Source organism: Mycobacterium sp. TY815, assembly GCF_030755135.1.
In the GTDB taxonomy this organism is placed as follows: domain Bacteria; phylum Actinomycetota; class Actinomycetes; order Mycobacteriales; family Mycobacteriaceae; genus Mycobacterium.
Genome location: NZ_JAUFRX010000001.1, coordinates 3,560,214 through 4,482,959 on the forward strand (window position 1 = coordinate 3,560,214; position 922,746 = coordinate 4,482,959).

821 protein-coding genes, 2 tRNA genes, 18 pseudogenes and 3 riboswitches (1 of these 844 cut by a window edge) are annotated in these 922,746 nt (G+C 67.3%); of the genes and pseudogenes, 371 read left to right on the forward strand and 470 right to left on the reverse strand.

The window, feature by feature from the left end:
* Nucleotides 1–21: 21 nt before the first annotated feature.
* On the reverse strand, nt 22–1,338 hold the full coding sequence (locus QXK92_RS15435) for an ROK family transcriptional regulator (RefSeq protein WP_306242575.1): 1,317 nt from the start codon (nt 1,336–1,338) through the stop codon (nt 22–24).
* A gap of 181 nt (nt 1,339–1,519) precedes the next feature.
* Here QXK92_RS15435 and QXK92_RS15440 point away from each other — a divergent pair, with 181 nt between their 5' ends.
* On the forward strand, nt 1,520–2,278 hold the full coding sequence (locus QXK92_RS15440) for an SDR family oxidoreductase (protein ID WP_306242577.1): 759 nt from the start codon (nt 1,520–1,522) through the stop codon (nt 2,276–2,278).
* On the opposite strand, the gene QXK92_RS15445 is transcribed toward QXK92_RS15440, so the two are convergent.
* Nucleotides 2,256–3,653: an Ig-like domain-containing protein gene (locus QXK92_RS15445; RefSeq protein WP_306242579.1), complete on the reverse strand. Its 1,398-nt coding sequence runs from the start codon at nt 3,651–3,653 to the stop codon at nt 2,256–2,258. The genes QXK92_RS15440 and QXK92_RS15445 overlap by 23 nt on opposite strands.
* Nucleotides 3,654–3,696: 43 nt before the next feature.
* On the reverse strand, nt 3,697–4,791 hold the full coding sequence (locus QXK92_RS15450; protein ID WP_306242581.1) for a UDP-N-acetylmuramate dehydrogenase: 1,095 nt from the start codon (nt 4,789–4,791) through the stop codon (nt 3,697–3,699).
* Between the two features lie 41 nt (nt 4,792–4,832).
* On the opposite strand from QXK92_RS15450, the gene QXK92_RS15455 reads away from it, so the two are divergent.
* The 3 genes from QXK92_RS15455 to QXK92_RS15465 are packed head-to-tail and all read left to right on the forward strand — an operon-like array spanning nt 4,833 to nt 7,302.
* Nucleotides 4,833–5,384 (forward strand): DUF2505 domain-containing protein, encoded by a 552-nt coding sequence (locus QXK92_RS15455; RefSeq protein WP_306242583.1) that lies wholly within the window; start codon nt 4,833–4,835, stop codon nt 5,382–5,384.
* Between the two features lie 29 nt (nt 5,385–5,413).
* A complete protein-coding gene (locus tag QXK92_RS15460) occupies nt 5,414–6,244 on the forward strand; it encodes a carbon-nitrogen hydrolase family protein (RefSeq protein WP_306242586.1) in 831 nt (276 codons plus the stop codon).
* Nucleotides 6,241–7,302 carry an LmeA family phospholipid-binding protein gene (locus tag QXK92_RS15465; protein ID WP_306242588.1) on the forward strand — a complete coding sequence of 354 codons (1,062 nt, stop codon included), beginning with the start codon at nt 6,241–6,243 and terminating at the stop codon, nt 7,300–7,302. The genes QXK92_RS15460 and QXK92_RS15465 overlap by 4 nt, the downstream gene beginning before the upstream one ends.
* A gap of 1 nt (nt 7,303) precedes the next feature.
* Here QXK92_RS15465 and deoC read toward each other — a convergent pair whose 3' ends face one another.
* From deoC to QXK92_RS15495, 6 genes are all read right to left on the reverse strand, one after another.
* Nucleotides 7,304–7,975: a deoxyribose-phosphate aldolase gene (gene deoC / locus QXK92_RS15470; protein ID WP_306242590.1), complete on the reverse strand. Its 672-nt coding sequence runs from the start codon at nt 7,973–7,975 to the stop codon at nt 7,304–7,306.
* Nucleotides 7,975–8,418: a DUF2599 domain-containing protein gene (locus tag QXK92_RS15475; protein ID WP_306242591.1), complete on the reverse strand. Its 444-nt coding sequence runs from the start codon at nt 8,416–8,418 to the stop codon at nt 7,975–7,977. The genes deoC and QXK92_RS15475 overlap by 1 nt, the downstream gene beginning before the upstream one ends.
* 3 nt (nt 8,419–8,421) lie before the next feature.
* Nucleotides 8,422–8,712, reverse strand: coding sequence for a DUF2516 family protein (locus tag QXK92_RS15480; RefSeq protein ID WP_306242593.1), 291 nt, complete (start codon nt 8,710–8,712; stop codon nt 8,422–8,424).
* A 147-nt stretch (nt 8,713–8,859) separates the two neighbouring features.
* Nucleotides 8,860–9,498 (reverse strand): heparin-binding hemagglutinin HbhA, encoded by a 639-nt coding sequence (gene hbhA / locus QXK92_RS15485; protein WP_306242594.1) that lies wholly within the window; start codon nt 9,496–9,498, stop codon nt 8,860–8,862.
* A 185-nt stretch (nt 9,499–9,683) separates the two neighbouring features.
* Nucleotides 9,684–10,100, reverse strand: coding sequence for a helix-turn-helix domain-containing protein (locus QXK92_RS15490; protein WP_306242596.1), 417 nt, complete (start codon nt 10,098–10,100; stop codon nt 9,684–9,686).
* 87 nt (nt 10,101–10,187) lie between these two features.
* Complete coding sequence (locus QXK92_RS15495) at nt 10,188–11,555, reverse strand: DUF445 domain-containing protein (RefSeq protein ID WP_371934558.1); 1,368 nt, start codon at nt 11,553–11,555, stop codon at nt 10,188–10,190.
* Nucleotides 11,556–11,694: 139 nt separating this feature from the next.
* Between QXK92_RS15495 and QXK92_RS15500 the strand changes: the two genes are divergently transcribed.
* Both QXK92_RS15500 and pcaA read left to right on the forward strand, forming a co-directional pair.
* Entirely contained in the window at nt 11,695–12,408 is a 714-nt protein-coding gene (locus tag QXK92_RS15500; protein WP_306244455.1) for a TetR/AcrR family transcriptional regulator, read from the forward strand.
* A gap of 164 nt (nt 12,409–12,572) precedes the next feature.
* Nucleotides 12,573–13,436 carry a cyclopropane mycolic acid synthase PcaA gene (gene pcaA / locus QXK92_RS15505; protein WP_306242598.1) on the forward strand — a complete coding sequence of 288 codons (864 nt, stop codon included), beginning with the start codon at nt 12,573–12,575 and terminating at the stop codon, nt 13,434–13,436.
* Nucleotides 13,437–13,487: 51 nt separating this feature from the next.
* On the opposite strand, the gene QXK92_RS15510 is transcribed toward pcaA, so the two are convergent.
* The 4 genes from QXK92_RS15510 to QXK92_RS15525 form a co-directional block, all read right to left on the reverse strand.
* On the reverse strand, nt 13,488–14,348 hold the full coding sequence (locus tag QXK92_RS15510) for a cyclopropane mycolic acid synthase family methyltransferase (RefSeq protein WP_306242600.1): 861 nt from the start codon (nt 14,346–14,348) through the stop codon (nt 13,488–13,490).
* Between the two features lie 97 nt (nt 14,349–14,445).
* Complete coding sequence (locus tag QXK92_RS15515; protein ID WP_306242602.1) at nt 14,446–15,309, reverse strand: 3-hydroxybutyryl-CoA dehydrogenase; 864 nt, start codon at nt 15,307–15,309, stop codon at nt 14,446–14,448.
* Nucleotides 15,310–15,468: 159 nt separating this feature from the next.
* Nucleotides 15,469–16,755 (reverse strand): isocitrate lyase, encoded by a 1,287-nt coding sequence (gene aceA, locus QXK92_RS15520; protein WP_306242604.1) that lies wholly within the window; start codon nt 16,753–16,755, stop codon nt 15,469–15,471.
* Between the two features lie 306 nt (nt 16,756–17,061).
* Entirely contained in the window at nt 17,062–17,856 is a 795-nt protein-coding gene (locus QXK92_RS15525; RefSeq protein ID WP_306242605.1) for an acyl-[acyl-carrier-protein] thioesterase, read from the reverse strand.
* A 177-nt stretch (nt 17,857–18,033) separates the two neighbouring features.
* Here QXK92_RS15525 and ramB point away from each other — a divergent pair, with 177 nt between their 5' ends.
* Together ramB and QXK92_RS15535 are read left to right on the forward strand one after the other, a co-directional pair.
* Entirely contained in the window at nt 18,034–19,461 is a 1,428-nt protein-coding gene (ramB, locus tag QXK92_RS15530; RefSeq protein ID WP_306242606.1) for an acetate metabolism transcriptional regulator RamB, read from the forward strand.
* A complete protein-coding gene (locus tag QXK92_RS15535) occupies nt 19,458–20,024 on the forward strand; it encodes a carboxymuconolactone decarboxylase family protein (protein WP_306242608.1) in 567 nt (188 codons plus the stop codon). The genes ramB and QXK92_RS15535 overlap by 4 nt, the downstream gene beginning before the upstream one ends.
* Nucleotides 20,025–20,026: 2 nt before the next feature.
* On the opposite strand, the gene QXK92_RS15540 is transcribed toward QXK92_RS15535, so the two are convergent.
* The 7 genes from QXK92_RS15540 to QXK92_RS15570 form a co-directional block, all read right to left on the reverse strand.
* Nucleotides 20,027–20,320: a hypothetical protein gene (locus QXK92_RS15540; RefSeq protein WP_306244457.1), complete on the reverse strand. Its 294-nt coding sequence runs from the start codon at nt 20,318–20,320 to the stop codon at nt 20,027–20,029.
* 58 nt (nt 20,321–20,378) lie between these two features.
* Nucleotides 20,379–20,825 carry a hypothetical protein gene (locus QXK92_RS15545; protein WP_306242610.1) on the reverse strand — a complete coding sequence of 149 codons (447 nt, stop codon included), beginning with the start codon at nt 20,823–20,825 and terminating at the stop codon, nt 20,379–20,381.
* A gap of 271 nt (nt 20,826–21,096) precedes the next feature.
* Nucleotides 21,097–22,491 carry a dihydrolipoyl dehydrogenase gene (gene lpdA / locus QXK92_RS15550; RefSeq protein ID WP_306242612.1) on the reverse strand — a complete coding sequence of 465 codons (1,395 nt, stop codon included), beginning with the start codon at nt 22,489–22,491 and terminating at the stop codon, nt 21,097–21,099.
* Between the two features lie 22 nt (nt 22,492–22,513).
* Nucleotides 22,514–23,164, reverse strand: coding sequence for a hypothetical protein (locus QXK92_RS15555; RefSeq protein WP_306242614.1), 651 nt, complete (start codon nt 23,162–23,164; stop codon nt 22,514–22,516).
* Nucleotides 23,157–23,435 carry a putative holin gene (locus tag QXK92_RS15560; RefSeq protein WP_306242616.1) on the reverse strand — a complete coding sequence of 93 codons (279 nt, stop codon included), beginning with the start codon at nt 23,433–23,435 and terminating at the stop codon, nt 23,157–23,159. The genes QXK92_RS15555 and QXK92_RS15560 overlap by 8 nt, the downstream gene beginning before the upstream one ends.
* A 19-nt stretch (nt 23,436–23,454) precedes the next feature.
* On the reverse strand, nt 23,455–23,928 hold the full coding sequence (locus QXK92_RS15565; protein WP_306242618.1) for a DUF779 domain-containing protein: 474 nt from the start codon (nt 23,926–23,928) through the stop codon (nt 23,455–23,457).
* Nucleotides 23,928–25,451: an aldehyde dehydrogenase family protein gene (locus QXK92_RS15570; RefSeq protein ID WP_306242620.1), complete on the reverse strand. Its 1,524-nt coding sequence runs from the start codon at nt 25,449–25,451 to the stop codon at nt 23,928–23,930. The genes QXK92_RS15565 and QXK92_RS15570 overlap by 1 nt, the downstream gene beginning before the upstream one ends.
* 55 nt (nt 25,452–25,506) lie before the next feature.
* Between QXK92_RS15570 and QXK92_RS15575 the strand changes: the two genes are divergently transcribed.
* The 6 genes from QXK92_RS15575 (at nt 25,507) to QXK92_RS15600 (ending at nt 30,626) form a co-directional block, all read left to right on the forward strand.
* Nucleotides 25,507–27,537, forward strand: a complete 2,031-nt coding sequence (locus QXK92_RS15575; RefSeq protein ID WP_306242621.1) for a prolyl oligopeptidase family protein — start codon at nt 25,507–25,509, stop codon at nt 27,535–27,537.
* Nucleotides 27,538–27,589: 52 nt separating this feature from the next.
* The gene (locus QXK92_RS15580; protein WP_306242623.1) at nt 27,590–28,210 is read left to right on the forward strand and encodes a DedA family protein; all 621 of its coding nucleotides are present in this window, start codon (nt 27,590–27,592) and stop codon (nt 28,208–28,210) included.
* 44 nt (nt 28,211–28,254) lie between these two features.
* Entirely contained in the window at nt 28,255–29,175 is a 921-nt protein-coding gene (locus tag QXK92_RS15585; protein WP_306244460.1) for a crotonase/enoyl-CoA hydratase family protein, read from the forward strand.
* A gap of 75 nt (nt 29,176–29,250) precedes the next feature.
* Complete coding sequence (locus tag QXK92_RS15590; RefSeq protein ID WP_306242625.1) at nt 29,251–29,709, forward strand: DUF5078 domain-containing protein; 459 nt, start codon at nt 29,251–29,253, stop codon at nt 29,707–29,709.
* Between the two features lie 35 nt (nt 29,710–29,744).
* Entirely contained in the window at nt 29,745–29,957 is a 213-nt protein-coding gene (locus QXK92_RS15595) for a hypothetical protein (RefSeq protein WP_371934215.1), read from the forward strand.
* Between the two features lie 345 nt (nt 29,958–30,302).
* Nucleotides 30,303–30,626, forward strand: coding sequence for a hypothetical protein (locus QXK92_RS15600; protein WP_306242629.1), 324 nt, complete (start codon nt 30,303–30,305; stop codon nt 30,624–30,626).
* A gap of 36 nt (nt 30,627–30,662) precedes the next feature.
* Here QXK92_RS15600 and QXK92_RS15605 read toward each other — a convergent pair whose 3' ends face one another.
* The 3 genes from QXK92_RS15605 to QXK92_RS15615 form a co-directional block, all read right to left on the reverse strand.
* Nucleotides 30,663–33,596, reverse strand: a complete 2,934-nt coding sequence (locus tag QXK92_RS15605) for an RND family transporter (RefSeq protein ID WP_306242631.1) — start codon at nt 33,594–33,596, stop codon at nt 30,663–30,665.
* Nucleotides 33,593–34,150 carry an MmpS family transport accessory protein gene (locus QXK92_RS15610; protein WP_306242633.1) on the reverse strand — a complete coding sequence of 186 codons (558 nt, stop codon included), beginning with the start codon at nt 34,148–34,150 and terminating at the stop codon, nt 33,593–33,595. Before QXK92_RS15610 ends, QXK92_RS15605 begins: the two co-directional genes overlap by 4 nt.
* 177 nt (nt 34,151–34,327) lie before the next feature.
* On the reverse strand, nt 34,328–35,014 hold the full coding sequence (locus QXK92_RS15615) for a TetR family transcriptional regulator (RefSeq protein ID WP_306242635.1): 687 nt from the start codon (nt 35,012–35,014) through the stop codon (nt 34,328–34,330).
* 284 nt (nt 35,015–35,298) lie between these two features.
* On the opposite strand from QXK92_RS15615, the gene QXK92_RS15620 reads away from it, so the two are divergent.
* From QXK92_RS15620 to QXK92_RS15655, 8 genes are all read left to right on the forward strand, one after another.
* The gene (locus QXK92_RS15620; protein WP_371934559.1) at nt 35,299–35,688 is read left to right on the forward strand and encodes an MmpS family protein; all 390 of its coding nucleotides are present in this window, start codon (nt 35,299–35,301) and stop codon (nt 35,686–35,688) included.
* Between the two features lie 83 nt (nt 35,689–35,771).
* Nucleotides 35,772–38,600, forward strand: coding sequence for an RND family transporter (locus tag QXK92_RS15625; RefSeq protein ID WP_306244461.1), 2,829 nt, complete (start codon nt 35,772–35,774; stop codon nt 38,598–38,600).
* 49 nt (nt 38,601–38,649) lie between these two features.
* Nucleotides 38,650–39,945, forward strand: coding sequence for an NAD(P)/FAD-dependent oxidoreductase (locus QXK92_RS15630; protein WP_306242640.1), 1,296 nt, complete (start codon nt 38,650–38,652; stop codon nt 39,943–39,945).
* The gene (locus QXK92_RS15635) at nt 39,939–40,646 is read left to right on the forward strand and encodes a DUF1365 domain-containing protein (RefSeq protein WP_306242642.1); all 708 of its coding nucleotides are present in this window, start codon (nt 39,939–39,941) and stop codon (nt 40,644–40,646) included. Before QXK92_RS15630 ends, QXK92_RS15635 begins: the two co-directional genes overlap by 7 nt.
* Nucleotides 40,643–41,020 carry a class I SAM-dependent methyltransferase gene (locus QXK92_RS15640; protein WP_371934177.1) on the forward strand — a complete coding sequence of 126 codons (378 nt, stop codon included), beginning with the start codon at nt 40,643–40,645 and terminating at the stop codon, nt 41,018–41,020. Before QXK92_RS15635 ends, QXK92_RS15640 begins: the two co-directional genes overlap by 4 nt.
* Before the next feature lie 20 nt (nt 41,021–41,040).
* Nucleotides 41,041–41,811 (forward strand): DUF1295 domain-containing protein, encoded by a 771-nt coding sequence (locus QXK92_RS15645; protein WP_306244465.1) that lies wholly within the window; start codon nt 41,041–41,043, stop codon nt 41,809–41,811.
* 45 nt (nt 41,812–41,856) lie between these two features.
* The gene (locus QXK92_RS15650) at nt 41,857–42,420 is read left to right on the forward strand and encodes a sigma-70 family RNA polymerase sigma factor (RefSeq protein ID WP_306242643.1); all 564 of its coding nucleotides are present in this window, start codon (nt 41,857–41,859) and stop codon (nt 42,418–42,420) included.
* A gap of 64 nt (nt 42,421–42,484) precedes the next feature.
* On the forward strand, nt 42,485–43,186 hold the full coding sequence (locus QXK92_RS15655) for an anti-sigma factor (RefSeq protein WP_306242645.1): 702 nt from the start codon (nt 42,485–42,487) through the stop codon (nt 43,184–43,186).
* On the opposite strand, the gene QXK92_RS15660 is transcribed toward QXK92_RS15655, so the two are convergent.
* From QXK92_RS15660 to QXK92_RS15670, 3 genes are read right to left on the reverse strand one after another with little or no spacing between them, the layout of a single operon-like run.
* Nucleotides 43,168–44,031, reverse strand: coding sequence for a hypothetical protein (locus QXK92_RS15660; RefSeq protein ID WP_306242648.1), 864 nt, complete (start codon nt 44,029–44,031; stop codon nt 43,168–43,170). The genes QXK92_RS15655 and QXK92_RS15660 overlap by 19 nt on opposite strands.
* Nucleotides 44,032–44,042: 11 nt before the next feature.
* Complete coding sequence (locus QXK92_RS15665) at nt 44,043–44,558, reverse strand: mycothiol transferase (protein WP_306242650.1); 516 nt, start codon at nt 44,556–44,558, stop codon at nt 44,043–44,045.
* Between the two features lie 9 nt (nt 44,559–44,567).
* A complete protein-coding gene (locus QXK92_RS15670) occupies nt 44,568–44,942 on the reverse strand; it encodes a VOC family protein (protein WP_306242652.1) in 375 nt (124 codons plus the stop codon).
* Between the two features lie 47 nt (nt 44,943–44,989).
* Here QXK92_RS15670 and QXK92_RS15675 point away from each other — a divergent pair, with 47 nt between their 5' ends.
* The 3 genes from QXK92_RS15675 to QXK92_RS15685 all read left to right on the forward strand — a co-directional run bounded on the left by QXK92_RS15675 (nt 44,990) and on the right by QXK92_RS15685 (nt 48,731).
* Nucleotides 44,990–46,723: an amidohydrolase family protein gene (locus QXK92_RS15675; RefSeq protein ID WP_306242654.1), complete on the forward strand. Its 1,734-nt coding sequence runs from the start codon at nt 44,990–44,992 to the stop codon at nt 46,721–46,723.
* Nucleotides 46,724–46,799: 76 nt separating this feature from the next.
* The gene (locus tag QXK92_RS15680) at nt 46,800–48,296 is read left to right on the forward strand and encodes a PPE family protein (RefSeq protein ID WP_306242656.1); all 1,497 of its coding nucleotides are present in this window, start codon (nt 46,800–46,802) and stop codon (nt 48,294–48,296) included.
* 21 nt (nt 48,297–48,317) lie between these two features.
* A complete protein-coding gene (locus QXK92_RS15685) occupies nt 48,318–48,731 on the forward strand; it encodes a pyridoxamine 5'-phosphate oxidase family protein (protein WP_306242660.1) in 414 nt (137 codons plus the stop codon).
* Between the two features lies 1 nt (nt 48,732).
* Here QXK92_RS15685 and QXK92_RS15690 read toward each other — a convergent pair whose 3' ends face one another.
* Together QXK92_RS15690 and groL are read right to left on the reverse strand one after the other, a co-directional pair.
* Nucleotides 48,733–49,962, reverse strand: coding sequence for a TerC family protein (locus QXK92_RS15690; RefSeq protein ID WP_306242666.1), 1,230 nt, complete (start codon nt 49,960–49,962; stop codon nt 48,733–48,735).
* 64 nt (nt 49,963–50,026) lie between these two features.
* Nucleotides 50,027–51,652 (reverse strand): chaperonin GroEL, encoded by a 1,626-nt coding sequence (gene groL, locus QXK92_RS15695; protein WP_306242669.1) that lies wholly within the window; start codon nt 51,650–51,652, stop codon nt 50,027–50,029.
* Nucleotides 51,653–51,990: 338 nt separating this feature from the next.
* Between groL and QXK92_RS15700 the strand changes: the two genes are divergently transcribed.
* On the forward strand, nt 51,991–52,485 hold the full coding sequence (locus QXK92_RS15700; RefSeq protein WP_306242671.1) for a cupin domain-containing protein: 495 nt from the start codon (nt 51,991–51,993) through the stop codon (nt 52,483–52,485).
* Between the two features lie 17 nt (nt 52,486–52,502).
* Here the strand turns inward: QXK92_RS15700 and QXK92_RS15705 are convergent, their stop codons facing one another.
* Nucleotides 52,503–53,966 (reverse strand): NAD(P)/FAD-dependent oxidoreductase, encoded by a 1,464-nt coding sequence (locus QXK92_RS15705; RefSeq protein ID WP_306242673.1) that lies wholly within the window; start codon nt 53,964–53,966, stop codon nt 52,503–52,505.
* Between the two features lie 54 nt (nt 53,967–54,020).
* On the opposite strand from QXK92_RS15705, the gene QXK92_RS15710 reads away from it, so the two are divergent.
* Both QXK92_RS15710 and glp read left to right on the forward strand, forming a co-directional pair.
* Nucleotides 54,021–54,965: an SDR family NAD(P)-dependent oxidoreductase gene (locus QXK92_RS15710; protein WP_306242675.1), complete on the forward strand. Its 945-nt coding sequence runs from the start codon at nt 54,021–54,023 to the stop codon at nt 54,963–54,965.
* A 1-nt stretch (nt 54,966) separates the two neighbouring features.
* Nucleotides 54,967–56,181 (forward strand): gephyrin-like molybdotransferase Glp, encoded by a 1,215-nt coding sequence (gene glp / locus QXK92_RS15715; RefSeq protein ID WP_306242677.1) that lies wholly within the window; start codon nt 54,967–54,969, stop codon nt 56,179–56,181.
* On the opposite strand, the gene QXK92_RS15720 is transcribed toward glp, so the two are convergent.
* Entirely contained in the window at nt 56,178–57,323 is a 1,146-nt protein-coding gene (locus QXK92_RS15720) for an MFS transporter (protein ID WP_306242679.1), read from the reverse strand. The genes glp and QXK92_RS15720 overlap by 4 nt on opposite strands.
* Nucleotides 57,324–57,450: 127 nt before the next feature.
* Here QXK92_RS15720 and QXK92_RS15725 point away from each other — a divergent pair, with 127 nt between their 5' ends.
* The 5 genes and pseudogenes from QXK92_RS15725 to QXK92_RS15745 form a co-directional block, all read left to right on the forward strand.
* The gene (locus QXK92_RS15725; protein WP_306242680.1) at nt 57,451–58,149 is read left to right on the forward strand and encodes a phosphatidylserine decarboxylase; all 699 of its coding nucleotides are present in this window, start codon (nt 57,451–57,453) and stop codon (nt 58,147–58,149) included.
* Nucleotides 58,146–59,000 (forward strand): CDP-diacylglycerol--serine O-phosphatidyltransferase, encoded by an 855-nt coding sequence (pssA, locus tag QXK92_RS15730; protein ID WP_306242681.1) that lies wholly within the window; start codon nt 58,146–58,148, stop codon nt 58,998–59,000. The genes QXK92_RS15725 and pssA overlap by 4 nt, the downstream gene beginning before the upstream one ends.
* Nucleotide 59,001: 1 nt before the next feature.
* Nucleotides 59,002–61,164, forward strand: coding sequence for an AAA family ATPase (locus QXK92_RS15735; protein ID WP_306242683.1), 2,163 nt, complete (start codon nt 59,002–59,004; stop codon nt 61,162–61,164).
* 83 nt (nt 61,165–61,247) lie between these two features.
* Nucleotides 61,248–63,524, forward strand: a pseudogene (locus QXK92_RS15740) (PE family protein); the annotation flags it as partial.
* A gap of 1,044 nt (nt 63,525–64,568) precedes the next feature.
* Nucleotides 64,569–65,411: pseudogene (locus QXK92_RS15745) on the forward strand (alkaline phosphatase family protein); the annotation flags it as partial.
* 25 nt (nt 65,412–65,436) lie between these two features.
* Here QXK92_RS15745 and QXK92_RS15750 read toward each other — a convergent pair.
* Both QXK92_RS15750 and QXK92_RS15755 read right to left on the reverse strand, forming a co-directional pair.
* Nucleotides 65,437–66,084: an LON peptidase substrate-binding domain-containing protein gene (locus tag QXK92_RS15750; protein ID WP_371934178.1), complete on the reverse strand. Its 648-nt coding sequence runs from the start codon at nt 66,082–66,084 to the stop codon at nt 65,437–65,439.
* Complete coding sequence (locus QXK92_RS15755; RefSeq protein ID WP_306242685.1) at nt 66,062–66,679, reverse strand: TetR/AcrR family transcriptional regulator; 618 nt, start codon at nt 66,677–66,679, stop codon at nt 66,062–66,064. The genes QXK92_RS15750 and QXK92_RS15755 overlap by 23 nt, the downstream gene beginning before the upstream one ends.
* Nucleotides 66,680–66,700: 21 nt before the next feature.
* Here QXK92_RS15755 and QXK92_RS15760 point away from each other — a divergent pair, with 21 nt between their 5' ends.
* On the forward strand, nt 66,701–67,087 hold the full coding sequence (locus QXK92_RS15760) for a hypothetical protein (protein ID WP_306242688.1): 387 nt from the start codon (nt 66,701–66,703) through the stop codon (nt 67,085–67,087).
* Between the two features lie 21 nt (nt 67,088–67,108).
* Here the strand turns inward: QXK92_RS15760 and QXK92_RS15765 are convergent, their stop codons facing one another.
* Genes QXK92_RS15765 through QXK92_RS15780 form a run of 4 tightly spaced genes read right to left on the reverse strand, consistent with a single transcriptional unit; the run spans nt 67,109 to nt 69,812 of the window.
* Nucleotides 67,109–68,239: a glutamate--cysteine ligase gene (locus tag QXK92_RS15765; protein ID WP_306244467.1), complete on the reverse strand. Its 1,131-nt coding sequence runs from the start codon at nt 68,237–68,239 to the stop codon at nt 67,109–67,111.
* Nucleotides 68,240–68,264: 25 nt separating this feature from the next.
* Entirely contained in the window at nt 68,265–68,966 is a 702-nt protein-coding gene (locus QXK92_RS15770) for a superoxide dismutase family protein (protein WP_306242690.1), read from the reverse strand.
* Nucleotides 68,967–69,004: 38 nt separating this feature from the next.
* Complete coding sequence (locus tag QXK92_RS15775; protein ID WP_306242692.1) at nt 69,005–69,478, reverse strand: LytR C-terminal domain-containing protein; 474 nt, start codon at nt 69,476–69,478, stop codon at nt 69,005–69,007.
* Nucleotides 69,479–69,503: 25 nt separating this feature from the next.
* Entirely contained in the window at nt 69,504–69,812 is a 309-nt protein-coding gene (locus QXK92_RS15780) for a DUF3263 domain-containing protein (protein WP_306242694.1), read from the reverse strand.
* Between the two features lie 276 nt (nt 69,813–70,088).
* Between QXK92_RS15780 and QXK92_RS15785 the strand changes: the two genes are divergently transcribed.
* From QXK92_RS15785 to QXK92_RS15800, 4 genes and pseudogenes are all read left to right on the forward strand, one after another.
* On the forward strand, nt 70,089–70,685 hold the full coding sequence (locus QXK92_RS15785) for a peptide deformylase (protein WP_306242696.1): 597 nt from the start codon (nt 70,089–70,091) through the stop codon (nt 70,683–70,685).
* Nucleotides 70,685–71,188 (forward strand): annotated as a pseudogene (locus QXK92_RS15790) (GNAT family N-acetyltransferase); the annotation flags it as partial. The gene QXK92_RS15785 and the pseudogene QXK92_RS15790, both read left to right, overlap by 1 nt.
* 133 nt (nt 71,189–71,321) lie before the next feature.
* The gene (locus QXK92_RS15795) at nt 71,322–72,128 is read left to right on the forward strand and encodes an exodeoxyribonuclease III (protein ID WP_306244469.1); all 807 of its coding nucleotides are present in this window, start codon (nt 71,322–71,324) and stop codon (nt 72,126–72,128) included.
* A gap of 66 nt (nt 72,129–72,194) precedes the next feature.
* Nucleotides 72,195–72,635, forward strand: a complete 441-nt coding sequence (locus tag QXK92_RS15800) for a hypothetical protein (protein WP_306242698.1) — start codon at nt 72,195–72,197, stop codon at nt 72,633–72,635.
* A 40-nt stretch (nt 72,636–72,675) separates the two neighbouring features.
* On the opposite strand, the gene QXK92_RS15805 is transcribed toward QXK92_RS15800, so the two are convergent.
* Entirely contained in the window at nt 72,676–72,948 is a 273-nt protein-coding gene (locus tag QXK92_RS15805; RefSeq protein WP_306242700.1) for an Rv1535 domain-containing protein, read from the reverse strand.
* Here QXK92_RS15805 and QXK92_RS15810 point away from each other — a divergent pair.
* The gene (locus QXK92_RS15810) at nt 72,919–73,200 is read left to right on the forward strand and encodes a hypothetical protein (RefSeq protein WP_306242702.1); all 282 of its coding nucleotides are present in this window, start codon (nt 72,919–72,921) and stop codon (nt 73,198–73,200) included. The genes QXK92_RS15805 and QXK92_RS15810 overlap by 30 nt on opposite strands.
* On the opposite strand, the gene QXK92_RS15815 is transcribed toward QXK92_RS15810, so the two are convergent.
* From QXK92_RS15815 to QXK92_RS15825, 3 genes are all read right to left on the reverse strand, one after another.
* Nucleotides 73,201–75,327, reverse strand: a complete 2,127-nt coding sequence (locus tag QXK92_RS15815; RefSeq protein WP_306242703.1) for a SpoIIE family protein phosphatase — start codon at nt 75,325–75,327, stop codon at nt 73,201–73,203.
* A complete protein-coding gene (locus QXK92_RS15820) occupies nt 75,324–75,674 on the reverse strand; it encodes an STAS domain-containing protein (RefSeq protein ID WP_306242705.1) in 351 nt (116 codons plus the stop codon). The genes QXK92_RS15815 and QXK92_RS15820 overlap by 4 nt, the downstream gene beginning before the upstream one ends.
* A gap of 102 nt (nt 75,675–75,776) precedes the next feature.
* Nucleotides 75,777–76,424, reverse strand: a complete 648-nt coding sequence (locus tag QXK92_RS15825) for a PAS and ANTAR domain-containing protein (protein WP_306244470.1) — start codon at nt 76,422–76,424, stop codon at nt 75,777–75,779.
* Between the two features lie 279 nt (nt 76,425–76,703).
* Nucleotides 76,704–76,813, forward strand: a riboswitch (TPP riboswitch).
* Here QXK92_RS15825 and thiC point away from each other — a divergent pair.
* From thiC to QXK92_RS15840, 3 genes are all read left to right on the forward strand, one after another.
* On the forward strand, nt 76,804–78,456 hold the full coding sequence (thiC, locus tag QXK92_RS15830; RefSeq protein WP_306242707.1) for a phosphomethylpyrimidine synthase ThiC: 1,653 nt from the start codon (nt 76,804–76,806) through the stop codon (nt 78,454–78,456). Its footprint overlaps the riboswitch before it by 10 nt.
* Nucleotides 78,453–79,283: a bifunctional hydroxymethylpyrimidine kinase/phosphomethylpyrimidine kinase gene (gene thiD, locus QXK92_RS15835; RefSeq protein WP_306242709.1), complete on the forward strand. Its 831-nt coding sequence runs from the start codon at nt 78,453–78,455 to the stop codon at nt 79,281–79,283. The genes thiC and thiD overlap by 4 nt, the downstream gene beginning before the upstream one ends.
* Nucleotides 79,280–79,915, forward strand: coding sequence for an alpha/beta family hydrolase (locus QXK92_RS15840; protein ID WP_306242711.1), 636 nt, complete (start codon nt 79,280–79,282; stop codon nt 79,913–79,915). The genes thiD and QXK92_RS15840 overlap by 4 nt, the downstream gene beginning before the upstream one ends.
* Here QXK92_RS15840 and QXK92_RS15845 read toward each other — a convergent pair.
* Nucleotides 79,812–81,092 (reverse strand): TetR/AcrR family transcriptional regulator, encoded by a 1,281-nt coding sequence (locus QXK92_RS15845; protein ID WP_306242713.1) that lies wholly within the window; start codon nt 81,090–81,092, stop codon nt 79,812–79,814. The two genes, QXK92_RS15840 and QXK92_RS15845, sit on opposite strands and share 104 nt — an antisense overlap.
* Nucleotides 81,093–81,280: 188 nt before the next feature.
* Between QXK92_RS15845 and QXK92_RS15850 the strand changes: the two genes are divergently transcribed.
* A complete protein-coding gene (locus QXK92_RS15850; RefSeq protein WP_306242715.1) occupies nt 81,281–81,628 on the forward strand; it encodes a hypothetical protein in 348 nt (115 codons plus the stop codon).
* Between the two features lie 6 nt (nt 81,629–81,634).
* Here the strand turns inward: QXK92_RS15850 and QXK92_RS15855 are convergent, their stop codons facing one another.
* The 6 genes from QXK92_RS15855 to QXK92_RS15880 form a co-directional block, all read right to left on the reverse strand.
* A complete protein-coding gene (locus tag QXK92_RS15855) occupies nt 81,635–83,101 on the reverse strand; it encodes a peptidase (RefSeq protein WP_306242717.1) in 1,467 nt (488 codons plus the stop codon).
* An 86-nt stretch (nt 83,102–83,187) separates the two neighbouring features.
* A complete protein-coding gene (locus QXK92_RS15860; RefSeq protein ID WP_306242719.1) occupies nt 83,188–83,670 on the reverse strand; it encodes a DUF4190 domain-containing protein in 483 nt (160 codons plus the stop codon).
* A gap of 69 nt (nt 83,671–83,739) precedes the next feature.
* Nucleotides 83,740–85,212: a M28 family peptidase gene (locus QXK92_RS15865; RefSeq protein WP_306242721.1), complete on the reverse strand. Its 1,473-nt coding sequence runs from the start codon at nt 85,210–85,212 to the stop codon at nt 83,740–83,742.
* A complete protein-coding gene (locus QXK92_RS15870; RefSeq protein ID WP_306242723.1) occupies nt 85,209–86,711 on the reverse strand; it encodes a M28 family metallopeptidase in 1,503 nt (500 codons plus the stop codon). The genes QXK92_RS15865 and QXK92_RS15870 overlap by 4 nt, the downstream gene beginning before the upstream one ends.
* A 36-nt stretch (nt 86,712–86,747) precedes the next feature.
* Entirely contained in the window at nt 86,748–87,185 is a 438-nt protein-coding gene (locus tag QXK92_RS15875; protein ID WP_306242726.1) for a DUF2752 domain-containing protein, read from the reverse strand.
* Nucleotides 87,186–87,189: 4 nt separating this feature from the next.
* Nucleotides 87,190–87,531, reverse strand: a complete 342-nt coding sequence (locus QXK92_RS15880; protein ID WP_055580426.1) for a CD225/dispanin family protein — start codon at nt 87,529–87,531, stop codon at nt 87,190–87,192.
* A gap of 411 nt (nt 87,532–87,942) precedes the next feature.
* On the opposite strand from QXK92_RS15880, the gene QXK92_RS15885 reads away from it, so the two are divergent.
* Both QXK92_RS15885 and QXK92_RS15890 read left to right on the forward strand, forming a co-directional pair.
* The gene (locus QXK92_RS15885) at nt 87,943–88,446 is read left to right on the forward strand and encodes a serine/threonine protein kinase (RefSeq protein ID WP_306242729.1); all 504 of its coding nucleotides are present in this window, start codon (nt 87,943–87,945) and stop codon (nt 88,444–88,446) included.
* A 70-nt stretch (nt 88,447–88,516) separates the two neighbouring features.
* Nucleotides 88,517–89,035, forward strand: a complete 519-nt coding sequence (locus QXK92_RS15890; protein WP_306242730.1) for a serine/threonine protein kinase — start codon at nt 88,517–88,519, stop codon at nt 89,033–89,035.
* 6 nt (nt 89,036–89,041) lie between these two features.
* Here the strand turns inward: QXK92_RS15890 and QXK92_RS15895 are convergent, their stop codons facing one another.
* The 4 genes from QXK92_RS15895 to thiO form a co-directional block, all read right to left on the reverse strand.
* On the reverse strand, nt 89,042–89,800 hold the full coding sequence (locus tag QXK92_RS15895; protein WP_306242731.1) for an SGNH/GDSL hydrolase family protein: 759 nt from the start codon (nt 89,798–89,800) through the stop codon (nt 89,042–89,044).
* Nucleotides 89,797–90,555 (reverse strand): thiazole synthase, encoded by a 759-nt coding sequence (locus QXK92_RS15900; protein ID WP_306242732.1) that lies wholly within the window; start codon nt 90,553–90,555, stop codon nt 89,797–89,799. The genes QXK92_RS15895 and QXK92_RS15900 overlap by 4 nt, the downstream gene beginning before the upstream one ends.
* Nucleotides 90,548–90,745 (reverse strand): sulfur carrier protein ThiS, encoded by a 198-nt coding sequence (thiS, locus tag QXK92_RS15905; RefSeq protein WP_306242734.1) that lies wholly within the window; start codon nt 90,743–90,745, stop codon nt 90,548–90,550. Before thiS ends, QXK92_RS15900 begins: the two co-directional genes overlap by 8 nt.
* Nucleotides 90,742–91,746: a glycine oxidase ThiO gene (thiO, locus tag QXK92_RS15910; protein WP_306242736.1), complete on the reverse strand. Its 1,005-nt coding sequence runs from the start codon at nt 91,744–91,746 to the stop codon at nt 90,742–90,744. The genes thiS and thiO overlap by 4 nt, the downstream gene beginning before the upstream one ends.
* Nucleotides 91,737–91,854: riboswitch (TPP riboswitch) on the reverse strand. Its footprint overlaps the gene before it by 10 nt.
* A 30-nt stretch (nt 91,855–91,884) precedes the next feature.
* On the opposite strand from thiO, the gene thiE reads away from it, so the two are divergent.
* A complete protein-coding gene (thiE, locus tag QXK92_RS15915) occupies nt 91,885–92,559 on the forward strand; it encodes a thiamine phosphate synthase (protein ID WP_306242738.1) in 675 nt (224 codons plus the stop codon).
* Nucleotides 92,560–92,603: 44 nt separating this feature from the next.
* Here the strand turns inward: thiE and QXK92_RS15920 are convergent, their stop codons facing one another.
* A complete protein-coding gene (locus QXK92_RS15920) occupies nt 92,604–93,098 on the reverse strand; it encodes an NUDIX hydrolase (protein ID WP_306242740.1) in 495 nt (164 codons plus the stop codon).
* A gap of 125 nt (nt 93,099–93,223) precedes the next feature.
* Here QXK92_RS15920 and glnX point away from each other — a divergent pair, with 125 nt between their 5' ends.
* The 5 genes from glnX (at nt 93,224) to QXK92_RS15945 (ending at nt 98,604) form a co-directional block, all read left to right on the forward strand.
* Nucleotides 93,224–94,543 (forward strand): protein kinase G-activating protein GlnX, encoded by a 1,320-nt coding sequence (glnX, locus tag QXK92_RS15925; RefSeq protein ID WP_306242742.1) that lies wholly within the window; start codon nt 93,224–93,226, stop codon nt 94,541–94,543.
* A complete protein-coding gene (locus QXK92_RS15930; RefSeq protein ID WP_306242744.1) occupies nt 94,540–95,505 on the forward strand; it encodes a glutamate ABC transporter substrate-binding protein in 966 nt (321 codons plus the stop codon). The genes glnX and QXK92_RS15930 overlap by 4 nt, the downstream gene beginning before the upstream one ends.
* Nucleotides 95,505–97,805 carry a serine/threonine-protein kinase PknG gene (locus tag QXK92_RS15935; RefSeq protein ID WP_306242746.1) on the forward strand — a complete coding sequence of 767 codons (2,301 nt, stop codon included), beginning with the start codon at nt 95,505–95,507 and terminating at the stop codon, nt 97,803–97,805. Before QXK92_RS15930 ends, QXK92_RS15935 begins: the two co-directional genes overlap by 1 nt.
* Before the next feature lie 149 nt (nt 97,806–97,954).
* On the forward strand, nt 97,955–98,374 hold the full coding sequence (locus QXK92_RS15940; protein WP_306244473.1) for an Hsp20/alpha crystallin family protein: 420 nt from the start codon (nt 97,955–97,957) through the stop codon (nt 98,372–98,374).
* Nucleotides 98,375–98,385: 11 nt separating this feature from the next.
* Nucleotides 98,386–98,604, forward strand: a complete 219-nt coding sequence (locus tag QXK92_RS15945) for a hypothetical protein (RefSeq protein WP_306242748.1) — start codon at nt 98,386–98,388, stop codon at nt 98,602–98,604.
* Between the two features lie 253 nt (nt 98,605–98,857).
* On the opposite strand, the gene QXK92_RS15950 is transcribed toward QXK92_RS15945, so the two are convergent.
* Nucleotides 98,858–99,721, reverse strand: coding sequence for a hypothetical protein (locus tag QXK92_RS15950; protein ID WP_306242750.1), 864 nt, complete (start codon nt 99,719–99,721; stop codon nt 98,858–98,860).
* A 95-nt stretch (nt 99,722–99,816) separates the two neighbouring features.
* Here QXK92_RS15950 and QXK92_RS15955 point away from each other — a divergent pair, with 95 nt between their 5' ends.
* Both QXK92_RS15955 and QXK92_RS15960 read left to right on the forward strand, forming a co-directional pair.
* On the forward strand, nt 99,817–101,121 hold the full coding sequence (locus QXK92_RS15955) for a DUF1800 family protein (RefSeq protein WP_306242752.1): 1,305 nt from the start codon (nt 99,817–99,819) through the stop codon (nt 101,119–101,121).
* Entirely contained in the window at nt 101,118–102,296 is a 1,179-nt protein-coding gene (locus tag QXK92_RS15960; RefSeq protein WP_306242754.1) for a DUF1501 domain-containing protein, read from the forward strand. Before QXK92_RS15955 ends, QXK92_RS15960 begins: the two co-directional genes overlap by 4 nt.
* Here QXK92_RS15960 and QXK92_RS15965 read toward each other — a convergent pair.
* The 3 genes from QXK92_RS15965 to fgd are packed head-to-tail and all read right to left on the reverse strand — an operon-like array spanning nt 102,291 to nt 106,522.
* Nucleotides 102,291–103,436, reverse strand: coding sequence for an acetate kinase (locus tag QXK92_RS15965; RefSeq protein ID WP_306242756.1), 1,146 nt, complete (start codon nt 103,434–103,436; stop codon nt 102,291–102,293). The genes QXK92_RS15960 and QXK92_RS15965 overlap by 6 nt on opposite strands.
* The gene (gene pta, locus QXK92_RS15970) at nt 103,429–105,501 is read right to left on the reverse strand and encodes a phosphate acetyltransferase (protein WP_306242758.1); all 2,073 of its coding nucleotides are present in this window, start codon (nt 105,499–105,501) and stop codon (nt 103,429–103,431) included. Before pta ends, QXK92_RS15965 begins: the two co-directional genes overlap by 8 nt.
* A 10-nt stretch (nt 105,502–105,511) precedes the next feature.
* Entirely contained in the window at nt 105,512–106,522 is a 1,011-nt protein-coding gene (gene fgd, locus QXK92_RS15975; RefSeq protein WP_306242760.1) for a glucose-6-phosphate dehydrogenase (coenzyme-F420), read from the reverse strand.
* Nucleotides 106,523–106,561: 39 nt separating this feature from the next.
* Between fgd and QXK92_RS15980 the strand changes: the two genes are divergently transcribed.
* Nucleotides 106,562–107,314, forward strand: coding sequence for an MBL fold metallo-hydrolase (locus tag QXK92_RS15980; RefSeq protein ID WP_306242762.1), 753 nt, complete (start codon nt 106,562–106,564; stop codon nt 107,312–107,314).
* Nucleotides 107,315–107,446: 132 nt separating this feature from the next.
* A complete protein-coding gene (locus QXK92_RS15985; protein ID WP_306242763.1) occupies nt 107,447–107,755 on the forward strand; it encodes a hypothetical protein in 309 nt (102 codons plus the stop codon).
* A gap of 215 nt (nt 107,756–107,970) precedes the next feature.
* On the opposite strand, the gene QXK92_RS15990 is transcribed toward QXK92_RS15985, so the two are convergent.
* The 6 genes from QXK92_RS15990 to QXK92_RS16015 are packed head-to-tail and all read right to left on the reverse strand — an operon-like array spanning nt 107,971 to nt 113,234.
* A complete protein-coding gene (locus QXK92_RS15990) occupies nt 107,971–109,290 on the reverse strand; it encodes an NtaA/DmoA family FMN-dependent monooxygenase (RefSeq protein WP_306242764.1) in 1,320 nt (439 codons plus the stop codon).
* A 4-nt stretch (nt 109,291–109,294) separates the two neighbouring features.
* On the reverse strand, nt 109,295–110,401 hold the full coding sequence (locus QXK92_RS15995) for an LLM class flavin-dependent oxidoreductase (protein ID WP_306242765.1): 1,107 nt from the start codon (nt 110,399–110,401) through the stop codon (nt 109,295–109,297).
* Nucleotides 110,398–111,471 carry an LLM class flavin-dependent oxidoreductase gene (locus QXK92_RS16000; RefSeq protein WP_306242766.1) on the reverse strand — a complete coding sequence of 358 codons (1,074 nt, stop codon included), beginning with the start codon at nt 111,469–111,471 and terminating at the stop codon, nt 110,398–110,400. Before QXK92_RS16000 ends, QXK92_RS15995 begins: the two co-directional genes overlap by 4 nt.
* The gene (locus QXK92_RS16005; RefSeq protein WP_306242767.1) at nt 111,468–111,947 is read right to left on the reverse strand and encodes a GNAT family N-acetyltransferase; all 480 of its coding nucleotides are present in this window, start codon (nt 111,945–111,947) and stop codon (nt 111,468–111,470) included. The genes QXK92_RS16000 and QXK92_RS16005 overlap by 4 nt, the downstream gene beginning before the upstream one ends.
* Complete coding sequence (locus QXK92_RS16010) at nt 111,944–112,852, reverse strand: class I SAM-dependent methyltransferase (RefSeq protein ID WP_306242768.1); 909 nt, start codon at nt 112,850–112,852, stop codon at nt 111,944–111,946. Before QXK92_RS16010 ends, QXK92_RS16005 begins: the two co-directional genes overlap by 4 nt.
* A gap of 10 nt (nt 112,853–112,862) precedes the next feature.
* A complete protein-coding gene (locus QXK92_RS16015) occupies nt 112,863–113,234 on the reverse strand; it encodes a DUF3054 domain-containing protein (RefSeq protein ID WP_306242769.1) in 372 nt (123 codons plus the stop codon).
* 35 nt (nt 113,235–113,269) lie between these two features.
* Here QXK92_RS16015 and QXK92_RS16020 point away from each other — a divergent pair, with 35 nt between their 5' ends.
* Genes QXK92_RS16020 through QXK92_RS16030 form a run of 3 tightly spaced genes read left to right on the forward strand, consistent with a single transcriptional unit; the run spans nt 113,270 to nt 116,304 of the window.
* Nucleotides 113,270–114,469, forward strand: a complete 1,200-nt coding sequence (locus QXK92_RS16020; protein WP_306242770.1) for an acyl-CoA dehydrogenase — start codon at nt 113,270–113,272, stop codon at nt 114,467–114,469.
* Entirely contained in the window at nt 114,469–115,695 is a 1,227-nt protein-coding gene (locus QXK92_RS16025) for a serine hydrolase domain-containing protein (protein WP_306242771.1), read from the forward strand. The genes QXK92_RS16020 and QXK92_RS16025 overlap by 1 nt, the downstream gene beginning before the upstream one ends.
* A 3-nt stretch (nt 115,696–115,698) precedes the next feature.
* A complete protein-coding gene (locus QXK92_RS16030) occupies nt 115,699–116,304 on the forward strand; it encodes a hypothetical protein (protein WP_306242772.1) in 606 nt (201 codons plus the stop codon).
* Here the strand turns inward: QXK92_RS16030 and QXK92_RS16035 are convergent.
* From QXK92_RS16035 to QXK92_RS16060, 6 genes and pseudogenes are all read right to left on the reverse strand, one after another.
* Nucleotides 116,301–116,699: pseudogene (locus tag QXK92_RS16035) on the reverse strand (HNH endonuclease signature motif containing protein); the annotation flags it as partial. The gene QXK92_RS16030 and the pseudogene QXK92_RS16035 sit on opposite strands and share 4 nt — an antisense overlap.
* 7 nt (nt 116,700–116,706) lie before the next feature.
* Nucleotides 116,707–117,789 carry an IS110 family transposase gene (locus QXK92_RS16040; RefSeq protein ID WP_306242773.1) on the reverse strand — a complete coding sequence of 361 codons (1,083 nt, stop codon included), beginning with the start codon at nt 117,787–117,789 and terminating at the stop codon, nt 116,707–116,709.
* A gap of 234 nt (nt 117,790–118,023) precedes the next feature.
* Nucleotides 118,024–119,061 (reverse strand): annotated as a pseudogene (locus tag QXK92_RS16045) (13E12 repeat family protein); the annotation flags it as partial.
* A gap of 219 nt (nt 119,062–119,280) precedes the next feature.
* Nucleotides 119,281–120,168, reverse strand: a complete 888-nt coding sequence (locus QXK92_RS16050; RefSeq protein WP_306242774.1) for a sucrase ferredoxin — start codon at nt 120,166–120,168, stop codon at nt 119,281–119,283.
* Nucleotides 120,165–121,382 carry a cupin domain-containing protein gene (locus tag QXK92_RS16055; protein WP_306242775.1) on the reverse strand — a complete coding sequence of 406 codons (1,218 nt, stop codon included), beginning with the start codon at nt 121,380–121,382 and terminating at the stop codon, nt 120,165–120,167. The genes QXK92_RS16050 and QXK92_RS16055 overlap by 4 nt, the downstream gene beginning before the upstream one ends.
* Before the next feature lie 10 nt (nt 121,383–121,392).
* Nucleotides 121,393–121,584: a hypothetical protein gene (locus tag QXK92_RS16060; RefSeq protein ID WP_306242776.1), complete on the reverse strand. Its 192-nt coding sequence runs from the start codon at nt 121,582–121,584 to the stop codon at nt 121,393–121,395.
* Between the two features lie 260 nt (nt 121,585–121,844).
* Between QXK92_RS16060 and QXK92_RS16065 the strand changes: the two genes are divergently transcribed.
* Together QXK92_RS16065 and QXK92_RS16070 are read left to right on the forward strand one after the other, a co-directional pair.
* Nucleotides 121,845–123,053, forward strand: coding sequence for an IS110 family transposase (locus QXK92_RS16065; RefSeq protein WP_371934179.1), 1,209 nt, complete (start codon nt 121,845–121,847; stop codon nt 123,051–123,053).
* Nucleotides 123,054–123,215: 162 nt separating this feature from the next.
* The gene (locus QXK92_RS16070; protein WP_306242777.1) at nt 123,216–124,631 is read left to right on the forward strand and encodes an NAD(P)/FAD-dependent oxidoreductase; all 1,416 of its coding nucleotides are present in this window, start codon (nt 123,216–123,218) and stop codon (nt 124,629–124,631) included.
* Here QXK92_RS16070 and QXK92_RS16075 read toward each other — a convergent pair.
* The 3 genes from QXK92_RS16075 to purT are packed head-to-tail and all read right to left on the reverse strand — an operon-like array spanning nt 124,628 to nt 127,523.
* On the reverse strand, nt 124,628–125,821 hold the full coding sequence (locus QXK92_RS16075) for an O-succinylhomoserine sulfhydrylase (RefSeq protein ID WP_306242778.1): 1,194 nt from the start codon (nt 125,819–125,821) through the stop codon (nt 124,628–124,630). The genes QXK92_RS16070 and QXK92_RS16075 overlap by 4 nt on opposite strands.
* A gap of 32 nt (nt 125,822–125,853) precedes the next feature.
* Nucleotides 125,854–126,273 (reverse strand): rhodanese-like domain-containing protein, encoded by a 420-nt coding sequence (locus tag QXK92_RS16080; protein WP_306242779.1) that lies wholly within the window; start codon nt 126,271–126,273, stop codon nt 125,854–125,856.
* Nucleotides 126,270–127,523, reverse strand: a complete 1,254-nt coding sequence (gene purT / locus QXK92_RS16085; protein ID WP_306242781.1) for a formate-dependent phosphoribosylglycinamide formyltransferase — start codon at nt 127,521–127,523, stop codon at nt 126,270–126,272. Before purT ends, QXK92_RS16080 begins: the two co-directional genes overlap by 4 nt.
* A 193-nt stretch (nt 127,524–127,716) precedes the next feature.
* On the opposite strand from purT, the gene QXK92_RS16090 reads away from it, so the two are divergent.
* Nucleotides 127,717–129,045 carry a PPE family protein gene (locus QXK92_RS16090; RefSeq protein WP_306244474.1) on the forward strand — a complete coding sequence of 443 codons (1,329 nt, stop codon included), beginning with the start codon at nt 127,717–127,719 and terminating at the stop codon, nt 129,043–129,045.
* On the opposite strand, the gene QXK92_RS16095 is transcribed toward QXK92_RS16090, so the two are convergent.
* Nucleotides 129,042–129,713, reverse strand: coding sequence for a PaaI family thioesterase (locus tag QXK92_RS16095; RefSeq protein ID WP_306242783.1), 672 nt, complete (start codon nt 129,711–129,713; stop codon nt 129,042–129,044). The genes QXK92_RS16090 and QXK92_RS16095 overlap by 4 nt on opposite strands.
* Nucleotides 129,710–131,008, reverse strand: a complete 1,299-nt coding sequence (locus QXK92_RS16100) for an adenylosuccinate synthase (RefSeq protein ID WP_306242785.1) — start codon at nt 131,006–131,008, stop codon at nt 129,710–129,712. The genes QXK92_RS16095 and QXK92_RS16100 overlap by 4 nt, the downstream gene beginning before the upstream one ends.
* An 88-nt stretch (nt 131,009–131,096) precedes the next feature.
* Between QXK92_RS16100 and QXK92_RS16105 the strand changes: the two genes are divergently transcribed.
* The 3 genes from QXK92_RS16105 to QXK92_RS16115 all read left to right on the forward strand — a co-directional run bounded on the left by QXK92_RS16105 (nt 131,097) and on the right by QXK92_RS16115 (nt 133,460).
* Complete coding sequence (locus QXK92_RS16105; RefSeq protein WP_306242787.1) at nt 131,097–131,729, forward strand: peptidase M50; 633 nt, start codon at nt 131,097–131,099, stop codon at nt 131,727–131,729.
* Nucleotides 131,730–131,748: 19 nt separating this feature from the next.
* Nucleotides 131,749–132,501 (forward strand): site-2 protease family protein, encoded by a 753-nt coding sequence (locus tag QXK92_RS16110; protein ID WP_306242789.1) that lies wholly within the window; start codon nt 131,749–131,751, stop codon nt 132,499–132,501.
* A gap of 65 nt (nt 132,502–132,566) precedes the next feature.
* The gene (locus QXK92_RS16115) at nt 132,567–133,460 is read left to right on the forward strand and encodes a cation diffusion facilitator family transporter (protein ID WP_306242791.1); all 894 of its coding nucleotides are present in this window, start codon (nt 132,567–132,569) and stop codon (nt 133,458–133,460) included.
* Here QXK92_RS16115 and QXK92_RS16120 read toward each other — a convergent pair.
* Nucleotides 133,457–133,870: a DUF3151 domain-containing protein gene (locus QXK92_RS16120; protein ID WP_306242793.1), complete on the reverse strand. Its 414-nt coding sequence runs from the start codon at nt 133,868–133,870 to the stop codon at nt 133,457–133,459. The two genes, QXK92_RS16115 and QXK92_RS16120, sit on opposite strands and share 4 nt — an antisense overlap.
* Nucleotides 133,871–133,910: 40 nt before the next feature.
* Here QXK92_RS16120 and QXK92_RS16125 point away from each other — a divergent pair, with 40 nt between their 5' ends.
* A complete protein-coding gene (locus QXK92_RS16125; RefSeq protein ID WP_306242795.1) occupies nt 133,911–134,738 on the forward strand; it encodes a hypothetical protein in 828 nt (275 codons plus the stop codon).
* Nucleotides 134,739–134,842: 104 nt separating this feature from the next.
* On the opposite strand, the gene fbaA is transcribed toward QXK92_RS16125, so the two are convergent.
* On the reverse strand, nt 134,843–135,877 hold the full coding sequence (gene fbaA, locus QXK92_RS16130) for a class II fructose-bisphosphate aldolase (RefSeq protein ID WP_306242797.1): 1,035 nt from the start codon (nt 135,875–135,877) through the stop codon (nt 134,843–134,845).
* A 62-nt stretch (nt 135,878–135,939) separates the two neighbouring features.
* On the opposite strand from fbaA, the gene QXK92_RS16135 reads away from it, so the two are divergent.
* The gene (locus QXK92_RS16135) at nt 135,940–136,617 is read left to right on the forward strand and encodes a DedA family protein (RefSeq protein ID WP_306242799.1); all 678 of its coding nucleotides are present in this window, start codon (nt 135,940–135,942) and stop codon (nt 136,615–136,617) included.
* Here QXK92_RS16135 and QXK92_RS16140 read toward each other — a convergent pair.
* The gene (locus QXK92_RS16140; RefSeq protein ID WP_306242801.1) at nt 136,606–137,721 is read right to left on the reverse strand and encodes a glycoside hydrolase family 76 protein; all 1,116 of its coding nucleotides are present in this window, start codon (nt 137,719–137,721) and stop codon (nt 136,606–136,608) included. The genes QXK92_RS16135 and QXK92_RS16140 overlap by 12 nt on opposite strands.
* 44 nt (nt 137,722–137,765) lie before the next feature.
* On the opposite strand from QXK92_RS16140, the gene eat reads away from it, so the two are divergent.
* Complete coding sequence (gene eat / locus QXK92_RS16145; protein ID WP_306242803.1) at nt 137,766–139,139, forward strand: ethanolamine permease; 1,374 nt, start codon at nt 137,766–137,768, stop codon at nt 139,137–139,139.
* Here the strand turns inward: eat and QXK92_RS16150 are convergent.
* The 9 genes and pseudogenes from QXK92_RS16150 to QXK92_RS16190 form a co-directional block, all read right to left on the reverse strand.
* Complete coding sequence (locus QXK92_RS16150) at nt 139,105–140,319, reverse strand: VWA domain-containing protein (protein WP_306242806.1); 1,215 nt, start codon at nt 140,317–140,319, stop codon at nt 139,105–139,107. The two genes, eat and QXK92_RS16150, sit on opposite strands and share 35 nt — an antisense overlap.
* Nucleotides 140,316–140,978, reverse strand: a complete 663-nt coding sequence (locus QXK92_RS16155) for an SRPBCC family protein (RefSeq protein WP_306242808.1) — start codon at nt 140,976–140,978, stop codon at nt 140,316–140,318. The genes QXK92_RS16150 and QXK92_RS16155 overlap by 4 nt, the downstream gene beginning before the upstream one ends.
* A 13-nt stretch (nt 140,979–140,991) precedes the next feature.
* Complete coding sequence (locus QXK92_RS16160) at nt 140,992–141,861, reverse strand: MoxR family ATPase (RefSeq protein WP_306242810.1); 870 nt, start codon at nt 141,859–141,861, stop codon at nt 140,992–140,994.
* Nucleotides 141,858–142,442 carry an NTP transferase domain-containing protein gene (locus tag QXK92_RS16165; RefSeq protein WP_306244475.1) on the reverse strand — a complete coding sequence of 195 codons (585 nt, stop codon included), beginning with the start codon at nt 142,440–142,442 and terminating at the stop codon, nt 141,858–141,860. The genes QXK92_RS16160 and QXK92_RS16165 overlap by 4 nt, the downstream gene beginning before the upstream one ends.
* A gap of 170 nt (nt 142,443–142,612) precedes the next feature.
* Nucleotides 142,613–143,308 (reverse strand): annotated as a pseudogene (locus QXK92_RS16170) (XdhC family protein); the annotation flags it as partial.
* Nucleotides 143,309–143,316: 8 nt separating this feature from the next.
* Nucleotides 143,317–145,725 (reverse strand): aerobic carbon-monoxide dehydrogenase large subunit, encoded by a 2,409-nt coding sequence (locus tag QXK92_RS16175; RefSeq protein ID WP_306242812.1) that lies wholly within the window; start codon nt 145,723–145,725, stop codon nt 143,317–143,319.
* Nucleotides 145,722–146,204, reverse strand: coding sequence for a (2Fe-2S)-binding protein (locus tag QXK92_RS16180; RefSeq protein ID WP_306242813.1), 483 nt, complete (start codon nt 146,202–146,204; stop codon nt 145,722–145,724). The genes QXK92_RS16175 and QXK92_RS16180 overlap by 4 nt, the downstream gene beginning before the upstream one ends.
* 5 nt (nt 146,205–146,209) lie before the next feature.
* Entirely contained in the window at nt 146,210–147,100 is an 891-nt protein-coding gene (locus QXK92_RS16185; RefSeq protein WP_306242815.1) for a xanthine dehydrogenase family protein subunit M, read from the reverse strand.
* A 32-nt stretch (nt 147,101–147,132) separates the two neighbouring features.
* Nucleotides 147,133–148,299: an XdhC/CoxI family protein gene (locus QXK92_RS16190; protein WP_306242817.1), complete on the reverse strand. Its 1,167-nt coding sequence runs from the start codon at nt 148,297–148,299 to the stop codon at nt 147,133–147,135.
* A 23-nt stretch (nt 148,300–148,322) separates the two neighbouring features.
* On the opposite strand from QXK92_RS16190, the gene QXK92_RS16195 reads away from it, so the two are divergent.
* Together QXK92_RS16195 and QXK92_RS16200 are read left to right on the forward strand one after the other, a co-directional pair.
* A complete protein-coding gene (locus QXK92_RS16195) occupies nt 148,323–149,282 on the forward strand; it encodes a LysR family transcriptional regulator (RefSeq protein WP_306242819.1) in 960 nt (319 codons plus the stop codon).
* A gap of 144 nt (nt 149,283–149,426) precedes the next feature.
* Nucleotides 149,427–149,642, forward strand: coding sequence for a dodecin family protein (locus QXK92_RS16200; RefSeq protein WP_306242821.1), 216 nt, complete (start codon nt 149,427–149,429; stop codon nt 149,640–149,642).
* Nucleotides 149,643–149,692: 50 nt separating this feature from the next.
* Here QXK92_RS16200 and QXK92_RS16205 read toward each other — a convergent pair whose 3' ends face one another.
* The 5 genes from QXK92_RS16205 to ttfA are packed head-to-tail and all read right to left on the reverse strand — an operon-like array spanning nt 149,693 to nt 153,417.
* The gene (locus QXK92_RS16205) at nt 149,693–150,337 is read right to left on the reverse strand and encodes a TrmH family RNA methyltransferase (protein WP_306242823.1); all 645 of its coding nucleotides are present in this window, start codon (nt 150,335–150,337) and stop codon (nt 149,693–149,695) included.
* Entirely contained in the window at nt 150,334–151,236 is a 903-nt protein-coding gene (locus QXK92_RS16210) for a hypothetical protein (protein ID WP_306242824.1), read from the reverse strand. The genes QXK92_RS16205 and QXK92_RS16210 overlap by 4 nt, the downstream gene beginning before the upstream one ends.
* Nucleotides 151,237–151,241: 5 nt before the next feature.
* Nucleotides 151,242–151,790, reverse strand: a complete 549-nt coding sequence (gene pyrE, locus QXK92_RS16215) for an orotate phosphoribosyltransferase (RefSeq protein ID WP_055580398.1) — start codon at nt 151,788–151,790, stop codon at nt 151,242–151,244.
* Nucleotides 151,777–152,550, reverse strand: a complete 774-nt coding sequence (locus QXK92_RS16220) for an SDR family oxidoreductase (protein WP_306242826.1) — start codon at nt 152,548–152,550, stop codon at nt 151,777–151,779. The genes pyrE and QXK92_RS16220 overlap by 14 nt, the downstream gene beginning before the upstream one ends.
* Before the next feature lie 6 nt (nt 152,551–152,556).
* Nucleotides 152,557–153,417, reverse strand: coding sequence for a trehalose monomycolate transport factor TtfA (gene ttfA, locus QXK92_RS16225; protein ID WP_306242827.1), 861 nt, complete (start codon nt 153,415–153,417; stop codon nt 152,557–152,559).
* Between the two features lie 169 nt (nt 153,418–153,586).
* Between ttfA and QXK92_RS16230 the strand changes: the two genes are divergently transcribed.
* From QXK92_RS16230 to QXK92_RS16240, 3 genes are read left to right on the forward strand one after another with little or no spacing between them, the layout of a single operon-like run.
* Nucleotides 153,587–156,487 (forward strand): PE family protein, encoded by a 2,901-nt coding sequence (locus QXK92_RS16230; RefSeq protein WP_371934519.1) that lies wholly within the window; start codon nt 153,587–153,589, stop codon nt 156,485–156,487.
* Between the two features lie 15 nt (nt 156,488–156,502).
* Entirely contained in the window at nt 156,503–156,937 is a 435-nt protein-coding gene (locus QXK92_RS16235) for a DsrE family protein (RefSeq protein WP_306242830.1), read from the forward strand.
* 17 nt (nt 156,938–156,954) lie between these two features.
* Nucleotides 156,955–157,785: an enoyl-CoA hydratase/isomerase family protein gene (locus QXK92_RS16240; protein ID WP_306242831.1), complete on the forward strand. Its 831-nt coding sequence runs from the start codon at nt 156,955–156,957 to the stop codon at nt 157,783–157,785.
* Between the two features lie 5 nt (nt 157,786–157,790).
* Here the strand turns inward: QXK92_RS16240 and clpB are convergent, their stop codons facing one another.
* Complete coding sequence (clpB, locus tag QXK92_RS16245; protein WP_306242832.1) at nt 157,791–160,337, reverse strand: ATP-dependent chaperone ClpB; 2,547 nt, start codon at nt 160,335–160,337, stop codon at nt 157,791–157,793.
* Between the two features lie 136 nt (nt 160,338–160,473).
* On the opposite strand from clpB, the gene QXK92_RS16250 reads away from it, so the two are divergent.
* The 3 genes from QXK92_RS16250 (at nt 160,474) to QXK92_RS16260 (ending at nt 173,167) form a co-directional block, all read left to right on the forward strand.
* The gene (locus QXK92_RS16250; protein ID WP_306242835.1) at nt 160,474–161,634 is read left to right on the forward strand and encodes an FAD-binding oxidoreductase; all 1,161 of its coding nucleotides are present in this window, start codon (nt 160,474–160,476) and stop codon (nt 161,632–161,634) included.
* Nucleotides 161,635–161,651: 17 nt separating this feature from the next.
* Nucleotides 161,652–162,542, forward strand: coding sequence for an aldose 1-epimerase (locus QXK92_RS16255; protein ID WP_306242837.1), 891 nt, complete (start codon nt 161,652–161,654; stop codon nt 162,540–162,542).
* Between the two features lie 119 nt (nt 162,543–162,661).
* On the forward strand, nt 162,662–173,167 hold the full coding sequence (locus QXK92_RS16260; RefSeq protein ID WP_306242839.1) for a PPE family protein: 10,506 nt from the start codon (nt 162,662–162,664) through the stop codon (nt 173,165–173,167).
* Between the two features lies 1 nt (nt 173,168).
* Here QXK92_RS16260 and QXK92_RS16265 read toward each other — a convergent pair whose 3' ends face one another.
* Genes QXK92_RS16265 through dnaK form a run of 4 tightly spaced genes read right to left on the reverse strand, consistent with a single transcriptional unit; the run spans nt 173,169 to nt 177,279 of the window.
* Entirely contained in the window at nt 173,169–173,558 is a 390-nt protein-coding gene (locus QXK92_RS16265; protein ID WP_306242841.1) for a heat shock protein transcriptional repressor HspR, read from the reverse strand.
* Nucleotides 173,558–174,727 (reverse strand): molecular chaperone DnaJ, encoded by a 1,170-nt coding sequence (gene dnaJ, locus QXK92_RS16270; protein WP_287039084.1) that lies wholly within the window; start codon nt 174,725–174,727, stop codon nt 173,558–173,560. Before dnaJ ends, QXK92_RS16265 begins: the two co-directional genes overlap by 1 nt.
* Before the next feature lie 51 nt (nt 174,728–174,778).
* Nucleotides 174,779–175,414 (reverse strand): nucleotide exchange factor GrpE, encoded by a 636-nt coding sequence (gene grpE / locus QXK92_RS16275; RefSeq protein ID WP_306242844.1) that lies wholly within the window; start codon nt 175,412–175,414, stop codon nt 174,779–174,781.
* Nucleotides 175,411–177,279, reverse strand: coding sequence for a molecular chaperone DnaK (dnaK, locus tag QXK92_RS16280; protein WP_306242846.1), 1,869 nt, complete (start codon nt 177,277–177,279; stop codon nt 175,411–175,413). Before dnaK ends, grpE begins: the two co-directional genes overlap by 4 nt.
* Nucleotides 177,280–177,541: 262 nt before the next feature.
* Between dnaK and QXK92_RS16285 the strand changes: the two genes are divergently transcribed.
* Nucleotides 177,542–178,261 carry a YoaK family protein gene (locus QXK92_RS16285; protein ID WP_306242848.1) on the forward strand — a complete coding sequence of 240 codons (720 nt, stop codon included), beginning with the start codon at nt 177,542–177,544 and terminating at the stop codon, nt 178,259–178,261.
* Here QXK92_RS16285 and ngg read toward each other — a convergent pair.
* On the reverse strand, nt 178,258–180,036 hold the full coding sequence (gene ngg / locus QXK92_RS16290; RefSeq protein WP_306242850.1) for an N-acetylglutaminylglutamine synthetase: 1,779 nt from the start codon (nt 180,034–180,036) through the stop codon (nt 178,258–178,260). The genes QXK92_RS16285 and ngg overlap by 4 nt on opposite strands.
* Nucleotides 180,037–180,215: 179 nt before the next feature.
* Here ngg and QXK92_RS16295 point away from each other — a divergent pair, with 179 nt between their 5' ends.
* Nucleotides 180,216–180,866, forward strand: a complete 651-nt coding sequence (locus QXK92_RS16295) for a TetR/AcrR family transcriptional regulator (protein ID WP_306242852.1) — start codon at nt 180,216–180,218, stop codon at nt 180,864–180,866.
* Complete coding sequence (locus tag QXK92_RS16300; protein WP_306244476.1) at nt 180,866–181,525, forward strand: enoyl-CoA hydratase-related protein; 660 nt, start codon at nt 180,866–180,868, stop codon at nt 181,523–181,525. Before QXK92_RS16295 ends, QXK92_RS16300 begins: the two co-directional genes overlap by 1 nt.
* On the opposite strand, the gene QXK92_RS16305 is transcribed toward QXK92_RS16300, so the two are convergent.
* Both QXK92_RS16305 and QXK92_RS16310 read right to left on the reverse strand, forming a co-directional pair.
* Nucleotides 181,503–182,528, reverse strand: a complete 1,026-nt coding sequence (locus tag QXK92_RS16305; RefSeq protein WP_306242854.1) for a DUF4185 domain-containing protein — start codon at nt 182,526–182,528, stop codon at nt 181,503–181,505. The two genes, QXK92_RS16300 and QXK92_RS16305, sit on opposite strands and share 23 nt — an antisense overlap.
* Nucleotides 182,529–182,531: 3 nt before the next feature.
* A complete protein-coding gene (locus tag QXK92_RS16310; RefSeq protein WP_306242856.1) occupies nt 182,532–183,419 on the reverse strand; it encodes a LysR family transcriptional regulator in 888 nt (295 codons plus the stop codon).
* A 202-nt stretch (nt 183,420–183,621) separates the two neighbouring features.
* Here QXK92_RS16310 and QXK92_RS16315 point away from each other — a divergent pair, with 202 nt between their 5' ends.
* The 3 genes from QXK92_RS16315 (at nt 183,622) to QXK92_RS16325 (ending at nt 186,715) form a co-directional block, all read left to right on the forward strand.
* Complete coding sequence (locus QXK92_RS16315) at nt 183,622–184,569, forward strand: amidohydrolase family protein (protein WP_306242858.1); 948 nt, start codon at nt 183,622–183,624, stop codon at nt 184,567–184,569.
* 36 nt (nt 184,570–184,605) lie between these two features.
* Nucleotides 184,606–186,045, forward strand: a complete 1,440-nt coding sequence (locus QXK92_RS16320; protein WP_306242861.1) for an amino acid permease — start codon at nt 184,606–184,608, stop codon at nt 186,043–186,045.
* Nucleotides 186,046–186,148: 103 nt separating this feature from the next.
* The gene (locus QXK92_RS16325) at nt 186,149–186,715 is read left to right on the forward strand and encodes a hypothetical protein (RefSeq protein ID WP_306242863.1); all 567 of its coding nucleotides are present in this window, start codon (nt 186,149–186,151) and stop codon (nt 186,713–186,715) included.
* 10 nt (nt 186,716–186,725) lie between these two features.
* On the opposite strand, the gene QXK92_RS16330 is transcribed toward QXK92_RS16325, so the two are convergent.
* A complete protein-coding gene (locus QXK92_RS16330) occupies nt 186,726–187,475 on the reverse strand; it encodes an alpha/beta hydrolase (protein WP_306242865.1) in 750 nt (249 codons plus the stop codon).
* 136 nt (nt 187,476–187,611) lie between these two features.
* Here QXK92_RS16330 and QXK92_RS16335 point away from each other — a divergent pair, with 136 nt between their 5' ends.
* The 3 genes from QXK92_RS16335 (at nt 187,612) to QXK92_RS16345 (ending at nt 190,826) form a co-directional block, all read left to right on the forward strand.
* The gene (locus QXK92_RS16335; protein WP_306242867.1) at nt 187,612–188,316 is read left to right on the forward strand and encodes a hypothetical protein; all 705 of its coding nucleotides are present in this window, start codon (nt 187,612–187,614) and stop codon (nt 188,314–188,316) included.
* An 86-nt stretch (nt 188,317–188,402) separates the two neighbouring features.
* Nucleotides 188,403–188,951, forward strand: a complete 549-nt coding sequence (locus QXK92_RS16340; protein ID WP_306242869.1) for an oligopeptide transporter substrate-binding protein — start codon at nt 188,403–188,405, stop codon at nt 188,949–188,951.
* 84 nt (nt 188,952–189,035) lie between these two features.
* On the forward strand, nt 189,036–190,826 hold the full coding sequence (locus tag QXK92_RS16345; protein ID WP_306242871.1) for an Hsp70 family protein: 1,791 nt from the start codon (nt 189,036–189,038) through the stop codon (nt 190,824–190,826).
* On the opposite strand, the gene iniC is transcribed toward QXK92_RS16345, so the two are convergent.
* The 4 genes from iniC to QXK92_RS16365 form a co-directional block, all read right to left on the reverse strand.
* Nucleotides 190,823–192,313, reverse strand: a complete 1,491-nt coding sequence (gene iniC / locus QXK92_RS16350; RefSeq protein WP_306242872.1) for an isoniazid-induced dynamin-like GTPase IniC — start codon at nt 192,311–192,313, stop codon at nt 190,823–190,825. The two genes, QXK92_RS16345 and iniC, sit on opposite strands and share 4 nt — an antisense overlap.
* Complete coding sequence (locus QXK92_RS16355) at nt 192,310–194,151, reverse strand: dynamin-like GTPase family protein (RefSeq protein WP_306242874.1); 1,842 nt, start codon at nt 194,149–194,151, stop codon at nt 192,310–192,312. The genes iniC and QXK92_RS16355 overlap by 4 nt, the downstream gene beginning before the upstream one ends.
* 104 nt (nt 194,152–194,255) lie before the next feature.
* The gene (locus QXK92_RS16360) at nt 194,256–197,885 is read right to left on the reverse strand and encodes an IniB N-terminal domain-containing protein (RefSeq protein ID WP_306242876.1); all 3,630 of its coding nucleotides are present in this window, start codon (nt 197,883–197,885) and stop codon (nt 194,256–194,258) included.
* Nucleotides 197,886–198,162: 277 nt separating this feature from the next.
* Nucleotides 198,163–198,720, reverse strand: coding sequence for an Rv0340 family IniB-related protein (locus QXK92_RS16365; RefSeq protein WP_306242879.1), 558 nt, complete (start codon nt 198,718–198,720; stop codon nt 198,163–198,165).
* Nucleotides 198,721–198,931: 211 nt separating this feature from the next.
* Here QXK92_RS16365 and iniR point away from each other — a divergent pair, with 211 nt between their 5' ends.
* The 4 genes from iniR to QXK92_RS16385 all read left to right on the forward strand — a co-directional run bounded on the left by iniR (nt 198,932) and on the right by QXK92_RS16385 (nt 207,210).
* On the forward strand, nt 198,932–201,313 hold the full coding sequence (gene iniR / locus QXK92_RS16370) for an isoniazid response ATPase/transcriptional regulator IniR (protein WP_306242881.1): 2,382 nt from the start codon (nt 198,932–198,934) through the stop codon (nt 201,311–201,313).
* A 168-nt stretch (nt 201,314–201,481) separates the two neighbouring features.
* Entirely contained in the window at nt 201,482–204,496 is a 3,015-nt protein-coding gene (locus QXK92_RS16375; protein WP_306242883.1) for a (Fe-S)-binding protein, read from the forward strand.
* A gap of 30 nt (nt 204,497–204,526) precedes the next feature.
* A complete protein-coding gene (locus QXK92_RS16380) occupies nt 204,527–205,816 on the forward strand; it encodes a pyridoxal phosphate-dependent aminotransferase (RefSeq protein WP_306242884.1) in 1,290 nt (429 codons plus the stop codon).
* A gap of 122 nt (nt 205,817–205,938) precedes the next feature.
* Nucleotides 205,939–207,210 (forward strand): PE family protein, encoded by a 1,272-nt coding sequence (locus tag QXK92_RS16385; RefSeq protein WP_306242886.1) that lies wholly within the window; start codon nt 205,939–205,941, stop codon nt 207,208–207,210.
* Here QXK92_RS16385 and rfbA read toward each other — a convergent pair.
* Genes rfbA through QXK92_RS16400 form a run of 3 tightly spaced genes read right to left on the reverse strand, consistent with a single transcriptional unit; the run spans nt 207,207 to nt 209,230 of the window.
* On the reverse strand, nt 207,207–208,073 hold the full coding sequence (gene rfbA, locus QXK92_RS16390) for a glucose-1-phosphate thymidylyltransferase RfbA (RefSeq protein ID WP_306242888.1): 867 nt from the start codon (nt 208,071–208,073) through the stop codon (nt 207,207–207,209). The two genes, QXK92_RS16385 and rfbA, sit on opposite strands and share 4 nt — an antisense overlap.
* Nucleotides 208,074–208,088: 15 nt before the next feature.
* On the reverse strand, nt 208,089–208,463 hold the full coding sequence (locus tag QXK92_RS16395) for a nuclear transport factor 2 family protein (protein WP_306242890.1): 375 nt from the start codon (nt 208,461–208,463) through the stop codon (nt 208,089–208,091).
* 11 nt (nt 208,464–208,474) lie between these two features.
* Nucleotides 208,475–209,230 (reverse strand): maleylpyruvate isomerase family mycothiol-dependent enzyme, encoded by a 756-nt coding sequence (locus tag QXK92_RS16400; protein WP_306242892.1) that lies wholly within the window; start codon nt 209,228–209,230, stop codon nt 208,475–208,477.
* Nucleotides 209,231–209,382: 152 nt separating this feature from the next.
* Between QXK92_RS16400 and QXK92_RS16405 the strand changes: the two genes are divergently transcribed.
* Nucleotides 209,383–211,353, forward strand: coding sequence for a PE domain-containing protein (locus QXK92_RS16405; protein WP_306242895.1), 1,971 nt, complete (start codon nt 209,383–209,385; stop codon nt 211,351–211,353).
* A gap of 49 nt (nt 211,354–211,402) precedes the next feature.
* Here the strand turns inward: QXK92_RS16405 and QXK92_RS16410 are convergent, their stop codons facing one another.
* Both QXK92_RS16410 and QXK92_RS16415 read right to left on the reverse strand, forming a co-directional pair.
* On the reverse strand, nt 211,403–211,828 hold the full coding sequence (locus QXK92_RS16410; RefSeq protein ID WP_306242897.1) for a tautomerase family protein: 426 nt from the start codon (nt 211,826–211,828) through the stop codon (nt 211,403–211,405).
* An 8-nt stretch (nt 211,829–211,836) separates the two neighbouring features.
* Complete coding sequence (locus QXK92_RS16415; protein ID WP_306242899.1) at nt 211,837–212,538, reverse strand: SDR family oxidoreductase; 702 nt, start codon at nt 212,536–212,538, stop codon at nt 211,837–211,839.
* Nucleotides 212,539–212,636: 98 nt separating this feature from the next.
* Here QXK92_RS16415 and QXK92_RS16420 point away from each other — a divergent pair, with 98 nt between their 5' ends.
* Nucleotides 212,637–213,122, forward strand: coding sequence for a helix-turn-helix domain-containing protein (locus QXK92_RS16420; protein ID WP_306242901.1), 486 nt, complete (start codon nt 212,637–212,639; stop codon nt 213,120–213,122).
* Nucleotides 213,123–213,232: 110 nt separating this feature from the next.
* A complete protein-coding gene (locus QXK92_RS16425) occupies nt 213,233–215,206 on the forward strand; it encodes a PE domain-containing protein (protein ID WP_306244477.1) in 1,974 nt (657 codons plus the stop codon).
* A gap of 81 nt (nt 215,207–215,287) precedes the next feature.
* Here the strand turns inward: QXK92_RS16425 and QXK92_RS16430 are convergent, their stop codons facing one another.
* Nucleotides 215,288–215,914, reverse strand: a complete 627-nt coding sequence (locus QXK92_RS16430; protein WP_306244479.1) for a ribonuclease T(2) — start codon at nt 215,912–215,914, stop codon at nt 215,288–215,290.
* Here QXK92_RS16430 and QXK92_RS16435 point away from each other — a divergent pair.
* The 5 genes and pseudogenes from QXK92_RS16435 to QXK92_RS16455 all read left to right on the forward strand — a co-directional run bounded on the left by QXK92_RS16435 (nt 215,832) and on the right by QXK92_RS16455 (nt 222,328).
* A complete protein-coding gene (locus QXK92_RS16435; RefSeq protein WP_306244556.1) occupies nt 215,832–216,116 on the forward strand; it encodes a hypothetical protein in 285 nt (94 codons plus the stop codon). The genes QXK92_RS16430 and QXK92_RS16435 overlap by 83 nt on opposite strands.
* A 111-nt stretch (nt 216,117–216,227) precedes the next feature.
* Nucleotides 216,228–218,339: a hypothetical protein gene (locus QXK92_RS16440; protein WP_306242903.1), complete on the forward strand. Its 2,112-nt coding sequence runs from the start codon at nt 216,228–216,230 to the stop codon at nt 218,337–218,339.
* Nucleotides 218,340–218,544: 205 nt separating this feature from the next.
* Nucleotides 218,545–219,663: a hypothetical protein gene (locus QXK92_RS16445; protein WP_306242905.1), complete on the forward strand. Its 1,119-nt coding sequence runs from the start codon at nt 218,545–218,547 to the stop codon at nt 219,661–219,663.
* Nucleotides 219,664–219,886: 223 nt separating this feature from the next.
* Nucleotides 219,887–220,514 (forward strand): annotated as a pseudogene (locus tag QXK92_RS16450) (TetR/AcrR family transcriptional regulator).
* A 38-nt stretch (nt 220,515–220,552) separates the two neighbouring features.
* Nucleotides 220,553–222,328, forward strand: coding sequence for an amidohydrolase family protein (locus QXK92_RS16455; RefSeq protein ID WP_306242907.1), 1,776 nt, complete (start codon nt 220,553–220,555; stop codon nt 222,326–222,328).
* Here the strand turns inward: QXK92_RS16455 and QXK92_RS16460 are convergent.
* The 6 genes from QXK92_RS16460 to QXK92_RS16485 all read right to left on the reverse strand — a co-directional run bounded on the left by QXK92_RS16460 (nt 222,318) and on the right by QXK92_RS16485 (nt 229,031).
* On the reverse strand, nt 222,318–223,649 hold the full coding sequence (locus tag QXK92_RS16460; RefSeq protein ID WP_306242909.1) for a UDP-glucose/GDP-mannose dehydrogenase family protein: 1,332 nt from the start codon (nt 223,647–223,649) through the stop codon (nt 222,318–222,320). The two genes, QXK92_RS16455 and QXK92_RS16460, sit on opposite strands and share 11 nt — an antisense overlap.
* A gap of 76 nt (nt 223,650–223,725) precedes the next feature.
* Entirely contained in the window at nt 223,726–225,141 is a 1,416-nt protein-coding gene (locus tag QXK92_RS16465; protein WP_306244481.1) for a hypothetical protein, read from the reverse strand.
* 142 nt (nt 225,142–225,283) lie between these two features.
* Entirely contained in the window at nt 225,284–227,044 is a 1,761-nt protein-coding gene (locus QXK92_RS16470) for a hypothetical protein (protein ID WP_306242911.1), read from the reverse strand.
* Between the two features lie 111 nt (nt 227,045–227,155).
* Nucleotides 227,156–227,728, reverse strand: a complete 573-nt coding sequence (gene dcd / locus QXK92_RS16475; protein WP_306242912.1) for a dCTP deaminase — start codon at nt 227,726–227,728, stop codon at nt 227,156–227,158.
* A gap of 23 nt (nt 227,729–227,751) precedes the next feature.
* On the reverse strand, nt 227,752–228,423 hold the full coding sequence (locus QXK92_RS16480) for a hypothetical protein (RefSeq protein WP_306242914.1): 672 nt from the start codon (nt 228,421–228,423) through the stop codon (nt 227,752–227,754).
* A gap of 128 nt (nt 228,424–228,551) precedes the next feature.
* Entirely contained in the window at nt 228,552–229,031 is a 480-nt protein-coding gene (locus QXK92_RS16485) for an SRPBCC family protein (protein ID WP_306242915.1), read from the reverse strand.
* Nucleotides 229,032–229,061: 30 nt separating this feature from the next.
* On the opposite strand from QXK92_RS16485, the gene QXK92_RS16490 reads away from it, so the two are divergent.
* The 4 genes from QXK92_RS16490 (at nt 229,062) to QXK92_RS16505 (ending at nt 231,604) form a co-directional block, all read left to right on the forward strand.
* Nucleotides 229,062–229,135 (forward strand) — tRNA-Gly (locus tag QXK92_RS16490).
* Between the two features lie 180 nt (nt 229,136–229,315).
* A complete protein-coding gene (locus QXK92_RS16495; protein WP_306242917.1) occupies nt 229,316–229,738 on the forward strand; it encodes a hypothetical protein in 423 nt (140 codons plus the stop codon).
* Nucleotides 229,739–230,686, forward strand: coding sequence for an HAD family hydrolase (locus QXK92_RS16500; protein WP_306242918.1), 948 nt, complete (start codon nt 229,739–229,741; stop codon nt 230,684–230,686).
* Nucleotides 230,687–230,722: 36 nt separating this feature from the next.
* Nucleotides 230,723–231,604 carry a hypothetical protein gene (locus QXK92_RS16505; RefSeq protein ID WP_306242920.1) on the forward strand — a complete coding sequence of 294 codons (882 nt, stop codon included), beginning with the start codon at nt 230,723–230,725 and terminating at the stop codon, nt 231,602–231,604.
* Nucleotides 231,605–231,626: 22 nt separating this feature from the next.
* Here QXK92_RS16505 and QXK92_RS16510 read toward each other — a convergent pair whose 3' ends face one another.
* The 4 genes from QXK92_RS16510 to QXK92_RS16525 form a co-directional block, all read right to left on the reverse strand.
* Nucleotides 231,627–232,043 carry a tyrosine-type recombinase/integrase gene (locus QXK92_RS16510; RefSeq protein ID WP_306242921.1) on the reverse strand — a complete coding sequence of 139 codons (417 nt, stop codon included), beginning with the start codon at nt 232,041–232,043 and terminating at the stop codon, nt 231,627–231,629.
* Nucleotides 232,044–232,120: 77 nt separating this feature from the next.
* Nucleotides 232,121–232,414, reverse strand: coding sequence for a hypothetical protein (locus QXK92_RS16515; protein ID WP_306242923.1), 294 nt, complete (start codon nt 232,412–232,414; stop codon nt 232,121–232,123).
* 217 nt (nt 232,415–232,631) lie between these two features.
* Nucleotides 232,632–232,772 (reverse strand): hypothetical protein, encoded by a 141-nt coding sequence (locus QXK92_RS16520; RefSeq protein WP_306242925.1) that lies wholly within the window; start codon nt 232,770–232,772, stop codon nt 232,632–232,634.
* Nucleotides 232,773–232,801: 29 nt separating this feature from the next.
* A complete protein-coding gene (locus QXK92_RS16525; RefSeq protein WP_306242927.1) occupies nt 232,802–233,287 on the reverse strand; it encodes a DUF456 domain-containing protein in 486 nt (161 codons plus the stop codon).
* A 72-nt stretch (nt 233,288–233,359) separates the two neighbouring features.
* Here QXK92_RS16525 and QXK92_RS16530 point away from each other — a divergent pair, with 72 nt between their 5' ends.
* Nucleotides 233,360–234,130 carry an endonuclease/exonuclease/phosphatase family protein gene (locus QXK92_RS16530; RefSeq protein ID WP_306242928.1) on the forward strand — a complete coding sequence of 257 codons (771 nt, stop codon included), beginning with the start codon at nt 233,360–233,362 and terminating at the stop codon, nt 234,128–234,130.
* A 257-nt stretch (nt 234,131–234,387) separates the two neighbouring features.
* Here QXK92_RS16530 and QXK92_RS16535 read toward each other — a convergent pair whose 3' ends face one another.
* From QXK92_RS16535 to adhE, 3 genes are all read right to left on the reverse strand, one after another.
* Complete coding sequence (locus QXK92_RS16535) at nt 234,388–236,538, reverse strand: serine/threonine-protein kinase (RefSeq protein ID WP_306242930.1); 2,151 nt, start codon at nt 236,536–236,538, stop codon at nt 234,388–234,390.
* A 309-nt stretch (nt 236,539–236,847) separates the two neighbouring features.
* On the reverse strand, nt 236,848–238,071 hold the full coding sequence (locus QXK92_RS16540) for a hypothetical protein (RefSeq protein WP_306242932.1): 1,224 nt from the start codon (nt 238,069–238,071) through the stop codon (nt 236,848–236,850).
* Nucleotides 238,072–238,178: 107 nt separating this feature from the next.
* Nucleotides 238,179–240,815, reverse strand: a complete 2,637-nt coding sequence (gene adhE, locus QXK92_RS16545) for a bifunctional acetaldehyde-CoA/alcohol dehydrogenase (RefSeq protein ID WP_306242934.1) — start codon at nt 240,813–240,815, stop codon at nt 238,179–238,181.
* A 124-nt stretch (nt 240,816–240,939) separates the two neighbouring features.
* Here adhE and mtnA point away from each other — a divergent pair, with 124 nt between their 5' ends.
* Genes mtnA through mug form a run of 3 tightly spaced genes read left to right on the forward strand, consistent with a single transcriptional unit; the run spans nt 240,940 to nt 245,039 of the window.
* Entirely contained in the window at nt 240,940–241,905 is a 966-nt protein-coding gene (gene mtnA, locus QXK92_RS16550; RefSeq protein WP_306242936.1) for an S-methyl-5-thioribose-1-phosphate isomerase, read from the forward strand.
* Nucleotides 241,906–241,938: 33 nt separating this feature from the next.
* Nucleotides 241,939–244,536, forward strand: coding sequence for an FAD-dependent oxidoreductase (locus QXK92_RS16555; RefSeq protein WP_306242938.1), 2,598 nt, complete (start codon nt 241,939–241,941; stop codon nt 244,534–244,536).
* Nucleotides 244,533–245,039 (forward strand): G/U mismatch-specific DNA glycosylase, encoded by a 507-nt coding sequence (gene mug, locus QXK92_RS16560; RefSeq protein ID WP_306242940.1) that lies wholly within the window; start codon nt 244,533–244,535, stop codon nt 245,037–245,039. Before QXK92_RS16555 ends, mug begins: the two co-directional genes overlap by 4 nt.
* Here the strand turns inward: mug and QXK92_RS16565 are convergent, their stop codons facing one another.
* From QXK92_RS16565 to QXK92_RS16575, 3 genes are all read right to left on the reverse strand, one after another.
* Complete coding sequence (locus tag QXK92_RS16565) at nt 245,040–246,140, reverse strand: ferritin-like domain-containing protein (protein WP_306242942.1); 1,101 nt, start codon at nt 246,138–246,140, stop codon at nt 245,040–245,042.
* Between the two features lie 183 nt (nt 246,141–246,323).
* Complete coding sequence (locus tag QXK92_RS16570; protein ID WP_306242944.1) at nt 246,324–248,495, reverse strand: hypothetical protein; 2,172 nt, start codon at nt 248,493–248,495, stop codon at nt 246,324–246,326.
* A gap of 157 nt (nt 248,496–248,652) precedes the next feature.
* A complete protein-coding gene (locus tag QXK92_RS16575; protein WP_306242946.1) occupies nt 248,653–249,291 on the reverse strand; it encodes a cutinase family protein in 639 nt (212 codons plus the stop codon).
* Nucleotides 249,292–249,362: 71 nt separating this feature from the next.
* Here QXK92_RS16575 and QXK92_RS16580 point away from each other — a divergent pair, with 71 nt between their 5' ends.
* From QXK92_RS16580 to QXK92_RS16590, 3 genes are all read left to right on the forward strand, one after another.
* The gene (locus QXK92_RS16580) at nt 249,363–250,124 is read left to right on the forward strand and encodes a S9 family peptidase (RefSeq protein WP_306242948.1); all 762 of its coding nucleotides are present in this window, start codon (nt 249,363–249,365) and stop codon (nt 250,122–250,124) included.
* A 66-nt stretch (nt 250,125–250,190) separates the two neighbouring features.
* Complete coding sequence (locus QXK92_RS16585) at nt 250,191–250,799, forward strand: TetR/AcrR family transcriptional regulator (RefSeq protein WP_306242950.1); 609 nt, start codon at nt 250,191–250,193, stop codon at nt 250,797–250,799.
* 38 nt (nt 250,800–250,837) lie between these two features.
* Nucleotides 250,838–252,718, forward strand: a complete 1,881-nt coding sequence (locus QXK92_RS16590; protein WP_306242952.1) for a S9 family peptidase — start codon at nt 250,838–250,840, stop codon at nt 252,716–252,718.
* Here QXK92_RS16590 and QXK92_RS16595 read toward each other — a convergent pair.
* The 3 genes from QXK92_RS16595 to QXK92_RS16605 form a co-directional block, all read right to left on the reverse strand.
* Complete coding sequence (locus QXK92_RS16595; RefSeq protein WP_306242954.1) at nt 252,715–255,324, reverse strand: LuxR family transcriptional regulator; 2,610 nt, start codon at nt 255,322–255,324, stop codon at nt 252,715–252,717. The genes QXK92_RS16590 and QXK92_RS16595 overlap by 4 nt on opposite strands.
* A gap of 112 nt (nt 255,325–255,436) precedes the next feature.
* Complete coding sequence (locus QXK92_RS16600; RefSeq protein WP_306242956.1) at nt 255,437–256,816, reverse strand: cytochrome P450; 1,380 nt, start codon at nt 256,814–256,816, stop codon at nt 255,437–255,439.
* Nucleotides 256,817–256,826: 10 nt separating this feature from the next.
* A complete protein-coding gene (locus QXK92_RS16605; protein ID WP_306242958.1) occupies nt 256,827–257,015 on the reverse strand; it encodes a hypothetical protein in 189 nt (62 codons plus the stop codon).
* Nucleotides 257,016–257,132: 117 nt separating this feature from the next.
* Between QXK92_RS16605 and QXK92_RS16610 the strand changes: the two genes are divergently transcribed.
* The 4 genes and pseudogenes from QXK92_RS16610 to QXK92_RS16620 all read left to right on the forward strand — a co-directional run bounded on the left by QXK92_RS16610 (nt 257,133) and on the right by QXK92_RS16620 (nt 262,714).
* The gene (locus tag QXK92_RS16610) at nt 257,133–258,158 is read left to right on the forward strand and encodes an AbrB family transcriptional regulator (RefSeq protein WP_306242960.1); all 1,026 of its coding nucleotides are present in this window, start codon (nt 257,133–257,135) and stop codon (nt 258,156–258,158) included.
* Between the two features lie 26 nt (nt 258,159–258,184).
* Nucleotides 258,185–258,277 (forward strand): annotated as a pseudogene (locus tag QXK92_RS34115) (hypothetical protein); the annotation flags it as partial.
* Nucleotides 258,278–258,515: 238 nt separating this feature from the next.
* Nucleotides 258,516–261,755 (forward strand): MMPL family transporter, encoded by a 3,240-nt coding sequence (locus QXK92_RS16615; protein ID WP_306242962.1) that lies wholly within the window; start codon nt 258,516–258,518, stop codon nt 261,753–261,755.
* A gap of 74 nt (nt 261,756–261,829) precedes the next feature.
* On the forward strand, nt 261,830–262,714 hold the full coding sequence (locus tag QXK92_RS16620) for a cyclopropane mycolic acid synthase family methyltransferase (protein ID WP_306242963.1): 885 nt from the start codon (nt 261,830–261,832) through the stop codon (nt 262,712–262,714).
* A gap of 6 nt (nt 262,715–262,720) precedes the next feature.
* Here the strand turns inward: QXK92_RS16620 and QXK92_RS16625 are convergent, their stop codons facing one another.
* Together QXK92_RS16625 and QXK92_RS16630 are read right to left on the reverse strand one after the other, a co-directional pair.
* Nucleotides 262,721–263,800 carry a hypothetical protein gene (locus QXK92_RS16625; protein ID WP_306242965.1) on the reverse strand — a complete coding sequence of 360 codons (1,080 nt, stop codon included), beginning with the start codon at nt 263,798–263,800 and terminating at the stop codon, nt 262,721–262,723.
* A gap of 9 nt (nt 263,801–263,809) precedes the next feature.
* Nucleotides 263,810–264,490 (reverse strand): class I SAM-dependent methyltransferase, encoded by a 681-nt coding sequence (locus QXK92_RS16630; RefSeq protein ID WP_306242967.1) that lies wholly within the window; start codon nt 264,488–264,490, stop codon nt 263,810–263,812.
* Nucleotides 264,491–264,517: 27 nt separating this feature from the next.
* Between QXK92_RS16630 and QXK92_RS16635 the strand changes: the two genes are divergently transcribed.
* The 3 genes from QXK92_RS16635 to xylB are packed head-to-tail and all read left to right on the forward strand — an operon-like array spanning nt 264,518 to nt 268,121.
* The gene (locus QXK92_RS16635) at nt 264,518–265,351 is read left to right on the forward strand and encodes an AraC family transcriptional regulator (RefSeq protein ID WP_306242969.1); all 834 of its coding nucleotides are present in this window, start codon (nt 264,518–264,520) and stop codon (nt 265,349–265,351) included.
* Nucleotides 265,348–266,742 carry a mannitol dehydrogenase family protein gene (locus QXK92_RS16640; protein ID WP_306242971.1) on the forward strand — a complete coding sequence of 465 codons (1,395 nt, stop codon included), beginning with the start codon at nt 265,348–265,350 and terminating at the stop codon, nt 266,740–266,742. Before QXK92_RS16635 ends, QXK92_RS16640 begins: the two co-directional genes overlap by 4 nt.
* Entirely contained in the window at nt 266,739–268,121 is a 1,383-nt protein-coding gene (gene xylB / locus QXK92_RS16645) for a xylulokinase (protein ID WP_306242973.1), read from the forward strand. The genes QXK92_RS16640 and xylB overlap by 4 nt, the downstream gene beginning before the upstream one ends.
* Here xylB and QXK92_RS16650 read toward each other — a convergent pair.
* Both QXK92_RS16650 and QXK92_RS16655 read right to left on the reverse strand, forming a co-directional pair.
* Nucleotides 268,111–269,610 carry a bifunctional phosphatase PAP2/diacylglycerol kinase family protein gene (locus QXK92_RS16650; RefSeq protein WP_306242975.1) on the reverse strand — a complete coding sequence of 500 codons (1,500 nt, stop codon included), beginning with the start codon at nt 269,608–269,610 and terminating at the stop codon, nt 268,111–268,113. The two genes, xylB and QXK92_RS16650, sit on opposite strands and share 11 nt — an antisense overlap.
* Nucleotides 269,611–269,644: 34 nt before the next feature.
* Entirely contained in the window at nt 269,645–269,959 is a 315-nt protein-coding gene (locus tag QXK92_RS16655; RefSeq protein WP_306242977.1) for a hypothetical protein, read from the reverse strand.
* Nucleotides 269,960–270,054: 95 nt separating this feature from the next.
* On the opposite strand from QXK92_RS16655, the gene QXK92_RS16660 reads away from it, so the two are divergent.
* Complete coding sequence (locus QXK92_RS16660) at nt 270,055–270,285, forward strand: hypothetical protein (RefSeq protein ID WP_306242980.1); 231 nt, start codon at nt 270,055–270,057, stop codon at nt 270,283–270,285.
* A 24-nt stretch (nt 270,286–270,309) separates the two neighbouring features.
* On the opposite strand, the gene QXK92_RS16665 is transcribed toward QXK92_RS16660, so the two are convergent.
* Both QXK92_RS16665 and QXK92_RS16670 read right to left on the reverse strand, forming a co-directional pair.
* Nucleotides 270,310–271,194: a family 16 glycosylhydrolase gene (locus QXK92_RS16665; RefSeq protein WP_306242982.1), complete on the reverse strand. Its 885-nt coding sequence runs from the start codon at nt 271,192–271,194 to the stop codon at nt 270,310–270,312.
* A gap of 132 nt (nt 271,195–271,326) precedes the next feature.
* Entirely contained in the window at nt 271,327–272,340 is a 1,014-nt protein-coding gene (locus QXK92_RS16670; protein ID WP_306242984.1) for an NADP-dependent oxidoreductase, read from the reverse strand.
* Between the two features lie 48 nt (nt 272,341–272,388).
* On the opposite strand from QXK92_RS16670, the gene QXK92_RS16675 reads away from it, so the two are divergent.
* Nucleotides 272,389–273,114 (forward strand): DUF3060 domain-containing protein, encoded by a 726-nt coding sequence (locus QXK92_RS16675; RefSeq protein ID WP_306242986.1) that lies wholly within the window; start codon nt 272,389–272,391, stop codon nt 273,112–273,114.
* A gap of 135 nt (nt 273,115–273,249) precedes the next feature.
* Here QXK92_RS16675 and QXK92_RS16680 read toward each other — a convergent pair whose 3' ends face one another.
* The 4 genes from QXK92_RS16680 to QXK92_RS16695 form a co-directional block, all read right to left on the reverse strand.
* The gene (locus tag QXK92_RS16680) at nt 273,250–274,491 is read right to left on the reverse strand and encodes an HNH endonuclease signature motif containing protein (protein ID WP_306242988.1); all 1,242 of its coding nucleotides are present in this window, start codon (nt 274,489–274,491) and stop codon (nt 273,250–273,252) included.
* Between the two features lie 177 nt (nt 274,492–274,668).
* Complete coding sequence (locus tag QXK92_RS16685) at nt 274,669–275,091, reverse strand: hypothetical protein (RefSeq protein ID WP_306242990.1); 423 nt, start codon at nt 275,089–275,091, stop codon at nt 274,669–274,671.
* A gap of 32 nt (nt 275,092–275,123) precedes the next feature.
* The gene (locus tag QXK92_RS16690; RefSeq protein WP_306242992.1) at nt 275,124–276,560 is read right to left on the reverse strand and encodes a hypothetical protein; all 1,437 of its coding nucleotides are present in this window, start codon (nt 276,558–276,560) and stop codon (nt 275,124–275,126) included.
* A gap of 198 nt (nt 276,561–276,758) precedes the next feature.
* Entirely contained in the window at nt 276,759–278,669 is a 1,911-nt protein-coding gene (locus tag QXK92_RS16695; RefSeq protein ID WP_306242994.1) for an Hsp70 family protein, read from the reverse strand.
* A 194-nt stretch (nt 278,670–278,863) separates the two neighbouring features.
* On the opposite strand from QXK92_RS16695, the gene QXK92_RS16700 reads away from it, so the two are divergent.
* A complete protein-coding gene (locus tag QXK92_RS16700; protein ID WP_306242995.1) occupies nt 278,864–279,370 on the forward strand; it encodes a nuclear transport factor 2 family protein in 507 nt (168 codons plus the stop codon).
* Nucleotides 279,371–279,377: 7 nt separating this feature from the next.
* Here QXK92_RS16700 and QXK92_RS16705 read toward each other — a convergent pair whose 3' ends face one another.
* Both QXK92_RS16705 and QXK92_RS16710 read right to left on the reverse strand, forming a co-directional pair.
* Nucleotides 279,378–280,034, reverse strand: coding sequence for a L,D-transpeptidase (locus QXK92_RS16705; protein ID WP_306242997.1), 657 nt, complete (start codon nt 280,032–280,034; stop codon nt 279,378–279,380).
* A gap of 43 nt (nt 280,035–280,077) precedes the next feature.
* Nucleotides 280,078–280,743: a phosphatase PAP2 family protein gene (locus QXK92_RS16710; protein WP_306242999.1), complete on the reverse strand. Its 666-nt coding sequence runs from the start codon at nt 280,741–280,743 to the stop codon at nt 280,078–280,080.
* Between the two features lie 57 nt (nt 280,744–280,800).
* On the opposite strand from QXK92_RS16710, the gene QXK92_RS16715 reads away from it, so the two are divergent.
* From QXK92_RS16715 to QXK92_RS16725, 3 genes are read left to right on the forward strand one after another with little or no spacing between them, the layout of a single operon-like run.
* Complete coding sequence (locus tag QXK92_RS16715; RefSeq protein ID WP_306243001.1) at nt 280,801–281,283, forward strand: hypothetical protein; 483 nt, start codon at nt 280,801–280,803, stop codon at nt 281,281–281,283.
* A 24-nt stretch (nt 281,284–281,307) separates the two neighbouring features.
* Nucleotides 281,308–281,976, forward strand: a complete 669-nt coding sequence (bluB, locus tag QXK92_RS16720; RefSeq protein ID WP_306243003.1) for a 5,6-dimethylbenzimidazole synthase — start codon at nt 281,308–281,310, stop codon at nt 281,974–281,976.
* Nucleotides 281,977–283,377 (forward strand): sulfatase, encoded by a 1,401-nt coding sequence (locus QXK92_RS16725; RefSeq protein ID WP_306243004.1) that lies wholly within the window; start codon nt 281,977–281,979, stop codon nt 283,375–283,377. It abuts the gene before it with no gap.
* On the opposite strand, the gene QXK92_RS16730 is transcribed toward QXK92_RS16725, so the two are convergent.
* The gene (locus QXK92_RS16730; protein WP_306243006.1) at nt 283,366–284,148 is read right to left on the reverse strand and encodes a trans-aconitate 2-methyltransferase; all 783 of its coding nucleotides are present in this window, start codon (nt 284,146–284,148) and stop codon (nt 283,366–283,368) included. The genes QXK92_RS16725 and QXK92_RS16730 overlap by 12 nt on opposite strands.
* A 154-nt stretch (nt 284,149–284,302) precedes the next feature.
* Here QXK92_RS16730 and QXK92_RS16735 point away from each other — a divergent pair, with 154 nt between their 5' ends.
* Nucleotides 284,303–285,517 carry a S9 family peptidase gene (locus QXK92_RS16735; RefSeq protein ID WP_306243008.1) on the forward strand — a complete coding sequence of 405 codons (1,215 nt, stop codon included), beginning with the start codon at nt 284,303–284,305 and terminating at the stop codon, nt 285,515–285,517.
* A 26-nt stretch (nt 285,518–285,543) separates the two neighbouring features.
* Here QXK92_RS16735 and eccE read toward each other — a convergent pair whose 3' ends face one another.
* From eccE to QXK92_RS16805, 14 genes and pseudogenes are all read right to left on the reverse strand, one after another.
* The gene (gene eccE / locus QXK92_RS16740) at nt 285,544–286,515 is read right to left on the reverse strand and encodes a type VII secretion protein EccE (RefSeq protein WP_306243010.1); all 972 of its coding nucleotides are present in this window, start codon (nt 286,513–286,515) and stop codon (nt 285,544–285,546) included.
* Nucleotides 286,512–287,879: a type VII secretion-associated serine protease mycosin gene (gene mycP, locus QXK92_RS16745; RefSeq protein ID WP_306244482.1), complete on the reverse strand. Its 1,368-nt coding sequence runs from the start codon at nt 287,877–287,879 to the stop codon at nt 286,512–286,514. Before mycP ends, eccE begins: the two co-directional genes overlap by 4 nt.
* A gap of 44 nt (nt 287,880–287,923) precedes the next feature.
* Nucleotides 287,924–289,318, reverse strand: coding sequence for a type VII secretion integral membrane protein EccD (gene eccD / locus QXK92_RS16750; protein WP_306244484.1), 1,395 nt, complete (start codon nt 289,316–289,318; stop codon nt 287,924–287,926).
* Between the two features lie 90 nt (nt 289,319–289,408).
* Nucleotides 289,409–290,272, reverse strand: a complete 864-nt coding sequence (locus QXK92_RS16755; protein WP_306243012.1) for an ESX secretion-associated protein EspG — start codon at nt 290,270–290,272, stop codon at nt 289,409–289,411.
* Nucleotides 290,273–290,282: 10 nt separating this feature from the next.
* On the reverse strand, nt 290,283–290,573 hold the full coding sequence (locus QXK92_RS16760) for a WXG100 family type VII secretion target (RefSeq protein ID WP_055580201.1): 291 nt from the start codon (nt 290,571–290,573) through the stop codon (nt 290,283–290,285).
* 26 nt (nt 290,574–290,599) lie between these two features.
* A complete protein-coding gene (gene esxG, locus QXK92_RS16765; protein ID WP_055580202.1) occupies nt 290,600–290,893 on the reverse strand; it encodes a type VII secretion system protein EsxG in 294 nt (97 codons plus the stop codon).
* A 104-nt stretch (nt 290,894–290,997) separates the two neighbouring features.
* Complete coding sequence (locus tag QXK92_RS16770) at nt 290,998–291,306, reverse strand: PE family protein (RefSeq protein WP_306243014.1); 309 nt, start codon at nt 291,304–291,306, stop codon at nt 290,998–291,000.
* The gene (gene eccCa / locus QXK92_RS16775) at nt 291,303–295,289 is read right to left on the reverse strand and encodes a type VII secretion protein EccCa (RefSeq protein ID WP_306243015.1); all 3,987 of its coding nucleotides are present in this window, start codon (nt 295,287–295,289) and stop codon (nt 291,303–291,305) included. Before eccCa ends, QXK92_RS16770 begins: the two co-directional genes overlap by 4 nt.
* A complete protein-coding gene (gene eccB / locus QXK92_RS16780) occupies nt 295,286–296,884 on the reverse strand; it encodes a type VII secretion protein EccB (protein WP_306243017.1) in 1,599 nt (532 codons plus the stop codon). The genes eccCa and eccB overlap by 4 nt, the downstream gene beginning before the upstream one ends.
* Nucleotides 296,881–298,734 carry a type VII secretion AAA-ATPase EccA gene (eccA, locus tag QXK92_RS16785; protein ID WP_306244485.1) on the reverse strand — a complete coding sequence of 618 codons (1,854 nt, stop codon included), beginning with the start codon at nt 298,732–298,734 and terminating at the stop codon, nt 296,881–296,883. The genes eccB and eccA overlap by 4 nt, the downstream gene beginning before the upstream one ends.
* A gap of 195 nt (nt 298,735–298,929) precedes the next feature.
* A pseudogene (locus QXK92_RS16790) lies at nt 298,930–299,977 on the reverse strand (PPE family protein).
* Nucleotides 299,978–300,015: 38 nt separating this feature from the next.
* The gene (locus QXK92_RS16795) at nt 300,016–300,912 is read right to left on the reverse strand and encodes a class I SAM-dependent methyltransferase (RefSeq protein ID WP_306243019.1); all 897 of its coding nucleotides are present in this window, start codon (nt 300,910–300,912) and stop codon (nt 300,016–300,018) included.
* Between the two features lie 21 nt (nt 300,913–300,933).
* Nucleotides 300,934–302,559, reverse strand: a complete 1,626-nt coding sequence (locus QXK92_RS16800) for a PPE family protein (RefSeq protein ID WP_306243021.1) — start codon at nt 302,557–302,559, stop codon at nt 300,934–300,936.
* Between the two features lie 73 nt (nt 302,560–302,632).
* Nucleotides 302,633–303,538, reverse strand: a complete 906-nt coding sequence (locus QXK92_RS16805; RefSeq protein WP_306243023.1) for an oxygenase MpaB family protein — start codon at nt 303,536–303,538, stop codon at nt 302,633–302,635.
* An 88-nt stretch (nt 303,539–303,626) separates the two neighbouring features.
* Here QXK92_RS16805 and QXK92_RS16810 point away from each other — a divergent pair, with 88 nt between their 5' ends.
* Complete coding sequence (locus tag QXK92_RS16810; RefSeq protein ID WP_306243025.1) at nt 303,627–304,322, forward strand: TetR/AcrR family transcriptional regulator; 696 nt, start codon at nt 303,627–303,629, stop codon at nt 304,320–304,322.
* Here the strand turns inward: QXK92_RS16810 and QXK92_RS16815 are convergent.
* Both QXK92_RS16815 and QXK92_RS16820 read right to left on the reverse strand, forming a co-directional pair.
* The gene (locus tag QXK92_RS16815; RefSeq protein WP_306243026.1) at nt 304,249–304,794 is read right to left on the reverse strand and encodes a hypothetical protein; all 546 of its coding nucleotides are present in this window, start codon (nt 304,792–304,794) and stop codon (nt 304,249–304,251) included. The two genes, QXK92_RS16810 and QXK92_RS16815, sit on opposite strands and share 74 nt — an antisense overlap.
* 17 nt (nt 304,795–304,811) lie before the next feature.
* Nucleotides 304,812–305,393 carry a VOC family protein gene (locus tag QXK92_RS16820; RefSeq protein WP_306243029.1) on the reverse strand — a complete coding sequence of 194 codons (582 nt, stop codon included), beginning with the start codon at nt 305,391–305,393 and terminating at the stop codon, nt 304,812–304,814.
* A gap of 68 nt (nt 305,394–305,461) precedes the next feature.
* Here QXK92_RS16820 and QXK92_RS16825 point away from each other — a divergent pair, with 68 nt between their 5' ends.
* The 3 genes from QXK92_RS16825 (at nt 305,462) to QXK92_RS16835 (ending at nt 309,473) form a co-directional block, all read left to right on the forward strand.
* Nucleotides 305,462–306,088 (forward strand): TetR/AcrR family transcriptional regulator, encoded by a 627-nt coding sequence (locus QXK92_RS16825; protein WP_306243030.1) that lies wholly within the window; start codon nt 305,462–305,464, stop codon nt 306,086–306,088.
* Nucleotides 306,025–307,200: an alpha/beta hydrolase gene (locus QXK92_RS16830; protein ID WP_306244487.1), complete on the forward strand. Its 1,176-nt coding sequence runs from the start codon at nt 306,025–306,027 to the stop codon at nt 307,198–307,200. The genes QXK92_RS16825 and QXK92_RS16830 overlap by 64 nt, the downstream gene beginning before the upstream one ends.
* 83 nt (nt 307,201–307,283) lie before the next feature.
* Nucleotides 307,284–309,473, forward strand: a complete 2,190-nt coding sequence (locus QXK92_RS16835; protein ID WP_306243032.1) for an acyl-CoA dehydrogenase — start codon at nt 307,284–307,286, stop codon at nt 309,471–309,473.
* A gap of 74 nt (nt 309,474–309,547) precedes the next feature.
* On the opposite strand, the gene fadD2 is transcribed toward QXK92_RS16835, so the two are convergent.
* Nucleotides 309,548–311,299 (reverse strand): long-chain-fatty-acid--CoA ligase FadD2, encoded by a 1,752-nt coding sequence (gene fadD2, locus QXK92_RS16840; RefSeq protein ID WP_306243034.1) that lies wholly within the window; start codon nt 311,297–311,299, stop codon nt 309,548–309,550.
* Between the two features lie 69 nt (nt 311,300–311,368).
* Between fadD2 and ligD the strand changes: the two genes are divergently transcribed.
* From ligD to QXK92_RS16870, 6 genes are all read left to right on the forward strand, one after another.
* Entirely contained in the window at nt 311,369–312,604 is a 1,236-nt protein-coding gene (gene ligD / locus QXK92_RS16845) for a non-homologous end-joining DNA ligase (protein WP_306243036.1), read from the forward strand.
* 32 nt (nt 312,605–312,636) lie between these two features.
* Nucleotides 312,637–313,620, forward strand: coding sequence for an ABC transporter substrate-binding protein (locus QXK92_RS16850; RefSeq protein WP_306243038.1), 984 nt, complete (start codon nt 312,637–312,639; stop codon nt 313,618–313,620).
* An 85-nt stretch (nt 313,621–313,705) separates the two neighbouring features.
* Entirely contained in the window at nt 313,706–314,374 is a 669-nt protein-coding gene (locus QXK92_RS16855; protein ID WP_306243040.1) for an allophanate hydrolase subunit 1, read from the forward strand.
* Nucleotides 314,375–314,384: 10 nt separating this feature from the next.
* Nucleotides 314,385–315,263 carry a 5-oxoprolinase/urea amidolyase family protein gene (locus tag QXK92_RS16860; protein ID WP_306243041.1) on the forward strand — a complete coding sequence of 293 codons (879 nt, stop codon included), beginning with the start codon at nt 314,385–314,387 and terminating at the stop codon, nt 315,261–315,263.
* 24 nt (nt 315,264–315,287) lie between these two features.
* Complete coding sequence (locus QXK92_RS16865) at nt 315,288–315,821, forward strand: GNAT family N-acetyltransferase (protein WP_306243043.1); 534 nt, start codon at nt 315,288–315,290, stop codon at nt 315,819–315,821.
* Nucleotides 315,822–315,944: 123 nt separating this feature from the next.
* Nucleotides 315,945–317,342, forward strand: coding sequence for a NarK/NasA family nitrate transporter (locus tag QXK92_RS16870; protein WP_306243045.1), 1,398 nt, complete (start codon nt 315,945–315,947; stop codon nt 317,340–317,342).
* A 1-nt stretch (nt 317,343) separates the two neighbouring features.
* Here QXK92_RS16870 and QXK92_RS16875 read toward each other — a convergent pair whose 3' ends face one another.
* Complete coding sequence (locus QXK92_RS16875) at nt 317,344–319,155, reverse strand: PE family protein (RefSeq protein ID WP_306243047.1); 1,812 nt, start codon at nt 319,153–319,155, stop codon at nt 317,344–317,346.
* A gap of 413 nt (nt 319,156–319,568) precedes the next feature.
* Between QXK92_RS16875 and QXK92_RS16880 the strand changes: the two genes are divergently transcribed.
* From QXK92_RS16880 to QXK92_RS16895, 4 genes are read left to right on the forward strand one after another with little or no spacing between them, the layout of a single operon-like run.
* Nucleotides 319,569–320,966, forward strand: coding sequence for a NarK/NasA family nitrate transporter (locus tag QXK92_RS16880; protein WP_306244489.1), 1,398 nt, complete (start codon nt 319,569–319,571; stop codon nt 320,964–320,966).
* Between the two features lie 34 nt (nt 320,967–321,000).
* Entirely contained in the window at nt 321,001–322,146 is a 1,146-nt protein-coding gene (locus QXK92_RS16885; RefSeq protein ID WP_306243049.1) for a uroporphyrinogen-III synthase, read from the forward strand.
* The gene (locus QXK92_RS16890) at nt 322,143–322,847 is read left to right on the forward strand and encodes a sirohydrochlorin chelatase (RefSeq protein WP_306243051.1); all 705 of its coding nucleotides are present in this window, start codon (nt 322,143–322,145) and stop codon (nt 322,845–322,847) included. Before QXK92_RS16885 ends, QXK92_RS16890 begins: the two co-directional genes overlap by 4 nt.
* Before the next feature lie 46 nt (nt 322,848–322,893).
* Nucleotides 322,894–323,343 carry a hypothetical protein gene (locus QXK92_RS16895; protein WP_306243052.1) on the forward strand — a complete coding sequence of 150 codons (450 nt, stop codon included), beginning with the start codon at nt 322,894–322,896 and terminating at the stop codon, nt 323,341–323,343.
* Here the strand turns inward: QXK92_RS16895 and nirD are convergent.
* Entirely contained in the window at nt 323,340–323,708 is a 369-nt protein-coding gene (gene nirD, locus QXK92_RS16900; RefSeq protein WP_306243054.1) for a nitrite reductase small subunit NirD, read from the reverse strand. The two genes, QXK92_RS16895 and nirD, sit on opposite strands and share 4 nt — an antisense overlap.
* 24 nt (nt 323,709–323,732) lie before the next feature.
* On the reverse strand, nt 323,733–326,294 hold the full coding sequence (gene nirB / locus QXK92_RS16905; RefSeq protein WP_306243056.1) for a nitrite reductase large subunit NirB: 2,562 nt from the start codon (nt 326,292–326,294) through the stop codon (nt 323,733–323,735).
* Between the two features lie 215 nt (nt 326,295–326,509).
* Between nirB and QXK92_RS16910 the strand changes: the two genes are divergently transcribed.
* Complete coding sequence (locus tag QXK92_RS16910) at nt 326,510–326,959, forward strand: Hsp20/alpha crystallin family protein (RefSeq protein ID WP_306243058.1); 450 nt, start codon at nt 326,510–326,512, stop codon at nt 326,957–326,959.
* 63 nt (nt 326,960–327,022) lie between these two features.
* Here the strand turns inward: QXK92_RS16910 and QXK92_RS16915 are convergent, their stop codons facing one another.
* Entirely contained in the window at nt 327,023–327,778 is a 756-nt protein-coding gene (locus tag QXK92_RS16915) for an isocitrate lyase/phosphoenolpyruvate mutase family protein (protein ID WP_306243060.1), read from the reverse strand.
* A gap of 118 nt (nt 327,779–327,896) precedes the next feature.
* Here QXK92_RS16915 and QXK92_RS16920 point away from each other — a divergent pair, with 118 nt between their 5' ends.
* The 5 genes from QXK92_RS16920 to QXK92_RS16940 all read left to right on the forward strand — a co-directional run bounded on the left by QXK92_RS16920 (nt 327,897) and on the right by QXK92_RS16940 (nt 332,111).
* Nucleotides 327,897–328,193, forward strand: a complete 297-nt coding sequence (locus QXK92_RS16920; RefSeq protein ID WP_306243062.1) for a hypothetical protein — start codon at nt 327,897–327,899, stop codon at nt 328,191–328,193.
* 104 nt (nt 328,194–328,297) lie between these two features.
* Complete coding sequence (locus tag QXK92_RS16925) at nt 328,298–329,128, forward strand: hypothetical protein (protein ID WP_306243064.1); 831 nt, start codon at nt 328,298–328,300, stop codon at nt 329,126–329,128.
* 63 nt (nt 329,129–329,191) lie between these two features.
* Entirely contained in the window at nt 329,192–331,117 is a 1,926-nt protein-coding gene (locus tag QXK92_RS16930; RefSeq protein ID WP_306243066.1) for a fumarate reductase/succinate dehydrogenase flavoprotein subunit, read from the forward strand.
* Nucleotides 331,117–331,863 carry a succinate dehydrogenase/fumarate reductase iron-sulfur subunit gene (locus tag QXK92_RS16935; RefSeq protein WP_306243068.1) on the forward strand — a complete coding sequence of 249 codons (747 nt, stop codon included), beginning with the start codon at nt 331,117–331,119 and terminating at the stop codon, nt 331,861–331,863. The genes QXK92_RS16930 and QXK92_RS16935 overlap by 1 nt, the downstream gene beginning before the upstream one ends.
* Before the next feature lie 92 nt (nt 331,864–331,955).
* Nucleotides 331,956–332,111 (forward strand): hypothetical protein, encoded by a 156-nt coding sequence (locus QXK92_RS16940; RefSeq protein WP_306243069.1) that lies wholly within the window; start codon nt 331,956–331,958, stop codon nt 332,109–332,111.
* A 21-nt stretch (nt 332,112–332,132) separates the two neighbouring features.
* Here QXK92_RS16940 and QXK92_RS16945 read toward each other — a convergent pair whose 3' ends face one another.
* Complete coding sequence (locus QXK92_RS16945) at nt 332,133–332,621, reverse strand: flavin reductase family protein (RefSeq protein ID WP_306243071.1); 489 nt, start codon at nt 332,619–332,621, stop codon at nt 332,133–332,135.
* A 6-nt stretch (nt 332,622–332,627) separates the two neighbouring features.
* Complete coding sequence (locus QXK92_RS16950; protein ID WP_306243074.1) at nt 332,628–333,665, reverse strand: isopenicillin N synthase family oxygenase; 1,038 nt, start codon at nt 333,663–333,665, stop codon at nt 332,628–332,630.
* 203 nt (nt 333,666–333,868) lie between these two features.
* On the opposite strand from QXK92_RS16950, the gene QXK92_RS16955 reads away from it, so the two are divergent.
* Nucleotides 333,869–335,704, forward strand: coding sequence for an acyl-CoA dehydrogenase (locus QXK92_RS16955; protein WP_306243076.1), 1,836 nt, complete (start codon nt 333,869–333,871; stop codon nt 335,702–335,704).
* Between the two features lie 399 nt (nt 335,705–336,103).
* Here the strand turns inward: QXK92_RS16955 and QXK92_RS16960 are convergent, their stop codons facing one another.
* Nucleotides 336,104–337,411 (reverse strand): acetyl-CoA C-acetyltransferase, encoded by a 1,308-nt coding sequence (locus tag QXK92_RS16960; RefSeq protein WP_306243078.1) that lies wholly within the window; start codon nt 337,409–337,411, stop codon nt 336,104–336,106.
* 125 nt (nt 337,412–337,536) lie between these two features.
* Between QXK92_RS16960 and QXK92_RS16965 the strand changes: the two genes are divergently transcribed.
* Together QXK92_RS16965 and QXK92_RS16970 are read left to right on the forward strand one after the other, a co-directional pair.
* Nucleotides 337,537–338,901: a 3-oxoacyl-ACP reductase gene (locus QXK92_RS16965; RefSeq protein ID WP_306243080.1), complete on the forward strand. Its 1,365-nt coding sequence runs from the start codon at nt 337,537–337,539 to the stop codon at nt 338,899–338,901.
* A 2-nt stretch (nt 338,902–338,903) separates the two neighbouring features.
* Nucleotides 338,904–339,758 carry a MaoC/PaaZ C-terminal domain-containing protein gene (locus tag QXK92_RS16970; RefSeq protein ID WP_306243081.1) on the forward strand — a complete coding sequence of 285 codons (855 nt, stop codon included), beginning with the start codon at nt 338,904–338,906 and terminating at the stop codon, nt 339,756–339,758.
* On the opposite strand, the gene QXK92_RS16975 is transcribed toward QXK92_RS16970, so the two are convergent.
* Nucleotides 339,755–341,020, reverse strand: a complete 1,266-nt coding sequence (locus QXK92_RS16975; protein WP_306243083.1) for a chloride channel protein — start codon at nt 341,018–341,020, stop codon at nt 339,755–339,757. The genes QXK92_RS16970 and QXK92_RS16975 overlap by 4 nt on opposite strands.
* Nucleotides 341,021–341,083: 63 nt before the next feature.
* Here QXK92_RS16975 and QXK92_RS16980 point away from each other — a divergent pair, with 63 nt between their 5' ends.
* Complete coding sequence (locus QXK92_RS16980) at nt 341,084–341,854, forward strand: M15 family metallopeptidase (protein ID WP_306243085.1); 771 nt, start codon at nt 341,084–341,086, stop codon at nt 341,852–341,854.
* Here the strand turns inward: QXK92_RS16980 and QXK92_RS16985 are convergent.
* Both QXK92_RS16985 and QXK92_RS16990 read right to left on the reverse strand, forming a co-directional pair.
* Nucleotides 341,851–342,474: a TetR/AcrR family transcriptional regulator gene (locus tag QXK92_RS16985; RefSeq protein WP_306243087.1), complete on the reverse strand. Its 624-nt coding sequence runs from the start codon at nt 342,472–342,474 to the stop codon at nt 341,851–341,853. The genes QXK92_RS16980 and QXK92_RS16985 overlap by 4 nt on opposite strands.
* Before the next feature lie 42 nt (nt 342,475–342,516).
* The gene (locus QXK92_RS16990) at nt 342,517–343,698 is read right to left on the reverse strand and encodes a glycoside hydrolase family 3 N-terminal domain-containing protein (RefSeq protein ID WP_306243088.1); all 1,182 of its coding nucleotides are present in this window, start codon (nt 343,696–343,698) and stop codon (nt 342,517–342,519) included.
* 174 nt (nt 343,699–343,872) lie between these two features.
* Here QXK92_RS16990 and QXK92_RS16995 point away from each other — a divergent pair, with 174 nt between their 5' ends.
* Together QXK92_RS16995 and QXK92_RS17000 are read left to right on the forward strand one after the other, a co-directional pair.
* Nucleotides 343,873–344,046, forward strand: a complete 174-nt coding sequence (locus QXK92_RS16995) for a DUF2613 domain-containing protein (protein ID WP_306243089.1) — start codon at nt 343,873–343,875, stop codon at nt 344,044–344,046.
* Nucleotides 344,047–344,071: 25 nt separating this feature from the next.
* Nucleotides 344,072–348,256: an alpha-(1->3)-arabinofuranosyltransferase gene (locus QXK92_RS17000; protein ID WP_306244490.1), complete on the forward strand. Its 4,185-nt coding sequence runs from the start codon at nt 344,072–344,074 to the stop codon at nt 348,254–348,256.
* Here QXK92_RS17000 and QXK92_RS17005 read toward each other — a convergent pair.
* Nucleotides 348,224–348,715 carry a carbonic anhydrase gene (locus tag QXK92_RS17005; RefSeq protein WP_306243090.1) on the reverse strand — a complete coding sequence of 164 codons (492 nt, stop codon included), beginning with the start codon at nt 348,713–348,715 and terminating at the stop codon, nt 348,224–348,226. The genes QXK92_RS17000 and QXK92_RS17005 overlap by 33 nt on opposite strands.
* Nucleotides 348,716–348,892: 177 nt before the next feature.
* Here QXK92_RS17005 and QXK92_RS17010 point away from each other — a divergent pair, with 177 nt between their 5' ends.
* Nucleotides 348,893–350,332, forward strand: coding sequence for a lipase maturation factor family protein (locus QXK92_RS17010; RefSeq protein ID WP_306243092.1), 1,440 nt, complete (start codon nt 348,893–348,895; stop codon nt 350,330–350,332).
* Here the strand turns inward: QXK92_RS17010 and QXK92_RS17015 are convergent.
* Entirely contained in the window at nt 350,315–351,538 is a 1,224-nt protein-coding gene (locus tag QXK92_RS17015) for a PE-PPE domain-containing protein (RefSeq protein ID WP_306243094.1), read from the reverse strand. The genes QXK92_RS17010 and QXK92_RS17015 overlap by 18 nt on opposite strands.
* 413 nt (nt 351,539–351,951) lie before the next feature.
* Here QXK92_RS17015 and QXK92_RS17020 point away from each other — a divergent pair, with 413 nt between their 5' ends.
* Nucleotides 351,952–352,398 (forward strand): hypothetical protein, encoded by a 447-nt coding sequence (locus QXK92_RS17020; protein ID WP_306243097.1) that lies wholly within the window; start codon nt 351,952–351,954, stop codon nt 352,396–352,398.
* Here QXK92_RS17020 and QXK92_RS17025 read toward each other — a convergent pair whose 3' ends face one another.
* On the reverse strand, nt 352,399–354,045 hold the full coding sequence (locus tag QXK92_RS17025; RefSeq protein WP_306243100.1) for an acetolactate synthase large subunit: 1,647 nt from the start codon (nt 354,043–354,045) through the stop codon (nt 352,399–352,401). It lies immediately after the preceding gene.
* Between the two features lie 77 nt (nt 354,046–354,122).
* Here QXK92_RS17025 and QXK92_RS17030 point away from each other — a divergent pair, with 77 nt between their 5' ends.
* Nucleotides 354,123–355,499: an NADP-dependent succinic semialdehyde dehydrogenase gene (locus tag QXK92_RS17030; protein ID WP_306243102.1), complete on the forward strand. Its 1,377-nt coding sequence runs from the start codon at nt 354,123–354,125 to the stop codon at nt 355,497–355,499.
* Between the two features lie 6 nt (nt 355,500–355,505).
* On the opposite strand, the gene QXK92_RS17035 is transcribed toward QXK92_RS17030, so the two are convergent.
* From QXK92_RS17035 to QXK92_RS17050, 4 genes are all read right to left on the reverse strand, one after another.
* Nucleotides 355,506–355,628, reverse strand: a complete 123-nt coding sequence (locus QXK92_RS17035; RefSeq protein WP_306244557.1) for a hypothetical protein — start codon at nt 355,626–355,628, stop codon at nt 355,506–355,508.
* Nucleotides 355,625–356,320: a TetR/AcrR family transcriptional regulator gene (locus QXK92_RS17040; RefSeq protein ID WP_306243104.1), complete on the reverse strand. Its 696-nt coding sequence runs from the start codon at nt 356,318–356,320 to the stop codon at nt 355,625–355,627. Before QXK92_RS17040 ends, QXK92_RS17035 begins: the two co-directional genes overlap by 4 nt.
* A 76-nt stretch (nt 356,321–356,396) precedes the next feature.
* Nucleotides 356,397–358,103: an acyl-CoA dehydrogenase gene (locus tag QXK92_RS17045; RefSeq protein ID WP_306243106.1), complete on the reverse strand. Its 1,707-nt coding sequence runs from the start codon at nt 358,101–358,103 to the stop codon at nt 356,397–356,399.
* 126 nt (nt 358,104–358,229) lie between these two features.
* Nucleotides 358,230–361,331, reverse strand: a complete 3,102-nt coding sequence (locus QXK92_RS17050; protein ID WP_306243108.1) for a PE family protein — start codon at nt 361,329–361,331, stop codon at nt 358,230–358,232.
* A 258-nt stretch (nt 361,332–361,589) separates the two neighbouring features.
* On the opposite strand from QXK92_RS17050, the gene QXK92_RS17055 reads away from it, so the two are divergent.
* From QXK92_RS17055 to QXK92_RS17070, 4 genes are read left to right on the forward strand one after another with little or no spacing between them, the layout of a single operon-like run.
* Complete coding sequence (locus QXK92_RS17055; RefSeq protein WP_306243110.1) at nt 361,590–362,570, forward strand: phosphotriesterase-related protein; 981 nt, start codon at nt 361,590–361,592, stop codon at nt 362,568–362,570.
* A complete protein-coding gene (locus QXK92_RS17060; protein ID WP_306243111.1) occupies nt 362,567–364,024 on the forward strand; it encodes an AMP-binding protein in 1,458 nt (485 codons plus the stop codon). Before QXK92_RS17055 ends, QXK92_RS17060 begins: the two co-directional genes overlap by 4 nt.
* A complete protein-coding gene (locus tag QXK92_RS17065) occupies nt 364,024–364,767 on the forward strand; it encodes a PP2C family serine/threonine-protein phosphatase (protein WP_306243112.1) in 744 nt (247 codons plus the stop codon). The genes QXK92_RS17060 and QXK92_RS17065 overlap by 1 nt, the downstream gene beginning before the upstream one ends.
* Before the next feature lie 5 nt (nt 364,768–364,772).
* Complete coding sequence (locus QXK92_RS17070) at nt 364,773–366,527, forward strand: DUF3488 domain-containing protein (RefSeq protein WP_306243114.1); 1,755 nt, start codon at nt 364,773–364,775, stop codon at nt 366,525–366,527.
* Between the two features lie 4 nt (nt 366,528–366,531).
* On the opposite strand, the gene QXK92_RS17075 is transcribed toward QXK92_RS17070, so the two are convergent.
* Nucleotides 366,532–367,776, reverse strand: coding sequence for an acyltransferase family protein (locus tag QXK92_RS17075; RefSeq protein ID WP_371934520.1), 1,245 nt, complete (start codon nt 367,774–367,776; stop codon nt 366,532–366,534).
* Between the two features lie 150 nt (nt 367,777–367,926).
* Here QXK92_RS17075 and QXK92_RS17080 point away from each other — a divergent pair, with 150 nt between their 5' ends.
* From QXK92_RS17080 to QXK92_RS17095, 4 genes are all read left to right on the forward strand, one after another.
* The gene (locus QXK92_RS17080; RefSeq protein WP_306243116.1) at nt 367,927–369,192 is read left to right on the forward strand and encodes a DUF3068 domain-containing protein; all 1,266 of its coding nucleotides are present in this window, start codon (nt 367,927–367,929) and stop codon (nt 369,190–369,192) included.
* A gap of 63 nt (nt 369,193–369,255) precedes the next feature.
* The gene (locus tag QXK92_RS17085; protein WP_371934560.1) at nt 369,256–370,947 is read left to right on the forward strand and encodes a hypothetical protein; all 1,692 of its coding nucleotides are present in this window, start codon (nt 369,256–369,258) and stop codon (nt 370,945–370,947) included.
* Nucleotides 370,948–371,087: 140 nt separating this feature from the next.
* On the forward strand, nt 371,088–371,873 hold the full coding sequence (locus QXK92_RS17090; RefSeq protein WP_306243118.1) for a YoaK family protein: 786 nt from the start codon (nt 371,088–371,090) through the stop codon (nt 371,871–371,873).
* Nucleotides 371,874–372,241: 368 nt separating this feature from the next.
* Nucleotides 372,242–377,467: a PE family protein gene (locus tag QXK92_RS17095; RefSeq protein WP_306243120.1), complete on the forward strand. Its 5,226-nt coding sequence runs from the start codon at nt 372,242–372,244 to the stop codon at nt 377,465–377,467.
* Between the two features lie 31 nt (nt 377,468–377,498).
* Here QXK92_RS17095 and QXK92_RS17100 read toward each other — a convergent pair whose 3' ends face one another.
* Nucleotides 377,499–378,653 (reverse strand): glycosyltransferase family 4 protein, encoded by a 1,155-nt coding sequence (locus QXK92_RS17100; RefSeq protein WP_306243122.1) that lies wholly within the window; start codon nt 378,651–378,653, stop codon nt 377,499–377,501.
* Between the two features lie 154 nt (nt 378,654–378,807).
* Here QXK92_RS17100 and QXK92_RS17105 point away from each other — a divergent pair, with 154 nt between their 5' ends.
* Both QXK92_RS17105 and QXK92_RS17110 read left to right on the forward strand, forming a co-directional pair.
* On the forward strand, nt 378,808–379,164 hold the full coding sequence (locus QXK92_RS17105) for a WhiB family transcriptional regulator (protein ID WP_306244493.1): 357 nt from the start codon (nt 378,808–378,810) through the stop codon (nt 379,162–379,164).
* Between the two features lie 5 nt (nt 379,165–379,169).
* The gene (locus QXK92_RS17110; RefSeq protein WP_306244494.1) at nt 379,170–379,658 is read left to right on the forward strand and encodes a lipoprotein LpqH; all 489 of its coding nucleotides are present in this window, start codon (nt 379,170–379,172) and stop codon (nt 379,656–379,658) included.
* Nucleotides 379,659–379,772: 114 nt separating this feature from the next.
* On the opposite strand, the gene QXK92_RS17115 is transcribed toward QXK92_RS17110, so the two are convergent.
* Nucleotides 379,773–380,153, reverse strand: a complete 381-nt coding sequence (locus QXK92_RS17115) for a hypothetical protein (protein ID WP_306243123.1) — start codon at nt 380,151–380,153, stop codon at nt 379,773–379,775.
* 20 nt (nt 380,154–380,173) lie between these two features.
* Entirely contained in the window at nt 380,174–381,310 is a 1,137-nt protein-coding gene (locus QXK92_RS17120) for a GTP-binding protein (protein ID WP_306244496.1), read from the reverse strand.
* 67 nt (nt 381,311–381,377) lie between these two features.
* Here QXK92_RS17120 and QXK92_RS17125 point away from each other — a divergent pair, with 67 nt between their 5' ends.
* Both QXK92_RS17125 and QXK92_RS17130 read left to right on the forward strand, forming a co-directional pair.
* Nucleotides 381,378–382,157 carry a class I SAM-dependent methyltransferase gene (locus tag QXK92_RS17125; protein ID WP_306243125.1) on the forward strand — a complete coding sequence of 260 codons (780 nt, stop codon included), beginning with the start codon at nt 381,378–381,380 and terminating at the stop codon, nt 382,155–382,157.
* A gap of 98 nt (nt 382,158–382,255) precedes the next feature.
* Nucleotides 382,256–383,752, forward strand: a complete 1,497-nt coding sequence (locus QXK92_RS17130; protein ID WP_306243127.1) for an aldehyde dehydrogenase — start codon at nt 382,256–382,258, stop codon at nt 383,750–383,752.
* A gap of 234 nt (nt 383,753–383,986) precedes the next feature.
* On the opposite strand, the gene QXK92_RS17135 is transcribed toward QXK92_RS17130, so the two are convergent.
* A complete protein-coding gene (locus QXK92_RS17135; protein ID WP_306243129.1) occupies nt 383,987–384,769 on the reverse strand; it encodes a crotonase/enoyl-CoA hydratase family protein in 783 nt (260 codons plus the stop codon).
* A 145-nt stretch (nt 384,770–384,914) separates the two neighbouring features.
* Here QXK92_RS17135 and QXK92_RS17140 point away from each other — a divergent pair, with 145 nt between their 5' ends.
* From QXK92_RS17140 to QXK92_RS17150, 3 genes are all read left to right on the forward strand, one after another.
* Nucleotides 384,915–385,088, forward strand: coding sequence for a hypothetical protein (locus QXK92_RS17140; RefSeq protein WP_306244558.1), 174 nt, complete (start codon nt 384,915–384,917; stop codon nt 385,086–385,088).
* A complete protein-coding gene (locus QXK92_RS17145) occupies nt 385,085–385,705 on the forward strand; it encodes a TetR/AcrR family transcriptional regulator (RefSeq protein WP_306243132.1) in 621 nt (206 codons plus the stop codon). The genes QXK92_RS17140 and QXK92_RS17145 overlap by 4 nt, the downstream gene beginning before the upstream one ends.
* 168 nt (nt 385,706–385,873) lie before the next feature.
* Nucleotides 385,874–387,826, forward strand: coding sequence for a PE family protein (locus tag QXK92_RS17150; protein ID WP_306243134.1), 1,953 nt, complete (start codon nt 385,874–385,876; stop codon nt 387,824–387,826).
* On the opposite strand, the gene QXK92_RS17155 is transcribed toward QXK92_RS17150, so the two are convergent.
* From QXK92_RS17155 to QXK92_RS17190, 8 genes are all read right to left on the reverse strand, one after another.
* Nucleotides 387,827–388,123, reverse strand: coding sequence for a hypothetical protein (locus tag QXK92_RS17155; RefSeq protein WP_306243136.1), 297 nt, complete (start codon nt 388,121–388,123; stop codon nt 387,827–387,829).
* On the reverse strand, nt 388,120–389,607 hold the full coding sequence (locus QXK92_RS17160; protein WP_306243137.1) for a class I adenylate-forming enzyme family protein: 1,488 nt from the start codon (nt 389,605–389,607) through the stop codon (nt 388,120–388,122). Before QXK92_RS17160 ends, QXK92_RS17155 begins: the two co-directional genes overlap by 4 nt.
* Nucleotides 389,608–389,701: 94 nt before the next feature.
* Nucleotides 389,702–390,481, reverse strand: a complete 780-nt coding sequence (locus QXK92_RS17165; RefSeq protein WP_306243139.1) for a crotonase/enoyl-CoA hydratase family protein — start codon at nt 390,479–390,481, stop codon at nt 389,702–389,704.
* A 57-nt stretch (nt 390,482–390,538) separates the two neighbouring features.
* The gene (locus QXK92_RS17170; RefSeq protein WP_306243140.1) at nt 390,539–391,948 is read right to left on the reverse strand and encodes a wax ester/triacylglycerol synthase family O-acyltransferase; all 1,410 of its coding nucleotides are present in this window, start codon (nt 391,946–391,948) and stop codon (nt 390,539–390,541) included.
* 43 nt (nt 391,949–391,991) lie between these two features.
* Entirely contained in the window at nt 391,992–393,191 is a 1,200-nt protein-coding gene (locus tag QXK92_RS17175; RefSeq protein WP_306243142.1) for an alpha/beta hydrolase, read from the reverse strand.
* A gap of 40 nt (nt 393,192–393,231) precedes the next feature.
* Entirely contained in the window at nt 393,232–393,747 is a 516-nt protein-coding gene (locus QXK92_RS17180; RefSeq protein WP_306243144.1) for a hypothetical protein, read from the reverse strand.
* A complete protein-coding gene (locus tag QXK92_RS17185; protein WP_306243146.1) occupies nt 393,744–394,973 on the reverse strand; it encodes a molybdopterin-dependent oxidoreductase in 1,230 nt (409 codons plus the stop codon). Before QXK92_RS17185 ends, QXK92_RS17180 begins: the two co-directional genes overlap by 4 nt.
* Nucleotides 394,970–395,632 carry an SAM-dependent methyltransferase gene (locus QXK92_RS17190; RefSeq protein WP_306243149.1) on the reverse strand — a complete coding sequence of 221 codons (663 nt, stop codon included), beginning with the start codon at nt 395,630–395,632 and terminating at the stop codon, nt 394,970–394,972. Before QXK92_RS17190 ends, QXK92_RS17185 begins: the two co-directional genes overlap by 4 nt.
* Before the next feature lie 212 nt (nt 395,633–395,844).
* Between QXK92_RS17190 and QXK92_RS17195 the strand changes: the two genes are divergently transcribed.
* A complete protein-coding gene (locus tag QXK92_RS17195) occupies nt 395,845–396,747 on the forward strand; it encodes an alpha/beta hydrolase (RefSeq protein WP_306243151.1) in 903 nt (300 codons plus the stop codon).
* On the opposite strand, the gene QXK92_RS17200 is transcribed toward QXK92_RS17195, so the two are convergent.
* Together QXK92_RS17200 and QXK92_RS17205 are read right to left on the reverse strand one after the other, a co-directional pair.
* Nucleotides 396,732–398,033 carry an amidohydrolase family protein gene (locus tag QXK92_RS17200; protein WP_306243153.1) on the reverse strand — a complete coding sequence of 434 codons (1,302 nt, stop codon included), beginning with the start codon at nt 398,031–398,033 and terminating at the stop codon, nt 396,732–396,734. The genes QXK92_RS17195 and QXK92_RS17200 overlap by 16 nt on opposite strands.
* The gene (locus tag QXK92_RS17205) at nt 398,027–399,199 is read right to left on the reverse strand and encodes a CoA transferase (RefSeq protein WP_306243154.1); all 1,173 of its coding nucleotides are present in this window, start codon (nt 399,197–399,199) and stop codon (nt 398,027–398,029) included. Before QXK92_RS17205 ends, QXK92_RS17200 begins: the two co-directional genes overlap by 7 nt.
* Before the next feature lie 241 nt (nt 399,200–399,440).
* Here QXK92_RS17205 and QXK92_RS17210 point away from each other — a divergent pair, with 241 nt between their 5' ends.
* Nucleotides 399,441–402,176: a PE family protein gene (locus QXK92_RS17210; protein WP_306243156.1), complete on the forward strand. Its 2,736-nt coding sequence runs from the start codon at nt 399,441–399,443 to the stop codon at nt 402,174–402,176.
* A gap of 303 nt (nt 402,177–402,479) precedes the next feature.
* Nucleotides 402,480–422,399 (forward strand): PE family protein, encoded by a 19,920-nt coding sequence (locus QXK92_RS17215; RefSeq protein WP_306243159.1) that lies wholly within the window; start codon nt 402,480–402,482, stop codon nt 422,397–422,399.
* Nucleotides 422,400–422,413: 14 nt separating this feature from the next.
* Here the strand turns inward: QXK92_RS17215 and QXK92_RS17220 are convergent, their stop codons facing one another.
* Nucleotides 422,414–423,403: a MaoC family dehydratase gene (locus QXK92_RS17220; RefSeq protein WP_306243161.1), complete on the reverse strand. Its 990-nt coding sequence runs from the start codon at nt 423,401–423,403 to the stop codon at nt 422,414–422,416.
* Nucleotides 423,404–423,564: 161 nt separating this feature from the next.
* Between QXK92_RS17220 and QXK92_RS17225 the strand changes: the two genes are divergently transcribed.
* Together QXK92_RS17225 and QXK92_RS17230 are read left to right on the forward strand one after the other, a co-directional pair.
* A complete protein-coding gene (locus tag QXK92_RS17225) occupies nt 423,565–424,695 on the forward strand; it encodes an acyl-CoA dehydrogenase family protein (protein ID WP_371934561.1) in 1,131 nt (376 codons plus the stop codon).
* Nucleotides 424,696–424,806: 111 nt separating this feature from the next.
* Nucleotides 424,807–425,193 (forward strand): CD225/dispanin family protein, encoded by a 387-nt coding sequence (locus tag QXK92_RS17230; RefSeq protein ID WP_306243165.1) that lies wholly within the window; start codon nt 424,807–424,809, stop codon nt 425,191–425,193.
* Here QXK92_RS17230 and QXK92_RS17235 read toward each other — a convergent pair.
* The 8 genes from QXK92_RS17235 to QXK92_RS17270 all read right to left on the reverse strand — a co-directional run bounded on the left by QXK92_RS17235 (nt 425,178) and on the right by QXK92_RS17270 (nt 435,913).
* Nucleotides 425,178–426,125, reverse strand: a complete 948-nt coding sequence (locus QXK92_RS17235; RefSeq protein WP_306244498.1) for an enoyl-CoA hydratase/isomerase family protein — start codon at nt 426,123–426,125, stop codon at nt 425,178–425,180. The two genes, QXK92_RS17230 and QXK92_RS17235, sit on opposite strands and share 16 nt — an antisense overlap.
* 2 nt (nt 426,126–426,127) lie before the next feature.
* On the reverse strand, nt 426,128–427,651 hold the full coding sequence (fadD4, locus tag QXK92_RS17240) for a fatty-acid--CoA ligase FadD4 (protein WP_306243167.1): 1,524 nt from the start codon (nt 427,649–427,651) through the stop codon (nt 426,128–426,130).
* Nucleotides 427,652–427,667: 16 nt separating this feature from the next.
* The gene (locus QXK92_RS17245; protein WP_306243169.1) at nt 427,668–428,888 is read right to left on the reverse strand and encodes a sodium:proton exchanger; all 1,221 of its coding nucleotides are present in this window, start codon (nt 428,886–428,888) and stop codon (nt 427,668–427,670) included.
* A 343-nt stretch (nt 428,889–429,231) separates the two neighbouring features.
* Nucleotides 429,232–430,131 carry a PPE family protein gene (locus QXK92_RS17250; RefSeq protein ID WP_306243171.1) on the reverse strand — a complete coding sequence of 300 codons (900 nt, stop codon included), beginning with the start codon at nt 430,129–430,131 and terminating at the stop codon, nt 429,232–429,234.
* A gap of 172 nt (nt 430,132–430,303) precedes the next feature.
* Nucleotides 430,304–431,434: a PPE family protein gene (locus tag QXK92_RS17255; protein ID WP_306243173.1), complete on the reverse strand. Its 1,131-nt coding sequence runs from the start codon at nt 431,432–431,434 to the stop codon at nt 430,304–430,306.
* Nucleotides 431,435–431,530: 96 nt separating this feature from the next.
* The gene (locus QXK92_RS17260; protein WP_306243175.1) at nt 431,531–433,360 is read right to left on the reverse strand and encodes a phosphoenolpyruvate carboxykinase (GTP); all 1,830 of its coding nucleotides are present in this window, start codon (nt 433,358–433,360) and stop codon (nt 431,531–431,533) included.
* A 145-nt stretch (nt 433,361–433,505) separates the two neighbouring features.
* Nucleotides 433,506–435,014, reverse strand: a complete 1,509-nt coding sequence (locus QXK92_RS17265; RefSeq protein ID WP_306243176.1) for a hypothetical protein — start codon at nt 435,012–435,014, stop codon at nt 433,506–433,508.
* Nucleotides 435,011–435,913 carry a hypothetical protein gene (locus tag QXK92_RS17270; protein WP_306244500.1) on the reverse strand — a complete coding sequence of 301 codons (903 nt, stop codon included), beginning with the start codon at nt 435,911–435,913 and terminating at the stop codon, nt 435,011–435,013. Before QXK92_RS17270 ends, QXK92_RS17265 begins: the two co-directional genes overlap by 4 nt.
* A 145-nt stretch (nt 435,914–436,058) precedes the next feature.
* Between QXK92_RS17270 and trmB the strand changes: the two genes are divergently transcribed.
* Genes trmB through QXK92_RS17290 form a run of 4 tightly spaced genes read left to right on the forward strand, consistent with a single transcriptional unit; the run spans nt 436,059 to nt 440,953 of the window.
* Complete coding sequence (gene trmB / locus QXK92_RS17275) at nt 436,059–436,820, forward strand: tRNA (guanosine(46)-N7)-methyltransferase TrmB (protein ID WP_306243178.1); 762 nt, start codon at nt 436,059–436,061, stop codon at nt 436,818–436,820.
* A 4-nt stretch (nt 436,821–436,824) separates the two neighbouring features.
* Nucleotides 436,825–437,586 carry an NYN domain-containing protein gene (locus tag QXK92_RS17280; protein WP_306243179.1) on the forward strand — a complete coding sequence of 254 codons (762 nt, stop codon included), beginning with the start codon at nt 436,825–436,827 and terminating at the stop codon, nt 437,584–437,586.
* Nucleotides 437,587–437,644: 58 nt separating this feature from the next.
* Nucleotides 437,645–440,464: an MMPL family transporter gene (locus QXK92_RS17285; protein WP_306243181.1), complete on the forward strand. Its 2,820-nt coding sequence runs from the start codon at nt 437,645–437,647 to the stop codon at nt 440,462–440,464.
* 15 nt (nt 440,465–440,479) lie between these two features.
* Nucleotides 440,480–440,953: an RICIN domain-containing protein gene (locus tag QXK92_RS17290; protein WP_371934521.1), complete on the forward strand. Its 474-nt coding sequence runs from the start codon at nt 440,480–440,482 to the stop codon at nt 440,951–440,953.
* On the opposite strand, the gene QXK92_RS17295 is transcribed toward QXK92_RS17290, so the two are convergent.
* Nucleotides 440,950–442,095, reverse strand: a complete 1,146-nt coding sequence (locus QXK92_RS17295) for an AI-2E family transporter (RefSeq protein WP_306243183.1) — start codon at nt 442,093–442,095, stop codon at nt 440,950–440,952. The two genes, QXK92_RS17290 and QXK92_RS17295, sit on opposite strands and share 4 nt — an antisense overlap.
* Nucleotides 442,096–442,221: 126 nt before the next feature.
* On the opposite strand from QXK92_RS17295, the gene QXK92_RS17300 reads away from it, so the two are divergent.
* A complete protein-coding gene (locus tag QXK92_RS17300) occupies nt 442,222–443,397 on the forward strand; it encodes a YbhN family protein (protein WP_306243185.1) in 1,176 nt (391 codons plus the stop codon).
* Here the strand turns inward: QXK92_RS17300 and QXK92_RS17305 are convergent.
* The gene (locus tag QXK92_RS17305; protein ID WP_306243187.1) at nt 443,394–443,966 is read right to left on the reverse strand and encodes a hemophore; all 573 of its coding nucleotides are present in this window, start codon (nt 443,964–443,966) and stop codon (nt 443,394–443,396) included. The two genes, QXK92_RS17300 and QXK92_RS17305, sit on opposite strands and share 4 nt — an antisense overlap.
* Before the next feature lie 248 nt (nt 443,967–444,214).
* Here QXK92_RS17305 and QXK92_RS17310 point away from each other — a divergent pair, with 248 nt between their 5' ends.
* Nucleotides 444,215–447,148, forward strand: coding sequence for an efflux RND transporter permease subunit (locus QXK92_RS17310; RefSeq protein ID WP_306243189.1), 2,934 nt, complete (start codon nt 444,215–444,217; stop codon nt 447,146–447,148).
* The gene (locus QXK92_RS17315) at nt 447,145–447,642 is read left to right on the forward strand and encodes an XRE family transcriptional regulator (RefSeq protein WP_306243192.1); all 498 of its coding nucleotides are present in this window, start codon (nt 447,145–447,147) and stop codon (nt 447,640–447,642) included. The genes QXK92_RS17310 and QXK92_RS17315 overlap by 4 nt, the downstream gene beginning before the upstream one ends.
* Here the strand turns inward: QXK92_RS17315 and QXK92_RS17320 are convergent, their stop codons facing one another.
* Both QXK92_RS17320 and QXK92_RS17325 read right to left on the reverse strand, forming a co-directional pair.
* Complete coding sequence (locus tag QXK92_RS17320) at nt 447,643–448,332, reverse strand: hypothetical protein (RefSeq protein WP_306243194.1); 690 nt, start codon at nt 448,330–448,332, stop codon at nt 447,643–447,645.
* Complete coding sequence (locus QXK92_RS17325; protein WP_306243195.1) at nt 448,329–448,967, reverse strand: hypothetical protein; 639 nt, start codon at nt 448,965–448,967, stop codon at nt 448,329–448,331. The genes QXK92_RS17320 and QXK92_RS17325 overlap by 4 nt, the downstream gene beginning before the upstream one ends.
* Before the next feature lie 42 nt (nt 448,968–449,009).
* Here QXK92_RS17325 and QXK92_RS17330 point away from each other — a divergent pair, with 42 nt between their 5' ends.
* A complete protein-coding gene (locus QXK92_RS17330) occupies nt 449,010–451,001 on the forward strand; it encodes a M13 family metallopeptidase (RefSeq protein WP_306243197.1) in 1,992 nt (663 codons plus the stop codon).
* Between the two features lie 88 nt (nt 451,002–451,089).
* On the opposite strand, the gene QXK92_RS17335 is transcribed toward QXK92_RS17330, so the two are convergent.
* The 5 genes from QXK92_RS17335 to QXK92_RS17355 all read right to left on the reverse strand — a co-directional run bounded on the left by QXK92_RS17335 (nt 451,090) and on the right by QXK92_RS17355 (nt 456,806).
* A complete protein-coding gene (locus QXK92_RS17335) occupies nt 451,090–453,345 on the reverse strand; it encodes a molybdopterin-dependent oxidoreductase (RefSeq protein ID WP_306243199.1) in 2,256 nt (751 codons plus the stop codon).
* Nucleotides 453,338–453,919, reverse strand: a complete 582-nt coding sequence (locus QXK92_RS17340; RefSeq protein ID WP_306243201.1) for a TetR/AcrR family transcriptional regulator — start codon at nt 453,917–453,919, stop codon at nt 453,338–453,340. The genes QXK92_RS17335 and QXK92_RS17340 overlap by 8 nt, the downstream gene beginning before the upstream one ends.
* Before the next feature lie 96 nt (nt 453,920–454,015).
* Complete coding sequence (locus tag QXK92_RS17345) at nt 454,016–455,011, reverse strand: L,D-transpeptidase (RefSeq protein WP_306243203.1); 996 nt, start codon at nt 455,009–455,011, stop codon at nt 454,016–454,018.
* Between the two features lie 132 nt (nt 455,012–455,143).
* Nucleotides 455,144–456,400, reverse strand: coding sequence for an MFS transporter (locus QXK92_RS17350; protein ID WP_306243205.1), 1,257 nt, complete (start codon nt 456,398–456,400; stop codon nt 455,144–455,146).
* Between the two features lie 115 nt (nt 456,401–456,515).
* A complete protein-coding gene (locus QXK92_RS17355) occupies nt 456,516–456,806 on the reverse strand; it encodes a metal-sensitive transcriptional regulator (RefSeq protein ID WP_306243206.1) in 291 nt (96 codons plus the stop codon).
* A gap of 95 nt (nt 456,807–456,901) precedes the next feature.
* On the opposite strand from QXK92_RS17355, the gene ilvD reads away from it, so the two are divergent.
* Nucleotides 456,902–458,596 carry a dihydroxy-acid dehydratase gene (gene ilvD, locus QXK92_RS17360; RefSeq protein ID WP_306243208.1) on the forward strand — a complete coding sequence of 565 codons (1,695 nt, stop codon included), beginning with the start codon at nt 456,902–456,904 and terminating at the stop codon, nt 458,594–458,596.
* A 137-nt stretch (nt 458,597–458,733) separates the two neighbouring features.
* Here the strand turns inward: ilvD and QXK92_RS17365 are convergent, their stop codons facing one another.
* Nucleotides 458,734–459,390 carry an O-methyltransferase gene (locus QXK92_RS17365; RefSeq protein WP_306243210.1) on the reverse strand — a complete coding sequence of 219 codons (657 nt, stop codon included), beginning with the start codon at nt 459,388–459,390 and terminating at the stop codon, nt 458,734–458,736.
* A 127-nt stretch (nt 459,391–459,517) separates the two neighbouring features.
* Between QXK92_RS17365 and QXK92_RS17370 the strand changes: the two genes are divergently transcribed.
* Nucleotides 459,518–459,664, forward strand: a complete 147-nt coding sequence (locus QXK92_RS17370) for a metallothionein (protein WP_082658441.1) — start codon at nt 459,518–459,520, stop codon at nt 459,662–459,664.
* A gap of 34 nt (nt 459,665–459,698) precedes the next feature.
* Here the strand turns inward: QXK92_RS17370 and QXK92_RS17375 are convergent, their stop codons facing one another.
* From QXK92_RS17375 to QXK92_RS17390, 4 genes are read right to left on the reverse strand one after another with little or no spacing between them, the layout of a single operon-like run.
* Nucleotides 459,699–461,801, reverse strand: a complete 2,103-nt coding sequence (locus QXK92_RS17375) for a beta-glucosidase (RefSeq protein ID WP_306243212.1) — start codon at nt 461,799–461,801, stop codon at nt 459,699–459,701.
* On the reverse strand, nt 461,798–462,292 hold the full coding sequence (locus tag QXK92_RS17380; protein WP_306243214.1) for a TIGR04338 family metallohydrolase: 495 nt from the start codon (nt 462,290–462,292) through the stop codon (nt 461,798–461,800). Before QXK92_RS17380 ends, QXK92_RS17375 begins: the two co-directional genes overlap by 4 nt.
* Nucleotides 462,289–463,038: a DUF2786 domain-containing protein gene (locus QXK92_RS17385; RefSeq protein WP_306243216.1), complete on the reverse strand. Its 750-nt coding sequence runs from the start codon at nt 463,036–463,038 to the stop codon at nt 462,289–462,291. The genes QXK92_RS17380 and QXK92_RS17385 overlap by 4 nt, the downstream gene beginning before the upstream one ends.
* Nucleotides 463,039–463,081: 43 nt before the next feature.
* Nucleotides 463,082–463,921: an alpha/beta hydrolase gene (locus tag QXK92_RS17390; protein ID WP_306243218.1), complete on the reverse strand. Its 840-nt coding sequence runs from the start codon at nt 463,919–463,921 to the stop codon at nt 463,082–463,084.
* Here QXK92_RS17390 and QXK92_RS17395 point away from each other — a divergent pair.
* From QXK92_RS17395 to QXK92_RS17415, 5 genes and pseudogenes are all read left to right on the forward strand, one after another.
* A pseudogene (locus QXK92_RS17395) lies at nt 463,869–464,977 on the forward strand (sigma-70 family RNA polymerase sigma factor). The gene QXK92_RS17390 and the pseudogene QXK92_RS17395 sit on opposite strands and share 53 nt — an antisense overlap.
* Nucleotides 464,974–466,374: an alpha/beta hydrolase domain-containing protein gene (locus QXK92_RS17400; protein WP_306243220.1), complete on the forward strand. Its 1,401-nt coding sequence runs from the start codon at nt 464,974–464,976 to the stop codon at nt 466,372–466,374. Before QXK92_RS17395 ends, QXK92_RS17400 begins: the two are co-directional and overlap by 4 nt.
* Nucleotides 466,375–466,395: 21 nt before the next feature.
* Entirely contained in the window at nt 466,396–467,121 is a 726-nt protein-coding gene (locus tag QXK92_RS17405; protein WP_306243222.1) for a pirin-like bicupin family protein, read from the forward strand.
* A gap of 38 nt (nt 467,122–467,159) precedes the next feature.
* Nucleotides 467,160–468,629 (forward strand): YhgE/Pip domain-containing protein, encoded by a 1,470-nt coding sequence (locus tag QXK92_RS17410; protein WP_306243224.1) that lies wholly within the window; start codon nt 467,160–467,162, stop codon nt 468,627–468,629.
* Between the two features lie 136 nt (nt 468,630–468,765).
* Nucleotides 468,766–469,815 (forward strand): phosphodiester glycosidase family protein, encoded by a 1,050-nt coding sequence (locus QXK92_RS17415; RefSeq protein ID WP_306244503.1) that lies wholly within the window; start codon nt 468,766–468,768, stop codon nt 469,813–469,815.
* On the opposite strand, the gene QXK92_RS17420 is transcribed toward QXK92_RS17415, so the two are convergent.
* The 14 genes from QXK92_RS17420 to fadD5 all read right to left on the reverse strand — a co-directional run bounded on the left by QXK92_RS17420 (nt 469,808) and on the right by fadD5 (nt 485,286).
* A complete protein-coding gene (locus QXK92_RS17420) occupies nt 469,808–470,485 on the reverse strand; it encodes a YoaK family protein (RefSeq protein ID WP_306243225.1) in 678 nt (225 codons plus the stop codon). The genes QXK92_RS17415 and QXK92_RS17420 overlap by 8 nt on opposite strands.
* Nucleotides 470,486–470,489: 4 nt before the next feature.
* The gene (locus QXK92_RS17425; RefSeq protein ID WP_306243227.1) at nt 470,490–471,284 is read right to left on the reverse strand and encodes a mammalian cell entry protein; all 795 of its coding nucleotides are present in this window, start codon (nt 471,282–471,284) and stop codon (nt 470,490–470,492) included.
* Nucleotides 471,251–471,802, reverse strand: coding sequence for a mammalian cell entry protein (locus QXK92_RS17430; RefSeq protein ID WP_306243229.1), 552 nt, complete (start codon nt 471,800–471,802; stop codon nt 471,251–471,253). Before QXK92_RS17430 ends, QXK92_RS17425 begins: the two co-directional genes overlap by 34 nt.
* Complete coding sequence (locus QXK92_RS17435; protein WP_306243231.1) at nt 471,799–472,770, reverse strand: RDD family protein; 972 nt, start codon at nt 472,768–472,770, stop codon at nt 471,799–471,801. Before QXK92_RS17435 ends, QXK92_RS17430 begins: the two co-directional genes overlap by 4 nt.
* Nucleotides 472,767–473,528 (reverse strand): Mce protein, encoded by a 762-nt coding sequence (locus QXK92_RS17440; protein ID WP_306243233.1) that lies wholly within the window; start codon nt 473,526–473,528, stop codon nt 472,767–472,769. The genes QXK92_RS17435 and QXK92_RS17440 overlap by 4 nt, the downstream gene beginning before the upstream one ends.
* Entirely contained in the window at nt 473,498–475,054 is a 1,557-nt protein-coding gene (locus QXK92_RS17445; protein WP_306243235.1) for a virulence factor Mce family protein, read from the reverse strand. Before QXK92_RS17445 ends, QXK92_RS17440 begins: the two co-directional genes overlap by 31 nt.
* Entirely contained in the window at nt 475,048–476,205 is a 1,158-nt protein-coding gene (locus tag QXK92_RS17450) for a virulence factor Mce family protein (protein WP_371934562.1), read from the reverse strand. The genes QXK92_RS17445 and QXK92_RS17450 overlap by 7 nt, the downstream gene beginning before the upstream one ends.
* A gap of 5 nt (nt 476,206–476,210) precedes the next feature.
* Nucleotides 476,211–477,818: a virulence factor Mce family protein gene (locus tag QXK92_RS17455; protein WP_306243237.1), complete on the reverse strand. Its 1,608-nt coding sequence runs from the start codon at nt 477,816–477,818 to the stop codon at nt 476,211–476,213.
* Nucleotides 477,815–479,377: a virulence factor Mce family protein gene (locus QXK92_RS17460; RefSeq protein ID WP_306243239.1), complete on the reverse strand. Its 1,563-nt coding sequence runs from the start codon at nt 479,375–479,377 to the stop codon at nt 477,815–477,817. Before QXK92_RS17460 ends, QXK92_RS17455 begins: the two co-directional genes overlap by 4 nt.
* Nucleotides 479,374–480,414: a virulence factor Mce family protein gene (locus QXK92_RS17465; protein WP_306243241.1), complete on the reverse strand. Its 1,041-nt coding sequence runs from the start codon at nt 480,412–480,414 to the stop codon at nt 479,374–479,376. Before QXK92_RS17465 ends, QXK92_RS17460 begins: the two co-directional genes overlap by 4 nt.
* On the reverse strand, nt 480,411–481,739 hold the full coding sequence (locus QXK92_RS17470; RefSeq protein WP_306243243.1) for an MCE family protein: 1,329 nt from the start codon (nt 481,737–481,739) through the stop codon (nt 480,411–480,413). Before QXK92_RS17470 ends, QXK92_RS17465 begins: the two co-directional genes overlap by 4 nt.
* A 4-nt stretch (nt 481,740–481,743) precedes the next feature.
* Nucleotides 481,744–482,613, reverse strand: coding sequence for an ABC transporter permease (locus QXK92_RS17475; RefSeq protein ID WP_306243245.1), 870 nt, complete (start codon nt 482,611–482,613; stop codon nt 481,744–481,746).
* Nucleotides 482,614–482,615: 2 nt separating this feature from the next.
* Nucleotides 482,616–483,419 carry an ABC transporter permease gene (locus QXK92_RS17480; RefSeq protein ID WP_306243247.1) on the reverse strand — a complete coding sequence of 268 codons (804 nt, stop codon included), beginning with the start codon at nt 483,417–483,419 and terminating at the stop codon, nt 482,616–482,618.
* 214 nt (nt 483,420–483,633) lie between these two features.
* On the reverse strand, nt 483,634–485,286 hold the full coding sequence (gene fadD5 / locus QXK92_RS17485) for a fatty-acid--CoA ligase FadD5 (RefSeq protein ID WP_306243249.1): 1,653 nt from the start codon (nt 485,284–485,286) through the stop codon (nt 483,634–483,636).
* Between the two features lie 158 nt (nt 485,287–485,444).
* Here fadD5 and QXK92_RS17490 point away from each other — a divergent pair, with 158 nt between their 5' ends.
* Nucleotides 485,445–486,140: a GntR family transcriptional regulator gene (locus QXK92_RS17490; protein WP_371934522.1), complete on the forward strand. Its 696-nt coding sequence runs from the start codon at nt 485,445–485,447 to the stop codon at nt 486,138–486,140.
* A gap of 5 nt (nt 486,141–486,145) precedes the next feature.
* Here QXK92_RS17490 and QXK92_RS17495 read toward each other — a convergent pair whose 3' ends face one another.
* On the reverse strand, nt 486,146–486,583 hold the full coding sequence (locus tag QXK92_RS17495; protein ID WP_306243253.1) for an SRPBCC family protein: 438 nt from the start codon (nt 486,581–486,583) through the stop codon (nt 486,146–486,148).
* Nucleotides 486,584–486,612: 29 nt separating this feature from the next.
* Nucleotides 486,613–487,080, reverse strand: a complete 468-nt coding sequence (locus QXK92_RS17500) for a thioesterase family protein (RefSeq protein ID WP_306243256.1) — start codon at nt 487,078–487,080, stop codon at nt 486,613–486,615.
* Nucleotides 487,081–487,094: 14 nt separating this feature from the next.
* Between QXK92_RS17500 and QXK92_RS17505 the strand changes: the two genes are divergently transcribed.
* Nucleotides 487,095–488,195, forward strand: a complete 1,101-nt coding sequence (locus QXK92_RS17505; RefSeq protein ID WP_306243257.1) for an alcohol dehydrogenase catalytic domain-containing protein — start codon at nt 487,095–487,097, stop codon at nt 488,193–488,195.
* Here QXK92_RS17505 and QXK92_RS17510 read toward each other — a convergent pair.
* From QXK92_RS17510 to QXK92_RS17555, 10 genes are all read right to left on the reverse strand, one after another.
* Nucleotides 488,185–489,105 (reverse strand): alpha/beta hydrolase, encoded by a 921-nt coding sequence (locus QXK92_RS17510; protein WP_306243259.1) that lies wholly within the window; start codon nt 489,103–489,105, stop codon nt 488,185–488,187. The genes QXK92_RS17505 and QXK92_RS17510 overlap by 11 nt on opposite strands.
* The gene (locus tag QXK92_RS17515) at nt 489,087–489,809 is read right to left on the reverse strand and encodes an SDR family NAD(P)-dependent oxidoreductase (RefSeq protein ID WP_306243260.1); all 723 of its coding nucleotides are present in this window, start codon (nt 489,807–489,809) and stop codon (nt 489,087–489,089) included. Before QXK92_RS17515 ends, QXK92_RS17510 begins: the two co-directional genes overlap by 19 nt.
* Nucleotides 489,806–490,546, reverse strand: a complete 741-nt coding sequence (locus QXK92_RS17520) for an HpcH/HpaI aldolase/citrate lyase family protein (RefSeq protein ID WP_306243261.1) — start codon at nt 490,544–490,546, stop codon at nt 489,806–489,808. Before QXK92_RS17520 ends, QXK92_RS17515 begins: the two co-directional genes overlap by 4 nt.
* On the reverse strand, nt 490,543–491,511 hold the full coding sequence (locus QXK92_RS17525) for a zinc-binding dehydrogenase (RefSeq protein ID WP_306243263.1): 969 nt from the start codon (nt 491,509–491,511) through the stop codon (nt 490,543–490,545). Before QXK92_RS17525 ends, QXK92_RS17520 begins: the two co-directional genes overlap by 4 nt.
* A gap of 1 nt (nt 491,512) precedes the next feature.
* On the reverse strand, nt 491,513–492,685 hold the full coding sequence (locus QXK92_RS17530; protein WP_306244505.1) for a cytochrome P450: 1,173 nt from the start codon (nt 492,683–492,685) through the stop codon (nt 491,513–491,515).
* 38 nt (nt 492,686–492,723) lie between these two features.
* Entirely contained in the window at nt 492,724–493,428 is a 705-nt protein-coding gene (locus QXK92_RS17535) for an NIPSNAP family protein (protein ID WP_306243265.1), read from the reverse strand.
* A 9-nt stretch (nt 493,429–493,437) separates the two neighbouring features.
* The gene (locus tag QXK92_RS17540; protein ID WP_306243266.1) at nt 493,438–493,974 is read right to left on the reverse strand and encodes a hypothetical protein; all 537 of its coding nucleotides are present in this window, start codon (nt 493,972–493,974) and stop codon (nt 493,438–493,440) included.
* 112 nt (nt 493,975–494,086) lie between these two features.
* Nucleotides 494,087–495,256 carry a CaiB/BaiF CoA-transferase family protein gene (locus QXK92_RS17545; RefSeq protein WP_306243268.1) on the reverse strand — a complete coding sequence of 390 codons (1,170 nt, stop codon included), beginning with the start codon at nt 495,254–495,256 and terminating at the stop codon, nt 494,087–494,089.
* A 14-nt stretch (nt 495,257–495,270) separates the two neighbouring features.
* On the reverse strand, nt 495,271–497,004 hold the full coding sequence (locus QXK92_RS17550; RefSeq protein WP_306243270.1) for a PPE family protein: 1,734 nt from the start codon (nt 497,002–497,004) through the stop codon (nt 495,271–495,273).
* A 90-nt stretch (nt 497,005–497,094) separates the two neighbouring features.
* Nucleotides 497,095–498,375: an HNH endonuclease signature motif containing protein gene (locus QXK92_RS17555; RefSeq protein ID WP_306243272.1), complete on the reverse strand. Its 1,281-nt coding sequence runs from the start codon at nt 498,373–498,375 to the stop codon at nt 497,095–497,097.
* A 97-nt stretch (nt 498,376–498,472) separates the two neighbouring features.
* On the opposite strand from QXK92_RS17555, the gene QXK92_RS17560 reads away from it, so the two are divergent.
* The 3 genes from QXK92_RS17560 (at nt 498,473) to QXK92_RS17570 (ending at nt 500,460) form a co-directional block, all read left to right on the forward strand.
* The gene (locus QXK92_RS17560; protein WP_306243274.1) at nt 498,473–498,817 is read left to right on the forward strand and encodes a transposase; all 345 of its coding nucleotides are present in this window, start codon (nt 498,473–498,475) and stop codon (nt 498,815–498,817) included.
* 203 nt (nt 498,818–499,020) lie between these two features.
* Nucleotides 499,021–499,755: an integrase core domain-containing protein gene (locus QXK92_RS17565; RefSeq protein ID WP_306243276.1), complete on the forward strand. Its 735-nt coding sequence runs from the start codon at nt 499,021–499,023 to the stop codon at nt 499,753–499,755.
* 42 nt (nt 499,756–499,797) lie between these two features.
* Nucleotides 499,798–500,460, forward strand: coding sequence for a DUF427 domain-containing protein (locus tag QXK92_RS17570; protein WP_306243278.1), 663 nt, complete (start codon nt 499,798–499,800; stop codon nt 500,458–500,460).
* Here the strand turns inward: QXK92_RS17570 and QXK92_RS17575 are convergent.
* From QXK92_RS17575 to QXK92_RS17585, 3 genes are read right to left on the reverse strand one after another with little or no spacing between them, the layout of a single operon-like run.
* Nucleotides 500,436–501,596 (reverse strand): acyl-CoA dehydrogenase family protein, encoded by a 1,161-nt coding sequence (locus QXK92_RS17575; protein WP_306243279.1) that lies wholly within the window; start codon nt 501,594–501,596, stop codon nt 500,436–500,438. The genes QXK92_RS17570 and QXK92_RS17575 overlap by 25 nt on opposite strands.
* Nucleotides 501,597–502,517 (reverse strand): LLM class F420-dependent oxidoreductase, encoded by a 921-nt coding sequence (locus QXK92_RS17580; RefSeq protein WP_306243280.1) that lies wholly within the window; start codon nt 502,515–502,517, stop codon nt 501,597–501,599.
* 5 nt (nt 502,518–502,522) lie between these two features.
* Nucleotides 502,523–503,413, reverse strand: a complete 891-nt coding sequence (locus tag QXK92_RS17585) for an acyl-CoA thioesterase II (RefSeq protein WP_306243282.1) — start codon at nt 503,411–503,413, stop codon at nt 502,523–502,525.
* A 131-nt stretch (nt 503,414–503,544) separates the two neighbouring features.
* Here QXK92_RS17585 and QXK92_RS17590 point away from each other — a divergent pair, with 131 nt between their 5' ends.
* Genes QXK92_RS17590 through QXK92_RS17600 form a run of 3 tightly spaced genes read left to right on the forward strand, consistent with a single transcriptional unit; the run spans nt 503,545 to nt 505,781 of the window.
* Entirely contained in the window at nt 503,545–504,363 is an 819-nt protein-coding gene (locus tag QXK92_RS17590) for an SMP-30/gluconolactonase/LRE family protein (RefSeq protein ID WP_306244506.1), read from the forward strand.
* 15 nt (nt 504,364–504,378) lie between these two features.
* Nucleotides 504,379–505,233: a thioesterase family protein gene (locus QXK92_RS17595; protein WP_306243284.1), complete on the forward strand. Its 855-nt coding sequence runs from the start codon at nt 504,379–504,381 to the stop codon at nt 505,231–505,233.
* A complete protein-coding gene (locus QXK92_RS17600; protein ID WP_306243286.1) occupies nt 505,230–505,781 on the forward strand; it encodes a TetR/AcrR family transcriptional regulator in 552 nt (183 codons plus the stop codon). The genes QXK92_RS17595 and QXK92_RS17600 overlap by 4 nt, the downstream gene beginning before the upstream one ends.
* Here the strand turns inward: QXK92_RS17600 and QXK92_RS17605 are convergent.
* Genes QXK92_RS17605 through QXK92_RS17615 form a run of 3 tightly spaced genes read right to left on the reverse strand, consistent with a single transcriptional unit; the run spans nt 505,771 to nt 508,990 of the window.
* A complete protein-coding gene (locus QXK92_RS17605) occupies nt 505,771–507,126 on the reverse strand; it encodes an FAD-binding oxidoreductase (RefSeq protein WP_306243288.1) in 1,356 nt (451 codons plus the stop codon). The genes QXK92_RS17600 and QXK92_RS17605 overlap by 11 nt on opposite strands.
* Before the next feature lie 2 nt (nt 507,127–507,128).
* Entirely contained in the window at nt 507,129–507,878 is a 750-nt protein-coding gene (locus tag QXK92_RS17610) for a glucose 1-dehydrogenase (protein ID WP_306243290.1), read from the reverse strand.
* 26 nt (nt 507,879–507,904) lie between these two features.
* A complete protein-coding gene (locus QXK92_RS17615; protein WP_306243292.1) occupies nt 507,905–508,990 on the reverse strand; it encodes a diacylglycerol kinase in 1,086 nt (361 codons plus the stop codon).
* Nucleotides 508,991–509,077: 87 nt separating this feature from the next.
* On the opposite strand from QXK92_RS17615, the gene QXK92_RS17620 reads away from it, so the two are divergent.
* From QXK92_RS17620 to QXK92_RS17630, 3 genes are all read left to right on the forward strand, one after another.
* Nucleotides 509,078–509,974: an alpha/beta hydrolase gene (locus QXK92_RS17620; protein ID WP_306243294.1), complete on the forward strand. Its 897-nt coding sequence runs from the start codon at nt 509,078–509,080 to the stop codon at nt 509,972–509,974.
* A gap of 120 nt (nt 509,975–510,094) precedes the next feature.
* Nucleotides 510,095–511,528: a PE-PPE domain-containing protein gene (locus QXK92_RS17625; RefSeq protein WP_306243296.1), complete on the forward strand. Its 1,434-nt coding sequence runs from the start codon at nt 510,095–510,097 to the stop codon at nt 511,526–511,528.
* A 54-nt stretch (nt 511,529–511,582) separates the two neighbouring features.
* Complete coding sequence (locus QXK92_RS17630; protein ID WP_306243298.1) at nt 511,583–513,037, forward strand: PE-PPE domain-containing protein; 1,455 nt, start codon at nt 511,583–511,585, stop codon at nt 513,035–513,037.
* Between the two features lie 4 nt (nt 513,038–513,041).
* Here the strand turns inward: QXK92_RS17630 and QXK92_RS17635 are convergent, their stop codons facing one another.
* Entirely contained in the window at nt 513,042–513,665 is a 624-nt protein-coding gene (locus QXK92_RS17635) for a TetR/AcrR family transcriptional regulator (protein ID WP_306243299.1), read from the reverse strand.
* Between the two features lie 174 nt (nt 513,666–513,839).
* On the opposite strand from QXK92_RS17635, the gene QXK92_RS17640 reads away from it, so the two are divergent.
* Nucleotides 513,840–513,968 (forward strand): hypothetical protein, encoded by a 129-nt coding sequence (locus QXK92_RS17640; protein WP_197419735.1) that lies wholly within the window; start codon nt 513,840–513,842, stop codon nt 513,966–513,968.
* Between the two features lie 7 nt (nt 513,969–513,975).
* Here QXK92_RS17640 and QXK92_RS17645 read toward each other — a convergent pair whose 3' ends face one another.
* Nucleotides 513,976–514,437, reverse strand: a complete 462-nt coding sequence (locus QXK92_RS17645) for a nuclear transport factor 2 family protein (RefSeq protein ID WP_306243301.1) — start codon at nt 514,435–514,437, stop codon at nt 513,976–513,978.
* A gap of 36 nt (nt 514,438–514,473) precedes the next feature.
* On the opposite strand from QXK92_RS17645, the gene QXK92_RS17650 reads away from it, so the two are divergent.
* From QXK92_RS17650 to QXK92_RS17685, 8 genes are all read left to right on the forward strand, one after another.
* A complete protein-coding gene (locus tag QXK92_RS17650; RefSeq protein ID WP_306244507.1) occupies nt 514,474–515,694 on the forward strand; it encodes an acyl-CoA dehydrogenase family protein in 1,221 nt (406 codons plus the stop codon).
* The gene (locus QXK92_RS17655) at nt 515,687–516,517 is read left to right on the forward strand and encodes a tyrosine-protein phosphatase (RefSeq protein WP_306243303.1); all 831 of its coding nucleotides are present in this window, start codon (nt 515,687–515,689) and stop codon (nt 516,515–516,517) included. Before QXK92_RS17650 ends, QXK92_RS17655 begins: the two co-directional genes overlap by 8 nt.
* 65 nt (nt 516,518–516,582) lie before the next feature.
* Entirely contained in the window at nt 516,583–518,235 is a 1,653-nt protein-coding gene (locus QXK92_RS17660) for a PE-PPE domain-containing protein (RefSeq protein WP_306243305.1), read from the forward strand.
* Nucleotides 518,236–518,397: 162 nt separating this feature from the next.
* Nucleotides 518,398–520,068, forward strand: a complete 1,671-nt coding sequence (locus QXK92_RS17665) for a PE-PPE domain-containing protein (protein ID WP_306243307.1) — start codon at nt 518,398–518,400, stop codon at nt 520,066–520,068.
* A 110-nt stretch (nt 520,069–520,178) separates the two neighbouring features.
* Nucleotides 520,179–521,768 carry a PE-PPE domain-containing protein gene (locus QXK92_RS17670; RefSeq protein ID WP_306243309.1) on the forward strand — a complete coding sequence of 530 codons (1,590 nt, stop codon included), beginning with the start codon at nt 520,179–520,181 and terminating at the stop codon, nt 521,766–521,768.
* 97 nt (nt 521,769–521,865) lie between these two features.
* Nucleotides 521,866–523,512, forward strand: coding sequence for a PE-PPE domain-containing protein (locus QXK92_RS17675; protein ID WP_306243311.1), 1,647 nt, complete (start codon nt 521,866–521,868; stop codon nt 523,510–523,512).
* A gap of 106 nt (nt 523,513–523,618) precedes the next feature.
* Entirely contained in the window at nt 523,619–525,463 is a 1,845-nt protein-coding gene (locus QXK92_RS17680) for a PE-PPE domain-containing protein (RefSeq protein WP_306243313.1), read from the forward strand.
* Between the two features lie 192 nt (nt 525,464–525,655).
* Nucleotides 525,656–527,440, forward strand: a complete 1,785-nt coding sequence (locus QXK92_RS17685; protein ID WP_306243315.1) for a PE-PPE domain-containing protein — start codon at nt 525,656–525,658, stop codon at nt 527,438–527,440.
* A 36-nt stretch (nt 527,441–527,476) separates the two neighbouring features.
* On the opposite strand, the gene QXK92_RS17690 is transcribed toward QXK92_RS17685, so the two are convergent.
* The 10 genes from QXK92_RS17690 to QXK92_RS17735 form a co-directional block, all read right to left on the reverse strand.
* Entirely contained in the window at nt 527,477–527,770 is a 294-nt protein-coding gene (locus QXK92_RS17690; RefSeq protein ID WP_306243317.1) for a DUF427 domain-containing protein, read from the reverse strand.
* A 16-nt stretch (nt 527,771–527,786) separates the two neighbouring features.
* Nucleotides 527,787–528,167 carry a PPOX class F420-dependent oxidoreductase gene (locus tag QXK92_RS17695; RefSeq protein ID WP_306243319.1) on the reverse strand — a complete coding sequence of 127 codons (381 nt, stop codon included), beginning with the start codon at nt 528,165–528,167 and terminating at the stop codon, nt 527,787–527,789.
* Between the two features lie 78 nt (nt 528,168–528,245).
* Nucleotides 528,246–528,662: a cupin domain-containing protein gene (locus QXK92_RS17700; RefSeq protein WP_306243321.1), complete on the reverse strand. Its 417-nt coding sequence runs from the start codon at nt 528,660–528,662 to the stop codon at nt 528,246–528,248.
* A gap of 53 nt (nt 528,663–528,715) precedes the next feature.
* Nucleotides 528,716–529,684, reverse strand: a complete 969-nt coding sequence (locus QXK92_RS17705) for an NADPH:quinone oxidoreductase family protein (RefSeq protein ID WP_306243323.1) — start codon at nt 529,682–529,684, stop codon at nt 528,716–528,718.
* A 5-nt stretch (nt 529,685–529,689) separates the two neighbouring features.
* A complete protein-coding gene (locus tag QXK92_RS17710) occupies nt 529,690–530,550 on the reverse strand; it encodes an SDR family NAD(P)-dependent oxidoreductase (RefSeq protein WP_306243325.1) in 861 nt (286 codons plus the stop codon).
* A gap of 77 nt (nt 530,551–530,627) precedes the next feature.
* Entirely contained in the window at nt 530,628–532,070 is a 1,443-nt protein-coding gene (locus QXK92_RS17715; protein WP_306243327.1) for an aldehyde dehydrogenase family protein, read from the reverse strand.
* A 278-nt stretch (nt 532,071–532,348) separates the two neighbouring features.
* Nucleotides 532,349–533,281: a class I SAM-dependent methyltransferase gene (locus tag QXK92_RS17720; RefSeq protein ID WP_306244509.1), complete on the reverse strand. Its 933-nt coding sequence runs from the start codon at nt 533,279–533,281 to the stop codon at nt 532,349–532,351.
* A gap of 5 nt (nt 533,282–533,286) precedes the next feature.
* Nucleotides 533,287–534,216: a class I SAM-dependent methyltransferase gene (locus QXK92_RS17725; RefSeq protein ID WP_306243329.1), complete on the reverse strand. Its 930-nt coding sequence runs from the start codon at nt 534,214–534,216 to the stop codon at nt 533,287–533,289.
* Nucleotides 534,217–534,279: 63 nt separating this feature from the next.
* A complete protein-coding gene (locus QXK92_RS17730; protein ID WP_306243331.1) occupies nt 534,280–534,915 on the reverse strand; it encodes a TetR/AcrR family transcriptional regulator in 636 nt (211 codons plus the stop codon).
* A gap of 2 nt (nt 534,916–534,917) precedes the next feature.
* Nucleotides 534,918–535,889 (reverse strand): pirin family protein, encoded by a 972-nt coding sequence (locus tag QXK92_RS17735; RefSeq protein WP_306243333.1) that lies wholly within the window; start codon nt 535,887–535,889, stop codon nt 534,918–534,920.
* Nucleotides 535,890–535,975: 86 nt separating this feature from the next.
* On the opposite strand from QXK92_RS17735, the gene QXK92_RS17740 reads away from it, so the two are divergent.
* Complete coding sequence (locus tag QXK92_RS17740; RefSeq protein ID WP_306243334.1) at nt 535,976–537,403, forward strand: chloride channel protein; 1,428 nt, start codon at nt 535,976–535,978, stop codon at nt 537,401–537,403.
* A 59-nt stretch (nt 537,404–537,462) separates the two neighbouring features.
* Here the strand turns inward: QXK92_RS17740 and dps are convergent, their stop codons facing one another.
* Nucleotides 537,463–538,002, reverse strand: a complete 540-nt coding sequence (dps, locus tag QXK92_RS17745; protein WP_306243336.1) for a DNA starvation/stationary phase protection protein Dps — start codon at nt 538,000–538,002, stop codon at nt 537,463–537,465.
* 78 nt (nt 538,003–538,080) lie between these two features.
* Nucleotides 538,081–538,992: a DNA-3-methyladenine glycosylase gene (locus QXK92_RS17750; protein WP_306243337.1), complete on the reverse strand. Its 912-nt coding sequence runs from the start codon at nt 538,990–538,992 to the stop codon at nt 538,081–538,083.
* A gap of 97 nt (nt 538,993–539,089) precedes the next feature.
* Between QXK92_RS17750 and QXK92_RS17755 the strand changes: the two genes are divergently transcribed.
* Nucleotides 539,090–539,473: a nuclear transport factor 2 family protein gene (locus tag QXK92_RS17755; protein ID WP_306243339.1), complete on the forward strand. Its 384-nt coding sequence runs from the start codon at nt 539,090–539,092 to the stop codon at nt 539,471–539,473.
* Nucleotides 539,474–539,477: 4 nt separating this feature from the next.
* On the opposite strand, the gene QXK92_RS17760 is transcribed toward QXK92_RS17755, so the two are convergent.
* From QXK92_RS17760 to QXK92_RS17775, 4 genes are read right to left on the reverse strand one after another with little or no spacing between them, the layout of a single operon-like run.
* Nucleotides 539,478–539,852, reverse strand: a complete 375-nt coding sequence (locus QXK92_RS17760) for a DUF427 domain-containing protein (protein ID WP_306243341.1) — start codon at nt 539,850–539,852, stop codon at nt 539,478–539,480.
* Nucleotides 539,853–539,888: 36 nt separating this feature from the next.
* Nucleotides 539,889–540,704: a class I SAM-dependent methyltransferase gene (locus QXK92_RS17765; RefSeq protein ID WP_306243343.1), complete on the reverse strand. Its 816-nt coding sequence runs from the start codon at nt 540,702–540,704 to the stop codon at nt 539,889–539,891.
* Nucleotides 540,705–540,714: 10 nt separating this feature from the next.
* Nucleotides 540,715–541,731, reverse strand: coding sequence for an NAD-dependent epimerase/dehydratase family protein (locus QXK92_RS17770; RefSeq protein ID WP_306243345.1), 1,017 nt, complete (start codon nt 541,729–541,731; stop codon nt 540,715–540,717).
* A complete protein-coding gene (locus QXK92_RS17775) occupies nt 541,728–542,234 on the reverse strand; it encodes a nuclear transport factor 2 family protein (RefSeq protein ID WP_306243347.1) in 507 nt (168 codons plus the stop codon). Before QXK92_RS17775 ends, QXK92_RS17770 begins: the two co-directional genes overlap by 4 nt.
* 72 nt (nt 542,235–542,306) lie before the next feature.
* Here QXK92_RS17775 and msrA point away from each other — a divergent pair, with 72 nt between their 5' ends.
* Entirely contained in the window at nt 542,307–542,822 is a 516-nt protein-coding gene (gene msrA, locus QXK92_RS17780; RefSeq protein WP_306243349.1) for a peptide-methionine (S)-S-oxide reductase MsrA, read from the forward strand.
* Here the strand turns inward: msrA and QXK92_RS17785 are convergent.
* Nucleotides 542,812–544,152: a cytochrome P450 gene (locus tag QXK92_RS17785; protein ID WP_306243351.1), complete on the reverse strand. Its 1,341-nt coding sequence runs from the start codon at nt 544,150–544,152 to the stop codon at nt 542,812–542,814. The two genes, msrA and QXK92_RS17785, sit on opposite strands and share 11 nt — an antisense overlap.
* A gap of 116 nt (nt 544,153–544,268) precedes the next feature.
* Here QXK92_RS17785 and QXK92_RS17790 point away from each other — a divergent pair, with 116 nt between their 5' ends.
* The 3 genes from QXK92_RS17790 to QXK92_RS17800 all read left to right on the forward strand — a co-directional run bounded on the left by QXK92_RS17790 (nt 544,269) and on the right by QXK92_RS17800 (nt 546,247).
* On the forward strand, nt 544,269–544,868 hold the full coding sequence (locus QXK92_RS17790; protein ID WP_306243353.1) for a TetR/AcrR family transcriptional regulator: 600 nt from the start codon (nt 544,269–544,271) through the stop codon (nt 544,866–544,868).
* Nucleotides 544,869–544,994: 126 nt separating this feature from the next.
* Entirely contained in the window at nt 544,995–545,207 is a 213-nt protein-coding gene (locus tag QXK92_RS17795) for a molybdopterin-binding protein (RefSeq protein ID WP_306243355.1), read from the forward strand.
* Nucleotides 545,204–546,247, forward strand: coding sequence for a zinc-binding dehydrogenase (locus tag QXK92_RS17800; protein ID WP_306243356.1), 1,044 nt, complete (start codon nt 545,204–545,206; stop codon nt 546,245–546,247). The genes QXK92_RS17795 and QXK92_RS17800 overlap by 4 nt, the downstream gene beginning before the upstream one ends.
* Here QXK92_RS17800 and QXK92_RS17805 read toward each other — a convergent pair.
* Together QXK92_RS17805 and QXK92_RS17810 are read right to left on the reverse strand one after the other, a co-directional pair.
* Complete coding sequence (locus QXK92_RS17805; RefSeq protein WP_306243358.1) at nt 546,237–547,124, reverse strand: alpha/beta fold hydrolase; 888 nt, start codon at nt 547,122–547,124, stop codon at nt 546,237–546,239. The two genes, QXK92_RS17800 and QXK92_RS17805, sit on opposite strands and share 11 nt — an antisense overlap.
* An 11-nt stretch (nt 547,125–547,135) precedes the next feature.
* Nucleotides 547,136–548,299: a sulfotransferase gene (locus QXK92_RS17810; protein ID WP_371934563.1), complete on the reverse strand. Its 1,164-nt coding sequence runs from the start codon at nt 548,297–548,299 to the stop codon at nt 547,136–547,138.
* Between the two features lie 100 nt (nt 548,300–548,399).
* On the opposite strand from QXK92_RS17810, the gene QXK92_RS17815 reads away from it, so the two are divergent.
* A complete protein-coding gene (locus QXK92_RS17815; protein ID WP_306243361.1) occupies nt 548,400–548,972 on the forward strand; it encodes a TetR/AcrR family transcriptional regulator in 573 nt (190 codons plus the stop codon).
* The gene (locus QXK92_RS17820; protein ID WP_306243362.1) at nt 548,969–550,072 is read left to right on the forward strand and encodes a DUF1214 domain-containing protein; all 1,104 of its coding nucleotides are present in this window, start codon (nt 548,969–548,971) and stop codon (nt 550,070–550,072) included. The genes QXK92_RS17815 and QXK92_RS17820 overlap by 4 nt, the downstream gene beginning before the upstream one ends.
* A gap of 67 nt (nt 550,073–550,139) precedes the next feature.
* On the opposite strand, the gene QXK92_RS17825 is transcribed toward QXK92_RS17820, so the two are convergent.
* The 4 genes from QXK92_RS17825 to QXK92_RS17840 all read right to left on the reverse strand — a co-directional run bounded on the left by QXK92_RS17825 (nt 550,140) and on the right by QXK92_RS17840 (nt 554,058).
* Nucleotides 550,140–551,192, reverse strand: a complete 1,053-nt coding sequence (locus tag QXK92_RS17825) for an LLM class flavin-dependent oxidoreductase (RefSeq protein ID WP_306243364.1) — start codon at nt 551,190–551,192, stop codon at nt 550,140–550,142.
* Complete coding sequence (locus QXK92_RS17830) at nt 551,192–551,707, reverse strand: SRPBCC family protein (RefSeq protein ID WP_306243366.1); 516 nt, start codon at nt 551,705–551,707, stop codon at nt 551,192–551,194. The genes QXK92_RS17825 and QXK92_RS17830 overlap by 1 nt, the downstream gene beginning before the upstream one ends.
* 120 nt (nt 551,708–551,827) lie before the next feature.
* The gene (locus QXK92_RS17835) at nt 551,828–552,934 is read right to left on the reverse strand and encodes an acyl-CoA desaturase (protein WP_306243368.1); all 1,107 of its coding nucleotides are present in this window, start codon (nt 552,932–552,934) and stop codon (nt 551,828–551,830) included.
* A 50-nt stretch (nt 552,935–552,984) separates the two neighbouring features.
* Nucleotides 552,985–554,058 (reverse strand): ferredoxin reductase, encoded by a 1,074-nt coding sequence (locus QXK92_RS17840; protein WP_306243370.1) that lies wholly within the window; start codon nt 554,056–554,058, stop codon nt 552,985–552,987.
* Between the two features lie 70 nt (nt 554,059–554,128).
* Between QXK92_RS17840 and QXK92_RS17845 the strand changes: the two genes are divergently transcribed.
* Nucleotides 554,129–554,815: a TetR family transcriptional regulator gene (locus QXK92_RS17845; protein ID WP_306243372.1), complete on the forward strand. Its 687-nt coding sequence runs from the start codon at nt 554,129–554,131 to the stop codon at nt 554,813–554,815.
* Here QXK92_RS17845 and QXK92_RS17850 read toward each other — a convergent pair whose 3' ends face one another.
* From QXK92_RS17850 to QXK92_RS17860, 3 genes are read right to left on the reverse strand one after another with little or no spacing between them, the layout of a single operon-like run.
* Complete coding sequence (locus tag QXK92_RS17850) at nt 554,816–555,127, reverse strand: hypothetical protein (protein WP_306243373.1); 312 nt, start codon at nt 555,125–555,127, stop codon at nt 554,816–554,818.
* Nucleotides 555,128–555,156: 29 nt separating this feature from the next.
* Nucleotides 555,157–555,933 (reverse strand): SDR family NAD(P)-dependent oxidoreductase, encoded by a 777-nt coding sequence (locus tag QXK92_RS17855; protein WP_306243375.1) that lies wholly within the window; start codon nt 555,931–555,933, stop codon nt 555,157–555,159.
* A complete protein-coding gene (locus QXK92_RS17860) occupies nt 555,915–556,520 on the reverse strand; it encodes a GNAT family N-acetyltransferase (RefSeq protein ID WP_306244510.1) in 606 nt (201 codons plus the stop codon). Before QXK92_RS17860 ends, QXK92_RS17855 begins: the two co-directional genes overlap by 19 nt.
* A gap of 85 nt (nt 556,521–556,605) precedes the next feature.
* Between QXK92_RS17860 and QXK92_RS17865 the strand changes: the two genes are divergently transcribed.
* On the forward strand, nt 556,606–557,679 hold the full coding sequence (locus QXK92_RS17865; RefSeq protein WP_306243377.1) for a F420-dependent hydroxymycolic acid dehydrogenase: 1,074 nt from the start codon (nt 556,606–556,608) through the stop codon (nt 557,677–557,679).
* Nucleotides 557,680–557,741: 62 nt separating this feature from the next.
* Complete coding sequence (locus QXK92_RS17870; RefSeq protein ID WP_306243379.1) at nt 557,742–559,037, forward strand: acyl-CoA dehydrogenase family protein; 1,296 nt, start codon at nt 557,742–557,744, stop codon at nt 559,035–559,037.
* 81 nt (nt 559,038–559,118) lie between these two features.
* Here QXK92_RS17870 and QXK92_RS17875 read toward each other — a convergent pair whose 3' ends face one another.
* On the reverse strand, nt 559,119–559,574 hold the full coding sequence (locus QXK92_RS17875) for a MaoC family dehydratase (protein ID WP_306243381.1): 456 nt from the start codon (nt 559,572–559,574) through the stop codon (nt 559,119–559,121).
* 45 nt (nt 559,575–559,619) lie between these two features.
* On the opposite strand from QXK92_RS17875, the gene QXK92_RS17880 reads away from it, so the two are divergent.
* The 5 genes from QXK92_RS17880 (at nt 559,620) to ag85C (ending at nt 563,489) form a co-directional block, all read left to right on the forward strand.
* A complete protein-coding gene (locus QXK92_RS17880) occupies nt 559,620–560,132 on the forward strand; it encodes a metallophosphoesterase family protein (RefSeq protein WP_306243383.1) in 513 nt (170 codons plus the stop codon).
* A gap of 32 nt (nt 560,133–560,164) precedes the next feature.
* Nucleotides 560,165–560,617 carry a MarR family winged helix-turn-helix transcriptional regulator gene (locus tag QXK92_RS17885; protein ID WP_306243385.1) on the forward strand — a complete coding sequence of 151 codons (453 nt, stop codon included), beginning with the start codon at nt 560,165–560,167 and terminating at the stop codon, nt 560,615–560,617.
* Nucleotides 560,614–561,414, forward strand: coding sequence for an ATP-binding cassette domain-containing protein (locus QXK92_RS17890; protein ID WP_371934185.1), 801 nt, complete (start codon nt 560,614–560,616; stop codon nt 561,412–561,414). Before QXK92_RS17885 ends, QXK92_RS17890 begins: the two co-directional genes overlap by 4 nt.
* The gene (locus tag QXK92_RS17895; protein ID WP_306243389.1) at nt 561,404–562,228 is read left to right on the forward strand and encodes an ABC transporter permease; all 825 of its coding nucleotides are present in this window, start codon (nt 561,404–561,406) and stop codon (nt 562,226–562,228) included. The genes QXK92_RS17890 and QXK92_RS17895 overlap by 11 nt, the downstream gene beginning before the upstream one ends.
* 220 nt (nt 562,229–562,448) lie before the next feature.
* Nucleotides 562,449–563,489 carry a diacylglycerol acyltransferase/mycolyltransferase Ag85C gene (ag85C, locus tag QXK92_RS17900; RefSeq protein ID WP_306243391.1) on the forward strand — a complete coding sequence of 347 codons (1,041 nt, stop codon included), beginning with the start codon at nt 562,449–562,451 and terminating at the stop codon, nt 563,487–563,489.
* Nucleotides 563,490–563,576: 87 nt separating this feature from the next.
* On the opposite strand, the gene QXK92_RS17905 is transcribed toward ag85C, so the two are convergent.
* The 4 genes from QXK92_RS17905 to QXK92_RS17920 form a co-directional block, all read right to left on the reverse strand.
* Complete coding sequence (locus QXK92_RS17905) at nt 563,577–564,257, reverse strand: YoaK family protein (RefSeq protein ID WP_306243393.1); 681 nt, start codon at nt 564,255–564,257, stop codon at nt 563,577–563,579.
* 59 nt (nt 564,258–564,316) lie between these two features.
* Nucleotides 564,317–565,678, reverse strand: coding sequence for a maltokinase (locus QXK92_RS17910; RefSeq protein WP_306243395.1), 1,362 nt, complete (start codon nt 565,676–565,678; stop codon nt 564,317–564,319).
* Complete coding sequence (gene treS / locus QXK92_RS17915) at nt 565,675–567,468, reverse strand: maltose alpha-D-glucosyltransferase (protein ID WP_306243397.1); 1,794 nt, start codon at nt 567,466–567,468, stop codon at nt 565,675–565,677. Before treS ends, QXK92_RS17910 begins: the two co-directional genes overlap by 4 nt.
* 110 nt (nt 567,469–567,578) lie before the next feature.
* Nucleotides 567,579–568,643 (reverse strand): S1C family serine protease, encoded by a 1,065-nt coding sequence (locus tag QXK92_RS17920; RefSeq protein ID WP_306243400.1) that lies wholly within the window; start codon nt 568,641–568,643, stop codon nt 567,579–567,581.
* Between the two features lie 262 nt (nt 568,644–568,905).
* On the opposite strand from QXK92_RS17920, the gene QXK92_RS17925 reads away from it, so the two are divergent.
* Entirely contained in the window at nt 568,906–569,304 is a 399-nt protein-coding gene (locus QXK92_RS17925) for a TIGR03668 family PPOX class F420-dependent oxidoreductase (RefSeq protein WP_306243401.1), read from the forward strand.
* A gap of 135 nt (nt 569,305–569,439) precedes the next feature.
* The gene (locus tag QXK92_RS17930) at nt 569,440–571,611 is read left to right on the forward strand and encodes an elongation factor G-like protein EF-G2 (RefSeq protein ID WP_306243403.1); all 2,172 of its coding nucleotides are present in this window, start codon (nt 569,440–569,442) and stop codon (nt 571,609–571,611) included.
* 5 nt (nt 571,612–571,616) lie between these two features.
* Here QXK92_RS17930 and QXK92_RS17935 read toward each other — a convergent pair whose 3' ends face one another.
* The gene (locus QXK92_RS17935; RefSeq protein ID WP_306243405.1) at nt 571,617–573,134 is read right to left on the reverse strand and encodes a FadD7 family fatty acid--CoA ligase; all 1,518 of its coding nucleotides are present in this window, start codon (nt 573,132–573,134) and stop codon (nt 571,617–571,619) included.
* Nucleotides 573,135–573,315: 181 nt separating this feature from the next.
* On the opposite strand from QXK92_RS17935, the gene oxc reads away from it, so the two are divergent.
* A complete protein-coding gene (oxc, locus tag QXK92_RS17940) occupies nt 573,316–575,007 on the forward strand; it encodes an oxalyl-CoA decarboxylase (RefSeq protein WP_306243407.1) in 1,692 nt (563 codons plus the stop codon).
* On the opposite strand, the gene QXK92_RS17945 is transcribed toward oxc, so the two are convergent.
* Entirely contained in the window at nt 574,997–575,926 is a 930-nt protein-coding gene (locus QXK92_RS17945; protein WP_306243409.1) for a LysR family transcriptional regulator, read from the reverse strand. The two genes, oxc and QXK92_RS17945, sit on opposite strands and share 11 nt — an antisense overlap.
* A 183-nt stretch (nt 575,927–576,109) precedes the next feature.
* Here QXK92_RS17945 and QXK92_RS17950 point away from each other — a divergent pair, with 183 nt between their 5' ends.
* Nucleotides 576,110–576,865 (forward strand): L,D-transpeptidase family protein, encoded by a 756-nt coding sequence (locus QXK92_RS17950; RefSeq protein ID WP_306243410.1) that lies wholly within the window; start codon nt 576,110–576,112, stop codon nt 576,863–576,865.
* A gap of 3 nt (nt 576,866–576,868) precedes the next feature.
* Here QXK92_RS17950 and QXK92_RS17955 read toward each other — a convergent pair whose 3' ends face one another.
* Nucleotides 576,869–578,509 carry an NRAMP family divalent metal transporter gene (locus QXK92_RS17955; RefSeq protein WP_306243412.1) on the reverse strand — a complete coding sequence of 547 codons (1,641 nt, stop codon included), beginning with the start codon at nt 578,507–578,509 and terminating at the stop codon, nt 576,869–576,871.
* 3 nt (nt 578,510–578,512) lie between these two features.
* A complete protein-coding gene (locus QXK92_RS17960) occupies nt 578,513–578,638 on the reverse strand; it encodes a hypothetical protein (RefSeq protein ID WP_306243414.1) in 126 nt (41 codons plus the stop codon).
* A 210-nt stretch (nt 578,639–578,848) separates the two neighbouring features.
* Nucleotides 578,849–579,022: riboswitch (M-box (ykoK) riboswitch) on the reverse strand.
* A gap of 73 nt (nt 579,023–579,095) precedes the next feature.
* Here QXK92_RS17960 and QXK92_RS17965 point away from each other — a divergent pair.
* Nucleotides 579,096–579,752, forward strand: coding sequence for an O-methyltransferase (locus tag QXK92_RS17965; RefSeq protein WP_306243416.1), 657 nt, complete (start codon nt 579,096–579,098; stop codon nt 579,750–579,752).
* On the opposite strand, the gene QXK92_RS17970 is transcribed toward QXK92_RS17965, so the two are convergent.
* The 8 genes from QXK92_RS17970 to QXK92_RS18005 all read right to left on the reverse strand — a co-directional run bounded on the left by QXK92_RS17970 (nt 579,749) and on the right by QXK92_RS18005 (nt 590,250).
* Nucleotides 579,749–581,746: an acyltransferase family protein gene (locus QXK92_RS17970; protein ID WP_306243417.1), complete on the reverse strand. Its 1,998-nt coding sequence runs from the start codon at nt 581,744–581,746 to the stop codon at nt 579,749–579,751. The two genes, QXK92_RS17965 and QXK92_RS17970, sit on opposite strands and share 4 nt — an antisense overlap.
* 233 nt (nt 581,747–581,979) lie before the next feature.
* On the reverse strand, nt 581,980–582,786 hold the full coding sequence (locus QXK92_RS17975) for an enoyl-CoA hydratase (RefSeq protein WP_306243419.1): 807 nt from the start codon (nt 582,784–582,786) through the stop codon (nt 581,980–581,982).
* Nucleotides 582,787–582,879: 93 nt separating this feature from the next.
* A complete protein-coding gene (locus tag QXK92_RS17980) occupies nt 582,880–584,079 on the reverse strand; it encodes a CaiB/BaiF CoA-transferase family protein (RefSeq protein WP_306243422.1) in 1,200 nt (399 codons plus the stop codon).
* Nucleotides 584,072–585,007 (reverse strand): SDR family NAD(P)-dependent oxidoreductase, encoded by a 936-nt coding sequence (locus tag QXK92_RS17985; protein WP_306243424.1) that lies wholly within the window; start codon nt 585,005–585,007, stop codon nt 584,072–584,074. Before QXK92_RS17985 ends, QXK92_RS17980 begins: the two co-directional genes overlap by 8 nt.
* Nucleotides 585,004–586,842: an NAD(P)/FAD-dependent oxidoreductase gene (locus QXK92_RS17990; RefSeq protein ID WP_306243426.1), complete on the reverse strand. Its 1,839-nt coding sequence runs from the start codon at nt 586,840–586,842 to the stop codon at nt 585,004–585,006. Before QXK92_RS17990 ends, QXK92_RS17985 begins: the two co-directional genes overlap by 4 nt.
* Complete coding sequence (locus QXK92_RS17995; RefSeq protein WP_306243428.1) at nt 586,839–588,017, reverse strand: LLM class flavin-dependent oxidoreductase; 1,179 nt, start codon at nt 588,015–588,017, stop codon at nt 586,839–586,841. The genes QXK92_RS17990 and QXK92_RS17995 overlap by 4 nt, the downstream gene beginning before the upstream one ends.
* Nucleotides 588,014–589,375, reverse strand: coding sequence for an aromatic ring-hydroxylating dioxygenase subunit alpha (locus QXK92_RS18000; RefSeq protein WP_306243429.1), 1,362 nt, complete (start codon nt 589,373–589,375; stop codon nt 588,014–588,016). Before QXK92_RS18000 ends, QXK92_RS17995 begins: the two co-directional genes overlap by 4 nt.
* A gap of 11 nt (nt 589,376–589,386) precedes the next feature.
* Entirely contained in the window at nt 589,387–590,250 is an 864-nt protein-coding gene (locus QXK92_RS18005; RefSeq protein ID WP_306243431.1) for an SDR family NAD(P)-dependent oxidoreductase, read from the reverse strand.
* 116 nt (nt 590,251–590,366) lie between these two features.
* On the opposite strand from QXK92_RS18005, the gene QXK92_RS18010 reads away from it, so the two are divergent.
* Genes QXK92_RS18010 through QXK92_RS18025 form a run of 4 tightly spaced genes read left to right on the forward strand, consistent with a single transcriptional unit; the run spans nt 590,367 to nt 595,066 of the window.
* On the forward strand, nt 590,367–591,974 hold the full coding sequence (locus QXK92_RS18010; RefSeq protein WP_306243434.1) for an SMP-30/gluconolactonase/LRE family protein: 1,608 nt from the start codon (nt 590,367–590,369) through the stop codon (nt 591,972–591,974).
* 9 nt (nt 591,975–591,983) lie between these two features.
* On the forward strand, nt 591,984–592,718 hold the full coding sequence (locus QXK92_RS18015; protein WP_306243436.1) for a GntR family transcriptional regulator: 735 nt from the start codon (nt 591,984–591,986) through the stop codon (nt 592,716–592,718).
* Complete coding sequence (locus tag QXK92_RS18020; RefSeq protein WP_306243438.1) at nt 592,711–594,294, forward strand: AMP-binding protein; 1,584 nt, start codon at nt 592,711–592,713, stop codon at nt 594,292–594,294. Before QXK92_RS18015 ends, QXK92_RS18020 begins: the two co-directional genes overlap by 8 nt.
* A 1-nt stretch (nt 594,295) precedes the next feature.
* Nucleotides 594,296–595,066, forward strand: a complete 771-nt coding sequence (locus tag QXK92_RS18025) for an SDR family NAD(P)-dependent oxidoreductase (RefSeq protein WP_306243441.1) — start codon at nt 594,296–594,298, stop codon at nt 595,064–595,066.
* A gap of 6 nt (nt 595,067–595,072) precedes the next feature.
* Here the strand turns inward: QXK92_RS18025 and QXK92_RS18030 are convergent, their stop codons facing one another.
* From QXK92_RS18030 to QXK92_RS18040, 3 genes are all read right to left on the reverse strand, one after another.
* Nucleotides 595,073–595,534, reverse strand: a complete 462-nt coding sequence (locus tag QXK92_RS18030) for an SRPBCC family protein (protein ID WP_306243442.1) — start codon at nt 595,532–595,534, stop codon at nt 595,073–595,075.
* Nucleotides 595,535–595,547: 13 nt separating this feature from the next.
* The gene (locus tag QXK92_RS18035) at nt 595,548–596,408 is read right to left on the reverse strand and encodes a rhomboid family intramembrane serine protease (RefSeq protein WP_306243444.1); all 861 of its coding nucleotides are present in this window, start codon (nt 596,406–596,408) and stop codon (nt 595,548–595,550) included.
* 103 nt (nt 596,409–596,511) lie between these two features.
* On the reverse strand, nt 596,512–597,078 hold the full coding sequence (locus QXK92_RS18040) for a hypothetical protein (protein WP_306243446.1): 567 nt from the start codon (nt 597,076–597,078) through the stop codon (nt 596,512–596,514).
* A 232-nt stretch (nt 597,079–597,310) separates the two neighbouring features.
* Here QXK92_RS18040 and QXK92_RS18045 point away from each other — a divergent pair, with 232 nt between their 5' ends.
* The 6 genes from QXK92_RS18045 to QXK92_RS18070 all read left to right on the forward strand — a co-directional run bounded on the left by QXK92_RS18045 (nt 597,311) and on the right by QXK92_RS18070 (nt 606,927).
* Nucleotides 597,311–598,996 (forward strand): multicopper oxidase family protein, encoded by a 1,686-nt coding sequence (locus tag QXK92_RS18045; RefSeq protein WP_306243448.1) that lies wholly within the window; start codon nt 597,311–597,313, stop codon nt 598,994–598,996.
* A gap of 2 nt (nt 598,997–598,998) precedes the next feature.
* Nucleotides 598,999–599,709, forward strand: coding sequence for a hypothetical protein (locus QXK92_RS18050; protein ID WP_306243449.1), 711 nt, complete (start codon nt 598,999–599,001; stop codon nt 599,707–599,709).
* Between the two features lie 41 nt (nt 599,710–599,750).
* The gene (locus QXK92_RS18055) at nt 599,751–599,975 is read left to right on the forward strand and encodes a hypothetical protein (protein ID WP_055576021.1); all 225 of its coding nucleotides are present in this window, start codon (nt 599,751–599,753) and stop codon (nt 599,973–599,975) included.
* A gap of 85 nt (nt 599,976–600,060) precedes the next feature.
* Nucleotides 600,061–600,435, forward strand: a complete 375-nt coding sequence (locus QXK92_RS18060; protein WP_306243451.1) for a hypothetical protein — start codon at nt 600,061–600,063, stop codon at nt 600,433–600,435.
* 85 nt (nt 600,436–600,520) lie between these two features.
* Entirely contained in the window at nt 600,521–605,344 is a 4,824-nt protein-coding gene (locus QXK92_RS18065; RefSeq protein WP_306243453.1) for a cation-translocating P-type ATPase, read from the forward strand.
* A gap of 215 nt (nt 605,345–605,559) precedes the next feature.
* Nucleotides 605,560–606,927 (forward strand): HNH endonuclease signature motif containing protein, encoded by a 1,368-nt coding sequence (locus QXK92_RS18070; RefSeq protein ID WP_306243455.1) that lies wholly within the window; start codon nt 605,560–605,562, stop codon nt 606,925–606,927.
* A gap of 10 nt (nt 606,928–606,937) precedes the next feature.
* Here QXK92_RS18070 and QXK92_RS18075 read toward each other — a convergent pair whose 3' ends face one another.
* From QXK92_RS18075 to mrf, 4 genes are all read right to left on the reverse strand, one after another.
* Nucleotides 606,938–608,500: an AMP-binding protein gene (locus tag QXK92_RS18075; protein ID WP_306243457.1), complete on the reverse strand. Its 1,563-nt coding sequence runs from the start codon at nt 608,498–608,500 to the stop codon at nt 606,938–606,940.
* Nucleotides 608,497–609,384 (reverse strand): SDR family NAD(P)-dependent oxidoreductase, encoded by an 888-nt coding sequence (locus QXK92_RS18080; RefSeq protein ID WP_306243459.1) that lies wholly within the window; start codon nt 609,382–609,384, stop codon nt 608,497–608,499. The genes QXK92_RS18075 and QXK92_RS18080 overlap by 4 nt, the downstream gene beginning before the upstream one ends.
* A gap of 121 nt (nt 609,385–609,505) precedes the next feature.
* Nucleotides 609,506–609,766 carry a type B 50S ribosomal protein L31 gene (locus QXK92_RS18085; RefSeq protein WP_306243461.1) on the reverse strand — a complete coding sequence of 87 codons (261 nt, stop codon included), beginning with the start codon at nt 609,764–609,766 and terminating at the stop codon, nt 609,506–609,508.
* Nucleotides 609,763–610,959 (reverse strand): ribosome hibernation factor-recruiting GTPase MRF, encoded by a 1,197-nt coding sequence (gene mrf, locus QXK92_RS18090; RefSeq protein ID WP_306243463.1) that lies wholly within the window; start codon nt 610,957–610,959, stop codon nt 609,763–609,765. Before mrf ends, QXK92_RS18085 begins: the two co-directional genes overlap by 4 nt.
* 79 nt (nt 610,960–611,038) lie before the next feature.
* On the opposite strand from mrf, the gene rpmB reads away from it, so the two are divergent.
* From rpmB to rpsR (QXK92_RS18110), 4 genes are read left to right on the forward strand one after another with little or no spacing between them, the layout of a single operon-like run.
* Nucleotides 611,039–611,275: a 50S ribosomal protein L28 gene (rpmB, locus tag QXK92_RS18095; RefSeq protein WP_306243465.1), complete on the forward strand. Its 237-nt coding sequence runs from the start codon at nt 611,039–611,041 to the stop codon at nt 611,273–611,275.
* Nucleotides 611,275–611,439, forward strand: a complete 165-nt coding sequence (rpmG, locus tag QXK92_RS18100; protein WP_306243467.1) for a 50S ribosomal protein L33 — start codon at nt 611,275–611,277, stop codon at nt 611,437–611,439. Before rpmB ends, rpmG begins: the two co-directional genes overlap by 1 nt.
* Nucleotides 611,440–611,745, forward strand: a complete 306-nt coding sequence (gene rpsN, locus QXK92_RS18105) for a 30S ribosomal protein S14 (RefSeq protein ID WP_306243469.1) — start codon at nt 611,440–611,442, stop codon at nt 611,743–611,745.
* Complete coding sequence (gene rpsR / locus QXK92_RS18110) at nt 611,745–611,993, forward strand: 30S ribosomal protein S18 (protein ID WP_306243470.1); 249 nt, start codon at nt 611,745–611,747, stop codon at nt 611,991–611,993. Before rpsN ends, rpsR (QXK92_RS18110) begins: the two co-directional genes overlap by 1 nt.
* Here rpsR (QXK92_RS18110) and QXK92_RS18115 read toward each other — a convergent pair.
* A complete protein-coding gene (locus QXK92_RS18115; protein WP_306243472.1) occupies nt 611,990–612,898 on the reverse strand; it encodes an oxygenase MpaB family protein in 909 nt (302 codons plus the stop codon). The genes rpsR (QXK92_RS18110) and QXK92_RS18115 overlap by 4 nt on opposite strands.
* Nucleotides 612,899–613,023: 125 nt before the next feature.
* Between QXK92_RS18115 and QXK92_RS18120 the strand changes: the two genes are divergently transcribed.
* The 4 genes from QXK92_RS18120 to QXK92_RS18135 all read left to right on the forward strand — a co-directional run bounded on the left by QXK92_RS18120 (nt 613,024) and on the right by QXK92_RS18135 (nt 617,632).
* On the forward strand, nt 613,024–613,608 hold the full coding sequence (locus QXK92_RS18120) for a TetR/AcrR family transcriptional regulator (RefSeq protein WP_306243473.1): 585 nt from the start codon (nt 613,024–613,026) through the stop codon (nt 613,606–613,608).
* Between the two features lie 61 nt (nt 613,609–613,669).
* Nucleotides 613,670–615,037 carry an adenylate/guanylate cyclase domain-containing protein gene (locus QXK92_RS18125; RefSeq protein ID WP_306243475.1) on the forward strand — a complete coding sequence of 456 codons (1,368 nt, stop codon included), beginning with the start codon at nt 613,670–613,672 and terminating at the stop codon, nt 615,035–615,037.
* Nucleotides 615,038–615,082: 45 nt separating this feature from the next.
* Nucleotides 615,083–617,359 carry a cation-translocating P-type ATPase gene (locus QXK92_RS18130; RefSeq protein WP_306243477.1) on the forward strand — a complete coding sequence of 759 codons (2,277 nt, stop codon included), beginning with the start codon at nt 615,083–615,085 and terminating at the stop codon, nt 617,357–617,359.
* A gap of 54 nt (nt 617,360–617,413) precedes the next feature.
* Complete coding sequence (locus tag QXK92_RS18135; RefSeq protein WP_065048427.1) at nt 617,414–617,632, forward strand: heavy-metal-associated domain-containing protein; 219 nt, start codon at nt 617,414–617,416, stop codon at nt 617,630–617,632.
* Here the strand turns inward: QXK92_RS18135 and QXK92_RS18140 are convergent.
* Nucleotides 617,629–619,521, reverse strand: a complete 1,893-nt coding sequence (locus QXK92_RS18140; protein ID WP_306244512.1) for a cytochrome c oxidase assembly protein — start codon at nt 619,519–619,521, stop codon at nt 617,629–617,631. The two genes, QXK92_RS18135 and QXK92_RS18140, sit on opposite strands and share 4 nt — an antisense overlap.
* Before the next feature lie 170 nt (nt 619,522–619,691).
* Between QXK92_RS18140 and QXK92_RS18145 the strand changes: the two genes are divergently transcribed.
* Nucleotides 619,692–620,288 carry a DUF5134 domain-containing protein gene (locus tag QXK92_RS18145; protein WP_306243482.1) on the forward strand — a complete coding sequence of 199 codons (597 nt, stop codon included), beginning with the start codon at nt 619,692–619,694 and terminating at the stop codon, nt 620,286–620,288.
* Between the two features lie 3 nt (nt 620,289–620,291).
* On the opposite strand, the gene QXK92_RS18150 is transcribed toward QXK92_RS18145, so the two are convergent.
* The 6 genes from QXK92_RS18150 to QXK92_RS18175 form a co-directional block, all read right to left on the reverse strand.
* Nucleotides 620,292–624,443 carry an AMP-binding protein gene (locus QXK92_RS18150; RefSeq protein WP_306243484.1) on the reverse strand — a complete coding sequence of 1,384 codons (4,152 nt, stop codon included), beginning with the start codon at nt 624,441–624,443 and terminating at the stop codon, nt 620,292–620,294.
* Complete coding sequence (locus QXK92_RS18155; RefSeq protein ID WP_306244514.1) at nt 624,430–624,663, reverse strand: acyl carrier protein; 234 nt, start codon at nt 624,661–624,663, stop codon at nt 624,430–624,432. Before QXK92_RS18155 ends, QXK92_RS18150 begins: the two co-directional genes overlap by 14 nt.
* A gap of 4 nt (nt 624,664–624,667) precedes the next feature.
* On the reverse strand, nt 624,668–626,239 hold the full coding sequence (gene fadD10 / locus QXK92_RS18160) for a fatty acid--CoA ligase FadD10 (RefSeq protein WP_306243486.1): 1,572 nt from the start codon (nt 626,237–626,239) through the stop codon (nt 624,668–624,670).
* Between the two features lie 28 nt (nt 626,240–626,267).
* Nucleotides 626,268–626,831: an FcoT family thioesterase gene (locus QXK92_RS18165; RefSeq protein ID WP_306243488.1), complete on the reverse strand. Its 564-nt coding sequence runs from the start codon at nt 626,829–626,831 to the stop codon at nt 626,268–626,270.
* Nucleotides 626,828–627,697, reverse strand: a complete 870-nt coding sequence (locus QXK92_RS18170) for a TauD/TfdA family dioxygenase (RefSeq protein WP_306243490.1) — start codon at nt 627,695–627,697, stop codon at nt 626,828–626,830. The genes QXK92_RS18165 and QXK92_RS18170 overlap by 4 nt, the downstream gene beginning before the upstream one ends.
* A 190-nt stretch (nt 627,698–627,887) precedes the next feature.
* Complete coding sequence (locus QXK92_RS18175; protein ID WP_306244516.1) at nt 627,888–629,303, reverse strand: PPE family protein; 1,416 nt, start codon at nt 629,301–629,303, stop codon at nt 627,888–627,890.
* A 164-nt stretch (nt 629,304–629,467) separates the two neighbouring features.
* Between QXK92_RS18175 and QXK92_RS18180 the strand changes: the two genes are divergently transcribed.
* Nucleotides 629,468–630,277, forward strand: a complete 810-nt coding sequence (locus tag QXK92_RS18180; protein ID WP_306243491.1) for a class I SAM-dependent methyltransferase — start codon at nt 629,468–629,470, stop codon at nt 630,275–630,277.
* A gap of 57 nt (nt 630,278–630,334) precedes the next feature.
* Nucleotides 630,335–631,027 carry a zf-HC2 domain-containing protein gene (locus QXK92_RS18185; protein ID WP_306243494.1) on the forward strand — a complete coding sequence of 231 codons (693 nt, stop codon included), beginning with the start codon at nt 630,335–630,337 and terminating at the stop codon, nt 631,025–631,027.
* Here the strand turns inward: QXK92_RS18185 and QXK92_RS18190 are convergent.
* A pseudogene (locus QXK92_RS18190) lies at nt 630,977–633,260 on the reverse strand (heavy metal translocating P-type ATPase); the annotation flags it as partial. The gene QXK92_RS18185 and the pseudogene QXK92_RS18190 overlap by 51 nt on opposite strands.
* Before the next feature lie 108 nt (nt 633,261–633,368).
* Between QXK92_RS18190 and sigC the strand changes: the two are divergent.
* Entirely contained in the window at nt 633,369–633,923 is a 555-nt protein-coding gene (gene sigC / locus QXK92_RS18195) for an RNA polymerase sigma factor SigC (protein WP_306243497.1), read from the forward strand.
* Between the two features lie 10 nt (nt 633,924–633,933).
* Here sigC and QXK92_RS18200 read toward each other — a convergent pair whose 3' ends face one another.
* From QXK92_RS18200 to QXK92_RS18240, 9 genes are all read right to left on the reverse strand, one after another.
* A complete protein-coding gene (locus tag QXK92_RS18200; RefSeq protein ID WP_306243499.1) occupies nt 633,934–634,740 on the reverse strand; it encodes an SDR family oxidoreductase in 807 nt (268 codons plus the stop codon).
* A gap of 95 nt (nt 634,741–634,835) precedes the next feature.
* Nucleotides 634,836–634,997 (reverse strand): hypothetical protein, encoded by a 162-nt coding sequence (locus QXK92_RS18205; RefSeq protein WP_306243501.1) that lies wholly within the window; start codon nt 634,995–634,997, stop codon nt 634,836–634,838.
* A gap of 156 nt (nt 634,998–635,153) precedes the next feature.
* Nucleotides 635,154–635,630: a helix-turn-helix domain-containing protein gene (locus QXK92_RS18210; protein ID WP_306243503.1), complete on the reverse strand. Its 477-nt coding sequence runs from the start codon at nt 635,628–635,630 to the stop codon at nt 635,154–635,156.
* A gap of 4 nt (nt 635,631–635,634) precedes the next feature.
* Nucleotides 635,635–636,156, reverse strand: a complete 522-nt coding sequence (locus QXK92_RS18215; protein WP_306243505.1) for a PaaI family thioesterase — start codon at nt 636,154–636,156, stop codon at nt 635,635–635,637.
* 66 nt (nt 636,157–636,222) lie between these two features.
* Nucleotides 636,223–636,663, reverse strand: coding sequence for a PaaI family thioesterase (locus QXK92_RS18220; RefSeq protein WP_306243506.1), 441 nt, complete (start codon nt 636,661–636,663; stop codon nt 636,223–636,225).
* On the reverse strand, nt 636,664–637,437 hold the full coding sequence (locus QXK92_RS18225) for a DUF2127 domain-containing protein (protein WP_306243507.1): 774 nt from the start codon (nt 637,435–637,437) through the stop codon (nt 636,664–636,666). It abuts the gene before it with no gap.
* 80 nt (nt 637,438–637,517) lie between these two features.
* Nucleotides 637,518–638,924 (reverse strand): MmgE/PrpD family protein, encoded by a 1,407-nt coding sequence (locus QXK92_RS18230; protein ID WP_306243509.1) that lies wholly within the window; start codon nt 638,922–638,924, stop codon nt 637,518–637,520.
* Nucleotides 638,925–639,018: 94 nt separating this feature from the next.
* Nucleotides 639,019–639,966 carry a LysR family transcriptional regulator gene (locus QXK92_RS18235; protein WP_306243510.1) on the reverse strand — a complete coding sequence of 316 codons (948 nt, stop codon included), beginning with the start codon at nt 639,964–639,966 and terminating at the stop codon, nt 639,019–639,021.
* Between the two features lie 9 nt (nt 639,967–639,975).
* Nucleotides 639,976–640,338, reverse strand: a complete 363-nt coding sequence (locus QXK92_RS18240; RefSeq protein WP_306243512.1) for a carboxymuconolactone decarboxylase family protein — start codon at nt 640,336–640,338, stop codon at nt 639,976–639,978.
* Nucleotides 640,339–640,408: 70 nt separating this feature from the next.
* Between QXK92_RS18240 and QXK92_RS18245 the strand changes: the two genes are divergently transcribed.
* From QXK92_RS18245 to QXK92_RS18255, 3 genes and pseudogenes are all read left to right on the forward strand, one after another.
* Nucleotides 640,409–640,678, forward strand: coding sequence for a metal-sensitive transcriptional regulator (locus QXK92_RS18245; protein ID WP_306243514.1), 270 nt, complete (start codon nt 640,409–640,411; stop codon nt 640,676–640,678).
* A 33-nt stretch (nt 640,679–640,711) separates the two neighbouring features.
* Nucleotides 640,712–641,122: a DUF302 domain-containing protein gene (locus QXK92_RS18250; RefSeq protein WP_306243516.1), complete on the forward strand. Its 411-nt coding sequence runs from the start codon at nt 640,712–640,714 to the stop codon at nt 641,120–641,122.
* Nucleotides 641,123–641,159: 37 nt separating this feature from the next.
* A pseudogene (locus tag QXK92_RS18255) lies at nt 641,160–641,288 on the forward strand (nuclear transport factor 2 family protein); the annotation flags it as partial.
* On the opposite strand, the gene QXK92_RS18260 reads toward QXK92_RS18255, so the two are convergent.
* Nucleotides 641,285–641,875, reverse strand: a complete 591-nt coding sequence (locus QXK92_RS18260; RefSeq protein ID WP_306243518.1) for a class I SAM-dependent methyltransferase — start codon at nt 641,873–641,875, stop codon at nt 641,285–641,287. The pseudogene QXK92_RS18255 and the gene QXK92_RS18260 overlap by 4 nt on opposite strands.
* 67 nt (nt 641,876–641,942) lie before the next feature.
* Between QXK92_RS18260 and QXK92_RS18265 the strand changes: the two genes are divergently transcribed.
* On the forward strand, nt 641,943–645,095 hold the full coding sequence (locus QXK92_RS18265) for an adenylate/guanylate cyclase domain-containing protein (RefSeq protein WP_306243520.1): 3,153 nt from the start codon (nt 641,943–641,945) through the stop codon (nt 645,093–645,095).
* Between the two features lie 2 nt (nt 645,096–645,097).
* Nucleotides 645,098–645,913: an SDR family oxidoreductase gene (locus tag QXK92_RS18270; RefSeq protein ID WP_306244518.1), complete on the forward strand. Its 816-nt coding sequence runs from the start codon at nt 645,098–645,100 to the stop codon at nt 645,911–645,913.
* 2 nt (nt 645,914–645,915) lie between these two features.
* Here QXK92_RS18270 and QXK92_RS18275 read toward each other — a convergent pair whose 3' ends face one another.
* The 5 genes from QXK92_RS18275 to QXK92_RS18295 form a co-directional block, all read right to left on the reverse strand.
* Complete coding sequence (locus QXK92_RS18275) at nt 645,916–646,917, reverse strand: aromatic acid exporter family protein (RefSeq protein WP_306243522.1); 1,002 nt, start codon at nt 646,915–646,917, stop codon at nt 645,916–645,918.
* Nucleotides 646,918–646,937: 20 nt separating this feature from the next.
* On the reverse strand, nt 646,938–648,758 hold the full coding sequence (locus tag QXK92_RS18280; RefSeq protein WP_306243524.1) for a PE domain-containing protein: 1,821 nt from the start codon (nt 648,756–648,758) through the stop codon (nt 646,938–646,940).
* Nucleotides 648,759–648,892: 134 nt separating this feature from the next.
* Nucleotides 648,893–650,398, reverse strand: coding sequence for an NAD(P)/FAD-dependent oxidoreductase (locus QXK92_RS18285; protein WP_306243526.1), 1,506 nt, complete (start codon nt 650,396–650,398; stop codon nt 648,893–648,895).
* Entirely contained in the window at nt 650,395–652,194 is a 1,800-nt protein-coding gene (locus QXK92_RS18290; protein WP_306243528.1) for an NAD(P)/FAD-dependent oxidoreductase, read from the reverse strand. Before QXK92_RS18290 ends, QXK92_RS18285 begins: the two co-directional genes overlap by 4 nt.
* 65 nt (nt 652,195–652,259) lie before the next feature.
* Entirely contained in the window at nt 652,260–652,871 is a 612-nt protein-coding gene (locus tag QXK92_RS18295; RefSeq protein WP_306243529.1) for a TetR/AcrR family transcriptional regulator, read from the reverse strand.
* A 129-nt stretch (nt 652,872–653,000) separates the two neighbouring features.
* Here QXK92_RS18295 and QXK92_RS18300 point away from each other — a divergent pair, with 129 nt between their 5' ends.
* From QXK92_RS18300 to QXK92_RS18310, 3 genes are all read left to right on the forward strand, one after another.
* A complete protein-coding gene (locus QXK92_RS18300) occupies nt 653,001–653,657 on the forward strand; it encodes a TetR/AcrR family transcriptional regulator (RefSeq protein ID WP_306243532.1) in 657 nt (218 codons plus the stop codon).
* Nucleotides 653,657–654,637 carry an LLM class flavin-dependent oxidoreductase gene (locus QXK92_RS18305; protein WP_306243534.1) on the forward strand — a complete coding sequence of 327 codons (981 nt, stop codon included), beginning with the start codon at nt 653,657–653,659 and terminating at the stop codon, nt 654,635–654,637. The genes QXK92_RS18300 and QXK92_RS18305 overlap by 1 nt, the downstream gene beginning before the upstream one ends.
* Nucleotides 654,638–654,751: 114 nt before the next feature.
* The gene (locus tag QXK92_RS18310; RefSeq protein WP_306243536.1) at nt 654,752–655,468 is read left to right on the forward strand and encodes a cutinase family protein; all 717 of its coding nucleotides are present in this window, start codon (nt 654,752–654,754) and stop codon (nt 655,466–655,468) included.
* Nucleotides 655,469–655,472: 4 nt separating this feature from the next.
* On the opposite strand, the gene QXK92_RS18315 is transcribed toward QXK92_RS18310, so the two are convergent.
* A complete protein-coding gene (locus QXK92_RS18315) occupies nt 655,473–656,066 on the reverse strand; it encodes a TetR/AcrR family transcriptional regulator (RefSeq protein WP_306244520.1) in 594 nt (197 codons plus the stop codon).
* A gap of 118 nt (nt 656,067–656,184) precedes the next feature.
* On the opposite strand from QXK92_RS18315, the gene QXK92_RS18320 reads away from it, so the two are divergent.
* Entirely contained in the window at nt 656,185–656,742 is a 558-nt protein-coding gene (locus QXK92_RS18320) for a pyridoxamine 5'-phosphate oxidase family protein (RefSeq protein WP_306243537.1), read from the forward strand.
* Between the two features lies 1 nt (nt 656,743).
* Here QXK92_RS18320 and QXK92_RS18325 read toward each other — a convergent pair whose 3' ends face one another.
* Nucleotides 656,744–657,217, reverse strand: coding sequence for an SRPBCC family protein (locus QXK92_RS18325; RefSeq protein ID WP_306243540.1), 474 nt, complete (start codon nt 657,215–657,217; stop codon nt 656,744–656,746).
* A gap of 53 nt (nt 657,218–657,270) precedes the next feature.
* Here QXK92_RS18325 and QXK92_RS18330 point away from each other — a divergent pair, with 53 nt between their 5' ends.
* Together QXK92_RS18330 and QXK92_RS18335 are read left to right on the forward strand one after the other, a co-directional pair.
* On the forward strand, nt 657,271–658,092 hold the full coding sequence (locus tag QXK92_RS18330) for a mycofactocin-coupled SDR family oxidoreductase (protein ID WP_306243543.1): 822 nt from the start codon (nt 657,271–657,273) through the stop codon (nt 658,090–658,092).
* A gap of 173 nt (nt 658,093–658,265) precedes the next feature.
* Complete coding sequence (locus tag QXK92_RS18335; RefSeq protein ID WP_306244522.1) at nt 658,266–659,081, forward strand: polysaccharide deacetylase family protein; 816 nt, start codon at nt 658,266–658,268, stop codon at nt 659,079–659,081.
* Here QXK92_RS18335 and QXK92_RS18340 read toward each other — a convergent pair.
* Nucleotides 659,068–660,270 carry an SRPBCC family protein gene (locus tag QXK92_RS18340; protein ID WP_306243545.1) on the reverse strand — a complete coding sequence of 401 codons (1,203 nt, stop codon included), beginning with the start codon at nt 660,268–660,270 and terminating at the stop codon, nt 659,068–659,070. The two genes, QXK92_RS18335 and QXK92_RS18340, sit on opposite strands and share 14 nt — an antisense overlap.
* 61 nt (nt 660,271–660,331) lie before the next feature.
* Between QXK92_RS18340 and QXK92_RS18345 the strand changes: the two genes are divergently transcribed.
* A complete protein-coding gene (locus QXK92_RS18345; protein ID WP_306243547.1) occupies nt 660,332–661,135 on the forward strand; it encodes a PaaX family transcriptional regulator C-terminal domain-containing protein in 804 nt (267 codons plus the stop codon).
* Nucleotides 661,132–661,683: a DUF3558 domain-containing protein gene (locus QXK92_RS18350; protein WP_306243549.1), complete on the forward strand. Its 552-nt coding sequence runs from the start codon at nt 661,132–661,134 to the stop codon at nt 661,681–661,683. The genes QXK92_RS18345 and QXK92_RS18350 overlap by 4 nt, the downstream gene beginning before the upstream one ends.
* Before the next feature lie 8 nt (nt 661,684–661,691).
* Here the strand turns inward: QXK92_RS18350 and QXK92_RS18355 are convergent, their stop codons facing one another.
* Together QXK92_RS18355 and QXK92_RS18360 are read right to left on the reverse strand one after the other, a co-directional pair.
* Nucleotides 661,692–662,243 (reverse strand): UGSC family (seleno)protein, encoded by a 552-nt coding sequence (locus QXK92_RS18355; RefSeq protein WP_306243551.1) that lies wholly within the window; start codon nt 662,241–662,243, stop codon nt 661,692–661,694.
* Nucleotides 662,244–662,265: 22 nt separating this feature from the next.
* The gene (locus tag QXK92_RS18360) at nt 662,266–663,375 is read right to left on the reverse strand and encodes a hypothetical protein (RefSeq protein WP_306243553.1); all 1,110 of its coding nucleotides are present in this window, start codon (nt 663,373–663,375) and stop codon (nt 662,266–662,268) included.
* A 93-nt stretch (nt 663,376–663,468) separates the two neighbouring features.
* Between QXK92_RS18360 and QXK92_RS18365 the strand changes: the two genes are divergently transcribed.
* Nucleotides 663,469–664,425 (forward strand): LysR family transcriptional regulator, encoded by a 957-nt coding sequence (locus tag QXK92_RS18365; RefSeq protein ID WP_306243555.1) that lies wholly within the window; start codon nt 663,469–663,471, stop codon nt 664,423–664,425.
* Here QXK92_RS18365 and QXK92_RS18370 read toward each other — a convergent pair.
* Nucleotides 664,400–665,005, reverse strand: a complete 606-nt coding sequence (locus QXK92_RS18370; protein WP_306243556.1) for a TetR/AcrR family transcriptional regulator — start codon at nt 665,003–665,005, stop codon at nt 664,400–664,402. The two genes, QXK92_RS18365 and QXK92_RS18370, sit on opposite strands and share 26 nt — an antisense overlap.
* A gap of 65 nt (nt 665,006–665,070) precedes the next feature.
* Between QXK92_RS18370 and QXK92_RS18375 the strand changes: the two genes are divergently transcribed.
* Both QXK92_RS18375 and QXK92_RS18380 read left to right on the forward strand, forming a co-directional pair.
* On the forward strand, nt 665,071–665,901 hold the full coding sequence (locus QXK92_RS18375) for an alpha/beta fold hydrolase (RefSeq protein ID WP_306243558.1): 831 nt from the start codon (nt 665,071–665,073) through the stop codon (nt 665,899–665,901).
* Nucleotides 665,902–666,030: 129 nt separating this feature from the next.
* Nucleotides 666,031–666,795, forward strand: a complete 765-nt coding sequence (locus QXK92_RS18380; RefSeq protein WP_306243559.1) for an SDR family NAD(P)-dependent oxidoreductase — start codon at nt 666,031–666,033, stop codon at nt 666,793–666,795.
* 55 nt (nt 666,796–666,850) lie between these two features.
* On the opposite strand, the gene QXK92_RS18385 is transcribed toward QXK92_RS18380, so the two are convergent.
* The 6 genes from QXK92_RS18385 to QXK92_RS18410 are packed head-to-tail and all read right to left on the reverse strand — an operon-like array spanning nt 666,851 to nt 673,111.
* Complete coding sequence (locus QXK92_RS18385; RefSeq protein WP_306243561.1) at nt 666,851–667,507, reverse strand: PadR family transcriptional regulator; 657 nt, start codon at nt 667,505–667,507, stop codon at nt 666,851–666,853.
* On the reverse strand, nt 667,504–667,917 hold the full coding sequence (locus QXK92_RS18390) for a Zn-ribbon domain-containing OB-fold protein (RefSeq protein WP_306243563.1): 414 nt from the start codon (nt 667,915–667,917) through the stop codon (nt 667,504–667,506). Before QXK92_RS18390 ends, QXK92_RS18385 begins: the two co-directional genes overlap by 4 nt.
* Entirely contained in the window at nt 667,914–669,071 is a 1,158-nt protein-coding gene (locus QXK92_RS18395) for a thiolase family protein (protein WP_306243565.1), read from the reverse strand. The genes QXK92_RS18390 and QXK92_RS18395 overlap by 4 nt, the downstream gene beginning before the upstream one ends.
* 26 nt (nt 669,072–669,097) lie before the next feature.
* Nucleotides 669,098–669,424, reverse strand: a complete 327-nt coding sequence (locus tag QXK92_RS18400; protein ID WP_306243567.1) for a hypothetical protein — start codon at nt 669,422–669,424, stop codon at nt 669,098–669,100.
* A 1-nt stretch (nt 669,425) separates the two neighbouring features.
* The gene (locus QXK92_RS18405) at nt 669,426–671,759 is read right to left on the reverse strand and encodes a CoA transferase (RefSeq protein ID WP_306243569.1); all 2,334 of its coding nucleotides are present in this window, start codon (nt 671,757–671,759) and stop codon (nt 669,426–669,428) included.
* A gap of 2 nt (nt 671,760–671,761) precedes the next feature.
* Nucleotides 671,762–673,111: an amidohydrolase family protein gene (locus QXK92_RS18410; RefSeq protein ID WP_306243571.1), complete on the reverse strand. Its 1,350-nt coding sequence runs from the start codon at nt 673,109–673,111 to the stop codon at nt 671,762–671,764.
* 304 nt (nt 673,112–673,415) lie between these two features.
* Between QXK92_RS18410 and QXK92_RS18415 the strand changes: the two genes are divergently transcribed.
* The 3 genes from QXK92_RS18415 to QXK92_RS18425 all read left to right on the forward strand — a co-directional run bounded on the left by QXK92_RS18415 (nt 673,416) and on the right by QXK92_RS18425 (nt 675,443).
* Entirely contained in the window at nt 673,416–673,847 is a 432-nt protein-coding gene (locus QXK92_RS18415; protein ID WP_306243572.1) for a hypothetical protein, read from the forward strand.
* Nucleotides 673,848–673,850: 3 nt separating this feature from the next.
* Nucleotides 673,851–674,642: a hypothetical protein gene (locus tag QXK92_RS18420; protein WP_306243574.1), complete on the forward strand. Its 792-nt coding sequence runs from the start codon at nt 673,851–673,853 to the stop codon at nt 674,640–674,642.
* Nucleotides 674,643–674,828: 186 nt separating this feature from the next.
* Nucleotides 674,829–675,443 (forward strand): hypothetical protein, encoded by a 615-nt coding sequence (locus QXK92_RS18425; protein ID WP_306243576.1) that lies wholly within the window; start codon nt 674,829–674,831, stop codon nt 675,441–675,443.
* A gap of 1 nt (nt 675,444) precedes the next feature.
* Here the strand turns inward: QXK92_RS18425 and QXK92_RS18430 are convergent, their stop codons facing one another.
* Both QXK92_RS18430 and QXK92_RS18435 read right to left on the reverse strand, forming a co-directional pair.
* Nucleotides 675,445–675,591: a hypothetical protein gene (locus QXK92_RS18430; protein WP_306243578.1), complete on the reverse strand. Its 147-nt coding sequence runs from the start codon at nt 675,589–675,591 to the stop codon at nt 675,445–675,447.
* Nucleotides 675,575–676,354, reverse strand: coding sequence for a hypothetical protein (locus QXK92_RS18435; protein ID WP_306243580.1), 780 nt, complete (start codon nt 676,352–676,354; stop codon nt 675,575–675,577). Before QXK92_RS18435 ends, QXK92_RS18430 begins: the two co-directional genes overlap by 17 nt.
* Nucleotides 676,355–676,371: 17 nt before the next feature.
* Between QXK92_RS18435 and QXK92_RS18440 the strand changes: the two genes are divergently transcribed.
* Nucleotides 676,372–677,373, forward strand: a complete 1,002-nt coding sequence (locus QXK92_RS18440) for a LacI family DNA-binding transcriptional regulator (protein ID WP_306243582.1) — start codon at nt 676,372–676,374, stop codon at nt 677,371–677,373.
* Nucleotides 677,374–677,465: 92 nt separating this feature from the next.
* On the forward strand, nt 677,466–678,920 hold the full coding sequence (locus QXK92_RS18445; RefSeq protein ID WP_306243584.1) for an aldehyde dehydrogenase: 1,455 nt from the start codon (nt 677,466–677,468) through the stop codon (nt 678,918–678,920).
* Between the two features lie 99 nt (nt 678,921–679,019).
* Here QXK92_RS18445 and QXK92_RS18450 read toward each other — a convergent pair whose 3' ends face one another.
* The 3 genes from QXK92_RS18450 to QXK92_RS18460 are packed head-to-tail and all read right to left on the reverse strand — an operon-like array spanning nt 679,020 to nt 682,867.
* Nucleotides 679,020–679,427: a Zn-ribbon domain-containing OB-fold protein gene (locus QXK92_RS18450; protein ID WP_306243586.1), complete on the reverse strand. Its 408-nt coding sequence runs from the start codon at nt 679,425–679,427 to the stop codon at nt 679,020–679,022.
* Between the two features lie 2 nt (nt 679,428–679,429).
* The gene (locus QXK92_RS18455; RefSeq protein WP_306243588.1) at nt 679,430–680,638 is read right to left on the reverse strand and encodes a thiolase family protein; all 1,209 of its coding nucleotides are present in this window, start codon (nt 680,636–680,638) and stop codon (nt 679,430–679,432) included.
* 9 nt (nt 680,639–680,647) lie between these two features.
* The gene (locus QXK92_RS18460) at nt 680,648–682,867 is read right to left on the reverse strand and encodes an acyl-CoA dehydrogenase (protein ID WP_306243590.1); all 2,220 of its coding nucleotides are present in this window, start codon (nt 682,865–682,867) and stop codon (nt 680,648–680,650) included.
* A 149-nt stretch (nt 682,868–683,016) separates the two neighbouring features.
* On the opposite strand from QXK92_RS18460, the gene QXK92_RS18465 reads away from it, so the two are divergent.
* Nucleotides 683,017–683,589, forward strand: coding sequence for a TetR/AcrR family transcriptional regulator (locus QXK92_RS18465; RefSeq protein ID WP_306243592.1), 573 nt, complete (start codon nt 683,017–683,019; stop codon nt 683,587–683,589).
* Here the strand turns inward: QXK92_RS18465 and QXK92_RS18470 are convergent.
* Nucleotides 683,576–684,178, reverse strand: coding sequence for a TetR family transcriptional regulator (locus QXK92_RS18470; RefSeq protein ID WP_306243594.1), 603 nt, complete (start codon nt 684,176–684,178; stop codon nt 683,576–683,578). The genes QXK92_RS18465 and QXK92_RS18470 overlap by 14 nt on opposite strands.
* 17 nt (nt 684,179–684,195) lie before the next feature.
* Here QXK92_RS18470 and QXK92_RS18475 point away from each other — a divergent pair, with 17 nt between their 5' ends.
* The 5 genes and pseudogenes from QXK92_RS18475 to QXK92_RS18495 form a co-directional block, all read left to right on the forward strand.
* On the forward strand, nt 684,196–685,269 hold the full coding sequence (locus tag QXK92_RS18475; protein ID WP_306243596.1) for a DUF1214 domain-containing protein: 1,074 nt from the start codon (nt 684,196–684,198) through the stop codon (nt 685,267–685,269).
* Entirely contained in the window at nt 685,266–686,438 is a 1,173-nt protein-coding gene (locus QXK92_RS18480) for a sulfotransferase (RefSeq protein WP_306243598.1), read from the forward strand. Before QXK92_RS18475 ends, QXK92_RS18480 begins: the two co-directional genes overlap by 4 nt.
* A gap of 80 nt (nt 686,439–686,518) precedes the next feature.
* Nucleotides 686,519–686,899 carry a hypothetical protein gene (locus tag QXK92_RS18485; protein WP_306243600.1) on the forward strand — a complete coding sequence of 127 codons (381 nt, stop codon included), beginning with the start codon at nt 686,519–686,521 and terminating at the stop codon, nt 686,897–686,899.
* Nucleotides 686,900–686,915: 16 nt separating this feature from the next.
* Nucleotides 686,916–687,983 (forward strand): annotated as a pseudogene (locus tag QXK92_RS18490) (PE family protein); the annotation flags it as partial.
* A gap of 78 nt (nt 687,984–688,061) precedes the next feature.
* Nucleotides 688,062–689,393 (forward strand): annotated as a pseudogene (locus QXK92_RS18495) (acyltransferase); the annotation flags it as partial.
* Here the strand turns inward: QXK92_RS18495 and QXK92_RS18500 are convergent.
* Nucleotides 689,359–689,808 carry a MarR family winged helix-turn-helix transcriptional regulator gene (locus QXK92_RS18500; protein WP_306244523.1) on the reverse strand — a complete coding sequence of 150 codons (450 nt, stop codon included), beginning with the start codon at nt 689,806–689,808 and terminating at the stop codon, nt 689,359–689,361. The pseudogene QXK92_RS18495 and the gene QXK92_RS18500 sit on opposite strands and share 35 nt — an antisense overlap.
* Nucleotides 689,809–689,884: 76 nt before the next feature.
* Here QXK92_RS18500 and QXK92_RS18505 point away from each other — a divergent pair, with 76 nt between their 5' ends.
* Nucleotides 689,885–690,823 carry a PHB depolymerase family esterase gene (locus QXK92_RS18505; RefSeq protein WP_306243602.1) on the forward strand — a complete coding sequence of 313 codons (939 nt, stop codon included), beginning with the start codon at nt 689,885–689,887 and terminating at the stop codon, nt 690,821–690,823.
* Here QXK92_RS18505 and QXK92_RS18510 read toward each other — a convergent pair whose 3' ends face one another.
* The 4 genes from QXK92_RS18510 to QXK92_RS18525 all read right to left on the reverse strand — a co-directional run bounded on the left by QXK92_RS18510 (nt 690,824) and on the right by QXK92_RS18525 (nt 694,587).
* Nucleotides 690,824–691,378, reverse strand: coding sequence for a cytochrome b (locus tag QXK92_RS18510; protein ID WP_306243603.1), 555 nt, complete (start codon nt 691,376–691,378; stop codon nt 690,824–690,826).
* The gene (locus QXK92_RS18515) at nt 691,378–692,457 is read right to left on the reverse strand and encodes a catalase family peroxidase (protein ID WP_306243605.1); all 1,080 of its coding nucleotides are present in this window, start codon (nt 692,455–692,457) and stop codon (nt 691,378–691,380) included. The genes QXK92_RS18510 and QXK92_RS18515 overlap by 1 nt, the downstream gene beginning before the upstream one ends.
* An 84-nt stretch (nt 692,458–692,541) precedes the next feature.
* On the reverse strand, nt 692,542–693,534 hold the full coding sequence (locus QXK92_RS18520; protein ID WP_306243606.1) for an ATP-binding cassette domain-containing protein: 993 nt from the start codon (nt 693,532–693,534) through the stop codon (nt 692,542–692,544).
* Nucleotides 693,535–693,537: 3 nt separating this feature from the next.
* Nucleotides 693,538–694,587, reverse strand: a complete 1,050-nt coding sequence (locus QXK92_RS18525) for an FtsX-like permease family protein (RefSeq protein WP_306243608.1) — start codon at nt 694,585–694,587, stop codon at nt 693,538–693,540.
* A 239-nt stretch (nt 694,588–694,826) separates the two neighbouring features.
* On the opposite strand from QXK92_RS18525, the gene QXK92_RS18530 reads away from it, so the two are divergent.
* The 8 genes from QXK92_RS18530 (at nt 694,827) to QXK92_RS18565 (ending at nt 703,499) form a co-directional block, all read left to right on the forward strand.
* Entirely contained in the window at nt 694,827–695,204 is a 378-nt protein-coding gene (locus QXK92_RS18530) for an STAS domain-containing protein (RefSeq protein WP_306243610.1), read from the forward strand.
* 47 nt (nt 695,205–695,251) lie between these two features.
* On the forward strand, nt 695,252–695,683 hold the full coding sequence (locus QXK92_RS18535; RefSeq protein WP_306243612.1) for an ATP-binding protein: 432 nt from the start codon (nt 695,252–695,254) through the stop codon (nt 695,681–695,683).
* A 134-nt stretch (nt 695,684–695,817) separates the two neighbouring features.
* On the forward strand, nt 695,818–697,578 hold the full coding sequence (locus tag QXK92_RS18540) for an amidohydrolase family protein (RefSeq protein ID WP_306243614.1): 1,761 nt from the start codon (nt 695,818–695,820) through the stop codon (nt 697,576–697,578).
* A gap of 9 nt (nt 697,579–697,587) precedes the next feature.
* Nucleotides 697,588–698,943: an aromatic ring-hydroxylating dioxygenase subunit alpha gene (locus QXK92_RS18545; protein WP_306243616.1), complete on the forward strand. Its 1,356-nt coding sequence runs from the start codon at nt 697,588–697,590 to the stop codon at nt 698,941–698,943.
* On the forward strand, nt 698,940–699,710 hold the full coding sequence (locus tag QXK92_RS18550) for a PP2C family serine/threonine-protein phosphatase (protein WP_306243617.1): 771 nt from the start codon (nt 698,940–698,942) through the stop codon (nt 699,708–699,710). The genes QXK92_RS18545 and QXK92_RS18550 overlap by 4 nt, the downstream gene beginning before the upstream one ends.
* Nucleotides 699,703–701,304: an FAD-binding protein gene (locus tag QXK92_RS18555; RefSeq protein ID WP_306243618.1), complete on the forward strand. Its 1,602-nt coding sequence runs from the start codon at nt 699,703–699,705 to the stop codon at nt 701,302–701,304. Before QXK92_RS18550 ends, QXK92_RS18555 begins: the two co-directional genes overlap by 8 nt.
* A 594-nt stretch (nt 701,305–701,898) precedes the next feature.
* Entirely contained in the window at nt 701,899–702,720 is an 822-nt protein-coding gene (locus QXK92_RS18560) for a hypothetical protein (protein ID WP_306243620.1), read from the forward strand.
* Between the two features lie 41 nt (nt 702,721–702,761).
* A complete protein-coding gene (locus QXK92_RS18565; RefSeq protein ID WP_306243622.1) occupies nt 702,762–703,499 on the forward strand; it encodes a hypothetical protein in 738 nt (245 codons plus the stop codon).
* A gap of 35 nt (nt 703,500–703,534) precedes the next feature.
* Here QXK92_RS18565 and QXK92_RS18570 read toward each other — a convergent pair whose 3' ends face one another.
* Together QXK92_RS18570 and QXK92_RS18575 are read right to left on the reverse strand one after the other, a co-directional pair.
* Nucleotides 703,535–704,467 carry an alpha/beta fold hydrolase gene (locus QXK92_RS18570; RefSeq protein WP_306243623.1) on the reverse strand — a complete coding sequence of 311 codons (933 nt, stop codon included), beginning with the start codon at nt 704,465–704,467 and terminating at the stop codon, nt 703,535–703,537.
* 28 nt (nt 704,468–704,495) lie between these two features.
* Nucleotides 704,496–705,395 carry an SDR family NAD(P)-dependent oxidoreductase gene (locus tag QXK92_RS18575; protein ID WP_306243625.1) on the reverse strand — a complete coding sequence of 300 codons (900 nt, stop codon included), beginning with the start codon at nt 705,393–705,395 and terminating at the stop codon, nt 704,496–704,498.
* Nucleotides 705,396–705,608: 213 nt separating this feature from the next.
* Here QXK92_RS18575 and QXK92_RS18580 point away from each other — a divergent pair, with 213 nt between their 5' ends.
* The 3 genes from QXK92_RS18580 to QXK92_RS18590 all read left to right on the forward strand — a co-directional run bounded on the left by QXK92_RS18580 (nt 705,609) and on the right by QXK92_RS18590 (nt 709,520).
* Nucleotides 705,609–706,172: a TetR/AcrR family transcriptional regulator gene (locus QXK92_RS18580; RefSeq protein WP_306243626.1), complete on the forward strand. Its 564-nt coding sequence runs from the start codon at nt 705,609–705,611 to the stop codon at nt 706,170–706,172.
* 5 nt (nt 706,173–706,177) lie between these two features.
* Nucleotides 706,178–707,197, forward strand: a complete 1,020-nt coding sequence (locus tag QXK92_RS18585; RefSeq protein WP_306243628.1) for a nitronate monooxygenase family protein — start codon at nt 706,178–706,180, stop codon at nt 707,195–707,197.
* Nucleotides 707,198–707,282: 85 nt separating this feature from the next.
* Nucleotides 707,283–709,520, forward strand: a complete 2,238-nt coding sequence (locus QXK92_RS18590) for an NADP-dependent isocitrate dehydrogenase (protein WP_306243631.1) — start codon at nt 707,283–707,285, stop codon at nt 709,518–709,520.
* 18 nt (nt 709,521–709,538) lie between these two features.
* Here the strand turns inward: QXK92_RS18590 and QXK92_RS18595 are convergent, their stop codons facing one another.
* Genes QXK92_RS18595 through QXK92_RS18605 form a run of 3 tightly spaced genes read right to left on the reverse strand, consistent with a single transcriptional unit; the run spans nt 709,539 to nt 712,955 of the window.
* Nucleotides 709,539–710,525 carry a VOC family protein gene (locus QXK92_RS18595; RefSeq protein WP_306243633.1) on the reverse strand — a complete coding sequence of 329 codons (987 nt, stop codon included), beginning with the start codon at nt 710,523–710,525 and terminating at the stop codon, nt 709,539–709,541.
* Nucleotides 710,518–711,393, reverse strand: coding sequence for an alpha/beta fold hydrolase (locus tag QXK92_RS18600; protein WP_306243635.1), 876 nt, complete (start codon nt 711,391–711,393; stop codon nt 710,518–710,520). The genes QXK92_RS18595 and QXK92_RS18600 overlap by 8 nt, the downstream gene beginning before the upstream one ends.
* On the reverse strand, nt 711,390–712,955 hold the full coding sequence (locus tag QXK92_RS18605; RefSeq protein WP_306243637.1) for a bifunctional 3-(3-hydroxy-phenyl)propionate/3-hydroxycinnamic acid hydroxylase: 1,566 nt from the start codon (nt 712,953–712,955) through the stop codon (nt 711,390–711,392). Before QXK92_RS18605 ends, QXK92_RS18600 begins: the two co-directional genes overlap by 4 nt.
* A 102-nt stretch (nt 712,956–713,057) precedes the next feature.
* On the opposite strand from QXK92_RS18605, the gene QXK92_RS18610 reads away from it, so the two are divergent.
* The 3 genes from QXK92_RS18610 to dmpG are packed head-to-tail and all read left to right on the forward strand — an operon-like array spanning nt 713,058 to nt 715,785.
* Nucleotides 713,058–713,825: a 2-keto-4-pentenoate hydratase gene (locus tag QXK92_RS18610; RefSeq protein ID WP_306243639.1), complete on the forward strand. Its 768-nt coding sequence runs from the start codon at nt 713,058–713,060 to the stop codon at nt 713,823–713,825.
* A 32-nt stretch (nt 713,826–713,857) separates the two neighbouring features.
* Complete coding sequence (locus QXK92_RS18615) at nt 713,858–714,781, forward strand: acetaldehyde dehydrogenase (acetylating) (protein WP_306244524.1); 924 nt, start codon at nt 713,858–713,860, stop codon at nt 714,779–714,781.
* Nucleotides 714,778–715,785: a 4-hydroxy-2-oxovalerate aldolase gene (dmpG, locus tag QXK92_RS18620; RefSeq protein ID WP_306243641.1), complete on the forward strand. Its 1,008-nt coding sequence runs from the start codon at nt 714,778–714,780 to the stop codon at nt 715,783–715,785. Before QXK92_RS18615 ends, dmpG begins: the two co-directional genes overlap by 4 nt.
* On the opposite strand, the gene QXK92_RS18625 is transcribed toward dmpG, so the two are convergent.
* Complete coding sequence (locus QXK92_RS18625) at nt 715,772–716,878, reverse strand: NDMA-dependent alcohol dehydrogenase (protein WP_306243642.1); 1,107 nt, start codon at nt 716,876–716,878, stop codon at nt 715,772–715,774. The genes dmpG and QXK92_RS18625 overlap by 14 nt on opposite strands.
* A gap of 79 nt (nt 716,879–716,957) precedes the next feature.
* Here QXK92_RS18625 and QXK92_RS18630 point away from each other — a divergent pair, with 79 nt between their 5' ends.
* Both QXK92_RS18630 and QXK92_RS18635 read left to right on the forward strand, forming a co-directional pair.
* On the forward strand, nt 716,958–718,178 hold the full coding sequence (locus tag QXK92_RS18630) for an acyl-CoA dehydrogenase family protein (RefSeq protein ID WP_306243644.1): 1,221 nt from the start codon (nt 716,958–716,960) through the stop codon (nt 718,176–718,178).
* A complete protein-coding gene (locus tag QXK92_RS18635; protein ID WP_306243646.1) occupies nt 718,175–719,200 on the forward strand; it encodes a phosphotransferase family protein in 1,026 nt (341 codons plus the stop codon). The genes QXK92_RS18630 and QXK92_RS18635 overlap by 4 nt, the downstream gene beginning before the upstream one ends.
* Here QXK92_RS18635 and QXK92_RS18640 read toward each other — a convergent pair.
* The 4 genes from QXK92_RS18640 to QXK92_RS18655 all read right to left on the reverse strand — a co-directional run bounded on the left by QXK92_RS18640 (nt 719,197) and on the right by QXK92_RS18655 (nt 723,684).
* On the reverse strand, nt 719,197–720,456 hold the full coding sequence (locus QXK92_RS18640) for an adenylate/guanylate cyclase domain-containing protein (RefSeq protein WP_306243647.1): 1,260 nt from the start codon (nt 720,454–720,456) through the stop codon (nt 719,197–719,199). The genes QXK92_RS18635 and QXK92_RS18640 overlap by 4 nt on opposite strands.
* 17 nt (nt 720,457–720,473) lie before the next feature.
* Nucleotides 720,474–722,249: a selenocysteine-specific translation elongation factor gene (selB, locus tag QXK92_RS18645; RefSeq protein ID WP_306243649.1), complete on the reverse strand. Its 1,776-nt coding sequence runs from the start codon at nt 722,247–722,249 to the stop codon at nt 720,474–720,476.
* A gap of 11 nt (nt 722,250–722,260) precedes the next feature.
* Entirely contained in the window at nt 722,261–723,568 is a 1,308-nt protein-coding gene (selA, locus tag QXK92_RS18650) for an L-seryl-tRNA(Sec) selenium transferase (protein WP_306243650.1), read from the reverse strand.
* 22 nt (nt 723,569–723,590) lie between these two features.
* A tRNA-Sec gene (locus tag QXK92_RS18655) sits at nt 723,591–723,684 on the reverse strand.
* Nucleotides 723,685–723,801: 117 nt separating this feature from the next.
* Here QXK92_RS18655 and selD point away from each other — a divergent pair.
* Nucleotides 723,802–724,773: a selenide, water dikinase SelD gene (selD, locus tag QXK92_RS18660; protein WP_306243652.1), complete on the forward strand. Its 972-nt coding sequence runs from the start codon at nt 723,802–723,804 to the stop codon at nt 724,771–724,773.
* Between the two features lie 27 nt (nt 724,774–724,800).
* On the opposite strand, the gene nrfD is transcribed toward selD, so the two are convergent.
* The 4 genes from nrfD to QXK92_RS18680 form a co-directional block, all read right to left on the reverse strand.
* Nucleotides 724,801–725,865, reverse strand: a complete 1,065-nt coding sequence (gene nrfD / locus QXK92_RS18665) for an NrfD/PsrC family molybdoenzyme membrane anchor subunit (RefSeq protein ID WP_306243654.1) — start codon at nt 725,863–725,865, stop codon at nt 724,801–724,803.
* Nucleotides 725,862–726,833, reverse strand: a complete 972-nt coding sequence (locus tag QXK92_RS18670; protein WP_306243656.1) for a 4Fe-4S dicluster domain-containing protein — start codon at nt 726,831–726,833, stop codon at nt 725,862–725,864. Before QXK92_RS18670 ends, nrfD begins: the two co-directional genes overlap by 4 nt.
* The gene (gene fdh, locus QXK92_RS18675) at nt 726,833–730,105 is read right to left on the reverse strand and encodes a formate dehydrogenase (protein WP_306243658.1); all 3,273 of its coding nucleotides are present in this window, start codon (nt 730,103–730,105) and stop codon (nt 726,833–726,835) included. The genes QXK92_RS18670 and fdh overlap by 1 nt, the downstream gene beginning before the upstream one ends.
* Nucleotides 730,106–730,183: 78 nt before the next feature.
* Nucleotides 730,184–731,335, reverse strand: a complete 1,152-nt coding sequence (locus QXK92_RS18680) for a cytochrome P450 (protein ID WP_306244525.1) — start codon at nt 731,333–731,335, stop codon at nt 730,184–730,186.
* A gap of 260 nt (nt 731,336–731,595) precedes the next feature.
* Here QXK92_RS18680 and QXK92_RS18685 point away from each other — a divergent pair, with 260 nt between their 5' ends.
* Nucleotides 731,596–732,186 (forward strand): TetR/AcrR family transcriptional regulator, encoded by a 591-nt coding sequence (locus tag QXK92_RS18685; RefSeq protein WP_306244526.1) that lies wholly within the window; start codon nt 731,596–731,598, stop codon nt 732,184–732,186.
* A 3-nt stretch (nt 732,187–732,189) separates the two neighbouring features.
* Here the strand turns inward: QXK92_RS18685 and QXK92_RS18690 are convergent, their stop codons facing one another.
* Nucleotides 732,190–734,163, reverse strand: a complete 1,974-nt coding sequence (locus tag QXK92_RS18690; protein ID WP_306243660.1) for an NAD(P)/FAD-dependent oxidoreductase — start codon at nt 734,161–734,163, stop codon at nt 732,190–732,192.
* Between the two features lie 102 nt (nt 734,164–734,265).
* Between QXK92_RS18690 and QXK92_RS18695 the strand changes: the two genes are divergently transcribed.
* Together QXK92_RS18695 and QXK92_RS18700 are read left to right on the forward strand one after the other, a co-directional pair.
* Complete coding sequence (locus QXK92_RS18695) at nt 734,266–735,192, forward strand: metal-dependent hydrolase (RefSeq protein WP_306243662.1); 927 nt, start codon at nt 734,266–734,268, stop codon at nt 735,190–735,192.
* Between the two features lie 65 nt (nt 735,193–735,257).
* Nucleotides 735,258–735,926 carry a TetR/AcrR family transcriptional regulator gene (locus QXK92_RS18700; RefSeq protein WP_306243664.1) on the forward strand — a complete coding sequence of 223 codons (669 nt, stop codon included), beginning with the start codon at nt 735,258–735,260 and terminating at the stop codon, nt 735,924–735,926.
* Between the two features lie 7 nt (nt 735,927–735,933).
* Here the strand turns inward: QXK92_RS18700 and QXK92_RS18705 are convergent, their stop codons facing one another.
* The gene (locus QXK92_RS18705) at nt 735,934–736,974 is read right to left on the reverse strand and encodes an LLM class F420-dependent oxidoreductase (RefSeq protein WP_306243666.1); all 1,041 of its coding nucleotides are present in this window, start codon (nt 736,972–736,974) and stop codon (nt 735,934–735,936) included.
* Nucleotides 736,975–736,976: 2 nt separating this feature from the next.
* A complete protein-coding gene (locus QXK92_RS18710) occupies nt 736,977–737,387 on the reverse strand; it encodes a nuclear transport factor 2 family protein (RefSeq protein ID WP_306243668.1) in 411 nt (136 codons plus the stop codon).
* 122 nt (nt 737,388–737,509) lie between these two features.
* Between QXK92_RS18710 and QXK92_RS18715 the strand changes: the two genes are divergently transcribed.
* From QXK92_RS18715 to QXK92_RS18725, 3 genes are read left to right on the forward strand one after another with little or no spacing between them, the layout of a single operon-like run.
* A complete protein-coding gene (locus QXK92_RS18715; RefSeq protein WP_306243669.1) occupies nt 737,510–738,073 on the forward strand; it encodes a PadR family transcriptional regulator in 564 nt (187 codons plus the stop codon).
* A gap of 25 nt (nt 738,074–738,098) precedes the next feature.
* The gene (locus QXK92_RS18720) at nt 738,099–739,043 is read left to right on the forward strand and encodes a patatin-like phospholipase family protein (RefSeq protein WP_306243671.1); all 945 of its coding nucleotides are present in this window, start codon (nt 738,099–738,101) and stop codon (nt 739,041–739,043) included.
* The gene (locus tag QXK92_RS18725) at nt 739,040–740,521 is read left to right on the forward strand and encodes an NAD(P)/FAD-dependent oxidoreductase (protein ID WP_306243674.1); all 1,482 of its coding nucleotides are present in this window, start codon (nt 739,040–739,042) and stop codon (nt 740,519–740,521) included. The genes QXK92_RS18720 and QXK92_RS18725 overlap by 4 nt, the downstream gene beginning before the upstream one ends.
* Here QXK92_RS18725 and QXK92_RS18730 read toward each other — a convergent pair.
* From QXK92_RS18730 to QXK92_RS18750, 5 genes are all read right to left on the reverse strand, one after another.
* Nucleotides 740,487–741,572 carry a hypothetical protein gene (locus tag QXK92_RS18730; RefSeq protein WP_306243676.1) on the reverse strand — a complete coding sequence of 362 codons (1,086 nt, stop codon included), beginning with the start codon at nt 741,570–741,572 and terminating at the stop codon, nt 740,487–740,489. The genes QXK92_RS18725 and QXK92_RS18730 overlap by 35 nt on opposite strands.
* A complete protein-coding gene (locus QXK92_RS18735) occupies nt 741,565–742,386 on the reverse strand; it encodes an ABC transporter permease (protein ID WP_306243678.1) in 822 nt (273 codons plus the stop codon). The genes QXK92_RS18730 and QXK92_RS18735 overlap by 8 nt, the downstream gene beginning before the upstream one ends.
* Nucleotides 742,370–743,098 carry an ABC transporter ATP-binding protein gene (locus QXK92_RS18740; protein WP_371934564.1) on the reverse strand — a complete coding sequence of 243 codons (729 nt, stop codon included), beginning with the start codon at nt 743,096–743,098 and terminating at the stop codon, nt 742,370–742,372. The genes QXK92_RS18735 and QXK92_RS18740 overlap by 17 nt, the downstream gene beginning before the upstream one ends.
* 56 nt (nt 743,099–743,154) lie before the next feature.
* On the reverse strand, nt 743,155–744,171 hold the full coding sequence (locus QXK92_RS18745; RefSeq protein WP_306243682.1) for an ABC transporter substrate-binding protein: 1,017 nt from the start codon (nt 744,169–744,171) through the stop codon (nt 743,155–743,157).
* A 138-nt stretch (nt 744,172–744,309) separates the two neighbouring features.
* The gene (locus tag QXK92_RS18750; protein WP_306243684.1) at nt 744,310–746,616 is read right to left on the reverse strand and encodes a hypothetical protein; all 2,307 of its coding nucleotides are present in this window, start codon (nt 746,614–746,616) and stop codon (nt 744,310–744,312) included.
* Between the two features lie 78 nt (nt 746,617–746,694).
* Here QXK92_RS18750 and QXK92_RS18755 point away from each other — a divergent pair, with 78 nt between their 5' ends.
* Entirely contained in the window at nt 746,695–747,603 is a 909-nt protein-coding gene (locus QXK92_RS18755) for a LysR family transcriptional regulator (protein WP_306243686.1), read from the forward strand.
* Here the strand turns inward: QXK92_RS18755 and QXK92_RS18760 are convergent.
* The gene (locus QXK92_RS18760; protein WP_306243688.1) at nt 747,579–748,136 is read right to left on the reverse strand and encodes a TetR family transcriptional regulator; all 558 of its coding nucleotides are present in this window, start codon (nt 748,134–748,136) and stop codon (nt 747,579–747,581) included. The genes QXK92_RS18755 and QXK92_RS18760 overlap by 25 nt on opposite strands.
* 96 nt (nt 748,137–748,232) lie before the next feature.
* Between QXK92_RS18760 and QXK92_RS18765 the strand changes: the two genes are divergently transcribed.
* From QXK92_RS18765 to QXK92_RS18790, 6 genes are read left to right on the forward strand one after another with little or no spacing between them, the layout of a single operon-like run.
* Nucleotides 748,233–748,634 carry a hypothetical protein gene (locus QXK92_RS18765; RefSeq protein ID WP_306243690.1) on the forward strand — a complete coding sequence of 134 codons (402 nt, stop codon included), beginning with the start codon at nt 748,233–748,235 and terminating at the stop codon, nt 748,632–748,634.
* Nucleotides 748,631–750,115: an FAD-dependent oxidoreductase gene (locus QXK92_RS18770; RefSeq protein WP_306243691.1), complete on the forward strand. Its 1,485-nt coding sequence runs from the start codon at nt 748,631–748,633 to the stop codon at nt 750,113–750,115. The genes QXK92_RS18765 and QXK92_RS18770 overlap by 4 nt, the downstream gene beginning before the upstream one ends.
* 29 nt (nt 750,116–750,144) lie before the next feature.
* On the forward strand, nt 750,145–751,359 hold the full coding sequence (locus QXK92_RS18775) for a GNAT family N-acetyltransferase (RefSeq protein WP_306243693.1): 1,215 nt from the start codon (nt 750,145–750,147) through the stop codon (nt 751,357–751,359).
* Nucleotides 751,360–751,361: 2 nt separating this feature from the next.
* Nucleotides 751,362–752,306 (forward strand): FAD-binding oxidoreductase, encoded by a 945-nt coding sequence (locus QXK92_RS18780; protein WP_306243695.1) that lies wholly within the window; start codon nt 751,362–751,364, stop codon nt 752,304–752,306.
* Nucleotides 752,307–752,354: 48 nt separating this feature from the next.
* Nucleotides 752,355–752,987 carry a TetR/AcrR family transcriptional regulator gene (locus QXK92_RS18785; protein ID WP_306243697.1) on the forward strand — a complete coding sequence of 211 codons (633 nt, stop codon included), beginning with the start codon at nt 752,355–752,357 and terminating at the stop codon, nt 752,985–752,987.
* A complete protein-coding gene (locus QXK92_RS18790; protein WP_306243699.1) occupies nt 752,984–754,195 on the forward strand; it encodes an acyl-CoA dehydrogenase family protein in 1,212 nt (403 codons plus the stop codon). The genes QXK92_RS18785 and QXK92_RS18790 overlap by 4 nt, the downstream gene beginning before the upstream one ends.
* A gap of 6 nt (nt 754,196–754,201) precedes the next feature.
* Here QXK92_RS18790 and QXK92_RS18795 read toward each other — a convergent pair whose 3' ends face one another.
* The 3 genes from QXK92_RS18795 to QXK92_RS18805 form a co-directional block, all read right to left on the reverse strand.
* On the reverse strand, nt 754,202–754,870 hold the full coding sequence (locus QXK92_RS18795; RefSeq protein ID WP_306243701.1) for a GAP family protein: 669 nt from the start codon (nt 754,868–754,870) through the stop codon (nt 754,202–754,204).
* Nucleotides 754,871–755,071: 201 nt separating this feature from the next.
* Nucleotides 755,072–755,674, reverse strand: a complete 603-nt coding sequence (locus tag QXK92_RS18800) for a DsbA family protein (RefSeq protein ID WP_306243703.1) — start codon at nt 755,672–755,674, stop codon at nt 755,072–755,074.
* Nucleotides 755,675–755,765: 91 nt separating this feature from the next.
* Complete coding sequence (locus tag QXK92_RS18805; protein WP_306243705.1) at nt 755,766–756,500, reverse strand: hypothetical protein; 735 nt, start codon at nt 756,498–756,500, stop codon at nt 755,766–755,768.
* A 132-nt stretch (nt 756,501–756,632) separates the two neighbouring features.
* On the opposite strand from QXK92_RS18805, the gene QXK92_RS18810 reads away from it, so the two are divergent.
* Together QXK92_RS18810 and QXK92_RS18815 are read left to right on the forward strand one after the other, a co-directional pair.
* Complete coding sequence (locus QXK92_RS18810; protein ID WP_306243707.1) at nt 756,633–757,064, forward strand: hypothetical protein; 432 nt, start codon at nt 756,633–756,635, stop codon at nt 757,062–757,064.
* A complete protein-coding gene (locus QXK92_RS18815; RefSeq protein ID WP_306243709.1) occupies nt 757,061–757,651 on the forward strand; it encodes a DUF998 domain-containing protein in 591 nt (196 codons plus the stop codon). Before QXK92_RS18810 ends, QXK92_RS18815 begins: the two co-directional genes overlap by 4 nt.
* Here the strand turns inward: QXK92_RS18815 and QXK92_RS18820 are convergent.
* Nucleotides 757,638–758,447: an enoyl-CoA hydratase-related protein gene (locus tag QXK92_RS18820; RefSeq protein WP_306243711.1), complete on the reverse strand. Its 810-nt coding sequence runs from the start codon at nt 758,445–758,447 to the stop codon at nt 757,638–757,640. The two genes, QXK92_RS18815 and QXK92_RS18820, sit on opposite strands and share 14 nt — an antisense overlap.
* A gap of 175 nt (nt 758,448–758,622) precedes the next feature.
* On the opposite strand from QXK92_RS18820, the gene QXK92_RS18825 reads away from it, so the two are divergent.
* A complete protein-coding gene (locus tag QXK92_RS18825) occupies nt 758,623–759,822 on the forward strand; it encodes an MFS transporter (RefSeq protein ID WP_306244528.1) in 1,200 nt (399 codons plus the stop codon).
* Here the strand turns inward: QXK92_RS18825 and QXK92_RS18830 are convergent.
* Nucleotides 759,801–760,589, reverse strand: coding sequence for an acyl-CoA thioesterase domain-containing protein (locus tag QXK92_RS18830; protein ID WP_306244530.1), 789 nt, complete (start codon nt 760,587–760,589; stop codon nt 759,801–759,803). The two genes, QXK92_RS18825 and QXK92_RS18830, sit on opposite strands and share 22 nt — an antisense overlap.
* Before the next feature lie 93 nt (nt 760,590–760,682).
* A complete protein-coding gene (locus QXK92_RS18835) occupies nt 760,683–761,189 on the reverse strand; it encodes a hypothetical protein (protein ID WP_306243713.1) in 507 nt (168 codons plus the stop codon).
* A 68-nt stretch (nt 761,190–761,257) separates the two neighbouring features.
* Here QXK92_RS18835 and QXK92_RS18840 point away from each other — a divergent pair, with 68 nt between their 5' ends.
* Nucleotides 761,258–761,557 carry a hypothetical protein gene (locus tag QXK92_RS18840; protein WP_306243715.1) on the forward strand — a complete coding sequence of 100 codons (300 nt, stop codon included), beginning with the start codon at nt 761,258–761,260 and terminating at the stop codon, nt 761,555–761,557.
* Nucleotides 761,558–761,572: 15 nt separating this feature from the next.
* Here the strand turns inward: QXK92_RS18840 and QXK92_RS18845 are convergent, their stop codons facing one another.
* Nucleotides 761,573–762,292: a CoA pyrophosphatase gene (locus QXK92_RS18845; protein ID WP_306243717.1), complete on the reverse strand. Its 720-nt coding sequence runs from the start codon at nt 762,290–762,292 to the stop codon at nt 761,573–761,575.
* Between the two features lie 128 nt (nt 762,293–762,420).
* Here QXK92_RS18845 and QXK92_RS18850 point away from each other — a divergent pair, with 128 nt between their 5' ends.
* The 4 genes from QXK92_RS18850 to QXK92_RS18865 all read left to right on the forward strand — a co-directional run bounded on the left by QXK92_RS18850 (nt 762,421) and on the right by QXK92_RS18865 (nt 766,791).
* Nucleotides 762,421–763,611: a cytochrome P450 gene (locus QXK92_RS18850; RefSeq protein ID WP_306243718.1), complete on the forward strand. Its 1,191-nt coding sequence runs from the start codon at nt 762,421–762,423 to the stop codon at nt 763,609–763,611.
* Nucleotides 763,612–763,779: 168 nt separating this feature from the next.
* A complete protein-coding gene (locus tag QXK92_RS18855) occupies nt 763,780–764,196 on the forward strand; it encodes a DUF5313 domain-containing protein (RefSeq protein ID WP_306243720.1) in 417 nt (138 codons plus the stop codon).
* Between the two features lie 41 nt (nt 764,197–764,237).
* Nucleotides 764,238–764,726, forward strand: coding sequence for a MarR family winged helix-turn-helix transcriptional regulator (locus QXK92_RS18860; RefSeq protein ID WP_306243722.1), 489 nt, complete (start codon nt 764,238–764,240; stop codon nt 764,724–764,726).
* Between the two features lie 64 nt (nt 764,727–764,790).
* The gene (locus tag QXK92_RS18865; protein WP_306243724.1) at nt 764,791–766,791 is read left to right on the forward strand and encodes a 4-alpha-glucanotransferase; all 2,001 of its coding nucleotides are present in this window, start codon (nt 764,791–764,793) and stop codon (nt 766,789–766,791) included.
* Between the two features lie 21 nt (nt 766,792–766,812).
* Here the strand turns inward: QXK92_RS18865 and QXK92_RS18870 are convergent, their stop codons facing one another.
* The 9 genes from QXK92_RS18870 to QXK92_RS18910 form a co-directional block, all read right to left on the reverse strand.
* Complete coding sequence (locus tag QXK92_RS18870) at nt 766,813–767,568, reverse strand: class I SAM-dependent methyltransferase (RefSeq protein WP_306243726.1); 756 nt, start codon at nt 767,566–767,568, stop codon at nt 766,813–766,815.
* Nucleotides 767,565–768,518 carry a methylenetetrahydrofolate reductase gene (locus QXK92_RS18875; RefSeq protein WP_306243728.1) on the reverse strand — a complete coding sequence of 318 codons (954 nt, stop codon included), beginning with the start codon at nt 768,516–768,518 and terminating at the stop codon, nt 767,565–767,567. Before QXK92_RS18875 ends, QXK92_RS18870 begins: the two co-directional genes overlap by 4 nt.
* Nucleotides 768,519–768,556: 38 nt before the next feature.
* Nucleotides 768,557–769,012: a hypothetical protein gene (locus tag QXK92_RS18880; protein ID WP_306243729.1), complete on the reverse strand. Its 456-nt coding sequence runs from the start codon at nt 769,010–769,012 to the stop codon at nt 768,557–768,559.
* 136 nt (nt 769,013–769,148) lie between these two features.
* Nucleotides 769,149–770,555 (reverse strand): wax ester/triacylglycerol synthase family O-acyltransferase, encoded by a 1,407-nt coding sequence (locus QXK92_RS18885; RefSeq protein ID WP_306243731.1) that lies wholly within the window; start codon nt 770,553–770,555, stop codon nt 769,149–769,151.
* A 13-nt stretch (nt 770,556–770,568) separates the two neighbouring features.
* Nucleotides 770,569–771,432: an alpha/beta fold hydrolase gene (locus QXK92_RS18890; protein ID WP_306243732.1), complete on the reverse strand. Its 864-nt coding sequence runs from the start codon at nt 771,430–771,432 to the stop codon at nt 770,569–770,571.
* Between the two features lie 240 nt (nt 771,433–771,672).
* On the reverse strand, nt 771,673–772,095 hold the full coding sequence (locus QXK92_RS18895) for a nitroreductase family deazaflavin-dependent oxidoreductase (protein ID WP_306244531.1): 423 nt from the start codon (nt 772,093–772,095) through the stop codon (nt 771,673–771,675).
* A gap of 29 nt (nt 772,096–772,124) precedes the next feature.
* Nucleotides 772,125–773,546, reverse strand: coding sequence for an FAD-dependent monooxygenase (locus tag QXK92_RS18900; protein ID WP_371934565.1), 1,422 nt, complete (start codon nt 773,544–773,546; stop codon nt 772,125–772,127).
* Between the two features lie 156 nt (nt 773,547–773,702).
* Nucleotides 773,703–774,626 carry a DNA polymerase gene (locus QXK92_RS18905; RefSeq protein WP_306243735.1) on the reverse strand — a complete coding sequence of 308 codons (924 nt, stop codon included), beginning with the start codon at nt 774,624–774,626 and terminating at the stop codon, nt 773,703–773,705.
* Nucleotides 774,566–775,033 (reverse strand): hypothetical protein, encoded by a 468-nt coding sequence (locus tag QXK92_RS18910; RefSeq protein ID WP_306243737.1) that lies wholly within the window; start codon nt 775,031–775,033, stop codon nt 774,566–774,568. Before QXK92_RS18910 ends, QXK92_RS18905 begins: the two co-directional genes overlap by 61 nt.
* A gap of 83 nt (nt 775,034–775,116) precedes the next feature.
* Here QXK92_RS18910 and QXK92_RS18915 point away from each other — a divergent pair, with 83 nt between their 5' ends.
* Entirely contained in the window at nt 775,117–775,860 is a 744-nt protein-coding gene (locus QXK92_RS18915; RefSeq protein WP_306243740.1) for an SHOCT domain-containing protein, read from the forward strand.
* A gap of 2 nt (nt 775,861–775,862) precedes the next feature.
* Here QXK92_RS18915 and QXK92_RS18920 read toward each other — a convergent pair whose 3' ends face one another.
* The 3 genes from QXK92_RS18920 to QXK92_RS18930 form a co-directional block, all read right to left on the reverse strand.
* Nucleotides 775,863–777,056: an NAD(P)/FAD-dependent oxidoreductase gene (locus QXK92_RS18920; RefSeq protein WP_306243741.1), complete on the reverse strand. Its 1,194-nt coding sequence runs from the start codon at nt 777,054–777,056 to the stop codon at nt 775,863–775,865.
* The gene (locus tag QXK92_RS18925) at nt 777,056–777,193 is read right to left on the reverse strand and encodes a hypothetical protein (protein ID WP_306243742.1); all 138 of its coding nucleotides are present in this window, start codon (nt 777,191–777,193) and stop codon (nt 777,056–777,058) included. The genes QXK92_RS18920 and QXK92_RS18925 overlap by 1 nt, the downstream gene beginning before the upstream one ends.
* A 150-nt stretch (nt 777,194–777,343) precedes the next feature.
* Complete coding sequence (locus QXK92_RS18930) at nt 777,344–779,140, reverse strand: acyl-CoA dehydrogenase (protein WP_306243744.1); 1,797 nt, start codon at nt 779,138–779,140, stop codon at nt 777,344–777,346.
* A gap of 100 nt (nt 779,141–779,240) precedes the next feature.
* On the opposite strand from QXK92_RS18930, the gene QXK92_RS18935 reads away from it, so the two are divergent.
* Nucleotides 779,241–779,504, forward strand: a complete 264-nt coding sequence (locus QXK92_RS18935; RefSeq protein ID WP_306243745.1) for a hypothetical protein — start codon at nt 779,241–779,243, stop codon at nt 779,502–779,504.
* Between the two features lie 49 nt (nt 779,505–779,553).
* Here the strand turns inward: QXK92_RS18935 and QXK92_RS18940 are convergent.
* A pseudogene (locus QXK92_RS18940) lies at nt 779,554–780,006 on the reverse strand (IS30 family transposase); the annotation flags it as partial.
* A 200-nt stretch (nt 780,007–780,206) separates the two neighbouring features.
* Between QXK92_RS18940 and QXK92_RS18945 the strand changes: the two are divergent.
* Nucleotides 780,207–781,412 carry an IS110 family transposase gene (locus QXK92_RS18945; protein WP_306243746.1) on the forward strand — a complete coding sequence of 402 codons (1,206 nt, stop codon included), beginning with the start codon at nt 780,207–780,209 and terminating at the stop codon, nt 781,410–781,412.
* Here QXK92_RS18945 and QXK92_RS18950 read toward each other — a convergent pair.
* The 3 genes and pseudogenes from QXK92_RS18950 to QXK92_RS18960 all read right to left on the reverse strand — a co-directional run bounded on the left by QXK92_RS18950 (nt 781,400) and on the right by QXK92_RS18960 (nt 782,655).
* Nucleotides 781,400–781,798, reverse strand: a complete 399-nt coding sequence (locus QXK92_RS18950) for a hypothetical protein (RefSeq protein WP_306244532.1) — start codon at nt 781,796–781,798, stop codon at nt 781,400–781,402. The genes QXK92_RS18945 and QXK92_RS18950 overlap by 13 nt on opposite strands.
* A gap of 90 nt (nt 781,799–781,888) precedes the next feature.
* Nucleotides 781,889–782,170, reverse strand: a pseudogene (locus QXK92_RS18955) (IS30 family transposase); the annotation flags it as partial.
* A 104-nt stretch (nt 782,171–782,274) separates the two neighbouring features.
* A complete protein-coding gene (locus QXK92_RS18960) occupies nt 782,275–782,655 on the reverse strand; it encodes a hypothetical protein (protein ID WP_306243747.1) in 381 nt (126 codons plus the stop codon).
* A gap of 75 nt (nt 782,656–782,730) precedes the next feature.
* On the opposite strand from QXK92_RS18960, the gene QXK92_RS18965 reads away from it, so the two are divergent.
* A complete protein-coding gene (locus QXK92_RS18965; protein ID WP_306243749.1) occupies nt 782,731–783,267 on the forward strand; it encodes a TetR/AcrR family transcriptional regulator in 537 nt (178 codons plus the stop codon).
* Nucleotide 783,268: 1 nt separating this feature from the next.
* Here the strand turns inward: QXK92_RS18965 and QXK92_RS18970 are convergent, their stop codons facing one another.
* Nucleotides 783,269–784,519, reverse strand: a complete 1,251-nt coding sequence (locus tag QXK92_RS18970; RefSeq protein WP_306243751.1) for a cytochrome P450 — start codon at nt 784,517–784,519, stop codon at nt 783,269–783,271.
* A 145-nt stretch (nt 784,520–784,664) separates the two neighbouring features.
* Between QXK92_RS18970 and QXK92_RS18975 the strand changes: the two genes are divergently transcribed.
* On the forward strand, nt 784,665–785,267 hold the full coding sequence (locus QXK92_RS18975) for a TetR/AcrR family transcriptional regulator (RefSeq protein WP_306243753.1): 603 nt from the start codon (nt 784,665–784,667) through the stop codon (nt 785,265–785,267).
* An 18-nt stretch (nt 785,268–785,285) separates the two neighbouring features.
* The gene (locus QXK92_RS18980) at nt 785,286–786,200 is read left to right on the forward strand and encodes a ribonuclease Z (RefSeq protein WP_306243756.1); all 915 of its coding nucleotides are present in this window, start codon (nt 785,286–785,288) and stop codon (nt 786,198–786,200) included.
* Here QXK92_RS18980 and QXK92_RS18985 read toward each other — a convergent pair whose 3' ends face one another.
* The gene (locus QXK92_RS18985) at nt 786,201–787,304 is read right to left on the reverse strand and encodes a GGDEF domain-containing protein (RefSeq protein WP_306243758.1); all 1,104 of its coding nucleotides are present in this window, start codon (nt 787,302–787,304) and stop codon (nt 786,201–786,203) included.
* Nucleotides 787,305–787,389: 85 nt separating this feature from the next.
* Nucleotides 787,390–788,865 carry an amidase gene (locus QXK92_RS18990; RefSeq protein WP_306243760.1) on the reverse strand — a complete coding sequence of 492 codons (1,476 nt, stop codon included), beginning with the start codon at nt 788,863–788,865 and terminating at the stop codon, nt 787,390–787,392.
* Between the two features lie 77 nt (nt 788,866–788,942).
* Here QXK92_RS18990 and QXK92_RS18995 point away from each other — a divergent pair, with 77 nt between their 5' ends.
* A complete protein-coding gene (locus QXK92_RS18995; RefSeq protein ID WP_306243762.1) occupies nt 788,943–789,110 on the forward strand; it encodes a hypothetical protein in 168 nt (55 codons plus the stop codon).
* Nucleotides 789,111–789,114: 4 nt separating this feature from the next.
* Here QXK92_RS18995 and QXK92_RS19000 read toward each other — a convergent pair whose 3' ends face one another.
* Nucleotides 789,115–790,503, reverse strand: a complete 1,389-nt coding sequence (locus tag QXK92_RS19000; protein WP_306244534.1) for an ATP-binding protein — start codon at nt 790,501–790,503, stop codon at nt 789,115–789,117.
* A 127-nt stretch (nt 790,504–790,630) separates the two neighbouring features.
* On the opposite strand from QXK92_RS19000, the gene QXK92_RS19005 reads away from it, so the two are divergent.
* Together QXK92_RS19005 and QXK92_RS19010 are read left to right on the forward strand one after the other, a co-directional pair.
* Complete coding sequence (locus QXK92_RS19005; protein WP_306243764.1) at nt 790,631–791,029, forward strand: Zn-ribbon domain-containing OB-fold protein; 399 nt, start codon at nt 790,631–790,633, stop codon at nt 791,027–791,029.
* 20 nt (nt 791,030–791,049) lie between these two features.
* Complete coding sequence (locus QXK92_RS19010) at nt 791,050–792,261, forward strand: thiolase family protein (protein WP_306243766.1); 1,212 nt, start codon at nt 791,050–791,052, stop codon at nt 792,259–792,261.
* Nucleotides 792,262–792,267: 6 nt separating this feature from the next.
* On the opposite strand, the gene QXK92_RS19015 is transcribed toward QXK92_RS19010, so the two are convergent.
* The 3 genes from QXK92_RS19015 to QXK92_RS19025 form a co-directional block, all read right to left on the reverse strand.
* The gene (locus QXK92_RS19015; RefSeq protein ID WP_306243768.1) at nt 792,268–793,731 is read right to left on the reverse strand and encodes a PE family protein; all 1,464 of its coding nucleotides are present in this window, start codon (nt 793,729–793,731) and stop codon (nt 792,268–792,270) included.
* Nucleotides 793,732–793,904: 173 nt separating this feature from the next.
* On the reverse strand, nt 793,905–794,792 hold the full coding sequence (locus QXK92_RS19020; protein ID WP_306243770.1) for a fructose bisphosphate aldolase: 888 nt from the start codon (nt 794,790–794,792) through the stop codon (nt 793,905–793,907).
* Between the two features lie 113 nt (nt 794,793–794,905).
* Nucleotides 794,906–795,664 (reverse strand): evbL, encoded by a 759-nt coding sequence (locus QXK92_RS19025; RefSeq protein WP_306243772.1) that lies wholly within the window; start codon nt 795,662–795,664, stop codon nt 794,906–794,908.
* Between the two features lie 49 nt (nt 795,665–795,713).
* On the opposite strand from QXK92_RS19025, the gene QXK92_RS19030 reads away from it, so the two are divergent.
* Nucleotides 795,714–796,115 carry a YchJ family protein gene (locus QXK92_RS19030; RefSeq protein ID WP_306243774.1) on the forward strand — a complete coding sequence of 134 codons (402 nt, stop codon included), beginning with the start codon at nt 795,714–795,716 and terminating at the stop codon, nt 796,113–796,115.
* A 6-nt stretch (nt 796,116–796,121) separates the two neighbouring features.
* Here QXK92_RS19030 and QXK92_RS19035 read toward each other — a convergent pair whose 3' ends face one another.
* A complete protein-coding gene (locus QXK92_RS19035) occupies nt 796,122–797,015 on the reverse strand; it encodes an alpha/beta hydrolase (RefSeq protein ID WP_306243776.1) in 894 nt (297 codons plus the stop codon).
* A gap of 111 nt (nt 797,016–797,126) precedes the next feature.
* Between QXK92_RS19035 and QXK92_RS19040 the strand changes: the two genes are divergently transcribed.
* Nucleotides 797,127–799,793, forward strand: coding sequence for a LuxR C-terminal-related transcriptional regulator (locus QXK92_RS19040; protein WP_306243778.1), 2,667 nt, complete (start codon nt 797,127–797,129; stop codon nt 799,791–799,793).
* 22 nt (nt 799,794–799,815) lie between these two features.
* Here QXK92_RS19040 and QXK92_RS19045 read toward each other — a convergent pair whose 3' ends face one another.
* From QXK92_RS19045 to QXK92_RS19055, 3 genes are all read right to left on the reverse strand, one after another.
* On the reverse strand, nt 799,816–800,565 hold the full coding sequence (locus QXK92_RS19045; protein WP_306243780.1) for an enoyl-CoA hydratase: 750 nt from the start codon (nt 800,563–800,565) through the stop codon (nt 799,816–799,818).
* A gap of 109 nt (nt 800,566–800,674) precedes the next feature.
* Nucleotides 800,675–802,120: an FAD-binding oxidoreductase gene (locus QXK92_RS19050; RefSeq protein WP_306243782.1), complete on the reverse strand. Its 1,446-nt coding sequence runs from the start codon at nt 802,118–802,120 to the stop codon at nt 800,675–800,677.
* Nucleotides 802,121–802,217: 97 nt separating this feature from the next.
* On the reverse strand, nt 802,218–802,793 hold the full coding sequence (locus QXK92_RS19055) for a TetR/AcrR family transcriptional regulator (RefSeq protein ID WP_306243784.1): 576 nt from the start codon (nt 802,791–802,793) through the stop codon (nt 802,218–802,220).
* 88 nt (nt 802,794–802,881) lie between these two features.
* On the opposite strand from QXK92_RS19055, the gene QXK92_RS19060 reads away from it, so the two are divergent.
* The 3 genes from QXK92_RS19060 (at nt 802,882) to QXK92_RS19070 (ending at nt 804,745) form a co-directional block, all read left to right on the forward strand.
* Nucleotides 802,882–803,529 (forward strand): hypothetical protein, encoded by a 648-nt coding sequence (locus QXK92_RS19060; protein ID WP_306243787.1) that lies wholly within the window; start codon nt 802,882–802,884, stop codon nt 803,527–803,529.
* A gap of 43 nt (nt 803,530–803,572) precedes the next feature.
* On the forward strand, nt 803,573–803,929 hold the full coding sequence (locus QXK92_RS19065) for a hypothetical protein (RefSeq protein ID WP_306243790.1): 357 nt from the start codon (nt 803,573–803,575) through the stop codon (nt 803,927–803,929).
* 153 nt (nt 803,930–804,082) lie between these two features.
* A complete protein-coding gene (locus QXK92_RS19070) occupies nt 804,083–804,745 on the forward strand; it encodes a hypothetical protein (RefSeq protein ID WP_306243792.1) in 663 nt (220 codons plus the stop codon).
* A 4-nt stretch (nt 804,746–804,749) separates the two neighbouring features.
* Here the strand turns inward: QXK92_RS19070 and QXK92_RS19075 are convergent, their stop codons facing one another.
* Both QXK92_RS19075 and QXK92_RS19080 read right to left on the reverse strand, forming a co-directional pair.
* Complete coding sequence (locus tag QXK92_RS19075; protein ID WP_306243794.1) at nt 804,750–805,490, reverse strand: SDR family NAD(P)-dependent oxidoreductase; 741 nt, start codon at nt 805,488–805,490, stop codon at nt 804,750–804,752.
* Between the two features lie 277 nt (nt 805,491–805,767).
* Nucleotides 805,768–806,241 (reverse strand): DIP1984 family protein, encoded by a 474-nt coding sequence (locus QXK92_RS19080; RefSeq protein WP_306243795.1) that lies wholly within the window; start codon nt 806,239–806,241, stop codon nt 805,768–805,770.
* Between the two features lie 149 nt (nt 806,242–806,390).
* Here QXK92_RS19080 and QXK92_RS19085 point away from each other — a divergent pair, with 149 nt between their 5' ends.
* From QXK92_RS19085 to usfY, 3 genes are all read left to right on the forward strand, one after another.
* Nucleotides 806,391–807,293 (forward strand): LysR family transcriptional regulator, encoded by a 903-nt coding sequence (locus QXK92_RS19085; protein ID WP_306243797.1) that lies wholly within the window; start codon nt 806,391–806,393, stop codon nt 807,291–807,293.
* Nucleotides 807,294–807,372: 79 nt separating this feature from the next.
* Nucleotides 807,373–808,119: a 3-oxoacyl-ACP reductase family protein gene (locus tag QXK92_RS19090; protein WP_306243799.1), complete on the forward strand. Its 747-nt coding sequence runs from the start codon at nt 807,373–807,375 to the stop codon at nt 808,117–808,119.
* A 105-nt stretch (nt 808,120–808,224) separates the two neighbouring features.
* Nucleotides 808,225–808,542, forward strand: coding sequence for a protein UsfY (gene usfY, locus QXK92_RS19095; RefSeq protein WP_306243802.1), 318 nt, complete (start codon nt 808,225–808,227; stop codon nt 808,540–808,542).
* 42 nt (nt 808,543–808,584) lie between these two features.
* Here usfY and QXK92_RS19100 read toward each other — a convergent pair whose 3' ends face one another.
* Nucleotides 808,585–809,016, reverse strand: coding sequence for a PaaI family thioesterase (locus QXK92_RS19100; RefSeq protein ID WP_371934566.1), 432 nt, complete (start codon nt 809,014–809,016; stop codon nt 808,585–808,587).
* 173 nt (nt 809,017–809,189) lie between these two features.
* Here QXK92_RS19100 and QXK92_RS19105 point away from each other — a divergent pair, with 173 nt between their 5' ends.
* Complete coding sequence (locus QXK92_RS19105) at nt 809,190–810,203, forward strand: 2Fe-2S iron-sulfur cluster binding domain-containing protein (RefSeq protein WP_306243806.1); 1,014 nt, start codon at nt 809,190–809,192, stop codon at nt 810,201–810,203.
* A 33-nt stretch (nt 810,204–810,236) separates the two neighbouring features.
* Here the strand turns inward: QXK92_RS19105 and QXK92_RS19110 are convergent, their stop codons facing one another.
* From QXK92_RS19110 to QXK92_RS19185, 16 genes are all read right to left on the reverse strand, one after another.
* Nucleotides 810,237–811,685, reverse strand: coding sequence for an aldehyde dehydrogenase (locus tag QXK92_RS19110; protein WP_306243808.1), 1,449 nt, complete (start codon nt 811,683–811,685; stop codon nt 810,237–810,239).
* The gene (locus QXK92_RS19115; RefSeq protein WP_306243810.1) at nt 811,682–811,885 is read right to left on the reverse strand and encodes a 2-hydroxymuconate tautomerase; all 204 of its coding nucleotides are present in this window, start codon (nt 811,883–811,885) and stop codon (nt 811,682–811,684) included. Before QXK92_RS19115 ends, QXK92_RS19110 begins: the two co-directional genes overlap by 4 nt.
* Nucleotides 811,885–812,670: a 2-keto-4-pentenoate hydratase gene (locus QXK92_RS19120; protein WP_306243812.1), complete on the reverse strand. Its 786-nt coding sequence runs from the start codon at nt 812,668–812,670 to the stop codon at nt 811,885–811,887. Before QXK92_RS19120 ends, QXK92_RS19115 begins: the two co-directional genes overlap by 1 nt.
* The gene (locus tag QXK92_RS19125; RefSeq protein WP_371934523.1) at nt 812,667–813,497 is read right to left on the reverse strand and encodes a 2-keto-4-pentenoate hydratase; all 831 of its coding nucleotides are present in this window, start codon (nt 813,495–813,497) and stop codon (nt 812,667–812,669) included. Before QXK92_RS19125 ends, QXK92_RS19120 begins: the two co-directional genes overlap by 4 nt.
* Before the next feature lie 69 nt (nt 813,498–813,566).
* Entirely contained in the window at nt 813,567–814,463 is an 897-nt protein-coding gene (locus QXK92_RS19130) for a PEP/pyruvate-binding domain-containing protein (RefSeq protein WP_306243814.1), read from the reverse strand.
* Nucleotides 814,460–816,181 carry a PEP-utilizing enzyme gene (locus tag QXK92_RS19135; protein ID WP_306243816.1) on the reverse strand — a complete coding sequence of 574 codons (1,722 nt, stop codon included), beginning with the start codon at nt 816,179–816,181 and terminating at the stop codon, nt 814,460–814,462. The genes QXK92_RS19130 and QXK92_RS19135 overlap by 4 nt, the downstream gene beginning before the upstream one ends.
* Nucleotides 816,182–816,190: 9 nt before the next feature.
* Complete coding sequence (locus QXK92_RS19140) at nt 816,191–816,994, reverse strand: IclR family transcriptional regulator (RefSeq protein ID WP_306243818.1); 804 nt, start codon at nt 816,992–816,994, stop codon at nt 816,191–816,193.
* Between the two features lie 84 nt (nt 816,995–817,078).
* Nucleotides 817,079–818,134, reverse strand: coding sequence for an NADH:ubiquinone reductase (Na(+)-transporting) subunit F (locus QXK92_RS19145; RefSeq protein ID WP_306243819.1), 1,056 nt, complete (start codon nt 818,132–818,134; stop codon nt 817,079–817,081).
* Nucleotides 818,135–818,194: 60 nt separating this feature from the next.
* Nucleotides 818,195–818,620, reverse strand: coding sequence for a heme-binding protein (locus QXK92_RS19150; RefSeq protein WP_306243821.1), 426 nt, complete (start codon nt 818,618–818,620; stop codon nt 818,195–818,197).
* Nucleotides 818,620–819,534: a catechol 2,3-dioxygenase gene (locus QXK92_RS19155; RefSeq protein ID WP_306243823.1), complete on the reverse strand. Its 915-nt coding sequence runs from the start codon at nt 819,532–819,534 to the stop codon at nt 818,620–818,622. Before QXK92_RS19155 ends, QXK92_RS19150 begins: the two co-directional genes overlap by 1 nt.
* Nucleotides 819,531–819,890: a 2Fe-2S iron-sulfur cluster-binding protein gene (locus QXK92_RS19160; RefSeq protein WP_306244536.1), complete on the reverse strand. Its 360-nt coding sequence runs from the start codon at nt 819,888–819,890 to the stop codon at nt 819,531–819,533. The genes QXK92_RS19155 and QXK92_RS19160 overlap by 4 nt, the downstream gene beginning before the upstream one ends.
* A 7-nt stretch (nt 819,891–819,897) precedes the next feature.
* Nucleotides 819,898–820,221, reverse strand: coding sequence for a phenol hydroxylase subunit P4 (locus QXK92_RS19165; protein WP_306243825.1), 324 nt, complete (start codon nt 820,219–820,221; stop codon nt 819,898–819,900).
* Nucleotide 820,222: 1 nt separating this feature from the next.
* Nucleotides 820,223–821,743 carry a YHS domain-containing protein gene (locus QXK92_RS19170; RefSeq protein ID WP_306243827.1) on the reverse strand — a complete coding sequence of 507 codons (1,521 nt, stop codon included), beginning with the start codon at nt 821,741–821,743 and terminating at the stop codon, nt 820,223–820,225.
* A 41-nt stretch (nt 821,744–821,784) separates the two neighbouring features.
* Nucleotides 821,785–822,075, reverse strand: a complete 291-nt coding sequence (locus tag QXK92_RS19175) for an MmoB/DmpM family protein (protein ID WP_306243829.1) — start codon at nt 822,073–822,075, stop codon at nt 821,785–821,787.
* Between the two features lies 1 nt (nt 822,076).
* A complete protein-coding gene (locus QXK92_RS19180; protein ID WP_306243830.1) occupies nt 822,077–823,096 on the reverse strand; it encodes a phenol 2-monooxygenase in 1,020 nt (339 codons plus the stop codon).
* 58 nt (nt 823,097–823,154) lie between these two features.
* A complete protein-coding gene (locus tag QXK92_RS19185) occupies nt 823,155–823,601 on the reverse strand; it encodes a hypothetical protein (protein WP_306243832.1) in 447 nt (148 codons plus the stop codon).
* A gap of 244 nt (nt 823,602–823,845) precedes the next feature.
* Here QXK92_RS19185 and QXK92_RS19190 point away from each other — a divergent pair, with 244 nt between their 5' ends.
* The 6 genes from QXK92_RS19190 to QXK92_RS19215 all read left to right on the forward strand — a co-directional run bounded on the left by QXK92_RS19190 (nt 823,846) and on the right by QXK92_RS19215 (nt 828,621).
* On the forward strand, nt 823,846–825,357 hold the full coding sequence (locus QXK92_RS19190; RefSeq protein WP_306243834.1) for an aromatic/alkene/methane monooxygenase hydroxylase/oxygenase subunit alpha: 1,512 nt from the start codon (nt 823,846–823,848) through the stop codon (nt 825,355–825,357).
* Nucleotides 825,358–825,387: 30 nt separating this feature from the next.
* The gene (locus tag QXK92_RS19195) at nt 825,388–825,636 is read left to right on the forward strand and encodes a toluene-4-monooxygenase system B family protein (protein WP_306243835.1); all 249 of its coding nucleotides are present in this window, start codon (nt 825,388–825,390) and stop codon (nt 825,634–825,636) included.
* Nucleotides 825,633–825,995 (forward strand): Rieske 2Fe-2S domain-containing protein, encoded by a 363-nt coding sequence (locus QXK92_RS19200; RefSeq protein ID WP_306243836.1) that lies wholly within the window; start codon nt 825,633–825,635, stop codon nt 825,993–825,995. The genes QXK92_RS19195 and QXK92_RS19200 overlap by 4 nt, the downstream gene beginning before the upstream one ends.
* Before the next feature lie 8 nt (nt 825,996–826,003).
* Complete coding sequence (locus tag QXK92_RS19205) at nt 826,004–826,321, forward strand: MmoB/DmpM family protein (protein ID WP_306243838.1); 318 nt, start codon at nt 826,004–826,006, stop codon at nt 826,319–826,321.
* On the forward strand, nt 826,318–827,370 hold the full coding sequence (locus QXK92_RS19210; RefSeq protein WP_306243840.1) for an aromatic/alkene monooxygenase hydroxylase subunit beta: 1,053 nt from the start codon (nt 826,318–826,320) through the stop codon (nt 827,368–827,370). The genes QXK92_RS19205 and QXK92_RS19210 overlap by 4 nt, the downstream gene beginning before the upstream one ends.
* Before the next feature lie 78 nt (nt 827,371–827,448).
* Nucleotides 827,449–828,621 carry an epoxide hydrolase family protein gene (locus tag QXK92_RS19215; RefSeq protein ID WP_306243842.1) on the forward strand — a complete coding sequence of 391 codons (1,173 nt, stop codon included), beginning with the start codon at nt 827,449–827,451 and terminating at the stop codon, nt 828,619–828,621.
* A 20-nt stretch (nt 828,622–828,641) separates the two neighbouring features.
* On the opposite strand, the gene QXK92_RS19220 is transcribed toward QXK92_RS19215, so the two are convergent.
* The 4 genes from QXK92_RS19220 to QXK92_RS19235 are packed head-to-tail and all read right to left on the reverse strand — an operon-like array spanning nt 828,642 to nt 832,673.
* Complete coding sequence (locus tag QXK92_RS19220; RefSeq protein ID WP_306243844.1) at nt 828,642–829,664, reverse strand: 2Fe-2S iron-sulfur cluster-binding protein; 1,023 nt, start codon at nt 829,662–829,664, stop codon at nt 828,642–828,644.
* A 47-nt stretch (nt 829,665–829,711) separates the two neighbouring features.
* Entirely contained in the window at nt 829,712–830,026 is a 315-nt protein-coding gene (locus QXK92_RS19225) for an MmoB/DmpM family protein (RefSeq protein ID WP_306243846.1), read from the reverse strand.
* Complete coding sequence (locus tag QXK92_RS19230) at nt 830,023–831,135, reverse strand: monooxygenase (protein WP_306243848.1); 1,113 nt, start codon at nt 831,133–831,135, stop codon at nt 830,023–830,025. Before QXK92_RS19230 ends, QXK92_RS19225 begins: the two co-directional genes overlap by 4 nt.
* Nucleotides 831,135–832,673, reverse strand: a complete 1,539-nt coding sequence (locus QXK92_RS19235) for an aromatic/alkene/methane monooxygenase hydroxylase/oxygenase subunit alpha (protein WP_306243851.1) — start codon at nt 832,671–832,673, stop codon at nt 831,135–831,137. Before QXK92_RS19235 ends, QXK92_RS19230 begins: the two co-directional genes overlap by 1 nt.
* A gap of 234 nt (nt 832,674–832,907) precedes the next feature.
* Here QXK92_RS19235 and QXK92_RS19240 point away from each other — a divergent pair, with 234 nt between their 5' ends.
* Nucleotides 832,908–833,489 (forward strand): response regulator transcription factor, encoded by a 582-nt coding sequence (locus QXK92_RS19240; RefSeq protein ID WP_306244538.1) that lies wholly within the window; start codon nt 832,908–832,910, stop codon nt 833,487–833,489.
* Here QXK92_RS19240 and QXK92_RS19245 read toward each other — a convergent pair.
* Nucleotides 833,461–834,606: a GAF domain-containing protein gene (locus QXK92_RS19245; RefSeq protein WP_306243852.1), complete on the reverse strand. Its 1,146-nt coding sequence runs from the start codon at nt 834,604–834,606 to the stop codon at nt 833,461–833,463. The two genes, QXK92_RS19240 and QXK92_RS19245, sit on opposite strands and share 29 nt — an antisense overlap.
* 74 nt (nt 834,607–834,680) lie before the next feature.
* Nucleotides 834,681–836,180 (reverse strand): aldehyde dehydrogenase family protein, encoded by a 1,500-nt coding sequence (locus tag QXK92_RS19250; protein WP_306243854.1) that lies wholly within the window; start codon nt 836,178–836,180, stop codon nt 834,681–834,683.
* 206 nt (nt 836,181–836,386) lie between these two features.
* Here QXK92_RS19250 and QXK92_RS19255 point away from each other — a divergent pair, with 206 nt between their 5' ends.
* Complete coding sequence (locus tag QXK92_RS19255) at nt 836,387–838,018, forward strand: sigma-54-dependent Fis family transcriptional regulator (RefSeq protein WP_306243856.1); 1,632 nt, start codon at nt 836,387–836,389, stop codon at nt 838,016–838,018.
* 123 nt (nt 838,019–838,141) lie between these two features.
* Here QXK92_RS19255 and QXK92_RS19260 read toward each other — a convergent pair whose 3' ends face one another.
* From QXK92_RS19260 to QXK92_RS19335, 16 genes are all read right to left on the reverse strand, one after another.
* Entirely contained in the window at nt 838,142–838,876 is a 735-nt protein-coding gene (locus QXK92_RS19260; RefSeq protein WP_306243858.1) for a helix-turn-helix domain-containing protein, read from the reverse strand.
* A 318-nt stretch (nt 838,877–839,194) separates the two neighbouring features.
* Complete coding sequence (locus QXK92_RS19265) at nt 839,195–840,307, reverse strand: NDMA-dependent alcohol dehydrogenase (RefSeq protein ID WP_306243860.1); 1,113 nt, start codon at nt 840,305–840,307, stop codon at nt 839,195–839,197.
* A gap of 105 nt (nt 840,308–840,412) precedes the next feature.
* Nucleotides 840,413–841,171 carry an evbL gene (locus QXK92_RS19270; RefSeq protein WP_306243862.1) on the reverse strand — a complete coding sequence of 253 codons (759 nt, stop codon included), beginning with the start codon at nt 841,169–841,171 and terminating at the stop codon, nt 840,413–840,415.
* Nucleotides 841,172–841,190: 19 nt separating this feature from the next.
* A complete protein-coding gene (locus QXK92_RS19275) occupies nt 841,191–842,783 on the reverse strand; it encodes a hypothetical protein (RefSeq protein WP_306243864.1) in 1,593 nt (530 codons plus the stop codon).
* Nucleotides 842,784–842,792: 9 nt separating this feature from the next.
* Entirely contained in the window at nt 842,793–843,386 is a 594-nt protein-coding gene (locus QXK92_RS19280) for a mammalian cell entry protein (protein WP_306243866.1), read from the reverse strand.
* A complete protein-coding gene (locus tag QXK92_RS19285) occupies nt 843,353–843,907 on the reverse strand; it encodes a mammalian cell entry protein (protein ID WP_306243868.1) in 555 nt (184 codons plus the stop codon). Before QXK92_RS19285 ends, QXK92_RS19280 begins: the two co-directional genes overlap by 34 nt.
* On the reverse strand, nt 843,904–844,833 hold the full coding sequence (locus QXK92_RS19290; protein ID WP_306243869.1) for an RDD family protein: 930 nt from the start codon (nt 844,831–844,833) through the stop codon (nt 843,904–843,906). Before QXK92_RS19290 ends, QXK92_RS19285 begins: the two co-directional genes overlap by 4 nt.
* Entirely contained in the window at nt 844,830–845,357 is a 528-nt protein-coding gene (locus tag QXK92_RS19295) for an Mce protein (RefSeq protein ID WP_306243871.1), read from the reverse strand. The genes QXK92_RS19290 and QXK92_RS19295 overlap by 4 nt, the downstream gene beginning before the upstream one ends.
* Nucleotides 845,327–846,877 carry an MCE family protein gene (locus QXK92_RS19300; protein WP_306243874.1) on the reverse strand — a complete coding sequence of 517 codons (1,551 nt, stop codon included), beginning with the start codon at nt 846,875–846,877 and terminating at the stop codon, nt 845,327–845,329. The genes QXK92_RS19295 and QXK92_RS19300 overlap by 31 nt, the downstream gene beginning before the upstream one ends.
* Before the next feature lie 3 nt (nt 846,878–846,880).
* On the reverse strand, nt 846,881–848,032 hold the full coding sequence (locus QXK92_RS19305) for an MCE family protein (RefSeq protein ID WP_306243875.1): 1,152 nt from the start codon (nt 848,030–848,032) through the stop codon (nt 846,881–846,883).
* Complete coding sequence (locus QXK92_RS19310) at nt 848,029–849,588, reverse strand: virulence factor Mce family protein (RefSeq protein ID WP_306243877.1); 1,560 nt, start codon at nt 849,586–849,588, stop codon at nt 848,029–848,031. Before QXK92_RS19310 ends, QXK92_RS19305 begins: the two co-directional genes overlap by 4 nt.
* The gene (locus QXK92_RS19315) at nt 849,585–851,048 is read right to left on the reverse strand and encodes an MCE family protein (protein WP_306243879.1); all 1,464 of its coding nucleotides are present in this window, start codon (nt 851,046–851,048) and stop codon (nt 849,585–849,587) included. The genes QXK92_RS19310 and QXK92_RS19315 overlap by 4 nt, the downstream gene beginning before the upstream one ends.
* Nucleotides 851,045–852,085: an MCE family protein gene (locus QXK92_RS19320; protein WP_306243881.1), complete on the reverse strand. Its 1,041-nt coding sequence runs from the start codon at nt 852,083–852,085 to the stop codon at nt 851,045–851,047. Before QXK92_RS19320 ends, QXK92_RS19315 begins: the two co-directional genes overlap by 4 nt.
* Complete coding sequence (locus QXK92_RS19325) at nt 852,082–853,299, reverse strand: MCE family protein (protein WP_306243884.1); 1,218 nt, start codon at nt 853,297–853,299, stop codon at nt 852,082–852,084. The genes QXK92_RS19320 and QXK92_RS19325 overlap by 4 nt, the downstream gene beginning before the upstream one ends.
* 5 nt (nt 853,300–853,304) lie before the next feature.
* On the reverse strand, nt 853,305–854,171 hold the full coding sequence (locus tag QXK92_RS19330) for an ABC transporter permease (RefSeq protein WP_306243886.1): 867 nt from the start codon (nt 854,169–854,171) through the stop codon (nt 853,305–853,307).
* A 1-nt stretch (nt 854,172) separates the two neighbouring features.
* Nucleotides 854,173–854,970, reverse strand: coding sequence for an ABC transporter permease (locus tag QXK92_RS19335; RefSeq protein ID WP_306243888.1), 798 nt, complete (start codon nt 854,968–854,970; stop codon nt 854,173–854,175).
* Between the two features lie 454 nt (nt 854,971–855,424).
* On the opposite strand from QXK92_RS19335, the gene QXK92_RS19340 reads away from it, so the two are divergent.
* From QXK92_RS19340 to QXK92_RS34125, 5 genes and pseudogenes are all read left to right on the forward strand, one after another.
* Nucleotides 855,425–856,036: a TetR/AcrR family transcriptional regulator gene (locus QXK92_RS19340; RefSeq protein WP_306243890.1), complete on the forward strand. Its 612-nt coding sequence runs from the start codon at nt 855,425–855,427 to the stop codon at nt 856,034–856,036.
* Nucleotides 856,037–856,112: 76 nt separating this feature from the next.
* Nucleotides 856,113–857,669, forward strand: a complete 1,557-nt coding sequence (locus QXK92_RS19345) for an MFS transporter (RefSeq protein ID WP_306243892.1) — start codon at nt 856,113–856,115, stop codon at nt 857,667–857,669.
* Nucleotides 857,666–858,442 (forward strand): SDR family oxidoreductase, encoded by a 777-nt coding sequence (locus QXK92_RS19350; protein ID WP_306243894.1) that lies wholly within the window; start codon nt 857,666–857,668, stop codon nt 858,440–858,442. Before QXK92_RS19345 ends, QXK92_RS19350 begins: the two co-directional genes overlap by 4 nt.
* Before the next feature lie 94 nt (nt 858,443–858,536).
* Nucleotides 858,537–859,040, forward strand: a pseudogene (locus tag QXK92_RS34120) (PE family protein); the annotation flags it as partial.
* Nucleotides 859,041–859,713: 673 nt separating this feature from the next.
* Nucleotides 859,714–859,887: a hypothetical protein gene (locus QXK92_RS34125; protein WP_371934567.1), complete on the forward strand. Its 174-nt coding sequence runs from the start codon at nt 859,714–859,716 to the stop codon at nt 859,885–859,887.
* Nucleotides 859,888–859,920: 33 nt separating this feature from the next.
* Here QXK92_RS34125 and QXK92_RS19360 read toward each other — a convergent pair whose 3' ends face one another.
* From QXK92_RS19360 to QXK92_RS19370, 3 genes are all read right to left on the reverse strand, one after another.
* Nucleotides 859,921–863,730: a PE family protein gene (locus QXK92_RS19360; RefSeq protein ID WP_306243898.1), complete on the reverse strand. Its 3,810-nt coding sequence runs from the start codon at nt 863,728–863,730 to the stop codon at nt 859,921–859,923.
* Between the two features lie 636 nt (nt 863,731–864,366).
* Nucleotides 864,367–865,368 (reverse strand): glycoside hydrolase family 6 protein, encoded by a 1,002-nt coding sequence (locus QXK92_RS19365; protein WP_306243900.1) that lies wholly within the window; start codon nt 865,366–865,368, stop codon nt 864,367–864,369.
* A 59-nt stretch (nt 865,369–865,427) separates the two neighbouring features.
* Complete coding sequence (locus QXK92_RS19370) at nt 865,428–866,243, reverse strand: SDR family NAD(P)-dependent oxidoreductase (RefSeq protein ID WP_306243902.1); 816 nt, start codon at nt 866,241–866,243, stop codon at nt 865,428–865,430.
* Nucleotides 866,244–866,385: 142 nt separating this feature from the next.
* On the opposite strand from QXK92_RS19370, the gene QXK92_RS19375 reads away from it, so the two are divergent.
* Nucleotides 866,386–867,012 (forward strand): dihydrofolate reductase family protein, encoded by a 627-nt coding sequence (locus QXK92_RS19375; protein ID WP_306243904.1) that lies wholly within the window; start codon nt 866,386–866,388, stop codon nt 867,010–867,012.
* Here QXK92_RS19375 and QXK92_RS19380 read toward each other — a convergent pair.
* On the reverse strand, nt 866,994–867,623 hold the full coding sequence (locus QXK92_RS19380; protein ID WP_306243905.1) for a TetR/AcrR family transcriptional regulator: 630 nt from the start codon (nt 867,621–867,623) through the stop codon (nt 866,994–866,996). The two genes, QXK92_RS19375 and QXK92_RS19380, sit on opposite strands and share 19 nt — an antisense overlap.
* Before the next feature lie 78 nt (nt 867,624–867,701).
* Between QXK92_RS19380 and QXK92_RS19385 the strand changes: the two genes are divergently transcribed.
* Both QXK92_RS19385 and QXK92_RS19390 read left to right on the forward strand, forming a co-directional pair.
* Nucleotides 867,702–868,370, forward strand: coding sequence for a DUF998 domain-containing protein (locus QXK92_RS19385; RefSeq protein WP_306243907.1), 669 nt, complete (start codon nt 867,702–867,704; stop codon nt 868,368–868,370).
* Nucleotides 868,371–868,456: 86 nt separating this feature from the next.
* Entirely contained in the window at nt 868,457–869,485 is a 1,029-nt protein-coding gene (locus QXK92_RS19390) for a fused (3R)-hydroxyacyl-ACP dehydratase subunits HadA/HadB (protein ID WP_306243909.1), read from the forward strand.
* Between the two features lie 10 nt (nt 869,486–869,495).
* On the opposite strand, the gene QXK92_RS19395 is transcribed toward QXK92_RS19390, so the two are convergent.
* Nucleotides 869,496–869,687: a DUF4262 domain-containing protein gene (locus QXK92_RS19395; RefSeq protein WP_306243911.1), complete on the reverse strand. Its 192-nt coding sequence runs from the start codon at nt 869,685–869,687 to the stop codon at nt 869,496–869,498.
* A 134-nt stretch (nt 869,688–869,821) separates the two neighbouring features.
* Between QXK92_RS19395 and QXK92_RS19400 the strand changes: the two genes are divergently transcribed.
* Complete coding sequence (locus QXK92_RS19400) at nt 869,822–870,913, forward strand: aldehyde reductase (protein WP_306243913.1); 1,092 nt, start codon at nt 869,822–869,824, stop codon at nt 870,911–870,913.
* Here the strand turns inward: QXK92_RS19400 and QXK92_RS19405 are convergent.
* Nucleotides 870,910–874,194 carry a LuxR C-terminal-related transcriptional regulator gene (locus QXK92_RS19405; RefSeq protein ID WP_371934524.1) on the reverse strand — a complete coding sequence of 1,095 codons (3,285 nt, stop codon included), beginning with the start codon at nt 874,192–874,194 and terminating at the stop codon, nt 870,910–870,912. The genes QXK92_RS19400 and QXK92_RS19405 overlap by 4 nt on opposite strands.
* Nucleotides 874,195–874,348: 154 nt before the next feature.
* Between QXK92_RS19405 and QXK92_RS19410 the strand changes: the two genes are divergently transcribed.
* Nucleotides 874,349–875,569 carry a cytochrome P450 gene (locus QXK92_RS19410; RefSeq protein WP_306243915.1) on the forward strand — a complete coding sequence of 407 codons (1,221 nt, stop codon included), beginning with the start codon at nt 874,349–874,351 and terminating at the stop codon, nt 875,567–875,569.
* Here QXK92_RS19410 and QXK92_RS19415 read toward each other — a convergent pair.
* Entirely contained in the window at nt 875,550–876,326 is a 777-nt protein-coding gene (locus QXK92_RS19415) for an SDR family NAD(P)-dependent oxidoreductase (RefSeq protein WP_306243917.1), read from the reverse strand. The genes QXK92_RS19410 and QXK92_RS19415 overlap by 20 nt on opposite strands.
* A 105-nt stretch (nt 876,327–876,431) precedes the next feature.
* On the opposite strand from QXK92_RS19415, the gene QXK92_RS19420 reads away from it, so the two are divergent.
* A complete protein-coding gene (locus tag QXK92_RS19420; RefSeq protein WP_306243919.1) occupies nt 876,432–877,466 on the forward strand; it encodes a zinc-binding dehydrogenase in 1,035 nt (344 codons plus the stop codon).
* A gap of 22 nt (nt 877,467–877,488) precedes the next feature.
* On the opposite strand, the gene QXK92_RS19425 is transcribed toward QXK92_RS19420, so the two are convergent.
* Both QXK92_RS19425 and QXK92_RS19430 read right to left on the reverse strand, forming a co-directional pair.
* Nucleotides 877,489–878,703: a cytochrome P450 gene (locus QXK92_RS19425; RefSeq protein ID WP_306243921.1), complete on the reverse strand. Its 1,215-nt coding sequence runs from the start codon at nt 878,701–878,703 to the stop codon at nt 877,489–877,491.
* Nucleotides 878,704–878,806: 103 nt separating this feature from the next.
* A complete protein-coding gene (locus QXK92_RS19430) occupies nt 878,807–879,535 on the reverse strand; it encodes a hypothetical protein (RefSeq protein ID WP_306243923.1) in 729 nt (242 codons plus the stop codon).
* Nucleotides 879,536–879,643: 108 nt separating this feature from the next.
* Between QXK92_RS19430 and QXK92_RS19435 the strand changes: the two genes are divergently transcribed.
* Nucleotides 879,644–880,138 (forward strand): TspO/MBR family protein, encoded by a 495-nt coding sequence (locus QXK92_RS19435; protein WP_306243925.1) that lies wholly within the window; start codon nt 879,644–879,646, stop codon nt 880,136–880,138.
* On the opposite strand, the gene QXK92_RS19440 is transcribed toward QXK92_RS19435, so the two are convergent.
* The gene (locus tag QXK92_RS19440; RefSeq protein WP_306243927.1) at nt 880,128–880,643 is read right to left on the reverse strand and encodes a hypothetical protein; all 516 of its coding nucleotides are present in this window, start codon (nt 880,641–880,643) and stop codon (nt 880,128–880,130) included. The genes QXK92_RS19435 and QXK92_RS19440 overlap by 11 nt on opposite strands.
* A 284-nt stretch (nt 880,644–880,927) precedes the next feature.
* Here QXK92_RS19440 and QXK92_RS19445 point away from each other — a divergent pair, with 284 nt between their 5' ends.
* Nucleotides 880,928–882,682: a PPE family protein gene (locus QXK92_RS19445; protein WP_306243929.1), complete on the forward strand. Its 1,755-nt coding sequence runs from the start codon at nt 880,928–880,930 to the stop codon at nt 882,680–882,682.
* Nucleotides 882,683–882,730: 48 nt separating this feature from the next.
* Here the strand turns inward: QXK92_RS19445 and QXK92_RS19450 are convergent, their stop codons facing one another.
* Both QXK92_RS19450 and QXK92_RS19455 read right to left on the reverse strand, forming a co-directional pair.
* Complete coding sequence (locus QXK92_RS19450; RefSeq protein WP_306243931.1) at nt 882,731–884,149, reverse strand: FAD-binding oxidoreductase; 1,419 nt, start codon at nt 884,147–884,149, stop codon at nt 882,731–882,733.
* The gene (locus QXK92_RS19455; RefSeq protein ID WP_306243933.1) at nt 884,146–884,829 is read right to left on the reverse strand and encodes a transporter; all 684 of its coding nucleotides are present in this window, start codon (nt 884,827–884,829) and stop codon (nt 884,146–884,148) included. Before QXK92_RS19455 ends, QXK92_RS19450 begins: the two co-directional genes overlap by 4 nt.
* A 245-nt stretch (nt 884,830–885,074) precedes the next feature.
* On the opposite strand from QXK92_RS19455, the gene QXK92_RS19460 reads away from it, so the two are divergent.
* The 5 genes from QXK92_RS19460 (at nt 885,075) to QXK92_RS19480 (ending at nt 890,642) form a co-directional block, all read left to right on the forward strand.
* Entirely contained in the window at nt 885,075–886,619 is a 1,545-nt protein-coding gene (locus tag QXK92_RS19460) for an NAD(P)/FAD-dependent oxidoreductase (protein ID WP_306243935.1), read from the forward strand.
* Entirely contained in the window at nt 886,612–887,535 is a 924-nt protein-coding gene (locus QXK92_RS19465; protein WP_306243937.1) for an alpha/beta fold hydrolase, read from the forward strand. The genes QXK92_RS19460 and QXK92_RS19465 overlap by 8 nt, the downstream gene beginning before the upstream one ends.
* A complete protein-coding gene (locus QXK92_RS19470; RefSeq protein WP_306243939.1) occupies nt 887,519–888,907 on the forward strand; it encodes a flavin monoamine oxidase family protein in 1,389 nt (462 codons plus the stop codon). Before QXK92_RS19465 ends, QXK92_RS19470 begins: the two co-directional genes overlap by 17 nt.
* Before the next feature lie 38 nt (nt 888,908–888,945).
* Nucleotides 888,946–890,181 (forward strand): CdaR family transcriptional regulator, encoded by a 1,236-nt coding sequence (locus tag QXK92_RS19475; protein ID WP_306243941.1) that lies wholly within the window; start codon nt 888,946–888,948, stop codon nt 890,179–890,181.
* A gap of 92 nt (nt 890,182–890,273) precedes the next feature.
* Nucleotides 890,274–890,642 carry a hypothetical protein gene (locus QXK92_RS19480; protein ID WP_306243942.1) on the forward strand — a complete coding sequence of 123 codons (369 nt, stop codon included), beginning with the start codon at nt 890,274–890,276 and terminating at the stop codon, nt 890,640–890,642.
* A gap of 602 nt (nt 890,643–891,244) precedes the next feature.
* Here the strand turns inward: QXK92_RS19480 and QXK92_RS19485 are convergent.
* The 5 genes from QXK92_RS19485 to QXK92_RS19505 all read right to left on the reverse strand — a co-directional run bounded on the left by QXK92_RS19485 (nt 891,245) and on the right by QXK92_RS19505 (nt 898,846).
* Nucleotides 891,245–892,543 carry a glycosyltransferase gene (locus QXK92_RS19485; protein WP_306243944.1) on the reverse strand — a complete coding sequence of 433 codons (1,299 nt, stop codon included), beginning with the start codon at nt 892,541–892,543 and terminating at the stop codon, nt 891,245–891,247.
* On the reverse strand, nt 892,540–894,780 hold the full coding sequence (locus QXK92_RS19490) for a glycoside hydrolase domain-containing protein (protein WP_306244542.1): 2,241 nt from the start codon (nt 894,778–894,780) through the stop codon (nt 892,540–892,542). Before QXK92_RS19490 ends, QXK92_RS19485 begins: the two co-directional genes overlap by 4 nt.
* A 751-nt stretch (nt 894,781–895,531) precedes the next feature.
* On the reverse strand, nt 895,532–895,915 hold the full coding sequence (locus QXK92_RS19495; RefSeq protein WP_306243945.1) for a hypothetical protein: 384 nt from the start codon (nt 895,913–895,915) through the stop codon (nt 895,532–895,534).
* Between the two features lie 30 nt (nt 895,916–895,945).
* Nucleotides 895,946–897,280, reverse strand: coding sequence for a DUF6745 domain-containing protein (locus tag QXK92_RS19500; protein ID WP_306243946.1), 1,335 nt, complete (start codon nt 897,278–897,280; stop codon nt 895,946–895,948).
* A 336-nt stretch (nt 897,281–897,616) separates the two neighbouring features.
* Nucleotides 897,617–898,846 carry a helix-turn-helix domain-containing protein gene (locus QXK92_RS19505; RefSeq protein ID WP_306243947.1) on the reverse strand — a complete coding sequence of 410 codons (1,230 nt, stop codon included), beginning with the start codon at nt 898,844–898,846 and terminating at the stop codon, nt 897,617–897,619.
* A gap of 108 nt (nt 898,847–898,954) precedes the next feature.
* Here QXK92_RS19505 and QXK92_RS19510 point away from each other — a divergent pair, with 108 nt between their 5' ends.
* Nucleotides 898,955–899,155, forward strand: coding sequence for a hypothetical protein (locus QXK92_RS19510; RefSeq protein ID WP_306243949.1), 201 nt, complete (start codon nt 898,955–898,957; stop codon nt 899,153–899,155).
* 190 nt (nt 899,156–899,345) lie between these two features.
* Here QXK92_RS19510 and QXK92_RS19515 read toward each other — a convergent pair whose 3' ends face one another.
* The 10 genes from QXK92_RS19515 to QXK92_RS19560 all read right to left on the reverse strand — a co-directional run bounded on the left by QXK92_RS19515 (nt 899,346) and on the right by QXK92_RS19560 (nt 908,879).
* Complete coding sequence (locus QXK92_RS19515) at nt 899,346–899,807, reverse strand: TniQ family protein (RefSeq protein WP_306243951.1); 462 nt, start codon at nt 899,805–899,807, stop codon at nt 899,346–899,348.
* Nucleotides 899,808–899,955: 148 nt separating this feature from the next.
* Nucleotides 899,956–901,335 (reverse strand): replicative DNA helicase, encoded by a 1,380-nt coding sequence (gene dnaB / locus QXK92_RS19520; protein WP_306243953.1) that lies wholly within the window; start codon nt 901,333–901,335, stop codon nt 899,956–899,958.
* A 591-nt stretch (nt 901,336–901,926) separates the two neighbouring features.
* Nucleotides 901,927–902,385: a 50S ribosomal protein L9 gene (rplI, locus tag QXK92_RS19525; RefSeq protein WP_306243955.1), complete on the reverse strand. Its 459-nt coding sequence runs from the start codon at nt 902,383–902,385 to the stop codon at nt 901,927–901,929.
* A 32-nt stretch (nt 902,386–902,417) separates the two neighbouring features.
* Nucleotides 902,418–902,672 (reverse strand): 30S ribosomal protein S18, encoded by a 255-nt coding sequence (gene rpsR / locus QXK92_RS19530; RefSeq protein ID WP_065046023.1) that lies wholly within the window; start codon nt 902,670–902,672, stop codon nt 902,418–902,420.
* A 43-nt stretch (nt 902,673–902,715) separates the two neighbouring features.
* Nucleotides 902,716–903,231, reverse strand: coding sequence for a single-stranded DNA-binding protein (locus tag QXK92_RS19535; protein ID WP_306243958.1), 516 nt, complete (start codon nt 903,229–903,231; stop codon nt 902,716–902,718).
* A gap of 69 nt (nt 903,232–903,300) precedes the next feature.
* A complete protein-coding gene (rpsF, locus tag QXK92_RS19540) occupies nt 903,301–903,591 on the reverse strand; it encodes a 30S ribosomal protein S6 (protein ID WP_055578152.1) in 291 nt (96 codons plus the stop codon).
* Between the two features lie 111 nt (nt 903,592–903,702).
* Nucleotides 903,703–904,341 (reverse strand): DJ-1/PfpI family protein, encoded by a 639-nt coding sequence (locus QXK92_RS19545; protein WP_306243960.1) that lies wholly within the window; start codon nt 904,339–904,341, stop codon nt 903,703–903,705.
* Nucleotides 904,341–905,954 (reverse strand): glycosyltransferase family 87 protein, encoded by a 1,614-nt coding sequence (locus tag QXK92_RS19550; RefSeq protein WP_306243962.1) that lies wholly within the window; start codon nt 905,952–905,954, stop codon nt 904,341–904,343. Before QXK92_RS19550 ends, QXK92_RS19545 begins: the two co-directional genes overlap by 1 nt.
* The gene (locus QXK92_RS19555) at nt 905,951–908,452 is read right to left on the reverse strand and encodes a transglycosylase domain-containing protein (RefSeq protein ID WP_371934525.1); all 2,502 of its coding nucleotides are present in this window, start codon (nt 908,450–908,452) and stop codon (nt 905,951–905,953) included. Before QXK92_RS19555 ends, QXK92_RS19550 begins: the two co-directional genes overlap by 4 nt.
* The gene (locus QXK92_RS19560; protein ID WP_306243964.1) at nt 908,445–908,879 is read right to left on the reverse strand and encodes a DUF5318 family protein; all 435 of its coding nucleotides are present in this window, start codon (nt 908,877–908,879) and stop codon (nt 908,445–908,447) included. Before QXK92_RS19560 ends, QXK92_RS19555 begins: the two co-directional genes overlap by 8 nt.
* 124 nt (nt 908,880–909,003) lie before the next feature.
* Here QXK92_RS19560 and QXK92_RS19565 point away from each other — a divergent pair, with 124 nt between their 5' ends.
* The 10 genes and pseudogenes from QXK92_RS19565 to QXK92_RS19610 all read left to right on the forward strand — a co-directional run bounded on the left by QXK92_RS19565 (nt 909,004) and on the right by QXK92_RS19610 (nt 918,353).
* Nucleotides 909,004–909,879: a DUF1707 domain-containing protein gene (locus QXK92_RS19565; RefSeq protein WP_306243966.1), complete on the forward strand. Its 876-nt coding sequence runs from the start codon at nt 909,004–909,006 to the stop codon at nt 909,877–909,879.
* A 123-nt stretch (nt 909,880–910,002) separates the two neighbouring features.
* On the forward strand, nt 910,003–910,545 hold the full coding sequence (locus QXK92_RS19570) for a PadR family transcriptional regulator (RefSeq protein ID WP_306243968.1): 543 nt from the start codon (nt 910,003–910,005) through the stop codon (nt 910,543–910,545).
* Between the two features lie 57 nt (nt 910,546–910,602).
* A complete protein-coding gene (locus QXK92_RS19575; RefSeq protein WP_306243969.1) occupies nt 910,603–911,706 on the forward strand; it encodes an inositol-3-phosphate synthase in 1,104 nt (367 codons plus the stop codon).
* A gap of 227 nt (nt 911,707–911,933) precedes the next feature.
* A complete protein-coding gene (locus QXK92_RS19580) occupies nt 911,934–912,851 on the forward strand; it encodes an alpha/beta fold hydrolase (protein WP_306243971.1) in 918 nt (305 codons plus the stop codon).
* Nucleotides 912,852–912,868: 17 nt separating this feature from the next.
* Nucleotides 912,869–913,669: an LLM class F420-dependent oxidoreductase gene (locus QXK92_RS19585; protein WP_306243973.1), complete on the forward strand. Its 801-nt coding sequence runs from the start codon at nt 912,869–912,871 to the stop codon at nt 913,667–913,669.
* Nucleotides 913,670–913,771: 102 nt separating this feature from the next.
* On the forward strand, nt 913,772–914,512 hold the full coding sequence (locus tag QXK92_RS19590; RefSeq protein WP_306243975.1) for a GntR family transcriptional regulator: 741 nt from the start codon (nt 913,772–913,774) through the stop codon (nt 914,510–914,512).
* Between the two features lie 38 nt (nt 914,513–914,550).
* Nucleotides 914,551–916,334, forward strand: a pseudogene (locus QXK92_RS19595) (ABC transporter substrate-binding protein/permease).
* Nucleotides 916,331–917,071, forward strand: coding sequence for an amino acid ABC transporter ATP-binding protein (locus tag QXK92_RS19600; protein ID WP_306243976.1), 741 nt, complete (start codon nt 916,331–916,333; stop codon nt 917,069–917,071). Before QXK92_RS19595 ends, QXK92_RS19600 begins: the two are co-directional and overlap by 4 nt.
* A gap of 79 nt (nt 917,072–917,150) precedes the next feature.
* A complete protein-coding gene (locus tag QXK92_RS19605; protein ID WP_306243977.1) occupies nt 917,151–917,645 on the forward strand; it encodes a MarR family winged helix-turn-helix transcriptional regulator in 495 nt (164 codons plus the stop codon).
* A 39-nt stretch (nt 917,646–917,684) separates the two neighbouring features.
* Nucleotides 917,685–918,353 carry an SDR family oxidoreductase gene (locus tag QXK92_RS19610; protein WP_306243978.1) on the forward strand — a complete coding sequence of 223 codons (669 nt, stop codon included), beginning with the start codon at nt 917,685–917,687 and terminating at the stop codon, nt 918,351–918,353.
* Between the two features lie 5 nt (nt 918,354–918,358).
* Here the strand turns inward: QXK92_RS19610 and leuS are convergent, their stop codons facing one another.
* Nucleotides 918,359–921,232, reverse strand: a complete 2,874-nt coding sequence (gene leuS / locus QXK92_RS19615; protein ID WP_306243979.1) for a leucine--tRNA ligase — start codon at nt 921,230–921,232, stop codon at nt 918,359–918,361.
* A gap of 199 nt (nt 921,233–921,431) precedes the next feature.
* On the opposite strand from leuS, the gene QXK92_RS19620 reads away from it, so the two are divergent.
* Together QXK92_RS19620 and QXK92_RS19625 are read left to right on the forward strand one after the other, a co-directional pair.
* Nucleotides 921,432–922,601, forward strand: coding sequence for an LpqN/LpqT family lipoprotein (locus QXK92_RS19620; protein WP_306244544.1), 1,170 nt, complete (start codon nt 921,432–921,434; stop codon nt 922,599–922,601).
* A gap of 53 nt (nt 922,602–922,654) precedes the next feature.
* On the forward strand, nt 922,655–922,746 hold the 5' portion of the coding sequence (locus QXK92_RS19625; protein ID WP_306243980.1) for a hypothetical protein. The gene runs 259 nt beyond the window's last position; 92 of the gene's 351 nt are visible here — the first part of the coding sequence; its start codon is at nt 922,655–922,657; the stop codon falls past the right edge of the window.

Consider the following 922,746-nt stretch of genomic DNA (forward strand, 5'->3'; position numbering starts at 1 on the left):
TGACTTGGGCAGATCAGACGCCTATTTGGCGATGGCCGTGGGCTCGGAGTCGACGAGCCGGCTACCCAGCGCTCCCGAGCGGCGCATCGCGCCCAGCGGGTCGGCATACAGCCCGTCCAGTGAGACGATTCCCGCCCCGGCCTCCTGCACGCGGTTACCGAAGGCCGTGACGCGGATGTCGCGCGGCGCCAGCACCGAACGCTCGGTGAAGGCGGCCTCGACCTCCGCCATGCCCTCGGGATATTCCGTGAACGCCTGACCGCCGACCACCACTTCGTCGGGATTGAGCATGTCGCGCAGCAGCGCCACTGCCCCGCCGAGCACCCGCGCCCGCTCCGACAACAGTTCCCTGGCCTGCTCGTTGCCGGCCCGCGCCACCCGCAGCAGGTCCGCCATCGCGGTCGTCGAGGCACCGGGACGGTTGGCGGGAGCCACCCCAGGCAGGATCCGGAGCCGACGGGCGGCGGCCAGCACCGCCTCGTCGCTGACCGTGGCTTCCAGCTGTCCCGAACCGCCCAGCAACTCCGATTGCACCGGCAGCGGCGCAATGGTGCCCGGCCCACTCGCCGGGCAATGCACGCGCCCGTCGATCACCAGCGCATAGCCCACAGTTTCACGGGCGTACACGTACAGGCTGGTCGACGTACCGGGCGCGAATCTGCGCATTCCCAGCAGCAGTTCGGCGCCCGCCATGGCGTCCACGTGGGACGCCACCGAGACCGGCAGGCCGAGCGCATCGGCCAGCACCGGCCCGACAGGAGCCTGCCGCCAGCCCAGTCGGGGGTGGTCCACCAGACCGGTTGCGCTGTCCACGGTGCCGCCGATCGCCACGCCGGCCCACAACGCGCGCCGCCGGTGCCAGCGGCGCAGATAGCGACTGGCGCTGTGCGACAGCGACGTCAGCGCGGAGCCCGCGGCGTTGAGTGGCGTCGGAGTCTCGACTGTGTCCAGCGTGCGGCCGAACAGGTCGGTGGCCACGATGCTGGTGGTGCGCGCACCGATGTGAATGCCGAGGGTGACGAAGGGCTCGTGGTTCACCTCCACCGGAACCCGCGGACGCCCGATCGCTCCGGAGACCGCCAAGTCGGCGCGTTCACGCAGGAGCCCGGCATCGAGCAACGCGATGACCTGGCGGTTCACCGTGGCGATGCTCAGCGAGGTGACGTTGGCGATGACGTCGCGGCCGACGGGTCCGCGCAACCGTACGGCGCGAAACACCGACGCCGCGGCGGAGTCCGACAGGTGCAACGCCGGAGGCACGACCTGGCGGTATGCCCGCAACGGTTCGTTAAGCCCCGTGCGGCTGTGCGATTGGTGGGTGAGAGTAGTCGAGTGCACTGGCAGTCCTTTTACGAGTTCCTATGGCCGGGTCCCTGGCCACACCCGCGACTTGCGTCAGTTCAGGCGCGGCAAAGTGCGCGACAACAACACGCGCCCGCGTGGAGACACGCGGTCGTCGTGCGGAACGAGGCACTGCAGTACACACCGAAAATTTAGCACGTTTATTAGAGTTGTCCCGATGAGTTCCCCCGACCCGCAGAAACCCGTCGCCGTGGTGACCGGAGCCAGTTCCGGGATCGGCGAGGCCACTGCGAAAGTCCTTGCCGCACAAGGCTTTCATGTGGTTGCAGTGGCACGCCGGGCAGACCGGATCCACGCACTGGCGACCGAGATCGGTGGCACCGGCGTTGTGGCCGACGTCACAAAAGACGATGACGTGGCAGCGTTGGCCAGCGGACTTGACCGGGTCGACGTGCTGGTCAACAACGCCGGCGGCGCCAAGGGTCTGGCCCCGGTCGCGGATGCCGACATGGAGCACTGGCGCTGGATGTGGGAGACCAACGTGCTGGGCACCCTGCGAATCACCCGGGCCCTGCTGCCGAAACTGATCCAGTCCGGCGACGGACTGATCGTCACCGTGACTTCGATTGCGGCGCTTGAGATTTACGACGGCGGGGCGGGCTACACGGCAGCCAAGCACGCGCAGGGCGCCCTGCACCGCACGCTGCGCGGGGAACTACTGGGAAAGCCGGTGCGGCTCACCGAGATTGCCCCCGGCGCGGTGGAGACCGAATTCTCGCTGGTTCGGTTCGACGGCGACGAGCAACGCGCGGATGCTGTCTACACGGGGATGACGCCGCTGGTGGCCGCCGACGTCGCCGAGGTCATCGGGTTCGTGGCATCGAGGCCCCCACACGTGAACCTGGACCAGATCATCATCCGGCCCAGAGACCAGGCTTCGGCAACCCGGAAGTTCAACCACCTGGCCCAGAACTAGGCGCGGTCGTACTGGTCGTCGTCGTGGTGGTCGTCGTCGGGGTCGTCGGGGTGCCCGAGAGGCTGGGCGCCGTTGACGGGGTGGCCGGCGCCGTGACGGGGATCTGGGTGCCCGGAGCGCGTCCCGACGGCGCCGGCAGCGCCGACATCGACAACCAGGTGTCCCAGTCCACTGCCCAGTCCCAGATGTCGCCGTCGGCGTAGGAGAGCTGGATGGAGCTGCCGGTCACCTCGACCGGGTCGCCGTACATCGCCGTCGGGAAGTACTCCGCGGCGTCGGCCGTCGACAGGTTGATACAACCGTTGGTCACGTTGCTGTTGCCCTGGGCACCGGCACTCGACGGGTTGGCGTGGATGAACTCGCCGTTGTTGGAGATCCGCACCGCCCAGCGCTCGTGCACGTTGCTGTAACCGGCGGCGGGATTGGACATGTAGAAGTCGGCGTATTTCTCGGTGACTACGTGGATACCGTTGCGGGTGACGTTGCGGGCCTTGTCGGCCTCGCCGTAGCTGCACGGGAAGTCCATGATCACGCCGGCGTCGGTGACCACCTGGATCCGGTGCGAGGAGACCTCCGCCTTCACGACCTGCCGACGGCCGATCTGGATATTCAGCGACATGTCCTGCAGCCCGTAGGCACCGTCGCCGAACGGCAACCCGTAAAACTTCGCGTCGACGTTGACGGTGGTACCGGCCGGGTAGTACTCGCGCGGCCGGTAGTGGATGCGGGCGCCCTGGGACTCATCGGGCAACCACGCCCAGCTGCCCTCGACCGGCGGGTTGGTCTTGATGGTCAGCGCCCGCTCGACGGCGGCCTTGTCGCTGATCGGTGAGTCGAACTGGATGATGATGGGTGCAGCGACCCCGACGGTCTGGCCGTCGGCCAGCTGGAAGCCGCCGTCGATCTTCTTCTTCGGCGTCACGGTGATGAACTTGCCCGCCACCGGGATGGTCTTGCCGTCGTGGCCCACGGCCGACCCACTCCAGTTATAGGTGGTGTCGTAGCCCAGCGGCTCGGTCGTCATGAACACGGTGCGGTCCTGGTTGAACGTGCCCGCGACGGGCTTTCCCGCCGAGTTCGTCAGGGCGACCTTCTGGAACCACCCGTCGGTGACCGTGACGCTGATCGGCGCGATGGGCACCACATCTTCGGTGGCGTTCGCCGGCTGGTAGGTCAGCTTGGGCGCAGCCGGCGGCTTCTTCTCGGACTGCGGAGTGATCTTGCCGCCCGCACACGCGGCCAGGACGCTCGGCGCGAACACCCCGAGGCCGATAGCCGCCAGAGCCGCGCGCCGATTGATCGGCCCCTGGCTCGAAGGGGTGCTGGAGGTGGTCACAAACGACAAAGATACCGGGCGAGATGCCCTCTCCCCCACTGCGAAGATGCATAGCGGGATGTCTCGCGCCCGAAAATAACAGCTACAACGCGCATCCGACCAGGACAGGCTCGGGTTCCAGTGTGATACCAAACACGTCACGAACTCCGTCACGAACGGTGCGCGCCAGTACTATCACGTCCTCCGCGGTGGCATTTCCGCGGTTGGTGAGAGCGAGGGCGTGCTTGGTGGACAGCCGGCACGGCGCGTCCTCGCCGGGAAACCCTTTCCCGAAACCGGCGCGTTCCACCAGCCAGCCCGCGGCCAGCTTGACCCCGTCCGGCGCCGGGTAGTTCGGGACCGGCCCCGCGGTCGCTGCCGCCAGCCGCGCGTAGTCCTCCGGCGCGACCACCGGGTTGGTGAAGAACGAGCCCACGCTCCAGGTGTCGTGATCGTCGGCGTCGAGCACCATTCCCTTGCGGGCGCGCAGCGCCAGCACCGCCTCGCGAACCGAACGGGGGTCGCTGCGCTCCCCGGCGGCGACACCCAGCGCCGCGGTCAGCTCCGCGTAGCGCAACGGCGCGCTGCGGCCGGAGCCATCCAGCGCGAACTCGACGTCCAGCACGATGGCGGGCAGCTCGAGCCCGTCGGCCCGCTTGAGCACGCTGGTGCGGTACCCGAACCGCAACTCCTCGGCGGGCACCCAGCGCACCTCGCCGCTGTGCCGATCCAGCAGCCTGACCCGGGTGATGGTGTCCGACACCTCCACGCCGTACGCACCGACGTTCTGCACCGGCGTCGCCCCGGCCGAGCCGGGGATGCCCGACAGGCACTCCAGCCCGCCCAGGCCGTGTTCGATGGACCGCACCACCACGTCGTCCCACACCGCACCCGCTCCGGCGCGCACCAGGGTGCCGTCGACGTCGATGCCGGTGTTGGCCAACCGGACCACGGTGAGGTCCGCCAGCCCATCGCCGATCACCAGATTAGAGCCGCCAGCAAACACCAAGACGGGGCCACCATCCGAGCCGTGAGCTTGCGAATCCAGCGCCCGCAACACGGCGATCACCTGATCGCTGCTGTCACAGGTGATTACGCGCCGCGCCACTGGACCCACCCGCAGCGTGGTCAACGGCGCAAGCGGCACCGACTCCGCCACGTGCGCGCCGGCAAATAACGATCCGACTTCCCGCTTCATGTGCTCCGTTTCATGGCCCCGTAACGGTAGCGTTTTCTGTTATGCCGCGTTCATTCGACATGTCGGCCGACTACGAGGGCACCGTCCGAGACGTCCACCAGGCCTTCCATGACTTGGCTTATTGGGAGGGACGGCTCGCCGAAACCCCGGTCGACGTTGCCAGCTTGGAGTCGATGCGAATCGGTGGCGAGTCCGGCGATGACGGCACCATTGAGGTCATCACGCATCAGACGATGCTCAGTCAGAACCTGCCCGCGCTGGTCACGCAGCTGCACCGAGGCGACCTGTGCGTGCGGCGCGAGGAATCATGGGGCCCCATCCGGGACGGCATCGCGACCGCGTCCATCGCCGGATCGATCGTCGGTGCGCCGGTCAACCTGTGGGGTACGGCGCTGCTACAGCCGGTCGCCGAATCCGGCAAGGCCCGGATGACGCTGCAGCTCACCATCCAGGTACGCGTCCCCTTCATCGGCGGAAAGCTGGAGCGCATCATCGGCAACGAACTCGGCCAGCTGGTGACCATCGAGCAGCGCTTCACCACGCTGTGGCTGACCAACGGGGGCGAAGCTACGTCGCGCAACGGGACCGGCTGACCACCCTCCGGTTGCCTAAGCTGGCGTTCATGCGAATCGCTGTGGCCCAGATTCTCAGCGGCACCGACCCCGCCGCAAATCTGCAGCTGGTGCGCGACTACGCCCAGCGCGCCGCAGACGGCGGCGCCCGCCTGGTGGTGTTCCCGGAAGCCACCATGTGCCGGTTCGGGGTCCCGTTGGCGCCCATCGCCGAGCCGGTCGACGGCCCATGGGCCGACGGGGTCCGACGGATCGCCGCAGACACCGGCATCACCGTGGTCGCGGGCATGTTCGCACCGTCCGGCGACGGCCGGATCACCAACACCCTGATCGCGGCCGGGCCCGGCACGCCCAACGAGCCGGACGCACATTACGACAAGATTCACCTCTACGACGCATTCGGATTCACCGAATCGCGCACCGTGGCGCCCGGGTTGCAACCGGTGGTGATCGAGGTCGACGGCGTCCGGGTGGGTCTGACGCTGTGCTACGACATTCGATTTCCCGCGCTCTACACCGAGTTGGCCGACCGCGGCGCCGAGCTGATTGTGGTGTGCGCGTCCTGGGGCTCCGGACCGGGCAAACTCGAGCAGTGGACGCTGCTGGCCCGCGCGCGGGCATTGGATTCGACCTGCTTCGTCATCGCCGCCGGCCAGGCCGACCCGGGCGACGCCGTGAGCCGTTCGGGGGCGCCCACGGGCGTCGGAGGCAGCCTGGTGGCGTCGCCGTGGGGGGAAGTCGAGGCGTCTGCCGGCTCAGAGCCGCAACTGATTCTCGCGGACCTCGACCTCGACAAAATCGCGAAGGCCCGGGACAGCATCGGGGTGCTGCGCAACCGCTCCGACTTCATTCATATCGATAGGGCAGAATCGCGAACGTGACGACTCCGCAGGGACCACGCAACGAAGGCCCATCAGGATGGGCGCGTCCGGGCGACCAGGGACCACTGGGCCGGCCGCCGGCCCCCGCGGATCCCTCAACCGGGCGACTGCATCCCGGCGACCCGCGCGGAGGACTAGGACAGCAGCCGCCGTCCACTCCGCCGCCGCCGTCGCAACAGGCTGAGGCCACCGACCACATGGCCGCCGCGAGCGCCGACACCCGGCGGATAACCCCCACTCCGCCACCCATGCCCGGCGGTGACCGCACCACACCGATCGCGCAGCCGACAGACGAGGCCGGCGAGGTCAAGAAGAAGAAGCGCTCGAGGCGCGACCCGCTGGCCATCCTGCTGGTCCTGATCATCGTGTTCTCGCTGGTGATCGCGGGTTTGATCGGCGCCGAGCTCTACGTCCGCCATGAGGCCAACAACAAGGTCGCAGCGGCGACCGCATGCGTGGTGAAGGACCAGGCCACCGCGTCGTTCGGGGTGACGCCGCTGGTGTTGTGGCAGGTGGCCACCGACCATTACACCAACATCAAGATCGAGACGGCCGGTAACCAGATCCGCGACGCCAAGGGCATGAAGCTGCAGCTCAACATCCAGGACGTCAACATCGAGAACAAGCCCGATTCCAAGGGCACGATCGGCGCGCTGGACGCCACGATCACCTGGACCGCCCAGGGCATCAAGGAGTCGGTGCAGAACGCGATCCCGATTCTGGGTGAATTCGTCACCAGCAGCGTGGTCACCCACCCCAAGGACAACACCGTCGAACTCAAGGGCATGCTCAACGACATCGTCGCCAAGCCGGTGGTGACCGCCAATGGCGGCATCGAGCTGCAGATCGTCAGTTTCAACACGCTGGGCTTCTCGCTGCCCAAGGAGTCCGTGCAGTCGACGCTGAACGACTACACCTCGAGTTTGACCAAGAATTACCCGCTCGGTGTCAAGGCGGAGAGCATCGAAGTCACCGACACCGGCGTGGTGGCCAAGTTCGCCGCCCGCAACGCCACCATCCCGACCGGCAACACCGACCCCTGCCTGGCCGATCTGTAAGTTAACCCAGGCCGTCCAGTACGGCCCGGGTACCGGACAGACCCAACCGGGTCGCTCCGGCGTCCACCATGGCGAGCGCGTCGGCGGCGGTACGGATGCCGCCGCTGGCCTTGACGCCCAACCGACCGCCCACCGTCGCGGCCATCACCTCGACGGCGTGCACCGATGCGCCGCCGGAGGGATGAAACCCGGTTGAGGTCTTGACGAAGTCGGCGCCGGCTTCCTCGGACACCCGGCAGACCGCAGCCAGGGTGTCGTCGCCGGCGAAGGCAAGCAGCGCCGCGGACTCGACGATCACTTTCAGCACGGCGCCGGTTGCGGCGGCGCGTACCGCGGCGACGTCGGCGCGTACCGCGTCGAATCGGCCGGCCAGTGCCGCCCCGACGTCGATGACCATGTCGATCTCGACGGCACCGGCAGCCACCGCCGCGGCCGCCTCCTGAGCCTTGATCGTGGACAGATGCTTACCGGACGGAAAGCCGGCTACCGCGGCAACCCGGACACCCCGCCCGACGGCGACCGGCACCATCGACGGGGAGACGCACACGGCGTAGACGCCGAGGTCGGCGCCTTCGGCAACCAGAGCGGCTACGTCGGCGTCGGTGGCCTCCGGTTTGAGCAGGGTGTGATCGACCAGTGCGGCGAGCTGGTCACGGGTCAGTGGGCCGCTCATCAGAAGGGCTCCTCCGCGGCACCCGGATTACAGCGGGACGCGACCATCTCGGCGTCGTCGACGACCGGGCGCCAGGGTTCGAGGTTCCAGCTGGTTTTGCCGGGCTGCGCGATCTCGGCGAACTGCCAGTGGCAGACGAACTGCGCGCGCATGCCCGGTGTGTCGGCGTCAGGTGATCGCGCCAGCACCTCGGACCAGGCCTCGTCAGCGGCGTCCGGATAGGCGCCGGTGGTTCCCCACATCCGGGCCGTAGCGCGCCCCGCGGGCGTCGGATAGACCCGCAGGCTGGAATGCCCGCCCCAGTCGGCCCATTGGGTGTGATCCACGAAAGGTGGCGCATACGACGCGCCCGCCGGGCCCCCCGTGCCGGGTTCGGCCTGTGCGGGCGCAGCGCCCAGCAGCGAAATGAGCGCCGCCGCCGGCGCCACCAGCACGACCTTCATCCGCTAGCGCGACTTGCCCTGCACTTCGAGAAGCTTGGGACGCACGTCGACCAGGTACACGCCCGTGGCGACCGCGGCCGCCGCGATGGCCATCACACCGAAAATGCCGTACAGGATGGTGATCAGCGCGATCGCGCTTCCGAGGATCACCAGCCACAGGGGCTTGGTCTGCTTGTCGGCGGCGGTATATGCGTCTGAGCGCTGCAACGCGGCGTGTACAAACGCGTACACCGTCACCACGGCGACGGCGACCCACAGAACGAACATCACGGTACCTACGGCTTGCACGCTCATAAGACTATGCGGGCCGCCGCAAAAACGTCGACTCCAAGTCGCCGACCAGCGGCGACTTGGAGTCGAGTGGTGTTTCTCTGGTCCAAGCCGCCCGATCCAGCGGCGACTTGGAGTCGAGTGGTGTTTCTGTAGGCCGGTTACCCGGACTTACTTCTGGGTGACCTTCTTGGCCGGAGCCTTCTTGGCCGGAGCCTTCTTGGCCGGAGCAGCCTTCTTGGCCGGAGCGGCCTTCTTGGCCGGGGCGGCCTTCTTGGCCGGAGCCTCCGCCTTCTTCGGCAGCTCGATGCCGACCAGCTTGGCGGCACGCTCACCGACGGCGCGGGTCTGCGTCGCAACGGTGCCCAGCGCCTCCTGAGTCAGCTCCACGGCCTGGTCGACGTAGCCCTCGGCACGAGCCGAAGCGTCCTCGAAGGCCGACTGGCTGCGCAGCCGCTCGAGAGCAGCCTCGCCGCGCTCGACCAGCTCGTTGTACCGGCTGGTGGCAGCCTCGACGTAACCTTCCGCAGCCTTGCGCAGCTCGTCAGCGGTGAAACGCTCGCGCAGCTCGGTCAGCTGCTCGGGCAGGTCCTCCTGCAGCTTGGTCAGGCGAGCACGGCTCTCCTCAACGCGGCTGCGGGTGTCGGTACGGGTCTCCTCGGCGCGCTCACGCAGCGTGGTGCGGGTCTCCTCGGCGCGGTCGCGCAGAGTCGCGATCAGGTCGTTGACGGTGGCCAGGGCCAGGTCGGCGGCACCGAGCGCGGCCAGCAGCGGCGCTTTCAGGTCCTCAATGTTCGTGTTCTCAGCCATGATGTTTCCTTTCTTTGATTTCGATATCGGGGTTAGTGCTAAATGGTTGAAAATTGGGGCAAGTTCGGCTCCTCTGGGCAGGAAATGTCAAGACCCGCGGATTGACACTGGTGCGCGACTTGCTGGAAACCTCCTGGTGGTCGGGTCGGTCGGGACCGATGACTTCCGTGTCATCCAGATCACTGTCAGTCGTCGTCGGATTCGCTCGGACACTCCTCACGATTCGCCTCGTTCTGCTGCGTGAAGGACGCGTAGATGTCCAGCAGAACCTGCTTCTGACGCTCGGTGATAGCTGTGTCGGTGACGATGGCGTCCCGCACCTGACTCGTCTCGCTGGGCTCGAGAATCCCGGCCCGTACATAGAGAACCTCAGCCGAAACCCGCAGCGCTTTGGCGATCTGGGCCAGAACGTCGGCCGACGGCTTGCGCAGCCCACGCTCGACCTGGCTCAGATAAGGGTTGCTGACACCCGACCTTTCGGCAAGCTGCCGCATCGAGACCTGAGCGGTCTCACGCTGCGACCGGATGAAGCTGCCGATGTCGGAGGCCACGTCAGAGGCTTTTGTGGACACCTTGGTGCCCAGCTTCTCCTCCGGCGTCATCGGTTACTCCTGCGTCAGATTTTGTTTGCTTACGCCCATCAGGGTACGGAGGAGTGCTTGCTATTGCAAGCAGTCTGTTAGCACTTTTCAGAAGAGCAGCTGCGCGATGGCATAGATGGCCAGACCGGCGAGCGCGCCCACCACAGTCCCGTTGATCCGGATAAATTGCAGGTCACGGCCCACATGCAGTTCGATTCGGCGGCTTGCTTCCTGCGCGTCCCAGCGCTCGATCGTCTCGGTGATGATCGCTGTGATCTCCACCCCATATTGCGAAACGAGGTGCTGAGCGGCCCGAACCATCCACCCGTCGACCTTGTCGCGGAGCCCCGCGTCATCCCGCAACGAGGCCCCGATGCGGATCACCGTGTCGGCGATCCGGGTGCGCAACGTGCTGGACGGGTCGTCGACGCCCTCGAGCACCAATCGCTTGAGGGTGGTCCATGCCGTCTCGGCGGCTCGCGCCACCTCGTCGCGGGCCATCAATTGCTCTTTGACGGCGTCGGCGCGCGCGATCGTGTCGCTGTCGTTCTGCAGGTCGTCGGCGAATTCGAACAGGAAGCGCGTAGCTGATCGACGCAGTTCGTGGTCGGGGTTACGCCGCACCTTGTCGGTGAAGTCCATCAGCTCGCGATGGATCCGATCGCCCACCAGGTGGTCGACAAAGCGCGGTGACCAGGTCGGCGAGTCACGCTCGACGACCCGCTGAATCACCACCCCGGCATTCAGAGACCACTGGAACGCACGGTCGGCCAGCAATTGGATCAGGGCTTCCTGACGATTCTCGACCAGCAGCGTCTGCAATACCCGGCCCACCGGCGGACCCCACTGCGGCTCGGCGATGCGGCGCACGATCATCCGGTCGATCACCTGCTGGACGTCTTCGTCCCGCAGCAGCTCGACCAGCACGCGCAGCACGGTCGACACCTCGCCGGCCACCCGTTGCGCATGCGCAGGCTCGCAGAGCCATTTGCCCAGCCGACTGGGCACCTGGGCGTCGCGCAGCTTGGTCTCGACCACCTCCGCCGAGAGGAAGTTCTCCCGCACGAAGGTGCCCAGGCCCTCGCCGAGCTGGTCCTTCTTGCGCTTGATGATGGCGGTGTGCGGGATCGGAATCCCCAGCGGATGCTTGAACAGCGCGGTCACCGCGAACCAGTCCGCCAGGGCGCCCACCATGCCCGCCTCCGCCGCAGCGCCGACGTAACCGACCCACACCGGCGCGGTGCCGTGCGCATTGGCCCACCGGCACACCAGGAACACCACGGTGGCGCCGATCAGAAAACTCAGCGCCACCGCCTTCATCCGGCGCAGCGCCGCGCGCCGCTGCGCGTCCGCCTCGGAATCGGCGCCGGCGAATGACTCCGCAAAGGATGTCCGATTCCCCCGCCCGCCGCCCATTCCCGGCCCCGGCGGCGGAGCCGGGGGTGCCGCTGCCGGCAAGGCTCTGTATGCCACCAGACCATCATCCGCTATCGAAACCACCGGTTAGTGTTACCCACACTGTTCGGAAGCCTCACGCAGTCCGGTCGCTCGGGCATCCGGGCGCCCGCAAGCCGTAGTATCGATGCGTCCAGGTAGTGAATGGGAATCGGCGACATTGGCACAACACATCCCGGCTCGGACTGATAAGACCGATGGCCGCAAGCGACGCTGGCACCAGCACAAGGTGGACCGCCGCAACGAGCTGGTCGACGGCACGATCGAGGCGATTCGCCGGCAGAGCCGCTTTTTGAGCATGGATGAGATCGCGGCGGAGATCGGGGTCTCGAAGACCGTGCTCTATCGCTACTTCGTCGACAAGAACGACCTCACGACCGCGGTGATGATGCGCTTTGCGCAAACCACCCTGATTCCCAACATGGCCGCGGCGCTGTCGTCGAGTCTGGACGGCTACGAACTGACCCGTGAAGTGATCCGGGTGTACGTCGAAACCATGGCCGCCGAGCCGGAGCCGTACGGCTTCGTGATGGCCAACAGTTCGGGCAGCAAAAGCAAGGTGATCGCCGATTCGGAACGGATCATCGCCCGCATGATCGCGGTGATGCTGCGCCGCCGCATGCGCGAGGCCGGCATGGACGTGGGCGGCGTCGAACCGTGGGCATACCTGATCGTCGGCGGTGTGCAGTTGGCCACACATTCCTGGATGTCGGATCCGCGGATGAGCAGCGACGAGTTGATCGACTATCTGACGATGCTGAGCTGGAGCGCGCTGTGCGGAATCGTCGAGGCAGGCGGGTCGCTGGAGAAGTTCCGCGCACAACCGCACCCGTCCCCGAGCGTGCCCGCGTGGGAGCAGCTGAAACAGGGGTGACCGCACTCCTGTGCGGGCCTTAGCCGACCCAGGTGTGACGTAAGGAGTGCAAGCGCACCCCTCGGCAGCGGTTAGCATTCAGAGAATGCATCGGGGGCGCTGCAGATCCGACTGATCGATTTTTGTCCGGGAGCACCCCGACAAACAGAAAGGCTGACATCGCAATGGCCGTGCAGCTAACGCCCCATTTCGGCAACGTGCAGGCGCACTACGACCTGTCCGATGAGTTCTTCCGCCTCTTCCTGGACCCCACCCAGACGTACAGCTGCGCGTACTTCGAGCGCGAAGACATGACGCTGGAAGAGGCTCAGCTCGCCAAGATCGACCTAGCGTTGGGCAAGCTCAACCTGGAACCCGGGATGACGCTGCTGGACATCGGCTGTGGCTGGGGTGCCACGATGCGACGTGCTATCGAGAAGTACGACGTGAACGTGATCGGGCTGACGCTCTCGGAGAACCAGGCCGCCCACGTCCAAAAGAAGTTCGACGAGATGGACACGCCCCGCACCCGGCAGGTACTGCTCGAGGGGTGGGAAAAGTTCCACGAGCCCGTCGACCGCATTGTCTCGATCGGCGCATTCGAGCACTTCGGCCGTCAGCGTTACCCGCGCTTCTTCAAGATGGCCTACGAGGCGCTCCCGAGCGACGGCATCATGTTGCTGCACACGATCGTGCGGCCCACATTCAAGGAAGCCAGGGCCAAGGGCCTGCCACTGACGCATGAGATCGTGCATTTCAGCCAGTTCATCCTGGCCGAGATCTTCCCCGGCGGTTACCTGCCCACTGTTCCGGTGGTCGAGGAGCAGTCCGCAGCGGCGGGGTTCTCGATGAAGCGCATCCAGTCCCTGCAGCAGCACTACGCGCGGACGCTGGAGATCTGGGCAGCCGCCCTCGAGGCCAAGAAGGATCTGGCCATCGCGATCCAGTCGGAGAAGGTCTACGACCGCTACATGAAGTACTTGACCGGGTGCGCCAAGTTGTTCCACGAGGGTTACACCGACATCTGCCAGTTCACTCTGGCGAAGTAGCCCGCACGGGGTCTCCGCGGAGCAGGACTCGCGGCGACCCCGGCGCCGGCATCACTTGACCAGCGTGAACTGTCCCACGTTGCAGATGCCCCGACGGAAGAAGTCTTCACAGCCCGTCAGATAGTGCATGTATTTGTCGTAGATCTCTTCGGACTGCAACGCGATCGCTTCGTCCTTCTTGGCCGCCAAATTCTCGGCCCAGATGTGCAGGGTCCGCTCGTAGTGCTCGCCTAGCAAATGGACTCTCTCCACCGAAAATCCCACCAGCTTCGCCAACTTATGAATATCTTCCTGGGCCGGCAACTGTCCGCCCGGGAAAATTTCCTTTCCTATGAAACGCATAAAACGCAGATCAGTCATCGTCACCTTGACACCACGCTCATGCTGCTGCTTCTGCGTGTACGCCAAAATCGTGTGCAACAGCATCCGCCCGTCGGCGGGGAGAATGCTGTGAGCACGCTCGAAGAACGTCGCGTAGCGCTCTGCCTTGAAGGCCTCGAAGGCGCCAATGGTTACGATGCGGTCGACGTTGTCGTCGAACTCTTCCCACCCTTGCAGGCGGACCTCGATGGTCCGATTGGTGGGGATCTTGGCCAGCCGCTTCTTGCTGTACTCAAACTGGTTGCGGCTCAACGTAATACCGATGACGTTGACATCAAACTTCTCGACCGCGCGTTGCAGCGCACCGCCCCAGCCACAGCCGATATCGAGCACTGTCATGCCGGGTTCGAGGTTCAGCTTCCCCAACGCGAGGTCGAACTTGGCGTTGGACGCCTCCTCGAGGGTCATATCTTCCCGCTCGAAGTAAGCGCAGGTGTACGCCATTGTTGGATCTAGAAATAACGCGAAAAACTCATCGGAAACGTCGTAGATAGATTGTGATTCTTCATAAAACGGCTGCAAATCGCCCATGCTCCGCTAATACCCTCTCGTCTGTAGCCGAGAGGATACCTCATTCACAGTACGACTGCCGTACTTTCGTGCAACGGATATTGCCCGCCGCGCATTCTCAGTATGTGTAGAAGCCTCTACCAGACTTTTTGCCCAGCAGGCCCGCCTCGACCATCCGCTGCAACAGTGGCGGCGGTCCGTACAGCGGCTCTTTGAACTCGTCGTACATCTTGTCCGCGATCAGCTTCAGCGTGTCCAGTCCCACCAGGTCGGACAGCTTCAGCGGCCCCATCGGGTGCGACAACCCGGCCACCACCGCCTTGTCGACGTCTTCAACCGTCGCAAAGCCGGCCTCGACCATCCGGATCGCCGAGAGCAGATAGGGCACCAGCAGGGCGTTCACCACGAAACCGGATCGGTCCGAGCAACGCACAACCTGCTTGCCCAGTACTGCACTGGCAAACTCCTCGGTGCGCGCGGCAGCATCTTTGTCGGTGACTAGCGTGCTGACCAACTCGACCAACGGCAGCACGGGCACGGGATTGAAGAAGTGCAATCCCAATACGCGCTGGGGATTTTTGGTGGCGGCAGCAATCTTCATGATCGGGATGCTGGAGGTGTTCGACGCCAGCACGGCCTGCGGGTCGGTGACCACGCGGTCCAACTCGGCAAACACCTGAGCTTTCACCGTCTCGTCTTCGACGATGGCCTCGATCACCAGCTGCCGGTCGGCCAGGTCGGCGAGATCGGTGGTGAAGGTCAACAGGCTCAGCGCGCGGTCGCGCTCCCGCTCGGTGACTTTGCCGGCGCTGACGCCGCGCTCCAGCGATTTCATGATGCGATTGCGGCCCGCGGTGATCAGCGCGTCGGTGGTCTCGAAGACCGTCACGGCGACGCCCGCCCGCACCGATACCTCGGCAATACCGGACCCCATCTGCCCAGCCCCGATCACACCCACTCGCTGGATAGCTGCATCGCTCACTGTTGTCTCTCCCGAGTCTGTGGTTGCACCGGAATAGGCCCCGCCCAGGTTGCCTGGGCGGGGCCTACTGTACTCAATCGTCTGTCGCGAGCAGACGCAAGCTCGCATCAAATGGGCTGCAGAAGTGCGAGTTTGCGCCTGCTCGACGAAGGAATCAGATCAGTGAAACTGGCCCTCTTCGGTCGAGCCGGCCAGAGCCGTCGTCGACGAAGTCGGGTCGACGGTCGTGGCGATCCGGTCGAAGTAACCGGCGCCCACCTCGCGCTGGTGCTTGGTGGCGGTGTAGCCGCGCTCCTCGGCAGCGAACTCGCGCTCCTGCAGCTCGACGTACGCGCTCATCTGCTTGCGGGCGTAGCCGTGGGCCAGATCGAACATCGAGTAGTTCAGGGCGTGGAAGCCGGCCAGCGTGATGAACTGGAACTTGAAGCCCATCGCACCGAGCTCCTTCTGGAACTTGGCGATCGTGTCGTCGTCGAGGTGCTTCTTCCAGTTGAACGACGGCGAGCAGTTGTAGGCCAGCAGCTGGTCGGGGAACTCGCTCTTGACGCCCTCGGCGAACTTCTTGGCCAGCTCCAGGTCCGGGGTACCGGTCTCCATCCAGATCAGGTCGGAGAAGGGTGCGTAGGCCTTGGCGCGGGCGATGCAGGGCTCCAGACCGTTCTTGATGCGGTAGAAGCCTTCGTTGGTGCGCTCGCCGGTGATGAACGGGCGGTCCCGCTCGTCGACGTCGGAGGTGATCAGCGTGGCGGCCTCGGCGTCGGTGCGCGCGATGACGACCGTGGGAACGCCAGCGACGTCAGCCGCCAGACGGGCCGAGGTCAGGGTGCGGATGTGCTGCTGGGTGGGGATCAGCACCTTGCCGCCCAGGTGGCCACACTTCTTCTCCGAGGCCAGCTGGTCTTCCCAGTGCGAACCCGCGACACCGGCGGCGATCATCGCTTTCTGCAGCTCGTAGACGTTCAGCGCGCCACCGAAGCCGGCCTCACCGTCGGCGACGATCGGAGCCAGCCAGTTGTCCACCGAACGGTCGCCCTCGACCTTGGCGATCTCGTCGGCGCGAAGCAGTGCGTTGTTGATGCGACGCACGACCTGCGGCACCGAGTTGGCGGGGTAGAGGCTCTGGTCGGGGTAGGTGTGGCCGGAGAGGTTGGCGTCACCGGCGACCTGCCAACCCGACAGGTAGATCGCCTTCAGGCCGGCGCGGACCTGCTGGACGGCCATGTTGCCGGTCAGCGCGCCCAGCGCGTTGACGAAGTCCATCTCGTGCAGCTGCTCCCAGAGCACCTCGGCGCCGCGGCGGGCGAGGGTGTGCTCCTCGACGACGTGACCCTGCAGCGCCACGACGTCCTGCGGGGTGTAGGTGCGCTTGACGCCCTTCCAGCGGGGGTTGTGGTCCCAGTCGTGCTGGATCTGCTCAGCGCTCTTCGGGGTGCCGACTTCGGACATGGGGCTGCTCCTTACGGTCATTCTTTGACTGAAATTTGCTTGCGATGGGTCTTGCGATGAAGCAAGCCACCGCGGTGCGGATCGAAGCTAGAGGTTTAACTTCGCCTCGACTTCACTGATGTGCTAACTCGACCATGGCACAGTGCATTCCCGCTGGTCCACCCATTTCACTTGCGAATTTTGGCTATGACCTGTGGTCATTTTGCGAAGGTTGCGAAGCTGGCGAACTACTGAACCGGTTCAGAAGCTACCGGCCGGTAACCGAAACCTGCAGGTCATCGGCAATTTACCGGGACGCTTGTCCGGTTAAAGAGTGAACAGCGCGGCGACGGCTTTGGTCTCGTCGCCGACCGCATATGTGAGCGTTGTAACAGTCCGGTCCGCGAGCTCGGAACCGAACTGGTCGGTCGAACCGGCGGGGTGCACGTGCGAGATGATCTCCAGCTTGTCGCCCAGCGCGACGGGCGCCTCGTGCTCGATGGTCACGCGCAGGGGCAGTGTCATCAGCTCGGGGTGGGAGGCCAGGTAGTCCTCGACCACGCTCCAGTAGACCGAGTTGTTCATGTGGTCGAACAGGTCGATGTCGGTCACCCGCACGGGGAACTCGTGGATCTCGGTTGCGTCATCGCGGCCACCGGGCTTGAGGTAACCCTTCCAGCGCAGCCGCTCTACCGTGGTGGTCTTGTGCAGACCGGCGAGGAAGTCGTCGGCGATGCGCGCCGGCATCTCGGTTTCCTTGTTCACGTGGATCCAGAACGCCTCGGACTCGATCAGCCCGCCTTTGCGTCCGTCGATGCGGACCCGCATCTCGCACCACCGGTTAGAGGTGCCCGAACACCAGCGCCGGCAGCGCAGCATGTCCTGGAACTCGATGGGGCGGATCAGGTCCACCATCGTTCGCCGCACGATCCAGAGCGGATGGGTCTCCTCGAAGCCCATCTCACGCAGCTGGTCCTGCCCGATGTCCTGGATGTGCCGGCATGCCGCGTCTAACCGCAACCGCCCGGTTCGGTCGATGTCACCGACGCGCAGCGGCCACTCGCGATCGAAGACATCGGGGCTACCGTCGGGCACCGGCATCAACTTTTTGTCCAGGCTCACGGCGCTGCTCCCCGTTTCCTCCTCGTGCGAAAACCAGGTTAACCCTGGGGACTTCGAAGCGAATCATGCCAACGACGCCTGCTAAAGACCAATCGCATCACCGGTGGCCATACCGGTGTCGAGCCGCCTGCCAAGTCTGCAAAGCAAGTCTTCGCAACCACGACTACGCTGGTCAGAGTGTCTAAAACGTTCGTCGGCGCGCGCGTGCGCCAGCTTCGCAGCGAACGCGGATTCAGCCAGGCCGCGTTGGCTCAGATGCTCGACATCTCACCCAGTTATCTCAACCAGATCGAGCACGACGTCCGCCCCCTGACCGTGGCGGTGCTGCTGCGGATCACCGAGGTGTTCGGGGTGGATGCCACCTTCTTCGCCTCCCAGGACGACACCCGCCTGGTCGCCGAGCTGCGCGAGGTGACCATGGACCGCGACCTGGACATCGAGGTGGACCCGACCGAGATCGCCGAGATGGTCAACACCCACCCGAGCCTGGCTCGCGCGATGGTCAACCTGCACCGGCGCTACCGGATCACCACCGCCCAACTGGCTGCCGCCACTGAGGAGCGCTACTTCGACGGCAGCAGCGGGAGCGGGTCGATCACGATGCCCCACGAAGAGGTGCGCGACTACTTCTACGAACGCCAGAATTACCTGCATGAGCTGGACACCGCGGCCGAGGAACTCACCGTCAAGATGCGGATGCACCACGGGGATCTGGCGCGGGAACTGACCCGCCGGCTCACCGAGGTTCACGGAGTCCACATCACCAGGCGCATCGATCTCGGCGACACGGTGCTGCACCGCTACGACCCTGCGACCAAGACGCTGGAGATGAGCAATCACCTTGCCTCCGGGCAGCAGGTGTTCAAGATGGCGGCCGAGCTGGCCTACCTCGAATACGGCGACCTGATCGACACCATGGTCACCGACGGCAAATTCACCAGCGACGAGTCGCGGACGCTGGCCCGGCTGGGGCTGGCGAACTACTTCGCCGCCGCCGCGGTGCTGCCCTACCGCCAGTTCCACGACGTCGCCGAGAATTTCCGCTACGACGTCGAACGGCTGTCGGCCTTCTACCAGATCAGCTACGAGACCATCGCGCACCGGCTTTCCACGTTGCAACGCCCCTCGATGCGCGGCGTACCGCTGTCATTCGTCCGGGTCGACCGCGCCGGCAACATGTCAAAGCGTCAGTCCGCCACCGGGTTTCACTTCTCCTCCACCGGCGGCACCTGCCCGTTGTGGAACGTCTACGAGACCTTCGCCAACCCCGGCAAGATCCTGGTGCAGATCGCTCAGATGCCGGACGGGCGCAATTACATGTGGGTGGCCCGTACCGTCGAACGGCGCGCGGCCCGGTATGGTCAGCCCGGAAAAACCTTCGCGATCGGGCTCGGCTGCGAACTTCGTCATGCGCACCGACTCGTCTACTCAGAGGGGCTGAGCTTGTCTGGGGACCTGAAAATGATTGCTACGCCGATCGGCGCGGGTTGCCGGGTGTGCGAACGCGACAACTGTCCGCAGCGGGCGTTCCCGGCGCTGGGCCGTGCGCTCGATATCGACGAGCACCGCAGCACCGTCTCCCCCTACCTGGTCAAGCAAGCATGACCGGCAATCAGGTCGCCCGCATCCCACCCGGCCGGTTCCGCCAGCTGGGTCCGATCAACTGGGTGGTCGCGAAGCTCGCCGCGCGCAAGGTGGGCGCACCCGAGATGCATCTGTTCACCACGCTCGGTTCCCGCCAGGGCCTGTTCTGGACGTGGGCGATCTATTCCGGGCGCCTGATGCGGGGACGGTTGCCGACCATCGACACCGAGCTGGTCATTCTGCGGGTCGGCCATCTGCGGTCCTGCGAATACGAACTGCAGCATCATCGCGGGATGGCACGCAAAGCGGGGTTGGACGCCCAGACGCAGGCCACCATCTTCGCCTGGCCCGAGGCACCACCGGGAGACGGGCCCCGCAAGGTGCTCAGCGCCCGCCAGCAGGCGCTGTTGAACGCGACCGACGAGCTGATCAAGGACCGCACCATCTCCGAGGAGACCTGGCGGCAACTGGCGGCTCACCTCAACCGCGCCCGGCTGATCGAATTCTGCATGCTCGCCACGCAGTACGACGGGCTGGCCGCAACGATCACCGCACTGAGGATTCCGCTGGACAACCCGCGGTAGCGTCAGAGATACAGGTTGGCCAGCACGGCCAGGGTCAGCGCCACGGGAAGCACCGGAACACCGAAGGCGAACGCAGACCATCCGTATCGGCGACGCCAGCGCATCAGCAAGCCGCAGATCACCGCGCCGACCGCGATTGCACCCGACACCACCAGCACCGCCAGGCTCCATGTGCCGACCGTCGTGAGATCGTCGCCGATGGTGATCGCAGCCAGCCAGAGGACGTAGCCGACGAGCAATCCCCCGATCGCGCCGACCACGACCGCACTGTGCCGCGGCTCCTCATTGCGGGACATGAACACCTGGCGATGGTATCTCCCGCCGCGGTGAGCGGCCGCCGCGGAAGGTCTGCGGTCAGCCGATCGGGGTGAGGGTGAACCTGTCGTGGTGGTCATCGAGGGTGCAGGGCGCCACCGATGAGGGGTGGGCGAAGTCCACTTCGCCGGTGAGCGTGGCCGGGTCCCACCATTGCGTGACGTTCACCGGATGACTGCGGCCGCCGAGTACGAGTTCACCGATGAAGTAGGAAGGGCATTCCAGGCCGTCCATGATGATCCGGTTGCTGACATAGCGGCCGTTCTCCAGCCGGGCGTCGAAGCTGCGGCCCGACCCGGTGGTCACATGGGCGACGCAGGCGGGGCTGCAGGTGGTGGTGATCGTCCACGTGCCCGAGTCTCCGTCCTCGTCGGCGTAGTGGTAGACACCGTTCATCGTCGGATTCTCGGCCGCGGCCTGTGGTGCCGCGCCCAGCCCCAACCCGAAGAGTAGAGCGATTGACGCGGGAAAAATGTTGAACCTCATGTGTTTCCGCCCTCAGGTTGTTGGAGCGGCGGAGCGGACGAGGCAGCCAGCGACGGCGAGTTTCCTCGCCGACGCACCCGCACCGCCCCACCTAACACGAAAGGTAGATTACGAAAAATTCTTCGTCAATGAGCCGCGGGTACTCCCTGGGCGTATTCATAGAAAGCCGTTGGCTACCGAATGCTGCGCTGCGCTTGGGGACACCACGAATCCGCGCAGGCCGCGGCCGAAAGGACGACCCGCCACCCACGCTCACCCGCGATCGCGAGTTCTAGAAATTGATCATGTGCCCGATCAGTCCGTGGAAGCACTCCTGCAGCGCCTCGGACATGGTCGGATGCGTGTGCACATTGCGGGCCAGTTCGTTGGCGGTCAGGTCCCACTTCTGCGCCAGCGTGAGCTCCGGCAGCAGCTCGGAGACGTCGTGACCCACCAGGTGCCCACCGATGAGCTCCCCGTACTTGGCGTCGGCGATCAGCTTGACGAAGCCGCTCGGGTCGCCGACACCGTGCGCCTTGGCGTTGGCGGTGAACGGGAACTTGGCCACCACCACGTCGTAGCCTTCGTCGCGAGCCTGCTCCTCGGTGAGGCCGAAGCTGGCGACATTGGGCTGACAGAACGTGGCGCGCGGCAACATCCGGTAGTCCCCCAGCGCCAAAGTCTCTGCGCCGGCGATGGTTTCAGCCGCCACGACACCCATCGCCTCGGCGACGTGGGCCAGCATCAGCTTGCCTGTGACATCGCCGATGGCGTAGATGTGCGGCACGGAAGTCTGCATGTAATCGGTGATGCCGATCGCCTTGCGGTCGGTGAGCCCCACTCCGGCTTTGTCCAGCCCGTAGCCCTCGACGTTGGGCGCAAAGCCGATGGCCTGCAACACTTTCTCGGCTTTGAGGTCCTCACTCTTGCGGTCCTTGCTCACCGACACGGTGACCTCGGAACCATTGTCAGTGATGGATTCCACCTTGGTGCCGGTGAGGATCTTGATGCCCAGTTTCTTGAACGCCTTCTCGATCTCCTTGGAGGAGTCGGCGTCCTCGTTGGGCAGCGCCCGGGGCAGGAACTCGACGATGGTGACGTCGACGCCGTAGTTCTTCATCACGTACCCGAATTCCATGCCGATGGCGCCGGCGCCGGCGATGATCACCGACTTCGGAAGCTCGCGGGTCATGATCAGCTTCTCGTAGGTCACCACGTTTTCCGACAGCGACGTGCCCGGAACCAGGCGAGTGCTGCTACCGGTGGCGATGATGGCGTTGTCGAACGTGACCTCTTCGGTCCCGCCGTCGTTCAGCTCGACCGAAATCGTGTTGGCATCGGTGAACCTGCCGTACCCGTGGATCTCGGTGATCTTGTTCTTCTTCATCAGGTAGTGCACACCGGCCACCCGGCCGTCGGCCACCTTGCGGCTGCGGTCGAACGCCACCCCGAAGTCGAAGGTCGCCTCTCCGCTGATGCCGAAGGCTTTGGCTTCCTTGGTGAAGATGTGGGCGAGCTCGGCGTTGCGCAGCAACGCCTTCGACGGGATGCAACCGACGTTGAGGCAGACGCCGCCCCAATACTTCGGTTCGATGATTGCGGTGTTCAACCCGAGCTGTGCGGCACGAATGGCTGCTACGTATCCGCCGGGACCTGCTCCGAGAACGACGACGTCATAGTGGGTCACGGCCCTAACCCTAATCGCCCAATTATTCGGGCACTACGCCCATCACACACGGCGTGGTCACCCGCTCGCAGTAGTACGACCCGTACAAGGGTGCCGCGGCAGCGACGGAGGCGAACGGCGCCGACATCACAGCGACGGCCAGAGCGGCGACCAGGGGCTTGGATTGCACCATCGCCAGAACCGGGCCGGCCACCGCGCAAGCCAGCACGTACACGAACGTCGCGAACACCGGTGGCGTCTTGTCGATGGTGTGGTACCACCAGTAGAACAGGCTGAGCCCGAAGACCGCCGCGAAGAACCACACCCCGAACAGCACCAGGACCAGCTTCCACCATTTCAGGTAGAGGTAGCGGCCGGGAACGGCGATCGGCCCGGGCGCCTCGGCCAGCGCATCCGGCCCGGCGTCCGGCTGAGCCACCGCGGCCGGCGTCACCGGCTTCGGCTCCTCCTCGACGACGGGCGCCGGTCCCGCCTTCTTGACCGGCTCCTCGTCGAGTTCGGCCAGCGGCAGAAACGGTTGGGAGTCGGTGTCGAAATCCGGGACGAACGGCACGGACGGTTCACCGGCGTCGTACCTGGGAACGACCGGCAGTTCGCCGGAGTCGAAATCGGGCACGAAAGGTTCGGTGCCCGGGCTGGACTCGCGGTCCTGCTCGGTCTTCTTCTCAGCCATGGGAGACCACCTGCATGGCGACGAGCATGCCCAGCCAGCCGGGTCCCAGCGCCAAGATGGCCGCGCCGAGCATGGTCACCCATCGACGCCCGGAGAACAGGATCACAGACAGTCCGACCAGGGCCGGGACGCCGACCACCAGCGCAATGGCGATGTCCGGCCGCACCCGGGCATGTATCAGCAGGCTCGACGCCACCGCCAGCAGCTGACCCACCGCACTGCCCGCCAGCATGGCGCTGGCCAGCAGCCACGCGCGCGGAAGGGGGATCACGGTAGACGACCTTACTGAACTACCGAGGCGGCGCTGGGCACGTCCCCGGCGAGTTGTCGGTCACAAGATGGCCTCGTATCGACGGCCTTTCGCCACGCTCGTAGGCCGCGCCCGTGATCACCGGTTGCGCTTGCAGCTCCGCACTTTCGGTCTCGGTGAAGACCCGGCCGCGGCTGAGGAATCGCATCCCCTCCGGCGCTTCCAGGCTGAAGCCGCCGCCGCGGCCGGGCACCACATCGATGACCAGTTGGGTGTGCTTCCAGGTCTCGTACTGCGGGCCGGAGATCCATACGGGAACGCCTTCGGCGCCGACGTCGAGAACGCCCAGCAGGACGTCGCGGTCGCCCACCAGGAAGTCCCCGCGCGGGTAACACATCGGCGACGACCCGTCGCAGCAGCCACCGGACTGGTGGAACATCACCGGTCCGTGCCGGTCCTGCAAACGCTGCAGCAGTTCGGCGGCGGAGGCGGTGATGAGCGCCCCCGGGATCATCAGAAGAAGCCCTGCGCCTTCTCGGAGTAGGACACCAGCATGTTCTTGGTCTGCTGGTAGTGCTCGAGCGCCATCAGGTGACCCTCGCGCCCGAAGCCGGACTGCTTGTAACCGCCGAATGCCGAGTGCGGCGGGTACACGTGGTAGCAGTTCACCCAGACCCGCCCGGCCTTGATGTCGCGCCCGGCCCGGTAGGCGGTGTTGCCGTTGCGGCTCCACACACCCGCCCCCAGACCGTAGAGGGTGTCGTTGGCGATCCCGATCGCGTCGTCGTAGCTGTCGAACGGGGTTACCGCCACTACCGGTCCGAAGATCTCTTCCTGGAAGATCCGCATCTTGTTGTTGCCGCTGAAGATCGTCGGCTGCATGTAGAAGCCGCCGGACAGGTCGCCGCCCAGTTCGGCACGCTCGCCGCCGGTGATGATCTTGGCGCCTTCGCCTTTGCCGATCTCGATGTAGGACAGGATCTTCTCCAACTGGTCGTTGGATGCCTGGGATCCCAGCATGGTCTCGGAGTCGAGCGGGTCACCCTGCCGGACGGCCTTGGTCCGGATCGCGGCCAACTCCAAAAACTCGTCGTGGATATCGGACTGCACCAGGCTGCGCGACGGGCAGGTGCAGACTTCGCCCTGGTTGAGGGCGAACATGGTGAAGCCTTCCAGCGCCTTGTCCTGGAAGTCGTCGCCGGCGGCCATCACGTCGGAGAAGAAGATGTTCGGGCTTTTGCCGCCGAGTTCCAGGGTGACCGGGATCAGGTTCTGCGAGGCGTACTGCATGATGAGTCGCCCGGTGGTGGTCTCCCCGGTGAAGGCGACCTTGGCGATCCGGTTGCTCGAGGCCAGCGGTTTACCGGCCTCGGCACCGAAGCCGTTGACGACGTTGAGCACTCCCGGCGGGAGCAGGTCACCGATCAGCGACATCAGGTACAGGATCGAGGCCGGGGTCTGTTCGGCCGGCTTCAGCACGATCGCGTTGCCGGCCGCCAGCGCCGGTGCCAGTTTCCACGCGCCCATCAGGATCGGGAAGTTCCAGGGGATGATCTGCCCGACGACGCCGAGCGGTTCGTGGAAGTGGTAGGCGACGGTGTCGTCGTCGATCTGCGACAGGGCGCCCTCCTGGGCCCGGATGGCGGCCGCGAAGTACCGGAAATGGTCGGCGGCCAACGGAATGTCGGCGGCCAGCGCCTCGCGGATGGGCTTGCCGTTGTCCCATACTTCGGCCACCGCGAGCGCGGCGGTGTTCGCCTCGATACGGTCGGCGATCTTGTTCAGAATCGCGGCCCGTTCGGCTGGCGATGTCTTGCCCCAGGCCGGTGCCGCACCGTGTGCGGCATCCAGCGCCTTCTCGATGTCGGTTTCGTCGGACCGCGGAATTTCGCAGAACGGCTGGCCGGTCACCGGCGACGGGTTCTCGAAGTAGCGGCCCGCGGCGGGCGCGACCCACTCGCCGCCGATGAAGTTCCCGTACCGCGACTCATAGGACATCAGCGCCCCGGAAGTCCCCGGACGTGCAAAGACAGGCATCTGTTCGGCTCCTCGTTAGTTCATGTAATACAGCTCACACTACCGCTGGGCCAGAATGGCTTCCATGCCATCTGAGACTGCCGACGACCCCTACCTCTGGCTCGAAGACGTCACCGGAGAGGAGGCACTGGATTGGGTGCGCGCCCGCAACGAGCCGACCAAAAAGGAGTTCTGCGACGCCGAGTTCGAGACGATGCGCACCGAGGCGCTGGAGGTGCTCGACACCGACGCCCGGATCCCTTACGTGCGCCGGCGGGGGGACTATCTGTACGACTTCTGGCGCGATGCCAAGAACCCTCGCGGCCTGTGGCGGCGCACCACGCTGGAGAGCTACCGCACCGACTCGCCCGAGTGGGATGTGGTGATCGACGTCGACGAGTTGGGCCGTGCGGACAACCGGAACTGGGTGTGGGCCGGCGCCGAGGTGATCGAACCAGAGCTCACCCGAGCCCTGGTCAGCCTTTCGCCGGGCGGCTCGGATGCCGTCGTTGTGCGCGAATTCGACATGGTGACAAGGGAATTCGTTGCCGACGGGTTCGAGTTGCCGGAGGCCAAGTCACAGATCGGGTGGGACGACCCGGACACCGTCCTGGTGGGCACCGACTTCGGCCCGGGCTCGATGACCGAATCCGGTTATCCGCGAATCCTCAAGCGGTGGCGGCGCGGCACGCCACTGGCCGAGGCGGAGACGATTTTCGAGGGCGAGCCCACTGACGTCAGCGCCGGCGGCTCGAAAGACCGCACGCCGGGCTTCGAACGCACCTTCATCGGCCGCTCCCTGGACTTCTGGAATCGCCAGCGCTACGAGTTGCGCGGCACCGAACTCATCTCCATCGACGTGCCGACGGACGCCAGCAGCATGTCGGTGCACCGCGAGTGGTTGCTGGTCGAGCTGCGCACCGACTGGACCGTCAATGACACGACCTATCGCGCCGGTTCCCTCCTGGCTGCCAACTACGACGAATTCATCAGCGGCGCAAGAGATCTCACGGTGGTGTTCGAGCCCGATGAACACACCTGCCTCTACTACCACGCCTGGACGAGGGACCGGCTGCTGCTCGTCACGCTGGCCGACGTGGCCAGCCGGGTGGAGATCGTCATTCCGGGAACCTGGCAGCGCGAGCCGCTGTCGGGTTTGCCCGAGTCGACGAACACCGTGATCACGGCCGCCGACGACACCGGCGACGAGTTCTTCCTGGACTCCAGCGGATTCACCGCCCCGTCTCGGCTGTTGCGCGGCACCGGCACCGACGGCCTCGAGCCGATCAAGTCGGCGCCGTCCTTCTTCGACGCTGAAAACCTTTCGGTCGAACAGCATTTCGTCACGTCGCTGGACGGCACCTCGGTCCCGTACTTCGTGGTCCGCCCCGCAGACACCACGGGACCGACCCCCACCCTGCTCTACGGCTACGGCGGCTTCGAGACCTCGCTTACTCCCGGCTACAGCGGGGTGCTGGGCCGGCTGTGGCTGGCCCGCGGCGGTACCTACGTGCTGGCCAACATCCGCGGGGGCGGGGAGTATGGACCGGGCTGGCACACCCAGGCGATGCGCGAAGGGCGGCACAAGGTGGCCGAAGACTTCGTGGCTGTCGCCGACGATCTGGTCCGGCGCGGCATCACCACGGTCGGCCAACTCGGCGCCCAGGGCGGCAGCAACGGCGGCCTGCTGATGGGAATCATGTTGACCACGTACCCGGAGAAGTTCGGCGCGCTGGTCTGCAGCGTGCCCCTGCTGGACATGAAGCGCTACCACCTGCTGCTGGCCGGCGCCTCCTGGGTGGCCGAATACGGCGACCCGGACAACCCGGAAGATTGGGCGTTCATCTCCGAATATTCGCCGTACCAGAACATTTCGGCGGACCGGAAGTATCCGCCGATCCTGCTGACCACGTCCACCCGCGACGACCGGGTGCATCCCGGCCACGCCCGCAAGATGACCGCCGCCCTCGAGGCCACCGGCCACCGGGTCTGGTACTACGAGAACATCGAGGGTGGACACGGCGGCGCCGCCGACAACGAGCAACTCGCGTTCAAGTCGGCGCTGAGCTACTCATTCCTGTGGCGGATGCTGGCAACCGACACGTAGCTGTGACGGTTACAACGTCTAGCTGCAAGCAGCATCGGGCACCCTGGAACCCATGTCCGCGCAACTGCCGGGAATCTTCGACACGCTTGCCCCCAGCCTCGACAGGTACGGGTACGCGGCGATCGGGGTTCTGGTGGGGCTGGAAGGGATCGGAATACCGCTTCCAGGCCAGCTGATCCTCATCGCGGGTGGTATCTACGCGGCCAGCGGCCATCTGACCCTGGTCCCGGTACTGGTCGCAGGGCTGCTCGCGGCGATGGGCGGGGACAACGCCGGCTATGCCATCGGCCGCTACGGTGGCCGTGAGCTGGTGCTGCGGTTCGGTCCGTATGTGCTGCTCACGCCGGATCGGCTGGCCAAGGCGGAGCGCTTCTTCGCCAGGCGCGGCCATCTGGTGGTCTCCCTCGGGCGCTTCGTCGACGGACTCCGCCAGGCCAGCGGCATAGCCGCGGGACTGGCACGGATGAATTGGCGCCGCTACCTGGCCTACAACGCGCTGGGCTCCGCGGTGTGGGTGGCCGTCTGGGTGCTCGCCGGATATCTGGCCGGCAACCACATCGAGACGCTCTATGCCGCATTCCAGCGCTACGGCATCTACCTGCTGGCCACGTGCGCAGCCGTCGCGTTCGCCGTGGTGGCCGGGCTGGCGATGAGACGTCGCCAGCAGGCTTGACACCATAAATCCGCGCGGCTTCGCTTCTGTTCATGCCTTCTGTCATGCCGTCTCGGGAGCCCGAATTCGAAACGCTGCTGTACTCGAGCAAGGGTCCGGTGGCCACGATCACCCTCAATCGACCCGAGCAGCTGAACACGATCGTCCCGCCGATGCCCGACGAGATCGAGGCCGCCATCGGCCTGGCCGAACGTGACCACGACATCAAGGTCATCGTGCTGCGCGGCGCCGGACGGGCCTTCTCCGGCGGTTTTGACTTCGGCGGAGGCTTCCAACACTGGGGCGAGGGCATGATGACCGACGGCCAGTGGGATCCGGGAAAGGATTTCGCCATGGTCAGCGCGCGCGAGACCGCGCCGACGCAGAAGTTCATGGCCATCTGGCGGGCTTCGAAACCGGTGATCGCGCAGGTGCACGGCTGGTGCGTCGGCGGGGCCAGCGACTACGCCCTGTGCGCCGACATCGTGATCGCCAGCGAGGACGCGGTGATCGGCACCCCGTACAGCAGGATGTGGGGCGCCTACTTGACCGGCATGTGGCTGTACCGGCTGAGTTTGGCCAAGGTGAAATGGCATGCGCTGACCGGTCGGCCGCTGACCGGCGTACAGGCCGCCGAGGTGGAACTGATCAACGAGGCGGTCCCGTTCGAACGGCTGGAGGCCCGGGTCGCCGAGGTCGCGGCGGAGCTGGCGCAGATCCCGTTGTCGCAGCTGCGGGCACAGAAGCTGATCGTCAATCAGGCCTACGAGAACATGGGCCTGGCTTCCACCCAGTTGCTGGGCGGCATTCTCGACGGCCTGATGCGCAACACCCCCGACGCGCTGGACTTCATCCGCACCGCCGAGACGCAGGGTGTGCGGGCTGCGGTGGAGCGCCGGGACGGCCCGTTCGGCGACTACAGCCAGGCTCCCCCCGATCTGAGGCCGAACCCGTCACACGTGATAGTTCCTGATCGCGAAGGGTAGTAAGATCGACTAGGAAATCGATTAGGAAATCGCCGTCGGAAATTTTTGAAACCACGAAAGTGTTACGAAATCATGATGTCTCGGCTGAGTAACGGCCTGCGTGCAGGCGCTTTTCTCCTTGCTCTCGCGATCGCCGCGCTGGCCTTCCCGACGGCGGTCATTCCGGTAGCCAAGGCCGATTCCACGGAGGATTTTCCGATCCCTCGCCGGATGATCGCGACCACCTGCGACGCTGAGCAGTATCTGGCGGCCGTGCGGGATACCAGCCCGGTGTACTACGAGCGGTACATGATCGACTTCAACAACCATGCGAACCTGCAGGAAGCGACGATCAACAAGGCGCACTGGTTCTTCTCGCTGTCACCGGCGGAACGCAGGGACTACTCGGAGAACTTCTACAACGGCGACCCGCTGACGTTCGCCTGGGTCAATCACATGAAGATCTTCTTCAACAACAAGGGCGTGGTCGCCAAGGGCACCGACGCCTGCAACGGCTACCCGGCCGGCGACATGTCGGTCTGGAACTGGGCGTAAGCAACGTGCGCGCACGCAAGCTCATCGCCGCAGCGATGATGACGGCGGTCGCTCCCCTCGCGATCGCGTTCAGCAGTAGTCCCGCGCACGCCGATACCGATCTCGGCAAACAATGCTCACCGGAGGGCGCGAAGGTCTGGGGTAAGCCCGGCCCCATCTACTGTGAGCGCCAGGCGGACGGCCAGTTGCAATGGGTCTCCATTCCGGTCTCCGCACTGTGCGTGGCGTTCTGCGTCAACCAGCCCTAGGGGCGCCTTGAGACCGAGCGAGCCGAGGCCCGTTCCGGACCCTTCCCACGGGATCCGCTAGCAGATTTTTTTGATTCTGTCCTGAGATTGAGAAGCGGAAATTTCATCCGTTCAGAGGCCGTTCCCGGGGCTCTTCCGACCCGATGACCTGCGGGCTAGCGCTAGGTGGCACCGAAAGTACGGTTTCGGCGGAGCGTTGCAACCGCCCGTCCATGCATAAATACATCGTCCGGGCCCTTGCCGCGGCGGGTCAAACGAACCCATAATGGACCTCCGGCCAGCCAGACATCGGCTCGATCTGCGAGTGATGGTTGTGACTGAGTTCCGGAAGCTGGAGGACATCGCATGAGCCAAACGACTGGCAATGGCATCCCTGGCACGCTCGCGGCCCTGGACTGGCAGACCATCACCTGTCAATTCGAAGCCGGCTGCACCAACCGGGCAACTCACATCGTCCACCGGCACGCGGTGGATGAATGCAATCACCCCCACGTCGACCCGTTCGGAAACATCGTCGAGATCGTCTGCATAGCGTGCCTGTGGCGCGCGGAGGCCGAGATCCTGGTGCAGGTGGGCCAGTTCAGACGCTCATCGGGTGCCTACTGCCTGACGTGCGGGGCCCCGGTCTCGGAGTTGAGCGACATCATGCGCGACGTCGTCGCGCTCTAGAAAACACACCCTCACCAGCGCCCTGCGCCAGCCGCGCTAGCGCCGTGTCACCACTCCGGCCGCTGGTTGTTCGTCCACGTCGCTGCCGATGAGTTCACGCACCGCCGGACGAGGTCCGTAGGGTCGTAGCATGGTGCTGGCCGGCCGTGGGCGCACGTGCTGCGGCCACCAGAACCACCGCCCGAGCAGGGTGGCCAGCGACGGCGTCATGAACGATCGCACGATCAATGTGTCGAACAACAGTCCCAGTGCGATCGTCGTACCCACCTGGGCCATGACTTTCAAAGGGCTGAAGGCGAACGTGCCCATGGTGGCGGCGAACACCAGACCTGCGGCGGTCACCACCGAGCCCGAACCCGCCATCGCGCGGATGGTCCCCGTCTTGAGACCGGCATGGATCTCCTCCTTGAACCGCGATATCAGCAGCAGGTTGTAGTCGGAGCCGACCGCCAGTAGCAGGATGATCGCCATCGCCAGCACCATCCAGTGCAACTTCATGCCCAGGATGTACTGCCAGAGGAGCACGGAGAGTCCGAACGAGGCGCCCAGCGACAACAGCACCGTGCCGACGATCACGACGGCCGCCACGACACTTCGGGTGATCACCAGCATGATGATGAAAATCAATGTGGCAGCAGATATTCCGGCGATCAGCAGGTCGATGTTCGAACCATCGTGCATGTCCTTGTACGTCGCCGCGGTGCCGCCGAGGTAGACCTTGGCTCCCTCCCAGGGTGTTCCCTTGATCGCCTCGTGCACGGCCCGCTTGATCGGTTCGATGAGGTTGATGCCTTCCGGGGACGCCGGGTCGCCTTCATGCGAGATGATCAACCGGACCGCGTGCCCGTCCGGTGAGATGAACTGTTTGAGACCCCGCGCGAAATCCGGGCTCTGGAACGCTTCCGGCGGAAGGTAGAACGTGTCGTCGTTCTTCGCCCTGTCGAACGCGTCCCCCTCGGCGGTGGCGTTATCGGCCTGCGCCCTGGCCTGGTCGTTGAGACCCGTCGTCGTCGCATAGTTCGACATGATGGTGTCGAGATTGCGCTGCTGGCTTTCGATCTGCGGGGGTATCAACGCGACGAGCTTGGGCTGAATCGCATCCAGCCTGTCCAGGTTCTGGCTTAGGGCCAGGATGTTCTGCGCCACTTGGTCGATGCCGTCGAGCGCATTGAAGATGGACCGCAGCGCCCAGCAGATTGGGATGTCGAAACAGTGCTTCTCCCAATAGAAGTAGCTGCGGATCGGTCGGAAGAAGTCATCGAAGGTGGCGATATCGTCGCGCAGCGCCTCGGTGATCTTCACCGTTTCCTTGGTGAGCTTGGTGGTTTCGTGCGTCGTGTTGCTGAGGTCCTGGGTGACCTGCATCTGCTCACGCAGCGTGGCCATCGTCTTGCGCAATTCGCCCGCTTGGTTCAGCAGGTTCTTGGCCTGCTCATCCTGGAAGTGTTCGGTCTGCTGCCGCCCGGCGGCCTGGGCGCCCATCTGAAAACCGAGGGTGCTGTGGTCGAGTGGCGTGCCCAATGGCCGGGTAATGGTCTGCACCCGGCCGATGCCGGGGATGTGAAAGACCGCCTTGGCGACCTTGTCCAGCACCAGGAAGTCGGCCGAGTTACGCAGGTCGTGATCGGTCTCGATCATCAACAACTCAGGATTGAGCCGAGCCTGGTTGAAGTGCCGGTCGGCGGCCGCGTAACCGATGTTGGCGGGGGTGTCCTCGGGCAGGAAGTGACGGGTGTCGTAGTCCGTCTTGTAGCCCGGCAGAGCGATCAGACCGACCAGGGCAACCGCGATCGTGACCGCGAAAACCGGTGCGGGCCAACGGACGATCGCGGTGCCGATGCGGCGCCAGCCCCGAGTCTGCAGCTTTCGCTTCGGATCGAGAAGTTTGAAGAACGACGCCACGGTGAGTACCGCAGGCCCCAGCGTCAAGGCCGCGAGCACGGCCACCAACATGCCGATGGCACACGGTGCGCCAAGTGACTCGAAATACGGCAATCGGCAGAAGCTCAGGCAGTACATCGCGCCGGCGATGGTCAGGCCCGACCCGAGCACGACGTGCGCGGTGCTGTGGAACATGGTGTAGAAGGCTTGTTCGCGAGTCTCCCCCAGGCCACGGGCCTCGTGGTAGCGGCCGACCACGAAAATCGCGTAGTCCGTACCGGCAGCGATCGCCATCAACACCAGCAGGTTGTTGGCGAACGTGGAGAGTCCGATGATCTCGTAGTTGGCCAGCAGGGCAACCACGCCGCGGGCTGCCAACAGTTCGACGAAGACCATGAACAACACGGCCAGGACGGTGATGAGCGAGCGGTAGACGAAGAGCAGCATCACGAAGATCACCAGGATCGTGACCAGGGTGACGATCGCGACGCCTTTCTCGCCGGCGTGGGACTGGTCGGCGAACAGCGGACCCGCGCCGGTGACGTAAGCCTTGATGCCCTGCGGGGCCGGCACCGAGTTCACGATCTTGCGGACCGCGTCGGCGGACTCAGCGGACAGGCCACCGCCCATGTTGCCGGCGAGGTAGACCTGGACGTAGGCGGCCTTCTGGTCGTGGCTCTGGGACCCCGCGGCGGTCAAGGGATCGCTCCAGAAGTCCTGCACGTGCTGAACGTGTTTCGTGTCTTCCTGGATTCGCCGGACGATCTCGTCGTAGTAGCGGTGCGCCTCGGCCCCCAGCGGTTTGTCGCCCTCCAGCACGATCATCGCCGAGCTGTCGGAATCGAACTCCTTGAACGTCTTACCGACCCGCATCATCGACTGGAACGACGCCGCATCGGTGGGGCTCTGCGACACCGAATGGGTCTTGGCGACGGCCTCCAGCTGCGGCGCAACGGTATTGGTCACCACGACTATGCCCAGCCACACCAGCACAATGGGCAGTGCCAGCCGATGGATCATCCGCGGTAGGAACGGCGGGATCAGCGGCTGGTCGACGCGCGGCGGCGGAGCCTCGGTGGTCTCGCTCATGCGGACTTGTCCAGGCAGTAGACGAAGGCGTTGACGGTCTCGCTGGGGGGCGACTGATTCGGCGCCTTGACGATGTCACCCTTGCCGTCGTTGTTGTTGACGAGGAACCGGCAGGCGATCCAGCTGCCGTTGCCTTGCGCCATCAGGTTGGCCGGGATCCCGGGTTTCGTTGACTTCAATTCCGTCTTCCACGGTAGGGGCACATTCAGAGCCTGCTGCGGATGGGAGTTCTCATCGAGATACGTGATAGTCGCGGTGCTGCCGGGCGAACCCCAGACCTCGAGGGTGATGGTCTTGGGATTGAACTGGTCGATGACGTCACCGGAGGAGCCGCCACCGAACGAACCGCTGTGAACACCGAAGATCCCGTGCAACCGGTAGACCGCGAACCCCGACAGCGCGACGACGGCCAGCACGGTGAGGATGAGCCAGAACCGGCTGGCTACGCTCATCAGACCTTTGCGCTTGGCCCGTGGGCGAGTCGCCGTCTTGCCTTCGCCGCCAGCAGAATCCGGGGTCGTCAACGGTTCGGTCCTTGGCTCAGTCGTCGTCATGGGCGCTTCCTAACCAGTGACGAGAGCCGCCAACCAATTAGCCTGTGTGTCAACTTAGTCTCTCTAACCTAATGTGAAAACCGGAAGAAGTCTCGGCGTAGTGCGCAAAGACTGTGTGCATCAAGACCTTCGCCAACGTGAATAGCTTCGGCGGGCTTGTCATCGGGGTCAGCGGGTTCATCGGGACCTCGGAAGCGAGCCGATGCACGTCGCGGTGAGCACCCGGGTGAGCGCGGACCCGAAATCCATGTTCCATTCGGCCGGCAGCACCTCGGGCTCTTCCTCGTAGACGTCCGAGATCCTCGCCGGCGGGTTTGCGATCTGCCAGAACGCCGCGGCCAGGGAGTAGGCCGCGATGAGGATGTCGAATGCCCCCGACCGCCCGAGCGCCGGCAGCGCCTGCTCGATGGCGTCGGCAAGTGCAATCGCGGCGGCGGAAATGGTTCGCCGAATCTCGATGACCCGTTCGATCTCGACTTCGTGTTCGAGATGAAGGTGCAGGTTGGCCAGCAGGTCGCAGAACAACGGGTCCGCGGCGAGGCCGTTGGCCAGAGTTTCTGCCACCCGCTCCGCCGTCATCGGCCCGGGCGCAGCCAAGTCTTCGCACACCGTGGCCGACCACCGCACCCAGCCTTCGGCGGCCAGATGCAGGAGCACTTCCTTGTGAGAGCTGAAGTATCGACGAACGGCGGAGTAGTGAATTCCCGCGCGGCCGGCCACCGCGGTCAATGTCACCGCTGCGACACCGGTTTCCGATGCGATCGAGCGCGCGGCTTCCACCAGCGCCGCGGCGCGCTGGCGCTTGTTCTCCTCGGTTCGGGCGCGCCGGAAGCTGAGTTGCGCCACCGTCAGAGGATAACGCACACGACGTGATTTGCGGGCGAAAATCGGGGGTTTACGCACACGATATGCCTTAGAATCGGCGATCTAACGGAAGGAGCCCGCGTCGGCCCCGACGCCTCCGTGTTTTACTTAGGTCAGGCTAATTGTGTTCGCGATGCGCTGCCCCGCTGGGCGTAGTGCGGCCGGTCGAATGAAGACGCAAGCGTCTCCTAGGGCGGGTATCGTCCGACCTGAGCGATGCCCAACGGTGAAAGGGACGTGAGATTTTCAAGGTGCTGTCGCGCGTGTGGATCCCACTCGTCATCATGGCGGTGTTGGTCACCGGTGCTTTCATCGTGAAGCGGGTGCACGGCTACTTCGGTTCGGAGAAGCGCGCGTCGTACGCGGACAGCAACTTGAAGAACCCGGAGCCGTTCAACCCCAAACGAATCACCTACGAGGTCTTCGGTCCGGCGGGCACGGTTGCCGACATCAGTTATTTCGACGTCAACGCCGATCCCCAACGCGTGGACAACGCAACGCTGCCCTGGTCGCTGCACATCAGCACGAATAAGGCCGCGATGGTGGGCAACCTGATGGCCCAGGGCGACAGCGACAGCATCGGGTGCCGCATCCTGATCGACGACGTGGTCAAATCCGAGCGAGTCTCCCACGAGGTCAATGCCTTTACCTTCTGCCTGGTCAAGTCCGCGTGAGTACCACCTTGGACTACCGAGCCGACGACCGCCCGGACAACCCTGCCGTCGAACCTCGTCCCCACCGCCCGTTCATCCCGCGGATGATCCACGCCTTCGCGGTGCCGATCATCCTGTTCTGGGTGGTGGTCGTCGTGCTGCTCAGCCTGCTCGTCCCGTCACTGGAAGTCGTCGGGCAGCAGCGCTCGGTTTCGCTGAGCCCCAAGGATGCCCCGTCGTTCGTCGCCCTCAAGCGGATCAGCCACGTCTTCAAGGAAGGCGAGACCGACAGCGTCGCGATGATCGTGCTGGAGAGCGAACAACCCCTCGGTGACACCGCACACCGGTACTACGACGATCTGATCCGCAAGCTGCGCGCGGACAAGCACGTGCTGAGCATCCAGGATTTCTGGGGTGATCCCCTGACCGCGGCCGGCGCGCAGAGCAACGACGGTAAGGCTGTCACGGTCCAGCTGAACCTCGCCGGTAATCAAGGCGAACCGCTGGCCAACGAATCCGTCGACGCCGTCCGCAAGATCGTGGACGCCAACCCACCTCCGCCCGGGCTCAAGGCCTACGTCACCGGCGCCTCGGCGCTGGCCGCCGACCTGCAGCACAGTGGCGACAAATCGATGGCCAAGATCACCATCACCACGGTCCTGGTGATCCTGTTCATGCTGATGTTCATCTACCGTTCGCCGCTGACGGTGATTCTGCTGCTGGTCACCGTCGGTATCGAATTGACCGCAGCGCGCGGGGCCGTCGCGATCCTCGGCAGCAACGCGCTGATCAGCCTGTCAACCTTCGCCGTCAGTCTGCTCACGTCGCTGGCGATCGCAGCCGGAACCGACTACGGCATCTTCATCATCGGGCGATATCAGGAAGCTCGCCAGGCCGGCGAGGACCGGGAGACCGCCTTCTACACGATGTATCACGGCACCGCCCACGTCATTCTGGGATCCGGTTTGACGATCGCGGGCGCGACGTTGTGTCTGGGCTTCGCCCGCATGCCGTACTTCCAGACGCTGGGCATTCCCTGCGCGGTCGGCATGCTGGTCGCCGTCCTGGTGGCGCTGACGTTGGGACCGGCCGTGCTCGTCGTCGGCAGCCGGTTCGGCGTGTTCGACCCCAAGCGGGTGCTGTCGGTACGGGGCTGGCGCCGGGTCGGCACGGCGGTAGTGCGCTGGCCATTGCCGATCCTCGCCGTCACCTGCGTGATCGCCCTGATCGGCCTGATCACCCTGCCCGGTTACAAGCCGAGCTATGACGACCGGGCCTACCTCCCCAGCTTCATCCCGGCGAACCAGGGCTTTCTCGTCGCCGACCGGCACTTCTCCCAGGCTCGGATGAAGCCGGAGATTCTGATGATCGAGTCCGATCACGACATGCGGAATCCGGCTGATTTCCTGGTCCTCGACAGACTGGCGAAGGGCATCTTCCGGGTGCCGGGCATATCCCGCGTTCAGGCCATCACCCGCCCGGACGGCACCACGATGGACCACACGTCGATACCGTTCCAGATGAGCATGCAGAACGCCGGTCAGATGCAGACCATCAAGTACCAGCGCGACCGGATGAACGACATGCTCAAGCAGGCCGATGAGATGAGCAAAACCATCGCCCTCATGCAGCGGATGTACGGCCTGATGACCCAACTTGCCGGGGTCACCCACAAGATGGTCGGCGACACCGAAGAGATGCAGCAGGTCGCCAACGACCTGCGCGACAAACTCGCCAACTTCGACGATTTCTTGCGGCCGATCCGGTCATATTTCTACTGGGAAAAGCACTGTTACGACATCCCGGCCTGCTGGTCGTTGCGGTCGGTCTTCGACGCCCTCGACGGCATCGACCAGATCGACGAGAAGCTGGACGTTCTGGTCGGCGACATCAAACAGCTCGACGTGCTGATGCCGCAGATGATCGCCACGTTCCCCCCGATGATCGACACCATGGTCAGCATGCGAACGATGATCCTGACCATGCACAGCACCATGTCGGGGATCTTCGACCAGATGGACGAGATGAGCGACAACGCGACGGCGATGGGCCATGCGTTCGACGCCGCGAAGAACGACGACTCGTTCTATCTGCCCCCGGAAGTGTTCAAGAACGCCGACTTCAAGCGCGCCATGAAGAACTTCCTGTCCGCCGACGGGCACGCGGCGCGGTTCATCATCCTGCATCGGGGTGACCCCGCCTCGGCGGAGGGCATCGCGAGCATCGACAAGATCCAGACGGCCGCAGAGGAATCGCTCAAGGGCACCCCCCTGGAAGACTCGAAGATCTACGTCGCCGGAATGGGTGCCGTCGTCAAGGACATCTCCGAAGGCGCCAAGTGGGACCTGGTGATCGCCGGGATCTCGTCGCTGTGCCTGATCTTCATCATCATGCTGATTCTGACCAGGGCCTTCGTGGCGGCCGCGGTGATCGTCGGCACCGTCGCGCTCTCGCTGGGCGCCTCCTTCGGTCTCTCGGTGCTGGTGTGGCAACACATCTTCGGCATACCGCTGCACTGGCTGGTGCTGGCGATGTCGGTGATCGTGCTGCTCGCCGTGGGGTCGGACTACAACCTGTTGCTGGTCTCGCGTTTCAAACAGGAGATTCATGCCGGCCTCAATACCGGGATCATTCGTTCGATGGGCGGCACCGGCAAAGTCGTGACCAATGCGGGGCTGGTCTTCGCGTTCACGATGGCGTCCATGATCATCGGCGACGCCCGGATGATCGGGCAGGTGGGCACCACCATCGGCCTGGGTCTGCTGTTCGACACGCTGATCGTGCGGGCCTTCATGACGCCCTCGATCGCGGCGCTGCTGGGCCGCTGGTTCTGGTGGCCCATCCGGGTGCGGTCCCGCCCCGCCCGTAGCCCCAGACTCCCCCGCGAGGAGCCGGTCACCGAGAGGTCACCGGCGTTGACCGCCGAGCGCTAACCCGTCCGCGCACCTCCATCCGAGCGCGGCGGGGCTCCGAATACTAGGTGTGCAGCCACCAGATGGACGATCGGTAGCGGTCATCGGCAGTGGGGTCGCCGGGTTGACGGCCGCCTACCTGCTGTCCGCCCGCGACCGCGTCACGCTGTACGAGGCCGACACCCGCCTCGGCGGCCACGCGCACACCCACTTCGTCGATGACGGCCACGGCCGGTTGACCGCGGTCGACTCCGGCTTCCTGGTGTACAACGAGCGGACCTATCCCACGTTGTGCCGGCTGTTCGGCGAACTCGGGATCGCCACGCAGGAGTCGGACATGTCGATGTCCGTGCGTGCCGACGACCTCGAATACGCCGCGGCCCTGGGCCTTCGGGGACTTTTCGCGTGTGCGCAGTCCCTGCGCCCCCGGTATCTGCTGATGCTGGCCGAGATTCTGCGCTTTCACCGGGCGGCGACCCGACTGCTGCGCGACGAGCCTGCCGGCGACGAACTGGAAACGCTCGACGGGTTCCTGCGACTGCACCGGTTCTCGGCTTATTTCGTCGACCACTTCATCACCCCGTTGGTGGCCGCGGTGTGGTCGTGCACCGGTGACGACGCATTGCGCTATCCCGCCCGCTACCTGTTCGCCTTCCTCGACCACCAGGGCATGCTGTCGGTTTTCGGATCGCCGGCCTGGCGCACCGTGACCGGCGGTTCGGCCACCTACGTGCAGGCCATCGCGGCCCGCCTGGACGAAGTCTCGACCGGAACCCCGGTACGTCTGCTGCAACGGCTGCCGGACGGCGTGCTGGTCCAGGCCGGTGACCGTCCGCCGCGGCGCTTCGACGCGGCCGTCGTCGCCGTCCATCCCGATCAGGCGCTGCTGTTGCTCGACGATCCGACACCGTGGGAGCGCGCCGTCCTGGGAGCGATCCCCTACTCGACCAACCGTGCCCTGCTGCACACCGATGAATCGGTGCTGCCGCGGCACCGCCGCGCCCGCGCGTCCTGGAACTACCTGGTGACACCCGGTCACGAGCAGGTCGTCGTCAGCTACGACGTCAGCCGGTTGATGCGGCTCAACGGAACCCGCCGCTTTCTGGTCACTCTCGGCGGCCGGGATCGGGTGGACCCGTCGGCGGTGCTCGCCGAGATGACCTACAGCCACCCGTTGTACACCCCAGAATCCGTTGCTGCACAACGACTTCTACCAACTCTGGACGACGACCGGGTGGTATTCGCCGGCGCCTACCACGGGTGGGGGTTCCACGAGGACGGTGCCGCCTCCGGGGTGCGGGCCGCCCAGCGGCTGGGCGCGGACTGGCCCGCGGCGCCCGACCGGGAAGCGGTCCTGGCATGCTGACCCCCGCGATCTACCGCACCACGATCAGTCACAACCGGCAGGTTCCGGCGCAGCACTCGTTCCAGTACCGCAGCTACAGCTGGTATGTGGACATCGATCAGCTCCCCGCGGTGCCCTGGTGGCTGCGGCCTTTCGCACGGTTCGACGCCGCCGACCATCTGGCGGGAACCGGCGCCGCCGCGGACACGTCGTTACGCCGGCGGCTGGAGGCCTTCTTCGCCGAGCATCAGACCGCCATGCCGGACGGCCGGATCACAGCGCTGCTGCAGGCACGCGTTCTCGGTTACGTCTTCAACCCGCTGAGCATCTTCTGGTGCCACGACCGTGATGGCCGGCTGTGCCACGTGGTCGCCGAAGTGCACAACACCGACGGCGAAGGCCATGCCTATCTGCTCCCGCCGGCCGATACGCCGGTGCTGGTCAGCGAGCAGTTCTACGTGTCTCCGCTCAACCCGGCCGACGGGCACTATCTGGTGCTGGCCCCGTCGCCCGAGCACGAGGTCGACGTCATGGTGTCGCTGCTGCGGCAGCGCCGGCCGACCTTCACCGCCACCCTGCGCGGCGAGCGGCTCCCTGCGACGAGCGGGAAGCTAACGGCTCTTCAGGTCCTGTCTCCGCTGGCTCCGCTGGCGGTGGCCGCACGGCTCCGGGCTCAGGGGATCAGACCGCGGTTACGACGAGTCCCGGCGGTCGCGCGATGACTGTTCAGAGTATCGAAAAGCCCTTCGCGGCAATCGATTCCAGTCGCGGGCCGGCGATTCCGGCCACTCGCACCACACACACCTGGATTCAGCAGTACATTTTCCCTGGCGGACTGTTGCCGTCTGTCGCGGCCATCGTCGAGATCCCCGAGCGCCACACGAGCTTGTGCTCCGTCGACGTGGTCTCGCTGCGGCGGCGTTACGCCGAGACGCTGCGGCTGTGGCGCGAGCGCTTCGGACAGCGTCGTAACGAGTTGGCACGCTTGGGATTCGACGAGGTGTTCGAACGCATGTGGGAGCTGTATCTGGCGTACTCCGAAGCGGGGTTCCTGGACGGCTACCAGTGGACGTTCGAGCGGAGGGGGCTGCGGTGAGCGAGAGCGACATCCTGGCGGTGACCGGTGCCTGCACCCTGGCGGTGGCCGTGGTTCATTCGGTCACCTTCGCCATCGGCCGCAAGGTCGGCCGATACAACGTCGTCGACGTCGCATGGGGCATCGGCTTCGTCGTGGTGGCGGCGGTGGCGGGGCTGGTCGGCCACGGGGATCCGACCCGGCGTTGGCTGCTGTTGGCGCTGGTGTCGATCTGGGGTCTACGGCTGAGCTGGCACATCCACCGCAAGACCGCCGGGCACGGCGAGGATCGCCGCTACGCCGACCTGCTGCGGGGCGCTTCGGTGGGCCAGGTGGTGCGCAAGGTCTTTCTGCTGCAGGGCTTTCTGACGCTGTTCATCTCCTTCCCGCTGCAGCTGTCGGCAGTCACCGGCCCCACGCCCACCCCGTTGCTGGCCGTCACCGCAGCGGGTGTGGCGGTCTGGCTCCTCGGATTCCTCTTCGAAGCGCTCGGGGACCGGCAACTGCGCGACTTCAAATCCGACCCGGCTCACCGCGGGCTCATCATGGACCGCGGTCTGTGGTCGTGGACGCGGCATCCCAACTATTTCGGCGATGCCTGCGTGTGGTGGGGATTGTGGCTGATCACGGTCACCGGATGGGTTCCGCTGGCCACCGCGGTGTCGCCGTTGGTGATGACGTATTTCCTGGTGGACGTGAGTGGGGCCCGGCTGACCGAGAAATACATGAAGGGGCGTCCGGGGTTCGCCGAATACCAAAAGCGGACTGCTTATTTCGTTCCCCGGCCACCCAGAATGGTGCGTCAGTCATGACCGGCATAGCGGGCAGGGCCGTTGCTGGCGTTAGGCTACCGATCGATGACCGGACCGCTGCAGCCCAGCAGCGACCTGGACGCCTTGTTGCGCCGGGTCGCACGGGGGGACAACGCTGCCTTCGCTGCGTTCTACGACCAGACGAAAACCCGGGTGTATGGCCTGGTGAGCAGGGTGTTGCGGGACGCCGGGTACAGCGAAGAGACCACCCAGGAGATTTATCTCGAGGTGTGGCGGACGGCCTCGGACTTCGACTCCACCAAAGGGTCCGCGCTGGCCTGGCTGCTGACCATGACTCACCGGCGCGCGATCGACCGGGTGCGCAGCGAGCAGGCGGGCACTGTGCGCGAATCACGCTACGGCGTAGCCAATCTGGAGCCGGCCACCGATGTGGTCGCGGATACGGCGATCGCCGGCGACGAACGCCGTCGGGTGGCGCAATGCCTGGAGGGACTGACCGATACGCAGCGGCAGTGCATCGAGCTGGCCTACTATGGCGGACTCACCTACGCCGAGGTGTCGCAGCGATTGGCCGCGAACCTGTCGACCGTCAAGTCGCGAATGCGCGATGCGCTGCGCGGCCTGCGCAACTGCCTGGATGTGCCATGACCGCGCCGACGACGCAGAGGGGGCACCTCCCGGGAAGACGAAGCGATGCTGAGGAGCGCCGCTTGTGAACGAGCCGACCGATTTCGACCTACTTGAACTGGCGACCCCGTACGCGCTGCACGCCATGTCCGACGCCGAGCGTGCCGACATCGACCGGCGGGTCGCCGCCGCGCCGACCCCGGTGGCCGCCGCCTTCCACGAGGAAGTGCGCGCCGTCCGAGAGACGATGGCGCTGCTGTCGGCGACCAGTACCGCCGAACCACCCGGCGAGCTGCGCTCGGCGGTGCTCGCCCTGACCGCGCCGCCGGCCACGCCGCTGGGCCGTTCCCGTTGGCGCACAGCGGTTTTCGCCGCTGCGGCGGCGGTGGCTGTGGGACTGGGCGCCTTCGGCCTCGGGGTGGTCATGCGGCCGTCACCGACGCAGACGGTCGCCGAACAGGTGCTGACGGCTCCCGATGTTCGCACCGTCTCCGGCCCGCTGGGCGCCGGGACGGCCACCGTGGTGTTCTCGCGTGACCGCAACGCCGGTGTGCTGGTGATGAACAACGTGCCGCCACCCTCCCCCGGCACCGTCTATCAGATGTGGCTGCTGGGCGCCAACGGCCCCACGTCGGCGGGGACCATGGGAACGGCCGCCGTGTCCCCGTCGACCAGGGCAACGCTGGACAACCTGGGCAGTTCCACCGCGCTGGCGTTCACCGTCGAACCTGGTACCGGATCGACGCAACCGACCGGCGCCATCCTGGCTCAGCTGCCGCTGCGCTGAGACTTCCTGCTGAACAAGCCGCCGAGCATCGCGGTGATCACGCCCAGAGCGACCAGACCCACACCGGTGAGCAGCGTGATGTTGAGCCAGAGGTGCATGCTGCTTTCCGCGTGCCCGACCATCACATCGGCCATCCGCCGGATGTCCCCGGTCGTCCGATTGAGCGCCTCGTTCAGTGAGCGCTTGCCGATGTCGATGCCCGCCCAGCCGGCCGCGCCCACCAACAGCGCCGAGATACCCAGAGCGGTCAGTCCCCGGCCACGGCTGCGCGCGGCAACCACCGTCAGGAAGGCGAACAGCGCCGTCAGCGCGGCCACACCGATACTGACCCACGGCCCCCACACCTCGGCGCGGTGGAATTGCCCCTGCCGCAGCGGCTGGCCCACCGGCACCGTCAGCGGGACCTTCAGCGTCGCGGGAACCTGCACGTTGTAGGTGGCCAGCTGCTGCTGAATCGCGGTGTCCTTGAGCATCGGCGCAACGTCGACCACCCACTGCTCGTTGCCCCCGGGCTGCGGCGCGCTGAACAACCAGCCGTGCGCGGCGCGATTCACCTGGGCGAACAACGGCGGAAAGGAGGAACCTGCGGTGAATGCGGCCGCCACATCGTGCACCGTTGCTCCGTCGACAGGGCGCCCGCCGCGTTCGTTGATCAGTGTCATTGCTCGGGTGGTCAGCTCAGAAGCCATCGCGGACTGCAGCGCCGGGTCGCGGGCCGCCTGTTCAGCCAGCACGGCGTAGCCGTCTTCGTCAACGATGGTCGCCTGTGTCCATGCCGCGGGAACCGCCACCGCCAACCCGGCCGTGGCGATCAACCAGCACAACGCCGTCACGAGGAACCGCACGGGTTGGAACCCTACTGGGCGATCCCCCGCAGATAGGCGGCTTGGCCGAGATGCTGAGCACAGTCGTCGATGATGCTGACCAGCCGTGCACTCGCGGTGACCGGCGGATCCCAATGGGTGTCGACGATTCGGGCGAGTTCATCGGCGGTGACCGTCGCGACGTATTCCACAGTGAGCAGGTGCACGGCGTGGTAGTAGCCCAGCAGCAGGTCGACCGGTGCGCGGACCTTGGCCACCTCGTCGGCGCCGTGGCCGTAGCCGGTGTCGTTGCGCGGCAGGTCCAGATTGAAGCGGTCCACCCACCCGTCGCGGGTCCAGACCTGCTCCACGCCGGCCACGTCGGCAAGCTGAAGATCCTGGACCCGCGCGCTGTGCCACAGCAGCCAGGCGATGCTGTTGGCCTCGGGGGTCGGCCGGTAGTCGGCGACCTCGTCGGTGAGTCCGTTGCACACATCTCCGGCATGCTCGATCAACCGGGTGAATGCATCGCGCAACAGTTCGCGGGCCGCGTCGTCGGTTCCTGCCATACGTCGACGCTACGCTTGCGCGCCGTGCCAGACCGCTTCGACGTTGTTGCCGTCCGGGTCTCGCACGAAGGCGCCGAAGTACCCGGGATGGTATTCCGGCCAGAGCCGCGGGGCATGCAACGACTCGGCGCCCAGGCTCACCGCCGCCTCGTGAAATGCGCGCACCGCCGCCTCGTCGGCGGCCTGGAATGCCAGGTGCACCTCCCGGTTCGGCCCCAGGGCCGAGCCGTCGGCGATCCAGAAATCCGGCTTGCCGTCACGCCCGTAGCCGATCGCCACGCCGAAGTCCATTTGCCGTGAACAGCCGAGCACACCGAGCACAGTGTCGTAAAACCGCTGGGCGGCGGGGTAATCGGCACAGTTGATTCCCATGTGGTCAATCACATGCCGAATCCTGGCACGAGCCACCGACACGGTCGTAGATTAATTAGATGACCTACGACCTTCTGATCCGCAACGGCACCATCGTGGACGGACTGGGAGGTGAACCCTACGTCGGCGACATCGCGGTGCAGGACGGGCTGATCGCGGCGGTCGGCGCCCTGAACGGCGCCGGCGCGACGAAGGAGATCGATGCGACCGGCCTGCTCGTCACGCCGGGCTTCGTCGACCTGCACACCCACTACGACGGCCAGGCCATCTGGTCGGACCGGTTGACGCCGTCCTCGGCGCACGGCGTGACCACGGTGGTGATGGGCAACTGCGGCGTCGGCTTCGCACCCTGCCGCCAGGAGGACCACGACGTACTCGTCGACGTGATGGCCGGCGTCGAGGACATTCCCGGGGTGGTCATGACCGACGGCCTGCCGTGGACCTGGGAGACCTTCCCGGAATACCTCGACGCGCTGGAGTCCGGCACGCGAGACATCGACGTCGCCGCCTACCTGCCACACTCTCCGCTGCGCGTCTACGTCATGGGCCAGCGCGGCGCCGACCGCGAGCCGGCGACCCCTGAGGACCTGGCCAAGATGCGCGCGCTGGCCACCGAGGCCATCGAAGTCGGGGCGCTGGGATTCGCCTCCTCCAGGCTCACCATCCACAAGACCGAGAGCGGAGCGCCGATTCCGAGTTATGACGCGGCCCGTGAGGAGATCGAGGAGATCGCGCGGGGCGTCGTCGACGGTGGCGGCGGCTTGCTGCAGTTCGTGCCGGACATCCCGGCCGGGGGGTACCAGCCGGTGCTGCAGACAGTGTTCGACGTCGCCGAGGACGTCGGGCTTCCGGTGACGTTCACGCTGGTGGTGGGCAACGCCGGGGATCCGACATGGCCGGACGCCATCACGATGATCGAGAAGGCGAACAGTGTCACCGATGAGATCCGGGTGACCGCGCAGTTGTTGCCGCGTCCGATCGGGCTGATCATCGGGCTGCAGCTGACGGCCAACCCCTTCGTGCTCTACCCGAGCTACCGCGAGATCGCGCACCTGCCGCTGGCCGAGCGGGTCGCCGAGATGCGCAAGCCCGAGGTGCGCGCCAAGATCCTGGCCGACAAGCCGGGCGCGGGTCATCCGATCCTCTACGTGGCCCAGATGTGGGACTGGATTTTCCCGCTGGACGACAACCCCAACTACGAGCCGGACCCGGCCGACAGCATCGGCGCGCGGGCCCGGGCCCGCGGTGTCAACCCGATGGAAGAGGCCTACGACCGGCTTCTGGACGACGACGGCCGGGCCATGTTGCTGGTCGCCACCAGCAACATGGAGGGCAACTCGCTGGACACCGTGGGCAAACTCCTGCACCGCGACGACGTGGTGCTGGGATTGGGCGACGGGGGTGCCCACTACGGCATGATCTGCGACGCCAGCTACTCCACTTACTTCCTCACCCACTGGGCGCGTGACCGTAGCTCGGGGCGATTCAGCGTGGCCGAAGCAATCCGTGAACTGACCTCGGTGCCGGCCCGCATCGCCGGCCTGGCCGACCGCGGTCGCATCGCCGTCGGCTTCAAGGCGGATCTCAACGTCATCGACCACGCCGGGCTGCGGCTGCACAAGCCGGTCATCACCTACGACCTGCCGGCGGGTGGACGCCGGCTGGATCAGACCGCCGAAGGCTACGTCGCCACCGTGGTCTCCGGAGAAGTGATCGCCGAGAACGGTGTGCCCACCTCCGCGCGCCCGGGCAAGCTGGTCCGCGGACGCCGGCCCGCGCCGGTTGCCGTCTGACGGGCCGCTGCGAATTAACGGTAGCGGGTTACCCGATACGCCCACGGTAAAAGGCTGTGCCGGGTAAGTTTGGGTGGTGACAAGCCCGCATTTCGCGTGGTTGCCGCCAGAGATTAACTCGGCATTGATGTTTGCCGGTCCCGGCGCGGGACCGCTACTTTCTGCTGCCTCCGCATGGGGCGGTCTGGCCGAAGATCTCGCTTCAGCGGTGTCGTCATTCAGTTCCGTCACCCAGGAGCTGACCAGTGGATCATGGCAGGGCGCCTCGGCGGCCGCCATGATGGTCGTCGCCACCCAGTACATGAGCTGGCTCAGTGCAGCCGCGGTTCAGGCCGAGCAGGCGGCCGCGCAGGCCGCCGCGACGGCGGTCGCGTTCGAGACGGCGGTGGCCGCCACCGTGCAGCCCGCGGTGGTGGCGGCCAACCGCGGTCTGGTGCAGATGCTCGCCTCGACGAACTTCTTCGGCATGAACTGGCCGGCCATCATGGACACCGAATCCGCCTACGAGCAAATGTGGGCGCTGGACGTGGCTGCCATGGCGAACTACCACTTCGACGCGTCGGCGGCGGCCGCTCAACTGGCGCCCTGGCAGCAGGTCCTGCGCAACCTCGGCATCGACATCGGCAAGAACGGCACCATCAACTTCGGCTTCGGCAACACCGGCAGCGGCAACATCGGCAACAACAACGCCGGCAACTACAACTTCGGTATCGGCAACAGCGGCAGCGGCAACGTCGGCGCCGGCAACAGCGGCAGTGGCAACCTCGGCATCGGCAACACCGGAAACAACAACCTGGGTCTGGGGAACTTCGGCAGCAACAACCTGGGCATCGGCAACACCGGTAGCGACGTCCTGGGCATGGGCCTCACCGGCGACAAGCAGTTCGGCTTCGGCGGGTTCAACTCGGGCAGCGGCAACACCGGATTCGGCAACTCCGGCACCGGCAACACCGGCTTTTTCAACTCCGGCAACGGGAACCTGGGCCTGGGCAACTCGGGCTCCCTGAATACCGGCCTGGGCAACTCGGGCAGCGTCAACACCGGGTTCAGCGGATCGATGGGCTACCTCGGCTCCGGACTGCAGAACGCCGGCCTGGGTGGCACCGGCCTGGAGGCGGGCCTGGCCAACTCCGCGCACTACGCCACCGGCGGCCTGGGCACGGCGGCGCTGAGTTCGGGGCTGCTCAGCTCGGCCCTGGCGAATACCGGCGGCCTGCACACCGGCCTGGCCGGAGCCTTGAACTCGGGCCTGAGCAGCACCCCGATGGTCGCCCCGGCATCCGCGCCGGCGGCAGCCGTCGACAGCGGCGCTCAGGGATCGGTCTCGGCCAACCCGACCAGCAGCCCGGCCGCCAACGCAGGCCTGCGGACCTCGGCCAGCACCCCGGTGACGGGCTTCGTCAACCCCAGCACCAGCGACCCGGGGGTGCGGACCACGCTCGGTCGCGAATCCGGCATCGGTGCCCCGAGCCTGCCCAACTCCGGCATTCCGAAGTCCAACTTCTACCCGGCGGCCGAGCGCGACACCGGCGACCAGAGCCGGGTTATCCAGTTCCCGATCCGCACCGAGTAGCCACGCGCCTATCCTCGATTCGTGGCTGCAAAGACCAAACCGGTCGACTTCCAGCGGTTGGCGGACACCCTGCCGGACTATCCGTTCGCCTATCTGATCACCGTGGACGACGACTACCGCGCGCATACCGTGACCGTTGAGCCGGTGCTGCGTGACCTGGCGGTGCTCGATGTCGGGCTGATCGGCGGGGGAACCCGGAACAACCTGGCACATCGCAGGGACGTCACGCTGGTATGGCCGCCGCCGGCACCGGGCGGCTATTCGCTGATCGTCGACGGCCACGCTGAGATTTCCGATGCCGGCGCCGACACGGTGCGCTGCGACGTGACCCCCACGCGCGCGCTGCTGCACCGCAATGCCGATTCTCCTTCGGCAGCCAAGGGCTGCCTGCACGACTGCGTCGTGTTCTCGCTGCCGGCCGACGCCGGGTCGTAGCCTACGAGGTCAGTCCCTTGCGGACGAACGGCTGGGCTTCGCCACGCTCGACGGCCTCGTCGTGTTTATCGGCCGCGCGGTCGAGCAGTTCCCGCAGTGCCGGCTCGTCCCGGACCAACTGACGGTACTTCGGCTTCATGTCCATGATCTGATCGCGCTCGGCAAGCAACTTGTTGAAGATGCGTTCGCGTTCCTCGGGGTCGTGGGTGTACTCCGAGTCCAGATAGGCCGTCGCGTGCCGGCGGGCGTTCGCAATCGCCGTCATCGCCTTGCCCTTGTTGCTCAGCAGGGAGGCCACCACGGTGACGATCAGGACACCGACGATCACGGTCAGCGACGTCCAGGTGCTGATCTCGATGACTTTCACCGGCTCACCGCCGTTGATGAACGGGACGTTGTTCTCGTGCAAGGCGTGCAGGATCAGCTTGACGCCGATGAGGCCGAGAATCCCCGCCAGTCCGTAGGACAGGTAGATGAGCCGGTCCAGCAAGCCGTCGACCAGGAAATACAGCTGCCGCAGACCGAGCAGTGAGAACGCCGTCGCGGTGAACACGATGTAGACGTGCTGGGTGAGGCCGAAGATGGCCGGGATCGAGTCCAGCGCAAACAGAATGTCCGTGCCCCCGATAGCCACCATGACCAGCAGCATCGGCGTCATCGCCCGCTTGCCGTCGATGGTGGTGAACAGCTTGTCGCCGTCGTAGTGCTCGCTGGTGCGGATCACCTTCTTGGCCAGCCGGATGACGAAGTTGTCGGCTTTGCGATCGTCGTCGTCGTGGTCGTTCTTCAGCACACTGCCCGCGGTGAGCAACAGGATCAGGCCGAACAGGTAGAAGACCCACGCGAACGCATTGATCAGCGCCGCGCCGAGAAAGATGAACCCGGTACGGGCGATCAGGGCGAAGGCGATCCCGAACAACAGCACCTTCTGCTGGTCCTCACGCGGGACCCGGAAGCTGGCGATGATCACCAGGAAGACGAACAGGTTGTCGACCGACAGCGCCTTCTCCGTGACGTACCCGGCGAAGTACTCCGGACCCGCCTCCCCGCTGCCGAACAAGAGCAGGCCGACGCCGAACAGCACGGCGACGCCCACGTAACCCGACGACCACAACGCGGCTTCCCGCAGCGTCGGGACATGCGCCTTGCGGACGTGGAAGACGAAGTCGAAGGCCAGCAGGCCCACGATCGCCACGATGGTCAGGGCCCACACCCAGTCCGGAACGTCCATGACTACCCCCTATCACACGAAAAAGCCCGGCTCCCTTGGAGGAGCCGGGCTTCTCGTTGACCTCTTAGAAGTCCATACCGCCCATGCCACCGGTCGGGTCGCCCGCCGGAGCGGCCGCCTTCTCCGGCTTGTCGGCCACGACGGCCTCGGTGGTCAGGAACAGGCCCGCGATGGACGCCGCGTTCTGCAGCGCCGAACGGGTCACCTTGACCGGGTCGGCAACGCCGGCCTTGAGCAGGTCCTCGTACTCACCGGTGGCGGCGTTCAGGCCGGTGCCGGCGGGCGAGTTGCGAACCTTCTCGGCCACCACGCCGGGCTCCAGCCCGGAGTTGAAGGCGATCTGCTTCAGCGGAGCCTCGAGCGCCACGCGCACGATGTTGGCACCGGTCGCCTCGTCGCCCGAGAGGTTCAGCTCGGCCAGGGCCGGAGCCGACTGCAGCAGGGCCACGCCACCACCGGCGACAATGCCCTCCTCGACGGCCGCCTTGGCGTTGCGGACGGCGTCCTCGATGCGGTGCTTGCGCTCCTTGAGCTCCACCTCGGTGGCAGCGCCGGCCTTGATCACCGCAACACCGCCGGCCAGCTTGGCCAGGCGCTCCTGCAGCTTCTCGCGGTCGTAGTCGGAGTCGCTGTTCTCGATCTCGGCGCGGATCTGGGCCACCCGGCCGGCGATGGCGTCGGGGTCACCGGCGCCCTCGACGATGGTGGTCTCGTCCTTGGTGATGACGACCTTGCGGGCCTTGCCGAGCAGCGAGATGTCGGCGGTCTCGAGGGACAGACCGACCTCTTCGCTGATGACCTGACCACCGGTGAGGATGGCCATGTCCTGCAGCATCGCCTTGCGGCGGTCACCGAAGCCGGGAGCCTTGACGGCCACCGACTTGAAGGTGCCGCGGATCTTGTTGACGACCAGGGTCGACAGCGCCTCGCCCTCGACGTCCTCGGCGATGATCAGCAGCGGCTTGCCACCCTGGATGACCTTCTCCAGCAGCGGCAGCAGGTCCTTGACGGTCGACACCTTGCTGGACACCAGCAGGATGTAGGGGTCCTCCAGGACGGCTTCCTGACGCTCGGCGTCGGTGACGAAGTAGCCCGAGATGTACCCCTTGTCGAACCGCATGCCCTCGGTGAGCTCGAGCTGCAGGCCGAAGGTGTTGGACTCCTCGACGGTGATGACGCCCTCGTTGCCGACCTTGTCCATCGCCTCGGCGATCAGGTCACCGATCGACTGGTCGCCCGCGGAGATGCCCGCGGTGGCCGCGATCTGCTCCTTGGTCTCGACGTCCTTGGCCGAGGAGAGCAGGGTCTGGGTGACCTTCTCCACCGCCTTCTCGATGCCGCGCTTCAGACCCAACGGGTTGGCACCGGCAGCGACGTTGCGCAGGCCTTCCTTGACCAGCGCCTGCGCCAGCACGGTGGCCGTCGTGGTGCCGTCACCGGCGACGTCGTCGGTCTTCTTGGCGACTTCCTTGACCAGCTCGGCGCCGATCTTCTCGTACGGGTCCTCCAGCTCGATCTCCTTGGCGATGGACACACCATCGTTGGTGATCGTGGGGGCGCCCCACTTCTTCTCGAGGACGACGTTGCGACCCTTGGGGCCCAGCGTCACCTTTACCGCGTCGGCGAGGGCGTTGAGGCCCCGCTCGAGGCCGCGACGGGCCTCTTCGTCGTACGCAATTGTCTTGGCCATTGCGAAGTGATTCCTCCGGATTGGGGATGATACGGGCTGACCAATGGTGGGCCACCCCGTTACTTACGCTGGCCGGGCGCAGTGCCCGCGACGGACGGTCACAGCGGTTTGTCGCTGGACCTCACCGTCCCGACCTAGCACTCGCCTATGTCGAGTGCCAACGTCATTATTAGCACTCGCCTATGCCGAGTGCAAGATCGCCCGGGGCGTGGACCGCCGCGTTCGCCGTGGGCTGAAGCGCCCGTTGTGAAGTACCCGACGCGTCACCGGCGTGGCGCGTCGTGAAATTCATGCTCGGCGGAGGGAATCCTGCCGCCCGCACGGGGCACACTGGAGCGATGTCCCTGGTAGTGCCGCCTTACCCCCCGCCGCGATACACCAAAGCGGAACCGGAGGTCAGCGCCTGGCTCAAGCGGGCCGACGAACCGCCGGACTATGAGAACTTCGGGGTCAAGTACCACTACCTGGCCAATCAGCAGGCCACCGACGGCTACTACGGCCTGTACCGCGTCGACATCGCTCCGGCCGGCGGCGGGCCGGGCCCGCATTTCCACCGTGCGATGTCCGAGGCCTTCTTCGTGTTGGCCGGCACCATGCGTCTCTACGACGGGCGAGACTGGGTCGACGCCCGCCAGGGCGACTTCCTTTACGTCCCGCCCGGCGGCATCCACGGGTTCCGCAACGAGATGGACGAACCTGCATCGATGCTGATGCTCTTCGCGCCGGGTGCACCGCGCGAGGCCTATTTCGAAGGGTTCCCGGCGCTGGCCGACATGACCGACGACGAGCGGCGCGAGTGGTTCGCCGCGCACGACAACCACATCATCGAGTAGCAGATACCCCGCGAGGGTCAACTCAGCAGATAGTCGCCGGCGACCATCGCGCGGGTGCGTTCGAAGAACGTCCGGCCGCTGAACGGAAGCTGGGTCACCACTTTGCCGCTGGGATGCCGGTAATAGCTGTTGCAGTTGGCCAGCCACACCTTGCCTTCCATGGCGGCCTGTAGTTCGTCGTTGTAGCGCCGCTGGGCGGCCTCGGTCACCACGACCGCGCGCGCCCCCCGCTGCGCGACTGTGTCCAGGATGTGCCGGATGAAGGTCGTCTGCGCCTCGTGGATGTACAGGATCGAATTGACCCCGTTGGTATTGGGCCCATAGAGGGTGAACAGGTTCGGATATCCGGCCACCATCGTGCCGAGGTAGGCCTCGGCGCCGTCACTCCAGTCGTCGCGCAGCCGGCGGCCGCCCTCGCCGTAGACGTCGATGCTGGCCAGGTAGTCGGCAGCCTTGAACCCGGTGCCGTAGATGACGGTGTCGACCCGGTGTTCGACTCCATCGACGGTGCGCACGCCGTGCTCGGTCAACTCGGCGATCGAGGTGGTCTCCAGCTCGACATGCGGCAGCGCGAAGGTCGGATACCACTCGCGGGACTGCAGCGGCCGCTTGCAGCCCACCGGGTAGTCCGGTGTGAGTTTGGCCCGCAACACCGGGTCCACCACTTTGCGCATCAGGTAGCTGCGCGCCAGCTCGGTCTGCTCGTGGGTCTGGGCCGCGTCGACGTCGAAGCTGGACGACTCGTAGGACGCAAAGGCCTCCTCGCGCAGCTTGCGGGCCTCGGCCGGATCGCGCTCGAACAGCTCGTGCTGCTCGGCGGTGAACGGGAAGTCGAAGCGTGGCGCGATCCAGATCGGGGTCCGCTGGAACACCGTCAGGTGAGCGGCCTGCGGTGCGATCGCCGGCACGTACTGCACGGCACTGGCGCCGGTGCCGATCGAAGCCACCCGCTCACCGGCCGTCGACCTGGTGTGATCCCAGCGGGCCGAATGGAACTGCCGGCCGCGGAACCGTCGCGCACCCGGAATGTCCGGCACGTGCGGAACGTCGAGCATGCCGACCGCGCTCACCACGTAGTCGAACTCGTGCTCGTCACCGTCCTCGGTCTGCAGCGTCCAACACCGGCCGGACCACCGCGCCGTGCTGATCGAGGTCCCGCACCGCAGGTGGGGTTCCAGCCCATGGTCGGCGGCAACCCGTTCGAGGTAGGCGAGGATCTCGGGCTGGTTCGCATAGGTCTTGCTCCAGCGGGGATTGAGCGCGAAGGAGAACGAATAGAGATGCGACGGCACATCGCAGGCCGCACCGGGAAAGGTGTTGTGCCGCCAGGTCCCGCCGAAGCCGTCGGCGCGATCGAAGATGGTGAAGTCGTATCCGCCGGCAGCGAGCTGGATGCCCATCGCGATACCGCCCGCGCCGGCGCCGATGATGCCCACCGACGGCCGGCCTGGGGAATGACGTTGGCGCATCCCGGTAACCACGTTCTCAAATGTACGTGCCGCCGCGCCGGGGTTGCGCGTGAGTATGTTCGGGCCATGGCTTCCAACAGCATTCAAGACCGCAAGTGGACGACCGCCGACATCCCGGACCAGAGCGGGCGCACCGTGGTCGTCACCGGCGCCAACACCGGGCTCGGCTACCACACCGCTGCCGCCCTGGCCTTCCACGGTGCCCACGTGGTGCTGGCGGTACGCAACCTGGACAAGGGCAACGCCGCGCTGTCCCGGATCGTCGCCGCCAAGAACGATGCTCAGGTCACGTTGACCGAACTCGACCTCAGCTCGCTGGCGTCGGTGCGCCGGGCGGCCGACGAGCTGCGCAGCGCCTATCCGCGCATCGATCTGCTGATCAACAACGCCGGCGTGATGTGGACGCCGAAGGAGCTGACCGCGGACGGTTTCGAGTTGCAGTTCGGCACGAACCATCTCGGGCACTTCGCGTTGACCGGGCTGCTGCTCGACCACCTGCTCGGCGTGCGCGACTCCCGGGTGGTGACGGTCAGCAGCCTCGGCCACCGTATGCGCGCCGCGATCCACTTCGACGACCTGCAGTGGGAACGCAGCTACAGCCGGATCGGCGCGTACGGACAGTCGAAGCTGGCCAATCTGCTGTTCACCTACGAGCTGCAGCGCCGGCTGTCGGCCGCCCAGCAAGCCGGGAAGGCGCACACCATCGCCGTCGCCGCGCACCCGGGCGGCTCGGCCACCGAACTGGCCCGCAACGTCCCCCGTATCCTGCGGCCACTCAACGCGCTCGCACCGTTGCTCTTCCAGAGCGCGGAGGCCGGTGCGCTGCCGACGCTGCGTGCGGCCACCGACCCGGCGGTCGAAGGCGGTCAGTACTACGGCCCGGACGGTCTCGGTGAGCAACGCGGGCACCCGATGCTGGTGCAGTCCAGCGCGCAGTCGCACGACGCAGAGCTGCAACGCCGGCTCTGGAGTGTCTCCGAAGAACTCACCGGCGTGAAGTTCCCGGTCTGACATGCGTTCCGTCACCGAGCATCAGCACGCGATCGCGCAGATGATCGCGGCCCGTCCCGCCGTCAACGCGGCCCTGACCGACGCCCTGGGCCTGGCGCTGGCCGGGGACGTCGTCGCGCCGTTGGCGCTGCCGGTCTTCGACAACTCCGCGATGGACGGCTATGCGGTGCGCGCCGAGGACACCGCGGGCGCGACGCCCGAGCACCCGGTGGTGCTGCCGGTCGCCGAGGACATCCCGGCCGGCCGCACCGACGAGCTGACCCTGCAACCAGGCACCGCGCACCGGATCATGACCGGAGCACCGCTGCCGGCCGGCGCGACGGCCATCGTGCCGGTAGAGGCCACCGACGGCGGCGCGCAGTCCGTGCAGATCCGGCAGCATTCCGAGGCCGGCAGACACATCCGCCGGGCCGGCGAGGACGTCGAGGCCGGCACCATCGTGCTCACGGCCGGCGAGGTGGTGACACCGGCCGCCCTCGGACTGCTTGCCGCGCTGGGGCTGGCCGAGTTGCCGGTGGTCCCGAGGCAACGGGTGCTGCTGATGTCCACCGGATCCGAACTGGTGGCACCGGGCACCCCGCTGCGGCCCGGACAGATTTACGAGTCCAACTCGGTGATGCTGGCGGCCGCGGTCCGGGAAGCCGGCGCCGACGTGGTTGCCACCGCGACCGCCGGTGACGACGTCGCGCAATTCACCGCGATCCTGGACCGGTACGCGGCCGACGCGGACCTGATCATCACCAGTGGAGGCGTCAGCGCCGGCGCTTACGAGGTGGTCAAGGACGCCTTTGGTCCCCACGGCGTGCAAGGCGGTGAAGGCGTGGCGTTCGTCAAGGTGGCGATGCAGCCGGGCATGCCGCAGGGCGCGGGTTTCGTGGCGGGCACACCGATCGTCACGTTGCCCGGCAACCCGGTCAGCGCGCTGGTGTCCTTCGAGGTGTTCATCCGGCCGGCGCTGCGCACGGCGATGGGGCTGCCGAACCCCGAGCGGCCGAAGCGGTCCGCGGTGCTCACCGAGGCGGTGACGTCGCCGCGTGGCAAGCGGCAGTTCCGGCGCGCCATCCTGGACGCCGCCGCGGGACAGGTCACCAGCTACGGCCCGCCGGCGTCGCATCACCTGCGCTGGCTGGCCTCCGCGAACGCACTGTTGGACATTCCGGAAGACGTGGTGGAGGTGCCGGCCGGCACCGAACTGCAGGTGTGGGACCTGAGCTAATTCCGGTGGAATTCGTCGGCCGCATCGAAAGCGGAGGTGGCCGCGATCGCCGCAGCGGCGACCGAGAGCACCACCGGAATGGTGACCAGTGCTGCCGAGAGACCGGCCCACTGAGCGAGGTGGCCGATCAGCGGCGGGCCGAGCAGATAGCCCACCCAGCCCGTCGCGGCGACCAGGGCGATCGCCGAGCCGCCGCTGCCGGCCGAATAGGCGGCGCTGAATGCCGTGGGCACCAACAGCGCGACCCCCGCCCCCACGCCGGCGAACCCGATCACGCTGACCACCGGATCGGCAGCGATGAGCGTGATGCTCATGCCGACGGCGGCGACCAAAGCCAGCGCCGGCAGCAGCCGGCGCGCCGGGACGCGGGCGTGCAGGCGCAGGGCACCGAACCGGATGACGACCATCGCCAGGGTGTAGGCCGCATAGCTCAGCGCTGACACCCCGGCGCCGGCGCCGACGACGTCGTGCACGTAGTTCGCCGACCAGTCGGTGGCGGCTCCCTCGCACAGGAACGACGCGAATGCCACCGCCGCCAGAATCGCCACCATCGGGGTCCAGGTGCGCCCTCGCCCTTCTGCTGCTGAGTCGACGTTGTCGTCGACGGTCAAGCGCAACGTGAGCGGCCCGACCAGCACCAGCACCACGGCCCCCAGCACCACAAGCTGTGGTTCGAGCCCGATGCCGACGCTGACGCAGGCCGCACCGATCAGCGCACCCAGCAGCGCACCCACGCTCCACATGCCATGGAACCGGGCCATGATCGGGGCGCGCGCCAGCCGCTCGACGGTGCCGGCCTGGGTGTTCATCGCGACGTCCAGCGCGCCCTGAAACCAGCCCCACAGCATCAGGCTCAGAAAAAGCCACCAGCCTGATGTGGCCAGCCCGACCGTCATCGCGGCGAACGCATAGCCGGTGAGCAGCCCGGGCACCAACCGGCGGCTCCCCCAGCGCGGCAGCGCCCAGTGGCTGCACAAGGTCGCCGCGACCGAACCGAGGGGCGCCCCGAACAACGCCGTTCCCAGTGCCCCGTCGGACAACCCGAGGGCCGCCTTGACCTGCGGGATATGGGCTGCCCAGGACGAGAACACCACGGCGTGAGCGACGAACGTCGCGGTAACGCCGATCTTTGCCCGGCGCAATGCCGCGGTATTGAGGCATGGGGTCGGAATATCGGACTCCTAGAAACAAGCAGGCTCGCTGTCTACTTTCCCTGCCCGGGGCCCAACGAACCACGCCGCCGATACACGCATACGTAAGATGACCCGCGTGGCACGACGCCCTGGCTCTTCTCAAGGTCCCGCTCACCTGATCGAGTTGGTGCGCGACACCGTTCCCCCGGTACACCCGGGCGGGCGGCCGTTCATCGGTGCGGGCCTGGCCCTGGCCGCGATCGGATACCGGCACCGGTGGCTGCGCCGGACCGGCCTGTTGGCGGCCGGCGCCTGCGCGGGGTTCTTCCGGCACCCGACGCGGGTGCCGCCCACCCGGCCCGGCGCCGTTGTCGCGCCCGCCGACGGCACGGTCTGCGTGATCGACACCGCGGTCCCGCCCGCCGAACTCAGCATGGGTGACGTGCCACGCCCGCGGATCAGCATCTTTCTGTCCATCCTGGACGTCCACGTACAGCGGGCACCGGTGAGCGGTGAGGTGATCGCCGTCCAGCACCGTCCGGGCAGTTTTCTTTCCGCCGATCTTCCCGAGGCCAGCGAGGCCAACGAGCGCACCAGCGTCCGCATCCGGATGGACAACGGCGAGGACCTGGTCGTCGTCCAGATCGCCGGTCTCGTCGCACGCCGCATCGTCTGCGACGCGCACGTCGGCGACCGGCTCGCGATCGGGGAAACCTACGGACTGATCCGGTTCGGCTCGCGGCTGGACACCTACCTGCCGCCGGGAGCCCAGCCGATCGTCACCCTCGGCCAGCGCACGCTGGGCGGCGAGACCGTCCTGGCGGAGCTCTCATGATCAACAAACCACGGGTCCGGCGCACCGAGGCGCTGCACCTGCTGCCCAGTGCCATGACCGTGCTGTCCATCTGCGCCGGCCTCACCTCGATCAAGTTCGCCCTCGACCACAAGCCGATCCCCGCAATGGCGCTGATCGCCGTAGCTGCCATCCTCGACGCGCTGGACGGCCGGGTAGCTCGCATCCTCGACGCACAGTCCCGGATGGGCGCCGAGATCGACTCGCTGGCCGACTCGGTGAACTTCGGCGTGACCCCGGCCCTGGTGGTCTACGTGACGATGCTGTCCAAGTGGCCGGTCGGCTGGGCGGTGGTGTTGCTGTATGCGGTGTGTGTGGTGTTGCGACTGGCCAGGTACAACGCCCAGCAGGACGACGGGACGCTGCCGCCCTATGCCAAGGAGTACTTCGTCGGAATGCCCGCCCCGGCCGGCGCGGTGTCGATGATCGGGACGATCGGCCTCAAACTGCAGTTCGGCGAGGGGTGGTGGACGTCCATCTGGTTCCTGGGCCTATGGATCACGGGAACCTCGCTGCTGATGGTCAGTGCGATCCCGATGAAGAAGTTCCACACCCTGGCCGTGCCGCCGAACTGGGCGGCCCCACTGCTGGCGGTGCTGGCCATCGCCGCCGCGGCCGCGGTGCTGGCGCCCTATGTTCTGATCTGGATCATCATCATCTCCTACGTGTGCCACATCCCGTTCGCGGTGCGCAGCAAGCGCTGGCTGGCCAAACACCCGGAAGCGTGGGAAGACGACAACAAGCAACGACGCGCCGCCCGGCGCGCGACCCGACGCGCCCAGCCGCACCGACGGTCGATGGCGCGGCTCGGGTTGCGCAAGCCGGGCAGGTGACGTGACCCGGCCCAATCAGCTCGCTCTCACCGCGCGGCTGAACACGTCCGCGGTCGACTCGCGCCGCGGTGTGGTCCGGCTGCACCCGAGCACCATCGTCGCGCTGGGCATCCGGGAGTGGGATGCGGTGTCACTCACCGGGTCTCGCACCACCGCCGCAGTGGCGGGCATGGCTACCGGCGACATCCCGATCGGCATCGTGCTGCTGGATGACGTCACACTGTCCAACGCGGGGCTGCGGGAAGGCACCGAGGTGATCGTCAGCGCGGTCACCGTCTACGGGGCGCGCACCGTGACGCTGAGCGGTTCGACGCTGGCCACGCAGTCGCTGTCCCCGGCGACGCTGCGCCAGGCCCTGCTGGGCAAGGTGATGACGGTCGGCGACGCGGTGTCGCTGTTGCCGCGCGACCTGGGCCCCGGCACGTCGACGTCGACCGCCACCCGCGCGCTGGCGTCGTCGGTCGGGATCAGCTGGACCTCCGAGCTGCTGACCGTGACCGGTGTCGACCCGCACGGACCGGTCAGCGTCCAGCCCAACACGCTGGTCAGCTGGGGCACCGCCGTCCCCGACACATCCCGGCTGATCCCGGCCGTCGACGTCTCGACCCCGGAGATGCAGGTCGAGGAGCTCAAGGGGGCGCAGCCGCAGGCGGCCAAGCTCACCGAGTGGCTCAAGCTCGCCCTCGACGAGCCGCATCTGTTGAAGTCCCTGGGCGCCGGCACCAATCTCGGTGTCCTGGTGTCGGGGCCCGCCGGTGTCGGCAAGGTGACGCTGGTCCGTGCGGTGTGCGCCGGGCGCAGGCTGGTCGAGGTGGACGGCCCGGCCATTGGCGCACTGGCCGCCGAGGACCGGCTGCGCGCGGTGTCGACAGCGGTCACCACGGTCAGTGACGGCGGTGGGGTGCTACTGATCACCGACGTCGACGCCCTACTGCCGGAAGCTCCCGACCCGGTCGCCGCGCTGATCCTCACCGAGTTGCGCAAGGCCGTGGCCACCGACGGCGTCGCGGTGATCGCCACAACGGCGCGACCCGACCAGATCGATGCCCGGCTGCGCTCCCCGGAGTTGTGCGACCGTGAACTGGGCCTGCCGCTGCCCGACGCCGGAACCCGCAAGGCGCTGTTGGAGGCGTTGCTGAAGAAGGTGCCCGTCACCGAACTCGATCTCGACGAGATCGCCTCGCGGACACCAGGTTTCGTCGTCGCCGACCTGGCGGCGCTGATGCGCGAAGCGGCGCTGCGGGCCGCGTCGCGGGCCAGCGCCGACGGCCAGCCACCCAAACTCAGCCAGGAGGATCTGATCGGCGCGCTGTCGGTGATCAGGCCGCTGTCCCGCTCGGCCAGCGAGGAGGTCACCGTCGGCAGCGTGACGCTGGCCGACGTCGGCGACATGGTGGAGGCCAAACAGGCGTTGACCGAGGCGGTGCTGTGGCCGCTGCAGCACCCGGACACCTTCTCCCGTCTCGGCGTCGACCCGCCACGCGGGGTGCTGCTCTACGGCCCGCCGGGCTGCGGCAAGACCTTCGTGGTCCGCGCCCTGGCCAGCACCGGCCAGCTGAGCGTGCACGCCGTCAAAGGCTCCGAGCTGATGGACAAATGGGTGGGCTCCTCGGAGAAGGCAGTCCGCGAATTGTTCCGGCGTGCAAGGGATTCCGCACCGTCACTGGTTTTCCTCGACGAGGTGGACGCGCTGGCGCCGCGGCGCGGCCAGAGCTTCGACTCGGGCGTGACCGACCGTGTGGTGGCCGCGTTGCTGACCGAATTGGACGGGATCGACCCACTGCGCGACGTCGTCGTGCTGGGCGCCACCAACCGGCCGGATCTGATCGACCCGGCACTGCTGCGTCCGGGCAGGCTGGAACGGTTGGTGTTCGTCGAACCGCCCGACGCCGATGCCCGGCGCGAAATCCTGCGCACCGCAGGCAAATCCATTCCGCTGAGCTCCGATGTCGACCTGGATGCGGTGGCTGCCGGACTGGACGGATACAGCGCGGCGGACTGCGTGGCCCTGCTGCGCGAGGCCGCGCTGACGGCGATGCGGCGCTCCATCGACGCCGCCGACGTCACTGCGGCCGACCTGGCCGCCGCCCGGGAAAAGGTGCGGCCCTCGCTGGATCCGCTGCAGATCGAGTCGTTGCGCGAATTCGGCCGACAGGCGCCGTAGGACACGGCAGCCCAGGTCTTCGCATTATGGATTTTCTGAAATATATTTAGCCGTTCAGCTCGCCCCAATGATGGGAGCCGCAGATGTCGACTTTTCTGATCGCAGCACCTGAGGCTCTGGCCGCGGCGGCGGCGGATTTGAGTGGGATCGGGGAGGCGGTCAGGAAGGCGACGGCGTCGTGGGCGCCGTCGACCACGTCGGTGGCGGCGGCCGCCGCTGATGAGGTGTCGGCGGCGATTGCGGGGTTGTTCGGTAATTACGCGCAGACGTTTGTGGCGCTGGATGCGCAGGCGGCGGTCTTCGAGGCGCAGTTTGCCCAGGCGTTGAGTGCGGGGGCGGGCGCGTATGCCAGCGCGGAGGCGGTGAATCTGTCGGCGCTGCAGAACGTGGATCTGCATGCGCTGGGCGAGCAGCTTTTGGCTCCGATCAACGGTCCGGTGGTCGCGTTGACGGGGCGTCCGCTGATCGGCAACGGCGCCAACGGCGCTCCCGGGACCGGCGCCGGCGGCGGCGCCGGCGGCTGGCTGCTGGGTGACGGTGGGGCCGGCGGGTCCGGGCAGGCCGGTTTAGCGGGTGGGGCCGGCGGGGCCGCGGGACTGATCGGCAGCGGGGGATCCGGCGGCGCCGGAGGTATCGGAGGTGGAACCGGCGGCGCCGGCGGCGCCGGGGGCTGGCTGCTGGGTACCGGCGGGGCCGGTGGGACCGGCGGATTCGTGGTGGCCGGGACCGCGGGTGCAGGCGGGGCCGGTGGGGCCGGCGGCTTGTTCGGCGCGGGCGGGGCCGGCGGGATCGGCGGGCTTTCTGACACGGGTGCCGGCGGGACTGGTGGAACCGGTGGAGCCGGCGGGTTGCTCGGCGGGCTGGTCGGGGCCGGCGGCGGGGCCGGTGGCGCCGGCGGCGCCGGGGCTGTCGGCGGCATCGGCGGGACCGGTGGAGCCGGGGGCCCGCTGTTCGGCGCCGGCGGTGGCGGCGGCACCGGCGGGTTGGGGCTGACCGGGGCCGGCGGAGCCGGCGGGACCGGCGGCGCCGCCGGCCCGGTGTTCGGCAACGGCGGCGCGGGTGGGACCGGGGGCACCAGCATGCTCGGAGACGGCGGCGCCGGCGGAGCCGGCGGGCACGCCGGTGCGCTGGGCTCCGGGGGTATCGGCGGGGCCGGCGGGGTCACATTCGGCGCGGGCACCGGCGGCCACGGTGGGGCCGGCGGGGATGCTGGCTGGTTCGGGTTCGGCGGGGTCGGCGGGGCCGGAGGCTTCGCGGGCGCCGGGGCCGGCGGGGCCGGTGGAGCCGGAGGAGCCGGAGCGCTGCTGGTCGGCAGTGGCGGGGCCGGCGGAGCCGGCGCTCAGGGCGCCCCGCTCAACGCGGGCGGGGCCGGCGGCCCCGGCGGCAAAGCGGTACTCCTCGGCCTCGGCGGGGTCGGCGGCGTGGGTGGGCTGGGCATCGTGGCCGGCGCCACCGGCACCACCGGCGCCAACGGCCTGCTGCTGCCCGCCGCGGCGCTCAACGTGATCAACACCCCGAGTGTGGCGCTGACCGGGCGCCCACTGATCGGCAACGGCGCCCCGGGTGCGGCCGGCACCGGCGCCGCTGGCGGTCCGGGCGGGTGGCTGCTCGGCGACGGTGGAGCCGGCGGGTCCGGCGCCAACGGCATCCCCGGTGGACCTGGCGGTGCCGCCGGGCTGTTGGGCACCGGCGGGACCGGCGGGGCCGGTGGATTCGGTGCCACCGGGGTCGGGCGCGCGGGCGGCCAGGGCGGCAACGGCGGGCTGTTCTTCGGCACCGGCGGCAGCGGCGGGGCCGGCGGCGCCGGCGCCCCGGCCGGGGTCGACGCCAACGGCGGCGGTGGTGGCGCCGGCGGGACCGGTGGGCTGTTCGGCGGCGGGGGCGCGGGCGGCAGCGGCGGCATGGCCGGGGCCACGACCGCGGGTCTGCGCGGCGGCGGCGGCGGGGTCGGCGGGGCCAGCGGCGCCTTCAGCGGGCTGCTCGGCGCCACCGGCGGAGGCGGCGGGGTCGGCGGCGCCGGCGACATCGGCGGTCCCGGCGGGGCCGGCGGCCCGTCCGGCATCAGCGGTTCGATCTTCGGCGGCGGCGCCGGCACCATCGGCGGCTCGCTGATCGGCGCCGGTGGCGCCGGCGGTGACGGCGGCATCGGCATCACGACCGCCGGCCCCGGCGCGGCCGGGGGCGCAGGCGGACAGTTCATCGGCACCGGCGGGGCCGGCGGGGCCGGCGGCACCAGCCAAGCCGGCGCCAGCGGCCTGGGCGGACCCGGCGGCACCGCCGGCCTGCTGGGCTCCGGCGGTGCCGGCGGGGCAGGCGGCGCCGGATTCCTCGGCGGTCAGGGCGGGATCGGCGGCAACGCGAATCTGCTCGGCGTAGGCGGGGCAGGCGGTGCCGGCGGAATCTCCGTCGCAGGCCCCGGCGGCGCCGGCGGTTACGGCGGAACCGGCGGCTCACTACTGGGCAACGGCGGTTCCGGAGGACCCGGCGCAGAAGCCGCGCCCGGCCAAAGCGGCGGCCGCGGCGGCATCGGCGGCAACTCGGTGCTCATCGGCAACGGCGGCAACGGCGGCAACGGCGGCTACTCCCCCACCCTCAACCTGCTCGGCCGCCCCGGCACCATCGGCACCGGCGGCTGGCTCGCCGGCCACAACGGCATCCCCGGCCTGCCCATGAGCCCCAACCTGCTCGTCAACGGCAGCTTCGAATCTGCCAGCCCGTCCATAACGGGCTTCAGCTCGGTGACCATCCCCGGCTGGACGGTCACCGGCACCCCGACGATCATTCCCTACGGCACCGCGCTCACTTATCCCTCGCCGACGTCGACTCCGTTCCCGACGCTGCCGAATTTCCTGGGCCTGGGCTTCCCCGGCAACCCTTCCCCGGGCGCGGGCAGCAACTTCGCCGGCGGCGGTCCCGTGGCCACGTCGTCGATCAGCCAGACCGTCAATCTGGCCGCCGCAACGGCCAACATCAACACCGGCACCGTCCCCTATACCCTCAGCGGACTGCTCGGCGGCTACCTCCTGGACCCGTCCTCGACCTCGGTCCAGGTCACCTTCCTCAATGCCAACGGGGTCGCGCTGGGGACCGGCTCGATCGGGCCGGTGTCGACGATCGACCGCCTGGGGATGACCGGATTCCAGGCCCGCGATATCTCCGGCACGGTCCCGGTCGGCACCACCTCCGCGGTCGTCACCGCGACCTTCACCGACCGCAACCCGATCCTGGGCAACTACAACGGCGCCTTCGCCGACAACCTGTCGTTCACGGTCGGCGACCCCACCCTGGCCGCGCCGGTGCTCACGGTGCCCACGTCGAACGTCGGCCAACTCGACCACGTCTACCTGATCTACATGGAGAACAAGGGCGCCGCCGACATCCTGGGCAGCGTCAACGCTCCCTACCTCAACAGCCTGATCAACTCCTACGGCTACGCCAACAACTACTACGCACTGGGCCACCCCAGCGACCCGAACTACTTCCGGATCATGGGCGGATCGGACTTCGGCCTGATCTACAACCCCACCTCGCCGTCCATCAACGCCCCCAGCCTGATGGAAGCCATGGACAACGCCGGTATCTCGTGGGTGGGCTATGCGCAGGGAATGCCGTATCCGGGCGCCATCGTGTCGTCCGGGGACTACGCCGTCGACGCGCTACCTTTCGCCCAGTTCACCTACGTCTACAACAACCCCAATCCGGGCTACCTGCAGACCCACCTGCAGCCGCTGACACAGTTGAGCATTGACCTACAGTCCACGGCAACCACCCCGAGGTTCTCGTGGATCGCAGCCGACGGTTCCTACAACATGGAAGGTCCGGTCGATTTCCCGACCGGTGCAGCGAATTGGCTTGCCAGCCAGCTCACCAACCACCAATACAACGTCGCGGCCGGCGACCACTTTCTCCAGCAGACGGTCTCCACCATCCAGAACTCGGCGTCGTGGAACACCAACAATGCGAACGCGAAGTCGGCGATCATCATCACGTTCGACGAGGACTACAACAACTTGTCCCTGGGCATCGGCAACCAAGGCAACCTCATCAACACGGTGATCATCCCGAACGACGCGGCCGTGACGTTCGGAGGCATGCAATCCGGGCACTTCGTCACCAACACCCGCTACGACCACTACGGCCTGATGTCGACACTCGAATACGCGTTGAGTCCAACCGCGGGAACGCCGCTGACCACGCTGACCTACAACGACAAGTACGCCATACCGTTGAACGATTTCTGGACCTGATAGTCGAGGCCGCCCCTCGGGTCGATCACTCCGACAACTGAAACTCCACCATCGCGGCAACCGAGTCCACCGCGTCGAGCAACGCGGCCAACCGGTCCGCGGCCGACGGTGCCGACAGGACGGCGTAGCGGTCGGCCGGTCCCATCGGTACCCGAGATGCCAACGCGTACAGCAGGTGTGACAGCTCGGCGCCTTCTTCGTAGTCGAATACCGCGTCCCGGCTCGGCAGTTCAGCACCCTGCATCTCGGCGATCCGCTCGAACAACGCCCACACCCGGTCCTCGGCGTCGAGGAACGCGGCGGGGGTCAACGGCGGCCCGGGCTCGTCGGGCCACACCTGCACCCGGGCCCGCGGGTAGGGGTCGTCCGGCAACCACTGCAGCACTTTGATGCGTTCGCCCATCCGGCACTGCAGGGCGTAGCGGCCCGCGCCGGCGTCGGCGTAGTCGACGATGGTCGCCAGGGTGCCGACGTCGCAGCGCGCGTCCCCCCCGCCGACTTCGCGGCCGCGGGAGATCAGCACCACGCCGAAGCGGGGGTCGGGGTTGTCCAGGCAATCCCGAACCAGCGCGGCGTAGCGGGGTTCGAAGATGCGCAACGGCAGATCCTCATCCGGCAACAGCGCCGATTCGAGGGGAAACATCGCCACATCAAGTGATTCCATCCGCCTCATCCCCTTTCTCCCCATAACTATGCAGCACCGCGCGGGCGGCAGCCGCGACATCGGCTTCCAGCCAATCCGGCATCGGATCGTCCTGAGCGTGACGACGCACCACGGCATAGGGCAGATCGGAGACGGCGCGGTACACCGCGTCCTGAGCCCGCGGCTCGCCGCTGCCGTAGAGCCGGTGCGTCAACTCGTGCATCCGCTGGGTCAGCGGCGCATTCATCGCGGCCAGGGTCTCCCGGAATTTGGTGTCGGAGTGGCCGTCGACCAGGTCGGCCGGCCGGATGGTCAGCAACAGTCGCGCGTCGTCGGGAAACTCACGTGCGAAGGCGATGGCAGACACGGCCATGGCCACGGCGTGGTCCACGGCGGTGTCGCCGGTCGCCGCGAGCGCGCGCTGCTGGAACCGGTCCAGCGCCCGCAACCAGGCGGCCATCACCACGCCGTCGCGATTGCCGAAACGGTGGTACAGCGTGCCGGCCGGGGCGCCGCTGGCTTTGGCTATCGCCGCGACGCTGGCCGCCCGCGGGCCGGCCGTGAGCACCAGCGCCCGGGTCGCATCCAGAATCAGGCCGGTTTCGTGCTTCCGCGGAGGTGCCACGATCTAGTATGGTCCTTCTATATGGAACGATTACCCTATATCGATGAGCATGCTATCGCGATACCCGCCTCCCCGGCACAAGCCTGGGCCGCGCTGCTGGCCAAGACCTGTCGCGATCCCGCAGACCCCCGCACTGTTCCCCTCGGCTTCGCCCTCGAGGAGGCCACCCCGCCGCGCCGGCTCGCACTAAAGGGCCGCCACCCGTTCGCGGCCTATCGCCTGGTGTACGAGCTGGACCCGGACGGCGGCGGAGTCCGGTTGCGCGCGTTGACATTTGCCGCTTTCCCGGGCTTGCGCGGCAAGGTGTACCGCGCACTGGTCATCGGCAGCGGGGCCCACCGGATCGTGGTGCGCCGGATGCTGCGGCGGATCGCCGCCCGTACCCACGGAAATCGAGTGTGCGTCTGAGAACACTCGAATTCGCGAGGGTCAGATATCGAGCTCGGCCACCAGTGCGTCGACGACCGATCGCAGATCGCCGTCGTGCTCCTCGGCCACCCGCCGCTGCCGTTGATAGGACGCACCGCGGCGCGGGATGTCGGCCACCGCCGCCAATTCGTCAGAACACTTGAGCGACTTGGCAATCGGTTCCAACCGATTCAGCACGTCATCGAGGTCCTCGGTGACCAGCCGCTCGTTGCTGTCGGCATCCAGGATGATCACCGCGTCCAGCCCGTACCGGGCGGCGCGCCACTTGTTCTCCTGCACATGCCAGGGCGGCATGGTCGGCAGCGGCTGATCGGCCTCCAGGCGGCGGTCCAGGTCGACGATCAGGCAGTGCGTCAACGCGACCAGCGCGCCCAGCTCCCGCAGATTGGACACGCCGTCGCAGATCCGCACCTCGAGCGTGCCCAGATGCGGGGACGGCCTTACGTCCCAACGGACTTCGTCGACGTGGTCGATGATCCCGGTCTTCTTCTGGTCGTAGACGAAGCCCTCGAACTCAGACCATTTCTGAAATTGGAACGGCAGCCCAGCGGTGGGCAGCTGCTGGAACATCATCGACCGATTGCTCGCGTAGCCGGTGTCCTCTCCGCCCCACCACGGCGACGACGCCGACAGCGCCAGCAGGTGGGGGTACTGGTTGAGCAGGGACGACATGATGGGCATGACCTTGTTGGCCGAGGAGATCCCGACGTGCACGTGCACGCCCCAGATCAGCATCTGCCGGCCCCACCACTGGGTGCGCTTAATAAGCTCGGCGTAACGCGGTGCGTCGGTGAGCTTCTGGTTGGACCACTGCGCGAACGGGTGGGTGCCGGCGCAGAACAACTCCATGCCGCGGTCGCGCACGATCCGGCGGGCCGGGCCCAGAGTGTTGCGCAGGTCCTGCATCGCCTCGGCGGCGTTCTCGCAGATGCCGCTGACCACTTCGACCGTGTTGCGCAGCAATTCCTTGTGAACGCGCGGGTTTTCACCGATCTCGGCGATGACCGCGGTTGCCTCGTTGCTCAGGTCCCGGGTGCCGGCGTCGACGAGTGCGAACTCCCACTCCACACCCACGGTGGGCCGTGGCGAACGAGCGAAGTCGATGTGGCTGCGCGCCCTGCTGGTGGGCAGGTTCCCCAGACCGTTGACCGGGCCCTTACCCGGATCCAATGACACCGCACGCCACCCGCTTGCCGGCGTCACCGGTTGTCATCGTCGTCTCGTCAGGACCGGGCGTTCCGTCGTTCTGCTTGTAACGATCGGCCGGGATGTTCGCGAAGTTGTCGGCGCCGGCATGGATGATGATCGCGGTCTTGGCTCCGGAGGTCAGGTCGTCCATGGTGAAGGCGTCCGTGGTGGTCACCAGCATGCCCGAGCCGTCCTTGCGCACCTGCAGCGGCGGCAGGTCACCGCTGGAGTGGCCACTGGGTCCTCCGGGCAGCTGCAGGTGCCCACCCGCGGACAGGAAGTCGCCGGGTGCGCCACCGTTGGGGGCCACGGAGTTGGCCTCACACTTGCCCACCTTGTGCAGGTGCATGCCGTGGAAGCCGGGCGAGAGCGCGCCGGTGCCGGTCGTCGCGACCGTCACGGTGGCGTAGCCGTTGCCGAACTCGAACTTCGCCGTGGCGATCTGCGCGCCGTCGGGACCCTTCAGCACCGTCATCAGCATCTGGGCCGACGCGCCCGCCTGCGGACTGGGCGTCGCCTCCTGATGACCGGAGGTCGACGGCGCCGAGGATCCCGTCCAGACCGACGGGGTCGTACCCGGAGTCGTCGTAGCGTGCTGGGGAGAGGAGCAGGCGCTCAGCAGAGCGACAGACGTTACGGCTGCGACTTTCAAACCGGCAGGCTTAGGCATAGCGGAGAGCCTAGCGTGGCGACGGTCTGGAATCAGCGTCAACCCATCACCAAAACGATGACGCCCGGCGGCTGGTCGGAAAGTGCCGAGATCCGCTTTTCCACCGGCGCTCCCAGCTTCTTGCCCACCGCGTCGGCGGTAGCCTTCTCACTCTCTTCGCCGTAGTAGACGGTGGTCGCCGTGACGTCGGAAACGGAGAGGTTGGTCACCTCGGTCACCTTGAACCCGGCGGCCTTGAGCTCGTCGGCCGTCGACTTGGCGATGCCTTCCTTCGACGAGATGTTGTACACCCGCACCTCGGCCTCGTTGGCGGCTGCCGGCTTGGCGCTGGTCGACGAGGATGGCGCCGTGGTGACCGACACCGTGCTGACCGGCGATGCGTCGTCGTCGGACTTCCCCGAGGAGTCCAGGGCCTGCCAGCCGAGCAGCAGGAAGATGACGCCCAGGAACAAAAGCACCATCACCATGGCCCGCAGGGGAAGCCCGGAAGAGTCGGGTACGCGCTCGTTCATCGAGCCCACTGTAGCCGGGGGGCCGTCAGGTCACCTCGAAGCCGAGTCGGCGGGCCGCGCGGGCCTTCTGACGGCTGGCCCGCAGCCGCCTCAGCCGCTTCACCAGCATCGGGTCGGCCGCCAACGCCTCCGGGCGGTCGACGAGCGCGTTGAGGACCTGGTAGTAGCGCGTCGCCGACATCGAGAACAGCTCTTTGATGGCGTCCTCTTTGACGCCCGCGAACTTCCACCACTGACGTTCGAACGCCAGGATGTCGTGTTCGCGACGGGTCAGCCCATCGGCGACCTCAGCGTTGTCCCCCGATCGATTTGCCCGCGCCATGGCGCTGTCCATATCGCTTCCCCTGGACCCTTCCGGCGAAAACTCGATTGAATCGAATGACCTGACCTAGATCGGGGGCATTCTCCGGCGATTATTGAAACACGCCGCATTCTGCTGGGCCGGAAACCAGACCCGCGCGTCGGCCGAGTTGCTTTGGAATACGCGGCCTCTCCGCGTTCCAGGATGCCTGGCAGACGGGCTCGACGGTCCCGCCCCCGTCGGATTGGTCACACTTGCCGCGCGGCCCGTTCCGGACCGTGCCGATCGCACGCCTTAAGCTAGCCGACCATGGCCGTCGTACCCATCCGCATCGTGGGCGATCCCGTCTTGCACAACCCGACAACGCCGATCACGGTCGGCGCCGACGGATCGCTCCCGGCCGATCTGCCCACGCTGATCAAGGACATGTACGACACGATGGACGCCGCCCACGGCGTCGGCCTGGCCGCCAACCAGATCGGCTTCGGGCTGCGGGTGTTCGTCTACGACTGCTCCGACGACCGCGGGCTGACCAACCGCCGCCGCGGGGTCGTGGTCAATCCGGTACTGGAAACCTCCGAGATCCCCGAGACGATGCCGTCCGCCGGCCACGACGACGACGAGGGGTGCCTGTCGGTTCCGGGCGAGTCCTTCCCCACCGGACGTGCCGACTGGGCCCGGGTCACCGGCCTGGACGGCGACGGAAAGCCAATCTCCATCGAGGGCACCGGCCTGTTCGCCCGCATGCTGCAGCACGAGACCGGACACCTGGACGGTTTTCTCTACGTCGACTGCCTGATCGGCCGGCACGCCCGGGCTGCCAAACGGGCCATCAAGTCGCACGGCTGGGGTATTCCCGGCCTGTCCTGGCTGCCGGGCGAGGGACCCGACCCGTTCGGTCACTGATGTTCTCGTGGCCGGCCCTCGGTACGCGGGTGACGGTGCGGTACCGCCGGCCCCCCGGGTCGGTGCCGCCACTGACGGACGCGGTGGGCCACCTGTTGGCCACCGACCCGACGGTGCGGGTGCAGACCAAGTCCGGCGCCGTGGTCGAGGTCGCCCCGGCCGATGTCACGGCACTACGCGTGCTGACCGGCGCGCCGGTCCGCACCGCCGACATCCGCCGGCTCGAGTGCACCGCTGCGACGGATGCACCCGGTACCGAGCAACAGTGGCTGGAGGGCTGGCTACTGCGCGCACACGGCCCCAACCTGGCCGGTAATTCCGCAGTGCCACTTGAAATTTCGGCTCACTCCGGCACCATAGCGGAGATCTTCGACTGGTACGACCAACGCGGACTGACCCCGCGACTGCTGATCCCCGACCGCCTACTGTCACCGCCCCCGGGCCTGGTCTGCGAGCTCGTCGAGCAGCTCCTGGTCCGCGACACGACAGCGGAGGCCCCGGAGTACATATGCCTTCCGGAAGCCGAATCCACCTCCGCAGCAGTGCAATCAGGCTTCCGGCTGCACCATCGCCGCCGCTACCTCGTCCGCCCCTGACCCGCGCCACTGATAGGAGACTCACCTCATGTCCGAAGTCTTGCGGCTGGCCACCTGGAACGTGAACTCGATCCGCACCCGCCTGGACCGCGTCGTCGACTGGCTCGATCGCGCCGAGGTCGACGTGCTGGCGATGCAGGAGACCAAGTGCTCGGACACCCAATTCCCCGCGCTGCCACTGATCGAGCGCGGCTACGAGGTGGCACACGTCGGTTTCAACCAGTGGAACGGCGTGGCGATCGCGTCCCGCGTCGGACTTCAGGACGTGCAGGTCGGGTTCGACGGTCAACCGGCCTGGAGCGGCAAGCCCGACGTGGCCGCGGCGTCCGAGGCCCGGGCCGTGGGCGCCACCTGCGGCGGCGTCCGGGTATGGAGCCTGTACGTGCCCAACGGCCGTGCGCTGGACGATCCGCATTACGCCTACAAGCTGGAATGGCTTGCTGCACTTCGCAATACGGCCGAAAGCTGGCTGCGCACGGATCCGTCGGCGCCCATCGCGCTGGTCGGCGACTGGAACATCGCACCCACCGACGAGGACGTCTGGAGCACCGAGTTCTACCAGGGCTGCACGCACGTCTCCGAACCGGAGCGACAGGCGTTCAACGCGATCGTCGACGCCCAATTCACTGACCTGGTGCGGCCTTTCACCCCGGGACCGGGGGTGTACACCTACTGGGACTACACCCAGCTGCGCTTTCCGAAAAGGCAGGGCATGCGGATCGACTTCATCCTCGGCTCACCCGCGTTGGCTGCCCGGGTGGTGGATGCGCAGATCGTGCGCGACGAACGCAAGGGGAAAGCGCCCAGCGACCACGCACCGGTGCTCGTGGACCTGCGTAGCAGCTGAGAATCTCTGGTCATGCGGGCGGTAGGGGGGTATACAAACAGGAGAAACTGAGGGCAGGGAGGCATCATGGGTGTCGTCGATCAAGCGCTGCGGGGCGTGGGGCGAACGGTGAGTCGCGCCGCGACGGCGACAACGTCCGCCGCCGGGGCAGTCGGCGGGGCAGCCGTCAACGGCATCGTCGGCGGCGTCAAGGGCGCCGCGGAAGGCATCCAGCAGGGCCTCAGCACCGGAAGCAAGTCCACGCCGGCGGCGGCGCTGGCCATCGGCGCGATCGGCGCGGCAGGTCTGGTGGAATGGCCGATCCTGTTGGCCGTGGGCGGCGGCGCTCTGCTGCTCCGGAAGCTCAGTCACTCACCCGAGCCGCCGGTCCAGGCCGCGCAGCCGGCGAAGGCCAAGCTCGCGCCGGTCCCCGACGAGCCGCCGGCCAAGAAAGCTCCCGCGAAAACGGCGGCGAAGAAGACGGCGGGCCGCCGGGCCGGCCCCACCGGCCTGCGCAGCACCAACTGACCCTGCGTAGCACCAACTGGCGAGGCGTCGATTCAGCTCATCAACCGGTTGCCCGGCGGTACGTCGGCTGCGCGGCGACCAGCCGCGGCTGCCGCCGCTCGGCCGTCCCGACCTCCAGCACGCCAACACGCCACAACAGCGCATAAAGTTCGGTTAGCGGCCCCCTCAGCAACACCGCGAACGACGCAGCGAGCGGGTCGGTCGGGTGTTCTGTCGTCGTCATATCTCCGACGGTGACCGCACCAACCGGCAGGATGGCAAATCCGACGTTACCGAAAGGCAAATGATGGCGGAAAAGAAAGAACGCCGGCACACTCCGCAGCGAGAGGCTGTGGACCGGATCCGGTCGGCACACACCTTTGCGGTCAACCTGCCAATCGTGGGGCGGGTGACGGTGCCGCCACCCGAGCAGCTGGCCTATTTCGGTGGGCTTATCGCCCTCACCGCCTTCGAGTTGATCGACTGGCCCGTCGCCCTGGTGATCGGCACCGGCCACCTGTTGGCCAGTAATCACCACAACCAGATCCTGGAGGAGATCGGCGAGGCGCTCGAAGAGGCCGATTAATCAGCGGGCACCGTCGAAGCGCAGCGTCACCCGGGTTCCGCCGGCGGTGCGCACGGTTTCCACCTGGTCGGCCAGGCCGCTGATCAGGGTGAGCCCACGGCCCCGCCGCCGGCTTCGCCGGCTGGCCGACGAGTCACCTACCCAGCGGCCGGAGTCACTGACGCTGATCGACACCCCGTCGTGGCGCAGAAACGCCTCGATCGACACCGTTTTGCGGGCCTCGCCCCCGCTCCCGTGCTCGATGGCGTTGGTGACGGCTTCGCTCACCGCCAGCAATATCTCCTCTGCCCGGCCGACATCCCGGCCGCCGGCCGTCGTGACCAGCCACTCCCGCAGCCGGATCCGCACCTCGGGAACGTGGTCGGAGGTGGCCGGCACCACCGTGGCGAAACTGCGGCTACCCGCATGCCGCGGCCGCACGGCGAGCACCACCACGTCGTCGCGGTAGCCGCCCGGCGGAGACATCCGGCGCAGCAGCTCGGCGCACACTGATTCGACGGGCAGGTCGGCGCACTCGGCTGCTGCGGCCCTGAGTCGCTCGAAGCCTTCGTGCAGCGTCTCGCCGGCCCGCTCTATCAGACCGTCGGTGTAGAGCAGGATCAGACTTCCCGGCGGCAGATCAGCGGTCGCGGTCACCGCCGTGTCCCCCGCTGCACTGGTCGCCACCGGCGCCCGGCGCCCCGCTTGCAGGTAAACGGGACTGCCTTCCGGGCGGACCAGCAACGGATACGGATGTCCCGCACAGAGATAGCTGATGCGCGCCGGTTGCACACCGGTGTCGATGGCCGCGTAGGCGACGGTGGCGCAACGTGCACCGGCCACGGTCTGCGCATAACGGTCCAGGGCGCCCAGCACACTGGCCGGGTCGGCGGCGGTCAGCGCCGACACGGTGACCGCGGCGCGCAGCCTGCTCATCACGATCGCCGCCGGCAGACCGTGGCCCACCACGTCACCCACCGATATGCCGATCCGGTCGGGATGGTCGAGCGCGGTGGCCGAGAACCAGTCACCACCCACTCGCATCACCTCGCCCGCCGGCTGGTAGACGGCCGCAACCACCGCGGCGGTCGACCCGCGGTCCAGGTCCAGCAGGTGCTCCTGGAAGTCCACGGCGATGCGGTGTTCACGCGAGGCCAGCCGGATCCGGTCCAGCGCCGACTGGGTGATGTCGGCGGTTCGGGCGAACAACTCCAGCTCGGAGTCCGCAAAGCGGCGCGGCTGGCGCCACAACAGGGTGAGCACGCCGACCACGCGTCCGCTGCCGGCCCGCAACGGGTGCGCCACACAGGCCCGGACGCTGCCCGCGGTGTCGTTCACCGCGTGGCTGTAGCGCGCGGGCAGATCAAGGGTGTCGGGGATGATCATCCGCTGGCCGGTCACGATGACGTCGACGCCCACCAGGGGACTGTCCAGCCTGGCAACGTGGTAGCGGTCGCGCAGTTCGGCCGGCAGAGCCCCGCCGAATTCGAACTGGACATGGTCCTCACCGTCGACAACCACGCCGATCGCCGCGGCGGCGGCATCGCCGCTGGCGAACGGGGAGCGCAACACCGCGTCCAGCAGAGCGGCTATCGAGTCTGCCCGCTGGACCGCGGCGTCCAGCTGCAGCAGGCCGGGCGACTGCTCGGCGCGCTGCCGGGCAACCGGGCCGGCCGCACCGGTGACCGCGGCCGTCACCGCACTGACCGCTCCGTCACCGCCCAGTACCGGATTGACGGCGAACGTGAAGTGCCGCACCGCCGAACCACCTACAACCGGCAGCATCAGGCCGTGCGACAAGGTCGCGACGCCGGTTGACAGAACGCCATTGAGGATCGGGCCGATCTGATCCCACTCGTCCCGCCACAATTCGCGGGCCGTCTGGCCCAGCGCCCCGGGGTGATCGTCACCCAGCAGCGTGAGATAAGCGTCGTTGTGCCAGACGAACAGCTCAGCTGCGTGCAGAAACACGATGGTGGGCGACCCCGACGTGAGGGCATTGGCCACCGTTGTGCGTATCTCGGACGTCCATCCCCGCGGCGGACCGAGCGGATGGGCGGCCCAATCGAAGTCGGCGAATCTCCGCCCCATCTCGCCACCGAGCGTGACCGCAGTCTTGAGGTCAGCCGGCAGCGAGAGAGGGTTCATCGTTGCAACGCGTCAGACACTGTCGGATAGATCTCGAAGATTCGGTCCAGCTCGGTCACCCGGATCGGCTGCAGCACCTGCGGGTGATCGGCCACCAGCCGGACCACCGTCCCGGCGGCCCGGCCCGCCTCGTGGCAGTCGAGCACCGCGTTCAACCCGGCGCTCCCGAAAAAGTTCACCGCCTGCAGGTCGACGATCACCAGACGCCGGGGGTGGGTCCTGGCGACGTCGAGCGCAGCGGCCAACTGATCGCGCAGGTGATCAGCGGTGCTGGAGTCGACGTCGCCCTTGACGAGCACGATTACCGCCTCCTCGCCCGACTCATACGCGACCTCCAGCAACTCCATTCGTTACCCGCCTAAATGTGTCAAATTTCGGCCGGTGGTTAAGGTGCGGATGCCCGAATCCGCTACCTTTCCCGTCCCAGGTAGGTGGAGCCTAACGCCGGTTCAGCGTGCGGATTCCTCAGGGATGCGCTCGTGCACCGTGAGCAACAGGTGGTCGAACTGACTCTGGGCGACGGTGGACGGGTGGTCCAAGGAGCTGACCTCATCGAGCAGCTGCTTGGCCAGCTCGCGCAGTTTGGTATTCGTCTCCTGCGATCGCCACTGCAACACCCGGAAGGCCTGTTCGGGGCTCACCCGGTAGACGTACATCAGCACACCCTTGGCCTGCTCGATCGCGGCGCGGTTCTCGAACAGGTCCGGGAGGGCGTCGTCGAGCACCTCCTGACGCGCCTGGTCGAAGCTGTTGGTGAGGTCGATGTAATGACCGGCGGTGCCCAGCACGGCCCCGTTGTCGTCCAGCATCCGGTCGGCCACCACGATCGCGTCGTGCACCGTGCCTGCGGTGTCGATGAACCGGTGCCGACTCGAGAACGGCTCCCCGGACCGCAGCGCATAATCCAGCAGATCCTGCACGTGGGCGCGGTCGTCGGGATGCTTGTGGGACATCAGCAGCTTGGTCGTGGGTTCCACGGCGTCCGGCTCGTACCCGTGCATCCGGGCCATCTCGTCGGACCACTCCCAGCGCTGTCCGACGAACCAGAACCGGAAGCTGCCGACGTTCAGATAGGGCCGGGCTCCGGCCGGCAGCACGGGACTGGCAGACTGCTCGCGACCATCGCTCTGCACCCGGCCATCATCCCATCACGTCCCGGCCGCGCCAACCTCACCTTTCGGCTACCGCGCGACGACCTGACCAGGCCCGTTCAATAACCATGCGGTAAGCCCGCAAACACTTCCCGACGACAGTGAGCGCATGTCGTCGGTGATCGCAGCTCCCGGTGGCAGCGGCGACGCGACCTTCGCGCCGGGCTCCGGCGGTCGCCTGAAGACAGGGTGCGCCGCCCTGCGCTAGCGTGGGGGAATCCAACCGAAAATTCACGCGGGAGCGCAACCCTCATGCGCTGAGAGGACGGCTGGGGCCGTCGACCGTACGAACCTGACCGGGTAATGCCGGCGTAGGGAGATAGCGATGACTGTGACCGTTGAACCGTCAGCACCGTCCGTGACCACCGGCCCGATTGCCGGCAGCAGCAAGGTCTACCGGGATCTGGAAGGCTCGGAAAGCGTTGCCGGGATGCGCGTCCCGTTCCGGCGCGTGCACCTGTCCACGGGTGACCATTTCGATCTCTACGACACGTCCGGGCCTTACACGGACTCCGACGCCGTCATCGACCTGAACGCCGGCCTGCCGCCGCGGCCGGGTGTGGTGCGCGACCGCGGCACCCAGCTGCAGCGTGCGCGGGCCGGGGAGATCACCGCGGAGATGGCGTTCATCGCCGCCCGCGAAGGCATGCCCGCGGAACTGGTGCGTGACGAGGTCGCCCGCGGCCGTGCCGTCATCCCGGCCAACCACAACCACCCCGAAAGCGAGCCGATGATCATCGGCAAGGCCTTCGCGGTCAAGGTGAACGCCAACATCGGCAACTCGGCCGTCACGTCCTCGATCGCCGAGGAGGTCGACAAGATGGTGTGGGCGACCCGCTGGGGCGCGGACACCATCATGGACCTGTCCACCGGCAAGAACATCCATGAGACCCGCGAGTGGATTCTGCGCAACTCGCCCGTGCCGGTGGGCACCGTACCGATCTACCAGGCGCTGGAAAAGGTCAATGGCGACCCCACCGAACTGACCTGGGAGCTGTACCGCGACACCGTGATCGAGCAGTGCGAGCAGGGCGTCGACTACATGACCGTGCATGCCGGCGTGCTGCTGCGTTACGTCCCGCTGACCGCCAAGAGGGTCACCGGCATCGTGTCGCGCGGCGGCTCCATCATGGCGGCCTGGTGCCTGGCACATCACCGGGAGTCGTTCCTGTACACCAACTTCGAGGAACTCTGCGACATTCTGGCCCAGTACGACGTCACCTTCTCCCTGGGCGACGGCCTGCGGCCGGGCTCGATCGCCGACGCCAACGACGCCGCGCAGTTCGCCGAGTTGCGCACCCTGGGCGAGCTGACCAAGATCGCGAAAGCCCATGGCGTGCAGGTGATGATCGAGGGTCCCGGGCACGTCCCGATGCACAAGATCGTCGAGAACGTGCGACTGGAAGAGGAACTCTGCGAGGAGGCGCCCTTCTACACCCTCGGCCCGCTCGCCACGGATATCGCGCCGGCCTATGACCACATCACGTCGGCGATCGGCGCGGCCATCATCGCCCAGGCCGGCACCGCGATGCTGTGCTACGTCACCCCCAAGGAGCACCTGGGTCTGCCGGACCGCAAGGACGTCAAGGACGGCGTGATCGCCTACAAGATCGCCGCACACGCCGGCGATCTTGCCAAGGGCCACCCGCACGCACAGGACCGCGACAATGCGTTGTCGCAGGCGCGTTTCGAGTTCCGCTGGAACGATCAGTTCGCCTTGTCCCTGGACCCCGACACGGCCCGGGAGTACCACGACGAGACACTGCCCGCCGAGCCGGCCAAGACCGCGCACTTCTGCTCGATGTGCGGGCCGAAGTTCTGCTCGATGCGCATCACCCAGGACGTGCGGGACTTCGCCGCCAAGCACGGGCTGGAAACAGAAGAGGACGTCGAGGCGATGCTGGCCACCGGCATGGCCGAGAAGTCGCGTGAATTCGCCGAGCACGGCAACCGGGTGTATCTCCCGCTCACCCAGTGACTTTCCTGCCCCTGGCGCCGCCGGGAACGACGCCGCTGCGAGTGCTGACCATCGCCGGATCGGATTCCGGTGGAGGTGCCGGCATCCAGGCCGACATGCGCACCATCGCGCTGCTCGGCCTGCATGCCTGCGTTGCCGTCACCGCGGTCACCGTCCAGAACACCTTGGGCGTCAAGAGTTTTCACGAAACCCCTGACGACGTGGTGGCCGCGCAGATCGAAGTGGTGGTCACCGACATCGGCATTCAGGCCGCCAAGACCGGAATGCTGGCGTCGTCGGCCATCATCGAAGCGGTGGCGCGCACCTGGCGCGGGCTGGGCCTGACCATGCCCCTGGTCGTCGACCCGGTATGTGCGTCCATGCACGGAGACCCGCTGCTTGCCGCCTCCGCACTGGATTCGCTTCGCACTCAACTGTTTCCGATGGCCACCCTGGTGACACCCAATCTGGACGAAGTGAAACTGCTGGTCGATATCGACGTCATCGACACCGATTCCCAGCGCGCGGCCGCCCAAGCACTGCACGCCCTGGGCCCGCGCTGGACCCTGGTGAAAGGCGGGCACCTGCGATCGTCGGAGCGCAGTAGCGACCTGCTCTACGACGGCGTGGACTTCTACGAATTCGACACGCAACGACTGCCCACCGGCAACGACCACGGCGGCGGCGACACCCTGGCGGCGGCGATCGCCTGTGCGCTGGCGCACGGACACCAGATGCCCGACGCGGTCGCCTTCGGGAAGCGCTGGGTGACCGAATGTCTGCGGGCCGCTTATCCGTTGGGCGCCGGCCACGGGCCGGTGTCCCCCTTGTTCCGGCTGCACTCATGAACGTCAACGACATCGACGGCATCGCCCACGAACCAGCCGGCACACCGCTCGGCGTGGCGGTCTTGACCCATGGGGCCGGCGGAAACCGGGATTCCGCTCTGCTGCAACGAATTTGCGACGAGTGGGCACGGCGGGGCTGGCTGGCGGTGCGCTACAACCTGCCCTACCGCCGGCGCCGCCCCAAGGGCCCGCCGTCAGGTTCGGCGATGGCCGACCAGGCCGGCATCGTCGAGGCGATCGAGTTGTGCCGCACCCTGGCCGGCGGACCGCTGATCGCCGGAGGACACTCCTACGGCGGCCGGCAGACCTCGATGGTGGTGGCCGCCCTGGAAGTCCCGGTTGACGTGCTGACGCTGTTCTCTTACCCGGTTCACCCTCCGGGCAAGCCGGAGCGCTCCCGCACCGAGCACCTGCCCCGCATCACGGTGCCCACAGTTTTCACCCACGGCACCTCCGATCCGTTCGGGACCATCACCGAACTGCGTGCCGCCGCGGCACTGATCCCGGCGCCCACCGAGATCGTCGAAATCACCGGCGCCCGGCACGATCTCGGCTCGAAGAGCCTCGACGTCCCCGCCCTTGCGGTCGACGCGGCACTTCGTCTGCTGCACTCTCCGGGCCGAAAAGCGTGATCTCCATCAGCTTCCGCACGCACGCTTGCAGGTAGGCCGACTCACCCATCCGGCCCAGGTCCACCACCAGCGCCATCGCGGCGTGTACCAGGAACCGCGCCTGCGCCGGGCGCAGCGACGGCCGGTCGGCCGTCATCAGCCGGACCCACGAATCAATGGTCGACAGCTGTACGTTGTGCAGCAGCAGCTGATCGGCGGGCGTCAGGTTGGTCCGCTCGGTGTAGTAGACGGCGCCCAGTTCGGGGTTGGCGAACGACGTCGCCACGTACGCCTCGATCAGCAGCGTCAGGGCGTGCCGCGGTTCGGTCAGCGCACCGACCACCGGCGACAACTGAGCGGAAACCCGGTCGGCCGCCCGGCGTAATCCGGTCGCCAGGATCTCGCATTTGCCGGAGAAGTACCGGTAGATCCCGGACACCGGCACACCCGCCGCCTTGGCGATCTGAGCCATGCTGGTCTCGGCATAGCCGCGCTCTGTGAACAGCATCATCGACGCGTGCAGCAGCGCTTCGTAGACGCCGGCATCCTCGGTGAAGAGTCGCCAGGACGCGGCCCGCGGAACGACGTCGTGCGGCTGCGGGAGTTCGGCGGCGAGGACCGCGGACGCCGCCGCGCCGAACAGTGCCCGGATCTGATCGGCCGGCAGCCGCTCCGAGTGGTCGACGATGCTGCCGATCACGCTGAGCACACCGGCCGACAACAGCCACCGCTGGTCTGACCGCAGTTCCGGACGAATCGTCTTCAGCGGCTGCTGAATCCGGCGGTTGATCAGCTTCAGCTGCTCGGTCAGCTCGGCTTGGTCCTCCGCGCGCAGGTAACGCGCCTGCCAGCGGTACAGGCCACCGGACGCGCGGTTGTCCAGGGCTGCGTCGATGAGTCCGGCGATGATCCGCTCCTGCGTGAGCCGCGGGTCTTGATCGGCGTCGTGGCCGAGGTCGGTGGCATCGACCAGTTGGCGGCTCAGTGTCAGCACCGCCTCCCGGAACAGGTCGTACTTGCCCGCGTAGTGGCGGTACAGAGCGGGAGCGGACACCCCGACCTTGGCGGCGATGGTCTCCATGCTGACGGCGTGGTAGCCCTGGGCGCTGAACGCCTCGGCCGAGGCGCGGGCGATCTGGGCCTTGCGGTCTTTCGGCCGCCGGCGGACTTCGGGCGCAGCGCTCGACGGGCCGGACACCGCCTCACTTTAGCCGGAATCACACCGCCCCAAACCAGCGAAAACTACCCGAGCGCCGGAATCTGGATTAACATAGCCCCCTATTGAGGGGTGGTCCGATGGTTGGTCCAGCTGCTGGCCATCGGGCTTATCAATCAGCAACCATGCCCTCGCCGCACATCACTCATTAACATCTTCGGGGAGACGTTGTGAGCCGACGCCAGCTGCTCATCGGTGCCGTCGGCCTGGCCCTCGGGCTCATCGGCCTGGCGGCGCTGTGGTTTCCGGTCTACCTGGACCGCTTCGACGGCTACGGCATGCAGATCGACTGCGGTAACGGACTCGGTGTCCACCTGTCCCTGGCACGCGCCGACGACGGCGGCGCGGCGTCACAGTGCGGCAGTGCCATGCTGGTCAGGCGGGTGTGGGCGATCCCCACGGTGGCGGTCGGAGCGATGCTGGTGGCCTGGTTCGTGGCGCAGTGGGCCCGCAGTGAGCAGACGAGCCCCGAGGATGCCGAACCACAACACCACGTGCCGCATCCCGAGATCGCTTGACGCTGATCAGCCCGGGTAGCGGGAAAAGCACCCGTCCATCTCGCCGCCACCCACCCCGGCGCGGAACGCCGCGATCCGGGTGAAGCCGGCGGGGACGCTGATGCCGTCAGCGTCGCTGGCGACGATGTGGTTGGTGAGCAGCCCCGCTACGGCTTCGTCGAGGTCACCCGCCGTCAGTACCAGCGAATTGCCGGACGGCAACTCGATGTTCGACGCCATCTTGCGGTGCGCGAAGCCGGTGAGGCAGGCCGTGCGCAGCGCGGTCCACGGGCTCTGCATCGCCTGCCCGCGCTCGTGCTGCACCGCCAGCGCGTACCGGGACATCACGATCGACAGCGCGGTGTCGTCGCCCTGCGGCAGGCTGTGTTCCTTCTCTCCGGCTACTTTGCCCATCGTCGCCAGCGCGGGCAGATCCACGCTGATCGTGTTGGTGGCCGGGCAGTAGGACGCCGGCGGGCTGGGCTTGGCGTCCGAGCAGCCGCCGGCCTTCAAGACGAGCGTGGGCGGACTTTTGGGCGAGAAGATCTTGCCCATCAACTCCATCAACGTCTTGAGGGTGTCTTCGGTGATCTCCACCTCGCCGGTCTCCGGGTTTCCACCGGTGTCCAACCGCAGCGCGGTCGGAAGATCGCCGCGTCGTTGCTCGACTTCGGCCTTGTTGATCGCCGCGCAAGCCGAGGTGCCCGTGATGAAGCCCATCTGGAAGGCGCTGACCCGGTCCAGTGCGGAGCCGTGCTCGTCATCGTTCTGGGAGTCGGCGTCCATTACCGGGTCACGCGTCGTGATGATCCCCGCGAGGACATGGTCGAGACCGTCGGCGGTGCTGATGTTGAAGCGTGGCGACTTACCGGAGGCCACGTTGTACATGTAGACGCCGGCGAAGCAGTCGGCCTGCTGCTCGCGAACGATGGTCGGGTCTTTCCTGGTGACCAGCTTGGCCATGGTCTGCAGCGCGTGCCCGAACTCGTGGGCCAGCACGCCGTTCACCGACATGTCGCCGAAGTACTTCTGGGCGACCGCCATGAATACGCCGCGGTCCCAGGCGATCATGTTGCACCGGGAGGTGAAGAAGGCGTTGACGAGGTCGTAGGTCTCGTTGTGGCAGACGATGGGGCTGTTCGGGTCGTTGGAGTCATACGACACCAACTTGTCGACGGGCTTGAACGACCCTTGCAGCGGTGCGGTGTAGTTGTTCTGCCAGTACTCCTCGATGTCGTTGATCGACAGCAGGGACAACTTGTCGATGGGCCCGTTGTTGGTGTTCAGCACGGTGCCTGTCGGTGCCGGTCCATTCGGTTTGGCCCCGCTGGGCCCATCGGTGGCCGGCAGCCCGCCCACCCGGAACGGATCGTTGAGGATCGACACCGCGCGTCCGGTGACCATGGTGGTACAGCCGGCCACCACCAGCACCGCGCTCAGACAAGCCGTCAGGGCCCGTGCCGACGCGACCACCCTGCGCGAGCGCAATTTCATCCGATCAACCCCGTCCGCCGCCTGCACCGAAACTCATTCTAAATGGGCCGCAACCCGATAACCGGCACTTGGTGCCGCGACGCTTCCTATACCGGGACTGACCCCGAGAATGCTTGCCGCCCAAGGTCGATCAGTATTACCGCGTCCTGTGCATTGCCGGAATTCGACGCCGTGAGGACGATCGCCAGGAAGAAGTAGAGCAGCATGATCGCCACCCCGACCCCACCGATGATGGTGCCGGCCAGCGCCAGCCCGCGCCCGCCCTGCCCGGTCTGCTTGATCTGGTTCAGTGCGATCAGACCGAACACGATGCCGAGGATCGGCCCGATGCCGCAGACCCAGCCCACCAGGGAGGACACCAGCGACGCGATGGCCATCGGGTTGGTGGTGCTCGACGGCGGCGGCGGGTAGCCGTAACCCGGTGCCGGATAGCCGTAACCCTGCGGCGGCGGGTATCCGCCCGGCGGCTGGTATCCGCCCGGCGGCTGGTATCCGCCCCCAGGCTGGTATCCGCCCGGCGGCGGGTAGTCACCCGGTGGCGGCGGATAGCCCGGCGGTTGATCCGTCACAGGAAACCTCCTACGCGAAATGACGCTCTCGTCTGCGGTGATCTGGCCTGAGCCCGCAGCACACTCTACTCAGGAAACCCGGGTCCGATGGCGTTTGTCGTGCGGGGTCACGCCGTTGACGCCCCCGATCGACTCCGCATAGGTGCCGACCGCGAATGCCACCCCGGACCCCATCACGGCCAGCGCGTCGCGGTTGATTGCGTCGACGGTGTCGCGGGGGCCCTGATAATTGGGATCGAACGCGGCGCCCGGCTGTCCGCCCCACAGCCGTGCCTGCACCGTCGTTTTCGTCTGGGAGGCACCGGTGTTCATGCCTCCCACCGGCACACCGGCGACCAGGAACGGGTGGTAGTCGGTCCTGGTGTTCAGCGGCATGTCGGCCGGCCGTTTTCCGGCCAGGTTCAAGTAGCCGGCCAGGGTGCGCTCGATTCCGGCTGACCCTTCTGGAATGTCCGACGACGCAACGCCCGTCCCGGCCGGGCCGGACTGGTCACCGTCGTCGGTGAAGAATCCGGGGTTGGGCGATCCCAGCATGTCGAAGTTGAGGTACAGGGCGATGTCGTTGAGCGCGTCGTTGTCCAGCCCGAACACGTAATCCATCGAACCGTTGAGTCCGTTCTCCGCAGCACCCCAGAACGCGAACCGCACCGCGTTGGAGACCGGCGGCAGCGGGCCCAGCTGTAGCGCGGTCTCCAGCACCGCGGCCACTCCGGAACCGGCGTTGTTGATGCCCGGACTGTCAGCCGGGCTGTCCAGATGGGTGCCGACCATCACCACCTCATGGGCCGACCCGGTTTTGGTCTGGGCCACGACGTTTCGCGAGACGATCTTGACATTCTCCGCATCCAGCACCAACCGCACCGACGCGCCCGAGCGCGCCAGCGCGGCCGCCCCGTTGGCACCCACCACCGCGACCGGCACCGTGAGTTGGTTGTAGTAGCCGGCGTTGAACAGGGTGGCAGGCGCCCCCTGACCGGTGGGCTGGCTGGTCACGATCACCGCTGCAGCGCCCTTGGCCACCGCGGCGTTCTGCTTGTCGACCACCGAGCAGCGGGTGTCGTCGACGACGGCGATCGCGTCTTTGGGCAACGCCGCCGCATAGTCTGCGGCCGTACAGCCGGCCGCTTGGCTGGGGCGCACCGGCTGGCCGGTCAAGCCGCCGGGCGGTGTGCGCACCAGCAGTGAAGCCTGGTCCACAGCAAAAGCGCGGCCGCCGACCGTCACGGCCGGCTTGCCCTCGGACACGTTGCGGATTCGCTCGAACTGCGGCGTGGAAACGTCGAACCCCTTGGCACGCAATGCTTTCACCACATAGTCGACGCTCGCGTCATATCCCGGTGTGCCCGTCGTCCGGTTCCCCTTGTTCGCGTCGGCGATCTGCTGCAGCGCGCGCAGGTGGACGAACAAACCTTCCGTGGTCACCTTCGCAGCCAGCGAACGCCCGGGGTCGGGCGCGGCGGCCGGCTGGTGCGCCGTCGGGCGAGTCGTCGTGCACGCTGCAATGAGAAACGCCAGAAGCAGGACAGCGAGCGAACGTGTCATGGCTTGGCGAGCACGTGCCGCACCCGGTCTTCCATGACCGGAACACCGTTGCGCCCGCCCAGATCCTGGGCGTAGACCGCCACGACATAGGCGACGCCGCCACCCTGGATGCCCAGCGACGTCCGGTCGATGTGCTCGAGATTGTCGCCCTTCTGGTGATAGTTGGGGTCGAACGGCTCGTCCGCCTTGCCGCCCCACAGCTTGGCCTGGTCCTGGGACATCTTGACCTCGGCGCCGGAAAACAGCCCACCCGACGGGATGCCCGCCAGCGTGAACCCGTCGTAGTCGGAGCGGCCGTCGAAAGAGGTGTCCTGGGCGGTCTTTCCAGCCTGCTTCAGGTAGGCGACGAGGGTGCGCTCGATACCGGCCGACCCCTCGGGCACCACCGGCTGGCCACGCTGGTCAATCGGCAGCGACTGGTCCCCGTCATAGGTGAAATACCCGGGATTAGGCGAAGCCAGCATGTCGAAGTTCAGGTACAGCGCGATGTTCTTGAGGCCCTCGACGTCCAGCGATTCGACGTAGTTGCGGGATCCGATCAGCCCCAGCTCTTCGGCGCCCCAGAAACCGAACCGCACCGCATTGTGTACCTGCGGCGAATTGCCAAGTTGCACAGCGGTTTCCAGGATCGCCGCCACCCCCGAGCCGTTGTCGTTGATGCCTGGCCCCTCCGGCACGCTGTCCAAATGTGCGCCGGCCATCACCACGTCGGTCGGTGATCCGGTCTTGGTCTGCGCGATCACGTTCCGGGCCTTGAAGCTCTGCGTGTTCGCGGCCAGTTTGATCGTCGCCGGGCCGGACTTGGAGCGTAGCTGGAAGCCAACCGATTTGGTGACACTGACCACCGGAATCTTCACTTCGGTGTTTGCTCCGAGCGTGCCGCCCATCGACTGCTCGTCGACGTTGTCGACGACGATCAGGGCTGCCGCGCCGCGCTGGGCGGCCGCGTCTTCCTTCTGCGCAAACTGGCAACCGCCGCGATCGACAACCACCACCGCGTCTCGCGTCGGCAGCTTGTCGTAGTCGGCCGGCGCGCAACCGGGGCTGTCGCCGGGGGGCGCGAACAGCAGCGGCCCCGTCACGCCGGCCTCGGAGGTGCCGAGGCTGTATTCCAGTGCCCGCGCGTCCGCGGTCAGGTCGCCGGCTGACACCGAACCCTTTTCGGAGTGGAAGACCCGAGCCGAGAACTCAGGTGTCTGCACGTCAAAACCGCTCTTGCGCAACGTCTCGACGACATAGTCGACGCTGGCCTCATAGCCCGGAGTGCCCACCGCACGAGTGCCGTTGTTCGCATTGGCGATGTCCTGCAGCTTGGTCAGGTGCGCCATCATCGCGTCGGTGGTGACTTTGTTGCGGATCGTGTTCGCGAACTCGCCCGCCGCCTGCCCGCCTCCGCCGGACCCGGCCTGGTTGGACCCCCGCCCGCAGCCCACCGCCAGGAATGCGACGATCGCAACGGCCGCCAGCACCGCCGTAATCATCTTCGTTTTGTGCACCATTGCGCCCACGTTAGACCAGAGGCGCGGCAGGCAATCTCACACGTACAGCGCGCTGAATGGGGCAAAGGGCAGATTTCGCACCACAAACCAGGCCACCACCAGCGACAGGGTCACGATGGCGGCCCAGCGATTGTGCTGCCAACCCCGGATCCGCCGGCCGGCCAGCCGGCCGTACGTCCACGCCAGGTACGCCCAGACCAGGAGTCCGACAGCCACCAGGCCGAGCGCGTTGAACTTGGCGGCCGCCAACACATCACCGTGCATGAGGCTGTACAGCATTCGCATGCTGCCGCATCCCGGGCAGTCGATACCCAGCAGCGCTTTGGTGGGGCAGGTTGGCAGCGGACCGTTCGGGGTCGTCGGGTCACCCAGCCAAATGCCGGCGCACGCCACAGCCGAGGCTGCGGCCACGAACACTGGGGCGCTCAATCGCGCACCCAGTTTCGCGGGCACCGACCCTTGGCGGGTCACCATCGGATCAGCCCAGGCTCAGTGCGTCGACCATCATCATGGCCGCCGAGCTGGTGTCGGTGTTCATCGCACCCAGCGCGATGATGACGCCGTAGATGACGGCGCCGACCACGCCGGCGATCACGGAGTACTTCACGAACTTCTTGGCGCTGTCTGCCGCCGCCTGTGCCTCGGCGTACTGACCCTGCGCCCACAAACCACTGACCTGCGTCGACTTGACGATCGCCACGATCCCAAGAGGCAGACAGCAGAACAGCGTCGCAAGGATCGACCAGACCAGGTAGTTGTCGGGCTGCTGGCCTGCCGGCGGCTGCTGCGGCGGGTAACCGGGAGGCGGTGGTTGTGTCATGGATTCTCCAGATCGAAATAGTTAGCTGGCGTGAAGCGAGGCTTACCATACCGGAGAGCAGTCTCGACGGCATCACCAATCTGAAATTGCTTTTGGGGCACCTCCGGCGCCGTCCCGGCGGTCGCGCCGGCACGGTGCTGCGGTGCCCCGGTAGCGGCGTCAAACCCCTTGCTAGAGCGTGATTTCCGGCCGCGGCGCCCAGCCGTATGAGTGGCCGCCGGATCTTCCGGCGCCGGTATTGATCGGTGCCCACACAGACAATTGCCGACGGAATGTATTGGGTTTCCGGGGCATAGCTCTACGATGCCAATTGGCATGAAAGCCCTGTTCTATGGCGAGTTTGAGAAATACACTCACCGATATCAACGCAGTCGCAGGTGTCGGTCCGCCGACGTGTAAGGAGCCAAGGAGTTGTCTCACCTCAACACGGTGCTGCGCGCCGCCACGGCAGCAGCCCTCATGGGCGGCTTTGCCTGGCTAGGCACCGCCACGGCGAATGCCGACCCGAATGACACACTCGCCGGCTCCCTGTCAAAGGGCTACTCGATGAGCAACTGCACCGCCAAAGAGCCTCCCGCGGGTGTGCTGGCCGCCATCAACTGCGGACAGAACGCCGACGCCGCCGGTCCGGTCAAGGCGACTTACCTGCTGTACAACAACACCGGTGACCTCAACGGCGGTTTCACCGCCAGCATCAAGGACGAAAGCCTGACCGCCTGCGGCGACAGCGGACAGTCGCCCACCACGTGGCACACCGGCAGCGCGGGCGCCACTGCCGGACAGGTCGCCTGTGGGACCTATCAGGGTGCCGCCGAGATCATCTGGACCACCGACGCCAAGAATGTGCTGAGCTACATCCGGGGATCCAACACCGACGTGCAGGCGCTCTACCAATGGTGGCGCACCAACGGCTGATATTCGTTCGGCCGCAGAGACTTCCAGTGTGTCTGCGGAGCATTTCCTACAACCCTGAAGGAGCTGGAAAATGACCTATTTGAAGAACGCGCTGCGGGGCGTCACCACCGCGGCACTCGTCGGTGGTTTCGCCTGCACGGGCGTCGCCACCGCGTCCGCCGACCCCACCGACGCCTTCGCCGGCTCGCTATCGAAGGGCTACTCCTCCAGTAACTGTGCCTCACAAGCGGTTTCCGAGGTGCAGTCGGCGTTCCCGACGGTGCAGGCGGTACTGGCCTGCGGGCAGAACTCCGACAGCAGTGGACCGGCCTCGGCGAAGTACTTCCAGTTCCCCAACAGCGCCGACCTCGCCAGCGCATTCACCAAACTCATTGGCAGCGACACGCTTACGAATTGCGGCGACGCGAAGTCGCCGACCGTGTGGCACCAGGGCAGCTCCACCGACTCAGCCGGCCAGGTGGCCTGCGGGACCGATGACGGTAAGGCCGAGGTCATCTGGACCGTGGACGCCAAGAACGTGCTGGCCTTCGTGCGGGCATCGGGCGGCGACACCTCCTCGCTCTACCAGTGGTGGCGCACCAACGGCTGAGCCCCGTTACAGCCGGCTCACTATCAGGTCAGCGACCGCCCGCATCCCCGCCTCGTTGGGATGTAAGGGAGCCGGCCGACCCGGCAGCGGCACACCGGATTTCACCGTCCAGGGTTGTCGCGACCACGCATGATGATCGCGGCTGGCCGCCGCGGCGGACACGACTTCACAGTCGGTCGCCGCGGCGGCCTTTGCCGTCAGATGCTCGAGCGTGGCGGCCACATGCCGGCCCAGATCGGCATGTTCGCCAGACAGCGGCGGCGCCGCCTGCCCGGCGGGCGGCAGCAGCGTGAGGTAGTCGACGAACAGTACCCGGGCCCGCGGGGCTCGCCCACGGATGGAGCGGCCCACCTCGCACAGCGAGTCGAACACCCGGCCCAGTGCCAGCTCGCGGGCATCGCGGTCCAGCAGATCGCTGATGCGGCCGCCGATCAGCGGCAGATGCCGGGTGACCGACGGCAGTGAGGCCGCCATCAGCAACGGCACATAGCCGACGTCATTGCCGCCGATGGTGACCGTCACCAGCGCTTCCGATCCGTCCAGCGCCGCGAGCTGCGGCGGCGCACCGTTCTGCCGTTCCGCCAGCACATGTTCGGTGGTGGCCCCCGAGTAGGTGACGTCGGTCAACTCGAGGCCGGCACGGGTGGCGACCAGATGCGGATAGTTGCGCGCCGAGCGGCCCGACCGCCATGGCGCACCGTCGGCACGCGGCCGGATACCGGGACCGGCGGCCATCGAACTACCCAGCGCGACATAGCGATTCATTTGGCGGGACTGGAAGCTTGGGCCCAGAAGCGCTTCGGGATCCGCCCGGCGCGGCGCGCCAGAAAACCCGCGGTGACCCCGGCGGCCATCGCCGCGGCCATCGCCGGCGGGTCGGTGGCGCGAGTGACCGCGGTGGCCAACAGCACGGCGTCACAACCCAATTCCATCGCCAGCGCCGCGTCGCTGGCGGTTCCGATTCCCGCATCCAGCACCACCGGGACACCGGCCCGGGCGACGATCATCTCGATGTTGTGCGGATTGGTGATGCCGAGCCCGGTGCCGATCGGCGAGCCCAGCGGCATCACCGCCGCGCAACCGGTGTCCTCGAGCCGTCGGGCCAGCGCCGGGTCGTCGTTGGTGTAGGGCAGGACCACAAACCCGTCATCGACCAATTGTTCTGCGGCACGCACCAATTCGACTGCATCGGGCAGTAATGTGCGCTCGTCGGCGATCACTTCGAGCTTGACCCAGTTGGTGTCCAGCGCCTCGCGGGCAAGTTGGGCGGTCAGCACGGCCTCGGCGGCGCTGCGGCACCCGGCGGTGTTGGGCAGCGGGGTGATGCCCAGCCGGTTGAGCAGGTCGAGCAGCCCGGTGCCGCCCTCGGCGTCGACCCGGCGAATCGCCACGGTGGTCAACTCGGTTCCGGAGGCGACCAGCGCCTCCTCCAGCACCGACAGGCTGGTCGCCCCGCCGGTGCCCATGATGAGCCGGGACGCGAAGCTGCGGTCCGCGATCGTCAGTTTATGGTCAACCACCTTGCACCGCCGTCACCACCTCTAATCGCGCGCCATCGAAAAGCGTTGTGGCCCAGGATGAACGGGGCAGCACCGCGTCGCCCATCGCGACCGCGACACCGCGCTCCGGAAAACCCAGCGAGGTCAGCAGAGCGCCCACCGTGGTTCGGTCGTCCACCTCGACCTGTTGCTCGTTGACCACCACGATCATGAACTGGCCCCCACCGGAAGGAGTTCGGCCACAATTCGTTCGGCGGTCCACGGGGCCAGCAGGAAGCCCGACCGGCCGTGGCCGGCGGCCACCAGGGTCCGCTCGTCGAGTCGCCGCACAATGGGCAGGTTATCGGGCGTCATCGGCCGCAGGCCAGCAGCACATTCGGCCAACTCGTACTCGCCGAGCGCCGGCATCACCGCGCACGCGTCGTCGAGCAGGTCACGTACGCCCGACACCACCGGCGCGGTGTCCCTGCCGTGCTCGTACTGGGTGGCACCCACCACCACGCCGTCCGCCCGCGGCACCAGGTAAACCTGACGCCCGTGCACGCGGGCCCGAACCACCCGGCCCAGCAACGGCATACAGCCCTTGCGCCAGCGCAACCGCAGCACTTCGCCCTTGACCGGACGCACCTGCAGGCCGGGCCACAATGAGGGCGCATCGATCCCGTTGGCGATCACCACCGTGTCGCCGTCCGCCGCACGCAGGTCGCCGACGGGTGCCGCCCACCGGACGCCGAGCCGCTCGCAGTCCCGGGCCAGTGCCTCGACGACGGCCCGGTTGTCCACCGCCAGCTCGGTGGGTGCCCGGAAACCATGCCGGATGCCTTGCGCCAGTAGCGGTTCCACGTCGCGGGCGGCCGACTCCCACACCACGGGGTGGCCCTGTTGCGACAACCAGTCGGCCACGGTGCGCAGATCGGCGACGTCGGCCCGGTCGACGGCCACCACCAGCGATTCGCGTGCGGTCACCACCGCCGGGTCCAGCCCGTCCAGGAAGCCTTCGCGCCACAGCCGCAGCGACTCCAGACCCAGCCGCAGCAGCCGTTCCTCACCGGGCCAGCCTTCGCTGTGCGGCGCGAGCATCCCGCCGGCCACCCAGGAGGCACCCGGTTCCTGACTGCGGTGCACCGTCACCGGCAAGCCGGCCCGGGCCGCGCGGCGCGCCACTGACAGCCCGATGACGCCGCCGCCGATCACGGCGACCGAATCCGGCATCCTGTGCTCCCTTCGCCGGCATGACCCGGATCAGGTGTGACGGTAAGGGCAGGTCCGCAGTGCCCACTCTCAGCCCCGCTGGTGCCCGGGACTCCCGTGTGTTCTTCAGACTCCACGCTAGCGCGCTAACGTCGCGGTGTGCAGGACCCCCTTTCCCGTCTCGTCACGGCACGGCTGTACCTGTGCACCGACGCGCGCCGCGAGCGCGGCGACCTGGCCGAATTCGCCGACGCCGCCCTGGCCGGCGGGGTCGACATCATCCAGCTGCGGGACAAGGGCTCGCCCGGCGAACGCCGGTTCGGCCCGCTGGAGGCACTCGACGAGCTGGCAGCCTGCGAAATCCTGGCCGCTGCGGCCCGCCGGCACGGCGCCCTGTTCGCGGTCAACGACCGCGCCGATATCGCCCGCGCCGCCGGCGCCGACGTGCTGCACCTCGGTCAGCGCGACCTGCCCCTGAACATCGCCCGGGACATCGTCGGACCCGGCACCCTGATCGGCCGGTCCAGCCACGACGCCGGCGAGGCAGCAGCGGCGGCCGCTTCCGCAGTCGACTATTTTTGCGTCGGGCCCTGCTGGCCCACCCCCACCAAACCGGGACGCCCGGCACCGGGGCTGGACCTGGTTCGCGCCGCTGCCGACCTGGGCACCGACAAGCCCTGGTTCGCCATCGGCGGCATCGACTCCCAACGGCTGCCGGAGGTGCTGGCCGCCGGAGCCCGCCGCGTCGTGGTGGTGCGCGCCATCACCGCGGCTGCCGATCCGAAAGCCGCCGCCGAACAGCTCAAACGGGCACTGACCACGCGCCCAGAGTGAATCTGGCGACGCACCAGCGGCGTGTCGCGTCGCCAGATTCACTCTCAGCGCGCCAGCGGCAGGCTGGCAAGCACGGTGCGCAGCCGGTCCCAGCTCGCCGCGAATCCCGGATGCAGCGGCAATCCGGCCACCTCGTCCTCGCCCACCCAGCGCAGCTCCGCGCTTTCCCGGTTGGGGACGGTCGCCAGCAACTCCCCCGCGTCGGCGACCACGGTGGTGTAACTCCACAGCGTGCCGCCCACGCCCGCGACTTCCGCGGTCACCACCGTGGTGCGCACCGTCAGCCGCTCGGCCACTAGGCCCGCCTCCTCCTGCGCCTCCCGCACCGCGGTCTGCTCGGGGGTCTCGTGACTGTCCCGGGCACCTCCCGGCAGACCCCAGGTACCGCCCTGATGGCTCCACACCGCCCGGTGCTGCAGCAGGACCGCGGGGGTCCCGTCCGGCAGCGGTGCCCGCAGTAGCAAGCCGGCCGCGCCATAGCGGCCCCAGTAATGGGCGCCGCGCTCGGAGATCACCCACCCGTCACCGTCGCCCTGCACGGATTCAGGATATGCACGCGACCCCGGTTAGGTAATTGGTCACGCCTCCCCCCATCCGCCGCGAGATGCTCTTAGAATTCGCTTATACGGGTTCGTAATATGGCCGAGATGAGGTCCGAGCAGACGTGACGGTTGAGCTGGCGCATCCGTCGACCGAGCCGATGGGATCGCGCTCGCCCGCCGAACCGGCCCATCCACGCTGGTGGTTCATCTCCACCACGCCCGGGCGCATCCTGACCATCGGCATCGTGCTGGCCGCTCTGGGCGTGTCGAGTGCGTTCGCCACCTCCACCACGATCAACCATCGCCAGCAGGTGCTGGCCACCGTGCTCGAACACACCGAGCCGCTGTCGTTTGCGGCCGGCCGGCTCTACACCACGCTGTCGGTGGCCGACGCCGCGGCCGCCACGGCGTTCATCGCCCAGACCGAGCCGCGGGCCGTGCGACTGCGCTACGAGCAGGCCATCACCGACGCGGCGGTCGCGGTGACGCGCGCCTCCAGCGGCTTGACCGACGAGACCCTGGTGCAGCTGCTGGGCCGGATCAACGCCGAACTGGCCGTCTATACCGGGCTGGTCGAAATCGCCCGCACCAACAACCGGGCGGGCAACCCGGTCGGCTCGTCGTACCTGTCGGAGGCCTCAGGGCTGATGCAGTCCCGGATCCTGCCCGACGCCCAGCAGCTCTATCAGGCGACTTCGGCCCGGGTGGACAGCGAGACCACGGCGTCCACGCAGATCCCGGCGCCCGTCATCCTCGTCGTCACCACCACGGTCGCGTTCGGCGCGTTCGCCCATCGCTGGCTGGCCCGGCGCACCCGGCGACGGGTCAATCCGGGCCTGGTCGTGGGCGGTCTCGGTATTCTCATCATGGTGGTCTGGGTGGGGACGGCACTGACAATCTCGACGACGGCCAGCCGCAGCGCCAAGGACACGGCGGCCGAGTCGCTCAAGACCGTGACCAACCTGGCCATCACCGCCCAGCAGGCCCGGGCCGACGAGACGCTGTCGCTGATCCGGCGCGGCGACGAAGAGGTCCGCAAGCAGGCTTTCTACCAGCGCATCGATGCCATGCACCACCAGCTGGACGCCTACATGGCGCGGCGCGACGCCGTCGACAAGCCCGACCTGCAGGGCGCCGACCAGCTGCTGGTGCGCTGGCAGCAGGCCAACGACCGGATCAACGCCTACATCTCGGTGGGGAACTACCGTGCCGCCACCCAGGTCGCGCTCGGCAAAGGCGAGGACGACTCCACCCCCGCCTTCGACAAACTGGACGAAGCCCTGACCAAGGCGATGGAGCAGAGTCGCAACCACCTGCGCAACGACGTCCTGAACGCCAAACGCGGCCTGGCCGGGGCGCAGGTCGGCGCGGTGGTGCTCAGCCTGGGCGCGGCGATCGCGGTGGCGCTGGGCCTGTGGCCCCGGTTGAAGGAGTACCGGTGATTGCGCGCCGGGCCGCCGCGCTGATTGCCTCGGCGATCCTGCTGGCCGGTTGCGGGCACTCCGAGCCACTGAAGGTCGAGGTGACGCCCACGCTGCCGCTGCCGACTCCGGTCGGAATGCAGGAGCTGCCGATGGAAGCCCCGCTGCCGCCGGACAACACCAGCCAGGACTGCAATCCGACCGCCAGCCTGCGGCCGTTCCCCAACCGCGCCGATGCCGACGCCGCGGTGGCCAACATCCGCGCCCGTGGCCGGCTGATCGTCGGCCTCGACATCGGCAGCAACCTGTTCAGCTTCCGCGACCCGATCACCGGCGAGATCACCGGTTTCGACGTCGACATCGCCGGCGAAGTGGCGCGCGACATCTTCGGCGGGCCTTCGCACGTCGAATACCGCATCCTGTCGGCCGACGAGCGCATCACGGCGCTGCAGAAGTCACAGGTCGACGTCGTCGTCAAGACCATGACCATCACCTGCGAGCGACGCAAGCTGGTGAACTTCTCCACCGTGTACCTCGATGCCAACCAGCGCATCCTGGCTCCGCGGGACTCGGCGATCGCCAAGGTGTCCGACCTGTCCGGCAAGCGGGTCTGTGTGGCCCGGGGTACCACCTCGCTGCGCCGCATCCGCGAGATCACGCCGCCGCCGGTGATCGTGTCGGTGGTCAACTGGGCCGACTGCCTGGTGGCGATGCAGCAGCGCCAGATCGACGCGGTGAGCACCGACGACTCGATCCTGGCCGGCCTGGTGGAAGAGGACCCCTACCTGCACATCGTCGGGCCGAACATGGCCACCCAGCCGTACGGCATCGGCATCAATCTGGACAACACCGGATTGGTCCGGTTCGTCAACGGCACCCTGGAACGGATCCGCACCGACGGCACCTGGAACACGCTGTACCGCAAGTGGTTGACGGTGCTCGGCCCCGCCCCCCTGCCGCCGCAGCCGAGGTACGTGGACTGATGGGCAAGCCGGCGCAAGAGGACGAACTGGGCCAGGAAGAAGAGTCTCCCGGCACGCAGCCGGTCGGCCAGCAGGAGGAGGCGCAGACCGGGGTGACCGCGACCACCGGCCGGCCACAGGCGACCCAGGCACTGTTCCGGCCGGACTTCGACGACGACGATGAAGACGACTTCCCGATCTCGCTGGGCAGCGTCGACACCCAGCCCCAGGACCGGATGTCGGTCGCCACCCGGGCGCTGCCACCCGTCCGCCAGCTGGGCGGCGGCCTGGTGGAGATCCCGCGGACCCCCGACATCGATCCGCTCAAAGCGTTGATGAAGAACCCGGTGGTGCCGGAGTCGAAGCGCTTCTGCTGGAACTGCGGACGGCCGGTAGGCCGCTCCGGCTCGGAAGGCAAAGGCACCTCCGAGGGCTGGTGCCCCTACTGCGGCAGCCCGTATTCGTTTCTGCCGCAATTGAATCCGGGCGACATCATCGCCGGTCAGTATGAGGTCAAGGGCTGCATCGCGCACGGCGGCCTGGGCTGGGTCTACCTGGCGCTGGACCACAACGTCAACGACCGGCCGGTGGTGCTCAAGGGTCTGGTGCATTCCGGCGACGCCGAGGCTCAGGCGATCGCGATGGCCGAGCGGCAGTTCCTGGCCGAAGTGGTGCACCCGTCGATCGTGCAGATCTTCAACTTCGTCGAACACAGCGACAAGCACGGCGACCCCGTCGGCTACATCGTCATGGAGTACATCGGCGGGCAGTCGCTCAAGCGGGGCCGCGGCGAGAACCTGCCGGTCGCCGAGGCCATCGCCTACATCCTGGAAATCCTTCCCGCCCTGAGCTATCTGCACTCCATCGGCCTGGTCTACAACGACCTGAAGCCGGAGAACATCATGCTCACCGAAGAACAGCTCAAGCTGATCGACCTGGGCGCGGTGTCGCGGATCAACTCGTTCGGCTACCTCTACGGCACGCCGGGCTATCAGGCTCCGGAGATCGTGCGGACGGGGCCCACCGTCGCCACCGACATCTACACCGTGGGCCGCACGCTGGCGGCCCTGACGATGAGCCTGCGCACCCGAAATGGCCGCTACGTCGACGGACTTCCCGAAGACGATCCGGTGCTCGCCCAGTACGACTCGTTCGCGCGGCTGTTGCGCCGCGCGATCGACCCCGATCCGCGACGGCGGTTCACCAGCGCCGAGGAGATGTCCGGCCAGCTGATGGGCGTGCTGCGGGAGGTGGTGGCCCAGGACACCGGCATCCCGCGGCCCGGGTTGTCCACGATCTTCAGTCCCAGCCGCTCCACGTTCGGGGTGGACCTGCTGGTGGCGCACACCGACGTCTACCTGGACGGCCAGGTGCACTCGGAGAAGCTGACCGCCAAGGAGATCGTCACCGCGCTGTCGGTGCCGTTGGTCGACCCGACGGACGTGGCCGCCCCGGTGCTGCAGGCGACGGTGCTCTCGCAGCCGGTGCAGACGCTGGATTCGCTGCGCGCGGCCCGCCACGGCTCGCTGGACGCCGAGGGAGCCGACCTCAGCGAGTCGGTGGAGCTGCCACTGATGGAGGTGCGCGCCCTGCTGGACCTGGGCGACGTCAGCAAGGCCACCCGCAAACTCGAGGATCTGGCCGAGCGGGTCGGCTGGCAATGGCGGCTGGTCTGGTACCGCGCGGTGGCCGGTCTGCTCACCGGCGACTACGACTCGGCGATCAAGAATTTCACCGAGGTGCTCGACACCTTCCCCGGCGAGCTGGCGCCCAAACTCGCGCTGGCTGCCACCTACGAACTGGCCGGCGAACCGGACGAGCACAAGTTCTACCAGACCGTGTGGGGCACCAACGACGGCGTGATCTCGGCCGCGTTCGGCTTGGCCAGGGCCCGTTCGGCTTTGGGCGACCGCAGCGGAGCGGTACAGACATTGGACGAAGTACCGCCCACCTCAAGGCATTTCACCACCGCACGGCTGACCAGTGCGGTGACGCTGTTGTCCGGGCGATCCCAGAGCGAGATCACCGAGGAGCAGATCCGCGACGCCGCGCGCCGGGTGGAAGCCCTGCCGCCCACCGAGCCCCGGGTGTTGCAGATCCGCGCGCTGGTCCTGGGTGGCGCGATGGACTGGCTGCAGGACAACCGGGCTAATAATCAAGCCAGCACGAATCACATCCTGGGGTTCCCGTTCACCGACCACGGACTGCGACTGGGCGTCGAGGCGTCGCTGCGCAGCCTGGCTCGGGTTGCCCCGACGCAGCGCCACCGCTACACCCTGGTCGACATGGCCAACCAGGTGCGGCCCACCAGCACGTTCTGACCCGTACTTCTACGCGCGCAACGGGATTGAGAAAAATGTCGGTATCAGTGTCTTGCGTTCGGATGCTCGGCGTGGTATCTCAAATGTATGCCTTTTGGCACATATTTACTTCGGCTTTGACACCACATTAGGAGTTGGAGGTGGCGACGATGCTGATGCGAACCGATCCGTTCCGTGACTTCGAACGCTTCACCCGGCCGGTGTCGGGGACGGCGTCCCGTCCGTCGGTGATGCCGATGGACGCGTGGCGTGACGGCACGACATTCGTCGTGGAATTCGACCTACCCGGCATCGATGCGGATTCGTTGGATCTCGACATCGAGCGCAACGTGGTCACAGTGCGGGCGGAACGCCCCGAGATCGACCCTGGCCGGGAGATGCTGGCCAGCGAACGTCCCCGCGGAGTCTTCAGTCGTCAGTTGGTGCTGGGCGACAACCTCGACACCGAGAAGATCGAGGCGTCCTACGACACGGGAGTGCTGACGCTGCGAATTCCGGTGGCCGAGAGGGCGAAACCCCGCAAGATCGCGGTCGGGCGGAGCAACGGACATCAGGTCATCAACGCCTGAGAGGTCCGGCGATGACCAGTCTGTTGATGCCGGCTGAGCTGGACCTGGACGCCTTGGACCCTGAAGTCGCCGAGCTGATGGCCGAGGTCGAGGCGATCTTGTGTGCGGCCGTGGCGGTTGATCGCCGGCGGCCCGCGCCGCCGGTGTCGGCGTCCATGCCGCTGACGCCGCGGCGGGGACCGGCATATCCGGTGCGTGCCGTCCAGCGCAGCCCTCCGGCTTCCCCGTGAACACCCGTGCAACCGAGCAGCGAAAGGCAGGTGATGGCATCTCAATAGACCCAGCCGAGCGGCCCGCACCCCGGCCCTACGAGTGAGTGTGCTCTTTCCTCAAGCACGCCAAGCCTATTCGGGCGCTGAAGGCCGGGGCGGGCGTCGGCCGCCTTTTGATTTTCCGCTTTCCCTTTCCATCGAGTGTGCGGCTACCGTCGAAATCCTGGCGGATCTCGACGGTAGCCGCACTGTCAAAGCAGCAGGCGCACAGTCACACTCGCGAACGTTCCGCGGCCGCCTCGAGGGCAGCACGGACGCGTCGCACAATTGCGGCTGGATCGTTCTCCGCGACCACGCGAACGACGATCCATCCCATCCGCTCGAGCATTTCCAGACGCCTGATGTCTTTCACGTACTGCCGCCGGTCGGTACGGTGCTGATCTCCGTCGTATTCGACCGCGACCATCGACTCCGGCCAGCCCAGATCCAGGTAGGCCACCGGAAAGCCGTCGGCGCCCGGTACCGGAATCTGCGTCTGCGGCCGCGGGAAACCGGCATCGATGAGCAACAGCCGCAGGTAGCTCTCCCGCGGCGACTGCGCCCCGGCGTCAACCAGCTCGAGCGCCGTTTCCAAACGCCGCAATCCGGGCGAGCCGGGATGCCGCTGCACGATGGTCACTACGTCGTCGGTCTTGAAATCCGTTGCGCGAGCTAGGGCATCGAGCCTCGCCACCGCCGACCGAACGGCACCGCGCCGGCCGATGTCGAATGCGGTGCGCTCCGCGGTGGTGACGGCAAGGCCGCCGAGCACCTGGACTTCACCGTCGAGCAGCACATCGCGCCGAGTCAGCACGCCATGCGGCGCCCGCGCGTTGGGGTGCACCAGCTCGATCGGCACGTCGTCAGGAATCCACCTCGCACCGTGTAATGCGGCTGCGGCCGCACCCGCGACCGTCCCCTTCCGCCGCGACCACAGCCACGCCGCGACAATCCGCTGCTGCAGCGAGGGCTGCAGGCCTCTTGGCACGTAGACGTTCGGGAACACCGCCCAGTACCGCTTACGCAGCTGATGCCAGTTCAGCGTTCCGCACGCCAGAGCCTCGCTGCCGATGAACGGGCCCGGGATATCGCTCATGCCGGCACGCTCGCATGGCACCCGGGTGCGGCGCATACCTGCATCCACAGCCACACTCAGCGAAAACATAGGTTCGGACGCGACAGTGGTTCACTATGGCCGGGCAGTCCCCACGGTGGATCATGACGGCCCGCGCCCTACGCAGGAGCGGGTTCGGCGTCACCGGCGCCGAGGTCGACGCGGTCGTCACGCAGGACTGGTCGAGCTACATAGACGCCGCCCTGGCCACCGACCCCGACGCCGACCGCGGCGCGCTCGCCACCCCCATACCGTCGCTGCCGCCCCCGCAACCGCCCGGCAAAGGCGCGACCACAGCAGCGCGGACGCAGTACCGGCGCCGGCTCTCCGAACAGAACGACGAACTGACCCGGTGGTGGCTGCGTCGCATGACCGCCGTCGAGCTGCCGCTACACGAGAAACTGACCCTGTTGTGGCACAACCACTTTGCGACTTCCGCGCAGAAGGTGCGGATCGCGGCGTACATGGCGGCGCAGAATCAGAAGCTGCGCACCCTGAAGCTGGGCGACTTCCGCACGCTGGCGTACACGATGCTCACCGACGCCGCGATGCTGCGCTGGCTGGACGGGCAACTCAACACGGCCAAAGCCCCGAACGAAAACCTGGCCCGGGAATTCATGGAGCTGTTCACCCTCGGCCACAGCAACGGCTACACCGAGGACGACGTGCGCGAAGGCGCACGTGCGCTGACCGGGTGGACGATCAGCGACGGCCGGGCGGTGTTGGTCGCCCGCCGTCACGACCCCGGAGCGAAAACCCTCTTCGGGGTCACCGCGGGCTTCGACGCCGCCGGTTTCTGCGATGCGGTACTGGCCCGCCCCGACTCCGCGGCTCACGTCGCGGGGCGCCTGTGGCAACAACTGGTGTCCGACGAACCGCCGTCCGCGCCGGCGCTGGACCGCATCGTCGCCGCCTACGGCCCCCAGCGCGACCTCAGGGCCCTGACCCGCGCCGTCCTCACCGCCGACGAGTTCACCGGTGGCCGTGCGACCGTCGTCAACACCCCGGTCGAGTGGCTGATCGGGGTGATCCGCGCGCTCGGGAGTTCCGGCGACCACGACAAGCTGATCGAGAGCACGCTCAAGGCGCTGGGCCAGCGCCCCTTCTTCCCCACCGACGTCAATGGCTGGCCGCGGGGCCAGGTCTGGCTGTCCACCGCGTCGGCCCGCACCCGGTGGCGCGCCGCGCTTCAACTCGTCCGCGCCGCGGACCTGTCGGCGATCGAAAGCACCGCCGCCGGCGACCGCATCGACGCGGTCGGATATCTGATCGGTGTGGGTGCGTGGACCGACCGCTCTGCGGATGCATTGCGCCCCTTGGTCCGTAGACCGGCGCAGCTGGTCGCCGCGGCCGTCAACACCCCGGAGTACCTGACCTCGTGAACCGCCGCAAATTCCTGATAGCCGGGGCCGGCGTCGGCGCGCTCGGCCTGTTGTCCGGCACCGTGGCGGTCGGCTGGGACGACCTGCTGCACGCGGCGCAGGAGCGACCGCTGGCCGACGACGCCGGGGTTCTGGTGATCGTCACCCTCTACGGCGGCAACGACGGCATCAACACTCTCATCCCCTACGCCGACAACGCCTATCACGACGCCCGCCCGGAGCTGGCCTACGCCGCCGAAGACGTGTTGCACCTCGACGACCGGCTGGGACTCAACCCGGCGATGCGGGGGCTGGCCGAGCTGTGGACCAAGCGGGAGCTCGCGATCGTGCGCGGGGTGGGTTATCCCAAACCCGATCACAGCCACTTCCGGTCCATGGACATCTGGCAGACCGCGTCGCCGTCCGAGCCGGTGGCCACGGGCTGGATCGGGCGCTGGCTGGATGCCACGGGTGACGATCCGCTGCGCGCGGTGAGCGTCGGCAGCGTGCTGCCGCTGCTGTCGGTGGGCGAAAAGCAAACGGCGGCAGCACTGTCCACCACGGGGACCGGCCACCGAGACAACGCTTTCCGGCCGACCATCCAGACCCTGAGCGCCGACGACCCCGGCGACACCCCAGCGATGTCCGCGGTCCGCCGGTCCTATCGCGCCGCGCTGTCGACGGACGCGGCGTTCGAGAACCTGACGGCAGCCCAGTCCGACAACGCTCTGGCCGGCCGGCTGGGCATGGTGGCCGCCGCGATCACGGCCCGGGTGCCGGCACGCGTGTACATGGTGCACCTCGGGGGCTTCGACACCCACGCCGACGAACGCGGCACGCAGCAACGGCTGCTGCAGACCTTCGACGAAGCCCTCACCCCGTTCCTGCAGCAGATGGCCGGCGACCGGTGCGGCCGCAACGTCGTGGTGCTCGCGTACTCGGAGTTCGGTCGCCGGGTGGCCGCCAACGCGTCGCAGGGCACCGACCACGGCACCGCCGGGCCGGTGTTCGTCGCCGGTGTCCCGGTCAAAGGCGGATTCTACGGCGAAGAGCCCAGCCTCACCGACCTTGACCACGGAGACCTGAAGTACCGCACAGACTTTCGGGACATCTACCACGAGCTGCTGGTTCGGACGCTCGGCACCGATCCGGTCCCCGCGGTGGGCGCCGGCCGCACCAGCCTGGGTTTCCTATAGCAGGCTCACGCAGTCCCGGGCGATCGCGAGTTCCTCGTTGGTCGGCACCACCAGCACCGCGATCCGGGAATCAGCCGCCGAGATCAGGCGCGCCCCGGAAGCCGCCTCGGCATTGCGTTGCTCGTCGAGCTCTATTCCGAGTTCGTCCAGCCCCGCCAATGCATCCCGGCGCACGATCGCATCGTGCTCGCCGATCCCGGCGGTGAAGCTGATTGCGTCGGTGTGCCCGAGCACAGCCAGGTAGGCGCCGATGTATTTGCGCAGCCGGTGGATGAACACGTCGTACGCCAATTTGGCTGCGGCATCGCCGGATTCGATCATCGTCCGCAGCCGCCGGAAGTCCCGCTCGCCGGACAGGCCCAGCACCCCGGACCGCTTGTTGAGCATTGACTCGATCTCGTCGACGTCCATCTTGGCTGTGCGCCACAGGTAGCTGAAAACGCCCGCGTCGATGTCGCCGCTGCGGGTGCCCATCACCAGGCCCTCCAGCGGTGTCAACCCCATCGACGTCTCGACCGGATGTCCGCCCGCGACGGCGGACGCCGATGCGCCGTTACCCAGGTGCAGCACGATCTGGTTCAGTTCGCCGGGCGGCCTGCCCAGGAAGGCCGCGGCCTGACGGCTGACGTATTCGTGTGAGGTGCCGTGGAATCCGTAGCGGCGGATCTGCCACTTCTGCGCGAGGTCGCGGTCGATGGCGTAAGTGGCGGCGGCCTCCGGCAGGTGATGGAAGAAGGCCGTGTCGAACACCGCGATGTGCGGGACGTCGGGCAGCAGCTTGCGTGCCACCTCGATGCCCTGCACGGCGGGCGGATTGTGCAGCGGGGCCAACGGCGACAGCTCGCCCAGCTCGCGGATCACCTCGTCGTTCAGCAGTGTCGGAAGGTGAAAATGGTTGCCGCCGTGCACCACTCGATGCCCGACCGCCGCCAGCCCACACCGCTGCAGGTCGATGCCGTCGTCGTCCAGCATCTCGAACGCGCGGCGCAGCGCCGCTTCGTGGTCGGGGATCGGCGACGAGGGCTCGCCGATCTGTTCGACGGTGCCGCCCGCGCGTGATTCACCGGAATCGGGGTCGACGAGCTGGAACTTCAGCGAGGAGGATCCGGAGTTCACCACCAGGACCAGACGCTCACTCATGGATGCCCTGCGCCTGAATCGCGGTGATGGCAACGGTGTTGACGATGTCCTCGACGAGCGCGCCCCGGGACAGGTCATTGACCGGCTTGCGCAGGCCCTGCAGCACCGGACCGATCGCGATGGCCCCGGCGGAACGCTGCACCGCTTTGTAGGTGTTGTTGCCGGTGTTCAGGTCGGGGAAGATCAGCACGGTAGCGCGGCCGGCCACCGGCGAGTCGCTCATCTTGGTCGCCGCAACCGACGGGTCGACGGCGGCGTCGTACTGGATGGGACCCTCGACGAGCAGCTGCGGATCCCGCGAGCGCACCAATTCGGTTGCCTTCCTGACCTTCTCGACATCGGCACCGGATCCCGAGGCGCCGGTCGAGTAGGACAGCATGGCCACCCGCGGCTCGATGCCGAACTGAGCGGCCGTCCGCGCCGAGGAGATCGCAATGTCGGCCAGCTCTTCGGTGGTCGGGTTGGGGATGATGGCGCAGTCGCCGTAGGCCAGCACGCGGTCCGGCAGGCACATCAGGAAAATGCTGGAGACCGTGGACACGTCGGGCACGGTGCGGATGATCTGCAGTGCCGGGCGCACGGTGTGCGCGGTGGTGTGCACCGCACCGGACACCATCCCGTCGACCTTGCCGTTGTACACCAGCATGGTGCCGAAATACGTTGCGTCGTTCATGACTTCGCGGGCCTGCTCGAGCGTGACACCCTTGGCCTTGCGCAGCTCGGCGTATTGTTCGGCGAACTGCTCGTGCAGATCGCTGCTGCGTGGGTCGATCACCGTCGCGTCGTCCAGGCTGACGCCGAGTTCGGCTGCCCGCGAACGCACCTGGGATTCGTCCCCGAGGATCGTCAGGTCGGCGACGGAGCGCTGCAGCAGCCGTCCGGCCGAGCGCAGGATCCGGTCGTCCTCGCCTTCGGGCAGCACGATGCGCTGACGGTTCGCCCGGGCCCGCTCCTGCAACTGGTGGGTGAACATCTGCGGCGTGATGACCGTCGGGATCGGGATGGTGAGCTGCTCGAGCAGGTCGTCGACGTCGACGTGCCGGTCCATCAGCTGCAGTGCGGTGTCGATCTTGCGCTGCGAGGAGGCGGTGACCCGGCCGCGGGCCGTGGCCGCCGCGCTGGCCGTGTCGTAGGTGCCCAGCGCGGTAGCGATGATGGGTAGCCGCAGCCGTAGCCCGGCGACCAGGGCCGCGATCGAGGGGTGCAGGTCGAACCCGCCGTTGAGGATCAGGCATGACAGCGACGGAAACCCATCCGCCGCATGGGCACTGGCGACCGCGAGCACCACGTCCGAGCGGTCGCCCGGGGTGATCACCGCCATCCCTTCGCGCAGCCGCTCGAGGCAGTGGTCGGCCGTCATGCCGGCGACCATGACGCCCATCACCTCGCGCTGAGCCAGTTGTTCGTCACCGCGAACGGTCGTCCCTTTCACCGCTCTGGTCAGCTCGGCCACCGTCGGCGCGGCCAGCAACGGCTCCTCGGGAAGTACGTAGGCGCGTGGCGTGAATTTGCGGAGCGCCTCCGCGACCGCCTGCATCTCATCCGGCTCGCACCGGTTCGCGACGACGGCTGCCGTGTGCGCCCGCTGAGCCGACAGTTCGGCCAGGCACACCTCGACGACGCTGGCGACCTCGTCGGGAGTGCGACCCTTGCCGCGCACCGTGAGCAGCACCGGGGCGCCCAGATTGACCGCGATGCGGGCGTTGACCGAGAGTTCGGCCGGGCTGGTGACGTCGGTGTAGTCGCTCCCGACGATCACCACCGCATCGCAGTGCGCGGCCACCGCGTGGTAGGCGTCGACGATGGTGGCGATCGCGGCGTCGCTGTCGTCGTGCAGTTGCTGGTAGGTGACGCCGACGCACTGTTCGTACGTCAGGCCCGCCGTGGAGTGCTCGAGCAGCAGCTCCAGAATGTAGTCGCGGTCCTCGCCATCGAGACGCGTAATGGGCCGGAACACACCGACTTTGGCGACGGTGGCGGCCAACCGGTGCATCAGCCCCAGCGCGATCGTCGACTTGCCGGTCTCCGATTCCGGCGCCGCGATGTAGATGCTGGAGGCGGGCACGGCTGGCGTGTCAGCCAAGTTTCCGGAGCCGCGGTGCCAGGTCCTTCTCGAACAACTCCAGGAACCGTCGCTGGTCATGCCCCGGCGCATGGAACACCAGGTGGTTCAGACCCCACGACACGTACTGGCCGACCTTCTCGACGGCCTCGTCGGGGTCGGAGGCGACGATCCAGCGCTTGGCGATCTGCTCGATGGGCAGCGCGTCGGCGGCCTTCTCCATCTCGATCGGGTCGTCGATGCTGTGCTTCTGCTCGGCGCTCAGCGACAGCGGCGCCCAGAACCTGGTGTTCTCCAGCGCCAGATCCGGATCGGTGTCGTAGGAGATCTTGATTTCGATCATCTTGTCGATGTCGTCGTCAGATCTGCCCGCCGCCGCTGCACCCTCCAAAACGGCCGGTATCAGCTTCTCGGTGTAGAGCTCCTCGCCCTTGCCGGAGGTGCAGATGAAACCGTCGCCCGCGCGACCGGCGTACTTGGCCACCGCCGGACCTCCAGCGGCGATGTAGACCGGCACACCGCTCTCGGGCACGTCGTAGATGGAGGCGCCTTTGGTGCGGTAGTACTCGCCGTCGAAGTCGACGCGGTCACCACGCCACAGCTCGCGCATCAGGCGCACCGACTCGCGCAGCCGGGCGAAGCGCTCCTTGAACTCCGGCCAGTCGCCCTCGTAACCGGTGGCGATCTCGTTGAGCGCCTCGCCGGTGCCGACCCCCAGGAAAACACGGCCCGGATACAGGCAGGACATGGTGGCGAACGCCTGCGCGATGACAGCGGGGTTGTACCGGAAAGTCGGCGTGAGCACCGAGGTGCCCAGCTGCAGCCTTTCGGTGCGCTCGCCGACGGCGGTCATCCAGGCGAGCGAGAACGGAGCGTGCCCGCCCTTGTGCCGCCAGGGCTGGAAGTGATCGCTGACGGTGGCGCTGTCCATGCCGTGCCCTTCGGCGAGGACGGCCAGTTCCACGAGTTCACGAGGTGCGAATTGTTCAGCGGACGCCTTGTATCCCAGTTTCAGTTCAGCCACTAGTCTTTTCTACTCCTCGCGGCTTTTAGGCTGATAGCCATGTCCGGGCACACACAGCTTGTTCAGATCACCGACAAGGTCCACCTCGCTCATGGCCCCGCGGTCAACTGGACGCTGGTCACCGACGACACCGGAGTCATGCTGATCGACGCCGGCTATCCGGGCGACCGCGAGGAGGTGCTGACCTCGCTGCGCACGCTGGGGTACGGGCCGGGCGACGTGCGGGCGATCCTGCTCACCCATGCCCACATCGACCACATGGGATCCGCGATCTGGTTCGCCGCCGAGCACGGCACGCCGGTCTACTGCCACGCTGACGAGGTCGGCCACGCCAAGCGGGACTACCTCGAACAAGTGGCGATTCACGATCTGGCACTTCGCATTTGGCGGCCGCGGTGGGCGGCGTGGACGGTGCACGTGGTGCGCAGCGGCGGGCTGATCCGCGACGGGATCCCCGGCACCCGGCCGTTGACACCGGACATCGCCGCCGGGCTGCCCGGCCACCCGCAGCCTGTCTTCAGTCCCGGACACACCAACGGTCACTGCTCGTATCTGGTGGACGGGGTGCTGGCCAGCGGCGACGCACTGATCACCGGCCATCCGCTCATTCGCCACGACGGGCCCCAGCTGTTGCCCGCCATCTTCAGCTACAGCCAACAGAACTGCATCAAGACACTGTCGGTACTGGCGCAGGTGGAGACCGAGATTCTGGCACCCGGCCACGGGCCGCTCTGGCGTGGCCCGATCCGCGAAGCGACAGACGCCGCCCTGCGCAAGGCAGGCGCCGCCTGACCGACGACGACAGGTGCCCGATCTGCGTGAACACGAAAGTTGGGATCGGTAGCCGCGTCGCGGGTGTTGATTTGGCCGGGAGATACGACCCTGCCGCGCCTACGCTGGCGCGCACACAGAGAGGGACACATCATGGCCAACACGGTGAAGCGGACTCTCACCGGCGTTCTGATCACTGGGTTCGGCGCAATCGCCACTCTGGGGCTCACCGCCCTGGGGCCGGGTGCCGCGACCGCACACGCGGATCTGAGGTACGACCCTGTCGGTCACGGCACCTGGTGCCCAGGAGATCCCGTGTGGTCGCAGATCCGGGACTTGGCGGCAGGCTGGGACATGTACACCTGCCACGAAGTGCACCAGGTATCCGGAGGGGTATGGGCCGAGGGGCCACTTCCGGCGGGCACCTTTGTCTGCCCACCGATCTCCTTCATGTGCCCCTGAGCAGGGCGAGCGGTCACTCGCCCAGCTCGCCGGTCGCGAACATGATTGCACCGCAGACGAATTCGTCATCCTGAAACAGCAACTCGTACGTCATTCCCATCACCTCCTCACCGCTCACGCTGGTGAGAAAATAATATCCTGACGCAACTATTGCTGTATGCACTATTTCTCGGGCTCGGAATGCTCTGCGCGGCAACGCACGCCGCGCGGGTCGGCTACGGCCGGCTCAGCCCCAGGTTTTCCCGCAGCGTCGCACCTGGATACTCGCGCCGGAACGCGCCCCGCTCCTGCAGCAACGGAACCACCCGGTCGACGAACTCGTCGAGGCCGTGCGGTGTCAGGTGCGGCACCAGGATGAAGCCGTCGCAGGCGTCGGCTTGCACGTAGCGGTCGATCTCGTCGGCGATGTGGGCGGGGGTGCCGACGAACTGCTCTCGGCTGGTCAAGGCGATCACCAGCTCGCGGATCGACAGGTTCTCCGCCTGGGCCCGCTCCCGCCAGCGCCGCGCCACCGCGACCGGGTCGCCGTGGCGCACCCGCCCCTGGGTGATATCGCTGTCGACAACCGGCTCGACGTCGGGCAGCGGACCGTCCGGGTCATAGCCGGAAAGCTCGCGGCCCCATACCTGTTCGAGCATGCCGATGGCGGTCGCCCCGCTGACCTGCTGGCGGCGGATGTGGCGAGCCCTGTCCCGGGCTTCCTCGGTGGTGTCCCCGATGACGAAAGTGGCCGCCGGAAAGACCTTGAGCTGATCGGGATCCCGGCCGAACGCCCGGGCCCGCCCCTTGACGTCGGCGTAGTAGCGCCGGCCGTCTTCGAGGGAACCGTGCAGGGTGAACAGGGCGTCGGCATACCGGGCGCCGAACGAGCGGCCCTCGTCGGAATCGCCCGCCTGCAGCAGGATCGGATGGCCCTGCGGGCCGGCCGGCAGCGTGGCGAAACCCGTCACGTCGAACTGCGAACCGGTGTAGTCGACGCGGCGGATTCCCGCGGGGTCGACGTAGACACCGTCCTTGCGCACCACGGCATCGGGCGCCCAGCTGTCCCAGAACTTGCGGGCCACGGTGACGAACTCCTCGGCGCGCCGATAGCGTTCGGCGTGCGCGAGGTAGCCACCCCGGCGAAAGTTCGCACCGGTGAAGGCATCCGACGAGGTGACGATGTTCCAGCCGGCACGGCCGTCCGACAGGTGATCAAGCGTCGCGAATTGCCTTGCCACTTCGAAGGGTTCGTTGAAGGTGGTGTTGATGGTGCCGGTGAGGCCGATGCGGTCGGTCACACCGGCCAGCGCCGCCAGCACGGTGAAGGTGTCCGGACGCCCCACCACGTCCAGGTCGTGGATTCGGCCGCGGTGCTCGCGCAGCCGCAATCCTTCGGCCAGAAAGAAGAAGTCGAACAATCCGCGTTCGGCCGTGCGAGCCAGGTGCACGAACGATTCGAACGCGATCTGGCTGCCCGCGGTCGGGTCGCTCCACACCGTGGTGTTGTTGACGCCCGGGAAGTGGGCCGCGAGATGAATCGGCTTGCGGGTCATGGGGTCATGCCCAGCTACCGGCGATCAGCTCGTGCGACCGCAGCCGGTCCTCGTGGCGGTGGGTGACGGAGGTGACGACGAGCTCATCGGCCCCGGTGACCCGTGCCAGCGCCTGCAACCGTTCGGCCACCTCGTCCGGGTTACCGACGAATCGTGTTGCGAGACGGTCCTTTACCAGCTCGTACTGCTCGTCGGTGAGTGGCCCGCAATCCTCCGGCGCCGGGTAGGGCATGGCACCCACGCCGGTCCGGATCGAATAGACCCACTGGCCGTAGCCGGCGGCCAGGCGTTGCGCGGTCTCGGTGTCGTCGGCCACAACGACGTCCGCCGACACCACCACGTACGGCTCCGTCAGCGCCGGCGACGGCACGAAGGTGTCGCGGTAGGCCTCGATGGCTTCCAGCGCAGTGGCCGGCGTGATGTGATAGCTCGCCACGAACGGCAGTCCCAGTGCGCCGGCGACCCGGGCGCTCTGCCCCCTGGTGCTGCCGAATATCCACGGCCGCAACGAGCTTCCCTCACCCGGCACCGCATGCACGTCGAATCCGTCGACCCGGTAGCTGCCGTCCAGCAGGGCCAGAATGTCGTCCACCTGCTCGGCGAAGTCCGGGGATATCGCCTCGGGCTGCTGCAGGATCTTCATGGTGGCCGCCAGCCGTTCGAGATCGAGCATCCCCCGCAGGTCGAACGGTGTCGGAATCACCACACCGTCGACTTCATGCCAGACGCGCGGTGGCCGTGGCTCGCGTGGCTTCTTCGGTGCGCTTTCCTGGGAACGACGCTGCCCGGACCGCCCGACGCCGAGGTCGATGCGCCCCGGGTAGAAGGCCTCGAGCATGCCGAAGTTCTCGACGACCGCGACGGCGGTCGTGTAGCCCAGTTGCACCGCTGCCGCTCCGACCCGGATCTTGTTGGTGGCGGCCGCGATTTGACCGATCAGCACGGCGGGCGACGAGCTGGCGACTCCGACGAAGTGATGTTCGGCGATCCAGTAGCGCCGGTAGCCCCACCGCTCGGCGTGCTGCGCCAGGTCGATGGTGTTGTGCAGAGCGGCGGTCACGGTGCTGCCGGAGCTGATCGGCGCCAGGTCAAGGATCGACAACGGAATCATGGGCGCACCGCCGAATACCGGTTGACCGCCACCGGCAGCCCGAGTCGCTCGCGCAGCGTCTCGCCGTCGCGGTACTCGGTGCGAAATACGCCGGCGCGCTGCAAGCGGGGCACCACCTCGTCCACGATCACCGGGAGGTCGGTGGCGTGCACGGCGGGACGGAGCCGGACCCCGTCCACGCCCTCGTCCCGCCAGCCCGTCACCATGTCCGCCAATTCTGCCGCGGTGCCGCCCCAGACCAGTGTGTCGGACCGGAAGTCGGTTTCGCCGTGGAACGAAACCACAATGTCGGCAAAGATTTTCAGTCGCTCTCCGACGTCGCGGACTTCCGTCACGAGGCTTTGCAGCGACGTGTCAGTGGGCGTGACGAAGACGACGTCGGCGGCATCGGCCGCGAATTCGTAAACGGGTGTGGCATGGGCGAGGACGGCGATCACCGGCTGGCCCTGCGGGGGCCGGGGCGTGATCGACGGTCCCTTGACCGAGAAGAACGGCCCGGCGAAATCGATGTAGTGCAGCTTGTCCCGATCGATGTAGCGGCCGCCGGCGACGTCGCGGATCACCGCGTCGTCCTCCCAGCTGTCCCACAACCTGCGCACCACCTCGACATAGTCCCGGGCTTCGGGGAACAGGTCCTCCGGCCGCACGGTCCGCCTGCCGAACAGCGCCGCCTCGTGCGTGGTGACGCTGACCCGCGGCTGCCAGCCGGCCCGTCCGTGCGAGACATAGTCAAGGGTCGCAATGGCTTTGGAGACGTGAAACGGCTCGGTGTGGGTGACGGTCGCCACCGGGATCAGCCCGATGTGCCGGGTGGCGGGCGCGACGCGCGCGGCGGTCAGCACGGCGTCCGCACGCCCGGCCAGCCGTTGCGGGTCGATGCGCTCGCGGCGACCGGGCTGCGGCATGAGCGAGTCGTCGATGGTGAGGAAGTCGAGCAGGCCGCGTTCGGCGGTGACCGCGAGATCGGCCCAGTATCCGCCGCTGAGCACCGAGCGGGTTTCGCTCGTCAGCGCCCAGGCCTGCGTGTGCCAGCCGTAGCCGTCCAGCGCGACGCCGAGATGAAACGTCATGCGAGCACCTTCAGGAATGCGATGGGAAACACCGGACCGTGCGACGGCAGCGGCTCGGACAACCGCGTGTACCCGGTCGCTTCGTACAGCTCCTCGGCCTCAGGCTGACGGTCGCCGGTGATGAGGTACACCCTGGTGTAACCGCGCGAGGCGATCTCCGATTCCAGCGCGGCCAGCAGTGCCCGGGCGTAACCGCGGCGGCGGTGATCGTGGTGCGTCCAGACCCTTTTGAGTTCCGCGGTCTCGGCGTCGAACCGGCAGAAGGCGCCCCCGGTAACCGGTTGCCCGTCAACCAGGCCGATCAGCATCCCGCCGTGTGGAGGTGAGAACTCGCTTTCCGGGCCGTCCACAAGCCATTCGGCGATCCGTTGCGGATCCGCGCCGTACCGCTGCGCGTACTCGTCGGCTAGCTCGGCCAACAGCGGCTGGGCGAGCGGATCGTCCAGGCTGGCCGGTACGAAGCGCAGCCCGGTCACCGGCCGGCCAGCGTCGCGGTGACGTAGCGGGGGGTGATCGCCAGATCGTGCCGGCTGACCCGCCGGCGCCCCGCCAGGCCGGCGGTGGACAACAACTCGATCAACGTGCGTTCGCTGGTCTGCCACCCGTGCGCCTCGAGGTTCTCTGGGAGAGAACCGAATTCGGCGGAGTAGGTCAGTTTGCCCAGGTCGATGTCCAGGCCCTCCTGGCGCCAACCCTCGATGAACGCGCGGCCCTCCTGCAGCTGCACGTCGGTCCAGGGCATGTGGTCGGCGGCAAACCAGCTGCCGGCCGCGCTGGACGCGCTGACCTGATGCAGCAGCCGATCCTGCGCATCCGGCGGCAGGTATCCGATCAACAGGTTCTCGGCAATCCAGACCGTCGGTTGGCCGGGGTCGAATCCGACCCGCTGCAGCGCCGTCAGCCAATCGTCGCGCAAGTCCACTCCCACCGCGCAGCGATGCGCGGTCAGCTTGCCACCCAGGTCCCGCAGCACCTGCGCCTTGAAATCCATCACTCCCGGCTGGTCACACTCGTACACCGTGGTCCCAGGCGGCCACCACAAGCGGTATGCCCTGGTGTCCAGCCCGCAGCCCAGATTGACCGCTTGCCGGATTCCCGCCCGCGCGGCCCTGGTCAGATACTCGTCGAGGAACCGGCCGTGCAGGGCAAGGATGTTGAGCATCCCGTACATGACGGGGTCGCCGCCGCCGTCGGTGGCGTATTGCTCGTCCTCGATCAACCGGATGAAGTACTCGACCCCCGCGGCGCGCACCAGCGCCTCGGCGAACGGATCGTTGATCAGGCCCTTGTTGGTTCCCACCGCCCGGGCGACCGCACCGAACGTCGCCGTCATCCCGACACCGGTCGCCGGGTCCCAGCTATCGCCGTCGGTGCGTACCATCTAGCCCGGCTCAGCCGTCCGAGCGACGCCGTGCGGCGAGTAGAACGATGGCCCGCCAGCCGAGCAGGAACACGGCGGTCACTGTCGAGGCGACCACCACGAAAGCCCCCGCGACACTGGCTGAGCTGGCTTTACGCAGCAGCATGCCAACCACCACCGTCGAGATCCAGACGATCACCCCGGTGGGCGCCACCGCCGTCGGCCGGCGCCACCCGCGGGACAGCAGCCAGCCCAGGGCCGTCCCACTCAGAAACGGCCAGGCCGTGGTCGCCAGCCCCCCGACATTGACGCCTTCGTCATGGCTGCGGCGCCCGAGAGCACAGAAAACGAGCACGGCCGCCACGTCCATACCGAGCCACGCCAGCCCCCGCCGCGGTTGCATGCAGCGAGACTACCGGGCGGGGGCAGGATTGAACCATGAGCACCGATACCCATGACCGGAAGCCCCCCGCTTTCGACGCCTTTGACCCGCTGGGTCTGGACGCCTCGCTGTCCAGTGACGAGATCGCCGTGCGTGACACGGTGCGGGCGTTCTGCGCAGAACAAGTGATCCCTCACGTCGGTCAGTGGTTCGAGGACGGCGACCTGCCAGTGGCCCGCGAACTGGCCAAGCAGTTCGGCGAGCTGGGACTGCTGGGCATGCACCTGGAGGGCTACGGTTGCGGCGGCGCCTCCGCGGTGCACTACGGCCTGGCCTGTCTGGAGCTGGAGGCCGCCGACTCCGGGGTCCGGTCGCTGGTGTCGGTGCAGGGGTCGCTGGCGATGTTCGCGATCTGGAACAACGGCTCGGAGGAACAGAAGCAGCAGTGGCTGCCCGGTATGGCGGCCGGTGAGCTGATCGGGTGCTTCGGATTGACCGAGCCCGATGCGGGGTCAGACCCGGCGGCGATGAAAACACGCGCGAAGCGCGACGGTTCGGACTGGGTACTCAACGGGCGCAAGATGTGGATCACCAACGGCTCGATCGCCGACGTTGCGGTGGTGTGGGCCGCCACCGACGAGGGGGTCCGCGGGTTCATCGTCCCGACCGACACACCGGGGTTCTCCGCCAATACCATTCACCACAAGCTGTCGCTGCGCGCGTCGATCACCAGTGAGTTGGTGCTCGACGACGTCCGGTTGCCCGACGAGGCGATGTTGCCCGGCGTGGTGGGACTCAAAGGGCCACTGGCGTGCCTGTCGGAGGCGCGTTACGGCATCGTCTGGGGGTCCATGGGCGCGGCGCGTTCAGCCTGGCAGTCCGCACTGGAGTACGCGACCGAGCGCACCCAGTTCGGTCGCCCGATCGCGGCGTTCCAGCTGACCCAGGCCAAGTTGGTCGACATGGCGGTCGAACTGCATAAAGGCCAGTTGTTGTCGCTGCACCTGGGCCGGCTCAAGGACAGCGTCGGCCTGCGGCCCGACCAGGTGAGCTTCGGCAAGCTCAACAACACCCGGGAGGCGATCGAGATCTGCCGCACCGCACGAACCATATTGGGCGGCAACGGGATATCACTGGAGTACCCGGTGATCCGGCACATGGTCAACCTGGAATCGGTGCTGACGTATGAGGGCACCCCCGAAATGCATCAACTGGTCCTCGGCCAGGCGATCACCGGCATCAGCGCCTTCCGCTGATGCGACTGATGCGACGCCTCGGGGTCGCCGCCGCCCTGGTGTTGCTGGCCGGGTGCGCGGTGCCCCGCGTCGTGCCCCCGGCACCGCCGGGGGCTACCGCGGCCAAGGCCGATGCGGTGATGCGGATTGTCCGCGAGTTCATGGGGCAGGCGCACCTGCGCGCGGTGATCGTGCGGGTGACGGCCAACGGCCGGGAGGTGGTGACGGGTGCCGCCGGCGAGTCGATGACCGGGGTGCCTGCCGGTGCAAATATGCACTTTCGCAATGGTGCAGTGGCGATTTCGTATGTGGCGACGTTGCTGTTGAAGCTCGTTGACGAGAAGAAGGTGAGCCTGGGGGACAAGTTGTCCAAGTGGCTGCCCGACTTCCCGCACGCCGACCGTGTCACGCTGGGCCAGCTGGCGCAAATGACCTCGGGTTATCCCGACTATGTGATCGGCAACGACGCCTTCAATACCGCTCTCTACGCGAATCCGTTCCGGCAGTGGACCACTGCGGACATTCTTGCGCAGATCTCTTCGCGGCCACTGCTCTACGAGCCGGGAACCAACTGGAACTACTCGCACACCAACTACGTGCTGCTGGGGATGGCGCTGGAAAAGGCGACCGGTCACGACATGCCGTCGCTGTTACAGTCCAAAGTGCTTGGTCCGCTGGGCCTTACGGAGACTGCCAACTCGGATACTCCCGCCATTCCGGATCCGGTTCTGCACGCGTTCAGCTCCGAGCGGCGGGAATCTCTGAAGATACCGGCGGGTGTGCCGTTCTACGAGGAGTCGACGTTCTGGAACCCGTCCTGGACCATCACCCACGGCGCGATCCAGACCACCAACATCTACGACATGGAGGCCACCGCGGCGGGCGTCGGGTCGGGCCGGTTGCTGTCTGCCGAGTCGTACAAGAAGATGGTGTCGACAGAGCTGCGCGGCAAGACGCGACCCCAGCCGGGTTGCCCTACGTGCTTCGATCAAAGTGATGGATACACCTATGGTCTCGGGATCGTGATCTCCGGCAACTGGTTGTTGCAGAACCCCATGTTCGCCGGCGAGGCCGCCGTGGAGGCGTACCTGCCGTCGCAGAAGGTGGCGATCGCCGTCGCGGTCACCTACGCGCCCGAAGCATTCGACGAACAGGGCAACTACACCAATGAGGCCGACATCCTGTTCCGCAAGATCGGCGCCGAGCTGGCGCCCAACGACGCCCCACCCATGCCACCCGGGAGGTAGCCGATGAGAGTTGTTGCACGCCTTGCCCTGATCGCCGCGTTGTGGCTGGGGCTTGCGCCGACGGCAGCCGCCGACCCCGCCGGCGGGCTGCCGCCGATGACTTCGACCGGCAGCGGACCCGTCATCGGCGGCGGTGGTAACGCGAGTGCAATCTCGCAGCAGCTGTTCACCTTCCACGACCCCAACGTGCAGGAGGTCGACGGGTCCGATGCGGCGCAGTTCATCAATGCCGCCGCCGGCCTGACGAACCGTGACCTCGCGACCGTTTTCCAGCCCCTGCAACGGGCACTGGGTTGCCAAACGAACGGAGCCGGCTTCGGAGCGCGCGCCTATCGGCGGGCCGACGGGCAGTGGGGCGGCGGGATGCTGGTGATCCCCAAGAGCGGCGTTTCGGATGTCGATGCGCTCACGGCATGCGCGAAGTCCAGCTGGCGCCGGGCGACGATGGGCACGCCGACCTCGATGTGCAACAGCGGATGGAGTTACCCGCCATACAGTTTCACCCACAAGGGCGAGGGTTATTTCGTCCTGCTGGCCGGAACCAACTCGGACTTCTGCAATCCTCCGAATGCGAACTTCCGGAGCAACGCGAGCGCCTGGCCCACCTAGAACGGTGGGGGTTCGTCGTCGGGTGGTCCGGTGGCGGTGATGCGGGCCTGGCGGTTGGCGCGGCGTTCGGCGGCGACGCGGGCGGCGCGGTCTTGGGTGCGGGTGCGGCGGCGGGTGGGCATCATCGCGGTGCGCTCGGCGCAGTAGTCCTGTGGTGGGGTGTGGGCTTCGGGGGCGGGCATGCCGCCCACGGCGTGGCACAGGCTGGGAAACAGCAGCGCGCTACCGGGGGTGGTGACGTGGGTGTCCCCGCCCGGGGAGGTCAGGATCAGGGTGCCGTCGGCGAGTTGCTGCTCGGTCCAGCCCCAGAACGTTTTCATCAAATGGTGCGCGCGGCAGTAGCACTTGAGGTTGCCGGCATGGGTGGGCCCGCCCTGGGCGTAGGGGATGGTGTGGATGCTCCTATGCAGCGTCAAGGGTGCCTGTTGGTCGGCGTAGATCAGCTTGAAGTGCGCGGTAGAGCTCGCGGATTACAGCCCGTTTGAGGCAGCGGATCACGTCTTTTTTAGTCTTTCCCTCCTGGATCCTGCGCTGCATATAACGCTTGGAGGGTTCGTGCCAACGCAGTCGGGCGATGACAATCAGGTGGACCGTGCTGTTGGCGTTGCGGTCTCCGCCGCGGTGCAGGCGGTGACGGGTGGTGTTGCCGCTACTGGCGGGAATAGGGGCAACACCGCACAGTCGCGCTAGGGATGCCTCTGATTTGAGCCGGTCGATGTTCTCCCCGGCGGTGGTCAGGATTTGTCCCGCGGCTTCGGTACCGACGCCGTAGACGGCCATCAGGTTAGGGGCGTGGTCGGTCAAGATGGCGTTGAGTTCGGCGTTGGCTTCGGCGATCTCTTCATCGAGCAACTTGATGCGCTTGGCCAGCCGGCGCAGCATGCGGCGGGCACCGACGACGGGATCGGTGAAGGAGGCGGTGCTGGGGACGCGCAGCCGGGCACAACGCGTCACCAGGGCGGCACGGTCATAGTCCGCCAACTTGTCGCGCAGCTCTTCAGGTGCACACCACAGCAAGCCATGAATCTGATGCAAGGCGGCCTTGCGTGCTTTCACCGCACTGCGCCGGGTCGCCCGGATCTGGCGCACAGCCTCGACGTAACCGTCGCGGGCCTTAGGTGTGGTGCTGGCCACCTCGCTTAACACCGCTCGTGCAGCATTGATCGCATCAATCGGGTCAGATTTGCCTTGCCGGCGCCGGTCTTGGCGGTTGGGCCGCGACACCTCGATCACGGTCACCGCCTGCGACTGCAAATAGCGCTTGAGGCCCGCGCCGTAGGAACCCGTGCCCTCTACCCCGACCTTAACCACAAGTCCAAACGAGCACGACCAGGCCAGCAACTGCCGATATCCGGCTCGCGTAGCTGCAAACTCCTGAGTTGCCAACAGTTTTCCGGTGATCGCGTCGAGCACCGCGGCACAATGGATCAGTTTGTGGGTGTCGACTCCAGCGACGATGTGACGAGACCCTGCTTCGCTTGTCATGCTTGTACCTGCCGTCATCAATTCCGGTGGATGGGTGGCGCCACCGGCGTCGGCGGTTGGACAGGACAGAGATGGGCAGCTTGTGGCGCAAGCTCCTATGAAGTCACAGCCGTCGCGTCGGTGACGTCAAGGCGTCACCCGCGGCAGGGCCGACAGATCCACACAAGGACAACCAACCGGCGCCAATCGAGGTCAGAGTCAGACCGCCACCGCGAGTGACACCTCATCCTCTCTATCCAGATCGCAGCCGGTGGCCGGTACCTCACAGCCGGGCCAGCGGCACGTCAGATCCCGGGCCCGCACGAAATCGGCCAACCCTGCAGACGGGGTGTAGTGGGGTTCAGGGGCGGCGTAGCCGGGATGGATCAACGGCACCTGTTTGGCGCTCAGCGCCAACTCGGCCAACACCTCAGCGGTGATGAGGTCCTGCCCGCCCAGTAGGTAGGCGGGGTTGTCGGCGTGCCCGTTGAGGGTGGCTTGTTCGGCGATCACCTGAATCACCACCGGGCCGGCGGGCTTTCTGGCGGCGGCGGTGCAATCGGGACGGCCGCATTCACAGCCCAGCCGGGTCGCCGCAGCGGCCAGCGCCCCCAACGCATCAGCGCGGCGCTGGGCGGTGGTGCGCGGATCATGCGGGCACACCGTGGCCGCCAACGCCGTCAGCCGCGCCTCCACGGCCCGGGCGTCGGTACTGCGCAACCGGCCCTCGATCGGGCAGATCCCGTCGGCCGCCGGACCGATCCACACCTCCCGATCAGCCTGCGCCTCTTTACGGCGGCGCAGCGCATCCACATCGGCGCGGGCCACGATCGCATCGACCTTCTTAGCCAGCCGCCCCCGGCTCAACGACGGCCAGCGCGTCACCCGCGCGGCGATCGCGGCGTCCACCGCCGCCAGCACCTGCGGGTCCTCGATCAGATCGGTACGGAACACAATCGTCGAGAACGCCTCCAGATCGATGTCCCCGGCACACAACACCGCGCCCACCTGCGGTAGCCGCTCACGCATCGCCCGGGCATAACGCACCTTGGTCTCCGCACGGCCCTGACTGATCTTCAACCCCGCGGCCACCTCCCCAGCCACCGCCTTGGTGGTGTCGATCGCCCAGTCCTCCCGCTCCCCACCCCGGGCCAGCCGGTAGGCGAACAACTCCCCAATCGCCACCAACTCCGCGGCCGCACCCTGATTGACCCAGCGCGCCGCGGCACCGATCCGCGCCATCCAGCCCACCGACTCCTCAGTCGCCACGGCCAACACCTGACGACGCACCACCGACTCGCGCCAGCGGGCATCCCACTCCCCCACCGTCGGCGACCGGGGACCCGGTGTCTCCCCGGAGGGAGCGCCGCCACTGGATGATTCGAACACGTGTTCGATAGTAGCAGAATCTACTGACTCGAACTTTCTGGCAGGGCTGCATCTTGTGGATAACCGCGGCGGGGACTGATAGGGGCGCAGTTCGCGGGCCGAAACCCCGCTTGCCCCAACGGCTCAGGACGACGTCACCGAAGCCAACGCATACGTGCGCACCGGACCGGCAACTGACGCGCGACACATGGAGAACAGCGGCTCGGACATCCGCTCGACCAGGACGACCTCCACGGGACCCGGTTCGGCCGCGAGCACCACGTGAATGCCGTCCGGCCGGTGCTCGACGCTGAGCGGGGAGAAGATGCTGATCCGGTTGTCCCCCAGCGCTTCACGAGCGAAGTGCTGGGCAGCCTGGACGGCATGCGGCAGGCAGGTACGCCCTCGCAGGTACCGGTGGTCCAGTCGCCCGTCGAGATACAACCGCACCAGGCCGGCGGCGTCGGTGGAATCGACCCGTCCGTAGCACAGTCCCTCGGGCAGTACCAGCATCGTCGCCGCGAATCGGTCACCGCCCAAATGCGAGCATTCCCAGACGAATTCGGGATACTGCGCTGCGATGGCGGCCGCCGCTGAGCGGCCCCGCACCGCGCAGCACTGGTCGTGCTTGCCATGCGCACACACCGCGACCAGCGGCCCGGCCACCCGCTCACCGTCAGAGCCGTCCAGCGCGATGTCCAGATAGTCACGGGGCCCGTCGACCTCGCCGTGGTACAGCGCCTCGCTGCCCTCGTCACAGTGAGCGATGAACCATCGCCACCGCGGTGTCGCGGGACGACGCCCGGGGCGACGTATCGCGGTGACACGCATCCGTGCCGCCTCGATCCGGCGACAAATCGCGCGCCCGAGTTCGCGGTCGATGATCGACGGTGAGTTCAGGAACGCCGATTGTCCCCAGCCGCCACACAATTCGAGCATCACCCAGGAATGACCGGCCGATGCGGTGCCATACAGCGGGTCATCCCGGCTCAGAGATTGATCGCTGCACGGAGTGCGCCGCGGCGCGTTCATCCCTGCTCTGGTCCGACCGGCACCACCACTGCCTCGCGCAGCAACCGGCGGATCAGCACCGTCGAGTCGGCGCGATCCAGGCCGGGCAGGGTGTCGGCGTCCGCGACGAGCCCGCGGTGCAGCGCCTCGATCGCGGGCGCGCACGAGTCGGGGAACGTCATGGTCCGGTCCGGCAATCGCAGGACTACCCGGCCGTCTTGGATCTGCCGGGTGCCGATCAGTCCGTGGCGCCATCGAACGGCTGTCGCGCCGGCGCGTTCGGCCGCGTCCAGGGAGGCAAGCACCTGGACCGGGGCGGGTCTGGTGCTCTCGGCGTGCCGGTCGGACAGCCGCGCGGCCGCAGCGTCGCTGAGATCATCGGCCCGATCACGCATGACGCCGACCAGCCGGGCCATGATCTTGCTTGCGGTGGCGGCCATTTCGTCGCGGTTCGTAGCATCGATGCCCATCGCCAGCGGGCTTCTGAACTCGACATCGGAGGCGAGAGTGTCCACCACCGCACGCACCACGTCGAGGTTCGTCATCGCGGACACCCCGATGGTCAGGTGGATCGACGTGGCCTCCTGCGAACGGGCGGAGTGCACCCAACCACGGGGCAGGTACAGCGCATCGCCGGCTGACAGCACGGTGTCGATGACCGGCTCGTCATCAACGCGTGCGGCGATGGCCTCGCGATGCTGTGTCCACGGTTGCGACGGCAGTGGGTGCTCATGCACGGGCGCGTGGACGGTCCAGTGTTTCTCGCCCGCCGCTTGCAGGATGAACACGTCGTGCACGTCGTAGTGCGGGTCGAACCCGCGGCTGCCCGGCGGGGTCACGTAGGCGTTGGCCTGCACGGGATGGCCGAGGTCGTCGACCATGGACCGGACGAAGTCGATCATGGGCGGCCACAACCGGTGTAGTCCCTGCAGGACGATCGTCGCGCCGGCGGCGAACTCGGCCAGCACCTTGGCCGAATCCACCTGATCGGGCATCTCAGCGCCGAAGCCGGCCGGGCCGGTGTAGCAGTCCCGGGCCAGTACGTCGCCGGTTTTGGCCATGCGCAGAAATGGCGTGCGTACCCCACGCCGGCTGATCAGCTCGTCGACCGCGGACGGCGACAGCAGATCACTGAAGTCGCGGGGCAGCGAGTCGGTGCGGCTGAGCAGCGGCCTACGGCCCCAATGCTGGGTTGCGAACAACCCAGCATCGGTGCCGATGCAGCGATTCAACATCTAGCGGCGGTCACGCAGTCCCGTCGGCTCCCCCGTCGTGGCCTTCGGGGTTGGAGCCACCGTCGGCGGTACCTTCGCCCCCCGAGCTTTCGCTCGCGGTGCCGTCGGCTCCGCCGTCGTGGCCTTCGGGGTTGGAGCCGCCGTCGGCCGTACCTTCGCCGCCGCCGCCAGAGGTGGTGATGTCGTCGTCGTCGAGTGCCATGAAGATTCCTTACCTTTCTTGCAGGGTGTTCCTTACCTTTCTTGCAGGGTGTTCGTTGCCGTCGGCCGTAGGCTTCGAATCGCCCAGGGGCAGCGGGTATGGCTTTCATGTGGTCGCCATCGTTGATGGCCGAAGGAGATTGGCCGCCTGTTGTCCCGCGACGACTCGACCGCTAATTGAGAGATGCGATTTGATCGCTGTGTAAGGACGTGACGGCGTGGTCGTCTGCTGGGTTGGTCGGACCGATAGCGAGCAGGGAGGTGGTTGTGGCACAACCGTTGTGGGCTGGGGTTGATGGTGGGAAATCGGACCACTATTGCGTGGTCATCGATGCCGACGGGAAGCGGCTGCTGTCGCGGCGGGTGGCCAATGACGAATCCGCGCTGCTGGATCTGATCGGCGCGGTCCAGACGCTGGCTGATGGTGGTGAGCTGACCTGGGCGATCGATTTGAATGCCGGTGGGGCGGCATTGCTGATCACCTTGCTGATCGCCGCCGAGCAACGGCTGCTCTATATTCCGGGGCGCACCGTGCACCATGCCTCGGGCGGTTACCGCGGGGAAGGGAAAACCGACGCTAAAGACGCCGCCGTGATCGCCGATCAGGCGCGGATGCGCCGCGACCTGCAACCGCTGCGAGCCGGGGACGACATCGCTGTGGACTTGCGGATCCTCACGGCCAGGCGCACCGATTTGGTGGCCGATCGCACCCGGGCGCTCAACCGGTTGCGCGCCCAGCTGCTCGAATATTTCCCTGCCCTCGAGCGTGCCTTCGACTACAGCGCCAGCAAGGCCGCGCTGACCCTGCTCACTGGGTATCAAACACCCGACGGGCTGCGTCGCGCCGGTGCCGCCCGGCTCGCGCTCTGGCTGCGTAAGCGCAAGGCCCGCAACGCCGATGCCATTGCCGCTGCCGCTATGGAGGCGGCTAACGCCCAACGCACCGTCGTACCCGGACAGCAAGTGGCCGCGGCCTTGGTGGCCCGGCTGGCCGAGGAGGTGATGGCCCTCGACACCGAAATCGGCGACACCGAAGCGATGATCGAGGAGCGATTTCGCCGCCACCGCCACGCCGAAATCATCCTGAGTTTGCCCGGCTTCGGCGTCACCCTTGGTGCCGAGTTCCTGGCCGCCACCGGCGGGGACATGAGCGCTTTTGCTAACCCCGACCGCCTGGCCGGCGTCGCGGGGCTGGCCCCAGTCCCGCGCGACTCCGGACGCATCAGCGGCAACCTCAAACGCCCCCGCCGCTACAACCGACGTCTGCTGCGGGCCTGCTACCTGGCTGCCCACATCGCCATCCGCACCGACCCGGCATCGCGGACTTACTACAACCGCAAACGCGCCGAGGGAAAACGCCACACCCAAGCCGTGCTTGCCCTTGCCCGACGACGCCTCAACGTCCTGTGGGCAATGCTGCGCGACCACAAGCCATATCAACCCACCGCACCTAGCGCTGCGGCGGCTTGACAACTTCATTGAGAATCTCCTTCTTTCTCGGGGGTCACGCCTCGAGGGTGTTCACGCGCGGGGCGCCCGCTAAACGCTACGTCGATCTGCAGATGTCGGGCGACTTTCGGCTGGTTGAGTCGTACGGTAGATGCGCTGCAGTGACCCGACTGAAGGAGGACCATGACGCCCCCACCCGCCGAAGCCTCGACTGCCGAGAAACGCCATCACGTCGTCATCATCGGAAGCGGCTTCGGCGGCCTGAATGCGGCCAAGTCGCTCAAGCGGGCCAACGTCGACATCACGCTGATCTCGAAGACGACCACCCACCTGTTCCAGCCGCTGCTGTACCAGGTGGCGACCGGCATCTTGTCCGAAGGCGACATCGCCCCGACCACCCGGCTGATCCTGCGCAAGCAGAAGAATGTGCGGGTGATCCTGGGTGAGGTGAGCGGGATCGACCTCGCATCCCAGACCGTCACGTCGAAGCTGATCAACATGGAGACGGTCACGCACTACGACAGCCTGATCGTGGCCGCCGGCGCTCAGCAGTCCTACTTCGGCAACGACCACTTCGCCACCTTCGCCCCGGGCATGAAGACCATCGACGACGCGCTGGAACTACGCGGCCGCATCCTCGGCGCTTTCGAAGCCGCCGAAGTCGCCACCGACCCCGCCGAGCGCGAGCGCCGGCTGACGTTCGTCGTGGTCGGGGCCGGACCCACCGGCGTCGAACTCGCCGGTGAGATCGTCCAGCTCGCCGAACGCACCCTGGCCGGAGCGTTCCGCACCATCACACCCAGTGAGTGCCGGGTCATTCTGCTCGACGCCGCACCCGCCGTGTTGCCGCCGATGGGTCCGAAGCTGGGCCTCAAGGCACAGCACAAGCTGGAGAAGATGGACGTCGACGTCCAGCTGAACGCGATGGTGACCGCGGTCGACTACAAGGGCATCACGGTCAAGGAGAAGGACGGCACCGAACGCCGCATCGAATGCGCCTGCAAGGTGTGGGCGGCCGGCGTGCAGGCCAGCTCGCTGGGCAAGATGATCGCCGAACAGTCCGACGGGACCGAAACCGACCGCGCCGGAAGGGTTGTCGTGGAGCCCGACCTCACCGTCAAGGGGCACCCGAACGTCTTCGTCGTGGGCGATCTGATGTCGGTGCCCGGCGTACCCGGAATGGCCCAGGGCGCGATCCAGGGCGCGAAGTACGCTACCGGCATCATCAAGAACGTCGTCAAGGGCAAGGACGACCCGGCCGCGCGAGAGCCGTTCCAGTACTTCAACAAGGGCAGTATGGCGCTGATCTCCCACTACAACGCCGTCACGCAGATCGGCAAAGTGGAGTTCGCGGGATTCTTCGCCTGGCTGGCCTGGCTAGGGCTGCACCTGGCCTACCTGGTCGGCCACCGCAACCGCATTGCCGCCATGTTCTCCTGGGGCCTGGCCTTTTTGGGCCGCACCCGCGGCCAGATGGCCATCACCAGTCAGATGATCTACGCGCGAGTCGCGGTGAACTGGGTGAAGGAGTACGCGGAAGAAGGCACGCTGGCCGCCGCCGAACGCGCGGAAGCCGCCGAACAGCGGGCAGCCGGCTAACTCAGGGCCTGGTCGATATCGGCGATCAGATCGTCGGTGCCTTCCAGGCCGACCGAGATGCGGACCACGCCGTCACCGAGCCCGATGGCGGCGCGGCCCTCCGGCCCCATCGCGCGGTGCGTCGTCGTAGCCGGATGTGTGACAAGCGATTTCGTGTCGCCGAGATTGTTGCTGATATCGATCAGCCGCAACTTGTTCAGCACCTCGAACGCACGCTGCTTCGCGGCGTCTTTGGCGGCCGCCAGCTCGAACGTGACAACCGTTCCACCGCCGGACATTTGACGCTTGGCCAGGTCGTACTGCGGGTGCGACGGCAGGAAGGGGTAACGCACCCAATTCACGGCGGGGTGGCCTTCCAGGAACTCCGCGATGCGCTGCGCTGAAGCGTTGCTGTACTCGACGCGAACTGCAAGTGTTTCAAGGCCTTTGAGCATCACCCAGGAATTGAATGCGCTCATCGCCGGACCGGTGTGGCGCATCAGCTTCTGCACCGGACCGTCGATGTACTCCTTGTCGCCGAGAATGGCGCCGCCGAGCACCCGGCCCTGACCGTCGATGTGCTTAGTGCCCGAATACACCACCACGTCGACCCCGAGCGGGAAACCCTGCTGCAGCAGGGGCGTCGCGAAAACGTTGTCCAGCACCACTTTTGCACCCGCAGCATGCGCCAGCTCAGTGACCGCCGCGATGTCGACGAGCGACTGCATGGGATTGGACGGCGTCTCGAAGAACACTGCCTGGGTTGGCTTCGACAGCGCCTGTTCCCACTGGGCGAGGTCGTCGCCGTCGACGAAAACGGTCTCCACACCCCACCGGGGCAGAATCTCGTTGCACACCACGAAGCAGGAGCCGAACAGACTGCGCGCCGCCACCAGTCGGTCGCCGGCGCCCAGCAGCGCGCCGAGGGAGACAAACACCGCGGCCATGCCGCTGGCCGTCGCGAACGCGGCCGGCGCACCCTCGATCAGGCGCAGCCGTTCCTGAAACATCGTCACGGTCGGGTTGCCGTAGCGGGAGTAGACGTAGTGCTCCACCTCGCCGGTGAACGACTGCTCGGCGACCTCGGCGGAGGGATAGACATAGCCGGACGACAGGAAGATCGCCTCGGAAGTCTCTTCGAACCCGGAGCGCGTCAGTCCGCCGCGCACACCGATGGTCTCTTGGCTCACGCCGTCGGGGAGTTCTTTCATGCCGCTGATTAACCCTGTTACTAGCCCTGTTACTAACCTTGTTTCCAGGGCAGGCCGACCGCGCGCCAGCCCGTCTCACCGCGGTGGCCGTGCGCGTCGAGCTGACCTTCGAACCCGTCCAGCACGTTATAGGACGGTGTGAAACCGGCCTCGGTCGCAACTTCGGCCGCCCCGATGGAACGGTTGCCCGAGCGACACAGGAACACCACGGGGCGTTCGCCCTCGCCGGCGGACGGGATCTTGTCCTGCAGTTCGGCCAGGAAGTTGTTGTTGTGCTGACCGTTGGATTTGTTCCACTCGACGTAGACCACGTCGCGGCCCAGACTCGACAGATCGGGAACCCCGACGAAGCGCCACTCGGCGTCGGTGCGCACATCCACCAGCACAGCCTGAGGATTGTCGCTGAGCAATTTCCACGCCTGCAGCGGCGTGATGTCTCCTGCGTAACTCACCCGCGTGAGTCTCGCACATCCAAGCGGTTCGCCACGTCGCGGGCGCGATCGCGAGCGGCCGTCACCTCCGGCGCGGTGGCCAGCGTGACGCCCCACTTGTCCGGCACTGAGGCAGGTTGCAAGGCAGGTTGATCGTCGGTCACCGAACCGAACACTCGCAGGTCGCTCTCGGGCACCGCCAGGGCGGCGGCCAGCACGTCGCCGCTGGGCGCCACGCCGGGCGTCAGCGGCCCGTGATCGATCAGCCGGGCGGCGCCGGGCGAGACCATCATGGTGTCCACAGCAACTCCCAGAACCGCCCTTGCCTGCAGCTCGAAGATGGAAAGTCGCTGGCTACGCAGTGTCACCCAGGCACTGTCACTCGGACCGGCAGTCACCTCAGCGAAGTACACCTCGTCGCCGTTGATCATCAGTTCGACGCTGAAGACGCCGCGTCCGCCCAGCGACTTGACGATGCGGGCGGCGATCGACTTCGCCGCGTCCACGGCGGCGGTGGTCATGTGCTGCGGCTGCCACGATTCCAGCGCGCCGTTCTCGTCGCTGTGGTGACCGATGGGTGCGCAGAACTCGATGACCGGCCCGGACGGGCCCTCGGTGCGCACCACGATCAGCGTGACCAAAAACTCGACGTCCACTACGGTCTCGGCCCACACCCGACCCCCCGGGCTGGCCAGTTCCCATGCCTTCGCCACTTCCTCGGCGCCCCGGACCACCGATCGGCCAGACCCGTCGACGGCCTTCACCAGCAGCGGATATCCGGCGTGCGCGGCAACCGCCTCGAGCTCGGCGAGTGAGTCGACGAACCAGAACGGCGCGGTGGGCAGGCCCAGCTCGTCGGCGGCGAGCCGGCGCAGACCCTCCTGGTCTGCTGTCAACCGCACGGCGCGGGCGCCCGGCACCAATTCGGCGGACTCCTGGGCTTCGAGATCGTCGAGGACTGCCACCGCGGCGGCGGCCCCGGCCGGACCCTGGAAGGCGCCCGGAAGTGTCACCACGAAGTCCGGCTGCAGTGCCGCCACGACAGCCGTCAGCTCTTCGGCGTCGGTCAAGGTATCGGCGTCCGCGGTGATCACTTCGGAGCCCAGCCGCTGCAGGGCCACCGCCAGCTCCTGCCCGGACTCGTCGGACCCGAGCAGCATCACCCGCGGGCCGGCTTCGGCTTCAACTTCGGTTTCGGACTCGGCCTCGGCGGGTTCGTCGACGGCCCACGTCGTCGTGCCCTGTTGTTCTTCGGTCACGCCGTCAGTCACGCACTCAAGGATAGGTGCGGCGGCGCGGGGAAGGCCGCGCCGGGACTCATTTCCTGAATTTGTGTGTAACTGTGCGTGAACGATTAACTGTTTCGGGGAGAGGAGTGTGCATGTCAGTCGTAACGACCCCGCCGGAGATGATGAGTGCTGCCGCCCTGCCCTGTTCAGGAACGAGGTGTAGCGCGTGCTGACTATGCAATTCGGCGCGCTACCTCCTGAAATCAATTCGGCCCGGATGTATGCCGGCCCCGGGTCGGCGCCATTGATGAAGGCGGCGCTGGCGTGGGAACGGCTTGCCGAGGAACTGAACTCGACGGCCGAGTCCTACGCCTCGGTACTCGCCGGCCTCACCAGTCAGGAGTGGCTGGGTCCCTCGTCGCTGACGATGGCAGCGGCGGCGGCCCCCTACGTGGCGTGGATGCGCGGGACCGCAGCTCAAGCCGAGCATGCGGCGGCGCAGGCCCTCAGCGCCGCCAACGCCTACGAGGCGGCATACGCGGCCATCGTGCCGCCGGGAGCCATCGCGGCCAACCGCAGCGCCACCGTCTCGCTGGCCCGGACCAACATCTTCGGGCAGAACACCCCCGCCATCGCGAGCGCCGAAGCGGACTACGGCGAGATGTGGGCCCAGGACGTCGTCGCGATGGACGGCTACGCCGGCAATTCGGAGGCCGCCTCCCAGTTCGCGCCGTTCACCCTGCCGCCGGTGACCACCAACGAGGGCGCGGTGGCCGAGGATGTCGACGCCGCAGCGGCCCTGGCGCAGCCCGTCGGCACCGCGGCCCTGGCGCAGCCCGTAGGCGCCGCCGCGGCGGCGCCGGCCGCACCCGTGATCCCGCTGCCGAACCCGTTCCAGGACCTCGACCTGCTGGTCCTGACCACCGCGGGCCTCGCGGGTGCCAGTCTGGTCGTCGCACTGGGGCAGTACAGCGAAGAGGTCCGCAGCGACCAGATCGAAGAAGAGGAGCTCGAACAGGGCAACGAGCTGGCGGAAGAAGGCCTCGGGAACGAGGCTTATACCGCCACCGCAGAGCCTGCTTTTTCTCCGGAGCGGTTCGCGGCGGCGCCGCTGGGGGCCGAAGCCGCCGCCCTTTCCGGAAGTTCCGCGAACCTCAACGGCCTGTCGGTGCCGCAGAGCTGGTTCATGGCGCCGGCGGCGCGGCAGGTCGCGGCGATGTTCCCGAGCGGCACCCCGATGTACGTGGCCGCGGCCGACGACGGCGGCTACACGGGCATGGCGGCCGCAGGTCTGGCAGGAACCAGCGTGGCGGGCCTGGCGGCTCGGGCCGGATCGTCGGCGACACCGGCGCAGGCCGCACCGGCTGCCGGCGGGTCCCCCGGGAGTGCCGCCACCAGGCCGGCGGCCAACACCCCCGCCATCCCCGCCGCGGCGGCCGCAGCGCAGTTTCCCGGATTGCCGCAGGGACTACCGCCGGGCGTGGTCGCCAATCTGGCGGCGACGCTGGCGGCGATTCCGGGCGCGACGATCATCGTGGTGCCGCCGAATCCCAACCAGGGTTAAGGCTGGCCGGGCAGCAATCGCACCATCAGGCCGTTACCCTCGGCCAATACCGTCTCCGCGGCCCCGTCCGAGATCTGGACCAGTTCCGCCGACACGAACGCTTTGCGGCCCTCGATCCGGGTCACCCGCCCGCGGATGGTCAGCGGAACGTCGATGGGCGTCACCTTGCGATAGTCGACGTGCAGGAAAGCCGTTCGGCTGATCGGCCGTCCCGCGGCGTGCGAGACCATGCCGAAGGTGTGGTCGAACAGCAGCGGCAACACGCCCCCGTGCACCGCCCAGTTGCCGCCGACGTGGAACCGGGTGAAATGTCCGGTCATCTCCACACCGTCCGGCGCGTAGCGGGTGAGCTTCCAGGGCGGCAGCAGCAGGCTGCCCATGCCCGGCAGGTCGGGGGTGCGCCCGGCCGGAGACTTGCCCGCGTCGGCCTCGAACGGCTGCAGCAGTTCCATCAGGGCGACGGCACGCTCGGCCGCCTCGTCCCATACGTCGTCACCCGGGTCGGCGGACACGGCCAGGTCCTGCAGCCTGCGCATGGTCGCCACGAACTTGCCGAACCCCGGCCCGGGACTGGCGGGCCCGTATTCCGGAAAGCCGCCGTGGTGTTCGTATTCGGGATCTTCGTCGCGGGGATCACCCTGCTCGCCGAGCGACGTGTAGTGCGTCACGCGGGGGCCGCCAGGATGTCGCGCCGCACGATGGTCTGATCCCGGCCCGGGCCCACTCCAATGCACGAAACATGAGCTCCGGCAAGCTCTTCCAGCCGCAATACGTAGTCGCGGGCCTTCGCGGGCAGGTCGTCGAACTCGCGCGCGGCGGAGATGTCTTCCCACCACCCGGGCAGCTCCTCGTAGACCGGCGTGGCGCGGCACAGGTCGCTCTGGGTCATCGGCATCTCCGGCGTGCGCTTGCCGTCGATCTCATAACCGACGCAGACCGGCACCGTCTCCAGGCTGGACAGCACGTCGAGCTTGGTCAGGAAGTAGTCGGTGATGCCGTTGACGCGGGTGGCGTAGCGGGCGATGACGGCGTCGAACCAGCCGCAACGGCGTCGGCGGCCGGTGGTGACACCGAATTCGCCGCCGGTCTTGGACAGGTACTCGCCGTTCTCGTCGAACAGCTCAGTCGGGAACGGGCCGGAACCCACGCGGGTGGTGTAGGCCTTCAGGATGCCCAGCACCGTGCCGATCCGGGTCGGTCCGATGCCCGAGCCCACTGCCGCGCCCCCGGCCGTCGGGTTCGACGACGTCACGTACGGGTACGTGCCGTGGTCGACGTCCAGCAGCGTGCCTTGCGAACCTTCCAGCAGCACCGTCTCCCCCGCGTCCAGGGCGTTGTTCAGCAGCAGCCGGGTGTCGGCGATCCGGTGCCGGAACCCCTCGGCCTGATGCAGCACCGCTTCGAGGACCTGATCGGGCTCGAGGGCTTTGCGGTTGTAGATCTTGACCAGGATCTGGTTCTTCAGTTCCAGGGCGGCCTCGATCTTGTGCTGCAGCTGCGCGTGGTCCAGCACGTCGGCGGCCCGGATGCCCATGCGCGCGATCTTGTCCTGGTAGCACGGACCGATGCCGCGCCCGGTGGTGCCGATCTTCTTGCTGCCCATGTAGCGCTCCGTGACCTTGTCGATGGCCACGTGGTAGGGCATCAGCAGGTGCGCGTCGGCGGAGATCAGCAGCTTCGAGGTGTCGACGCCGCGCTCTTCTAAGCCCCTGAGCTCGTCGAGCAGCACCCCCGGGTCGATCACGACACCGTTTCCGATGACGTTGGTGACGCCGGGGGTGAGCACACCCGACGGGATCAGGTGCAGGGCGAAGTTCTCGCCGGTCGGCAACACCACGGTGTGCCCGGCGTTGTTACCGCCCTGGTAGCGCACCACCCACTGCACTCGTCCACCGAGCAGATCAGTTGCTTTACCTTTGCCCTCGTCACCCCACTGGGCGCCGATGAGGACGATTGCCGGCATGACGTGCTCCCAACTCGTCTGGCAGGTTGGGCCGCTTATTGTGGTCCAGCCGGTGACCTACCCTACCGAGCGGTTCCCGAGGAGTGTCATGAATGCGGGTCAAAACGCGCCCGGTGTTGCGGTGTCGGTGGCTGACGCCGGTCTCCTGCCGCGTGGGTTGCGGGGTCTCCCAGTGCAGGAAAGCGGTGAGATCGGCGCCTGCCGCCGCCTGATTGTGGTGGGTTCCGATGCCGATCTGGCGGCCATGCTGACGCGGCTGCTGCGCGCCGAGCGACTCGATGTCGAGGTGGCCTACGTGCCGCGACGGCGCACCCGCGCCACCCGGATCTACCGGTTGCCGGCCGGGCGCCGGGCAGTCGCGCGCGCGTTGCGCGGTAGCGCGGGCCGGGTGCCCCTGATTCGGGACGAGACCGGGACGGTGCTGGTCGGGCGGGCCGAGTGGGTGCCGAGCGACGGTGCGGCAGCGATCCGGGGTGAGGCCGTGGTCGACGACACAGTGCTGTTCGACGGCGACGTGGCCGGGGTGTGGATCGAGCCGACGCCGGCGCTGCCGGGCCTGCGGGCGGCCGTCGCCGGGAGGTGGGCCCGTTGGGTCAGCGGGCGCGCCGCCCAGCTGGGCACGACGGGCGCCGCGCTGGTGCGCGACGGGGTCCCGGCGCCGCGAGCGGTGCGCCGCTCGGCGTTCTACCGCCATGTCGAGGGTTGGCTGCTGGTTCGGTAGTTGCAGTAGTTTCCCAGGGATGCGACCCAGCCCGATCTTCCTCGGCCTGGTCGGATTGACGGGCGTCGGTGCGGCGCTGGCCTGGTCGGCCGGATCGGTGGTGCGGCCGCTGGCCTACGCCGGAGTGTTCATCTTCGTCATCGCCGGCTGGCTGGTGTCGCTGTGCCTGCACGAATTCGGACATGCCTACACCGCCTGGCGCTTCGGCGACCACGACGCGGCGGTACGCGGTTACCTGAACTTGGATCCGCGCCGCTACAGCCACCTTGGGCTGTCGCTGGTGCTGCCGATCGTGTTCATCGCGCTCGGCGGGATCGGCCTGCCCGGTGCCGCGGTCTACCTGCAAACCTCGTTCATGACGCCCGGGCGACGCACCCTGGTGAGCCTGGCCGGGCCGGCGATGAACCTGGTCCTGGCGGTGCTGCTGCTGAGCGCCACCCGGATCTTCTACGACCCAGCGCACCTGGTGCTCGCGGCGGGACTGGCGTTCCTGGGCTTCTTGCAGGTCACCGCGGTGGTGCTGAACCTGTTGCCGGTGCCGGGCCTGGACGGCTATGACGCGGTGGAGCCGCACCTGAGCCCGCAGACCCAGCGTGCGGTCGCACCGGCCAAGCAGTTCGGTCTGTTCATCCTGCTGGTCGTGCTGCTGGCCCCCGGCCTGAACCGGTGGTTTTTCGAAGTCGTCTACTGGCTCTTCGAACTGTCCGGGGTGCCGCCGCGGCTGTCGATGGCCGGTGGTGCGCTGACCCGGTTCTGGAGCTCTCTGGGCTGAGCCCTGCCGTCGCGGCACAACACAGCCTTGCCATATATGCGTATTTACGCATAAATTACTGAACCATGGGCGCCGGACACAGTCACACCCCCGCCGAGGCCGATTCGCAGCGCATGATCCCGCGGATGATCGCCGCCGCGGGCATCCTGGCGACCTTCTTCGTCATCGAACTGACCACCGCGTTGCTGATCAACTCGATCGCCCTGCTGGCCGACGCGGGCCACATGCTCACCGACGTCGTCGCGGTGTTCATGGGGCTGGTAGCCGTCATCCTGGCCCGACGCGGCAGCTCGTCCGCGGCACGCACCTACGGCTGGCATCGCGCCGAGGTGTTCACCGCGGTGGCCAACGCCGTGCTGCTGGTGGGTGTTGCGGTGTTCATCCTCTTCGAGGCGATCGAGCGGCTCGGCAGCAAGCCGTCGGTGCCCGGCCTGCCGATGATCGTGGTGGCCCTGGCAGGTGTGGCCGCCAACTTCGCAGTGGCGATGCTGTTGCGGTCACACTCCGAGGCGAGCCTGGCGGTCAAGGGCGCCTACATGGAGGTGGTCGCCGACACGGTCGGCAGCATCGGGGTGTTGATCGCCGGCGTGGTCACCGTGACGACGCACTGGCCGTACGCCGACGTGGTGGTGGCGGTGCTGGTGGCGCTGTGGGTGTTGCCCAGGGCCATCGCCCTGGCCCGGGCCGCTCTGCGGATCCTGTCGGAGTCCTCACCGGCGCACATCGACGTCGACGAACTGCGTTCGGCCCTGGGCGGACTGGACGGCGTGACCGACGTGCACGACCTGCACGTCTGGACGCTCTCACCCGGCAAAGACATGGTGACCGCGCACCTGACCAGCACCGCCGACTCGGCGCAGGTGCTCAGCGACGCACGGGCGCTGCTGTCAGCCCGTGGCCTCGACCACGCCACCGTCCAGATCGACTGCCCGGACGGCCACTGCGAGGAGACGTTCTAGAACCCGAGGGCCTGGCGGGCCGCCGGGTCGCAGTCGTCGAGCAGGTCCAGGCAGCGGTTGTACTCGTCGGTCTCCCCGATGGCGTCCGCGGCACGGGCCAGCGACGCCACACACCGCAGGAATCCACGGTTGGGCTCGTGTGCGTAGGGCACCGGGCCGAAACCCTTCCAGCCGTTGCGACGGAGCTGGTCCAGGCCCCGGTGGTAACCGGTCCGGGCATAGGCGTACGCGGTGATCGCCCTGTCTTCGGCCAGCGCCTCTTCGGCCAGTGCGGCCCACGCCACCGACGCCGACGGATGAGCGGCGGCGACGATCCCCGGCTTCTCGCCGGCGAGCAGCTCGGCCTCGGCCTCGCTGTCGCCGGGCAGCAGAATCGGATCAGGTCCCAGGAGGTCACCGGAGCGCGTCATGGCGCCCATTCTGCCAATGCGGCTCGGTTAAGCTGCACGCATGCCCAACGCACCCGAGCCAGACCGCGACGGCACAAAATCCAGCGGCAAAACGGACGCTGAGCGTGACCCCGACGCCGAGCCGACCGAAGCCCACCACCTGATCGCCGGCGACTCGGACTCCGAGACCCAGGCCATCGCCACCCGCAACCCGGACGAGAGCTCCGAGGCGACCCTGCCGGACGGCCAGCCCGAGCGGCGCTTCACGGCCCCCGGTTTCGACGCCAAGGAAACCCAGGTGATCGCCACTTCCCAGGACGCGGCCACCGAAGCTTTCCAGACCCGTCCCGCCGCGGGCAGCACACCGGCGCCGCCGCCCCCGCCGTTGCCGCCGAAGACCGCTGTTCCGCAATCGATTCCGGCGCGCAGCGGCGGCAAGCCGGGTGCCAAGCAACGCAACTGGGGCTGGGTGCTGGCGGTCGTCGTCATCGTCCTGGCCCTGGTGGCCATCGCCATCTTCGGCACCGTCCTGCTCACCCGCAGCAAGCACGCGAAGGCCTCGCAAGAGGACCAGGTGAAGCAGACCATCCAGAACTTCGACATCGCGGTGCAGCGCGGCGACCTGACCGCCCTGCGCACCATCACCTGCGGCACCACCCGCGACGGGTATGTGGAGTACGACGAGAAAGCCTGGTCAGAGACCTATCAGCGGGTTTCGGCGGCCAAGCAGTACCCGGTGATCGCCAGCATCGACCAGGTCGTCGTCAACGGTCAGCACGCCGAGGCCAACATCACCACGTTCATGGCCTACGACCCGCAGACCCGCTCCACCCGCAGCCTGGACCTGCAGTTCCGCGACGACCAGTGGAAGATCTGCCAGTCCAACTAGACGTCCTCATCCTTCTTAGCGCTCATCCTTCTTCGCGCCGAACGTGTTGTGAGGGCGGTTTTTTCCCGATTTTTCCGCCTTGAGTGCACGCTCGGCGAATCAACTCAGCCCCCGAGGGACTTGCCGGCGCAGTGCAGGTCGTTGCAGGCCTCGATGACACGCTCGGTCATGCCGGCTTCGGCCTTCTTGAGGTAGCTGCGCGGGTCGTAGACCTTCTTGTTGCCGACCTCCCCGTCGACCTTCAGGACGCCGTCGTAGTTGGAGAACATGTGCGCCGCGATCGGCCGGGTGAACGCGTACTGGGTGTCGGTGTCGACGTTCATCTTCACCACGCCGTAGCGCAGCGCCTCTTCGATCTCCGACTTCGCCGAGCCCGAGCCGCCGTGGAACACGAAATCGAACGGCTTGGCGTCATCGCCCAGGCCCAGCTTGGCCGCCGCGACCTTCTGGCCCTGGTCCAGGATGTCCGGGCGCAGCTTGACGTTGCCCGGCTTGTACACGCCGTGCACGTTGCCGAACGTGGCGGCCAGCAGGTAATGACCGTGCTCGCCGTGGCCGAGTGCCTCGATGGTCTTCTCGAAGTCCTCCGGGGTGGTGTAGAGCTTGTCGTTGATCTCGTTGGCGACGCCGTCCTCTTCGCCGCCGACCACGCCGATCTCGATTTCCAGGATGATCTTGGCGGCCGCGGCCTGCTTGAGCAGTTCCTGCGCGATCTCCAGGTTCTCGTCGATCGGGACCGCCGAGCCGTCCCACATGTGCGACTGGAACAGGGGGTCCTTGCCGGCCGACACGCGTTCTGACGAGATGGCCAGCAGCGGACGGACGTAGGTGTCCAGCTTGTCCTTGGGGCAGTGGTCGGTGTGCAACGCCACGTTGATCGGGTACTTGGCCGCGATGATGTGGGTGAACTCGGCGAGCGCGACGGCGCCGGTCACCATCTCCTTGATCCCGAGGCCGGAGCCGAATTCCGCGCCACCGGTCGAGAACTGGATGATGCCGTCACTACCGGCGTCGGCGAAGCCCTTGATGGCTGCGTTGATGGTCTCCGAGGAGGTGCAGTTGATGGCCGGGAACGCGTACGCGTTCTCCTTGGCACGTCCCAACATCTCGGCATAGATCTCGGGCGTTGCGATAGGCATGGAGGACTCCTTGTACGGAACTTGGTCAGCTCAGTATTGCAACGCCGGTATGTTGAAGCACCATGAGCACCACCGTGACCGCGTCCGGCAGCATCCTGGACCCGATGTTCTGGATCGGCCCGGAGGGTCTGTTCGCCTCCGCGGTGCTGCCGACCATCCTCGTCATCGTCTTCGTCGAGACGGGGTTACTGTTCCCGCTGCTGCCCGGTGAATCGCTGCTGTTCACCGGCGGCTTGCTGGCCGCCAAGGGGACTCTGGACATCTGGATCCTCGCCCCCGCGGTCGCGCTGGTCGCCGTGCTGGGCGACCAGACCGGATACTTCATCGGCCGCCGCATCGGCCCAGCGCTGTTCAAGAAGGAAGATTCGCGGTTCTTCAAGAAACACTACGTGACCGAGTCGCACGCCTTCTTCGAGAAGTACGGGTCGTGGGCGATCATCCTGGCCCGGTTCATGCCGTTCGTGCGCACGTTCACCCCGGTGATCGCCGGCGTGTCCTACATGCGCTACCCGGTGTATCTGGCATTCGACATCGTCGGTGGCGTCCTGTGGGGCGGTGGCGTGACCGTGGCCGGCTACTTCCTGGGCACGGTGCCGTTCGTCAACCAGAACCTGGAAAAGATCATCCTGGCCATCCTCTTCGTGTCGATGATCCCGGCGTTCATCGCGGCCTGGCGCGGCTACCGGTCCCGCCGCAACGCGCCGGCACCGACACCGGACGAAGTGCCGCTATCCGACTGACTTGACCATCGCGACGTTGTGCGCGGCCTCCATCAGCATCCAGCCGCCCAGCTGCACCGACAGGTCCCGCTCCGGTATCGACGAACCGTTCACCGCGCCCTCGACGAACTGCGCCTGCTGACCGCCGGCCGTCGGTATCTCGGCGTCGCGGTCCCAGAAGGCGCCGAACACCGGTAGGCCGTCCACCGTCTGGCGGTAGTCCCACGCCGACTTCGCCGACGACAGCACGATGTCGCGAGCGGTCTCACGGGCGGCCTTGTCCTCGGCGGAGTCGCCGGGCAGGTCGGTGGCGACCAGGGCCAGGTAACGGGCGGTGATGCCGCCGAATAGGCCGCCGTCGCCACCTCCGGCGCTCTTGAGCACACCCCGGGGCGCCATGTGCTCCTTGACCGCGGCCACCAGCCGGTGCACGCGGGGCCGGTGCCGGTCGTCATGGGTGCGCTTGGCCAGCTCGACCTCCAGCCCGAGCACCACACCCTGGCAGTAGGTGTACTGCGCCCGCACCAGCGAGCCGTCCTTGATGCCGTCCAGCACCAGGTGGGTCTCCGGGTCGATCAGGGTTTCGTCGATCCAGTCGGCCATCTGCTGGGCGCGCCGCAGGTGCCCCTCGTAGCGGGCCAGGAAGATCCCCGCCGGGCCGTTGCCGGGGGCGTTGAAGAACTGATCCTGCTTGCGCCAGGGGATGCCACCGCCGTCCTCGGGCACCCACGCGTCGACGAACTGCTTGGCCAGGGTGTGCAGGGCGCGGCTGCGCTCGACGCCGACCAGACGTCCGGCGCGCTCCAGGGCCAGCGCCAGCCACGCCATGTCGTCGTAGTAGCTGTTGGTCCAGCGCAGGGTGTTGCGCAGCCGGTGCGAGCGGATCTGCCGGCTGATGCGGGTGCGACGCTCCGGCTGCGGGTCACGCAGTTCGGCGTCGATCAGGCAGTCCAGCAGGTGCGCCTGCCACCAGTAATGCCAGGTGCCGAACATCCTGTCCTTGCGGTCCGAGGGCCAGGCCACCACACCCAACTGGGTGCCGGGCAGGCCCCACAGCCGTCGCAGGTTCCGTTGCGTGACGGCGGTTTCGGAAGTGGCGGCCCGGTTCGCCCATACCTGATCCATACCTGCCGATCCTGCCCTACGGTGTGCGGTGACGGGAGGGCACCTTGGACGGGCACGCACAGTCGCCGGACTACCTGGAGAAGAGACAGCTGCGGACCGGTACCGCCGGGTGGTTGCTGCTTGCCGGACTGGGCGTCAGTTACGTGGTGTCCGGCGACTATTCGGGCTGGAACTTCGGGCTGGCGCGCGGCGGGTTCGGCGGGCTGGTGATCGCTACCGCGGTGGTCGCCGCCATGTACCTGGCCCTGGTGCTGGGAATGGCCGAGCTGTCCTCGGCCCTGCCGACGGCCGGTGGCGGGTACACATTCGCGCGGCGGGCACTCGGTCCGTGGGGCGGGTTCGCGACCGGTACCGCCGTGTTGCTCGAGTACTCGATCGCGCCCGCGGCCATCGCCACGTTCATCGGCGCCTACGTGGAGTCGCTGGGACTGTTCGGCATCCGCGACGGCTGGTATGTCTACCTGGCGATCTACGCCTTGTTCATCGGAATCCACCTGGCCGGTGTGGGCGAAGCGCTGAAGGCGATGTTCGCCATCACCGCCGTCGCGCTGGCGGGCATCGCGATCTTCGCCGTCGCCGCCGCCGGTCGCTTCAGGCTGGCGAATCTGACCGAGATCACACCCACCCACGCGGTCGGCGCATCGTCCTTCCTGCCGCACGGCTACCTCGGGGTGTGGTCGGCACTGCCGTTCGCCATCTGGTTCTTCCTGGCGATCGAGGGGGTGCCACTGGCCGCCGAAGAGACGGCGCACCCGGCCCGCAACGTGCCGCGCGGCATCACCGCGGCGTTCGCGGTGCTGCTGGTGACCTGCGTGCTGGTGCTGCTGCTGACCACGGGTTCCGGCGGCGCACAAGCGATGTCGACGTCGGGTAACCCGCTGGTGGCGGCGCTGGGGTCAGCGGGGGCAGCCAGGGCGGTCAACTACATCGGACTGGCCGGCCTGATCGCCAGCTTCTTCTCGATCATCTACGCGTACTCGCGGCAACTGTTCGCACTGTCCCGGGCGGGCTACCTGCCGACGGCACTGTCGATCACCAACGCGCGGAAGGCCCCCACCCTGGCGCTGGTCGTTCCCGGCGCGATCGGGTTCGCGTTGTCGCTGACGGGCAAGGGCGATCTGCTGCTCAACATGGCCGTCTTCGGCGCCACCCTGAGCTACGTGCTGATCATGGTGAGCCACATTGTCTTACGCAGCCGGGCACCCGAACTCGACCGTCCGTACCGGACTCCCGGCGGCAGAGCCACCACCGGTTTCGCCCTGTTGGTCGCCGCGCTGGCGCTGGTGTCCACGTTTCTGGTCGACGGCGTGGCGGCGCTGTGTTGCCTGGCGGCCTTCTGTGGCTTTCTGCTGTATTTCGGCTTCTACAGCCGGCACCGGGTGATCACCAGCGCCCCGGACGAGCGACTGGCTGAGTGAGCATCGCCAGAACTTCTTGCAGCGCGGTCAGCGTGTTTCCCGGCAGAAACACATCGCAGAAGGGCAGCGCCGCGGCCATCGAACCGGTCAGCGGTCGGTAATCAGGTTGCGCGGCACGGGGGTTGAGCCATATCAACCGGTGGGCACGGCGGCGCAACCGGGTCATTGCGTGCTCGAGCACCTCCGGCGGATCGCTGTCCCAGCCGTCGGAAGCGATGATCACGACGGCGCCGCGCAGTGCGTTGCCGTGGCCGGCCGTAGTCAGCAGGGCGTTGATGCTGCGGCCGATGAATGTGCCGCTGTAGCGGTCGGCCACCCGGGCATTGGCACGGTCCAGCGCCCCTTCGGCGGAGCGGTGTGACAGCACCGAGGTGAGACGGGTCAACGACGTCGAGAACGCGAACACCTCGGGCCGGATCGCCGTCTGGCGCATCATCACCGCCCGCATCAGATGCAGGTAGACCGTCGCGAAGGGCTGCATCGACCGGCTCACGTCGCATACCAGCACCACCCGGCGCGGCCGGCGGCGCGGACGGGTTCTGGCGAGGTTGATGGTTTCCCAGCCGGTCGCGCGCGACGCGTTGATGGTCGCCCGCAGGTCGATCCGGCGGCCGTGGGAGCTGGGCCGGGATCGCAGGCTGCGTCGGGTGGGCCAGTGCGGCAACGATTCCCGAAGCCACGCGCCGAGCAGCCGCAGATCGTCGGGATCGAACCGGTCGAACGGCTCGTCGGTGAGTGCGGCGATGCGGCTGGGCACGAACTCGGGCAATCGGATCCCGGACTCGCCATCGCCGGATTGGCCGGCGGTGCCGCCGGCCCAGGGCAGCGTCTGATTCACGGCGCCGGACCGGCTGCCACCGCGGTGCACGACCCCGGCCGCCGGGGTGCGTGGTCCCGGCAGCGGCAACGACGGGCTGTCCCGCCGATCGGGCGCGCCGGAGCCGAAAACGGCCGCGAACACCGCGTCGAAGGCGACCAGATCGTCCATCCGGTCGACCAGGCTCAGCCGCGCGGCCCAATACAGCGACGACCGGTCATGGGGCGCCAGGTGCTGCAGCGCTTGCACGAAAGTCGTTTGGCCACTGGCTGATACCGACACGCCCACGCTGCGCAGCCGTGCCACCAGCGCGGCCGCGAACGCCGCCAGGTCGACACCGCGCAGCAGCGCCGGGGCGCTCACTCGCGGTTGCGCCGCCGCAGCAGCCAGATCAGGGCCAGCACCGCCAGCACCGCGGCCGCTACCGCGCCGTACTTCTTGAGTTGGTCTCCGCCGGCCAGTTCGAGCAGATCGATGGGCTCGGGCTCGGGCGCCTGCCGGGTCCCCGGCACGGGATTGGCCGGCCAGGCCGGAATCGCTTCTTCGCCGTCGGGCACAGCCGCGACCTCGGCGCCGCCCTGTGCCGCCAGCTCGGCTTCCAGGGATTCCACGAACTGTCCCAACAACTTCTCCGACACCTGCTGCAGCATGCCGCTGCCGAACTGCGCCAGCTTGCCGACGATCTTGAGGTCGGTATCGACGGTCACGTTGGTGCGCTCGCCCGCGGCCTGCAGTTGCGCGGTGACGGTGGCCGCCGCGTTGCCGGTTCCGCGTGCTTCTTTGCCCTTGGCGTCGAAGATCGCGCGATGTTGCGCGCGGTCCTGCTCGATGAAATGCACCTTGCCGGTGAATTCACTGGTGACCGGCCCTACCTTGACCTTGACCTTGCCCAGGTAGTCCTCGCCCTCGTGGCCGACCAGTTGCGCCCCCGGCATCAGCGGGATCACCCGTTCCAGATCGCAGAGCACGTCCCACGCTTCTTCGATGGGCGCGCTGACGGTGAACTGGTTGGCGATCTTCATCGTGAGAGTCCTTTCATGTTCGGCTGTATTCCACCAATGCATCGCGGATCGCAGTGCGGTCGTCGGGCGTCTTGGCCAATGCACCCAAGCTGATCGCCGCCGACTCGTCGACCAGATCGGAGACCCCGAGCGCGACCAGGGCGGCGACCCAGTCGACGGTCTCGGCGATCCCGGGCGGCTTGTCCAGATCGAGTGCTCGTGCGGCGCCGATGAATTGGGTGGCACGCTCGATCAGCGGCGCGGTCGCCCCCGGTACCGTGCGGCGCACGATCGCGGCGGCCCGGGCCGGTTCGGGGTAGTCGATCCAGTGGTACAGGCACCGGCGCCGTAGCGCGTCGTGCAGATCACGGCTGCGGTTGGAGGTGAGGACGACGATCGGCGGACGCTCGGCGGCGAACGTGCCCAACTCGGGGACGGTGACCGCGGCCTCACCCAGAAACTCCAGCAGCAGTGCCTCGAATTCGTCTTCGGCGCGATCGATTTCGTCGATCAGCAGCACCGGCGGCGTCGGTCCGCGGTGGCGCACGCATTGCAGTATCGGGCGGTCCACCAGGTAGGCCTCGGTGTACAACTCGCCTTCGGTCATCGCGGCACCGCTGGCCTCGGCCAGCCGGATGGACAACAGTTGTCGCTGGTAATTCCAGTCGTAGAGCGCCTCGCCGGCGGTCAGGCCCTCGTAGCACTGCAGCCGGATCAAGGGCGTATCAAGCACCGCCGCAAGCGTTTTGGCAGCGGTGGTCTTACCCACGCCGGGTTCGCCTTCCAGCAGCAGTGGCCTGCCGAGCTGTGCGGCCAGGTAAATGGCCGACGCGGTCCCGGTGTCCAGGAGGTAGTCGTGCGCGTCGAATCGGCGGACGACGTCGTCGGGGCCGGCAAACGTCATGGCGCGGTCGCCAACAGTCGCTGATAGTCCTCCCAGGTGTCCACATCGAGTGGAACGGGCCGGTCGACCTGCAGGTGGCCCACCGGGTAACGGCCTGACTCGATCAGCTTCCACACCCCCTTGTCGCCGTGCAGCTGCGCGAGGTCGCCGAACACGTTGCGGCTGAACCAGAATGGGTGTCCGATCCCGTCGGTGTAGCGGCAGACCACGATATCGCCGCCCTCGGCGCTGATCCGCCGCATGTCGGCCGGGTCGACCCCGGGCTGGTCGCCGAGCATCAGCACGATGCCGCCCGACCGCGGATCCACCTGGCCCAGAGCCACCCGCAGCGATGCCGAGCATCCGGTGCCGAAGTCGTCGACGCTGACGACGTCGAGCCCGTCCAGTGTGACCTTGTCGCGAACCAGGTGCGCGGCGCCGCCCAGGGTGATGATCAACTGATCGAAGCCGGCGGTCCGCGCGACATCCAGCGTCGCGCCCAGCAGAGTCGTATCTCCAAAGGGCAGAACCTGTTTAGGCTGGCCGAGGCGGCGGGAGGCGCCCGCGGCCAGCACCACACCGGTGACGAACGGCACGCTCATGAGCCCTGCCGCTCGGCGAAGGCGGTGCGGCAGCCCGAGCAGCAGAACCAGTAGTCGGTGCCGGCCACCAGCAGGTGTGGGGTGTCCGGGCCGGTACTCACGGTCATGCCGCACACCGGGTCGACGGCCGTACTCGGGGCGGAGTCGGTTCGCACCGCGCGGGTGAGCGTGCCGCCGCGCAGCGCGGCGATGAGTTCCGCGGCGATCGCCACGGCGATCTCCGGTGGCGTCTTGGCTCCGATCGCAACCCCGACCGGGGTGTGAATACGGGACAGTTCGTCGTTGGCGAGGTCCAGGGTGCTCAGTATCGAGGCACCGCGCACCTTGCTGGCCACCAAACCGATGTAGCCGACTCCGTGATCGATTGCGGCGCGGATGATCTCGGCTTCCGGGCCGCCGTGGCTGGCGATCACCACGGCGCTGGCGTCGGCCAGGTCGGCGTCCCGGCACGCGTCGTAGCCGAGCACCCCGCACACCGTGATCAGGGCGTCGGCGATGGGGGTCTCCCCGTAGATGCGGATCAGCGGCGCGGGCAATTGCGGCGTCAGAAAGATCTCCAGCGAGCCGCCGGACAGGCACGGGTTGACCACCACGCAGGCCCCGGGCGCCTCGGGGAAGTGCACGTCGCCGTCGGGCAGCACCCGCAGCAGCACACTCTCGCCGGCCTGCAGCACGCCCAGCGCGGCCTTGCGGACCGAGTTCTGCGCGCACTGACCGCCAACGAATCCCTCAATGGTGCCGTCCGGCAGAAGGATTGCCTCGTCGCCCGCGCGTGCGGAGGTGGGCTGCTCGGCACGCACCACCGTCGCGTGCACGAACGGTGTTCGTGCATCGCGCAATTGCTGCGCTCGTTCGCTGATTCTCATCGCGCGGGTCAGATCGGCGGCCTGGCCCGGCCCTGCATGGCCTCCCACACCCGCGACGGCGTCAGCGGCATGTCGGCATGCCGAACCCCGAACGGTGCCAACGCATCCACCACCGCGTTGACCACGGCCGGCGGCGAGCCCACGGTGGCCGATTCACCGATGCCCTTGGCGCCGATCGGGTGGTGCGGCGACGGAGTGACGGTAAACCCGGTTTCCAGGTGCGGCACCTCCTGCGCGGTCGGGATCAGGTAGTCCATCAGCGAACCGCCCAGGCAGTTGCCGTCTTCGTCGAAGGCGATCATCTCCATCAGCGCCATCCCGATGCCGTCCACGATGCCGCCGTGCACCTGCCCCTCGATGATCATCGGGTTGATCCGGGTGCCGCAGTCGTCGACGGCCAGGAACCGCCGCACCTTCACCACGGCGGTGCCCGGATCTACGTCCACCACACAGAAATACGCGCCGTACGGATACGTCAGGTTCGACGGGTTGTAGCAGATCTGCGCGTCCAGGCCACCCTCGATACCCTCGGGCAGATCACCGGCGCCGTGCGCGCGCATCGCGATGTCCTGAATGGTCACCGACGCGGCCGGGTCGCCCTTGACGTGGAATGTGCCCTTCTCCCATTCCAAGTCGGCCACCGAGACTTCCAGCATGCCCGACGCGATGATCTTCGCCTTGTCGCGGACCTTGCGCGCCACCAGCGCCGCCGCCGCCCCCGACACCGGGGTGGACCGGCTGCCGTAGGTGCCCAGGCCGAATGGGGTCTGATCGGTGTCGCCGTGCACCACGTCGATGTCCTCGGGCGGGATGCCGAGTTCCTCGGCGACGATCTGGGCGAACGTCGTCTCGTGCCCCTGGCCCTGGGTCTGCACCGAAAGGCGCACCACCGCTTTGCCGGTCGGGTGCACGCGCAACTCACACCCGTCGGCCATGCCCAGACCGAGGATGTCCATGTCCTTGCGCGGGCCGGCGCCCACCGCCTCGGTGAAGAAGGACATGCCGATGCCCATCAGCTCGCCGCGCTGGCGCTTCTCGGCTTGCTCGGCGCGCAGTGCGTCGTAGCCGATCATGTCCATGGCCTTGCGCATGGTGGTTTCGTAGTCGCCGGAGTCGTACACCCAGCCGGTCTTGCTGGTGTACGGGAACTGGCTCGGCCGCAGCAGGTTTCGCAGCCGCAGTTCGGCCGGGTCCATCTTCAGGTCGAAGGCCAGGCAGTCGACCAGCCGCTCCACCAGGTACACCGCCTCGGTGATGCGGAACGAGCACGCGTAGGCGACACCGCCGGGCGCCTTGTTGGTGTATACCGCGGTCATGTGGCAGTAGGCGGCCTCCAGGTCGTAGCTGCCGGTGAACACCCCGAAAAAGCCGGCCGGGTACTTCACCGGCGCCGCGGTGCCGTTGAACGCGCCGTGGTCGGCCAGCACATTGGTGCGGATCGCCAGGATCTTGCCGTCGCCCGTGGCCGCGATCTCACCGACCATGATGTAGTCGCGGGCGAATCCGGTCGAGGTGAGGTTCTCGCTGCGGTCCTCCATCCACTTCACCGGCTTGCCCAGCACCAGCGAGGCGACGATCGCGCACACATAACCGGGATAGATCGGCACCTTGTTGCCGAAACCGCCGCCGATGTCGGGCGAGATGACCTGGATCTTGTGTTCGGGCAGACCCGCGACCAACGCGTACAGCGTGCGGTGCGCGTGTGGGGCCTGGCTGGTGGTCCACAACGTCAGCTTCCCGGTCACCGGGTCCAGATCGGCTACCGCACCGCAGGTCTCCATCGGCGCCGGGTGCACCCGCGGATAGACGATCTCCTGCGTGACCACCACGTCGGCCTTCGCGAAGACCGCGTCGGTGGCGGCAGCATCACCGGTCTCCCAGTCGAAGCAGTGGTTGTCGGTCTTGCCCTCGAGGTCGGTGCGGATCACCGGAGCCGACGGGTCAAGCGCCTTACGGACGTCTACGACGGGGTCCACCGGGTCGTACTCGACGTCGATCAGTTCCAGCGCGTCGCGCGCCGAGTAACGGTCCTCGGCGACGACGAACGCCACCTCCTGACCCTGGAAGCGCACCTTGTCGGTCGCCAGCACGGCTTGGACGTCGTTGGACAGCGTCGGCATCCAGGCCAGGCCCTTGGCCTCCAGGTCGGCGCCGGTCACCACCGCTTTGACCTTCGGATGTGCCTGCGCCGCAGTCACATCGATGCTGACGATGTTCGCGTGCGCGAACGGCGACCGCAGGATCGCCAGGTGCAGCATCCCGGGCAGTACGACGTCGTCGACGTAGCGGCCGCGGCCCCGGATGAACCGCGGGTCTTCCTTGCGGAGCATCCGCCCGTAGCCGCAGGGCTTCTGGTCGTTGTCCGCGGTGTCTTCGGGGGATGGAGGAAGGGACGCACCCTGTTTGAAAGTCGTCATGATGTCGTCGCCTCGGTCGTGGAGTGCTGCGCGGCCCATTGAATGGACCGCACGATCGTCGTGTATCCGGTACAGCGGCAGATCTGCCCGGAGATCGCTTCCCGGATCGTCTCCTCGTCGGGATCGGGGTTGCGGTCCAGCAGCGCGCGGGCGGTGATCATCATCCCCGTTGTGCAGAAACCGCATTGGAGTCCGTGACAGCGCATGAACCCTTCCTGCACGGGGTCCAAGGTGCCGTCCGGAGCTGCCAGCCCTTCCACGGTGCGCACGCTGTGGCCGGACGCCATGACGGCCAGCATGGTGCAGGACTTGACGGGCACGCCGTCGACGTCGACCACGCAGGTTCCGCAGTTGCTCGTGTCGCAGCCCCAGTGAGTTCCGGTGAGGCGCAGCTGGTCCCGCAGGAAGTGCACCAGCAGCATGCGGGGTTCGACGTCGGCGCTGACCGGTTCGCCGTTGACGGTCATGTTCACCTGCATGGTGATTAATTCCCTTCGGGTTCGGGCTGATTGCGCACGCGCTGCACGGCGCTGCGCAGGGTTCGGATGGTCAGTTCGCCGGCCAGGTGCCGTTTGTAGTCGGCGGTGCCGCGGACATCGGTCACCGGTTCGCAGGCCTGCCCGGCCAGCCGGCCGGCTTCGGCGAACGTCTCCTCGGTGGCCGGCCGGCCCACCAGTGCCGCGGACAATTCGGCGAGCGCGGCCCGGTCCGGATTCACCGCGGTCAGCCCCACCCGGGCGGCGGCGATCTCGTCGCCGTCCAGCGTGACAGCCGACCCGGCGGCCGTCACCGCCCAGTCACCGACCCGTCTTTCCACCTTGGCGTATGCACTGGAGGTTCGGTGCCGCAACGGGATTCGTGTTTCGATGAGTATCTCGTTCGGGGCGACCGCGGTCTCGTACGGGCCGATCAGGAAGTCGTCGATCGCGATCTCGCGCTCCCCCGAAGGTCCCCGCACCAGGCACACCGCGTCGAGCACTTCGCACACCGTGGACAGGTCTTCGGCCGGGTCCGCCTGGCACAGCGAACCGCCGAGAGTGCCCCGGTTACGCACCACCGGGTCGGCGATCACCCGCTCCGCGTCACGGAAGATCGGGCACACCGCGGCCAGGGTGTCGGATTCCAGGATCTCCCGGTGGCGGGTCATCGCGCCGACCCGGACCAGCGTCGGATCGGTGATCACGTAGCCCAGCTCGGGCGCCAGGTCGTTGATGTCGATCAGGTATTCGGGGTTGGCGATGCGCAGCTTCATCATCGGCAGCAGGCTGTGCCCGCCGGCGACCACCCGCGCCTCCTCCCCCAGCCGGTCCAGCAGTCCGATGGCGTGGTCGACGCTCGTCGCGCGTTCGTATTCGAAGGGCCCAGGTACTTGCATGCCGAGAAGTGTCTGCCTGCGGCCCGGGGGCGTCAATGACGAGTTAAGTGATCCGTTAACTCGCCCTCGACCTGCGGCTCCGCCGCGTCGTGGTGGATCCGGCCGCCGATCTCGGCCAGCGGCCGCCCGCCCCCTCCCCACCGCCGCGCGATGATGTCGGCGGCGATCGAAACAGCGGTCTCCTCCGGCGTGCGGGCACCCAGGTCCAGCCCTATGGGACTGGACAACCGGGCCAGTTCGGTGTCGCTCAGCCCGACCGCCCGCAGCCGTCGCATCCGGTCGTCATGGGTGCGGCGCGATCCCATCGCCCCCACGTATCCGACGTCCAGGCGCAATGCGATCTCGAGGACCGGCACGTCGAATTTGGCGTCGTGGGTCAGCACGCAGATCACCGTCCGCCGGTCGACCGCTCCCGCTTGCGCTTGCGCGGCGAGATAGCGGTGTGGCCAGTCGACGACGACCTCGTCGGCGGTCGGAAAACGGGCCGGGGTGGCGAAGACCCGGCGCGCGTCGCACACGGTGACGCGATAGCCCAGGAACGTGCCCTGCCGGGCCACGGCCGCGGCGAAGTCGATCGCGCCGAAGACCAGCATCCGCGGACGCGGCGCGAAACAGGACACGAAGACCTGCATGCCCTCGCCGCGACGCTGACCGTCCGGCCCGTACTCCAGGATCCCGGTGCGGCCCAGGGCGAGCAGGCCGCGGGCGTCGTCGGTGACAGCGTCGTCGGCACGTGCCGAGCCGAGTGAACCTGCGGTGCCGTCCGGAGCGACCACGATGCGGCGGCCGACACACTGCGCGTCGGTATGGGCGATGACGGTCGCGACGGCCACCGCCCGGTGTGCGTCGATGTCCTGCGCCACCGCGCCCAGTTCGGGGAACGTCTCCTGCGACACCGCCTCGACGAAGATGTCGATCACACCGCCGCAGGTGAGGCCGACCGCGAACGCATCATCGTCACTGATCCCGTAGCGCTCCAGCCGCGGCGTCCCGCTGGCCGCGACCTCGGTGGCCAGTTCGTACACGGCGCCCTCGACGCACCCGCCCGACACCGATCCGCTCACCGAGCCATCCGGCGCTACCACCATCGCGGCACCCGGTTGCCTCGGCGCCGACCGCATGGTCCGCACCACGGTCGCCAACCCGGCGGTGCCACCCGCGCGCCAGATCGACATCAGATCGGCAAGCACGTCACGCATGCTCTCAACGTAGGCTCATCGGCATGACCCCGGCTCAACTTCGGGCCTATTCGGCGGTGGTGCGACTGGGCTCGGTGCGCGCCGCTGCCGCCGAACTCGGCATGTCCGACGCCGGAATCTCGATGCACGTCACCGCATTGCGCAAAGAGCTCGACGACCCGCTGTTCACCCGGACCGGGGCCGGGCTGGCGTTCACCCCCGGCGGCCTGCGGCTCGCCAGCCGGGCGGTGGAAATCCTCGGGCTGCAACAGCAAACGGCCATCGAGGTCACCGAGGCCGCGCACGGCCGGCGGCTGTTGCGCATCGCCGCCTCGAGCACCTTCGCCGAGCACGCCGCACCGGGACTCATCGAGTTGTTCTCGTCGCGGGCCGACGATCTGTCGGTGGAGTTGAGCGTGCATCCGACGAGTCAGTTCCGCGACCTCATCCGGTCGCGGGCGGTGGACATCGCGATCGGGCCGGCCAGCGAGAGTTCTGGTAGCGCCGATCTGTTCGTACGCCCGTTCCTGAAGTATCAGATCATCACCGTGGTGGCACCGAAAAGTCCTCTTGCCGTGGGTGTTCCGACTCCTGCGCTGCTCCGCCAGCAGCAGTGGATGCTCGGGCCGTCGGCCGGCAGCGTGGACGGCGAGATCGCAAACATGTTGGGCAACTTGGCGATTCCGGAGTCACAGCAAAGAATCTTCCAGAGCGACGCCGCGGCGTTGGAAGAGGTGCTGCGGGTCGGGGGCGCGACGCTGACCATCGGCTTCGCGGTGTCCAAAGACCTTGCCGCCGGCCGGTTGGCGCATGTGACCGGGCCGGGGCTGGACAAGGCCGGCGAGTGGTGCGTGATGACCCTGGCGCCGTCGGCGCGTCAGCCCGCGGTGTCCGAACTCGTCCGCTTCATCACCACACCGCGCTGCATCCAGGCGATGATCCGCGGCAGCGGCGTGGGCGTGACGCGGTTCCGGCCGAAGGTGCACGTCACCTTGTGGAGTTAGCCGCGTCGAGTGTGCACCGGCGACCTCGCCCGTGCGTCCACCGCGGCAGAATCGCCGAACTCGCCATGCCCTCGCACACTCGAATCCACGCGCGCACACCCGATGCGGGTATCTCGGCACGAAGTAGCTATACGCTTTACCCCCATGAGCGTGTACAAGGTGATCGACATCATCGGGACCAGCCCCACGTCATGGGAGCAGGCGGCAACCGAGGCGGTGGAGCGGGCGCGGGAGAGCGTCGATGACATCCGGGTGGCCCGGGTCATCGAGCAGGACCTGGCCGTGGACGCCAGCGGCAAGATCACCTACCGCATCAAGCTCGAGGTCTCGTTCAAGATGAGACCCGCCAGGCCGCACTAGCAGGACACCGCCGGGACGGCCGGAAGCGACGGCCTGCCCGGCTGAGAGCGCTACCAGGCGTGCGTCAGATCGGCGTGCTGCCGAATCCAGGCGTGCATCGCAATGCCCGCTGCCACACCGGCATTGATGCTGCGGGTCGACCCGAACTGCGCGATCGATACGGTCAGTGCCGCGCCGGTGCGGGTGTCATCGGTGATGCCCGGACCCTCCTGGCCGAATACCAGCAGACAGTCCCGGGGCAGCGAGGTCTCTTCCAGCCTGGTGGCACCGGGGACGTTGTCGACGGCGACCACGGCCAGACCTGCCGCGGCCGCGAACTCCATCAGTTCGGCGGCGCTGTCGTGGTGGCACAACCGCTGATACCGGTCGGTCACCATCGCCCCGCGGCGGTTCCACCGGCGGCGGCCGACGATGTGCACGGTATGCACGGCGAAGGCGTTGGCGGTGCGCACCACCGAGCCGATGTTGGCGTCGTGCCCGAAGTTCTCGATCGCGATGTGCAGGGGGTGCCGGCGACGGTCGATGTCGGCGATGATGGCTTCCCGGGTCCAGTACCGGTAGGCGTCGACGACATTACGAGAATCGCCGTCGCGCAACAAATCTGGGTCATAGCGTGGGTCGTCGGGCAGCACTCCGGCCCAGGGTCCGACGCCGGTCGCGGGAGCTCCCCATTCGGTGGGCCCGGGCTCGCTCACTTGGCGGTCCACACCGCGGCGTGGGTGCCTTCGATCGACACCGTCGCATACAACAGCGCCTGACTGATCTCGCCCTGGGTGCACAACGATGCGTTGAGCTGAATCGAGTCCCGCGAGTCGTCGGGCAGCACCAGCACCGACGACCCGTAGGCCGCGCAGGCCGGGCTCAACCCACGCCCGGGCAGACTCGGGGCCGCGACCAGCATGAGAGGTCCACCGCGACGGGCGGATTCGTCCCGGTACTGGGCCCCGATGGCGCCGGCTTCCAGGTTCAGCAACATGTAGCCGTCGCCCTTGAACGCCCCCGGGTCACCCAACTGCGCCTTGTTGATCGGGAGACCGTCGGCCCGCCATGCCGACACGTTGGTGGACTTGACCACCAGACCGGTGTCGTTGACGTTCGTCGGCGGCAGGCCCACCGGAAATGGCGCTGCGTACGCCGCCGAGGTACCGGCGATCCGATCGTGGGGCGAGTAGCTGTAGACGCCCCGCACGGCGCTGCGCTCCTTCAGCGGGCCCAGACAGACCGTGCCGGTCAGCCGGTCCGGCAATGTTTTCGCGGGCGAGCTGATGTCGGGCACCTTGGTGATGGCGTCGTCACAGCTGCCCAGCGCGTTGACTTCCATCGGATGCGACAGCGCGCCGTAGAGACCGAAGCGGATGTCTTCGGCCTTGGCGCGCGGCGCTTTTGGATCCGCAGGCGATGCGTCGACATCGACCAGCACGTAGTCCTGCGCCCACCGCAGATTCGACACCGACATGTTCCAGCCCAGCACGGCCAGCGATTCACCAATCCGGGCGCTGGGGGCTCCGAAGACCCGGCCGGACCGATCCGAACCCGAACAACTCACCGCACAGCACAAGGCCAGCGCGAAAACCAGCGCATCGCGAACGCGCACGCGGCCTAGCCCAGCCCCAGATCGGCGAGTCCCAGCACGCTGCGGTAGGGCACACCCTCGGCTTCGATCGCCTCGGCGGCTCCGGTGGCGCGGTCCACCACGGTCGCCACGCCGATCACCTCACCGCCGGCGTCGCGGACGGCGCGCACTGCCGTCAGCGCGGAGCCGCCCGTGGTGCTGGTGTCCTCCACCACCAGCACCCGCTGGCCCGACACCTCGGATCCCTCGATAAGTCGTTGCATCCCATGGGTTTTCACCGACTTGCGGACCACGAATGCGTCGATCGGGCGACCGGGCGCATGCATGATGGCGGTCGCCACCGGGTCGGCGCCCAACGTCAGCCCACCGACCAGTGCGTAGTCCCAGTCCTGGGTGATCTCCCGCATCAGCCGGCCGATGAGCGCGGACGCCCGATGATGCAGGGTGGCGCGGCGCAGGTCGACGTAGTAGTCGGCCTCCTTGCCCGAGGACAGGGTGACCCTGCCGTGCACCACTGACAGCCGGCGCACGAGTTCGGCAAGCTCGGCCTTGGCCTGCGGATCAGGTCCGGCCACGACCACCACCGAATCGTTTGGTGAACAGCATCGCCAGCCGCCGCGGCATGGCCCGGCCCGTGCTGACCAGGAATTTGTATTGGACGCCCGGCACGATGACGACCTTGCCACGTGCGATGTCGGCAAGGCTTTCCCGGACCACGTCGTCGACTTGCAGCCACATGAACGACGGCACCTGCGCCATGTCCAATCCGGCGCGACTGTGGAATTCGGTGTGCACGTAGCCGGGGCACACCGCGTGCACACCAACGCCGGTGCCCTGCAACCCGTTTGCGAGTCCTTCGCTGAACGAGATGACCCACGCCTTGGACGCCGAGTAGGTCGAGCCCCGGCCGGGCAGTAGACCGGCAACGCTGGCGATGTTGATGACGGTGCCCGTTCCCGCGTTCATCATGGCCGGCAGCGCGGCACGAGTCAGGTGCATCACGGCGGCGACATTGACGTCGAGTTGCCTCTGCAGGTCCGCCGGATCGGTCGCCCAGAATTCGCCGGACATCCCGAAGCCGGCGTTGTTGACGAGCACCTGCACTCCCGCAGCCAGCCGGTCGGCCACTTTGTCACGGTCGGCGGCGTCCGCAAGATCCGCGGCCAGGATTTCGATGTCGCCGGCCTGGGATTGCAGTTCGCCGGCCAGTTCCTCGAGGCGTTGTGCGTCGCGGGCGACCAGCACCAGGTCATAGCCGTCGCGGGCGTAGCGGCGCGCGTATCCGGCTCCGATGCCGGACGTGGGCCCAGTGATCAGCGCAACAGGTCGAGGCATGTGCTCTCAGTGCTGGTAGTTGCTGGCCTGCTGGCCGTTGCGTCCCGTTCGCGGCGGACGCCGGACGCCTTCGGTACGGCTCTCCTCGCGGGCAACGGGCTCCGCGGCGCGACGAGCGGCATCGGGTATGACCCCGGCGGCCGGGTCCACCTGGGCGTGACGCTGCGGAAGTTCCGCGCGGGCGGCCGGGGCCAGCGGACGGCCGGGGGACGCGTTGCGGCGGCCTTCGGACTCGCCTTCCTCCTGCGGGGTTTCCGCAGGCAACGGCGGCAATACCCGTAGTAGGTCGTTGAATTGGCGCACCGTTCGCAGACCTTCGTCCCACTGCGCACGTGTGCTGGCGATCGGCATGGCGACCAGGGTCCAGTTCTGCTCGTTCCACATGATCTCGGCGCAGTCCGGCGCGGTGTGCGCGAAGGTGACCATGCGCCGGTCGCAGGCCCGCCGGGCGGCGTCGAGATTGGTGGAGTAGACCATGCGCGGACCGATGGCGCCGAGCAACCAGATATCGCTCTCGCGCGGCTCCTTGAGCCCCTTGAGCCGCAGGTCGACGACGACGTTGGTGCCCACCTTGCGGTGCAGCGCGATGACCGTCGCGACCTCCTCGAGGTCGAAGATGTAGACGGCTTCGCCGCGGATCTGGCCCAGCACGACGTTGTGGGCGGGGACGTCGCCGACCGTCGACATCACGCCGCGCTTCCAGCGGTGCAGGATGTCGGTCGATTCGCGTTCGTAGTCGAAGCCGTGCGAACGCGCCCATGACCTGCGGCGCCTGCTACGGCCGCGGCGCCGATCGATATCGACGTACAGCAACACCGCCGCACCGACGAAGCACAGTGCGGAGAGCGTGAACCAGAGGGGGACCATCCCCAACAGAGTATCTGCTGTGTGAGCCGAACAGAGAATCCGACCAGGTCACAACCCAATCACAGGACGCTACACACCGAATTCGGCTTTGCGAACCAGAACGGCGCTCTAATGCGGTCTGACCTGCGGAAGTCTATTCTCACTTCCGCGTCAGTTCGGGCTTGGTGCAATGAGGAGGATCCTCGTGTCTTTGATCGCGGTGCCGGATGTATTGACGGGGGCAGCAGGGGATATCGGGCGGATCGAGGCGGCGCTGGCCGAAGCCGGCGCGGCGGCCGCGGCTCCGACCACCGGGCTGACCGCCGCGGCCGGTGACGAGATCTCGGCGGCCATCGCGGCACTGTTCGGCAATTACGGACGTCAGTATCAACTCCTGAGCACCCAGGCGGCGACGTTTCACCGGCAATTCGTCCAGGCACTCAGCGGCGCCGGACTGGCCTACGCCGGCGCCGAAGCGGCCAACGCATCGCCGCTGCAGCTCATCGAACAGGTGATCAACGCCCCCACCCAGGTGCTGCTCGGGCGGCCGCTGATCGGCGACGGCGCGGACGGCACCGCCGCCAACCCCAACGGCGGGGCCGGGGGTCTGTTGTGGGGCAACGGGGGCAACGGCTACTCCCAGAGCGGCGCAGGGCTGACCGGCGGAGCCGGCGGCGCCGCCGGGCTGATCGGCAACGGTGGCGCCGGCGGCACGGGCGGCCCCGGGGGCACCGGCGGCGCGGGAGGCTCCGGTGGCTGGCTGTACGGAAACGGCGGTGGCGGCGGTGCCGGTGGTGCGGCCGTCCTGGCCGGCGGGAACGGCGGTGACGGTGGCGCCGGAGGTGCGGCCCGGCTGTTCGGCGCCGGAGGCGTCGGCGGGGCCGGCGGCGCCGGTGCGGCCGGGTCCACCGGTGGTGCCGGCAGTGCCCTCGTTCCCGACGGCGGCGCCGGGGGCTCGGGCGGCAATGGCGGCAGCGGTGGCACCGGCGGAAGTGCCGGCCTGTTCGGTACCGGCGGGGTCGGCGGCGCCGGCGGGGCCGGTGGCACGGGCGGATCGGGCGGGTCCGGCCATGACGGGGCCGTGGGCCCGGTCCGCGGTGCCGACGGGTCCGACGGTGGCAGCGGTGGCGCCGGGGGCACCGGTGGCACCGGCGGCGCGGGCGGCGCGGGCGGCGCCAACGCGTTCGGGCAGGTGGCCGGCCAGGGTCTCGGCGGAGCGGGCGGAAACGGGGGCAGCGGTGGTGCGGCGGGCAACGGTGGCACCGGTGCCACCGGGATCGCGACGGTCAACGGCGGTGTCGGCGGCTCCGGCGGCCACGGCGGCGACCCGGGTCTAGGCGGGCAGGGCGGCGCCGGTGGCGCCGGATTCGTCGCCGGCGCGCACGGAAGTGCCGGGCTCACGCCGACCAGCGGTGGTGACGGCGGGGCCGGGGGCACCGGCGCGGACGGCACCACGCCGGGGGCGAACGGGGCGGCCGGCGGTCGCGGTGGCGACGGCGGACGCTACGGCAACGGCGGGGTCGGCGGCATCGGCGGGAACGGCGCGAACGGGGCGGCCGGCGGCACCGCGCCGACCGGCAATGGCACCGACGGCGGCAAGGGCGGCAATGGGGGCAGTGGCGGCGCGGGCGGCAATGGGGGCGCGCAGGGCGGCGGCGGTGGGGTCGGCGGAGCCGGCGGCCACGCGGGCGCGGGAGGGGCCGGCGGTGACGGTCTGAACGGCGCCAACGGCGCCGCCCCCGGCCTGAACGGTGCCGACGGCGGCAACGCCGGCAACGGCGGCAACGGCGGTCAAGGTGGCGATGGGGGTTCTGGTGGCAGCGGCTCGACCGGCCAAGCCGCCAGCGGCGTAGGCGGCGCCGGCGGGCACGGTGGCAAAGCAGGAACGCCGGGCACTGGCGGCAACGGCTCAACCGGCACGAGCGGACCTCCCACTAACCCGATTGGCGGCACCGGCGGCAATGGCGGGAATGGCGGCAACTCCGGGGTGGGCGGCATCGGCGGGGCAGGTGGCTCAGGCGCCAACGGCAAGGCCACTGACGGCCTCAACGGCACCGCAGTCACCGCCGGTCAAGGCGGCAAGGGCGGTGACGGCGGCGGCTATCAGGCCAACTCCGGCACGGGCGGCAACGGCGGCAGCGGTGGCGACGGCGGTGACGGTGGTAGCTCCGCGGCCGGGGGTGCCGGTGGAGCCGGCGGACAGGGAGGCGGATTCGGCGCCGGAGGAAGTGGAGGTGACGGTGGCGCTGGCGGCAAGGGCGGCAACGGTATTGCCGGCGGCAATGGCGGCACCGGTGGCTCCGCGGCCGGGACCGCATTCTCGCCCGTCCTCGGTGGGGACGGCGGCAACGGTGGCAACGGCGGAAACGGCACCGCCGGCCCGGGCGGCAGAGGCGGAGACGGTGGCACCGGCGGCAACTCCGGGGTGGCAAGTGGCGGAACCGGGGGCCAGGGCGGGAACGGCGGCACCGGCAATGGTGGTGATGGTGGTGACGGCGGCAACGGCGGCGCCGGCGGCTGGAGTGGCACCCAGAGCAACAGGGCCGGTAGCGGCGGCGCGGGCGGAAACGGCGGGGCCGCAACCAACGGGATGGGCGGTACGGGCGGGGTCGGCGGGGACGGCGGGGATGCGTTCAGCTCCGCGGCCGGCGGTACCGGGGGCAACGGAGGCATCGGGGGTGCGGGCGAGGGCGGTGGCAATGGCGGGGCGGGCGGCAACGGCGGAGACGCGAGAAACCCGCAGGCCCCGGGCGGCGCTGCCGGCTCCGGCGGCACAGGAGGGCTTGGCAAGGGTGCCAGCACCGGCGGGGTCGGTGGGCAAGGCGGCATTGGAGGCCAGGGCGGCACTGGCACCGCCACCAATCCCGGCGGCAACGGCGGGAAGGGGGGCACGGGCGGTACCGGCGGCATCTCAGAGTTAGGTAACGGCGGCGCTGGAGGTGACGGAGGCTTCGGCGGTGCCGGCGGTCCGGGGAAAGGCCTGCCTGGCCAGGGCGGCGGCATCCCGACCGAAGGCAAAGATCCAATCGGGAAGAATGGCGGCGTCGGCGGCACCGGTGGATCCGGCGGCAAAGGTGGCGGTCAGCCCTGACAAGAGGAGTAGCTGATGGCGGCGAAGGAACTGCACATCGACGTCCCGGTCGAACTCGACGAGGTGAAGGTGGTGTTCAGCGTGGCCTCGCTGACGTTCGAGGGCGATATGCCGGCCGTGCTGTTCCACGCCGGCATCGTCATCGCCGATGCCGCGGCATGGAAAGTGAAACCAGACGTGGTCGTGGTGTTCCACACGAACGCGGGCCACGTCACCCTGGACGACCAGACCTACAACACGAATCGGCACGTCGCGACCGGCAATCCGTACAAGGCGGTCATCGAAGGGCTGATCGCCAAGGGCGCGCAGGTCGAACTGTGCGGCGCCACCGCCCGGGCCATGGGCTGGGGCAACGCCGATCTGATTCCCGGCATCAAGGTCAACCGCAACGCGATGGCGCGGCTCACCCAGCTGGTGCAACAGGGGTTTGTGAAAATCACGGAGGCGTAAAAGGCTTAGGGGGGAGCATGACTTATCCGGGTTACCGGCTCATCCGGGTCGCCAGCGCAGACGGGATCTGCCGGGCCACCGTCGACAACCCGCCGATCAACCTGCTGGACATCCCGTTGATGCAGGAGATCGTCCGGCTCACCCGGGAGGTGGCGGCCGACGACGAGGTGCGGGTGCTGGTGGTCGACTCGGCCGATCCCGAGTTCTTCATCGCGCACGCAGACGTCGGCATGATCCTTGACCTGCCGGTCGAGGACACCGGGCTGCACGACGAGCTCAGCCCGTTCCACGCCGCGATGGAGAGCTTCCGGACCGTGCCGAAGGCCACCATCGCCGTCATCGAGGGCATCTGCCGCGGTGGCGGCAGCGAATGGGCGGCGGCGTTCGACATGCGCTATGCCGCGCTCGGCAGAGCGGTCTTCGGCCAGCCGGAAGTCGCGCTCGGGATCATTCCCGGCGGCGGCGGCACCCAACGCCTGCCCCGGCTGATCGGCCGCGGACGGGCGCTGGAAGTGATTCTCGGCGGCATGGACGTCGACGCCGCGACCGCGGAAGCCTGGGGGTATGTCGACCGCGCGTTACCGCCCGATCAGCTGAGGCGGTTCGTGGACAGATTGGCCCGGCGCATCGCGTCGGCTCCGGCGACGGCGGTCGCGGCCGCCAAGCGCGCCATTGATGCAGCGGGTGCGGCGGCCGGTGATTTCGACACCGGCCTGCGGGTCGAGGACCAGCTGTTCCGCCAAACCCTGGCCGAGCCGGCGGCGCGCAAACTGCTGCAGACAGTCATCGAGGCCGGCGCCCAGACCCGAGAAGTCGAGCTGGGCAACCGGCCCCGACAGACTGATTAGCGGTCTCAGCCCAGGATCAGCGAGTCGCCGTCCGGGCTGACGTTGACGGGCACCACGTCGCCGTCGTGCACCTCGCCGGCCAGCAGCAGCTTGGCCAGCTGGTCGCCGATCGCCTGCTGCACCAACCGGCGCAACGGCCGGGCGCCGTACACCGGGTCGAAGCCCCGCTGCGCCAACCACTGCTTGGCCGGCAGCGACACCTCGAGCTGCAGGCGCCGCTGCGCCAGCCGCTTGTCCAGCTGAGCGAGCTGGATGTCGACGATCTGGACCAGCTCACCGGGCTCGAGGCCGTGGAAGATGATCACGTCGTCGAGCCGGTTGATGAACTCCGGCTTGAACGCCGAGCGCACCGCGGCCAGCACCTGCTCCTCGGTCCCTCCGGATCCCAGGTTGGAGGTCAGGATCAGGATGGTGTTGCGGAAGTCGACCGTGCGGCCCTGACCGTCGGTCAGCCGGCCCTCGTCGAGCACCTGCAACAGCACGTCGAACACGTCCGGGTGGGCCTTCTCGATCTCGTCGAACAGGATCACCGTGTACGGGCGACGCCGCACGGCCTCGGTCAGCTGACCACCCTGGTCGTAACCGATGTAGCCGGGGGGCGCACCGACCAGCCGGGCCACCGAGTGCTTCTCGCCGTACTCGCTCATGTCGATGCGGACCATGGCGCGGTCGTCGTCGAACAGGAAGTCCGCCAACGCTTTTGCCAGCTCCGTCTTACCCACACCGGTGGGGCCGAGGAACATGAACGAGCCGGTGGGCCGGTTCGGGTCGGCGACGCCGGCCCTGCTGCGGCGCACCGCGTCAGACACGGCCTGCACGGCCTTCTTCTGGCCGACGACGCGCTTGCCCAGCTCGTCCTCCATGCGCAGCAGCTTGGCGGTCTCGCCTTCGAGCAGCCGGCCGGCGGGAATGCCCGTCCACGCCGACACCACGTCGGCGATGTCGTCGGGACCGACCTCCTCCTTGAGCATCACGCCCTCGCGGGCCTCCGCATGCGGCAGAGCGGCGTCGAGTTTCTTCTCGACCTCGGGAATGCGGCCGTACCGCAACTCGGCGGCCTTGGCCAGGTCGCCGTCGCGCTCGGCGCGCTCGGACTCCCCGCGCAGGACTTCGAGCTGCTCCTTGAGCTCGCGGACGATGTCGATGGCGTTTTTCTCGTTCTGCCATCTCGTCGTCAGCTCGGCCAGCTCTTCCTTTTTGTCGGCCAGCTCGGCGCGCAGCTTCTCCAAGCGCTCCTTGGACGCGGCATCCTCTTCTTTGGCCAGCGCCATCTCTTCGATTTCCAGCCGGCGCACCAGCCGCTCGACCTCGTCGATCTCGACGGGCCGGGAGTCGATTTCCATCCGCAGCCGGCTGGCCGACTCGTCGACCAGGTCGATGGCCTTGTCCGGCAGGAAGCGGGCGGTGATGTAGCGGTCACTCAACGTGGCCGCGGCCACCAGCGCGGAGTCGGTAATGCGCACGCCGTGATGCACCTCGTAGCGGTCCTTGAGCCCCCGCAGGATGCCGACGGTGTCCTCCACCGACGGCTCGCCGACGAACACCTGCTGGAAGCGCCGCTCCAAAGCGGCGTCCTTCTCGATGTACTTGCGGTACTCGTCGAGCGTGGTCGCGCCCACCAGGCGCAGTTCGCCGCGGGCCAGCATCGGCTTGATCATGTTGCCCGCGTCCATCGCCGATTCGCCGGTCGCGCCGGCGCCGACGATGGTGTGCAACTCGTCGATGAATGTGATGATCTGCCCGGCCGAGTTCTTGATGTCGTCGAGCACGGCCTTGAGCCGTTCCTCGAACTCACCGCGGTACTTCGCGCCGGCCACCATCGAGCCCAGGTCCAGGGAGATGACGGTCTTGTCGCGCAGGCTTTCCGGCACGTCACCGGCGATGATGCGCTGCGCCAGGCCCTCCACGATGGCGGTCTTGCCGACGCCGGGCTCACCGATGAGCACCGGGTTGTTCTTGGTGCGGCGAGACAGCACCTGCACCACCCGGCGAATCTCGTTGTCACGTCCGATGACCGGATCGAGTTTGCCCTCGCGGGCGCGGGCGGTCAGGTCAGTGGAGTACTTCTCCAGGGCCTGGTAGGTGGCTTCCGGGTCGGCGCTGGTCACCCGCGCGCTGCCGCGCACCTTGACGAACGCCTCCCGCAGGGCCTGCGGGGATGCGCCGTGGCCGGTCAGCACCTTGGCGACCTCGGAGTCACCGGTGGCCAGCCCGACCATCAGGTGCTCGGTGGAGACGAATTCGTCGTCCATCTCGGTAGCCAGTTGCTGGGCGGCGGTGATGGCCGCCAACGACTCACGGGACAGCTGCGGCTGCGAACTGGAACCGCTGATCTGAGGCAGCTTGTCCAGCAGGCGCTGCGCCTCGGCGCGGATGGTGGCGGGGTCTACACCGACAGCCTCCAGCAGTGGTGCGGCGATCCCGTCGTTCTGCGTCAGCAGCGCCATCAGCAGATGCGCGGGCCTGATTTCGGGGTTACCGGCCGCCGAAGCAGCCTGCAGCGCCGACGTCAGGGCCGCCTGTGTCTTAGTTGTCGGGTTAAAAGAGTCCACGACCCCTCCGTTCTTATGCGTAGGTAAAAATCTTCTCGCGTACTCCAACGCCGTCAAGGTTGAGTCTGTTCCGCTCAACTCTAACTTTTTTCCCGGATCCGCGCGAGGGCCGGGCACGCGCCTAGAATCGGCGTCCGTGGGGCTCGAGGACCGGGAAGCGTTACAGGTGTTGCGCGACGCCTTCAGCCCCGACGACACCGGGCTGGTGCACCGCTTCTACACCCAGTGGTTTGCCCTGGACAACTCGGTGCGCGACCTGTTCCCACCCGAAATGAGCGGCCAGCGTGCCGCTTTCGCCCAGGCGATGCACTGGCTGTACGGCGAGCTCGTTGCCCAGCGGGCCGACGAGCCGGTGGCCTTCCTGGCCCAGCTGGGCCGCGATCACCGCAAGTACGGCGTCCTGCCGGCCCACTACGAGACGCTGCGCCGGGCGTTGTACTCCAGCCTGCGCGGCCACCTGGGCAGCGCCTGGACCGGCGCGGTCCAAGAGGCCGCTGACCAGTCCCTCAACCTGTTCGCCGGGGTGATGAGCGGTGCCGCCGACTCCGACGACGCGCCCGCCTGGCTGGACGGCACCGTCATCGAACACAACCGGGTATCCCGCGACCTGGCCGTCGTCCGGCTACACATGGACCGCCCGCTGCACTACCACCCCGGGCAGTACGTCAATGTGCAGGTTCCGCAATGTCCGCGCCGCTGGCGCTATCTGTCCCCCGCCATCCCCGCCGGCCCGGGCGGTGGCATTGAGTTCCACGTCCGCATCGTGCCCGGCGGCCTGGTGAGCAACGCGATCGTCGGCGAGACCCGGCCCGGCGACCGGTGGCGGCTGTCCGGCCCGCACGGCGGCCTGCATGTCGACCGCGACGGCGGGGACGTGCTGATGGTCGCCGGCAGCACCGGCCTGGCTCCGTTGCGAACGCTGATCATGGACCTCAGCCGCTTCGGAGTGAACCCGAGGGTGCATCTGTTCTTCGGTGCGCGCTACCGCTGCGAGCTCTACGACCTGCGCACGCTGTGGCAGGTGGCGGCGCACAACCCGTGGCTGTCCGTCTCACCGGTATCGGAGTACAACAACGACCCGGCTTGGGCGGCCGACTACCCCGACCTGTCGCCGCCCCGGGGGCTGCACGTACGCCAGACGGGCCGGCTGCCGGAGGTGGTCACCAGGTACGGCGCCTGGGGCGACCGGCAGATCCTGATCTGCGGCGGCCCCGGGATGGTCCGCGCAACCAAGGCCGCGCTCATCGCCAAAGGTGCTCCGGCGCGCAACATTCAGCACGACCCACTGTCGCGATAGTTCCTCAGGAGGATCTGGTGCACGTCGTCACGCTGCGCGACCCGTCGTCATCGGTCGAGGCCCGGTTCGTGCCCAGTGCGGGAATGATCGGCACCTCGCTGACCGATGCGGGCGTGGAGTTGCTCGGCCAGCGGAGGGGGCTCGAGGCATATCTCGAGAACGGCAAGACGATGGGCATTCCGGTGCTGTATCCCTGGGCAAACCGGTTGAGCGCCAATACATATGAGGCCGAGGGCGTGACGGTGAGGCTGCGGCCCGGTGAGCACGGGGTGCGAGCAGACCCCGCGGGGTTGCCCATCCACGGCGTGCTGGCCGCGTACCCGGGGTGGCGCGTGACATCCGAGTCGGCCAGTGAACTCAGCGCCGAGCTGGATTTCGGCGGCGACGAGCGACTGCTGGCCAGCTTCCCTTATCCCCACGTGCTCACCGTGACGGTGGGACTCGCCCAGCGGACTCTGACCCTGCGCACCACCGTGACGCCGACGGGTGATCGCGCCGTCCCATTGTGCTTCGGCTACCACCCGTACCTCCAGCTGCCGAACACCGACCGCTCCGAGTGGGTGATCGAGACGCCGCCGCTGCGCCACCTGTCTCTGGACGACCGCGGACTGCCGACCGGCGAGGCCGTCGCGCAACCCGCCCGCTCGCAACGACTTGGCACTGACACGTTCGACGACGCCTACGACAGCGTCGGCGAGGGCGCCGTCTTCGCGGTGAGTGCCGGCGCTCGCCGCATGGAGGTGTGCTTCGAGCAGGGCTACACCGCGGCGCAGATCTTCGCGCCCCCGGGTGAGGACGTGATCTGCTTCGAGCCGATGGCCGCCCCGACGGACGCATTACGCCGGGGCGGCTATCGAAAAGCCGGCTCCCGCGACGCGTTAAGTGCCGCATTTTCCATCCGCGTCTGACGCTGCGAAACTTCTCCGAATTTTTTCAGAATCAATCGGACATTCTTGTCCGACAGCTGTTGAATAGTCATCTGCCTTCGCCGCATCGGTGGCGGTCCTGTGTCGGATAGGGACGGGTGATGAGTTTCGCGGTACTGCCCCCCGAGATCAATTCGGCACGACTGCTCTTCGGGGCCGGGCTGGATCCGATCCTGCGTGCCGCGATGGCGTGGGATGCCTTGGCCGCCGAACTGGGCATGGCCGCGTCCTCTTTTTCCTCGCTCACGTCGGGGCTGGTGGGGTCGTCGTGGCAGGGCGCATCAGCGATGGCCATGGCAAGCGCGGCGGCCCCCTACCTTGGCTGGCTGAGCAGCGCCGCCACCCAGGCCGAACAGGCCGGGGCCCAGGCCCGGGTTGCCGCAGCCGCATTCGAAGCGGCTGTGTCGGCGACCGTCAATCCGCTCATCATCTCGGCCAACCGCAACCAGTTCGTCTCGCTGGTCCTGTCCAACATCCTGGGCCAGAACGCACCGGCAATCGCGGCGGCCGAGGCCGTCTATGAGCAGATGTGGGCTCAGGACGTGACCGCGATGTTCAACTACTACACCGGTGTCGCGTCGGCAGCTGCCGGATTGAATCCCTTCCCGACCGGTTTGCAGGACCTGCTCGGTGCGTCGCCGGCCGCCTCGGTGCCGCTTCTGGACGCGATCTCGGCGGCCGCCGGCCGAACCTTCCGCAATGTCGGCCTCGCCAATATCGGTGAAGGCAATATCGGCAATGGCAACATCGGTGACCTTAATTTCGGTTCCGGGAACATCGGCAACAGCAACATCGGCAGCGGGAACCTCGGCACCGGGAACTTCGGCTTCGGCAATGTCGGGCCGGGTTTGACCGCTGCATTCAACAACATCGGCTTCGGCAATACCGGCAGCGGCAATATCGGCATCGGCAACACCGGCAACAACAACATCGGCTTCGGCAACACCGGCAACGGAAACCAGGGCATCGGGCTCTTCGGGAACGCGTTATCGGGATATGGCGGCCTGAACTCGGGCACCGGCAATGTCGGTCTGTTCAACTCGGGCACCAATAACTTCGGCATCGGAAACTCCGGCAACGGAAACTTCGGCATCGGCAACTCCGGTACCAGCTTCAACACCGGAATCGGAAACTCCGGAGAGGCCAACACCGGCATCTTCAACACCGGAATCGCCAACACCGGATGGAGCAACAGCGGCAACTACAACACCGGCTTCTTCAACCCGGGCAACAGCAATACCGGCGGCTTCAATCTGGGCCGCTACAACACCGGCTTCTTCAACGATGGCAATTACAACACCGGTTTCTTCAACCCGGGCAACGTCAACACCGGCGCTTTCAACACCGGCAATTACGACAACGGGTTCCTGTGGCGTGGTGATAATCAGGGCCACTTCCTGACCAACGGTCCGGGTTTCTTCAACTCCACGACCACCCCGTCGTCCGGCTTCTTCAACAGCGGCGACGGCGCCGCATCCGGGATCTTCAACTCCGGTGCCAACAACTCCGGCATCTTCAACAGCTCGGAAGGCGCTGTCGGGGCATCCGGTATCGCCAACACCGGCACCTTCATCTCGGGCATTCTCAACAAGGGCAACACCGTATCCGGCCTGAACAACTCGAGCTTTCTGGACTTCGCGACGCCGGCATTCATCTCGGGCGGCTTCAACAACGGCAACAATATTTCCGGCTTCTTCGGCGGGCCGTCCGCGGGCACCAACTACGGCTTTGCCAACGTCGGGCGCAGCAACTGGGGTTTCGGCAACGTCGGAAACAGCAACTACGGCAACGGCAACCTCGGCGACTCCAACATCGGTTTCGCCAACCTCGGCAGCGAAAACCGCGGCTTTGGCAACCTCGGCAGCTTCAACTGGGGTGGCGGTAACGTCGGCAACCAGAACTTCGGCAATTACAATATCGGTCTCTCCAATATCGGCTCCGGCAACTTCGGCAATTTCAATTACGGGCTGAGTAACCTCGGCAGCTTCAATGTCGGCTTCGGCAACGCCGGTAATTCCAACCAGGGCTTCGCCAACACCGGCAGCAATAATGTCGGATTCGGCAATACCGGCAACAACAGCTTCGGGATCGGTCTCAGCGGCGACAACCAGTACGGCATCGGCGCCCTGAACTCCGGCGTGGGCAACCTGGGCCTGTTCAATTCCGGCAGCAACAACGTCGGCCTGTTCAACTCGGGATCCGGCAACGTCGGCATCGGGAACTCGGGCACCGCGAACGCCGGATTCTTCAACGCCGGCGTCGGCAACTGGGGCGCCGAGAACCCCGGTACCGGCAACACCGGCATCGGCAACACCGGCCTGTACAACACCGGCTGGGGAAATGCCGGCAACGTCAACTCCGGTCTGTTCAACCCCGGGAGTTACAACACCGGCTCCTTCAACATCGGCCACACCAACACCGGCGACTTCAACGTCGGCAACACCAACACCGGCAGCGTCAACCCGGGCAACATCAACACCGGCTTCTTCAACATCGGCGATGTCAACACCGGCCTGCTCAACAGCGGCAATTTCAACAACGGCTTCTCCCAGAGCGGCAACAACGCCGGCCAGATCGCGGTGAACCTCTCCTACACCACGCCCTACATCCCGGTCGACATGTCGATGGTCATTCCGGTGAATATGCCGATGACCCTCGGCGGCATGGTGATTCCGGTAACCGTGGCCGGAACCGTTTTCCCCCAGACGTTCTACCTGCCGGTGCCGTTCGTCGCGCCGCAAGGGCTCTTCTACTTCGGACCGGTCAACCTCGGCGGCTCGTCGATCACGGCTCCCCTGGTCACCCTTTCCATCGGTGGACCGACGACAAGCATCCCCATCACGATCAAAGGCGCCCTGGAAAGTCGCACGATCACCTTCCTCGACATCCCGGCGGCCTCCGGCATCGGCAACACGACCGCCAACCCGTCGTCGGGTTTCTTCCACTCCGGCGCCGGCGGCTCCTCAGGTATCGGGAACATCGGCGGCAGCATGTCGGGCATCTGGAACAGCGGCGTCGCGGCACTGGGCGTGTCGGGCTTCCAGAACTACGGGTCGCTGGTGTCGGGCTGGGCGAACCTGGGCAACAGTGTGTCCGGCTTCTACAACACCAGCCTGGCCGGCCTGGTCAATCCCGGGAACGTTTCCGGCCTGTTCAACTCCGGCCTCGACATGAGCGGACTCTTCAACACCCCGACTGGGCCGGCCTTCAACGTCGGCCTGAACAACTTCGGCGCCAACAACTTCGGCGGCGGCAACGTCGGCAGCCTCAACATCGGCAGCGGCAACTGGGGCAACTCGAACTTCGGCTTCGGCAACATCGGCGGCCTGAACTTCGGCAGTGGCAACATCGGCGACGGTAACTTCGGATTCGGCAACGCCGGTGCCGGGCTGACCGACGGCAACTACAACTTCGGCTTCGGCAACCTCGGCAGCCGCAACTTCGGCTTCGGCAACACCGGCGACTTCAACATCGGCTTCGGCAACACCGGCAACAACAACATCGGCATCGGCCTCACCGGCGACAACCAACAGGGCTTCGGAGGCCTCAACTCCGGGGTCGGCAACAGCGGCTTCGGCAACTCCGGCACCAACAACGTCGGCATCGGCAACACCGGCAACGGCAACTGGGGCATCGGCAACAGCGGCAACTTCAACACCGGTATCGGAAATGCCGGCAGCATCAACACCGGGCTGTTCAACACCGGCGTGGTCAACACCGGCATCGCCAATATCGGGAACCACAACACCGGGCTGTTCAACTTCGGAGACACCAACACCGGAATCGGCAACCGCGGTGACTTCAACACGGGCCTGTACAACAGCGGCAACTACAACACCGGTCTGGGCAATTCCGGCGACATCAACACCGGAGGTTTCGCCACCGGCGACCAGAGCAACGGCTTCCTCTGGCGTGGCGACCGGTTAGGGCTGTGGGGCGCTCACTACGCCATTCATGTCCCGCAGATCCCCGCGCACGTCGACATTGAGGCGCCGATCAACATCCCGATCACGGCGGGCTTCACCAACACCGTCTTCAGCGGCATCCGGCTGGAGGATGTCAACTTCGGCGCATCAGTGAGCATCGGCCCACTACCGATCGCCACGGGCAAGATCAACGCGGTGCAGATCCCGCAGGTCATCATCACCGGGCCCGCGGTCAACTTCCAGATCGGCAAACTCGACGGAACGACGAAAGTCACCATCCCCGCCACGGCCAGCATCGGCCCCGTCGACTGGACGCTCATCAATCTGCCGGTGCATACCGGCTTCTTCAACACCACCGACAACGCCTCGGGTTTTCTCAACACGGCCGTCGGCGGCACCGTTTCCGGTGTCGGCAACATCGGCGCCAACATTTCCGGCTTCCAGAACTTCGGCAGTGTCGCGGTCTCGGGCTTCAAGAACTACGGCACGCTGTTGTCCGGCATGTCGAACCTGGGCGACACCATATCGGGGATCGTCAACACAGGCACGGTGGCGCCGGCCAACCTCTCCGGCATCTACAACGTGGGCGCCAACTTCGCCGGCGCATTCTTCACCCAGATACCGCCGCCCGGAGAGTCGATCTTCAACCTGGGTCTGGCCAATGTCGGGCACAACAACATCGGCTTCGGCAACGTCGGCGACAACAACATCGGCTTCGGCAACGTCGGCGACAACAACATCGGCTTCGGCAACCGCGGCCTGGCCAACCTCGGATTCGGCAACCTCGGCGACGGCAACGTCGGTCTGGCCAACTTCGGCAACCTGAACAGCGGCTGGAGCAACCTGGGCAACTCCAATGCCGGATTCGCCAACGCCGGCAGCGTCAACCAGGGCTTCGGCAATGCCGGCAACACCAACACCGGCCTGGCCAACACCGGCGACGGCAACGTGGGAATCGGGTTCACCGGCAACGGCCAGCAGGGCTTCGGGGGCTGGAACTCCGGCACCGGCAACACCGGCCTGTTCAACTCCGGAACCAACAACACCGGGTTCTTCAACTCCGGCAGTGACAACAACGGCATCGGCAACACCGGCACCGGAAACTGGGGCATCGGCAACAGCGGCCACCTGAACACCGGTTTGTTCAACCCCGGCGAACTCAACACCGGCTTCTTCAACACCGGCCTGCTCAACACCGGCATCGGCAACACCGGCATCGGCAACTCCGGCAACTTCAACGCCGGCAACTTCAACACCTTCAGCTTCAACACCGCCAACTACAACACGGGCTGGGCGAACGCCGGCGACTACAACACCGGCCTGGGCAATGCGGGCGGCGTCAACACCGGCGCCTTCAACGTGGGCAGCTTCAACAACGGCATGTTCTGGCGGGGCGACTACCAGGGCCTGTGGGGCTACAGCAGCAGCACCAGCATCCCGGACACCGCGATCCCGCTGAACTTCCGGGTGCCGGTCAATGTCGACATCCCGATCACCGGCACCCTCGGCATCCTCACCGTCCAGGGCTTCACCATCCCGGCGGTTGACGTCACCACCACATTCTTCGAGTTCATCAGCGTCAACGCCGTCCACGTCAACCCGATCCCCATCCCGAACATCCGCATCGGCCTGCCTGCGATCACCGTCAACATCGGCACCTCCGCCGGCCCCATCATCGATGTCCAGGGCAACGGCGGCCTGCTTCCCATCAAGATTCCGTGGATCGACATCCCGCTGCGGCCGGGTGTCATGAACCTGACGACGTCTCCGTCGTCGGGCTTCTTCAACACCGGCAACGGCGTCTCCTCCGGGTTCGGCAACTTCGGTGGCAACGTGTCGGGCTTCTTCAACACAACCGCCGGGACCTCCGGCATCTCGGGCTACAAGAACTTCGGCGACTTCCTGTCCGGCGTCTCCAACTTCGGCCACACCGTCTCAGGTGCCTTCAACACCGGCCTGACCAACCCGGCCAACATTTCGGGCATCGAGAACATCGGCCACGACATCGCCGGGTTGTTCAACAACAACCCGGTCACCAACATCGGCTTCGCGAATCTCGGCCTGCAGAACATCGGCGCCGGCAACCTCGGCAACGGCAACGTCGGCTTCGGCAACGTCGGCAACGGCAACTTCGGTCTGGGCAACGTCGGTGACGGGAACGTCTTCAACGGAAACCTGGGCAACGGCAACACCGGCTCGGGCAACCTCGGCAACCTCAACATCGGCCTGGGCAACCTGGGGATCGGCAACCAGGGCTTCGGCAACAACGGCAATTTCAACATCGGCTTCGGCAACACCGGCAACAACAACATCGGTATCGGCTTGTCCGGCAACGGCCAGCAGGGATTCGGCGGCTGGAACTCCGGCAGCGGCAACATCGGACTGTTCAACTCGGGCAGCAACAACGTCGGGTTCTTCAACTCCGGGACCGGCAACGTCGGTATCGGCAACTCCGGCACCGCCAACATCGGCCTGGGCAACGCGGGTATCGGCAACTACGGCCTGTGGAACCCCGGCACCGGCAATACCGGTATCGCCAACGCGGGCACCTTCAACACCGGCCTGTTCAATACGGGCACCACCAACACCGGCATCGCCAACCCGGGTGACTACAACACCGGCTCGTTCAACACCGGCAACGTCAACACCGGCGACTTCAACCAGGGCAACTTCAACACGGGCAGTTTCAACACCGGCGACTTCAACACCGGCTTCGGCAACTCTGGCAACGTCAACACGGGTCTGCTCAACGGCGGCAACTACAGCAACGGCATCCTGTGGCGGGCCGACTACCAGGGCCTGTGGGGCACGCACCAGGAGTTCAGCATCCCCGAGTTCCCGGTACTCAACCTCGACATCAACATCCCGATCTACCTGCCGATCAAGGTCGACCTGGGCGCGCTGCTGCTCAACGGGTTCACGTTCCCGCGACTCACCATCAACGCGATCGGCATCACCAACTTCAACATCGGGCCCATCCAGATCCCGAGTGTCGGCGGCACCCTGCCGAAGATCAACGTCGATATCGGCAAGCCCGACGGTTCCACCGTCATACCGATCCAGATCCGCAGCCACCTGGGACCCATCCGCATCGTTTTCCTCGACATCCCCGCGACCCCCGGCTTCGGCAACACCACCGCCACCCCCTCGTCAGGCTTCTTCAACAGCGGGGCCGGCACGGTGTCGGGCTTCGGCAACCTGGGCGCCAGCGTGTCGGGCTGGTGGAACGGCACCAGCACCATGGTCTCGGGCATCCAGAACTTCGGAAACATGTCCTCGGGTTTTGCCAACCTGGGCCACACCGTGTCCGGGATCTACAACACCAGCACGGCCGGGATGGCGACGCCGGCCAACCTCTCGGGTCTCTACAACATCGGCACCGACGTGGCGGGTTTGTTCCGCAGCCCCACCGACACCATCTTCAACGTCGGCCTGGCCGATCTGGGCAAGCTCAACCTCGGCAGCGGCAACATCGGGGACTTCAACCTGGGCAGCGGCAACCTGGGCAGCCACAACTTCGGGTTCGGCAACCTGGGCGACGCCAACTTCGGGTTCGGCAACATCGGCGCCGGAAACCTCGGCTTCGGCAACGCCGGGCCCGCCCTGACCGAGGCCCTGAACAACATCGGCTTCGGTAACACCGGCAACGGCAACTTCGGCATCGGCAACACTGGCGACGGCAACTTCGGGTTCGGCAACACCGGCAACAACAACATCGGCATCGGGTTGTCCGGCAACAACCAGATCGGGTTCGGCCCGCTGAACTTCGGGGCGGACAACACCGGCCTGTTCAACGTGGGCATCGGCAACTCCGGACTGGCCAACGCCGGCAACTTCAACCAGGGCTGGGCCAACACCGGCAACAACAACATCGGGTTGTTCAACACCGGCGACAACAACATCGGCATCGGGCTCACCGGCAACGGCCAGAGCGGATTCGGCTCACTGATGTCGGGGGCGGGCAACACCGGGTTCTTCAACTCCGGCCACGGCAACACCGGCATGTTCAACTCCGGCTCGGGCAACACCGGCTACTTCAACTCCGGCACCGGCAACACCGGCATCGGCAACATGGGCATCGGCGGGGTCGGCATCGGGCTGTCCGGGAACAACCAGGTCGGCATCGGCGGCACCAACTCCGGCAGCTTCAACATCGGGCTGTTCAACTCCGGCACGGGCAACGTCGGCTTCGGCAACTCCGGCACCGGCAACTGGGGCATCGGCAACACCGGCACCAACAACACCGGCATCGGCAACTCCGGCACCTTCAATACCGGGCTGTTCAACACCGGCAACTTCAACACCGGCCTGGCCAACCCCGGCAACTACAACACCGGCCTGTTCAACATCGGCAACTTCAACACCGGCATGTCCAACACCGGCCATTTCAACACCGGCTACGCCAACCCCGGCGACTACAACACCGGCCTGGCCAGCTCCGGGAAGTTCGGCACCGGCGGCTTCATGACCGGCACCGCCAACAACGGCTTCTTCTGGCGCGACGACATGCAGGGCCTGATGTCCGCCAACTACACCATCGTCGTCGAGCGCGTCAACGCCGTGCTCACCGTCGACGCGCCACTGCACATCCCGATCACAGGCACCATCACCAACGTCAACGTCCCCGCAATCACCATTCCGCGGTTCGACGCCCGAGGCAGCCTCGACCTCGGCATTTTCAAGGGCACCGTCATCGCGCCGTTCGGGCCGATCACCATCCACGGCGGCGACATCAACGCGCCATCGAACACACCCATCACCATCAACTTCGGCACTCAGCCCGCGATCAACATCGACATCGGCAGCCCGGACCCCAACAACCCGACGATCATCCACCTGCTCGGGCTGGGCGGCGGCGGACCCGCCTACCTGCCGCTTATCGACATGAAGCCGACGCCGGGCTTCCTCAACGCCACCACTGGTTTCTCGTCGGGCTTCCTGAACTGGGGTACCGGCAATGCCTCGGGCCTGTTGAACTTCGGCAACAACTCCGGCATCTACAACGTCACCACCGGGGTGATCGGAAACTCCGGGCTGCAGAACTTCGGATCCATGCAGTCCGGCTTCTCCAACCTCGGCAACACCCTCTCGGGCTGGCTCAACACCGGCGGCGGCATCCCGGCGAACATCTCCGGCGCCCAGAACTTCGGCGTCGACCTGGCCGGCTTCTTCCGGGACGGCGTCAACCAGACGACCTTCAGCCTCGGCGTGGCCAACAACGGCTTCTACAACCTGGGCAACGCCAACCTGGGCGCCTACAACCTGGGCAACGCCAACATCGGCACCTTCAACCTCGGCGGCGCCAACATCGGCAACCTCAACATCGGCTGGGGCAACATCGGCGACCAGAACTTCGGACCTGCCAACATCGGCTTCGGCAACGTCGGCTTCGGCAACTCCGGTCTGGGATCGCTGCCCGCCGTCCAGAACCTCGGCTTCGGCAACACCGGGACCCTCAACATCGGCTTCGGCAACACCGGCACCAACAACATCGGCTTCGGCAACACCGGTGACGGCAACATCGGCATCGGCTTGGCGGGCAACGGCCAGGTCGGCTTCGGCGGCTGGAACTCGGGCAGCGGCAATGTCGGCCTGTTCAACTCCGGCACCAACAACGTCGGGTTCTTCAACTCCGGTGAGGGCAACTGGGGCATCGGGAACTCCGGCCACTTCAACACCGGGATCGGTAACACCGGTCAGGTCAACAGCGGCTTCTTCAACACCGGCCTGGTCAACACCGGCTTCGGCAACTCGGGCAATTTCAACACCGGCATCGCCAACTCCGGCAACGTCAACACCGGCAGCTTCAACCCGGGCAACTACAACACCGGCGGCTTCAACCCGGGCAACTACAACACCGGCTGGATCAACAACGGCGACTCCAACACCGGCATCGGGAACTACGGCGACTTCAACACCGGCGGGTTCAACGGCGGCAACTACAACAACGGGTTCTTCTGGCGGGGCGACTACCAGGGCCTGGGCGGGTTTCACTACGAAACCACGATCCCGCAGATTCCCTACGACTACAGCATTGCGGGCGACATCGAGATCCCGATCAGCGGAACCATCAACGCCGTCACCCAGGACTTGTTCACGATCGCGAAGTTCGACATCCCGATCAGCCTGGAAGTCACGATCTGCATCATCTACATCCCGTTCGTCGGCTGTGTGCTGAGCGGCACGCTCCCGGCGATCCCGATCACCACTCAGCAACTGGGCGGATGGACCATCGACCCCAGCGTGCTGAACCCCGAAACACCGCTGGTCTTCAACTTCTCCAACCCCCTCAGCATGGCCGGCAACGGCGGTCTGGGACCGTTCACCTTCGGCTTCGGCTACCAGCAGGCTCCGGGATTCTTCAACTCAGGTCCGGTGCCGTCATCGGGGTTCTTCAACTCCGGCGGTGGCGGCGCCTCGGGCTTCTTCAACGTGTCCGACGGCGCCGTGTCCGGTATCGGGAACGCGGTCAAACAGGTGTCCGGCGCGCTCAACGCCGGCGGCGTCGACCTATCGGGCTTCCAGAACTTCGGCACCCTGGAATCCGGGTGGGCGAACCTGGGCAACTTCTTGTCCGGCTTCTACAACACCAGCGTGCTCGACACCCTGACGCAGGCCTTCGTCTCCGGGGTCGGCAATGTGGGCAAAGAACTCGCCGGAATCTTCGGCGAGAGCCCGTAACTCACCGGCGCGAACGGGGCTGCCAGACGACCAGCGCCGTGCTCTTCGGCACCACCGCGACCTCGCGGCGCTGGTTGGCGCGCAACACCGCCAGTTCCTCGGCCATCTCCTTCAGCCTGGACTGCAGCGCCTCGACCTGATTGGTCAGTTCGATGATGCGCTTGATCCCGGCAAGGTTGACGCCTTCGTCCTGGGAGAGGCGCTGCACCTCGCGCAGCAGGTTCACATCATGCTCGGAGTAGCGCCGCCCACCGCCCGGGGTGCGCTGTGGGCTGACCAAGCCGAGCCGGTCATACGTGCGCAGGGTCTGCGCATGCATGCCGGCCAGCTCGGCAGCCACCGAGATCAGGAAGGTCCGCGATTCCTCACTCTTCTTCGGGTTCATCGCCATCAGCGATTACCTGCCCATCCAGCCCTTGGGTCGAAGCCACTGGAACGTTCGGCCGCCGCATAGGCTTCCAACGCCTCCTGGGCGGCACCCTCCAGGTTCGGCGGAACGGCCACCTTGACGGTGACGAGCAGGTCGCCGCTGCCGCCGCTGCGCTTGGGCACACCACGCCCACGCACCCGCAGAATACGGCCGTCTGCGGTGCCCTTCGGCACCCGGACGCCGACTTTACCGTCCAGCGTGGGCACCGAAAGCGTTGAACCCAAAGCTAATTCGGTAAAGCTGACCGGGACGGTGACGGTGAGATCGTCGCCGTCACGGCCGAACACCTTGTCGGGACGGACGTGGACGGTTACGTACAGGTCGCCCGACGGTGCGCCACGCAGCCCGGCCTCACCCTGTCCGGCCAACCGGATCCGCTGCCCGTCCTCGACGCCCGGCGGAATCCGCACGTTGATGGTCCGGGTACGGGTGGTGGCGCCGTTGCCGCCGCATTCTTCGCACGGGTGCTCGATGATCGAACCGCTGCCCCGGCATTCGGTGCAGGGCTCGGAGAAACCGAACGCGCCCTGATTGCGGCTGATCACACCCGCGCCGTTGCAGTTCGGACACACCTTCGGGCTGGTGCCCGGACGTGCGCCGCTGCCGTGGCAGTTGGTGCACGGCGCCGGACTGGTCAGCCGCAGGGGCATCGCCACTCCCTTGGCGGCCTCGACGAAATCGAGTTCCGTCTCGGTCTCCAGGTCGTTGCCCCGGCGCGGCCGACTGGGCCGGGTGGTGCCACCTCGCCCGAACAGGCCGCCGAACAGGTCGCCGATGTTGGCGCCGCCGGACCGGCCGGCGGCGTCGAACAAGTCGTTCAGGTTGAACTCGGCGCCATCACCACCTCCGCCGAAGCCGCCGAAGTTACCCGCATCGAACCGACGGCCACCAAAGCCGCCGCCGGCGAACAGCCGGCGGGTTTCGTCGTACTCTTTGCGCTTCGCTTCGTCAGACAAGACGCTGTACGCCTCAGAAACTGCCTTGAACCGTTCGGCTCCGGCGGGGTTCTTGTCCGGATGCAGATCGGAAGCCAGCTTGCGGTACGCGGTCTTGATCTGCTTGGCGTCGGCATCGGAGGGGACGCCAAGCTCCTTGTAGAAGTCTTTCTCGACCCACTCACGCTGAGCCATACCGCGTCACCTCCTTACCTTTCTTCTTGATTCTGTGCCTTGAAACGGGAATTAGTCACCGGAGCCGTCGGCGTTGTCGCTCGTGTCGGCCGGCCCGGTTGTATCGGCATCGCCCGGGTTCTGCCCGGAGGATCCGTCGGCGACGGTGTCGACGACAGCCACCAGCGCGTTGCGCAGCACGTGCTCACCGAGCTGGTAGCCCTGTCGCATCACGGTGCCGATCACCGGTTTGGAGTCAGGACCGCCGCCACCCTCGTGTTGCACGGCTTCGTGAAGCACGGGGTCGAAGTCCTCGCCTTCTTCACCGAATGGCTTGAGCCCCAGTCCCGTCAACACGTTCATCAGTTTGTCGGCCACGGCCTTGAGCGGACCGGATTCCAAATCACCGTGCTTGCGCGCGCGCTCGATGTCGTCCACCGCATGCAGCAGTTCGCCGACCACGGCGGCCCTGGCGCGGTCGGCCGCGGCCTGCTGGTCACGCATCGCACGCTTGCGGTAGTTGGCGAAGTCCGCCTGAACCCGTTGCAGGTCTTTGGTCAGCTCCGCCACCTTGTCCGATGAATCGCCGGGAGCCTGCTCTCCCGGCGCCGGAGCGCCGGGAGAGCCCTGCCGTACTTCACCAGTTTCGGGATCGATCCGCCGTTTGTCGGTGACCGTCACCGGTTCCTGTGGGTACTCGTCGGTCACTTGGACTCCCGGTCGTCGTCGACCACCTCCGCGTCGACGACGTCGTCCGAGCCGCCCTGGTCAAACCCGCCACCGGGCTGACCGCCGCCGGCGGCACCACCTTCGGCCTGGGCCGCTTCGTAGATCGCCTGCCCGAGCGCCTGGGACTCCTGGCCCAGCTTCTCCATCGCCGACTTGATCGCGCTGATGTCGTCGCCACCCAGGGCCGCCTTGGCCTCGCCGACCGCGGCTTCCACCTTGCTCAAGGTGTCCTCGGGAACCTTCGAGCCGCCCTCGGCTTCTCGTTGTTCCTTGACGAACTTCTCCGTCTGGTAGACCAGCGTCTCGGCCTGGTTGCGGACGTCGGCCTCCTCGCGACGCTTGCGGTCCTCGTCCGCGTGCGCCTCGGCCTCCTTGATCATCCGGTCGATCTCTTCCTTGGAGATGCCGGAGCCCTCCTGGATGCGGATCGTGTTCTCCTTGCCGGTGCCCTTGTCCTTGGCCGTGACGTGCACGATGCCGTTGGCGTCGATGTCGAAGGTGACCTCGATCTGGGGCACACCGCGCGGAGCCGGGGCGATGCCGGTCAGCTCGAAGCTGCCGAGCAGCTTGTTGGCCGACGCCATCTCGCGCTCACCCTGGTAGACCTGGATCTGCACCGACGGTTGGTTGTCGTCGGCCGTGGTGAAGGTCTCCGACCGCTTGGTGGGGATGGTGGTGTTGCGCTCGATGAGCTTGGTCATCACGCCACCCTTGGTCTCGATACCCAGGCTCAGCGGTGTGACGTCAAGCAGCAGAACGTCTTTCACCTCACCCTTGAGGACACCAGCCTGCAGCGCAGCACCCACGGCGACGACCTCGTCAGGGTTGACGCCCTTGTTGGGCTCCTTGCCGCCGGTCATCTCCTTCACCAGCTCGGTGACCGCGGGCATACGGGTCGAACCGCCGACCAGTACCACGTGGTCGATGTCGCCCACCGAGATGCCGGCGTCGGCGATCACCGACTGGAACGGCTTGCGGGTACGGTCCAGCAGGTCTTGGGTGATGCGCTGGAACTCGGCCCGGGTCAGCTGCTCGTCGAGGAACAACGGGTTCTTGTCCGCGTCCACGGTGATGTAGGGCAGGTTGATCGAGGTGCTCTGCGAGCTGGACAGCTCGATCTTGGCCTTCTCGGCGGCTTCACGAAGCCGCTGCATGGCCATCTTGTCCTTGGTCAGGTCGATGCCGCTGGTGCCCTTGAACTTCTCCACCAGCCAGTCGACGACGCGCTGGTCCCAGTCGTCGCCACCGAGGTGGTTGTCACCGCTGGTGGCACGTACCTCGACCACACCTTCGCCGATCTCGAGCAGCGAGACGTCGAAGGTGCCGCCGCCGAGGTCGAAGACCAGGATGGTCTGTTCCTTCTCGCCCTTGTCCAAGCCGTAGGCCAGCGCGGCCGCGGTCGGCTCGTTGACGATGCGCAGCACGTTGAGGCCGGCGATCTGGCCGGCGTCCTTGGTCGCCTGACGCTGGGCGTCGTTGAAGTAAGCGGGCACGGTGATCACCGCGTCCGCGATGTCCTCGCCCAGGTATGCCTCAGCGTCGCGCTTGAGCTTCATCAGCACGCGGGCGCTGATTTCGGGGGCGGTGTAGTTCTTACCGTCGATCTCAATGGACCAATCGGTACCCATGTGCCGCTTGACCGAGCGAATGGTGCGGTCCACGTTGGTGACCGCCTGGTTCTTGGCGGGCTGGCCAACCAGAACTTCGCCGTTGCGCGCGAACGCGACGACGGAAGGAGTCGTCCTCGAGCCCTCGGAGTTAGCGACGACGACGGGGTCGCCACCCTCCAGAACCGAGACGACGGAGTTGGTGGTCCCGAGGTCGATGCCGACCGCACGAGCCATAGTGATTCCTCCTGAATGTGTAGAGCATCTGTATTGCACTATGCTGAGTGAACCCCGCTCAAGACTGCTCCGGTGGACGCTCTGCTGTCAACCCAGACTTGAGTCTGATTCACTCAACTTGTCGATCATGCTAACGGTGTCGCCGCGGAGTTTGTTCCCCGGGTCCTATGCGAGCTCTATGAAAGCGGCAGGAAGCGGCGTTTCGCCAGGTGACCCGATGGTTAGACTCGGCGAAGAGACAGCTTTTGGGGGGAAGCGAATCATGTCAGCGAACAGTCGCATGCTTGCCTACAGCTCCCTGCTGGCGATGAATGCAGGCTGGGTCAACGCGGTGGCGATCCTCATCATGGCCGTCCCGGTGGGCAACTTGACCGGAATCACCACCCAGATCGGCATGGACCGGGCCCACCCCTGGCGATACGAAAGCCACGTCCTGTTCGCGATCTTGCTGGGGTTCCTGATCGGGGCCGCCATCGCGGGAGCGCTGCTTGCCTCCAAGCGGATGCCGATCGGCAATCGGCACGCCGCCGTGCTGTCGATTCAGGCCTCACTGCTGCTGCTGGCCGCCGCCGGCATCGAAGAGTCCGACGTCAAGTCCCTGATCCTGGGATCCGGCATCGAGCAGACCGCGGTACAGGCTTTTCTGGCCGCCGCCGCGCTCGGTCTGCAGAACGGGCTGACCTCCAGCTTTCGCGGGATGGCGGTCCGCACCACCCATTTCACCGGCACCGTCACCGACCTGGGGCTCATGTTGGGCCGCAGCCGTCAGGAGGGCATCGACAAGTGGAAGGCGGCAATCCTCTCCGCGACGTTGTTGCTGTTCCTCACCGGCGCGGTCGTCGGCCTGATGGCCGGTGCCCGCATCGGCGGCCATGCTCTTGTCGTTCCGGCGACGATCTGCCTGGTGCTGGCGGCTATCGGTATGGTGCGCAGCCGCAGGCGGCGCGAGCAGCCCACCACCGCTGAACCGGTCAGCGCTTAGGAATTCGAGCGCGACTCTTCCGGAGTCCACGGCAGCGGCGGCCGGGGCTGGCCGGGAAACAGGAAGTCGACGAACGACGCCACCGTCGGTTGCGGTTCGTGGTTTGCCAATCCCGGCCGCTCATTGGCCTCGATGAAGGAGTAGTCGGCGGCACAGACGTCGGGGACCAGGAGGTCGATACCGGCCACCGGGATCCCGATGGCGTCGGCCGCATTGACCGCCACCCGGCACAGTTCCTCGTTCACCGTGCCGGTCACGTCGTGCAACGTCCCGCCCTGATGCAGGTTGGCGGTGGCGCGCACCCGCAGCACCGTGCCCTCCGGCAGCACATCGTCCAGCTGCCAGCCTTCGTTGCGGACCGTCTCCCGCGCGAGGTCGTCGAGCGGGATGCGGGACTCGCCTTCGGTGGCGGCAGAACGCCGCCGGCTTTCGGCCTCGATCAACTCGCGCACACTGTGCCTACCCGTGCCGATGACCTCAGGCGGCACCCGCAACGCGGCCGCCACCACCCGGCCGTCGATCACCACCAGCCGCAGGTCGTCGCCATGCACCCGCTTTTCGATCAGCACTTCCGGGTCCTGCTCCCGGGCCCGCGCCAACGCCGCGGCGAGCGCCTCGGGACCCTGGCCGGCAGTCACCCCCACGGTGATGCCCTTGCCCTGCTCCCCCCGGCACGGTTTGATCACCGCCTCGTCAATCTCGTCGAGGAACGCGTAGTCGTCCTCGTCGAAAGTGGCCAGCCGCGCCGGCGGAACCTCGATACCCGCCGCCTGCACCAGACGCCGGGTCAGCCGTTTGTCATCGCACCGGCACATCGCGATCGCCGAGGTGTACTCGGACAGCGACTCGCGGGTGACGACGCTGCGCCCGCCGTGAGTGAGGCGCATTTCACCGGTCTCGGCATCCAGGATCTCGACCCGGATGCCACGGCGGAGGGCCTCTTCGGCGATGATCCGCGCGTAGGGGTTGAGGTCGTCAATGGTTTCCGGCGGCGAGGTGAACAACGGCTCGTTGATGGTGTTCTTGCGCTTGACCACCAGCACCGGGACGCGGCGGAAACCGATCTTCTCGTACAGGCCGATCGCGGCGTCGTTGTCGTGGGCGACCGAGAGGTCGAGGTAGGCCCGTCCCTGCTCGCGGAACCGGTCGGCCATGGCGAGGGTCAACGCCTGCCCGATGCCCGGCAGCGCAGCGGCCGGGTCGACCGCCAGCGTCCACAGGCTCGCGCCCCGCTCGGGATCCGCGAAAAGAGCCTCGTGGTCGACACCCGTGACGGTGCCGATCACCGCACCGTCGTCGTCGCGCACGGCCACCAGGTACGTCACCGCGTCGACGTGCAGATGGTTGTGCCAGATCGTCTCGACCGGCGCTGGAACCATCCCACAGCGCACAAAGACGCGGTTCATGGCGTCGGCCTCGGCCGGGGACCGCAAGGTGCGCACCGTGACACCTTGCGGCGCAGTGGCCGAGTCCGTGTGCTCGGCGAAGCGCAGCCGGTAGGTGTGACTGGGGTCGATGAACAGTTCGGTAGGCGCCTGCGCGACCACGATGTGGGATTCGCGCGCGTAGATACACACATCCCGGCGTCCCGGCGCCTCGTTGCGCAGCGCTTCGACGAGCGCGGCTGAATCGGCGAACGTCTGGCCGAATATGATTCGGCCCCAACCGAGTTCGAGCTCAACCTGCCGCGCGGACACGTCGGCCGGGTGCGAGGCGTCGTGGAGGTTGAGTGTGATGAACTCGGGATGATCTTCCGCGACACCCATGGCGCTCATCCGGCTGGCCCCGTGAGGCCGGCCGCGCCGCGGCCGCGCGGCAACTCCGATCGACTAATCATGATCGGCGTTGTTTACCCATTTTCCCGCGATTGATCACCGATCCCGGCTCCCGCCCCGCCCCGCCCCGCCCCGCCCCGCCAGAGTATTAGAGCATTTGCTCTGTTACTATGCCGGTCATGCCGCGCCCCCGAGTCCACGACCCGGATACGGTGCTCGATGCCGTCGAGTCGCTGGCCGTCGCCTCCGGACCGGCGGCAGTGACCATCCGGGCGATCGGTTCGGCCGTCGGCGTCTCCAACGGCGCGCTGTATCACACGTGGGGTTCGCGGGCGGGCCTGCTGGCCCAGGCCTGGCTGCGGGCGGGCCGCCGGTTCCTGCAGGCACAGAACGCACTGGTCGACGCGGCCTTGTCGGCGCCGGACCCCCAGGCCGGCCTCGAGGCAGTGGCGGCCGCCGCGGACGCACCGGCGGCCTTTGCCGAGCAGCACCCGGACTCGTGCCGGCTGCTGCTGACGTTACCGCGGGAAGAGCTGATCGATCCCGATCTACCGGCCGAAATCATCGCTGAGATAAGGGATCTCGAAGCGCGGCTGGTCGACCTGATGATCCGGCTGGCACGCGCGGTCTGGGACCGCAAGGACGCCGCCGCGGTGGATGCGATCACGATCTGCATCGTCGACCTGCCGACCGCGATCCTGCTGCGCCGCGACCGCCTGGGCAGCACGACGGCGCGCGAACAGCTGCGCGCCGCGGTGCGCGCCGTGCTGCACATCGAGCCACCGATACGCCAACCCGAAAGACCGCACTCCGAAAGGAAGAACCAGTGATCAGCCTGCGCTACGACGAGAAGATCGCGATCCTCGATCTCGGCGACGACGAGAATCGTTTCTCCCCAAGCTTTCTCGACGACATCAATGACCACCTCGATGAGATCGAAGCCGGTGGCGCGCACGCCCTGGTCACCACCGCGACCGGAAAGTTCTACACCAACGGGCTCGATCTGGACTGGCTCTTCGCGCACGGCGACCAAACCCAGTGGTACGTGAGCCGGGTCCAGGATCTGCTGGCACGGATGCTCACGCTGCCCATGCCCACCGCGGCGGCGATCGTCGGTCACGCATTCGGCGCCGGGGCGATGCTGGCCGTTGCCCACGACTTCCGGGTGATGCGCGACGACCGCGGGTTCTTCTGCTTCCCCGAAGCGGACATCAACATTCCGTTCACCGACGGCATGGCCGCGCTGATCCAGGCCAAGCTCACCCCGCAAGCCGCGGTCGCCTCCATGACCACGGGACGGCGCTTCGGCGGAACCGACGCGGCGACAAGCGGTATCGTCGACGCCACCGCGGGCGAGGGCGCCGTAACGACCGCCGCGCTGGAAATGCTGCGCCCCCTGGGCGCCAAGGACCGCGGCACCTTGGGTGCGATCAAACAGACCATGTTCGGCACGGCCGCCCACACGCTCAGAGCGGCCGCCGACGGCTGACATTGGCAAGGACCAGCTGGGTGTTGTAGGGCGCCCCGACCGGCACGCCGTGCCCGTCGGCCTGCGTATTCCATTGACTGGCAAATATTTTCATCCGGCCCAGAGTGGATCCGGGAACAATGTAGCCGCCATAGTTCTGGGCTACGAAGTTCGGGCCGGCCGGGTCGCTCTGCTGCATGAGCACCGTTCGAACGCCCGCGCTGAAGATGTCGGTGGGCCTGTCCGCGACCCACACCTCCACCGTCCCATCGGGCCCACTGCGCACGTTGAATCCTGCCAGCACTGCGCAACCGTCGACCTCCCGGAAGCTCAGCTCGCCGAAACTGTTGGGGCTGATGACAGTTGGGGCCCGTCCCGGCCGGCCCCAGGCTGCATGGTCGCCGCGCACGTAGGGTCGCCACGACGAGCGGTCGGTGAACGCATCGGGGTGAGCCCGGTAGAGCGTTACGCCCCGGCTGCGGTCGAAGGCATCGGCGACGATGTACACATAACCGTCGGCGGCCTGGTAACCGCTGATCTGCGACTGGCCACTGTCGGCGTAGCTGCCGGGACGCCAGGAACCTTTGACCGGCTTCCAGCCGTCGGCCGGGCGATCGGTGACTTCCACCAGCCACGACCCGCCCCTGGCCCGCAGGTCCTCGGTACCGACCACCAGCATGTACGTCCGGCCGCCGACCAGCACGCTGCCCGCGGGCAACGTGTTCATGCCGCGCGCCTGACGAGGCGGGATAAAAAGCGGGTTGGGACTACCGCGCGGCCCGGTGAGCGGCGCACCGAAGTGCGGGTGGCCGGCGGCGTCGAAGGTCACCGGCACCGCCACGGACGGGTAGTGCGGGTGGGTGCCCACCCGGTCGCCGCCGAACGAATCCCCGAACACGGCCACATAGGACCCACCGGGCAGTTGAACGACCTCGCCCAGGTCGGCAGCGCCGATGCCGGGCACACCACCGCGGGCGCCGGTCCCGGCGATCGGACCGAGATTGCGCACCTCGCCATGGCGCATCGCTTACGTTCGCTCTTCGATCAGCGACAGCAGCGCCCGGACCGCCGCGCTCGCCGGGCGCGTGGCCGACGTCGCGACGTAGAGCCGCCAACACAGCTCGTGGTCGGCGACCGGCACGGTCACCAGACCGTCGTCGTCGATGTCGTCGAGAATGGTCCAGCTCAGAAACCCGATGCCGAGCCCGTTGCGGATGTAGGCGGCCGCGGTGCCCAGATCGGCGACCTCCAGGGTGACCGTCCGGTCCACCCCGGCGGCAGCGAACGCTTTGTCGATGACGATCCTGGTGCCGTACCCCGGCGGCGCGTCGACGAACGACATGCCGGCCAGTTCGGCCAGTGTCACCGACGAACCGGTGGCCAGCGGATGGTCGGCGGGCACCACCAGGTGCAGCTTGACGGCGGCTACCAGTTGCGCGTTCAGGCCGGCCGGCACGTCGCCGGGAAAGACGAGGAAGGCGATGTCCAGATCCCCGTCACGCAGTTGCCGTTCCAGCCCCGTCGTGCCGGCGCGGGCCGCGCGCAGCTGTACCCGAACCTCGGGGTGACGGGCATGCAAGTCTGCCAGCACAGTGGGCAGGTCGATCACGTTGATCGAGGTCAGCGTGCCGACGGTGACGGTGCCCCGCACAGCGCCGCGGGTGGCGTGCACGGCGTCCTTGGCGGCCGAGGCGGCGTCGAGGGTGGCGCGGGCGTGCGGCCGCAGCTGTTCACCCGCCGGTGTCAGGCGCACCCCGGCCGGCCCGCGGATGAACAGGTCGGCACCGAGTTCGCGTTCCAGCGCCCGGATGGTCGCCGACACCCCGGACTGGACGACGTGTAGCCGTTTGGCCGCCCGGGTGAAGCTCAGATTGTCCGCAACAGCGAGGAAGTACTCCAGCTGACGCAGTTCCACCCAGGAATTATCACCATTTGTGCTGGTGTCGATCAAGAAATTTCGCTGGCAGTGATCGCAGGGTCCGGCGTACCTTCGGCCCGGTGGAGGTCACCGAAATGCGCTGCTTATCGCGATGCGAAGAGCACCGATTCGCGGGTAGCGGTCGGGGCCGTGCCGGCCGCGCATCCCGCGGTGGGCCCGCGCGGGTATCGGAGGCATGATGCGCACCATCGCACTCGAAGAGCACTACGCCACAACGCCATTCCTGAGCGGACCGGGCAGCTGGCTGAAATCGCAACCCACCATTTGCGAGGCGCTCGTCGACCTCGGCGAGACCCGCATCAAGGCCATGGACAGCGCCGGCATCGACGTGGCCGTGTTGTCCCTGGTCGCCCCCGGCGTCGAGCAGCTCGACGGTCCGGCGGCCATCCGGTTGGCCCGAAGCTGCAACGACGAGCTCGCAGCGGCCGTACAGCGGTATCCAGAGCGGCTGGCGGGTTTCGCCACCCTGCCGATCAGCGAGCCCGACGCGGCGGCCACCGAACTCGAGCGCATGATCGGCAACGGCTTCGTCGGCGCGGTGGTCAACGGCCACTGCCGGGGCGTCTATCTCGACGACCCGCACTTCGAGCCGGTCCTCGACCGCGCCGCGGCCCTGCGGGTTCCGATCTATCTGCACCCGACCGTTCCGCCCCCGGCCGTCGTCGAATCCTGCTACGCCGGGTTCACCGAAGACGTGACCTTCGCGCTGGCGACGGTGGGATGGGGCTGGCACATCAACACCGGCACCCACGTGCTGCGCCTCATCCTCGGCGGCGTGTTCGACCGGCACCCCGAACTGCAGGTCATCATCGGCCACATGGGAGAGGCGCTGCCCTTCATGGTGCCGCGATTCGACGCCACACTGCGCCCGGAGCTGACCGGTCTGCGGCGTCCGGTCAGCTCCTACCTGCGGGAGAACCTGACCTATACGTTCGCCAACTTCAACAACGAGGCCACCTACGCCAACCTGATGGCCCAGATCGGGGTAGACCGAGTGGCCTTCTCCACCGATCACCCTTTCGGGTCCATGACCGCCGCACGCGGCTTCCTCGACCGGCTGCCACTCACCGACGACGAGCGGGCCGCCATCAGCCACCGAAACGCCGAGCGCCTGCTGGGGCTGTGAACTGCCGGCGCGCTGAGGGTGGGATAGCCTGACGCGATGGCAGCGCCCGCGCGCGCGTTGGACCGCGAGGACGCGGGTTACCACAAGGCGCTCAAGAACCGGCAGATTCAGATGATCGCCCTGGGCGGCGCGATCGGAACCGGGTTGTTCCTCGGCGCCGGCGGGCGGCTCGCGTCGGCCGGCCCGGGGTTGTTCATCGTTTTCGGCATCTGCGGCGTCTTCGTGTTCCTGATCCTGCGCGCCCTCGGTGAGCTGGTGCTGTACCGGCCGTCGTCAGGTTCGTTCGTGTCATACGCGCGTGAATTCTTCGGCGAGAAGGTAGCTTTCGCCGCCGGCTGGATGTACTTCCTGAACTGGGCGATGACCGGCATCGTGGACACCACCGCGATCGCGCAGTACTGCCGCTACTGGAAAGTGTTTCAGGTCGTCCCGCAGTGGACACTGGCGCTGATCGCGCTGGTCGTCGTCGTGTCGATGAACCTGATCTCGGTCAAGCTGTTCGGTGAGCTGGAATTCTGGGCCGCCCTGGTCAAGGTGCTGGCACTGGTGACGTTTCTGATCGTGGGCACCGTCTTCCTTGTCGGCCGGTTCAAAGTCGACGGCCACGACACCGGGTGGTCGCTGTGGAGCAGCAACGGCGGCCTGCTGCCGACCGGTCCGCTGTCACTGCTGCTCGTCACCTCAGGAGTGGTATTCGCTTACGCCGCAATCGAACTGGTTGGCATCGCGGCCGGCGAGACCGCGGAGCCGGAGAAAGTCATGCCGCGGGCGATCAACTCGGTGGTATTCCGGATCGCGGTCTTCTACATCGGGTCGACGGTGCTGCTGGCCCTGCTACTGCCCTACACCGCGTACAAGGACGGCGAGAGCCCGTTCGTGACGTTCTTCAACAAACTCGGTATCTCGTGGGGCGACGACCTGATGAACCTGGTGGTGCTCACCGCGGCGCTGTCGAGCCTGAACGCCGGCTTGTATTCCACCGGACGGATCCTGCGGTCGATGGCCATCAACGGCAGCGGCCCCAAGTTCACCGCGCCGATGTCCAAGAACGGCGTGCCGTTCGGCGGCATTCTGCTGACCGCCGGGATCGGCCTGTTCGGCATCGCGCTCAACGCCGTGACTCCCAAACACGCCTTCGAGATCGTGCTGCACATCGCCGCGACCGGCGTCATCGTGGCCTGGGCGACGATCGTTGCCTGTCAGCTACGGTTCGACCAACTGGCCAAAGCAGGGGAAGTGGAGCGCCCGGCGTTCCGCATGCCGCTGTCGCCCTACACCGGGTGGGTCACGCTCGCCTTCCTGGCCGGTGTGCTGGTGTTGATGCTGTTCGACAAGGTGTACGGGCGCTGGATGCTGGCCGCCATGGCGTTCGGCGTCCCCGCCTTGATCGGCGGCTGGTTCGTGGTGCGGGGCCGGGTGCGTGACGCCGCAGCCGAGGCCGAAGCCGATGCTGAGGCCGAAGCCGACGCCGGGTAACGCTTTGCCATCGGCGCCGTTCCAAGCGCGCGTCACTGCGATGACTCGGGTCTTCCCGTGCGTAATCTGACTTCTGATATCAGATGTCCCCGGGAGTAGTGCGTTGCGGTTTTTGCAGAAGGCTGGGTGGGTTCCGCTCGCCGTCACCGTGCTGATCGCCGGATGCAGCACCACGATCGACGGCAGGCCGGTGGCCAGCCCAGGTGGCCGGGGTCCGGCCGAACCTACGTTCCCGACGCCCAGACCCAGCGCCTCTGCCCCGGCGGCACCGACTACGCCCATCGCGCTGCCGCCCACCAACCCTCCGTCGACCAACCCGGCGCCCGGCACAATCACGCTCAAACCCGACCAGAACGGCTACGTCTTCATCGAGACCAAGTCGGGCATGACGCGCTGCCAGATCAACAAGGAAAGCGTCGGCTGCGAAGCGCCGTTCACCAACTCACCTCTGAAGGACGGTGAGCACGCCAACGGCGTCCACATCACCTCCGACGGAAACGTGCAGTGGGTGCTCGGCAACCTGGGTGCCATCCCCACCGTCACGATCGACTACAAGACGTATGACGCACAGGGCTGGACCATCGTCGCAACCAAAGAAGGCACCCGCTTCTCCAACAACGGCACCGGACACGGCATGTTCGTCAGTGTCGAGAAGGTGGACACTTTCTGAGCGCTGACCGTCAGCCGATGGTCCGCGCAAACCACTCGAGGACGGGCGGCGCCACCTGGTCCAGCGCCGACTCGGCGATGATCCAGTGCGGAAGCCCGGAATGGACCTGGTGTTCGGCGCCGTAACGCTTGGCGATCTGCCGTGAGGCCGACGACGCGACGTTTCGGTCCTCGCCCGCGCTGACGCAGAGCACCGGGCACGTCACTTCGGACGCGTTGACCCGGGTGACGGATGCTCCGACCAGCATCTGCCGGTAGACCCTGCCGGAGTCGCGAACCAGCTGCGGTACCAGAGCATCCTGTTCGGCGGCCGGCAGCGTGCACAGCGGGACTTCGCGCATCGTCCGCGGCGACGGCAGAATCGGCCTGCCCGCCAGGATGCTGGGCATCAGCGGCGCCAGGTGCGGAAGGGGTTTCAGCTGCGGCCACAGGATTCCGGGCGGTACCGAGGCCAGCAGCACCACGGCACGGGGATCGCGCGCGGCCGCCAGTTTCTGGGCAAGTAGGCCCCCCAGGCTGTGACCGATGATGACCGGTGGTGCAGCGAGCCCGTCGTAGACGCGCAGGACAGACTCGTAGAGCTCACCGATGCCGCTGCGGCGCAGCACGGCGTCGTCGGACGGTTCCCGCCCCGGCAATGCCGGTGCAACGCAATCGAATCCAGCCTCGCCGAAGAAGTCGGTCCAGGGCTTGAGCAGAGACGGACGCCCGAATGCTCCGTGTATGAACAGGACCGGCGGGCGTGGGTCGTTCGGCGCCATCGGCGATTACATCCTTTCCAAGGATTCTTGCGAGAACTGGGTCTACACATGCAGACACCGCAGGTGCGGGAAATTCATCGCCAGGTTCGTCGCCCGCTGCCCTTGCCGGTCCGCACCGACCTATAACATCGGAACCGTGGCACGTTACGGCCCACCAGACGACTTCAACAACCAGCCCACCCAGTACGGCGGCTACGGCGGACAACCCCCTCAGGGCCCGCCTCCGGGAGGGCCGCCCCAGGGACCTCCTCCCTACGGCCGGCCGCCCCAGGGTCCGCCGCCCGGTCCCCAGCATCAGCCGACGGTAGAGGGACCTCCGCCACCCGGCGGCACGCCGCTACAGAACCAACCGACGGTGGAGCACTCGCCGCACGGCCAGCCGCTGCAGTACCAGCCGACTTCGGAGGGCATCGCGCCGGAGCAGTACGACCAGCTCGGAGCCGAGGATTCCGATCAGGAGGCGCGGCCCTGGTACCGCAGGCCGGTGACGCTGATCGGCTGGGCGATCCTTGTGCTGATCCTGCTCGCCCTGATCGCCTACGGCGTCACCCAACTGCTCGGCGGCGACAAGAGCAACGGCCCGGCTCCCGGCACCACGTCGACGTCGACGACCTCGACCACCACCACGACGACCACCACCACCACCACGACCGAGCCGACGACGACCAGCGAACCGACGACCACGCCCACCGCGGCTCCGCCGGCCAACCCGCCGCGCAACCAACCACCCGGATCGCAACCGACGCAGCAACCGAGCCACCGCCCGCACCTGCCTCAGCTGCCGTCGACCATCACCGTTCCGGGTGGTCCCACCATCACCCTGCCCAACCTGCCCCGTTAGCACTTGGTCAAGGTTTGATTGCTGATCGGTCACGGGCGGCGCGCGCTGGGCTGCGGCGCTGGGGTTAGCGAATACAGTCGGCGCCCGTGACCAGGTACGACCCGCCTGAATACGGCGCCAACGACCCGACCGCCTACGGCAACTACGGCTACGGGCCCGGCGCCGGCGGGTACGGGCAGCCGGCCGGTGGCGGATACCCGCCCGAACCGGAACCTGAGCCCACACCCGGCTGGCGTAAGCCACTTGCCCTGGTCGGATGGGGACTGCTGATCGCGGTGTTGATCGCGCTGATCATCTACGGAATCGTGCTGCTGGCCCGCGGCCGTCCGAGCCCGGCGACAGTGACCACCACGGTGACCACGGTCGCCCCGGCGACGACGACCACGACCACGACGGCGCCCACCACAACCACAACCACAACCACAACCACAACCACGACCACCACCACGTCGACCACGACCACCACCAGCACCACGACCGAGCCCACCACCACGACCACGACGCCGACCACGACGTCCGCATCGCCGACCACCACGCCCGCCAACTCCCCGGCACCCGGCGCGATTCCCAGGCTGCCGTCGCAGATCACGTTGCCGGCCATACCCACCGTCATCAATCTGCCGCCGGGACTGTGACCCGGCCCCGCCCGATCCGCGACGGCTAGGGTGGGGAACGGCCCCCGACCGCAGCGAAACAAGGGATTTACGAAGGGTGTGGATATGAGCGAGCCGCTCGGGTTGTCGATCGGAGTGGCCAACCTGGTGGCTGCCCGCTCCGGTAGCGTCCCGGTCTCCCGCACCCCGGTCGTGACGCTGTTCGAGAACCGTCAATCCGAGGTGGGGCTGCCCGAAGAAAACCCGAATCTGACCGAACCCGGCCTGGTACTGCGCGGATTCGTGGAGCGCGTCGGTGATCCGGCGCCGCTGGTGGCGGCCGACGGGACCAAGTACCTGGGGCAGGCCCTGACCATCGAGGCATTGGAAGCGATGGCCCGCACGGTCGGCTACGGCAGACCGATCACGGTCGCCGTCCCGGCGTACTGGTCGGACAATCAGGTCGCCGCGCTGCGCCAGGAGCTGTTCGCCCAACCCGATCTGACGGCGCATGGCGGCACACCGACGCTGATCTCCGACGCCACCGCGGCGCTGGCGGCGGTCAAAGCCCGGCCCGGGTTCCCCCGGCAGGGCGTCGTCGCGCTGTGCGACTTCGGCGCCGGCGGCACGAGCGTCACGCTGGCCAACGCCGGATCGGACCTTCAGCAGATCGGCAGCACCGTTCGCTACAGCGAGTTCTCCGGTGACGACCTCGACCAGCTGACTCTGAATCACCTGTTGGCCACCGCCCCCGGCGTCGACAGCGGCGGCGACGTATCCAACACCGCGACGTCGATGGGTTCGGTGACGCGGATGCTGAGCGCCTGCCGTGCCGCCAAGGAGCAGCTGTCCGCCGCAACGGTGGCCACCGTCGGCACCGGTGATCAGCGGCTGACCCGCAGCGAATTCGAACAACTCATCGCGCCACCCCTGGACCGGTTCATCGGTTCTATCGGAGATGTACTGCAGCGCAACGGGATTGGGCAACTGGCCGCGGTCGCGATCGTCGGCGGCGGGGCCGCCATTCCACTGATCACCACGCGGCTCTCAGAACGCCTGCGGGTGCCGGTCTTCTCTACCGCGCAACCGATGTTCGCCGCGGCGATCGGGGCCGCGACGCTCGGCGACGCGCAAGCGGCCTCGGCCGGCGCAGCCACCGGAATCGGCCCGGCCGTCGGCCTGCCGACAAGCATGCTCGGCGCCGCCACCGGTCCTGAGACGTTGGCTTCCCCGACCGCGCCGGTGGACACCGAAGCGTTCTCCGACAGCGCCCGTCAGGAGACCGACCGGGCGCTGGCGTGGTCCGAAGACAGCGGCACGGGCATGGAGCCGGTCCCCTACACCGGCCCCGCCGACTACACCGGCCCGGTCGAGCCCCCGCCCGGCCCCCCGCCCCCTGACACGCGGCAGGATCGCTACGCGGGCGAGCCCGAGGTCCCGCCCTGGTACCGCAGACCGGCCATCCTGCTCAGTCTGGCCGGCGCCGCCGCAGCCGTCATCCTCGCCGTCGTGCTGGCGCTGACCCTGCGCCCGACCAACGCCAAACCGGTCGTCACCACCTCGCAGCCGCCGCCCTTCACCACCGTCGTGACCGGGCCGGACAACAGCCCCACGGAGACGGTGGTCACGCCGCCACCTGTCACCGTGACCACCACGCCGTCGACCACCACCACCACACCGAGCACCTCGGCGACGACGTCGACCACGTCCAGTACGACATCGACCACGACGACGACCACGACGACCACCCAGCCCACCACCACGACCACGACCACTCAGCCGACGACGACCCAACCGACCACCACGCAGCAGACCACCACACAGGCACCGCCGACGACCACCCAGAAGCCGCCTACCACGACGGCGGCACCGGTGACGCCCACCACCGCGGCGCCCGCTCCCGCCCCCGGGGGTTAGCGACCCGGGAACTCGGTGAGCAGCGCCTCGGCGCTGCGGACTGCCGCACGGCAGGCCCTAGTGGTGAAAGGGTCGTTGAGCGGGTGCTCGGCCCGACGGCGCCAATGTTGTGCCGCGGCGAAAGCCGCCCGCGAGACCTCCTGGGGATTGGCCTGGCATACCTGCGGATCGAGACCGAGCCTGCTGGCCGGCGCGGTGCCCGCACCGCCGATGATCCGGCGCAGCAGCACCACGTCGGCTTCCTTCAAAGTCGTTGTGCGAGAAGACAACTGACTCAAGAGTCGTAGTTCTTCGAAGGCGTGGGTATCGGCCAGCAGGGGGTCGATGTCGGCGATCACGTACGGCGTGGCCAGCACCGGATGTGACTCGACGAACCGGCGCAACGACACCAGCGCGGTGTGCGCCTTGAGCATGTCGGAGCGCTGCGCGAACTGCTGGTCGATGACATTGCGCAACGTCACCAGGCCGCTGCGCTCGAGCAGTTCGTTAGCCAGCCCGGACGCGTCCGCGACCCCGGCCGCCAGCACCGCGATCGAGATGCGGATGCCGAACATGCCGAACCGCTCCAGCAGATGCGCACGGGTCGCCGCGTCCACCGGCAGCGGGCTGTCCGGGCGCACGAAGCGGTCCACGCTCAGCAGCGCTCGGTTGAGCTCGGTGGCGTCGGACGCGGCGAGCTTCTGCAACGCGACGAATTCGCTCTGGCGCAGTGTGCGCGCGGTCATCGCGAGCAGTCCCGACACCGGCACCACCGCCTGACAGATCCCGGTCTGGTTCATCTCGCTGGTGAACCGTCGGGCGACGTCGTTGGCCGACAGCATCGCATCGATGCGGCCGGCGCCGATCTCGTCCGCCCGCGATGCCACTCCGATGATGCCCAGCGCCCCGGCCGAACCGCCCACCAGACCACCGATCTGCTTGAGCAACGCGATGTCGGCCGCGTTGAGCGTGCGCAGCAGGAACACCACCGCGTCGACTCGCGGCACCCCGTCCGGAGGAACGAGCAGTCGGAGCGTGCGCTCGGAGGCATCCCGCGTCAACGAGGACGTGCCCGGAGTGTCGATGATGGTGGCCTGCGTCAGCTCCTGGGCCGGCCACTCGACATCCAGGTGAGCCACCTCCACCGGATTGAGGTTGCGCAGGTCGAAACTCAGGCCGTCGCGATGGGTGATCGGCACGTTGCTGCGCCGCCCGCCCTGGTGGATCGCGGTGACTTTCGGCGTCGGCCCGTGCCGGAACCAGGTCACGATCCTGGTTGCCTCGGTCGCGTCCGTCGGTGCGATATCGTCGCCGACCAGCGCGTTGACCAGGGTGGACTTGCCCGCCTTGAGGGTGCCCGCAAGTGCGATCCGAATCGGCTCGTTGAGCCGCGCGCCGATCCGTTCCAGCTCGTGGAAGACATCCGGGCGTTGCCGGTAGGCCGGTTCACCCCGATAAGCCTGGATGGTTCCGCCCAGGATGGCGCGGACCCGATCACTTGTGCTCACGCTCGTCCTATGGTGGCCGGTTGCCGCAGCTTGTCCAGGTTTTCGACGACCTGACGCAGAATATCCAGTTGCCGCTCCAGTTCGCGCACCCTGGTGTCACGCTCCACATCCTCCAGATGGGCAGCGGTCAGGGTTGCCTGCAGCGATTCGTTGAGCGAGCGGCTCAGTTCGTTGGCGATGTCGCGGTAGTGGTCGCGCAGCTTGCGGTGGATCGTTTTGAGCCGGTCGCGGGACTCCTTGCCGACGACGAAGGAGACCTCGTCGACGAAACGCCGGACATTCGCCTTGGCTTCGGCGCGGGCCCGCAGCAGCCGGCTCTGCTTCTCCTCCTTGTAGGCCATGCGGCCGAGCAAGAGCCCGGCGCCCACCGACACCGGGTTGAACAGACCGAGTCCGGCCACCGAAGACAGCATGCCGATCATCACCACACCGCCGTAGGAACCCCGGAGCCCCGAGAGGGCTTTCTGTCCCTTGCCCTGCGGCTTGGATTCGAGCTCGGCCAGCGCCTTGAGGGAATCGAAGTCGGTGGCCATCAGGCGCGACGTCAGTTCCGGCGACATCACCGAGTTCAGGCCGGCATCGGCGAAAGAGCGGGCGACGTCGTCGGCCAGGGCAGCCGAACGCTGGTATGCCCAGACGAAGTTGTCGCCGACCGCGGTGGCGATCGCGTCCTCCGCTTCGGCGCCGATTTCCGCCCAATGCAGAGTGGGGTCGCACGAATCGATGCGTTTCTCGATCTCGTCGGTAACGGCACGGAAGCGTGCCCGCAGATCGTGGTCGACGTCATTGCTCACATCGGTGAAGCCGTCGGTGAGCACCTGCTGCCACAGCGCGGTGGCCTGCAGGGCATTCTCGGCGTCGCGCTTGCGTCGCTGCAGATCACTTGCCAGTCGATCGCGCAGGCCGGGATCGTTGACCGACGACAGTTCCGATCCTGCCGCCATGGTCAATTGGTCTGCGGCAGAGCGGATGTCGTTGAGCACCTCGTCACGCACCCGGTCGTTTTCGCGGGTGAGCACCTTTTCGCTCAGGAATTTGACCACGGCCGGGAAATTGGACTCGTCGTTGAGTTCCTTATCGTTGAGACTCACCGCGTGGCTGCGCAGCAGCGACGAGACCGGGATGATCGGCAACGGCACCCGGGCGCGCTGCAGGTGATTGGCGTTGGCGTTGACGACCTGGCGCCAGTGCGGATACAGGTCGGTCTTGGTTGCAACGATCACCCCGACCGGGCAGATCTGGTGCGCCTTATGCAGGAACCACATCTCGGGTTCGGTGAACTCCTGACTGGCGTCGCTCACCATGAGCATCGCGTCGGCATCGGGCAGCAGACCGAGGGTCGCCGAGAGGTGCGGCTGCCCGTGGCCGCCCACGCCGGGGGTGTCGATGAACACCAGGCCGCCCTGCAGCAACGGGCTGGGCGCGCCTATCTCGACCCGCAGCACTTGCCGTCCGGTGGCCTGGGGCGCCCGGCGCAGATCAGCGTTGATGTCCTCGACCGGGATGTCGACGGTCGTTGTTTCGCCGTTGGGTCCCGCGGCGAGGACGAGCCGGGCCGACGGCTGCGCGCTGTAGCTGACGACGGTGATCACCACCGTGGCTTCGTCGTCACCCACCCGGGCGACCGGCAGATTCAGCAGGGAGTTGAGCAGCTGACTCTTGCCTTGCTTGAGCTGCCCGGCAATGACGACGCGGATGTTGGGGTCGGTGATCCGCTGCCTGGCCCGACGCAGCCGTTCCACCAGATCACCGCGTTTGTGCAGCTCAGCGAGGGCGATCGTGTGATCGATCAGTTCCACGATCACGCTGACCCGACGCGGGTCATCGGGTTGTGTCACCGTGCTGCCCCACTTTCTTGCGGTCGCGGTCTGTCAGATCAAGGTATGCGGACAAACCGGCGGGGACCATGATGGTCCCCGCCGGATTGGTTCGGTTCTATCGATCAGAACCCGTGGTGGTCGGCCGGACCGTGCGACGCCGGCGGCTCGGTGTGCGCGGGCGGGGTGTGCGGAGCCGGGTCGTGGCCGAACACCGACGGGCTCTGCGGCTCGTGGTGCGTCGGCTGCGGCTGCTCAACCGGCTGGTGCTGCTGCGGCGTGAACACCGGGCCGTGGTCGGCCGGGGCCGGGTGAGTCGGCGCGGGCGTGTCCGCCTGCGGGGCGGGCGTGTGCGGCGTGTTGATCACCGGCGGGTTCGCACCGCCGTGGCCGGTACCTGCACCGCCCTGTCCACCCGGCGTCTGGATGACCGGGCCGTGGCCACCGCCGGCCGGAGGTGTCGTGCCGCCGGTGCCGGCACCGCCGCCGGTGATGACGGGTCCCTGGCCGGACGGGAAGGTCGGGTTGTGGTCGCCCGGGGTGACACCCCCGCCGGCACCAGCACCGGCACCCGCGCCTGCGCCAGCACCTGCGCCGGTGCCTCCGGGGTTGACCCCGCCCGCACCCGCGCCACCCGCGCCGACACCGCCACCGAGCGTCGTGCCTTCCTGGCCGAGGATGTCGCCGTGTCCGCCCGCCCCGGCACCACCGTGGGCGCCGGGCCCGGTCGCGACACCGCCGGGTCCGGTGGCTGCGCCCGGTCCGGTTGCCGCGGCACCGGGTCCGGTGGCCACGGAGCCGCCGCCCGCTCCCGCCGCCGCGACGCCGCCGGGACCGGCCTGCGCGCCGGCACCGGCGCCAGCGGCACCGGAGACGCCGACGGGCTGCGGAGACGGGTGGCCGGCCAGCGGGGTGTTCCCGCCGCCACCGATGCCGAGCCCCGCGCCGCCGGCTGCGCCGGCCTGGCCACCCACGCCGACACCCCCCATCGCTCCCGCGACGTGGGGCGTGGCAGCGCCGTTCAGCGCCGCGCCTTCACTGGCGATCAATCCCGCCTGGCCGCCGGCGCCCGCGATGCTGCCTGCGGTGGCGGCGTGTCCACCAAGTGCCGCCTGGCTGGCAAGACCCGCTTGGCTGGAAAGGCCTGCCTGGCCTGCGAGACCCGCCTGACCGGCCATGCCGGCCTGGCCCGCGAGACCCGCCTGGCCAGCGATGCCGGCCTGACCGGCGAGACCGGCCTGACCGGCGAGACCGGCCTGACCGGCGAGACCGGCTTGCGCACCGGCAGCCGCGCCGGCCGGACCACCAGCGGCGATTCCACCGCCGAGGCCACCACCGAGCACACCGCCAGCCTGCGCGCCGGCACCTAGAGCTCCCCCAGCCTGGGCGCCGGCCCCCACGGCGCCACCCAAGCCGCCGCCAATCGCACCGCCGGCCTGACCACCGACAGCACCACCAATGCCGCCGCCCAGGCCACCAGCGACCGCGCCACCAACCTGACCACCAGCACCAACCGCGCCGCCAACCTGACCACCGACAGCACCACCAATGCCGCCACCAACCTGACCACCAGCACCAATCGCGCCACCAACCTGGCCACCAGCACCGATACCGCCGCCCAGGCCACCACCAATCGCACCACCAGCCTGACCACCGACAGCACCACCGATACCGCCACCAACCTGACCACCAGCACCAATCGCCCCGCCGACCTGACCACCAGCACCAATCGCGCCACCAACCTGGCCACCAGCACCGATACCGCCGCCCAGGCCACCACCAATCGCACCACCAGCCTGACCACCGACAGCACCACCGATACCGCCACCAACCTGGCCACCAGCACCGATCGCCCCGCCGACCTGGCCACCAACGCCTACCGCGCCACCAACCTGGCCACCAGCACCAATGCCACCGCCCAGGCCACCACCAATCGCACCACCAGCCTGACCACCGACAGCACCACCGATACCGCCACCAACCTGACCACCAGCACCAATCGCGCCGCCAACCTGGCCACCAACACCTACCGCGCCACCAACCTGGCCACCAGCACCAATGCCACCGCCCAGGCCACCACCAATCGCACCACCAGCCTGACCACCGACAGCACCACCGATACCGCCACCAACCTGACCGCCAACACCTACCGCGCCACCAACCTGGCCACCAGCACCGATACCACCGCCCAGGCCACCACCAATCGCACCACCAGCCTGACCACCGACAGCACCACCAATGCCGCCACCAACCTGACCACCGACAGCACCACCGATACCGCCACCAACCTGACCACCAGCACCAATAGCGCCACCGACCTGGCCGCCAACGCCTACCGCGCCACCAACCTGACCACCACCACCAATGCCGCCACCCAGGCCACCACCAATCGCACCACCAGCCTGACCACCGACAGCACCACCGATACCGCCACCAACCTGGCCACCAGCACCGATCGCCCCGCCGACCTGACCGCCAACGCCTACCGCGCCACCAACCTGACCACCAGCACCGATACCACCGCCCAGGCCACCACCAATCGCACCACCAGCCTGACCACCGACAGCACCACCGATACCGCCACCAACCTGACCACCAGCACCAATCGCCCCGCCGACCTGACCGCCAACGCCTACCGCGCCACCAACCTGACCACCAGCACCGATACCACCGCCCAGGCCACCACCAATCGCACCACCAGCCTGACCACCGACAGCACCACCGATACCGCCACCAACCTGACCACCAGCACCAATCGCCCCGCCGACCTGACCGCCAACGCCTACCGCGCCACCAACCTGACCACCAGCACCGATACCACCGCCCAGGCCACCACCAATCGCACCACCAGCCTGACCACCGACAGCACCACCGATACCGCCACCAACCTGACCGCCAACACCTACCGCGCCTCCAACCTGACCACCAACACCAACCTGGCCACCGATACCGCCCCCAATCGCACCGCCGACACCAGCGCCGAGGCCGCCACCGACTCCCACGCCTCCGCCCAAACCAGCACCAACCTGGCCGCCCAAGCCGACTCCGCCGCCAAGCCCCGCGCCGGCGCCGATACCGCCGACTACGCCGGCCTGGGCACCGATCTCGGCCTGCACGCCGAAGCCGACACCCGCCTGAGCGCCGACCCCCACTCCGGTTCCGACACCGGCGCCCAGTCCGGCGCCGATTCCGGCCTGAACACCAAACCCAACCTCGAGTCCGGCCTGGGCTCCGACGCCGACTCCACCCGTCGGCTCGACGAAAGCCAGCCCGGGAGCGGGGCCGACGAGGCCCGTCTGCACGCCCAACCCGGTCTGACCCACCAGGCCGGCGTTGACGCCGTTCGCCAGACCCACGCCGACATCGGTCGCAACGGCGCTGGCCAACCCGACACCGGCATCCGCGGCGATCAGACCCGCATCCGTGGCAACAAGGCCCGCGTCGCTTGCGACGAGCCCGGCATTGCCGAGAACCGGTGCGGCGTCTTGTGCGATGAAACTGGAGACAACGCCCGGTTCCGCCGACGGGATCGCGAAGCCGTGCTGATCAGCCACCGCCTGCTGCAGGGCGCCGATCGGGTCCTCGGAGGAGACGACCGCCCCGGGGACTGCGCTGGCCACGGCCGAGGAAACCTCAGCGGGTGACACGTTGATGAGTCCGGCATTGGTCATGGCCTGCCCGGGGGCAGCGACGAAAGACTGTGCTGCCTCTTCACTCCGGAACAGGCTCAGGATGTAGTCCACCAGCGAGGTCATCTTCATTTCCCTTCAATCGAAACCGTGAAGTTGTTCGCCGAAGTGACCGGCGCTCTGTCATAAACCGTATGGATTCCGCGGCTCCCCCAAATCGGGGTCAGTTCCCCCAGCCGACCCGGTGCCGACCGGGATATGCGGGGATGCCCCATTAGGGGATTAGGGGAAATGCGCAGGCCCCCATTCCCGCGCTGAAAACACCCCCGTGTACAGCATTTCTGCACGTCAACACTAGTGGCCGAGGGTCACAGACGCCAGGCCGATCAATAACGAAGAAAAGTCAGCCCTGCAGCCCGTGGCTGTCGAAGCCGTGATGATCAGGCTGCGCATCGTGTGCGTGGGCGTCCGGGTGGATCACCGAGTGGTCCCAGATTCCCGCGTCGTGCGGCGGGAAGCCACCGTGGTCGAATGCGATATCCGGCGCTGCACCGCTTGCGAGCAGCGTCGACGGTTCAGGATGACTCAACGCCACCGAGGGCGGAGTGGCCGGCACGTCGACAGGCAGATGGGCAGCCGGTTGATGGATTACGCCGCTGAACGCGTCATGTTGCGGCGCAGGCACGGGTGTGTGGGGCGTGAACGCGTCGAACGCCGCCGTTGCCGCGCCGCTTGCCCACACGTTGCCGTGGTCTGCCGCGGGCATGCCGGCCACCCCACCAGCGGGCCCGGCCATCGACAGCGAATCCGACACCATCGGAATCAGGTTGTTGACATCGACGCTGGTCACATCAGTCAGGTGGGCGTCGGCGATAGCTTGGGCGGGGTTAGCGGCGTAGCGCGCAGCGGCCTCGGGATCCCGCACCAGCGAGATCACGAAGTCGAGCAAGGAGTTTGCCATCACCCACCTCCCTGCGGCACGGGCCCGCCTAGATTCAGCACTAGCAAGATGCTATCCGCTGAGCTCGCCCCTGTGTTCGGTGCGAACCCCGCCCACCCCCGGCCATCATTAGGGGGTGGCACGTTAGGGGAATAACCGGGCTACGGGGCTCGGGCCGCTATGGTGGGAAAGCCGCTGTTGTCGGGCACGGGAGCACACAGGGGGTCCGAGTTTGAGCGACTCGCTCCACGACGATCTCGCGAACGCCTCGTCCGAGGCCGTCAAGGCGATGATCGTCGGAGGCATCGGTAGCGGCAAGACGACGCTGTTGGCCAACGCCCGCGACACTCTGCTCCGCGCCGGCCTTCCAGTGCTCACCCGCCCGCCGCGAACCGACGACCCGCCCGAAACGGCCTTCGTCATCGATGACGCCCACCTACTCACCGACGCAGAGCTGCTCACACTCAGCGAACGCGTCGGCGATGGGCGCGCGACGGTCGTCATCGCGTCAGAGGCGCACGAACAGCGCGCGGCACTGCGTTCGTTGACCACAGCTATCGCACGCGAACGACCGCGCATCGTGTTGGGCCGGCTGCCGGTCGCCGAACATCAATCGGACTACACCGGGGGCTTGCCGTTTCTCGTGCACGCGGTGACGGCAAGCGGTCAGCCGCAGGCGGCCAGGGTCGCGCTGATCGAGCGATTGCGCCGGATCGACGAATCCGACCTCGACGCGCTGCTCATCATGTCGCTGACCCACGAGCTGGGCGCCGCAGATCTGGCTGCAGCTCTTGGCATTTCGGCGATGGATGCCAGGGCGCTGGCCGACAGGGCACACGCCAGCGGATTGGTCGAGCCGTCACACCCGCCCGCGTTCCTGCAGCTCGTCCATGATTGCGTCGCGCAGGTCGTCGGCAACGCCCACCACCATGAAGTCGAAACATCTTTGCTGCGTTCACAACTGGACATCTCAACCGTGTCCCCCGAGTTCGCGCTGCGACTGGCCGAGCACGGCCTGCGCGACGAACGCTTGTCCGCCGTCCTTTCCCGTCGGGCCGGCGAAATCCGTGGCGACGCTGCCCAAGCCGCGCGGTTGTATCGGGCGGCGGTCAAGATCGGCGCTGCCGGCCTGACACCGCGGCTCGGTGACGCGCTCGCCCTCAGCGGCGATTGTGCTGCGGCCGCATCATTGGCCGACGGTCTGTTGGACTCGCCAGACTTCGCCGAACGCGCTGCGGCCGTGCGGATCGCCGCCAGCGTCGCGGTCCATGACGGCAACTCCGCTCAGGCGGCCGAACTGTTCGGCTGGTTGGGTCCGTACCCGGACTCGGTGGTGGGATCTGCTGCCGCGATCGTGCTTGCCGCGACGGGCGACCTCGCCACCGCCCACGCGGCGGTGCGACTCAAAGACTCCGGCCCGCCGACGATTGCCGCACGCGCAGCCCGCAACCTGGCCGAAGGCCTGCTGCTGACCATGGACAAGCCCTACCCCACGGCCATGGCCAAGCTCAGCGGTTCCATCGCGGTCGAACAGCCGATCGGCGAAGCTTTTCCGGACAGTCCAGCAGCAGTCGTCACCCTGGCGGCAATTCACGGCGGCGACCCGGTGCGCGCCCACAGTGTGATCGGACGAGCGGTGCGGGCCGAATCGGAAGCCTTGTTCAAGCACCGGCACCTACTCCTCTGCGGCTGGATCAAGATGCAAGACGGCCTACTGCCGGCGGCCGGCGCCGACGTCGCCGCGGTTCCTGGTGCGATCCTGCACCGTCGAGACGCGCTGTGGGCCGCCGCCCTGCAGACCGCGATCGCGCGCCGAAGCGGCGATACCGGTGGGCTGCAGAAACATTGGTATGCAGCCGTCGAGGTGCTCGCAGACTATTCCCTGGACCTGTTCGCGCTGTTGCCATTGGGCGAGCTGTGGGTCGCCGCCGCACGCATGCGCCAAGTCGACCAGTTGCAGCACACCCTGGATGACGCGTTCAGCCTGCTCAACTCCCTGGGCAACCCGCCGCTGTGGTCGGTTCCGCTGCACTGGGCCGGCGTACACGCCGGAATCCTCGCCAACTCACCGGAATACGTCGCACCCCATGGGCAGGCCCTCAGCGCCGCGGCCGCGCACAGCACCCTGGCCCAGGCGCTCTCGGTTGCCGGACGGACGTGGCTGCGCGTGCTTGCGGGACAGGTGGACGCGGACGAGGTAGGTGCGGCGGCACGGTCGTTAGCCCATGTCGGATTGACCTCCGACGCCACCCGGCTCGCCGGCCAGGCCGCGCTACAGACATCCGATCCGCGAGTGGCCGGAGCCATGCTGCAACTTGCCCGCGACCTCAAGGTCAGCTTGGGTTTTGTCGAGGCGCCCGGCGCGGAGGGACAGCCGGAGCCCACCACGTCATCACCCCGCCAGCCGAGCTCGGGATCGCCGTTGTCTGACCGCGAGCGCGAAGTCGCCGAACTACTGCTACTCGGCCTGCCCTACCGCGATATCGGAGGTCAGCTGTTCATCTCGGCAAAAACCGTCGAGCATCACGTGGCCAGGATCCGTCGTCGCCTCGGCGCCGGCTCACGCTCGGAGATGCTGTCGATGTTGCGGACGATGCTTGCCCCGCAAAGCTGAGGTGTACGCCTGATCACACCCCGCATCGCTGGGCTGGTGATCTGCGCAAACTTAGGTTTGCCTACCTCGCGGCCAGAGTCCCGGAGATGTCAGTATTAGCTGGTTGACTAGCAAAGGCGCTCCCGCGCCTCATCGCATCTAAATGACGACGAATCGAGGTGGCCTTCGGTGACCACGCAGACCCTCATCCGGCTCATCGTGGGCTTGGGCATGACCGCGGTCGTGGGCGCACTGGCGCTCAAGCGCGTCTGGTGGTTGTACAAGCTCGTCATGTCCGGCCAACCGGTCTCGGGACGTACCGACGACATCGGCACCCGTGTCTGGACACAGATCTCCGAGGTGTTCGGACAACGCAAGTTGCTCAAGTGGTCAATCCCCGGTTTGGCGCACTTCTTCACTATGTGGGGCTTCTTCATCCTCGTCACCGTGTACATCGAGGCCTACGGCACCCTTTTCCAATCCAATTTCCACATTCCGATCGTCGGCCGGTGGGACGCCCTGGGCTTCCTGCAGGACTTCATCGCCCTCAGCGTGGTCTTCGGCATCGTCACATTCGCGATCATCCGATTGCGCTCTGAGCCCAAGGAATACGGCCGCCAATCACGGTTCTACGGGTCACACACCGGAGGGGCGTGGCTGATCCTGTTCATGATCTTCCTGGTCATCTTGACGTTCGCGATCTTCCGCGGCGCCTCGGCGAACACCGGAACTCTCCCCTACGGCGGCGGCGCCTTCTTCTCCCACGCCATGGGCACGCTCATGAACCCGTTGGGCACAACCGCCAACGAGTGGATCGAAACCGTCGCCCTGTTGGCCCACATCGCCGTCGCGCTTGTCTTCCTGCTGATCGTCCTGCACTCCAAGCACCTGCATATCTTCCTGGCACCCATCAACGTCACCTTCAAGCGATTGCCGGACGGGTTGGGCCCGCTGTTGCCGCTGGAGGCCGACGGGAAGCCTATCGACTTCGAAAACCCGCCCGACGACGCCGAATTCGGCCGCGGCAAGATCGAGGACTTCACCTGGAAGGGGATGCTCGACTTCGCCACCTGTACCGAGTGCGGTCGATGCCAGTCGCAGTGTCCCGCCTGGAATACCGGCAAGCCGCTGTCCCCCAAGCTCGTGATCATGGACCTCCGCGATCACTGGATGGCCAAGGCGCCCTACATCCTTGGTGAGAAGAAGGCAGAACCGCTGGAAGGTCTGGACCTTGAGACCGTCCACGAAGAGGGCCATCACGTTCCCGAATCGGGTTTCGGCCGCGTGCCCGGGCACGGACCCGAGCAGGCCGCGCGTCCCTTGGTCGGCACTGCCGAACAGGGCGGTGTGATCGACCCCGACGTGTTGTGGTCCTGCGTGACCTGCGGCGCCTGCGTCGAACAGTGCCCGGTGGACATCGAGCACATCGACCACATCGTCGACATGCGCCGCTACCAGGTGATGATGGAGTCCGAGTTCCCCTCGGAGCTGTCCGCGTTGTTCAAGAACCTGGAGAACAAGGGCAACCCGTGGGGCCAGAACGCCGCCGACCGCACGTCGTGGATCGACGAGGTTGACTTCGACGTCCCCGTTTATGGCGAAGACGTCGAAAGCTTTGCGGGATACGAGTACCTGTTCTGGGTGGGCTGCGCCGGCGCCTATGACGACAAGGCGAAGAAGACCACCAAGGCTGTCGCCGAACTGCTGTCCATCGCCGGCGTCAAGTACATGGTCCTGGGCACCGGAGAGACCTGCAATGGCGACTCCGCGCGCCGCTCGGGCAACGAGTTCCTCTTCCAGCAGCTGGCGCAGCAGGCCATCGAAACCCTGGACGGGGTGTTCGAAGGCGTGGAGACCGTCGACCGCAAGATCGTCGTCACGTGCCCGCACTGCTTCAACACTCTCGGCAAGGAATACCGGCAGCTCGGCAGCAACTACACCGTCCTGCACCACACCCAGCTGCTCAACCGGCTGGTGCGCGACAACAAGCTGGTGCCGGTGAACTCCGTCTCCCAGGACATCACCTACCACGACCCGTGCTACCTGGGCCGCCACAACAAGGTCTATGAAGCGCCGCGCGAGTTGATCGGTGCGGCGGGAGCCAACCTCACCGAGATGCCGCGCCATGCCGAGCGCAGCTTCTGCTGTGGCGCCGGCGGTGCTCGCATGTGGATGGAAGAGCACATCGGCAAGCGCATCAACCACGAACGCGTGGACGAGGCGTTGGCCACCAACGCCACCACTGTCGCGGTCGCCTGCCCGTTCTGCCGGGTGATGGTCACCGACGGCGTCGGCGACCGGCAGGAAGAAGCGGGCCGCAGCGGCGTCGAGGTCCTCGACGTGGCCCAGGTGCTGCTCGCATCGCTCGACCGCGACAGCGCCAAGCTGCCCGAAAAGGGCACCGCCGCCAAGGAGGCCGAAGAGCGGGCCGCCAAGGTGGAGAAGGCCGAGCCCAAGGCCAGCGCGGCCGCGCCCGCAACGGCACCCGTCGAAGCACCGGCCGAGGAGGCCGCCGAGCCTGCCGAAAAGCCCGCCGCCGCAACGCCGGCGGCTCCGGTCAAGGGTCTGGGTATGGCAGGCGGCGCCAAGCGCCCCGGCGCCAAGAAGGCACCGGCAGCTGCCGCAGCGCCCGCAACGGAGGAAGCCGCCGCGCCGGCCGCCCCCGCCAAGGGACTCGGCATGGCCGCCGGCGCAAAGCGTCCCGGCGCCAAGAAGGCCGCCCCGGCCGAAGCCGGCAAAGCCACCGAGGCGCCCGCCGAGGCTGCATCTACCGAGTCGGCCACCCCGGCCGCGCCCGTGAAGGGTCTTGGCATGGCTGCCGGCGCAAAGCGTCCCGGCGCCAAGAAGGCGGCCCCCGCGGCGGCCGAGCCGGCCAAGGCCGAGCCCGTCAAGGCGGAGGCGGCGCCCGCGCCTGCTGAAGCTCCTGCCGAGCCGGCCAAACCGGAAGTGCCGGTCAAGGGCCTGGGTATCGCGGCCGGAGCCAAGCGGCCGGGCGCCAAGAAGAGCGCGCCTGCCGCACCTGCTGCACCTACTGAGACCGCCAAGCCGGCGGAGCCGGAAGCGGAGGCGGCGGAGCCGGAAGCAAAGTCGGAGCCCGCACCGTCGGCTGAGTCCAATGGAGATTCTGCTGGCCCGGCCGCACCGGCGGCGCCGGTCAAGGGCTTGGGCCTGGCCAAGGGTGCGCGCCCGCCGGGTAAGCGCTGATCACGGTTTTGCACCGATCAGCAAATTTCGGTGGACAGCGATGGGACCATGGTTGACGTGACTACTCACCAGCTGCCCGCGCACTCCACCGGCCATCACCGGCAGCGCGTGTTCGCGCAGTCGTCCAAGTTGCAGGACGTGCTGTACGAAATTCGCGGTCCGGTACACCAGCACGCCGCGCGGCTGGAAGCCGAGGGGCATCGCATCCTCAAGCTCAATATCGGCAACCCGGCGCCCTTCGGCTTCGATGCGCCCGACGTGATCATGCGCGACATGATCCAGGCGCTGCCCTATGCCCAGGGGTATTCCGACTCCAAGGGCATCCTGCCGGCGCGCCGCGCGGTGGTCACCCGCTACGAACTGGTCGACGGCTTCCCTAGGTTCGACGTCGACGACGTCTATCTGGGCAACGGGGTTTCTGAGCTCATCACGATGACCCTGCAGGCCTTGCTGGACAACGGCGACCAGGTTTTGATTCCGGCACCGGACTACCCGCTGTGGACGGCGTCGACCTCGCTGGCCGGCGGCACGCCGGTGCACTACCTGTGCGACGAGACCCAGGGCTGGCAGCCCGACATCGCCGACCTGGAGTCCAAGATCACCGAGCGCACCAAGGCGCTGGTGGTGATCAACCCGAACAACCCGACGGGTGCGGTGTACAGCCGCGAAATCCTCACGCAAATGGTCGCTTTGGCACGCAAGCACCAACTTCTGCTGCTCGCCGACGAAATCTACGACAAGATCCTCTACGACGACGCCAAGCACATCAACGTGGCATCGCTGGCACCCGACATGCTGTGCCTGACCTTCAACGGCCTGTCCAAGGCCTACCGGGTCGCCGGATACCGGGCCGGCTGGCTGGCGATCACCGGACCCAAGGACCACGCCAGCAGCTTCATCGAGGGAATCAGCCTGCTGGCCAACATGCGTCTGTGCCCGAATGTCCCGGCGCAGCACGCAATTCAGGTTGCGCTCGGCGGCCACCAGAGCATCGAAGACCTGGTGCTGCCCGGCGGCCGCCTGCTCGAGCAGCGCGACGTCGCGTGGAACAAGCTCAACGAGATCCCCGGTGTTTCATGCACCAAGCCGGAGGGCGCGCTGTATGCCTTCCCGCGACTCGATCCCGAGGTGTACGACATCGCCGACGACGAACAGCTCGTCCTGGACCTGCTGCTGCAGGAGAAGATCCTCGTTACCCAGGGCACGGGATTCAACTGGCCCGAACCGGATCACCTGCGGATCGTCACCTTGCCGTGGGCGCGTGACCTGGCCAAAGCCATCGAGCGCCTCGGTAACTTCTTGACCAGTTACCGACAGTAAGCCGTGCGGCCAAGCGAGTCCGAAGGTACAACCCATTAGAGGCGAAATGCCCTATTGAGCCTGACGCCGATGCGCGACGCTTCAATCCCCTGAGTCGATGTTGACCTGGTCGGGAGGAAGCAATGTCGTATGTGGTGGTGCCACCGGAGATGGTGGCAGCGGCGGCAACAGATTTGGCGAATATCGGTTCGGTACTCAGCGACGCGAATGCTGCCGCTGCTGCCCCGACGATGGGCGTGCTGGCGGCGGGCGCTGACGAGGTGTCGGCGGCCATCGCGGCCCTGTTCACGGCACACGGGCAGGCCTATCAGGTGTTGAGCGCGCAGGCGGCGGCGTTCCAAGCTCAGTTCGAGGCAACCTTGACCGCGGGTGCGAATGCGTATGCGACTGCGGAGGCCGCCGCCGCGGCGCCTCTACAGCCCCTCCTCGACCTCATCAATGCGCCCACGCAAGCTCTGTTGGGGCGCCCCCTGATCGGCAACGGCGCCAACGGGGCCCCAGGCACCGGGGCCAACGGCGGAGACGGCGGGATCCTGATCGGTAACGGCGGGGCCGGAGGCTCCGGCGGACCTGGCCAGAACGGCGGCAATGGCGGTGGTGCCGGGCTGTTCGGCACTGGTGGCGCCGGCGGCGCCGGCGGAATCGGCAGGACGACGGGCGGCGCTGGCGGCGTCGGGGGATGGCTGTGGGGTACCGGCGGCACCGGCGGAGCCGGCGGTATGGCATTGGCCGGGGCTGGCGGAAACGGCGGGATGGGCGGGACCAGTGGGTTGTTCTCGTTCTCCAGTGGCGGCACCGGCGGCCCCGGCGGGTACGGAGTCACCGCCGGCGGGAACGGCGGCGATGGGGGTAATTCCGGGCTGTTCGGCATCGCCGGGGCAGGCGGCACCGGCGGACCCACGACCACAGGTGTAGGCGGCTTCGGCGGGAACGGCGGCACGGGGCTGTTCAACAACGGCGGGGCCGGCGGCACCGGCGGTTTCAGCACCAGCAACGTCGGCGGGGGTGGCGGAGTAGGTGGACTGGGACTGCTCTCCAACGGCGGGGCCGGCGGGATCGGCGGTGACAGCGTCACCGGCACCGGCGGAGTCGGCGGGGTCGGCGGTGGCGGCTTGTACAACGGCGGCCCAGGCGGGGCCGGGGGGACCGGCGTGACCGGTGGGACCGGCGAAAGGGGCGGCAACAGCGGATTCTTCGGCAATGGCGGCAACGGCGGGGCCGGCGGCACCGGCACGGTGACGGGCGGGAACGCCGGTTATGGCGGTGCCGCCGGGCTGTTCGGCGACGGCGGCAATGGCGGCAACGGCGGGGCCGGCCCTACGAAGGGGAGCCCCAACGTCGGCGGCCCCGGCGGAGTGCTGTTGGGCGCGAACGGGTTGAACGGCTTGGCTTAGTTGCGTTCCAGCAAGTCCAGGAGATAACCACCGTAGCCGGACTTGACCAGGCTCTGACCCCGTCGCGCCAGCTGCTCGTCGTCGATCCAGCCCAACCGCCACGCGACTTCCTCGGGAACGCTGACCTTCAGCCCCTGCCGCAGTTCCAGCGTTCGAACGAAATCGGCTGCGTCCAGCAGGGAATCGAAGGTACCGGTGTCCAGCCACGCGGTACCGCGGGCCAGCACCTCGACGGCCAGCCGGCCGCGATTGAGGTAGATCTGATTGACCTCGGTGATCTCGTACTCGCCGCGCGCCGACTTCTTCAGACCCTTGGCGATCTCGACCACGTCGTTGTCGTAGAAGTACAGACCCGGAACCGCGTAGTTCGACTTAGGGGTGGCCGGCTTCTCCTCCAGCGACACCGCCATACCCCCCGCATCGAACTCGACCACGCCATAGGCCGACGGGTTGGCCACCCAGTAGGCGAAAACTGCTCCGCCCTCAATGGATTGGAACCGCCTCAGGCTGGTGCCCAGCCCCGGTCCGTAGAAGATGTTGTCCCCCAACACCAATGCCACCGAATCGTTTCCGATGTGGTCGGCGCCGAGAACGAATGCCTGGGCAAGGCCGTCGGGGCGTTCCTGCACCGCGTAGGTCAGGTTGATCCCGAATTGCGTTCCGTCGCCGAGGAGTCGGTGGAAACCGGGCGCGTCATGCGGGGTGGTGATCATCAGGATGTCGCGGATCCCCGCCATCATCAGCGTCGTCAGCGGGTAGTAGATCATCGGCTTGTCGTAGACCGGCAGCAACTGCTTACTGATGCCCATGGTGATCGGATAAAGCCGGGTGCCCGAGCCGCCCGCCAAGATGATCCCGCGCATACTGACTCCTCAGCCTCAGTCGACCCGATCGTTCTCGGTGAGTTCGGTCGCCGCCAGCGCCGAGGCCAGGTCCGCGTGACGGAACACCGACGTGACGTGGTCGTGCACCACGCGGAATGCCGACGCGGTCGTCGACGCGTTGAACGGTTTGTTGCGATCGCTGATCTGCTGTTCGACGACCACGATGCCGTCGTGCACATACATCCGGCCCAGTTCTGCCCTCGCCGTCAGCGACGTGACCCACCGGCGCAGCGCGTCGTGCCCCTGAAGTGCCCCTTGTGCGTCACCGATTTCGATGTCATCGCTGGACAGAGCGACCAGGGTATCGATGTCGGCGCTGTTCAGAGCGTCATGCCAGGCGAGCACCGTGGCGATCTCGGAGGTGGTCATGAGCAGCAAGTCTAGAGAGGCGTGCGGTCCAGCCATCTCTGCCATACGGCTTCGTCACCGAAAACCGCGATACCACTGCCGGCGAGCGGCACGCGGCGTGTCATCGCCAACAACAGTTCAGTGGCCGTACCGCGCAGTGCGACGGTGCCTTTGCCGTGTTCGTGCGACCACCTGACCACGACTTCTTCTACGGCTACCGTCCATTCGCCGGCATCGCCCAGGCCCGGATCGGTGGCGTGCAGATGCAGGGTGTCGCCACCCTCCAGGGGGAGCGCCGCACCGTCCTTTCCGGCCTGGATCACGATGCGTTCCAGGAACTCGTCGATCCCGTCGGCCGCGACCTCGGCATCGAGGGCAAAGTCAGCGCCCACCGCCAGGGCAGCGTCCGCACGATGGACGGCGTTCTCGTGAAGGCGGCGGCGGATCCACCACTTCGCCGGCCGGGGACCGAGGAACGTCCAGACCGGGGTTTGCGCTCCGGTCGCTTCGACCGCATCGACCAATCGCTGCGCGCCGCCGTTCAGCCACGAAATCGCCTCGTCCAGGTCCGGGGGCGGCTTACCGTCTTCGACACTGCGGAAATCGAGGAAGCTGTCCATCCGGTCGCGGACGATCTGCGCGGCCCACCGGTCGCCGCGCCCGACGTGGCGGAACAGTTGGTCGAGCGTCCAGCCCGGACAGGTCGGCACCGGTGTCGACTGATCGGCACCGCGGATCAATTCGCCGAGAGCCCGGGTTTCTTCGAGGTAGGCCGACGCGTAGTCCACTGGGGTGACGCTACTCGCGATGTGTATAGACGGTCACGGCGTCCAGTCGCGTCACCAGTCGATGTGCCTGCTTGGCGAAGCGACGGCGTCGGGTAACTTATGACCACCGTCACACCGTCCGACTAGTCACGAAGCTGCCCGGGAGGACCACGATGTCGTATCTATTCGCCACACCGGACCTGATCGTGACCGCGGCGGCGGACGCGGCGAGTATCACCACCTCGCTGACGACGGCGAACCTGGCGGCATTGAATTTGACCAGCCCGCTGGCCGCCGCTGCCGGTGACGAGGTCTCAGCCGCGATTGCCTCCCTGTTTTCCGGCTACGCCCAGGAGTACCAAACGCTCAGCGCGCGGGTGGCGGCGTTGCAGGACCAGTTTGCGCAGGCGCTACGTGCCGCCGCCGGGGCGTACGGCCTCGCCGAGGCGGTCAATGCCGGCCCACTGCAGGGCGTGGCCGACGAAATCCTGGGTGCGATCAACGCTCCGACAAACCTCCTGTTGGGGCGTCCGTTGATCGGCGACGGGTTCGACGGCGTGCCCGGTACCGGTCAAGCCGGTGGCGACGGCGGGATCCTCTGGGGCAACGGCGGCCGGGGCGCGTCGGGCGGACCGGGTCAGACCGGCGGGCGCGGCGGCAGTGCCGGCTTGATCGGTAACGGTGGTGTCGGCGGCACCGGCGGCATCCGAGGCGGAGTCGGCGGTGGCGGCGGCACGGGCGGGTTGCTGTGGGGCAGCGGCGGGGCCGGGGGCCTCGGCGGTGTAGGCGGCGGGACCATTCTCGCCGGACCGGGTGGAATCGGCGGCCGCTCATTGTCCTTCTTCGGCGCCCCCGGCGCGGCCGGCCACACCGGGACGTACTACCCGGACGTGAACTTCGCGACTCCGCAAGAGGCCGCCCTACTACTACTGACCACCCCAGATGCGAACTTCCTGTTGATCGGCACCGACGGCACCAATCTGAGCAGGATTCTCGCCGATCCCCTCGGCACCCCGAATTTCCACGCGTTGATGGCGCAGAGTGTCACCTCAGCGTCGACGATCGTCGGGCACACCACCGTGTCGAACCCGTCCTGGACGACCATTCAGACCGGCGTGTGGAGTGAGACGGCCGGCGTGGCCAACAACATCTTCACGCCGTGGACGTATGACGACTGGCCAACCGTGTACAACCAACTCGAGGCCGTCTATGGCAACGAGATCAACACCACGGTGATCGCGGACTGGGACGTGATCACCGACATCGCCGGCGCCGGCTCGCACCGCGCCGACAACATCGTCTTTGTCCCGCAGATCCCGGGTGACACCGATTGGCTGGCGACGTCGACGCTAGTCGGCGAAAAAGCCCAGGCCGCGATAATGGCCGCCGACCCGACCAAGGGCAATCTGATCTTCTCGTACTTCACGGGTCCGGACATCAACGCGCATGCATACGGCGGCGATTCGCCCCAGTACGCGCTGGCACTACGGAACATGGACGCCAACCTTGGTTCCCAAACCCCCGGCGGTGGGGGCATGTTGGGGGCGATTTACGACTGGGAGGCCCTGCACGGCGAGCAATTCTCCGTGCTCGTGGTGACCGATCATGGTCAACTGGGGCCGGCGCAGTTCGGCGGCATCACCCACGGCTTCCAATCACCCTTGGAGACAGCGTCATTCCTCATCTGGGACCAGGCCGGCAATGACCTGCGGGACGGATGGATCAACAACTCTTGGCAGATCGTCAGTACGACGCCGACCATCATGGATCAATTCGGCCTTCCGACGCCGGCGTACATGCAGGGTGCGCCGCTGACGTCCTCCGTCTTCGACGGCACCTACGTCAATCCCGGCACCAACTTGTTCAGTGCGCTCAGCGCCGACTTCGCGGCGCAGGGTTATCCCGATCCCGTGAACACTGCGGTTCTGACATCACGCACTCTCGCCGCCTCGGTTCCTTATCTTGCATTTGAGCCGATAGCCGACATCATCCATTCGGTGCCGAGCTTCTTGCAGGTGCCCGTCTCGTGGATCGGTGCGGGCGTCTACCAATCGCTCAACATCCCCGCACAGGTCTGGGTCCGACTCACCGGCGTGACGGGCAACGAAATAATTCCGCCGATTCTCAACCCATTCCTGAACTGAGCGTCGACCGGCCACTGGCGCCGCCGCTGAGCCCGAAGGCCATCGCCATTCAGTAGGCAGAAGCGACATTGGCTCGCGCCCATGCCTTTTCGGCGTCAGATCCGCCCGGCGGTGGAACCAGACCGTTGATCATCCAGAGCTCCTCGCTGGTTTCGTCGACGTGAAACTCCCAGTGCAGGCCGGGCCGGGCCTCGGCGAGCGGGGACAGGATGCCGTTGATCCAGCGGGTGATCCGCTGCCGGTCGGCGGTGCTGTTCGAGTGCCGCGCGATGTGATCGATCACGACACGCACACCTACCGGTGTCGGCTCACCGCCGACGTAGAAGTCTTCGGTTCTGGTCTCCTTGAACAACGTGATCACGTAGAACCGGGGCAGCCCGGCCTTCACGTAGTGATCGGTGATCCGGGTTGCCAGTTCGCGCTTCTCGGCGTCGGTGAAGACTCCCGGGGTATGGTGAATCGTCCACAGCGGCATGATGATTCCTAACGGGCCGGGGTAAAGGCCAGGTTCTCCACCGGGCCCGACAGTGCAGCTTTGACGTTTACGGTCACGTCGTCGACGAGAACCTCGACGGCACCGGCTTCCAACCCGTCCACGATGCGTCTGGCCACTTCGGCCGGTGTCGTCTTCTGCATCGGGATGTCGGCGACCATGTCGGTGTCGATGAATCCGGCATGCACGCCGACGACCTGGGTCTCTTGTGAGGCCAATTCCAGTCGCAGCGAGTTGGTCACCGACCAGATCGCGGCTTTGGACGCGCCGTAGGCGCCGCTTCCGCCCAGCCAGGACAGCACCGAATGCACGTTGACCACCGCTCCCCCGCCGTTGGCAGCCAGGATCGGCGCGAAAGCCCGAGTCACCCGCAACGGCCCGAACACGTTGATGTCGAACGTTTCCGTGACGTGATCGAAGCTTCCCGTCAGCAGCGAATCGGGGATGAGGATGCCGGCGTTGTTGATCACGATGTCGGCATCGCCTGCTATCCGGGCAAGTGCTGCGACCGAGTCCGCGTCGCGGACCTCGAGTTCACGGGTGACGACCTGCGGGCGGTCATCGGTGAAGGGGCTTCTGGCGGTGGAGTAGACCTTCCGTGCCCCGCGCGCCAGGACCTCGTCGACCAATGCCGCACCCAGCCCGCGCCGGCCTCCCGTCACGACAACCACCTTGTCGGCCACTGCAACCATCTCGCACTTCCCTTCATCCGATCTGACTAACGATTTCGTTATCTAGATACAAGCACGCTATCCTGGGTAACGCAATCGTTAGTTATGTGAGGTGCGCCATGGATTTCGAGAAGAGGCTGCGCGACCGCACGAAGTGGTCGATCGGCGAGGGGTGCCCGATGGCGAAAACCCTCGATCTGCTGAGCACCAAGACCACGTTTCTGGTCCTGCGCGAATGCTTTTACGGCACGACACGATTCGAGGACTTCGTAGACAGGATCGGCGCCTCGGCGCCGGCCGTGTCGCGGGCGGTGAAGCAGCTGGAGGCCGCCGGGATTATCGAGCGGGCGCCCTATCAGGAACCGGGCCGCCGGGTTCGCGACGAGTACCGCCTGACTCCGGCCGGCAAGGATCTCCTACCCGTGCTTCTCGCGCTGGCGCAGTGGGGAGACAAGCATCTACACGGCGGCCGGGGTCCGCTGCGTTTCGTCGACCCCACCAGCGGTCGGCCACTGGAGGTGCGGGTCACCGACGAATCAGGCTGTGCGGCAGAGGATCCCGATGAGATCCAGATCCGGGCCAATCCGGCTTTCCGACGGCGGTAGGACAGCGGGTTACCCTGCACTGGCGAGGTGTGCATGCCCTGACGAGGTACATTATGAGCTCCGTCACTTCCTTCGAAGGCGCCGAGAAGCTATCGGGTGGGAGGACCGCCATGTCGCATCTGGTCGCTGCAACCGAGCTGTTGGCGGCCGCCGCGGCCGACGCAGCGGGCATCAGCTCCTCGCTGCGGACCGCGAACCTGGTGGCAGCTGTCCCGACCAGCGCATTGGCGGCTGCCGCCGGTGACGAAGTGTCGGCGGCGATCGCCTCGCTGTTCTCCGGCTACGCGCGGGAATACCAGGCGCTCGGCGCGGACATCGCGGCGTTTCATGAACAGTTCGCACAGGCGGTGCGAGCCGCGGGTGCGGCCTACGGCGTCGCCGAGGCGGCCAATGCGGGCCCGCTGCAGGCCGTGGCCGATAACGTCCGGGCCGCGATCAATGCGCCGACAAATTTGCTGTTTGGTCGCCCACTGATCGGCGACGGGTTCAACGGCACCCCCGGCACCGGGCAAGCCGGTGGTGACGGCGGGATCCTGTGGGGCAACGGCGGCGCGGGTGCCTCCGGTGGCCCGGGCCAAGCAGGAGGCCGCGGCGGTAATGCCGGACTGGTTGGCAACGGTGGCGTCGGCGGCACCGGCGGTATCCGGGGCGGGGCAGGCGGCACCGGCGGCACGGGCGGGTCGTTGTGGGGTAGCGGCGGAGCGGGCGGCACAGGTGGTGTCGGCGGCGGCACCATCGCCGCGGGGCCCGGCGGGATCGGCGGCCGGGCATGGTCACTGTTCGGTGCCCCGGGCGCGACCGGCAACACCGGGATGTACTACCCGAACGTGATGTTCGCGTCGCCGGAAGAGGCCGCCCTGCTGCTGCTGGCCACGCCGGACGCGAACTTCCTGCTGATCGGCACCGACGGCACCAACCTGGCCAAGATACTGGCCGATCCCCTGGGTACCCCGAACTTCCACGCACTAATGCAGCAGAGCGTCACCTCGGCGTCGACGATCATCGGACACACCAGCTTCTCCAACCCCTCGTGGACGACCATTCAGACCGGGGTGTGGGGCGAAACAGCCGGCGTGAGTAACAACGTCTTCACTCCCTGGACGTATGACGACTGGCCGACCGTCTACAACCAGCTCGAGGCCACCTACGGCGACGAAATCATTACCACGGTCATTGCCAACGGCACCGGGGGCATAGCCGAGATCGCCGGAGCCGGCTCGCACCCCGCCGACCACATCGAATTCGTTCCGCAGGTCCCGGGCGACACGGACTGGCTCGCGACGCAGGACCTCGTCGGCCAGAAGACGCGAACCGCCATCTCGCTGGCCGATCCGGACAAGGGCAATCTCATTTTCTCGTACTTCGCAGGTGTCGATCACGTGGGCCATGAGTACGGCGGCGACTCGCCTCAGTACGCGATGGCTCTTCGGAACCTGGACGCCAATCTCGGTTCCCAAACCGACGGCGGTGGCGGCTTGTTGGGGGCGGTATGGGCATGGGAGAACGCGAATCCCACCGAGGAATGGACCACCCTGGTCGTCACCGATCACGGTCACATCGGGCCCGACCAGTTCGGCCGCGGGCACGGCTTCCAATCACCCAGCGAGACAGCAACGTTCCTCATCTTCGATCAAGCTGGCAACGATGCGCGGGACGGGTTCATCAATAACTCGTGGCAGATCGTCAGTACGACGCCCACGATCATGGATGCATTCGCCATTCCGCCGCTGCCCTACATGCAGGGTGCACCCCTGACGTCCCCCGCCTTCGAGGGCACCTACGTCGATCCCGGTGTCAATCTGTTCAGCGCGCTCAGCGCCTACTTCGCCGCACAGGGTTTCCCCGACCCTCTGACCGATGCGACTCTCGTGTCGCGGACCATCGCAACATCGATTCCCTATCTGGCATACGACCCGATAGCCAACATCGTCCACTCGGTGCCCAGCTTCCTGCAGGTACCGGTCTCGTGGATCGGTGCCGGCGTCTATCAATCGCTTAACATCCCCGTACAGATCTGGGTCCGGCTCACCGGCGTGACCGGCAACAAAATCATCCCCCCGATTCTTAATCCATTCCTTCCCTAGCTGATTCGACCTTGCGTCGAGCCTCGGGCGTCAAGCGCCGGCAGTCGGCGATCCCGGGTGCACAGTTCGCGCTGCTCCAATTCATGGCACGCGCCCAGACCGACAGCCGGCGGGTATGGTCGGCCCTTTGCCCAGCGCGTCGCTCAGCGTCACTGTTCGGCCATCGTGTCCAAGTTCGGCGACCGGCGGAAACGACAGGCGGACCTCGTAAACTACGAGTCCTTCCCGTTCAACGCTGCGACACTTCAAACCAACACGGGCGCCGGACCCCCTGCCGAATTCAGCATCGATGCGGTCACGTACCACGCCGGCAGATAACTGCCCGCCCGCAGCCGTCTCGAAGACCGGATCAAGGGTTTTCTTGACCTGTTCGGTGAGCGATATGGCGTTGCCGAAATAGGCAACCGGCGTGACACCTGAACACGTTCCATGCCGGTACCACTCGTGTGGGGCTACGGCCGTGGCGTCCGACATTATCGACTGCAATTGCATTTGAACGTCCTCAGGCAGAGTCAGTGTGGGCGATTTGTCAGCGGGCGATCCATCGGGACGCCCAGCGACATGTCCTGGCACGCCGCAAAATTGCTCGCTAGCCGGCTGCGGCCAAAGTCCGTGGAGTATCAACGTGCGCCCCATTTTTCTGACGTGCCCGTTTGCGCAGCCGGGACTGGAGGACGCCACCTTGCAAAGACTGGGCGCCCATGTCATCACCAGCAGGCTAGAGGTGCTATTTCCGGGGTCGTTCACCGGCGACCCGGGCGAGCGATCGGCGGCCACAAACCTGAAGACGATGACCGCGGCGACCACCGCCGCCAATCCGGCCGATACGGAAATTACGGCTACGTCGCCCCGCTTCATGCTGCAATCTTCTCAAGAAGGCTTGTCCTCAGAAACGGGCGATCCGGCCTGATGTAATGCGCAAAATGGCTCACCACAATCATGCGGCGCCGTTATGGACGACAGAAAGGTCTGAAATCACCATTTGCATGAACTGGGCTGAAGGGCCAGCCAGGGTTCCCGTGTGTTCGTGAAACTGCGTCCGACGGCTCGGGCAAACGACATCGACCGTTGGTTCGACCGGACGGCACGCCGGCAAAACCATGCCGTTTCCCTCTTCGCGAGCCTTCTCACCGGCACGATCTTCGCGTACTTCCGCTACCGTCTGCGTTACGCACTGCTGCTCGATACGGCGCGATTCCTAGTCCACGCCATCGAGTTTCTGATCCTTCTCGCAAGCCTCGGCAGGCTCGCCGCGTTCACTATCGTCATCCTGCGCATCGGCAGCCTCATCGTCAGCGGCGGCTGGTGGGGGCTCCTTGAGATCATGCGGGAGCGTCTCAGAGCGTTCTCCCAGTCCGGAGAGCGGGATGCAGCCGAGCGCGAGATCGGCAGTTGGCTCGTCCTCTCGATGATCGCGGCATCCGTCTTGACAATCGTTGGCGGCATCGCACTGGCGGCTCAGCTACCGTCCGGCCACGATCCGGTCGGACTTTTCTATGCCTTCTTGATCATCCTGGAAACTGCGGTGCGCTTGACGGTCCGGGTGCTGCATTCCGGCATATATGCCACGCGGCGAATTTACCGACCTTTCTGGTCGTTGCTAGCGCCAACGGTCGTGCAGCTAGTGGTGCTCGGCGCCGGCTTCTATTGGTACCCGACCGCGGCAATCATCATCGCGATCGTTACGTCAAATGCGATCGGCATCTGGATCACCGTTCACTACACGCTCAGAATTTATAGGATCATGGGCCTTCGGCCGAAATCCGGCGCGGCTCGAGAAGGTTTCCGAGCCCTTCCGCGGATACCGCCCTGGCTAGCGTTGAAGACGACCACGGCGGGACTCGGTCTACGCGTCGACGCCCTGGTCGCTCTCACCTTGCTGGGCATTTACCGGACCGACGCCCGAGCTCTCGACTTGACTATGGGCGTGCCGGCCTGGCGGCATGTCGACACCGTGCAATTCTTCTATCTGATCCTGCCATTGTTCCGTGGCGCATACGAGGGCTCTGGTCTCTTCTATTTCGACTTCGCCCGGCTACGGCACATCCCGGCGCTTCGCGACTTTCAGCTCAACTTTTTCCACAAACTGTTATTGACGACGCCCTTCATCTCTTTTTACTTCTGGTCACTCGCCGCTGCGCTCGGGCTAATTGTTCTGCACGACATACCAATCAGCTTCGCGCTGTCCCTACTGCCCCTCTTCGTCATTCGCAGCGTCGTCGGCATCTACCAGATCCGCTTGTTTGCCGAGGGTTATTTCGGCACGCTCATCGCAACGGTCGCGTTGTGGCTGGCGTTGCTGGGGCTTGTCTGGCTTGACCCGCACCCGGTCTCCGATTTCCTTGAGGTAACGGCCGCCATGGTCACGGTTCTCGTCGTTCTCATCAACCTGCAGCACCTTCGGGACCGTCGTGCCCCACCGCTTCCCACCCTGCTTGCGTTGGGCGACTGGATGCGGGAACTCAGCCACGAGTCGGGACCGCTGCTTGTCGGCAAGATCTCGATCCCCGAGTGGATCCCAACGAAACAGAGATCCGCTGCGGTCAAGCTCATGCAGGAAACATTTGATGGCCAGGGATATATTGCGTTCCGGTCGCCGACGAACCTTTTCTATTACAAACGAACCTCGAACGGCGACAGTGAATCCCACCCTCATTTGGCGATCCAAGCGGCCACTGGCGGCGCGGCAAACCGCGGGAAATCCTTGCGGGCGCCTGTGACGAACGGACGGGACGCACTGAACCGGCTCTGCGCCGACGAATGGATAACGCCCCTGGATCAAACGGCGCCGGATGGCCCACAGAGCCTGCCCCTGAAATTTCGCACACTCTTCACTGACGGCATTGTCTTCGACCTGGAGACGCTGGAAGGCACACGGGACATGCGCAGACTTGAAATGGGACTGCTGGCGAGGGCATTACCAGCCGCAGTGAATTGCCTTGAAGACGGTGTCAGCGTTGTCACGCTATCAGGGCGCTTTCTCACTCCGGTCTTTCACCAGGGAAAATTGCGCTTGCTGTTCGTGCTGCCGCACGATCCCGAAGCTGCACTATTCGACAGCTGGATGCAAATCGTCAAGGACTGGCATCTTCGACTGGGCAACGCAGACACCGCGGGGTGTCGTGATAGCTGAAGCGGTCGACATCGAGAAGCAACTCGCGGAACCGAGAACATATGACGACGTCATCATGCGAATTTTCGCGAAGAGACGGCAGCGTGGCTTGGCATTCAGTGAGGCGGGCGGGGGTGTCACATATTTCAGCACTGCAACTGAGCGAAGGGCGCTTGCGAGGGCGATAGCCCGCAGTGTTGCCAGCGGCGAATACCGTCCGCAGCCCGTGGACCTTCGTTTCCGCGAATACAACGGTAAGCTTCGCGCGGTCCATCTACCAGCCTTCATCGACCACGTGGTCGGCTCGGCACTTTTTCAGCTTCTTTCTCACAACGCGCGCTGCCATGGCCTCCCAGGCGTCTATTCGTACCTGCCCGGCTTGACGAATGTTGCCGCCACGCGGGCACTTGCCGGTTTTGTTCGTGCTCATCGCAAGCGGGTGGGGGTGAAGGGTCCGCCGCTTTATGTCCTCCAGTCAGATTTCGAACACTACGGCGATGATCTGCCCGTCGGCCCGGGCGCGGCGCTGTGGCGAATCCTGCGAGAAGTCGCAACACTCGGAAGTCCCGCCGGCGAACTGGGGCCGGAAGTCTGGGATCTGATCACATCACTGGCCCGCCCCGTGGTGCGGGACCGGGACGGCACCGAGTTCACCCGGCTGTACGGCACTGCGATGGGAACCCCGCTGGTACCAATCATCGGGAATCTCGCGGTCATACCCATGGACGCCGCAATCGTGGCGATTGACGGAATTTTCTACGCCCGTTACAACGATGACTTCATCGTGGCCCATCCGGACCTTGCCGCACTTCACGAGGCAGATGCACGAATTGATGCACTGCTCGGCGACTTGGGAGTCAAGCGAAAGCCCACAAAGGAATTCCGCACCGCCCTCAGCGGAAGTGGGCTGTCCTGCGCATCGGATCCCACCTACCGCGGGCGAGACCGCATTGACTGCCTTGGACTGTCGGTCACCCATGCCGGCACGATGACCCTGGCGCCAAATCGACTGCGCCGCTTCATCGGACGCATTGCCACCCGGATCGATGCCGCCTCGTCCGCCCTGGCGCCGTTGCCGGTCAGCGAGCGAGCGCGTCATCTCGTGCTGGCCACCAACGTCATGCTGGACGCTGCGAGCCCGTTCGCGGTTCCCGGCCTGCACGGTCTCCTTCAAACGACAACCGATCGGGGGGTCCTCAAAGACCTGGATTTCCGCATCGCACGAAAGATCGTGCAAGTCGCCACCGAACGGCCGGGGGTGCGCGGATTTCGTGTGCTGTCGCCGGCGGCCCTGCGGCGTGACATGGGCTTGGTATCGCTCGTCCACCTGCGGAATTTGCGGTGACAGCCGCGAGGTGATTAGTTCTTTCCGAGGGCGCGGACCCCGCTTTCGGGCGGTCGTTTCGAGGGACCACAGAGGTCGAGGCTTTCGGTTCCTCACTGTTGTGTTTTTTCCCGCGCCCTCTTTTTTCGCTTCCAACCGCCAAGCCCGGGGCCGGCGACCGCAGCCTCTCGTCGGCCCACAACGGATTCGGTGGAAGCCTCGCTCAGACCGTATCCTGTCAGCCATGCGCACTCACGGGTGGAGTGGTGCGAGGCCCGCGACCGACGACGAGGCAATCGAACGCATTCTCGACGCCGCCAGCGACGCCATCGAACAGCGCGGCGGCGACCTGCGGATCGCTGATGTGGCGCGCACGCTGGGCGTATCCCGCCAGACGGTCTACAACTACTTCCCGGGTACGAACACCCTCATCGAGGCCGCCGCCACCCGTTCCGGCATGCGGTTCTGCGAAATACTCTCGAAGCACCTCGCCGGGTATCACCGATCCGGTCGAGGCGCTGGTGGAGAGCCTCGCGTTCACCCTGGAATGGCTGCCCAGCGACAAGCACATCCAGTTGATGCTGCTTCGCGATTTCACCAAGGCGTCCGCCGGCATCACATCCGACATGGGGATCAAGTTCAGCCACGGCATTCTGGCCGGGTTGGACGTCGACTGGACGCAGTTCGGTCTCGCGGATGCCGACTTGGACGACCTCGCCGAATACACGCTGCGAATTCTGCAGTCCTTCACCATCGACCCCGGCCGGCCGCCACGTACCGGCGAGGTGCTGCGCGCATACATGCGCCGCTGGGTTGCGCCGGTGTTGAACGCGGAGATCACCATCAACCAGCCGCCCAGCACCCTGAGCTGACGTTATCGGTAAGCTGTCCAGTCTAGTGAGGTGGTCACATGACTTTCGACGCAGTGGTCGTCAACGGCAGGTGGTTCGACGGCAGCGGTGCGCCCTCGGCGATCCGCAACATCGGGATACGTGACGGCCGCGTGGCCGCCGTCTCCCCCGCTCCGCTCGACACCGCGGGATGCCCGAACGTCATCGATGCCGAAGGCAAGTGGGTAATACCGGGCATCATCGACATCCACACCCACTACGACGCCGAGGTGCTGGCCGCGCCGGCCCTGTCGGAATCCGTGCGGCACGGTGTCACCACCATCGTGATGGGGTCCTGCTCGCTGTCCACCGTGCACGTCGATGCCGGTGAGGCCGCCGACCTGTTTGGGCGGGTGGAGGCGATCCCCCACGAGCACGTGGTGCGCATCGTCGGTGAGCACAAATCGTGGACCAACCCGCAGGAGTACATCGACGCGCTGGAGTCGCTGCCACTCGGGCCCAACGTGACGGCCTTCATCGGCCACTCCGACATGCGGACCGCGGTGATGGGCCTGGACCGGGCCACCCGCGAAGACGTCAAGCCCACCGGCGCCGAGCAGGCCCGGATGGAACAGATGCTGGACGAAGCGCTGGATGCCGGTTTCCTCGGAATGTCCTCGCAGCAGCTGCTTTTCGACAAGATCGACGGGGACACCTGCCGGTCCCGCACACTGCCCTCGACCTATGCCAAGGGCCGCGAGCTGCGGCGGCTCAAGTCACTGCTGCGACGAACCGGCCGCGTCCTGCAGTCCGGTCCGGACATCAGCCACCCGCAGAACATCGTCTCGCAGGCGCTGCAATCGCTGGGGATTCGTCGGCCGCACCTGAAGACCAGCCTGCTGGCGGCGGCGGACATGAAGTCGGCGCCGGGCTCCATCTGGCTCACCAGCGCGCTGGCTGCCCTGGTGAACCGGTTCGGCGGAGACTTCCGCTTCCAGCACCTGCCGGTGCCCTTCGAGGTGTACGCCGACGGCATCGACCTGGTCGTGTTCGAGGAATTCGGCGCAGGCGCGGCCGCGCTGCACCTCAAGGACGAACTCGAGCGCAACGAGCTCATGCGCAACGAGGAGTACCGCCGGCAGTTCCGGAAGGACTACGACACCAAGTTCGGCCCACGCGCCTGGCACCGGGACTTCTTCGACGCCGAAATCGTCTCCTGCCCCGACGAATCGGTGGTGGGCAAGTCGTTCGGTCAGGTCGGCGTGGAACGCGGCGGCCTGCACCCGGTCGACGCCTTCCTCGATCTGGTACTCGAACACGGCAGCGCGATCCGCTGGCGCACAACGATTTCTAACCACCGCCCGAAGATGCTGCGCCGACTGGCCCAGATGCACGGCTTACAGGTCGGGTTCTCCGACGCCGGCGCCCACCTGCGCAACATGGCCTTCTACAACAGCGGCTTGCGGTTGCTGCGGCATGTGCGCGACGCCGAACTCCAAGGCCGCCCGTTCCTGTCGGTCGAGCAGGCGGTGCACCGGCTGACCGGTGAACTGGCGGACTGGTACGGGCTGGATGCCGGTCACCTCCGGGTGGGCGACTGGGCCGACCTGGTGGTCATCGACCCGCAACGGCTCGACGACTCGCTGGACGCCTATCACGAGGCGAAAGTCGATGCTTACGACGGTCTTTCACGAATGGTGAACCGCAACGACGCCACGGTCGAAGCCGTCTTCGTGTCGGGTCGCGAGGTGTTCCGCGACGGGCAGCCGACCGAGATTCTGGGGCGCGAGCGCACCGGAGGCTTCCTGCGCGCAGACGGACGGCCGCGTAACGTGCCGCAGGCCGTTACCGCGTAGGTCGCCGCGCTCCGAGCCGGAACACCCGCCAGCCTGCCCGCTCCCAGCGGCCCACATCCAGGCAGTTGCGGCCGTCGACGACGACGCGGGCGCGTACCCGGTCGGCAAGGGAGTCGGGGTCGAGGTCGACGAACTCGCGCCACTCTGTCAGCACCAGAACGGCATCCGCGCGTTCACACGCCTCTTCGACCGACACCGCGTAGGTCAAGGTGGGGAAAAGCCGGTTGGCGTTGTCGAGCGCCTTGGGGTCGTAGACGTTCACCGCGGCGCCATTGAGCTGCAACTGGCCGGCCACGTTGAGCGCGGGTGAATCCCGGACGTCGTCGGACTCCGGCTTGAAAGCCGCGCCCAGCACCGCGATATTGGCGCCGAGCAGCGATCCGCCACAGGCGGCGGTGGCCAGTTCGACCATTCGGGTCCGGCGCCGCATGTTGATGCTGTCGACCTCGCGCAAGAAGGTGAGGGCCTGGTCGGCGCCCAGCTCCCCGGCCCGTGCCATGAACGCGCGGATGTCCTTCGGCAGGCAGCCACCACCGAAACCCAAACCGGCATTGAGGCATTGGCGTCCGATCCGCGGATCGAACCCGAGCGCGTCGGCCAGCAGGCTCACGTCGGCGCCTGCCGCCTCACACACTTCCGAGATCGCATTGATGAACGAGATCTTGGTTGCCAGAAAGGCATTGGCCGAGACCTTGACGAGCTCGGCGGTCTGCAGGTCGGTGACCAGGAAGGGCATCCCCGCATTAAGCAGCGGCTCGTACAGCTCGCGTACCACCGCCTCGGCCCGGGCAGAATTCTGTTGCACACCAAGCACAATCCGGTCCGGGTGCAGCGTGTCGTGGACAGCGTAGCCTTCGCGCAGGAACTCCGGGTTCCAGGCGATTTCGACGTCCACCCCGTCGGGTGCCAGTCCGGCGGCCCGCTCGCTCAGTTCAGCCGCCGTACCCACTGGCACAGTCGATTTGCCGACGAGCACCGATGCCCTGGTGAGTCGCGGCACCAGCGCGTCGATGACGGCATGCACGTGCCGGACGTCGGCGCCGTACTCGCCCTTCTTCTGCGGGGTGCCGACGCCCAGGAAATGGACATCGGCGAAGTCGGCCGCCATGTCATAGTCGGTGGTGAATTGCAATCGGCCCGCAGCGAGGTTGGCGGTCAACAGCTTTCGCAGGCCGGGTTCGTAGAAGGGAATGTCGCCGCCGGCCAGCTTGGCGACCTTTCCCGGGTCGATGTCAACGCCGACGACCTCGTGTCCCAGCTCTGCCATCCCGACAGCGTGGGTGGCGCCCAAGTATCCGGTGCCGAAAACGGTGCATCGCATACCACCGTGTGTAGGTGTCCGCGATGAGCGAACCGCATCGTGACGCTGAACGGCAGATGACGGCTACCCGGCGAAATCAGATGCCGGGGATCCCGGGGATGTTGAATCCGCCGCGGCCGCCTCCGCCCTTGCCACCTTTGCCGGGACCGCCACCGCCGGGAAACTTCGGACTGGGGCCCTTGCCCGCGCCCGGACCACGGTCGTCGTCACCGCCGCGCCCGCCACCGCCACCCGGGCCGAGGGGGAACTGCGGCGTGAAGATCTGCGGCAACTGAGGGATCGGAACCGGTACCGGGACCGGCGCAGGTGCGGCGGGAACCGGAGCGGGCGCCGGAGCCTGGATCGGCGCAGGCGCTGGTGCTTGTGGTACCTGCACGGGGACCTGCGGCGCAGGCGCCTGCTCAGGCACCGGGGCAGGAGCCTGGGGCGCCGGAGCGGGGGCCTGCTCGGGAACGGGCGCGGGAGCCTGGGGTGCCGGCGCGGGCCCCTGCTCGGGCACGGGCGCCGGCGCCGGTGCCTGCGGCGCCGGGGTGGGCGCGACGAGTGCCTGCCCCGGGTCGGGGCGGGTGCTCGATGTGCCGCGGATACTCACGGCCAGCGAGACGACCAGCGACGCGACCCCGACAACGAAGATCGACAACAGCACACTGCCCAGCAGCCCGATCGGCCGGCGACCCTCCGCTTTCGGCTCGTCGTGTTCAGGGTCGACGGCGCTGTAGGCCAGCGCCCCTTCCGCCGCGTTCGCGTTGTCGAAGTACGCGGGGTCAAGCGCAAACGGCGGGTAGGCGCCGGTGCCGGGGTCCTGGGCATAGGCGCGGGCTGCCGTCGATGCCGAGAGCAACGGCGTGTTGGCCGAGGCGAGCGCCGCGCCCCACGCCAGTGCCGTCTCGGGCTCCTCGGGCAGGGTCACCGGAAGTGTGGTCGCCGCGTCGAGAGCGGGCTTGATGAGAGGGACGTCGACGCCGGAGCCGACGACGAAGACTGCGTCGGGATGGGTCGCCAGCGTCTCGGCCCTGGACACCAATTCGGTCAACCGGGCCACCGCGGCGTCGTCGTCCGCGGGTAACGGTTGCGTCTGGATGTCGGCGACCGACCCGTCGGCGCTGTTCACCACGGCCAGCGTCGCGGTGTCGGGTTCGATGAACAGCAACGCCGTCTGGGCGTAGTTGGTCTCGTTGCCGACCGAGTGGGCCAGCGCGGCGGCGGCGAGGAACGCCGACACGAGCATGACGTTCTCGATCTTGCGGCTGGCCAACGCGTCGCGCAGCTCGGCCGCCTGGGCAGGGTCGCGCCAGGTCACACCCGTGGAGGCCAGCTGGTAGCCGCCCTCCGCTGCCCCCTCGCGGGTGCCGAGTATGGCCGAGATGACTTGGTCGGCCGCGTTGAAGGTGGGCGCGTCTTCGGCCCTGACGTCGATGCTGTCTTCATCGACCAGGGCGCCGTCGCCGTTTTCGCCTTCGACCAGCACCATCCGAACTGCGGTTGGTGCCATCGACACGCCGAGTACGGTGTCCAAAGCTCCCCCAAAATAGACTGTGCGGATTCCCCAACCCGTACTTCTAACGGTACCCGCGCACCGCTTTCATACCCATTTGAGTTTGCTTTGTAGGGAAATTCACAGCCTGCGGAGCCGGCTACCTGCGCCCGCCTCCGCCACCACCGTGACCGCCGCCACCGCCCCCTCCGAAGCCGCCGCCGCCCCCACCGAAGCCGCCGTGTCCGCCGCCGGGGATACCGCCGCCGATGGGGCCATGGCCACCTGGTCCGCCGCCGCCGAAGGGACCTTGGCCGCCGGGGCCACCCCCGCCGAACGGGCCACGCCCACCGCCGCCACCGAACGGGCCCTTGCCGGGGGCACCTGGGCCGCCGCCGAAGGGACCCTGACCGCCGGGACCACCGCCACCGAACGGGCCTTTGCCGGGGGCACCTGGGCCGCCGCCGAAGGGGCCTTTGCTGCCTGGGGCGCCACCGCCACCGAACGGACCCCCGCTACCGGGGCCACCGCCGCCGAACGGGCCTTTGCCTGGGGCACCCGGCGCGCTTCCACCGCCACCGAAGGGCCCTCGGCCCGGATTGGGCACCACCGGCGCCTGCGGGATCTGGATGACCGGCACCTGGGGAATCGGAATGATGGGGGCCTGCGGAATCGGATTCTCGATGCGCGGCGGTGACACCGGCGCGCGCGGCACCGGCAGCTGAGGTTGCTGGCGCGGCACCTGGATGGGCGCCTGAATGGGCGGCACCACGATCGGGATAACCGGCGGAACGACAACCGGGTCGGGTAGCCGAGGAGCGGGAAGCTCCGGAGCGGGCAGTGCCGGTGCTGCGGGTGCCGGGATCACGGGAGCCGCTTGTGCCGGTTCGATCGGCGCCGGTGCGGCGGCCGGGATTTGCGGAGCGGCGACGCGTGGCGCGGCGGTCGGCAGGTCGATCTTGTGCTGGGGCGCGGCGACCTCCGTTTGCACGGCCTCGGGCTGCATGGGTGCGACGAAGTGGTTTTCGTTCGGTTTCGGCTGCAGGGCCACCGTCGGACGAATGTTGATGGCCAGCGCCACTTCCAGAGCGATGACGGCCGCGCAGGCGACCACCGCCAGACCACTACCGAGCAGCAGTGCGGGCCGGCGCTTCGCCGATGTCTCCCCGGCGATGTCGTCTTCGTCGTCGAACTCGGGGTCGAACTCGGGCGCTTCGGGAAGCTCGTCGCCCACTTGCGCGTAGGCCAGCGCGGCGGTGGTGGCCGCGAACAGCGGAGAACTGCCCGAGGCCAGCGCGGCGCCGCGGGCCAGTGCCATGTCCGGCTCCTCGGGCACGCTGACCGTCAGCGCCGTTGCCGCATCCAGCACGGGCTTGATCATCGGCACGTCGACGCCTGATCCCACCACGTAGATGCCGTCCGGGCGGGCGCGCATGGTCTCGGCGGTTGCTACCAACTCGGCCAGCTCGGTTACCGCGGCGTCGTCGTCCTCGGCCAGAAACTGGCGCCGCACGTCGCACAGCGAGCCGTCCCGGGAGTCCACCACGGCCAGGGTGGCGCTGTCGGGCTCGACGAACAGAACACCCGTGCGCTCGTAGCCGACGGCGGCGCCGACGGACTGCCCCATCGCGACCGCGGCCAGGAAGGCCGAGACCAGCATGACGTTCTCGACTTTGTGGGCAGCCAGGGCGTCGCGCAGGGCGGCCGCCTGTGTCTGATCGGTCCAGCTAACACCGATGGAAGCCAGCCGAAGACCTGCGTCACCGGCGCCTTCACGGGTGCCCAGGATCGCCGCCATCACCCGGTCGGACGCACATGTGGCGGCCGTGTCACGGGCTAGCCGGAAGCTGTCTTCTTCGACGATGGCGCCATCGGCGTCCTCACCCTCGACCAACGCCATCCGCACGGCCGAAGGTGCCATCGAAACCCCGAGTACGACGTCCAAAACCCCTCCCAAGGTTTATCGGTCTGCGGAGGGAAACACGGCACGCGGCCGCCGAATTCCATTGTGGCCCCGGAGGCTATGTGCCAGCTAGGTGGTTCGTATGAAGTTCAAATACGACCGCGACGGTGTCGGGCCCCGCTGACCCTGATACTTCGAGCCTACTTGCGAACTGCCGTAAGGATGTTCGGACGGGCTGGTCAGCCGCAGAAGACATAACTGGCCGATTTTCATCCCCGGCCACAGGGTGATCGGCAGGTTGGCCACGTTGGACAGTTCCAGGGTGATGTGCCCGCTGAAGCCCGGATCGATGAAGCCGGCAGTGGAGTGAGTCAGCAAACCCAGGCGGCCCAGCGACGACTTGCCTTCCAAGCGTCCTGCCAGATCGTCTGGCAGCGTGCAGAGTTCCAGGGTCGAGCCGAGCACGAACTCGCCGGGGTGCAGGACAAACGGCTCGCCGGGCGCGGGTTCGACCAGACTTGTCAGCTCATCCTGCTGCTGCGCAGGGTCGATGTGGGTGTAGCGGGTGTTGTTGAAGACCCGGAACAGCGAGTCGAGCCGGACGTCGATGCTGGACGGCTGAACCAGGGCATCGTCGAACGGGTCGAGGCCCAGTCGACCAGCGGCGATTTCGGCCCTGAGGTCACGGTCGGAGAGCAGCACCCGACGAGCGTAACCGCCCCCGGTTAGCGGACGTAGATTTCGTCCCCGGTGGGATAGCCACCGCCGGTGGTGGTGACGTGCACGTGGTCGTAATGGCCGTAGCCGCCGGACTGGGCGCCGCCGCCTGGCGTGTAGTAGGTACCGCGCCAGATTGCATCCTGGATGCCGAAACGGTCGGCGTTCTGCAGCACGAAGGTGACGATGGCGTTGCCCAGCTCGATACCCTCATCCGAACTGGGGTTCGGGATCATCACGTCGAGCGCCAAGCCTTCGGGGTGCCACCGCAGTGCGTCGGGCCGGACGCCGCCGATCTGGTGGATCTCGGGGAACAGCGCGCTGATTGCGCGCTCCACCAAAATGGTTCTCACCTGCAGCCCCGCCTCCGGGGCGACGCCCATGGGCAGGATGCGAGATCCCGCGTTGGCCCGCGACCGATCGGCCCGCGAGCGCTGAGCCGGCGCCATCTCGTCGATGCTGAATTTCAGATGGGAGGTGTCGATGGTGGAGCCCGGCGCGGCCGCGGCGAGTTCTATGCAGCACTGGGTTTCGGCGAACATCGGCTTCACTTCAGCGCGCGGGGGGCCCGCGGGACTGACATCTCCGGCCACCGCGAAGTAGACAGCGGCAGAGGCGAGGCCCGCAGCCAGCACTGCGGGCGATTTCCGCGGCTTCCTAGCTAACTCGTGCCTGCCCACGGGACGTCACAATACGAGGTTACGGATGATAACGAAAGGGTAAACATCACATTTTTAGGATTTGCATTAATTCACAGTCTTAACGACTTCTCGAATTACACACTTGTGATTCGCGCCGTCGGATGTAGTCAGCCGACCAGCCAGTCCGACAGCTCCTCGAGCATCTGGCGCGCGTAGCCCCGCCAGAACCAACCGAAGGCCGGCAGGGCGGACGCCGCCACGCGCGACCGGGGAAACATGGTGTAGCGCCACGTGATTCGCGTGCCGGTGCCGGCCGGGGCGAAGAGGAATTCGCCGTCGATCTTGGTGAGCAGGCCGGCGAGGGGTCCTTTGAAGTCCGCGATCTCGTATATCCACGCGCGCGGTTCGTCGACGCGGACGACGGTCTCTCGAATACTGCCCCACGGTCCCAACTCGAGGACCCGCGTCTGACCGGGGGTACCGCGCCAGTCGTCGGCGTCGCGCCCGCTCACCGCCACGATCGGGGGAATCGGCCCGTACCTGCGGCGGAACATGGCCGGCACGTCCATCTCGATGATCCCGCGGAACGCCTGCTCAGGCGCGACGGGGAGGGTTCGGAATTGTTCGACCCGCACACCATTCGACATCGACCGATGCTAGCCTTTCTGGGCGACAGCGCCGATGTAGTTCAATGGCAGAACATCAGCTTCCCAAGCTGAATACGCGGGTTCGATTCCCGTCATCGGCTCCACATCACCGCAGTTCAGGGCTTTATATGCCCCAATTACTCTCCACAACCACCTGAGACTTGTCGCTATCTCGTCGTTCATCCGGCGATACCTCGGCCCGAGAACTGTTTGCTGAGCCGTGCGCTCTGGCGTAGTCGAACATAGGTTCGATTTCTGTCGTACCCCGCCGCTACCGTGCAGGTATGACAGACCACGCGGAAGTAACGGAAATCTCGACGGCCCGTCAACGGCAGACCTACACTGACGCCATGACGGACGTGGGGAGCCCGGTTCATCGTCAGATCGCCGTCGAAGACATCGCCAACGCCATCGCACGCCGGTGGCAAGACGAGGCGAATACGACCGTCCGAATGCTGACCAGCACTGCTATCTACCTCCAAGAACGCAAACTCGTTGAGTGGGTGTTTGAAAGCACCAAGTCGGCAGCGGATCACGCAGACGTGTTCAAGCAGATACGCAAACGCGGCATCGACGTCGGAGTTGTCCTACCGATGCCGGAACTCGGTAGTGCGCACGAGGAATTTTGGGGAACAGGGCTGACCCTGTACGGCTGGATTGACCGTGGCGACGAGGTAATAAGGTTCACCGGTCCTGAGGTCGCATAGATGCCGCCGTCCCTCGTAACCCAAACAATCATTGCCTTCATTTGGGACTTCGACCGGACGCTTACCCGCGGCTACATGCAGAAGCCACTGTTCGACCATTACGGCGTTGACGAGAGCAAGTTCTGGCGAGAAGTCAATGCACTCAAGAAGTTCTACGGGGGATATGAGCTACAGCTTGCCGAAGACACTGCGTACCTAGAGCACACGCTCAACTACGTCCGCACGGGCAAGTTCCCAGGATTAAACAACGCTCTGCTAAGACAACTCGGTGCGCAGGTTGAACTAGCGCCCGGCATGCCCGACTTCATGAAGCGAACAAGAGATTTTGTTGCACAAGATGAGCGGTATGCCAAGCACCTGATCTCAGTCGAGCACTACGTCGTCTCGACCGGCCTTCGCCAGATGATTGAAGGGAACCCAATTTTTGAACACCTCGACGGCGTTTGGGCGTGCGAACTACTGCCGGACGCGCCTATTGCCGTTGACGGCGAACTCGATCCCGCCGGATTCAATCCCGATGGTCCGTTGACGCAAATCGGCTACACCATCGACAACACTACGAAGACCCGCGCCGTGTTCGAAATCAATAAGGGCATCAATAAGCTTGAAAACGTAAACGTCAACGCACGCATGGCTCCTGACGAGCGCCGCGTTCCAATCAGCAACATGATCTACATAGCCGACGGCCCCAGCGACGTGCCGGTGTTTTCGGTCGTCGGTGGCTCCGGTGGAAAAACACTAGCCGTACACAGTGGAAACAACTACGAAGGTGTGCAGCAACTCCAGGACGACGGACGCGTAAACCATACGGCCAGTGCGGATTACAGCCAAAACAGTGACGCCGACTTATGGCTATTCCGGTCCTTGCGAATCATTGCAGATTCGATCTGCCAGCGACGTGAACAACTTATCGATAGCATCGTCAACCCGGCTGGACACGCGGTCTAGGCAACGCTGCGGGTCGGGAGGGACTGGCTGAACCCGATGACGCTGATACAGACGTTCTTCTCGGCTGACTACGTAATACAGGTGTCGGATCGCCGGTTGACCAAAGCTGATGGATCAGTCTTCGATGACGAATACACGAAGCTCATTTGTTGGAACCAAACGTTCACTGCTGGTTTCACAGGGCTCGCGCGTATCGATATTGGGCAGAAAAAGTCAACGTCAGAATGGATCGCTGAGGTTTTGTGCGACTACCCGGCTTTTGGGTATGGAGTCGACGCACTACGTCGGGAAGCTGAAAATGCTATCCGCAAGCTGCCAAATCATTGGGATAAACGTCTTGCGGTCGTCATTGCCGGGTTCGATTCAAACGGCAAGTTGCTCTGTGCGGAGGTTGCAAATTTCGACGCCACGACAGGGTTTACATCAGATCAGAACAGTTTTGCACTCAAAGGATTCACACTGGTCACTGGCCGTAAGACCGGCTCACATACCGCAGGGGCGCCCCTCAACGAGATACAAAACAAGTTGCTCAGGCGATATCTTCCGCGCATCGTAAACCAAACGAACGGTATCAACCGCGCGATCAAGATTATGGTTGAAAACCAACGGCGAGTTGCGAAACTTCACAAAACAGTGGGCTTGGACGCTCAATGCGTTTTTATTCCCAGGCAGCAACATCAAACAGGCATGGTTCTGAGCAACCTCGACGGAACGGATATCTCAACGACAGGCAGCAGTTTTGGATTTTTCGATGCCGGTGGCTTTCAGTATGAGCAATTCGGGCCGCTGTTCGCTCATGGCGGCTTAGTTGTCGATCAGTTCACAGGCACAGCCGACCCCGCCAATCCCGACAACCAGGCCGTGAGCGTCAGATTCGTGAAAGTGCCACCCTCATGGTCGCAATCGAATTCCAGCTAGCCAGCCTGGTCGCGATGGACGGCTAGCTGCGACGGCGCATAGGCACCACGTTCGGCGCGGTGATCGGGCGGCTCATCGCTTCCAGCGCAGTCATATCGTCGCTGGCGTCGTCGTCGGGGAACAGATGGGTGTAAATATCCAGCGTCGTCGTGATCTTCGCGTGGCCCAGGCGGCGACTCAACTTGTCAGCTCCGATCCCGGCAGCCACACACAAACTCGCGTAGGTGTGCCGCATTGAATGGAACGTGATCTCTGTGGGAATCACCGTTTCACCGGCCAGCCGATTTGCCCGAAGCACCGCAGGACGAAAGACCGACTTGTAAAACGACTGGTGCCGCAGCAATCCTGACCAGTCGAGCACCAAGCGGGCGGCAGCCTCATCGACGCTCAACTTCGCCAGGGCGGTGGCCTGGCGGTGGGCTGTGGCCGCAGCAGTCAACGGCCCATCGCTGGCGCGCTTGCCGATTCGATCCGCGATGCAGGATCAACGCCACGACGGCCGGGTGGTGACCAGGATCAGCGCCGCTTTGGGCGTGTCCGTGCCTTGCGTAGTTGCTTGGCCTGACGCCGGTAACCCGCTGTGAGCTTGCGGCCTTCGGCGCGAGCGGCTTGCGCGTCGAACTTGCGGCCCGTCAGCGCCGTCGTCGGGAACGCCCGCGCGCGAATCGCGGTCAACCGCTCGTGATCGGCGGCAGCGCGCGCCACGTGTCCCTTGACGATCCGACGCCGCTGGGCGGCTGTGCGCGTGCGACTGGCGGGACGGGCTTGACTGGCCGCAACTACTCCGGCGACGGCGACCGTCGAACCCACGGCGGCACGACGACGGCGACGGCGTTTGCGCTGCGCTTCTGTGGCGGTACCGGTCGGCGCGAAACGCCGCCGCGCATCACGGACGTAAACGCGCTGCGGCTTGCGACGACCACCACGACGACGCGCCACGGTTACCCGTCAGCGCTACAGATCCGTACTGCATCCGTTCGCAGAGAAGGTGTCTTGACCCTCGCCTGACCGTCGCTCCGTCAGACGCTCACGCCGAATCTGTTTGCTGGCCAGACCTTTTCAGGCCGATCGCGCCATCAACCAACGGCTCGGGCACCATGATTCTCGGCGTGCACATCGGCTTCGTATCCAGGGTCGCCGAGGAGAGCACGAAGTCGTTGGAAACCATTCGCGGTAGAAACGCTTTCGGCGAGGCGCCTACTGGGTTAAATACACCCCGGACACCCACGCGACGGTGGCGAGCATGGCGGCAGCTAGCTCGACACCCATCGACAACGCGACACCTTTCACGGCGTGCTTCGTCGAGGTCCATGCCAGGCGCTGGTCTCCGCGGGTGGCGAGCTCGGCCACGTAGACACCCAGCACGAAGCCGATCAGCAGGCCGATCACCGGGATCACGAAGAAACCAATAATGCCCACCACCGCGCCCGCCACCAAACTCAGCGTGCGCACGTCGGCGGCCCGCATGCGCTTCACGGGCCAGGTGTATTTGATCAATGTCGCCACACCGAGCAACACGGCCACCACGCCGAGGGTCACCCACGCGGTGATGTTGTTCTCGACGACGGCCCACACCACGATCGCGCCGAATACCAGCAAGGTGCCCGGCAACAGCGGCACCACGATTCCGATGATTCCGACGGCGATCGCGAGTGCTACGAGGACGATGCCGGCAGCACTCATGTTCTCAACGTATCTCTGCGTAGAGGTCGTGCCACATACGATCGGGATGTGACGTCCCCCGATCAGGACGATGTGCTGACGGTGCTGACGTTGAACATATGGGGCGATCACCTGTGGGAGGAGCGCAAGCACGCGCTCGTCGACTGGCTCACGGAGATTCGCCCTGATGTGGTCGCGTTGCAGGAGGTGACGCGATCGCCGGAATTGTGTGAGGCGACGTGGCTGGCCGAGCAGACCGGGATGGACGCGGTGTACGCCGCCGCGTACGTCCGCCCGGGCCGCGGCGATTTCGGCAACGCGGTCCTGAGCCGCTGGCCGATCGTCGGCTCGCGGTCGCTCCAGCTGACCCTGGCGGGGGCAAATATCGAGCCTCGCGGCGCGCTGACCGTCGATGTCCGCGTTCGCAACCCTCTCGTGTCGGTCACCTCAACCCATTTGTCTTACCGGTTCGACGAGGGCTGGGTGCGCGAGGCGCAGGTCCGTCAGCTCGCCGATTTCGTCGGGACGGGCTCCGGCGATTTCCCCCCGATTGTCTGTGGCGACTTCAACGCCCGCCCGGAATCTACCGAGGTGCGACTCATCGGCGGCCTGCTGTTCGACGCCTTCGAGGTGGCCCATCCCGGTGAGCTTGGCTTCACCTGGAACAACATCAACCCGTACACGGCGCAGGACCCGACGCCGGATCAGCGCATCGACTACATCTTCGTAGGCGTGCCCACCGCTGACGGCGCGGGCAAGGTGCTCGACGCGGACGTTGTGTGCGACGCGCCGCGCCGCAGTGCCTGGCCCAGCGATCATTTCGGCGTCGTCGCCCAATTGGCATGCCCTTCCCCCGGGCAATAATTGGACGAACCACTTTGCGTCCGAGGGACGCTAGAAACATTCCCAAGCTGCCCACAGCGCCAACTAGTGGGGTGTCTCGGCCAGGTCCGGACCGGACGGGGCGCGTGGGAGGAATCCTCTAGCAGACGTCACGCAGCCGCGTAACGCTTTGTCCTACTAGCGATGCCATTCGGCGCACGCGCCGGGCAATTTGATAGCGCGTTTGTCCGCGAGCCGATTGACCGCACGCAGTTGCGGAGGCTATTTCCGGCTGCCCTTCACTGCTTGGTGCCCTCGAAAGTGCCGCTGCAAGTAGTCGGCTGCCATACTCCGTCGCGAATGAAAGTGCTGCCGCCCTGGGTGACGAAGACACCTCGCATTGTGCTGTCACGAAAGCTGAGCACGAAAGATCCGTCGACGTTAATTGTGCCGGTGAAGGCGGTCCCAGATGTATGAACCAGGGTCAGACTGCTTCCTTGGTGGCTAACGGTGACGGTCGCATCCCGGGGTGCCGTTCCACAGGAACCGGCTTGGAAGTGCAAGAGGTAGGTGCCGTCGATCTCGGGTTGGGTCGGCCCCGTTCCGGCGCCGGGCGTGGTGGGCGCGGGTTGGGGTGGCGGAACCGGTTGGCTGCGTGGGGTGTCGGCAGTGCCGGCAGTGCCGGCGGGCCGATTGAAAGGCTGGCCGGTAACCACGTCGACCAGAACAAAGATGGTGATGGTCGCCGGACTGGGCTGGACCGCGGCGAGTGCCGCGGGACGATAACCGGCCCAGGCGGCGCCGACGGGCTCCGGATCGCCGGTCAAAGCGATCGGCTCGGTCAGGGGATTGCCGCAGTAGCAACGGACCCGGGGAACCCCGTGGGCGTCGACGAACACCCCGGTCCCCGCTTGAAAGACCGATTGCAGGGTGGTGGGATTTGTTCCGTCGAATCCGTGATTAGTAACCCGGGTGTCCAGCCGCAACAGGACCGGGGTCAGTTCGCGTAGGTACGTCGGGATGTCGGCGGCCGTTAGTGGGTGCGCGCCGCTCCAGAACAAGCTCGGGTCGGTGTTGAGTGCAGCCACGAAGGCGCCGGCCTGAGCGGGATGGCCGCCCAGGAAGGCGATCATTTTGTCGCGATCGCACTCGGCGTTGTTGAGGGTGCCACCGTACAGGCCCTCGCGGTCACCGGGCAGCGACTGGGTGGCCACCGGGGTCCCGTCGCCGTGGGGCGGCAGGGTGGGCGGCGGCTGGGTGTTGCTCGGCGGCGCCGAGCCAGCGGGTGGCATGAACGGATTCGCCCCGGGGTCGGTGGCCGCAGCTAGGACTAACTCGGCGCCAGTCGCCTTGGGCGACAGGACATTACGGAGTAACACCGCACCGGCACCCACAGCCACGATGAGCAGCACCACCAGGGACGCCATCAACCACTTACGGTTCCAGCGGGTCACCGGTCGCGCCGCATCGGCGCGCCCTCGAGGACGTGTATCGCGGTGTGGGGATGGGCCATGGCGCAACTGGGTGGAAACCTCCCCAGGTGCGCCCGCGCGAACCGTGCAGGTCGATGACGGCATGGTCATGCCATCTGCCGACTCCAGCGCGCGTTGCGCAGCGCCGGCCAGGGCGGCACATCTCGGATAGCGGTCATCACGGTTCTTTGCCATGCCACGTTGGATCACCGCGTCCATTCCCGCCGGGATGCCGGCCTGCTGCGCGGCAGGGGATTGGCTGGGTAACGGGACGGGCAGATGCAGATGTCCGTACATCCACTGCTCGGGGCTGCGGCCCGGGTAGGGCACCGATCCGGTCAGCAGGTGGTAGAGGGTACAGGCCAGGGCATACTCGTCGGCCCGAGCATCCAGCACAATGGAGGGGTCGAACTGCTCGGGCGCCGCATACTGCAGGCTGCCGGTGAACGTGCCGGTCGCGGTGAGTCCGGACTGGTCGTGGACGGCTTTGGCAATGCCGAAGTCGGCGAGCAGGACTCGTTCGGGTTCTCCTCCGATGGGTCGGGCGAGCAGGATGTTGGCGGGTTTGACGTCGCGATGTAGCACGTCGGCGCTGTGGGCGAAGTCCAGCGCCTTGGCGGTCTCGGCGATGATGCGCACAGCGCGTGCCGCGGACAACGGTCCCTCGCATACCGCTTCGGCAGCGTCGGAGCCGTCGATGTATTGCATCGCGATCCACAGTTGCCCGTCCTGGTCGCCGCGGTCGTAGACGGCGACGATATTGGGATGGTCCAGACGTGCTACGTGGTCGGCCTCGCGCAGGAAACGAGCACGGAGTTCGTCGTCGGTCGTCGCTCGGCTGAGTAACTTCAGCGCGACGAGCTTCGGCAAGTTGGGGTGGCGGGCCAGATAGACCGCGCCCATCCCACCGACACCAAGAAGCCGCTCGACGACGTAGCCGGCGAAGACCTGACCAGGTCGCAACTGTTGGTGCGCCATGAGTACCGCCTCACCGGGATGATTGCCAGTTCATCCTGTCACCCGCGGCCCTCAGCATCGCCCTTTCAACCGCATTCTCACACCCACGTTTGACGACGGAGCGGATCAACGCTCGCTGATGCAGCGGCCGGTGACGCGCGCGCTGTCGTTGATTTTCTGGAAGGCGTTGTGGAACAACAAGTCTGAGTCGCGCTCGGGGCGCAACATGTAATACCACCCATCGCGCAGATCGACACGTCCGCTGGTAGCTCAGCACGGGGTCGGTGTGCCGGCACCCCCCATCGGCTCCACGATGTGCAAAGACGCCCGCTATCGCGGCGGAAGATCCGTCGCAAGCCGCACCGCGTGGATCGCTTGGCCGAAACCGCGGTCACGCGACGCCGCATGCAGCAGAAGCGCCTCGCCGCCGCCTTGCCAGGGCCAGCACGCGAATGCACCGCCGCGCACGGTGTCGGGCCTGTCCACAGGTCCCCAAGGCCGAAAGTCAGACGGTGCACCGACATAGTCGTCGTGCCACCCGTCGTCGACCCATTCGCCCCAACCCAGCATCAGAGTCCCGAACGGCGTACGAGCCTCATCCGGACCACCGTTGAGAATCCGCTCGGTCCATACTTCGGGCCGCTCTGCTCCGCAGATCCAGGATTGCCGGCCACCGTCGCGCGCAACCCATTCCCATTCGGCCTCGGACGGCAGACGCAGTCCGCACGCCGCTACCGTCGCCGCCGCCTGCCAGCTGTTTTGCCGCAGGACGCCGTGGACGTTGGCGTCGTCTCCCTCGATCGTCAGGATCGCGGCATGCCGCGCCAACAGCGGTGTCTCCGCGCAGAGGAACGGCTCGACGGTAACCGGGTGCGCCGGGGCCGCGTGCGCGGCGAAAAATTCAGCGCTTTCGGCAACCTCGTCGCCCAGCTCATCAAGTTCTGCCAGCTCGGCCTCCGTCATACCCATCGTCATCTGCCCGCCGGGCACGACCACGAAATTCAGGTCGCCGCGTTCGAAGCGCACCCGGACCACGGCGTCGCCGACGTCGGGAACGGGCGACCAACCTGCGCCCAAGGCTCCGGCCAATTCCAGGGCGAGGCGGTTACGTAGCGCTGCGTCACTCACGGCGCCCTCCGCAAGCTCGGGCCACTGCGACGCGGCCGACGTACGGTCGGATACCGGTCTCGGTCGCGGCGGCTCGGGCGGCAGCTGCTTGAACAGCACCTCGTACACATCGTCCTCCCAGGACGGCTCGGCGTACGCCGGCGTTCCGGGTTTCGACTCCGGCGGTTGCCACTGCGCACGGGTCGGGCAACCGACGGCCGCAGCGGCTCGATCCTGCGCGTCTTCGGATAGTTCACCAAAGATGTGGTGGGGATAGCGCAGTTTCGAAAGGTACTCGGCGGCTAGGGCTTCCGCGGTGGTAAGTGCTGTGTCAATAGGCGCCGAGAGCTGCCAGTCGGCAAAGTTGCCGGCGATCGCCCGCAGATCTTCTACCCCTGCTGCTGAGATGCCACTGACAAAATTCGGCCATGTTCCTTCCGACGACACAGGCTGCGATGCTAACAGCCCCTGGCCGCGGCACAGGATGATTCACGCTGCGCCACAGTGGAATACATGAATTCATTCACGACGGCCTCGCTATCGGCCGGCGGCGGTCATCCGGTAGTCCCGTGATACCCCGCCCGCAGCAACTCCGTGATCTCACTGACCAGCGGCATCCGCGGGTTGGTCCGGTTGCTGAGGTCCTCGAATGCCGTCATGGCCAACACCGGCAGCGCCGCGAGGAACTCCTCTTCGGCGACACCCATGTCCCGCAGCGAGCGCGGCATGTCGACCTGATGCAACAGGTCTTCGACTCCCCGGAACAAGCGGCCGCGGCACTCCTGCGGCTCGTGGCCACCGAAGATGAGCTGGCCGATCTGGGCGTATTTGTCGGGGGCGATGTAGGCCGAGTAGCCGGGCGCCGGCATGAATTTGGTGGGCAGGCTTGCGTTGTAGCGCAGCACATGCGGCAGGAAGATCGCGTTCGCCCGCCCGTGTGCGATACCGAATTTCGCGCCGACGGCGTGGGCCAGCGCATGGTTCGTTCCCACGAAGGCATTCGAGAACGCGAGCCCGGCCAAGGTCGCCGCGTTCGCCATGTCGGTGCGCGCGGCCAAGTCGGCGGGATCGTGGTATGCCCTGGGCAGTCCCTCGAAGATCAGCCGCGCGGCCTGCGCGCACAACGCGTCGGTGTATGGCGACGCGAAGATCGAGACCGCCGCCTCCAGCGCGTGCGTCAACGCGTCGATACCGGTGTCCGCGGTCAGAACCGGTGGCATCGACGACGCCAGCTCCGGGTCGATGATCGCCAGCTCAGGCACCAGGCTGTAATCGACCAGCGTCTCCTTCCGGCCCTGCACGGTCAGCACCGCTGCCGGCGAGACCTCCGAGCCGGTGCCCGAAGTCGTTGGTATGGCGACCAATTGGAGTCGGTGCCGGTCGGTCGGATAGTCGGCCACTCGCTTGCGTGGGTCGAGGAACGGCATGGTCAACTCGTCGAGGGTCTTCTCGGGATGCTCGTAGAACAACCGCATCGCCTTGCCGGCATCGAGCACCGAACCGCCACCCACGGCGATGAGAACCTCGGGTTGCACCCGTTCCAAAAGTTCGACGCCGCGGCGGATCGTCGTCTCGTCCGGCTCCGGGGTCACTTCGCTGAACACGTGCACGTGCCGGGTGCGCATCTTGCCGCGTAGCAGGTCGACCACACCCCGCTCGTCGCTGACGGCGTCGGTGACCACCACGACGGCGTCGCAGTCCAGCTCGCGCAGGTTCTCCAGCGCGCCGGCGTTGAAGTAGGTGTTGGACGGGACGCGGAACCACTGCGGCGGGGTGCGGCGCTTCGCGACCGTCTTGATGTTCAGCAGCTGCCGATAGTTGACGTTCTCGGTGGTGCTCGACCCTCCCCATGTTCCGCATCCGAGCGAGAAGGTCGGGGTCAGATTGTTGTAGACGCCACCGAGTGCGCCGACCGCGGTCGGCGCGTTCACCAGGATCCGCCCGGTGCGGACAGCCGCGCTGTAGGCGTCGATCACCGCCTGATCGTTGGAGTAGACGGCCGACGTGTGGCCCAGCCCGCCGTGTTCGGTCACCATGACCGCGACGTCGATGGCGTGTTGGACGTCGCGTGCCCGAACCACGCCGAGCACGGGCATCAGCTTCTCCTGCAAAAGCGGGTGTACGGCGAGTTCGTCGAGGTCCGCCGGCAACGGGGCCAGCAACACTTTCACCGTCGGGGGCACCGAAAACCCTGCCCGCGCAGCAAGTTCCGGCGCCTTCTGGCCCACCGCATCGAGCGAGACCTTGTCGCCACGACCGAACGCGAATCGCGTTATGGCGGCGGCTTCGTCGTCGGTGAGCACCCGCGCGCCCATCCGCTCGAACTCGGCGATCATCGCGTCATACACCTCGTCGTCGATGATGCAGGTCTGCTCGGCGGGGCAGATAACCGACGAGTCAAAGGTTTTCGAGATGAGGATGTCGACGACGGCACCCTTGATGTCCGCGGTCTTGTGGGCGTAGATGGGCGCATTCCCGGGGCCCACGCAGAGGCCCGGTTTCCCGGTAGCGCTCGCCAGCGCCACGATCTTGGGTCCACCGGTCACCCAGATGAAGTCGACCTGCGGATGTTTGAACAGATAGTGCGTCACCTCGTGGGCAGCGTCGGGAATGACCTGCAGCGCCCCGACCGGCATCCCGGCGGCTTCGGCCGCCTCGCGCAGGATTTCGACGCTGCGCTCGCAGCACCGCACGGCATACGGTGACGGCCGGAACACGATGGCGTTGCGTGTCTTCGCCGCCACGATCGCCTTGAACAGCACCGTCGACGTCGGGTTGGTCACCGGGGTGATGGCGAGCACCACGCCAATGGGTTCGGCGACGTGGACGATGTTGTTCTCGATGTCCTCGTCAACCACGCCCACCGACTTCTTGTCACGGAGATAGTCGTGGAGGAACTCGGTCGCCACGTAGTTCTTCACGACCTTGTCCTCGAAGACCCCGAACCCGGTTTCCTCGATCGCCAGGCCCGCCAACTCCGCTGCGGCACGCAGCCCGGCGCGCACCATCGCCTCGACGATCCGGTCGACCTGGGTCTGATCGAGCTTGCGGAATTCGGCGGCCGCGGCCGCGGCGGTGTCGACGATGGCGTCGATCTCTCGGCGGCGGCGGTCGTCGTTGTCCAGTGCGTCGCCGTCGCCGGCGGTAGTCGCGGCCGCGGCCAGCGGAGCCGCCCCCAGTTTCGTAGACATGGGTGACCTTCCTGATCGTCCTGCGGTGCCATCGTCGGCCAGCGCCACCGAAGTGGATAGAGGATTAAGTCCGTGCCGACTCGGGGCTGCAGTCACCTCATCGGCGCGAGCTAGGGTCACCAACGTGCGCAGAACCATCGACTGGGACGGCGACGCGGTCACGATCATCGACCAGACCGCGCTGCCCGCCGAATACCGCATCCTCCGACTGCGCACCGTCGACGAGTTGATCGACGCGATCCGCCGCCTGGCGGTCCGTGGCGCTCCGGCCCTCGGCGCAGCGGGGGCACTCGGAGTGGTGCTCGCCGCCCGCGAGGGAGGCGACGTCCGGGCCTCGGCCGAACGGGTCGCCCACGCCCGACCGACGGCCGTCAACCTCAGCTGGGGAGTCGAGCGCGCCCTGCGCAAGCTCGGCGAGGGCACCGAATCCGTGCTGGCTGAAGCACTTTCCATCCTCGACGAGGACGAACGTCTCAACCGCGCCGCGTCCGGCCACGCCGCCGAGATTGTGCTCTCGCTCTCCGACCGCCGCCCGCTGCGACTGCTCAGCCATTGCAATGCCGGCCACCTCGCCACGGTGGCCTGGGGCAGCGCACTCGGCGTCGTATGGCATCTGCATCGGCGCGGGCTGGTCGAATCGGTGCTGGTCGACGAGACACGACCGCTGCTGCAGGGGTCCAGGCTGACGGCGTGGGAGCTGGCACAGGCCGGTGTGCCCTACCGGGTACAACCGGACAGCGCCGCGGCGGCAGCGATGGCACGCGGCTTGGTGGACTGCGTGCTGGTCGGTGCCGACCGAATCGCCGCCAACGGCGACGTCGCCAACAAGATCGGCACCTACGGCCTGGCCATCGCCGCCCGTCACCACAACGTGCCACTCGTCGTGGTCGCGCCGTCGTCCACTATCGACGCCTCGCTACGCTCCGGCGCCGAGATCGCCATCGAGGAACGCGCGCCCGAAGAGCTGAGGGCCTACGCCGGCGTCACCATCACTCCACCGGACGCAGAGGCATTCAACCCGGCCTTCGATGTGACCCCGGCCGAGCTGATCACCGCCGTCGTCACCGAGCACGGCCAATTTCACCCCTAAACAAACCGCCTCCGAGTGGTCATGATGATTCACATGGCTGATCAACACTCCAACCCCGACGTCGTGGTTGTAGGCGCCGGCTTCGCCGGCCTGTACGCCGCCTACCGTCTTCGGCTCGCGGGTCTGTCGATGCGGATATTCGAGGCGGGCGACGACATCGGGGGCACCTGGTACTGGAACCGCTATCCCGGCGCACGGGTCGACATTCCCAGCGTCGATTACATGTTCAGCTTCGATGCGGACTGGGCGCGCGACTGGCAATGGTCGGAGAAGTACGCCACCCAACCCGAGATTCTGCGTTATCTGAACCACGTCGCGGACAAGCACGATCTGCGTCGCGACATCCAGTTCGGCACGCGCGTCACCCATGCGCACTGGGACGACGACTCGTCCAGCTACCGGGTGCGCACCGATCAGGGTGAGGAAGTCACCTGCCGCTACCTGGTGATGGCGACGGGCTGTCTGTCGGTACCGAAGGATCTCGACATCGACGGCGTCGAAAACTTCACCGGTGAGACGTATTTCACCAGTCGCTGGCCCCATGAGCCCGTCGACTTCACCGGTAAGCGCGTCGGTGTCGTCGGGACCGGTTCGTCGGGCATTCAGTCGATTCCGCTGATCGCCGCGCAGGCATCAGAGTTGGTGGTCTTTCAACGCACGCCGTGCTTCTCGATTCCCGCCCAGAACGGCCCCGTTTCGCCGGATAAGCTCGCGGAGATGGCCGACGAATCGGCCTACCGGCAGGCGGCGAAATACTCCTTCGGCGGGGTGCCGGTGGAGCGCACCATCACCCCAGCATTCTCGGTGTCCGCCGAGGAACGTCAGGAGCGCTACGAACGCGCCTGGCAGCGTGGTGAACTGCTGGAAGTACTCAACCTCTACGCCGACGTGATGAGTAACCCGTTGGCCAACAAAGACTTTGCCGACTTCATTCACGGCAAGATCCGCGGTATCATGCGGGATCCGCAGACAGCCGAGACGCTATGCCCCAAGACGTATCCGGTCGGCGCCAAGCGGCTGTGCCTGGACACCAACTACTACGCCACCTTCAACCTGCCGCACGTTCGGCTGGTGAATCTGCAGGATCAGCCGTTGGTGGGCGTGACCCGCGACGGAATCGATACGGTCGGTGAGTCTTTCGAGTTCGACGCGATTGTCTTCGCCACCGGCTTCGACGCGATCACGGGCGCTGTGGCGGCCATCGACATCGTGGGCCGCGACGGACTTGCACTCAAGGAGAAGTGGTCACACGGCCCGAACACCTACCTGGGCCTGATGACCGAGGGATTCCCCAATCTGTTCCTCATCGCGGGCCCGCAGAGCCCCTCGGTGCTGTCGAACATGGCGGTGTCCATCGAGCAGCACGTGGATTTCGTCGCCGACGCTTTGACGTATCTGCGCGACCACGGCTTCGACCGGATCGAGCCCACCAAGCTCGCCGAAGCAGGGTGGATGCAGCACGTCGACGACGCCGCATCCATAACCCTTTTCCCGCAGGCCAATTCGTGGTACGTCGGGGCGAACATACCGGGCAAGCCACGGACGTTCATGGCCTACGCCGCCGGCGTCGACTTCTACCGGGTGGCGTGTGACGAGGTGGTCGCCGGCGACTACCTGGGCTTCGCGCTGTCCGGACCTGGCGGTGCGCAGTGCAACGACGGCGTGGTGCGTCGCCTGCAACCCGACGTGCAGATGGTCCTCGAGCAGATGGCGCTGCTGGAGTTGCCGCCACTGGAGTCGATGCCGGCCGAGCAGGCGCGCGCCTTCATGAACGAGATGAACCTGGCCCGGCCACCGGGCCCGGACGTCGGCGAAGTCGTCGACGGAACGCTGCCCGGGGCCGCCGGACCGCTGGCCTCCCGTCTGTACCGACCTGCCAGCCCGGGCCCGCATCCCGTCGTCGTGTACTTCCACGGCGGCGGTTGGGTTCTCGGCGACCACGCCTCCGACGACCCGTTGTGCCGGGACCTGTGTGTACGCACCGATGCGCTGATCGTGTCGGTGGACTACCGGCACGCACCGGAGCACCGCTTCCCGGCCGCGCTCGAGGACGGCTGGGCGGCAGCGCGGTGGGTTGCCGAGCACGCGCAGGAACTCGGCGGTATCCCCGGTCGACTCGCGGTGTGCGGTTGGAGCGCCGGGGCTGGCATCGCCACGGTGGTGTGCCGGCTGGCCAGGGACACCGGCTGGCCGGCGATAGTCGGCCAGGCGCTGATCACGCCGGTCGTCGATTCCGATCTGAGTCGCGCCTCCTACACCGAGAACGCCGACGGCTACGGCCTCACCGCCGCGTTGATGCGGTGGTTCTTCGATTACTACGCCGACCCGGACCTGCGCGAGGACCCGCGAATCGCGCCGCTACGCACCCCCGACCTGTCCGGCCTGCCGCCGGCGCTCGTCGTCACAGCGGAGTTCGACCCATTACGGGACGAGGGCGACGCGTACGCGGAAGCGCTTGCCGCAGCCGGTGTTTCGACACAGCACATGCGGGCGCGCGGGCACACGCACCTGTCGCTGTCGATGGTCGACGTGGTCGTCTCCGGCGCCCCGATCCGGGCCCAGATCGCCGACGCCCTACGCGGGTTCTTCGCGACCGACGCCGCGAAGAGCGCGGCGTTGGTCCAGGGTTGACCGGATACGACTCGGACATCCTGGCCGACGGCCTCGACGTCATCTTCTGCGGCATCAACCCTGCTGTCACCGCGGTTGCCGACGGTCACAACTTCTCCAGCCGCAGCAACAGGTTCTGGCCGGTGCTGCACCTCGCCGGGTTCACCGACGAGCGGCTACGCCCGCAGGAGGAGCGCCGCCTACTCGAATATGGTTGTGGCATAACAGCTGTGGTCAGCCGGGCGACCAGACGAGCAGACGACATATCACGCGCGGAGTTCCGGCAGGCGCGTCCGGAATTCGAGGCGAAGATGCGCCGCTGCGCACCGCGGGTCATCGCGTTCCTGGGCAAGCGGGCCGTGTCGGCAATGACCGGCACATCCGTCGTCGACTGGGGCCGTTACCCCGGCCAAGTCGCGGGCACGACGGCCTGGATCCTGCCGAATCCCAGCGGGCTCAATCGGACTTTCAGCCTGGACGCCTTGGTCGCTGCCTACGCGGAGCTCCGGCAGGCGCTGGTCTGATCAGCCCGCGCCCGCCGCGATCACCTGGTCCACCTCGAGCGCCCGTTCGGCCATCTCGGCGTGCGCCTTGTCCAGCGCCTCGGCCTGATCTTCGTCGGCTTTCATCAGCGCCTCGATGTCGAAGGACGACATCTCGTGAACGCCCATGTCGCGGAAGGCTTTCTGCACCTTGTCGCCCCACAGTCCGATGTCCTTCACGATCGGCACGATGCGGCTGAACAGGTGTGAGCGGAACTGGATCATCAGCGGTGACTTGTCGACCCACTCGGCGCACTCTTGGACGTTCATGCCGAGGGTCTCGAACACCTCCTCGCCGCGGAAGCGGTCGCGCATCAGATAACAGGCGTCCACGACGAACTCCTCGCGCTCGTCCCGCTCGGCGTCGGTCAGTGCGGAGTAGTAGTCCTTGAGCGAGATTCGGCCGAACGCGACGTGCCGGGCCTCGTCCTGCATGACGTAGGCCAGCACCTGCTTGGCCAGCGAGTCCGGCGCCGCCATGTCACGCAGCACACCGAAGGCGGCCAGTGCGAGCCCTTCAATGAGCACCTGCATACCCAGGTAAGGCATGTCCCAGCGCGAGTCGCGCAGGGTGTCGTCCAACAGCGCGGTCAGGTTCTTGTTGATCGGGTAGACCAGGCCGATCTTTTCCTGGAGGAATCGCGAGAACGCCTCGACGTGCCGGGCCTCGTCCATGGTCTGGGTGGCCGCGTAAAACTTGGCGTCCAAGTCCGGCACGACCTCGACGATCTTGGCCGCGCACACCATCGCCCCCTGCTCGCCGTGCAGGAACTGTGAGAACTGCCAGGCCTGGAAGTGCTGGCGCATCTCGGCGCGACGCGCCTCGTCGGCGGCGTCCCACATCGGGCTGCCGAACAACGGATTGAACTCGTCGGGCAACCCGATCGGGTTGTGCGGGTCCACGTCCTGGCCCCAGTCGATGCGCAACTGCGCATCCCACTGCTTGTCTTTGCCCTTTTGGTAGAGCGAGAGCAGCCGGGCGCGGCCCTCGTCGTACTCCCAGGTGAAGCGTGCATCGCCGGCACTGGGGACCGCCCACGAGTAGGGCGTGGGCACGTCGGTGTACATGTCCCGTGTGGTCATGTGCTGCCACCTCTCTCCGCGGTATGACCAGTGGTCATATGACCTGTATCACAGGGTGCCTCGCGTCAGGCAGCACGTCAAGCAATTGATCTTTCTGCGGATCAGACGTTCGCGCAGATGACTTTGGGAGGGTTGCCAAGCTCCGCCCACTCGGCGCCCGGCGGCCCTGATAGCCGGCCACGGTCAGCTCTTTCCGCCGCCGGAGCCACCGCTGGAGCTGCTGCCGCCGATGGAGCTGCTGCCGCCACCGCCCAGCGAACCACCACCAAACGAGCCACCACCAAAACCGCCGCCAAACGAACCGCCGCCCAACGAGCCGCCGCCCAACGAGCCGCCGCCGCCCAACGAGCCGCCGCCCAGCGAGCCACCGCCAAGCGAGCCACCACCCAACGAGCCGCCGCCCAACGAGCCACCACCGCCGCCCAGGGAGCCACTGTCACCACCCGGTGCGCCACCGCCGGTAAGCGAACCACCGCCGGTGACAGACGCGCCGGCTCCGGGGATCCCGGCACTTCCGCCGCCGGTGATGCCGGGGATCCCGGCACTGCCCCCGCCAGTGGTCAGAGGCTCCTGTGCCGGAACGCTCAGTGAGCCTGGCAACTGGGGCGCCGCCGGCGGCACGTCCTGCCCCGGTACGCCAAGGCCAGGTGACGCGGGAACCGGCGGCGTTTCCAGACCCGGGAGACCGGGGACCGCCGGAGCATCAGGTGCTGGAACATTCACGGGCAGTTGAGGTTCGGGGACGCGAACCGGCGGCGGAGCCACCGGAACAGGCCTGGGCGGCTGCGATACCGGAACATATGTCGGCGGCTGGGTCACCGGAACCGGCGTTGGCGCCTGGGTCACCGGAACCGTCGTCGGGGCCTGGGTCACCGGAACCGTCGGCTGCGTCACCGGAACCGTCGTCGGGGCCTGGGTCACCGGAACCGTCGGCTGCGTCACCGGAACCGTCGTCGGCGGCTGCGTCACCGGAACCGTCGGCTGCGTCACCGGAACCGTCGTCGGAGACTGCGTCACGGGAACCGTCGTGGGGGGCTGCGACGTCACCGGAACCGTTGTGGGGGGTGGCGATGTCACCGGAACCGTGGTCGGCAGTTGGCGCGGAGGCACGGTCGGGGCCGTACTGGGCGGCTGCACCACCGGCAACGGCAGCAGTATCGGGTAGTTGGGGTAATCGACGTCCGGCGTCCGGGGCGGCACGGGATTCGGCATCAGAACGGGCAACGCAAGAAGTGCGGGCGCCACCCCTGGCGATTCTGCGGGCACCACCGCAGGAGGCGAGGGCAAGAGAGCGTCAGTGGAAGGCAGCTGCGCCGTCGGACCCGAGGGGCGCATCGCCGTCGGTCGTGGAGCCGCCGCGACGGCCGCCGGCGCCAATGGCACCAGCGGCGCCTGCACGAGGCGATTCTGGCCCGGAATGTGCTGCAGACCCACCGCTGCCGGCCGGATACCGAGCGCCAACGAAACTTCCAGCGCCACAACAGCACTGATCACGGCCACCGCTCCGACGCTGCCCATCATCACGATCGGCCTGCGTTGCGGCAACGTCTCGTCCAGACCGTCTTCGTCGGCGGTCCCCAGCACCGTCGTCGGCGCGTCCGCCTCGTCATCGGGTGCGACGCTATAGGCGATGCGCTCCAACGTCACCGCATCAGGGTCCGCCTCCACTGCATCGGGGACCCGCGCGTAGGCGAAGGAGTCGGTGGCCAAGGCGTAGAGCGATGTGTCGACAGAGGCCAGAGCGGCGCCCCGGGCCAGCGCGGTCTCCGGCTCTTCGGGCACGATCACCGCAAGCGGCGTCGCCGTCTCGAGTTTCAGTTTGATCAGCCCGATATCCACACCCGAACCGATGAGGAAGATGCCATCCGGCCGGCTATCGAGTGTCTCGGACCACGCGATCAACTCGGTCGGTGTGGTGATGGCGCCGACGCCGTGCAGCGGTTCGCTCCGGATGTCGGCGATCGCCGCTTGATCGGTGTCGATCACGCCCAGGGTCGCACTGTCGGATTCGACGAACAGCACCGCCATGTGCTCACTGTTGATCGCCTGCGCGACCGCTTGAGCCAGGGTCGTCGCGGCGACGAACGGCGGGGTGAGGGTGACGTTGTCGAGGTCGCACACGGCCAGCGCATCGTCCAGCGCGCGAGCGTCTGACTCGTCCGTCCAGGTCACGCCGACCGATGCCACCCGGTTGCCGGACGCAGCCGCGGCTTCGTAGGCATCCAAGATCGCCGCCACCACATGGTCGGTTGCTGAGCCGACACTCACGTCCACCGCGAGCTCACGCTCCTCGATGGTGACGCCATCGGCGTTTTGCCCTTCGACCAGCACCATACGAACGGTTGCAGGTGTCATCGATAGCCCGATTACGATGTCCACTTTTTCTCCAAATGCGTTAGCCGGCGAGTCCCGGTCCCAGTCGTGTCAACCGCGACACTCGCAGATCAAAAATATCACCGCATCGGATTCATCGCCGTACCCAGAAGTTAGGTTTTAGCTGAGAATTCAGGCGCTAAAGCCGGCCGGCCACAAAGCCGGCAGCCTGATCGACCAGCCCGGAGTCTATGTAGGACGGCTGCAGATGCGACGGCCAATTCGTCCCTCTGCCACAGATGGGGTCGCCTTGCGCGCACTGGTCGATCGTCCTTCCCGCGAAGGCCGGTGACAGTCCACGGGTGCCGTTGCCGAACAACGCGACCGCCGCGACATGCTGGTCCACGCCCGGCGGCAAGGGGTTGGTGAACCCGAACAGCGGCCGCCCGCCGGTCACCAGGTCGGCCACCTCGGCTCCGAGCGAGTAGCCACCGAGTACCAGTCGGGTGTTGGGACAGTCTCTGGCCATGGATTGGACGTGGGCACTCATATCGTTGGCGCCGCTGCCGGTGGTGATGTTGGCCGGATAGTTCACCCCGTAGACGCCGACCGACAAGCGCGTCTTGCCCCGCAACGAATTGACCAGCGCATCGCCGACAGCACCGACGCCGGGAGGCTCCTCGCGGCCGCGGGCGAAAACCACCTCGACGTCCGGGCAGGCCGCCGATGCAGTTGCCTGCAACGGCGCCGGGGCGATGGTCAATCCGAAACCCAGCAGGATGGCGGTCACCAGGCCGAGGGCAGCATGCGCGCCTGGCGTTGTCGCGACAAGCCTCATGACGCGATGCTACGGATCTGGCCGACTATGCGTCGAACCGCTCGGGACAGCGGCCGTGTTAGATCTCCTGCATGGGCGAACGTGTGACGTTCCAAAGTTCGACGGGGCCGAACCTGGCGGGAATCATCGATGTGCCGGAGGGCGAGGTGCGTGGCTGGGGAGTATTCGCGCACGGCTTCACTCTCGGCAAGGAGTCGCCTGCCGCCGCCCGGATCTGCAAGCAGCTGGCCGCCGACGGGATCGGCATGCTGCGCTTCGATGCGCTGGGTCTCAGTGGCTCAGAAGGAGATTGGGGCGACGGGTCGTTCACCGTCAAGGTCGACGACATCGTCAAGGCGTGCGAGTTCATGGCCGAGCGCGGAACGCCGGCCGACGTTCTGGTCGGTCATTCGTGGGGCGGCGCCGCCGCACTCGCCGCCGCCCGGCAATCGCCGGGGGTGCGGGCGGTCGTCACGGTCGCCGCGCCCATCGACCCGAGTCACGTCGAAAAGCATTACGACGCAGTGGTTGACCGCTGCCTGTCCGAGGGCAGTGCCGAGTGGATGGTCGGCGGGCGAACGCTGACCCTGAAGCGGGCATTCGTCGAGGACGTCCGCGCGGCGCATCTGCACGACAAGATCAAGGGTCTGCGGTTGCCGCTGTTGATCCTGCACTCTCCCACCGACAACACGGTCGGCATCGCAAACGCCACCGAGATCTTCCGCTTGGCGCGCCACCCGCGCAGCTTCGTCTCGCTGGAAGGCTCCGACCACCTGCTCACCGCGCGGGGTCAGGCTCGCCGGGCCGCCCGCATCATCGGCGCGTGGGCCGACGCGTACCTCGACGACGGCTAAAACTTGACTCGCCCTGTCACTTAGTGACACATTGGTGCTGTCACTAAGTGACAGGGGGTGGAGGACATGGCGCACGGCGAGGCCCGGCTACAGGTATCGCGCCACGCCTGCGAATTGTTCTGGCAGCACGGGGTGTCAGGGACGACCGGTGACGACATCGCCGCCGCCGCAGGACTTTCCACCCGGACGATCTGGAGGTACTTCCGGTCGAAGGAGAGCTGCGTCGAACCAGTACTCGCCAAGACGACGCACCGATTCATCGCAGTACTGGACCGGTGGCCGCCTGAGCTGTCGCTGGGCGAACACATGGCCGCCGACGCGATCGCTCACCCGTTCACCGAACAGGACATCGCCGACGAGGTGAGTGCGATGCGAATCGCCAGCATGACGGCGGCCGAACCGGCACTGCGTACGGCTTACCTGATGGTCCACGACGAACTCGAACGAGGCTTCATCCCTGTCATCGCCAAGAGACTGCGGATGCATCCCGAGGATCTCACGGTCCGGCTGTGCGCAGCGGCGGTGACGGGTGCGCTACGGGTGATCGACGAGGACGTGAGCACCGCAGTCGTAGCTCGGGGCGAAGTGATCAGCCCGCAGCAGACGCTCACTCTCATCGACCGGGCGATTCTCGACGCGACCAACGGGCGCATCGGTGGAACGACGCTCGATTAGCTCGAAATTCCCTGCAAGGCAACACAAGGAGTCGCCACATGGCACTGCCCGAACCGATCTCCGTCGAGGACTTTTTTCGCCCTCCCGTCCGCGCCGGAGCGACCATCTCGCCGGACGGAACCCGGATGGCCTACCTCGCCCCGTGGCGCAACCGACTGAACGTGTGGGTGCAACCGGTGGACGAAGGCGAGCCGGCTCGCTGCGTCACCGCTGACGAAACCCGTTCCGTACTGAGCTACGAATGGACCGACAACCCCCGCTGGCTGCTGTATCTGCAGGACCGTGGCGGAGACGAGAATTGGCACGTCTTCCGGGTCGACCTGGACGATCCCGAAGCCGCGGCCGTGGACCTCACGCCCTTCGATGGCACCAAGGCGATCTTGGAGAACCCGGGCGGACTGTCCGGCAAGGCCATCGTGCATCTGAACAAGCGCAACATCGCCCTGCTGGACGTCTACGAACTCGACATCGCCACAGGCGAACTCACCCTGCTCGCCGAGAATCCCGGGCAGGTCGCGGGATGGCTCACCGGCCGCAACGGCGCCCTCTTCGCCATGGCACTCACCGCGGCCGGTGATGTGGAAGTTCACCAATGGGACGCCGTATCGGGGTCGCTGCGGCGGATCGCGACCTATGACGGCGCCGACTACACTCTGGGCGTCTTTCCGATGGTGGCCACCCCTGACGGAACAGGACTCTGGATAGGGTCCAACGCGGGCACTGACCGCACGCGACTGGTCCGGCTTGACGTAGCCACCGGCACCGAAACCGCCGTCGACAGCCACCCGACGTATGACCTGGACTCCCGGGGCCTGGTCCTGCCTCTCGTCCCGCAACCACTGATCCAACACCGACGTACCGGCGAGCTTCTCGGCGCACGGTATCTGGGTGCGCGACAGGTCATCAGGCCGCTCGACCCACTGTTCGCCGAGGTCCTGACGAGCCTGCAGACGCTGTCCGAGGGTGAGATCGGGGCGCTGTCGTCGGACGAGAGCGGACTGCGGTGGATCGTCAGCTTCAACCACGACCGCGACCCTGGACGGACCTACTTCTATGACCATGCCACCGGCCGAAGCAGGCTGCTGTTTCGGCCCTTCCCGCACCTCGACCCTGAGCAGTTGGCGCCGATGACACCCGTGACGATCCGGTCGCGCGACGGACTGGACCTGCCTTCGTACCTGACGCTGCCCATCGGAGTGGAACCGAAGGGACTTCCGCTGGTGCTGCTCGTGCACGGCGGGCCGTGGGCCCGGGACTGGTGGCGGTTCGACCCGGAGGTGCAACTCCTCGCCAATCGCGGATATGCGGTGCTGCAAGTCAACTTCCGCGGCTCAACGGGATTCGGCAAGGCATTCGTCAAGGCCGCGGTCGGGGAGTTCGCGGGCAAGATGCATGACGACCTGATCGATGCGGTGAACTGGGCCGTCGCGGAAGGTTACGCGGACCCCGCCCGGGTCGCCATCTTCGGCGGCTCCTACGGCGGATACGCCGCCCTGGTCGGCGTCACCTTCACCCCGGACGTCTTCGCGGCAGCCATCGACTATGTCGGTATCTCCAGCCTGGCCAACTTCATGCGCACACTTCCGCCGAGCGCTCGGCCTCATCTGGCCAACAACTGGCACCTGTTTGTCGGCAACCCGGAAGATCCGGTGCAGGAGGCGGACATGTTGGAGCGCTCGCCGATCACCAAGGTCGAACGAATCAGGACGCCGTTGCTGGTTGCGCAGGGCGCCAACGACGTTCGCGTTGTGCAGGCCGAGTCCGACAATCTGGTGGAGGCGCTGCGGGCGCGCGGGGTCGAAGTGGAGTACCTGGTCAAAGAGGACGAGGGCCACGGTTTTCTCAACCCGGAGAACCTCATCGACTTGTACGAGGCCGTTGACCGGTTCCTCGAACAGCACCTGGGCGGTCGGGCTTAAGCCCGCGGTTTCAGCAACGCAGCGAGTTCCTCGCGGCTCGACACACCGGTCTTGGTCATCGCCCGGTAGATGTGGCCTTCGACAGTGCGTACCGACAGGGTCAGGCGCTCGGCCACCAACCGGCTGGGCAGGCCCTCCCCGAGCAGCATGACGATCTCCCGCTCACGCGAGGTGAACGGCACCGGCACGCTGGCCTGTCGAAGCGCCGGGGTGCGGGCGCCGCCGCACCGCTCGGCAAGTGCGTCGGCGCGCGTCGAGCAACTCAGCGCCGACCCCCGTAAGTCTTTGTGGCGAAACACAATCGCAGCGTGCGCGGCAGCGTCCAGCGCGGCGATGAGATCGCCCATAGCTTCGAATTCCTCTGATACCGAGGACAACTCGGACCCGTCACCTGCCGCCAGCGCAGCGGCGAGGCGAGCGGCCGCGGCGACGCGCGGACCTTGCACCGTCGACTCCAGTTCGCGCAGCCGCGCCGCCGTCGACCCCTCGCCGAATTGCGCAGCGGTCTGCAGGCACAGCACCTCCGCAGCGAATTGACCGTTGGCAGCTGCTTGTTCGGCCGCGCGGACCGCGATCTCGACCGCTTCACTCAGGGCGCCCTGGCAGGCGCAGACCCACGCTCGCGCCAGGTCAGCCTCGTAGTCGACGAATCTCCAGCTTCGATGACGCTCGGCTTCCACGGCACTCAGTGCGGCCGACGCTTCGCCGGCCAGACCGCACATGGCCAGTGTGACGGTGAGGGGAATCAGATAGCGATAGCGAAAACCGTTGGAGTCGCCGCTGAAAAGCTCGACGACGGTCTGCAAGAGGCGACGTGCTTCATCCAGGCGGCCGGATGCCGCGGCGGCCCGGCCCACGATCGCGGCACCCAGCAGCTGGGCCACGCCCGGAACGTTTACGGTCTGCTCACGCTCGTGTTCGGCCAAGGCAGTGGCCTGCGACAGGTGACCGCTGAGCAGGCGGGCCCCGAGATGACGGTCGGCGATGATGAGCCTCATGTGGGCAGCGGTGGCGGTGCGCTGCACGCACGCATAACCCACTTCGGCTATCCGGTCCGCCTCGCCGGCGTGGCCCGCATCCCCGTGTGCGACCACCAGCGCCCACGCCGCGGCCGAACTGATGATGCCGGGCAGGCGCTCCAAGTCGACGCCATCGCCCTGCGCTATCGCCTTGTCGGGCTGCGCCATCGACGCCCAGTAGACGGTCAGATAGGCATCGCTCCAGCTACGGGTCAACGCCGTACCCAGGTGTGCGGCTTCCTCGAACAGCTGGCGGGCGCCGTCCGGATCGGCCAGCCCCCACAGCTTGTTGAAGCCCCGATGGCCGAGCAGGTACACGCGATCCTCTTCCGCGAGACCGTCGGTCGGTGTCGCGGCCACCGCGGCATCGGCCTCCGCACCGCGTCCCTGCCACGCCAGGGCGAAGGAGCGGATGTTGTAGGCCGCCACGCCACAACCGGCGCGAATTGCGGCTGCCGCCAACCGATCCGCCAGCGGAGCATCGGCCAGGAACATCGCCCCTTCCGCGGCTCGCAGAAGTAGTTCCGCGTCCGGCGCGAGATCGGAGTCGACGCTCAACACGGCGCGCCGCACCACCGTTCGCACCTCGTCACGGTCGTCAGACGCGGCCAGCTCCGTAGCGACCCGGCCCCGCAGCCGTCGCAGCCGGGTAGCTGCGGCCCGCGAGCGACGCAGTTCGCCGTACAGCGGATGAGCGAGCCGGACTTCCACACCCCCGTCGACCGGACCGATCGCGATCAATCCCCGCACGTCGGCCTCCTCGATGGCCGCCGCATCCACTAACCGCGACAGGGACTTCAGCTCCAGTGGCTCCCCCACCGCCAGCGTGTCCACCACATCGCCAACGGCACCGGGCAATGCACCCATGCGTGACTCGATCAACTCGGCCAGACTCGGCGGCACCACCGGGTCGCCCGTCCATCGCCAGTAGCCACCGTGTTGCGCCAATCGTCGGTCGGCCAGTTCCGTCTCGACGATGTTGCGCAGATAGAGCACGTTGCCGCGGGTCAGCTTCCAAAGGCGTTGTGAGACATCCGGATCCACGGGACCGTTCAATGCCGCCGATAACAGCCTGGCCGTCTCGTCGGCCGACAGCGGCTGCAGATCGAGTCGTTCGAACTCGGATCCCCACACCTCCTGCAGCGCGGCAGGCACCGGCTCACCGCTGCGGATCGTCAGCACCAGTTTGGCCGACCGGCGCGCGACGATCTGTTGTAGCACGAACACCGACAAGTCATCGAGCAGGTGCGCGTCGTCGACGACGATGACCACCGCAGCGCGTTCCGGTGTCGCCGTCAGCGCCTCGATCATGTCGCGGACGAGGTGCACCAACTGCCCGTCGCCCGGCTCGGGCAGCCGCGCCCAGGCAGCGAAGGCCCCCAACGGAAGCGATCGCGCCGACGCGCTGGCGACCGCCCGCCGGGTGACGCACCCACGAAGCCCGGTGAGTGCGTCACCGGCGAGCCGACTCTTTCCGACGCCGGGCGCACCGCAGACCAGGACCCCCGGGGTGCGCGGATCGGAAATCGCGGACTGGATGACCGCGACCTCCTGTGCCCGGCCGGTCAGCGGCCACCTCAGACGCACCCGGTTAGCCTAGGAGAGTCGGCACCTGCGCACAGCGGAACAGCCGACATGCCCTACAGCTCACCTGATCGACTCCCCGAAGTCGGCACCCTGTTGCAGGGAATAACGCATTTCACACACGGCTGCGAACGGCGACTTCGGCGTAAATGGGTGCGGCGGCCACCACCGTGAACGGCGTTGCCAACGGGAAGTCATCGCCTATCGACTCGATTCGCGCCGCACGAATGATCGTGGCCAGTGCCAGGGTCGCCTCGAGCATCGCGAAGTGGTCGCCGATGCACGAGCGCGGTCCACCGCCGAACGGCAGATATTGCCAACGGCTGCGGCCCTTGGAGCGTTCGGGCAGGAACCGATCGGGGTCGAATGTCAGCGGATCGTCCCACAATTGCGGATCGCGGTGCAGGGCATAGAAGTCGACCACCGCGACGGTGCCGGCCTCGATCCGGTAACCGTCGACGGCCAGGTCTGTGTTGAGCCGCCGCGGTGTTCCCGCGGCAGGCGGGCAGAGCCGCAACGCCTCGTGGAGCACCCGCACGGTGTAGCCGAGCTGGGGCACGTCTTCGGGACGCAGCGGCCGGTGCCCCAGCGCCGTCACTTCGGCGAGGACCTGCTCTTGGAGGTCCGGATGGTGACCCAGCGCCCATAACGCGTAGGTCAGGGTGGTGGAGGTGGTGTCGTGCCCGGCGAGCATGAACAGCACCAGCTCATGGCAGATCTCGGCGTCGCAGAGTCGGCGCCCGGTGGCCGGATCGGTCGCGGCAACCAGCGCGCGTACCAGTGGTGCATCGAGCGCAGGATCGGCACGAACGGCGCCGAGGATCTCGGCGGCGAGCCGGTGCAGGTAGGCGTTGGCGGCGCGCGCCCGCCGCTGACCAGCGGTGGGCAACCAGTGCGGCAGATTGACCGGCCTCGCTGCGCGGTCGGCAGCCCACCCGAGTGCGTCGCGCAACGCCGGGCCGATGGCGTCGGCCCGGTCGTCGAGATCCAGGCCCAGCACCGAGCGCCCGAGCGCCCGCAACGTCAGTACCCGGCACTCGGCGTCCAGGTCGATCGTCTTGGCGTCGGCCCAGCGGTCGACCACCGACTGTGCTGCCGCTGCCATGTGCCCGGCGTAGCGTGCCACGTGGTGTTTGGTGAACATCGGCTGCAGGGTGCGGCGCCGCGGCAACCAGCGCTGGTGGGGCAGGTTCAACAGGTTGCCGCCCATCAGCCGGTACATCTGCAGCATGGCGGGCGTGGGACCCCGGTCGGCGATCTCGTCGGTGCGGCCCAGCACGTCGCGGGCGCCCTGGGGTGAGGCGATCACCACTATGGTCGGGACCAGCCATCGGGGTCCCAACGCGATTCGGGTCACAGGCCCGCCCGCGTCGATGAGTTGCTGGATACCGTCGATGTAGGAGCGCACCGCCTGCATCTGCTTTCGGTAGGGCAACGGATTCTTCGGGGCCGGCGGCAAGGCCGCGAGGTCCGCGTGTTCGATAGCCAGGGTCATGTGGGCTCCTTTACTTCTGCAGCGCAACAAGTTTCGCTTCGGCGACCCGATAGAAACCGTCGAGGAAGGCGTTCTCGACGCCGACGTACTCGCAGATCACCTCTGGCGCCACGCCGGCGTCGCGCAGCCGCAGCGCCAACGAGTACGGCAACGGCAACCTGCGTAGTGCCCGCTCACGCTCGGTGAGTTCCTCGGCCATCGGCCCAGCGTGCGCCGGTGGCGGCGGCCCGGATTGAGTAGGCCGGTACCTAACTTGAACGGCACCCTGTACTGCGTTTCAAGAATCCGCCAAGGCGCCTGCTGAACGCTCTGCACCATGAACCCGATTGACCTTCTCTTCGTGGCCATTGCCTGCGGGGCCTTCGCCTGGTCGATGGCGCGGTATGCGCCCAAAGCCGTGCCGGGAATCGGCCTGGCCGCACAGGGCGTGCTCGGCGTGTACACCGGGCTGATGGTGCGCGACATCTCGTTCGCCGCACTGGGCTCGCACTGGCCGATCGTCGTCGCGGTCGCCGTCAGCACCCTGGTCCTCAGCGTCGCGGGCGGTGCGTTACTCGGCCTGCACCGCGACATCACGCCGCTGACCGGCGGCCTCGCGCTGGTGGCCGGAGGCTCAGCCGGACTGGTCGCCATCGCCCGCGAACTCGGCGGAGACGACCGGGTCGTCGCGGCAGTCCAATATCTGCGCGTTGCCCTGATCACCGCCGCCATGCCCGTCGTCGCCACGGCGTTCTACCACAGCACTCCGTCCCACGCCGCCCAGGTCAACGAGAGCGGTTCTCTGCCTTGGTATGTCACGCTTCCGCTGATCGCCTCGATCGTGCTGGTCGGCGCGGTGGCCGGTCGCCGGTTGCGGTTGCCCGGCGGTGGGCTGATCGGCCCGATGGTGATCACCATCGGCCTGGAGTTCGCCGGCCTGGCCAAGGGACTCGCGGTTCCGACGCTGTTGTTCCAGGCCGGAATCGTGTTGATCGTGCTGCAGACGGTGCTGGCGCTGGACCGGGAGTCGCTGCGGGCGATTCGCCGGATCCTGCCCGGCGCGTTCGCCCTGATCATGGTCCTGAATGTCGCCGCGGCCGGCCTCGGCGTGGTGCTCGCCCACTCGGCCGGCCTGAGCATGCTCGACGGGTACCTGGCCACCAGCCCCGGTGGGGTCTACGCGGTGCTCGGCACCGCCGCAGGTTCGGGCTCCAACGTGACGTTCGTGATGGCGTCCCAGGTCATTCGGGTGGTGCTGATGTTGGTCGCCGCACCGTTCGTGGCCAAGATGTTCATCCGCTTCACGCCGCACCGCGCCCCCGCGGCCCGGGTGCGCCCCGAACTGGTCCCCGTCACCGCTTGATCAGGGCGTCGGTGAGCGCCCCGGTGATGAAGGTGCGCGCCGGGACGTCGCACCCGATAGCCGAGGACCCCGCCGCGCAGGTCGAGTTGGCAAGAGCGGAAGCAGAACTCCGTTCCGCGCGAGCACTTGTCCTCGACGAAGCCGGCGCCCTATGCGATACGGCATGCGCCGGTGACCGACAACCACGCGACGCTGCACAACCGCCGCAGCTTCGTCGATGCACCCGAGGCCGACGCGCGACGCTGCCTGGTCCGCCTCTGGCTGGCCGGCGAGCCGCGCAACTGACAGCAGCGGACCTTTAGAAAGCCCCAAGGCCGGCGCGACAGACTCCTGCCATCAAGGGGAAAGGCGAGGGACATGTTGAGGCACTTGGCCACCTTTACCGTGCGGCGCCCGAAGGCGGTGCTGGCGGCGGTCCTGGTTCTGCTCGGCATCAGCGTCGTGCTCGGCGGCTCGGTGTCCGACAAGCTGGGGACGGGCGGTAACACCGACCCGGCCGCGGAATCGTCGCAGGCCGAGGAGTTCCTGGACCAGCATTTCGGCACCACTTCGAACCTGGTCATCCAGCTGCTTCCGCACGAGGGCACCGTCGAGGCGCCCGATGTGGCACCGTTACGGGACCGCGTGCTGCGGCTCATCGCCTCCGAACCCAAGGCAAAGGTCACCAGGGCCTTCGGTGACGAGGGCGCCGGCGATCTGCGCAGCAAGGACGGCCGCTCCGGTCTGATCCTGGTGCACGTCGGCGGAACCGCGGACGAGGCCGCGGACACGGCCAAGCGGATCATCGCCCACCTGCCCACCGACCCGAACATCACCGTGCGCGCCGGCGGTGCGCTGGGCGTGCAGCAGGAGATCCGGGACAAGGTCAAGCACGACCTCAAGACGAGCGAAAGCATCGCCGTGCCCATCTCGCTCGCGGTGCTGGTGGTCGTGTTCGGCGGTCTCATCGCCGCGGCGCTGCCGGTGGTGGTCGGCGTCGTCTCGATCGTCTCGACCCTGTCGGTCCTGCTGCTCATGACGACGATCACCGACGTGTCCGTGCACGCCCTGACGGTCACCACCGCGTTCGGGCTCGGGTTATCGATCGACTTCGGCCTGCTGATGGTGTCCCGGTTCCGGGAGGAAAGTGCCAATGGCAAGGGGCACCATCAGGCCATCATCGCCACCGTCAACACCGCCGGCCGGACCATCCTGTTCAGTGCGGCGACGGTGACGCTGGCGATGACCAGCCTGCTGGTGTTCCCCACCTACTTCCTGCGGTCGGTCGGGCTGGCCGCCACCGCCACCGTCCTGCTGTCGGCGTTCAGCGCGATTGTGGTGCTGCCGGCGCTGCTGACCCTGCTCGGCAAGCGCGTCGACTCGCTGGCCGTCATCCGCCGCAAGGTGCCGCTGTCGGCCGACTCGCTGTTCTGGCGGCGTTTCGCCGAGGTCGTCACCCGGCGCCCGCTGCTGTACGCGTTGCCGGTGGTCGCGGCGTTGCTCGCGCTGGGAGTCCCCTTCCTGCACGCCCAGTACGCCACCCCCGACGAGCGCGCCCTGCCCACCGAATCCAGTGCCCGTCTGGTGGCCGAATCGCTGCAGCACGACTTCACCCTGGATCCCTCCCAGGCGATCACGCTGGTCACCCGCAACGACGCCGACGTGCTCGCCAAGCTTGCCGCCGACGTCTCGGGCATGGACGGTGTCGTCCTGGTCAACGGCCCCATCGGCCGGTACGAGCACGGCCAGCCGGTGGGACCGACGCCGCCCGCATCCGGAGCCGGCTACGCGTTCGTCTACCTGTCGGTACAGGCCGACTCGGACACGGCCCAGCACCTGGTGCGCGACATCCGCGCGAAGATCAGCGGCCACCAGGTCGAGGTCGGCGGTCCGACCGCCACCCTGATCGACAGCCGCGCCGCGATCGCCGACCGGCTCCCCCTGGCCATCGGCTTGATTGCCGTCGCCACCTTCATCCTGCTGTTCCTGTTCACGGGCAGCGTGGTGGTGCCGGTGAAGGCGCTGCTGCTGAACCTGCTGGTGCTCAGCGCGGTGCTGGGTGTCCTGGTCTGGGTCTTCCAGGACGGCCACCTGGCGGGGCTGCTGGGATTCACACCGGCGCCGCTGAACCCGTCGATGGTGGTCCTGCTCTGCGCCATCGCCTTCAGCTTGTCCGTGGACTACGAGATCTTCCTGCTCAGCCGGATCAAGGAGGCCCGCGACTCGGGCTTGTCGAACGACGCGTCGACCGTCATCGGGCTGGGCCGGGTGGGCCGGATCGTGACCAGCGCCGCGCTGCTGCTGACCATCACCCTGATCTCGTTCGCCAACGGACTGTCGTTCATGAAGATGTTCGGCATCGGCACGGCGCTGGCCGTCGTCATCGACGCGACGATCATCCGCGGCGTCGTCGTGCCGGCATTCCTGCGGGTTGCCGGTGACCTGAATTGGTGGGCGCCGCGGCCGCTGCGCTGGTTGCACTCTCGCATCGGCATCAGCGAAACCCCGGCCCCAGAGGACACTCCGGCGCACGTCCCAGGGGACACCCCGGCGCAGGCCCCGGAAGCCGTAGCAGCGGCGCCCGCCGAAGACCTCGCCGTCGCGGCCGCGCTCCAAGCGGCCGGGGAACACGTCGCGGCCGGGCCGTCGACCGTGCCATCGACTGAGGTCGAGGTCATCCCCGGTGCGCACTTGGTGGCCAACGTCAACGGCACCGTCATCGTGGTGGCCCACCGCGAGCGGACGGCGCTCACCGAGAACTCCGTCGCCGCGCAGCAATTGGCGGCCCTCTCCGAGATGGTACGGCGGACCGACCCGGAGAAGCTGGTCAGCGCCTTCGCCAAGCTCTCCCGCCAGCCCTGGACCCACACCCTGGTCGACGTCGGCATCGTCACGCCCACGTCGGCCGGCCTGGAAATCCTGCTCTGCGGCAGCATCACCGTCGTGCTCGACGAAGGCGACGACCGGACGCTGCTGCACGGCCGCGGTCGTCTGGTGCACTACTCGGTGCCGATGCCCGCGGTGGCCGCCGTCATCGCCGTCGACGGATTGGGGCAGCGCTCGCGCGCGGGTGTCCAGCCGAACGGTGTGTACCGGATCGCCGACGGCACGGTGCCGGGCGACGGAGCCATCCTGCGTCCGACGCAGGCCGGGTATGCGCCGTCCGTGGCTTCGCCGCAGCCCAAGCGGTGGGTCGTCCTTGAAGACGGTTCCCGTTTCGAGATCGACCGCGACTGCGTCATCGGCCGTGACCCACACGGGTCGGCCGCCGCGCAGCGCGGGCTGCGCCCGGTGACGCTGGAGGATCCGGCCGGCCTGTTGTCCCGGGCCCACGTGGAGGTCTGCACACTCGGCGGCGAGGTCATCGTCGTCGACCGCGGCTCCACCAACGGCGTGTACGTCCGCGAGCCGGGGCAGCCCGGGTGGACCCGGATCACCCCGTGGGAACAGGTGATATGGCGGCCCGACTCCTACATCCAGATCGGTGGCCGGATCCTTCGGCTACACGACGGAACCGTCCCGGTTTCCGGGCGTGGACCGCGCGTCGCGATGCATCATCACGTGTCGCGGGAGCCGCTTCCCGGCCGCGCGTCCGCAGCGGTCTCCCGGAAGGGTTAGCATGGTCTAGGTCAATCGGGCTTGGATCACGCGACGCTACGCTCGACGGGGGAGTCGAGTCGAAAGTTGCCCTAATGCCTGAGAACAAGAATGAATCCGATACTTTGAAGCCATATTTCGAGGACGTCCAAGCGCACTACGACCTCTCCGACGAGTTCTTCAAGATCTTCCTGGACCCGACGCGCACCTACAGTTGCGCATATTTCGAGCGCGACGACATGTCGCTCGAAGAGGCGCAGATCGCCAAGGTGGACCTCTCACTCGGCAAGCTCGGATTAGAACCCGGCATGACGCTGCTGGACATCGGTTGCGGCTGGGGTACGACGATCATCCGCGCGCTCGAGCAGTACGACGTGAACGTGATTGGCCTGACGTTGAGCCGCAACCAGCAAGCGCACACCCAGCGACGGCTCGACGAGCATCCCAGTCCGCGCAGCAAGCGCGTGCTGCTGCAGGGCTGGGAACAGTTCGACGAAAAAGTGGACCGGATCGTATCCATCGGCGCCTTCGAGCATTTCGGGCGTGACCGCTACACCGACTTCTTCGCGATGGCCTATGAGGCGCTTCCCGCCGACGGTGTGATGCTGCTGCACACCATCATCCAGCCCAGCGAGGAGGAGTTCGCCGAACGCGGGCTGCCGATCACCATGACCAAGCTGCGGTTCATGAAGTTCATCATGGACGAAATCTTCCCGGGCGGAGACCTCCCCGCCGCCAAGACCGTCCAGGAGCACGCCGAGCGAGCGGGCTTCTCGCTCAACCGGTTGCAGCAGCTGCGCCCGCACTACGCCCGTACCCTCGACATCTGGGCCAGCGCGCTGGAAGCCAACCGCGACGAGGCCATCGCCGTTCAGTCGCAAGAGGTTTACGACCGGTACATGAAGTACCTGACCGGGTGCGCCGACCTGTTCCGCGAGGGTTACACCGACGTCGCGCAGTTCACCCTGGCCAAAGGCTGACCCCGGTCATTCGTTGCGGATGCAGTCGTAGGTGAGCGGGACGTCAGCGCCGAGGTTGACAACTTCGAACTCCTCCACGCCGATGTTGTTGAAAGACTGTGCCGTGATGCCCAATTCGGACCACTTCTTACTGCTCGTCCGATCGTCGGCGAAAGTGAGCGGCACCTGACCGCCGTCGGCGAGCAGCATGCCGTACTTCTTGAGCGCGGCGATCACCACCCGCTCGGAGGCGGAGAAGTGTGACTCGTCGAAACCGGCGCGCAACCGGAACCGCACGCCGTAGGGCGGCGCATTCGGGTCGGTGCTGGCCGGCCCGCCTGCATGGGTAGCAGGCCGGACGTAGACGCCGGCCTTCATCCGGTCATTGGGGAGAATGAAGCGGATCGCGTGATTTATTGCGCCGGAAGCGACTTCGTCGGCAGTGGGGGTCATGGCCGCGATCGGGAAACCCGCCGCGTCCGCACTGGTGCACTGGTCGCCGCGCAGGGTATCGGGATAGTCCCTGGTGAGGTCCCAGGTGAAAAAGCCTTGCGCCGTAAGGTCTTCCCCGGACCGGCCACCGTGGTAGATCTCATAGAGCGTGTGCCGGCCCCGGTCGACGACCAGCAGATGGCAGTCTTCCTGGCCTTGAGTGGCACCGCTGGTGTCACACGTGAGACTGGACGAACCTTCGAAGTAGGCGTTCGCCGGCACCGGCATCTCGGCGGGTACGGAGTCGCAATCCGGCCCGTCGTAGCAGTATTCGTCGGTGCCGACCACCTGCATCCGGCGCGCGTTACCGTCGGCGAAGAACACCGGGATGGAGAAATCCGCCTGCAGCCCTCCGGTTCCCCAGCCGCCCGCCGCGCTCAGCGCATGAATGATCGCATCCGAGCGGCCTGACTTTGCGGCGCCGGAGACATCGACGTTCCACGGCACCGCCGTGCTGAACAGCACCCCGGCCGGCACCGGCGTGTTGTGAGGTGCGGAGCCGGCACCGGGCGGCGCGTCCGAACTCGAGGTCGGTGGTTTCGAGTGGCAGCCGGCAACCAGAACGGTCGCCGAACACAGGATCGCCAGCGCCTTTGCCGGTCGCGCAAGGTACATCGTCTGACATTAGCGGCTCGCCTGGTCCGCCGAAACCGGTCGCGTTGCCCGGTACAGGGAGATGGACCCGGAAACAGTCCTGGTCGCCGACACTTCGGCGACATCGGCGAAACCGGCCCGCGCGATCAACCCCGGCAGGATTCCGTCCGCGTTGGGTTGGGTGTCCTGTTTGCCGTCGGCGAACTGCACGATCCGGAAACCCAGGCGCATCAGTGCATCGCGCTGTACCCCGAAGTCGGCGATCACGAGTTCGCCGCCGGGCCGCAGCAGTGCGAACATGGTGCCGATGATCGCCGTCTTCATCGGCACCGGGCATTGATGCAACACCAGGCTGGACACCACCTTGTCGGCGATGCCGGGTCCGATCCGCTCGACGGCCCGGTCACCCATGGCCTGCACGAAGTCGACCTCGACTCCGGCCCGGCGCACCTTCGCTTCTGCTATCGCCAGCACCTGGGGGTCGGGGTCCACCCCGACGACTCGGGCGTCCGGCTGCTGCTGCTTCATCCTTATCGCCAATGATCCTGTGCCACAGCCGATATCGACGACAGTGTCACGCGGCTTCAGTGCGAGCTGCGCGATGGCGGCGCATCGCCACCGGTCTTCGCGCGTGAGCAGCGCGATCACGGCGTCGTAGTACCTGGTGTACTTCGGGTTTCCCGCGGCGGGCGTAAACGACTGCGCTGACATGACACTCAGTCGTACCATCGGAGAGTCATGACATTCTCTGCACAGACGGCCACAGTCTTGTCCTGCGCGGACACTCCGGTATTGATCGATATGCGGCAGGGTGGCGCCTGCAGGGCCGGCGCGTTCGTCTACGAGGGCGAGCGCGTCACGACCGCGCGCCACGCCCACGACCTGCACCAGCTGGAGTACGTGGTGCAGGGCGTCCTGGAAGTGGAGACCGATGCCGGCGCGTACGTGTTGTCCGAGCGGCAGGCCGCGTGGATCCCAGCGGGGCTGGGACACATCAGCACCATCGACACCCGGGTGCGCTCGGTCTCCATATTCCTGCACCCGGTCCACCTGCAGCCCAGCCGGCCGGGCGCCGGGATCGTGATGGTCTCGCCCCTGATCCGGCAGATGATCATCTACTCCTGCCGGTGGCCCATCAACCGGGATTCGTCCGACCCGGTGGCCGAGGCGTACTTCCACTGCTTCGCCGAGTTACTGGCCGAGCTGCTGGCTTCGCAGAGCCCGTTCAGCCTCCCGACGACCACTCATCCGCAACTCGCCCTGGCGTTGAAGCACACGCGGAATACGTTGTCGGACATTACTATTGATGACGCCGCCGCCGCTGCGGGCATGTCGTCACGTTCGTTGCGGCGATTGTGTCATCGCGAGTTGCAGATGACCTGGCGCGACTACACGCAACAAGCCCGCCTGATGCGGGCGGCGGCGCTGCTCGCCGACTCGGAGTTGAGCGTGCTGCAGGTCGCCACCCGGGTCGGCTTCGACAGCGCCAGCTCGTTCACCCGGGCATTCCGAAGCGCGTGGGGCCTGCCCCCGTCCGCCTACCGTCGCCACGGCAGCGAGTTTCCGGCATGAAACTCAACGCACAGAACCTGAGCGCGCTGCAGATTCCGAAACCCACCTACGATCGCAGCCGGATCAAGGTGGGCATCGTGCATTTCGGTGTCGGCGGCTTCCACCGCGCCCATCAGGCCATGTACGTCGACCGGCTGCTCAGTCAGGGGACCGCACGCAAGTGGGGAATCTGCGGGGTCGGGGTGCTGCCCCGCGACCGCCGGATGCGCGACGCGCTGCGCGACCAGGATCATCTGTACACCCTGACCCTGGCACATCCCGACGGCACCCGGGAACCTCGAATTATCGGCTCTATCATCGACTTCCGCTATGCGCCAGATGATCCCGAGTCGGTGATCGAGCTGCTCGCCGATCCCGGCGTACGCATCATCACGCTGACCATCACCGAAGGCGGATACAACGAACCGCTGAGTCCCGTCTTCGCTCTGGTGACCGAGGCGCTGAACCGGCGGCGCCTGCGCGGCCTGAAATCCCCCACCATCGTGTCCTGCGACAACATCGTCGGAAACGGGCACATCGCCCGGCAGGCGTTCACCTCCTACGCCGAAACGTCCAATCCCGCACTCGCACAATGGATGGACGAGAACACCAAGTTTCCGAACTCGATGGTCGACCGGATCACACCGGCCACCACCCCCGACGTGATCGAAAGCCTGACAACCGAATTCGGAGTCGACGACGCCTGGCCGGTGATCACCGAACCCTTCGCCATGTGGGCCCTCGAGGACGACTTCGCCGACGGGCGGCCACCCCTGGACCGGGCCGGCGTCACGTTCGCCGAGGACGTGTCCCCGTACGAAGCGATGAAGCTGCGGCTGCTCAACGCCAGCCATCAAGGCCTCTGTTACTTCGCGTATCTGGCCGGGTACCGCTTAGTGCACGACGCCGCCCAGGACCCGCTGTTCGCCGAATTCCTCTGGCGTTATATGGATTGCGAGGCGATGCCGACACTCACGCCGGTGCCCGGGCTGCGGGAGTTCAAGGATGGGCTGCTCCCCCGGTTCGCCAACGCCCACGTCCGCGACACGGTCACCCGCCTGTGCGCCGAATCGTCGGACCGGATCCCCAAGTGGCTGCTGCCGGTGGTCCGCGACAACCTGCGCTCCGGCGGCCCGGTGCAGTTGTCCGCGGCCATCGTCGCCAGTTGGGCCCGCTACGCCGAGGGGGTCGACGAGCAGGGCCGCCCGATCGACGTGGTGGATCCGCGGGCGGAAACGCTGATTCCGATCGCCCGCTCGCAGCGCACCGATGCTTCGGCGTTTCTGGCCAACAGGTCCATCTTCGGCAATCTGATCGAGGAACCCCGCTTCGTGGAGCCCTATCTGTGGACGCTGGACTCGCTGCACCGCGACGGCGCCCGCGCGACGGTCGCGAAGCTGTTGCGAACGTGACCCTGGTCGCCGGCATCGACTGCTCGACCCAGTCCTGCAAGGTTCTGGTGTGCGACGCCGATACCGGCGCGGTGCTTCGCCAGGGCCGGGCCGCCCACCCCGACGGCACCGAAATAGACCCGGCCGCATGGGAATCGGCGGCGGGGCAGGCGATCGCCGCGGCTGGCGGATTCGACGACGTGGCAGCGGTATCGGTCGGCGCACAGCAGCACGGCATGGTGTGCCTGGACTCGGCCGGTGCAGTCGTGCGCCCCGCGCTGCTGTGGAACGACGTGCGCTCGGCTGGGGCAGCACGCGACCTGGTGGACGAACTGGGCGGACCGCAGGAGTGGGCGCACGCCGTCGGACTGGTACCACTGGCCGCGGTCACGGTCGCGAAACTGCGCTGGCTCGCCGACCACGAACCTCACCACGCCGACCGCACGGCGGCGGTGTGTCTGCCGCACGACTGGCTGACCTGGCGGCTGCGGGGCGAGTCCGACCCTGCGGCACTGACCACCGACCGCAGCGACGCCAGCGGCACCGGTTACTTCGACGCCGAGACCGGCCGGTACCGCGCCGACCTGCTCGAACTGGCGCTGCGGGGGCGCAGTCCGGCACTGCCACGCGTGCTGCGTCCCTCCGAATCAGTCAGCGGTGCAACACTGTTCGGAGCCGGCCTGGGTGACAATGCCGCCGCGGCGCTGGGCCTGGGCGCGGTAACAGGCGACGTGATCGTCTCGATCGGAACCTCCGGTGTGGTGTGCGCCGTGGCCACCGCTGCGGTACGTGACGATCAAGGTTTTGTGGCCGGGTTCGCCGACGGCACCGGCCGTTACCTTCCCCTGGTGTGCACGCTGAACGCGGCGCGGGTGCTCGACGCGGCGGCGAGGATGCTGCGGGTCGACCACGACGAGTTGTCCCGGCTGGCACTTTCGGCGCCACCGGGCAGTGCGGGCCTGGTGCTTGTCCCCTATCTGGAAGGTGAGCGAACACCCAACCGGCCCAACGCCAGTGGCGCGCTGCACGGGCTTCGGGTCGCCAATGCGACGCCGGCCAACCTGGCCAGGGCGGCGGTGGAAGGCATGCTGTGCGCACTGGCCGAGGGCCTCGCCCAGCTCACCGCGCACGGCGTCAGCGTGCGCCGCCTCCTGATGATCGGTGGCGGGGCGCAGTCACGCGCGGTGCGCGAGATCGCGCCGAGCGTGTTCGGCATGCCCGTATTGGTGCCCACCCCAGCCGAATACGTCGCTCTGGGTGCGGCGCGGCAGGCGGCCTGGGCATGCAGCGGATCAGCGGAACCGCCCGCCTGGTCACCACCCGCGGCACGCGAGTATGCGGCCGACGCCGCACCGTGGATACTCGAGCGCTACGCGCAGGTGCGAGATCTCACCGAATGAGCGGAAGCGGGCGGTAGACCGGCAGGGCGCGGTACTTCGAGGCGAAGGTGGCTTTGTCGTACTTTTCGCCTATCTCGCCGTCATGGGCCACCACGGTGGGTCCGTCGACGGCGGTGAAGGTGAACTCCGGCACCTGCATCTCGTGGTAGAGCGGGCTGCGTTCCAGCCGGCCCAGCGCCAGTGCGCTCAGGATCCTGGTCCTGGCCAGCCGGCGACCGGTTTCCAGAATGCGCACGTCGATCAGGCCGTCGTCCATCCGGGTGCGCCGTGACGGCGCGAATCCCGTTGGCAGATAAAGCGAATTGCCGATGAACATCAGGGAGGTCTGCAGCGTCTTGTTGTCGTAGCTGATGCGCACGGGCTGGCCGTTGAGCAAGGTGTGCAGCATCGCGTACATGCCGGCCAGCGGCTTGCCGATGCGCTTCTCGAGCTTCTCCCGCTCTTGGACGAAGGCGGGATAGGCGCCGATGCTGGCGGTGTTGACCACCATCTGACTCTCGTTGAGGCACATCATGTCGACGTAGGCCACGCTGCCACGCCGGATCGCCTCGATGGTCTTGGCGGTGGAGTCGCAGCCGATGTCCTTGGCGAAGTGGTTGAAGGTCCCGCCCGGGAACACGGCCAGCGGCACACCCGCGTCGGCAGCGACCGCCGCAGCCGCGGCGACGGTGCCATCGCCCCCGCCCACCGCCAGCACCTCGGCGCGCTCGGCGGCGTCGCGCAACACCTGCACCGGGTCGTCATCGGGGTCGAGTTCGACGATCTTCGCTGCGGACAGCTGGTCGCGAACCTCCTCGGCGACGCGGGCACCGCTGCCGCTGTTCGACGCCGGGTTGACGACCAGCACCACCCCGGCGCCGTCGGGACGTTCCGGGACGTCCGCCCGCAGTGGTTCGGTTTTCGGCAACGCGGTCTCGACGATCGGCGGGACCAGCCGGCTACCCAGCACGGCGATGCCGGAGCCGATGCCGAATCCGATGACGACATCACCCGGGTAGTGCGCGCCCACCGCCACCCGGGACAACCCGACCAGGCTGGCCAGCAACGCCAACCCGAAACCCAGCGTTGGGTTCTCCAGGCCCACCCCGACGGCGAATGCGGCGGCGCTGGCGGAGTGCCCCGAGGGCAACGAATTCGACGTCGGGCGTCGCCGCACCCGCCGGACCAGCGGCACCGAATCGTAGAGCGGACGCGGCCGCCGGCGGACCCGCTTGGCGACCTGATTGGTCACCAGGCTGGTGACGCCCAGCGACACCAGCCCGCGCGTGGCGCCGCGCTGCGCCGAGTGCTTGCCCGATGCGAGCAACAACGCGCCGATCGCAAACCACAGCTTGGAATGGTCGGCGGCCCGGGTCAGCGGCGGCATCGCCTTGTCGAGCAGCGGAGTGGGGCTCTCGGCGACCGCCTCGAACAGTTCGCGATCGAGAGCGCCCAAACCACGGGTGATCTGTTTGACGCTACGCAGCGGTCGTATCGGCCGTTCGCTCATTGGCTCCACCCTAACGGTGGCGGGTGGCAGAACCTCACGGCCGCTCACCTTTTCGGCGCAGCGTCCAGGCCGGCACCCAGTGCGTCACCGACTTCTGCCGGGCGCCGAACTCCACCGGGTAGGTCACCAGCCCCCACCAGTCGCCCTGTTCGCATAGCCCCCAGCAGCTCAGCCTGCCTTCGACGACCTTGTGCAACTGCAGGCCGTTCGGGTGATAGCGGCCGGAGCGGTGCGGCTCGCGCGGGAACAACACCGTCAGATCCACCAGCACCGGCACCGGCGGCCGTACCGGGCGGAAAGGTCCGCGGAGCGGTTGCCCGTTGTACCCGATCGACGCGAGCCGCCCCATTTTTCGATCATACGTTCGAACGGGGTGTGGTCACAGTTTCGGTTTCGCCGGATCGGGCAACACGAGAGGCAACAGTGTCTGAAGGGGGCTCGAAGATGAAGACCATGTTCGCTGCCGGGATTCTGACGGCCGGCGCCGCGCTGCTCACCACCGCAGTAGCCGTAGCCAACGCCGATGAAGTGCAGGTCGAAGGCAGTTACGCGACGCTAGCGGCCTGCCAGGCGGACGGCCCGCACGTGGAGATCACTCACAACGACGGGGCTTACACCCACTGGGACTGCCGCCAGGGCGACGATGGGCTCTGGTACCTGCACCTGTCGAACTAGGGCACACCCGTCGAAACTCGGGCGTCAGAAGACGCGCACCCAGTCGACGAGCATGTCCTGCGGGTAGCTGCCGGCGGCCGGGTCGCCGCCGCCTGAGCCACCGACGGCCAGGTTGAGGACCGGGAACACGGTGTAGTCCGGGTCGTTGAACGGCCACTCCTTGAAGGGCTCGTCCAGGTTCTCGATACCGGTGGCCGGGACCGAGAAGTACGGGGCCATGCCGTCGGCATAGTCCACCCAGAAATACATCCCGGTGACGTCCCACTTGACGCGCCAGTTGTGCCAGCCGCCGTCGACGCCGATCGGGTTGGTCTCGAACGCGGTGCCGTCGGGGTTGGCGTGCACGGTGGTGCCCGAAGGCCACGTGCCGTTGCCGTACCACTCGATCAGGTCGATCTCGCCGCTGCGGCCCGGATCGTCGTTGGACAACCACCATGCCGGCCACATGCCCGGAGCCAGGCAGTTGAATTTAATCCGCGCTTCCCAGGTGGTGCCGACGCCGCCGCGCCACAAGCCGTGCACCAGGCCGCCGAAATAGCCGCCGTGGCCATCGTGGGTGGCGCGCAACACCAGGTTGGAATTGCCGTCCAGGAACACATTCTGGCGGCTGTCGCGGTACTGTCCCCAGAACTGCGGCTGGTCGAATCCGACGGGATTGCGGATCGGCGTCCGGAAGTTCGAGATCGCCCACTTACCGGGGTCGGGTGCAGAACCGGCCGGTCCGTCGAACTCGTCGTGCCAGATGAATCCACCGGCCGCTCCGGCCGCGGGGGCGGCCGGCACCGGCGCTGGGCCGGCGGGTGCGGCCGGCCGGGACGGGCTGGCGTTTGCTATCGGGGCCGCGGTCGCGGCCGCCAGTGCGCTGAATCCCGCCATCATGAGCATGCGGCGACGGTCCATCTGTGGCATGGCATGGAAGATAGCAGCCCGCTGCGCGTTGCGTTGACTCCGGCGAGGCGGTGTCTGCGTCGCTCCAGGTCAGTGCGGCAAGCTTTTCGCACGGTGGCCACCGGATGACGTCACGTCAGCGCGGGCGTGGACTCAACCCGGCTCGCTGATCTTGACCAGCGTCTTGCCGATATTCGCCCCGGTGAAAAGTCCGTTGAGAGCGTCGACGCACTGTTCGATGCCGTCGTAAATGGTCTGTCGGTGCCGCAGGCGCCCCTCGGACTCCCACTGGCGCAGGTTGGCGAACGCCTCGTCGAAGCGGCCCCACTGATCGAGTGCGTTGAAGCCCTGCATGGACGCGGTCTTGGACAGCAGATTCACGTAGTTGGCCGGTCCCGGGTGCTCGCCGGTGAGGTAACTGGAGATGACACCGCAGAGCACCACGCGCGCCTTGGACGCGATCCGGCCCAGCACCGCGTTGAGGATGGGTCCGCCGACATTGTCGAAATAGACGTCGACGCGACGCGGACAGTGCTCTTTGAGTCCGGCCACCACGTCGTCGTTCTTGTAGTCGATGCACGCGTCGAACCCGAAGTCCTCGACCACCGCCCGGCACTTCTCGGGGCCGCCCGCGATACCCACCACCCGGGCGCCGGCGATCTTGGCGATCTGCCCTGCGACCGAGCCGGTGGCGCCCGCCGCGGCGGAGACCACCACGGTCTCCCCCGGTTGCGGGCGGCCGATGTCGGTCATGCCGAAGTAGGCGGTGGCGCCCGTGGGCCCGTACACCGACATGATGGCCAGCTGGTCGTCCTCGCCCGGGATGGGTGTGCTGAAGATGTCGTCGCGGATGACCACATACTCCTGGAAGCCGGTCAGCGTGGTGACGATGTCGCCGACAGCGTAAGCAGCGCAACGTGATTCGACGACTTCGCCGATTCCCGCCGCCCGGATCACCTCACCCAGCTGCACCGGCGGCAGGTAGCTGGGCTGGTCGTCGAGCCAGGTGCGCAGAGCGGCGTCGATGCCCACGTAGGTGGTGCGCAGCAGAGCCTCGCCGTCGGCGAGTTCCGGCGCCGGACGGGTGACCAGCTCGGTGTCGTCCGGCTGCACCAGACCGGAGGGGCGGCGGCGCAACAGGATCTGGCGATTCGGCAACTCGGGCACGACGCCGAGCCTATTCCGCGACGTCGCCGATATGGGAGCATCTCAGGCATGAAACCAGAGGATGACCCGGAAGCCCGGATCCGGGAGCTGGAGCAACCCCTGGCTGATCAGGCACGCGCCTCCGAATCGGGCTACGGTCTCGGCTCCGCCGGCGGTTACGACTACCCGCCTCCTCCGCCGGGGCCGGTACCGCCGCCCATGCCGTCCAACATGCCCCCGCCGGGCTACGGCTACAGCAGCCCGTACTCCTCCGGCAGCACCCCCCGGTCATCATCGGGCATGCGCTGGTTCTGGATCCTGGCCGCGGTCGGCGTCCTCGGCGTGCTTGTGCTGGTGGGTGGCATCGCCGCCTACGCCGCCCACCAGTTCTCTCACGACGACCTCGTCGTGCCGTCCCCGACCGAGAGCACCTCGGAGTCGCCCGGCACCGTGCCGAGCCGGACCGCACCCTCCACCGGCAAGACGCACGCGCCGAGCGCGGGTCCGTCCCCGTCGGCCACCGCACCGGCCGGCGAGGAGGTCACGATCTCGGGCATCAACGAGAACAAGACCGTCGCCTGCACCGGCAATGTGATCAACATCAGCGGCATCTCCAACACGGTGACACTCACCGGCCACTGCGCGACGGTCAATGTGTCGGGCCTGCAGAACGTCGTCACCGTCGACAACGTGGACACCATCGAAGCCGCCGGGCTGAACAACAAAGTCGTCTATCACTCCGGCTCGCCGAAGATCAGCAAGAGCGGCAGCGGGAACGTCGTCGAACAGGGTTGACTCAGGTCAGGCAACCCGGGCGCTCGGGTGACACGCCGGTGCGCCGATGCGCCGATGCGCCGATGCGCCGATGCGCACATTAACTCTATGCGCCGCAACATGTTTGAGCCTCGACCCGTGGCTGACAGATCGGCTTTAGTTGGTGGTGGGTGGTGGTTTGGGTTCGAAGGGGGTGTACCACTTCCATTGGGCGCGTTCGCCGCTGGGCCCGCGGTAGGGCGGGACCTGGGGTGGGGTGCTGGTGGGTGGGCGGGCCAGGGACCCGGGGCGCAGGATGTCGCCGTCGCGGTCGGTCACGGTCAGGTGCTCGGCGTCACCGGAGATGGTGATCTCCCCGCGGTGATGCAACCGGTGGTGATACGGGCAGACCAGGATCAGATTGATCAGCTCGGTGGGGCCGCCGTTCTCCCAGTGCCGGATGTGATGGGCGTGCAGGCCGCGGGTCGCCCCGCAACCGGGCACCGCGCAGCAGCGGTCGCGGTGTTCCAGCGCGCGGCGCAACCGCCGGTTGACCGTGCGAGTCGTCCGCCCGGCCCCGATCGGCCGGCCCTCGCGCTCGAACCACACCTCACAGGTGGCATCACAGCTCAGGTACTGGCGCTGGCCCTCACTCAACACCGGGCCCAGGTGCAGCGCGCCCGCGGGCTTGTCGACATCGACGTGCACCACCACCGTGGTGTGCGCGGCGTGCGGACGCGCGGCAGCCTCGGCATCCCAACCCGCCTCCACCAGCCGCAAGAACGCATCCAGCGTGTCCGGCATCGGCGGCGCGGACTCCGACTCACCGCGTGCGGCGCGATCACTCTTCCATTCGGCGACCAGGGCCTCCCGATGCGCGCCCAGCGCCGCCTCAAACGTCGCCGCCTCGGTGTGCGGCAACGTGATCCGCCAGCACGTGGACTCCTCGGTGGCGGTCTTGACGATCGCCGGCTGCCGGCGCGGATCAGGCTTAGGCCGCGGCTCACACTTGATCGCGGTGCGCAGCTGATTGACCGAGGCATGCCGCGCCAACTGCTCATAATGAGCATCCGAGCCGTCCCCAGCCCGCGCCGCGATCACCCCCACCTGATCCAGCGACAACCGACCCTCCCGCAAACCCGCCACACACCGCGGAAACTCCGCCACCCGATGCGCCACCGCCGTCACCGTCTGCGCGTTCGCCGGCGAGCACCCCAACTTCCACGCCACCACCGCCGCCACCGACCGCGCCCCCGTCATCCCCCACAACCCGTCACGATCCAACTCCGCGACGATCTCCACAATCCGCCCATCAATCGCGTTGCGCTGCCCCGCCAACTCCGCCAACTCCTCAAACAACACATCCACACGCTTCACCGCAGGCCTCTGAAAAGAGCCCGCCAAGGCCGTCACCGACATAACCCCATCCTCCCAACGGGGTACGACATCGAGATTCTGTGTGAGTCCGCGATTCGCCGTGGCCGCGACAGTCAGCCGCCGTGCCGCTGACCGCACAACATTGCGTACAGATCGAGGCCGCGGAGATGGCTACCTGTTCGGCGCTGCCCCGATATTCGGCAAGACGACCGGCAGAGACTACGCAGGATCGCTGTCTGCGTCTTTGGCCGGGGCATCCGTCGGATCGTCGAGCACGCTGACCGCGATGCCGTACGGCAGGAACCGCACCTTGCGCTTGGGGTCGGTGTTGTTCTTGTTGGCGCGCAGCGCGTCGAGTTCGTTGGCGTAGACCTGCTCGACCCGGGCGCCGCCGTCGGCGTCCACCGTGTAGATGGCCCAGACGCCGTCACCGGCCTCACCGGTGGTTTCGGGTTCCGGGCGGCTGCGGCGGGAGAGGTCCTCAAAGAGCAACGACCAGCCCGGGCGCCCGCCGGGCGACCCGACATATCTGCTGATCCGCTCGAACGCATCACGCAGACCCTCGGTGCCCTCCCGGATCACCCGATCGAAATCCTCGGGATCGAACCCGAAGCCGCCGCCCGATCCACCCTTATCGCTCATAGGCCCAGTCTGCGCTCAACCCGGCGGTTCCGCTACGGCCCCGGCTCCGCGGGCGGGGCCGGTGGCGGTGGCGGGTTGATCGGGATCGGAATCGACACGAACGGCAGGTGCAGGTACATCGTCATGACCGGAGTCGGTGGCGCTGCCGGCGCCGGGGCGGCCGGTGCGGGCGCCGCCGGCGGCGGCGCCGACGGCGGGGCAGCCTGTTGCACCGGCGCCTGCACCGGTGGGGCCGCCTGCTGGGTGGGCTGCCGGCGCGGCGCGGGCGCCACATAAGCCGGCGCCTGCGCGGGCCGGGTCACGGTCTGCGGCGGCGCCTGCTGAATCACAGGTGGCGCCGGGGGCGCTGCCGCGACCTGCACGGGCGGCGGCGGGACCGGCGTGGCGCTCGGCGGCGGTGGTGCCGCGCTGGGGGCAGGCAGCAAAACCTGAGCCGGCAATTCGGTGGCGGGCGCCTGGGCCGCCGGTGTCTCGACGCTCTGACGCGGACTGGGCTGCTGGGCCGCGGTCGGGCGGACATGCGAGCCCAGCGAGACGATCAGCACCCCGGCCACCACCGCCGCGACTCCGGCGATGGCCGCACTCACCAGCACCAATGGCTTGCGCCGGGTGTCGGTCTCGGGTTCGGCGGCCGGGTCGGTCTCCTCGTCCACCGCGCTGTAGGCCAGCGCGCCTTCACTGACCCCGGCCATGGCGCAGACATCGAGGTAGCTGGGGGTGAGCGCGCGGGGGTTCACCTCACCGGTGCCCGGATCCAGCGCGTAGGCCAGTGCGGACGTCGAGGAAGCGAACAGCGGCGCATTCGCGGATGCCAGCGCGGCGCCCCTGGCCAGCGCCATTTCCGGCTCTTCGGGGCAGCTGACCACCAACGACGTCGCGGCCTCCACAGCCGGCTTCACGCCGACGATGTCGACGCCACATCCGATGAGGAACACGCCGTCGGCCCGCGAACCCGGCGCGTCCAGCCCGGCGACCATCGTCACCAGCCCCGCGGCCGGCGATTCCTCGCTCACGGACTGGCGGTGCAGGTCGACGATCGAGCCGTCGGCGATCTCGACGACGGCGAGCGTGGCGTTGCCGGCCTCGACGAACAGCATCGCGATGTGCTCGTAATCGAGGGCGGCGCCCACCGTCTGCGCCAACGCGGCCGCGGCGAGCAGCGGCGACACCAGCATCACACTGCCGACCTCGCGCGCGGCGAGCTCGAGCCGCAGCGCGGCGACCTCGGTGGGGTCCGTCCAGGTGACGCCGGTGGAGGACAGCTGATAGCCGCCCTCGGCCGCGCCTTCCCGGGTGCCCACCAGCGCGGCGATCACCCGGTCGGTCGCCGCGTCACCGCCGTCTGGGCCCTCCTGGGTAGTGACGTCGATGCTGTCTTCCTCGACGGTCGCGCCGTCAGCATTCGCGCCCTCGATCAGCACCATCCGGACTGCTGAGGTCTCCATCGATACCCCAAGCACGATGTCCATAACCCCTCCAAGCCATGTGCGAGCTGGTCACGGGGTCTAGGCGGACCGGCGCACCGCGCGGGCCGCCGTCGACAGATGTCCGCCCCACTGCTGGAGCGACCGATTCAGCTGGCCTGTATGCAGTTTGCCAGCTCAAACCCTACTCGCGCACATCGAGGCAGGGAGCGATTCCTATGAAGCTCAAATGAGAAGCGCCGGTCAGGGACCCCCTGGCGAGGAGAACGGGTTCTGCGGATTGGCGTTCTGCGGCACCTGGTTGGCGGGGGCCTGGTTGGCCGGCACCTGGTTGGCCGGCACCTGGATCGGGATCGGCAGCGGGAGCAGTGGGACGTGCAGCCACTGCGTCGTCATTTTCACCGGCGGCGGCTCCGAGGTGGCGGGGGCCTCTGCCGCGCTGGGCGCCTCGGCCGCGCTGGGCGGCTCGCTGGTGGAGGGCGGCTCGGAGGTGGGCGGCGTGGTGGTGGCGACGGGCGGGTGTGTGGTGGTGGGCGGCGGAGCCGGCCTGGTCGTCGTCATGGCGGGAGACGGTGGAGGCGGTGGTGGGGGCGGCGGCGTCTCGACACTGGTAGGTGCAGCCGCACTGGGAACCGCCGCCTCGGTGGGCGGTGGCGGCAGCGGACTGGGGGCTGCCGGACTGGTCGGGATCGGATTGGGCAACTTCGCGCTCGGCGATACCGGCGGGGGTGCGACGGTGGGCACGATCGGCGCCGGGTGATGAGTGTGACGTTGCTCGACGGCGGTCAGCGTGATCGCAACCCCGCCGACCGCGGTCATCGCGACCGCGGCGCACAGACCAATCAACAACTGCGACACCCGCAGCCGCCGCCGCGGCGCCTTGGGCGGGTCGATGATGTTGAGCCGCATGGAGAAGCAGGGGCCGTCTTCGTTGTAGGAGTCGCCCTGGAAGGGGGTCGGCACCTCGGGGAACTCGGTCTGCGACCAGGCCAGCTCGCGATCGGTCAACGCGTCCTGGTCGATCACCATCACATCGCCGGCCGGCAGGTCGATCACGCTGGTGCCGGCGGCCTTGGCGCCCGCAGCCAGCAGTCCGATGGAGGTCCGGGTCCGCAGGTCCATCAGGTCATTGCGCGTCGCCATCAGCAGAGCACCTTTGGCGGCCGCACTCACCGGGTCCGACGCGGTCAGCACCGGCAGCCGAGTGTGGAACGAAAGGCGTTGGCTGACAAGCGGAATGTTGGCACCGCCTCCGACAGTCACCACCGCCGCCAGGTCGGCGAAACTGGAATTGTTGCGGGCCAGCATGTCATCGAAGGCATAGATCAGGCCCGTCAGCCGGTCGGCGATCAGATCGTCGAACCTCTCCCGGGTCAGCTCGAGCGCGGTGCCGGCGCCAGAGAGCTCCGCCGCCAGTTCGGTGACGGCATCGGTGGACAGCCGCTCCTTGGCCTCCCGGCACTGCTCCCGCAGCGCACCGAGCTGACCGAGAACCGCGGTGCTGGCCGTGTCGATGTCCCCGTGACCCAGCTCGTCGATCATGTGCAACAGCAGCGCCTGGTCGATCTGGTTTCCAGAGAAGTCGTCGTAACGCATTGTGGCGCTGACGGGTTCGAACTCATCCTTGGTTTCCAGCAGCGTGACGTAGGTGCCGGAGCTGCCGAAGTCGAGCAACCCCACCACACCCCCGGTGGGCACGCCGACCTCCGCGTTCACCGCCGTCAGAGACGCGATCGCATCCGGCACCAGTCTGGGCGCCATCCCGCTGCGTACGAACCCCACGTGGGTTCGCAGGGCGTTGCGCAAGGCTTGCACGGTTGCCGGTTTCCAGTGCGCCGGAACGGCAATCGTGATGTCGGCGGAACTCGCATCGGCACCGACGGCGACCACCATCGCGTCGAGCGCCTCGACCGTCAGCAGGTCGGGGTCATGCGCGGATCCGTCCGGGGATATCAGCGCCACGGAGTCGCCGATTCGTTCCACGAAGGCACTCATCAGGGTGCCGGGATCGGCCGAATTCTCGCCGAACACACCAAGTTTCGGGGCGCAGTGCGGATACAGGGTGAGCACAGCGCGACGGATGACCGGAGAACTTCCGTTCGCCGCCGCAACCAGGTTCATGGTCCCGATCGACAACCCCAGCGGGTCGTACATATAGCCATGCTTTCGTCGATAGGGGTCGGTAGCCAGCGTTAACCTTAGCCGCGGAGTTACCGAATGTGGTTCGGCGGCAACGTCATTGGTATCTGGTCGATGCCGTGTCGTCATCGAAAAGGTATGTTCGGCACCATTGACAAAGCGCCTCCCGTCGCGTCGCGTCCCGGCCCTCCCGCAGCCCGGCCGGCGCGGTGTGCTGCAATGAGCCGGTGAGCCTCTCCGAATACCCCGTGGCAGACATCGAAGCGATCAAACAGGTCAAGTACCGCTACCTGCGGGCGATGGATACCAAGCACTGGGACGACTTCGCCGCGACGATGACCGAGGACATCGTCGGTGCCTACGGCTCGTCGCTGGGCAAGGAACTGCACTTCGACAACCGCAAGGACCTGGTGGAGTACCTGAGCTCAGCCATGGGGCCCGGTGTCGTCACCGAGCACCGGGTGAATCACCCGGAGATCACCGTCGACGGCGACACGGCCTCGGGCATCTGGTATCTGCAAGACCGGGTGATCGTGGCCGAATTCAACTTCATGCTGATCGGTGCGGCGTTCTACCGCGACCAGTACCGGCGCACCCCGGACGGGTGGCGGATCAGCGCGACCGGCTACGACCGCACCTACGAGGCGACGATGTCGGTGGCGGACCTGAAATTCAATGTCAAGCCCGGCCGTGCCCGTGCGGACGTGAGCGAATAGCGTTCGCCTACTTCGCGATCGCGATCACCGCGCCCGGGCGCAACCACTTGATGATCGACACCAGCGTGGCGTCGTCGATCGCGACGCAGCCCTCGGTGGGCCCGCCGTCAGTTGTGTGAAAGAAGAACGCGGCACCACCGCCGGGCACCTTGTTCTTGTTGACGCCCATCACTACCGCGTGCTTGTACTGCGGGATCTGCAGATTCTCGCTTTCGGCGGTGTCGAAGGGACACTGCGCCTTCTGGCACACCTGCATGCTGTTGAAGGTGGGGCTGTGGTCGTCACCGCTCCACCAGTGGTTCGGTCCGACCTGCGTGTAGGGCAGGCCCCCACCGGGATTCGGTGCGGTGCCGAATGCCGAGTCCAGGCTGTACACACCCATCGGGGTGGCCGGGTAGCCGCTCTTGGCCTGCGGCGCCATACCCGCCGAGCCGACGTGGGTGGGGATCCCGGTCTTCAGCGGCTGCCAGCCGGCCGCGGTGCGTTGATAGATGTCCATCTTCGCGTTCGACCCACCGGTCGACACCACCGAAACCACCTGTGTCGCATTGCCGACGGAGTTCGCGAACCAGGGATTGCCGGCGGCCCCGGCCACCGGTGCGAACATGCCTGCCACCACGAACGCGCACACGACAGCACAAAGCTGAGCGAGCAGTCGGCGCATGCGTCAATCGTCAGACCCGCCGTAGCGCAGGGTCAAGTAAAGGTTAAGCCCCGGTTGGGTCACGGGGCTGTGACCCGGGCCGAAAACCCCAGAGACACAACATGAAATACACATAGCCCAGCGCCCAGCCGGCGATCACGTCCGAGGGGTGGTGCACGTTGAGCGCCACCCGGGCCACCCCGACGATGAACACGCCCAACCCGGCCAGCACCATCAAGACGATCCGTGCCTGCCCGCTTTTCACCACCGGCAGCCCCAGCGCCAGCAGCGCCAGCAGACTGCACATCGCCTCCAGCGCATGCCCGGACGGAAACGACGTCTCGGACGCGTACACCAGGGCGGTGGTGGGTCGCGGACGCCCGGCCAGATTTTTGGCCACCAGGGTGATGAACCCGTTCAGCGGCCCGCACAGCATCAGCAGCAGCGCCATCCGCACCCGTCGTCGCACCAGCGTGAACACCATGGCCGCCAAGGTCACCAGCCGCAGCGGAATCGGGCCCAGCACGAAGGACACGATGACCCAGAACCGCACCCAGCCCGCGTGCTTGATCCCGATGTCGTGCGCCGGGTTCAGCAGCGCCCAATCGAAATCGTGCAGCCAGACCCAGTGCTGCCGGTGGCCCACCCACAGCGCGGCGTAGAGCACCACCGCCGCGAAGGCCAGCCATGCAGACCACGAAAGGCGCTGGACAATTCGTGGGCTGGTCATCGGCTACATCGATACAGGCTCGGTGCACCGAACGCCAATCGGACACATACTGGCGTCATGCCCGTGATTCTTCGTAGGTTGTTCGGCGTCGGTAAGTTGCCCGCGGAGCTGCATGCGCAGGTGGAGGCCGAAGGCCTCATCCATCTCGCCGAGTTCGTCGCAGTCACCAGGCGGTTCAGCGGCTCCATCCCGGGTCTGCGGTCCCAGGGCAGCATCGCCAGTTACGTGGGGTCCCTTGCGTTCACCGAGCAGCGGGTGCTCGCGACGATGTCGGTGGTGCCCAAACTGGCCGGGCGGGTCGTGGACGTCCGCTGGGACGAAGCGCAGGTGGGTGCGGCGAAGGCGGAGATTTCCGCGACCGGATTACAAGTCGACCTGGACACCGCCGCGGTCGACGAACGGTTCCACGGTCATCTCTCGCTGCATTTCAAGGACTCCCTGGACGAGGATGTGCTGGCCCGCCTGCCGCGGCGGTCGCTGGCGTTCGACGTGCCGCCCGAATACGTGTTCCGGGCGGTGGGCGTCAGCTACAGCCCGTGACGGCCACGTTTCTACGATGACCGGATGACCGATTACGCGTATAGCGCGGCCGAGCGGCGCGCCGTGTACCGCGTGATCGCGGAACGACGCGACATGCGCCGCTTCCGTCCGGGCGCGCGGGTTCCCGAGGAGGTGCTGAGCCGGCTGCTGCAGGCCGCGCACGCGGCACCCAGCGTGGGTCTGATGCAGCCGTGGCGTTTCATCCGGATCACCGACGGTGACCTTCGACGGCGCATTCACGGGCTCGTCGACGAGGAACGCAAGCTCACCGGCGCGGCGCTGGGCCAGCGGGAGGCCGAGTTCCTGGCCCTGAAAGTGGAAGGTGTGCTGGAGTGCGCAGAACTGCTGGTGGTGGCGCTGTGCGAGGACCGGGAGACGCACATCTTCGGCCGGCGCACGCTGCCGCAGATGGATCTCGCGTCGGTCTCCTGCGCGATCCAGAACCTGTGGTTGGCGGCACGCTGCGAGGGCCTGGGCGTCGGCTGGGTGTCGCTGTTCGATCCGCACCGGCTGGCGGCGTTGCTGGGCATGCCCGACGGCGCCGAACCGGTGGCCATCCTGTGCGTGGGGCCGGTGCCGGAATTCCCGGAACGCCCGGCGCTGGAGCTCGACGGCTGGACGACGGCGCGACCGCTGCCGGAGTTCGTCTCGGAAAATCAATGGCAGACTCCTCAGAACGAAAGGACGGTGTGAATGGGTGACTCGGCAACAGCCGCGCAGAATGTCCTGCTCGTGCACTGGCACGACCTCGGGCGCTACCTCGGTGCCTACGGCCACCCGGACGTGTCGAGCCCACGACTGGACCAGTTGGCCGCCGAGGGCATCCTGTTCACCCGGGCCCATGCCACGGCGCCGCTGTGCTCGCCGTCGCGCGGCTCGCTGTTCACCGGCCGCTACCCGCAGAGCAACGGCCTGCTCGGGTTGGCCCACCACGGTTGGGAATACCGCACCGACGTGCGGACCTTGCCGCAAATACTTTCCCAATCAGGTTGGTATTCAGCACTTTTCGGTATGCAGCACGAGACGTCATATCCCAAGCGGCTTGGTTTCGACGAGTTCGACGTGTCGAACTCCTACTGCGAGTACGTGGTGGAGAAGGTCGGAGAATGGCTGCAGGACAGCCCTGCTGACCTGTCCGGCCAGCCATTTCTGCTGACGGCCGGCTTCTTCGAAACCCACCGGCCCTACCCGCACGATCGCTACGAACCGGCCGACAGCGCGAGCGTACAGTTGCCGGACTACCTGCCGGACACACCGGAGGTACGCGGCGACCTGGCCGACTTCTACGGGTCGATCACCACCGCGGATGCGGCGGTGGGCCAGATTCTGGACACGCTGTCGCAGACCGGTCTGGACGCCAGTACCTGGGTGGTCTTCTTCACCGACCACGGCCCGGCATTCCCGCGCGCCAAGTCCACCCTCTACGACGCCGGAACCGGCATCGCACTGATCATCCGGCCACCGACCAGCCTGGGCGTGGCGCCGCGGGTGTACGACGAATTGTTCAGCGGCGTCGACCTGTTGCCCACGCTGCTGGGCCTGTTGGGCATCGAGGTGCCCGGCGACGTCGACGGCGTGTCGCACGCGGACGCGCTGTTGGCACCCGAAGAGGTCGCTCCGGTGCGCGATCACGTCTACACCACGAAGACCTACCACGACTCCTTCGACCCGATCCGTGCGATCCGCACCAAGGACTACAGCTACATCGAGAATTACGTCCCCCGGCCGCTGTTGGACCTGCCATGGGACATCGAGGAGAGCCCGTCGGGAATCGCAGTCGCTCCGTTCGTCAGCGCGCCCCGGCCCGAGCGCGAACTCTACGACCTGCGAACGGACCCGACCGAGACCACGAATCTGCTGGCCGGCGATTCTCCGGGTGACTCCGATGACGTCGCGGCCGATCTTGCCGTCCGGCTGCACGATTGGCGTCAGCGCACCGGTGACGTGATTCCCTCGGAGTTCGCCGGCACCCGGATCTCGGTGCGCTACACCGAAACGTATCTGAAGATCCACCGCTCGGCAGCGACCAGCCGCTCGGCGATCGCGGTCGACCGAGGCATCGAAGACGAGGTCGAGCCCGGGTTAACCAGTTGAGCGGCGGCCGTCCACCTGCGCCACGATGAACAGCCGGCGGAACGGGAAGATCGTGGTGCCGTCGGCGCGGGGCGGATAGGCGTCGTCGAGCAACGGGATCAGCTCCTGACGGAACTGGTCGAAGCCTTCGTCGTCAAGGCGCTCGCGCACCGGCACCAGCGCGGTGCCGGTGATCCATTCCAGCACCGGGTGCTCGCCGGTGAGCTGATGCAGATAGGTGGTCTCCCACGCGTCGACGCGGCAGCCCGCATCCATCAGCAGATCCGCGTAATGGGTGGGCGGGTGGACCACAGCGCCCACGCGAAACGGTATGTCGCGCATGATCTTTGCGTACGGCTCACGGCGCGCCAGCGCACGCACGGCGGCGTGCGACGGAGTGTCGAAATTGCCCGGGATCTGAACCGCGATCCAGGATCCGCCCGGAAGCTGACCGACCCACTTGAGCAGCAGGTCGGAGTGCTCGGGCACCCAGTGCAGCGCCGCGTTGCTCACCACGACGTCGGTGTCGGGCTGCGGCTTCCAGTTGCGCAGGTCGGCGGTGACGGCATCGATCCCGCGTTCGCGGGCCGCGGCCACCATCTCCGGAGAGCTGTCGATGGCCTCGATCACCGCCTGCGGCCAGCGCTTGGCCAGGTACCGGGTCAAGTTGCCGGGACCGCAACCGAGGTCGACCACCCGCCGCGCCCGGTCCGCGCCCACCCGCGACACCAAGTCGTAGAACGGCCGGCTGCGATGATCCGCAAAGGCCAGGTAGACGTCGGGATCCCACATATCGGTCCTCCTGATCGACACCTGCACTTAAGGGTGTCACCAACAAACCGTATTACCGGACGGCCCCCCAATGCGCGTCGACCGGGTGCCAATTATTGACGAGCATGTCGAAAGGCCCCGCATCCGCCACAATCAGCGCGTTACGATCGGGAAGATGTCTGAGATCTCGGACCTGGTCGGTGACACCGACCCGATCAGTCCTCCACTGCCCATCCCCGACGTACCCGGCGCCGACGTCGGCGCCGAGGGATTGCCTGCCCGCTCGACTCTGTCGCCCCGCCAGCGGGTGGTGGTGGAGGCCTCGGCGATCAGCGATGTCGCACTGCGCACAACGGCATCGGCGCTGCTGGCCGCCACCGTGGCTCCGGTCGTCGTCAGCAGCAATCTGCGGCGCGGCGATTCTGCCAGCGAGCGTGACAAGTTGAAGTTCTACGCCGAGCTCGGCGCCGAGCGTGACCCGCGCCTGTCCTTCCCGGCTCCGCTGGAACCGCCGAAAAACGTGACCCGGCATGCCAGTCCGCTCGCACAACGGGTCGCGCTGGCCACCATCGACAACATCTCGTTCCCCAGCAGCTTCCGGGCGATAAACCCCGCCATGCGCAAGCGGTGGAGCGCGCTGCCGGCCAACAACGTGGTCTGGGCCCAACATTGGCGCCACGACGACGGGCCCCGCCCCACGCTGTGTGTCATCCATGGGTTCATGGGGTCCTCGTATCTGTTCAACGGCCTGTTCTTCTCGCTGCCCTGGTATTTCCGGTCCGGCTACGACGTGTTGCTGTACACGTTGCCGTTTCATGGCAAGCGCGCCGAAAAGCACTCGCCGTTCAGCGGTTTCGGCTACTTCGCCAGCGGGCTGAGCGGTTTCGCCGAGGCGATGGCGCAGGCCGTGCACGACTTTCGCTCCGTCGTGGACTATCTGCAGGGCACCGGTGTGGAACGGATTGCGCTGACCGGACTTTCACTCGGTGGCTACACGTCGTCGCTGATCGCCTCCGTCGACGACCGGCTCGAGGCCGTCATCCCCAACTGTCCCGTCATCACACCCGGTGATCTCTTCGACGAGTGGTTCCCGGCCAGCACACTCATCAAATTCGGCAGGTGGCTGACCAGCATCAACAACGAGGAGTTGCAGGCCGGGCTGGCCTACCACGGCCCGCTGAACTACCAGCCGCTGCTGTCCAAGGACCGCCGCATGATCATCACCGGTCTCGGCGACCGGATGGCCCCACCCGAGCACGCGGTGGCGCTGTGGAAGCACTGGGAACGGTGCGCGCTGCACTGGTTCCCCGGCAGCCACGTGCTGCACGTCAGCCAGCTGGACTACCTACGCCGGATGACGCCGTTCCTGCATCAGTTCATGTACGACTAGATCAGTTCAGGTACGGCCAGATCAGGTCAGATACGACTAAGCGCCTCGGACGGGCCTTGCGCAGTCGGCCAGTCCAACCGCTCCAGCAGGTCGGCGGGCGCCTCGGTGTGACCGTCGAGCCGTCGCGTCGACAGCGGGTCCAGCGTCTGCAACGCCGGCCGCTGGTTGCCCCGCTCCAAGGTCAGGCCCGCGACCGGGGCGGTGCCGCCCGGTGCGGCATCGGTACGCAACGCACATGCCGCGGCAACCGTGCGGTGGGTCCCCGCGTCCGCGATCTCCAGGGCCATCCAGGTCTCCCGGGCCTGCTGCTCCCGAACCGCGGCCAGCGTCACTCCCAGCCCGTCGTCTGCTTTGACCCGATATGCCGCAACATAATCCGAGCCACCCAGCTGCACCGCGCTCCACGTCTCGCGGGCAGTCTCCCCGGACTCGAACGCCAGCACCTCCGGGACGTCCTCGGCGGCAACGGTATTGGCGTCGAATCCGACCTCCCGCAGGTGATCGGCCAGCCGGCGGGCGGCCACCTCGGCGGTCTCGTGCAACGGGATCCGGGCCGAGCGGGCCTGCAGCGCGGCCAGGTTGTCGACGGCCGACACGGTCAACCCGATCCAGGTGTCGGTGGCACCGGATGCGTTGTGGCGACTGGTGATCCGGATGCTGTCCGCGCGAATGCCATAGCAGTTCAGGTAGCGCGCGATCAGCGGCAGCGCAGCCGAGGACGCCGGTCCCAGCCGCAGCAACGCGGTGGTGCGGGTGTTCGCATCGGGCTCGGGCACCGGTCTCCCACCGCGGCGGACGATGGCCAGCCGCCGGCGCAGGATCGTGGTGAAGTGCAGTCCGCGCCACCACCCGAACAGCAGGATCACCGCCACCGCAGCGATGCCGATCAACCAGTAGGCGCGGGTGGACTGCCAGGGGTAGGCCATGGCGGCCGGCACCACTGCCAGCAGCGCCAGGGTGACCCGGGCGGCACCCGGTGCGGGAATCGAGTGGCTCACGGGGTGGTGGACTCCTTCCGGCGGCGAACTACCGCCACCGTCGCTGCGGTGATGATGACGAGCAGCGTCAGCACGCCGGCTCCGGCCAGTGCGACGTTGCGCGGTGTGGTGTCCTGCGGCGCCGGTGGCTGCGGGACTGCGACCGGCTTGACCGAAGCCGGCGCCGGGGCCCCGCCTGCCGGCGACGGCAGCTGCCAGGTCAGTGCCGCGACGGCATCCAGCGTGCCGGCCCCGACGACGTTCGACGGATCCCGCGGACCGTTCTGGGCGGTCGCCGTGAGGCGGCGCACCACCTCGGCGGCGGGTAGATCGGGGTACTTGGCACGGACCAGCGCGGCGACCCCGGAGACGTAGCCGGCCGCATAGCTGGTGCCGCTGAGGGGGATCAGCTGTTGATGGTCGTCGGGCAGGCCGTTGGCCAGGCCGCCGCCGTCGGCGTTGCTCACCGACGCGATGTTCTCCCCGGGCGCGGCGATGCCGACCCACGGGCCGGCCATGGTGAACTTCGAGGGCCGGCCGTCCGGCGACACGGACGCCGCCGACAGCACGTACGGCTGCCACCAGGACGGGACGGAGACCGACGTGACGCCCGCCCAGTTGCGCGGATCGCTGGGGCGGCTCAGGTCGGTCAGCGGGTTCGATTCGCACGACGTGCCGCCGGCGACCGATCCGGTCGGGCCACTGTTGCCCGCCGCGGCCACGATCACCACATCCTTGTCCACCGCCGCATACTTGATCGCCGCTCCCAGCTCGGCCTGATCCACGGCGCGGTCGGCCGGCAGGCAGGTGATCGCGGAGATGTTGATGACCCTGGCGCCGCGATCGGCCGCATGCACGATGGCGCGCGCCAGGGCTTCGATGTCGATGGCCGCCCGCGCCAGCGTGGGGTCGCCACCGGGGGTGCGCGGCGAGAACTTGGCCGACGTCACCCGCAGCGACAACAGCCGCGCCGCGGGCGCCACACCGGAGAAGCCGTCGTCTCCGGGCTGGCCGGCGACGATGCCGGCGACCAGCGTGCCGTGCCCGTCGCAGTCGGTCAGCCCGTCGGTGGCCTCCACGAAGTCACCGCCGGCCTCGACATTGCTCAGCCGCGGACCCGGCCGCACGCCGGTGTCGATGATCGCCACCAACTGGCCCTCGCCCCGCGAAAACTGCCACGCCGCAGGGAGATTCAGCATGGACTGGCTGGGCGTCGGCGTGCCCGGGTCGCTGCCGGGGATGACGCCGGAGACGCTGCACGGGCCGCGCTGCTCCATTGTCTGCGCCGGACCCGGCGTCCCGCTCGGCGGCGGTGCCGCCGCGTCCACCACCGGCGGGCTGATCGCCAGCGCCGGCGGCGCCGCCGCGATCACCGGGGCCTGCATCAGCGCCAGAACCGCTGTGCAGCAACCCAATCCAGCGGCACGTCTCATCGATTGAGCACCCAGGCGAACAGACCGACCAGGAACGCCATCACCGGGATCAGCGACGCGTCGAGCCCGGCCGCGACGAAGCCGACCAGTCGGCGCAGCGGCAGCGAGTAGCTGTCCGGCGACGCGATCGACGGGTTCAGCGCCACCACGATCCAGACCAGCACGAGCACCACCAGCACCAGCACCGCCACCAAGGCTCCGGTGAAACGTCCGGTCGCGGCGTAGAACACCGACAGCACACCGGCCACCAGGAACGGCTGGGCCAAAAGCCACGCCTTGCACGCCGCCGAATCCCATACCCGGGCCCGCAGCGCGGCCGCCAGCGAGGCCGCCACCACCACATACCAGCCCGCCACGCTCAACGTCTCAGGTCGCAGCGCGATCGCCACGGATCCGAGCACACCCAGCACCACGGCGGCAGCGATGAAGCCGTTCTGATGCGCGTCGCTGATCCGCACCCGGCGCGGCAGGTCCTGCAGCACCCGCAACGACGGCGCGGACGGCGTGGGGTCGCCGGGCGCCGGGATGACCGGCAGCGGGAAGCGCGCCCACAGCGCCGACAGTTGAGCCGCCTGGATGGTGATCAACAGGGCCGCGACGATCAGCCCGCAGCCCAGGGCGAGAATCGGCAGCCGCCAGAGCATCTCGGCCCCGGCCGCCAGCGCGACGGTCATCCCGACCACCGCCGAGGCGGTGAAGAAGCCGACGGCGCGCTCCCGCTCGGTGCTGGGAACGATCAACGCGATCAGCGACCACGCGGCGACCCCGGCCGCGCCCAGCAGCACCTGCGCCGCTCCGAATTTGCCCGGCACCGCCAGCGCCAGCGCGGCGGCGATCGGCACCAGCGCGGTGATCGACAGCGCAACGCCGGTGCGGGGAGAGCGCCCGGTGCTGAGCAACCCGGTGATCGCGATGACGGCGGCGAGCGCACTGACCGCGACCAGCCCGACGAGGGCGCCGGTCGCCACCCGGTGGGCGACCGACAGGCCGGTGGCCACCAGCGCGACACCGATCACCGCGGCTACCGCACCGCGCTGAATCTGCTTGGTGCCCCATGGGTTACGTCGCGAGGCCGAGAAGATCATGGCGGCGTCGGCGATGTCCTCGACAATGCCTGGCGCGGCCGGGCCCGTCGGAACCGGCTGCAGCGCAAGCAGATCCCCGTCGACCACGCCGACGGTGTCCAGGCTGGCGTCCAGACTGAACGGCGCTCCGCCGATGGGCGCCAGGCTCAGGTAGGGGGCGGCCGAAGCGCCATCGGCACTGTCGCCGTTGCCGGGGACCACCAGGCGCTGTACCGCCGGCAGGATTTCACGCAGCGGCAACTCGGTAGGCAATGCCATCTCCGTCAACCGGCTGTCCGCGAATATGGCGACGCGGACGATCGGCATGACGGTGCCGGACGTCACTGAACCCACCAAAGCTGCTGGGGCCGTTGCTGGAACATCGTGCTCTCTTTCTGCTTGCTGTCTATGCCTTGTTTATGCGTTCGCCTGGGTGGAGAAGTCTCGCGATAACCGGTGACCGGGGAACCATTCCCCGTCCGGCAGGAAGGACGTGAGTTGCTCGATCGCGACGGCGGTCGCGAACGGCGTGCCGGGACTGAATGTGGAAACCCACTCGCCGTCGAAGGCGCGGGAAGGACTGACCAGCACCCGCCCGGCGGTGGTGTCGATGATGCTGAGCCCGACCTCGGTGGTGGCGTGCCGGCCGTCTCGGTTGCAGCCGGCCACGATCTCGACGTAGCTGCGCGGACCGGTGAACACCGACTCCACCACCGCGCGCGCTGACGCCGGAATACCAAGATAGTCGAGAACTTCGGCGAGCGGCGCCCCGGCCCGCAGCCGCTCGTCGGCCCGGGCCCCCACCCGGGTCGGCATGCTGAACTCCTCGAACCTGGCCGGCGGCCGTTGCATCAATCCCACGCCCAGGACGGGCACCAGCGCGCGCGGGTCGTCGATGTCCATCGCGGTGAACGTGACCAGTTGCGCGCTACGCAGCGCCACCACGGTGGCGCCGGCCCGCTGCGCGACGATCCCGCGCAGCATGTCGCCGGCGTCGGTCACCGAACTGGGCCCCAGGTAACGCAGGTCGAGCCAGCGGTCCGGGAAGCACACCACTTTGATCCAGTCCGCGATCACCGGAGTGATGACGCCGTCCGGCGTCATCACTCCCATCCGGGTCAGCTCGTCCTTCTGACGGTCGAAGAACGCGGTTCGTTCCGCGGCATCGCGATACGGAGTGGTGATGGCGAGCACCCAGGGAAAGCTGCCCGCCCCAGCGGTTTCCGCAATGAACCACGCCTGATCTACCGTCAGCTCAACGGCATTGGGCGAAGCGTCCATCTAGGTGCGGCTAACCGCCCCACTTGGCGGCTTCGGCGGCGTCCCGGGCCATCATCGACATGGTGTTGGCTTCATGGGTGCTGGCCATCGCCTGGTATGCACGCACCAGGTCCTCCATGGCCTGGTTCCACTGCACCTGCCACGCCTGGTACGTCACCCCGGTGTCACCCTGCCAGGCGTTCTGCAGCGCGGCCTGCTCGGCCGAGATGTCGGCGCCCAGGCCCTGCAAGGTGCCCGCGTAACCCGACATGTCCCCGGCGTGGGCGAGCATGGCCGGGTAGTTGTACATGATCTGCGACATGATTGATCCCTTCCTGAAAGCCGGACTCAGAAGCCGGTGTAGGACGAAGCGGCCGCGGCGTCGGCGGCCACATAGGTGCCGGCAGCCTCGCCCAGGTTGGCCTGCGCGATGTCCAGCAGGGTGTTGACCCGCGCCGCTACCTCCACGAAGCGGGCGTGGGCAGCCTGAAACGCCGCCGAGGACTCGCCCTGGTGGAACGCCTGCGCCGACATGGCCGCCTGCTCGGCCTGACCGATCGTGTGCCGCATCAGTCCGGCCTTGGCGCTGAACGCCGACTGCGACGACACCAACTGCGGAATATGAGCGTCCAACAAACTCATAGATCTTCCTTCCCTAGATGTGAATCAGAATTCCTTGCGTGGTAAGTGATCTCGCTGACTTCCGGCTCCCCCTTCCTCGCGTTCCCACTCCCCCGAAAAGCTCATCAGCCGCCGGCCATCCCGTAGGTCGCGGCGGCCGCCGCGTCACCGGCCAGGTAGCTGGCGCCGGCGTCGCCGACGCCGACACCGGCGCGCCCCAACTCCTCGACACCCTGGGCGGCGACCGCGGTGTGCTCCTGGCCCTGGGCGCTGAAACCGGCGGCGGTCTGCAGCGACACCGGGTCGGCCGCCGGCGGAACCACCGCGGTGATCAACGGCGCCGCGCTGGCATGCGCGGCAGCCAGTCTCGCCGTCAGCGCCTCGACCGCGGCGCTGGCGGCGGCCAGTCCCTCCGGAACTACTCGCAACGTCATGACTGACTTCCCTCCTGTTGCGTATCACCAAATAACGCGGCCGCACCGACCATCGGATTGACCAATTGCACAAATGTCGGAGTATCGCTGTCCGACAGCAGGATTCCGCGGCCCGCGGGTAGCCGGCTGAACCGCTGTCCGCGGATCTTGCCGCTGTCCTGCGGGTTGCCGGCCAGCATCAGCGTGGTCGCCTGCAGGTCGTTGAATCTGCGCAGCAGCGGGTTGGTCATCAACGCGTGCGCCGACCCGGACGCCCGGCCGGTGACGATCACCCGCAACCCCAGGTCGCTGGCCTGACCCAGCAGCCCGATCAGCGGGCTCCAGGGGCGCTGGCCCACATAAGGTCCGCTGGTCGCCGCGGAATCGGGGACCTGGTCGACGTCGTCGATGATCAGGTAGTGGGTGTGGCCCTGATAGGTCCAGCGCGACAGCTCCGCCGGCGACAGGCCCGCAGGCGGGCGCCGGGACTCGATGATGTTGGCCAGCCCGATCATCGCCGGGGTGATCCGGTCGATGTTGGCGGTGTACTCGTTGTCCGGGAACAACGGTTCGTCGACCAGGTGCAGTCGCCGGTCCAGCACGGTGAAGGCCACCGAGTCGGGAGTCGAATTCTCCCGGACGGTGCGGATGATGTGACGCAGCAAGGTGGTCTTGCCGGACTTGCTGTCGCCGAAGACCATCAGCAGCGGCTGCTCGGCGAAGTCGTGCACCACCGGTGCCAGGTCCTCCTCGCGCTGGCCGATGACGATCTGTTCCGGGCCGCGGTAGAGCGCGCCGACCGCTTCGGGAGCCAGGTTGCTGGGCAGCAGGCGCACCGGCGGCGCCGTCTGGCCCGGGTAGCGCGCGTTGATCACCGGTATCTGGTCCAGTTCCGGTTCGGCGAACAGGAAGTGCTGGGCGGCCATGGTCAGGCCGCGTCCCGGTTGGTCATGTGGGATGGCCTCGGCCGGACGGTGCAGCGCACCCGTCACCCGCACATTGCTGTCGCGTGCATCGTGCAACTTGAGCTCGAGGCGCAGCCCGAGGCCGTCGCGCATCGCAAGGGGCACCTCCAGCCAGCTCGGGGTGGTGATGACCACGTGGATGCCGTAGGCGAGTCCACCGTTGACCAGCTCGGTCACCCTGGCCAGCAACGGGTTTCGGGTGTTGAACTGGTCGACGTTGTCACGTCCGAAGCCGTAGAGGTTGTCGATGACCAGGAAGACCTCGCCGAAACCGTCATCGGTCACGGAGCCATTGCCGTTGCCCTGCTTGTCGCGGAACGCCTCGCGCCGCTGCCGGGCCAGCAACAGCTGCTCCAGCTCGCCGAACGTGCGGCGGATGCGTTCGGGCTCCAGCGCCGAGGCAACGGTGCCGACGTGCGCCAGGCCCTCCAGCGCGCGGAGTTGTCCGCCGCCGTAGTCCAGGCAGTAGAACGTCACGTCGCGCGGCGTGTGCAGGCTGGCCGCCGAGAGGATGAACGTTTGCAGCGCAGTCGATTTCCCGGACTTGGGACCACCGTGGATCACCATGTTGCCGGCCGAGGAGGTGGCGTCGAAGACCAGTGGGTCGCGGCGCATCTCGAACGGCTTGTCGACCTCGCCGAGCGGCCAGCGCCACTGCCGCGCCGGCACACCGGCACGCGCCAGTGCCGCCGTCAGCGGGATCGGTTCGTCCAGCGGCGGCAGCCACAGCTGCGGCGCCCGCGGACCATACCCGGCCAGCTGCTCGCCGATGGTCGCGATCAGCTTGCGCGGCGGGCCGACCACCTCGTCCTCGCCGGCACCCGAGATCACGGTGCCCGGGTCCGGCTCGACCGCTCCGGCGGGGAACAACTTCGGCTCCGGAACCGTCTGAACCACCAGGGTTTTCGCTGCCTGCGGAGGCTCGTAGATGCCGTCGACGTAGGTCGACCGGAACTTGATCGGGGCCGCACCCGGCGCCGGAACCAGGAATCCGATGCCCTTGTGCTCCTTGCCCGATTCGATGTGATAAGCGTCTTCCACACCGATGATCTGGCGAGACACGCTGGGGCTGGCCACCTTCAGACCGATCCGGTACGAGGTGTTCTTGTCGATGTCCTTGATCTTCCCGACATCTAGCGTCTGGGAGGCGAACAGGATGTGGATGCGGAACGAGCGGCCCTTACGCGCCACATAGTCGAACAGCTCCGCGTACTCCGGGTGGTCGGCGAGCATCAGGGTGAACTCGTCGGCCACCACGAAAAGTGTCGGGATGGGCGCCAGATCATGCCCATTCGCGATCGCGGCCTCGTACTCGGTGACCGAGTTGAACGCGCTGCCCTGCACCTTGCGGCCGGCCTCGCGCAGCAGCATCTCCCGGCGGGCCACCTCGCCGCGCAGCGTGTCGGCGAACCGGTCGGCCAGTGACTTCTTCTCCGCCATGTTCGAGATCACGGCGACGACCTGCGGGAAGTTGCGGAAGCTGTCGGCCCCGGCCTCGCCCTTGAAGTCGGCGTAGATGACGATCAGCCGATCCGCCGAGTGAGTTGTCAACAGCGACAGCAGGATCGACATCAAGGTCTGCGACTTGCCGGAACCTGTCATACCGATCATCAGGCCGTGCGGACCCATCCCGCCCTCGGCCTCGTCCTTCAGGTCGAACATCAGCGGTTCGCCGGTGGCGGTGACACCGATCGGGACGCGCAACTCCTCGTCCCGGCTCCGCGGCGCCCACAGCGCGGGCACATCCAGCCGGGATGCGTCCGAGATACCCAGCAAGGTGGTGAAATTGGCGCCGCGAGTGGCTGCCGAACGCAGCCCGGTGTGGGTCGGGTTGGAATCCCAGCGCGACAGCCGGCGCGCGAGGTGGGCGGCTTCGTGCCCGCTGAACTCGTCGGCTGCGTCGATGTAGGGCTGCCAGCCACCGGTCTGCCACCGTTCGATGGCTCCGTCGGCGACCCGCAGAATCGGCTTCTCCGGGTCGGAGTACTGCTCGCGGTGCGGCGCCGTGTCCGAGAAGTGCACGACCGTGACGCCGGCACGGGCCGAACCGAGCGCCGAGACCTTCAGGTCATAGTCGGGGTCGTCCACCACGATCAGCAGGTGCCGCAACGCATCTACCGCCCGGCCGGTGAACGCCGGGCGGTCGTCCAATGCCGGAGCGAGCAGATCCGCCAGTTCGTCGGCATCGTCGGTCAGGTAACGGGCCGGGCCGACACCGTCGACCTGGCCCGGGATGTCCACGTGCGGCAACCATTTCAGCCACGACCAGTCGTCGCCCTCCAGGTCGCGGGTGGCCAGCGCCACGCCGAGCACCGTCGGGTCGTGCCAGGTGACCGCCTGAGCGATCCAGGCCCGTACCGCTGCCCGCGCCTGCTCGGCGTCCCCCAGCACCGTGATGCGGGAGACCTTGGTCAGGTCGATTCCCGTCGGTATGTCGCGAACCGTGCGCTGAGTGTCGAGCAGGCTGCGTAATGCACTGTGCGACACCGGTTCCAGGTCGATCTCGTCGGCGGTGTCGTTGACCCGCAGCGCGGTGGCCAGGGGAGCCGAGTGGCGACCGGCCCGCAGTACCAGGAAGTCCGGGTCGTGCGGGTCGCGCTCCCACTGGCGACGCGACCCCGGTACGGCGGCCAGCGCCTTGGGCTCCGGGTGCGACCACTGCGCCGCGGCCCGCTGCTCGGCGGCCTGCGCGCGGATGTTGTCCCGCACCACCGAGAGGTAGCGCAGATAGTCGGCCCGTTCGGCATCGACCTCCTCGGTGCGCATCTTGTTGTCATTGCCCCGGTAGAGCGCGGTGGCGGCCAACAACAGTACGAACGGGAAGAACAACGTCTGCGGTGAGATCACCTTCATGCCGGTGGCGAACAAGGCCACGATCATGCCGACGATCAGAATCCCGATCAGGTACGGCATTGCGCGGCGGAACAGCGACGGCGGAATCGCCCGCGGCAGTTCCGGCGGTGCCTCGATGGTGATGGTGCCTTTGCGGGCGGCGGGCGGCGTCAACCGCCGGCGCGCCTCGAAGATCAGTCTGCTCATCGGGGCTCCCCTTCGGCGGTTACCGGGTGGCCCGGCCGGCTGTCGGGCGGCAGGCCGTCATGCGCCAACAGCGCATCGGCGCGCGACAGTGTCGGACCGGGTGCGAACAAGGACAGGATGGACCACGGGATGCTCAGCGGCGGCGACGCAAGACCAAGAGCCTCAACCGCTTTGCTGCGGCCGGTGGCTCCCGGGCGGCCGTCGGACTCGGTGTCGATACCGAACCGGACCCCGGTGTCGGAGACCCAGAACAGCGACCCGGTGGCGGGCGCTGTCGCGCCGCCGCCGACGGTCTGGGTGAAGTATCCGGAGCCCGGCGTGATCGCGACTTTGGCTCCGCCGCCGACCAATTCGACGGTTCGCAGTCCCTCCGGCACCGGAAGCGCCGATCCCGACAACAGACTCAGCGAGCTGGTGGCGGCTCCGGCGGGCTTGCTCCAGAAGGCACAGGTGACCGGATTGCTGGCCGGGTTCACCAGCGTCACCGGCTGTGCCGGATACCGGCCGGTGTCCAGCATCCGCGACACCGGCAGCTTCGCGATCTCATCGGCACCCAGGCGTGGAGGTTGTTGCAGCCCATAGGAATTCGTGTTGCGCAGGATGGACGCCAGCACCGGTGAGATCGGTTGCAGCCCGTCGGGCAGCACCGCGTAGTAGCTGACGGTGTCCGAAGCGCTGCGGTCCACGGCGTAGGACACCACCACCCCGCCGATCGGCGCGGGCACGGCGAAACCGGCCGGGGCACCGGCATTGGGGATGGGCGGCGCAGCCAGCGGTGGCGACTCGGGAATCGCATTGAACAGGCCCGCTGCCACCGGCCGCGCCGCGGGCACGTCGGTGCCCAGGCCGAGAGCATTGGTGACGGCGTGGTCGGCCAGGTCGATGCGGCTGCGCTTGCCGTCCCACAACACCCAGGTGCTGTTGCCGTTATCCACCAGGATCACCTGGCCGGCACTGATCGTGGCCGCGCGGGAGCCGTCGCTGTAGGGCGCTCCGGCGATGACGGTCACACCGGTGCTGCGGGCACCGCGCCCCGGCTGCCCGCTCACCGCATCGCACACCGTCCAGGCGGCGTCGCGAGAGGTGTTCTGCACCATCCGCTCCGGGGCACCCGGAATGCCGATCAGGTTGCCGCGCGGAAACCGGTCCAGCTCAGCACTTTTCACCGTGGTCGGGTTGACCGGCTGGCCGGCGATCAGGCGGGCCGAGGTGAGGTTGAGCACCGGGTGCAGCTGATCCCCCACGCGCACGTAAAGCGCTGCGGTGGACCGGTCGGCCAGCACGGTGTTGCTGCCCACCTGCCCGTTGGGCCGGATCAGCGAGAACACGAAGCAGCCGAGCAGCCCGGTGACCAGCAGCAGTACGCCCATCAGCACCGCACGCGACTGGGTACGCAGCGGGTCGACCAGCATCCTGGTGTCGTGCAATGCAATTCCGGAGGCGATGCGTCGCATCACGAACCGCCACCCGGTCACCTGGTGGCGCGTGACGAAACCACGGCGGTAGTGCACCTGGTCGGGGTTTTCGTTGACCGGCGTGCGAGAAGCGAAGGAACGCCGCTCGTCGCGCTCGTCGTCGTACTCGCTCTTGCTCATGCCGGCACCGACAGTCCCAGCCCGCGCAACAGCGGGGCGACGGTGTTGCGGACGTCTTGCGCGGTGATCGTCATCAGTTCCTCATCGGTGAATTCACCCGTGCCGGCTTGTTCGGAATGGTCGAGCCGGAATTCGCGCTCCTCCTCGGAGCGTTCGACCACGTTCCGGACGAACCGGCCGTTGCCGGCGATGTCGAGGTTGCGCCGCGCGATCCCGTTGCTGTCGGGCGACGACGTCTCGGCCAAGTGGGTGAACAGCCGCTGCATATCGTCCAGGGCGGCCTGCTCGAACACGCTGTCCCGTTGCTGCGCCATGAGATTGGCGATCTCGGTCAGTTCGGACGGCTGGTAGGACGGGAAGTCGATGCTGCGGGTGAAGCGGGACCGCAGCCCCTCGTTGGTGTCGAGGAACTTGTCCAGGTCTGCGCGATACCCGGCGATGATCACCACCAACCGGTCGCGGTCGTTCTCCATGCGCGCCAGCAGCGTGTCGATGGCAACCAGTCCGAAGTCGTTCTTGGCTCCGGTGGCCACCAACGCATACGCCTCGTCGAGGAACAGCACGCCATCCAGGGCGCTGTCGATGATCGCGTTCGTCTTGGCCTCGGTTTCACCGATGTGCTGGCCGATCAGGTCCGCTCGGTGCACCTCGCGGATGTTCTCGCGCTTGAGCAGGCCCAGGCCGCAGTAGATCTTGGCGACGACACGGGCGATGGTGGTCTTACCGGTCCCGGGCGGGCCGGCGAACACCAGGTGGTGGGTGCGTTGGGCGACGGTGAGACCACGCTGCTGTCGCAGCACGGCCATCGCTACGGAACTCTTCAGCCGGGACACCTGGTTCTTGACCTCGTCCAGACCGATGAAGTCGTTGAGCTGAACCTCGGCCTCTGCCAACAGGGTGGCCTTGCGCTCGCGGGCGCCCGGGTCGACGAAATCGGCGTCACTGGGCTCGGTTTCGGCGTCCCACGGGTCGATGCGGGCGTCGATGCGCGCCGCGGTGGTGGTGACGATCCCGAAACTCGGATCGGACAGCGCCTGCTCGATCTCCGCATTCTCCGGATTGGCCGCGTACAGCTCGTGCAGCACTTCGCTGGCCGCTTCCTCGTCGACGTGCGCGCGCAGCGCCAGCGCCTTGGCCAGCGCACCGTCGACCGCGGCGACGGCGATGGGGCCTTCGGGCTCTTCCAGATAGGACAGCGCCGGAGCGAACATGCCCAGTCGCGCCAGCGCGGTGCCCAGCGTGATTTTCACCGCGTGCGCGAAGGCCTCGTCGAGGTCGGTGTCGTTGACGATCGGGGTCAGCAGCTTGACCACGTCCGACCAGCGCTCGGCGCGGTAGTTGATGACGACCGAAATCCAGCGGGCCTCACGCGATTTGGGGCGGCGCTCGCTGATGCGGCTGACGATCTGGTCGGCCACCGCGAACTGGCGCTCGGCCGCCAGCGAGGCCGCGTAGGCGAGGTGGAAGTCGTCGGGCGTGGTGGCCCGGAACTGTAGATACAAGCCGGTGTCGTAGCGGAACCCGAGTGCCCCTGGCGCGAGTTCGACCTGACGCTGCAGTACGCCGGCTGTGGCGGCGGTCCGCGAGACCTGTTCCAGCACATGCTTGGAGGTGTCACCGGCGGCAGCCAACCCGGTCCATGCATCGCACTGCTCGTGCGCGACACGGGTCAGCGCACTGAAGCCTGAGCGCGCCGCACTCAGATCTGCCGGTCGCTTCCGCTCGTAGACCGCGATACCGAGGGCCCGACAGCAGGTGGCAAACCTACTGAGGACGTCTTCGTCGACTCTGCCGTCCGTCCGGGATGCTCGGGGCGCAGCCGCCAGCATGCCTATATCACCGCGTTCCACGCCCGCGCCGTCTCCTGAAGTCAAGGTCGCCATTGGCGAAATCCGCCCGAGGTTAGCCACACGAAGTTAGCATTCCCTAAGCTAACTGTCGAGGCGGCCCGTTCCGCTCGATTTACCACTCGGACTCCCGTCTCAAAGCTGCTGACCTGCGCATTTTCCGCGGCTGGAGATGATGCGAGGCCAAGGTACTGAAGCTTACTGAATATGATTTTCATTAACAACACCGGGGTGGGGTGGCTCTCGGCCCGGCGCCCAGGTACGCGGCAGGATCGGCGCCACCGGCGCACCGATGAACCCGTCGGCGCTCAACTGCGTCAGGCCCGCGGCGTCGGCGGCGGTCCCCCGGGCAAGCGTTCCGGCGAAGCCGAGGGGTCCCGCGCCCGACCCCGACTCGGCGCTCAGGAACTCGTGGCGGTGTCCACGGTCGGGCAGCGTCGCGCGGGCCCGCCGGCGGGCCCGGTCTTTCCCACGCTCCGGGGCCGTGACCGCCGCCGGCGCAGCGACCTCGTCCGGCGCTACCGCCCTGCGGCGGGCACTGGTGCTCATTGCCGATCCGAAGCCTGTCCCCGATCCGCCGACCAGGTAGGGATAACCGGCCGGTCCCACACCCGGCGGCGTCGGCGGCGGGGCTGCCATCGTCGGAAGGGTCGGCGTGGTCGGCCACCAGGATCGGGGGCGCCGCGTCGGCCGGCGCCGCCGGTGCCACCGCCGCATCGGTGACCGCCTGGTAAGCGGTCATCGTGTCAGCGGCCTGGATCCACATCCGGACATAGTCGGCCTCATTGACCGCGATGGGAATGGTATTGATCCCGAAGAAGTTTGTTGCCACCAGCGCCGAGTGCACGACATGGTTGGCGGCGAGTTCGGCCAGGGTCGGCATGGCGGCCAGCGCGACGGTGTAGGCGGTCGCGGCGGATTCCTGCCGCACGGCGGTGTCCGCGCTGGTTGCGCCGGCCCGCTGCAGCCACTGCAGATACGGCACATGCGCGGCCGCGTACCGCGCCGCCGTCGGCCCCTCCCAGGCACCGGCCTGCACTGCCGCGAGCAGACCGGCAAGTTCGTCGGCAGCCGAGACGTACCCGGCACTGAGCGAGCGCCACGCCTGCGCGGCCGTCAGCCAGCCCGACGGTCCTGGGCCGCTGCTGAGCTGGGCCGAATGAATCTCGGGCGGGAAGGCCCCCCACGGCACAACCGGCACGGACAGGTAGTCGGGGATACGTCGGGAAAAGTTCCCGACATACATCAACTTCTTTTGCGACTCACAGAAACCGCAGCCGTCCGCTACGGCTTGGCGGCGCTCACCAGCGTATTGCGGGCGAACATCGGGGCTGCCTCGGATCCGGGCTCGGGTACCGGCCGACCGACCTCCCGCAGGTAGTCGTTCAGGGGTGTTCCGATCGCCGTCCAGCCGTGCTCACCGAACCAGTCGGCGGCGGGCGCGCAGCGTTCGTTGTAGACCAACTGGAAGAAGGGGCGCTCCTCCCCGGCGGCGCGTTCCTCTTCCACCTTGGCCTGGAACTCTTCAGGAGGCATCGGGGCGCCGTCCTCGACGGCGACGTGGCTGCCGAGGGTGGCCAGCGCGTCGATGCCGGTGAACAGCTGCTCCTGCGCGGCGGCCGGCAGATAGATCAGTAGCCCTTCGGCGATCCAGGCGGAAAACAGCGTGGGATCAAAGCCGTTGTCCTGCAACGCCGCCGACCAGTCGTCGCGAAGGTCTACGGCGATCTCTCGGCGCTGGGCGCGCGGCTGCACGCCATGCTCGGCGAGCACCTCGCGCTTGAACTCGAGAACTTGCGGTTGATCCAGCTCGAAGATGGTGGTGCCGTCCGGCCACGGCAATCGGTAGGCCCGCGAGTCCAGTCCGGCCGCGAGGATCACCACCTGACGCGCCCCGGCTGCCGCCGCACGGTGGAAGTAGGCGTCGAAGTACTTCGTGCGAGCGGCCTGGAAGTTGACGAAGTGCTGACCGAAGTCATCGCTGAGCAGCTCATGGTCAGGCGCGTTGCCGTCGAGTACGTCGGCCCAGGAACCGCCCACTGCCCGGCAGAACAGTTCGGCATACGCGTCGACGACCAGCGGGTCCGGCTTCTTGGCCTCTAACGCCCGCGCGGTCGCGACGAACAGCGCCGTCGACCCCACGCTCGTTGTGATGTCCCAGCTGTCGCGTTCGCTTCGCACTCAACCGACCCTACGCGCGGCTCACGCCCCGTCGGGATCCCAGGTGCGCGGCAACATCGGCGCCCTCGGCCGGCCACCGAATTCGTCGTCAACCAGTGTGGCCAGCCCCGACGCGTCGGCGACGGATTCGCTGCGCACGGTGCCGGTGAATCCACCGAAACCACCGGCGCCGGTCCCCGATGCCGCGGGCCCGGCGTCTGCTGCCCAGTCCGGGTCAACGCCCACATTCATATCGGCGAACTCGTCGCCGTGATCGCGCGCCGCCGCACGCCGGCGACGTCGCTCCCGTGCCTGCTCGCGTGCGGACGCCGCGGCCGCCGCAGCAGCCAGGTCGGGCTCCGGAGCCTTTCTGCTGGCACTGGCACGCGCACTCATGCCCGAACCGAATCCGATCCCGGGTCCGCCGCCCACCAGGAAGGGGAAGCCGGTGCCGGCAGCCGGCCCGGCGGCCGGTGGTGCGGTCCCCACGCTGGTGACCGTGCTGGTGACGGTGGCCGTCGTCGGCGCCGGCGCGGCAGGTGCCGCGGAGGCCACCACGCTGGGAGCGGGTCCCGCGACGGCGATGGCAGGTGTCGCCGCAGCGACGGGCGGCACGACCGCGGCGACCGTCGCGGGCGGTATCCCGCCGAGTCCGGCCAGCCCGGCCAAGCCGCTCACCGCACCGAGGTTGGCGACGGCGCCGCCGATTGCAAAGGACAGCAGCTGCGGGGATTGCAGCAGCGGAACCAGCTGAGCCAGGTGCGTCGGCCAGTCGAACTCGGCGAGTTGGACGACGTACTCGATCGCCCCGGCGGGGTTGGTGAACAACTGCTGGACGAAAGTCTCGAACTGCTGGCCGAACTCGAGGGAGCGCGCCACCCACCACATGGGTTGGGTCGCGTCGGCGATGTCGTGCATGTGGACGCCGTTCAGCGTCCCCTCCAGGGGGTCCCAGTCGATCTGGCCGCCGGTGATCGCCCGCAACAGGTCGGCAACCAGGTAGTCCAGCGGGGTGGGGTCCCCGTGGTCGTGGTCTTCGTGGCCGTCTTCGCCATGATCGTGGTCGTCCCCGTGGTCGTCTTCGGCATGATCGTGGTCATCGCCGTGGTCGTCGTCCCCGTGGTCGTCTTCGGCCGCCACGATCTCCGGCGCCGGAGCGGTGGCCGGAGTCGAGGCCGCGGCGGCGCTCGACACCGCGTCGTAGGTCGCCATCGTGGTGGCTGCCTGGATCCACATCCGCGCGTAGTCGGCCTCGTTGAGGGCGATCGGGATGGTGTTGATGCCGAAGAAATTGGTCGCGATGAGCACACCGTGTATCGCATGATTGGCGGCCAACTCCACCATCGTCGGCATCGCCGCCAGCGCACTGACGTAGGCGGCGGCCGCGGTCTCGTGTTGGGTGGCCGCCTGGGCGCTGGTGAAACCAGCCTGCGTCAGCCACGCCAGGAAAGGCTGGTGCGCGGCAACATACTGCGCCGCGGTCGGCCCCTCCCACGCCCCGCCCTGCACCGCCCCCAGCAGCGTCAGGAGTTCGTCGGCCACCGCGGTGTACTCGGTGCTCAACGCCGTCCACGCCGCCGCCGCGGCCATCAACGCGCCGGGCCCGGGGCCGGCGCTGAGCAGCGTCGAATGCACTTCAGGCGGAGCCGCCATCCAGACCGTGGCCATCACAACACTCCTCCATCGGCGAACACCGACTTCGGACGTTAACGCTTTTGATAATCGTTTTCAATACGGGGCGCTACACGAGCGGCCGGCCCGTCCTGATCCGCCGATCCAGGTCCCAGAGCATCAGGTTGAACGGAAACTGCCGAACCACCTTCGGAACCAGGCCGTTCACGGCGCCGATCACCGACATCAACCCGTCGAACTGCCGCTGCTTGGCGTCGTTCCAGGGCAGCCGCATCTCGTCGCGAAATCGTTGCGGCAGGAAGCCGGTGGTGATCAGCAGCGCGACGTTTTCCAAGGGAGCACGCATCCAGGCGGGCAGCGGCACGCCCTTGATCCGGGCTACCGCGATCGGGTAGAGGAATTCCCGGACGGTGTCGTCGATGTGCACCTTGTCCAGTGATTCCTGCCAATACTTGTCGAAGGCCGCTACATCCGCCGGCCACATCTCCACCGGCACCTGCAGGGTGGTGCCGATCGACATGCCCTCCTGGTACAGCCGGTCGGCTTCTTCGGCGGTCAACTCACCGACGAACGTGCGATAAATGTCGATGCCGCCCTTGAAGATGCACGCCGCAACCCATAACTGCAGGTCCGGATCGAAAGCGTTGTAGGACACCGGACTATCGGGAGTGGAGTAGACCTGCGCGTGGGCGCGGTTCACGGCGCGGCGGAAGGCCGCCTTCTGAGTGTCGGTGCCGGCGTTGGCGACCGCGATGTAGGTGAACGTGGTGCGGGCCCGCTTGATGGGATGGCGGTCGATGCGCCCGCTCTCGACGCGACTCTCCGCCACTCCGTGCCCGACGCCGGGGCGTGACAACTCCATGATGACGTTGGCCGGCCCGGCCAGTAGCGCCACACCCATCAGGCTGTAGTCCTCAGCCAGCCGTCGGCGGGTTCTACCGTCCGGCCGCGGATTGTCGGAGATCGGGCGCTCCACGTGCGGAAGGCGCTGGCGCACCGTCTCTTGAATGGTCATTGTCGACTCCCGGCCATTGCACCTTAATTTGACAACGCGTGTTTCCTGATATTGTCCGGTACAGCATGCCGATGTCAAGATGGACACCATGACGCCGCCGAGCGCACGGCCCTACCGGGGCATCGACGCGACCGAACGTCTTGCGGCGCGCCGCAACCAACTTTTGGAAGCGGGTCTGGACCTCCTGGGTTCGCCCGACGACCCAGAGCTGACGGTCCGCAGCGTCTGCCAACGTGCCGGGTTGTCCGCCCGGTACTTCTACGAGAGCTTCAGCGACAAGGACGAGTTCGTCGAGCGCGTCTATGACTGGGTGATCGCCAAGCTCGCGGTCAACATCACGTCCGCCGCTGCGACGGGGCCGCCGGATGAACAGGCCCGCGCCGGGATGGGCGTCGTGGTGCGCAGCGTCGCCGAGGACGCCCGCATCGGCCGTCTGGTGTTCAGCACCAAGATCGCCAACGCCGTGGTGATCCGCAAACGGGCCGAATCCAGCGCACTGTTTGCGCTGGTGACCGGTCGGCACGTGATCGACATGCTGCGCGCACCGGAGAACGAGCGGGTCAAGGCGGCAACACACTTCTCCGTCGGCGGGGTCGGGCAGACACTGAGCGCCTGGCTGGATGGCGAAGTGAAGATGGAGCCCGACGAACTCGCCGACCTCCTGGCCTCGATGCTGGTCGAGCTGACCGAACCCAGCCTCTACCAGCCGACTAGGGCATCAACGGCACCTGCCACACCCGCATCTCGGGGTGCAGCCACAGACGCAACCACGTCAGACGCATGATCCGCAGCGCGCCGGAGATCAGCAGATAAGCCATCGGCGCCTGGATCAGCATCGCGGTGACCACAGACAAGGCGGCGTCCTCCGGCTTGGCGGTCATCAGGTCGAACCACCCGTCGCAGATCAGCAACACACCGGTGGTGAACCCGGTGAGCACGATCAACTGCCGGCGCAGGAACGCCAGCACCGCGGTGGCAGCCATGAACCCGAGCAGCAGGATGTCGAAACCGATCCAGGTGGCGGGCCAGTTGTGGGCCACGTACTTCTGCGGAAGCGTGACCGACAGGTAGCCGATCCACGGGATCATCACGATCAGACCGCCGACGATCAGACCGAGCCGGATCCGCCGCATCCGCGCCAGGGTCTCCGGATCCTCCAGCTCGCTCACCGGCTTCTCCAGCCGGGTGATCAACTCCCGTCGCTGCTGCGGGCTCAGCGCCTCGATCTGTTCGTCGGAAAGAATGCCCTCGGTCACGCTCAAAGTATCGGGGGCTAGCGGCCCGCCGTCACCGGCGGGCGGCGATCGGCCGCGGTCCTGGGCACCGCCGGGGTATCGGCTTCGGTGAATTCCCTTACCCAGCAGGCGAATTCCAGCATGATGCCGTCGGGGTCCTGGAAATAGAAGGAGCGTACGTACACCCCGGGGTGCACCGTGGCCGACACCTGCATCGGGCTCTCATCATGGTTGAGTACGGGTCCGACCCGCACGCCCTTGTCTTTCAGACGCTGCCGGTAGGCGTCGAATTTGTCGGCCGGCACGTGAAACGCGAGGTGGTTCATCGTGCTGACCGCGCTGGTGATGTCCCCGAGGCCGGGCAGGGCGCCCGGCGACGAGATGCCCGGCACCCGGTCGGCCGCCTCGGCGAACCAGAAGAACGCGACGCAGTCGCCGTTGCCGGCGTCGAAGAAGAAGTGCTGGCCCGCGCCACCGGGCAGGTCGAGCGACTTGATCAGCGGCATGCCGAGGACGTTGCTGTAGAAGTCCACCGTGCGCTGCATGTCCGAGCACACCAGCGCGACGTGGTTGATACCGCCGAGTTCGAACTCGCTGTTGGTGTTGTGCGGCTTGATCATGGTGCGGCTCCCCTGGTTATGATCCGTACCTGAATCTAACATCAGATTCAGATCCCGGGAGGTGCCAGGTGACCGCGGCAGAACGGGCGGAGCCCCAGTTCCCCACGCACCGCGGGCGGCGTACCCAGGCCGCTATCGACGCCGCCGCCCGAACGGTGATCGCACGCAAAGGCATTCTGGCGACGACCATCGCCGACATCGCGGCCGAGGCCGGCCGCTCGGCGGCGTCGTTCTACAACTACTACGACTCCAAAGAGGCGATGGTGCGCCAATGGGCGCTGCGCTTCCGCGACGAGGCCGGCGAACGCGCACTGGCGGTGACCGAGCACGGGCTGTCCGAGCGCGAGCGGGCACACCAGGCCGCTGCCGCGCACTGGCACACCTACCGGCACCGGCTCGCGGAGATGATCAGCGTGTCGCAACTGGCGATGGTCAACGCGGACTTCGCCGAGCATTGGGCCGAGATGTGTTCGATCCCAATCTCATTCATCGCAGACTCGGTCCGGCGCGCGCAGCGGCAAGGCTACTGCCCGCAGGACGACCCGCAGTTGCTGGCCGAGGCGATCGTCGCCATGTTCAACCAGTTCTGCTACATCCAGCTCACCCGCCCGGACCCGCCGGACGACGAGGCCTGCATCCGCACCCTGGCCAACATCTACTACCGCGCCATCTACAGCGAGGAGCAACGCCCTTGACCGAGATCATCCGCGAGTTCATCGGACTGCCGTCGCGCACCGCCGGACGGGCCGGCGCCGGCGGGCACCCCTGTCAGGGTCTCTACCACCACGCCGCCGGGCAGCGGCCGAAGGTCGCGACGATCGCCACGCACTATCAGATCGACTTCTCCGAGCACTACATCGCCGAGTACCTGGCAGCGCGCGGCATCGGATTCCTGGGTTGGAACACCCGGTTCCGCGGCTTCGAGAGCAGCTTCCTGCTCGATCACGCCCTGGTCGACATCGGCGTCGGAGTGCGCTGGCTACGAGACGTTGCCGGCGCGGAAACGGTTGTGCTGCTCGGAAATTCGGGCGGCGGTTCACTGATGTCGGCGTATCAGTCGCAGGCGGTCGAGCCGAACGTGACGCCGCTGGAGGGCATGCGGCCCGCCGACGGTATCACCGAACTGCCGGCCGCCGACGGCTACGTCGCCACCGCCGCCCATCCCGGGCGGCCCGACGTCCTCACCGCCTGGATGGACGGTGCCGTCATCGACGAAAATGATCCCGTTGCAACGGATCCCGAGCTGGACCTGTTCAACGAGCAGAACGGTCCGCCGTATTCGCCGGAGTTCGTGCAGCGCTATCGGGCGGCACAGGTGGCGCGCAACCACGCCATCACCGACTGGGCCGAGGCCGAACTCACCCGCGTGCGCGGCGCCGGCTTCTCTGACCGCCCGTTCACCGTGATGCGCACCTGGGCGGACCCGCGCATGGTCGACCCGACCATCGAACCCACCAAACGCCAACCCAATTCGTGTTATGCCGGCCCGCCGATCAAAGCCAACCGCTCCGCCTTCGGGATCGCCGCGGCCTGCACGCTGCGCAACTGGCTGGGTATGTGGAGCCTGCGGGTGGCGCAGACCCGGGCCGAGCCGCACCTGCATCGCATCACCTGCCCGGCGCTGGTGATCAACGCCGAAGCCGACACCGGCGTCTTCCCGTCCGACGCCCAGCGCATCTTCGACGCACTGGCCGGCACCGACAAATCGCAGGCCGCCATCGACACCGATCACTACTTCACCACCCCGGGCGCCCGCGATCAGCAGGCCGACACCATCGCCGAGTGGATCGGGCAGCGCTGGCCCTGAGCCGAACCGCTGTCGTCAACCAACCCACTGGTTGTTAGCTTGGAAGGTGCTTGGCCGAAACGGACCCGATGGGAAGGCGACCAATGCCGATCGCGATCACCCCTGAACATCAAGACCTGGCCGATTCAGTGCGGTCCTTCGTGGCGCGGGTAGCGCCGTCCGAAGTGCTGCATGCGGCGCTCGAGACGCCTTCAACAGAACTCGACAATCCGCCGCCGTACTGGCAGGCAGCCTCCGAGCAGGGCCTGCAGGGGGTGCACCTGGCCGAATCCGTCGGCGGCCAGGGCTTCGGCATCCTCGAGCTGGCCATCGTGCTCGCCGAATTCGGTCACGGCGCGGTGCCGGGACCGTTCGTGCCGTCGGCGATCGCCAGCGCGCTGATCGCCGCGCACGACCCCGACGCCAAGGTGCTCGCCGAACTGGCGTCCGGCGCGGCCATCGGCGCCTATGCGCTGGACTCGGGACTGACGGCCACCCGGCAGGGCGACGTCCTGGTGATCCGCGGCGAAGTCCGCGCGGTGCCCGCGGCCGCGCAGGCCTCCATCCTGGTGCTGCCGGTCGCCATCGACAGCGGGGAAGAGTGGGTGGTGCTGCGCTCCGACCAGCTCGAGATCAGGCCGGTGCGAAGCATCGACCCGCTGCGTCCCGTTGCCGATGTCTGCGCCAACGCGGTCGAGGTGGGCGACGACGTGGTGCTGGCCGACCTGAGCATGACGAAGGCCCACGCGCTGATGACCACACTGCTCTCGGCCGAGGCGGTGGGGGTGGCGCGCTGGGCGACCGAAACCGCGTCCGCCTATGCCAAGATCCGCGAACAGTTCGGCCGGCCGATCGGCCAGTTCCAGGCCATCAAGCACAAGTGCGCCGAGATGATCGCCGACACCGAGCGGGCCACCGCCGCGGTGTGGGACGCGGCCCGTGCTTTGGACGAGACGGGCGAGGACACCCACGTTGCCTTCGCCGCGGCCGTGGCGGCGACACTGGCGCCGGCCGCCGCGCAGCGGTGCACCCAGGATTGCATTCAGGTGCACGGCGGCATCGGCTTCACGTGGGAGCACGACACCAACGTGTACTACCGCCGCGCCCTGTTGCTGGCGGCCTGCTTCGGCCGCGCCTCGGAGTACCCGCAACGCGTGGTCGATACGGCCACCACCACCGGCATGCGCGCGGTGGACATCGATCTGGATCCCGACACCGAAAAACTGCGCGCCGAGATCCGCGCCGAGGTAGCCGCCTTCAAGGAGATGGACCGCGAGGCGCGCAAAGTCGCGATCGCCGAGGCCGGGTGGGTGCTCCCCTATCTGCCCAAGCCGTGGGGCCGGGCATCGAGCCCGGTCGAGCAGGTCATCATCGCCCAGGAGTTCACCGCCGGGCGGGTCAAGCGGCCGCAGGTCGGCATCGCCGCCTGGATCATCCCGTCCATCGTCGCGTTCGGTACCGAGGAGCAGCAGCAGCGCTTTCTGCCTCCGACCTTCCGCGGCGAAATGGTCTGGTGCCAACTGTTTTCCGAGCCCGGCGCCGGATCCGACCTGGCCGGCCTGTCCACCAAGGCGACCAAGGTGGACGGTGGCTGGCGCATCACCGGCCAGAAGATCTGGACTACCGCGGCGCAATTCTCCCAGTGGGGCGCGCTGCTGGCGAGAAGCGATCCAAACGCCCCAAAGCATCAGGGCATCACGTACTTTCTGCTCGACATGAAGAGCGAGGGCGTGACGGTCAAGCCGCTGCGCGAGCTCACCGGGCAGGAGTTCTTCAACACCGTCTACATCGACGACGTGTTCGTGCCGGACGAGTACGTGCTGGGCGAGGTGAACCGGGGCTGGGAGGTCAGCCGCAATACCCTTACCGCCGAACGGGTTTCGATCGGCGGTAGCGACCTGAACTTCTTGGCCAGTCTGCCGCAGTTCGTCGAGTTCGTGCGGGACGGCCACTTCGACCAGGTCGCGCGGCACCGCGCCGGCCAGTTGATCGCCGAGGGGCACGCCGCCAAGGTGCTGAACCTGCGGTCGACGCTGCTGACCCTGGCCGGCGGCGACGCGATGCCCTCAGCCGCAATCTCCAAGTTGCTGTCCATGCGAACCGGCCAGGGCTACGCCGAATTCGCGGTGTCGTCCTTCGGCACCGACGCGGTCATCGCCGATCCGAATACCCCGCAGGGCAAGTGGGGTGAGTTCCTGCTGTCCAGCCGGGCCACCACCATCTACGGCGGCACCTCGGAGGTCCAGCTCAACATCATCGCCGAGCGCCTGCTCGGGCTCCCCCGCGACCCCTAGCCAAGAGGCGCCAGCAGACGCGAAGTCGCGCGAATTCGGCACGAATAGCGCGACTTCGCGTCTGCTCGCCGGGGTTAGTCGGCCTTCTTCTCGGCGTCCTTGGCGAGGTCCTTGGCCTTGTCGTTGGCCTTCTCCTTGTCGGCGTCGGAGTCGACGTCCAGCTCGCGCAGTTCGCGCTTGAGGATCTTGCCGGTGGGGTTGCGCGGCAACTCGTCGAGGAAGATGACCTCGCGCGGCACCTTGTACCGGGCCAGCTCCTCTTTCACGTGCTTCTTGAGCGTGTCCTCGTCGACGTCCGAGCCGTCCTTCTTGACCACGAAGGCACGCAGCCGGTGGCCCCACTCCTTGTCCTCGACGCCGATCGCGGTGGCCTCCACCACCTCGGGATGCCCACTGAGGCAGTCCTCGACCTCGGCCGGGAACACGTTCTCGCCGCCGGAGACGATCATCTCGTCGTCGCGGCCGCTGACGTACAGCAGGCCGTGCTCATCGAAGTAACCGACATCGCCCGACGACATCAGGCCGTCGATGATCTGCTTGTGACCGCCGCCGGTGTAGCCCTCGAACGGGAAGGCGTTGCCGACGAAGATCCGCCCGACCTCGCCCTGCGGCTTCTCCTTGCCGTTGTCGTCGAGGATCTTGACCTTGACGCCCTTGACGACGGGACCGACGGTCGCCGGGTTCTTCTCCAGATCCTTCGGCCCGGCGATGGTCGCGAAGGCGATCTCGGTGGAGCCGTACATGTTGTAGATGACGGGGCCGAAGTCTTTCAGTGCGCGCTGCGCCAGCTCGGCGCCCAGCTGTGAGCCGGACACGAAGATGATCTTCAGGTGTGACAGGTCGGGCTTCTTGTCCATCTTCTCGATCGTGTCGAGCAGCCGCGACAGCATCACCGGCACCACGACCATCGCGGTCGCCTTGTGCTTTTCCAGGTCTTCCAGGACCATCGGCGGCTTGAACTTGCGGCGCAGCACCAGCGTCGAGCCCAGGAACATCGCGATGGTGGCGTGCAGGTAGCCGAGCGCGTGGAACATCGGCGCGGGCAGCGAGGTGATCTCGTTGGCCTTGAACGGGACATGCGAGAGGATGCCGCCCACCGGCGCCAGCGTCGGCGGGGTGCTGCGGTTGGCGCCCTTCGGCGTGCCGGTCGTTCCGCTGGTCAGGATGATGATCGACGCGTGCTTGCTGGCCTTGGGCGCCGGTTCCTTACTGCTGCGCTCGATCAGCTCGGCCAGGGTCTCGTCGGTGCTGCCTGAGTCCTCGTCGCTGTCCGGATTCGTGCCCAGCGCCCGCAACTTGCCGAGCTCCGGCTCGGCCTTGCTGACGACCTTGGTGTACTCGTCGTCGTAGATGATCACCTTGGCGCCTTCGCGCTCGGAGACCTCTTTGACCTGCGGCCCAGAGAATTCGCTGTTGAGCAGGATGATGCGGGCGCCGGCCCGGGCCGCGCCATAATTGGCGATGACGAACCACCGGGTGTTGCGGGCCAGGATTGCCACCCCGTCCCCGCCCTTGACGCCCATCTCGATCAGGCCGTTGGCCACCGCGTGGGCGGCCTCGTCCAGCTCCTGGTACGTCATCGAGCCCTCTTCGTCGATGACGGCCCGGGCATCGGGATGGCGGCGGGCGTTGAGCGAAGGCAGCATGCCGAACTCGCCCCACTTGGCGATGTCGGCCGCCATGGCGGCAGTTTTGAGCGGCGACTCGATCTTGAACGCGCCCGCTTCGAAGATCTTGCGCACGTAGTGCAGTTCGGCAGCGCCGCGTTCGACGTACTGCTGAATCTTGGCAGGGATCTGCCCGGGCAGGTCGCTGAGGTTAGGCATGTTCCTCACCATATGTGACGGAGGTCGCAAAGCGATCGGTAGGTTTCCACCGAATTACCATCGAGTTCTATGACCAAACCCGTGTCGGTGGACGTGGGCGGCCGCGAGGTCAGCGTCACGCATCCGGACAAGGTCGTATTTCCGGATCGGGGCACCACCAAGCTGGACCTGATCCGCTACTACCTGAGCGTGGCCGACGGCGCCCTGCGCGGGGTTGCCGACCGGCCGATGATTCTCAAGCGCTTCGTCAAGGGCATCACCGAAGAGGCGGTGTTCCAGAAGCGCGCGCCCGCCAATCGACCGGAGTGGGTGGACGTCGCCACGTTGCGGTACGCCTCCGGCACCTCGGCCGACGAGGCCGTCATCCACGACGCCGCGGGACTGGCCTGGGTGATCAATATGGGTTGCGTCGACCTGAACCCACATCCGGTGCGCGCCAACGATCTCGAGCACCCCGACGAGCTGCGGGTGGACCTGGACCCGATGCCCGGCGTCGACTGGCGCCGCATCGTCGAGGTGGCGATGGTGGCCCGGGAAGTGCTCGAGGATCACGGCCTGACGGCCTGGCCGAAGACGTCGGGATCGCGCGGCTTCCACGTCTACGCCCGCATCGCCCCGCACTGGCCGTTCGCCAAGGTGCGGTTGGCCGCGCAGACCGTCGCGCGCGAGGTCGAGCGGCGGGTACCGGATTTGGCGACCAGCCGGTGGTGGAAGGAGGAACGCGAGGGCGTGTTCGTCGACTTCAACCAGAACGCCAAGGACCGCACGGTCGCGTCGGCGTACTCGGTGCGTGCCACCCCGGACGCGCGGGTGTCGACGCCGCTGCGCTGGGACGAGGTCCCCGACTGCCGCCCGGAAGAGTTCACCATCGCCACCGTTCCCGGCCGGTTCGCCGAGATCGGGGACCCCTGGGCCGGCATGGACGACGTGAGCGGCAGCTTGGAGCAGTTGCTGGGGTTGGCCGAGGAACTCGGCCCGCCGGAGAAGGCGCCGCGCGGCGCCAAGAAGTCCGCCGACGGCAGGCGACAGTCGGTGATGCCGCTGATCGAGGTCGCCCGCACCAAGACCAGGGACGAGGCGATGGCCGCGCTGGACACCTGGCGGGAGCGGCATCCCGCCGCGGCTGCGCTGTTGCAGCCGGTCGACGTGCTGGTCGACGGCATGCGCGGGCCCAGTTCGATCTGGTACCGGATCCGCATCAACCTGCAGCACGTGCCCGCCGGGCAGCGTCCGCCGCAGGAAGAACTGATCGCCGATTACTCCCCTTGGGACGGCTATAAACCCGCGCCCCGGCCACGTAACTGACGGCCCGGTAAGACACGCGATACTCTCACGCTGTGCAGCAGCAGGGATGGAGTCGGCGCGGATTTTTGCAGGCCGCCGGGTTTGCCGGGCTGCTTGCTGCGTGTTCCGACCCCAAGCCGGCGCCCGGATCGGCCGGCGGCGGCTCGGTGACAGTAACCCATCTGTTCGGTCAGACCGTCGTCAAGGAACCGCCCAAACGGGTGGTGAGCGCCGGCTACACCGAACAGGACGACCTGTTGGCCGTCGGTGTGGTGCCGATCGCCGTGACCAACTGGTTCGGCGATCAGCCGTTCGGGGTGTGGCCCTGGGCACAGCCGAAACTCGGTGCGGCACAACCGGTTCTGCTGAACCTGGATAACGGGATACAGGTGGACCAGATCGCCGGCCTCAAACCGGACCTGATCGTGGCGACGAATGCCGGCCTGGACGCCGACACGTACCAGAAGCTGTCCGCGATCGCACCGACCATCGCCCAGTCCGACGGCGACGCGTTCTTCGAGCCGTGGAAGGACCAGGCCACCGCGATCGGCCAGGCCGTGTTCCAGGCCGACCAGATGAAGTCGTTGGTCAACGCGGTCGACGGCAAATTCACCGATGTGGCGCAGAAGAACCCGGCGTGGAAGGGCAAGAAGGCGCTGCTCATGCAGGGCCGACTCTGGCAGGGCACGGTCGTGGCGACCGTGGCGGGTTGGCGCACCGACTTCCTGAATCAGATGGGTCTGGTGGTGGCCGACAGCATCAAGCCCTACGCCACCGACCACCGGGCGGTGATACCGCGCGATCACATCAAGGACGTGCTGGATGCCGCCGACGTGGTGATCTGGTCGACGGAGAGCCCCGAGGAGGAGCAGGCGCTGCTGGCGGACCCGGAGGTGGCCGCGGCGCAGGTGACCGCGCAGAAGCGTCACATCTTCACGGGCAAGGACCTGGCCGGAGCGATCGCGTTCGCGTCGCCGCTGAGCTATCCCGTGGTCGCCGATCAGCTGCCCCCGCAGTTGGCGAAGATCCTGGGTTGATGGCGCTCTGAGCATTCGCTAAGGCAGCTCTGGCAGTGCCCAAAATCGCTCGCACGCGGCCGGAACCCGGAGCTACCGTCGAAAGATGAGTGTGACGGAGATCACCGATTTCTCGGGGGGCCTCGACGTGGTAACCACCGTGGCCGACTACGGCGACCAAGCCCTGATCCTGCAATGCGACAGCACCAGCGAGGTTTTGGCGTGGACGGAGGCACTGCGGGGGGCGCGGTTGCCGGGTGTTGTCGACGTCGTCCCAGCCTCGGTCACCGTCCTGGTGAAACTCGCCGGACCGCGATTCCAGGGCGTCACCCGCCAGCGCATCAGACGGTTGCGGGTGGCCCCCGGAGAAATGGGGGCCGACGCCGGCGACCCGGCCGACGACATCGTGATCGATGTCGTCTACGACGGTCCGGACCTGGCCCACGTCTCCCGCCACACCGGCCTGAGCCCCGCGCAGGTCATCGACGCGCACACCGGCACCCGGTGGCGGGTGGGGTTCGGCGGGTTCGCTCCCGGCTTTGCCTACCTGATCGGCGGTGACGAGCGCCTGCGCGTGCCCCGTCGCGCCGAACCGCGGACCTCGGTGCCGGCCGGCGCCGTGGGGCTGGCCGGCGAATTCAGCGCGGTCTATCCGCGGCAGTCACCGGGCGGCTGGCAGATCATCGGTCACACCGACGCGGTGTTGTGGGACATCGATCGCCGCGATCCGGCGCTGCTCACGCAAGGCCGCTGGGTGCGGTTCCGGGCCGGGTGAAAGGCACGTTATGACCACCACTCTGGAAATCCTGCGCACCGGACCGCTGGCGGTTCTCCAGGACCTCGGCCGCACCGGCCTGGCACACCTCGGCGTCGGCCCGTCCGGGGCCGCCGACCGCCGCTCGCACACGCTGGCCAACCGGCTGGTCGCCAATCCCGACGACCGTGCCACCGTGGAGGTGACGTTCGGCGGTCTGACCGCCCGGGTGCGGGGAGGCGACCTGGACATCGCCGTGACGGGTGCCGACACCGATCCCACCGTCAACGGAATCATGTTCGGCACCAACAGCATTCACCACGTCCGGGACGGGCAGGTGATTTCGCTGGGCACGCCGCGGGCGGGTTTGCGGACCTATCTGGCGGTGCGCGGGGGCATCTGCGTGACACCGGTGCTGGGCTCGCGCAGCTACGACGTCATGTCGGCGATCGGCCCGTTGCCGTTGCAGGCCGGCGACGTGCTGCCGGTCGGCGAACACACCGACGACTACCCCGAACTCGACCAGGCCCCGGTGGCCGCCTTCACCACCGACGCGGTCGAACTGCTGGTGATACCGGGGCCGCGCGACGACTGGTTCGCCGACCCCGACACCCTGGTCCATACCGACTGGGTCGCCTCGGACCGCAGTGACCGGGTAGGCATGCGCCTCGTCGGGCGTCCGCTGCGCCACCGCGAACCGGACCGGCAGCTGCCCAGCGAGGGCGCCACCCGCGGCGCGATCCAGGTTCCACCCAACGGGCTGCCGGTGATTCTGGGCCCCGATCACCCGGTCACCGGCGGTTACCCGGTGATCGGCGTGGTGGTCGACGAGGACATCGACAAGGCCGCCCAGGTGCGGCCCGGACAACATGTGCGACTGCACTGGGCGCGGCCGCGGCGGACAGACTAGGGCCGGCCTGGTAGAACAAGCACCGTGCACACCGCACGCCTGGTCCACACCGCCGATCTGGACACGCACACGCGCCAGAGCATCTACCAGATGGTCACCACGGCATTCGCCGGCGACTTCACCGACACCGACTGGGAACACACGCTGGGTGGGATGCACGCGCTGGTCTGGCACCACGGCGCCATCATCGCGCATGCCGCGGTGGTGCAGCGGCGGCTGATCTACCGGGACCACGCGCTGCGTTGCGGATACGTGGAAGGCGTTGCGGTACGCGAGGATTGGCGCGGCCAGGGGCTGGTTCACGCGCTGCTCGACGGTGTCGAACAGGTGATGCGCGGCGCCTACCAACTCGGCGCCCTCAGTTCCTCGGACCGCGCCCGCGGGCTGTATTCGGCCCGCGGCTGGTTGCCCTGGCTCGGCCCGACGTCGGTGCTGGCTCCCACCGGCCCGGCCCGTACTCCCGATGACGACGATTCGGTATTCGTCCTGCCGGTGAGCGTCAACCTGGACACCTCCGCGGAGCTGATGTGCGATTGGCGCGACGGAGACGTCTGGTAAGCCTCACACCGCGGGTCGCGGTGCGGTGAGCTGAAGTTCACACGCCCGGGTCGCTGACGGAAGCTCCCGGGCAACAATGCATTTCTAGCGTGAGCGGCGAGGTCGATGACGTTAGGAGTCTTCATGTTCGCCCGCCGTTCGCACGTTATCTCCGATTGGGATCCCGAAGACGTGGTTGCCTGGGAGGCGGGCAACAAGGACATCGCCCGGCGCAACCTGATCTGGTCGGTGCTCGCCGAGCATGTCGGATTCTCCATCTGGTCGATCTGGTCGGTGATGGTGCTGTTCATGCCGGCGTCGGTGTACGGATTCTCCGCCGGCGACAAGTTCCTGCTGGGTGCCACGGCGACGCTGGTCGGTGGCTGCCTGCGATTCCCCTACACCTTCGCCACAGCGAAGTTCGGCGGCCGCAACTGGACCGTCTTCTCCGCGGTGGTGCTGCTGATTCCGACCGTCGGAACCATTGCGCTGCTGGCAAATCCAGGGTTGCCGCGGTGGCCGTATCTGGTGTGCGCCGCGCTGGCCGGACTGGGCGGCGGCAACTTCGCCTCCTCCATGACCAACATCAACGCGTTCTATCCGCAACGACTCAAAGGCTGGGCGCTGGCACTCAATGCCGGTGGGGGCAACCTCGGGGTTCCGATGATTCAGCTGGTCGGCCTGCTGGTGATCGCGACACTCGGCGACCGCCGGCCGTACTGGGTCTGCGCGGTGTACCTGGTGCTCCTGGCGGTGGCCGGGATCGGCGCGGCGCTGTACATGGACAACCTCAAGCAGTACCGCATCGAGCTCGACACCATGCGCAAGATGCTTGCCGAGCCGCACACCTGGGTCATCTCCGCGCTTTACATCGGCACCTTCGGCTCGTTCATCGGGTTCTCCTTCGCGTTCGGTCAGGTGCTGCAGATCAACTTCATCGCCAGCGGCCAGAGCACCGCTCAGGCCTCCCTGCACGCCGCCCAGATCGCATTTCTGGGACCGCTGCTGGGCTCGCTGTCGCGCGTGTACGGGGGCCGGCTCGCCGACCGCATCGACGGCGGGCGGGTCACGCTGAGCGCGTTCTGCGCGATGATCCTGGCAGCCGGAATTCTGGTAAGCGTCAGCACTTTCGGCGAGCACCGCACCGGGCCGGCGCCGGCCTCGATGATGATCGGCTACGTCGTGGGCTTCGTGGCGCTGTTCATCCTGTCCGGCATCGGCAACGGCTCTGTTTACAAGATGATCCCGTCCATCTTCGAAGCGCGCAGCCACTCAATGCCGTTGAGTGAGACCGAACGACGGCAGTGGTCGCGTTCGATGTCCGGCGCCCTGATCGGCTTCGCCGGAGCGGTGGGTGCGCTGGGCGGTGTCGGCGTGAATCTCGCACTGCGCCAATCGTATTCGAGCAGCGGGACCGCCACATCGGCGTTCTGGGTCTTCGTCGGATGCTACATCGCCGCTGCACTGCTGACCTGGCTCATCTACGTGCGCAGGCCGTTGACCTCGGCCACTGCCGGCCGCACCGGCCTTGCCTACGTGTAGCTCACGCGCGCTTGACTGTCGGGCCGGGGTAACCGGTAGTGCCGTCGGCTCCGTCGAAGTCCGGGGTGCTGAGCCCGTCGGGTCCGGCCATGCCCTCGTAGCCGACAGACCCGAGCCCCAACCCGGCAGCACCACCGGTACCGGCGCCACCCCGCGAGCCGCCGGCACCCCCCGCTCCGCCGTCACCGAAGCTGCCGGCCCCGCCGTCCCAACCGACGAGGCCGCCGCGTCCGCCGGCACCGCCGGAACCACCGTTGCCCCCGTCGCCTCCGTCGCCGCCGTGGCCGGCGTCTCCCCCGCCACCGCCGAAGCCGCCGAACGCGATGCCGTCGGGTGCACCGACGTTGCCGCCGGCCGCACCATTCCCACCGGTGCCACCCGTACCGCCGATGCCGCCGGCACCGCCGGCGCCACCGTGGCCGCCGACTCCACCGTCGCCGACCAGCCAACCGCCGGCACCGGCATTCCCACCGGCGCCGCCGGCGCCACCCTGGCCACCGTGACCTCCCTCGCCGCCACCGCCGCCCCGTCCACCGAACCCGGCGAACGCGTTGCCGCCGGAGCTGTAGGCGGCGTTCGTCGAAGACGAGTCAATCGGATAGTGCCCGCCGCCGTTACCACCGGATCCGCCGCTGGAACCGTTTCCGCCACGGCCACCGAAGCCGCCGAGGCCGCCATCGCCGCCGTTGCCGATCAACAATCCGCCACGGCCCCCTGCACCGCCGGCGCCGCCGGCGCTGCCGGCCTGTCCGTCCAGACCGACGCCACCGTCACCGCCCTTGCCACCGAAGGCCGCGACGGCCCCACCGTCGACGGCGCGGGCGTAGCCGGCAGTACCGCCGTCGCCGCCACTCGCCCCGCCGGCACCTCCGGTACCGCCTTTACCTCCGCTTCCGGAGATGGCGTCGGCTCCTGTGGTGAGGCCCGGGGTTTTGGTGACGTCAGCGCTGCCCCCGTTACCGCCGTCGCCGCCATTGACGCCGACGGTGCCGGGCGAGCCGGGGGAACCGAGGCCACCCCTGGCGGCTCCGGTCTGACCGACCTGGTTACTCATGCTGTCCTCGCCATTGAGGCCCGGGTCGGTCACCGATGCCGGGTTGACGGCGTCTGCGCCGGACATCCCGGCACCGCCATGACCGCCGTTACCACCTGTGCCGAACAGCCCGGCGCTTCCACCGGACCCTCCGTTGCCACCAGCCATGCCGACCGACGTCGATGCGCCGCCGCTGCCGCCGTTGCCGCCTTGGCCGTAGAGCCATCCGCCGCGGCCGCCGGAGCCGCCATTGGCACCCGCACCGCCGGCACCGCCCGCGCCGCCGCTGCCGATCAGTCCGGCCGCGCCGCCCGCACCGCCGGCCTGGCCAGACCCACCCGATCCGCCGTTTCCGCCGTTGCCCCAAAGGATCCCGCCTGCGCCGCCGTCGGCACCCGAACCGGCGGCGCCGTCAGCGCCGTTACCGATCAGGGGTCGGCCCATCGCCGCCTCGGTGGGCGCGTTAACCGAATCGAGGAGGTGCTGCAGCTGCGCTACGCCGGCCCCCTCGGCGCGCTCGTACAGGTTGCCGTTCGAGTTGAGCGCCTGCACGAACTGGTCGTGCAACGTCGACAGCTGAGAGGAAAGGCTCTGATACGTCTGACCATGACCGGAGAACAGCGACGCGAGCGCCTGCGACACCTCGTCGGCGCCGGCGGCGATGACGTGTGTCGTCGGAGCCGCGGCCGCCGCATTCGCCCAACGCAGTGCCGAACCGATGCCGGCAAGATCAACCGCTGCTGACGAAATAGCCTCTGGGGCAACGACTAGATACGACATTTGTGATCCGTTCCCTCGCTGTTGCGGCCGATGTCTGGGCCCGCCCACCACTCTCGTGTGGCGCGCGCCACACGTCTCTACGCCGGCTGGGGGATTGGGGGGATGAAGTTCTCTCCCCCAACTGGTGGAGCGCCGTCAGCTGGCAGTGCGGCGCTCACCACGCGTCGGCAGGGGTCGCGAAACTCCCATTCGGCGCTGACACCGGCCGCCAGTGTGTAGCGAATCTCACTCGAATTGACCACATTTCGTGGCTTACAGCGATCTGCCAGAAAACTGGAACGCAACTTTCAGTCCCTGGCGGCCCTTTTGAGTTGACTGCCTTCGGCGCCCGATGTGAGCATCGAAACCAACGTCGGCGCAACCCTCTTCACTTCATGGTGCCCATCGCGGCGCCCGGAAAGGTCAACCAGCCTATGGGCCGCAACCACCGCATCGCGGACTGGAATCCCGAAGACATCAAGGCATGGGAGGCCGGGAACGACAAGATCGCCAGGCGCAATCTGCTCTGCACGGTGGCCGGCGATCACGTCGCGTTCTCCATCTGGACGCTGTGGTCGGTCATGACCCTGTTCATGCCCGCCTCGGTATACGGATTTTCGGCCGGCGACAAACTGTTGCTGGGCGCCGTCGCCACCCTGGTCGGCGGCTGCGCGCGCATCCCATACACCCTGGGCATCGCCCGCTTCGGCGGCCGCAACTGGACGACGTTCTCGGCATTCGTGCTGCTGATCCCTACCGGTCTGACGATCGCGCTGCTGTCCCATCCCGGCCTGCCGCTGTGGCCATATGTGTTGTGCGCGGCCATGACCGGACTCGGCGGCGGCAATTACGCGGCGTCGCTGGCCAATGTGAACGCCTTCTATCCGGAGCGGCTCAAAGGGTCGGCGCTGGCCGTCAACGCCGGGGTGGGAAACCTCGGGGTGGCGGTGATCCAACTCGCGGGGCTGTTGGCCTTCGCCATCGCCGGTCACCAGGCTCCGTACTGGGTGTGCGCGGTTTACCTTGTGCTGCTGGCAATTGCCGGTATCGCCGCGGCGCTGTTCATGGACAATCTCGAGCATGGCGTCGAGCTGAACACGTTGCGCTCGGTGCTCTTCGTACGGCACACCTGGGTGATTTCGCTGCTCTACATCTGCACCTTCGGATCATGGATCGGGTTCGCATTCGCGTTCGGCCAGGTGTTGCAGGTCAACTTCTCCGAACATGGCGAGACGGTCAAGCACGCCTCGCTGCACGCCGCTCAGATCGCCTTCGTCGGACCACTGTTGGGCTCGCTGGCGCGGATCTACGGCGGCCGGTTGTCAGACCGCATCGGCGGAAGTCGCGTGACCCTGGGAGTGCTCGGCGGCATGATTGTGGCCGCCGGATTACTCGTGGCCATCAGCACCCATGACGACATCGCGCCACGCAGTGGCAGTCTCACCCTGATCGGCTATGTGCTGTGCTTCATCGCATTGTTCATCCTGGCCGGCATGGGCAACGGGTCGGTGTTCAAGCTGATCCCGTCCATCTTCGAGGCACGTAGCCGCTCTCTGAACGTCGGCGAGGCCGAGCGGCGGCACTGGGCACGCGCCATGTCGGGTTCGCTGATCGGCTTCTGTTCAGCAGTGGGCGCTCTGGGCGGAGTAGGCATCAACATGGCGCTACGCGAGTCGTACTTGCACAGCGGCACCGAAACATCGGCTTACTGGATGTTCCTGGCGTCCTACGTCTTCGCCGCGTGGCTCACCTGGGTGATGTACGTGCGGCGTCCCGCCACAACTGTGACGAAGAACGCGGAAGAGGGCAATGCTGCAGCAATTGCCAGGTAACGCTTCGGAAATGAGCCTGGCATACAAAGGACATATGGCCCAGTCACCTTCTGCGCCACTCACCGGCTACCGGATCGCAGTCACCTCAGCACGCCGCGCCGAAGAGCTGTGCGCACTGCTCAACCGCCATGGGGCGGAGGTCTTCGCCGCACCCGCAATCAGCATGATCGCGCTGCCCGACGACGACGAATTGCACAGCAACACCGCAGCTTTGATCACTACTCCGCCCGACATTCTGGTGGCCCACACCGGCATCGGATTTCGCGGTTGGGTGGCGGCCGCCGAGGGGTGGGGTCTGGCGACCGAACTGATGGATGCCCTGGCGTCGGCGCGGGTTATCTCACGCGGCCCCAAAGCAACCGGTGCGTTGCGTGCCGCCGGACTCCGTGAGGAATGGTCCCCGGAATCCGAATCGTCGCACGAGGTCTTGGAATATCTGCTCAAGACGGGAGTCGCCGGCAAGCGTATCGCCGTCCAGCTGCACGGCGCGGCCGACGGGTGGGACCCGTTCCCGGAGTTCCTCGGCGGGCTGCGCGCAGCGGGCGCCGAGGTGGTGCCGATCCGGGTATACCGTTGGAAGCCAGTGCCGTTGGACGGAGAGTTCGATCAGCTTGTCACCGGCATCGCCCGGCGTCAGTTCGACGCCGTCAGCTTCACGTCGGCCCCCGCCGCGGTTGCGGTGCTGGAACGCAGCCGCGATCTGGGTATCGAAGACCAGGTACTGGCCGCATTCCGCAGCAGTGTGCATGCGATGTGCGTCGGCCCGGTGACATCCCGGCCGTTGATCAGGCAAGGTGTGCCGACATCGTCGCCGGAACGAATGCGGCTGGGAGCCTTAGCTCGCCATATCGCCGAGGAATTGCCGCTACTCGGCTCGTGCAGCGTGCACGCCGCCGGCCACCTGGTGGACATCAGGGGAACCTGCGTGCTGGTCGACGGATCGGTCAAGACGGTGTCGGGTTCGGGCATGGCGATACTGCGGGCACTGGCCCACCGGCCCGGAGATGTGGTGGGGCGCGCCGAACTGCTCCGGGTGTTGCCCGGCAACGGCGGCGACACACACGCGGTGGACACCGCCGTGCTTCGGTTGCGAACGGCGTTGGGCGACAGGAACATCGTCGCTACCGTGGTCAAGCGGGGATACCGGCTGGCCCTCGATGGAGAGCATGACGCCGCATGAGCCTGATCCTGACCGCCCACGGCACCCGCCGGCAGGCCGGTGTCGCCATGATCGGTGACCTCGCTGCTCGGGTGGGTGAAATCCTCGACCGCAGCATCCTGGTGGCGTTCGTCGACGTAGTGGGACCGACCCCCAGCGAGGTCCTGTCGAATCTGCCCGGGGGACCAGCAATCGTGCTGCCGGCGTTCCTGTCCCGCGGCTATCACGTCCGTGCCGATCTGCCCGCACACATCGAGGCCAGCGGCCACCCGGACGTCCTCGTCACCCCCGCGCTCGGGCCGAGCCGGGATATCACCCGCCTCATCTATCAGAACCTGGTGGAAAGTGGTTGGGCTCACAGTGATTCGGTGATCCTGGCCGCGGCCGGCACGTCAGACCGGCGCGCCCGCGCCGACCTGGACCAAGCGGCAGCGTTGCTGTCGACCATGACCGGCTCGCCGGTGGCACTGGGTTTCGCCGCCACCGGCAGTCCTCACATCCGCGACGCCGTCACCGACGCGCGCCGCCGGGGCGCGCGTCGCGTCGTGGTGGCGTCCTATCTGCTGGCCGACGGTCTGTTTCAGGAGCGCCTGGACGACTGCGGCGCCGACCTTGTCACGCGGCCGCTGGGCACCCATCCAGAACTTGCCGGCCTGGTGGCCGGGCGGTTCCGTCACGCCGCCGTCCGGTCCGGCGGGGCGCTGTACCAGCGGACGGCGTGAGCAACGACACTTGATGTTTGCGGGCATCGTGGGTAATCCTGGCAACATGGTCCGTAACGAAGAGCCCTCGCGAGGACTCCTCGACGATGTGGCGAAGATGCTCCGTTTGCCGTTTCGGACGCCAGAGTTCATCGACCGCATTTTCACCGGCAGCGTCAACCAGGTAGGACGCCGCACGCTTTACATGCTGATCACCACGTGGGATGCCGCCGGTGGCGGGCCTTTTGCCGCGAGTGCGATCGCATCCACCGGTCTGTCGAAGACCGCCGAGGTCGTGCAGTCGATGCTGATCGGTCCGGTGTTCAACCCGTTGCTCAAGATGCTGGGCGCCGACAAGATCGCGGTGCGGGCCTCGTTGTGCGCCTCGCAACTGGTCGGGCTGGGAATCATGCGCTACGGCGTGCGCTCCGAGCCGTTGCACTCGATGACGGTGGAACAGCTGGTGGACGCGATCGGCCCGACGATGCAGCGCTACCTCGTCGGAAAGATCGACTAAGCGGCCATCCGCACGGCGAACCGGCCGACCTGGATACGGCCGTCAGCGGTAACCCGCACCGGGTAGACCGGCACCGACACCCGCTCGTCGTCCAGGCAGGTACCGTCGTCGAGCGCGAAAGCCTGCTTGAGGATCGGCGATTGGACCACGGCACGGCCGGCGCGATCGCCGACGATGCCGCGGGACAGCACCGCCGCGCCCGAGAACGGGTCGATGTTGCCGATTGCGTGCAGCGTTCCGTCGTCGAGGCGGAACAGCGCGGCCTGCGCGCCGTCATCGAGCAGCACCCCGACTCCGCGTCCCGCAATGAGGTGGTCGTACGCGCAGGCCGTGGTCCATGCCTGGATGTCGTTGACGATGGTCATGATTCATTCCCTCCCTAGCTAGAGCTATCCGCGAATCCGCGGGATACCAATGGGCACAGGCACTTTGCGCCCAGAACGTTCGGTGAACGTCACCGTCGGGTCGACGGCACCGGGGGCGTTGACGAACGAGACGAAGCGCGAGAGCTTGTCCGGATCCTCCAGGACGCCCTTCCATTCGCACTGGTAGTTCTCGACGTGCCGTTCGATGGCCGCCTCGAATTCCGCAGCCAGGCCCAGCGAGTCGTCGCACACCACTTCACGTATGTGGTCCAGACCGAGTGATTCCACCCACGGCGCGGTCCGCTGCAACCGGTCGGCCGTGCGGATGTAGTACATCAGGAACCGGTCGATGTAGCGGACCATTGTCTCGGTGTCCAGGTCGCCGGCCAGCAGTTGGGCGTGCTTGGGGGTCATCCCGCCGTTGCCGCCGACGTAGAGGTTCCAACCCTGCTCGGTGGCGATGATGCCGACGTCCTTGCCGCGCGCCTCGGCGCACTCACGTGCGCAACCGGAGACGCCGAGCTTGATCTTGTGCGGAGCCCGCAGTCCGCGGTAGCGCAGTTCGAGGTCGATGGCCAGCTGCACCGAATCCTGTTGCCCGTAACGGCACCAGTCGCTGCCGACGCAGCTCTTCACCGTCCGCAGCGCCTTGCCGTAGGCATGGCCCGACTCCATCCCAGCGTCGACGAGCCGCTTCCAGATCGCCGGCAACTGGTCCACCCGGGCGCCGAACATGTCGATCCGCTGGCCGCCGGTGATCTTGGTGTAGAGCCCGAAATCCTGGGCGATCTGACCGATCAGGATCAGGTGCTCGGGCTTGATGTCGCCGCCGGGCACCCGCGGAACCACGGAGTAGCTGCCGTTGCGCTGGATATTGGCCAGGAAGTGGTCGTTGGAGTCCTGCAGGGCGGCCTGCTCCCCCTCCAGAATGTGGTCCGACCCGGTGGAAGCCAGGATGGAGGCGACGACGGGTTTGCAGATGTCGCAACCTTTTCCGCGGCCGAAGCGCTCCAGCAGACCGGAGAAGGTGCGGATCTCGGTGGCGGAGATGATCTGGAACAGCTCCGCCCGCGACTGGGAGAAGTGTTCGCACAGCGCCTTGGACTGCTCCACACCCTCGGCTTCGAGCAGCTGCTTGAGCAACGGCACGCAGGACCCGCACGAGGTGCCCGCCGCGGTGCACGCTTTGAGCGCCGGAACGTCGGCACAGCCGTCGGCGATGGCGCACTTCAGGTCACCCTTGCTGACGTTGTTGCAGGAGCAGATCTGAGCCGAATCCGGCAGTGCGCCAATGCCCAGCGCTCCGGCCGCACCGGGCGACCCGGCGGGCGCGATAAGAGCCAATGGGTCCCCGGGCAATTCACTGCCGACCATGGGACGCAGCACGCCGTACGCCGACGCGTCTCCCACCAGTACGCCGCCGAGCAACGTCTTGGCGTCGTCGGAGAGCACCAGCTTGGCGTAGGTGCGGTTCACGGCGTCGTTGATGACGACCTCGAGGCAGTTCTCGGTGGTGCCCATCGCGTCGCCGAAGCTGGCGACGTCGACGCCGAGCAGCTTGAGCTTGGTGGACAGGTCCGCCTCGGGAAATTCCGCGGTGCCGTCGACCAACCGGTCGGCCACCACTTCGGCGCTGGTGTAACCCGGCCCGACCAGGCCGTAGCAGCGGCCTTCGATGGCGGCCACCTCGCCGATCGCGTAGATGTCCGGATCGCTGGTGCGACAGGCCGAGTCGGTGAGGACGCCGCCCCGGGGGGCGATGTCCAGGCCGGCGGCACGGGCCAACTCGTCCCGCGGCCTGATACCGGCGGCGAAGATCACCAGTCCGGCGTCGATCACCCGGCCGTCCGAGAGCCGCACCGTCAGCGATTCGGCACCGTCCGAATGCGTCACGGGCTCAATGGATTCGGTACCGGTACCGACGTGGATGTCGATCCCGAGGTCGCCGATCATCCGGGCCAGCAGCGCGCCGCCGGCCTCGTCGATCTGCTGGGCCATCAGGCGCGGCATCATCTCGACGACGTGCGTCGGTAATCCGAACTGGCGCAACGCGTTGGCGGCCTCCAGCCCCAGCAGCCCACCGCCGATGACCACCCCGGACTCGGCCCGGCCGGACTCGACCGTCCGCTGGGCGCAGGCGCGGATGGCGTCCAGGTCATCAAGGGTGCGGTAGACGTGGCAGGACGGCAGGTCGTGACCGGTGACCGGCGGGACGAAGGCATAGGACCCGGTGGCCAGCACCAGCACGTCCCAGGGGTGGATCCCGCCGTCTGCTGTGACCACTACCTTTGCGGCGCGGTCGATTTCGGTGACGCGGGTGTTCAGCAGCAGTCGCACCTGCGAGTCACCGGCGTAGTCATTGCCCGGCAGGGCCAACAGGGTGCGATCCCAGCTTTCGGTGTACGAGGTCAGGCCGACGCGGTCGTAGGCGGCGTCCGCCTCTTCGGCCAGCACGGTGATCCGCCACGAGCCACTGCTGTCGCGGGCGCGCAGCGCCTCGACGAACCGGTGACCGACCATCCCGTGGCCGACCACGACTACACGCCGGGCAGCAGCGCGCGCGGGAGTACTTCCGGCAGAGGACATGTCACGAGACTACGAAGCCGATGTTGCGGGGAATGTCGCCAAATGTGACGCATTCATCACGCCGTCCTCACAGCTGGCAATCGCCTGTGTGACGATGTTCGCTCCCGGCGAACGCGCAGGTGGAACTTAAGCGTGGTTCGCTCATGTTTTATCGGGTAGCCGACCACCACAGCGTCGGACACAGCTAACTCACAACGAAGATCAAGGAGTCACCCATGAGCAATCTCGCCTTGTGGTCGCGTCCGGCGTGGGACACCGACCGGTGGCTGCGGGACTTTTTCGGTCCGGCGTCCGCCGACTGGGCCCGAACCGTTTCCGAGCCTACGACCAGCGGCTTTAACCCCGCGGCCGAAATCCTCAAAGACGGCGAGGACGCGGTAGTGCGGTTGGAACTGCCGGGAGTGGACGTCGAGAAGGACGTCAACGTCGAGGTGGACAAGGGCCGCCTGGTCATTCACGGCGAACACCGTGACGAACACGCCGAAGAAGAGCACGGCCGCACGCTGCGGGAGATTCGCTACGGGTCGTTCCGCCGGTCGTTCCAGCTGCCGGCGCACGTCACCGGCGACGCCATTTCCGCGTCGTACGACGCCGGAGTGCTGACCGTGCGGGTCACCGGCGCCTACGCCGGGGCGCAGCCGCAGCGCATCGCCATCACCAAGTAGCGCGACCAGACACAAAGACCCCGGCACGCCCGGCGTGTCGGGGGCTTTTGTGACTGCTCGGCATCAGCGCCAGCGGGCGAGCAATTCGTTGGCGCGGGCCGACAGCGCGGACTGCAAGAACGGGCCGAAGCTGATCCGGGCCACACCGAGCGGGCCGAACGAAGCCGGGTCGTCCTGGTCTGGCACCGCGATCGCGTTGACCGGCAGGGGCAAGTCAGTTGCCAAGCGCCGCAACGTCTCCGGGTCATGACGGGCCACCGGGTAGAGCACGTCGGCACCGGCTTCGGCGGCCTCGGTGAGCCGTGCCACGGCCAGCTCGACCCGGTCCTCGGGGTCGCCTTCCTGGCGTAGGAACACGTCCGTTCGCGCGTTGATCACGACGTGCACGCCCGCCGCGTCGGCGGCGGAGCGCAACTCACCCACCAACCCGGCGTGCTCGGCCGAGGACCGCAGGCGTCCGCCCTCGGAGTGCACGGTGTCTTCGATGTTCAGCCCGACGGCACCAACGCCCAGCAGGCCCTCGATCAGCCGCGCGGCCGGCAGTCCGTAGCCGGACTCGATGTCGACCGAGACCGGCAATTCGACCGCCGCGGTGATCTGCGCGACCCGGGCCAGCACGTCGTCGAACGACATGCCCTCGCTGTCGGGTTTGCCAACCGAGTCGGCCAGCGGGTGGCTGCCCACCGTCAGTGCCGCGAATCCGGCCGCTGCGGCCAACTTCGCCGACCACGCGTCCCACACCGTGGGCAGCACCACCGGGTTCCCCGGTTGATGTAGCTGCAGTAGCACCCGGGCCTGTTCGGCCAATTCCAGCGGCATGGGCACAAAGTCACTTTCTCGGCAGCGAGACTCAACTTGTCCGGTGTCCGGCTCCGACAGCGGATAGTATCGACTGGCGTACTGTGATCCGTAACACCTTCGGCCCGGGGAGCATCGTTTGTCCACTGCCACTGAACTCACCGAACTGCACGACCTGATGCGGGGGCTGCGGCGGTGCGTAACCTCGCTGAAGTCGCGGTACGGGGACAATCCCGCGACACGGCGCATCGTCATCGACGCCGAACGAATCCTCACTGACATCGAATTACTCGACAACGATGTCGCCGAATTGGACCTGACGAGGGCCACGATCTACCAATCCAGCGAGAAGATCGCCATCCCGGACACCCAGTACGACACCGACTTCTGGCGCGATGTCGACGACGAGGGTGTCGGAGGTCACAGCAGGTATTAGTCGCCCCGACTGCGAGGCCCAACTGAGAAGCCCGACTAAGGAGCGGGCGTTCATTCTGTGTACCCTTCGAGCTACAGCCCGTTCGAAGAGGAACAACACATTAGATGAGCGCACCAACGGCGAGCCGTTCTGAGTCCGGCGTCTTTTCAGCTACCCGCGCCCGGATTGGGCAGAAGACCCTCCGCACCGACAGGTGGTGGCTGCAGCCGCTGAGGATCAACCTCGGCTTCGCTGCATTCGTCATCTACGCGACAGCGCGGGCTTTCCAGCAGGACTACTTCTACGTACCGAAGTACCACTACCTGACGCCGTTCTATTCTCCGTGCGTCAGCAAGGCCTGCGGTGAGGCCAGTGAATTCTGGCCGCAGATTCTGCCGGATGTGTGGTGGCTGCCGTACGCGGCGCTGACCCTGCCGTTCCTGCTGCTGTTCCGGTTGACCTGCTACTACTACCGCGGCGCCTACTACCGCACGGTCTGGCAGTCGCCCACCGCCTGCGCGGTGGCCGAGCCCCGCGTCCACTACACCGGCGAAACCAAGTTCCCGCTGATCATCCAGAACACCCACCGGTATTTCTTCTACATCGCCGGCATCATCTCGGTGATCAACACCTGGGACGCCATCGCCGCCTTCCACAGCGAGGACGGCCCGGGCGGATTCGGTTTCGGCTTGGGCAATCTCGTGCTGCTCGGCAACGTCATCATGCTGTGGACCTACACGCTGTCCTGCCACTCCTGCCGGCACGTCACCGGCGGCCGGCTCAAGCACTTCTCCAAGCACCCTGTGCGGTATTGGATCTGGACTCAGGTCAGCAAAATCAACGAGCGGCACAAGATGTACGCGTGGATCACGCTCGGCACCCTGATGTTCACCGACTTCTACATCTTGCTGGTGTCCAGCGGCACCATCTCCGACTTGCGATTCATCGGCCATTGAGTCGGCCGCTGACAGCCCGTCGGTCGAATCGCGAACGAAAATCCATAATTTGAGCGAGGTTTCATGGTTGAGGTCGAAAGGCACGCGTACGACGTTGTCGTAATCGGTGCCGGCGGCGCAGGGTTACGCGCGGTCATCGAAGCGCGCGAACGCGGCCTGAAGGTCGCGGTGGTGACCAAGTCCCTGTTCGGCAAGGCCCACACGGTGATGGCCGAGGGTGGCTGCGCTGCGTCCATGGGCAACGCCAACCCGAAAGACAACTGGCAGACCCACTTCGGCGACACCATGCGGGGTGGCAAGTTCCTCAACAACTGGCGGATGGCCGAGCTGCACGCCAAGGAGGCGCCGGACCGCGTCTGGGAACTGGAGACCTACGGCGCACTCTTCGACCGGACCGCAGACGGCCGGATCAGCCAGCGCAACTTCGGCGGGCACACCTACCCGCGGCTGGCCCACGTCGGTGACCGCACCGGCCTGGAGCTGATCCGCACCATGCAGCAGAAGATCGTCTCGCTGCAGCAGGAGGACTTCGCCGAGTTCGGTGACTACGAGGCCCGGATCCGGGTGTTCGCCGAGTGCACGGTCACCGAGTTGCTGAAGGACGGTGACGCGATCGCCGGGGCGTTCGGCTACTGGCGCGAGAGCGGCAACTTCGTCCTGTTCGAGGCGCCCGCGGTGGTGCTGGCGACCGGCGGCATCGGCAAATCGTTCAAGGTCACCTCGAACTCGTGGGAGTACACCGGCGACGGGCACGCGCTGGCGCTGCGTGCCGGTGCGACGTTGATCAACATGGAGTTCGTCCAGTTCCATCCGACGGGCATGGTGTGGCCGCCGAGTGTGAAGGGGATCCTGGTCACCGAGGGTGTCCGTGGCGACGGCGGAGTACTGAAAAATTCCGAGGGAACCCGGTTCATGTTCGGCTACATCCCGCCGGTCTTCAAAGGGCAGTACGCCGAAGACGAGCAAGAGGCCGACCAGTGGCTCAAGGACAACGACTCGGCCCGTCGTACCCCCGACCTGCTGCCCCGCGACGAGGTGGCACGCGCGATCAACTCCGAGGTCAAAGCCGGCCGCGGCACGCCGCACGGCGGGGTCTACCTGGACATCGCATCCCGGCTGACCCCGGCGGAGATCAAGCGCCGGCTGCCGTCGATGTACCACCAGTTCATGGAACTGGCCGAGGTCGACATCACCAAAGAGCCGATGGAGGTCGGGCCCACCTGTCACTACGTGATGGGTGGCATCGAGGTCGACGCCGACACCGGCGCGGCCAAGGTCCCCGGACTGTTCGCCGCGGGTGAATGCTCCGGCGGCATGCACGGCTCCAACCGGCTGGGTGGCAATTCGCTGTCCGACCTGCTGGTCTTCGGCCGGCGCGCCGGGCTGGGGGCGGCCGACTACGTGCGGGCCCTGAAGAGCCGCCCGTCGGTCTCCGACCAGGCCATCGACGCCGCAGCGAACTTCGCCCTCAAGCCGTTCGCCGGCCCGACCGACGGCTCGGCTCCGGAGAATCCCTACGCACTGCAGATGGATCTGCAGCACGTGATGAACGACCTCGTCGGCATCATCCGCAAAGAGGAAGAGATCACCCGCGCCCTGAAGCTGCTCAAGGAGCTGTGGACGCGGTACCAGAACGTCCACGTCGAAGGTGGACGCCAGTACAACCCGGGCTGGAACCTGGCGATCGACCTGCGCAACATGCTGATGGTCAGCGAGTGCGTGGCCAAGGCGGCGCTCACGCGTACCGAGAGCCGGGGCGGACACACCCGCGACGACCACCCGAGCATGGATTCCAGCTGGCGAAACACGCTGTTGGTGTGCACGGAGGCCTCGCAGGATGAGGTGGAGACCACCGGCGACCACATCAACATCACCCGCCAGGAGCAGATCCCGATGCGGCCAGACCTGCTCGAGCTCTTCAAGGTCTCCGAATTGGAGAAGTACTACACCGCGGAAGAGCTGGCCGAGCACCCGGAACGGAGAGCGTAATGGCGTACAACGCGAGCATGCGGGTCTGGCGCGGCGACGAAAGTGGCGGTGGGCTCGAGGAATTCACCGTCGAGGTGAACGAGGGTGAGGTGGTCCTCGACGTCATCCACCGCCTGCAGCAGACTCAGACGCCCGACCTCGCGGTGCGCTGGAACTGCAAGGCAGGCAAGTGCGGGTCCTGCTCGGCGGAGATCAACGGCAAGCCGCGCCTGATGTGCATGACGCGGATGTCGACGTTCGAGGAGAACGAGGTCGTCACCGTCACGCCGATCCGCACCTTCCCGGTGATCCGCGACCTGGTGACCGATGTGTCGTTCAACTACGAAAAGGCGCGCGAGATACCGTCATTCACCCCGCCCAAGGAGTTGCAGCCGGGCGAGTACCGGATGGCCCAGGTCGATGTCCAGCGGTCGCAGGAGTTCCGCAAGTGCATCGAGTGCTTCCTGTGCCAGAACGTCTGTCACGTCATCCGTGACCACGAGGAGAACAAAGAGGCATTCGCCGGTCCGCGCTTCCTGATGCGGATCGCCGAACTCGACATGCACCCGCTGGACACGGTGGACCGGCAGAAGCAGGCTCAGGAAGAGCACGGGCTGGGCTACTGCAACATCACCAAGTGCTGCACCGAGGTTTGCCCCGAGCACATCAAGATCACCGACAACGCGCTGATTCCGATGAAAGAACGGGTCGCCGACCGCAAGTACGACCCCGTCGTCTGGCTGGGCAATAAACTTTTCCGTCGCTGAGCTCTGTTAGCGTTCACCGGCCCGGGGTACAACCGTAGGTGTTGACCCCGAACCGGGGTTCAGCACTGCCCGCGATAGGAAGGCAGGTTGCGATGCCAGAAGCTGCAAGCATCAATGAAATTCGCACCGCGATCCGGGAACTGACGGTTCGAGCGGACCTCGCGCACAAAGAAGGTCGCCACGATGACGCGATCGAGATCGAACAGCGCATCGCCGGCTACCGGGCCGAATTGGGCGAGCGGCCCTAGAACGGGTTGCGCCCGGTGGCGCTAGACGCCGAGGCGCCGAAAAACGCTGCGATGGAAGACGATCGGAGCCACCTCGGCGTCCACGGTGACCTCGCTGACCCGTAGCACGACGATGGTGTGGTCGCCGGCCGGGATCAATTGCTCGATCGCACTTTCCAGCCACAGCGCGGTGCCTTTGATGAAGACGGCACCGGACTCGCGGGATTCGGTGTCCAGCCCGGCGAACCGGTCGCCGGTCTTGGCGGCCAGGGTGCGGGCGGCCGCATCGTGCGCCTCGCCGAGCACGCTGATGCCGAGCATCGGCGCGCTCTTGAGCCTGGGCCAGGTGGTCGAGGTGTTCTGCACGCAGAAGGACACCAGCGGCGGCTCCAGCGACACGGGCACGAACGTGCTGGCGGCGAGGCCTTCGCGTACGCCGTTCACCTCGGCGGCTATCGCGATGACCCCGGACGGGAAGTGGCCGAAAGCCTCACGCAGTGACGTCGGCGTCAGCTTGTTGTTCACACTCACCGGACTTCATTCGCTCCTCGAGCCGAGAACGGGATTCTCGCTTTCGACCCTACCCGGCGCGTATCCGTGTGCGGCAGCCACATCCGGGTGTGCGCGCACCCGGCTCTTCCAGGCATTGCGGCCGTAGACGGAGTGGATCGGATCCGTCGGGTCGGGCGCCGGGCGCGCGCGTTCGGCCAGCTCGGCGGGCAACGACAGCACCGGCAACTGCGCCTGCAGCGCCGGGTTGAAGAAGTAGGGCACCGAGATCCGCTCGGCACCCGCGTCGGCCAGATTCACCCGGTGTTCGGTGGCACGCAGGTAGCCCCCGGTGGCCACCTCGAGCAACTCACCGATGTTGACGACGAAAGCGCCGTCCACCGGTGGGACGTCGACCCAGCGATCCTGCCCCGGAGACCGTCGTACCTGCAGGCCCCGGCTGCCCGGCTCGGCCAGCAGCAGCGTGAGCACCCCGGAGTCCTTGTGAGCGCCGACGCCCTGCGGGGATGCGGCGTGCGCCGGGTACCGGATGATCTTGATCAGCGTTGCGGGCCGGTCGGCAAAGGCCTCGTCGAAGACGTCCGGCGGGGCGCCGAGGGCGGCCGCCCAGTGCCGCAGCAACGTGCGCGCTACGCCGGACAACGCAGCATCCCACTGCGCGACGATGCCCGGCAGATCAGGCATGGCGGCCGGCCACTGGTTGGGGCCCTGCAGCCATAGATAGTCGGGCCGGCCGGGTCCGCCGATGGGCGGACGCTCCGGGCCGATGTCGATCTGCTCGCGCCAGTCGACTTCGCCCCGGGTCAACTCCCCACCCAGCCGGGTGTAGCCACGGAAGTGCGGGCTGCGCACCATCGCGATGGCATCCTTCTCGGCCTGCGGCAGCGCAAACAGCCGCCGCGCCGCATCGAGCACCCGGGCCACCAGCCCGGCGGGAACCCCGTGACCGAGCAGATAGAAGAAGCCCACCTCGTGTGCGGCCCGCCGCAGACTGGCGCGCAGCCGGTCGGAATCGGCCCCCAGATCCACTATCGGAAGGGCCGTGACGCTCCCCACATTCGACATCCGCTCCATCATCGCCGCAGGTAAGCAGGTATGCCAGGGCTGCGATCAGCCGTATCCCAACCGGTTGGTTAGTTAGACCGTGAAATGTTCCTCACATCGACTTGCGTTGAACAACGAAGCCGAGATATTTTAACGGTGTTACTGGTGGGTAACTTAGACCTAGTACCCAACCACAGGTGGCATTCTCAACGAGGAGGACCGTAGTGAGCCACTACAAGAGCAACGTTCGTGACCAGGAATTCAACCTGTTCGAGGTGCTGGGTGTTGACAAGGCCTTAGGCCAGGGTGAATTCAGCGACCTGGACGCCGACACCGGCCGCGAGATCCTGGCGGAGGTGGCCCGGTTGGCCGAAGGGCCCGTCGCCGAATCTTTCATCGAAGGTGACCGCAACCCGCCGACCTTCGACCCCAAGACTTTCTCGGTGACCCTGCCGGAGTCGTTCAAGAAGTCCGTCAACGCGGTGATCGACGCCGGCTGGGACAAGGCGGGCCTCGACGAGGCGCTGGGCGGCATGCCGATGCCCAAGGCGCTGATGTGGGCCATCAACGAGCACATCCTCGGCTCCAACCCGGCAGTGTGGATGTACGCCGGCGGCGCCGGTTTCGCCCAGATCCTCTACCACCTCGGTACCGAGGAGCAGCGGAAGTGGGCCGTGCTGGCCGCCGAGCGGCGCTGGGGTTCGACCATGGTGCTGACCGAGCCGGATGCCGGCTCGGACGTCGGCGCCGGCCGCACCAAGGCTGTCCAGCAGGAGGACGGCACCTGGCACATCGACGGTGTGAAGCGCTTCATCACCTCGGGTGACTCCGGCGACCTGTTCGAGAACATCTTCCACCTGGTCCTGGCCCGCCCCGAGGGTGCCGGCCCGGGCACCAAGGGACTTTCGCTCTTCTTCGTGCCCAAGTTCCTGTTCGACCCCGAGACGGGCGAGCCGGGCGAGCGCAACGGCGTGTACGTCACCAACGTCGAGCACAAGATGGGCCTGAAGGTTTCGGCCACCTGTGAGCTGTCCCTCGGCCAGCACGACAAGCCCGCCATCGGCTGGCTGGTCGGCGAGGTGCACGACGGCATTGCGCAGATGTTCGAGGTGATCGAGCAGGCCCGCATGATGGTGGGCACCAAAGCCATCGCCACCCTGTCCACCGGATACCTGAATGCGCTGGAGTACGCCAAATCCCGCGTCCAGGGTGCCGACCTGACCCAGATGACCGACAAGACGGCTCCCCGGGTCACCATCACGCACCACCCCGACGTGCGCCGGTCGCTCATGACCCAGAAGGCATACGCCGAGGGCCTGCGGGCGCTGTACCTGTACACCGCCACGTTCCAGGACGCGGCGGTCGCCGAGGCGGTGCACGGGGTGACCCCGGAGCTGGCCGCCAAGATCAACGACCTGCTGCTCCCGATCGTCAAGGGCGTCGGCTCCGAGCAGGCTTACGCCAAGCTCACCGAGAGCCTGCAGACCTTCGGTGGGTCCGGCTTCCTGCAGGACTACCCGGTCGAGCAGTACATCCGGGACGCCAAGATCGACTCCCTGTACGAAGGCACCACCGCCATCCAGGCGCAGGACTTCTTCTTCCGCAAGATCGTGCGCGACAAGGGCGTGGCCCTGGCGCACGTGTCGGGCGAGATCCAGAAGTTCGTCGACAGCGAGTCCGGCAACGGGCGGCTCAAGAGCGAGCGGGCGCTGCTGGCCAAGGCACTCACCGACGTCCAGGCGATGGCTGCCTCGCTGACCGGCTACCTGATGGCCGCTCAGGAGGACGTCACCAGCCTGTACAAGGTGGGCTTGGGTTCGGTGCGGTTCCTGATGAGCGTCGGTGATCTGGTCATCGGCTGGTTGCTGCAGCGTCAGGCCGCCGTGGCGATCGAGGCCCTGGACGCCGGAGCCGACGGTGCCGAGCGGTCCTTCTACGAGGGCAAGATCGCGGTCGCGTCGTTCTTCGCGAAGAACTTCCTGCCGCTGTTGACCAGCACCCGCGAGGTGATCGAGACCCTGGACAACGACATCATGGAGCTCGACGAAGCCGCTTTCTGAGTAGCTACGACGAAAATCCCCCCGCTGCGGCGGGGGGATTTTTGCGTTTGGCGGCAATTCCGTTGGGCCCGCCGGCGCGACACTGACACCACACACACGACACGCCGTGAAGGGTGTGCGCACGTTCAATCTCGGCGCAAGCGCCGGGTCACATAGCGGGGTGCGGGACGGAGCGGCCGGAACGCAAAAAGACCGCCGCTGGATCCCCTCACTCCAGCGGCGGCCCTTCTCGTTCGCCCGTCCACGCTGACCGGCAATCGATCCAGGGATTGCCCCGCGTTGCCGTCGGGGTCGGGGGGTCAGACCACAACACGGGGCTATCCGTTCGAGCGGTTACCCATATGTGCGCGTGCCTAACCAAATAAATCCAAAATTTGACCGGTGATTTTCAGCACGCCGTCAGGCCTCGAGAATCGCTGCCACGCCCTGTCCGCCCGCCGCGCAGATCGAGATCAGCGCGCGCACCTGGCCGCCCGTTTCGGCCTTCTTCTGCGCCAGTTGCTTGGCCGTCTGCGCCAGGATGCGCCCGCCGGTGGCCGCAAACGGATGCCCCGCGGCCAGTGACGACCCGTTGACGTTCAGTTTGGACCGGTCGATGGAGCCCAGCGCAGCGTCGAGCCCCAGCCGCTCCTTGCAGTACTCCTCGGACTCCCACGCCTGCAGGTGCGCCAGCACCACCGAAGCGAACGCCTCGTGGATCTCGTAGAAGTCGAAATCCTGCAGGCTCAGGCCGTTGCGCGCGAGCAGGCGCGGCACCGCGTAGGTGGGCGCCATCAACAGTCCGTCATAACCGTTGACGTAGTCGACGGCGGCGGTCTCGGAGTCCACCAGGAAGGCCAGCGGCGCCACGTTGTGGTCGGCCGCCCACTGCTCGGTGGCCAGCAACGCCACCGAGGCGCCGTCGGTCAGCGGGGTCGAGTTGCCGGCGGTCATGGTCGCGTCGCCGGCCTTCACCCCGAACACCGGGCGCAGGGTGGCGAGCTTCTCCGGACTGGAATTGGGCCGCAGGTTGTCGTCGCGGTACAGGCCCAGGAAGGGCGACACCAGGTCGTCGAAGAACCCGCGGTCGTAGGCGTCGGCCATGTTGCGGTGGCTGGCCGCGGCCAATTCGTCCTGGTCGACGCGCTTGATCCCCATCTCCTTGGCGGTGACTGCGGCGTGCTCGCCCATCGACTTGCCGGTGCGTGGCTCGCTGTTGGCCGGGATCTCGATACCCAGGTTGGCCGGCAGGGTGCCCACCAGCTTCAGCCGCTGCACGTTGGACTTGGCACGCCGCAGCTTGAGCAGGGTGCGGCGAAGGTCGTCGCCCAGTCCGATCGGCGGGTCGGAGGTGGTGTCCACGCCCCCGGCCGCCGCAACGTCATAGCGGCCCGCCGCAATGCCGTCTGCGGCCGCGATGGCCGCCTGCAGACCGGTGCCGCAGGCCTGCTGGATGTCGAAGGCCGGAGTGTGCGGGTTCAGTTCCGAACCGAGCACGCATTCGCGCATGAGATTGAAGTCACGGCTGTGCTTGAGCACCGCGCCACCGACCACCGCGCCCAGGCGCTCGCCCCGCAGGTTGAACCGGTCCACCAGTCCGCCCAGGGCCGCGGTGAACATGTCCTGGTTGGACGCGTCCGCGTAGGCGCCGTCCGAGCGTGCGAAGGGGATGCGGTTGCCGCCGAGTACTGCGACGCGGCGCTTGGTCTGGTCACTGGCAGGGGCCACTGTTGTCTCCGTCGATCGCCGGTAGTCCGGGGGGTTAGTTTTGGGGTATCAGCGTTTCGCAGGCAATACTACCCAGTGTTCTTACTCTCAAGTAAGTTCCTCCCCTGACACGGAAGGCAAGCTCAGTGGCACCCAAGGTCTCGCCCGATCTGTTCTCCCAGGTGGTCAACTCCGGCCCCGGATCGTTCCTGGCCAAGCAACTTGGAGTCCCTCAACCCGAGACGCTGCGCCGGTACCGGCCCGGCGACCCGCCGCTGGCCGGGTCGCTGCTGATCGGCGGTGCGGGCCGGGTTGCCGAGCCGCTGCGGGCGGCGCTGGACTCCGACTACGACCTGGTGGGCAACAACCTGGGCGGACGATGGGCGGACTCGTTCGGCGGCCTGGTGTTCGACGCCACCGGCATCACCGAGCCGACCGGCCTCAAGGCCTTGCACGACTTCTTCACTCCCGTCGTGCGCAACCTCGGCCCGTCGGCGCGGGTCGTGGTGGTAGGCACCACGCCCGACGCGATCGAGAGCCCACACGAGCGCATCGCTCAACGCGCACTGGAGGGCTTCACCCGCTCGGTCGGCAAGGAACTGCGCCGCGGCGGCACCTCGGCGCTGGTGTACCTGGCGCCGGACGCCAAACCGGCCGCCACCGGCCTGGAATCCACCATGCGGTTCATCCTCTCGGCCAAGTCGGCCTACGTCGACGGCCAGGTGTTCTACGTCGGCGCGGCCGACTCGACGCCGCCGGCCGACTGGGACCGGCCGCTGGACGGCAAGGTCGCGATCGTCACCGGGGCCGCGCGCGGCATCGGCGCCACCATCGCGGAGGTGTTCGGCCGGGACGGCGCCCGCGTGGTCGCGATCGACGTGGAGTCGGCCGCCGAGGCGCTGGCGGAGACCGCGAGCAAGGTGGGCGGCACCCCGTTGTGGCTGGACGTCACGGCCGAGGACGCGGTCGAGAAGATCTCCGAGCACCTGCGCGACCACCACGGCGGCAAGGCCGACATCCTGGTGAACAACGCCGGCATCACCCGCGACAAACTGCTGGCCAACATGGATGACGCCCGCTGGGACGCCGTGATTGCCGTCAATCTGCTTGCGCCGCTGCGGCTCACCGAAGGACTGGTGGCCAACGGCACCCTCGCCGACGGCGGCCGGGTGATCGGGTTGTCGTCGATCGCCGGGATCGCGGGCAACCGCGGCCAGACCAACTACGGCACCACCAAGGCCGGCATGATCGGCATCACCCAGGCACTGGCTCCGCAACTGGCCGAAAAGGGCATCACCATCAACGCGGTGGCGCCCGGCTTCATCGAGACCGAGATGACGGCCGCCATCCCGCTGGCCACCCGCGAGGTGGCCCGCCGAATGAACTCGATGCTGCAGGGCGGCCAGCCCGTCGACGTCGCCGAGACCATCGCCTATTTCGCGAGCCCGGCCTCGAACGCCGTGACGGGCAATGTGATCCGGGTCTGCGGCCAGGCGATGATCGGGGCCTGACAGTGAACCAACCCAGTGGGCTTCGCAACATGCTGCGGGCAGTGGCCGGGGCGCTGCCGGTAGTGTCCCGGTCCGACCAGCTGCCCAACCGCACCGTCACGGTCGAGGAACTGCCGATCGACGCCGCGAACGTGGCCGCTTACGCGGCGGTCACCGGGCTGCGCTTCGGCAACAACGTGCCGCTGACGTATCCCTTCGCGCTCACCTTCCCGTCGGTGATGTCGTTGGTGACCGGCTTCGACTTCCCGTTCTCCGCAATGGGTTCGGTGCACACCGAGAACCAGATCACGCAGTACCGGCCGATCTCGGTGACCGACACGGTCGGCGTGCGGGTGCACGCCGAGAACCTGCGCGAGCACCGCAAGGGTCTGCTGGTCGACCTGGTCACCGACGTCAGCGTCGGCAACGAACCGGCGTGGCACCAGGTGACCACCTTCCTGCACCAGCAGCGCACCAGCCTGTCCGACGAGCCCAAGCCGCCGCCGCAGAAGCAGCCCAAGCTGCCGCCGCCGTCGGCGGTGCTGCGCATCACCCCGTCGCAGATCCGTCGTTACGCCGCAGTCGGCGGCGACCACAATCCGATCCACACCAACTCGGTGGCCGCCAAGCTGTTCGGCTTCCCCACCGTCATCGCTCACGGAATGTTCAGTGCCGCAGCGGTCTTGGCAAATATCGAAGCCCACTTCCCGGATGCCGTGCGGTATTCGGTGCGGTTCGGCAAGCCGGTGCTGTTGCCGGCGACCGCGGGGCTCTACATCGACGAGCGCAAAGTCGATGGGCAAGACGGATGGGAGTTGTCGCTGCGCCACATCTCCAAGGGCTACCCGCACCTGACGGGGACGGTTCAGCCCCTCTAGCCCGCCCGGTCGTCCAGCCGCCTGCGACGCCGGCGCAGCGCGAGCGTGTCCAGGGCGTGCGCTCCGACCGCGGTGACGGCGAACACGAGCAGCATCCAGATCGGCGGCCGCGCCAACTCCCAGACGAACAGCGCCGCCCAGATCGGCGAGCCCTGCGTCACCGCAAGCACCCCGGCGGCGGCGCCCAGCGAGATCACCGGCCCGTGCAGGTGCGTTCCCGCCACCTGATTGAGGCTCAGCACCAGCAGGGTCCCGGCCGCCGCCCCGGTGGCCAGCGACGGGGTGAGCAGGCCGCCGGCGCCGCCGGCGCGCAGGAACAGCGCCGTCAGCACCGGTTTGAGCGCCAGGATGACGGCCGCTGATGCCAGTGTCATGCCGGAGGCGAGGCTGACGGTGAGCACGCTCTTGCCGTTGCCGGGCAGTTCGGGCCACCAGTGCGAACAGATTCCGGTCAGCAACCCGGCGCCGGCCAGGGCGGGGATCAGCACCCAGGATCGGATGAGTTGCGCCGGGCGCGCTGCGGCGATGATCTTGTTGAACACCCAGCCCACCGCGAAGGCGACCGGCGCCAGGGCCAGCCCGTGCGCACTCAGCAGGTACGCGGATTCCGCACTGGGCCAATGTAGTTCGTTCTGGTCGTGGGTGACCGCCGAGCCGACCGCGACGGCCAGGCTCGACGTGATCAACGCGGCGCCGACAGCGCGCAGCCGCCAGGTGTTCAGCAGGATCCGCAATGTGAAGAGCGCACCGGCCAGCGGGACTGCGTACACCGCGCCGAGCCCGGCGCCGGCGGCGCAGGCCAGCAGGATCTCCCGGTCGCCCGGCGACAGCCTCTTCAGCCAGGACGTGCCGAAATCGCCTAGCACAGCCGCGAATTGGCGCGGCGCGCCTTCGCGGCCCAGGGAGGCGCCGGAGCCGACCAGGACCACCTGAAGCAGGGCGTCGATGCTCCAGGTCAGCCGCGGCACCCGTTCGTGCCGGGCGATGGTGCCCGCCAGCGGCGGCACCGGCACTCGGCGCCGCAGTAGCCACCAGCCCAGGCCGGCCAGTGCCGCGCCGATCATAGGGCCCACCGCCCGCCGGACCGGGCTGCTGCCGGTGATCCCGTCGAGCAGCGAGCCGAAAGTGTAGTGATACGTGAGGTGTTCGACCGAACGCAGCACCACCGTGGTGGTCAACCCGGCCAGACCGGCCAGCAGGCCCACGATGACGACCGCACAGAAGAAGGCACAGAAATAGTCCGGGCCGGGCTTGCGGGGCACGCCTGCCGACAATACGGCCACCGAAGCGGTTGCGCACCGGTTGCCGGCGGTCCATGATGACGCATGTTTGCCAGGGTCCGGCCGGTCGCCGGCGCCGTTCTGCTGGTCGCGCTAATGACAGCCAGGCTCCCCGTCGCCCGGGCCGAACCGGCCGCCTTCGTGGTGCTGCAGGACGTCGACCCGACGATCGAGGCGGATATCCGCTACTACACACCACACAACTTCACCGGCGATCCGGTCGACGGCTATCGCGCCCCGCTGTGCATTCTGACCCGCGTGGCAGCGGAAGGGCTGCACCGCGCCCAGCAGCAGCTGATCCCACGCGGCTACACGCTCAAAGTGTACGACTGCTACCGGCCGCAGCGGGCCGTCGACGACTTCGTCAGGTGGGCAGGCGATCTCGCCGATCAACGGATGAAGGCCGAGTTCTACCCGCGCGTCGACAAGGCGGTTCTGTTCCGCGACGGATACATCGACTCCCGCTCGGGGCACAGCCGGGGCAGCACCGTCGATCTCAGCGTGGTACGGCTGCCCGCCGCGCCGACCGCGCCGTATGTTCCGGGCCAGCCGCTCGTCGATTGCACGGCCCCGGCAGCGGCGCGGTTCCCCGATGACTCGATCGACATGGGCTCGGGTTTCGACTGTTTCGATCCGCTCGCGCACACCCAGGCGATCCAGGGGTACCAGCTGGAGAATCGGATGCTGCTGAAAGATGTTCTACAGCAACAGGGCTTCGTCAACTATGCGAACGAATGGTGGCACTACACCTATCAGCCGGAGCCCTACCCGGACACCTACTTCGACTTCCCAGTCGACCGATCCTCGGTTTCCTAGCCGATGACGGCGCCGGACCCTTCGCGATCGGGCGGCGCCCCCCGCAGGCCGGCCCAGAACAGGTCGATCATCATGGCGGCGGCGGCATCGACGTCAATGTCACCGGTGCTCAGCCGGCTGGCCACCGCCTCACCGGCGCCCACCAAAGCCACTGCCATGATTTCGATTTCGGCGTCCGAGCGCGGGCTGCGGGTACCGGCCCGCACCAGCCCAGCCACCAGTTCGATGATCTGCTCGCGGCCCTCTCGCACGGTGTGGGCGAACGCCTGCGAGCTGGTGGCCTGGGTGTACATGACGATCCAGGACGCGCGGTTCTCGTCGATGTAACGCAGGAACGCGACAATAGTGTTGCGCAGCAGATCTTTTGGACTCTGCGTGAAGTCGATATCGGCGCGCACCGCGTCGATGAAGCGGCTCATCTCCCGGTTCAGGCAGGCGCCGAAGAGGTCTTCCTTGGAGCCGTAGTAGAGGTAGAGCATCGGCTTGGAGATCTCGGCGGCTGCGGCGATCGTGTCCATCGACGTCTCGTGGTAGCCGTTGACCGAGAACATCTGTACAGCGGCATCGAGCATCTGCTGCTCGCGGACAGCACGCGGTAACCGCTTGGTACCACCCGCCATCGCTATCCCCTATCTATTCCCATCAAGGGTAAGCACTTTCCGTCAGCGGCCACACTGGGCCGTAACGCCCTTCATGGCCGCCACCCGGACCAGCGAGGCGTCCACCTGCTGCACCGGCAGATCGCCGGCGTTGACCGCCTGCTCGAGCCGGTCGAGCACGGCGGGCACCTCCTTGGTGGTCACCCACAGCGCGATGTCGGTGCCGGCCTGCAGCGTCTTGAGCACCGCCTCCGTCACCCCGAACCGGTCGGAGATGGCCGCCATGCTCGACACGTCGTCGCTGAACACCGGGCCGTTGAACGGCGGTCCGCCGTAGCCGGTGCCGCCGCGCAGCAGGTCGAGCGCGGCCTTGCTCAGGCTGGCCGGGTCACTGCCGGTCAACCCGGGCACCTGCATGTGACCGACCATCACCGCCACCGGGATGGCGTTGAGCAGGGTGCGGTACGGCACCAGGTCGTTGGCGATCAGGTCCGACAGCGGCGGCGTGGTGACCCCGCCGGTGTGCGAGTCACCGGAGCCGTGGCCGTGCCCGGGAAAGTGCTTGAGCACCGGCAGCAGCTTCGCGTCGCGCAGACCCTGGGCGTAGGCGCCGGCGTATTCGGTGACCTTCGCCGGATCCGCGCCGAACGAGCGGTCGCCGATCACGCTGTCGTCGGGCTCGTCGGTCACGTCGACCACCGGCGCGAAGTCGACGGTGAAACCGAGTTCCTTCATCTTGCGGCCCCGGGTCAGTGCCAGGTCGTGCACCTGCTGGGCCGTCATCGTCTGCGCCATCTCCTTGGCGGTCGGGCCGCGGCCGTCCAGCAGCGTCCGCAGCCGCGACACCCGGCCGCCCTCTTCGTCGACCCCGACCGCAAGCGGCAGCGGACTGGCGGCGTTGGCGATCTCGGCCAGCGGGCCGGGCAGCATGCTCAGGTCGGTGTCACTGCCGATGAGGATGCCGCCGACGTGGAAGTCGGTGACCACGGCCCTGGCATCGGCGGCGTCACGCACCCCGACCATCAGCAGCTGGGCCAGCTTGTCGCGCAGGTTGGGGATCTTGCCCGGGACGTCGGGCGGGTCGGCGCACACCCGGGGACCCGGCGCAGCCGCCGGGGTGGAGCTGGAACTCGGGGAGCCGGAGCTGCTGGTGGCCGACGACTTGCCCGGCTTGGTCCCGCCGTGGCAGGCGACGACCAGCATCGACGCGGCGGCAAGGACGGCCAGGGTGCGCGGAAAAGCCATCCGGACATGCTGTCACGGGCGTTTCACCGCCGGGTTCTGGGGGCGTGGGGGTGACGCTCGCCGTCTCGGGTGGCGACGGGGCGCCCGCTCAGCCGGAACCGGTGCCGGTGGTGATGTCCACGGTGGTCCAGTACGGCGACCGATGCCCGACGTCCTTCTGCTAGGTTCGGGTACATGAACCGGATCGTCGCGCCCGCTGCCGCCAGTGTGGTTGTCGGCCTGCTGCTCGGCGCGGCCGCGGTCTTCGGCGTCACCTTGATGGTCCAGCAGGACACGAAGCCGCCACTGCCCGGGGGCGATCCGTCGTCATCGGTGCTCAACCGGGTCGAGTACGGCAACCGTAGCTAGCGAACCGAAGGGCGAGCTTTCGGCCCTGTCGCGTCGCTGGCTGCTGTTGGTCGGAGCCGTATCGCTGGCTCTGTCGTTCCTGCAGTCACCTGGCCAGGTCTCCCCCGACACCAAACTGGACCTCACCGCCAACCCGCTGCGCTTCCTCGCCCGTGCCACCAACCTGTGGAGCAGCGACCTGCCGTTCGGCCAGACGCAGAACCAGGCTTACGGCTATCTGTTTCCGCATGGCACGTTCTTCCTGATCGGCCACGCGCTCGGCGTGCCCGGCTGGGTCACCCAGCGCTTGTGGTGGGCGCTGCTGTTGACGGTGGGTTTCTGGGGCATGCTGCGGGTCGCCGAGGCTCTGGGCATCGGCAGCCCGAGCTCCCGGCTGCTGGGCGCCGTCGCGTTCGCGCTGTCGCCGCGGGTGCTGACCACGCTGGGATCGATCTCCTCGGAAACGCTGCCGATGATGCTCGCGCCCTGGGTGCTGCTGCCGACGATTCTCGCCCTGCGGGGTGATTCACGGCGCTCCGCCCGGGTGCTGGCCGCACAGGCGGGGATCGCGGTGGCGCTCATGGGCGCCGTGAATGCGATCGCGACGCTGGCCGGTTGCCTGCCGGCGGCGATCTGGCTGGCCGCGCACCGGCCCAATCGGCGCTGGCTGCGCTACGCCGCGTGGCTGGCGGTGGCGCTGGTGCCGGCGGTGCTGTGGTGGGTGGTGGCGCTGAGCCAGTTGCGCGGCGTCAGCCCGCCGTTTCTGGACTTCATCGAATCCTCGGGCGTGACGACGCAGTGGTCGTCGCTGGTGGAGCTGCTGCGCGGAACCGACAGCTGGACCCCGTTCGTGGCGCCCACCGCGACGGCGGGGGCGCCGCTGGTGACCGGGCCGGTGGCGATTCTGGGCACCTGCCTGGTCGCCGGGGCCGGGCTGGCCGGGTTGGCCGGTACCGCGATGCCGGCCCGCGGCCGGCTGGTCACGATGCTGCTGGTCGGCGTGACGTTGCTGGCGGTCGGCTACAGCGGTGGGCTGGGATCGCCGGTCGCTCATCAGGTACAGGCGTTCCTGGACGGCGCCGGCACCCCGCTGCGCAACGTGCACAAGCTGGGGCCGGTGGTGCGGATTCCGCTGGTGCTCGGTTTCACACACCTGCTGGGCCGGATTCCGCTACCGGGCAGCGCGCCCAAGGCGACGTGGCTGGCCGCGTTTGCTCATCCGGAGCGGGACCGCCGGGTGGCGGTGGGGATCGTCGCGCTCGTCGGGCTGATGGTCAGCACCGCGCTGGGCTGGTCGGCACGCCTGACCCCGCCCGGCACGTTCAGCGCGCTGCCCGACTACTGGCATGAGGCGGCCGACTGGCTCACCGCCCACCGGGACGGGCGGGTGCTGGTGGTGCCCGGCGCTCCCTTCGCGACCCAGGTGTGGGGCACCAGTCACGACGAGCCACTGCAGGTGCTGGGCAGCAGTGCCTGGGGGGTACGCGACTCGATTCCGCTGACACCGCCGCAGACCATTCGCGCGCTGGATTCGGTGCAACGACTGTTCGCCGCCGGGCGGTCGTCCGCCGGCCTTGCCGACACCCTTGCCCGACAAGGCATTTCGTATGTGGTGGTGCGCAACGATCTGGACCCCGAATCGTCGCGGTCAGCCCGGCCCATCCTGGTGCACCGCGCCATCGCGGGGTCACCGGGGCTGACCGAGGTGGCCGAGTTCGGGGCCCCGGTGGGCCCCGGACTGCTGGCCGGCTTCGTCAACGACTCCGGGTTGCGACCGCGGTACCCGGCCGTGCAGATCTACCGGGTGGGCACCGACGGCAATGCCGGCGCGCCCTACTTCACCGACGCTGCGCGACTGCCCCGCGTCGACGGTGGGCCCGAAGTGCTGCTGCGACTGGACGAACGACGGCGGCTGCTGGGCGGGCCGCCGCTGGGTCCGGTGCTGATGACGGCCGACGCCCAGGCCGCCGGGCTACCGACGCCGGTGGTCACCGTCACCGACACCCCGTTGGCCCGCGAGACCGACTACGGGCGCGTCGACCTGCACTCGTCGGCGATCCGGGCGCCGGGAGACGCCCGGCACACCTTCAACCGGGTGCCGGACTACCCCGTCCCCGGCGCCGACACCGTCTACGGGAGCTGGACCGGCGGCCGCATCACGGTGTCGAGTTCGTCGTCGGATGCCACGGCCCTGCCCGATGTCGCGGTGGCGACCTCCCCTGCCGCCGCCGTCGACGGCGACCCGGCCACCGCCTGGGTGTCCAACGCCCTGCAGGCCGCCGTCGGACAGTGGCTCCAGGTCGATTTCGATCATCCGGTGACCAACGCGGTCCTCACCCTCACACCTAGCGCATCGGCCGTCGGCGCGCAGGTGCGCCGCATTCTGGTGGAGACGGCCAACGGCAGCACCACGTTGCGGTTCGACGAATCCGGCAAGCCGTTGAGCGTCGCACTGCCGGTCGGTGAGACGCCGTGGGTGCGGATCACCGCCGCCGGCACCGATGACGGATCGGCCGGGGTGCAGTTCGGGATCACCGACCTGACGGTCACTCAGTACGACGCGTCCGGTTTCGCCCATCCGGTGCAGTTGCGGCACACGGTGTCGGTGCCGGGGCCGCCGCCCGGCGCGACGATCGCGGGCTGGGACCTGGGCGCCGAACTCCTGGGCCGGCCCGGTTGCGCGCCGGGACCTGTCAGCATGCACTGCGCGGCGTCGATGGCGCTGGCCCCCGAGGAGCCGGTCAACATGAGTCGCACCTTGACGGTGCCGGCCCCGGTATCGGTGACGCCGACGGTGTGGGTCCGCCCGCGGCAGGGCCCCAAACTGGCCGACTTGATCGCAGAGCCCAATACCGCTCGGGCGTACGGAGATTCGGACCTGGTCGAGGTGCCCGGCTCGGCGTATGCGGCGACCGACGGCGATCCGGCGACGGCCTGGACAGCTCCGCAGCGGGTGGTGCAGTACAAGACGCCCGCGACGCTCACCCTCAAGCTGCCGCGGGCCACCGAGGTGACCGGGCTGCGGCTGGCGCCCAGCCGCACGACGCTGCCCGCCCATCCGACCATGGTGGCGGTGGATCTCGGCGACGGGCCGCAGGTGCAGGCGGTGGATCCGGGCCGCGACGTCCAGACGCTGACACTGCACCCCCGGGTGACCGACTCCGTCACGGTGAGCCTGCTCGATTGGCAGGACATCATCGACCGCAACGCGCTGGGCTTCGACCAGCTCAAGCCACCCGGGCTGGCCGAGATGGTGGCGCTGGGCGCCGACGGCAGCCCGATCGCGGCGGCCCGCGGTGGCGCAGCCGCGCGCTCGCGGGAGGTTTTCGTCGACTGCGAACACGGTCCCGTGCTCGCGGTCGCGGGCAGATTCCTGCACACCTCGATCCGGACCACGGCGGGGGCCCTGCTGGACGGTGCGCCGATCGCGGCGCAGCCCTGTGAACCGGGGCCTATCGAGTTGCCGGCAGGCCGGCAGGAGTTGCTGATCAGTCCGGGGGCGGCTTTCGTAGTGGACGGCGCGTGGCTGCCCGTGCTGCCCCAATCACCAGCTGCACCAGTCATTTCCGCCGAGCTTGGAGCCTGGGGAGCGGCCCGGCGTGAGGTGCGGGCGCCGGCCTCGGGAAGCGAGCGGGTGCTGGTGATTCCGGAGAGCATCAATCCCGGGTGGGTGGCCCGCGCGAGCAACGGAGCGCGTCTGACGCCGGTGGCGGTCAACGGGTGGCAGCAGGGTTGGGTGGTGCCCGCCGGAGCCGCGGACACGATCACGCTGACCTTCACCTCGAATGCGATCTATCGAGCCGGTCTCGGTGTGGGGTTGAGCTTGTTGCCGCTGCTGGCGGTGCTGGCGTTCTGGCGGCGCAGAGTCGGGGGCGACGACGGGCCGCCGGCGGCACCGTGGCGTCCCGGCCCCTGGGCCGGGGTCGCCGTGCTCGGAGCGGGGGCGATGATCGCCGGTCTGCCCGGCGCTCTGGTGGTCGGGGCCTTGCTCGCCGTGCTGCATGTCGCGCCGGACCGGTGGCGCGAGGGGCTGGCGGTCGGCCTGAGCGCCGGTGGCATCGTGTTGGCCGGCGCGGTACTGTCGCGCCATCCGTGGCGCTCGGTCGACGGTTACGCGGGACATTCGGCCAGTGTTCAACTGCTGGCGCTGATTTCGCTCGCCGCGGTGGCTACCTCGGTGGTGGTAATGCCACGGCGGTCAAAGACTGCGGGGCCCGATCTGCTCCACTGAGCCGTCGAGCGCCATCAGCCAGGTCTCTACGTCGATTCCAGGATGGCGGCGCAGCGCCTCCTCGCGGAACGTACCGAGAATCCGTTCGTGCGTGGCCGTCTCACGTTCCGGGGTTGAGATCGCATCGGGGCCGTAGGCGATCTGCACCGCGCCACAGTCGCGATGGTTGACCACGAAAATGCCGTTGATCGAGTGCAATTCGATGGATGCAGCCAGGTTGTCCCAGAACGTGTTGTGCCACGCCTCCCAGTGCTGGGACACCGCGCCCGCTGCGGCACCGGCCAGAGCGAACTGGCTGTACCGGTTCACCAGGCCCCGTCCCAGCATGTACTCATTGGTGGGATTCACGAACCGAGGGTCGATGCACATCAACAGCATGGCGTCATAGCTCGCCGGCGGGATCTCCGGTGCTGCCGCGGCTCTCGGCGCAGCCGCGGCCGCCGCTCCCAAACCCGCCATCGCCAACATCCGGCGACGGCCGACAACGCGGTTTAGGAATTCAGCTTTGTGCAATTCTCTGCTCGACTTTCTGGCGCCGGAAAGAGCGGACGATACGACGCAGAGGACCATACAGGTGAATCGGGGCGCGCTATGCGAAATTGCACGTAGTCGCCATAGTCCGAGGAGTTGTGGGCCATGAACTGGTTTTCGGCACCCGAATATCGGCTGGGTGCACTGGTCCTGGAGCGCGGCGTTGCCGCGATCTACCTCGTTGCGTTCGTGGCGGCGGCGCGGCAGTTCCGGGCCCTGATCGGGGAGCGCGGGATGCTGCCGGTGCCGGTGCACCTGGCGAAACGCTCGTTCTGGCGGGCGCCGAGCATCTTTCACCTGCGCTATTCCGACCGGTTGTTCGCCGGGGTGGCGTGGTTCGGCGCGGCCTTGGCGGCCGCGACGGTCGGCGGGCTGGACCTAGTGCCGTTGTGGGCGGCGGTGGCGATGTGGGCGACGCTCTGGGTGCTGTATCTGTCGATCGTCAACGTGGGCCAGGTGTGGTACGGGTTCGGTTGGGAGTCCCTGCTGCTGGAAACCGGTTTCCTGATGATCTTTCTGGGCAACGCGCAGGTGGCTCCACCCGTGCTGACGTTGTGGTTGGTGCGCTGGCTGTTGTTCCGCGTCGAGTTCGGCGCGGGGCTGATCAAGATGCGCGGCGATTCCTGCTGGCGCGATCTCAGTTGTCTTGACTATCACCACGAAACCCAGCCGATGCCGGGCCCGTTGAGCTGGTTCTTCCATCACCTGCCCCGGCCGCTGCATCGAATTGAAGTAGCGGGCAACCACTTTGCACAGCTGGTGGTGCCGTTCGGATTGTTCGCCCCGCAACCCTTCGCCAGTATCGCGGCTGCCGTTATTGTCGTCACCCAGCTGTGGCTGGTGGCTTCGGGTAACTTCGCCTGGCTGAACTGGCTGACGATCTTTCTGGCGTTCAGCGCCGTCGACGTCGGTTCAGTGGCCGTGTTGGTGCACGTTGGCGCCTTCGGGGCCGTGCCCCATCCCCCGGTGTGGTTCGTGGTGCCGGTGATCGCTGTGACCGCGCTGATGCTGGTGCTGAGCTACTGGCCGGTCCGCAACATGCTTTCGCCGGGCCAGCGGATGAATATGTCCTTCAACGCCTTTCATTTGTGCAATACCTACGGCGCGTTCGGCAGCATCAGCCGCATTCGTCAGGAGGTGGTGATCGAAGGCACCGCCGATGCGTCGATCGGCGCTGAGACCGCCTGGCAGGAATATGAATTCAAAGGCAAGCCCACCGCGTTGCGGCGACTACCGCGCCAGTTCGCGCCCTACCATCTGCGACTGGACTGGTTGATGTGGTTCGCCGCCATCTCGCCCGGTTACGCGGTGGCGTGGATGACCCCCTTTCTGCACCGGCTGTTGCGCAGCGACCCGGAGACCTTGAAGCTGTTGCGCCGGAACCCGTTTCCGGATTCACCGCCGCGGTACGTGCGCGCGCAGCTGTACAAGTACCGGTTCACCACGCCCGCCGAGCTGCGTCGCGACCACGCCTGGTGGCACCGGACACTGATCGGCAGCTATGTGCCGCCGATGTCATTGCGGTCGTCAGTTCAGGACAAGTGAGCCGTGGGAGAAGTACGGGCCGGCCCCGGGCGTCAGCGATGAATAGCCGCTGTTGACGATCGGCTGCAGAAATGTGTTCAGACCGTTGACGATTGGCTGCGGGACGCCGAGTTGCTGCAGCGGCAGCAGCATCGGCAGCGTCGGTGACGGAATCATGTAGGTGGTGATGGTGCCGCCCAGCGGAGTGAGGACGCTGGACACCGTGACGGTGTCCGACATCGACGCGTATGCCGTCTGGTTGTGGTAATAGGCCGTCCCGAACAGTGAGTTGACGACTGCCGGGATGTTCCACGGCCGGTCCGGCGGATTGGCCCAGGCGTCGTACTGGGAGAACACCACGCTGACGTCGTACTGGGTATTTGTCAGGGCCTGCACCGTGTAATTCACTATTGGCACCGTGAACCCGTTGGGCAGGTAGGTCTGCATCACGCCGAGTTCCGGACTGGCGAACAGCGCGAACTGCAGTGCGCTGGGCGGCGGGGCGCCGGTCGGGTTCGCCGCCAGGTAGGCCAACTCGCGGTTGACGACCAGGGTTCCCTCCGACAGTGCGGCGATGCGCACCGGCGAGCCACTGCCGTTGACGAACGCGTTCATGATCTGGTCGTTGAGCGCCCGCTGCCCGAATGCGACGGCGTCGTTGACATCGGGAGCCGCCAGGCTGCCGCTGAGAAGGCCCATGCTGGCCGGATAGTTGACGATCTGAGCGAGTGTCCCCGCGAACCAGTTCTGCCCGATGGCGTGGTTGATGAGTTCGTAGCCCTGCAGGATCGACACCGAAAGCGGGCCCGGGACGCTGCCCCCGTACAGCAGTTGACCAAGGTAGGGAAGTCGGGTGAGGAAGTTGGGTAGATAAAGGGGCCCCGCGCCGGGGACGGCGATCCTGGTTCCCGCGGCCGCGTTCGGCACGGCCGACACGTGTCCGGCGTTGGCGATCTCGGTTGTCACGTATGCGTTCGCACTTGCCGCCAGGCGCAGTATCAACCGCTCCTGATACTGAACCGTCTGCGCGGCCACCGCCTGATAGTCGCGGCCGAACGTACTGAACAGCGTCGCCACGGCCGTGGACACCTCGTCTTCAGCCGCGGCCAGCAGCGATGTGGTGGAACGCGCGGCCGCAGCGCCGGCCGCGGTGACCGCGGAACCCACGGCGGCCAGGTCTTCGGCGGCAGCAGTCAGGAAGTCAGGCGCCGCAACGACATACGACACATCTGCCTCCCTGCGGGGGCCGGTTCAGGACGGGGTCGTCGCCAGATTACTCACCGGACGTTATTCATCCTCGCGAATCCGGGAAATTCGGGACTATTTCCTGAAAGAGGAGCGGAAGCCGATCCGGGACTTCCGCGCTTCTTTTCCCGGCATATAGGTAATCTGCTTTTCGGCTGCCGTCCTCATCATCGGGCGCCAGAGCTTCTCGGGGTAATAAAATGTATTCATTCGCGGTTGGCCGTGGTCCACGTGGGCTCATTGAGTCACCGACAAGACCGGCTCGCCGGCAAAGCCGAAACCCGTTGCCATCAATGGCGATACCCCATAGGAAACTCATACCCGCCAACCTATATACGAACTTTGTTTCGTAATCTACGCTTCATGGTATCCGGCCACCTCTGAAAGGGCACGACATGAAGGGCACGATGATCGCAGCTGCGGCGGCGCTCGCAACCATCCTGACAACCAACGCCGCACCCGCCCGGGCCGAGGTCCCGAACTTAGCCGGTGTGTACCTCTACGCGGACGAGGACGGCGACACCGGAATGTGGACCATCAGGACCACCTGCACACCCGACTGCGTCGCTCACGTCACGACCTCTTCAGGGCGCAGCTTCGATGCCGCGCTGGTCGATGGGCGCTATATCAATACCCGGACCATTCCCGGCGGAGTGACCTGCCCGGGTCATACCGCCGGCGACTTCGGCCGCTGGATCCCCGCCAGCGAGCATCCGGTTACCGTCACGCAATGGTGGGACCCGGTGACGCTGACCGGCGAGGTGGATTTCTTCAACGACGCGGCGCCGTGCGCTCTGGCCGACCACCGGGACAGCTTCAGGCTGACGAGAATCGACCGCTGACTACAGTGTCTCGTCCAGCTCGCCCAACCGATCGGTGAGCCGTAGGTTCTCCGAGTAGTCGACCGGGCATGCGATCAGGGACACCCCGTCGTCGTCCAGCGCAGCGCGCAGCGTCGGAAGCAGCTCCTCGGCGCTGGAGATCCGATATCCCTTGGCGCCGAAACTTTCCGCGTACTTCAACACATCGGGATTGCCGAACGACACGTAGTGGTGCTCGCCGAGTTCGAGGTCCATCTTCCACTCGATGAGCCCATATCCGCCGTCCTCCCAGATCAACACGACCAGCGGGATCTTCTCCCGCACCGCGGTCTCGATCTCCTGGGAGTTCATCAGGAACGCGCCGTCACCCACCACCGCCAGCACCTTCGACTCGGGCTGGGCCAGTTTCACCCCCAACGCACCGGGCAGGGCAAAACCCATGGTGGACAGGCCGTTTGAGATCAGGCAGGTGTTGCGCTGATAAGTCGGGTAGAGCCGGGCCATCCACATCTTGGTGGCGCCGGTGTCGACCAGCACCACGTCGCTGCGCCCCAGCGCCGCCCGGGTGTCGGCAACCACCCGCTGCGGCGCCAACGGGAACCGCGAATCACGTTGTCCCCGAGTGAATTCCTCGTCGAGTAACCCCGACCCGGGGACCTCGACGTCGTCGAAGCGGCGCCCGTCCAGCGCGTCGGCCAATTGGTTCAGCGAGTCGCTGATGTCGCCGATGATGCCGACGTCGACCGAGTAGTGCGCGTCAACCTCCGCCGGGAAACGGTGGATGTGGATGATCTTCTTGTCGGCCTGCGGGTTGATGCGGACCGGGTCGAACTCCTGCAACTCATAGCCGACCGCGATGACGACGTCGGCGTTGTCGAACCCGAAGTTGACGTAGTCGTGCCGCATGAACCCCAGGGTTCCGATGGCGTTCGGATGGTCGTCGGGCATCACGCCCTTGCCGTGAAAGCTGTTGGCGACCTTGACGCCAAGCTGTTCGGAGAACCGCACCAGTGCCTCGGTCGCGTCGCTGCGTGCGGCACCGTGCCCGGCCAGCACCACCGGCCGCTGTGCCGTACGCAGGATGTCGACCGCGCGCGCCACCTGGCGGGCCGCCGGCGCGTCCGCGCGAACGACGTTGCGCGGCAGCGGCGCCAGCTCGGGATAGTCGGCAGCATCCGCGTCGATATGTTCGGGCACCGCGAGATACACCGCAGCCGGCCGTTCGGTCTCGGCGACCTTGAACGCTTTGCGGACCATCTCCGGTATGGCCCTGGGGGTCGGCACCGCGGCCGACCACCGGGTGATCGGGGCGAACATCGACACCAGGTCGACGTACTGGTGTGACTCCTTGTACTCGCGGTCCTGACCCACCTGCGCGGAGATGGCGACCATCGGTGTGCTGTTGGTGGTGGCGTCAGCGACGCCGAGCTGCATGTTGATGGCACCCGGACCCAGCGTCGCCGACACCACGGCGGCGCGGCCGGTGACCCGGCCGTACATCTCCGCCATGAACGCCGCGGCTTGTTCGTGCCGGGTCAGGATGTAGCGGATGTCGGAGGCGGCCAGCGCCTTGATCAAGCGGATGTTCTCCTCGCCGGGTATCCCGAAGACGACCGAGACGCCCTCGTTTTCCAGGCACTTGACGATCAGCTCAGCCGCTGTGGACATCCGCTACCTCTCTGTTTCGTTGCTAGTGGCAGGCTAGTTGTTGGACGGTTCACGACAACCCTGACAGGAGGGCCAGCGTGCCCATCGCCACCATCAACCCGGCCACCGGCGAAACAGTCAAAACCTTCACCCCCGCGACCGACGACGACGTCGAAGCAGCGATCGCGCGCGCCTACGCACGCTTCCAGGACTACCGCCGCAACACCACCTATGCCCAGCGTGCCGAGTGGGCAAACGCCACCGCCGACCTGCTCGAAGCCGAGGCGGACGACACCGCGGCCATCATGACTCTCGAGATGGGCAAGACGCTGGCCAGCGCCAAGGCCGAAGTGCTCAAGTGCGCCAAGGGATTTCGTTACTACGCCGAGAACGCCGAGGCGTTGCTCGCCGACGAGCCGGCCGATGCCGGCAAGGTGAACGCATCCCGCGCGTTCACCCGCTACCAGCCGCTGGGCGTGGTACTTGCGGTGATGCCGTGGAACTTCCCGCTGTGGCAGGCCGTGCGGTTCGCGGCGCCGGCGCTGATGGCCGGCAATGTCGGCTTGCTCAAGCACGCGTCCAACGTCCCCCAGTGCGCGCTGTACCTCGCCGACGTCATTGCCCGCGGCGGCTTCCCGGACGGCTGCTTCCAAACGTTGCTGGTCGCCTCGGGTGCGGTTGAGAAGATCCTGCGCGATCCCCGCGTCGCCGCCGCCACGCTGACCGGCAGCGAACCGGCCGGGCAGTCGGTGGGCGCCATCGCCGGGGACGAGATCAAGCCGACCGTGCTGGAACTCGGTGGCAGCGACCCGTTCATCGTGATGCCGTCGGCGGATCTGGACGCAGCGGTGAAGACGGCGGTCACCGGCAGGGTCCAGAACAACGGGCAGTCCTGCATCGCCGCTAAACGCTTCATCGTCCACACCGACATCTACGACGAATTCCTCGACAAGTTCGTCGCCCGGATGCAGGCGCTGAAGGTCGGTGACCCCACTGACCCGGACACCGACGTCGGGCCGCTGGCCACCGAGTCCGGCCGCGACGAGATCGCCCAGCAGGTCAAGGACGCCGCCGCGGCGGGCGCCACAATCCGCTGCGGCGGCGAGACTCCCGACCGGCCGGGCTGGTTCTACCCGCCGACGGTCATCAGCGACATCACCAAGGACATGGCGCTCTACACCGAGGAAGTGTTCGGCCCCGTCGCGTCGGTGTACCGGACCGCCGACATCGACGAGGCGATCGAGATCGCCAACGCCACCACCTTCGGGCTGGGGTCGAACGCCTGGACCGAGGACGAGGCCGAGCAGCAGCGCTTCATCGACGACATCGTGGCCGGCGCTGTCTTCATCAACGGCATGACGGTGTCCTATCCGGAGCTGCCGTTCGGCGGCGTCAAGCGGTCCGGCTACGGCCGCGAGCTGGCGGGCCTGGGAATCCGGGAGTTCTGCAACGCCAAGACGGTGTGGGTGGGGTAGCGCCCCTCAGACCGCGGCCAGCGCGCGCTCGTCTTCGTCGGCGAAGTCGTCCTCGAGCTGCACCGGCGAGTAATCGAGGTCGATCTTCGAGCCGCCCGCCACCATCGAACCGGTATGGGTGCGTGTCACGTGACCTCCTGTGATCGGGCCGGGTTCGGGGCCTGGCCGGCGGCCGGACGCGGCGCGGAGAACGCGTCCGACAGCACCGCGACGAGTCGGCGCACGGCGAGCGCAGGTTGTTCGGGAGTGGGCTCGTCCAGACCGAGGATCGGGTCCAGACCGCGCATGTAGGGCGCCAGCGCCAGGTGCGGAAAGATCATCAGCAACAACGACAACAACGCGTCGGTGTCGGAATCGGCACGCAGATCGCCGCGCCGGTGTGCCTCGGTCACCAGCGGGCGCAGCACCTCCAGGTAGTGCCGGTGGATGACGTTGCGGACGCTGATGCGCGCGTCGGTGTCGACCTCCAGCGTCGCCGCGGCGTGCAGTGCGCGCTCACGGGGATGCTCGGCGTAATAGGCGACCCAGACGTCCAGTAGATCGGTCAGAAACTCGAAGAACGGCCTGCTCGGATCGAGTTCGCGGATGGTGCCCTCGATGTAGGCCCGCACGCGCTGGCTGCCGACGTCGGCGATGTAGGCGTAGAGGTCACGCTTGTCCGCGAAGTACTGGAAGAGGCTGCCCTTGGCGACGCCGGCGCGCCGGGCGATGACGTTGAGGCTGCCATTGGAGAACCCATGGGCACCGAACTCGGCCTCCGCCGCCTCGATGACCGCGGCCCGGCGGGCCGGGTCGACACGTGCCCAGGTAACCGTCGGCATTGGCCTCCCCTCGCCGTAAATGACCACTGGTCATTCTACTGTGAGCCAGTTCACAGTCAAGGCGCGTCAGCGTGCGTCAGGGGCGCATCTCGTACGCCCCGTTGAGGGGCAGCACGAATTCCTTCCACACGGTGTCGTAGCGCGCCGGATCGTTGGCCGGACGGCGAATCATGCGCAACGCGAACTTGGCCTGTTCGTCGGTGGTGGCGGCCTTGTCGTGCAGCTCCACGGCGTAGGTATCGAAGTCGCGGACCAGCAGCCCGAAGATCTCGTCGAGCAGCGCCTCGTCCACTCCGGACAACGGGGCTTCCTCCAGGATCAGCTGCGCGTACGGCACCAGCGCGAAGATCTGTCCCACACCGAAGGCGAAGTCGATGTCCTTCTGCTGCGCCGCATCCGGGGTGGCGCCGGCCAGCATCTCGGCCAGCACGTCGATCTGCTGACGCAGCAGCGCGACGTTCGGCAGGTGCCCGTAGCTGTCGAACGGCGCCCGCCAGTCGTGGAAGCGGACCTTGCCCAGACCGCCGGTGGGTCCCTGGTTGAACAGGAACGTGTCGTCGGCGTCGTCGTCGCGGCGGCCGATCAGCGGCAGCGCGCCGTCCGGAGCGAACAGGAAGTTCGGCATGAACTTGGCCAGCAGCCCGATGTTGATGTGGACGGTGCCCTCCAGCCGGGGCAGCAGGCCGATCTCGCGGGCGACGGTCTCGAAGAAGGTGTCCTTCTCGACGCCCTTGGCCGCGATGACGTCCCACAGCGCGGTGATCACCCGCTCGCCCTCGCTGGTCACCTTGGCCTTGGTCAGCGGGCTGTACAGCAGGTAGCGACGGTCCTCGGCCGACGCGCTGCGCATGTAGTCCGAAGCCCGGGCGCACACCAGCCGCATGGCGACGAGCCGCGCGTAGGCGTCGGTGAACAGCCGGCGGACGTGGCTGAAGTCGGTGACGACGGTGCCGTACAGGTGCCGGTTGGCGGCGTGGTTGATGGATTCGTAGAAGGCGTGCGTGCACATGCCGACGGCGCCCCAGCCGAGGTTGTACTTGCACACGTTGACCGTGTTCAGCGCGGCGTGGAAGGCGCCCATGCCGCGGTGCAGCAGGTCGGCCTCGGTGACGGGGTAGTCGTGCAGCGCGTAGTTGGCCACGTAGTTCTGCGAGTTGACGACGTTCTTCTTGCACTCGTACCGGTCGTCCTGGGAGTCCGCGGCGAAGAAGACGTACTCCGGCGAACCGGAACCGTCGTCGATGCGGCCGAACGTCGAAACCATCCGCGCGACGTTGGCGTTGCCGATGTAGTACTTCTCGCCGTTGGCGACCCAGCCGTGCTCGGACGGCGTGAGGATCAGATCGGTCTGATAGACGTCGGCGCCGTGCGTCTGCTCGGACAGGCCGAAGGCGAACACCTCACCCTGCTCCAGCTGGGCGGCGGCCTTGCGCTTGGCGTCCTCGTTGTCGCTCATCCAGATCGGGCCCAGACCCAGGGCGGTCACCTGGAAGGGGTACCAGTAGCTCAGGCCGTAAAAGCCGATGATCTCGGCGAATTCGCTGATCCGGTAGGTGTCCCAGCGGCAGTCGGCCGCGCCGTACTCGGCCGGCGTCATCAGCGAGGCGAAGATGCGGTTCTCGGCGATGTGGTTGAGGAAGTCGGAATACCAGACGCGCTCGTGGTCGTCGTGCTTGAGCTTCGCCTTACCCCGGTTCTCGAAGAAGTCCACCGTGGCCTGCATGATCTCCCCCGACCGGGCATCCGGGTACTTGCGTTGCAGTTTGTTGGGATTGAGCAGCATGACGGTGGCTCCAGAGCGATTTCGGATTGAGGACGGGTAGACCGTACTTCAATACCTGCTCACCCGTACAAAAACCCGGTGGGAGATGGGTCAGACGTGCGCTGGCGAGACCCGCGCAAGGCCGGATCAGCCGCCGGCCCCGCCGCTGCCACCGTCCCCGCCGGCCCCGCCGTTCACGGGATCGCCCACGGGTAGTCGTCCGGGCTCGCCGGGCAGGCCGGCACTGCCCTGGTTGCCGCCGGTGCCGCCGGTACCGCCACCGCCCCCGGTGCCGCCGGGCGCGAAAGCGCTCGGCGTGATCAAACCCGTACCTCCCTTGCCGCCGGCGCCGCCGACACCGCCGGCACCGCCGGCACCTCCGCTACCGCCGGGGGTGACGGTATCGCCACCGGCGCCGCCGTCACCGCCGCGGCCGCCATTTCCGGCGTACTCGGTGATCTCGAAACCGTTGTTGCTGAACGCGTTTCCGCCGTCGCCGCCGCTACCGCCCCGGCCGCCGGTGCCCCCTTCGATGGTGCCCGCGCCGCCGGTGCCGCCCTGCCCGCCCGCGCCGCCGCGGGAGCCGAATGAGTCGATGCCGCCGGTGCCGCCGCTACCGCCGGTCCCGCCGATCAGTCCCTGCCCGCCGTCGCCGCCGCGTCCGCCTGCTCCACTGGGCCCGCCGAACCGGTACGCGTTACCGAAGTTGCCGCCGCTGCCACCGCTGCCACCGCCACCGCCGTTGCCGGCGAGGCCGTCGACACCGCCCCGGCCGTTGGTGACTCCGGTTCCGCCGTTGCCACCGGCGCCGCCGGAACCTGCGCCGCCACCGTCACCACCCTGTCCGCCGGCACCGACCCGCTGCAGCAGGCTCGCGTCGATTCCCTTGCCACCGGCGCCGCCAACGCCGCCGGTGCCGCCGAGTCCTCCGGCGCCGCCGCTGCCGCCGCCGCCGTGCAGCGACTGTCCGCCGTCGCCGCCGATACCACCGGTGCCACCCACACCGCCGGTGCCGCCCCGCTGACCATCGGGTCCGGCGATCAGGGTGCCCGTTCCATCGGCGCCGGTGATCCCCGCGCCGCCACTGCCGCCGTTGCCGGCGGCCCCGCCCCGACCGCCATCGCCGTAGTCGGCGTCCCCGCCGCGACCTCCCAGACCGCCGCTACCTCCGGTGCCGCCCCCGCCGACGGCATGTCCGCCGTCGCCGCCGGTGCCGCCGTTGCCACCGTTGCCACCGTTGCCGTAGCCCAGAGCGTGTCCGCCGGCCCCGGCGTCGCCACCCGCGCCACCATCGCCTGCCCGCGCGCCGCCCGTGCCACCAGCACCGCCGTGGCCACCGTCACCGCCTTGGCCGGCAGTGGACGGGTCCCCAGCATGGCCGTCGCCGCCGTGCCCCCCAGCACCGCCGTTGCCGTACGTCCCGCCGTGGCCGCCGTCTCCGCCATCGCCGGCGGGGCCGGACCCAACCAGGCCGTTGGCACCGTTGCCGCCCGTGCCACCGTTTCCGCCGCTGGTGGGAGTGATTCCGGTTGCTCCTTGGACCGGGAAGCGGGCCCCGAAGCCACCCGCGCCACCGGACCCGCCCAAACCGGGGTTTCCGCCGTCACCGCCCCGCCCACCGCGGCCATTGTTGACGGCCATGTCCCCGTCCTGCCCGTTGCCGCCGTCGCCGGGGGTGCCGCCGTTTCCGCCGTCACCACCAGCTCCGCCGAAGCCGTAATTGCCCCAGGAACCGGCGGTCGCGGCGCCTCCGGCGCCACCCTTGCCACCGGCACCACCAGAACCGCCGTTGCCTCCGTCAGCTCCATGACCACCATCGGCACCCGCATCGGCGCCGTCGGCACCCGCCAGGCCGTTGCTGCCCGCGCCGCCCCGGCCGCCCTGGCCACCCCAGCCGCCGGCCCCACCGTCACCGGCTTTCGTCCCACCCGCGCCGCCGGCGCCGCCGGCACCGCCGGCACCACCGGCGCCGCCATCGGTCGCGGTGCTACTCGGCGCCGCCGACACGCCGGCCGCGCCGTCCCCGCCCGGGCCGCCTCGGCCGCCGTTGCCGTAGAGGCCGCCGTTGCCGCCGGCGCCACCCGCAGCACCGGTTCCTCCGGGTGTGATCGCGTCGGCACCAAACCCGCCGGCTCCGCCATTCCCTCCGCTGGTGGGTGAAAATCCGTACTGTCCGTTCGCTGCTCCGACATTATTGGCGCCCAGTCCCCCGGCGCCGCCGGCACCGCCGAGGCCCGGGTTTCCGCCGTCGCCGCCGCGCCCGCCGACACCGTCGTTGACGGTGAAACTCCCGTAACGCCCGTCTCCGCCATCGCCCGCGGCGCCGCCGGCACCGCCGACACCACCGACCCCACCCGCTCCGTGGCCATTCGCTTGATTCAGCGCACCGCCGCTGCCGCCGGCGCCCCCGGCGCCGCCGGCGCCACCATTACCGCCATGTCCACCGTTGCCGCCGTCGGCGCCGAAAGTGACACCGTCGGCACCCCTGAGGCCATCTCCGCCGGCCCCTCCGGCGCCGCCGGCACCGCCGGCCCCACCGAGCCCGGTCATCCAGTTCCCCGCGCCGCCGGTGCCGCCGGCCCCGCCCTGGCCGCCCTGGCCGCCCGGGCCGATCGCGGCGCCTCCGAGTCCGCCGACTCCACCAGCGCCGCCGTTACCGTTCAACCAGCCCCCGGCGCCGCCGTTACCGCCCCGGGCGCCGGTCCCGCCGGCCATCGCGGCAGCGCCTCCGGCTCCACCAGCACCGCCGTTGCCGAGCATCCCTGCGGCTCCGCCGTTGCCGCCGTTCTGGCCGGGAGCACCCGAGCCGCCCGCGCCTCCGTTACCGATCAACAGCCCGCCCGCCCCGCCGGCCTGGCCGGTACCCGGTGCACCGTTGGCGCCGTCACCGATCAACGGCCGGCCCAGCAAGGCCTGGGTCGGTGCGTTGAGGACCCCCAACACTCCGGACTGCGCCAGCTGTAGCGCGTTGCCGGCCTCCGCGCCGGCATAGGCCCCCGCGCTGATGCCCAGATTCCGCACGAACTGCTCGTAGAAGGCGCTCATCTGCGAACTCACGGCCTGATATTGCGTGCCGTGGGTGGCGAACAACGCCGCGACAGTCGCGGAAATCTCGTCTTCGGCGGCGGGCAGCAATGTCGTCGTCGAAAAAGCCGCAGCGCTGTGCGCCGCGCTCAGCGCCGAACCGAGTCGGGCCAGGTCCGAGGCTGCTCCGGCTACCCATGAGGACGAGACGGACACAAACGACATAAGACCCACCATTCGAAGACGCCCGACGCTCTGTCGCGGGGCGACGGTAACGCGCCGCGAACAGGCACGTCAACGAAAAAATATGTAAACGTATGAGATGCATATTCAAATACGATGTGGTAACGGATCGTTCTAGCGGTGGCCTGAGCACCTGGCTGAGCATCGTCGAAGACGACGCGGAAACGTTCGGCGAAGACACTTTCCGCCGTTCCTTACGAGGGCTTAAAAATGCCTCCGCGGCGACCTAGCATCAAAGGCGTGTCAGAACTAAATACCGCCCGGGGAACCCTCGATACCGCCGATCTCGGCGTCACGCTCATGCACGAGCACGTGTTCATCATGACCACGGAAATAGCGCTGAATTACCCCGAAGCCTGGGGTGACGAAGAGAAACGGGTGGCCGACGCCGTAGCCCGCCTCAACGAGCTGAAGTCCCGCGGCGTGGACACCATCGTCGACCTGACGGTGATCGGACTCGGTCGCTATATCCCGCGCATTGCGCGCGTGGCGGCCCAGACCGAGCTGAATATCGTTGTGGCGACCGGGCTTTACACCTACAACGACATTCCGTTCCGGTTCCACTACGAAGGGCCGGGCGGCATGCTCGACGGCCCCGAGATCATGACCGACATGTTCGTCCGCGACATCGAGCAGGGCATTGCCGATACCGGGATCAAGGCCGGCATCCTCAAATGTGCCACCGACGAACCCGGCATCACCCCGGGCGTCGAACGGGTGTTGCGGGCGGTCGCCCAGGCCCACAAGCGCACCGGCGTTCCGATCTCCACCCACACCCACGCCGGACTGCGGCGCGGGCTCGAGCAGCAGCGCATCTTCGAAGAGGAAGGCGTGGACCTGACCCGGGTGATCATCGGACACTCCGGCGACAGCACCGACGTCGGCTATCTCGAAGAGCTGATCTCCGCCGGGTCGTATCTGGGAATGGACCGGTTCGGCATCGACGTGATCCTGCCGTTCGAGGAGCGGGTTCAGATCGTGGCGACCATGTGCGAGCGCGGGCACGCCGACAAGATGGTGCTCTCGCACGACGCCAACTGCTACTTCGACGCGCTGCCCGAGGCGCTGGTTCCGCAGATGGCGCCGAATTGGCACTACCTGCACATCCACAACGACGTCATCCCCGCGCTCAAGCAGCGCGGCGTCACCGACGAGCAGATCCACACCATGCTCGTGGAGAACCCGCGCAAGATCTTCGATCGCCAGGGCGCCTATCAGTGACGGTCCCGTCGATCGGAACCCAGATCTCGCAGCTGGCCGCGCGCGCCCCCGACGAGCCGGCCGTCAGCTGCGACGGCAGCACCATCACCCGCCGCGATCTCGACCTGTCCACCAACCGCTTGGCCCGCGCCTACGCCGAGCGCGGCGTCGGGGTCGGCGACTACGTGACGATCGTGCTGCCCAACTCCGTGGAATGGATTCAGGCGGCGGTGGCGTGCTGGAAGTTGGGGGCAGTGCCGCAGCCGTTGTCGCCGCGACTGCCCCAAGCGGAGTTCGCCGACCTGTTGGGGTTGCGCCCCTCAGCCCTGCTGGTGGGCCGCGATCATCCCGGAACACCCAGTGTGCCAAAAGGTTTCGCGCCAGCGGCCTCGGATGCACCGCTTCCTGAAGCGGTGTCGCCGTGCTGGAAGTCGATGGCGTCGGGCGGCAGCACCGGGCGGCCGAAGCTCATCGAGGCCGGCGGCGACAGTCGGGTCCCGCCGGCGATCGGCTACCCGCTGGGCATGCAGGAGGGCGACACCACGCTGGTGCCGGTGCCGCTGACGCACAACACCGGGTTCACCACCGCCCTGATCGCGCTGATCATGCGCCAGCACCTGGTGTTGATGAGCCGGTTCGACCCGCACGAATTCCTGGCGACGATCGGGCGCCACCGCGTCAGCTTCCTGGTCACCGTGCCGACGATCATGCAGCGACTGCTGCCGGTGTACCGGGCCGATCCGGAATCGTATGACCTGTCCTCGCTGCGACGGTTGTGGCACCTGGCCGCACCGTGCCCTCCGGCGGTCAAGCAGGCCTGGATCGACCTGATCGGGCCCGAGAAGGTCTGGGAACTCTACGGCGGCACCGAGTTACAGGCGTTGACCTTCATTTCCGGCGACCAGTGGCTGACGCACCCGGGCTCGGTCGGGCAGGTGGTCAGCGGGGAGATGAAGGTACTCGACGACGACGGCAATGAATGCCAGCCCGGCGTAGTCGGCGAGATTTACATGCGTCCGAACCCCGGCAGCGCGCCGACGTATCGCTACATCGGCTCCACCGCGAAGTCGCGCGACGGCTGGGATTCGCTGGGCGACCTCGGTTACTTCGACGACGAAGGCTTCCTGTATCTGTCGGACCGCCGGGTCGACATGTTCACCGCCGGAGGCCGCAACGTCTACCCGGCCGAGATCGAGAACGCGCTGTCGGCTCACCCAGAAGTGTTGTCCTGCTTAGTGGTTGGGGTTCCCGATGACGACCTGGGCCAGGTGCCCTACGCGCTGGTGCATACCCTCGACGGATCCGGCCTGGACGCCACGGCCGTGCGCGAATTCGTCGGGGAACGGCTGGCGGCCTACAAAGTGCCCCGTATCGTGGAGTTCGTCGACGCGCCACTGCGCGACGACGCCGGCAAGGCGCGTCGCTCCGCGGTGCGCGACACCATCATTGCGCGATTGCAGGTTGGGGGCCCGTGATGGATGCCACCCGGTATTCGGCGTTGAGCGACGTCGGGTGCGAGCGGTCCGACAACCAGGACCGCTGGGGCGCCGATCCCGACCAGCGCCTGTTCATGGTGGCCGACGGCGTCGGCGGCAGCCGGGACGGGGCGCTGGCCGCCCAGACCATGGTCGACATCCTGCCCCGCTATGTCGCCCACCATCTTCCGTCCGATCAGCGCGACGCGGCGAATGGGCCGGAGCGTCTGGGCCGGGCCATCGCCGAACTGTCCGACGATCTGCACTCAAAAGCACAGACCGATGCCAGGTACGCGGGAGCCAACAGCACCCTGGTCGCGCTCGTCGTCGTCGGGTCGCGTGCGTTGGTCGCCCACCTGGGTGACAGCCGCGCCTATCTGCTGCGCGACGGGCAGCTGACCCAGCTCACCCGTGACCACACCCTGGTGCAGTCGCTGGTGGATGCGAATCAGGTCCAGGCCGAGGACGCCGGGAACCTGCGGGTGCGCAATGTGGTGACGCGGTACATGGGAATGAAGCCGCCGGCCAAAGCCGACTCCAGCGCTCAGGACCTGTCGGACGGCGACCGGATCCTGTTGTGCAGCGACGGTTTACACGGCATCGTCAAGGAACCGACGCTGACCCGGATTCTGGGCAAGTACGACGATCCCGGCGAGGTGTGCGCCGCGCTGATCGCCGCGGCCCGGGGCGAGGGTGCGCCGGACAACGTCACCGCGCTGGTGGTCGACGTTTCCGGCTCGTAGCCCGGGTGACCGTCCTTCGGCGGTGGACCACCGGGTGCCGCGGCGGCCTCACGGTGTTCGTCTGCTACCTGCTGGCGGCCGTCGTGCTGACCATCGGCGCCTGGCGCAATCCGATGTCCGGCTGGGCCGGCGGCTGCTGCGATCAGGAGCAGACGATCTGGTACCTGGGCTGGGCGCCGCACGCCCTCGCGCACGGGCACAACCCGTTCTTCACGACGCAGATCGGTGCGCCCGCCGGGGTCAACCTGATGTGGAACACCCCGATGACACTGCTCGGGCTGCTCGGGTGGCTCCCGGCGAAAATCGGCGGCCCGATCTTCGGATTCAACGTGCTGATGGTGCTCGGCGTCGCCCTCAGCGGCTGGACCGCATGGCTGGCGATCCGGCGCTGGACCGGCGACGGCCCCGGCCCCATCGTCGGTGGCGCGGTGTACGCCTTCTCTCCCTACATCGCCTCGCACGCCGCGCTGCACCTCAATCTCGCATCGGCCTGGGTTCCCCCGCTGGTGCTGATCGCCATCGACGACCTGCTGGTGACCCGGCGCCGACCGCCCTGGCAGGCGGGGGCGGCACTCGGCTTGCTGGCAACAGCACAGCTGCTGATCGCGGCGGAGATGCTGGCGACCGGCGTCGTGGCCGTCGCGGTGCTGATTTGCGTGCTGGCCCTGGTCGGCCGGTCGCACCGGCGCGACGCACTGCCCCGGCTCGTTCCCGGCCTGGCGGTTGCCGTGCTGGTCTTCCTCACGCTTTCGGCCTGGCCCCTGATCATCCAGTTCTTCGGACCACAACGCATCACCAAGCAGGTTCAGGACCCCAAGACCTTCTCCACCGACCTGCTGAACCTGGTCATTCCGACGCCGTATCAACTGATCGCCCCGCAGGCGGCCACCCGGGTGTCCGAGCACTTCAGCGGCCTGTACCACGAGGCGACGGCCTATCTCGGCCTGCCGCTGCTGGTCATCCTCGTCGTCGTGGCCGTCCGGCAGTGGGGCGACCAGCGAATCCGCGGCGCGAGTGGCACCGGCGGTCTGCTGCTGGTGCTCTCGCTCGGACCCTGGCTGCATATCGGCGCGGAGGCGGTGCCCGTCCCGCTTCCCTGGCTGCCCTTCAGCACGCTGCCACTGCTGCGCCACGTGCTGCCGGGGCGCTTCACGCTGTTCGTCTGGCTGGCGGTCGCGGTGATCGTCGCGATCGCCCTCGCGCGGGCGACCCGGCTGGCCCCGCGCCCCAGGGCGCAGTGGCTGCTCGCGGTGGCCGCGGCGATCGCGGTGATCATCCCCGCTCCGCTCCAGCGGATGCCGTTCTACACTCCCGCCTTCTTCCGGACGTGGGCGAGCCACCACATCGGGTCCGACGAAACGGTGCTCGTCGCGCCGTATTTCCGCGACCCACAGGGCCGGGCCGCACCGATGCTGTGGGCGGCGGAGACCGACTACGGGCTGCGCATGCCGGAGGCCTACGCCTACATGCCGCAACCGGACGGTGGGACCCGGCCCGGGCCGCCCGCGACGCGGCTGTTCTCGGTGATGGTGGCGATTCAGGAAGGCACGTCGCTGGTGGCGCGCGGTGAGATTCGCGACCAGGTGAGCGCCGATCTGGCGCGGGCGGGAGTGCGCCACGTGATCGTCGGGCCGACACGCGGGTGGCAGGAGATGATCGCCTTCTTCAGCGATCTTTTCGGTCGGGCGCCCGACTACGTCGGCGAGATCGCAATCTGGCGCGACGTCGATGTCCAGGGGGTTGTCGCGCCGCCGCCCTGAGCCGCTAGGGCGCGACCGCGTCCGCCTCGATGTCCTGCGACTCGGTGTTGCGTTCGCGTTTCTCCCAGCGACGCAACGCTTCCCGGCACGGCGACTCGACCAGCGCGTAGCTCACCGCGGCGATCGCGATTCCGAACACCAGGGTCAGTGCCAGCACCACCGGCATGTGGCCGTTGAACGCGAAGATGCCGAGCACCGGGAACACCATGTCCAGCGCGGCCAGGTGCCAGATGAACAGGCCGTAGGACCAGCGGCCCAGGGTCACCATCACCGTGCTGCCCAGCAGCCCGTGCGCAGTGTGCGGCCGGTCCAGCACCAGCGGCGCCAGCAGAGCGAAAGCCACCACCGACCCCATCGCGGTCTTCACCGAGAACTGCAGCGCGCTGCTGGGCACCAGACCCGCCGGCCCCGCCAGCGGCGAGGCCGCCACCAGGTAGGCCGACACCGCGATCGCTGCCATCAGGATGCGGCCCACTTTTTTGGCAGCCAGCCGGTGGATCCACCCGAGCGGAGTGTGCACCAACTCAGCCAGGATCATGCCCGCCGCGAACCAGGAGAAGTAGGCGGGCGGCCAGTTCAGCGGATTCGCGCCGGGGCCGCCGCCCAGCACCGCCAGCGGCAGCCAGCCCCACGCCCAGCTCAGCGCACTCAGTGCGGCGATGACGGGCAGCCGCGCACCGACCGGAATCCGGCGCGCGAGCCACGCCAGGATCGGCAACGCCAAATAGAAGGTCACCTCCACCGACAGGCTCCACATCTGCGTGAGGCCGCCGGTCAGCGTCAGGGGCACATAGATCTGGGTGAGCGTCAGGTTGGCCAGCCAGACCGTCGGACTGGCGTGGTTGGAGTCGGGCAGCAGGGTCAGGATCACCACCACCGCCACCAGGTAGGCCGGCATGATGCGGACCACCCGGGAGCGCAGGTAGTGCCCGGTGCGGGGACGCGGTTTGAGGTCGCGTTCGGCCGCGGCGTGCCCGCGCCACAACAGGAATCCCGACAAGGCGAAGAACACCGCGACGGCCAGGTCGAAACGGCCGAACAGACGGCCGTCGATGCCGCTGGAATGCCCCGTCTGAAAGGCCACGTGGGTGATGACCACGCCGATGGCCGCACAGGCGCGCATTCCCTCGACGGCGGGCAGGAAGTTGCGGGTGCCACCCACCTGCAGGCCGTCAGTCACGGTCCCAGTTTGCCTGTGCGTGTTGCCGGCGGCAGCGGGTACACCTCGGGCCGGGCCGGGTCCGTACATTGGGCCCTGGGTTCGCGCCTAGGTTCATACGGAGCGGCACCGCGTTCTCCTGTTAGGGTCGAACGGGTTTGCCTCGCTGCTTGGTCAGGTCAAAGCGGGTCGCGACCGGTGTGTCCCGGACGAACTCATGGACAGGGAGGTCACAGCAACGTGAACCGAGCAGTCATGTTGCGCATCGCCGCATGCGGAACTATCGGTCTCGGAGCCGCACTGCTGATCGCCGCGTTGTTGTTGTCCACCTACACCAGCAGCAGGGTCGCGAAGATCCCGCTCAACCTGGACGCGACGCTGATCAGCGAGGGCACCGGAACCGCGATCGACGCCGCCTCCCTGTCCACCGACCGGGTCGTCGTCAACCAGAACGTCCCCCTGGTCTCCCAGGAGCAGATCAGCGTCGAAGCGCCCGCCAACGCCGACGTCGTCACCCTGCAGGTCGGGTCGTCCGTCCGGCGCAGCGACAAGCAGAAGGACAGCGGGTTGATGCTGGCCATCGTCGACACCGTGACAGTCAACCGGAAGACGGCAATGGCGGTCTCGGACGATTCCCACCCGGGCGGCTACGTGCAGAAGCCGCGCGGCATCGGCGACGAGAACCCGCCGACCGCGATGCCGTTGCGGCACGAGGGCCTGGCCTACCGCTTCCCGTTCAACACCGAGCGCAAGACCTACCCCTACTTCGACCCGATCGCCCAGAAGCCGTTCGACGCCAACTATGACGGCCAGGAGGACGTCAACGGCCTGAGTACCTACCGGTTCACGCAGAACGTGGGCGTTAACAGCGAGGGCAAGCTGGTGGCCCCGATCACCTATCCGTCGCTGTACGGCGGCAACGAGGACGGCAAGATCACCACGAGCGCGTCGATGTGGGGTGTGCCCGGGGAACCGAACGAGCAAATCACCATGACCCGCTACTACACCGCCAAGCGCACCTTCTGGGTGGACCCGGTGTCGGGCACGATCGTCAAGGAAACCGAGCAGGCCCACCACTACTACGCCCGCGACGCACTCAAGCCCGAGGTGACGCTGGTCGACTACAAGCTCACCTCGACTCAGGAGACGGTGGAGTCGCAGGTCAACTCCGCGCGGGACGAACGCGACCGGGTGGCCTTGTGGTCACGGGTGCTGCCGATCACGTTCACCGCGATCGGGCTGATCGCACTGATCGGCGGCGGCGTGCTGGCCTCGTTCAGCCTTCGCACCGAGAGCGCATTGACCGACCCGAGCCTGGATCGCGACGACACCGACTTCCTGCGGCGGGCGGGGCTCGAACCTCCGACTCCGGGAGCGGAAGCCGAAACCGAGAAGATTCCCGCCCAGCGACCTGATCTGGTCGAGGACGATCCGAGTCCACTGGATCCCGATCCGCCGAAAGATCCGCCGGAGGGTTCGGAGTCTCCGCCGACCGAAAAGACCTAGCCCGTGCGGGCCAGAATGGCCCGAGGAGGAGCCGGGCAATCCAGCCAACGCATGCGGGCCTGGATGGCCCGGCCGGCGTACGCCCTCGCTCTGTCGCTGCTGGTGGCCGGGCCGCTGTTGGGTCCCGGATATCTGCTGCTGCGCGACGCGGTGTCCACTCCGCGGTCCTACCTCTCTGACACCGCACTCGGGTTGACGGCCGCGCCCCGCGCGACGCCTCAGGACTTCGCGGTGGCGCTGGCGTCACACGTCCTCGACGGCGGTGTGGTGGTCAAAGCGCTTCTGGTGCTGGGCCTGTGGCTGGCTGGCTGGGGTGCGGCGCGGTTGGTGGCGGCGGTGCTGCCCGAGGCTTCGGGTGGCGGCGAATTCGTCGCGACCACGGTGGCGATCTGGAACCCCTACGTCGCCGAGCGGCTGCTGCAGGGCCATTGGAGTCTGCTGGTCGGCTACGGCTGCCTGCCGTGGGTGGCGACGGCGATGGTCGGATTGCGCTGTGGTGACGCGGGCTTCTGCGGGCTGGCTTTCTGGATCGCGCTGGCCGGGCTGACACCGACCGGGCTGATCCTGGCCGCGACGGTGGCGCTGGTATGCGTGGCTGCGCCCGGGAACGGACGGCCACGGTGGCTGTCTGCCGTGGCGGCGTTGGGCTGCTCGGTGGTGGGCGCGCTGCCGTGGCTGGTTGCCTCACTGGCCGGGTCGTCGTTGCGGGTTGGCAACGAGGCCGGCGTCGACGTCTTCGCCCCCCGAGCCGAGCCGGGTCTGGGCACCCTGTTGAGCCTGGCCGGCCTGGGCGGGATCTGGAACGGCGACGCGGTCCCCACCTCGCGGACAACGCTTTTCGTGGTGGCAGCGGCCACCGTGCTGCTGGGGGTGGTCGCGGTGGGACTGCCGGTGGCGGTGCGGCGACCGGCCGCCCGGCCGCTACTGCTGCTCTCGGTGGCGGCCGTGGTGTTGCCGGCCCTGCTGGCGACCGGCCCCGGATTGCACGTGCTGCGCGCGGCGGTGGACGCGGTGCCGGGCCTGGGGGTGCTGCGCGACGGCCAGAAGTGGGTGGCGCTGGCGGTGCCCGGCTACTGCCTGGCGGCTGCCGGCGCGGTGGTGACGTTGCGCCGGTGGCTGCCGTCGACGGTCACTGCGGTGGTGTGCTGCCTGGTGTTGGTGCTGGTGCTGCCCGATCTGGCCTGGGGGGCGTGGGGCAGGGTCGCCCCGGTGCGCTACCCGCAGGGGTGGACGGCGGTGAGGGCCCGGATCAACGCCGAGCCCGGTGCCGTCGCCGTCCTGCCCACCGGGACGATGCGGCGCTTCTCCTGGTCGGGGCCGGCTCCGGTGCTCGATCCGCTGCCCCGCTGGGTCCGTGCCGATGTGCTGAGCACCGGCGACCTGGTGATCTCCGGAGTGACCGTGCCGGGGGAAGGCGACCACGCCCGGGCCGTGCAGCAGTTGCTGCTGTCCGGGCAGGAGCCTTCGAAATTGGCCGCGGCGGGGCTGGCATGGCTGGTGGTCGAGTCGGGCAGCCCCGGCGACATGGGTTTCAGCCCACGCACCGTCTCCTCTCTGACGCCGGCCTACCGGGACAACGACATCGCGCTGTACCGCATAGGCGGCCGCAGCGCGGGCGCACCGGCGTCTCACCGCCGGTGGGTCCTGCTCGCACATTTCGCCTGGCTGGCTCTGCTGGCGGCCGGCGGGACGGGGTTGGCACTGCGCACGGTCGCCGACCGCCGCGCCAGAGTTCCTGGCGCAAATCACCAATGAGTTACGGCGACAATGCGTTTCGGCTCATATCCCGATCGTGGTTCTGGCCAAATTCATACGAAACTTTATTGATGAAGCAGATTTCGCTATATAGCCTTCTTTACGGAGCTACGACAACCGCCGTGCCGTAAAGGAACCTGATGCAACTCGACCGCACCACTCGACCCTCGTCGTCGGGCAAGCGAGCCCAGGGATTGTTGCTCGGCTATAGCGGCGCCCTGGCCTTCGTCGCCGGCTTCGTCAACGCCGTCGCCCTGTTGTTGCTGGCCTTCCCGGTCGGCAACCTCACCGCCGTCACCACCCAGCTCGGCATGAACACCGCCAACCCACTGCTGTACGAAGGTCACATCCTGGCGGCGATCCTGCTGGGATTCTGGTTCGGCGCCTTCATCGCAGGGGCCATCCTCGGCCACAGCCACCACCTACCGGGCCCCCGGCACGCCGCGGTGCTGACCGTCGAAGCGATCCTGCTGATCCTTGCCGCACTCGGCGTGGAGGAGACCCAGGTCAACGCGTTGATCGAGTCGCTCGGAGTCGAGCAGACGGCAGTGCAGGCGTTGCTGGCCGCCGCCGCACTCGGCATGCAGAACGGCTTGACATCCAGCTTCCGCGGGATGGCGATCCGCACCACCCACTTCACCGGCACCGTGACCGACCTCGGGTTGATGCTCGGCCGGGCCCGACGGCAGGGCATCGAGAAGTGGAAGGCCGCCGTGCTCTCGCTGACTCTCGTGCTCTTCCTGGGCGGCGGGACCGCCGGCCTGCTGATCGGCACGTCACTCGAGGGCTACGCCTTATTGGTGCCGGCGGCGCTGTGCGCCACGATCGCCGCGATGAGCGCTTGGCCGTTCCGTGGCCGGACCCGGTTTATGACAGCCTGGCAGGCACCGCGGCGCGTCAGCCAACCCGCAGCGGTCAGCGCCTGATCGCCGGCACGGCCGACGTTACGGAGTCGGCCGGCACCTCTTCAGGCACACCCCGGGCCGCGCATGCAGGACATGCGAAGGCATCGGTGACCTGGTGCCAGCGGATGCGCGGGGATGCACCACTGCTGCGAACGTGACCTAATCACGTGGCGCGGACGCCCTGGTCGATCGCGCGTTTCGTGACGATTCAAGCCACTCACCCATCTCCGATTTGTTTACAAATCAGATTATTTTGAGTATGGGATCCGTAATCGCATCTTTCCGCTTATGCTCACCGGACACGGAGCGCTCGCCTCCCGGTCAGGGTCCCGTGCCGCCTGTGGGACCTGTCCCGACAGCACGTCGAGCGCGGAAAGTGGGTGTCTCAGATGTCGTTTGTGTCGGTGTCTCCGTCATGGGTGTTGGCGGCTGCTTCGGATGTGGCGCGGATTGGGTCGTCGGTGAGTGCGGCGAATGTGGCGGCGGCGGTGTCGACGACGGTGGTGGTGCCGGCGGCGGCTGATGAGGTGTCGGCGGCGATTGCGGCGTTGTTTGGGGATCACGCCAGTCAGTACCAGGTGGTTGGGGCGCAGTTGGGTGAGTTTCATGCCCAGTTTGTGCGGGCGTTGACGGCTGGTGCGGGGGCTTATGGCGTGGCGGAGGCGGCTAATGCTGCGGGGCAGGTGTGGGAGTCGGGGGTGTTGGGGGTGGTTAATGCGCCGACGATGGCGTTGGTTGGGCGGCCGTTGATCGGCGATGGCGCCAGTGCGGCCGCGGGTACCGGTCAGGCTGGTGGGGCTGGGGGGTTGTTGTGGGGCAATGGCGGCAATGGCGGTTCGGGGGCGGCGGGTCAAAACGGAGGCGCTGGTGGGGCGGCGGGTCTGATCGGGCGTGGCGGGGCTGGCGGTGCTGGTGGTGTCGGGCTGGCCGGTGGCGCGGGTGCCAGCGGGGGCAGCGGTGGGGCTGGGGGCTGGTTGTGGGGTAACGGCGGGGTTGGTGGGGCTGGTGGTGTCGGTGGTAGTGGGCTGACGGCGGGGGCGCAGGGCGGTATGGGTGGTGCCGGGGGTGTGGGTGGTGCCGGTGGTTGGCTGACTGGGATCGGTGGGGCCGGCGGTGTCGGGGGTGCCGGGGGTGCCGGGGGTGCGGGGCTTAACGGTGCTGATGGGGTTGGCGGCGGGGCCGATGGCGGCAACGGGACCCATGGTGGCAACGGCGGGATCGGCGGGTCCGGCGGGGCCGGGGGCAGCGGCGGATTGCTGAGCAAATTGTTCGCTCCCGCAGCCGGGCAGGGTGCGGGGGGCGTGGGGGGTGATGGCGGTGCCGGCGGGGCCGCGGGAAACGGCGGTGCCGGCGCTGTCGGGGATATTGCGGTTAACGGTGGCGCGGGTGGGCGTGGTGGTGACGGGGGCAATCCCGGTGTGGGCGGCGCGGGTGGGGTTGGTGGCCTGGGTGCTGGTGGTGTGCGGGCTGGCGGCGGTCAGGCGGGGGCTTCGCCGACCAGTGGTGGTGATGGGGGTTGGGGTGGGCGCGGCGCGAACGCGGTGGATCCCGGCGCCAGTGGTGGAGCGGGTGGGGCCGGGGGTCACGGTGGCCTGTACGGCGATGGCGGTTGGGGCGGTTGGGGCGGCACCGGCGGTGTGGGTGGCGCCGGTGGCACCGGTGGCCTGGGTGGTGACGGTGGTACGTACGGCAACGGTGGCTGGGGTGGATTCGGCGGTGTCGGTGGGGCGGGCGGTAACGGCGGTCACGGCGGTGTCGGCGGTCAGGGCGGCATGTATGGCTCCGGGGGCTGGGGTGGCGCCGGAGGTGAGGGTGGCACCGGGGTGGCCGGTCTCAACCACGGCGCCGGTGGGCATGGCGGGGCGGGCGCGGTCGGCGGTGCCGGCGGGTTGTACGGCGATGGCGGTAATGGTGGGTGGGGTGGTTATGGCGGGGCGGGTGCCGCACCGCTGGCCGGTGCTGATCCCGCTGATGGGGGTGTGGGCGGCAACGGTGGCTCCGGTGGAGCCGGTGGGGCTGCGGGTGCGTTGGGTGGGAACGGCGGTATCGGCGGTGAAGGCGGCCGTGGTGGAAACGGCGGGTCCGGCGGTGGCGGCGCGCGTGGTGCTGACGCGCTGATTGCTGGTGGTGATGGTGCTCACGGTGCCAGCGGTGGCAATGGCGGCGCGGGTGGCATCGGCGGCAACGGCGGCGCGGGTGGCGCCTCGACTGTCGGGACGGTCGGGGCCGACGGGGCCGGCGGCGCCGGCGGCGACGGCGGCAATGGCGGGGCGGCCGGTGACGGTGGCCGCGGCGCCGACGGGGTGATGAGTGTCAACAACGGCGCCGGCGGGCGTGGCGGGAATGGCGGCAACCCGGGCGTGGGTGGCGCGGGCGGGGCTGGCGGTGTGGGCGCTGAGGGCACCCAGACGGCCGGTGGCAACGGCGGATTGTCCGCCACCAGTGGTGGTGACGGCGGCGACGGCGGCCGGGGCGCGGACGCGATCGTGCTCGGCGGTAAGGGTGGCGCTGGTGGCTCCGGCGGTGACGGCGGGTTGTACGGCAACGGCGGTCACGGTGGTGCCGGCGGCAACGGTCAGCAGGGTACGTCCGCCGTGGCCAGCAGCCTTACCGCCCAGGGCCAGAAAGGCGGCGCCGGCGGCAACGGCGGCGCCGGCGGCGCAGGCGGAGCCCTCGCCGGAGACGGTGGAGCCGGAGGCGCCGGAGGCAGTGGCGGTCAAGGCGGGAACGGCAGTAATGGCCTCAACGGCGCCGACGGAGTGGGCCAGGGCGCTAACGGGACCAAAGGCGCAACTGGCGGCAACGGCGGGGCCGGCGGCGCCGGTGGTAACGGCGGTGCTGGGGGTGCCGCGGTGGCCGGGCAGGCCGGGATCCACGGCGCAGGGGGTGTGGGCGGCGATGGCGGAAATGGTGGAACCGCCGGCAACGGCGGCAACGGACGCGACGGCGTAATCGGCTTCAATGGCGGCGCCGGTGGGCGCGGCGGCGATGGCGGCAATCCCGGTGTCGGCGGAATCGGTGGTACGGGCGGCCTGGGCGCCGACAACATTCACGCAGCCGACGGTCAAGCAGGAGGCTCCCCGACCGTCGGCGGCAACGGAGGCAACGGCGGCCGTGGCGCCGACGCGGTGGCCATAGGCGGTGTGGCCGGTCACGGCGGAGCAGGCGGCAATGGCGGCATCTATGGCAACGGCGGTAATGGTGGCGCCGGCGGGACCGGCGGAACCGGCTCCCTCGGCAGCGCCGGCGGTGTCCTGGCCGATGGCACGGGCCTGGCCGGCGGCATCGGCGGACTTGGCGGCCGCGGCGGTGACGGCGGACTCGGCGGCAAGGGCGGCAGCCTGGGTGGCCACGGCGGTGACGGCGGCGCCGGCGGAGCCGGCGGAGTCGGCGGGCAGGGTGGTGCCGGCGGAAACGGTGCCAACGGTCCCACGCCCGGCTCCGATGGGGGCACCGGCGGCAACGGTGGTGACGGCGGCCAGGGCGGTGCGGGTGGGACCGGCGGACTGGGCGGGGCCGGCCTTGACGGTTCCGGCGACCGTGGTGCCGGTGGCGCCGGCGGCGCCGGCGGTAAGGGCGGCATCGCCGGCAACGGCGGCAACGGAGCCGAGGGGCATTACCAGATCAATGGCGGCAAGGGAGGCAACGGCGGCAATGGCGGCAACCCAGGCTCCGGCGGCCAGGGCGGATCCGGTGGCATCGGAGCGACCAACGGAAACACCGGCGCCACCGGGTACACCCCCACCCAGGGCGGCAACGGCGGCAACGGCGGCAACGGCGCAAACTTCCAGCCCCGAGGCGTCGATGGCGGCGCCGGCGGCAACGGCGGCCACGGCGGCTCCTACGGCAACGGCGGGCGTGGCGGCAGCGGCGGCGTCGGCGGGCTTGGCACCAGTGGTGTCGATGGCGGGGTCGGCGCGGACGGTGAAGACGGCGGCTTCGGCGGCCGCGGTGGCGACGGCGGTTCCGGCGGCAACGGTGGCGCGCTAGGCGGCCATGGCGGCGATGGCGGTTACGGCGGGGCCGGCGGCGGCGGCGGCTCCGGCGGAAACGGCGGGGTTGGTGCCAGTGGAGCAGCCTTCGGCGCTAACGGCGGCGACGGCGGCAACGGAGGCAACGGCGGTTTCGGCGGCGCTGGGGGCAACGGCGGTTCAGGCGGGACCGGCATGAGCGGCAACGGCCAACGTGGCCCCGGCGGTTTCGGCGGCAACGGCGGCAGCGGCGGGATAGCGGGCGATGGTGGCGCGGGCGCCGACGGGCACCCGTGGGTCAACGGCGGCAACGGCGGCAACGGCGGCAACGGCGGGAATCCGGGCACCGGCGGCAAAGGGGGCGTCGGTGGCCTCGGCTCCACCACAGGCGGCACGGGTGCTACCGGCGCCAACCCCACCAGCGGCGGCAACGGCGGCAACGGCGGCAACGCAGCCGACGGCAACGGCAACTTCAACCCCAACGGTGGAGTCGGCGGCAACGGCGGCAACGGCGGTGACGTTGGCGATGGGGGCACAGGCGGTAATGGCGGTAACGGGCTGAACGGCACGCAGGGGCCCAGCGGATCCTCCGGTTTCAATGGATTCAACGGTGGCGCCGGTGGCAAAGGCGGCAACAGCGGCACCGTGGCCGGCAACGGCGGCAATGGCGGCGCGGGAGGAAAGGGCGGTAGCGGGGGGACTGGCGGAAACGGCACTCTCGGTACCGCCGGAACCGATACCTCGATCAACGGTGGCCGAGGCGGCGACGCCGGCGGCGGCGGACTCGGCGGATCCGGCGGCGCAGGAGGTGATGGCGGCCGAACCCTCAACGACATCGGCATCGACGGTGTCGGAGGCGCGGGGGGCAGCGGCGGCGCCGGCGGCAGCGGCGGCAGGGGCGGCAACGGCGGTAACGGCCACAACCTCACAACCAACGGGGGTGCGGGCCTGGGCGGTAACGGCGGCACCGGTGGCGACGGCAACCTGGGTGGAGCGGGCGGCCGTGGCGGCAGCGGTTCACTGATCGGAGCCGATGGTGCAACGGGCCTCAGGGGCAATGGCGGGGCAGGCGGCAATGGGGGCAACGGTGGCAACAGCGGCACCACACCCCTGCTGCCCGCCAACGGCAACCACGGCGGGCGGGGAGGAGACGGCGGCTCAGGCCGCATAGGTGGCGACGGCGGCACCGGCGGCACCGGCGGTAGCGGTGACGACTACAGAGCGGGCACGGGTGGCAATGGGGGAGGCGGCGGTAGCGGCGGCACCGGCGAAACGCAAGGCGGCAGGGGTGGCAGCGGCGGCACCGGCGGGAGCGGGGGCAACGGCGCAGACGCCATGAGCGTTGTCGCGGGCGGTAAGGGCGGGAATGGCGGATCGGGTGGTGCCGGAGGCTCCACATATGCCACCGGCTTGGGTGGTGCCGGCGGCGACGGCGGGAAAGGCGGCAAAGGCGGCAACGGCGCCCGAGTCATTCCCGGCGGCTCCGGCGGCGAGGGCGGGGCCGGCGGTCAAGGTGGGAACCAGGGTGAGTTCGGCTCAACCGGCGGTCCCGGCCAATCGCCCACCAGGGACGCCGACGGGATGGGCGTAGGAGGTGACGGAGGTGCTGGCGGCGACGGCGGCGCGGGCCGATTGAGCGAGTAGTTGTGACCCGGCCCCTGCTCTGCGGGTCTTTTCAGATCACGCCGCTGACGTACCGTCCGGCTTGGACGGCCACCAGGACAGAGCGCAGCGCTTCGGCGCTCTGCCGCCAGGAGAATTCGGCGCTGCGCACCTGCGCCTTCGCGCCCAACTGCTCGCGCAGCACGTCGTCGGACAGCAACTGTTCGAGCCGGTCCACCAACTCGGCGCGGTTATCCACGAGCACGCCCGTGACGCCGTCGATGATCGAGTCCGACAGTCCGCCCGAGGACCGGTAGCCGATGGTCGGCACGGCGTGCTGGCCGGCCTCGACCACCGCGAGGCCCCAGCCCTCCTTGCGCGAGGGCAGCAGCTGCACCCAGGAGCTTTGCAGCACATGGTGTTTGGTCACGTCGTCGACATGGCCGTGAAAAGTCACCGCATCGGCGATGCCCAGGTGGTGCACATGCTCGACGAGCCGCTCGCGCCACCATCCACCACCCACGACGTCCAGATGCAGGCCCGGGATCCGGGCGCGCAGCACCGCAACCGCGTCCAGCGCGTCCTCGATCTGCTTGTGCGGCACCAGGCGCGACAACACCACCACCCGCGGCGCGGCCGACCGCGGGCCGGCCATTGTCTGGATCGGCGCCTCGTCAAGACCGTTGCGCACCACGGCAATCCGCTCGCCGCCCACGCCGAGCGCCACCAGGTCCCGCGCCGACGGCAGGGACACCGTCACGTACTGGTTCGCCCGGTGCACCCGCGGAGACAACGTCGATTCGACGAACCAGCCCACCCGGGACAGCACCGGACCGGCGACCGGCCACTGCTCGCGGTGGCAGTGGTGAACCAGCACCACCGCCCGCCGGCCGTAGATCAGCCGCGCCAGGAAAGGGAGTCCGTTCTGCGTGTCGACGACGACGTCCGGTTTGACGCGACGCAGCGGGCCCATCCCGAGTTTGGCCAGGGCCATCGCCAGCATCGCCCAGATGTAGACCGTGTAGCGACCGCCGGAGCGGCTGATGCGCACGCCGTCGACGATCTCGCGTCGGGCGGCGCCGGGATAGCGGGCGGTGCGCAGTGTGACAGTGACGCCGGCAGCGGCGAGCTGGGCGCCGATGCGCTGCAGGTAGGTCTCGCTGCCGCCGCCCTGCGGGTGGCCGGTATCGCGCCAGCACAGCAGCAGGACGGATCGCAGGTCAGACATCGAGGACCAGCCTAACGGGCGCGGCCTGGCCGGGCAGATGCCCGATGGCGAATGGCCGCGGACCCGCCTCGATTTTAAAGTCGTTTTAGCATCTGATGCGTTGATGTATCATATAGACATCTGCCCGCACCGGGCACGCTCAGAAAGGGACGACATCGTGTCACGATTCGCGCTGGCCTCTTCGCCGACGGCGCTCGACCAGGATCGCGCCGCCCGGCGCGCAACCGCGTCGGAGGAGCCCGACTGGCGCATCCGGGCGCTGTGCAGGTCCGGTGACCCCGAGCTGCTGTTCGTCAGCGGGGCAAAGCAACGTGAGGTGGCGTCGATCTGCCGGAACTGCCCGGTCAAGTGGGAATGTGCGGCCGATGCGCTCGACAATAAGGTGGAGTACGGCGTCTGGGGCGGCCTGACCGAGCGCCAGCGCCGGTCCCTGCTCAAGAAGTACCCCGAGGTCGATTCCTGGGCCACCTTCCTCGCCCGGCACCAGACCCACCGCCGGGGTTCGCGTTGACGACAATGCTGATTCAACGCCGCCGCGGACCGATGGCCGCACTCGCCTGCACGGCCGCGCTGACCGCCGGCCTGACCGGGTGCAGCCGCGTGAGCTTCTTTCCCTCCGTCGACAGGCCCACCATCACCTATCAGGGCGGCGCCATGGCCGAGACCAACGACGCCGACGTGGTTGTCGACGGCCAGCAGCACAAAGTTGACGGCAAGATCGCCTGCATCGCCTTCGCCGGCGGGGAAACGATGATCTCCATCGGCACAGAACCAGTCGCCGTCAAAATCACGTTGGCCAACAACCGCGATGCGCCCAGAGTGCGAATGGTGATCCTGCAGAACCTCATCGGCTACACCCTTTTCGTGATGGACCCGCCGGAAAAGGGTGAGGCGTCGGTGAGCCGGGATGGCAACCGCTACATCATCGGTGGCATGTCCTGGGGGCTCGACTCCCACAACGACGACGTCAAGAAGCCCTTCCGAATCCAGTTCACCTGCCCCTGATCGCCACGTCGCCCGTAGGGTGTGCCGAGCGAGGCGACCTTCGCCGGCGGCCGGGTCGTCGACATCTGCCTATCCCCAACCGCGAGTGTGCAGCTGTCGCGGTCCCGGACCCGTTCAGTTGCGCTCGGTAGCACGCCGCACTCCCAGCTGATGCCGATTGAGGCGAGACGGCAACGGTGAGTTCTCCCATTGGCCGCCGGCCACCCAATCTCGCAGGATCGCCGCCTCTATCTGGTTGGTGATGGGACCGATCCAGTACGGCGCCCCGGAGGCCGTCCGATCATGGGTGCATGGCTGCAGCAACGCCATCACGCCGCATCCAGCTGGCCGGGATGCGCACGTCAGTGGTCCGAGCATGCATTCCGCAGAGACGAGCATGCCATGCGGACAGCGCCGCACTATCGGCAGCAGTTCCTCGATGACCGGGACGTCCTGATGTGTCGCGCATGCGTTGCACACAACGACGGTGAAAGGACGTGCATTGCCGTCAGTCATGCGTCGCGCCCTTCTACGTCTCAGTGGCTGTGGGAGGTTTCCCAGACCGGCAGCGGATCGGGGTAGGATCGCCAGGCCAGCGGCCCGGTCGCCATTTCCGGGTCGGTGAGCAGAGCCGCTTCCAACAGCCCCAGGACCCGCTCGCGGTCTAGCCGGATACCGATGAACACGATCTCCTGGCTGGGGCCCATTTCGGCCGACGACCAGTACTGCGCGGGCTCGAGGACGAGATTCGGGCCAGCCTGCGACCAGATCGCGGCGATGTCTGAGCGACTGGCAATCCAGCAGAACCCCTTGCTGCGCAACAGTCCGTGCAGCTCGTTGATTGCCGAATCCAGGCGCTGGGGGTGGAACGGCCGGTTCGCCCGGAAGGTGAGGCTGCTGATGCCGTATTCCTCGGTCTCCGGGGTGTGGCCACTGGCAATCTCCTCGTCCCATCCGGGGGACTCAGCCGCCGCGACCGGGTTGTAGAGCCCGGTGTCAAGAACTTCACCGAGGTCGACGACGCCCTTGACGGTACGCAGGATCTTGGCCGTCGGGTTGAGCCGACGTAACGCCGACTCGACGGTGCCCACCGCGCGCGGGCTGACGAGGTCCGTCTTGTTGAGCAGCAAGACATCGGCAAACTCCACCTGATCGACCAGCAGGTCGGAGATGCTGCGGCCGTCGCCTTCCGCGGCCGCCAGATTGCGCTCGTGCAGGGCGTCGCCGCGGACCAGCTCGGACAGGAAGGTGGAGGCATCGACGACGGTCACCATCGCATCCAGGTTCGCCACCTGGGAGAGGCTGGACCCGTCGTCGAACTGCCAGGCGAAGGTGGCAGCGACCGGCATCGGTTCTGAGATGCCGGTCGATTCGATCACCAGGTTGTCGAAGCGCTGGTCGGCCGCCAGCTTGCCGACGGTGTCCAGCAGGTCCTCACGCAGCGTGCAGCAGATGCAGCCGTTGGTCAGCTCGACCAGCGACTCCTCGGTTCGGTCGAAATGGCCCTGACCAGCAACGAGCGCCGCATCGATGTTGACCTCGCTCATGTCGTTGACGATGACCGCGACGCGCCGTCCCTCCCGGTTCGCCAGGATGTGGTTGAGCAGTGTGGTCTTGCCTGCCCCGAGGAACCCGGACAGCACCGTCACCGGCAAGCTCTTATTGATAATCATTTTCATTAAGGGCAGATGGTAGCGGCCTCGACGAGTCTTGTCGAAAGCGCGTCGTAGGGTGTGCCGCGTGGCCCGTCCTGCACCGTCAACCGACGTGTTCGCGCGACGCGCGACGCTGCGCCGGTCGGTTCGGCTGCTGTCGGAGTTCCGCTACGAGCAGCCCGATCCCGCACGGTTTTACGGCGCGCTGGCCGCCGACACGGCCGCGATGGTGACCGATCTGTGGCGGGGGCTGCGCGGCGAATCCCCCGCGGGTTGCACCCTGCTGGACGTCGGTGGCGGGCCCGGTTACTTCGCGTCGGCATTCACCGGCGCCGGAATCCGCTACATCGACGTCGAGCCCGATCCTCGCGAGATGCATGCGGCCGGACCATGCACCTCCGGCGGGTCGGGCACCTTGGTGCGGGCATCGGGCATGGCGCTGCCGTTCGCCGACGACTCCGTCGACGTCTGCCTGTCGTCCAACGTCGCCGAGCACGTGCCGCGGCCCTGGCAACTGGGCAACGAGATGCTGCGGGTGACCAGGCCGGGCGGACTGGTGGTGTTGTCTTACACCGTCTGGCTGGGACCGTTCGGCGGGCACGAGATGGGTCTGACCCACTACCTCGGCGGCGCCCGGGCCGCCGCCATGTACGAGCGCAGACACGGCCACCCAGCCAAGAACAACTACGGATCGTCGTTGTTCGCGGTGTCCGCTGCGGACGGCTTGGCGTGGGCCCGGGCCACCGGGTGCGCCGTCGCGACTTTCCCTCGCTACCACCCGCGATGGGCCTGGTGGGTGACCTCCGTACCGGTGCTGCGCGAGTTCGCGGTGAGCAATCTGGTGTTGGTCCTCTCGCCGCAATAATGGAACATGTTCTAATCTCGCGTCGGCTTGGGTAGGGTGGCGCCCATGAGCCTGCTCGCGACGGTGCGGGGCGGTGCGAAGAGGAGGAGCGGCCCAATATGACGACGATCAAAAACGACCCGACGACCAAGAGCGACACCACCGAATACGACAAGCTGTTCATCGGCGGCAAATGGACGGAGCCGGCGACCTCCGAGGTCATCGAGGTGCACTGTCCGGCCACCGGCGAGTACGTCGGCAGGGTGCCGCTTGCCACGGCGGCCGACGTCGACGCCGCGGTCGCCGCGGCCCGCGCGGCATTCGACAGCGGCCCGTGGCCCTCGACTCCGCCGAAGGAGCGCGCCGCCCTCATCGCCAAGGCTCAGCAACTGCTCGAAGAACGCAAGGAACTCTTCGCCAAGTTGCTCGCCGACGAGACCGGGCAGCCGCCGATGACGATCGAGACCATGCACTGGATGGGGTCGATGGGAGCGATGAGCTTCTTCGCCGGCCCGGCCGCCGACCAGGTCAAGTGGCGCGAGATCCGCAACGGCAACTACGGCCAGACCATCGTGCGCCGTGAGCCGATCGGCGTGGTGGGCGCCATCGTGGCGTGGAACGTGCCGCTGTTCCTCGCCATCAACAAGCTGGGCCCCGCGCTGCTGGCGGGCTGCACGGTGGTGCTCAAGCCCGCAGCCGAAACTCCTTTGACGGCAAATGCTTTGGCCGAGGTGTTCGCCGATGCGGGGTTGCCCGAAGGGGTGCTGTCGGTGGTGCCCGGCGGTATCGAGACCGGACAGGCACTGACCTCCAACCCCGACGTCGACCTGTTCACCTTCACCGGCAGCTCGGCCGTCGGCAAGGAGATCGGCAAGCGCGCCGCGGACATGCTCAAGCCGTGCACCCTGGAGTTGGGCGGCAAGTCGGCGGCGATCGTGCTCGAGGATGTCGACCTGGCCTCCGCGGTCCCGATGATGGTGTTCTCCGGGATCATGAACACCGGCCAGGCCTGCGTCGGGCAGACCCGCATCCTGGCGCCGCGTTCGCGGTACGACGAAATCGTGGAAGCGGTCAGTGCTTTCGTGCAGGCGCTGCCGGTGGGGCCGCCGTCGGACCCGAACGCGCAGATCGGTTCGCTGATTTCGGAGAAGCAGCGCGCCCGGGTCGAGAGCTACATCGCCAAGGGCATCGAGGAAGGCGCCCGCGTGGTGTGCGGCGGCGGACGGCCCGAAGGGCTGGACAACGGGTTCTTCGTGCAGCCCACGGTGTTCGCCGACGTCGACAACAAGATGACGATCGCCCAGGAGGAGATCTTCGGCCCGGTGCTGAGCATCATCCCCTACGACACCGAAGAGGACGCGATCAAGATCGCCAACGACTCGGTGTACGGATTGGCCGGCAGCGTGTGGACGACCAACGTGCCCAAGGGAATTGAGATCTCGGAGAAGATCCGCACCGGAACCTACGCGATCAACTGGTACGCGTTCGACCCCTGCTGCCCGTTCGGTGGTTACAAGAACTCCGGTATCGGGCGGGAGAACGGGCCCGAGGGTGTCGAGCACTTCACGCAGCAGAAGAGCGTGCTGATGCCGATGGGCTACACGGTCGAGGGTTAGGGCGGGCCAGCGCTCCCGACGCGGCCACCAACGGCGGAGCCGGTGGCAGCGGCGGTCGGGTCCTCGGGCAGGAAGGGGAAGCCGGACTCCCCTAGCCCGCGGCCTAGACGGCAAGCAGGCTCTCCTGGCCCCTCGTGCTGGCCCGGTGGCCGTCGAGTGTGAATCACGCTACGCGACACGCCGATTGGACGTCACCGGATTCACATTCGACGCTCGGCTGCGGTGGTTACAGGGTCAGCGGCCGGAGAAGCGAGCCTGCCGTCGTTCGACGAATGACTGCACACCCTCCGCGGCGTCTTCGCTGGCGAACAGCGCGGCAACGTCCGGGCGCAGCCGTTCGATCGCCGCCGCCTCACCCCGCTCGCGGGCCAGGTGCGCGGAGGCCAGCGTCGCCCGCACACCCAGCGGCGCGGCGCGCTCGGCTATGGTCTGCGCAATCTCCCGGGCCCGCGCCAGGGCCGCCGCCCCGTCCTCGGCGACCTCCTGCACCAGGCCGATCCGGTGCGCCTCCGCGGCGTCGAACTCGTCGCCGGTGAGCAGCCAGCGCATGGCGTTGCCCCAGCCCGCCTCCCGCGGCAGCCGGATGGTCGCCCCGCCGAACGGGTAAATGCCACGCTGCACTTCCAGCTGCGTGAAACGGGTTCCGGCCGCGGCGATCCGGATGTCGGCGGCCAGCAACAGCTCGATGCCCAGCGTCATGCACCAGCCCTGCGCGACCGCGATCAGCGGGGTGGTCCACGCGCCGTCCAGACGCCACGGGTCCCGTCCACCCTCGGGCATCGGCGATTCGCCCGAAGCGATGCCGGGTCCGACGTCGACCAGGTCCAGTCCGGCGGTGAAGTGGTCGCCGTGTGCAAACAGCACCCCGGCTCGCACGTCCGGATCGGATTCCAGCAGCGCGTAGGCGCGCGACAGGTCTGCCAGCATCTCGCGGTCGAACGAGTTGCGCTTGTGCGGACGGTTGAGGCCGATCAGCAGGACATGTCCGTCCCGCTCGAGGGACACCGTGTTGGCCATGGCACGAGTGAACCGCAGAAATATGAATTATGCAATAGTGCATAACGCAGATTCCGTGGGAGATCTCAGATTGATAGCGAGTGTTTGCTCACTAACCGCCGGTATTATATGCTAGTTAGCATATTCATGAGCCGGTCCCCGGCGCATGAGCGCAACACACCTGCGGGGAGCAGCCATGTGGATTCTCGAGCTCAATATCGCCGGCCATACCTTCACCCGCGAGATGCCTGACCTGCGCCGCCGTCCGTTACGGTTCAGCGCCCGCCACCTGCACTGGCCCGCCGTCCGGCACCACCACGAGCCGTCGCACGCCGCATGACACCCGCCTCCACCAAGCGGGTCAGCACCCGGGACAAGATGGTGATCAGCGCCGCCCATGTGATGCGGGAACGCGGTGCCGCGGGAGTGACCATCGACTCGGTGCTGGCGCGTAGCGGCGCACCGCGCGGATCGGTGTATCACCACTTCCCCGAGGGCCGCAATCAGATCCTGAACGAGGCGCTGCGCTATGCCGGCGACTCCATCACGGCCAACATCGACAACGCGGTGGACCGCGGCGCCAAGGCGTTGCTACGCGAATTCGTCGAATTCTGGGAACGTTTGCTGACCGAGTGCGACTTCACCGCGGGGTGCCCGGTCGTCGCGGCCGCGATCGGGTCGGCCGACGAGGAACTCGAACTGTCCACCGAAGCCGGTCTGATCCTGGGCCGCTGGTGCACCGCCCTGAGCCGGGCATTCGTCACCGACGGATTCGACGACGCGGACGCCGCCTCGCTGGCCGTGATGTCAATATCCGCCCTGGAAGGCGCAATCGTGCTGTGCCGCTCCACCCGCAGCGTCATCCCGCTGCGCCAGGTGGGCGATCAACTCCAATTCCTGATCAAGGCAAGAGAATTCGTTCGCCGCAATGGATTGGACGACACGCGCGGACGCTGACGCAATCCGGATGAGGGAATTCGCTGAGTGGCTTTACCCGGAATCCCTGCAGTGTTTGCACACCGGTATCTATCAACTTTGCGAGAGTTTATCGAAACATGCGATGAGCTGCGGAGATCGCGTTAAACTCACGCGGAGTCCAGGGACGCCCCATCGGGAGGTAATCGGATGTCGTATGTATTCGCGTCAACAGAGTTTGTGAATGCGGCGGCAGCCGATCTGGCGAATATCGGATCGTCGATCACCCAGGCGAACGCACTTGCGGCATTACCGACCTCATCGGTGTTGGCGGCGGGCGCAGACGAGATCTCCGCGGCGGTGGCGGCCCTGTTCGGTATGCACGCACAGGGGTATCAGGCGCTCAGCGCGCAAGCGGCGGCCTTCCACGAACAGTTCGTGCAGGCGATGGCGGCTGGGGCCAATGCCTACGCGGCGGCCGAGGCGGCGAATCTCGGGCCGCTGCAACCGCTGCTCGACGTCATCAACGCGCCGACCCAGGCATTGCTGGGCCGCCCACTGATCGGTAACGGGGCCGACGGGACGGCGCTCAACCCGAACGGCGGCGCCGGCGGCCTGCTCTACGGCAACGGCGGCAACGGATTCAACGGCGCCGGTGGCAGGGGCGGGGATGCCGGGTTGATCGGTAACGGCGGCCGGGGCGGCTCCGGCAACGCCGGCGTACCGGCCACGCCCGCCGGCACCGGCGGCGCCGGGGGCACCGGCGGGTGGCTGTACGGGAACGGCGGCGCGGGCGGCGCAGGCGGCAGCAACGTCGGGGCCGCCGCCGCCGCCGGCGGCAACGGCGGCCGCGCCTGGCTGCTGGGCAGCGGCGGAGCCGGTGGGGCCGGCGGGGACGTCGGGGGGTTGGTCCTGACGCCCGCCGGGAACGGCGGCACCGGCGCGGCCGGCGGATTCCTCTGGGGTAACGGCGGGGCCGGCGGCGCCGGCGGCAGCTCGGTCACCCTGGGGAGCCCCGCCACCGCGGGTATCGGCGGCAACGGCGGCGATGCCTTCCTGTTCGGTAACGGCGGCGCCGGTGGGAACAGCGGGATCGGCGCCACCAACGGCTTCGGCGGCAACGGGGGCAGCGCCGGACTGTTGATCGGCAACGGCGGCGACGGCGGCACCGGATTTGTCGGCGGAACTGGCGGCCTCGCCGGCAGAGCCGGCCTGCTCATCGGCGACGGCGGCAATGGTGGCAGCGGGGGTGTAGGACAGGCGGGCGCTAACGGCGGGTTCCTGTTCGGCAACGGGGGCGACGGCGGCAGCGCCGTGCCGAGCGCTATCGGCGACGGCGGGTTCGGTGGCCGCGGCGGTGACGCCGGGCTGATCGGCACGGGCGGCAACGGCGGCTGGGGCGGCACCTTCAACGGCCTCGGCGCGCCGGGCAACGGCGGCGCGGGCGGCGCCGGCGGCAACGGCGGGCTGCTCTTCGGGAATGGCGGCTGGGGCGGGCCGGGCGGTGCCGGCGGCGCGAGCAATCCCTTCGGCCCGGCCGGTCACGGCGGCGACGGGGGCCAGGGCGGGTCCGCCAGGCTGTTCGGTAGCAGCGGTACGGGCGGTCACGGTGGGGACGGCGGCGGGGCCACCGGTGCTACCTCTGTCGCCGGTCGCGGCGGCAACGGCGGCAACGCCGGCAGCAGCGGGATCATCTCCGGCAGCAATGGCGCCGGCGGCGCCGGCGGCAACGGCGGCATCGGTAGTGCCGGGGCCGCCGGTGGCATGGGCGGGAGCGGCGGTCACGGCTCCAACAGCAAGCTGATCGGTTTGGGCGGGGACGGCGGGTTCGGCGGGGCCGGCGGCACGGGCACCGCGGTCGGGGCCGGCGCGGCCGGCGGCCAGGGAGGCGGTGCCGGTGACGGCGGCATGTTGTTCGGCAGCGGCGGCTGGGGCGGCTATGGCGGCGCCGGCGGCCAGAACCTCGGCGGCGCCGGCACCTCCGGCGGTCCCGGCGGCAACGGCGGTACCGGCGGCAACGCCTTCTTCATCGGCAACGGTGGACCCGGCGGAGGTGGCGGTACCGGTGGCACCGGCTTCACCACCGGCACCGGCGGCACCGGCGGCAAGGGTGGCACCGCCGGACCATTCGGGAAGGCCGGCGCAACCGGACCGAACGGCTAGTCAGTCGCTGGCGGGCAGCGGCTTGACCTCTTTGAGAGCCAGCTTGGTGTCGCCGACGCTGAGGCTGCCTGCGCCGGGCTTGGTCACCAGCACCTCGGCGCCCGTCTCGTCGACGTAGCGCTTACCCATCACGCTGCCGTCGGCGAACGCCGGGTCGAGCTCGCCGGAGCGCTCGGCGCCCATCTCCACCATCGGCGCCCCGCCGCAGCGCAGGTCGTCGAGGCGGTCCGCGCTGCGGACGACGATGACTTGGGTGTCACACACCTGGCTGGCCAGGCGGGTTCCGTTCTTGATCATGATTGCGCCCCTGCTAGGTTCTCGATGATCTCCCGGCGAAGTACCTTGCCGGTGGCGGTGGTCGGCAGCTCGTCGCGAAACACTACCCGGTCGGGCGTGCGTGACCCCCGCAAACTCTTTCGGACATATTCGCGCAGTTCCTCGGGGTCGGGATCGACGCCGTCACGCGGGACCACCACGGCGACGATCGCCTGACCCCACTGCGCATCCTCGACTCCGACCACCGCGACGTCGCGCACGTCCGGGTGCTCGATGAGCACCTCCTCCAGCTCCGCCGGGGCGATGTTCTCACCGCCGCGGATGATGGTGTCGTCGCTGCGGCCGCCGATGAACAGGTATCCGTCCTCGTCGATCATGGCGATGTCTTTGGTTGGGAACCAACCGTTTTCGTCGAGCACCGAGCCGATGCCGGTGTAGCGGCCGGACACCTGCTCGCCGCGGACGAACAGCTCGCCGGTCTCCCCCGGACCCAGCACGGTGCCGTCCTCGCCGCGGATCTCCACCTCGATGCCGGGAACCGGCCGGCCGACGGAGCCCAGCCGCCTGGCGACCGCGGCATCGGCGGCGGTGTGCGCGGCGCGATGGTCGTCGGGGGTCAGCACCGCGATCGTCGAACTGGTTTCGGTGAGGCCGTAGGCGTTGACGAACCCGACATCCGGCAGCAGCTCGAGGGCCCGGCGGACTAGTGGCAGGCCGACTTTCGAGCCTCCGTAGGCGAGGTTGCGCAGCGCGGTCAGCTTGTGCTCGCCGGTCTCCAGCACCGCGACGATGCGGTCCAGCATGGTCGGTACCACGGTCGCGGTGGTCACTCGCTCGTCGTTGGCCAGCCGCACCCACTCGTGGGGGTCGAAGTTGGCCAGATACACCATCTTTCGGCCGGCGTACAGGTTGGACAGCGCGGCGCCCACGCCGGCGATGTGGTAGGGCGGCACACAGATGAGCGCGGCGTCCTCTGTTGCGGCGGAGTCGAATTCGACCGTCCCGGTGATGTAACTGGTCAGGTTGTTGTGGGTGAGCTCGACTGCCTTGGGTTGTGACGTGGTGCCGGAGGTGAACAGCACCACGGCCACCGAGTCCGGGTCGGCGAACTCCACAGCTGCTTCGGTACTGCGGGCCAGCGCGAGGAACTCCTCGGAGCTCAGCGCCCGGGCGTCGCCGATCATGGCGCGATAGCGCTCATCCACGATCACCAGCGGTTCGGGCAGCCGGTGAATCAGGGCCTGAATGCCTTCGGCCGAGAGCCGGTAGTTGAGCGGAGTGAACGGCAGTCCGGCTCGCGCCGAGGCGAAGAGCAGCAGCGGCAGCAAGGCGCCGCCGGTGCCGACGTACACGACGTGCTGCGCGCCGGAGGTGGCCAGCACTCCGGCGCCGCCGTCGGCCAGATCGCTGAGCTGCTGCGTGGTCAGCCGCAGATCCCCGGCCACCAGCGCCGTGCGCTCGGGATTACCCGACGCAGCCATCTCCAGCAGCAGCGAAACGCTCATTCCTCGATCCCTCTAGGATCCACGACCGTTACAAATCTTGCCGATAGTGTAACCCATGCCGAGGGAGTGCCGGCGCCCGGCCGACGTTGAGCGGTTACGTGCCCGTCCAGCGCGGCGGACGCTTCTCGGCGAAGGCGATCGCGCCCTCTTTCGCGTCGTTCGACATGAAGATCGGCGCGAGGATCTCGATCTGCTTGGTGAACCGGTTTTCCAGTGTCCAGCCCTTGGATTCGGTGATGATGCGCTTGGTGGCGGCCACCGCCAGCGGACCGTTGGCGGTGATCTTCTCGGCCAGCGCGATCGCGGCGTCCAGCGCCCCGCCCGGTTCGGCCAGCACGTTGACCAGGCCCAGCTCGTGTGCGCGCTCGGCAGACAGCTGGTCACCGGTCAGCGCCAGCTCCATGGCGATCGCATACGGAATGCGCTCAGGCAGCCGCAGCAATCCGCCGCCGCCGGCCACCAGGCCACGCTTGACCTCCGGGATGCCGAACGCCGAATTATTGGCTGCCACAATCAAATCCGTGGCCAGCGCGAGTTCGGTGCCACCGGCCAGCGCGTAACCCTCCACCGCCGCGATCAACGGCTTGGCGGGCGGGCGCTCGGTGAAGCCCAGACCCCGCCCGGCGATCGCGACGTTCTCACCGCGGGCGAAGGCCTTGAGGTCCATGCCTGCGCAGAAGGATCCGCCGGCGCCGGTCAGGATCGCCACCGACAGGTCGGGGTCTTCGTCGAGGCGGTCCATCGCGTCGGCCAGCCCCTGACTGGCCGCGGCATTGATCGCGTTCTTGGCCTTGGGACGGTTGATGGTGATGATCAGGATCCGGTCCCGCTTTTCGGTCAGGACCTCGGGTTCGGTGTTAGCTTCGTCGCTCACAGTGCGATGGTAGCCGTCGGCCGGCGTGACGGATCGGCCGGTCGATGTAACGGCGGGTCAGGCCTGCGCCATCGCCTCCGCGACGACGGTCAGATCCTCGGAAAGTCCAGCTGCCCTGCGTATTTCGACGAATTCGGCGATCATGGCCTCGGTCACCTCGTGCGGGTCGTCGAGGGTGGCGCCGTCGGTCAGGACCGAGATGTTGAGTTGGTCGACGTAGCTCCACACGGTGATGTTCAAGCCGCTGCCCGCGGTCAACGGCCCCACCGAATAGATCTCGGTGACCAGCGCACCGCCCACCCGGCCGCGTTCCCGCGGACCCGGCACATTGGAGATGTTCAGGTTGAGGACCTTGTTCTGGCCGTCGCGGCTGGACAGCCAGCGGAACATGGCCTCGGTGCCCGACGGCGGCCAGTAGGCGGCCCAACGGCTGATCAGCTCCGGCCCGAGCAACTGGTGGCTCTCCTTGGCGGACACGGCGTTGTCGTGCGCGGCCGCCACCCGCTGCAACGGGTCGTCGAGGTCCGAGGGCAGCGCGACCATCATGCCGCTGAAGTAGTTGCCCGAGATCCGCTCCGGGTCGAAGTTGAAACTGACCGGCACCGACGCCAGCAGCGGTACCGCCTTGCCGTCATAGCGCAGCAACAGCTGGTGCAGGGCGCCGCTGGACAGGGCCAGCACCATGTCGTTGATCGTGGCACCCAGCTTCTTGCCGGTCTCTTTCACGTCGGCCAGCGCCAAGGTGGCGGTGGCGAACCGGCGCTCCGGGGTGAGCATGTGGTTCATGAATGTCGGGGGCGGGGTGAACGGCATGGTCAGCTCCGGCGAGAGTTTGCGGGAACTGCGCCGCACCCGCCGGATGCCTTGCGCCGTATAGCGGACTGTGGCGGGGATGCGTTTGATGTGCCGCATGTGGTCGACGAACGCGGTGTTGATCAGCTCGCGTTTGCTGGGCGCCGGGTCCGGCGTGTACGAGCTCACCTGCGGCGTCGGCATGAGGTCCATGCCGTGGGCCATCAGGTTCGCCGAGGCGACACCGTCGGCCAGCGCGTGGTGGATCTTGAGCACCACGGCGATACGGTCGTTGGCCAGGCCCTCGACGAAGTACATCTCCCACAACGGGTGGGAGCGATCCAGCGGTGTGCTGGCGATCTGGCCGACGGCCTCGTCCAGTTCGCGGCGGCCGCCCGGAGCGGGCAGGCGCCACGGCCGGATGTGGTATTCGAAGTCGACGTCGCAGTTCTCCCGCCACATCGGGTGGTGGAACTTGTACGGGACGTCGATCAGCTGATAGCCCAGCGGAACCAGCTTGTCCATCCGCCCGGCGATGACCTGACGGAAGGCGTCGATGGTGAAGCCGCGGCTCGACGGATCGAGTTCGATGACGGCGACCTTGATGGTGTGCATGTGCACGTTCGGCGTCTCGCTGTACAGCAGCACGGCATCCCAGCCGGTGAGCCGCTTCACCGCAGTCCCCTACCCATAGCGCGACCTTACAATCGGCTCGCGCTCAGATGACCTCTTTGGCGAACTGTGTCCGGGTGCGGTGCACCTGGTTGAGGAACAACGCGGTGGCGTGGGCCATCGCACCCGCGCGCGGCCCGTCGAGCATGTCGAAGCCGTGACCTGCCCCGGGCAACTCGACGTAGCTGACGAGTGAAGCCGAGACCGAACGCAGCCGGTCGACGAAGTCGCGCGCCTGCGCCACCGGGATCACGCTATCGCGGCTGCCGTGAATCACCAGGAATGGCGGTGCATTTCGGTGCACCTGGGCGATCGGCGAGGCGGCGCGGAACATCTCCGGGTGCCGCGCGATGGACCGCTGCACCACCACGCGCTCCAGGAATTGCACAAACCGTTCGCGTTCCGGCGTCGATCGGTCCTCCCAGCAGTAACGACCGTAGATGCCGACTACCGCGTCCACCGAGCTGTCGGCGCCGTCGGGCAGCTCTGCCTGGTACGTCGGGTCATCGTCGGTGAGACCGGCCAGCGCGGCCAGGTGCCCGCCGGCCGAACAACCGGCCACAGCGACGAAGTTGCGGTCGCCGCCGAACCTGTCGACGTTGGCCCGCGCCCAGGCGATGGCGGTCTTGACGTCGGTGATGTGTCGCGGCCAGCGGTGCTGCGGGGAGACCCGGTAGTTGATCGCCAGGCACACCCAGCCCTGTTCGGCCAGGCGCGACATCAGCGCGGTCCCCTGCATCTGGGTGCTGCCGTGCACCCAGGCGCCGCCGGGCACGAAGATCAGCACGGGGGCGGGCTCGGCGGGCAGGTCCTTGCGCCGCCACACATCGAGGGTCTGAACGGGTTGGTCCCCGTAGTGGACACCGCGGCGGTGCAGGTACTTGCTGCGGCGCAGCGCTTCCCAGAACGGCGGCGTGGGGTTGGCGGCCGGCCATTCGGCGTCCAGTTCCTCGGGCGACACCGTCCCGCGCAGAGCCGCGATCGACACCTCGTTGGTGCTCTCGCGTTCGCGGCGCCGCAGTTCGCCGCTGCCCGGAGCGAGGCGGCCCTTGGCCGACGCGGACACCAGTTCGGGGGCGAACCGCATGCCCCACAGGCTCATCGCGGCGATGGTTCCCAACGGCTCCAGGCTCTTGCCCACCAGCGGCAGCGACGCCCCCGCCCTGCTCATGGCCAGTAGGTAGTCGGCAGGACCGGCCCGCAACATCCTTTTGACGCAGGATTTGGACTGTCCGGTCGCCGTCATGCTGGGGAGCGTACCCCTACTGACCGGTAATAACCCAGCATTATCCGGTTGCTTTCTCGGGTTCCGGGATCCGCCGCCGCGCCACCAGGAGCCGCGCGACGTACGCGAGCGCGCTGCCGGCAAACATCGCGGCGACCAGCAGCAGCCACCGTCCCAGAAACGGCTGCTGGGTCTGACCGGTTGCCGCATGGAACGTGTCGGCGCCCTGTTCGATGATCCCGGGTAGAAAGACCAGCAGGGTGAGCCCAGCACCCAGGGCCGGGACGCGAATGTAATTGCGCACCGTAACTTTCGGTGACCGCCGGTGGATGCCCGGCAGCCGCCCCAGGACCGCGTCGGCCAGCGCGTAGAGCGGGAACAGCACCAGGTCGTGGAAGATGACGGCGGCGGCGAACCACACCGCCACGGACTGCCACCACCTGTCCGGATTCCACAGCGCGGTCGGCCGCAGCGCGATCAGCACGTAGCCCAGCAGCGCGAAACCGGCCACCATGGTCAGCAGATGCAGCGGATGCGCCCCGTAGTAGCGCGCGAAAAGTGTTGGCCGGTAGGTCATTTCACCTCAAAATCGATGGCGGTGACCCACTTGGTGTTATGCACACCGGGCAGCGCGGGAACGATAATCCGGGCCGGATAGCCGTGGTCCAGGGGCAGGTCCGCGCCGTCGACCCGCAGCGCCAGCAACGCATCCGGGTCGCCGACCTGGTTCGCCGCCAGGGTGGCTTCGCCGAACGCGCCGCCCCGCTGCAGCGACCGCACGTGCGCCGACCCCGGCGACGGCACCCCGGCCACCCGCGCCAACTCCGCCAGCGGCACGCCGCTCCAGGTCTGCACCGTCGACCAGCCTTCCACGCAGGCGATCGGCAGCCTCGCGGTGCGCTGCGGCAGCCGCGTCAGCGCGGCGCGGTCCAGCACCACCTCGGCTGGCCCGCCGCGCAACGTCAATCGCCACCCGGGGCCCACCGCTTCCGGCGTGATGCCGGCGACGGAGGCGGTCTTGTTGACCGGGAAGTCCCGGCCCCGGCCCCGCGGCACCAACAGAGCCACGCTGCGCGCGGGCCCGCCGAGTGTCTGGCCGACGGTCAGCACCGCCAGCAGCAGCACACCGGAGCCGACCAGCCCCAGCGCACCGCGCCGGCTCATCGTCGGCGCGGCCGGCTCGTCGGCCACCAGCCCGGTGTCGTCGGGAGGCTGAGCGCGAGTGCCGGTCACGTTGGTGCGCAACACTTCTCGCCACGACATTGATCGCAGCCCGGCGATCATCCGCGGGATCTTGACCGCGATGTGCATCAGGAAACCGATGATGAACACCCAGGCGCCGAAGTAGTGCGCGTCGTAGAAGCTGAACCCGAAGATGTAGTCGTACTGGATGTTGAGCACGCCGGTGACGATCTCGAACAGCACCCCACCGACGAGCATCAGCAACGACACCCGCTCGATCAGCTGGGCCGGCGTCCGGGCCGGCGGCCACGCGAACAGCTTCGGTATCACCGACCACAGCTTGGCCAGCACCACCGGGATGATCAGCAGGCCCAGACCCACGTGCAAACCCTGAGTCAGCCGGTAGAGCCAGGACGGACGGGTGGGCCAGTCGAACAGCGGCAGTCGCAGCCAGCCGACGTCGGCGGGAATGGCCTGACCGAGTTGCGGACCGTAGGCGATATAGGACAGCAGGCCGGTCAGAATGATGATGGGCAGGGCAACCAGCAGCACCAAGCCGAACACCGACGTCAGCCAAGGGCCGCGCAGTGGGCTGGTAAAGCGAGGTACCCGAGGTTTCACAACGCAGCCAGCGTTGCGATAACCCTCCCGCCGATCATCCGCACGCCGGTAAGCGTAAGTCCAACTTGCGCCGCGAGCGAGGCGGCGCTGTCCACGCCGACCGAGGCCCACCGGAACCAGGGCCCCACCTCGCGTCCGGACTCCAGCCGGACCCAGCGGCCCTGGATGCCGATGGCCCGGGTATCGAACTCGGCGACACAGCGCCCGCCGCGTCCCAGCAACTCCGCGGCCCGGCCCAGGATGCGCCGCGGGTCGCCGCCGAGGCCGACATTCCCGTCGACCAGGAGCACCGTCTGCCAGCGGCCGGTGCCGGGCAGCGGCTCGAACACGTCGCCCAGCAGGGCCGGAGCGCCGCCGCGGCTCGCGAGCTGGATCGCGGTCACCGAGCGGTCGATACCCAGTGCCGGGATGCCCCGCTGCACCAGGCGGGCGACCAGGCGCGCCGGGCCGCATCCGAGCTCGATGGTCGGGCCAGCGCACATCTGGGCGACGGCCTCGTCGAATGCCTCGTCGGATGCGCGCTCGCCGTCGCCTTCGTGAGCGGCGCGGTCCGCGGGGCTCAACCAGCGGTGGGCGGGGAGCAGCCGCACTTCGCCGTCGTCGTGCCGGATCCAGCAGCGCTCGCCGACGAGGGCCCGCTCATACAGATTTCCCAGCATTCGCACGCTCCTCGCACATCGTGATCGACCACGTTGCGCGAACGCGCAGCGGCCGCTGGCAAAACCGCGTCCACCGACAAACCCATCGATACCCCAATCCGGGGTCGGCTACACACGCCGTTGTCAAGAGTTACGCGCGGCGAACGCGAAAGTCCATGCCGACTATTCGGTGCCGAAGCACGCTGGGATGGCACCGCTTGGATACTGGGCTGATGCCCTTGAATGACGACGTCCACCCCGATCTGCGACGGATCGCGCGTTTTGCGCCGCGGCGCATCGTCGGCCCGCGCACACTGCCGCTGATGCGCCGCGCGACCCGGCTCGGTCTGGGCCGCACGCCCCGCGACGTCGAAGTGCTGACGCTGGCCTCGGGCACCGGGGTCCGGCTCTACCGGCCCGCGGGCGGCGACGGGCCGACGCCCGCGCTGTTGTGGATTCACGGCGGTGGATACGTGGTCGGTTCGGCCCAGCAGGACGACCCGGTGTGCCGCCGTTTCAGCAGAGCGCTGGGGATCACGGTCGCGTCGGTGGACTACCGGCTGGCACCCGAGCACCCCTACCCCGCCTCGCTGGAGGACTGCTATGCGGCGCTGCGGTGGCTGGCCGGCCTGCCCGCGGTGGACCCGGGCCGGGTGGCGATCGGCGGAGCCAGCGCCGGCGGCGGGCTCGCGGCCGCCCTGGCGCTGCTGGCGCGCGACCGCGGCGCAATCAGCCCGGCGTTCCAGCTGCTGGTGTACCCGATGCTGGACGACCGCAGTTCATCCGCGCCGGCGAACCCCCGTCACCGGCTGTGGGATCCCCGGGCCAACCAGTTCGGGTGGACCTCTTATCTCGGCGGAGCCGACCCGGCCGTCGCGGTGCCCGCCCGGCGCAGCGACCTCGGCGGCCTGCCGCCGGCCTGGATCGGCGTCGGAACTCATGACCTGTTTCACGACGAGGACATCGAGTACGCCCGCCGCCTGGTCGAGGCCGGGGTGCCGTGCCAGGTGGACCTGGTGCCGGGCGCCTTCCACGGATTCGACTTCGTGGCTTCGAAAGCCCCGGTGGCGCAACGGTTTTTCCGTTTGCAGTGCGATGCGTTGCGGCCGGCCCTGTTCAGTCACATCGCGAAGTAGACGAGTTCGCCCCGGATCAGCGTCGCGGCCACCAGCCCCGCATCGAGTTCCCCCAGCACCGCGGCGGGCGGCTCGGACAGCACACAGAGGTCGCCCGGTTCGCCGATCTCGACGGTGCGCGGCCGGTCCGGGCGATCCGACCAGCCCAGGAACATCGTCAACGCCGTCCTGGCCGAGACACGTTCGCGCGCGTTGAGCACCTGGCCGCTGGGCGTGGTGCGCCACACCGCGGCCCGCATCGCGGCCCACGGATCGCCGTCGCCGAACGGCATGTCGGTGGACAGCGCCACGGAAATGTTCGCCTCGAGCAGTGAAGCGACCCGCCAGAGCTGCCCCTGCTCGTGTTCCGGTACCTCGGCCAGGTACTGATCACCGCGCTCGGCAACGAAATTGGGCTGCGTCACCACGGTGACACCGAGGTCGGCCAGGTCGGCCAGGTTGTCGTCGGGCACCACCGCAGCGTGTTCGATGCGGTCGAACGGATGGCTGCCGGCGGCGCGCAGGGCGGCGATCGTGACGACGAGTTGCGCCGCGGTCACACAGTGCACGGCGACCGGCTGCCCGGAGCGGTGCCGGTCACCGATCCACTCCGTCAGGGCCTCCAGGTCGAGGCGGTCGTCGTGCAGGATCTTCTTGCCGGGCACCAGCACTCGCACCCCGGGCCGGAACTGGCCGCTGCGGTGCGCCATCATCAGCGACACCAGACCTTCGACGTCGAGGTCGGGCGTGGCGTCGGTGACCCCGGTGACCCCGGTGGCGGTGATCCGCCGGCTCAGTTCGGCCAGGTCGGTTTCTCGGCGCTGCAGCGCCTTCGACCACGGATCGGCGCTGCGCAGCCGGCCGTCGGGATGGCCGGCGAGCCCGACGCGCCCCAGCGCCGCGGAGTTGAGCATCCACAGTGCCCCGCTGCGGTGCTGGACGCGCACCGGAACGTGGGCCCGGACGGCGTCGAGCACCGTCCGGTCCAGTTCCCCGGCCACCGATTCGTGGTAGCCCACGGCGCGGATCCACCCGTCCGGACCCGGCACGGCATTCGAAAGCGCATGCGCCAGTTGGTCTTTGGTTCGCACAGCGGGCGGCCCGACGGACAGCGAGTCCAGTGCCGACGCGGCCGAATGCAGGTGCACGTGGTGGTCGTGCAGGCCGGGCAGCACGGTGCCGCCCCCGGCGTCGAGTACGCCCTCCCCGGGCCGCGGGGTCAGGTCCGGCCGCACGTCTTCGATCCGCGCACCCGCCCGGATGTCGGTGGTGGTCCCGTCCAGCAGGGTGGCCCGCTTGATCAGCATGAGCGGCCTCGCCGGCCGGCGACCAGGTGTCGCACCGCGTCGTTGTCGGCCCCCAGGACGGCGGCGGTAGCAGTGACATCGGGCGCCCGCGGCGCCAGCACCGGCCGGTCACGGCCCGCGGAACAGAGCGGCAGCGCGGCATAGGTCGCGGCGACCGCGGCCATGGCCATCTCCACCAGCTCGCCGCCGCCGCGGTTCTGCGACTCCTGCACCGCCCGTGCGGCCTCCAGCCCGGTGAGCGGGTCGGCGATGGCGTCCCCGCAGAACACCGGTCCCGCGCCCACCAGCCCGCCGGCCACCGCGGCGTCGTCGCCGAACGCCGGTCGCCGCGACTGCGGCCCATGTCCGGTGATCCGCAGCCAGGTGCGGCCGGCCCGCGGCGGGATGTCGTCCGGCCCCAGGCGCCGGCGCGCCAGCGCGTCGGGCCGCGACCCCTCGATCACCACGTCGGCGACCGTCAGCAGCTCCCGCAACTCGCCGGCCTGCCGGTCGAAGTCCAGGCAGTAGGACAACTTGCCGCCGTTGATCCAGTCGAAGAACATCTGGTTGCCGGCCCGGGTGCCGTCGGGCCGGGTGGGACTTTCCACCTTGACGACGGTAGCGCCCGCCCGGGCCAGCAACTGCCCGCACAACGGGCCGGCCCACATCGAGGACAGGTCGGCCACCAGCAGACCGGCCGGGCCGGTGCCTGTCGCGCGCGGCGCCGTCTGCCGTATCCGCGGCGGTGCCGCGGCGCACTCCCCGAGGACGGCTGCGGGGATATCCAGCAGCTCCGCTCGCTCGACGATCAGTGCTGCCGGCGCAGCCGCCGCCCAGCGGTGCAGCGCGGGCCAGGGATCGTCAGCCACCGCGTCGGCCGACAACAGCGCGGGCACGGCGGCGACGTCGTCGGGGCGGGACAGCGTGATCGCGCACCAGCCGTCGCGTGCCGCAACGAGGTGGGTGGCACCGCCGGCCGACACCCGTCCGGCGCGGCGCAGCCCGAGCAGGCCGGCGCGCCCGGTCAGCCAGGTGGCGGCATCCGGGGCGAGGCGCGCGGCGTGATCGAGCACGTGGGCGCGGGAGAAGTCGGGACGCACCGCGGGCAGACCGGTCAGGTAGGCCAGGCCGCTGCGCCCCCACTCACGGGCGCAGTCGGCGGCACACCGGGCCGGAACCGAAGTCACCCCACCATGGTTGCTCGCAGCCGGTGCCGCAGGACTGCGGGGCCGGGTAGTCCCCCGCGTGTCACAGATGCAGCTCGGCGGACCTTTCCGAGACTATTAGGATGAGTTAACCCCTATTTGACGTGAATATAGTTTGTTGTCGACGTTTTCCCGCTATGGTTCGTATCGGCTTAGCCGATCAACATGACCGGGGGACATGACACGACCTCTCTGGTCGTGACCTAGCTAGTGGGCGGTTCCCATGTCTTACGTAATTGCGTCGCCGGACGTGCTGTCGGGCGCGGCTTCGAATCTGACGGGCCTCGGGGCCGCGCTGGAACGCGCCAACGCGGCCGCGGCGTCCTCCACCACCGAGTTGCTCGCGGCGGCACAAGACGAGGTGTCGGCCGCGATCGCCGCGCTGTTCGGCAGCCACGGCCAGGCCTACCAGACCGTCAGTGCGGAAGCGGCCGCCTTCCACGCCCGGTTCATCCAGGCCCTGTCGTCGGGCGCCAGCGCTTACACCGCGGCGGAGGCCGCCGCCGCGTCGCCGCTGCAGCCCCTGATCGACCTGATCAACCTGCCCACCGAGACACTGTTCGGCCGGCCTCTCATCGGTGACGGAGCCGACGGGCTCGACGGGACCGGCGCGGCGGGCAAGCCCGGCGGCTACCTGTACGGCAACGGCGGAAAAGGCGGCTCGGGTGCGCCCGGCTCAGCGGGCGGAGCCGGTGGTTCAGCCGGACTGATCGGTCATGGCGGCGCCGGAGGCGCCGGCGGGAACTCGGCGACCGGCGCCGGCGGAGCCGGCGGGGCCGGCGGCAACGGCGGTTGGTTGTACGGCAACGGCGGCGCCGGCGGCGCCGGTGGCAACAACACCGGCGGCGTGGGCACCGGCGGCCTCGGCGGGGTCGGTGGCACCGCCCGGCTGATCGGCAGCGGCGGAGCCGGCGGGGCCGGCGGATCCAGCGTCAGTGCCGACGGTGCGATCGGCGCCGCCGGTGGTGGCGGCGGTCTGCTGTACGGCAACGGCGGGGCCGGCGGGGCCGGCGGCAGCGCCACGGGCAACGGTGCCGGTGGCGCCGGTGGCGCCGGAGCCAACGCCGGGTTGTTCGGAAACGCCGGATTCGGCGGCGACGGCGGTGACGGCACCCTGCTCGGCGCGGGCGGCGCGGGCGGGTCCGGCGGCAACGCCGTGCTGGGCATCGCGGGTTCGGGCGGAGCGGGCGGTGACGCCGCCGGCACCGGAGCCGGCGGAGCCGGCGGTATCGGCGGCAATGCCTGGCTGGTGGGCCTGGGCGGGCACGGCGGAGCGGGCGGAACCAGCGCGGGCGCCGACGCCGGCGCCGGTGGTTCCGGTGGTGCCGCAGCACTGATCGGTTACGGCGGCAACGGCGGGGCCGGCGGCAGCAGCTCGGGCGGCTTCGGTGGCGCCGGGGGCGCGGGCGCCGCCGGTGGCCTGTTGATCGGCAGCGGCGGGGTGGGCGGCAACGGCGGTGCCAACCTGGGCGGCAGCGGCGCCGGTGGAGCCGGCGGGGCCGGCGGCAACGCCTGGCTGCTGGGTGAGGGAGGCTCCGGCGGTTCCGGGGCCGGCAGCGTGAGCGGGGTCGGTGGGGCGGGCGGCGCCGGAGCCAACGGCGGCGTCCTGATCGGCACCGGCGGGTCCGGCGGACACGGCGGATCGACGACATTCCTGAACGGCACCGCAGGCAACGGCGGTACTGCGGGTAACGCCTGGCTGTTCGGCCGGGGCGGCATCGGCGGCAGCGGCGGGAGCAGCACCAGCGGCCTCGGCGGCAACGGAGCGGGCGGCGGCAATGCCGGGTTCCTGCTCGGCAACGGCGGCGCCGGCGGCAACGGCGGGGCCGGCGGAGCGGGCGACGGCATCGGCGGCGGCGGCGGAAACTCCTGGCTGCTCGGCAACGGCGGCCACGGCGGTAACGGTGTGATCGGCGGCACCGCGGGCAGGGCCGGGTTCCTGATCGGCAACGGCGGCGACGGCGGCACCGCCCGTGCCGGCGCCAACGGCGGCCTGCTGTTCGGCGACGGCGGCAACGGCGGTAACGGCGGCGTCGAACTGCCCTCCGCCGGTGGTGCCGGCGGCCGGTCCTGGCTGCTGGGCAGCGGCGGCCACGGCGGGGCGGGCAGTGCCGGCGTCCTCGCCATCGCCGACGGCAACGGCTTCGCCGGCGGCAACGGCGGCGCGGCGGGACTGCTGTTCGGCTTCGGGGGTAACGGTGGCACCGGCGGCGCCGGGCTGGTCACCATCCCCGGTTCCGGCAACGGTGGCGCCGGTGGCGCCGGCGGTGACGCGGGATGGATCTGGGGTATCGGCGGCGACGGCGGCACGGGCGGCGCCGGCGGGACCGGCACCTTCCTCGCGACGGCCGGCCACGGTGGCGCGGGCGGCAACGGCGGCACCGCCCGCATCTTCGGCACCGGCGGCAACGGCGGCGCGGGCGGCAGCGGAGGCGACCACAACGTCAGCGCGGCCGGCGGCGACGGAGGTCAGGGCGGCAATGCCGGGGGTAGCGGATTCATCTACGGCAACGGTGCGTCCGGTGGTGCCGGCGGCGCAGGCGGGGCCGGCGGACCCGGCGCGACCGGCGGAACGGGCGGCAACGGCGGCGCAGGCGCATCGACGCTGCTGCTGGGCAACGGTGGTGGCGGCGGCGCCGGAGGCGCGGCAGGCGACGGAAGCAATGCCGCCGGTGCGGGTGCAGCCGGTGGCTACGGCGGCGCCGCAGGCAACAGCGGATTCATCTTCGGCAACGGCGGCGCCGGCGGCGTCGGCGGCGCCGGCGGCGACAATCTGAGCCCGCAGCCGGGTGGACCTGGCGGCAACGGCGGCGGCGGCGGTAGCGCCACCATCATCGGCAATGGCGGAAACGGTGGCGGCGGCGGCGCCGGTGGTATCGGCGCTCCGGTCGGGACCACCGGAACCGGTGGCGGCGGCGGCCGTGGCGGCATCTTCGGCCAGCCTGGGACCGCGGGATAGCTCCCCGATATCCAGCCTGCGTCGGAACTATCCGTAAACCGAAGGCAGGGTCGGTACCGCGCGTCATAGCAAACTCACATTTTGGTGCCCGCCCTGGGCCGTTAAGCGCCGTCTGGATGTCTCAAGTGTGGCCCAGACCACTTTTTAGAGACTATTTTGATGATTTACGCTGTTTTTGGACAAAAGTCAGTATGGTCTCAGGGTTTTACAGCTATCGTCCGTATCGGCCTGGCCGATCAGCATGACCTGGGGACATCAAAGGCGACCTCTTAGGTCGTGACCTAGCTAGTGGGCGGTTTCCCAATGTCATACGTAATTGCATCTCCGGATGTGCTCTCAGCCGCGGCTTCGGACCTCGCCGGTCTCGGGTCCACGCTGGAGCGCGCCAACGCGGCTGCGGCGGCCTCCACCACCCAGTTGCTGGCCGCGGCGCAAGACGAGGTGTCGACCGCAATCGCCGCGCTGTTCGGCAACCACGGGCAGGCCTATCAGACGGTCAGCGCCCAGGCCGCCGCGTTCCACAGCCAGTTCCTGCAGAGCCTGTCTTCGGGCGCAAGTGCATACGGCCTGGCCGAGGCCACCAACGCCGCGCCGCTGGCCGGGCTGGAGCAGGCGGTGCTCGGCGCAATCAACGCCCCCACGCAGATCTTTCTCGGTCGCCCGCTGATCGGTGACGGAGCTAACGGCAGTACTCCCGGTGCGGCCGGTGGCGCGGGCGGATTGCTGTACGGCAACGGCGGCTCCGGCGCCGCGGGCGCAGCCGGGCAGGCCGGCGGTGCGGGCGGTAGTGCCGGATTGATCGGCAACGGCGGGGCCGGCGGGGCCGGCGGTGCTTCGACGATCGGCAACGGCGGCGCCGGTGGTGCGGGCGGCAGCGGTGGCTGGCTGTACGGCAGCGGTGGTGTCGGTGGAGCCGGCGGCGCCAACCTCAACGCGCTGGGCACCGGCGGCGCCGGTGGCGCCGGCGGCCGGGCCTGGCTGATCGGCGCGGGCGGAACCGGCGGCGCCGGCGGAACCGGCGCGAACGGCGGCTGGGGCGCGGCCGGCGGCAACGGCGGCTACCTGTACGGCGACGGCGGGACTGGCGGGGCCGGTGGCGGCAACACCAGTCCGACCGGCGTCGGCGGGAGTGGCGGCCGCGGCGGCGACGCGTACTTGTTCAGCAACGGTGGAGCGGGCGGATCCGGCGGTGCCGGTCCGACCGTGGGCGGTCAGGCCGGGTTCGGCGGCCACGGCGGCCACGGCGGTCTGCTCACCGGCAGCGGCGGTGCCGGTGGTGCCGGCGGCATGGGTGCGACCGGCGGCGGCGGTGGAGCGGGCGGCGACGCAGGATGGCTGTCCGGCGGTTCGGGCGGCGCCGGCGGCGCCGGCGGCATCGGTCAGACGGGCAACGGAGGCCTGGGCGGGGCCGGGGGCTCCGGCGGGCTCTACGGCGCCGGCGGTGCGGGCGGTACCGGCGGTGCCGGCGCGGCGGTCGGCGGCACCGGTGGGCTGGGTGGTAACGCGGGCTGGCTGCTGGGCACCGGCGGCACCGGTGGCAGCGGCGGCGCCAGCGGCGCCGGCAACCCCGGCGGCACCGGCGGCGCCGGAGGCAACGGCGGATGGCTGTACGGCAACGGCGGGGTCGGCGGTAACGGCGCCAACGGCGGCGCGGGCTCGACCGGCATCAACGGTGGCACCGGGGGTAACGGCGGTGCGGGCGGCCGGGGCGGCCTGCTCTTCAGTGACGGCGGCAACGGCGGCAACGGCGGGGTCGGCGGCAAGGGCGGGATCGGTACCCAGGGCGCCAACGGGATCGACGGAACCTATCCCGGCGGCAACGGCACCGACGGCGGCGACGGCGGCATCGGCGCTATCGGCGGTAACGGCGGTAACGGTGGCGCGGGCGGCCGCGGTGGCCTGCTGTTCGGCGAGTCCGGCATCACCGGCCGTGGTGGGGCCGGCGGTGACGGCGGCACGGGCGGCATCGGCGGCAACGGCGGCAACGGCGCGGCGGGCAACGCCGCCAACCCCAACGGCGGCAACGGCGGCAATGGCGGCAACAACGGCGTCGGCGCCGCCGGCGGCACAGGCGGTTCCGGATCGGTCGTCGGGGCACACGGCAAGGCCGGCACCACGATCACCGGCACCGGGGGTAACGGTGGAAACGGTGGGGCCGGCTACGACGCGTCCCTGGGTTCGGTCGCCGGCGCCAGTGGCGGCAACGGCGGTAGCGGCGGCCACGGCGGCAATTACGGCAACGGCGGCGCCGGCGGGGCCGGCGGTAACGGTGCGGCCGGCAAGGCGGGCGTCAACGGGATCAACCCCGGCGACAGCGGCACCAGTGGCTTCGCCGGTGGGTCCGGCGGTAGCGGCGGTGCCGGCGGCAACGGCGGTTCCATCTCCGGCAACAGCGGTGCCGGCGGTGCCGGCGGTCACGGCGGCGCCGGTGGCGCCGGTGGCATCGGTGTCGACGGCAAGGACGGCGCGGCCGCGGGTCAGGCCGGCCAGTCCGGTGGCAGCGGTGGCGACGGCGGGTCCGGCGGCAGCGGTGGGGCCGGCGGCAAGGCCGGCACGGTGCTGGGCAAGGGCGTCACGGCCGCGTCGGGCGCCGGTGGCGCCGGTGGTGACGGTGGCGCGGCCGGGCGGCCCGGCGACGGCGGCGTGGGCGCGGGCGGGGACGCCAACCACATCGACGGCGCCGCGGGCGGCAAGGGCGGTAACGCCGGGACCGCGGGCGCGGGCGGCAGCGGCGGACAGAACGGCAGCGGTGCCGGCACCGGCGCCAAGGGCGCCGACGGCGCCGCGGTGGTCGGTCCGGCCGGCTCCGGTGGCGACGGCGGTGCGGGTTACAGCGCGACCGTGGCCGGTGCCAACGGCGGCAGCGGTGGCGCGGGCGGCGACGGCGGAAACATCGGTAACGGCGGTAACGGTGGCGCCGGGGGCAACGGCGCGGCAGGCGCCAACGGCATCACCGGTGTGAGCGCGGGCGACAGCGGCACCAATGGCCTGGCCGGCGGTAAGGGCGGCGACGGCGGTGCCGGTGGCGCGGCGGGCGGCGCGGGCACTCATGGCGGCGCCGGCGGAGCGGGCGGCCAGGGCGGCGGGGGCGGCAAGGGCGGCAGCGGTGTCGACGGCTCCGGTGGCATCGCCACCAACGGCGATGGCGGCGCCGGCAAGGCCGGCGGCAATGCCGGTAGCGGTGGCGCCGGCGGCGATGGCGGTAAAGGCGGCGCCGCGGGCGGAACCGGCCTCGGCGGTGCGGCCGGAACGGCCGGCAGCGGTGGTGCGGCGGGCAGCGGCGGCGACGCCGGTGTGGCAGGCAAGGGCGGCGCGGGCGCCGGCGGTGCGAACGGTGCGGCCGGGGTCAACAACGGCGCGGGCTACGCCGGCGGTGACGGTGGTGCCGGCGGTAAGGGCGGCGACGGCGGTAAGGGTGGCGTCGGCGGGGCGGCCGGCACTGGTCTCGGGGGCGGCGCGGGCGCCAACGGCAATGGTGGCGCGGCCAGCAGCGGCGGCGCCGGCGGCGCGGCCGGTAGCGGTGGCGCGGGTGTGGACGGCGCCAACGGCACGGCCGGAGTCAACAACGGCGCGGGTGTGGCCGGCGGTGACGGCGGTGCCGGCGGCAAGGGCGGCGCCGGCGGGACCGGCGGCACCGGTGGCCAGGCCGGTGGATCCGGCGCGACCGCGGGCGTTGACGGCAAGGGCGGCGCCGGCGGGCAGGGCGGCAACGCGGGCACGGCCGGCGACGGTGGTCGTGGCGCCGATGGCGTGACGGGCCTCGTCGACGGCGGGGCGGGCGGCAAGGGCGGCAACGCCGGCGCGGTGGGCGCCGGCGGCGCCGGTGGCATCGGTCCGGCCGGCACCGGCGCGACCGGCCTCAGCGGGCTGGGCGCCAACGGTGGCGACGGCGGCGCCGGCGGCAACGGTTTGGCCGGATCCAACGGGACCAACGGTGTGGGTGCCGGCGCCAGCGGCGGCAATGGTCAGGCCGGCGGCCGGGGCGGCGACGGTGGTGCCGGCGGCACGGCCAGCGGCTCGGGCACGCACGGCGGCGACGGCGGCGCCGGTGGCGTCGGCGGCACCGGCGGCAAGGGCGGCAGCGGTGTGGATGGCGGCAACGGGCAGCTCGGCAACGGCACCGGACAGAACGGCCAGGCCGGCGGCAACGCCGGTGCCGGCGGCGACGGTGGAGCCGGTGGTAAGGGTGGCGACGCGGGTAGCGGCGGCACCGGCGGCGGGTCCCAGGGCAACGCGGGTAGCGGCGGCGCCGCGGGTAGCGGCGGCGACGCGGGTACCGCGGGCAAGGGCGGTAACGGAGCCGGCGGCGCGAACGGCGTTGCCGGGGTCAACAACGGCGCCGGCTACGCCGGTGGCGACGGCGGAGCAGGCGGCAAGGGCGCCAACGGCGGTAACGGCGGCGCCGGTGGTCAGGCCGGTGCCGGCGGGGGCGGCAGCGCGGGCAAGGACGGCAACGGCGGTGCGGCCAGCAGCGGTGGCGCGGGTGGCGCTGCCGGTAGCGGTGGCGCCGGCGTCAACGGTGCCAACGGCACCGCCGGGGTCAACAACGGCGCCGGTGTCGCCGGCGGCGACGGCGGGGCCGGCGGCAAGGGCGGCGACGGTGGTGTCGGCGGGACGGGCGGCAAGGCCGGTGGTGGCACCGGTAGCGCCGGCGCCGACGGCTCCGGCGGCGCGGGCGGTCTCGGCGGCAACGCCGGCACCGCCGGTGACGGTGGCCGCGGTGCCGATGGCGTGACCGGCGCCATCGACGGTGGCGCAGGCGGTAAGGGCGGCAACGCCGGCGCGGTCGGCGCCGGTGGCGCCGGCGGCCTGGGGCTGGCCGGCAACGGCGCGAACGGGCTCGCGGGGTCCGGCGCGAACGGCGGTAACGGTGGTGCCGGCGGTAACGGTCTGAACGGTGTCAACGGCACCGACGGCGTCAATGCCGGTGACAGCGGCACCAACGGTCAGGCCGGCGGCAAGGGCGGCGACGGCGGTGCCGGTGGCACGGCCAGCGGCTCGGGCACCCACGGCGGCAGCGGTGGGGCCGGCGGTAAGGGTGGCCAGGGCGGCAAGGGCGGCAGCGGCGTCAACGGCGGCAACGGGGTTGCCACCGATGGCGCCGGGCAGGCCGGTCAGGCCGGCGGCAACGCCGGCAGCGGTGGTGACGGCGGAGCCGGCGGCAAGGGCGGCGATGCCGGCAGCGGCGGCACCGGCGGCGGCGTCGCAGGCACCGCGGGCAGCGGTGGTGATGCCGGTAGCGGCGGCGCGGCCGGAATCGCCGGCAAGGGCGGCATCGGTGCCCACGGTCACGACGGCACCGCCGGGGTCAACAGCGGCGCCGGCTACGCCGGCGGCGACGGTGGAGCAGGCGGCAAGGGCGCCAACGGCGGTAACGGCGGCGCCGGTGGTCAGGCGGGTACGGGCGCCGGCGGCAGCGCGGGCAAGGACGGCAACGGCGGCGCGGCCAGCAGTGGTGGCGCCGGCGGGGCGGCCGGGGCCGGTGGCGCCGGCGCCAACGGCGCCAACGGCACTGCCGGGGTCAACAACGGCGCCGGTGTCGCCGGCGGCGACGGCGGGGCCGGCGGCAAGGGCGGCGACGGCGGCACGGGCGGAACCGGCGGCAAGGCCGGCGGTGGCTCCGGCAGCGCGGGTACCGACGGCAAGGGCGGCGCGGGCGGTCTGGGCGGCAACGCCGGCATCGCCGGCGACGGTGGCCGCGGTGCCGACGGAGTGACGGGCGCCATCGACGGCGGGGCCGGCGGCAAGGGCGGCAACGCCGGGACGGTGGGCGCGGGCGGTGCCGGCGGCCTCGGTCCGGCCGGTAACGGTGCCAACGGAGTCGCGGGGGCCGGTGCGAACGGCGGCAACGGCGGTGCCGGCGGTAACGGTCTGAACGGTGTCAACGGCACCAACGGCATCAATGCCGGCGACAACGGCGGCAACGGCTTTGCCGGTGGCCGGGGTGGCGACGGCGGTGCCGGCGGCACGGCCAGCGGAGCGGGTACCCACGGCGGCGCCGGCGGCGCCGGCGGCCAGGGTGGCACCGGCGGCAAGGGCGGCTCCGGTCTCAACGGCGGCAACGCGGTGGCCGGAGAAGACGCGTACGGCACCGGTATCGGCGGGGGCCAGGCCGGCGGCAACGCCGGGGCCGGCGGTGACGGCGGTGCCGGCGGTAAGGGCGGTGACGCCGGAAGCGGCGGCACCGGCGGCGGTGTCGCGGGCATTGCGGGCAGCGGCGGCGCGGCCGGTAGCGGTGGCGCGGCAGGTACCGCGGGCAAGGGCGGCAACGGCGCGAGCGGCGCCAACGGGGTGGCCGGAGTCAACAACGGTGCCGGTTACGCCGGTGGTGACGGCGGGGCCGGCGGTAACGGCGCCAACGGCGGTAACGGCGGCGCCGGTGGTCAGGCCGGCGCGGGCGCCGGCGGCAGCGCGGGCAAGGACGGCAACGGCGGCGCGGCCAGCAACGGCGGCGCCGGCGGCGCGGCCGGCAAGGGCGGCGCCGGTGTCACCGGCGCCAACGGGGTGGCCGGTGTGAACAACGGCGCCGGTGTCGCCGGTGGTGACGGTGGGGCCGGTGGCAAGGGTGGCGCCGGCGGCACGGGCGGAACCGGCGGCAAGGCCGGCGGCCTCACCGGCAGCGCCGGCGCCGACGGCTTCGGCGGGGCCGGCGGCAAGGGCGGCAACGCCGGCACGGCCGGCGACGGCGGCCGCGGCGCCGACGGGGTGACCGGGGCCATCGACGGCGGGGCCGGTGGCAAGGGCGGCAACGCCGGCGCGGTGGGCCAGGGCGGCACCGGTGGTGCCGGCGCAGCGGGCAAGGGCGCGGACGGCCTGGGCGGCTCCGGTGCCAACGGCGGTAACGGTGGTGCCGGCGGTAACGGTCTGGCAGGGGCGAACGGCACCGACGGCGTCAACGCCGGCGACAGCGGCACTAACGCTCAGGCCGGCGGCAAGGGCGGCGACGGCGGTGCCGGTGGCACGGCCAGCGGCTCGGGCACCCACGGCGGCAACGGTGGCGCGGGTGGCGTCGGCGGAACCGGCGGCAAGGGCGGCTCGGGCATCAGCGGTGCCCTCGGGCAGGTCACCAACGGTGCCGGCGGCAACGGCCAGGCCGGCGGCAACGCCGGGGCCGGCGGTGACGGCGGCGCAGGCGGTAGGGGCGGTGACGCCGGCAGCGGTGGCACCGGTGGCGGTGTCGCGGGCAACGCGGGCAGCGGCGGCGCGGCCGGTAGCGGTGGCGCGGCAGGTACCGCGGGCAAGGGCGGCAACGGCGCGAGCGGCGCCAACGGGGTGGCCGGAGTCAACAACGGTTCCGGTTACGCCGGTGGTGACGGCGGCGCGGGCGGTGCCGGCGCCAACGGCGGCAAGGGCGGCGCCGGCGGCGCGGCCGGTGTGGGCGCCGGTGCCAGTGCAGGCGCCAACGGCAACGGCGGCGCGGCCAGCAACGGCGGCGCGGGCGGCGCAGCGGGCTCCGGCGGTGCCGGTATCACCGGCGCGAATGGAGTGGCCGGAATCAACGCGGGCGCCGGCCAGGCCGGTGGCGACGGCGGCGCCGGCGGCAAGGGCGGTGCCGGTGGCACCGGTGGCACCGGCGGTCAGGCCGGCGGTGCCGGCGCCACCGCGGGCGCCGACGGCAAGGGCGGCGCAGGCGGTCAGGGCGGCAACGCCGGCGTAGCCGGTGACGGTGGCCGCGGCGCCGACGGCACCAGCACATTCGTCGACGGCGGAGCCGGCGGCAAGGGTGGTAGCGCGGGCGCGGTCGGCGCCGGCGGGACCGGCGGTTCCGGACCTGCGGGCAAGGGCGCGGACGGCCTGGGCGGCTCCGGTGCCAACGGCGGTGACGGCGGCGCCGGCGGTAACGGCGCGGCCGGGGCCAACGGCGAGAACGGCGTCAACGCCGGCGCCAATGGCACCAACGGTCAGGCCGGCGGCAAGGGCGGCGACGGCGGCGCGGGCGGCGCGGCCAGCGGCTCGGGCACGCACGGCGGTAACGGCGGGGCCGGTGGTATCGGCGGGACCGGCGGCAAGGGCGGCTCGGGTGTCGACGGCAACAACGGCATCGCCAGCGCCGGCGCCAGCGGCAACGGCCAGGCCGGCGGCAACGCGGGCAGCGGTGGCGACGGCGGCGCCGGCGGTAGGGGCGGTGACGCCGGCAGCGGTGGCACCGGCGGCGGTGTCGCGGGCAACGCGGGCAGCGGCGGCGCGGCCGGTAGCGGTGGCGCCGCAGGCAGCGCGGGCAAGGGCGGCGCAGGCGCCGTCGGTCACGACGGCATCTCCGGGCTCAACAACGGCGCCGGCTATGCCGGTGGTGACGGCGGCGCGGGCGGTGCCGGCGCCAACGGCGGTAAGGGCGGCGCCGGCGGCGCGGCCGGTGTGGGCGCCGGCGCCAGCGCAGGCGCCAACGGCAACGGCGGCGCGGCCAGCAACGGCGGCGCGGGCGGCGCAGCGGGCTCCGGCGGTGCCGGTATCACCGGCGCCAACGGAGTGGCCGGAATCAACGCGGGCGCCGGCCAGGCCGGTGGCGACGGCGGCGCCGGCGGCAAGGGCGGCGCCGGTGGCACCGGCGGCACCGGCGGTCAGGCCGGCGGTGCCGGCGCCACCGCGGGCGCCGACGGCAAGGGCGGCGCAGGCGGTCAGGGCGGCAACGCCGGCGTAGCCGGTGACGGTGGCCGCGGCGCCGACGGCACCAGCACATTCGTCGACGGCGGAGCCGGCGGCAAGGGTGGTAGCGCGGGCGCGGTCGGCGCCGGCGGGACCGGCGGTTCCGGACCTGCGGGCAAGGGCGCGGACGGCCTGGGCGGCTCCGGTGCCAACGGCGGTGACGGCGGCGCCGGCGGTAACGGCGCGGCCGGGGCCAACGGCGAGAACGGCGTCAACGCCGGCGCCAATGGCACCAACGGTCAGGCCGGCGGCAAGGGCGGCGACGGCGGCGCGGGCGGTACGGCCAGCGGCGTCGGCACCCAGGGCGGCGACGGCGGGGCCGGTGGTATCGGCGGGACCGGCGGCAAGGGCGGCTCGGGTGTCGACGGCAACAACGGCATCGCCAGCACCGGCGCCGGCGGAAACGGCCAGGCCGGCGGCAACGCCGGGGCCGGTGGCGACGGCGGCGCCGGCGGTAAGGGCGGCGCGGCCGGCAGCGGTCCCACCGCCGGCAAGGCCGGCGATGGCGGAGCGGCCGGCAGCGGTGGCGCGGCAGGCACGGCGGGCAAGGGCGGCGCGGGCGCCGTCGGCCACGACGGCATCTCCGGGATCAACAGCGGCGCCGGCTATGCCGGCGGTGACGGCGGCGCGGGCGGCAACGGCGCCAACGGCGGCAATGGCGGCGTCGGCGGCGCCGCCGGCACCGGCACCGGCGGCAAGGCGGGCGCGAACGGCAACGGCGGAGCCGCCAGCAGCGGTGCCGCCGGTGGAGCGGCCGGCAGCGGTGGTGCCGGTATCACCGGCGCCAACGGTCAGGCCGGCGTGAACGCCGGCGCGGCTCAGGCCGGCGGTAGCGGCGGCGCCGGCGGCAAGGGCGGCGACGGCGGCACAGGTGGCACCGGCGGTAAGGCCGGTGGCGCCGGCGCCACTGCGGGCGCCAACGGCAAGGGCGGCGACGGCGGTCAGGGCGGTAACGCCGGCACGGCCGGCGATGGTGGCCGTGGCGCCGACGGCACCAGTGCGTTCACCGACGGCGGAGCCGGCGGCAAGGGCGGCGATGCCGGCGCGATCGGCGCCGGCGGCAAGGGCGGCAGCGGGCTGGCCGGCAACGGCACCACCGGCGCCGACGGCACCGGGGCCAATGGCGGCAAGGGCGGCGACGGCGGTAACGGCGCAGCCGGCGCTGCCGGCAAGAACGGCGTCAACGCCGGCGACAGCGGCGCCAACGGTTCGGCCGGCGGCAAGGGCGGCGACGCTGGTGCCGGCGGCACGGCCAGCGGCAAGGGCGTCGGCGGCACCGGCGGGCAGGGCGGCACCGGCGGTACCGGTGGCTCCGGCGGCTCCGGCGTCGACGGCGGTAATGGCGTGGCCGGCGTCAACAGCGGCGCGGGCCAGGCCGGCGGCAACGCCGGTGCCGGCGGCACCGGCGGTGCCGGCGGTCGAGGCGGCGATGCCGGCGGCGCAGGCACCGGTGGCGGCACGGCGGGCAAGGCAGGCAGCGGCGGCGCCGCCGGGTCCGGTGGCGACGCGGGCCTCGCCGGCAAGGGCGGCATCGGCGCTGCCGGCGCCAATGGTCTGGCCGGAGTGAACGGTGGAGCCGGCACCGCCGGCGGCAACGGCGGTTCTGGCGGTAACGGCGCCAATGGCGGCAACGGCGGCGCCGGCGGCGCGGCCGGCACCGGGACCGGCGGGACCGCGGGCGCCAACGGCAGCGGCGGCGCGGCCAGCAGTGGCGGTGCAGGCGGCGCGGCCGGCAACGGTGGCGCCGGAGTCAACGGCGCCAACGGCGTGGCCGGCGTCAACAGCGGAGCCGGCGTGGCCGGTGGCGACGGTGGTGCCGGCGGCAAGGGCGGGGCCGGCGGGACCGGTGGCACCGGCGGGTCGGCCGGTGGCGCCGGGGCGACGGCCGGCGCCAACGGCAAAGGCGGCAACGGCGGTCAGGGCGGCAACGCCGGCACTGCCGGTGACGGCGGCCGCGGCGCCGACGGCACCAGCGCGTTCGTCGACGGCGGCGCAGGCGGCAAGGGCGGCAACGCGGGCGCGGTAGGCCTCGGCGGTACGGCGGGTAGCGGCGCGGGTGGCAGCGGCACCAATGGAGCCGGCGGCTCTGGGGCCAATGGTGGTCGCGGCGGTGCCGGCGGTAACGGCGCGGCCGGCGCCAACGGCAGCAACGGCGTCAACCCCGGCGACAGCGGCACCAACGGTCAGGCCGGCGGTAAGGGCGGCGACGGCGGTGCCGGCGGTACGGCCAGCGGCGTCGGGACCACCACCGGCAACGGTGGGGCCGGCGGCCAGGGTGGCGCCGGCGGAACGGGTGGCTCCGGCGTCGCCGGTGCCAGCGGCACGACGACCACCGGAATCGGTAACGCCGGACAGGCCGGCGGCAACGCCGGCGCCGGCGGCGCGGGCGGCGCGGGTGGCGCCGGCGGTGCAGCCGGAACGCCGGGCACGGGTATCGCCAAGGGCATCTCCGGCAACGGCGGCTCGGGCGGTAACGGCGGAGCTGCCGGGACGGCCGGCGCGGGTGGCGCCGGGGCCAACGGCGCGAACGGCGTCTCCGGCGTCAACAACGGTGCCGGCTACGCAGGCGGTAATGGCGGCGCCGGCGGTAACGGCGCTGCGGGCGGCAAGGGCGGCAACGCCGGCGCGGCCGGCGGCACCGGAGCCAGCGCAGGCAATAACGGCAGTGGCGGCGCCGGCAGCAACGGTGGCGCCGGCGGCGCGGCCGGATCGGGCGGCACCGGCATCACCGGCGCCAACGGACTGGCCGACTCCAGCAAGTACGGCAACGGCATCGGCGGCGGCCAGGCCGGCGGCGACGGCGGTGCCGGTGGCACCGGCGGCAAGGGCGGCGCCGGCGGTGGCGGCGGAGCTGCCGGCACGGGTGGTAGCGGCGGTTCCGCGGGCGCCAACGGCAGCGGCGGCGCCGGCGGCAAGGGCGGCAACTCCGGCGCGGCCGGCAGCGGCGGCGACGGCGCGGGCGGCACCGCGACCAACCCCAACGGCGGCGCCGGCGGGGCCGGCGGTAACGCCGGGGCCACCGGCGCGGGTGGCGCCGGCGGCGCGGCGGGCAGCGGCGGCACGGGCGGCAGCAACGGCAGCACCGGCGGCACCGGCACCGGCGCCAACGGCGGCAACGGCGGCGCGGGCGGCAACGGTATCGCCGGCACAGCCGGCCCCAACGGCGTCAACGCGAACAACCCCAACGGCACCGACGGCACCGCAGGTGGCAACGGTGGGGCCGGTGGCGCCGGCGGTAAGGGCGCCGGCAGCGGCTTCAAGGGCGGCACCGGCGGCCTGGGCGGTAACGGCGGCGTCGGTGGCGCCGGCGGCAGCGGCATCGACGGCAGCAACGGCGTGGCCACCACCGGCATCGGCGGATCGGGCACGGCCGGCGGCAACGCCGGTAACGGCGGCGCCGGCGGCAGCGGCGGCGCGGGCGGCGCCGCGGGCGCGGCCAACGGCAGCGCCGGTGCGGGCACCGCGGGCAGCGGCGGCAACGCCGGCAAGGGTGGCAACGCGGGCACCGCCGGCAACGGCGGCAACGGCGCGGCGGGCGCCAACGGCACCTCGGGCTTCAACAACGGCGCCGGCTATGCCGGCGGCGACGGTGGCGCCGGCGGTAAGGGCGGCAACGGTGGCGCCGGTGGCACCGGCGGAGCGGCCGGTGCCACCAACGGCGGCACCGCGGGCACCGCGGGCACCAACGCCAATGGCGGCAACGCGAGCAACGGTGGCGCCGGTGGCGCGGCCGGAGCCGGCGGCACCGGTATCACCGGGGCCAACGGCGTCAGCGACCAGAACAACTACAACAACGGCATCGGCGGCGGCCAGGCCGGTGGCGACGGCGGCGCCGGTGGCACCGGTGGAGCCGGTGGAGCCGGCGGTAAGGGCGGAGCGGCCGGCGGAGCCGGGGCAACCGCAGGCACCAACGGCAACGGCGGCATCGGCGGCAAGGGCGGCAACGCCGGCACACCCGGCAGCGGCGGCAACGGTGCAGCCGGCACCAGCACCAACCCGAACGGCGGCGCGGGCGGCAACGGCGGCAACGCCGGTGCCGTCGGCAAGGGCGGTGCCGGTGGCACCAACGGCGGCGGTGGCACCGCGGCCAGCGGCGCCAACGGCACCAACGTCACCGGTCCGGTCGGCAATGGTGGCAACGGCGGCAGCGGGTTCAACCCGCAGGCTGCCGGAGCCAGCGGCGGCAACGGCGGGGCCGGCGGTGACGGCGGCAACTACGGGAACGGCGGCAACGGCGGGGCCGGCGGCAACGGCGTGGCCGGCAACGACGGCAGCGCCGGGGTGAAGGCGGGCGACAGCGGCGGCAACGCGCAGGCCGGTGGATCCGGCGGCGACGGTGGCCGCGGCGGCAAGGCCGGGGTGAACTTCGGCAACGGCGGCGCCGGCGGGGCCGGCGGCAGCGGTGGCAACGGTGGCAACGGCGGGACGGGTCAGGACGGCGCAGCCGGTGTGGCCGGCGTCAACAACGGCGCCGGCGGCGCGGGCGGCAACGGAGGCAACGGCGCCAGCGGCGGCAACGGCGGCAACGGCGGGGTCGGCGGCACCTCGACGAAGGGCAGCGCCGGCGCCTCCGGCGCCGGTGGCAACGCCGGCAACGGCGGCAATGCCGGAACGCCGGGCAACGGCGGCATCGGCGCCGCGGGCACCGCGACCAACCCGAACGGTGGCGCCGGCGGTAACGGCGGCAACGTGGGCACCGTGGGCGCCGGCGGAACCGGCGGCAGCAACGGCAACGGCATCGGCACCGGCAAGTACGGGATCGACGGCGCGACGCCGCTGACACCGGTCGGCAACGGCGGCGCCGGCGGCGCCGGATTCACCTCGACGGCTGCCGGAGCCAACGGCGGCGACGGCGGTGCCGGCGGCAAGGGCGGCAACTACGGCAGCGGCGGCGCCGGCGGCGACGGCGGTAACGGCGTGGCGGGCGCGGTCGGCAAGGACGGCGTCAGCCCGGGTGAAAACGGCGGCACGGGCCAGGCCGGCGGCGCCGGCGGCAAGGGTGGCGCCGGTGGCGACGCCGGCACCAATCTCGGTGACGGTGGCGCCGGCGGCAACGGCGGGACCGGAGCCAACGGCGGCACCGGCGGCACTGGTCACGACGGCGCCAACGGCGTCTCCGGCCTCGACGAGTACGGCAACGGCAAGGGCGGCGGCCAGAACGGCGGCAACGGCGGCAACGGTGGTGTGGGCGGCAACGGTGGCGCCGGCGGCGCCGGCGGCAAGGCCGGCCTGTACGGCACCGCCGGCACGGTCGGCAACGGCGGCAACGCCGGCAACGGCGGTGCCGCGGGCGCGTCGGGCAGCGGCGGCAACGGCGCGGCCGGCATCGCCGGCAGCACTGCCGGCGGCAACGGCGGCAACGGCGGCAAGGTCGGGACCGCGGGCGGCGGCGGAACCGGCGGCCTGGACGGCGGCGGCGACCCGAGCGGCGCGAACGGGACCGCGGGTGCCGCCTTCACCGGTCCGTCCGGCAACGGCGGTGACGGCGGCGTCGGCTACACCTGGGCGCCCAACGCCACCGACGCCAACGGCGACGGCCTGGCCGGCGGCGCAGGCGGCCAGGGCGGTAGCGGCGGCAGCAACGGCAACGGCGGCAAGGGCGGCGCCGGCGGTAGCGGCTCCAACGGTGCCAACGGCATCAACGGGTCCAACACCGGCGACTCCGGAACCAACGGCGGCAAGGGCGGCGCCGGCGGCGCCGGCGGCGCGGGCGGCGCGGGCGGCAACACCATTGGAAACGGCGGTGACGGCGGAGTCGGCGGCAATGCCGGCAGCGGCGGCAACGGCGGCAACGGCGTCGACGGTCACGACGGCGTGGCCAACTCGAACAAGTACGGCACCGGCATCGGCGGCGGCCAGAACGGCGGCAACGGCGGCACCGGCGGCCTGGGCGGCGACGGCGGCACCGGCGGCAAGGGCGGCACCAGCGGACCTAACGGTGTGGCGGGCGCGGGCGCGGCCGGCGGCAATGCGGGTAACGGCGGCAACGGCGGCCTGCAGGGCAACGGCGGTAACGGCGCGGCCGGTACGGCGGCCAACCCCGACGGCGGGGCCGGCGGCAAGGGCGGCAACCCGGGCACCGGCGTGAGCGGCGGCACCGGTGGTGCCGGCGGCGCCAACGGCAGCGGTTCGGGCTCCGGCGCCAAGGGTGCCAACGGCAGCGGCGGCAGCACCCCGACCGGCGTCGGCGGCAACGGCGGTAACGGCGGCGACGGCTACAACGCCACCACGCCCGGCGCCAACGGCGGCAAGGGCGGTGCCGGTGGCGACGGCGGCCTCTACGGCGACGGCGGCACCGGCGGCAACGGCGGCAACGGCGCGGCCGGCAAGGCAGGCGCCAACGGCACCATCGACGATCCCAACGGCGCCAACGGCCAGACCGGTGGCAGCGGCGGGGCCGGCGGAGACGGCGGCAACAGCGGCACCCTGAACGGCAAGGGCGGCGCGGGCGGAAACGCCGGCAAGGGCGCGGCCGGCGGCGCCGGTGGCAACGGCCTCAACACCAACGTCGGCGAGGGCGGCAACGCCGGCAACGGCGGCGACGGCGGACTCGGCGCGGCCGGCGGCAAGGGCGGCAACGGCTACCTGGGCGGTGGCAAGGGCGGCGACGGCAGCGACCCCGGCGCCGGCGGCAGCGCCGGCACGCCCGGCACCGGCCCCGGCGGCAGCGGCTCCAACGGCAAGGCCGGCACCACTCCCACCAGCCCGACCGGCAACGGCGGTAACGGCGGCAACGCCTTCGGCGTCCCGGGTGCCGGACAGACCGGCTACGCCGGCGGCGACGGCGGCAACGCGGGGGCCTACGGCAATGGCGGCAACGGCGGGGACGGGTTCACCGGTGGCACCGGGGTGACCGGCACCACCGGCCCGACCGGCGGCACCGGCGGCGTCGGCGGTACCGGCGGCGACGGCGGCGCGGCCGGCAAGGGCGGCAACGGCGGCACCATCGCCGGCAACAGCGGCAACGGCGGCAAGGGCGGCGACGGCGGAGCCGGCGGCGTCGGCGGCAAGGGCGGCGCCGGTGACCCCAACTTCGTTATCAACGGCGGCAACGGTGGCAACGCCGGCAACGGCGGCACCGGCGGCAAGGGCGCCGCGGGCGGCAACGCCGGCACCGTCACCAACGGCACCGTCGGCAACGGCGGCAACGCCGGCAACGGCGGGGTCGGCGGCGTCAGCGGTATCGGCGGCACCGGCGCGGCCGGCACCGCGGCACACCCGACCGGCGGCAACGGCGGCAACGGCGCCAACCCGGGCAGCGGCGGCACCGGCGGCACCGGCGGCACCGGCCTGAACCCCGGCGGCAACGGCAGCACCGGCGCCACCCCCACCACCATCGCCGGCAACGGCGGCACCGGTGGCGCGGGCTGGAATTCCACCGACCCGACCAAGGCCGGCGGTGACGGCGGCGCCGGCGGTAACGCCGGGCAGTACGGCACCGGTGGCACCGGCGGCAAGGGCGGCAGCGGCGCCAAGGGCATCACCGGCACCGACGGCAACGCGCCCGGCGTGGACGGCGGCAACGGTGGCAACGCCAGCGCCGGCGGCAACGGCGGCAAGGGCGGTCTCGGCGGCACCATCGGCGGCGACGGCGGCGCCGGCGGTGCCGCGGGTGACGGCGGCGACGGCGGAACCGGCGGCAACGGCGGCAACGGCATCAACGGCGGCAACGGCGGCAAGGGCGGTGGCGGCGGCAACGGCGGCGCCGGTGGCAAGGGCGGCGAAGGCGGTCAGCCCTCCGCCCCCGGCTATAAGGCAGGCAACGGCGGCGCCGGCGGCAACGGCGGTAACACCGGGGTCGGCGGCAACGGCGGCGACGGCGGCAACGGCACCTACGCCAACCCCAACGGCGGCAAGGGCGGTGACGGCGGCACCATCGGCACCGGCGGCGCACTCGGCAAGGGCGGCACCGGCTTCACCAACGGGGCCGACGGCAAGGCCGGCTCCGTCCCGGCCGGCACCGCCGGTAACGGCGGCAAGGGCGGCACCGGGTTCAGCTACAACCCGCTGACCGACCCGGGCAAGAACGGCGGCAACGGCGGAGCCGGCGGCAACGGCGGCACGATCGGCAACGGCGGCCAGGGTGGCGCCGGCGGCAACGGCACGGCCGGCAAAGCCGGTGTCAACGGCGTCCTGCCCGGCAGCAGCGGCACCAGCGGCCAGGCCGGTGGTTCCGGCGGCAGCGGCGGCGCCGGCGGTAACAGCGGCACCCTGGCCGGCAACGCCGGCAGCGGCGGCGCGGCCGGCAACGGCGCGGCCGGCGGCAGGGGCGGTAACGGCGTGAACGGCCGGTCCGGCCTGCCGGGCGTCAACAGCGGCGCCGGCCAGGCCGGCGGCAACGGCGGCGACGGTGGCAACGGCGGCGCCGGCGGCAACGGCGGCACGGCCGGTGCGCTGCTCAACGGCAGCGGCCTCGCAGGCACCGACGGCACCGGCGGCAACGGCGCCAACGGCGGCAGGGCCGGCACGCCCGGTAACGGCGGCACCGGCGCGGCCGGCACCGTCGGCAACCCCAACGGCGGCAACGGCGGCAACGGCGGCAACGCGGGCAAGGCCGGGACCGGCGGCAGCGGCGGCACCGGATCCACGCCCGGCACCAGCGGCACCAACGGCGCCTCGGTCACCGGGCCGGCCGGTAACGGCGGCCAGGGCGGGGCCGGCTACAACCCGCTGACCAGGGGAGCCAGCGGCGGCAACGGCGGCAACGGCGGCGACGGCGGCAACATCGGCAACGGCGGAAACGGCGGGGCCGGAGGCAACGGGGTCGACAGCATCCTGAACGGCGCCAACGGCACCAAGTCCGGCGACTCCGGCGGCAACGGCCGCGCCGGGGGCTCCGGTGGCGCCGGTGGGGCCGGCGGCAAGGGCGGCTCCATCTCCGGCAACGGCGGCCAGGGTGGCGCCGGCGGCAACGGCGGCAACGGCACCGCGGGCGGCAACGGCGTGTCCGGCGGCAACGGTGTCGCCGACGTCGACCAATACGGCACCGGCATCGGCAGCGCCCAGAACGGTGGCAACGGCGGCGTCGGCGGCGCCGGCGGCAACGGTGGCAACGGCGGCGTCGGCGGCAAGGCCCAGGGCGTCGGAACCGATGGCAGCGACGGCACCGGCGGCAACGGCGGCAACGGCGGCAAGGCCGGCACCCCCGGTGACGGCGGTAAGGGCGCCGACGGCACCGTGACCAACCCCAACGGCGGTAACGGCGGCAACGGCGGAAACGAGACCGCGGGCAAGGGCGGCACCGGCGGCACCTCCAACACCAAGGCGGGCACGGCCGGCACCGACGGCGGCACCGTCGGCGGCGCCACCGGCAATGGCGGCGCCGGCGGCAACGGCTACAGCCAGACCGTCGCCAACCCCGGCACGGCCGGTGGCAACGGTGGTGCCGGCGGCAGCGGCGGCAACCACGGTAACGGCGGCGCGGGCGGCAACGGCGGCAACGGGTCGGCCGGCACCGCCGGTACGGCGGGCGTCGGAGCGGGCGCGAGCGGCACCGACGGCACCGCCGGCGGCGCGGGCGGCAGCGGTGGCGCCGGTGGTAACGGCGGTACCGATTTCGGTAACGGCGGCAAGGGCGGCAACGGCGGCATCGGCGCCGCCGGCGGCAACGGCGGTGACGGCGTGGCCGGCTCGGCCGGGGTGGCGGGCGTCAACAACGGTGCCGGCCAGAACGGCGGCAACGGTGGCACCGGCGGCGCAGGCGGCAACGGCGGCTCCGCGGGACTCGGCGGCAAGGCGCTCGGCACCGGCACCAACGGCACCGACGGCAACGGCGGCAACGGCGGCAACGGCGGCAAGGCCGGCACCCCGGGCGACGGCGGCAAGGGTGCCGACGGCACCGCGGCCAACCCCAACGGCGGCAAGGGCGGCGACGGCGGCGCCGCGATCGTCGGCAAGGGCGGCACCGGCGGCTCCAACAGCGGCGGCAGCGGCACCACCGGTAGCAACGGCAGCGACGGCGCCGGGTTCGTCAGCCCGGTCGGCAACGGCGGCAACGGCGGTAACGGCTTCACCCAGACCAGCACCGCGGGCGCCAACGGCGGCAGCGGCGGCGCCGGCGGCAACGGTGGGACCTACGGCAACGGTGGTACGGGCGGCAACGGCGGCAACGGCTTCGCCGGGTCGAACGGCGGCAGCAATGTCAACGGTCAGGCCGGTGGCAGCGGTGGCGCTGCGGGAGCCGGCGGTAACGGCGGCACCATCTCCGGAAACGGCGGAGCCGGCGGCATCGGCGGTAACGGCGCCAATGGTGGCACCGGCGGCAACGGCACCAACGGCACCACCGGCGTCCAGGGCGTCAACAACGGAGCCGGCACCAACGGCACCAACGGTGCGACCGGCGGCGCGGGTGGTAACGGCGGCGCCGGCGGCATGGGTGGTACCGCCCTGGGCACCGGCACCAACGGCGCCATCGGTGCCGGCGGCAACGGCGGCAACGGCGGCAACGGCGGCACCGCCGGGGCCGGCGGCAACGGTGCGGCGGGCACCTTCGCCAACCCCGACGGTGGCCGGGGCGGTGACGGCGGCAATGCCGGCGCCGGCGGCGCGGCCGGCAAGGGCGGCCTGAACGGCAACGGCAGTGGCGCGGGCACCAATGGCACGGCCGGCACCACGCCCAACACCCAGACCGGCAACGGCGGGAACGGTGGCGCGGGCTTCAGCTACAACGCGGCCACCGATCCCGGCAAGGCCGGCGGCAACGGCGGCGCCGGTGGCAACGCCGGCCAGTACGGCACCGGCGGCAACGGCGGCAACGGTGGCAACGGCACCGCGGGCACGGCCGGCACGGCCGGCGTCAACCCGGGCGACGACGGCACGATCGGCCAGGCCGGTGGAGCCGGTGGGCAGGGCGGGGCAGGCGGCCTCGGCGGCACCGTCGCCGGCAACGGCGGCACCGGCGGCAACGGCGGCACCGGTGGCAACGGCGGCGCGGGCGGCAACGGCGCGGCCGGTGACCCCACCTTCGGTGTGAACAACGGCGCCGGCGGTAAGGGCGCCAACGGCGGGGCCGGCGGCGCGGGCGGATCGGCCGGCGCCGGCGGCAACGCCCTCGGTACCGGCAACGGCGGGGCCGGCGGCAACGGCGCCGCAGGCGGGACCGGCGGCGCGCCCGGAACGGGTGGCAATGGCGCAGCGGGTGACGCGGGCAACCCCGACGGTGGCAACGGCGGCAACAGCGGCACCGGCGGCAAGGGCGGCAGCGGCGGCGCCGGCGGCGACGGCGGCAAGGGCGGTGCCATCTCGGGCAATGGCGGTAAGGGCGGCAACGCCGGTAGCGGAGGCGCCGGCGGCAATGCCGGACTCGGCCAGACCGGCGGCCTGGGCGGCAACGGCGGCGGCGCCAACGGTAACGGCGGCAACGGCGGTAAGGGCCCCGACGGCGGCGACGGCGGCGACGCCGGCACCGTCGGTAACGGTGGCGCGGCCGGCGGTGGCGGCAGCGCCGGCGGCAACGGCAACGGCGGCAGCGGCGGCAGCGGCGGCAACGCCGGCAACGGCGGCAACGGCGGCGTCGGGGTCGGCGCAGGGTCACCCGGCAAGAGCGGCAACAACGGGAACAACGGCAAAGCCGGCAACTGACCGGCCCGGCGGGTCTAGAACTGCAGCGCGCTGAAGCGCCAGTCCAGCACCTGCCGGTCCGGCTCGCCGGCGGCGTAGACCAGCGACCGCAGCCCCAGTACGCCCGAATCGGCCGATTCGACGTGCAGCTCGCTGTACAACGTGTCGCCCTCGTGCACCGGGCCGGTGTGATCGCAGGACTCCCAGCCCAGCACCGTGACCAGGTTCGGCAGCAGCCGGTTGGCCTGCGCGAACGCCAGCCCTATGGTGTGTCCGCCGTACACCAGCCGCTGCCCGCCAACCCGCGAATCATGGTGCGTGGCGGCGATATTCAGCGTGAGCCGGGCCAGCTCGGGAGCGCTGCTGACCACGTCGGCGGTGCTGCGCAGCACCGTCCCCGCCAGGCCGGGGTCGAAATGCGGCCCGGGCACCTTGCGGCGGAAAGCCTCGCCGTTCCAGGCTTCGGTCGGGCGGACGCCCGGCGGTGTCGCCACGAAAGCAGCCAGATCGTCGGTGCGGGTCGCGGCGTCCCCGGGCGTCCAGTCCGGGCCGGCCGGCAGCATTGCGCAGCGGTAGAAGTCCAGCACCAGCTGATCGGCCTGGTCGATCGTCGTCATGCGCAGCGCCGCCATGCCCGTGGGCGCCCGGCCCGGCTTGGCCGTGTTGGCGCGCAGACCCACGACTTCGGTTCGGGTGTACAGGGTGTCACCGATCACCGGAAACCGGTGGAACGTCAACCCGCGGTAGAACAGGTTGGCCCTGACCCGCTGAGTGGCCACCGTCGACTGCCCGATCGCCACGTCGCACACCAGTCCCGGGTGCGCCAGCGCGGCCGGCGCACCCGTCACCGCGAAGCACAGGTCGGCATCCAACGCCAACCGCAGCCGGTCGCCGATGATGGCCTGGTGGGCGGCGGCCAGGCCCGGCGACAGCGTGGCCGAAGGCGCCCAGTCGAACACCTGCCCCACGAAGAGGTCGTCGAAATAGGGCCCGCCTGCGCGCACCGCCGTATACCCGTCTGTCACGAAATCCCATGCTGGCAGGCTGTCTCAGCGAGGGTCAAACACGCGCCCCGCCGAAAGTGAATACGACGACGTGACACGCCGGTTCGACGTCGCCACGTTCACGCTCGGCCGATCAAGCAGAAGGGGCAACAGTGAGCACTGAACTCAACGACGACGAAGCGATGCTGGTGGCCACCGTGCGCGCGTTCATCGACCGCGACGTGCGGCCCACCGTGCGCGAGGTCGAGCACGCCAACGCCTATCCCGAGGCCTGGATCGAGCAGATGAAACGTATCGGCATCTACGGCCTGGCCATCGACGAGGAGTACGGCGGTTCGCCGGTGTCGATGCCGTGCTACGTCGAGGTCACTCAGGAACTCGCACGCGGCTGGATGAGCCTGGCCGGCGCGATGGGCGGGCACACCGTCGTCGCCAAGCTGCTGACCCTGTTCGGCACCCCGGAGCAGAAGCGAAAGTACCTGCCGCCCATGGCGACTGGTGAACTGCGGGCCACGATGGCGCTCACTGAGCCGGGCGGTGGCTCAGATCTGCAGAATATGACCACCACCGCACTACCGGCCACCGACCCGGATACGTTGATGGTCAACGGTTCCAAGACGTGGATCAGCAATGCACGTCGCTCCGGACTGATCGCGCTGCTGGCCAAGACCGACCCGAACGCTACCCCCCGGCATCGGGGCATCTCGGTGCTGCTGGTCGAGCACGGGCCGGGCCTGACGGTGTCGCGGGATCTGCCCAAGCTCGGGTACAAGGGTGTCGAATCATGCGAACTTTCCTTCGACGACTTCCGGGTTCCGGCATCTGCGGTACTGGGAGGCGTTATGGGAGAAGGCTTTTCGCAGATGATGAAGGGCCTGGAGACGGGGCGGATCCAGGTGGCCGCACGCGCGCTGGGCGTGGCCACCGCGGCGCTGGCCGACGCGCTCGAATACGCCCAGCAGCGCGAGAGTTTCGGCCAGCCGATCTGGAAGCACCAGGCGGTAGGGCACTATTTGGCTGATATGGCAACGAAACTCACCGCCGCCCGTCAGCTCACCCACTATGCCGCGCGCCGCTACGACAGCGGCGAGCGGTGCGACATGGAGGCGGGCATGGCCAAGTTGTTCGCCTCGGAGGCGGCCATGGAGATCGCGTTGAACGCCGTTCGCATCCACGGCGGCTACGGCTACTCCACCGAATACGACGTCGAGCGTTATTTCCGTGACGCGCCCCTGATGATCGTCGGCGAGGGCACCAACGAGATCCAGCGCAACGTGATCGCCGCGCAGCTGGTGTCACGCGGCGGCATCTGACCGCGACGGGGGGTCCGTTTCGCACTGCCCGCGTGCCGTGGGGTGCGCTATATTTGCCTGACTTCGCCGCGAGGCACCAGCAAAGTGGCGACCCAAGGGAAGGCAGCGGTTATGAGTTATCCGTCGGACCCGTACGGCGCCAACCCGGGTTGGCAGGGCCAGCCGCCGCCGAGCTACGGCGGGCCGCCCGCCTACGGCGCCGGGCCGGAACCGGACAACTACCTGGTCTGGGCGATTCTGAGCACGGTGCTGTGCTGTCTGCCGGCCGGCATCGTGTCGATCGTCTACTCCACCAAGGTCTCCGGACTGTGGGCACAGGGACGCTACGGCGAAGCCCAGGAAGCCTCCCGCAATGCCAAGAAGTGGGCGATCATCAGCGCCATCGTGGGTGCGGTGGTGATCGTGGTGTCGATCATCCTCTACGTCGTCCTGATCGCGGCGGCCGTCTCGATCGACAACCACATCCAGACGACGTACACCACCTATTCCGGGTACTGAGCAAAGCCGATCGCGTCCACCAGACCCCACGCCCGCGCCGTCTGCGCCTCGACGGTGTGACCCGAGAGGACGAGATATGCGGTGCGCCAACGGCCTATCCGCCGGGTGACACTGACCGTGCCGCCGGCACCGGGTAACAACCCCAGGCTCAACTCGGGCAGTCCGAATACGGTGTCCGGCGCCGCCTGCACCCACCCGCAGAATGCGGCCATCTCCAGCCCGCTGCCCAGCACCCGCCCGTGCACCTGAGCGCGACAGGCCCGGCCGAGCCGGCCGGTGAGTTCGTCGAGCACCAGGGCAGGACTGTGCCGGGTGCGCGCCAGGTGGGCGCTGGCCGGGTCGGCGAAGGAGCCGAACTCGGCGAGGTCTCCCCCACTGCAGAAGGACGGACCGTTGCCGCCCAACACGATTCCGGCGATCGACGGATCGAGCTGCGCGACGGCCAGTGCCTCCAGCAGCGCCGCACGCGTGCCGGTGCAGAAGGCGTTGTGCCGGTCCGGGCGGTTGAAGCTGATGCGCAGGATGTCGTCGTAGCGTTGCACCGTAACGGGTTCGGCGCTGTCCGGGACCCGCGCCGGTCCGCGCTGGGACAGCCAGCGGGCGAATTCGGGTCCGGCCTGCAAGGTCGAATAGGCCAGTGACTCGGTGACCAGACCGCCCAGCGTGACGCCGGCCGGGTCCAAAGAGCGCAGTACGTCGTCGCAGACCGCACTGGCGATCGGCCACTGTTGGCAGCGTTGCGTCAGCTCGGACAACACCCGCGGCACCGAATCCACGGTGACCACCCGGGGATCGTCACATCGGTGCTCGGACAGCGTGAAAGTCGCAGTGTCCAGCCAGTACTCGCTGTGCGGCGATCCGTGGGCGACGATCACACCCGGCGGCGCCGCCACATCGGGCTCCGGCGCGCTGGACAGATCGACCACCCGCAGGGTCACACCGAATACTTCTCGATCAACTCGTTCTTGTAGAGCTTGCCGGTGTCGGTACGCGGCAGCTGTGCCTCGAACGCAATCGACCGCGGACACTTGAAGTGCGCCAACCGTTCTCGCAACCAGCCCGACAGCTCCTCGGCGAACGCCTCGGTGGCATCAGCCGGGTCGACGGTCTGCACCGCCGCCATCACCCGCTGGCCCATCTCGTCGTCGGGAACGCCGAATACGGCCGCGTCCAACACCTTCGGATGGGTGACGAGCAGGTTCTCGGTCTCCTGCGGATAGATGTTCACCCCGCCGGAGATGATCATGTGGTGACGGCGGTCGGTGAGGTACAGGTAGCCCTCTTCGTCGAGAAACCCGATGTCCCCGACCGTCATCCAGCCGTGCGTGTCCCGCGACGCGGCGGTCTTCGACGGGTCGTTGAGGTACTCGAACGAATACCCGCCTTCGAAATAGATCTCGCCCGGATGACCGGGTGGCAACTCTTTGCCGTCGGGCCCCAGGATGTGCAACGCGCCGGACATCGGTTTGCCGACCGAGCCGGGATGGGCCAGCCAGTCCTCGGCGGTGATCAGCGTCGAACCGATCGCCTCCGAGGAGGCGTAGTACTCGTCGACGATGGGCCCCCACCACTCCATCATCTGCTTCTTGATCAGCACCGGACACGGCGCGGCCGCATGCATGACCCGCTTCAAACTGGACAGATCGTACGAATTACGCACCGCTTCCGGCAGTTTGAGCATCCGCACGAACATGGCCGGGACGAACTGCCCGTGCGTCACCCGGTGCCGCTGGATCGCGTCCAACGTCCCCTCGGGATCGAACTTCTCCATCACCACGGTGGTCAGGCCGGCGGCCTGCACCGTCAGGGACCACACCGACGGCGCCGTGTGGTAGAGCGGCGCGGGGCTCAGGTAGACCGTGTCGGGGTCCATCCAGAACCCGACCAGCGCCGACATCATGCCCGGCGCGTCTTCCGGCGGCACATGCGGCAGTTCACGTTTGATGCCTTTGGGCCGGCCGGTGGTGCCCGAGGAGTATTGCAACAGGTCACCCTCGATCTCGTCCGGGATCGGGGTATCCGGTTGATCCGCAACGCATTCCGGATAGCGCTGCCAGCCCTCCAGGGCACCGTCGGCGAGCAGCAGCACATCGGGCAGACCGTTGGGCAGATGGTCGCCGAGCCCCGCGCACACGTCGCGCAGCGCCGCCGACCCGACGATGGCCCTGGCGTTGCTGTTGTCGATGATGTACGCCGCCTCGGCCGCGGTCAGATGGGTGTTGATCGGCACGTAGTACAACCCGCTGCGCCGCGCCGCCCACATGACGGCGTGCATGTGCTCGTTGTTCTCCATCAGGATGGCGATGGCGTCACCCTCGCGCAGCCCGGCCTGCCCGAAGTAGTGCGCCAGCCGGTTCGCGCGGGCCTCGAGCTCACCGAAGGTCACCACGGTGCCGGACGGGTACAGGATGACGGCGGGCTTGTCGGGATGAGCCAGCGCATGCGGGCGAATCTGCATGGCTGAACTCTACGAGTCAGCCGCGCAACGGTGCGCGCAGCGTGGGCAACACCTGCCGGCGGTTCACCACCAGCGCGACCACGGCGACCATCGCATACACCCCGCTCAGCGCCAGCCGAGCCTCGGTCGAGGCGACCGGGAACTGCACCAGGAACAGCGTCAGCAACGCCCACGCCGTGTAGCGGTGGAAGCGCAGCGCCAGGATCAGCGCCACCCCCATCAGGGTCTGGGTCGCAGTCAGCAGCATCTCTTCGACCTGCCGGCCGTCCAGGACCAGCTGGTCGGCGCCGCCGCCTACCAGGTGGGCGATCGGCAACGAACCCACCAGCAGCGTCCACTGGTTGACCTTCGAGGAGATCAGCGTCGCGATCGCGGCGGTGCCCTTGCCGCGGCTGGCGAAGATGATCGCGATCACGAACTCCGGCGCTTCCGAAGCGAGCGGCGCCAGCCACTGCACCAGCAGGAACCGGTCGACACCCAGCTCGGTGCCGGCGCCGATCAGGCTCTCCGCGAAGGGTTTTGCGCACGCCAGGATGACCCCGGCGGCGACGGCGAACAGGGTGATGACCGCGGCGCGACGGGCCCGCTCCGGTAGCCCACCCAGGGCCGCGGCGGTGCCCATCAACTCGGGCTCCTCCACGGCGCCGCGGCTGAGCTTGTAAAGGTAGAAACCGAACCAGGCCAGCAGTGCGACGCCCAGGGTGATGTGGATACGGCCGGTCGCCGGCACGAGGAAGGCGACGATCCCCGCGACGAGCAGGAACCCCAGTTCCACCCGGTTGCCGCGCTCGAGCCGCAGCGCAGCCGTCGGCCCGCCCGTCCTGCGCGCGACCCACAGCGCCACCAGCACCACCACCGGCCAGCCCAGGCCCATCAACAACCGGTTGGAGCCGGTCATATTGGCCGCGGCGTACTGGGTGTACTCGGCGTGCGAGCCGGACTGGTAGGCGTAGTAGAGGTCGACGGCGTATTCGGGCAGCACGGCGATCAGCGCCAGCACCGCGATGGCCAGGCCGCCGGACACGTCGAGTTGCGCCGCCTCGGCCGCCCAGGCCAGCAGGAAACTCGCCGCGACGACGGCCGCGCCGTGGACGATCAGCGACAGCACGGGTGCGGGATGCAGCCCGGCGCAGCGCACGACGAGCGCGGGAGCGATGAAGATCGCGGTGGTGAGCAGCGAGCGCAGCAGCAGGTCTGCGGGTGTCCGGGTCCGACGGCGTTCGGCGATCAAAGCCATTAGCGTCCTTCGGTTCCTGCGGTCCGGGGCCCCGTCGGCGGTGGCGAGACTTCGGACCGACGTTGTGTCGGCCGAAGGTCTCGCTCGCCGGAAAACTCCCCGGTGGATGACCGGGCGACCGAAGCCGCCAGTATGTCGACCATCCGCAGCCGCCGGTAACCAGGCCGGCGATCTGGAACTACTCCCCTTCGCTACCCCGAGGCTAACCTAATTTGGATCGTCTGGCAACTTAGCGAAGCTACGAGTTTCTCGATGTCGGTGACCTGTATTTGCTGATCAACTAGGTATAATTTTGTTTTCGTTGACCCGAAACTATGGATTTGGCAAACCCCAACAATCCGGGTCAGCCTTGCACCGTCGGCCGAACGTTACGGATGTAGTCCAAGTAGTCGGGCGGGTAGCCAAGCCGGATGAGGCGATCCCTGAGGCTCTCGCCAAACTCGGATGACGCCAGGATCTCGAGGTCTTGGCCGACCAACTGCGCCGGCACACTCGCGGTTCTGGCCAGGACGTTGCCCGCGGCCTGGGCGTCGTAGGCGATGGCCGAACCGACCTTCTGCACCGCCGGCATGACGCGACCGGCGCTCAGATCCGCGCCCGCCTCCGTCGCCATGTCCCTGGTGAATCGTGCCGCACCCGAGATCTCGGCCGCGTTCGCCGTCGCCGTGGCAGCCAGAGTCGCACCGTTCGCCGCGTTCAGCCGGCCGACGAGGGTGCTGACATCCGCCAGGTCCTTCTGCCACGGGGCAATTTGCGCCGCCGCCGCTGAGGCTGCACCGTGGTAGCTCGCGAGTGCGGACACATTCTGGGCCCACAGCTCGTCATACGCACCCTCGATGGCCGCAATCAGCGGACCGTTGAGGCCCAAGAAGTTCGACCGCACCGCGGACACGAACTGCACACGATTGGTTCGCACCGTCATCGGATGCGCCACGGCGGCTTTCGCCGCCTCGAAAATCCCCGCTACCGCGTTGGCCTGGGTGGCAGCGGTGGCGGCACGGGTCGCCGCTTCGCCGAGAAAACCCGCATATTTGGCGGCCACTGCCGTCATCGCCACCGACGAGGGCCCCTGCCAAGGACCACCAGCTAACCCGGCAGTCACCGACCCGAAGCAATCAGCAGCGCTGCCCAACTCGTCGCTCAAGCCGGTCCACGCCGCAGCCGCACCCAGCATCGGCCCGGATCCCGCACCGGAATACATTTGCGCCGAGGTGATTTCGGGTGCCAATACCGCAAAGTTCATCGGTGGATCCTCTCGCATCCGGCAGCCCCCGTGCCGATAGCAAGAAATCCTACGACCAAACCGTGCGCAAAATTAACGTTTCCGCAAACTAGTCTTTTCAGCTACACCGGCGGCACTGATGGCGGTGTCGACCCTGGCGGCCCTGACGGCCCTGACGGGCTGACCGGCCGCGTCAGCCGGGCAGCACGGCGGCCGCTGCGGGCGCGCCGGTCAGGTACCCGATGTCTTCACGAATCAGTTCCGCCGGCAACGAGAGATCTTCGATGCCCAGGCGCGCCACGGTGTCCGCATCGTAGGCAACCGCAGCGGCGACATCCCTGGCCGCGGCAACTGGATCGCCGCCCACGACGGCGGCCTCCGCTGCCCGCAGGCTGCTTTCCGTCACTGCCGCCGCGCTCGACAGCTGCACCTGGTTGTCGCTGACCACGCGACCGATTGTGGCCGCGTCCATCTGCAGCAGGCCGCCGAGGTCGGCGGCCGGCGCGGTGGCCGGGGGCCTGTTGCCGGGCGCCGCCAGTATCTCGATGTTCTTGGAAACGATCTGCCCGGGCAGGGCGGCGTTCTCGACGAGCAACCGCCCGGCCGTCTGTGCGTCATAAGCGACTGCCGAGCGCAACGGCCCCCACAAGCGTCCCGGACCGAAGCGCGCTTCGACGAACGCCGTATTGACAGCGTCCCGGGTGAAGCGCGCCGCGTCGGCGATCTCGGCCGAGTTGGCCGCCGCCCGGGCCTCGATCATCGCCTTATCGGTTTCGACCACCCGGCCGATGCGCGCGCCGAAGTCACCCAGGGCCTCCTGCCACGGCGCGATCTGGGCGGCCGCCGCCGAGGCTCCGGTGTGGTAAGCCGCCAGCGCGGACACATTCTGGGCCCAGAGTTCGTCGTATGCGCCCTCGATGGCGGCGATCAGCGGAAAGTTGAGGCCGAGGAAATTGGACCGGATCGCCGAGACGAATTGCATGCGGTTGGCCCGCACCGCCATCGGATGGGCAACGGCCGCCTTCGCGGCCTCGAAAACGCCGGCCACCGCCTTGGCCTGGGTGGCCGCCGTTACTGCGCGGGTTGCCGCCTCGGTCAAAAAGCTTGCGTACCTGGTGGCCACCGTCGTCATCGCGGCCGCCGCCGGACCCTGCCAGGGGCCGCCGGTCAATCCCGCGGTCACCGACGCGAAAGAGTCTGCGGCACAGCCCAATTCCTCGCCCAATCCGGACCAGGCCGCAGCGGCGCCCAACATGGGTTCGGAGCCTGCGCCGGAATACATCTGCGCCGAAATGACTTCGGGTGCCAGCACCGCAAAGTTCACCAGTGGACCCCTCTCGCGTTCGAGTGTCGACAGCGAGGGATCCTACGACGCAGCGCAGCGGAAATTTACGTTTCCGCAGAACCGGTGTGCCAGCTGCTACTCCGCTTCGCGCAACCGCTCCTTGAGCGCGTCGAACTCGTCGCGAATGCCGGTGGGCAGCTTCTCGCCGACGAATTCCAGCCACTCCTCGATCAGCGGGATCTCCTCCCGCCACTCGTCGGTGTTGACCTTCAGCGCCTCGGCCACGTCCGCGGCGTCTGCTTCGAGCCCGTCGAGGTCCATGTCCTCCACTGCGGGGACCGTGCCGATCGGGGTGGTGCGCCCGCCGGCCTTGTGCTCGATGCGGTCGACGATCCACTTCAGCACGCGGCTGTTCTCGCCGAAGCCCGGCCACAGGAAGCGGCCGTCGTCGCCACGGCGGAACCAGTTGACGAAGAACACCTTCGGCAGCTTGGAGTCGTCGGCGTTCTTGCCCAGGTTGATCCAGTGGCCCAGGTAGTCACCGACGTTGTAGCCGAGGAACGGCAGCATGGCCATCGGGTCGCGTCGCACATTGCCGACCTTGCCCTCGGCCGCGGCGGTCTGCTCGCTGCCCAGGGTGGCGCCGATGAACACGCCGTGCTGCCAGTCGCGGGCCTCGGTGACCAGCGGAACCGTCGTCTTGCGGCGGCCGCCGAACAGGATGCCGGAGATCGGCACACCCTGCGGGTCGTCCCACTCGGGGGCCAGGATCGGGCACTGCGACATCGGGGTGCAGTAGCGGGAGTTGGGGTGGGCCGCGTTGGTCTCCGTCTCGCGGAAGTACCAGTCGTTGCCCTTCCAGTCGATCAGGTGCTGCGGGTCGCCTTCCAGACCCTCCCACCACACGTCGCCGTCATCGGTCAGCGCGACGTTGGTGAAGACGGTGTTGCCGCCGGCGATGGTGCGCATCGCGTTCGGGTTGGACTTCCAGTTGGTGCCCGGCGCGACGCCGAAGAAGCCGAACTCGGGGTTGACGGCGTACAGACGGCCGTCCTTGCCGAACCGCATCCATGCGATGTCGTCACCGAGGGTCTCGGCGCGCCAACCGGGGATGGTGGGCTGCAGCATCGCCAGGTTCGTCTTGCCACACGCCGACGGGAAGGCCGCGGCGAAGTAGTACGCCTTGTTCTCCGGGGAGATGAGCTTGAGGATCAGCATGTGCTCGGCCAGCCAGCCCTCGTCGTGGGCCATGGCCGAGGCGATGCGCAGTGAGTAGCACTTCTTGCCCAGCAGCGCGTTGCCGCCGTAGCCGGACCCGTAGCTCCAGATCTCGCGGGTCTCCGGGAAGTGGGTGATGTACTTGGTGTCGTTGCAGGGCCACGGCACGTCCTGCTGGCCCTCCTCGAGGGGGGCGCCGACCGAGTGCAGGGCCTTCACGAAGAACCCGTTGTCGCCGATCTTCTCCAGGGCGGCCTTGCCCATCCGGGTCATGGTTCGCATCGAGACGACGACGTACTCCGAGTCGGTGATCTCCACGCCGAGCTTGGGGTCCTCCGCACCGAGCGGGCCCATGCAGAACGGCACCACGAACATGGTGCGGCCGCGCATGCAACCGCGGTACAGGTCCGTCATGAGCGAGCGCATCTCGCTCGGGTCTTTCCAGTTGTTGGTGGGCCCGGCGTCGATCTCCTTCTCGGAGCAGATGAAGGTGCGGGACTCCACGCGTGCGACATCGGACGGGTCGGACAGCGCCAGGTAGGAGTTGTGGTGCTTCTCGGGGTTGAGCCGCTTGAACGTGCCCGCCGCGACGAGCTGGTCGGCGAGCCGCTGGAACTCCTCCTCGGAGCCGTCGGTGAACACCACCCGGTCGGGCTGAGTGAGCTCGGCGACCTCCTGCACCCAGGACAGCAGCCCCTGATGATTGGTGGGTGCGTTGTCCAGGCCGGGGATGGTCGCTGAGGTCATCGAACTCTCCTGAATTCTGGTGCTCGGTAATCGTCGGTTCCAGTGGCATGCGTGTTCAGCACACTTAACGCTCTCTTACTCAGGTTATCGCGCATCACTTGTCGCGTAAGTCCCAGGAGGGTATAAGCCTGCTCACAAGACCGATTCAGAAAGGTCTGTTTTCGTACCGCGTCGAGGTTCCGGCCCGAAAGGTAACCCGCTCACCCGGTATACCTGGTTCGCCGAGTTCTGCACGTACCGCGGTGAGCGCGGCCTGGATAGTCGGCATCTCGCGGTCGCGCACCGCCGCGGCCCGGGCGGCGGCCAGGGCATGCTCACGCAGTTCGCCGTCGATGGCGCTCACGTGGTCGGTGACCCGCACGTTCTCGGCGTCGTCGTGCGCGGCGACCGCGGTGCTCAAGAGGGATTCGGCGGCCAGGATCCGGCTGGCCACCAGCTGTTCGGCGACCGAACGCAGCGACGACGTCGCCTCCCCCACCCAGCGGTCGAGCACCGCGCGGTCGCTGAGCAGGCTGCGGACGGTGACCACCCACGCCGTCGTCGCCAGTCCCAGCGCCACGCAGGCCGCGATCCCGGCGGCCGTCAGCCCCGGGTGCAGGCCAAGAGTCAGCCCGGAGATCAGCCGGCTCAGCGTCAGCGCCACGCCGAGCCCGAACACGGCGCCGAAGACCATCAGCAGCCGCATCTCGAGGCGGCGCGACTTCAGTGAGGGGGCCGACACCGGGACGGCCGGCGCGGTGGGGGGCGGCAGATCCAGCGGAACGCCCATGGCCGCCGCGACCTCGGCGAGGTGAGCGTCGGCACCGGCGGCGATCTCCCCGGCCACTTCATCGAGCCGCACCTGGGCGGCCGCGGCGAACCGGGGGACCTGGCGCCGGGACAGTGCCGCGACGTCTTCCTGCAGTTCGCCGCGCAGCGCCGCGGTCTGGTTGCGTACCGAGTAGGACAGCTGGACCCTGGCCTGCTGGAGCTGTCCGCGCAGCGTGATGGTGCGTTCGGATCGTGACTGGCGACGCTGCCGCAGGGCCGCGCTGCGCTGGTCGCGCAAGGCGTCGACCCGGGCCTGCCGGCCGGCGCCGTCGGCGTCCCGGTCGAAGCGCCGCGCCACCGTCTGCAGTCGCGACTCCCAGGCCCGCAACCGGTTGCGTCGGCTCAGATCGGAATCCGCGAGCTGGGCCACGAGGGTGACAACCAGGTCGTCGACCTGCGGCGCGCCCACCTCCGGTGCGGCGGCGACGCCCACCCACGGCGCCTTGGCGTAGCGGGGCCCGTGCGCGGCCAGCGTGTCCCGGTTGGTGTCGAGCACGTCCCGCCAGCCGAGATGCACGTCGATCTTGGCCACCACGGCCACCACCGCGTCGGTGTTTTCGGCCGCGGCGTCGAGCAGCATGCAGTCCGACGCGGTCATCGGAGCCGAGGCCGACACCACGAACACCACGCCCAGCGGCGCGTCGCCGGTTCCCAGCTCTCCCGACTCGACGAAGGTGCGCTGCGGAACGCGTTCCCGCAGCGCGGCCGCCACACTGCTGACCCCGGCCAGCCACGGGCCCGTCACCAGCACCACGTCGCGCCGCCTGATGGCCGGCGCTCCGAGCTTCGGCCCGACGGCCGCCACCACGGCGTCGACCCGGGCCACGGGATCGTCGCGGCTCACTGGGGCTCCTGACCGGCGGCCCACAGGCGCAGGGCCCCCCTGGCGATGTCCACACCGCAGGCGCGGTGCACGCCTCCCGGCGCCGAACGGGTGTAGCGCTGCCAGTGCTGCGCGCGGCGCAGCGGCGCTGCGGGGCCGGGCGGCAGCCCGCAGGCCTGCGCGGCCTCCAGCGCGGCGCCCATCCGGGCGATCACGGTGTCGTCGGCGTTCAGAAACGCATCTACGGCCGGATCACCGACCGCCAGCGCTTCCAGTTCGGTGACGGCATCGAGAATCCGGCGATAGCGCGCCGGTGCTCCGGCGGCGACGATCCGGCCGACGACCTCGTCGACCCCGCTGACCCGGCGCCATAGCGCCCGCACCTGCTTCGGGCCGCTGCCCTGCCGCAGGGCGGCGACCGCCAGCGCGATCCCGAACAGGTCCACTCCTGCCAGCAGCTCCCGCGGAATCGCCGCCGGTGCCGGGTCCGCGGCCAGCGCACGCAACGCCGCCCAGCGCGCCGCGCCTGGATCATCGAGCGCGGCCAGGGCCAGCAACCCGCTCATCGGCAGCACCGGCACGCCGAGCAGCGCAGAGAACTCCGGGCACCGCGCGCTCGCCGCCGCCATCGGTCCGTCGCCGCCGAACCCGGTGAGGTCAGCCTTGTTCAGCACCGCAAGCACCGCACCCGAGGCCGAGTCCTCGGGCTTGACGACTTCGGCGATGACCTGAACGTCGAGGTCCGCCCCGCTTTCGACCACCGTGAACCACCGGCCGAGGGCGCGCGCCACCGTGCTGCAACCCACCCCCAGGCGTCCGCGGACCCGCACCCGCAGCGGCGCCGCGACCCGTGCGGCGATCGCCGCAATGCGCTGGTCAGCGGCCCTCCGGGCGAATTGCGTCAGCTGGTCGACGAAAATGTGCTGCCCCCTGTTCCCTGCATCCGAACCCCGCCCCGAATGGTGACATCTACCTCGGCCGCGCGCGAGCCAGGCATCCCCCGATACCAGCCGAAGGCAACTGTTGGGTATCAATCTGGACCACAGGCGGCTACACCCGCCCTTCATGGGCCACCATGGACGGATGCATGCGCAACCCGGGGTTGGGTTACGGCCCGACGCGCCCTGGGGCTATCTGCCTGCCACGAGTTTCCGGTCTCGGCGTTCGGCTCTGTCCGAGGCCCAGCGCCAGACCTGGGAGCGGCTGTGGCCGCAACTCGGCCGACAGGCCGACGACACCCCGCCCGGCCAGGGCGCCCCTCTGGATACCGAGTCCTGGTTCGGCCGCCGCGCCCCGCTGGTGCTGGAAATCGGGTGCGGCAGCGGCACGTCAACACTGGCCATGGCCCAGGCCGAGCCGGATATCGACGTGATCGCGGTCGAAATCTACCGACGGGGCCTGGCGCAGCTGCTGTGCGCCATCGACGCCGAGCAGGTGAGCAACATCCGGCTGATCCGCGGCAACGGGATCGACGTGCTCAAAGACCTGCTCACTGCGCAGTCGCTCATCGGAGTCCGGGTCTTCTTCCCGGACCCGTGGCCCAAGGCACGCCACCACAAACGCCGACTGCTGCAGCCCGGCACTGTTTCCCTCATCGCCGATCGGCTACTCCCCGGTGGTGTGTTGCACGTCGCAACCGACCATCCCGGTTACGCCGAGCACATCGAGGAGGTGGGTGCGCAGATGGAAGCCCAGTCCCGGTTCGTCCGTGCCGGCACCGACTCCGAATCACTACCGATCTCCGTGAATCGTCCCACCACCAAGTACGAGACGAAGGCTCAAGAAGCGGGCAGCCACGTCTGCGAGTTCGTATGGAAGCGGATTTGAGCACATGAGCATTACTGAAGAAGTGGCCACCGACACCTCGGCAACCTCCGATACGCCCGGATCGCTGGCACCCATCCTGGCGCCGGAACTGGCCCCCGATGTAGCCAAGGACGGACTGGCCAGTTTGGCCAAACCGGTCAAGCGGGTCCTGCTGGTCTGGGACGCCCCGAACCTGGACATGGGACTGGGCTCCATCCTGGGACGGCGCCCGACCGGGGTGGAGCGCCCCCGGTTCGACGCCCTGGGTCGCTGGCTGCTGGCGCGAACCGCTGCGGTCGCGGCCGGACTCGGCGCGGCGCAGGACGTCCGGGTCGAGCCGGAGGCGACGGTGTTCACCAACATCGCACCGGGCAGCGCCGACGTGGTGCGGCCCTGGGTGGACGCGCTGCGCAACGTGGGTTTCGCCGTCTTCGCCAAGCCCAAGATCGACGAGGACAGCGACGTCGACCGGGACATGCTCGAGCACATCGACCAGCGCTACAAAGAAGGTCTCGCGGGTCTGGTGGTGGCCTCCGCCGACGGTCAGGCATTCCGAATACCGCTGGAAGCCGTGGCCCGCGCCGGAACCCCAGTTCAAGTGCTCGGATTTCGTGAACACGCCAGTTGGGCGCTAGCGTCGGATACCTTGGAGTTCGTCGACCTGGAAGACATTGCAGGTGTTTTCCGGGAGCCACTGCCGCGGATCGGCCTAGATTCGCTACCTGAGCAGGGAGCTTGGCTGCAGCCGTTCCGGCCGCTGTCATCGCTGTTGACCTCGCGTGTGTGACAACCAAACATCTATACGCGGGTCTTTAAAGATCTTGAAGATCCAGTAAGGAGCTTACGTGTTCGCCTGGTGGGGTCGAACTGTGTACCGGATCCGGTACATCGTAATCGGGGTCACGGTGGCTCTGTGCCTGGGCGGTGGCATCTTCGGTCTCAGCCTGGGCAAGCACGTGACGCAGAGTGGTTTCTATGACGACGGCAGCCAGTCGGTCAAGGCGTCGGTGCTCGGCGACCAGGTCTACGGCCGCGACCGGACCGGCCACGTCGTGGCCATCTTCAAAGCGCCCGACGGCAAGACCGTCACCGACCCGGCGTGGTCGAAGAAGATCACCGATGAACTCAACAAGTTCGTCGCCGACCACCCGAAAGAGGTGTTCGGCTGGGCCGGGTATCTGCGGGCCCCCGACAGCACCAGCTCGGTCATCAAGGGCATGGCCACCGACGACAAGAAGTACACCTTCGTCTCGATCCCGCTCAAGGGCGACGACGACGACACCATCCTGACCAACTACAAGACCATCGAGCCGGCGCTGCAGAAGCTCGACGGCGGCACCGTCCAGCTGGCCGGCCTGCAACCGGTCGCCAGCGCGCTGACGGGCACCATCGCCACCGACCAGCGCCGCATGGAGGTGCTGGCCCTGCCGCTGGTGGCGGTCGTGTTGTTCCTGGTCTTCGGCGGCGCGGTCGCCGCCTGCCTTCCCGTCATGGTCGGCGGGCTGAGCATCGCCGGTTCGCTGGGCATCCTGCGGTTGATCGCGATGTTCGGACCGGTGCACTTCTTCGCCCAGCCGGTGGTCTCGCTGATCGGTCTCGGCATCGCGGTGGACTACGGGTTGTTCGTGGTGAGCCGGTTCCGCGAGGAGATCGCCGAGGGCTACGACACCGAGGCCGCGGTGCGGCGCACGGTGATGACTGCGGGCCGCACCGTGGTGTTCTCGGCGGTGCTGATCGCCGCCTCAGGCGCCAGCCTGTTGTTGCTGCCGCAGGGCTTTGTGAAGTCGCTGACCTACGCCCTGATCACGGCCGTCTCGCTGGCCGCGATCCTGTCCATCACGCTGCTGCCCGCCTGCCTGGGCGTTCTCGGCAAGCACGTGGACGCGCTCGGTGTGCGCACCGCTTTCCGGGTTCCCTTCCTGCGCAACTGGAAGGTCTCGCGGGCCTACCTGAACTGGCTTGCCGACCGCCTGCAGAAGACCAAGACCCGCGAAGAGGTCGAAGCGGGCTTCTGGGGCAAGCTGACGAACTTCGTCATGAAGCGCCCGCTGGCGTTCGCGATCCCGATCGTCGTGGGCATGATCTTGCTGATCATTCCGCTGGGCAACATGTCGCTGGGCGGCATGAGCGAGAAGTATCTGCCGCCGAACAACGCGGCGCGCCAGTCGCAGGAACACTTCGACAAGCTCTTCCCCGGCTACCGGACGAATCCGCTGACGCTCGTGATCGAGTCGACCAACCATCAGCCCGTCACCGACCAGCAGGTTGCGGACGTCCGCAGCAAAGCCATGCAGATCAGCGGGTTCATCGAGCAGGACAACGACCCGTCGAACATGTGGCAGGAACGCCCCCAGGCACCGGGCGGGTCCAAGGACCCTTCTGTCCGGGTGCTGCAGAACGGGCTGCTCAACCCCGCTGACTCGTCCAAAAAGCTCGAAGAGTTACGCGCGATAACGCCGCCCAAGGGCATCGAGATACTCGTCGGCGGGACGCCGGCGCTGGAACAGGACTCGATTCACAGCCTGGTGGACAAGGCGCCGCTGATGGTGTTGGTGCTGATCAGCACGACCATGGTGCTGATGTTCCTGGCTTTCGGATCGGTGGTATTGCCGATCAAGGCGGCGGTGATGAGCGTGCTGACGCTCGGGTCCACGATGGGCATCCTGACCTGGATATTCATCGAAGGTCATGGCGCCGGACTGCTGAATTTCACGCCGACGCCGCTGATGGTGGTGATCATCGCTCTGGTGGTCGCAGTCGGCTACGGCCTGGCGACGGACTACGAAGTGTTCCTGGTCTCCCGCATGGTCGAGGCCCGCGAGAACGGGATGTCCACCCAGGAATCGATCCGCATCGGTACAGCCACCACCGGTCGCCTGATCACCGCGGCCGCGCTGGTCCTCGCGGTGGTTGCGGGTTCGTTCGTGTTCTCCGATCTGGTGATGATGAAGTATCTGGCGTTCGGTCTGATGGCGGCGTTGCTGCTGGACGCGACCGTGGTCCGGATGTTCCTGGTGCCGTCGGTGATGAAGCTGCTCGGTGACGACTGCTGGTGGGCACCGCGCTGGATGCGACGCCTGCAGAACCGCATCGGCCTGGGTGAGATCCAGTTGCCCGACGAGCGCAAGCGGCCGGCCACCAAGACCCGCCCGCCGGTGACGGCCGGACTGGTGGCAGCCGGTGCCGGGGCGTCACGCAAGCCGCACGACCCGACGCACCCGGCCGCACTGACACGGGCGGCCCAGCCGGAGCTGGCACCCGCGCCCGCGGCGCCCTCCCCGCAGGTTCCGGTGCGGGCCACTCCCGCCACCGAGCCACCCACGGCCCGCCTGTCGGCGCCCGGGGCGACCCGCAACGGCCCGGCACCGCGGCCGGCCGGCCGTGGCCCCGCATCCAAGAACGCGACGCCACCGTCTGCCGGCGAGACCAACAAGATGCCGGTGGCAGGTAGCCGTCCGGATCCCACTCCCGCCCCGGATCCGGCCGACAAGACCGCCGCCCTGCCGGTCCAGCGCGCCGAGGGCGACGACTCCGACACGGCCACCGAGAAGCTGAATTCCCGCGGTATCCAGGAGGACAGCACGGTGGACACGTCGCGCCGGCGGCGCACCGGTGGCGGTGGCCTGTCCGCGCAGGACCTGCTGCGTCGCGAGGGCCGGCTCTAGGGGTTATTCGGGGCTATGCACAACTTTCGATCGATCAGCGGTGCCTTCGCAGCAGTTGTCGCAGCCGCCGCAATGTCGGGCATCGGCGGACTCTGCGCCGCTCCCGCCCACGCCGACGGCCCCGTCCAGGTGCAGAGCCGGATGGGCAATGTGTGCTTGGACGCACCGGACGGCAGCTGGCTGACCGCGGTGGTGATCAATCCCTGCAACGGCTCGGACAATCAGCGCTGGAATCAGAACGGCGCTCAGCTGGAGAGCGTGGCATTTCCGGGGAATTGCCTGACATCGCCGAACGAGGATCGGTGGACGGCGCACCTCGGGCCCTGCCTGAACTGGTTCAACCAGCAGTGGAACCCCCAGCCCAACGGCCACATCATGATCAGCCTGGACGGGTGCCTCACGGCCCTGGGCGGACCCAACCCCGGGACGTGGGTCTCCACCCGGTTCTGTGGCGGCGACGTCGACCAGGGCTGGAATCTGGTGCCCTAATCGTCGGGTCTGTCGGGCTTGTCCGGTTTTGCCTGCAGGATCGCCGACACCTCGTCGTTGTCCTTCTGGCTTTCCGCCTCGGCCTCCGGATCGGAGGCCAGCAGCACCTGCATCGCGTTGTTCAGGAACGCCACCGTCGGAACGGACAGCAAAGCGCCGACGATGCCGGCCAGCACCCCGCCGGTTGAGATCGCCAGCACCACCGCCAGCGGGTGGATCGACACTGCACGGCCCATCACCAGCGGCTGCAGGATGTGCGCCTCGAGCTGATTCACCACGACCAGCAAGCCGAGTGTCAGCAGCGCGTACAGCATCCCCTTGGCCAGCAGTGCCACCACCACGGCCAGCAAACCTGACACCAGGGCACCGATCAGCGGTACGAACGCACCCAGAAACACGATGGAGGCCAGCGGCAGCGCCAACGGCACCCCCATGATCGCCAACCCGGCGCCGACCCCGGCCGCGTCGGTCAGCGCGACCAGGAAGGTGGCCCGGATGTATCCGGTCAGGGCGCCGTACCCGGCGTGACCGGCCGCGTGCACGCGATCGCGGACGTGGGCCGGGAAGATCTTCTGCACGTACTGCCAGATGTTGCGGCCGCCGTACAGGAAGAAGATCAGCGTGAACAGCACCAGCACGGCCGCCGTGACCAGCTCGGTGATGGTGGCGGCCGTGGACAGCGCGCCGCTGGTCAGCTTGGCCTGATTGTTGCGCAGGGCTTCGATCGCGGCGTTGCCCGCGTTGTCGATCTGCTCGCGGCGCAGGTGGGCCGGTCCCTCGATCAGCCATCTGCGGCTGCTGTCGATACTGTGCTCCACCTGCTTGACCAGGTCGGGCACGCCGACGATGAACTGGCTGACGACGAAAGCCAGGATGCCGCCCAAAATCGCGAACCCGCTCAGCAACACCACCGTCACCGCGGCTCCGCGCGGCAGGCCATGCTCGTCCAGCCAGTCCACCGCCGGCACCAGCAAAGCGCTGAGCATCAGCGCCAGCAACACCGGCACCACGATGACTTCGAGCCGGTCGACCACCCACAGCAGGGCGACGGCGGCCGCGACGATCACGAGCAGTCGCCAAGACCACGCTGCGGTCTTGCGCACGAGAGGGCTGACCGCTTCGTCGTCCAGATTTGCCGGCATCAAGCCAGCCTAGCCGGGATGTCCCGCAAATCCGGCCGCCACGATCCGGTCACGACCTCAGAACAACGCCGACACGTCGGCGACGTGCAGCGATGCGTCGGGCACCGGCACGGCTACCCTAATGCGATGTCGTCCGACGCCGGTGCCCGCAAGTTTGCGGGACTACGCCTCGCCCGGGGCGAGAAGGCTGCGCGCGGCAAACACTGGTGGCTGCGGTGGGTGGTGTTGTCCGTCGTCACGATCGTGCTCGCCGTCGAGGTGATTCTCGTGCGCGATCAGCTGGCCAAGGCATGGACGAGTCTGTTCGAAGCCAACTGGTGGTGGCTGGTCGCCGCGATGGTGGCCGCGGCGGCGTCGATGCACAGCTTCGCCCAGATTCAGCGCACGCTGCTGCGTTCCGCCGGAGTCCACGTCAGGCAACTGCGCTCGGAAGCGGCCTTCTACGCGGCCAATTCGCTGAGCACGACGCTGCCCGGCGGCCCGGTGATATCGGCGACGTTCCTGCTGCGTCAGCAGCGCATCTGGGGCGCCTCCACCGTGGTCGCGTCGTGGCAGCTGGTGATGTCGGGCGCGCTGCAGGCGGTGGGGCTGGCCGTGCTGGGGTTGGGCGGGGCGTTCCTCCTGGGCGCCAAGAACAACCCGTTCTCGTTGCTGTTCACCCTCGGCGGTTTCATCGCGCTGCTGTTGTTGGCGCAGGCGGTGGCGTCGCGCCCGGAACTGATCGAAGGGATCGGCAGCAAGGTGCTGTCGTGGGTCAATTCCATTCGCGGCAAACCAGCCGAGACCGGTCTGGAGAAGTGGCGCGAGATCCTCATGCAGCTCGAGTCGGTGAGCCTGAGCCGGCGCGACCTCGCGGTGGCGTTCAGCTGGTCACTGTTCAACTGGGTCGCCGACGTCGCGTGCCTGGGCTTCGCGGCCTACGCCGCCGGCGATCACGCGTCGGTCGCCGGACTGACGGTCGCCTACGCGGCGGCCCGCGCGGTGGGCACGATTCCGCTGATGCCGGGTGGCCTGCTGGTCGTCGAGGCCGTGCTCGTCCCCGGCCTGGTATCCAGCGGCATGGGACTGCCGAACGCGATCTCGGCGATGCTGATCTACCGGCTGATCAGCTGGCTTTTCATCGCCGCGGTCGGCTGGGTGGTGTTCTTCTTCATGTTCCGCACCGAGAAGCTCAGCGAATCCGGTTCGGACGACGACCCACCCACCGATCCCGAGCTCCGGGTACCGGACGTCAGGGCCTTCGCCGACCCGGCCGACTCGGCGTTGCAGGGACCGCTGCCCCCACTGGACCCGGCTGGTTAACCGCCCGGCTTCGGCGCGGGCGCCGGCTTGGGCGCACTGGTCGGCGCGGCGACGGCGGGCACGCCCGGCACCGGAGCGGCACCGGCAGGCGCCGGACCCGGCAGCGGCGCCGCCGGTGCACCGCCACCACCCGGCAGACCGGGCAGGCCGCCCTGGGCCGCCTGCACCATGGTGAGCGCCTGCGGCAGCGAGATCGGCAGCTTGCACTGGGTGCCCAGCTTATTCAGCGGGTTGGCCAGCCCTTGCATGTCGAGCGCCACCTTGGGATTCGCCTCGAAGTACGCCTTGATCGTGCCCAGCGACTGCGGCCCGGCCTGATCCTGCAGGGCGCTGGTCATCACCTGGTTGGTCTCCGGGTGCGAGTCCAGGTAGTCCCCCATCGACTTGGAGACCGAACCGATGGTGCGGGCCACCTCGCTGGCCGCGCACGGGTCCGTCGATCCCGTGGCCGCCGGCGCCTGCAGAACGGCGCTCCCGGCACAGGACAGGCCGGTGGCGGCCACGACGGCGAACAGCCCGCGGCGCAGGAACGGCCCCTGGAACGGCCCCTGGAACGGCGTAGATGGCATGGATGACTCCTCACGATTCGCCGCCCGAAGTCCCCCCACGGCGGCCACAGACATCCTGCCATCCCGCCCGGCGGGGTCGCCAATTCACGCTGGGCGCTTGGGTCGATCACGACTTAACAACGATCCCGGCAAACGGGTGTCGTCGCAGCTCAGCACGCGATAAGCAAAGCTAGGACTCCGGGCTCTCGGGTAGGCTCGCGGGCACGTGCTGCGCAAGAAACACGGGGAGATAGAAAATCCAGCAGTTCATGATGCGGCTGAGCCGCAACCTGCGCAGATACCGCTGGTTCGTCTTTGCAGGCTGGCTGCTCGCCCTGGTTCCGGCGGTTTATCTGGCCATGACGCAGTCGGGGAATCTGACCGGCGGCGGGTTCGAGGTTGCCAATTCCCAGTCGCTGGCCGTCCACGACCAACTCGTGGAGCAGTATCCCGAGCTGGGGGCATCGCCGTTGGCCCTGGTGGCCGCCCCCCGCGCCGACGCCACCTACCAGGACATCAACGACGCGGTCGCCGAGCTCAAACGCATCGCCGGCGAGCTTCCCGGCGTCACCGAAGCGCCCAACCCCACCCAGCGCCCACCCCAGCCTGACCGGCCCTACGTGGTGTCCCTGCATCTGGACGCCCGCAATCCCGGCACCAGCGACGTCGCCAAGAAGCTGCGGGAACGGGTCGGCATCCAGGGTGACCAGTCCGGGCAGACCGCCAACGGCCGGGTCCGGCTCTACGTCATCGGGCAGGGGGCGCTCAGCGCCGCGGCCGCCGCGAACACTAAGCACGACATCGCCAAAGCCGAGGAATGGAACCTGCCGATCATCCTGATCGTGCTGCTGGCGGTGTTCGGTTCGCTGGCTGCCGCGGCGATTCCCCTGGCGCTGGGTGTCTGCACCGTCGTGGTGACCATGGGGCTGGTCTATGCGCTGTCGATGCACACGCCCATGTCGGTGTTCGTGACCTCGACGGTGTCCATGTTCGGCATCGCGCTGGCCGTCGACTATTCGCTGTTCATCCTGATGCGGTTCCGGGAGGAACTGCGTACCGGCCGCCAGCCGCAGGAGGCCGTGGACGCGGCGATGGCCACCTCCGGTCTTGCCGTGGTGTTGTCCGGGTTGACCGTCATCGCCTCGCTCACCGGCATCTACGTGATCAACACCCCGGCACTGCGTTCGATGGCCACCGGCGCCATCCTCGCGGTCGCGGTCGCGATGCTGACGTCGGCGACGCTGACGCCGGCGTTGCTGGCCACGTTCTCCCGGGCGGCGGCCAAGAGATCGCCGCTGCTGCACTGGTCACGCCGGCCGGAGAGCACGGTGTCCCGGTTCTGGACGCGCTGGGTCACCTGGGTGATGCGCCGGCCCTGGATTTCCGCGCTGGCGGCCTCGGCGGTGTTGCTGCTGATGGCGGCGCCGGCGCTGTCGATGGTGCTGGGCAATAGCCTGCTGCGCCAGTTCGACTCCTCCCACGAGATCCGGGCCGGGGTGGCCTCGGCGTCGCAGGCCCTCGGCCCGGGCGCACTGGGTCCCATCCAGGTTCTGGTGACCTTCCCCGAGTGGCCGCAGGGACAAGACGCCGTGCCGGTGCGTGCGCAGAAGCTCGCCGCGCTGCGCGAGAAGATGGCCCAGGGGCCCAACGTCGCCTCGGTGAGCCCGCCGCAATATGCCGACGACAACAAGAGCGCCCTGCTCAACGCGGTGCTGTCGGTCGATCCAGAAGATCTGCGCGCCCGGCACACCGTCGACTGGATGCGCAGCCAACTGCCGAGGGTCGGGGGCGACGCCCAGGTCTCCGTGGGCGGCTCGACCGCGCTGATCAAGGACTTCGACGGGCGGGTGGCGCAAACCCAGCCGCTCGTGCTGGGCTTCGTCGCGCTGATCGCTTTCGTCATGCTGCTGCTCTCGGTGCATTCGGTGCTGCTGGCGCTCAAGGGCGTGCTGATGACGCTGCTGTCGGTGGCGGCCGCCTACGGCAGCCTGGTGATGGTCTTCCAGTGGGGCTGGGCCGAGGCACTCGGTTTCCCGCACCTGACATCGATCGACAGCACCGTTCCCCCGCTGGTCCTGGCGATGACGTTCGGGTTGTCCATGGACTACGAGATCTTTCTGCTCACCCGTATCCGGGAGCGTTTCCTGCAGACCGGCCACACCCGCGACGCGGTGGCCTACGGCGTCAGCACCAGCGCGCGCACCATCACCAGCGCGGCGCTGATCATGATCGCGGTGTTCTGCGGGTTCGCCTTTGCGGGCATGCCCCTGGTTGCCGAGATCGGTGTGGCGTGTGCCGTCGCGATCGCGGTCGACGCCACCGTCGTACGCCTGGTGCTGGTGCCGGCGCTGATGGCGATGTTCTCGAAGTGGAACTGGTGGATACCGGGCTGGCTGGGTCGCATGCTGCCGTCGGTTGACTTCGACCGGCCGCTGCCCGACGTCGATCTCGGCGGCGTCGTCGTCATCCCCGAGGACATCACCGCCGCGATCGCCCCCAGCGCCGATCTGCGGGTGGTGATCAAATCGGCCGCTAAGCTCAAAAACCTTGCGCCCGATGCTATTTGCGTCGCAGACCCGCTGGCGTTCAGCGGTTGCGCCCGCAAGGACGGCCCGGAATCGGCGGAGGCCGACACGGTGGCGCTGGCCACCGGTCCGGTCGGCAAGGTCAGTCTGGCGGCCCGCAGCAGCATCGCCCGGGCCATGTCGTGGTCCGATCGCCCGGTCCATCCGGTCACCTTGTGGCGCGGGCGCCTTTCGGTGGCCCTCGACGCGCTGGAGAGCAAAGGCACCCGGAACGGATTCCGCCGCAGCAGCCCGGTGGAGACCACCAACGTGCAACTGCCGACCGGTGACCGGCTGCTGATCCCGACGGGGGCGGAAACGCTGCGGTTCAAGGGTTACTTGATCATGAGCCGTAACAGCAGCCGCGATTATGCCGATTTTGCTGACATGGTCGACGCAATGGATCCGGAGACCGTCGCGATGGTGCTGGCCGGGATGGACAGGTATTACTGTTGTCAGCCTCTCGGCTCGTCTTCGCAATCGCAACGGATGGCCACCGAGTTGGTTCGCCGGCTCGCGGATCCTGATCCGTCCGATCTGGACGAGGATTGGCCCGAACCCGATGCGAGGGCAGACTGGGAGGAGGTCAGGCAGCGCTGCCTGTCCGTGGCCGTGGCAATGCTGGAGGAGGCGAGGTGACGTTGGCTGCCGACCAGCGAAATCCCGCGCCTGCTGCGCAAGTGCGGCGACCCGACACTGACCAGCCGGTGGAGTTCTGGTCCACCGCGGCGATTCACTCCGCCCTGCAGAGCGGGGACATCGCCACCTGGAAGCGCATCGCCGCCGCCCTCAAACGCGACCCCTACGGCCGGACGGCCCGTCAGGTGGAGGAGATTCTGCGCGGCACCCGGCCCGTCGGCATCGCCAAGGCGCTCTGGGAGGTGCTCGAGCGCGCCCGTACCCATCTCGAGGCCAACGAACGCGCCGAGGTGGCACGGCACGTGAAGCTACTGATGGACCGGTCCGGCCTGGTGCAGCAGGAGTTCGCCTCGCGCATCGGGGTAGCTCCGGAGGATCTCGCGACCTACCTCGATGGCAGCGTCAGCCCGTCGGCATCACTGATGATCCGGATGCGCCGGTTGTCCGACCGGTTCGTCCGGGTGAAGAACGAGCGGTCGGCCAACTCCAACTAGCTAGCGTGAGTTGATCGGGACGATGTCCTGCACCAGCCAGTCGTTGCCGCGCTTGCTCAAAGTGACACGGACCGCCGGGGCGGCCTGACTGGGCGGCTGGCCGGGGGCGTTCTGGGTGACCCGCATGATCACCGCGACGCTGGCCGCGGACGGCCCGATGGCCTCGACACCGGCCGCCAGCGTGGACGCCTGCGCGGTGACCTTGCGCTGCAGCAGGTCCGCGCTGGTCTTGGTGTACTCCTCTTTGAACTTGCCTGCCTTGTCCGGCACCATCAGCGACGCGGCGCGCTCGATCGAGGCACCCGGCGCCGTCGGCGAGAACGATGCCACCGCCTCGGCCACGCCTGTGGCGACCTGAACCACCGCGACGGAGTCCTTCTTGAAGTCGTCGTCCTTGGTGGTCCAGTGCGTGTATCCGGTCAGCACCGCGGCGCACAGGGCCACGGCCGCCAGGAAGGCAACGGCCAGCCGCAGCCCCGGTGCGTCGTCGTCGGTGCCGACCGTGACCGCGTCGCGGCGCAGCAGCCAGAAGTTGATCACGACACCCTCGACGACCAGCAGCGCCAGCGCGGCGGCCACCGCGACCCACCAGCGCGGCCAGGCCAGCACCGCGCCGATCCCGAACAGCGCGACCAGCGCCGCCAGTGGTGCCAGCACATCGAAGGCCGCCAGCCGCCATGCGTTCCTCATCGGATCGACTCCAGCTTGGAGATCAGCATCTTGTTGTCCACGTTGGACACGTCCAGGCGCAGGTTCCAGTGCACCACCTGCGGTTTGGCGCCGGCGTTCTCGCTGACCGAGGTGGCGACCAGCATCACCGAGTCGGTCCGGGTGGCGAACGCCGGGAGTTTCGTCGTCACCACCGGCCGCGGGGAGCCGGGCACGGTGTCCAGATCGCGGTGCACGGTGTCGATCGCCACCGCCTCGATCTGGCCGGCGCTCTTGGCCTGCAGCTTCTCCACCACCTTCCGGTAGTCCATGATCGCGGCCTCGAAGTCGGTGTTCAGCTGGCCGACCGTACCGTCGTGCAGCCGCTGCAGGCTGGCGTCGATGTTCCCGACGTTCATGTTGATCAGGATCTCGGTCCAGTCGGCCGCGGCCGCCATCACCCGGGACAGATAAACGCGCTCGCCCGAGTCGTCCCGGTGGCCGAACCAGATCAGCCCGCCGAGGACCAGCGCCGCCACCGAGATGAGGCCCAGCACGGTGGAGGCGATGCCGTAGGTGGAGAACACCCGGGCGTCATCGTCGGTGTCGTCGTCGGTATCTACAGCGTCTTCGGCGTCTTCTGTGTCGTCGATGTCTTCGGCGTCCTGGTCAGGCATGGTGCGATCGTTGCACCCGAAAAGAGATGGAAGGATGGCGGGGTGACAGTAGAGGCCATCCGCTCGGGCATCGACCTGAGCTACGTCGACGCCGCCGCCCGCCCCCAGGACGACCTTTTCGGCCACGTGAACGGGCGCTGGCTGACCGAGTACGACATCCCCGCCGACCGCGCGACCGACGGGGCTTTCCGGACCTTGTTCGACCGGGCCGAAGAGCAGGTGCGCGACATCATCGTGCAGGCCAGCGAGAGTCAGGCCGCACCGGGGACCGACGAGCAGCGGATCGGCGACCTGTACGCCAGCTTCCTCGATGAGGACACCGTGGAACGACGCGGCCTGCAGCCGCTGCTCGACGAACTGACCGCCATCGACGGCGCGGCGGACCGCAGCGCGCTCGCGACCCTCATCGGCGCCCTGCAACGCACCGGGGTAGGCGGCGGTGTCGGGTTCTACGTCGACACCGATTCCAAGAACTCCGCCCGCTACCTGGTGCACTTCTCCCAGTCGGGCATCGGCCTGCCGGACGAGTCGTACTTCCGCGACGAGCAGCACGCCGCCGTGCTGGCCGCCTACCCGGGCCACATCGCCCGGATGTTCAGCCTGGTCTTCGGGGGCAGCGCGGAGGATCACGCCGAAACGGCCGCCCGCATCGTGGCGCTGGAGAGCAAACTGGCGGCCGCGCACTGGGACGTGGTCAAACGCCGTGACGCCGAGCTCACCTACAACCTGCGCACCTTCGCCGAGCTGGAGGAGACATCGGGCTTCGACTGGTCCGGATGGGTGAGCGGCCTGGGCATCACGCCCGAGGCCGTCGCCGAACTGGTTGTCCGGCAACCGGATTACCTCAGCGCCTTCGCCGATCTGTGGAGCGGTGAAGACCTCGAAGACTGGAAGAGCTGGGCCCGGTGGCGCTTGATCCGCGCCCGCTCGCCGTGGCTGACCAGCGAGATGGTCGAGGCGGACTTCGACTTCTACGGCCGCCGGCTGACCGGCACCGAGCAGATCCGGGACCGCTGGAAGCGGGCGGTCGCACTGGTGGAGACGCTGATGGGCGACTCCGTCGGAAAGCTCTATGTGGAACGGCATTTCCCGCCGGGGGCCAAGGACCGCATCGATGCGCTGGTGGCCAACCTGCGGGAGGCGTACCGGATCAGCATCAGCGATCTGGACTGGATGACACCCGAAACCCGCCAGCGGGCGCTGACCAAACTCGACAAGTTCACCGCAAAGGTCGGCTATCCGGTCACCTGGCGCGACTACTCCGCGCTGGTCATCGACCGCGACGACCTGTACGGCAACTTTCAGCGCGGCTACGCCGTGAACCACGACCGGGAAATGGCCAAACTCGGCGGACCGGTCGACCGCGACGAGTGGTTCATGACTCCGCAGACCGTCAACGCCTACTACAACCCGGGAATGAACGAAATCGTCTTCCCCGCAGCCATTTTGCAGCCTCCTTTCTTCGACGCCGAAGCCGACGACGCGGCCAACTACGGCGGTATCGGAGCGGTGATCGGGCACGAGATCGGGCACGGATTCGACGACCAGGGCGCCAAGTACGACGGTGACGGCAACCTGGTCGACTGGTGGACCGACGCCGACCGCACCGAGTTCGCGACCCGCACCAAGGCGCTGATCGAACAGTACGAGGCCTACACACCGCGCGCGCTGGCCGACCACCAGGGCCCACCACACGTCCAGGGCGCCTTCACCGTCGGCGAGAACATCGGCGACCTGGGCGGCCTGTCGATCGCCCTGCTGGCCTACCAGCTGTCGCTGCAGGGCGAGCCCGCTCCGGTGATCGACGGCCTGACCGGCGTGCAGCGGGTGTTCTTCGGCTGGGCTCAGGTGTGGCGGACGAAATCGCGTGATGCCGAGGCAATTCGGCGGCTCGCGGTGGACCCGCACTCGCCGCCGGAATTCCGGTGCAACGGCGTCATCCGCAACGTCGACGCGTTCTACGAGGCTTTCGACGTGTCAGAATCCGACGACTTGTTCCTGGAACCGCCGCGGCGCGTCCGTATCTGGAACTAGCGTTTCCGGCGCGAGCAGGGCGCCCTTTCCTGCGCGAGCAGGGCGCCCTTTCCTGCGCGAGCAGACGCGAAATCGCACGAAAACGCAGCTATGCGTGCGACTTTGCGTCTGATCGCCGGGGTGCGCCGACCGTTTCGATCCGCGCGGGCACATGCTTGTGCCAGGGCGTGCCCGCGTACGGGTCGCGCCACTTGGTCGACGTCAGGGCGTTCGGGGCCACCCCCGGTATCACGGTGCGGCCGTCCTCGCCGACATAGTCCAGCCCGAAACCGTTGGGCAGGGCCGCATGTCCGGGCAGCATGGTCTCGGTGATCTCGACGGTGGCCTCCGCGCTGCCGGCCGCCGTGGTGATGCGCGCCCGGCCGCCGTCGTCGAGACCGAGCGCCTGGGCGTCCTCGACGCTGACCCGCAGCGCCCCGTCGGCGTCGCGCTTGCGCCAGGACGGGTCGCGGAAGATGTCGTTGGCGGTGTAGGCGCGCCGCTCCCCCACCGACAGCACGATCGGCAGCTCGTCGCTGGTCAGGCGCTCCGGCGCCGTCGCCAAAGCCGTTATGCCATCCAGCATTTCGGGTATTTCCAGGGCGATCTTGCGGTCGCTGTGACTGATCAGCGCGAAGTCGTCCTCGTAGTTGTGCACCGTGAAGGTGATCCCGGATCGGCCGTGCAGGATCGCGTCGAACAGCGCGTTGCCGTCGGCGTGCCCGGCTCGCCGCACGGCGTCGGGGTACGTCATCGCCGTCTTCTGGGCCTGACCCCACAGCGCCGCCGCGCCGGCCATTCCCTCCGGCAAGGTCGGACCCAGCGTCTCGTACAACACGTACGGCAGCACCCGGGCCAGTGCCGGGTTGCCCGCTACCGCGCCGAAAAACGCCTCGGTGTACACCTGGCGACCCTGGGCGGCGGCTTCGCACAACGGCCGCAGATCGTCGTCCGAGACCACTCCCAGCGCGCGCACCAGCCGCGCCCAGATCTCGGGTTCGGGCAGCGTCCCGGGCAGTGGCGGAAACAGGGGATGACGCAATTGCATTGCGTTGTGCGGGAATTCGAGGTTGAAGAACGTGCACTCGGGCTTCTCGAACTGGGACGCCGCGGGCAGCACGTAGTGCGCCAGCCGGGCGGTTTCGGTCATCGCGACATCGACGACCACCAGCAGCTCCAGCGCCTGGAACGCTTCGCGGCACGCGGCCGAGTCGGCCACCGAGTGGGCCGGGTTGCTGCTTTCGACGATCATGGCCCGGAACCGGTCCGGGTGGTCGGTGAGGATCTCCTCGGGGACGACGTTGCACGGCACCAAACCGGAGATGATCGGCGCTCCGGTTACCGGCGTGCGTCCCGAGACGGTACTGAACAGCGGCGCGAACGACGAATGCAGATGCTGTCCGCCCTTTTTCGCGAAATTGCCGGTCAGGATCCACAGCAGCTTGTTCAGGTAGGAGCACACGGTACTGTTCGGCGCCTGTTGCACGCCGAGGTCCTCGAACACCGCCACGCTGCCGGCCGTGCCGATGCGCCGTGCCGCCGCGCGCAGCAATTCCTCGTCGACTCCGCAGCGCTGGGCGTACTCGGCGACCGGAACGTCGGCGAGCACCCCGCGCACCGTCGCTACGCCGTGCACATGCTCGGCGAGAAACGCTTCGTCACAGAGGTTTTCCTGCACCAGCACCGCGGCCAGCGCAGCCAGGCACCAGGCGTCGGTTCCGGGCCGCACCCGCAGATGGAAGTCGGCCATCTTCGCGGTGTCGGTGACGACCGGGTCGATCACGATCATCGACCGTCGCGGATCCTTGGCGATCTCGTTGAGCACCACCCGAGCCCGGGGGAAACTCTGTGACATCCAGGGGTTCTTGCCGACGAATACCGATACCTCGGCATGTTCGAACTCGCCGCGGGTGTGCCCACCGTAGAGTTGCCCGTCGACCCACGCCTCGCCGGTTTTCTCCTGCGCCAGCGCGTTTGAGCGGTATTTGGACCCCAGCGCCTTGAGGAACGCGCCGCTGTAGGCGCCACCGAGGTGATTGCCCTGGCCGCCGCCGCCGTAGTAGAAGATCTTGTCGCCGCCGTAGGTGTCGCGGATGTGCTTGAAGCCCTCGGCGATCTCGACAATCGCGGTGTCCCAGTCGATTTCCTCGTAGCTGCCGTCAGCGCGCCGGCGCAGCGGTGAGGTCAGCCGTCCGCGGCCGTTCTGATAGTGATCCAGCCGCAGCGCCTTGTTGCAGGTGTATCCCTGCGACGCCGGATGCTCCTTGTCGCCCCGGATCCGGGCCAGGGTGCGGCCGTCGGTCTGCACGACGATGCCGCAGTTGCACTCACACAGGATGCACGCGGTGGGCTGCCAATCACTCATGGGGCAGATTCCTTTCGAACAGCTCACGCAACTGACGGTGTACGAGGTCCAACGGCGCCAGGTCGCGTCGCACCCGCGCGAGCAGCAGCGCGCCCTCGAGCGCGGCCGTCGCGAACTCCGCAAGCTCACCGGCCCGCTCCGCGGCGATGCCGTCGGCGGCGAAGCGCGCGGCGATCAGGTCCGACCACCGGTCGAACACCGCCGCCGCATGCTCCACCACGGGCGCCATCCGGTCACGGTCGTCGTTGTCGAAGCCCGCTTCCACCGACACGGCCGCTATCGGGCAACCCGCGCGGAAATCGGTGGCCAGCAACTGTTCCCGGTATTTGGCGATCAACGTGTCCAGCAGCGCAAGACCACTGTCAGCCTCCGTGATGACCGAGGCGATGTGTTCGCCGGCGAAATCGACCGCCTCGCACAACAATTGCGTGCGCCCGCCCGGGAAGTGGTGGTAGGCCGAGCCGCGCGGGGCGCCACTGTGCGCCAGCACATCGGATATCGCGGTCGCCCGCGCACCGCGCTCCCTGATCAGCAGGGCGGCGGACACGACCATCCGCTCACGGGGACTTCGCATATGTATGATGCGATACATAATTTGAGCCCGCGGCCAGACGCAAAATCGCCCCTTCCGAGGCGGAAAGGGCGATTTGCGACTGCTCGGTGGAACTGGCTACAGCTGCCAGTCCGAGGCGCCGTCAGGCTTGTTGTAGGTCCCGACGGAGTTCTTGACAACGATCGGGTCACCACTTCCGAAGTTGTCGAAGAACCACTTCGCGTTGGCCGGGCTGAGGTTGATGCAACCGTGGCTGACGTCGCGCTTGCCCTGGTCGGCCACCGACCACGGCGCACTGTGCACAAAGTTGCCGCTGTTGTCTATCCGGACGGCATCCGACACGGTCACCTTGTACCCATTCGGCGAGTTGACCGGGACCCCGTACGTCGAGGAGTCCATCACCACCGTCGGCATCTTCTCCAGCACGTAGTAGGTGCCGTTCGGCGTCTGGTGCCCACCGGAGGCCATCCCCATGGACATCGGGAAGGTCTGCTGCACCACGCCGTTGCGGGTGATCGTCATCTGGTGCGTGGCGTCGTCGGCCGTCGCGATCAGCGAGTCGCCGGTACGGAAACTCGACTTGGTACCCGCGGCGTCGATGTTCACCGCCGTGTTGGCCGGCCAGAAGCTCAGCGGGCGCCAGCGCAGCTGCGACGGCGTCATCCAGTAGAACTTGCCCGGCACCGGCGGAATCGACGAGATGTGCACGGCACGCTCAGCCATCGCCTGGTCGGCGATCGGCACCTGGAAGTTGATGATGATCGGCTTGGCCACGCCCACCATCGCCCCGTTGACCGGGTTGAAGGACGGCGGCCGGAACGGCGGTTCGCCGACGAACGGCGTCGGGTCCTGCCCGGCCACCGGCCCGGAGGCCACCGGCACCGCGGCCGGGTCGCCCGGGGGGACGCCGAACGGGTCGGGCAGCGGCGGCAGCGCGATCGGCTCCGGCGCGGGCGGCTCGACGGGCGCAACCACCGGGCCCGGGTCGCCGGGCACATCGTCCGGGTCCGCCAGTGCCGGGCCAGCGCCCATCACGAGCACCGCGGCCACTCCGAATGCGTTGAGAGCGGCGACGAGGCCAGCCCTCGTGCGGCCCCTCATCGAGCGCGACATACTCTTTCCCTCCGGTCACCTACGTCAAGACCTGAACTGGCCCCAGTGTGGCACAGCAAAACCCCCGCTTAGCCATTCGACGAACCCGCCGCAGCCGTTACCAAGCCCAGTTCAGGGCGCTGACCTGCGACGTTAGCCGTCCTGTGAAATTGCCGTATCTGCCGTCTCAGGCGTATCGACGATCGGGCGAACCGCCGCCATCGCCAGCAGCGCGGCACCCATCAATCCGGCCGACGCGGTGAGCATCATCGCCACGCTGCGCTCGTACAACAGCCCGCCCGCCAGCGAGCCCGCCATGATGCCCACCTGGAACGCCGTCACGTACAGTCCCGAGGCACCGTCGGGGTCATCAGCCCCGGCGCGCATCGCCGCGGACTGCAACATCGGCGACACCGCCGTGGCCATGGCGCCCCACAGCACGATCGCCGCCGTCCCGACCACCAGCGCCGTCGTCGCCGAGCGTTGCCAACCGAACGCCAGCGCACTCAGCAGTGCCAGCGCGGCGGTCAGGCCGGCCATGCAGACGATGATCGCGCCCTTCGGGCGGCGGTCCAGCGGCCGCGCCACCAGTGCCACCGAGAGCACCCCAGCGATTCCGTAGGCCGCGAGCAGCCACGCGACATTGGGTCCCCGCACTCCCACGACCTGGCGGACGATCACCACGATGTAGGTGTAGGAGACGAAGTGTCCGGTGACGCCGATCATGGTGATCAGGCTCACCATGATCAGCCCGCGGTTGCGGTGATGCGTCGACCGCCGGCCCACGTACTGCAACTGGTCGGTGGTCAGCCTCATCGAGGGCAGCACCAGCCGCGCCGCCACCGTCACCAGCGCGGCCGCGACGGTGACGCACACGGCCGCCAGGCGCCAGCCCCACATCAGGCTCAGTGCCGCGGTCAGCGGGCTGCCGATGACCAGCGCCAGGCTCGTCCCGACGTAGATCGACATGGTGGCGCGCCCGGCGTGGCTGGGCGGCACCAGGCGGGTGGCGATCGGTGCGATCACCGACCACAGCAGGCCGTGCGTCACCGCGCACAGCACCCGGCCGCCCGCAAGCACCGCGAAGCTGGGCGCCAGCGCCGAAATCAGCTGCGAGACCGTCAAACACACCAGGCTGAGCAGCAACGTGCGGCGCCGTGGCCAGTGTGCGGTCCAGCGCACCAGCGGAACCGTGGTCAGGGCGGCCACGAACGCATACCAGGACAGCAGGGTGCCGACGAGCACCACGCTCACGTTGAGGTTGCGCGCGATCGCCGACAGTGCCCCCACCGGCAGCAGCTCGGCGGTCACGTAGATAAAGGCCGCCGCCGCGAGCACCGCAAGCTGAACCGCGATCCGTGGCGTCCACGTTCGTGCGGTTGCGGCGATGGTTCCCGATTCGGCAGTCATGTTGTTCGTCGGCACACCGTCCTCGTGCCGAGGTGGCTTACGGACAGATTGCGCCGTGATCACCGTACGCAAGGTATCCGGGCTTTACCCAAACATTGCGTGTCAACACGCCCGGTCAGGAGCGGACGAGGCGCGCGATGGCGGCCGACGCTTCGGCCAGTTTCTCGTCGGCCTCCGGGCCACCCTCGGCCACCGCGCGGGTGACACAGTGATTCAGGTGCTCGTCGAGCAGGTTGAGCGCCACCGAACGCATCGCGCTGTTCACAGCGCTGATCTGGGTGAGCACATCGATGCAGTACTTGTCCTCTTCGATCATGCGCGCGATCCCGCGTACCTGACCCTCGATGCGACGCAGCCGCTTGGCGTAGTTGTCCTTCTGCTGCGCGTATCCGTGCGGTGCCGTCATCTGCTCTCCCCAACGCCGTCTCATACCCCAACGGGGTATCACCTTGCGATGATAAACGATTTTGGCGGGATGCCGCCGCACCGCATACTTGCTGCATGCCTGAACCCGACATCAAGCCCCGCAGCCGCGACGTCACCGACGGCCTGGAGAAGGCCGCCGCACGAGGAATGCTCCGCGCGGTAGGCATGGGGGACGAAGACTTCGCCAAGGCGCAGATCGGGGTTGCGTCGTCGTGGAACGAAATCACCCCGTGCAACCTGTCGCTGGACCGCCTGGCCAAGGCGGTCAAGGAGGGTGTCTTCGCCGCGGGCGGCTACCCACTGGAATTCGGCACGATCTCGGTGTCCGACGGCATCTCGATGGGACACGAGGGGATGCACTTCTCCCTGGTCTCACGTGAGGTGATCGCCGACAGCGTCGAAACGGTGATGCAGGCCGAGCGACTGGACGGCTCGGTGCTGCTGGCCGGCTGCGATAAGTCGCTGCCCGGCATGCTGATGGCCGCCGCGCGGCTGAACCTGGCATCGGTGTTCCTCTATGCGGGCTCGATCCTGCCGGGCGTCGCCAAGATGTCGGACGGCAGCGAGCGCGAAGTCACCATCATCGACGCGTTCGAGGCGGTGGGCGCCTGCGCGCGCGGCCTGATGAGCCGCGAGGACGTGGACGCCATCGAGCGGGCGATCTGCCCAGGCGAGGGCGCCTGCGGCGGCATGTACACGGCCAACACCATGGCCAGCGCCGCCGAAGCGCTGGGCATGTCGCTGCCGGGCAGCGCCGCGCCCCCGGCGACCGACCGCCGCCGCGACGGGTTCGCCCGCCGCAGCGGTCAGGCCGTCATCGAACTGCTGCGCAAGGGCATCACCGCCCGCGACATCCTTACCCGGGAAGCGTTCGAGAACGCGATCGCGGTGGTGATGGCGTTCGGCGGCTCGACCAACGCCGTGCTGCACCTGCTGGCCATCGCCCGTGAGGCCGAGGTCGAGCTCTCCCTCGACGACTTCACCCGGATCGGCAAGCGGGTGCCACACCTGGCCGACGTCAAGCCCTTCGGCCGGCACGTGATGTCGCACGTCGACCACATCGGCGGCGTGCCGGTGGTGATGAAAGCCCTGCTGGACGCCGGTCTGCTGCACGGCGACTGTCTGACCGTGACCGGCAGGACCCTCGCGGAGAACCTGGCCGACATCGCCCCGCCGGACCCGGACGGCAAGGTGCTGCGCGCGCTGGACAACCCGATCCACCCCACCGGGGGCATCACCATCCTGCGTGGATCGCTGGCCCCGGACGGCGCGGTGGTCAAGTCGGCCGGCTTCGACTCCGACGTGTTCGAGGGCACCGCACGGGTTTTCGACGGCGAGCGGGCGGCCCTGGACGCACTCGAGGACGGCACCATCACTCACGGTGACGCCGTGGTGATCCGCTACGAAGGACCCAAGGGCGGTCCCGGCATGCGGGAGATGCTCGCCATCACCGGTGCCATCAAGGGCGCCGGGCTGGGCAAGGACGTGCTGCTGCTCACCGACGGCCGGTTCTCCGGCGGAACGACGGGGTTGTGCGTCGGACATATCGCCCCCGAGGCCGTCGACGCCGGCCCCATCGCCTTCCTGCGCGACGGCGACAGGATCCGCCTCGACGTGGCCAACCACACCCTCGACGTGCTGGTCGATCCGGACGAGTTCGACGCCCGCCGAACGGGGTTCACTCCCCCGCCGCCGCGCTATAAGACCGGCGTGCTGGCCAAGTACGTCAAGCTGGTCGGCTCGGCCGCCACCGGGGCGGTCTGCGGCTAGCACGGCGCGTGTGCGTCCACCGCGGCGCGTGTGCGTCCACCGCGGCGCGTGTGCGTCCACCGCGGCAAATCCGCGAATTCCGCACAGCTGACGCACACCGGATGCGGTCAGCGCACACCCGATGATCGGCGCGACAGCTAGCGCACCAGCGCCACCGCGAAGCCGTCCCACCCCTTGCCGCCGACCGTCTGCAGGACGGCGGTGTCCAGGTGCGGGTGCTCGCCCATCAGCTGCAGCGTCCCGCGGGTCGCCGCGACCCTGACGTCGTCGGACTCGGTCAGCACCTTGCCGCCGCGAATCACGTTGTCCACCACCACGACCGTGCCGGGCCGTCCGAGCCTGATCGCCCAGTCCAGGTAGGCGGCGTTGTTCTCCTTGTCCGCGTCGATGAACACCAGGTCGAATGGACCGCCCGTCACGGTCGGCAGCGAGTCCAGAGCGGCCCCGACCACCACCTCGACCCGATCGCCCACGCCGGCCCGGTCCAGGTTGGCCCGGGCCAGCTCGGCGCGCCGCGGGTCGAATTCCAGTGTCACCACCCGTCCCTGCGGGCCGGCGCCGCGCGCGAGCCAGATCGTGCTGTAGCCGCCCAGCGTGCCGAGTTCGAGGATGCGCCGCGCCTGCATGGCCGAGGCCAGCAGGCACAGAAACTTGCCCTGCTGCGCCGACACCGCGATGCGCGGCAGGCCGGCCGCGTCGCTGGCCTGCACCGCCGCTTCCAATGCCGGGTCCGGTCCGATCAGCGTGCTGTCCAGAAATGCGTCGACAGCTTGCGGGTTTGCTTCTGCGGGCATGACCAACGCTAACTCGTGGCCGGGCCGCTCCGCCTAAATACCTGCCCCGGATTGTTTACCCGTACCCCCAAGGGGTATATGCTGGGAGTCGGATCAACCGTCCACAGAAGATAAAGGTGATATCGAAATGGCAACTCACGAAGCTGGAACCGAATTGACCTGTGGCCACGAGGGCTGTGGCTGCCGCGTGCGCGTCGAGGTCCCCTGCCACTGCTCCGGCGCCACCGAGCCCTACCGCTGCACCTGCGGCGAGGCCCTGGTCCCCGTCCAGTAGAACCGCCGGCCGGTCGTGCGTCCGGACGCGCCGCTCAGCGCCCGAACGTACGGCCGGCCAGCTCCACCTGCGCCGACAGCGTGAGATCCACCGCCGACGCGCCGACCGCCACCGTGTGTTGACCGGGCGTGATGCGCCAGCTTCCGTCGGCATAGCGCGCCAGCAGACGCGGATCTGCCTCGATGGTCAGCCGGCGAGACTGCCCGGGTTCGAGGTCGACCCGCTCAAATCCCAACAGCCGCAACCGGGCTTCGCCCGGTGTCGCGGTCAGGTACACCTGTGGGACATCGGCCCCGCTGCGGTCACCGGTGTTGACGACGGTGACCGCGACCCGCACGGTGTCTCCGCCGACCACCTCCAGATCGCGGTATTCAAAGTTGCTGTAGGACAACCCGTGTCCGAACGCGAACAGCGGGGCCTGCCCGGTGCGGGCGAACCATCGGTATCCGACGTCGGCGCCCTCCGAATAGTGGATGGTCGTCGGCGACCCGAGCTGCGGACGCGGCGTCTGACCGAGGTCCGCCGGGAAGCTGATCGGTAACCGGCCCGACGGGTTGACTTGTCCGGCAAGGATTTCCGCAATAGCCCGGCCGCCCTGCTGGCCCGGGTACCAGGCCGCGACGATCGCGCTCACCGACTCGCGCCAGGGCATCGCCACCGGGTTGCCGGTCTGCAGCACCACCACGGTATTCGGGTTGGCCGCGGCAACGGCGGAGATCAGTGCGTCCTGGCCCCACGGCAGCGATAGGTCGGCCACGTCGAATCCCTCGCCTTCGGCCCGGGTCGCGAACACGATCGCGACGTCGGCTGCCCGCGCCACCGGCACCGCCTCGGCCGGGCTGATACCGGGATCGAATTCGATGTGCGCCTGCGGCAACAGCTTCCGCAGTTCCTCGAGCGGGCTCGAGGGCAGCAGGTACAGATTGCGCATCCCCGCCTCGAGACCCGTACCGCCGATCGGGATCACCCCGGCGTAGCCGCCCGGCGGTACGACGGTGCTCGAGCCGAAGCCGGCCGGCACCCCGCGGTGGGCGTATCCGCCGATGACGGCGATCCGGCCGGCTGACAGCGGCAGCGCCCCGCCGTTCTGCAGCAGCACGATTCCCTGCCGCGCAATATCCAGGGCAATGTCGTTGTGCGCGTTGATGTCCGGATCCGGCGCGGGACCCCACTTGTCGACCCCGACCGCGAACATCGATCGCAGGATCCGCCGGACCATGTCCGACAACCGCTCTCCGGAGAACCGCCCGTCGGCGTGGGCGGCGCGCAGCGGCGCGCCGAATGTCTCGGCCTGCCACAGCAGCGCGTCGATCTGGGCTCCGCACTCCTGGTCGAGACCGTGCAACGCGCATTCCCAGCTCGGCGTGCCACCCCAGTCCGACATCACCCAGCCGGGAAATCCCCACGCCCCTTTGAGCACATCGTTGAGCAGCACGGCATTGGCAGCGGCATAGTCGCCGTTCACCTTGTTGTAGGCCGCCATCACCGCGCCGGGCCGTCCGCGCTCGATGGCGATCTCGAAGGCCAGCAGGTCGGATTCGCGGTGTGCGTCGGGATCGATGACCGCGTCCAGCCAGTGCCGGTTGGTCTCGTTGCAATTCAGCGAGAAGTGCTTGGTGGTGCAGATGACGCCGTGCTGCTGGATTCCGGCGATCTGCTCGGCGGCCATGGCTGCGCTCAGCCACGGGTCTTCGGAGAAGTATTCGAAGTTGCGACCGTTGCGCGGGTCGCGGGCCAGGTTCATCGCGCCCGCCAGCTGCACGTTGAACCCGCGGCTGCGTGCCTCGATGCCGATCAGGGAACCCGCGGCCCGGGCCAGCTGCGGATTGAAACTGGCCGCCAGTGCCAACCCCGCCGGCAGCGCCGTTGCGGTATCGCCCGGCCGGAAACCGGGATTGGTCACGCCGAGTCCGGCGTCACTCATCCGCAGTGCCGGAACCCCCAGCCGCGCGATCCCCGGCACGTATGCCGCGCTCATCGGGACGTCCGGCGGGATCCGTTCGTCATGCAGCGGCCACATGTCGCCGGCGCCCATCACGCCCACCAGCAGGGCGAAGCGCTCGTCGTCGGTCAGCGCGGCCTCGACCTCCCACGCCCGCGCGTCCGGGTCGTCCGGGTCGTCCGTCGGGAAGCTCATCGCACACCCTCTTTCGCGTACACGACACGCAGCACGTGGCCGAGTTCGGGACCCATCACCAGCTCCGTCAGCGTGCACATCGTCGACACGAAGTCAGGCCCGTGGGGCGGTGGCACCCGGCACAGATGATGCGCCACCTCATGCAGTATGACGAGTTCACGCATCGCCCAGTCCGCGGTGTCGCGGTCGGGAACCGCGATAGTGCCTGCCCCGTCCCGGTTCTCGTAGTGCGCGGACGTGGCACCGCGGCGCGCCCGCACGCGCAGGCCGGACACGTCCGGCCACTCCCGGCGCACCGCCGGCAGGGCCAGCACGTCGTCGACGTAGCGCTGCACGGACGACATCGACGCGAAGCGTCCCTCCGGCGGCAACGTCAGCTGGGTGCCGAAGAAATCCACGCTGCGCGATCCGTGCTCGGCGGCACGGTCGAACATGACCCGCACGAATTCCTCAGCCGCGTAGACCTTGGCGCGCTGGGAATCGCGGCTCAATGGCCCAGCGCGGTGCGCGCCCCGGGCAACTCGGGACTGCTGCCCAGGCGCGCCCGCCGGCCGGCCCGGTCACCGGCCCGCCGCGCCGCCGAGGAATACCCCGCGGTGGCCCGGCTGGCCTGCCAGGTGCCGCGGGCCCGCGACGTCTCGCGGTAGTGGTCGCGCAGCTCGACTTCCTTGTCCCGCAACGCGATGGCGGTGCCGGGTGCACGCCGGCGGTCGTTGGTCACTTCCTGCCTGGCCTGCTCGCGCGCCTCCGCCAGTCGCTGCCCGACGCGGGCGCCGAACGCCAGCTGGAAATTGAGCCGGGCGGTGATGGTCGGCGTCGGCCGATGGTCGCCCGTGGCCAGGTAGGCATCGGAGGCCCGGACCATCTGCACCACCAGGCTCGCGTAGAGGGCGTGCGTCGCGTCGATGTCTTCGGCGAACCCGTAGGCGTACACGAAGGTCGAATTCGACGCGATGTCGCAGCGCACGTCGTTGGCCGCCGCGATCAGCACGAACAACTGCACATAGGTGCGGAGCCCGCGGGTACCCGCGGCGCCGATCGTGATGGTGCGCTGCGTCGGGGCCTGCGCCGCCGAACGGTTGGCGGAGTGAGACCGTGCCACCGCAAGATCGATGGAGGAGGCCGTCGCCAGGCGCTGCGCGGCGGTCATGAACGCCTCGGCCTCGTGCGGGTTGTCGGTGCCTTCAGCCTGACGCAGCAGTGCCGCAATACGGGACAGCATCTTGTCGTCGGTCATGCGGCCAAACTAGCGCAGCGGCAGGACAACCCCGCTCGACGATTCACAGGCGCAGGTTGAGCCAGGACACCACGTCGTCGAGCACCTGATTCTGCTCGGGCTCGTTGAAAACCTCGTGGAAGAGCCCGGCGTATTCCTTCAATTCGACGTCGGCGGAACCCACACAGTCCACCAAGCGGCGGCTTCCCTCGATCGGCACCAGGGCGTCACCCGTGCCGTGCACCACCAGCAGCGGCGTCGTCAGGGCGGGGGCCCGCTGCGGCATCGTCTCGCCCACCTGCAGCAGTGCGCGGCCCAGCCCGGCCGGCACCTTGCCGTGGTACACCAGCGGGTCGGTGTTGTAGGCGTTGACCACCTCGGGGTCGCGGGAGATCGCATTGAAGTCCAGCGCCTCCACCGGCAGGCCCGGGGTCAGCACACCCAGCACCTTGGCCGCCAGCGCCACCACCCGGGGCACCATGTCCTGCGCGGCGACGGCCGGCGCGGACAACACCATCAGGTCGTAGTTGTCCGGGCGTTCCACCCCGTAGGCGAACACGATGGCACCGCCCATGCTGTGCCCGAGCACGACGCGGGTCAGGCCCGGGTTCTCCCGGGTCGCGACCCCCACCAGCGTGTCGAAGTCACCGGTGAATTCCGAGACGTCGCGCACCATCACCCGCTTGCCGCCGGAGCGGCCGTGACCGCGGTGATCGAGTGCGTAGGTGATCAGCCCGGCCGCGCCCAGTCGCTGCGTCACGTGGTCGTAGCGACGGGCGTGCTCGCCGAAACCGTGGGCGAGGATGACCACCGCGCGCGGCGGCACGTCAGGAGTCCACACGTCATAGACGATGGGCACGCCGCCGACGCCATCGAAAGTCCGTTCAGTGCGGGTGGTAGTCATCACGGGCAGCTTACGTCCTATAGGGCCACTCCTCGCGCGGTGTTGTCACACAATCTGCGTAGTCTCGGACGGGTGAGTGTGCTCACCGAAAATTCCGCCTCCCACCCCGGCGGAGACTTCTCCGCCCACGCCGAACCGTACCGCCGTGAACTGCTCGCCCACTGTTACCGGATGACCGGGTCGTTGCACGACGCCGAGGACCTGGTCCAGGAGACGCTGCTGCGGGCCTGGAAGTCCTTCGACCGGTTCGAAGGCAAGTCCTCGGTCCGCACCTGGTTGCACCGGATCGCCACCAACACCTGCCTCACCGCGCTGGAAGGACGTGGGCGCCGCCCGCTGCCGACCGGCCTGGGCAACGCCCGCTCGGACCCGACGGCCGATCTGATCGAGCGCGCCGAAGTGCCCTGGCTGGAGCCGCTGCCCGATGCCCAGGACCCGAAGGATCCAGCGGTGATCGCCGAGTCGCGGGAATCGGTGCGGCTGGCGTTCATCGCCGCGCTTCAGCACCTGTCGCCCCGGCAACGGGCCGTGCTGTTGCTGCGCGACGTGCTGCAGTGGAAGGCCGCCGAGGTCGCCGAGGCGATCGGCACCACCACCGTCGCGGTCAACAGCCTGCTGCAGCGTGCGCGAACCCAGCTGGACGCGGTCGCGCCCAGCGCTGACGACCCGCTGGCGGCTCCCGATTCGTCCGAGACGCAGGACCTGCTGGCCCGCTACATCGACGCGTTCGAGACCTACGACATCGACCGATTGGTGGATCTGTTCACCGCAGAAGCGATTTGGGAGATGCCGCCCTACACCGGCTGGTACCAGGGGGCGGCGGACATCATCACGCTCATCCACACGCAGTGCCCGGCAGAACATCCGGGCGACATGCGCATGATCCCGATCACGGCCAATGGACAGCCGGGCGCGGCCATGTACATGCGTGCCGGCGATCGGCACGTGCCGTTCCAGCTGCACGTCCTGGACGTCAGGCCAGGCGGTGTCTCGCACGTGGTCGCATTCCTCGACGGATCGCTATTCGCCAGATTCGGCCTGCCGGACGCGCTGTGAACGCCCTGCCCGCCGTCACGCCAGTGCCGGGCCGGCCCTCGATCCTGTTGGGCGCGTTCGACATCGGCAGCGTCGGTTATCGCGCACAGGAGTTCTTCATCTCGGGCAGCGCCTCGTCCTACGCCCCGGAGCAGCCCTTGGGGCCGGACGGCAGCTGGCGCGTAACCGCCTCGGGCACAGCCGATTACACCACCCGCGTGGTGGTCCTCACCCCCAACGACGCGGCGGACTTCAACGGCACCGTGCTGGTCGAGTGGCTCAATGTCAGTGGCGGTATCGACGCGCCGGCGGTATGGATGATGGCCCACCGGGAGGTGATCCGCGCCGGCTACGCCTACGTCATGGTTTCGGCCCAGAAGGTGGGCGTGGACGGTGGCGTGAGCATGCTCGGAATCGACATGTCGCTGAAGAGCCAGCGACCCAAACGGTATGCCGGCCTGAGCCATCCCGGTGATGTGTTCGCTTACGACATGTTCTCCCACGTCGGCGGCCTGGTCCGCGACACCGGTGGCATCCTGGGCGACCTGACCGCCGAACACGTTGTCGCCGTGGGTGAGTCGCAGTCGGCGATGTTCCTCACCAGCTACATCAACGCCGTCGACCCGATCGCTCAGCGCTACGACGGGTTCCTGGTGCACTCCCGGTTCGGGCCTGCGGCGCCCCTGGACGACGGTTCCATCTTCGACGAACTGCAGTCCGACAGGTCGCAGGCGGTGAAGTTCCGTCCGGACCTGCGTGTGCCTGTGATGACGATCATCACCGAAACCGACCTCTACGGTGCGGGGCGCCAGGGTTATTACGCGGCCCGCCAGCCCGACAGCGACTCGCTGCGGGTATGGGAGATCGCCGGCGCCGCGCATGCCGACAACTACACGATTCAGGTAGCGCCCATTGACTCCGGTTCCGCGCCAATCGAGGACCTGGTGGCGGCCTACGCACCCACCGACACCCTGATGGGTCAGCAACTCGACCACTACATCAACTTCGGCCCGCAGCACCACTATGTGGTGCAGGCATCGCTGGCGGCGCTGACCGCCTGGGTCAGCACCGGGGCGGCACCGCCCAGCGGCCCGCCACTGGACGTCCGCGTCGGCGCCCGCCCGGAGCCGGCGCTGGACGCCCACGGCATTGCCACCGGCGGGATACGCACCCCGTGGGTCGACGTCCCGCTCGCCCGCACATCCGGCGTCGGCGCCGGGGAAAGCGTCATGTCGTCGATTTTCGGTTCCGGCGAGCCTTTCGACGACGAGACGGTGCGGCGCCTCTACCCCGGCGGCGCCGACGAATACCTGGGCAAGTTCAGCGCGGCGCTCGACGCCGCCATCGGGTCCGGATTCATCCTGGCTGCCGATCGCGACGAAATCCTGCAGCTCGCCGGCGCCACTTTCCCGGCGTGAAACAGCGTTACTGTGGGAGCCATGCCTGCCACCGTGGATATCCGGCGAGCAGCCGATCGCGGCCGCACCACCACGCCATGGCTCGAGTCGCGGCACTCCTTCTCCTTCGGCGACCACTACGAGCCCGAGAACACACATTTCGGGCTGTTGCTGGTGAACAATGACGACATCGTCGCGCCTGGAACGGGTTTCGACACCCACCCGCACCGGGACATGGAGATCGTCACCTGGGTGCTGGAAGGCGAACTGGCACATCAGGATTCCACAGGCAATCACGGTGTGATCTATCCCGGCCTGGCCCAGCGAATGTCATCCGGCAGCGGCATCCTGCATTCGGAGAAGAACGGTTCACCAACCCGGCCAGTGCATTTCGTGCAGATGTGGGTGATTCCGGACGAGACGGCCATCACACCGAGCTATCAACAGGACGAGATCGGCAATCAGCTGGACAACGTCGGCTTCGTCACTGTCGCATCGGGAATACCGGGACGTGACGCCGCTCTGAAGCTGCACAACCGCGCCGCCGCGCTGCACGTCGCGCGCCTGAATTCCGGCGACTCGATCTCTCTCCCTTCCGCGCCTTACCTGCACGTATTCACCGCGCGCGGTCGCCTCGCCATCGAGGACGACGGTGAGCTCGCCGGCGGAGACGCGGCCCGGTTCACCGACCCGGACGGCCGGCGGCTCACCGCGCAGCAGCCTTCCGAAGTGCTGGTCTGGGAGATGCACGCGGCACTCGGCGGCTGACCGACACATTAGAGTGGGCTCGACACACAGGAGCCGCCATGTCTCAGAAGCACGCCAAGCACGCAGCACCCAAACCGAACCGGAACACCACGCAACTCCGTAAGGTGCGGTTCTGGCTGGCGCCGATCCTGATCACCCTGGCTCTCATGTCGGCGCTGGCCGCGCTGTATCTGGGTGGCATCTTGAACCCAACCACCAACCTGCGTCACTTCCCGATCGCGGTGGTCAACCAGGACGCCGGGCCCTACGGCAAGCAGATCACCGACGGCGTGGTGGCCGGCCTGGACAAGGAGAAGTTCGACGTCCGGGTGGTGTCCGCGGCGGAGGCCAAGCAGCTGCTGGACCGGGCACAGGTGTACGGCGAGATGGTGATCCCGCCGGGCTTCTCGTCGAAATTGCGCGACCTCGGGGAAAGCGCCGTCACCGCCAACCGCGCCGAACGGCCGACGATCACGATCTCGACCAACCCGCGGGCCGGTACGCTCGGCTCGAGCATCGCCGGTCAGACCCTGAATCAGGCCGCATCGGTCGCGAACAGTAAAGTCGGCGAACGACTTTCGGCCGACGTGGCGGCGCAGACCGGCGGCGCGCCGCTGGCGGGCGCCTCGATGCTGGCGCTGACCAGTCCGATCGACATCAAGTCGACCGTGTACAACCCGCTGCCCAACGGCACCGGAAACGGGTTGTCCGCCTTCTACTATGCGCTGCTGTTGTTGCTCGCCGGCTTCACCGGCAGCATCGTGGTGAGCACCCTGGTCGACTCGATGCTGGGTTACGTACCAGCCGAATTCGGCCCCGTCTACCGCTTCGCCGAACAGGTCAACATCTCGCGGTTCCGCACGCTGCTGGTCAAGTGGGGGCTGATGGTCATCCTGGCGCTGGCCACGTCGGGGGTGTACATGGCCATCGCCCACGGGCTGGGGATGCCCATCACGCTCGGCTGGCAGCTTTGGCTCTTCGGGGTTTTCGCGATCAGCGCGGTCGGCATTACGTCGAGTTCGCTGATCGCGGTGCTGGGCTCGATGGGCCTGCTGTTCAGCATGCTGGTCTTCGTCATCCTCGGGTTGCCGTCGGCCGGCGCCACGGTTCCCCTGGAGGCGGTACCACCGTTCTTCCGCTGGCTGGCCAAGTTCGAGCCCATGCACCAGGTGTTCCTCGGCGTACGCTCGCTGGTCTATCTCAACGGGCACGGCGATGCCGGACTGCGCCATGCGCTGATCATGACGTCGATCGGCCTGGTGATCGGTCTGTTGCTGGGCGGCATCATCACCCGCCTGTACGACCGCAAGGGCTTCCACCGGATTCCCGGCGCGATCGAGCACGCGATCGCCGCCGAGCACCAGGCACACCACCAGCGCGAGAAGGCCCGCGAAGCCGAGGTGACCACCGAGCCGGGCACCGAGGCGACCACCGAGACCGAATCGGAGCCGGAGCCCGACGCCGCGTCCGAGCCGGTCAGCGTGCCCGAACCGCGGGCCGCTTCCGAAAGTGCCAGTGGGCAAACGTAATTCGACTGCGGCCGGACTGACACCGGCCTGTTACTAAAGTTGACAGTGTGACGGATGTGGCTGATCCTTGGGAAGTTGCTTCCCTGGGCTGAAAGGGCTTCCCGTGCCGACGCCAGCTGCCGTCTTGCGCAGACTCATGGCAAGCTGTGCCGCCCTGACATTGTGCGTCGCGCTGGCGAGCACGAGCGGGCAGCCTGTCGCATACGCCGCTGACGCCCGCGAGTTGCTCGAGCAGGCGATAGCCAACACCAAGGGCTCGTACCTGGTCTACAACTTCGGCGGTGGGCATCCCATGCCGCTATTGGACGGCTCCGGTCACGGGTACGAGATGAACAACGGCGGCCATTTGATGATCATCAAACAGGCCTCCACTCGGCTGCAGCCGCATCTGCTGGTGGACAGTCACCAGGGTGACCAGGCCCGGTGCGAGAACAACGCCGGCGCCCGCACCGGCGAAGGGCTCATGCAGGCCTCCGAGATCTACGCGCCGTTGCAGGCCTGGCAGCGGATGGGCCAGCCCACCATCGCGATCAACGCGAATTTCTTCGACGTGCGCGGGCAGAAGGGCGGTTCCTGGCGCGAGACCGGGTGCAGCTCGCCGCTGGGCGCGTTCGTGGACAACACGCGCGGGCAGGGCCGTGCGAACCAGGCGGTCACCGGCACCGTCGCGTACCCCGGCAAGCAGGGCCTGTCCGGCGGCGACGAATCCTGGACGTCGTTGACGACGATGATCCTGCCGGCCGGCGGTGCGCCATACGTGTTGCGCCCCAAGGGAAGAGAGGACTATGACCTGGCCACGCCGGTGATCGCGGACCTGCTGAACAAGAACGCGAAGTTTGTCGCGGTGGCCGGCATCGGGTTGCTGTCGCCAGGCAACACCGCTCAGCTGCACGACGGCGGTCCCAGCGCGGCGCGTACCGCCCTGGCCTACGCGAAGCAGAAGGACGAGATGTACATCTTCGAGGGCGGCAACTACACCCCGGACAACATCCAGGACCTCTTCCGCGGCCTGGGCAGCGACACCGCGATCCTGCTCGACGGCGGCGGCTCGTCGGCGATCGTGTTGCGCCGTGACACCGGGGGCATGTGGGCCGGAGCCGGGGCGCCCAAGGGTTCGTGCGATACCCGGCAGGTGCTGTGCGACTCCCACGAGCGGGCTCTGCCCAGCTGGTTGGCGTTCAACTAGCTTTCGGCCCGAACCGGAAGATCAGCATGCTGGTGCCCACCACGGCGGCCGCCAGTCCCAGCACCGGGGCCACGGCCACCCGGGTGATCGTCGCACCGATCATCGCGCCGGCGCACATCGTCAAAACCACGCCGTAGCGCAACTTTTCGCGGGCGCCGGTGCCCCCGGCCAGCCGGCTGTCAACGCCCAGACCAACGATGGTCGACGTCAGCACCGTCGTGGTCAGCTCTTGAATGCCGAACTGTCGCGCGGTGGAATGCTGCAGACCGAACACGATCGCCATGCCACCGATCAAAAACAGCTTGGTGTTGTCGCCGTACCGGCACACACCGGTCCCCGCCATCGTCGCCAGGATGCTCAACAGCACCACCTCGATGCTCAACGCCGTGGTGAGCCAGCGACGGGTCCGCTCTCCGAAACGGCGCACCAGCCTGCCGCCGAGGATGGTGCCGGCGACGAAGGTCGGGAAGGCGACGACAACGGCGGTCAGGTCGACGCTCGAACGCGGCGCGAACCAGAAGCCGAAGAAGATCACATTGCCCGTCATGTTGGCAACGAACACGTGCCCGAGCTTGAGGACGGCGATCGCGTCGGCGAGGCCGGTCGCGAACGTCAACAGCAGCAGCGCCGTGACTGTCGACCGCTCGGATACCGGAGAGACGACGGGCACGCGGCTACAGCTGCGGAGTTACATCCAGCGACGTGATGGTGGTCATCCTCGTCACCAACCAGCGGTCGCCGTCGCGCTTCATCGACATCCGGTACGACAGGTACTGCAGCGACGGAATGTTCTTCTTCAGCGGCGTGGTGGCGGTGGTATTGGTGTAGACGATCACGGTGGCGTTCGAACCTTCGAGTGATTCGACCGCGACCCCGGTGACCTCGGTGGAGTTGGTGATCTTCAGCTGCTTGTTGGGTCCGACGACCTTTTCTTCGACGAACTTGCGGTATTGCGCGCCGAAGTCGCCGGTGAGGTATCTGCCCGCGCGGTCGGCGAGGGTGTCCATGTTCTCCGGGGTGTAGCTCCACAGCGTGGTGATCGCATTGGCCGCTGCCCGCGCCACCTTTAACTTGACGTCGATGGTGGCCTGCTCGGCCAGGTAGGGCTGAACCATCGCCGCCGCGAACGCCGAGGACCCGACGAACAAGGCTGCCACCAGCGCGACGACCGCCGCCGCCAGGCGCCCGGTCTTCTTCCTCTTCTTCTTCTCTTTGGCCGGCTTGGCCGGGGTGGATTCGGAGGCTGCCTCGGCTGTTTCGGCCGACCCAGCGGCATCGGTCTCAGTTTCGGTCGGCTCCGAATCCGAGTCCGTCGAATCACTGTCTGCCGCTTGGGTTTCCGCGGCCGTCTCGGATGCTTCGGATGCTTCGGATGCCGTGGTCGCCGCGGCCGTCTCGGGTGCCTCGACGGTCTCGGTGTCGGTCTCGGTGTCGGTCAGATCACTTGCTGCAGGTTGCTGATCTTCCACTGATTCCCTTCCTGCCTAGCGGTCGCCGACCAACGATTGGTGTTCTCGTAGACCTGTTTTCCGTCCGGCGACTTGGAGGTGACGTCGGTGGCCACCAACACGGTCACGCTGCCGTCGTCATTCCACCGCTCCACACCGGCTTCCAGCACCGTCCCGGTCGACCGCTCGGCGCGGGCGACCTGGAACAGGATTTCGTTCGCCTTGTCCGTGTACTGCTTGGCGAAGTCGCCCGTCGCCTGGGCCAGCACCCGGTCGATGTAGTCGTTGGCATGGAACGGATCGATCGAGGTGAACCCGGTCATGAACCACTTGACGTAGTTGACGGCCTGGGTCTCGCGCTCCGCGGCACGGTCCCGCGAGTGGTGATCGACCAACATGAAGGTGGACAACGCGATCGCTGCCACCATCACCACCGACGCGGCCGTCGAAACGACCGGCAGCAGCCACCGTCGCGGCGGAACGGACTGCGGGACGAGGAGCGGTTCCTCGCCGGGTTCGAACTTGCGGCGTGGACTCATTTGCCTTCTCCGGCGGGCTTCGGCTTGGCCAGCACCGTGAGGTCGTCGACCAGCCAGCGGCCGTCGCCGCTCTTGATGAACTTCACTCGCACGCTGGCGGTGATGTAGCGGGTCTCCTGCCCTTCGCCGCGGCGTCCCTGCAGGAACAGCAGCATCGTCGCGCTGTATGGGGTGGCCTCCAGCACCGAGTTGGTGGAACCCCAGTACTCGTTGATGACGGGATGGCCCTTCTCGACCACCTCTTGTTGCGCCGCCAGACTCTTCCGATACCTGTCGGTGGTCAGGTTCAGGGCGCGGGCGAAATCGTCATGCAGATTCTTCGGGTCGTAGGTCAGCATCTGGGCGACGATCTTCGGTCCCTGCGTGGAGATTTCGGCCCGGGTCCGGTCGGCAGCCTGGGCCCGGTAGTAGACGACGCCGTAACCCACGCCCGCACCGCCGACACACAACACCGCGGCGGTCACCAGCGCGGCCGCCGTCCACTTGCGCACCTTGTCGGCCTGCTCAGGCGGCACGACGCGGAGCACCTCGGTACGCAGCAGCATGTCGGCGAAGGTGCGGCGCTGGGAATCCCAGAGCGGCCAGAACCACCCCACCAGCAATGCGGCGGTGTCGAGCAGGTGTGCCAGGTCGCGCAACAGCAGCCACCACGGGCTGACGTCCGTGCCGTCGCGGCGGGCCACCGCGATGCCGAACTGGGCGCGGCCCAGGCTCCACCCGGTGACGGTCGGCAGCAGCAACCGATTGACCAGCACCGCCAGGACGGCGAGCGCGCACACCACCATGCACACCCACCACCACGCGCGATAGGGCGGCAGCGTGAATGAAACCAGGGCCATCGTGGTCGCCACGGCCAGGCCGGCCAGCACGTCGATGGAGAACGCCGCTACGCGCACATGCCAGGGCGCCAAGGCCTTTTCGGGTAAGTCCTGGGCGGCGGTCCGGGTCTTTTCGACCACCACCGTCACTTCGTCACCTGGTCGAGCTTCGAGATCTTGTAGGTACCGTCCGTCGGGGCCATTCGTACCCGCAGGCGATAACCCGTCTCCTGGTTCTGCTGCTGATCGTTGGAGACGCTGATACGCAGGGCGATCAGGATGTCGACGGAGCCGTCCGGGTTGTTGCGCTCCACGGCTGCACGCATATCGGACACCTTGAGGTGCACGTTTGCGGCCTGGTATGCCTGCACCAGCATGCTGCTGTAGAGCAGCGCCTGCGTGCGGTACTGATCGGTGCCGCAGTCGACGATCTTCTGCTCACTGGCCGCCATGCTGCTGATGTCCGGCGCCTGCGTCGCGGCGACGCAGTCTTTCGCCACATTCAGGGCCGCCGCGTCATTGCGCTGCAACGCCGCGATGTCCCGGTGCGCACGCAAGGCGTAATAGCCGCCGAATCCGACGCAGCCGGCCAAGATCAGCAGCACAGCCGCGATGCCGAGCAGCCAGGCTCGACCCACCCGGGATTTACGCCGTTCGACGGCCGGCTCCCCCGCCGGCTCAGCGTCGGTCGCCTCGGTGTCGGTCACCTCAGCGTCGGTCGCCTCGGTGTCCGTCGCCTCAGTGTCCGTCGCTTCGGCCTCGGCTTCGGTCGAACCCTCCGCCGTCACGGCACTGGTCGGTTCGGCTCCGGACTCGGATTCTTTCGAATCCTCGTCCGTCACCGGGGTGCCCAGCGATTCGTCCTCGTTGATGGGGTTCAGCTGGCCGGTGCCAGCATCTCCTTCCATCCGTCGTCTCCTGTTTTCATCGAGTTTGCGACGGAGTATTTGACCCCGTCGGGCCCTACCAGCTCACCACTCTGCGGACTGTAAACCGCAGAGGGGGGCCCGCCCGGAGTGTAGACGCAGGGGTTGGGCTGTTGTCCGTTGCACTGCACCGCGCCCGTACCGGGCCGGGTCAGCGGGTCGCTGATCGGCGGCGGCGTGCCTCCCGGCGGGAGTCTGTCCGCCGGCGCCGGGTTCATTCCGTTGTTCACCGACGGCGCGGGAACCACCAGACCCGGCTTGACCGGCTGGTCACACCGCGCGGCGGGCGCCGGGCAGCTCAGCAGCTGGTTCGGGTCGCCGTACCAGGGGTTGGTGCCCGCCGGCTCATACGGCTTGGTGCTACGGCATTCACGCGGCGTGGCGGCCCGCTTGCCGGGCACGTCCACACACGGAATGTTGCGCGAGCCACGCACGCTGTTGGCCGGGGTGTCCATCGGGATCTTGCAGTACGTCCCGACCGGCAGCGGCTCCATGCTGGTGTCGGCGAACGACCGCCACTGCTCAGCCGGGATGAAGCCGGTGAGGCAGGGGGGCGGCTGGTTGATCGCCAGCGCGAGGTCCAGGGCCGCCATGTTCGGGAACGGCGCGGCCACCGTCTGCGCGATCGACGCTCCCTGCGGCAGGAACACGAGGACCTGCTCGAGACCCTTGTGGTACCGCTTCAGCAGGTCGAACACGACCTCGAGGTTGGCCAGCGTCTGCGGCAGCGAGTCACGGACGTCGGTGAACACCTCATTCACCTGGTCTGCCGTCGGCGCGGCTTGGGTCAGCACGCTGCGTAGGTGCTGATCCTCTTGCGCACTCTGGGCGGCCAGCGTGTTCAGGTTGCGGGCCCAGCGCTCGATCGCGCTGCCCGAGTCGACCTGGCTCTGCAGAATCGGCCCGGAGTTCTGGATGATGTCGTTGACGTCGTTGATCTGGGTGTGGAAATCGCCCACGATCGCCTGCGTGGCGTCCACCAGCCGCTGCAGGGCCGGTCCGAGGCCACCGACCGCGAGTGCGGTCTCGTCGAGCAGCTTCGGGATCTTCTCCTTCGGCAACACGGCGAGGCCGCGGTTCGCGGTGTCCAGCGCCGGCCCGATCTCGCTGGGCACGGTGCCCTTAGTGATGGTCTGACCCGAGGCGAAGAACTTCCCCGGATTGCCGTTCGACACCAGGTCCACGTACTGCTCACCGACCGCCGACACCGAGTGCACGTTCGCGGTGGCGTCGACCGGGACCTTGTAGCGGCTGTCGATGCTCAACGTCGCCTTGGCCCCCCACGGGGTGGGTTCCACCTCGGTCACCTTGCCGATGGTGATGCCGCGGTAGGTCACGTTGGCCGTCGGGTACAGACCGCCGGATGCCGGCAGGTTCGCGGTCAGCTCGTAGCGCCCGATCCCCACCAGGGTGGGAATCTGCAGGTAGTAGATGCCCAGCACGGACAGCGCAACCACCGTCAGTGTCAGGAAAATCCACAGCTGGCGCTTGATGAAGGGTGTCAGCATTGGCCTCGCTCCGCCCTTTCCACCAGCGGCCCGCCCGGTGCGTCGTTCGGGTTCGACGTGTAGCGAACGTCGGGGATCATCGTCTCCGGGTCACGCCCGAACGACTGCTCCAGGGCCCGCAGGGCTCCGGAGAAACCGGTTCCGGTCAGTACCGCGTTGTCCATGGCGCTGTAGGTCACGTCGAGCGTGGCCGACACGTTCTGGTAGTCGCCGCGGAAGATCTTCGGCACCGCATCGATGTCGAACGGCTGCGTCAGGATCAGCTTCAGCGCACCGATCAGGTATGGCGAGCCGCGGCCGAGTTCCCGCAGCGGGCACTGCAGCGACTCCAGGTCGGTGTGCAGGTTGCCGCGGGCCTCCGACAGGTACTGGTCGGCGGCACCGCTGAGCCGGCCTACCGAGTCGACCGCGTTGATCAGCAGGTTCTTGGTGTCCGCGAAGTGCTTGATCAGCGGCGGGAAGTCGGTCAGCACCCGCTCCAGCACGTCGTTGCGGTTACCCACGTAGCTCAGCAGGCGGTTCGTCGAGTCGATGGCATGGGTGATGTCATCGCGCTGCTCGTTGAGCTGCCGGGTGAAGGTGTCCAACCGGTTGAGGAAGCCGCGAATCTGATCGCCCCGGCCGTGGAAGATCGCGTAGATCTCGTTCTGCAGCACTTCCAGGTTGGGGATGCCGCCACCGCGCAGGATCAGCGACACTACCGCCAAGGTCTGCTCGATGTTGGGGTACGCCGACGAGTTCTTCAGCGGGATGGTGTCGCCGTTGCGCAGCAATTCCTTCGACGGGTTCTCCGGCGACAGCAACTCTACGTGCTGCGACCCCAGCAAGCTGGTCTGGCCGATCTTCAAGATGGCGTTCTTGGGGAGCTTGGTGTCCTTCTTCAGCCCCAGCGTCAGGGTGGCGATCCAATTCTTCAGCTCGATCTTGCGGATCGAACCCACCTCGACGTCGGCGACCATCACCTTGCTGTTGCCGTTGATCGCCAGGGTGTCCGGCACCTGCGCATAGACGGTGTAGGAGTCGCTGCCGCTACCCGGAGCCCCGGGGATGGCGACCTGCGAAATGCCTCTCCAGCCACAGGAACTCAGCATCAGGGCGGCCACCAGCAGCACCAGCACCTGCCAAGTGCCGCGGCGGATCCTGCCAAGCATGCCTATCACTGACCCCCTCCTACCTCAGCTGGCAGCGGTGCGCCGACCGCTGCGGCCGGTCCGGGTGCCGCCGGTGTCGGGGCGACCGGGCCGGGGATCACGCCCGGTCCCGGCGCCGGCGGCGGCACCGGCACCTGCGCTTGCAGGCCGATAGGCGGCAGCACCGGGTACTCGTCGTACGCATTGGGCGGCCCGGGCGGCGTCTGCAGGGTGGACTGCACCGGCTGAATGTCGGGTCCGCCCATCAGTTCGGCCAGCGACTCAGGGGTCATCAGGCCCGCCGTGATCGGGCCGACCTGCTGTCCCTGCATACCCGGCGCCACGATCCAGCCCGGCTGCGTGTTCTTGTGCGACGTCGGCGTGTCCGGCACCCAGATGCCGGGGACCGTCGTGTCCTTGTAGCCGTTCGGCGGCTGCAGCCGCGGTTCGGAGTACGCGACGTGCTTGGGCAGGATCTCGGTGGTGTTGAAGGTGTTCAACCCGAACGGGAAGTAGTTGAACTTGATCGCGTCCAGCACCGGCGCCAGATACTGCGCGCAGAGCTCAGCGGACTCCTGGTATCCCAACCGGCTGCCCGCCTGCACCGAGCTGCAGATGAACTGCATCGGGTTGGCGAAGCTGGTGATCTCCGGAACGGCGACCAGCGAACCGTGGGCCGGGTGGTAGATCTGGTTCACGTTGGCCGCGGCCGTCGGGAGCACGTGCAGTGCGGTTTCCAGACCGTTCAGCGGCTCGGGCTGCAGCAACGTGTTCGTGACCGTCGCCAGGTTGTTGACGTCGTGCGTCAGCACCTCGCGGTTCTTGTCCAGGAACGGCCGGATCGTGGTCAGCAGGCTGTCAAGCTGACGCAGTGCGCTGGCCAGAGCCTGGTCCGAGCTGGCCAGCCGGCCCGTGACGTCGGCGAGGTTCTGGTTGAGCGCCACGAACTGCTTGTCGTCCTGGTGCAGCGCGTTGACGAACAGCGCCAGGCTCTTGACCACCGCGAAGAAGTCGCCACGGCCCTCGTTGAGCGCAGTGAGCGCCCGCGACAGGCTGTCCAGCGTGGTGTTGAGCTGCTTGCCCTTGCCTTCCAGGCCGTTGGCGAACGAGTTGATCACCTCACCGAACGGTCCCGTCGGCTGCGCCTCGGTAGGACCGAGCTTGGAGATGATGTTCGTGATGCTGTTCCGCAGCTCGTCCCACTCGACCGGTACCTGGGTGCGCTCCATCGGGATGACCGCGTTGTTGGCCAGCACCGGGCCACCCTTGTAGGGCGGCTCGAGCTGAATGGCGCGGGAAGCCACCAGGGTGGGGTTGAGGATCACCGCGGACGCGTTGGCCGGGACCTTGTACTGGTTCTCGTAGTGGAAGGTGACCTTCATCTTGTCGCCGGCGGGCTCGATCTTGTCGATCAGGCCCACCTTGTAGCCCATGATCTGGACCTTGTCACCGGCGTACAGCGCGTTGGCGGCGGAGAAGTAGGCCACCACCGTGTTGTTGGTCAGCTTCTTGTAGAGCTGCCACCCGACGAAGGCGGCAACCAACGCCAGCACCACGATCAGCGTCCCGATGATGACCGTGGCCCGAGACATCCGTGGCAACCGGATGTTGCGGATGTCAAAGATGGTGCTCAATTCTGGCTACCTCCCGCTGCGCCACTACCGCCCGAACCGCCCGGGTTGATGAACGGTGCCGGCAACTGGTTCCCCGGCCCGGGCGGGGCCGGCGGGCCCGGGGGGAGCCCCGGTGCGAATGTCGATGGTGGTGCTACCGGTCCCGCCGGTCCCAGAGGCTCGGTACGAGCACCCGGTGGGGCGTTGGGCGGCAACGGAACCGGCGTACCCGGGGCATTCGGTGCCGGGTCGCCCGGACGTCCGGCGATCGGGATGCCGGGCGCGTCCTGCACGCCGTTGGGGTTGGGCGGCGACATCTGGACGTCCAGCGGCGCCGGGAAGCCCGGACCACCGAACGGACCGATGGCGGTGCCGGCACACGGCAACGGGTTCGCCGGGCTGGGGATACCGTCGGCTGCCGGCGTGTACGAGCACGGGGAGCCTGGAGGCACCGCCGGTCCCGGGTGCTCCGGGGTCCCTTCCAGCACCAGCGGTCCAGGCGGCGGCGCGCCGTTGGGGAACCGGGTGCCATTCGGGTCCGGGAACCGGTAGGCGGGCAGGCCGGCGCTGCGCCAGAAGTCCTCGGGGCTCAGACCGCGCTTCTTGAACGCGGCGTCGATGAACGGCTGGAGGATCTGGCCGGGGACGAGGTTGTGGATGACCACCTTGAAGAACGGTCCGGAGGCGATCGACTCGTTCAGCGACGGCAAGAACCCGCCGACCATCAGCAGGCCGTTGGCCAGGTCCTCTTTGCGTTCCATCAGCAGGTCGCTGACGGTACGCAGCTGCTCCAGCACGTGGTTGAGGTTCGGGTTGTCGTTGATGAAGCCCTGCACCTGCGTTGAGAACGCGGCGACATTGCTCAGCAGCGCGTCGATGGCGCGGCCGCGCTCGTTGAAAGCGGCCAGCAGAGTCTTGGCGTTGACCAGCAGCCGGTCCACCTGCTGGCTGCGGTCACCGAGCACGCTCGCCACCTGGTTGGCCTGGGCCAGCAGATGCTTGATCTCCTCGTCGCGCTTGCCGAGGGTGTCGGAGAACTTGGCGACGCCGTCGAGTGCGGGGCTCAGCTGCGGGTACGTCTGGTCGATGGTCTCCGAGAGGACGTGCAGCGACTTCTTGACCGTGTCGATGTCCCAGCCGGTCGCCGCCTTGGTGACGTCCAGGAAGGCGTCGTAGATCTGGTAAGGCGTGGTGCTCTGGCCCAACGGCAGGGTGCCGTTCGGGCGCAGCGGCTGGTTGCCGCGGGCCTCGATCTCGAGGACCTTCTTGCCCAGCAGCGTGTCGGTCCGGATGTTGAGCCGGCTTTCGGTGCCGATGCTCTCGGTGCCGATGGAGAACTTCATCAGGATGTGGTCACCGTCGATGCTGATGGCCTCGACCTTGCCGACGTCCATGCCCGCGATGCGGACCTTGTCACCCTTGCTGATGCCACCGGTGTCGGTGAACTGTCCGAAGTAGCTGGGCTTGGCCATCAACATCGGCACACTGGTGAAGCTCTGGCCCACCCCGATGACGAGCAGCGTCACCAGGATGCCCATCAGTCCGATCTTGAGGCGGTTGGGCGGTTCCAGCGTTCTCATTGCGGCGCGCACCTCCCGGTCGGCTGGTGGAAGAGGCGAACGGTGCGAACCGGTCCACCAGCCTGCAGGCCGTTGATCCGGAGGCTGATGTCGCAGGAGTAGAAGTTCACGAAGTCGCCGTAGGAGCCGATGGCGCGCCCGATCGAGTTCAGCGCGGTGGGCACCTTGTGCAGGAAGTCGTTGAGCTGCTCCCGCTGGTCGATCAGCGGCTGCTGCACCGCGTCGAGATAGTTGATCGCCTTGTGTAGCAGCGCGCGGTCCTCACCCAGCAGATCGGCCACCGTACCGGCGGCGTTGCTGATGTTCGCCGTCCCGCCGGCCAGGGAATCCCCGTGGTCCTTCAACCCGGTGATGAGCACCTCGAGGTTGTTGACGGTCTGGTCGAAGTCCTTGCGGTGACGAACGGTGGTGTCCAGCACCTTGTTCAGGTTCGTGACCACCTCACCGATCGCCTGGTCCCGCTCGCCCAACTGCGAGGTGACCTGCGCGGTCTGCTGCAGGATGTCGTTGATAGTGCCCCCCTGACCCTGGAACACCGTGATCAACGCCGAGGCGATGGTGTTGACCTTGTCCGGGTTCAGCGCCCGGAAGATCGGCTTGAAGCCGCCGATCAGCGCATCGAGGTCGAGCGCCGGTGTGGTGCGCGACAGCGGGATGAATCCACCCGGCTGCATGACCTTGTCCTGGCCGTCGCCCTCACCGCGCTTGAGCTCGAGGTAGCGGTTGCCGATCAGGTCGAGATAGCGGATCGACGCGGTCGTCGACTGATACAGCGGAATCGAGCGGTCAACGTCGAAGTTGACCCGCACCCGCTTGCCTCCGTCGAGCAATTGGAGGTCCTTGACCTTGCCGATCTCCACCCCGGAAGCGCGCACGAACTGGCCGGCCCGCAACCCGCTGACGTTGCTGAACTCGGCGGAGTAGGAGTTGGTCCGGTCGAAGCGGATCTGACCGAACACGATGATGATCATGATGCTGAACATCAGCAGCACCACAGCGAAGACGCTGAGCTTGACGAGCGTACCGGTGATTTTCATGGGTTGATCGTGTTATCCCCTACCTGACGGCCCCAGACGTACTCGAGCACGTAGGGCGACCCGACCTCCAAGTGGTTATAAGGCGCAAGGCTGTTGCCGGTGTCCATCACCAGTTCCGGCGCCGGCCACAGCTGCCGCGTGATCTGCTGCCAGCATCCGGGGGCGCCGCCCGGTCCGCCGTGGGCGTTCACCCGGGGCAGGTTCTCCGGGTAGGTGTACGGGTTCGGCGCGCCGCCGACCAGTCCGGCCGCCAGGCCACCGACCTGCGAGAGCAGCAGCGGAACCAACGACACCGGGTTCAGCAGCAGGCCGAGGGCGGAAAGGATCTGGGAGTGGCTGTTCAGCGAGTAACCGTTGCCGCCCAGGAACTGGTAGGCCTTCGGCTCGATGTCGTGGTAGTTGTGCAGCGTGCAGTACAGCTCCGGGCTGTAGGTGTCGAGTAGCTGCGCGGTGGGCACCAGGTCGGCGGCGCCGCGGGCCAGGTAGGGGCCGCCGCGCTCGAAGATGTCCGCACCGGTGTTGCCGAATCCGGCCGCCGCCAGCAGCGCCTGGTCCAGGTCCTTCTGCTGCGCGTTGATCGTGCGCGCCGTCGGCACCGAGTTGTTCAGGAAGTCGATCAGGTCCGGCGCGGCGTCGGCGTAGACGTCGCCGAGTGCGGCCAGCTGCTGAATGTCGCGGCGGGCCTGGGGCATCTGCGGGTTGATGTCGTCGAGGATCTGGTTGCCGTTGACGATCGACTGGCCGAACCGGTCACCCAGTCCGGTCAGGGATTGCGCGGCGGCGCTCAGCGTCAGGTTCAGCTTGACCGGGTCAACCTTTTCCGAGATCGAGGTCAAAGTCTGGAACAGAGTGTTGATCTCGGTCGTCACGCCGGAGGCGTTGATCACGCTGTTCGGCCCGAGATGACCTCGCGAGATGATGTTGCCTTTGTCATCTTTGGGCGTGGTCAGCGATATGTACTTGCCGCCGAACACCGTCGTCGCCTTGATCTGCGCGTCGACGTTCTCCGGGACCACCCCATTAGCGCCGAGGAATTCCGGATAGATATCCAGGGAAAATTTTGCGGCCGGCTTGCCGTCGCGGCTGATCTCCTGGATCTTGTCGACCCGACCGATCTGAACCCCGTTGTAGGTGACCTTCGAACCCGGATCCATCACCAGCCCGGCTCGGTCGCTGTACATCGTCAGCTTCGCCTTCTGGGTGAAGTCACCGCGAAACTGTAGGTAGACGACTGAGAGCACAAGTAGCAGAACAAGTACGGCCGAGATGCCGATCAGCTTGTACGGCGGGTTCTTTACCTTGTTGACCTTCCCCGGACTCGTCATGGCGCTACACCGTCAATGCGAAGTTGGGGTTGACGCCGTAGAGCGCCAACGCGGCGGACAGAACAACCACTTGAACCGAGATCAGGGAGAACCGCATGGATCGGCCGACCGCCTCGCCGACCCCGACCGGTCCGCCGCCGGCATTGAACCCGTAGTAGCAGTGGGTCACCATCACGATGCCCGCGATGATGATCGCCTCCAGGAACGACCAGAACACGTCGTCGGGGCGCAGGAAGGTCCGGAAGTAGTGTTCGTAGGTGCCGCTCGACTGCCCGTACAACAGCGTCGTCACGACCTGCGGGGAAAGAAAAGCCATAATCATCGCCAGCGCGTAGAGCGGGATGATCACCACCAGCCCGGCGACCACACGGGTGGAGGTCAAATAGGAAATGGACTTGATCCCCATGACTTCCAGCGCGTCGATTTCCTCGCTGATCCGCATGGCACCCAGCTCGGCGGTGGCACCGGCTCCCACTGTTGCTGCCAGCGAGATTCCGGTCACCACGGGGGCGGCGATTCGCACGTTGATCAGCGCGGAGAAGAACCCCGTGAAGGCCTCGACACCGATGTTGCCCAGCGTGGCAAAGCCCTGGATGGCAATCAGCGAGCTGCCGGACAACGTCACAAAGCCGACGATCGCGGCAGTACCGCCGACGACCGCCATGGCGCCGGTGCCCATCCCGATCTGAGCGATCAGCCGCAGGGTCTCCTTGCGGTAGTAATGAATCGCATGCGGGATCTGCCCCAGGCTGGTCAGGACGAACCACGCGAGCTGGCCGGTCTCGTCCAGCCCCCGGGTCACCGAACCCGCGTACTTGTTGACGTTGGCCGCCGCCCGCGGGAACCGCTGGCGGACTACCGCTGCTGTCGACATCGTTAGTGCCCCGTCCCGAATCGCACACCGATCGTGGTCAAGATGACGTTCACCGCATACAAGGCCACCACGCACAACACCACGGTCTCGTTAACCGCCGTGCCCAGCCCCTTGGAGCCACCGCGCACCGTCAACCCGCGGTAGCAACCGACCAGCCCGGCGATCAACCCGAACGTCGCCGCCTTGACCATCGCGATGATCACCTCCGGCAGACCAGTGATCGTGGTCAGCGTCGCCAGATACGCCCCACCGGACACGTTCTGCAGATACACCCCGAACAGGTAGCCACCAACCAGTCCCACCGTGATCACCAAAGCGTTGAGCAGCGTCGCGACCACGGTCGCCGCGATCACCCGGGGCACCACCAGCCGATGAATCGGGTCGATGCCGAGCACTTCCATCGCGTCGATCTCTTCACGGACGGTGCGCGCACCCAGATCAGCGCAAATCGCCGTCGAACCGGCACCGGCCACCACCAGCACCGTGGTCAAGGGACCGAGCTGGGTGACCGCCGCAATAGCCGCTCCCGCACCCGAGAGGTCGGCGGCGCCGAACTGCGACAGCAGCACGTTGAGCGTGAAGATCAACAACACCGTCAGCGGGATCGACACCATGATCGTCGGCAACAACGCCACCCGCATGATGAACCAGCACTGCAGGACCAACTCGCCCCACTGAAACGGCCGCCGGAACAAAGCCCGCCCGGTCAGCACGCACATCCGGAAGAACCCGCCGATCAAAGTCAGCGGCGACTCGAATCGATCGCGCAGGAATCCGGCCAGATGCGGCCGAGTGGATGTCGTCACGATTGCCCCTTCACATTGGGGCCGCTCGTGTCGCGGCGCCGCGGCGATTGGTGTCGCACGCCTCCTCCTTGCCCCGACCCTAAGTGTGTGACCAACGGCTCCCTACCCGCAGGTAGTAACGGAGACCACAGGAATGTACCCGATGGTTGCCCAGGTGTGTATAGCAACTCAACAATTGACATTCCGTCAGCACCCAGCAAACATATCGACCCCGTCAACTTTCCTCTTTGATGGCAGATTGTGTTGTGGCAGAGCGATTCTCGGAGGCGTCGCCGCCGCCGTAGCGCAAACGCAGTTCGGTTTTGAGCACCTTCCCGGCGGGGTTGCGCGGCAAGGCGTCCACGATCTCGAGCGCCTTGGGGTGCTTGTACCGGGCGAGCCGCTCGGTCAGGTACTCATCTAGCTCTTCGATCCGGAGGTGGCCTTCCGTTACAGCGGCGACGGCGACCGGAACCTCGCCCCACCGCGCGTCGGCCCGGCCGATCACCGCGACCTCGACGATGCGCTCGTGACTGGCCAGAACGTTCTCCACTTCGGCGCAGTAGATGTTCTCCCCGCCGGAGATGATCATGTCCTTCTTCCGGTCGACCACCCAGACGTAGCCCTCGGCGTCCATCCGGACCAGGTCGCCGGAATGGAACCAGCCGCCGGCGAACGCCTCCGCGGTGGCCTCCGGATTGTTCCAGTAGCCACTCATCAATGTCGGTGCGCGGTAGACGATTTCGCCGACCTCGCCGACCGGCACGTCGTTCATGTTGTCATCGACGACGCGGGCGGCGACCGTCGGGATCACCCGGCCGACCGATCCCCGCTTACGGATGGCGTCGTCGCCGAGCAGCATGCAGGTCACCGGCGACATCTCGGTCTGGCCGAACGCGGCCAGGATCTGGGTGCCCGGAAAAATCTCGGACATCTGACGCAGCAACACATCTGGCGCCGGTGCCGCCCCCCATGACATCACTCGCAACCGCAGGTCGCGCGGCCGTGCCTGCTGCTCGGCGCACACCGCCTGCCACTGCGCGGGAACCAGGAATATGCCGGTGACCTTCTCGGCTTCCAGCACGTCGAGGAGCTGGCCGGGTTCGAACGCGCCGAGCGGATAGATCACGGTCGGCAGACCGAGCAGCATCCCGGACAGCATGTTGCCGATGCCGGCGATGTGGAACAGCGGGACACCGATGAAGCCGACGTCGTGATTGAGGTCGACACCGCTGGTGTACAGCATGGTCATGGTCTGGCCGGTGAGGTTGGCGTGGGTGAGCACCGCGCCCTTGGGCCGTCCGGTGGTTCCCGACGTGTACATGATCAGCGCCGGAGAGTCGTTGGGGATGTCCACCGCAGCGGGCATATCGCCCGCCTCATTCATAAGTTCTTCATAGAAGAGGACGTCGTCGGCGGCGGTGTCTCCCGCGACGACAACCGTATCCAGCAGTGGAGCGATGTTCCGCACACCGATGGCCACCGGCGCGAGGACAGCCTCGGTGACCACCACCCGCGCCCCGCTGTCCTCGACCAGGAAGGCGATCTCGGCGGGGGTGAGCCGGAAGTTCAGCGGCACGGCGATCGCGCCCAGCATGTTGGCGGCCAGCACCGACTCGACAAACTCGGGGCGGTTGAGCATCAACACCATCACCCGGTCGCCGGGGCCGACGCCGCGCCGGTTCAGCGCGCCGGCCAGCGCGGTGACGCGACGCGTGAGGTCCGCCCAGGTCAGCGTGCGGCCCAGGAACCGCAGCGCCGGAGCGTCCGGCTGCATCATCGCGTGCCGCTCGAGCTGGTTCACCCAGTTCTGGCGGCGAGCACGATACGGCTGCTCGAGCGCTTCGGTGTGGGCCTGCATCGGTTGGCCGGCCAATTGGGCGGTCAATATGCCTTCCCTTCACTTGCGCACCGCTTGCGTCAGGCTGATATTTGATAAAACATGTGTTGTCTGGGTCACATTAACGGCCGCTGAGGTCGCTAACAAGCCCTCAGCCACGACTTGAGCCAATACCGCAATGCCGCTGAAAGGGCCTGGCAGGCCACGTGAATGCACCTTTATCGGCTACACCTCGACGGCGCCGGCCGATGCGCCGGGCCCAGCTCTCCGATGAGGTCGCCGGGCACCTGCGGACCGCAATCATGTCGGGGACGCTGCGTCCCGGCACCTTCATCCGTCTCGACGAGACCGCCGCACAGCTCGGTGTGAGCATCACGCCGGTGCGCGAGGCCCTGCTGAAGCTGCGCGGCGAGGGCATGGTGCAGCTGGAGCCGCATCGCGGTCACGTGGTGCTGCCGCTGACCCGGCAGGACATCGACGACATCTTCTGGTTGCAGGCGACCATCGCCCGGGAATTGGCCGTCGCCGCCACCGAGCGCATCACCGAACGGGAGCTGGCGGAGCTCGAGCGCATCAACGACCTGTTGGCGACGGCCGTCGGCCATGGCGACACCGAGGCGATCGCCTCGCTGGAGTTCTCCTTCCACCGGGTGTTCAACCAGGCGAGCGGACGGATCAAGCTGTCCTGGTTCCTGCTCAACGCCGCCCGCTACATGCCCGCGCAGCTGTACGCCGCCGATCCGGTGTGGGGTGAGTCCACCGTCGACAACCACCGCCGGTTGATCGCCGCACTGCGCAACCGTGACTCGGTTGCGGTGGTCGAACACACGGTCTGGCAGTTCACCGATGCCGCCCGACGGCTCACCGAGGCGCTGGACCGGACGGGGATCTTCGCCTCGTAGTTGGGTTAGCCGGCCAGTTGCTCGGCGCGCTGCTTGACGTTGGCAGCCAGTTGGTCCAGCACGTTGCCCAACAGCATCTTCACCATGGGCGCGGGTACCGGCATGCTGGGCTCGACGTCGATGTCGACGGTGAGCAGGCTGTTGACGCCGGTGGCCACGACGCTGAAGAGCTGCTCCTGCTTGGCGAACAGGTCCCCCTGCTGCATCACGGTCTGAATCTGGTTCTCACCCGGGTAGTACACCGCGTGGATATAGACGCCTTCGAAACCGTTGACGTTGGTGTCGAGGCGGACCTGGCTGGGGCGGCCGTCGTCGTAGCGCGCGAGGATCCAGGCGCCTTTGACGCCTTCATTCCATTCCGGGTAGCGCTCGATGTCGGAAACGATGCCCATGATGGAGTCTGCGTGGGCGTCGACCTCGACTGTCTTGCTCATAACTGCCATTGGCGAAGCATACGTGCGCCCGCCGGCGCTCAATCAATGACGGCGTTGGACAACAGAGAGCGGATGGCGCCGGGAATCGGTACCGGTCGGCGGCTGCCGCGATCGACGTAAACATGCACCCAGTGCCCCAGTGCGGCGATGGGCACAGGCGCGTCGTCGTTGCCCTGATCCGCCTTGAAGACGCCGAGGCGGTACGTGACGCTGCTGCGGCCCAGCCGGGTCACCGCCAGACCCACCGCGAGACGCTCGGGGAACGCCAGCTCGGCGAAATAGCGACAGCCCGATTCCGCGACGATGCCCAGCTCGGGAATGGTGAGCGGGTCGACGCCGGCTTCGGTGGCGATCCAGGCGTTGATCGCGGTGTCGAACAGTTGGTAGTAGACGGCATTGTTGAGGTGGCCGAACATGTCGTTGTCGGCCCAGCGGGTGAGCACCGGCCACAGCACCGGGAAGTCGGCGCTGGTGAGGCCATCCGGGGCGGCTGGCATTGAGCTCATGGTTGTATTCCAACATGATTCAGATCCGCGGCGCGGTGCTGGAACGTATCGGTGCGCCACGCCCCTATGCGCGGTCGCTGCCCATCAGCATCTCCGATCTCGACCTGCAGGACCCTGGCCCGGGCGAAGTGCTGGTGCGCATCGAGGCGGCGGGGGTGTGCCACTCGGATCTGTCGGTGGTCGACGGCAACCGGGTGCGGCCGGTGCCGATGTTGCTGGGTCACGAAGCGGCGGGCATCGTCGAAGCGCTCGGCGACGACGTGGACGATCTGCGGATCGGTCAGCGGGTGGTGCTGGTGTTCCTGCCCCGGTGCGGCCACTGCCCCGCCTGCGCCACCGACGGCCTGACACCGTGCCAGCCTGGCAGCGCCGCCAACAACGCGGGGACGCTGCTCGGCGGCGGCCTCCGCCTGAGCCGAGACGGCGGCCCTGTGTATCACCATCTCGGTGTCTCGGGGTTCGCGACGCATGCGGTGGTCAATCGGGCCAGTGCTGTTGCCGTGCCCGACGATGTGCCTGCCGACGTGGCCGCGCTGCTCGGGTGTGCGGTGCTGACCGGGGGCGGCGCCGTACTCAATGTCGGCGACCCGCGACCGGGTCAGTCGGTCGCGGTGGTCGGACTCGGCGGCGTGGGGATGGCCGCCGTGATCACCGCGTTGACCTATGCCGGGGTCCGCGTCATCGGCGTCGACCAGGTACCCGAAAAGCTCCGCGCTGCAGAGGCTTTGGGTGCGCACGAGACGTACACTCCGGAGCAGGCCGAGGGTGTCAAGGCGGATGTGGTGGTGGAAGCCGTCGGCCACCCCCGCGCGCTGGAGACCTCGATCGGGCTGACCGCCCCGGGCGGACGCACCGTCACCGTCGGGCTGCCCCGCCCGGACGCCCGGATCAGTGTGTCGCCGCTGGGTTTTGTCGCCGAGGGCAGGGCGCTGATCGGTAGTTACCTCGGGTCGGCGGTGCCCAGTCGCGACATCCCCCGGTTCGTGGCGCTGTGGCAGTCCGGCCGGTTGCCGGTGGAGTCGCTGGTGTCGTCGACGATCGCGTTGGACGACATCAACGAGGCGATGGACCACCTGGCCGACGGTACCGCGGTGCGCCAGCTGATCAGGTTCTGAAGGCCGCCGACAGCGCTGCGCCCTGCAGGGCGAACAGCCGCCGCGACGCTGCCCAGTCGGGAAGCAGCGAGTCGAATCCGTGACAGGCGCCGGAGAATACGTGCAGTTCCGTCGGCACCCCGGCCTGCCGCAGCCGCTGTGCGTACTCCACCGCCTCGTCCCGGAACGGATCGATCTCGGCGCAGGTGATCAGGGCCGGCGCCAGGCCGGCCAGGTTGTCCCGCCGGGCCGGCGCAGCCGCGGGCGACGGTTCTTGCCCGGCCAGGTAGTGCTGCCACATGAGATCAGCCCCTTCGCCGTCGAAAGCAGGCGTACAACGGAATTCGGTTCGCGACGCGGTGGGCCGGTCGTCGAGCACCGGCTGGTGCAGCAGCTGGAAGACCACCGGCGGCAATTCGCCGTCGGCTGCGCCGTGCGCCAGGCACGCGGCCAGCGCGCCACCGGCGCTGCTGCCTGCCACTGCAATCCGGTCCGGATCGATACCCAGCTGAGATACATTGCGCGACAGCCATTCCAGCACGCTCCTGGCATCGTCGAGCGCCGCCGGGAAGGGGTGTTCGGGTGCGAGGCGATAGTCCACCGACACCACCGAACACCGGGCACGGCGGGCCAGTTCCAAGCACTGCCGGTGGTCGGTGTCGAGGTTGCCGAGCGCGAAACCGCCTGCGTGGCAATAGACGACGGCCGGCGCCGGCGCCGTACCGCCGCGGTAGACGCGCACCGGCACCTCACCGGCGACCGCCCGGTCGATGCACACCCCGGCGGTGTCCGGGCGCGCTTCGGAGCGACGCTGGTTCATCGACTCCCGGATCAGGGGTATGGCTTCGGCGGTGAACACCGTTCGGTTGACCGCGACGGCACGTAGCGCCGGGTCGAGGCGCTCGCCGAAACTCACCGGATCTGTAGGCATTGCCCACCGTCGACGACGAGTTCGGACCCGGTGATGAACGACGCCTCTTCGGAGACCAGAAACGCTACCGCATCGGCGATTTCGGCGGGCCGTCCCAGCCGGCCGAACATCGCCACCGCGGCCAGTCGCTGCTGGATGGCGTCATCGAGCATCGGGGTGGCGATCGGACCCGGGAAGACCGCGTTGACGCGGATGCCGGCCGGCGCGAGTTCGGCCGCGGCGGTCTGGGTCAGGCCGCGCAGCGCCCACTTCGCCGAGCCATAGGCGCAATGTTGCGGGAACGGCCTGATCGCTCCGGTGCTGCAGATGTTGACGATCGCTGCGCCTTCGGCCACGCGCAGGTGTTCCAGCGCGGCCTGGATGCCCAGGAATGCGCCCAGACAGTTGACCCGCCAGGAGTTCTCGAAATCCGCGGCGGTCTCGTCGGCCAATGCGGCGCGGTGCAGCACACCGGCGTTGTTCACCAGCGTGGACAGTCCCCCGAATCGCCGGACAGCGGCGCCGACGGCCGCGTCCCAGTGTTGGGCATCGGTGACGTCCATCGGTATCGCCAGCACACCCAACCCGCCTGTTGCAGCGTCGAGTTCGTCGCCCCGCACGTCGCACGCCGCCACCTGGTAGCCCTTGCCGAGAAGTCTCCGCACAATCGCCCCGCCCTGACCCCCTGCGGCGCCCGTGACCAGTGCCACCTTGGTGCTGCTCACTCGGCCGTCGCCTCGCGTAGGTGTTCCGCGGCTCCCCGGCGCAGCGCATGCGATTCGGAGGCGAGGGTGATCATCTGAAAACCCAACTGCGCCAGCCTCTTCCCGGTCAAGCCGTCACTGGCATGGATTCCGGTGACCAGTCCGGCGTCGGTGGCGACCCGGTGGATGCGGCCGATGGCCTGCAGAACGCGGTCGTTGCGCGTCGCCCCCGCCACATCGGTGCCCATCGAAATCGCCAGATCGGCCGGTCCTATGTAGATTCCGGTCAGGCCGTCGACCGCGCAGATGTCCTCGATACCGGAAACCGCTGCGGCCGTTTCGATCATGGCGAAGACGGCGGCCCTGGCCGCCAGCGCGGCGGGGTCGTGGCCGAGGCTCGCCCGCAGCGGGCCGAAGCTGCGAACGCCGGCCGGCGGGTAGCGGGTGGCAGCCACTGCCGCGGCGGCCTGCTCGGCCGACTCGATCATCGCGATGATCACCGCGTCCGCCCCGGCATCGAGCACCCGGCCGATGGGAGCCGGGTCTGCATTGGGCAACCGGACCGCGGTGGCGATCGGGACGTGCTCGAGGTGCCGCAGCATGGCAGCCACCGCAGCATCGTCGAGATAGCCGTGCTGGGCGTCGAATCCGACATAGTCGTAGCCGGCGCGGGCGAACTCCTCAGGCCCGATCAGCGTGGGGCCGGTGACCCAACCACCCCAGAGGGGCGTGCGACCGCCCTGCTGCAGGACGCTCATCCGGCGATCGCAATCTTCACGCGTGCGGGGTCGGGGCGACACGCCAACTCGAATGCCGCTTGCACGTCGTCGACGGCGAAGGTGTGGGTCAAGTAGGTGCCGAGCAGGTCGGGATGCTCGGCGGCGAACTTGCCGGCCAGCTCCAGCATCCGCCGCCGGTCCAGTGTCACACCGGATTTCAGCGTCAGGTTATTGCGCAGCAGGGCGCGCATGTCGATGGGGTACGCGTCGTCGTCGGCGACGCCGAAGTAGAACACGGTGCCACCCGGGGCGGCGGCGCCGATGGCGTGCCCCAGGGTGGCCACCTGATGACCGACCGCCTCGATGACCACGTCCGCCCGGTCGCCGGCCGCGAGCTGACTCACCCACCGGTCACTGGTGGCCCGCACCGAGTCGTCGACACCGTAGGTGCCCGAGAGGTTTTCGCGGTCGACGGGGTCGATCCCAGTGACGCGCCGGGCTCCGGCGGCTTTGGCGACGTAGGAGAACAGCAGCCCGATCGATCCCTGTCCGATGATCGCCACGTGCCGGCCGGTGAGCTCCGGAAGCTGCTCGCAGGCATACAGCACGCAGGCCAGTGGCTGTAGACCGACTGCCTGCGCCGGCGTCAGCGTCGCGTCGTAGGGCGCCAGGCCGTCACCGTCGCTGACGACGTATTGCATCAGGCCGTCGAATCCGGAGGCCCACCCGACGACCAGGTCGCCGGGGCGGTGGTCGGGATGGCGGCTGGCGAGGACTTCGCCGGCGACCTCGTGGATCGGAAAGCCGTCCTTCTCCGCGGCACTGCGACCGTCGTCACCGGGAAGGCGTCCCTTGGCGCCACGGAATCCGGGCAGGTCGCTGCCGCACACCCCGGCGGCCTGAAACCGCAACAGCACCTGACGATCCGCGAGATCCCCGGCCGTCTTGTCCGGTATCGAGGTGCGCTGGAACTCATACGGCGCGACGATCCGGTAGGACCACACCTCAGACCTCCACCGGGATCTTGTTCCAGCCCCATTGGAAGCTGGACGGCAGCCGGGTGGCCCGATCACCGTCGATACTGAATTCCGGCACCCGGCGCAGCCATTCCTCCACCAACACAGCGACTTCCAGTCTGGCCAGATGGTAGCCGATGCAGAAGTGCTGGCCCCGGCCGAACGCGAGGGACCGTTTGATCGGCCGGTCCCAGATGAATTCGTCGGGCTCAGGGTATTCGCGTTCGTCGCGGTTCGCCGAGGCCAGCAGTGTGATCACCCGCTGGCCGGGGTTGATCGTCTGGCCGTGGAGAGTGAAGGGTTTGCGGGCGGTTCGGGCGAACCACTGGGCCGGCGCGCAGTACCGGATCATCTCCTCGCGCGCGATCGGCACGGAGGCGGCCGGGTCGGCGCGCACCGCTTTCATCTGCGCGGGTCGCCGGCTGAGCTCCCACAGGCCGTGTGCCACGATCTTCGGCACGGTTTCGGTTCCGCCGATGAAGATGCACAGCATCTGGGTGGCGACTTCGACGTCGTTGAGCGCACTGCCGTCCGGCAGCCGATAGCCGAGCAGTCCGTCGACAACGGGCAACGCGCCGGCTCCGCCCGCACGCTGGCGCTGCACCACCGGCACCAGGAACTGCAGATAGTTGGGCCGGGCCTCGGCGGTGTCGACACCCTCGCCCGGCTCGGCCAGGCTGCCCGCGTTCACCGCGGCCAGTACCTGTGCAGCGAGATCGGTTGATATACCCAGTAAGTCGCACACCATTGAGGCGGCGACGATGCCGCCATAGTCCTGGGTGAGGTCGAACGAGCCTTGCCCCAACAGCAGGTCGAGCCGTTCGTTGGCCAGCTCGCGAATCCGCGCCTGCAGTGCGGTGACCGAGCGGGGCCGCAACGGCTGGGAGTGGGCGCGGCGGATCTCGCCGTAGAGGTCCGTGTCAAACACCGCGTGAAACGGCAACGGGTGCAGCGGTGGATCGGCGACCGGGCCGGTATTGTGCTGCGCCAGAACCGATGCCGGTGGCAGCGTCCCTTCCGATGCGACGAAGGTGCCGTCGTTGACTTCGAGCACCTGCCAGATGTCGTCGAACCGTGACAGCGCGAAGGTGTCCCACTGCGGCAAGTAGTAAACAGGGTGCTCGTCGCGCAGGATGCGGTAGTAGGGCAGCGGATCCGCCATCACCTTCGCGTCGAAGGGATCGTAGGAGAAGCTGCGGGTCACTGCAGTGGCGACGGAGGTAGCGCCTGCAGAATGGAGTCTTCCCAACCGTCACGCAGGGCAGGCGCCACGCTCATCCAGGTGACGATCTCCGCGGGCGGGCTGTCCTTCCAGGACGGGTAGTGGTTGGCGAAGCACTCCCAGCCGCCCTCGAGCGCCCAGTAGTGGATCACTTCGTTGAACCGGAAGGTGGTGGTGAAGGACCCGAGCCAGTGCTTGCCGGTGCTCTCCGACCAGGGTACGTAGAGCCGCTCCAGCTCGCGGATGTAGTCGTCTTGCCGGCCGGGCTTGGTCTGCATGATCTCCTGAATCACCAGGGACGCATCGAAATTGGCTTCTCGCAGCGCGGCCAGGCTCCTGTTGCTGGGTCCGGCGTACATGATCCGGCCCTCCCCCGAGGCGCCCATGTCGCTCAGATACGCGGACCATTTGCCGGCGGTCGCCTCGTGACTTCCACCGCGGGCCTGCGCGGCGCCGATCCTGGCGTAGTCCGCGAATGCGTCGATCTCCCAGATGATGGTCACCTGCGGCCAGTGACCGTTGTACGGGGTGGTTTCCCAGATCGAGTACAACCGGGCGCCGAGTTCTTCCATCATCGGCTGATAGGTGTCGACAAACACTTCGGTGAAGTCCCCGCCGCGCCCGGACCCCAGGTTGATCGTTTCGTGCAGATACAGCAGCGTGTGGCGATGGTACTTCTTCATGCTGTTGGGCTAGCCCAGCCAAGCCGAGTCGGTCACCAGGGTTTCAGTGGAATCTATTGACTCATAGGACATTCCGACCGCACGAAGCGCCTGGGCCTTGAACGCCCGGGCTGCGGCGGTCAGCGTGTAGCGGGTCCTGGTGAGGCCGCGGTCCGCACCGAGAGGCCAGCCTTCGCCCCACAGCGCGACTTCAGTCAACCGGCTGGCTACCGCCTTGCGCACCAGCGCGCGAACGCGCTCGTCGGCCGCGAATGCCTTCACGCTGACGGCCAGGCCCTGGCCCATCGGTCCGGATACGTCGAAGTCCGCGTCCAGCACCCGAAGTCCCAGCACTCGCAGCGGGCGGGTGTCGCACCCGTGCGGCAACAGCACGTTCACCTGCCAACCGGCCATCACCCGGTCATACAGCCAGCCGCCGGCGCCGTGAACGACGTCGTCGGTGCCGACGGCGATGACGTCGAGGCGGTGACGCAGCACCTGGCCGTCGGGCCGGGCCCGTTGGGTCGTGCCCCTACCCGGATGAATATCGAACGTTGGAGTAACCATCGATCCGTTCCTAATGCCACGCCCCCCGCAAATGGCGTGGCTCGTCGCGCTTGCCATGGGCCGTCACCAAGCGTGACACTTTGGCTTAGTTTTGTAAAGCTTCGCTGCGCGTTCAGGGCCGCCGGCGGGCGTCGAGTTCGGCCAGAACCTCATCGGTGTGCTGGCCGAGTTGCGGTGCCACAGAACGCGGTGAACTGGGCGTTCCGTGGAAATCGGCAGGGGTGGCCACCATCGGTACGATCGCGTCTCCGTCCGGCACATCGACGATGCCGCCAGCGGCGTGGAATTGTTCGTCGGCCACGATGTCCTCGAGCGTGTTGATCGGCGACCAGAAGAAATCCGGTTCGGCGGCGAACAGGTCCGCCCATTCGTCCAGCGACTTGGTCGCGAAGATCTCATCCAGTGCGGCGATCAGCTGGACCGCGTTCGCCGCGCGCCCGCGCGCGTCGGCATAGCGCGGGTCGCTCAGCCAGTCGGTGCGGCCCACCACCCGGCAGAGGGCCGGCCAGTGGCGGTTCACTTCCAGTCCGACGATCCAGAACCGTCGGCCGTCGCCGGCGGCATAGTTGTTCATGCACGGGTTGGCCATGCTGGCGCGTTCCCCGATCGCGATCGGCTGTCCGGTGAGCAGGTATGTGTTCAGATCGAAGCTCACCGTGTAGGCACCCTGGCGGTAGAGCGACGTTGACACCAGTTGCCCGGCACCGGTGCGCTCGCGGGCCAGCAGTGCCGCACAGACGGCGCCGGCCAGGGTCATGCCCGCGGAGTGATCGCCCATGCCGCCGCGCTGGAACGGCGGTGTGTCACCGGGCCGGGTGAGCAGATGGGCGATCCCGCCCCGCGACCAGAACGCCGCGACGTCGTAGGCGGCGCGGTCGGCATCCGGCCCGGTTTCGCCGTACCCGGTGATCAGGCCGTACACCAGGCGGGGGTGATCGGCGGCGAGCGTGTGGTAATCCAGTCCCAGCCTTTTCAGCGCGCCGGGCCGCACATTGGTGATGAAAACATCTGCGTCCGAGAGCAATTCGAGCGCCGTGCGCCGGCCGCTGTCGGTGGTCAGGTCCAGCACCACGCTGCGCTTGGACCGGTTGTCCATCTCGAACGGCGGGTTCACCCCGAGGTCGCAGCCCAGCATCCGGCCGAACATCCGGCCGGGGTCTCCCGTCGGCGGTTCGATCTTGATGACATCGGCGCCCCAGTCGGCGAGGATTGCGGCCGCCGCCGGCCCGGCAACCCAGACTCCGAGTTCGACGACCTTGATGCCCTGCACTGGTCCCGCCATGACTGGGACCTTAATCACCCCGCATTCATCACCAATTGCCCGAGGCTCAGGATGCCCGAGTTGGCGGTCCCCGTGTTGAACATGCCCGAGTTGAACCCGCTCAGCACGCCTGCCGGGAACGGGCCCACGGCGCCGGTGACAGCGGTGTTGAAGAAGCCCGAGCTGACGCCCGATGACTGCAGCGCCGCGACGATCGTGTTGAAGAAGCCGGATACTCCGTGACCGGCGTCCCCGCCGTTGTTGCCGAACCCCGAGATTCCGGCACCGGTGTTGCCGAACCCTGAGTTGGCGACGGCGCCGATGCCGACGTCACCCGCATCGGTGTCGATACCGAAGCCGGTGTTCACATTGCCTGCATTCCCGAAGCCGGTGTTGACGTGGCCGGAATTGCCGAAGCCCGTATTGGTCTCACCCGAGTTCCAGAACCCCGTGTTGAGGTTGTTGCCGTTCCAGCCGCCGGTATTGATCGAGCCCGCGTTACCCCAGCCGGTGTTGAGCAGACCCGAATTGAAGAACCCGACGTTGCCCGCGCCGGCGTTGCCGAAGCCGAGACTGCCGGTCCCTGAGTTTCCGAATCCGAAGCTGTTGATATGGCCCGGATAAACGGTATTGGTGCCCGAGCTGAAGATCCCGATGTTGCCGCTACCGGAATTGAAGAAGCCGATGTTGTGGTCACCCGAATTGAACAGGCCGATGTTGCCGTTGGCGAACAGCCCGGCCAGGTCGATGCCCACCCGGCCGTTGCCGACCAGTCCGATCCCGATGTTGCCATTGCCACTGTTGCCGAAGCCGAAGTTTCCGACGCCGGTGTTTCCGGCTCCCACATTGCCGTTGCCGGTGTTCCCGCCGCCGATGTTTCCGTTACCGAGATTCCCCAGACCGACATTGTCGCTACCGGTGTTACCCATGCCCACGTTGTTGTTGCCGGCGGTCGTTTGAAAAGTGAAGAGGTTCGGATTGGACAGGTCGGTGGGGCCGCCGTTGCCGAAGCCGATGTTCCTGTTGCCGAAATTGCCGAAGCCGATGTTCTTGTTGCCGTTGTTGCCACCACCGACGTTGAAGCTGCCATTGTTGCCGCCGCCGATGTTGTAGTTGCCCGACTGTGGCGGCACCAGTTCGGTGTTGTCGGTGCCGCTGTTGCCGATGCCGATGTTTCCGGTGCCGGTGTTGCCGTGTCCTATGTTCGCGTTGCCCCTGTTGCCGATCCCCAGGCTGGGCAGGTTCTGCAGGAACCGTTGCAGATCAATGGGCAACTGCGCCGCCGCGGCCGATGCGCCTGCGTAATAGCCCGTCATCGCTTCGACGTCCGCGGCCCACATCTGCTCGTAACGCCCTTCGGCGGCCATGATCGCCGGCGCGTTGAGCCCAAGCCAGTTGGACCTGATCAGCTGGACGAAAGAATTTCGGTTGGCCGCCACTGCCAGCGGATGGATTGTCGCGGCCCGGGCGGCCTCGAACACATCGGCCACCGCCCTGGCCTGTTCGGCCGCACCTGCCGCCTGGGCGCATGCCGTCCTCAAGAAATCCGCATAGGGCGCGGCCGCCGCGGTCATCGCTGCCGCTGCCGCTCCCCGCCAGGAGCTACCGGTCAGGTCGGCGGTCACCGTCGAGAAGGACGATGCCGCCGTTCCCAACTCCGTTGCCAGACCGTCCCAAGCCGCCGCCGCATTCAGCATCGGCGCCGACCCCGCGCCGCTGAACATCAGCAGAGAATTGATTTCCGGCGGAAAGGTAACGAAGTTTGCCACGATTGACCCCCTTGTCAGGCGGAACTCTCGAGTACCCGCAGAGGACGGTACGCCTGCGCCCGCGTCAATAAAGCCTTTTCGTACGAAAGGCTAGGCAGCGTGCAGGTCGATCACGGTGATGCCGAGGGCGTCCTCCATTTCGCTGATATGGGTGACGGTGTAGATCGGTGGGGCGGTGGATCGGTAGCGCGCTTTGGTGGGGGTTTGGTGTTCGGTGGTGTGGTGGCCGTTGTGGTGGTGGGCGGTGACGGTCCAGCCGGGTGTTTCTTTGGTGTAGTTGCAGCGTTCGCAGAGGCCTTGTCCGTTGGTGGCGGTGGTGGGTCCGCCGTGTTTGACCGGTTGGATGTGGTCGCGGTGGCGGATGGGGGCGTCGCAGTAGGGGGTGCGGCAGGTTTGGTCGCGCAGGTTGATGAAGGCGGCCAGGGCGCGGGGGAAGGCTCGGGCGCGCGATTCCATGGCTACCAGGGCGCCGGTTTGGGGGTTGGCGTAGAGGCGGCGCAGGGTGGCCAGGGCGTGGTGATCGGCCAGCGCGGCGTTGAGCCATGTGCGGGCCACCTCGGCGGGGATGGGGCCGTAGCCTTCGAGCAGGGCGGCGTCGTTGGCGCCGCCGAGCAGGGCCCGGTCGGAGATGACGACGTTGAGGGCGATCGGTGCGGGGGTGGTGGCGGGGGTGGCGGTGAGGCGTTCGAAGGCGGTGTCGGCCATGACTTGGCCGCGGGTGCGGTGGTCGACGGTGGTGTCGGCGGCGCGGCGTAGTGCGGCGTAGATCCCGACTCCTTGGGCCACGGGCAGCAGGATGCTGACCCAGGTCATGGTGTCGGGGGCGGGGCGGATGGTGACGGTGCGGTCCTGGGGAGCTTTGGCGGCGCGCTCGACGACGGCGCGGGCGTCGCGGCGGTAGGCGATTGTTTTGGCTGCGGCGATGATCCGTTTGTCCCCGAGGCCGTGCAGTGCGGTGGTGTCGGCGCACAGTTCGCGGTCCAGTGCGCGGCGGTCTTCGAGGTCCAGGCAGGCCGATTCGCGCACGATGAGGGTGGCCCGCCATTCCGAGAGCACCCCGTGTTCCAGTGCGGCCAGGGTGTGGGGCATCTCGTGGACGAGGGCTTTGGCGAACCCGAGGTGCCGTCCCCCGCGGGCCGGGGAGTCGTGGCGGGCCAGCGCGACTTCGCTGGCCACTCCGCGGCCCCGCTGGGCCGCGGGGACCCCGGCGGCGGATTCTGCGGCGCGCCGGGCGGTGTCCAGGGCGGCGGCGGCGCGGGCCTGTCCGGCGGCGGCGGCGGATTTGAGTTGCTCCAGCGCCTCGATGCGCGCGACGAGTTCGGCTTCGGTGGCATCGGGGTCCAGCTGCGAGAACTGCACGAAGTCGAACACATGTTCGATAGTACCACGATCTACTGACTCAAACTTTCTGGCAGGGTCGCGTGTTTGTGGATAACCGACCGCGGCCGGAACTGAAAGGTTGAAGGGCATGGTGCGGTCGAGACGGACGAAGATCCCTGCCGAGGAAAAGGCCCGGCTGGTGCTGGCGGTGCTGGCCAACGAGATGACCTGCGCTGAGGCTGCACGCCGCTGCGGGGTCACGACGGTGACGATGACGAAATGGAAGCACCAGTTCCTGGCCGCCGGTGCGGAGCGACTCGAGGAAGTGCCCAGCGGCCCACCGGGGTCGCGAGGCACTCCGGAACAGCGCCGACTGCAGATGGAAAACGAGCAACTCAAACTGGCGCTGGCCGAAGCGACGGTGCAATTGCGGATCTGGCAGCGGGGCGCGGCATTTGCCGATCACGTCCCTTCCAAGACCTCGAAGCCCTAAGAGAAGCAGCGGGACTGCCGGTTTCGAGGTTCAGTACCCTAGCCGCCATCCCGGAGCGGACCTACCGGCGGCGCCTGGCGCGGCTGCGTCACGGTGATCCCGTCAAGGGGCCCTGGCCAGCCCCGGTAGTTGACCGCATCGAGTCCCTGGCCGCCAAGTACGCCGAAGCCTGGCCGGCCTGGGGCTACCGCAAGATCGCCGCCATGATGCGCAGCGACGGCCACCGCGTCACCAACTCCTCAGTGGCACGAGCCCTGCGCCGGCGCGGGCTGCTGCTGCCGCAGGGGTTTCGCGCTGACCGGAAATCATGGGCGGTGCTGCGCCGCAAAGTGTTCCGTGATCCGCCCACCGAACGCAACCGGGTCTGGCAGACCGATTTCTCCGAGTTCGAAACCACCAACGGCGGCATCTGGCGCATCTGCGCCGTCATCGACTACGCCACCAAATACTGCCTCGCCCTCACCGTCACCCCCACCGGCCGCGGCACCGATGCACTGCACTGCCTACAGCTGGCCATCACCGAGGCCCAACGACTGCTCGACCTGCACGACCTGCGCACCGACCGCGGACTCATGGACATCCTCGACGCCGAAGACACCGTCATCGGCCAAGCACCAGCCCCCATCGCCGTCGTCTCCGACAACGGCCCCTGCTTCCGCGGGAAAGTCTTCCAAACCGCCTTCGCCGGTGACGACCCACTGCTACGACACGTCAGAACCCGAGTGAAATCCCCACAAACCAACGGCGTCATCGAACGCTTCTTCGGCACCCTCAAATACGAACACCTCTACCGCGGCTACATCGGCGACGGCGACGCCCTCGACATGGAATCCCACCGATTCCGCCTCATCTATAACACCATCCGACCCCACCAGGCCCTGCACGACCAAACCCCAAAACAGGCTTACCTGGACAAACAAAACCTGCCAGATACTTGACACAAGACAACGATGCGGGGATCTCCGCCGTACCCTTGCAGAATGAGCCTGGTAGCCGGTCGCGGCCCACTCAGCGGCGACCCCGCCGGCCGATTCGCCCCTCCCATCCCGCACGACGTCGTCTACATCGAGCCACATCCGCGTCGGGTTCAGGCCCTGCACAACGGACGGATCGTCATCGATACCGAGAGCGCACTGATGGTGCACCGGCGCAGCCACCCGCTCAGTTATGTCTTCCCCGAAGGCGTAATCACCGGCCTCCCAACCGAACCCGAGCCGGAAGCGCCGGGATACGTCCACGTGCCCTGGACCGCGGTCGACGCCTGGTTCGAGGAGGGACGCAAACTCGTGCATTACCCGCCCAACCCGTATCACCGTGTCGACTGCCGGCCGACGCGCCGAAGGCTGCGAGTATCGCTTCACGGCACACTGCTGGTCGACACCGACGACACCACAATCGTCTTCGAAACCGCGCTCGAGCCAAGGCTTTACGTGGCTCCCCACCATGTGCGTACCGAGCTGCTACGCCGAACCGACACGTCGACGTACTGCAACTACAAGGGGTACGCGACGTATTGGGCGGCACTCGACGGCGACGAGGACATTGCCTGGACCTACGCCGAACCGTATCCCGAAAGCCAGCCAATAGCAGAGCATTTCAGCTTCGACCACGCCAAAGTTCAGGTCGAGGCCGAACTCCCGTAGGCCGGGCGGCCCAGCCGCAGTTCGTGCTGGGCGATCATGTTGCGGAAGACCTCCAGCGAACCGCCGTAAATGCCCATCGGCAGCGCCAACCGGAAAAGGTGCTCGGCCGAGCCGTCGTCGGCGGATCCCTCGGTATCCGTCGGCAACGCCGCCGCCGGCCCCAGCATGTCCATCAGGTCCGCCGAGATGTCGCGCATGGTCTGGCCGATCGCGACCCGTCCGAACATCCCAGGGCTGGACAACGCCGCTTCCGTCCGCGCGAAACTGCGCCCCAGGCGATACAACACCGACGAGTCGTCCACGTCCGCGACAGCGGCCACCCGGTCGACCGCTTCGGCCATCAACACGCCGTGACCCGCCATCGCCGCGACGTCCTGCAGCCCCTCGGCATCGGGTTCGGTCAACCCGTGCTCGGAATCCAATGCGGCACGCATCACCGTCCATCCGCCGTTGACCTCACCGATCCGGTACAGGTCTTCGACGCGCACGTTGCTGTAGAAAACGATATTCGTGCGGTCACCGTCGAGGGTACGAATGCCCTGAATCTCGATGCCCGGTGAATCCAGCGGCACCAGAAACATCGTCAGGTTCCGATGTTTCGGTCCCTGCGGATCGGTGTTGGTCAGCAGGAAGACGTACTTCGCGTTCTGCGCGTTCGAGGTGAACATCTTGGAGCCGTTAATGATCCAGCCGTCTGCGTCCCGTACCGCACGGGTCTTGCAGGTCGCGACGTCTGAGCCGCCTTCGGGTTCGGTGTAGCCGAGAGATAACCGCACCTCCCCGGACAGCACGCCCGGCAGCACCATCTCCACGAGCTCGGGCACCGCGAACTGCTGCACGAGATGCGCGACGACGGACGTCGTGCCCCAGTGATACCAGGGGGTATGAGCCCGCGCGATCTCCAGGTTGAAGATGCGACGACGGACGGCGCTGAACCCGCCGTCCGCTTCCGGCTTCCAGTCCGACACCAGGAAGCCGGCTTCGCCCAGCGCCAAATGCACGCGCTCGTCGAAGTTTTCACCCAAGTCGCGATTTCGCCGGCGCACCTCGTCGGTCACGTGCTCCGTGATGAACGCGCGCATCCGGTCATAGAAGGCCCGGTCGTCGTCCGACAACGGCACGACAGAGAAGTCCATTCAGATCACGTCGATCACCAGAGAACGGAACCGGTCCATCGTTTCCAGCGCATGCGCCAGGCTGTCACCGGGCAGATGCGCGGATACCCACGTAACGCCCAGTGCGGCAAGCTCTTCCAGACCATCCAGGTAGGCGTCGGCGTTGAAGTCGTCGCCGGCCGGATTGCCGCCCGCGAAGTTGCTGAAGGTGATGTCGACCGTCGACCAATCCTTACCCACCGCGTCGCAGCGCCTGCGGAGATCGCCGATTCCGGCGGCCAGTGACTCCATCGAGTCGATGACGGCGGTGCCGGCGGTGCGCGCCAGTCCGGCGGGGGCCGGGAAGGGACACCAGCCGTCTCCGTATTGCGCAACCCGTTGGCGGGCCGTTCCGGTATTGCCGCCGATCCAGATCGGCGGATGCGGCCGGCTCACCGGCAACGGGTGGGCGGTGATCCCGCGCGCGGTGAAATGCTGCCCCTCGAAGGAGATGTCGTCGGACGTCCAGATGGCCCGGATTGCCTGCAGCGATTCCTCGAACAACTCGGCACGCTTGTCGTAGTCCACGCCCAGAGCGGCGAATTCCCGCCGCAGATAACCCACGCCCACCGCAAGGGTGAACCGGCCATCGGACAGCAGATCGAGCGTCGCTCCGGATTTGGCCACCACGAACGGGTTTCGGTAGGGCAGCACCACGATGTTCGGAATAAGACGCAACGTGGAGGTTCGTGCTGCCGCAAAGCCAAGAGCCACAAACGGATCCAGTGCGTCGTGGCCGCCCGCCTCCAGCCAGCGCTGGGAAGGGGCCGGATGGTCGGTGAACCCGAACCCGTGGAACCCGGCCTTCTCCGCCGCCGCCGCCACCGTTGCGATGCCGTCTCCGCTGACCAGCTCCGGGTTGTACGGATGGCTGTGCATCGGATGAGTGATGGTGAAACGCACGGGAATTAGAACCGGGCCGCAGCGTTGATCGAGGTGTCACTGGTGCGCAGCGGGCGGATCAGCGCCTCCTGGGCGAAGGAACACAGCAGGTCGCCGTCTTCGGTATGCACGGTGCCGCGCACGTACGACATTCCCGCACCGACCTGCGTGCTCTCGTGGCTGTAGAGCAGCCAGTCGTCCCAGCGCACCGGCTCGTGGAACGACACGAAGATCGACATCGGCGCGGTCGACACCGTGAGGTGCGCTTGGGCAGTGCCGATACCGGGATGCGCCCGCATGGTGGTCGAAATGCCCAGGTGGCCGGTGAAATACGCGAGCAGTGCCTTCGCCAGATCGTCTCGCTCCGGGATGGGATCGTAGTGCAGCCATGCGTACAGTTCCGGCGGACCGACCTCGTCCGGGCTGTTCACATCGACCACGTCGACCAGGCGCAGTTCCCGACCGGCCATCGGCATCTCGACAACGTTGGCTTCTGCCGGCGACGCGACGTCAGGACGGGTCAGGTGATGACGGATGACGTCATCCGTCGGAACGTCGGTCAGCACCGTGACGCTCACACATCGCCTGCCGCCCTGCAACACCGAGATGATCGCCGTTGCGGTGGAGCGGCCTTCGTTGAGCACATCGAGGAGGAGTTCGATGGGCGGCCCCACCATCACCGCGCGGGCGAACACCGCGTGCGCCGAGCGCACGGACTTGCCCTCAAATCGCTTCGCGGCGGCCACAATCGCCTGAGCGACCACCTGCGTACCCTCCACCACCTGCCGGCCGTCCTGCCCGGCCAGCCCGGTGTCGGCGGTGAACCGATCTGGGCCCTCGGGCCGCACCTCGAAGAGATCCAGCAGGCTCTCCACCGACCACTGGACCTGTTCAGACTCTGTCGTCAACGCGCTCACCCCTTGTTCCGGCAGCTCACGGCTCAGCGTGACATTTCGTGCAAAATTTGTAAAGCTCGTACCGAGCCATGCCCGCGTTGACAGCGACGCCTGTGGTGCATGACACTTTGGCAGTGATTTGTAAAGGCTCGCTGGCGCCGACCCCGCTCGCCGACGGCTTTTGCTTCGGTGAGGGCCCGCGCTGGTTCGAGGGCCTGCTGTGGTTCTCCGACATGCTCGGCGAAGCCGTGCACACCTGCAACTTGCGCGGCTCGCTCACCACGCTGCCACTGCCGGGTCATACACCGTCAGGACTGGGTTTCCGTCCCGACGGATCGCTGCTCATCGTGTCCACCGAGGACAAGAAGGTGCTCCGGTACGACGGCGAGACCGTGGAGCCCGTTGCCGACCTGTCCGCCCTCGCACCCGCGAGCCTCGGCGACATGGTGATCGACAACCTCGGACGCGCCTACATCGGGTCCCAGGCGTTCGAGGGCGGCACCGTCATCCGGCTGGACACCGACAACAACGCGACCGTGGTGGCGACCGACCTCGACTTCCCCAACGGCATGGTCATCTCGCCGGGCGGCGATACCCTGATCGTCGCCGAGTCCACCGGCCGCCGACTCACCGCGTACACCGTCGACAAGGACGGCGGGCTCGCCGGCCGGCGCGTCTTCGCCGACGGCCTGGACGGCCCGCCCGACGGCATCGCGCTCGACGCCGAGGGCGGGGTGTGGGCGGCGATGACCCTGGCCCACCAGTTCGAGCGAATCACCGAGGGCGGCGACGTGACCGACCGGATAGACCTGGGCGACCGGGCAGCCATCGCCTGCACGCTCGGCGGTCCGGAGCGGCGCACCCTGTTTCTGCTGTCGAGCACCGATGCTTATCCCAAGCGACTGGTAGGCACCCGCTCGGCCAGGCTGGACGCGGTGCGGGTGGACATTCCGGGCGCCGGCCTGCCCTGACCGGAAAGGGGGATGATGACCGACTCGTACTACGAGCTGATCCAGGATATTCCAGACGCCGACGCGCAGGGCGAGAAATTCCGCGCCACCGACCTGGCCCGCGGCACCTGGTCGTCCTCGATCCAGCACGGTGCGCCGGTGTCGGCGTTGCTGACGCGTGCGCTGGAACGTTGTGAGCGGCGCGACGACACCCGGCTGAGCCGCGTGGTGATCGACCTGCTCGGCGCGGTCCCGGTGGAAGGGGACCTGTGGGTCCGTTCGAAGCTCGAACGCAGCGGCAGGCAGATCGAGTTGGTCACCGCCGAGATGCTGGCACTGGGACCCGACGGTGAACCGCGACCGGTGGCCCGGGCCAGTGGATGGCGGCTGCAGCACGTCGACACCGCGGCGGTCGCCCATGCGCCGATGCCGGCGCTACGCCCCCTGTCGGAGGCGCGGGACCGCAACCTGAAGGCAAGGAACTGGGACCGCAACTACGTCCACAGCCTGGAGTGGCTGTGGTTGACCGTTCCGATGACGCCGGGCCCGGGTGAATCGTGGATCAGGCCCGTCGCGGACCTGGTCGCCGGTGAAACCATGACGCCGCTGGAGCGCTTGTTCGCGGTGGCCGATTGCGCCAACGGCATCGGCAGCAAGCTGGACATCACCAAGTTCACCTTCGTCAACACCGATCTGGCCGTGCACGTCTTCCGGGTTCCCGACGGTGACTGGATCGGCATCCGTGCGGAAACCAGCTACGGCCCGGACGGCATCGGCACCACAATCGGAACACTGTTCGACCAGCAGGGTGCGGTCGGCGCCATCCAGCAGTCGGTGCTGGTGCGGCCCCGGCCGCCCAAGCGGAACCCGTTGGGAGAGAACGAGTCATGAGCCAGCCGTCGCCGGTGAGCGAAAGCATGGAGAACGACACCTCGACCCGCCAGCGGATCCTGGCCGCCACCGCGGAAGTACTGGCCCGCAGCGGCAAGACCAAACTCAGCCTGTCCGAGGTCTCAGCGCAGGCCGGGGTATCGCGCCCCACGCTCTACCGCTGGTTCGCCTCCAAGGAAGAGCTGATGTCGGCGTTCTCCAAATACGAGCGCGAGAATTTCGAGAAGGGGCTGGCGAAGGCGACGGCCGGGCTCAAGGGCGTCGAAAGGCTGGACGCGGCTTTGCGATTCATCGTCGACTATCAGTACTCGTACTCGGGCGTGCGCATGGTCGACATCGAGCCCGAGCATGTCCTGCCGCAGATGTCCGGCGTCATCCCGGAGATGCGGGAAGGGCTGCAACGTCTTCTGCCCGGGCCCAACGCCGCGGTGAAGGCCGCCACCGCGATCCGAATCGCCATCTCGCACTACGTCGTTCGCAGCGACGATGCCGACCAGTTCCTGGCCCAGCTGCGCCACGCCGTCGGCATCAAAGGAACTACCGACTGAACAGCACCGCCGCGTTGAGGTAGCCGGTCGGGTCCAGCGCCGCCTTCACGGCGCGCATCGCGGCGACATCGGCCTCCTGCCGGGACATCCCCAGGTAGGGCCTCTTCACTGTGCCGACACCGTGCTCAGAACTGACGTTGCCGCCGCAGCCGGAGATCAGCTCCATCATCTCGGCATACAGCGCCGGCTCGTGCTCCGCCGGGAAGCGCAGCACGTTCAGGTGCAGATTGCCCTCCCCCACATGGCCGAACAACACCGGCAGGGCCTCGGGCACGCGGTCACCGATCAACGTCACCGCGTCGCGGGCAAACCCGTCGACGGCCGGCAAGGGCAGCGACACATCGAATTTCAACGGCGGCCCGTACACGCCGAGCACCTCGTTCAGCGACTCACGCAGCCGCCACAACCGTTGTTGCGCAACAGTATCCACGCCAACCGCCGGTTCACCGCACATCTGCACACCATCCAGCAGCCCCGCCAGTCGCTGCGTCTGGTCGTGGTCCGCCGCCAGCTCCACCAGGAGCAGCCAGTCGCCGGCGACCGGCGCCCCGACCCCCAGCTGATCGCGCGTCAGCGCCGCGCCCCGGCCGTCGATCAACTCCAGCGCTGCGATCCCGTCCACTTCGGCGAACGCCCGGCCCGCCTCGACCAACGCCCCGAGCTCGGCGAACCCGCAGACCGCCGTCACCCGGTGCGACGGCGTCGGGTGCAGCCGCAGGTCCAGCGCGGTGATGACGCCCAGAGTGCCCTCGGCGCCGACGAACAGCGACGGCAGATCGTAGCCGGTGTTGTCGCTGCGCACCCGGCTGTGCCGGCGCAGCACCGAGCCGTCGGGCAGTGCCACGTCCAGGCCGATGACCTGCTCCCCCATGTTCCCGTACCGGACGGTGCGCAGGCCGCCGGCGTTGGTGGAGGCCATGCCGCCGATAGTCGCGCTGTCGCGGGCGGCCAGGTCGACGCCGAACACCAGGCCCGCCGCCGCGGCGACACCCTGCACCGTCGCCAGCGTGGCCCCGGCGCCGGCCGACACCCGGCGCTCGACCGCATCGACTTCGCCGACAGCACAGAGCCTTTCGGTGGACAGCAGCACGTCGTCGTGCTCTGGCACCGTGCCGGCCACCAGCGAGGTGCGACCGCCCTGGACCGTGACGTGCGCGCCGGCATCGCGGCACACCCGGAGCACCGCGGCGACCTCGTCTGCCGATCCCGGACGGACCAGCGCGCTGGCCTTGCCGCGATACCGGCCGGTGTGGTCGACGCTGCGGCCCGCCAGGACGTCGGGGTCGGTGACGACCTGATTCGAGCCCACCACCTCGGTCAGGAGGACGGTCAGGCTCGACGGCATGCTCAGAACTGCTTGTGCGGAACGTCGGTCACCAGACCGCCGTCCATGATGAACTCGCTGCCGGTGGCGTAGGACGCTTCGTCGCTGGCGAGGAACACGACGAACGTCGCGACTTCGCGCGCCTCGGCCGGCCGGCCCAACGGAATGGTGACCATGTCCTCGGGCAGGTGCGCGGTCATCGGGGTGCGGATGAAGCCGGGGTGCACCGAATTCACCCGGATGTTCAACGGCGCCAGTTCCAGGGCTGCGGATTTGGTGATACCGCGCACCGCCCACTTCGACGCGACGTAGGGATGCACCATTGGCGCGCCGCGGATCCCTTCGATCGAAGAGATGTTGATGATGGAACCGCCGCCGGCCTCGGTCATCGGGTCGACCACCGAACGCATGCCCAGGAAGGTGCCGGTCAGGTTGACGTCGAGCACCTGCTGCCACTTGTCCATCCGGAATTCGCGCAGCGGCCCGGCCGCGACGATGCCGGCGTTGTTGACCAGCACGTCGAGCTTGCCGAACTCACCGACAGCAGTGGCGACCGCGGCTTCCCACTGGTCGAGTTGCGTCACGTCGAGATGGACATAGCGTGCCGCATCACCCAATTCAGAGGCCAGCGCTTTGCCCTCGTCGTCGCGGATGTCACCGATCACCACCTTGGCGCCTTCGGTGACCAGCAGCCGCGCATCCTCGGCGCCCATTCCCCGGGCCCCGCCGCTGATCAGCGCGACCTTGCCTTCGACCCGTCCCGGTCGTTCCATCGCAGCCGGTTCCTTTCCCTAGACCACTAGTTGGGTGTGAAGAGTCCTTTTCCGGTGACTAACGGCAGGTCCAGCGTGCTCCTGATGCCGGGCGGCGCCGCGATCACATCCGGAATGGAATTGACGATGCGGCCGGCGGCACCGGCGATCGCCGCATGGTTGTGATCACCCTTGCGGCTGGTGGGCACAATGTCCACGGCGTAAGACGGCTCCCCGGTGATCTCCACCCGGTAGGAACCGGTTCCCGCCGCGGGCTGACGCAGGTCGGGGCGCAGATCGGGACGCAAACGGGTGATGTGCTCGATGACGATCGCCGGGCGGCCGTTGACCATCCCACGGATCTCGAACTGCAGCACGGCCAGGGTGCCCTTCGCCACGCGCCCGACCGCGATGTCGAAGTCTTCGGGAGCGGGCTCACGCTGGTAAGACTCGGTGATCTCGTCGACCTCGATGCCCAGGCCGGCCGCCAGCTGACGGATCGCCGTCCCCCACGCGATACTCAGCACACCCGGCTGCAGCAACATCGGAATCTCGTCCAGCGGACGGGCGAACCCCATGTAGTGCATGACCTCGGCGCCGTTGTAACTCGCGTAATCGTGTATCTCCATGCACCGCACCGCTTCGATGCGCTGGCAGGTGCCGGCGAGCGCGAAGGGGATCAGGTCGTTGATGAAACCGGGGTCGACGCCGGTGATAAAGATGCTCGAATTCCCTTGCTGTGCAGCAGCTTCCACGCGCCCGATGTACTTCTCCGGTATCACGCCCCACGGATACTGCAACAGCCCCGGCGAGGAACCCACGACATTGACACCGGCGGCCAGGATCCGCATCACGTCGGCCATGGCGTCGGGCAACCGGGTGTCGCCCATCGCGCAGTAGACGATGCAGTCGGACTGCTCGGCGAGCAGCGCGTCGAGGTTGTTCACGGCCAGCACGCCGGTCTCGACGCCCGCGTCCAGACCGACCCCGCACAATTCGCCGGCGTCGCGTCCCACCTTCTCCGGCGTGGACACGCACACTCCGGTGAGTTCGAATGCCGGGTTGGTGATGAGCTGGGCCAGAGCGAGGCCGCCGACATTTCCGGTGCCCACATGGGCGACGCGAATCGCCATGAGTGTCCTCCGTCCCCACAACGCTGTAGCTTTTCTAGACAGTAGTCCATAATTTTTCGGGCCTTTCGGCGGCACTATTGTTGCGCTATGCCGCCGCGCGAAGACGTCTCGTTCACCTCCGGCTCAGACCGGATCAGCGCCTGGCTGTACCGACCCGAGATCCCGGGCCCGGTGCCACTGCTGGTGATGGCACACGGCCTGGGCGCGGTGCGCACGATGCGACTCGACGCGTACGCCGAGCGGTTCGCCGCGGCCGGTTACGCCTGCCTGGTCTTCGACTACCGCAACTTCGGCGACAGCGAAGGCCGGCCGCGCCAGCTCCTCGACGTCAACCTGCAGCTCGCCGACTGGGCGGCGGCCGTCGACTTCGCGCACACCCTGCCCGGAATAGATCCGGATCGAATTGCGCTGTGGGGCACATCTTTCGGGGGCGGCCACGTCATCGCGTCAGCGGCCCGGCTGCCCGGTGTCGCCGCGGCGGTGGCACAGTGCCCGTTCACCGACGGCCTGGCGTCCATCAAAGCGATCAACCCCGTGACCGCCGCCCGGGTCACCGCGCTGGCGATACGCGACCTGCTCGGTGCCCGCCGGGGCAAGCCTCCGGTCATGATTCCGACCGCAGGCATGCCGGGCGAGGTCGCCGTGATGACCGCCCCCGATGCCTATTCGGGCTACCTGAGACTGGTGCCCGAGGGCGTGGAGTTGCGCAACGAGATCGCCGCCCGCATCGGGTTGAAGGTGCTTTTCTACCGGCCCGGCCGCAGCGCCGCCAAAATTCCGTGTCCAATCCTGTTCTGCGTGTGCCAAACCGATTCGGTCGCACCGGCGGGGCCGACGCTGCGTTATGCCGCCAGGGCACCGCGCGGCGAAGTCAAGATCTACCCCGAAGGCCATTTCGCCATCTATGTCGACGATGCATTCGAGCGCGTGATCGCCGACCAGATCGCCTTTCTCGACAAACACCTGCAAACCGTCGGCAATTAACTGCCGAAACGCCGGAATTCCCGCGCGCACAGTTCTACTCTCTGGTTCATACCTAACCCGCAGTTGCGGGTAGTGCGCGCCGGGCCGGGACGGGGACCGGTCAATGGGAAGGACGGGGAGATGTCGTACCTGCTCACTGCCCCTGAGACACTCGCGGCGGCGGCGACCGACGTGGACGGGATCGCCGCGGCGATCCACGCCGCCAACGCCGCCGCGGCTGGTCGGACCTCAGGACTGCTGGCTGCCGCAGGTGACGAAGTCTCGGCCGCGATCGCGGACCTGTTCAGCGCGTACGGCGACGAATACCAGGCGGTTATCAAGCAGGCCTCGCTGTTCCAGGATGAATTCACCAGAGCCCTGTCGAACGCCGCGAGCGCCTACACCCAGGCCGAAGCGCTGAACGGCGCGCTGCTCAACGGCATGCAGTCGCTGCTGACGCAACCCCCGACCGCCGCCGCGGCGGCGACGCTGACGCCCCCGATCACCGCACTGATCATGGGCGGCACCAACAATCCGATTCCCAACGCCAAATACCTCACCAATGTCTTCAACCGGTACATCAAGCCGCTGTACCCGGGGGCCAATCCCCTCGTGCTGCCAACTCCCGAGCAGTTCTGGCCCGTCACTCCGGACCTGGGCAATATGACGTACAACCAATCGGTCGCCAAAGGCGTGTCGATACTGAACAACGCGATCAATGCGCAGCTCGCCGCCGGCAATGACGTCATCACGTTCGGCTACTCGCAGAGCGCCTCGATAGTCAACAACCAGATACTCAACCTGATGGCGGCCGGCTCACCGCACGTCAACGACCTGTCGTTCATTTTGGCCGCCGCCGGCAATAACCCCAATGGGGGCCTGCTGTCCCGCTTCCCCGGTTTCTACATTCCGTTCCTGGACGTGCCGTTCAATGGTGCGCTGCCGGCCGGCAACCCCTACGAGACCTACGTCTACACCGCGCAGTACGACGGCGTCGCGCACACTCCGCAATACCCGCTCAACATCCTCGCCGACATCAACGCCGTCATGGGTTACTTCTACGTGCACGGCAATTACCCGTTGACCTCGGCGGCCGACATGGCGAATGCGGTTCTGTTGCCCACGTCGCCGGGGTACGCCGGCAACACGCAGTACTACATGTTCCTGACGCAGGACCTACCGCTTTTGCAGCCCATCCGGGATATTCCGTACGCCGGTCCGGTGCTGGCCGACCTCATACAGCCCCAGTTGCGAGTCATGGTCGACCTCGGGTACTCCGACTACGGATACGCCGATCTACCCACTCCGGCAGGGCTGATCAACATCCCCAACCCCTTCAATGTCGCCTATTACCTGGCCAAGGGCACCTTGCTGGCGCCGTATGGTGCGGCGGTGGAGATAGGCGTGCAGGCCGGTCTGTGGGGACCCGAGTACTTCCCGAACGAGTATCCCTGGGTTCCGTCGATCAACCCAGGGCTGAATTTCTACCTCGGCCCGCAGCTCAGCCAACCGCCGGTAACCGCACTGTCCCTGCTCAGCGGTACTCTCGGGGACGTGCTGGAAATCCTCGGCTGACCGGATCGCGCCGAACTTCCTGCCCATCAAGCGGGCCCATAGCAAGATCGCAGCATGAACCTGTCGACCGCGCCCAGTTTTCTAGCGTCGGCCGCTGCGGACCTGGGTCGCATCGGCACGACCGTGGAAAACGCTTGTTCCGCGGCGACCGTCCGGACCTCCGGGCTCATGCCGGCCGCCGGCGACGAGGTATCGGCGGCCATTGCCGGTGTGTTCAGCGCGCACGGGGACCAGTACCGCTGGGCCGCAAGCCGCGTTGCCAAGTTTCACAGCGAGTTCACCAGGGCCCTGGCTGACGCTGCCACCAATTACGTGCAGGCCGAGTGGCGCAACGCCGCCCTCCTGAGCAACGCGACCCAGGGCACCTCCGGCGCCGGAGCGGGCGCGCTGACCATCGCGCCGTCGCCGCTGCTGGCAAACCCGATCACGGCACTGATCATGAGTGGCACCAGCAATCCGACACCGTCGCTGAAGTACATCAACGAGATCAACACCAAATACATTCAGCCGTCTTTCGCGGGTGCGATCCCGCAAGGCCTTACGACGCCCGAGCAACTGTGGCCGTTGACGCCGAGAATTGGTGACCTGACGTTCAACCAATCGGTGGCCCAAGGCGTGACGATTCTCGACAACGCGATCAAAGCAGAACTGCTCGGCGGCAACGATGTGGTGGCGTTCGGTTTTTCACAGAGCGCGTCGATCGTCCACAACGAGATCGTCAACATGATGGCCGCGGGAGCGCCGCATCCCAACGATCTGGCCTTCATGATGATCGGCTCACCCAACAATCCCGGCGGCGGAATCCTCGCCCGCTTCCCCGGCTTCTACATCCCGGTCATGGATGTGTCGTTCACCGGTGCGACGCCCGCGAACACTCCCTACGAGACGACCATCTACACGGCCCAGTACGACGGTGTCGCTCATGTTCCGCAGTACCCGCTCAACGTGCTGGCCGACCTCAACGCGATGATGGGCTACTTCTACGTGCACAACGTCTACCCGACGGTCACGCCGGCCGAATTGGCCAACGCGGTACCGTTGCCGACCTCACCGGGGTACACCGGCCACACCCAGTACTACATGCTCTTGACGCAGGATCTGCCCTTGGTGCAGCCCATCCGCGACATCCCCTACGTCGGTCCGCCGCTGGCCAATTTGATCCAACCGCAACTGCGGGTTCTGGTGGATCTGGGTTACGCCGACTACGGGGTGGGCGCCAACTACGCCGACATACCGACCCCGGCCGGATTGCTTTCGGTTCCCAACCCATTCACCGTCTCCTACTACCTGCTCAAGGGAGCGGTGCAGGGACCGTACGGCGCTGTGGTGTCGATCGGCGAGGAAGTCGGTTTCTGGGGGCCGCAGTACTATCCCGACAGCTATCCGTGGGTGCCATCGGTCAATCCGGGCCTCAACGTCTTCATCGGCCAACCACAGGTGACCGCGCTGTCCTTGCTCAGCGGCGCGCTGGGGGATGTCTTCCGCACCATCCCGCCGATCTTCAACTAACCCGTCAGGGTCCCAGCGGCGCGGTGGTGCGGATCGCCTCGTCGCGGATCAGTCCGCGCAGTAGCGCGGTGCTGAACTCCGCGGCGATCTCCTTGGCGGAGCGCCGGCCGCTCGGCCGCAGCCACCGGTAGCTGCCCAGGGTCATCCCGATATAGCCCAGCGCCACCACGTGCGAGTCGCACTCGTAGAACTCGCCGCTGGCGATGCCCCGGTCGATCAGACCGTGCACGTGCTCGTAGACCTGCGCTTCCTTCTCGCGGACCTCGGCCACCTGCTCGGTGGTGAACCACTCGGTGATGTAGGGCTGCTCCTGGAAGTAGACGGCGGCGCGCTCGGGATTGCCCGCGATGCCGGTGAGCAGCCGGACGGTGTACTGGTACAGCGCTTCGCGGGCGGTCCAGGACGGGTCGTCGTGGACAGCGGCCAGCGTCCCCTCGGCCGCCTGGCGGTAGATGTCGAACAGGATCAGCGCTTTGCTCGCGTAGTAGTGGTAGACCGTGGCCTTGTTCAGCCCGATCACGTCGGCGACGTCGTCCATCCGGGTGCCGTGATAGCCACGGGCGGCGAACAGCTTGGTGGCGACGGCCAGCAACTCCTCACGGCGGGTCAGGCCACTTCCGGATGCCATCTCTACTCACCCTCGTCACTGCCGGTATGGGGCCCGGACGACCCCCCACACGACTGATTATCAATCAACTAGTTGGACAGTTTAGGCAGGACCGCGCCTGTCGCAGCGACGCGGATAGGACTAGACTCGCGAAACAGACGCAATGGGGGAGTCGATCAGCAGTCGAGAGGTGGAGTGATGGACCCGAGTCCTGACTACGACGGAAGCGACGAGATCGAGTTTTTCTTCAGCTATCTCACCTGGGGTCTGCGCGGCGTTGAGTCCGGAAACGGTTACCCGCCGCCCAGCTACCCGCCGGTCTAGCCGCCGGTCACCACAGCGGAAAATCCACGCCCTGCTCCGACGCGGGGCGTGGCCCGAATAGCCTGCGATCGGATTCGGCGATCGCCACATCATTGATGCTGGCTTCGCGGCGCGCCATCAGCCCGTCCGCGGTGAATTCCCACAACTCGTTGCCGTAACTGCGGTACCACTGACCATTCGCGTCGTGGCACTCGTATTGGAAACGCACCGCGATGCGGTTGTTCTGGAAACTCCACAGCCCCTTGCGTAGCGAATAGTCGAGTTCGCGTTGCCACTTGCGGGTCAGGAAGGCGACGATCTGCGGCCGCCCGACAATGTGCTCGTCGCGGTTTCGCCACTGCGAGTCGACCGTGTAGGCCAGGCTGACCCGCTCCGGATCGCAGGTGTTCCAGGCGTCTTCGGCGGCCTGAACTTTCTGCAGCGCCGTCTCGAGGGTGAACGGTGGAAACGGGGGGCGGGCTTGCGTCATACCGGGTGTCCTATCGTGGCGGTCATGGACTTCGCAATGTCGGCCAAAGCCAGTGATTACCACAAACGACTGTCCGACTTCATGACCGAACATGTCTTTCCCGCAGAGGCGGACTACGACAAGCACCGCCACGAGGCCGGGCCGAACGACTTCAGCGTGCCACCGGTCATCGAGGAATTGAAAGTCAAGGCCAAAGAACGCGGGCTGTGGAACCTATTCCTGCCCGCCGAGTCGGGGCTGACCAACCTGGAATACGCGCCGCTGGCCGAGTTGACCGGCTGGAGCCTCGAGATCGCCCCCGAAGCTCTGAACTGCGCGGCGCCCGACACCGGCAACATGGAGACCCTGCACCTGTTCGCCACCGAGCCGCAGCGTAAGCAGTGGCTGGAACCCCTGCTCAACGGCGAGATCCGCAGCGCGTTCTCGATGACCGAGCCGGCGGTGGCCAGCAGCGACGCGCGCAACATCGAGACCTCGATCGTGCGTGACGGTGCCGACTACGTGATCAATGGCCGCAAGTGGTGGACGTCGGGCGCAGCCGATCCGCGCTGCAAGATCCTGATCGTGATGGGCCGCACCAATCCCGACGCGGCCAGCCACCAGCAGCAGTCGATGATCCTGGTGCCGATGGACACCCCGGGTGTGACGGTGGTGCGGTCCACCCCGGTCTTCGGCTGGCAGGACCAGCACGGCCACTGCGAGATCGTCTACGACAACGTCCGGGTGCCGGCGACCAACCTGCTCGGCGAGGAGGGCGCCGGTTTCGCGATCGCCCAGGCGCGGCTGGGACCGGGCCGCATCCACCACTGCATGCGGGCGCTGGGCGGGGCCGAGCGCGCGCTCGCCTTGATGGTCAACCGGGCCAACAAGCGGATCGCGTTCGGCCGCCCGCTGGCCGACCAGGGCCTGGTGCAACAAGCGGTTGCCAAGTCCCGCAACGAGATTGACCAAGCCCGGCTGCTGTGCGAGAAAGCGGCGTGGACCATCGACAAGCACGGCAACAAAGCCGCGCACCTGCTGGTCTCGCAGATCAAGGCAGTAGCGCCGCAAGTGGCCTGCGACGTCATCGACCGCGCCATCCAGGTGCACGGTGGGGCGGGAGTCAGCGACGACACCGTGTTGGCCCGGCTCTACGGCTGGCACCGCGCGATGCGAATCTTCGACGGCCCCGACGAGGTGCACATGCGCACCATCGCGCGCACCGAGCTGGGCCGCGAGCAGTCCGCGCTCGCGGTGGCGGTCACCAGTCGTGGCTGAAACATCGCGGGAACTGTCCGGCGCGTGGAACTTTCGCGACGTCTCGGATGCGACGGCCAGTCTCCGCCCGGGCCGGCTGTTCAGATCCAGCGAACTGAGCGGCCTGGACGACGCCGGCCGGGCGGTGTTGCGCAGCTTGGGAATCACCGACGTCGCCGACCTGCGCTCCACCCGCGAGGTCACCCGGCGCGGCCCGGGCCGGGTGCCCGACGGCGTCGACATCCACCTGCTGCCGTTCCCCGATCTCGCCGACGACCAGTCGGGCACCGACGATGAAGCGCCGCACGAGAGCGCGTTCAAACGGTTGATGACCGAGGGCGACGCCGACGACTCCGATGAGGCCATCGAAGCGAACGCGGTGCGCTACATGACCGAGGAGTACCGCGAATTCCCTACGCGCAACGGCGCCCAACGCGCGGTGCACCGGGTGTTCACGTTGCTGGCCGCCGGCCGGCCGGTTCTCACCCATTGCTTCGCCGGCAAGGACCGCACCGGTTTCGTGGTCGCGACGGTCCTGGAAGCGGCCGGGCTGGATCGCGACGTCATCATCGACGATTACCTGCGCAGCAACGAAGCCGTACCGCAGCTGCGCCAGCAGATCACCGAGATGATCGCGCAACGCTCAGACGTCGAACTGACGCCCGAGGTGATCACCTTCACCAAGGCCCGACTGTCCGACGGAGTTCTCGGCGTCCGTGCCGAATACCTATGGGCGGCATGGCAAACGATCGACGAGTCGTTCGGATCGCTGGACGCCTACCTGCGCGACTCGGGCATCACCGAGACCGACGTGGCGCGGCTGCGGGACGCACTCCTGGGCTGAACGACGCGTCTATGAGTCAGGCCAAAGGCCAGACACCGTCCCCGAATCGCTCTACCCTCACGTGAGTGTCTTACGTATTGACGCAGCCGGCCGCGTTGGCAGCGGCAGCGACGGAGTTGTCCGGTCTCGGCACGGCGATTGGTGAGGCTGCCGCGGCCGCAGCAGCTCCCACGACGGGACTCATGAGCGCGGCCGCCGATGAGGTATCGGCGGCAATCGCCAACTTCTTCGGGCTGTACGGCTGGGAATTCCAGACGGCCAGTGCGAGGCTCGGGACCCTGTATCAGGGGTTGGTGCAGAACCTCACCTCCACGGTCGACTACTACGTCAACGCCGAGGCCATCAACACCGCTCAGCTTCGGCAAAGCGTGACAAGCGGGCTCTACCGACCCACCTCGCCGCCGGTATTCCCGCCATTCACCGGGGTGACTACCGCGATTGCCATGGGCGGCACCGGAACTCCGATTCCCGGACCCACGTACCTCAACGCCGTCAACCAACTCTTCATCCAGCCCAATTCGCCTGGCGCCATTCTGACGTCGCTGGTCACCCCCGAGCAGCTGTATCCGATCACCGGTGTGCGATCACTGATCTTCGCCAGCTCCGTTCAGCAGGGCCTGCAGATACTCGACACCGCGGTGTGGGACCAGCTCAACGCCGGCAACCATGTCACCGTCTTCGGCTACTCGCAGAGTGCAGTCATCTCGTCGCTGCTGATGGGGCACTACGCGTCCCTCGGGCCCAATGCGCCGCTGCCCAGTCAGCTCAGTTTCGTACTGACCGGCAACGAGATGAACCCCAATGGCGGCATCCTGGCCCGCATACCCGGCCTGGACATTTCGACCGTCGGCCTGCCGTTCTACGGCGCGATGCCCAACACCCCTTATCCGACAACCACTTACACGCTCCAATACGACGGCTTCGCCGACTTCCCGCGGTATCCGCTCAACATCGTGTCGGACATCAACGCCGTCTTCGGCATCATCACGGTCCACACCACCTACGCGGACCTCACGCCGGCTCAGGTCCAGTCGGCCACGCTGTTGCCCACCACGGGAGCGACGACCAACAAGTGGTACATGATCGACCATCCCAACCTGCCGCTGCTGGATCCGGTGCGGGCCATCCCCGTTATCGGGGAACCGATTGCGGCACTGGTGCAGCCGAACCTCAAGGTGATCGTCAACCTCGGCTATGGCGACCCGAACTTCGGCTACTCCACCAGCCCGGCCGACGTCCCGACGCCGTTCGGCCTGTTCCCCGAAGTCCCGCCGGGGGTTATTGTCGACGCCTTCGCCAGGGGCACCCAGCAGGGCATCAACGATTTCCTCGCCGTCACGCCGCGGGCGCTGACGACGGCGCCGGTCATCGCACCGCCCGGGTTCCCGCCGCTGATTCAGGCCTACCTGGCACCGCCACCGCAGGTGCTGCCGCCGACACCGGTCAACATCGCCAACACGTTCGCGTCAGTGGTCTCCACCGGCTACTCGGTGCTGCTGCCGACGGCAGACCTGCTGACCGCCTTCGCGACCACCATGCCCGCCTACGACTTGACGCTGTTCCTGAGCCAACTGGCGCAGGGCAACCTCCGGAGCGCGATCGAACTGCCACTCGCGGCCACCGCGGGACTGGCGGCGCTGGGCGGCATGATCGAGTTCATCGCGGTCGTGGAGGCCGCCGCGGACATCGTCCAGGACTTGCAGAGCATCGGCCTGTAGCTCATAAAGAATTCACAAAATCTCCAAATATATTGGCACCGGCGCTATTACACCATTGTCAAAGAGTCCGAATTCCGGACAACCATAGCTGCGCTGTCCTAACCTGAATTCGGGAACTGACCAAGATTCACCCTTGGTCACAGGGGGATGGGGTGGGCAATCATGTCTTTTCTGGCTGAGCCGGGAATCATATCGTCGGTCGTGGCGGATATCGGGGGCATAGGTTCCGCGGTGAGCGCGGCGTCCGCCGCCGCGGCGGCACCGACCTCCGGCCTGTTGGCCGCGGCGGCCGACGAGGTATCTGAGGCCGTCGCGAATTTCTTCGGCTCGTACGGCCAGGAGTTCCAGGCTGTCGTCGGCCAGGTCGAGGCGTATCACGCGCAGTTCCAACAGAACCTGGCCGCGGCGGCGAACGCTTACGTCAACACCGAGGCCGCAAGCGCGGCCACATTACAGGGGCTGCTGGGCCTGCCCCCTGCTGCCGCGTTCACCCCACCGCCGCCCGCGTTCCCGGTCACCAATCCGCCATTCAGCACATTTCCGACCGCGGTGTTCATCGGCCCCACCGGGGTCCCGATACCGCCACCGGAATATGCCACGCTGGCGAATCTCCTGTACGTGCATGCCAACAACCCGAACCAGGCACTGCCGATCCTGTATACGCCCGAAGAGCTGTACCCGATCACCGGCGTCAAGAGCCTGACGCTGAACCAATCCGTTTCCGAGGGCCTGACAATTCTCGGAAACTATGTTCAGAATCAAATAGCAAACGGTCCCTTGACCGTTTTCGGCTACTCCCAGAGCGCGATCATCTCGTCGCTGTACATGCAACAGCTGGCGTCCCAGGGTTTTCCGATTTCACCGGCGGACCTCAACTTCGTGCTGGTCGGCAACGAGATGAACCCCAACGGCGGCATGCTGGCACGTTTCCCGAACCTGACGCTGCCGACGCTGGGTCTCGACTTCTACGGAGCGACCCCGTCCAACACGCCCTACGACGTGGCCATCTACACGCAGGAGTACGACGGCTTCGCCGACTTCCCGCGGTACCCGCTCAACTTCATCTCCGATCTCAACGCGGTGTTCGGCATCGCCACGGTGCATACGAAATACCTGAGTCTTACTACCGCCCAAGTCAATAGCGCCGTTCAGCTGCCCACGTCCCCGGGCTATTACGAAAACGGCGGCAAGACGTATTACTACATGATCCCCACCGAGGAACTGCCGCTACTCACGCCACTGCGTGCCATACCGGTGATCGGCAACCCGCTGGCCGCCCTCATCGAACCCAACCTGGAAGTGATCGTGAATCTGGGTTACGGCGATCCCTACCACGGTTATTCGACGAGTTACGCCGACGTGCAGACGCCGTTCGGCTTGTTCCCGGACGTGAGCCCGGGCACCGTCGCCGAGGCCTTGGCGGCCGGAACGCAGCAGGGCATCCATGATTTCAGCGCCGAACTGCAGGCGCTGGCCGCGCAGCCGCTCACGTTGCCCACGTTCGTGCCGCCGCAACCGACGGACATCCTCGCGACACTGGCCGCACTGCCGTCGCCGGAGAAGATCGTGAACACCGCGGCCACGGTCATCTCGACGGACTACGCCGTGCTCCTGCCCGCGGCCGACACCGCTCTCGCGTTCGCCACCTCGTTGCCTCTGTACGACTCGCAGCTTTTCCTGAGCCAACTCGCGCAGGGCAACCTCATCAACGCGATCGGCTACCCCATTGCGGCGGACGTCGGCCTGGCCACGATCGCCGGCATCGTCCAGTTCCTGGTCATCTCGAAGGCGATCTCACAGAACATCAGCGATATTCGGGCTCTCATCCCCTGACGCCCGGCGCTCGCTGATGGCGCGAAAACGCGGACAGAGTCAGCGGCTTCGTCATACGCTGGCGGCCAATCTGACCGAGACCACCGCCTTCGACGGGGGAAGAGACGCCAATGACGAATCTGCTCGTCGCGCCTGAGTTCATCACGACGGCAGTCACCGACATTGCGAACATCGGTTCGACGGTCAGTGCGGCAAGCGCAGCCGCCGCAGCGCCGACGACCGGCCTGCTGGCCGCGGCCGCCGATGAGGTGTCGGCGGCGATCGCGAATTTCTTCGGCACGCACGGGCAGGAGTTCCAGTCGTTCGTCGGACAGGTCGAAGCATTTCAATCCTCGTTCCGGCAGACCCTTGCCGAGGCTGCCAACGCCTACGTGCAGACCGAAATCGCCAGCGCCGCGGCAATTCCGCCCTTCCCGGCGAATCTGACCTCGTTGTTCGTCGGGCCGACCGGTGTGCCCATCCCGTCGGAGGCCTACGTCCTCAAGGCGAACGAACTGTATGTCCGCTCCCTCAACACTTTGCAGGCGCTCTACACCCCCGAGAACCTGTATCCGATCACCGGCGTGAAGAGCATGACGCTGAACCAGTCGGTGGTCGAGGGCCTGACGATCATGGACAACGCGATCACCAGTCAGCTGGCCATCCCGGGGAACAGCCTCACCATTTTCGGCTACTCCCAGAGCGCCATCATCGCCTCGCTGGAGATGCAGAAGCTGGCGGCGATGGGCTCGCCCTATGTGGGCCAGCTCAACTTCGTCCTCGTCGGCAACGAGATGAACCCCAACGGCGGAATGCTGGCGCGGTTCCCGGGCCTGACGCTGCCGACGCTGGGGCTGTCGTTCTACGGTGCCACGCCGTCGGACACGCTGTACCCGACGGCCATCTACACGCAGGAGTATGACGGGTTCGCCGACTTCCCGCGGTATCCGATCAATTTCATCTCCGACCTCAACGCGGTGATGGGCATCGCCACCGTGCACGTGAAGTACCTGGACCTCACCCCGGCGCAGGTCGACAACGCCATCAAGCTCACGACGTCACCGGGCTACACCGGCGTGACCGATTACTACATGATCCCCACCAAGAACCTGCCCCTGCTGGCACCGCTACGCCTGACCTCCGTCATCGGCAATCCGCTCGCCGCCCTCATCGAGCCGAATCTGAGGGTGATCGTGAACCTGGGCTACGGCGACCCGTACCACGGCTACTCGACCAGCCCCGCGGACATCCGGACGCCGTTCGGTTTGTTCCCCGATGTCAGCCCGGGCACCGTCGTCGAGGCGCTGGCCGCCGGAACGCAACAGGGCATCCACGACTTCACCGCCGAGCTGCAGGCGCTGGCCGCACAGCCGATCACCTTCCCCTCCTTCGCCCCGCCACAACCGGCAGACCTGATGGCGACGCTGGCCGCGCTGCCCTCCCCGGAGAAGATCGTGAACACGATCGCCACCGTCATCTCGACCGACTACGCCGTGCTGTTGCCGACCGCCGATACCGCCCTCGCTTTCGCGACCACCATGCCGCTCTACGACACACAACTCTTCTGGAGCCAGCTGCTGCAGGGCAACCTCATCAACGCCATCGGGTATCCGATCGCTGCCAACGTCGGGCTGGCCACCATCGCGGGCATCGTGGAATTCCTGGTCATCGCGAAGGCGCTGTCGGAGAACATCAAGGACATCAGCGCCCTGATTCCGTGACATTCTGGCCGAATGACGTAAACGCCAGACAGTTTCGGAACGTGCCCTTACGCTTGCGCGAAAGCTTTGCGGGGTCGTGGGGAGAGGAACTGCGCTGATGTCGTTATTGCTGGCGGAGCCACAGGCGATGGTGGCTGCTGCCGCCGACATCGAAGGGATCGGGGCGACACTGAGCGCGGCCAGCATGGCCGCGGCGGCGCCGACGTCGAACGTGCTGGCCGCGGCCGGTGACGAGGTGTCGGCGGCCATCGCAAACCTGTTCGGCACCTTCGGGCGCGAATACCAGGACGTCGTAACGCAATTCGAGGCGTTCCACAACGAGTTCCAGCGCACTCTGGCTGCCGCGGGTTCGGCCTACGTACAGGCCGAGGCCGCCGCTGCCTCAGCCCTGGGCGCAGCGTTCGCGCCGCCGGCCCAGGCGGCGACCGCGGCCGCGATCCCGTGGGTGCCCAACGACATCTCGTTGATCCTGAGCGGCACCGGCGTTCCGATCGTCACCGCCGACTTCATCCAGAAGGCGAGCAAATACGTCGGAGGACCGACCATCTTCCAAGGGCTGAACACCCCGGAAGAGCTCTACCCGCTGACCGGCGTCCGCAGCATGTACTTCAACAAATCGGTCCAGATCGGACTGACCACCCTGGACAACGCGGTTTACCAACAGATCACCGGCGGAAACTCCGTCACCGTTTTCGGCGTTTCACAGAGCGCGGTCATCTCGTCGCTGTACATGCGCAATCTCGCGGCCGGTTTGTCGAATTTCGGCGCCACCCCTCCTCCGGCGAACATGCTGAATTTCGTCTTGACCGGTAACGAGATGAACCCCAACGGCGGTCTGCTGTCCCGATTCCCGGGTCTGGTCATGTCGAGCCTGGGGCTGGAGTTCTACGGATCCACGCCGTCGGACACCATTTATCCGGTCCGCAATTACACGCTCGAATACGACGGCTTCGCCGACTTCCCCCGATACCCGCTCAATCTCATCTCCGACCTGAACGCGGTAGCGGGCATCGTCTACGTCCACCCGCAGTACGTGAACCTGACCCAGGCTCAGATCGATGCCGCCATTCCGCTGCAGACGTCGCCGGGCTACAACGGCAACAGCCAGTACTTCATCCTGCCGACCCAGCAACTGCCGCTGTTGCAGCCGCTGCGCGCCATCCCGGTCATCGGAAATCCGCTTGCCAACCTGGTCGAGCCGAACATGCGCGTGCTGGTGAACCTCGGCTATGGCGACCCGAACTACGGGTACTCCACGAGTCCCGCCGATGTCCCCACACCGTTCGGCCTGTTCCCCGAAGTCGCGCCGGGCACCGTGTTCGACGCGCTGGCGACCGGCACCCAACAGGGCATCAACCACTTCAGCGCCGACCTGCAGGCGATGGCCAGCCAACCGGTCACTGCGCCGACATTCGCACTGCCCTCGCCGACCGAGATCGGGGCCAGGGTGGCCGCGCTGCCGACACCACAGGAGATCGCCAACACGGTGGGATCGATCGCCTCGACCAACTACGCCGTCCTGCTGCCCACCGCGGATATCGCCACGTCGGTGCTGACCTCGCTGCCGGCCTACAACGCGGCGCTGTTCACCGAGCAACTGGCGCAGGGCAATCTGATCAACGCGATCGGACTCCCGATCGCCGCCGACGTCGGCCTGGCCACGGTGGCCGGTGCGGTCGAGTTCCTGGTGCTCACCGAGGCGGTCGTGAACACCCTCAAGGATATTCAGTCGCTGGTCGCATGAGACTGACCGTCCCAAAAAATATTTAGCTCAGAAAAGCAGTATGCGCGCGGCGTGACCGTTCTACTCTGACACGTGGAATTACCCTGGCCGTGAAGGGAATTAGCCGATGTCGTATTTGACGACGCAACCGCAACTACTGAGCTCTGCCGCCGAGAACCTCGCCGGCATCCGGACCGCCCTCACCGAGGCCAGCGCTGCGGCCGCCGGTCCGACCACCGGTCTGGCCGCCGCCGCGGCCGACGAGATCTCGGCCGCCGCGGCGCAGCTGTTCGGGACGTTCGGTCAGGAGTACCAGCAGGTCATCGGTCAAGCGGCGCTGTTCCACGAAGAGTTCAACCGTGCCCTGGCGGCGGCGAGCCTCACCTATGCCGAAGCGGAGATCGCCAACGCGGCCCAGGTCCTGGGCGGGGCTGGCGGATTCGGCGCGGCCGCGTCACCGATCGAGGCGCTGCTCGCTCCGGTGCTGGCTCCGCTGCAGCCGCTGCTCGCGCCGGTCCAGTCGCTGTTCGCGCCACTGCTCGCACCTGCCACGAGCGGCGGCGGCACGATCATTCCCTCGGTTCCTATTTCGCCGACCGGGCCCTACAACGTCGCGTTGATCATGGCGGGCAGCGGCACACCCATACCGCCGCCGTCGTATCTGACCGACATCCGGCCCTGGATCACATCCGCCTTCAACGTGCTCAACCCCACGTCGATCCCGCTGAACACTCCCGAGGGCCTGTATCCGCTGACGGCGATCAAGGACCTGACGCTCCAGGTTTCCGTCGACCGCGGCGTGACCATCCTGGATAACGCGCTGTTCGGACCGACCGGGCTGATCACCGCTGGACAGAAGGTCGCCGTTCTCGGGTACTCGCAGAGTGCGGTCATCTCTTCACTGGAGCTGCGCAACCTCATCGCGGCGGGCAGCCCCAACACCGCCGACCTCAGCTTCACGCTGCTGGGCAACCCGATGAACCCGAACGGCGGCCTGCTAGCGCGCTTCCCCGGTCTTTCCCTGCCGGCAATCGGCCTGGATTTCTATGGCGCCCAGCCGAGTGGCTCCGGCTACCCGGTCAACACCTTCACGCTGCAGTACGACGGGTACGCCGACTTCCCCAAGTACCCGATCAACTTCCTGGCAGACCTCAACGCGTTCCTGGGCATCCAGACCGTTCACGGCACATACCCCAACCTGGACCCGAACGCGCTGCCTCCCGGCTACAACCTCGTTCAGCTGCCGGTCTCCCCCGGCAACAACGGCCTCGACAACTACTACATGATCACCCAGCCGGGTCTGCCGCTGCTGTCACCGATCAAGGGCATCCCGGTAATCGGGGCACCCCTGGCCGCCTTGCTCGAACCGAACCTGACCTACCTGGTCAACTGGGGCTACGGCGACCCGCACTACGGATACAACACCGGTTATGCCGACGTGCCCACGCCTTTCGAAGTGCTCCCGCCCATCCCGACCAACTTCTTCGGTGACCAGATCTACCTCGCCGGACAGGGAGTCAACGGGTTCACGAAGGCCATCGGCGCCACGGCGCTGCCATCGGCGGCCAGCCTGGCCGACCTGCTGCCGGCCGGCGGCGGCACCGGACTGTCACTGCCGTTCTCGTTGCCCAGCGCGACCGCCTCGCCGGTCAACAGCTTCTTCGACGCGCTGAAGTCGGCGAACACCAACATCACCACGGCAATCACCAGCGCGGCCGCCGACACCTACGCCGTGGCACTGCCGACGGCGGACATCATCAACACGCTGGTGACCACGGTCCCGTCCTACGACCTGAACCTGTTCCTGGACGGCATCCAGCAGGCGTTCAACGGCGATCCGGCGGGATTGTTCAACGCGATCGGTAAGCCGATCGCCGCGAATGTTGCGGTCGGAACTCTCGCCGGTGGTTTCGAGTTCATCGTGCTGCTCGACGCGTTCCAGAATGTGCTCGGCGACCTCGCTGGCGCCTGAGTTCTCGAGCGGCTGTGCGACCCCGAATGTCGTTGTAATGGCGGACTTTGAGTTCCTGAGGTAGATGTTCGGATCCATCCGCCGAATCGCGATACTTACGCGGACGTCAATGTAGGCTGACGCCTATCGGCCGTGCCGGCGAGATGACGTGTGGCGCCGTCGACATAGGTCGCCGATGCGAAGGATTGGCCGATGACGTATCTGAGTGTGGAACCGGACCTCATCGCCGCGGCCGTGGCAGATCTGGCAAACGTTCGCGGTGCGGTCGTCGCGGCAAACGCCGGCGCAGCCGCCGAGACGGTCGGCTTCGCGGCCGCGGCGGCCGACGAGGTGTCGGCCGCAATCGCGAAATTCTTCGACACATACGGCCGGGAGTGTCAGCTGCTGATGGGGCGGGCGGCGGAATTTCACGCCAACTTCGCCCGGGGCCTGACAGCTGGTGGGCTCGCCTACCTGGAGACCGAAATCGCCAATGCCTTTGCAGGCGTGCTCTATTCAGAAATTTCGCCGTTCCGGTCTCTGCTGACCAGCATGGCCACCGCTCCGGCGGCCGCCGTCACCCTCGTCATGGGCGCCAGTGGCTATCCGATCCCGATTCAGGACTACATCCAAGGGCTCCCGCCGCTGTACATCGACCCCTTCTTCCCCGGTGGCCCCAACATCGGTATCAACACTCCGGAGGGTCTCTATCCGCTGACCGGCGTCAAGGACCTGACCTTCGACGTCTCAGCGGCACGTGGTTTGACGATCCTCAACAATGCGATCAATCAGGCCTTCGCCGGGCTGCCGGCCGGCAGCAACGTGAACGTCTTTGGCTATTCGCAGAGCTCGGTCATAGCTTCGATGGAGATGAAGGCGCTCAATCCGGGCAACGTATTCGGAGCCGGACCGAACTTGAACTTCACGCTCGTCGGCAACCCCTCCAACCCCAACGGCGGCCTGCTGACTCGATTCCCGGGACTCAGCCTGCCCAGTCTGGGACTGACCCTGTTCGGTACGGCAACGCCGGACAATTCCTTTGCCACCAACATCTTTACCAGGGAGTACGACGGATTCGGCGACTTCCCTCAGTACCCACTCAATATCGTGTCCGACATCAACGCGTTCCTGGGCATCATCGAGTTGCACGGCAGCTACCCATTCCTGTCCCCCGAGCAGCTGACGGTACCGCCCGCGGGTACCGCCGTGGAGTTGACGAACACGGTCGGGCCCGTCTCCACGCACTACTACATGATCCGCACCGAAAACCTGCCGATTCTGTCTCCGCTTCGCGCTATCCCGGTAATCGGCCATCCGCTGGCCTCGCTGATCGAGCCCAACATGCGTGTCATCGTCAATCTCGGCTACGGAAGCACGACGCAGGGCTGGTCGCCGGATCCACCGAATGTCCCCACCGGTTTCGGGGTGATCCCTCCGGTCAGTCCACTCGAGATCGCGCAGGCTTTGGGTGCCGGGACGCAGCAGGGGATTAGCGATTTCGCGGCCGACATCAGGGCCATGATCGCCTCGCCACCTGCCGTTCCCGTACCGGATATGCCAACAATCCTGCAGTCGATCAACACCGGCGGCACCACCCTGGCCAACGGGTTGTCCTCGACGCTGTCCTCGCCGGACAGTTTCATCGCGTCCGTACAGGCGGCGAACAACTACGTCACCAACGGGATATCGACGTCGGCCTCGGCGGCCGTGGCGACGTTGCTACCGACGGCGGACGTCGCCAACGCGATGGTGACCTCCGTGCCCTCCTACAACATCAACATCATGCTGACCGGGGCAGAGATGATCGCCGACGGAGATCCGCTGGGCGGCAGCATCTATGCCCTCGGCGGACCGCTGGCCGCCAATGTCGGCCTGTTAACCCTGTTCGCCGGCTTCGAGGTCCGCGTTTTCCAGCACGCGCTCTCCCAGATCATCAGCGCGTGGACGGGTGCGCCCCCGCCGTCGACGGCGGTCGGCGCGTTCGGAACGGCGTTCTGAAGCACCGTCACACGTAGCGCCCGGGCAGAACGGGCGTTATTCCTCCTCGCCTTCGATCCGCACGCCGTGCCAGAACGCGACATGATTCTTGATCTTGCGCGCCAACGGACTCGGCTTCGGGTAGTACCAACCCGCGTCGGCGTTGACTTCCCCGTCGACGCGCACGTCGTAGTAGTGCGCAACACCCTTCCACGGGCACAGGGTCGAGGTCTTGCTGTCGGTGAAGTACTCCCGCCGCAACGACTCCGGCGGGAAGTAGTGATTGCCCTCCACCCGAACCGTCCGCGGCGCCTCGGCCAGTACCGCGCCATTCCACACTGCTCGAATCATGTTGCCAGCAAACCGATCACACGTTTCGGGCTTGCAGTTTCGGCGACTCCGGATCGAGGCCCCACGCCAAGACCCGCCGCGGATGGATGCGGATCATCGCGCCACCGTCGGTCGACAGCGCCTCGCCCTGCCCACGAATTTCGAGACCGCGCGGACGCCACGGATCGATGCTGGCGAGGTCGTCGAGCACCAGGGACACCCGCGGATTGCTCTCCACGTTGCGCAGTTTGCGGCTGCCCGCCATCGCCTTTCCGCCGATGTCGATGGTGCCCAGTTCGGCGTTGTAGGTGAACCGCACCGGCCGGACTTGCGGGGAACCTTTGGGTGTTACCGTCCCGAGTCTGCCGAGGCGCTGACTGGCCAAGTACTCGAGTTCGGTGTCGGTGAATACCGCCATGTGCTTGCTCCTTTTGGCTAAAGAACGAAGCGGAGTGGCGACAGTTTAGGAGCGGACACTCTTGCCGGTCAATGATCCTCAGCCGAGGTACTGATCGTCGCTGACCTGCTCCAGCCAGTCGACGAAACGCCCGTCGACTTCGTCTTGAATGGCGATGTGGGTCATCGACGAGCTGTCGGTGGCTCCGTGCCAGTGTTTGATCCCGGCGGGGGTCCAGACGACATCGCCGGGGTTGATCTCCTGCCGGGCGCCACCCCACTGCTGCACCCAGCCGGTGCCCTCGACCACGATAAGCCGCTGTCCCGCCGGGTGCGTGTGCCACACGCTGCGCGCACCCGCGGCGAAAGTGAGCTGTCCGGCATGGGATTTCGAGGAACCCGCCGGCCCGAACAGCTGCTTCATGGTGACATCGCCGGTGAAGAATTGTTCCGGCCCCGGCATGGCCGGGCGCTCTCCCTCATGAGTGATCTGCATGTCCGGCTCGTGTTCGTGCATGGCCCGTCCTCCTCCGGTGAGAGATACCGGTACAGAGAATAGGGACGCGCAGCCTAAGGCTCCAGAACGACTTTGCCGAGCACGCCGCCGTCGTCCAGACACTGCAGCGCGGCACGGGCCTCCGAGAGCGGATAACGCTGCGGCGGAGGCGGTTTGAGCCCGAGCGAGACCAACTGGTTGAGGCCCGAGGAGAACAGCACCGCCGAGCCGGGGACCTTGTTCAGGTATTCCCCCCACGCCACGCCCAGCACGCCGATGTTGCGCAGCAACAGGCGATTGACCGTCAGAGTCGGGACACTGCCCGCGGCGAATCCGATGACCAGCAGCTTGCCGTCGATGGCCAGCGCGCGGATCGCGTCGTCGAAGGTCCGGCCGCCGATCGGGTCCACGACGATGTCGACGCCCTGGCCGTTGGTGTACTCGTGTACCTGCTCCACCCAGCCGTCAGTCAGGTGCAGCACCCGGTCGGCACCGAGCGCGGCGACGTAGTCCATCGCGGTTTCGCGGTGCACCACCCCGATCACCTGGCTCGCGCCCATCGCCTTGGCGATCTGGACGGCGGCCGTGCCCACCCCACCGGCGGCGCCGAGCACCAGCACCGTCTGGCCGGGGCGCATCACCGCGCGGCGGGACAGCGCGAAGTACATGGTGTTGTAGTTGACCAGCAGCGACACCGCTTCGGCGTCGTCGAGCTCGGTGGGACTGCGGATCACGTGCGAGACCGGAACGGCCACCTGCTCGGCGTAGCAGCCCAGCACCCCGAAAGCCGAAACCCGTTCTCCCACACGGAAACCCGAATCAGCTGGGGCCGACCGCACCACCCCGGCACATTCCATGCCGGGGACGAACGGCGGCGGCAGCTTCAGTTGATATTTGCCCTTGGTCAACAGCAGGTCCGGGAAGCAGACGCCCGCGGCGCGTACCTCGATGACGATGTTGCCACCGCCATCGGATACGTCGTCGATGTCTGTATAGACTAAGCCGGCTGGCCCGGAAAGCTCTTGAACAACAGCGGCTTTCATTAAAGTTAGAGCTTGAATCCAGCTTTGGTCGCCGCCGAGAGGTCGGTGATCTCACCCCAGTGGTCCGCGACATCCTGAACCGTGGGCGGCTTGTCGAAGTTGGCGCCCTCGTTGCCGAACAACGCCACGCGCTGCACTTTGCCGCCGCCGACGACGAACACCGATCCGTTGTCGGCGTTCTCCTCGGTGCACAGGTAGGCCACCACCGGCGCGACGAACTCCGGCGTCAGCTTCTCCAGCACCTCCTTGGGCATGATGTCCTCGGTCATCCGGGTCGCGGCGATCGGAGCCACGGCGTTGGAGTGGATGTTGTACTTGGCCCCCTCCAGCGCCAGCGTGTTGATCAGGCCCACCAGGCCCAGTTTGGCTGCGCCGTAGTTGGTTTGGCCGAAGTTGCCGAACAGGCCGCTGGTCGAGGTGGCGACCACGACCCGGCCGAAGCTCTGCTCGCGGAAGTGCGGCCACGCGGCGCGGATGACGTTGTATCCGCCGTAGAGGTGCACCTTGAGGACGGCGTCCCAGTTCTCCGACGTCATCTTGTGGAAGGTGCCGTCCCGCAGGATGCCGGCGTTGCTCACCACACCGTGGACGGCGCCGAACTCGTCGAGCGCGGTCTTGATGATGTTGGCGGCGCCGTCCGCCTCGGCGACGCTGTCGTAGTTGGCGACCGCGCGACCCCCGCCGTCCCGGATCTCGGCGACCACCTGGTCGGCCATCGCCGAGCCGGCGCCCGTGCCGTCCCGGGCTCCGCCGAGGTCGTTGACGACCACGCTGGCGCCCTCCCGGGCGAGGGTGAGGGCGTACTCGCGGCCCAGTCCCCCACCGGCTCCGGTAACTACGACGACGCGATCCTGCACTCCGGGCATCAGTTTCCTCTCTGGTGGCTATCAGGGTTGAGCGCCGGCACCAGGGACCTGGTGCCGGCGAGGGCGGAAGTCGGCGGCTAGAACAGCTTGCGCGCCAGCTTGAAGGCCCGCTCGGTGTACGGCGGGTAGATCATGGCGGAGAAGTCGGGGCGGGTCGGCTTGGTGAGCACCGACTTGCGGTGGCTGAACTCGTCGAAGCCCCACTTGCCGTGGTAGGCGCCCATTCCCGACGATCCGACACCGCCGAACGGCAGCTTGGCCGTCGACACCTGGAAAGCGAGGTGGTTGATCAGCATGCCGCCGGCGGGCACCTCTTTGATGAACCGCTCGCGGGTCGCCTTCGACTTGGTGAACAGGTACGCCGACAGCGGCTTGGGCCGGGCGTTGATGAAGGCGATGGCCTCGTCCAGGTTCTTGACGGTCAGCACCGGCAGGATCGGCCCGAAGATTTCGTTCTGCATCAGCGACCCGTCCGGAGCGGGGTCGACGACCACGGTCGGCTGGATCCGCAGGCTGGACGCATCGCGCTTGCCGCCAACGGCGACCTTCGACGTGCCGTCCGCCTCGGCCTCGGAGATGTAACCGCTCAACCGGTTGAACTGGCGCTCGTTGACGATGCGCATGCCGTCCTGGTTGTCCTTGGAACGGAATTTGGTGATGGAAGCGGCGATCTTGTCGACGAGTTCGTCGCGAATCGACGCGTCGGCCAGCACGTAGTCGGGTGCGACGCAGGTCTGTCCGGCGTTGAGGATCTTCAGCCAGGCGATGCGCTTGGCGGCGACGTCCACGTCGCCATCGGCCGCGACCACGACCGGGCTCTTTCCGCCGAGTTCCAGCGTGACCGGCGTCAGGTGCGGAGCCGCGCCCTCGTACACCTTGCGCCCGATCTCGGTGCCGCCGGTGAACATCACGCGGTCCAGCCCCTGCGCGATCAGCTCCTGGCTGACCATGCCGTCGCCCTCGATCACCGCGACCGCATCCTTGTCCAGGTACTTCGGCACCAGCTCGGCCATTAGGTGCGACGACGCCGGGGCCAATTCCGACGGCTTGAGGATGACGGCGTTGCCCGCGGCCAGCGCACCGACGGCGGGACCCAGCGTCAGGTAGAACGGGTAATTCCAGGCACCGATGATGAGCACGGTGCCGTACGGCTCGTACTCGACCCAGCCCCGGCCGGGCAGCTGCGGCGCCTCCAGCAACAGGTACTTGCGGCGCATCCACTTCTTGAGCTTCTTGGCCGCATACTTGGCCTCGCCGGCGGTGGTGGCGATGTCGGCGATGAATGCCTCGACGTGGTTGCGGTCGAGGTCCTCGGCCAGCGCGGCGGCGATGGCGGGCTCGTTCTCCTCCACCAGCTTCGTCAGCTGCTCGAGCTGGTGCTTGCGCCACTCGTAACTGCGGGTGCGCCCGGTGGCGAAAGTTTTGCGGAGCCGGGCCACGGTGTCGGCGACACTCGGTTGCGTGGCCGCGTGCCCGTTGGTGGGCCCGGTGGCGGCTTTCGGCAGGGAATCGGTGGTCATCGTTGTCCTTCCTTCCCCGAGGTGCCCGCAGCAGGTCGCGCGCGGTCGCTCATCGGTGATAACCGCGATCCTAGCCATCCGGCCCGGACAGCAATAGGACGGCAACCGGAAAGATCCGGTCAGGACTTGATTGCGACCACGAAACCGTTCTGAAATGGTCCTGGCTCTTCTTGCGGTGGCCTGCCCAAGCGGATCGCCTCGTCGCGGGCGGTGACCGATTTGGTCGGTGTCGAGACCAGCAGGTCAGCGAACTCGTCCCGGATCAGCGGGGACTCGCATTACTGCCGCTCCGCCGTCACGAATTCGGAGAAGGCGTCCTTGTCGTCGGCCATCGGCACTTCGGCGACCCAGCGCCCCAGTCGCTGCATCTCGTCGCCGGAGCTCACGGCGGAGGCGCGCCAGCCGTGCTCGTTGAGCCAGTCGGCGACGGGCGCCCGATGCTCGTCGCGGTACATGAGCTCGCCGACGTCGATCGTCTCCTCCAGACCGATCCCCTCGGCGATCTTCTTGAACCGCTCCCGCATCTGCTCGCGCCGCTCGTCGGCGTGCGACGCCGCCGTCTCGGCGGCGATCCGGCTGCCCGGCGGGCTCAACTCGCCGACCAGGGTGAACAGCCTGTCCTGCGCCTCCGCGGGCAGGTACATCAGCAGACCCTCGGCCAGCCACGCGGTGCGCGCGCTCGGGTCGAAACCCGCCGCACGCAAGGCGGCCGGCCAATCCTGCCGAAGGTCAATGGCCACCGCGCGGCGGTCGGCCGACGGAGTCACACCGTTGTCGGCCAGGGTCGTGGACTTGTATTCGAGTACCTGCGGTTGGTCGATCTCGTAGACGGTGGTGCCGGCCGGCCAGTCCAGCCGGTAGGCGCGCGAGTCCAGACCGGACGCCAGAATCACCACCTGGCGGATGCCGGTGGCGACGGCGTCGGCGAAGAACGTGTCGAAGAAATTGGTCCGCACCGCCTGATAGCCGCGCATGTGCCGGACCATGGCGGCAGCTTCGGCGTCCAGCGTCTCCACCTTGGCCGCGACAGCCGGATCCAGCATGGCCTCCCACAGCACACCAGCGTTGGCGTTGGTGACCAGGAGCTTGGCGTACGGGTCGCGGATCAGCGCGTCGGGCTGTTCGGTCTCGACCGCCCGGGCCGCGGCGACCATCACCGCGGTGGTTCCGACGCTGGTCCTGATGTCCCAGGTGTCGTCGTGGCTGCGCAGCGTGCTCATTCGCGTACTCCTCGGATCAATCTGCTGGTGATGGCCTCATCGATCAGGTCCTGCGGTACCGGCCGGCCCAAACGAGCCATCTCCCGGTGGTTGTCGACACTGTGCACTTGCCAGCCGTGCTCGGCCAGCCACTGTGCAGGGTCGGAGCGGTGCGGCTCGTGATAGGTGAGTGCCTCGACGTCGACATCCAGACCCAGCCGGTCGCGCATCCGGTTCCACCGCTGTTTGTTACCGGTCAGCTTCAGGTTGAAGGCCTCGACGGCGAGCTGACTGCCCGGTGCGCTGAGCGCGGTGCACATCTCGAAAAGCCGGTCCTGCGCATCGCTGGGCAGATAGGCCAGCAGACCCTCGGCCAGCCATGCGGTGGGGCGGTCCGGGTCGAAGCCGGCGCCGGTCAGGGCGGCGGGCCAGTCATCGCGAAGGTCGACCGCGACGGCGCGCCTGGTCGCCGCGGGCTGCGCGCCGTGCGAACTCAGAATCCCGGCCTTGTACTCCAGCACCTTGGGTTGGTCAATCTCGTAAACCGTTGTGCCCGAGGGCCATTGCAGTCGGTAAGCCCGCGAGTCCAGGCCCGCGGCGAGAATCACGACCTGCCGGATGCCGGCCCCCGCAGCAGAAGCGGCGGTTTCGAAGAACTCGTCGAAGTAGTGGGTGCGAACCGCTTGATAGTCGCACCCGATGCGATGGATCCGCCGGCCGTGCTCGTCGCCGTCGAGCCATTCCATCTCGGCGTCGGCTAACCGGGCCCACCCCGGGCCTGCCGGGGACACCAGAAGTGCGGCGAACTCGTCGCGAATCAGGGGGTCGGGTCCGGCGGTCTCCACCGCGCGGGAGGCGGCAACCGCCAGCGCGGTGGCGCCGACACTTTCGGTGATGTGCCAGCTGTCGCCGGCTGTCCGTAGCGAGGGCGAGTCCAGATCAGTCATGACCCGACCATGCTACCTAATAAGTTAGGCAACCTATACGCTTTGTGCGTCAGGTCACCGGGATCAGACCTGGGCCCGCCACAGCGTGCCGGCGATCAACTGCTGCAGCGTTCCCAGGATGTTCTCCACTTCGGAGTAGCTGCCCACGAACCCGGCATAGAACCCGACACCGCACAACATCATCACCAGTGCCTCGGCCAGCACGGCCGCGTCGGTGTCGGGGGCGAGTTCACCGCTGGCAATGGCGTCGTCGATCGCCGAGACCAGGAACTCCCGAGTGATCGATATTGCGTCGTTGTCGTCCCGCCTCAACTCGGGGTGCCGTTGCGACTCCAGTACGGCCGTACTCAAAAATGCTGCGGTGCTGGGATTTTGAGCATCAGCCTCCGAAGCGACGGCGATGAAGGCGGCGAGCCGGCCGGCCAGGGTCGAGGCGCAGCGTGCCCGTTCGATACCCGCGAAGACGACGAGTTCGTTGGTCCGGTCGGCCACTTCGGTGTACAGCACCCGCTTGCTGGGGAAGTAGTGGTTGATCGCCGGGCGGGTCAGATCGGCCCGCACGGCGATCGCCTGGAACGTCGCTCCGTCGTACCCACGTTCGCTGAACACTTGACGCGCAGCCCTGACGATGCGCTTTCGTGTGTCATCTGCTTTTGCGGCGGGGGGACGCCCGGGTCCCCGACTTGCCAGTTGAGGCATTACTAGAGTGTGCCACCGCCACGGTGCGGCATCAGAGCGTTCGGCGGGATGCTACGGAACTTGCCAGCTTGGTAATCCTCCAGCGCCTCGATCACCTCGGCGCGCGTGTTCATCACGAACGGCCCGTAATGGAACACCGGCTCCCGGATGGGCCGTCCACCCAGCAGCAACACGTCCAGCGGCTGCGCCCGGTCCGGTTGTGCGCTCACCGTGATCCGGTCCCCCGGCCCCAGCACGGCCAGCTGACCCTGCTTGACGGGATGACCGACCGGGCCCACCGACCCCTGTCCGGAGAGCACGTACACCAGGGCATTGAAGTCGCGGCCCCACGGCACATTCAGTCGAGCGCCGCTTTCGATCGTCGCGTGCGCCATGGTGATCGGCGTGTGTGTCACTCCCGGCCCACAGTGGCCGTCGATCTCCCCGGCGATCAGACGGATCAGCGCCCCACCGTCGTCGGAGGACAGCAATGCCGAGTCGGTGCCCTCGATGGCCTGGTACCGGGGTGCGGCGAACTTGTCGCGCCTCGGCAGATTCACCCAGAGTTGAATGCCGTGGAAGACACCTCCGCTGGTGACCATCTCGGCGGGCGGGGTCTCGATGTGCAGGATCCCGGATCCCGCCGTCATCCACTGCGTCGCGCCGTCACCGATCAGGCCGCCGCCGCCGTGGGAATCCTGATGGGCAAACTTCCCGTCGATCATGTAGGTGACGGTTTCGAACCCGCGGTGCGGGTGCCAGTCGGTGCCGCGCGGCTCGCCTGGCTCGTAGTTCACCTCACCCATCTGATCCATGTGGATGAAGGGGTCCAGCGCGGCGGTGCTGACCCCGGCGAAGGCACGGACCACCGGGAATCCCAGTCCTTCATAGCCCCGGGGACCGGTGGTGACCGATCGGACCGGCCTTTCGGTATCCGCCGGCCCGGCCGGGTTGACCCTCGGTAGGGCGAGTGTGTCTGCGGTGATAGCGGGCATGTGGGGCCTCCTCCAACTTGAGTTACCCCTATTAACCGGACCGCGGTCCGTTTATTCCGTGTCCCGGAGCTGCTAACCTCCGGGACATGCCGGAGGAGCCGAACGAGGCGCCCCCTGAGTCCGCCGGCGGCCGGTTCGGCGCCTCCATCCGAAACGCGGGCTACCTGCCCAAGTGGTTTCTGCTGGGCACCACGATCGGGGTCATCTCCGGCCTGGGCGCCGTCGTCTTCTACCTGGCTCTCACGTACACCGGCGAATTCCTGCTCGGCTATCTCGCCGGCTATCACGTCCCTACGCCGCTGGGCGAAGGGGGCCGGCGCGGGTCGAACGGGTTCATCCGGCCGTGGGCCATTCCCCTGGTGACGACGGGCGGTGCACTGCTCTCGGCGTTCGTCGTCGCCAAGTTCGCACCGGAGGCCACGGGCCACGGCACCGACGAGGCCATCGAGGCCGTGCACACCGATCCCCGCGCCATCCGCGCCCGGGCCGTCCTGGTGAAACTGGTGGCCAGCGCGCTGACCATCGGCTCCGGAGGCTCGGCCGGACGCGAAGGCCCCACGGCGCAGATTTCCGCCGGCTTCTCCTCGCTCCTCACGCGCCGCCTGGGCCTGTCCGATGAGGACGGCCGGGTAGCCGTCGCACTCGGCATCGGGGCGGGTATCGGGGCCATCTTCGCCGCACCGCTGGGCGGGGCGGTCCTGGCCGCGTCCATCAGCTATCGCGACGACTTCGACTACCGCAGCCTGATACCCGGCTTCATCACCTCCGGCACGGCCTATGCGGTGCTCGGGTCCTTCCTCGGGTTCGATCCACTCTTCGGCTACATCGACGCTGAATACCGCTTCGAGCGGGCCTGGCCACTGCTGTGGTTCGTGGTGCTCGGTGTGGTGGCGGCGGCAGTGGGCTACTTGTATGCGAGGTTCTTCCACTCGACCGTCGCGCTCGTGCGCCGGCTGCCGGGTGGCCCGATCCTCAAGCCCGCGGCGGGCGGGTTGGCGGTCGGGCTGCTGGGATTGGTGATTCCGCAGATCTTGGGCAGTGGTTACGGCTGGGCCCAACTGGCGGCCGACCGCGACTCACTGATGTCCATTCCGCTGTGGATCATCCTCGTCCTGCCGGTCGCCAAGATCGTCGCGACGTGCCTGTCCATCGGCTCGGGCGGGTCAGGCGGCCTGTTCGGGCCCGGGATCGTGATCGGCGCCTTCGTGGGGGCGGCGATCTGGCGTCTCGGCGACCTGGCCGGACTTCCCGGTGTGCCGGAGCACCCGGGGATCTTCGTCGTCGTCGGGATGATGACCTGTTTCGGCAGCGTTGCGCGTGCGCCGCTGGCGATCATGATCATGGTCGCGGAGATGACGGGGTCATTCTCCGTGGTGCCTGGTGCGATCCTGGCCGTCGGCATCGCGGCGCTGCTGATGTCGCGGACCAACGTCACGATCTACGAGGCACAGCGGCTCGATCGGGCGGCAGCCGAAGCCGAGCGCGCGCAGGGCGATGCGCCGAACGTGAACTGACGGCGAGATTTTCGCGATTTTCTCGCCGTCAGTTCACGTTGGGCGTCTGCCTTGAGTGGCTACCGCGCCGCGTCGGCGGCGCTCTTTTCCGAGGTGGCGCCTTCGTGGGCCAGCTTGCCGCCGGCGCTCTCCAGGTGCGCACGGACGAACCACTGGAACTTCTCCAATTGCCCGGCCTGCCCGATCAGCAGATCCTGGGTGACCTGGTCGAGTTCGTCGGTCTCGTCGATGGCCTTGCGGATGTCCTCGATGACACCGGTGTAGACCAGGTCGAGCGCGGCCAGGTGGGCCTGGACGGTGTCGCGCCCCACCGAGTAGTCATCCCAGTCCCGGTCGTTGATGATGGCGTTCGGCGTGCCCTTCGGCGAAGCGCCCAGTGCCGCGATGCGCTCGGCCACGTCGTCCGCGTAGCCGCGCACCGCGTCTACCTGCGGGTCGATCATCTCGTGCACGCCAATGAAGTTGGGGCCCACCACATTCCAGTGGATGTGCTTGAGCGTCAAGTGCAGGTCGTTGTAGGTGCTGAGCTGCCGCTGCAGGATTTCGGCGAGCCGCGCGCCCTGCTTGTCGCTGAGCCCCGGAATCGTGAACTGCGTCATTGGATTTCTCCCTGAAATCTTTCGTTTGATGTCCTTTCTGCGAGTACCCGGTGAGGGAGGCGCTAACCCTGAGCCACGTCACAGTGGATGGATCTGCTGCACCGGCAGACGAGGCCCGCGTCGCGGTTCGTAGGCCAGGCCGCTGGCTTCCAACACCCGCACCACCCGGTGCCGGTGCGGCCGCATCGGTTCCAGCAACTCGAGCATGCCGGCGTCGTCGAGCGGGCGTCCGATCAGCGTCCAGCCGATCATCTTGGAGACGTGGTAGTCGCCGACCGACAGTGCATCGGCGTCACCGAACGCCCGCTGCGCGGTCTCGGCCGCGGTCCACACTCCGACACCCGGCAGCGACATCAGCGCCTGCCGCGCCTGCTCCGGCGGCAACCTCACCAGCCGTTCCAGCGACGACGCGCGTCGCGCACACCCCACCACCGTCTGGGCGCGTCCCGGATCGACGTTGGCGCGGTGAAACTCCCACGACGGGATGTAGCGCCACGCGTCCGCGGACGGCAGTACCCGCATACCGTCCGGTGCCGGCCCCGGTGCCGGGGTGCCGTACTTGGTCACCAGCAGCCGCCAGGCCCGGAACGCGTCGGCGCCGGGCACCCGCTGCTCTATCACTGCCGGGATCAGCGCTTCCAGCACCTGACCGGTGCGCCCCAGTCGCAGGTGGGGCACCTTGCGGTGGGCGGCGGCCACAGTCGGCTCCTGCGGCTGGAAATCCGACGCGTCGTCCTCGGCACCGAGCATCGCCGGAAACAACTCGGCGAACTCCGTCGCACCGGCACCCCAGGCCTGGCAGCGGGCCGTGTCGCGACCGACGCGGGTGATGCGCGCCGCGACCGGCCCGCTGGGCAGCAGGCTCGTCCGCCAAATGGAGCCGTCGCCACCGGCCCGGAAACAGGGGTCGCCGCGGCCTCGCCGCAGCGGCGCGAGGGTATGCCCGAAGCCGCCGGCCCCGGGAAACGTGACGTCGCGTGTGGTCTGCACCTCGATGACTCTTCCTACCGCACGGCACCGACCGAAGCCCGCGTTGATTGACCGTCAACTGTCCGCCGAGACAGGATGGGCCTGTGATGTTGCCGTGATGACGCCTTTCGACGACCCACAGGCCGAACTGGCATGGATGTTCCTGCAGAGCATGTGCGAGGGCGGAGACCTCGACGAAGGCTTCCAGCTGCTCAGCGACGACTTCACCTACTGGACCATCATCACGCGTGAGGAGTGGAACAAGGAGACCCTGCGGCGCGTCGTCGAACGGCGCAAGCAGGTCTTCGAGATCAACATCGATCTGCGGCGCTGCGTCAACGAGGGCGAGACGGTGGTGGTCGAAGGGCAGGTCTACGGCGCCACCGCCGACGGCACCGAGTACGACAGCCCGTTCGTCTGCATCTTCGACACCCGCGACGGCATGATCGTGTCACTTCGCGAGTACACCGACACCCAGGCGCTGGCGCGGGTGTTTCCCTGACCTGTTAGCCGACGGTGATCTCGGCTTTGTTCGGATAGAACGCGACGTGCCCGGCGATCGCCCCGACCGCGGGGTAGGGCTGTTCGTAGGTCCAGATCGCGTCCTTGACGGTGTCGCCGGCCGAGGTGGTCACGCTGTAGTAGCTGGCCTCACCCTTGAACGGGCAGTAGCTGGTGGTGTCGGTCCTGGTGATCCGCTCCTGCACCACATCCGTCAACGGAATGTATTGCACCAGAGGTAAAGTCGCCTCCTGCAAGCCCAGCGCGGCGGTGGTGTCGGCGACCAGTTCACCGTTGACGCGTACCTGGACGCGGCCCTGCGTCGGCTCGATCGTGATCGGGTGACCTGCGTTCGGTTCTTTGATTTCCGGATGGCTCATGCGAAGTGCAACGCCGGCGGGGCGCCGGCATTCCCGTCAGTAGGCATAACGGTGATACTGCGCCATCGTCCGCAACACCGGCACCCGCGCCATCATCCGGCCCATCCACCTGAACACGGGGGGCACCAGGTCGAAGGTGTCGCTGTCGAACACCGATTCCCACGCCACCAGCCGGACACCTGGAACCGCATCGAGGATGTCTGACGGTCCGTCGATCCCCCAGTGCAGGGTCGACCCGGAGCGGCGGACCACGGAGTTGATCACCTGCGTGCGAATACCGAACGTGTTGAACGCGTCGAATTGCAGTTCGCCGCAAGGGAATCGGTCGACCACGCGGCGCAACAGCGCCAGACCGTCGGCCTTGGTCAGATACATCGTCAGACCTTCGCCGAGGAACAGGGTGGGACGGTCGGCCGGTATGTCGGCGAGCCATTGCGGGTCGGTCACCGAGGCCGCGACCGTGCGGCAGTGCTCGCGAGGGGGATAGAGCCGCTCGTACAACTCGATCACCGCCGGGTAGTCGATGTCGTACCACCGCACGCCCGGGCCTGGATCGAGCCGATGGACCCTGGCATCCAGCCCGCAGCCGACATGCAGCACCGTCGCCTCGGGATGGGCGGACAGAAACTGCCGGGTCCAGTTGTCGAAATGGGCGCTGCGCACCGCTACCGACGGGGCCCGCCGCGCGGTGATAGTCGTTGCGGCCCAGTCGTAGTCGATGCGTGCCACGGCCGCCTTCGCGTACTCGTCGTGCAGGATCGACGTGGGCGAGTCGGCGTCGAGCGCCTTGGCATACAGCGTCGCGAGCATGGTCTGAGGTGGCCCGTGGAGGTCCACGTGAACACGTTCCATCACCCCGAGCCTATTCGGGTGCGGCAGCCTTCTTCGCGGCCTTTCGCATACCGGCCCAGAAGCGGGCCGCCTCCCGGATCGACTCCTCCACCGGCCGTGGTTTCCAGCCCAGTTCGCGTACCGCCTTGCTGTGGTCGACCGGGGCTTCGGCCCGCATCATCCGCACCGAGTCGAGGCTCAGTTCGGCGTCCTTGCCGGTCAGCCGGGCCCGCAGGCTGCCGAACGCGCCCAGGGCATAGAGCACCGGCACCGGTATCGACCGTTGCGGTGGCCGGACCCCGGCCTCGTCGGCCGCGATGCGCACCACGTCGGACAGGGCCATCATGCGTTCGGAGATCAGGTACTTCTCGCCGTTGCGGCCGCGCTCGGCGGCCAGAATCATTGCCCGGGCCGCGTCGTCGACGCCGACCACCTCCAGCTGGATGCCGCTCATCTGGAACGGCAGCTTGCCGAAGACGGCGCCGGCGATGAAGGCGCCGTGCGGCGTGCGACCCCAGTCGCCGCTGCCGTACGTGGTCGAGACGCACATCGCGACGGCCGGCAGGCCGTAGTCGGCGACGTAGCGCATCACCAGGTCCTCGGCCTGCACCCGCGACTGGACGTAGGGGGTGACCTTACGTGCGCCGATCCGGTCGGCTTCGGAGGCGACGTGACCGTGCCGGCGGTCCACCGAGGCATACGTGCTGGTGAAGACGAACCGGTGCAAATCAAGCTCTTTCGCGACGTCGAGCACGTTGCGCAAGCCCTCGACGTTGGTGCGGAACAGCGGAGCCGGGTCGCGCAGCCAGGCGCGGGTGTCCACCACGCAGTAGTAGACGTCGTCGCACCCGTCCATGGCTTCGCGCACCGTGGCGGTGTCGAAGATGTCGCCCTGAAACCTCGTCACCTCAAGGTCGTCGATCGCGCGGGTGTTGGCGGTGGGCCGCACCATCACGCGCACGTCATGGCCGTCCTCGACCAGCAGGCGGGTCACGTGCGACCCGAGGAAACCGTTGGCACCGATGACCAGTTTCGGCTTACCGCTCACTGCGCTCCCCCGTATTGCTTCATGAAGGCGGCGGCGTCGTCGTCGAGGTTGCCGCATTCCTGCGCCTTGCGGCACCACTTCAGCGCGGCCTGCACGAAGCGCAGCGGGTTGTAGATGTCTTCCTGGCGGCGCCACAGGCCGTCGCCGGCGTAGGTGATGATCGAGATGTTGGTCGCGGTGATCACGCTGCCGTCGCCCGGGTCGCGCATCGGGTTGTCGAGTTCCATGATGATCCGCCCGGTCGGTTCGTCGATGACCGACCACAGTGACGGGAACTCCACCATGTGGCTGCCCGGGAATGCCGTCATGGTCCGCTTGATCCAGGTGCGGACCTCGTCTCGCCCGTGCATGGTGCCGGCCGCGTGCTCGATGTATTCGACATCGGGGGTGTAGTGCTGCACCCAGGCGTCCCAGTCGTGCGTTTCGGCGGCTCTGGCCACGGTCTGTTCGAACTGCGCGAAGGCCGCCGCCAGTTCACTTTTGGGGAATTCCGGGCCGCTCACGAGCCGTTACACCTCACGGGCGGAGTGTAGCCTGGGGGCGTTATCGGCCCCGGGCCGGTTAGGAGGACAGCAATGACGAGCACGCAAAAGGCCATCCTCGCGGGTGGCTGCTTCTGGGGCATGCAGGACCTGATCCGCAGGCAGCCCGGTGTGGTCTCCACCCGCGTCGGCTACAGCGGTGGCGACGTGCCCAACGCGACTTACCGCAACCACGGCACCCATGCCGAGGCGGTGGAGATCGTCTTCGACCCGTCGGCCACCGACTACCGCACCCTGTTGGAGTTCTTTTTTCAGATCCACGACCCCACCACGAAAAACCGCCAGGGCAACGATCGCGGCATGAGCTACCGCTCGGCGATCTTCTATCTGGACGACGAACAGAAGCGGGTGGCGCTGGACACCATCGCCGACGTCGAGGCGTCCGGATTATGGCCGGGCAAGGTGGTCACCGAGGTCAGCCCCGCGGGCGACTTCTGGGAGGCCGAACCCGAGCACCAGGACTACCTGCTGCGCTACCCCAACGGCTACACCTGCCACTTCGTGCGGCCGGGCTGGAAGCTGCCGCGACGGGCCAAGGCTACTCAGTAGCTTCGGAAGGAAGGCGCCTGACCACAATTTGGCCGCCGTCTTTCGGCACGAACGCCACCCCCCGGCCGTGCCACGCCTCGTCCGGCGCGGTGGTGGGTTCGATGACGAACTGGCGCAGCACCGTTCGCAACACCACGTCCATCTCCATGTTGGCGAATGCGGCGCCCACGCAGCGCCTGGTGCCGCCACCGAACGGGATCCAGGCGAACGCGGGCGGTTTGTGACCGATATACCGTTGCGGATCGAAGCGCCCGGGGTCGGGGAAGACGTCCGGATTCTGGTGTATCCGGCCGATATTGACGATGATCGAGTACCCACGCGGTATCACCCACTCACCGAGTCGGTAGGTCTCCGGGTAGACGTGCCGGCCGGCGAGGTCGATGACCGTCCGGGCCCGCTGCACCTCGAGAATCGTGGCCTGCCGCAGCTCACTGCCGCCGTTGCGGGCTTCTTCGACGAGATCGGCCAGCAGCGCGGGGTGGCGGGTGATTCGCTCGAAGGCCCACGCCAGCGTCGAGGCGGTGGTTTCGTGTCCGGCGGCCAGCAGCGCCAGCAGTTCGTCGCCAATGTCCTTGCGGGACATCACCGAGCCGTCGTCGTAGGTGCTGCGCAGCATCAACGCCAGCACGTCGGTGCGATCGGCGAAGTTGGGATCTGAACGTTCCCGGTCGATCAGTTTGTCGATGACCACGTCATACTTCTGCCGGAATTCCGACAGCCTGCCCCACGGACTGAATCGACCATAGTCGCGCTTGGGCTTGGGTACCGCGGCGAGCCGGGAGCCCAGCGTCACCCACGGCGGAATGATCGTGCGCAACTCGTCGAGTTCTGCTCCCTCGGCACCGAAGACCGCGCGCAGGATGGCGTTCAGGGTGATGTGCATCATCGACGGCAACGTCGCGAACGACTGCCCCTGCGGCCAGCCGGCAGCCTCGCGCAGCGTCTCCTCCTCGATGATCGCCTCGTAGTTCTTCATGCTCTTGCCGTGGAAGGGGGGCGCCAGCAGACGGCGCCGACGGCGGTGGTCGTCACCTTCGAGCCCGAAGACCGATCCCGACCCGAACATCCGGCTGAGGTTGGGCTGGATGTTGCCGAGTTCATCCGGGCTGGTGGTGAAGACCTGTTTGGCCAGCTGGGGATCCGACACCATCACCATGTGGCCGTACATCGGGATGTGCATGGTGACGGCGGGGCCGTAACGTTCGGTCACACGTCGCAGCATCCCCTTGCGCGAGAACGCGAAGATCATGCCTTGCAACAGCTTCGGGATACGGGTGGCCGGCGGCAGCTTGACTTCGGACACTGCGCGGGCATCGATTGCTTGGCTCACGGAAGTGCGACTCCCTACGTTATGCCCCCATACCGAGGGTTGGTACTGCGGTGTACCAAGGGCTTTCCCTGTACGGTACTCTGTGGTACCAAAGGTGACAAGCGAAGGGCCCGACCGTGACCGCTCTGGCTGAAGACGGGGCGCAACCCGATCCGTTCCGGCAGCGGCTGCTCGACGGCCTGGCCGCGTCGATCCGCGAACGCGGGTATCGCACCACGACGGTCGCCGACATCGTCCGGCACGCCCGTACCTCCAAGCGCACGTTCTACGACCAGTTCACCAGCAAGGAACAGTGTTTCCTCGACTTGCTGCGGGCCGAGATCGAACTCCTGGCCGAGGACATCCGGATGGCGGTCGACCCCGACGCCGACTGGCATCAGCAGATCCGCCAGGCCGTCGAGGGCTATGTCGGCAACATCGAGTCCCGGCCGGCCATCACGCTGAGCTGGATTCGCGAACTGCCCTCGCTGGGCGACTACGCCCGCCCGGTTCAGCGTCAGGGACTCGAGCTACTGACCGGCCTGCTGGTTAATTTGAGTGGGAGTCCGGGATTTCAGCGCGCGAACCTGCCGCCGCTGACCGTTCCGCTGGCAGTGATCCTGGTGGGGGGCTTGCGGGAGTTGGTGGCGCTGGCCGTCGAGGACGGCCGGCCGGTGCGGGAGATCGTCGAACCGGCCGTCGACGCCTCCGTTGCGCTGCTCGGTCCGCGACACTGAAATGCCTTGCTTCCAACGCATTTGAGTGTGCTTCTACGCTGATACCAGCGCGGGAATCCCGTGCTGGACGCACACTCGACGCCGTGCCCGCACACTCGACCGCCGGGGCGGGGCTACGCTCCAACGATGCGCCTCTCCACCCGCAATCAACTGAAGGGCACCGTCACCGAGGTCAACCTCGGCAGTGTCATGGCGATCGTCAAGATCCGATTGGACGGCGGCGATCAAATCGTCACGTCGTCGATCACCAAAGACGCCGCACTCGACCTCGGGCTCGAAGTCGGCCAGCAGGCGACGGTATTCATAAAGTCCACCGAAGTCACGATCGGCGTCGAATGACGGCCACCATGCGCGCCGAGCGCTTCTACGCCGACACCAAACGCGTTGTGCTGGAAGATGTTCCCATCCCCGAGCCCGGGCCGGGCGAAGTCCTGGTCAAGGTGGCGTTCTGCGGGATCTGCCACTCGGACCTGAGCCTGATCAACGGAACGTTCCCGGCCCAGGCGCCGGTGGTGACCCAGGGCCACGAAGCCTCGGGCACCATCGCCAAACTCGGGCCGGACGTGACCGGCTGGTCGGAGGGCGACCGCGTGGTGGTCGCGGCCGGGCGCCCCTGCCTGACGTGTCCGAACTGCCGTCGCGGCGACCTGTCGAACTGCCTGCGGATCCAGTTGATGGCGTTCGCCTATGACGGCGCGTGGGCCGAGTACACGGTGGCGCAGGCGGTGGGTCTGACCCGGGTACCCGACAACGTTCCGCTGGAGCAGGCCGCCATCCTGGCCGACGCGGTGTCCACGCCGTTCGGCGCCGTGGTCCGGACCGGCAAGGTCGCGATCGGGGAATCGGTCGGGGTATGGGGCGTCGGCGGGGTCGGCACCCATATCGTCCAATTGGCCAAGCTGGTAGGCGCGGTGCCGGTGATCGCCCTCGACATCAACCCGGCCGTGTTGGACCGCGCGCTGGAAATCGGGGCCGACTATGCCTTCGACACCCGAGACGACCAGTTGCAGGACAAGATCGCCGAGGTCACCGGCGGCCGGAAACTGGACGTCGCGTTCGACGCCGTCGGACTGAAGGTGACGTTCGAGCAGGCGCTGGAATCGCTGACCGCCGGCGGCCGCATGGTGGGCGTGGGCATGAGCGCGGAGTCACCGACCGTCGGGCCCACCGCGATGTTCGGGCTGAGCCGCAAGCAGGCGCTCGGGCATCTCGGCTATCAGAACGTCGACATCGAGACCCTGGCCAAGCTGGTTTCCTATGGGCGCCTTGATCTTTCGCGATCCATCAGCCAGGTCATCCCGCTGCAGGACATCCACGCCGGCATCGAGATGCTGGAGCGCCAGGAGGGCAACCCGATCAGGATCCTCGTCAAGCCCTGAGAAACGCGCGCAGCCTGTCGAGCACCAGATCGGGACGCTGGCTGACGATCCAGTGGCCCACGCCCTCAACCAATTCGACCTCGAAATCGGTGATGTGGTCGGCATATCCGTCGATCAGGTCGGGCGTGATCACCGGGTCCTCGACACCGGAGAGCCAGCGCACCGGCACCTCGACCCGCGCGTCATCGAATTCCCCTCGCATCCAGCGCAGCATCTCTCCGGTCTGGAATGACCGGTACCACCGGGACCCGGCCTCGGCGTGCCCGGGCTGGCGCATGCAGTCGATATAGAGCCGGATGTCCTCGTTGGGCATTGCGAAGCCGCCGCCGACCCAGCCGAGCAGGAGACGGGCGAAGCGCGCCTTGGGATCGCTGAGCAGTCGCGGCCCGATCACCGGAAGCGAGATCGGGATCTGGTACCAGAGTCGCCAGATGTTGCGGACCGACGACAGATCGCGCTTCACCCAGGGCGCGACGGTGTTCATCCCGAAGAAGCCAGTCACCCGGTCGGGGTGGCGCAGCATAAGAATGAAGGCCACCGGCCCGCCCCAGTCGTGCGCGGCGAGCTTGACCGTGGCGATGCCGAGTTTGTCCAGCACCGCCAACAGGTCGCCGGCCATCTCGTCCTTGGTGTACGTCGACCGTGGCGCGGAACTCCAGCCCGCACCGCGCAGGTCGGGGCACAGCACCCGGTAACCATCGGCGGCCAGCGGGCCGATCAGCGCGTGCCACTCCCACCAGTTCTCGGGGAAGCCGTGCACCAGCATCACGGCCGGTCCGTCGGTCGGGCCGGCGTCGGCGACATGGATGGTGACACCGTCGCCGACATCGATGAACCGGTGTTCGACGCCCTCGAGGACGGGCAGGGAGATGGTCATGGTCAAAGAACCTACGTCAGGAATCGCTCGACGTAGGGCGCGAACCGGGTTCGCAGGTCGTCTTCGGCGAGCCCGAACATCTCGTATGACGTGGCCACGGTGCCCAGCCGCCCGCGCTGATGACCGGCCAGGTAGCCGCTGATGGCCGTGCGCGCCGCGTCGATGAAGGGTTCGCCGGCCAGCGCGTAAACCCGCTCGGCCGTGCCGAGTTCGTCGGCCATGAAGTCGTCGAAGCGGACGTCGACGGTACGGTCCGGGCCGATCACATCGCGATCCCGAACCAGCGCATTGAGCATCTGTTCGAGGCGGTCGATCCAGTACCCGGCAATCTCCTCGACCGGAACCGGGGAGCGGTGCATGCGCGCGGAATAGGTGATCATCGCGACCATCGACAGCGCCACCGGCACCGGGTCTCGGTGGGTGAAGACGACGATGCTGTCCGGGAAAACGCGATTGAGCACCGGCACCTGTTCTAGATGCTGGGGCGACTTCAACAACCAGCGCTCGCCGCCGCGCAGGAACTGCATCGCCCTGAGTTGGGTGGCGAGATAGTGGTAGTGCGGCGTCTGATCGTGGGACTGGTAGTAGTCACGCCAGGCGGGAACATGGGCCAGCGTCTCGAACAGCATCGTCGAAAAGTCGTTGGCCAGCAGCTGGATTTCTTCGTGGACGTGATCTGTGGTCATCTCATGCATGAGCGCGAAATGCGGCATCACCAGGTTGATCACACTGACTGCAACGTCCATGCGTGCGCGCCGCGGATCCGGCTCGGTGCCGGTTTCCGACGGCAGCGGAAAGGGTTCGTTGCTCTCCCAGTAGGGCATGGTGCGGAAGGTGGGCGCCGAGGCCAGCAGGTTGTGCAGGTGAGTGGTGCCGGTGCGCGGCAGTCCGGCGATCACCACCGGCGAGCGCAGTTCGATGTCGTTGATCTCGGGGTGGCGGCGCAACAGGTCGGCCAGCAGCAGCCGGTTCTTCAGCAACTGCAGCAGCTGCCCATAGAAGTTGACCACCCCGGCCGGGTGCAGTCCGTCGATGTCGCGCAACGCGGATAGGTAAACGTCGAGCCGTTCCCGGTAGTCGGCCGGACCGAAATCGTGCAGCCCGGTGTCGGCACTTGCTTTGGCGCACAACGCCTCAGCATCCAACGGACAGTCGGGCGCCAACGCGGCCATCATGTCCAGGATGGGCTGCGCTTCAGCGCTGAAGCGGGGCTCGGCCAGGTCTGTCAAGCGAACGGGTTCGGTCACGGCGACTTATGTTACTCTGAGTTTCGTAATGGTAGAAGAGTCTGGCCGGCCCCGCGATCCGCGCATCGACGCGGCGGTCCTGAGCGCCACCGTCGAGTTGCTGGCCGAGACGGGTTACCCGGGGTTGCTGGTCTCCGCGATCGCCGGGCGCGCCGGCACCAGTAAGCCCGCGATCTATCGGCGCTGGGCGAGCAAAGCGCACCTCGTGCACGAAGCGGTGTTCCCGATCAGCGCCTCGACCGAAATCCCCGACACCGGCTCGCTGCGCCAGGATCTGCGCGAAATGGTCTGCCGCACAAGGGACGTACTGAGCACTCCGGCCGCCAGGGCGGCACTGCCCGGCCTCATCGGCGAGATGGCCGCAGACCCCACCCTGCATTCGGCGCTGCTGGAGCGTTTCGCCGGCCTGATCGGCGGCGGGCTCCACGACCTGCTCGCGAAGGCTGCGGCACGCGGCGAGGTTCGCTCCGACGTGACCGCCGCCGAGCTCGCCGAAGCGGTGGCCGGCGTGACACTGCTCGGCCTGCTCACCCGAGTGGAACTCGACGACACCTGGATCGACCGCACTACGACGTTGCTGCTGAGAGGAATTGGCGCATGACGCACGAATCGACGACGGCCTGGCGAGAGCTGGTCGCCACCCTGGGCGAACTTGACCGTTCCTTCCTCGAGGGCGATCGTGCCGTGACAGACGACCGGCATGTCGCCGACGGGTACCGCATGCTCGGCGCGACGCTCGGGGTGGCGCTGGACAGCTACCTGTTCCCGGAACCGGGTCGCCCGCAGTTCGTCGCGGTGAACACCCCGTTCCGGCGAGATCGCCGATGGGGCGGCGACAATACCGACGCCTATTACTACATGTGCCCGGTCGACCCGGACCGCCGTTACCGCATCAGCGGCAATAAGGGTGACAGCGTGTACTTTTCGGTGACGGCGTACAACGAGCCGTCACCGGGCGCCTGGTCGGACCGTGTGGTTGCGATCGTCCGCGACACCGACCTCGACATCGACGCCGACGGCAACTTCTCCTTCGAATTCCCACCGACGCCGGACGCTGCGGCCCTGATGACACGCGACTATCAGGCCGACCCGCTGACCGGCCGCCCCGTCGTCTGGAATATCGAGGCGCTCGACGGGCCCGAACCGATCCGGCACGGCGACTCAGAAACCGCGGCCCGGTTGCGCGCGGCAACCACGTGGTTGCGCACCATGTTCGCCATCGTGCCGCTGCCGGTCGGGACGCGCGCCGACGACGCTCATGCACTCGGCCACGAAGTCGCGCACGCCGCAAACGAATTCGCGGATCCCTACCAGGTTCCGGATGCCAACTTCGGCTGGTCGGCGCGCGATGCCTGCTACGCCTACGGCAGTTTCGTACTCGGGGAGGACGAGGCGCTGGTCATCACGCACCGCCCGCCGCCGTGCCGGTTCTGGAACATGGTGGTGTGGAACCAGTTCATGGCCACTTACGGCGCTTCGGACGCACGCTGCTCGGTCAACGGGCACAGCGCCGTGCCGAACGCTGACGGGTCGGTGACAATCGTCTTGTCGGCTGCGGGGACGGCTCATCCCAATTCGCTGGCCACACTGGGCTATCCGCGCGGGAACCTGGCGTTCCGCTGGTTCCTCGCCGACTCGGTACCGGCGCGTCCGGAGGTACAGCTGGTCAAGGTGTCCGAGGCGCCGACCACGCCCGCTTGACCCCTCGCCGAGCGTGAAGTGGGGGCGGGAAAATCACCAAAAAGCCACCCTAAGTTCACGTTCGGCGCTACGTGGCGCGCACCAACTCGATCGCCCGGCCCAGCGTGTCGAGCTTCTCGCCCAATGTCTCGCCCGCCGGATAGAGCCGCACCGTGGTCACCCCCGCATCGCGCCACACCGCCAGCCGGGCGCGAACCATCTCTTCGGTGCCGATCAGGGTGGTGGCAAGCACCATTTCGTCGGTGATCAAAGCGGCGGCTGCGGGCCGGTCGCCGGACTGCCAGCGTTCCCGCACCGCGGCGGCCACCTCGCTCCAGCCCTGCCGGCTGTAGGCCTGGTTGTAGAAGTTGGTGCTGGCCGAGCCCATTCCGCCGAGACTGAACGCGAGTTCCGACTTACGTCCGGCCACCATCTCGCGCAGGACGTCCTCGTCCGCCGCGAAGGCGACCTCGGCGCCCTGGCAGATGTCGAGGTCGGCGCGGGTGCGACCGGATGCGGCCAAACCCTCGTCCAGGTGGGCGAAGTAGGCCTGGTCGGCACCCTCGGGAACGAAGCTGGTGCCTAACCAGCCGTCGGCGAGTTGCCCGGTGAGTCGCAACATGGCCGGCGACAGAGTGGCCAGATAGATGGGAATCGGGTGTTCGGGTCGGGTGGACAACCGCATCGGTTTCGCCTCGCCGCCTGGTCGGGGGATCTGGAATTCCCGGCCGGAGTAGGAGATTTTGCCGCCCTGGAAGACCTGCCGGACGATCTCGACGGTCTCGCGGATGCGCGACAACGGCCTGTCGAAGGCGATGCCATGCAGGCCTTCGATCACCTGCGGCCCCGAGGCACCGAGGCCCAGCAGGAAGCGGCCCCCGGACAGGTTGGACAACGTGATCGCCGTCTGGGCGACCAGCACCGGCGACCGGGTACCGACTTGCATGACGCCGGAACCGAGCAGCATCGTGTCGGTGCGGGCCGCGAGATAGCCCAGCGCCGACGGGGCGTCAGCCCCCCACGCCTCGGCGACCCAGCACATGTCGAGCCCGAGCCGTTCGGCCTCGACCACGAAATCCACGGTTTCGGCCACGTGCGCGGTTGGGGCCGCGGACAATTCGACCGTGGTCGCAGTCCGCATCACCGCACCCCGTGCTCGGCCAGCCTCTTGATCGCCGCCAGCGTCTTGTCGATCGCGGCCTCGAACTCCCGCAGCCGGACGAACACGATCTTCTGTTCCTTGTCCGGCATCGCATCGATGGCGTTGGACAACCCCGAACGGCCGGGACCCATCTGCGTCCAGAACGAGAGCACGGTGCCTCCGTCGCGGGGGGTCAACCGGAATCGCCAGGTGGCTGCTGGGTATTCGGGTTCACCGACCGCCCAGGCGAATTCGCGGGGCCGGTCGAAGGAAACGATGTGTGACGTGGTGCTCCAGCGCCCGAACGCCTCGTGCTCGTTGTGCCCGACGAACCGGGCTCCGATCCGGGGTTCGCTGACTCCGTCCAGCCACGACACCGATTGCAGCTCGTTGCTCAGGGTCGGCATCAGCTCGATGTCGGAGACCAGGCTCCAGACCCGTTGCGGCTCGGCGTCGACCCAGGTCGAGGATTCCACCGTCGGTTTGTCCGCATAGCGCGCGCCGGTCCACTCCATTCGGCCCATTCTCCACCCAAGTCCACCCGAAAACGCAGTGAGACTGCGCCCAGGGATACCCGATGTCGAAATGACACACCCTGGGCGCAGTCTCGGCGCCGTCAGCTCAGGCTCGAACGGTTATGCGGCCACCAGCTCCAATTCGGCCGGAGCGGATTCCTTCGGCCGCCGGTGCCACGAGTCCGGAACGCTCAGCCGGATGATCTTGCGCACCACGGTGCCGAACTGCTTGAGCAGCGGTCCTTTGTTGTAGGGGATGCCGTAGCGCTCGCAGATCTCCTGAACCTCCGGCGCGATCTCCGCGTACCGGCGGGCCGGAATGTCCGGGAACAGATGGTGCTCGATCTGGTGTGACAGGTTGCCGGACATCACGTGGAAGAACTTGCCGCCGGTCAGGTTCGCCGAGCCGAGCACCTGGCGGAAGTACCACTGGCCGCGCGACTCGTTCTCGGTCTCTTCCATGGTGAATTCCTGCGTGCCCTCCGGGAAGTGGCCGCAAAAGATGATCGTGTAGGCCCACACGTTGCGCATCAGGTTCGCCGTGAGGTTGCCGGCGAAGACGAACGGCGCGAACGGCCCAGCCAACAGCGGGAAGGCCACGTAGTCCTTCAGTGTCTGACGACGGACCTTCCGCCAGATCTCGCGCAGCGTGTCGCGCTTGTCTCGCAGCGTGATCTCTCCGGCGCGGATCCGCTCGGTCTCCAGCTCGTGCAGCGCCACTCCGTATTGGAACAGCACCATCAGCAGGAACGCGTAGACCGGGTTGCCCAGGAAGTACGGCTGCCAGCGCTGGTCCTCGCTCATCCGCAGGATGCCGTAGCCGATGTCGCGGTCCATGCCCACGATGTTGGTGTGGGTGTGGTGCATGTAGTTGTGCGAGTGTCGCCACTGGTCCGACGGGCAGGCGCTGTCCCACTCGAAGTCGCGGCCGGAGATGGTCGGGTCACGCATCCAGTCGTACTGGCCGTGCATGATGTTGTGACCGACCTCCATATTGTCCAGGATCTTCGCGAAGCCCAGCATCGCGGTGCCGAACAACCAGGTCGGCGGCAGGAACAGCAGCGCACGACCGCCGACCTCCAGGGCGCGCTGGGCCTTGATGACCTTGCGGATGTACTCCGCGTCCTTTTCACCAAGGTCGGCCATCACCCGTTCCCTGATGGCGTCGAGCTCCCTGCCGAAGGCGTCGGCCTGCTCCTTGGTCAGCGTGATCTTGTTCTGCGACATGGCTTTTCCTCCTTGAAGTGTGTGTTGACTAAAGGGCTGTTGGAGTGCTGCTAGAGGGCCAGGTCGACGTCGCCGACCGGAACGGTGACGCAGATCTGCACGTCCTCGTCGGGGGCGGTGGAGACGGCGCCGGTGATCAGATTGCGCACGGTGCCGGAGGTCTTGCGGCGCGTGCAGGTGTGGCAGATGCCCATCCGGCATCCGTTCTGCGGCTTGAGGCCGGCCGATTCGGCCTGCTCCAACAGCGACCGCCCGTCATCGGTGACGTCGACCTTGCTGTCGGCGAAAGTGACCCGGCCACCGGTCGGGTTGGCCGGCGGCTCGAACACCGGCGGCACGAAACTTTCAGTGAACACATTTTCACAGAGTCCCTTGACGGCATCGACCAAAGCGTCTGGCCCGCAGACGAACACCGCGTCGGGCGCCTCCATCGCGGCGGCCAGATGCTCGGCGCCGAAACGGCCTTTCAGATCACCCGAACCCGAACGGGTGAAGCCGTGCAGGACCCGAACCCCGCGCATCGCTGCCAGTTCCTCGCGGTAGCACGCTTCCTCGGGGGTGCGGGCGTAGTGCACGAACGCGAGCTCGCCGGCATGTCCCCGCGCGACCAGCGTGCGCAGCATCGCCAGCACGGGCGTGATTCCGCTGCCGCCGGAGATGAACAGGATGCGGCGGGGCAGTTGCTCCGGCAGTACGAAGTCACCGCCGACGCCGTCCAGGCCGACCACCATGCCGCGGCGGGCCCGCTCGTACAGGTAGCTCGACACCAGTCCGCCGTCGTGCACACCGACGGTCAGCTCGATCTCCGTGCTGCCCTCGACGTTTGCCGGGGAGTAGCACCGCGAGTGCATCCGCCCGTCGATCTCGACGGTCACGTTCACGAACTGGCCGGCCCGGGCGTGGTGGCGCTCAGTGAACGCGGCGTTCGGCGCCAGCGTCAGGGTGACGCTGCGCGGGGTGGTCCGCCGCACGTCGACCACCTTGGCGCGGGCCTCACCGGAGGTCCACGTCGGCGTCACGAGCTCGGTGTACCGGTCGACGCCGTGCGGGCCGGTGAGCAGATCAACGAGGTCGGAACTCAGGACTCGCTTGGCGATCGTCCGAGTGAAAGTTTGAGTGAACATGTGTACACCGTGACACCGGTCGGTGCAGGTGGTCAAGGGTTTTCACCCGTTCTGTGTTACGGTTCACATAGTGAACAGTCGTACTCCTAGCTCACACTCGCGGCGGTCGAGCCGAGAACGGGGGCGCGAAAGCTCCCGTGATACGCCCTCGCGCGAGGAACGCAAAGAGGCAACCCGGCGGGCGATCATCGCCGCGGCGCTCAAGGCACTCAACGACCGCAGTTTCAGCAATCTGAGCCTGCGTGAGGTCACCCGGGAGGCGGGCATCGTTCCGGCGGCCTTCTACCGGCATTTCGAGTCGATGGAGGCACTCGGCCTGGTGCTGATCGACGAATCCTTCCGCAGCCTGCGCGACACGCTGCGCGGGGCCCGGGCCGGCAAGCTGGACCCCAGCCGGGTGATCGAGTCCTCGGTGGAGATCCTGATCGGCAGCGTCGCCGAACAGCGCGAGCACTGGCGCTTCATCTCACGCGAGCGCTCCACCGGAGTGTCCGTGCTGCGCTATGCGATCCGCACCGAGATCAGGCTGATCGTGTCTGAGCTGGCCACTGACCTGGCCCGGTTTCCCCGGTTGAACGAGTGGAGCACCGAGGATCTCAACGTGCTGGCAAGCCTGTTCGTCAACGCGATGATCGTCACCGCCGAGGCCATCGAAGACGCGCAGAGCGCCGAAGCGCTGGAAGACATTCACCGCACCGCGGTCAAACAGCTCCGGATGATCACCATCGGGGTCGCTTCATGGAAGAGCGAACCCTGATCAGACCTCGTTCTCGTCAACGACCTGGAACAACGAGGGTCCGTCCTCGGGAACACCGTCGATCTGACCGCGGTGGGCGCGGCCCGGCATGTCATCGACCGGCTCGACATCCGGGATGACATCGGGCTCCTCTTCGGCGAGCCGCTGGTCCAGCGACTCCCCCTCGCGCTCTTCCCGCGCGGTCATGCCGAACTTGTCGGCCTCGCTCCAACCCTCGGGCGGATCGACGACGGTGTCTCCGTCATCGTTGAGCAGCTCGTCGGAGTCGGTGGACTCGGACGGGTCCAGGGTGTTGTCGGGACCGGTTTCCATAGCCGCATTATTTCCCACCGGCGGTGCGGCTAAACAGACAGCGGGAACCCACCGCTGACCTTGAGGGTTTCGCCGGTGATGAACGACGCATCGTCCGAGCACAGGTAGAGCATCGCCGCCACCACGTCGTCCATCGTGCAGAGCCGGTGCACCAGCTGAAGGTCGTGGACGTAATCCTCGACCAGCGGTCGCGGCACATCGGCGAGTGCGCTCTCGGTGTTGGTCATTCCGGGCGCAATCGCGTTGACGCGGATCAGGTCCGGTGAGAGCTCGGAGGCAAAGGCCACCGTCAAGCCGCGCACCGCCAGTTTGGACACCCCGTAGGGGGTACTGCTGGAATAACCGGCCGCCGACGACATGTTCAGCACCACCCCGCCACCACGGCCGCGCATCGAATCACGGCACGCCAGAGTGCAATTGATGACTCCCATGACATTGACGTCGAACATGCCGCGCAGGTCCGCACGGGAGAGGGCGCCGAACGGCTGGTTGTACTTCATCAGGTGGCGGCCGGCGTTGTTGATGAGAATGTCGACGCCACCCAATGTTTCGGTCGCAACCGCCACCGCGGCGTCGACCTGATATTCGTCGGCCACGTCGCAGGGCACCGCGATCGACTGCGCCCCTTGCGATGTCAGTTCGGCGGCCACCTGGGCGGCACTCGCGATGTCGATGTCGGCGATCACAACGCCGGCCCCACGAGCCGCGAGCGCCCGAGCGAAAGCGCGCCCGAGCCCGGCGGCCGCGCCCGTGATGAACGCGGTTTTGCCGGCGAACGCCTGCCCAGTCACTGCGGGTCGCGCCACATCGGCCACAGCGTCGGACCACCGTCGGGAATCGTGATCTCCCCGGTTACCCGGAAGCCGAAACGTTCGTAATACGGCACGTTTTCAGGCTTGGAGGACTCCAAGTAGGCGGGGCAGTACTCGGCGTCGCAACGCTGCAACCGGGACCGCATCAGCACCTGCCCGAAACCCCGGCCACGGACATCCGGGTCGCTGCCGACGACCGCCAGATACCAATGCGGCTCTTCCGGATGCGCGCGTTTCATGATCTCCTGCAGCTCACGGCCCCGCTGGGTTCGCGTACCGAACGCCCGCAGGAAGGTGGGCAGCTGCGCCAGTTCCGCCCAGCGTGATTCCCGCCATTGATTCGGCGGATCCCATAGTGCGGCCGCACCGATGTCCGCTCCTTCGCAGGCCACCTCGACGCCGCCGCGCGGCAGATGGTGATGGCGGGTCATCGTGGCGAACACCCGGCCCAGGTGCTTCCGCCGCGCGTCATCGTCGGGCAGGATCCACATCGTGACCGGGTCGTCGAAGAAGGCGCGGCCCAGAGTGCGGCTCAACTTGCGAAGGTCAGCTTTTTGCGCCGGGCGCGCCTGCGGAGTCACCTCACTCACGGTAGGTGGCTGAGGTGAGGCACGCCAGCCTGTGCGCTGAAGGTGTGGGGGCAGGGGGCGAGGGTATTCCGATGCCATGACCGGTATCTCGAGAAGGGCGATGGCGCAGCTGGCCGCCGGAATGGGCGTGGCCGCTGCCGCCGGGCTGTCCGGTTGCCAGTCACGGCAGGCGCCCGGGTCCGCGCAGCCGCGGGATGTCGGATTCGTGTTGTCCCACGAGCAGTTCCGCACCGATCAACTGGTCTCGCAGGCGCAGGCCGCCGAGAACGCCGGGTTCACGTACGTCTGGGCCAGCGATCATCTGCAGCCGTGGCAGGACAACCAGGGCCACTCCATGTTCCCCTGGCTGACGTTGGCACTGGTGGGCAACAGCACCAGCCGGATCTCCTTCGGCACCGGGGTGACCTGCCCGACCTATCGCTACCATCCGGCCACCGTCGCGCAGGCATTCGCGTCACTGGCCATCCTCAGTCCGGGCCGGGTCTTTCTGGGCCTTGGCACCGGTGAACGTCTCAACGAGCAAGCCGCCACCAACACCTACGGCAACTACACCGAGCGTCACGACCGGCTGGTAGAGGCGATCGGATTGATCCGGCAGCTCTGGAGCGGGGAGCGAATCTCCTTCGAAGGCAAGTATTTTCAGACGAACTCGCTGAAACTGTACGACGTGCCCGCCGCGCCGCCGCCGATCTTCGTGGCCGCCGGCGGACCCAAGAGCGCAACGCTGGCCGGTCGGTACAGCGACGGGTGGATCGCCCAGGCGCCCGATATCACGAACGCGAAACTGCTCGCCGCGTTCAACGCGGGCGCGCAGCAGGCAGGTCGCAACCCCGCCACCATGGGCAAGCGTGCCGAGTTGTTCGCCGTCGTCGGTGACGCCGCTACCGCCGCGCGCGCCGCGGCGCTGTGGCGATTCACCGCCGGCGCCGTCGATCAACCGAACCCCGTCGAGATCCAGCGCGCCGCCGAGACGAATCCGACCGAGAAGGTGCTCGGCAATTGGACCCTGGGCACCGACCCGGCTGTGCACATCAACGCCGTGCAGGCGATTCTCGATGCGGGTGCCGTGCCGTTCCTGCACTTCCCCCAGGATGACCCACACACCGCGATCGACTTCTACCGCACCAGCGTGCTGCCCGAACTGCGCTGATCCTACGATGGTGTGACTCAACGATGCCGGCGCAGCGCTGCGCCGGGGAACGGTGGCCAACCGTGTGGGACTTCGAAACGGACCCGGAATACCAGGCCAAGCTGGACTGGGTCGAGAAATTCATGGTCGAGGAACTCGAACCGCTCGATCTTGTCGCGCTCGATCCGTACGACAAGCAGAACGCCGAGATGATGGCGATCCTGCGGCCGTTGCAGCAACAGGTTAAGGAACAGGGGCTGTGGGCCGCCCATCTGACGCCCAAACTCGGCGGGCAGGGCTTCGGTCAGGTGAAACTCGCGTTGCTCAACGAGATCCTCGGACGTTCCCGATGGGCGCCGTCGGTATTCGGTTGCCAGGCTCCCGATTCGGGCAACGCCGAGATTCTGGCGCTGTTCGGCACCGAGCAGCAGAAGGCGCGCTATCTGCAGCCCCTGCTGGACGGCGAAATCACCTCCTGTTACTCAATGACCGAACCACAGGGTGGTTCGGACCCGGGACTGTTCGTCACCTCGGCGACCCGCGACGGTGACGACTGGATCATCAACGGCGAGAAGTGGTTCTCCACCAACGCAAAACACGCGTCGTTCTTCATCGTTATGGCTGTCACCAATCCGGAGGGCCGCACGTACGAGAAGATGTCGCTGTTCATCGTGCCGGCCGAGACACCGGGCATCGAGATCATCCGCAATGTCGGTGTGGGCGCCGAATCCTCCAAACGCGCCACCCACGGCTACGTTCGCTATCGCGACGTCAGGGTGCCCGCCGATCACGTCCTCGGCGGCGAGGGGCAGGCGTTCATGATCGCGCAGACGCGCCTCGGCGGCGGCCGTATCCACCATGCGATGCGCACAATCGCCTTGGCGCGCCGCGCTTTCGACATGATGTGCGAGCGCGCGGTGTCCCGTCAGACCCGGCACGGGCGACTGTCCGACTTCCAGATGACCCAGGAGAAGATCGCCGACAGCTGGATCCAGATCGAGCAGTTCCGGTTGCTGGTGCTGCGCACCGCGTGGCTGATCGACAAACACCACGACTACCAGAAGGTGCGTCGCGACATCGCGGCGGTGAAGGTCGCGATGCCCCAGGTTCTGCACGATGTGGCGCAGCGCGCCCTGCACCTGCACGGCGCGCTCGGCGTGTCCGACGAGATGCCGTTCGTCAAGATGCTGGTGGCCGCCGAATCGCTGGGCATCGCCGACGGCGCGACCGAGTTACACAAGATGACCGTGGCCCGCCGCACCCTGCGCGAATATCAGCCTGTGACAACGCCTTTCCCGTCACAGCACATACCGACGCGCAAGGCCGAAGCGGAGGCGCGACTGGCCGCCCGACTGGAGCACTCCATCGCCGAGTTCTGACGCACCTGTCCCCGCGAGCAGACGCGAACTCGCACTATTTCGGCAGCCCGCGTGCGATTTTGTGTCTGCTCGCGAGGAAAGTCAGCTGATGTAGCGGACGATGCTCTCGGCCACGCAGGCCGGCTTGGCCGAGCCCTCGATCTCGACGGTGGTCGACACCACGGCCTGCACCGCGCCGTTGCCGACGTCGTCGACGCTGACCAGTGAGCTCGTCGCACGCACCCGCGACCCCACCGGCACGGGGGCCGGGAAGCGAACCTTGTTCAGGCCGTAATTGATCGCCAGTTTGATGCCCTTGACGGTGTACATGTCGTGCTGCAGCCGCGGCAGCAGCGAGAGGGTCATGAACCCATGCGCGATGGTGGTCCCGAACGGCCCCTTCGCGGCTCGTTCCGGGTCCACGTGGATCCACTGGTGGTCACCGGTCGCGTCGGCGAACAGGTTGACCTCCTCCTGACTGATCGTCACCCAGTCGCTCTGTCCGATGGTCTCCCCCGCCGCCGCGGCGAGGTCGGCGACTGACTCGAAGGTGCGCATGGTCTCTCCTCTGGTCCTGATGGCGCCCGGGTATGCATAGAACTTATGCGGCTCCTGCTGATCACCGACACCCACGTCCCGAAACGCGCCCGCGACCTTCCCGCGCCGGTATGGGACGAGGTCGCCGCCGCCGACGTCGTCATCCACGCCGGCGACTGGGTGACGCCGGACCTGCTGGACCGACTCGAGGACGCGTCCGCCCGGCTGATCGCGTGCTGGGGCAACAACGACGGCGACGAACTGCGGTCCCGGCTGCCCGAGCGCGCGGACGTGGACCTGGGTGGACTGCACTTCACCGTCGTGCACGAGACAGGCGGCGCCGCAGGCCGCGACGCGCGGATGTCTCGGCTCTACCCCGAGACCGACGTGCTGGTGTTCGGCCACAGCCACATCCCATGGGACACCACCACAACCACCGGACTGAGGCTGCTGAACCCGGGCTCGCCGACCGATCGGCGCCGGCAACCGTTCTGCACGTACATGACGGCCACGGTGGACCAGGCCAGCGCCCAGCTCGACGTGACGCTGCACCAGCTCCCTGCGGTGCGCCGGGAATAAATAGCTCGACTACAGAGCTATTATGGACCGTGGTGGAAACCAAGACCGATGTGGTCGCTGACCTGCCGCGGATCCTCGGCAGGTTTCGTCGTCAACTGCGCCGGGCCGCAGGCACCGGATATCCGGCCGGGCGGCTCTCCGAGTCGCAGGCCGAATTGTTGCGCCTCGTCTCGCACCGCCCGGGAGTGTCGGTCAGCGTCGCCGCCGCCGAATTGGGCCTCGTGCCCAACACCGCCTCCACCCTGGTGTCCAAGCTGTCCTGCGCGGGATTGCTGGAACGGACGGCGGACCCGGACGACCGACGGGTGAGCCGGCTGCGGCTCACCGAATCGGCCCAGCACGTGATGGACGCGACGGCGGCAACGCGCCGGGCCGTGCTCGCCGACCTGGTCGATGAGCTTGACGACGACCAGATCGGGGTATTGGCCAAGGGGCTGGAGGTGCTCGAAGAGATGACCAGGAAGCTGCAGGAGCGATGCACATGACAGACGCAATCGATTGCCGGCACCTGACCTATCGCTATGGCCAGCACACGGCCGTCGACGACGTGACTTTCACGGTGCGGCCAGGCGAGACCATGGGTCTGCTCGGCCCCAACGGTGCCGGCAAGACAACGGTGGTACGGGTGCTGACCACTCTGGCGCCGGTCCAGCACGGCGAACTGCGCATCTTCGGACTGGATGCGAAAAGCCAGACGATCGATATACGAAGCAATATCGGCTATGTGCCACAACAACTTTCCATTGAGACGACGTTGACCGGCCGGCAGAACGTGACCTGGTTCGCCAGGCTGTACGGCGTCCCGCGGGCCGAGCGGACCCAGCGTGTTGAACAGGCGCTGGCCGCAATGGATCTGCTCGATGTGGCCGACAAGCCCGCATCCAGCTACTCCGGCGGCATGGTGCGCCGTCTGGAAGTGGCGCAGGCCCTGGTCAACCGCCCCTCGCTACTGGTGCTGGACGAACCGACCGTCGGCCTGGACCCCATCGCACGCGACGGTGTCTGGACGCAGGTCCGCCGGATGCAGGAGCAGTTCGGCATGACTGTGCTGTTGACCACCCACTACATGGAAGAAGCGGACGCGTTGTGCGACCGGGTCGCACTGATGCATCGCGGCGCACTGCAGGCCGTGGGCAGCCCTGAGGAGTTGAAGGCGGCCCTGTCGCCGGAGGCCACGCTCGAAGATGTCTTCCGCCACTATTCGTCGGCCGGTCTCACCCAAGACTCGTCAGATATCAGCGAAATCCGGGCCGTCAGAAGGGTGGCCCGCCGTGTCGGTTGATCACACCCCCCCATTCACCTTCGAACTAGTTCGCGCTCCACACGGATTGGACAGGGCCAGAGCGACATTGAGCCGCATCGGCGCGTTCGCGATCGTGGAACTGCAGAAGTTGCGGCACGACCGGACCGAGCTCGTGATGAGGATGGTGCAGCCAGCGCTGTGGCTGCTGATCTTCGGCACCACCTTCAGCCACCTGCGCGTGATCGACACCGGCAACGTCAGCTATCAGGCGTTCCTGGCCCCCGGCATCATCGCCCAGTCGGCATTGTTCATCTCCATTTTCTATGGCATCCAGATCATCTGGGACCGTGATTCGGGCGTCCTGGCAAAGCTGATGGTGACGCCGGCGCCCGCCTCGGCCCTGATCACCGGCAAGTCGTTCGCTGCCGGGGTGCGGTCGGTGGCACAGGTGGTCGGCGTGCTGGCGCTGGCCTACGCGACAGGCATCGGGCTTACCGTCAATCCGCTGCGGATTCTGGCGGCGATGGTCGTCGTCATGCTCGGCGCGGCGTTCTTCGCCTGCCTGTCAATGACATTGGCCGGTCTGGTGCGTAACCGTGATCGCCTGATGGGTATCGGTCAGGCCATCACCATGCCACTGTTCTTCGCCTCCAATGCGCTGTATCCGGTTGACGTCATGCCGGGCTGGTTGCATGCCCTGAGCAAGGTCAACCCGCTCAGCTACGAGGTCGACGTGCTGCGCGCGCTGTTGATCGGCACCCCATTCCACCTCGTGGACGTCATCGTGCTGCTGGTGGCGCCGGTCGTCGGAATCGTCACGGCGTCAACATTTTTGCGGCGCCTCGTCGCATAGCGCATCCAGCGGCGTACCAGAAGGCGACGATACCCTTCCGGTGGCCATTCGTTACCCGACGGTGACCGGCTGAACTGGTATCCGGCCCGACTCCCAATCGTTAGCCAACCGCGACAAAGTTCTCCGGCCACGACGGGCTCGCCGGGCCCGTCGTCTGTGTTTCACTCGCCCAAGAACAGATTCCACGAGTGGCAGATGAAAGTTGGGATGGGTAGAAACGATGAAATTCGTTGAAAGGCTGTGTGGCGCAGCGGCAACCATACCTCGACGGTTGGCTTTCGCCGCTATGGGTGCTGCCCTGCTGACCGGTCTCGTCAGCGCGGTCGGCGGTTCGGCCACCTCGGGCGCGTTCTCCCGCCCGGGGCTGCCGGTCGAGTATCTGCAGATCCCGTCGCAGGCGATGGGTCGCAACATCCGGGTCCAATTCCAGAGTGGCGGAGCGCATTCGGTCCTCCTGCTGGACGGCCTGCGTGCCCAGGACGACTACAGCGGCTGGGACATCAACACCCCCGCATTCGAGGAGTTCTACAACTCCGGCCTCTCGGTGATCATGCCGGTCGGCGGGCAGTCCAGCTTCTACAGCGACTGGTACCAGCCCTCACAGGGCAACGGGCAGAACTACACCTACAAGTGGGAGACCTTCCTGACCCGGGAGATGCCCGCGTGGCTGCAGGCCAACAAGGGCACCTCGCCGGTCGGCAATTCGGTTGTGGGCCTGTCCATGTCGGGCAGCTCGGCGCTGGTGATGGCGGCCTACTACCCGCAGATGTTCCCCTACGCCGCCTCGCTGTCGGGCTTCCTCAACCCCTCCGAGGGTTGGTGGCCGACCCTGATCGGGCTGGCGATGAACGACTCGGGCGGCTACAACGCGAACAGCATGTGGGGACCGTCCTCTGACCCGGCCTGGAAGCGCAACGACCCGATGATGCAGATTCCGCGCCTGGTCGCCAACAACACCCGGATCTGGGTCTACTGCGGCAACGGCACTCCCAGCGACCTCGGCGGCGACAACATGCCGGCGAAGTTCCTCGAAGGCCTGACGCTGCGCACCAACCAGCAGTTCCAGCAGAACTACGCGGCCAACGGCGGACGCAACGGGGTGTTCCAGTTCCCGGGCAACGGCACCCACTCCTGGAACTACTGGAACCAGCAACTGATGGCGATGAAGCCCGACATGCTGCAGGTGATCAACGCGGTCAACGCCGCGGCCCCTCCGCCACCGGCACCGGCGCCCGCCGGTCCTCCCGTCGCGGGCACCTGACGGGTTGCCACCAGAGCCACATCGGCAGCAGCGCTACGGCCAGCGCTGCTGCCGATGTTCCTTTTCGGAAGGTAGCAGCGCCCCCGATTAATCCAGCAACCCGCGGCGGTCGGCGTGCAGGTAGGTGTAACACGTAGTCACCAGACACACGACCGCGGCGACACCGAGCATCTGAGTGCCGCTGACCACCAAGCTGATCGCCCCGCCGATCGCCGCGCCCAGCATGAACGTCGCGAGCATCATGAAGTAGCCGAACCAGTCCTCGATCCGCCCCCCGGCCATGTGACGTTCGATGCCCTGGCCCATTTTCACCAGCGTGCCCGTCACGTAACTCAGCGGAATAGAGACTTCGCCGTCCTTGACGAAAGAAGTGTTCAGCGCGCCGATCCCGAAGACCACGAACATGATCGGCACGAAATCGAGCAGGGTCTGCTCCCACCCGCCCAGCACGATATCGAGGGCCGTCGCGAACACCAGACAAAAGGTGGTCAGCACCGTCGGACCATGCGGGTGCTCGGCCCAGAACCGGCGCCGGCACACCGACGAGACGATCACCCCGGCCACGAAACACAGCAGCAGCGTGCCCGCACTCAATGACAGGGTCACGTCGTCCCGGAACACCCCCAGCACGGCACGCTGGGCATTTCCGGTCATGAACGTGACGAAGTACCCCTCTGAGTGGGTGAATGCGGTGGCTCCGAGCACCCCGGCCAATGCGGCCAGCACCCAGGCCAGTCTCGCTTCGCTGTCGTACATCTCTTTCTGCACACGAGCATGCTTCCAGAGCGACGCGACTTGGGCACCCCAAGGGCATAGCCGACCTCGAGTCAGGCCGTCGTCAGACGTGCGATCGAGCGCAGCGGTATCGGCAGCCAGGTAGGCCGGTGCCGTGCCTCGTATCCGGTCTCGTAGACCGCCTTGTCGAGCTCATAAGCGGCCAGCAGCAGCGCCGAATCGCGCGGGTCGATCCCGGACGCGGCCGCGTAGCCGTCGCAGAACGCGGTGCGGTTGCGCTCGACCCATTCCCGGGCCCGCGCCGCCTTCTGCTTGTCCGCCGCGTTCTCCACCAACGGCCCGTAGGCCGCGTACTCGAAGGACCGCAACACCCCGGCGACGTCGCGTAACGGTGAATCCGGTGCACGCCGCTCCTTCAGCGGCTGGCCCGGCTCACCTTCGAAGTCGATCAGCACCCAGCTCTCCGGGGTTCGCAGCACCTGTCCCAGGTGCAGGTCGCCGTGCACCCGCTGCACGGTGATCTGCTCGTCGGCCAGCTTGCCGAACCGCTCCTCGATTGTCGCGGCGTACTGCTCGAGTTCGGGCACCGTGGCCACGGCCGCGCTGAGCCGCGACAGCACATGGTCCAGCGGAAAGACCGTCTGCGACGTCCCGAGGGTCTCGGCCAGGGTGGCGTGCACCGACGCCACCGCCTCGCCGAGCCGATAGGACTCGCCGGCGAAGTCACCGCCGACCTCATGGGCGTAGAGGTCACCCTCGGCAAACAGATCGCGGACGCTGGCGGTGGCCATCGCCCAGCCCTCGGCCGCGTTGGCCGCGAACGCGGTGACCATGCCCAGCGGCGACGACGCGTCCGGATCGCCCGCCGCGCCCACCTCGTAGGCGCCGAGCAACTTCGCGACGTGCGTGTTGCCCGCGCGGCCGAGCACCCGGTTGAGCTCGATGTCGGGGTTGATACCGGGGCTGACCCGCCGGAACACCTTGAAGATGGCGCACGGTGCCCGGTCGAAGATCACGCTGGTGTTGCTCTGCTCGGCGTCCGAGACCCGCGGATAGGCGTCCAGCGGCAATCCGGCGCCGGGCTCTTTGGAGAACCTGACCTGGCTTTCGGACTCGCCCCGCACGGCCGCGGAGTCGATCAGCGACAGCAGGAACTGCGCGGCCGACGGGTCGTACAGCGCGTCGAATGCCGTGTGATCTTCGGCCGAACCGATGGTGGCCAGGGTGCTGTACTCGGTGACCGGCTCGGTGTCCCAGCCCACGATCACCTGGTAGCGCTCGGTGAAGCCGTCGGCATAACCGACGTCGACCAGCACCAGGTCCAGGTTCGTGCGCAGCGGGACCACCAGCGATACGTCGGCGGTGGACAGTTGCCGGTTGCGCCCGGCGTACCACCGTTGCTGGGGGAGCCAGTCCGCCCACGGGAGGTTTGCGGGCATTGTCGGGCGGGTCATCGGTTCTCCTCCGAAGCGGACAGCTGGAACCAGTAGAAACCGTGTCCCGGGAGCGTGAGCAGATAAGGCAGGTGCCCGATCCGGGGAAATTCCACCTGTCCGGTGAGTTCGATTGGGGTGTAGTTGTTCCACTGCTGCAGGTTCAATTCGATCGGCTGGGGGAACCGAGACAGATTGTTGACGCACAACACGACGTCGTTTTCGGCATCCTCTCGCACCACTTCCCGCACATAGGCCAGGACCGAGGGATTGGACCCACCGAGTTCGTGAAATGACCCGACGGCGAACGCGTCGTGCCGGCGGCGCACGGCCAGCATGGTGCGGGTCCAGTTGAGCAGCGACGTCGACGTGTCGCGTTGCGCCTCCACGTTGACCGCCTGGTAGCCGTAGACCGAGTCCTGGTTGGTCGGCAAGTACAACCGGCCCGGGTTGGCGGTGGAGAACCCGGCATTGCGGTCCGGTGTCCACTGCATCGGAGTCCGCACGCCGTCGCGGTCACCGAGCCAGATCACGTCGCCCATCCCGATCTCGTCGCCGTAATACAGCACCGGCGAACCGGGCAGCGACAACAACAGCGCGGTGAACAGCTGCATCTGGTTGCGGTCGTTGTCCAGCAACGGCGCCAGGCGGCGGCGAATGCCGACGTTGGCCTTCATCCGCGGATCCTTGGCGTACTCCGCGTACATGTAGTCGCGTTCCTCGTCGCTGACCATTTCCAGGGTCAGTTCGTCGTGGTTACGCAGGAAGATCCCCCACTGGGCCAGGTCCGGGATATCCGGGGTCTGGGCCAGGATCTCCGAGATCGGGAACCGCGACTCGCGGCGCACCGCCATGAAGATGCGCGGCATCAGCGGGAAGTGAAACGCCATGTGGCATTCGTCGCCGCCGGTGGAGGGGTCGCCGAAATACTCGACGACGTCGGCCGGCCACTGATTGGCCTCGGCCAGCAGCACCCGGCCGGGATACTCGTCGTCCACCACCTTGCGCACCCGCTTGAGGAAGGCGTGCGTCTCGGGCAGGTTCTCGCAGTTCGTGCCTTCGCGCTCGAACAGATACGGCACCGCGTCCAGCCGGAACCCGTCGATACCCAGGCCCAGCCAGAACCGCAGCACGTCGATCATCGCTTCCTGCACGGCCGGGTTGTCGTAGTTCAGGTCCGGCTGGTGCGAGAAGAACCGGTGCCAGTAGAACTGCTTGCGCACCGGATCGAAGGTCCAGTTGGATTCCTCGGTGTCGATGAAGATGATCCGGGCATCGGTGTACTTCTCGCTGGTGTCGCTCCAGACGTAGTAGTCGCCGTATGGCCCGTCGGGGTCGTGCCGGGACTCCTGGAACCACGGATGCGAGTCCGACGTGTGGTTCATCACAAGATCGGTGATCACCCGGATACCGCGGGCGTGAGCCTCGTCGATCAGCGCGACGAAGTCCTCGACGGTGCCGAAGTCGGGCAGCACCTTGTAGAAGTCACGGATGTCGTAACCACCGTCACGCAGCGGAGAGTCGTAGAACGGCGGCAACCACAGGCAGTCGACTCCCAGCCACTGCAGGTAGTCCAGGCGTTCGATGAGTCCACGCAGGTCACCGGAACCGTCGGCGTTCGAGTCGAAGAACGCCCGCACCAGCACTTCGTAGAACACCGCGTGCTTGAACCAGGTCGGATCCGCCGGCAGGGCAACCGCGTTGTCGAAGTCCTCGGCGGTCGGGTGCTCGACCACACCCCCTTCGACGTGACTGCCCTCCGCTGGATGGTGTGCGGGATCTTGCTTCGAGGCGCTTATCGCGTCATTCATCAAATCCACGATGCCACGGGTACCCGACGCACCTGGTTAAGAATCACCCGAAGCAACCCGACTCCGAACACGACGGTGAATCACGGCCAGCGCCAAACGAATTGACTCGATCAGGCCGGAGGACCCTCCGCCAGGGTCACGTTCTCGGTGCGGGCGACCCCGGTTTTGGTGGTGAAGCTGATCGAAACCATGTCGCCCGGGTGGTGCCCGTTGAGCGCATCGGACATCGCGGTGGCCGAGTTGATCGGGACACCGTCAAGGGCGGTGATGATGTCACCGTTGGAAATCCCCGCCGCCGCGGCAGGAGCGTTGCCGACGACGCGCTGGACCCGTGCGCCGCTGCCGTTGTTGTCGACGACACCGAGGCCGAGGAAGGCCGTGGGGCCGACGTGCACGGTGGGCGACCCGCCGCCGGACCGGATGTTGTTGGCGATGCTCATCGCCGTCCCGATCGGAATGGCGAAGCCCTGACCGCCCTGCGACATCTGGAAGTTCTCGGTCGCTGCGGTGTTCATACCGACCACCTGACCCGCGCCGTTGACGACCGGCCCACCGGAGTCGCCGGGCGCGATCGCGCCGTCGAACTGGATCAGTCCGTTGAGGGTCTCGGCGGCCCCGGTCAAGGAGTCCGACGCCTGCACGGTCTGGTTGACGGCGAGCACCTTGCCGGCGACAGCGCGCGGGGTACCACCCTGCCCGCCGGTGTTGCCCATGGCCACGACCGGCTCACCAACGCTGACGCCGCCACCGATGGAGGCGGTGGGCAGACCGCCGGCCCCGCGCAGCTGCAACACTGCGACGTCCTGGGTACGGTCATACCCGACGACGTCCACGCCGTACGTGCGTCCGTCGCCGACGCTGAAGGCGCTGATGTCGGTGGCGCCCGAGATGACGTGGTTGTTGGTCAGCACGACGCCGTTGGGGTCGATGACGATGCCGGTGCCGGCTCCCACCGCGTTGTTGTAGCCCAGCTTGGTGTTGATGTTGACCACCTGCGGACCGACCTGGCCGACAAGCGCCGACGGGTCGAGTGGCACCGCCGGGAACTGCTTGTACGGCGCAGCCTGGGCGGGCGCCGGGGGCGTTGCCAGACCCAGTCCGCAGACCATTCCCACAACGGCCATGACCGCAACCGGCCATGACCACCTGAATGAACGGTGGCGCGTTTTGCTCATCCGGTAATCCTCCTGCGTCGGGCTAATAGTCATATTGTCCCAGCCGTAAGGTCCGGGCGGCGGCGCTGTCTGGGACCACCGTAATCCAGATACCCATTTAAACGGTGGTCAGGCACCAATTCGGCGAAATGCCGGATCGCATCCGAGTCAAATGGGCACCGAGTTAAAAACAGCCTAAGCCGACGGACCCGCTAACGGCCTAATCCAATAGGCCGGTGGTGACTTACGTCACCGGGTAATGCGCCGGTTCTAAGCTGGTGGCGTGGACGCCCGGGCCTGGTTCGCTCGATCCCCGGTGGCGCGGCTGGCGACTGTGGCGCCTGACGGAATACCGCACCTGGTGCCGGTGGTGTTCGCGGTCGACGGGGACGTCGTCTACACCGCGGTCGATGCCAAGCCCAAGAAACACCAGCGGCTGCGCCGGCTCGCCAACATCGAGCACAACCCGGCGGTCAGCCTGCTCGCCGACCACTACGCCGAGGATTGGACGCAATTGTGGTGGGTGCGCGTTGACGGCACCGCCACCGTCGCGGCCGACGGCCCCGCACTGCACACGGGTTACCGGTTGCTGCGCGCGAAATATCCGCAGTACCAATCTGTTCCGTTGGACGGGCCGGTCATCACCGTGACCGCAACGCGCTGGTCCAGCTGGCACGCCTGACGTAGCAGTGACATAGGGGCGCCCCCGACCCTTGTGCTGGGCCGCGGTTGGGAGAAAAGTTGCTCGTGCGTCCTGTGGGCTGGATCACGCCGCGTACGGGAGTCGGCGGCACCCCGGGAGAACTGGAGGATTGTCATGGCCGACAGAGTGAGTGGTTCCCCGGGCGCGAGCACGGCCCCCACCGCATCGGGTCCGGACGGCATCCGCAACGTCGTCCTGGTCGGGCCCTCCGGCGGCGGCAAGACCACCCTGGTCGAGGCGCTGCTCGTCGCTGCCGGAGTGTTGTCCCGGCCCGGGTCGGTCACCGACGGCAGCACGGTCTGCGACTTCGACGACGCCGAAATCCGCCAGCAACGGTCGGTGGGTGTCGCGGTGGCGTCCCTGGCGCACGCCGGCGTCAAGGTGAACCTGGTGGACACACCCGGATACGCCGACTTCGTCGGCGAACTGCGCGCCGGACTGCGTGCCGCCGACTGCGCCCTATTCGTCATCGCCGCCAACGAGGGCGTCGATGAGCCCACCAAGTCGCTGTGGCAGGAGTGCAGCCAGGTCGGGATGCCCCGCGCGGTGGTCATCACCAAGCTCGACCACGCCCGCGCCAACTATGGCGAGGCGCTCGATGCCGCGCAGAACGTGTTCGGCGACAAAGTTTTACCGCTGTACCTGCCGACCGGCTCCCCCGTGTCGGGCTTGATCGGGCTGTTGTCGCAGACTCAGTACAACTACTCCGACGGCAAGCGCACCGAGTCGGAGCCCGACGCCTCCGAAGCCGACCGGATCGAGGAAGCCCGCGGCAGCCTGATCGAAGGCATCATCGAGGAGTCCGAGGACGAATCGCTGATGGAGCGCTATCTCGGCGGTGAAGTCATCGACGAGTCAGTCCTGATCCAGGATCTGGAGAAGGCGGTGGCCCGCGGGTCGTTCTTCCCGGTCATCCCGGTATGCAGCAGCACCGGTGTGGGCACCTATGAACTACTGGAAGTCGCCACCCGAGGCTTCCCGTCGCCCCGCGAACACCCACTCCCGGAGGTCTTCACACCGCAGGGCGCCACGCACGAGGAATTGGCCTGCGACGTCGACGCGCCACTGCTCGCCGAGGTCGTCAAGACGACGTCGGACCCCTACGTCGGCCGGGTCAGCCTGGTCCGGGTGTTCTCCGGGACCATCAAGCCCGATGCGACGGTCCATGTATCGGGACACTTTTCGTCGTTCTTCGGCAACGGCAGCTCAGGTCCGCACGGGCACGGCAGCACGCACCCCGACCACGACGAAGACGAGCGGATCGGGGTGCTGTCGTTCCCGCTCGGCAAGCAGCAGCGGCCCGCATCCGCAGTGGTGGCCGGCGACATCTGCGCGATCGGCAAGCTGAGCCGGGCCGAGACCGGCGACACGCTGTCGGACAAGGCCGAACCGCTGGTGCTCAAGCCGTGGAACATGCCGGAACCGTTGCTGCCGGTCGCGATTCAGGCGCACGCCAAGACTGACGAGGACAAACTGTCGGTCGGGCTGGGGCGGTTGGCCGCCGAAGACCCCACGCTGCGGATCGAGCAGAACCCGGAGACACACCAGGTGGTGCTCTGGTGCATGGGTGAGGCCCATGTCGGCGTGGTGCTCGAGGCGTTGTCGAACCGCTACGGCGTCACCGTGGACACCGTCGAATTGCGGGTGCCGCTGCGAGAGACGCTGGGCGGCAAGGCGAAAGGCCACGGGCGGCACGTCAAGCAGTCCGGTGGCCACGGCCAGTACGCGGTGTGCGACATCGAGGTGGAGCCGCTACCGGAGGGCGGCGGCTTCGAGTTCGTGGACAAGGTGGTCGGCGGTGCGGTGCCGCGCCAGTTCATCCCGAGCGTGGAGAAGGGCGTCCGGGCGCAGATGGAGAAGGGCGTGCACGCCGGCTATCCGATGGTGGACATCCGCGTCACCCTGCTCGACGGCAAGGCGCACAGCGTCGACTCCTCAGACTTCGCGTTCCAGATGGCGGGCTCGCTGGCCTTGCGCGAGGCGGCGGCCGCGACGAAGGTGATCCTGCTGGAACCGATCGACGAGATCTCGGTGCTGGTGCCCGACGACTATGTCGGCGCCGTGATGGGCGACCTGTCCGGCCGTCGGGGCCGGGTGCTGGGGACCGACACCGCCGGCCACGAGCGCACGCTGGTGAAAGCCGAGGTGCCGCAGGTGGAATTGACCCGCTATGCCGTCGACCTGCGCTCCCTGGCGCACGGTGCGGCATCGTTCACCCGCACGTTCGCCCGCTACGAGCCGATGCCCGAATCCGCTGCCGTCAAGGTGAAGGCGACGGCCGGTTGACAACGTCACCCGGGCCGGCCGAAGCGCGCCGACACCGCGCGGCGGTCCAGCGAGCCCTTGGCCGTGTGCGGCAGGTCCTCGGCTTCCTGGAAGGTGGCGGGAATCTCGAAGGGCGCCAGACGATCCCGGCAGAACTCGGTGAGTTCGTCGGCGGTGGGTGACGCACCCCGCGGCACGACGACGGCCGCGACGGCTTCCCCGTACATCGGGTGCGGCACGCCGAAAACGGCCACTTCCAACACATTCGGGTGAGTGGCGAGGACGCCTTCGACGCGCTCCGGAGAGATCTTCTCCCCGCCGCGGTTGATGAGTTCCTTGATCCGCCCACGGATGCTGAGGTCACCGGCCTCGGACAGCGTCCCCAGGTCACCGGTGCGCAACCATCCGTCGGTGAAGTTCGCCGCGGTGATCGTGGGATCACCGAGGTAGCCCCGGACCACGGTGGCGCCGCGCAGCCACACTTCGCCGACGGCGCCCGGCTCGACGGGCTGCCCGTCGTTACCGGCGATGCGGATCTGCGGCCCGGTCGAGCGGCCGACCAGTCCGGTCGAAGCCGCGGGGTTGGTCTCCTGGTCGATACCGGTGCTCGCCACCTGGTGGGTGGCCTCGGTCATCCCGAAGGCACACACCACGGGCGCGGAGAACTCGGTGTGCAGCGCCTCGGCCACCTCGGGAGTGAGCGGCGCGCTGCAGGAGCGGATGAAACGCAAAGCGGCGTTGGGCTTTTCCTCTGATGACGCCCGCTCCAGCAGGATCTGGTGAATCGTCGGCACGGCCGTGTACCAGGTCGCCCGCACCGCGTCGATGTCGTCCCAGAAGGTATGCGCCGAGAACCGTCCCCGGGCGGGCAGCAACACGGTGCCACCGGATGCCAGGGTCGCCAGCAACGCGGCGATCAGCCCGTGCCCGTGGTAGAGCGGCATCACCGCGACGGTGGCGTCGCGCGGGCCGAGCTGATATCCGGCGATGATGGCCCGCACCGACCCGGCGATGTTGTCGTGCGTCCAGGGCACCATCTTGGGCAATCCGGTGGTACCGCCGGTGAACATGATCATCGCGTCGTCGTCGTGCAGGCCCTCCGGGGAGTCCGTCGCCGGGTCCGGCTCGGTGGAAGCGGTCAGGCGCGCCGTGAACGCGCCGTCCACGGGGGTCACGGTAATCGGCCACCATCCGGACTCGTGGTCGTCGACCAGCACGGCACGGGCACCCGCGGCCTCGCTGCGGGCGCGTTGCTCTGCGACCGGCAGCGCCGGGTCCAGCGGAACCACGATCAGGCCCGCGCGCAAGGCCGCCAGCAACCCGACGACGAACTCGGCATTACTGCCCGCACGCAGGGCCACCCGGTCCCCCGGGTTCAGGCCGGCCCCGGTCAGTTGGGCGGCCAGGTCGTCAGTGAGACGAAGCAGGTCGCGGTAGGTGATCGGGATGCGGTCGTCGGTGACGATGAGCGCGCGCGCATCCGGCGCGTGGGTGGCTGCCGCTTCGATCAGATCGGTGAAGCGCACATTCTGCACGGAAGTCATTCACAGCTCCTTCGTCCGTCTCAACGAGAACCCTGCCGGTGCTGGTCAGCGCTGTCCAATACCGATCCGCTAATAGTCGATAAACAGCGTGAATCACCGGATAGCGACCGGGTCTTGGACACGGCAGCCGAACCGGACGACAGTGAGTGCCGAGACACCAGCCAAGAGAGGGGCGGCCACCATGACCGAACCGCTGACCGACGGCTTTCACCTGGTGGTGGATGCGCTGAAGGCCAACGATGTGGACACCATCTACGGGGTCGTGGGCATCCCTATCACCGATCTGGCGCGCACGGCGCAGGACGCCGGCATCAGGTATATCGGCTTTCGTCATGAGGGATCGGCCGGCAACGCCGCTGCCGCCGCCGGGTTTCTGACGCAGCGCCCCGGTGTGTGCCTGACGACCTCGGGTCCGGGTTTCCTCAACGGCCTGCCCGCATTGGCGAATGCCACCACGAATTGCTTTCCGATGATTCAGATCTCAGGATCCAGCAGCCGGGCGGTGGTGGACCTGCAGCGCGGTGACTATCAGGACATCGACCAGCTCAACGCGGCAAGGCCATTCGTCAAGGCGGCCTACCGAATCGCACGCGTCGAGGACATCGGGCGCGGCGTTGCGCGGGCCGTTCGCGCAGCCCTATCCGGCCGGCCGGGCGGTGTCTACCTGGACATTCCGGGCGAAGTGCTAGGACAGTCGATGACGCGATCCGCAGCGGCAGAATCGATTTGGCGTGTGGTGGACCCCGCGCCCCGCCAGCTGCCGGCGCCCGAGGCGGTCGACCGGGCACTCGACATCCTGGGCCGGGCCGCCAGACCGCTGATCGTGCTGGGCAAAGGCGCCGCCTATGCCCAGGCGGACAAGGTGATTCGGGAATTCGTAGAAAGCACCGGCATCCCCTACCTGCCGATGTCGATGGCCAAGGGCCTGCTGCCCGACTCGCACCCGCAATCGGCCGCGGCCGCCCGTTCGCTGGCCATCTCCCGCGCCGATGTGGTGCTGCTCATCGGTGCCCGGCTCAACTGGCTGCTGGGACATGGCGAGTCACCGCAATGGTCGGCCGACAGCAGGTTCATTCAGGTCGACATCGAGGCGGCGGAGTTCGACAGCAATCAGCCGATCGAGGCGCCGCTCGCGGGTGACATCGGATCGGTGATGGCGGCGTTGCGCGATGGCCTGGGCGATCACCCGATCAGCGCGCCAAGCGAATGGGCTGCCGAACTCGCCGCGCGCAAGGCCCGCAACGACGCCAAGATGGCCGAGCGAATCGCCGAGGATCCGCACCCGATGCGTTTCTACAACGCGCTGGGCGCCATTCGGACCGTGCTGCAACGTAACCCGGACGTCTATGTGGTCAACGAGGGGGCCAACGCGCTGGACCTGACCCGCAATGTCATTGACATGGAGCTGCCGCGACACCGGCTGGACACCGGAACCTGGGGCGTGATGGGCATCGGTATGGGCTACGCCATCGCCGCGGCGGTCCAGACCGGCCGGCCCGTGGTCGCCATCGAGGGCGACAGCGCATTCGGCTTCAGCGGCATGGAGATCGAAACCATTTGCCGCTACCGGCTTCCCGTCGCCGTCGTCATCCTCAACAACGGCGGCGTGTATCGCGGTGACGAAGCGGGCTCCGGGTCCGACCCGGCGCCGACGGTACTGAACTCGGGCGCACGTCACGAGTTGCTCGCAGAGGCGTTCGGCGGCAAGGGATATCACGTGACGAATCCGGAGGAACTGGAAGCTGCGCTGTCCGAAGCCCTCGATTCAGCCGGACCCGCCCTGATCGACTGCCGGCTCGACCCCGCCGCCGGTGTGGAAAGTGGGCACCTGTCCGCCCTGAATCCCAAGAGCGCCGCGACGTCTACGGGTTGAGGTTGCGCAGCTGCGCGGCAAAGAACTCGTCGAGTTTGAGGTGCCGGGCCGAGGTGACCAGCGCGCGGGCCACCGGCGATCCCGGGCCGGATGCGTTGGTGGCCAGCCCGATCAGCGCTCGCGGTGCGGGATCGGTCAACTCGACAGCCCGGATCTCGCCGCGGGTCGGTGTCATCCAGAGCCAGGTATGCGGCACGATGGTGGCCCAGTTGCCGTTCGCCACTTGCGCGAACAAGGAAGCAACGGAATCCGTCTCGACCTGGGGGTGCACTGTGACGTCATGTTCGGCGAACGCCGCGTCGATGACCTGCCGGTCGCGCATGTCGGTGGTGAGCAGGGCCAGTGGCAGCTGCGCCGCGTCCGGCCAGCGCAGCGTGGATGCGCCCGGCGGCAGCATGTCCGATCGCGCCAACAGCACATACTGTTCCTCGTAGAGCGGCAGGAGTGCCACATCCTGGCTGTCCCTGACGTCCGCCGGATGCGCGATGACGGCGTCGAGCTCGAACTCGTGCAGGCGCCGGTACAGTTCGGTTGTCGCCAGCCGGGAGCTGATCTGCACCTTTGCCAAGGGGTGGGCCGAGCAAAAGGCCGACAGCACCAGGGACGCCGTCGTGGACGCGGTCGGCACGGTGCCCAGCCGCAGCGTTCCGGTAATGCCGGACTGCACCGCGTGCACCTCGGCCTTGAACGCGTCGTGCTCGGCCAGAATCCGCTTTGCCCACACCACCAATCGCTCCCCCTCGGGGGTCAGCCCCTCGAAACTGTGGCCGCGATTGATCAGCGTCACGTTGAGTTCTCGCTCAAGCTTGGCAATTGCCGCCGACAGCGCTGGTTGGGAGACGTAACACTTCTCGGCGGCGCGGGCGAAATGGCGTTCCTGGGCCACCGCGACGAAGTACTCCAGCTGGCGGAAGAGCACCCGCACCTCCTGGTGGCCGTGGGCACGATCCCGCTGAGGCTAACGCGTGCGTCCCGGCCGGGCCAGTCTGGCGCCGCGCTCCGTCCCCGCTACGGCGAAATTGTTTGCTATGGCCCGCGGTCCCGGGATAGCCCCTAGAATGACGGAGTCGTGTTTATCGCACCGTCCCGAAGGGTGAAGGCCATGCGTCGAGCGGTTCGTTATCTGTTTGTCGTGGTGGCCAGCGCGACAATGGCCGCGGCCGGGTCGGGCAGCCCGGCCACCGGCGCCGTCCCGGTACCCCACCCCGTGCCCGGCGTCGCCTCGATTTTCCCGTCCAACGGCGCGGTAGTGGGGGTGGGAGCCCCCGTCGAGGTGACCTTCACTGCCCCGGTGCTCGATCACCGTGCCGCCGAGCGGTCCATCCACATCGGCTCGCCGTCGAACATGACCGGTCACTTCCGCTGGCTCGACGGCAACCTCGTGCAGTGGGTTCCAGACCGGTACTGGCCCGCGCACAGCCACGTGTCGGTGGGCGTGCAGGAACTGACCGAAGGCTTCGAGACCGGTGACGAACTGCTCGGTGTGGCAAGCATCTCCGCGCACACCTTCACCGTCAGCCGCAACGGCGAGGTGCTGCGCACCATGCCGGCCTCGATGGGTAAGCCGAGCCGCCCCACACCGATCGGCAACTTCAACGCCATGTCCAAAGAGCGCACCGTCGTGATGGACTCGCGGACGATCGGCATCCCGCTGAACTCCTCCGACGGATACCTGATCACCGCCTCATACGCGGTTCGCGTCACATCGAGTGGCGTGTACGTGCATTCGGCGCCGTGGTCGGTGGGCCAGCAGGGCTATGCGAACGTCAGCCATGGCTGCATCAACCTCAGTCCGGACAACGCCGCCTGGTACTTCAACCAGGTCAACATCGGCGATCCCATCGACGTGGTGGCGTAAAGCTCACCCCACTCCGGCCTGGACGATCTTCACCACCACCAGCACCACGGCGACCACCAGGTAGGCCCGCAGGGTGAACAGGCCCGCGCGCCGCGTGGGTGACATCACCGGGCGCTCGAGTGTCGCGAGATCCGGTGTCTGCCAATAGTTGAGGTCCTGCGCGCGCTCCGCGCGGGTCAGCCGCGGCGTCGGGTCCCGACGATTCGAGAGGACCGTGACGACACCCCCGAGGATGCCAACTAACACACCGGCACCCATCCCGATCCCGATGGTCGACGTCGACAGCCGCGGAAACAGGGTCGCGGCCGTCAACGCCAGCGACAGCAGTACCAGACTCCACACGATGGTCCAGGCAACGATGTTCTGCCGCAGGCTGTTTGACCACGGCCCCAGCAACGTGCGGTCGTTGCAGAGCAACACCAGGAACACGGTGGCCGACGGCAGCACCACACCCGCCAGAGCCTGCACGCCCTGCGTGATCAGGCCCAGCACATGGTCCGGGCTGAACGCGACGGCCGCCGACACGGCGAGCAGCAGCGCGTAACCGCCGTAAAACCATGGCGCCTCGGTGATCTTCCAGTGCAACGAATGCCGCTTGCCGAGTGCGTCGCCGACGGCGTACGTGGTGGCCAGCCCGATCGCGTTGGCGCCGATCAGTGATGCGTCGAGCAGGATGACCGCGAACAACACGCCGACGGTCCTGCTGCAGTGCTGAGCCAGACCCGCGGCCACCGCACCTGCGTCGGTGAAGTTGCCGGCATCGGGGGTTCCCGCCAATCCGAAGGCGGTCACCGCCATCAGAGCCGTCGCCCCGACCACCACCACGACGATGCCCAGCGCGAGATCGGCACGCGCGTAAGGGATCCAGCGCGTGGTGATGCGCTTGTCCACCACGTTTGACTGCTGGAAGTACAACTGCCAGGGCGCCACCGTCGTGCCCACGATCGCGACGACCAACAGCAGCACCGTCGAGTTGAGCCCACCAGGGAACTGCGGCGTCAGCCCGCCGATTGTGGCGGTCCAGGTCGGACGCACGAGCAGCGCCATCGGGATGATCACCACATTCACCGCAATCAGCAGGAACATCAACGCTTCCCAGCGGCGAAACGATCCCCCGGCCACCACCGCGAACAGCAACACGGCGGCGGCGGGGATCGCGACGCTCTTCGGGCAACCCAGGAACCCGAGCGCCAGCGACACGCCGATGAACTCGGTGACGATCGTCAGGGCGTTGAGCAGCAACAGATCACCGACGCTGAATGCGCCCCAGAACTTTCCGAACCGCTGAAAGATCAAGCGTGCGTGCCCAACTCGGGTGACCACGCCCAGCCGCAGCGCCATCTCCTGGTTGACGTACAGCACCGGAACCAGCAGCGCCAGCGTCCACAACAGGGCCATCCCGTAGTTCTGGCCGGCCTGCGCGTAGGTCGCGACGCCACCGGCGTCGTTGTCCCCGACCATCGCGATCAGGCCGGGACCGCTGATGACCAGCAGAGTCCGCAGCCGACGCCAGCGTCCGTTGACGTGGCCGTCGCGGCCGATACGGCCGAAGGCGCCGACGATGTCGCCGGTGTGCGCGCGATCCAGCACCGGAGGTTCCGCCACCGCGGGCAGCACTGGACGAGGGCTTGAGAGCGACGTCATGCCCTAGACCGCCAGCACCGCAAGGGGGCTCCGCGCTACGTAGGCGTCGGCCCGCTCTTGGGCGGTCATGTGCAGCGAAGCCTTCAATGCGCCGGCCCAGCGGCGAATGGCGAAAGTCACGTTGGTCATTGGACTACTCCTGACGGAAAGCCCGACCGGCTCGCGTCTGGCGCGGCAGTATCTCAGCCGGCGGATATGCCGGAGCCGGATCGGGACAGGATGGATTTCAGATACGGACTATCGCCGGGACTCATCTCGCCCTCACCCCCTCACGGCCAGGACACACGCGGGTGTCACCATATCCACCACAGAGAGACGCGAACGCCCGACAGAACGTCGAGCGCACCCCTCTCGTCGGAGCTTTGGCACTGCACGGCGTATCCGGGCCGAAGACCGGAAGCCACTTGGGCTCAACCCTTAAGCCGGGAAGAGCTGTCCTGACCCGGGGCGTCTTTCGACGTTCGGGGTCAGTGGCCTGTATCCATGCAGACGCCTCACCTACCGAGGTGCTTGCAGGTCCCATGGTGGCACTGCGATCCCAGCACGTCAAACGCGGTAGTCACGGCAAGCGCCTACCCTCGGCGGTATGGCAAACACGTTGCAGGATCCCGCGGTGGCTTCGACGCTCGAGCGGATGTACAGCGCCGCGCAGGACCAGATGGCGCAATTGCAGGCGAGGAGCGGCGATTTCGACCGCCCGATGACGGCGGCCGAGCGTACCGAGGCAATGAGCGAGTTCTACATCCCGGTGACACCGGAAGCCGGTCAGCTGCTCTACGCGCTGGTGCGGGGTAGCCGTCCGGCGACGGTCGTCGAATTCGGGATGTCCTTCGGCATCTCCGCGATCCATCTGGCCGCGGCCGTCCGGGACAACGGCAGTGGCACCGTCATCACCACCGAGCTCAGCGACAGCAAGATTGCCGCAGCCAAGCAGACATTCGCCGAGACGGGGCTCGACGGGGTGATCTCCATCCTGGAGGGCGACGCCCTGTCCACCCTGGCCGACCTGCACGGTCCGGTCGACTTCGTGCTGCTGGACGGGTGGAAGGACCTGTACCTGCCGGTGATCAAACTGCTGCAGCCGTCGCTGTCCCCGGGTGCACTGGTGGTCGCCGACAACACCGAGTCGGCCGACCTCAGGCCGTATCTGGATTACGTGCGCGATCCGGGCAACGGTTACGTGAGCTTCAACTTCCCGGTGCGGGCCACTGACAGCATGGAATTGAGCTGCTGGACCGGTTAGCGGACCGACTCTTCCAGCCAGGGCAACATCCACTTGACCCCTTCCGGGGTGAGGTGCACACCGTCGCTGCGGACCTTGATGCCGTCGACCTTGGCGGTGTAAACGCCGTCCGGGCAGAGCTTTTTGTTTAGGTCGACGATACCGACCTTCGGACGCTGCCCAATTGCGTTGCGCAACATGGTGTTCCACTGGTTGACCCGGTCCGGTTGGTCCTCCGGGTACAGCCGTCCGTCCGGTTTCTCACCGCCGCGGCTGTAGGGCACCGTGGCGACCATCACCCGTACCCCGGTCGAGCCCACGATGTCGAGCGCCCGATTCAATTCGAAGTTCAGGTACGCGTCGAACGCCGGGTCGCCGATGTGGGTCCACTTGCCCTCGTTCACCCGGTCGACAGTCTCCCAACGGCCGATGACCAGGAGCGCGACATCCGGTCGGTCCTGGGCGATCTGGGCTGCCCAGCGGCCCGGCCAGGTGTCGCATTCGGGTCGCTGCTCCAGCGTCTGACCGATGTAGCGGTACGGCGTGCCGCGCACCAGGCTGCACCCGATGACGGTGTGGTCGATGAACCGGAACCCGGGTGTGGGCGGCAGGAAGTGCATCATCGTCCAGCCGATCGAATCACCGAACACCGAAACGGTGAACGGCTGATTGGGATCTCGCGGACCTGGCGCCGGCCGGTTGTCGATGGGGGGTGAGGGCGACACCGCCGCCACCGCGGAAACCCCGGGCGGCAAGCCGACTTCGTGCAGGCCGGTGCCGACCGGCACCACCAGGATCGTCGCCGCGGCAGCGCTGGCCACGGTGGCCGCGGCCAACGGCAACAGCGGAACCCGTTGCGGCCGCCAGCGCCGGATCGGTTGCTCGATCGCCCAATACGAGATTCCGGCCACCGCGAGCGTGAGCACACAGCGGGCGCCGAACAGGTTGAGTCCCGACCATCCGGTGCGTTCACCGTTGAGCACCAGGAAGATCGGCCAGTGCCACAGGTAGACGCCGTAGGAGATCGCGCCCAGCCACACCAGCGGGCGCCAGGCCAGCACCCGCGCCACCATTCCCCGCTGCTCGAGTGCCACCGGGGCGACCACCAGGACGGCGGCTATGGCCACCACGATCAGCAGCCCGTGCCGGAACTCGCTTGCGCTACCCGAGGCGTAGTGCGTCAGCGCCGCCAGCGCAGCCAGACCGGCAACCGGCAGTGCCCGTGCCACCCGGCGTGCCCAGCGGGTCCGGATCAGGCACCACCCACGGTTCAGCGCCGACCAGTCTCTGACCAGTAGGGCTGACGCCGCGGCACCCACCAGCAGCGCCTGGGCGCGGGTGTCGGTGCCGAAATAGATCCGGTCGCGGGTGGTGTCGGAGGTGAAGACGATCGCGGCCGCGGCCGAGGCCGTCGCACCGAGCGTGGCAATCACAAAGGCGGCGAACCGAACATGACCGACGGTGATCTTGGCGAAGTAGCGCCGGGCCCGCGCGGCCAAGATCAAGGTGATCCCGATCAGCAGTACCGGCCAGACGATGTAGTACTGCTCCTCCACCCCCAGCGACCAGGTGTGCTGCAGCGGAGACGGCGCGCCCTGGGTGAAATAGTCGGTCTTCTGGGCCACGAACCGCCAGTTGGCCACCCACGCGAAGGCGGCGATCGCGTCCCCGCGCAAACCGTCGAGCGACTGGTAGGGCAGAAACTCGCGGGCGACGCCCACGGTGAGCACCATCAGCACCAGGGCCGGCAGCAGGCGGCGCGCACGCCGTATCCAGAAGCCGGTGAGGTCGATACGACCGGAGCGTCCCAATTCGTCGAGCAACAACGACGTGATCAGGAATCCGCTGAGGACGAAGAAGATGTCCACGCCGATGAAGCCGCCACCGACACCCGGAACACCGCCGTGCCCGATCAGCACCAGGACGACGGCTACGGCACGCAGGCCGTCCAACGCGGGGATGCCGCTAGGCCGGTCCCCCCGGTCCCACGCCGCCCGTCGGCCGGCCCGCCGCACGGGAGCAACCCATCGAGACCTGGGTGCAGAACGTGCCGGTGCGGGATTCTTTCCGCCCGGCTCGGTTTTCGCTGTCAGCGCGCCCTGACCACGTCCTCGTCCGGCGCCGAATGTGATGCCGATACGTCGCTGCCCCTCCTCTTGATCCGAGAAATTTTAGGGGCGGCGCGGCCGGAATCGGGGTACGACACGCGGAATTGCCGAAGAACCGCAACGGATTTGCCGCGCCGGGGCTAGCTGCCGGTGAAGGCGGCGGGGCGCCGCTGGTGGAATGCCGACGCTCCTTCGATGAAGTCGTCGGACTGCACCAGGATCGCCTGTCCTTGCAGCTCGCGTTCGAACGCAACCTCAATCCCGTCCAGACTGGCCGCGTTGATCGCCGCCTTGGTGGCCGCGAACGCGGCCGACGGACCGGTCAGCAGCGCCCGGATGACCTTGGCCGCCTCCCAGTCGAGTCGCTCTGGTGGATGAATGGCGCTGATCAGACCCCACGTCAGTGCCTCAGCCGCGGACAGTCGCTCGTTGAGCAACGCGATGCGCATCGCCCTGCCGCGGCCTATCGTCGCCGCCAGTGAGGCCGAAGCGCCGGCGTCGGGCATCAGTCCCATTCTGGTGACTCCCAGCGTGAAATAGGCCGTCTCGGCCGCCAGCACCAGGTCGCACGCCAGGATCAGGGAGATGGCGTTTCCAGCGGCCGGGCCTTGCACGACGGCGACGACGGGCTGTGGCATCGCGGTGATGGCGCGCACCACCCGATTCCCTTCTTCGCCGAAGTTGATCGCCGAGCCGACGCCGTGCCAGTCGTCGACGTTCATGCTGGCTCCGGCGCTGAAGGCGCGGCCCGCACCACCCAGTCGCACGACCTTGATTTCGGGGTCGGTCGCCGTGGCCTCCAGCAGGTCGGCGAGACCCGACAGCACCGGCACGGTGAGCGCGTTGAGACTTTCCGGCCGGTCGAACGTCACCGAGAGCACTCCGTCGACCCGACTGACCGATAGCCCTTGCAGCGTGGTCGTCAGTTCTGCTTCGTAGTTGCGCATGCCCGTCTTCCTTTCGTCTGCCCCAGCCAAAAGGCCGCTAAGCGAAAGATACATCAGTGCATACGATCCATCAATGTAGCCGATGTCACGGTCCTATGCCGATCCGGCGGCTCCGCTGTCGAAACCGGCATCGATGCAGTTCAGGCCCAGTTCTCCGAGCACCTCGGAGGTGTGTGCCCCCAAACCCGGCGCGGGACCCGAGACGCCGCCGGGCGTGCGGGAGAACCAGGTCGGCACGCCCGGGAACCGTACCGGGCCGTGTGGGCTGTCCACCGTCTCGAAGAACCCGACGGCATCGAGCTGCGGGTCATCGAACAGTTCGGCCGGAGACGACAGCGCTGACGCCGGTATCTCCAGCTCGCGGAGCAGGTCCAGCCATTCCGCGGTGGTGCGCTGGGCGAACGTCTCGGCGAGCAATGCGTAGATCGCGTCGATCCGGCCGGCGCGGCCCTCCAGCGTGGCGTAATCCTCGCTGACCCAGGCGGGCTGCACGGCATCGGTGAACGCGGCCCAGTGCTTGTCGTTGTAGATCAGGGCCGACAGGTAGCCGTCACTGGTGCGGTACGGCCGGCGGTTGGGCGCCACCGTGCGGGGGTAGACGGCGGGACCCAGTGGCGGATCGAACATGGCGCCGTTGGCATGCTCGACCAGCATGAACGAGGCCATCGCCTCGAACATGCCGATCTCCACCTCCTGACCCTCACCGGTGCGTTCCCGATGGAAGAGCGCCATCATCGTCGCGTAGAGCGCCGTCAGGCCGGCGACCTTGTCGGCCACGATCGTCCCCACATAACTGGCTTCACCGGTCAGCTGCTGCTGCACGGACGGCAACCCGCAGGCGGCCTGGATGGTGTCGTCGTAGGCCGGCAGGTCCCGTTTCGGCCCGCGCCGGCTGTAGCCGTAGCAGTTGGTGTAGACGATCGCGCTGTTGAGGGCGGCGACCTCGGCGTAGCTCAGTCCGAGCCGCCCGATCGCCGCGGCCCGCATCGAGTGGATGAACACGTCGGCGCGTTCGATCAGCGCATGCAGGGCGGTCCGGCCGGCGTCGGACTTCAGATCCAGGGTGATGGCGCGTTTGCCGCGATTGACATTGACGAAGACGCCGCTCATCCCGGGTGCCGGCCCTACCGAGACGTAGCGGGTGTCATCACCCTGCGGGGGTTCGATCTTGATGACGTCGGCACCCATGTCGGCCATGATCTGGGTGCAGTAGGGGCCCATCACCATCGCGGTGAGGTCGACGACGCGCACGCCCGCCAGCGGCCCGGACTTCGGCGACTTGGAGTCAGACATGGTGGGCATTCTCCTTGATCGCCCACGCCGCTGACTCGAAGCTGTACCGGATGTGGTCGGCGTGACCGTTCGGAACCACCGGGAAGACCAGCGGCGCGCTGAGATCCCGCACGGCATAGAGCTGTTCGGCGACATCCTCGATGGTCCAGGCCAACCGCTGCACACCCGGAGTCTCGGCGGCCACCGCGCGGGCCACCCGGCCGGCGATGGCGATCAGCACTTCACCGTTGATCGGGCAGGACTCGTGCGCGAGAAACCCCACCACGGGCGCCACCAACTCGGCCCCCATCGGCGGATAGGCCGAAATATCGAGTCCTTCGGCCATTCTCGTCACCGCGGACGGCACGATGACGTTGCACAGCACGCCCTCCGCCGCGCCTTCGAGCGCCACGACATTGGACAGACCGATGAGGCCGGCTTTGGCGGCGGCGTAACTGGCGACGCCGTGGTTTCCGTAAATACCACCGATCGAGGAGGTCAGCACGATACGGCCATAGCCGGCTTCACACATCAGCGGGAAAGCGGGACGCACCACATGAAACGCGCCGCGCAGATGGACGTCGAGCACGGCGTCGAAGTCCTCGTAGCTCAGCTCCTTCAGCGAGCCGCGCCGGACGTTGCCTGCGTTGTGGATCAGGATGTCGACGCGCCCGAAGTGATCGAGCGCCGTTTGGATGATCGCCTGCCCGCCCGCCGGGGTGGTCACCGACTCGGCGCAGCTGACCGCTGTACCGCCGGCCGCGCTGATCTCTGCCGTAACCTCCTGCGCCGGTATGGCATTCGTGCCGTCACCGGTCAGCGTGCCGCCGGTGTCGTTCACCACGATCTTCGCGCCGCGGGCGGCCAGCATCAGGGCGTATTCACGTCCGAGGCCTCTGCCAGCACCGGTGATCACGGCGACCCGGCCGTCGAATCTCAGTTCGGTCATCGCAGTTCGAGACCGTCCAGGTCGCCCGCGGCGCGCCACTGCGCGAGCAGGTCGCCGAAGGCGTAGAAGCCGGGTCCGTACGGTTCTCCGAGGTGTGAGCGGATTCCCTCGGTGCCGCCACCTTCGTTGTTGTAATAACCGGGCGTGCATTCCGAATCGAATTGGCTGTTGTCGATTGCGGTCTCCCGGATGGTTCGGCACCACGCGTCCTGCGCCTGCTGACTGGGTTCCACCGTCGTCGCGCCGCGCGCCAGGGCTTCCGCAATGACGTAGGCGATGTGCTCGCCCTGCAGTTCGTAGTTGGCGGCGATGTTCGCCGAGATGCCGACCTGGGTGAAGCCGGTGAAGAACTGGTTCGGAAACCCGCGGCTGGTCATGCCGTGCAACGTCCGGTAACCATCCCTCCAGTGGTCGAACAGCGACAGCCCGTTTCGGCCTTCGATCGTCTCCATCGAGTAGCGGCGCCGGAGTTCGGTGGTGATCTCGAATCCACTCGCATAGATGATGCAGTCGACCTCGTATTCGATCCCGTTTGCCACCAACCCGTTTGCCGTCGCGCGCTCGACGCCCTTGGTGCCGGAGACATCGACCAGGGTGACATTCGGACGGTTGAAGGTAGGCAGATAGTCGTCGTTGGTGCACGGTCGTTTGCACAGGAAGCGGTAGTAGGGTTTGAGCGCCTCGGCGGTCTCCGGGTCGTCGACGATATCCTCGATCCGGCGGCGCAGCCGCTCCATCAGCTTGTAGTCTTCCTCCTCGCGGATGTCCATGAACTGCTCGGGGGTCATGGACGCCGGATCCGGCAGGGCGAGCACCCGGGCGGCCGTGTTGCGGCCGAGCTCGGTCCAGAAGTCGCAGACGAGGTCGGGCTGCCCCAGCGCCATTCCCTCGAACGTCCAGGCATGGAAGTTGCGCTGACGTTCCTTCTGCCAGCCCGGCCGCAGCGACCTCGCCCATTCCGGATCGGTCGGCGTATTGTTGCGCACCCCAACCGAAGAGGGGGTGCGCTGAAACACGTAGAGATGCTTGGCGTATCGGCCCAGGAACGGCACGATCTGCACGGCGGTGGCCCCGGTGCCCACGACGGCGACCCGCTTGTCGCTCAGACCGGTCAGCCCGCCGGTGGCGTCCCCGCCGGTATAGCCGTAGTCCCAGCGCGACGAGTGGAAACTGTGTCCCTGAAAGTCCTTGATCCCTGGGATGCCCGGCAGTTTCGGTCGGTGAAACGGCCCCGAGGCGACCACCACGAACCGTGCCCGGATATCGTCGTCACGATTGGTGCCGACCCGCCAGCGCTGAATGTCGTCATCCCAGTGCAGTGTCCGCACCTGAGTGGAGAACAGCGCGGAATCGTAAAGCCCGTAATGCTTCCCGATGCGCCGGCAATGCTCGTAGATCTCGGTGCCGTCAGCGAACTTCTTACTCGGTATGAAATTCAGCTCTTCCAGAAGCGGTACGTAGCAGTATGATTCGTTGTCACATTGCAGCCCGGGGTAACGGTTCCAATACCACACACCACCGAAGTCGCCGCCCAGTTCGATGATTCGGACGTCGTCGACACCGGCCTTCTTCAGGTGAGCGGCGCACAGCAGGCCGCCGAAACCCCCGCCGAGCACCGCCACGTCGATGTCGGCGGAGATCGGATCACGGACCAGATCGGGCGAGTACGGGTCGATCTCGTAGAAGCCGGCGAATTCGTCCACCAGTTCGATGTACTGCCGGGAACCTTCTGGGCGCAGCCGTTTTTCGCGCTCCCGCCGGTACTTCTCACGCAGCGCAGGCAGGTCGATGTCGTCAGGTGTCGCGGTCGGCGGGCAGTCGGAAATGCCGGTCATGCCAACGCATTCTCCGGCAATGCCGCGGCATGCAGTGGCGCCGCCATGTCGTGCACGGCCGGCAGCACCTCTTCGGCAAACAAGCGAGTGCTGTCCATCGCCTCGTCATAGGGCATGGTGCCGAATTGCGGGACGATGGTCAGCTCGGCGAACGAGCATGCCTCCTGGGCAGCGACGATCCGGTGATAGATCTCGTCCGGCGTGCCGATCAGCAGATTGGAGGCATGATAGCCCGGCGTCTTCGGCGCACCTTTGGCGTCCGTGGTGACCGAGGATGCCAGCACCGCGGTGGCGGTGGCTTCCCGCGCCGCATAGGCCTCGTATCCCTTGACACCCTTGAAGTTCGACGCGTCGGCGAAGCCGTAATGGACCGTCACGTCCCGGTTGGCCGTCCAGATCCATTCCTCCGATTTCGCGGCGTTCCGGGCGTCCGAGACGCAGTACATGAACATGACGTTCTTGGGCTGGCACGGCGGCAGCCCCTCCTCCTTGCGGAAGATGTTCACCTGCTGCACTTCCCGGCCGGCGTCCTCGATGGGCTTGTTTCCCACGAACAACGGCACCATGCCGCGCCGGGAGAGGATTTCCAGTGACTCCGCGGTCGAGGACGAGCTATAGATGCGGGAGAACAGGTCGGTGCTGCGCGGCTCGGGCCGAAGCGACATCTCCGGTACCCGGAAGATCTCTCCCTCATAGGAGAACCGCTCACCGGAGAGCGCCAGTTGCAGGATGTCCAACGTCTCGTTGAACCGCTGACGGCTCTCCTCCCGCGGCACGCCGACGGCGTCGAACTCACCCTTGGACACTCCACGCCCGATCCCGATGGTGTCGTAGCGGCCGTTGGAGATGATGTCGAGATAGGCGATCTGATGCGCCAGGCGGACCGGATGCCACCACGGCGCCACCACGACGAAGGTGCCCAGGCTGATCTGCTCGGTACGGCCGGCGAAGTAGCTCAACGCCTGAATGGGGTTGGGCGTCATGCCATACGGTGTCCCGCAGTGTTCCGGCATCCAGATGCCGTCGAATCCGAGCGGTTCGGCCAGATCGGCGATGGCCAGGGTGCCCTGCACGCACTCCCAGTCCGGCGTGGCCGGTGGCCGGCTGAAGTCTTCGGCGAGCACGCGCTCCCAGTCCTGCGAGTTGTGCGCTCCGAAGCCGAGATTGACCTTCATCGTTGTATCTCCGTCTCTGTTGCCAATGGTTGCGGGGCGCCGGTCCCCATGTACTGCGCGAGGTTGCGGTGCAGGTTTGCGGTGCTGCGTTCCATGTAGGGGTTGGGCTTCGGCCCGCGGAAACCGAGCGACTTCATCCCTTGCTGCACCGCGGCCATGTTGGAGAAGTCCTGCGGCAGCACACTGCGCCAGTTCGGGTCATCCGGCGGTGCGTACACCCATTCGGTCTGCGGCTCTTCGCCTTCGGGGTACAGCTCGTAGCAGGAGGCTTCAAAGATGCACTGGTCGGGGTCGTAGCCGTGCGGCCGCGCGCTGTAGCACAACGCGGTGGTCAGGCCCTGGCCGATCTGAAAATTCGGGAAGATCTGCCAGGCTGTGCCGCTGCTGGCCAGGTGCTCGGGATCGATGGCCGGCCAGATCACGCCGCGCGCAGCGTCGTCGTTGCGGGCCGAGGTGAGCCAATGATCGAGCACCCGGTCGGCCGGCGCGTCCTGCGGCAACTCGTCGACGAGTCGCAGTGCCGCGTCCACCAAGGTCCTGGTGGTGGTCGCATTGGTCTCCTCGAGCGTGTAGAGCTGCATTTCGGCGGTGGACACGCGGGGGTCCGCCCCGGTGCCGAGCCGGATCTTGGATTTGGTCTCGGCCAGATCCTTCGGTGCGTCGTAACCGATGTTGCTGTGCCTGCCGTGCGCGGCCGCCCAGCCGCGGAAGTTGCCGAACTTGTTGAACTGGGGATGTGTGGTCGCGACGTGGTAGGTCTCGTTGAAGGCCTCCATCGCGACCTTCCAATTGCACTGGAAATGCAGCCACTTTCGCCACTTGCAGCGCATGTCCTGCAGATTGAACGGATCCAGCATGGTCGCGGCCGGCTCGAGGTAGTCGCGCAACGGCTCGGCTGCGGGGTCCATGTTGATCCAGATCCAGCCGCCCCAGGTGTCGACGTGGACCATGCCCAGGTGGGTGTTCTCCGGGGTCAGCGCGCCCTGCCAGTCGGCCCGTTCGGGGATGTGGATGCAGCTGCCGTCCTGGCCGTAGGTCCAGCCGTGGAAGCCGCAGACGAATGATTTCTTCTGCCCGCACGCATTTTTGGCGCCGGCGGGGGTGTCCACCAGGCGGCGGCCGCGGTGTACGCACACATTGTGGTGCGCCTTGAAAGTGTCAGGACCGGTCCGCACCACCAGGATCGAGTCGTCGAGGATGTCGTAGGTCAGGTAGCTGCCCACCTTGGGCAGATCCTCCACCCTGCCCACCTGCTGCCATACCCTGCGCCACAACCTGTCCCGTTCCGCGCGCGCATAGTCCTCGGAAAGGTAGGCCTCGACGCCGATCGTGACCGGGGCCGTCAATTCGTCGTCCATCTCACCTCCTGCTAGTCCCACCGCTTGATCGCGTCACGGAAGGAGTCGTCCTTGAGGAACAGCGAGGTGTTGTCCGCTCCCAGATGTCCCCATTTGAGGTTCAGGCCGCCGTCGACCAGCAGCGTCTGCCCGGTGACATAGGTGGACAGATCCGACAGCAGGAACAGGACGGCACCGGCCACCTCGCCGGGGCGGCCACGCCGACCCATGGCGATGGCACGGCGGTCCCGGTGCGGATCGTCGTCGGTGTAGGTCTGCGATGCCGGCGTCGCAGTGACGCCGGGCGCGACGGCGTTGACCCGGATGGCCTGTCCGCCATCGTCATACGCCAACTCGGCGGCCATGGTCCGGGTCGCGGCGACTATCGCGGCCTTGGCGGTGCCGTAGGCGATGTGGAAGGGCGCGGTGTTCATCCCGCTGATCGAGGAAATCGACACGATGGAGCCGGGGAGCCTGCGGCGCTTGAGTTCTGCGGCCACGGCCTGACTCGTGAAGAACATCGTCTCCAGGTTCTGTGTGAACAACTCGCGCCAGTCGCTGCGCGTCACCCGGGTGGACGGCATCCACGTCGAGGGATCCGCGCCACCGGCGACGTTGACCAGACCATAGAGCTGTCCGTCGGCACGGGTGGCGGCCTCCATGACCGCAGCCACCCCGGCATCGGTGGACACGTCGGCGGCAACCGGAACCACCGCCAATCCTTCGTCCACCAGCGGCGTGATGTGTCGATCGAGATTGTCGCGACCACGACTGACCGCGACCACGGTCGCGCCGGCTTCCGCGACCATGCGCGTCACCGTGGTGCCGATACCGCCGCCCGCGGCTCCGGCCACCACGATGACCCGCCCGGCAAGGCCCAGCAGCGCCGAGCTCATTCAATTGTCCGGACATGATAATGACGTGCATCCATTAGAGAGCATGATTCTCTCGTAGCAGCCCGCCCGTCAAGGCCGGTCGTGTTCACGCTGGTCGCTATTGTCTGGACCAGGCAATGATTGCTATCGTCCGACCGGTGAACGCTGCTCGTTACAGCGCCGCACGGCCTGCGACTCTCGCCGCAGGCTGGACCCTGACGCGGCTCACCGAGCCCAGCCGGCTGTTCGGGGCGAACGGTTTGCGCACCGGACCCGATGGCCGGATCTACATCGCGCAGGTCACCGGCAGCCAGATCAGCGCGCTCGACCTGCGCACCGGTCACCTCGACACCGTGAGCGCCAAGGGTGGCGACATCATCGCCCCCGATGACGTGGCGTTCGACCCTGACGGCAACCTCTATGCGACCGAGGTGATGGACGGACGGGTGAGCGTCCGCGACACCGCGGGCCGCACCCGGGTGCTGCGCGACGATCTGCCGTCTGCCAACGGCATCACCGTCCACCACGGCCGGGTGTTCATCGGCGAATGCCGCGCGGGGGGTCGCCTGGTGGAACTCGACCGGAGCGGCGGCGCCCCCACGGTGCTACTGGAGAACGTGCCGTCACCGAACGCCATGGAGGTGGGCCCGGACGGGTACTTGTACTTCCCGGTGATGGGAGCCAATGAGATCTGGCGTATCGACCCCGATGGTAGTGAGCCACAACGGGTGGCGGGTGATCTCGGCGTGCCCGACGCGGTCAAGTTCGACTCCGAGGGCTTCCTCGTGTCGACGCAGGTCCACAGCGGCCAGGTGCTGCGCATCGACCCGCGCACCGGGCGGCAGCAGATGTTGGCGCAGCTCACTCCAGGACTGGACAACCTGACCTTCGCCGACGACCGGTTGTTCGTCTCGAATTTCACCGGGGAGATCACCGAGATTTTCCGGGACGGCCAGACCCGGACGGTGCTGGACGGCGGGCTCAACTGGCCATTGGACCTGGCGTTCGGTGCCGACGGCAACCTCTACATCGCCGACGGGACATACTGCTACACGCTGCTCGCAGACGGCACGCTGCGCACCGCCGGAATGCTCTTCAGTCCGGGCTACCCCGGATTTCTGCGCGGACTGGCGGCCGCCGGATGCGGCGAGTTCATCGTCACCACCTCGAACGGAGAGATCGCCCGCTACCGGCCGACGGGCAGCGAAAGCCAAGTGCTGGCACAGGGTTTCGACCAGCTTTATGGTGTCGACGTCACCGCCGACGGCGGGATCGTGGCGGCCGAGCTCGGCGCGGGCCGGGTGGTGGGGATCCGCTCGGGTGAGGTGGAGGTGCTGGCCGCGGGTCTGCACGAACCCGTCGGCGTGGCCGTCACTCCCGAGGGGTCCTGCCTGGTGTCCGAGGCCGGGGCGGGGCGAGTAGTCAGGCTCGGTGACACCCGGCCGGTGATCGAGGGACTGCAACGGCCACAGGGGCTGGTCGTTCTCGATCGGCAGGTATTCGTGGTCGACGCCGCGGCAAAGGAACTCGTCGCCGTCGACCTGGACGACGGGACCCGGGTCACCGTCGCGGCGGACCTGCCGGTCGGCGCGCCTCCGGGTGTCGTGCCCAAGCCGCTGCGCGGGATGCCACCATTCTCCGGACCGCAGGGACCGTTCGCCGGCATCGCCGCCGGACCTGACGGCACGCTGTACGTTTCCGCTGACGCCGAGGGCAGCGTGCTGGCGCTGCGCCGGGAAAGATGAAGGGCCACAATGTCTGACGCGAAGCTGGCCGACCATCGCTACCTCCAGGTGGCACGCACGTTGCGCAAGGAGATCGTGGACGGGGTTTATCCCGTCGGCTCCCAACTCCCGACCGAGCACGAACTGTGCGAGCGGTTCGCGGTCAGTCGCTACACGGTCAGGGAGGCGCTGCGCAGGCTGCGTGACGACAACCTGGTGTCATCCCGGCCGCGTACCGGAACGCTCGTCGTGCCACGGCCATCCGCGGATTCCTATGTGCAGCATGTCATGTCGATCAACGACCTGCTCGATTTCGCGTCCGGTACCCGGTTCGCCATCGAGTCCGTCGCGATGGTCAGCATCGATGACGACCTGGCCGCGCGCACCGGCCTGGCCGTCGGCGAGCAATGGCTGTCGGTTCGCGGGGCGCGCCAGGCCGTCGAGTCGACGCTGTGTCGCACGGAGTACTACATCAACCGGGAGTTCGCGGCGGTCGGCCGCCTGCTGCAGCGCCACGAAGGGCCGATCTTTCCCTTGATCGAGGACCTGTTCGGGCTCAGCATCGTTGAGGTGCACCAGGAGATCAGCGCAGTGCTGCTGTCCGCCGACCTCGCGACCGACCTGGACGCCGAGCCGGGCACTCCCGCGTTACAGGTTCAGCGCACCTACCGCGCTTCGGATGATCGGGTGGCCCAGGTGACCATCAACACGCACCCGGCGTCGCGATTCCGTCATTCGATGACAATGCGGCGTGTCCGTGGTTAGGAAACTGATCGACGGGCGGTGGCTCCGTTGGGACGACGAGCGGGCCGCGGCGGCGTACGCGCAGGGACTCTGGATCGACGGCACAGTGGCGGACGCCCTGCGGGAGGCCGCCGCGCGCACACCCGAGCGGGTAGCACTGGTCGACGGCGAGCACCGTCTGACATGTGCGGACCTCCACCGGCGGGCCACGGCGCTCGCACACGTCCTGCGGTCGCGGGTTCCGCCGGGCAGCGTGGTGTCGTTCATGCTGCCCAACTGGCACGAGGCCGCGGTGATCTACCTGGCCAGCACGCTCGCGGGCATGGTGGCCAACCCGATCCTGCCGTCTTTGCGGGACCGTGAACTCCGCTTCATCCTCGAAGACGCGGGCAGCCGGATGGTGTTCATTCCGTCGGCATTCGGGCGCCATGACTTCGCGGCGATGCTGCACAGGGTGACAGCGGAGCTGACGTCGCGGCCGGATGTCGTTGTGGTGCGTGGAGATTGCGAAGCGGGTCAGATCCCGTTCGACTCACTGGTTTCGCCCCCCATGCCGCTGCCCGCGCCCGATCCCGACGCCGTACGCATGATCCTGTACACCTCGGGAACCACCGGTCGACCGAAAGGGGTTCTGCACAGCCATAATTCGATCCATGCGCTGCTCCGCCAGATCGGCGGGCACTGGCTGGTGGAGCCGGGGGACGTGTTCCTGGTGGCCTCACCGATCGCGCATATCGGCGGCTCGATCTACGCCTTCGAGGCCCCGCTGCTGCTGGGTGTCACCGCTGTGCTGATCGAACGCTGGGACGCCGACGAGGCGGTGCGGCTCATGGTCGCGGAACGTTGCACCCATATGGCCGGCGCGACACCATTCCTCGATCAACTGCTCTCGGCGGCCGAAAAGGTGCCTACCCGGTTGCCCGACCTCAAGGTCTTCATCTGCGGTGGGGCGTCCGTGTCGCCGACCTTGATCAGCAAGGCCGCAGCATATTTCGACTCTGCCGTCGTCACCCGGGTGTACGGGTCGACGGAGGTTCCGGTGACCACGGTCGGTTCGCCGGGCAATCGCGACCACGCGGCCGGCACCGACGGGCGGCCCGGCATTGCCGACGTGAAATTGGTGGACGGGGAGATCCGCGTGCGGGGGCCGCAGATGCTGGTGGGCTACCTGCATCCGGAGGACGAAGACGAATCCTTCGACGCCGACGGCTACTTTCGCACCGGTGATCTGGCGCACTGGGTGGACGACGAATACCTCGTGGTCACCGGCCGCGCGAAGGACATCATCATCCGAAACGGCGAGAATATTTCGCCGAAGGAAGTCGAGGACGTCCTGGCCGGCCATCCCGGCATCGCCGAGGTCGCCATCGTCGGGCTACCCGACGAACGCACCGGCGAGCGCGCGTGCGCCGTCGTCGTTCCGCGGGCTGCGCCGGGACCGGATGTGGCGAGCCTGTCGGATTTTCTGGGGGCGTCCGGCGTCGCGCGCTTCAAAGCTCCCGAGCAAGTGGTCATCTGGGACGACTTGCCGAAGAACGACGCGGGGAAGGTGCTCAAGCATCAGATCAAGGCGGCGCTGACGGAGGCGGAGCACTGACATGCAGGTAGCGATCGTGACGGGCGCCACCGGAGGCATCGGATTCGGTTGCGCGGCAAAGCTTGCCGAGTCGGGAATGGCCGTGTTGGGGACGGGACGGGACGAGGCGAAACTGGCCCAATTGACAGCGGCGATCGGCGACCCCGAACGGGTGGCTACCGTGGCGGTCGACCTCGTCGACGACGACGCACCTCGCCGGATCGTCGATGCCGCCATCTCCCAGTGGGGCCGCGTCGATTTCCTGGTCAACGCCGCCGGGATCGGCAGCCCCCAGCCTCTGCACGAGACCGATGACGAATCCCTGGACCATTTCCTGGCTTTGATGCTGCGCGCGCCGTTCCGGTTGGTGCGTGAGGTGCTGCCGCAGCTGCGGCCCGGCTCGGGGATCGTCAACATCACGTCGACGTTCGCGGTGGTGGGCGGCATGCGCGGCGGGGCCTACTCGGCCGCCAAGGGCGGGCTCACCGCGATGACCACGCACATCGCCTGCCAGTACGGGGCGCAGGGAATACGCTGCAACGCAGTGGCTCCCGGCGTCATTCAGACGGCCATGACCGAACACCGGCTGGCTGACGAGCGGTTCCGGCGGATCAACGTCGAGATGACACCGCACCAGCGGCTGGGCACCGTCGACGACGTCGCCGGCACGGTGGCGTTCCTCTGCTCGCCCGGTGGTGCCTTCATCAACGGCCAGACCATCGTCGTCGACGGCGGGTGGAGCGCCACCAGGTACCTTTCCGAGCGGGCGTTGAACTCCGAGTGGAAGACCTGAACGGCATCAACGCATTTCGAAGTGATGCCGGATACCGTAAAGCATCTTGGCGTGTGCCTTGACGGCCTCGCGGACGGTGAACGCGGCCAGCGGCCGGGGCGCGGCGAACCGGATCCGTTCGGTGACCCGGGTGCCACCGTCGATCGGCTCGAAACTCACCGTCGCGCGCAGCCGCACGCCGGGCGACTGGTCGGCTTCGGTCTGCACGTCGCCGCTGACCGGGACGTAGAGCCGGGCCCGGTAGGTCACCTTTATCGCGACCGGCCCCAGCGGAATCCGGTCCACCACTTCATAGCTCACCCGGTAGCCGTCCGGCGTCTCGGTACGGGACAACAGCTCGACCGACACGATCAGCGGGTGCACCAGCCTGATGTTGTCCAGGTCGACGTAGTAGTCGCGAACCTGATCAGGCGGTGCGGGCACCTGTTCGGTCAATGTTCGTTCCGCGCGAGCGATCCACCAGGTCATGCCGACTCCCCCGTCAGGTGAACTGGGCAAGGAGCGACGCCGTGCGCCACCACACCAACACCCCGAAGAGAACCACCATCGCGACCGTCGCCGCCGCCTGGATGAGATCCCGTCGCTGCCGGGGCGCATAGACGTATGCCGCCGAAACCACCGCACCCGCGACCAATCCGCCCACGTGTCCCTGCCAGCTGATCTGCTGCGAGCTCACCAGGGGCACCACGAACGTGAAGACGAGGTTGAACACGATCACCGCGACCACCCAGCGGACGTCGAGGGTGAGCCGCTTGGCCACCACGAATGTCGCGGCGAACAGGCCGAACACCGCCCCCGACGCGCCCGCCGTCGCCGTATTGAGCGGGGACAACAGATAGACCAGCACCGAACCGCCGAGGCCGCTCAACGCATACAGTCCGCCGAATCGCAGTCTGCCCAGCCACATTTCCAGTGGCGGCCCCACGACGTACAGCGCCCACATGTTCAGCAGCAGATGGGTGGGTCCGTAGTGCAGGAACGCCGACGTCACCAGGCGGTAGTACTGGCCGTCGGCGACCGCGGGCGGCCACAGCGCGAATTGCCGTTGCACGTCCGGGATCGCCATCTCGGCGACGAACGCCAGCACGTTGACGGCGATCAGCGCGATGGTGATGACCGGCATACCGGAGCGTTCCCGACCGCCGAAGCGTGTCCGCTCCGGCCTGATGGTCCGGGCGCCGGCCTGCACGCACTCCACACACTGATGGCCGACGGCGGCGCTGCGCATGCAGTCACCACAGATCGGCCGCTCGCACCGGGTGCAGTGGACATACGTCTGGCGGCCGGGGTGCCGGTAGCAGGTCGGCGCTTCGGCCGGCGACCGCGTCTCGTGTGTTTCCATCGCCTACCCACCTTAGCCACTGCCCGCCGAGAAATCGGCGGGGTAGGTATTGCCGTTGTACCGCAACGGATTACAGGGAAGACGGGCTCAGCGTTGAATCGGTCTAGCGGCGCGGGTAGCTGGGACTGCGGTCAGGGTCGGAGTCCCGGGTCGCATCGACGCGAGCCCGGTCACGAGCGTCGGACGGATAGGAAGTGTCGGTACACCACCAAGCGTCGCACAGCTTTGCCCACCAGAGCGGCACCGGAAGCGGGGAGGCGCCGCAGCCCAAAACGCCATAGGAATTCGGATCCCCGTCGCCATTACCCACCGAAGATGCCACGAATTGATCGACCAATGTTGCGGTCTGACCGTCTACGTTGATCTCGCAGTGCACATTTCCGGAAAACGGTGGCGGAATGCTCACCTGCATGCCCGCTTTGGCCGAATCGGCGAGCATCGTGTTGGTGGTGAATTCGCGACCGGTAGCGCTCAGCGGAGCGGTCGCCGTATAGGTGTCGTTGACCATGTAAATTACCCGCGCACCGGAAATGGGCGCGTCGACCTTGACGGTATATGTCACGGTGTGCGGATTATGCGGGTCGGCCGATGCCACCGCGAGGAACAGTGGTGAGTTGAACGCGGCGCAAACCACGCAAACGATCGCGATCCATTCGCGGCGCCCGATCATGACGGGAGACTCTACGCCCCACCTGCGTTGTGGACTAGGCCTTCTCGGCACACTTCGAGGTTTCTCAACCGCCTACACCAGGCTGCATATTGACGCGAACGATATTTCAAAAGAATGGTCGGCGATGGCCCGCCTCACCGAGCCGATAACACGGAAAAATATTTCAGGGTTCTTTGCACCGGCACCGTAGGTTACGCTCTGCGCGACGTCCTCAGTGAACCAAGGATTCATAATGGATTCTGCTCTGATCCGGCGCCGGTTGCGCGAAAGCACGGTGGACCGCAGAACATTCCTGGCGCTGGCGGCGGCGACCGCCGGCGCGGGCCTGATGCGAAGTGCCGCTCCGGCACGGGCCGGGGCTGAAGAACTTCGCGATCTGGATGCTGTTCGCAGCGAAAACGGCGTGCTGGACTACACGCTGGAGGTGGTGACCAATCCCGTCGAGCTGGGTGGCCGTCAGGTGACGCTGGAGACGTACAACGGGCAATTCCCCGGACCGATCTTGCGTATACGCCAAGGCGACAACCTCCGGATTCTGCTGAAGAACCGCATCGTCCCGGTGGGCATTCCGACCAACAACGCGTTCATGGTGCCCTATTGCGCGTCGAAGTCCAACGATCCGCGGTACGACACCCGGCGTGCCTGCATGCACGATTTCTGGAATCGTTGGGAGAGAAGACAAACGATCGTCCAGGAGCTGATTGACACCAACCTGCACACCCACGGTTTGCAGGTGTCTCCGGAAGATCCGGGTGACAACGTCGGCCTGCAACTGGGCCCGCTGCAAGACCACCAGTACAGCTACAACATCCCGGCGAACCAGCCGACAGGTCTGCACTGGTATCACCCCCACTTCCACACGGCGACAGCGCACCAGCTGTGGAACGGGCTGTGCGGCCCGATCATCGTCGAAGGCGACATCGACGCGATACCGGAGATCGCCGAGATGCGGGAGCGCACCATCGTCATCAACGAGATGTGGATCGCCGACGACAGCGCCGAGGTGCCTTTTGCCGTGGTGGTTCCGATGGCGGGTCACGCACCGTTCGAATCGATCCCCGCGGTGCCGTCGTCGATGTACTTTCCGCTCAACGGCCAGATTCTGCCGGATATCAGCATCAAACCGGGCGAGGCGCAGCGCTGGCGAGTGCTCAATGCGTGCCCGCACCGGTCGATCTGGTTGCACGTGGAAGGCCACGCCCTGCACCAGATCGGCACGGACGGAACGCCTTATCCCGCGCCCAGAACTCGACAGAACATCATGCTGGCCGCGGGCAACCGGGCCGAGTTTATCGTCAAAGGCGGCGAGCCCGGCCGCTACCGGGTCTACGCCGCGGCCTACGACCAGGGCCACCCCGGCGGCCCCCGCCCGTCAATGCCGTTGGGCACGCTGGTGGTACGCGGCGCCTCGACCACCAGCCGCATGCCCACGACTCTGGTCGAACCGCCGCGGATGCCGAACCTCCCGGTGACCCGGCGCCGCACCATGGTCTTCTCCGGGGACATCACCGGCCGGACCGGAATGGGAGTGCAATTCCTCATCGACGGCCAGGAGTTCGATCACCACCGGGTCGACGCCGAGGTGGAGGCCGGCACGATCGAAGAGTGGACGCTCATCAATGAAGACGTCTTCCAGCACCCAATTCATATTCATGTCAACCCGTTTCAGGTCGTCGACATCCACGGGATCCCGGACGGCGACACGAGTTGGCAGACCGAGCCGGACGTGTGGTGGGACACCTTCCGCCTACCGCCGTTCGGCCGCTACACGCTGCGGATGTACTTCCGCCCGGACGTGACGGGCACGACCGTCTACCACTGTCACATCCTGCCGCACGAGGACCGAGGAATGATGGGCCTGCTGAAGATCGACCCGCCTGGACAGCACGAACACCACGAACACCACGACATGGAGTGACGATGCGCCGTCCACTGTTTGTCGTGCTCACCCTGGCGGCGTTGTCGGCTATCGGCGTTGCCACCGCTGAGCCGTCTCAGCAACCCATGGAGAACCAAGGGCGGTACAGCTTCAACCAACAGCATCGGGACAATCTGAGTTGGTGGAACCGCACCTGGGTTCCCCAGCTCATCCCCAAGGGCGCCCTGCTGGAAGTGCAGCTGCCCAGCGATCCCATCCACTGGATTCCTTATGGCGAGCCCGATTGTCAGCCCAGTCCAGGCTGGGACTGGGCCGAGATCAGCGGTTCCTGGTACCCGGACGGTCCGCCCAGACATCAACGGGTGGCCGTCCAGCTGGAGGGTCAGCGGACCGTCCCCAACCAGAACCGCTATCGGGAATCAGCAAATCCCTACGAGTTGCCGGGTGTCTACATCCCGTTCGAGAAGCGGGTGATCGGCAGTTCGACCATCACCATTTTCGACTACCGGCTGCTGCCGGGACCCGAGGACGATTACTGGGCGGGCAGAGGGCTGGCGACCATCTGCCTGCGGCCCGACCCGATTCCCCAGGACGTGAGGGTGCTGGGCTTTCCGCCTGACACCCCGCCTACGTACGTATTGACGCTTGTCGTCGGCGTGCGCCAGGCATCTTTCGGGGGCGGATTGCCCCCCACCCCGCTGCCGCTGCCGCCGGAAGTGCACCTCGAACCGGACGGTCCGCCCGGCTCTTGATGCTATTTCCTCGCCTGCCTAGTTGACCTACTGTGACAAATGTGGAGTCACACGGAACCCCCGAATTGGTGCCCGTCGAGAATTTGCATTCAGGTGACCCGATCACCGACGGCGGCCAGCGGTACATCGTTCTCGAATCCAAGGCGGTCGGCGACGGCTGCGTAGTCCTTGAGCTGGAGTCCAGGGTGGACCACCATCTCCAGGTCATCGAGAAGTCGTTCCCGGCCGGGTACCACGTCGGCCGGGCTAATCACCGATATTTGTAGGGCGGATTTCCCGAGTCCCCTGTTTCTACGCGTGGCCACTCCGGGGCCACCGCGCAATTTCCTTATTGCACAATTCAACTCCGCGGTGGCCGTTGATCGTTGGGATTATCGGATCGGGCGTCGGCACGCCGACATCGCCGCCCTGACCTCGGTGCTGCACGACGACATCCGGCTCGAGATGCCGCCGATGCCGGAGTGGTTTACCGGCCGCGATGACGTGGTGGCCTTCCTGGCCCGCCGTGCCTTGGGGGCTCCGGGCGATCTGGTGATGATGCCGACGCACGCCAACGCACAGCCCGCGGTCGCCGAATACCGGCGTAACGCCGATAACATCATGGCAGCCCATTCCATCCAGGTCCTCACCTGCGATTCCCGGGCTGGGACACCCGGGATCGCAGCGATGACCGTCTTCCTCGATCCGACGCTGTTCGCCGCGTTTGGCTTGCCGCTCACCCGGTAAACCAGCGGCTTTGCGCCGGGCCGTGTGGACAGGTCCTCGAGGCGCCGGGAGGATTGGCGCGATAGGCGTGATCGAAGGGTGACGGATGAAGATACCGGGTGTGGCCGACCTTGTCGGCACTCTCACCGGTGGAGCAGTTCAGGCGCTACAGGCAGGGGTCAACGGGGCGGCGGGTGCAGTTGAAGCGGTCCAGAATCTGACGAGCCCGGTAACAGACCTGGTGGGGCCGGTGGTGCAGGCAGTTGCCAGCAACACCGGCCGCGCGATCGGCCTCGGGGGCGCGGTCAACGGAGCCCCGGAACCCGTCACTCCTCCGGTGCGCTGGCACAGCGGCAGACGGGTCCATCTGGACCTCGATCCGCTGCTGCCTTTCCCCCGCTGGCACGAATACGCTCCGGTGATCGAGGAGCCGGTCCGCCGGATCGCCGGGGTGGACAAGGCCCACGTCGAAGGCGCCCTGGGCCGGTTGGTCATCGAAATCGCCCCGGACGCCGACGCCGACGACGTCCTTGACGAGGTGCGCGAGACGGCGGCGGCGGTGGCCGCCGACCTCACCGCCGCCGAAACCGGCCCCACACCACATTCCGCACCGTTCGCGGACCCGGGCAATCCGCTGGCGATTCTGGTGCCACTGACGGCCGCGGCGATGGATGCCGTCGCGGTCGGCGCCGCCGTCACCGGCTGGTTCACCCGGTTGCCCGTGGCACCGCGCAGCGCGCGGGCCGCTGCCGCGCTGATGAACTATCAGCCGCGAGTGGTGGCCGTGCTGGAGTCCCGGCTGGGCCGCGTCGGAACCGACATCGCCCTCAGCGGTTCGACGGCGCTTGCGTACGGACTGAGCCAGTCGGTCGGTACCCCGCTGCTGAATCTCACGCAACGCGGGCTGCAGTTGTCCGAAGCCGCGGCGCACCGGCAGCGTTGGCGGGAACGGGAACCCGAACTCGCCTCGCCCGCCCGGCCGCAGGCGCCGGTGGTTCCCATCCTCTCGTCAGCCGCGGACGAGCACACCCCCCGGCACAACTGGGCCGCCGCCGCCGCGGGTGAAGCCTCGCACGTCGTGGTGGACGGTGCCATCGACGCCGCGATCGACACCGGCAAGGGCTCCATGAAAGGCCCGATCGAGAACTACGTAGACCAGGCCGCGAGCGGCTCGGTGATCGCCGCGGCGGGCGCACTGTTCGCCGGCGGCGGCGCCGCCGAGGCGGCCGAGGCAATCCTGGCCGGAGTGCCCAAGGCCGCGCACGTCGGTCGCGAGGCGTTCGCGACCACCCTGGGCCGCGGCCTGGCCAACGCCGGGCTGCTGCTGCTCGATCCGGGTGCGCTACGCCGCCTGGACCGGGTGCAAGTGGTGGTCATCGACGGCGCCGCGCTGCGCGGCGACCACCGCGCGGTTCTGCGCGCCCAGGGCGACGAGCCGGGCTGGGACGACGACCGCGTCTACGAGGTCGCCGACGCGTTGCTGCACGGCGAGGAGGCACCCGAACCCGACCCCGACGAACTGCCCGCCATCGGTGCGCGGCTGAAATGGATTCGGTCGCAAGGACCGTCGGCCACGCCTGCGCAGGGGCTCGAGCACGCGGAACTGATCAACGACGGCGACCGGGTGGGCAGCGTGGACGTGGGGTGGGAAGTCGACCCCTTCGCAATACCGCTGATGCAGACCGCCCACCGCACCGGCGCCCGGGTGGTGCTGCGCCACGTGGCCGGCACCGAAGACCTTTCCGCCAGTGTCGGCTCCACCCATCCCCCCGGCACGCCGCTGCTCAAGCTGGTCCGCGAGTTGCGGGCCGACCGTGGACCGGTACTGCTGATCACCGCGCTGCACCGCGATTTCGCTTCCACCGACACGCTGGCCGCACTGGCCATCGCCGACGTCGGAGTCGCCCTGGACGACCCGCGCGCGGCCACGCCGTGGACCGCCGACATCATCACCGGAACCGACCTGGCCGCCGCGGTACGGATCCTGTCCGCACTGCCGGTGGCCCGTGCCGCCAGTGAATCCGCCGTGCACCTGGCCCAGGGCGGCACCACGCTGGCGGGGCTGTTGCTGGTCACCGGTGAGGACGGCAGAACCAGCAATCCGGCGTCCTTCCGGCGCTGGCTCAATCCGGTCAATGCCGCGGCGGCCACGGCACTGCTGGGCGGGGTGCTGTCGGCCGCGCGGGTATTGCGGCTGCCCGACCCCACGCCGCAGCCGTTGACGGCCTGGCACGCGCTGGACCCCGAAATCGTCTACTCGCGCCTCGCCGGCGGGTCGCGTCCGCTGGCGATCGAGTCCGACACCCCGACCTGGCGCCGGCGGCTCGACGACTTGTCCTACGAACCGGTGGTGGCTCCGTTGCGCGGCCCGGCTCAGACCCTGGGAAGGCTGGCGGCCGCCACCCGTGTGGAGTTGCGCGATCCGCTGACTCCGATCCTGGCGGTGGGTGCGGCGGCATCGGCCATCGTAGGCAGCAATGTCGATGCGCTGCTGGTCGCGGGAGTCATGGCGGTCAACGCGATAACCGGCGGCGTGCAACGGCTTCGGGCCGAGGCGGCGGCCGCGGAACTCTTCGCCGAGCAGGATCAGCTGGTGCGCCGCGTCGTGGTGCCCGCGGTGGCGACCACCCGGCGCCGGCTGGAGGCCGCCCAGCACGCCACCCGCACCGCAACCGTGTCCGCCAAGAAGCTTCGGCCCGGAGACGTCATCGACCTGGCCGCCCCCGAGGTGGTACCGGCCGACGCCAGGATTCTCGTTGCCGACGACCTGGAAGTCGACGAGTCCTTCCTCACCGGGGAGTCGCTGCCCGTCGACAAGCAGGTGGATCCGGTCGCCGTCAACGACCCCGAACGAGCGAGCATGCTGTTCGAGGGCAGCACGATCGTCGCGGGACGCGCGCGGGCGATCGTCGTCGCAACCGGCGTCGGCACCGCGGCGCAACGCGCGATCTCGGCGGTGGCCGACATCGAGACGTCGGCCGGCGTGCAGGCCCGGCTGCGGGAGCTGACCAGTAAGGTGCTGCCGCTTACCCTGGCCGGCGGCGCGACGGTGACCGGATTGTCGTTGTTGCGCCGCACATCGTTGCGGCAGGCGGTAGCCGACGGCGTCGCCATCGCGGTCGCCGCGGTCCCGGAAGGTCTGCCGCTGGTGGCGACCCTGTCGCAGCTCGCCGCCGCTCAGCGCCTGACGACACGCGGCGTCCTGGTGCGGTCTCCTCGCGCCATCGAGGCTCTGGGCCGGGTGGACACCGTCTGTTTCGACAAGACCGGCACCCTCACCGAGAACCGGCTGCGCGTGGTGCGTTCGGTACCGACGGGCATCGGCCCCGAAGGGCCGTTCCCGGAGGCTGACGACCCGCAGGCCGTCGCGGTGCTGCGTGCCGCCGCGCGTGCCTCGACGCAGCCGCACGACGGCGAGGGACACGCGCACGCCACCGACGAGGCGATCATCACGGCCGCGAGTTCCCTTGATGGCGAGGGTGATTCGCCGTGGACCATCCTCGCGGAGGTGCCCTTCGAATCCAGCCGCGGCTACGCCGCCTCCATCGGTTCGGAGCCCGACGACGCGGCGCCCGTGCTGATGCTCAAGGGCGCGCCGGAGACCATCCTGCCGCGCTGCCGATCCGTCGCCCCCGAGTCCGAGGCGCTGGTGGACAGCCTCGCCGCCCAGGGTTTGCGGGTGCTCGCGGTCGCGCGGCGCCCCTGGGAACTCCCCACCACCGACGGCGACACCGATTCCGACGCCGTCGACGCCGCCGCGCACGACCTGGAGCTGATCGGTTACGTCGGACTGGCCGACACCGCCCGACCGTCGGCCCGCCCGCTGATCGAGGCGCTGGTGGAAGCCGAGCGCAACGTGGTGCTGATCACCGGTGACCACCCCATCACCGCACGTGCGATCGCCCGTCAGCTGGGCCTGCCCGAGGACGTTCGGGTGGTGACCGGCGCCGAGTTCGCCAGCATCGACGCCGAGGGGCACACCAAACTGGCGTCCGACGTCCAGGTGTTCGCGCGGGTCAGCCCCGAGCAGAAGGTGCAGATCGTCGCGGCGCTGCAACGCGCCGGCCGGGTGACCGCCATGGTCGGCGACGGCGCCAACGACGCCGCCGCCATCCGGATGGCCGACGTCGGGATCGGGGTCAGCGGTCGCGGTTCCTCGGCCGCCCGGGGAGCGGCCGACATCGTGCTCACCGACGACGACCTGGGCGTGCTGATCGACGCGCTCGTGGAGGGCCGCAACATGTGGGCCGGCGTTCGCGATGCGGTCACCATTCTGGTTGGCGGCAACGTCGGCGAGGTGTTGTTCACCATCCTGGGGACCGCGTTCGGGCAGGGCCGGGCACCGGTGGGGACCCGGCAGCTGTTGCTGGTGAACCTGCTCACCGACATGTTCCCCGCCCTGGCTGTCGCCGTCACGTCCCAGTACGACGACCCCGAAGACGACGAGGAACTCACCGCGGAGCAGATCGAGGAGGCCCGCTGGGCGCTGCAGCGCCAACTGCTGACCCAGCCGGCCCCGTCCCTCGACGAGCCGCTGATGCGCCAGATCGTCAACCGCGGGGTCATTACCGCTGCCGGCGCGACAACCGCCTGGGCCATCGGTCGCTGGACGCCGGGCAGCGAGAGGCGAACCGCGACAATGGGTTTGACCGCACTGGTGACCTCGCAGCTGACGCAGACCCTGATGACCCGAAGCCACAGCCCGCTGGTGGTGGCGACGGCGCTGGGCAGCGCCGGCGTGCTGGTGGGCATCATCCAAACGCCGGTGCTGAGTCAGTTCTTCGGTTGCACACCACTGGGACCGGTGGCCTGGTCGGGCGTCATCGGCGCCACGGCGGGAACGACAGCGATCTCGGTGCTGGCGCCGCATTGGCTGAACAAGGCGGTCGGCGCGGTGCAACCGGCGCCGGAATCCGAGGACTCGGAGTAGCCCGCGAAATTAGTTGCGCCGCTGCGGTTCAGCAGAACTCGAATGAACAACCGCCACTCCGGCGCTCGACGTGTCCTGCAGCAACCGGCGGGTTTTCCTGACCACGATCCAGCGGTCGTATTCTGATCTAGATTCGCTTTGGCGCCCCCGTTGATCCGCGGAAGTCCCTCGGGCATGCGGGCCTAGATGTCAGTGCCCCGCAATACAATTCGAGTATGAGTTGCAGCACGCGGGACGACTGGGCCGAGTCGCTGGGCGCGCTTGGCGAGTCGGTGTCGCGGCTGCTGGACCTCACCGCGGATGGGTTGACCAGCCCCGAGTTGATCACGACGTTGGGCGAGCTGGAAGTGCAGTGCCGACGCATCCCGGTGGCCAGCAACGTGCTGATCAATCAGCTTGCCGCACAGGCCACTGCGGCCGAGTTGGGCGGTACGCTGGGCCAGGCGCTGGCCGATCGACTGCGGATCGTCAAAAACGACGCCGACCGGCGCATCGCCGATGCCGCCGAACTCGGCCCACGCCGCGCCCTGACCGGCGAACCCTTACCGCCGCTGCTGCCGGCCACCGCCGCCGCCCAACGCCGCGGCCTCGTCGGGGCCGGGCATGTCAAGCAGATCCGCACGTTCTTCAAGAAATTGCCGAACACTGTCGATGCCGCTGATCGGGACCAGGCCGAAGCCGACCTCGCCGGCAAAGCCGCCGCCGGATACCGGCCCGACGAATTAGCCGACTACGCCAAGCTTCTGCACAACTACCTGGTGCCCGACGGTGACTTCGCCGACGAGCAACGCGCCCGATCACGCGGCATCACCCTCGGTGCCCAACAACCCGACGGCATGTCGCAGATCCGCGGGCTGATCACCCCCGAACTGCGCGCCACCCTGGAACCCGTCGTCGCCAAACTCGGCGCCCCCGGCATGTGCAACCCCGACGACGAACACCCCGTCACCGACGGCAAAGCGCCCGCCGACGCGGTCGACCGCGACACCCGCACCCACGCCCAACGCACCCACGACGCCCTGAACACCGGACTGCGCACGCTGCTGGAAAGCAAAACCTTGGGCCGACACCACGGGCTACCCACCACCATCGTCGTCACCACCACCCTGGCTGAACTCGAAGCCGGCGCCGGACGAGCCCTGACCGCCGGAGGCACCCTGCTACCCATGTCCGACGTCCTGCGCCTGGCCTCGCCAGCACACCACTACCTGGCCATCTTCGACAAAGACAAGACCCTGGCCCTCTACCACGGCAAACGCCTGGCCTCCCCCGAACAACGCCTGACCCTGCTGGCCAGAGACCGCGGCTGCACCCGCCCCGGCTGCACCGTGCCCGGCTACTGGACCCAGGTCCACCACCTCGAAGGCTGGATCAACACCCGCCGCACCCACATCGACGAACTAGCACTCGCCTGCCCACCAGACAACCGCCTCGTCGAACTCCACAAATACACCACCCGCCGCAACATCCACGGCATCGCCGAATGGATCCCACCCAAACACCTAGACTTCGGGCGGCCCCGAACAAACTGCATGCACCGGATACCTCCGGAATCCGATGGTGACGGCGGCGAACCCGGATGAGACGGATCAGCTAGCCGGACAGCTCCCGGCGCACCACCTTGCCCGCCGGGTTACGCGGGATGCTCTCGACGATGTTGATGTCCCTGGGCTGCTCGAAGCGGGAAACCTTGCCCCTCAGGTATTCCCGAAGAACCGGCTCGTTGGCTGCACTGTCCTCCCGCAACACGACGAACGCGACCAAGCGCTTGCCGAACTGCTCATCGTCGACACCGACGACCGCATTCTCGGCCACGTCGGGATGCCCGGACAGGGCATTCTCGAGCGCGCGCGGATAGACGTTCTCTCCGCCGGAGACGATCATGTCGTCTTCGCGGCCCACGATGTACAGGCGGCCGGCCTCGTCGAGGTAACCCATGTCCCCGGTACTGCTCATCCCGTCGATGACGGCCTTCGCGCCACCACCGGTATAGCCGTCCGACGCCAGCCCCCCACCGACGAAGATCCGGCCGGTAACCCGCGGCCCGACGGGGCGGCCATTGCGGTTGTAAATGCGCACCGGGCACCCCGCGACGGGCCTGCCCACCGTCTCCGGAAAACGGCGCAACTCCCGGGGTGTCGCCAGCGATCCGATGCCGACCTCGGTGGAACCGTACAGGTTGTAGAGCACATCACCGTAGGCGTCCATAAACCGGCGCGCCAGGCCGGGGTCCAGCCGGTCACCGCTGGAGATGACAACACGTAAGGAGGACAACGGGTTTCGTGCCCGTACCTGCTGCGGCAGATCCAGCATGCGCGCCAACATGATCGGCACCGCGCTCATCGCCTCGGCGCGGTGCAACGATGCCTGGGCCAGCGTAGCCTCGGCATCGAAACGGCGGCGGGTCAGCACGGTGCCGCCCAACGCGATCGCCATCATCAGGATGCCGAATCCCAGACCGTGAAACATCGGTGCTGCCAAGGAGATTCGCGATCCGACCCGCAGGCCGGTGCGGGCCAGGATGGTCATGCTGACGCCGACCCCCGAACTCAGATGAGGCGTACGCGGCACTCCCTTGGGGATCCCGGTGGTCCCCGAGGTCAGCAACACCATCCGGCCCGACGGAGCCACCCGGGGCCGCGGCACTTCCAGTCGCGGTTCGACGGCGGCAGGGTCGATGATCCGGATGGTCTCGTTGGTCTCCTGAATCTGAGCGGTGAACTCGTCGTCGCAGAACATCGTTCGGATCTGGTGTGCCGCAAGGGCGCCCGCCAGCGCATCGGAGCGGAACTCGGTGTTCACCAACACCACGTCGGCACCGATCAGCGCCGTGGCGAAAACCGCGGTCACAAAGTTCCGCCCATTGCGGCACATCACCCCGACCGGCTGGCCGGACCGCACGCCGGCGTCGAGCAACTCCACCGCCATCGCCTCGGTCATCGACTGCAGCTGCTGGTAGCTGAGCGCTCCGTCCTCGTCGATGATCGCGGTGCGCTGCGGCCAGCGCGCCGCCGACACCGCCAACAGTGTGAAGAGATTCGTTCCGCCCCGGCAGATTTCGCGGGCCAAGCGCAGCGCCGCCGCGGGCCCCGGAGGGCCCAGCAGACCCGACGAGAGCGCCGCGCGCGCCGTCGTCGCGACTACGCTCTCCGTCACGACCGAGCGTCCTTGCCGGAGTCGGCGAAGAACCGGCTGTACCACAGCCGGGCCGCATGTTCGGCGGGCCCGGCCAACAGGACCGAGGCGATCTCGGCCGGCCACACCCAGGGCGGTTCATTCGTGCGGGGCCGCTCGATAATGACTTTGGCGACGGCGTCGGCGGCCTCGTCGGGCGTGAGCCCCGGCAGCCGGCCGAGCAGCGGCGTCGGTTCGATCATCCGGGTGCGGACCAGCGCGAAGTAGATCGTCGACACGTCGATGCCGTCCGCATGCAACTCCGGCGCCACGCTGCGCAACCACCGGTCGAAGGCCCCTTTGGAAGCCTGGTAGGCACCCCACTGCGGTCCCGGCACCACCCGCACGCCGACGCTCGACACGTTGACCAGGTGCCCCCGGCCGTTCTCGCGCATCGCCGGCAGCAACCCGAGCAGCAGCCAGATCGGTCCCAGATAGTTGATGTCGATGGTGCGCTGAAAGTCGTGCGGACGGTCGTACTGCTCGTGCAGTGAGCGGCGCAGTGACTTCCCGGCGTTGCTCACGATGATGTCGAGCGGGCCGTGGTTCTCGTTGATCTGCTTGGTCAACTCGCTGACTGCGGCCTCGTCGCTGAGATCGGTCGGATAGACAACCGCCCGTCCCCCGCCGGTGTTGATCGACGCCGCGACGTCCTCGAGGCGTTCGGCGGAACGGGCAACGATCAAGACGGTCGCGCCGGCGGCGGCCAGCTTGCGTGCCGTCGCCTCGCCGATGCCATAGGACGCGCCGGTGACCAGCACAGTCCTGCCGGAAACCGCGTCGCGCAGCTTGTCGGGGTCAGATTCGCGCGCCGGGTTCGCCAACCTGCTGGCAGCCGAATCAATCGCCTGCAAGACAAGATTCATCGGCTGCAATCCCCATTCATCGGCTGCAATCCCTCGGTAACTTTCGACCCATCGGGAACCATCGAAACATAGTTATGACCCACGGTCACCGTGGCACCCGAAGATGGCGAGGGTTTGATCGCTACCGGGTTCGGGTTCCGTACCTCCGGTAGAAGCGGTCCACTCGTCCCGCCGCGTCGAGGGTGCGCTGCGTGCCGGTCCAGAACGGGTGGGAATCCGCCGACACCTCGACGACCACCAGCGGATATGTACGCCGCCCGGCGGGGGTATCCCACTCGATGGTGCGGGAACTTTGCATTGTCGACCGCGTGAGGAAAAGCGCGCCGGTGTCGGCGTCCTGGAACACCACCGGTTGGTACACGGGGTGGATACCGGGCTTCATCCGCGCTGTCCATCGTTGCGGTGCGCCGAGAACTGGCCCTGCGCATCCGGCATCTCGTGGCAGGGGTCCTGATGCCAGTCGCCGAACGGGTCCCGGTAGCAAGTCCAGGACTCCGGATCGGCCATCTCCTCGTCGGTGAGCAGCGCAGCGTTAAGGGCACGCGTGATGTCGACCGGGTCTGCGCCACAGACCAGCACCGTCATCGCCGTGTGACGGTCGCCGTGGCGGTATTCCCACATCAATTCGGCGAACAACCGGCGCTCCGGGTCGACGTAGGCGACCTCAGAGGGCGCCATGGCCGCCAGCCACTTACCGGCCGAGGCAACCCGCAGACCGCCGCCGGCCGATTCCAGCCACATCACCTGGTCGGGCCGGTTGGCCAGCCATAACCGACCTCGGGTGCGCACCACTCCGTCGAGAAGCAGATCGACAGCATCATGCAGGCGTTCGGGGTGGAAGGGGCGGCGAGCGTTGAATTCGACCAGGACGACCGCGCCTTCGGCGGCCAGCGGGGGCAATCCGGCCAGCAGCGGGGCGTGCGGGTGTTCGCTGCGGCCGCGACGCGATTGCTCATCCAGGTTGGCCAGGGCCAGTTCGACGCGATCGCTTCCGACCGTGATTCGCGCGCGCGGCGCGAGCCGGCGCAGGACCGCCAGCGTGGCCGGCTCCGGATGGGTGAGCACGAGCAGATCGGCGAACTCCGCTTGTCCGACGGCCGCCTGCGCCACCGTGCGCCCGTCGGGCAGCAGGTCCTCGCCGAGCGCCTGACTCAGCCAGTTGGCCGAATCCACACACGTCACCACCCCGGCGATCCGCACGTCCATACCCGCGGGGCCGTCCGCGTAGCCGGGGCCGACCCGAACTCGGACGTGGTTGATCGCCCAGCAGACCGGTTCGGGTTCCAGCCACGACGCCAGGTGCACGACGACCCGGACGACGTTGGAGCGTCGGTGCAGCCTTCGCAGCAACACCAGCAGGTCGTTTCGGATGGTGCAGGACAGGCAGCCGTGCGCCAATTCCAGCGCTTCCTCGGTGGTGCGCAACTCGCCGCCATCCAGAGTGATGACGGTGCGGCGGACCACCTGCCCGTCGAATCGGTGCTCGACGACGGCAGTTCCCGACTGGCGCAACAGCGTCCCGGTCACCGCGTCGGTGTCGCCCTGGCCGGCCACCAACAGCACTGGAGTTCGCATCTCCCGCTCCTTATTGAAAATCATTTTCATTAAGGTTACAGTCCGACGCGTCGCTTGTCTAAAACGAAAGGGGACCGTCATGTCATCGCGGTGCCAAGTCACCGGCCGCACAGTGAGTTTCGGCAATGCGGTGTCCCATTCCCACCGCCGCACCCGGCGCCGGTGGTCGCCGAACCTGCAGAGCAAGACCTACTACCTTCCCTCAGAGGGACGGCGCATCACCCTGCGAGTCAGCGCCAAGGGCATCAAGGTCATCGACCGTGACGGCATCGAAGCTGTGGTGGCCCGTCTGCGCCGGGCGGGTGAGAAATTCTGATGGCACGCAACGAAATTCGGCCGATCGTCAAGCTGCGCTCCACAGCCGGCACCGGCTACACCTACGTCACGCGCAAGAACCGCCGCAACGACCCGGACCGCATCGTCCTGCGCAAGTACGACCCGGTGATTCGGCGCCACGTCGAGTTCCGCGAGGAGCGCTGAATGGCCAAGAAATCCAAGATCGTCAAGAACGAACAGCGCCGTGCGGTGGTGGCACGCTACGCCGAACGGCGCGCGGAGCTCAAAGAGATCATCCGGTCTCCACGCAGCACGCTCGAACAGCGACTCGAGGCTCAGCGGGAACTTGGCCGCCAGCCGCGCGACGCCAGCGCGGTCCGGGTGCGTAACCGGGATTCGATCGACGGGCGCCCTCGCGGACACCTGCGCAAGTTCGGGTTGTCCCGGGTCAGGGTGCGGGAACTCGCCCATCAGGGCCATCTCCCCGGCGTGCGCAAAGCGAGCTGGTGATGGCGCGGCGACCACAGCGACAACCACGCCCCCAGCTGCCGATGGCGAAGAAGAACCTGTTGCACAGCGTCGGACTGGACAGGGTGGACTACAAGGACACGACTACCTTGCGACTCTTCCTCTCCGAGCGCGGCAAGATCCGGTCCCGGCGTGTCACCGGCCTGACAATGCAACAACAACGCCAGGTCGCCACTGCGATCAAGAATGCCCGCGAGATGGCACTGCTGCCCTACACCTCAGGGCGCTAGTTGTGGATCTTGCGCGGGTCGACGCCCGTGCGCTCCCACGCGTCGGCCGCCCAGGATGCGTAGACGAACCGCAACGGCAACCGGTTGATGAGCGGATTCAGCGCCCGCATCGCGGCGGCGAACCGCTGAAAGCGCCTCTCCTTCTTGTCATCCCACTTCAGATCGCAGACCTCGCGCATCTGCGGCGGACAGGTCCCCACGATGACCAGCCGGGCGTAAGCGTTCAGCGGCGCTGACAGTATCCGCCAAATCGGACGAGGAATCCTGCGTGGACCCGGCAGACCTTTGCGGATGTAGCCGGTCCCGTACAGCACGGTTTTGTGCGGCACGAACCGCTCGAGCATGCCGTCCCAGTATGCGACGAACTCGTCGTAGGTCTGGGGCTGTCCGCGGTCGCTGACGCCGTAAAGCTGGTACCAGACTTTGCTTTCGGCGAAAATCTGTTCTTTCTCCGCGTGCGACAACCGCCGGATGAAGGTGTCGGCGTTGTACAAAACCTGGTCGACGAACGTTGCGTGCGCCCAGTAGAACAATTCCGGGTTAAGGGCGTGGTAGCGGGAGCCGTCGCTGACGGTGCCTTTGATGGGCTTGTGGAAGTCCCGCACGGTGCGGCCCCAGGTGTGCGGAACCTCTGAATAGACCGTTTTCATCAGCGGCGGCGCGGTCCGCTTCGCCCGGCCGAGCGTGTCACTGAACACCACCGAATGATCGAGCACTCCCTGACCGAGCTGTTCGATGCAGTTCTCGGTACCAGCGACGCGCTGGAATCCGAACAGCTGGGTCCGGTAATCGCCGTAAAACTTCCAGATCAGTGAATCCGGGCCAAGCACCGGGGCCGTTTCAGCAATGTCGTCGATGACGATAGGCGTCGCCTCCCGAACGCCGGTGTCAAAACCCGCAGTCATCACAACCCCCTCCGGCACCCCCCGATGCCATTGAAGCAGAGACACAAAAACGTACTTTTGTGTCAACGATACCATTCGAGTCGGTGGATGCCTCGGCATCACCGCCGGGTGGGAAGAAGTGGAGCATGGTTACGAGGGGTCCGGGCACCAGTACCGCGTCCATCGAGGACACCATCCTGGACACCGCGCGCGCGGTCTTCGAGACCTACGGGGTGCGCCGCGCCAACATCGAGGATGTCGCGGCCCGGGCCGGGGTCAGCCGCAGCACCATCTACCGGCGCTTCCCTACCAAAGACGAGTTGTTCGAGGCCGTGGTGCGGCGTGAGGCTGAATTGTTCTTTACCACGCTGGACCAGGCCACTACCGGTTGCAGTCCGCAGGAAGCGGTTGTCGAGGCGTTCACGTTGGGGGTACGACTGATCGGGGACTCGCCGCTGTATTCGCGCATCGCCGAGAGCGAGCCCCAGCTGTTCGGGATGTTTTCGCGTTCCGACGTGTTTCCGATCGGCAGGTTCGCCGACGGCATCGCTCACACCCTGCGGCGCTGCGGCACCGACATCCCTGACGCCGATCTGGCCAACATCGCCGACATCCTGCTGCGGGTCGCCGTGGGCATCATCGTTTTTCCGACCGACCATCTCGACACCTCGGATCAGGTGGCGGTTCGCGCGTATGCCGCGCGCTACCTGGTTCCGATCATCAGCGCGTAGGTCGTGGCCGCCGCTCAGTACCGCAAGTGAAACTGTCGCCGGGCATCACTAACCTGTATGTGTGGCGCAGGCTCCGCGGACCCGCTATGCCACCTGCGGCGAGGTGGACATCGCCTACCAGGTGTTCGGTGACGGCCCCCTGGACCTGCTGGTATTGCCCGGTCCCTCGATCCCGATCGACACCGTCGATGCCGAGCCGTCGATGTACCGCTTCCACCGCCGGCTGGCGTCGTTCGCCCGGGTGATCCGCTATGACCAGCGGGGCATTGGTTTGTCGTCGCGGGTCTCGTCGCCGGACATGATCGGACCCAAGCACTGGGCCCAGGACGCGATCGCCGTGATGAACGCCGTCGGGTGTGAGCGGGCGACGATCCTGGCCCCCGGCTTCACCTCGATGACCGGATTGGTGCTCGCGGCCGACTATCCCGAACGGGTGAGCAGTCTGGTGTGCATCAACGGCGCGGCCCGGACGCTGCGCGCGCCCGATTACCCGATCGGCAGCGAACTCGTCGACTCGGACCCGTTCACCACCATCGGCATCGAACCCGACGCAGTGGAGCAGGGCTTCGACATCCTCAGCATCATCGCGCCGTCGGTCGCCGACGACAACGCGTTCCGGGCGTGGTGGGACATGGCCGGCAACCGGGCCGCGTCGCCGAGCATGGCCCGGACGATCATCAACGCGGTCCGGCATTCCGACGTGCGCGACACCCTGCCGCGCATCACCGCGCCGACCCTGGTGCTGCATCGGGACAACCGGGGCTTCAGCCCGATCGAACACGGCCGCTACCTCGCCGACCAGATCGCCGGAGCACGCATGATCGAGCTTCCGGGCGAGGACACGCTGTACTGGGTGGGCGATGCCGCCGCCATGCTCGACGAGATCGAGGAGTTCGTCACCGGAGTGCGGGGCGGCGGCGATGCCGAACGGGTGCTGACCACGATCGTGTTCACCGACATCGTCGGCTCGACGCAGCGGGCCGCCGCGCTCGGTGACTACCGGTGGCGCGACCTGCTCGACAACCACGACACCATCGTGCGCCACGAAATCCAGCGGTTCGGCGGTCGGGAGGTCAACACCGCCGGCGACGGTTTCGTTGCGACGTTCACCAGCCCCAGCGCCGCCCTGGCCTGCGGCGACGCCGTGATCGAGGCGGTGCGCGTGCTCGGCATCGAGATCCGGGTGGGCATCCACGCCGGCGAAGTCGAAGTGCGCGGCGCTGACGTGGCGGGGATGGCCGTACACATCGCCGCACGCGTGGGCTCGCTGGCCGGGCCCAGCGAGGTGCTGGTCTCCTCGACCGTGCGCGACATCGTGACCGGTTCCCGGCACCGGTTCACCAGCCGCGGCGAGCGTGAACTCAAAGGCGTGCCGGGACAGTGGAGCGTGTGCGCGCTGGTCCGGGAACGCGCGCGGGTCGGCTCCTGAAACCCCTTGTACGCTGGGGTTTACCTGTGTGAACCGAGGAGGACCGTGGCAACGCCGCTGGTGGAGAACTCCGAGCGGCAGCGTGTCCGTCTCGATGTTTCCGGGATGTCGTGCGCGGCGTGCGCGAGCCGCGTCGAGACCAAGCTGAACAAGGTGCCCGGCGTGCGCGCGTCGGTGAACTTCGCCACCCGGGTGGCGACGATCGACACCGTCGACGTGCCCGTCGACGAGCTCTGCGACGTGGTTGCGCAGGCTGGTTACCAGGCTGTCCCGCACAACGAGGCCGCGGCGGCGGCAGCCCCCGGGCAGGACCCCGACGCCCGGCACGCCCGCAGCCTGCTGCGCCGGCTGCTGATCGCCGCGGTGTTGTTCGTGCCGCTGGCCGACCTGTCCAGCATGATGGCCATCGTGCCGAGCGCCCGGTTCCCCGGGTGGGGCTACGTGCTGGCCGCGCTGGCCGCCCCGATCGTCACGTGGGCGGCATGGCCCTTCCATTCCGTCGCGTTGCGTAATGCCCGGCACCGGACGGCGTCGATGGAGACGCTGATCTCGGTGGGCATCGTGTCCGCCACCGTCTGGTCGCTGGCGACCGTTTTCATCCCGAAACCGCCTCGTCAGACGCAGGGAGTGTGGCAGGCGATCCTGCACAGCGACGCGATCTACCTCGAGGTGGCGGCCGGCGTCACGGTCTTCGTGCTTGCTGGCCGCTACTTCGAGGCGCGGGCCAAGTCGAAGGCCGGCGGCGCGCTGCGCGCCCTGGCCGCGCTCGGCGCCAGAAATGTGGCGGTGCTTCTCGACGACGGTTCCGAGCTGGTCATTCCGGCCGGTGAGCTCAAGAAGCGCCAGCGCTTCGTGACGCGGCCTGGTGAAACGATCGCCGCCGACGGCATGGTCGTGGAGGGCTCCGCGGCGATCGACACCAGCGCCATGACCGGCGAAGCCAAACCGGTGCGCGTCAATCCGGACAGCGCCGTCGTAGGTGGCACCGTCGTACTCGACGGCAGGCTGATCATCGAAGCCACCGCCGTCGGCGCCGATAGCCAGTTCGCCGCCATGGTCCGCCTGGTCGAAGAGGCCCAAGCCCAGAAAGCCCGCGCTCAGCGCCTCGCCGACCGCATCTCGGCGGTCTTCGTCCCCGCGGTGTTCGCGATCGCGTTGCTGGCCGGCACGGCATGGCTGATCAGCGGTGCCGGGGCGGAGCGCGCCTTCTCCGTCACGCTCGGCGTGCTGGTGATCGCCTGCCCATGCGCGCTGGGACTGGCGACGCCGACCGCCATGATGGTCGCCTCGGGCCGGGGCGCCCAGCTGGGGATCTTCATCAAGGGCTACCGGGCGCTGGAGACGGTGCACGGCGTCGACACTGTGGTGTTCGACAAGACGGGCACGTTGACCGTCGGCCAACTCAGCGTGAGCGCGGTGACGACCGTGGCCGCCAGTGACGGTGACGAGCTCTTGCGCCTCGCCTCGGCGGTGGAAGCCGCCTCCGAGCACGCGGTGGCGACGGCGATTGTGGCCGCGTCGCCGGATCCGTTGGACGTCAAGGATTTTGTCGCGGTGGCCGGCTGCGGCGTGGCCGGAGTCGTCGACGGCCGGCGGGTTGAAGTGGGCAAGCCGTCCTGGGTCACCCGCGACGCCCCGGGCGACGACGTGCTCGAGGCAGCCCGGCGGGACGGCGAATCCCGCGGCGAGACGGTGGTTTTCATCTCGGTCGACGGCGCGGCACGAGCAGCCGTCGCGATCTCGGACACCGTGAAGGAATCGGCACCGGATGCAGTGGCCGCGCTGCACCGGCGCGGGATGCGGACGGTCCTGCTCACCGGCGACAACAGGGCTGCCGCGCAGGCCGTCGCCGCCCGGGTCGGCATCGAGACGGTGATCGCCGAAGTGTTGCCGCAGGGCAAGGTCGAGGCGATCGAACAGTTGCGCGCCGAAGGCCGGACCGTGGCGATGGTCGGCGACGGTATCAACGACGGGCCCGCACTGGCCTGTGCCGATTTGGGTTTGGCGATAGGGCGGGGCACCGACGTCGCGATCGGCGCCGCGGACATCATCCTGGTGCGCGACGATCTGGACATCGTGCCGCAGTCCCTGGACCTGGCGCGCGCGACCATGCGCACCATCCGGATGAACATGGTGTGGGCGTTCGGCTACAACGTGGCGGCAATCCCGGTGGCCGCCGCCGGCCTGCTCAATCCGCTGATCGCCGGGGCCGCGATGGCCTTCTCGTCGTTCTTCGTGGTGTCAAACAGCTTGCGGCTGCGCAACTTTGGCACCCGCCCCACTGCGCCGACTGTGAATTTGCCGACGCAACACGCTGATTGAGCGTCGCGTATTTCACAGTGGGGGGCATGCGGGGTCCCGGGTAGACTGAATCCCATGGCCGAACAGACCTTTTCCGTGACCGGGTTGCACTGCGGGGGCTGTGTGGCGACCATCACCACCGCGTTGACCGAACTCAAGCCGGTGACCGCGGTCAGCATCGACCTGAACACCGAAGGTGAATCCGCCGTACATGTTTCGACGAATGTCGAGCTGACGCGGGAGCAGGTTCAGGCCGCCCTGAAAGGCGAGGGAAACTTCACGGTCGTCGGCTAGCGCCGCATCCGCGACAACTCGCGCAGCATCGCGTTGTACGCCTCCAGATCGTCGTCGGCGTAGTCGCTGTCGGCGTGCCGATCACCGCGCGACGCGTCCTTGCGATCCTGGCGCGCCCACTGGGTGACCAACGCCACGATCACGATGATGACCGGGACTTCGGTGAGGCTCCATGCAATTCCGCCGCCCAAATGCTGGTCGGAGATGATGCTGGCCAGCCACGGCAGGTTGACCGAACGGTAGAACGTCTCGCCGACCGGTTCGGCCGTCGTCATGAGCGCGATGCCGAAGAAGGCGTGGAACGGCATGACCGCGAACAGCAGGCCGATGCGGCCGGGGTAGGGCAGCCGGCGTGGGCCGGGGTCGATTCCGATGATCGCCCAATAGAACAGGTACCCGACGAGCAGGAAGTGGACGGCCATGAACTCGTGGCCCCAGTGGTAGCGGACCAGCGTGTTGAACAGCGGCGTGAAGTAGACGACGTACGGCGAGCCGACGAACAGCACGAAGGCGATGATCGGGTTCGAGAAGAACGCCGTGACCCGGGAGTGCAGCAGCCAGGTCAGCCATTCACGCGGCCCCGGCGGCTGTCCCTTACCGGCGGCCGGCAATACCCGCAATGCCAGGGTCACCGGGCCACCCATCACCAGCAGCACCGGGATGAACATGTTGAGGATCATGTGTTCGGCCATATGGATGCTGAACACCGCTGAGCCGTAGGCGCGCACACCGGAGCTACTGGTGAACACCAGCGAGACACACCCGGTCAGCCACGCCACGAGCCGGCCGACCGGCCACGCGTTCCCGCTGCGGCGCAACCGCACGTAGCCCGCCACGTACCCGGCCGCCAGCACCACCCCGGCCATTCCCACCAGGCTGTCGAAACGCCATAGCGTCAGCACCGTCGCGACGGTCGGTGGCCGCGGCAGTTCGTAACCAAGAAACACGTCCCAGCCGGTGAACCGGTGCGCGAGAAATCGGGGTGCGATCTGACAGGCCGTCGCTGCGACCGCCGCCAGGGCGGCCACCATGGCCAGGGCTGCGGCGGCGCCGGCGGGTCGGGGCGGTGCGCCGCGCAGCGCCCAGCAGTCGGCCAGCCAGACGATGAGCACCAGGACGCCCGCGAGCAATCCCAGGCGGGCAAAGTCCGAACCGAACGTCCAGTCCGGCACCAGCAGGTACAGCAGCATCGCGCCGTAGCCCACGACCAGTGCGCCGAAGCACACCTGCAGCACCTGCACAGCGCGGTTGGGGCTGGTTCGGGTCATCGCGCCGACCGCCTTGAGCCCGGTCAGCCCCGCCATCGCAACCGCGAAGACGATCGCGGCGCTGGTTGCGTAATCGTGGTCGGGACCCTGTCCAGCGTTACCGGTGACGGCGGTGGCCACGACGCCGATCACCGTCGGGATGAGCAGTACCGCATGGCCGACCCAGCGGGTGTTCAGGCGCAGCGTCACCGCGACCGGAAGCGCGAAGACGGCCAACACGATCCAGGCCCGGGCGACCTCGGAGACGCCGATGGCATCGAAGACGGCCCCACTGCGCAGCAGCGCGGCCGGCCGCACACCGGTGTCGTGGGACGCCTGGATCACCACCATCGCTGCGGCCGCCAATACCCACGCGAGCGAAACACGCTCGGCCAGCAGGTGGATCCTGAATGCCGGGGCATCGATCAGCCCGTCCGGCTCCGGCCGCGCCGTCACCACGACCAGCAGCAGCGCACCCAGACACAGCGCGCCCAGCAACGACGCGACGAAATATCCGACCGGTTCGGCGGCGCTGACGAAGGCGCCGGGAAACGGGTTGCCGGCTTCGGCATAGCGGCGTGGCCCGGAGCTCAGGCCGTAGCCGGCCAGGGCGGCCACGACCGCCAGGAACCCGGCGGCCAGTACCGCCGTCCTCGGGGAGGGCGTACGGGCCGCGTGCGCACGCGCGTCGGTGTCCGCACTCGGCGCGTCACTTTCCACCCTTGCAGCTTACGACCGCTTGTCGTAGCTCTTGGCGCCCGCGGCGCCTATTCTTCGATGACTGTGGGGGCTGTGGGCAAGGACGCGCGGGCATGATCGAGGATCTGCCGCTGCGGTGGATGGTCACCGGCTTGTTCCTGATCAGTGCGGCGGGCTTCGTTCTCGTCACCGACCGGAGGTCCTGGACCTCGGTGGTCAGCCACGGACTGCACGTGACGATGGCCCTCGCCATGGCGGCGATGGCCTGGCCGGAGGGGCTCGGATTGCCCCCGACACCGGCCGAGGCGTTCTTTCTGGCAGCGGCGTTGTGGTTCCTTGTCGCCGCCGTCTTCGCCACCCGCATGATCGGCACACGCCTGGCGCGTGGTTACCACGCACTGAAGATGGCGGCGATGGCGTGGATGTACGCCGCCATGGGTGGCCATCTGGCGCCCGAACACCTGCCGACCATGAGCGCCATGGACATGCCGGAGATGGAGGCGATGCCCAGCAACTCCTCGCACGGCTGGATCACCACGGTGAACTGGATCTGGGCCGGCGTGTTCGTGCTCGCCACGTTCGTGTGGGGCTACCTCTTCCTGATCCTGCGCAGGCGAGGGGTGTGGCGCTCGAGAGTCGGCACCGCCGTTCAGGCAATGACGGCCGCGGGTATGGCGATCATGTTCGCGGTCCTGGTGTTTCAGGCCTGACCTTCACACCGGCGCGAACAGCCGCGCCAGCAGGCTGCGCACCGGCTCTGCCGGTGCGGCGATCTCGGCGACGGATTCGACCACGAGCCCGAGAGTCGGGGAATCAGCCAGATACTCGCCGTAGCTGCGCGCACCGAGTCTGACGCCGAGGTCCACCCAGCCGTCCACCACCGACCACCGGCGCGGGTTCGCCCTCGCCCATTCGCTGTCGTCGAGCCGCTGCTTCCACTGCGCCACCCCGAGCTGGTCGGGCGCGAAGCCGCCCAGCAGTTTCGCGTAGTCCACGGCCTCACCGCGCACCACACTGAGTCCCCGCCCGAGCGCATCGGTACCTCCGACCTCCGGCAGCAGACGCAGGATCGCGGTCGCGGCGGCACGTCCGGTGGTGACTTCCTCGATCAGATTCAGGGCGGGGTGGGCCCGCAGCGCGGCGCAGGCATCCACCACCGACACCAGGATGTCGGCCGAGTCCTGCAATTGGCATTCCTCGCCGAGCACCCGGGGCAACCGCACGATGGTGAAGTCCAGGCCGTCCGGCGCACCGGCCACGACCAGTTCCGCGATCGACTTGGACGCCGCGTACGGATAGGGCGCGCCGCGTGGATCGGTGACCTGAGCGCCGGTGACGTCCGCATTGACGACGAACGTCGACAGGTGCACCAGCCGTACGCCGCGGTTCGCGCACACGCCGACGATCTCGGAGACCAGATCCACGTTCGCCCTGCGGAGTTCGCGGTAGGGCACCAGCACGTTGGTGTTACCGATGCAGTTGATGACGGCTGCGGCGCCGGTCTCCCGGATCAGACCGTCCAGTTCCACTTCGCCGAAATCGGCCGGAAGCTGTTGTATCCGAACACCTTCGACGTGGCGAAGATCCGGCCATGGGCCGTGCTCCGGTTGCGATCTGGTAGCCAGGACCACGTCGGGGCAACGGGCCCCGGAGCGTCTGAGATCCAGAATCGCCCCGGCGAAACCGGTGCCCAGAATGCCGGACGCGCCGAGCACGATGATCGTGCCGCCCGCGCTGTGCGTGGCCTGGGCTCGGGGCCGTGTGGCTGGCGTCGGTAGCTGGTCGAGGTCGCGTTGTATCTCGGCGGCCGTGCCCCGATCCATCCACGCATCGGTGATCGTTGCGGCACAGGCCAAGTCGCTGACGAGGTTGGCGGCGGTGTCGGCGCTGATGAGATCCAGGATCGAGACCTGCCGGCCGAGGAACCTGCGTGTGGCAGGGAGGATTCTGATGAGGTCCAGCGAACCGATGCCCGCGGCGAGCAACGAGGAGTTGGGCTGGATGGCAGTCCCGAGATGCCCGCTCCACATCCGGGCCAGACCGGCCGCCTTCGCGTCCGCTGCGTCGTCGTCGCGCACGGCATCCATGAACTGGGGCATGGCCCGGAGGTTCTCACTGTCGACTTTGCCGTTCGGCTTCCTCGGGATACTCGGTGCCTGCACGACGAAGAACGACGAAACTCCGTTACTCACCAGCAGTTTTCGGATGCGTGCGGCCGGATCCCCGGACGTGTCGTGGGTCCGGCCGGCCTGGAACCACACCCCGAGACGGCCGTCGTGCAGCTCGACGGCGACATCGGTGACCGCAGCGTCGGAGGCTATGTGCCGGGTTATCTCCGCGAGATCGATGCGCTTGCCGGAGACCTTGACCACGTCATCTTTGCGGCCGGCGAAGACCGGGAAGCCCTGGGCATCCACGATTACCCGATCGGCGGTGGCGAAGGCGCGACGCCGTGATCCGTCGCCGGTCGTGACGTCACCGAAGCTGCGGTCGTCCGTCCCGAGGTAGCCGGTGGAGACGAGGTCCCCGACGATCACCACCTCACCGAACGCGACGAACACCGTGCCGGGCACCATCGGCCGGCCCAACCGTGACCGGGCTTCGGCGGCGATCGGTGTGCCTTCGGAAGCGATCGGCAGATAGGTTGCCACGACGGTGGTCTCGGTCGGTCCGTAGCTCGACACCAGCGCGACGTGTTGTGCGGCAGCGGAATTCACCCACCTCTGCACGGCGGCGGAGCGAACGGCCTCACCGCCGATGACGATCTGCCGCAGATCCGAACGCCGCATCGTCTCGAGCGCGTCGCCGTCGTCGCACAACAGATGCCAGACGGCGGTCGGCAGATCGACGACAGTCGCGCCGCTCGCTTCCAGCTCGCCGGCGAGCCGGTCGAGGTCGCCGGATTTCATGGCCGAGCTTCGCACCAGCTGAGCTCCGCTGACGGCGGCACCGAAGATCTCCTCGACGCTGATGTCCGAGGTCAGCGGCGCGCATTGCAGGATGGTGTCGCGCGGTCCCCAACCGTAGGCGCCGACTGCCGCGGCACAGAACAGTGCCAGTGATTCGTGGGTGACCCGAACCAACTTGGGCTGTCCGGTGGAACCCGAAGTAGGCATGACGTACGCCGTTTTGGCGCCGAGCGAGATATCCTGTGCCACTTGCCGAATACGCGCCCCGGCGAGCATCCGTGCCTCGTCATCGACCTCCAGTCCGACGTCGCCCAGGTCGAGCACATGCGCCGTCGCACCCTCCAGATGCTCGGCGACGGTTCTCGCGCGCAACGACAGTTGTTCGGCGGTATCGCACACGCTGTATCCACAGCCGGCAAGGTGGCACGCGATCAGGCAGTCGATGGTGTCGCGGCTGCCGTCGTCGATGAGCACGACGACGTCACCGGGCGCCACGCCGTTGCGCACCAGCCAGGCAATCCAGCGATCGAGGGCACGAGTCGTGCGGACACCCTCGGATGCATCCACAAACCAAGCACGTTGCGGCGGCGTTGTTCTGAAGTTCGTGACGTCGGCTTCGACGGAACCGTCCGGACCCACCTCAAACCACTCGCCGACGGCCTTGGCGATCGGCTGATCCCAGAGGCTCACCATCGATTGCAGCGCCTGGGCGATCCGGTCCGCGACCCCGGTCTCGGACTGCTTCTGGTCCGCCCGGTCCCAGACGGCCACGTGCAGGGTGCGCTCGCCTTCGTCCAGCACACTGGCGACCGTCCTGCCCTCAACCGGGCCGATGTCCGTCGCGACCGGCGCTTCGGCCAGGAACGGGCGCAGGCTGGGCGCGCATGTCTCACGGATGAAGTTCAGTGTCAGCGCATCGACATGGGTGGTCCGGTTGATCGCGAGATACATTCGGCGGTAATGCTCTTCACGTAACCACCGGCGCCGGACGGCCTTGACGTACGCGCGATCGACCCCCCGGACCACCTCCCGCACCGACGCAAACGGGGCGAATCTGACCGGGTGCGCCACCGAATTGACAAGGCAGGTAGCGACATTGAGTTCCGGATCGGCGAACCTGTTGTCCACCGCATGTACCAGAAGTCCGTCCGTGCAGTGCCGCATGCCGGCGTCCACCGCCAGTGCCGCGGCGGCCACCAGAACGTTGAGCGGAACCTGCTCGGCGTCCGAGAGCCGCAGGATCGCGTCGAAGGCGGCTCCCGAGATCGTCACGGATTCGCGCAGCACGCCTTTGGCGGCGGCACCCGCACCGCGGGAGGCTGCACTGCCGCCACCGAGGCGGGCATCCTCGGCGAGTTCCCGCTGCACGGCCGAACCGAGACGCTGCGCCGCTTCGTCGACCTTGTCCTGTTCCCGGAGGTGGGCCGCCGCCAATTTGGCCAGACCCTCGGCCAGGGTGGGTGATTCGCCGGTTTCGGCACCCGAGAGGTGGTGCGCCAGGCCGGCTTCGATGAGCGCGGTGGCGCCGCCGTCGACCACGATGTGGTGTGCGTGTACGTCGAGGCCGGTCACGTCACCGTTCTGGTCCGTGTAGACGGTGTACCGCACCAGGGCCGTATCGAGGATGCCGGTGGCCCAGGTGTGTCCGAGTGCGAAATCGCCATTCTCGCAATGTCGTTCGCTTGAGCGCACCCGCACGATGTCGCCGAACCGCAGCCGGGGTGCCAGACAGGGATGATCGGTCTCCGTCGCCGGCGTCTCCAGAACGCAGAGCTGTACCGGGTTCTCGCAGACCATCGCCTCCAGGGCGGCCAGGAAACGCGGCAGTGGTATCGGCAGGAAGCGATACTGCTTGCCGATCAGGTACAGCGACGAGTCGCCATCCTGCAGCACCCCGTTGTAGAGGTTCTGCTGTGACCGACTCAGCGGGATGCGCTGCATGTCAGGCGCGCTCACAGAGATTCTCCAGCTCGCGGACCCATCCCGCGATCGACAGGTCGTCCGCGAGGCGCGACGGCACGTCCGATTCCCGGTCCACGTCCAGCTTCTTCATCAGAAGAACGAAGCGGACCGAATCCAGGCCGAGGTCGCGAAGATCGGTGGCATCTCCGTCGTGCAGGTCCTCGTCATCGATGTACAACACATCGCACACCGCAGCGAGCACCCTGTCCCTGATCGTCTCAGCCATGACCATTGACTTCGCCCACCGACGCGGCCAACGAGGCCCGCATGACCTTGCCGGACTGGGTCCGCGGGATCTCAGCGACGATGGCGATCGTCGAGGGCCGCGCCATCGGTTCCGACTGTTGCCGGAACCGCGCCGCGATCGTCTGCTTGAGCTTGCGGGCTGCCGACTTGTCCAATTCCGCGGCAGGGACCACAGCCAATCCCACCAGTGCCCCGAACTCGGGGTCCGGAATCTCGTAGCACGCGGCTTCCCGGACACCGTCAGCGCCTTCGGCGATCCGGTCGACCTCGTCGGGCGCGATGTTCACCCCGCCGGAGATGAACATCTCCGACGATCTGCCCTTGATGTAGAAGAAACCGTCGTCGTGACGCTCCAGCAGATCCCCGGTGTTGACCCACCCGTCGACCAGAACCTCTCGGGTCCGTTCGGCATTGTTCCAGTACCCCAACATGTTTGCCGGAGACTTGATCCAGAGCGTGCCGAAGGACGCCGAGGGCGGAGCATCCGGGGTCGCGGGGCCGGGGCCGCCGGCATCTGACAGGTACACCTCGACTCCCGGATAGGGCCGCCCCACCGCGCCCGCCTCGATCTTGCTGATCGAGTCCTCGTCAGTGGGTAAACACAAAGCAGTACAACCTGTTTCACTCAACCCGTAGACCTGTGCGGTGCGCACGCCCAGCGCTTCGATGAACCGGACATCGGACGCGATCGCCCGCGATCCGCCGTAGCCGACCAGTCGCAGGGACGGCACCTTCTCGTCGGTGGCCTTCAACTCGGCGACCAGTTTGGAGAGCAACGTCGGCACCACGCACGTCGTCGCGATCTCGTTCCTGCCGAGAATCTCCAGCAGTGATGTGGTGTTCTCACCGCCGGTGACGCACACCACCCCGCGCATCAAACACGTGAGTATCCACCACAATCCGCCGATGTGCGTCGCCGGAAGGGGCGAGTAGGTGGTTTCGCCCTCCACCCAGCTCACCCAGTTCAGCCCCGTCTCCCGCAGAATGTCCGGGACGGCGTAGAAGGTGCGGTTGGCCAGCAGCACCGCCTTCGGCTCGCCGGTGGTTCCGCTGGTGAAGATCATGGCCAGCGGGTCGTCCGCGCCGCCTCGCGGGCAACTGTAGGGGTCGCCGGTTTCCGCGTCGGCGCGGGCGCCCACGTCGACCGTCATCGCCGGTATCGAGCGCAGGTTCGGCGGGAGGGCGCAGAGGTCGATCCTGCTTCCGGGCGCGACGAGAATCGCGACCGGAGCGGTGATTTCGCCGAATCGGCCGATGGTGGCCGGCGGAAGGTTACCGTCGGCCAGCACCGCGATCGCCCCGAGCTTCGCGCAGGCCAGCACCGCCAGATATGTCTCGGGTCCGTTGTCCGAGAGGACGAGTATCCGGGATCCCGGGCCGGCGGACTGGCCCCGGAGGGCCTCGGCCACCGCGTTGACCGCGGCCACCAATTCGGAGTACCGCACGGCGCTCGTGCCGTCGCAGCGGCGCAGGGCGATCGCCTGCGGCCGCTGCCGGGCCTGCTCGAAGACTCGCTGCAGAACGGTCAAAGGTAAGTCAGACATGAACTTTCGGGTGCTTTCCGTGATGCGTTTACGGGATGTTGAGGGCCGCGAGTTCGACCTCGCCGGAGGCGGCGCCACCGTACTCGTCCCAGAACTCCATGGCGCACTGGATCGAGAGGTAGCGCAGTCTCCGGTCGACCACCACGAAGTCCCGGCACAGCAGACGCGCGGAGAACTTCTGGGCGTGGATCATCTGCTTGAACCGGGAAGCGGTGTTCTTGATCAACATGCTGGGCAGCTGGTGGTCGAAGTAGTCCGAAATCGACCAGCCCCGCAACACCGGGATCTCCTCGTTGAGGATCGCCGGCGCGAATGCGCTGTACGCAAGCTGGTTGAAGCACAGAATCAGCTCCGCCGCGTTGAAATGTCCCGTGCTGCGAATATAGGCGGGTTCACTGATCGTGAAGTTTCCGTACGCGAGCACCGAATCAGCGGTGGCCTTGTAGCTTGCGTCGATGAGATAACGGCAGTCTTTGTACGCGTAGGGCTCAAGAACCTTGACCAGCAGGTGTTCCTCGATCGGGACGGTCTCGCTGATGTCGGTGAATTCTGCCCGCGTCGGCGCGAACGGAGACAACGTGATGGTACTCATACTGGATATCCTGGTGTTTTCAAGCCGTCCAACATCGTCAGGCGGTGGGTGGTTAAATGGCCGGCGGCGGTGCCGTGCTTTGCCCGGTGCATAAGGGTGCGGTTGTCCCACAGAATGATGTCGCCGACCTCATAGTGCTGGGTGTGGATGAATGCCGACTTGTACTCGGTGTCGAGCTGACCCGTCGCCTCCATCAGTTCTTGGAGAATGGCCGGGTCGAGCACATTACCGTCTTTGTCTTCGATCTTGGTGGTGCCCGTCGCGCAGATGTAGAGGATCTCCTGCCCGGTGTGCGGGTGCCGGATCACCGTCGGCCACTTGATCGGAGGGGTGGTTCGGTTGATCTCGTCCCAGACCTCGCCGATCGGCCGGTAGACGTCACGTGGGCGAATCTTGATGTGGCGCCGCGGATCATGAGTGCTGAAGGTGCCGCGAACCGGGTCCCGCTTCGCGGCCGGCAGCGATTCCCAAACCCTGGTGAGATCGATGAAATAGGTTCCGCGGTCCGGTCCCGGCACGGTCAGCGGCAGCACCATGGAAAACGCGAACGGCTCTGGCATGAACATGTAGTCGATGTGCCAGAAGGCGCCGGTTTTCGGAACGCCCTGCCCTTCCTCGGTGGAGGACACGAAAATTTCCGGGTGCTCCTGGTGATGGTAGAGGGGCTCGTAATAGGGAACGATTTGTCCGACTATCCGGCCGAGTTGGATGAATTGCTCCGGAGTCGGGTGGACATCTTTGAGAACGACGAGTTTGTGGGTGTATACAATCTCGCGGATCTCTTCAGTGGACAGATTGTCCAAATTTGCGGGGTCGAGCCCGGTGACCTGAGCACCGAGCCCTTCACCTTTTACGTTAAGTGTCATCGACTGTCTTTCTGGTCAATTGATGGATGGGTTCCTGCGGGCATGATCAGCCGTGATGGTGCGACCCCCTTGTTTTCCGGATGATTTCGCCATATCGCCTCGCGGCGCGGCTTGAGATGAACCGAGAGTGTCAGCAACCGCTTGGCGGTTTCTTGCGTAATCCTTGACGGAGTCTCAACGAGTGTCGGCATCATCGCCGCCCCGGTGTTGCGTCGGTCGGCCACGTTGCGGGCAGCAACGGCAGCGTCGCGTCCGACCCGTCGTCCGTCAGGCGGGCGATACCGGCGGGCGCTTCGGCCCGGGCGCGGGCGGTGCCGGCGAAGCCGAGGCCATCCGCTCCCCGGGTGCTTGCGATGGGGGCTTCCACCTCGGCACCCGCCGCCGGTGCGTCGTCCAGTTCCGCTGTGGCATCGAGGAATTCGTCCCGGTGCCCACGTACTCCGACGGCGGCTCGTCGCCGGCGCCGGCTCTGCGCTCTCGCGGCTGCCGCCTGGGCCGGTGCCGCGGCGTCGACGGTATCCGCCACGCTGTCCGGCGCCTTCTGTCCTACCCTGGGGCCGGAGCCGACCCCGGGTGGCGCCAGGCCGGGAATGGCGTAGCTGATGACGGACGCCGGCGCAGCGCTGCCTGCCGGGGCCGGCGCGGCGACACCGGGCGCGGGGTTGCTTGCCGGCGCGCTGACACCCGGTGCGGCCGATACACCCGGCGTGACAACGATATTCGGGATCGGGTCGGCGCGGGTAACGGTGCCGGGTTCGGCGGTCACCGGCAGCAGTCCGTCCGGTAGATCGCCGATCAGAAACGGAATCAACAGCCGCAGCGCACTCAGCGCGCTGAGGGCAGGTGTGAAGAACGGCAGCAGCAGAAGGGAATACGAGGCGTAGTACGGGTACCAGAGCAGGTCGTACAGGAACAGGGCGATCACCGCGAGTACGACAGCGGAGGCGGGACTGAGCCCGAGTTGCTGGAAGAAGTCCAGGAAATACTGGTAGGGGTTGGCGATCAGATTCTGCAGATCCGCGATGAGTTGCGCAATCGTGTCCGAGGCGGCGGCGGGCGCCGCATCACCCTGCGCTTCGGCAGTGTTCGTCAGGATGGGGGGTGCTGGTCGGGTCTCGGGTGTCGCTGCCAGTGCGCCTATGGCGACGGCCTGGTAGGCCGTCATAGTCTCCGCGGCCTGGATCCACATGCGGACGTAATCGGCCTCGTTGAGCGCGATGGGAATCGTGTTCAGACCGAAGAAGTTGGTGGCGACCAGCACTCCGTGTACCGCGTGGTTGGCGGCCAGTTCCGCGAGGGTGGGCATGGCGGCGACGGCGGCGCTGTAGGCGGCGGCAGCCATTTCGTGCTGTGCGGCAGTGCTCGCGCTGTCGGTCGCGGCCTGTTCGAGCCATGCCAGGTAGGGCCCGTGGGCGGCGACATACTCCGCGGCGCTGGTGCCCTGCCAGCTACCCGCCTGCACGTCGGCGAGGACCTGGCTCAACTCGACGGCCGCAGCGCTGTAATCGACGCTGAGGGCTTGCCACTGTTGCGCAGCAAGCAGCAATGATCCCGGCCCCAACCCGGCGTTCAACAGAGCCGAATGCTCCTCCGGAGGCAAGGCCATCCATATCGGGCCGGTCAGGCCTTTCACCTCCTTGCACGCTTGCACGATCGATTGCGCGAGGCGGATTGCCCCGTCGTGTGTTAGTCGCACCCGGGTGGCCGAAAGTTCCCGCGGACACCGCAAGCCCATCTCGGCACAGCCTCGTCATCAGTACTGTCTGAGCCATGCCCGTGTTCGACGCCCGTCACCTCGGCGGCGTATCCGAGACCGCACTGCTGACGCTTCATCAGCGAGCGACCGAGGCCTCCCGGCCGGACGGCATCATCGACGACCCGATGGCCATCGCCCTGCGCGACCGGATCGACTACGACTTCCACCACTTCGGCCGGACCCATCAAGCCACCGCCCTGCGGGCACTGGCCTTCGACAACGCGGCCCGTGAATTCCTCGGCGGCCATCCGCGGGCGACCGTCGTCGCACTGGCCGAAGGGCTGCAGACCAGCTTCTGGCGCCTCGACAACGGCGAACTGAACTGGCTCTCGGTTGATCTGGAGCCGATCGTGCACATCCGTCAACAGCTGCTGCCGGCATCCGACCGGTTGCGGTACTGCGCCCAGTCCGCCCTCGATTACTCCTGGATGGATCAAGTCGATGCCGGCAACGGCGTGTTGATCACCGCCGAGGGCTTGTTCCAATACTTCGAGCGGCCAACGGTATTCGCTCTGATCGAGGCATGCGCCGGCCGATTTCCCGGTGGCCGCCTGGTCTTCGACAGCATCCCGTGGTTGCTGAGCGTGTATTCGCGGCGGCGCGGCTTCAAACTCAGCGAGTTCTACACAGCCCCGCCGATGCCGTTCTGGTTCACCGCCAACCAGTACGCCGAACTGTGCGCCATCCCGGGCGTCCGCGCGGTTCGCGAATTGCCGGCGCCGGCGGCCCGGGGCAGATTTCTGCCGAAGGTAGTCGCGATGACCTACCGATTCTCGGTCTTCGACCGGCTACGGGCCCCCACCACGCTCGTGGAGTTCGGATAAGTGGGAAGCCGATAACGGACCGGGAACAAATCGCGGCTCATGCGCGACTATTAAGACATGGATTGCGAGGTGGCGCGCGAAGCGCTGTCGGCCCGGCTCGACGGTGAACGCGAGCCCGTGCCGTCGGCGCGGGTCGATCAACACCTGGACGAGTGCGGCGCTTGTCGCGAATGGTTCGACCAGGTGGGTCGCCAGGCCCGTGAACTGCGCCGCCTGGTCGAGTCCCGGCCGGTGATCGCCCCGGTCGGGCCGATCGGAACGCAGCAGACCCCGCGGCGCTTCGCCCTGAGTTGGCATCGCTGGGCGCTGCTCGGCGTGGGTCTGGCACAGCTGGCACTGGCGGTCGCGCAGGGCGTGGGCCTCGACGTGGGCCTGCATCATGGGATGAACAACGGGAGCCACCTGCTCAACGAATCCACGTCGTGGTGCGTCGCACTCGGTGTGATCATGGTGGTCGCCGCGCTGTGGCCCGCCGCGGCCGCCGGGCTCGCCGGCGTGCTGTCGGTGTACGTCGCGGTGCTGGCGGTGTACGTCGCCGTGGATGCGGCCTCGGGTGCCGTCAGCCTCGGGCGGATGCTCACTCACCTGCCGGTGGTACTCGGCGCGGTCCTGGCGACCATCGGGTGGCGCAGCACGCCGGCGCCCGGGCCTGCGCCGCAGGCAGCCGAACCGGATATCGTGTTGCCGCAGAACGCAACCCGTGGGCGTCGGCGGGGCCATCTGTGGCCCACCGACGGCTCGGCGGCCTGACCGGCGGTTAGCGGTCGGCCCCGAAGTTACGCAGGCGCAGGCTGTTCGACACGACGAAGAACGACGAGAATGCCATCGCCGCACCGGCCACCAGTGGGTTGAGCAGCCCCGCGGCGGCGATCGGGATCGCGGCGATGTTGTAGCCGAAGGCCCAGACCATGTTGACCTTGATGGTGCGCATGGTCGCCGCGGCCAGGCCCAGTGCCAGAGGCACGACTTCCAGGTCGTCCCGGACGAGGATGACGTCGGCGGCACCGATCGCGACGTCGGTGCCGCGCCCGATGGCCATCCCCAGATCGGCGCGTGCCAGGGCCGGGCCGTCGTTGATGCCGTCTCCGACCATCGCGACCACATGCCCGCGGTCGCGCAGCTGCTCGATCACGTCGACCTTGCCTTCGGGCAACACGTCGGCGATCACCTCGTCGATACCGACGCGGGCCGCCACCGCCGCCGCCGACGCGGGGTTGTCACCGGTCAACAACACCGTTCGCAGTCCGCGCCCGTGCAGCGCCGCCACGGCGGGGACCGCCGAATCCTTCACCGCGTCGGCGACCGCGATGACTGCGCAGGCCGATCCGTCAACCTCGACGAATACCGCTGTCTCACCCCGTGATTCGGCATCGCGGCGGGCGGTGTTCAGCGCCGGCGAGCCGCCCGGCCCGGCGATCCACGAGGGCTTGCCGATCCGGACAGTGCGCCCGCGCACCGTGCCGCTGACGCCCCGGCCGGGCACCGCGCGGAAATCGGCGACCGACCCGCGCTGCGATGCGGCCGCTGCGATGGTCAGCCCGATCGCGTGCTCGGAGGCCGCTTCCACGGTCGCCGCCAACTCCAGAACTTCGTCGGCGTCCCAGCCTGGGGCGGCCGTCACCGCGCTGACCGCGAGCTTGCCCGTGGTGAGCGTGCCGGTCTTGTCGAAGACCACGGTGTCCACGGCGCGAGTGGCTTCCAGGGATTGATGGCCCTTGAGGAAGATGCCGAGCTGGGCGCCGCGACCGCACGCCACCAGCATCGCGGTGGGCGTCGCCAACCCGAGGGCACACGGGCAGGCGATGACGAGCACCGCGAGCGCGGCCGAGAACGCCCGCTCGGGTCCGGCGCCGGCGAGCAGCCAGCCGGCCGCGGTCAGTCCCGCGATGGCGAAGACGCACGGAACGAACACCGATGCGATGCGGTCGGCCAGGCGCTGCGCGTCGGCCTTCTGCACCTGGGCTTCCTCGACGAGGCGGACCATCCCGGCGAACTGGGTGTCAGCGCCGACGGCGGCTGCCTCGACCACCAGTCTGCTGTCCAGCACGACGGTGCCGCCGATCACCTGGGCGCCCGGGTGGACCTTCACCGGCTTGGCCTCGCCGGTCATCGCACTGACATCGACCGCTGCGCAGCCCTCGACAACCAGGCCGTCGGCGGCGATCGTCTGCCCGGGGCGCACCACGAAGCGCTGCTGTTCTTTGAGCTGGTCCGCCGGAATCACCAACTCCGACCCGTCGGCTTGCAGCACCGCGACATCTTTCGCGCTCAGGGCCGCCAGCGCCCGCAGCGCCCCGCCGGCCCGAGATTTGGCCCGTGCCTCGAAATACCGGCCGGCAAGTACGAAGACCGTGACCCCGGCCGCGACCTCGAAGTAGATGGCGTCGCTGCCGAGCAGCGCCTGCCATACGCCCTTGCGCTCGACGGACTGATGCGTGCCGAAGGCGGTGCGCAGCGACCACACCGTGGCCGCGGTGATTCCGACCGAAATCAGCGTCTCCATCGACGCGGTCCCGTGCATCGCGTTGCGCAGCGCAACCTTGTGGAACGGCCACGCGGCCCACACGACGACCGGCAGCGCCAGCAGGGTCAGCACCCATCCCCAGCCGGTGAATCGGGAGCTGGGCACCACCGCGAACATCACCGACAGGTGCGCCAGCGGCACGAAGAACACGGCGGCCACCGCCAGCCGGACCAGCAGGTAACGGGCGTGATCGGCGTCCGGGTCTCCGGCACTGCCACTGCCGGCGGTACGCGGCTCGGCCTGGTAGCCGGCCCGCTCCACCGCCGCGCACAGGTCCTCCGGGTCGATGTCCCGGCTGAGCTCCAGCGTCGCCACCCGGGTGGAGAAGTTGACCGACGCCCGCACCCCAGGCAGCTTGTTCAGGGTCGATTTCACCTTGAGGGCGCAGGCCATGCAGGACATCCCGGTGATGTCGAGTTGAACCCGCTGCACCTCTGCGGGTGCGTCCGTCGTTGCCATTGTCACGTGAATTCTCGCCTCCTGCGAACTCGTCCCTAGACAAGTCGTCACGACCGGTTCAAGAGTTCCCTGCGTTGTTCAGGTCGGCATGGCTTAGGCTCGAAACCCGTGGCCCCGGGCAGTGACGACGACCAAATTACCGATCTCGCCCGATCCGCGGGCCGGGGCGACCGGGCCGCGTTGGCCGAATTCGTCCGGTGCACCCAGCGCGACGTGTGGCGAATGGTCGCCTATCTCGCCGATCCCGGCAGCGCGGACGACCTGACGCAGGAGACCTTCCTGCGGGCCATCGGTTCGCTGCCCGGATTCACCGGGCGTTCCACCGCCCGGACCTGGCTGTTGTCGATTGCGCGCCGCGTCGTCGCCGATCACTTCCGGTCTAAAATGCGCAGGCCGCGTACCGCACAGGTGGCCGACCTGGACGAGGCCCTCGGGCAGGGCCGGCGCGGGAGCCGGATCGAGAACATGGTCGAGATCCGCATCCTGCTCGACGGACTGGAACCGAAACGCCGGGAAGCGTTGATCGTCACCCAGATCCTGGGCCTGTCCTATGCCGAGGCGGCGGAGGTGTGCGGGTGCCCCGTCGGCACGATCCGCTCCCGAGTGGCCCGGGCCCGCGACGACCTGCTGCACGCGGCGACCGAAGGCGACTGCGCGGGATAGGCCGGGGCGTTCAGTCGCCCTTCATGGCCGGGTGGCCGCGGGTCAGCAGCGGCAGCATCCACTCGGGCGGTGCGACCCGGAACAATCCCGCCGAGACGCGGTTGGCCAACCCGGGAACCACGACGGCCTTGCCGGCCGCCAAGCCGTCGATCCCGGCCTGCGCCACCTGATCGGCGGGCACCCACATGATCCGCGGCAGGGCGGCCTCGGCATCCTCTTTGGCGAACCCGGCCGCCTCCCCGAAGCCGGTGTCCACCGGGCCCGGGCACAGTGCCGTCACCGAGACGCCGGTCCGTTTGAGCTCGCCGCGCAGGCTGTGGGTGTAGGACAGCACGAATGCCTTGGCCGCCCCGTAGGCCGCCTGTCCCGGCAGCGGGCCGAAGGCGGCGACCGACGCCACGTTCAGGATCGCGCCACGACGGCGCTCCACCATGCCGGGCAGGAACCTGCTGCACAGGTCCACGACGGCTGCCACGTCGACTTCGACCAGGTTGAGTTCTTTCTCCGGATCGGACTTCGCCACCACGCCCAGCGTCGACAGGCCGGCGTTGTTGATCAAGATGTCAGGGGTCAGGCCGAGTTCGCCCACTCGATCCAGCAGGGTTGCGCGGTCGCTGCGCTCGGCGAGGTCGGCAGGCAGCGGATGCGCCTTCGGGCCGAGCTTTCTGGCCAGCGCCTCGAGCCGGTCGGCGCTGCGGGCGACCAGGACGATGTGGTAGCCGCGTTTCGCCAGGATGCCGGCGATCTGCTCGCCGATGCCCGACGACGCCCCGGTCACGATCGCCGCGCTGGTATTTGCTGCAGGTGGGAGTGCCATACCGCGACCGTACCGGCCCTAGGGCGCGGCGCTCTCGGCAATTGCGGCGACCCTGGCCGGCTCCGCCATACCGCGACCCAATCATCGGGGGTTTGTCAGCAGCGCTCCGCGCCAGGCTTCATCAGGTTCGGGCCCGGGACCTGCCGCGGCGACCGGTCGCGCCGCATGGCGTACAGCGCGCGGCAGGCGCGCGCCTTCATGGGCGCGGCAATCGCGGAGCCACCGGGGCTCTGGATCCAGTTCTGCAGTGCTGTCACGTTATCGGTCCTTCATCGGTGCGACGTCGGAACATCGCTTGGTGCCATATCAGCCGATTCCCTTTAAGCCTGCACCGCGGCAGAGTGAACAACGCGCAAAGCGGGCCGCGTGTGGGCTGTGCGATCCGGCACACAGGCGCGTGGAGATCGCCGGCGTCACACTTCTCGTCTCCGGCGCTTCGCTTTTCGAATGACCACGTCGGAGAACGAAACGTCGTGGCCCGCGGTACATCGGACCTGCGGCACCACGGACTCACCGCAGCCCTTGTGGATCAATTCCGTACCGGACTGTGCCTGCAGCAGCCTGCCGAATTCGATCAGGCTGATGAGCACCGGGAACAGGTCGCGCCCCCGATCGGTGAGCACGTACTCGTACCGGGTGCGCTGGCCAGGTTCCCGGTACGGCTGCTTCTGCAGCAAGCCCGCGTCGACCAGTTCCCGCAACCGCTTGGCGGCGATCTGTTCGGTGACCCCGGCCCGACGCGCCAGATCGTCGAAACGTCTTCCGCCCCAGAAGGCTTCGCGGAGCAGCACCATCGCCGAATGGGTGCCGATGAACTGCAGTGCGTACTCCATCGGGCACCCGTCGGCACCCGTCCACCCATCCTGCTCGGCAAGCCGTCCCGCCGTCATCGCTTCAAGGATTCAGAATCAGGCAGTTGCTGGTGGCGGTGGCCAGCAGTTTGCCGGTGCTGCTGGTCAGTCTGGCCTCGGCCAGCGCGGTGCGACGGCCCAGATGGGTCACCGTGCCGGTACACCGGACCGGACCGGTTTCGACGCTGATCGCCCCGATGAACCGCACCGACAGGTCGAGGCTGGTGTAGGCCACCCCCGCCGGCAGCATGCTGTGCACCGCGCAGGCTGCGGCGGAATCCAGCAGTGTGCAGTACATTCCGCCGTGCACCGACCCGATCGGGTTGTAGTGGAACTCGGCCGGCGTCAGGGTGAATACGGCCGTGCCCGCCGAAACGGATTCCAGCCGGCCGCCGATGGTGCTCATGACGGGCGGCTGCGGTATCTCCCCGTCCACCATGGCCTGCAGAAACTCGAGGCCGCTGCGACTGCGCGCCGCCTCGGCCGCGCTGCGGGGATCCGACCATTCGATGGTGCGGTTTCGCTCGACTTGCTCGCGCCCGGGAGCACACGCGGTTTCGCTCATATCGGGCATCATCCCGGGCTGGCTCAACTTTAGTCAAGTCAGCTTGCTCTCCCTTGCGCGTGGCGGTTACCCGGCCGGGACAGCAGTCATGGTGGCGAGGAGGGTGGCCACCTGTTTGGAGTCACTGCCGCTCACGGCATAGGCGTCTCCACGGCACACCGTGAGATTGCGGCCGGGCCGCAGTACCTCGCCTCGTGCCCGCAAACGATCGCCGACCGCGGGGGCCAGTAGATTGACCTTCAGCTCCACGGTCAACACCCGCGAGCCGTGTGCCATGAGGGTGAGTGCAGAGTAGCCACACGCAGTGTCCAGGATCGAGATGGTGACACCGGCGTGGAAGAACCCGTCCTGCTGGGTAAGACCGGGCGAGAACGGCACCTCGATCTCGACCACGCCGGGACCGATGCTGCGCAGCTGTGCGCCGAGTGTTGCCATCAGGCCCTGCAGCGCAAAGCTTTCCCGTACGCGTTGGCGATAGTCGGGATCCCGCGGCAGGTGAGCGGACACTCAGGCCGCCGTCATGGCCGCGCGCTCGAGGTCGAGGAGCTGCTCGCCCTGGCGTTCCTCTTCATAGGCCTTGCGGCCGCCCCGGATGCCGAACAGCCGCTTGGAGATCAGCAGGTAGAGCACCGCGGCGATGTTGATCGTCAGGGTCGCCACCCGCGTCGTGGTGACGCCCTTGAGCAGGTCGTGGATTTCCAGGGGCAGGAAAACGGAGGTGGCGACAACCGCGAAATACTCACCCCAGCGTTTCATCAACCACAAGCCCACGCCTTCGACGACCTGCAGCACGGCGTAGGCGGCGAGCAGACAGGTGATCAGAGCCAGGGTCGACGGTTTGGCCGCCAACGCCTTCTCCAGCTCGTGAATCGCCGACATCTGGTCGACCTTGAATCCGGCGGCACGGAACACCGGCAGGTCGCGGTCCAGGGTGGCCTGAATCGAACCGCGAGCGCCCCGGAACGTCCAGACCGCCCACGCGGCCAGCCCCAGCACCACGGCCCGCCCGAGTCGCTCGACAGCCAGTGCACGAATGATGATGGCCTGCCGTAACGCCTTGCCGCGCATGATCATCGGCGCGTCTTCGGGATGCCCGCGGCCGTGCGGTTCGCCCAGCGCGAAGTCGCCGCAGCGTAGACAGCGCCACACCTCACCGAGTTCGGTCTTGGCGTGCAGCCGTTCGGCCAGTTGCTCGTCGTCCGGAGCGTAGGTGGCGTGGCCCGCGACGGCGCAGGTGATCAACTCCCACCGGTTGACGGTGCGTTTCTTGTTGTTGCCCACATGCGCTCCTTCGGCGAGGTTGACGCCGATCATTCAACGCGATCAGCAAACCGCGCAAGGCGACGCGGGTAGTCCGCCGTTCAAAACCGCCGTGCGCCGCGGGCCTTGGTGGCTGTCGAGCTCACCGCGCCCAGCAGAATTGCGAGTTCGCGGGTGGAGATTTCGTCGACACGTTCCACCGCCTCGACGATCTCACCGCGCAAACCCCTGCCGCAGAACGGCTCGGCCAGCCAGTGGAACTTGTCCACGACACGGCCCCATGACATCGGGCGGGTGGGCGATCCCTCGTAGTCGGCCTGCTCATGGCGCAATTGGCGCCCGTCGTACGTGACGATCCGCACCCGGGCGGCGGTGCGTTCGGGGTAGGCCGCGGTGAGGTCGGCGGCCGGTTCGACGTTCACCCGACGCAACAGATCCTGGACGTCGGCGCGCCGAACCCGTTCATTCTCAAGCTGTTCGGGGCCGACGCCGGCGTCGAGCAGAGCGGCCGAGGTCAGGTACTTGAGGTTGTAATCGGCCTGCTCTTTCGTCGATGGATGGTCTTTGACGCCGTATGCCCCGCCGCCGGCGAAGTCGAATGCCCCCTGGAAAACCTCAAGATTGACCGACGCGATGTCCCGGCCGCGCAGTCCGTTCGCGTCGCGGAGTGCCAGCACGGCGTCGATGATCACCTGGCCGTGAATCAGCGCGCAGTACCGCTTGAGGTAGGTCTGTTCGACGGCGTTGAGTTCTGTTGCGTCCGTTGGTAAATCGATCTTCCGGCCGAACAACTGCACCAGTCCGTGCGGTCCCTCGAACAGAGTCCGGGGCCCGGTCACCCCGCGGCCCGCCAGCATCGTGGCATAGACCGCCCGCATACCGGTGATGGCCGGCGAGATGCCCTTCCAGGTGGAGACCGGTTCGGCGTGCACGGCCGCGAGCGAGACATTGTCGGCCGCAGAGGCCGCGATGGCGTCAGCGGTCCGGGCGGCGTCCAGGCCCGTCAGCTTGGCCGTACCGGCCGCGACCGACATCGCCAACTGCAGCGCATGATTGAGGCCGCTCGCCATTACGGGCACTGCTGCGCTGAAGCGACACTGAACCTCGTAGGCAATCGCCAGCGCGAGCAGGAAGTCCGCACCGCTGGCATCGAGATGCTCGGCGACGGCGAAGATGGCGCCGAAGTTGTCCGCGGGGTGACACAGGCCTCCCACGGTCAGGTAGGTGTCGAGCAGATCCGGGTAACGGACCAAGACGGCGTTGAAGAATGCGGCCTGGTCCACCGACGCAGTTCCGCCCCCGACGAGTGTGGCGGTGCGGCGGCCGCTGAACTCATCCACCTGCGCGCGGATCGCGGGGATGGGTTCGCCGTTCAATGACCCGACCGCGCAGGCGATGCTGTCCAGCACATTGCGCTTGAGCATCGATCTGGGCCGGCCCGCCAGGTCGGTCTGTTGCGCGCGGACCGTGAAGCCCGCGAGGTCGTCGACAATGTAGTTCGGCACCATCGTCTTTCGTCCTTCTCTCGTCGATATCTCGACTCAATCGCGACGACGGCGCGGCGTCCAGGACTCTTTGCTTACCTGTGTTCGGCGGAACTTCCTATCGCAGTTCAGCCGCCGCGGTCAGAGCGCCGCGGTGCGGGTCGTCGGACGGGATCCACCACCGGCCGGCGGGCGGCGCGGGCCAACCGTGACCGCCTGCGACGTTCAGCAGTGCACTGACCAGCCGTTGCACGCTGACGCGTTCGTCGTCGTCCCGGTGCACGAGCGACCACGTCCACACCGGCACAGGATTGGCCACCCGCCGATGTCCCAAGCTCGGTGGCGGCACCGCGGTGTGGCGCTTGGGCGAGGCGAGCACGGCAGCGCCGAGTCGCCGAACGTGGGTATAGAACGCGTCCCCGGTGATGCCGCCGTCGTCGATGCCGACGACCCGCGCACCGGTGTCACCCGCGAACTCGCGCGCGAAGAGATTCCATGACCGCCAGGCCGACTCGTCGGCATCGACCAGCACCCGGAGCTGTTGTGCATCAACGGGTTCGGTCGATGCGACACCGGGAAGCACCGCGCCCAGTGGCTCCGCGCGCAGTAGATGCGCCGTCAGCCCGCGCTCAGTGGCCTGCCGGGAGGTGACCCAGGTCAAAGCCATGTCGAGGGTACCCTCGGCCACCCGGTCGGCCTGCACATGCGAGGGCAGCACCCACTCGTCGATTCGCACCGAAAATGCGCCGGACAGGGCATCGTCGGGTAGCCAACTCACGTAGCCGAGCCGCACCGGCGCGGCGGTCTCGGCAGTCTTGCGCACCCTGCTCTTCACGTCATCGGACAGCGCCAGGATGCGGCGGGCGTCAGGCAGCAACGCGCGGCCGCTCTGGCTCAGCCGAACGGTTCGGCGATCGCGGACGAAGAGTTCAGCGCCCAGATCTCGTTCCAGGGCGATGATCTGCTGCGACAGAGCCGGCCCGGAGATATGCAGGCGCTGTGCCGCCCTTCCGAAGTGCAGCTCCTCGGCAACCGCCACGAAATAGCGCAGCTGCCGCAGTTCCATGCGTCGAGACTATGTTCCGGATCCGGCGTCGGCGAACTCGCAGAAGGCGGCGTAGGCGCGGGCGCCGTAAATGGTGGCCGGCCCACCGTGCATCATGATGCTCACCCCGACCGCTTCCGCGGCCTCCTCCTTGGAGGCTCCGGCGCGGACCGCCGCTTTAGCGTGAGAGGCGATGCAGCCGTCACATCCGTGCACCACCCCGATCGCCAGCGCGATGAGTTCCTTGTACTTGGCGTCCAGTGCCCCAGATGCCATGGCAGCTTTGCTCATCTCGCCGAAGCCGGCGTACACGCCGGGGATCATCTGGCGAAGCGCACGGTGCTGTGGGTTGAGATCATTCAGAACGTCGTGGTGACGGTGCTGTTCATCCATGACCGCCAGTGTACTGATACCGGTAGGGGTATTGGTATAGTATGAGCAGGGAGAGATAGGAAGGCACTCGATGAACTCTGACGAAGACACGATGGCGGCGGTGCTCAACCGGTTACGCCGTGCTCAGGGGCAACTCGGCGGCGTGATCGCGATGATCGAGCAGGGTCGCAACTGCAAAGACGTCGTGACTCAACTCGCAGCGGTGTCGAAGGCGCTCGACCGGGCCGGATTCAAGATCGTCGCCACCGGGCTGCGTGACTGCATCAACGGCACCCAGCACGGCGATGCGCCGCCGCTGAGCGAAGCGGAGCTGGAAAAGCTCTTCCTGGCCTTGGCGTGACAAGAAGGCCGGACAGAAAGAAAGGGATCAGCCATGACATTAGGAACCGCCGGTTTGACCGCCACGCTGCACACCTCGTTCAGCGACGCCGTCGAACAGACCACGCAGGCCCTTGCCGGACAGGGCTTCGGTGTCCTGACCAAGATCGACGTCAAGGCAACGTTGAAGCAGAAGCTCGGTGAGGACATGGAGGACTACGTGATCCTCGGTGCCTGCAACCCGCAGCTTGCGCACCGGGCGCTGAACGTGGATCGCCACATCGGCCAGCTACTCCCGTGCAACGTGGTGCTGCGCGCGGCCGATGACGGCGGCGTGCTCGTCGAGGCGATGGACCCCCAGCTCATGGTGCGCGTCGTGGACCAGCCGGGTCTTCAGGAAGTTGCGGACCAGGCTGCTGCCAAGCTGCAGGCGGCCATCGGCGCACTCAGCGAGGCATCGCACTAGCCGTCGGCGCCGCGGCAATGAACGAACACGAAACCGCATGGCCGCCGACAATAAGACCGGCGTCAACGGGATCGGCTTCTACGACGACGAGATCGTGCGCACGCCCGACGGATGGCATATCGCACGCCGGCGCTTCGCCACGGTGCGAGTAAGTACGGTCGGCTAGGTGGCACGCCAGCTGATCAGCACGCGTCCGTAGAGCAGTCGGCGGATCCGGGCGCCGGGGAGCACCGCACGCACGTGAGCCCGCAACTGGGCGAAGGTGTCCGGCGGGGGCCACTTGATCGGAGCGCTATGTTCCCACTTGCCCCGGACCCGGTTGACGACGCCGCAGGCGGTCCACGAGGACACATGCCAAAACACCTCGCGCACGGACGGTTTGACGAACGTCACGATTCCCAGGGTCCCGCCCGGGCGCACCAGTTGCGATAACCGCGTCAGAGCGCCGCGCGTGTCGTCGATGTGGTGCAGCGCGGCGTTGGAGACCACAGCATCGAAGTCGGGTAACTCGGCGGTCATCACGTCACCGTGGGTCCACTCGACCGGCGCATCCGGGAACCGGGTGTTCGCCCGCTGCAGTATCGGCTTGTCGATGTCGAGGGCGACCACCCGGGGAATCCGCTCGGCCAATCGCGCGGCCAGGAAGCCGTCACCGCACCCGACGTCCAGCACCTGTTGCGCCCCGGCGGGGACCAGCCGGTCGACGAGCGCGTCGTAGTGGATGTTGATATTCCACGGCGTTTGGTCCGACATTGCATCCAACGTAGCGGCCGTCGTCCTATTCTTCGATTGGCTTCGGAACCGGATCGGCGGTGCAGGCATGAATGCGGCGAGCGCTTGCGTGGCGTGCGGTACGGGGTTGCGCGCTGCCGCGAAGTTCTGCGACGAGTGCGGATCACCGGTTTCGGCGCCGGCTCCGTCTGCCGAATACAAGCAAGTGACGGTGCTTTTCGCCGACGTCGTCCATTCGATGGATATCGCCGCCGCGGTGGGCCCCGAGCGGCTGCGCGAGATCATGACCGACGTTGTGACGGCCGCGGCAGGAGTGGTGCAACGGTTCGGCGGCATGGTGGACAAGTTCACCGGTGACGGCATCATGGCGGTTTTCGGTGCTCCGGTTGCTCTGGAAGATCACGCTTTTCGGGCGTGCCTGGCGGGGCTGGGGATCCAGGAGCAGGCACGGCGCCTGGCAGTTGAGGTGGCTGAGCGCGATGGCGTACAGCTGCAGCTGCGGGTTGGGCTGAATTCTGGTCAGGTGATCGCCGGTGAAGTTGGTTCCGCCGCTTTGGGTTACACCGCGATCGGCGAGCAGGTCGGGATGGCCCAGCGGATGGAATCGGTGGCACCGCCGGGCGGGGTCATGCTCAGCGAATCAACGGCCCGGCTGGTCGAAGACGTGACCACCCTCGCGCCAGCAGAGTTGGTTTCTGTCAAGGGCGCGATCCGTCCCGTGCCCGCACGCCGGCTGATCGCGACGACGAACGGGCACCGCCGGATCAGCGAACCACAACTGGTCGGGCGCAATTGGGAACTGAACACGATCAGCGGGATCCTCGACGAAGCGGTGGACGGCGCCGGATGCATCATCGGCGTGTTGGGACCGCCGGGCATCGGCAAGAGCCGCATCGTCCGCGAAACAGCGGCACTGACGGCCGCCCGCGGTGCGGATGTGTTCACCACGTACTGCGAATCCCACACCAGCGATATCCCTTTCCACGCAGTGACAGGCCTGTTGCGCGCTGCGCTGGGAATCGACGGATTGCTTGATCCGGATGCACGCGCGCAAATCCGCGTCCGCTTCGCCGGTGCTGACCCCGAAGACTTACTCCTGCTGGACGATCTGCTGGGTGTCCAGGACCCGGATGCCGACCCGCCTCAGATCGAGGCCGACGCCCGCCGGCGCCGGCTGACCGCGCTCATCAATGCGGGACTGCTGGCTCGGAAGGATCCCGCGCTGTTCGTGATCGAAGACGCACACTGGATCGATGAGGTCAGCGAGTCGATGCTGGCCGACTACCTGGCGGTGATCCCGCAGACCCCCTCGATAGTCCTGATCACCTATCGCCCTGAGTACCACGGCGCCCTTACCAGAGTCCCGGGCATGCAGACGATTGCGCTGCGTCCGCTGAGCGCCACGCAAACCGCTGCGTTGATCGGCGCGCTACTCGGGACGGACACCTCGGTGCAGCCACTTGTCGCGGTCATCGTCGAACGTGCTTCGGGAAACCCGTTTTTCGCCGAGGAGCTGGTACGTGATCTGGCTGAACGGGGGAAGATCTGCGGGACACAGGGAAGGTATCGACTCGCGGCTGAGATCGCCGACATCAGTGTGCCCGCAACGTTGCAGGCGGTGATCGCGGCACGTGTCGACCGCCTGAGCCCGTCTGCCAAACGCACACTGAGCGCCGCGGCGGTGATCGGTTCGCATTTCACCACCGAGTTGGTCATCGCGCTGGGAATCGATCCGGTGGTGCACGAGTTGGTCATGGCAGAGCTGATCGATCAAGTCGGCTTCGCGCCGCGAGCAGAATATGCGTTCCGGCATCCGCTGATTCGCGCGGTCGCCTACGAGTCACAACTGCGAGCCGACCGCGCTGAACAACATCGAAAACTGGCAGCCACAATCCAGCGGCTCGGCTCACCGGACGAAAACGCCCCCCTGATCGCCGAACATCTCACTGCTGCAGGCGATCTCCACGCGGCGTTCGACTGGCACATGCGTGCCGGGACCTGGCTGACGCACCGTGATCTCGCCGCAGCACGAGCCAGCTGGCAGCGCGCACGCGACGTCGCCGATCGATTGCCGACCGCTGATCAGCGACGCTCCTCGATGCGAATTGCTCCGCGAACCCTGTTGTGTGCCAGCGCCTGGATGGCCGGAGGCAGCATGGCCGACACCGGCTTCGACGAACTGCGCGAGCTCGCCAGCGCCGCCGGCGACAAGGTTTCGCTGGCCATGGGCATGGCTGGTTGGATCTCGACGCTGACCGTGCACGCCCTCTATCAGCAAGCTTCGCACTGGGCTTCCGAACTCGTCGACCTGCTGGAGCAGATTAACGATCCACCCCTGACCGTCGGCCTGCTTTACTCGGCATCCGTCGCCAAAATGCAGTGTGATGATGCGGCTGAATCCTTGCGCTTATCGCAGCGCGCAATTGACTTGGCAGACGGTGACCCCGCCATGGGCAATCTGATACTCAGTTCCCCGCTGGCCGGCGCGATGATGTTGCGAGGATGTGCGCGATGTTGTCTCGGCGATCCGGGATGGCGGGTCGATGTAGATCGGTCCGCCGTCATGGTCCGAGCCTTCGACCTCACCTTGCGTGCCCTGGTGATGGTCTTCAAATACTCACTCGCAGTCAACGAAACGTGGCTGCCGAACACCGAAGACCTGAATGAAGCAACCGTCGTCCTGGAAATGGCGGAACGATCCGGCGACGACTTCACCCTCGCCTGCGCTCGATACGTGCGCGGCCTGACTCTGCTGACGCAAGGCGGTCAACCGCGCGCGGAGGGCATCGCGCTGCTTGCAGCGGCCCGCGAAGCAGCCGTGCAGGAGCGCTTCACGATGGCGATCATCGGGTTCATCGACACTCATATTGCCCGTGACAAGATCCGTGTCGGTGATCTCGACGACGCAATCGAATCTGCTCGCGCCACCGTGGAGTCGGAGCACGCCTCCGGCGGAGTGCTCACTCGCGCCGCTCCGGTCGCTGCTCTGGTAGAGGCTTTGCTGGGCAGAGGGATGCCCGCCGACATCCAAGAAGCTGAGGCGGCCATCGAGCGCCTGGCTGCCGTACCGACCGAGCCGGGATTCGTCATCAACCGAATCTGGTTACTGCGCCTGCGGGCAATGCTGGCGCGTGCCAAAGGCGACGACGCGGCTTGCCGCGACTACCGGGATCGCCACCTCCAGATGGCGAGATCACTGAGATTCGACGGGCATATCGCCTGGGCAGAGGGGATGACGTGACCGTGTATCGAGAAATCCTCGCCGTGGTGGGGGTCGGCGGTATGGGCCAGGCCATTGCCCGGCGGCTGGGTTCGTCGAAGACGGTGCTGCTGGCCGACAACAACGAGCAGGTGCTGACCTCGGTGGCGGAATCCTTGTCCGCGGACGGCTACGACGTCGAGAGTCAGCAGGTCGACGTCTCGTCACCCGAGTCGGTACACGCGCTTGCCCAGTTCGCCGGATCACTGGGCAACGTGGCCCAACTCGCCCACACCGCCGGACTTTCCCCGGCCCAAGCCTCGGCCCAGGCGATCCTGGCGGTCGACCTGCTCGGCGTCGCACTGATACTTCAGGAGTTCGGTGACGTCATCGCACCGGGCGGTGCGGGTGTCGTTATCGCCAGCATGGCGGGCCACCTGTTCCCGCCGCTGTCCCCCGAACAGGAAAAGGCGCTGTCACACAATCCTCCCGGGGAACTGCTCTCGCTCGACTTCATCGCCAAGGTCACCGAGCCAAACTTTGCCTACCCAATCGCCAAGCAGGCCAACCACCTTCGCGTCCGCGCCGCGAGCGCCGACTGGGGCCGCCGGGGAGCCCGGATCAACTCGATCAGCCCCGGCATCATCTCCACCCCGATGGGCCAGCAGGAACTCGCCTCGCCCGTCGGCGACGGCATGCGGGCCATGATCGCCATGTCCGGCACCGGGCGCATCGGCACCCCCGACGACATCGCCGCGGCGGCCGCATTTCTGCTCGGCCCCGACGCCACCTTCATCACCGGTACCGACCTGCTGGTCGACGGCGGAGTCGTCGCCGCACTGAAGGCCGGAACACCCTGACATCACGCCCGTAGATCGACTACCCGCTGCAGGTCCTCGGCGCACGTCTTCAGGGCGTGGGCCAACGAGGAGCCCGCGGTGTCGGAAGCGTCCACCGACGATGCGCATTCGCACACGGCCGCCGTGTGGGTGGTCGCGGCATCGCCGTCGTGTTCCGCCTCGGCGAGTGCTGCCACGAGCTCACCGGTCGCCGCACGCACCGGTGCGGGCAGGTCACCCACACCCGGCGCCATAACGCGGGCGAAGTGCAGCACCGAGCCCGCGAGCAGCGTCATCTGGGCGGCCTGCCGGTCCGCGCGCGCGACCATCGAGCGTGTCTTCCAGCGCAGCGGCGCAAACCGTGCCAACAGCCGGGCGTGATAACGGGCTTCGATCAGGTCGTCCAGCCGTTCGTGCACCTGGTCGGCGGCCGGCAGCAATCGATCCGGTTGCGTGAGCACATCTTTCAGAGCCTTAAACACCCCGGCACGCGCGTCGTCCAGCACGGAGGCGGGATCCGCCGGGAACAGCACCAGACTCAACACCAGAGCCAGGCCGCCACCGATCATGGCTTCCTGCAGTCGTTCGAAGAGGCGGTCACCGCCGGTGATCGCCATCACCAGAATGGCCGACCCGGCGGTCTGATTGGCGAATGTCAGTCCCTCGCCCAGGAATCCGTGGCCGATCAACACCGCAACGCTCAACGCGATGAAGACTGCACCGGACATCGCAATCCATTCGCTGCCCAGCAGCATCTGCACGGCGGCCCCCACGCTGATTCCCAGGGCGACGCCACTGATGTTCTGGAGCACCCGCTGCGCGTGGAACACGTTGCTGGCCGACAGCGTCACCGCTGCGGTGATCGGCGCGAAGAACGGGTCGGAATGACCGAGCAGATCATGGGCGATGTACCACGCCAGGCCGGCGGCGCCCGCTGCCTGAACGATTGCCCACACGACGTCACCGAGGCGGCGGGCCGCCAACTGACCGTGTCCTCTTGTCCTGGTGAGCAGCGAAGCGTCCATCACGCTTGCTTACACCAGCATCAGCGAACGGTGTACTCGTGCAGGGTCTGGCTGACACCCTCGCTGACCGTGACGTAACCCTGACCGTCGGCGTGGAAGGCGATTGCCTCGCCCTGCGTTTCACTCACCACCGGCCCGTCGACCGGTTGCTGGCTGAACGGCGACCACGCAGTGCTGCCCGGCGCCCGGTCCCACAGCAGGACGTCGCGATAGGTGCGCACCGCAAGTTGCGAACCGTCCGCCGAGAAGTCGGCGCCGGTGATCAGCTTCGACCCGGACTGTGACATATCAAGCGTCGCAACCTGATTCCACTGCGTGGGGGTGCTGCTACTGCCGGCGCTGGTCCATCCGCTGTCCGGGGTGGAGAACACCCGGGAAACGCTGCCGCTCGTCTTCTCGACGACGATGAGGTTGTGGGTGTTCGGATCGACCGCCAGCGCCTCGGAGTTGATCTTCTCGCCACCCGGATACTGCAACCGAAGCTGTTCGACGCCGGACAGGCTGCCGCTGGTGGGACTGGCCGCGGTACCGGTGACGATCGGCTCGGGCACCCGGTAGACGGTCACGTTGCTGCGAGACAGACCGTTGTCGCCGATGTCCCCGACGTAGATGTACGACTTGCCGTCCGGGCCCTTGGCAACCTCGATGTCCTCCCAGTCGCTGGCGCTGGCGCCGTTGAGCTTGTAGGTGGCCAGGGTCTGACCCGTCTTGGCGTCGACCGCGAAGATGCGTGCGGTGTCCCCGGAATCGTTGTGGACCCAGTAGACATTCGGGTTGTTGATTCCGGCGTCGACGCCGGAGATCTCCTTGAGGTTGCCGTCGGTGATCGTCCCGCCGTTGGCGGAGCTGATGTTGCCGTCACGGGCTGCGTCCACGGCGTTCTGGCCGGATGGGTTGGACGGGTTACCCGGGTCTGTCGGGTTGCTGGGATCGGTCGGATTGCCCGGGTTGCTTGGATCACCCGGGTTGCCGGGATTGGTCGGATTGCCCGGATTGCTTGGATCACCCGGGTTGCCGGGACTGCCGGGATTGCCCGGGCCACTGGGGTCGCTGACCTTCGTCCCGGTCGCACCCTGCGCGCCGTCCTGGCCGGCGAGTTGCCCGCCCGAGCCACCGGCCCCGCCCGCCCCGGGTGTCTGGCCGGATCCGCCGACGCCACCGTTGCCGCCGTCGCCCACCAATCCAGCGTTTCCGCCGGCCCCACCGGCGCCACCGATCGCTCCGGCGCCGCCCATCCCGCCGGCACCGCCATTGCCCGCCAGCAGCCCGCCGCTGCCGCCTCGGCCGCCCGCGGGCGCGGGTCTGGTGGCATCGATCCCCGCGCCACCCTGGCCGCCCGCGCCGCCGTTGCCGATCAGGCCGGCGCTGCCGCCGTTGCCGCCCGCCTGGCCGGTCGCCCCGGACCCGCCCCTGCCGCCGTTGCCGTACAGCAATCCGCCGGCACCACCGTCCTGGCCGGTGCCGGCCATACCGTCGGCGCCGTTCCCGATCAGCGGGCGGCCGGTGAGCGTCCGCGCGGGCGCGTTGATCAGATTGAGCGCTTGTTCGAGCGGGCCGACGTTGGCTACCTCGGCCGCGGCGTACGAGCCCGCACCGGCCGTCAGGAGACGGACAAACTGCTGGTGAAACGCCTCGACCTGAGCGTTGAGGGCCTGATACTCGCGGGCGTGGCCGCCGAACAACGCAGCGATGGCCGCCGACACCTCATCTTCGGCCGCAGCAACGATGGCGGACGTGGGCAGGGCGGCCGCGGCGTTGGCGGCGGTCAGCGTCGAGCCGATACCGGCCAACTCTGTCACTGCCGACGACAACAACTCGGGTACTGCCAGCAGGTATGACATCGACGACCTTCCAGACCGGGCTAATCAATCACGTGATCGTATGCACCGGCCACGGGGGGCAGGAGCGTTTTCGGCAAAGAATCAATCACTTGATAGTTTAAAGCCCTCAACTGCCCTTCCCGAGCGGCAATTTGCTACGACGCCGTCCCGGCGTGCACCCAATCGCCGGGCCGCACGCGCCAGGTCCGGCGGGCGTACTCCAACTCGGTGTACGGCCACTGAGTCACCACGCGGCCAGTGGGCGAACGGAAGTAGCTGTCGCACTGCGTCCAGATCGAGCGTTCCAGGTCCACCGAAAGTTGGTCGTTGTACCGCTTCTCCGCCTCCGGTCGCACGTCGAGATATCCCCCGCGACGGGCGATCCGGGTCACCGCGCTGGCCACCAACCGGGCGCCCGCCTCGAGGATGTAGACGATCGAGTTTCCGCCCTGGTTGGTGTTGGGCCCGTAGAGCATGAAGAAGTTGGGAAACCCCGGCACCGCGACACCCAGGTAGGCGGTCGGGTCGGCACCCCAGCGCTCGTGCAGGCTCTCTCCCCGCGCGCCCACCACGTCGATGCCGGACAGATAGTGCGACGTCTCGAAGCCGGTGGCCAGCACCACGGCATCGACCTCGACCGTGGTGCCCGACGCGGTGACCACCGCGGTGCCGGTCATCCGCTCGATGGGATCGGTCACGAGAGTGACATTGTCTCGTTGCAGCGCCCGATAGAAGTCGTCCCCCAGCAACACGCGTTTGCAGCGGAACGGATAGTCCGGCGTCAGAGCACGGCGCAAGCGCTCGTCCGGCACGGTCCGTTCCAGGAAGGACGTCGCGAACTGCGACCGGGCGGCGACGATCGGGTCGTCGGCCATGGTCGCGGTGTTATCGTGCTGGAATTTCCATATCTGCCAACGCTTTCGGCGTGTTGCCAGTGGGTTGCGCCGGAACTGCGCCAATTCGGTTGCGCTGTAGGGCCGGTCCTCCTTGGGCACCATCCAGGGCGGTGTGCGCTGAAATACCGTGAGGCGTCCGGCGATCTTGGCGAGCTCGGGAACCACCTGCACGCCGCTGGCCCCGGTGCCGATCACCGCGACTCGTTTGCCCGTCAGATCGACATCGTGATCCCACTGCGCGGTGTGCATGAGGGTGCCGGCGAAATCGGCCAGGCCGGTGATATCGGGCAGCCGTACGGATCCGAAAAGCCCGGCGGCGCAGACGACCACGTCTACGACCAGCTCCCGGGCACTTCCCTGGCGATCCAGCTGCAGATGCCACCGTCCGGCATCGTCGTCCCAACCGGCCGACCGGAGCCTGGTGCCGAGCATCAGGTGACGACCGAGGTCGAAGTCGTCGACCACCGATTCCAGGTAAGCCAGTATCTCGGGCTGCCGGGCGTAGGTACGGCTCCAGGATTTGTTGGGCGCGAACGAAAACGAATAGAGGTGACTCTGGATGTCGCACGCGGCGCCCGGATAGGTGTTGCGCCGCCACGTTCCGCCCACACCGGTGTCGGCTTCGATGATCACCAGGTCGTCGATGCCGGCACGGCGCAGCGCAACGGCGGCACCCAGGCCGCCGAACCCCGCGCCGATGATCGCCACCTTGGGCGACGGCCGGCGACGGGTGGCCGCCCTTACCCGGCCGAGTGCATATCTCACGGAATGTCCCGGGCGGGACGCACGTCGAAACCGGCCAGGTCACCGCCGTCCCGCCAGGCCGCCAGCAGGTCGGCGTATTCGGTCGGACCGCCGAAGAAGAAGCTGCCCTGGCGGGTTTTGGCGTCCGCCTTTCCTTCGCGGTTGTAGTAGCCGGGCGTACAGGTCTTGGCCCGCTCGGCGGTGGCCGCGGAACGCTGCACCACCGTCTCCACCCAGGCGGCCTCGGCCGCCGCCGAAGCCTCGACCTCGGCCACGCCGTGTTCCAGCGCCCAGGCGATGATCCATGCGGCGTGGGTGGCCTGGATGTCCAGCAGATAGGGAAAATTCACCGTCAGGCCGGCCTGGGCAATGCTCTCGATGAAGCAGTTGGGAAATCCGTTGGCGCACAAGCCTTGAAAGGTGCGCACCCCGTCGCTCCAGCGCTCGGTCAAAGTCACGCCGTCCCGGCCGATCAGGTCGAATCCGGTACGGCGGCAGTAATCGGTGCCGACCTCGAAACCCGTGGCGAAGATCAGACAGTCGAGCTCGTAGGTCACTCCGTCGACGACTACGCCTGCCTCGGTGATCTCCTCCACGCCGCGCCCGTGCGTGTCCACCAGCGTCACGTTGTCGCGGTTGAAGGTCTGCAGGTACTCGTCGTGGAAGCAGGGCCGCTTGCAGAAATACCCGTACCAGGGCTTGAGGGCCTCGGCCGTCGCGCGATCCACCACAATCTCGTCGACGCGCGCCCGGATCTCCTCCATCTTGGCGAAGTCCGCCAGCTCGATGTCCCGGGTGCGTTGCTCGGGGCTGACGGTCGCATCGGTGTCGTGGCGCATCACCGGGAGCTTGCGGGTGATACTCGTCCAGGCATCGGCGACCAGGTCCTTCTCCGCTTGTCCGCCTGAGGTGAGTATCTGGAAATTGTCGATCCGTTCGCGCTGCCACCCCGGCTTCAAGGACTCGGCCCACAGCGGATCCGTCGGACCGTTGGCGCGGATGTCGACCGAGGATGGGGTGCGCTGGAACACGTAGAGCCGCTGCGCCGCCGCCCCGAGGTGCGGCACGCACTGCACCGCGGTGGCTCCGGTCCCGATGATGCCGACCCGCTTGTCCGACAGATTCTCCAGGTTCCGGCCGGTATACCCGTAGTCCCAGCGGCTGGTGTGAAACGTGTGGCCGCGGAACGCCTTGATGCCCGGGATGCCGGGCAGCTTGGGTTTGGCCTGGTATCCGTTGGCCATCGAGACGAACTTCGCCCGCATCTCGTCGCCGTGGTTTGTTGTGATGATCCAGCGGGAAGTAGACTCCTCCCAACGGATTTCGCGAACATCTGTCTGCAGGCAGGCGTTGCGGTACAGATCGTAATGCTCAGCGATACGGCGGCAGTGCGCGAAGATCTCCGAACCCTTCGCATACTTCTGCTCGGGAATGTAGCCCAGCTCTTCCAGCAGCGGGATGTACACATAGGACTCGACGTCACAGGCGATTCCCGGATAACGGTTCCAGTACCAGGTGCCACCGACGTCAGCCGCGCGATCGATCAACCGGATGCTTTCGACCCCCAGCTGGCGCAGCCGCACGCCGGTCAGCAATCCGCCGAATCCGGCCCCGACGATCGCCACGTCCACGTCGTCGGCAAGCGGCGCACGGGTGAAATTTTTGTCGGCCCACGGGTCTTCGGCGAAGCGGGCGAACTCGCCCGCGATCTCCACATACTGCGCGATTCCGTCGGGACGCAGCCGCCGGCCGCGCTCCTGCGCGTACTTCTGGCGCAGCGCTTCGACGTCGAACGTGCGCCCCACGGTCCCGGTCAAACCCTCGACCTCACTCTCGGTGAGCCCGCCTTGATAATCGATCGCTTGATCGCATCAAGGAGATGCTAGCCTCCCGGGGCGAACAGCTCCCCCCTGACCATGACTTTGGCCGCGTCCAGCGCCGCGTGGTATTCCTCGGGCGGCAGCGTCGCGGCCAGCTCGGTCAGCCCGTAGATGAGTGCATAGATCGCTTCCTCGGTGGCGCGTGGTTCGGAGTGAGCACCGAGCTCGCCGTTTCGGTGCGCCTGCGCCACCAGTCCGCCGATGATCTCGCGGAACGTCTCGAACCGTTCCTGCGCTCCGGCATCGACGAGATGCTCCGCCCGGATCGCCCACTCGAACGCCGCCAGGTCCGGGAACTCTCGCATCAAGGCGCCGCATTCATCGAGGACGGCCTCGATGCGATCGACGGCGGTGCCGGGGCCGTTCGCCGCCGTGCGCAGCCGCGGGATGGCCGCCTCGGCTCTGACCTCGATCGTCGCCTTGAGCAGCTCCGCCTTGTTCGGAAAGTAGTTGTAGAGGCTCGCGCTGGTGACCTCGGACATCCGGGCGATCTCGCGAATCGTGGCCCGCGCGTACCCGACCTCCGCCACGCACCGCATCGTCGCGACGATGATCCTGCGCCGCGTCTCCTCGCCGCTTGCCCCGATGGGGCGGCCCAGCTGCGTTCGCGCCATGGTGGGCCGTGTCCTTACTCGTGTAGCTGTCCACCGGGAGAGGTGGGACCGGGTTCGACGTGGTCGAATATATTCGACCGATCCTGCGATTGGGCGGGCGCGAGTGATTCCTGACGGGGGCAATGCGGCGTGACTGTTTCCTCACCCCTGCCTTCGTCGGCAACTCAACTCGGCCGCCCGGTCGGCGCCGACGGCGGGCAGACCCGGCGCAGGATCATTACCGCGGCAATGCGGTGCGTGGCGGAGGTCGGTTACTCGCAAACGACCATCCGCGAGATCGCCCGGGCCGCCGACATGACCAGCGGCAGTCTCTACCACTACTTCCCGAACAAGTCGGAACTCCTCAAGGCGACCAGCGAGGAGATCGAGAAAATTGTCCTGCCCCGCCTGCGCGACGCCGTGCGGGCCGCGGGCGATGTCGCCGACCAGCTCGATGCGGTGCTGGACGAGTCGAAGCGGCTGTTGTGCGACTATCCGCACCTGGCCGCCTTCCTGCGCGCCGTGCGCTCGGGCGGCACCACACAATCGAGGCCGAGTGACCCGCAGTATCCGGGCTCCAGGGCGCTGCGCGACGTCGTGACCCAAATTGTCGAGACGGCCCACAGTAAAGGACTGCTGTCCCCCACCACGACCACCCGGGCGGCCATCGACGCCATCTGTGCGCTGACCCGCGGCCTGACGGAACCGGCGGCCCGCGACTCGCCGGAGGAGTACGACGCCACACTGGGTGTCGCCAAGCGAATGATCAGAGGGACATTGTTCGCAAGCCCGAAACCCGGGCAGTGATGGCAGGCCTGCTCACCGCGCTGCGGCTGAACATGACCAACATCGCCGATCCGGCGGGGCGCCATGGCGATCGATACCGTGCCGCACTGGAGATGGCCGAGTTCGCCGACGAGAGTGGGTTCACCGCGATCAGCGGCGAGGAACATCACCTGGCCGCTACGGGTTGGCTGCCCTCCCCGCTGCTGCTCGCCGCCGCTCTGGCCGGACGCACGCGCCGGGTGCGAATCAGCATCAACGCGCTGATCGTGCCGCTCTACGACCCGATCCGACTCGCCGAGGACATCGCCGTGCTGGACAACCTGGCCCAGGGCCGGTTCAGCTTCGTCGCTGGAATGGGTTACCGCCCTGAGGAATACCATGCGGCCGGAAAGGACTGGTCGCGGCGCGGCGCCCTGATGGACCATTGCCTTTCGGTGCTATTGCAGGCGTGGGGCGACGAATCCTTCGAGTACGACGGCGCCGTCATCAATGTCACTCCCAAACCGCACACCCGCCCACATCCGTTCTTCTTTGTCGGCGGGATGACGACCGCCGCGGCCCGGCGCGCGGCACGGTTCGGGTTGCCCTTCTCACCCCCGATGGCGATGCCCGAGCTGCTGACCGTGTACACCGACGAGTTGCGCAAGCACGGTAAGACCGGTTTCGCCTACTACCCCGAAAACGGCAGCACTGTCACCTTGCTGCATCCCGACCCGGACGAGGCGTGGTCGCGCTGCGGCGAGTTCATCATGAACGAGGCTGCCGAGTACGCCGGCTGGCGCAGGCAGGGGGTTCCGCGGCCCAATGAGACCCCCGCGGCCTCAGTGCAGGAATTACGCGGACTGCACAACGTCGAGATCCTGACCCCAGACCAGTTGCTCGAGCAGATCCGCGGCGGCCGCAAAGACGTCGTGATGAACCCCTTGGTCGGTGGCCTTCCGATCGACGAGGGATGGGCAAGCCTGCACCGGTTGGTCGACGAGGTGCTGCCTCACGTATGAGGCGGGCCCCGCAGTACAGCACGGGAAACCGACGCAAACGCCGCCTGTGAAAATTCACAGTGATAATACGTTTGCAGTGGTTTGGACAACGCATAGGCGGGCAAAATAAGCGGCATGATCACGCGCTTGTTTGGTTCCGCCGCAGCTGTGGCTGCGGGTTTCAGTGCCTCGATCCTGGCCTTCCCCGCTCCGTCCGCATCCGCCGAGCCGTGCCCCGATGTCGAGGTGGTCTACGCCAGGGGGACCGGCGAGGATGGTCTCGGCGCCACGGGACAGGCGTTCGTCGACGCGTTGCGGCCCCGGATCGGCACGCAATCGATGGGCGTCTACTCGGTCAACTACCCCGCCAGCGAGGAGTGGGCGACCGGAGTCGATGGCGTCAGGGACGCTGGTGCTCACGTCAACTCGATGGCGGCCGCCTGCCCGAAGACGAAGATGGTGCTCTCCGGCTTCTCGCAGGGTGCGGCCGTGATGGGTTTCGTCACGTCCGCCAGGGTGCCCGACGGCGTCGACCCGGGGACGGTGCCCAAACCGCTGGATCCCGCTGTGGCCGAACATGTCTCGTCGGTGGTCCTGTTCGGGACGCCCAACACCAGGGCCATGGAATTCCTCGGTCAGCCGCAGGTGGCGATCGGTCCGCTCTATCAGGCCAAGACGCTCAAGATCTGCGCCCCGGAGGACCCGGTGTGCTCGCAGGGGCTGAACTTCGCCGCTCACAACTCCTACGCCGACGACGCGGCCGCGATCGACCAGGGCGCGGCCTTCGCCGCCGCTCGTCTGGGCGGCGGTGCTCCCGCTCCGGTACCGGGCCCGTCCGGCTTCGGCAACTGACTGATCATCGACGGGCCAACCCGTCGACGATGAGCCGCAGCCCGAAGCTGAACTCGTCAGCCAATGACACCGGCAGGTATCCGGCGACCGCAGCGGTCGCCGGATAGCTGTCGGGATCGAGGCGGGCAAAGGCCGCGGATGCATCCGCGTCGTGTTGCTCGGCTGCTGCCGACCCCGGCAATTGCATGGCGAAGCCCAGAATGAAGCGGGACAACGTGGCGTAGGTGCGCGCAGCCGACTCCGCGGGGAACCCGGCGTCCCGGAGCACCCTGAGCACGAACTCCCGATGCGCCATGGCGTTCGGCCCCATCGGCACCTGCCCGATCAGTAACGGCGCGGCGTTGCCGTGTCGGCCGAGGGCCTCAAACATGCTGTGCGCGAAACTGATACACGCTTCGTCCCATGGCCGCACGTCCGAAACCACGACCTCGCCGAGCATCCGGTCGACCACCATGGCCACCAGTTCAGCCCGATTGGCGAAGTGTCGGTAGAGCGTCGCGGTGCCCGAGCCCAGACGCTGCGCCAGCGACCGCATGGACAGCGCCTCGGCGCCCTCCTCGTCGACGAGCTCGAGGGCGGCGCCGACGATGCGATCCAGCGGCAGTGCGGGGCGCCCGCGGGACCGGCTGTTGACAGCGTCAGTATTTATGGACACACTGTATCCATAAATAAAATAAACCGCGGGTCAACGCCCCTCCCGTAAAGGACGCTTTGCCATGTTTCTCCCCCTTGCAGCGGAGCCGTTCACCGCTCCGACCGACCGCGACATGCTTCCGTCAGAGCGGCGCGAATTTGTCCGGACCCACCGCACGGCGGTGTTCGGGTACCGGCGGCGCAACGACGGCCCGGCGATGTCGATCGTCTACTACATCCCCACCGACGACGGCGAGCTGCTGGTTTCCACGATGGCCGGTCGCGGCAAGGCCCGGATCATCGGCCGCGACAACAAGGTGAGCCTGTGCGTGCTGGACGAGCGCTGGCCTTTCACCTATTTGCAGGTGTACACGGATGCGACGCTGGACGAGGACCGCAATCTGGCGGTCGACGTCATGATGGCCGTCGCCGGACGGATGTCGGGCCAGTCGCTGGGCGCCGAGGCACGCCCGTCGATCGAGGCGATGTGCGACCGGGAGAATCGGGTGGTCATCCGTTGCCGCCCGTACTCGACCTTCGCCACTCCACCCCGGCACCTGCACCGCAACGACGAGGTCGAACAGCTCTCACACTGGGTGTCCGGAGTGGTGCCGTGGGACGCCGCGGACCCAGCGGCCTGACCTACGGCTTTTCGTAGCGGTCGTGCAGTTTGCTCAGCGTCGCCTCGATACCGGCCGCGTTCGCCTTGGCGAAGCCCAGCCGCTCGTAGTACTTGAGCTTCTTCTTGAGCGCGCCGGCATCGTGGTAGTCGAACGTCTCGGTCACCCGGGTGAGGGTGGGCGAGGCCGCTTCGAATTCCCATCGCCACCGGTGGCCCAGTGGGTGCCGCCACTCGATCAACTCGTCGGGCTTGAAGGCGGTCACCGTGCTGGTGATGCGGTAGGGCAGGCCGAACATCTTCATGTTCGTCGAGAATTTCGCGCCTTCGGTCAACTGGGCCGGGGCCTTGACGTTGGCCAGGACTGTGCCCGACCCGTCCAGTTCGCTGTGCCGCCGCGGATCGGCGGCCATCGCGAACAGCTCTGCCGCCGGCGCGGCGACCTCGACCCTGCGACTGACCCGTCGGGGTCCCCTGTCGACAACGATGACGCTCATGCTGCCAGCCTATCGTCGGGCCAGGAAGGCACGTCGACGACGCAAGGAGACTCATGAGCAGGCCACTGAACGGACGCGTTGCACTGATCACCGGCGCGGCGCGAGGCCAGGGCCGGGCGCATGCGGTGCGGCTCAGCGCTGACGGCGCCGACGTCATCGCACTCGATCTCGCCGGGCCGCTGCCGTCCAGCGTTCCCTACGACTCACCGACGCCCGACGACCTCGCCGAGACCGCCCGGCTCGTCCAGGCGAATGGCCGGCGAGCCGTCACAGCCGCGGTCGACGTGCGCGATCTGGACTCGCTCAAGCTGGCCGTCGACCGCGGCGTCAGCGAACTCGGCCGGCTCGACGTCATCGTCGCCAACGCCGGCATCTGCAATCCGGCGGCCTGGGATCAGATCACCGCCCAGGCGTTCCGCGACACCATCGACACGAACGTCATCGGCACGTGGAACACCGTGATGGCCGGTGCTCAGCACATCATCGACGGCGGTCGCGGCGGGTCGATCATCCTGATCGGCTCGGCCGCCGGAATCAGGATGCAGTCGTTCATGATCCACTACACCGCCAGCAAACACGCCGTCGTCGGCATGGCACGCGGGTTCGCCGCGGAGCTCGGCCGGCACAACATTCGCGTCAACAGCCTGAACCCGGGTGCGGTCGCCACCCCGATGGGGACCGGCCGGATGCGCGAGGCCATGCAGTCGGCGGCCGACACCAACCCACAGCTGCGCGACATGCACAAGCCGCTGTTGCCCCAGGGCATCGCGCAGCCGGAGGACATCTCCGATGCCGTCGCCTGGCTGGCCTCCGACCAGTCCAGGTTCGTGACCGGCACCCAGATCTCGGTCGACATCGGGATCGGCTACTGCTGAGTTGTGATCAGCACAACAGTTGGCCGCCGCCACGGCGCTGCGCAGAGTACATCCGCGCTGGTCATGGTACGGTTCGCTGCTGTGGTGTCGTCGCTGGTGAACCTCTTCCGCAGCCCTGATCAGGGCGTGCGGGGCTGCCGGCGCACCCGGAGATCGATTGCAGAATGTCAGAACTGAGCCGCCGCCGTTTCCTAGGGTCCCTCGCTGTCTCCACCGTCGCCGGTGTGGGTCTGGCCCGGTGCATGGTCGACCCCCAGCCGCGGACCTTCGCCCAGGCGCCCGCCGCCGCCGCCGCGGACGCCCCGCCCGCCGGTCCGACCGTCGCGGGCCTCCTGCCGCCCCCACCGCCCAGCGCGCGCGTGCGACTGCCCGGCGGGGGTGTGCTGAGTCAGCTTCCCGGCAGTGGTGACCTGCTGGCCCTCACCGTCGACGACGGGACGAACAGCGAGGTGGTCCGCGCCTACACGCAGTTCGCGAAGGACACGGGCATTCGGTTGACGTACTTCGTCAACGGAACCTACGACTCCTGGACCGACAACCTGGCGCTGCTTCGCCCGCTGGTCGAGTCCGGACAGATCGAGCTGGGCAACCACACCTGGTCGCATCCGGACTTGACCACCCTGTCCAAGGGTGAGATCGCCAAGCAGCTCATGCGCAACGACGAGTTCCTGAAGAAGACGTACGGCGTTGGCGCCAAACCTTATTGGCGCCCACCGTATGCCAAGCACAACGCGGACGTCGACGCCGTGGCGGCCGACCTCGGATACAGCGTGCCGGTCCTGTGGTCGGGGTCGCTGTCGGATTCGACGTTGATCACCGAGGAATACATCGTGAAGATGGCCGACCAGTACTTCACGCCGCAGTCCATCGTGATCGGGCACCTCAACCACCTGCCCGTCACGCACGTCTACCCGCAGTTGGTGGACATCATCCGCGCCCGGAACCTGCGCACGGTCACGTTCAACGACGTCTTCCTCAAGACCCCGTAGCGGCGCCGGTGTGCCGCGCCAGGCGTTCGTCGAGCACGGCGTGAAAATGTCCGGCAGCACTTTCGTGCCGCCCGAATTCGACGAAAGCGTTTGCGCCAGAGCTCAAGCCGCGCTGGACGCCCTCTGACATCTCGTTGTCTTCCACCGCTCCACGCGCGATCAACGTGCCCGCCGCTGCCGGGTTGTACTGCCCAGCAGTGACATTCGCCCGTTCATCCGGCTCCGGCCGGGCCATCGAGTAAATGGTGACGGTGCTGTGTCCGAGGTCGACCGGGTCGACCACGATCATCAGCATCAGATCCGGGAACGTTGCCAGCATGACGTTCGGGAAGAGCTGATACAGGTAGGTCACCCGCGCGTCCGTCGTCCACGTGCTCTCCGGACGATCGCGCAGTCGCTCGATGTTGCGATACGGGAACGTGAGCCGCGAGTTCGGACCGAACATCTCGACCACGTTGAGGTTGTCGTACTGCAGCGGGAAGAAGGTCTCCTTGTGGGTCGACCGGATGTGGTAGCCCTCCAGAAACTGCTCGACCAGGACCTTCCAGTTCATCGGCCGCAGCGTGCTGTCGACGTACACGAGCCGCTGCGCGGGCAACAGCTTCTCGCGCCACGCAGTTCCGTCGGTGAGCCATGCCAGCGCTTCGTCGTGAATGGCAGAGGCGGGATCGAGCGCACTGATGACAACGAGCCCGTCGACCTCATGGCTGCCGACCTCGACCAACCCCCGGCCCGCCACGTCGAGGTCGGGAAACGCCTGCTGGTGCGGAACGTGAGCGAGCGACCCGTCGAGCCGGTATGTCCAGCCGTGGTAGCGGCATACCAGGGCATGGGCGCAGCCCGGACCTTCCACCAGAGCGAAACCTCGGTGTCGGCACGCGTTGCGGAACACCCGCGCCCTCCGATCGCGTCCGCGCACCGCGAACAATGGCACCCCGAAGGCAGTTCGCTCGACGTGGTCGCCCGGGTTGGGGATGGCCGCGGACGGTACGAAGACGCTCGGCATGCTCCGCAACATCCGGACCTCGTCCGCGAATCGCCGTGGATCTACATAGTTTTCGACCGGCTCGCGCCACGCCTGTCCTTCGTCGGTGGTGCCGGCGTCGATATGGGCCAGCACGCGCCGGACGATCTCGATATCGTCGGCGACCAACGGCTTCGTCGGAGCGGCCACGCCGATTAGTATCACAGTTCGAACGTCACACGTCAACGATTTAGTGATACCGGGTGTGATCGGCCAAGATGGACCCATGCCCGCCACGTCCGGATCTCGTGTGCGCGAACTGATCGGTGACCGACCGCTCAGCGCACGTTCGGTGCTGGCATCGGCATTGCTGGGTTCCGACGGGGCCCAGCTGCCGGTGGCGAATCTGGTCGCGCTGGCATCCCTCTTCGGCATCAGCGACGGCGCCGCCCGCACCTGCCTGTGGCGGATGGTCTCCAACGGCGAGCTCAGTGCGGACGACGGTACTTACGCACTCGCCGGCCGGCTGGCCGACCGCCGCCAGCGGGTCGACGAGGCTTATCGAATCGACGACGCCGCCGAATGGGACGGCACGTGGGAGCTTGCCATCGTCTCGGTGGAGCGTCGCACCGCAGCGGACCGTCTTGACTTGCGCAAGGCGGCGATGGCCCTGCATCTGGCCGACTTCCGCGAAGGTGTCTGGATTCGGCCGGACAACCTTGATCCACACCGGCTTTCGGCGTCGCGCGCGGTGCTGGACCGGCAATGCACGCACTTTCACGGCGCCGCCACCAGCATCACGGCTGAGAAGATGCGTTCGCTGTTCGCTCTCGACGGCTGGGCCGACGATGCCAGGGTGCTGATCGACGCCATGGAAGCCGACCTGACTGGCGACGCCCGGGACGATTCGGCGGAGAGCTTCACCTACCAATTCGCTTTGTCCATCGCGGTGGTCCGCCACCTCCAGCTCGATCCGCTGCTGCCGGCCGAACTCGTCGAGGACCACTGGCCGGGAAACGCATTGCGGGGCACCTACCGTCGCTTCGACACTGCCTTCAAGGCGCGGATGAACGCGGTGTTCGACGGATGAGCGGGCGGCGGTGGTCGGTGGCTCTGGTGGCTCTCGTGGTGATACTTCCTCCGTTGGCCGCCTGCTCGGGTGGCTCGCGCGGCACCGGCGGGCAGCACACGTCCTCGACCACGGCCACCCCGAAACAGGCGACACACGGACCGTTCTTCCCCGAATGCGGTGGCGTCAGCGATCAGACCCTCGCTCAACTGACCGGCGTCACGGGACTGGTAGTCACGGCGCGCAACGCGGTCGGGTGTCAGTGGTTGGTGAACGGCAGCATCTCCGGACCGTGGTTCTCCTTCAGCTGGTTTCGCGGCAGCCCCATCGGCCGTGAGCGAAAGAACGAGGATCTGAGTCGAACAAGCGTCGACGACATCACCATCGACGGCCACAGCGGTTACGTCGCGGTTGCCACCGACCGGCTCGGCACCCGGCTCTGCGACGTCTCCATCCAGTACCAGGACGATTTCTTCGAGTGGTCAATCCAATTCGTCAGGAAACCGTTCCCCGACCCGTGTGGCATCGCAACCGAATTGGCACGCCAGACTATCGCCAAGGTGAACTGAGGCTCGCGTCACGCGACATTCCCGGCGACCGCGGCGCCGAACCAGATGCGCCGCGCCTGCGGGGCGATCTCGGCGGCACGATCGTCGAGTTGTTCCAGCGTCAGGCTGCTGATCGGATGAGTGGCGACGGCGGGTTCCAGCTCCGCCATGCCGCGGGCCTCACGTTGCAGACGGGCCTCGAGTTCGAATTCCGTTGTCACGATTGCGACGGTCGGAATCCCGGCCTGCTCCAGCCGCACCGCATCGTTGACGCAGGCCGAGCAGCAGGAGCCGCAGTCGCCGATCGCCGTCAGCGCTATGTCGTTCTCAGCCGCGATCTGTGCGATCAGTTCGGGGCGTGCGTCGGACGAGAAGTGGTGTTTGTCGTAGTACGTGACGCTTGCAAAAACCATTGCACCGCCGCTTAATTCGCGGACAGTCGCGCGGAGCAGTTTGGCGGCGTTCCACTTGGTGTTGCTCAGCACGGCCAAGCGCAGACCCTTGGTACGGGTTGGGCGCGGTGCCGCCGGAACGGCCGCCACCTCCACCACACCACAAGGGTCGTAGACGAATTCGGTCATCGCGGTCTCCTTGTCTGCGTTTCTACAGCCGGCAGGTGCCGTCTGAGCAGGCGAGTTCTCGGGCATCGTCACCGCTGCTGCCGCGGTCTGCGACTGCGCGCAGCACCGGTGTCGTCGCGGTGCTCCAGCCCGGCAGAAAGGCGGAGAATCGGCCGGCGGATCCACCGGCGACGAAGAGGTGAATGTCGTCCGGGGTGAAGACGATCGGCACGCGCCGGCCGGGCTGGCGGGGATACCACTTCGGCAGATTGCGGTTGTAGGTCCGTCCACCCTGGGGTGCGTAGCGGTCGCCGTAGCTGACGTCGTCCCAGGAGTTGGTGCCGTTGAGCCAGAGATAACGCCGGACGTCGTCGCGCGACCAGCCGAACGAGGCGATGGTGCGGGCATGTTCGACACCGATCACGACGGTGCAGGACCCACCGAGGACGGCGTTGTTGTGGGCGATGGTGCTCATCGCGGAGGCGATCGAATCCAGGATCCCCTGCGGGTCATCGGAGATGTAGTTGGTGACGCTGTGCGGTGCTTCGGCACCGATCACCAACACGGTGCTGTCTTCGGGGGCGTAGCCGTGCTCGACGTGATAGGGCGCCCACGGGCTGGCCTCCTCGTTCTCGGCGATGCAGAAGGTGTATTTGCCGGGATGACCCAGGGTGCTCTTGTCCAGCTCGCCGGGAATGCCGCCGCCGACGCTGAGCAGGATCAGCCGCACCGCGCGCCCGATCGTCGCGTTGGCCCGGTTGCCGGAACCGAAAACGTTTCCGCCCGAATTCATTCCGATCTGCCGTGCGACGGGACCGTTGACGACGATCAACGGGGACACCACGTGTGTGGTCGCCTGGATGCCGTTGAGGTTGAACCGGGGGTCGGCCAGCGCGAGCACCGCTGCCCGGACCACGGGGGCGTACTCCGGCTTGCAGCCGGCCATCACCATGTTGATGGCCAGCAGTTCACTCGTCAGGCTGCCCCAGCGCGGTGGAATCCGTGCCACGAGTTCGTCGGGTTCTCCCCCCAGCACGTCGAGCACCGCGGCGATGCGGGCCGGGGTGGGCGGCACGACGGGAAGCCCGTCACTCCACGGTTGATCGAAGTAGTGCTCGACGAGATCACGTTCCGCGGCGATCACAGCGGTCATGGCGTTGCCTTTCTGGGTCTGGTGCAGCAACGGTAAGCCGCGTGGATCATCACAGTCCAAGACATATTTGTTCAGGGTTTATATGCTGTATATATGGCCGATCCGGAACTGCGGCTGCTTCGCTACTTCGTGACCGTTGCCGAGGAGCGCCATTTCGGCCGCGCCGCGGTGCGGTTGCACATTGCACAGCCGCCGTTGAGTCAGCAGATCCAGAAGTTGGAGCGCCAGCTCGATACCGAGCTCATCGACCGGTCCCGGCGTCCGATCGAGCTGACAGAGTCGGGGAAGGCGTTGTTCGACGAGGCGCGCCTTGCGCTCACCCACGCCGAGCGTGCGTTCGCGGCGGCGCGGCGGGCGGCCATCGGCGAGCTGGGCCAGCTGCGCATCGGCGCCCTGCAGGCGGCGGTCGACGGCGTGCTGCCCCATGTGATGCGGGCGCACCGGCTCCAGTTTCCCGACGTGAAGCTCGAACTCAGCGAACTGAGCAGCGCCGAGCAGGTCGGCCAGTTGATTGAGCACCGCATCGACGTCGGCCTGCTTCGCGGCCCGGTTGACGATCCGTCATTGACAATCCGGCCGCTGGTCGACGATCCGCTTGCCGCCGTTGTGTGCGATGACCATGCGCTGGCCGGCCGACGGCAGATCGAACCGGCGCTGCTTGCTCATGAACCGATGATCCTGTGGACGCGAGCCGCGGCAGCCACCACCTATGGCGACGTCATCGAGGTGTTCCGCAGGTATGACATCGAACCGCCGATCGTCGACGAAGTACCACGCATCCAGACGATCCTTGCCCTGGTCGCGTCGGGGGCTGGAATAGCACTGTTGCCAACATCTTTCGTCAACCTGAGCCGAGCCGGCGTGCGGTTCATCCGGCTGCGGGGACAACTGCCGCACCGGCCGCTCGCACTGGCATGGCGAGCCGCCGGCCAGTCACCCAGCGTGCGTGGCTTTCTCGACGTCGCTGTCGCTGCGGTGCCGCAGTATCTGGACGATCTGCGTGAGCACAATCCGCAGCTTGGTCCTACCCCTCGAGCATCCCGTCGATAAGTCGATGTAACACCTGACGGATCTCCTTGCGGGTCCGCTTCTGATCCTCGGCGGTGGCGATCGCCATGGCCGCTTCGTCGAGCGCGCCGATCAGCACGGTGGCCAGCGGGCGCACCGGCAGTCGCGCCAGCTGGCCCGCCTTGATCGCCTCCGTGATCAACTGCTCGGTCATGCCCAAGCTGTAGCGCTGGGCGACGTCGCGAAAGGCGGCCCAGCCCAACACGGCGGGTGCGTCCAGCAGGATCAACTGGCGCACTTCCGGATCACCGGACACCTCCAGCCAGGCGTCGACTGCGGCGCGGATCATGTCGGCGGGGGTCGTGGCCCCCGTCGCTGCCACCAGCGTGGCCATGCGTGTCATCACGTCGAGCTCGACAGCCTCGACGACGTCGCGGAATAGCGCTGCCTTGTCGGTGAATTGGTGGTACATCGCCCCGCGCGTGACGCCAGCCTCGGTGGCGATCTCCGGCGTGCCGACTTCGGCGTAACCGCGCAGGCCCCACAGTCTGCGCGCAGCCGAGATCAGCGCCTCACGGGTAGCCGCGGAGCGCTCCTCCTGGGTACGTCTCTTGATTTCCATACAACCTGTTGGTAATTTACGAACAGACAGACTGTTTGTAAATCCCTTCTCTGGTAGGAGCCTTCATGCCGACGATCGACATTAGCGCCGGAACCATCCATTACGAAGCAACCGGACCCGAAAGCGGCAGGCCCGTGGTGTTCGTGCACGGGTACATGATGGGCGGCCAACTGTGGCGCCAGGTCAGCGAGCGACTCGCCGAACGCGGCCTGCGTTGCATCGCCCCCACCTGGCCGCTCGGTGCTCACCCCGAGCCGCTGCGTCCGGGGGCCGACCGCAGTATCACCGGCGTCGCCGGCGTCGTCGCCGATTTCCTTGCCGCGCTTGACCTTGACGACGTGGTGCTGGTCGGTAACGACACCGGCGGAGTGGTGACCCAACTCGTCGCGGTGCACTACCCGGAGCGACTCGGTGCGCTGGTGCTGACCAGTTGCGATGCCTTCGAGCACTTCCCGCCGCCGATACTCAAGCCGGTCATCCTCGCGGCAAAGTCGAAGAAGGTGTTCCGCGCCGCAATCCAGGCTGTCCGGGCGCCGGTCGCACGCAAGCGGGCGTATGAAGGTCTGGCGCACAGTGACATTGACGCGCTGACGCAGGCCTGGGTGCAGCCGGCAGTGTCCGACCCGGCGATCGCCGAAGACCTCCGTCAGTTCTCGCTGTCGTTGCGCACCGAGGTCACCACCGGTGTCGCCGCCCGACTCCACGAGTTCGACAAGCCGACGCTCATCGCCTGGTCGGCTGACGACGTCCTCTTCGAACTCGAAGACGGCCGCCAGCTGGCCGCGACCATTCCGAACGCCCGGTTGGAGGTCATCGAGGGAGCTCGCACCTTCTCGATGGTGGACCGGCCCGACCGGCTTGCCGATCTACTCTCGTCGATTGCGGTGCGCGCCTAGCGTGCACGTGAAGAATCAACTGCGCCAGGCGGTTTGCGCGACCCGGTAGACGTTTCCGCCTAGGGCGGCGGCCATGTCCGCGTCGGCCCCCGCGTCGGGCCCGGCGATCTCGCGGGCTAGCGTTTCACCATGTCGGACGAAACCCTGCAGGGCAGACGCATCCTGGTCACCGGCGCGGCGACCGGGATCGGGGCCGCCGCTGTCGCCGCGCTCAGCGCCGCCGGTGCGCAGATAGCCGCCACCTATCACCAAACGCCCCCTCCCGACGGCCTGGCCGCCACCTGGCTGCAGTGCGATGTGCGCGATGCCGAGGCGGTCTCGGCAACGGTGGCCCGCGCGGCCGAGGCTCTCGGGGGACTCGATGTTCTGGTCAACGCCGCGGGGCTGTGGCAGGCCGGGATTCCGGGTTACATCGAGCCTGAGGACATCTCGTTCCTGTTGGACACCAACGTGAAAGCCACGATCCTGACCAACCAGGCGGCCTACGCCGTGATGAAAGACCAGCAGCCCAAGGGTGGCCGCATCATCAACTTCGGATCGTCGGAGGCCGTGATGGGTAGCCCGGTCTCGGCAGTCTACGCCGCGACCAAGGGCGCGGTGCAGGCCTGGACGAGGTCGGCGGCGCAGGCTTGGGCCCACGACAAGATCACCGTCAACGCGCTGGCGCCGGCGGTGCAGACGCCGGGCTCCAATCGGTTCCGCGAGTTTCTCGGACCCGACGCCGCGCCGTTGATCGACGAACAGCTCAAGGCCAGGATTCCGCTCGGCGGGGCGCTCGGCGATCCGGCGCGCGACCTCGGACCGGTGCTGGTGTTCCTGGCCGGACCCGGCTCCGGCTTCATCACCGGGCAATTGCTCGCCGTGGACGGCGGCCTCATCATGGTCGGCGGCTGACTTCTCCGCGCGAGCAGACATAAACTCGCGTGATTTCGTACGGCGACACGCGAGTTTATGTCTGCTCGGCCCACTTGGTGCGCCGCCGGATCTGTCCTTTGGGCCGGCGCACCCGGCCGGCCGGATCTCGCGTTGTGCCCGCGGCAATCTCGTCGCGCAGCTGCTCGATGTTGGAAATCTCCGCGTAGAGGCCGCGGATGGCGTAGTCCAGGACCGCGAACGAGTAACGCTGGTCGGGATCGTCGAGGATGCCGACCTCACCGGATCGCCGGCGCGACCACAACGCCTCGTCCAACCGCTTCCGGGTCGCCTCGAGGTGCCGTTCCAGGGAGTCGATCACGCGTTCCGGGTTCTCCCCGCGAGCCAGCCAGGTCCGCAGGATCACGGGGTGTTTGATGACAACCTTGTCCTCGCCGGGGAAGTGCTGCACCCAGTTGCGCAACGCCTCGAGGCCGGAGTCGGTGGTCTCATACAGCGTGATCGCGCGCTTGCCGGACTGCGCGCCGATTTCGTCGACCATCCCGCGCTGCTGCAGCCGGTTGAGTTCGCGACGGACGTGGCTCACCGAAGGGGACCAGTAGAAGTGGCCGACGGACAGTTCGGCGCGCGTCTTGATTTCCCCGGCGGTGAGTTGTTCATCGGTGGCCGCCAACACACCCAGCACCAGGTAGGCCGTCACCGGCAGGCCGTCAGTGGTACGCCGGGGACTCACTGTGATCCGGTGAAGTAGGGCAGGGTCAAATCCGGCTCGAGTGAATGGAATTCGACTCGAACGCGCATGCCGATGGTCAATGCTGCGACATCCACGCCGACGATGTTCGTCAGCATCTGATAACCCTCGTCCAGGGTGACGATGGCCGGCGCATAGGGCGGTTGGAAGTCAGCGGTCACCGGCCGGTGTACGACCGTCCAGCTGTAGATTTCCCCGCATCCGCTGCCGCGCGTCCACTCCAGTGCCGCCGAAAGGCACTGGCGGCATTGCTCTGTCGGCGGGAAGTTTGCGATGCCGCAATCAGAGCAGCGCTGGTAACGCAACTCCTGCGCACGGCAGCCCTCCCAGAATGGCGCGCTGAGGGGGCTGATGGCGTGCGGTACCGGTCCGGATTGCGGGCGCAGTGTCATCGGGGCTCGCTTCCGAGCAGCAGCACCGTGGTGAACAGAGCTCCCGCACCACCATTGCTGCACAGGGCAATTCGCGCATTCGGCACTTGCAGCGACCCGGCGGCGCCGCGCAACTGTTGTACCGCGCGCACGGCGCGCTGCATCATCTGCGGATTGGAGCCGGCATGACTGAACGACATGGTTCCTCCATCGGTGGTGATCGGGTGACTGCCGTCGATGGCGATATGACCTTCGGCGACAAACGGCCCACCTTCGCCGTCGCCGCAGAACCGGAACGCCTCCAACTGCCGGATGATCTCGAACGAGAACGGATCGTAGAGTTCCAGCACATCCACGTCGTCGCGCCGGATTCCGGCGTGTGCGAACGCACGGTCGGCCGCCCGCCGGCCCACCACACCGTTGGCGTGATCACCCCGACGTCCGGTGAGATCCCAGGCCGGCGGGTGCTGATAGGAGGGGCCGTGGAAGTCGGCGCCGCTGCCCAAAATATGAATCGGCCGGCCCATCGCCTCGACGGCGTCGATGTTGGCCACCACCAGCGCACAACCTCCTTCTGAGGTGGTGGCGCAATCGAGGAGGTGAAATGGGTCGGCGATCAGTCGCGACGCGGTGATGTCGTCGGGGGCGAATGGACCTCGCTGGTAGTAAACGGCTTCGGGGTTGTTCGACCCGTTGTTCCGGATGGTCGCCGCGACGATCGAAAGCTGTTCACGCGTCGTGCCGTACACGTGCATGTGGCGTCGGGCGATGAGGGCGAATTCCGCGGTGGTGAACATGCCCCACGGCGCCACGAACTCGTTCTCCGGTCGCGTCCACGGCGCGGTCGCCTGGTGGTCGCGGTACTCGCCCGCTTGGGCGGCCACGAGCACCACCACGTCGGCCATGCCGTGCTCGATCGCGGTCGCCGCTTCGGTGATCATCCCGACCCCGAAACCCATTCCTTGCCAAGCGGGTCCGATGCGCAGGTCGTAGATCAGCGCAGTCGACAGCGGGCCCGCGCTGATTCCGTCGACGTCCGCCAGTGCCAGGCCCGCGTCGTCAAGTGCACCTTTGATGGCCGCGACGGCCAGGCTGCGCGACGTCTCGCCATCCAGTCGGCGGCCCTGGACGGTGTTGTACACGCCGACGATGGCCGCGGTACGCTGCTGCGTCACGTAGTCTCCATTCTGTCTGCCGCCATTCAGTTTTCGTCTGCCACGACACCGAGATAGGTGCCTACCACGTCACATTCGATCCCCGCCCGGAAGATCCGTCCGATGAGCCGGGCGCGGGTGTCCGTCGGCGCGGCAGCAGCCACGACATCGATCCGCACATCGACGGGCCGCGCGGTCTGCGGGTCGGTGATCTCCACGACCATGGCCACCGCGTGTTCGCGCTCGTCCCACTCCACACCGGTGATGCGATGTCGCGCGGTCAGTTCCAGGACGACCGAATCCCGCCGCAGCAGGAAGCGGACCGGCTGGCACAACTCTCCGGGCCGTGGCGGCACGCACAGCGTCACCGCCACGTCACAGGCCCGCCGGACGTGCTGACGTGATCTTCGAGTTGGTCAATGCGGCGAGATCGTCTGGGGAGTATCCGATTTCGGTCAACACCTGATTGGTGTCCGCGCCATAGAGCGGGGAAACCCGGTGAATCCAACGCCGCGGTTTGCCAATGAACGTGAACGGCATCCCGGTGCACAGAAACGAACCCGCGACCGGATGATCGACGCGTTCCCAGAAGCCCCTGGCGAGCAGGTGCGCATCGGTGAGCAGGCCGGCCGGTGCCCTGACCGGCGCTGCGGCCACGCCGGCCGAACGCAGCACGCGGACCGCGTCCGGCACCGTGCGGCGCGCCGCCCAGTCGGTGATCAGTTTGTCGATCTCGTCGTCTCGTTCCCGCCAGCTGGTTTCGTCGGGTCCAAGTTCGGGCCGGTCGATGACCGCGGCCAGCGCCTCGCGGGCGGTCCCTCCGATCGCCGCGAGCGCCACCCATTCGTCATCGCCCAGGCAGCGGTACACGCCCTGCGGGGTGGCGCCGGGGCCGCGATTGCCTTGCCGCCGTAGTTCAATGCCGTCGCGCGAGTATTCAATCAGCATCTCGGCGGCCACGTTCAGTGCCGCCTCCACCATCGTGGATTCCACCTGCACACCGGTCCCGTCCCGGTCACGGACCACTAGTGCCGCCACAGCGGCGAAGGCGGCATGCAGTCCGGCGATCGGGTCGCACACACCGCGCGGAATGACCGGCGGACCCTCGGCGTGACCGGTGATCCACGCCATCCCCGTCGCCTGCTCCATCGTCTGGGCGAACCCCACCCGGTCGCGCCAGGGGCCGTCCAGCCCGAAGGCCGGCATGCGCACCATGATGGCCCGGGGATTCGCGGCGCTGACGACATCCCATTGCAGGTTGAAGTTCTCCATCACCCGCGGCGAGAAGTTCTCGATGACGAGATCGCTGGCGGCAATCAGTTTCAGCGCGACCGTGCGCCCGGCTTCGGTTCCGAGCTCGATGCTGACGCCGCGCTTGTTGTTGTTGCTGCACAGGAAAACCGGTCCCCACTCCCACCACTGGTCCCAACTGGGGGGCCGGCCCGCGGAGAACCGCATGCCGTCCGGGCGTCGCACGCCTTCGACCTTGACGACGTCGGCGCCGAGGGCGCCGAGGAACTGCGTGGCGACCGGCCCGGCCCAGAACGCGGTCAGGTCGGCTACCCGGATATCGGACAAGGGAAGTGCACCCGGGTCGTCCCGGAAGCCGCCACTGACGGGGCGCGGAGGCCAGTCGATTTCTCCGCTGTGTTCGCCGAGTCGCGGCGCCCGGCCGCCGGTTGTGGTGGTGATGGTGTCACCGCGGTAGGGCACCCGGGGTTGCAGCACGCCGAGTTCGGATTTCACGAAGACACCCCGTTGGACGAAGTGGTCGACTTTCGCCAGTGCCGCGGGGGTACCGATCGGCGCAACCGGGATGCGGAAGGCCACGGCAAGGTCGACGATCTCCTGGGTGGTGCGGGTTTCGGTCCACTGCGTGACCATGTTCAGGAACTCGTCGCGACGCGCGATGCGCCCTTCGATGGAGGCCAGGTGGGCGTCGTCCAGCAGGTCGGCGCGGTCAATCAGGACAAGGAAATCCTGAAACTGTTGTGCGGTGATCGTGCAGAAGCCGACCAGCCCGTCGGCGGTGGGGACGATCGACGGGAGTTCCAGGCTGCGGGAGGTCATTTGGGAGTCCACGCCCATGACGCTCGCGGACATCGCGGGCAGGCCGCCCATCGCGATGGCCATCGCCTCATAGGTGGAGACGTCGATGATCTCACCGTGTCCGGTGCGTGCGGCGTGACGCGCGGTGGCCGCGGTAACCGCCGCCACGAAGGTGCCGGCCAGCCATTCGCCCAGCCGCCCACCCGCCTGCACGGGTTCGTCCCCCGGCCACCCGCGGCTGGCGATCGAGCCGGAAAGCGCCTGCAGGATGAACTCATTGGCCAGGACCTGATCGTCGACGTAGGGTCCGGTCGTGCCGAACGGCGTGACGGCAACTAGCACCGACGACGAATCTGTCTGCGCCGCAAGGCCGTCCAGGGTCCATCCGTCGGTGAGGTCGGTGATCACCACGTCCGCGCCGGCCAGCAGGGCCGCGCGGGCGTCGTCCAGCACCGATTTCTTGCCGGCGGCCAGGTAGTCGAACAGGGCGCCGGGCGGTCCGCCTCCGGCCGACCACCACCGTAGTGAATCTCCCTGCTCACTCTCGATTTTGACGACGTCAGCCCCGGCGTCGGCGAACATCTTTCCCGCATAGGCGGCCGCGATTCCATTGGACAACTCGAGCACGCGCCACCCGGTGAACGGCGGTTGATGCGGCACGCTCAGTTACCCAGCGTCGTGGCACGCCCGGCGATACCGGGTGCTTCCACGGTCACCGGTGTGGCGCCCTGGGCCTGCAGGGCGAAGGTCGTCATCCGGGTCCACGCGTCGCGGTCGCGCTGGCTGGCTTGATGGCCGACGTGGGTCACCACGTCGACGTCAGCGGCTTGCCCGCGGAGATACCCGGCGCGGGCATGTTCGCGGGGTATGTGCCGGAACGGGTCGAATGAATAAGCGGCCATCGCATTTTCGTGGGTGACCTTGTTGATGACAACGTCGTCGAGGTGGCCCATGGTGGCGATGACATCCTCCGGTGCGAACGGCCAGTTGCTGTCCGAATGCGGGAAATCGGACTCCCAACACACCATGTCCTCGTTGAACCAGTCCATGTTGCGCACGCCGACCTTGTCGCTGATGAAGCAGGTGTAGAAGTGACGCTGGAACACGTCGAGAGGTCCGGCGTAACCCGGCGGGAATTCGGCCAGCGTCCAGCCCGAATGACGTTGGTAGACATGCTCGGCGCGCCACAGGAAGTACGGCATCCAGCCGATGTCGCCTTCGGTGAGCGAGAACTTCAGCTCCGGGAAGTCAGCCCAGAACTGCGCCCAGATGAGTTCGGTGAAGGTGAACATGCTCATCATCGACGAGGCCGTCATCATCACACTGGCGGGCGCGTCGATCGACACCATCGGCGAGCGGGAGGCCGAGCCGACATGGGTGCACAGCACCGTGCTGTTCTCGCAGACCGCCTCGAACAGCGGATACCAGTACTTAGTGTGAATGCTGGGCATCTGCAACGCTTCTGGATTCTCCGAGAATGTGACCGCATGACAACCCTTGTCCGCCAGACGTTTCACTTCCTTGGCAGCTTCGGCGACATCGTAGAGCGGCAGGATGCCGCACGGGATGAACCGGCCGGGGTAGGCGCCGCACCATTCGTCGACGTGCCAGTCGTTGTAGGCCTTGATCATCACCAGGTTGACGTCGCGGTCAGGCCCCTGGTTGAGCACCTGGCCGGAGAAGCCGGTGAAATTCGGGAAGTTGAGGCCGGCCAGCTGGCCGCCGGCGTTCATGTCGCGCACTCGCTCGTCGACGTTGAAGCAGCCCGGGCGCATCTCGTCGTAGCGGGAGGCATCGACGTTGTACATCTCGCGGGGTTTGCCGGCGACGGCGTTCAGGCCCATGTTCCGGCCGCGAATGTCGCCGTAGTACCACTGCTGAACGCCGTCGGGTTCGATCACCACCCGGGGTGCGAGGTGCTTGTACTTGGCCGGGACGTGCGCGTCGAACATGTCAGCCGGTTCGGCGATGTGGTCGTCAACGCTGATCAGGATCAGGTCGTCTTTGTTCATCCTGGGCTCCCCGTTGAGTGACTAATAGATAAGCATGGCAGTCATTGCGACTGGTGTCACGGCTGGGATCCAGTGAATGTTTCGCCTAAAAAACTGCTGCCGCCGCAGTCCGGTTGACATCACCCGCAAGCAGATCTGACGGACTATTAGTACGGGAGTCCGTGGACGTGCGGGGTGGCAGATGCGCACCGTTAACCTGGCTTCGCCTTTGGTGAGGACAGCTCTCCGCACACCCCGAACGTCGCCTATTTGACCTAAATCCGCTGGTAGGGTTCTTACAGACGTGCATAAAGGGGAACGATCGATGGGCCAAGGCTCATTGAGTGGTATCGCGGGATTGATTCCCGAAGTCAAGGTACCTGTCGCTCTGGAGAATGCGCTGGCGCCGTGGCTGAAGCCAGACGGGGGACCGATGCCGAATACGGTGAACATCGCCGGGGACGATTTCTTGCACGACTATGTGGAGTCTCGGGGGATGGGCAGCAACACCATCCGTGAGACCAGCGCAATCCTGGAAGGACTTCTTCAACGCAATCCGGCGCTTGCCTACAAGCCGACAATTGCGCCTTATGTGATCCATACCGAAGGTGGGCCCGCTCTGGACTACGACGCGATCAATGGCAACCCAGAGACATTTGTGCAGGACTTCAACAGGGTCGTCAAACCCGACGTATTCAACAAGCCAGCATTTGACAATGCGATCAACAACGACGGCACCCAGCACACCAAGTGGTAGCGAATGTTGATTAGCGCGCGTCGGGCCATCACCATATTGGTTTCAATCATCATGGTCACCGCATGCGGCAGCGATGCCAGCGCGCCGACCCGATCGCCCGCAACGACGAGTTCGACGCCTGCCGAATCTCCCGTTCACTTCACCGTCCAGTGGGTCGACAATGGCGTCGTCGATCTGATGTCACCAGAAGCAACCTTTGTGCGCGCGTTCGTTGAATCGCAACAGCGGGCCGGATTCACTCACGGGCACGGGATGGCCGCGATCGAGGCGGGGGGATTTGCGGGCTTTGCCCACGCCTTCAATGCTGCGACAAATCCCGATTGGGTAGGCGGAGTCGCAGCGGACGTTGGATCCCCTTTGCTTGGGACAATGGTGTTCGAAATTGTTGACTTCCGGCGTGAGGATAACCATTACCATGTCATTTACTGTGACAATCGCTCAATGATCGGGTTCAAAATCGGCGAGCAATACAGCGGGGCGCGAGCAGAACCTCTTACCTCCGCCCGCGAGTTCACGTTCGGCCCAGACCCAGCCCTGCAACCCGACCAGCAACGCGCGCCAAGCAAGGACCAGAAAGGCCCGGCACGCGCCCCGGTCGACAATGTCTTCGGCACTTGGGTGGCCACGCCGGATAGCGAAAATATGGACGACGCGACCGCCCGCGAGTGGTACCCGAAATGCCACAAATGGGCACCGGGCACACCGGCCGGTTGGCCGCGCGACGACAAACCCCGTCCCACGCCGCCGCCGACCCTGCCGCCGAGCCCCGGCTGGCCGCCCGGAAACTCCGCATGATCCGACTGACAGCACATGCTGACATCGCTTGAACGGGCCGTAGGGTGCTTGGCTTCGATCGTCGTGATTGCCGGATGCAGTAGCGGGACGGCCGCGCCCACGCGATCGCCAGCAACTACGTCAGCAACGGCCGATTCCCCCATTCAGTTCACGGTCCAGTGGGTCGACAACGGCGTCCTCGATCTCATGTCGCCGGAAGCCACCTTTCTGCGCGCCTTCGTCGAATCCGAAGAACGGGCAATACTCACCCACGGCCATGGGATGAGCGCGATCGAGGCCGGCGGATTTCCCGGCTTCGCCCGCGCCTTCAATAACGTGATTGACCCCGACCGGGTGGGCGGAGCCGCAGCCGAGGGCAAACCCATCCTGGGCACCGTCGTGTATGAAGTCATCGATATCCGCCGCGACGGTGACCGTTACCACGCTGTGTACTGCGACTACCGGTCGCTTACCGCGGTCGAAGTGGGCGACCAATACAGTGGTGTCGGATCCGAGCCCTTCGGCTCCGCTCGCCAGCTCACCTTCGGAGCAGACCCGGCTTTATCGCTCGAGCAGCAACGCGCGCCGAGCAAGGACCAGAAAGGTCCGGCGCGGCTCCCGGTCAACAATGTCTTCGGTACCTGGGTCGCCACACCGAACAGCGAGGAGATGGACGAGGCGACCACGCGCGAGTGGTACCCGAAATGCCGCAAATGGGCACCGGGCACACCGGCCGATTGGCCGCGCGACGACAAACCCCGTCCCACGCCGCCGCCGACCCTGCCGCCGAGCCCCGGCTGGCCGCCCGGAAGCTCCGCATGACTCACCGCGATCCGCGGAGCTGGCGCAGCACCGCGACGTCGCGTGCAATCAATTCATCGATCCGCTCGGACAGTTTGCTTTCCGTCGCGGCCTCGGCGTAACTGAAATCCCGATCGTAGATGTAATCGCCGTCATCGTTGATATGCACCCAGACAAGGCACGGGCTGTCCCAGTCGACCCCCCACGACCTTGCGGGCCGGCAGCGAGATTGAATCGTTGCCAACGCCGCCACGTCCGAATTCGGCACCCTCGCTGCTGCCCCGCGAGTCTCTGACCGGACGCATGACGGACACCTCATAGTCGTCTTCATCGTCGGGCGAGGGTCCACCAAAATAGTTCTCGTATTTGGGAATGACGATGCGCCCTCGCGATCCCGGTCCGGTCGAGCCGATTGAGGCTGCCACTGCCGGCCCGAGGTCGTAGGGCGACAGCTGGTACACATCAACGACGTCCTCGTGCGGGCGCTGCGACGCAAAGAAACCCGATTGATCTGCGCGATAGGCGAGTATCCGAATATCAGGGATGTCGTCGCGGTTGTGGAGTAAGCGGCACTCGAGCCATATATCGGCATCCTGGTAGGCCTTCACCCATGTCCGAAAGACGCTCAAATCGCCGTCGCTGAAGCGGTGGGAGACCGATGCCAAGCTCGCCGCGTCAGGAGCCGACGACATGAAGGGATACGGCGGATTCTCGTGGCCCTGCAACACGAAAAGTGCTGTTAAATCTGCTAATTCAATACTGCCCAGCCACTCCCGCGGCACCTCCGCCATCTTGCCGTCCTCCAACTTCAGCGGCCGCCGATGTCGGAGCGCCCGGGGGTAGCGGCAAACCACGCCTAGCCGCCCGCGTCGAAACGAAAGCCAGGTCGATTCCACCGCAGGTGCGGCGACCATGCCACCGAACGTTGACACGCGTGCCACCATGAGGCATGCCGGTGCCAGAGGGCGACGCGTTGCGTACGGGCAAAAGCGCGCGCCCCACCACCGCCGATGTCGCCCGCCTGGCCGAGGTATCGACCGCCACCGTCAGCTACGTGCTGAACAACGCCGAGGGACGTAGGATCTCGCCCCAGACCCGCGACGCGGTCAACCGAGCCGCGAAATTGCTCGGCTACCGCCCGAACCTCGCGGCCCGCAACCTCGCCCGGGGCAAAGGCGGCGTCGTGCTCTACGTCGTCCCACATGTGGCGGTCGGCGACATGCCGATGCAGGCCGGCAGCCGCATGACCACGGAACTCGCGCGACTCGGCCTGCTGCAGGTTCAGATCTTCGAAACCGAGGACGACCATCACGTCGTCGACGCCATCGAGAATCTCGACCCGGTCGCGATAGCGAGCCTGTTCCCCCTCAGTGAGGCCGCCGCACAAGCGGTCAAGGAAGCCGGAATACCCCACATCGACATCGGTAGCCTGCCCGCCCTGGGTGATCCCCACCTGGCGGTGGGCGAAATGCGGGTCGCACACCTCGTCTCGCGGGGCCACCAGCAACTCGCCTACGCCTACGGTGGTACCGCCAAGTGGCGCGCGCTGGGTGACTATTGGCTCGAAGGCGTATTACGCGCGACGCAATCGCGCGGCCTGCCGCCGGTGCGCGTCGCCACCGTCACCGTCGACAATGCCGCCGACGTGGTCGCCGGTTGGGTGCGCGACGGCGTGACGGCGGTGTGCGCGCAGAGCGACGACATCGCCTGTCTGGTCCTGTACGGAATCCATCGGGCGGGACTGCAGTGTCCCGGCGATCTCGCGGTGATCGGCGTCGACGCCAGCCCCATGGGCGAGGTGAGCACGCCGCCGTTGACCTCGGTGCAATTCGATCCGCGCGCGGTGGCCGACGCCGCGATCGCCGCCATCTACGAACGGCTCGGCTATCCGGCCCCGCCGTCTCCGGACATCACCGACATCGCGCGCGTCGTCGTGCGCTCCTCGACATGACACCTAGCCGATCGACTATCTCAACTCTGGACACCGGTTGGTTAAGCGCATAACCTCACGGTGACGAGTCAGATACTCAAGGAGGAGTAGCGATGACGGTCCAGGCCGTTTTGGACGAGATCCGGGAGCGTCCCGGCACCGGCGAGGTGATCACGGTTGTCGATCCCGCCACCGAGGAGCAGGTCACCGAGTTCAAGGACTGCGGCCCCGAGGCCGTCGACGACGCCGTCGCCCGCGCCAAGGCGTCCTTCGAGTCCGGCGTCTGGCGGGACAAGCCGCCCAGCGAGCGGGCCAAGATCCTGTGGCGCGTCGGCGAACTCATCGACCAGAACGCCGAACTGCTGGCCGAGCTCGAATCGCTCAACGCCGGCATGACACCGCTGCAGGCTCAGGGCACCGTGACCGTCGGGTCGGAGTTCTTCCGGTACTACGCCGGCTGGTGCACCAAGATCGAGGGCATCGCGGCCGACGTGCACACCGGCGGCCTCACCGGCATCGACTCCCACCAGCACGCCTACACCCTCAAAGAGCCCTACGGCGTGGTCGGCCTGATCTTCCCGTGGAACGGGCCGGTCTTCAATTTCTGCTGCAAGCTCGCTCCGGCCCTGGCGGCGGGATGTAGCAGTGTGGTCAAACCCGCTGAGGAGACGCCATTGTCGGCGCTGGTCCTGGACAACATCCTGCACGAGGCCGGCGTGCCCGAGGGCGTCGCGAATCTGGTGCTGGGCAACGGACACACCGCGGGCGCGGCGATCACCGCGCACCCCGACGTCGAGAAGGTCGCCTTCACCGGGTCTACGGAGGTGGGCCGGGCTATCGTGCACGCGGCCGGTGAAAGCAACCTTAAAAAGGTCACTTTGGAACTGGGCGGAAAATCGCCGGTAGTGGTCTTCGACGACGCCGACCTGTCCAAAGCCGTCCCAATGGCGGCCTTCGGCACCTTCATCCACTCCGGCCAGGCCTGTGTGTGCGGATCCCGAATCTTCGTGCAGCGCGGCGTCTTCGACCAGTTCGTGGACGGCCTGGCGAAGGTGGCGGACGGGCTGCCGCAGGGCGGCCCGAAGGACGAAGGCAGTTTGATCGGTCCGCTGATCAGCCAGAAGCAACTCACCCGGGTGCTGGGCTATCTCGACCAGGGCCGTTCTGACGGTGTCGAGGTCGTCACCGGTGGGAATCGCGTTGACCGCAAAGGGTATTTCGTCCGCCCCACCGTGCTGACGAACGTCGCCACCACCAGCCGTCTGTTCCAGGAGGAGATCTTCGGGCCGGTGGTCGCGGTCATCCCCTTCGACGACGAGGACGAGGCGGTGGCCCTGGCCAACGACAGCACCTACGGCCTGGCCGCCACCGCGTGGACCCGCGACCTGGGCCGTGCGCACCGAATCGCCAAGCGGCTCAAGGCCGGAACGGTGGGCCTGAACTGCCAGATGCAATTCGACCACTCCATGCCGTTCGGTGGCTACAAGCAGTCCGGGTGGGGCTACGAGTCCGGCAAGGCCGGGCTGGAGACCTACCTGCAGACCAAGATCGTCTGGGCGCAAATGTAACCAATACTGCGCGAGCTGGGGGCGCCTCCCGCTCGCGAGCAGACGCAAGATCGCACAAATCGCCACGGGTAAGCGCGATTTTGCGACTGCTCGGCAGGGTTAGGCGGGCTCGTAGCGCAGCATGGTGACGTCGTCGTCGGGGTAGTCGCAGAACACCGGCCGCACCCGCATGCCGACCCGCAGCGCCTCGGGCTCCACGTTCACCATCTCGGTGGAAAACCGTGGGCCTTCGTCCCATTCGACAATGGCCAGCAGTTGAGGCACCGCATCGGCGAAGTGCGGGCTGACCGGCCGGCGCGCGACCGTGTAGGAATACAGCGTTCCTATGCCGGAGATCTCGCGCCATTCCAGGTCGTCGGCCAGGGTGCGCGGCGCCCGGACCCGTGGATAGAACACGTAGCTCTGCGTCGACGGCGAGTATTGAATCTCGATGCGGTGCTGGGCAAGTGCATCCCAGAACGGTGCCGTGGTCGGCGTCTTGACGGGCATCGGGCGGTCGAACTTCATCGTCAATCCCCCTCCAGAACGAGCGCGGTCTGTTCGGACAGAATCCCGCCGTTGCCCGACACGAAAGCACGATTGCAGTCGGCGACCTGCGCGGCGCCGCCCCGCCCCATGATCTGACGAGTGGCATCGCAGACATGGTGCATACCACCGGCCAATCCCGCTTGGCCGAAGCCGAGTTGGCCGCCGGCAGTGTTGAGCGGGAAATCGCCGCGGAACGTGAGGTCGTGTTCGGCGATGAACTTCAGACCGGTGCCCTTGTCGCAGAAGCCGGCGTCCTCCAAAGAGAGCATCACGGTGATCGTGTAGCAGTCGTAGATCGACACCATGTCCATCTGGTCCCGAGTGAGGTCGGTCATGGCGAACGCGGTGTCAGCCGCGGCCGCCATCGGGGTGTTCAGTAAGTCCTCGGCATAGGTCGGGGTTTTGAACGGTACGTTCTCACCAAATCCCTTGATCCACACCGGCCGATGCCTGGCCCGCCGGGCCAGGTCGGCGTTGGCCACCAGCACCGCCGCACCACCGACACACGGCATCACAATTTCCAGCATGTGCAACGGATCCGCGATCACCGGGCTAGCCAGTACATCGTCGACGGTAAGCGGCTTGTCTTTCCAGATTGCACCCTCGGTGTGATTGGCGTTGACCCGCTGGTCGACGACGATCTTGGCCATCGCGCGCTCGTCGTAGCCGTAGACGGCAGCGTAACGCTGGGCGACCTGACCGTAGGGGCCGTTCTGTCCGAGGTTGCCGTACGGGATTTCGAATTCGGCTTGCGGAGAGCCGTATTGGTTGCTCGACGAACCGAAGAACATGGCGTCAACCAAGGGACGGGGCTTCTTCTTCGAGGACGGAGTGATGTAACGGGCCGGCAGCGCACACAGCACGGCGTCACAGATGCCGAGTTCGATCGCCGCGGCTGCGCGCCACACCATCGCGGCTGCGCTGGCTCCGCCGAGGTCGACCAGTTCGGCGAATCTCGCTGGCATGCCCAGGTATTCGGCGATGGTCGACGGGACGAAGATTTGCGACTCCGCCAGGTGCGAGGACGCGATGCCGTTGACCACATCACCGGACAGGCCGGCATCGTCGAGTGCCGCCGCCGCCAGTTCGGCCCACTGTTCGAGGACGAACGGTGCCGGCGATGCCTTGTTGAGCCGCTCGGGCGGCAGCTCGACATAGCCCACGATGGCCGCTTCACCGCGTAATCCCATGCTGGGTTCCTACTTTCGTGGCAAGCCGAGGATCATCTGGGCGATGATGTTCAGCTGAATCTCCCGGGTCCCGCCGCCGATCAATTCGGCCGGTAGGTGCAGATACGGCTCCACGATGGCGGGATCGGAGTCGGCGACCATCGCCAGCCGCCCGGTCAACTGCAACGTCGCCTCAAAGGTGCGCCGCAGCAACACATTCATCGCGACCTTGGCAATGCTGGATGCCGGTCCCGACGGCTGGCCGTCGAGCAGCCGGATGGTTTCGCGCACGCCCAGCGCCTTGATGGCGTTGGTGTACGCGTCGAGTTCGCCGAGTGCGCGCAGCGCATCGTCACGGTCGGGTCCGGGTTCGGATGCGAGTCGGCGGAGTGCGGCGGCACGGTCGAACTTCACGTATCCGCTTATTGCCGAACGCTCTTCGGCCATGGTGGCGATTGCCAGGTTCCAGCCACCGACCGGGTCACCGAGCAGCATGTCGTCCGGTATGAACACGTCGGTGAGGAATACCTCGTTGAAGTGCGCCTCGCCGGTCGCGGTCTTGATCGGCTGGATCTCGATCCCCGGGGACCGCATATCGAGGATGAAATAGCCGATGCCGCGGTGTTTGCCGGCCGCCGGGTCGGTGCGGGCCAGCAGCGCGCCGAAGTCCGCCCGGTGCGCGACGGACGTCCAGATCTTGTGCCCGTTGATGTTCCAGCCGCCGTCGACCTTGGTGGCGCGGGTCGCGAGCGCGGCGAGATCGGAGCCGGCCCCGGGCTCACTGAACAGCTGACACCACGCGATCTCGCCGCGCTGGGTCGGCGGTATCAGCTTCTCCTGCAGGTCTTTCGGCGCAGCCTTGAGCACCGATGGCAGGATCCACTCGGCGATGCCGAGGGATGGCCGGACCAGCCCCGGGCGCTTGGCGAACTCATCGTCGATGATGAGTTGGCGCAGCGGGCCGGCGTCGACACCCCACGGCTGCGGCCAATGTGGTGCGATCAGACCCGCCTCGGCGATCAGAGTGCGTTGCGGGCCGGTCTTGAAGTCTTCGTAATCGCCCTGCCGGCCGGGTTGGTCGTTGCGCAATTTCATTGCAGCGTCCAAGGTATGGGCGATTTGCGTCCGGAATTCCGCGTCGGCGTCGCCCAGGTTCACCGACATGTCCCGCTGCTGAGCGCAGGTCAGCTGTCCCAGCCGGCGTGCCCACCGGTTGGCCGGGCCGATCGATGCCGCCAGGCTGATGGCACGACGCCAGTACAGGTGCACGTCATGTTCCCAGGTGAAGCCGATGGCACCGAACATCGTCAGCGCGTCCAGCACCAGGTCCGGGGCCGGCGAGATGGCGATCACGGCGGCGCCGGCCGCGGCGATGCGGTGCTGGTCGAGTGACTCGTCGGCGGCCCGCACCGCGTCCCAGGCCGCCGCCGTGGCCAGTTCGCTGTTGATCAACAACATCGCCGCGCTGTGCTGCAGCGCCTGGAAGGTGCCGATCACCTTTCCGAACTGTTCCCGGATACGCAGGTGCGCGGTGACCGCTTCGACGCACCACTGCGTGATGCCGGCCGTCGTGCTGGCCACCAGGGCGGCCATCAGGCACTCCGCGCGGTCGGGTTCGATGCCCGTGAGCACGTCGGCGGCAGAGTGTTCGGTCAGCCGCAGCCGTCCGACGTCAGTGACGATGTCCGTCCCGTCCTCGGGCTGCGTTGCAGCCGAGCCACTTTCGGGGTCGACGACCACCCACACGACGTCGTCGTCCGGGGTGGCGGCCGCCACCAGAATGATCTGCGCCGAGCAGACGCCGGCGGTGACGTCAGACTCCCCGGAGACCACCCAACCCTGCCCGACGGGGCGCGCGCTGAATGCCCCGTTGCCGGGCAGGACGACCGCGGCCGGCGTGCCGGTGGCGAGTTGACGCAACAGCGATTCAGCGGCGGGTGTCGGGTCTGCCAGTAATGCGACCGATCCTGCGGCCACCGTCGGTAGCAACGGGCCGGGCAGTAGTGCCTTGGCCGCAGCTTCCAGCACGCACGCGCCGTCCATCAGCCGCCCACCCTGGCCGCCCAGGTGTTCCGGCAGATGGACAGCGTGAAAACCGTTGCTTACCAGCGCCTCCCACCACTGCGGCAGTTTGCCGGCTGCGAGTGCCTCGAAGCTGTCCCGGGTCGCGGCGATCGGGGCATGACGGGCCGCGAACTGCGCGACCGCGGAACCGAGCTCCGACTGCTCCGTGGTCAGCCCTAGTGCCACGACGCCGACCCGGCAATCTGGTGGGTCACGCCCGGAGGGCAAGGGCTCGGCTTTGGCCGCACAGACTGCTATCCTCTCCCCTTACAAGACGAACCGTCTCGTCTTGTCGAAGATTACGTTGTCGGGTCATGTTCTGTAAAGGCGAGGTAATGCCCACCGATCTGGCGCCCCGGCGCCGCAGCGAGAAGTCGCGCACGGCGATCGTGGCCGCCACCCGTGAGCTGCTGCTGGAACGCGGTTTCGACGGCCTGACCATCGAGGCCGTCGCCGCACGGGCCGGAGTGGGTAAGCAGACCATCTATCGCTGGTGGCGCAGCCGTCCCGCGCTGGTGGCAGACGTCATGCTCGAAGACGCCGACCGGATCCTCGCGTCGATGAACCACACCGGCGATCTGGCCGCCGACCTGGTGGAGTGGGTGGGCAAGCTCGCCACCACCTTGACGACGGACCGCGGTTCGGCGATGTTGCGGATCTTGACCGTAGCCGGAATGGAGCACGAAGACACCGCCGTCCGGTTGCGCGCCGGGTTCAGCAAGCCGCTGCACGACAGCGTTCGCCGTCGCCTGTTGGCGGACGACATCGACGAGGCCACCGCCGAGTCGGCGGCAGACGCGATCGTCGGCGGCGTCATTTACCCGATTCTGTCTGATGCGCAACGGTATTCGCCCGTGCGCGCCGAACATACGACACGACTCATCGTGGCATCGCTCATGCGATCGTGATCGCGCCCAGACCCTGACGGACCCGGTCCGGTAGTGACCCGCCGTGCAGCAGCCAGTCGTCCAGGGCGAGCCGGACGGCGGCCATTGCCAACGCGCCGATCAGACGGGGCCGGGGATCCGGGAGAGCTGACTTGGGCAGTCGCGGGGCGATCAGATCGGCGATCACCGCCTCGTACCGCACGTAGATGTGCAGCGTCCATGCGTCCAGCGTTTCCGAGGATCGGGTGAGGGTTGCCAGTTCTCGGATCTGGTCCTCGATCTCGCCGAAGCCGTCGGCAAGGTCACCAAAAGCGCCAACCACGGCGTCGATGGCGGACAAGTCCGCCGGCTGAGCGGCCAGCGCGGAGGTGATGCGCTCCAGCCAGTGGACATTCACCCCTTCGGCGACGGCGTCTTCTTTGGAGTTGAAGTAGCGAAAGAAGGTGGCCCGGCCGATATCGGCCGCGTCGGCAATCCGCTCCACCGTCGCGCCCGCCAGACCCACGTCGGCGACCAGCTGTGCGGCCGCGGCTGCGATGCGCTGACGTGTAGCGGCCCGGCGTCGTTCGGAGAGCGATTCGCGCGAAGTACTGGCCAACGGCTGAGACATAGTCTAATTATGAGACTATGACTCAAGTCGAGGCGTCGGAGGCGCTCTCCGCGTGGCAGTTCTTCCAGCAGATGGTGGTCAACGCGACCAATATCGTGACTGAGGACGCCGAGTCCGAGCGCGAACTGCTGGAGGGACTGCGGGTTATCGCGCGGGTGTCATCGCTGTGTTCGCAACTGTCCGTGGAGGCCGACACCGCGCTGTCGTCGTTCTTCGACATGTCCACGCCCAACCGGATGATCGGCGGGCCCAACCCAGACGGCAATTACTACCTGGCGATGATCCGCGGCGACCGCAGCTACCGGATCACCGGCACCCGAGGCACCAGCGCGTATCTGGGTTTCCAGATCCTCGCCGGCACCGGCCTGACGCCCCGGCGAATGGCCGGTTATCTGAGTGACACCGATTTGGGCTCAGACGAATTCGCGATCATCCTGTCTGCCGTTGAACCATCTGACACCGACGGCGCCCACTGGGTGCAGATCCCCGAAGACGCGTCATCGCTCGTCGTTCGCGAGTACATCGGCGACCGTGCCGCCGAGCAGCTGGCCACCCTGCATATCGAGGTCCTCGACCCCGACCCGGTGGCGCCGCTGACTCAGCACGAACTCGCCGAACAGTTCACCGCCATGGCGTGGACGTTGATGAAGCTCGTGACCCTGCATCGCACGATCAAGCCTGAGCTCCTCGACCGCCCCAACACGCTGCTCACCGCCGAGGCGGCCGACCTGGGGTCGGCCGACACCACGCCCGACAACCTGTACATGATCGGCTCCTTCCGCCTCGACCCCGATCAGGCGCTGGTGCTCGACATCGCGCCTCCGGACACCCGCTATTGGAACGTCACCCTGGAGAGCATCTGGCACGAGTGCCTCGAGCCGCGCCGTCGGCACAGCTCGGTGACCAATCACGGTGTCCAGCCTGACGCCGACGGCCGAGTCCGCATCGCAATCTCGGCTCAGGACTTCGGTTTTGGTCACTGGCTGGACACCGGTGGCCGCCACCGGGGCTTCGTCGTCCTGCGCTGGCTGGACAATCCGTCCCCGCCCGATGTCACGGTTTCGGTGCGCAAGCAAGGCGAACCGTCGTGACCCTGCGGGAACGATTCGACCCGCAGCGACTCATCGCCACCGCCTGCACGGAGACCGGCCACGACGACTTCGGAGACGACGGCTGGCAACACGGACTCGACCTGGTCACCGAGGGGCTGGTCAGTGATGCCCGACTGTCGCCCATCGGCGTCGAGGTCGCCTATCTCGACCTGATGCGTGCGTTGAAGAACCGGCTCGACGTGATCGCCTGGCGCAAAGAGCATCCCGAGATCGCCGGCAAGGGAATCGACGCGCCGATCTTCATCGTCGGCCAGCCCCGCACCGGAACCACCATCCTCTACGACCTGCTGGCCCAGGACCCCGGCCTGCGCGCACCCCTGACCTGGGAAGTCGACGCCCCCTGCCCGGTGCCCCAGCCCGAGACCTACCACGACGATCCGCGCATCGCGGCCAGCCAGGCAGGGATCGAGATGTCCGAGCAGATCATTCCCGGATTCATGGCGTTTCACCCGATGGGCGCCCTGGTGGGGCAGGAATGCGTCCGCATCACCGCCAGCGAGTTCACCAGCATGATCTTTTCGGTGCAGTACCGGCTACCGGGCTACTACCGCTGGCTGCTCGATGAGGCCGACCATACCGGTGCCTACCGTTTCCATCGAATCTTCCTGCAGCACTTGCAGTCTGGCGTCTCGGGCCAGTGGCTGCTGAAGTCGCCGGCGCACCTGTGGCAGCTCGACACCCTGTTCGCCGAGTACCCTGACGCGTTGATCGTGCAGACGCACCGGGATCCCCTCAATGTCATCTCATCGATCGCGGCGCTGACTCGCCACCTGCGCCGGATGGCCAGCGACGACCCCGACATCGCCGAGTGCGCGGCCCAGTCCTACGAGGAGATCGCCGTCGGACTCGACCGCGAGATGGCGCTGCGCGACAGTGGCAGGATCCCCACGGACAGGGTGATCGACATCCACTTCGCCGATTTCATCAACGACCCCTGGACCACGATCCGCGGCATCTATCAGAAACTCGGTCGCGAACTGACACCAGACGCCGAGCAGCGCATGCGTGATTTCCTGGCAGCCCATCCGGGCGATGGCGGGCGCGGTCGCTACACCTGGGCGGACACCGGCCTGAACGCAGAGGAAGTCCGGGAACGGGTGAGCGCCTATCAGCAGCGCTACGCAGTGCCCACCGAACAGTTGCGGTGAACCGACCTCACCAAAATCCGTCAAAGAAATGAATTCGTTATGTTCCCCAGAATGTGACGTAGGACATAGACTTCCCGCTTGTGACGACCCCGTCGAACCCTTGGGGCGACGAACGACGGAGACTCTCGCACCAGCTACAGATGCGAGGTCAGTATCTCGGCCGCAGGCAGGCGCGACGGCTCAGCCGCCGCTTCGCGCAAGTCGGCGTCCACATACCGCCGACGCGCCTGCAACAGATGGCCACCGGCACGATGGTCGCGGACAGGGAGTTGACCGACGTCAACTTCGCCCTGATCGCCACCCAGTACCTGCGGGAGAAGAAGTCCGCCAAAACGACGCATTTTCAGCGCCGCTGCCGCCACGCGGTCATCTGCGCCGCCCTGATGCTCGTCGCGCTGAACTTCCTGTTTTGCCTTGCTTATCTTTTCTTCACCCTGACCCAGCACGGGACGCCAATGTGAGGCCGGAGGCCACCAGTTGTCCTACCTGATGGCTGTGCCGGAGTTGCTGGCCGCCGCGGCGACGGATGTGGCCGGCATCGGTGTGGCACTCGATGCCGCGAACGCGGCCGGTCCGGCGACTCGCGTGCTGGCCGCCGGTGCCGACGAGGTGTCGGCGGCCGTCGCGGCGGCGTTCGGCCGAAACGCACAGACCTACCGGTTGGCAAGTGCACAGTTGGCGGTCTTCCACGAGCAGTTCGTGCAAGCACTCAGCGCCGCAAGCGGCAGCTATGCCGCCGCGGAGTCGACGAACATCGCCGCTTTGCTGCAGCGCGCTCCACAAGCCCTGCTCGACGCCGTCAACGCGCCAGTCCAGACGGCCACCGGCCGTCCGCTGATCGGTAACGGAGCCGACGGCGCACCGGGAACCGGCCAGGCCGGCGGAGCGGGCGGACTGTTGTTGGGCAACGGCGGCAACGGCGGATCCGGCGGGCCGGGCCAGTTCGGCGGCCGAGGCGGGTCCGCGGGATTCATCGGCAATGGCGGCAATGGCGGTCAGGGCGGAGCCAGCACCGCGATCAACAAGATCGCGCCGCCCGGCGGCAACGGTGGTTCCGGTGGATGGTTGTTCGGTAACGGCGGCGCCGGCGGGCAGGGCGGGCTGGGCGGGGCGAACATGACCGGCGGCTGGGGCGGCCAGGGCGGTAACGCCGGCTGGTTCGGCAATGGCGGTGCCGGTGGAGCGGGCGCCTTCGGTCCCGCGGGCGGCGGTGACGGTGGTAACGGCGGAAACGGCGGTCAGTACTTCGGCTGGGGCGGGGCCGGCGGCGACGGCTACGGTTCCGGCACGGCTCTGCGCGGCGGGGTCGGCGGCGACGGCGGCGACGGCGGTCAGTTCGGCAACGGCGGCCACGGGGGCCGGGGTGGGGAAGCCTCTGCCGTCAACGGGTCGGGGGGTGCCGGCGGGAGCGGGGGCAGCGCGCAATTCGTCGGCGACGGTGGCGATGGCGGCGCCGGCGGTGGCGGTTTCGATCCCGCACACGGCGGGGCCGGTGGCAGCGGCGGCGAATACTTCGGCCGCACCGGTCTGCAGGGCTCGGACGGACTCGGCCCGTAGAGCTACCCGCCGAGACGAGTAGAACTACCCACGCATCGACCGGCGCAGAGCCGCAATGCTGCTTGAATGACCACTTTGATGGGCTTTCCCAGCCCCACCGAACTGGACGCGCGCACCCCCTCCGACCGCGATCGCGCAATCGACGTCATTCGGATCACCGCCCTGATCGGCGTGGTGATCGGCCACTCCGTCATGGCCATCAGCATCATTCGGGGTGGCGTTTTCTTCTGGGACAACCTGCTTTCCACGTCCGTGGTGTTTCAGGCGCTGACCTGGATCTTCCAGATCATGCCGTTGTTCTTCTTCGCCGGCGCCGCCGCGTGCGTGGCGTCCTGGCATCCCGGTGACAATTGGGGTTCCTGGCTGATGAAGCGCTGCACCCGGCTGTTCCGGCCGGTGTTCTACTACTTCGCTTTCTGGGCAGTCACCCTCATGGCACTCTATCCTGTTCTGCCCCAACATGTTTACGAACCCGTGGCCGGGATCAGTATCCAGTTGCTCTGGTTCCTCGGGGTGTACGTGCTGGTGCTGGCCTCGATGCCCATGCTGGCCCGGATCACCACTTCCGCCCGGCTGGTTGCCGGGGTCGTCGTGGTCTACACCCTGGCCGCGGTCATCGACGCCGCCCGCTTGCACTGGGTGGCGGCGGCGCCGCTCGGCTACCTCAATATGGCGGTCTGGCTGATTCCCGGCATGTTCGGTGTGGCCTACCGCCGGGGCCTGCTCACCGGGCGCGCGACACTCACTACGGCCGCGGCGATGCTGGCAGTCAATGTGGCGCTGCTGACCTGGGGACCCTACGAGCTGAGCCTGGTCGGCATCGAGGGCATGCGGCTGGCCAACATGAGCCCCCCGTCACTGTTGCTCGCGGGGCACGCGATTGTGTTGAGCGCGTTGGCAATCGCCGCAGCACCGACGATCAACCGGTGGGCACGGCGGCCCCGGGTGTGGTGGTTCACGGCGATCGGCAACTCCGGGGCGATGACCCTGTACCTGTGGCACATGCCTGCACTGCTGGCCGTGCACGTTCTCTTCGACAGCTTCGGCCACCCGCGCTACCCGGGCCGGCCGGACTTTCTCGCCGTCACGTTCGAGCAGCTCTTCATCATGATCGGGGTGGTGGCCGTGCTGTTCGTGGCACTGCGCCCATTGGAGAACAATCCGCTTCCGGGCTGGGATGGCTGCCCCACCATCACATCGGTCCGGCGCGGCGCAGTGGTCGGCACCCTGTTGTGCGTGGCCGGGGCAGCGCTGCTGGCCGCGGTGAAGTGGGGACTGAAAGACGATGGGCTGGTGTGTGTTTCGGTCATGCTTGTGGCGCTACTGACCGCTCGGGTGGTAGCCGCCCGCGTCGGGCCGGCCCTCAGCGGCTTGCCGAATACGGCGCAGCCAGCAGCATCTGCAGTGTCGCACGCAGTTCACCGAGCCGCCGCTGCCCCAGTACCTGCTCCCAGTGTCCCTCTAATTCCAGTGCGGTAGAACGCATCACGCGCAGCGTCTGGCGACCCCGCGGGGTGAGTTCGATGATTCTGGTGCGGGCGTCATCCGGGTTCGATTCCCGGGTGACGTAACCGTGCCGCTCCAGTGCCGCGACGGCCTGAGCCACCGCCTGACGGCTCACCCCCAACCGGTCCGCCAGGTCAGACGCATGTAAACCGCCGGTAGCCAGCGGCACCAGCGCCACCGCTTGGGCCGGCCGGATCCCGTCCAGCCCGGCCGCCGCGAACGCACTTTTGAGCCGGGGTCCGCCGGCGGCGGCCAGCCGTTGGACCAGTGCCGGCACCGTGGGCTCCCACTGGGCGTCGCGTCGCATGACTGCAGAGTCTGCCACCGTCCGGGATTTTGACAAGTAACTTGTCATTCTCCGTGGCGGGTGTCACCATGGGCTGATGGCATCTCACGCCCGGGCCCGCATTGCTGTCGCTCTTGCCGCCGTGGTTGTCCTGGTGGGCGGTTGTTTTGGTGGCGGCCACGCGGTGGGGTCGCCGGAGCCCACGACCATTCCGGTCGGTAAATCCTCCCAGCACCTCGAATGGGCCGGCGCCGACCGAACATTCCATGTGTACCGGCCCCAGGGATTGACGGGCGCCGCCCCGCTGGTGGTGATGCTGCACGGTGGTTTCGGCAGCGGCGCGCAAGCCGAAAGCGCCTACCACTGGGACAGCGAGGCCGACAAAGGACATTTCCTGGTCGCCTATCCCGACGGTCAGGGCCGGGCCTGGAACGCCGGGTCATGCTGCGGGAATCCGTCGCAGACCAACCTCGACGATGTCGGTTTCATCGGCGCCGTCGTCGCCGCCATCGAACGCCAGACGGCCGTGGACCTGTCCCGGGTGTATGTGACCGGCATGTCGAACGGGGCGATGATGTCGCTGCGGCTGGCGTGTGAGACGGACTTATTCGCCGCGATCGCACCGGTGGCCGGCACCCTGGTCACCGATTGTTCCCGCGCGCGACCGACGTCAGTGCTGCAAATCCACGGCACCGCCGACGCGAGTGTTCCCTACCAGGGCGGGCCGGGGAAGTCATTGAAGCCCGACGGAACTCCACGAGTGGACGGGCCGCCGGTGCCGACGGTGACCGCCGCGTGGCGCACCATCGACAACTGCGGGCCGCCGGCCTCGACCACGGCCGGTGTGGTGACCACCGAGACCGCGACATGCCCCGACGGCCGCACCGTCGAATTGATCTCGATAGCCGACGCCGGCCACCAGTGGCCGGGTGGTGTCCGCGGCCCCATCCCGGAGCGGCTGGGCCTGCCGGAACCGTCCACCGCACTGGACGCCACCGACACCATCTGGCAATTCTTCAGCCAGCACCACCGCTGATCAGCGGCGTCTGGTCGGCCACACGGCCATTCGGTCGATGATGCGATCCCGCAAGACGAACGTGTGGAACAGCACCGCACTGACGTGTGCCGTGAACGTCAGGAACAGCAGCAGCGCGAAGACGCCGTGAGCCTGGCGCAGCAACGCATAGAGGTCGATGTTGTGCGGTGTGATGCCGGGCAGATGGAACGGGCCCAGCGAGACGATCGGATTGCGCGCGGCGGACAACATCGCCCACCCGGTCAGCGGCTGGACGAGCAGCAGCCCATACAGCAGGTACTCCGAGTACGAGGCGATGCGACGTTCGGCGGGGCCCATGGTGGCCAGAAACGGCGGCAGCGTGTGGGTCCACCGGTTCACCAGTCGGATCACGGCGAAGATCAGAATGAGCACACCCAGCGGGCGGTGAATGGCCAGGAGTAGCGGGTAGTAGGCCAACGACGCCACCATCGTCACCCCGATGAGGAGTTGCGCAATGACCATCGGCGCCATCAACCAGTGCAGTATCCGCGAGGGCAGGGCGAAACGCGGTGAACTGCTTCCCTTTGCTGCCATCAGACGCGAACCTCGCTGGGCGACTTCGGCTCTTCGGCACGGCGGGTGAAAGACCTCGCGTACACGCCTGCCCGGGCTTTGGGAATCGGGTCGTCCGACAACGCCATACCGTCCGGCAGCACTGTCGGATCGAAGTTGACATCCCTTGCGTTGCCGGGCGCTTCGGTCTGCACCCCGGTGATGGTGATGATGCCCGCGTCGATCGTGCGGCGCGTCGGGGGCCACGGTTTGGTGGCGTCGTTGGTGGGGTCGCCGGGTTCGGCGACGGTCAGAATCAGACGCCAGCGCACCGGCCGCTGAGCCACCGCGCGGATTAAGTCGTCGAACAGATAGTCCTTGCCGGACGACGGCGGCCCGGCACCCTGCCCATCGTCGATCGGAATGACGGACCACCGTACCGCGACCGTCGCGCCGGAGGAGTTGGTGAAGCGAAAAGCGTTGAGCCCGTTGAAGGTTGTGTCGGCGAAACCGGCACTGGGCGGCGCCTCTCTGATGATCTTCATCGCCGCCGCTGTCTCGGGGTGGCGCGTGAGGAATTCGGCCATCCGTTGCGGGTCGGGCTTGCCGGTGTCAGGCTGCGGCTTGCCGGCCAGCATGCGCTCGTAGAAACCCTGCGGTGTGCTGTCGGTGAAGACCGGCAGGTTGATCATGGCGGTGCGCCACTGCTGACCGTTCGATGTCTGAAGCAACAGGCCCAGCCCGCGAACCGTATCGGCTTTGTCGGGTTGATCGGGCAGGCCGCCCCCCAGCGAGAACCGGCCGATCACCGGAACCGTGCCGCGTTCGAACACCGCTGCCCGGCAGACACTCGCACCGGACCCGTTGCTCTCGAACGTTCCGGTGGCGCTGAGGCCTTTGGCGTGGTTGCGGCGAAAGCCGTCGTGGCGCCCGTAGACGTTCTCGAAGCGGTCGGTGAACCGCGCCGGGGTCAACGCGTCGGGCCGCAGCCAGCCCCCGGCATAGGCGAAACCACCGACGTCGACGGCGGCAAACCCGGCCACCGCACCCATCCCCAGCAGCGCGCGGCGCCGATCCAGCGTGGGCCGCCCCGATAGCTCGTCGTCTTCGCCCGGTCCCATATCGCCGTCCTCTCCATGCTGTCCCGACACAGCGGAGCCGTGCTCACACCGCACCACGAAGCGGTGCCGCGCTGCGTTCAATCGTCAGTCGCTGCCCAGGGCGCGGTGCTCAATCAGGTCACGCAGTCCGCCGGTACCCAGCCGCTCCCGGAAGGCCGGCGCGGTGTAGCCGACGACGGTCGCGGCGGAGCGGGCGCGCGCGGTGGCAGAGCGCGGTAGATGGAACAGCACGCCGATCTCGCCGAAGTAGTCCCCGGGGCCGACCACCTTGAACACTTCCTCACCGCCGTCGGCCATTTCGTGCACGATCTCGATCTCGCCCTCGCTGACCACGTAGATCAGCTCGCCCATCGTGCTCTGCTCGAAGAGCACCTCTCCGGCCTTCAACTGCACCGTTTCCGGTTCACGATCCGTTTCGGCGAAGTCGGGTGTCAGCTCGACGACGCGATCGGCCAACGGCAGCATCCGGCTGTCGTGGGTTGCCACCACCACTACCCGGTCACCGTCGGCGAGTTCGCGAATCAGCCGCAGCACCTCCTCGACCTGGATGAAGTCGAGATGGGCGGTGGGTTCGTCGGCCAGGATCAGAGGCGGATCCAGCGCGATCGCGCGGGCGACTGCGACACGCTGCTGCTGCCCGCCGCTGAGGTCGCCCGGGCGGTGCTTCATCCGCTCCCCGAGGTTGACGCGCTCGAGCAACTCCACGGCGCGCTTACGCGAGGCGGCGCGCGACATGCCGGCCGCACGCATCGGCACCATCACGTTCTCCAGGGCGGTGAGGCTGGGCACCAGATTGAACGCCTGGAAGACGATGCCGACCTTGTCGCGCCGGTACTTCGCCAGCGCCGCGCCGTCGAGTGTCGTGATGTCCAGGTCGTCGAATTTGATCGCCCCGGACTTGGGCCGCAGGATCCCACCCAGGCAGGACAGCAGCGTCGTCTTTCCGCACCCGCTGGGTCCGAGCAGGATCACCAGCGACCCGGACGTCACGTCGAGGTTCAGCCCGTTGATCGGACGCAGGGCGTAGCCGCCGCTGTAGTACTCGACGACCAGGTTCTGAATGCTGAGATCGCCCACCGGTCAGGGTCCTCCGAACGCGAGAGCGGGATCGATGGCCACCACACGCCGCAGCCCAGCGAGGCTGGCCAGCAGGCCGATGACGATGGCGACCACCGGTAGCAGCACGTAGGCGAGTGACGGCACCGCGACGACCATCGGGAACAACGGCGCCAACAGCTTGGAAAGGATAACGCCTACCACCGCGGCCAGCAGCGAGACGATCAGCGCCTGCAGTGCCAGCCCGGCCAGGATCGAACGCGTCGGCGTGCCGATCGCCTTGAACACCGCGAAGTCCCGCACCCGTTCCAGCGCGGACAGGTACACCACCGAACCGACGATCAGCACCGCCACAATCCACAACAGGATGGCCACGATCGTGATCGAGTTGACCGCCACTTTCAATGGCCGGATCAGGTCCTTGACGGCGCCGTCGCGGTCGAAGGTGCGATAACCCGGCGGGAGGGCGCGCGGAGTGCCGTCGACACCGATCGAGGTGACCATGGGCTGCGCGTTGTAGGCAACCTGCTGCAGACCCTCGGTGGTCAGGAAGATGTTGGGGATCTTCGCCAGCGCCGTCGAGTTGGGCACGATGCCGACGATCTTCAAAGTGTGCGCACCGACCTGGATGGTGTCCCCGAGGTGACGGCCCAGGACGCTCGAGGCGGCGACCTCGTCGGGACGGGACGGCGTCCGTCCTTCGGAGACCCGAGGCATACCGGGTCCGCGCTCGGGCGCACCGAAGGCGGTGACATTCCGCGTCGACGCACCCTCCTTCATGATCGTCCCCACGCAACCCAGCGGCGCCGCCGCGGACACTCCGGCTTCACTTCTCACCCGGGCCAGGTCGACATCGGGAAACGGAGTCGACCCCAGAAACGGTCCGGCAGAGCCGTCCTTGACCACGAACGCGTCGACACCCAGCGAATCAACGGTGTTGCGCGCCTCGACGGTGAAGCCATTGGCGAGCCCGCTCATGACGAGCGTCATCCCGAAGATGAGTCCGGTGCTGACAATGGCGATGACGAGGCGCCGCTTCCGCCATTGCATATCGCGCAGGGCCGCAAAGAGCATTCCCAGACGCTACCAACGCGCACAAGCCCCGGACCGGGTTTTGTCCTACACACCGTCGTAGACAGCACCTGTCAGGGCTTTTTCGTCCGTGACTTAGAATTGACCTCTGTTAACTGCCGCCACGCCGCGTTTGCCGGCGCAGAATCTGGCGGTGTTCGGCGGGTTGAAGCAACAGCCCCGGTTTGGCGTGGTTGTCTGAAAACTAGCGTTTTCCCGCAAGGATGGATTTGAGATACAGCATGGTCGATCAACCCGGCGATTCAGTGAATCGAGCCCCTTTCGAAGTCGAACAGTACGAGACGGACGGCGCTGTGGTGCTCGCCGTCTCGGGCGAAGTGGACATGCTCAGCGCTCCACAGCTGGCCGAGTCGATCCATGCGGCGCTGGCTCCCAAGCCCGCGGCTCTGGTCGTCGACCTGACCAAGGTCGAGTTTCTGGCCTCTGCCGGCCTGAGTGTTCTGGTCAATGGACAGGCCGAGGTGTCGCCGCCCACCCGCTTCGCGGTGGTGGCCGACGGTCCCGCCACCAGCCGTCCCATCAAACTGATGGGCATCGACAGTCTGTTGTCGCTGCACCGCACCCTGGATAACGCGCTGAGCTGGATCGCTGGTGCCTGAACCTGGTTGTACGCGGGAGGGCCGGACACGCTGACTGTCGGCCCCGCATGACACCTCTCGACGATCGGTCCCGCTTTGTCCGTTTGCGGGTGGCCGCCGACGCACTCAGCGCCAACCGGATCCGCGCCGAGTTCCGCAATTGGCTCGATCGGCACTTCACGCTGGGCGCCGAGCGGTTCAGTGACCTCGTGCTGGCGGTCAGCGAGGCGCTGGCCAACGCCGCCGAGTTCGCCTACACCGACACCCCGGATCCCGGGACGATGGACGTCAGCGCTGCCTACGACCCTCAATCGGACACGCTTGCCGTCACGGTCAAGGATCGGGGCCGCTGGCGTCACCGCGCCGGCACGAGGGACATGACCCGGGGTCGCGGCATCCCGCTGATGCGCGTCCTCGCCGACGAAGCCGATATTGACGGCACGCCGCACGGCACTCAGGTCACCCTGAAGTGGAAGCGGCTGACCGCGCCCGCTCACTGACAGTTTCCCGGATTCATTGACTGCGGCGGATGCGGCGCATACCGTCACTACATACGCTACGCACCGTAGCGAAATAATCCCCCGCCAGTACTTGGTCCCCGCCTCAGTACTTGGTCCCCGCCTCGGAGGCAGTCATGTTCGACCTGAAAATCACCGGTGGCACCGTCGTGGACGGTACGGGTGCGCAACGCTATCTGGCCGACATCGGCATCAAGGACGGCAAGATCGTCGAAGTCGCGCGCCGCGACGCCGACGGCCCCGGGCTCGCCGGTGAGGCCGCGGAGACCATCGATGCGACGGGGCATGTGGTGGCGCCCGGCTTCGTCGACATCCACACCCATTACGACGGCCAGGTCAGTTGGGACAGCCTGCTGGAGCCCTCCAGCGGGCACGGTGTCACGACGGTCGTCACCGGCAACTGTGGGGTTGGTTTCGCGCCGGTCCGGCCCGGCACCGAAGACTGGCTGATCAAGCTGATGGAGGGTGTCGAGGACATCCCGGGCACCGCACTCACCGAAGGCATCACCTGGGGCTGGGAGACCTACCCCGAGTATCTCGACGCCATCTGCAAGCAGCAGTTTTCCATCGACGTGGGCAGCCAGGTCGCCCACGGCGCCGTCCGCGCGTACGCGATGGGCGAACGGGGCGCGCGCAACGAGCCGGCCACCCCTGAAGACATCGAGGCGATGGGCAGGCTGGTCCGGGAGGCGGTAGAGGCAGGCGCGCTCGGATTCTCGACATCGCGCACCCTGGCGCATGTGGCGATGGACGGCGAACCCGTCCCGGGCACTTTCGCCGCCGAAGAGGAGCTGTTCGGACTGGGCCGCGCGATGGCCGCCGGCGGTCAGGCCGTGTTCGAGCTGGCACCGCAGGGGGCAGCCGGTGAAGACATCGTCGGGCCCAAGAAGGAACTGGACTGGATGCGCCGGTTGAGCCGCGAGATCGACCGGCCGGTGTCCTTCGCCCTGATCCAGGTCGACGCCGACCCGAATCTCTGGCGCGAGCAGTTGGACGTCTCCGCTGCCGCGCACGCCGAAGGCAGCCGGTTGCACCCGCAGATCGCGGCCCGGCCGTTCGGCATGATGATCGGGTTCCAGGGTCATCACGGCTTCACCCACCGGCCCACCTACCGCCGGCTCAAAGCCGAGTGCACTCGCGAAGAGCTCGCCCAGCGCCTGGCCGATCCCGCGGTGAAGGCCGCGATCCTGTCCGAGGACGATCTACCGCTGGACCCGGGCGTGTTGTTCGACGGGATGTTCGCGATGGTGCAGCACTCGCTGGGACGGCTGTATGCACTCGGTAACCCGCCGGACTACGAGCCCACGCCGGACCGCACGGTAGCCGCAATCGCCCAGGCCCGCGGCGAGGACCCGCTGTCGACGCTGTACGACCTGATGCTCGAAGCCGACGCGACCGCGATGCTGATGTTGCCGTTGTTCAACTACGCCGACGGCAATCATGACGCCATTCGGGAGATGATGCTGCATCCCGCGGGGGTGCTCGGCCTCTCCGACGGCGGTGCGCACTGCGGGATGATCTGCGACGCTTCCTATCCCACCTTCCTGCTGACCCACTGGGCCCGGGACCGCAGCCGCGGCGAGAAGCTGTCGCTGGAGTACGTGATCCGCAAGCAGTCCCGCGATACCGCCCATCTGTTCGGCCTCACCGACCGCGGCACCATCGAGGCGGGCAAGAAGGCCGACATCAACGTCATCGACCTCAATGCCCTGACCCTGCACCCCGCGGCCATGGCCTATGACCTCCCTGCAGGTGGGCGGCGAATCCTGCAGGGCGCCAGCGGATATGCCGCCACGATCGTCAGCGGCACCGTGACCCGCCGCAAGGACGTCGACACCGGAGCACGTCCGGGCCGCCTGGTACGCGGAGCGCGCTAAGCTGCCCTCGTGAAGACACCCACCGTCAACGCCGCCGGCGCGGGAGCCCGCAGCCGCGACGAGGACGCGATCGGCACTCCGCCGAACTCACCCACCCGGGTGCCGGCGGATCGCTACTACTCTCCGGCGTTCGCCGCACTGGAAGTCGAGCGGATGTGGCCGAAGGTGTGGCAGGTGGCCTGCATGGTCGACCACGTGGCCAAGGCAGGTGACTACTTCGAATATCGCTGCGGCCCATACGGTGTCCTGATCGTTCGTGGCGACGACGGGGTGCTTCGTGCGTTCCAGAATGCCTGCCGGCATCGCGGGAACTCGCTGTGCGTGGGCTCGGGTTCGGGGCTGTCCGAACTCAAGTGCGGCTATCACGGCTGGACCTGGGATCTGGCCGGCACGCTCAAGCGGGTGCCCGACCGCAAGGGCTTCGGCTCGCTGCGAATGTCCGATTTCCCGCTACTGCCGGCCCGGGTCGACACCTTCGAGGGGATGGTTTTCGTCAACCTCGACCTCGATGCGATGCCGCTGAACGAATACCTGGATGAGATCCCCCGGGATATCGCCTGGTGCAACATCGACGATTTCCGTTGCTACGCAACGCTAACCGTGGAAGTCGAGGCCAACTGGAAGACGATCGCTGACGGCTACAGCGAGACGTACCACATCCAGACGCTGCATCCCGAACTGCTGCGTTGTGTCGACGATGTTCATGCGCCACAACAGATTTGGCAGCATGCCGGCAAGTCTGATCAACCATACGGCGTGCCGAGCCCACGCTTTCACGGCTCGCTCAGCGACGAAGAAGTCTGGGACGCCTACGTTTACACCCAGGGCGCCCTGATGGGCGCACCCGAGGGCACGCCGTTTCCCGCCGACGAACGCCGGCCGGGGCAGACGGTCGCCGATCTGATCGCGGCTCACACCCGGGCGTTCGCCGCTGGGCGTGGGGTCGACCTGGACTGGGCCGACACCGACCGGGTCACCCGGTTACATCAGTACAACGTGTTCCCCAACATGACGTTCCTGGTCAACGCCGACCACCTGACCATCATGACGTCGCGTCCCGGATCCGACCCCGATCAGGGCGAGCTCACCATGTTCCTGATGACGCGGATGCCGCCGGGAGCCGCCCGCGCCAAGCCCACCGACGTGCGGGTGTCGGCCGGCGACGCCGAACCCGGCGTCGTGCTCACCCAGGACATCCGGGTGTTGCCGGGCTTGCAACGTGGCCTGCATCAACCCGGCTTCACCCATTTGGTGCTGTCCAGTGAGGAACGCCGTGTGATCAACATGCACCGCAATCTCGAGCGTTATCTCGACCTGCCCGAATCCGAGCGGATGACCGGCGGCGACAGCGGCCTTCCGCGATGACGGCAGCCCTGGTGCCGACGTTCGCGGGCCTCAGCGACATTGGGCGCATACGCGCCACCAACCAGGACCGCTGGGGCGCCGATCCGGAACAGTCGCTGTTCATGGTGGCCGACGGCGTGGCCTGCAGCACCGACGGTGCGTTGGCGGCGGCTCTGGTGGTCGAATTGCTGCCTACCTATGTGCGCCGTCATCTCAAGCCCGACGACGGCGATGACGCCGCCGATCTGCTCGGGCGGGCCCTGGTCGAATACTGCGACGACTTCCGCGCGTACGCGGCGTCCGACGATCGTGCCGCCGGCGCCAACACGACGGTGGTGGCTGTGGTGGTGGCGGGCGAGCGGGCGCTTGTCGCCCACCTCGGCGACAGCCGGGCCTACCTCCTCCGCGAACAGCGGCTGCAGCAGATCACCAGGGACCACAGCGTGATTCAGGACATGATCGATGCCGGTGAGGTGTCGGTCGAGGAAGCCGAACGCCATCCCGCGCGGGCGATTCTCACCCGGCACGTGGCGATGTTCCCCCGCCCGCTGCCCGATGCCGCGGCGGTGGACCTGCAGGCCGGCGACCGGATCCTGTTGTCCAGCGACGGGTTGCACGGTGTGGTCGACGATTCCGCACTGGCGCAGATCCTCGATTCCCATCCCGAGCCCGCCGACGCGTGCGAGGCGCTGATCGAGGCGGCTCTCAAAGCTGGTGGGCCGGACAATGTCACAGCCGTCGTCGTCAACATCGCAGACGGCAGCGGACAGGAGCCGGCCGATGGGTGAGCCGTCCTTCACCGAGTCCGCCGACGTGGTGGTGGTCGGTTTCGGGGCGGCCGGCACCTGCGCGGCCATCGCCGCCCGGGAGAACGGCGCCGATGTGCTCGCGCTCGATCGCGCCAACGGTGGAGGCTCGACTGCGTTGTCGGGCGGGATCATCTACGCCGGCGGTGGCACCTGGGTTCAGCAGCAGGCGGGTGTGAAGGACAGCTACGAGCAGATGCTCACCTATCTGCGTCTGGAAGTCGGAGACGCCGTCAGCCCGCAGACATTGGAATCGTTCGTGGCAGGCAGCCCCGAAATGATCCGGTGGCTCAGCGATTACGGCGTACCGTTCGATTCCACGGTGTGCCCGTACAAGACGTCCTACCCCAACAACCACTACTACCTCTATCACTCCGGCAGCGAGAATGCCGGAGCATTCCGCGCACAGACACCACCCGTGCAGCGCGGGCACCGGGTGAAGGGCAAGGGCACGTCCGGCAAGAAGATGTACGAACCGCTGGCCAAATCCGCGCTGGCGCTTGGGGTTCGGTTCTCTCCCCATACCCGCGCCGACACATTGGTCCAGGACTCCGACGGCCGCGTGATCGGAGTGGAGGCGACGACGATGCGCCATGCTCCGGCCCGGATTCAGAAGCGTTATGCACGGCTGGCCGGGTTGTCGACCAAGCCCGGCATCTACTATCCGCCGCTGCGCGCCCTGATGGAACGGCAGCTGCGCGCACTCGAGCGGCGTTACGCGCGGCCGGTTCGGATCCGGGCGCGGCGCGGGGTGATCATCTGCGCCGGCGGCTACATGGCCAATACCGAATGGGTCAAACGCTTTGCGCCCCAATACCTGGGCGGGTTGCAGCTCGGCACCAGCGGTGATGACGGCAGCGGCATCGCGATGGCACAGGGTGCCGGCGCGGTCACCGAGCGGATGGACAACGTGTCCGCATGGCGATTCATCACGCCCCCAAGTGCATTCATCAGTGCGATCATCGTCGACGAGCAGGGACAGCGAGTCATCGACGAAAGCCGCTACGGTGCGGCGGTCGGCTATCAGATGGTGCGGCACCATCACGGCAAGGGCTGGCTGCTCGCCGACGCGGCCCTGATCAAAGAGGCGCGGCGCCAGATGATCAAGCAGCCGTTGTGGTTTCAGCGCGCGCAGTCGGCCGCACTGATGTTCCTTGACTCGGTCAAGGGCGCCTCACTGCGTGAAGTCGCGCAGCGGGCCGGTATCGACCCGGAAGGTCTGGTCGCCACCGTCGAGGCACACAACAGGGCCATCGACACCGGTACCGCGGACCCGGTCGGCAAGCCGGCGGACTTCGTACGCCGAATCGATCAACCGCCCTTCACGCTGCTGAACATCTCGATCCGGCCCAACCTGCTCAACCCGACGCCAATGCTGACGCTGGGCGGCATCCGGGTCGACGAGACCACCGGCGCAGTGCTCGACGCTGCGGGCGCCGCGATCCCCGGGCTGTACAGCGCGGGACGCACCGCGACGGGCATCTGCTCCAACTCCTACGTCAGCGGACTCTCGCTGGCCGACTGCGTGTATGCGGGTCGTCGCGCCGGCACACATGCCGCCACTGTTCAGGGCTAAAGGACCGCATCTTCGGACCCGCACGCAACGCAGATATGCGTTTGGCATGATGTATACAAAATTAAAATTCGGCAGAACAGTGCCGCGCAGCCGACATGTTGATCGCCCTCCCGCACGGTTGCGCGCATATCCGGTGGACGAATCTGTAATGCAAAAACCAGAAATGTATGAACTGGGTCAATTTAGTCCGGCGCAAGACGCGTAATACTTACATGAGACAAAGGCGTTCTTTTCAAGACACTCAGCGGCCCCCGACTGTACCGGCAGCGCGCCACGCTATCGCGATATATGCAGGTCAAAGGACGGATCTCGCCGGCAGAGCGACGCGGTAAGTACCACGACGCGGCTGCGCGGAACACATCCGCGATATAACGTCCTTTTAATTACACTTATGTAATTAGTGCTGCGGCGTGTTATCCGTCGGGCGAAATGAGCCCATTGCGTTTCAGATAACAACAGTTTCATAAACATAGTTATTCGGACTCTAGGAATTATTCGCCGCGCGGCATACGGTTCGGACCAACCATCTGGCGGTGAGCACACCGCAGCCCGAAAAAGGGAGATACTTCCGTGAAAGTGGTTCGACTAATTCAAATGTCGGTCGCGGCGGGCGCCGCCCTTTGCGCAACCACACTCGCGACCAGTCCCGGTGCCCGGGCCCTCCCGTTCATCGCCGGCGGTCCGGCCTGTGTCGAGCAGCCGGCCCCGGTCGCTGCGCCCGTCGTGCTGCCCGGGCCAGTGGTGGCCGGTGCGGTGCCTGTTCCGATCGCCGGGGCAGTTCCTCTGGCAGTGCCCGTCGTCGGCGCGGCAGGTGCCGGCGGAGCCGGGGCTGCCGCTGGCGGCGGCGCGGGAGGTGCCGGCGGAGCCGGGGCTGCCGCTGGCGGCGCGGCAGGTGCCGGGGCTGCCGCTGGCGGCGGCGGTGTCGTGGAAGGCGGTCCTGCTGGTGCGGGTGGCGCGGTTGGCGGGGGCACGGCCGCAGGTGCGGCCGCAGGCTCACCCGGTGGCGAAGTCGCGGCAGGTGGCGGTGCGGCAACGACGGTGGGGCAAGCCGGTACGGCGGATCCGGCACCCGGCGGGGGCCCGGCCCCCACCGGCAAGGGTGGGCCGGTGCCACCCATAGGTGCCGCGGTCGCCGACCCGGTAGTCCTACCCGGTCCGGTGCCCGTGGTGGTGCCGTTGGCAGTGCCGGCCGCCGTACCGCTGGCGGTTCCAATACCAGGTGCGGTAGGGGCCGGCGGCGCCGCAGCCGCAGCGTGCGCGGTTGCCGGAGGCGCTGCCGCAGCCGGAGGCGCTGCCGCAGGCGGAGGCGCTGCCGCAGCGGGAGGCGCTGCCGCAGCCGGAGGCGCTGCCGGAGAACCCACCGGTGAAGGCAGTGTGGTCGGCGGCGCCGGCGGCCCGGGTCCTCGCGGTCAATGATGAAGCCAATCACGTCCCCCGCGATCAAGGCAGGCACACCAGTGACGACTCACGGCGGTCCGAAGTTTCCCCGCGTCCGCAACGGTTACGAGCAGACTGCGGTTGATGAGTTCCTCTGGTTAGAGGCCCATTCGAAGCAGTCGCTACTCAACGAGAACCAGTTACTGCGCGATCAGTTGTCCGAAGCACACAAGGAGATCGTTGCCCTCAAGACGGAAGTCGCCACCTTGTACGACGTGTCGACGTCTCCACAGGCTGTGGCCCAACGGATCTCGAAATTGCTGCACACGACGGTCGACGAAGTAGCGAAAATGCAAAGCGCTGCCGCTGAGGATGCGGCCGCACTGGTCAACAATGCGCAAGCTGCTGCCGATGCGTTGCTCAGCGAAGCCCATGCCGAGGGGGCGAACATCGTCGTCGCGGCCCGCGCCGAGGCTGACAGGCTACTCGCTGAAGCCGGCGCTTCCGCGTCGCAGCTTCTTCTCGACGCCGAGCGCGAGGCCGCAATGGTTACGGGTCAACACATTTCCACCCTGCAGCAGCTCGCGGCGGTACACCGCAACCTCGCCAACGTTCCGGCAGTTCTCGAGTCGGCATACCGGCGACGAAGCGTTGCCCACACGCCGCCCGGCAAAGCAAACATCGCGAGCCCGGATGACGACGGCGGACCCGTTCCCGAGCGCCGTCCGAATGGTTCTGCGCGGCAGTTTTTTTCAGAAGAATCGGGAACTCCGGCAACAGCGTCTTCGCGTCCGGGCAACGCAGAATCGCATCTCTGAGTCGCTGGCCCCGCCGCCAGTGACGGTGCCGCCGATCAACGGACGGATCGCTGAATCACCAATTCCACACTGGCAGCGACCAAGTCGGGTTGGTGGATCTGGACGAAATGGTCGCTGCCGGTCGCGGCGATCCGGGGGGTCTGCGGGCGCAGGGCGACCAGGTCGGTGGTGGCGTCGCGCCAAGCCTGTTCCAGTTTTTCGCCCTTGTCCGCGGGCAGGTCGGGGGGAATCAGGAATGGTTCCGTCCTCGTCAGGACCGCGGCCGGAACATTTGGCACCGCCGGCGCGGCGTTGACCTGCGCGACACTGCGGTCGATGTCCACGATTTCGAACGACGATGAATCCGCAAACTGCGGCGGTGGCCCGTCCAGCGCCCGTCGATAGGACGGCCAATCGGATCCCAGCAGCTCGGGGATCTCGGCAGCGAACGCGTCAACGAAGACCAGTCCGCGCACCTGCGCGGGGTAGGTCTGGGCGTACAACCGGATGAACAGGCCGCCCAGCGAGTGACCGACGAGTACGAAGGGGCCAGGAAGGTGCGCGGCCTCGATCAGCGTATGCAGGTCGCTCACGACGTCACTCGCGGTGCGCGGCATCGGGACCGACGAACTGCGATCGGAGAGGGTGGGCGGGTCGGAATTACGCAGTGTCCCGGGCCGGTCGTAGGCGCAGACGCGGTGGGCGCCGGCCAACGCGGGCAACACGGCGGGTCCCTTGGCCGGATCGGCGGCGTCGGACTGGCTCCACGGGTCGGCGGAGTTGTGGTACCCGGATTCCAGGATGACGGTCGGGGCGCCGCGGCCGCGGCACTGTAGATACAGGTGCCGGCCGTTGCCGATCTCGACCGGCCCGGCGAAGTCCCCCATGGAACCCGCGGCCGGTGCCGGCCGACCGCCCGGCGCTCCCATGCCACAGCCGACCAGCACCGTCGCAGCGATGGACAGGGTGGTCATTCTCAGCGCCCGCATCGGCCCATTGAAGCCCACCGCGTCGGGGCTAGACGTCGTAGGTGACCCCGGTCAGTTCCTCCGACACCGCCCACAGCCGGCGCTGCAGGTTCACGTCGTGCGATTGTGCGCTGGAGGCAACAAGTTTCGGGTATCCGCGGACTTCCTGAAACCCGTCGGGTCCGTAGTACTGGCCGCCCTGCACGGCAGGGTCGGTGGCGGCCCGCAGCGTGGGCAGGGCGCCCAGCTCCGCCGGCTGGAACAGCGGTTTACCCAGCCGGGCGAGCAGCGTCGGCATGTGCCGGGTCAGTTCGGTGTCGGAGACGCCCGGGTGCGCCGCCACCGCGACCGTAGTGCCGCGCGGAGCCAGCCGGCGCTGCAGTTCATAGGTGAACAGCAGATTGGCGAGCTTGGACTGCCCGTAGGCGCCGACCCGGCTGTAGCTGCGCTCCCACTGCAGATCGTCGAAATGGATCGCGGCCCGGATCCGGTGGCCGACGCTGCTGACGACGACCACGCGCGACCCCGGAACCGGCAGCAACCGGTCCAGCAGCAGGCCGGTCAGTGCGAAGTGGCCCAGATGGTTTGTGCCGAACTGCATTTCGAAGCCGTCCGCGGTGGTCGACTTGGGCGGATACATGACGCCCGCATTGTTGATCAACAGATCGATGCGGTCGTGGTTCGCACGCAGCTGCGCTGCGGCGTCCCTTACGGACGCCAGCGAACCGAGGTCGAGTTCCTGCAGCTGCACCTCGGCCCCCGGCGTGGCGGCCGTGATCCGGTCGACGGCCTGCTTACCTTTGTCCAGATTGCGCACGGCCAGCACCACGCGTGCCCCGTGGGCGGCCAGGGCGGCCGCCGTTTCGAAGCCCAGGCCGGTGTTGGCGCCGGTGATCACGGCGGTGCGGCCGGTCTGGTCGGGAATGTCGGTGGCGGTCCATTTCGCCATGGGGAACTCCTCGCTATGATCCGGGGCGAGCGCTCCGTTTTGTCTGCACATCGTCGTTGACCCTGCAGCGAGGGCGGCGAACTACGAGTGGCCGCCACCCTCAGCGCAGTCTCAACACGGAAGATGTCCAAACGGGGCGAGCGCTCCGCTTTACTATAACTATACGGAACGTGCGCCCCGTTTTGTCAACAATTGTGTTCAGGGAGGTTCGAAGTGGCGACCGCCGAGCGGCCGGTACGGGCCGACGCCGCCCGCAATCGGGCGCGCGTTCTCGATGTCGCCTACCAGACTTTCGCGGCCGAGGGCTTGTCGGTGCCGATAGACGAAATCGCGCGACGCGCGGGCGTCGGCGCGGGCACTGTCTATCGGCATTTCCCGACCAAGGACGCGCTGTTCCAGGCGGTAATCGCCGACCGGATGAACCACCTCATCGACAAGGGTCGCGCCCTGCTGCAATCCGAGGACCCCGGCCAGGCCCTGTTCACCTTCTTGCGGTCGATGGTGCTGCAGTGGGGTGCCGCCGACCGGGGGCTGGTCGAAGCCCTGGCCGGAATCGGGATCGACGTCACCAAGGCGGTCCCCCAGGCCGAAGAGGAATTCCTGAACATGCTGGCCGACCTGCTGCGCGCCGCCCAGCAAGCCGGTACGGCGCGGCCGGATGTCGGTGTGCCGGAGGTGAAAACACTGCTGGTGGGGTGTCAGGCCATGCAGGGATACAACGCCGAACTCGCTGAGCGGGTGACCGATGTCGCCCTCGACGGTCTTCGGCGGAGCTGATCATCATGTTGTCGCAACTGGGAATCACCCTGCCGGTGCTGGCCGCGCCGATGGCCGGCGGCCCCACCTCTGCGGCGATGGTGACGGCCGCGGGCCGCGCCGGCAGCCTGGGCATGGTTGCGGCCGGCTACAAGAGCCCGCAACTCCTCGAGGAGCAGATTAGGCTGGTCCGTGCCGATTCAATCCCGTTCGGCGTCAACGTGTTTGCGCCCAACCCGCTGCCCGTGGACCCTGAGCTGTATCGGTGGTACGCCGCCGAGATCCAGCGAGACGCCGTGCGGTTCGGCGTGACGCTGCCCGCCGAGCCTATCGAAGACACCGACAGCTTCGAGGACAAGATTCGGCTTCTCCTGGAGGACCCGGTCCCGTTGGTGAGCTTCACCTTCGGCATCCCGTCGCAGCGGGTGATCGCCGCGCTCAAAGCGGCCGGCACCGTCGTCGTGCAGACCGTCACCAACCCGGCCGAGGCGATGGCCGCCCGCGATGTCGGCGTCGACGCGCTGGCGGTCCAGGCCCACACCGCCGGCGGCCATTCCGGCACGCTGTCCCCGGCCCGGCCATTGGCCTCGACGCCGATCACCACGCTCGTCTCCGACATCACGCGGGCCGTCGAGCTTCCGGTCATCGCCGGCGGCGGACTGGCAACACCACGGGATGTGGCCGACGTCGTCCACGCCGGCGCCGCGGCGGCCGTCGTCGGCACCGTGCTGCTCCGCGCCACTGAAAGCGGCGCATCGGCCACCCACCAGGCCGCCCTGATCGACCCGGCCCGAACCGAGACGGTGCTCACCCGAGCATTCACCGGCCGGCCTGCCCGCGGCCTGCGCAACGCCTTCATCGACACGCACGAGGCGGACGCACCCTTGGGCTATCCGGCGATTCACCACCTCACCAGCCCGCTTCGCAAGGCCGCCGCGGCGGCCGGTCAGCCCGACTTCGTCCACCTGTGGGCGGGCACCGGCTACCGACACGCAGCCGCCGAACCGACCGCCGACATCTTGCAGCGACTCGCGAGTGGTCTGTGAGGGCTTTAGGTTAGGGTCGCTGGTGTGACTGGCGATGTACTGAGCCCCTCACCATCGGACCGACACTGACGCCGGGAGAACACGCATGAGCGCCGAGCAGCCGACCATCATCTACACGCTGACCGACGAGGCGCCACTGCTGGCGACCTACGCATTTCTGCCGATAGTCCGGGCCTTCGCCGAACCGGCGGGCATCACCATCAAGACCAGCGACATCTCGGTGGCGGCCCGCATCCTGGCCCAGTTCCCCGACCAGCTGGACGAAGATCAGCGCGTCCCGAACAACCTGGGTGAACTGGGCAAATTGACCCAGGAACCGGACACCAACATCATCAAGCTGCCCAACATCAGCGCCTCGGTGCCGCAGCTGGTGTCGGCCATCAAGGAACTGCAGGGCAAGGGCTACAAGATCCCGGACTTCCCGGAGAACCCGAAGACCGACGAGGAAAAAGAGATCCGCAAGCGCTACGCCAATTGCCTTGGCAGCGCAGTCAACCCGGTACTTCGGGAAGGCAACTCCGACCGGCGCGCCCCCAAAGCAGTCAAGGAGTACGCGCGCAAACACCCGCACAGCATGGGCGAGTGGTCGATGGCGTCGCGCACCCACGTCGCAACCATGAAGCACGGCGACTTCTACCACGGTGAGAAGTCGATGACGCTGGACCGCCCGCGCAACGTGAAGATGGTGCTGGAGACCAAGAGCGGGCAGACCCTCGAACTCAAGCCGAAGGTCGCGCTGCTCGAGGGCGACGTGATCGACAGCATGTTCATGAGCAGGAAGGCACTGCTCGACTTCTATGAAGAGCAGATGGAGGACGCGCGCAAGACCGGCGTGATGTTCTCGCTGCACGTCAAGGCGACCATGATGAAGGTTAGCCACCCCATCGTGTTCGGGCATGCCGTGCGCGTCTTCTACAAAGACGCCTTCGAGAAGCACCAGAAACTGTTCGACGAGCTGGGCGTCAACGTCAACAACGGGCTGGTGGACCTCTACAACAAGATCGAGTCGCTTCCCGCCTCACAGCACGACGAGATCATCCGTGACCTGCACGCCTGCCACGAGCACCGCCCCGAATTGGCGATGGTCGACTCGGCCAAGGGCATCTCGAACTTCCACTCGCCCAGCGACGTGATCGTGGACGCGTCCATGCCCGCGATGATCCGGGCCGGCGGCAAGATGTGGGGCGCCGACGGTCGGCCCAAGGACACCAAGGCCGTCAACCCGGAGTCCACCTTCTCCCGCATCTACCAGGAGATCATCAACTTCTGTAAGACCAACGGCCAGTTCGACCCGACGACGATGGGCACCGTCCCCAACGTCGGGCTGATGGCACAGCAGGCCGAGGAATACGGTTCGCACGACAAGACCTTCGAGATCCCCGAGGAGGGCGTCGCCAACATCGTCGACCTCGACACCGGTGAGGTGCTGCTCAGCCAGAACGTCGAAGAAGGCGACATCTGGCGCATGCCGATCGTGCGGGACGAGCCGATTCGCGACTGGGTCAAGCTGGCCGTCAACCGGGCGCGCAACTCCGGCATGCCGGTGCTGTTCTGGCTCGACCCCTACCGGCCCCACGAGAACGAGCTGATCAAGAAGGTCAAGACGTACCTCAAGGAGCACGACACCGAGGGCCTCGATATCCAGATCATGTCCCAGGTGCGCTCCATGCGGTACACGCTGGAGCGCCTGGTGCGCGGGCTGGACACCATCGCCGCCACCGGCAATATCCTGCGTGACTACCTCACCGACCTGTTCCCGATCCTGGAGCTCGGTACCAGCGCCAAGATGTTGTCCATCGTGCCGCTGATGGCCGGCGGCGGCATGTACGAAACCGGGGCTGGGGGCTCGGCACCCAAGCACGTCCACCAGCTGGTCGAGGAGAATCACCTGCGGTGGGACTCACTCGGTGAGTTCCTCGCTCTCGGTGCGTGTTTCGAGGACATCGGCATCAAGACCGGCAACGAGCGCGCCAAGATCCTGGGCAAGACACTGGATGCCGCTATCGGCACGCTGCTGGAGAACGACAAGAGCCCGTCCCGCAAGACCGGCGAGCTCGACAACCGGGGCAGCCAGTTCTACCTCGCCATGTACTGGGCGCAGGAGCTCGCCGCGCAGGACGAGGACGAAGAGCTGAAGAAGCACTTCGCCTCTCTCGCCGACGCATTGGCCAAGAACGAAGACACCATCGTCAAAGAGCTCAACGCCGCGCAGGGCGAAGAGGCAGACATCGGCGGCTACTACTACCCGGACCCGGACAAGACCGCGGCCGTGATGCGACCGAGCAAGACCTTCAACGACGCCTTGGCGGCCGCGCGGGACTGAACGGACCGTTACGCCGCGTCAGACGGTTGCGCCCGCCAGCGCGGGCACGGTGTCTTCGCGCTGCCAAAGCGACTGTGCTCCGACCTTGAACTGGTGGAGTTTGTCGAGGATGGTCTGGCCTTCGGGCGTGTGACCCCAGATGCTGATGCCCTGGTGTGTTGTTGGCTCCCAGGTCGTTTCGTCGACGACAATCGGGTTCCAACCGACCTCCCATTCGAACCCGGACGGCGTCACGGCATAGAAGGACAACTCCCGGTCGTTGGTGTGCTGTCCGACACCGAGCGCCATTTCGAAGCCGAGTTCCTTGACCCGCTGATAGGCCGTGGTCATGTCGTCGAGCTGGGCGACCTGGATGTTGCAGTGCTGCACCCGGGTCCGAATCGGATTGAGCGGCAACCGGTTGACGGCAGCGATCGCCACCGAATGATGACGTTCGTTGACCCGCAGGAAGCGGATCTTGAACTTCAGACCGCTGATCGTCTCGTCGATGAAATCGGTCAGCCGGGCGTCGAACACCGTCTGGTAGTAGCCGCGCACCTGTTCCGGCTTCTTACTGGGTAGCGCGACGTGACCCAATCCCGAAGCGCCGGTGACGAACCCGCCACGGACGGCGAGCGGGACCGTGCTGGTGCCGGCGCGGGCGAAGATCTCCTGAGCCAGGCCGTTGGGCCCGGGGAACCGCACCAGGCGCTCGACGCCGCGCAACGCGGCCTCCTCGGCTGAGCCCTCGGTGACCGGGACGCCGTGACCGGTGACGCGGGAAACGATGTCGTCGAATGCGTCGTGATCGTCGACTTCCCAGCCCAACGTCGTGACGTCTTCGGCCGGCCCGCGCTGCAGCAGGAACCGGCACTCGTGGTCATCAAGGCGGAATCGCTGCACATCCGGCAGGGCGTCGTCGAGGTGCATGCCGAGAGCGTCGCGCCCGAACCTTCGCCAATCGGCGAACTTGTTCGTTTCGATGACGAGGTAACCGAGGTGAACCCGGCCGAATACGTTATGCATGAGCCAACCTCGAATCGGACTGCAGGAATTCACACACCAGCTTGTTGAACAGTTCCGCGCGTTCCCATTGCAGCCAGTGGCCGGTGTGAGAGGTCATCACCAACTCGGCGTTGGGCAGCGTGTTGAGCAGCATCGGCCCACCTGCCGGCCGGTTGACCTTGTCGTCGCGGCCCCACAGCACCAATGTCGGTGTCTGCAGATGTTTCAACCGCGCGTCCCGGGTCAGGTCCATTCGCCACAGCGTGCGCAGTGCCAGTGGTCCCGACGGTCGGCGCAACGGCGGGTTGGCGACCACGTCGGGATCGATCGACGCGTGGTAGCGCAGGTCGATCAACTCGTCCGGAACCGAATCACCCTCGTAGACAAGGTAAGTGCGGATGAAGCTGGCCAGCTTGTCCCGGCTCGGACCATCTCCACCGTAATAGGACATCAGGCTGTTGAGCCCGGCGGTGGGCAGCGCCCGGGTGGTCCCGATGCCACCCGGCCCCATCAGGACAAGCCTGTCGACCCGGTGCGGCGTGTCCAGCGCGAGTCGCAGTGCGGCCGCGCCGCCGTAGGAGTTGCCGACCAGATGCGCTTTCTCCAGACCGAGTACGTCGAGCAGACCACGGATCGCATCGGCCAGGCACCCGAACGGATCGGACTGATCGAGCGTCTTCGTCGAGCGGCCGTAACCCGGCATGTCGGGCACGATCACCCGGAACCGCCGCGCCAGCGCGTCGATGTTGCGGGAGTAGTTCGTCACCCCGGACGCACCGGGCCCGCCGCCGTGCAGCAGCACAACGGCAGCCCCGCTGCCGGCTTCGGCGTAGAAGATCGCCCGGCCGTTGACGACGACGGTCTGTTCGGCCAGTGCTGTGCTCGTCATGCCGGGACTCCGTTGCGAATCGGTGTGACGACGGTGTCGGCGCAGTCCAGTCCGGCTGGCGGCGGGGGCAGTGGTGCGCTTGAATCCGTTGCCGCATAGACGAAGCCGTCCGGCCGGATGATGACGGCGGTGGCCTTGTGCTCGGTCAACCAGGCCGTCAGGGTCGCATCGCGGACGGCCAGTGCCACGGCGCCGCGATCCATCCAGGACTGCGCGCCCGGCGGCGGTGCACCGATGTGCAGCAGCGTCCAGCGACCCTGCAGGACGTCGTCGAGACGCCGCCTGGCGCCTGCGTCGTCGGCCAACCAGGGTTGGACGATCTGCCGGCCTTCGGCCGGATGACCCTTGGCGGCGAAGAATCCGTGGGGGTAGTGGGCCTGGGGAACCCAGTACAACTTCTGTCCCTGCCTCGTGATCGCCGGCACCTTGGTGATCACGCGTAACAAATGGTTGCGGACGGCCGCCAGCACCCTGTTGCGTTCGGTGATGACGCGGCCCATCAACACCGCTCGTCTGGTGACCTCGATGACATGTGGTTTGCGTTCTGCCTCATAGGAATCCAGGAGTGCTTCGCCGGCCTGCCCACGCCATACCGTGGCGATCTTCCAGCACAGGTTGGCCACATCACGCACGCCCGCGGCCATGCCCTGCCCGATCCACGGCGGCATCGCGTGCGCCGCGTCGCCGGCCAGGAACACCCGGCCGACGCGCCAGCGGTCGGCCGTCCGGACATGGTGGCTGTAGATCACCGCCCGCAGTACCCGCACGTGCTCATCGGTGATGCCTTGTTCGTTGAGTACCTTCCAGACGGCCTCGTCGCTGACGAGCTGTTCGTCAGATTCACCCGAGCGGGCCGGGAACTCCCACCGGTGATGTCCCAGCGGTGTCGGGCAGTCGACCGTGGGGCGCGCCGGGTTGCAATGAAACCTCAACCGGTCGTGGGCATCCCATTCCCGGATGACCTCGGTGTCGATCACGACCCAACGCTCGGTGTAGGTCTTTCCCGAGTAGCCGACACCCAACTGGCCCCGGGTGGGAGAGGAACCTCCGTCAGCGGCGATCACGTACCGGGCGCGGATCCGTTTGAAGGAGTCGGTACGCAGGTCGGCCATCATCAGCTCTACGTGGTCGCCTTTGTTCGCCACCCGCAGGCATTCGTGCTCGAGCATCGTCTCGACGTTGGCGAATCGCGCCACGCCGTCGCGCAGTACCTGGTCGACGGCGGGCTGGTAGATGAATTGCTGCGGCGGGTGACCGCAGCCGTGGCCGGTGATGACGGTCTCGTAGAACGGGGCACCGTCGGCATCGACGAAGGCCACCGGGCGGTCGGGCAGCATGTCCTGCTGCAACCGCTCGGCCAGCCCCACCGACTGCCAGATCCGCATTACTTCCTCGTCGGTTGAGATGGCCCGAGCCCGGTTGTAGATATCGGGATCACGCTCGATGACAACGACTTTCAGGCCCTGTCGGCCGAGTAGGTTGGCAGCCGTGGCGCCGACCGGGCCGTAGCCCACGATCGCCACGTCATATTCGTGTGCCGGGTCTGCTCCGAAACCGCTCACTTCTGACTCTCGATTCGCCGGGTGTCATCGTCGACACTTGTACCGTAGTGATCCCTACGGTAATGTAATGATCACTACGGAGTCAATACCCCAGGAGTACTCGTGCTCATCGATACCGCCGACGCACTGTGGATCGCCGCACGCGATCGCGCCCCGATCCGCCCCCCGACCGAATCCCTTCCCGGGCTGGGCGTCACGGACGCCTATGCGATTCAGCAACTCAATCTGCAGCGCAGTCTGGACGCCGGCGCGGCTCTGGTGGGCCGCAAAATAGGTCTGACGTCTGAGCCGATGCAGACGCTGCTGGGAGTCGACCAACCGGATTTCGGTTTCATCCTGGACGACATGGTGATCGGCGGCGGCATTGTCCCCATCTCGCGGTTCTGCAGTCCACGCGTGGAGCCCGAGATCGCTTTCATGCTGCGGGATGCGCTGCGCGGGCCCGGCGTGACCGTCGCGGACGTCTATGCCGCAACGCAATCCGTGGCCGCGGCGCTCGAGATCGTCGACAGCCGCATCGCGGACTGGCAGCTCACCCTGGTCGACACCGTCGCAGACAATGCGAGCTCGGGCGCGGTGGCCATCGGCGAGTGGTTCCCCTGCACCAGCGACCTCTGCCTGCCGCAGGTCGTCGCGTCGCTGGTCCTCAACGGCACCGAAGTCGGCCGGGGCACCGGTGATGCAGTGATGGGCGACCCCGCCGCAGCGGTCGCCTGGCTGGCCAACGCACTGGCCGAGTTCGACACCGAACTCGCCGCAGGCCAGTTCGTGATGTCCGGGTCGTTCACCACCGCGGCCTTCGTGGCGCGGGGTGACGTCGCCACCGCGACCATCGGACCCCTCGGCACCGTATCGCTCACCTTTACATAAAGGAAAGAACTGTGACACAACATGACTGGCCGGTGGCCATCATCGGGTCGGGCAACATCGGCACCGACCTGATGATCAAGATCCTGCGCAGCGATGGTCCGCTTCGGGTCGCCGCGATGGTCGGCATCGACCCTGATTCCGACGGGTTGGCCCGCGCCCGCGGACTCGGTGTCCCTGTCACGGCCGGCGGCGTGGACGGGTTGTTGTCGATGCCGCACTTCGACGACGTCAGGCTGGTGTTCGATGCGACCTCGGCAGCCGCGCACCGGGCGAACTGGGCACTGCTACAACCGACCGGGGTGCGCATGCTCGACCTCACTCCGGCCGCCGTCGGCCCCTACTGCGTGCCCGTGGTCAACCTCGATGAACACCTGCATGTGAGCAACCTCAACATGGTGACCTGCGGCGGCCAGTCGACGGTGCCGGTCGTCGCGGCGGTCGCCGCCCACGGCGTCGTCTCCTACGCCGAGATCGTCTCCGCCATCTCGGCGAAGTCGGCGGGTCCAGGAACGCGCGCCGGTATCGACGAATTCATCGAAACCACCTCGGCCGCATTGACATCGGTGGGCGGCGCGGAACGCGGCAAGGCGGTCATCATCCTCAACCCCGCGGACCCACCGGTGCTGATGCGCAACACGGTCTACTGCCTGGTCGACGGGGACACCGACCACCGCGCGATCGAGGCGTCGATCGTCGAGATGGTGGCACGTGTCAGTGCCTACGTGCCCGGTTACCGGCTCACTCAGGGCGTGCAGTTCGAGACCTTCACCGCGGACAACCCGCTGCACATTCCCGAGACGGGCAAGTTCATTGGCACCCGGGTCACCACGATGCTCGAAGTCGCGGGGGCCGGGGATTACCTACCCTCCTACGCCGGCAATCTGGACATCATGACGTCGGCCGCGCAAGCCGCCGCCGAACGGATCGCCCGCCACACGACCGGAGCCATCTCATGACCCAGCTCTACGTCAGCGACGTCACCCTGCGCGACGGGATGCATGCCGTCCGGCACCAGTACACGCTGCGGCAGGCCGTGACGATCGCCGGTGCGCTCGACGCTGCCGGCGTCGACTCGATCGAGGTGGCCCACGGCGACGGGCTGGCCGGCTCGAGCTGCGTGTACGGTTTCGGCGCACACACCGACCTGGAATGGATCGAGGCTGTCAGCTCGGTCGCCCGGCGCGCCAAGGTGGCGACGTTGGTGCTGCCCGGCATCGGCACCGTCCGTGATCTGAAGGACGCGCAGCGGGCCGGCGCGACCGTGGTGCGCGTCGCCACCCACTGCACGGAGGCCGACATCTCCGCCCGGCACATCGCGGCCGCGCGTGAGCTCGGCATGGATACCGCCGGGTTTCTGATGATGAGCCACCTGAGCACCCCCGCCGCACTCGCCGAGCAGGCCCGGCTGATGGAGAGCTACGGCGCCAGCTGCGTCTATGTCGTCGACTCCGGCGGCGCGATGACCATGCGTGACATCGCCGAACGAGTGGATGCGGTGCGCCAAAACCTCTTGGCCACAACGGAAATCGGAATTCACGCCCATCACAACCTGTCGTTGGGCGTGGCGAACTCGATTGCTGCCGTGGAACACGGGGCGTCCCGGGTCGACGCGTCATTGACGGGGATGGGTGCCGGGGCAGGCAATGCGCCGCTGGAAGTGTTCGTCGCCGCCGCGGACAAGCTGGGCTGGCTGCACGGTTGTGACCTGCATGCGCTGCAGGACGCGGCCGACGATCTGGTCCGGCCCCTGCAGGACCGCCCCGTGCGCGTCGACCGCGAAACGCTGACCCTCGGCTACGCCGGGGTCTATTCGAGCTTTCTGCGGCACGCCGAGAATGCGTCCGCCCGTTATGGCATCGACGCCCGGACGCTGTTGGAGGAGGCCGGCCGCCGCGGCATGATCGGCGGACAGGAGGACATGCTGGTGGACATCGCCCTGGACCTGGTCAGTGGACGATGACCCCCCGGATGTTCTTGCCGTCCCGTAGATCCTGATACCCCTGATTGACATCCTCGAGGCGGTACTTGGTCGTCACAAGCTCGTCGAGTTTGAGCTGCCCGGCGTCGTAGAGGCGCAGCAGGCGAACGATGTCGTACTGCGGGTTGGCCGAGCCGAACAGTGAGCCCCTGATGATCTTCTCGGTCAGGACCAGCATCCCGCCGGAGACATGGACGGTGGCCTTCGCGGGGTCGGCAAGGCCCACCACCACGACGCTGCCCCCCTTGCCCACGGCGTCGAACGCCGCCGAGATCACGTCTTCGTCGACAGTGCCGACGGTGACGATGGCCTGGTCCGCACCCTGGCCCCAGGACAGTTCGTTGATCTTCTCCGCGGCCGCCGCCGCATTCTCGAAGGCGTGCGTCGCACCGAACTTCATTGCGGTGTCACGTTTGAACGCTATCGGGTCGACCACCACGATGTACTTGGCCCCGGCGTGCAGGGCGCCCTGGACCGCGTTGATGCCGATGCCGCCGATGCCGTAGATCACGGTGATGTCGCCGGGCCGGACATTGCCGGCGTAGGCGGCACTGCCCCACCCCGTCGGCACCCCGCAGCCGACCAGCACCGCCGTCTCCAGCGGCAGCCAGTCATCGATCTTGACCACCGAATGCTGCGAGATCGTCGCCTTCTTGGCGAAGGTGCCCAGCAGGCACATCGCGCCGAAATCCGTTCCGCCGCTGTGGAAACGGAACGATCCGTCCGGCATGCAGCCCTCCAGGATAGTCGCGCCCATATCGCACAGACTCTGCCTGCCGGTCGAGCAGTACCGGCAGTGGCCGCAGCTGGGGATGAAACTGCAGACGACATGGTCACCGGGCTTCACCTTCGTCACGCCCGGCCCGACGTCCTCGATGATCCCGGCTCCCTCATGGCCGCCGACGATCGGGAAGCGCGGCGGCAGGTCACCGTCGGTGAGGTGCAGGTCGGAGTGGCACAGCCCGGCGGCCGTGTAGTTGATCAGGACTTCACCCTCTTTGGGGCCGTCCAGGTCCAGTTCCATCAGTTCGAATGGCCGGCCCGCTTCGATGAGGACCGCGGCTGTTGTCTTCATCCGTCGACGTTAACGCGCGAAGTGCATGGTTGGCGATGCCGCGAATGGGTTCCTCCGGGCCGTGGTGTAGACCACTGGTATGGCCCTGTTTGATATCTCCGAGCGCGCCCAGCAGTACCAGTCGGACCTGCTCGAATTCATGGATTCGCACGTCTACCCGGCTGAAGCCGTGTACGACGAGCAGATGCGGGAGGCCGGCGACCCGCACTTCCACCCGCCGATCCTGGAGGACCTGAAGGCCGAGGCGCGAAAGCGTGGGCTGTGGAACCTCTTTCACCCACACCCCGAGTGGGGCCCGGGACTGACCAACCTCGAGTACGCACCGCTGGCCGAGATCATGGGCCGCAGCCACCTCGCCTCCGAGGCCTGCAACTGCAGTGCCCCGGACACCGGCAACATGGAGGTGCTGACGCTGTTCGGCACCGACGAACACAAGGAGCGCTACCTCAAGCCGCTCCTGGACGGCAAGATCCGCTCGGCGTTCGCCATGACCGAGCCGGCGGTGGCGAGCTCCGATGCCACCAACGTCGAGATGTCGATGGTGCGCGACGGCGACGACTACGTCCTTAATGGACGAAAATGGTTCGCCTCCAACGGAATGCACCGCAACTGCAAGGTGCTGATCGTGATGGGCAAGACCGATCCGGAGGCCGCTCCGCACCGCCAGCAGTCGATGATGGTGGTGCCGATCGACGCACCGGGCATCACGGTCCGCCGCAATCTTTCGGTCTTCGGCTACCAGGACCGCGAGGGCCACGCGGAGATCGACTTCCAGGACGTGCGGGTGCCGTCGAAAGACGTGCTCAAGGGCGAAGGCGAAGGTTTCGCGATCAGCCAGGCCCGGCTGGGCCCGGGCCGCATCCACCACTGCATGCGCGCCATCGGGATGTCCGAACGCGCGCTGGAGCTGCTGTGCCGGCGAGCGGAGTCGCGGGTCACCTTCGGCAAGCCGATCAGCGCCAACGCCAACATCCGCGACTGGATCGCCGAGTCCCGCATCGACATCGAAATGATCCGGCTGCTCACCATGAAGGCCGCGTACCTGATGGACACGGTCGGCAACAAGGCAGCCCGCACGGAGATCGCAGCCATCAAGGTCGCGGCGCCGAACATCGCGCTCAAGATCGTCGACCGCGCCATTCAGGTACACGGCGGCGGTGGTGTCACCGACGACTTCCCGCTGGCCATGGCGTGGGCACACCTGCGCACCCTGCGCCTGGCCGACGGTCCCGACGAGGTACACAAGCGAGCCATCGCCAGCCAGGAACTGCGCAAGTACCGGGAAGCCACTCCGAAGTGACGGTGGTCGGCCTGGACCCGGACGCGGTGGCACGCTGGCTCACCTCGCTGCGGATCGAATTCCAGGCGCCGCTGCAGTTTCAGCGGATCGGGCTGGGGCAGTCGAATCTTACGTACCGGGTCAGCGACGCGGCGGGACGCGCGTGGGTGTTGCGCCGCCCGCCGCTGGGGCATCTGCTGGCCTCGGCACATGACGTGCTCCGGGAAGCGCGCATCATCGCCGCGTTGGCCGACACCCCGGTTCCGGTGCCGCAAATCATCGCGACCACAACGGATTCAGAGTTCAGCGACGTACCGCTGGTGTTGATGGAGTTCGTCGACGGGCTGGTAGTCGACACGATGAGCGTCGCCGAGGCGCTGACACCACAGCAGCGCCGCCGGATCGCCGTGGACCTGCCGCACACCCTGGCCAAGATCCACGCCGTCGACCTCGACGAGGTGGGGCTGGCAGACCTGGCCAGCCACAAGCCCTATGCCCAGCGACAGCTCAAACGCTGGGCGGGACAATGGGAGTTGTCGAAAACGCGCGAACTGCCCGACCTCGACGACCTCACCCGCCGGCTTGCTGCCGCCGCGCCCGAGCAGCGCGAAGTCAGCCTGGTGCACGGCGACTTTCACCTGCGCAACCTGATCACGTCACCCGAGACCGGTCAGATCGTGGCAACGCTGGATTGGGAACTGTCCACGCTCGGCGATCCGCTTGCCGACATGGGCAGCCTGTTCACCTACTGGGCGGAACCGGGCGAAGCTGTCAGCGGCGACTACGCGCCCTCGACCTTGGAGGGCTTCCCGGACCGGGCGGAGATGACCCGGCTGTATCTGGACGAGACCGGTCGCGATGCCGCCGCGCTGCAGTACTGGCATGCACTGGGACTGTGGAAGCTGGCGATCATCGCCGAAGGCGTGATGCGCCGGGCAATGGAGGAACCGCAGAACAAGGCATCGGCCGGTACCCCGGTCGTCGCCTGGATCGACGCCCGGGTGCAGAAGGCCCGCGAAATCGCCGACGCAGCAGGGTTTTAAGCCGACCGCGGGATTCTGCCGACGAGGTACCAGGTGTGCATCACGCCTTTGCCCTTGACCTGGATGTCACCTCGCTCCTCAAAGAGGAAGCCGTCCTTGAGCCGGTCATACACGTCCTGGGGCACCTGGATCCGGCCCTCGACGTCGGTGGTCTCCATCCTGGCCGCGACGTTGACGGCATCGCCCCACACGTCATAGAAGAACTTGCGCGCTCCTACCACACCGGCGACCACGGGACCGGCCGCCAGGCCGATTCGCAGCGGAACCGCGCGCCCCTGCGGATCTTTCAGTCCGGCAACGGCATCGGCCATGTCGAGCGCCAACCGCGCCAGCGCCTCGAGGTGGTCCGGGCGGGGGTCGGGCACACCGCTTACCACCATGTAGGAATCGCCACTGGTCTTGATCTTCTCCAGGCCGTGCCGGTCCACCAGCGCATCGAGCTGGGTGTAGAGCTGGTCCAGAAACCGGACCAGCTCGGTGGGTGCGGTGTCGCTGGCCCGACTAGTGAATCCGGCGATGTCGGCGAACAGCACGGAGGCGTCATCGTACTTGTCGGCGATGACCGATCGGGACGGATCCTTCAATCGCTCAGCGATTTTCGTGGGAAGTATGTTGGCGAGCAACGACTCGGACCGGTGGTATTCCGCCTCGATCACCCGTTCGGCACGGGTGATTTCGCGCAGCGCTGACCATACGATCGCCATCACCATGAGCCACGATGTGGCCACCGAGACCACGTAGCCGAAGGCATAGGCCCAATCGGGTTGCACGCCTGTCTTTTCGGGCACCGTCATCTGCAACACCACCGTCAGCACCGCACCCACCGCGGCCATCACCGAGGCCAGCACGATGTGGTCGATGCCGAGGACGAGCAGGACGATCGTTGCGCCCACCAGGTAGTAGAACTGGATGCCAGCGCCGGTGCCGATGCGCAAACATAGGACGGTGATCAACACGTATGCCGCGATGATGAAAACCATTGGGGCGAGCAGAACCCCGTAGCGGTACAGCAGCGGGATCGCCAGATAGACGACCGTGCTGACGGCGCTGAGCGCGGCGATGGACATGCCCTCATGTCCGACGAAGATGGCGAGCAGGGTGTAGAAGGCACTGACGATGGCGCCGATCCGGGTGGACCGGACCAGGACCCGCTTTTGGCGGGTAACGCTTTTGGGATAGGTGACATTGCGTGGCGGGAGGCGGCGGCGCCGACTCGTGACCGGCACCGCTGCCGCTGAACGCGCTTCGAGCGCCATGGGTGCAGAATAGCTTGCTAGCGCACGACTTCGCGGTGTCCGGCATCGAGCCGACGGGTCCAGCCGCGCGCGTCGAGATGCTCGAGCAGTGGGATCGCGACCCGCCTGGTCGTGTTGAGCGCCTGGCGCGCTTGGCTTGTGGTGAAAGGCTGGTCGAGCGCTGCCAGCGCACGCATCGCCAGCGCGGGCGCACTCGGCAGCAGCACGACGCCGTCGCGCAGCCGCAACAGCCGCCCGGCACGTTCGGCGGCGGCCAGTTCGCGGGTGTCGAGTTTGAGCGCCTGCAATTCGTAGGCCTCGGGAGCGCGGAACGGCTCTGCCCGCAACCTCGCCTCCAGCTCGCTCACCGACGCTTCGGCGTGGCCCAGATCGGGCCGTGCTCCGGGTGGCCGCACGTGGCCGCCCTGCTGCTCCAGCCCGGCGGCACGGGCCACGCCATCCAGCAGCGTCTCGTCGGGCAGCGCCAGCAGATCGCGCGCGGCGCCCCGAGATAAACCTTCAGACAACGGATCTCGCGCGTACAGCTCTTCGACCGCGGCCCGCAGCCGCTGCTGCCATGCCTGGTGCGCCGGGGAGTGCACCCACCAGTCGCCGAAAACCAGCACCTGCGCCGGTACGGTGGCCGGTAGCAACCCCAGCCGGCGCAGGTGACTTTCCCGCACCGCGCCGCGGCGCGCCACTTCAGCCTCGACGTCACCGCCGGCTTCCGAGAGGGCCAGCACCGCCGCCCGTCGTCCGCTGTCGCCGCGCCGGCGCAGGGCTGGTGGTTCGGCGTCGAGCACCTCGGCGCCGCCGACGATCCGCACGCTGCCCGGATCGCGTAACACCAGCCGGTCACCGAGCACCAACGGCAGCCGCCGGTCGAGGGTGAGCCGACCGTGATCGTCGTCGAAGGGCCGCAGCCGCACCGGCACGGCCGCGGTGCCGACATGCGCGACGAGGTGTGCCGGCGCGTCGGTCCACGGACCGCCGGAGGTCCGTCGCACGTCGAGCAGCCGGGTGCTCGGCCACGCGTCGGGGGTGACCAGCGCGTCGCCGCGTCGGACGGCGTCGCGGGGCAGGCCGCGCAGGTTGAGCGCCACCCGCGCGACCGGTCCCAGCGCCGGGTACGGCTGCCCGCAGCTCTGCAGGCCGCGGATTGTCACCGGCCGGTTGTCCGGCGCGCCCAGCAGCTCCAGCCGGTCATCGACGGCCAGCGTCCCGGCGGGCAGCGTTCCGGTGACCACCGTGCCGGCGCCGGTGATGGTGAAGGAGCGGTCCACCCACAGTCGCACCCGCGCTGTGGTCTCGGGTGGCGGCACCCGGGCCAGCACGTCGTCCAGAGCAGCGCGCAACTCGGTGAGCCCGGTCCCCTCGACAGCCGACACCATGACGCCCGGGGCACCACCGAGGCCGGTGTCGGCCAACTCGGTCCGGGCCTGCGCGAGCACACCGGCACCGCGTTCCGGCGCCCGGTCGGCGCGGGTGACCACGATGAGGCCATGCCGAATGCCCAGTGCCGCAACGGCATCGCGATGATCGTCGGACTGCGCCTGCCAGCCTTCGTCGGCGGCGACGACGAAGCACACCACCGGCACCGGACCGAGGCCGGCCAGCGTGTTGCCCAGGAACCGCTGGTGGCCCGGGACGTCGACGAACGCGACCCTGCGACCGGACGGCAGCGTGGTCCATGCGAATCCGAGGTCGATGGTCAGGCCGCGGCGGCGTTCCTCTTCCCAGCGGTCGGGTTGCATGCCGGTGAGCGCCTGGATGAGCGTGCTCTTGCCGTGGTCGACGTGGCCGGCGGTAGCCACCACGTGGGTGCTCAGAGCTGCCCGCCCAGCGCCGTGCGCACCGCGGCCAGCAGGTGGTCATCGTCATCCTCGGGAATGCAGCGCAGGTCCAGCAGGCAGGCCCCGTCGTGCACCCGGGGCAGCACCGCGGGCTCTCCGCCTCTAAGCGCTGCCGCCGCGGACTCGGGCAGGCGGACCGCCCAGCCGGGTAGCGGCACGCCGGGGGCGCCCCCGCCGCCGACCCGCCCGTCGTGCGCGACGACGGTCGCGCCCACCGCCTGCGCGAGTCGTTCCGCGCGGGCACGCAGCCGGTCGGGTTTGGCGTGCAGCGCCGCGGTCACCGGTGAACTGCCCGCGCACACCGTCGCCTCGAGTGCGGCCAGGGTCAGCTTGTCGGCGCGGACCGCTCGGGCCAGTGGATGCCGCGCCAGCGTGGTGATCAGCTCGGCACTGCCGAGGATGATGCCGGCCTGGGGTCCGCCGAGCAGTTTGTCGCCGCTGGCGATGACCAGGTCAGCGCCCTCGGTCAGCGCGGTGGCGGCATCGGGCTCGTCGGGCAGCAGCGCGTCAGGCTCGAACAATCCACTGCCCAGGTCGGCGATCAGCGGGATGTTGCCGGCCTTGGTGACGGACGCGAGTTCGGCGAGTGTTGCGGCGGCGGTGAAGCCCTCTACCCGGAAGTTGCTCTGGTGCACCTTGAGCACGCAGCCGGTGTCCGGGCCTAGTGCCGCCTGGTAATCCTTCAGATGGGTGCGGTTGGTGGCGCCGACCTCCCGCAGCCGTGCGCCGGTCGAGGCGATCAGGTCGGGCAACCGGAAACCGGCGCCGATCTCGATCAGCTCGCCGCGGCTGATGATGACTTCCCTGCCGGCGGCCAGCGCGGTGGTCGTCAAGACCAGCGCGGCGGCGCCGTTGTTGACGACGAGGACGTCCTCGGCCGCGGGGCAGGCATCGAGTATCGCTGCGCGGACTGCGACGCCGCGCTTGGAGCGGGCGCCGGTGGCGAGGTCGAGTTCGACGTCGACGTAGCCGCTGGCCGCTATCAGCGCCTCGACCGCCCCCGCGCCGAGCGGGGCGCGGCCGAGATTGGTGTGCACGACGACGCCGGTGGCGTTGAGCACCGGGCGCAGCGAGGTGGTGGCCTCAGCGGCCAAGGCCCCTTCGACCGCTTCCGGCACCCGGTCCGGCGGCAGTTCACCGTGTCGCGCCCGGTTTTGGATCTCGCGGATCTTCTCGCGGATAACCTTGTCGCCCAACCTTTTACGTTGTTCTTGCACAGCCGGGCGGGCCAGCAACTGATCCGTGCGGGGAATCAGCCGTCGCGGGTCGACCTGCGTCACGTGACCTCTCTCGGTGGAATACGCGGAGGCGGACGGGAATCGAACCCGCCAGACCGAGATGCTCGATCTCACCGGTTTTGAAGACCGGGGGGACCACCAGGAACCCAAACGCCTCCATGGGTAAACGTACCCGTGCCACCCTTGCCAACGGTCCACGAGCGTGCGGCGGGCCGCACACTCGGCTACCAGCGTGCGGCTGGCCGCACATTCGTCGGTCTCCGTAGGCTCGGGCCATGACCCGGCTTACCGGCTACGCGCACGGCGGCGGTTGCGCCTGCAAGATCCCACCCGGCGAACTCGAAGAAGCGGTGCGCGGGCTCACCGGCCAGGCGGGGCCTGATGTCCTGGTGGGCCTCGACGACGGTGACGACGCCGCCGCGGTGCGGGTCGGCGATCTCGCGGTGCTGTCGACCGCGGACTTCTTCACGCCGGTCGTCGACGACGCCTTCGACTGGGGGCGCATCGCCGCCGCCAACGCGCTGTCCGACATCTACGCCATGGGCGGACGCCCGGTGGTCGCTATCAACCTGGTCGGCTGGCCGCGGGACGTGCTGCCGCTGGAGTTGATGACCGAAGTGCTGCGGGGCGGTCTGGCGGTGGCCTCCGAGGCGGGTTGCCCGGTGATCGGCGGCCATTCCATCGACGACCCGGAACCCAAATACGGGATGGCGGTCACCGGCGTGGCCGACCCGGCACGGTTGCTCCGCAACGACGCCGCCAAACCGGGTTTGCCGCTCACCCTCACCAAGCCGCTCGGCGTGGGCCTGCTCAACAACCGTCACAAGCAGACCGGTGAGATCTGTCGGGAGGCGATCGACGTCATGACCCGCCTGAACCGCGACGCATCAGAGGCAGCTTTGACAGCCGGTGCCGAGGCGGCCACCGACGTGACTGGTTTCGGCCTGCTGGGACACCTGCACAAGATGTGCCGCGCCTCAGGAGTGGGAGCGGTCATCGACCGCGCCGCGGTGCCGGTGCTCGAGGCGGCCCGCGCGGCCCTCGGAGATGGTTTCGTCTCCGGCGGCACCCGCCGCAATCTCGACTGGGTGCAACCCCACCTCGAATTCGCCAGCGGGGTGACCGAAGATGACCTGTTGTTGCTGGCCGACGCCCAGACCTCCGGCGGGCTGCTGGTGGTCGGTGAGCTACCCGGCTATCCCGTTATTGGCCACACCGTGGCGGGCAGCGGCATCGAGGTTCGTTAACCCGGCTTCAACCAGCTTCAACCAGCTTCAACCAACAGTCGTTATCGAGTCGTCGGTGATACCGGCCGCCCGGCGCGCGGCCAGCCGGCGCTTCTGCGGCTCGATCGTGTAGCGCGGATCGCGCGCGGACTCCTTGCCCGCTTCGAAGAAGCCGAACCGCAGCATCGCCGACGCCGTCAGCAGCGCCGCGCCCGACAGGGCGGCGACATCGCGGCGACCCCCGCCCAGCAGCGCGCCCAAACCACCTGCGGCGGCTAATATTTCGCTCCAATGCAGCAACTTGCCGGGAGTCCCGTGATGCAATGGTTCTCGGGTCACCGGGTCCATCCGGTATTCGGTGACCCGCGCGGAGATGAGATCGCTGACGGCGCCCATGACGGCCAGTTTGCGGGCAGGACCGGCCTCGGCGACCGGGGTGGTGATCATCGCCAGGCCCGATGCCGCCAGGCTCGCCGAACTCACGAACACGAACGGCAGGTCTTTGTACGCGGCGTTCCAGGTCGGAGTTGCGGTGTCGGACAACAACACCGCGGTGTACACCGCCAGCGGCGGGGCGAACAGTGCGGCCTCCAGGCCGGCCGGTCCCTCCACGGCACGCAACACGGGCCGCAACGGACCGAGTGGCAGCCGCTCACCGGTCATCCGGTCCACCTCGGACGCCGCGGCCACGCCGATGCCCGCGCTGAAGAAGCTGAGGATCCACGAGCCGACGCTCATCGGCGAGGTCAGCTTGAAGGTGCGCAGCATGTTGACGAAACGCTCGGGGCGGCCCAGATCCTTGACCAGCGCGACCCCGCCCAGCAGGACGGCGGCCAAAGCGGCCAGTCTGGTGTTGCGGCGCAATAGTTTTCGCCCGGTCAGCTGGGCACCGGCGGCCAACAGGCCGGACCCTCCGGCGACGCCGCCCAGGAACAGATAGGCGCCGACCTCGTGTCCCCAGGGCGCCGGCTTGACCACGGGACGTCCGTAGTACGAAGAGAATTCGGCGTCGGGCACCATGATCGACTCGTCACGGCGGCGGCGCTTGCCGTCGCCCCGCCGGCGCTTGCCGCCCGACGGTGGCCGCAGGCTGTCGTACTCCGACGTGCTCATCGGGATCGCCAAAATGCCAGTGCCCCAGCGGCGAACATTCCCGCGGCGGCAACTCCGGCCCGCTTGAACATCTGCATCAGGTCGGCGGTCGGCACCCGCGGGTCGGGCGGCAGGCCGTACACCTCGGGCTCATCGAGGATCAGGAAGACCGAACCGGTGCCGCCGACGCCGTCGTGCTCGTTGACGCCGTAGAGGCGGGCCTCGGTGAGCCCCTGGGCGTGCAGCTCGGCGACTCGGGCGCGAGCTTTCGCGACCAGGTCGTCGTGATCGCCGAACTTGATCGACGTCGTCGGGCAGGTCTGAGCGCAGGCCGGGGTCTGGTCCTCGAGCAGCCGGTCGTAGCAGAGCGTGCATTTCTGGGCCACCCCGGTGACGAACGTGTGTTCCGGGCGGTCGGAGCGGTTGGCCGGGGTGGCGTAGGTGCCGTCGCTGCGGCGTTCGACGACGCCGAACGGGCACCCGGCCACGCAGGTGCCGCACCCGTTGCAGACGTCGTCCTGCACGACGACGGTGCCGAACTCGGTGCGGAACAGCGCGCCCGTCGGACAGACGTCGAGGCAGCCGGCGTGGGTGCAGTGCTTGCACACGTCCGAGGCCATCAACCAGCGGAACTCGGGCGTGTCTGGCGGGCTGGTGTCGACGGGGGCGGGGGCGCCGGCCACGGACGGCATGCCCAGATTCACCAGGGCACGCCCGGATTCGCGGGCCTCTTCGATGCGGCCACGGTCCTGCTCGATGAATGCGACATGCCGCCAGGTGCTGGCGCCCAGCTGGCCGGTGTTGTCGTAGGACGAGCCGAGAATCTCCAGGTCACCGTCACGCGGGTTGCGGTTCCACTCCTTGCAGGCCACCTCGCACGCCTTACAGCCGATGCAGATGGAGGTGTCGGTGAAGAACCCTTTGCGCGGCTTGGAGTTCGACCATCCCGCGTCCTCGGCAGGACCGGTCGATTCGACCAGCTGCGCCATCAGCCCTCCCGTTGCGGATTGGTCACCCGGATATTGTCCGTCTCGACGGTTACCCCCGCACGCGACTGATATTCCTCGATGAGGCGCAGCAGCGCTTCACCCTGTGGTCGGCGGCCCGGGCGGATGTCGCACGAGCCTGCTTTGGACTCCTGGATCTGCACGTTCGGGTCCAGGGCCACCCCGAGCAGATCGTTGGCGGCGTCGCCGCTCACCACGGCATCAGAGCCCACGCCCCAGTGATACGGCAGACCGATCTGGTGGATCGTGTGCCCGCCGATCACCAGCGGTCGCATCCGTTCGGTGACGAGCACCTTGGCCTCGATCGCCGCCCTCGGCGACACGATCGTCGCCCAGCCGTAGGGCTGCAGGCCGCGTTCGGCGGCCAGCTCCGGTGACACTTCGCAGAACATCTCCGGTTGCAGCTCGGCCAGGTAGGGCAGCCAGCGGCTCATCCCGCCCGCGGTGTGGTGTTCGGTGAGCCGGTAGGTGGTGAACACGTAGGGATACACGTCCCCGCCCGGGTCACCTGCACTCGGCGCCCACAGATTGTCTTTGCGCGGGAACGTGATTCGCGACGGGTTCTGCTGCTGCGGGTACAGCGCGTTAGCCACCGGCGATTCCTGCGGCTCGTAGTGAGTGGGCAGCGGGCCGTCCACGAGACCTTTGGGTGCGAACAGCCAGGCCTTGCCGTCGGCCTGCATGATGAACGGGTCGTCACCGGCCAGCGCGTCCGGTCCGCCGACGTCCGGAGCCGGCCGCGCATGCGGGTCGCGGTCGACGGGGAAGTCCGGCACATCGTTCCCGACCCAGCGTTGCTGCTGGGCGTCCCACCAGATGTAGCGCTTGCGCTCGCTCCACGGGTTGCCGTCCGGATCGGCCGAGGCGCGGTTGTACAGAATGCGGCGGTCGGCCGGCCACGCCCAGCCCCATTCCGACTGGCTCGGGCTCGGGCCACCTTGGGGTGCCCGGCGGGCGGCCAGGTTGACCCCCTCGGCGTACACCCCCGAATAGATCCAGCATCCGCAGGACGTCGATCCGTCGGCACCCAGCTCGGTGTAACCCGCCACCGGCTGACCCGCCTTCGGTCCGGTCAGGTAGCGGCCACTGATCTCGGCCAGCACCGCGGTGGCGTCCGGTTCGCCGTTCTCGTCGGTGGGATAGTCCCAGGTCAAGTCCAACAGCGGCCGATCGCGCTCGTCCGTCGACCCGGCCAGGCGTTGCCTGATGCGCTTGCCCAGTTCGATGAAGAACTGCAGCTCGCTCTGGCAGTCACCGGGAGGCTGGACCGCCTGATGCCGCCACTGCACCAACCGTTGCGTCTGGGTGAAAGAGCCGGCCTTCTCGACGTGGGTGGCTGCCGGGAAGAAGAACACCTCGGTGTCAATCTCTTCGGTTTTGAGCTCACCGGAGGCGATCTCGGGCCCGTCCTTCCAGAAGGTGGCCGACTCGATCATGTTGAGATCGCGGACCACCAGCCACTTCAGGTGCGACATGCCCATCCGCTGCATGCGGCCGTGTGCCGAGCCGACCGCCGGGTTCTGCCCGAGCAGGAAGTAGCCGTCGACCTCGTCCTCGAGCATCGACATCACCGTCTGGTACGTGCCGTGCGGACCGGACAACCGCGGCAGGTAGTCGAACGCCCAGTCGTTGTCCTCGCGGGCCGCCTCACCCCACCACGCCTTGAGCAGGCTGATCAGGTAGGCGTCCGCGTCGGCCCAGAAACCCTTCTGGTTCTTCGGTCCGACCGCGTCGATGTACTCACCGAAGGTGTCGTGCACGCCGGCCTTCGGCATCGACAGGTAACCGGGCAGCAGGTTGAACAGCGTGGGGATGTCGGTGGAGCCTTGGATGGTGGCGTGGCCCCGCAGCGCCATGATGCCGCCGCCCGGGCGTCCGACGTTGCCCAGCAACAGCTGCAGAATCGTTGCGGTGCGAATGAATTGGGCTCCGAGCGTGTGCTGGGTCCAGCCCACGGCGTAAGCGAAGCAGGTGGTGCGCTCGCGGCCGGAGTTCTCGGTGACGGCGCGGGCCAGGTAGTCGAAGTCCTCGACACTGATGCCGCAGACGTCGCGCACCATCTCCGGCGTGTAGCGCGCGTAGTGCCGCTTCACGATCTGGAACACCGAACGCGGGTGCTGCAGCGTCTCGTCCCGTTGCACGCGGGCATGCGGCAACGGCGGACCGCCGCTGCCGTGCGCGTCTCCGGCGGCGCGGGCGGCGGCGCTGGCCCCATGTTCCGGGTCGGGCTCGTCCTCCTGGCCCGCGTAGGCCCAAGTGGTGGTGTCGTACTGACCGGTCTCCGGGTCGAAGCCGGAGAACAGCCCGCCCAGATCCTCACTGTCCCGATAGTTTTCGTTGATCAGGGTGGCCGCGTTGGTGTAGGCCAGCACGTACTCCTTGAACCAGAGGTCGTTGGCGATCACGTAATTGATCAACGCGCCCAGCAGCACCACGTCGGAGCCGGCCCGGATCGGAATGTGCTTGTTGGACACCGCCGAGGTGCGGGTAAAGCGCGGATCGACGTGAATCAGCTTGGCGCCGCGCGCTTTAGCTTCTTCCACCCACTGGAACCCGACCGGGTGGCACTCGGCCATGTTGGAGCCCTGGATGACAATGCAGTCCGCATTGGCCATGTCTTGCAGTGATTGGGTGGCGCCGCCGCGCCCGAAGGAGGTTCCCAGACCGGGAACCGTGGCGGAGTGTCAAATACGGGCTTGGTTCTCGATCTGGATGGCGCCCGCGGCGGTGAAGAGCTTCTTGATGATGTAGTTCTCTTCGTTGTCCAGCGTGGCACCGCCGAGCGCGGCGATCTTCATGGTGCGCCGCAGCGGGTGACCGTGCTTGTCGATGTCCTGCCAGGCGTGCCGGCGGGCCTCGACGAACCGGTCAGCCACCATGTCGATGGCCCGGTCGAGCTCCAGCGGCTCCCAGTCAGTGGCGCGGGGCGCCCGGTAGAGAACCTTGACCTGCCGGCCCGGGTTGTTGACGAGTTGCTCGCTGGCCGAGCCTTTGGGGCACAACCGGCCACGCGATATCGGCGAATCGGGGTCGCCCTCGATCTGCACGACCTTCTCGTCCTTGACGTAAACCTTCTGCCCGCAGCCCACCGCGCAGTAGGGACAGACGCTCTGCACCACCCGGTCTGCGGTGGTGGTGCGCGGGGTGATGGCCCGAGTGTGTTTGGAGGTCACCGCGGGGCCACGGCCGAGCGCGTCTCCCGAGCGCAGCTGCCGGACGACGGGCCATTCCAGGAAAAGTCGGGTGAGTCCCATGGTCACAACAGTAGTGCGGGCGGAAGCGCTCGGTCGCGCCACAGAGCAACTGTGCGCGTTTCGGCTTCGGGACGCGAGTTACCGCACCGCCAATTCCAGGCGGTCGAGACGTCGCACCAGGATGCTGGGCAACCACTCGCCGACGTCCGCCGCGTCGATCCAGGAGGTGCGCTCCAGCAGCATTCGGAGCACGATCTGGGCCTCCAGTCGGGCGAGCGCCGCACCAATGCAGAAGTGCGCGCCTTTGCCGAAGGCGACATGCCCTCGGGCGCCGCTGCGGTCCAGGCGAAAATCGTTCGGTGCGTCGAAATGTTGCGGATCCCGATTGGCCGCCCCCCACAGCAATAGCAAATGGGAGTTCTTCGGAAGCGCGACGCCACCCAGGGTCGTGTCGCGCCACACGTGTCGGTAGTGACCGCGAAACGGCGGCTCAAAGCGCAGCGTCTCTTCGATGAACACGTTCAACAATTCGGGACGCTCACGCACCCGCTGCTGGATCTCGGGCCGGTCGGCGAGGATCCAGGTGGCGCTCCCCAATAGAGAGGCGGTCGATTCGCCCGCGGCGCTGAACAGCGTGAGCATGATGCCCATCGCCACGGCCTGGTTCACCTCACCGGCGGCATACCGTGCTGCCATGTCTTGAATAAGGCCGAAATCCGGCGTGTTGCTGGGTTTTTCGAAGTGTTCAAGAACGTAGCCGGCAAGTTCGAAGGCCGCGGCGCCGGCCGCTTCCAGTTGGACCTGCGTCACGACGCCGTCGAGCAGCGTTGTGGTAGCGAAGCCGAGCCGGATCAACTTCTCCACGTCGGCAGCCGGCAGACCGAGCAGCTTGGCGACGACCATCATCGGCAGCCGGTTCGCCATCGCGGTCATCCACTCAATCCGCCCGTCGCGCAGCGCCTCGTCCCACAGGCGTTCCGCGGTTTGCGCGGCGAACTGCTCGATGATGCGGACGCGCTTGGCAGAAAGGTGTGGCAGCAATATTTTTCGGTGCACGGCGTGTGCCGGATCGTCCGCGGTGGCCAGCGCGTGGTCGGGACTACCGGCCTCGATCATCTGGAACGGGGTGACCGTTCCGTCCTGCTGATAGACCATGGTCGCGGTGAGATTAGAGGAGAAGTCCTCGACCCGATTGACGGCGTCGATCAGCGCATCCCAGCCGAACACGGCATAGAACTCAGAGTCGCCGATGCGGTGCACCGGGGATTGTGCGCGCATCCGGTCGTACATCGGGTAGGGGTCCTGCAGCGTTTCGGCGCCGAAGAAATCAACCGGATCGGCCGGGGAGGTCACAGGGTTCAGGCTGAATGCCGTCTCACCGCGGGGTCAATAGTCGGCGAGGAAGTTGAGGAGCCGGCTGTAGCTCAGCCGGCGCCGACCGAGTCGGTTACGGGTCACGACCAGCTGTCTACGATGAGACGGTCGGGGCTATTAGTCTCAACGTGCGAAAATCAGCGGAAGATTTTTCACCATGTCCGGAAGAGGCCGACATGCCACACCACGATTGGTTGTTGGATCGCAATCGCCATGAAGAAGCCGCCGATCGCATTTACGCCGGCGCCGCCGACCTGATCTCCACCATCGGCTACGAGGCCTTCACCATTGAGGCCCTGGCCGAGCGCGTGCACTGTTCGCCCGCAACGATCTATCGGCGCGCCGGCGGTAAAACGGCCATCCGGGAAGCCGTCGTCCGCATCCACGCCAACCGCATACTCGAGACGGTGCGCCTGGCCATCAAGGACCTCACCGGCCCGGGGCGGGTCGTCACCGCGACCATCGTTGCCCTGCAATGCATGCGTGCCGACCCCCTGGTTCACGTCATGCAGTCGATGAACCTGGGGCCCGGTAGTGAATGGCTGACCAAATCGCCTGTCGTCATCGGCTTCGCCGCTGAAATGCTCGGGGAGAACGACCTTGACCCCATGTCAGCGCAATGGCTTATCCGCGTCTTCCTGGCTCTGTGGTGCTGGCCGCTCGACGGGTCTGCAGCCGAACGCGCCATCGTCGAACGCTTTCTCGGAGCGTCCGTTGCAAACGCGGTCCCCTCGAGGGGCCGCAAGTCGCCTGTCGCGGTGGACTGAAACTCACGGCCGCAGTTCGTAATCGTCGACGTTCGGGCGGCTGGTCCATCTCCAGTAGTCGAAGATGCGGAAGCCGTAGAGCGTGGGCAACGCGCCCGCGGCATTCTTGTAGTAACTGCTGCTCACTGCGGGATGGCTGTACACCATGGTTTTCAGCCGCTCCTGGTTGCGCCGGTTGTAATCCGCACACACTTCCGCCCGTGGCATGACCGAGCCGAAACCGCCCGCGAGCACCATGTCGATGCAGCCCATGATGCAGCGCATCTGGCATTCGGAGTTGTAGATGATGCTGGCGCCGTTGACCCCGTTGGTGCCGGGCCCGTACATGCAGAAGAAGTTCGGGAAGTCCGGCACCGTGATTCCCAGATACGCATAGGCGGAGTCGCCCCAGGCGGTGTTGAGGTCGAGTCCGTACAGCCCGCGGATGTCGATGGGTCCGAGTTGATGGTTGACGTCGAAACCGGTTGCCCACACCAGCACGTCCGCCCGCCGCTGCACGCCGTCGACGGTGGTCACCCCGTCTTCGGTGATCTCGGCGATCCCGTCGGTGATGAGTTGGACATCGTCGCGTTGCAGAGTCCGCAGCCAGGTTCCGTTGTCCTGCAACGTTCGTTTGCCCATCGGCGGATACTTCGGGGTGACCTTGGCCAGCAATTCCTCGTCCCGGCAGAAGACCCGCATCCACGCGATGAACATCTCCCGGATGCCGTGGTTGGACGCGTTGCACGACAGCCCGCCGTTGTCCCAGTCCGGATCGATCCGCACCTGCTCGTCGAGCGCGTCGGCCAGTGGCCACCACGACACGAACCGCAGCCACCGGCCGTAGTAGGGCAGGTGACGGATCGCCCATCTCGCTGCGTCGGGTACGGCGTCGTGGTACATCGGGTTGGGGGCCATCCACTGCGGGGTGCGCTGATAGACGTCGACCTGCTGGGTGATGTCGGCGATGGCGGGCACCAATTGAAACCCGCTGGCGCCCGCACCGATCACCGCTACCCGCTTGTCCGTCAGGTCGACGTCCTCCGGCCAGTCCGCCGTGTGGAACGACGGCCCGCGGAACGTATTGGCTCCCTTGATGTCTGGAATCACCGAGTTGCTGAATTGACCGACCGCACAGATCAGCGCCCGTGCGCTCAGCGTCTCCGCCTGCCCGTCGGCGTCCTGCACGACCACCCGCCACATTGTCGATTCCTCGTCCCACGTTGCGGCGGTCACTGAGGTGTTGAACCGCACGTGCGGGGCGATATCGTGCCGGGTCGCCACGTCGTTGAGGTACCGCAGGATCTCCGGTTGCTCTGAGTAGTAATGGGTCCAGTGGTCCGTCGGCTCGAACGAGTAGGCGTAGTACTGATTGGCGATGTCCACCCGGCAGCCCGGGTAGCGATTCACCAACCACGTCCCGCCGACTCCTGCTTGCTTCTCGATGATCGTGAAGGGAATGCCCGCGGCTTTCAGCTTGATGCCGGCCAACAGCCCGGCCTCACCACAGCCGATGACGACGACGGGGAACGCCGCGCGCTGCTGCGGCGATGACCTGAGCAGGGGCCCGTTCTGGTCGGCGTCGGTGAACCGCAGGTCGGCTGCCACATAGTCGACGTGCTCCTCGGTCACCGTGCCCGCGGAGATCACATCGAACATGACCCGCATCTGTTCGGGATCGGGAATGTGTGGCGGCGGGCAACCTCGGTCGCGGTAGTCCCGGATCACGTCGAAGGCACGCTGACGCACGGCGTCCTTGTCGGGCTCGCTCATCGCGCCCTGCAGGTCCATCGCGATGAGGGCGTACGGCCGCGGCAGTTCGTCGAGAAGGCTGATATCGCCGGTCATGTGGACCATGGACATCAACAGCGCGGGAACACTGGCCTGGCTGACGGCGTCCCGAATGACATCGTCCGAATCGTCGAATGGCAGGCCGAGCAGCGCATCGGGATCCGACGCAACGGCCCCGGAAGTGCCGCTCACGGTCGAGTAACCCATCACATCACCATACATTTACCTCGGAACGTATTGCCAGAGCGCTGGGTTGCCGCTACCGTCAAAAACAAGTCACACCGGGGGACCGAATGAGAAGGCGGGCGCGTGGCGACTGACATCCAAGTGCGACGAGTCCGCTTCGACTTCGCGGGCTCCGACATCCCCTTCAACTGGCAGCCCGAGCGCCCCGCATTCGGCATGCAGTGCAACGTAATCACATTCTTTGCACCGGGTTTCGAGAAGTTCATCGTCGAGGCGACTCGTGAGGCCATCCCCCTGATGCGGGATCCCGAAGTCGCCGAGGAGGCCAACGCCTATCTGCGCCAAGAGGCTCAGCATTCGGCCGCGCACCTGAGCCACTATCGCGCCCTCGTCCGTCGCTGGCCCGGACTGCACGAGACGATGGACCAAGTCGTCGCGTCATTCGACCACCTGACGGCAACCAAACCACTGGCCTGGCGACTGGGATACGTCGCGGCCATCGAGGCGACGTTCACTCCGTACTTCAAAGTGTTTCTCGATCACGAGGACAAACTCTTCCGCCCCGGCGATGAACGGGTGGCCTCACTGTTTCTCTGGCACTTCGTGGAGGAGATCGAGCATCGCAGTTCGGCGCTGAGGGTCTACGACGCCGTCCATGACAGGTATCCCTACCGACTCAAGACCATCGCCGGCGTGGCGCGGCACATCGACGAGATCCTGAAGATCATCACGCGCGGATTTCGCGAACAGGTGCCGGAAGCAGACGGCGGGGCCTTTGGTCAGCTGATCCCTGAAGGACTGTCGCCCAGGGCTTTCTACGCCTCACTGCGTGCCGCCCGAGCGCTGACGGGTCCCGGACAGGCCACGTATGCCGGTGTCCCCAAACGCGAGCTCGCGGCGATGCTGGTCGGCTTGCTGCGTTCGCAGGGTCCCGGCCACGACCCCACGCACGAAAAGATCCCCGAGTTCGCCAGACGGTGGTTCGACCGTTACGCGACAGAGCCGAAAAGTGCCGCACGCTGGTATTCGATCGGCGCCACACAGCCATGACGCGGACGGACCTCGCTTTGCCCCCGATATGATCGCGTCATGTCAGCGGCACGGAGGAGCCGGTAGTGGCGCGCAGTCACGGTTGGGCCGGAAATACGCCCGCTTCCGACGAGGAGGCGATCGCCCGCATCCTGGACGCGGCTGAGGCGATCGTCGCCGAGCGCGGGTCGGCCATGCGCATCGCCGACGTGGCGCGCGCGCTGGGTGTGACGCGCCAGACCGTCTACCGCTACTTCCCGGGGACCGAGGCGCTGTTGCTGGCCACCGCCATGCGATCCGGCGACGGGTTCCTGGAGCGGCTGGCCGATCATGTGCGCGGTCAGACCGATCCGGTCGGGGCCGTGGTGGAGGGCCTGGCTTTTACGATCGAGAACCTGGCCGCTGACGACCGCATCCGGCTGATCCTCACCAAACGCCAACAGGGAGGCGCGGTTCCGTCGATCTCGTCCGAAACCGCGGTGGCGTTCAGCCGGTCGATGTTGCACCGGTACGACGTCGACTGGGAGGCAAACGGTTTCGATGACGCCGCGCTGGACGAACTCTCCGAATTCTGCCTGCGGATATTGCATTCGTTTCTCGTCGACCGCGGCCAACCCCCGCGCCGGGGTGCCGAACTGCAGCGCTTCCTGGCGCGGTGGATCGGACCCGCCATCGTCTATCCCCGGTTCGCCGAGGCGATGACCTCGATGACCGGAGTCACTCCCCGCTCTTCCCGCCGGCGTCCGGCGTCATAAGCCGGGTTCAGTCGACCAGCCCGCGCAACTCTTCGATCAGCTTGACCCGCTCGGCCGCCGTGCCCGCGATCGGCGCGACGTTCAGCGTCGTCACCCCCGCCTCACGGAACGCCGCGACGCGTTCCCTGACGAACTCCTTGGTCCCGATCAGGTTGACGTCGCGCACCAGTTCGTCGGGAACCACCTTGGCGGCTCCTTCCTTGTCGCCGGACAGGTACAGCTCCTGAATACGGTCCGCCTGCGGCCCGTAGCCGTACTTGGTGGCCAGCGTGTGATAGAAGTTCTTGCCTTTGGCCCCCATGCCGCCGATGTAGAGCGCCAAATGCGGTTTGACGAATTCTCTGAGCGGCTCGACGTTTTCACCGATCGCGAGGGTCGGGCCGGCGTACACCTCGAGTTCGCCGAGCGCGGGGTCACGCCTGGCCTTTCCGGTCGCCAGGGCGTCGCCCCACACGTCCTGCGCCTTCTCGGGTAGATAGAAGATCGGCTGCCAGCCCTCGGCCAACTCGGCGGCCAGCTCGACGTTCTTCGGGCCCAGCGCAGCGATCAGCACCGGAATCCGTTCCCGGACAGGGTGATTGATGAGCTTCAGCGGTTTGCCCAGGCCGGTGCCCTGCTCCGGGGGCAACGGGATGGTGTAGTGCTTCCCCTGGTATTTCAGCGTCTCGCGACGCCACACCTGGCGGCAGATCTCGATGACCTCGCGGGTGCGCCCGATCGGTGCGTCATAGGGCACACCGTGAAAGCCCTCGATCACCTGCGGTCCCGAAGCGCCCAGCCCGAGCGTGAAGCGCCCGTCGGACACATAGTCGAGTCCGGCAGCGGTCATCGCCGTGAGCGTGGGGGTGCGGGTGTAGAGCTGCAGGATGCCCGACGCCAGTTCCACCCGGTCGGTACTGGCCGCCAGATACCCCAGCGCGCTCACCGCGTCGAACGAATACGCCTCGGGCACAAAGACAATGTCCAACCCCGCCCGCTCCAGGTCGGCCACTTCGGCGGCCACTTCCTTGAAGCCGCCGGCGTAGTTGATCCCCAATCCGATTCGCATGGTCAGCTGCCCTGCTTACCGGCGAACTCGAGCGCCTCTTCGCGGATGCGGTCGAACTGTGCGCCCATCGCCTCCTGCAGGGCCATGGCTGCGGACAACGGCCGCACCATCACCATGAAGTCGTCGATCAGACCGTCCTCGTTGAAGTGCAGGAAGTCGCAGCCGGTGACCTGTTTGCCGCCCGCCATCGCCTCGAACACGAACGCGTGGTCGCGGCCGTCCTCGTCGTGGATCTCCCGGACGTACCGGAAGTCCTCGAACACTCGCAACACCCCGCGCAGCAGCGCCCTGGTCATCGGCTTACCGGCGTACGGCTTGAACACGATCGGACTGGTGAACACCACGTCGTCGGCCAGCATCGCCTCGACGGCTTCCACGTCGTGCGCCTCGACGGCTTTACGGAAGGGGTGCATCAAAACCTCGCAAGATAGTCAATTTTTTGAGTAGACGAGATCGACGCTAGATCCTGGCCCGTCGTATGTCCATAGGCAAATAATCACTTTGTTGAATAGGTGCATCGTTGTATGATCGCCGGATGTCGCTGCGTGACGCGGTGCTGACCGCCCTTCTCGAGCGTGAGTACTCGGGATACGACCTGGCCAAAGAGTTCGATGCGTCGGTCGCCAACTTCTGGATGGCCACGCCGCAGCAGCTGTATCGCGAACTCGACCGATTGGCCGAGCAGGGCCTGATCCAGGCGCGACTCGTTCACCAGGAGCGCCGGCCCAACAAGCGGATGTTCTCGCTCACCGACGCGGGACGCGAGGCGATTACGCAGCTCACCGCCCGAGCGCCCAAGCCATCCATGATGCGCGACGACCTGATGATCAAAGTCGCCGCCGCCGACGCCGGTGATACCCGGGCCGTTCGCGACTCCATCGCCGAGCGCCTGCAGTGGGCCAGGGCCAAACTCGAACGCTACGAGCGGTTGCGGACGCGGCTACTGGCCGGACGCACCGAAGACGAGTTCGTGGCCGCAGCCGAGCGGGTCGGTCCGTACCTCACCCTGCTGCGTGGCATATCTTTCGAGCAGGAAAACATCCGTTGGGCCGAGCGTGCGCTGACGATCATCGAACGCAGGTTGCCGGCGCGGGCGTAGGTCAGCCCGGCATACGAGGAGACGCGTGACCGACAAAGCCCGGAAAACGGCGCTGGTCATTGGCTGCGGCGGCACGATCGGGGGCGCGTGGATCGTCGCTGCCCTGCATGCGCTGGCCGAACAGACCGGAAGCGACCCCGCCGGGGCTGACGTCCTGCAGGGGACCTCGGCCGGCGCCGAGATCGTCACCATGCTCGGCGGCGGCGCCTCGGTCGCCGACCTGGTCGCCATGCAACGCGGGCAGGCGACCGACGAGCGGTTGCGCCGCCACCTGCACGACACACCGCCCGGCCTGCCCCCGTTACCGCGGCCCCGGCTGCTCAATCCGGCTCTGCTGCGCTCCCAGTCCGGCCTGGCCGCGCTGGCCGGGGTGGCGCCGACTGGCCGCGGTGACGCCGGCTGGCTGCAGCGGTTGGCTGACGGATTCCAAGCGCCCGACGGATGGTTGGCACACCCGGGCGCGCGGATGGTCGCCTACGACGTGCAACGCGGCCGGCGCGTCGCCTTCGGTGCCCCCGGATCACCGAAAGCCACTGTTGGGGAAGCCCTTCGAGCATCCTGGGCGATCCCCGGCTGGATGCCACCGGTGACCATCGGAGACCAGACCTATGTGGACGGCGGGGCGGCCTCGACGGCATCGGTGGATCTCGTCGAGCCCGAAAACGCCGACATCATCTACGTCATCGCGCCGATGGCGTCAGCGACCGGGGAGCGCGTGCCGGGAATCGGCGGCGTGCTCGAGGACCGGCTGCTGCGGCGGCCGATGTCGGCGGGGTTGTGGCAGGAGATCGCCGCCGTACGTGCCCGCGGCCAGCGGGTGATACCGATCGTGCCGACCGTGACCGATCTGGCCGGCCTGGGCGCGAACTTCATGAACCGCTCCCGGCGCCCGGCGGCGTTCGAGGCCGCGATGACCACCGCACCGACGACCGTCCGAAAGGCTTTGGCGGCCAGCGAGGTCGATGCATGACGCGAGAGCCACGCGTGGTGATCATCGGCGCGGGTCTCGCCGGGATCACTGCACTCCACGTCTTCACCGAGCGGGGGTTCTCCGATGTCACCGTGCTGGAGAAGGCATCCGACGTCGGCGGCGTGTGGCACTGGAACCGCTACCCAGGGCTGCGCTGCGACGTACCCTCGCAGCTCTACCAGTTCGGCTGGGCGCCGAAAACGGACTGGTCGCACATCTGGGCCGAGGGCGCCGACATACAGCAATATCACCGCGGCGTGGTCGAGCAGCTCGGGCTGGGTGACCGGATCCGGCTGAACACCGAAGTCATTGCCGCGCAATGGGATGAAGGCAGCACCAGCTGGACGCTGGTGACCGCCGACGGCGCGGAGATCGACGCCGACGTGGTCGTCTGCGCCACCGGGGTGCTGCATCACCCGGCGGTCCCGGACATCCCCGGACTCGACGAGTTTCCCGGGCCGGTGCTGCACACCGCCCGCTGGGACGACGCTGTCGACACCGCCGGGAAAGACGTCGCGGTGATCGGCACGGGATCCACCGGCGTACAGGTCATCTCCGCACTACAGCCGGATGCCGCATCGATCGCCCACTACGTGCGGTCGCCACAGTGGGTTCTCTGGGCACCGATGTCGTTGCGCCAGAGCACGTTTATCGGTGCCGCACTGAGACGGTTTCCCGGTGGGCACAACCGGATGTATCGAACGCTGCTGTGGGCGTCCGGAATTCTGGCCGACGTCACCACCCGTCCGACGTGGCGGCGGCGCGCGGTGCAGCGCTATGCGCGGTTGTGCCTCCGAGCGCAGGTGCGCGACGAAGAGTTGCGCCGTAAGCTGACCCCGGACTACCAGCCGCTGTGCAAACGCCAGGTCGTCTCCGGAAGCTATTACCGCGCAATTCAATCCGCCAACGCCGAGCTGGTGACAGAGCGGATCACCGCGGTGACCCCGACCGGAATCCAGACCGCGGACGGCCGGCACCGGGGCGCCGAGGTCATCGTGCTGGCCACCGGTTTCCAGGCGCACAACTACATGCGCCCCATGGAGATCACCGGGCGTGACGGCCTGACCATCGACAAGGCCTGGGCCGCCGGGCCGCGGGCCTATCGGATGACCGCGATTCCCGGCTTTCCCAATCTGTTCACCGTGCTCGGCCCGAACTCCCCCACCGGATCCATCTCCCTGCAGTATTCGGCGGAGCGCACCGCCCACTACATCGCGCGGTTCCTGGAGATGTTGCGCGACGGCGCGGCGTCCTCGATCGAAGTGACCGAGGAAGCAACCGACGAGTTCAATGCCGCCGTGGCGGAGGCGATGAAGCCCACCGTGTGGAACACCGGCTGCAACTCCTGGTACCTCACCGAGGGCAATGCCATCGACCTGTGGCCGTGGGACCGCGCGACGTTGACCTCCATGCTGGCCGCACCGGAACCGGAGCACTTCGATATCAGGCCGGCCACTGGAAAGGCCGGGGCAGAGTAATCGTTCGCTCGGCGGGGGGATACCAGCCCTGGGCGGCGTACTGATCGGTGTGCAGGTAGCACTGCACCCGGACATCGGCGCTGCCGGGCACGAAGGTCAGCAGCCTGCTCACCGGTAGGGTGGTCAGCGGCATGTGGTGGCGGCTCAGTGACGCGACGTTGAGAAACCATGTTCCCCAGCGTTTTTCGATATGAGTCTTAGCCCCGTGGTCATCGTCTGGATGCGTGTGGGTGTGTCCGGCGAGCCACATCGCCACCCGTCCGGGCCGCTCGTCGAGAAACGTCTCGAACTGGGCTGAGTCGGGACGGCTGTCCACCCAGTACAGGAACGACGCGCCCTGCGGTGTGCCCTGGGTGAAGGGGCGGTGGTAGTGCTCGCGCCACTGGCCGTCGGGTCCCCTGCGCACACCCTCCCACTCGCCGGAGGCGACGGTGGTGTCCTTGAGCACGTAGTGATGTACCGAGATGACATTGTGCTGGGGATGGGCGGCGACCATGTCCTTCCACCACCGAAACGTCTCGCCGCTGACGACGCCGCCGGGATTGCCGCCCAGGGTGCCCCGCCCCACCTGCTGGGTCGGTTCGTTGCGGTCACTCATCATCAGGAACAGCAGGTTGCCCACCTGGAACGAATAACGTTCCCACGTCCCGGTGATCGGGTATGGGCGGGCATCCGCGTCCACGCCGGAATTCTCGGGGTGTTCTCCGAGTGGGTCGATCCACTTACGCCACCACCATGCCTCCTCCTCGTCCAGGCCGCTGCGGTCGTGGTTGCCGCACACGCTGTACACGTCCTCGCGCCGGTGGCGGCGTAGTGCGCCGAATTGCCTTCGCACTTCCAGGCCTTCGGCGTCGTCCGGCAGGCTGTGATGGGCGCCCGACATGTCGCCCACGTCGACGGCGAGGTCCCATTCGAATGCCGGTCCGCCGTCCCGTCCGCCGCATTCGGTGTGGCGGATGGCGTCCGCGAGGCTGTCTCGCCCGTGCTGCTTGTCGGTGCCGACGTGGGCGTCGCCGAAAGCCCACAACCGGAACGGCGGGCCGCTATGCATCGCGGTCGTCCAGCAGCCCCCATCGCCGGCGGACCTGCCGGTCCAGCGCGCTGAACACGGCGTCGACCATGATGCCGATGGCCAGGATGACGATCATGACCGAGATTGCCGACGGCATGTCGCTGAGATTCTGCGCGTTCTCCAACAGCACCCCGATGGAGGAGGTGTTGGCGACCAGCACCACGAGTTCACCGGCCATCAGGCTGCGCCACGCGAAGGCCCAGCCCTGCTTGAGGCCGGTGACGAACATCGGCAGCGCAGCGGGCAGGATCACGTGGCGGTACAGCGCGGCCGACTGCAGCTGCAGCGCGGTCGCGGCGCGCAGCAGCAGCGGCGAAATGTGGTCGACGCCGGAGATGACCCCGAGCGCCACGGCGGGCACGGCGCCGATCACGATGACGAAGAGGATCGCCGAGGTGTTGAGGCCGAAGAAGATGATCGCGAAGGGGAACCAGGCGATCGCGGGCATAGTCTGCAGGCCGGTGATCAACGGGCCGAAAGAGCTGCGGGCGAACGGGTTACGTGCAACCAGTGCACCGATCACCGTTCCGATGAGGGCGGCCAGGGCGAATCCGGTCACCGCGCGGCCCATCGTGGTCCCGACGGCGTCCCACAGCAGTGGCCCCTGCATCTGCCGCGCCAGGTTCTCGGCGACCGCGGCGGGCCCGGGCAACACGTAGGACGGTTTCCATCCGCTCAGTGCCACCAGCTGCCAGACGGCCACAATCATGCTTACCCCAGCAAGTTTCGGCCATACGGTGACGGCGACGCGGTGCGCCGCACCAACGGTGTGCAGATCAGATTTCGTCGACACGTGCACTCCGGTTGAGCTGTTCGGTGATGTGCGCGGCCAGTTCCGCGACCTCGGCTGTGTTGATGTCCCGCGGCCGCGGTAGGGCCACCGCGAACTCCTCGACGACGGTCGCGGGGCGCGCACTCAACAGCACGACCCGGTCCGCAAGTCGCACCGCCTCCCGCACGTTGTGCGTCACGAAGACGACAGTGAGGTTGCGGGACGCCACGATCCGTTCCAGTTCGCCCTGTAATCGGTCGCGGGTCAACGCGTCCAGGGCCGCGAAGGGTTCGTCCATCAACAGCACGTCGGCGTCCTGGGCCAGGGCACGCGCCAGCGCCACCCGCTGCTGCATGCCGCCGGACAGCTGGTGTGGCTGCCGGTCGGCGAAATCGGTCAGTCCCACCGTCGCCAGCAGCTCACGTGCCCGTGCCCGTCGCTGGCGTCGCGGAATGCCCCGTAGCGCCAATTCGACGTTGCCCGCCGCGGTCAGCCACGGGAACAGCGCCGGCTCCTGAAACATCATGGCGATCCGGTGGCCACCGGTGTCCACCAGCCCGGAGCTCGGCCTGTCGAGCTTGGCGATCAGTGACAGTAGCGTGCTCTTACCGCAGCCGGAAATCCCTACCAGACATACGAATTCGCCGACGCCGACCGTCAATGACAGTGGGCCCAGCGCCGGAATATGCGCCCGGCCCCTGCCGTAGCGTTTCGCTACCCCCTCGAGGCGGATCGCCGGCGCAGGACCGGGCAGATCGGGCAACGCGGCCACGTGCCGGGCGGCGGTTGTCACGCCGCCACCGGCGGCTGCCCCACGGCCGCGAGCTCACGGTTCAGCAGACTCAGGTCGAAGATGCCGTCGAGATTCAGCGGTTGGAGCAACCCCACCGAAACCGCCTTGCGGACTTGGTCGTTCAACGACTGTACGCCGGGATCGTTGGTGAACGTCGTCTCCTGGAACGAGGCGGTGAGCACGTCGGGCGCCAGTCCGTTGCCCAGCGCCTTGGCTAAGGTGGCGTTGGCCGAACGGGCCGCCGCCTCGGGGTCGGTGTGAATGGTTTCGTTGGCCTGAATCTGCCCCCGCACCAGGCCGGCAACCACGTCCGGGTGCGCGGCCAGAAACTCCTGCCGGACCACGAGAATGGTGATGGTGTTCGGGTCCGACCACAGCCGGGTGCCGCCGGCGTTCACCAGCTGCACATCGTAGGGAGCGGACACGATGGCGCCGGCGATCTGATTGGTGATGAACTGCTGCACGATCGCCGATTCGGGGGTGGTCGGCTTGATGGACACGTCCCCACCGCCCTGCGGGTTGGTCTTCAACCCGTTCTTCAGCAACCAGTCACGGACGCTCACGTCCTGGGCGCCGCCCAGCGCCGGATCGGCTACCGTCTTGCCCCGCAGATCCTCCGCGGAATTGATGCCCGGTTTGACCACCATCGAGGTGCCGCCGGTGGCCGAACCCGAAATGATCTTGATGGCAGTGCCGTTCGACCGCTGCCAGGCGTTGAAGGCCGGGTTCGGTCCGACGAACGCGGCGTCGAGCTGGCCGGACAGTAGCGCGGTGGTCTCCGCGGTGCCCTGGCTGAAGGGTTGTGGCTCGAACTTGACCTGCGATCCCAGATTCCTGGCGAAGGCCCCGTTGTCGATCCCGACCAGAGCGGAGGCGTGGGTGATGCGGGTCAGATAGCCCAGCCGCAATGTGACGCCGGAGGACTTCGACGCAGGGTTGCCGCCGAAGCAGCCGGCGAGCAACAGGATTAGAGCGGAAATGGTTGCCGCGTAGCGGAATTTGGACAGGGACATGGGTTTCTCCGGAAGAAGGTCAACGAGGGGCCGCTCGCGACGGCGCGGTGCGTCAGCCGTCGTGCACGCGCGGACACGCCGCGCGGGTGACGCGACCGAAATCCACGTGCCGGCGCCGGGTCAGCGCGGTGTGGCCCATCATCGCTCCCGGGGCCGGGTGAAGAAGAGCGGACTGGTCCAGGCCTGATGCCCGTCGCATTGCCTGGCCCGCAGATACACCGCGCTGTGTTCACGTGGCAGGTTCACCGTCACGGTGTCTTCGAGGGTGCTGGGCAACGCCCCGGGGTCGGCGACGCGTTCGACCCGGAGGCGGAGATTCAATCCGCCGACATGTCGCTCGTGGCAGGACCGAGCAATCAGGTCCTTGCCGGTGACGCTCATCGTCGCGCGGTGGTTGTCCTCGAGAACCGTTGTCTCGACGTCGAACTGGGCGGTCGCCAGGTCGCCCACGCTCATCACGAATCCGATGTCAGCGCCGTAGGTCGTGGTGTGCCAGTCGACCACGCTGCCGTCGATGTCGACGATCTGCTCGGGATGGCTTGCCGCCCAGGGTGTTACCGAGTCGATCCCGGTGCCGGTGACCCGCAGGCGTCCGTTCCAGGTCGCCCAGCGGTAGCGGTCCCGATGCCGCGCCCCGCCCCAGCTGACCCGCACCAACGACTCCGACAAGCCGGTTTCGGTGTTCAGATCGCGCCGCCACAGCGGCCCCCGGGTGTCGTAAAGAACCAGTTCTTCCCACCCGGTGGTGCCGTAGAGGCCGTATTCGGCCGTGAACTCGCCTGTGGCGGTGAGGATCTCATCACCCATCCAGTCGCTGCCGCTGCGCAGCAACGCGACCGCGCGGTTGCCGGTGGTCGCCCACGTGCGGCGAGCGCGCAGAGCCCGCCCGACGTGTTCGGCGGTGAGTTCCTCGGCAAGCACCCCGGTCAGACCACCGAAACCGCCGAAGATGTTGGCGCCGGGTGCGCCGCCGCCCGGGCGGCCCCGGTGTTCGTCGCTGGCGGCGCTGGCACCTACCTTGAGGCCACGCGCCAGCGCGTCTTCAAGGAACCACGGGCTGCTGCCCCAGGTGGAGTGGACCTCGATGAGCCGCTCCAGTTCGGGATGGTGCCAATCAAGAATGGCGCGGCGGCCCCCGACGTGGGGAATCAGCAGATAGGACTCGGGCTCTTTCTCGTAGGCGGCATACAGTTCGGTGATAGGCCAGGTCTGCGGTGTCGGCGCGCTGGCCGTCATACCCTGGCGCCATTCCAGCGACCGCGCGATGGTGGTGTCCTCACCGAGGAACACCACATTGTGATCGCCCCCCACGCCCGCGGTGCCGCACCACTCCACCCCCGGGAAGCACACGAACTCGCCGTCCCGGCCGGCGCCCCGGCAGGCCGCCACCACATCGGACCAGGCACCGTCGGTGATCTGAAAGTCGTTGGCGGTGTAGCCGAGAACGTCCAGGCCCCCGATGTCCCTGCCGTAGCGCAGATTCCAGTCCGTGCTCTGCGTTCCGACGGTGTCGTTGGAATGGACGTGCAGATCGGCGAAATAGCCCCGCGGCGCGGGGAGATCCGCGACGACGTCGATCAGGGCCACGGCGGGCCCCAAGTTACCGGCATCGGTCAGTGCGGTCACCTCGACACGGCCCGGACGGGCCGGCACCGGCAGCATGGCGTGCGCCCAGCCGCTTGCGGGAGTCTTTGCGCTGGCGACGTTTTCGCCCTCGGCGGCGGCTTGGATCGTGATGGGGACATCACGGCAGACGTTGCCCCAACGATCCTGCAGGTGGGCGCGCAGCTGAGCAGTGGTCTGGTTGGGGCCCACCACGCGCGGTCCGTGTACCACGAGATTCGCGGGCGGCCCGGCGACGACGGCCAGCGTGGCGAGCCCGGCATGGGCCATCCGCGAGGTGCCGAGGGGATCGACGAAGAGGTGGATCTCGAATTCGTCTTCCACGAAGGTCTGCACGCGAGTTCCCTGCCCACCGAAACGCCGGTCCCCGAACCGGATCTCGATGACGTCGCCGGGCCGCAGATAGCCGTCCACCGCGTGCACCAGCAGTGACTTCTGGAACGGGCGCTCGCCTCCCTTGACGTCGTAGCGGGTGGCCAGCGTGTGGACCGTCCCCACTTCGGAGGCCCCGCCGAGCAGGGACCGACTGACCACGGACGCGGTGGCATAGTCGCGCCCGGCCGGGTCGGTGGTCTGCAGGTCCCAGTCGGAGTAGTAGCGGAAGCACAGCTTCAGCCAGCCGCTGTCCGCGATACCGGACTGCCCGACGGTGTAGGTGAAGACGAGTTCCTCCACCGCCCCGGCGGTGACCTGCTGCGTCGGGCAGGTCAGGATCCCGAGGAACGGCAACGAACCGAATTCGGCGTTGACGCGGTCACGCACGGCGGCCGAGGAGCAGTCGTTGGCCCTGAACTCACCCGTGGGGCGCACGACGACAGACATGACGACAATTCTGTGTGGCCGGCACTTAGCCGTCCAGCGCATAGATATGATCTGATCAATCATCGAAAGTGATTGATCATGAATCTGCAGCAGCTGCGCTACGTGCTGGCCGTGGCCGAAACCCGAAGCTTCACCCGCGCCGCGGACGGCCTGTTCGTGGTGCAATCCGCGCTGAGTCAGCAGGTGCGCAAACTCGAGGACGAGTTGGGTGTGTCGATCTTCAATCGCACCACCCGGTCGGTCTCGCTGACGCCGGCCGGGGAGGCGCTGATGCCCCTGATACGCCAGGTGATCGCCGGGGTGGACCAGTTGGCCGTCGACGCCCAGGCGCTGCGTGGGGCGGTGACGGGTCGGCTGACGGTCGGGATGATGGAGATCCCGTCGGAAAGCCTTGACGTCGCCGCGCTGATGGCGACGTTCCATGCCCGCTACCCGGAGGTCACGGTGACGCTGCGCAGCGGCGGCAGCGACCTGCTGGTCCAGGCCACCCGCGAGCGCAAGCTGGATGTCGCGATCGTCGGATCCGACGCCGCGCGATCGACCGACCTGGCGTGCGAGCACCTGTTCTCCGAATCACTGGTCGCGGTGCTTCCGACGACACACCACTTGGCGGGGAAGCCCTCGGTCACGCTGGACGAACTGGCAGGGCTTCCGTTCATCGATTTCCCGCCCGGCTACGGGTTGCGGCGCGAGACGGACCGCGGGTTCGCCGCGGTGAGACGCCGGGTCGCGTTCGAAGTGACCCGGGTGGATGAGGTGATCCATTTCGTCTGCCAGGACCTCGGCGTCGCGTTGTTGCCCGAATCGGTGGCACACAGCCGGGCACAGACGAACCCGACACTGGTGCTGCTACCGGTGCAGAATGCGGACCTGCGGCGCGAGGTTCATCTGGTCGCGCCGCAGGCACAACGCCAATCCGCCGCCACCCGGGCGTTCATCCAATGCGTGCACGAACACATCAGTCACCGGACGGAGCCGGTCAGGTAGTGCGCGAGCACCGGACGCAGCCATTCGATGAGCTGCGCGTCGTCCATCTCCGCGAGCGCCGGGATGCACAGGATGTAGCGGGCCGTCGCCAGGCCCAGTACCTGGGCACCCACCAGCGCGGCCCGCTCAGCGGCGCGGTCCGGGACGGCCGTGGACAGCGCCGGCGCCACGCGGTCGACGAACACCTCCAACATGGCGGCCGCCGCCGCCTTGTTGGTCGCGGCGGCCCGCAGCAGCGGCAGAAAGGGACCCTCCGGCCCCCACACCGAGACGAACAGCGGCAGCAGCACCTCGGCGATCCGGTCCGGCGCCACGTCGGAGAGGTCGGGGAACGTCACATCGAATCGTGAAGCGGCAGCGAATAATTCAGCTTTGCTGCCGAAGTAGTGCATAACGAGCGCCGGATCCACCCCGGCCGCGGAAGCGACCGACCGGATGGTTGTGCGCTCGAATCCATGGTCGCCGAACTGCGAGCGCGCAGTCGCCAGGATCGTCGCGCGGGTGGTCTCGCCGTCGCGCACCTTCGGGGGCATCAGAGCATTGTATTCAACGGCTGTTGACACGGCCCGACCGCCGGGTCTAGCGTTGATTTCAACAGTTGTTGAACTCAAGAATGGGAGGCCGCCGCCATGGCCGTCGCAGCCATCCAGATCGGACTCGACCCCGACGTGATCGACTACTCCTCACCGGACTTCGCGCAATTTCCCGGACTGACCAGGGAGCGACTGCGAGCGGCCAACGACGAGAACGTCGCCGCCCTGCGTGCGGCCGGCTACCACGTCGACAACTGCCTGATCGGCTTCGGCGAAGCCGGCGCCGCGAAGGCCCGCCGGTGGCTGGAAGCCAACCGGTACGACGCGGTCCTGATCGGGGCCGGCGTCCGCCTGGTGGCGAGCAACACGATGCTGTTCGAGTCGATCGTCAACGCCGCGCACATTACTCAACCGGGCTGCCGGTTCGTCTTCAATCGCGGAGCGCAGTCCACTCCGGACGACATCCGCCGCTGGTACCCGGAAGCACTGGCGCGATGACCACGCATGACGTCGACGTGGTCGTGGTCGGCGCCGGGCCGACCGGTCTGACCGCCGCAGGCGACCTGGCCCGGGCCGGCCGTTCGGTGACCGTGCTGGAACGCCGGCCGGCCGTCAACCCGGCGAGCCGGGCATTCGCCACGATGGCTCGCACACTCGAGGTACTGGATGCTCGCGGACTGGCCGACGACCTCCTCGCCATCGCTCACCAAGCACCGGGCGTCACCATTTTCGGCGGCGCCCGAATAGACCTCACCCACCTCGAGTCGCCGTATCAATTCGTGATGGTCACACCGCAAACCAATGTTGATGCGGCGCTGCGTCATTACGCCGCGGCGCAGGGGGCCGACATCCGGCGCGGCGTCGGCGTCACCGGCATCGATCAGGACGCCGACCGGGTGACCGTGACCACCGACGGCGACGAGCGTTGGCGGGCAAGCTATCTCATCGGGGCCGATGGGGCACACAGCACCGTCCGCACGCTGGTGGGTGCGGACTTCCCCGGCAATACCATTCTGTCGTCGATCGTGCTGGCTGACGTCAAGCTCGCACATCCACCCGCGGGTCAGGGGCTGAAGGTCGGCAGCACCCGAGACATGTTCGCATTCCTGGCCCCTTACAGCCGCCGCGATGCCCACGGCTCCTGGTACCGGGCGATGGTCTGGGACCGCAATCACCAGGTGCCCGACACCGAACCGGTGACGGACGACGAGGTCGTCGGCATCCTGGCCCAGGCGATGGGTGCCGACCCCGACGTGCTCGAGGTCGCGTGGAAGTCGCGATTCCATTGCGACGAGCGGCAAGTCAGGAGCTACCAGCACGGCCGGGTGTTCCTCGCCGGCGATGCCGCCCACGTGCATTCGCCGATGGGCGGCCAGGGCATGAACACCGGCATCCAGGACGCCGCCAACCTGGCCTGGAAGATCGACGCCGTGCTGGCCGGCGCCGGCGACGCCGTCCTCGACAGCTATCACGACGAGCGCCATCCGATCGCGAAACGGGTGCTGTTCCAGTCCGGCCTGTTGGCGCGCGGCGTGACACTGCATCCGCGACCGGCTCGCGCTGCGCGAAACTTTCTGGTGCCCAGACTGCTTCGCGTTCCACGGGTGCGCGACGCGGTGGCCGGGAGCTTCGCCGGGACGACGTTGCGCTACCGGCATCGCCACGGCGAGAGCCCACTGGTAGGCACCCGTGCGACGCCGATTCCGCTGACGCGGGGCAGGCTCACCGAGCTGCAGCGCTCACCGGGATTCGTGTTCATCCGCGAGCGTGCGGCTGCGCCGCTCGACACTGGCAAGTTGATCCAGGCGCAGCGGACCGACGACGGCCCAGCGGTGCTGGTACGACCCGACGGCTACATTGCCTGGGCCGGATCCTCGGCCAACCTGACCGCGTGGCGGTCCGTACTGGCGAGGTGGACAGGTTCACTCTGCGCTGCGGGCGGAGAAGTTCAGGTGGGCAGCGCCCTCAGCGCAGACTGAACTCACCGCCGAGGCGGCATGATGGCTGGATGAACTCCGACATCCGGGTGCTCGACCGCGAAGAGGATCTACTCGCAGCGCTCAACGTGTTTCGCACCGCCATGGTCGGATTCCCGCAGCTGAGCCTGGCGCCGGGGCAGATCGCCGCACTGCTCGACCCCGGGCGCCTGATCGGGGCGTTCGTCGACGGTGAGCTGGTGGGCACGGCGGACGCGGTGACCAGCCGGCTGACGCTGCCCGGTGGCGCGATTGTCGGGCACGCCGCGGTGACCCACATCGGGGTACTGCCGTCCTTCACCCGCCGTGGCCTCGCCAGCGCCCTGGTCCACCATCAACTGCGCGACTGCGCAGATCGTGGGGAGGTGGTCGCGACGCTGCGCGCGTCGGAGGCGACGATATACGGGCGCTACGGCTACGGCGTTGCCAGTTCGGCGCACACCGTCAAGGTCCAGACCGCGCGCGCGGCGCTGCGCCCGGACGTCGCCGCCGGCGGCCCGGTGCGGCTGCTCGACGCGGCAGCGGCCTGGGAAACCCTGCCCCGCATCTACTCCGAGCATCGACCGACCCGACCGGGAACCATCGACCGGCCCGCGGTGTGGTGGCAGGCACGCAAGCTGCGCAGCGAATCCTCCCCCGGCCCAGACTATGTCGCCGTGCACGGAGCGCCGGGGTCGGAGTCCGGTTTCGCCCGGTACCGTCCAATCGACACCGAGAAATGGTTCATCAGCGACCAGCGCACCATCGTCGTCGAGGACTTCTTCGCACCTAGCGCCGACGCGTACCTCGGACTGCTCCGCTTCCTGTTCGGCCTGGATCTCGTTGACCGCGTGATCTTCTGGATGTTGCCGGTCGACGATCCGCTACCCCTGCTGCTCCTGGACCGGCGAGCGGCGAGCGTCACGGCAGTGCACGACGAGACCTGGCTGCGCATCATCGACGCGCACGGGGCACTCACCGCACGCAGCTATGCCGGGGATGACAGCGTGACCGTGTCCATCACCGACTCTGTGCTGCAGAACAATTCGGTCATCTTCTCCATCACCGGCGACGGAGCGGCGACGACGGACGAACGGCCTCAGTTGCACGTCGGCATCGAAGGACTCGGCACCGTCCTGCTCGGTGGTGCAACCTGGCAGAGCCTGGCGGTCGCCGGGTTGGTCCGCGCCGACGATCCCCGTGCACTCGCCGCCGCCGACCGGCTGTTCGCGGTGCCGGATGCCCCCTACGCCGGCTTCTACTTCTGACCATGCTCGTCGTCATCGGCGCCGGCATCTGCGGACTGGCGACAGCCTACGAACTCGCGGGCCTCGGTGAGCGCTGCCTCGTCATCGAACGCGGTGAGCCGTTCGCCGAACAGTCCGCGGGCCTGGCGCGGATCTTTCGTGTCGCGCACCGCAGCCCGCAGTTGTGCCGCCTCGCCCAGCGGGCCCGGTCCGGTTGGCAGCGTTGGGAATCCGAGTTCGGCCGCTCCCTGCTGGGCTCGGAAGGGTTCATTGCCGCCGGTGCTGTCGACGCCGTCGCATCCGCGATGGCAGCGGCAGGCGCCCCCTTCGCCCATCTCGACCGCCACCAGATCGGGGCACGCATTCCCTTTCTGCAAGCACCCTGGGAGACAGGTGTTTTCGATCCCGACGGCGGTAGCCTGCGCATCCGCCGCGCACTGGATGCCCTGTCTGCCCGGGTGGAACTCCGGCACGGCGATGTCCTAGCCGTCGCCGACGACGGATCCATCTCACTGACAGACGGAACGATGCTGACCGCCGACCGCGTGCTCATCTGTGCGGGGGTCCAGACGCAGGACCTGTTCGGCCCGCTGGGGATCGAGTTCTCCCCCCACACCCGCTTCACCTACCAGGGGGGATCCGCTGCCGGTGCGGCGTGCCTGTCCGCGCCGGAAGGATACGGGCTACCGATCGGCAGCACGGGCCACTGGGCCTTCGGACAGGACGGCCCCGACCCGGCAGTGGTGCGGAAGCTGTTCCCGTCGTTGGCGCCGGTGGGCAGGGTGGATTGCGTGACGGCCCGCGCGGCGTGGCTTGACGATGGCGGCGACGGCTGGACCATCGCCCGGCGCGGTCGTGTCCTGGCGTTTGTCGGTGCCAATCTGATGAAGTTCGGGCCATTGCTCGGTGAATTGCTCGCCCGCGCCGTGCTGAGCGATGAACTCCCCGGCGATCTCGTCATCACCTGATCACCTGCTGGTTTGCCGCCAGCTCCGGTGAGTGAGTACTCTCTCACCATGGTCACCGAGCCCAGCCGCGGACGTGATCGGCTGCTGGCCGAGGCGCTGAAGCTGTTCGCCGCCAAGGGTTACGCGGCGACATCGGTGGCCGACATCCAGCGGGCCGCCGGGCTGGCTCCCGGGTCGGGCGCGCTGTACAAGCACTTCGGTTCCAAGCGCGAGCTGCTCGAGGCGGCGGTGGCACACCGCATCGACCTCATCGTCGCCGCGCGCGAGCAGTACGACGCGGGCGAGCCGACCAGCGTCGAGGACGCGGTGCGTACCGCGGGTCAGCTGATCTGGAGCAATTTCAAGCAGAGCGAGGACCTGCTCAAAGTCATGCTGCGCGAGCCCGATGAACTCGGCGATCTCGACGAGAAGACCTGGCAGGTGATCACCGACAACGCCTACCAGCGGTTCGCCGACGAACTGGCCGCCTCCAATCGGTCCGGCCGGACCCAGATCCCCGATCCGGACGCGATGGCGGCCACGGCGATCGGCTCGTTGTCCTATGCCGCGACGCTGCAGGCACTCACCGGGCGGCTGCCCGGAAACATCGACGAAGAACGCTATCTCGAGGCGTGGGTCAACCAGACCGTCAGCGTCCTCATCCACTACCGCACACCCCGAAACACAGGAGCAACGCCATGACCTTTTCCATGCAACTCAGCGACGACGTGATCGAGGTGCGCGACTGGGTGCACAAGTTCGCCGCCGACGTCATCCGCCCGGCCGCAGCCGAGTGGGACGAGCGGGAGGAGACGCCCTGGCCGGTGATTCAGGAGGCCGCCAAAGTGGGCCTCTACTCCCCGGACTTCATGGCGCAGCAGGCCGCCGAGGAATCCGGGCTGGGCATGCTCACCACGTTCGAGGAGATGTTCTGGGGTGACGCCGGCATTGCGCTGTCGATCATGGGCACCGGCCTGGCCGCAGCGGCGCTGGCGGGCAACGGAACTCCCGAGCAGCTCGGCCAATGGCTACCGCAGATGTTCGGCACGGCCGACGAACCGAAGCTGGCCGCGTTCTGCTCCTCGGAGCCCGACGCGGGTTCCGACGTGGGTGGCATCCGCACCCGTGCCCGCTACGACGAGGCGGCCGGCGAGTGGGTCCTCAACGGCACCAAGACCTGGGCCACCAACGGGGGCATCGCCAACGTGCATATCGTTGTCGCCTCGGTCTATCCCGAACTCGGCACCCGCGGTCAGGCCAGCTTCGTCATCGGGCCGGACACCAAAGGCCTTGCGCAGGGCCAGAAATTCAAGAAGCACGGCATCCGCGCATCGCACACCGCCGAGGTAGTGCTGGACAACGTCCGGCTGCCCGAGGACGCGATCCTCGGCGGCCGGGAGAAGTTCGAAGCGCGGATCGCGCGCGTGAAGTCCGGTGCCTCCGCGGGTGGCCAGGCAGCGATGAAGACGTTCGAGCGCACCCGGCCCACCGTAGGCGCGATGGCCGTCGGCGTGGCCCGCGCTGCCTATGAGTACGCCCTCGAATACGCGGCCCAGCGTGAGCAATTCGGCCGCAAGATCGGTGAGTTCCAGGCCGTGGCGTTCAAGCTTGCCGATATGAAGAGTCGTATCGACGCGGCTCGCTTGCTGGTGTGGCGGGCCGGCTGGATGGCCCGCAACAACCAGAATTTCGAAGCGGCGGAAGGCTCGATGGCCAAACTGGTGGCCAGTGAGACCGCGGTCTACGTCACCGACGAGGCCATCCAGATCCTGGGCGGCAACGGGTACACCCGTGACTACCCGGTCGAGCGGATGCACCGGGACGCGAAGATCTTCACGATCTTCGAGGGCACCAGCGAGATTCAGCGCCTGGTGATTTCACGGGCGCTGACCGGGCTGGCCATCCGCTGAGCGGGCTCACGCGAGTCCGTACACCAGCACCGCGATACCCGCGGCCAGCAAGGCCAACGCCGTCACTGCGCGTTGGCGACGGTGCAACCAGCTCCTGACCCGGTCGAGCTGCGGGTCGATCCGCGGCCCAAGAAGGAGATACGCCGCAATGGGTGCTGCGATGGTCGCGCTTGCCAGAACGGCGAAGTAGACGACAGCTGCCGCCGTTCCCGCGGCGGTCAAGTCGAGTGTGCCGATCTTCACGCCCGCCGCCGCGCCGGCGGCAAGGACCTTCGGGTTGGCCATCGTCGGCAGCGTGCCGATGGTGGCAGATACTGCCGGCGTCAGCCGGCCGACCCGGTTCTGCCACGGCGCCGACGCGCCGACGTCGCCGCGCCGCGCCCAGATCCACCCTGCGAGGCCGATCATCGCCGCACCCAGTGCCAGCATCACCCCGTCGGCCCACCGCGGGACCGGACCATGCAGCGCGTCCAGGAATCGGGGGGCGCGAACGAATAGCGCGGTCACGGTGGTCAGCGCCAAAAGTCTGCCCGCCAGATACGCGATGCTCGCCGAACGCGGGCGCTCGCTGTGCACCAGCACGACCAGCACCAGCACCACGGGTAACGGCGAGAGAGCAACCACGAGCGCCGGGGCGGTCAGCGTGCCGAGCAGCAGAGCGTACGGGGTCAGCACCTATACCGGGTCGCGTTCACCATCTCTTGCCGAACAGGCCCGGCCGCGGGCGGGCGGGTTCGGATGGCTCATGTCCGTCACACCACTGGTCGGCAGGCACGGTGCGCTGAACCGCTTGCACGTGCGCACCGCAACCAGCCCAGGTGATCTTGCCGCAGACGCGGCATCTCACCGCATGACACATCCGAAACCCCCTGAAATTTAGCCGCCGCGCGGTCGTTGCAGCTGAGAGAACTGCGGGACTGCGGCCAATGCTGCCACCGCGTCGAACAGTGATTCAACCGCCCCCGGGTCCGGCGGCGCGGTCAGCACCGGACCGAAGAACGCGTGGCCGTTGATGCGCGTGATCGGGCTGCCCCCGGTTTCGCCGAGCGCCTCCTGCCCGGCTTGATGGCTGCGCAGGACGAGCTCGTCCCACGACGGGTCCGACAGCACCTCGGCGGTGACGTCCCAGGACTTCACGGCATCCAGCACCTGTGCGACGAGCTTGTCGTCGACGGGTTCGGACTGGTCGAGATACCGCTCGGCGAACGCGAAATACGCCTTCGCCAGCCCCTCATTGCCGTGCTGGTCGCGGATGGCGGCCATCAGCCGTCCGATCCGCTCGGAGTCACGCATCCGGGACTGCTGTTTGGGCGGCATGTCTCTGCCCTTGTTCAGGACCGCCAGACTCATCAGCCGCCACTCGATGGCCAGGCCGGTCTTGTCGGCAACGGCCTTCAGCCAGCGGGCGGTATTCCACGAATAGGGGCACACCGGATCGAGCCAGATGGTCACGGCCGGGCCGCTAGGGTCGTCAAGCATCTCGTCGGCTCCTCTCACCCTTTCCTGTATACCATACCCCCTACGGTATGTAACGGGACGAGCGGAGCCAGTGCCGCGCTGTGTGGCCCCGCTACGCCGCCGCCCCGTTGCGCTGCAGTGCTTTAGTGATCGACGCGGGGACGTTGCCGACGACCGAGAGGCCGGCCAGCCGCCGCCAAGACCGGATCGCGTGGCGGGTCGTTTCCACGATCCGGCTGGCGCCGTTTTCCAGGTTCGCCAACCGATGGGCACGCAGGGCGTTACCGGTCACGGCATCCAGCGTGTCCCACGCCTCGGTGTCTGAGAGAGCGGTCGACTGATACGCGGCGCGGACGGCGTACCGCTCGGCGCCCGGAGCCATCGTGGCGCTGATCTCCCGGGCCACCCGCGCGGCCCGGTCCCAGCTGGCAATGTCAGGCATCTCACCTGGTGCCAGCGTTCGGTGCAGTTCGGCTATTTCCGAAATAACTTCGGCCGCAGCACTTTCCGCGTAGCGAACCACACCCCAGGGCGGGCTGATCAGCAACTTGGACACCCACGGCCGGATGACGGTCTCGTCCACGTCTGCGGTACCGACCGTCAGCCAGCCCAGATCGAGGGCGAGCACGGCGTCGTCCGGAGACAAATAGCCGTCGGGTCCCGCGAGCTGGTCGTTGCACAGCTGGACGAACGCGGCCAGCGGACGCGCCGAGGTGGCCGGGAAATCGGTGATCTGCTCGTCCCCGTTGATGTACGAAATGACATTCATGGCACAGCCTTTGGCCGAACCCGCGTTGTGTGATCCCCGCGCCAGCCGCAACGGGTGAGTGATGCGCTCCAGGTCCACGTGACTCCTCACCGGTCGCCGGGTCTGCCTGGGATTCTAGGACTGGAGTCGAGCCGGTGCGGAGCGACACGGCGGTGACCGGTGCGGCGCCGGCGCCTTCTGATTCGACCGCGCGCCTGACATGATGTGCCCATGCTTGCCTTGCAATCACCGGTGACTGTGGAATCTGACAACGAGTCCGTCGTGGGCTCGATCGCCACCATTGAGAGCGTCGCGGTCGCCGGCTCGGCGGCCGTGGCCGGTAGTGTCGCGGTTGCCGGATCGGCGACCACCGCGGGCAGCGTTGCCGTAGCGGGATCGGTCGGTACCGCCGGCAGCGTCGCGGTAGCGGGGTCAGCGGGCACCGCCGGAAGCGTCGGCGTGATCGCCAGCCTCCTCACGGTGATTTGCGTTGCCGTCCGCGAATGCGTGGCCTGTCTGGGATGCGTCGCCTGCACCCGATGCGTCGCGTGCATCGCGTGCGTGCGCTGCACCGACTGCGTCGGGTGCATCGGTTGCGTGAATTGTTCGGGTCTACGAAATGTCGTCGGCGCCAGAAATATTCACGTGCAGCCCAACGAGTGACCACTCGCACCGGCGGCGCGGCCTGCTGGGTGGTGGGCGTCGCCGGCTATCTGATCCTGGAAGCCGTTGCGGCTGCGGCCTATCTGCCTGCCTACAGCTATGCGCACAACTACATCAGCGATCTCGGCCGGCACGGTCCGCGGGCACCGTTGATGCACGTCGCATTCTGCCTGCAGGGCAGCATGTTTCTGCTCGGAGCGCTGTGCATGGTCGGTGTTCCACGGAATCGACGCAGCCGCTTGTTCGTCGGCCTGGTAGCCGCTAACGCCGTCGGCAACATCCTGGTGGGCACCGTGCCCAGCGGGTTGGTGCATATCGCCGGCGCTGCGCTGGCGCTGGCAGGCGGAAATGCCGCCATTGTGGCCGGATCAACACTGCTCATGCCCTCGCTGCGGGGATACCGCCTCGGCTCGACAGTTGTTGCAGCGCTGGGATTTCTGTGCCTTGCACTGCTGGTGGCCAATTGCCGGGCGATGCCCGTCGGTGTGTGGGAACGCGGCAGCGCGTATTCGATCTTCCTGTGGCAGTTACTGACTGCGGCCCTGCTGCTCGTGTGTCGAGACGGCGCCGCCCTCAGGTCCCGGTGAACTTCGGGGGCCGCTTCTCCAGAAAAGCGCGTGGCCCCTCCTTGGCGTCGGCCGATGCCATCACCGCCATGCCGAGTTCGAGCTCACGCGGAAATGCCTCAGCCTCAGTCTTTTCCAGATTCTCGATCACCGAGGCTTTGATGTTGCGGACGGCCAGCGGACCGTTCTTCGCCACCTGCTGCGCAATCTCCCGAGCCCGGCCCAGCGCGCCACCCGCAGCGGTGACGTGCCCGACCAGGCCCACCTCGTAGGCTCGTTGCCCGGAGATCGGCGTGCCGGCAATCAGCATCTCCATCGCGACGGTGTACGGGATCTGGCGCGGCAACCGAATCGTCGAGGCGCTCATCGGAAACAGCCCGCGCTGCACTTCGCTGATCGCCAGCTGTGCGTTCTCGGCGGCCACCCGGATATCGAACGCCTGCAGAATCTCCATCCCACCGGCGTAGCAGTAGCCTTCGACCGCAGCGATGATCGGTTTCCTGACGTAGTGGTCCTTCAGAAACCCCTTGTAAATCAACGAGAAATCGGACCTCACCCGCTCCTCGTACTCGTTCTGCGCGGGTTCACCGGAGATCAGAGCGCCGACTAGGCGATCCAGGTCCGCGCCGGCCGAGAAGTTGCCCGCCGCGCCGGTCATGATGGCGACCCGCAGGTCCGGATCGTCGTCCAGGAGATCCCAGGCGTCGGCGAGCCGGCACAACACTTCCGGATTGAAGGCGTTGCGCTTCTCGGGGCGGTTGAGGGTGATGGTGAGGATGTGCTGGTCCCGCTCCACGAGCACTGCCGGTTCTGCCACGTACTGGTGTCTAGCACGGAAACGCCGCCGCGAGAAGTGACATGGGTCTCGATCAGGAATATCGCGGCGGACGGCATCGTCGTTGCACCGGTGGACAGTTGAGGAGGGGAAGTCCGTGACGAGGCCGAACGGGGCGACCGCCCTGGCGTACCAGCAACCGCCGACCACCGAGCGATTGCCGACCACCGGGAAACCGAAGCATCTCGAATCGGGACGCGGTTCGGCTTTATTCGCCGGCGTACTGGCCGTCCTGGTCGCCATGGGCTGGGCGGCAAATCACTTCGCTGCGCTCATCCCGGCCATCAGCGACCGGCAACACCTCACCGTGGCCGCCCTCGACGCCATGTTCGGCATCTACGCACTGGGACTTCTGCCGGGCCTTCTTCTGGGCGGACGGGCATCGGACGCGTTCGGCCGTCCGTCGGTGGCATTGGCAGGCTCGGCCGCGGCGCTGGCCGGGACGGTCACCATGCTCGTCTCCCAGCAGTCGGAGGCGTTACTGGCCGGACGCCTTATCGTCGGGTTCGGGGTAGGCCTGGCCGTCAGTTCCGGCACGGCATGGGCGTCCGACCTGAAGGGGCCCGCGGGCGCTGCACTGGCCGGCACGGTGCTGATCGCCGGCTTTGCTCTGGGACCGTTCGCTTCTGGACTGATCGCCTCGCTCGGGCACTCCGGCATTCCGGCGTCATTCGGTATTGCCGCCACCCTGATCGCGCTGGCGATGACCGTCGCGGCGGTGAGCCTGCGCGGAGGCAGCACGCCGGCGCCGGTACCGATCGAGTCCGACGGCACTGGCGGCCATAGCACCCGGCGGGCGTTGAGTTGGGCGATGCCACTGGCACCGTGGGTGTTCATCTCGGCCACCCTGGCGTTCGTCACCATCCCCACCCGGGTCCATACCGGGCTTGCCGCGCCGTTGGCCGCGGGGACCGCGGCGCTGATCACCAACGGCGCCAGCGGTATCAGTCAGGTGGTCGCCCGGGCACGGAACTGGGGCCCGCAGACCGGCACGGTCGGTGCGCTGCTGGCTGCCCTCGGCTACGTCGTCATCGCGTCCACCCCCGACGACATCCCGCTCGGGTTGGGTGTCGCGGTGGTGGTGCTGCTCGGCTGTGCGTCGGGCCTCTGCCTGCGCGAGGGGTTGATCGATCTCGAAGCCGCCGCACCGCAACGCATCCGGGGAACGCTCACCGGCGTTTTCTACTCGGTCACGTATCTCGGATTCGCCCTTCCGCTCCTTCTGACGGTGCTCGGCCCGGGCCCCGAGTCGACGAGCATCTTCGTGGCGCTGGCAGCGGGGGCGGCGGCCGCTGGGATCGGCAGGACAGTGCGATTGAGGCGAGATGCGCACCGTCAGAACGACGGCCCGGCCTGATCCTGATTCGCGACGGAATTCTTCGGCGGCACGCGAAAACCGTTCTGGGCGATGGCAACCGATACACAGTTGCCGATCGGGCCGGTACGGTCGACGAGTACGGCCGAACCCGTCGCCACCCCGTCGTCGCTGTAGTGGGTCAGTGATGCCAGGCCGAGGTGCGGACCCTGGGGCAGCCTGCTGAGCGTGAGGGTGTAGTCGACATTGATGAACTGCAACCCCCGGGGTCCCCAGTTGGCGATGGAGGCGGTGATGTCGCCCGCCATCGCGGCGCGGGTGAAGGCGGTCATCGGTTCGGTGTCGACCAGCGGACGCGTGTCGTGCACCCAGGTGAACTTGCGCCCGGGTTCGTCAGGCCAATCGGGGTCCGGATTCTGAATGTCGGCCCCCCAGCCATAGGTCCGGATGAACAGCGACGCGGCGTCGCCGTGCTGCGCCGGCAGGGGCGGCATGTCTACGGGTTGCGACCACACCGGTCCTTCGGGGTGCGGGCCGCGGCGCAGAAAGAGTGCGCTGGCTTGCGCAACGGTGTTGCCGCTCTGAATGAGGACAGCTTCGACGAGGCGCAGTCGCCGGCGGTCCTGCCGCACCCGGGTGTGCACCTCGACCGGTTCGGGGGCCGTCGGACGCGGCAGATCAACGGTGAGGCGCGCAGGGTGCAGGTACGGGTCATCGACCGACCGCTCGGCCGCCCAACCGAGCAGACCGCCGACGACGTGGCCGCTCAGCGATGGCCCCCAGCCTCCCCGCGCGATTTCGGTTGGCATATAACGCTTTCCGTCACGCTGGAAGTAGGGCAGCTGCGTCGCCTGACCATCGTCGGGGCCATGGTCGTCGGTAATGCCTTCCACCTCGCGTTTCTACATCACCCTCGTGCCGGCCCTCGCACGGGCCACCGCGGCGCGAACCTCCGCGACCCGATCGGCACTGACACCCCACGGCCGATCGACACCCACCCGTTCGTCGAGATCCCACAACACACACCGCTCGCCCGGGTCGGCGACCAGCTCCCAGGCGATGATCGTCCTGCGCAGCTGCTCGGCCGCGGAGTCACGGCCGGCATCAGCAGGCGCGCCGCCGTCAGGATGGTGATGCAGAAAGGTGCCATAGGCCTTGTCGCAGAAAGCCGCATACCGTGCGGTGCACAGGATCAGCCCGTGCCATGCCTCGTCGACGGCGCGCGACGGCATGCCTATCACCTGGTTGTCCGGGAGTGCGGCGGCGCAGCAACGCAGCCACTGTCGCAGACCGGTCTCCACCAGTTCTCGCGGCTGCCACGGACACGTCTTGAACACGGCCTCGGGGAGTTCGAGCCCGGCCACCGCGTTACGCGCCCGACCATAGCGATTGCGCCGTCGGACCCACACGTCCTCACTGTAAAGCGCGCCGAAAATTGGCGCGGATTACCGCCGAGATCCTCGCGTAGCCTTTGCGCATGAGTAGCGCAGCCATGATGCTGATCGCGCTGGGCGCGAGCCTGGTAGCGCTCTTCGCATCCCTGCTACGTTGGTCCGCTTCAGGCAGCAGGCGGAGGCCGCGCAACGGCATCTGGGGCTCGGGATCGGGGTCCGACGGCGGCTCCAGCGGTTGCGGTGGGGGAAGCAGCTGCAGCTCGAGCGGCTGTAGCGCCGGGTCGAGCGGCTGTAGCGGCGGGTCGAGCGGTTGCGGCGGTGGGTCCAGCGGTTGCGGCGGCGGCAGCGGCTGCGGCGGTGGGGGCTGCGGCGGCAGCAACTGACCCCTGGGGTGGCCCCTAGCGCCAGGCGAAGGTCGGTTGCTCCAGTTCGTCGACCGGATCGTGGCGGCCTTCCAATCCCAGCCACCGCAGTTGCAACAGCACCGCACCCGTCGGCGCGTGAATCAGGTCGTTGCCCAGCGGGATCTGCACCACCGGACGGGGGCTTTCCTCGATGCTGATGTAGCGCGGTGAATCGGAGCGCTGCAGCTGGTGCAAACCCACGCGGTAGACGGCCAGCACTTCGTCGGGCGCCGGCCGGAGATCCAGTCGGCCGCCACCCCAGATCACGACCGGCGTGATGACGTATCCCGACCGGGTCGGGTAGTCGTCGAGCAGACCCAACACCGCCGACTCCGGGAGCCGCACGCCGACCTCTTCATCCAATTCCCGCAGCGCGGCCTCGATCACCGTTTCACCCGGATCCAGGCGGCCCCCGGGCAGCGCCCATTGGGCGGCATGAGTCCGCAGCCGAGAAGCCCGACGACACAACAGAAATGCGGCCCCACCGGCGACGTCGATCATGTGACCGTCGAGCAGTTCGTCCGGCAGGGGACGGCCGTCCAGCCATTCGTCCAGCGGGGCAGGGTCCACCCGGTCTTCACCGATCTGGGAGTCGACAAGCACTACCGCCACGGCGGCATGCCGCTTCGCCGAGTCGGTGACGGTGCGGCGTTCGTGGCCGGCCAACCGCGCCCGGATCTGTTCGCGTAGGACGTCGTCGTAGGCGATGGTCACGGTTCGACCCTATGCCCGCCGCCTCGGCACGCGGGTGACGATTTCGTCAAAATGTGTTGACTGACGCCGCGCATTTATGTGACGATTTCGTCAGAACCTGCCACGCACCATCCCGAGGAGGCCTCCCCATGGGTTCAGCTCGGCGCGGCGTGGCGGTCGATCGCGCGAACCTCTACTCGACCGAAGCCTTGCTGAACCCCTACCCGCATTACCGGCGCCTGCGCCGGTCCGGATCCGTGGTCTGGCTGCGCCGGCACCGCGTGTACGCCCTACCGCGTTATGCGGAGTGCAAGGCCACGCTGCGCAATGACGACCTGTTCATCTCCGGCAACGGTGTCGCGCTGAACCCGCTGAGCAATCGGCTCTCCCGTGGCACCACCCTCAACAGCGACGGGGCCGAGCACGACCAGCGCCGCAAGCTGCTCGCCCACCGCCTGCTTCCCAGGGCGCTGCGCTCGGTCACCGAAGCGATCGACGCGCAGGCCGACGCCGTGGTTGAAGCCGCGGTGCGCCAGGGCGCCGTCGACGCGGTCGCCGAGCTCGCCACCGCGCTTCCACTGGCGATCGTCCCCGACCTCGTCGGCTGGCCACGCGACGAGCGGGAGCATCTCATCGCCTGGGGCGGGGCCACCTTCGACATCCTGGGGCCGCTCAATTGGCAAGCCGTCAAAGCCATTCCGCGCAGTCTGCAGATGCTGATGTTCGCCCGGCGGGTGGTGCGCAACCGGTCCGTACTGGAGGGGAGCATGGCGCACGAGCTGATCCGCGCCGCCGACGACGGCAAGCTCACCCACGCGGAATGCCCCAAGCTGATGGTCGACTACATCGCCCCCTCCCTGGATACGACGATCAGCGCCATCTCCAATGCCGTCTATCTGCTTGCCACCCATCCCGCACAGTGGCGGCTGCTCAAGGACGATCCCTCGCTGATCCCCAATGCGGTCAACGAGGTAATCCGCTACGAGTCACCGCTGCGCGCCTTCGCCCGCCAAGTTCGCGAGGACACCGAGATCGCCGGCACGCCGATTCCCCGGGGCGCGCGGTTGCTGATCCTGTATGCCTCGGCGAACCGGGATGAGAACGAGTGGGACGACCCGGACACCTTCGACATCCGGCGCGACGCCGGACGCCAGATCGGGTTCGGCAACGGGACTCACGCGTGCGCAGGCCAGGGCCTTGCCCGCATGGAGACCACCGCCATCCTGCGCGCCCTGCTGGATCGGGTGGAGCGGATCGAGGTGGCCGGGCAACCGTCCTGGGCGGTCAACAACATCATCCACCGCCACCATCACCTGCCGGTCAAACTCGTAGCGGCCTGAACTCGGTCGCCCGCGTGTCAATCCCACGACGGGGCGCGCGGATTGAACGTCGCGAAACTCCCGGCCGGGCGTGACGACACCCACATAGTTAGGACCCTAACTAATAGGGTACGATGAGAGCTGTCGAAGCCGGCTACGGCCTCGAATCGAATTGCTCTAGGAGCGACCATGGCTAACGCTCGCCCGAACCTCTGGCAGTACATCGGCTACAGCTACGGACGCCGCTTGCCCGACTCGATGCGGGACTGGGTTTCCCGCGACCTCGCCGGCCCGGGCGCCATCCGCCGCCACCTGATCCGGATGGCGATTCCCGCGGCACTCGTGCTGGCCCCCCTCTGGCTGCTACCGGCGTCACTGTACGTGCACTCGGAGATGACGGCGCCGATCTTCATCTGGGTGCTGCTGATGGCGCTGGCGCTGAACAAGGTGTGGCGGCGGCACCGGCTGGCCCAGCACGGGCTGGACCCGGGCCTGGTCGACGTCATCAAGCGCCAGAAGCAGGCGCACATCCACGAGGACTACGCCCGCCGCTTCGGGCCGCGTCCCGAAGAGGCGAAGTGGCAGGACAACAGCAGCCCGTTCTAGGTCCGACAGCCGCTGACAAGCAGCGACGAAGGAGTGACGCCATGCGCACGGAAGCCGGTGCGGAACTCGACCAACTGTCGCTGGAGCGTCAGGTGTGCTTCGCGCTGGCCGTCACCAACAGGGCGGTGCTCGCGGTATACCGGCCACTACTGGAACCCCTGGGCCTGACCCATCCGCAGTACCTGGTGATGCTGGCGCTCTGGGACAACGCGAAAGGCGGGTCCGGCGGTAATCCCCTGTCGGTCAAAGAGATCGCCACGCTGTTGCAGATGGATTCGGCCACCTTGTCGCCGATGCTCAAACGCCTCGAGTCCCAGGGGCTGATCAGCCGTACCCGCAGCGCCGCCGACGAGCGGACCACCCACATCGCGTTGACCACGCAGGGCCGCAATCTTCGCCGGCAGGCGCTGAAAGTGCCGCCCGCTGTGGTCGAGCGCCTGGGCGTAGAGCTGGCCGAACTCGAGCATCTGCGCGAGGTGCTGACCAAGATCAACGCCGCCGCGGTAGCGGCCGGCGCACTCGACGCGTAGCCAAAAATCACAGCAGCACACCGCTTTTGGTGTGAGAAGCAGTGACCCGGGTATACCCCGCGCTGTGGCCGATCCCTCACCAGCATCCGACACCTTGCGCCAGTTGGCCGCCGCCCACGGCGTGGCGACCTCCTACCGCAACGAACGACGCGAACCCGTCGACGTCGACGCCGACGTGGTGGTCCGGGTACTCGGCCTGCTCGACGTCGACGCCCGCACCGAGGCTGACCAGCGTCGCGAACTGGCCAGACTGACCGAGGCCGACCGCGCGGGCGTCCTGCCACCCACCGTTGCCATACGCGTCGACGGCCGCCCCCGGCCGCTGCCCGGCGCCGTCACGCTGGAAGCCGAGGACGGCACCCGCGTCGACGTGCACGACGAGTTTCCGGGCGACCTGCCGGCGGGCTGGTACCGGGTGGAAACCCGGGACGGGCAACACGCCACCGTTGTCGCGGCACCGCCCCAGGTGCCGCCGACGCCCGCCACCTGGGGCTGGATGCTGCAGCTCTATGCGCTGCGCTCGGCGCGCTCCTGGGGCATCGGCGACCTGGGGGACCTGCGGGAGTTCATCGATTGGACCGCGGCCCAGCACCGGGCCGGCGCGGTGCTGCTCAACCCGCTCCATGCGCCTGGCCCCACCCACCCGGTGCAACCGTCGCCCTACACCCCGTCCAGCCGGCGTTTCGCCAATCCGCTGGCACTGCGCATCGAGGACCTCGACGCCTACCACCGCGCCGACGCGGCCACCCGGGCCGAGGTAGACGCGCTGCGCGTCTCGCCGACCACCGCGCGGATCGACCACGATCTGGTGTGGGCGGCCAAGCGGTCGGCGCTCGAACTGTTGTGGCGGGCCGAGGGCCGGCCGTCGCCGTTGGACTCCGGCTCCGCCGGACTGCGCGACTGGGCCACCTACTGTGCGCTGGCCGAGCGGCACGGCGGTCGCTGGAGCCGGTGGCCGGCACCGTTGCGGGATGTCGGCGGGCCGGCCGTTGCCCAGGCGCGCCGTGAGCTGGCCCCACGGCTGGCGTTTCACGCCTGGGTCCAGCAGCGCTGCGCCGAGCAGCTGATCGCGGTGCGCACCGCGGCGCGGGAGGCCGGTATGGCGCTGGGGGTGCTCCACGACCTCGCGGTAGGCGTGGATGCCGACGGCGCGGACGCCTGGGCCCTGGCCGACGTGTTGGCCACCGGAGTCAGCATCGGGGCGCCGCCGGACAACTTCACCCCGCGTGGCCAGGACTGGGGGTTGCCGCCCTGGCGCCCGGACCGGCTGGCCGCGACCGGCTACGCCGCACTGCGAGACATGTTGCGGGCCGTGCTCGTTCATGCCGACGGCCTGCGAATCGACCACGTTGCCGGGTTGTGGCGGCTGTGGTGGGTCCCGCCGGGCGAGGGCCCCGATCGCGGCACGTACGTGCACTACGACGCCGAGACGATGCTGGCGGTGCTCGCACTGGAAGCCCACCGGGCCAACGCCACCGTGGTCGGCGAAGACCTGGGCACCGTCGAACCGGAGGTCACCGAGGCACTGGCCGACAACGGAATGCTGGGTTGCGCGGTGTCGTGGTTCACCCGTGATCAGTCCGTCGCCGATGAGCCGCTGCTGGCGCCGGCGAAGTGGCCTGCGCGGGCGGCCGCCAGTCTGTCGACGCATGACCTGCCGACGGCCGCTGGTTTTCTGCGCGGCGAACACGTGCGGGCGCGTGCAGAGCTCGGTCTGCTCACCGACGTGCCCGCCGAGCAGGCCTCCGCGGCAAAAGAACGCGCCGAGTGGCTCGCGCTGTTGCGATCCGAACGCCTGCTGCCGGCCGACCAAGCGGAGCCCGATGAGGCGACAATCATCACCGCGATGCACCGACTGCTCGCGGCGACGCCGAGCAGATTGAAGTTGATCTCCCCGTACGACGTGCTGGCCGAGCCGCGACAGCCCAACCTGCCCGGCACCATCGACGAGTACCCGAACTGGCGGCTGCCGCTTCCGCAGACATTCGAAGAATTACGGGCCGACCCGAGGGTCGCTGCGATCACCGCGGTGTTCCGGGAAGCCGAGCAGCACGAAAATGGCTGAGCGGTAGCCTCTTTCACCGGCTCACGCGTGACGCAGCACCAGCAACTCGCCGGTCAGCGTCCCGTCTTCCAGCAACTTCCCGATCTGTGAGCTCTGACGCTCGGCCAGTTGCCAGGCCTCGGTGTGCCCGTGCCGTTTGGTCAGCTCGTTGGTCACAACGTCCAGCCGCTCATTCCACTCGTCCGGAATCGGCGGCAGCTCAGCGGTTCTCAGCGAGTCCTCGATGTGCAGCCCCGACTCGTCCAGGAGTTGCCGTAACCGGTCCGGTGCCGGGAAGTTGTTGGATTCCAGCTGATCGTCGGGCAGGTCCCGGTGAGCCACGAACGCCAGCAACCCGATCCGTCCACCGCGACGCACGGTGCGGTGCAGTTCGGTGAGCAATCCCAGCTGATCGGCTGCGGTGCACAGGACTCCCAGTGACCACGCTGCATCGCAACTCGCTTCCGCCAGCGGTAGTTTCGATCCCACCCCTTGTATCACCGGATAGCCGAACAGACTCTGCGCAGCGCGGCATGCGCCCGCCTCCGGCTCGAGGAGTACCGGCCGCAACTCCCGAGACCGCGCCGCATATGCCACCGGCCCGCCGATACCGGCACCGGAATCCAAAAACGTGGTGCCGCTGCCGAGTTCCATGCGTTCGATAAGCCAATCCAGCGCGCTGGGGCTGCCGCTGCCCCGGCAGCCGGCCGGCACGTGATACTCGGGGCCCAGGTCGGCCGCGACCTGCGCGGTCCATTCGGCGACCGTGTCGAATTCCGCCTGCATCGCGTCGGTCACAAGACCTCCTTCCGGATGAGCCGGCCTACCTCGGCCTTGATCTCGGCACCTACACGGGTGCCCGACGCCGACCCCAGGCCCGAAACGTTCACCCCCACCACCCCGTCGATCGTCAGCAGTGACCGAGCCTCGCTGACCGCGGCCGAAATCCCGGCCGCGATCGGGTCGGCCGAGCTCAGGACGCGCTCCGTCACCGCCGGATCGAGTTCGAGACCGGGTAGACCTTCCAACACGGCTGCCGACACGGTGTCGGTGAATACGGCGACGGCCGCGATCACCGGTATCGACAAACCCTGGCTCCGAGCGCTTTTCATGAAGTCGGCGATCATGTCGGGGAACGGGACGTGGTTCAGCACCGCAAGCCGGGCACCCGCCCACTGCTTCTCGACCAGCCGGGCCGGCCGAGCGTGAACGGGCGGGGCCGTGGGGGTTTCGGGGACCGCCGGGACGGCGCCGAGTGATGCCGCCAGCGACGCCAGACGCGGCCCGTCCAGATCGAAGGTCTGTGTGACATCCGGTCGGACGTCGTAGCCGCGCCCGTCGCCGGTCACACACAGCACGGTGTCGACGCCGATGGTGCGCAGACCGCGGAGTTCCTGCTCGAGGACGATGCGGTTGCGGTCCCGGCACGACAACGTGATCCACGGAGTGACGCCCGCATCCAGCAGCAGCGAACCCATCAGTGTGGGCGGAAAGTCCGGTCTGTTCTGGTGTTCACCCACCAGGACGGCATCGCAGGAGGTCGCCAATACCGCCGCGGTCGCCGCGACGTCGTCACGATCAAAGGGAGTGCAGCTGAAATCGGTCAGCACCAACGGCGCTGACGCCGGCGCTCGACGAAGGACTGGCTTCGGACCCGACCACGGCACGATGTCGATGAAAGTACATGCCCCGGAACGCATTTCGCACTGACCGTCTGGGCGCACGCCGCCACTCGGCCCGAACTCCATCCGTTTCGGACAACCGAGCACTTCGCCCGAGGCGGCACTCAATTGGTGCCCAGTGCGCCGCCAGCCGGTTGGTCTGCAACGTAGTCCATCGGCGGGCCGTCTCCGTGACCGACGTCGCGATGGGCCACTGCGGTGGCCAGCGCGGTTCCGTTCTGGATGGTCCCGATGATGTCCACTTCGTCGTTTACCGCGAACCGCCCACCGAACCTGGTGATGACGGCGGTCTCCGGGGTCAGCAGATAGGTGCGGGTGATGCCGTCACGGCCGCGAGCCGTCACCGACCCTTCGGACACCGCCACCAGCGTTCCCTGCTGGGTGATGTGCTGCTGAGCACCCGCCGGCGCCGTGTGTGGCGAGGTGAGCACATTCACCAACAAGGCGGCCAGTGCCGCGGCCACAATTGTCGAGCCGAAAACAATGCTCCAGGCTTTCCCGAATGCGCCGCGCAAGGGATTTGTTTCCCGTGGCTCACGCAGCAGGTGCCTGGCACTCATCTTCGGTCCCTCTTCCAGCGGTTTCGGTCCACCGGACAAACGCTTGTCGAATCGAAAGGTCGCTTTCGGAATTACCCGAAGGGTTGTGCCGGTAAACCGGGGCCGCGCTTTTCGACCCCGGATTTCACCGCGTCTACTAACCCGTGGTCGCAGCCGGAATGTCCCCATTCACGCGCTGCCGCAACTCGCTGAAGGCGGCGACGAACGCATCGGTCACCTCGTGGGTGTCCTTGAAGGTCGCGTCGTCGGCCAGTACCGAGACGCTCAACTGGTCGACGTAACTCCAGACGGTGATATTCAGGGCCGACCCGGCCGCCAATGGCCCGACGGAGTAGAAATCGGTGACCACGGCCCCGGCGATGCGGCCCCGCTCACGCGGGCCCGGGACGTTGGAGACGATCAGGTTGAACAACTGGTTGGGCGCCTCACGACGCGACATCCACCCGAACGTCGCGCGGGTGAGAGTGGGCGGGATGAACTCCAGCCAGCGGCCCACCAGCGTCGGTCCCAGTAGTTGGTGGTCTTCCTTGGCGATCCGCGTGGAGGTGCGGATGAGGTTCAGCCGGTCCAGCGGGTCGTGGACGTGCACGGGCAAGGAGACCAGCATGGTGGCCAGCGCATTGCCCACGATCCGGTCCGGCGAGGTGTCGGTGGCGGTGGGTATCGACGCGATCAGTGGCCGGTTGGTGGGTTCGTCGTAGTTCAGCAACACCCGGCGCAGCGCGCCCGCCGCCACGGTGAGCACCAGGTCGTTGATGGTCACCTCGAGCTTCTTGCTGACCGTTTTGACGTCCGCCAGCGGTAGTACAGCGCTGGCGAAGGTCCGTCCCGGCGCGAGCTTGTGGTTGAGGAAAGTGGGCGGCGGATCGAACCGGGCAGCCAGGTCCGGGTGCGTCAGTCGCTGCCGCGCGCGCCGCTGCAGCCGGTAGGCGCCGACGACTCCGTCGCGCACCGCCGACGGCAGCGTCCGGATCCGGGCAACGTGGTCCTGGGCCGCGAAACGCACCACGTCCCGCATTCTCGGAGCGGCGAAGCAGCCCCCGGCATCCTCGGGCGCTGAGCCGGTGTCGGACCACTGCAAGGTCCGTACCATCAGGTTCGCCGAGGCGACGCCGTCGGCCAGGACGTGGTGGATCTTGCCGATCACGGCGACGCGCTGATCGGCGAGACCCTCGGCGAAATAGAACTGCCACAGCGGGCGTCCGCGGTCCAGCGGCGTACTGGCGACCTGGCCGATGACCGCGTCCAGTTCGCGCCGTCCACCCGGGGCGGGCACCTGCACCCGCTGCAGGTGATAGTCCAGGTCGAGGTCCGCCTCTTCGTGCCAGACGGGGCGGTGCAGGTGCCACGGGGTCGTCACCAACTGGTAGTGCATGGGCTCCAGCACCGGCAGCCGGGCACGGAAAACCTCGCGGAACGCGTCGAAAGTCGGCTTGCCCTCGAACCCGGTGGTGTCCACGACCGCCACCTTCAGGGTGTGCTGGTGCACGTTGGGCGTCTCACTGGCCAGCATCAGCACATCCCAACCGCTGAGTCGCTTCACCGGCCCGCCTCCCTTATCTGGCCGCCCGCGCGACGTTCCGGGGCGAGGGAAGCCGGTCGTGGACCGACTCGATGGCCTTGGCGAGCCCTGGGACGAACGCGGCCGGCTGCAGGGTGCACCCGGCATGGCCGGCGTCCACCGGGATCATCTCGGCATCCGGGATGCGCTCGGCCAACCACTTCTGCCGCTGCACACCGAAGGCACGGTCCTTCATCGTCACCACGATCGCAGTCGGCACATCGATATCGCCGACCCAGGTGGTCGAGTCGAAACGGACCACTTCGGCGATGGCACGGGTGATGCCGCCCGGCGATGTGGCGCGAGCTTGATTGAGCACCCACTGATAGTCGGCGAACAGCCCGGTGGGCACCGCCGCCGCCGGCCCGCCGGGGCGGGGTGCGGGGGTGAGCGTTTCAATGAGGGCAGCGAACAGACCGGTGGCGACGCGCTCATAGCGGGCCCGGCTCACGGCCGCGGTCGCCGCGCACAGCACCAGCCCGTCGACCCGCTCCCGATGGCGCCGCCACACCAGCTGGGCGATCAGGGAGCCCATGGAGTAACCGACCGGCACGAAGCTGGGGATATCGAGCACGTCGGCCAAGGCGGCGACGTCGTCCGCGCAGTCCTCGAACAACATCCGGGGCGGCGAAATCCCCTGACCGTGACACCGCTGGTCGAAGATCACCACGCGCCCGAATTCGCGCACCACGTCCAGCGCCGGGTACCAGGTCATCAGGCCGGTGCAGGCGAGCGAGTGCAGCAGGACGTAGGTCGGTCCATCGCTGGGTCCCGAGTCGAGGACGTAGGTGCTGCCCCGGCCCGGGAGGTCGACGACCAGCCCTTCCGGGAGCTGGCCGACCGGAGCCAACGCGGGCACCTTTGGCAGCCGCGGCAGTGGGATTCCTCGTGGACGGACGCTGACGATGGGGGTTATTAGAACAGGTGCCGCCGTCAGAACCAACCGGAATATCCGGGGATGCGACGTCGTTGCTCATCCCGACGGCGCCGGATACTTCCCCCGGGTACCACACCAGAACCGTCGCTTCGAGCGACCACTTGCCGAGAGGCGCGAAACCGGCACCGTCGCTTTACTTGCCCCAGGACATCACGCGGGGTTTCATTCCAAGACGAAGACCGGGATCTGCCGGGTCGTCTTGGTCTGGTACTCGGCGTACGGCGGGTATGCCTCGACGGCGCGCCGCCACCACTCCTCGCGCTCGGCGCCCGCGAGTTCGCGCGCGGTGAGATTGTGGACGTTCTCGCCGTCCTGCACCGTCAGTGCCGGGTTGGCCTTGACGTTGTGGTACCACGCCGGGTGTTCGGGCGCACCGCCTTTCGACGCGACGATGGCATAGCGGCCGTCGTGCTCGACGCGCATCAGCGGCACGTAGCGCTTCTTGCCGGATTTCGCGCCCGTCATGGTGAGCAGCACGACAGGCTTGTCGAAAATCTCGACCCCGTCGGTGGTGCCCTGCCTGAGAATCCGTTCGGTCTGCTCGCGTACCCAATCAGTGGGGCTCAGCTCAACGTTTTCAGCCATAACCTTTTTTAACGCATCGGCGCGGTCCGTCAATTCCCCTGCCCGCCGAACCAGGTGGTCAGGGCGTCCGTGAGCCCGGGATAGGGGGCGTCTGCGGCCCACGCGACATGCCCGTCTGGCCGGATCAGGACGGCGGCAGGAAGGGTCACCTCGCCAAGCACCGGAAGCTCGCAATTCGCAGCATGTTTCGCATCCACCACCCGCACCCGGTCGGCCCACCCCGTGATGTCGACCCCGCCATGGTCTCCGAAGTTGAGCAGCACGGGCCGGGCTCTGTGCAGTAATCGGTAGACCCGGGCGGGCCCGTCTGCCGTCGTCAGGTCGAGATCGGGCATCCGTCGTCCCAGCAGCGGATGTCCGTCACCGAGGTCGTACCGGATGTCCAGGCCGGACATCATGGCACCGACGCGCCTCCGGGGCTCCGCCATACCGAGCAGTTCGGCGGTGGTTTCGCGCAGCGCATCGGTGCGGTCGTCCGCGCGGAGCAGCGCCATCTGGGCCATCGCGTTGCGCAGCACGCGTGCGGCGACCGGGTGCCGTTCATCGTGATAGGTGTCCAGCAGGCTGTCGGGCGCCATCCGGTTGACCACCTCGGCGAGTTTCCAGCCCAGGTTCACCGCGTCCTGCATCCCGGTGTTGAGGCCCTGGCCACCGATGGGGTGGTGTACGTGGGCGGCATCGCCCGCCAGGAGCACGCGCCCCCTCCGGTAGGCGGTGGCCTGTCGGGCCGCATCGGTGAATCGGGAAATCCAAGCGGGACTGTGTATCCCGTAATCGGTCTGGTAGACGTCGATCATCGCCCGGCTCAAGTCGCGCATGTCGGGTTCGCCCGCGCCGCCCAGGTTTCGCTCGGTCACCATGACTCTGACCGCCCCGCCGTCACCGGTCCTGCTGAGCGCATGTACGCCGAGCGCGTCATGCCGGATGCCCCAGTCCGGTTCTGAGTCAGAACCGATTTCAGCTTCGGCGAGCAGGTAGCTGGCGGTCGGATCCCAACCCTCGAAGCCGATACCGGCCGCTTTACGCACCAGGCTGCGCCCACCGTCGCAACCCACCAGATACTCGGCCCGCACTAAGGCCCCGTCCGCGAGCTCGATATGCATGCCTGCGTCGCCCCGGACGACGCTTCTCACCTCGCGTCCGCGATAGACGCGCACCGCAAGCTCGTCAACCCAATCGGCCAGGAGTTGCTCGATACGGCTCTGCCACAACGCAAGTCCGTAAGGATGCCGGGTGGGCAGGTCGCTGATGTCGAGCCGGATTTGCGAGAACCCGGCCAGTTGAGCCACTTCACCCTGCTCGATGAAGCGGTCCGCAACGCCGCGCTGGTCGAGGATCTCGATGGTTCGGGAATGCAGGCCCCCCGCGCGTGCGCCGACCAGGGTCTGGTCACTGCGACGTTCGACGACGGCGACATCGATTCCGGCCAGCGCCAATTCGGCCGACAGCATCAGACCGGTGGGCCCGGCACCGACGACGACGACCGCATGTTCGGTTCTCACATCTCCCCCGTTTCGCTGAATTTCGGTTTAGCCCAGCGATTTTGCGGTATCACCCGGGTCTTGCCGCAAGCCCCCCGGTGCGGTATAGGTTGAAGGTGAGGGGAGTTACGCTACGACCGATACCGCCAGCGGCACGGCCAGTTCGTAAGCGCAGACCATCTGGTCGCGGGCCAACGACTCCACCGCATCACGCTCATCGGCCGCCACCTCGAACACCAACTGATCATCGAGTAGCGCCACCATCCGCGAGTCCAGTCCCGCGGCTGTGACGCCCTGCTCGACGCTGATCATCGCCGTTTTGACGATGTCGGCCACCCCGCCCTGCAGCGCCGTCACGCACACCGCACGCTCGGCGGCCTGACGCAGCTCGAGGTCGGGACTGTTCAGATCTGGCAGGTAGCGGCGGCGGCCCGACAGTGTCGCCGCATACCCCGAGTCCCGGGCGGCATCGACCGAATCGGCCAGAGACTCGCGCAGCGGACCGGAAAGATACCGCAGGACAAGCTCTTTAGCGTCCCTCGTGGAGACCCTCAGGGTGGCCGCCAACTCACCGGCGCCCCAGTCGTAGGCAAGGGCGTGAGCTACCGTCCGCAGCTCGTGGGCGGCCTGAGCGCCGGTCAGCCCGGCGTCCCCGGACAGGTGGGCCAACAGCCGCATCTCCAGTGCCACGTAACGGACGGTCAGCAGCTCGGAGTGACCGTCGCCGGCCACGAACCGGGTGCGGATTGCGCGCAGGTTCGGATCGGAGGACGACAACGCACCGGTAGCGGACCTGGTGTGGTGGTAGGTGGGGTGGATGCGCCCTTCCGGGAATTGCGCCGGGTCCACGGCTACGCCGACAGCCTCCAGGTCGGCCAGCGTCCGCTGCACCGGCAGCTCCAGTCGCTCCATCAGCGACGAGGAATCGATGCGGGCCAGCTCTTCGTCGAGCACGTCCGCGAGATCGAGTACCGCGCAGGCCCGCAGGATCAGCGCGGATGGCGAAACCGATTCCAGCCCAACGGTTTCGTCAGGAAGCGCGCAGCGCATGTGGTGAACCAACAGATCGTTGAGCTCGCGGCTCCGCCGCCCGGATGCAGCAGATGAGCCGCCAGCGCGGTATCGGAGGTGACGCCGCGCAGCGTCCAGCCGCGGTTCCTCAGCGCATGCCGGATCCACTTGCCGCGGTGCACCGCCTTGGGCGGACCCGGATCAGCGAGCCACGAACCCAGCGCAGCCGCGTCGTCGTCGGTCAGCGCGGCAAGGTCGAGGTAGCGGCCGTCTCCGTCGGCCGCAACGATTGCCAGAGCGACGGCTTTGGACCGGTGACCCTCGTCACTGCCGGCCACCGCCAGGCCGAACCGGTTTCCCAGGCTGTTCTCCGCCAGCCAGGGCGCGAGCTCGCCGTCCCGCAGTACCCGTCCCCGCACGTCGAAGCCGTTGGACACGTCCATCATCTTTGGCCATGATTCGCCGACCAGTGCCGCGGGGTACCAGTAGGTAGTCTCGCCATTGCACCGACAACGAAAGATTCACGATTATGCAGGCAACGGTCACCCCCGAAGCCGAGAACGCGATCTCCGACATCGCCCAGCGCCATGGCCTTTCCCGCGACGCGGTGCTGGCCATGCTGTTCGCCATTCACGCCGGCGGCGGCACCATGGCCCAGTTCACCATTCCCGAGCTCGGCGGCGCGGGGCAGTGGATGCGCGGCGGCATGACGATGGTCGGCAACATGTTCGACAACGCGCTCAAGGCGCGCGTCGATGCGCTGTGCGGCGAGTTGGCGCAGCTGCTGGCCTCGACCACCGTGTTCCGCACACCCGCGACGCAGGCGACGGCCACCCAATTCCAGGGCGGCTTCACCTCCGGCAACTGGTGGCCGGCCGACCTCGGCGTGCCTACCTCGTCCGGCGGGCAGAACGACGTGCGCTACGCCATCTTCCCGGCCACCCGGCGGCTGGCGATCCACCTCAATGGCGTCACGAAAGTGTTCGACACCGACGAGCACCAGATCACCGGCGTGCAACAGCAGCAGGGTGGCGGACACGGGTCGGTGAGCTTCACCAGCCAGCTGGGCACCTTCGACGTGTCCAGCCTGAGGGAGCTCGGCGCGCAGCAGGTGGCCGAGACGCCGTCGTCGGCGCCCGCGCCCCAGCATCACGCCGACGACCCCGGGGCTGTCGTCGCAGCCATCGAGTCGCTGGCCGGGCTGCACGAGCGCGGCATTCTCTCCGATGAGGAGTTCGCCGCGAAGAAAGCCGAACTGCTCAGCCGGCTCTGAGCTCAGGACGGCCGCCGCGGCGGAAACTCGGCGCGGTTCTTGATGGCGTCGCGGTAGGCGTACACGCGGTTGGGGATGGTCCCCAGCACCGCGATGGTGTGCCCGCCGCGCCCGTAGGCCGTCACGAACTCCCATCGGTTCGGGTCACCTTCGACGAGTTGGACCGCGTCGTAGTCCGTTGGTACACCGAGCATTTGAACCTTGACGTGATACTGATCCGACCAGAAGTAGGGCACCTCATCGTACGGCTGTGCACGGTCGGGGCCGGCCAGCAACGTGCGCGCGGCGACGGCCCCCTGGCGCCCGGCGTCCTCCCAGTGCTCGGTCCGCAGGTGCCGCTCGTACAGCGGATGCCACCAGCCCGCGACATCGCCGGCTGCGACCACGTCGGTGCCGCCCTCGGCCCGGCCGGTGGCGTCACAGACCACGCCGTCATCCACGCGCAATCCCGAGCCCTGCAGCCAATCGGTCGCGGGCGTCACGCCCAGGCCGACGATGACGAGGTCGGCGGACACGTGCGCCCCGTCGGTGAGCCGGACGGCCTCGACATGCCCGTTGCCGACAATCTCCTCGACGCCGACACCGACCCGCAGGTCGACACCGTGCTCACGGTGCAGGGTGGCCCAACAGGGCGCGATCTCCTGCCCGAGGACCGCGGCGAGCGGGTTGACGCCCTTTTCGATCAGCACGACGTCGAGCCCCGCCGACCGGCAGGTCGCGGCGACCTCGGCACCGATGAAGCCGCCGCCGACCACCACCACCCGGGGACGCGAGCCGAGCCGCTCCCGGATCGCCAGACAGTCCTCCACCGTGCGCAGCAGCATCACCCCGTCGGGGACGCGGCCGCCCGGCCATTGGCGCGGGACCGCGCCGCTGGCGATGACGAGCCCGTCGAACCGCAGCGACCAGTCCTGGCCCTCGTCGCGTAACCGAACCGTCCGCGCCGGCATGTCCAGCCCCACGGCCGACGCTCCGCGCAGCACCCGGGCGTCGACCTCGAATTGCGGGGCGAGGTCGATGCCGGCCCGGTGATCCTTGCCGGTGAGAAACATCTTGGACAGCGGCGGCCGATGGTATGGGGCGTGGCGCTCACTGCCCACAATGGCGAGCTCGCCCTCATAACCGTTCTGCCGCAACGTTTCCGCTGCCCGTGTCCCGGCGATGCCCGCGCCGACCACCACCACCTGCTCGAGCATTACGTCAGTCCTGCACGATGATCGTGTTGGGTGAACGGCTTGATTGCCGCCTCCAGCTTCGCGTCAACCGACCAATTGAAGCCGACCATTCGGCGGTATTTCGGGTGGCCTTCGTGATGAAGCGCGACCTCCGGCATCAGAAGCTCCTCCCCCAGCGACCGGCCACCGGGTGCAGCGGTCCCTTCTTCCGTCCACCGGGCCGCGTACCCAATAGGACTGTTGTCTATGCGTACGATCGTCGGCGAGTTCCGAATGTTCGCACCGCGGCCAATGAAACGGACCGGAGGTCAGAACCAGCTGTCGCGCATCTCCAGCGTGGTGCGGTCCAGGCTCTGCAGAAGGTCGAGTTGCGGCCCCGTTCTCGGTAACTCGTAGGTGTAGAAGTAGCGGGCTGCGAACCGTTTGCCCTCGTAGAAGTCGCCGGAGCGGCCGTGGGCGGCGAGGACCTGCTCGAGCCAAGCCCACGCGATGACGAGGTGGCCGAAGGCTTCGAGGTAGACCGCGCTGTTGGCCAGCGCGGCATCGACGTCACCCGCGGCGAACATCGACGTGGTGACGGTTACCAGACGCTGCCAGGCCTCGTCGAGTTGTTTCGCCATCGCGGCGGGCTCGCCGGCGAGGGCGGTCGCGCGTGACACGGTGCCGGCAATGGTTTTCGTCAGCTCCACGAGACCGGCGCCGCCATGTTGAGTTACCTTGCGGCCCAGCAGGTCCAGGCTCTGAATCCCATGGGTGCCCTCGTGGATGGGGTTCAGCCGGTTGTCGCGGTAGTGCTGTTCCACGTCGTATTCACGGGTGTAGCCGTACCCGCCGTGCACCTGGATCGCGAGATTGTTGGCTTCCAGACACCACTGCGACGGCCAACTCTTCGCCACCGGAGTCAAGATGTCCAGCAGCATGCCCGCCGACTCGGCCTCCGCGGGCGACTCGGGGCTGCTCTGGATGTCCACCAGACGCGCACAGTACAGCGCCAGCGCCAGCGCACCCTCGACGTAGGACTTCTGCGCCAACAACATTCGTTTGACGTCGGGGTGCTCGATGATCGATACCTGCGGCGCGGCAGGGTCTTTGGCGGTGACCGGGCGCCCCTGCGGCCGCTCACGCGCATATTGGAGCGCCTTCAGGTAGCCGGTGTATCCCAGCGCGATCGCTCCCAGCCCCACGCCGAGCCGCGCCTCATTCATCATGTGGAACATGTAGGAGAGGCCGCGGTGCGGCTCACCCACCAGGTAACCGACCGCACCGGGCCGCCCGCCGGGTTGATGCCGGCCTTCCCCGAAATTCAAAGCGGTATTGGTGATTCCGCGGTATCCCATCTTGTGGTTAAGGCCGGCCAGCACCACATCGTTGCGCTCGCCGATCGTGCCGTCGTCGGCGACCAGGAACTTCGGGACGATGAACAAAGAGATCCCGCGGGTGCCCGCGGGTGCGCCGGCGATCTTGGCAAGCACCAGATGCACGATGTTCTCCGACAGTTCGTGATCGCCGCCGGAGATCCACATCTTGGAACCGAACAGGCGATAGCTGCCGTCGTCCTGCGGTTCGGCGCGGGTGGTGATGTCGGCCAGCGACGATCCAGCCTGTGGCTCGGAAAGACACATGGTGCCGGTGAACCGGCCGGCCAGCGTCGGCTTGACGAACCTCTCGATCTGCTCGGCAGTTCCGTAGTGGGACAGGAGATTCGCATTGGCCAGGCTCAGCAACACGTACCCGGACGTCGCCACGTTCGCCGCGTGAAACCACGCCAGTCCCGCACCGGCGACCACGGTGGGCAACTGCCAGCCGCCCAACCCCTGGTCCATACTCATCGCCAGCAGATCGGCCTTCGCGAAGGCTTCCAGCGCTTCCTTCACCTCGGGGATCACGCTGACCCGCTCGCCGTCGAAGGTCGGCTCGTGTGCGTCGTTCTTCTTATTGTGTGGCGCGAAATATCGGGTCGCCAGATCCTCGCAGAGATCCAGCAGAGCCGAGAACGTCTCCTTCGAATGCTCCGCGAAGCGCTGCCGGGCCGGCAGGTCCTCGACTCGGAGCCACTCGAACAGCAGGAAGTCGAGATCACGCCGGGACAGCAGATTGCTCGCCATGTCTTTTGCCTTTCGAGTCGCTCCAACCGCAAGCGTACGGTGGAGGAAAGAACTTATATGAGCTAACTAAGCGGCGACGTCCGCTGGGGAGGAGTGGGCCATGGCCCGCATTCCGTCGGACTGGGCGCAGAAGCTGACCGAACGCTCACGGCGGATCGGCTCCCACATCAACCTGGCCGAGTTGTTCTACACCGGCGAGCGCAGCACGGCTGCGGCGTACCTCACCGAACACGGCTGGCAGGCGCAAGTCCGCAACACCGAACAAGCTTATGCAGCAAAAGGATTCAGCGTGCCAGACGACGAGTTGGCCGCCTTGGGCGATGCATCGGGATACCTGACCGCGGTGTATTCCGGCCGGGTGTGAAATGCACGACGCGACACGCGGCTCAAAGTCAAGTGGTCAGTGCAATGCTTTAGGCGGCTTGGTTGATGAGTGCTGTTAGGCGCTGGGCTGGAGTGTCGAAGTCTAGGGTGGGTCGGGGTCGGCGATTGAGTGTGTCTTGGATGCGCTTGAGGTCGGCTTTCGTGTGACCGCTAAGGTCGCTGCCCTTTTCGAGCCAGAATCGCAGGAGCCTGTTGGTGTTTTCGTTGGTGCCGCGTTGCCAGGGCGAGTGTGGGTCGCAGAAGTAGACGGGTGCCTCAAGTGCAAGACGGATGTCATGCCATTTGGCCATTTCGCTGCCGCGGTCCCAGGTAATGCTGCGTCGCAGATGATCGGGCAATTCGCGCATCGCCTCAATCATGGCGGAGGCGACGGCTTCTGAGCCGTGACCGGCAGGGAGGGGCAGCAAGATGGTGAACCGGGTGCTGCGTTCGACCAGGGTGCCGATGGCGCTGTTCGCGGCTCCGACGATCAGGTCACCTTCCGTAAGACTGTCGGGGGCCCAGGAGAGCCGGGTGTGGCTGAGGTCGCCTTGCGCTGTCGTCGCTTATTGGGAATGTTCGCCCGGCTCTTCGGGGTGCCCTGGCTGCTAATTGAGATCTGCGCTCGGTCGCTTGGTTACGGATGCGTCAGCGGGGTGTTCCGCGGGCCGCTGTCAGCAACCGAACTAACGGACGGAGCAGCGTGCCCGCACAACGAAACAGAGCTTGGGTCGGCATCGATGTCGGCAAGACACACCATTGGGCCTGCGTGGTGGACGCCGACGGCAACAAGTTGTTGTCGATCAAGGTCGCCAACGACGAGGCGGACATCGTGGCCCTCATCGCTACCGCCGGTTCCCAAGCGACACAGCTCGATTGGGCCGTCGATATCATCGGCGCACCGTCGGCGTTGCTGCTGGCCCTGCTGGCTCGAGCCGACCAGTCGGTGCGTTATGCCTCCGGGCGAGTCGTTGCGGCGATGAGCGCGGCCTACGCCGGCGAAGGCAAGACCGACGCCAAAGACGCCTACGTCATCGCCGAGACCACCCGCCTGCGCCGGGACCTGTCGGTCATCGACACCGGCACCGACCTGATCCGCAACCTTGCGGTGCTCACCGGGCATCGCGCCAACCTCGTCGCCGACCGGGTGCGCATGATCAACCGGCTGCGCGACTTGATGACCAGTGTGTTCCCCAGCCTAGAGCGTGCTTTCGATTACTCCTCGCACAAGGGAGCGTTGGTACTGCTCACCGGTTACGCCACCCCCGACCGGATCCGCCGCATCGGACAAACTCGGCTGACGAGCTGGCTGCGGACCCGCCATGTGCGTGGATCAGCCGATGTGGCTGCCCGCGCCACCACCGCGGCCAAGACGCAAACGGTCGTGCTGCCTGGACAAGACCTCACTGCCAGCATCATCACCGAGTTGGCTACCGCCATCCTCGCCCTTGATGACCGCCTCAAAACCCTCGACGCTCAAATCGCGATGATCTTTGCCGAACACCCGCAAGCGGCAGTCATTCAGTCCATGCCCGGCTTCGGGCCTTTCCTTGGCGCATCACTGTTGGTCGGGGCCAACGACTTACGTGCCTTCCCCAGCGCTGGGCACCTCGCCGCCGCCGCGGGACTCGTGCCTGTCCCTAATGACTCCGGCCGACGCACGGGCAACCTACACCGCCCCTTGCGTTACAGCCGCTCCCTGCGGCATGTGTTCTACCTCTCCGCCCAAACCAGCATGATGCGCGCAGGGCCCAACCGCGACTACTACCTCAAAAAGCGCGCTCACGGCGCTACTCACGCCCAGGCCGTCATTGCCCTGGCCCGCCGCCGCATCGACGTCTTATGGGCACTGTTGCGCGAGAACCGGACATGGACCGCCTCACCACCGCCACTGATTCAGGCGGCTTGACAACACCATTGAGATTCCCAATGCCCGGGAACGGCGCGGTCGGCGACCTCGGCGGGGCGCTGACTGATGGTGAATTCTGTGCCGGTGTAGATGCCGCGGCTGACCGGGCCGCCACGTTTCTTGCGGGTACTTCGCCGGGTGGACAAGCACTGGTGCAGATCTGCGCGCAGGCTGCCGCGGGTCTGCACGTAAAGGCACTTGTAGATGGTTTCGTGGCTCACTCGAGCCAGCCTGTCATCGGGGTGGAACCTGGCCAACATCTGCGCGATCAGCTTAGGGCTCCACCCGTCGTCCATCCACGCTTCGATAGTTGCGCACAACGGATTGTCTTTGAGCTTGAAGGCTTTAGGGCGCTTGGCTTTGCGGGCTGCACGGGCGTGTGCCATCCGGGCGTGGTAGTCCCCGTCGGGGCCGCTGTTGCGGGCGATTTCACGGCATATGACCGACGGATCGCGGTCCAGTCGCCGCGCTATCTCGACCTGGCTGTCGCCGCGGTCAAGACCACGCATGATGTCCACCCGTTCATCAAAGCTCAGCCGGCGACCCCGACCGCCGGGCCGATTCAGATCGCCGGGGTCGGCCAGACCTAGTGTGGACCTGCGCTTTAGCTTCATCGCTCCAGCGTCACGCCACCACAGCCACGCAGCGGTTGTCGACACGCCCATCTCCCGAGCAGTCGCAATCAGCGGAGCTCCCTGGCACACCCGGTCAAACAGCTCCCGCCGCGTCGCTCGTGAATGCGGATAACCACTCGGCATGACAACTCCCCAAATCAACGGACATTGTCTTGACCGTATGAATCCACCCCGGTCTTCTGTCGCGGAATCCACTCTCGGCGGGTCGACCCGCAGGACGCGGCGGGTCAACCCTGCAGCGCCATCGCACCCAGCACGAGGAACAGTCCTGCGCCGGCAGTGGCGCCCAGCAATGTCGTCTTCGGCGCTCCTGCCCGCAGAGCAATCAAGGACGCCGCGACGTCGGCCGCGTCACAGACGAGTCCGGCCTGCAGGACTGCCTTGTGTACCGCGGGCTCCGGATAGTGCAGGGCAGCACCCAGAACGAGATCGCGCACGCCGAACAGGCGGGTGACAAGTCCGACACTGGCGCCCTCGGGCAGTTTGCCGAGCCCGAACAACCGCGAACTGACTGCTGGTGCAGCCCAAGAGATTCCGCCGGCGAACATTCGTATGGCGGACATCGTGGTAGCGGCGGGGTGCTGAGTTCTGGTCAGGGATGCGGTCATCGGAGGCCGGCCTTCCGTTTGTAGTAGTTACTACAAACAGATTAAACCTGTAGTCGCGACTACAATCAAGCCCCGATGGGACACAAGTACACGCGGGAACAGATCCTCGACGATGCCGTCGCGATGGCGTTGGCCGAAGGACTCAGCTCTTTGACCTTCGGCGCGCTGGCCAAACACCTCGGCACCAGCGACCGCGTGATCGTCTACTACTTTCCGAGCAAGACCACGCTCATCACCGACGTGCTCCTCGAGGTCGGCAACAGGCTGCAGGAGACGCTCGCGCGCGCGCTCGTCGAACCGGCAGACGACCATCGGCAGCTGGTCCGGACCGCGTTCAAGATCCTGGCCCGCGACGAATTCGACCCGCTCTTCGCGGTCTACTTCGAGGTCTGCGGTCTTGCCGCCGCCGGCGTTGCGCCCTACCACGACCTCGCCGCACCGCTGACCGAGGGCTGGATCGATTGGCTGTCAAAGTTTTTCACTGGCACCGCACATCGACGGCGGGCCGAGGCCGAGGCCAGTCTCGCCCTCATCGACGGGATGCTGTTGTTGCGCCAACTCGCCGGGCCGGCGGCCGCGGACCGAGCCGCCAAGGCCCTGGGCATGCGGTGAGTTACCTCAGCGAATACCGAATCGGGAGGTGCTTGGGCCCGCCGACAAACGTGGTGGCGATCAGTTGCGGATCATCAGCCATCTCAATGGATTTGATCCGCGGAACCAGCTCGGAGAAAAAGCTGTTCATCTCCAGCCGGGCCAGGGCGGCCCCTAGGCAGAAGTGCACGCCGTGGCCGAAGGAGAGGTGCTTGTTGGGGTCGCGCCCGACATCGAACCGGAACGGGTCGCTGAACACCTCTTCGTCACGGTTGGCGGAAACATAGGACAGCAGTACGGATTCGCCCTTGGCGATCGGCACGCCGCGCACCTCGGTGTCGGCCTGAGCGGTGCGCATGAACTCCTTGACCGGCACCACCCAACGGATCATCTCCTCGACGGCGGTACCCATCAGTGCGGTGTCCTGTTGCAGGCGCTTGAGTTCGGCGGGATTCTCGAGGAGAGCCAGAAGTCCACCGGAGATCGCGGCACTCGTGGTGTCGTGACCTGCACTGGCCACGATCACGTAGTAGGAAATGGTGTCCATGTCCGACAGCGGCTCGCCGTTGATGGTGGCATTGGCGATCGCGGACGCCAGGTCCTCGGTCGGATGTTCACGTCGTGATGCCGTCAACGCAGAGAAATAGTTGAAGAAGTCCAGCAGCGTCGCCAGGACGTCGGTGTTGACCTCGCCGCGCCTCAGCTCTTTGTCGTCACCACCGAACATCTCCTGGGTGAGCTTGAGCATGCGCGCAAAGTCCGACTCCGGCAGACCCAGCAGCGAGAGAATCACATACAGCGGGTAATTCACCGCGATCTCCTGGACGAAGTCCAGTTCGGGACCCCGCTCGAGCATCTGGTCAACGTAGCGCTTCGCCAGTTCGTCACAGCGGGTCTTCAACGCCCGCATGGCCTTTGGACGAAACCAGTCGACCCCGATCTTGCGCATGTCGCGGTGGTGCGGGTCGTCCATGTGGATCAGGGTGCGCAGACCGATGCCGGCCTCCTGGTCCGCGAGCAACTTCTCCTCGAGTTCGGTGACCATCAGCAGCGGGCGCGGGTGGTTGGTGAAGAGATCGTTCTGGCGCTCGATGGCCATCACGTCGGCGTGCTTGGTGATCGCCCAGAACGGCCGGTACCCCTCGACGTCGACCCATGACACCGGGGCGTGAGCCCGCAGGTGGGCCAGTGCTCCGTGCAGCCGCTTCTCGTCGGCATAGGCCTCGGGATCGGCCAGAACCCGCGCGGCTTCATCCATGATCCGGGTGCTCATCGTGTCTCCTCAAGGCGCAGTGAACAGGGGCGTCAGCGTCTGCAGGTGGGCGAACGGGTCGGCGGCCACGGCAGCACCTCGTAATAATGTGGAACGATATCGTTCTAGATTAGGCCCGCGTCGAATAATGGGTCAAGATGTCGTTATGAGCGGCCGAACCTATGGCGGACTGAGTTCCGAGCAGCGTTCACAGGGCCGCCGCGCGCGTCTGGTGGAAGCAGCCCGCGCCCTGATTGCCGAGTCGGGCGTGGCGCCCTTGACCGTCGATGTGGTCGCCCAGCGCGCGAATCTGAGTAAGCGGTATTTCTATACCGAGTTCGCCACCAAGGACGACCTGCTCGACGCGTGTGCCGAGGAGCTGTTCGGGCGGCTGTACGCCCAGATGGAGGAGGTGCTGGCCGCCGCCCCGCTCGCCGAGCGGGTCGCGCGTACGGTGCGCGTGGTGGTGCACACGCTGGCCTCCGATCCCGCCGACGCCCGCTTGTACATGGAGTGTCCGGCCTACCCGCGGCTACGCGAACGTCAGCAGCGCGCGGTGCGGGACTTCAGTGAGTACATGGCGGTCCACGCAATCGCTTTCAGCGGAGATCCCAAGCCCGGAGTCGACCGGGTGCTGGCCACCCGCGCGCTGGTCGCCGGTACGACAGAGCTCATCATCGGCTGGTTGCACGGAGACATCGACACCGACGAGAACAGCATCGTCGCAACACTGACCGCCACCTCCCTCGGAGCGGCGGCGGCGCTATGAGTCAGGCGGCGTAGCGCCATGTCGGTCCGCGAACTGATCGTGCTGGGCACCGCCAGTCAGGCGCCCACCCGGTACCGCAACCAGAACGGCTACCTGTTGCGCTGGGACGGCGAAGGCCTGCTGTTCGATCCGGGCGAGGGCACGCAGCGCCAGATGCTGCTCGCCGGAGTGGCGATGAGCAGTGTGACGCGGTTGTGCGTCACCCACTTTCACGGTGATCACTGCCTCGGTGTCCCCGGCGTCATCCAGCGCCTGTCCCTGGACGACGCGCAGCACCGGGTACACGCCTACTTCCCGGCTTCGGGGCAGCAGTACTTCAGCCGGTTGCATCACGCCTGCATCTTTCACGACCGTGCCGACATCTACGCACAACCCGTCGCCGTCGACGGGCCGATCGCGGCGGGCGACTTCGGCGTGCTGGAAGCGCGCCGGCTCGAGCACTCCGCCGATGCGATCGGCTATCGGCTCATCGAGCCAGACGGCCGCAGATTCGTGCCCGAACTGCTGAAGCGCGTCGGCCTCGACGGCCCCGCAGTGGGCGAACTGCACGCCGCCGGCTCTATCGACTGGGGCGGACGGACGGTCGATCTGTCGGAGGTCAGCGAGGCGAGGCCCGGCCAGCGGTTCGCCTTCGTCATGGACACCCGGCTGTGCGACGGGGTCTACGCCCTCGCCGACGGCGTGGACCTGCTGGTGATCGAGGCGACCTTTCTGAGTCGGGACTCGGACCTGGCCGCTCGCTACGGGCACCTCACGGCGCGGCAGGCGGCGCGGGTTGCGGCCGAGTGCGGAGTGCGGCGACTGGTGCTGACCCATTTCTCACAGCGGTATCCCGACACTCGGGAGCACCGGGATGAGGCGGCCGAGGTCTTCGACGGCGACCTGGTCATCGCCGAGGACCTGGCGCGCATCCGGGTCCCCGAGCGGCTCTGATCAACGCCGGCTGCCACACAGTTCATGGTGGTGGAATCCGTTGCCGCCCAGCCTCTTGGCTTGGTACATCGCGGCGTCGGACGCGGTGATGAGGTCGATGAGGAGCGTCTGGTGCTCACCAGGCGTCGTTTCATCAAGCCGGGCACAGGCGGTGCCGATGCTGGCCGTGACTCCCACCGTCGAGTTGGCGATCGCCTGACATATCTGCTTGGCCAGCTGCTCGGCGTTGCAGGTCACCGACGTGCCGGCCAGCAGGAATTCCTCGCCGCCGCTTCGCGCAACGACCGCCTGTTCCTCAGCGGCGGCCAGCAGTGTCTGCCCGACCTGGACCAGCGCGTAGTCGCCGGCGGCGTGACCACGGTTGTCGTTGAGACCCTTGAAGTTGTCCAGGTCGACCACCAGTACCACCAGGTGAGCATCGATTCCCCGGCGCGCCAGCATCATCCCCAGCGCGTTGTGCGCGAAGGCGCGCCGGTTCAGCAGGCCGGTCAGCGGGTCACGGTCAGCACGCAGCAGGTCACCCGCCAGGGCACGGACCAGGACCGCGATGGCCAGCGGCAAGGCGATGTTGACCTCGACCACCAGCCACAGATCGACCACGGCCAGCGATGGATGCCCCTGGTGCGCGAGCCGTCCGGCTTCGAAGAGGCCGACGGCGGCGGCCACCGCGAAGTTGTACAGCACGAATCCGGTCGTGTGGAAGAACGCCATGTATGCACCGAAGGTGGCGAAGGCGATGCACCCGATCAACGCCGCCAGCGGCTTGGGATGCGCAAGACAGGCCAACGCCACCGCGACATTGCACGTCATGGCATAGGCAACCGACTGAGCGCGGGTCGGCCACCGCCACACCCACAGCAGCGCTCCCGCTGTGCCGCCGGCAACGGCAGCCCAGGTCATGGCGACCGGTATCGCGCCGCGCGGCCCGTCGGAGCCGTACAACAGCACCAGCAGACACAACACCAGCGAGGTGGAAATGGAGGCCATCAACATCCGGGTGGTTCCGCTGATTCCGCGCGCAGCCAGGTAGCCGGATAGCCAGTCAAACTGATCCGCCCGCTGCCAACGGTTGAAGATCCCAGGTCGACGCTTAATTGCCACCACCGATATCAGAGTTTCGCCGGCCCGCCAATCCCCTTGCCCCGAGGCCGGACACGCAGATTATTGCTGATACCCGATGCGTTGGCGACTACCCGAATTCAGGCGGAACCCGATCCGACCATGGCGCCGCCTGTTCCAACTGCGCCGCCAGTCGGATCAACAGGGATTCGCCACCCAGTGGTGCTACGAACTGGACGCCTAGCGGCAGCGACTCGGCAGTCCAGTGCAGCGGCAGTGATATCGCCGGGCGACCGGTCAGGTTGGCCAGTTGGGTGTAGGGCACCCAACCCAGGTTCTTCTCCACCAGGTCGTCGACGATCTTGGTGTGGCGCAGCAGACCGGCGGTGCGCGTCTTGATCATCGCGTCAGATGCGCGTTGCAGTACCGCGGGCAGGTCGAACTCACCGATCTTGGGCGGCGGGGTCGCCAGCGTCGGAGTCAGTAGCAGGTCGTACGACTCGAAGAATTCGCTCAGCCGCAGGGTGTGCTGGTGACGCCTTTCCACGGCGTCCACGTAGTCGAGGCTGCCGGTCGCGCGGCCGACCGCCGCCATGATGAGCGTGTCGCGCTCGAACGACTCGTTGCCGGCACCGGTCAGGCGCTTGGCCTCGTCCACGTCCCAAGCAAGGTGGACGAACCAGGTGAGCAGGAAGTCCCGGGCAAGCGCGGCGTCGTCGTAGGGAGCCTGCGGCAGTTCCTCGACGTGGTGTCCGAGTGCGATGAGGGTCTGGACCGTGGCCTCGACGGCGGCGAACGCCTCCCGGTGCGGATTCGGCGTGATCGCCGACGGCACTCGTACCCCAATCCGAAGCTTCCCCGGATCCTGGCCCACCACGGACGCGAACGGTGTGTCGGGCAGGGCAGGAATGTAGGGCCCGAACGGCTCGCCTCCGCAGATGACGTCCAGCATCGCCGCGGTGTCACGCACCGTTCGCGACACCACACCCTGCACCGCCGCCCCGTGCATGGATTCGCTGGTCGTCGGGCCCATCGGGGTGAGGCCGCGCCCAGGTTTCAGGCCGACCAGGCCGCAGCACGCCGCCGGGATGCGGATGGACCCGCCGCCGTCGTTTGCCCCGGCGCACGGCACGATCCCGGCCGCGACGGCCGCGGCCGACCCTCCCGAGGATCCACCCGGCGTTCGCTGGAGGTCCCACGGGTTGCGCGCCGGGCCCCACGCCTCCGATTCGGTGATCCCTTTCGCACCGAACTCCGGGAGATTCGTCTTGCCGAAAATGACCAGCCCGGCGTCTATCCAGCGCTGCACGATGGTCGAATGCTCGGCGATCGGCGTCGACATCAACGCGCGGCACCCTTGCGAGCTGGGCAGGCCGGCATAGTCCTGGGCGAGGTCCTTGATCAGGAAAGGAACACCGGCGAACGGGCCTTGCAGCTGGTCAGCAGGCGCGGCCGGAACATCGCGCACGATCGCGTTGATCCGCGGGTTGACGGCCGCGGCCCGGTCCCGGGCCAGCGTGAGCAACTCGGCAGCAGATACCTCCTTGTCGGCGACCAGTTTCGCCAGCCCCGTGGCATCGTAGGTCCGGTACTCGTCGAAGTTCATGCTCTGACCGTAGGGCCCGGAGTCGGCTTTCGGCTAAGCCTTGTTTCGGAATCCGCGATACCGGCGATCCCGACGGGATGGATCCCCAGCAGCAAGACGAAAACGCGCCGGTGCCCGAGGACGCGCGCGAGACGACGCCCGGGCAGCGCGCGGAGGAAGACCGCCTGGAACACCAGGACGGAGATCCCGACGCGCCCGCTGCCCGGCAGTCCAACGACGAGATCGCCGACGAAAGCACCCGTTAGACGCTCACAGATAGAGTCCGGCAGGCACCACGGCCCGGTAACGACCGTTGCCGATTTCGGCCAACAGTGTCGCCGTGCCGATCCTTCCGTCAGCACCGGACAAGACCGCCCGTCGGACGACTTCGCGGATGTCGCTCCCGCTGGTCTTCTCGGGTAGCGCACAGACCACGGCCGCCGTGTCCACGTCAGGCCCTCCAGGGATGTCGCGAATGAGGGCGGCCAGGATGCGCGCGGCATCGGCGCGGTCCGGGTGTCCGACTTCGACGACGGAATCGAACCGCCCGGTGCGGATTGCGGCCTTGTCCAGCGTGGCGGCGTCGTTGGTGGACGCCAGGGTGAGGATGCGGGCGTCGCTCTCGATGTCCATGGCCTGCAACAGTTCCGACAGACCGCGGTCACCGGACCCACGGCTGTGGCACCACAGGTCGACGTCCTCGAGGACGATGAGCACTGGGCCGCCGAGTCGCTGGGCCTCCTCCACCACGGCGGTCAGCAAGTCCTCCCCCGCCCTGGCCTCGACGTAGATGACGGTGAACTCACCCACGACCTCCCGGGCCACCACCGCGCTCACCGCGGATTTGCCGGTGCCGGGCGGTCCGCACAGCAGGACCCCGCGCCGTGCGCCCAGGCCGTGTGCCCGGAGGGCTTCGTGCCGGTCGCGCACCGCGGTGACGCCCAGGTCGACCTCCGTCCACACCTCGTCGGGAACGATCACGGTGTCGCGACTGACCGTCGCGGGCAGCTCGATCACCGTGAAGCTGAGCCCTTGGTTGTTGGTGGCGCGCACTGCACGTCCCCGGTACGGGTTCAACGCGTTGGCGCGCCGGGCGAGACGATCCAGCACCGCGCGAGCGTGCGCCTGGTTGTCCGGCGTGACGAAGGCGCTCACTTCGGCGGAATGCATGATGCTGTCCCGCGCCTCGATGTGCAGGACGCATCCGGCGTCCGGCAACAGCGAGCCGGCCGGGAAGTGCACGCGCAGGCACAGCGGGTGCCGGTAGCGCTGGTCACCGATCTCGGTTTGCGTCCACTTCGGCGGGTAGGCGTACTCGCCGGGACCGACCTCGCACGCGTCGGCGTGTTCGTCGATCCACTCCGCCAATGCCAGAGCGGTGGTCAGCCGGGACACCGGGTTGAGTTCGCGTTCCTCGTCGAGGAGATAGCCGCAATCCGGCACGCCCAGGCAGCGCGCGGTGAATCGTTCTGCGTTCTCTGCACTTTCGCGCTCGGCGACACCGACGAGCAACTCGCCAAGGGCACGCAGTGCGGGACGCACACCGTAGTCCAGACCGTCCAGCCATGCACCGACGTCATCGATCACCCGGCGGTGCGCGGCACCGCCGCCGGTGGTGCCGGCGGTCAGATCGGTCAGTTGGTCATCGGTAAGAGTCATCGCCTTGTCGTGGTCGAGGGTGGGCAAGCAGCGGTCCACCATCGCACCTGACCGAGGGGTGGTCAACTGGTTTTTGGTGGGAACCGTGCAAGGATTCTCAGTAGCCGACGACGCGACGGAGGTTCCGATGCCCGGGCAGATCCCCTTGGTCGACTACCTGGTGCTCGACGACGGCGATCCGCACCTCGTTGCGCACCAATGCGCACAGTGCGGCGCCAGGTTCTTCGATCGCCGGAACGCGTGTGCCAACTGCTTTGCAACGGACTTCACCGGCGTTGCAGTGGCCACCGAGGGCACCGTGCGGACGTTCACCATCGTCACCTTCGCCGCGCCGGGAATCCCCACTCCCTTCGTCGCTGCGGTCGTCGATTGCGACGGCACCCAGGTCCGGGCGAATCTCGTCAACGTCGAACCAGACCCCGACCATGTGCGGGACGGGATGAAGGTGCGACTGACCACCTACCCCATCGGCACCGACTCCCACGGCACCGAGGCCATCGGCTTCGGCTTCGAGCCGGCCGACTGAGCGATCCGCAAAGGAGCATCATGAGCGCCAGTGACGACGTCTGGATCCTCGGCATCCGGATGACCAAGTTCGGTAAGCACCCCGACCGTGACACCGTCGACCTGGCTGCCGAGGCCGCGATGGGTGCGCTCGCCGACGCCGGGGTGACGATGGCGGACATCGGTGTGATCGCCGCCGGCAACCTGATGGCAGCCAATGCCGGCATCGGACAGCAGCTGCAGAAGCAGATTGGCCAGACCGGCATCCCGGTGTACAACGTGGCGAACGCATGCGCCACCGGCGCCACCGCACTGCGCACCGCGATCATGGCCGTCAAGGCCGGAGAGGTTGCGTACGGCATGGCCGTCGGCGTCGAAAAGCTCTCGGGCGCAGGACTGCTCGGAGGCGGCGGCAAGAAGAAGTCCGACGCCGACGTCTGGGAGCCGAAGGGGCGTTACGGCGCGGTCGCACCGGTTGACGGGCGGATCGGCACCGAAGCCATGCCGGGAGTATTCGCACAGATCGGCACCGAATACGGGCACAAGTACGGCGGCACCAGCTTCGAGCTGTTCGCCCGGATCAGCGAGAAGAACCATGCTCATTCCACACTCAATCCTCTTGCTGCGTACCAGAAGAGGTTCACCCTTGAGCAGATCATGGGCGATGTGATGATCGCATACCCCAATACCCGTCCGATGTGCTCGGCCAACTGCGACGGCGCGGCGGCAGCGATTGTGTGCAACGGCGAGACGTTGAAATCGCTTTCGCAGGAACAGCGCCGGCGCGCCGTCAAGGTGTCGGCGTCAGTGCTGACCACCGACCCCTACGAAGAGGGCTGCCAGGTTCTGCCGAACGTCAACACCCTCACCCGCAACGCCGCCGCGACCGCTTACGAGCAGGCCGGCATCGGGCCCGGCGATCTGGACTTGGTTGAGCTGCACGACTGTTTCGCCACCGCCGAGCTGGTGCACTACGACAACCTGATGTTGTGCGAAGAGGGCGGCGCCGCAGACTTTTTCAACTCGGGCGCCACCTGGCGCGACGGCGCCACGCCGGTCAACGTGTCCGGCGGGCTGCAGTCCAAGGGCCACCCCATCGCGGCTACGGGCATCGCCAACGTCTGGGAGATCTGCCATCACCTGCGCGGCGAGGCCGGTGACCGCCAGATCGCGAACGCGAAGGTGGGCCTGGCGCACGTCATCGGATTGGGGTCGGCGTGCGGCGTGCACGTGCTGGAAAAGTCGGCCGGGTAACCAGCGCTACGCGATCTGGGTCGCGAGCAGTTGGGCTGCGTTGTACAAGCCGGTAACCAGGCCACTGAGCGGCGTGCCCGCGACCGGAACGGTGAGTGTTCCGACGATCGGCAGACCGCTCAACGACGCGGTGTAACCCGTGTTGGGAACGAGAATTCCGCTCAACGGGAGATTGATGACGGTGGGATAGCCACTGATGTCGAAACCGATTGGGAGCGTGGTCGTGCCGTTGAGGAAGCCGTCGGCGATGACGGCGGGTGCGTCGATGATCGCCCCGGCCGCTCCGGCCCAGTCTCCGGTACCCACCGCGTCACTGACGCTGGTGAAGCTGGAGTCGATCGCGATCAACGTGTTGACCGGCGCACCCAACGCATCGACAAGGAGCGTCAACGGAAGACCGAACGTCGCTGCGAGAGATACGTTCACCGACGGAGGAAGGAGTCTGATGCTGATCAGTGCGTCTGCGGTAATGGACGTGTTGGTCACCGTGTTGACGACGTTGGTGAAGTTCTGGGCGATCTGCGCCGGGATGGAGCCGGCGGGCAGCAGGTTGGTGAAGTTCTGAGCCATCATCCCCGGGATGGTGAGGATCGGTAACAGGGCTCCCACCGAACCCGCCGGGGTGACGGTGGCGGTGAGCCCGGGTGGGATGAGGGGGTCCCCGGTGCTACTGACATCGACGCCGGTGACGAACAGGTTTCCGACGCCGGTCGCGATGTCGCTCACGGCGCCACCGATGTCACCCGCCATAAGGGCCTGTCCCGCCGACTGGAAGGCGGCCGGCAGCCCCTGCAGACCGGCAACGAAGTCGGTGGCCGCGTTCTGCAGCGACGTGCCGATGATCTGGGCATAGGCAACCTGATTGCTGATGAACTGTTGGATGTACGGCGCCGGATTGAAGGCGAGAAATGTCTGGATCGCCGCCCTGATGTTCGCCGGCAGGTCGGCCAGCACCGCCGGGAAGTTCTGCACCACATACTGAACGTCGGCGGCGATCGTGTGCGCGTAGGCCATTTGGTTCGTGACGAACTGTCGCAGCAGCGGCGCGGGGTTGGCGGACCACACCGTGTTGAGAGTTTGCAGGTTTGCGACGGTGTTCGCGTACAACGTCTGATAAGCACCGCCAAAGCCGCCGGCGGCCGCGGGCAGCCCGGTCGAGCCGGATAGCTGCGAAAGAGCACTCTCGGCGTTGGCGATCTCCGTGCTCAGATAGGCTCCGGCAGCGGCGTTCAGCGCATTGACGAACTCCGCGTGAAACGCTTGCGTTTGCGCGCTGATGATTTGGAATTCCTCGCCGAAATCGGCGAACAACGAAGCGATCGCGGCGGATACCTCGTCCGCGGCCGCGGGCACTACCGCGCTTGTCGGCGTCGCGGCCGATGCCGATGCCTCGGCCAGGATCGACCGGATTCCCGCCAAATCTCGGGCTGCCGCCTGCACCTGCTGCGGCGCCGCCACAACGAACGACATGAGCACCTCCCCACCGATAATGTGACTTTAATCGGGAGATATGCGCGTGCGTGGAGAAACTAGATTTTCGGCACGGAATCGGTGGCTACCATTTCAGCCGCGAATTGCGCTTCGGTTCGAATTCGTTTCCCAGGCAATCACTTCCGAGAAGGATCTGGTGGGCCCGGGGGGTCCTAGGTCACGGATGCCGCGTAGATCTGTTCGATGTTCGCCCCAAGCTTGGCGTCGAATTCAGCGTCGGATTGATCGACCAGCAAACCCTCGGTGAGGGCACGCGAAAAGCTGGCGATGAGACCACGATTGCGCGCCAGGATCGCGCAACTCTCGTCCAGGCTGTACCCGCCGGACAGCGCGACCACCCGGAGAACCCGGGGATGCTCGATGAGCGGTGTGTAGAGGTTGTCCTCGCTGGGCAGGGTGAGCTTGAGCATCACCTGCGTATCCCCGGGCACCTCATCGAGTTTCGCACTCAAAGCCGCCAATAGCAGGTTGTCGGCTCTGGGCTTGTCCGGGCTTTTGATACTCACCTCGGGCTCGATGATCGGCATCAGTCCCCGGTCGATAATCCGATAGGCGTAGTCGAACTGCTGGTCGACAATGGCCTTGATTCCTTGGTCATTCGGCTCTTGAATGAACGACCGCATCTTGGTGCCGAAGATGTGCTTTTCCACCGCCCGGTCCAGCAGGGAATCCAGTTTCGTCATGGGTTTCATGAGCTGCACACCGTTTTCGGCGTCGGCCAGACCCTGGTCGACCTTGACGATCGGCACGATGCGCTTCTGCTCCCACAGAAACGCCGCGGTGTCCTGACCTGCGATGGCTCGGTCCATGGTCTGCTCGAAGAGAATGGTGGCCAGGACCTGCTCGCCGGAAAAGCGGGGACTCGACATGATTCGTTCCCGCATCTCATGGATGAGGTTGAACATCTTCTCGTCGCTGTCGTAGGCATTTTCTGAAATGCCATACAGCTTCAAGGCTTTCGGGCTGCTTCCACCGCTTTGATCCAGCGCGGCGATAAAACCGGGCCGCGATGCCATCGCTGCGCGTTGCTCGTCGTTCACTGAGCTCCCTCCTTGCGACCTTCCGTCCGGCCGGGATGACGTCCGGGCCGTTGCGGAAGGACCACTATCAAAACGACCATAATCGCCCCGATCACCGCAGAGGCCAGGGGCGCTCAGCCCGCAAGACTTGTCCTCATCGACGCTAACGCGTCGGCGCTCAGTCGCGCGAGTTCGTCCGCCTCTGCGGCGTCGAGGGCGGCCGCGAAAATCTCCGCCATGCGGTGGTTGGTGGCGTCCTCGACAGCGGAGTAGCGGTCTTTCTTCGCGGCGCCGTCAGCGAACGGTTCCGGCCAGGCGAACATCTTTGTGTACTCCGGACCCTTGTTGAGCATGTGTGCTTCCACGGGCGTGATTCCCGAGTCGGTCAGGACGTTGAAATGCACGGCCGCTCGCAATTCGCGCAGGATGAACATCACCTGCAGCGCGCGCGCCGGCGCGTCATCGGCCAGCGGCATGGTGCGCCAGCCCGCATACAGCGGCAGCCCCGCGCCCGGTGTCGCGGCAATGATTTTCTCTCCCAACGCCGCCAGGCGGTCCAGCCCAGATGCGCCGACCAGATACTTGCGGCCGAACTCGGCGGTCTGTTGCCAATATTGTTCGGCGGCGCCGGCGGCGCCGCGCACCGCGACGCCTTCTTCCCACAGCGCGGCGAGGGACTCGGGCTCGAACACGACGAACGCCGAACTGACCGTCTCGCCGCTGACGTCACCCAAGACTCCACCGCGACCCGCGACGTATCCGGCCAGTGGGTTCTGGTACCCGGCCGCGATACTCTCCGCGAAAGTCTCCGGATGCAGCATGAAGACCGCCACAGCCTGCTGTATCGGGTCCCCCGCGGCACGGGCGGCTTCGGCTATGCCGTTGTCGGTCATCGCGATTTCTCCTTCGCTGTTGCGCCTTTCAGCCTGAGACAATCTCCTCATGGGCGTCAAGGCACAAGACGAAGAGGGGTGCCCGTGCGGATCTGGCAGCGGCTACGCCGACTGCTGCCGGCCACTGCACGCCGGCGAACGGGACGCCGACACCGCACTGGCGTTGATGCGGTCACGCTTCAGCGCCTTCGCCGTCGGCGACGCCGATTACCTTTCCGCGAGCTGGCATCCCCGCACGCGACCAAAGCGGCTGCACCTGGACAGCGACGTCGTGTGGCGTCGGCTGCAGATCGTCGACACCGAAGCCGGTACCCACGATGACACGACCGGAGTGGTCGAGTTCCGCGCCCAGTATGTGCGGGACGGCAAGCGCCAGATCCTGCATGAACGCAGCCGATTCACCCGGGAGAAGGGCCGCTGGCTGTATGTCGACGGAGACGTAGGTGACTGAGGATCTTCACCAGCCCTGCGACGCCAACCAGGTGCGAATGCGCTCCGCTACCGCGGGCCAGCGGGGCTCGAGCATCATGTCGTGGCCCATGCCAACGAAGATTTCCGCCCGGGTGCGGTATGCGCCGGCCGTCGCATGGACCTCACTCGTGGTGATCGAGCGATCTAGTTCCGCGCCGAGGACGAGCAGCGGCGCCGAGACATGCTGCGGCTGGGCGGGATTGAACATGGTGTCGAGTATCGGGCGCGGGCTCTCCTCGTCGAACCGTGCCGCCCAGCGCGCGACGTCAGCTTCGGCCGTCTCGGGTGAGAAGAAGGCTTCTCTCGCACGAGGCGGGGTATTGATCATCCGCACTGATTTTCCGGTGACCGTTGCCCTGGCCATCCGCAGCGGATGCCGACGTGCGGAACGGAGCATGAACCGGAGCAGTCCCTGCGGCGGCGCGGAAGCGAGCAGAACACCGGCCGGCGCTTGGTGCACCTCTAGATACTTTTGCACCACAAACCCACCGAGCGAGTGCCCGATGAGGATGGGAGCGGCGGGAAGTCGCCGGGCCACCGAATGCACGTCGTCGACGTAGTCGGCGAGCGAGACCTTAGACAGGCGGCCGGGAGCCGGACTACCGCCGTGCCCGCGCAGACTCACCGCGACGGCGCGGAATCCTCTCTCGGCGAAGAAGTCGAGGAAGTGCTCGTCCCAGCACCACGCGGCGTGCGCGGCACCGTGGACGAACAGCAGTGGATTCGGGTGGGACGCAACGCCGCGCCCCTTGTCGATCGTTTCGAGGCCGGTGGCCGGCGCCACGTGCAGATTGTCCGTTCCGGCGTTTGACATCGTCACAGTCATCCCCTCCTTGAGTGCGCCGAACACGACTATCGCCAAAGCGTCGCCGGCAACCATCCGCCGAACCGCGTAGATCGAGGTGCTGACGGGTCGTAGATCCGCTCCACCGCCGCATTGGGTTGCTGGCTACCATGAGCGCTACCGAGTGCAAGCGGTGGGAGTGAGCTTTTGACGCCGGGGACCCCTAACCTTCCGACGCAGCTGACGAGCTTCGTCGGACGCGGCCCACAGTTGGCCACCGTCGGTGCTCTCGTAGCGGACCACCGGATTGTCACCCTCACCGGCGCGGGTGGTGTCGGAAAGACCCGACTGGCCGTCGAAAAGGCCGGCGAACTCAGCGGTGAGTTCCCGGGCGGGCTGTGGTACGTGGACCTCGCCTCCGTGGTTGATCCCGAGCAGGTACCGGCCGTGGTGATGCGGGCTCTGGGCATACCGGATCCGGCGGGTCACTCCACGACCGACGCGGTGATTCACTTCATCGGAAACCGCAAAACGCTTGTCTTGCTGGACAATTGCGAGCACTTGCTGGATGCAACCGCAGCGCTTGTCTCAGCCGCGCTCAGCCGGTGCCCAGCACTGACGGTGTTGGCCACAAGCCGAGAGCCGATCGGAGTGCCTGGCGAGGTGACGTGGCGGGTGCCGTCGCTGTCGCTGACGGACGAGGCGATCGCGTTGTTCAAGGAGCGGGCCCGCCTGGTTGATCCAGAATTTGAGGCGCCCGAGGACAACACCGTCGCGGACATCTGCCGGCGTCTTGACGGCGTACCCCTGGCCATCGAACTCGCCGCAGCACGGGTGCGATCGCTGACATTGACCGACATTCTCGAGGGGTTACGCGACCGCTTCCGGTTGCTCACCGGTGGTGCACGTACTGCAGTCCGCCGTCAGCAGACACTTCGTGCCTCCGTCGACTGGTCGTACGAGCTGTTGACGGAACCGGAGCGAACAATCTTCCGACGGTTGGCCGTTTTCGTGGGCGGATTTGATCTGGCCGCGGTGCGGTCAGTTTCACCAGACATCGACGGCGACGGCATTCTGGAATTGCTGTCGTCCCTGGTCGACAAGTCGTTGGTGACCTTGCAGAACCACAACGTCCGCACCCGGTATCAGCTGCTGGAAACGATGCGCCAATACGCGCAGGAGAAGCTCGCGGAGTCTGGTGAAGCGGACCGTACCCGTCAGCACCATCGAGACCATTACGCGGCCTTGGCCGCCGACCTTGATGCAGTGCGTATCGCCTTCGCCGACCGCGTCGATGAGGTGGTCCGCGAACTTGCCAACTTGCGGGCGGCGTTCGAGTGGAGCCGCGAAAGCGGTGCTGCGGAATCGGCCGTCCGGATCGCCTCGGGGCTGCAACCAGTGTGGCTGGGACATGCCGAATTCCGCGAAGGCCGCAGCTGGTTGGATGCCGCGCTCGAGAGCCCGCTGCCCCCGGCGCTGCGAGCCCGAGCGCTCGCCGACGCGGCAATGCTCAATGTGTTGGTGGGAGTTGCGGACAGTGCGGCCGCGGATGAGTCGGCGGCGGTCGCGCGCCGGGTCAACGACCCTGAATTAGTCGCGTGGACGCTTGTCGCTTCCGCTGCCAGTCACGCCTTCGACCCCGCCTTCGATCAGACGGCGTTCGCCGAAGCGGTCGATGCGGTGCGCGAACAAGGCAAACCGTGGCGGTTGGTCGCGGCGCTGGTCCTGCGCGCACACGTGGAATACGCTGCGGGGCGCCCTGATTCGATGCGTCTCGCCGCTGAAGAAGGTCGTGATCTGGCCGAAGCCATCGGAGACCGATACGGGTCGCGGGCCTGCCGATGGCAGTTGGGGCTGGCGCAGATGATGTCTGGCGACCTGGTCGATGGCGTCGCGCAGTTTCGTCAACTACGGTCCGAGGCCGATATCGCGGCGGACCGAGGTTGGGCGGCCGGCAGCGCAATCTGCCTGAGCCGCCTGTTGACATATAGCGGTGACGTAGCAGGGGCAATTGACGTTGCCCAGCAGGGCCTCGCGGTATCGCCGGATGTCGGTGGTTTCCTTCCCGGATTCGCCCATGCTGCGTTGGCCACGGCTCACCTTGCTGCCGGGGATGTCGCTGCGGCGGCATCCGCGAGCGACGCATGGCGTGGCGCGGCGTCGGCGCAGCCCCGTACCGCCTCGATACACAGCGCGTTGATCGCATCGGTCCTGCTTGCGCGCGGTGAGCTTGCCGCCGCCCGCGTGATGGTGGACGACGCCGTGGCGACGACGCGGGGCTGGCACCGGGCAACAGCACTTGCAGCACGGGCCCACATCGCCTACGAGCAAGGCGAATTCGAACAGGCCGGCCGCGATGCGCACGACGCGCTGGCAGAAGCTGCCGCCGTTCACGCCTGGTTGGGGGTTGCGGATGCCCTCGAATGCTTGGCCGTGCTGACTGCCGACAAGCGGCAGGCTTGCCGGTTGCTGGGCGCAGCGACCGCTCTGCGCGCGCGGACCGGCGAGACACGGTTCGCCGTTTACCAAGCCGCATATGACGAGTTGGTGGCGAAGCTGCGGCAGGAAATGCCTCACCACGACTTCGCAGGTGCCTGGGCCGAGGGTCAAGGATTTTCCGCTGCGGAGATCATCGCGTACGCGCAGCGCGGCCGCGGTCAACGCAGGCGCTCGACTGTGGGTTGGGACGCGCTCACACCAACCGAACGCGACATCGTTGTGCTGGTCGGAGACGGCATAGCGAATAAAGAGATCGCGGCGCAACTGTTCATCTCGCCGCGCACCGTACAAACCCATCTCACCCATGCCTACGCCAAACTCGGCGTCACTTCCCGCGCAGGCATCATCCGTGAGGCGGCCCGGCACAGGCGATAGCGCTCCCTGACACGACGTGTAGTCAGCGGCCCTGAAATACGGGCGCCCGCTTCTGGAAACGGGCGACCTGCGCTTCGACCGCATCCTGGCTTTTCCACGCCGCCTCGAACATGTCCTGGTGGACGGGTCTCTCGGTGTCCCAGGCGCCGTCGTCATTGAGCACCCTCTTGGAGTGCCGCAGCGACAGCGGAGCCAGTCCCGCGATCTCCTGTGCCCATTGCTGGGCGTCCTCGAGGGTGCCTATCCGGTTCGCCATTCCGCACAGCAGCGCTTCGTCGGCGGGGAGCTTCTGCGCCGCCATCAGCATGGCGCGGGCTCGCCCATAGCCAACCAGGGACGTGAGTCGCCGGACCGTCCAGGTGTCGGCAGCCAGCCCGTACTTGGCCACTGGCAGTTGGAAGTACGCGTTCGGGTCGACCACACGGAGATCACAGATGATGGCCAGTTGCACACCGGCCCCGATGACCGGACCGTTGATGGCCGCAACCACCGGTACCGGCGTGTGGTCGATCGCCGCGTTGAGCGCTATCGCCTTGTCCATCAGTTCGTCGATGAGGTTCTCCGCGGAGGCGGCCCCGGCCCCCGACAGGTCCATTCCCGAGCAGAAGACGCTACCCTCGCCGGTCAGGACGATAGCCTTCACACCGTCCGCTGCCGCACCTTCGAAAGTCGTCCGAAGTTGGTCGATCACAGCAGCGTTGAGGGCGTTGCGCCGTTCTGGGCGCTGTATCCGGACGGTCAGCACATCGGCGTCCCGCGTGACGCCGATCATGCCGCCGCCTCCGAGCTGTTGCCGTCCTTGGTAGGGCGTCGATGCGACACCGCTTCTCCTTTCCTGTCAACTCGTGCCATCGCCACCTCGTGGCGAAGTGGGGCCTGGATCAGAAATTCAAGCCAGAGAACATGACCCGTCCGGGATCGTACTTCTGGCGTACGGCCGTCAGGCGAGAGAGGTTCTGCCCGAAGTATCGGGCCGGCGGCTGATTGGCCTCGATGTAATTGACGTAGCCGCCGACCGAATACTGCTGCACCGCTTGGTGTGCAGTGCTCAACCAGCTGGTCGCGGCGGACGGAGAACCGGCCGTTTCGACGTACCACTGCACCAGAGCGGACTGCCGTCGCCACGGAAAGGCGGTGGCACCCGGCGCGACGGTGGCCATCGCGCCGTCCAGAGCGTGCATGATCGCCAGCATGCGGCCGGCGTTGCGGGGGAAGGCATCGACCGCCGCGGCGATCCCCTGCGCAACGGCAGGGGTGATCGTCGTGAAAACGTCGGAGCCGCCGACATATCCGACTGGTGCCGGGTTGAGGTTGTTGACCGCCAGGTACCGCACCAGGTCGAGGTAGTTGAAGGTGTGGTTCTCGGTGCCGGTCGGTTGCACGCCGACAGCCGAAATGATCGCTGCCGCAACACTGTTGCCGGAGCCGGCCGGACAGGTCGCCAGGATCCGGCAATGAGTTCCTGTCGCGTCTGTGGTGCTGTCGGCCAGTGCCCAACTGTTCCGGTCGGCGGTACGCAACCAGTTCTGCCAGCCGACGAGGACCTGCGCGAACGCTTGCGGCGCGAAGTTCAGGTTCACCGCGTCGACGTCCTGGGTGGGGAACGTGGCAAAGGTCAACGAGGTGGTGACGCCGAAGTTGCCTCCGCCGCCGCCGCGCAACGCCCAGAAGAGGTCCGGGTTGCTCGAGGCGGACGCGGTGACGCTTTGGCCGCCGGGCAAGACCACCTGTGCCGACGTCAGCTGGTCACACAGCAGACCGGCGTGCCGGGACTGGGCGCCCAGTCCGCCGCCCAGGGCATGCCCCGCGGCGCCGACCGTCGGACACGTGCCAGTCGGGATGCCCCGTCCTGCGACGGCCAGCGCCTGGTGCACCTCGTATAAACCCGTTGCCGGCGTAACCGTCACCTGGCCGGTCGCAGCGTCGACGTTGACGTCACCCGGCAGCTGACGCAGGTCGAGCACCATGGTTCCGTTCGCCGTCGAGGCTCCGGTGTAAGAATGCCCGCCGCTGCGCGGAGCGACCTTGAGCTTGTTGGCGGCGGCGAACGCCATCGCTTTCTGCACATCCGCGGCCGATTTCGGAGTGACGATGGCCGCCGGCGTCGAGTCGCTGTAATTGGTGTTGAAAACCGCCTTGGCCGAGCCGTATTGGGCACTGTTGGGTTGGATCACCTGCCCGCCCAGGGCGGTGGACAGACCGTCCCAGCCCGACGCGACCGGATCGGCGCCGGCCCGGCCCGGCCCGAAGACCACGCCGGCGGCCAACGCACCCGCGGCACCCCGCAGAAACGTCTGCCGCGAGATCTGTGCCCGGCGCTGCGTCATATCGGGCATGGTTGCGCATGCGGCCGAGGTAACTTGGTTGCCGCGTCAGGTATCAGCTGAACTGTGCCCTAACCGTGACGCCGACCCGGGTGGGCCGTCACGGGGTCCGGGGTGCGACGAAAGGCACCAAGACTTCGTCAACCAGCTGGACGATCAGCGCATCGTCAATCGGGTCGCCGGTCACCAGCAGGCGGTGCCACAGCACGCTCTGCCCCACCTCGCGGGCGATCTCCACCGGCACATCCGCGCGCACGTCCCCGCGGGCGATTCCCCTGGCCAAAAGGTCGGCCATCTCCTTCTTGCGCCATCCGATCACATCGGTACGGAAGGCCTCGGCGAACTCGGGATCGTTCGCGGCGGCGGCGATACCCGCCCGGATGACGGCGGCCTGCGGACCGGTGAAGAGATCAGCCCAGCCACGCAGGATGGCCAGCATGTCCTCGCGGTAGCTGCCGGTGTCGCGGTGCGGGATCGCCGCGACCGCGGTCCGCAGCAGGGTGTCCCGCAGCAGCGCGCGGCCGTCGGGCCAACGTCGATAGAGCACCGCCTTGCTGGTGCCCGCGGCGGTGGCGACGGCCTCCATCGTGACGCCGGTGATGCCGTGCTCGGCGATCAGCCCCAGCACCGCCTCCCTGATCGCCGCGTCCAGTTCTGCGCCGTGCCGTCGCCGCATCGCAATCCCTTTCAAGAAACGCTTGCGTTTCTTAGCGCCTTACCTTAAGTTGGCTGCAAGAAACGGTACCGTATCTTGGAGGTTTGTCATGGCGGCTCGGCCAGTCCTGTACCCGTTGCGCACGGTCGATTCCGCCGCCGTGCGATTCACCAATGGCCCCCACCACCGCCGCCGCGTCACCATCGACCATCGGCCCCTGGCCGGCACCACCCCGTCGATGGTGCTCGACTGGTTCACCCATCTTGGCGAGACCATGTCCTACGGGGGCGAGATCATCGACCGGTACCTCGCGTGGCACCCCATCGATCACGTCCGCTGGGAACTGGCGCGCCCGGCGCCAGGTGGAGGCGCAGCCGAGGGCGCGCGGTTTCGGATCGTGGAGGCGTTCGGCGCCAAACCCGAGTATGCGGTCGACGTCATCGACCGCGTCGAGAAGCTGGACGACACGGGTATCCGCCTGGTGACTCGGGTCGCGGGCGTCATCGTCATCCAACTGGAGCACACCTGGTCGGCCGGTTCCGACGGCACGCACTACGTCTCGGTGCTCGACCTCGGCGCGCGCACCCCGCTGTTCGCGCCGGTCAACCGCATCCTGTGCCGGCGTTTTCCCGACGACATGGTGCGAGCCTGGATCAGGCACAACATCGAAGAGGTCGGGCAGCTGGAACACCTTCTGCCGCAACTGGAAACGCGGAGCGGATCAGATCCAAGGAAAGTTCAAGGATCCGTCAAGTAGGCCCGGCGACGCTCATCGTGTCAGATCTTTTCGAGGAGGCACGATGTCGCATCGCCGGTATGTACCCGCTACGAAGATCGCCGCGACCGCGGGCGTGGTCGCCGCTATGTTCGCCGCGTCCAGCGGGGTCGCTCATGCGGCCGCCGCTGCACCGCTGGGCTTTTGGACCACGAGCAGCGGATCCGAACAACTGCTCGTCAGCCAGAGCGGATGCTCGCTGGCCAACGCGGCAGGGGTGCCCACGACATCGGGGCCCTGTGCATGGAACCCGTCGTCGCGCGGCGGAATCCTGACAATCATGAGCAGCCAGACCCGTCGGCCGGCACCGGTCTACTTCAACGTCGTCTGGGTCAACCAGTCGACCATCACCGTCGAGGGTGACGTCTTCTACCGGCGATAGCCCGAGTTCCTACCGGCGATAGCCCAAGTTCTACCGGCGATAGCCCGAGAAATTTGCGCGGAATATCCGGTTTTCGGCCGATTAGGCTGCATCCGGACGGGCGGTTGCACGCAGTCTCCCCATGCCCGTCAAACCGGGCGAAGGAGTGGATGGATGACAGGCGACATCAACTTTCCGTCGGGCGACCCTCGGAATGTGCCGCCCGGCGGCTACCTACCGCCGGGTCCGCAGTACGCGCCGCCTCCGCCGCCACCTCCGCCGGCGCCGAAGAAGAGCTCGTTGGGCAAGCGGATCGGCGCCGCGCTGGGTGCGGTGGTACTGGTGATCGCCGCGAAGGTCGGGCTGCATGCGGTGATGCACCACCGCAATGCCGATCACCGGGCCAGCAGCAACGGCTTCGACTATCCGGTCGGCACCTGCCTGAACCTCGTGAAAGCGGGAATCATGGTCAAGCCGAGCGATGTCCGCGAAGAGCCCTGCTCGTCGCCTACGGCTCTGTCGAAGGTCGCCAAGCAGTACAAGGGCTCCAAGAATTGTCCCAACGACAACTACGGAACTCTCGAAGGCGGTGGCAGCGGGCTGTGTCTTGAAGACAATCTGAGCGTCGGCAGCTGCTATCACCAGGCGCTCATCTCACACATGTTTGCACCGACTGCCTGCAAGCCCGGAGTGTTGTCCAGCGACCCGACCTTCCGGGTGGCCGTCCGGCGCGACGGGGTGAACGACCCCGGGTTGTGCGCCGGGGAGCAGCAGGCGGTCAATTTTCCGGAGCCGCCGCTCACCTACTGCATGGACGTCCTTGAAAGCAGCGGGTGAACCGTCAGCCGGCACCCTTTCCGTTGTCGACGCGGTACACCGCACCATGGACGGCGGCGGCATCATCACTGGCGAGGAACGCAATGACATTGGCGACGTCGATCGGCTGCATCATCCCGCGCGGTGCGGCCGATCGAAGGATCAAGTCGTAGTTCGGATTCTCCGGTGCGCTGAACTGCTCGATCTGCGGGGTCAACATGCCGCCCGGGCAAATCGCGTTGACGCGCAACCGATCTGACGTGTACTCGACCGCCAGCGCTCGGGTCAGTCCGATCAGTCCGTGCTTCGCCGAGCAGTAACCGGCAGAATACGCCTGGCCCTCCACACCGGCGATCGAGGCGACGTTGACGATGTTGCCGCCCCGGTCCAGCAGGTGCGGTAGCGCGGCCCGGCACAGGTAGAACGGCCCGTTGAGATTGACGGCCAGGTCTTGCGCCCACTCGTCGTCGGTCATCGACTCGGTGCGACGCATCTGATGGCGCCCAGCGATGTTGACGAGCACATCGAGGGCGCCGAACTGTGCGACGCACTGCGCAACGGCAGTGCGGCAGGCACCCGGATCTGCGACATCGACTGACACGCCTGCGCCCCGCGGAATGTCGCCGAACACTGCGGCAAGCTTCTCGGCGTCTCGTGCTACGCCGAAAACCGTTGCCCCCTTGCGTGACAACAACCGAGCCGTTTCCGCGCCCAGCCCCGACGACGCCCCAGTCACGAAGGCGACCTTGCCCTCAAACGTTGCCATCGCACACCTTTCGATCGCTTCTCGACGCATTGTGCCGCAGCGCTGCTGGTGATCACCCACAGGGCTTGTGGTGGTGGTGTGCCCCTTGCCCACCCTCGTCGGCGCGAACCTGCACGTGGTGGTGTGCTGTGTGCTGTACCCCGTCACCTGTGCGCAATGCTGGGCTGCATTGTGAAAAAGGGAGTCGAACCCCCGGCACTGCCCATCGTGCGCCAAGACCGGCCGTTACCCGCCGGTGGGTTGTGTGCACGCTTCCGCGTCGACTACCGACACCACCTCATTCCGTCACCAGGTCTGCCTCCCAGTTGGCGCGCTGGATGCGCACGTCGAGTTCGCGCAACTCACGGGCGAGATCGTCGGCCTGCATACGCAGCTGCGCAACGGGCAAGGCGGACAACATCTTCAGTTCCGAGCGCAGCTGGCGTGCATATCCGGGCTGGTTCTTGCCGGCGGCTGCATCCGCGGCGGCCGTCACCACTGAGTGACGCAGTCGCAGCGTGTCTCTGCGGGCCAGTGCGTCGGTCAGGGTTCCATCGGAACCGATCGTTGTGGTCGCGTTGGTGTGATTGATCCGGCGGACCAGGGTCTCGAACTCGTCCAGCACCTCGCCGGCTTCGGCAAGTAGCGCGGCGGCGTCCTCGGCCGGATCTTCACCCTCCTGGAAGCGGGCACTGCTGACGATGCGAGCACGCAGCTGCTCAATGCGGCGCGCCGAATCTGCCCGCAGCGACAATGCCTCCGCCAACTTCATGATGTGTCCCTCGCTTTGTTGCGTTGAGCGGCAAGTGATTTATCCCCGAGTCTAGGTACTGCACGTGGCAATAATGGGCAGGAAAGTCTCATCGGCCCTGACGATTGAAGCAGGTGACCTGCATCTGTTGTGTAGATAGAGTTGTCCGCATGGAATTGCGTCAAGTCGAGTACTTCGTCGCGGTGGCCAGTGAAATGAGCTTCACCCGCGCCGCGGAACGCGTGCACGTGGTGCAGTCGGCCCTGTCTTCGTCGATCGCCAAGCTGGAGCGCGAGCTACAGGTCCAGTTGTTCGACCGGTCGCGGCAACAGATCCGGCTGACAGCTGCCGGCGAACGCTTCCGCACCCATGCCAACGAGGTGCTGCGCGTCGCCCGGACCGCGGCCGACTCCGTCAGCGAATTTCGTGGCTCGCTCTCCGGCACAGTGGAATTCGGCTCCCTGATCTCGTTCGGCCCGATGGATGTGGCTCGAGCGCTGGGCGAGTTCCACAGTACAAATCCGTTCGTACGACTCAAGTTGCGGCTCAGTCAATCTGGCGCATCGGCCTACCTTTCGGCGCTACTGGACGGCTCGCTCGATCTGGCGCTGGTATCGGTACCCAATCGTTTTCCTCCCCAACTGGACATGCAGTTGTTGTTCGAGGAACCAATGGTTTTCGTGTGCCGGGACGATCACGGGCTCGCGGGCCGGAAGCGGTTGCGGCTGAGCGACCTTGCCGGTGAGGAGCTGGTCAGTTACCCACCAGAGTTCGGGTTGCGGCGGTTGATCGACGACGCCTTTCACGCCGTCGGCGTGAAGCCGCAGACGTTCTACGAGGTGCCGGCCGGATTCGCCGACATCGCCGACCTGGTGGTCAACGGATTGGGTACCACCTTCATGCCCGAGTCGGAGGCGCGGCGCTTTTCCGCCTTGCGCTCCGTCGAGCTCAGCGCCCCGGTGATCTGGCAGGTGTACCTCGCCTCTCCGCCCGCCGGCCAGTTGACGCCGGCCACCGCACGGCTTGCCTCAGTCCTCCTCGAAGCGGCACCACACCCAGTCGACCGGCGTTGACGGGGAATGAATTCGCCGACTCCAGCCTTGCGTACCAAGTAACGAAGCGATTCGTGAACGGCAGGAAGGTTTCATCGAGATGAGCACGACGACATTGGCGGGCAAGCGAGCCCTGGTCACCGGCGGTTCGCGCGGCATCGGCGCGCAGATCGTTCGGCGACTGGCCGCCGACGGCGCCGCGGTGGCGTTCACCTACGCAGCGTCGGCGACCGATGCCGAGAAGCTCGTCGCCGAAGTGGCGGAGAACGGCGGCAAGGCGGTGGCGATTCAGGCCGACGCCGCCCGGGCCGACCAGATCGCGGCCGCGGTCGAACAGACCGTGACCGAACTCGGCGGCTTGGACGTGCTGGTCAACAACGCCGGTACGGCCTACATGGCGCCGATCGACGAATTCCCCGCAGAGCAGTTCGAGCGCTCAGTGGCAATCAACGTCGGTGGCGTGTACTGGGCCGTCCGCAGCGCCGTCAAGCATCTCGGCGAGGGCGCCCGGATCATCAACATCGGCAGCATCAACGCTGACTGGGTACCGATGCCCAGCCAGTCGGTCTACGCACTCACCAAGGGTGCGGTGTCCGCCTTCACCCGGGGACTTGCGCGTGAACTGGGCCCGCGCGGAATCACCGTCAACAATGTTCAGCCGGGTCCGATCGATACCGACATGAACCCGGACGACGGTGAGTTCGCCGAGAGCCTCAAACGGCTGTCCGCGCTGGGGCGATACGGCCACACGGGCGACATCGCCGCGATCGTCAGCTTCCTCGCCGGTCCGGAAGCCGGATACATCACCGGCGCGAACATCAACGTCGACGGCGGTATCACGGTGTGACGAGGGTGGTAGAGCTGCGCCACCCCGGGGATCACTCGCAGGGGGGATGGCTTCCCACGCCACGGTGAGTACCTCTTCGAATTAGCTCAACCGAGGAGGTCAATCATGTGCAGCACCAAAGATCCCACCGACCATTTCCGCACGACATGCCCGCACACCGGCGAGTACTTCATCGACCGGTACTGCTGGCCGGGTGTCTCGTCGATCGTCCTCGGGGTCCTGTCGCTGGACTCCGGAGTGGCGGCCGCGGCCTATCGGCACTACGAGTTTCTCCTGACATGCGGTGTGGTGGCGGTGCTGGCCATCGCGGGCGGGCTCGCCTGGCTCGTGGTGGAGCACCACCGCGTGATCCGCATCGAACGCGATTGGCTTGCCGCTCATTCCGTCACCACCGCCAAGCCGCCGCTGCGAGCGGTCGCCTAGGCCGCTAGCGTCCGGGTGCCTGCTGCGCTCTGTTGGCGCCGCTCAACTCCGGTGAGCGCGCAGCTGATACAGCCCGTGCGTGGTGGCGACGACAGTGCCGGCCGCATCGGTGACCACTGCGTCGAGGATGTAGTCGGACTTGCCGTGCGCCGCCGCCTCGGCTTCGACGCGGGCGATCGTCTCCTCGTCCATGGTCGCTTCCGCGCGTAGTGGCGTGGTGGCCATGGCCCGAAATGCGATGTCGACGTTCTTCACCAACGGGAAGTACTTGCTGGTGTCGAAAGTCGACAACGCGATGATGCCGCCCAGTACTTCGGCGACGGTGAATTGCACGCCGGCGTAGATGACACCGAAGTGGTTGCCGTTGCCCTCGACCGGCACCGTGGCGGCCGCAAAGCCGCGGCGCGCTTCGACCACCTGCACACCCATGTGGTCGGCGATCGGGATGGTCGACGACAGAGCGGAATTCATCATCTCGACGAGGGCGTCAGTCACGTCGTCGATCGTCGCACACCCGTCCTCACGTGCTGACGGTCGGGCGTCGGGCACGGGCCTACAGGTCTGGCGTTCCGAACCGCGGAACAATGCCGCGGTCGGCAGGCGCACCTTGCCAGCGTGGACTGCACAAGGTCATCGGGAGGATCGTGTTGTCAGACGATGTAGTCCACCGGGTCGCCATCTGTGGCACCGATGTGGAATTCGATGTCACCGAGGGTGAGCGGATTCTGGGCGGGGCAATACGAGCCGGAGTCTGGGTGCCGTTCGAGTGTGGTTGGGGCAGTTGCGGGACGTGCAAGATGACGCTGCTCGAGGGCGAGGTCGAGACATTGTTCGCCGATGCCCCCTCCATCACACCGCGCGACGCCCGTCGCGCCCGGATCCTGGCGTGCCAAAGCGCGCCGCTGACCGACGTGGTGGTCAAACCGACGTGGGTCGAGGCCTCGCCCCGTGACGGGTTCGCCACGCAGCGCTGCGTGGCGGAGCTCACCCAACGTGATGAGATCGGTCCCGCCATCTTCCAGTTACGCTTCGCCCTCGACCGCAGCCTCGCGTTCCATGAGGGTCAGCACGCCATCATCGACCTCGGTCACGGCCTGCGACGGTGTTACTCGATGTCAAACCTTTCGATGTCCGGTGGCCACGACTCGACCGAAGTCGAATTCATCATGAAGCGCTACCGCGGTCACGCAGGCAGCGAGGCGGTCTCTGGGCTACTCCCCGGAAGCCGGGTGAAGATCGAAATGCCGTACGGAGAAATGTGGATTCGCGACACCGACGCGACCGCATGTCTGGTGGCCGGGGGCACCGGGATCGCTCCGATACTGGGGATGCTGCGCCGCCTGGTCGCCGACGGTGAGGGCAGGCCGGTGCGGGTGGTCTACGGCGCCAATGTTCGCGATGAACTGGTCTGCTGGGAGGAACTCGCCAGCCTGATCGGACAGCTGCCCGACGCGGAGCTGGTCGGCGCCCTGATGACGCCCCACCTGGGTTGGTGTGGCATCGAGGGCCTGGTGACACACGCGCTCGAATCGATGCTCGATGACCTGCGGAGTGCCGAGTTCTATATCGCCGGTCCTCCGGTCATGACAAATTCGGTTCGAACACTATTGTCGGACAATGAGATTCAACTCAGCAGGATTCACTATGACAGTTTCGGCTGACAGTTTCGGCTGAAAGTTCGGCTGACCCGTCCGTCAGTCGGCGTCGGCCGCGATCTGCATCACGACGGCCTTGGGCTCGGTGAAGAACTCCCGGCTGAAGTTGCCGCCCTCGCGTCCGATGCCGGAGTCGCCGACGCCGCCGAATGGGGCGCGCAGGTCGCGGATGAAAAAGCAGTTCACCCACACCGTTCCGGCGCTGAGTCGTGCGGCCACCCGGTGGGCCCGGCTGAGATTCTCGGTGAAGACCATCGCGTTGAGACCGTAGCGGGTGTCGTTGGCGCGCGCGATCACTTCGTGTTCCGAGTCGAACGGCAGAACCGCGACCACCGGCCCGAAGATCTCTTCGCACACCAACCGGGACGAATCGGTCAGGTCGGTGACCACCGTGGGCTTGACCACCCAACCCTCACCGAGTCCTCCGGTGCGGATCTTGCCCCCCTCGCTCTCAACCAGATCGAGGTAGCGGCACACCTTCGTGTAGTGCTCCTCGGAGGCCAGCGGCCCAAATTCGGTGCCTTCAGCGGCGGGGTCCCCGATCACCAGTTGCTCGGCGGCCGCAATGTAGCGCTCGAGGAAGACGTCATAGATTTCGCGCTGCACGAAGAGCCGACTGCCGGCCAGGCAGACCTGCCCGGCGTTGCGGAAGATCGCCTGAATCGACCAGGAAACGGCGTTGTCGAGGTCGGCGTCACTGAAGACGATGTTGGCGCCCTTACCCCCCAATTCCAGGCTGACCGGAGTGAGGTTCGCCGCCGCGGCCCTGGCAATGGCGCGCCCGGTCCCGGACTCACCGGTGAACGTGATCCGATCGACAGCGGGGTTCTCGGTGAGCGCCTGTCCCGCCGAGTCGGGCCCGTAGCCCTGCACCACGTTGAACACGCCGGGCGGCAACCCAGCTTCCACCGCCAGCCGCGCCATGATGGTGGCTGATGCGGGGGTGTCTTCCGCCGGTTTGAGCACGACGGTGTTGCCCCATGCCAGAGCCGGCGCAATCTTCCACGTTTCCAGCATCATTGGAAAATTCCAGGGTGCGATCGCCGCGACTACGCCCGCTGGCTCAAAACGCGTGTAACTGTGGTGGTCGGCGTCGATGGGCAGGGCTTCGCCGGTCGACAGGCGGGCGTGGTCGGCGAAGAACCGAAAGTTGGTGGCCGAACGTGCTACATCCTGTCGCGCCTGGGCAAGGGGCTTACCCATGTCGTGGGAGTCGGCCGATGCCAGCTCGTCGCAATGCTCCTCGAGCAGATCGGCGAGCCGGTGCAGCAGCCGACCCCTTTCGGCGAAACCCATTCGCGGCCAGGGACCTTCGTCGAAAGCCCGCCGGGCGGCAGCCACCGCCACGTCGGCCTCAGCCCGGCCGCCCAGCGCTGCGTGCGCCCACGGACGGCGAGTCCACGGGTCGACCGAGTCGAACCGGTCGCCGACCGACGGTGACGATTCGGCGCCGTCAATGACATGGCCGAAGAACGGCAGGTCCGTCATGCCTTATTCCCATCTGCGCGTTCCTGCAAGGTCACATCCCCGGCGGCCCAATGTGTTTTGGGGACCTCGTACAGCACGACGCGGACGTTTTGTCGCGGCGCGTCCACGGCTTCCACCACGGCGGCGGTGAGCTTGCTGATCAGGGCCCTGAGTTGGTCGGGGGTGCGTCCCTGGGCCAGGGTGACCTGTACGAGCGGCATTACGTTCCTCCGGAGATGAAGATCGAGCCCAGGCTGGTGAAGTGGAAGGCCGTGCGGGTGCCGGGCCCGGCGGGCAGCGCGTCGGTCATGCCGCCGGTGAGCACCAGCTGCCCGGCCTCGATCGCCTTGCCGCGGCGGCCAAGGTCGTTGGCGGCCAACGCCAATGCCTCCGCCGGATGGTTCTGCACCGCCGCGCCGGTCGCCGAATCCACGATGGCGCCGTCGGCCTCGACCAGCACCGCCTCCATGGCCAGGTCGAGGTCGAACGGTTTACGCGCCACGGGTCCGAGCACGAAGGCGCCCGACGAGGCGTTGTCGGCGATCACGTCGGTCAGCGTGAATCGAAAGTCGCGATAGCGCGAGTCGATGATCTCGGCGCCGGCATACACGGCGTCCACCGCCGTCAGGGCCTGCGCGGCGGTCACGCCGGGGCCGGCGAGTCGATCCTTCATCACGAACACGATTTCCGGCTCGACCCTGGGATGGATCAACTGATGCTGCGGGACGGGTTCTCCGGCGGGCAGCACCATGGCGTCGGTGAGCCAGGCAACCAGTGGCGAGTCGACGTTCATGCGGCGTTGCTTGGCACGGCTCGTCAGACCCAGCTTGACGCCGATCAACTTCTCGCCCCGGGCAATTCGGCGGCGCAGGGTTTCGTCCTGGACGGCGTATGCGGTCGCCACGTCCAGGTCCGCCCACTCGTCGGTGATGGGACTACGGTCGAACCGGCCGTCTTCTGCAGCCAACAGCTCGGTGGCCGCCCGGTCGACGCACCAAGTCGTCACGGTCGCTCCGTCCGTCCGCCGATCACAGCCGTAACCGATCCCATGCCGGCCATGGTCGCGGTGATGACGTCACCAGGCTCGAAGGGGATCGACGCGGTGATGGACCCGGGCAGCACCACCTGACCCGCGTGCAGGCCGTCCCCGAAATTCCCGAGCACGTTGGCCAGCCATGCCAGTGAGTTCAACGGCGAGCCGAGCACCGCACCCCCGGCGCCCGTGCCGGCCACCTCACCGTTGCGGTGCAGGACACAGCCACCCAGGCGCAGGTCCACGTCGCCGAGCCGCCTGGCGGTGCTGCCCAGCACCACCCCGCCGCTCGACGCATTGTCGGCGATGGTGTCGACGATGCCGATCTGCCAATCGGCGATGCGCGAGTCGATGATCTCCAGCGCGGGCAACACGCACTCGACCGCCATAGCCGCCGCCGCGACGGTGACACCCGGGCCGGCGAGGTCGCGACCGAGGACGAATGCGACCTCGGGTTCGGCCCGTGGTTGCAGGAACCGGTCGGCGGTGATCGGCACCTGCTCCGGAAAGAACATGTCGTCCATCAGGTGCCCGAAGTCCGGTTGGGACACCTTCATCTGAGCCTGCATCGCGGGGCTGGTCAGGCCGACCTTGCGCCCCAGGATGCGGTGGCCGTCGGCCTGCCACTGGCGCACCTGCGCAAGTTGTATGCGGTATGCGTCCTCGATCGTCAGATCTGGGACGTCGGCTGTCAGCGGGGCTATGGGCCGACGGGTTTTGTATGCTTCCAATAGTTTTCGTGCCGAAGCGGTGACGACGTCGACCGTTTCGGCGACTAAGCCAGTTCCGGCGTGTTGCACCTGACCGACTCTAGAGACCGCGGGCAACGGGTGGCCGCGGCGTTCCGAGTCGTGGAACGGCCGCGTGGTTCAGGCAGACCGGAACGCGTAGCGCGCGGCGTATTCGGCCGGATCCCATTGCAACGGGTCGGCGGTGGGCAACGCGGTCACCGGGCGCCACTGCACGATCCAGGTACCACCCGAATCGTCGAGGACCCATTCGCAATCCACCGGGCAACCAGCCGCGGTCGCCACCGCTCGCACCCGCCCGCTCAGCGTGCCGATCTCCTGAGCGGTCAGCGCCGGCGCGCCAGCTTGCTCGCGGCTCACCTCAACTCGTTTCATTCCACCGTGATCGTTGTAGCGCATGACAATTCGCTTGTCACCGGCTGCGTAGCGCAGGATGCGCCCGTCGTCGGCAACCTCGATCCGGTCGGGTGTAACCACTCCCTGCACCACCGGCTCGCCGAATCCCCAGCTGGCTTCGATGAGTAGCCGGTCGTCACGGCCGGTTACCGGGTCGATCGTGAAGGCCACCCCCGAACTGCGTGCCGGCACCATCATCATGACTCCGACAGCGATGGAGGGGTTCTCGTCAGTTCCATCACCAAGTCGCTCGCGGTAAGCGATTGCACGACCGCCTTGCAGTCCTGCCCAGCAGGAATGGACTGCTGTGATGACCGATTCGGCACCAAGCACTCCCAGGTAACTTTCGTAGACACCGGCGAAACTCGCCTTTTCGCCGTCTTCATCCACGGCGGAGCTGCGGACCACGACCGGCTTTTCGGCGCCATCGCACAGCCGTTGGTACGCGGCAGTGATCTCGCTTGCCAATGCGGTACTGACACCGTCTGGTGCGTACGCCGTTGCGGTGACCACGAATCCGGACGGAACGTCGATGCCTCGGCGAATAAGTTCACCCAGCCGACCCATCTTCGGGCCGGCGTTCTCGCTGGTGGCCTCGGCAAGGTCGATAACTCTGTTCATAGGCACTCCCGGAGGATCGTGACGGTGCCAGCGGCCCCGTCCACAACAATCTCGTCACCATCGCGGATCGTCGAGGTAGCCACCCCGCAGGCGGTCACGGTGGGAACCCCGTACTCCCGCCCGACTATCGCGGCATGAGACAGTGCGCCGCCACTGTCACAGACGCACCCGGCAATTCGACTGAAGACCGAAGTCCAACTGGCCGAGGTGGATTCACACACCAGAATCTCCCCGGCGGCCAGCTGGTTCAGATGATCCGCTTCGCGCAGCACCCTGGCGCGGCCGCGTGCACAGCCGCGCGCGGCGGGCATCCCGCGCAACGTGGTGGTCCTCCGGCCCGCCGCCTCACCCCGCACCGCATCCATGTAACCGCGGTCCAGGCCGTAGATCTCGATCAGCAGTGGATCGTCCACCACATCAGGCACCGCACCGAGCACCTTCGGCATCTCCGATCTGCGATCGTGCCAATGGTCGAAGTACTGGCGTCGCGCCTCAATGATTTTCTGCAGCCCGTAAAACCCCCGCTGACGTTCGGCCAGTTCGACCAGCTCCGGCCAGAACAGGAACATCGTGTCGTCGTAACGATCTGTGCCCAGCCGCTGGGCCAACTCCAGAGCGACCCAACGCACCGGGAGGGAGGCACGCAAATCGATGTAGTAGTTGTGATCGTCCTGCCACCAAGGAAAGTTGGCGTGCTGCACCGAGATCAGGCCGGCATCGAAGACCTGCTGTTCCCGGCGGGCGAGGCGGCCCCGGGCCTCGTCGACAGCCGCCTCCCGCTCCTCCACCGCGGCCGTGTGGGCCGCATCGAAGTCATGCGGAGTCTTCTGCCGCAAGAATTCCGCGACGGTGCCCAACACGGGGGTCGGGTCCTCGATCCAACTCGGCAGCGCCACATCGGCCGTGCCTGCCGTGCGATATCCGTAGACGTCCAGAAACTCCGCCAGCCGCTGCAGCCAGCGCCGCCCATCGGCGTCTCGTTGCAGCGTTGCCGCCAATTCGTGGGTTGGAGTCGCGGCGAACATTGGCTCCACCCCGCCGGATCGGGCGTCCGCCGCGAGTTTCCAGAGTGCGCGGTCGGTTTCGCTGATCTTGGTCTCGTAGCCCTGAAGAAATTTGGCGACGGTCGCCGTTTCGATACCCAGCTCCCGGCAGACGCCCCGAAAGCCGAGATAGTTGGAGATGAGCGGATACATCATCTCGAAGTGAATCTCGAAGAGTCGCCGGTAATACGTCCGCGCCTCGACCAGCATCATCGCCAACTCTTCGTCGGACAGCGCCGAAACATCGCGCGATCGGAGTGCCTGCCAACCGATCTCGATCTCCGAGCGACGCTGCCGCCAGATGAGGTCGAACCGGTCCAGGAACCCGGGAAGGTAAGCGCGAACCCGCTTGTCGCGCGCGGCGATCTCCCGCTTGTTGCGCACCGGGATGACGGCCGCGTAGGTGTGGGTCCCCGCGATCCGCTGGGTCATGCCCCGTCCCGCCGGCAGCGGCATCTGCTCCGCTGCCCACTGGGTACCCCACGAGTAGCCGTCCTCATTCCAGATCATTCCCAGCGGCGTCAGCCCCCGCGCCCAGTGAAAGTCCAAGAACCAGAAGCGTTGCTTGTCGGCGGCGGAGAAGCTGCGGAACGGCTCGACGATGTACGGCGAATGACCGAACGACGGGGCGAAACCGGGATACCACTCGTCGGTGATGAAGTCCTCGATGTCCACGAGGGACGCCTATGTCCCCCAGGGCACGAGCCGACCCAACCGGCGCGTGGCCTCCACAACCAGCCGGGTGAACTGCTGCTCGCAGCGATCCATCACCTCGGTGCGACCGACGATCGAGAGCGCCGCGCGAGCCCGGCCGGTGTTGTCGTAGATCGGCGCCGCCACCGACATCGCGCCGGTCGCCACCTCGTCGCGATTGACCGCGACACCGGCGCGGCGGATCTTGGCGAGGGTGGCCTCCCACTCCTCGGCGCTGCGCACGGAGTTCGGAGTGATCGCCGGAAACGCGGCGCGCCGGCGCGCCTCGGCCACCGCGGGATCGAAGGCGGCCAGCACCTTGCCGGTGGCCGAGCAGTGCGTCGGAAAGCGGCGCGCCGGCAGGGCGTCGAAAATGTCTAAGCCCTCCCGCGATTGAAGCCGTTCTAGGTGCACGACGTCGGGGCCGTCCGCCACCCCGAGGTGAATCGTGTGCCCGGTCCGCTGCCGCAGATCCTCCATGATCGGTAAGGCGACCTGCCTCAGCCTGCTACGGCTGATCGAAAGCTGACCGAGTTCGTAGAGGTGCAGGCCAAGCCGATACCGGCCAGAGCCGGGATTCTGCTCGACGAATCCCCGGCTGGCCAGGGTGCTCAGCATCCGGTGTGCGCTGCTCTTTGCCACACCCAAGCTACGCGCCACCTCTGACACGCCGAGTTCGTCGTCGGTGAGAAAGCAATCGAGTACGTCGAGGGTGTTTGCGACCGACTTCAGCGCGTCGTCACGGTGCCGGGCAACCGCTTGCGGGCCGGGACGCGCGCTGTCGGTAACGCTCATGTGGACTCCCGTCCGATAGCTTGCGTCCAAAGTATGAACCACGTCACGCCTCTTCACCTAGGGACCAAGTGCCCTCAGAGCCGGTCACGAGGTCCTCAGCAACGGGCTGCGTACCCCGCCGGTCGCGTTGTCGCGGGCGTCGAAGAAGTCTTCGCGATAGATGTCGCGCGGGAACAACCGTTTCTTCATCAACATCTTCAGGGCGGCTTCCACCATCGGCGGGGGTCCGCACAAATAGGCGACGTGACCGGCGCAGGTCTCGAAATCCCCGTCGACCGCGTCCGTGACGTTGCCGTACCGGAAACCGTCGGCGCGTTCCTCGGACAGCACCGGCCGGTAGCTCAGCCGGCCGCCGGAATGCTCTTGCAGTTCGGTGAAGTAGTCCACGTCGTAGAGGTCCGCCCGGGTGCGCGCCCCGTGGTACAGGCACAGGCGGTGATCGGTCCCGGTCTCGAGCACGTGGCGCACCATCGCTTTCAGTGGCGCCAAACCGGTTCCACCGCCGATGAGAATGGCCGGTTCACTTCGCTGCTCGCGCAGGAAGAATCGCCCGTAGGGTCCCGTAAGTGTGACCTCGTCACCGGCTTGGAGGGACGCGAAGACCCATCCGTCGGTGCCCAACCCGCCCGCGGTGCGCCGAATGTTGAGTTCGATGGTGTCGCCGGATCCGGGTGGGCTGGCGATCGACCAGCTTCGCGTGACGCCGCGGCCGGGGATCTGCACCTGCACGTATTGCCCTGCGTTGAAGGCGATCTCGTTGTCGAGCCGCAGGCGCAGTCGGCGGATCTCGCGAGCACAGTCTTCGACCAGGGTGACCGTTGCGGTGAAGTCGCGCACCGGATGGAATACGACGCCGTCTTCTTCGTCGACGTCTGCCTCGATGGTGACGTCGCTCTTGGGCCGGGCCGTACAGATCAGCGCTTTGCCCTCAGCACGTTCGGAGTCCAGCAACGCGAACGCGGACGCGTCGCCGAGATCTACGTCGCCTTCCAGGATTTCCACCTTGCAGGTTGCGCAGGTGCCGTGGGTGCAGGCATGTGGCAGGTTCACCCCCTGGCGCAGGCAGGCTTCCAGGATTGACTGGTCCGGGCGGCAAGACACCTCGACGCCGAGGGGTTCAACGGTGATCGTGTGGCTCACCTCACGATCGTCGGGTCGCACCGGCCTCATGGCTGAACCCGTTCCGCTATGCGGAAAGGCCTACCTGATCAGGCCGGCGCCGGCCTCGGCGATGGCGCGATCCTGTTCGGCGCTGCCACCGCTGACGCCGACCGCACCGGCAAGTTGCCCGGCCGACCACACAGGTACGCCGCCGCCGAACACGATCAGTCGCTCGGTCTTGACTATCCCGTGCAGCAACGGGGGGTCGTCCTTGATCAGCTCGAACCACTGGTGCGTGGGAACTCCGCCGAACGCGGCCACGGTGTACGCCTTATCCTGCGCGATCGAGACCGACAGTTGGGCGGCGCCGTCCATCCTGGCGAAGGCCAGCAGCTGTCCCGAGCGGTCGGACACCGCCACGCATACCGCGACCTCAAGCGAGCGGGCGCGGGCGAGACTGCCGTCCAGAATCCGTTGCGCTCCAGCCAAAGTCAGTACCGGAACCCGGGTGAGGTCCGACACCATCAGGTGACGACGGACGTGAAGCGCTCGTTGATCTCCCGGCCGATGTAGAAGATCCCTCTGGCCAGTTGTTCGTTGGTCCAGGTGATCGTCGGGAAGTCAGGGAACGTCTGGTACCCGCCGGCGAACACCTCGTTGCGGTTCCCCGAGGGGTCGAAGAAGTAGATGGTCTGGCCGCGGGTGATGCCGTGCCGGGTGGGGCCGATGTCGACGGGAACATCGTCCATCGCGAACAGATCCCCCGCGCGCAGGATGTCGTGCCAGTCGCCCAACTGAAAGGCGAAGTGGTGCAGCTTGCCGTTGGGCCCCTTGATCAATGCGATGTCGTGCGGAGTGTTGGTACAGAACATCCAGGAGCCCATCAACTCACCGTCGTCGGACTGATCGGTCACCCAGCGTTCTGAGGGCCGGAAGTCGAGCACTTCGTGGAAGAAGCGCTCGACGGTGTCGGGGTCCTCCACGGTCAGCAGGGCGTGGTCGAGGCGGGGTACGCCGACGCCGACCAGATCGCGGGGCCATGCCTCGGGGTTGAGCACTCCGGTGGCGGTGCCGGTCTGTTCGGCACCGTGGTAGAGCTCCACCACATGTTCGGACGGCAACACGATACGCAATCCGTCACTGATAGACAGGTTTTCGCCGGTGCTCATGCGCTCGGTGATGACGCCGAACTGTTGCGCACGGCGCTCGTAGGTCTCGATGTCCTCGGCGCGTTCCACTTTGTAGCCCAGTTTCACCAGCCCGACGCCGCCCTCTTCGAGCACCAGCGAATGGTGGTCGTACTCGTCCCAGGCTTTGAAGTAGACCTTTCCCGGTTCTTCGGCCACCTGCTGCAGGCCAAGGGTGCGGTGATAGTGGTCGATGGCGTCCTGAAGATCGGTGACCCGGGCATGGACGTATCCCAAACGCATGACGCTCATTTGCTTTCGATTCCTTTCGTGTGGGGATGGGTTCCACACTTGCCGTTGCTTGCGGAGAGGAACAGCGCGACGCTGCGCAGGCTGTCCCCGGCGCCCAGCCGGATCACGACGTCGGTGACCGGAACGGCACGACAGCTCAAACAGATGCCGCCACGCCGGTCCGCCTCGGACAGCACGGTTTCGGCGACGATCTTCGGGTAGGCGACCTGGCCGGAGATCAGGTGCACCTTGCAGACTCCGCAGCCGCCGCGCCGGCACCCGTACTTGTAGGTGTAGCCGCGCCGGCAGAGCGCGCCCAGAATCGCTTCGCCCGGCTGGGTTTCGATCTCGATGCCGGAGTCCTCGACCGCCACCATCGGCACGTCAGCCCACCTGAAACGACAGGGTGTGCTTGTGGCCGATGCCGAGTTCGTGCAGCGACGCTTCGTCGCGTACCTGCAGCGGATTGTCGTCGATAAACCAGTCCCAGGCCGAGCCTGGTTGAAAGTCGGGATCGGATGCGGCCCATGGCTCGACGACGGTCTTTACGAACTCTCCGAACGGCATCGCCGTCGGGACGCGGACCGTTGCGGCGGAGGCGAGGAACTGGTTGTTGCGCCACCAGATGTGCACCAGCTGGTCGTCGCCGTACAGTTCGGCCCGCGACCGGGAGGGAAAGCGATATTCCCGGATTGCCCGCACGCTCATTTCAGCCACCTACCGTCGTCGTCTGGATGCCGGCGCCCTGGTGCCAGGCGATCCAGTTCTGCTGGTCGATCGAGCCGACATACTCTCCGCCGTCACCTTCCTCTACGCCATACCACTGCAGGACTTCGGGAACGGTGGTGCCGCCGCAATTGCCTTGGAAAATCTGGTGTACGGGCAACCACGCCTGCACGTACTTCTCCGGCTCCCTTTCGAAGACCCACTGGCATCCGTCGGAGCAGAAGTTGTAATGCTCACCCTCGTAGTCGGTGCTGCGCTGACAGATCGTGGTGGGGTCCCCCGGCTCGGTGAACAGCATGGGCACCTGGCAAACCTGGCACAGCTGCGGCAGTCCCTGGAACCAGAATCGACCGCCGGCTTCGGCGATGCGCGCGGCCTTCTCCCACTTGGGCTTGAACAATTGGTCGAAGGTGCCTGGGTATTGCTGCGAAAACCACTCCATCTCACCGGGTTCCGGGATAGTCGTGGTGAACACGGCCGCGAAGGAGAACTGGTACAGAGTCCAGTACACCTGGTGGGAGTAGATGTTCTTCTCCGCGATCGCATGCTTGACGTGGCGCGGCGGCTTGATGCCGTAGTAGGCCAGGTCGGGGAAAAGCCCGTCGAGCATCTGCTTCTCGAAATAAAGCTCGAATGCCTCGCGCCAGCTGATCACCTTCTTGGGCAGCATATAGTCGAGCATCGCGGCGATCAGCGCGGTCAACCGGTATCCCCGCCAGAACCACTTGTCGATCCAGCCCTGCACGATCGGGACGTTGGCTTCGTCCTGCTCCAGCAGGAACTTGATAGCCTCCAAACCGAAGGTCATATGCCGGCTTTCGTCACTCTGCGCCGAGAAGCCGAACGTCATGGTCGCCAGGTCGCCGTTGAAACTGGCACCACTCATGAACGGCACGAACAGCAGATTGGTCAGCAGGTATTCGAAGGCGAAGCTGATGGCGATGAGGAACTCGAACGGCCCGGCGGAGATCGCGTCGTCGAAGAACGACTTGGCCACTGACAGGTACCAGACCCGGTCGAACTGCTCGGAGAAGTTGTGCAGGCCGCTGTAGTACTTGTTGTAGTTCGACAGGGTGTGGATCTGGGTCTGCGCGTGCCGGATTTCGTCAACCGACTGGCACAGGGCCGCGAACCGGGGACCGGCGCCGTTGAGATGTCTTGCCAGGTAAGCGAAATGCCGGTGAGCGGCGTACTCCAGCGGGGTTACGCCCTGCAGGAACAGCTTCATCGCGTTGAGGTAGCGCGCTTCGGAAAGTCCCAAATGCCCTTGCGATTGTGTGAACCCGTCCAGGACGGCGTACAGCCGCTTGTCCTTTTCGGCCTGGTACTTGTAGTAGGCGTCCACCGTGAGCCGGAACGGGTCCTCCCACTTCGACCAGTCGTGGACGACGATGCCCTCGAACTTGGTGTGCGGGAACAACGCATCCTCGCTGACGTAGGTGGGCTCCCACGAAAGATCGCGGGTCAGCGCGGAATAGCGCGCCTTCATGGACATCTTCGCCATAACGTTTCCCTTCGAAAGGCTCGGCGGTTGCTGATGCAACCTCAGTGGTCCCAGCTGATGACGATCTCGTCGTCGTCGAATTCGCCTATGTGGCCGCAGTAGGAGACGATGGCCAGCTGGAATTCATGGGTCTCCCATTCCCGCGCCAACTCCTCTTCGATGCTCTCGCGCCGGATCACCAGCCGTCCCGGCGCGTACAACTTGATCAGCCCGGGTTGATGCGTGACCCGGCATTCGGGGTTGTCCCGCTCGATGGCGAGCACCATCCGCCGGACGTCCTCGCCGGACTCCTGGAGGTCGACGCCGACCTCGCGCGCAGTCAGTCCTGTCATCTCAGTCCTCCGCCGGTTCGATTCCGCTGGCGCGCAGCGCCTGTATCAGCCGATCACCTGTACTGGCAACGAATTTCTCGGCGCCGATATCGACCAGCGCGTCGATGCCTTGTGCCACATCCGCTACCGCGGAGCTGACCTGCGGTAGGTACCGGGTGACCGTCGCGCGCAGCATCGCGGTGTTGTCGGCCCCGTGCCCGGCGTCGTTGACCCAGGCACTGATCAGGGCGTCGAGCCACTTGCGGTGGTCGGTGTACCAGGAGCCGAGCTGTTGGATCAACAGGCTGTAGGCGCCGGCCCCGCCGAGCAACGCCGCTTCGTCCAGGTGACTGGTGATCAGTGGGTACACCAGCCGGTCGCTGAGATCCAGCACCACCGTCGACACCGCCCAGTCGGGCTGGGCCAGCAGCTCTTCGATCAACCTCCGCAGACCCTGCAGCCGGGAGTCGTCCAGCCACTTGGGTTTCGTCGTCACCAGCACCTGGTCGGAGTTGTCGCCCAGCGCGATGCCGATCCGGCTGAGCAACTGCGCATTGCCGATGCGGTCGAACGCCGCGTAGGTCAGGCACTGCTCAAGCGTGGTGCCGTACGCGTACCGTGATCCGGTGACGCTGATCAACTGGGCGCCGGCCTCGTAATAGCGCAGCGGCACAACCAGTTTGGTGAGCAGGTCCTGCCACGACTCCGGCATGGCCTTCAGCAGCTTGCGGTCCACCACGTAGGTCAGACTGCGTCCGAATGCGTCATGCATCGCGGCCCGGTTGATCACGTACGGGGTGTAGAAATACTGGCGCGGATCGGTGTAGGCATCGGGGTCGGACAACCGCAGTGCCGTGAAACCGGCGTCGTAGATTTCGTGCTCGGGGTCCCACAGCGGACGGTAGTGGAAGTTCGCTCGTGGCTGGATGCCGATCGAACCCTCTTCGTACCGGGTCGCGGGCCGGTCACCGTAGCGTCGGACCAGCGGTGTGAAGGTATTGCGCCGAGGCTCGATCACCTGCTGGCGCAGCTCGTATTGCACGAAAGCCTCCCGGGTTAGTGCTGGCGCTGTTCCTTCGAGTGTGGGAAGGCCGGCGGCGTCACAGCGCCAACGTTCCGTTCGCCGGAACGGCGGTACCGTCCAAACCGGGCCGGTCGCTGCCGATCAGCAGCAGGATGAGTTGTTCGACCTGGTCGGCGCCGGTCAGTTCGACGTTTCCGAGGTGACGGGCACCCACTCCGTAGAGATGGCCTACCGCGGTGGAATGTCCGATGTTGGTGACGATGCGCGCCTGGCGGCCCTCAAAGGAGATGTGGAATGACAGTGCTCCCGCCTGCATGTCGTCGTCGAGAGCGAGTCGCTCGCGGCCGTTCGACGACAGCACTACATTCGCTTCACACACCAATTGCTCAGCCAGAGAACGGCACTCGACATGCTCGTCGGTTCCGGTCGCAGCAGGCTGGTGCCGGCTGGACCGGATCTCCGGGAGGTCGATATCGGCCTGAAGGTCGAGCGCCTCGCTCACCTTCAGCATGAACGGCGTCATCGGCGATCTCCTTGACCTTCGCAGCAAGAACTAGCCGCATTCTCAGTCAGCGCCCGTCGTGCCCTACGGCTCGGTTCCGCGTCGCGGAACGGCCGGACCCGCGGCGAACGCGACCCGCTGTTCCTCGTCACGGAACATTTGCGGACGCCGGCGCGCAGACCTCGTTGAGTTAGTTTCCAGCACCAATGTGACCCACACCACGGCTGCACAGGCGATCTCTCAGACCTAAAGGAAGGCAGCGACGATGCCCCAACTAGCCCGTTCCGACTGGTACGACCTGACCAGGGATATGAACTGGAATCTCTCGTATGTCACCGAAGAGCAGGTCTGGCCGGAGGACTTGTCCAACGGCTTCGGCGTCCCGACCGAGGCATGGTGGACGTGGGACGAGCCGTACAAGATCACCTACCCCGAGTACGTCCACAACCAGGTCGGCAAGGACACCAGCGTCTACTCGATCAACGCCGTGGTGAACCGGTCCAAGCTCTACGAGCAACTCGATCCGGGTTGGAAGGCAGCGATTCTCGCGCACTACGGGGCGATCGCGGTTGCCGAATACACCGCAGGGATCGGGGAATCCCGGATGGGACGGTTCGGGCGCGCGGCGGCGTGGCGCAACATGGCGCTCTACGGAACCCTGGACGAGACTCGTCACGGCCAGATCCAGACGTACTTCCCGTACACATTGCTGCCGAAGGAACCGAAGGCGGACTGGGCGCACAAGGCGTACCACACCAACGAGTGGGGTGTGATAGCCGCGCGTTCGCTCTTCGACGACATGTTCGCCGGCAACGACGCTGTGTCGACAGCTATCCAGCTCACCTTCTGCTTCGAGACGGGCTTCACCAATCTGCAGTTCCTGGGTATGGCCGCCGACGCAATGGGCGTGGGAGACATCGAGTTCAGTTCGCTGATCTCTTCGATCCAGACCGACGAGGCACGCCACGCCCAACAGGGCGAACCCACGATGAAGATCCTGCTCGAGAACGGCCGGGGTGACATCGCGCAGAAGCTGATCGACCATATGTTCTGGCGGTCCTGGAAGGTCTTCTCGCTACTGACGGGTCTGTCGATGGACTACTACACACCGTTGGAGCACCGCCGTCACTCGTTCAAGGAATTCATGGACGAGTGGATCAACAAGCAGTTCGTCGACCAGTTCCGTGACTTCGGGCTGGAGAAGCCGTGGTACTGGGACAGTCACTACCAGAAGGAGATCAACTGGCTGCACCACGCGTACCATCTCGGTGTCTGGTTCTGGCGCCCGACGGTCTGGTGGAACCCGGACGCCGGTGTCTCGCCGCAGGAGCGGGATTGGCTGGAACAGAAGTACCCGGGCTGGAATGACTCGTTCGGCAAGTACTGGGACGTCATCACCGAGAACGCCCGCAATGGCAACATCGCTGCCACCCTGCCCGAGACCCTGCCCATGGTCTGCAACATGTGTCACATCCCGGTTTGTACACCGTCCGGCTTCAACGCCGGCTACCTGGACAGCCCCGCACCGATCAACCACGACTATCAGGGTCGGCGCTACGTCTTCTGCTCGGAACCGTGCCGGTGGATATTCACGCTCAATCCCGCACGCTTCCAGGGACATATGAGCATCGTGGACCGGTTCCTGGCCGGCCACATCCAGCCCCCGGATCTGAACGGCGCATTGGCCTACATGGGCATCTCACCGCAGGAAGCCGGGCAGGATGCGACCGACTACGCCTGGGCATTCCAGTCGGTGCCCATTCTGGCCGCACGCTGATTCGGAAAGGACACCACCACAATGGCATTGATGCCCATTCAGGGCCAGGTCGAAGGTGACTTCGTACTCAACCTGGTGCCCATCGACAGTGACGACAACATGGATGTCGTCGCGGGCAAGATCGCGCACCACTCCGTCAATCGACGTGTTGCGCAACAGGGCCGGCCCCTGCGGGTCCGGTTCAACGGACAAGTGCTGCCAGTGGACGCGACCCCGGCCAGCGCCGGCGTCGGGCCGCTGGACTTCCTCGAAGCGTTCTACTCGGGCGATCAGCAATGACCGAGTTGCGATGGGTCGACGTCGCCGACGTCGACGAGGTGTGGGAAGGCGACCTGCTCGACTTCGACGTCGAGGGCGAAGAAGTGATGATCGCCCATCTCCTCGGCGGCGAACTCAAAGCCTTCCAGGGCATGTGCCCCCACCAGGAGATCGCCCTGGTCGACGGTGAATGGGATTCCGACACCAGCGAACTGACCTGCGGCGGTCACGCCTGGGTATTCGACCTGCGAAACGGCAAGGGCATCAATCCTAGTGGCTGCCAGCTGTTTTCGTTCCCGGTTCGGGTGTCCGGCGACAAGATTCAGGTCGCCATCCCGCAGGACGGACAACGTCACTACAACCGCTTCGCGGGATCGTAAGGAGAACGATGACACAAATTGATGAGCGCGTCTCGGCACCGAAACGCGTGGGACCCATCGTACGAGGCGTGGACGGTGAGTTCTGCGACGCCGTGATCACCGCGATCGAAGACGACAACCCGGACGCCGACGTGGAGGTCGACGACCAGGGCGGTTACGTCAAGATCACGACTCCGTGGCGCTGCCGGCTGACCCGCGAATCCCTGGAAAACGCGCTCGGACGGTCGTTCCGGCTGTCCGACATCGAACCGAACCTGGCCGGATTCGCCGGCCGCATCCTCGTCGGGGACGACGAGGTCCTCTGGCACCTGGAAAGGGAGGAATGACCGTGTCCTCAGAGAACGGCAAACATCGGCGGCGTCCGGCAACCCGCACCTGGAGTCTTCTCGGAGACGTCAAGCGCAAGCCGAATCCGTACGAAGTGGTCACCAGCAAGTTCCACTACCACTTCCGGCGCGACCCGGCGCCATTCGAGATGGACCCCAACACTCCCCTCAACAAGTGGTACCTGCAATACCGCGAGGGCTCGCCGCTGCAAGTCGAAGACTGGGAACAGTTCCGCGACCCGCACCGGCTGACCTACAAGGACTACGTTGCCGTGCAACGTGATCGGGAGACCTACGTCGACGCCCTCATCGATCAGGCAGAGTCCTCCGGGTCGGCGGGCAAGCTGAGCGCGGGGTGGGTGTCCACGCTGCGGGAATTGTTCGTGCCGCTGCGTTTTCCGCTGCACGTATTGCAGATGACCGGGCTCTACGTGGGTCAGATGGCGCCGTCGTCGTTCATCACCAACTGCGCCAACTTCCAGGCCGCCGACGAACTGCGCCGGATCCAGCGCATCGCCTACTGGACCAAGGTGCTGAGCCTGTCCCAGGGGGCCGACCTGGCCGAGAGCGCCACGGCGCGGCGGCCGTGGGAGACCGATCCGCGCTGGCAGCCGCTTCGGAAGCTGCTCGAGGAGATGCTGATCGCCTACGACTGGGGCGAGGCGTTCACCGCACTCAACCTGGCCGCCAAGCCGATGCTGGATGCGCTTGTCAACGAGCAGCTTTCGGCTCTGGCCGAGGCCAACGGCGACGCCTTCCTGGCGAACCTGCTCGCCGAGTTCGACCGGGACAGCAAGCGCAGCCAGGACTGGACACAGGCCCTGGTGGCATACACGCTCGACCGCGACCCCGCGCTGCGCGACGTCGTGGAGGGGTGGCTGGCACGGTGGCAGCCACAGGCCAAAGACGCGATCGACGCCTTGTCGGGCTCATTCGGCACCGCTCCGGTACCGATGGCACCGGAAGCGGTCTCGGGCAACGTCGCCCGACGCTACGCCAACATCCTCGAGGAGTGCGGCCTGAGCGTCCCGACCCCGATGCCGGTCTGATACAGATCCTTCAGTCCTGCAACGAAATACCGCCGAACGGAGGTACCGTCACACCGGACGTCGAGATACGCTCCGCCGATGAACATCGCGTCGACGGATGTATCCAGCTCGGTGAGCACACCTTTCCACGCCCACATCCCGGACGCGGACGTCCAGGATCTGCGTGACCGGTTGGCGCGGACCCGCTGGCCGGAGGCCGCGACCGTTGCCGACTGGTCGCAGGGTGTACCCGTCGACTACCTGCAGGACGTGTGCTCGTACTGGGCTCGCGACTACGACTGGCGCCGTTTCGAGGCCAAGCTCAACTCGTTCGATCAAGCCGTCACGCACATCGACGGTCTCGACTTTCACTTTGTGCATGCGCCCAGCCCCGAGCCGGCGGCGCGGCCGCTGCTGATCGTGCACGGCTGGCCGGGCTCGGTGGTGGAGCATCTGGATGTCATTGATGCGCTGCGGAATCCGACCGCGTACGGCGGCCAGGCCGAGGATGCGTACCACGTGGTGGTTCCGTCGTTGCCGGGCTTCGGATTCAGCGGCAAGCCGACGTCCTCCGGCTGGTCGGTCAGCCGGATCGGCGCCGCCTGGGTGGAGTTGATGCGCCGACTCGGCTACGAACGCTTCTTCGTCCAGGGCGGCGACTGGGGTGCGATCATTGCGGCCAACATGGGGTCCACCCAAACCGATGCGGTTGCCGGCATCCACGTGAACATGGCCTTGTGCAGCCCGGAAGAGCTGTACAACCTCGGCGAGCCTACCCCCGAGGAGGTCGCCCAACTGCAGAAGTTCCAGTACTACCAGGACTGGGACAGCGGCTACTCCCACCAGCAGAGCACCAGGCCGCAGACCGTGGGATACGGGCTGACGGACTCGCCCGCCGGCCAATGCGCCTGGATCCTGGACAAATTTGCGTCATGGGTCGACTGCGACGGCCCTCCCGATGACGTCATCTCCCGTGACACTCTGCTCGACAACGTCTCGCTGTACTGGTTCACCGGCACCGCGGCATCCTCGGCCCGAATCTATTGGGAGAGCTATAAAGCCATCCTCACCGATTTCACTCCGGTGGTGGTACCGGCGGCGTACAGCTGTTTCCCCGGCGACATCTTCACCATGACGGAGCGGTGGGCGCGCACCCGCTACCACGACCTGCGCTACTACAGTCAGCCTTCAAGCGGCGGACACTTCCCGTCGCTGGAGCGGCCCGCGGCATTCGTCTCCGAGTTGCGCAGCGGCCTGCGGGCACTGCGCTGACGCTAGGCGGTCACCGATATCTAGGCGGTCACCGAAATGGAGTCGACCGCCGAGTAGAACTTGTCAGCATGAATTCTGTTGTTGGGCAGGCCCTTCAGCTCCAACAGCTGCCCGACCGTGTCACACATCTGCGGCATCCCGCACAGGTAGGCGTCGTATCCGGATGCGTCGGCGATGTCGGCCGCGATGACGAGGGTCACCCGGCCCGGTCGGGCGCGGGGCACGCCGTCGGTGTCGCCGCGGGTGAGGCAGGGGATGAAGGTGAAGTCCGGCAGCCGCCGCGCCAGTTCCTCGATGGTGTCGAGATACACGAGATCGTCCGCGGTCGCGGCACCGTAGTAGAAGCGGATGGGTACGGCCACTGCGCGTTCGGCGGCCTCGGCAAGCATCGACAGGATCGGCGAGATTCCCGAGCCGACGGCCGCCGCGATCACCGGACGATTCGTGTCGCGCAGGAACATGGTCCCGAACGGTGCCTCCAGTTCCAATTCGGTTCCTGCCGTGAGCTCGTCGAGCCGACCGCTGAACAGGCCGCCGTCAATGCGCGTGATACAGAACGTCAGTTCGCCGGCCAAGCTGGGCGGGCTCAGCATGGAATAGGAACGGCGCTCCCCGGCGGCGTTCACCGTGAACTCGGCGTATTGACCGGCCCGGAAGCTCAGCGGGTGGTCCAGTTGGACCCGTAGTTCGTCCAGCTTAGGGTTCAGGGACCGGCGGCTCAGGACAACCGCGGAGCGCGTTGAGGGCGGCTCGAGTTCCGGCAATTGCTCGAGGTCGTCGTAATTGTCGATTTCGATCACCAGATCGGATTTCGCTCTGGTGCAACATAATAAGATGGCACCGTCCTGACGTTCGTCCCGCGGGATCGCATACACCGAAGCCGCCGAATCGTCGACGTCGCCGTCGACGAGCCAGTGTTTGCACGACGAGCACTTGCCGTGTCGGCAGCCGTACTGCAGGTTGATGCCGTGGCGCAGCGCCGCTGACAGAATGTCTTCGTGTGCCTTGACGGGGAACTCAACCCCGGTCGGTTCCAACGTCACCCGAAAAGCTGGACTTCCTTCTGCACTCACTGTTCCTCTGAGCTCAATCAGAATACGGGCGGGGACAGTTGTGACATCTCCGTCGTGACGACGAAGGCGTCATCTTCTACGTGGGCGCGTCCGTAGTAGCTGGTCATGCTGACGAGAAAGCGCGACATCGGCATCGGGCGTCCGAGATAGTCCGACACCTCATCCAGTGGGATACGGATGGTGCCTTCGGTCTCGAACAGCAGGAAGGTCCCACGATCTTGGACCCGAATATCGGGGCACTGCTCCTTGACGTATTCCCAGGTAGCCTGCGCCTCATCGCTTTTCATCAGGACCAGGCCGACGGTGGTGCGTTCGGCGTTCGCGGTGCTCATGCGTGGACCCCCTGGGGAATCTGCAGACCCGCCCGCTCGAGCAGGTCGCGACAATTATGCAGCACACGTTGGCGTGCCTGTTCCCGCCGCGCGGCGCCGGCCGGTACGGAGTCGAACAACGGCAGGAAGGCGTCGACGGCGGCGATCGCATCCGGATACCACGAATTCACCCATGCCTGAAGAGTTTCCCGGTTCTGCGCGGCCGGCACCTGCCGCCCCGCGCGGTCGGTGTCGGACGTCAGCAGTCGCACCAGCTGCAGTGCCATCTCCTTGCTACGGGCCCGCCCGATCTCATTGGTCATCTCGATCACCGGGGTGACGACGTCACCGTGCAGCGGCGCCAGCCGGCGGAAGAACTCGCTGCCGACCAGCGCGGCGTAGAGCGGTTCGACGACCAGGTTGGTGATCAGCAGCATCTCCCCCCAGTCCGTCACCGCCATCAGCCGCTCGACCAGCCTGCGGGCCGGTTGGCACACCGGGTCTTCCAGCCAGGTCCGATTGCCGGCGCCCTCGGCGTAGTCGGCGATCTGCTCGTGCAGATCCAGGCTGTAGAGGGCGATGTCCTGCTGGTGGCGCAGCCGATCCATCGCACTGAACGTGGAGGCCACCGACAGGGTGTCGGACAAGGCTTCCCGGGTCACGAATGCATGCGCACGGAACATGCCCCACTCGAACGACGCCAGTGCCTCGTAGTGGTGTGCCAGCACGTCGTACCAGCCGGGCGTGATGTCGAGGAACGAGCCGTCGGCCTTGGCCGCGGTGATGGCATTCGCGATCGCCCGCTCGTGCTGTGCCTGCTGCTTGATGTACGGCCGCTGCCACATGTTCGACGGGTCACGGAACTCGAACCAGTTCGGATGCACCAGCTTTGTCGAGGAGGCTTCCTGAGTTCCTTTGCCGTCCGGCCGTAGCAGCAACCACCCGCCGACATCGAACTGGCCGAGGTCGGGTTGGGCGTTACAGATGACCGCCTCGTATTCGGTGAGGCGGCGCCTGGCGGGCCGGATGTAGGTGAGCTCGCGCGGCGAGTAGAAACCCTCTGCGGTGCTTTCCATGTCCACCCCGTCCGAGGTCAGGGTCTCGGCGTGCGGACCTGCGACGGTAGTCATCAGATCTCCGTAAATGCTTCGGCGGGAAGGGACTTCAGCGGGTCCTGGATGACGATCCCGGTCCGGCGGATGTCGTCGATGGTCCATAGCCAGCGCTCGTCGGTGTGCACGTGCGGCTGCCCCATCAGCGTCCGGCCGTCCGAGCGGAGCAGGCCGGACTCCTCGATGTACCGCGCCAGCTCCATGCCGTCGTAGACCTCCCACCATGTCTCGCCCTGATACCGCTCCGGTCCATGGCGGAAAATGTCCTGGCAACCGCCCGAGCAGAAAGCATGGCGCTGGCCGGCGCTGTCGACCGAGAGCCGGATGTCGTTGATGTCAGGTCGCGGCATCACGGCCGGCATATGGCACACGCGGCACAACGGCGGCATCGACGGGAACAACTCGAGTGCCAGATGCCCTTGCCTGGGGTCGGCCATTTCCCGGTACGCGGTCCAGAATGCGCTGTAATGGGTTTCCCAGCCCGGGTACTTCTGCTCCAGCCATTCGAAGTCTTCTTCGACCATGTAGTCCGACCGCCACGCGTGCACGGGCCAGAGGGCCGCCGAGACCATTGCCGCGGTGTGCCCACCCCATTCCACGTGGCGCTTCGCGTCGTGAACCCGGGGCGGCATCCGCAGGCCGAAGGGTTCCAGGCGCTCGATGTAGGCGCCGGCCCAGTCCTCCCAGATCCACTGGTCCCAATATTCCTTGTAGGACTTCATTCTGACTTTGGAGAAGTAGTCGTAGATGGCCCCTTCGAAGGGGTCGAGGAACGCGTGCTGTCGCCAGAAGGCGTCCTCGAAGTCTTGCTGCAGCATCGGCAGGTTGTCCGGCTCGGTCAGCACCGCGGCCAGCGTCGAGTAGCCGTTGGCCATGTGCCGCGCTTCGTCAGACTGCACGGACAGAAACACCGACGGCGTGGCCTGATCACCGTTGGCTGCAGCCAATTCCGTCAGCGCGACGAACAGCGGATTGGTGTAGGCGGTCTCCGCGACCACTTGCAGATTCAGCGCATTGGCTATCGGATCGTTGTTCATGAACGATTCGAAGCAGGCACGCCCGGCGCGCCCGATCGGGTCGCGAGCGCGCATCTGGAAACCGGAATTGAATCCCGCCGGATCCGGCGCGTGCTTGGCGAAGTAGCGCATCAGGTACGCCTCCTGATTGACGTGGCGAACCTCGTCGATCATCTGGGCCAGATAGCCTTGGCGCAATTCCGGATTGGACACCGTATCGACCAGCATGGCCGTGCATTTCATCGCCGCGTACTCGCCGTAGTCAACGATGGCCAGGACCGGCTTCATCACTTCCATCATCCGCGGTTCGGCCTTGGAGGAGTTGTTCATTCGGCTCAAGGCGTCTTCCAGCGCCCCGTACTGCCGGTCGTCTTTCTCTTCCTCCATGCTGACGTACTCGCGCACCAAGGTGCGGAACGGGTCCTTGGTCTTGGGCGGGATCTTGTATCTGGTCGGGTATATGGCGTCGCGGTGAAAGTAGCTCGGCTCCCAATCGAACGACTTGATCTTTTCATGCTGATGTTGAATGGAAACTGACACCTTTGCACATCCCTTTCTTCACGGATGAGAGCCGCTGACGCAGCGAGCGATTGGGCTAAATATGGCATGTGGCATCGGCGTGCAGTACCTCCGTTTGGAGGTAATCGTTGGCCTTAATTGCAGACAAGGACAAGAGGCCGGAGTACCTTGCGTGACATGACCAAAGACCCTCAGAGCGGGGGCGGGGCGCCCGGTGGTCTCGCCGGGGGCGAGCCGGTGCGCCGGGCACGGGTGATGGTGATCGATGACCACCCGATCGTGCACCTGGGTGTCGAGCGACTGGTGGAGCGCGAACCCGATCTGGAGATGCGCAAAGGCGCCTCCACCGGAGCCGAAGGTGGCGTGGTCGTCGTCCGCGAGAAGCCGGACGTCGTCTTGCTGGACCTGCACCTGCCGGACATGGCGTTACCGGAAGCGGCGGCGACGGTGCGGCGGGCGCGGCCCGGCGTCAAGTTGGTGCTCTTCACCGGCGACACCCGGCCGACCGTCGCGCAGATCGCCGCGCTGGTCGGGGTGGATGGGATTGTGCACAAGGAGAACGCGTGTGCGGTGCTGGTCACCGCGATCCGCGAGGCGCTCGCCGGCCGGCGCTACCTGGACCCGGTGCTGCAGGCCGGAAATCAGCTGGTCCTGTCGCGACGTGAATATCAGGTCCTGAAGCATCTAGCCATGGGAGAGAGCAACTCTCAGATCGCCGAGCAACTCGGACTGGCCAACAACACCGTGAAGTCCTACGTGCAGTCGCTGCTCGTCCACCTCGATGCGCGCAACCGCCTCGACGCGGTGATCAAGGCGCAGAACGCGGGAATGCTGTAGCCGCGGGGACCCATGCGCGCATCGTTCCTCCGCCACCTTCGTTCTTGACGAACTGCAGCCGGCCACCCGCCCTGGCGACGCGCTCGGCGACCGTGCGAAGACCGAGTCCCCGTTCATCGCCGGTGCTCACCAGATCCGGCGACGAACCGTCGTCGGCGACCGTCAGCCCCAACCCGCCCTCGGCGGGATACAGGCTGATCACCACCGACCGCGCGTTGGCGTGCTTCTCGATGTTCAGCAGCGCCTCGCGGACCGCCAGACGCAGTACCTCGGCGCGCGAGGTCTGCAGCAGCGGCAGGTCACCGAGCACCACCAGCGCTGCCTGCACGCCGGTGCGTTCGGTGAAGTCTCGGCAGTCGCCGTCGAGTGCCACCGCCAGCGCTTTGTCCTCCGGCGGCTTGTGCAGCGACAATGATTGCGCGCGAAGCTCTTTGGCGGCCCGTTCGGCGAGGTCCAGCGCGTCGGCGAGCAGCTCCGCGGCGAGCGGGTCGGCGACTAGACCCTGCGCGGACGTCATGGTGGCGCGCAGGCTGAACAGCGTGGCGCCGACGGAGTCATGCAGCTCGACGGCAAGCCGCTGGCGGTCGCTGTAGACGGCCACATCGACCATCTCGCGGGCACTCTCGGCGACCTCCATCGCCACGGCCGTCTGACGTGCGAGCGCCAGTAACTCGGACCGTTCGCTGTCGCTCCACTCCACGGCGGTACGCCGTGCCGCGTACAAGAGCCCGTACAGGCGGTGTGCCCGCGTGATCGGGGCGGCCATCATCGACCGCAGGCCTTCGGCGCGAACGGGTTCGTCGAAGTCATGACTGATGGCCTGGCTCGTGCAGTAGTCGCCGACGGCCACGGTGCGCCGCAGCACGGTGGCCTGGCCGCCGAGTCCCTCCTCGGGTCCGATCGCGAGGCCGTTCAGTGCCTGCGTTCGCCCGCCGATGACGGCCTTGATCACCATCGTGTCATCGTCGCCGGTGCGCACCGCACCGCAGGCCACGTCCGCGCTCAGGGTTCGGTGCACCACTTCGGCGGCCTGCCGCAGGGCCGCGGTGCTGTCGAGCAGCGACAGCACGGCGGTGAACTCCGGCCTCAATCCTCCCAACGGCGGCAACTTCTCCAAGGCCTACCCTCCGCGCCCTGCTGAGATGGCGCTTCGTCCACACTAGCCGCGCGAGGCCAGGTGTTCAGCCGGCGTCACAGGGCAATGTTGACCGACTTGCATTCGGTGTACATCTCGACCGCGGTAGAGCCCAGCTCGCGGCCCCACCCGGACTGCTTATAACCGCCGAATGGGAGCGCGGTATCGAACGCATTGTGGCAATTCACCCACACCGTGCCGGCCTTGATGGCGGCGGCGGTCAGGTGTGCCTTCGACACATCTCGCGTCCATACACTCGCCGCCAGGCCGTAGGGAGTGTCGTTGGCCGCCTTGGCGACACCTTCGACGGCATTGAACGGAGTGGCGACAGCGACCGGGCCGAATATCTCTTCCCGATACACGCTGAATCGACTGTCCACGTCCACCAGCAGCGTCGGCTCGTAGAAGTAGCCGCGCGAACCGTGGCGTCGTCCCCCGGTCAGCGGCCGGGCGCCGTCGCGCAACCCCTGATCGATGTAGCCGCTCACCCGGTTGAGCTGCGCGTCGGAAACCAGCGGGCCGAGCTGCGTGGTGGGATCCAGCCCCGGACCGATCTTGGCGCCCGCGGCGTATTCCGCCACCGCGACCGTGAAGTCGTCGAAGATCGAATCCTCGACCAGCAGCCGCGTTCCGGCGGTGCAGGTCTGACCGGAGTTGAGCAGGAATCCTTCGGCAGTGCCGGCGACGGCGTGATTGAGATCCGCGTCGGCGTAGACGACCTGCGGGCTCTTGCCGCCGAGCTCGAGGGAGACCTTCTTGAGGTTGCCCTGGGCTGCCGCGACGATCTGCCTGCCCACTTCGGTGGATCCGGTGAACGCGACTTTGTCGACGTCGGGATGGGCCGCAATCGCGGCGCCGGCCTCGCCGTAGCCGGGAATCACGTTCAACACGCCCGGGGGCAGACCCACCTCGGCCGCGATCTCGGCGAGCATCAGCGCGGTGAGCGGAGTCTGCTCGGCCGGCTTGAGGACCACGGTGTTGCCGCAAGCCAGTGCGACGGGCACCTTGAACGCCGCCATCAACAGCGGGTAATTCCACGGGATGATCTGGCCGCAAACGCCGATCGGCTCGCGCAGCGTGTAGGAGTGCCATCGCCCGTCGGGAACCCACGGGACCGAGACACCCACGGTGCGGCCTTCAATCTTGGTCGCCCACCCGCCGTAGTAGTAGAACAGTTCGGCGACCCAGGCCATGTCGACGGCTTCGGCGATGGCCACCGATTTGCCGTTGTCCAGCGACTCCACCTGGGCCAGTACCGGCGCCCGTTCGACGAGCCGGTCGGCGATCTTGAACAGCACTCGCTGCCGCTGCGCGGGAGTGAAACGCCGCCACGGCCCGTCCTCGAACGCGGTACGCGCGGCGCGCACCGCACGGTCGACATCCGCCGCGCGCCCCCGGGCCACCGAGGCCAGGACCTCGCCATCGGCGGGATTGAGCGTGTCGAAGGTCTCGCCCGCCAGCGCGTCGACCCATTGCCCGTCGATGAAGAGTTTCTTCGGCGAAGCGAGAAACTCCGCAACTTCGGGTAGAACGCTGAAACTGAGTGTTGCGGTCATGACACACCTTTCCAGAGATTGACGGCAGCCGCCGAGAGCGCTGCCCGGCTGATCTGCTGACCCCCATCATGGCGTCGGCGGCGCACACGGCCTGTGCGGATTCTGGACAGCGTGGGCCGCTGGCACCTCCAAACGGAGGTACCCGCAACTGCACCGGCGGTGTACTAAACAGGGGACCGCACCGAACGGAGGTTTCCCGGCGCCGCATGTCTCTACAGCTGGACGAGGTGGATCTGAGACCAGAGATTGCCCTGGCCTGGCGCCGCGCTGCGCTGACCGGTCTGCAACCCGGGATGGATGTCCGCGAGTCCTCGGTCAGCGACGTCGACCGGCGTAGCCGGTTGGCGGTCGCGGCATTTCCGGTGCTGGACAACATGATCGCCGAACTCACCGACACCCGGTTCTCCGTTGTGCTGGCCGACAGCACCTCGCGGATCGTCGACCGGCGGCTGGGACAGCAGGGGCTCGACAAGGCGCTCGACCGCGTGCTCGCCATCCCCGGGTTGCAGTACCTGGAGGAGTACACCGGGACGAACGCGATCGCCACCGCCTACGAGCTGCAGAGGCCGATCGCGGTGACCGGGCAGGAGCACTACCTGGAAGCCCTCCGCGGCTTCTGTTGCTACGGTGCGCCGATCATCCATCCGCTGACCAGACGACTGGAGGGCGTGCTGGACATCTCCGGACCGGTTCAGGACGCCACGCCCCTGCTCGGCCCCTTCCTGAAACGATCGGTCGGCGATATCCAGCGGCGTCTGCTCGAGGGCGCGCGGCTGGCGGAACAACGGCTGCTCGCCGCATTCCAGACCCACGTGCGCGGTAAGTCACACGCCGTCGTCGTGTTGGGCGAAGACATCGTGCTGACAAACCCCGTCGCGAACGACCTCATCCACAACAGCGACCTGGCTACGCTTCGCCACCTCGCCGGCGCGGTTTGCCGGCCAAATCCGTTGTTACAAAAGATCACACTGTCATCCGGTTCTCTGGTCCTCGTCAGTGCCGAAGCGGTACCCGACTCTCCGGGCGGCTTTATCTTCGACATCAGCCCCGTCGAGCCCAAATCGGGCACCGGCTCGTCCCGGCCACGGCAATCCCGCACGGCGCACGAGGACGCCGACCTACCCCGCCTGGTGTTGGTGCTCGGTGAACCCGGCACCGGCCGCACCACCACCGGTGTCGCGCTGGCCGGCACCGACGCGGCGATCGTCGATGCCGCTCTGGCATACGGTGACGACGACGAGTGGCTGCGCACGGCGATCGCGGCCGTCACCGCTACGGGCCCGACGCTGATCGACAATATCCACATGCTGGCCCCCCGCCTGGCAGCCCGGTTGGCGCCCGCGGTGCGGGCGGCGCCTGGCCGGGTGGTGATGACGAGTTCACCACTAGCCGAACTCGGTGCCGAACAGGTTGCGCTGGCCGCCGAGGCGCTGGACCGGCACGAACTGCGGCCCGTCCGGACCTATCAACACGACTTCATCACTCTGGCCAATTCAGTTCTGCGAGAGCAGGATCTGGAAACGACGCTGGCCATAGCACCGTCAGCGCTGCGGGTCCTGGCTGCGCAACCCTGGCCGGGTAATATTCGTGAGCTGACCGCTGTGCTCAAATACGCGGCCCGGGAACGCACCTGCGGTGACATCATCGTCGCCGACCTGCCACCGGCGTATCGGGTTGCACCCACCCGCCCGCTGACACTGATGGAAGCCGCTGAGCGCGAGGCGATTCTGACTGCGCTGCGCACCACCGAGAACAACAAGGTGACGGCCGCGGCCAAGCTCGGGATCAGCCGGACCACCCTGTACGACCGCCTGAAGCGTTACCACATCGCCGACTGAATCCACGCCACGATCGCCGCGTACGCCCGCTCGTTGTGTGGTTGGCGGATATTTCTGACTTCCTCTGGCTGCAGAGTCGCTGACTGTGGCTACACCACCGCTGACTGGCGGCACTTTACAACGCTATTGCCAACTACGCCTTGAAACATGCAAACGGCCCGCGATAAGTGGTCGGCGCCGGTCGCCCGGGCGCAATCGCTTGAGCGCGTGCTCGTGTAGCTCGGGATCGTTGTCGATTCGCTCGCCGAGCGTGATGGCCGCTGCCGGATCATCGGTTTGCAATGCCGCCTCTCGAACCGCAACCTCTAATCGATTGCGCCAGTCGATGATTCCCGGAGCATCCGACTTGGGAAGCAACGGGCCCCGATAACGCTCGGTGGCCGCGACGATGTCGCCCGATCGCAACAGTTCGAGCACTCCCACCGCGTCGCAACACACCTCGCGCGTCAGCATGTAACGATGTGCCGCGATACCGCCGCCGATCATTCGCCGCAGCCGCGACATCTCTGCCTTCAGTGTCGACATCGACACGGGCCGGTCGCCGTAGAGTTCGAGACTCAGCTCAGCCGGGGTGTAACCGTCGGGGCGCAGCGTCAGTAGGGCCAGAATTTCCGCCTGCCGCGGGCTCAGATGGACGCAGGCGTCACCGACCCGGAGCGCGGACCGGCCGAGGCAGCTGAACGACACGTTACGACTCTCCGTAGGATCGCTGCCTGTGGTATTGCCTTGGCGCAGCAGGATTTTTACAGCCGGTCGCCACATGGTCGCACCACCGCAGGTCCACAGCAGGTTGTCCGACTCGTCCCTGACCTCCACCACGAATCCGGCGTCCGCAATGCGGCGGATCTCACCGGACAACCGGTTGATGGGATGTCGCAGAGGCGAATCGAGCCAGCCGTCGGTGCACGTCCCCGGGGGTGGCCCGACGGGTGGGACCACCTCGCGTGGCTGAGCCAGCGCAGTAACCATGTGGCCTCGTTCTCATCCGTGCCGTTGTCGACAGACGACGGTCAAGCCACTATCTTCGCGGTGGCTCGACACCACACAGTGTCCAAATTCTGGACACTCCTCACATCACGTCCCGGTCAAACCCGGCGTTGGTGCAAAGCGACTCGGCGACAACATCTCTCGGCGCGAAGCGCTGCCTTTGTCTGCGATCTCGGGCGCTCGACCGGGTCAATGGGCATGGATCACCACACCCCGGATGTTTCTGCCCTCACGCAGGTCCTCGTAGCCCTCATTCACCTGATCGAGGGTGTACGTCCGGGTGATCAGCTCATCCAGCTTCAACTGGCCGGCCTCGTAGAGACGCAGCAACTTCACGATGTCGTACTGCGGATTGGCGGAACCGAACAGCGTGCCCTTGATCGTCTTCTCGAACAACGTCATCAGTCCGCCAGACACCTGAACCGTCAGCTTCTCCGGGTTGGCCAGCCCGGTGATCACCACCGTGCCACCCTTGCCGATGACGTTGAAGGCGTCGGTGACCACCTTTTCGTCGACCGTGCCGACGGTGATGATGGCCTGGTCCGCCATCTGGCCCCAGGTCAGCTCGGACACCTTCTCGGCAGCTTCCTCCGCGGTGGCGAACACGTGCGTAGCACCGAACTTTGTCGCGGTCCGGCGTTTGAACTCCACCGGATCGACCGCGATCACATGCTTCGCTCCGGCCTGCCGTGCGCCCTGCAGGGAGTTGACGCCCAGGCCGCCGATCCCGTACACCACGGTCGTGTCGCCGGCACGGACCGCGCCCGCGTAGGTGGCGCTCCCCCACCCGGTCGGTACCCCGCAGCCCACCACCACAGCCGTCGCCAGCGGGAGCCAGTCGTCCACCTTCACCACGGAGTGTTCCGAAATCGTCGCCCGCTCCGCGAATGTGCCAAGCATGCACATCCCCCCGAAATCTGTGTCGCCCATGTGGAATCGGAACGACCCGTCCGGCATACAGCCCTCCAGAATCGTCGCTCCCATATCGCACAGGTTGGATCGACCGGTCGCGCAGTAACGACAGCGCCCACAGTTCGGAATGAAGCTACACACCACATGGTCTCCGGGTTTGACCTTGGTCACGCCGGGACCGACGTCCTCGATGATTCCGGCGCCTTCGTGCCCGCCGACGATCGGGAATCGGGGAACCAGGTCACCATCGGTGAGATGTAGATCGGAATGACAAAGACCCGCCGCCACATATTTGATCAGGACCTCACCCGGGCCGGGGCCATCAAGGTCGAGTTCGACGACCTCGAACGGCTTGCCACCCGCGAACAGCACCGCTGCCTTGGTCTTCATGATCGGCTCCTTACCCTCAGTCGCGCCGCGTGAGACTCAAGGACATGATCCGACGGAGTCACCCCGCTGAGTGTCCAATATCCGCACATCGGTTCGGTGCGTGGTTCATCCCGGCACGCTCGCTGTCAGTGCGGTAAGAACGGCGTCGCTCAGCCGGGCGAGTTCTTCGGCCTCGTCGGGGCTGAGGGCGGTAGCGAACAGTTCAGCCATCCTGGCGTTGGTCGCCTGTTCGACCTCGGCGTAGCGGTCCTTCTTGTCGGCACCGTCGGCGAACGGCTCGGGCCAGCCGAACATCGTGGTGTATTCGTGGCCCTTGTTCAGCATGTGCGCTTCGACGGGATGGATTCCAGAAATGGTGAGTGCGTTGAAATGCACGCCGCCACGCAGCTCGCGCAAAACGAACATCACCTGCAGCACTCGCGCCGGATCGTCAGGGGCAAGTGGCATCCTGCGCCATCCGGCATACAGTGGCAGCCCCGCGTCCGGTGCCACCCCGATGATCCGCTCGCCCAAAGCGGCAAGGCGGCCCAGCCCGTCGACACCGGCCAGGTGCCTGCGCGCGAAACCGGCGACCTGATCCCAGTAGAGCGCGGCGGCGTCGGCGGCGCCGCGGACCGCGACGCCCTCCTCCCACAGCCTGCCCAGAAAGTCCGGCTCGAAGGCCACGAACACCGAACTGACCGTTCCGGCCGTAGCGCCGCCTAGCACACCGCCACGCCCGGCGACGTAGCCCGCGAAGGGGTTCTGGTAGCCGGCGGCGCCACTTTCGGCGAAGGTTTCCGGATGCAGCATGAATGCTGCGACCGCCTGTTCGATAGGTGTGCCCGCCTTTCGGACGGCGTTCGCCATTCGGTTGTCGCTCACTGTGTTTCCCTCCTTGGACTCAACCCACCCTGATCGGGGCCGGCATCTCGGACCGCTCGGACGGCTCGGACGGCATTTCCGGCGCGCTCTCCGGTTCGCGTTGTCTCCGAAACTGATTCCTGGTCATCCGGCCCAGTACAAGGCCGTAGACGACGACCAGGACACCGACCGCGGTGAGTAGCGGCGCGAACACGGTCAACGGCGGCCAGTTGGTGTCGACGATGACGTAATCCTGCTGCTGGCGTTCGAGTCCGGGGATGACATCGTCGCGGAAATAGTCCCTGATGGCCGGAACATTGCGGGCCGGTGTGCCGTCGAAGCGGGTCAGCTTGTCGGTGCCGGGCACCTGCTTCCAGCCGTCGGTGACCAGGCGCAGGTTGGTCATCAGTTGGTAGACCTTGGGGAACTTGGCGTGCAGCGTCTGCCACAGCTGATCGGCGGTGGTCTTCGATGCGGCAGCGACGTCGTCGACCAACCGCCAGGCGTCGGCGACAGACGCCGAGAATGGCACCCCGTCCAGCAGCTTGGCCGTGTGGGGGAAGTCCAACGCCACCAGGTCGCGCACGTCCTGGGAGGGAATGCCGACCTTCTTCGCCACGTAGTCAACCAGTTTCGGGTATTCCTCGGTGACGCCCCCGTCGGCCAGCACCGCCGGTCCCAGGGAATCGACGAAGATCGAGATGAACTCGATTCCCGCGCGATCTCCCTGAATGCGGTCCAAGGCGAACATCGGACGGGTGTCGTTTAGCAGTGCCTGTCCACCGATGAGCCGGGGAAACAGGTTGAGCCCCAGCACCAGTCCCACTATGGCGACGCCGACCACCGGCACGACGGCCCAGGCGAACCTGAAAGGGTTGTGTGGCACTCCTTTTCGGGTCGCTATCACCATGGTGGTGCCGAAGAGGATCACCACGATTCCCAATGCCAGCAAGAGCGGTGCCAGGAAGGCCACACCGCCGCGGGTGCCCAGCGGCCGGAAGTTGGCTTGTTGGCGTTCCACTGGCGCCACCAACTCCTGACTGAAGTAGTCCCGTAGTTGCGGCATGGTGCGCACCGGTGTTCCGTTGAAGCGGGTCAAATTCTCGGTGCCCGGAATGGCGCTCCAGCCGGCGGTCAGCTGGGGCAGGTTCACGGTGACCTGATAGATCTTCGGATAGTCGGTTTGCAACAGGTGAGTCACCTGGTCGGGCGTCAGGAACAACACGGTGCCCAGGTAGTGGACCAGCTTCGGAATCTCCGCGCCGACCTCCGAAAGCGGCAGTGAGGTCAAGAACCCGTTGATGTACGGATAGTCCTTGCGCAGCATCGCTTCGACGGCGCCGCTGGACCGTCCGGTCTGCTGACCGATGAAGTCGATCAGCTTGGGCACCTCGGCCGCCGCGCCGTCCCAGTACATCATCGCGTCGCCGGTATTGGTTGCCGCAGAGACCATTTCGATGCCACCGCGGTCACCCGTGACCCGATCGGCGGGAAATGCCGGGTTCAGGTCGTCGACCATGCCCTGTGCAGCGGTCAACCGCGGAAACAGCTGCCACCACACCACCAGGATGACCACGATCACCCCGAGCACGGTGACGCCGGCCCATGCCATCGGTAGTTTGCCGTGCCGCATTCGCACTCCTCAGAGCTTCGGTGTCAGGTCCATGAAGCTGATCGTTGTCATGTCGGTCACCCACCACCGCGAACCCTGCTGATGCAGTGACAGGCGGTAGGCGACATATTTCAGCGACGGGACGTTCTGGGTCAGCGGGCTGATCGCCGTGGTGTTGGTCAAGACGAGCGCCACCGCGCGCGTGCCGTTCAGCGATTCCACCGCCGTCCCAACGACGTTGGTCTTGTCGGTGATCTGCGCTTGCTTGTTCGGCATCACCGCCGCTTCGAGTAGCTTTCGATACTGCTCGTGCAGATCGGCGCTGAGGTATTCACCCGCCCGTTGCGGCAACGTGCCGATCGTGTCGGGCGTATAGGTCCACAGTTCGGTGACCGCCGCCGCGGCGACGCGCGCGACCTCCCTCTTGGCCGCCACGGAGGCCCGGTCGGCCAGATACGGCTGCAACGCGGCACCAGTGAACACCGCCGAGGCAACGAACAATCCTGCCGCCACCGCGACCAAACCAGGCAGCCAGGAGCCGAAACGCATTCGCGCCCAACGTGTTCGTGGGGTGTCCGCGGCCACGTCGGTCAGATGGTCGGGGTCAGTTTGCTTATTCTCCACCGATACGCCTCCTGCCTGGCCGTGACCACCCATCGGTTCCCTCGTTCGATCTGCAGTTTCCCGTCCGGGGATCGCGACGTGAACTTCGTCATCACCAGCACGTCGACGCTGCCGTCGTCGTGCCATCTGGACACACCGACCTCGAGGACGGTGCCGGTGGCCGGCTCGGCCCGGGCCACCTGGATCAGGATCTGGTTTTGGTGTTGCCGGTACTCCTGCGCGAACTCCCCTGTGGCCTGAGCCAAGACGCGGTCTGTGTAGTCGTTGGCGTGAAATGGGTCCGGTGAGGTGAATTCGGTCATGAACGAGCGCACGTAGGCCAGCACCGAGGCATCTCTGATCGATGCATGCCGTTGTGCTTCATGGTTATTCAGATCCACTGCACACACGGTGATCGCTGCGGCGGCGAGGGCGCCGGCCAGGGCTGCCAGCAGCGGCAGGGCCAGGAGCCGCACTCGGCGCGGCGGCGCGGCGCTGAAGAGCGGCCGCTCGTCGGGTGCAATCTTGCGGAGCGGACTCATGACGTCGCCCCGACCGTCTGGAAGTCGGCCACCACGGCCAGGTCGTCGACCCGCCAACCCGCCGCGCCCGACTTGACGAAGGTCGCCCGCACCGAGGCCGCGATGTAGCGCTGGCCCGGGGGGACACCACGTCGGCCCTGCAGGAACACCAACATCGTGGCGCGGTCCGGTGCCGCGTTGAGAACGGAACTTTCGGTCACCCAGTACTCATTGGGCTGCGGCCCGAACTTCAGCGCCGCCTGCTGCATGGCGCCGAGTTGCTCGCGGTACTTGTCACTGGCCAACGATCGGGCGTGGTCGAAGTCACCCTGAATGGTTTCGGGCCGGTAGCTCAGCATCTGGACCACCAACTGCGGGCCCTGTGCCGAAATCTGCGTAACCGCCTCCGCAGTCGCCCGAACCTGCTGGCCCACGACGGTGTAGCTGATCGCGGCCATAAGCCCACATAACGCTGCGGCGCTCGATATCACCGCGGCGGCGGCGCGACGCCAATCGCGACCTCCACCGCCGTTTCGGCGGGACTCGCTGCCTACCAACAGGTCTGCGAAGGTGCGCTGCCGCGCATCCGACAGTGGCCAGACCCACCCGATGAACACCGGGACGGTGTCTACCGTGTGCGCCAGGTCGCGCAGCACCAGTCTCCAAGGTCCAAGGGATGCACCGTGGTGGTGCACGACCGCAATGCCGAAGGCACCACGTCCCACACTGTGCCCTTTGATGACCGGCAGCAGGAAGCGATTGAAGGCAGTCCACAGGATCGCGGCGGCTCCGATGCCGACGCCGATCCACCACCACGAGCTGCGCAGTGGCACCGACAGTGCTAGCAGCACGGAGGTGGCCAGCACCGCCGCGCCCGGCAGCACGTCCACCGTCAGCGCCCCGGCGCGTGCCAGCCAGGACGCTAAATCGTCTGCCGCACGGGTCATTTGGCTACCTGGTCGAGTTGGGAGATCTTGTACTGCCCGTCGCGGCGCACCATCGTCACCCGTATCCGGTAACTGTTCTCACGGTCGGGCATCCCTTGCTGCGAAATGGTGGCCCGGAAGACCACCAGCGCGACGATCGACCCGTCGTCGTTGGTTCGCTCCACCGCCGCGTCCATCTCGGGCAGTCGGACGTGCATGTTCTGGGCTTGGTACGCCTCGGTCAGAATCGCGCTGTACCAGCCGGCCTGGGTCCCGAAAGCGCCCGTGGCGCAATCGTCGAGCTTGTGCTGGCTGGCGGGGAGAGCGGTGACGTCGACCGGCTGCGTTGCTGCGACACAATCCTTGGCGGCCGCGAGGGCCGCCGCGTCAGCCACGGCGCCGGCCTCATGATCGCGATGGGCGCGCAGCGCGAGGTAGCCGGCGACCGTAGTGGCACCGGCCAGCACGGTGAGGAGCACCGCGGTGGCGGCCAGCAGTCTGCGCCGGCGGCCGGTCAGCCGGCCGGGGCCAGCATCTGTTTCCATCCGTCGTCTCCTGTGATCGCGTTCTGGACGGAGTACCGCACGCCGTCGGGTGCGGTGATGTCCCCGGCTTGACCGAGGGTCGGGACCAGCGGCGGAATCGGGTTGTAGCTACAGGGATTCGGCTGCTGACCGTTGCAGGTCACCGAGCCCGTGCCGGGTCGCGTCAGGGGGTCGCTGATGGGTGGCGGGGTGCCCATCACCGGCAGCCTGTCGGCAGGTGCCGGATTCAGCCCGGTGTCGATCGTCGGCGCCGGGACCACCAGGCCCGGTTTGACCGGCTGATCGCAGCGAGCGCCGGGCGCCGGACAGGTCAGAATCTGATTGGGGTCGCCGTACCAGGGATTGGTGCCGAGCGGCTCATAGGGCTTGTTGCCGTGGCAATCGACGGGATTGGCGGCCCGGCGGCTCTCGTCGTCGGTGCACGGGATGTTACGCGCGCCGCGTACGGCGTTGCCCGCCGTCTCCTGCGGGATCCTGCAGTAAGTCCCGGACGGAAGCGGCGCGATGCTGGTGTCGGCCGGTGACCGCCACTGCGGCGCGGGAAGGAATCCCGTCAGACACGGCGGCGGCTGGTTGATCGCCAGTCCCAGATCGATGTGGGCTTCTCCCGGGAACGCCAGCGTCGTCGTCTGGGCGACGGCATCGACCTGGGGCAACAGGGCCAGTACCTGCTCGACGCCCTTGTGGTAGCGCACCAGCAGACCGGTGATGATTTCCAGGTTGCCCAGTGTCTGCGGCAGCGAATCACGCAGTCCGCCAACAGCTTCGGTGCCGGCATCCAATGTCGGTGGCGCATCGGACAGTACGCGTCTGAGTTGGGGATCGGTGTGAGCGGTCTGGATCGCCACCAGGTTGAGGTTGTGCACCCAGCGCCTGATGTCCGCGCCCGAGGCGGCCTGGCTGTCCAGCAGTGGCACCGAGTTGTTGATGATCGCGTTGATGTCCGCCGAGTTCGCCGCGAAGTCGCCGGCCAGTGCCTGGGTGGAATCGACCAGCCGGTGCAGCGCCGGACCGAGACCTCCGACGGCGTGCGATGTTTCGTCGAGCAGTGCGGAAATCTTGTCCCTCGGCAGTGCCGCCAAGCCGCGCTCGACCGCGTCGAGTGCGGCCCCGATCTCGGCCGGAACCGTGCCCCGGGTGATGGTCTGACCCGGTGACAGAAACTTGTCTGATCTGCCCGCCGACACCAGATCCAGGTACTGCTCGCCGACCGCCGAAACCGAATGCACATTGGCGGTCGCGTCGACCGGGATGTGGTACCGGTCCTGGATGCTCATCGTGACCTCGACGCCGGTCTTGGTCGGCTTGACGGCGGTCACCTTGCCGATGGTGGCGCCGCGGTAGGTCACGTTGGCCGTGCGATACAGCCCGCCCGAGGTGGGCAGGTCGGCTTTCAGCGTGTATTGGCCGACCCCAACCAGAGACGGCAGGTGCAGGTAGTACAACCCCAGCACTGCCAGCGTGATGACCGTCAGGACGGTGAACACGACGAGTTGCTTCTTGGCGAACTGGGTGACCATCGGCTACTGACCTCGTTCGACGAGTGGGCCGCCGGGTGCATTGTTCGGGTTGGTGCTGAACCTGACGTCGGGAATCATGGTGTTCGGATCGCGTCCCCACGACTGCTCGAGGGCCCGGAGCATCCCGGAGAAGCCGGTTCCGGTGAGCAGGCCGTTGTCGAGGGCGCTGAGCGTGAGATCGACATCGAGCGACGTGTTGATGAAGTCGCCCCGGAACGTCTTGGGAACGGCGTCGATGTCGAACGGGGCGGTCAGCGCCACCTTCAGCGCAGGCACCAGATACGGCGCCGCCCGGATGAGCTGGGCCAGCGGGCGCTGCAGGGACACCAGATTGCGGTGCAGGCTGGGCTGGGTCGCTCCGATCGTCTGCAGGGTGACGTCGCTGAACCGGCCCAACGACTCGACAGCGTCGATGACCCGGACCTGCGATTCGGTCAGATATTTCACCAGTGGCGGCAGCTCGGTCAGCGCGGAGTTGAGGGTGGCGTTATGGGCCGCGGCCATCGCCAGGATCCGGTCGGCCGCGTCGATGGCGTGGGTGATGTCGCCCACCTGTTCGTCGAGTTTGGCGGTGAAGGTGTCGAGTTTGCCCAGCAGCGCCCGGATCTGGTCGCCCCGGCCGTTGACGATGTTGTAGGCCTCGTCGGAGATGACCTCCAGGTTCGCGACGCCTCCACCGCGGAGCAGGGTCGCGATGCTGGCCAGCGTCTGTTCCGTGCTGGGGAAGGCCGAGGAGTTCTTCAGGTCGATGGTGTCGCCGTTGCGTAGTGGCTGCGGCGACGGATTCGCTTGCGGCGGCGCCAGTTCCACGTGCTGAGTGCCGAGCAGGCTGGTCTGGCCGATCTTTGCCGTGGCGTTCCTGGGCAGCCGCACACCGTTCTGCAATTCCAGCGTCACGACGGCGACCCAGTTCTTGATGGTGATCGACCGCACCCGCCCGACGTAGACATCGGCGACCATGACCTTGCTGTTAGGGGTGAGCGCCAGCGTGTCGGGCATCTGGACGTTGACGGTGTAGGTGCCCGACCCGGAGCCGGGTCCGCCGGGAATCGGCACGTTGGCGATGCCGCGCCACTGGGCACAGGACGTCAGCGCGACCGCGATCGCGATCAGCGCCAGGATCCGCCTGGCGCCGTGGAAGACTCGGGCCCTCACCGGCCTGCCCCCAGCTGAGCTGGGAGCGGCCCCGGCGCCGGCGTCGGCGCGACCGGACCCGGGATCACCTCAGGCCCGGGAGCCGGTGGGCCGGCGGGCTGGGGGTACCAGGGCGGTGGCAGCGGGCTGGACTCGTTGTAGGCGTCCGGGGGTCCGGTCATGGTGTGCCCCGGCGCCGGTGGCGCGGCATCCGGCCCGCCGAGCAGCTCGGCCACCGACTGCGGCGTCAGCAGATTCTGCGTTGCGGGCCGGACCTGAACGCCCTGCATTCCCGGAGCCGTCACCCAGTCCGTTCCGAAGTTGCCGTGCGAGAACGGTGTATCGGGAGAGAAGATCCCCGGCACCGTGGTGTCTTTGTATCCAGGCGGTGGCTGCAGGCGGGGTTCGGAGTATGCCAGGTGCTTGGGCTGCGTCTCGGCGGTGCTGAACGGCATCAGCCCGAACGGCAGGTAGTTGAACTTCATCGCGTCCAGCACCGGCGTCAGGTACTGCGCGCACATCTCCGCGGAGTCCTGATAGCCGAGCCGGCTTCCGGCCTGGATCGCACTGCAGATGAGTTCCAGCGGGTTTGCGAAGTTGGTGACCGCAGGGATGATCGTCAGGGCACCGTGGCTGGGGTGGTAGGTGTTGGCGCTGTTGGCGGCGAAGGTCGGGAACACGTGCAGGAAGGTCTCCAGGTCGTTTGCCGTGCCGGGTTGCACCAGCGGGGTGGTAGCCGTGGCGAGGTTGTTGACGTCGCGGGTCAGCACCCCGGCGTTGTCGTCGAGGAATTTGTGCAGGACCGGCAGCAGGGCATTGAGTTGCGTCGCGGCGTCGGCCACTGCGTGATCGGTCGGGGTCAGGCTCGACGTCAGCTGCGCCAGATTGGCGTTCAGCGATACCAGCTGCTGCTCGTTGATGTGCAGCGCGTTGAGGAAGGTCGCCAGGCCGCGCAGCACCGCGAACGTTTCCCCGCGGCTTTCGTTCAGCGTCGACAGCGCAGCCGAAAGGCTGTTCAGTGACCGGTTGATTTCGTCGCCCTTGCCGGACAGCCCGTCGGCCAGGGATTCGATGGCGTCACCGATCGGCCCCTTGGGCTGTTGCGGGGTGGGCCCGAGCGCGGACACCGTCCGGCTGATGCTGTCGCGCAGGTCGTCCCATTCGACGGGTACCTGCGTGCGCTCGAGCGGAATCACCGTGCGGTCGGTCAGGACGGGCCCGCCGTTGTAGGGCGGCTCCAGCTGAATGGTCCGTGACGCCACCAGCGTGGGGCTCAGAATCACCGCGGCCGCGTTGGCGGGCACCTTGTACTTGTTCTCGTAGTGGAACGTCACTTTCATCTGGCCGCCGGCAGGCTCGACGGTGTCGACCGACCCGGCCGGCACGCCCATGATCGTGACGTCATCACCCGGATACAGGGCGTTGGCCTGCGCGAAGTAGGCGACGATCGTGTTGGTCGTCATCTTCCGGTACAGCCGCCAGCCGCCGTACGCACCGGTCACGGCCAGCACCACGGCCAGGACCGCGACGAGAATCGACCTGCGCCGCTGCCGAACGACCGTGATGACGCTGCTCACTGGCCACCTCCTGCTGGGTTCGGTACGGCGGGCAGCACGGCCGGCAGTGGTGCCAGCGGTTCCGTCCGGGCCCCCGGTGGTGCGCTGGGCGGCAACGGCATTGGGGTGCCGGGGACCGCCGGAGGCGGGTCGCCCGGGCGTCCGGCAATCGGGACCCCCGGTGATAGCGGCGGACCGGCCGGGTTGGGTGGTGAAGTCGCCACCGCGACCGGACCCGGGTAGCCGCCACCCCCGAACGGGCCGAACGTCAGCCCGGCGCACGGCAACGGGTTGTCCGGCCGCGGCAGGCCGTCGGCCGCGGGGGTGTACGCGCAGGGTGAGCCAGGCGGGACGGCCGGACCCGGATGCTCCGCAGTGCCCTCGAGCACGGGCGGTGCCGGCGGCGGTGCGCCGTTGGGGAATCGGGTGCCGTTCGGGTCCGGCCATTGGAACGCCGGCAATCCGGCACTGCGCCAGAAGTTTTCGGGATCGATGCCGCGCTTCTTGAACGCGGCGTCCACCCACGGTTGCAGCGCCTGATACGGCACGAGGTTGAAGATCGCCGCCTTGACATACGGCCCGGAGGACACGATTTCGGAAAGCGACGCCACGAACTTGCCGAGTTCGGTGACGGTCGTGGTCAGGTCGTCCTTGCGCTGGACCAGCACCTCGCTGACCGTGTTCACCTGCTTGAGCACCGTGTTCAGGTTCGGGTTGTCGTTGATCAGTCCCTGCACCTGGGTGGTGACCGTCCTGATGTTGTCGAGCAGGGCTGCGACGGCTTGCGAGCGCTGGTTGATCGCGGCGAGCAGTGTCTGGGCGTTCACCAACAGCCGATTGATCTGCTCGCCGTGCACACCGAGTACCCCGGCGACCTTGCTGACCTCGCCGAGCAGATGCTGGATGCGTTCGTCGCGCTTGCCGACGGTGTCGGCGAATCGCTGCACGCCGTCGAGCGCTGCGCTCAGGTGCGGGTGGGTCTGTTCGACCGTCTGGGACAGTACCTGCAGCGAGCGTTTGACCGTGTCGATGTCCCAACCGCCGGCGGCGTTCGTGGCGTCCAGGAACGCGTCGTAGATCTGGTACGGAGTGCTGGTCTGGCCGACCGGCAAGGTCCCGCCCGGGCGCAACGACTGTTCGCCGCGCGGTTCGATCTCCACCACCTTCTTGCCCAGGATGGTGTCGGTCCGGATCGAGAGCCGACTCTTGGTACCAATCGTGTTGTCCCCGAGAGTGAATCGCACCACCACATGACCGGTCGCGATCTTGATCTCCTGCACGACACCGACGTCCATGCCGGTGATGCGGACCTTGTCACCGCGATGCAGGCCGCCCGAATCGGTGAACTCGCCGTAGTACCGCGGTTCGGCGAAGATCATCGGCAAACTGGTGAAGCATTGGCCCACCGCGGTGACCAGTGCCGTCAGCACGATCGCCAGCACGCCGGTGCGAACCCGGTTCGGCGCTTGCAGGGTCCTCATTGCGGTGTGCACCTGCCGGTCGGTTGCTGGGTCAGCCGGACTTTGCGGACCGGGCCGCCGGGCTGCAGGCCGTTGAGGGTGACGGTGACGTCGCAGAGATACAGATTGATGAAGTCGCCGTAGGTGCCTGCGCTGCGTCCCAACAGGGTGAGGGCGGTCGGCAGCTTGTGCAGGAGGTCGTCCAGCTCACTGCTGCCGTCCACCAGCGGTTGCAACACGCCCTGTGCCGAGGACACCGTGGTGCGCAGCAACGGCCGGTTGTCGGCCAGCAGGTTGGTCAGCCGGCCCGAGACGTTGCTCAGGTTCGCGACGCTGTCCGCAAGTGGCTCAGCCTGATTCGACAGCCCGGTGATCAGGTTCTCCAGGTTGACGACCGTCGCATCGACTTGCCCCGCCTGTTTGACGATCGAATCCAGCACGGTATCAAGGTTTTTCACGACCGCCCCGATCGCCTCGTCCCGGTCGGCCAGGGCGGAGGTGAGGCGCGCCGTGTGGTCCAGGATGTCGTTGATGGTGCCGCCCTGTCCCTGGAACACCGTGATGATTGCCGAGGCGATGGTGTTGACCTTCGCGGGATCCAGGGCGCGAAACACCGGCCGGAACCCGCCGATCAGCGCGTCGAGGTCGAGGGCCGGTTCGGTGCGCTGCAGCGGGATGCGACTGCCCGGGGGCAGCAACCGGTCGACCCCATCCCCGGTGCCTCGCTTGAGCTCCAGGTAGCGATCGCCGATCAGATTGGCGTAGCGGATCGATGCGATGGTCGATTGATACAGCGGCAGTGCACGGTCCACGGTGAAACGCACCCGAATGTGTCTGCCACCGTCGACGAGTTGCAGGCTCTTCACCTTGCCGACCTCGACGCCGGACGCGCGGACGAACTGGCCGGCCCGCAAGCCGCTCCCGGACGCGAAGTCCGCAGAATAGTCGTCGGCGTTTTCGAAGCGGATCTGGCCGAAGATCACGATGGTGATGGCCGTGAAGAGCAGCAGCACCACGGACAGAGCTGCGAGTTTGATCGCGGTCGACGTCAGCTTCATGGGTTGATCGTGTTCTCCCCCATTTGACGTCCCCAGACGTATTCGATCGCCCACGGTGAACCGATTTCGAAATGGTTGTAGGGGGCGATGCTGGCTCCGGTGTCGAGCACCAACGCCGGCGCCGGCCACAGGTCCCGGGTGATGGTCTGCCAGCAGCCGGGTGCACCGCCGGGCCCGCCGCGCGCATTGACCCTCGGCAGGTTCTCCGGGAAGACGTAGGGATTGGTGCCACCGACGATCTGGGTGTGCGCCCGCAGCGAGTATCCGTTGCCGGTGCCTTCGGCGGCGGCGACCGCCGGCGCCACCTGCGCCGCGTTGCGGATGCTGCAGAACAGTTCGGGGCTGTAGGTGTCGAGTAGACCTGTCGTCGGCGCCAATTGAGTCAGCGTCCGCGCCAGCGGCTCACGACTGCGGTCCACCACATCGGCACCGGTGTTGGCGAAGCCGATGGCCGCCAACAATGTTGCGTCCAACTGCTGTTGCTGCTCGTTGAGGGTGCGCGCGGTGGTCGTCACGTTGGACAGGAGATTCCACAGGTCCGGTGACGAGTCAGCCAGTGTGTCGGCGACCCGGGCCAGCTGGCGAACGTCATGGCCGAGCTGGTCCATCTTCGGGTTCAGGTTGTCGAGGACCTTGTTGCCGTTTTCCAGCGAAGTCCCGAACTTGCTCCCCAACCCCGACAAGGCTTCGGCGGTCCCGCTCAGCGTGAGGTTCAGCTTCACCGGATCCACCGACTGCGCGATGGATGTCAGGGTCTGAAATACGGTGTTGATCTCGGTGGACACCGACGTCGCGTCGATCACGTCGTGGGTGCTGATCGGGGCACCGGGATTCTTCGGGGAGGCCAGTGCGACGAACTTCCCGCCGAACACCGTGGTCGCCTTGATCGAGGCGACCACATTGACCGGAATCAGCTGCAGGTATTCCGGCGACACGTCCAGGGTGAACTTGGCCGCGGGCTTGCCGCCGTGCTCGATTTCACTGATGCTGCCGACCTTGCCGATCTCGACCCCGTTGAACGTCACCTTCGAACCGGTTCCGACGAGAAGGCCCGCGCGGTCCGAGACCAGCGTCAGCGACTCCTTCGGGGTGAAACCCCCGCCGAACTGGACGAAGGCCAGAATGCCCAACACGATCAGGACCGCCAGCCCGATGGCCCCGGCGATTTTGAACGGCGGATTCCGGGGCCCGGTTCCCATGAACGCTGTCGTCATCGCCGTTACACCGTGAGGTTGAAATTCGGGTCGACGCCGTACAGCGCCAACGAGGCGAACATGGCCAGGACCACTACCGCGACCAGCGAGAACCGCATCGATCGGCCGACGCTCTCCCCGACACCGACCGGACCGCCGGCCGCGGTGTAGCCGTAGTAGCAGTGCGTGACCATCACGATGACGGCGATGACCACGGCAACGGCGAACGACCAGAACACGTCTTCGGGCCGCAGGAAGGTCTGGAAATAGTGGCTGTAGGTGCCGGTGGACTGCCGGTAGAGCATCGTCGTGACAACCTGCGGGGACAGGAACGCCATGACCATCGACAGCGCGTACAGCGGCAGGATCACGACGGTCGCGGCGGTGATCCGGGTCGACGCCAAGAACGCAATCGAGTTGACCCCCATCACTTCCAGCGCATCGATCTCCTCGCTGATCCGCATCGCACCCAACTCGGCGGTGGCGCCGGCGCCGACCGTCGCCGCCAGCGCGATGCCCGTCACCACCGGCGCGGCGATGCGCACATTGACCAGGGCGGCGAAGAAGCCGGTGAACACCCCGACGCCGATGTTGCCCAGCGAAGCGAAGCCCTGGATGGCGACCAGCGACGCGCCCGACAGCGTCACGAACGCGACGATCGCGGCGGTGCCACCGATCACCGCCAGCGCCCCGGTGCCCATGCCGATCTGCGCGATGAGCCGGATGGTCTCGGCGCGGTAGCGCCGCAGCGCCAGCGGGATCTGCCCGGCACTGATCACCGTGAACCAGAGCATCCGCCCGAACGCGTCGAGGCCGCGGCCGGCGCCCCCGGCGTAACGTTCGAAGCCGGCGCGTGCCCGTGGGAAGGGGCTGGCCACGACGGCGGTGGCCATGTCAGTGCCCCGATCCGAAGCGCACGCCGATGGTCGTGAGGATGACGTTGACGGCGAACAGGGCCAATACGCACAGCACGACCGTCTCGTTGACGGCAACCCCGACGCCCTTGGGACCGCCCGAGACGGTCAGACCGCGGTAACAGCCGACCAGGCCCGCGATAAGACCGAAGGACACCGCTTTGGTCATGGCGATGACCACTTCAGGCAAGCCTGTGACGAGGGTCAGGGTGGACAGGAAGGCGCCGCCCGAAACATGTTGGAGGTAAACGCTGAAAAGGAAGCTGCCGACCAACCCGACGATGATCACCAGGCTGTTGAGCAGGCTGGCGACCACGGTGGCGGCCAGCACGCGGGGCACCACCAGGCGGTGGATGGGATCGATGCCCATCACCTCCAGAGCGTCGATCTCCTCTCGGATGGTCCGCGCGCCCAAGTCGGCACAGATAGCAGTGGAACCGGTGCCCGCGACCACCAGCACGGTGGTCAGCGGACCAAGCTGCGTGACAGCGCCCAGCGCCGCGCCCGCGCCGGAGATGTCCGCTGCGCCGAACTCGGCCAGCAACAAGTTCAGGGTGAAGGTCAACAGGACCGTCAGCGGTATCGCCGCCATGATGGTCGGCAGGATCGTCACGCGCAGCAGAAACCAGCTCTGGAAGATCAATTCGCGCCAGCCCAGCGGCCAGCGGAAAAGCGCCTTGCCGGTCAGTGCCGACATCCGGGCGAAGCCCCCGACCATCGCCAGCGGGCCTTTCAACTGGCCAGCGATGGAGCTGCCCAATCCCGTCGTGGCGGTCATTGTCGTCCTGTCACGACGGAAGCGCCCGAGCGAAAAGCCGGTGATGGTCCGAGCATCAGGTGCGCCTCCTCCCCGATCGCCGGACCACCGACCGCCCGGTCACGTCACTGTCGCAACACCAGGTTGGTAATCGGTTGGTGTGACGGTCCGGGGGGTACCACAGCAGGCGCGGTGAAGCCGCGAAACCCCGCTTGCCGCTGGTGATGTCGAAGTGCTCACCACTTTCGCCACCCATGCTGGTTACCCCTGTCTGGTGCTGTGTGACCGTTACTGTGGCAACTCGGGATCCGGTGACGTCGCATCGTTCCGGACCACGGAACGATCGCTATGCCGGAGCGGCGCCTCGTCGGACCGCTGGACGTCAGGCAAGCGGGGATGGCAGCCCGGCGGGGCATCGACGCGCCGCGTGAGGTAACCGCCGGTCGCGGGCGTCCGCAATGTAACACTTGTCAACATGGCGTCCACTTCCTACCACCACGGCAACCTGCGGCAGGCGCTACTGGAACATGCGGTGCAGCTGGCAAAGGCCGGCGGGCCGGACGCGGTGGTGCTGCGCGACGTGCAACGGGCGGCCGGCGTGAGCAACTCCGCGGCATACCGGCACTACTCAGACCGGCAGGCGCTGCTGGGCGCGGTTCAGGTGTACGCGATGACGTTGCTGGGTGAGGCGATGCAGGAGTCGATCGCCGCGGTCCCCAATCGCGGCCCCCGCAATCGTCGCGCCCTCGCCCGGTTGCGCGCCACCGGCCAGGCCTACGTGGACTTCGCCCTCGCCGAACCTGGCCTATTCCGAACGGCATTCGCCCCAGACGGGCCCAAGGAGACCGACTCGACCGTCGCAACAGACCGTCACCCGTTCTACATTCTCAGCCGCTGCATCGACGACCTAGTCGCCACCGGCGTGCTGACCCCGAGCCGGCGGGACGGCCTGGACGAGGCCGCCTGGGCGGCCGTACACGGTCTGGCCTCGTTATATCTGGACGGGCCGCTGGCAGCTGCGGACGCCGACCGCAAGAAATTGATCACCGACCGCCTGCTCGACACCATCGAAGGCGGCATCCGCTAGGCGCAAATGTTGACACCGATAACTTGCGATGTCATGCTTGCCGATGTTATTGCTGTCAACATAAGGCGGACCCCTGATGAGTATCGATGCCCCCGAGCTTTCCCCGGTCGAGTCGCCACCCGTGCGGATCCGTCCCGCCGCCGTGCTGGCCGTCGTGCTGGTCGCCTCTCTGGCGATCAATGTCGAGACCACGATCGTCAATGTTGCGCTGCCGACTCTGAATTCGGCGCTCGGCGCGTCCACGCGCGGGTTGCAGTGGATCGTCGACGCCTACAATCTCGCGTTCGCCGCGCTGGTGTTGGCCGGCGGCACCGTCGGGGATAAGTTCGGCCGCCGCGGGACCCTGATCGCCGGGCTCGCGCTCTTCGCATTGAGCAGCGCCGGCGCGGCACTGTGCACGACGACCGGATCCCTGATCGCGATGCGGGTGGTGATGGGAGTGGCTTCGGCGTTGATCTATCCGACCACGCTGGCCATCATCACCGACACATTCCGCGAGCCGCGTCAGCGAGCGGTCGCGATCGGCCTGTGGGGCGCGGTGACCGGCCTCGGCGTGGCGATCGGCCCGATACTCGGCGGCGCGCTGCTCGAAGTGTTCTGGTGGGGAAGCCTTTTCCTGGCGCTGGCGCCCATCGCGCTCGCAGCGGCTTTCGCTGCGCCCGTCGTCATCCCGGCATCCACGCCTGACCCTGGATCGCGCCTCGATCGTGGCGGGCTGGTGCTCTCGGTGGTCATGCTGGGCTCGTTGGTCTACACCATCATCGAAGCGCCAGAACAGGGCTGGAGCTCGGTACGGACGTTGGCCGGCTTCGCCGTGGCACTCGTGGCCGGCATCGGCTTCGCGCTGTGGGAGCGGCGGCAAGCCGACCCGCTGATCGACGTCACGCTGTTCACCAATCTGCGTTTCAGCGCGGCCAGCGGGGCCGTCACCGTGGCGTTCTTCGCCTTGTTCGGGTTCATCTTCCTGATCACGCAGTTCATGCAACAGCTGCAGGGCTTCGGACCGCTGGGCACTGGTGTGCGCATCCTGCCGGTCGCGGTGTCGATCGCCATCGGATCTGTCCTCGGGACCAGGCTGGCCGTCAGGAGGGTCGGCACCAAAGCCGTTGTCTTCCTTGGCCTGCTGATGATGGCCGCGTCCTTCGCCTGGATCAGCACCTGCGACCTCAGCGTCAGCTACCTCGAGATGGCCGCGCAGATGGTACTGCTGGGCGGTGGCCTGGGCCTGACCACCGCCCCGGCCACCGACTCCATCATGGGTGTGGTGCGTCCCGAGCAGGCCGGCGCCGGGTCGGCCGTCAACGACGCCACCCGCCAGGTGGGCGGCACTCTCGGCGTGGCGGTCATCGGCAGCGTCTTCTCCACCCTCTACATCCGCCACCTCACCGAAAGTCAAGCGCTGCAGCACCTTCCGCAACCGGCTCGATCCGTTGCGCAGGAGGGCCTGGCCCAGGGTCTGGCCGTGGCGGGCCAATCTCCCGCTTCGATAGCGGACACCGTCCGCACCACCGTCAGCGACGCCTTCCTGTCCGGGATGAGCGCCGGCTGCCTGACCGCCGCGGCGGTCTGCCTGGCCGGAGCCTTCTTCGTACTCGCCGTGCTGCCGGCACACCCGGTCGGGAGCCGGGCATGAGCAGGCGCGACCAGTACGGACCATGGGCGGTGATCACCGGAGCCAGCGACGGAATCGGCCGCGCCATCGCCAAACGCGTTGCGGCAGAGGGCCTCGATGTCACGCTGGTCGCCCGCAGCGAAGCGAGGCTGCAGGAGTTGGCCGATGAATTGGAGCGGTCCTACGCGGTCAAGACCCAGGTGGTCGCCGTGGACCTCGGTCAAAAATCCGGACCGGCAACACTTTTGGATGCGACCAACGGGTTGGAGGTGGGCTTGGCCGTGCTGGCGGCCGGATTCGGGACTGCCGGACCGTTCGCTGACGCGGCCACTTCGGACGAACTGGAGATGATCGCCGTCAACGTCACCGCCGTCGCACAGCTCGCGCAGGCCTTCGCCGCCCGCATGACCAGACAGCGACGCGGCGGGATTGTCCTGTTCGGGTCCATCCTGGGCTGGCAGGGAGTGCCGGGCCAGGCGAATTACGCGGCCACCAAAGCATATGTTCAGAGCCTCGCCGAGGGCCTGCACCGTGAACTCAAGCCCAGCGGCGTCGACGTGCTGTCGGTGGCACCCGGACCGGTACATACCGGCTTCGCGGCACGGGCGGGCCTGACGATGAAGTCGGCCGCCGCTCCCGAAGCGGTGGCCAACGCGATGTGGTCAGCGCTGGGGCGACGGGTGACCGTCGTACCGGGACCGCAGGCAAAGGTCCTGACGGCCTCCCTGAAGCTGCTTCCCCGCGGGATCAGGTCGATGATTCTGGGCCGCGTGATGGCCTCGATGCGGCGCTGAAAAAGTTTCCGCGGAATTTCACCCCGGAGCGGCCCTACGCTTTTCTGACATGCGGTGATCCTCGGGCGATGACCGCGTCGGTTCGGAGGTCGAAATGTCCTTTGTCACAGCGGTTCCGGAGTTCTTGACGGCGGCTGCCGCTGATCTGGGGACCATCGGGTCCTCGATCGGTGCGGCCAACACCGCGGCGGCGGGCCCGACGTCGGCGTTGCTGGCTGCGGGCAGCGACGAGGTGTCGGCTGCTGTCGCGGCGATCTTCAACGAGCACGCGCGCGGTTACCAAGCGCTCAGCGCCGGGGCAGCGGAATTCCACCAGCACTTCGTGCACCTGCTGGCAACGGGCGCCGGTTCCTACGCCGGTGCCGAGGCCATCAATGCCAATCCGCTGCAGAACTTCCTCAATCAGGTCAATGGGGTCGCCGAGACGCTGCTGGGGCGCCCGTTGATCGGCGACGGTCGCGACGGTGTCGACGGAACCGGCGCGAGGGGACAGAACGGTGGATTGCTGTGGGGAAACGGCGGTAACGGCGGGTCGGGGGCGGCCGGACAGAACGGCGGTCGTGGCGGCGACGGTGGCTTCTTGTTCGGCAACGGTGGCCGCGGCGGGGCCGGAGGCGCCGTTCCCAATGGCTTCGCGGGTTTCGGCGGTAACGGCGGCAACGCAGTCGGGCTGTTCGGCAACGGCGGCGCGGGCGGGGTCGGCGGAGCCGGCGGTACCGGGGTCGCCGGCGACGGCGGCGATGGTGGCGGCGGCGGGTTCCTGTTCGGCAACGGTGGCGTCGGCGGTGCGGGCGGACGCGGCTTCGTCGCCGGCTGGGGCGGCTTCGGCGGAGACGCCCTGGGCTTGCTCTACGGCGCCGGCGGCACCGGGGGTGCCGGCGGAGCCACCCCCTTCAACGGTGGCGTTCCCGGCCTCGGCGGTACCGGTGGCAGCGGCAACATCCTGTTCAACCTGATCAGCACCGGGGCCGACGGCGGTGCCGGCGGCGACGCCGTCGGCAATACCACCGGTGGGCAGGGCGGGCAGGGCGGCAGCGGCGCCGGTCAGTGGCTCGGCTTCGGCGGCGCCGGCGGGGTCGGCGGCGCTTCGCTGGGCACCGGGACGGGCGGGCCCGGTGGGTTCGGCGGCGACGGCGGGGCCTTCTTCGGCCTCGGCGGGGCCGGCGGTAACGGCGGGGCTGCGGATGTCGGGGGCAAAGGCGGAGTAGGCGGGCTTGGTGGCCTCGGCGGCATCGTCTTCGGGCTCGGCGGCGCCGGTGGGAACGGCTTCGGTGCCGCCAACCTGGCAGTGGGCGGCAACGGCGGACAGGGTGGCTACGGCGGCATCCTGTTCGGCATCGGCGGCCATGGCGGCAACGGGGGCATCGGAGCCACTCCAGGCATCGGCGCACCCGGCGGGTTCGGGGCTTATCTGCTGTTCGGCCCTAACGGGGCGCCGGGGTTGACGCCTGCCTGAGTGAGGAGAAGCGGCTTATCGATCAACCGGATTGACCGTCGCCGCCACTAGTCGTGGCCAGATACGAGGCGCCCCCGTGGCCGCCGGCGCCGGGGAAGGCGCTCCCGCCGTTGCCGCCGAATTGGTCGCCGAAGTTCCCGAAGGCCCCGCTGCCACCGTCGCCGCCATCGACCCCACTGCTACCTGCCCGCCCTTGCAAGCCCGCGTTGTTCGTGGCCGCGCTACCGCCGCCACCACCGCCCCCGACGCCGGCACCCAGACCGGTACCGCCGGCGCCACCAAAGCCGTTTAGCGCCTGGCCATTTGCGGCGAAGTTGGAGGAGTTGCCTCCAGTACCGCCCGTTCCGGAAACGGCGCCGATGCCGCCTGCCGCGCCCCCTCCCCCGCCGCCGCCGCCGAATGCGATCTCGTCCATAGCGGCGCCTCCGCCACCGCCACCACCACCGCCACCCCTGCCGCCGACCGCACCCAGGGCGGCGGCACCTCCGCCGCCACTACCACCGCCGCCTCCGCCAGCGGCGGCGCGGGTAATCAGGTTGACTGCCGTGCCGCCCGTGCCGCCGGTACCGCCCTTACCTCCGCTGCCACCGATGGCAGCGCCTCCTCCGCCGTCGCCGCCGCGGCCACCCGCGCCCCCGCCGCCCCCTCCTCCGGAGAACCCGGTGTGCGGGAAGGTGGTTCCAGAGTTGTTGGCGCCACCGATGCCGCCGTTACCGCCGTTGCCGCCGTTGCCACCTTGGCCGCCGAGGGTGTTGCCACTCCCGGGTGCCCCGCCGGTGCCACCGGCTCCGCCAGTACCACCCTGGCCGCCGGCTTTACTGGTGGTGCCGGCGGCTTTGGTGATATCGGCACCGCCTAGGCCGCCGGACCCGCCGGACCCACCCTTGCCGCCGTTACCGCCCGCACCACCGCCGACACCGTTGATGCCGGCGCCCCCCGTGCCACCGGTACCGCCTGCACCGCCATTACCCCCGCTACCGCCGGCAGTAGCCTCGATGGGCGCTTCCGCGGAGATGCCGTCGAGACCCGACGCGCCGTTGCCGCCATCGCCACCGATCCCGCCGGTGCCGCCGGTGCCGATTCCGCCGTCGGCGCCGCCATCGGTCCCACTGCCCGCAGCACCGGCGGTCCCGCCGGTACCGCCCTGACCACCAGCCCCACCGGCGCCGCCGGAGAAGCCGGTGTTGGCGCCGCCTAATCCTCCGGTTCCGCCAACACCGCCAACGCCGCCCTTCCCGCCGTTACCACCACCGGCGCCGTTGGCCCCGGCGCCGCCGGAACCGCCTCGGCCGCCGGCGCCGCCCTGTCCGCCCGGGCCGCCCGCGGTGGCCGCATTCCCGGACGCGCCATCGACGCCGGCACCTCCACTGCCGCCGTTGCCGCCGAGACCGCCGGTGCCTCCGGTGCCGATACTGCCGTCGGCACCGCCGTCGACGCCTGCACCGGCCGCCCCCGCAGCACCTCCGGTACCACCTTGACCGCCGGCGGCACCCGCCCCACCGGTATTGCCTGTGTTGTTTCCGCCGTTGCTGCCGGCCCCGCCGGATCCACCGACGCCACCCCTGCCGCCGGCACCGCCACCGAGGCCGTTGAAGCCGCCCCCTCCCGAACCCCCTCGGCCGCCAGCGCCGCCCTGTCCACCCTGGTTACCTTGGACGGGATCAGCGCCCGAGGCACCTGCGATGGTGTTGTCGGCCCCCGCCCCACCATTGCCTCCCAAACCACCGACACCGCCCGTTCCGCCGGTACCGGTTGAGCCGCCGTCGGTGCCTTTGCCGGCCGCGCCCGCAGCACCTCCGGTACCGCCCTGACCACCGGCGGCACCCGCTCCTCCGGTGATACCGGTGTTGTCTCCACCGTTGCTGCCGGCCCCACCCGAGCCACCGACGCCGCCTTTGCCGCCGGCGCCACCTCCAGTACCGCCGAATCCGGCACCGCCGTCACCGCCTTTTCCACCCGCACCACCCTCGCCGCCCTGATTGCCCGCGAGCGGATCCGCACCCGAGGCACCAGCACTGGCATTGTCGGCACCAGCCCCGCCGTTTCCACCCAACCCACCCACGCCCCCCGTGCCGCCGCTTCCGACTGCGCCGCCGTCGGTGCCGTTACCCGCCGCACCCGCGGCCCCACCGGTTCCGCCCTGACCCCCGGCCGCTCCCGCTCCACCGGTGATGCCGGTGTTATTTCCGCCGTTGCTGCCGGCCCCACCGGACCCACCGACACCGCCTTTGCCGCCGGCTCCACCGCCGACACCACCGATACCGGCACCGCCCGCACCTCCTTGACCGCCGGCGCCGCCTTGCCCGCCCTGGTTACCCGTAACAGGAGTTGCACCCGAGGCCCCGGCGGCGTCGTTGTCTGCCCCTGTGCCGCCGTTGCCACCCAAACCGCCGACGCCGCCGGTGCCGATGCCGCCAAGGGCGCCGCCGTCGGTACCGCTGCCCCCGGCACCCGCTACTCCCCCGGTGCCACCCTGACCGCCGACGGCACCGCTTCCGCCGGTGATGCCGGTATTGGCACCGCCCTGTCCACCGGTACCGCCGACGCCTCCGACACCGCCTTTCCCGCCGGCTCCACCCCCGACACCGCCAATTCCGGCGCCGCCGGCACCGCCTTTGCCGCCCGCGCCGCCCTGGCCACCGGGGTCTCCCCCGGTCGGCGTGACACCGGGCTGGCCGTCCAAGCCGGCCGCACCGCCACCCCCGGTGCCCCCGGTGCCCCCGACGCCACCGACACCGTTCGCGCCGTGGGCACCGGCCGCACCGCCGATGTTGAAGGGAGTCGTCACAGCACCCCCGACCCCACCGGCTCCGGCGCTGCCGCCACCTCCACCGCTCCCACCGTCGCCCCCGATAGTGCCGGGGATAGTGGCGTTGCCGCCGTGCCCGCCCTGGCCGCCGACACCGCCCAGGCCACCGGACCCGCCCGTACCAGCTGAGCCACCGATCAGTGACTGATCGGTGCCCCCGGCCCCGCCGTTACCACCCACCCCGCCCATTCCGCCTGCGTGCCCGCTCAGTCCGCCGGGCCCCGGAGCACCCGCAGCACCGGAGGCCCCGGCACCGCCAATTCCACCAACCCCACCAGCCCCGGCTGACCCGAACAGCGAGATCAGCTGCCGGTTCGCCCCACCGGGCCCACCGTCGCCGCCCGCCCCGCCGGCCTGAAGGGTGCCGGCCGCGCCGGCCGCACCCGCTCCACCCGCACCGCCGGCCCCGCCGTTGCCGCCACCGAGAAATCCGTTTGCACCGCCGGATCCGCCGACGCCGCCCGCTCCGCCCGGGGTAGTGGCATTCCCGCCGGCGCCACCGGCGCCACCCGCACCCCACAAGCCGGCCGATCCACCGCGGCCACCCGTCAGTCCGGGGGCACCCGATCCGCCGTCACCGCCGTTGCCCCAGATCCACCCGCCGTCGCCGCCGGCTTGCCCGGTGCCCGGCGCGCCATTGGCGCCGTTACCGATCAACGGGCGACCCGTGAGCGCCCTGATCGGGTCGAATGCCACCAGACTCTGGATGTCTTGCGTCAGTGTCTGCAACGAAGCCGCGCTCGAGGCCTCCGCTGCCGAATACCTCCCAGCACCTGCCAGGAGGTTCTGTACCAATCCCGTGTGCACAAGCGCCATACGAGCACTCAACGTCTGGAAGTCCTGCGCATAGGTACCGAAGAGGTTGGTCACAGCCGCTGACACCTCGTCGCCGGCCGGTGGTGCGATGGTCGTGGTCCACGGCGCCGCCGTGGCACCGGCGGCCCGAAGAGCGTCCCCAATTCCGTCCACCTCGGTCGCTGCCGCGATCAGAACCTCAGGATGGATGAATACAAAAGACGACATATTGGCCTCCGGGCCTCATGCGGAATTTCAAAACTGCGCCGCGCACGCTACTCCGGCAGGAGATTATTTTCTACCAATTCTCGACCTTTACAGCCGAAAATACCGCGAGCGCGTCAGGCCGCGCCCGGGGAGGCCAGGACTTCCTCGACCGCGGCCCGTAAGCGTGAAAACGCGGTTGTAATGCACTTTTGGCGACTGGTGCGGTGGCATGAGTCCGTGGAGCCACGCCCCCGGATCCTTCGTTCAAGCGACGGGCGAGTGCCGTGCGCCCAATGGCGTGTTACGAAAACAGCGGCCGCCATACCGCCAGAACCACATATTGATATTCGATTCTAAAACGTGAATTTTAGTGCAGTGGGTGACATGAAACGGACTTAGTGAATTCGTGCACAGACTTTAATAATTTCGGTGTACCCGGCGTCGGCCCACACCGAACGCGTCATCGATCCCGAGGCGTGCGCGGATTCGACTACCGCTTGCAACGATCCGCTGCACAAGATGTGTCCGCCCGCTACAGGGCCGTCGGCCACTCGACAACCGAATCACAGCCAGACGCAACTGCTTTCATGCCGCCCGGACACAGTAGGACCGGGCGCAACCTGCCGGACCTGCCCGGCAGTGAAGGCGCTAGACCGTTTACTGACCCGCGTTCTGGGCCAGATCGATGGCGTACTGGCTCACGAAGTGGCCCGCCGACGCGCCGCCGTTGCACGACCCGTCGGACTCACCGGGACGCTTGACCCACAGGTAGGCGTCGGCGTGCGCGCCCGCCGTCGCCGTGGTGGGCGGGGTGCCCAGGGCGCGCCCGGACGGGTTGCACCAACTCAGTGCGGAGTCGGGCGCCGGCCCGGCCCCGTTGCGCGACGTGTCGATCACGTAGTGCGCACCGCCCGTCATCCCCGAGATGGCTTCGCCGTAGCCGGTTTCCTCATCGGTGCTGAAGAAGTTCGAGACGTTGAGGCTGAACCCACGCGCGTGGGTCACACCGACCTGGTTGAGCCGGTTGGCGATCTCCTCGGCACTCATCCAGCGCGAGTGCCCGCCGTCGACGTAGACCGCGGCGGCCGGATCGCGGGTCAGCGTGTCCACCGCGTAGCGGATCAGGTCGAAGCGTTCCTGACGCTGGTCGGCCGACAGGCAGTCGGCCATGTCGAGGGCGTCGGGTTCGACGATGATCGCCGCCGGCGAACCGCCCAGGCCGGACGAGATGCTGTCGATCCACGCGCGGTAGTCCGCACCGGAGGCGAAGCCACCCGAGGCGTAACTGCCGCAGTCGCGATGCGGGATTCCGTACAGCGCGAAGATCGGCATGCTGCCGGCGGCCTGCGCGGCGCCGGTGTAGCTCGCGACCCGCCCGCCGACCGAACCGGCCGGAAACGCCTGGTCGAGCCAGTACGCCTGCGGGGTGTTGGCGATGGCCGTCAGCTGCGCACTTCCCGGATTGGCATTGTGGGCCGCCATCGCCGCCGACGCCGGGTCGACGTAGAAGGACTGTCCGGCCAGCGGATTCGACGAATCGACCAGACGCAGCGCCGGGGCGGACTGCGTCAGGCCGGCCGACAGAGCCGTGGCCGCGACGGCCGTGACCGTCAGGAAAGGAGCGATCCAGCGGGAAACTGCGCGCGCAGCTGTTGACATCACGCCAGTAAAATAATGCCGAATTGTGATAATCGCCAATCCTCGGCGACGGCTCGGACTCAGTGCCCCTTGAACTCGTCCATCGAGTTGTAGACGCCAACGCGGCGCAGGTAGAAGTCGCGCAGCCGGATCGGCAGCACGGCGCTGAGCACCTTGTTCATCTTGGACGTCCACGGAATGACGACGAACGGGCTGCCCTGCAGCATCGCCTTCCACGTCTCAGCGACGACGTCCTCCTGCTCGAGCATGGGGGTGAACAGGATGCCTTTGGCGCCGTCGAACATGCCCGTGTTGATGTAGGTCGGGCAGACCGTGGTGATCTTCACCTGGTCGTGGCCGGCCTGTTCCAGCTCGAGCCGCACGGAATCGGAGAAGCCGATCGCCGCCCACTTGGACGCCGCATATGCGGCCATCCGCGGAATGGCGTTGAGTCCGGCCGACGATGCGATGTTGACCAGCCGGCATTGTGCGCCCGACTGGATCATGGCCGGCAGAAATTCCCGGGCGACCAGCATCGGGCCGATGGAGTTGACCTCGACGGTGAGTGTGAAGTCGCGTGGCTCGTTCTCCCAGAAGTAGCCGTTGCCCCGCACGATGCCGGCGTTGTTGAACAGCACGTGGATTGTGCCGACGGTGCTACGGACCTGCTCGGCGGCCTCGGCGACCCGCTCCTGTGAGGTGACGTCGACCGTGTCGTAGTGGATGGTGCCCCCAGCCGCCTCCAACTCGGTTGCGGTCTCCTTCAGCGCCGCCTCGTTCGCGTCCCACAGGGTCACCGACGCTGCGCCCTCTTTGACGGCCTGGGTGGCGAACAGCTTGCCGAGGCCCATGGCGGCGCCGGTGACTAGGACGTTGGTGCCTTTGACGGATTGCATGACTGAGCTCCTCTGGGCATCGTCGGTGAAGCAACGGGTAGCTCCTACCGTTCTATCTCATCGGATGCCGGGGCGATGAGTTTGGCGACGTTCGCTGGTCTGACCCGTTGACCGAGATATCGCGTGCAGATGAGGAAAAGTCATGGGCCACATCCACATTGAGCTGTTTTCCACCCTCGACCTGGTCGGTCAGGCACCCGGCGGTCCGGACGAGGACCCGGACGGCTTTCCCTTCGGCGGCTGGCAGGCGCCGCTGATGAACGAGACCAGCGGTGCGCAAGTCGTCGCCGCCTACGAGGGCACCGACGCGCTGCTGCTCGGCCGGCGGACGTACGACATCTTCGCCGCCTACTGGCCGCATCACCAGGACGGCCCGATCGCCACGCTGTTCAACAGCGTGCCGAAGTACGTGGCATCGCGCGGCCGGCCCGACCTGCCGTGGGCGGGGTCAACACAGCTGAGCCGGGACCTGGCCGGCGCGGTGCGCGAGATCCGGGACCGGCATGAACACATCACAGTGGTGGGCAGCCTGAACCTGGTGCAAACCTTGCTGCGGGAAAAGCTCTTCGACCGCCTGGACCTCTGGGTGCACCCGATCGTGCTCGGCGTCGGAAAGAAGGTGTTCGACGGCGGCGCGGTACCGACGAACCTGAGGCTCCTGGAACCGCCGGTGGCCGGCCCGACCGGCACGGTGCAGCTGCGTTACGAGCTCGTGGACGGCACGCCCGCGACCGGTGACATGAGCGCGCGTCAGACTGCGGCCCGGTAGCCGGCCAGGAAAACTTGCACCGCGGACTGCGCCTGATGGTCGACGTCGAGGTCGGACTCCACCGCCGGTCCGCCGCAGAACAGCGCCTGATCGATGCACCGGCCGACCACCAGGAACGCGAAATGCTCTGCGGCGGTGTCGGGTTCGTGGATCTGAAGCAGCCCGCGCCGGTCCAGTCGGGCGAAGCACTCGGCGAAGGCGGTCAACATGCGGCGCGGTGCGCGGTCGTAATAGAGCGCCGCAAGCTCGGGCAGGCGGTTGGCTTCGCCGACGACCAGTCTGCGCAATTGCACGACGGGTTCCTGCAGGACCGCGCGCAAGTAATCGCGGGCGAGCCCGGTCAGATCCTGTTGCAGATCAGTGGTGTCCGCCAGCGCCGACACCCGGTCCAGAAATGCCGACACCGTCGTCTCGAGAGTCTCGTCGACGATGGCCATCAACAATTCGTGCTTGTCGCCGAAGTGCTTGTACACCGTCTGTTTCGACACCGCGGCCGACGCGGCGATCGCATCGACGCTGGTGCCGTGGTAGCCGCCGGCCAGGAACAACTCCTGGCCCGCGGACAGGATGCTCTTCCGCTTGCGCGCCGAACGGCCCACTGGCTCGGTCATGCCGACCCTTCGTTTAGTACTGGACAGTCTAGTTTTGGGTACTGTACGGTCTAGTTCTATATTGACATGGAGGCCGCCGTGACCAGTACCGATTGCCAACCTCTTGCCGATCGTGTCACGAAGTCTCTGCTCGGCTACGGCGTCATCGCGGGTCCCGTCTATGTGGTGTCGGTCGCCGTTCAGGCAGCGACCCGCGATGGGTACGACCCGACCCGCCACGCCGCCAGTCAACTCGCTAACGGTGATCTCGGGTGGATACAGGTCGCCACGTTCCTGGTCGCCGGCGCGATGACGATCGCCGCGGCCGTCGGCGTCAGGCGGGCACTCGGCCCCGGACGGCGCTCGGCGTGGGCGGCCGGCCTGCTCGGTGGTTACGGGCTGGCCCTGATGGTCGCCTCAGGCTTCCGCGCCGACCCGTCAGACGGGTTTCCGCCCGGCACACCTCCGGGCGTCGGTCACCTCAGCTGGCACGGCATGATGCACTTCGCCGTTGCGGGCGCCGGCTTCCTCTGTCTGGTCGCTTCGTGCTTCGTGCTCGGCGGATGGTTCGCGCAAGTGCCGGGTGCCACTGGGTGGGCCTGGTTCTCACGCGTCACAGGTGCGGTGTTCGCGGGCACCTTCCTCGCGCTGTCTTCCGGAGCCGGCGGTCCGGCTTCGATTCTGGCCTTCACCGCGGCTGTCGTGCTCGCGTGGATCTGGCTGTCGGCGATCTCGGTCCGGCTGTACCGGGGCGTCGGCCAGCCATAGCGGCGGGTTTTGATCGGAGTCGGCGCGCTAGGGTGCTGGGGTCGGCCTCGACCAACAAGCCGATAGAACAGTTGGGCGAAACACTTATGACCACAGCGGCGGAGGCGTCGACGCTCGAATCTCGGGTCGGCCACTACTACCAGATGGATTACACCTACGAGGTGGGCCGCGAGAAGGTACGCGAGTACGCCCGCGCGGTGCAGGACTATCACCCGGCGCACTGGGACGTCGACGCCGCTGCCGAGCTCGGGTATTCGGGTCTGGTCGCCCCGTTGACGTTCACGTCGGTGCCGGGCATGACCTGCAATCGCCGCATGTTCGAGTCCGTTGTCGTCGGCTACGACACCTACCTGCAGACCGAGGAAGTCTTCGAGCAGCACCGCCCGATCGTCGCCGGCGACGAGCTGAGCATCGATGTCGAACTGACGTCCGTGCGCAGGATCGCCGGCCGGGACATGATCACCGTGACCAACACCTACACCGATACGGCCGGCGAGCGGGTGCACACCCTGCACACCACGGTCGTCGGCATCACCGCCGAGGATTTCGATCCGGCTGTCAAGCTGGCCGTGCAGAAAGCGATGATGCACGACGTCAACATCCTCGATACCGGCGAAGCCGATGCCGCCTACGTCAAGACGGTGCGCCCCGAGGGTGAGGTCCGGCTCGCCGAGGACACGGCGCGCACGCCCGGCACGCCGTCCTTCGACGAGCTGAACGTCGGCGACGAACTACCGGTGCGCCACACCACGTTGTCGCGCGGGGACCTGGTGAACTACGCCGGCGTGGCCGGTGACGCCAACCCGATCCACTGGGACGAAACCCTGGCCAAGGCGGCCGGCCTGCCCGACGTCATTGCCCACGGCATGCTCACCATGGGCCTGGGTGCCGGCTTCGCCTCCGCCTGGACCGGCGACCCCGGTGCGGTGACCCGTTACGCGGTGCGGCTGTCGCAGCCCGCCATCGTGTCGGCCATCGAGGGCGCGGACATCGAATTCAGTGGCCGGATCAAGTCTTTGGACCCCGACACCCGCACTGGTGTCATCATCGTCGGCGCAAAGTCCGCCGGACGGAAGATCTTCGGTTTGGCGACGATGAACGTCCGCTTCCGCTGAGGCTGGGTTGTCATCCGGTCAGCGGGGTGCGGACGCCCAGGACCGGTTGCCGGAGCCTGCCGTGGCTCCACCCGCGGTCCCACGGCCAACGGCGGCGATCATCGGTCCAGACCAGTTGAAACGCGCGAATAGGCGCCTCGCGTAACCGAACCGCGAATGTCAGGTGGACGCCGGGGTGTTCGACCTCGAATTTCTTTGTCAATCAACGCAACTCGAGGTTTTCGGCGATCGGACCGTCGCATGCCGGGCGACGGGCGCTAGGTCCGCGGGGCCCATCACGCTAGGGTCCGAACAGAAGCATTTTGCAATGCACCCGCAAGAGAGGAACCACCCTCCATGAGCCGATCCTCGACCACCATCGACCCTGCTGCGCCGGTGCTTGTCACGGGCGCCAGCGGCTACATCGGCAGCTGGATCGTGCGTACGGTGCTCGAAGCCGGGCATACCGTCCACGGCACGGTGCGCAACCCGAACAAGACGTCGGGCCTCGAGCATCTGCACAAGCTCTCCGACGACCATCCCGGCCGGTTGAAGCTGTTCAAGGCCGACCTCCTCGAGACCGGCAGTTTCGACGAGGCGATGCAGGGGTGTGAGCTCGTGATGCACACCGCGTCGCCGTTCCTGATCTCCGGCTTCACCGACGCCGAAGAGGCGTTGGTCCGTCCGGCGCTGGAGGGCACCCGCAATGTGCTCGATTCCGTGAACCGCACCGACAGCGTCAAGCGCGTGGTACTGACCAGCAGCGTGGTCGCGATCTACGGCGACGCCCGCGAGTCACAGGATGTCCCGCACGGCGTTTTCACCGAGGAGCACTGGAACACCACCAGCAGTGCCGACCACCAGCCGTACCCCTATTCCAAGACGGTCGCCGAGCGGGAGGCCTGGCGTTACCAGGAGGCACAGGACCGGTGGGACATGGTCACCATTCATCCCGGCTTGGTACTCGGCCCGTCGCTGACCAGTGCCAGCGACTCGGCCAGCCTGAGCACGATGAAGCAGTTCTACGACGGCACCATGCTGGCCGGGGCGCCGGACATGGCGACGGGCCTAGTCGATGTTCGCGATGTTGCACAAGCCCACCTGCTCGCTGGTTTCACCCCGGAGGCGCATGGACGGTACATCACCAACGCCGACACTCTGACCTTCCTGGAAATCGGCAAGGTGCTGCGCCGGGGTTTCGGCCCGTTCTACGCGTTCCCGAGGACGACGGCACCGAAGGTGATCTTCAAGGCCATCGCTCCAGTTGTCGGACTCACCAGAAAATTCATCGACCGCAACGTCGGCTACCCCCTGGCATTCGACAACACCCGCAGCCGCAAGGAGCTGGGTTTGACCTACCGACCGGTCGAGCAGACCATCACCGACCACTTCCAGCAGATGCTCGACGATGGTCTGGTCCACCGCATTCCGGGAATCTCCAAACTCTAGTCGGCATGCGCCGCCGCTTCCTGGATGAGCTGGAAGCGCGAGGAGATGCCCAGCTTGGTGTAGACATGCGTGAGGTGGGCTTGGACCGTTCGCGGTGAAACGAAGAGGCGGGCGGCGATGTCCTTGTTGCCCAGGCCCTCGGTGACCAATCCGACGACGTCGAGTTCGGCCGGGGTCAGGGACTCCCAGCCGCTGGACGCGCGTCGGTGCTCGCCGCGGCCGCGCTGGGCGTAGCTGATCACTTCTTCGGTGGAGAGTGCGGCGCCTTCTGTCCATGCTGCGTCGAAATCTTTCTGGCTCAGGGTCTCCCGCAGCTCATCAGTCACCGATTCGTAGTCGGCCTGGTGGATCTTGAACCGCACCACACCCATCCGCTGGCGACACGCCTCGGCTGCACCCAGCAGCCTGGCTGAGCGATGACTCTCCGAACTCCGATTCAGGCCAGCCAGACACTCGAGGATATCGGGGAGATGCAGGTACACACCCGTGTGTGTCGAACAGGACAGCGCATCGTGCGCGTCCCGCTCGGCTTGATCTCGATGGCCCTGTGCAGCAGCGACTCTCGCTCGCGACAAGTAGGCCACGACGAGATACCAGCCCTTCGCGGACGCGACGGCCTCGTCGGCCCACCCGCGCGCGGTGTCGAGGTCGCCCTGTACCCGCGCCGCCTCGACAGCATTGAACGCGCGCTGAGCGACCGCTGTCCCGGGCTGAGCCAGGGCGAGGTATCGCCACGCGTCCTCGCCGGCTCTTTGCGCGGTGGGAACATCGCCGGCGGCCAGCGCGGCGGCCGCCACCGTCACGGCGCCGATACCCAGGAAGTACTCGCCAACATCCGGTGCGACTTTCATTGCTGCATCGGCACTTTCATACGCCGCTTGCGCGTCACCAGCGTGTGCTTGGGCTACGCCCAGACCCATGAGTGCGAGCGGCTTGTGGAATTCGTCGTGTGACGTCTCACAATCGGCCACCGCGATGCTGAGTTGTTGAACAGCAACCGGAAGATTGCCTTCCATCAGACTCGCCATCGCGAGACTGAGGCGGCACTGCCGCGCGTCGAATCGATTTCCTATCGCGTCGGCAAGCTGCTGTCCCTCTTCAGCTGCCTCCCTGGCTGCGATCGGGTCACCAAGTGTGACGGCCGTATTCGACTGTCGCGCCAAGACGTGACTCAGCCTCCACAGGTCACCGACGGCTCGGGCAAGCCCGATCGCCTCGGCGAAATAGGCACGGGCCGCCTCCGGGTCATTATTGCCACCACCCGCACTGACCCCGCAGGCCGTCAAGACCCGTGCCGTGAGGGCTGGATCGTCGAGCCCGCGGGCGATCTCCAGGGCCCGCTGGGCGGGATCCACGCTGTAATCGACAAACGTTGTCAGCAAGGCTTTGTCGGCTAGGGCGCGCGCGAGTGTCCGGGGATCGAGCTCCGGGTGATCCGCGTCGCCGAGTGCCGCTTCGAACCACGCGCATCCCTCCAAGAGCCGGCCGCGACCGTGCCACAGCGGCTGCAATGCCGAGGCGATCTGCAGTGCGTGCTCCTGATCTGAGTTCTCCAAGCTCCATGCGAATGCCGCGCGGAGATTGTCCATCTCGATCTCGGCCTGTTTTATGCGCTGCTCGTAGTCGGTGCGCCCGGGCGCATCCAGGAGTATGGCCAGCGCCGTGTAGTGATCGCGCTGGCGACAGCGGGTTTCGTCACCCTCTCCGGATTCACTGAGCTTCTCGAGTGCGTACTGACGGACCGTCTCCAGAAACCGGTAACGCGTCCGGCCGCCGGAGTTTTCCGCCACGACGAGCGACTTCTCTACCAGCAGGGTGAGCTGGTCCATGATCTGGTGTCGCTCAATGGCATCGCCGCTCGCGACCGCCAAGGCCGCGTCCAAGTCGAACCCCCCGAGAAACACTGCCAACCTTCGGAATAGGACGCGTTCAGTTTCGGTCAGCAGTGCGTGCGACCACTCCACCGACGCACGCAACGTCTGCTGACGACGCACGGCCGTACGGGAACCACCGGTCAGCAGGCGAAACCGGTCATGAAGCCCGTCAACGATTTCCGTTACCGTGAGTGTCCGCACCCGAGCCGCTGCCAGCTCGATCGCCAGGGGCATGCCGTCCAAGCGAGCGCAGATCTCGGCCACCACGGCGGTGTGCTCGTCGGGGATGGTGAAGCCGGCCTTCGCCAGCTTCGCACGGTCGGTGAACAACGCGATAGCCTCGTCGGCGAGACCTAAAGACGGTACCTGCCAGGTCGCCTCACCCGTCACTCCCAGCGGCTCACGACTTGTGGCCAGGACGGTGAGTCCTGTTGCTTTGGAGAGCATCTCGGTGACCAGACGGGCAGTCGCGTCGAGTAGGTGCTCGCAATTGTCCAGCACGATCAACAGCCGTCGGCCACCGATGAAGCGTAATAGGGTGTCGGTCGTGGAGCGGCCCGGTTGATCCGGCAGCCCGAGTGCACGTGCCGCCGTCACCGCGACGACATCAGGATGGGTGATCGGTGCCAGGTCGACGTAAAACACACCATCTGGGAACTCGGTGGCGATCTCAGCGGCAACGTGCACAGCCAGCCTCGTCTTGCCCACACCACCGGCTCCGGTCAGCGTGACCAACCGCGCGGCAGCCAAGGCTTCTCGGAGGCTCGCTATTTCCGCTTGGCGCCCAATGAAACTCGTCAGCTGCGGCGGGAGATTATGGGTGCGGCTCGGGCCTTCGGTGCGTAGCGGCGGAAAGTCATTACGCAGGTCGGGATGAGACAGCTGCACCACCCGTTCGGGCCGCGGCAGACCGCGCAGGACATGGCTGCCGAGATCGGTCAACCATGCCTCGGCCGGGAGTTGGTCGACGACCAATTCGCTGGTCGTGGCCGACAATACGGTCTGGCCGCCGTGGCCGAGGTCGCGCAGCCGTGCGGTGCGGTTGATCGCCGGGCCGACGTAGTTGCCTTCGTCGCGCAGTCGCACCTCGCCGGTGTGAATGCCGATGCGCAGCTTGATCGGCGCCAGCGGCGCCCGCTGCAGCTCGACTGCGCAGGCCACGGCATCCGACGCGCGGGCAAATGCGATGACGAAACTGTCGCCCTCACCCTGCTCGACCGGCCGGACCCCGTCGTGAGCGGTAACCGCGTCGGAGACCGACTGGTCCAGGCGGGCGATGGCCGCGACCATGGCGTCGGGCTCGGTCTCCCAGAGTTGTGTTGAGCTTTCGACGTCAGCCAGTAGCAACGTCACCGTTCCGGTTGGCAGCTCGCTCATGCCTACGTCGCTCCAGTCGATTTCGCTCATGGTAGCCAGCGTGCTCGGCCAGTTGGCGCAAAACATCCGCCAATTGGCTAATGCGGTGGGCACTCCGGCATCGCCACGTACGCGTCTGCATATGTGTCGGATTTCGGCATCTTGGCCGATGCCCGGTGAGCGGCTCCCGCCGAAAGTCAACGCCATGACCATTGACCTTGAGATACCGGCGATCTGCTACGACGATGCTCCGGACCCCGAGACAGCTCACCGCATCCTTCGATCGGCGCGGCAGCAGTCACCGATCGCAACGAGCCCCTACGGCCCCGAGGTTCTCACCTATGACCTGGTGCGCACCGTCCTGCGCGACACCCGCTTCGCCATGCCGCAGGGCGCCGGCCTCGCGGTGCAGGGCATCACGTCCGGACCGGTTTGGGACCGGGTGACGAAACTTCTGATCAGCCTCGACGGCGCTGAACACCACCGGCTGCGCCGACTGGTGTCACGTGCCTTCACTCCCCGCGCGGCGGAACGCATGCGCGCGGCGTGCGTCGAGGTCATGACCGAACTCGTCGATGCCTGCCCGGCCGGCCGCTGCGACGTCGTCGCGGACCTGGCCCGCCCCTTCCCGGTGCCGATCATCTGCGCGCTTCTCGGTGCACCGCGCGCCGACTGGCACCTGTTCTCCCGCTGGGCGGACGACGTCAGCAAGGCCTTCGGCGTCAACGTCGCCGAGCAGGCGCCGGCGATTCTGCGGGCCTGGGAACAACTCGAGTCCTACGTCGAGGGCCTGATCGCCGCACGGCGACAGTGCCTGACCGATGACCTGATCTCTGAACTGATCCGCGTCGAGGACGACGGCGAACACCTGACGCACGACGAGCTAATCAACCTGGTCGTGATTCTGCTGAACGCCGGCACCGACACGACCCGCAATCAGTTGGCCGCGGCCGTGCAGGTGCTGGCGGATCATCCGGACCAATGGACGCTGCTGGCCGAGAACCCGCAGTTGGCCCCGCAAGCCGTCGAGGAACTCATCCGGCACACCCCGATCGCCCTCACCACCGTCCGCGTCGCCACCCAAGACGTCGAACTCGACGGCTTTCTCATCCCGGCCGGGACGTGCGTCATGGCGAACACGGCTTCGGCCAATCGGGACCCCGCCGTCTACGACGATCCCGACCGCCTCGACATCACCCGCACCGCGCCGCCGCCGATCCTCACGTTCGGCGGCGGCGTCCACTACTGCCTCGGGGCGCACCTGGCACGAGTCGAGCTCGTCGAGGCGCTGCGGGTGATAACCAGCCGCATCCGGCGACCGCGCCGGATCGGTACTGTGCCATGGAAGCCCATGGTCGGAATATCCGGTCCGACAACGCTTTTGATGGAATTCGATCCGGTAGGACCTACTTCGGTGGCATCCTGATGCCGCCGTCGACGCGGACCACCTCGGCGTTCATGTACGAGTTGGTGATCAGTTCGATGACCATCGACGCCAACTCGTCGGGCTTGCCCAGGCGGTGCGGGAACAACACCGATTGACCCAGCTTCGCCTTGAATGCCTCGGAGTGTTCGCCCTCGCCGTAGATCGGGGTGTCGATGAGGCCGGGCGCGACGGTGTTGACGCGAATGCCGACCGCGGACAGGTCGCGTGCCACCGGCAGGGTCAGGCCGACGACGCCGCCCTTGGAGGACGAGTAGGCCGCCTGACCGATCTGGCCGTCGAAGGCGGCGACGCTGGTCATGTTCACGATGGCGCCGCGCTCGCCGCTCTCGGTGGGCTCGTTGCGGCTCATCGCCGTCGCGGCCAATCGAATGCAGTCGAAGGTGCCCACCAGGTTGATCGCGAGCACCTTCTTGTAGGCGTCCAGGTTGTGTGCGGAGGCGAACTCGCCGTCCTTGCCGATGGTGCGCTGGGCCCAGCCGACCCCGGCTGAGTTGACCAGCGCCCGCAGTGGGCCGAGGTCGGTCGCGGTGTTGACGGCGTCCTCGATCTGCTCGGTGTTCGTCACGTCGACGCTGACGAACACCCCGCCGATCTCGTGCGCGAGTTCCTGCCCGCGTTCTGCCTGCAAGTCGGCGACAACGACTCGGGCACCCTTGGCGGCGAGTTGACGGGCGGTCGCGGCCCCAATACCCGAGGCCCCACCGGTGACGATTGCGCTAGCTCCATTGATATCCACGTGAGCACAGTACGTCACTCGCGGATGGCTCCTCCGTGCCTGATCTGCATCCATAACCGAACGGAGCTTGCCCCGGACACCCGTTGCGCATAATCTCCCGGGCACATGAGCTCTGTGCCATTGAGTCCCAACATCCAGCAGGTTCGCATCCATTCGCCGGGGACGGTGTCGCTGGATTGCGTCGAGCTGCCGCCCTGCGGGCCGCGGGACGCGCTGGTCGAAGTCCACGCCTGCGGTATCTGCGGCAGCGACCTCAGCTACATCCGCCTCGGCGGTCTGGCCGGACCGGGCGGCGCGCCCATGCCGCTCGGGCACGAGTTCTCCGGCGTAGTGCGAGAGGTCGGCGCGGAGGTCACCGGCGTGGCGCCCGGACAGCGGGTCGTCGTCCATCCCGGCAACGACGTGTCGGGACGAATCGGTGGCGGCAGCGCGGCCGGCGGGCTGGCCGACGTGGTGCTGGTCCGGGATGCCGCCGCTGGCGAACGGCTCTTCCCGATTCCCGATGGCATGCCGATGGACGTCGCCGCGCTCGCCGAACCGGTCGCGGTTGGCATGCACGCCGCCGAGCAGGCTGACGTCGCTCCGGGTGACAACGTCGCGGTATTCGGTTGCGGCCCAATCGGTTTAGCGGCTATCGCCGCGCTGGCCGACCGCGGCGTGAGCGGCATCGTCGGGGTGGACCCGTCGGCGGAGCGCCGCCGGCTGGCCGAGAGTCTCGGTGCGTCGGCGTCGATCGATCCCAACGACACCAAGGTCTGGCGGGAACTGCGGCGCTTGCACGGCACCCGGTCGCTGGCCTATGGACACGCCCCTGCGACGGACGCCTTCATCGAGGCAACCGGGTCGGATGCGGTGCTGACCGAACTCATCGACCGGGCCGGTCCCGGCGCGCGGATCAGTGTCGTGGCCCTGCACTACGCGCCGGTGCCCGTCAATTTCCTCAGCGTCCTGATGAAGGAGCTGACGATCCGCGGCTCGATGGAGTACCCGACCCGGTTCGGTGACGCCGTCGACCTGCTGGCCCGCCGGGATCTCTCGGCTCTGATCACTCACCGATTCCCGCTGGGCAGTGTCGACGCGGCACTGCAACTGCTCACCGAGAGCCGCGAGTGCGGCAAGGTGATGGTGACCGTTTCCTGACGCGAGGGGGGCTGGCCGGCCCTTACTTGTAGGTCAGATGCAGGTACTCGCGACGGCGTGCGAGCACACTGGGCAACCACGGACCAACCTCGGCGGCATCGATCCATTCGGTGCGCTCCAAGAGCATCCGCAGCACGGTGACCGCTTCCAGCCGGGCCAGCGGCGCGCCCAGGCAGAAGTGAATACCTTTGCCGAAACTCATGTGCCCCTTGCTGATTCGACGATCCAACCGGAAGTCGTCGGGGTTCTCGAAATGGTCGGGGTCACGGTTGGCCGCACCCCACAGCAGCAGCACCCGGGAATCCTGGGGCAGTGCGGTGCCCGCCAGTTCGGTGTCGGCCAGAACGTGGCGATAGTGCGCCCGGAACGGCGGCTCGAGCCGCAGCGTCTCCTCGATGAACACCCCGAGCAGATCCGGCTGGGCGCGCAGCTGCTTCTGCAGGTCGGCGTCGGTGGCCAGGATCGCCATCGCGGTGCCCAACAGCGATGCCGTCGACTCGCCGCCGGCGCTGAACAACGAGACCAGGATCAACAGCGCGGTGAAGGTGTCGAGGTCGCCCGCCGCGCAGGCCCTGGCCAGCACGCCCATCAAGTCGTCACCCGGGTTGGTCGCGGCCACCTGCTGGCGCGTTGAGATGTAGGCGCTGAGCTCGCTGATGGCGGACATGGACGCGGCCAGTTCGTCGGTGGACATCAGGCCGTCGAGAAGTTGGGTGCTGGCACAACCCCATCGCGCCAGCTGGTCGGCGTCGGCTTCGGGGACACCGATCAGTTCGGCGACAACCATCATCGGCAAACGGTTCGCGATGGCGTCCATCCACTCGACGGCACCGTCATCGGTCTCCGCAGCCCAGAGACTCTCGAATATCTCCGCGATCAGCGGCTGCAGCGACTGCACACGCTTGGCCGTGAACTGCCCGAGCATCAACTTGCGGTGTACCGCGTGTACGGGGTCGTCGGCGGTGACCAGGATGTGGGTGCGCCCGCCGACGCCGTCCATCGGGAAAGGGACGACGCCTTCGTCTGGGCGGAAGGTCATCGTCGCGGTCAAATTCGAGGAGAAGATCTCGGGGCGGTTGACCACATCGGTGATCCCGGGCCAACTGCTGACCAGGTAGAAATCCGAATCGCCGACGCGGTGAACGCCGCCGTCGTTCCGCAACCGGGCGTACAGGGGGTACGGATCCTGGATTGCCGCGTCGCCGAAAAAGTCGACGGGGTCGATGCTGGCGGTCATGGCGTGGACGGTAGCAACTGAGGGGCCGGTCGTCCGACCCTTGCGCAACATTAGCTCCGGTGACGGATGGTGAGTCAGCGGCCGACTCCGAGGAGAGGCGCCCTCAGCCCTTGGCTGACTCTTCGATCGCTTCCTGGTCCACGGTTCGCTTCGCACGCACAGCCGTCCGCGTCGCCCGCCGCCGCGGAAGGCGTTCGGAGATGCCGCTCAGCGAGTTGACCATCCTGTTCATGGTGTCGACCGCGGCCTCGAGTGTGTCGGCGGTAGGCGTCAACCTCTCGACGGCGGGCGACAACCGACTCAAGATTTCCGCCGTCTCGGCGAACTGTTCCAGAGGTCCATTCTTTGCCAGCAGCGTGTCGATGATGCCGTCCTCGGCGAACAACCGCTCGACAATGCCGTCCTCGGCGAACATCCGCTCTAACGGCCCGTCCTTGGCGAGCAGCCGATCTGCGAGCCCACCGGGCTCCAGGATCCGTTCCAGCGCACTGCCTTCGACGGTGATCCGGTCGAGTAATCCGCCGGGCGCGGTCAACAGGTCGACGACACCACCTTCCCGCATCAGCTTGTCGGCCGGGCCGCCGCGGACCAGGGCGCGCCCCATCGCCCGGTCATTCTCGGTCAACTCGGCAACGCGATTGGCACCGACGAGTGCGCCCCGCAGCGGAAAAAGGTCGGTGATCGGGTCGACCGTCTTCGGGCCATCCTCACCCAGGGCCTCTTTCACACTCCCGAGCGCCATGGCCGCGGCGGCGAGTCCGGCGTCGGCCACCGCGACGCCGGCCCGCACAGGCACTGCTGCTACGTCGGCGATGAGCTTGGTGATGTTCACGCGGAAAGTGTATGGCTCGGTGCCGTCTCCGTGGGCAATCCCGGCAAAGGGATCGGTGGTTCCATCACCCGGCCTTCGGCGGCCGAACGCAGTCGCTACCGTGGTCGCATGGTAGATGTCGCCAACCGCGCGGGCGCCAGGAACGTCGTCGCACTCGGCTTGTCCTTGCTCGTGGTGGCACTCACCTCCGCGGTGGGTGGGCTGACCGCCGCCAACAGCGCCGAACAGTACGGCCGGCTGAAGCAGCCGTCCTGGGCACCCCCGTCCTGGTTGTTCGGGCCGGTATGGACCACCCTCTATGTGCTGATGGCGGTGGCGGCCTGGTTGGTGTGGCGCAGTGGGCCCATCAGCGCAACGCGGCGTGCTCTGGGCGCCTACTGCGGACAGCTGGCCCTCAACGCCGCCTGGACCCCCTTGTTTTTCGGGCTCGGCTGGCGCGGCGTGGCATTGATCGACATCACCATTCTGTGGGTCTTATTGGTGACTACTGTCGTGCTGTTCTTTCGCCGCAGCGCCGTCGCCGGATGGCTATTGGTGCCTTACCTTCTCTGGACCACGTTCGCCCTCTGCCTGAATTTCGCTGTGTGGCAACTCAATAACTGACCAGTCCGGCATGACTGCGGGCAGCCGCGCACGCAGCCTGCGCATCGTTCTTGTGGTCGAAGCACTGATCAACGCCAGGACCTTCGGCGAACCATTCCCCGGTATCGAGCCTGCCGACAACATAACCGCCGGAGCTGTACACGCCCGACTCGACGCGCTTCCAACTCATCGTGCCCGCCGCGGCTCGCAGCCAATCGGTGAGCACCCGCACAGGGTTGCCGCTTTCCGCAGCGACTACTGAGCGAAAGTCCGCCTCTGCGCCGTCGATCGCGTATGCCATCATCATCCAGCCGAGGTCATCCATTTCGATCACGAGCATCAAATTGCCGACGCGTATCGCACCGTCCCCGTCGACGCACCACGGCTCCCCGAGGCCACCACTGGCTTTGACGGCATCGCGCACGATGTCGACGGAGCGAGGGATTCCTGCGCGGGGAGGATCGCGGTGCGGAGCGAGCCAGTCCAGGTAGTTATCGTCGTCTTCCCGGAACACCCTGGCTGCCATCATTACTCCTCTCCGGACCCCTGAAACCCAGCCTCGAAACAGGCCCGTAGCTTAAACCCGCCCTCTGACAAGTCGAGACGGCTTGTGGCGCGATGCCGGTGTCATCGGAGGGCCGGGGTGCGCCGGCCCAAACTAAGAAGCCAGGGCACAAAGTCGAGTACCCCACTACTCAGTCAGAGTTGAGCACCCTACCGAAGACTCAGGGTCACAGTCGCATCGTGTCGACGAAAACCATTGCGGCACCGCTTTCGACGGGTGCGGCCGGAAGTGATGGGGGTTCTACCGTGACTAGTTTTCTGACGGCTCCGCCGGAAACCATTTCCGCTCTGCTTCTGACGGGTCCGGGATCGGCGCCGATGGCAGCGGCGAGTGGCGCCTACGCCTCCCTGGCCGAGGCTTTGGAGGAGCTGGCCGGGTCCTTTTCCTCGGTGATCACCGGGGTGACGGGCGAGGCATGGGCGGGCCCGGCCGCGACGGCGATGGTGAATGCCGCCGCTCCGTACACGGCGTACTTGAGTGAGGCCGCAAGCCACGCGGCGGGGGCCTCCCGAGCGGCGGAGATGGTGAGCAGCGCGTTCGATTCCGCGCGGGCGGCGATAGTGCATCCGTTGTCAATCTTGGCCAACCGCAGAGCATTTGGACAGCTGGTTCGGTCAAATTGGTTCGGGCTGCTCACGCCGACGATCATGGCCGCCGAGGCGCAATACGAAGCGATGTGGGCCACCGATGTCGAAGCGATGCTCAGCTATCACGCCGGAGCGGTGGCCGCGGCGGAGCAATTACCAAGCGCACTGGCGCAAGTCGTCCAGAACCTGCCCAACTTGGGTTTCGGGAACAAAGGCAACGGCAACATCGGCAGCGGTAACACCGGCTCGGGGAACATCGGGATGGGAAACAGCGGCGACGGAAACAGCTCGCTCACGTCCGCGCAGTCGGGTCACAACAACGTCGGTGGTGGCAACCAGGGCAACAGCAACGTCGGCGCCGGCAATGTCGGTGTCGGCAACTGGGGCTTCGGCAACAATGGGAACGGGAACATCGGCTTCGGTAATGGCGGCCCGGCCGATTTGAACAATCCCGACCTGTACACCTTCCACGCGGGCCGAGGCAGCAACAACATCGGCATGGGTAACACCGGTAACGGCAACGTCGGCCTGGGCAACAGCGGCGAGGGGAACGTGGGCGGCGGGAACACCGGCAGCGGAAATGTCGGGGCCGGGAACTCCGGCACCGGCAACTTCGGGTTCGGCAACACCGGTAATAACAACATTGGCATCGGCCTCACCGGCGACAACCAGGTGGGCATCAACTTGGCAGGGCTGCTCAACTCCGGCAACGGCAATATCGGCTTCGGCAATTCCGGCCACAACAACGTCGGCTTCTTCAACTCCGGCGACGGCAACGTCGGCATGTTCAGCTCCGGCACAAACACCGTATTTCCCGGACAGCTCAACAGCCTTGGCGTCGGTAACTCTGGCACCGGCAATCTCGGCGTGGGCAACGCGGGCGCCGGCAACGCCGGCTTCTGGAACTCCGGTCTGTTGAACACCGGCTTCGGTAACGGCGGGTCGATCAACACCGGCGCCCTCAACGGGAACAACGTCAATACCGGATTCCTCAATTCAGGGGAGACCAACACCGGCTGGGGCAATTCCGGTCACTCCAATACCGGCGCGTGGAATGCCGGCACCTTGAACACCGGTTTCGGCAGCGCCATCGATCAGGGATCAGTGGCCGTCGGCGCGACGGGCAACTCGGGGTTCGGCAACAACGCTCGCGGCGGAGCCTCGGGATTCGGCAACAGCGCCGACCCGCAGGCCTGGTTTGAGAGCGGAAGCATGTCGGGATTCTTCAACACGGCCAGCGGGGGTGGGATCATCAACGGGGTCAGCTCCGGCTTCTTCAACACGGGCCTCACCGGCGCCATCGGCGGCTTCCCGGCGGGCTGGTTCAGCGGCTTCAACTCGGGTCTTTTCAATTCCGGCATCGGCAATTCGTTCATGTTCAGTCTGAGCAAGCTGGCGATCCGACCGAGCTGACCGTGGGCAGGCGCCCAGCGTCGCCCCTCGTTTCCATTTGCCGTAACACTACTGCGGGTAGTTTGCCGGAGGTAGAAGCGTTGTCGGCGTGGACATTTCGACAACAGCCGCAGAATCAGGTTCAGCACACCGGACGGCAGCGCGACGGGCGTTGCGTTTGCTGCCGTTGAACAGATCGCAGAGGCGGTCCACCGCCCAGACGGTGCGCAGTCCGAGCCGGCCCAGCATCACGAAGGGAGGAAACTTGGGCTCGTCCTTCCAGATGCCCTGAAGATCCTCGTGCCGCTTTCCGTCGACGATCAGGTCCGCGATGAGCGACCCGACGTACGGCGCCTGGGTCAGCCCATGACCGTTGCACGCGAGCATGTAGAAGACATTGTCGCCGAGCTGTCCGGCAATCGAAAGCCAGGACGAGGTGATCGCGATCCAGCCTCCCCATGCCCGCGCGACTCGCACGTCGGCCAGGGAAGGAAACCGCGTCGCGAAAGCGGTAGCGAGTTCCTTGACGAGCCCCGGATCGGGCGCCTTCACCGGGAGCGGGTACTTCTTGCCGCGCTCGAGGCGTCGGACGCCGAACACTATGGTGTTGCGCTCGGTGAGGCGGTAGTTCTCCATGATCTGGTGTTGCGTCACCACTCCCGACCGGCTGCTCCATCCCAGTGCGGCGAGGCGCTCCGGCGCGATCGGCTCCGTTTCCACCTCGATGATCCACGCGGGCACCGAAAGACGCTTGGGAGTGATGTCCCACTCGCCGGAGTAGGCGTTCGTCGCGAGCACTACCTTGTTCGCACGAACTGTGCCACGAGGGGTCGAGATCACGACCTTTCCGCCGTCTCGCCAGACATCGGTGACCTTGGTCTGCTCGAATACCCGAGCCGATGTCGACAACAGCGCACGCCGGACACCGCGGCTCAACTTGCCGGGATTCAACATCCCACCAACGCCCTCGCGCATCCCCCCGACGAACGCGCGAGGAATCCCTAGCTCCTCGCTCGTGCCGACATGTCCACGGCCGCCCGCGCCCCTCAGAATCGCGGCGCAGGCACGGACTCGAAGCATCTGGACGCGCGACACTGCGCCGAACACCATCCCGTTGGGCTCGTAATCGCAGTCGATGTCGTGGTCCCGGATCAGGCCTTCGGCGAACTGTGCCGCGTTGTCGGCCAGCCGGACCATGCCCGGAATCTGGTTGGGGTAGAAGAGCTTGAGCAGCCGCAGGTCCCCACCCGGCGCGCCCGCGATCTGTCCGCCATTGCGGGAGCTGGACCCGTAACCGCAGAACTCCGCCTCCAAGAGCACCACATCCTGCTGGCGCTCGGCGAGCCGAAGTGCCGTCGCCATGCCGCCCATACCGCCACCGATCACTGCGACATCACACGTGAGGTCGCCGATCAGGGCGGGCTGGACGTCGGTGGGCGGGTCGATCCAGCCGCTGAAGGTGCTGTACTCCACTTCGTCGATTGTCATGACAGCGCACTCACTTTCTGTGTCGGTTCAACATCTGTCGTCAGGTGGGCGTGCAGCGCGCGGTACGCGAGGTAGTAGACGACGCCCTGGGCTCCCCACGTGGCAAGCGCGGCGGTGTAGAAGAACGTGCGGTTCTCGTCGTCGAAGGCGAAGGGGAAGAAGTCATAGGTGATCGCGATGGCGGTCGCCGCGGCGGTGACAGACGCCGCCCAGATGGCCAGCCGTTTTTCGCCAACGCCCCAGAGCCTCACAACGAAGTAGGTGAGGAACACCGTGGTCAGCAGGTTGACCACGACGTATAAGGTTGCCGGTATGACGTGGAGTGTCTCGTCGTGGAACTTCCGGAGGCACAGGCCGGCGGCGACGGCGAGCCCGAAGACGCCGATTTCGACGGCAATGGTCGGCTTGTAGCGGTGCGTAACCACCATGAGCCCCAATACCAGGATGAGCGTGAAGCCGACCGACCGTGAGAACGCGTCGAGGAAGAACGAAATCTGGAAGGGGATGCCTGCGGTTGCACCGAGTAGCGACCCAACCAGGAAGTTGGTGGCTGATATCCCGACGACAAAACATTCCAGGCCGAGCAGGTAGTTGCCGTAGTTCCGGATGAATTTCCACCCGAGGAAATAGCCGACGACAACCAACCAGACATTGGCGATGAGGAAGACGTATTCATTCATTGCCGCGACTCCTTTCGCAGTGCAGTTGGCTCAACTGTCGCCAGCCGCAATCGCAGTCACAACGACAGCGCGCACCTGCTTTGGCGATGGGAGGTGCACGTTGCACCCGTCGCTTCTCCTGGCGATCGCACCGGTGCACGTTGCACCAGTCCTGTTCAAAGCCGGTGCGCGTTGTCGTTGTGACCGAGGGCGCCGGTTGGCGAGAGTCGAAGCACCAAGAAGGGAACAGCGAGGAGTTGGCAGCGATGGCAGCAGATCCAGTGACCACGGTCGAGGAGTTCGACCGAGAATTCGATATCGTCGTCATCGGAGCGGGAATCTCGGGGATCGGTGCGGCAACGTATTTCAGCCGCGAACTCCCCCACAAGTCCTTAATGGTGCTCGAGGGCCGCGACAACATTGGCGGCACCTGGGACCTCTTCCGGTATCCGGGTATTCGCTCGGACTCCGACCTCCACACCTTCGGGTACGAATTCAAGCCGTGGCGCCATGACTCGGCGATCGCCGACGCGCACCTGATCCGGGAGTACCTCCAGGAAACGATTGACGAGAACAACCTGGGGCGCCTCATCCGGTTCAACCAACGCGTCGTGCGGGCGGAGTGGTCCTCAGCGGACTCGAAGTGGACGCTAAGTGTTCAAATCACCGACCCCGCAACGGGATTGACCACCGCGAAGACCATCCGTGCGGGATGGGTCTTCGCAGCCACCGGTTACTACCGCTACGACCACGGCTACTCGCCGGAGTTCCCGGGACGTGAGGCCTTCGAGGGTTTGGTGGTGCACCCCCAACACTGGCCGGAGAATCTCGACTACAGCGGCAAAAGGGTCGTCATCATCGGCAGCGGCGCTGCCGCAATCACGATGGTGCCGGCGATGTTGACCGGCACCGCCGCAGCGCAACACGTGACGATGTTGCAGCGCACCCCGACCTACATCATGGCGATTCCCCGCGTCGACCGTGTCGCTGTCGCGCTCACGAAACTTCTTGGCGCCAAGCGGGGTTACGCGGCGACGAGGTTCAAGAACATCTGGGTCGAACGGGCGATCGTGAAGGTTCTCAGGGCGTTTCCGAAGACGGGGCGGCGGCTGATCCGGCGCGAGAACATCAAGCGCCTCCCCGTGGGGTTCGACGTTGACAAGCACTTCAACCCGCCGTATGACCCATGGGACCAACGGCTGTGCGCGGCGCCCGACGGCGACTTCTTCGACGCGATCTGCTCCGGTAGCGCCTCCGTCGTCACTGACTCCATTGTGAAATTCAGCAAGCACGGAATTGTGCTGGCGTCGGGCGAGGAGCTGGTAGCCGACATCATCGTGACCGCGACCGGGCTGAACATGCAGCTTTTCGACGGCATGCCGATCATGGTCGACGGGCAGCAGGTCGACATCGCCCAGTCGTTCTGCTACCGCGGGATGCTCCTGAGCGGAATCCCGAACTGGGCGATGGCCATTGGCTACACGACGTCGTCCTGGACCCTGAAGGTCAGCCTGATATGCCGGTACTTCATCGACCTGGTCAAGCACATGGATGCGCACGGATACGACCGGGCGGTCCCGATCCCCCTTCCGGGCATGGACCGCAGGCCAGTCATGGATCTCCAATCCGGTTACGCCAAGCGTGGCGCGAAGATATTGCCCAAACAGGGTCCGGCCGCACCCTGGCGGATGGCGATGTCCTACCAGGAGGACGCCAAAGCACTGCGCGGTCCGGTGGCCGACGAGAACCTCGATTTCGGTACCAGCCAGTCGACTTCGCAGCGTGCACAGAGCCGGCCGGCACATGTCTGACAACGCAGGCGACCAGTACGCTGCCCTACCGTCCGGGACGACGATTTGTTTCCGCGATTTCGGCGCTCGGCACGACCCGACACTCCTGCTGATCGCCGGGCTGGGCGAGGATCTGACCGTCTGGACCGACACTTTCGTCGGATCGTTTGTCGCCCAAGGCTTTCGGGTCATCATTATGGATAACCGGGACGTCGGTCAGTCCACGTTCGTCGCAACGCCGCCACCCCGAATGTGGCGTCAGGTTCTTGGCTGCCCGCGCAGTGACGGTTACTCGCTGGCGGACATGGCCGACGACTGCGTCGGGGTGCTCAATCACCTCGGGATCGCTCACGTTCACCTGGTTGGACGATCGATGGGAGGAATGATCGCGCAGACGATAGCCGCGACCGAGCCTCAGCGAGTCCTGTCCCTGACCTCCATCTACTCGACCACCGGGTCGCGCAAGGTCGGCCAACCGGCTCTGTCGACGATCCGCCTGCTCATGGGCCCGCCGGCGAGAACCAGAACCGCAGCGGTCCGCGCCCACCTGCGCATCACCGGCCACATCGCCGGATCGGCGTACCCCATCGATGACGCCGAAGAGGCCGCAGTCGCAGCGCGCGGCTGGGATCGCAGCGGCGGCGACCAGGCCGCCGGCGTGGCCCGCCAGATTCAGGCAATCCAGTCCTCTGGAGACCGCACCGCACAGGTGCGCCGGATCGTCGCTCCAACGCTGGTCATCAACGGCGATCGAGACCGGATGGTGAATCCCAGCGGCGGCACCGCAACCGTCAGCGCAATCCGATCGGCACAGCACGTCGTCATCCCCGGGATGGGCCATCACATTCCCAGGGCCCTGGTGGGCCCGATTATCCAGTACGTCTCACAGCACGCGGACCGCGTCAACCAAGGAGGAAGCCGTGTCGAAATTTCCTAAGGACGGCGCTGCCGTCGCATCCGTCGATGTCGTGATCGTCGGTGCCGGCTTCGCCGGCCTGAGCGCCGCAGATCGCCTGACGAGCATGGGCCGGTCGGTCATGGTCCTCGAAGGCCGTAGCCGCGTCGGTGGCCGATCGTTCACCGGTGAGGTGGCCGGCGTCAAGGTCGACCTGGGCGCGACATGGGTCGCGCGACGGCACACAGCGATCCGCGACCTCGCCACGCGCGTGGGATGCACCACGACCGGTCAGTTCAGCCAGGGCCGCAACGTTCTATGGATGGATGGACGGCGCCACACCTACAAAGCCACCATTCCCGCGATCTCACCGGCAGCCATGGTGGACATGGCGCGCATGAGCATGCATTTGAAGAAACTGGTGGCGACCATCAACGTCGACGCCGCCTGGGAATCCCCGGACGCCGCGCAGCTCGACACGATCTCTTTCGGCAAGTGGCTCGATCGCAAACGCGCCAGGGCCAGCACGCGTGCGCTGATGACCATCGTCAGCAAGGTGCAGTGGGGCGCCAGCCCGGAAGACGTCTCGCTACTTCATGTGTTGCGCTACATCCGCGCCGCGGGTGGGATCGACCACATGCTGGACGTCGAGGGCGGGCAGCAGCAAGACCGATTCAACGAAACCACGCAAGAGATCGCCAGACGGCTTGCCGAGAAACTCGGCGACAGTGTGGTTGTGGATGCGCCCGTTCGACGAATCACCCAAGACGACAACGGCGTTATGGTGTGCACCGACTCGACGCGAGTCAACGCCCGATACGCGATCGTCACCACGGCCCCCGCCCACCGCGGCGACATCGCGTTCGAACCCGTGCTCCCGGAAAAGGCCGCGGGACTCACGAAGACGTGGCGCATGGGCGCGCTCAGCAAGGCGTTCGTCGCCTATGAGACGCCGTTCTGGCGGACCGACGGACTTTCCGGCGAGGCACTGATCGACGCCGGGACGGTGTTCATCACCTTCGACGTGTCGCCCGGTGATGGGGGGCCGGGCGTCTTGATGGCGTTCTGCAACCCCCGCACATTCGACGGTTTCGGCCCGGACATTCGACGCAGCCGCGTCATCCAGCAGATGGTCGATTTGTACGGCAACCAAGCGAGCATCCCCATCGATTACATCGACCATTGTTGGGGCACAGAAGCATTCGCCCCTGGCGGACCGAATCCCGCGGTAGCGCCCTACGCGTCGACGAGCTACGCCAGCGCCCTCACCGAACCCCACGGACGCATCCACTGGGCCGGCACCGAAACCGCAGGCGAGTGGGCCGGATGCATGAACGGCGCCGTGCTGACCGGTCTGCGGGCCGCCGAGCGGGTCACCCAGCTACTCAACGTCGAGGAGCCGGCCCCGGTGTAAGGCTCCCCGACTGGTGGCGATCAGGGGAGACTGTCGACATGGAGGAACTGTGGGCCCTGCCCAACCGCGAGGTCGCAGAAGCGATCCGGTCACTGTGCCAGCAGCTCATGGCGGACACGGACGCCGTGACCGACGACATCGCATCAGCCGCCCTCATGGTGCAATACGAACCTGCGCTGCTCCCGGATGCATCGCTCGTCGAGGAGGACCGCCACCTCAACCACTCCGATCTTGTCCAGTGGCTTACCTCGAACATCCAGCATCCGGGGCAGCGGGTCGAGCCCTACATCGGTCCCAGGATCGCGGCGTACATTCGCGACCTCGTATCCCGCGGCATCGCACCCGATTTCGCCGGCGGATGGCGGGTGGCGCTTGACGTCGGCTGGCGCCGATGGCTCGAAGAATGCGTGGCACGCTATGGCAACTCCGACGTCTTGGTGGACGTGCTCGACGTGTCGGCGAAGTCGTTGGTGCAGTACGCCATCGACTCGGTCTCAGCCTTGCGCGAGGCCAGCCTCGCGGCCGCGATGGGTAACGCGGATGCCGACGCGATCGCGCTGATCCAACTGATCGCCAGTGGCGCGCCCATGACCGAGGATCTCGCGGAGGCACGCCTGAGATACCGGATGAACCGCCCGCACGTCGGCCTCGTCGCGTGGACCGACGAACCTCAGCAGGCCGGCACATTGGACGAGGTGGTCGCGGCCGTGAATTCCGCTTCGGCAGGTCGGAGCGTCCTGGTGGCCCGTGCGAGTACTACCTCGCGTTGGGTCTGGCTATCAGGGCCCGACGCTCCGGATCTCCACTATGTCGAGAAGGTGGCGGCGCAGGCGAAGGGCATTCAAGTGGCGGTCGGAAGGCCGGGGCACGGAATCGAAGGATTCAGGTCTAGCCACCAGGACGCCCTGGCGGCCCAGTCGTTGGTAGTGCGGCTCGGATCCGACCGGCGCTTTACGGCGTACGCCGACGTCGAGCTCGTCGACAGCCTCACCAAGGACCGAGTCAGCGCACAACGGTTCGTCACCAAAACTCTCGGACCGTTGGCCGAAGCAGACGAAGCGTTGCGCCAGGCGCTGCTGACCTACGTGCAGTGCGGCTTCAATACCACTCGGGCAGCGGCCAACCTGTATGCCCACCGCAACACTGTCGAGCGTCGGGTCTCACGCGCCAACGAACTCTCCGTGGTGAAAGTGGAAGACAACCCAACCCATGTCGCCGCTGCACTCCTGGTGCTGGATATTGCGCCGAATATTGCTTCAGCCGCACCCTTCTGAGCTGAGGGAGCAGTTGGTGGTGTGTTGGTCTCTCGCGGCCGGCGCCGCTTGGTTCGCGGCCCGAGAATTCTGCGAGGTCTAGCGTGGGCGGAATGGGTTTGTTCAGTCATGAGGAGTTCCGGGACCCGGCCGACGACGTTGGTGGCGCCGCGAGTGGTGGGGTTGTTGAGCGAGCTCGGCGTGCAGAGGTGGACGAGTACGGGGTGGATGAACCTGCGGTGGTGGGTCCGGGGTTGCTGCCTGAGGATGGTTCGTGCGGTCAGTTCGCTGTGCAGTTTCACGTGTCTACGACAATGCTGCTCGGGCTGAAACGTATTGCGGATATGCGTGGGGTGAGCGTGCCGGAGGTATGCCGGCAGGTGATCGGGGTGTTTGTTGCCCAGCAGGAGGGTGAGCTCGGTGCACTGCTTGCTGCCGAGGCCGAGGCGGCTGATTACCGTCCGAGTTTGGGTCAGGCGTAGTTGCGGCGGTCGTGAGGTCCGCTGAAGGAACCGGTGCGGCTGGCAGAAATAGACGTGCGGGGGTGTAGGTTCTCACCCGCGGCGACATCCCCAGCAGCGACTGACCAGCGCTTTGCGGACCGTCTGACGGCAAGTGCACCTCGGTTTGGTCTCACGAAAGGCTTCATTTCCTACACCGATGACAGGCACCGCCCTGGGATGGCCTCCGATTTTATTTTGTTGCCCACGTGTCGGTGCCAACGGCTGCGCCTGGTTGATCGACGGCAGCGAAATCATGCTGAGCGGACCGGCCCGCCGACCGAGTGGCATGTCGGCACTAACGACGCGCTGAGACTTGCTCCCCAATTCGGTGGCATCGCTGGCGGCGGGTACCCCACGGACGCGATCCCGTCCAGGTTTGCACGGCGCGCCTCAGGCCAGCCCCACGAAGTTGTATTCCGTTCGTACGCTTGCAAATTCGGCTTCCTTCAGCGCCGGCTCGGCGATCGTCTGCAATTGCGGCCACTCGGCCTCGCTGCGGTTCGGAGAACGACTCGATCCACGCCTGATCCTGGGGCACGCCGCGGGCGGCCGTGGTACCGCTCGACGGCGGAGGGGCCCGTTCAGGTGCCGGTAGCCGCCAACTCGGCCGGCCCGATGTACCCCGGCGCCTCGCTCGTCCCGAACATGTCGTCGAAGACCCGGAACCGATCGAAGGTCAGAGCGTGCTGCCGCGCTCTCATCTCCATCGCGTGTCGCTCGGACTCCGGCAACGAGATCGCCTGGTCGATAGTTTCCGCGAGCGCCGCCCGGTCGCCGTGCGGGACGATGAACGCGGTGTTGCCCACCGCTTCCCCGGTCCCACCGGTCAGGCAGGTGATGATGGGGCCACCCCCCGCGAGCATCTTCTCGGCCAGCGCGATCCCGAAGGTCTCGACGAACTCCGGTTCCGGCCGCGTCGGCAGGGCGTAGGCCGCGCAGCCGCGCATCAGCAGCGGCTTCTCGTCGTCGTCCACGTCACTCAGGAAGACGATGCGATCGTCCCCCGCCGCCAGGTCCTGATACTCCTGCAGTTGCGGTCCGGTGCCGGCGACGACGAGCTTGACCTTCTCCGCCGCAGCGGAATCGCGGTAGGCGTGGATCAGATCATCCACACCCTTGGCCCGAGCGACCCGGGACAGGAACAGAACGTAGCCGTTGCGCTCGAGCCCTCGACTGGCCAGGACCGCCTCGACGGCGTCCTCGTCGAGGTCGAGGAACGCCCCGGTGTCGATCGCCGGGTAGCTGGTCTCGATCCGATCGCGACATTCCTGCGCGAACCGGGTCCCGGCGCGTTCGTCGAGTTCGGTTGCCGCGGCAACGATCTCGTCCTTCGTGTATTCCGACACGGCGACGACCCGGTCGCTGCCTAGGTAGCGGGCCATCAGCGCGATCGCGGCACCGACCGCCCCGTCGAGCAGGCAGTTGCGAATCACATTCGTGACATCCGACCCGACCGCCTTCGCGATCGTGGTGACATCCGTGTCGAGACCTGCCGTGGCGGCCGCGCTCACCGCGTCCCCGACCACCGTGGTGTGCGGCATCAGGTACATCGACAGGCAGGTCGTCGGAACACCGTCGGTGAGCAGTTCCACCAGGCGCCCGGTGAGGCCGGCCAGGTAGCGACCGTCTGGGACGCGGTAGTCACCGACCGGTTCGGGCCGCTCGACGGTGATGCCGGGACTGTACTCCTGCAGGCGATCCAACGGTTTCAACGGGAGTCCCGCAGCTTCCAATACGGGAATCGGCCACGTCAACAGTCGAACGTCGTCGAACCCGCGCTTCAGCGCGACCTCGGCGAGGTTACGGGCCTCGCCGCTGTGGCCGCAGATGACCGGGTCGGCTCGGACGATGATGACGAGACGACGAAAAGGACGCTTCATGGTGCCCCCTGGGTCGTTGGGACGGGACCACGGGCCGACGGAGGTCTCTCCGACCGGCCCCACGAACTGGGTTCCGGACCCAGCTCGATGTGCAGCGTTCCTGCTGCGTGCAGCTCCTCGGCAGAGATGTAGGTTCCGTGAAGCGGTGTGCCGTTGAACGTTGCGGCTTGCACGTACTGCACCGGTGGAGTCGAGTCGATGCCGTCGGACCCGATCGGCTGCTCGACGAATCCACTGGTCGTGATGGTCAAATCTTTGCCCCGGATCAGTAAGCGAGAACGCTCGAAAGCCGGAGTGTTCACCAAAAAGAGACCTTGGCCGGCCACTGGGAAGAGCCCCAGCGACGCCCACACGTACCAGGCGGATAGGCCGCCGCTGTCGTCGTTACCGGGCAGGCCACCGGGGCCGGTGCCGAACTGCCACGTCAGCGCCGCGTGCACCACCTCGGCCGTCCGGTCGGGTCGGCCGGCATAGTGGTAGGCCCACGGGGCCTCCATGTCCGGTTCGTTGTTCAATCCCTCGAACCGGTTGAGCGCGTAGCCGAACTCCATCTCGGCGGGCTTCGGTTCGATGCCCGGCTGGGTCACCGGTTCGGCGCAGTAGCCGAAGAAGGCGTCGAGCATGCCGACGAAGGCCTCGTCCCCGCCGGCAAGAGCGATCCGCCCGGCCATGTCGTGCATCAACCGGAACGAGTAGTTCCACTTACCGCCCTCGTAGTACTCCGAGTCCTTCAACAGGCCGTTCGAGGCGTCGAACGCGTTCACCCAACCCGCGCTGCGCTCCTCGGACTCCAAGGCGAGCCGGGTGTCCCCGACCGCGCGGGCGACCTTGGCGGTGCAGTAGTGGGCGTAGGCGAGGTCGAGGGTGTGGGTGATGGGGTGGACGATGCCCTTCTCGATGAAGTCCTCGCCGTACATCCGCCGCAGGTCGTCGACCATGTGGACCAGGGCCCAACTCCAGTCGATCTCCCGCAGGTTCAATTCCTGCGCGTCGGCAAGGGCGGTGTGGGCCAACGCGCTCGCCTGCCTGAAGAACCGGTCCGCCCCGCGGGCCATCCGGTAGCCGACCGGGAAGTTGCCCTCTTCCTCGCAGACCCGGATCAATGACTCCAGGAGGTCCGCGGCCCGTTCCGGCACGATCGCCATGAGCAGCGGGATCTGGGTCTTGTAGATGTCCCACATGGTGCAGACGTCGAACGCGAACGGCCCGCTGTTGGGCCAGAACGGGGACTCGTCGTCACCGAAACAGGGCTTGATCAGGGAGTGGTAGAGCGCGGTCCCGAAGACCTGACGGCGCGCCTCGGAGCCACCTTCGACCTGGATCAGGTCGAGGTGTTCCTTCCACTTCTTCCGGGTCCGGGCGCGGACGACGCTGAAGGCGTGCTTGCCGCTAGCGCACTCGGTGCGCAGGTTGTCGGTTGCCTGCTCGGTGCCGCGCAGGGAGAACCCGATCCGGACCTCGATCACGGTCCCCGCCTGGGCCGGCCCCATGAACAACAGCCCGAACGGCCGCAGGGTGGTCGGGCGGATGTAGTCGAAGTCGAGCCGGGTGCCCCCTTCGATCAGTCGCTTGTCGTGCCAGAGCATCTGGCGCCAACCGGGGGCCTCGACCTCGACGGCGACCGAGAGCGGCACCCCCTCCATCACCACGGTGCCCTGCGCCTTGCCGCGGCCGAGGTTCTCGACCTGCGCGCGCAGCGGCACCGTTCGACCGTGCTCGATCACCAAGCCGCCGCACGAGAGGTCGAGCACGACGCGGGCGTTGCGGTGCTCGGGGAACGTGTAGCGGTGAACCGCCACCTTGTCCCCCACGGTGATCTCGCACCGGATGCCGTTGTCGAGGGTCGCCGCGTAGTACCCGGGCGACGACGTCTCGGCGTGGAGCGCCCACGCGGTCCCGAGGTTGTCCAGCGGGTCCAGCATCGGCGTCACTCGGGCGTAGTTGTAGTACTTGCGAATCGCCCCTGTGCCGGACTGCTGGAAGTGCGTGAACCCCGACGCCTGGGTCTCGGCGAAGATCTCCGGCGGCAGTCCCTCGGTGATCTTGGGGTACCGGCCGTAGCCGGTCGGGTAGGCACCGGAGTACGCGCAGGCGGACACCATGCCGAAGGGGGAGACCGCTCCGGGGTGGGTGTTGCCCACCTGCGGCTTCGGCCACCACCAGGTCGCAGCGAGGTCCCGCGGCGGCGGTAGCTGCGTCGCGGCGGTGCCGATGAACGGATCAATGTGTTCGAGGATGGGGGCAGGCTATATAGTCGCGCGGCGATCACGGGTTTCCGCCGTGTGAACTCCTTGGGTCGGGCGAACGACGCCGCGGCCCGGCGTTCACGTTTCCTCGGCGACCACCGGCCACAGACACGCGTAGAAGACGCCCAGGGACAGGTAAGTCTTCAACGTGCCCTCCTGTGCCCTCCTTGGAACGGGGGTCGCCAAAGCCCCGGAAGCCGGCGGTGTCCGGGGGGTTGCGTCCACCAGGGTGGACGCAACCCAAGGCTGTCCTGCTTCAGGGCAACGAGGCGGCTGCGGTGTGGGATCGCGTCATCAAATCCAGACCGCAGCGTGTCCAGGAGGGCGGCCTGGAAGTTCTCACCTGCATACACCCGAGTCCCCAAGCGCTCAGGACCGACGATCAACAGCAGCGTGAGGCGCGAAAGCTCAAGCAGCAGCGCGCCTATCAACGCGTGGCGGAAATCTTGGCCACGTCTGCCGACGCAGGTACCGGGGAGCCTGAGTACTGCGAGAACTAATCCTTTGGCGGAGTCAGGCACCCGCTAACCACCCAGCGTGCCCGCCGAGCCGAATACCGTCGCGTGCTCAGATCAGCACCCTGAATAGGACGCTCCGGCGAACAGTGAAACGATTCAACGAGTTCCGAAGTGGGGCTCAACTCCTCGGCGATGAACTACATCGCGGCTTGCAGGTCTCACCGCGATCATGGACCGTACCGTCGCGTCGCCGACACGTCGCTTGGCCGCGGTCTGGACCTAGGTTAGTCGGCGCTTGTGGACGCGGCGTGTTGGCGTTGTAGGCGGATCTGGTAGCTGCCGGCAGCGACCCCGAGATATACGTGTTCCGGGTGTGCGAGGTAGGCGGTAGAGCCCTCGGGAACGGTGAGGGTGGCCACCCGAAGGTCCTCGCCACGGGGCGCGACTATGTCACAGTAGACCGGGCCGCCGACGGCGTAGATGACGTGGGAGTTGCCGAGATTCTGCCCATCGACCACGACGGTGCCCGACGCGGGCACGGGGGTTGTGGCCGCTGGCGCTGCGGGCAGGATGAGGACATCGCCTTGGCGTTGAGGCCCGGACAACGCCGGGATGTCGCAGGCCGCGTCGCGGTCGGTAAGTCCGGCCGAGTCTAGGTTCCGTGTCATCACGTGCCTCCTTCAAGGGTGGGGCCCTGGCTAGGTCGCGCGGGCCAGTTGTGCGTAGCGCGAGTCCGGGACATCAAACGTCCACGCCGCCGCCGCGAGTGCGCTGCGGCAGTCTGGCGGCACCGTCAGGCCGTAGCTGCGGCGGGTTCCGTCGGGCTCACCAGTAGCGTTGGTGCACAACAGGATCTGTAGCCGCTGGTCCAGCAGTCGGCACGGCACGGTGTAGAGTCGCAGGACCTGGCCTGGGTTGGCGGGGTCGGCCGCTTCGTCGACGAGCTTCAGGCCTGCATCGATGGCGAAGCGGTTCCAGCCCATGCGCTCGATGGCACAGAGGCGCACCGAAACACTGGGTTCGGACATGATGCGTCTGGCATTCCACCCGTTTTGGATCAGGTCGTCCGGAACCCGGGTGCCGTGCCAGACATACACGCCCCAGCCGTCGCCCCAGCCGATAGCCGGTCCAGACTCGTTGTGCAGCCGGCCAAGCCGGTCGGGTCCCTCGGTGTGGATGGCGGTGGGCAGGTCGCAGACCACAACGAAATCGCGAAACGCCCACCAATACCCGGCCGACCAGGCATCTTCAATCTCACGGCTGCGTTGCCAAACCTGTTCAACCAGCGGCAGTTCGACCACGTCGCGCATGAACGCGGCGCACGCGTGCAAGCCACTCAGCGCCCGTTCCCCCAGCGGCCGCCGCCATGGCAACGGCGCTTCTGCTTGTGCTGCTGCGAAAACGGCGGCATCGACTTCGGCGCCTGCGTTCAACACCGGCGCCAAGAGGTGCCTGGCGACAGACCTGTAGGCCGCCTTGGCGTGCACCGCCACGCCGTCGAGGATCTCCGGGGCACCCACATGCTCGAACGCTGGGCAAATCTCACCCGGTCCGATCGCGTCGAGGATCGATCGGACCGCCTCGCACAGCGCCGACTCCACCCCAGTGCCCGATATCGGACCGAGCCCCGAGCGCAACGCCGCGGCGATCACCGCCTGGCTCGGCGCGGTCCGGGCGTGGTCGCGGATACGGGCGGCGATGGCCGGAGCCAGCGCGCCGACGATCGGCGAGGGCACCCGCACCACGACTTTCGGCCACGACATGCCCTGAGCCTCATAGCATTTCCGCACACCTACCTCCCACACCGCCCACTCTCGGTCGGTGAGCGGACCGGTGCGCCGTGTGCGTTCCATCCATTCTCGGGCGAAAGATTTCGTCCGGACGCGCTGAGCCGGCGTCAGCCGGCTAGCTGCCATGGCTGCAGGCACCACCGAAGCGGCAGGTTGCCCGCGCCCACCCGCGCCGAGTAGACCGCTGCGGCGGGCGACCGATGTCGCGAACTCGGTCACGACCTCGCGAATGGAAGGTGCCACGATTGCCTCCATCCGGTCATTTGCACGCGATGCTAGGGGCGGGTACCGACATTTAGTTTTGGCAGCTGGCGAAGAATATCGGCGCCGAAGGCCAAGAGCAGTCGCCCTAGTACTGCGGCGCCTTACGCCAATCCGACGCTGACGCGCGGCCGCGCAGCGTATGACCCTGCGTAGTGCACCGGGGAGTGCGTTGATGTGGAGGTCGCGCCGTTCGGGCTATGTCCTCGGCAACGCATCCTGCCTGACCAGGTCGTGTTGTCGCCCGGGTCGGCGACGCCCTGACAGTGCCGGCCACGTTCCGTTCGGCGCTTGCCGCGGGCCGTCCTCAACCATGCGTCACACCCGCGACTCGATGGTGGACTGCGCCTGTGTGAGGACTTCGTCGGCGAACTCGATCAGCTTCTCTCGAGCCTCACCACGACTGGCCATCAGGTCTTGAACGTTGATGCTGACTACCGCCAACTGGGCGGCAGAGACCTCGATGAAATCCTTGTAGCACTGCGTCTCGCCGGGGGACATTGAATCCCAATCCCTCGGTCGCGGTGCTAGTCGGCGTTCCCACCGTGTGAGCGCATGACCACCGTGCACGGCAACGTACTCCAGTGTCTCCGCCGCACGACGAAGGATATCCACCAACGCCTCAAAGCTTCTTTGACTGCCGGCAATCTCAGCGTCTGCGTCGTTGAGCTGCTCCATGAGTTGTTGCTGCTGTTTGCGGTTGCGCTTGACCATCCAGACAAGACCGCCAACCGCGAGTAGGAGCACCGGGGCTGCTGCGATCCCGGCCAGTAATGTCAGGCCTCCCGCGACTCCGGCACCCCCGGCCGCAAGCGTGCCCCCACCCAGCAGAGCCAATGCAGCGTTACTCGCAGCAACTCCGCTCAGCCCCCCGATCGCGGCACCGGTCGACGCTGTGCCGAAGGACACTGCAGCCACGAACGTGGCGTAGGCCGCGGCCCCTCCAACCGCGGCACCCGCGACAGCACCGCCCGCTCCACCCGCAAGCGCATAGCCAACCCCGTAGGAGGTAGATCGAAGTCGGTACTTCGCCTGCGCCTGCGCATCATCGGCCGCATCGTCATCCTGGAGGTCTACGGGATCTGGCGGGGTTGCACCGTTGATCCCCTGGGCAATCTCGACAAACTTCATGAAGAAGTCGTCACGGGCACGGTCATGAGCTGTGTTGAATGCGTCCCCGAGCTCGGTGATGAGGCCAGTCCGTCGCTCGACTTCTTGCTGGATTCGCTTGACGCGATCCTTGATGCGCCCTTCACCAGATGCCGCCCCGGCGCCATCTCGTGGTCCGCCGCGTTCTTGCGCTAGCTCCAGGGTCCGCTTCGCTGCCGCTGCCTCCAGTTGGCTGGTGCTGAGCCCCAGCGCGACGGCGATGTCCTCGAATCGGTCCGATCCGGGGCGTGTCAGTCCGCTCTCGATGCGGGAGATCGAAACGCCGGCGCCCTTCTTATATCCAGCCCGGGTACCCAAGTCGTCCTGAGTCGTCTTGGGTACCTTGGCCTCGCGATGCTCGCGGATGACCATGCCCAACGCTTCCAGCGAGTACTCCATATCGGCACCATAGCGCAAGAAGTTCACGTTAGTGTATTGACGCAAACTAATTTAGTCACTAAATTCGCCTTAGCGAGGTGCCCGGCCTCCCCATCGAAAGGTCTCGCCATGGCCCGTATCAATACCGCAGTGCTGATAGCCGAGGTCGCGATCGTGGCCGACCGCGCGAACTTCGTCCGCCAGGACCCCGCTGTCGTGAAGGCTGCGAAACAAGCTCGGGCTGACTTCGCGCAGGCCGTGCGCTCGGCCAACAACCTCCTTCAGGAGGCGCTCGCCTCATGGCAGCGCGCAGATAGGCGCAACCGCTGAGCACGCCGCGACGCGTCATTCCGGGAACTGGGTTCCAGATGGCCATTGACAGACCACTGACCTTGATGACCTGGATCTCCAGGTCACGCAGTTCGATGGACTGCTCACTACGGGGCCTCGATATAAGGCAACCGGTCCCGGTGTCGGTTCCGGTCCAAAATTGAGCATGTAGTTCCGGGGAAGAAACTGCTCAAGATTCGACCGGAGCCGACAACTGCGGACACTTTTCAGACAGCAGAGCATTGTGCCGAACACAGGCGAAAGTCCAACCTAGCCGCCAGCGCAACTGCCATCGGCCACCCGACTCAGAGAGACACGCGGGACAAAAGCGAGAAAAGCCGACGGCGCCGAACGGAAAATGCTCATCGAGGCGATGGGTCGTCGGATCGAGCTTCAACGCGGTGCCGTCGTACACACTCAGCGTCATGGCCTCCACGACTGGCGCGGGGATACCGGCAGCGGCGGCGATCGCATCGATCTGACCGGGGTCCAGCCAGGTGATCCACAACGGATGCGACACCGCTGGAAGTCCAAAGCTCCGGGCTATCGATCCGATACTGACGTCCATGGCTTGAGTCATTGCCGCGAGCCACGAATCGATCGCCTCGCCCTCGACCGGTTCGACCCGAACCGGCAGTCGGGCGGTTACCACCGGCGCCTTGACGGAGACACTACGAGTGCAGATGGTCTGCGATCAGCGTCTCGCTGACCCGAGGCCCGAATAGTTCGGAACCCTAACGACCTTGTCAACCAACAGTGCGCATTTGTCAGTCTTCACTGCATCTCGACAGGGGTCGCTCTCACCGCGCCATATTGGCGAACCGCGACAAGTGCAACTGATGAGCGACGGTCACCGTCTTGGTGGGGCCGTTACGGTGTTTGGCCAGAATGAAGTCTGCTTCTCCCCCGCGCGGATCGTCGCGCTCGAACGCGTCGGGGCGATTCAGCAGAATCACCATGTCCGCGTCCTGCTCCAGTGAGCCCGACTCGCGAAGGTCCGAAAGCATCGGCTTTTTGTCCGTGCGCTGCTCCGGGCCACGGTTAAGCTGACTGATCGCGACCACCGGGACCTCGAGCTCCTTCGCCAAAAGCTTCAGGTGCCTTGAGAATTCGGACACTTCGATCTGCCGCGACTCAACCTTCTTGCCCGACGTCATCAGCTGGAGATAGTCGACGACAACCAGCTTCAGATTGGCCTTCTGCCGCAGCCGGCGCGCCTTCGCACGGATCTCCATCATGGTCAGGTTGGGTGAATCGTCGATATACAGTGGCGCCTCGCTGATTTCACTCATCCGGCGCGCCAGGCGGGTCCAGTCGTCATCGGTCATGCGGCCCGAACGCATGTCGGCCAGTTTGATCTTCGCCTCCGCCGACAGCAGCCGCATCACGATCTCGGTCTTGCTCATTTCCAGGGAAAAGATGACGCTGGCCATCCGGTGCTTGATCGAGCATGAGCGCATGAAATCCAGGCCCAGGGTCGACTTCCCCACACCCGGGCGAGCCGCCACGATGATCATCTGGCCGGCGTGCAGCCCGTTGGTCACCTCGTCGAGTTCGGTGAAGCCGGTCGGCACACCGCGTGAGATGCCGCCGTTGGAGGCGATGGCGTCGATCTCGTCCATCGTCGGCTGCAACAGGTCTTCCAATGGCACGAAGTCTTCCGAGGTGCGTCGCTCCGCTACCTCGTAGATCTCGGCCTGGGCGCGATCGACGATCTCGGCGACATCGGCGCCGTCGGCACCGGCGTAGCCGTACTGCACCACCCGGGTTCCGGCCTCGACAAGACGCCGCAGCAGCGCCTTCTCGGCGACGATGCCCGCGTAGTAGCCGGCGTTGGCCGCCGTGGGCACGGTGGAAATCAGGGTGTGCAGATACGGCGCGCCGCCGATGCGGCGCAGCAGGCCGCGCCGGTCCAATTCGGCGGCGACAGTGACGGCGTCGGCCGGCTCACCACGACCGTAGAGATCCAGGATGGCGTCGTAGACGTTCTGGTGGGCGGGTCGGTAGAAGTCGCTGGGCCGCACGCGCTCCAGGACGTCGGCGATGGCGTCCTTACTCAGCAGCATCCCGCCCAGCACCGACTGCTCTGCGGCGAGATCTTGAGGAGGCTGGCGACCGTAGTCCTCACTCGGCGGCGGGGTATCCATCCCCGGGTGAGGCATGTCATCGACGACCGCCACGGACCACCTCCCTCCGACTCAAACACCGAACATACATTCGATCGCTGATATTCAGAGCGTAAGTCAAGCCACCGACACCCGCCCCCCTGCTCGAGTGGGCCGGCTTCTCCGCCGGCCGCTGGCCCGCATCGTCGCCGCCCGTCGCACGAGTGGCCGGAGCCACGTCGTCTAGCGCCGGGATGAAACGTAAACGTTGCTGGACGGGACTCCAACAGCGCCTGTTCATAGAGCTGTGGATTGAGTGTGCATATCGTTGAACACCAATGTTGAACGGGGTGTGGAGTACCTGTGGATCATTACGTGGTTTTTGTCCATCACTGCTGCTGACCGCCATACAACGCGGTCAAATTCATGTGGACAAGAATCTCTCCGGCGTGTCGGCGCAGGCTATCGCGTCGGGCGTGTTGGTTTTCGCTGACGTTGTCGGGGAGTTAATGCGCGGTTACGGCGACCCCGGCCGGGCACCTTCGGAAAAGTTCGCCAGAATACCGCTCCGCGAAAGGCCGAATTCACATGAAACTCTGGCAAATTCTGGGCAAGCCAAAACCCGGTGCAGCCGCGACGGCCACACCGGGTGGGGGGTAGATCTGGTTAGCTCTGGCCGACGACCTCGAGGGCGACCTCGACGTCGATCTCCGGGTGCAGGTGCACCACCACCGGATGGGTACCGACAGCCTTGATGTGGGCCTTGGGCATCCGGACGATCCGCTTGTCCAGGTTCGGGCCGCCGGCCTTCTTGATCGCGGCCACCACGTCGCCGGCGGTGACCGAGCCGAACAGCTTGCCGCTGTCAGCGGCGGTCTTCACCGGCAGCGAGACCGAGCCGAGCGCCTGGATGGCGGTCTTGATCTCGTTAGCGTGCTCGCGGTCGCGGACTGTCTTGGTCTCGCGGGCGCGACGGATGTCGTCGGCCTGCCGCTGAGCACCGCGCGAGGCGACGATCGCCAGACCCCGGGGCAGCAGGAAGTTGCGGCCGTACCCGTCTTTGACTTCAACCGTGTCGCCGACGGAACCGAGGTGGTCGACGTCAGCCGTGAGAATCAGCTTCATCGTTTACGTGACTTTCGTTGGAGGCGCGGTGATCAGCGCGTCGAGGAGGTGAAGGGCAGCAGCGCAACCTCGCGGGCGTTCTTCACCGCGACCGCGATGTCCCGCTGGTGTTGCACGCAGTTACCGGTAACCCGACGGGCCCGGATCTTGCCGCGCTCGCTGATGTACGTGCGCAGCAGGTTGGTGTCTTTGTAGTCGATGTTCTGGCCCTTTTTGGCGCAGAAGACGCATTTGCGCGCCTTGATCGGCTTTTCCGGAGCCGGGCGCCGCTTGGTGGACTTGGCCATGGTGTCAATCTTTCCGTTCTTGTGCTGTGAAAGTTATTCGAGGTCAGAAGGGCGGTTCGTCGTCGCCGCCGCCGAAGGAACCCGAGGCCGGGGCACTGCCCCACGGATCCTCACCGGAGCCGCCGGACTGCGCCGGCGATGACTGCCGTGAACCGCCGCCGCCACCGCCGCTGAACCCCGCGCCGCCGCCGCTGCGACTGGCCTTGTTGACCTTGGCGGTCGCGTACCGGAGCGAAGGCCCGATCTCGTCGACCTCAACCTCGACCACGGTGCGCTTCTCGCCTTCGCGGGTCTCGAAAGACCGCTGCTTGAGGCGACCGGTGACGATCACCCGGGCTCCGCGCGTCAGGCTTTCGGCCACGTTCTCGGCGGCCTCGCGCCAGATGTTGCAGCGCAGGAACAGCGCCTCGCCGTCTTTCCACTCCCCACTCTGGCGGTCGTAGATCCGCGGGGTGGATGCCACCGTGAAGTTGGCCACGGCCGCACCCGACGGTGTGAACCGCAGTTCGGGGTCAGCGGTCAGGTTTCCTACGACAGTGATTGTCGTGTCACCAGCCATGAATGCCTCCTGGGTCCGCCTGGTGGATGGTTATGGAATTGAGCCTAGGCAACCGCTCCGACAGGGCTGTCAGTGCTTGTCGGTGCGCATCACCTTGGTGCGCAACACCGACTCGTTCAGGCTCAGCTGGCGGTCGAGCTCGGAAACCGTCGCGGGGGCGGCCTTCAGGTCGATGACAACGTAAATGCCTTCAGCGTGCTTGGCGATTTCGTACGCCAGCCGCCGCCGGCCCCAGATGTCGACCTTCTCAACCGATCCACCGTCTTTCCGGACGACGTTCAGAAACGTCTCCAGGGACGGGGCAACGGTGCGTTCGTCGAGCGTGGGGTCAAGAATGACCATGATTTCGTATGGACGCATAGGGACCTCATCACCTCCTCTGGTCTGTGCGGCCACGGAACCTCCGTGGCAGGAGGGTCGCCTGCGTCGGCAACCGCCCCAGGCTACCGGATGGCGGGGCGGACCCGAAATTCACTTCCGCGACTGCGCGAACTCGAGCGCCCTGGCGCGCGTCGCCTCGTCAGCCCTGGCCCATGCGCCGGAGTCGAATGGCGGCTGCGGGTCGTACTCGATCAGCAGCTGGGCGGCTTGGGCGGCGACCCGGTCGAACAACAGCTCGACGAGCCGCAACGCCATGTCGATCCCGCTGGACACTCCCGCCGCGGTGATGATGCGCTGCGGCAGATGCTCGACGACGCGTTCGGGCACATACCGCGCCCCCAACCGGTTCAGGTCGTCGGCGGCGCGCCAATGGGTCGTCGCCGTCAAGCCGTTCAGCAGACCGGCGCTGGCCAACAACAACGCGCCGGTGCATACCGACGTGGTGTACCTGGTACCCGGATGCACGGTGTGCAGCCAGCCGCGGATGGCTTCGTCGTTGACGAGTGCCCGCGTCCCGATGCCGCCGGGGAACACCACCACATCGGGGGTGGCGACCTCGTCGAACGTGGCATCGCAGGCAACCCCCAGCATGCCGTTCTCGGTGCGGATCTCACCGCGCCGCTGGCCGACGAACACCACCTCGACCGACGGAATGCGTTGCAGCACTTCGTAAGGCCCGATGGCATCGAGTGCAGTGAAACGCGGAAACACCGGGATGGCGACCTGCATTACTGCCCGGCCAACTCAGGCACCGCACGCGCCCGCGGGCGCCGGGCCGGACGCAACCACGACGGCAGCCAGGCGGGCGGGTTGTCCGGTGCCAGGTCGTAGCAGCCGCCCGCGGGATCGTCGACCCGGCCCTGCCAGCGCACCAGATCCTCGGTTGGACGGTAGATCTGCCGAATTACCAAGGCGCACAACCCCATTACCGCGATATCGCGCCACAGCACCGTCGTGGTGAACCATTGCAGCGGCAACGATCGGTTGGGGTTGCCGTACAGGTAATACATCCTGGGCACCCACACCAGCGCGTCAATCGTCATCCACGCCAACAGAACGCGGCGGTGCGGCACAGCCAGCACCGCCAACGGCACCAGCCACAGCGAGAACTGGGGGCTCCAGACCTTGTTGGTCAGCAAGAAGGCCGCGATCACCAGGAACGCCAGCTGCGCCAGCCGGGGCCGCTGTGGAGCGGTCAATGCGATGTACGCGATTGCCGCGCAGGACAATACGAGCAGCGCGGCGACGACGCTGTTCAGTACGGTGGGCGGCTCCCAGAAGCCCAGTTTCGGATCGAATCCGCGCCACCCGGTGAACGACTTCACCACGTTGAACAGCGAGTCCATGTCGTCTCCGCGACGGGTGTTGAGCCGGAAGAATTCCGACCACCCCCGCGGATAGAGCACCATGATGGGCAGATTGACTGCCAGCCAGGTCGCCGCGGTGATCAGCGTGGTGCGACCGGCATCGCGCAGCCGTCCCGACCGGATGCCCAGCACCAGCAACGGTCCCAGGAACAGCAGCGGATAGAGCTTCGCCGCGGCGCCCAGCCCGATCAGCACGCCGGCCAGCGCCGGTTTGCGCCGGGCCCAGGCCCACAGGCCGCCCATCGCGAAAGCCGTTGCCAATGCATCGAAATTGGTGAAGATCTGAAAGATCAGCAGTGGAGACGCGGCCACCAGGGCGCCATCCCAGATCCGGCGACCCGCCAGACCCGCCGTGGCCCAGACGGTGAACAGCCAGGCCAGCGCCAAGCCGAACGCGGCGAAATTGAAGAACATCACCACTTCGGCGACTACCGGAACGGGCAGGATCTTGCTCACCGCGGTGTACGCCTTGGCGAAGCGCATCGACGCGTACTGGTAGACACCGGTCAGCACCGGATATTCCATGTAGCGGACCGCGATCTGGCCGTCGTAGCGAATCTGCGGCGTGCCACTGCCGTCCGTCTCGATCCAACTCGACTTGTACGGAAACTTGCCCTGGCTCAACAACTCCGCGCCGTAGAGCGGCACCGTGTCGGAGTAGCACAGTTCGTAATACGCCCGCTGGTTGTCCCAGTTGGCGACTCGCTGCTCGCCTGTCCCGGTGCCGGTGCTCTGCAGGCACGCCGCCTTGGTCGACCAGCCCAGCGCCAGAAACACCAGGGCGAGCAGGAACATCACCCGCACCGGGGTCATGATGCGGGTGCGGCCGATCAGCGCATGCCGGCCGACGGGTCCGCCGATCGCGTTGGCCAGCGCGGCACCCAGAACGTCATTGCGGCTGGGGCAGTCTCGGTTGTCGGCACTACGGCGGTCAGCGGCCAGTGGCCGTGGCGAGATGGTGGTGCGCTCGCTCACGGGGGCGGTTGGGGGACGTCGGACGGCGGTGGCAGCGGGGCCGGCCCACCGGGCGGCGGCACAGTGATCGTGGTGGGCGGGCCCACCGGAATCGTGATGCCGGGCGCCACTTCGACCGTGGGCTGGATGACCGTCTCCGACGGCGGGGCCGGCGGCGGGGGCGGGGGCGCCGCGGGCACGCCCGCGTAGCCGCCGATCTCCGTCGGCTTGGGGAACGTCTCGTTCGGGGCGCCCTTGAGGGCACCGTCCATGGTCGCTTTCCAGATGTCCGAGGGCAGTCCGGAGCCGTACACCGCTCCACCGGAGGCGTTCACCAGGGGCTCGTCACCCTTGACCGTGCCGACCCACACGGCGGTGGACAGCTGCGGCGTGTATCCGACCATCCAGGCGTCCTTGTTGGAGGTGGTGTCGCCGAACTGGGTGGTGCCGGTTTTGGCCGCGGACTGCCGGCCGCCCGCCAGATTGTGGCCGCGGGAGTACCCGGCGATCGGCACCATCGCCGCAGTGACGTTGTCGGCCACCGCCTTCGGGATGCGCTGGTCGCCGCTGTTGTCCGCGGTGCTCGCGTCGAACAGGACCTGTCCCTCGGCGTTGACCACCTTCTGCACGAAGTGTGGCCGGTGATACATGCCGGAGGCGGCGAGCGTCGCATAGGCCGTGGCCATGTCGATCACCCGGGTCTGGTACTGCCCCAACACGATCCCGTTGTTGGGCGGGCCGCCCTTGCCGTCTTCGGACAGCGTGTGCGGGACACCGGGGAAGCTGTCGGCGACCCCGGCCTGGTGCGCGGCGTCGGCGACGGCCTGCGGGCCACCCTTGAGCTTGAGCATCAGCCGGTAGTAGGAGGTGTTCAGCGACATCTTCAGCGCCTCAGCCAAGTTGCAGGTGCCGCAACTCTCGCCCTCGACGTTGGTGATCTTGATGCCGTCGACGGTCAGCGGGGAACTGTCCACCTGATAGCCCAGGCCGATGCCCTGCTCGAGCGCGGCCACCAGGGCGAACACCTTGAACGACGACCCGGTCTGCAAGCCGGCCTGCGCGAAGTCAAAGCCCAGGGCGTTGGATCCGCCGTAGTACGCCTTGACAGCCCCGGTGCGCGGGTCGATGGAGACCGCCGCCGAGCGCATGTCGGGGTCCTGGCCGTCGAGGTACTTCGACACCGCCTTCTCAGCGGCCTGCTGAGCCTGCGGATCGATGGTGGTGGTGACCTGCAGGCCCTGGGTGTTCAAGGTCTGCTCGTCGATGTTGAACAGCTCGAGCAGTTCCTTGGTGACCTGTCGTTCGATCAGCCCGTTGGGACCGGTGGTCTGGTTCTCGGCGCGGGCCTGATCGGGCGACACCGTCGCGGGAAACACCTGACCCTTGCGGTCATCGGCGGACAGCGCCTTGGTCTCCACCATGCCGTCGAGGACCCAGTTCCATCGCGCGAGCGCCCCGTCGGGGTCGACGGCCGGGTCCAGGGTGGACGGACGGCGGATCAGCGCGGCCAGTAGCGCGCCTTCGGAGACGGAGAGCTGTTCGACGGGCTTGTTGAAGTAGGCCTTGGACGCCGCGGAGATGCCGTACGCGCCGCGGCCGAAGTAGATGATGTTCAAATAAGCCTGCAGCACATCGTCTTTGGACCACTCCCCCGACATCTTGGTAGCGATGACGAGCTCTTTGGCCTTGCGCATCAGGCCACTCCACCCGTGCTGCGCGGAGCCGACCAGTGCGTTCTTGACGTACTGCTGGGTGATCGTCGAGCCGCCCTGCAGGTCTCCCCCGAACAGGTTGTTGCCGACCGCTCGGGCGAATCCGCTGAACGAGAACCCGGGGTTGGAGTAGAAGCCGCGGTCCTCGGCGGCGATCACCGCCCGGCGCACATGGACCGGGACCTGGCTGAGATTGACGTCGACCCGGTTGCCCTCGGGCGGAACGATTTTGGCGATCTCGCTGCCGTCGCTGGCCAGGATCGTGGACACCTGATTGGTGCGGATGTCTCCCGGTCGCGGCACGTCGACGATGAAGTAGGCCATCGTGAAGGTGACGATCGGCAGCAGGATCAGCACCGCCAGGCTCAGGTACAGCGAACGCCGCACCCAGCGCCAATTGATCTGCTGGGACCAGTTCGGCCTGGGCCGCGGCCCGCGCGCCGAGCCGGCGGGACCCGACGGCGGCGGTCCGCCCGGTGGACGGCGCTGGCCGCTGAGCCGGTCCCGTCCGGGGCGGGACGGCGGGGCGTCCAGCGCGGCCTTGACCTGGCCGACCGGATCGGGGGGCGGCGACACTGGCGATTCCAGCGCGGCCTTCACCTGGTCGATGGGGTCGGCGTGCCGGCTCGGGCGGTCGTCGGGCACGGCCGGGATGACAGTGGTCAGCCGGTCATCGGGGGGCACCGGACGGCGCGGGGGCGGTGGAGCGCCCCGCTGCTCACCGCCGGAGTGTCTGCCGCCATCCGCTGTCGTCGACTCATCCGGTTTGTCGCTGGACGACTGGTGGTGGCGCCCTCCGCTATTCACTGGCCGTGCGGGCGCCATTGCGCGCCGTCCGCTTGCCGCCCGAACCCCGTGGTGGGTGGGCGGGCACTGCCGCACCCAGGACGTAGGACTTCACCAAGTGGTTCCAGCTGCAGGTCCGGCACACCTCCACCACGTGCACAGCAAACTCCGAAAACCGGGTGGCCAGCAGTACGAGTTCCTCGGCGGTGCGCGCCGAACCCGACACAGCACCAAGATGTTCGCCAAAAACCCAGGACACGATGGTGAGCTGCTCCTTGCGGCAGATCGGGCACATCACCTGGCTTTGTTTCCCGTGAAACTTTGCGGCGCGCAGCAAATAGGGATTCGCGTCGCAGACCTCGGAGACGCCGGTGCGTCCCGAGTACACCTCGGCCAGCAGTGAGCGCCGCCGAAGCGCGTAGTCCACCACCTGTCGCTGCAGTCGCACGCTGACCAGAGTACGTCGCCGCCCCCGGCACCGACACGCAACTCAGGCTGTTGTCGCGCGGGTGCGCAGGTATCCGGTGATCACAGGCTGTGCCGGTCCGAGACCGGACTTCTACGATCATCCCGTGGCGAAATGGTTGAGCGCACCTGCTCGTGGCGGATCGATGACGACACGGGCCAAGGACAGCGACCGTCAGGATGCCTGCACCATTCTCGACAGGGCACTCAACGACGGCGAATTGTCGATGGAGGAGCACCGCGAGCGTGTCAGCGCCGCTACCAATGCCGTCACTCTCGGTGACCTGCAGCATCTGGTGGACGATCTGCAGTCCGCCGAGAGCGAACAGCCTGCGCAGATGCCCAAACTCAAGTTGCAGGCCAGGCGCAGCGGCCTGGGACTGGCTGCCGCGTCGTTCGCGGTAACGGAGCTGCTCGGGATCGGCATCGGGTGGGGCCTCTACGGCAACACCACCTCTCCGCTGGACTTCACCTCCGATCCCGGAGCCAAGTCCGACGGGATTGCGGCGGTGGTGCTGACTCCCCCGAAGCAACTGCAGTCGCTCGGTGGACTGACCGGCCTGCTGGAGCAGACCCGCAAACGCTTCGGCGACACCATGGGCTACCGGCTGCTGGTCTACCCCGACTACGCCTCGATCGACCGCAAGGACCCGACCGACGATCGCCGGGTCCTGGACTACAACTACCGCGGCGGATGGGGTGATCCGACCAGCTCGGCGCGCAACAGCAGCACCGACGTCGCCCTCGTCGACCTGGGCAAGTTCGACGTCAAGACCGTGGTGGGCATTCTGCGCGGCGCACCCGAGACCGTCGGTATCAAACAGCAGGACGTCAAGTCGATCTATCTGATCGTGGAACCGGCCAAAGACCCGACCACGCCCGGCGCGCTGTCGCTGACCATCTACGTCTCCAGCGATTACGGCAGCGGCTACATCGAGCTGGCCGGTGACGGCACGGTCAAGCGGGTCAACTACGTGAGCTGACGCTCGCCAGTGTGACTAACAGCGCATTAACGGGCGGTGCTGTTGTCGCTAATATATCGGAGCGATACTATGACGCGAGACGTCGAATCGTCGTAACAAGCCGCGCAAAAGGGAGGTGAATCGATGCTGGAACTCGCCATTCTGGGGTTGCTGATCGAGTCACCCATGCACGGCTACGAGTTGCGCAAACGGCTGACCGGGCTGCTCGGCGCCTTTCGCGCATTCTCCTACGGGTCGTTGTACCCGGCGTTACGGCGGATGCAGGCCGACGGGCTGATCGCCGAGAACGCGGCTCCCGCGGGCACTCCCGTACGAAGGGCCCGGCGCGTCTACCAGCTGACCGACGAGGGCCGCCGGCGGTTCACCGAACTTGTCGCCGACACCGGTCCGCACAACTACACCGATGACGGCTTCGGAGTGCACCTCGCGTTTTTCAACCGCACTCCGGCGGAGGCGCGCATGCGCATCCTGGAAGGCCGGCGCCGTCAGGTTGAGGAGCGCCGGGAAGGCCTGCGTGAAGCAGTCGCGCGGGCCAGCAGCTCGTTTGATCGCTACACACGTCAGCTGCATCAACTCGGGCTGGAGTCCAGCGAGCGTGAGGTCAAGTGGCTCAACGAGCTCATCGCGGCGGAACGGGCAGCGCCCAATGCCGTGGAACAGACGTAACGAAACCCGAAGAACACCAAGACCACTGAAGTTAACGAAGGTTAGGAGAACGCCCCAATGAGTGAGAACACACAGGCGTCGACCGAAGTACGAGTCGCCATCGTCGGCGTCGGCAACTGCGCGTCCTCGCTGGTTCAGGGCGTCGAGTACTACTACAACGCCGACGACACCTCGTCCGTCCCCGGTCTGATGCACGTCCGGTTCGGCCCGTACCACGTCCGCGACGTCAAGTTCGTCGCCGCCTTCGATGTGGACGCCAAGAAGGTCGGGTTCGATCTCTCCGACGCGATCTACGCCTCGGAGAACAACACCATCAAGATCGCCGACGTGCCGCCCACCAACGTGGTCGTCCAGCGCGGACCCACCCTCGACGGCATCGGCAAGTACTACGCCGACACCATTGAGCTCTCCGACGACGAGCCGGTCGACGTGGTGAAGGTCCTCAAGGACAACAAGGTCGACGTGCTGGTGTCCTACCTGCCGGTGGGCTCTGAGGAGGCCGACAAGTTCTACGCCCAGTGCGCCATCGACGCCGGGGTGGCGTTCGTGAACGCACTTCCGGTGTTCATCGCCTCAGACCCGGTGTGGGCCAAGAAGTTCAAGGATGCCGGCGTGCCGATCATCGGTGACGACATCAAGAGCCAGGTCGGCGCGACGATCACCCACCGCGTGATGGCCAAGCTGTTCGAGGACCGCGGCGTGACCCTGGACCGCACCTACCAGCTCAACGTCGGCGGCAACATGGACTTCAAGAACATGCTCGAGCGCGAGCGCCTGGAGTCCAAGAAGGTCTCCAAGACCCAGGCCGTGACGTCCAACCTCACCGGCTCGCTGGCCGGCAAGGTCGAGGACAAGAACGTCCACATCGGACCGTCGGACCACGTCGCCTGGCTCGACGACCGCAAGTGGGCCTACGTGCGCCTGGAAGGCCGCGCCTTCGGTGACGTGCCGCTGAACCTGGAGTACAAGCTCGAGGTGTGGGACTCGCCGAACTCCGCCGGCATCATCATCGACGCCGTCCGCGCCGCCAAGATCGCCAAGGACCGCGGCATCGGCGGACCGGTGATCCCGGCGTCGGCGTACCTGATGAAGAGCCCGCCGGAGCAGCTGGCCGACGACATCGCGCGGACGCAGCTCGAAGAGTTCATCAACGAGGGCTGAATCGCGGGGTGACTCACCGAGCCTGCAGATTCGCAGGCCGGCACCCCCACTTTTGCTGCAGATTTACAGGGTGGGCGAGCAGGCGCGTGCGCCAGGGGTGACACGCCGCCGAGCCTGCAGATTGGCAGGCCGCCACTCGCACTTTTGCTGCAGATTTGCAGCCTCGACGCCCGCGCTTAAGCTAGGTAGCTTCCGCTGGTCAGGCAGAAGTTCGTAGAGTCGGTGGCGTGACCGACGCCGCGCACAACCACCCGAACACCGACGACCTGGCCGGGCTCTCCGAGTTCGACCTGCTGGCCGAAAACGCCGAACAGGCCGGTGTTTCGGATCCGCTGCCGACGGTCGAGCGAGTGGATGCCGGCGATATCAGCGCGCTGCGCTGGGGTGGGTCCGAGCCGCGGGTCGTCTTCCTGCACGGCGGCGGTCAGAACGCGCACACCTGGGACACGGTCATCGTCGGCCTGGGCGAACCCGCGCTCGCGGTGGACCTGCCCGGGCACGGCCATTCCTCCTGGCGGGACGACGGGGACTACTCGCCGCACCACAACGCCGACGCACTCGCGCCGGTCCTGCGGGAGCTCGCCCCCGGCGCCGAGTTGCTGGTCGGCATGTCGCTTGGCGGCCTGACGGGTATCCGGCTCGGGGCGTTGGCGCCGGAGCTGATCAACGAACTGGTGCTCATCGACGTGACCCCGTCCGCCCTGCAGCGCCACTCCGAGATGACCAAGGAGCAGCAGGGCACGGTCGCGCTGATGCACGGCGAGCGGGAGTTCCCCAGCTTTCAGGCCATGCTGGACCTGACGATCGCCGCCGCGCCGCACCGTGAGGTGAAGGCATTGCGCCGCGGCGTCTTCCACAACTCGCGCCGGCTGGACAACGGCAACTGGACCTGGCGCTACGACCCCATCCGGGTCTTCCCGGACTTCAGCACGTTGTGGGACGACGTCGACGCGCTGTCCGCACCGGTGACACTCATCCGTGGCGGCTCGTCGGGTTTCGTCAACAACGACGATGTCGACGAACTCAGCAGGCGCGCAACGCATTTCAAGGGCGCGCACGTCGTCGAGAACTCCGGCCACTCGGTGCAGAGTGATCAGCCGCGCGCCCTCATCGATCTCGTGCGCACGGTGATCGACAGGGTCTGACGCCTACGGTGGTGAGTATGACCTCCCCCGTGCTCCCCGACTTTCCCATCCGCATCGGCGTGCAACTGCAGCCCCAGCACGCCCCGCACTACGACCAGATCCGCGATGCCGTCCGGCGTTGCGAAGACATCGGCGTGGACGTCGCGTTCAACTGGGACCACTTCTTCCCGCTTTACGGCGATCCGGACGGGGCCCACTTCGAGTGCTGGACTATGCTCGGAGCCTGGGCTGAGCAGACCTCCCGCATCCAGATCGGCGCGCTGGTGACGTGCAACTCCTACCGCAACCCCGAGTTGCTGGCCGACATGGCCCGCACCGTGGACCACATCTCCGGCGGTCGCCTCATCCTGGGCATCGGCTCCGGCTGGAAGCAGAAGGACTACGACGAGTACGGCTACGAGTTCGGCACCGCGGGCAGCCGACTCGACGACCTGGCGGGCGCGCTCCCGCGCATCAAGTCGCGGCTGGAACACCTGAACCCGGCGCCGACCCGGGACATCCCGGTCCTGATCGGCGGCGGCGGTGAGCGCAAGACACTACGACTGGTCGCCGAACACGCCGACATCTGGCACAGTTTCGCTTCCGCTGACGAGTTCCCGGCCAAATCGGAGGTGCTGACCCGCCATTGCGAAGCTGTCGGCCGCGACCCGGCCTCTATCGAACGCTCCGCGGCCGCCGGCCACGGGTCAGAGGTGATCGGTAACGCCGAAGCGCTGGCCGGGCTGGGTGTCACGATGCTGACCGTCGGCTGCGACGGACCGGATTACGACCTTTCGGACGCCGAAGCCCTCTGCCGGTGGCGAGACAGTTCGGCTTAAGCCGCGCTTCATCTGCGAAACGTCTCAACGTACCCGCCCAGTCGTGAGAAACTGGCCGCGCATAGAGGCCGTCGGGTGGCTGAAAAGAGATGTAAGAAACTGATGCCTAAGAAGTATGGGATCAAAGAAAAAGACCAGGTGGTCCAACACCTGCTCAACTTGGTGTTGACCGGTAAGTTGCGCAGCGGCGATCGGGTGGACCGCAACGAGATCGCGCAGGATCTGGGTATCAGCCGGGTGCCCATCCAGGAGGCGCTGGTCCAGCTGGAGCACGACGGCATCGTTTCCACCCGATATCACCGCGGCGCGTTCGTCGAGCGATTCGATGAGTCGACCGTCCTGGAACACCACGAACTCGACGGCCTGCTCAACGGCATCGCCTCCGCACGGGCCGCGGCGAACCCCACACCGCGCATCCTGAGCGAACTCGATGCCCTGATGCGTTCGCTGCGCACCGCCAAGGAGCCACGGAACTTCGCCGAGATCGCCTGGGAGTACCGGCGGGTGGTCAACGACGAGTACGCCGGGCCGCGACTGCACGCCACCATCCGCGCGTCGCAGAACCTCATCCCGCGCGTGTTCTTCATGACCTACCAGCACAGTCGCGACGACATGCTGCCGTTCTACGAAGAAGAGAACGCCGCCGTGCACCGGCGCGACCCGGAAGCCGCCCGGGCCGCCTGCATCGGCCGCTCGGAGCTGATGGCCAAGACGATGGTGGCGGAGTTGTGCCGCCGCGGTGTCTTCACGCCACGCGAGGACCGTCCGGATGCCAACGTGGCGGTCCTGCCGGTGCCCCCTGATCCCGACCACACCGCCGAGCGGTCGCCGATGGTGCTCTGACCGACGCACCCCGCCGGGCTCTCGATACGGTGGCGGTGATGGGGGCGAAACTGTTCGCGCTGGTAGCGACGATCCTGATCGTGGCCGGTCTGGCGTGCGCGGCGCCCGCACTCGCGGACCGCAATCAGTGCGCACCGCCGGGAGTGGAGAGCGCCACCGTCCTGCCCGATGACCTGACGTCGTCTCGTGCCGGGGCTGACTCCCCCGACGACACCGACACCACCCCGTCCGTCGTGCCGCTGAGTTCCGTGGATCCCGCGTCCCTGGGCCTGGGTACGCCCGGCACCCTGGTGGCGGGCACGCTCTCTGACGCCCCGCCCAGCACCTGCATCAACGCCACGGGCCGTTTCACCGGCTTCGACAATGAGCTGCTGCGCGCCATCGCCGGCAAGCTGGGCCTGCAGGTGCGGTTCGTCGGGACCGATTTCTCCGGGCTGTTGGCCCAGGTGGCATCGCGGCGCTTCGACGTGGGCTCGTCATCGGTCAAAGCGACCGACGCGCGGCGGCACACGGTCGCCTTCACCAATGGTTACGACTTCGGCTTCTACTCCCTGGTGGTGCCGCCGGGTTCGGCGATCAAGAAGTTCACCGACCTGGCGGCCGGGCAGCGTATCGGAGTAGTTCAGGGCACGGTCGAAGAGACCTACGTCGTGGACACCCTGCACCTGCAGCCGGTGAAGTACCCGGACTTCGCGACCGTCTACGCCAGCTTGAAGACCCACCAGATCGACGCGTGGGTGGCGCCGGCCAACCAAGCGTCCACCGCGGTCCGGCCGGGTGATCCGGCGATGATCGTCGCCAACACCTTCGGGACTGACGACTTCGTCGCCTATGCGGTCGCCAAGGACAATCAGCCGTTGGTCGATGCCCTGAACTCCGGGCTGGACGCCGTGATCGCGGACGGCACCTGGGCCGACCTGTACTGCAAGTGGGTGCCCCGCACCCTGCCCCGGGCTGGAAGCCCGGATCGAAAGCGGCCGCGGTGCCCAAGCTGCCCGATTTCGCCGCGATCGCCGCCGCGCACCACCGCAAACCGATGCAGGCGGCGGCACCCAAGTCGACGCTGGAGCAGCTGCGCGATTCTTTCCTCGACTGGGACATGTACCGGCAGGCCATCCCCACCCTGCTGACCACCGGCCTGCCCAACACCCTGATTTTGACCGGCAGCGCCGGCGTCATCGGCTTGGCCATCGGCATGGCCCTGGCCGTCGCCGGTATCTCCCACAAACGCTGGTTGCGCTGGCCGGCCCGGGTCTACACCGACGTCTTTCGCGGGCTGCCCGAGGTGGTGATCATCCTGATCATCGGTCTGGGAGTAGGTCCGGTGGTGGGCGGGCTGACCGACAATAACCCCTACCCGCTCGGGATCGTCGCCCTGGGCCTGATGGCCGGGGCCTATGTGGGAGAGATTCTGCGTTCCGGGATCCAGAGCGTCGACCCCGGCCAGCTGGAGGCGTCCCGCGCGCTGGGCTTCAGCTACTCGGCGGCGATGCGGCTGGTGGTGGTGCCGCAAGGGGTGCGACGGGTGCTGCCGGCCTTGGTCAACCAATTCATCGCCCTGCTCAAGGCCTCGGCGCTGGTGTACTTCCTGGGATTGATCGCCAACCAGCGTGAGCTGTTCCAGGTGGGCCGCGATCTCAACGCGCAAACCGGCAACCTGTCACCGCTGGTCGCGGCGGGCATCTGCTACCTGATTCTGACGGTGCCACTCACCCATTTGGTGAATCACATCGACGCCCGGCTGCGCCGGGGCCGGGCCAGACTCGAGCCCGAGGATCCTCCGGAAGTCGTCACCTCGACCATCGGTACGGAGATGACGTGACCGTCCCCCGCGCCACGGTTTCCCTGTCCGCCAGGGATATTCATCAGACTCTCGGTGGTAATGCGGTGTTGCGCGGAGTGAGCCTCGAGGTGCCTGCGGGTACCACCACCGCCGTGATCGGACCGTCGGGTTCCGGCAAATCGACGCTGCTGCGGGTCCTGAACCGGTTGCACGAGCCCGACAGCGGCGACATCCTGCTGGACGGCAGATCGGTGCTTCGTGACGACCCCAACGAGCTGCGCCAGCGCATCGGCATGGTGTTCCAGCACTTCAACCTCTTCCCGCACCGCAGCGTGCTGGAAAACGTCGCGCTGGCACCGCGCAAGCTGCGCCGGCTGCCCGCCGACGCCGCCCGGGAGCTGGCCCTGCACCACTTGGACCGGGTCGGACTCAAAGGCAAGGCCGGGGCCCGTCCCGGCACCCTGTCCGGCGGTCAGCAACAGCGGGTGGCGATCGCGCGCGCACTGGCCATGGCGCCGCAGGTGATGTTCTTCGACGAGGCCACCTCGGCGCTGGATCCCGAGATGGTCAAGGGCGTTCTGGAACTCATCGCCGATCTCGGGGCCGACGGGATGACGATGGTGGTGGTCACCCATGAAATGGGCTTCGCGCGCTCGGCCTCCGATGCCGTCGTCTTTATGGACCACGGCAAAGTCGTCGAGTCCGGGACGCCGGGGCGGATATTCGACGCCGCCGAGACCGAGCGGCTGCAGCGGTTTCTGTCGCAGGTGCTGTGACCCGGCGTTTTCTCGGAGAGGCACGCCCGCGTAGCGCATTCTCTCCGACTGCGGGCATGGCGGGTTAGACTGCCGATTTATGGCGGACAGCGAACCCACAGCCCCGGAGGTGTCGGAGCTGGCGGAAGGTTTGCACCGTTCCCTGTCCAAGCTGTCCACGATTCTGCGCCGCGGCGATCCGACCAATACCGCGGTAGCCGGAGAGTTGACGCTGGCCCAGCTCTCGATCCTGATCACCCTGCTCGATCGGGGTCCGATCAGAATGACGGACCTGGCCGCGCACGAGCGGGTTCGCACCCCGACCACCACGGTCGCGATTCGCCGGCTGGAAAAGATCGGGCTGGTGAAGCGTTCGCGCGACCCGTCGGACCTGCGTGCGGTGCTGGTCGACATCACGCCGCAAGGCCGCGCGGTGCACAACGAGTCGCTGGCCAACCGGCACGCCGCGCTGGCGGCGATGCTCAGCCAACTGCCCAAGTCAGACCTGGACATTCTGCTGGAGGCCTCGGCTCCCCTGGCCCGGCTCGCCAGCGGCGAAGCCGCCGCCCCCGCGGCTGCCCCGGACGAGGCGTGAAAGTGTTTGTTACCCATGATGATTGGTAACTCCTGAACCATGCCGACCGCACTCATCACCGGTGCCAGTGGCGGCATCGGCGCCGCCATCGCGACGGCGCTGGCCCCGACTCACACGCTGCTGCTGGCCGGCCGGCCGTCGGCGCGGCTGGACACCGTCGCTGAACGCCTGGGCGCCACCACGTTTCCGCTGGACCTGACCGACACCGATTCGATCGAAGCCAGTTGCGAGGTGATCGACGAACTCGACGTATTGGTGCACAATGCCGGGGTTTCCATCCCCGGACGGGTCGAGGAGTCCCATGTCGACGAATGGCGGGCCACCTTCAGCGTCAATGTCTTTGGCGCCGTGGCCCTTACGCTGACCCTGTTGCCGGCGTTACGCCAGGCCCGCGGCCGGGTGGTGTTCATAAACTCCGGATCGGGGCGCAACGTGTCGCCGGGCATGGCCTCCTACTCGGCCAGCAAGTTCGCGCTGCGCGCCTTCGCGGATTCGTTGCGCGCCGACGAGCCCGCACTGCTCGTGACATCGGTGCACCCGGGCCGGGTGGACACGGACATGCAGCGCGAGCTGGTGGCCTATGAGGGCGGCCAGTACGACCCGTCGAAGTTCCTTCGCCCCGAGACCGTCGCCGGGGTGGTGGCGAACGTGGTGGCCACGCCCCGGGACGGTCACGTGCACGAAGTGGTGATCCGTCCGCGCGGCTGAACCGGTCAGACGACCAGGTTCACCATCCGGCCGGGCACCACGATCACCTTGCGTGGCGTAGCCCCGGCAAGGAACGCCTGCACCTTCTCGTCCGCCAGCGCCGCGGCCTGCACCGCGTCCTTGGCCGCATCAGCGGCCACCACCACCCGGCCGCGCACCTTGCCGTTCACCTGCACCGGGTATTCCACCGTGTCGTCCACCAGGTAGGCGGGGTCGGCCACCGGGAAGGGGCCGTGCGCCAGCGACGTGGTGTGGCCCAGCCGCAGCCACAGTTCTTCGGCCATGTGCGGGGCCAGCGGTGCCAACATCAGCACCAGCGGCTCCACCGCGGCGCGCGGTACCCCGTCGCGGTACTGCTTGGTGAGATGGTTGGTGTATTCGATCAGCTTGGCGGCGGCGGTGTTATTGCGCAGTGCCACATAGTCTTCCGACACACCGGCAATGGTGCGATGCAGCGCGCGCAGTGTCTCGGCGGGCAGCTCGGTGTCGGCCACCCGGATCTCGCCGGTCTCCTCGTCGATCACCAGCCGCCACACCCGTTGCAGGAAGCGATGCGCACCGACGACATCCTTGGTGGCCCATGGCCGCGACGCGTCCAACGGCCCCATCGACATCTCGTAGACCCGCAAGGTGTCGGCACCGTAGTCGTCACAGATCTCATCCGGTGAGATCGAATTCTTCAGGCTCTTACCGATTTTGCCGAATTCCTGGAAGACCTCGATCTCGCCGTCCGGTCCCGGGTAGACGAAGCCGCCGTCGCGCTCGATCACCTCCTCGGCTGGCACATACGATCCGCGCGCGTCGGTGTAGGCGAAGGCCTGGATGTAGCCCTGGTTGACCAGCCTGCGGTACGGCTCCCGGGAACTGACGTGGCCGAGGTCGTACAGAACCTTGTGCCAGAAGCGGCAATACAACAGGTGCAGGACCGCGTGTTCGGCGCCACCGACGTACATGTCGACGCCGCCCGGGTCGTCCGGCCCGTGTTCGGCCGGCCGCGGACCCATCCAGTATGCCTCGTTCTCCTTGGCGCAGAACCGCTCCGAGTTGTGCGGGTCCGTATATCGCAGCTCGTACCACGAGCTGCCGGCCCATTGCGGCATCACATTGGTGTCGCGGGTGTAGGGCTTGGGGCCGTCGCCGAGATCCAATTCGACGTTCACCCAGTCGGTGGCTTTCGCCAACGGCGGTGACGGCTCGCTGTCGGCGTCGTCGGGATCGAACGACACCGGTGAATAGTCGGGCACGTCGGGCAGCTCCACCGGCAATGCGGCTTCGTCGAGTGCGTGGGCGCGCCCGTCGGCGTCGTAGACGATCGGGAACGGCTCACCCCAGTACCGCTGGCGTGCGAAAAGCCAGTCGCGCAGCTTGAATTGGATGCGGGCCTGACCCCGCCCCTCAGCCTGCAGCCGCTCGGTGATGGCTTGTTTGGCGTCGGCGACGCTCTTGCCGTCGAGGAACCCGGAGTTCACCAAAACACCGTCACCGGAATGGGCGGCCTGTGAAATGTCGCCGCCGGCAATGACTTCGACGATCGGCAAGCCGAACTGGTGGGCGAAGTCCCAGTCGCGCTGGTCGTGCCCCGGCACGGCCATGATCGCCCCGGTACCGTAACCGGCCAGCACGTAGTCGGCGATGAAGATCGGCACCTGCTCGCCGTTGGCCGGGTTGGTGGCATAGCTGCCCAGGAAGACTCCGGTCTTCTCCTTGCTTTCCTGACGCTCGAGGTCCGACTTGGCCGCGATGGCACGCCGGTAGGCGGCCACCGCCTCGGCGGGGGTGGCAGCGCCGTAGGTCCAGGCCGCCTGTACCCCATCGGGCCAGCCGGCGGCGACCACGTCGTCGACCAGCTCATGCTCGGGTGCCAGTACCAGGTAGGTGGCGCCGAACAGGGTGTCGGGCCGGGTGGTGAAAACCTCGATGTCGGTGGCGGTACCGTCGGCTTTCGTCGTGCCGAACAACGCCGTGGCGCCCGTCGAGCGCCCGATCCAGTTGCGTTGCATGGTCTTGACCTGCTCCGGCCAGTCCAGGCTGTCCAGGTCGTCGAGCAACCGGTCGGAGTAGGCGGTGATCCGCATCATCCACTGCCGCAACCGCTTCCGGAACACCGGGAAGTTGCCGCGGTCGCTGCGTCCGTCGGCGGTGACCTCTTCGTTGGCGAGCACGGTCCCCAAACCCGGGCACCAGTTCACCATCGAGTCGGCGAGGTATACCAGCCGGTACCCGTCGACCACATCGGCCCGCTCCCCCGCCGACAGCTCCGCCCACTGCCTCCCGTCATCGAGAAGCCTTGCACCGGAGTAGAACTCGTCGATCAGCTCGGCTATGGGGCGGGCCTTGTTGGCGGCGGTGTCGAACCAGGCGTTGTAGATCTGCAGGAAGATCCACTGCGTCCACTTGTAGAAGTCCACATCCGTGGTGGAGAAGCTGCGGCGGCTGTCGTGGCCGAGGCCCAGCCGGCCCAGCTGCCGCCGGAAGTTGACGACGTTGGCCTCGGTGCGGGTGCGCGGGTGGGTGCCGGTTTGCACCGCATACTGCTCGGCAGGCAGACCGAATGCATCGAAGCCCAACGCGTGCAACACGTTACGGCCGGTCATCCGGTAATAGCGGGCGTAGACGTCGGTGCCGATGTAACCCAGCGGGTGGCCGACGTGCAGCCCCTCCCCCGACGGGTAGGGGAACATGTCCTGCACGAACAACTTGTCGTCGGGAACGCTCGAACCGTCCGCGGGCGCCAGCGAGCCGACCGGGTTGGGCACGTTGAACGTCCCCAGCTGAGCCCAGTTGTCCTGCCAGGTGCGTTCCAGCCCGGCCGCGAGCTCGGCGGTGTAGCGGTACCGCGGCGCGTCCGCGTCGGGTCCGGCGGTCGGCGATTCTGTCACGCCCAACAGGGTATAAGGGCCGGTCCGGAAGCGGCCGCGCCGAGGCCGTCGGGCACGGGTTGGTATCGGTTCCGTTGCGCAGCGATCAGAGGTTCATCCCAGCTCTATTTCGAGCATGGTCGGCACCGCTGAGCAGCGGTTACATTCGGCCTCGATGGTGGGCAGTGACGCCCCGGCTATTGCGGAGGGACCGATCGAGATGAAGCAGATCGCGCGCAGCTGGCGAGCACTCGTGGGTGGCGTGGCCGTCGGTGTCGTCGGCGTCGTGATGATCACGGGTGGTACCGCATCGGCGGAACCCCTGGTCCCCCAGCCCTCGCTGCCCGGACCGGTTCCCATGCAGCCGGCGACCACGCCGGGGCAGAGCTCCGGGGTGTTCCCGGGGGGTGTCAACCGGTTCGCGCCCGCGCCCGCGCAGGCTCCGGCCCAGCTGCCCCTGCCGATGCAGATGCCGGCGCCGGCCGTCGCCCCCGTTCCGGCGGTAGCCGCGCCCGTTCCGGCGGCGGCCGCGCCCGTTCCCGCGGTGGCACCGGCGGCTGTCCCGGCCACCGCGCCGGCGCCCGCCGCCGCCGCTCCGCAGCCCCCGGCGGTCACTCCGGCCACCACGGGCACGCTGCGCGAATACCTGGAAGGCAAGGGCGTCAAGCTCGAGGCGCAACGCCCGCTGGGCTTCAAGGCACTCGACATCACGGTGCCGATGCCGCCACGCTGGACCCAGGTGCCCGACCCGAACGTGCCCGACGCGTTCGTGGTGATCGCCGACCGCGTCGGTGGCAACAGCGTGTACACGTCGAATGCGCAGGTCGTGGTGTACAAGCTGATCGGTGACTTCGACGCCACCGAGGCGATCAGCCACGGCTTCGTGGACAGTCAGCGCCTGCTCGCATGGCAGACCACAAACGCGTCGCTGACCAGCCTCGGCAGCTTCCCGTCCTCGGTCATCGAAGGCACCTACCGCGAGAACGACATGACCCTGAACACCTCACGGCGTCATGTGCTGGCCAATTCCGGATCGGACAAGTACCTGGTTTCACTGTCGGTGACCACGGCCGCGTCCCAGGCCGTCAGCGACGCCCCCGCCACCGACGCCATCGTCAGCGGCTTCCGGGTGGCGACACCCGGGGTGGGCGGTCAGGCACCGGCGCCGGCCGGGGCGGGAGCCGCCGCCACTCCTCCCGCACCCCAGTCGCCCGCCCGACCGGCCGCCCCCGCTGCGCCGGCCGCCCCCGCTGCTCCGGCTGGCCCTGCCCTTGCTGCTCCGGCTGCCCCCGCTCCCGCTGCGCCGGCTGCCCCGCGGACGGCTCCGGCTCCCCGCCAGGCACCCGTCGAGCCGCCCCTGGTCACCTTGACGCCGGCACCGGCGCACTAGCTACCTGTGGAGCCCGGCGCGCGGAACGATCGGCGGGCTCGTATGGTTAGCGCATGCTTATCGCGGGCGTGGTGTGCGTGTGTGCGGCCATAGCGTCAGCCGCTTTCGGTATCTGGTCTCTGTCGCATACGCCCACCACTGACGC

Bases quoted from the DNA above. Each gene is read 5' to 3' on its own strand.
- QXK92_RS15440 (WP_306242577.1), top strand. From the start codon at position 1,520: ATGAGTTCCCCCGACCCGCAGAAACCCGTCGCCGTGGTGACCGGAGCC.
- QXK92_RS15450 (WP_306242581.1), bottom strand. From the start codon at position 4,791: ATGAAGCGGGAAGTCGGATCGTTATTTGCCGGCGCGCACGTGGCGGAG.
- QXK92_RS15455 (WP_306242583.1), top strand. From the start codon at position 4,833: ATGCCGCGTTCATTCGACATGTCGGCCGACTACGAGGGCACCGTCCGA.
- QXK92_RS15460 (WP_306242586.1), top strand. From the start codon at position 5,414: ATGCGAATCGCTGTGGCCCAGATTCTCAGCGGCACCGACCCCGCCGCA.
- deoC (WP_306242590.1), bottom strand. From the start codon at position 7,975: ATGAGCGGCCCACTGACCCGTGACCAGCTCGCCGCACTGGTCGATCAC.
- QXK92_RS15475 (WP_306242591.1), bottom strand. From the start codon at position 8,418: ATGAAGGTCGTGCTGGTGGCGCCGGCGGCGGCGCTCATTTCGCTGCTG.
- QXK92_RS15480 (WP_306242593.1), bottom strand. From the start codon at position 8,712: ATGAGCGTGCAAGCCGTAGGTACCGTGATGTTCGTTCTGTGGGTCGCC.
- hbhA (WP_306242594.1), bottom strand. From the start codon at position 9,498: ATGGCTGAGAACACGAACATTGAGGACCTGAAAGCGCCGCTGCTGGCC.
- QXK92_RS15490 (WP_306242596.1), bottom strand. From the start codon at position 10,100: ATGACGCCGGAGGAGAAGCTGGGCACCAAGGTGTCCACAAAAGCCTCT.
- pcaA (WP_306242598.1), top strand. From the start codon at position 12,573: ATGGCCGTGCAGCTAACGCCCCATTTCGGCAACGTGCAGGCGCACTAC.
- QXK92_RS15510 (WP_306242600.1), bottom strand. From the start codon at position 14,348: ATGGGCGATTTGCAGCCGTTTTATGAAGAATCACAATCTATCTACGAC.
- aceA (WP_306242604.1), bottom strand. From the start codon at position 16,755: ATGTCCGAAGTCGGCACCCCGAAGAGCGCTGAGCAGATCCAGCACGAC.
- QXK92_RS15535 (WP_306242608.1), top strand. From the start codon at position 19,458: ATGACCGGCAATCAGGTCGCCCGCATCCCACCCGGCCGGTTCCGCCAG.
- QXK92_RS15540 (WP_306244457.1), bottom strand. From the start codon at position 20,320: ATGTCCCGCAATGAGGAGCCGCGGCACAGTGCGGTCGTGGTCGGCGCG.
- QXK92_RS15545 (WP_306242610.1), bottom strand. From the start codon at position 20,825: ATGAGGTTCAACATTTTTCCCGCGTCAATCGCTCTACTCTTCGGGTTG.
- QXK92_RS15555 (WP_306242614.1), bottom strand. From the start codon at position 23,164: ATGGCTGAGAAGAAGACCGAGCAGGACCGCGAGTCCAGCCCGGGCACC.
- QXK92_RS15565 (WP_306242618.1), bottom strand. From the start codon at position 23,928: ATGATCCCGGGGGCGCTCATCACCGCCTCCGCCGCCGAACTGCTGCAG.
- QXK92_RS15570 (WP_306242620.1), bottom strand. From the start codon at position 25,451: ATGCCTGTCTTTGCACGTCCGGGGACTTCCGGGGCGCTGATGTCCTAT.
- QXK92_RS15575 (WP_306242621.1), top strand. From the start codon at position 25,507: ATGGCTTCCATGCCATCTGAGACTGCCGACGACCCCTACCTCTGGCTC.
- QXK92_RS15580 (WP_306242623.1), top strand. From the start codon at position 27,590: ATGTCCGCGCAACTGCCGGGAATCTTCGACACGCTTGCCCCCAGCCTC.
- QXK92_RS15585 (WP_306244460.1), top strand. From the start codon at position 28,255: ATGCCGTCTCGGGAGCCCGAATTCGAAACGCTGCTGTACTCGAGCAAG.
- QXK92_RS15590 (WP_306242625.1), top strand. From the start codon at position 29,251: ATGTCTCGGCTGAGTAACGGCCTGCGTGCAGGCGCTTTTCTCCTTGCT.
- QXK92_RS15595 (WP_371934215.1), top strand. From the start codon at position 29,745: ATGATGACGGCGGTCGCTCCCCTCGCGATCGCGTTCAGCAGTAGTCCC.
- QXK92_RS15600 (WP_306242629.1), top strand. From the start codon at position 30,303: ATGAGCCAAACGACTGGCAATGGCATCCCTGGCACGCTCGCGGCCCTG.
- QXK92_RS15605 (WP_306242631.1), bottom strand. From the start codon at position 33,596: ATGAGCGAGACCACCGAGGCTCCGCCGCCGCGCGTCGACCAGCCGCTG.
- QXK92_RS15610 (WP_306242633.1), bottom strand. From the start codon at position 34,150: ATGACGACGACTGAGCCAAGGACCGAACCGTTGACGACCCCGGATTCT.
- QXK92_RS15620 (WP_371934559.1), top strand. From the start codon at position 35,299: ATGGCGGTGTTGGTCACCGGTGCTTTCATCGTGAAGCGGGTGCACGGC.
- QXK92_RS15625 (WP_306244461.1), top strand. From the start codon at position 35,772: ATGATCCACGCCTTCGCGGTGCCGATCATCCTGTTCTGGGTGGTGGTC.
- QXK92_RS15635 (WP_306242642.1), top strand. From the start codon at position 39,939: ATGCTGACCCCCGCGATCTACCGCACCACGATCAGTCACAACCGGCAG.
- QXK92_RS15640 (WP_371934177.1), top strand. From the start codon at position 40,643: ATGACTGTTCAGAGTATCGAAAAGCCCTTCGCGGCAATCGATTCCAGT.
- QXK92_RS15650 (WP_306242643.1), top strand. From the start codon at position 41,857: ATGACCGGACCGCTGCAGCCCAGCAGCGACCTGGACGCCTTGTTGCGC.
- QXK92_RS15665 (WP_306242650.1), bottom strand. From the start codon at position 44,558: ATGGCAGGAACCGACGACGCGGCCCGCGAACTGTTGCGCGATGCATTC.
- QXK92_RS15675 (WP_306242654.1), top strand. From the start codon at position 44,990: ATGACCTACGACCTTCTGATCCGCAACGGCACCATCGTGGACGGACTG.
- QXK92_RS15690 (WP_306242666.1), bottom strand. From the start codon at position 49,962: ATGGACGTTCCGGACTGGGTGTGGGCCCTGACCATCGTGGCGATCGTG.
- groL (WP_306242669.1), bottom strand. From the start codon at position 51,652: ATGGCCAAGACAATTGCGTACGACGAAGAGGCCCGTCGCGGCCTCGAG.
- QXK92_RS15700 (WP_306242671.1), top strand. From the start codon at position 51,991: ATGTCCCTGGTAGTGCCGCCTTACCCCCCGCCGCGATACACCAAAGCG.
- QXK92_RS15710 (WP_306242675.1), top strand. From the start codon at position 54,021: ATGGCTTCCAACAGCATTCAAGACCGCAAGTGGACGACCGCCGACATC.
- glp (WP_306242677.1), top strand. From the start codon at position 54,967: ATGCGTTCCGTCACCGAGCATCAGCACGCGATCGCGCAGATGATCGCG.
- pssA (WP_306242681.1), top strand. From the start codon at position 58,146: ATGATCAACAAACCACGGGTCCGGCGCACCGAGGCGCTGCACCTGCTG.
- QXK92_RS15750 (WP_371934178.1), bottom strand. From the start codon at position 66,084: ATGAGGCGGATGGAATCACTTGATGTGGCGATGTTTCCCCTCGAATCG.
- QXK92_RS15760 (WP_306242688.1), top strand. From the start codon at position 66,701: ATGGAACGATTACCCTATATCGATGAGCATGCTATCGCGATACCCGCC.
- QXK92_RS15770 (WP_306242690.1), bottom strand. From the start codon at position 68,966: ATGCCTAAGCCTGCCGGTTTGAAAGTCGCAGCCGTAACGTCTGTCGCT.
- QXK92_RS15775 (WP_306242692.1), bottom strand. From the start codon at position 69,478: ATGAACGAGCGCGTACCCGACTCTTCCGGGCTTCCCCTGCGGGCCATG.
- QXK92_RS15780 (WP_306242694.1), bottom strand. From the start codon at position 69,812: ATGGACAGCGCCATGGCGCGGGCAAATCGATCGGGGGACAACGCTGAG.
- QXK92_RS15785 (WP_306242696.1), top strand. From the start codon at position 70,089: ATGGCCGTCGTACCCATCCGCATCGTGGGCGATCCCGTCTTGCACAAC.
- QXK92_RS15800 (WP_306242698.1), top strand. From the start codon at position 72,195: ATGGGTGTCGTCGATCAAGCGCTGCGGGGCGTGGGGCGAACGGTGAGT.
- QXK92_RS15810 (WP_306242702.1), top strand. From the start codon at position 72,919: ATGATGGCGGAAAAGAAAGAACGCCGGCACACTCCGCAGCGAGAGGCT.
- QXK92_RS15815 (WP_306242703.1), bottom strand. From the start codon at position 75,327: ATGAACCCTCTCTCGCTGCCGGCTGACCTCAAGACTGCGGTCACGCTC.
- QXK92_RS15820 (WP_306242705.1), bottom strand. From the start codon at position 75,674: ATGGAGTTGCTGGAGGTCGCGTATGAGTCGGGCGAGGAGGCGGTAATC.
- thiC (WP_306242707.1), top strand. From the start codon at position 76,804: ATGACTGTGACCGTTGAACCGTCAGCACCGTCCGTGACCACCGGCCCG.
- QXK92_RS15840 (WP_306242711.1), top strand. From the start codon at position 79,280: ATGAACGTCAACGACATCGACGGCATCGCCCACGAACCAGCCGGCACA.
- QXK92_RS15855 (WP_306242717.1), bottom strand. From the start codon at position 83,101: ATGAAATTGCGCTCGCGCAGGGTGGTCGCGTCGGCACGGGCCCTGACG.
- QXK92_RS15865 (WP_306242721.1), bottom strand. From the start codon at position 85,212: ATGACACGTTCGCTCGCTGTCCTGCTTCTGGCGTTTCTCATTGCAGCG.
- QXK92_RS15870 (WP_306242723.1), bottom strand. From the start codon at position 86,711: ATGGTGCACAAAACGAAGATGATTACGGCGGTGCTGGCGGCCGTTGCG.
- QXK92_RS15875 (WP_306242726.1), bottom strand. From the start codon at position 87,185: ATGGTGACCCGCCAAGGGTCGGTGCCCGCGAAACTGGGTGCGCGATTG.
- QXK92_RS15880 (WP_055580426.1), bottom strand. From the start codon at position 87,531: ATGACACAACCACCGCCTCCCGGTTACCCGCCGCAGCAGCCGCCGGCA.
- QXK92_RS15890 (WP_306242730.1), top strand. From the start codon at position 88,517: ATGACCTATTTGAAGAACGCGCTGCGGGGCGTCACCACCGCGGCACTC.
- QXK92_RS15895 (WP_306242731.1), bottom strand. From the start codon at position 89,800: ATGAATCGCTATGTCGCGCTGGGTAGTTCGATGGCCGCCGGTCCCGGT.
- thiS (WP_306242734.1), bottom strand. From the start codon at position 90,745: ATGATCGTGGTGGTCAACGAGCAACAGGTCGAGGTGGACGACCGAACC.
- thiO (WP_306242736.1), bottom strand. From the start codon at position 91,746: ATGCCGGATTCGGTCGCCGTGATCGGCGGCGGCGTCATCGGGCTGTCA.
- QXK92_RS15935 (WP_306242746.1), top strand. From the start codon at position 95,505: ATGGGCAAGCCGGCGCAAGAGGACGAACTGGGCCAGGAAGAAGAGTCT.
- QXK92_RS15940 (WP_306244473.1), top strand. From the start codon at position 97,955: ATGCTGATGCGAACCGATCCGTTCCGTGACTTCGAACGCTTCACCCGG.
- QXK92_RS15945 (WP_306242748.1), top strand. From the start codon at position 98,386: ATGACCAGTCTGTTGATGCCGGCTGAGCTGGACCTGGACGCCTTGGAC.
- QXK92_RS15950 (WP_306242750.1), bottom strand. From the start codon at position 99,721: ATGAGCGATATCCCGGGCCCGTTCATCGGCAGCGAGGCTCTGGCGTGC.
- QXK92_RS15955 (WP_306242752.1), top strand. From the start codon at position 99,817: ATGGCCGGGCAGTCCCCACGGTGGATCATGACGGCCCGCGCCCTACGC.
- QXK92_RS15965 (WP_306242756.1), bottom strand. From the start codon at position 103,436: ATGAGTGAGCGTCTGGTCCTGGTGGTGAACTCCGGATCCTCCTCGCTG.
- QXK92_RS15980 (WP_306242762.1), top strand. From the start codon at position 106,562: ATGTCCGGGCACACACAGCTTGTTCAGATCACCGACAAGGTCCACCTC.
- QXK92_RS15985 (WP_306242763.1), top strand. From the start codon at position 107,447: ATGGCCAACACGGTGAAGCGGACTCTCACCGGCGTTCTGATCACTGGG.
- QXK92_RS15990 (WP_306242764.1), bottom strand. From the start codon at position 109,290: ATGACCCGCAAGCCGATTCATCTCGCGGCCCACTTCCCGGGCGTCAAC.
- QXK92_RS15995 (WP_306242765.1), bottom strand. From the start codon at position 110,401: ATGATTCCGTTGTCGATCCTTGACCTGGCGCCGATCAGCTCCGGCAGC.
- QXK92_RS16000 (WP_306242766.1), bottom strand. From the start codon at position 111,471: ATGACGTTTCATCTCGGCGTCGCGCTGGACGGCTACGGCTGGCACACG.
- QXK92_RS16010 (WP_306242768.1), bottom strand. From the start codon at position 112,852: ATGGTACGCACCGACGGCGATAGCTGGGACCCGGCGACCGGTGTCGGG.
- QXK92_RS16015 (WP_306242769.1), bottom strand. From the start codon at position 113,234: ATGCAACCGCGGCGGGGGCTGGCGTGGCTCGGTATGGACGTGGCGGCC.
- QXK92_RS16020 (WP_306242770.1), top strand. From the start codon at position 113,270: ATGAGCACCGATACCCATGACCGGAAGCCCCCCGCTTTCGACGCCTTT.
- QXK92_RS16025 (WP_306242771.1), top strand. From the start codon at position 114,469: ATGCGACTGATGCGACGCCTCGGGGTCGCCGCCGCCCTGGTGTTGCTG.
- QXK92_RS16030 (WP_306242772.1), top strand. From the start codon at position 115,699: ATGAGAGTTGTTGCACGCCTTGCCCTGATCGCCGCGTTGTGGCTGGGG.
- QXK92_RS16040 (WP_306242773.1), bottom strand. From the start codon at position 117,789: ATGACAAGCGAAGCAGGGTCTCGTCACATCGTCGCTGGAGTCGACACC.
- QXK92_RS16050 (WP_306242774.1), bottom strand. From the start codon at position 120,168: ATGAACGCGCCGCGGCGCACTCCGTGCAGCGATCAATCTCTGAGCCGG.
- QXK92_RS16055 (WP_306242775.1), bottom strand. From the start codon at position 121,382: ATGTTGAATCGCTGCATCGGCACCGATGCTGGGTTGTTCGCAACCCAG.
- QXK92_RS16060 (WP_306242776.1), bottom strand. From the start codon at position 121,584: ATGGCACTCGACGACGACGACATCACCACCTCTGGCGGCGGCGGCGAA.
- QXK92_RS16070 (WP_306242777.1), top strand. From the start codon at position 123,216: ATGACGCCCCCACCCGCCGAAGCCTCGACTGCCGAGAAACGCCATCAC.
- QXK92_RS16075 (WP_306242778.1), bottom strand. From the start codon at position 125,821: ATGAAAGAACTCCCCGACGGCGTGAGCCAAGAGACCATCGGTGTGCGC.
- QXK92_RS16090 (WP_306244474.1), top strand. From the start codon at position 127,717: ATGCAATTCGGCGCGCTACCTCCTGAAATCAATTCGGCCCGGATGTAT.
- QXK92_RS16100 (WP_306242785.1), bottom strand. From the start codon at position 131,008: ATGCCGGCAATCGTCCTCATCGGCGCCCAGTGGGGTGACGAGGGCAAA.
- QXK92_RS16105 (WP_306242787.1), top strand. From the start codon at position 131,097: ATGAATGCGGGTCAAAACGCGCCCGGTGTTGCGGTGTCGGTGGCTGAC.
- QXK92_RS16110 (WP_306242789.1), top strand. From the start codon at position 131,749: ATGCGACCCAGCCCGATCTTCCTCGGCCTGGTCGGATTGACGGGCGTC.
- QXK92_RS16115 (WP_306242791.1), top strand. From the start codon at position 132,567: ATGGGCGCCGGACACAGTCACACCCCCGCCGAGGCCGATTCGCAGCGC.
- QXK92_RS16120 (WP_306242793.1), bottom strand. From the start codon at position 133,870: ATGACGCGCTCCGGTGACCTCCTGGGACCTGATCCGATTCTGCTGCCC.
- QXK92_RS16125 (WP_306242795.1), top strand. From the start codon at position 133,911: ATGCCCAACGCACCCGAGCCAGACCGCGACGGCACAAAATCCAGCGGC.
- fbaA (WP_306242797.1), bottom strand. From the start codon at position 135,877: ATGCCTATCGCAACGCCCGAGATCTATGCCGAGATGTTGGGACGTGCC.
- QXK92_RS16135 (WP_306242799.1), top strand. From the start codon at position 135,940: ATGAGCACCACCGTGACCGCGTCCGGCAGCATCCTGGACCCGATGTTC.
- QXK92_RS16140 (WP_306242801.1), bottom strand. From the start codon at position 137,721: ATGGATCAGGTATGGGCGAACCGGGCCGCCACTTCCGAAACCGCCGTC.
- QXK92_RS16155 (WP_306242808.1), bottom strand. From the start codon at position 140,978: ATGAAGATCGCCAACCAGTTCACCGTCAGCGCGCCCATCGAAGAAGCG.
- QXK92_RS16160 (WP_306242810.1), bottom strand. From the start codon at position 141,861: ATGACGTTTGCCGGCCCCGACGACGTCGTCCGCCGATTCGACGCGCAC.
- QXK92_RS16165 (WP_306244475.1), bottom strand. From the start codon at position 142,442: ATGAGCGTGCCGTTCGTCACCGGTGTGGTGCTGGCCGCGGGCGCCTCC.
- QXK92_RS16175 (WP_306242812.1), bottom strand. From the start codon at position 145,725: ATGACGACTTTCAAACAGGGTGCGTCCCTTCCTCCATCCCCCGAAGAC.
- QXK92_RS16180 (WP_306242813.1), bottom strand. From the start codon at position 146,204: ATGCAGGTGAACATGACCGTCAACGGCGAACCGGTCAGCGCCGACGTC.
- QXK92_RS16185 (WP_306242815.1), bottom strand. From the start codon at position 147,100: ATGCAAGTACCTGGGCCCTTCGAATACGAACGCGCGACGAGCGTCGAC.
- QXK92_RS16190 (WP_306242817.1), bottom strand. From the start codon at position 148,299: ATGCGTGACGTGCTTGCCGATCTGATGTCGATCTGGCGCGCGGGTGGC.
- QXK92_RS16195 (WP_306242819.1), top strand. From the start codon at position 148,323: ATGACCCCGGCTCAACTTCGGGCCTATTCGGCGGTGGTGCGACTGGGC.
- QXK92_RS16200 (WP_306242821.1), top strand. From the start codon at position 149,427: ATGAGCGTGTACAAGGTGATCGACATCATCGGGACCAGCCCCACGTCA.
- QXK92_RS16220 (WP_306242826.1), bottom strand. From the start codon at position 152,550: ATGCCTCGACCTGTTGCGCTGATCACTGGGCCCACGTCCGGCATCGGA.
- ttfA (WP_306242827.1), bottom strand. From the start codon at position 153,417: ATGGTCCCCCTCTGGTTCACGCTCTCCGCACTGTGCTTCGTCGGTGCG.
- QXK92_RS16230 (WP_371934519.1), top strand. From the start codon at position 153,587: ATGAGGAGGATCCTCGTGTCTTTGATCGCGGTGCCGGATGTATTGACG.
- QXK92_RS16235 (WP_306242830.1), top strand. From the start codon at position 156,503: ATGGCGGCGAAGGAACTGCACATCGACGTCCCGGTCGAACTCGACGAG.
- QXK92_RS16240 (WP_306242831.1), top strand. From the start codon at position 156,955: ATGACTTATCCGGGTTACCGGCTCATCCGGGTCGCCAGCGCAGACGGG.
- QXK92_RS16260 (WP_306242839.1), top strand. From the start codon at position 162,662: ATGAGTTTCGCGGTACTGCCCCCCGAGATCAATTCGGCACGACTGCTC.
- QXK92_RS16265 (WP_306242841.1), bottom strand. From the start codon at position 173,558: ATGGCGATGAACCCGAAGAAGAGTGAGGAATCGCGGACCTTCCTGATC.
- dnaJ (WP_287039084.1), bottom strand. From the start codon at position 174,727: ATGGCTCAGCGTGAGTGGGTCGAGAAAGACTTCTACAAGGAGCTTGGC.
- dnaK (WP_306242846.1), bottom strand. From the start codon at position 177,279: ATGGCTCGTGCGGTCGGCATCGACCTCGGGACCACCAACTCCGTCGTC.
- QXK92_RS16285 (WP_306242848.1), top strand. From the start codon at position 177,542: ATGTCAGCGAACAGTCGCATGCTTGCCTACAGCTCCCTGCTGGCGATG.
- ngg (WP_306242850.1), bottom strand. From the start codon at position 180,036: ATGAGCGCCATGGGTGTCGCGGAAGATCATCCCGAGTTCATCACACTC.
- QXK92_RS16295 (WP_306242852.1), top strand. From the start codon at position 180,216: ATGCCGCGCCCCCGAGTCCACGACCCGGATACGGTGCTCGATGCCGTC.
- QXK92_RS16305 (WP_306242854.1), bottom strand. From the start codon at position 182,528: ATGCGCCATGGCGAGGTGCGCAATCTCGGTCCGATCGCCGGGACCGGC.
- QXK92_RS16315 (WP_306242858.1), top strand. From the start codon at position 183,622: ATGCGCACCATCGCACTCGAAGAGCACTACGCCACAACGCCATTCCTG.
- QXK92_RS16320 (WP_306242861.1), top strand. From the start codon at position 184,606: ATGGCAGCGCCCGCGCGCGCGTTGGACCGCGAGGACGCGGGTTACCAC.
- QXK92_RS16330 (WP_306242865.1), bottom strand. From the start codon at position 187,475: ATGGCGCCGAACGACCCACGCCCGCCGGTCCTGTTCATACACGGAGCA.
- QXK92_RS16345 (WP_306242871.1), top strand. From the start codon at position 189,036: ATGAGCGAGCCGCTCGGGTTGTCGATCGGAGTGGCCAACCTGGTGGCT.
- QXK92_RS16360 (WP_306242876.1), bottom strand. From the start codon at position 197,885: ATGACCTCGCTGGTGGACTACATCCTGAGCCTGTTCCGGAGTGAAGAG.
- QXK92_RS16365 (WP_306242879.1), bottom strand. From the start codon at position 198,720: ATGGCAAACTCCTTGCTCGACTTCGTGATCTCGCTGGTGCGGGATCCC.
- QXK92_RS16385 (WP_306242886.1), top strand. From the start codon at position 205,939: ATGTCGTATGTGGTGGTGCCACCGGAGATGGTGGCAGCGGCGGCAACA.
- rfbA (WP_306242888.1), bottom strand. From the start codon at position 208,073: ATGCGCGGGATCATCTTGGCGGGCGGCTCGGGCACCCGGCTTTATCCG.
- QXK92_RS16395 (WP_306242890.1), bottom strand. From the start codon at position 208,463: ATGACCACCTCCGAGATCGCCACGGTGCTCGCCTGGCATGACGCTCTG.
- QXK92_RS16405 (WP_306242895.1), top strand. From the start codon at position 209,383: ATGTCGTATCTATTCGCCACACCGGACCTGATCGTGACCGCGGCGGCG.
- QXK92_RS16410 (WP_306242897.1), bottom strand. From the start codon at position 211,828: ATGCCGCTGTGGACGATTCACCATACCCCGGGAGTCTTCACCGACGCC.
- QXK92_RS16415 (WP_306242899.1), bottom strand. From the start codon at position 212,538: ATGGTTGCAGTGGCCGACAAGGTGGTTGTCGTGACGGGAGGCCGGCGC.
- QXK92_RS16420 (WP_306242901.1), top strand. From the start codon at position 212,637: ATGGATTTCGAGAAGAGGCTGCGCGACCGCACGAAGTGGTCGATCGGC.
- QXK92_RS16425 (WP_306244477.1), top strand. From the start codon at position 213,233: ATGTCGCATCTGGTCGCTGCAACCGAGCTGTTGGCGGCCGCCGCGGCC.
- QXK92_RS16430 (WP_306244479.1), bottom strand. From the start codon at position 215,914: ATGACATGGGCGCCCAGTCTTTGCAAGGTGGCGTCCTCCAGTCCCGGC.
- QXK92_RS16455 (WP_306242907.1), top strand. From the start codon at position 220,553: ATGACTTTCGACGCAGTGGTCGTCAACGGCAGGTGGTTCGACGGCAGC.
- QXK92_RS16460 (WP_306242909.1), bottom strand. From the start codon at position 223,649: ATGCGATGCACCGTTTTCGGCACCGGATACTTGGGCGCCACCCACGCT.
- QXK92_RS16465 (WP_306244481.1), bottom strand. From the start codon at position 225,141: ATGGCACCAACCGCAGTTCGGATGGTGCTGGTCGAAGGCGAAAACGGC.
- QXK92_RS16470 (WP_306242911.1), bottom strand. From the start codon at position 227,044: ATGGCACCTTCGGCCGTGCGGATGGCGTTGGTCGAGGGTGAGGACGCC.
- QXK92_RS16485 (WP_306242915.1), bottom strand. From the start codon at position 229,031: ATGTCGAATGGTGTGCGGGTCGAACAATTCCGAACCCTCCCCGTCGCG.
- QXK92_RS16495 (WP_306242917.1), top strand. From the start codon at position 229,316: ATGACAGACCACGCGGAAGTAACGGAAATCTCGACGGCCCGTCAACGG.
- QXK92_RS16500 (WP_306242918.1), top strand. From the start codon at position 229,739: ATGCCGCCGTCCCTCGTAACCCAAACAATCATTGCCTTCATTTGGGAC.
- QXK92_RS16505 (WP_306242920.1), top strand. From the start codon at position 230,723: ATGACGCTGATACAGACGTTCTTCTCGGCTGACTACGTAATACAGGTG.
- QXK92_RS16520 (WP_306242925.1), bottom strand. From the start codon at position 232,772: ATGGTTTCCAACGACTTCGTGCTCTCCTCGGCGACCCTGGATACGAAG.
- QXK92_RS16525 (WP_306242927.1), bottom strand. From the start codon at position 233,287: ATGAGTGCTGCCGGCATCGTCCTCGTAGCACTCGCGATCGCCGTCGGA.
- QXK92_RS16535 (WP_306242930.1), bottom strand. From the start codon at position 236,538: ATGGCGCACCAACAGTTGCGACCTGGTCAGGTCTTCGCCGGCTACGTC.
- adhE (WP_306242934.1), bottom strand. From the start codon at position 240,815: ATGTCTACGAAACTGGGGGCGGCTCCGCTGGCCGCGGCCGCGACTACC.
- QXK92_RS16555 (WP_306242938.1), top strand. From the start codon at position 241,939: ATGGCTGATCAACACTCCAACCCCGACGTCGTGGTTGTAGGCGCCGGC.
- QXK92_RS16565 (WP_306242942.1), bottom strand. From the start codon at position 246,140: ATGACCACACGGGACATGTACACCGACGTGCCCACGCCCTACTCGTGG.
- QXK92_RS16570 (WP_306242944.1), bottom strand. From the start codon at position 248,495: ATGACACCTGCAACCGTTCGTATGGTGCTGGTCGAAGGGCAAAACGCC.
- QXK92_RS16575 (WP_306242946.1), bottom strand. From the start codon at position 249,291: ATGAGGCTTGTCGCGACAACGCCAGGCGCGCATGCTGCCCTCGGCCTG.
- QXK92_RS16580 (WP_306242948.1), top strand. From the start codon at position 249,363: ATGGGCGAACGTGTGACGTTCCAAAGTTCGACGGGGCCGAACCTGGCG.
- QXK92_RS16585 (WP_306242950.1), top strand. From the start codon at position 250,191: ATGGCGCACGGCGAGGCCCGGCTACAGGTATCGCGCCACGCCTGCGAA.
- QXK92_RS16590 (WP_306242952.1), top strand. From the start codon at position 250,838: ATGGCACTGCCCGAACCGATCTCCGTCGAGGACTTTTTTCGCCCTCCC.
- QXK92_RS16600 (WP_306242956.1), bottom strand. From the start codon at position 256,816: ATGACCCTGGCTATCGAACACGCGGACCTCGCGGCCTTGCCGCCGGCC.
- QXK92_RS16605 (WP_306242958.1), bottom strand. From the start codon at position 257,015: ATGGCCGAGGAACTCACCGAGCGTGAGCGGGCACTACGCAGGTTGCCG.
- QXK92_RS16610 (WP_306242960.1), top strand. From the start codon at position 257,133: ATGAACCCGATTGACCTTCTCTTCGTGGCCATTGCCTGCGGGGCCTTC.
- QXK92_RS16615 (WP_306242962.1), top strand. From the start codon at position 258,516: ATGTTGAGGCACTTGGCCACCTTTACCGTGCGGCGCCCGAAGGCGGTG.
- QXK92_RS16620 (WP_306242963.1), top strand. From the start codon at position 261,830: ATGCCTGAGAACAAGAATGAATCCGATACTTTGAAGCCATATTTCGAG.
- QXK92_RS16625 (WP_306242965.1), bottom strand. From the start codon at position 263,800: ATGTACCTTGCGCGACCGGCAAAGGCGCTGGCGATCCTGTGTTCGGCG.
- QXK92_RS16630 (WP_306242967.1), bottom strand. From the start codon at position 264,490: ATGTCAGCGCAGTCGTTTACGCCCGCCGCGGGAAACCCGAAGTACACC.
- QXK92_RS16635 (WP_306242969.1), top strand. From the start codon at position 264,518: ATGACATTCTCTGCACAGACGGCCACAGTCTTGTCCTGCGCGGACACT.
- QXK92_RS16640 (WP_306242971.1), top strand. From the start codon at position 265,348: ATGAAACTCAACGCACAGAACCTGAGCGCGCTGCAGATTCCGAAACCC.
- QXK92_RS16650 (WP_306242975.1), bottom strand. From the start codon at position 269,610: ATGAGCGAACGGCCGATACGACCGCTGCGTAGCGTCAAACAGATCACC.
- QXK92_RS16655 (WP_306242977.1), bottom strand. From the start codon at position 269,959: ATGGGGCGGCTCGCGTCGATCGGGTACAACGGGCAACCGCTCCGCGGA.
- QXK92_RS16660 (WP_306242980.1), top strand. From the start codon at position 270,055: ATGAAGACCATGTTCGCTGCCGGGATTCTGACGGCCGGCGCCGCGCTG.
- QXK92_RS16665 (WP_306242982.1), bottom strand. From the start codon at position 271,194: ATGCCACAGATGGACCGTCGCCGCATGCTCATGATGGCGGGATTCAGC.
- QXK92_RS16675 (WP_306242986.1), top strand. From the start codon at position 272,389: ATGAAACCAGAGGATGACCCGGAAGCCCGGATCCGGGAGCTGGAGCAA.
- QXK92_RS16680 (WP_306242988.1), bottom strand. From the start codon at position 274,491: ATGTCGGTGACGGCCTTGGCGGGCTCTTTTCAGAGGCCTGCGGTGAAG.
- QXK92_RS16685 (WP_306242990.1), bottom strand. From the start codon at position 275,091: ATGAGCGATAAGGGTGGATCGGGCGGCGGCTTCGGGTTCGATCCCGAG.
- QXK92_RS16690 (WP_306242992.1), bottom strand. From the start codon at position 276,560: ATGGACATCGTGCTTGGGGTATCGATGGAGACCTCAGCAGTCCGGATG.
- QXK92_RS16695 (WP_306242994.1), bottom strand. From the start codon at position 278,669: ATGTACGACCCGCTGGGGTTGTCGATCGGGACCATGAACCTGGTTGCG.
- QXK92_RS16705 (WP_306242997.1), bottom strand. From the start codon at position 280,034: ATGCGCCGACTGCTCGCTCAGCTTTGTGCTGTCGTGTGCGCGTTCGTG.
- QXK92_RS16710 (WP_306242999.1), bottom strand. From the start codon at position 280,743: ATGACCAGCCCACGAATTGTCCAGCGCCTTTCGTGGTCTGCATGGCTG.
- QXK92_RS16715 (WP_306243001.1), top strand. From the start codon at position 280,801: ATGCCCGTGATTCTTCGTAGGTTGTTCGGCGTCGGTAAGTTGCCCGCG.
- bluB (WP_306243003.1), top strand. From the start codon at position 281,308: ATGACCGATTACGCGTATAGCGCGGCCGAGCGGCGCGCCGTGTACCGC.
- QXK92_RS16725 (WP_306243004.1), top strand. From the start codon at position 281,977: ATGGGTGACTCGGCAACAGCCGCGCAGAATGTCCTGCTCGTGCACTGG.
- QXK92_RS16730 (WP_306243006.1), bottom strand. From the start codon at position 284,148: ATGTGGGATCCCGACGTCTACCTGGCCTTTGCGGATCATCGCAGCCGG.
- QXK92_RS16735 (WP_306243008.1), top strand. From the start codon at position 284,303: ATGTCTGAGATCTCGGACCTGGTCGGTGACACCGACCCGATCAGTCCT.
- mycP (WP_306244482.1), bottom strand. From the start codon at position 287,879: ATGCAGGCCCCGGTGATCGCGGCGGCGCCGCCGGCGCTGGCGATCAGC.
- eccD (WP_306244484.1), bottom strand. From the start codon at position 289,318: ATGCCGATCGTCCGCGTCGCCATATTCGCGGACAGCCGGTTGACGGAG.
- QXK92_RS16755 (WP_306243012.1), bottom strand. From the start codon at position 290,272: ATGGACGCTTCGCCCAATGCCGTTGAGCTGACGGTAGATCAGGCGTGG.
- QXK92_RS16760 (WP_055580201.1), bottom strand. From the start codon at position 290,573: ATGTCGCAGATCATGTACAACTACCCGGCCATGCTCGCCCACGCCGGG.
- esxG (WP_055580202.1), bottom strand. From the start codon at position 290,893: ATGAGTTTGTTGGACGCTCATATTCCGCAGTTGGTGTCGTCGCAGTCG.
- QXK92_RS16770 (WP_306243014.1), bottom strand. From the start codon at position 291,306: ATGACGTTGCGAGTAGTTCCGGAGGGACTGGCCGCCGCCAGCGCCGCG.
- eccCa (WP_306243015.1), bottom strand. From the start codon at position 295,289: ATGAGCAGACTGATCTTCGAGGCGCGCCGGCGGTTGACGCCGCCCGCC.
- eccB (WP_306243017.1), bottom strand. From the start codon at position 296,884: ATGAGCAAGAGCGAGTACGACGACGAGCGCGACGAGCGGCGTTCCTTC.
- QXK92_RS16800 (WP_306243021.1), bottom strand. From the start codon at position 302,559: ATGGCCACGGTCTGGATGGCGGCTCCGCCTGAAGTGCATTCGACGCTG.
- QXK92_RS16805 (WP_306243023.1), bottom strand. From the start codon at position 303,538: ATGACCATTCAAGAGACGGTGCGCCAGCGCCTTCCGCACGTGGAGCGC.
- QXK92_RS16810 (WP_306243025.1), top strand. From the start codon at position 303,627: ATGACGCCGCCGAGCGCACGGCCCTACCGGGGCATCGACGCGACCGAA.
- QXK92_RS16820 (WP_306243029.1), bottom strand. From the start codon at position 305,393: ATGATCAAGCCGCACAACACCAACAGCGAGTTCGAACTCGGCGGTATC.
- QXK92_RS16835 (WP_306243032.1), top strand. From the start codon at position 307,284: ATGCCGATCGCGATCACCCCTGAACATCAAGACCTGGCCGATTCAGTG.
- fadD2 (WP_306243034.1), bottom strand. From the start codon at position 311,299: ATGCCTAACCTCAGCGACCTGCCCGGGCAGATCCCTGCCAAGATTCAG.
- ligD (WP_306243036.1), top strand. From the start codon at position 311,369: ATGACCAAACCCGTGTCGGTGGACGTGGGCGGCCGCGAGGTCAGCGTC.
- QXK92_RS16855 (WP_306243040.1), top strand. From the start codon at position 313,706: ATGAGTGTGACGGAGATCACCGATTTCTCGGGGGGCCTCGACGTGGTA.
- QXK92_RS16860 (WP_306243041.1), top strand. From the start codon at position 314,385: ATGACCACCACTCTGGAAATCCTGCGCACCGGACCGCTGGCGGTTCTC.
- QXK92_RS16870 (WP_306243045.1), top strand. From the start codon at position 315,945: ATGTTCGCCCGCCGTTCGCACGTTATCTCCGATTGGGATCCCGAAGAC.
- QXK92_RS16875 (WP_306243047.1), bottom strand. From the start codon at position 319,155: ATGTCGTATCTAGTCGTTGCCCCAGAGGCTATTTCGTCAGCAGCGGTT.
- QXK92_RS16880 (WP_306244489.1), top strand. From the start codon at position 319,569: ATGGGCCGCAACCACCGCATCGCGGACTGGAATCCCGAAGACATCAAG.
- QXK92_RS16885 (WP_306243049.1), top strand. From the start codon at position 321,001: ATGGCCCAGTCACCTTCTGCGCCACTCACCGGCTACCGGATCGCAGTC.
- QXK92_RS16890 (WP_306243051.1), top strand. From the start codon at position 322,143: ATGAGCCTGATCCTGACCGCCCACGGCACCCGCCGGCAGGCCGGTGTC.
- QXK92_RS16895 (WP_306243052.1), top strand. From the start codon at position 322,894: ATGGTCCGTAACGAAGAGCCCTCGCGAGGACTCCTCGACGATGTGGCG.
- nirD (WP_306243054.1), bottom strand. From the start codon at position 323,708: ATGACCATCGTCAACGACATCCAGGCATGGACCACGGCCTGCGCGTAC.
- nirB (WP_306243056.1), bottom strand. From the start codon at position 326,294: ATGTCCTCTGCCGGAAGTACTCCCGCGCGCGCTGCTGCCCGGCGTGTA.
- QXK92_RS16910 (WP_306243058.1), top strand. From the start codon at position 326,510: ATGAGCAATCTCGCCTTGTGGTCGCGTCCGGCGTGGGACACCGACCGG.
- QXK92_RS16915 (WP_306243060.1), bottom strand. From the start codon at position 327,778: ATGCCGCTGGAATTGGCCGAACAGGCCCGGGTGCTACTGCAGCTACAT.
- QXK92_RS16925 (WP_306243064.1), top strand. From the start codon at position 328,298: ATGAGCGCACCAACGGCGAGCCGTTCTGAGTCCGGCGTCTTTTCAGCT.
- QXK92_RS16930 (WP_306243066.1), top strand. From the start codon at position 329,192: ATGGTTGAGGTCGAAAGGCACGCGTACGACGTTGTCGTAATCGGTGCC.
- QXK92_RS16935 (WP_306243068.1), top strand. From the start codon at position 331,117: ATGGCGTACAACGCGAGCATGCGGGTCTGGCGCGGCGACGAAAGTGGC.
- QXK92_RS16940 (WP_306243069.1), top strand. From the start codon at position 331,956: ATGCCAGAAGCTGCAAGCATCAATGAAATTCGCACCGCGATCCGGGAA.
- QXK92_RS16950 (WP_306243074.1), bottom strand. From the start codon at position 333,665: ATGTCGAATGTGGGGAGCGTCACGGCCCTTCCGATAGTGGATCTGGGG.
- QXK92_RS16980 (WP_306243085.1), top strand. From the start codon at position 341,084: ATGTTTGCCAGGGTCCGGCCGGTCGCCGGCGCCGTTCTGCTGGTCGCG.
- QXK92_RS16985 (WP_306243087.1), bottom strand. From the start codon at position 342,474: ATGGCGGGTGGTACCAAGCGGTTACCGCGTGCTGTCCGCGAGCAGCAG.
- QXK92_RS16990 (WP_306243088.1), bottom strand. From the start codon at position 343,698: ATGGCTTTTCCGCGCACCCTGGCCGTCCTTGCCGCCGCGTCGATGCTG.
- QXK92_RS16995 (WP_306243089.1), top strand. From the start codon at position 343,873: ATGAACCGGATCGTCGCGCCCGCTGCCGCCAGTGTGGTTGTCGGCCTG.
- QXK92_RS17005 (WP_306243090.1), bottom strand. From the start codon at position 348,715: ATGGCGGGTTTGGGAGCGGCGGCCGCGGCTGCGCCGAGAGCCGCGGCA.
- QXK92_RS17010 (WP_306243092.1), top strand. From the start codon at position 348,893: ATGAACTGGTTTTCGGCACCCGAATATCGGCTGGGTGCACTGGTCCTG.
- QXK92_RS17020 (WP_306243097.1), top strand. From the start codon at position 351,952: ATGAAGGGCACGATGATCGCAGCTGCGGCGGCGCTCGCAACCATCCTG.
- QXK92_RS17025 (WP_306243100.1), bottom strand. From the start codon at position 354,045: ATGTCCACAGCGGCTGAGCTGATCGTCAAGTGCCTGGAAAACGAGGGC.
- QXK92_RS17040 (WP_306243104.1), bottom strand. From the start codon at position 356,320: ATGCCGACGGTTACCTGGGCACGTGTCGACCCGGCCCGCCGGGCCGCG.
- QXK92_RS17045 (WP_306243106.1), bottom strand. From the start codon at position 358,103: ATGCTGCTCAATCCCAACAAACTGCAACGCAAGTACCCGGATGCCCGG.
- QXK92_RS17050 (WP_306243108.1), bottom strand. From the start codon at position 361,331: ATGTCGTTTGTGTCCGTCTCGTCCTCATGGGTAGCCGGAGCAGCCTCG.
- QXK92_RS17065 (WP_306243112.1), top strand. From the start codon at position 364,024: ATGGATGCCACCCGGTATTCGGCGTTGAGCGACGTCGGGTGCGAGCGG.
- QXK92_RS17075 (WP_371934520.1), bottom strand. From the start codon at position 367,776: ATGTACGGACCCGGCCCGGCCCGAGGTGTACCCGCTGCCGCCGGCAAC.
- QXK92_RS17085 (WP_371934560.1), top strand. From the start codon at position 369,256: ATGGCCCGGCCGGCGTACGCCCTCGCTCTGTCGCTGCTGGTGGCCGGG.
- QXK92_RS17090 (WP_306243118.1), top strand. From the start codon at position 371,088: ATGCAACTCGACCGCACCACTCGACCCTCGTCGTCGGGCAAGCGAGCC.
- QXK92_RS17095 (WP_306243120.1), top strand. From the start codon at position 372,242: ATGTCGTTTGTGTCGGTGTCTCCGTCATGGGTGTTGGCGGCTGCTTCG.
- QXK92_RS17100 (WP_306243122.1), bottom strand. From the start codon at position 378,653: ATGTCTGACCTGCGATCCGTCCTGCTGCTGTGCTGGCGCGATACCGGC.
- QXK92_RS17110 (WP_306244494.1), top strand. From the start codon at position 379,170: ATGCTGATTCAACGCCGCCGCGGACCGATGGCCGCACTCGCCTGCACG.
- QXK92_RS17115 (WP_306243123.1), bottom strand. From the start codon at position 380,153: ATGACTGACGGCAATGCACGTCCTTTCACCGTCGTTGTGTGCAACGCA.
- QXK92_RS17120 (WP_306244496.1), bottom strand. From the start codon at position 381,310: ATGATTATCAATAAGAGCTTGCCGGTGACGGTGCTGTCCGGGTTCCTC.
- QXK92_RS17130 (WP_306243127.1), top strand. From the start codon at position 382,256: ATGACGACGATCAAAAACGACCCGACGACCAAGAGCGACACCACCGAA.
- QXK92_RS17135 (WP_306243129.1), bottom strand. From the start codon at position 384,769: ATGGCCAACACGGTGTCCCTCGAGCGGGACGGACATGTCCTGCTGATC.
- QXK92_RS17140 (WP_306244558.1), top strand. From the start codon at position 384,915: ATGAGCGCAACACACCTGCGGGGAGCAGCCATGTGGATTCTCGAGCTC.
- QXK92_RS17145 (WP_306243132.1), top strand. From the start codon at position 385,085: ATGACACCCGCCTCCACCAAGCGGGTCAGCACCCGGGACAAGATGGTG.
- QXK92_RS17150 (WP_306243134.1), top strand. From the start codon at position 385,874: ATGTCGTATGTATTCGCGTCAACAGAGTTTGTGAATGCGGCGGCAGCC.
- QXK92_RS17155 (WP_306243136.1), bottom strand. From the start codon at position 388,123: ATGATCAAGAACGGAACCCGCCTGGCCAGCCAGGTGTGTGACACCCAA.
- QXK92_RS17160 (WP_306243137.1), bottom strand. From the start codon at position 389,607: ATGAGCGTTTCGCTGCTGCTGGAGATGGCTGCGTCGGGTAATCCCGAG.
- QXK92_RS17175 (WP_306243142.1), bottom strand. From the start codon at position 393,191: ATGACGGCGACCGGACAGTCCAAATCCTGCGTCAAAAGGATGTTGCGG.
- QXK92_RS17180 (WP_306243144.1), bottom strand. From the start codon at position 393,747: ATGACCTACCGGCCAACACTTTTCGCGCGCTACTACGGGGCGCATCCG.
- QXK92_RS17190 (WP_306243149.1), bottom strand. From the start codon at position 395,632: ATGCTGGGAAATCTGTATGAGCGGGCCCTCGTCGGCGAGCGCTGCTGG.
- QXK92_RS17195 (WP_306243151.1), top strand. From the start codon at position 395,845: ATGCCCTTGAATGACGACGTCCACCCCGATCTGCGACGGATCGCGCGT.
- QXK92_RS17200 (WP_306243153.1), bottom strand. From the start codon at position 398,033: ATGCTGATCAAGCGGGCCACCCTGCTGGACGGGACCACCACCGACATC.
- QXK92_RS17210 (WP_306243156.1), top strand. From the start codon at position 399,441: ATGTCTTACGTAATTGCGTCGCCGGACGTGCTGTCGGGCGCGGCTTCG.
- QXK92_RS17215 (WP_306243159.1), top strand. From the start codon at position 402,480: ATGTCATACGTAATTGCATCTCCGGATGTGCTCTCAGCCGCGGCTTCG.
- QXK92_RS17225 (WP_371934561.1), top strand. From the start codon at position 423,565: ATGCTGGTGGCCACCGTGCGCGCGTTCATCGACCGCGACGTGCGGCCC.
- QXK92_RS17230 (WP_306243165.1), top strand. From the start codon at position 424,807: ATGAGTTATCCGTCGGACCCGTACGGCGCCAACCCGGGTTGGCAGGGC.
- fadD4 (WP_306243167.1), bottom strand. From the start codon at position 427,651: ATGCAGATTCGCCCGCATGCGCTGGCTCATCCCGACAAGCCCGCCGTC.
- QXK92_RS17245 (WP_306243169.1), bottom strand. From the start codon at position 428,888: ATGGCTTTGATCGCCGAACGCCGTCGGACCCGGACACCCGCAGACCTG.
- QXK92_RS17250 (WP_306243171.1), bottom strand. From the start codon at position 430,131: ATGAACTTTGCGGTATTGGCACCCGAAATCACCTCGGCGCAAATGTAT.
- QXK92_RS17260 (WP_306243175.1), bottom strand. From the start codon at position 433,360: ATGACCTCAGCGACCATCCCCGGCCTGGACAACGCACCCACCAATCAT.
- trmB (WP_306243178.1), top strand. From the start codon at position 436,059: ATGGGCCACCATGGACGGATGCATGCGCAACCCGGGGTTGGGTTACGG.
- QXK92_RS17280 (WP_306243179.1), top strand. From the start codon at position 436,825: ATGAGCATTACTGAAGAAGTGGCCACCGACACCTCGGCAACCTCCGAT.
- QXK92_RS17290 (WP_371934521.1), top strand. From the start codon at position 440,480: ATGCACAACTTTCGATCGATCAGCGGTGCCTTCGCAGCAGTTGTCGCA.
- QXK92_RS17295 (WP_306243183.1), bottom strand. From the start codon at position 442,095: ATGCCGGCAAATCTGGACGACGAAGCGGTCAGCCCTCTCGTGCGCAAG.
- QXK92_RS17300 (WP_306243185.1), top strand. From the start codon at position 442,222: ATGTCGTCCGACGCCGGTGCCCGCAAGTTTGCGGGACTACGCCTCGCC.
- QXK92_RS17305 (WP_306243187.1), bottom strand. From the start codon at position 443,966: ATGCCATCTACGCCGTTCCAGGGGCCGTTCCAGGGGCCGTTCCTGCGC.
- QXK92_RS17310 (WP_306243189.1), top strand. From the start codon at position 444,215: ATGATGCGGCTGAGCCGCAACCTGCGCAGATACCGCTGGTTCGTCTTT.
- QXK92_RS17320 (WP_306243194.1), bottom strand. From the start codon at position 448,332: ATGAGGAACGCATGGCGGCTGGCGGCCTTCGATGTGCTGGCACCACTG.
- QXK92_RS17325 (WP_306243195.1), bottom strand. From the start codon at position 448,967: ATGCCTGACCAGGACGCCGAAGACATCGACGACACAGAAGACGCCGAA.
- QXK92_RS17335 (WP_306243199.1), bottom strand. From the start codon at position 453,345: ATGAGTGATTGGCAGCCCACCGCGTGCATCCTGTGTGAGTGCAACTGC.
- QXK92_RS17340 (WP_306243201.1), bottom strand. From the start codon at position 453,919: ATGCGAAGTCCCCGTGAGCGGATGGTCGTGTCCGCCGCCCTGCTGATC.
- QXK92_RS17345 (WP_306243203.1), bottom strand. From the start codon at position 455,011: ATGTCGCGCTCGATGAGGGGCCGCACGAGGGCTGGCCTCGTCGCCGCT.
- QXK92_RS17350 (WP_306243205.1), bottom strand. From the start codon at position 456,400: ATGACTGCCGAATCGGGAACCATCGCCGCAACCGCACGAACGTGGACG.
- QXK92_RS17355 (WP_306243206.1), bottom strand. From the start codon at position 456,806: ATGACGGCACCGCACGGATACGCGCAGCAGAAGGACAACTACGCCAAG.
- ilvD (WP_306243208.1), top strand. From the start codon at position 456,902: ATGCCTGAACCCGACATCAAGCCCCGCAGCCGCGACGTCACCGACGGC.
- QXK92_RS17365 (WP_306243210.1), bottom strand. From the start codon at position 459,390: ATGCCCGCAGAAGCAAACCCGCAAGCTGTCGACGCATTTCTGGACAGC.
- QXK92_RS17370 (WP_082658441.1), top strand. From the start codon at position 459,518: ATGGCAACTCACGAAGCTGGAACCGAATTGACCTGTGGCCACGAGGGC.
- QXK92_RS17375 (WP_306243212.1), bottom strand. From the start codon at position 461,801: ATGAGCTTCCCGACGGACGACCCGGACGACCCGGACGCGCGGGCGTGG.
- QXK92_RS17385 (WP_306243216.1), bottom strand. From the start codon at position 463,038: ATGACCGACGACAAGATGCTGTCCCGTATTGCGGCACTGCTGCGTCAG.
- QXK92_RS17390 (WP_306243218.1), bottom strand. From the start codon at position 463,921: ATGACTACCACCCGCACTGAACGGACTTTCGATGGCGTCGGCGGCGTG.
- QXK92_RS17405 (WP_306243222.1), top strand. From the start codon at position 466,396: ATGCCTGCCACCGTGGATATCCGGCGAGCAGCCGATCGCGGCCGCACC.
- QXK92_RS17410 (WP_306243224.1), top strand. From the start codon at position 467,160: ATGTCTCAGAAGCACGCCAAGCACGCAGCACCCAAACCGAACCGGAAC.
- QXK92_RS17415 (WP_306244503.1), top strand. From the start codon at position 468,766: ATGGCAAGCTGTGCCGCCCTGACATTGTGCGTCGCGCTGGCGAGCACG.
- QXK92_RS17430 (WP_306243229.1), bottom strand. From the start codon at position 471,802: ATGAGTCCACGCCGCAAGTTCGAACCCGGCGAGGAACCGCTCCTCGTC.
- QXK92_RS17440 (WP_306243233.1), bottom strand. From the start codon at position 473,528: ATGGAAGGAGATGCTGGCACCGGCCAGCTGAACCCCATCAACGAGGAC.
- QXK92_RS17445 (WP_306243235.1), bottom strand. From the start codon at position 475,054: ATGCTGACACCCTTCATCAAGCGCCAGCTGTGGATTTTCCTGACACTG.
- QXK92_RS17450 (WP_371934562.1), bottom strand. From the start codon at position 476,205: ATGCTTGGCAGGATCCGCCGCGGCACTTGGCAGGTGCTGGTGCTGCTG.
- QXK92_RS17460 (WP_306243239.1), bottom strand. From the start codon at position 479,377: ATGAGAACGCTGGAACCGCCCAACCGCCTCAAGATCGGACTGATGGGC.
- QXK92_RS17465 (WP_306243241.1), bottom strand. From the start codon at position 480,414: ATGAAAATCACCGGTACGCTCGTCAAGCTCAGCGTCTTCGCTGTGGTG.
- QXK92_RS17470 (WP_306243243.1), bottom strand. From the start codon at position 481,739: ATGACGAGTCCGGGGAAGGTCAACAAGGTAAAGAACCCGCCGTACAAG.
- QXK92_RS17475 (WP_306243245.1), bottom strand. From the start codon at position 482,613: ATGTCGACAGCAGCGGTAGTCCGCCAGCGGTTCCCGCGGGCGGCGGCC.
- QXK92_RS17495 (WP_306243253.1), bottom strand. From the start codon at position 486,583: ATGGCAGTTATGAGCAAGACAGTCGAGGTCGACGCCCACGCAGACTCC.
- QXK92_RS17500 (WP_306243256.1), bottom strand. From the start codon at position 487,080: ATGAGCTCAATGCCAGCCGCCCCGGATGGCCTCACCAGCGCCGACTTC.
- QXK92_RS17505 (WP_306243257.1), top strand. From the start codon at position 487,095: ATGATTCAGATCCGCGGCGCGGTGCTGGAACGTATCGGTGCGCCACGC.
- QXK92_RS17510 (WP_306243259.1), bottom strand. From the start codon at position 489,105: ATGCCTACAGATCCGGTGAGTTTCGGCGAGCGCCTCGACCCGGCGCTA.
- QXK92_RS17520 (WP_306243261.1), bottom strand. From the start codon at position 490,546: ATGAGCGTCCTGCAGCAGGGCGGTCGCACGCCCCTCTGGGGTGGTTGG.
- QXK92_RS17530 (WP_306244505.1), bottom strand. From the start codon at position 492,685: ATGGCGGATCCGCTGCCCTACTACCGCATCCTGCGCGACGAGCACCCT.
- QXK92_RS17535 (WP_306243265.1), bottom strand. From the start codon at position 493,428: ATGAAGAAGTACCATCGCCACACGCTGCTGTATCTGCACGAAACGATC.
- QXK92_RS17540 (WP_306243266.1), bottom strand. From the start codon at position 493,974: ATGGTTACTCCAACGTTCGATATTCATCCGGGTAGGGGCACGACCCAA.
- QXK92_RS17545 (WP_306243268.1), bottom strand. From the start codon at position 495,256: ATGGCGGGACCAGTGCAGGGCATCAAGGTCGTCGAACTCGGAGTCTGG.
- QXK92_RS17560 (WP_306243274.1), top strand. From the start codon at position 498,473: ATGGTGCGGTCGAGACGGACGAAGATCCCTGCCGAGGAAAAGGCCCGG.
- QXK92_RS17565 (WP_306243276.1), top strand. From the start codon at position 499,021: ATGATGCGCAGCGACGGCCACCGCGTCACCAACTCCTCAGTGGCACGA.
- QXK92_RS17570 (WP_306243278.1), top strand. From the start codon at position 499,798: ATGAGCCTGGTAGCCGGTCGCGGCCCACTCAGCGGCGACCCCGCCGGC.
- QXK92_RS17575 (WP_306243279.1), bottom strand. From the start codon at position 501,596: ATGGACTTCTCTGTCGTGCCGTTGTCGGACGACGACCGGGCCTTCTAT.
- QXK92_RS17595 (WP_306243284.1), top strand. From the start codon at position 504,379: ATGACCGACTCGTACTACGAGCTGATCCAGGATATTCCAGACGCCGAC.
- QXK92_RS17600 (WP_306243286.1), top strand. From the start codon at position 505,230: ATGAGCCAGCCGTCGCCGGTGAGCGAAAGCATGGAGAACGACACCTCG.
- QXK92_RS17605 (WP_306243288.1), bottom strand. From the start codon at position 507,126: ATGCCGTCGAGCCTGACCGTCCTCCTGACCGAGGTGGTGGGCTCGAAT.
- QXK92_RS17610 (WP_306243290.1), bottom strand. From the start codon at position 507,878: ATGGAACGACCGGGACGGGTCGAAGGCAAGGTCGCGCTGATCAGCGGC.
- QXK92_RS17615 (WP_306243292.1), bottom strand. From the start codon at position 508,990: ATGGCGATTCGCGTCGCCCATGTGGGCACCGGAAATGTCGGCGGCCTC.
- QXK92_RS17620 (WP_306243294.1), top strand. From the start codon at position 509,078: ATGCCGCCGCGCGAAGACGTCTCGTTCACCTCCGGCTCAGACCGGATC.
- QXK92_RS17625 (WP_306243296.1), top strand. From the start codon at position 510,095: ATGTCGTACCTGCTCACTGCCCCTGAGACACTCGCGGCGGCGGCGACC.
- QXK92_RS17630 (WP_306243298.1), top strand. From the start codon at position 511,583: ATGAACCTGTCGACCGCGCCCAGTTTTCTAGCGTCGGCCGCTGCGGAC.
- QXK92_RS17635 (WP_306243299.1), bottom strand. From the start codon at position 513,665: ATGGCATCCGGAAGTGGCCTGACCCGCCGTGAGGAGTTGCTGGCCGTC.
- QXK92_RS17645 (WP_306243301.1), bottom strand. From the start codon at position 514,437: ATGACGCAAGCCCGCCCCCCGTTTCCACCGTTCACCCTCGAGACGGCG.
- QXK92_RS17650 (WP_306244507.1), top strand. From the start codon at position 514,474: ATGTCGGCCAAAGCCAGTGATTACCACAAACGACTGTCCGACTTCATG.
- QXK92_RS17665 (WP_306243307.1), top strand. From the start codon at position 518,398: ATGTCTTTTCTGGCTGAGCCGGGAATCATATCGTCGGTCGTGGCGGAT.
- QXK92_RS17670 (WP_306243309.1), top strand. From the start codon at position 520,179: ATGACGAATCTGCTCGTCGCGCCTGAGTTCATCACGACGGCAGTCACC.
- QXK92_RS17675 (WP_306243311.1), top strand. From the start codon at position 521,866: ATGTCGTTATTGCTGGCGGAGCCACAGGCGATGGTGGCTGCTGCCGCC.
- QXK92_RS17680 (WP_306243313.1), top strand. From the start codon at position 523,619: ATGTCGTATTTGACGACGCAACCGCAACTACTGAGCTCTGCCGCCGAG.
- QXK92_RS17685 (WP_306243315.1), top strand. From the start codon at position 525,656: ATGACGTATCTGAGTGTGGAACCGGACCTCATCGCCGCGGCCGTGGCA.
- QXK92_RS17690 (WP_306243317.1), bottom strand. From the start codon at position 527,770: ATGATTCGAGCAGTGTGGAATGGCGCGGTACTGGCCGAGGCGCCGCGG.
- QXK92_RS17695 (WP_306243319.1), bottom strand. From the start codon at position 528,167: ATGGCGGTATTCACCGACACCGAACTCGAGTACTTGGCCAGTCAGCGC.
- QXK92_RS17700 (WP_306243321.1), bottom strand. From the start codon at position 528,662: ATGCACGAACACGAGCCGGACATGCAGATCACTCATGAGGGAGAGCGC.
- QXK92_RS17705 (WP_306243323.1), bottom strand. From the start codon at position 529,684: ATGAAAGCCGCTGTTGTTCAAGAGCTTTCCGGGCCAGCCGGCTTAGTC.
- QXK92_RS17710 (WP_306243325.1), bottom strand. From the start codon at position 530,550: ATGCCCGGAGTGCAGGATCGCGTCGTCGTAGTTACCGGAGCCGGTGGG.
- QXK92_RS17715 (WP_306243327.1), bottom strand. From the start codon at position 532,070: ATGACCACCGATTCCCTGCCGAAAGCCGCCACCGGGCCCACCAACGGG.
- QXK92_RS17725 (WP_306243329.1), bottom strand. From the start codon at position 534,216: ATGACTGATCTGGACTCGCCCTCGCTACGGACAGCCGGCGACAGCTGG.
- QXK92_RS17730 (WP_306243331.1), bottom strand. From the start codon at position 534,915: ATGCCTCAACTGGCAAGTCGGGGACCCGGGCGTCCCCCCGCCGCAAAA.
- QXK92_RS17735 (WP_306243333.1), bottom strand. From the start codon at position 535,889: ATGCCCGCTATCACCGCAGACACACTCGCCCTACCGAGGGTCAACCCG.
- QXK92_RS17740 (WP_306243334.1), top strand. From the start codon at position 535,976: ATGCCGGAGGAGCCGAACGAGGCGCCCCCTGAGTCCGCCGGCGGCCGG.
- dps (WP_306243336.1), bottom strand. From the start codon at position 538,002: ATGACGCAGTTCACGATTCCGGGGCTCAGCGACAAGCAGGGCGCGCGG.
- QXK92_RS17755 (WP_306243339.1), top strand. From the start codon at position 539,090: ATGACGCCTTTCGACGACCCACAGGCCGAACTGGCATGGATGTTCCTG.
- QXK92_RS17760 (WP_306243341.1), bottom strand. From the start codon at position 539,852: ATGAGCCATCCGGAAATCAAAGAACCGAACGCAGGTCACCCGATCACG.
- QXK92_RS17765 (WP_306243343.1), bottom strand. From the start codon at position 540,704: ATGGAACGTGTTCACGTGGACCTCCACGGGCCACCTCAGACCATGCTC.
- msrA (WP_306243349.1), top strand. From the start codon at position 542,307: ATGACGAGCACGCAAAAGGCCATCCTCGCGGGTGGCTGCTTCTGGGGC.
- QXK92_RS17795 (WP_306243355.1), top strand. From the start codon at position 544,995: ATGCGCCTCTCCACCCGCAATCAACTGAAGGGCACCGTCACCGAGGTC.
- QXK92_RS17800 (WP_306243356.1), top strand. From the start codon at position 545,204: ATGACGGCCACCATGCGCGCCGAGCGCTTCTACGCCGACACCAAACGC.
- QXK92_RS17805 (WP_306243358.1), bottom strand. From the start codon at position 547,124: ATGACCATCTCCCTGCCCGTCCTCGAGGGCGTCGAACACCGGTTCATC.
- QXK92_RS17810 (WP_371934563.1), bottom strand. From the start codon at position 548,299: ATGATGGCCGCGTTGGCGCCCGACTGTCCGTTGGATGCTGAGGCGTTG.
- QXK92_RS17815 (WP_306243361.1), top strand. From the start codon at position 548,400: ATGGTAGAAGAGTCTGGCCGGCCCCGCGATCCGCGCATCGACGCGGCG.
- QXK92_RS17820 (WP_306243362.1), top strand. From the start codon at position 548,969: ATGACGCACGAATCGACGACGGCCTGGCGAGAGCTGGTCGCCACCCTG.
- QXK92_RS17825 (WP_306243364.1), bottom strand. From the start codon at position 551,192: ATGCGGACTGCGACCACGGTCGAATTGTCCGCGGCCCCAACCGCGCAC.
- QXK92_RS17830 (WP_306243366.1), bottom strand. From the start codon at position 551,707: ATGGAGTGGACCGGCGCGCGCTATGCGGACAAACCGACGGTGGAATCC.
- QXK92_RS17835 (WP_306243368.1), bottom strand. From the start codon at position 552,934: ATGTCGCAGAACAAGATCACGCTGACCAAGGAGCAGGCCGACGCCTTC.
- QXK92_RS17840 (WP_306243370.1), bottom strand. From the start codon at position 554,058: ATGTTCACTCAAACTTTCACTCGGACGATCGCCAAGCGAGTCCTGAGT.
- QXK92_RS17850 (WP_306243373.1), bottom strand. From the start codon at position 555,127: ATGGAAACCGGTCCCGACAACACCCTGGACCCGTCCGAGTCCACCGAC.
- QXK92_RS17865 (WP_306243377.1), top strand. From the start codon at position 556,606: ATGACCGGTATCTCGAGAAGGGCGATGGCGCAGCTGGCCGCCGGAATG.
- QXK92_RS17875 (WP_306243381.1), bottom strand. From the start codon at position 559,574: ATGCGCACCTTCGAGTCAGTCGCCGACCTCGCCGCGGCGGCGGGGGAG.
- QXK92_RS17880 (WP_306243383.1), top strand. From the start codon at position 559,620: ATGCGGCTCCTGCTGATCACCGACACCCACGTCCCGAAACGCGCCCGC.
- QXK92_RS17890 (WP_371934185.1), top strand. From the start codon at position 560,614: ATGACAGACGCAATCGATTGCCGGCACCTGACCTATCGCTATGGCCAG.
- ag85C (WP_306243391.1), top strand. From the start codon at position 562,449: ATGAAATTCGTTGAAAGGCTGTGTGGCGCAGCGGCAACCATACCTCGA.
- QXK92_RS17910 (WP_306243395.1), bottom strand. From the start codon at position 565,678: ATGACCCGCCCGACAATGCCCGCAAACCTCCCGTGGGCGGACTGGCTC.
- treS (WP_306243397.1), bottom strand. From the start codon at position 567,468: ATGAATGACGCGATAAGCGCCTCGAAGCAAGATCCCGCACACCATCCA.
- QXK92_RS17920 (WP_306243400.1), bottom strand. From the start codon at position 568,643: ATGAGCAAAACGCGCCACCGTTCATTCAGGTGGTCATGGCCGGTTGCG.
- QXK92_RS17930 (WP_306243403.1), top strand. From the start codon at position 569,440: ATGGCCGACAGAGTGAGTGGTTCCCCGGGCGCGAGCACGGCCCCCACC.
- QXK92_RS17935 (WP_306243405.1), bottom strand. From the start codon at position 573,134: ATGACTTCCGTGCAGAATGTGCGCTTCACCGATCTGATCGAAGCGGCA.
- oxc (WP_306243407.1), top strand. From the start codon at position 573,316: ATGACCGAACCGCTGACCGACGGCTTTCACCTGGTGGTGGATGCGCTG.
- QXK92_RS17950 (WP_306243410.1), top strand. From the start codon at position 576,110: ATGCGTCGAGCGGTTCGTTATCTGTTTGTCGTGGTGGCCAGCGCGACA.
- QXK92_RS17955 (WP_306243412.1), bottom strand. From the start codon at position 578,509: ATGACGTCGCTCTCAAGCCCTCGTCCAGTGCTGCCCGCGGTGGCGGAA.
- QXK92_RS17960 (WP_306243414.1), bottom strand. From the start codon at position 578,638: ATGACCAACGTGACTTTCGCCATTCGCCGCTGGGCCGGCGCATTGAAG.
- QXK92_RS17965 (WP_306243416.1), top strand. From the start codon at position 579,096: ATGGCAAACACGTTGCAGGATCCCGCGGTGGCTTCGACGCTCGAGCGG.
- QXK92_RS17975 (WP_306243419.1), bottom strand. From the start codon at position 582,786: ATGCGCAACTACGAAGCAGAACTGACGACCACGCTGCAAGGGCTATCG.
- QXK92_RS17980 (WP_306243422.1), bottom strand. From the start codon at position 584,079: ATGTCTGACTCCAAGTCGCCGAAGTCCGGGCCGCTGGCGGGCGTGCGC.
- QXK92_RS17985 (WP_306243424.1), bottom strand. From the start codon at position 585,007: ATGACCGAACTGAGATTCGACGGCCGGGTCGCCGTGATCACCGGTGCT.
- QXK92_RS17990 (WP_306243426.1), bottom strand. From the start codon at position 586,842: ATGACCGGCATTTCCGACTGCCCGCCGACCGCGACACCTGACGACATC.
- QXK92_RS17995 (WP_306243428.1), bottom strand. From the start codon at position 588,017: ATGAAGGTCAATCTCGGCTTCGGAGCGCACAACTCGCAGGACTGGGAG.
- QXK92_RS18000 (WP_306243429.1), bottom strand. From the start codon at position 589,375: ATGGACGACGAATTGACGGCCCCGGTCACGATCGGCGTCGAGGCCTAC.
- QXK92_RS18005 (WP_306243431.1), bottom strand. From the start codon at position 590,250: ATGAGCTCGGCGCTGCTGGGCCTTGCCGGGCGGGTCATCGTGGTGGCC.
- QXK92_RS18010 (WP_306243434.1), top strand. From the start codon at position 590,367: ATGATTGCTATCGTCCGACCGGTGAACGCTGCTCGTTACAGCGCCGCA.
- QXK92_RS18015 (WP_306243436.1), top strand. From the start codon at position 591,984: ATGTCTGACGCGAAGCTGGCCGACCATCGCTACCTCCAGGTGGCACGC.
- QXK92_RS18025 (WP_306243441.1), top strand. From the start codon at position 594,296: ATGCAGGTAGCGATCGTGACGGGCGCCACCGGAGGCATCGGATTCGGT.
- QXK92_RS18030 (WP_306243442.1), bottom strand. From the start codon at position 595,534: ATGACCTGGTGGATCGCTCGCGCGGAACGAACATTGACCGAACAGGTG.
- QXK92_RS18035 (WP_306243444.1), bottom strand. From the start codon at position 596,408: ATGGAAACACACGAGACGCGGTCGCCGGCCGAAGCGCCGACCTGCTAC.
- QXK92_RS18040 (WP_306243446.1), bottom strand. From the start codon at position 597,078: ATGATCGGGCGCCGCGAATGGATCGCGATCGTTTGCGTGGTTTGCGCC.
- QXK92_RS18045 (WP_306243448.1), top strand. From the start codon at position 597,311: ATGGATTCTGCTCTGATCCGGCGCCGGTTGCGCGAAAGCACGGTGGAC.
- QXK92_RS18050 (WP_306243449.1), top strand. From the start codon at position 598,999: ATGCGCCGTCCACTGTTTGTCGTGCTCACCCTGGCGGCGTTGTCGGCT.
- QXK92_RS18065 (WP_306243453.1), top strand. From the start codon at position 600,521: ATGAAGATACCGGGTGTGGCCGACCTTGTCGGCACTCTCACCGGTGGA.
- QXK92_RS18070 (WP_306243455.1), top strand. From the start codon at position 605,560: ATGAGTTGCAGCACGCGGGACGACTGGGCCGAGTCGCTGGGCGCGCTT.
- QXK92_RS18080 (WP_306243459.1), bottom strand. From the start codon at position 609,384: ATGAATCTTGTCTTGCAGGCGATTGATTCGGCTGCCAGCAGGTTGGCG.
- QXK92_RS18085 (WP_306243461.1), bottom strand. From the start codon at position 609,766: ATGAAGCCCGGTATCCACCCCGTGTACCAACCGGTGGTGTTCCAGGAC.
- mrf (WP_306243463.1), bottom strand. From the start codon at position 610,959: ATGCGAACTCCAGTGCTGTTGGTGGCCGGCCAGGGCGACACCGACGCG.
- rpmB (WP_306243465.1), top strand. From the start codon at position 611,039: ATGTCATCGCGGTGCCAAGTCACCGGCCGCACAGTGAGTTTCGGCAAT.
- rpmG (WP_306243467.1), top strand. From the start codon at position 611,275: ATGGCACGCAACGAAATTCGGCCGATCGTCAAGCTGCGCTCCACAGCC.
- rpsN (WP_306243469.1), top strand. From the start codon at position 611,440: ATGGCCAAGAAATCCAAGATCGTCAAGAACGAACAGCGCCGTGCGGTG.
- rpsR (WP_306243470.1), top strand. From the start codon at position 611,745: ATGGCGCGGCGACCACAGCGACAACCACGCCCCCAGCTGCCGATGGCG.
- QXK92_RS18115 (WP_306243472.1), bottom strand. From the start codon at position 612,898: ATGACTGCGGGTTTTGACACCGGCGTTCGGGAGGCGACGCCTATCGTC.
- QXK92_RS18120 (WP_306243473.1), top strand. From the start codon at position 613,024: ATGGTTACGAGGGGTCCGGGCACCAGTACCGCGTCCATCGAGGACACC.
- QXK92_RS18135 (WP_065048427.1), top strand. From the start codon at position 617,414: ATGGCCGAACAGACCTTTTCCGTGACCGGGTTGCACTGCGGGGGCTGT.
- QXK92_RS18145 (WP_306243482.1), top strand. From the start codon at position 619,692: ATGATCGAGGATCTGCCGCTGCGGTGGATGGTCACCGGCTTGTTCCTG.
- fadD10 (WP_306243486.1), bottom strand. From the start codon at position 626,239: ATGTCTGACTTACCTTTGACCGTTCTGCAGCGAGTCTTCGAGCAGGCC.
- QXK92_RS18165 (WP_306243488.1), bottom strand. From the start codon at position 626,831: ATGAGTACCATCACGTTGTCTCCGTTCGCGCCGACGCGGGCAGAATTC.
- QXK92_RS18170 (WP_306243490.1), bottom strand. From the start codon at position 627,697: ATGACACTTAACGTAAAAGGTGAAGGGCTCGGTGCTCAGGTCACCGGG.
- QXK92_RS18175 (WP_306244516.1), bottom strand. From the start codon at position 629,303: ATGGCCTTGCCTCCGGAGGAGCATTCGGCTCTGTTGAACGCCGGGTTG.
- QXK92_RS18180 (WP_306243491.1), top strand. From the start codon at position 629,468: ATGCCCGTGTTCGACGCCCGTCACCTCGGCGGCGTATCCGAGACCGCA.
- QXK92_RS18185 (WP_306243494.1), top strand. From the start codon at position 630,335: ATGGATTGCGAGGTGGCGCGCGAAGCGCTGTCGGCCCGGCTCGACGGT.
- QXK92_RS18200 (WP_306243499.1), bottom strand. From the start codon at position 634,740: ATGGCACTCCCACCTGCAGCAAATACCAGCGCGGCGATCGTGACCGGG.
- QXK92_RS18210 (WP_306243503.1), bottom strand. From the start codon at position 635,630: ATGACGGCGGGACGGCTTGCCGAGCAGGATGGGTGGACGGGTGCCGAC.
- QXK92_RS18215 (WP_306243505.1), bottom strand. From the start codon at position 636,156: ATGAGCGAAACCGCGTGTGCTCCCGGGCGCGAGCAAGTCGAGCGAAAC.
- QXK92_RS18230 (WP_306243509.1), bottom strand. From the start codon at position 638,924: ATGGTGCCGAACTACATTGTCGACGACCTCGCGGGCTTCACGGTCCGC.
- QXK92_RS18235 (WP_306243510.1), bottom strand. From the start codon at position 639,966: ATGGAACTGCGGCAGCTGCGCTATTTCGTGGCGGTTGCCGAGGAGCTG.
- QXK92_RS18240 (WP_306243512.1), bottom strand. From the start codon at position 640,338: ATGGATGAACAGCACCGTCACCACGACGTTCTGAATGATCTCAACCCA.
- QXK92_RS18245 (WP_306243514.1), top strand. From the start codon at position 640,409: ATGAACTCTGACGAAGACACGATGGCGGCGGTGCTCAACCGGTTACGC.
- QXK92_RS18250 (WP_306243516.1), top strand. From the start codon at position 640,712: ATGACATTAGGAACCGCCGGTTTGACCGCCACGCTGCACACCTCGTTC.
- QXK92_RS18260 (WP_306243518.1), bottom strand. From the start codon at position 641,875: ATGTCGGACCAAACGCCGTGGAATATCAACATCCACTACGACGCGCTC.
- QXK92_RS18265 (WP_306243520.1), top strand. From the start codon at position 641,943: ATGAATGCGGCGAGCGCTTGCGTGGCGTGCGGTACGGGGTTGCGCGCT.
- QXK92_RS18275 (WP_306243522.1), bottom strand. From the start codon at position 646,917: ATGGACGCTTCGCTGCTCACCAGGACAAGAGGACACGGTCAGTTGGCG.
- QXK92_RS18280 (WP_306243524.1), bottom strand. From the start codon at position 648,758: ATGTCATACCTGCTGGCAGTACCCGAGTTGTTGTCGTCGGCAGTGACA.
- QXK92_RS18295 (WP_306243529.1), bottom strand. From the start codon at position 652,871: ATGGCGCGAACGCAGCTGGGCCGCCCCATCGGGGCAAGCGGCGAGGAG.
- QXK92_RS18305 (WP_306243534.1), top strand. From the start codon at position 653,657: ATGGCAGGCCTGCTCACCGCGCTGCGGCTGAACATGACCAACATCGCC.
- QXK92_RS18310 (WP_306243536.1), top strand. From the start codon at position 654,752: ATGATCACGCGCTTGTTTGGTTCCGCCGCAGCTGTGGCTGCGGGTTTC.
- QXK92_RS18320 (WP_306243537.1), top strand. From the start codon at position 656,185: ATGTTTCTCCCCCTTGCAGCGGAGCCGTTCACCGCTCCGACCGACCGC.
- QXK92_RS18325 (WP_306243540.1), bottom strand. From the start codon at position 657,217: ATGAGCGTCATCGTTGTCGACAGGGGACCCCGACGGGTCAGTCGCAGG.
- QXK92_RS18330 (WP_306243543.1), top strand. From the start codon at position 657,271: ATGAGCAGGCCACTGAACGGACGCGTTGCACTGATCACCGGCGCGGCG.
- QXK92_RS18345 (WP_306243547.1), top strand. From the start codon at position 660,332: ATGCCCGCCACGTCCGGATCTCGTGTGCGCGAACTGATCGGTGACCGA.
- QXK92_RS18350 (WP_306243549.1), top strand. From the start codon at position 661,132: ATGAGCGGGCGGCGGTGGTCGGTGGCTCTGGTGGCTCTCGTGGTGATA.
- QXK92_RS18355 (WP_306243551.1), bottom strand. From the start codon at position 662,243: ATGACCGAATTCGTCTACGACCCTTGTGGTGTGGTGGAGGTGGCGGCC.
- QXK92_RS18360 (WP_306243553.1), bottom strand. From the start codon at position 663,375: ATGACCGCTGTGATCGCCGCGGAACGTGATCTCGTCGAGCACTACTTC.
- QXK92_RS18365 (WP_306243555.1), top strand. From the start codon at position 663,469: ATGGCCGATCCGGAACTGCGGCTGCTTCGCTACTTCGTGACCGTTGCC.
- QXK92_RS18370 (WP_306243556.1), bottom strand. From the start codon at position 665,005: ATGGAAATCAAGAGACGTACCCAGGAGGAGCGCTCCGCGGCTACCCGT.
- QXK92_RS18375 (WP_306243558.1), top strand. From the start codon at position 665,071: ATGCCGACGATCGACATTAGCGCCGGAACCATCCATTACGAAGCAACC.
- QXK92_RS18380 (WP_306243559.1), top strand. From the start codon at position 666,031: ATGTCGGACGAAACCCTGCAGGGCAGACGCATCCTGGTCACCGGCGCG.
- QXK92_RS18390 (WP_306243563.1), bottom strand. From the start codon at position 667,917: ATGACACTGCGCCCGCAATCCGGACCGGTACCGCACGCCATCAGCCCC.
- QXK92_RS18410 (WP_306243571.1), bottom strand. From the start codon at position 673,111: ATGAACAAAGACGACCTGATCCTGATCAGCGTTGACGACCACATCGCC.
- QXK92_RS18415 (WP_306243572.1), top strand. From the start codon at position 673,416: ATGGGCCAAGGCTCATTGAGTGGTATCGCGGGATTGATTCCCGAAGTC.
- QXK92_RS18420 (WP_306243574.1), top strand. From the start codon at position 673,851: ATGTTGATTAGCGCGCGTCGGGCCATCACCATATTGGTTTCAATCATC.
- QXK92_RS18425 (WP_306243576.1), top strand. From the start codon at position 674,829: ATGTCGCCGGAAGCCACCTTTCTGCGCGCCTTCGTCGAATCCGAAGAA.
- QXK92_RS18440 (WP_306243582.1), top strand. From the start codon at position 676,372: ATGCCGGTGCCAGAGGGCGACGCGTTGCGTACGGGCAAAAGCGCGCGC.
- QXK92_RS18445 (WP_306243584.1), top strand. From the start codon at position 677,466: ATGACGGTCCAGGCCGTTTTGGACGAGATCCGGGAGCGTCCCGGCACC.
- QXK92_RS18450 (WP_306243586.1), bottom strand. From the start codon at position 679,427: ATGAAGTTCGACCGCCCGATGCCCGTCAAGACGCCGACCACGGCACCG.
- QXK92_RS18455 (WP_306243588.1), bottom strand. From the start codon at position 680,638: ATGGGATTACGCGGTGAAGCGGCCATCGTGGGCTATGTCGAGCTGCCG.
- QXK92_RS18465 (WP_306243592.1), top strand. From the start codon at position 683,017: ATGCCCACCGATCTGGCGCCCCGGCGCCGCAGCGAGAAGTCGCGCACG.
- QXK92_RS18470 (WP_306243594.1), bottom strand. From the start codon at position 684,178: ATGTCTCAGCCGTTGGCCAGTACTTCGCGCGAATCGCTCTCCGAACGA.
- QXK92_RS18475 (WP_306243596.1), top strand. From the start codon at position 684,196: ATGACTCAAGTCGAGGCGTCGGAGGCGCTCTCCGCGTGGCAGTTCTTC.
- QXK92_RS18500 (WP_306244523.1), bottom strand. From the start codon at position 689,808: ATGCGACGCGACGCCCAGTGGGAGCCCACGGTGCCGGCACTGGTCCAA.
- QXK92_RS18505 (WP_306243602.1), top strand. From the start codon at position 689,885: ATGGCATCTCACGCCCGGGCCCGCATTGCTGTCGCTCTTGCCGCCGTG.
- QXK92_RS18510 (WP_306243603.1), bottom strand. From the start codon at position 691,378: ATGGCAGCAAAGGGAAGCAGTTCACCGCGTTTCGCCCTGCCCTCGCGG.
- QXK92_RS18515 (WP_306243605.1), bottom strand. From the start codon at position 692,457: ATGGGACCGGGCGAAGACGACGAGCTATCGGGGCGGCCCACGCTGGAT.
- QXK92_RS18525 (WP_306243608.1), bottom strand. From the start codon at position 694,587: ATGCTCTTTGCGGCCCTGCGCGATATGCAATGGCGGAAGCGGCGCCTC.
- QXK92_RS18530 (WP_306243610.1), top strand. From the start codon at position 694,827: ATGGTCGATCAACCCGGCGATTCAGTGAATCGAGCCCCTTTCGAAGTC.
- QXK92_RS18535 (WP_306243612.1), top strand. From the start codon at position 695,252: ATGACACCTCTCGACGATCGGTCCCGCTTTGTCCGTTTGCGGGTGGCC.
- QXK92_RS18540 (WP_306243614.1), top strand. From the start codon at position 695,818: ATGTTCGACCTGAAAATCACCGGTGGCACCGTCGTGGACGGTACGGGT.
- QXK92_RS18550 (WP_306243617.1), top strand. From the start codon at position 698,940: ATGACGGCAGCCCTGGTGCCGACGTTCGCGGGCCTCAGCGACATTGGG.
- QXK92_RS18555 (WP_306243618.1), top strand. From the start codon at position 699,703: ATGGGTGAGCCGTCCTTCACCGAGTCCGCCGACGTGGTGGTGGTCGGT.
- QXK92_RS18560 (WP_306243620.1), top strand. From the start codon at position 701,899: ATGTCGGTCGCGGCGGGCGCCGCCCTTTGCGCAACCACACTCGCGACC.
- QXK92_RS18570 (WP_306243623.1), bottom strand. From the start codon at position 704,467: ATGCGGGCGCTGAGAATGACCACCCTGTCCATCGCTGCGACGGTGCTG.
- QXK92_RS18575 (WP_306243625.1), bottom strand. From the start codon at position 705,395: ATGGCGAAATGGACCGCCACCGACATTCCCGACCAGACCGGCCGCACC.
- QXK92_RS18585 (WP_306243628.1), top strand. From the start codon at position 706,178: ATGTTGTCGCAACTGGGAATCACCCTGCCGGTGCTGGCCGCGCCGATG.
- QXK92_RS18590 (WP_306243631.1), top strand. From the start codon at position 707,283: ATGAGCGCCGAGCAGCCGACCATCATCTACACGCTGACCGACGAGGCG.
- QXK92_RS18595 (WP_306243633.1), bottom strand. From the start codon at position 710,525: ATGCATAACGTATTCGGCCGGGTTCACCTCGGTTACCTCGTCATCGAA.
- QXK92_RS18600 (WP_306243635.1), bottom strand. From the start codon at position 711,393: ATGACGAGCACAGCACTGGCCGAACAGACCGTCGTCGTCAACGGCCGG.
- dmpG (WP_306243641.1), top strand. From the start codon at position 714,778: ATGACCCAGCTCTACGTCAGCGACGTCACCCTGCGCGACGGGATGCAT.
- QXK92_RS18625 (WP_306243642.1), bottom strand. From the start codon at position 716,878: ATGAAGACAACAGCCGCGGTCCTCATCGAAGCGGGCCGGCCATTCGAA.
- QXK92_RS18630 (WP_306243644.1), top strand. From the start codon at position 716,958: ATGGCCCTGTTTGATATCTCCGAGCGCGCCCAGCAGTACCAGTCGGAC.
- QXK92_RS18640 (WP_306243647.1), bottom strand. From the start codon at position 720,456: ATGGCGCTCGAAGCGCGTTCAGCGGCAGCGGTGCCGGTCACGAGTCGG.
- selD (WP_306243652.1), top strand. From the start codon at position 723,802: ATGACCCGGCTTACCGGCTACGCGCACGGCGGCGGTTGCGCCTGCAAG.
- nrfD (WP_306243654.1), bottom strand. From the start codon at position 725,865: ATGAGCACGTCGGAGTACGACAGCCTGCGGCCACCGTCGGGCGGCAAG.
- QXK92_RS18670 (WP_306243656.1), bottom strand. From the start codon at position 726,833: ATGGCGCAGCTGGTCGAATCGACCGGTCCTGCCGAGGACGCGGGATGG.
- QXK92_RS18680 (WP_306244525.1), bottom strand. From the start codon at position 731,335: ATGTACGACCGGATGCGCGCACAATCCCCGGTGCACCGCATCGGCGAC.
- QXK92_RS18685 (WP_306244526.1), top strand. From the start codon at position 731,596: ATGCCACACCACGATTGGTTGTTGGATCGCAATCGCCATGAAGAAGCC.
- QXK92_RS18690 (WP_306243660.1), bottom strand. From the start codon at position 734,163: ATGGGTTACTCGACCGTGAGCGGCACTTCCGGGGCCGTTGCGTCGGAT.
- QXK92_RS18705 (WP_306243666.1), bottom strand. From the start codon at position 736,974: ATGCGAATCGGATTGGGGATCAACTACGCCGGCGGCTTCAAGGAAGTG.
- QXK92_RS18710 (WP_306243668.1), bottom strand. From the start codon at position 737,387: ATGCACCCCTTCCGTAAAGCCGTCGAGGCGCACGACGTGGAAGCCGTC.
- QXK92_RS18715 (WP_306243669.1), top strand. From the start codon at position 737,510: ATGTCGCTGCGTGACGCGGTGCTGACCGCCCTTCTCGAGCGTGAGTAC.
- QXK92_RS18725 (WP_306243674.1), top strand. From the start codon at position 739,040: ATGACGCGAGAGCCACGCGTGGTGATCATCGGCGCGGGTCTCGCCGGG.
- QXK92_RS18730 (WP_306243676.1), bottom strand. From the start codon at position 741,572: ATGCATAGCGGCCCGCCGTTCCGGTTGTGGGCTTTCGGCGACGCCCAC.
- QXK92_RS18745 (WP_306243682.1), bottom strand. From the start codon at position 744,171: ATGTCCCTGTCCAAATTCCGCTACGCGGCAACCATTTCCGCTCTAATC.
- QXK92_RS18750 (WP_306243684.1), bottom strand. From the start codon at position 746,616: ATGTCTGTCGTCGTGCGCCCCACGGGTGAGTTCAGGGCCAACGACTGC.
- QXK92_RS18755 (WP_306243686.1), top strand. From the start codon at position 746,695: ATGAATCTGCAGCAGCTGCGCTACGTGCTGGCCGTGGCCGAAACCCGA.
- QXK92_RS18760 (WP_306243688.1), bottom strand. From the start codon at position 748,136: ATGCCCCCGAAGGTGCGCGACGGCGAGACCACCCGCGCGACGATCCTG.
- QXK92_RS18765 (WP_306243690.1), top strand. From the start codon at position 748,233: ATGGCCGTCGCAGCCATCCAGATCGGACTCGACCCCGACGTGATCGAC.
- QXK92_RS18770 (WP_306243691.1), top strand. From the start codon at position 748,631: ATGACCACGCATGACGTCGACGTGGTCGTGGTCGGCGCCGGGCCGACC.
- QXK92_RS18775 (WP_306243693.1), top strand. From the start codon at position 750,145: ATGAACTCCGACATCCGGGTGCTCGACCGCGAAGAGGATCTACTCGCA.
- QXK92_RS18780 (WP_306243695.1), top strand. From the start codon at position 751,362: ATGCTCGTCGTCATCGGCGCCGGCATCTGCGGACTGGCGACAGCCTAC.
- QXK92_RS18785 (WP_306243697.1), top strand. From the start codon at position 752,355: ATGGTCACCGAGCCCAGCCGCGGACGTGATCGGCTGCTGGCCGAGGCG.
- QXK92_RS18790 (WP_306243699.1), top strand. From the start codon at position 752,984: ATGACCTTTTCCATGCAACTCAGCGACGACGTGATCGAGGTGCGCGAC.
- QXK92_RS18800 (WP_306243703.1), bottom strand. From the start codon at position 755,674: ATGCTTGACGACCCTAGCGGCCCGGCCGTGACCATCTGGCTCGATCCG.
- QXK92_RS18810 (WP_306243707.1), top strand. From the start codon at position 756,633: ATGCTTGCCTTGCAATCACCGGTGACTGTGGAATCTGACAACGAGTCC.
- QXK92_RS18830 (WP_306244530.1), bottom strand. From the start codon at position 760,589: ATGCCAACCGAAATCGCGCGGGGAGGCTGGGGGCCATCGCTGAGCGGC.
- QXK92_RS18840 (WP_306243715.1), top strand. From the start codon at position 761,258: ATGAGTAGCGCAGCCATGATGCTGATCGCGCTGGGCGCGAGCCTGGTA.
- QXK92_RS18850 (WP_306243718.1), top strand. From the start codon at position 762,421: ATGGGTTCAGCTCGGCGCGGCGTGGCGGTCGATCGCGCGAACCTCTAC.
- QXK92_RS18855 (WP_306243720.1), top strand. From the start codon at position 763,780: ATGGCTAACGCTCGCCCGAACCTCTGGCAGTACATCGGCTACAGCTAC.
- QXK92_RS18860 (WP_306243722.1), top strand. From the start codon at position 764,238: ATGCGCACGGAAGCCGGTGCGGAACTCGACCAACTGTCGCTGGAGCGT.
- QXK92_RS18875 (WP_306243728.1), bottom strand. From the start codon at position 768,518: ATGGAGTTCGGGCCGAGTGGCGGCGTGCGCCCAGACGGTCAGTGCGAA.
- QXK92_RS18880 (WP_306243729.1), bottom strand. From the start codon at position 769,012: ATGAGTGCCAGGCACCTGCTGCGTGAGCCACGGGAAACAAATCCCTTG.
- QXK92_RS18895 (WP_306244531.1), bottom strand. From the start codon at position 772,095: ATGGCTGAAAACGTTGAGCTGAGCCCCACTGATTGGGTACGCGAGCAG.
- QXK92_RS18900 (WP_371934565.1), bottom strand. From the start codon at position 773,546: ATGCTGTCGGCCGAATTGGCGCTGGCCGGAATCGATGTCGCCGTCGTC.
- QXK92_RS18905 (WP_306243735.1), bottom strand. From the start codon at position 774,626: ATGCGCTGCGCGCTTCCTGACGAAACCGTTGGGCTGGAATCGGTTTCG.
- QXK92_RS18910 (WP_306243737.1), bottom strand. From the start codon at position 775,033: ATGATGGACGTGTCCAACGGCTTCGACGTGCGGGGACGGGTACTGCGG.
- QXK92_RS18915 (WP_306243740.1), top strand. From the start codon at position 775,117: ATGCAGGCAACGGTCACCCCCGAAGCCGAGAACGCGATCTCCGACATC.
- QXK92_RS18920 (WP_306243741.1), bottom strand. From the start codon at position 777,056: ATGCTCGAGCAGGTGGTGGTGGTCGGCGCGGGCATCGCCGGGACACGG.
- QXK92_RS18925 (WP_306243742.1), bottom strand. From the start codon at position 777,193: ATGCCGGAGGTCGCGCTTCATCACGAAGGCCACCCGAAATACCGCCGA.
- QXK92_RS18930 (WP_306243744.1), bottom strand. From the start codon at position 779,140: ATGGCGAGCAATCTGCTGTCCCGGCGTGATCTCGACTTCCTGCTGTTC.
- QXK92_RS18935 (WP_306243745.1), top strand. From the start codon at position 779,241: ATGGCCCGCATTCCGTCGGACTGGGCGCAGAAGCTGACCGAACGCTCA.
- QXK92_RS18950 (WP_306244532.1), bottom strand. From the start codon at position 781,798: ATGGCACACGCCCGTGCAGCCCGCAAAGCCAAGCGCCCTAAAGCCTTC.
- QXK92_RS18960 (WP_306243747.1), bottom strand. From the start codon at position 782,655: ATGACCGCATCCCTGACCAGAACTCAGCACCCCGCCGCTACCACGATG.
- QXK92_RS18965 (WP_306243749.1), top strand. From the start codon at position 782,731: ATGGGACACAAGTACACGCGGGAACAGATCCTCGACGATGCCGTCGCG.
- QXK92_RS18970 (WP_306243751.1), bottom strand. From the start codon at position 784,519: ATGAGCACCCGGATCATGGATGAAGCCGCGCGGGTTCTGGCCGATCCC.
- QXK92_RS18975 (WP_306243753.1), top strand. From the start codon at position 784,665: ATGAGCGGCCGAACCTATGGCGGACTGAGTTCCGAGCAGCGTTCACAG.
- QXK92_RS18980 (WP_306243756.1), top strand. From the start codon at position 785,286: ATGTCGGTCCGCGAACTGATCGTGCTGGGCACCGCCAGTCAGGCGCCC.
- QXK92_RS18990 (WP_306243760.1), bottom strand. From the start codon at position 788,865: ATGAACTTCGACGAGTACCGGACCTACGATGCCACGGGGCTGGCGAAA.
- QXK92_RS18995 (WP_306243762.1), top strand. From the start codon at position 788,943: ATGGATCCCCAGCAGCAAGACGAAAACGCGCCGGTGCCCGAGGACGCG.
- QXK92_RS19000 (WP_306244534.1), bottom strand. From the start codon at position 790,503: ATGACTCTTACCGATGACCAACTGACCGATCTGACCGCCGGCACCACC.
- QXK92_RS19005 (WP_306243764.1), top strand. From the start codon at position 790,631: ATGCCCGGGCAGATCCCCTTGGTCGACTACCTGGTGCTCGACGACGGC.
- QXK92_RS19010 (WP_306243766.1), top strand. From the start codon at position 791,050: ATGAGCGCCAGTGACGACGTCTGGATCCTCGGCATCCGGATGACCAAG.
- QXK92_RS19015 (WP_306243768.1), bottom strand. From the start codon at position 793,731: ATGTCGTTCGTTGTGGCGGCGCCGCAGCAGGTGCAGGCGGCAGCCCGA.
- QXK92_RS19025 (WP_306243772.1), bottom strand. From the start codon at position 795,664: ATGACCGACAACGGCATAGCCGAAGCCGCCCGTGCCGCGGGGGACCCG.
- QXK92_RS19030 (WP_306243774.1), top strand. From the start codon at position 795,714: ATGGGCGTCAAGGCACAAGACGAAGAGGGGTGCCCGTGCGGATCTGGC.
- QXK92_RS19035 (WP_306243776.1), bottom strand. From the start codon at position 797,015: ATGGTTGCCGGCGACGCTTTGGCGATAGTCGTGTTCGGCGCACTCAAG.
- QXK92_RS19045 (WP_306243780.1), bottom strand. From the start codon at position 800,565: ATGATCGGCGTCACGCGGGACGCCGATGTGCTGACCGTCCGGATACAG.
- QXK92_RS19050 (WP_306243782.1), bottom strand. From the start codon at position 802,120: ATGACGCAGCGCCGGGCACAGATCTCGCGGCAGACGTTTCTGCGGGGT.
- QXK92_RS19055 (WP_306243784.1), bottom strand. From the start codon at position 802,793: ATGCGGCGACGGCACGGCGCAGAACTGGACGCGGCGATCAGGGAGGCG.
- QXK92_RS19060 (WP_306243787.1), top strand. From the start codon at position 802,882: ATGGCGGCTCGGCCAGTCCTGTACCCGTTGCGCACGGTCGATTCCGCC.
- QXK92_RS19065 (WP_306243790.1), top strand. From the start codon at position 803,573: ATGTCGCATCGCCGGTATGTACCCGCTACGAAGATCGCCGCGACCGCG.
- QXK92_RS19070 (WP_306243792.1), top strand. From the start codon at position 804,083: ATGACAGGCGACATCAACTTTCCGTCGGGCGACCCTCGGAATGTGCCG.
- QXK92_RS19075 (WP_306243794.1), bottom strand. From the start codon at position 805,490: ATGGCAACGTTTGAGGGCAAGGTCGCCTTCGTGACTGGGGCGTCGTCG.
- QXK92_RS19080 (WP_306243795.1), bottom strand. From the start codon at position 806,241: ATGAAGTTGGCGGAGGCATTGTCGCTGCGGGCAGATTCGGCGCGCCGC.
- QXK92_RS19085 (WP_306243797.1), top strand. From the start codon at position 806,391: ATGGAATTGCGTCAAGTCGAGTACTTCGTCGCGGTGGCCAGTGAAATG.
- QXK92_RS19090 (WP_306243799.1), top strand. From the start codon at position 807,373: ATGAGCACGACGACATTGGCGGGCAAGCGAGCCCTGGTCACCGGCGGT.
- usfY (WP_306243802.1), top strand. From the start codon at position 808,225: ATGTGCAGCACCAAAGATCCCACCGACCATTTCCGCACGACATGCCCG.
- QXK92_RS19100 (WP_371934566.1), bottom strand. From the start codon at position 809,016: ATGATGAATTCCGCTCTGTCGTCGACCATCCCGATCGCCGACCACATG.
- QXK92_RS19110 (WP_306243808.1), bottom strand. From the start codon at position 811,685: ATGACGGACCTGCCGTTCTTCGGCCATGTCATTGACGGCGCCGAATCG.
- QXK92_RS19115 (WP_306243810.1), bottom strand. From the start codon at position 811,885: ATGCCGCTCGTACAGGTCACCCTGGCCCAGGGACGCACCCCCGACCAA.
- QXK92_RS19130 (WP_306243814.1), bottom strand. From the start codon at position 814,463: ATGAACAGAGTTATCGACCTTGCCGAGGCCACCAGCGAGAACGCCGGC.
- QXK92_RS19140 (WP_306243818.1), bottom strand. From the start codon at position 816,994: ATGAGCGTTACCGACAGCGCGCGTCCCGGCCCGCAAGCGGTTGCCCGG.
- QXK92_RS19150 (WP_306243821.1), bottom strand. From the start codon at position 818,620: ATGGTGTCGGACCTCACCCGGGTTCCGGTACTGACTTTGGCTGGAGCG.
- QXK92_RS19155 (WP_306243823.1), bottom strand. From the start codon at position 819,534: ATGAGCGTCATGCGTTTGGGATACGTCCATGCCCGGGTCACCGATCTT.
- QXK92_RS19160 (WP_306244536.1), bottom strand. From the start codon at position 819,890: ATGGTGGCGGTCGAGGACTCCGGCATCGAGATCGAAACCCAGCCGGGC.
- QXK92_RS19165 (WP_306243825.1), bottom strand. From the start codon at position 820,221: ATGAGCGTGCGGGCAATCCGGGAATATCGCTTTCCCTCCCGGTCGCGG.
- QXK92_RS19170 (WP_306243827.1), bottom strand. From the start codon at position 821,743: ATGGCGAAGATGTCCATGAAGGCGCGCTATTCCGCGCTGACCCGCGAT.
- QXK92_RS19175 (WP_306243829.1), bottom strand. From the start codon at position 822,075: ATGACAGGACTGACTGCGCGCGAGGTCGGCGTCGACCTCCAGGAGTCC.
- QXK92_RS19185 (WP_306243832.1), bottom strand. From the start codon at position 823,601: ATGACGCCGTTCATGCTGAAGGTGAGCGAGGCGCTCGACCTTCAGGCC.
- QXK92_RS19190 (WP_306243834.1), top strand. From the start codon at position 823,846: ATGCCCCAACTAGCCCGTTCCGACTGGTACGACCTGACCAGGGATATG.
- QXK92_RS19195 (WP_306243835.1), top strand. From the start codon at position 825,388: ATGCCCATTCAGGGCCAGGTCGAAGGTGACTTCGTACTCAACCTGGTG.
- QXK92_RS19200 (WP_306243836.1), top strand. From the start codon at position 825,633: ATGACCGAGTTGCGATGGGTCGACGTCGCCGACGTCGACGAGGTGTGG.
- QXK92_RS19205 (WP_306243838.1), top strand. From the start codon at position 826,004: ATGACACAAATTGATGAGCGCGTCTCGGCACCGAAACGCGTGGGACCC.
- QXK92_RS19210 (WP_306243840.1), top strand. From the start codon at position 826,318: ATGACCGTGTCCTCAGAGAACGGCAAACATCGGCGGCGTCCGGCAACC.
- QXK92_RS19215 (WP_306243842.1), top strand. From the start codon at position 827,449: ATGAACATCGCGTCGACGGATGTATCCAGCTCGGTGAGCACACCTTTC.
- QXK92_RS19225 (WP_306243846.1), bottom strand. From the start codon at position 830,026: ATGAGCACCGCGAACGCCGAACGCACCACCGTCGGCCTGGTCCTGATG.
- QXK92_RS19230 (WP_306243848.1), bottom strand. From the start codon at position 831,135: ATGACTACCGTCGCAGGTCCGCACGCCGAGACCCTGACCTCGGACGGG.
- QXK92_RS19240 (WP_306244538.1), top strand. From the start codon at position 832,908: ATGGTGATCGATGACCACCCGATCGTGCACCTGGGTGTCGAGCGACTG.
- QXK92_RS19250 (WP_306243854.1), bottom strand. From the start codon at position 836,180: ATGACCGCAACACTCAGTTTCAGCGTTCTACCCGAAGTTGCGGAGTTT.
- QXK92_RS19255 (WP_306243856.1), top strand. From the start codon at position 836,387: ATGTCTCTACAGCTGGACGAGGTGGATCTGAGACCAGAGATTGCCCTG.
- QXK92_RS19265 (WP_306243860.1), bottom strand. From the start codon at position 840,307: ATGAAGACCAAGGCAGCGGTGCTGTTCGCGGGTGGCAAGCCGTTCGAG.
- QXK92_RS19275 (WP_306243864.1), bottom strand. From the start codon at position 842,783: ATGCGGCACGGCAAACTACCGATGGCATGGGCCGGCGTCACCGTGCTC.
- QXK92_RS19285 (WP_306243868.1), bottom strand. From the start codon at position 843,907: ATGAGTCCGCTCCGCAAGATTGCACCCGACGAGCGGCCGCTCTTCAGC.
- QXK92_RS19290 (WP_306243869.1), bottom strand. From the start codon at position 844,833: ATGACCCGTGCGGCAGACGATTTAGCGTCCTGGCTGGCACGCGCCGGG.
- QXK92_RS19295 (WP_306243871.1), bottom strand. From the start codon at position 845,357: ATGGAAACAGATGCTGGCCCCGGCCGGCTGACCGGCCGCCGGCGCAGA.
- QXK92_RS19300 (WP_306243874.1), bottom strand. From the start codon at position 846,877: ATGGTCACCCAGTTCGCCAAGAAGCAACTCGTCGTGTTCACCGTCCTG.
- QXK92_RS19315 (WP_306243879.1), bottom strand. From the start codon at position 851,048: ATGAGGACCCTGCAAGCGCCGAACCGGGTTCGCACCGGCGTGCTGGCG.
- QXK92_RS19320 (WP_306243881.1), bottom strand. From the start codon at position 852,085: ATGAAGCTGACGTCGACCGCGATCAAACTCGCAGCTCTGTCCGTGGTG.
- QXK92_RS19325 (WP_306243884.1), bottom strand. From the start codon at position 853,299: ATGACGACAGCGTTCATGGGAACCGGGCCCCGGAATCCGCCGTTCAAA.
- QXK92_RS19330 (WP_306243886.1), bottom strand. From the start codon at position 854,171: ATGGCCACCGCCGTCGTGGCCAGCCCCTTCCCACGGGCACGCGCCGGC.
- QXK92_RS19335 (WP_306243888.1), bottom strand. From the start codon at position 854,970: ATGACCGCCACGACGGGATTGGGCAGCTCCATCGCTGGCCAGTTGAAA.
- QXK92_RS19340 (WP_306243890.1), top strand. From the start codon at position 855,425: ATGGCGTCCACTTCCTACCACCACGGCAACCTGCGGCAGGCGCTACTG.
- QXK92_RS19345 (WP_306243892.1), top strand. From the start codon at position 856,113: ATGAGTATCGATGCCCCCGAGCTTTCCCCGGTCGAGTCGCCACCCGTG.
- QXK92_RS19350 (WP_306243894.1), top strand. From the start codon at position 857,666: ATGAGCAGGCGCGACCAGTACGGACCATGGGCGGTGATCACCGGAGCC.
- QXK92_RS19360 (WP_306243898.1), bottom strand. From the start codon at position 863,730: ATGTCGTCTTTTGTATTCATCCATCCTGAGGTTCTGATCGCGGCAGCG.
- QXK92_RS19365 (WP_306243900.1), bottom strand. From the start codon at position 865,368: ATGTCAACAGCTGCGCGCGCAGTTTCCCGCTGGATCGCTCCTTTCCTG.
- QXK92_RS19370 (WP_306243902.1), bottom strand. From the start codon at position 866,243: ATGCAATCCGTCAAAGGCACCAACGTCCTAGTCACCGGCGCCGCCATG.
- QXK92_RS19375 (WP_306243904.1), top strand. From the start codon at position 866,386: ATGGGCCACATCCACATTGAGCTGTTTTCCACCCTCGACCTGGTCGGT.
- QXK92_RS19380 (WP_306243905.1), bottom strand. From the start codon at position 867,623: ATGACCGAGCCAGTGGGCCGTTCGGCGCGCAAGCGGAAGAGCATCCTG.
- QXK92_RS19390 (WP_306243909.1), top strand. From the start codon at position 868,457: ATGACCACAGCGGCGGAGGCGTCGACGCTCGAATCTCGGGTCGGCCAC.
- QXK92_RS19400 (WP_306243913.1), top strand. From the start codon at position 869,822: ATGAGCCGATCCTCGACCACCATCGACCCTGCTGCGCCGGTGCTTGTC.
- QXK92_RS19405 (WP_371934524.1), bottom strand. From the start codon at position 874,194: ATGAGCGAAATCGACTGGAGCGACGTAGGCATGAGCGAGCTGCCAACC.
- QXK92_RS19410 (WP_306243915.1), top strand. From the start codon at position 874,349: ATGACCATTGACCTTGAGATACCGGCGATCTGCTACGACGATGCTCCG.
- QXK92_RS19420 (WP_306243919.1), top strand. From the start codon at position 876,432: ATGAGCTCTGTGCCATTGAGTCCCAACATCCAGCAGGTTCGCATCCAT.
- QXK92_RS19425 (WP_306243921.1), bottom strand. From the start codon at position 878,703: ATGACCGCCAGCATCGACCCCGTCGACTTTTTCGGCGACGCGGCAATC.
- QXK92_RS19435 (WP_306243925.1), top strand. From the start codon at position 879,644: ATGGTAGATGTCGCCAACCGCGCGGGCGCCAGGAACGTCGTCGCACTC.
- QXK92_RS19440 (WP_306243927.1), bottom strand. From the start codon at position 880,643: ATGGCAGCCAGGGTGTTCCGGGAAGACGACGATAACTACCTGGACTGG.
- QXK92_RS19450 (WP_306243931.1), bottom strand. From the start codon at position 884,149: ATGACAATCGACGAAGTGGAGTACAGCACCTTCAGCGGCTGGATCGAC.
- QXK92_RS19455 (WP_306243933.1), bottom strand. From the start codon at position 884,829: ATGAATGAATACGTCTTCCTCATCGCCAATGTCTGGTTGGTTGTCGTC.
- QXK92_RS19460 (WP_306243935.1), top strand. From the start codon at position 885,075: ATGGCAGCAGATCCAGTGACCACGGTCGAGGAGTTCGACCGAGAATTC.
- QXK92_RS19465 (WP_306243937.1), top strand. From the start codon at position 886,612: ATGTCTGACAACGCAGGCGACCAGTACGCTGCCCTACCGTCCGGGACG.
- QXK92_RS19475 (WP_306243941.1), top strand. From the start codon at position 888,946: ATGGAGGAACTGTGGGCCCTGCCCAACCGCGAGGTCGCAGAAGCGATC.
- QXK92_RS19480 (WP_306243942.1), top strand. From the start codon at position 890,274: ATGGGTTTGTTCAGTCATGAGGAGTTCCGGGACCCGGCCGACGACGTT.
- QXK92_RS19485 (WP_306243944.1), bottom strand. From the start codon at position 892,543: ATGAAGCGTCCTTTTCGTCGTCTCGTCATCATCGTCCGAGCCGACCCG.
- QXK92_RS19495 (WP_306243945.1), bottom strand. From the start codon at position 895,915: ATGACACGGAACCTAGACTCGGCCGGACTTACCGACCGCGACGCGGCC.
- QXK92_RS19505 (WP_306243947.1), bottom strand. From the start codon at position 898,846: ATGGAGTACTCGCTGGAAGCGTTGGGCATGGTCATCCGCGAGCATCGC.
- QXK92_RS19510 (WP_306243949.1), top strand. From the start codon at position 898,955: ATGGCCCGTATCAATACCGCAGTGCTGATAGCCGAGGTCGCGATCGTG.
- rplI (WP_306243955.1), bottom strand. From the start codon at position 902,385: ATGAAGCTGATTCTCACGGCTGACGTCGACCACCTCGGTTCCGTCGGC.
- rpsR (WP_065046023.1), bottom strand. From the start codon at position 902,672: ATGGCCAAGTCCACCAAGCGGCGCCCGGCTCCGGAAAAGCCGATCAAG.
- QXK92_RS19535 (WP_306243958.1), bottom strand. From the start codon at position 903,231: ATGGCTGGTGACACGACAATCACTGTCGTAGGAAACCTGACCGCTGAC.
- rpsF (WP_055578152.1), bottom strand. From the start codon at position 903,591: ATGCGTCCATACGAAATCATGGTCATTCTTGACCCCACGCTCGACGAA.
- QXK92_RS19545 (WP_306243960.1), bottom strand. From the start codon at position 904,341: ATGCAGGTCGCCATCCCGGTGTTTCCGCGTTTCACTGCACTCGATGCC.
- QXK92_RS19570 (WP_306243968.1), top strand. From the start codon at position 910,003: ATGCTGGAACTCGCCATTCTGGGGTTGCTGATCGAGTCACCCATGCAC.
- QXK92_RS19575 (WP_306243969.1), top strand. From the start codon at position 910,603: ATGAGTGAGAACACACAGGCGTCGACCGAAGTACGAGTCGCCATCGTC.
- QXK92_RS19585 (WP_306243973.1), top strand. From the start codon at position 912,869: ATGACCTCCCCCGTGCTCCCCGACTTTCCCATCCGCATCGGCGTGCAA.
- QXK92_RS19590 (WP_306243975.1), top strand. From the start codon at position 913,772: ATGCCTAAGAAGTATGGGATCAAAGAAAAAGACCAGGTGGTCCAACAC.
- QXK92_RS19605 (WP_306243977.1), top strand. From the start codon at position 917,151: ATGGCGGACAGCGAACCCACAGCCCCGGAGGTGTCGGAGCTGGCGGAA.
- QXK92_RS19610 (WP_306243978.1), top strand. From the start codon at position 917,685: ATGCCGACCGCACTCATCACCGGTGCCAGTGGCGGCATCGGCGCCGCC.
- QXK92_RS19620 (WP_306244544.1), top strand. From the start codon at position 921,432: ATGAAGCAGATCGCGCGCAGCTGGCGAGCACTCGTGGGTGGCGTGGCC.